Below are 922,746 nucleotides of genomic sequence, written 5' to 3'. Positions count from 1 at the left end.
GCCGGGTTGGGAACCGTTGAAACCTAGTGTAAGAAAACCTTTCTCATTGAAATTGCGGTTATTTCCAAACATGCGGTTGATGACGGCCGTCATGCCGGCACGTACTTGTCCGTTTGTCAATTCTTCAGGAAGCCATTTGCGCCAGGCGAGTAATGCCAGTGTTTGCAGTGAACCGGTGCGGTAAGTAATGGAACGTCCGACAACGGGCAGTGTTCCTTCCGGAGAGATGAGTCGTTCGAGGATCACTCCGAATCGCTGTGCACGCATGATCGCTTTGTGGTAATCGCAGCCGGGCATGTTCCATATCTTTTTATGTTTGCCGGCTTCGGTGATAATTTCCAATGCTTCGATATACATGGGGTGTATTACGAAACTATTATAATAATCGAATGCGAAGTTGGGGCCATCCGAATACCAGCCGTCACCTACGTACCATTCTTCTATCTTTCGTAAAGAAGAGCTGATACGATAGGTGTCGCTGGGTGCGCCTGCTTTTCGAAGAAACGATTCGACAGTTGCGCTGAACAGTAACCAGTTGCTGTATGAAGGGTCCACTCGTCGGAGTTGGGTAAACTCATTGATATATCGTTGTTTGGTAACACTGTCTAAAGGCATCCATAAAGCATCGTACCCTCTTAAAAAACTCTCTGCAATATACGCTGCATCAACTAAAGTCTGTCCTTCCTGACGCCACAGCAGATAATCCGGTGCTGCAGGGTCAACAGCCTGTTTATAGCTATTCAAAGCCCATTCCCGTAGCTGCTTGCGTTGTACGCCTTCTGCCGTATCGTCATCCGGTAATGATAGCCAGGGAGCCAGCCCTGCCATCAGTCGCCCGAAACACTCCATGTAAGTAACCTCTTTATTGCGACCATCCCATGTCGGGCTCAGTTCTACAAGCATATTCTGTTTCAACAGGCCGTCACTCATATTCTTTAATACAGGGGTCGCCATCTGGTACATTATTTCACACCAGATCTCTCTATCATTTTTTTCTGTTTTCTTTTCAGCAGTCATACTTTCTGCCGGAAGCAGCAGAATGAAAAGTAAGAGTAGCCAATTTTGTTTTTTCATGTATTACCTTAATTTTTGAGATGCAGGCAAAGGTAGGGCAATTCCTGTCGTGGGACAAATACAATCTTAGCATTATCCAATACTTTTGCATTATTTATCCCAAACTGATACTTTACTGTGCGAAATGAGTGATAACGGATGGTCGTGTTTCGATTTGTTATATATTTGCCGGCAAACAATATATTACTATGAAGAAGAACTGGATGTATGGCAGTGTAATAGCTGCTTTATTTGCCTTGTTGGCAAGTGGATGCGGTGATTCCCGGCGGACTGTTGAGTTTCGCGGAATCTGTGTCGATGATTTACACGGTGAGAATGGGCTCTATAATCCCGGAAGAGGATTCCGGCTGGAGACAGCGGTAGATGTGCTGCATGAAAAGGATAGCCCTACAAAAGAGCTGGTAGAATTGTCGGAGAAATATGTGGCGGATAGTGTTTCGCTGGCTCAAAGCTATTTCTATCTTACCTATTTAATCGGTGAAAAACTATCGGAGGAAAACTTCCTGACCATGCAGGCGTATTTCGATGAATTGCAGAAGCAGGGAAAGAAAGCCGTATTGCGTTTTGCTTATGAAAGAGATTTCATGGGAAGAGCTGCCGTTGGCCCCACCGGCGAACAGATTCTGGAACATCTGGACCAGCTGAAACCTTTCCTGGAGAAGAATAAAGATTTGATTCTGGTGGTGCAAGCCGGAATGATTGGAGCATGGGGCGAATGGCATAGCTCTATTCAGGGGCTTGAGAACTCGGAAGAGACAAAGGCTGCGGTATTGGAAAAATTACTGTCAGTAGTGCCCGAAGGCAGAAATGTGCAGGTGAGACTTCCGGAATTTAAAAACTTGTTGAAAGATAAACCGGAACTGTATAAAAGGCTTTCATTCCACGATGATTTTATCGTCATACGACCTGATAGATGGGATGCCGACATGCACGAAGGGACTGCCAAATTCGATCAAATCGTAGCAGAATCTCCTTATCTGGTAGTAGACGGAGAACTCCCCTGGGGATTCTGGAGCGTAGGAGCCGATCCCGACAGTCCGTCTGCCGGATGGATTATTGACGGACTGCAAGCAGCGAGACGTCTGTTCCTCCAGCATTATACTTCTTTGAGCGTTATCCATAATTATAAGGAACAGCATCCTAATAACAGATTTGATGAGAATAATCCTCCCGAATATTCCATGATTGTCTGGAAGAAGACAATGATAACGGAAGATTCTCTTCGCCAGCATCTCATGCCTGTGTCCGACAGCTATTTCCGGAAACAGGACGGAACGAAAGTGAAACGCAATATGTTCGATTATATACGCGACCATCTAGGCTATCGTATAGAATTGCAATCCCTTCAATTACCGGATCATCTGCAAGCAGGAAAAGAGAACCAACTGACTCTGAACCTGGTGAACAGAGGTTTCGCCACCGTCTTCGGAGAACATCCGGTTTATTTTGTATTGATTGATGATAAAGGAAAAGTGACAGAGCTCCTGACTGAAGCCAGTCCGTTGGATTGGCAACCTTTCCAACCGGGTGATATATTATGTAGACCATTGACACATTCTGTAGAACAAGCTGTTCAGTTACCCGGTTCAATGGCTGCCGGAGAGTATAAACTAGGTCTGTGGATACCTGATGGTTCAGATCGGTTGAAGTATAATCCCCGTTATGCTATCCGTTGTGCAAATGGGAATACTACTTGGTGGACATCTGCCGATGGAAAATATGGTGTAAATATACTGACGACTGTCGAGGTGAAATAAATATCAGAGTTTAATTGGCTAGTGGGAATAAAAGGCTTCCGGTGTTACTGCCGGGAGCCTTTTATTATTTTCAGGTATTATAAATCAATACCACCGTATATGCCACATAACAAAATATCATAATTCCTCCTTCAATTCTCGTAATGGTCCTTTTGGCAAAGAACAGCCCGAATAACCAAAGCAGAATACCGGAACCTACTAACGTAAACAGGTCGAAATTGGTGATTCCGCTAAGACGGAGAGGCGTGATGCTCGCGCTACACCCTAGTACAAAGAAAATATTGAAGAGGTTACTACCGATCACATTTCCGATGGCAATCTCCGGATTTTTCTTTAATGCGGCAACGATAGACGTAGCCAGTTCCGGAAGAGAAGTACCTCCCGCCACCAAAGTCAGTCCGATAATCGATTCGCTGACACCCAGATTGCGGGCGATGCCTGTGGCACCGTCGACAAACAACTGACCTCCAAAAATAAGTGCAGCCAGACCTCCGATGATATAAAGAATGGATTTCCACCAGGGCAGTGATTTGATTTCTGTTTCCTCTTCTATGACCGGGTGTCCGGCATCTCCCGTTGTGGTAGGCTTGGAGGCAATGGCAAAAGTGTAGCCCATGAAAATGACAAAGAAGCAAAGCAACAGCAAACCGTCTACCCTGTTCAGGATATTTTCTGAAGCTTTATCCAGAAAGACGTCATTGGCACAGATCAGCAGGACAATAGAAGAAAGTATGCAGAGTGGTATCTCTTTTCTAAGTGTATTGCGGGTGATGACTATTGGGGCAAATAATGCCGTGCAGCCCACAATCATCAATGTATTGAAAATGTTGCTTCCCACTACGTTGCCTATGGCAATATCCGCACTGCCTTTGAGAGCGGAAGATACACTGACCGTCAGTTCAGGGGCGGAAGTGCCGAATGCGACAATGGTAAGACCGATCACGATGGGAGGAATGTGGAAACGCTTGGCTACCGAGGCGGCGCCGTCTGTTAATCCGTTAGCTCCTAGAAGAATGAGGATTAATCCCCCGATGAGTAGCAATATATTCATGGTTTTTCTCTTTTAGTGGCAAAGATAATCAATTTGGAAATGGTAATGTCAAAAACAATCCGTATGTTTGCTCTGTTTTTAATGAAAAGTTTGATTAGCCTTAATTATAATCAAGGAATGTAAGGTATGGAAAAAAATAAAATAAAGCGGTCGTTACTGGTGTTGTTCCTTTCTTTCCTGGCAATCGGGGCGCAAGCACAGCTGGAACAGGCTGTCAAGAAGATATTTGCCGGAGATACAATAACGAACGGACATGTTCCTTTGAGACGGGATTCGGATTCTATCCATCTGGCGAATATGCGGAAATCATTGGAAGAAGCCCGGCTCAACGAGGCGAATATGCGGATGGAAATGGAACAGATGAAGCTACAGATGGCTTCCGCCGACTCCGTAAAATATGCCCAGCAGAGACAGCGTATCGACTCTTTACGCCAGTTCACTAAAGGAGTGCCGGTAGTGGCGGACGGCGATACCTTATTTTACCTTTTTACCAAACGTGGAGGATATACTCCCCAACAACGTGCTCAAATGACCGGTGCGGCGATTGAAGAAATAGGAAGACGCTTTAATCTACGCCCCGATTCTGTTTCTATCGATCATTCGGACATTGTTTCCGATTTGATGTACGGCAGCAAAGTGCTGCTTTCTCTTACTGATCAGGATGCTTTGTGGGAAGGCGTCTCACGTGATTCGCTGGCTAAAGAAAGACAGCAGAATGTCATTACCAAACTGCATGAGATGAAAGCGGAGCACGGACTTTGGCGAATGGCAAAGCGTGTGCTCTATTTTGTGTTGGTGATTGTGGGACAGTATTTCCTGTTCCGCTTGACCAACTGGCTGTTCCGTAAACTGAAAGCGCGTATCCTACGTCTGAAAGATACGAAGATAAAACCGGTATCCATTCAGGGATATGAATTGCTGGATGCGCAGAAACAAGCGAATCTGTTAGTATTCCTGTCCAGTATCGGGCGGTATATACTGATGGGATTGCAGCTACTGTTTAGCGTACCGTTAATTTTCATCATCTTCCCGCAGACAGAAGGACTGGCATATCAACTGTTAGGGTATATATGGAATCCGATTCGCGGTATTTTTGTGGGGATTATCGACTATGTTCCCAAGTTGTTCACTATCATCGTTATCTGGTATGCCGTGAAGTATCTGGTGCGTCTCGTTCTGTATCTGGCGCGTGAAGTGGAAGCAGGACGGCTCAAAATCAACGGATTCTACCCGGACTGGGCGATGCCGACTTTCCATATCGCCCGTTTCCTGCTCTATGCATTTATGATTGCGATGATTTATCCTTATCTGCCGGGTTCCGATTCCGGTGTGTTCCAAGGCATTTCGGTATTCGTCGGATTGATCGTTTCATTGGGATCAAGTACGGTGATCGGTAATATTATAGCCGGACTGGTGATTACTTATATGCGTCCGTTCAAGATGGGCGACCGGATCAAGTTGAATGATACCACGGGAGATATTATTGAAAAGACTCCCCTTGTTACCCGTATCCGGACACCCAAGAATGAGGTGGTGACCGTACCTAACTCATTTATCATGTCGTCTCATACGGTAAATTATAGTACTTCGGCACGTGAATATGGACTGATTATTCACTCGGAAGTATCTATCGGTTATGATATTCCCTGGCGACAGGTTAATCAGATTCTGATTGATGCTGCATTGAACACTCCCGGAGTGGTAGATGATCCGCGTCCGTTTGTGTTGGAAACCTCTTTAAGCGACTGGTATCCGGTCTATCAGATCAATGCATATATCAGGGAGGCAGATAAAATGGCACAGATTTATTCGGATTTGCATCAGAATATTCAGGATAAATTTAATGAAGCCGGCATTGAAATTATGTCGCCACACTATATGGCTGTACGGGATGGAAATGAGACAACCATTCCCAAAGAGTATCAGAAAAGCAATAATCCTTCCAATAAGGTGGGAGAAGAAAATAAACCTGAATAGTTATTACTGTCGCCGCCGTTATTGCTGTTGTGTTGTATAATGAATATCAAAACGTCCGTTAGTCAGACGTTTGCCGTTGCCGAAGGTTGCACTGATAATATTCAATTCTGGGTCGAAATGGCTTATAAAAGCTGTTCCGTCTTCCAGTTCTTCTCCTCTGAACCGTATATCGGTGAGAGTTGCTTCTTTGCCTTCTTTGGGGGATAAAATGGTGAAGTGTATGTTGATGTCAGGCTTGACGGAAACATTGACGGATAGTTTGTCCTCCTCCGGATAGTAGTGGAATGAATCATACGTCCATACATACGAGTGTCCCCAATTCAGGTATCGTCCTCCCACATAAATCCATCCGTCCATCAGACAGCCAAAGGTGTTGGCACCTGTAGTGGTGGCAGGAGGTAAAACTGTGATGTCGATCGATTCGTCTTCCGTACAGCTCCAAAAGCTGATGATGGAGAAAAGAATAAGTATATATTTCTTCATAGTGCTTTTTTTAGTGAATGTTAGAAATAATAGGATAATCCCGAAGTGATATTTATTCGTGTGAGGTTAGCATCAGCATTGCCATCGAGTTTTACAATGACCTTTTCTCCATGATAGTGGGTTCTCATTCTGAGTAGTTCGCTATACATATATTGTACTCCTAAACTGACTCCCAGATTGGGATTCAGCTTATAGGTAAGATTGGCATTGGTCAGGAGACCAATAGTAAAGGCTCTCACTTTTCGTGCTTTGCCGAATACCTCACTGTTGTTTCGTAGAATGACTCCACCGGGACCGGTTGTTACCCGGATTTGCCAATGCTTGGTGTTGGCATTACACATTCCGATTTGAGTGCCGATGAAATGAACCCATAAATGATCCTTCCCTTCCGGATGACTTCCTTTGGAAGAAAATCCGGAGTAGATTCCTCCAAAGACAAAACGTTTGAGAGGGCGGAAATTATATTGTCCATCCCAGCTCACGCCTTGTGCGAGTGTACGTTGGTAACTGTGAGTGCTTAACGTCAGTGTGGGAGGGTGATGGAACATAATGCCGTAGCCCGCGTGAAAAGAGAACTCGTGTCGCTCAAAATCTCTCTGTGAGAAAAGTGGAGTGTGACAGGACAAGGTGAATGCGATTAGTAATAGAATCGCTTTTATGGGTGTTTGATTCATTTGGATTAGTTTAGATTGTGTTTGTTATGTAGGTCGGCGGCATTGCTGCCGCTTTCCCCATTAAGAACTGTACGTGCGACTTTCACCGCATACAGCTCCGATAATTCTAAATTTAATTCTCATAAAATTAAATCGGCTCATAATCATCTTGCGATGACTTGTTTCCGATAAAGTTTTCTTCACGCACGTTGACGGGCACTTTTGAGTTTCCGCCTTTCGAAGTATTCGTCCCATGATGGGTCGAACGGATTGGCCTCGCATCTTATCTTTGTGTGTCGCTTGATTGGAATTTCTGTCAGTTGCTGTAATGTGAACTTATCCTTTATTTCTCCACATACATATTCAAAACCGAAAATCCAATTTCTGCCACCTTTTCGGATAAAATACTTCTTCCTTATCCATTTCCTTGACTTGTCGGTATGTCTGCGATATGACCATCTTTTAAGTTGATTTATTAAGATATGGTCACATCGGCAGAACACCTCCTTTGATACCACATGGCTGTAGTAGTTACCCCATCCCTTTATTATAGGATTGAGTTTCTCTATCAGCTCCTGCTGGGATGATGCCTTACCTTTGGTCAGCACAACCTCATGCAGCTTGTCAGTGAAACGTTTCTGACTTTTCTTTGACGGCTTTATTAACAATGTGCCGTTGTACTTCCGGACATTGAAACCTAAAAAGTCAAATCCGTCACTGATATGTGTTATCAGTGTCTTCTCATCGGATAGGGTAAGTCCTCTTTCCTTTAGAAAAACTGTCAACATTTCCTTTATTTCAAGTAACGTTTTCCTTTTGTCAGCAGTGACAATGAAGTCATCCGCATATCTTACGAGATTGACTTTGGGGCAGTAAAGTTTTCCATTGACATAACTTGCCTTGTACTTCTCTTTGAGCATCCTTTCCATGCCGTCAAGAGTTGCATTTGCAAGTGTCGGTGAAATAATGCCGCCCTGTGGTGTCCCTTCAATAGTCGGTTGAAGCAGTCTGTTGAATACAACTCCACTTTTCAGCCATTTTCTTAATATCTGCCTGTCGATTCGTACGTTATCGAGAAGCCATTCATGGCTGATATGGTCGAAGCAGCCTTTTATGTCTCCCTCCAATATCCATTCGGGAGAGCAATCCCTGCTTAGCCATCTGTGAAGCGCATCTATCGCATCTGCCGTACTTCTGAACTTTCTGAATCCGTAAGAGTTTGCATCCGCTTCACTTTCCGTTATGGGTTCCAATGCCATAAGATACAGTGCCTGCATGGCTCTGTCTTTCATGGTCGGTATTCCCAACGGTCTTGTCTTGCCGTTTGCCTTAGGTATGTTAACTCTTTTCAATGGGAGGGCTTTATATCCTCTCCGTGTCAAAGAACGTATAGCTTCTATTTTATTGGCATCGGTATCCCACTTTATGTGGTCAACCCCTGCCGTGCGTTTACCTTTATTGGAGGTCACTTTCCTTACTGCCAATGCCTTGGCTTCGAACGAAGTGACAAGCAGGTGCTGCAAGGCTTTAACCTTGTTGTACCTCTTTTCTTTATGAGCCTTTGCTATTCGGACTTGCAGCTTTCTGACCTTTCGTTCACATTTGGAGAAGTCAATGCTTTTCCATGTTGTGTTACGCTCGGCTGAAGATGCACACTCGGCTTTCGCCTTGCTCCTTTGCTGTTTCTTCATTTCGTTAAAGTTCTACAATCGTTTCACAAAGAATTACCCTGCGGAAGTCTGCCTGCTTTCGCATGAGGTGACGTTTAAACCTCTATCTTCCGCATTACACGGAAGCGTTCGCTTTCTCCGCAATCCTTTACCCGCACATCATTCGGCTTCTCTTGCGATTGGCTTACCTGCCCGATAAAGGACAGGAGAGATACGGGCTTACCAAGTTCCGTACAAGTAACTTACGACCGACTTAAAGTCCGCCCATCCACCGGCAGTGCTGCATCCGTGTAGTCCTGAAAAAGAGAGAACTATCCTGACTGCCCGCCATTTTGGCTATAGCTTGTAAATATCCGTAAGCTATTCTTTTGTTACGATGGTGCAGCGGTTCACATACGTTACTCATATCGGTCAGCCTAACAGCCTATACATTGGATATTTCTGCATAGAACCATATTGTCAAGAGGGCTTCGCACCAAACAATTACTCGTAAAGCACGCCTCTTTAGGCTACTGTTGACGGAACAACAGGTTCAGACATTATGCTGAACAATTACTTGTACGACTTCTTGTCGCACCTTTTTTGCAAAAATAGAAAATAGTTCAGACTTTCTCACAGCGAATCAGAACTTTTTGCCCATTGTTTAATGTACTGGCAAATAAGTAGGTATCTCCTCCTTCAGCCAAATGGATTCGTTTGCGGAGTTCGGCTACTGTGGCGGGGAAGTTACGGACAGTCACATTTGCTTTTTTCAGGTCTGCCAGATTCTCCTTTACTTCTTTTTTATTGAAACTGCACTGGTTGACAATACGGAATATTCTTCCGGGGAAGTTTTCAATGAAAGTGCCGGAAGTATAAAGATGGCTGTTGGGATGCAATTTGCGGACAGGGTAAGCTGCTGCAATGCTACGGAAAGCACCGGCTTTCAGAAGGGAGGCATTCGGTTCGTAAAGATAGGTTTCTAAAGAATCCGTATACGTACATTCGCTGCATTGCTCCTGTTCGCGGGTAAATACAAAGTGTTGTTCTTCTTGAGTCCCTTTCGTGGAGAGGTTCACGCAATGAATGGAGATTTCTGACGGTGATGTTTGTCCGAGTAGGATGAGTAGTTCCTTACATTCGTTGTTGACGGACAGAATGTGAACTTCTTGTGTATGTTTCAGCTCTTTCAGTGCCAATGAAAGATCGAGCATGGGGGAAAGTTTTATCATTACCCGGTTGGCTTTTTGAAGTAAAAGCTCTTCCAGTTCGGCTACGTTTGGTTCGCAGTCGGAGATGGCAACCGTTTTTCCGCCGTGCTCATTGCGGCGCGCAGGGTCGAGGAAGAGGCAGTCTACGGGGGACATTGCTTGCAGGTAGGTTACTCCATCTTCGTTTCTTATGTTGATATGGTTTAGATTCAGTACGGGAAAATTATGTGCTGCTATTTCGCAGAGTTCCTCTTGACGTTCTACGTAAGTGGCGGACTTGAATCCGGTGGCAAGAAAAGAACAGTCAATGCCGAATCCGCCGGTGAGGTCGGTCAGAGAATCTCCCTGCAAAAGACGTGCTTTGTAGCGGGCGGTGATTTCTGAAGAGCATTGTTCTAGCGACAGATGTTTCGGATACCATATCTTTTCCATCTCCCACCATGAGGGAATCTTTTCGGCCGCTACCTTCCTTCCTGCAATTTGGGTGATGGCAGTCGGCATATCTATATCCGGGTACTTTTTAGCTTGTAAAGCCAGTGCACGTACATCGTCCGATGAATGTTCGCGAATAAAAAGTTGGGTTTCAGGAGAGATTTGCATCATGGTGTTATTGTGTTATAGGATATTACAATGAATCGTCGAGCTCTGATTATGGGGTTGTTGAATGTCGGTTATGGTATTAACTTATACTTCTGTTTGGCTACGTCCCGGCTGCAAAAATTGAAATGCCACCATTCGCTGGGTAATGCACGGAATCCGGCCTCTTTCATCACCTTTCGTAGCAGTAACCGGTTCTGACGCTCCGTTTCACTTATTTTTCCATTATGTACCAGCTCGATCTCGTCTGTGATGTGTGCTTCCACGCCTAAATGGTCTACTTTGGTTCCCATAGGCAGGGGCTGTCCCAGAGAGTCTTGGATACTGATGTCTACTGCCAGTCCGTAGTTGTGTAATCCGCCTCCACGGTTGGGGTTGGAGACATATTTATATTTGGACGTTCCTTTCACTACGTTCCACATCTTTTTCTGTACTGACATTGGACGTGCCGCATCGTAAATGATAAGACTGTAAGACGGGTGTAGTCTCTTCAATACTTTTTGTGCTTCTATCAGAGCGTATGCCGCATCCGGATGCAGGTAGGCTTCCGTTAAGTTGTCGTAAAGCACTTCACCCGTGAAATTATCAGCCTGTGTATACATTAGTTTTACGACGAGGCTGCTGTCCAGATCAACTATATTGATGAGTCCTAATGAGTCCATGTAGAGAGCCATTTCGCTTCGCTCCGGTGGCGAGACGGTGGAACATTCTTCGCGCGGTTGTATATTCTCCGGCGTATGTTCGTATTCTACGAGGGGGATGCTTTCCTTTTCTTCTTTATGACTCGAAAGGAAAGAGCATCCTGTCAGTAGCAGACAGAGGATGGGTAAACTATACTTCAGAATGATCATTCAGCCTTTTGTATTTAGTGTGCCAAAGATACTTCTTTTAGGCTTTAGCTCCAATAAGCTGCCTTTAAATTCTGGTTGTTTAAGTGATCGGGTAGTACCATCTTACTGTCACAATTGTACTAATACTGTGGCATAAAGTAAGGGATTAAGTCTTTTCAATCCATTATAGATTGCTGAGTGAAGTTGCTACCTTCTTCAGGTTGCTGTTCATAGCCCATTCTTGCAGATGTTGTAAGAGTTGTTCGTCTGTAACTTTGCTATGGTTGATAGTCAGTAGTTCCAGATAGAGTTCGAGCAGCTGTTTGAGTCCGGTGACGGGTTTGTCAGGCAATCCGCTGATAAAGACTGTGAGTAGCTCTTCCAATTGACGGTTGTGGAAAGTACTTCGTTTGTACATGCTTTCGTATACCTGGGTGGTGAAGCGCTTTAGCGGAGCAAGCTCCATCGTGATGAGGCGAGCCAGGATTTCTCCTACCCGGCGGTTGTTTATTCTTCTTGCGGCAAGTCCCTCTACCCATAATTCCGCTGCATAGGAACGGACTGTCTTGTCTACGAAAAGTAGTGAACCGCCTAATAAGAGCAGGCTCATCTCCCGAAGCGGGCAGTGGAAAGAAAGGAGCATCCGCAAAGCACAGGTGAGGGTGCGTTTGCTGTCTTCCTGCGGAGTGCCGAAAGCCATGTAGCAGGTGATGATCTGGGCTATCAACGGTTCCGGCCGGTTAGGGAAGTAACATAGCAGAGGTTCCATGTAGCGGGAGTCGTCTATATTATATTTACTGTTGATAATCAGATGTTCCTGCCATAGCTGATGGCTGTTGAATTCGACGTATTTGTGCCATTTGTAGGAATCGAGTTCAAGCAGACGCCTGTCCGTTTCGTATGATTTCTCTTTTGGTTTCAATTTGTTCCACCCATAGTCTCCTGCCAGATAGTTGTGTGGCAACGTGCAGCAGGCGAAGGACTTGAATACTTCGAATTCAGTTTCCGGTGCTTTTACCAGTCCGGCAGCTACCCAGCCGGTCGGATGGTTGTAGGGCGGTTCGGGTTGTGTGTTCTCATCCAACAAGAACAGGCAGAGATGGAGGTATTCATCTTGCAATAGTTGCCGGGCGGTGGTGACGGCTTCTTCTTTGCCTTCCATGGCACAGCGGGCAATCGCTAGTTGGAAATCCCATGGACAGGGCTTTGTGCCTGCTTCCTGATATGCGGCGAGGCGGCGTATCAGTTCGGTGGCCTGTATGTATGCCGGAGTATGGGTAGGAGTGGAAAGTAAGGGCAATGTATTATTCTCCTTTAGTTGACGGATTACATTCAGCCATAACTGTTGGACGGGTGTGAAACAGGTTGCGTCGCTGTAGCCGGGTTTCCAGTCGGCAAGTCGTTTGAAAGAACGCTCGTCATAAGCTCCCCTGTTTTGATCTCTTCCTTTCAGTCTTTCTTCCAGCCGGGTGAACATATTTCTCAAGAATCCTGTGCGGGAGGTGTCTGTCGTCTGTGTCCATAGACGTTGATATTCCAACAGGAAGGTAGCCAGAAGCTCCTCGTATGGTTCCCAACTGTTGGCTACGATATTGGTTGCCCGTTGGAAAACAGGTCCCATCCGGTCGAAATCTTCTTTGTTCAGTTGAGGATGGAAGGCAATAATAGCGGCAACTGTTGTTTCTATCTCCCAGCTTTCCTCCATATCGAACAGGCGGCTAAGTTGGAACAGAAAATCTTCTTTGCTGGCAGGAAAGGGAATATGGTTGTCTTCCCTGCAAATGCGGACGGTTGCCGAAGACGGCTCCTCGTTAAAGGAGGTTTCGTCTGTAATATTTCCTCCGGTATGAATGATTTCTTCAAGATTCATGTCTGTCGCATTTGATACTCCGGCAGACTGTACTCTGAAAGATATGAGTATTGCTTGTACGCTTTGAAACATCTCCGGCTGATAGGATTGTAATGTCTCTTGGAGACTGGACGAAGAAGCGTCTCCATATTTTATGATGAAGTCGGCGGCTTTCTTTTGTAGGTTCTCGTCCTTCTTCAGGAACAGTTGGCAGAGAGTGATGCAGCAGACTTCTCTCATTTCGGGATGCCGTGCAACGATCTTCTCAAAGATAGTATGGATGGTAAGTAGCGAGTTTTTGGGGCTGGAGAAGAAAAGGGGAGCTGCACGTTCGATGAATTCCTGATAACGGAATCCCTCTTCGGATGCGATACTTTTCAGTTGTTGCAACATCACATTCACCGGTTTTGTATAAGAAGAGGTGAATATTTGCATCATCTCTTCTTGCAAGGATAACAGTTCTCCGGTAGTTGGTTGTAGAGTTTCAAAGAATCCGGCAAACCATCCTGCCATGTCTTTTTTGAAGCTCCGGTGAAAAGTGGCGAGTGTGGCTTTTAATAGGCGTTCTCTATCCAGATGGCCGTCCAGCGAGAAACGGTAGAGGGCAGCACTGATACTTTCATCCTGTGCGGTAACTCCTTTTTTATAAGCCTCTTTGGCGCAATCATCTTGATAGTCGATGGACGATTCGTATTCGAAAATCGTCCAGATATGTTCTTTCAGGGTGATATCCCGCTTGAGTAATAACTCACTGTTGAAAGTATCGCTTCCTTTGGGCTCTTTATTTCTGATACGGGTAATCCAGGGGAATACATGTGCAATGCGGCTTGGAGCAATATCTTTGAGGTATCCCATATCCATGAGCTGCGTCAGCTGTTCGTAATTGAGATCGAAATTAAACCAAGTTTTGTCATCGTTGATGAAATCTGTCAGCCAGGTGGGGTAGTAAAGCGGGAGCAGTTTGCAAAGCGTATCAAACTTCACATGATAGGCCATATCCATTTCCCGTTTGTTGGCGCAGACAAACTGGACAGCAGATAGAAAATGTGCCCGTGCCGCACTGCAGGTTGTCTCACTACTGAAACCGGCAAACTTGCTTTTTATCCATTGTAAATCCCGGATAACCGGCAGCAGTTTCCGCCTTTCTTTCATTGGTAACTCCAGTAATCTCTTGACAAAAGGGATTAATATCTTCTCTTCGTTCTCCGGAGTATCCACATAAGCTTTGGATAATTTCTCCAGTTCTTTTTTTAATTCTTCCATTGTACTAGTTTCTTTACTGCCAGAATATGTTTGCAAGCTCCCCGTTCTCCCTGATTGCTACTGAACCAGGTGCAAGTGCAACGCTCTTTCTCACTTTCTCTGTCGAGAATGACCGTATGCCTGACACCTCCGCTTCCTGCCACGCGTGCTTCTGTCCGTTTCTCGTCATTCGATATGATTTCTACTTTCTCTTCTTCCAGTAGCTTTTCTGCTGCTATCATTCGAGGATTGAGACTTAAAATACGTTCGGTTTTGAAAGGCAGGCGGCGGTAGAAGAAGCTGTTTTCATCCAAATCGAATCCCAATAATCCCATTGCTGCCAATCGTGCCGAGAGAGAATCCACCTTATCCAGGTCAATATGTTCTTCTATGGCAAAAAGAGTGGGGTTGAACTGTTGGTTGGCATAACTGTATTTGTCCATTGCCTCTATCCATCTTTCGGGGACGTCTTCGAGCAGGGATTCCAGTGCGGCGCCTTCTCCGGAAAATCCTCTCCAACATTCGCGGGAAAGAGAAAGGCTGAAGCGTACCGGACCGAAATAAAGTTGCCAAATGGTAGATTGCATGGTGGGATGCGCAAAGACTTTCAGCTCATCGGCAAACGGAAGCAAGGGCTCGAGCAGACGTAAGCGATGAAGTCCTCCAATGCAGACGGCATTCATGCTTTTCACCGGTGAAAAGGCGGGTTTTTGACCGCGCATCACTAAATAATAGTCGCATTTCACGCTACTTTTCGGAAGAGTCTGGAAGAGTTGCAAGGTTTGTATGCGATTGAAGGAGTAGAGCTGTTCCGCAGCGGATTGATAAATCTGTACCGTAGTCAGTCCTTTTATCCATTTCACGGGAAGAGGTACTTTCCGTTCTATCACTTTCTCCCCTTTATGATAAAGCCCCACCTCTTTGGGACCGACTGACATTACCACATTCTCTTGTCTGCCTATTCCTCCTAAAGCGGAAATCATTCCGGGATTAAAATCTACGTTTGTTGTCCCGTTTTCCGGAAATTCTCCGTCGTGTCCGTCAGGAAGTACGTCGACCCTGGCATATACACCTGCACAATTAGAAAATCCTTCAAAGCGCAGGCGGTCATTTCCTGCGGTTACAATCGGATCTTTCAGCATGGCAAGCTGTGCCGGTGTCAGATTGAAACTGGATTGCACAACGTTGGATAATGCGATGAGGCAGCGTGCTGTCATGTAGGGTTGTGTCAACTTTCCCCAAAAGAAACAAGGTGCTTCTTTCTTTTCTATTTCGCTGTATTTGGCAAGAAACAGTTCGTCCTGATTGGCCGACCGTTGCAGGGCGGAAGGAGCTGCATATTGGTAAGAGATGGTATCAGTCATAGATAATAAATCGGAATTTGGTTGTATATTCTCCAAATATAGAAATTAATTCTTAGTGAAAAAAAGAAGTAGGAGAATTTACATCGCTTTGGAATGCTGATATTATAAAATATCATCAAATGAAGCATTTATGTCTCTTTTGATGGCAAATATCAAATACAATTCTTAATAGTCAGACACAATTTTTTATACATAAAACAATTATTCTTTATAACTATTCTTAAATCCTACGTTTCTTTTTGCCGGAAAATAATACTTTTGCTCCCACAATTAGAATGTTCTAGCAACAGATTCTAAATTAAGTCTTATGAATTTTTAAAGATGAAAAAGACAGCTGTTTGTGAAAATCGCTAATATTGTTTGTTTTGTTTGTGTTATCCCATTTTGAGTCAGGTGTGGCTTCAAAATGGGATTTTCGCTATAAAGACAGTCTCAAAACCACCTGAATACTATCAGAAATGACCTAAATTCTATCAGCCGATAGATTTTCCCCTAAACAATGTCTGTTCTTCACCTGTCACATTTGTTGAAAACCCGTAAACTTGCAGCATCAAAATAATGATAACGAATACTCACAATTAAAAAAATAACGTATATGAAAAGTTTAAGCTTCAAGAAAGATCTGATAGGAGTACAGGATGAATTACTCCGTTTTGCATATAAACTGACGACCGATCGTGAAGAAGCAAACGATTTGTTGCAGGAAACCTCATTAAAAGCATTGGATAACGAAGATAAATATACTCCCGACACAAATTTCAAAGGATGGATGTATACGATAATGCGGAACATCTTTATTAATAATTACCGCAAAGTAGTGCGCGACCAGACATTTGTCGATCAGACTGAGAACCTTTATCACCTAAACCTGCCGCAGGATTCAGGTTTTGAAAGTACGGAAAGAGCTTACGATTTAAAGGAAATGCGCCGTGTAGTCAATGCTCTGCCGAAAGAATACAGAGTTCCGTTTGCTATGCACGTTTCAGGATTCAAGTACCGTGAGATTGCAGAAAAGTTGAATCTTCCGTTAGGTACTGTAAAGAGCCGCATATTCTTTACCCGTCAGAAATTACAGGAAGAGTTGAAGGACTTCCGCTAACGTTTACTATCAATTTTCAGTTGGTATCAATAGGTATAGGGCAAAAGGAAACGAGATCCTTTTGCCTTTTTTATTTTATGTGTTGGAGGTCTGTATTTGTTATGGGAATTTTTTCAGTAACTTTGTCACTGGTTAATTGACTGCTCTGACTTATCAGTCGAGGATAGTCGATTTGCTTCCCTTAATTTGTCGAAGAATGAATAAAGATATAAATGTTATGATAAAAGCGATCATGCTCGATGTGGATGGAACATTGGTAAGTTTTGAAACTCATAAAGTGTTGCCATCCTCTGTTGATGCCCTTAGGAAGATTCATGACGGTGGAATTCGAATAACCATTGCTACCGGTAGAGCGGCGGGCGACCTTCATGAAATAGCTGATGTTCCGTATGACGGAATTATCGCGTTGAATGGAGCCGACTGTGTTTTGCGGGATGGCACTGTGATAAGAAAGCACCTTATTCCGAAAGATGATTTTAAGAAAGCCATGGAAATAGCAAAGGCCTTTGATTTTGCAGTCGCTATTGAATTGGATGAAGGTGTGTTTGTCAATCGTCTGACTCCGACTGTCGAACAGATTGCTAAAATCGTGGAACACCCTATTCCGGCCGTTGTAGACATTGAAGATCTGTTTGAAAAGAAAGAGTGCTGTCAGCTTTGTTTTTATATCGATGATGAGATGGAACAAAAAGTGATGCCGTTTCTGCCTAATCTTTCCTTGTCACGCTGGCATCCTTTATTTGCTGATGTGAATGTGGCAGGAATAAGTAAGGCAACCGGGCTTTCGGTATTTGCTGATTATTATGGGATCGGAATGACGGAAATAATGGCTTGCGGTGATGGTGGTAATGATATTCCTATGTTGAAAGCTGCCGGAATCGGAGTGGCGATGGGAAATGCATCGGAGATAGTCAAGGCTTCAGCCAATTTTGTTACTGATACGGTGGAGAATGACGGGCTTTGTAAGGCGCTGAAACACTTTGGAATTATTTAATATTGGGTACTCTAAAGCTTAATATTATAGGTGTTATTCCCCTATTGTTTATTCTTCTGTATTTCTGCCTCTGTTGTTTTTACCTGTTTAGGAACAATTAAAGAACAACAATGCAGCAATATCGGGTAGATATTGTATGATTTCAGTTATCTTTCCTCTAGTTGGAGGATAGCTATAAAAGGAAAAATTCCTGCAAGTGTTTCACTTACAGGAATTTTTCAGTGGACCAGCCTGGGCTTGAACCAGGGACCTCCAGATTATGAGTCTGTTGCTCTAACCAACTGAGCTACAAGTCCGGTGTATCCTTTGTTGGATGCGGTGACAAAAGTAGTATTTTCCCTCGAATTATGCAAATCCTTTTGATAAAAAACTACGATACTTTATTTTTAGAACTTATATTTGCGCTTCGGGTTCTTGGGGAACCATCCTTTTTGTACCCGTTCTTCCTGTTCGAAAACCTCTTTAATCGTCCAGAAGGAAGAAAACGCAAACACGCCAAGCAAAGAAGATAAAATCACATTATCGATGCTTAATGAGGCGACCACACCGGCTATGCCGAGTATCAGGAATATCCACCAGCATTTTGTACCCCAATAGTATTCGGCCTTTACCACGACGGGGTGAAAAAGGCCGATAATCAAAAAGGTACATATTCCGATGAATAACCCTGCGAGGTGATATTCATTTAGAAACTCCATCATAATTATTTTTCAACGCGGATGGGGATTTCTTTCTTGATACTCTGTTCCAGAGAAATCAATGTCTCGGTAGCTACCACACCCGGTATTTCTTGCATTTTGTTATTCAGCAAATCCATCAGATGTTCGTTGTCGCATGCATAAAGCTTTGTCAGCATTGTGTACGGGCCTGTAGTGAAATGACATTCCACAATTTCGGGAATCTTTTGTAGTTCCGCTACGACAGATTTGTACATGGATCCTTTTTCCAGTTTGATACCCACGTAGGTACAAGTTCTGTATCCCAGCGATTTCGGGTTAACATGGTAACCAGAGCCTACAATGACACCTAGGTCAATCAGTCTTTGCACACGCTGATGAATAGCTGCGCGTGACACTCCACATTCGGCTGCTACGTCTTTAAAAGGGATGCGGGCATTCTGGGAGATAATCTCTAAGATCTGCCTGTCGAGGTTGTCTATTCTTTCCATAATAATAAATTGTAATTTCCTGTTGTTATCAAATAGTAAGCAAATATAGAGATTTATTTTAATTATTCTTCTTTTCCGAGAAAAAAAATAGGAAAAAGCAAAAAAAGAGGCGCAAATGTTTTGCGCCTCTTTCCTTTTTCTATTTAGAAAGAACTTCCTTATTTTTCGATGCTTACCAGTTCAACTTCGAAAATCAAAGTAGAGAACGGTTTAATCTGGTTGCCGGATTCTCTTGCACCGTAAGCAAGGTCTTGAGGGATGTAAAGTTCCCATTTAGAACCTACAGGCATCATAGTCAATGCTTCTGTCCAACCTTTGATTACTTGGTTAGCACGGAAAGTAGCCGGTTCGTTACGTTTGTAAGAGCTGTCGAATTCTGTTCCGTCGATCAAAGTACCTTTGTAGTTTACTTTCACTTTGCAAGTGTCAGCAGGAATTTCACCCTTACCTTCAGTGATTACTTTGTATTGCAGACCGCTCGGAGTTGTTTTTACACCATCTTTAGTCTTGTTCTCAGCAAGGAATTTTTCGTTTTCAGCTTTGTAGTCAGCATATTTTTCTGCCAAAGCTTTTGCTTTGATAGTTTCCATAGCTGTACGAGTGTATTCTTGAGCTGCTTCCATGGTCATTACGCCGCCTTTTTCCAAAGTACCTGCGATGAAACCTGCCAGGAAGTTTTCTTTGCTGATAGTTTTAGTAGAGTCAGTGCCAAATAATTCCTGGTTGATACCTTTCATCATCTGGTTGCTGATTTGCTGACCGATTTGCAGACCTGCCATGTAAGCGATGTCTTTTTTGCTAGTCTTGTTTGCGCCTTCGTTCAAACCTTTGATGAAATCTGCCATGTAGGTAGTATCAACGTCCAGACGACCTGTCAGATAGCCTTTCAGACCTTGAGTCTGAGCCATACCGATAGAATAAGACAGTGAGTCGATGTCTGATTTCAGATTTGCTTTAGGAGCTTGAGCTGTACAAGAAGCAAGGCTTGCAGCAGCGGCGATTGCCATAAAAATACTAACTTTTTTCATTTTGCTTTGAAATTTTTTATTTATAATACTTCGAGTAATTCTACTTCAAAAATGAGTGTGCTATGAGGAGGGATCATTTCCCCGGCACCTCTTGCGCCATAGCCGAGTTCTGACGGAATATACAGTTTCCATTTAGAACCTTCCGGCATCAGCTGCAACGCTTCCACCCATCCCGGGATTACTTGGTTGACACCGAATACAGCCGGTTCTCCGCGTTGGATAGAACTGTCGAACAGTGTACCGTCGATCAATGTTCCTTCATAGTGGCATCTTACCTGGTCGGTAGCTTTCGGCTTTTTGCCTGTACCTTCTTTGATAATTTCATATTGTAGTCCGCTGGGAAGAACAACTACCCCCGGTCCTTTTTTGTTTTCTTCGAGGAAAGCCTGTCCTTGCTCGATAGCAACGGCACCCATTTTAGCTTCCAGTTCTTCGAAATACTTGTTTACTATTTCGCGGGCTTCATTGTGGCTGATAGCCGTCTGATTGCCTTCCAATACGTCTTTGATTGCTTGTGCGAAATCATCTACCGCAAGGTTTCCGATTCCCATACTTGATAAGTTTTGACCAATTCCGAGGCCAATAGCGTAACTGAATTTATCCATATAATGTTTTTTGTTGGCGATTGAAATGCATCACCATCATGGTTTTAGCTTTCAATCAATTGCAAATTTATGAATCGCAAAAGTACGTGTTTTATTTGAATGATTTAGCATTTGCTATTTAAAAATTCTTATATCTGTGAAAGTTAATCGCTTTTCTTTTAAGAATTAGTCCTTTTATTCGTAGGATTTAATCGGCTTATTCTTATTATTTAGGTTGGTTTATGTAGATAATTAATCGTCTGACAACTGCAGGGCAGACGCATTAAAAATCATTATCCTGTAAAAGTTTTGATAAATATTTTTCATCCCACCCAGCTTTTAGCCTTTTTAGATTCATACTTCCTTTAGTTGTTTTATCCTTCTTCAGGATAGTAAGTGCCATTTTTGTTGCTGCGGAAAAGTTTCTGGCTGCATTTTTGACCTTTTACTATAGTCTTCTCGAAAGGTAACATCCAGTTGCCAATGCAGATTATTTTCAATAGACCAATGCTGTCTGATGGCAGAGGAAATTTCGTCCGGTTTGGTATTATCCATTGAAGTTACATAGTATCTTACCTCTTGTGTATATTCTCCTGTTGCCACTATTGTTCTTTCCGATTTTATCCCAACAACAGACTTCAGTCCCACAAGTTTCTTTTTAAACATTTTTTCCATTATAGGTCCATAACTAACTACAGTACAAGTTCTTGTCTCTATCCTTCCATGTCCGGTATTTTGGGACACATGCCTGGTGACTCTATTGATTATTTCGTCTTTATCCTGATAATCTTCAATGATCTGTTTGGCCAGTTGATAGTTTTTCTTCTTGTTATCCTTTATAGCTATAATATAATTTGCGTCACGCTCAATGATGGTCCGTGTTATATCTGTCTGGCAGCCCATCGCGTCAATTGTGACAATGCAATCATTGAGATCCAAAGAGTTTAGTAACAATGGAATAGCGGTAATTTCATTACTTTTATCATCCACCTTCACTTGTCCTAAAGAAATTCCATTGGCAGCGGACCATGCGGAAACCATCCATAATTTGAATCCTTCCTTTCCCGTCGTATGTTCTCCGTCACATTTACTTGGACCACGCATAAGTTTGCCATCTATAGCTATAACCCCTTTCACCTCCTGACAGACTTGTTTGACCCAATTACGGAAGATCAACTCAAAATATTCGGGCTTTATGATGCTAAAGAATCTATTAAAAGTATCATGGCTGGGTATGAACTCCAGATTAGGTATGCGACTTTTGAAAAAAGCAATTTTGGCATTGCCAAATTCCTCAATCTCATTCCAGGATTGGGCACCACAAATTACAGCAGCAATGGATATATAGACGATGGTTTCCATTTTATGGACTTTTTTACGGTTCATTCTAGGATCTTCTATTTGTTTACAAAGGTCAATTATCCCTATTTTCATGTTAGTTTATGTTTTATAATATCTTATAAATATAAGGAAAATAGTCGAAATAAGAAAGAATTAATAAGTTAATAATCAATTATATAAATAGAATGAAAACAGGAGTGGGATAGTAAAAAATATAATGCGTCTGCCCTGCTGACAACTGTTGAACTTGCGTCTGACAATTGTTGTTTTTTCGTCTGACAACTGTCAGACGAAAGAATAACAGTAGTCAGACGAATAGTTGTTGCCATAAATAATGCTAACTATCTGTATCTTTCATCTTAAAGTTCTGCATAAACCGGATTATATTAAGCGTAAGAAAGTGTTCTTTTATTCGATGATTCTGATTACATTTGTGTGGCTATTAAAAAAGAAGGAGGAATAGTAATGAAGAATCTGGTAGTTTTGACGGGTGCGGGTATGAGTGCCGAGAGTGGGATTAGTACATTTCGCGATGCAGGCGGTTTGTGGGATAAATATCCTGTGGAGCAGGTGGCTACTCCTGAAGGTTATCAGCGTGACCCGGCTTTGGTGATTAATTTCTATAATGAACGTCGGAAACAGTTGTTGGAAGTAAAGCCGAACCGTGGACATGAATTGTTGGCAGAACTGGAGAAAAACTTCCATGTAACGGTGGTGACACAGAATATCGATAACCTGCACGAACGTGCCGGGAGCAGCCACATCATTCATCTGCATGGCGAACTGACGAAGGTGTGTTCCAGTAGAGATCCTCATAATCCCCATTACATAAAAGAACTGAAACCGGAAGAATATGAAGTGAAGATGGGAGACAAGGCCGGCGACGGCACTCAATTGCGACCTTTTATCGTATGGTTTGGAGAAGCTGTGCCGGAAATTGAAACAGCCATCCAATACGTGGAGAAAGCGGATATTTTCGTTATTATCGGTACGTCGCTTAATGTATATCCTGCAGCGGGGTTGCTTCATTATGTACCGAGAGGAGCAGAGGTGTATCTGATTGATCCGAAACCGGTAGATACGCATACTTCCCGTTCGATACATGTAATTCAGAAGGGAGCTTCTGAAGGAGTGGCTGAATTGAAACAATTGTTGGGAGTTTGAGAGGTTTTCTCTTCCCGGTTTTATTCCAGTTCGGTGGCAAAAATATGATTGTTCCGGAGTACTTCCGATATTTCGAGTGCAGAGATATCCCTGCACTCGATTCTTAATATTTTCTCCCAGTCCTCAAAGTCCACATTCCATTTGTCTATTTGGGGGAACTCTGCCAAAAGCTCTCCTATGCGCTTGATGTCACGCCTTTGGGTGATAGAAGTTCGAAAAATCAGAATCTTATTTTCTTTTTCCATATTCTTTAGAGTTTTATTTTAATGAACGGAACTCCCGGATCGTCATACTGAAATGTAACCTGAAATTGCGACTTAAAAGTGAAAGGCTGCTAAAGCCGCAAAGGCGGGCGATTTCGGTGGCGGAAAGTTCCTTGTTTCGTTTTAATAATAGGGCTGCTTTTTCAATCCGGGTGCGTTTGATATAATCCGTAGGCGTTTCGCCCGTCAGGATTGTAAATACGCGATGGAAGTGGAAAGGAGAAAAGCAGGCGATACCTGCCATTTTCTGTAATGATAACGGCTGGTCTATGTGATTGTGAATATAGTCGGTCACTTTATTGATCCGTAACTGATATTCCTGTTTATTGATATCTTTCGTCTCCATGTTTTCTGCAAAGTAAAGGATAATAAATGCCGGAGAGTTGTCCTATCTTGCTAACTTCTCCGGCAGATAATCAATCTCTTTTTTTGTCCTATATAGAATACGTAGCCGTAGTATTCTTTATACTTATTATATAGGCTCTCTTCATACCGTTGCCCGGTGATGAGGTCTGCGGCTGCGTCATTTCCTGCATATTCCTTTAAGAAAGCTTCCTGAACCGGGGAATTGGGGAGCATAGAAATGCTCGGTCCAGCAATTTTCCGGTAAAATGAAATGGGCTGTCGGGATATATCCTGCTTTTTCCATTTGCATTATCTTTCTTGGGATCGTATCGATTTCCGGGTAATTGGCCATCCAGAAGTCTTCTATTTCGGAGGGACGTTCCGGGGTGAACCACGAGGCTTCCGTTACAGCGATAAATCCGTTCTTTTTCAGGAATTTGTTCCATTCGTTCATGCCGCGTTCGAATCCTATATTATAGATAGCGCCTTCGGACCAGATCAGATCGAGCTCTTCCTCTTGAAACGGAAGAGCGTCCATGGAGCCGACAATACCCTTTACTCTGTCTTCACAATGGGCTTCTATTGCATTTTTGTTGAATAGCTCGATAAAGTCGGGGAAAAGGTCGATACCTGTAATTTCTCCTTTCGTATAGTTGGCTAATGCCATTGTCTGACCGCCCGTGCCACAGCCAATGTCGGCTATTCGTGCCTTGTCGGACAGTTCGTTGATGAAGCTTACGGCTTTTTGTGTGACTTCAGGACTTCCGGGACCTTGACGTTTTAATGCCTTGAAGTAATTACATATCAGTGTAAAATCGAATTCGTGGATTGATTTAAAATCGTTACTCATTGTTTTAATGTTTTAGTTGTACGGCGAATGGAGGCATATAATGATGCTTGCAACCATTTGACCATACAAATAGTTTGAAAATTTAGATATAGAAAATAACTCTGACAAGAGTATGTCAGAAAACATAAGGGATAATCTGTAATGAGAGGAAGGTTTACAGATTATTTACAGAACGGAATCCTTATGGAATGAAAATGAGTTAAACATCCAATTTTTCTTTTAGTTTGTGACAAAGATAGGGTTTTAGCTGTAAAACCCGATGATTTCTTTTAAGAAAAAAACTGTGAGCCTGTATTTTAGCAAGAATCGTCAAATAAATCTACTTAAAAGTTGGATTGGGTGGGTGATTACTGAAGTAATGCTGATAGTTTTTGATATAACTTATTGTTTCTTTGCGTATATTCGTCTTTTTTATTTAACTTTGTGGGCAAATTCAAACAAAAAGGAGGTATATTTTAGGAATATTAATTAAAAGACATATTGTATAACTTGTAGGCAGTTATTTGACTTGGTTAAATCTAGCAAATTTAAAAGGAAGTTCAAAATAATAAGTCTAAGCATTGTTTATACCCTTATCCAAGGGCGTAGACTGCTTTTTCTTTATTTGAACTTCGGGCTTTGCTAGAGCCTTACCAAGCAATGAAGGAAAGTGTGTTTGTGCCCTTTTTTGTATCCCTTCCCTATAATACTCTTAAATAGTAAGGTTACGGACTTACAAATAGCAGGCACTTATACTATCAACCAATTCGTATCCGACAGACAGTCGTTACAGGATTGATGAAGTATCTTAATCTTTTATTGTGTTTGGCTAAATGAGAGGTTTGATTATATCTGAAAAAGGAAAAGTTTTCGTTGCTGTTATTTTGAGCTTGCTGTGCATGACAATAGCCAGCGGAAAAGACTACTATTTTAAACATTTGGGAGTCTCGGACGGGTTGTCTCAGATTTGCATTCCTTCCATTTATCAGGATGAGTTAGGTGTGGTGTGGTTGGGGACAACGGAAGGTTTGAACAGATATAACGGCAAGGAAGTGAAAATATTCCGTCCCTCACAAGATGGCCAAGGATTGACGAATAACGAAATCAATGAATTGTGTGGGGATAAAAAAGGAAAGGTATATATCCGTTCTGGAAATGACTTGGTCAAGTTGGATATTTATAAAGAACAATTCACTTGTTTACGACAGAAAGATGTAAGAGGTATATTCTGTGAAGGAGATACTCTTTGGGTCAGTTGTGGCACCGGTATTTATTATTATACAGATAATAATCCTGATTTGGTTTTTGTAACCCGATTGCAGGTTGGAGCAGGAGAAGCCTTATATGTAAATAAGAATTCGATATGGGTCGTAACATCCAGGCATTTGATTGCCATTTCCCGTAAGAATCTTGCCAGACAGGACGTGTTGTTTTCGTTCAGCAGAGGTAAATGTATTTCAGGAGATAGTGACGGCAATATATGGGTAGGCACTTGGGATGGGGCATTCCGTATTTCTGCTACCCGTGAGATAACGCATTATAGAGATGATTCAAGAGAAAAGGGATTGTCGAACAATCAGGTTCGGTGTATATTGGAAGATAATTTTAAACGTATTTGGATAGGGACCTTCCGTGGGCTCGACTGTTATGATCCGGCGGTTGATGAATGGAGCCATTATACGCGTTATGGAGATTCGTCAAATACGCTGAGTCATCATTCGATTCTGTCCCTTCATAAAGATATGCAAGGCAATATTTGGATTGGAACTTATTATGGGGGAGTGAATGTCTTTAATCCTGATAAAATAAATAATCATTTCTATTATGCGGAACCTTTACAGGAAGATTGCCTGAGTTTTCCGGTTGTCGGTAAAATGACAGAAGATAATAAAGGGAATTTGTGGATTTGCACAGAGGGAGGAGGTTTGAATTGTTATCATGCGGCTACGGGAAGCTTTATCCGGTATCAGCATAATCCGGAAGATACGAAAAGTATAGGAAGTGATAATCTGAAATCAATATTCTATCGGACAGAGAATGACCGGTTGTATGTAGGTACCCATTTGGGAGGATTGTTCATTTTGGACTTAAAGTCAAACAAAGGACATACACTTCATCATATAAGGGGAAATCCGGCATCCTTGCCGCATGAGATTGTGAATGATATTCAAGAGTATAAGGGTGGGCTTGCTCTTTTGACACAGGGTGGTCCGATTTTTATGGATCCGATGACGGAGAAATTTTCTCCGCTTTCGGAAGATACTACTATTCAAAAGTTGGTGAGCCGGGAATATGCATATGAAACCTTTTTGATTGATAGCCGTCATCGTATGTGGCTTGCGTCGGCTAGTGGAGGGGTTATTTGTGTGCATTTACCATCATCGAAGGTAACTCGTTACCTATTGGATGCCAAGGATACTGCTGCAATAGGGAGATTTAAAGTTGTGCATATCTTTGAGGATAGCAGAAGAGATGTATATTTCTGTACGATAGGTTCGGGAATATTCAAATATCAGGAAAAAGAGCAAGCTTTTAAATCATACAGTACTTTGAATCATAGCCTTCCGAGTGATTACTGTTATTATATATGTGAATCGGTTGAAGACCAAAGGCTCTATCTTTTACATGGAAAAGGGCTTTCTGTCTTTAGTCGGGAAAAAGAGACAGTAGAAGATACATATCATCTCTTCAATCAGACTTATAGTCAAGGCTCCGCTTTATATCGTAGTGAGAAATCGGTTATTTTTATAGGTGGTACCAATGGGTTAGCCTTGTTTCAGGAACAATCCTTATATGCAACACCGGTCAGAAATTTCTTGAATTTTGATAAGTTACTTATTTTTAATGAGGAGATCATTCCTAATGACAATACAGGTATTTTGTCTGATATACTGGCAAAGACGTCGGATATATTTTTGAGTTACAAGCAAAATAACATAACAGTGGAATTTGCCACATTTGATTATAATAATGAGCAGAACCGTTTGTTTGAATATTGCTTGGAGGGTTTTGATAAGACCTGGACTCAAACTTCCGGAACCACAATTACTTATACAAATTTGCCTCCCGGAGATTATATACTTAGGGTTCGTTCATGGGATAACCCGAAGCCGGAGAGTGAGATTTATTTGAATGTACATGTTTCCACCCCTTTTTATGCTACTATATGGGCATATCTTTTCTATCTCCTTTGCTTACTAGGGGTAATGATCGCATTTATCCGTTTTAAAACACGGCAGGCTGCTTTAAAGTCTTCTTTGGAATTTGAGCGGAAAGAAAAGGAGAGAATTGAAGAACTAAATCAGGCAAAACTACGTTTTTTTACAAATATTTCTCACGAGTTTCGCACTCCACTTACTCTTATCCTAGGACAGATTGAAGTGTTGATGCAAATGGATAAATTAAGTACATCTGTGTATAACCGTATTCTTCGTATCTATAAAAACGCTTGGCATATGCGGGACCTGATATCCGAATTGCTTGATTTCCGTAAGCAGGAGCAAGGATATTTGAAACTGAAGGTAGAAGAACAAAATTTAGTCACTTTTACTCGTCAGATTTATATGTGCTTTTATGAATATGCTCAAAAGAAGGAAATCAATTATCGTTTTAATCATGTGGAAGAATCAATTTCCGTATGGTTTGATTCGACACAAATGCAAAAAGTGATCTTTAATCTGTTGTCAAATGCCTTTAAATATACATCTAATAAAGGTATGATAACGATTGAGGTCAGAAAAATTGCTTCCCAGGCTTTGGTTTCGGTTTGTGATACAGGTATAGGAATCCCGGCAGAACAGATCTCGAAGATTTTTGACCGATTCTATCAGACAGACAATTCTTCCTCAGCTTTTACTTTGGGGACAGGAATCGGATTGGCTTTGGCTAAAGGAATTATGACTATGCATCATGGAAAGATAGATGTGGAGAGTACAGTAGGTAAGGGGACTAAGTTTACTTTGTTTCTTCCTTTGGGAAACCGGCATTTTAGTGATGAAGAGATGGCGGTTACGGAGGGACGGGAGTCGGTTATTGTTCAGGAGACCGTTCCCATTCATGATCAGATTGTTGAGCCGGCACAACATCCGTCTCTGCAAGAAAGTGTGAAAGGAGATAAGCCTGCTGTTCTTTTGGTTGATGATAATGAAGAATTATTATCTATGTTGGAGGACATCTTTTTACCGATGTATAAGGTATATATTGCACGGAATGGGCGCGAAGGTTGGGTGATGGCACAACAAATACAGCCTGATTTGATAGTGAGTGATGTGATGATGCCTGAAATGTCAGGAAAGGAATTATGTTATAAGATTAAAACCAATGTGGAACTTTCTCATATTTCTGTAGTTCTGCTGACTGCCCAAACTTCTGTAGAATATGTTGTGGAAGGTTTGATGTTCGGAGCGGATGATTATGTAACGAAGCCATTTAATGTAAAGGTATTATTAGCCCGTTGCAATAATCTCATAAAGAATAAGAAGCGCCTGATCGCTCATTATGCAGATAAAACAGTAACAGAGTCTTCTGTACCGGAAGTTATTAATGAACGTGATAGGGAGTTGCTGGTGAAATGTGTCAGTATTATAAAAGAGAATTTTGAAAATCAGGAATTTGATGTTACGACACTTGCTTCTGAACTTTGTATGGGGCGCAGCAAACTATATATGCAATTCAAACAGATAACCGGATTGACCCCGAATGAGTTTATTTTAAAAGTAAAACTTGATGAAGCTATGTTTCTGTTAAAGAACCATTCCGAGTTTAATATTTCAGAGATTTCTATCCGATTAGGTTTTTCTTCACCTCGTTACTTCAGTAAATCCTTCAAATCATATTTTGGAGTTGCTCCACAAGTAGTACGGAGTAAAAAAGGAGAGTAGTCCTGATTTGTTCATTTCCATTTTGAAATGGACGAATCGTACCGAAAATGACTAAAGACGCAATAAAGTTGAATCCATCTCTTTCACTTTCTTCACTGGAAGATAATTATCTGTCTGACAGCTGTTCCCTGTGAACAGACAAAGAGTAACTTTCTTCTTCACGGTCTTCACGCCTTCACAGTGTTTACACTTTCGCAGTTTTGTATCTTCACAGTTCGTAGCCTTCATCTCAGCTATGACAATCTTATCAAATTAAATAGTTTGCATATGAGAAGCCAACTATTGTTGTCTATCTAGCTGACTACTGTTGTCTAAACAGCCGACTCTAGTTGGCTAGATAGGCAACAGAGGTCGGCGATTAGTGAATAGAAACAAAATACATCATTCATATAGGTTCTTAGTCTATTTTATTGTAAGATGCATAAGACAAGAGCTTGTAGAATGAATTAATCCATAACCGTACAGATTTGGACAGGTTCTTATAAGCTTGTTTTGTGGTTGTTATTTGCTAGAATTGTGTGGGGTATAACTTGTGAGAAATTGGAAAGAAGAAGCAAAATGTACCCAAATCTTCCATAAAATGTGGTCGTTTCTTCCATGCGGATTCACAAGCTTTCTTTTTGCAATATTTACGTTTATGGAAATTGTATGTCTCCTATACTTTTACGGTGCTTTAATTTTTAGTGCATCATTGAACCTCTAATATTATTTATCACATGAAAAGCAAATTGATAACGCTGCTATTATTATTAATTACTGTCGGTTCTGTAACCTTTGCCCAGGAGACTAAAAAGGAGATTCCTTTGAAATATGGAGCTACGAATGACGGTAAAAGACAAGATCCTGCTATGCAAAAATTCCGCGATAATCGTCTGGGGGCTTTTATCCATTGGGGACTATATGCCATTCCCGGAGGAGAATGGAATGGGAAAGTGTATGGTGGAGCAGCCGAATGGTTGAAAAGTTGGGCAAAAGTACCTGCTGACGAATGGTTGAAATTGATGGAACAATGGAATCCCACAAAATTTGACGCAAAGAAATGGGCTAAAATGGCGAAAGAAATGGGTGCCAAGTACGTAAAGATTACAACGAAGCATCATGAAGGCTTCTGTTTGTGGCCAAGCAAATATTCAAAATATACGGTTGCGAATACTCCTTATAAAAAAGATGTATTGGGCGAAATGGTAAAAGCCTATAATGACGAAGGCATTGATGTGCACTTTTATTTCTCTGTAATGGATTGGAGCCATCCCGACTACCGTTATAGTATCAAATCCGAAGAAGATAGTATTGCATTCAGCCGCTTTCTGGAATTTACGGACAATCAGTTGAAAGAATTGGCTACGCGTTACCCGACAGTGAAAGATTTTTGGTTTGACGGTACATGGGATGCCAGTATCAAGAAGAATGGCTGGTGGACTGCTCATGCGGAGCAAATGTTGAAAGAAATGCTGCCAGGCGTTACTATTAACAGCCGTCTGCGCGCCGATGATAATGGAAAACGCCATTTCGACAGTAACGGACGCCTGATGGGAGACTATGAATCCGGTTACGAGCGTCGGCTGCCCGATCCGGTGAAAGATCTTAAAGTAACGCAATGGGACTGGGAAGCTTGTATGACTATTCCTGAAAACCAATGGGGATATCACAAAGACTGGTCATTGAGTTATGTCAAAACTCCGATTGAGGTAATTGATCGTATTGTACATGCTGTCTCTATGGGTGGAAATATGGTTGTAAACTTTGGCCCGCAGGCAGATGGAGATTTTCGTCCGGAAGAAAAAGCGTTGGCTACAGCTATCGGCAAATGGATGCACCGTTATGGAGAAGCTGTCTATGCTTGTGATTATGCCGGATTCGACAAACAGGATTGGGGATATTACACACGCGGCAAAAATGGTGAAGTGTATATGATAGTATTTAATCAACCATATAGTGAACGTCTAGTGGTAAAAACTCCGAAAGGAATTTCAGTTGAAAAAGCTGCCTTGTTGGGAACCGGCGAAGAGATGAATGTTGTCGAAACAGCCCGTAACGAGTATAACATATCTATCCCTGAGAAGAATCCGGATGAACCTTATGTCATCCGGCTTAAAGTTCGTGCAGCTAAAGGAACAAAGGGAATTTATCGGGATGCTTTGACATAAACCAAATAGGGAATTAGATTATGAAGTTCAATTCTACATTTATATTATTGATGCTTCTCGGGCAGTTCTTCTCTCTTGCTGCCCGTGAAGTGACCTCTTTCAATGAAGGATGGTTGTTCAAACGCGGTCCCTTTTCGGAAGAGCCGGTAAAAGTGGCTGCCCAGTGGAATGGGAAATGGGAAACAGTAAATTTGCCTCATACATGGAATGCTAAAGATATGCAGGTAAAAGCGGCTTCCTTTTACGAAGGAGTCGGCTATTATAAAAAAAAACAATTCTTTGGCGAAGGCTTGAAAGGGAAGCGTGTATTTCTTCGGTTTGAAGGTGTGGGCGCAAACACCGAGGTTTATGTGAACGGTAAGCTTGTCGGCACACATAAAGGAGGATACAGTGCTTTTGCTTTTGAAATCGGAACCGCTTTAAAGCTCGGTGCTGAAAACGAAATCATGGTGAAAGCTGACAATGCTTCCCGTGCGGATGTTATTCCTGTGAATCATAACCTTTTCGGTGTGTATGGAGGAATTTATCGTCCGGTTTGGCTTATTATTACTGAGCAAAATAACATAACAGTAACCGATTGTGCTTCTCCGGGAGTGTATATTACCCAGAAAAACGTATCTGAGACGTTCGGCAGATATTGCTGTGAAGGTAAAACTGGATAACGGTAGCCTGACTCCTGCCAGTCTGGTGCTTGAAAACATCATTTATACACGAGAGGGAAAGAAAGTGGATTCTCATCGTCTTCTTTTGGAACTAACTCCACAAGGAACACAAACTTATGTCTCCTCTTTTGAGTTGAACAGGCCTCATCTCTGGCAAGGACGTAAGGATCCTTATTTATACAAAGTTGTTTCACGTCTGATGGCGGATGGAAAAGTAATTGACGAAGTAGTCCAACCGTTGGGTATCCGTAAATATGAGATTATAGCCGGTAAGGGATTTTATCTGAACGGTGAGAAGTATCCGATGTATGGAGTAACCCGTCATCAGGATTGGTGGGGGCTGGGGAGTGCTCTCACTAATAAGGAACATGACTTTGATTTGGCACAAATTATGGACATAGGAGCAACAACTGTTCGTTTTGCCCACTATCAGCAGTCGGATTATCTGTATTCTTGCTGTGATTCATTGGGACTTGTCATTTGGGCTGAAATACCTTTTGTGAATCGTGTGACAGGGTATGAAGCCGAAAACGCACAATCTCAACTCCGTGAATTGATTCGTCAGAGTTTCAATCATCCTTCTATTTATGTCTGGGGATTACATAATGAAGTATATCAACCTCACGAATATACGGCCGGACTGACACAGGCACTTCATGACCTTGCCAAGACAGAGGATCCGGACCGCTATACAGTAGCCGTCAATGGCTTCGGACACGCTGAGCATGCGGTGAATCAGAATGCTGATATTCAGGGAATGAACCGTTATTTCGGGTGGTATGAGAAGAAACTGCAAGATATTGAACCGTGGGTGAAAGGGCTTGAAGAGAAATATCCGTGGCAGAAACTGATGTTAACAGAATATGGCGCGGACGCTAATCCGGATCATCAGACAGAATATCTTGGTGATGCCTTGAACTGGGGAAAACCTTTCTATCCCGAAACATTCCAAACCAAAACACATGAGTATCAATGGAGTGTCATCTCGAAACATCCTTATATCATTGCTTCCTATTTATGGAATATGTTTGACTTTGGCGTGCCGATGTGGAGCCGTGGAGGCGTACCTGCCCGTAACCTGAAGGGGTTGATGACTTTTGACCGGAAAATGAAAAAAGACTCTTATTACTGGTACAAAGCCAACTGGAGCGAAGATCCGGTACTCTATCTGACTCAACGCCGTAACACTGATCGAGAACGGAAACAGACTTCTGTGACTGTCTATTCCAATATTGGTATTCCGAAAGTATATCTCAACGGAAAGGAACTGACTGGTATTCGTAAAGGGTATACTGACGTACATTATGTTTTTGATAATGTAACATTAGAAGATGGAATAAATAAAATAAAAGCCGTCGCAACACATGATGGAAAAATACGCACAGACGAAATCGAATGGATTTATACAGGGGAAAAAAGACGCAGTGCCGATTCACGTGAAAACAAGAATGAACATGCCGGTTGGTAATCCCCGGCTTTATAATATGTAAAAAATATTGTTAAACCTTTAAATATGAAAGCCTATGTGAAACTATGATCTTGCATTGATTTGAAAAACACTTGGAATAAAAAATGTATGGAATATAAAATATCTAATTTACTTATGGAATACAAGAAAATTCATTTATTAATTATTGTATGCCTCTTTTCTATTGGAATATTCGCTCAAAGCGGTACGGAAAAGATTAGCATATCGTTCAGTAAAATACCTTTGAAAGAAGCCATGACAAAAGTAGAGAAGGCTTCGGGGTACTTGTTCTCTTATGACGCAACTGAGATAAATACAGAGCAATTGGTAAGTTTGAACTGTAAGAATGAAGAAATACGTCTGGCGCTTCGTAAAATGTTCGGCTCGACTACTATTACATTCAAATTTCAGAACCGGCAGATAGTGTTGTCACCTGCTTCCAAGGAAGTGTCGGCAGCTAAAAAAGGAATGGTCAAAACCGTCACCGGTGTTGTTTCTGATGGGACGGGAGAACCTATTATCGGAGCTACGGTAATAGTGAAAGGCACTATCAACGGCGTATTGACAGACATGGATGGTAAATATACAATTAAGGCTCGGGAAGGTGAGGTATTGGAATTCCGCTATATTGGTTATAATAGCGTGGAACAGAAAGTGAAAGAAAAAAGCATTATCAACATTGCTATGGCAGAATCTAATGTAAATCTGGATGATGTAGTCGTTATTGGTTATGGTTCACAAAAGAAAGAAAGTGTTGTGTCTTCTGTCAATACAATGAAACCTGCCGAGATCGCTATACCGACACGTAGTTTGTCAAATACGATTGCCGGTCAGGTGGCAGGTGTGATTGCTATCCAGCGTTCAGGTGAACCGGGAAATGATGATGCTGATTTCTGGATTCGCGGTCAAAGTTCATATGCTGGTGGTACAAGCCCTTTGGTGTTGGTAGATGGTGTGCCTCGTAGTATGAACGATCTTGATACAGATGAAATAGAGACATTTACAGTCTTGAAAGATGCCGCTGCCACTGCTGTATATGGTTCCGAGGGAGCTAACGGGGTAGTTTTGATAACTACCAAACGTGGACGTGCTCAAAAAACGATTATCAGTTTCAATGCGCAATATAGCATTGCGACTCCTACACGTATGCCGGAGTTGATGAATTCCTGGGATTATTTGTCAATGTGGAATGAAGCGTCCTGGAATGATGCTGGAAATCCTAATTGGGACGGTTATATGCAGAATAATGCTCCATATAGTGCGGAAGCACTGGCAAGATACCGGGATGGTGTTGATCCGGATTTATATCCGAATTCTATCTGGACAGACTTATTGTCAAATAACACACAGAACCAACGTTATACGATTAATTTGCGGGGTGGTTCGGAGAAAACTAAATTCTTTGTATCAGGAGCTTACTACAAGGAAAATGGTATGTTCAAGTCGAATCCACTTGACGATTATAATGCTAATATTGGTCTGGAACGTTATAATTTACGTTCCAATGTGGATATGGATATAACTCCGACGACTAAACTTTCCGTGGATATGAGTGGGCAGTATAGAACTCAGAATAATCCAGGAAATACTTCAGACCAGATTTTCAAGCACATTATACTTTTCCCCACACATCTGGTGCCTTTTGTATGGTCGGACGGTACAGCGGCTGTGTGTGATACGGATGCGGACGGCCGTTATAACCCTTATAACTTGTTGAATTATTCCGGTTATTCTAAAAAGTGGTCTGTTGCCATGCAAACCAAAGCGACTTTGAAACAAAAGCTCGATTTCATAACCAAAGGATTGTCCGTTCAAGGTAGTATAAGCTTCGACGCTGATTTCAGTTCTACTTTAAAACGTTCAATGAGCCCGGATAAGTATACGGTTACAGGTCGGGATGAAAATGGGTTGCTTACCAAGAAGTTATTTGCGGAGGGTAGCCCGCTTGGGGAAGCTTCTGTCAGCACAAGCAGTGGTACAAAGAAGATTTATATTGAAGCGCAGTTGAATTACGAGCGTACTTTTGGAAAGAAACATGCCGTTACAGGCACTTTTGTGTACAACCAAAAAGAAACTCAGTACCAGGGTTCCAGAAAATCGGATGGTTCACAAGATGTCGGTGGCTTGAAACTGTTGCCTTACCGCAAACAGAATATTGTAATGCGCGGAACTTATGCTTACGATAACCGATATGTATTGGAAGCCAGTTTTGGTGCAACAGGTAGTGAGAATTTCGCTCCCGGTAACCGTTGGGGTGTTTTCCCTGCAGTAGGTGCTGCCTGGAATGTACATGCCGAGAAATTTATGCAAAAAGAAAATATCCTGAATATTCTTAGCAAATTACGTTTAAGAGCTTCTTACGGTCTTACAGGTAATGATAATACAGGAAGTGACCGTTTTGTGTATAGAGAGCTCTTAACAGATAGCGGTAGCCAGAATGTTGGTTTAAATGCAGGTGTGAACGGCGGTCCTACGAATGATATGGGACGAATCTATGAAAATACATTTGCTGCTCCGTACATTAGCTGGGAGATTGAGAAGAAGGCAAACTTTGGTATTGATTTGGGCCTGTTCCGTGGACGTGTTGATATTACTGCCGATTATTTCAGTAATCGCCGTGAAGATATTTTGATTCAGCGCGTAACTATTCCTACTGCTACCGGTTTTCGTGAAAATCCCTGGCAAAACTTCGGTGTGACGACCAATAAGGGTTTTGATGCTAGTATAACAGTAAAACATAACATAGGAAGAGACTGGGTGCTTTCGGCCAGAGGTAACGTGACCTATGCGGTTAATAAGATTATAGAAAAAGATGAAATCCCTCAAGCTTATCCGTGGCTTGCTCAAACCGGAACTTCTATTGGGACGAACAAGATATATGTTGCGGACGGATTATTTACCAATCAGGATTTTATTATTACCCAAAAGGCTGACGGTAGCTACAACTATAAGTTAAAAGATGGAATTGCGACTTATTCTTCTGACGTGAAGCCGGGTGATATCAAATATAAGGATTTGAATGGTGACGGTGCTATTGATGATAATGACCAGACTTACTATAGCGGTGTTCTTCCGAATAACCCGCAAATCGTTTATGGTTTTGGCCTTAATGTACAATATAAAGGTATTTATGCCGGAGTATTCTTCCAGGGTGTGGGTAAGGCATCCGTCAATTTGAAAGCGAACACCAACTATTTTGTTCCGTTTGCTAACGGAAAGGATCAGTCTTCCGCACGTGTACAGGCAGCCGATCACTGGAGTGCAAATGATCCCAATAATATGGACGTATTGTATCCTCGTTTGCATACCAATAATTATAGCAATAATACTCTGAATAGTACATGGTGGTATAGGGACGGGAGCTTCCTTCGCTTGAAAAAATGTAGAACTGGGATATCAGTTTGATAAGAAACTGGTGCAGAAATGGAAAATGCAGAATCTTCGCGTATATGTGCAGGGAAGTAATCTTGCCGTATGGGATCACGTTAAGTTGTGGGATCCGGAAATAGGGAACAGTGGCGCGAGATACCCGATTAATGCGACCTGGACATTTGGTCTTGATGTGACTTTTTAACCAATATCAATTATAAGAATAATACATTATGAATATCATAAAAACAATATGTACGGCGACCGCCATTTCACTGGCAGGTATGTTGGCTTCTTGCTCTGATTATCTGGATGTTTCTAAAGAACTTGCACAGAATCTGGACAAAGAAGAGGTTTTTTCCAAAGCTAAATATATCAAGCAATGGTATGGGGAAATCTATCAGACTTGTCCGAATTACTCGGAAGTAGGTTTGGATGTGCAAAATTCTAATGGTACTGTTAATGCGCAAGCCATCTATTCTGGAGAAATAGTTTGCGCTCATCCGAATGTGCTGAAATTCGGGCAGAATACTTTTACTCCCAGTAGCACGACTCACAATCGTTGGTGGAACTGTTATAAACAGATTCGTCAAGCCATGATATTCTTGGATATGGCTCCTGAAAGCATAGGTGATCCGATCAATGCCGACGGTTATATTTCAGTAGAGGAGATGCGTCGTTATAAAGCTGATGTCACTTATTTGCTTGCATATAATTATTTCTTACTGTTTGAGTTGTATGGTCCTACGCCTATAATTCCCGAGACTGCCGATCCATCTGATGAAAACGTAGATTATGCCCGCGCTTCTGTTGATGAGATGGTGGGACATATTGATCAGTTGTTGGAATCTGTAATAAATGGTGAATATAGGGATGATTTGCCTGAAACGATAAAGACAGGTACAGGGCAAGATTATACTCATGATAACAGCATGTATAATCTCCGGGAAATTTTGCGTCCGACAAAAGCGGCAGCTTTGGCATTGCGTGCCCGTTTATGGGTATATGCAGCTTCTCCTTTGTTTAACGGTGGCTATAGGGAAGCATTAAGTTTGACAAATAAAGACGGAAAACGTCTTTTCCCTGATCGTGACGACAATAAATGGCAAACTGCAAAGAAACACCTGGAAGCTTTGTTGAGATTTGCCGAATCGCATGGTATGGATCTGTATTATTCTGAGGACAGGGATCCGCATACATCTATCTACGAATTGTTTCAGTATTATAACGATGAGATTCTTTGGGCGAACGGAAATAATGACTATAATGATGGTGTTACCCTTAAGATGGAAGCCCGTACGATTCCCGGAGACATTCCCAGTGGAATGGGAAATGTCGGTTTTTATCAGAATATCATCGACCTGTTCTTTACGGACAGCGGGTTGGATATTAGTGAAGACCCGGATTATAATGAAAATGGATTCACTAATTGGGCAAATGTTTGTAATAAGACTAAACATGTTGACAAGCACATCTTTAATATGTACGTGAATCGTGAACCTCGTTTTTATGCTGATGTTACATATGAGGGCAAGAGTTGGCATATACAAAGAAGCAGTTATCCAGATTGGGGAGCGTATTTCAGTTCTGGAGGCGCGGCTTACAGGGACAACACTATGCATGCAAGGGCTGGTTATCTGCTCTATAAATTTAATAACCGCACACTTTTAAAAGAAGGCTCAAACCCGACGGACTGGGGACGTCCGTGGATTTATTTCCGGTTGGCGGATTTCTATTTATACTATGCGGAAGTATGTAATGAAATTAATCCGGGCGATGAGAATATCATCAAATATCTGGATTTGGTACGTGAACGTGCCGGTATTCCGGGCTATAGGGAATTGGCAACGAAGGCTGCACCTTATGGAAAGAATATTATTGGAAATCAGGACTTGCAGCGTGAGGCTATCTATCGTGAGCGTATCATTGAAATGTTGGGAGAAGGAAACTATTACTTCGATATGCACAGATGGATGCGTGCGGGATGGTCGCAAGATGAGACTACCGGTGAATGGATTAAAGATAATGAGAACAAGTCGTTGGTACGTTATGGTATGGATATCAGTAAGTCGGCTGTAAAAACGTACAATAGTGCTAAAAATACCGCTATTGAGTTTAATGAAAAAATTGGCGCCGATTCATATTACAATCGCATTGTGGTAGACAGGTATCCATGGTCAAAGGCAATGTTACTGTATCCTGTACCTTACAATGAGATGCAGAAGAGTGAGTTGACGGTTCAAAATCCGTTGTGGAATTAACCGTTTGAAAACTTGATAGATTAAGGCGGAAGCCGGTTTCTTTTGTACCGGCTTCACCTTTGCTTCACACATAAAATATCGAAATGAAGTCATGAGAAATACAAAAATACGTTTCATAAAAGATCGGTGGTGTAAGTTGCAGATAATCTTTTTATCTTTACTTTACCCTTGTTTAGCCTTCTCGTGTAGTGACAATACAAACTCCGCTATTCCGGATGACTGGATTACCATATCTACAGAATCCATGAATTTCTCTTATGAAGGAGGGACGGAAAGCCGTGAATTTGTATTAGGACAAGGATTGGATATGAGCCGGATAATATCTGCTTTGAGTAATAAAGGAGACGATTGGTTGACTGCTGTAGTTGAAAATGGTAAAATGACAATTGTGTGCGAACGTTCTTTTACGGAGAGAGTAAGAACTTCGGTATTAACATTAGCATACGATGATAATCATAAATGTAATATTACAATATCTCAGGAATCTGCACCCAGTTCTGCTGACAGATTAATAAAAGTGATTGGTGGAGAGGCTACTTCTGAAGAAACGCAAGGCAAAGATTCAGATAAGAATCCGTTGACTTTGAAAATGTCTTATGACGGAAATAAGAAAACATATTTCAATTCTGCGTTCGGGGCGGTTTCATATCCGTTTTTTATCAGATATGAATTGGAAAAGGAGCATACGCTGAATAGTATAGTTTATACTCCTCGCACTGATGCAGGAAATAAATGGGGGTCATTTGACCAGTTTAGTGTAGAAGTGTCGACTGCCGGAAAACCTGATGAATTTATAAAGATAGGAGATTATTCGAGAGGGGACGGAGTACATACTCCGTTTACCATAAAGCTGTCGGAACCGATAGAAAATGTCAGGTATGTCCGTTTTACAATAAACAAAGCTTATGAGAACAGGGTAAGTTGTGCTGAGATGGAATTTTATGGAAGCTAGCAATAATAAATTCGATCCGGCCGTTATTTTTGCTGATAATATGGGCATGAAGCTTAAGGAAGGAGTAACAGAAAAACAGATTAAGCAGATTCCTAATCAATATTTGAAAGAATTGGGGCTTGCTTTGTTGAGTGGTGATTATGACTCCTCCTACCGATTGGCAGATTATCGTCCTTATCAGAATCCTGCGATAATGGCTACAGCCAACAAGACTTCCAAATATAGTTTGAGAGATAATCCGACCGGAATCTATGCAAAGGCTGGTGAAACCTTGTCTATATTTGTTGGTGATATTTATGAGGGTGGTAAGGTTTCAATGCTTATCCAGGATTTGAACGGCGGCTATAATAATTCAAAAACCTACGAGCTGTCGGAAGGATATAATGAGGTGACAGTAGAAGTGGGTGGTTTGATTTATATTCTGAATCATGTAGGCGATGACATACCTCTTCGGTTTGAGGATGCTGATGGTAATCAGAAGAAGGTTATTGAAATGAAAACGGTGAAAGTGCATTTTGCGATGGGGAAAGTGAATGGTTATTTCGATGTCAGGAAAAACCGGGAAAGTGATTGGAGTTCCATTCGTGACAATGCCAAGTATCAGGATATTGATGTCTTAGGAGAATACTCACATCTGACATGGAGAATATCTGATTTTAAAAAGTATGATACGGAGATAACGAAAACCATTGAAAATTTGGATCGTTTGGTGTATTTGGAGGAAGAGTTTATGGGGCTTGTCGAATATGACCGGATGTTCAACAACCGGATGCACTTTTGTATTGACTATAAGGCGAGTAGCCCGAATGCGTCAGATTATCGCACGGTTTATAATGCCAGTGATTACTATGCGGAACCGTTCTGTAAACCTGACAATTTTCCTGCTCGTTGTTGGGGGCCTGCGCATGAGGTCGGTCATTGCAACCAGACACGTCCAGGGCTGAAATGGTCTGGTCAGACTGAAGTTACCAATAATATTATGTCTCTTTTTATACAAACATCATTTGGCAGGCCTTGTAAGTTGTTGGTGGACGGATGTACATTAAAAGACGAGAACGATCAGACATTGGGAACATATGTTAATATCTATCAAGGTGCTACCTCGTTAATAGTGGATGGAAAACGTCCTCATTGCCTCCCGGGTATTTCAAGCATAACTCGTGAGACTCAATTAGTACCATTTTGGCAACTTAAATTGTACATGATAGATGTGTTGGAAAAGAAAGATTTTTATCATGATTTATATGAATACTTCCGTACACATGAGAGTCCGAGTGACAAGGGGGCGAACCAAGGTATGAACCAATTGGATTTTGTACGTCAGGTGTGTGCTATATCCGGTTTGAATATGCTTGATTTCTTTGAAAAGTGGGGATTCTTATATCCGGTTAAGACAACATTGAACGACTATGGAAGCAAGTCATTTGAAATTACGGAAGAACAGATTAAACAATTGAAAGAGGAAATTAACGGAATGGGTTATCCTATGCCGCGACCAAATGTTCATCAGATTACGGAAACCAATCTGGATGACTATAGATGATGGAATTATAACACGAATAATGATCTAAAAATTTTAAGAATATGAAGAAAATAACGAATATATGGGTAGTGACATTATTGTTACTTTTTGTAGGAGTTTTTGTTGCTGCCTGTGACGATGATGAGAAAACGGTTGTTGTACCGGATAATTGGGTGACTGTATCAACTGAACCGATGAGTATCGATTATGAAGGAGGAAGTTTGACATGTGACTACAGGCTGGCTGAGGGGCTTGATGCGAGTGTAGTGTATATTGTTAATCACGAGAGTTGGTGTTCCGGTTATATTGAGGATGGTAAGATAATGATAGACGTGGCTTTGTCGGAAGATATCAACGGCCGCACTGCCAAGATGTCTCTGACTTATGATGAAAATCATCAGGTAGAACTTGTCGTGGAACAGGGGAAAGCCCCGGCTGTATTGGTTGAAGGCATTGATAAAAGTGCTATGCCAGAATCTATCAATATAAACGAAACCTTGGATTTGAATACGGCAATCAAAGTATTGCCTGTTAATGCAAGCTATCAAGATCTAATTTTTACTCTTGCTGAAGGTAGCGATGCATTTGTTGAACTGTCAGAGACAGGTGTGATTAAAGGGATTGCGGCAGGTGAAGTGACAGTCAATGTGGCGGCAGTTGATGACAGCGGAGTGACGGATGTTATTACATTGGAGATTATCGGTGATATCAGATTGGATCGTGATTCGTGGACGGTGTCTACTTTTGCAAAATATGCTAATGGACAGAATTATGTGACAGATGGTAATACCGGAAAACCGGAAGATATATTGGATGGTAAGCAAACTACTTATTTATCAATGATTAAACCAGGTAAATCAATGAATGGTTATGAGGGGACGACAGATCCGAACTTTACAGTTGATATGCAAGAGGCACAAACTTTCAATTATTTCTATTGGCAACATAGAAAACAGAATAATGGCTTCTTACAGGTGTTGTCCGTAGATATTTATGGCAGTAATGACAATGTAAGTTTTACAAAAATAAATGATGAAGTTATCAGCATTGTTGAGGACTTGTATGATATTCAGTATTTTAATATACCAGAATCAACTTATCGGTATGTCAAAGTACAGTATAGATCGTATAGTTCAGGAGGTTCGTCTGCGCAAGTTGCTGAGTTTGGACTGGGGCGCAAACTCTAATCTAACAGTTCTGAAATAGGTTCTTATATAAATGGAGGGCACTTTTATAAAGTAGCTGCTTGACAAGCTTCATACTTTTCGAAGTGTCCTCTTTATTTACGTTTTTTATTGAGCATAAAATAACTTTCACTATGTGTGATTATATTCACTAACTTACAATACGCATGAGAAATTTAATTATAAAAGGCGGCGGTATGAAGCAGCTTTTGTTTGTATCAGGATTATTCGTGATCTTTTTTCTTTCGTCAATTCAGCCCGGGTTATATGCAAATACAGTCGGGATGAAGGTGGCGGGACATATATCGCCAGTTGTTAGTGCAAGAAAGATAAATCCCACCACCGTCGAAATTCTATTCTCCAATAACCGGCGAATGACATTGGATTTCTACGGCGAAAACATCTTCCGTGTATTTCAAGATAACTCAGGAAAAGTGATTAGAGAGCCTCAAGCCAAACCGGAAGCGCAGATATTGGTAGACAATCCTCGGAAAGAACTCTCCCAACTGGAATTGGAAGAGAATGACGATTTCGTCTTTCTGACTACTGAAAAGATAAAAGTCCGGTTGGATAAAAAGACCTCATTGCTCAAAGTAACTAACTTGGCGACTAACACCGTTGTGGTAGAAGAACTGGAAGCACCTCTTTTTGAGAAAGGAAAAGTGACCTTGACCTTGAAAGAAGACCCGCAAGAATACTTTTACGGCGGCGGTGTCCAGAACGGACGTTTTTCCCATAAAGGTAAAGTTATCTCCATCGAAAACCAGAATAGCTGGACAGACGGGGGAGTTGCATCACCCACTCCTTACTACTGGTCTACAAATGGGTACGGCATGATGTGGTACACTTTCAAGAAAGGAAAGTATGACTTCGGAGCCACTGAACAGGGGAAAGTAAAACTGTACCACGAATCAGACTATCTGGATGTATTCTATATGATTAACGACGGGGCAGTAGCCTTGTTGAATGACTTCTACCAACTGACTGGAAACCCTGTTCTGTTGCCAAAATTCGGCTTTTATCAGGGACACCTCAATGCTTATAATCGCGACTACTGGGTAGAAAACGAGAAAGGCATTCTGTTTGAGGACGGCAAGCGGTATAAAGAAAGCCAGAAAGATAACGGTGGAATCAAAGAAACGCTGAACGGAGAAAAGGACAACTACCAATTCTCCGCACGTGCAGTAATCGACCGCTATAAGAAACATGACATGCCATTGGGCTGGCTGCTCCCGAACGACGGCTATGGAGCCGGATATGGACAGACAGAAACATTGGACGGTAATATACAAAACCTGAAAAGTCTGGGGGATTATGCCCGTCAGAACGGAGTGGAAATAGGACTATGGACACAGTCGGACCTGCATCCGAAAGAAGGAGTGAGCGCTTTGTTGCAAAGGGATATTGTGAAAGAAGTAAGGGATGCCGGAGTGCGTGTGTTGAAAACTGACGTTGCCTGGGTAGGTGCAGGTTATTCTTTCGGATTGAACGGAGTAGCCGACGTCGGGCATATCATGCCTTACTACGGAAGTGATGCCAGACCATTTATCATCTCTCTCGATGGCTGGGCGGGAACGCAGCGTTACGCTGGAATCTGGTCGGGCGACCAGACGGGGGGTGTATGGGAGTATATCCGTTTCCACATTCCTACCTATATCGGTTCGGGATTGTCCGGACAACCGAATATCACTTCCGACATGGACGGTATATTCGGTGGAAAAAATCTGATAGTGAATACCCGTGATTTCCAGTGGAAAACCTTTACTCCCATGGAACTGAACATGGACGGTTGGGGTTCCAATGAAAAATACCCGCATGCCTTGGGAGAACCGGCTACATCTATCAACCGCTGGTATCTGAAGCTGAAATCCGAACTGATGCCTTATGCGTATAGTATCGCCAAAGAAGCTGTAGACGGCATGCCGATGATAAGGGCCATGTTCCTGGAATATCCGAATGCTTATACTCAAGGTGCGGCTACGCAATATCAATATCTCTACGGCCCTTATTTCCTGATTGCCCCTATTTATCAGGCAACTAAAGCGGATAAGAAAGGAAATGACATCCGCGACGGCATTTATCTGCCTGAAGGCACATGGGTTGATTATTTCACAGGGGAAAAATATGAAGGAAACTGCATACTCAACAACTTTGCGTCTCCTCTTTGGAAACTTCCCGTATTCGTGAAGAGCGGAGCGATTATTCCGCTTACAAATCCTAATAACAATACAAGTGAAATCAATAAGGGAATCCGTATCTATGAGCTTTACCCGTATGGCAGGAGTACCTTTACCGAGTATGACGACGACGGAGTGTCCGAAGAATATAAACGGGGCAAAGGAGTGACAACAGATATCGAATCTGAAGTTGACGGCAAGAATAATGTTACTGTAACCATTTACCCGGCAAAAGGGGACTTTGCAGGTTTCGTGAAAGAAAAGGCTACAGAGTTCAGAATTAATGTCACTGCCCTGCCGAAGAAAGTAACGGCACAACTGGGAAAGAAAAAAGTGAAACTGACAAAAGCAGCTTCGAAAGATGAATTTGAAAAAGGAGAAAATGTATTCTTTTATGATGAGGCTCCCAACCTGAACCGGTTTGCCACTAAAGGAAGTGAGTTTGAAAAGGTAATTATTCCCAAGAACCCGCAGCTTTTGGTGAAGTTGGCTGCTACCGACATAACGGTCAATATGACGACATTGCGTATTGAAGGATTCTGCTTTGCTCCCGAAGACCGTCACCGGATCACTACCGGAACTCTGACCACTCCCATTGCCCGGATTACTGCCGGCAACACGGAAGCTTATACACTGAAACCGACATGGGACAAGGTAGCGAACGCTGACTTTTACGAGATCGATTTTATGGATATGCGCTACACTACGATTAAGGATATGGAACTGCTGTTTAAAGATCTGACGCCCGAAACGTCGTACTCATTTAAGATACGTGCTGTCAACAAAGACGGAGTTTCAGATTGGGCTGAGTTCAGTGCTACAACCAAATCCGATCCGCTGGAATTTGCTATCCGTGGTATCAAAGGCGAATGTACAGCCGCTTCGCAAGGAAGAGTAGGTGTGAAACGCTTATTCGACTTTGTAGAGTCAGGTGACATCTGGCATACGAAATACGGAGCAAGAGCCGTTCCGTTCGAGCTGGTTATGGACTTGGTGACTGTCAACCAACTGGATAAGTTCCACTACCTGCCACGTACCAACGCCGGCAACGGAACATTGTTGAAAGGATCCGTTTCTTATAGCATGAATAAAGAACAGTGGACAGAAGCCGGAACATTTGAATGGCAGCGTAACGATGATGTGAAGATATTCAATTTCACCAGTCATCCTACTGCCCGCTATATCAAACTATCCGTTACGGAGACTGTCGGCAACTACGGTTCCGGCAAAGAAATTTATGTGTTCAAAGTACCCGGAACGGAAAGCTATCTTCAGGGAGACATCAACGTTGACGGTAAGATTGACGGCAATGACCTGACATCTTATACCAACTATACAGGGTTGAGAAAGGGCGACTCCGATTTTGAAGGATACATCAGCAATGGTGATATCAATAAGAATGGGCTGATTGACGCTTATGATATTTCGGTGGTTGCCACACAGCTTGAAGGTGGTGCTGATAACCGTGGTACGGATAAAGTGGACGGCACGATTGAAATCAGCACCCCGAAACAAGTATATGACAAAGATGAGATCATTGAAATCCAGGTAAAAGGCATTGACTTGCGTGCAGTCAACGCATTCAGCTTTGCTTTACCTTACAATCAGCAGGATTATGAGTTTGTCGGGGTGGAATTGCAGAATATGAATGCAATGGAGAATCTGACTTACGACCGTCTTCATACCAATGGTTCAAAAGCCTTGTATCCTACTTTTGTCAATGTAGGAAACAAGAAGATTCTTGAAGGAACCGCTGATTTATGTCTTTTGAAGTTTAAGGCGAAACGTAAAGTGAAATTCGGGTTGAAGATTATTGACGGCTTATTAGTGGATAAAAAATTGAATACTCATAAATCAGGTATTCAATAATTGGCTTAGTTAGTATAGTTGTTCAGAAAGCTGCTTTTTTTCTTTCTTTGTGGAAGATAAGAGCAGCTCAAACGGACAATATGACTCTATTTTAATCCATAATGCCCGTTATCTTTGCCTTGAATAAAATTATAGTATTATGAAGAAATTACTCTTAACCCTTGCCTTATGCATGGGCTATTTGTGTACTACAGTTGCGCAGACATTTATTAAAAACGAAGTGAAGCAGTCGATGCGGCGGGTAGCCGACTGGCAGATTGCTCATTACAACAAAGCAGTTTATGGTGACCTCAACTGGGTGAATGCCACTTTCTATCTGGGACTTGTCCACTGGGCTGCGATAGCCGAACAGACGGACAATGATGACTCATATTATAAATGGCTGTTACGTTTGGGAAACCGGAATTACTGGCAGGTAGACCAGCGGATGTATCATGCGGATGATATCTGTATTTCGCAGATGTATCTGTATATGTACGAAAAGTACAAGAAGAAAAACATGCTCATCCCGACACAGGCGCGTGCCGGGTGGGTGATTGACAACCCGCCTTCCGGCTCGTTCAAACTGAACTATGGCGATGCAAGTACATTGGAACATTGGACTTGGTGTGACGCCCTGTTCATGGCTCCACCTGTTTACACGAAACTCTACAATATCACAGGTGACAAGAAATTCATCCGTTTCATGGACAAGGAATACAAAGCCACTTATGACTTCCTGTTCGACAAGGAAGAGAACCTCTTCTACCGTGACCACCGTTATTTTACAATGAAAGAAGCCAATGGCGCAAAAGTATTCTGGGGACGCGGCAACGGCTGGGTGCTCGGCGGACTTGTAGAGATGCTGCGTGAACTTCCTGCCAAAAGCAAATACCGTCCGTTCTATCAGGACTTGTTCCAAAAGTTATGCCGGCGGATTGCTCCTCTCCAGAATAAGGACGGTTTCTGGCACGCAAGCCTGCTCGACCCAGCTTCCTATCCGTCGCCCGAGACGAGTTGCAGCGGTTTCTTTGTTTACGCCCTTGCCTATGGAATCAACGAGGGACTTCTGCCGAAGGACGAATTTCTGCCTGTGGTGGAGAAAGGATGGCAGGCCTTGGTATCGGCTGTGAGGGAAGACGGGAAACTGGGATACGTGCAGCCTATCGGTGCCGACCCCAAAAAGGTGACTCCCGATATGACCGAAGTATACGGCCCGGGTGCTTTCCTGCTGGCAGGGACGGAAGTTTACCGTATGGCACAGGATACTCCGAAACAGAATGCGAATATTTCTCAAGACCGTATCCGTGAAATTGCTGCCATGTTGCCCGATAAACCGGAAGTAATGGGCGTTTCTTATAAAGACCGTACTTTCTGGAATAAAGTAAAAGAGAGCGGCAAAGCGGAAAAACTGTTGACAGAAGAGGCCCCCGCATTGCTGAAAAAGGGTATGCCGCCATTTGTCGATTCATTGTATCTGCATCTGAACAAGACGAATATCCGCTTGCCGGGTGAAAACATGATGAATGCACGTTATCATTATCTCTTCCGGTTGACATTGGCAGAATGTCTGGAAAACAAAAAACGTTATATCCCTGCTATTGAGAAAGCCCTGATTGATCTCTGTAACCAAAACTCTTGGTCGATTCCGGCTCACGACCGCAATCTGAATAATTATCATGGGACAGATTATTATGTCGATTTGGTAGTTGCCACGGCTGGAAACGGAATAGCGCAATGTGTCGCTATGCTCGACGACCGTCTATCACCGGAAGTGAAGGCCCGTGTGCAGTGCGCCTTTCGCGAAAAAGTATTTCGTCCTGTATACCGTTGCTTGGAAGAGACAAAACCTTTCTGGTGGTTCACGATTACCAATAACTGGAACTCTGTTTGTCTGGCAGGTGTCACGGGTGCCGCTCTTACTTTGTTGGCAGATAAGGAAGAACGTGCTTATTTTGTTGCCGCAGCCGAAAAATATAATGTGTATGGTATGAAAGGATATGCCGACGACGGTTATTGCAGTGAAGGGGTCGGTTACTATAATTATGGATTCCGTGCTTACATCTTGTTGCGTGAGGAAGTATGCCGTGCCACACAAGGCAAGATAGACTTCTTCCGTGAACCTAAGTTTGTGCGTATTGCCCAATATGGCAGGAAAATACAGATGAACGAGGGTGTATGTCCTGCTTATTCCGATTGCCGTATTGGCCTGTCTCCTGATAAGTTCATCCTTGATTATTGCGACCGTGCGCTTGGCATTACCTCGCCGGAAGAGAAATACATTCTTCCTTCAGGCAATAATTTCTCTCTTTATCTTATTGGACTATTCCCCCATCAGGTGTGGAAAATGGAAATGACGGACAGCATCCGTCAGGCGTTGCAGGAAGGTGCTGATTCTTTGCGTGCTTATTACGAGAAGGCAGGAATCTTGGTTTCACGTCCTGCCGAGGGTAGTTCGTGCCCGATGGCTGTCTCGGTCAAGGGTGGTAATAATGCTGAAAATCATAACCATAATGATATCGGTTCTTATGCCGTCGCTTTGGGAAAGAGTACGATGGCGGGCGACCAAGGCGGCCCTTTTTCTTATCCAGGTGATTATTTCAGTGCGGAAGCTCCTACGAAATATAAAATTAAAGGTTCTTTCGGTCATCCTGTTCCGGTGGTAGACGGGAAAACACAATCCGCCGGTGCCAAAGCGAAAGCTATTGTACTCAAAAAAGAATTTACAGCCGAAAGAGATTTGTTCAGTATTGACTATACATCAGCTTATTCTACCCCCAATCTGGATAAGTTGATCCGTACTTTCGTCTACGACCGCCAAGGTGAAGGCAACTTCACCGTCAGTGACGAATTTACAGCCAATGTCCCCATCCGGTTCGAAACAGCCATAACGACACAAGCCGACTGGAAAGTTTTGGACGATACACGTCTTTTGCTCACTAGCGGCACAGAACAGATGATTGTCAATATCGAAGCATCCGGCAAAGTCGCATTTACTTCCGAAACCATTGAAGTGAATGCCTCGGCTTATACCCGCATCGGGATTGCACTGAAGGAGCAGGCGGAGAAAGGATATATCTGGCTGAAGATGCAGGCGAAACAATTGTAATTTTTTATGGAGATACGTTGAAAATCTGGTTGGCTAAATATGATTGTCTGTCCGAAGAGGAGATTGCTCTCTGTTATTTTTGTTACATAGGCGTAAAGCATAGAAAACATATTGTTCTCTTTGGTGTTTCAACGCACAGCTTGAGTAAACGTAAGCAGTGTTTGAAGGACAAACTGATGATTCCGCAGGGAGATATCTTTCAAAGATGCTGTTGGCGCGATGTAAATATCATAAAATAAAAAATCAAATGACAGGACAGCCTTCAGCCCTCTAGTGAAAAATATAAAATTATTTCTCGTACTTTGTTTCGCATTTCTCATGCCGTATATATTATGCTTGTCTTTGTTTCAGGATACTAATATGTATAGGATAATATAACCGTAGTTTGTATGTTGAATCGGTAGATAACATGTCTTTCACAACAGACATTATTGTGTTTTCCTGTCTTCATCCGTATTATTCCACTCTAGTGAGCAGACCTTTGCACTCGAGTGGATAGACCTGCGCACCTCTAGTGTACGAGCTTGTTCGCTGGAGTGCAACAATAGAGATGTCTTATTGAAAATCTATTGATTACAGTAGTATAATCTTTGGTTATTGGTTAGTTATGGCGAAAATGAACGGTAGTTTTGTAATAATCCATTAAGTGTTGTTGATTAGACTATGAGAAATGCATTGTTTTAAGTGTGTTTTCTTGATAAAACTATGAGAAATATATGTAAATGATTTTATTCTCATTATTTATGTGTTTAGTAATCAAATGAATATGCCTTACTATGAGAATATGAGAAATGATTTTGTTTTTTTATTCTAGTACGCATTTATAACGACGCACTCTGCTACAGTTATTTTGTCTCTAAAATGTGTTGTTTACCACTAAGCTGAACTATTCTTTCCATGGTACTTTCAACAAAGGAACTGGAAACGGGGGGATTTGTGAAGGGCAACAGCCTGTGATAAGCAAACAACTGCTACATATTATCGTGACAAGAAAGCGAGGTATAGTCTCTATTATCAGAAGGAGATGAAACACAAACAATTGCTGGCTCTTGAAGTGATGGCCGTATGTATATACCGATTTTCATCGTTCCTGTCGGGAGACGCAGGAGGGCAATACACTTACGGATATTCTTTCGGACGCGGATGGTGATACTTATCTGATTACTGCCGAGGGGTTCTATGAGAAGCGTTTGGGAAAAGTCCGATATTTCTTATTCGGGGGACTACAGGGTATCAAAGTGAAAAGGACCATTTTTCCATTAGTGGCAAAGGCGGTATTGAGAATTGGATTATAAATGGAAAAATCTAAATCTTGATGGAAGGGTTAGTTTTGTAGTCGGTCATTCATTTCTTTATCAAACGAAGTCTTTGAATCGTTTTGTCTGGAGTGACGTACGCATGTATGTTTATCGAAAAAGTGATCTTACCAACGGAAAGGTTGGGCAAGGTGAGAAAAGGTCAGAAAGTGAATATACGTTTTAGTAATTATCCGGATAAAGAATTTAGTATCGTGAAAGGGATAGTGGAGAATATTTCTTTGATACCGGTAGTGGACGGACAGAATGTCAAAAGTTATGTGGTAGACATTCAGCTTCCGAACGGGTTGCGAACCAGTTACAACAAAGAATTCTCGAAACAAGTTTCAGGCATTTGCGAAACTGCATTAATAACTATAAGTTTTGCTAAATTCATTGAAATCATCTATTTTTGAATCGGTTTTGTCAGATACTGACTGCAAGTAGTTTATATTTAATATAGAAATGCCGATGAAAAGCAAATTATTACTCACATGTACCATCCTGTTTTTTTGTTCCTCTTTTCTGTGCGGACAGAATCAATCTTCTAAAGTGGCAAACTCTGTTGAAACGAATAATGGATGCATCCGGCACCCGTGGCAAGGAAAAAGAGTGGGATATTTGGGAGACTCTATTACAGATCCCAATTGTTATGGCGACAAGATCAAGAAATACTGGGATTTTCTGCAGGAATGGCTGGGAATTACTCCTTATGTATATGGTATCAGTGGCAGGCAGTGGAATGATGTGCCCCGGCAAGCCGAGCTGTTGAAGAAAGAACACGGCGGAGAAGTAGATGCTATCGTGATTTTGATGGGTACGAATGATTTTAATGACGGTGTACCTATTGGAGAATGGTTTACGGAAACAGAAGAACAAGTGATGGCAGCCCGTGGACAAACCCAAAAGCTGGAAACCCGTAAGAAACGCACTCCTATAATGGATGGAAGCACGTATAAGGGACGTATCAACATAGGAATCAATAGACTGAAACAGCTATTTCCGGACAAGCAGATTGTGTTACTGACCCCGTTGCACCGCTCATTGGCCAATTTTGGAGAAACGAACGTGCAACCGGATGAAAACTACCAGAACAGTTGTGGCGAATATGTGGATGCCTACGTGCAGGCTGTTAAAGAAGCCGGCAATGTGTGGGGAGTTCCCGTGATTGATTTTAATGCGGTAACCGGATTGAATCCGATGGTGGAAGAACAACTGATTTATTTCTACGATGCGGGATATGACCGTTTGCATCCCAGCACGAAAGGACAGATACGCATGGCACGAACGCTGATGTATCAGTTGCTTGCGTTGCCTGCTACATTTTAAATAGGCCGGACAGAATTCTATGAAATTGTACACTATTCTATAGTACATTTTCTGCAAACCTGTAATTTTGTCTTCTATAAATAATAGAACCTATGAGACATAAACTTCTGTTTTCTTTTTTCATCTTTTTGATCGTTGCTTTACCGATTCGTAGTAAGGATTTTGTTTTGACTTCCGGTCAAACAGTTGTCATCGCTTGCAGCCCTTCTGAAGAACTGGTTGTACGAACTGCATTGGAAATGCTGGGGCGTGATATTCAGACAGTATTGTCGTCGACTACCCAAACGAATGAGAAAACAGGTGAAATTGTGATAGGAACGGTGGGACAGAGTGAGCTTATCAGCCGGACCGGTGTAGATGTTTCTGCGTTAAAAGGCAAGAAGCAGGCTTTTCTATTATCTGTTTCTCCGGAGGGGAAATTGGTAGTAGCCGGCAGTGACAAACATGGCACAGCTTATGGAATACTCGAAATTTCCCGCTTGCTGGGTGTCTCTCCTTGGGAATGGTGGGCGGACGTGACTCCGGAAAAGAAGAAACTTTTTAAATTACCTTCCAAATACCAAAGCCTTCAGGCTCCTTCAGTGGAATATCGTGGTATCTTTATTAATGATGAAGATTGGGGCTTGATGCCGTGGAGTAACCGGACTTATGAACCTTCAAAAGTGAAAGGGGAAATCGGTCCGCGTACCAATGAGCGTATCTTCGAACTGCTGCTTCGTCTGCGTGCCAATACCTATTGGCCTGCAATGCACGAATGTACACTTCCTTTCTTCCTGACCGAAGGCAACCGGGAAGCTGCCAAGAAATATGGAATCTTCATCGGTGCTTCCCACTGCGAACCGATGGCTTGCAATGCTGCCGGTGAGTGGAAGCGAAGAGGGGAAGGGGCTTATGATTATGTGAATAATGCTCCGGCTGTTTATAAATTCTGGGAAAACCGTGTAAAAGAAGTGGCAGATCAGGAAATACTCTATACGCTGGGAATGCGTGGTGTACATGATGGCAAGATGCAAGGAGCGAAGACGGTGGAAGAACAGAAGGCGGTAATAGACCGTGTGTTTGCAGATCAACGCGGGTTGATTGAAAAATACGTAGATAAAGATGTAACTAAAGTACCGCAGGTTTTTATCCCTTATAAAGAAGTACTCGACATTTATCATGCCGGATTACAGGTGCCTGATGATGTAACATTGATGTGGTGTGACGATAACTATGGCTATATCCGCCATTTTCCTACGGCCGAAGAATGTGCACGTAAAGGAGGGAATGGAGTCTATTATCATGTTTCTTATTGGGGACGTCCGCACGACCATCTCTGGTTGGGTACGATGAGCCCGTATCTAGTTTTTCAGCAAATGAAACTGGCTTACGATCAAGGCATACAGAAGATGTGGATACTGAACGTCGGAGATATCAAGCCTGCCGAGTATCAGATAGAGTTGTTTATGGATATGGCCTGGAATATAGGAGCTGTGGCCTCGGAAGGAGTGACCTCTCATCTGAAACACTGGCTGGAGCGGGAATTGGGAGTTTCGTGCGCAAAGGCGGTATTGCCTGTGATGCAGGAACACTATCGTCTGGCCCATATTCGTAAACCTGAATTTATGGGAAATACGAGGGAAGAGGAGAAAGATCCTGTTTATCGTGTTGTCAAAGATCTCCCATGGAGTGAAAAAGAAATCAACGGACGTTTGCAGGCTTATGATAAATTGTCGGAGGCAGTGGAACGGGCAGCTTCGAAAATCCCATCCGGCAGACAAAGTGCCTATTTTGAATTGGTGAAATACTCGGTGCAAGCTGCTGCACAGATGAACCGGAAATTGCTATATGCCCAACTAGCCCGCCACGGAAAAGCAGATTGGGAGAAAAGTGATCTTGCCTATGACAGCATTGTAGTATTGACAAAACAGTATAACTCACTGGAAGATGGAAAGTGGAATCGCATGATGGATTTCCAACCCCGAAAACTTCCTGTATTCAATCGCGTGGAAAGAAAAACGGCTACTTCTCCAATGATGAAAGAGCGTGTAACCATCTATAAATGGAACGGCTTGGATGGGAAGAATATCTCGAATGGAAAGAATACCTTGAATGCGCGGAAAGGAACTTCTGCTATTGGTCTGGGATATGAAAGCAAAGCGACAGGCATTGACAAGGGAGATGCACTGATGTTCTCTTTTGACAACTGGAAAACAGACTCGGTAGAGGTTGACATCCGCTTATTGCCTAATCATCCTGTGGGAGGAGATCAATTACGTTTTTCAATATCGTTGGACGATGCAGCGCCTGAAGTGATCTCTTATGAAACGAAAGGACGGAGTGAAGAATGGAAAGAGAACGTGCTGCGCAATCAAGCCATCCGAACGGTTCGACTCCCGATATCCGGAAAGAAGTCCCACAAATTGGTAATCAAGGCATTGGACGAAGGGGTGATATTAGACCAGGTGATGCTTTATATGCCGGATAAACCCTAATCAGTTTGTATGATAGATTAGAAGATGAATGCTGTAAAAGAGAATATACGATGGTATTCATGATAAAAAAACAGCCCTGCTGCCAGTTAAAGGTAACAGGGCTTTCTCAATCATGCAATTATTTGTAGGGTATTGGGGATTGTGTCATGATTGAGTACCTTATGAATGTGCGAAAAGTTCGTCTATCTTTTTCTTGAGTTCTTCTCCGCGTAAATCTTTTGCTATAATTTTTCCCTCCTGGTCTATGATATATAATTTAGGGATGGCATATACCTGATAAAGTTGTGCAATCGGGCACTTTTTCATGCCCTTGAGGGATGATACATGAGCCCATGGAATCTGTATTTTATCAATGGATTTTATCCATGCTGTTTTTGAATTATCCATGGAGATACCCACTACCTTTAGTCCTTTATCCTTGTATTTTGCATAGATTTCTTTTACAGTAGGCATTTCTGCTATACAAGGAGCGCACCAGGAAGCCCAGAAATCGAGAATAACAATGTGCCCCTGCAAGCTTTTGAGCGAAAGTTCTTCTCCGCTGACAGTCGGTAATGTGAATTCGGGCGCTTTTGTTCCCGGAGCTAAAGCTTTCATCTTGGCGATACTTTCCTTTAGTTCGATTCCTTTCGGAGAGTTTCTGGCCTTTTCTCCCATACGGTTGTAGAATGCCTCCGTCTCTTCTATAGGAATACCTTTCAGTAGATTCATGGTAATGAAGTAGGGGGCAGCGAGGCAGTTTCCGTATTGGTTTAGAAAATCATTCTTCTCTTTATCACGTGTGTCAATACATTCCTGCAGTTTTATTCTTTGGGCTTGTTCATTCTCGGAGTCACCGTTTGCTTTCGCACGTTCGGCCTCTCCCTCCAGACCGCCCATCGATATCTTTCGGATAAAGTCATTCCCCCAAAAAGATAGAATATTAGCGACAGCAGCATGCTCTATAGTGTCACCTACTATTGTGAAAGCTGCATCGGGATGTTTGTAGTAATATTTAATGTCCTTGATATTGACCGTTGCCGGGCGACCGTCTCCCATGAGAGTACGGAATCCTTTATCTCCTTCAATGGTAATCGAGAGAGGTTGCATTTCATTTAGATTTCCCGCTAGCCGATATGTTCCGTTCGAAGCTACAATGGCGGAATCGATACAGGTGCTTTCCGGTGTTCCGGATGGAAAAGCATTCAAGTATACCTTTTTGCCTTCAGCTCCTGTCCATGTTCCGGAGATTTGGTAGGGAACCTGTGCAAATATGGTGCTTATCCCCGATATATAGAGGAAGAAAGCTGTTATTAATGAAGATTTTATCATATAGTCTTATTGGATTATTTAGTCGTTAAAGTAATCTGACGGATACGGGTCGTCCGGACACGCTTCATTCTGCATTGCTATGGGGTCCATCATAAGTACGTTTTTGATGAAATTCGCCACGAGTAAAGCACGCTGCTTGAGGATTTCAAAATCTGCTCTTGCAAATATTTTATCCATTTTTGATTTGGGAGTGGTAAGGATGAACGAAATATATTGTCCCAGATCGTTGGCTATGTTGTTATAAGGGGGAATAATCAGATCATTGTCCAGGTATATTTCTCCATCTACATAGGTATTTGCATATAAAGAATATTCTATGTTCGAGAATTCTCCTTGCGGGTCATCTTCTATATCCAGCATATAAGACCATGGTTGCTGTAAACTTCCGAATTGCTTGATGGTATAATTCTCCTTAAATGGTTGGTATATGGAGTTCAGGACAAATCCAAGCACATTGGTTTGTAATGTATTCCAATCTCCTTCTGTCCATGTATCCATTTCTTTTCCCAAATGGGCTATGGCAACTCCATGAGTCTCTACCTGCATTACATCTTGCAACCGGCTTTTATCATAAGTCACCGTGTTGCAGATAGAGTCAACGAAGAATATGCGGAAAGGCAGATATTTCTCAATGAATGTATCCGGATATTTTTGAAATGCCTTATCTTTCAGGAAAAGGGTAACGTCACTAATATAGTGCTTGTATTCTGCTTTTACGGGAGCATACCAGTAATTTCTTGAACTCGACCATCCGAAAGCCAGATCCGATCTGTTAAAATCATATAATATTCTACTCCCATATTTTTCATAGAAAGCATTGATATTCGCATCTTCCGGTGCATCAGACGGATCATAAATTGTTTTTCCCAATTCATCTATGGGCGATAAAGAGTCTTCGGAACAAGCAAATAGCGTCATTAGTGAGATGACGGTGCTGCAAAGTAAGATGTTGTATATGAATCTCCTAATCATAATCCTTATTTATTTTAGTCGTTATTATTCAAGGCTTCCAGATGAAGAAGCTCCAATGGTTTCGCGGAAATTATTAATAATAGCTGTATTATACGAGGTCTCATCTTTCGGAATTGACAATACATAGTTCGGGCTATTATTCTTTAGTTTGTATACTTCATAATTCTTCTTGGTACTGAAAAGCCAATGTTCCTGTGCCGGCATTCCTTGACGGCGCATATCCCAGAAACGCATAATCTCTTCAAAGCATAGTTCTCTTCGGCGTTCCTGCCAGATGAACTTAATCAGATCTTCTTTGCCGGAAAAATCGGCTGCAGTTTTCTCTGCATTCGGGCTGCCGGACTTATATTTCTTTACCCGCAGTTGGTTCAGAATCCTGATAGCATCTTCACTGACTCCGTTTGCTTTCTGTGCATAGGCTTCTGCCAGATTCAGATACAGTTCGGGAGTTCTCCATGCCTGGCTGGTATAGTTATTACCCGAACGGGCATCGTATTTCAGAGTGAAATATTGACCAACGTAATATGACGGTTTTTTGGCCGTACCATATTTGTAGTATCTTCTTATGAAGTATGCCAACTTACGCAAGTCATCTTCATCATACAGGTTTATTAGTGCATTGTCTCCTGTCCATGATGTATGGAACCCGAATTCATAGTACCTTAGATTAGTGTCAGTGGAAGATAGATAATCCAGTATCTTATTATCATTCCGACCGAAAGCGAATATGACTTCATTCAGGTTGGTATTATTGGCACAATAAGAAGGACCTTCGAGTCCAATATCCTTAACTCCTGTACTATTAAATCCAAGGAGTGCCTCTTTTTCGTCATTAAGATTGTAAATCGACTCATTCAGATTCAGGAACTTTTGGGCAGCCTTGATAACTCCATCCCAATCATTCTGAAACAATGCAATGCGTGCTGCCAGGAAATAGACAGCTTCGGGAGTGATCTCCATTTTGGAAGCTTGGGTATCGGCACCTTCCAGATGTTCCTGCGCTTTCTTGATGTCATCGTTGATTAGAGCATATACCTGCCCTATGGTAGCGCGTTCATGAGAAGTCACTTCGATTTCTGAAGATGTCTTGAGCACTACACCCGGTTGATTCAGGTTCTCCGTAGCATAAGGTAAAGCGTAAGTGTTGACTAGACAGAAATAATGGTAGGCTCTAAGAGTATATGCTTGAACGGCAAGTTTGTGATAGAGTCCCGTTTGCGTTTTTTCAGCATAAGTCATAGTAGGCAGGGCTTCTATGATAGTATTACATGCCAGGATATTGCTGTATCTTCCGCTCCAGAATAAGTCGGAAAGATTCTCCTGATAATCCTTTTGCCAAATGAATGCATTCTGACCATAGCCGGCTTTGGGGTCGATGCCCTCTTCCCAGTTGGTCACTTTGCTGTCTCCTACCATTTCCGTATCATAATCCAAAGGCCCCATTTCCACATCATCCGTCATTAGGTTGACGAAGGAGATTTGGGAATTGAATTTATCGGGATAACCCTCTCCAAGCAGGATGGGAGCATAATCGTCTACTGATTTAGGGATCAACAGGTCCGAGGAGTCCTCTTTCAACAGATTATCACAGGAGAAAAAAGATATTGCGATAATGCATGGTAAAGTGTATTTCGATATTTTAAGCATTGTTCTTTGTTTTAGTAGTTAGAATGAGATATTTACTCCTAAGCTGTAAGTGGGAAGCTGGGGAATTCCGGTTCCATTAGTTTCCGGGTCCAGACCATTCCACTTCTTATCTGCAATGGTAAAGAGATTGGTTACCTGCATTCTCAACATCAGGCTGCTGATATTAAGATGGCTGATAAGATGCTTTGGAAAAGTATAGCTTAAAGCAACCATTTTAAGTTTCAGGAAGTCGGCTTTAGCCACACGGATATCACTGTAATTATACATTTGATAGGCCGGGATAGCTACCCCTTTTGTCGAGTCGAATGTATCGTATACCTTACCTTGTTCGGTGGAAAAATAATTATCCTGGGCATTACTGTTGAATGCAGTCGGAAAGACGGTCTGGTCGCCCGCCTGTTTCCATGATGCCAGCCAGTCGGTGCTTAGGTTGGATAGCGGATCAATATAATAATTATTTCCGGTGAAATAATCAGGAATACGTGCCACACTTCCTATACTATAAGTAAAATTCATCGAAAGCGAGAAGTTCTTATAGTTGACTTGTGTATCAAATCCTCCTGTTAATTTAGGGAAGATAGAGCCGCAACGCACTAATGACATATCACTCTTATTCCCTTTGATGGAAACTTTTCCATCCTTGGTATAGAACATCGGATAACCGATATCTTGATTCAAACCTGCAAATTCGTAGGCATATAGTGAGCCGATAGGTGCTCCCTCGACTGCTAACGTACCTGCCAGCATCTTATTCACTACTTCTACGTCGCTCATATTTTCGGGATTGGCGTAGGTGATCTCATTGACATTGCGACTGAAGTTGACTCCCAACCGCCATTCCCAATCTTTGGTTTTCAGCAGTCCGGCATTGATAAAGCCCTCGAAACCTTTGTTGGTCATTTTACCCGCATTGTAATATAAGAGACTTCTTCCGTTGGAAGAGGCAACAGCTTTGCTCATGATAAGGTCGGATGTCTTTTTGCCGTATATATCGAGCCCTCCGCGGATTCGTCCCTTGAGGAGAGCGAAGTCGACAGCGACGTTCCATGAGTGTGTTTTCTCCCACCGCAAATCAGGGTTGGGCAATTTACTGATTTTGGATATGGGAAGTCCCAGGATATTATCTCTGTCACCTGTGGTTACAATCAGATAGGGAGTAGAGTCTTCATGGATATTTCCCTGAATACCGTATGAGGCTCGTAAAGACAACACGTTCAATAATGAGATATCTTCCATGAAAGCTTCGTTCATCAGGTTCCATTTTACGGCGAACGAGTAGGTAGGCAACCAGCGGTATTTCGGGTTACTTCCGAATTTATTGGAGCCATCCGAGCGGAAATTGGCGTTCAAGATATAACGTTCATCGTAAGAATAGGAGCCCACCCCATAAAAAGAGGCCACCTGTGTAAAAGAGTTTGTGTTGGACGGATCAGTTGCGTTCTTTTCGGCATAATCTGCAATGTATTTGTCTGTCATTACCGGGTTGAACTGCTCCCCGAAGTCCGGAATCCATCCATATCCTGTGGAAGAGAATCCTTTATAAGCAACTCTTCGTGTCTCGATACCTCCCATCAGAGTCACGTGATGAGCATTTTGGAGAAGTTGGTTATAGGTAATCTGGTTTCGGATGGTATAACCTGTCTTCCGGATATTGCTTTGTGCCAGCCTGCCACCGTAGGGGAGTGCGGAGGCCCAATAAGCGTCATCGTATGCAGTATACCTGCCATAGTCATATTCCCTGATTTTTCCTATTTCGTAAGATTCTGCGGTAGCCCAGTCCCGGGTATACGTATTTCCATTCTGCCAGGAGAAAGTACCCTCATAGGTCAGCCCGCGGATCAGTTTGACATTCAACTGTAACAGAGCGTTGAAGTCATCCATCTTGGATGATTTACCGGTGTTTTCCAACTCTTTGAGTATGTTGTAACCCACAGATTCCGTTCCAAGTGCTCCCGATTTCTCATAAGTCATGTAATAAGAATCATCTGTATTGTAGGCAGGGATGGTACGTGATTTGGTATAAGCGTAATCGAACGGATTCACTCCTGTGGCATAACCGCTGTTGGAAGTCGTGGTGAAATCAATTTTAGTCATAAAACTGATATGTTTGTTGATTTCTGCCGAGAACTTAGCCAATGTCGTGAATTTCCGCGAGTCGGACTGCTTGGATGAACCCTGAATGTCCTGATAGCTTGCGGACACATAATAAGTGACTTGATCTGTTCCGCCCGATACATTGACATTATGAGTTTGGGTAATACTGTTGCGGAACAGATGGTCGAACCAATCGGTATTCCTTACCTGCATGTCGGATACTTGCGTTTTGAATTCATCCAATGTGATATCTTTATTCATAAGTGCTTCATAAGAAGCCTCATACGTAGGGCCATAAGGCACGCGGCCGAAAGTATAGCCCGCATCTACCAGTTGTTTGGAGAATGCTACACGCTCTTGTGAATTCATCAGATGGTAGTTGGAGTAGGACGGGCGGGTGTTGACCGTCATATTGCCGTTGTAGGTAATGATTGGTCTGCCTGCTTTTCCTTTTTTGGTCGTAACTACGATTACTCCATTGGCTGCTTTCACACCATAGATTGCGGTTGCGGATGCATCTTTCAATACAGTAATGCTTTCAATATCCTGTGGGTTTACTCCGGAGATGGCGTTACCGATTAGATACTCTGCATCCTCACTGTTGATGTCGGAAGCAGTGAAAGGAACATCCTGCTCCAGAATCACTCCATCCACTACCCATACCGGTGATTTATTACCATTGATTGTTGCATTACCACGAATACGAATCCTGGGTGTGGCGCTCGGCTCCCCCGAAGTATTCATCACTGCCATGCCCGGTATGGTTCCCTGAAGCATCTGGTCGATTGAACCGACTCCCTGTACCATGATGTCTGCCGCTTTTATCGATGAAACAGCACTTGCAGACTCCCGGCGATTCATCACCTGATATCCTGTAATGACCACCTCATTCAAGGTGGCATCACTTTCTTTCAGCATGATGGGAGATACTTTCTTGTTAGCAATTCCTTTTTCAACGGTAACTTTCACTTGCTTCATTTCCATTCCCAGATAAGAAATCCGGATGGTGTAGCTTGCATCATTTTCTATTAAAAAGCTATATGCCCCGTTTATGTCGGTAGTTGTCACCCACTTTGTTCCCTCAATGATGACGTGTGCTCCGGGAAGCGGCTGCTTGTTTTCGTCAATAACAACACCGTCCAATTGGCACAATCTGGCTTTTGCCGCGGCTTCCGGACTTCCGGGTTTTAAGGCAATCGTGATAAATTTGCCGTTTATCTTATACACCAGAGGTTTCTTACCGATCACTTCGTCCAGCGTTTCCGTAACCGTTTTATTCTTGATAATCCCTGTGACACCATAAACAAAAATGTCTTCATAGTTAAAGATAAACTTGTATCCACTTGCTGCTTCAATTTTTTTGAAAGCATCGGCCAGCCGTTCATTCTTGAACTCAAGTGAGATTCTCTTTTCACTTTGTTGCCCCTGCATAGTGGCGCTGAATGTTATTAAGGTTATAAATAACCATAACATTTTCGCCGCAAAGTGATTCCTTTTGTTCCTTTTGAAAGAATTAGTCCAAATTTTCACCATGATTGTGCGTTTAGTGTTTGATAAACTTTGTTCTTTTATTCCGATAAAACTCTCTCGAAAGCTTTTTTAAGGCTTCTATGTTTTTATTACGTTTCAAGAATCGGAATGGGTGATAGAAAAGATACTTTTTTTGAGAAAATATGTGCAATAGGTTTTAATATCTCTTTTTTGAATGGTTTTGTTGTGCCTGAAAGAATCACTATTCTAACAAAATGTAAAGTGTTAATGGATAAAAACTGCCATATGACTCCGTTGATGGTAGCTATATGGCAGTTTTTTAGTGCGGGATAATTGAAAAATTATTTTGTGAAAAGTTCGTCCATTTTTTCAGCAAGTTTTTCTCCGCGCAAGTCTTGTGCTATGATTTTTCCTTGTGCGTCAATGATGTACATACGCGGAATTCCTGTCACCTTGAACCGTTGTGCTACGGGACATTTCCATCCTTTTAGCGAAGAGACATGTTGCCAGGTCAGCCCTTTTCTTTCGATGGCACCTTTCCAGGCCGCTTCTTTCTCGTCCAGTGATACGCCGAGTATTTCCAGACCTTTGCCGTGATATTTCTCGTAGATTGCTTTCAGATTGGGCACTTCTGCCAGGCAGGGGCCACACCAGGAAGCCCAAAAGTCGAGCAACACAATATGTCCGCGGAGATCGTACAAGGAAAGCTTTTTTCCGTCGGGGGTAGTCAATTCAAAGTTGGGGGCCATACCGCCTATATTCACCTGTTGCATATCTTCCATTTTCTGCTTTAGGGCTACTCCGGGAGCTGATTTCTTTACCCGGTCTGTTAGGTTATCATAGAAAGCCTGTACCTCATCCAGCGTCTGGTTAGTCATCAGATAACGCTCAAAGAAATAGGTTGAGGTGATATCATTGCGTGTTGAGTCCATATAGTTTTGCACTGATCTTGTAATCAGGCTGTCTATCATGGCTACTTTGTATTTGGCAGAGTCGATAGCGGTAGTGTCTTTCGAGTCCAACGCCCGCGACAGGGTTATCATTTTTCCCAGCTGGAAGAAAGAAGCGGTGGTAGAAAGAGTTTCACCCGATTTCAGAACTTCCTGTTCGCGATCCCCTTTGACTGCTATCTGACAGGTATTTCGTGTTCTTCCTTTCTTATCGGTGACTGTTTTTTCTTGGATGGTGACTTGAAGCGGGGTGGTGTTGACAAAGATTTCGGCTTTGTTTCTGGGACTGCAACTGATGGCCATACGTTGTTCTTCTTTTACCTGTCCTTTCAGTGAAAAAGAGAAATCTTGGGCAACCTTTACCGAATCAACGGTTTGCAGGCTGTCGGCTGTAATATATTTCTGTAGATAAACCGTTTTTCCAGCTCCGTTGTTCCAGGTTCCTTTGATCTGATAGGGCACTTGTGCCACAGTCATTGAAACGGCTGGCAGGAGAATACAAAGTCCATAAAATCTTTTCATTTTCATCATTCTCGTTTTTATAGTTTACTTATGGTAATCCGGCTACCCTCGAGAGTAGCCTTTACTTTTCCTACCTGATTGAGAAGTTGAAGAACCTGTTCCGGTTGGTTGGTGCGTTCCGCCCAGAAGTTGAAATGATAGCGCATGGAAGCTTCGTCCGTGAAAACAATAGTTAGGTTGTACCACCGTCCGATAGCTTTCATTATTTCTGCCAGTTCTGCTTCCCTGAAACAGAATAAATCATCTTTCCAGACTACGTATTCATTGATGTCCACTTTGCGCGGGATTAGCAACAAATCGTTTTCATCCAGAGGTACATCTTCGCCGGGAGTGAGCTGTAACTCATTTTCTTTCTGGGTGTCGGATACGATGACACTGCCTGATACGAGTGTCACGTGCCGGTTTTCATGCGGATAGGCCCGGAAGTTGAATTCCGTTCCCAATACCCGAGTTTCCGCAGTTCCGCTTTTCACAATGAAAGGGCGGCTGGCATCTTTGGCTACATGGAAAAAGGCTTCACCCTCCAGTGTCACTTTTCGTTCCTTACCGGTGAAACGGTTCGGGTAGTGGAGCTTACTTTCCGCATTCAGCCAGACTTCGGTTCCGTCTTCCAGTACGAGTTTGAAATTCTTTCCCCGTGGCGTGCTTAATGTATGCGTAACCACTTCTTCCTGCACTTCTGTGTCGTTCTGGTAAATAAGGGACTCGGCTTCCAGCAGAGCCCCTGTCTCTGCTAATAATTGTTTGTTTGCCCGATCGGTTATCGATACAATATGTCCGTCACCGGTCTGTAGTTCTATATCTTGTACTCCATCAGAAGCAGGAAAAACAATGGCTGTTTCTGCATACGGATTTTCTTCTTCTGTAGTGGAAAAGATGGAATAACCTATTACAAGCAAGGCGATGGCTGCCGCACTTGCCACCCATACATAATATTTCCGGATGGATGAGACTTTGGGATGCGGGTCTATCCGTTTCCAGGCTTTCTCTATGTCCGGTGCCATTTGCGGGTTCAGGTTCATCAAGGCTTCCCGGTTATCCATCATTTCCTGGAACAGGGCGTGATGGGCTTCCTCTTCGAGCCAAGCAATGAATTCTACCGACTGGCGGAATTTCCAATCGTCCAATGCCCGTAAGGCATATTCATAATCTTGCTCCAGTATGGGTTGCTCTTCAGTTTTCATATTCTATATATTATTACGTTATACCATCAGAAAAGGGTGACAAGAGAAACTTTTTTTTGTTCCTCCATGCTGTTTTTATTCCCCAGTCTTACTCCTGATAAAGGATAAAGCTCTGGATATGTGCGTTTTTACGGTGTTGATCGTAATATCCATTTCTTCTGCTACTTCTTTATATTTTTTTCCGTGGAGAAAACAGGCTTCGAAAACTTTACGGGTTTGCGGGGGAAGCTGGTTGATGGCGGACATCACCCTGGAGATGCGCTCCTGATGATCTTCGTCATCATTGTTTTCTTCCCAATGCTCGGCAGTTTGAGAAATATTAGATGCGTATCTGCTTTTTACATCACAGTGGCGCAGATAGTCGATACAGCTGTTGCGGACGAGTGAATATAATAAAGGTAGTGGTGAAACATCTCCCACTACCGTGTCGTAGTTTTCCCATAAATAACTGAAAGTGTCTTCAACGATATCGTCGGCACATTCCTGATCGTTGACGAGATTAAGGGCGTAGAAATATAACCGTGAATAGTTTGCCCGGAACAAAGCTTCAAAGTCTTTATACTTCTTCTCTTTTGAATAAGTCATATCAGTGTCGGGTTGCTAACCGCAGAACGAACCATGCATGATGCGCCACGGTTCCAATCAGCCCGTAGTGCTTTGCCATGATCCTAAATCTTTCTTTGAGGGATGCTTTCTGATTCCGGGTAGTCATTCCCTCCTCCAGATAGTCGATGATTGTCAGGTGAGTATTGTGCAAAGTACGTGCTTTTTTCATGATGCGGATGCACCAGTCGAAATCTGCAGAAAAGCGATATTGCAGATTATATGGCTCTACAAGCGTGTGGCGGGGGAAGAATGCCTGGTGGCAGACTAACATTCCCTGTTTGAAACTTTTCCAGGTGAGCGTTTCAGGGGCGGACAATCTGCGCATCCGCAGGAAATGCCTGTCCTTGTCTACGATAGCGGTTTCCCCGTAAAGTATATCAGGTAGTTCGTTGCCGTTAATGGTGTGCACCATTTGTTGCAGAGTGTCGTCTTCATGAAAACAGTCGCCTGCATTCAGGAAACAGAGATAATCACCGCTGGCAAGGGCGATTCCTTTGTTCATGGCGTCATACAGTCCTTTGTCCGGTTCACTGACGACGGTGTGTATGTGTGAGCGGTAGCGGTTGATAATAGAGAGGGTTCCATCCTTGGAAGCTCCGTCCACGATAATGTATTCTATATGATGATAGGTTTGTGCGATAACACTTTGAATTGTGTCTTCCAATACCTTTTCAGCATTGTACGTTACCGTAATGATAGAGAACTTAGGAGTAGGATGGACACTATGCATATTTCCCCGTTATTTTATTGTAGACATCTGTGTATTTCTTTGCAACGATGCTCTCCGAATAATTACCCAGCACTTTGCGGCAGGCCTGTGCGGAGAGTTCGTTATATCCCGGTTCCGTCAATATCCAATGTATGCCGTTGGCAAAATCTTCCGAAGATTTGTATTGTGCCACATAGCCGTTGTGCAGATGATCGATCATTTCGGGGATACCTCCCACATTAAAACCGACACAGGGCACTCCGCAGGCCATTGCTTCCATAATCATATTGGGAAGATTCTCTTCCAAAGACGGGATGGCGAAAAGGTCTACGGCATTGTAGATATTCACCACTTCCATGCTCATTCTTGATATAAGGGAGCGGGTATACATGGAAAGGAAGTTGTTCCTGCAATTGCTGCGATTGGTTGCCGAATACGACTACACCCAATGAGTCTTTCCATTCCGGATGTTTTTCTGCCAACAGTTTGCAGGCTTCGATTAAATAGTCGACTCCTTTGCGTTTGTCGGTGATCTTTAGCGAACCAAATAGAACCAGTTTCTTACCTTCCGGCAGCATGAACTTGGCACGCGCTTCCTTCTTGTTCATAGGTTTAAACAGGTTGGTGTTGATGGCGTTCGGTATATTGGTGACGCTTTTTCCTTCGAACAATGCACTGGTCTGTGCTTGTTCCTTCAGCCAATGGCTGCACGTGACGAAATGAATGGGAGCGTAGCTGTATAACTTCTGTTTTTTGTGGAACGTGCGATAGGATAAATCTTTTCGTCCCCCGCCTTTGTAGATGTACGGACAGTCATGACATTCCTGCTGATAGTTGTTGCACTCCCGCGCGTAATGGCAGATGCCGGTGCATGGCCACATATCATGCATGGTCCAGACTACGGGTTTGCCGGAGGTCAGTATCTTTTGTATATCGTTCAGTGAGAGCATTCCCTGGTTGATCCAATGCAGATGGATCACGTCGGCCTGGCGGAATTCCGGGAGTGAGGTGATGTCTGTACCTGTGTTGGCGATGTCTACGTCGAACAAATGGTAGCGCCGGAAACGGTTGGCGCTCCAGATCACGATACGTTCCCACATGAACTTCCACACTTGCAGCCAGTTGCTTTTCAAACGGACGACGCTGATCTGGTCGGTCTGCTTGTCGCGCACCAGCATTTTGGCTTTGATACCGTTGTTTTTCAGTGATTCCAACAATCGGCTTGCTGCGATGGCTGCTCCTCCTATTCGTTCAGATGTATTTATAATCAGGACTCTCATGGGCAAAAGTTTATGCAAATGTACGGTTTTTAGAGGAAATGTTTGATATTTCCAGCAAGCTTTCTGCTATTTCGCGTGAAAAGATTTCGAGGTTGAAACGTTCTTCCGCCAGTTTGCGGGCATTCTCTCCCATGCGTCGTGCCTCTTCGGGGTGGTCGGCGATGTAGCGGATAGCGTCTATCCAGCCTTGTACGTCGTTATATTCTACGGTGATGCCTATTCCTTCCTTGTCGATGTCTATTTCGAAGTTGGGGTTGCGCGAACAGATGACGGGGATGCCGAGGGCGAATGCTTCCACGAGCGTGGTCAGTCCTACGGTATAGGGGAAGTCCAGACAGCAGATTACGATGCAACTTTTGCGTGCCACCAGTTTCCCCAGTTCATAGGGAATCACTCCGTCGGTATAATGGATGTGAATGGAGTCGGGCAATGCATACGGGTCGATGATCTTTTTATAGTTGATGTTACCGCATGAGACGGCAATGTACAAATCCAGTTTCTCGTTCGTTGCGGCAAATGCTTGGAGCAAGGTATCTACGTCCCGGTTTTCTTTGCCGGTGGAGATAAATCCTTCGGGCTTCCGGTCGGGCATTTCTGCAAGCAGGTGGTCGTAGAAAGGAAGATCCGGTCCCCAATGGATGAGTTTCAGTTTGTGGGACGGTGCTTTCCGGGTTTTCTGCGAGTCCTGAATCAGTTTCCGGCTGAATAGGAACATTTGGTCTATGCCTTTGTAGAAAAGGCGGGAGATTTGTTCGCGCCACGGTTTGGGATTGGTCACGACTGCCGTATGATGCCAGATCACGATAGGTTTGCGATACAGTCCCAGGGCACGGAGGAAGATGACGGGTTCTATGCCCCGGAAAGAGGTGGCGTAGAGGACGTCGTATTTCTCCGTGCAGAAGAGAATTTCTTTGGTGGCGTAAAGCATGAGTTTCAGACGACCGGAGAAATATTTGCATTTGTGCATCACGGAGTGTATTCCGTAATTCTCCAGTAAAGGAAGTCCGTATAGGATATGTCCGGGGAATTTATATTCTTTCCATTCCTCGTAGCTTTCCCGCGTGAGGCGGGTATGGTAAAAATAAATAGTAAGCAACTTATTTAGTGGTGCTTGTTTCTTTTCAGCCATTTGTTGATTCGGTTTTTGACAGCTTTCGTAATGAGGGAGAAATTACCGTATTTCAGGTTGAGGAACAGTTCTTCGAACGAACGTCCGATCTTGATCCACGGATGATCCCAGCCCATGATGCGGTAAACGCTCTCTTTGTAGGCAACGTTTTCGATGACGTAGCGGGGATGTTTCAGTGGAAAGTCCACCTCATAGCGCTTCATCGTGAAGATGCGGCGGTAACCTTTGGGCAGGGTATGAATCGAGCCGGCGAAGTGGGTGGAATCTGCCGTTGCTCCGAGGTTGTTGATCATGTTGCGGGTAGGCACGATGCTTAGTCCGGAGTTGAACAGTATGGAGGCGTGGAAGATTGTTTCATAAAAGGCTTTCTGCTGTTCCCGGTGACGCTGGCACATGTAGATAAAGTCGCTCCGGAATTTGCGTTCCTTGATAAGCTGTTCCAGTTGTTGCATGTTGAAGGAGTCGTCCAGGAAGCTGTAGAACTCATCCCATTGGTCGACTACCCGTTTCCAGCTTGCCCATCCCCAGATGGAGAAGGTGGTGGTAAAGAAATAGTCGTAGGGCATGTCTTGGGTGATTTCTTCGGGGTTAAATCCGGCAATCATGCTGATGCGGGTGTCATGTTCGTATTTATCCAGCATCTCCTTGCAGAATTGGAAAAAGGAGACGGCGGGCACATCGTCGTCTTCCAATACGATGCACTTGTCGACTTTCGAAAAGGCCCATTTCTGCGAAATGTATTCCGAAGGGTCGCAGCCGAAATTCTTTTCCTGATAAAGCCGTTCTACTTCACATTCCCAGTCTATCTGTGATACGATTTCACGGCAGGCTTCTATTCCGGGCAGGTCACGTTCGTTTCGTGCTCCGTCCTGATAGAGGAAGAGGCGGGACGGACGCGCTTTCTTCACTTGCTCGAACACTTGCGATAGTTGTTGCGGTCGGTTGAAGAACAGGATAAGTACCGGGACGTCTACTAAAGCGGATTTCATATTCATAGTTCTTGTTTTGAGGTTGTACTGAACGACAGGGCGGCAGGATAGTGGTTGTTCACTTTTTCCTGCTCTTCTTCTGTAAATCGATGCAGGGTTGGATAGTTGTAACGCAAAAATCCTTCCAGGTCATCGGGAGCGGTCACTGTGAGAGGCCCGAATTTCACCGGTTGCAGGTGGCGGATGCTTTCTACGGTTACGTGGTCGGCAGTGGCCATTACGTTGTTGTAGTAACGGGTGTTTCGTGAGTTGAAACAGCTTTGAACTGACACCAGCATGCGGTAGATTGCTTTTTTAGAGAAAAGCAGGTCGACCACCCTGTTTAGGAAACAGGAGAAGGCTCCCCGGTTTGTGGGGTTCTCTATTTCGCATGTACCGAAGTGTTTCCACATCCATATCTCTTTTCCCATCAGGCAGCATTTGAGGAAGCCGAGTGTTTCGGATTGTATTTTTCGCAGCAGCTTGTTGTCGGGAATTTTGTCGAATGGGAATATATCGACAAAAATACCCGGATGCATCGGGACATTCTTGAACATTTCTTCTACAAAAAGGGTGTTGTTCTTCTTGACTTTGGCAAAATAATACGGGGTATGAGGGTCTGTTTCTATCCATGAAAGGAAGTAGGAAGGACCCAGTTCTCCAGGAGCCACTTTCAGAAATTTGTTGTAGTTCTCCCGCGTCATGCCTATGTCAATATCATCATCCCAGGGGAGGATCGCCTGGTCGTAGAGTGCACCGATGGCCGTGCCGCCAATCACAAAATAGGGAATGTTGTGTTTCTGACACACCCGGATGGTTTCTCCCAATATGTCGTAGAGTTCGGCATGTAATAAATCAAGCTCTTCGGCTGTATATTTCTTGTTCATCGGAAATGGTTAATGCACGTTGTGCTACAAAAGTAGTAATTATATTGCTAAGTTACTATAACTTTGAGTTACTATCATTTTAAGTTTCCTTGCATGTTGGGTTTCCTTGTATAAATTCGGTGGCCACTTGTCCGCGTCCCGGGATGGGGAGGACGGATGCTTGTGGGAAATCTTTGAGCAGACAGTCTGCCGGATGGATGTCCGGATAGAATTTCTTCAATAGGAATAGGCTGGGACCGGTGGTGATGCTTCCTATAAAGACGGAGGCGTCCATCAATATCTGTATTGAGGAAAGGAAACGTGTCATTTGTTTCTGTTTCAGCTCTTTGGTGGTTTGTGTGAAGGTGCTGTTGACATAGCCTTTTTCGTCGGGGCTGCAAAGGGTGCACCAGTGTATGTCCGGGGCAAGGGTTTTCACTTGTTCGAAAAGGCGGTAATCGTCCGTTAATACAAAGACGTCGCGTATGGCGGTCTTTTCTTTAATAAGCCGTATGTAGTGTTCCGGTGGAAGCAGGTTGGTTTCGGTGATCTTGTCTCCTCCCCGTATCTGGCATCCTGCGTATTGGGGCGGAAGTTGCAGGTCGGCGGCACATTGGCAACATTCCTGTGCGGTGGTGTCGTTGAGTTTCCAGGTGATTTCTGTCAGTTTTTGGAAGGTGTGGAGATAGTCACCGTCTATTCCCAGTTCGGGAATATGGAAATGCTGATTGGGGTTGAATGTCAGTTGAAAGTTGAGCAAGACTGGTTTGCCGTATGTGAAAAAGGCAATCGTTTTTCCGATGATGTTCTTACAGGTTACTTTCAGTTTCCATTTTAGTAACTTCGTCTTAGGCAGCTTTTTGTCTTTCATCAATGCCTGCCAGGAGGGGAGGCGATGGGTGTTATAGGTGTGATGAAACGGTTCGTGCACTTGCTCGCAGAAAGGGGCGAAACAATCTTCCCAACCTTTTTCCCATCCGAAGTTGGCGTCGTCGGAGTAGAGCTTGAACTGTATTTTGTGTTGTAGGCAATAAAGCATTGCGTGAAGCATATAGGTATATTCGGTGAAGAAACCGGCATCTATGCCTATGTGATAAATCATCGTCTTTTTGAAAGAACTATTCAGAAGGCGGTATCGGGTGGCAAGGTCATTTGGGTTCATGTGTCTTCTTTTTGATGAAATATTGAATGCTTTCTTTAAAAGTAACCGATCGGCTGCCCCACATGGCTGCTACGTAGAGTGCTGCAGCAAGCACTATCTTGCTTGCCAGGCGGAGATAAATATTCTCGATGGAGCGGGTGGTGTAATAGGTGATTACCATAACCGTAGCCGCAATGATAGCGTAAGGAAGTATGTCCATCAGGGCATGGCGAAGCTTCAATCCTATTTCCAAGTGTACGAAGTAGTGCCATGTCAGTAGCCACAATATGTTGATAGATACATAGACGGTAAGCATGGTAAAGATCCCGTAAGAGTGGGCTAATAGAACGCTTGACAGTAAGATGATGCCGAGCGCTATGGTGTTCCACATGTAGATGCGGGATTTTCCTTTACTGATAATCAGTTGTTGATAGAGGTATGCGATGGGAGCAAAGGCTCCGCTGATACACAGTATTTGCATGATTAATATGCTGGAATACCACTTGTCGGTGATGGTGATGATAATCAGCTCTTCCGATACGATTCCCAATCCCAACATGGCGGGAAACGAGACAAAAGCGGTGAAACGCAGCATTTTGCGGAATACCCGTTTTTGCCGTTCAAGGTCGTCGGACACTTTGGTGAGTACCGGTTGCGCTACTCCGTTTATCATGCCGGAGATGAAGAGTTGTCCCATGCCGCACCATTTATTGGCTTGGTTGTAATATCCTACTTCTTTTTCGCTGTAGAATTTACCTAATATCACGGAAAACAGATTGTTGTTGATGTGATTGAATACATTGGTAACCAGTAGTTTCCCACTGAATCCGAACATTTCCTTAATCGGGGTGAAGTTGAATTGCAAGCTCGGTCGCCAATGGGTGAAATGCCAGTAACAGGCTGTGTTGATGGTTACGTAAACGATGCTTTGCGTAGCAATACCCCAGTAAGAGAAACCAAAGTAGGCAAGAGTGACTCCGGTGATTCCGGACACGGTGAGTCCGATAACCGAAGATAATGCCCGCTGTTTGACCATCAGGTTACGCAGGAGATAGGCGCTGTGGGATATTCCCAGACTGGCAATGAAGAAGCCGATAAAAGAATAACGTGCCAGTGGTGTCAGTTCGGGAGTATCGTAAAAGTCAGCGATAAGCGGTGCACAGAGGAATAACAGCAGGTACAGCGACAGACTGATGGCCGCGTTGAACCAGAATACGGCATTGTAATCATTGTGCGTCACTTCTTTCTTATTAACAAGGGCAGCTGTGAAACCACTTTCCTGTATCGAACTGGCAATGAGGGAGAAGATGGCCAACATTCCCACCATTCCATAATCTGACGGAGTGAGCAACCGCGCGAGGAATATTCCGAAAAGCAGATTTAGCAATTGCTGTATGCCGTTGCTGAATCCTCCCCAAAATAGTCCTTTGGCTGTCTTTTCTTTTAGTGACTGATTCTCGCTCATATTATTTGCAAAGAATACATGAAAAGGCTATGCGTGATGATAGCTTTTCATGTATTCCCTATTCTAATTTTATTATTTTACTTCGCTACCTGGCTTCACTTCACGTCCCGGCATGATAACTGCCAGACTGCCGTCGTTGTTTTCGGCACTAAGAATCATGCCTTCGCTGACGATACCTTTCAGTTTGCGCGGAGCAAGGTTGGCGATGAAGCAAACCTGTTTGCCTACCAGTTCTTCCGGTTGATAATGCTTGGCAATACCTGATACGATGGTACGTGTTTCCAGTCCGTCGTCGATTTTGAATTGCAGCAATTTATCCGCTTTCGGCACTTTCTGACATTCAAGAATGGTACCTACGCGGATATCCAGTTTCTCAAAATCCTCGAAGGCAACGTTTGCCCGGATAGGATTGGCTTTGTAGTTGGCTTCCTCGTTTGCTTTCTTTGTATCGAGCAACTTTTGTACCTGTGCTTCGATAGTAGCGTCTTCAATCTTCTCGAACAATAATTCCGGTTTGTTCAACTGGTGGCCTACGGGAAGAAGGTCGTCACGTCCCAGTTCAGACCATTCGAAAGTATTCATGTTCAGCATTTTGCGGAGTTTTTCCGAGCTGAACGGCAAGAATGGGTCGAAGGCGATGGCAAGGTTGGCAACCAGTTGCAGGGAAATGTTGAGGATGGTTCCTACACGTTCCATATCTGTCTTAGCCAGTTTCCACGGTTCGGTGTCGGCCAGGTATTTGTTTCCGATACGTGCCAGGTTCATGGCCTCTTTCTGTGCATCGCGGAATTTGAATACGTCGAGCAGTTTTTCTACTTCTGCTTTCACGTCTGCGAATTCTTTCAGCGTTTCCTTGTCGTAGTCGGTTAAGCTGCCCTGTGCGGGTACGCGACCGTCGAAGTATTTTTGAGTCAGCACCATTGCACGGTTTACGAAGTTGCCGTATACGGCTACCAGTTCATTGTTATTGCGTGCCTGGAAGTCTTTCCAAGTGAAGTCGTTGTCTTTCGTTTCCGGTGCGTTGGCGGTCAGTACGTAGCGGAGTACGTCTTGCTTTCCGGGGAAATCTGCCAGATATTCGTGCAACCATACGGCCCAGTTGCGGGAAGTAGAGATCTTGTCTCCTTCGAGGTTGAGGAATTCGTTGCTCGGCACGTTGTCCGGCAGGATATAGCTGCCTTCTGCTTTCAGCATGGCAGGGAATACGATGCAATGGAATACGATATTATCTTTTCCGATGAAGTGAATCAGACGCGTTTCAGGATCTTTCCACCATGTTTCCCAGCTGTCGGGAAGAAGTTCTTTGGTGTTGGAGATGTATCCGATCGGAGCGTCAAACCATACATAGAGCACTTTCCCTTCTGCTCCTTCTACGGGAACAGGGATGCCCCAATCAAGGTCGCGGCTCACGGCACGTGGTTGCAGCCCCATGTCGAGCCAGCTTTTGCATTGACCGTATACGTTCGGACGCCATTCTTTGTGATCTTCCAGAATCCATTTGCGCAGCCATGCTTCGTGTTTGTCGAGAGGAAGATACCAGTGTTTGGTTTCTTTCATTACCGGTTTGCTACCGCTGATGGCGCTTTTCGGGTTGATAAGATCTGTAGGAGAAAGTGAGGTTCCGCACTTTTCGCATTGGTCGCCGTAAGCGCCTTCCGAATGGCAGTGAGGACATTCTCCGGTGATATAACGGTCGGCAAGGAATGTTTTTGCTTCCTCGTCGTAATATTGTTCGGACGTTTTTTCGATAAATTCGCCTTTGTTGTATAATGTTTTGAAGAAATCCGAAGCCAGTTGGTGATGCGTCGGTGAAGTGGTGCGGCTATACACGTCGAATGAGATACCGAATTCTTCGAATGATTTTTTAATCAGCGAATGGTAGCGGTCTACTACATCCTGTGGAGTAATTCCTTCTTTCTTGGCACGGATGGTGATAGGCACTCCGTGTTCGTCCGAACCTCCGATGAATAATACATCTTCTTTTTTCAGACGCAGATAGCGCACATAGATATCTGCCGGCACGTATACACCCGCTAGGTGACCGATATGGACAGGACCGTTCGCATACGGAAGTGCCGATGTGACGGTGGTTCTTTTGAATTTCTTTTCCATTATATAGTGTGATTTTTGTTGTTTTCAGCTTTGCAATGTGCAAAGATAGTGACTTTTCACCACAGATTACACGGATTAACACAGATTTTTCATTCTCATAGCCGTGGTTGTCTCATAAGAATGATGTAAACTTGATAGCTATTCTAACATAAAGCTATTTGCTGATATGTTGGATTTATTCTCACATGTTCTGTTTTTAAGATTAAAATAAAATATTAGTATCTAAATTTCGTTCTAATAAAATAAATGCTGTATAAGATATTGCAAGAATATGCAGAGATAACTAGGTGGCTTTGAATATAAATAAGCAAATATGTATAATTATTGGCAGAATTGAATACCGTTCCTTTTAAAGGAAGCTTCTGTTGCTTTTAAAGGAACGATTCATTGGTTAGAGAGAAACATGTCTTTGCTTTTAAACAAAGAGGTAAAAGAGTCTTTTGGGTACAGATTTTCTTCTGGTTGCTCCTGAAATAGTGAGATGCTAATGGTGTTAATTTGAAATGTGGAATTGAGATAATCGATTCCTTTTTATATATAATCTCTTTGAACTATTAATTTAATTCGTTTTAATCTCTATTTCGTGTGAATTTGAAATTTACAAATGGTCTCTCTTTCCCTTTTTTGATACACATTGATTTTTGTGGTGTATATTCCAGATTCTCCATCAGTTTTATATCCGTTTTTTCTGCATAAAAATAATTTCATCTCTGATGATCAGAATTTCATGAAGAGATGACGGCTTCCATTTTTCAAAAAGTTAGTATAATCTATTTGTAATCTTAATCTTTTTCTTTTTTACAGTCTGTTTTTATATACAATTCTTCCCTTTTTCTTTCTTTTTTCTCATAAGAAAGAATATATTTGTATTTAAGTTAAACGAAAACCAAAGCATGATATGATAACAACCCAGTTGCTTCGTCCTGAAAGCATTGTTGTAGTAGGGGCATCGAATAATGTACATAAGCCGGGTGGCGCAATATTAAAGAATTTGATAAACGGAGGTTATCAGGGAGAACTTCGGGCGGTGAATCCGAAGGAGAAGGAGGTGCAGGGAGTTCCCGCTTTTGCGGATGTGAATGATCTGCCGGATACAGATCTAGCGGTGTTGGCTGTGCCTGCTTCGATGTGTCCTGATATAGTAGAAACATTGGCTAGTAAGAAACAGACCAGAGCATTTATCATACTTTCGGCAGGTTTTGGTGAAGAGACTCACGAAGGGGCATTGTTGGAAGAACGCATTCTGGAAACAGTCAATAAATACGGGGCCTCATTGATTGGACCTAATTGTATCGGATTGATGAATACATGGCATCATAGCGTGTTTAGCCAGCCAATTCCTAATTTGAATCCGAAAGGGGTGGATTTGATTTCCAGTTCCGGTGCTACGGCGGTATTTATTCTGGAAAGTGCTGTGACAAAAGGTTTGCAATTTAATTCTGTCTGGTCGGTGGGAAATGCCAAGCAGATCGGGGTAGAAGATGTATTGCAATTTATGGATGAAAACTTTGATCCTGAAAAAGATTCCCGTCTGAAACTACTTTATATTGAAAGTATTCAGAATCCGGACCGGTTGTTATTCCATGCCTCCTCTTTGATTCGAAAAGGATGCAAGATTGCAGCAATCAAAGCTGGCAGTTCGGAGAGCGGAAGCCGGGCGGCATCTTCCCATACAGGCGCAATTGCCAGCTCCGATTCGGCGGTGGAGGCCTTGTTCCGTAAAGCGGGGATCGTACGCTGTTTCTCCCGCGAGGAATTGACTACCGTAGGTTGCGTGTTTACTTTGCCCGAATTGAAAGGAAAGAATTTTGCCATTATCACCCATGCCGGAGGGCCGGGAGTGATGCTGACAGATGCGTTGAGTAAAGGCGGGCTGAATGTTCCTAAACTGGAAGGAGAAATAGCCGAAGAACTAAAAGCTCAACTGTTCCCCGGTGCTGCCGTCGGGAATCCTATTGATATTCTGGCTACCGGAACACCGGAGCATCTGCGTCTTTGCATTGACTACTGCGAGGAGAAACTCGACAATATAGACGCCATGATGGCCATCTTCGGAACTCCGGGACTGGTTACCATGTTTGAAATGTATGATGTGCTTCATGAGAAGATGCAGACTTGCAGGAAACCAATTTTTCCCATCCTTCCTTCTATTAATACAGCCGGGGCAGAGGTTGCCGCCTTCCTGGCAAAAGGACACGTGAATTTTGCAGATGAGGTGACCTTGGGCACTGCTCTTTCCCGTATTGTCAATGTTCCTAAACCGGCAGTTCCTGAAATTGAACTGTTCGGAGTAGATGTACCGAGGATTCGTCGTATTATCGATTCTATTCCGGAGAATGGCTATATTGCTCCCAATTACGTACAAGCATTACTGCATGCTGCCGGTATTCCGCTGGTAGATGAGTTTGTTTCCGATAATAAAGAGGAGATAGTAGCCTTTGCCCGTCGGTGCGGATTCCCGGTAGTTGCCAAAGTCGTTGGTCCTGTGCATAAATCGGATGTCGGTGGTGTAGTTCTGAACATCAAAAGCGAGCAACATCTGGCACTGGAATTCGAACGTATGATGCAGATTCCTGATGCAAAGGCAATTATGGTACAGCCGATGCTGAAAGGTACGGAACTGTTTATCGGTGCAAAGTATGAAGAGAAGTTCGGTCATGTGGTACTTTGCGGTTTGGGAGGTATTTTTGTGGAGGTGCTGAAGGATGTGTCTTCCGGTCTGGCTCCGCTTTCCTACGAAGAAGCCTACTCAATGATTCATTCGCTGCGTGCCTATAAAATCATTCAGGGAACACGGGGACAAAAAGGAGTCAACGAAGATAAGTTTGCTGAAATTATTGTTCGTTTGTCCACTTTGTTACGCTTCGCTACAGAAATCAAAGAAATGGATATAAATCCGCTTTTAGCTACGCAAAAGGCAGTTATAGCAGTTGACGCGCGTATCAGGATAGAAAAATAGGACTATTCTTTCATTCATTGAGACATATTTACTATCTTTCCGCTGTGATTTTGCCTACATTTGGTAACTCAAACGGAAAGATAGAAAACACGTATGTTTATGAAGAAAGTTCTAATACTTTTGATCTGTTTAATAGGCTATCAGATAGGCTGCCATGCACAAATGGCGGACGAACATTACTATTTTAAAAATCTTAGTGTACAAAACGGATTATCCCAGAATACGGTCAATGCAATTTTGCAGGACAGACAAGGTTTTATGTGGTTCGGTACAAAAGATGGCTTGAATAGATATGACGGTTTGTCATTCCGTAGATTCAAACATGATGACCGTACGCGGCGGAGCATCGGTAATAATTTTATCACAGCACTTTATGAAGATGCGAAAGGAGATATCTGGGTAGGTACCGATGTAGGACTTTATATCTATCATCCTGAAAAAGATTCTTTCCGGCACTTTGCCGAATTGAGTGAGGAAAACACTAAAATAGAACATACTGTAACTGCAATTTCCGGAGACAACAAAGGATGTGTCTGGGTGGCGGTAGAATCACAGGGGTTATTTTGTTATGACCTGGAGGAAGGAAAACTCCGGAACTATACATTAAAGAATTTTTCTTTTCTTACCACCAATATCCAGTCTTTTGTCTTCGATAATAGCGGAACTCTCTGGATCGGTTGCTATGGTGACGGGCTTTTTTATTCGAAAGACCGTTTAAAAACTCTTCAGCCTTATGTTTCGCCCGTAGATAATCGGGAAATCTATGCCAATGATGTCGTGACATCTCTGGTGAGAGGAGCATATAATTGTCTATATGTAGGTTCTTTAAAAGGAGGAGTGAAAGAGTTGAACCTGACTTCCAACAAACTGCATGACTTGCTTTCGGAGGATGAAAGTGGAGAGTCTGTTTTTTGTCGTGAACTGCTGGTTGCTTCTGACAATGAATTGTGGATTGGTGCAGAATCGGGACTTTATATTTATAATCTCCGGACGGCCAAACATGTTCATTTGCGCAGCTCGATTAACGATCCTTATTCTTTGTCCGATAATGCTATCTATTCATTGTGCAAGGATCGTGAGGGCGGCATTTGGATCGGTTCTTATTTTGGCGGTGTGAACTACTATCCGCGTTTTTATACGTATTTCGAAAAATATTATCCGAAAGGAACAGATAATGGTTTGCATGGAAAACGGGTACGTGAGTTCTGCCTGGATAATCAGGGTATTCTGTGGATTGGTACGGAAGACGGTGGTTTGAACCGTTTCAATCCGAGGACCAAGACTTTCTCCTTTTTTACACCTAGCAGTGCTTTTACAAATGTGCATGGGTTGTGTTTGATTGATAATTATCTTTGGGTAGGAACCTTCTCAAAAGGAGTGAAAGTGGTGGATACGCATACAGGGGCTATTGTGAAAACCTATCAGAAAACAGATTCTCCCCGTTCATTGATAGACAATAGTGTGTTCTCTATTTGCCGTACAACGACAGGTGATATTTATCTGGGAACTTTATTCGGCTTGCTCCGATATAATAAACAGTCTGATGATTTCGACCGGATACCGGAACTGAACGGCAGGTTTGTATATGATATAAAGGAAGATTCCGGCGGTAATCTATGGCTGGCAACTTATGCAAATGGAGCTTATTGCTACAATGTGAGCGAAAAGAAATGGAAGAACTATTTGCACGATGAAAATAATCCGAAGAGCCTTCCGTATGACAAAGTATTGAGCATCTTTGAAGACTCTCACCGGCAAATCTGGCTGACTACCCAAGGAGGAGGGTTCTGTCGTTTTCAGCCGGAAACAGAAACATTCGTCAATTATAATTTGTCTGCCGGATTGCCGAACGATGTTGTATACCAGATTGTGGAGGACAAAGATGGATTTTTGTGGTTGACAACTAACAACGGTCTGGTTTGCTTCCGACCTACCACTGGAGTGATGAAAGTATATACCACCTCCAATGGTTTGTTGGGCGATCAGTTTAATTATCGTTCAAGCTTTGAGACCGAGGATGGTACGATCTATTTGGGTAGCATTGATGGTTTTATCGCTTTTAATCCTAAGAATTTCTCGGAGAATAAGTTCATTCCGTCTGTTGCCATTACTGATTTCTTCCTGTTTGGTAAGGAGGTATATGCCGGCGAACCGGGATCTCCGTTGGAGCAGAGTATAACTTTCTCCGACCAGCTTGTGCTTCAATCCAATCAGAACTCTTTTTCTTTCCGTGTAGCAGCATTGGATTTCCAGGCTCCGAAAACGAGCCGGATTATGTATAAACTGGAGGGCTTTGATACGGATTGGCTGACGGTTGGCGAAAGCCCTATCGTTACTTATTCCAATCTTCGTTATGGTGATTATACTTTCCGGGTGAAGATTGCTAACAGTGATGGTATATGGAGTGACAACGAAGTGTCATTAGGGGTACATATTCTTCCTCCTTTCTATCTCTCTATATGGGCGTATTGTGTGTATGCTTTGCTGATTATCGGCTGTTCCCTGTATACGGTTATGTACTTCAAGAGACGTAGTAACAGCAAGCACCGCAGGCAGATGGAGAAATTCGAGCAGGAGAAAGAGCGTGAAGTCTACCATGCAAAGATTGATTTCTTTACGAATGTGGCCCATGAGATACGTACACCGTTGACGCTGATTAAAGGTCCATTGGAAAACATTATATTGAAGAAACAGGTCGATGCGGAAACGCGGGAAGACTTGAATGTAATGAAGCAGAATACAGAACGGCTGTTGAACTTGACTAATCAGTTGCTTGACTTCCGTAAAACGGAAAGTCAGGGATTCCGTTTGAATTTTGCGAAATGCAATGTAACGGAGGTATTGAAAGAGACTCATGTGCGTTTTACTTCTCTTGCCAAACAGAAAGGCCTGGAGTTCACCTTGCAAGTGCCTGAAAAGGACTTCTATGCACATGTGAACCGGGAAGCGTTTACGAAGATTATCAGTAATCTGTTGAATAATGGGGTGAAGTATGCTGAAAGCTATGTACACATATCTTTGGAAGTGCCGGAAACGGATGATAACAATTCATTCTGTATTCGTACGGAAAATGATGGAGTGATTATTCCCAATGAGATGAAGGAGGAAATATTCAAGCCTTTCGTTCGTTTCAATGAAAAAGAAGACGGAAAGGTGACTACCGGAACTGGAATCGGCCTGGCTCTTTCCCGTTCATTGGCCGAGTTGCATCAAGGGACACTGGCTATGGGAGAAGGAGAGAAAAACAATACTTTCTGTCTGACCTTACCGATTGTTCAGGATATGACAATTACCTTGACTCCGGAACCGGAAGGTGAAGTAGACAAGATGAGTGAGATTCCTGCCGGGGAGCCGGAAAAGAAAGATAACCGACCTACAGTGCTGGTTGTGGAAGACAATCCGGATATGCTTGCCTTTGTAGTGCGCCAGCTGTCGAAAGAATATACAGTATTGACTGCTACCAATGGTGCGGAAGCGTTGCAAGTGTTGGACGGCAATTATGTGAACTTGGTGGTTAGTGATGTTGTGATGCCTGTGATGGATGGTTTTGAATTGTGTAAGACGATTAAGTCGGATTTGAATTATAGCCATATCCCCGTCATCCTGTTGACTGCGAAGACAAATATCCAGTCTAAGATAGAAGGAATGGAGTTGGGGGCCGATGCTTATCTGGAGAAGCCTTTCTCTGTGGAATACTTGCAGGCTTGTGCTTCCAGCCTTATCCAGAACAGGGAGAAATTGCGTAAGGCTTTTGCACAGTCTCCTTTTGTGGCAGCCAATACGATGGCGTTGACGAAGGCCGATGAAGATTTTATAAAGAAGCTGAACGAGGTGATTCAAATGAATTATAGTAATCCGGAATTTAGTATGGATGATATGGCGGATAGCTTGAATATGAGCCGTTCCAATTTCTATCGGAAGATAAAAGGAGTGCTGGATTTGAGCCCGAATGAATATCTTCGTCTGGAACGTTTGAAAAGAGCTGCCCAATTATTGAAAGAGGGAAAAAACCGGGTGAATGAGATTTGCTACATGGTAGGATTCAATTCTCCGTCTTATTTTGCCAAGTGTTTCCAAAAACAATTTGGAGTGCTACCAAAAGATTTTGTAAGTTAATATTGATTTAGAGCTATAAAGATAAGGTAAAAAGGAACTTTTAAAAGAATGATTTGATGAAAAAGTATGTAAATTTGTTCGTTTTCATTTTCATGGTGGGTACTTGTTTTTCGCAGAACAAAGCACAGACGAAATCTGCAGTGAGCTATAAGAATCCGGTTGTAGATATTGCTATGCCTGATCCTACAGTGATTAAGGCTGCGGATGGTTATTTTTATGTGTATGCTACCGAATCTACCAGAAACGTTCCGATCATGAAGTCGAAAGACCTGGTGCAATGGACTTTTTGTAACACGGCATTCACAAATAAAACTCGTCCCAGATTTGAACCTAAAGCTGGGATTTGGGCACCGGACATCAATTATATCAACAATAAATATGTACTTTATTATGCGATGTCGGTGTGGGGAGGAGAACAGACGTGTGGAATTGGAGTAGCTACGGCCGACTCTCCACAGGGACCTTTTACGGATCATGGTAAGATGTTCCGTAGTAATGAGATCGGTGTGCAGAATTCGATCGATCCCAGCTTCCTGCAATATGAAGGGAGAAACTATCTGGTATGGGGAAGCTTCCGGGGAATATATGTTATTGAGCTGACTGAAGATGGTCTGTCGTTGAAGCCGGGAGCGGAAAAAAAGAGAATAGCAGGAACTGCTTTTGAAGCTGCCTATATTCATAAGCACGGCGATTATTATTATATGTTTGCCTCTATCGGAAGTTGTTGCGAGGGGATTAGGAGTACTTATAAAGTTGTAGTGGGCCGCTCTAAAAAAGTCTGGGGACCATATAAAGATAAGTCGGGCAAACCGATGTTGAAGAATGGTTATTCTTTGGTGATAGGTGCGAATAATCATTTTGTAGGCAATGGACATGGCTCACAGATTATCCGGGATGATGCGGGGCAAGACTGGCTTTTGTATCATGGCTTTTCAAGATCGGCTCCGGAGAATGGACGTATCCTGTTGCTGGACCAGATCAAGTGGGATAAAGAAGGATGGCCTTATGTGGAAGGTGAAGCTCCTTCTTACGAAACACAAAAAGCACCTGTATTTAATAACTGATTTTCAGATAAACTAATTATAATCTTAAATACCACAAGCATGAAACATACCCCTATTAGCAGGCGGGATTTTCTAAAGAATTTAGGCATGGCTGGGGCTGGCACTCTTCTTGCAGCGAGCCCTTGGCTTTCTGCTTTTTCGGAGGTGACGAACACCTCAAACGAAAAGTGTCGTCTGGCAATTATCGGTCCTGGTTCCCGAGGACGTTTTTTAATGGGATTTTTGGCTAAGAATCCCAAAGTCGATATCGTAGCATTGTGTGACATTTATAAACCATCTATCGAAAAAGCGTTGGAGCTTGTCCCTAATGCCAAAGTATATGGTGACTACCGGGAAGTGCTGGAAGATAAGTCGATAGATGCCATACTCGTAGCTACTCCTCTTAGCTCGCATTGTAAAATCGTATTGGATGCTTTCGACGCAGGAAAGCATGTGTTCTGTGAGAAGTCGATAGGCTTTACGATGGAAGAGTGTTACCGTATGTATCAGAAGCACCGTAGCACAGGGAAGATTTTCTTCACAGGGCAACAACGTTTGTTCGATCCTCGTTACATCAAAGCGATGGAGATGATTCATGCGGGTACCTTTGGTGAAATAAATGCAATCCGTACTTTCTGGAACCGGAATGGCGATTGGAGACGCTCGGTGCCTTCACCTAATCTGGAACGTCTGATAAACTGGCGTCTTTATAAGGAATTTTCGAAAGGACTGATGACGGAACTTGCTTGCCACCAGCTTCAGATTGGAAGTTGGGCTTTGCGTAAGATTCCCGAGAAGGTAATGGGGCATGGTGCCATTACTTATTGGAAGGATGGCAGAGATGTGTATGACAATGTGAGTTGTGTATATGTCTTTGATGATGGGGTGAAGATGACATTTGACTCCGTTATTTCCAATAAGTTCTATGGACTGGAAGAACAGATCATGGGTAACCTCGGCACGGTAGAACCGGAAAAAGGAAAATATTATTTTGAGAATGTGGCTCCTGCACCGGCTTTCTTGCAGATGGTGAATGATTGGGAAAACAAAGTTTTCGATTCTCTTCCTTTTGCAGGAACGAGCTGGGCTCCGGAAACAGCAAACGAGAATAAAGGAGAATTTATTATTGGAGAACGTCCCAAGAGTGACGGTACGTCCTTATTGCTGGAAGCGTTCGTTGAAGCCGTCATAACACAGAAACAACCGGAAAAAATAGCGGAAGAAGGATACTATGCAAGTATGCTTTGTTTGCTGGGACATCAGGCATTGGAGGAAGAGCGGACGCTCTATTTCCCCGATGAATATAAAATAGATTATCTGAACCATCAATCTGTAAAAACACCCGAAGCAGTATGAAAGACACGATTGTAACCGCACGACGAAAGAAAATAGAGTTAATCACTTTACTTATTTGTTTCGTAGTATCCAATTTGATACACCTCTATGCAATTATTGCTTATCATGCGCCATTTACGGAGATGATAACCTCTATTTTCTATATCATCATATTTGCTTTTGTGCTTTATGCTTTTTGGGGGATTTTGCGTCTCTTGTTTTATGGGCTACGGGCACTGTTTACTCGTTCACGAACTTAATCAATATCAATGAAAATAAATAACTTATGGTAACACGAAGAGATTTTCTGAAAACGATGTCAATGGCTTCTGCCGGATTGGCGTTGGGAGCAGGTGACTTGCTGCATGCTCAAACGATTTCACCCAAGAAAGGAAGGGGTGACAAGGTAAAGATAGCTTATATCGGTATTGGTAACCGCGGGGAGCAGATTATTGAAGATTTTGCGCGGACAGGTATGGTAGAAGTGGTAGCGTTATGTGATGTGGACATGGGTGCCAAACATACGCAAAAGATAATGGCTAAATATCCGAAAGCAAAACAGTTCAGGGATTTCCGCCAGATGTTTGATAAAGCAGGTAATGAGTTTGATGCTGTAGCGATTGCTACTCCCGACCATTCACATTTCCCGATCAGCATGCTGGCATTGGCATCCGGAAAACACGTATATGTAGAAAAACCACTGGCGCGTACTTTCTACGAAGCCGAGTTGTTGATGCAGGCTGCGCTTAAACGTCCTAACTTAGTTACCCAGGTCGGAAATCAGGGACATTCTGAAGCAAACTATTTCCAGTTTAAAGCTTGGATGGATGCGGGAATTATCAAAGATGTTACCGCTATCACTGCCCATATGAATAACCCGCGGCGTTGGCATAAATGGGATACTAATATCTATAAACTTCCTTCGGGACAGCAACTGCCGAAAGATATGGACTGGGACACTTGGCTCGGAGTTACCCCTTATCACGAGTATAATAAAGATTATCATTTAGGACAATGGCGTTGCTGGTATGATTTTGGTATGGGTGCATTGGGCGACTGGGGGGCACATATCCTCGATACGGCTCACGAATTTCTGGAACTGGGATTGCCTTATGAAGTCACCATGCAATACGCAAATGGTCATAATGATTATTTCTTCCCTTATTCTTCCACGATTCTCTTCCGTTTCCCGCAACGTAAAGGAATGCCACCGGTAGACATTACCTGGTATGACGGTCTGGATAATCTTCCTCCTATTCCTGCCGGTTATGGAGTTTCGGGATTGGATCCGAACATTCCTTCGACGAATCAGGGAGATACTCCTGCGGCTAAATTGAATCCGGGAAAGATTATCTATACGAAAGACTTAATCTTTAAAGGGGGGAGTCATGGAAGTACTTTGTCTATTATTCCGGAAGAGAAAGCGAAAGAGATGGCTGGCAAATTACCGAAGGTTCCTAAAAGTCCTTCCAATCACTTCGAGAACTTCTTATTGGCATGTAACGGCATTGAAAAGACGCGCTCACCGTTCGAAATCAACGGTGTTTTGAGTCAGGTGTTCTCACTGGGTGTAATGGCTCAACGTCTTAATACACAACTGTTCTTTGACAGCCGCACGAAGCAGATTACAAATAATGAATTTGCTAATGCCATGTTGGCGGGACTTCCGCCGCGTAAGGGTTGGGATGAATTTTATAAATTATAAATAAAAACAGCTTTTTCCATTCCTTTCTCCAGGAGAAGGGGATGGAGAAGGACCAATAAATAATCATGAAAAATATTGTATTAACTTTACTTTTATTTTGTGCCGCTTCGTTGGGTGCACAAAACTGGGAACCTCTTTTCAACGGGAAAAACCTGAAAGGATGGAAGAAATTGAATGGCAAAGCCGAGTATAAAATTGTAGATGATGCCATTGTCGGTGTATCTAAGATGGGAACTCCCAACACTTTCTTGGCAACTACAAAGAATTATGGTGACTTTATTCTTGAATTTGACTTCAAGATAGATGATGGTTTAAATTCCGGTGTACAGCTTCGCAGTGAAAGTAAGAAAGACTATAAGAAAGGTCGCGTACACGGTTATCAGTTTGAGATTGATCCTTCTAAGCGTGCTTGGTCGGGTGGCATTTATGATGAGGCACGTAGAAACTGGCTTTATCCTTTGACGCTGAATCCGTCGGCAAAAACTGCTTTTAAGAATAACGCATGGAATAAAGCCCGTATTGAAGCTGTTGGTAATTCGATCCGTACCTGGATAAACGGAGTACCTTGTGCTAATATCTGGGATGACATGACTCCTGTAGGTTTCATCGCTTTGCAAGTACATGCTATTGGAAATGCAGCAGATGAAGGAAAAACAGTTAGCTGGAAGAATATCCGCATTTGTACGACGGACGTAGAGCGCTATCAGACACCGGAAGCGCAAGCTGCACCGGAAGTGAATCTGATTGCCAACACGATTTCTCCTAGCGAAGCAAAAGAAGGCTGGGCTCTATTATGGGATGGCAAGACTACTGACGGATGGAGAGGTGCTAAACTTTCTACTTTCCCTGCAAAAGGCTGGAAGATAGAAAATGGTATTCTGAAAGTAATGAAGAGTGGTGGAGCTGAATCTGCTAATGGTGGTGATATTGTGACTACCCGTAAATACAAGAATTTTATTCTGAAAGTAGATTTCAAGATTACTGAAGGTGCAAATAGCGGAGTTAAATATTTCGTAAATCCGGGGCTGAATAAGGGTGAAGGTTCTGCTATCGGCTGCGAATTCCAGATTCTTGATGATGACAAGCATCCTGATGCAAAACTGGGTGTGAAAGGCAACAGAAAGTTGGGGTCTTTGTATGACTTGATTCCGGCTCCAAAAGATAAACCTTTCAATAAGAAAGAATTCAATACTGCTACTATCATTGTAAAAGGTAATCACGTAGAACATTGGTTGAACGGAGTTAAGCTGATTGAATATGATCGTAACAATGATATGTGGAATGCATTGGTAGCATACAGTAAATATAAAAACTGGCCTAATTTCGGAAATTCGGAGGAGGGTAATATACTTCTTCAAGACCATGGAGATGAAGTATGGTTTAAGAATGTAAAGATTAAAGAACTGGAATAGTTCCGTTTTCTAGTTATTAGGAGATACGTTAAAACTCTTTTATGATTTTTCAGGCACGGATTACACGGGTTTCACGGTTACGCTAATGAAATAAAAACCGTGTAATCTGTGTAATCCGTGCCTAATTTGTATTTTATACGATGCAGACCACTATTCAACATCTATACAAACCGTCAAATGATGATAATTCCTTGTTTTATGCCTGGTTTCTTGCCATGCATACGCGGGTGGATATTATCCTATGCAGCCGGAAGTCGGAAGGAGAATTACTGCTTGTGGTCAATCGTATTTATGATGCATTGTGCCGGTTGGAAAAGATGGCGAACTTTTATAATCCGGCCAGTGAATTGTCTGTTGTCAACCGGACAGCCTTTGTTTCTCCGGTCGTTCTTAGCGAAGAACTTTATTCAATGATCGATTTATGTTTGGAATATAACAGCAAGACTTTGGGATGCTTTGATGTCACAGTTCATTCGGAAAATTATAACCAGAACACAATACATTCAGTACATTTATCAGCCGGAGATCATAGTATCTGTTTTTCACAGCCGGGAGTAACTATCAATTTGTCCGGCTTTCTCAAGGGATATGCTTTGGAAACAATCAGAGGTATATTGAATGAGGCTCTGATAGAGAATGCATTGATAAATATGGGAAACAGTTCCATTCTTGCTTTGGGTAATCATCCGGTAGGTTCGGGATGGAAAATTAATGATATACTTCTTCACAACGAATGCCTTACAACCTCCGGCAATGACTCTCCCAATCGTCGGCACATCGTTTCTCCCCGAAATGGGAAATTGGTGGAAGGCGTTAAACAAATTGCTGTAGTAACGACTGACGGATCAATAGGGGAAATCTTGTCTACCGGCTTATTTGCCGCTGATAGCGAACAGCGTGAAGCCTTGTTGGGTATATATCGACAATATCGCGTGTATATATAAGCTGTGCTGGTAAGTTTTTTTGTAGAGCATGCGCTATTCTTTAATTCTATTTTGGAAGGTTAATATTCTTTTCATAAGTATTCGTGTAGATTTTTCAAGTGTTTATGCTTCTTTTTTCGAGTTTGAATACTCCATACGCGGGTGTTAATATTTGAGAACTCAACTGTTAATATTGGATAGATGGGGTAGTAATGTTTGTGAAGAACAGATGCAATAAAGAAATGAAGACATCTTCTTGGTTTAACTCTCTTAAGTTATTCGTATAGTTTGGTAGGCTAATATGGTGGGACAAGATGCATAGATTATGAAAATTACTTTTATTACGGCTATATATAGTAGGGGGAATTGACTGAGAAGTGATTTTGATATTTATCCTTATTGTGCAAATTGGAACATTTTACGAAGTTTGAATTTTTAAATGTTGATTTGAACAAATATTTCTTTTTTTTGAGACTATTTTTATACTAGTGATTGCTAGTAGGTAAGTATATTTGCAGTGTGAGGGTTGAGAGAAAAAAGTGCGTGGAGAATGATTGAGGAATGGTTGATACTGTGCAAATGGAGAATAAAAATTGCATAAATAAAGAGCGATAAACATTCTAACTCAAATAGTAAACGGAATACGAAGCGATGAGTTACAATCGCATAGATGTAATATAAAACTTAAAATTAATAGTATGAAGAAGAAAGATTTAGTTTTCCTGAGGGGGGCTTGATGCTACTATTGATGGCATTGTGTTTTTGTACAGTGCAAGCACAGGTTCTTAAAGTGACAGGGCAGGTGAAGGATCAGGCGGGTGAACCGTTGATTGGAGTAAATGTCATAGAAAAAGGTACGACAAACGGTACTGTGACGGATATCAATGGACAGTACAGTGTTTCTGTGAAAAATGCGAATGCGGTGCTCAGTTTCTCATACATTGGTTACAAGACGCAAGAAATCGCTTTGGCAGGAAAGAAAGTTGTGAATATTACGTTAAAAGATGATTCTGAAGCGCTCGAAGAAGTGGTAGTCATTGGTTATGGTACGGCGCGCAAGAAAGATCTTACGGGGTCCGTCATTCAGGTGCGTCCGGACAATATTGCAATGGATAACCCGAAAACGGTACAGGATATTCTGCGTGGAACAGCAGGTCTTTCCGTAGGGTATGATGCTTCTGCCAAGGGAGGCGGTTCCATGTCTATCCGTGGACAACGCTCGGTATATACGGATGGTGGACACAACGATCCGCTACTTATTCTCGACGGAATGATGTTTTATGGTGAACTCTCCGAGATTAATCCTGACGATATCGAGCAAATTGATATCCTTAAGGATGCCTCCTCTGCAGCCGTATACGGAGCGAAAGCTGCCAATGGTGTCATCATTGTGACAACTAAAAAAGGTAAGCAAGGCAAACCGGTCGTAAACCTGAGTGCTAACGTAGGTTTTGTGCAGCGTGCAGGGTATCGCAAGCGCTGGGAGACACCTGAAGCCTATCTTCAACATTATCAAGACTGGAAAGAGGTTTCTACATATGGTTCCAATCCTGAGACAGGAGAGTGGGAGGCTTACCGCTCTGGCAATTATATAGACCGCCCGGGGTACTACGCTAATCCCGCTCACCTTTCGGGAGTATCTCTTGAACAATGGAGAGGATACTCCGGTAACGATGCCGATGAATCTGACCTAAGTATTTGGGCTCGCCGTCTAGGCTTTAACGCCGGAAGTAACGCTTTGCAGAACCTGTTGGATGGTCGGTGGACGGACTGGGATGACATTACCTTTCGCACAGGTTTACAACAAGATTATAATGCCAGCGTCAGCGGAGCTACAGAGAAGGCGAACTACTACCTTTCTGTAGGCTATCTCAATAATCAAGGTGTGAAGATTGACGATGACTATACATCAATACGTGCCAATATGAAGGTGAACATGAATGTCAATAAGTACCTTGAAGTAGGTGCCAATGTGAACTTCCAGAATCGTTCGGATGGTTCTATCGGTGTGGACGAAGACTATCAAATGCGTAATTGTCCATATGCTGACTACAAGGATGCTGATGGCAACCTCGTGCAATATCCGCTGGATGGTAGCTATAGTCAGCGCGGATACAACTATGAGTTTCAGAAGCAATATCTCGAACTGGAGAAGGGATATACCACTTTCAACACTGTGTTTGATGCGAAGTTGAAGCTGCCTTTCGGTATTACATATACGTTTAACATCGCTCCGCGCTTTCAGTGGTTCTACGACCGTTACTTTATGTCAGCGGATCTTCCCGGATCTGTTGCCACAGATCGAGGTGTGAATCGTGAACAAGCAAAGCGCTTCGACTATTCACTCAACAATACAATTAACTGGGATTATACATTCAGTAAGGTGCATCACGTGACATTAACATTGGTGCAGGAGGCGGAGGAACGCCGTTACTGGTCAGATCGTATCGAGGCGCGTAACATTCTGCCTTCTGATGCACTAGGATTTCATAATACACAGAATGCTTCAAAAGATGCAAGTTCGTTCTCTACCAACGACACTCACTCTACGGCTGATGCCTTGATGGCACGCGTGTTTTATGCATATGACAATCGTTACATGTTGACTGCCTCCGTACGTCGAGACGGTTACTCTGCATTCGGTTCTTCCAATCCGTACGCTACTTTCCCTTCCATAGCTCTCGGTTGGACATTCACTAACGAGAAGTTCTGGAAGTGGGACAATATTATGGACAATGGTAAGTTGCGCCTGTCTTACGGTAAGAATGGTAACCGTTCGTTGAGCGATCCTTATGTTGCCCTTGCCAACTTGTATTCTGGTGCAGGCAAGACGATGGGATATATTCAGGCGGACGGTAAGATGGAAGAGGTGAAATATCTCATGGCGCAGCGTCTGGCCAATCCGAATTTGCAATGGGAAAAAACGGCTTCCATGGAATGCAGGTTTGGACTTTAGTTTCTTGCAAGGGCGTATCACTGGTGCACTGGATGTTTACGTTATGCAAACGAAGGATATGATTATGAGTCAGAAGCTGCCTAACTTCACGGGATTTTCTACTATCACCACGAATTTGGGACAGGTAGACAATAATGGCGTTGAACTGACATTGAACACGCAGAATATCAAGACGAGAAATTTTGAGTGGACGTCTACCGTCAACTTCTCATATAACAAGAATAGAATTAAGCATTTGTATAATGATTATAAGAATGTAACGGATGCCGATGGCAACGTTATCGGTCAGAAGGAGGCAGATGACGAGACGAACGGCTGGTTCATCGGACGACCCATCTCCAACATCTGGGACTACAAAGTGACAGGTATTTGGCAGAAAGACCAGTGGGAAGAGGCCGCCAAGTACGGGCAGAAACCGGGCGACCCGATTGTAGCCAATCTCTGTACGGACGACGACATTATCAATGCTGACGGTTCAAGAACACCGGTGTATAACTCGAAAGATAAGACATTTCTCGGACAGACAGTCGCTCCTTATCGTTGGGCATTTCGCAATGAATTCTCTTACAAGGACTTCACGTTGGCATTAAATATGTATTCTTACATGGGACAAAAAGAAAACCAGCACTAACTATTTGAATAATGATGATGATGGAGGACGTATGTCCTACGCGCTTGCCAACAAGGAGGCGAAGACGTATTGGACATTAGACAACGCGACTAATCACTATGGCCGCATTGATGCGAAGGGGCCTACAGGAGCGCAGACGCCTCCTATGGTGTATAATGCCGGCTTTATCCGCTTGGATAACCTAACGTTGGGTTATACCCTGCCGAAGGAATTGACTAAAAAGGTGGGTATCGAACGTATCCGCTTATATGGAACGATTAAGAACCTTGCCATGATTACCTTCGACAAGTACTGGGAATACGGTGATATCGAGGCTAATGGATTGGCTGTACGTTCTTATACATTGGGTGTGAACTTTACATTTTAATTCTTAACAATGAAATGACATGAAAAATATAATTAAAAATATAAGTAGGGTATGTTTAATCATGGCCGGAACTGCAGTACTCTTGTCTGGTTGTAGCGAGGATTTCTTGGCAACCGATCCTCTTTCGTTCTATGAACCGGGGGCAACGTTCTCTACGGAATCTGGGTTGAGGGCGGCAATGGGTATCTGCGATCGTCACTTGAAGTTGTATTACGCTTGCGATCACAACGAGATGTTGCCGATGGGAACTGAATTGATGTTTTCTGACCTGTGTGTAGCCGCGAATACGGATAAGGCAAGGATGCTATGCAACATTGCCAACGACTTGACCCCGAACAGTGATCAGAGTACTCAGAATTATCTGGACCGTTCAAACAGTATTTGCTTTTTCTGGGATGAGGGGTGGATAGGTGTCAGACATGCGAATACGATTATCAAATATGCTCCGGGTGTGGAAGGACTGGATCCAACCATCCGGGATGCTTATATCGGACGCGCCTATTTCCACCGTGCTTTTCGCTATATGGCATTGATGATGCAGTTTGGTGAAGTGCCTTTGGTGGCCACACTGATTGACACTCCAAAACAGAATTATTATTCAATAAAGCGTGACGCCCTCCTGACTATGCTGATGAAGGATATGGAATGGGCCGTTGAACATGTCCCCGAGCAGCAAGACATGAACGAGATCGGTATGGTAAACAAAGGTGCCTGCCGCGTGCTGCTGACGAAAATCTATCTTGCTATCGGTGAATATACGAAAGCAAAAGAACAATGTGATATTTTGATCGACCAGAGTCAGTATAAGCTGGTTAAGGGAGAGGAGTTTGGAACGTTCAATGACGGAGGAGAACCTTTGACATGGCCTATTACGCGTAACGTTATTTGGGATATGCACCGTGCGGAGAACAAACTTATCAGTTCAAATACAGAATGGATTATGGGTATGCCTAACAGGGGATCAGATCAAGAGTCATTCGTAAAGATGCTGACAATGCGTATCTTCTATCCTTTCTTTTTTAATAGTGGTCTGACAGATCCCGACGGTAAGCAGGGATTGCAAAACTATAAGCGTAACGACAGTAAGTATGATGCAGAGTATGACTATATGCGTGCCTTGGGCCGCGGTATCTCTACATGGAGAAACAGCTATTGGTATACGCATTCTTTATGGTACGTCAACGGCAAGGAGGATAAGGGAGACCTTCGGCACAGTTCTGAGACAGGAAACTGGATGCGCATGGAGGACCTGAAATATAACAATAGAGAATCACAGTATTACGGACAGAATCTGCGCCTGTACAGCGACAATGGCGATTTGTTGTGCAGTGATACCATCCGCCGCTGGTATGATGTGCCACATTATAAGATGTACCTAGATGACCCTGTGAACGATGCGAATGTTTCCGGTTCTGACGGTAATCGTGGTGCGACCACTGGTGGTAATGCAGACTGGTATTTGTATCGTCTTGCCGAAGTCTATCTCTTGCGCGCGGAAGCGAAATTTTACATTAATCCGAGCGACGCTACCATTGCAGACGATGTAAACGAGATCCGCAAGCGTGCACATTGTGATGAACTGTATAAGGCGGGCAGTGTTACTATCGGTGATATTATGAATGAGCGTGCTCGTGAGTTGTACTTTGAAGAATGGAGAAACTGTGAGTTGACTCGTGTGTCCTTGTGCTTGGCACGTAGCGGACGTCCTGACGAATGGGGTAATATGTATAGCCTTGAAACGTTCGACAAACAGCAGGGTACGGATGAAGAAGGTGGCAGCTACTGGTATCAGCGTGTTAACCATTATAACATCTACAACAAGGGTGTAGTCAATGTGACAGCTTCTAATAATTCACTTAACTATACCATTGATAAGAAGAACATATACTGGCCTATCCCGGAAAAGGCAATTACTGCTAACAGCAAGGGACAACTTCACCAAAACTTCGGCTACGATGGATATGATGCCAATGTGAAGATGTGGGAGACTTGGGAAGAGGCTGTAGCCGATGAGGCGACTAATTAACGGCGTTTATTTTCTCCTCTTTTTATACTTATATGCCACCACAATTCGGATGTTTGGAATTGTGGTGGCTTTGTTGTGTGCATATATTATCCACTATCTCTTCAAAATAGTTTTCGAAGTTTTTTTTGAATATATACTGCTATTTATAGGTCAGATTGTTTCATTTAGTTTGTGTATTTTTCTTTTTCTTTGTCGCATCATTAATTGTCAATCTAACGTTTATATGAAAAATAAGATTTTATTGTTGGGCTTATTTTGTTGTAGCCTGATTTCGGCAGAAGCACAAATTTTACTCGACAAAGGAACCGGAAAGAATAGTTTTCCTATTGTTTCTTCATCAACGAATGCAGTTGTTTGTTTTGATGGAAAAGATGCGACTGTAGTACGTAAGAGTGCATCTCTTTTGGTAGATGATGTTCGCCGTGTGACGGGGCAAGAGTTGAAGATGGATGAAAGTAAGCCCGGGAAAGTATCCGCGCGTTATGCGATTATTGCCGGAACTATAGGAGAAAGCGGATGGATTGACGTTTTGGCATCCGGAAACAAAATAGATACGACGGCTATTGCCGGAGGTTGGGAACGCTATATGATAGAGGTAGTCAACAATCCTGTTCCGGGTATAAAGAAGGCAATTGTCGTTGCCGGAAGTGACAGGCGCGGTACTGCCTACGGACTTCTTTCTATTTCAAAGGCAATCGGAGTATCTCCCTGGTATTGGTGGGCGGATGCTCCGGTCAAACAACAGAAACAAGTAAGTGTAAAAGTCGATAAGTTTATCTCCAAAACACCATCAGTCAAGTTCAGAGGTGTCTTTATCAATGATGAAGACTGGGGACTTTACCGTTGGTCAAGGGATAATTACGAAAAAGAACGTGGAAACTTCGGGCCGAGAACGTATGCAAAAGTATGCGAATTATTGCTTCGTCTTCAGGCCAATTATCTTTGTCCGGCTATGCATGATGCATCTATGGCTTTCCACCGTATTCCAGAAAATCGTTTGGTAGCGGATAGTTTTGCTATCGTCATGGGTTCCTCTCATTGCGAACCATTATTGTTTAATACAGCAAGCGAATGGAAACGTGATAAAATGGGCGAATGGGATTATATCAATAATAAGGATGGTGTCGACAAAGTCTTGAAATCGCGCGTAGAAGAATGTGCTCCGTTTGAAAATGTATATACTCTGGCTTTGCGTGGATTGCACGATCGGGCAATGAATGCAAGCAATAATATGTCCGATAGAAAAGATATGCTTCAGGAAGCGTTGATGGCACAAAGGCAAATGCTGGTAGATGCCATCGGTAAGCGTGCGGAAGACATTCCTCAAGCCTTTACTCCATATAAAGAAGTGCTCGATGTATACGATCAGGGGTTGGAACTTCCGGATGATGTGACCATTATCTGGCCGGATGATAATTATGGATATATGAAACGTTTGAGTAGTCCGAAAGAGCAGAAACGTTCCGGACGTTCGGGAGTATATTATCATTCATCTTATCTGGGTAAACCTCATGATCATCTTTGGATGAACACAACTTCCCCTACATTGATGTATGAAGAACTCCGTAAGGCATACGACATGACGGCTGACCGCATTTGGCTACTCAACGCCGGAGATATCAAGTCCTGTGAATTTGCTGTAGATTATTTTCTGACAATGGCTTTCGATATTGACTCATTCAATTTTGAAAGAGCGGCAAACTATCGTACCGAATGGTTGTGCGGTATGTTGGGCGATGACTACCGAGTTGAATATCAGGATGTGATAGATTCTTTCTATAAATTGGCTTTCGCCCGTAAACCTGAATTTATGGGATGGGGTTATCAGTGGGCTACCGATAAACACGGAAGAGAGCGAAATACGGATACTGATTTTTCGCTTGCCAATTATCGTGAAGTGGATACTCGTCTGGCTGAATATCAACGGATAGGAAATATGGCAGAGAAGATTCTGAAAGCTTTGCCTGAAGACAAGAAAGCATGTTATTATCAATCATTGTATTATCCGGTCAAAGGATGTGAACTGTTGAACCGTATGATTCTTAACGGGCAGAGAAATCGTTGGTATTCTATTCAACAGAGGGCGACTACTGCAGAACTGGAGAAAATGACCAAAGCTTGTTATGACAGTCTGGAAGTAATAACAAAAGGATATAACTCATTACTTGGAGGTAAATGGGATCACGTAATGACCATGAAACAAGGATTTGCCGCAGCCTATTTTGAACTCCCGGCTCTGCGGAAGGTCAATCTGGCACCTACAGCCTCTTTGGGCATATTAGCAGAAGGAGAAGATGTTTTGAAAGGACAGAAGAGTTTCCATTCACTGCCATCTTTCAACACATACTTCCGTCAATCCTATTACGTAGACGTTTTCAATAAAGGAGCGACTCCTCTGAAATGGAAAGCATCGGTTTCAGATAGTTGGATTCTGTTAAGTCAGAAAGCCGGAGAAACTGCTACGGAAAATCGTATAGAAGTCTCAATCGACTGGGCTAAGGTCCCGACTGGTGAGAAAGTATTCGGAATATTGGAAATCGTGTCTGATCGTGGTGAGAAGGAAAATGTCTATATTTCTGTCTTCAACCCTTCTTCTCCTTCATTAGCAGAAATGGATACTTTATTTGTGGAACATAACGGATATGTCTCTATCGATGCGGCAAGCTTCCACCGGAAAGTGGAGAATAAGGCGATCAAGATGAGAACCATTCCTAATCTGGGGATAGAGAATACGGTTATTCAGTTGGGTGATCCGACGGCTGCTCCACAACGTACCGCAGGCCGTAGCACACCACGTCTGGAGTATGACTTCTATACTTTCGAGCAAGGCTCGGTTGATGTCTATACATATGTGTTGCCTACATTCGTGACAAGCAAGGACAGAGGCTATGCCGGACACGAAGCAACGAATATCGAAACCAAATATGGTGTATGTATCGATGAAGGACCGGTTTTGAATCCGTCTACATCTTCTTTTGAATATGCACAGATCTGGTATGAGAGCGTATTGAAGAACTGTAGAATCAATAAGACAACTTTGCATATTGACAAGCCGGGTAAGCATACTGTGAAAATTATCTGCGGAGATGCCGGAACTGTATTGCAAAAGATTGTATTGGACTTTGGAGGGATGAAACGTTCCTATTTCGGACCCCAACCGACAAGAAAATAGGGTTGTTTGATTAATATGTAGTTAAAGATAGCCATGGTTGTTTGTGATCATGGATGATAGGGTTAACCATGAAAAAACACTTCTTACTTTTAGTCTTCCTGCTTTTAGCTGCGGTTGTTGAGGCTAATTCGGTGAAGCAAATGTTGGAACGTCTTCAGAAAGGTCTTTCCAGTCGATTTAAGATTGAGATCCATTCTTCTTCTGGTCAGAGAGACGATTACTTTGAACTGTATGGTGGTGGGCGCAAAGTTACAGTGCGTGCCAACAATTATGTAAGTGCCGCCTTTGGCATTAACTGGTATCTGAAATATTACTGTCATGCTCATGTCTCTTTCTGTGAAGACCAATTACCTCAATTGCCTGCAGAGCTGCCACATGTGAAAGAGCGTCATGCGACTAAGCTATCTGATAATTTCTATATGAATTATTGCACATTTAGCTATACCACAGCTTTTTGGGACTGGAAACGTTGGGAACGTGAAATAGACTTGATGGCTTTGAACGGTATTAATATGCCGATGGCTATGGTTGGGGCGGAGGCTGTATGGCGGAATATGCTGTTGAAATTCGGGTATACGCTTCCGGAAGTGAAGGAGTTTTTGTGTGGACCAGCTTATTTTGGTTGGTTGCTGATGGGTAATCTTGAGAATATCGGTGGTCCGTTGCCTGATGAATGGTTTAAGGAGCAGATAGTCTTGCAGAAGAAAATACTTGCCCGTATGCGTGAATATGGGATGAGGCCCGTCTTTCAGGGATTCTTTGGGATGGTTCCTTCCTCATTGAAAGAAAAATATCCGGAAGCCCGTCTGGTGGAACAGGGACTGTGGAATTCGCTTCAACGCCCTCCTGTGCTCGACCCTGCCGATCCGTTATTTGAACGAATGGCAAAGGTATGGTATGCTGAATATGAGAAGCTTTATGGGAAAGCAGACTTGTTTGGCGGTGATCTTTTTCACGAAGGTGGAAGAATAGGGGGCATTGATGTAACAGATGCCGCCCACCGGGTACAGACAGCCATGAAACAATATAATCCAGATGCGACTTGGGTGATTCAGGCATGGTTGGGAAATCCGAAAAAGGAGTTGTTGGCAGGACTCGACAGGAAGAATACGCTGATCGTTGATCTTGCTGCCGAATTTTGGGATAACTGGCGGAAGCGTAAGGGATTTGATGGCTTCCCGTGGTTATGGTCACATATTTCCAATTATGGGGGTAACATTGGTCTGCACGGGCGTTTGGATGCTATAGCTATCGGGGCGGTAGATGGTCAGAAGGATCCGGCAGCATCATCGAGCATGAAAGGAATCAGTTCTACTCCGGAAGGCATCGAGGTGAATCCAGTGGTGTTTGATTTGTTGAATGAAATGCGCTGGCGTTCGGAGCACTTGGATCTGGATGCCTGGCTGAAAGAGTATTCAGTGCGTCGTTATGGTGCGGAAAATGAAAATCTGAAAGAGGCGTGGACTATTTTCCACCGTACGGCTTATGGTACTTATACCGGTCATCGCCGTCCGTCAGAGTCAGTTTTTTGTGCGTCTCCCAGTTTGAAGAGAGATAAAATCACGGCTTCTGCCTGGAGCCAATGCCGGATCTTCTATGATCCGAAACTCTTTGCTCAGGGGGTAGGATTATTCTTACAAAGTGCAGACCGTCTGAAGCAGGTGCCCACTTATCGGTATGATGCAGTCGATTTCGTCCGTCAGTATCTTGCGGATTTAGGACGGGAAGCATATTACAATCTGGTGGATGCTTATCGGGCGAAAGGTACGAAACAGTTTGATTACTGGTCGGAGAGGTTTCTGCAACTGATTGAGGATCAAAATGAGTTACTGTCCACTCACGAACGCTTCTTCGTAGGACGTTGGCTGGATATGGCCCGTTCAAAGTCAAAACAGCCTGAATTGCAAGATTTGTATGAGCACAATGCACGTATGCTGATTGGGACATGGACAGAGACGCTTAGTCCTGTGCGCGATTACGCCCACAAAGAATGGGGCGGACTGTTGAAAGACTATTATCTACCTCGATGGACTAATTATATTGCTTATCTCAAAGGGATGCTTAAAGGTCAGCATCTAACGCCTCCGGATTCTTTCCAAGCAGAAAGGAGATGGGTGAATGCACATAATAAGTATCGTATTGTAACTAATGCCGATCCTGTGGAAACAGCCCGAAAATTGTATAGTAAATATCGGTCAAACCATTAATTATAGAGTAAAACCATGAAACGATTTCTTAGAAACATGATGCTATTTTCTATACTTTGTACAGCCGTTATGGCATGTGGAGGTGGAGATGATGAAATGTCAAATAGTACGGAAAATAACGGAGACAAAGGGGGCAAAGAGAAACCTGTGTCGTTTATTACTCATATTGCTCCTATTGACCAGCTCAATCAGGGACCTTCAGTTATAAATTCTCATGAATATGTCACTTCACGTTCATCGCTGATGATGAATTATCGGACGCTTGTGACTATGGAAGCTTCTTATCCCCGCTATCCTCGTATAAAGAAAATGAAAAATGGCGACTATATTCTGTTCTATCACAATGGCAGTGCTAATAATAATATTGGTCGGCGTTGCGTTTATGCACTTAGTAAGGATCTGAAAACGTGGATAAATAAAGGAGAGATATTTAACAGTTATGATATTATCGATAGCAAAGGCAATAAGAATATACACTGCTATGCTAATTGTGATGGACTAGTGCTTTCTAATGGAGATATATTAGCGGTTGCATCTTGCAGGGCTAATTCCGGTTATCGGGACTTGCCGGAAGATGCAGGCATTGAATTAAGGCGTAGTGTGGATAATGGTGTTACTTGGAGTGAACCTGTCAAGATCTATCAGGGAGTTAATTGGGAACCTTTCTTGTTGGAGTTGCCTACAGGTGAATTACACTGTTACTTTACAGATAGCAGTCGTACAGGTTTGGTAGGACATGGAACAGATACAGGTACGGCAATGGTTGTTTCTACTGATGGGGGAAAGACATGGAAACCGGATTTTAGTTCTTCTCCTTATTATGTGTTGCGAATGAGGTGGGAAAAAGACGGAATTGTCGGCTATAATCATCAAATGCCTTCTGTTGTGAAACTTAATAATAATAAAGGATTGGCAGCCGCTGTGGAAACCAATAATTCAGGATATCATATTTCGCTTTGTTATTCAGATAAAAACGAATGGGAATACTTGGCTGCCGACCAGGAAGGACCTGCCGATAGTAATAATTGTGTTTTCTCTGGTATGGGACCATATTTGGGACAGTTTCCTTCGGGAGAAACCGTCCTTTCGTATGAATCGTCAAGTAAATATACTCTTAAAATAGGAGATGCCACTGCTCGTAATTTCGGTAGCGCTTATCAACCTTTTTCTGGTGGTTATTGGGGATCATTCTGTATAATTGATTCACATACTCTGGTTGGAACTAATGTTAAAGCGAAAGAAGGACCGGTTCAGATGGCACAGTTTGTACTTAATCATCGTATTGATGCCGTGAAAAGAAAGGTAACGGTAGATGGTAACAATAAAGAGTGGGCAAATACAGATCATGCACTCTTTGTGGGCAGTCAGTCACAAGCGCAAGGGACATTACGCTGTTCGCATGATGATGATAATATTTATTTTCTGTTAGAAGTACTTGATCGAAACTTGCTAGCTTCTGATTACGCTTCCTTATACATATCTCCTGTGGGTAATAATAAACTGTCAAAAGGGGCTTGTTGCATACAAGTAACAATGAATGGACTGAAAAATTGTGAAATATATGATGCATCATGGAAAGAAGCGCAATTGGATACCCAGGTCAAAACTTATGTCTGCGATGAAACAAACGAGAGGCGTATTGATAATTATGGATATATTGCTGAAGTTGCTATTCCACGTTCTAAATTAACTATAACTTCCGGGCAAATACTTGTCAATTTTTCTGTTACAAAGCGCAATTCGGTAGATGCTATTTGTGATGTTGCATCTACAAGTACGGCCCGTTGGATACCGGTGGCTGGGTTATGATTTGGAGAATTTAATATTGAATAATTAATTATATAGAACACTACGATTATGAAAAGAAATTATTTGATTTATGCTTTATTGATGGTTGTTTTTTTGAGCTCAGATGTGATTTCTGCTCAAAATTATTTTGGAAATTTTCCTGTGAAGGCAGATCCAAAGATGGTTGGAAATAGATTGAGCAGACGTTTGATGGAAACTAAACACCAACTGTATTTTGATAGAGGAATACATTATGCAGAGGTGTGTACATGGTACGGAGCTCTTCGTTTTGCAGAATTGACAAATAATAAAGATCTGATAAAGTTGTTGAGAAATCGTTTCGAATTATTGTTTCATCTGGAAAAAGAACTTCTACCTCCGCCGATTCACGTAGACCAAAATATGTTTGGTTGCTTACCTCTGAGGTTTTATAATATAACGAAAGATAAACGTTATTTGGATCTAGGACTGCCCTATGCTGACACTCAATGGCAACTTCCTGCCAATGCAAACGAAGAGGAGCGTAAATGGGATAAAAAGGGATACTCATGGCAAACTCGTCTTTGGATTGATGATATGTATATGATTACTATTGTGCAATCTGAGGCTTATAAAGCTACAGGTGATCCTAAGTACATCAATAGGGCTGCCAAAGAAATGGTTCTGTATTTGGACGAATTGCAACATCCTAACGGTCTTTTCTATCATGCACCGGATGTACCTTATTATTGGGGACGTGGTGATGGTTGGATGGCTGTCGGTATGACGGAGTTACTTTATAACTTACCGGAAAAGGATCCTAATCGTGCACGTATCATGAAAGGTTACTTGTTGATGATGGATAACTTGAAGAAATACGTGAACAAGGATGGTCTTTGGAATCAGCTGATTACCGAACCTGACTTTTGGACAGAGACATCTGGTTCGGCAATGTTTGCTTATGCCATGATTGTGGGGGTCAATAACGGCTGGTTGAATAAAGAGGAATATGCTCCAGTGGCACGCCGTGCATGGCTTGGCTTATGTAATTATATTAATGACAAGAATGATCTTACTGAGGTTTGTGTTGGAACCGGAAAGAAAAACAGTAAACAATATTATATGGATCGTCCCCGCATCGTTGGTGATTATCATGGACAGGCACCGATAATATGGTGTGCTTATGCATTATTGAATAAATAAAACAATAAAAGACCGGATACAGATCTAGGAGTTTTTTTATTCATAGTGTATTGTTGCTTTTAACATAACATATATTTATTTTTGAAGGGTCTGAAATTATAATGCTTGAATATGAAAAGAGAATTTTGTATTTTTATTGTACTTTTTTTAGTGTTTCATATACATGCTCAATTAGTATACCACGATGCATCGAATTTTCCACTATTAGGAAGGGCGACAGAGAGTGCTGGGGCACGATATGGAAGGTTCCCGGATTCGTTAAAGAATATTTCTCGTGCTCCATTATGGAATTTAAGCCGTAACTCTGCGGGAATGGCAATACGTTTCCGTAGTAATTCCACTACGATAGCAGCTAAATGGGTGGCTCTTTTTAATACCCACATGAATCATATGACTGATACTGGTGCAAAAGGTTTAGATCTTTACTGTCTTCAGAAGAATGGTGACTGGCGTTTTGTCAATAGTGCCCGTCCGAAAGGAAAAACAAATCAGGCCACCATTATAAAAAATATGCATCCTGAAGAAAGAGAATACATGCTTTATTTGCCATTGTATGATGGTCTTGTTTCTCTGTCTATAGGAGTTGATTCTCTGGCTACTATCAGTCAGCCGTTAATGGATTATCCAATCCGTAAGAATCCTGTTATTTTTTATGGAACCAGCATTCTTCAAGGAGGTTGTGCTTCACGTCCAGGAATGGCACATACCAATATTATATCGAGGAGATTGAACCGTGAATGTATCAATTTAGGATTCAGTGGAAATGCATTTCTAGATTTGGAAGTAGCTAAAGTAATAGCTGAAGTAGAAGCTAGTGTTTTCGTTTTGGACTTTGTGCCTAATGCTTCTGTTGCAAAGATGAAAGAACGGATGGAAACATTCTATCGTATCATTCGTGGTAAACATCCGGATACACCAATTATTTTTATAGAGGATCCTATTTTCCCTCATACATTTTATGATGAAAAGGTTGCTAAAGAAGTACGACGAAAGAATGATACGTTGAAAGAGATATTCAATCATTTAAAGAAAAGAAATGAGAAAAATATCATTCTTATTTCATCAAAGAATATGCTGGGAGAGGATGGAGAAGCTACTGTAGATGGTATCCATTTTACAGACTTAGGTATGATGAGATATGCTGATTTAGTTTGTCCGGTTATAAAGAAAGCAATTAGATGAAATGGTGTTGCTATTAGTTTTAAGTATAGCAACTATAAAATATTCTAGTTCTCAAATAATGTTTGAGTAGTAGTGGATTGTTGAAGAAGAAATTATCCAATAAAAGAAAGATATTGTTCAGATGGGTGCTAATAAAAACTCCTCTGTATAATCTTTGAATACTTTAGATTAGTTTGGGACTAATTTTTCATTTATTGACCTATATTTAATATCTTAAATAATCCCGATTCTCTACTTTTGTATCAGATGATAGGGGCGCTAGTACCTTTATAGAGAGATAATGATCATTATTATATAATACGGAATTTAGTTTTTAGATGTAGTTAAAAAGATAGTTCAAGGGATAACGTTTTGATAAAACACAGGGTATTACTTAAATCTATATGTAATGAATTACAAATCAATTAAAAAAAATATTCGAGAAATTGGGTTAATGTTTCTTAGCGCGGGACTTTTGCTTTTTTTGTCATGTGGTTCTGATGATACTAAGGATGTTTCTGGTGAAGATGGAGATATAAATTCAAACCAATATTTACAAGTACAGCCTAATGGATTAAATGTAATTAAAGTTTCCAGTAGTGATGTGACACAAGTTGTGTACCCTTTCTCTGTAGAATTGAAGGGGGGCAGTGCGAGTGTTGCTCTTACTGCACAGTTGGAAGCATGGAATGAAAAAGATCTGGAGGCATATAATAAAGAGGAAGAAACGGCTTATAAATTGTTGCCCTCTTCGTTATATTCGATAAGTGCGCCACAGATTACTCTCGAACAGGGTGTTACTTCAAAGAAAGTAGAGGTGAAATTTGCTCCGGATAAAGTGTTCACTGAATTCAAAAAAAATGGAACAGAATATGTCATTGCATTGAGACTTACTTCATCTGTTGCCAAGGTTCGTAAAAGTCAAAGCGATTTTCTTTTGCATATATCGTTTGATTATCCAACGGTTAGTTTGGTTATGCCATCACAGGAAATTAGTGTTAGTAAAATGTCAATGCCAGTTTCGGTTGATGCTACTTTTAATTGTAAGACAGACGGAGAAATAAAGACTAATCCTTGGAACTTTACATGCACATTAGCAGTGCCTTCTAATGCGGAGGAACTGGTTACTAAGTATAATGAGGACTATAAGACTTCTTATCGTCTTCTTCCTTCGGCTAACTATGATTTAGAAGAAGGGATATCTTTTAAAGCTGGAGAGAATGAAGCTACTGGAGGAATTACAGTGAAGCGTGAAGGAATGGAAGCTGTAAAATATCTGTTGCCTGTACAGTTGGGGGATGTTCTCATGAAAGCGTGGCTCTTCATAATGAAATCTGTTATTTCAAAATAGGTATGACTTATACAAATCCGATAATTACTTTTTCTAGCGCAGCCGATCCTACGGTTATTCGTACTGAAGAGGGTTTTTACTTGTATGCTACTCAAACTAATGCCTATTGGATTCCTATTTATTTTTCTAAGGACTTGGTTAATTGGGAGTTTAAAAGAAGTGCTTTCAGAAATGCAACCAAACCTAAACCAGATGTACTTCCTGGTGGAGGTGCATTTTGGGCACCGGAAATTCGCTACATCAATGGAAAGTATGTGCTTTATTTTTCATGGGCAAAATGGGGGGGATGGAAGTATCAGCTATACGGCGGTTGCTACCTCAGATAGTCCGGTAGGTGATTTCTTAAATGCTAAACCTTTGCTGATAACAGATGATTTTGGTTCCAATTGTATCGACCAGTTCTATTATGAAGAAGATAAAAAGAAATATATGTTTGTCGGAAGTTTCAATGGTATTTATGTGACGGAACTTACGGATGATGGTCTTTCTGTGAAACGGGGGGGAGATGGTAAGCCTGTGCTGAAGAAACAGGTTTGCGGCAGGGCATTTGAAGGCACCAATATTTATAAGAAAGGTAAGTACTACTATTTGTTTGCATCTATAAATAATTGCTGTCCGAATAATGGAATGGATAGTAAGTATAAAGTCGTGGTAGGCCGTTCGGAAAATCTCCTTGGTCCGTATGTCGATAGAAAAGGAAAAGATATGCTGGACAACTCTTGGGAGTTAGTGTTGGAAGGTGACGGTGAAACATTCTTTGGTCCTGGTCATAATTCCATAATAATTCCAGATGATGCAGGTACAGATTGGATGATATATCATAGTTATGTAAAAGAGAATGGTGCGGTTGGAGGACGTCTGGGTATGCTCGACCGTATTGTGTGGTCGGCAGACGGCTGGCCGACCATTAAAAAATGTGTGCCTTCAAAGGGAGATTTACTGCCAGTATTTAATAACTGATATGTTGAAAATATTGTAAATATATAGACTTCTAAGTAAAACTAAAATTTAATGTATGAAAAAGAAAAGTGATTGGAGAACTCGGTTTATCCGATTATGCGCAGTGGTATTGCCATTGATAGTGCTTTGCTTTACAGCTTGTAAGGATGAAGACAAAGAAGAGAATCCTCCTTTCGATCCTACTAAGCCAGTGGTAATTACAGATTTTGCCCCAAAATCGGGTGGTATTGGTAACAATATTATATTGTATGGAGAAAACTTTGGGAACGACCCCAAAAAATTGAAAGTGATAGTTGGTGGTAAAGAGGCTAATATCATTTCTGTTAAGAACAATATGTTGTATTGTGTAGTACCACGTATGGCTACTGAAGGTGATGTGGAAATTAGTGTGTATGATGACAATGGTGAAGAAGTAGCTTTTGCTGAAGCGGAAGAAAAGTTTGCTTATGTAAAGCAGTGGTTAGTTTCTACATTAGCCGGTCAACGCTTTGAGAATGAGAAAGATGCCTTCCAGGGTGAAGGAGCGTTTGATGCATGTGGATGTATAAAAGGAGCTACTTGGTTTTCGTTTGACCCGAAATCCAATTTTGATCATTTGTATTTGACTTGCTATGGAGCAGGTGCTATCCGTTTGATTGATTTGGAAGAGAAAACGGTGACTATGGTTCCTTTTTTAGCGAATACAGCGGACAGACCTGCTATTATTAATTGGACTGCAGATGAAAATCGAGATATGATTATTTCTCGCGATTTGAATAAGGACGGAAATGTAAATGTGTTGAAAACTCGTATATCAGAGTTTAAAGCGGAAGTAAAGTTAGGTGAATCAAAGCAAAAAGGGGTTACTGGTGCATTTGTTCATCCTAAGACTGGCAAACTTTATTATACAGTTTATCCAGATCAAGAGATTTATGAATATAATTTTGAAAATAAGACAACAACGAAAATAGCTAGACATCCGCGTGTAAAGGAAACATTGCGTTCGGTAGTTCATCCAACAGGAAAATATGCGTATCTGCTTCGCCAATATAATGAAAGGGGAAATGGGTATATCTCTCGTATGGACTATAATTCAACTACTGATCAGTTTTCGACACCTTATATCGTGGCGGGAAGTGCGAGTGGCAGTGGTTATCGTGACGGAGTAGGTAGTAAGGTGCAAATGAACGGTCCGACTCAGGGAGTATTTGTTAAGAACCCAGAATATGCAGGTGAGGAAGATGAGTATGATTTTTATTTCTGTGATGAGTATAATCATTGTATTCGTATCCTGACTCCGACAGGTAGGGTGGTTACATTTGCTGGACGTGGAAATGATTCAAGTGATCCTGGCTTTGCAAACGGTTCCCTGCGTTCTGAAGCTCGGTTTGCTCATCCGTGGGCACTTGCATACGATGAAAAGAGAAAATGCTTTTATGTAGGTGAAAGAGGTATGAAACATAACGGGGATGAGCAAGCGGTGATACGTAAAATTGCTATGGAAGAATAATAAATGATAAACACGTATATTTTATGAGGAGTAAAAAATTAATTGCATGTATGTTATTGCTGCTCTTTTCCATAACCGTATGGGCGCAGGAAAGTGCAATGATAACTGGAGTGGTGACCGATGAGAATAAGGAACCTTTGATTGGTGTGAATATTGCAATACAGAATATGCCTGGATTGGGTGTCATCACTGATATAAATGGTCGATACAAAATAAAAGCATCTGCTTATGACAGACTTGTATTCTCATATATAGGATATGAAACTGTGGTGGTACTGGTAAAAGAACAGAAAACCATCAACGTAAAAATGAAAGAAGCAGCTAGTACAATTATTGATGAAGTCGTAATTACAGGTACGGGAGCACAAAAGAAAATAGCAGTGACTGGTGCCATTACTAATGTGGATGTAGATGCGTTGAAATCGGTTCCTTCCACTTCTGTGGTGGATGGATTGGCAGGTGTTGTTCCGGGTGTAATGGCTATGCAAACTTCTGGACGACCGGGTAGTGTATCTGAGTTCTGGATTCGTAGTATATCTACTTTTGGTGCTAATACGGCTGCACTGGTACTTGTTGATGGATTTGAACGTGATATTGATGAAGTGAGCGTGGAAGATATTGAATCATTTACAGTATTGAAAGATGCTTCCGCAACGGCTATTTATGGTAGTAAGGGAGCCAATGGTGTAGTCTTGATTAATACAAAACGTGGTAAGGAAGGTAAAATCAATATTGATGCAAAGGTTGAGGGGTTCTATAGCACTTTTACAAAGGCACCGGAATTTGTAGACGGTTATACATATGCTTCTATGGCTAATGAAGCTCGTTTGACAAGAAATCAAGAGGCTTTATATTCGCCATCAGAATTGGAACTGTTTCGTACGCAACTTGATCCAGACCGTTTTCCGGATGTAGATTGGATGGATATGGTATTGCGTGACGGTGCTTGGAGTTCACGTGCAACGTTGAATATGCGTGGTGGTGGTAAAACTGCACGTTACTTTGTTTCCGGAAGTTATCAGGACCAACAAGGTATGTATAAGACTGACAAAAGTCTTAAGGATTATAATACAAACGCACATTTCAGAAAATGGACATACCGTATGAATGTGGATATTGATATTACGAAAACTACTTTGCTTAAAGTCGGTGTGTCCGGTTCTTTGCGTAAACAGAATGATACGGGTAGTGGTACAGATAATTTGTGGACTGTATTGATGGGATATAATTCTATCATGATGCCAGCAGAATATTCAGATGGAAAAATCCCGGGATGGGCAGATAAGGATGATAATATGAATCCTTGGGTAATGACTACACAATCCGGATATAATGAAAGTTGGAAGAATAATATTCAAACCAGTCTTACACTGGAACAGAAACTGGATTTTGTAACCAAGGGATTGCGTTTTGTAGGTAGATTCGGATATGATACGTATAACTCCAATTGGATTAAACGTTATAAATCTCCGGCTGCTTACAAGGCCGACCGCTATCGTCAGCCGGATGGAACATTGAATTTCACGAAAATCAGAGACGAGAAAGTGATGTCGCAGTCTTCCAATTCGGAAGGAGAAAAGAGAGAGTTCTTTGAATGGGAACTGCACTATAGTCGTGCTTTCAAAACTCATCACGTCGGAGGTGTCCTGAAGTATACACAGGCTTCTAAGATTTTTACTCAAAATATAGGTACAGACTTGAAGAATGGTATTCCTTATCGTAATCAGGGAATAGCCGGACGTTTCAACTATAACTGGAATTATCGTTATTTTATTGATTTCAATTTTGGATACAACGGTTCGGAGAACTTTCACAAAGACCATCGTTTCGGATTCTTCCCGGCTATCTCCGGTGCATGGAACTTGGCTGAGGAACCATTCATGAAAAAGATTGCTGGAAAGTGGCTGAATATGTTGAAAATCCGTTATTCTTATGGAAAGACTGGAAATGATGCTTTGTACGAAGGCAATAAAAGGGTACGTTTCCCCTATTTGTATTCGATAGCAACCGATAATAATGTTTATCATTTTGAAGATATTGGAACTGGAGAGAAATTGTGGAATGGAAAATATTACTCAACAGTGGCTTCTCCTGCTATTTCGTGGGAAGTTGCTACTAAACAAGATTTGGGTATTGACTTTTCTTTCTTTAATGACAAACTGACTGGAGAGATTGACTACTTTAAAGAACGTCGCGATGGTATCTATATGACTCGTTCTTATATTCCTTACGAGGTGGGAATTGACAATGCTTCAAAAGCAAATGTTGGTATTGTAGAAGCCAAAGGATTTGATGGTCATTTTGCATTCAAACAAAAACTCGGTAAGGTGAATTTTACATTACGCGGTAATATTACTTTCAGTAAGAACGAAGTGATAGAAAAAGATGAAGAGAATACCATTTACGAATATAAATTGGCGCAAGGACATCGTGTTAATCAGGCAAGAGGGCTTATTGCTTTAGGGTTGTTCAAAGATTATGAAGAAATCAGAAATAGTCCGAAGCAAACCTTTGGTGAGGTGATGCCCGGTGATATTAAATATAAAGATGTTAATGGTGATGGTATAATTGACTCGAATGACCGGGTAGCTATTGGTGCTACTACTCGTCCTAACTTGGTGTATGGCTTTGGTTTTTCGGCCAAATGGAAAGGATTGGATTTCAATGCTCATTTCCAAGGAGCTGGTAAGTCGTCTTTCTTTGTCAAAGGTACAACTATCTTTATGTTCCAAGGTGGTGATGGCTGGGGAAATGTTTTGAAGGAAATGGCAGAAAGCAACCGTTGGATTTTGGGTGAAAATGAAGACCCAAATGCGGAATTCCCCCGTCTGACTTATGGTGATAATAAAAATAACTATCAAGAATCTAATTATTGGTTGAGAGATGGTTCTTATCTTCGTCTAAAGACTTTGGATATCGGTTATACCTTTCCGAAAGCTTGGGTTAATAAGATTCATTTGAATCAAGTACGTGTTTTCTTTATCGGAACCAATTTGTTGACATTCTCTCCGTTTAAATATTGGGATCCGGAATTGGGAAGTTCGGACGGAAAGAAATACCCGTTGAGCAAGACGCTTTCGTTAGGCGTATCAGTTAATCTATAAACAAGAACAGAATATGAAGAAACTTATAATAAATTTAGGTTTTATATTAGGAGTGAGTACCATGGTTGTCGGATGCACCGATTATTTGGACTCAGACTACCTTTTGAGGAACGTGTTAACATTGAGAATGTGTTTCAAAGTAAGGACTATACCAATGAATGGTTGGCAAAAGGATACGCTTATATGAAGCACGATTATCTGCAACAAGTGAACAGTAAAAAGAACACTAGTTTCAACTTTGCAGATGATATGTACTACATAGATTTGAATTATGTAGACTGGAAAGGTGGGAACTATACGGAAAAAGGATTAGGTAGTGGAAACAGTTTGTATATATGGCAGGCTGCCTATCAAGCGATTCGTCACGTCTCCATTTTCATTCATAACGTGGATGGTAATAAAGAGCTTACTGAAGCTGAGATTACAGATATGAAAGGGCAAGCTCATTTTTTGCGTGCATATTTCTACTGGATGCTGATTCGTTCGTTTGGTCCGGTGCCCATTGTACCGGATGAAGGTGTCGATTATACGAAAGAGTATGATGATATCGCTTATCCTCGAAATACATATGATGAGTGTGCGGATTACATTGCTGAGGAATTGGTGAAGGCGGCTACAATGTTGGACGATACACGCGATGTACAAAATATTGTTCGTCCTACACGTGGTGCGGCATTGGCACTTCGTTCACGTGTGCTTTTATATGCGGCAAGTCCTTTATATAACGGACAAGCACCGTCAGAGGTGATCGATGCATTGGTTGATAAGAGCGGTCGCAAGTTGCTGTCTGATACATACGACAACCGGAAGTGGGCAAGAGCTGCTGCAGCAGCTAAAGATGTAATGGACTTGAAACGGTATCAGTTGTATGTAGCTTATAAAAGAGAAAGTGATGATATGGCTTACCCGACAACTATTACTCCGCCAGACGATAATGGAACTTTCCATTCGCAGGATTGGCCCTACGGTTGGAAGAATATTGATCCGTTCGAATCATACCGTTCTTTGTTTGATGGAGAAGTGGGGGCATACAATAATGAAGAAATTATATTTACCAGAGGTGTCAATCAGGGTGCTGAGAATATCAGAGTAATGGTTATCCATCAGTTACCTCGTTCACAAGGTGGTGGGTATAACTGCCATGGTATGACGCAGAAGCAATGTGATGCTTATTATATGAAAGATGGTAGAGATTGTCCGGGTATGAATTCTATGTATAAGGGTATGGACGGATATACCGATCCGAGCCGTTACAATGAACAACCGCGTGTTTCAGGCGTGGTTGAAACGTCCGAATTGTCTAAACATCCTGAATTAGGTCCAAAGGGAACTGGCGTTTCCAAGCAGTATGCGGATCGTGAACCTCGTTTCTATGCATCAGTAGCCTACAATGGTAGTGTATGGCATATGTTGAATGCAAGTGCAGAGGATAAAGAGGAAACGAATGTTCCCATTTTCTACTACAGAGATGCTCAAGATGGTTACAAAGCAGGTACTAACTATTTGAGTACTGGCATCGGTATTAAGAAGTTTGTACATCCGAAGGATTTAGCTGATTCTGAAAAATCGTATGATGTGAGTCGTGTAGTGCAAAAATATGCTCCGGACATTCGATATGCGGAAATCCTGTTGAATTATGCGGAAGCATTGAACGAAGTCGAAGGCTCTTATGAAATACCTTCTTGGAATGGTGAGACTATGTATACAATCACACGTTCGGCAACAGCTTTGAAGGAAGGTATTCAGCCTATTCGCATTCGTGCCGGCTTGCCAGACTATGAGGTGTACGATGATGTAAAGAAGTTCCGTATTAAAGTAAAACGTGAACGTCAGATTGAGCTGTTTGCGGAGGGGCATCGTTTCTTTGATATTCGTCGTTGGTGTGATGCTCCCATTGAAGAGGCTCTTCCCATTTACGGTTGTAATATCTATTTAACTTCGGAAAATCCGGATGGTTTTCATACACCGATAGAGGTCACTTCGTTGCCTACTATGTTTACTACGAAGATGTGGTTTTGGCCGATCCATCACAATATAATGAAACGAAATATGTGGATGATTCAGAATCCGGGCTGGAAAGATCCGGAATAAACCTACTAAATTTGGATAGAAAAGATGAATAATATATATAAATTATTGATTGGCATGATGGCGGCAGTATGTTGCACTTCATGTAACAATGAGTGGGAAGATGAACAATTCAAACAGTTGGCATCTTTCAAGGCGGAGATTAATAATGAAGGAGTAACTTCTACTTATGTACGCTACAAACCAGGAGGGGTGGTGACTTATCAGCTTCCGGTTTTGTTGAGTGGTTCTACAATGAACACACAGGCAAGAACTATCCATGTAGCACTCGACAAAGATACATTGGATGTGTTGAATCATGAACGTTTCGGTGAACGTCGTCAGGAACTTTTTTACCATTTGTTGGATCAACAGTATTATTCCATACCGGAAACAGTAGAAATGCCTGCGGGTGAATCTGAAGCACTGTTACCTATTGATTTCACACTAGGAGGGCAGAACAATGCTAAACCGTTGGATATGTCGGATAAATATATTCTACCATTGACAATTCAGGATGATCCGTCTTATAACTATCAGGTGAATAACCGTCTGCACTATCGGAAAGCATTGTTGAATATTATTCCGTTCAATGATTATTCAGGCTCATATGATGGCAGCTTGTTGAAGATATTCTTGGAGAATCAGAAGGATAACTTCATGTTAGCTACTCATAAAGCTTATGTGTATGACGAAAAGACCATTATGCTTTACATGGGGGTTCGTGATGTGAATTACTTAGATCGTAAAAAGTATAAGCTGTATGTGGAGTTTACGGATGAACCGCTTAATGAAGGAAGTGAGTTGAAGAAGAAACTAAGGTTGTGGACCGATAACGGGGGTGAGGATGGTAATAACTTTAAAGTTGTGTTACTGGGCGAAGGAGATGATGACAAATTTAAGGAAGCTCCTTATTATACGATTGTCGAAGAGAACGATCCTGTGAAGCCTTACTTGAAGCATATCTATATCACTTTGTCTATGGGATACTCATTTGAGGACTATACGCTTAGTCCGGGCAACCGTATGAAATATAGAGTAGAAGGTACATTAAGTATGCAACGTGACTTGAATACATTGATTCCGGACGAAGACCAACAAATCGAATGGAATTGATGGGGTGTTGATTGATGAATATAATATTGAGAGGCAGTGCTAAAGTTGGGATTGGGCACAGCCTCTCAAGTTTTTTAGAACTATAAAACAATTTATTAATGGTTTAAACAGCTCTTTTGGGATAAGGAGCGTAATTAATTTGTTTACATATGAAAAACTACAAGATTCTAAAGAATATTTATATATGTCTAGCTTTATTCTTAACTGTTTTATTAGTTGGTTGTTCGAAAAGTGATGAAACCCCAACTCCCGATGAACAGCCTTCTGGCAAAAGTAAAATAACATTTAACTTGCATACTCCGGGGGCATTCCTTACAAGGGCAGTAGGTGTAGGTGACGAAAATGGAGGCACTAATGACAAAATAGCCTTTTATCAATTTAGCAAAGAAGGTAAGTATGAACAAAGATATGTCTTAAATTATGCGGCTGCTTCCGTGGGTACAAACGGTGATACAAGGTCATATACTGTTGAATTAACTTCTTCGACTGGAGGAGAAAAGAGATTCATCATTGTGGAGAGTGAGGATGAGAACAACTTCCCTAATATGAGTGGAGCAAATACAGTCGATGAATTACTAAATAGTAAAACTGTTGCGGAGAGTGGTAAGTTGAATCCTCCATTTGTTATGTCTAATGTTAAAACAGATGGTAAGGAGTATGTAACAGTTGCCGATGTAGAATCTTCCAATAATCAGGTTGATGTAAAACTTAAAAGACGTGTAGCTAGATTTGATTTGTTGAATGATCCAACAGAATCGGGATTAGTGATCGATAAGGTATATATTAAGAATAGATACACTCAAGGATTCATAGGTGATGTAAGTGGTAATGCAGGCAATATATCTGCTGATGTTCTGGAAATACCAGCAACTGATTTAGCTAATGATGGGAAAAGTTTCTATCTTTATCCGACTCGGTTGACTTCAACTCTTGAGCAAAATGAAAAAACAGTAGTATGGGCTACCACTAAACTTGCCAATACCAATACAGAAGGTCCGACTCTTTATCTGAATCTTACTGCTGATATTAATGTGGAGGCCAACTATCTCTATCAGCTTAATACGAAAAAGATAGCCGGTTCTACAGGCTTTGATATTTCAGTAGAAGAATGGAAAGACGGAACTTCAATTGATTGGGTAACGATTGAAGACGGAATCTCCGTAATGGATAATAAAGCTACTATCATTGCTGGTACAGATATTAAAGGGACTTATGTAAAAATTGCAGCTGATGCCGCAATGCCATATACTATAAAACGTGTTGTTACAGATTATAGCTCAGCAGCATTGGACGCTGCGTATGACGGAAGTTTGCCTGCATGGCTTACTATTTCTTCATCTACTAAAGATGCAGGTAGTGGTCTTTATCGTCATGAGATTGTTTATACGGTGACTGCACATCCTGCGAAGACAAGCCAGTTTGCTATCACACATCTTAGTGGGGCTGTTACAGACGAAAATCTGCTGGCCATCGGGTTTGTCGATCCGTATCCGGGCACTCCGCTGCCTTGTTTGTCAAAAGGGGAGAAACTTTATTCGCCAGTACATTGTCGTCAGTCTACGTATCTTGTGCATAACACTGTGGATAAGGCGTATTTCTGTGGAACTGAGGGATTTACGTTTGATACTCCTATGAAAGGTAAGACGGGTAATGAAGGGGCGAAGAATCTTTGTCCCGAGGGCTGGACAGCATTGAACAATGTAGAGGCCAAAGAGTATATTTTGTGGGTAGGAGAGCATCTCAAGTCACAAGTAATGGAGTCTGTATATACTTACTGTTGGTCCGAGGCAGACGGTGAGGCTACCGATTTGCGTATATTGGCGGGATACCCATACAATAAAGCTACTCCCAATGTGAAAGATTTAGCTTGTTATGGCACTTGGCCAAGCGTGGCTTGGTTGAATATCAATGAGAAAGATCTCTCTATAAAAGACAAGACATTCTATGATTATAATAATTGGGATGTGAAGAAGGATTACGGAATCCCTTATAGGTGTATACGTGATAAAGCCGGTTGGGAATAATTATATGGATTCTCGAAAGGATATATATTCAATGATTAAATTGTAAGATAATGCTAAAGAATACTTTATTTGTGATTCTTCTAATGATTTCTAGCTTATTCACGGCTTGTGCTGAAGGATATGTAAGTGATGTACAAAAGGAGGATGACACAAAAGAAATACGTTTCAGTCTGAACATGGAGGGAGGGTTAACGATGTCCCCCACTAGGTCTTCTGTGTCTTTGGACGGAATGAAATGGAAGATATTCTGTTTTGACGATCAATATAACTATCTGTTTGACAAAACAGGAAGTATAGGGGATGCAGTAAATGAAATAAAGGTTTCTGTAACTAAAGGAATCGTTTATCGATTCTTGTTTTTGTGTACCACAGCCGATAAATTTCCAGAATTGACTTCTGGTAAAACTTATTGGGATTTAGAAGCGTATGCTCCTCAATTGCCGTTAGCTGATCCGATGGCGATGCTTGTCAGTAGAGGTAATGAAAAAGATGGTACACTTCGTGTAGCAGCTGCGTCTGCATCGGTGCAGGTTACTCTTGCTCCGCGTGCATCTAAGATCGTTTTGCAAAAGGATCTGGATACTGCTTCGGATATTACAGTGAATTCCGTGACTTTTGCGGATGCCGCCTCTTCTGTTCCTTATGCTCATATCGAACCTCAACATTACAGTGAATATGAGAATCTTCCGGTAGCAACCCGAAAGCCCTATCAGTATGTGCCCCAAGAGGATGTATGTTATATGCTTCCAGATATGTGTGCCGGAACCTTTGGAGTGAATGCTACACTGCATATCACTCATCCGATTTCTGGAGAACAGGACGTACGGGTAACGGTACCGGTGGGGCTTGCGCTGAATGTAGGCAGTGGAAAGGCTTACTATATTGAAATGTCTGCTGATGCAAATGGAAAAGTTGCTGCTACTTGGACAACACGTGTAGCACCCAAAACGCTGAAACTTGCTACGCAAAATTTATGGGGTAAATCGACTTCCGTTGTGTTGGATTACTTCAATAGAATTGATGTGGATGTGCTTTGTGCGCAGGAATGCAGTGGGCTCTCTGAATCTGATATACAAGCACAGGGGCTTTACGTGCATACTCACTCCAACAATGGACAGGGGAAATGCAGTATTATATCGCGCTATCCTTTCTCAGGGATTACACCGAACAAATATGGTGTCTATATCAACTTAGGCGAAGGTGTTGTCGTATTGGTGATGAACTGTCATGGCGCTTACTTCCCTTACGGTCCTTATCAGTTGAATGGTATCGAATATAAAGGATATGAGGGTACGGACGATGTCGACTATGTAGTGAAAGTCAATAAAGAAGCCCGTCAAGGCATGGTGGACAAACTGCTGGAGGACTTTAATTCGTCTACCACTCCTTTTGTTTGTCTCTCGGGTGATTTCAATGAACCGTCATGGCTTGACTGGACGGAAGGTGCCTTGTCAGCAGGCCTTGTTTCTTACGTTGTTCAGTGGCCTACCACCCATTCTTTGTGGGAAGGCGGTATAAAAGGTGATGCTTACCGAACGATACATCCGGATCCTGTGACGCATCCGGGATTCACGTGGACACCGCGTCCGAGCGAGAAGGACACTAAAGACCGATTAGATCTCACTCTTTATACCTTGTCTCCCAACACGGAAGTAAAAAGTTCTCAGGTAATAGGCGAGAACACAGAAACATCGGATATTGTTCTTCCTAATTGGGGGCCTTTCGAAGAAGTGTTCGATCACCGGGGATTACGGACAGAATTTGTCTTTACTAAATGACGGAACGGTGTAACGGAATTAGAGAGTCGCCAGGCTGTTAATTATTGAGGTCTCGGATATTAATACCTGTCGTGTAAGGTATTAATATCCGAGAATTCAGCTATTAATAGCTAATATGCTAACTATTTGTAATGGATAAACCAATGATTAACTAATGTCTTTTTGTCTGTTGCTAGATAACCTTCAAATAGGCAATATATGGCAGTTTGGGACTCAAATTTCATTTATTGACTTGTTTTTAGCATGCCGGACAGGTAGAAAACACTATTTTTGTCCTCATCCGTTTTAGACTTTTAAGATTATATAAACCAATAAATTGTAACGTACGAATATGCACAACATTGCTAAAACCTTTTTCCCGATTTTATTATTACTTTTTGCTGCAGTAGTGACAGCACAGAATGGGAAGAACAATGTCGGAAATGCGCAACGCATCTGGCTTGATTCTGAAATTGGTCATCAGGGCGACTACCAGTGGAAAATGATAAAAGCTGGAGATGCAACAGATCCCGGAGAAAAGATTTCTTTATCCAATTATGCAACTGCAAATTGGATGCCGGCCATCGTTCCCGGAACAGTTTTGAATTCTTTGGTGTATAACCAAAAATACCCGGAGCCTTACTATGGAATCAATAATAAGATTGAATCTAAATTGATACCGGATATTTCTGAAACCGGACGTGACTTTTACACATACTGGTTTCGTACAGATTTTACTGTTCCTCAATCATTCAAGGGAAAGACTGTCTGGTTACAGTTGGATGGTATCAACTACCGGGCAGAAGTATGGGTGAATGGCAACCTGTTGAGCACAATGAACGGTATGTTTATTCAGGATTACATTGATGTTACGGATTTTGTGAAAGTCGGGGAAAAGAACGGACTGGCTATAAAGGTCTATCCGGTAGATGTTCCCGGAAGTGCGAAGCCGAAATCCTGGGGAGCAGCCGGTGAATTCCATAACGGTGGAAACGGAAACATTGGTTTAAATACTACCATGTTGATGACGGTAGGTTGGGACTTTACCTTTATGGACGGTATCCGTGACCGTAACACAGGTATATGGAAAAATATTTCTCTCTATGCTACAGGCAGAGTAGCATTACGCCATCCTTTCGTTAAATCTGAATTGAGAAAACCCGATTATGACCAGGCACGTGAGACTGTATCTGTTGAAATTATCAATCCATCGACCAGTAACCGGGTCATCAGTTGCAAAGTGAAGGGTGAAATTGTGGGTGAAAATATCACTTTTGAAAAGACCTTCCGACTGATGCGTGGAGAAGAAAAAACAGCAACCTTCTCTCCCGAAGAGTTCCCGCAACTGATTATTAACTCTCCGAAACTTTGGTGGCCTGTCAATAAAGGACCACAAAACTTATATGACCTAAAGCTGACAGTGTCAGTTGATGGTAAAGAATGTGACTCTGTGAAAACAAGATTTGGTATTCGTGAAATAGTCTCGGATAGAAAGACTCCAGATAAATCACGTGTCTTTTATGTGAACGGCAAACGATTATTTATTCGTGGTACCAACTGGATACCGGAAGCAATGTTGAGAACTTCGGATGAACGTACTTATGCTGAGTTGCGCTACTCCCGTCAGTCCGGTGTCAACCTTTTAAGAATGTGGGGAGGCGGAATTGCAGAATCTGATTATTTCTTCCAGTTATGTGATGAACTGGGACTGTTGGTATGGCAAGAATTCTGGATGACCGGTGACACTCGTCATCCACATGATAAGGCTCTCTATATGAGTAATGTGGAATCTACCGTAAAACGTATTCGTAATCATCCATCTTTGGCTTATTATGTTGCTTCTAATGAGAGTACAGAAGTTACCGGTACTCCTGAATTACTGAATAAACTGGATGGTACACGTGGATTCCAGATGCAATCCGAATGTGAAGGGGTGCATGATGGCAGTCCTTACAAACAGGTAAATCCGATGCAGCATTATGAAAATACAGCCTCTCCCAGAGGAAGCCGTGTAGACGGATTTAATCCGGAATACGGTGCACCTACTCTTCCGACTGTGGAAATCCTCCGGGAAATGATGGATGAAAAAGACCTTTGGCCTATCAATAAGGAAGTATGGGATTATCTGGATGGAAATGGTTTCCATCTGATGAGTACTATGTATACAGACTTGGTGAATAACTACGGAAAATCATCATCCATCGATGAGTTTGCACAGAAAGGGCAATTGTTGGGAGCTATTAATTCGAAGAGTATCTGGGAAGTATGGAACTACAATAAACTGGATTATGGTGATCGTTTCTGTTCCGGACTTTTGTTTTGGTATCATAACTGCTCTATGCCTCAAGTGGCTTCCCGTATGTGGGACTGGTCTCTGGAACCGACAGCATCGCTTTATCACACAGCTAACTCACTGGAACCACTGCATACGCAGTTTGACTATCTTAAAAATACAGTGTCTGTAGTGAATGACTATTACCGTGAATTTAAGAATTACAAAGTAATAGCACAGGTGTATGATATTGACAGTAAGAAAGTTTTTGAAGAATCAGCAACAATTAATTTGCCTTCGGACGGAGTGGTTAACGATGCATTGACTATTCGTTTCCCGGAAAATATATCTCAAGTTCATTTTATCAAGCTGATTTTGAAAGATGAAAAAGGAAAAGATGTTTCTTCTAACTTCTATTGGCGTTCTAATGATAAATATGAAGGTAGTAAGACTTTGACCGGTCCAGCTGCTTCAGGTTTCGAAGACTTGAGCAAGTTGAAGCAGGCAAAGGTGAAACTGACCTATAAAATGAGAGAAGATAATAATAACTATTTTGTAGATATTACTTTGAGAAATACATCCAGTCAGATTGCTTTCTTTAATCAGTTGCAATTCTTGAATTCAAAGATGAGTCCGATACGTCCGTCGTTTTATACAGACAATTTTTTCTCCCTGATGCCGGGTGAAAAGAAAACAGTAACCATTGAAACTGCAAAAGGAAAGTTGAAAAACGGAGCTGTATTGGTACTGAAGGGTTGGAATATAAAAAGACAAGAGTATAAATTGAAGTAATGAAAGAACTAAGATGAAACTAGAACTGAAATTTATCATTGGTGTGGTTGGTATATTGACCGCATGCGGATTTACTGATGCGCCATCTTTAGATACTCCTCCAGAAGAACAAGATAATAATTGGACGCTGGGTCCATTTCTGCGTCCTGAAGGAGTCAATCCTGTCATATCACCGTTGCCTACAGAGTTTTACTGCCCGATGCGGAGAGAGCAAGTGAAATGGGAGGAAAGTGATACTTTTAACCCGGCAGCCACTGTAAAAGACGGAAAAATTGTGGTGCTTTATCGTGCGGAAGACAACTCTGCTCAAGGTATAGGCAAAAGAACTTCACGTATTGGTTATGCCGAAAGCAAAGATGGCATTGAAATGAAGAGGTTGGGCAATCCAGTGCTTTTCCCTGCTGAGGATAACTTTAAAGACTTAGATTGGTCGGGTGGTTGTGAGGACCCTCGTGTGACAATGACCGAAGACGGATTGTATGTGATGTTATATACGGCATGGAACCGGAAAAAAGCGCGCCTTTCCGTGGCAACTTCGCGAGATTTGAAAAACTGGACCAAACATGGGCTTGCTTTCGGGAAAGCATACAACGGTCGCTTTAATAACCTATTTTGTAAATCGGCTTCTATTGTGACTAGGTTGAAAGGCAGTCAACTTGTAATTGATAAAGTCAATGGTAAATATTTTATGTATTGGGGAGAGTATGCGGTATATGCCGCTACTTCCGATAATTTGATTGATTGGTATCCGGTTCTGGACGAAAAAGGAGAATTGAAGAAATTGGCGCAGCCGCGTAAAGGGCACTTTGATTGTCAAATGACGGAGTGTGGACCACCGGCTATTCGTACCAAACATGGCATTGTGCTCTTGTATAATGGAAAAAATGCAGGAAAAGACAGGGATATGGACTATCCGTCGGGAGTTTATTGCGCGGGACAGATGCTGTTTGACAATAATGATCCTTATAAAGTTTTAGATCGTCTTGATAAGCCTTTCTTTGCTCCTGAAGCTCCTTTTGAGAAGAGCGGGCAATATAAGGATGGGACAGTCTTTATAGAAGGGCTTGTCTATCACAAAAAGAAACTGTACCTTTATTATGGTTGTGCAGATTCACGTGTAGCGGTAGCTGTATGTGATGATGTGAAGAAACTGCGAATTAAATAATCGATGATAAGATGATGAGAATTAAACTGAATATATACATTATTTGCATTATTGTTTTTCTATTTTCTTCAGCAGAATGTATTTATTCACAGAAACTAAAATGGAATTTCGGTTTACCTCAGGAGCAAAGTTCCGAAGTGATACCTCATTCAAAACATTCATTTCAGACAGCTAAGCCTAAAAAGAAGGTGGTAGAACCCGGAGAATTGAGTCCGCTTTCTGATTGGGAATATCAACTTTCCAAAGGTTGGGAGATGATAGAAGGATATAAAGCTCGGGCAGCTGAAAAATCGGTATTTGCACAAGATTTAGATACAAGCGAATGGTATTCGGCAACAGTTCCCGGTACGGTATTAACTACATTGGTGGATCAGGGAGTATACCCTGATCCCTATTGGGGGCTTAATAATCTGTTGATTCCCGATACACTTTGCCGGATGGATTGGTGGTATCGAAATTCATTTAATATTCCCCGTAATAGCAAGGGAGAAAAAGTAAAATTGATTCTGAATGGAATTAATTATAAAGCGGAGGTATGGTTTAATCATCAGTTATTAGGGACCATGACGGGTGCTTTTGAAAGAGGAATCTTTGATATAACTCGTTGGGTAGATTATGACAAAAAGAATCTGTTAGCCATCCGTATTCTTCCGCCTAATAATCCCGGCATTCCTCATGAGGCAAATAAGAAAGAAGGAATTGGTCCCAATGGTGGGGCATTATGTTTAGACGGTCCTACTTTTATCTCTTCGGAGGGGTGGGATTGGATTCCTGGTATACGCGACCGAAATATGGGGATTTGGCAGGATGTCAGAATAAAATTTGGCAATGAACTCGAAATTGTTGATACGCACGTGATTACGGATCTGCCTTTGCCTGACACTACTTCTGTTAATTTTATTGTTAATACGGAGATTTATAATTCTTCTAAAACTGCGTGTACTGCTGATTTGCATTTTAATATTGGAGGAGTATCTGCTATTTATCCGGTTTCTTTGAATGCTAATGAAAAGAGGATGATTAAACTGACTCCTCGTGAGTGTAAGGAATTGCAAATGAAGAATCCACGTCTTTGGTGGCCCAATGGATATGGAGAACAGTATTTATATGATGCATCTTTAAGTCTGGTCTCGTCAGGTAAGGACACACTTGATGTTAAGAAGATGCGCATCGGTATCCGTGAGCTGGAGTATGAATTGTCTGCATATGAGGATAATTCTCCTGTAGTGCGGTTAAACTATAATCCGACTGCTGCTTTGCAGGATGGAAAACCTGTTTTTGATGCTGTGAAACGCAAAAGAACGGATAGTAAGGTTCGCTATACGAATTATGATGGAGAATTTGTACCGAACTTATTGAAACCGGTATCTTCACAGGGAATAGAGTTAATAAAGGATTCGCTGATGAAAGAATATATGGTGATAAAGGTGAACGGTCAACGAATCTATTGCAAAGGAGGTAACTGGGGTATGGATGACGGTATGAAGCGTGTTTCCCGGGAGCGATTGGAACCAGCTTTGAAGTTGCATAAGAATATGAATTACAATATGATTCGTAATTGGACGGGTGAGAGCACGGAAGAAGTGTTCTATGAACTTTGTGATGAATATGGCATGTTGGTGATGAATGACTTTTGGCTTTCAACAGACGGATTTAATCTTAATCCATTAGATTATCGTCTGTTCATAAGGAATGTGACAGAGACAGTACGTCGTTTCCGTAATCACCCTTCCATTGCTTTATGGTGTGCACGTAATGAGGGGTTTGCTCCGAATGAACTTGAATACATGTTGGCTGCTACTTTGGCTAAAGAAGACCGTAGCCGGCACTATACAGGAAATTCTCGTTCATTAAATAGTTCAGGAAGTGGGCCTTGGCGTTATCAATATGATGCCGGATGGTATTATCGTTCTTTGGCTGGTGGTTTCCGTTCAGAAGTGGGTACTCCTTCGTTACCAACGGCTGAAACCATTCGTGAATTTATGGCGGAAGAGGATACTTGGCCTATCAGTGATGTTTGGTATTACCATGACTGGCATAACCATAGATATGGTGACAAGACTTTTAGTGAACTTTATAAGGAAGGGATGGATCGTAAACTGGGACCTTCCGATAACTTGGATGATTTTTGCCGGAAAGCACAATTGATTAATTACGAAAGTCATCGGGCTATTTTTGAAGCATGGAATAGCAAGATGTGGAATGATGCTTCTGGAGTGCTACTTTGGATGAGTCATCCCGCATGGCCTAGTATGGTTTGGCAGAACTACAGTTCGAATGGGGAAACAGCCGGTGCTTATTATGGCACGCAAAAAGCGTGCCGTCCTCTTCATATTCAGATGAGTCTTAATCATCATAAAGTAGATATTATTAATACTACGCTGAAGGAATATCGGAATTTGAAAGTGGAAGTTGTGGTTTACGATAAAGTAGGAAAAAAGATACGCTCCTCACAACAGAAGGTAGCTCATGTGAAAGCTAATGTACTGACTCCTGTAATACAATTAGAGGATATAAAAGGACTTCCTGATTTCTGCTGGGTAAAGTTGGTGTTGACAACTAATAGCGGAAAGTTGCTTGATGATAATGTTTATTGGCTCAATCAGAAGGAATGGGACGGAAAAGTCTTGGCTAATTTGCCGGTTTCTTCGGTGAATGTTTCGGTGAAGAACTTCACGAAAAAGGCTAACCATTATGAGGGCAGGCTTATTGTGAAAAATCCGGGGCAATACTTGGCTGCTGCAATAGCATTGACATTAAGAGATGCGAAAACTGATGCGCCTATTCGTCCGGCTTATTTTGATGACGGATACTTTTATTTGATGCCTGGCGAATCTAAAGAGGTCCGTTTCCAAGTAGACTGTAAAGAAGGTATTGATAAGATGCTTTTACGGGTAGATGGATATAATGTTGAATTGAAAGATATATTGTTGAATAATTAAAGACTAGGTGTTATGTATAAGAAGGTATTAATATTATTGTTTTTTGTTCCTTTTCAGTTGTTGTTTGCTCAAACAAGTATGTTGAAGGACTTTCCGGAAGGTTCTACTCCGGAAGAAATTGGTAAACGATTGGCATATCGCTTTCTAACCGAGAAGCATGCACTCCATATTGGAAAATGGATTGGTTATCCGGAAACATTTTATTGGAACGGGGCTTTGCGATATGCTTATCTTGCAAAAGATAAGGAACTTCTCAATCGTTTGCAAGATAAGTTTGAGCCTTTATTTACTGAAGAGAAGGCGTTGCAACCCATAATGAATCACGTTGATGTAAATATGTTCGGTAGCTTACCTCTTGAGTTGTATCTTGTGACAAAAGATAAGAAATATTGGTATTTAGGGTTGCCTTATGCCGATTCTCAATGGAAAGTGCCAGCAAACGCAAAACCGGAGGAAAAAGAATGGGCTGAAAAAGGATATTCCTGGCAAACACGTTTGTGGATTGATGATATGTATATGATTACAATCGTGCAGACTCGTGCTTATAAAGTGACGAAGGATAAGAAATATATCGATCGTGCAGCTAAAGAGATGGTGATGTATCTGGATGAGCTACAACGTCCGAATGGCCTTTTCTATCATGCACCAGATGTTCCTTATTATTGGGGACGTGGAAATGGTTGGATGGCTGCAGGTATGACAGAGTTGCTTCAATGTTTGCCTAAGAATCATAAAGACCGTCCGCGTATTTTAGAAGGTTATCGGACAATGATGGAAAGTCTGAAGAAATATCAGAATCCGGAAGGTTTGTGGAATCAGTTGATCGACCAGTCTGATTGTTGGACTGAAACTTCAGGTTCGGCTATGTTTACTTTCGCATTTATCAAAGGGGTTAAGAATGGCTGGCTAGATGCAGAAGAATATGCTCCTGCGGCTCGTAAAGCATGGATGGCTTTAGTTTCATATCTTAATGATAAAAATCAGGTGAGAGAAATTTGTGTGGGAACGAATAAGAAGAACAGTAAACAGTACTATTATGATCGTCCGCGCCGTACGGGTGATTATCACGGACAGGGTCCTTATTTGTGGTGTGCTGCCGCTCTTATGGAAAAATAATCGTTTGGGTATGGGATCGTAGTTGAGGCTTTGGAGAATTTCTGCCGATTTGGATAATTATTTCTATTTATAGCTCAATTTGTTTTATTCAATGTGGAGGATGTTCCCTAATTTTGCCTTAACAATTTAGTACAAATAGAATCAGGCAGGCTGATTCACATTAATATTTTATATGAGTCTGAAATATTTACTTTGTGGGATAGCTTTTGTAGCATGTGCTACTATTGCTAAAGCTTTTAATAATGTGCCGGAATCGATTTCGGCATCTATTTCCTTGAAAGTCCCGGGAAATAGCGCGAAATGTTATCCATTGACTTTTCAGAAGTCGCAGAATAATAACGGCACTTATTATTTGGAGAATTCGGAAAAAATACCGTTGACTGTGTCTCAAAACATAGTGGATGGTAACGATGGGATATGTATTAGTGTGTCTATCACTGCATTGGAAGATATTTACTTTAATTACAATCAGCAGGTGGCAACAGACTTCCGCCATAACGATTGCCTGTTCTATATGCCGGGATTCTGGTATCGGCGTAATCTGCGTTCGCCCAAAGAAGCCCCTTCATTCCATACTTCAGACAGTTGGATTGTAAGTGAGGACAGGTTAAGCGCACCTCTCACCGGGATTTTCTGTGAGAAGAAACAACGTTTTATGACTGTCAACAGATTGGATAAATTCGTAAATAACACGTTGGCTACTCATCGCGAAGGGGAGGTTATTCTTTCGGATAAGACTTCTTTGGGGTATACCGGATTTGAAAATAAGGATGGGGTTGCTACTCTTTCTTTCGGCTTTCCTTATCGGGAGGCCCCTAAAAGTTATATCCGTAAATTGACATTAGCTCCGGCTGTAACGGCTTATCAGCATCTTAGAAAAGGAGAGACGATTTTGTTGACTTGGCAAATTACTGAAGGTGAAGCAAAAGATTATTCTGATTTTGTGCGCCATACTTGGGAATATTGTTATGATACATATTTGCCCAAGCCTGTAGATGCTCCCTATTCAATTGAATATATGAAGCAGACTCTTAGCCAATTCTTTGTAAGTAGTTTTGTGGATAAATATCCGTTGGTATATAATTCGGGCATACATCTTAGAACAGATGCATGTACAAGTAATGGGCAGGCAGAAGTTGGTTTTATAGGACGTGTTCTTCTGAATGCATTCAATGCCTGGGAATATGGTTGGGAATGTAACCGGGAAGATTTGAAAGTTAACAGTACCAAAATATTCGATAGTTATTTGAAGAACGGCTTCACGGTAGCAGGCTTTTTTAAGGAATCGGTAAACTTTGATAAGAACTTTGAGGATCCTGTTCATAGTATCCGTCGTCAATCGGAAGGGCTTTATGCAATCTTCCATTTCCTGGCTTATGAAAAAGAAAAAGGGCGCAAGCATCCGGAATGGGAACAGCGATTGAAAAAAATGTTGGATATGTTTCTGCAATTGCAAAATGCTGATGGTAGTTTTCCACGAAAGTTCCGTGATGACTTTTCCGTTGTAGATAAAAGCGGGGGAAGTACTCCTTCGGCTACATTACCTTTAGTCATGGGATATAAATACTTTAAGGATAAACGTTACTTGGATAGTGCCAAGCGGACTGCGGGTTATCTGGAGAAAGAATTGATTTCTAAGGCAGATTATTTTTCTTCTACCCTTGATGCAAATTGTGAGGATAAAGAAGCGTCACTTTATGCTGCAACTGCTACCTATTATCTTTCATTAGTTACTAAAGGGGAGGAACACAAGCATTATGCTGATCTGACGAAGCAAGCCGCTTATTTTGCATTATCGTGGTATTATTTGTGGGATGTTCCTTTTGCTCCCGGACAGATGCTGGGTGATATTGGTTTGAAAACACGTGGTTGGGGAAATGTTTCGGTAGAAAATAATCATATCGATGTGTTTGTATTTGAATTTGCCGATGTACTTCGTTGGTTATCGAACGAATATAAAGAATCCCGTTTCTCGGACTTCGCAGAAGTGATTTCAACCTCTATGCGGCAGTTATTGCCTTATGAAGGACACATGTGTGGCATTGCCAAAGTGGGTTACTATCCGGAAGTTGTCCAACACACCAGTTGGGATTACGGGAAGAATGGCAAAGGATATTATAATGACATTTTTGCACCCGGATGGACTGTTGCTTCTTTATGGGAACTGTTTACGCCAGGGCGTGCAGAGACTTTTATGGAAAAGTAATTATAATAAATTAATTTGTAATGACGTCTAGAAGAGATTTTCTTAAAAAAGCCGGGTTGATTACTGCTGCTTTTGCAGTTCCCGCTCTTAATGTGAATGGAAATACCACACAATCCAAAATGCGTCTGAAGAACACCAAGATTGCAGTGGACGATCAATGGGATGTTATTGTAATTGGTGGAGGACCTGCCGGGTGTACTGCTGCAATTTCTGCAGCCCGGGAGGGAGCTAAGACTTTGCTGATTGAGGCAATGGGACAACTTGGCGGTATGGGAACAGCAGGTATGGTTCCCGCATGGTGTCCATTCTCTGATGGTGAAAAGATTATTTATCGAGGCTTGGCTGAGAAGGTATTCGAAGCGTCAAGGAAAGGAGTGCCTCATGAGAGAAAGCAAAAACTGAATTGGGTGAACATAAATCCTGAATATTTGATGCTGGTTTATGACCGGATGGTAGCTGAATCGGGGGCAAAAGTCCTTTTCTTTTCGAGGGTTGCTGCTGTAGAGATGTCAGCTGATGATACGGTAGATGCTATCATTGTAGCAAATAAATCCGGGCTTGTTGCATTCAAAGCAAAAGTTTTTATTGATGCGACGGGAGATGGAGATGTAGCTACCTGGGCAGGTGCTTCATTTAAAAAGGGAGGTGAGGATGGTATACTGCAAAGTTCTACTTTGTGTTTCTCGTTTGCCAATGTTGATAGCTATAACTACAATCTCATAGGCCCTTCATTGCATACGAGTAACAAAAATAGCCCTATCTTTGACGCGATTAAGTCCGGGAAATATCCATTGATAGGCAGACATTTCAATAGTAATCTGATCGGTCCGGATGTGGTACAATTCAATGCAGGACACATTGATAATGTTGATTCGACCGACCCGTGGGCTACTACGCGGGCGATGGCTACCGGTAGGCAAATCGCTGAACAATACTTGGAGGCATTGAAAGAACTTCAGCCTAAAACTTTTGGTAGTGCTTTTGTCGTAAAGACCGCCTCTTTGTTGGGAGTTAGAGATAGTCGTCGGATTGAAGGGGATTATACGTTTACTTTCCAAGATTGGCTGGAACGTAAAACATTTGAGGATGAAATCGGACGTAATTGTTACTATATTGATGTTCATAAACCGGGACATAAAGAGACTCGTTACAAAAAAGGTGAATCTCATGGAATTCCTTATCGTTGCTTGACTCCTAAAGGTATGAAGAATCTATTGACCGCCGGACGCTGTATTTCTACTGATGAAGAAGCTTTTGGAAGCTTACGAGTGATGCCACCTTGTCTGGTGACTGGTGAAGCTGCCGGAATGGCGGCAGTACATGCTATTAAACAGACAAAGAATGATGTTCATAAGATTGATGTCGGTTTTCTACGCAAAAGATTAAAAGAAGAGGGACAATACTTTTTATAAATATGTTAAGGACAATTTTTATAGGATATTCGTCTTGACAAATGCTTTTTAATGTTGTATCTTTGTAGTACGAGCGTGAATATCCACTTTAATAAATAACAGATAAAAGAAGATGAAATTAATAACTTGAATGATATAATATTCTAACAAATTCGGACATGTTCCTTGATTAGTATCAGAAATGGTGTATCGGATATAGGCAAAAAGGCTGCAAATTTTATGAAATTTGCAGCCTTTTTTGTTGTAAAAGATGGATTTGAAAACTCGGAAATCCGATCGTAGAGTTTCTAATAAACTCAGATACCGTTCTTAATAAACTACTCAAAAGTTTATTAAAAACGTGAGATCCGTTTATATAGAAAGTTGTTCATATTTTTATATATTCTCAAGTTTGCGTTTAGAACCTTCTTGGTCGAAGGTAACTATACTTAACAAGTCAGAAAGTAATCAAATGAGACAATAGCTTTCTTGTTGGCTAAATTTATACGTGAAGCTCCAGAACAAACCGCGCTCCTTTCGTGTAATTCGTATCCAGTGTCAGGCTTCCGTTCATCTTGGCAGCAATCAGTGAACAGATCGGTAATCCTAGTCCATCCCCTGTAGTCAGGTCTTTTACTTCTGTGAAAGGCTTAAAGAGATTTTCCTGTTGCTCTGCCGGAATTCCTGTCCCTGTATCCGTAACGATGAATTGGTGCGTGTGTGCTCCCCGTTTCTTGAATTCGAGACTGATACGACCCTGTTCGGTGTAGAAAGCGGCATTTTTCAGTAAATAGAGAAGAATGCGTTCCAACTGTTCCTTGTTTGTCTTTACCTGAAGTTTTGGTGCATTGACTGAAGATGTGACATCCGGTTTTATGTGTTCTTTGGCTCTATCCATCACATTTTCACAGAAAGTTCCCACATTGGTTTCACTTAGTTCATAGAACTCGGTTAGTGAGTTTTCCAAAGATGACAGTTCTTGAATATCATCACTGAATTTCTTCAAAGCTGCAACTTGTCCCTGCATTTGGGCAGCTTCTTGAGGAGCCTTCTGTGACAGTTCTTCGGCTGAAGTAGCCAGCGTATTCAGGGTAGGTTCCATTTGCGAAGATATATTCTGTATAAATTTGGTTTTTAGTTCATTGTGTTCATTGGCAATTTTCACGCTTTTCTTTAATTTACGATTGCCGGCGATGAATCGCAGCAATATCACAGCCAGTATTGCCAGGCCGGCTACCAATATAGCCACTAGCACACAGAGACTTATGATAATATACTGCTTGGCAGATAGTGAGTCGTCTTTCTCCTGTATGGTCAGTTGGCTTTCGTCATATTTTCTCTTCAGTACATTTAGCTCATCCTGTGCGGTTAACGTTTTTACAGAGTCTGTCCAGACAATGAAGCTTTCGTAAGTGCGTTCCATCAGTGGAGCATTGTTGCCTTTCCGTGCAATACTGATAAGGTTCTTGTAGCAATCGCTCACTTTGGCATAGTCTTTCTTTTCTTTATATTGGTTGATAAGTTTGCGGAAACAGGCATCGCCTTGTGTGTTCTGGTTGAAAGTATAATAATAGTTGGCTTTTGTATACAGCAGTGCCTCCGTTAGGGAGTCGTTCTTTGCAAGATTAGCTGTTTCTTCCAGTTTATCCAACTGTGTCTTTGCCTGTGCGGGGTTTTTCAGTGCGGTGTACATCTGCAATCGTTCCTTATTGATAAGGAAACGCAGGTCATAAAAGACTTTCTTTTTATTCTGTTCTCCGGTCCATAGAAGCTGCTCCATGTCACGGCAAAGCTCGAATCCTTCTTTATAGAAATTCTCTCTGACATATAAAGCATTGGCCTGAACACCACATTCTATTGCCTGTGGGTAGTTTTCGCGGGCGGCAAATGCTTCGTATGCTTTTTTGAATAAATAGCGCGCTTTGATATAATCTTTCTGTTTAAGGCTGCTCTGCGCTTGTTCCTTTAGCTCTGTGGCTCTGTCTTGGGGAGTTTGCGCATAAGTCAGTATGGTGAAACAAAATATTATCAGGAGGCTTGTTATGGATGCTTTCATATTATTGCTTATTTGTTTGTCACAAATGTAAAACAAATATATGAAAAAAGGTAGCGTTCACGGTGAAATAATTTTTATCTGTTTATATTTACTGTGATTACCCTGCCCAGTTCTCTCTGTCGAGATTCCGATAACTGATGGCTTCTGCCAGGTGGCTGGGAAGTATTTGCTCTGTTTCTTCCAAATCGGCAATGGTGCGGGCTACTTTTAAAATCCGGTCATAGGCACGGGCGGATAAATTGAGCCGTTCCATGGCGTTTTTTAATAACACAAGCCCTTTATCATCCGGTTGGGCATATGTTGCCAGCAATCTGCTGTTCATCTGTGCATTGCAATAAATACCCGTACATTCGGCATACCGTTTCTCCTGTATCTGACGCGCTTTTATTACTCGCTGCCGGATGATACTGCTCGACTCTCCCTGTCTTTGATCGGATATCTTGTCAAAGGGTACGGGAACTATCTCTATTTGAATGTCTATACGGTCTAATAACGGACCGGATATCTTATTCAGGTATTTTTGTACTTGTCCGGGACTGCATACGCATGCTTTTGTCGGATGATTGTAATATCCACATGGGCATGGGTTCATAGATGCGACAAGCATCAGGTTAGCCGGATAACTAATGGTGCTTTTGATACGGGAAATGGTGATGTGTCGATCTTCCAGCGGTTGGCGCAATACTTCCAACACGCCCCTGTTGAACTCTGGTAACTCGTCCAGAAATAAAACCCCATTATGTGCCAGACTGATTTCTCCCGGCTGCGGGAAACTTCCGCCACCAACCATTGCTACTTGCGAAATCGTATGGTGTGGATCGCGGAACGGGCGTTGGGTAATCAATGAGGACCCGCGTTGCAGTTTTCCGGCAACCGAGTGTATCTTGGTCGTTTCCAGACTTTCCCCTAATGAAAGAGGGGGAAGAATGGACGGGAGTCGTTTAGCCATCATTGATTTGCCGCTGCCTGGAGCACCTATCATGATTAAATTGTGTCCTCCGGCTGCTGCAACTTCCAAGGCTCTTTTCACGTTCTCTTGTCCTTTTACATCTGCAAAATCCAGGTCACTATGATTCTGTTGTTGATAGAATTCTTCCCGGGTATTGACAATAGTTGGCTCCAGTTCGCGTTCGTTGTTGAAAAACTCGATGACTTCTTTGATATTACTGACTCCGTATACTTTTAACTGGTTGACAACGGCGGCTTCCCGTGCATTTTGTTGGGGAATGATAAGTCCCTCGAACCCGTCTTCGCGGGCTTTGATGGCGATAGGGAGTGCTCCCTTGATAGGCTGGATACTTCCGTCCAGACTTAGTTCACCCATCAGTAAATAGCGGGAGAATTTCTCGGAAGAGATTGTTTCACTGGCACCCAGCAGTCCGATGGCAAGCGGTAAATCATAGGCTGAACCTTCTTTGCGGATGTCAGCCGGTGCCATATTGACTACTATATTGCTTGTAGGCATTTTATAGCCATTCACTTGCAATGCGGAGATAATGCGTTGATGGCTTTCTTTGACCGCAGAGTCCGGAAGGCCGACGAGATAAAACATACAGCCGCGCGAGCTGTTGACTTCGATTGTGATGAGTGTTGCATCAATCCCTTGAACAGCCGCTCCGAAAACTTTGATTAACACGTTTGCTTACAGGTTATTTTTTCTTTTTATTGTCTTGTTTTTCCTTTTCTTCAGCTGCTGTGACTACTTCTTCAATTTTCTTTTTCAGCTGCTCTCCTTTGAGGTTTTTTGCCAGAATCTTGCCGTCTGCTGCCAAAAGAATGTTGCTGGGAACTTGTTTGATAGCATATTGTTTGGCAACCTCGGAATTCAATCCACCAAAATCACAAACTTGTTCCCAATTTAGCGTATCGCGTTTAATAGCATCCTGCCATTCCTTCTTGTCCATATCAAAGGAGACTCCGAGCATAGCGATGTGTTTGTTCTTTTTGTACTTCTTATAAAGTTCTTTTAACTCGCTGTTGCTTTGATGATTGGAGATACTATCTGCCCATGAGGCCCAGAAGTTGATTAACAGATTCTTCTTTTTGAAATCTTCGGATGAACGGGTAATTTTCTCTCCTTTTATATTGGGCAGGCTGAAAAACGGAGCATATTTGCCTGTCTCTGTCTTTTCGGACAAGGAGATAGCTTCGTTCAATTTCTCGATATATAGCTTGTCTTGCAGTATTCCTGTCATGACTTCAATTAATTTCTTTATCTTGTTGAAATCAGGAGAGTCTTTCTGCACAAAGTATTTATCCAACAGGTAAAGACTGACAAAAGAAGAATGATGTGTCCTGATGAATTCTTCCGCCTTTTGCTCTAAATCTTTTTCGGAAGGGTTGTTTAAACTACTCAGCTCTTTCTGAAAGGCTGTGAACTCTTCATTATATCTATTCCCGTTGATGTCCAGAAATTCGGGGTGGTCTATATTTCCTTTTATCTTGATTTGGTTTCCTTTATCGAGGAAGATCGGATATTCTATTTGGTTGTCAATCAGCAGATAGGCCGAAGTTATGGTATCTATGGAGGTGGTGTAGGAGAATTTGTCTCCTTTCGCGAAAATAGTATCTATCCGGTCAAAGGATTCGTCCATTCCGTACAGGTAGAGCGTATCTGTACCCAGTCCCTTGATTTCTCCGGTTATGCTTGTTTTCTTAGACGATTTGCCACAACCGCACAGGCAGATGATTATAAGGATTAAAATGCTGCTCTTTTTCATTGCTTTGAATTCTTTTCTGCGAAAGTACGGTTTTTATGGATAAAAAAAAAATTGCCCGTCATTTATAATGACAGGCAATTCTTAATATTTAAAATAGAGTGGTAATTCTCTTATTTAATGATGCTCATGAAATCTGCATTTGTGAAGTATTTTGCAAATTCCAAGTCAGTAGCTGCTTTCTTAGCTAATGAAGAATCTTTAGCAACTGCGCTCTTCAAGCTGCTTGTTACCATAGAAGAATTGTTAGTTCTAGCACCTAAAACTGCCATCAGGTAGTCAGTGTAAGCATCCGGTCTTGTTACGTTAGCCAATGTATTTTTAGCTTTGTTGTAGTCCTTAGCAAGGATTTGAGCCAAAGCAGCACTGTTAGTCTTAGAGTCACCGAATGAGTTAACTGCTCTTTCATATTGACCTTGAGCGATGTACAGGTTACCCATAGATTCGCCAAGTTCTTTTGTTCCGGCAGCTTTACCGAAGTATGCTTCTGCAGCAGTTTTGTCACCCTTCATCAAAGAGATCAAACCTAAGTTCATGTTAACTTCAGGAGTAGCATTAACGCTGGCAGCTTTCTTGAAGTAAGATTCAGCTTTGTCAATGTTACCAGCCTGGTAAGCTAATTTACCCAAGTTGTTGTAACCACGGTAATCGTTCGGGAATTGTTTGGTAGCTTGAGTATAGATAGCTTCTTGTTTAGCAGGATCGCTAGTCAGTGTAGCAGCATACAGCAATTCTTCTACATTCAGTTCAGAAGGATTAGAAGAAGCCAGTTTAGTGATTTCTTCGTCAGACTTACCGATGATTTCATAGTTCAAAGTCAAACGAGAACGACGCAACTGAGGAAGAATAGTGTTAGCCAATTCTTTGTATACAGCAGAGATGTTTTTGATTTCGCTTTCTCTTTGAGCAGGATCTTGGTACATTGCAATAACGCGGAGGATCAACTCTTTGTCTTGGATGTTAGATTTAGAAACTAATTCTTGGAAACCTTCCCAGTCCTGTGCAGTATATTTAGCATCGATCGGAGCGTCGATTTTTGCTTTCTTCAGATCTTTGCTCAACAGCTTAGTTGTGTTGTCTTCGCGGTTTTCAGCAAGAGTTGTATTCAAGCTTACACCACCATCAGGAGAAGCGTATGCAGAAACTTCGATGTTGCTGATCTTCTTGTTAGCAGCTTCGTTTACGTTAGCTACTTCTTTGTTGAATTCCTTAGCAGTCTTCAATTCGCTGGAACGAATGTTAGCCTGTTGGATCAAGAACATGATGTTAGCATCGTGTTTTTCTTTAATGATACGTTGGAAAGCGTCTTCGCCCAATGCAGGGTTAGCGTTACCTAATGTATTGTTTACTAATTCAGAAGTAGAAATTACACCATCAGCAATTTTCACAGCAGGAATAGTAACTACTTTCTTACCGATAGTAGCTTTGAATTCCAGGTACAATTCAGACTTAGCCATTTCCGGAACATAGTCGAAAGAAGTTTTCATAGTGTAGCTACCGCCCATCTTGTAAGAGATAGTCTGGTCGTTACCTTCCACTTTTTCACCTTGGAAAGTAGCTGGTTGGCCTTTAGCTTCGCCGCCATTCCATTTCAAAACCGGAGTAACTTCTACAACCGCTTTCTTGTTGAAATACTTTTCAGGAAATTTACCATTGATGGTCGCAGGAACTTTACCACCTACTGCCTCCAGCACTTGCGGAGTAACAGTGAAGTAATCAGCTGATAATTCACCCATTTTTTTGCTGCAAGAAGAGAATAATGCAACAACCATTGCCATGAGTAAAGGCAAGTACAACTTCTTAGTCATTTTAGGTATAAATTAAATGTTTGTAATTGAAATATCGTCTATTTGTCAACCTCCTTCTGCTCGCACAGAAAAAGTAACGCAAAGATATTAATTCTTAATATAAATATATAGATAAGGGGCTGATTTTATCATAATTTAATGAAATAACTCCTCTTTTTCTTTCCGGTACTTGATATTTCGCGGGTGATGCTCAATAATCTCACTACGAAGCATGTTGCGGTCAATATGTGTATAGATTTCCGTTGTAGCAATAGATTCATGTCCGAGCATGCATTGAATAGCTCGCAAATTGGCTCCACCTTCCAGTAAATGAGTGGCGAAGGAATGCCGGAAAGTGTGCGGACTGATGTTTTTGGTAATACCTGCTTTTTCCGCTAATTCTTTTATCATGTGAAAGATCATAATCCGGGAAAGTCCTTTGCCTCTCCGTTGGCTGACGAAAACGAAATCCTCATGCCCTTTTTTAACTTCAATTTGATTGCGGTCTGGTATGTAAAGTTTTATTTCATTAATGGCTCGCGGAGAGATGGGGACGAGGCGCTGTTTGCTTCCTTTTCCTTCTACTTTGATAAAACCTTCATCAAAATAAAGGTCGGACAGCTTGAGAGTGACAAGCTCCGATACGCGAAGTCCGCAACTGTATAATGTCTCTAAAATAGCTCTGTTTCGCTGTCCTTCGGTTTTGCTGCGGTCAACGGCAGAGATGATCCGGTCAATTTCCTCCACAGTCAGTACTTCAGGAAGTTTAAAGCCTATTTTAGGTCCTTCTAACAACTCACTGGGGTCTGCTTCCAAGTAGTCTTCAATGATGAGAAAACGGAAGAATGATTTGATTCCTGATAAGATGCGGGCCTGTGAACGAGGGTGAATGCCAATATCGTGTAATCCGGCTGCAAAATGTTGAAGATCAGATAAACATACGTCTAATATATCTATCTTTTCCTGCTTCAAAAAACTCATCAGTTTGTTCAGATCCGTAAGATAGGCATCCAGCGTATTAGGAGATAAAGACTTTTCCAGTTTGAGATACTGCTGATACTTCCTGATTATCACGCCTTGTTGTTCCTTCTTCTTCTTTTTTTCGTTGATTTCCATTTCTTTTTTCTACCTTTGCACCTTGAAATATTGTTCTTTGGATACAAAGGTATATAAAAAACAGGATTGCGCGATGAAGATACAAATTATTAATGGCCCGAATATTAATCTGTTGGGTAAGCGTGAACCTTCCATTTACGGAAGCGTTACATTTGAAGATTACTTGGCTGATCTTCGCAAAAGATACGTTGACGTGGAGATCGACTATTTTCAATCGAATATTGAGGGTGAAATGATAGACTGTATACAGCAGGTGGGATTTGATGTGGATGGCATCATTCTGAATGCAGGTGCGTATACACATACTTCCATAGCTTTGCAGGATGCTATTCGCTCTGTGACGTCTCCGGTGATTGAAGTACATATTTCCAATGTGCATAGTCGGGAGTCTTTCCGACATGTGTCGATGATTGCTTGTGCTTGCAAGGGAGTGATTTGTGGCTTTGGGTTGAATTCGTACCGTTTGGCCTTGGAAGCTTTGTTAGATAGATAATAAATAAGGTAATATAATATATAATAGGTAGAAAGACTATGTTATTGAAACAGACTAAAATTGTGGCTTCCATCTCGGATAGACGTTGCGATGTGGATTTTATAAAACAGTTGTTTGAAGCTGGGATGAATGTGGTGCGTATGAATACAGCGCACGCTAGCCGTGAAGGTTTTGAAGCTTTGATTGCAAATGTACGTGCTGTGTCCAACCGTATTGCGATCTTGATGGATACAAAAGGTCCGGAAGTTCGTACGACGGCTAATGCAGAACCAATTCCATATAAGACAGGTGATAAAGTAAAGATTGTAGGTAATCCGGATTTGGAGACAACCCGTGAATGTATTGCTGTTTCATACCCGAACTTTGTGTCCGATCTGAATATCGGTGGTACGATCCTGATTGATGATGGTGATCTGGAACTGGAAGTTATTGATAAGACTAACGATTATTTGTTGTGTGAAGTCAAGAACGATGCTACTTTGGGAAGCCGTAAGAGCGTAAATGTTCCGGGTGTTCGCATTAATCTTCCTTCATTAACGGAAAAAGACCGTAACAATATCCTTTACGCTATTGAAAAGGATATTGATTTTATCGCTCATTCTTTTGTACGCAATCGTCAGGATGTGCTTGATATTCGTGAAATTCTGGATGCTCATAATAGTGATATCAAGATTATTGCTAAGATTGAGAATCAGGAAGGGGTAGATAATATCGATGAAATTCTGGAAGTGGCAGATGGTGTAATGGTGGCCCGTGGTGACTTGGGTATCGAAGTGCCTCAGGAACGTATTCCGGGGATCCAGCGTGTACTGATTCGCAAATGTATTTTGGCAAAGAAGCCGGTAATCGTTGCTACTCAGATGCTCCATACGATGATAAATAACCCTCGTCCGACTCGTGCGGAAGTGACTGATATTGCTAATGCAATCTACTATCGTACAGATGCATTGATGTTGAGTGGGGAAACTGCTTATGGTAAGTATCCGGTAGAGGCTGTGAGAACAATGACTAAGATTGCTGCCCAGGCTGAAAAAGATAAATTGGAGGAAAATGATATCCGTATTCCATTGGATGAGAATAGTAATGATGTTACGGCATTCCTTGCTAAACAGGCAGTGAAAGCTACCTCTAAACTAAAAATACGTGCCATTATTACTGATAGCTATAGCGGACGCACTGCCCGTAACCTGGCAGCTTTCCGTGGAAAGTATCCGGTGTTGGCTATCTGTTATAAAGAAAAGACGATGCGTCATTTGGCTTTGTCTTATGGTGTGGAAGCTATCTATATGCCGGAACTGGCTAACGGGCAGGAGTATTACTTTGCAGCATTGCGTCGTTTGTTGAAAGAAGGTCGTTTACAGCCTTCTGACATGGTTGGTTATTTGAGTAGTGGTAAGGCGGGAACGAAAACATCATTCCTTGAAATTAATGTGGTGGAAGATGCTCTGAAGCATGCAGAGGAGACTGTATTGCCTAATAACAACCGCTATTTGTAATTTGTAAGAGCTACTTTTATGCAGGAAACCGAATCGATAGACGAATATATTTTGCAGCATATTGATCCCGAGAGCGATTACTTGAAATCGCTCTATCGGGATACGCATGTAAAGCTCCTTCGTCCTCGTATGGCTTCCGGGCATTTGCAGGGACGGATGCTGAAGATGTTTGTAGCAATGATTCAGCCTCGTCAGATATTGGAAATCGGAACGTATAGCGGCTACTCCGCCCTTTGTTTGGCGGAAGGTCTGCCGGAAGGTGGACTGTTGCATACGTTTGAGATCAATGATGAACAAGAGGACTTTACCCGTCCATGGTTGGAAAAATCACCATTTGCCGATAAAATTCGTTTTTATATCGGTGATGCTTTAGAACTTGTTCCGCGTTTAGGTGTTACCTTTGATATGGCTTTTATTGATGGTGATAAGCGTAAGTACATTGAATATTACGAGATGACGTTAGTGCATCTATCTGCAGGCGGATATATCATTGCTGATAATACTTTGTGGGACGGTCATGTTCTCGAACAGCCTCGCAACACGGATGCACAGACGATTGGTATTAAAGCCTTCAATGATTTGGTAGCGGAAGATGTGCGAGTGGAAAAAGTGATATTGCCTTTACGTGACGGATTAACGATCATAAGGAAGAAAATAGTAAGTAGTAAATCGTAAAATAGTAAATAACTTTATGGAAACAACCAGACAGAATAAGATATCTCGCCTGTTGCAAAAAGAACTAAGTGAGATATTCCTGCTTCAAACAAAGTCCATGCCGGGTACACTGGTCTCTGTTAGCGCAGTTCGCATTAGTCCTGATATGAGTATTGCCCGTGTCTACCTCAGTGTTTTCCCTTCAGAGAAAGCAGAAGAGATGGTGAAGAATATCAATAACAATATGAAATCCATTCGTTATGAGCTTGGGACTCGTGTACGTCACCAGCTACGTATCATTCCTGAACTGAAATTCTTCGTGGATGATTCATTGGATTATATTGAGAAAATAGATTCATTGCTGAAGTGAAATAACTCATTGCAGAGGTGAACTTTCCTTTTTATATAGCCAGGCGTTATCTTTTTTCAAAGAAAAAGCATAATGCTATTAATATCATATCCGGCATTTCCGTATGTGGGGTGGCTCTTGCTACACTTGCTTTGGTTTGCACTCTTTCTGTTTTTAATGGTTTTCAGGATATGGTGGCCAGCTTTTTTACGGCTTTTGATCCGCAATTGAAAATTACGGTCCGTGAAGGAAAAGTCTTTGATGCGCAAGATAAGCGGATTCGCGCTGTTTGTGCACTTCCTGAAGTAGAGGTGTTTACAGAAACACTCGAAGAAAATGCAATGGTGCAATACAAGGATCGGCAAGCTATGGTTGTATTAAAAGGTGTGGAGGATAACTTTGAAGAGTTGACTGCTATAGACAGTATACTCTATGGCGCAGGTGAATTTCTTCTTCATGACTCTATTGTGAACTACGGGGTCATGGGAGTGGAACTGGTTGCGACTTTGGGTACAGGTTTAGAATTTGTTGATCCTCTTCAGGTTTATCTACCCAAGCGAAATGCCAAAGTGAACATGGCAAATCCCGGCGCTTCTTTTAATCGTGATTATCTGTATTCTCCAGGTGTCGTATTTGTGGTGAATCAGCAAGAATATGATGGAAAATATATTCTGACTTCTCTTGATTTTCTTCGTCAGCTTCTGGATTATACAACAGAAGTCTCTGCGATGGAATTGAAATTGAAACCTAATGTAAATACTTCATCGGTACAATCTAAAATAGAAAACATACTAGGTGATGATTTTGTTGTTCAGAATCGTTATCAGCAACAGGCAGATGTTTTCCGTATTATGGAGATAGAGAAACTAATCTCTTATTTGTTCCTCACTTTTATTTTAATGATAGCCTGTTTTAATGTGATAGGCTCTCTTTCTATGTTGATCTTGGATAAGAAGGATGATGTAGTAACTTTGCGGAGTCTTGGAGCTAGTGATAAACTCATCTCCCGAATATTCCTCTTTGAAGGACGTCTCATTTCTCTTTTTGGCGCTATCTCCGGTATTGTCCTGGGCTTAATCCTATGTTTTATCCAACAGAAATTTGGTATAATTTCATTGGGAGGCGGTGGTGGTACTTTTGTTGTAGACGCCTATCCTGTCAGCGTTCATGCTTGGGATGTGGTACTTATTTTTATCACCGTTTTGGCAGTCGGATTCCTTTCTGTGTGGTATCCTGTACGTTATTTAAGTAAGAGGCTTTTATAAATCAATACTTGGGGCTTTCAAAAGTCCCGATGCTTTCTGATTGCTAAAAGCATCACTTTAAGTGACCATACAGGAAATGTTGAGAACATACCCTTCACTCTTCACCTTTTCTTCGAAATCCTTTATTCATCAGCGATAGCGGGTGAAGGGGCACTCCTTCACCTCGTATTTAATTAAAAAATTGAATTGTACCGGATGCAAATGCATGAATGTTGATTGAGTCATTCTTTTATGTAATTTAGTAATAGCTTACATGTAGTCTATTACTGGATAAGTTGCTTTTGCTCCTATGCAAACTTCTTTTGGTCTAGGAGTAAAGTTGTTTTTCAATGGATGCAAACTATAAATACAAGTTTTGTTTTTATAAATGAAGCTTGCGTTTATAAAAACAAAGCTTGCATTTATATGATCAGAATTTGCGTTTATAGTTTCCATACTATCGGAAATAACTTTATTATTAGACGAAAGTAACTTTACTCCTAATGAAACAGAAGTTATCTATTAATAGATTGGAGATGAAGTAGTGGGCAACAATGACCAGTCAACTAAATTGAAAAAGAACCACTAGAGTAAGGACGGTACAACGTTCAGAGAGAGAAATTCGGTGAAAAGAAGAGCCTTCACCCGCTACCATCGATGAATAAAGGGTTTCGAAGAAAAGGTGAAAGGTGAACTCCATGTTTGAAAACTTATTGCGTGAGGCGTAAAAGAATCTATCTCTGATGGCACGTCCTGCCAAGTTACTTTTTAATCTTTCGTAATTGATAACTTTTAATCCGTTTTTGTGGTTTTTATTTTTATAATTGCTGATATACTACTATATTTGGCACAATTTTGTTAATTAGAAATAATCTGTAAAACACTTCCGTGAAACCTGAAAGTAATGACATAGACAGAATTATAAACAGTGATGAAGCGGCTTTTTGCCGTTTTATGGAACGTTATTCTTCACGTCTATATCATTATGTTTTTGCTTTGATTGGTCAAAAGGAACCGGCTGAAGAGGTTGTAAGTGATGTTTTCTATGAGGTTTGGAAAAACAGAAAAACCTTGGGTGGTATAGAAAATATGAATGCCTGGATACAGACGATTACTTATCGGAAAGCTATTTCTTATTTGAGGAAGGAAACGGGAAAAACTGAATTATCGCTTGACGGTATAGGGGATTTTATATTTGCTCCTATCCAGTCACCTGACGAGGCGATGATTAGTAAAGAGGAGATGGAGAAAATAAACAATGCTATCCAACAGCTACCACCTAAATGTAAACATGTCTTTTTCTTGGCGAAGATAGAAGGGTTACCTTACAAAGAGATTGCAGACATATTAAATATATCTGTGAAGACTATCAATAATCATATTGCTTTTGCTTTAGAAGAAATTGCTCAAAATCTGAATCTGGTTTTGCGTAAGAAATGATTGAAGACTTACTGTTAATTGTTTGTATTTTAAGGATTTAATTATTTAAAGGAGCTTCTTGCTATTTTTACTTTTCGAGAAAAATAGAAAAAGTTCATTTTTAACTAGGAGATTTTTTTGAATGTTGCGTCTTTATTTATAGAACAACATTAAAGAAGATTATGGACTTAAAAGGATACCATTGCCTTGCTGATTTATTTGGTAAACTGAATTCTCAAGAAAAGCTTGAGGATGATTTTACTACTATACCTGAAGGCGGGAAACTGAAATTCTTTTGGGAAAAATGCGGGCATGAAAAGATTGATGCTTCTTCTATAATAGAGCGAACTAAACAAAAAATCCGGAGAGATGTAATGAGGCGTCGAAGAAATTATTTCTTAGTAGCTTCTGCTTCTGTCGCAGCTTCTATTTTAATTTGCATTTCAACCATCTACTTCTTAACTCATAGTGAAAACACTAATTTAGATTTTCAGGCTATTGCCGAACAGATGGACAGCCAGTCTGTTGAAGAAGTGACTCTTATCACTGCTAAAGAACAGCTCAATTTGGATGAGGATGCTTTTGTTACCTATTCAAAAGAAGGAAAGGTTACTGTTAATTCTAAAGTAATAAGAGAAAAAGAGGAAAAGAAAGTAAAGGTCGAACCGGAATATAACCAGTTACTTGTTCCCGCAGGGAAAAGAGTGCGGGTTGAACTGTCTGACGGAACCCGATTGGTTGTCAACTCTCAATCAAAAGTGATTTATCCTTGTCGTTTTAATGGAGATATTCGTAAAATATATGCCCAGGGAGAGGTGTTTCTGGAAGTTGCTCATGATAAGCAACACCCTTTCATTGTAGAATCTGAAGATTTCAAATTACGGGTATTAGGTACGAAGTTTAATATTTCAAACTACAAGGGGGAGGCAACTAATATTGTATTGGTGGAAGGTTCTGTTGAGGTGACCGATAGGAATGAGAGAAAAGCGCAACTGGTACCTAGTGATTTGCTGAATATAGCCAATGGCGCAATTGCCTATCAGAAGCAAGTGGACGTAGCCGAATATATTAGCTGGGTGGATGGTGTCATGTTGTTAAATGGTAATGATTTATCTCATATTATTCAGAAGTTGAGTATTTATTATGGCATTCCTATTCAATGCGAACCGATGGTAGGTAAAGAAAAGGTTTATGGAAAACTGGATTTGAAAGATGATATTGATGAGGTGATTGAATGTATCCGGCAGACAATCCCTATTGAAGTAGAAAAAAGTGATACTAGTATATACTTGAGTAAATAATGACAATTTAATTAATCTTATAAAACCAATATAGCCTATGAGAAACAGATAATACTATTCATGATACACAAAAAAATCGGATAAATATTGCCGTATTTACCCGATAGTAATTCCTTGAGTTAAATCAATAAATCCAAAATTGTTAACCTAAAAGAAATTTTTATGGTAAAGAAAAGTATTTTTTTACACTTAAAGAAAAGACTTAAGCTTTTTTGCATTATAAACGTCTTTTTTATGATTCCATTTTCTTCATTCGGTGCTAATTCTATTAGTTGGAATTCCGAAGAAGATCTATTCTCAGTACAGTATGAGAATGCTACAGTTAAAGATATTTTAGATTATATCGAAAAACATAGTAAATATATTTTTATATACTCTGCTAATGTTCAGAAAAATCTGAATAACAAAGTCTCCATTTCAGTTTCCAATAAGAAAATAGATGCTGTGTTAAAAGAGCTGTTTTCAGAGACAGGACTGAATTATAAGATGTCGGGAAGACAAATTACTATTTCGGTGCCAGAAACTCCTAAGGTACAGCAAACTACACAGCAAAAGGGTATTAAGGTAACAGGTAACGTTTCAGATGAAAAAGGTGAGCCTTTGATTGGTGTAACAATCATTTTGAAAAATGATTCTACAGTACATGCGTTGACAGACATGAATGGTAATTATAGTGTTATTGTTCCTGAAAGAAAATCTGTACTTTCTTTTCGATATATTGGTTTTGTTCCTAAAGAAGAGGTTGTTAATAACCGGAAGGTTGTTAATGTACAAATGGTAGAAGATGTTGGTCAATTAGATGAGGTTGTAGTGGTTGCCTATGGCGCACAAAAGAAAGAGTCTGTTGTTGGTTCTATCACAACGATTGAACCTGCTAAGTTAAAGGTTTCTACTACTCGTTCAATAAGTAATAATCTGGCTGGTACAGTTGCCGGTGTATTAGCTGTGCAACGTTCTGGTGAACCGGGATATGATAATTCTTCTTTCTGGATTCGTGGTATTAGTACATTCCAGGATGCCGGACAAAACCCATTGGTTTTGATTGATGGTATAGAACGCGATTTGAATAATATTGATCCTGAAGAGATAGAATCTTTTTCTGTGTTGAAAGATGCTGCTGCAAGTGCTGTTTATGGAGTGCGGGGAGCTAATGGTGTTATTTTAATTAATACAAAACGCGGACAAGTTGGTAAACCTCGTGTGACTGTAAAGGCTGAATTTGCAGCTACACAGCCAGTTAAACTTCCCGAGTATTTGGGTGCGGCAGATTATATGCAGGTTTTGGATGATATCTTGATGGATACAGGACAACAGCCTAAATATACAGATCGTATTGCAAAAACTCGTGCAGGTTATGATCCTGATTTATATCCGGACGTGAATTGGATGGATGCAATTGCAAATGATTATGCTTCGAATCAGCGTGTAACAGTAGATATTTCTGGTGGTACAGAGACATTACGTTATTCTTTTGTTGCTGCTGCGTATAATGAACGTGGTATTTTGAAACGTGATAAAAGTTATGATTGGGATCCTACTATTAAATTGCAACGTTATAACGTTCGTTCTAATGTGGATTTGAAATTAAGTCCTACTACGCAATTACGTTTTAATATTGGTGGATATTTGCAAGATAGAAATTCTACAACGAAAGATATATCTCAAATTTTCCAGAAAGCGTTCGTTGCTGTTCCTCATGCTTTCCCTGCACAATATTCCAGTGGGCAGATACCGACAACAGAGGAGCCAAACGTTTGGGCATGGGCTACTCAAAGTGGATATAAAAGAAGAAGCGACAGTAAGATTGAAACACTGTTTTCTGTAGAACAAGATTTGAAATTCTTACTTCCGGGATTGAAAGTAAAAGGTACATTCTCATTTGACAGGTTTTCTTCAGGTACTGTTTCTCGTGGAAAGACACCGGATTATTATGTACCTGCTACAGGACGTGATGATGAAGGTAATTTGATTATAGCATCAAAATCCAATGGTACTAATTTCCTGGATTACTCAAAAAGCGGTGATTATGGAAATAAGAGCGTATATATGGAAGCTACTTTGTCTTATGACCGTACATTCGCCGAGAAACATTCCGTTGCTGCAATGTTATTGTTTAATCGTCGTAATTATGATGATGGAAGCAAGTTGCCTTACCGTAATCAGGGATTGGCAGGACGTGCATCTTATACCTATTCGGGTAAATATGTAGGTGAATTTAATTTTGGCTATAATGGTTCTGAAAATTTTGCCAAAGGTAAACGTTATGGTTTTTTCCCTTCAGGAGCTATTGGTTGGATTGTATCGGAAGAGGCATTTATGCAACCATTGCGTAAGGTCATATCTAAATTGAAATTGCGTGCGTCCTATGGTCAGGTAGGTAATGCTAATTTAGGTGGACGCCGTTTTGCATACCTTTCTACAATTACTGATGACTATGATACATTAAACATGTATAAATGGGGATTGGATAGCAGTTATGGCTTAACTGGTATGGCAGAAGGTGAGTTTGCAGTACAAGATTTGACATGGGAGATTGTTAATAAGATGAATTTGGGGGTTGAGCTAGGTTTCCTGAATGGTATGATTGATTTGCAATTAGACTATTTCGATGAACGCCGTAAAGATATATTTATGCCACGTGAGTCTGTTCCGATGACGGCTGGATTTATGGAAGCAACCTTGGAAGAATTTTGGAAAAGTGACTAATCAGGGCGTAGAAGTTTCTTTAAATGTTAATAAACAGTTTGGCAAAGACTTATTTGTCAGCTTAATGGGAACATTTACCTATGCTCATAATGAAATAACAGAAAAGGATGAACCTAGTGCAGTAGTTGGTACTAACCGTGCTGAAACAGGACATCCGGTAGGGCAATTAACTGGCTATATAGCAGAAGGTTTGTTTACAGAAGACGACTTTGAAGACGTAAGTACAGGTAAACTGAAAGAAGGAATTCCGACTCAAAGTTTTGTAGGTAAATTACGTCCGGGGGATATCAGATACAGGGATGTCAATGGTGATGGTAAAGTGGACGTATTTGATAAATCTCCAATCGGAGGAACAAAAGATCCGGAGATAGTATATGGCTTTGGACTGAATATGAAATATAAAGATATAGATTTTGGGGTTCTCTTTCAAGGAATAGGCCGTAGTTGGAATATATTAGGATCAAGCATTATTCCGGGTGCCAATAGAGGAGTGACAGGCAATATGTTTACTAATGCAAATGATCGTTGGACTGTAGACAACCCAAGTCAGAACGTATTTTATCCGCGTTTGGATGACGGTATAAATAGTAATAATAACCAACCATCTACATGGTGGCTGCGGAATATGAGTTTTTTACGTTTAAAAAACATTGAACTTGGTTATTCTTTACCAAAGAATTTGTGGAGAAATACTACAGTTATATCGGGCATTCGTCTTTTCGTGAGAGGAACAAATCTTTTAACATTCTCAAAATTTGATTTGTGGGATCCGGAAGTCGAGAATACTACAGGGGCTGCGTACCCAATTATGAAATCGTTATCTGCAGGTTTTGAAATTAAATTCTAATAATAGGGCATATGAAAAATAGCATATTAAAATTTATAGTATTAAGTATTATTACGACATTTGCTTTTTCTTCTTGTTCTGATTATCTGGATAAGCAACCGGATGACCAGTTGGACTTAGAATCAGTATTTGAGAATAAAAAGAATATGGAACGTTGGCTGGCATATGTTTATCGCGGCCTGCCTGAATATTATACTTATGATGGTCCGGATGCCATAGCTGATGAACTGATTCCTTCGGTTGGTTGGGAAGCGCAAGGATTTAAAGCCATTCAATATCAAAAAGGTAACTGGACAGCAGACAATCCCGGAGTAATTACTTATTGGAATACTTATCCTAAATATATCCGTTCCGCTTATTTGTTTATTAAACATGCTCACCCGCTGGAGGCTGTACCGGCTGAGGAAGTGGACTTTATGAAAGCTGAATGTCGTTTCTTTATAGCTTATTATAATTCTATGATGGCTATAGCTTATGGTTCGGTTCCCATTATTCGCGAGGCTAGTGAAAGTACTTCGGCTGATGATCTGATGTTGAAACAAGAGCCGTTTTATAATGTAATTGATTGGGCAGATCAAGAAATGCTGGAAGCTTCAAAACAATTGCCTGCCACTCAAACTGAAGATAAGAAATATGGCCGTGTGACTTCTGTTGGATGTTTGGCAATGCGTGCGCGTATGTTATTATTTGCTGCTAGTGACTTGGTGAATGGTAATCCTGCATTGGCGAATATAAAAAACATTGATGGAACTCCTATCTTTAATTCTGCACATGATCCGGAACGATGGAAAAGAGCAGTAGATGCTTGTAAACTGGTTATCGATGAGGCGGAAGCTGCTGGCTATCATTTGCATTATGAATATTTGGATAACGGTGATATTGATCCTTTTCTTTCTTATCAGAATGCAGTGATGAAGAGATGGAACGAAGCAAACAGAGAATTACTGTTTGTTCGTACAATGGATTCCGGTGGATGGTATGATAAAAACTGTATTCCACGTGGTTTGGGTATTAATGGAGTGGGAGCGATCGGAATAACCCAATCTTTGGTTGATGCTTTTTTCATGAGAAACGGTCAAAGACCTATTATAGGCTATAATTCGGATGGTTCTCCTAAAGTTAACCCTGATGCTAATTATTCAGAGACAGGCTTTAGTACGCAAAAAGAGACTTATTCTACAAAGTGGCAGTATGGGTCTTCAGAAGGAGATCGTAATAAAGATGAAAATGTAGTTGTAGATGCCAATACATATAAAATGTATTGTGACCGCGAACCTCGTTTTTATATTTCAGTACTGCATAACGAACAATGGCATATTGGTGGTAAGAGAAATACAGATTTCTATATGGATGGTAAAGACGGTGGTCCTTCTCACGACGCTCCATGGAGCGGCTATCTGGTACGTAAGAGAGTAGACCCATCTGCAAATCCCAAAGAAGGCAGTGGAGATTATAAAAACCGTCATGGTGCATTATGTCGTTTGGCAGAGATCTATTTAAGTTATGCTGAGGCGTTAAATGAATATAGCATTGAGAAGGGCACTTATACTGCTAATCAAAAAGAGATTCTGAAATATGTCAATTTGATTCGTGAGCGTGCGGGTATTCCTGAATATAGTGTTTCAGCTGAAGAAGGCAAGATAACAGCCCCATCAGATCCTGTAGAAATGCGCGAGTTAATTCGTCAAGAAAGGCGTGTGGAATTGAATTGTGAATCTGGACTTCGTTTTAATGATCTGCGTCGCTGGAAATTAGCCGAGAAAGTATTGGATGGTGATTTTTATGGCATGAATGCTTATATTAAAGTATCCGATGCGGACTATAGAAATAAATATTATACTCGTACAGTATATCAGACACGTAAATTTATAAGCTATTGGTGGCCTATTCCACAGGACGATATTGATAAGAATTGGAATTTGGTACAAACTCCTGACTGGACCGTCGGGAACCAATAAATAGTTATAATATTAATATATTGAATATAGATATGAAAAACGGATATATATTTAAGAAGAACCTTTTACGGTTCTTCTTCCTGACACTTGCTTCGTGTTTCATAGTAGCATGCAATGATGATGACGATGCTACTAATTCGCTCGACAATCGTACAAGTTTAGTTCTTACTCCTTCTGATTATGAAATAGAACTCAAGGAAGATACCCCGGATGAGGTTGCATTGACGTTAAACTGGACGGAAGCTGACCCAATAGGCTCTGACTATTATATTTCCTATCTTTATAAAATGGATCTGGAAAATAACAGTTTTGGAACAAACACAATGATAAGGGAGTATATTGATGATGATTTTTCTAAAAGTTATACTCATAAAGAATTGCAGAGTTTATTGGTGTCAAAGTGGAAGCAGCAGCCTGGTGATTTAGTAAAGTTACAAGCCCGTATTATCGGTTCTGTAGAAGGGCCTAAGTTTGTAAAACCGGAAGTTTCTACAGTTACTATAAAAGTAAAGATGTATTCTGAAAAGACTTTTGTAGCAGACCATCTTTATATGTCAGGCACAGCTGTTGATGGTGAAGATATTGAAATCTTGCCAATGGAAAGTCAGCCGAAGCGTTATGTTTCCATTTGTGACTTGAAGGCAGGTAATCTTCACTTCCCGATTGTTTGGAAAGATGAAAATAAGATTAATGCCATCTCACCAGTTGCTGCAGAACAACAGATAACTGATGGAGCAATGGAAGCTAAAATTAAGGGGATAGATAATGCTGGATATTGGGTGATTCCTGAAGATGGGCAGTATCGTGTAGTGGTAGATTTTGAAACACGTACCGTTACTATAGGTTTGGCTAGTAATTTTATAGAAGCTGATAAAATCTATATTGCCGGAACTTGTGTTAGCGCAGATGTAGAGATGACTCGCACGATAGAAGATGAAAATCAATATGCGTTCCATGCAGAACTGCAACCAGGTACTATTTATTTCCCGATCTTGTTTAATGGACAGAAAGATATGGCTATTGCTCCGGAAGAATCAGGCGATTTTACAGATGGTACAGCAATGAATATCTCGACAATGAGTCCGGAAACAGCTGCGCTTGGTTATCATTGGAATATTAAGATTGCGGGTGTCTATCGTATTGTGATTAACATAAATACTAAAAAGGTTACGATTTACTCCCCCGAAACAGATCCTAAACCAATGGTTGTTTCGTGGACATGGAACAATAATACGGTGACTACCACTATTGAAAGAGTCTTTATTTGGGGACCATACGATGGATGGGCTAAAGATGGCACTGGTGATACAGGATTCACTATGGCTCATTCTATGACACCTAGTTTGGCAAATCCTTATTTGTTTATATACAAAGGAGCGGAGTTACCCAGAAAGAATTCCATTAAAGATAAAGATGGAAATGCACATCCGGGTGGATTGAACTTTAAAGTCGGACCGCAAAGTGCAGGTTGCTATACCTTTGGCTCAACAGCAGATGCCATCAGAGGATCTTATGACGGTTGCCTTGATATTGCAGAGAGTGACTACAATCAAAAACAGACTGTAGTCGGTGGACAAGCTAACAACCGCTATGCTTTCTTTAGTGTACCTGTAGGAGTTAATTACATAGAATTAGATATTAAAGAACTGACAGTATTCTTTGATAAGAGATAATCAAGCAGGATAATATTAAGAGTGCTATATCAATCTCGTGATTTTTATATGAATAAAGAGAACAATGATATAGCACTCTTTAAAAAAAACAATTAGTAGTATGGTTGTAAGAAAGATTAGTTATTATAGAGTAATTGTGTCTCTTTGTCTGTTTATGTTCCTTTTATCTCCTGTTTTCGGAGACGAGAATTCAGCCGTTTCATTTGATAAGGAACTATCAGAGAATAACATAGTTACGATTCAGCCTGATTCTTTGCGTATTCTTCATAACCCGCTTACAGGATGGGTGCTCTATGCAAGTATGGGAGTGGATGCTGCGGATTTTTGGGCACAGTATGACCATATGTATATTCCTGAACTGGGACACAATGTTAGTGTGACAGATTATGCTCATACGCTTTATATTCGCGCTAGTTGGACAGATTTTAATCCACAGGAAGATGTATATGGTTGGAAAATTGATTCTAATTTGAGAGCATATATTGAAGGAGCTTATCAGCGGAATATGCGTTTGGCATTTCGTGTTGTAGTTGACAGTCGTGATAAGAGAACAGAATTTACTCCTCAATTTGTAAAAGATGCCGGTGCAAAAGGATTTATGAATAAAGGTAAATGGTCACCTTATTCTGACGATCCTGTTTTTCAGAAGTACTATACTAAATTTGTGAAGGCTCTGGCTAAAGATTTCAACGATCCTTCGAAAGTTGAATTTATAGATGGATTTGGACTTGGGAAATGGGGAGAATATCATACAATGATTTATTCAACAGGTGATGATACTCCAAAGAAAGCTGTTTTCGATTGGGTGACAGATATATATTCTCAAGCTTTTGATAAAGTTCCGGTAGTAATTAACTACCATAGATGGATTGGTGCGGGAAAAGATTGGGTAGATGATGAACATTTTGCTGCTGACAGTGAAGAAATGCTGGAAGAAGCAATCAAGAAAGGATATTCATTACGTCATGATGCATTTGGTATGACAACCTATTATGGCAGTTGGGAACGTAGGTTTGCAGAAAAATATCGTAATATATGCCCTATTATTATGGAAGGTGGCTGGATTGTCAAATCACATAATTATTGGCAGGATCCTAGAGGATATCGCAAGGATTCACACGAGGACGTAAGACGCGGTGAGTTTGATGACAGCAAAGAGGCACATGTCAATATGATGGATTTTCGTTTTGGTGATACAGAGTCCTGGTTTAAAGATGCTTTTGATTTAGTACGTCGATTCCTTCGGGAAGGGGGGTATAGGCTCTATCCCAGTGAAATCTCTTTGCCGTTAGAAGTCTCTAAAAAAACAACGCCGACTATTAAACATTGCTGGAACAATCTGGGATGGGGGGTACTGTCCTACTAATATTCCGCAATGGAATCAAAAATATAAAGTAGCTTTCGCTTTGCTTGATTCTGAAACGAATGAGGTGCGATATACATTTGTGGATACGGATACAGATTTATCCAAGTGGATAAAAGGAAGTCCCGCTGAGTATGTATTTGAGCCGGATATGTCCAAAGCTGAAACAGGTACTTATGTTTGGGCTGTGGGCTTGGTTGACCGGAGTAATAAAGATCTCGTAGGGCTGGATATTGCCGCCAAAGGGGATATATTGGATTCGGGCTGGTTAAAATTGTCGAAAGTAAGCATAAATAAATAAGAGCTATAGGTATGAAGATTAATTTTCAAAATATGTGCAGTTTGAGAAAAATAAGTTGCGGGCTTATTTTTTCTATGGCTATATCATTAGTCGCTTGTGGCAGTGATAATGATGAAGAAGGAGGTGATAATGGTGATGATGGTTTGGTAGAAGATACTTCTATTCCTGGGAACAGCATTGTCACGGTAAAGCAGAATCGAAATATCATTTTGCATAATCCTCTTTCCGGATGGGTATTATATGCGGGTATTGGTGATGGTTTATCTTCCACATTCTGGCAGGATTATGATAATTTCCCGTCATCGGAAGGCACTGTAAAGGTCTCTGATTATGCAAATACCTTATACCTTCGTGGTGCCTGGGCTGATTTTAATCCTGAAGAAGGAAAATACGCATGGAATTCTGATTGTGATACCCCTTCGGCTAAGCGACTGAAGATGTTGATAGAGGGAGCTAAGCAAAGAAATATGAAATTGGCCTTTACTTTTGTGGTGGATAGCCGTGATAAGCACTATAATTTTACTCCGAATTTTGTAAAAGAGGCTGGCGCGAAAGGATATGAAACACAAACAGGTTCAGTAAAAGTATGGTCTCCCTATCCGGATGATCCTATTTTCCAGAAATATTATGAGAAATTTATCAGGGCTTTGGCTAAGGATTTTAATGATCCCGACAAAGTACAGTTTGTAAGTGGTTCAGGATTTGGAAAATGGGGAGAGTATCATAGTGTATGGTACTATCAGGTGCGTGAGTTGGGAAAACCGGAGCTGCCGACTCGTGAGGCTGTTTTCGATTGGGTGACAGATTTATATTCTCAAGTATTTGATAAAGTTCCTGTGTTTGTAAATTATCATCGTTGGATAGGTACAAGCAAGGAATGGGACGGCAATAATTATGATAAGGATACTGAAAGATTAATAGGAAAAGCAGTAGCTAAAGGATATTCATTACGTCACGATGCGTTTGGTATGAAAACTTACTATTCTACTTGGGAACGCAATTTTATAGCCAAGTGGAAGTATCTCGTTCCTGTAGTAATGGAAGGTGGCTGGGTGAAAAATTCTCATGGAAACTCGATTCAGGGAGATGGATATGCCAATTATGCAGAAGTACGTCTGGGTGAGTTTGATGAGGCTAAAACAGCCTGCGTCAATATGATGGATTTACGCTATAATTCAGACTTTCGCAATGGAGAAACTTATTCATGGTTTAATGAAGCTTTCCAATTAGTTAAACAATTCTGTACAGAAGGAAGCTATCGTTTATTTCCGGACAGAATTTCTTTGCCTACAACTATCTCTAATGGTAAACAGATTGAAATAGCGCACCGTTGGAATAATTTTGGTTGGGGATATTGTCCGACGAATATTCCCCAGTGGAAGAATAAATATAAAGTGGCTTTTGCTTTATTGGACACCAAGAATGATAAACCGAAGTATGTATTTGTTGATGGAGAACCGGAAGCTTGTGATTGGGTGAAAGGTACGGCTAAATCATATACGTTTACAACCCGGGTTGAAGGCGTGGAGGCAGGTAAATATATGTGGGCTGTTGGTATTGTTGATACGACAAAGCAGAATGAGATTGGAATTCACCTTGCTGTGAAGAACAATGTAACATCTGCCGGATGGTTGAAATTATTTGAAGTTACCGCTCGGTAAGTCATAGTCAATTGCTACGAGATACATTAATTGTTGGAAATGAATGTATTGGCAGGGCATAGTTCTCCGGCTCGTTGGGCATATATCTCCAATGAACTGATTGTAAGTGTCTGGTACTTAGCTAAATGATAAGTGCATGGAATGGCTGGAATAAGTATCTGCTTACGTATTGCTTGATATACATCTGAAAACTAGAAATAATAATTAACTGACGAAAACATTGATGAGAAAAAAAGTTTTGATTTTGGGATTGTGCCTATTGGGAGTCACACATTCTCTTTCGTCAAAAGATAAAAAGAGTATTCCTTTGTATAAGGATGCCAAAGCTCCAATTGAAAAACGTATTGATGATTTAATATCGCGTATGACATTGGAGGAGAAGGTTTTACAACTAAACCAATATACATTGGGACGAAATAACAATGTGAATAATGTTGGCGAAGAAGTGAAAAAAGTACCGTCAGAGATTGGTTCTTTGATTTACTTTGATATAAATCCAGAGTTGCGTAATAGTATGCAGAAAAAAGCGATGGAAGAATCTCGTTTGGGCATTCCCATCATTTTTGGCTACGATGCTATTCATGGATTTCGCACCATATATCCTATTTCGTTGGGGCAAGCCTGTTCATGGAATCCGGGATTGGTAGAACAGGCATGTGCGGTATCTGCACAAGAAGCCCGCATGTCTGGGGTTGATTGGACTTTTTCTCCCATGATCGACGTGGCACGTGATCCTCGATGGGGACGTGTAGCCGAAGGATATGGTGAAGATCCTTATACAAATGGAGTGTTTGCCGCTGCTTCGGTGCGTGGGTATCAGGGAGATGATATGGCAGCAGAGAACCGTATGGCTGCTTGTCTGAAACACTATGTAGGTTATGGTGCTTCGGAGGCTGGGCGAGATTATGTTTATACCGAAATTTCAGCTCAAACTCTTTGGGATACTTATCTACTGCCCTATGAGATTGGAGTGAAAGCTGGTGCGGCCACTTTGATGAGTTCTTTCAATGACATCAGTGGAGTACCTGGGTCAGCTAATCCTTATATCATGACCGAGATATTAAAGAAACGCTGGAAACATGACGGGTTCATTGTGTCTGACTGGGGGGCTGTGGAACAGTTAAAGAATCAGGGATTAGCCGCTACAAAGAAAGATGCTGCTCGGTATGCTTTTAATGCGGGGCTTGAAATGGATATGATGTCTCATGCCTACGATCGTCATCTGAAAGAGCTTGTAGAGGAAGGTAAGGTAACAATGGCACAAGTTGACGAATCAGTCCGTCGAGTATTGCGTGTAAAATTCCGTCTGGGTTTGTTCGAACGTCCTTATACTCCGGTTACTAATGAGAAGGATCGTTTTTTCCGTCCGCAAAGTATGGCTGTGGCCGCTCAACTGGCAGCAGAATCAATGGTGTTGTTGAAAAATGACAATCAGATATTACCACTTACAAACAAAAAAAGATTGCCGTAGTAGGTCCAATGGCAAAAAATGGTTGGGACTTATTGGGTTCCTGGTGCGGACATGGAAAAGATACGGATGTGGAAATGCTCTATGATGGGTTGACTGCCGAGTTTGGAGGAGACGCCGAATTACGTTATGCAATGGGATGCAAACCGCAGGGCAATGACCGTTCAGGTTTTGCTGGCGCATTGGACGTTGCTCGTTGGTCTGATGTAGTCATTGTTTGTTTGGGTGAGATGCTTACCTGGAGTGGTGAGAATGCTTCCCGTTCTACGATTGCTTTGCCACAGATTCAGGAAGAATTGGTGAAAGAACTAAAGGAGGCTGGTAAACCTATTATATTGGTGCTTTCTAATGGACGTCCCTTGGAGTTAAATCGCATGGAACCTCTTTGTGATGCTATATTGGAGATATGGCAACCGGGTATAAATGGTGCGCGTTCAATGGCAGGAATTTTATCCGGGCGTATCAACCCTTCCGGTAAACTAGCCATGACGTTCCCTTATTCCACAGGACAAATTCCTATTTATTATAATCGCCGCAAGAGCGGACGCGGACATCAGGGATTTTATAAAGATATAACAAGCGATCCGTTATATCCGTTCGGGCATGGATTAAGTTATACCGAATTTAAGTATGGCACTGTTACCCCTTCTGCTACTAAGGTGAAGCGCGGCGATAAACTGTCGGCAGAAGTGACTGTCACCAACACCGGTTCCCGCGACGGAGCAGAGACTGTTCATTGGTTTATTTCCGATCCTTATTGCTCTATCACCCGTCCGGTGAAAGAACTGAAACACTTTGAGAAACAACTTATCAAAGCCGGAGAAACGAAGACTTTCCGTTTTGACATCGACCTGGAACGTGATTTCGGTTTTGTCAATGAGGATGGTAAACGCTTCCTTGAAGCCGGCGAATATCATATTCTGGTACAAGGACAGACCGTTAAAATAGAACTGATAGACTAAAAATGTAAAGAACAAAAGTGTGTGAAGAGCTGATAGCTAAGTTGGTTTTTTACACATGTTATATTAACACAGAATCACCATGAAAAAGAAAATAGGAGGCATAGGTTTATGTATGCTTGCATGGAGCATATTAACCTGTGCACAAACAATCACTCCCCAAGCCGAACAACGTGCGAAGGACATTGTATCAAAAATGACTTTGCAAGAGAAAATAGAGTATATCTCCGGATATACCAGTTTTTCTCTGCGTGCCATTTCCCGTTTGGGAATACCTGAAATCAAGTTGGCTGACGGGCCGCAGGGAATTCGTAATCATGCTCCCAAGAGCACTTTATATCCTTCCGGAATACTTTCCGCTTCTACTTGGAACCGGGAATTACTTTATAAGTTAGGGCAAGGCTTGGGACAGGATGCCAAGGCAAGAGGAGTTAGTATCCTGCTTGGTCCGGGCGTGAATATCTATCGTGCTCCGTTGTGCGGTCGTAACTTTGAATACTTCGGTGAAGACCCTTACTTGACAGGTGAAACGGCGAAACAATATATCCTGGGAGTACAATCGGAAGGAGTCATTGCTACAATCAAACACTTTGCTGCCAACAACCAGGAATGGAGCCGCCACCATGCCAGCTCTGACATAGACGAGCGTACTTTGCAGGAAATCTATTTCCCGGCTTTCCGGAAAGCAGTACAGGAAGCCAATGTCGGCGCCGTAATGAACAGCTACAATCTGTTGAACGGTGTCCATGCCACCGAACATAAATGGTTGAATATTGATGTCTTGCGCAATCTTTGGGGCTTCAAAGGTATTCTGATGTCTGACTGGACTTCTGTATATTCCGCCGTAGGCGCTGCTAACGCCGGACTTGACCTCGAAATGCCGAAAGGACGTTTTATGAATTTGGAGAATCTGTTGCCTGCTATCAAAGCCGGCACAGTGACAGAAGAAACCATCAACCTGAAAGTACAACACATCCTGCAAACTCTGATTGCTTATGGTATGCTGGATAAGGAACAGAAAGACAGCAACATCGCAGAGGATAATCCTTTCTCCCGCCAGACAGCTTTAGAGCTGGCGCGCGAGGGTGTAGTCCTGTTGAAGAATGAAGGAAACTTGCTCCCGCTGAAAGGAAAGACAGCCGTAATGGGACCTAATGCAAGTTTGATTCCTACCGGTGGCGGCAGTGGGTTTGTCACTCCTTTTTCTACCGTCTCAGTGGCTCAAGGCTTGAAGGAATTGAAGAAAAGGAATCTGTTACTATTGACGGATGATGTGATTTATGAAGATATTGTCCATGAGTTTTATACTGATGCTAATCGTCAGATGAAAGGCTTCAAAGCTGAATACTTTAAAAACAAGACTCTTTCGGGCCAGCCTGAAGTAATACGCACGGAATCCTCTGTTGATTATGACTGGGGATATGGAGCACCTTTGGACGGCTTTCCGACAGATGGATTCTCTGTCCGTTGGACAGCCTGCTACATGCCACAAACTGACGGTCAGTTGAAACTTCATATCGGTGGTGATGACGGTTATCGTCTGTTTGTGAATGACAAGCATATTACAGGAGATTGGGGAAATCATTCATACTCTAGCCGTGAAGTTGAACTGCCGGTTGAGGGTGGTAAGGAGTACCGTTTCCGGATTGAATTCTTTGATAATATTTCTTCGGCCATCATTCGTTTTAATGCTTATAGCCTTAATGAGGCGAAACTTCGTCAAGGATTGGCAAAGGTGGATAATGTTGTGTTCTGCACAGGTTTCAATAGTAATACCGAAGGCGAAGGCTTTGACCGTCCGTTTGCCTTGCTCCGCTATCAGGAATTGTTTATCAAGAAGATTGCGTCCATGCATCCCAATGTTGTGGTTGTACTGAACGCTGGTGGCGGTGTGGATTTCACCAACTGGTATGATGCTGCAAAAGCGATTCTTATGGCCTGGTATCCGGGACAGGAAGGCGGCCAGGCGATAGCTGAAATCCTGACCGGTAAGATTTCTCCAAGTGGAAAGCTACCGATTTCTATCGAGCGGAAATGGGAAGATAATCCGGTGCACGGCAGTTATTACGAGAACTTAAAGGCGGAGATTAAGCGTGTAGACTATTCCGAAGGTGTCTTTGTCGGTTATCGTGGATACGACCGTTCGGGAAAAGAACCTTTCTATCCGTTTGGCTACGGTTTGTCTTATACTACTTTCGCTTATAGTAATATGGCTGCGGAGAAAACGGGTGAGCATCAGGTTACCGTTAGCTTTGATATAGAGAATACAGGTAAGATGGATGCTTCGGAGGTGGCACAGGTGTATGTGCATGATGTACAATCTTCTGTTTCCCGTCCGTTGAAAGAACTGAAAGGATATGAAAAGGTATTCTTGAAGAAAGGGGAGAAGAAGCGGGTTTCTGTTGTGCTGGATGAGGATGCATTCTCTTTTTACGATATGAATCAACACCGCTTTGTAGTGGAAAAAGGAGACTTTGAGATCTTAGTCGGTCCTGCTTCCAGTCAATTGCCTTTAAAGGCTATGGTTGAACTGTAATGACCGAATGATAAACAAATAAATATATAATGAAAAAAACACTTTTATTGGGAGCGTCTCTGTTATGTTCCGTTTTTATAATGGCAACAGAGATTCCTTTTCAAAAAGCAGAAATAAAGTCTATCATGCGAAAGGTGGCGGATTGGCAGATTGCCAATCCACACCCCGCTCCTGAACATGACGACTTGAACTGGCCGCAAGGTGCTCTTTATGTCGGCATGGTGGATTGGGCGGAATTAACTGAAAAAGAAGACGGTGATGATACATATTATAAGTGGCTGACTCGTATCGGGCGGCGGAATTGTTGGCAGCCGGACAAACGGTTTTATCATGCTGATGACATCGCTGTTTCACAGTCCTTTTTGGATTTATACCGCAAGTACAAAGACGAAGCAATGATTATCCCTACGCTCGCCCGTACGGAATGGATTGTCAATCATCCGTCTGAAGGCAGTTTCAAGCTGGTGGAGGGAGACTTAAAGACCTTGGAACGTTGGACTTGGTGTGACGCTCTCTTTATGGCTCCCCCTGTATATGCCAAACTGTATATGCTGACCGGAGAGAAAAAATATATCAAATTTATGAATCGTGAGTATAAAGCGACTTATGGTTACTTGTTCGATAAAGAAGAAAACTTGTTTTACCGTGACTGGCGTTATTTTGATAAGCGCGAAGCCAATGGTAAGAAAGTCTTTTGGGGACGTGGCAACGGTTGGGTGCTTGGTGGTCTGGTTGAAATATTAAAGGAACTCCCCAAGAAAGACAAGAACCGCAAATTCTATGCGGAATTGTTTGTAAAACTGGCCACACGTGTTGCCGGATTACAGCATCCGGACGGTTTCTGGCATGCCAGTCTTTTGGATCCTGCCTCTTATCCATCGCCGGAAACGAGTTGCACTACTTTCATTGTCTATTCCATTGCTTATGGAATAAACGAAGGTTTATTGGATAAGGAAACCTATCTTCCAGTGTTGGTAAAAGGCTGGAATGCATTAGTCTCGGCTGTGGAACCGAATGGGAAACTGGGTTATGTGCAGCAAATCGGTGCCGACCCGAAGAAAGTGACTCGTGACATGACGGAAGTTTATGGAGTTGGTGCTTTTTTGATGGCAGGCAATGAAATTTATAAAATGGCGAGATAATCTGTTCCCTCTGTGAAGATAGTAAACAATAATCATAAAAACGCTGTACTGTGATGAAAAAATTCTTACTGATATGCATAGCCGTAGCCTGTAGCCTTGTGGCTGTAGCCGAAGAACTGCTCATCGAAGCAGAAAGCTTCAACCAGCGAGGCGGCTGGGTGCTCGACCAGCAGTTCATGGATCAAATGGGTTCACCCTATCTCATGGCACATGGCATGGGCATCCCTGTGGCGGATGCTACGGCAGAAATCAACATTCCCCAGGCGGGCACTTACTACGTATATGCCCGTACTTACAACTGGACTTCGCCTTGGACCAATGCCGAGGGTCCCGGAAAGTTCCGCCTGGCTTTAGGCGGCAAGTTACTGAAAATGACGTTAGGACATACTGGTAATTCCTGGCAATGGCAATTTGCCGGAAAGACAGTATTGAAAGCAGGGACTACCACCCTTGCCCTGAAAGACCTCACTGGTTTCGATGGTCGTTGCGATGCCATTTACCTTACGACCGATGCGAACACGCAGCCTGCTACCTGGGATGCGGCAGAGACAGCCGCACTTCGTACCCGCTTGCGACAACAACAGACGGTACCCGCTCATCAATACGACTTTGTGGTAGTAGGAGGGGGAATAGCCGGAATGTGTGCTGCCGCATCTGCTGCCCGATTAGGCTGTAAGGTAGCACTAGTGAACGACCGTCCTGTATTGGGCGGCAATAACTCGTCAGAGATTCGTGTACATCTCGGCGGTATCATCGAAATGGGGCCTAATCAGGGATTGGGTCGTATGATACGTGAGTTTGGCCATGAGCGTTCCGGCAATGCCCAACCGGGCGACTACTATGAAGACCAGAAGAAGGAAGACTTTATAGAGGCCGAAAAGAACATTACCCTTTATGCTTCTCAACGTGCGGTAGCCGTGAAGATGCAAGGAGACCGCATTGCGTCAGTCACTATCCAGCACATCGAGACAGGCGAACAAACCGAACTTACCGCTCCTCTCTTTAGCGACTGCACAGGTGATGCTACCATAGGCTATTTAGCCGGTGCCGATTGGGCTATGGGGCGTGAAGGTCGCGATGAATATGGCGAGAGCCTTGCTCCCGAGCAACCCGACTCATTGGTGATGGGCGCCTCTATACAATGGTATAGTAAGGATATGAAGAAGAAAACCTCATTCCCTCATTTTGAATATGGCGTACGTTTTGACGCTGAAAACTGTGAGTCTGTAACTATGGGCGAGTGGAAATGGGAAACGGGTATGAACCGCAATCAAGTCAGCGAAGCTGAACGTGTACGCGACTATGGACTTTTGGTGATATATTCCAACTGGAGCTATCTGAAGAATCACTATAAAGACCATAAGAAGTATGCCAACCGTTCCCTCGACTGGGTGGCGTATGTTTCAGGCAAACGCGAATCGCGCCGTCTCTTGGGCGACTACGTACTGTCACAGGACGATATTGATAAGAATGTGGCGCACGAGGATGCTTCGTTTACCACAACTTGGAGCATCGACCTTCACTTCCCCGACAGCGTGAACAGTGTCCGCTTTCCCGGCAATGAATTCAAGTCGGCTACGGTGCATCGTTGGATTCATCCTTATGCCGTTCCCTATCGCTGCCTCTATTCTCGCAATGTGGACAACCTCTTTATGGCAGGTCGCAATATGAGCTGCACCCATGTAGCTTTGGGTACGGTACGTGTGATGCGTACTACCGGCATGATGGGTGAAGTAGTAGGTATGGCAGCCGGACTCTGCCACAAGCATAGTGTAGAGCCGCGCGACATCTATCATCATCACCTGCCGGAACTGAAGCAACTTATGCAAGCGGGTCTGGGCAAACGCGATGTGCCCGATAACCAACGCTTCAACGAACCCAACAAATTGTTGGAAGTTCCGGGAGCTTACATCAAACCGTAGACAAACTATGAGCAAAAAAAATATTATCACGATATTTCTATCGGCAATATGGACATTGCCGCTTTGGGGAGGACAACAGTATTACGCTTTTCTGAAAGGTGACACGCTACGTATGGGCAATAACTATATGGAACGCGCCATGCTGTGGAATAACGGTGCGCCTGTTACCATCAGCCTTACTGACAAACAACACGGAAAAAACATTCCGGCACAGGGCAAACAACCCGATTTCTCGATTGTGAAAGGTATCCCTACGGATGCTACACTTACCGTGAACGAGATACCGACGAACGGCATCCACGCCAGTTATCTACAGGCTACCGTGGCTTGCACTATCGGTTCGCTGAATATAGAGCGTCGCTATCGCATTTACGCAGACTGTCCCGCCATTGCTTGCGACACCTATCTGAAAGGGCTAGTGGAACTTTATCAGAATAAGGAGGATAACCGTTCTAACGCCGACCGCAAAAATATAGAGCACACGACCGATATGGCTACGGGGGTGAAAACTCCCACGCTCGACAGGCTGCAACTATCCGGCAATCATTGGAGTGCCCGCACAATAGAGTTTTTCGACTACACCGATTGGAACGACAATCTGGTGACCGGGCGTACCTGGCTTCCTTATCGTCGCAATACGTATCGTGGTAATTTGCTTTTTGCTCATGACGTCACTACGCGTCAAGGCTTCTTTTTCTTGAAAGAGGCTCCTAGCAGCAGTACCCAATTACATTATCCGGGTTCTGACTTCGTGGCGGACTTTAGCGATTTTATGGTAGTGGGGCTGGGCATTGCGTCTCATGATGTAAAGCCGGATAGCTGGACCCGCGTTTATGGATGCGTTACCGGCATCTATACCGGCGGCGAGCAAGAAGCGATTACTGCCTTGCGCCTCTATCAGAAACAACTGCGTCATCATACCGCCGCACAGGATGAGATGATTATGCTCAATACCTGGGGCGACCGTAGCCAGGATGCCAAAATAGATGAGGCTTTCTGTTTGGCAGAACTAGACCGTGCCGCACGCATGGGCATCACCCTCTTTCAACTGGACGATGGCTGGCAGAGCGGAAAAAGCCCTAACTCAAAGACCGCCGGAGGTAGTTTTAAGGATATCTGGAAAAGTGGCGATTACTGGACGCCCAACCCCATAAAGTTCCCTCATGGGCTGAAACCTATTGTAGAGAAAGGCAAGAAATTGGGTATTCGCATCGGATTATGGTTCAATCCCAGTATACAGAATGATTTTGCCGATTGGCAAAAAGATGCGCAAGCCATTATCGGACTTTATAAGAAGTACGGCATCTGCTGTTTTAAGATAGACGGCCTGCAGATACCTACCAAGATAGCCGAACAGAATCTACGCCGACTGTTTGATACCGTGTTGGAGCAAACCAACTATGAAGTGATTTTCAACCTCGATGCCACTGCCGGTCGTCGCGGCGGGTATCACTATATGAACGAGTATGGTAATATCTTCCTGGAAAACCGCTATACCGATTGGGGCAACTATTACCCTTATCGCACCTTGCGCAACCTCTGGATGCTGTCTCGCTATGTACCGGCAGAGAAGATGCAGATAGAGTTCCTTAATAAATGGCGTAATGCCGACAAGTATGACGCTGCCGACCCTTTTGCCCCCGCCCGTTACAGTTTCGATTACCTCTTTGCCATCACCTTGGCGGCACAGCCGTTGGCTTGGATGGAGGCTTCGAACCTGCCCGAAGAGGCTTATATTACGGCATCTCTGCTCAAGAAATACCAACCCTTGCAACTCCGGTTTCATCAAGGCGTCATACTGCCCATTGGTGAAGAACCTTCGGGACGTTCGTGGACAGGATTCCAATCGACCGTCTCCGGCACGCAAGGCTATCTTGTGGTTTACCGCGAAGATAATGAGCAAGCTAGGGGGACTATTGATACTTGGCTTCCTGAGGGTAAGAAAGTTACTTTTACCCCTGTAATGGGAAGTGGCAAAAAGTTTGCCGCAAAAGTCGGCGCACAGGGTAGAGTAAGTTTCGAGCTAAATGACAAGAACTCTTTCGCACTCTATCAATACGAAGTAAAACCATAAAAAGGCGGCTATCTGCATTTTACGCTAATGACGAATGATGTGTTAACTTCTGATTAGCAGAGTATTATGATGTGTGGAGAGGAGTATTAATATCTCTGCTGTTGGATGTTAATAGTTGAGTTGTTAGGTATTAATAGTTGGGCGGATAGGTATTAATAGTTGAGACAATGGGTATTAATAGCTGATAAATGGAATATTAATATAGCAATGACAAATGAAATAAAATAGGGAACTATGATAAAAAGTGTACGTTTTCTTCTTCTCCTGATAGCATTTGTCTCCATGCAGATAGTTGCATGGGGGCAGCCACAGGAAAGACTGGTTCAAGTGCAGGTCACTCCCGACCACACCAATTGGCTGTATAAACCGGGAGAAAAAGTGAAATTCAAAGTGGCGGTATTGAAATGCAATATCCCGCAGGATAATCTGGAAGTGCGCTATGAGATTTCGGAAGACATGATGAAACCTCATCAGACAGGCAAACAGCCTTTGAAGAATGAAAAGCTTGAAATTAACGCAGAGACTATGAAAAAAGAAGGGTTCCTGCGTTGCCGTGCTTTCGTCATTTGCCAAGGGCGTGAGTATGAAGGCGTGGCTACCGTCGGCTTTTCTCCTGAGAAATTGCAACCGACCACTCCGTTGCCTGCCGACTTTCTGGAATTTTGGAAAAGCACCAAAGAAGCCGCAGAAAAGTGGGCATTGGAACCGATAATGACTTTACTGCCAGAAAGGTGTACAGATAAGGTGAACGTATATCATGTCTCCTTCGCGAACAATGACTATGCGTCCCGTATGTACGGCATCCTTTGTGTTCCGAAGGCTTCCGGGAAATATCCGGCGATTCTGAAAGTGCCGGGTGCAGGTATCCGTGCCTATAACGGAGAAGCCGAACGTGCCGGAAAAGGTTTTATCATTCTGGAAATCGGTATCCACGGCATTCCGGTCAACCTGACGGGAGATGTGTATCACCGGCTTTATAACGGTGCTTTGAAGAATTACCACTCGTTCAATATGGACAATCGGGACAAGTACTATTACAAACGGGTTTATACAGGCTGTGTGAGAGCCATTGATTTCATTTACACACTTCCCGAATTCAATGGTAATCTGGCGACCTTTGGAGGAAGCCAGGGCGGTGCGCTTTCCATTGTAATTGCCGGACTGGATGACCGTGTCAAGGGATTGGTTTCTTTCTATCCAGCCTTGTGTGATATGGCGGGTTATGCTCACGGTCGTGCAGGCGGTTGGCCGCATATGTTGAAGGATGCGAAGAACCGGACACCGGAAAAGATGAAAACCATTCAGTATTTTGATGTGGTGAACTTTGCCCGACAGGTCAAAGTTCCGGGATTCTATACTTTTGGTTATAATGATATGGTTTGTCCGCCTACTACTACTTACTCCGCTTACAACGTGATTAATGCTCCGAAAGAGCTGTTTGTAGCTGAGACGACCGCTCATTATGCCTATGCCGAACAGTGGAGCGCAGCCTGGAACTGGGTAATGAATTTCCTGAAAAATAAATCGAAATAGCACGGATTACACGGATTAACACTGTTGTTTTACTATTCTATTCTAAAAACCGTGAAATCCGTATAATCCGTGCCTGAACTTATTATATACACTAATTATAACAACATACTTAAATGAAAACAGGTGAGAAATTAAGTCTATGTCTATTGTTGCTAATCGTTTTTGCTGGAAGCGTTGCGGCACAGGAGCTGATAACGAATGTATATGGTCGCAACATCCATTCGCTGAATGGTAAATGGAATGCTATCATCGACCTGTACGACCAGGGGCAACGGATGAAAATCTATGAGAACCGGCAACCGGAAGGAAATATCGATTTCTACGAATACGCGTTTGAAGGCGGGTTGCGTCTTAATGTTCCGGGAGACTGGAACTCTCAATCGCCCGAATTGAAGTATTACGAAGGCACTGTATGGTATGCCCGTCACTTTGACGCCAAACGCTTGGCAGACAAACGCCAGTTCCTTTATTTCGGCGCTGTCAGCTATCGTTGCAAAGTCTACCTGAACGGAAAAGAGATAGCAGAGCACGAAGGCGGCTTCACCCCTTTTCAAGTGGAAGTGACAGACCTGTTGAAAGACGGCGACAACTTCCTGGCAATAGAAGTGAACAACCGCCGTACCAAAGACGCCATTCCCGCTTTGGCATTCGACTGGTGGAACTATGGCGGCATCACAAGAGATGTGCTGCTGGTGAAAACTCCCCGGACATTTATAGAAGATTATTTCGTCCAACTGGATAAAAATGCTCCCGATCGCATCATCGCCCGCGTGCGTCTTTCTGATAAAAAAGTAGGTGAGAAAGTAACAGTTGCCATCCCCGAACTCAAAATCAACGCGGAGCTCACCACCGACGCAGAAGGAAAGGCGGAAACCGTATTGAACGCGAAGAAGCTGCAACACTGGTCGCCGGAAGAACCGAAACTCTATGACGTGACTGTATCTTCAAGTGCCGACCGTGTGGAAGAGCAAATAGGCTTCCGCAATATCACCGTGAAAGGAACTGATATTTACCTGAACGGGAAGCCGACATTTATGTGCTGTATCTCTTTCCACGAAGAAATCCCGCAACGTATGGGGCGTGCTTTCTCGGAAGCCGATGCAGCCATGTTACTAAATGAAGCGAAAGCGCTTGGCGTGAACATGATTCGCCTGGCTCATTATCCGCAGAATGAGTACACGGTACGCCTGGCGGAAAAGATGGGCTTCCTTCTCTGGCAGGAGATTCCCATTTGGCAAGGCATTGACTTTACAGACGATGATACCCGTAAGAAAGCGCAGAGGATGCTTTCTGAAATGATTAAGCGCGATCAAAACCGCTGCGCGGTAGGTTATTGGGGTGTTGCCAATGAAACACAGCCTTCCAAAGAACGGAATGAATTCCTTACTTCCCTGCTCGAAACGGGAAAACAGCTGGACACTACCCGCCTGTATGTTGCCGCTTTCGACCTTGTGCACTTCAATAGCGAAAAACAGCGTTTTGTAATGGAAGATTCTTTTACTTCCCAACTGGACGTTGTAGCTATCAATAAATATATGGGCTGGTATCATCCGTGGCCTGTGGAACCAAAAGACGCTATATGGGAAGTAGTGACGGACAAACCGTTGATTATCTCGGAATTTGGCGGCGAAGCATTGTACGGTCAGTCCGGTGATGAGAACGTAGTCAGCTCCTGGAGTGAAGAATACCAGGCACGCTTGTATAGAGACAATATCCGTATGTTCGACAATATCCCGAACCTGCGTGGTGTATCGCCCTGGATTCTGTTCGACTTCCGTTCGCCGTTCCGTTTCCACCCCACCAATCAGGATGGCTGGAACCGCAAAGGGCTCATATCCGACCAGGGTATGCGTAAGAAAGCGTGGTATCTGATGAGAGATTATTACATAAAAAAAGAGAAATAATCGATAAGTTTAGCTATATTTGAATGTGATGAAGAAATATAAGATTGTAGTGATTTGTATGTGCATACTGCTCCTTCTTGCCGGAGGAGTGTATGCGCAGCAAAAAACGGTCAGGATACTTGCTATCGGCAACAGTTTCTCTCAGGATGCCGTGGAGCAATATCTGCATGAACTTGCCGAAGCCGAAGGCATTTCAACCATAATCGGCAATATGTTTATTGGCGGCTGTTCTCTAGAACGTCATGTGAAAAATGCCCGTGAAAATGCTCCTGCCTATGCCTACCGGAAAATCGGTACGCATGGAAAGAAAGGGGAAAAGGGCAAGATGTCTTTGGAAGCGGTGCTCGCAGATGAAGACTGGGATTACGTCAGCCTGCAACAGGCAAGTCCTTTTCGGGAATGTATGAGACGTATGGAAGCCTCTCTTCCCGAGCTCATAGAATATGTAAAAGCACGCCTTCCAAAGAAAACAAAGCTGATGCTGCACCAAACCTGGGCGTATGCGTCTACTTCCAAGCATAGTGGATTTAAAAACTACAACTGCAATCAACTGACCATGTATCAGGCAATTGCCGATGCTGTGAAGAAAGCGGCTAAGGTGAATAAGATAAAGATTGTCATCCCTTCGGGCACTGCCATACAAAATGCGCGCACCTCTTTCATCGGCGACCATCTGAATCGGGACGGCTATCATCTGGATGTGAAGATTGGGCGTTATACCGCTGCCTGTACCTGGTTCGAACGCATCTTCAAACACAATGTAGTCGGGAATCCTTATGCCCCGGAAGGGTTGGATGAGGCGAGGAAAGCTGTTGCCCAGAAAGCTGCCCATGCAGCAGTAAAGCATCCGTATAAGGTAACCGAGCTGTCTATTACTAACTAACAATGGACATTGCCGCCTGTCTTGTAGCAACCCCCATGGTATTATAGATGACTTGACTCAAATGTAAATGCAGCACACCAAAGGCGATTTGATTGCTCGTGGTAACCTAATGGTGTACTGCATTTATTTTTCGTATATCGTATGGTTTACTCCATTAAGAACTGGCGTATAGGACAATGACGTATGCCCTCATAGCTATTTCCGCTGAATGTATCTTCTGTTACCACTATTTTGGGATAGTTGTCCTGTATCTTTAGTAAGTTTCCAAATTCTCTTTCTGCTGTGTCGCCATCTATTTTTTAAGCGACCTGTATGTATAGTTTTTCTCCATTCTTTTCTCCGATAAAATCAATTTCCTTATCTCCGTAATAGCCAACCTTAATGTCGTAACCTTTGTATAAAAGGTGGTTATACACTAGATTTTAACAAAAGTATGCTTTCTTATAGGTATACACTTTGTTATACTAAATCCCGCATACAGAAAACTAAACTTTAGCTATTACGTATGCGGGATTTAGTACAACAAATGGTTTCATGGTATGAAACAAACCACGGCTTGTGGGGTGACGTCCAGCATGCTGTGGGATGACTGAAGATGACCTTTAAGCAAGCTTGAGGTGTATTTATAATGAAAGCTGGAGAAAGGGATGTTTTATCCTTCCTCCAGCTCTTTTATTATTGATGAGCAGTGAATTACTTCACTTCCCAAGTATCATTCGTCATCAACAGCTCCTGGAAATTATGATATTTCTTCTTGCCTTTGATTTCTTCAATCTGTCCAATTACAGCATCATTGTAGGTTGGAGCATCTACATCGCGGATCACACCGAGTGCAATCGGGAAATCAGGACCTTCCATTAACGCTAGTTTCAACTGAAGCGTATTATCTTGGCAGTGGGCATCGTGAATAAGAATATCTTTTTCTGTGATACCATTTTCACCAAGTTTCACCACTTTCAGTCCGAAACCTTCCTGCATCAATCCGAATTCCTTGTTTTCACCAAACAACATGGGTTTGCTATGTTCCAGATAGATAGCGTTCTTGGCACGTCCTTCTTTGGTGGCTACAGAAGCATGAGTGCCATCGTTGAAGATCACGCAGTTTTGCAGAACTTCTACAACAGAGGCGCCTTTGTGATTAGCAGCAGCTTTCAATACCTCTACAGAAGCGGCACCGTCTACTGCAATACAACGTGCAAAGAAATGTCCACGGGCACCAAAAGCAAGTTCTGCCGGATGGAATGGATCTTCTACGGTACCGTAAGGAGATGATTTCGTAACAAGTCCACGTTCCGAAGTCGGTGAATATTGTCCCTTTGTCAAACCGTAGATACGGTTGTTCAGCAGGATCATATTCAAATCGATGTTACGGCGTAATGCGTGGATGAAGTGGTTACCACCAATTGCCAGACCGTCACCGTCACCGGAAATTTGCCAGATTGTCAAATCAGGGTTGGCCACTTTTGCACCTGTTGCAACAGCAGCGGCACGTCCGTGAATCGTGTGGAAGCCATACGTATTTACATAGTAGGGCAGGCGGGAAGAACAACCGATACCGGAAATGACGGCAATATTGTGCGGAGCTACTCCCAATTCGGCCATAGCTTTGTGCAGTGAGTTCAGGAAAGCGTGGTCACCGCATCCCGGACACCAGCGAGGTTGGCCTGATTTATAATCTTGTACGGTATATACTTTATCGCTCATCTTTTATTCCTCCAATAATTTAGTGAATGCATCTATCAATTCTCTCGTAACGAAAGGTTGTCCTTTCACTTGGTTGAACTGGCTGATGTTCAATCCGGGTATCTTCATCCGTAAAAAACCTGCGAATTGTCCCAAATTCTGTTCAGCTACTACGATCTTCTTGTATTTACGCAATACATCGGCTGTATTCTTTGGCAGCGGGTTGATGTACTGGAAGTGTGCGAAAGCCACTTTCTTTCCATGATCGCGCATAAAGTCCATAGCCAGACGGAGATGACCATACGTGCCGCCCCAACCAACAATCAGTAAATCTGCATCTTCATCACCCAGTACTTCGAGTTCGGGGATATAGTCTGCAATCTTATCCACTTTAGCTTGGCGGAGATGAACCATCTTATTATGGTTTTCAGGTTCGGTAGAGATCGCACCTGTTTCATTGCTCTTTTCAAGACCACCGATGCGGTGCATGAATCCTTCAGTTCCCGGAATCGCCCAGTAACGTGCACCGGTTTCTTCATTGCGTTGGTATGGAGTCCAGTTACCAGCCATGTCCGGAGTCACGTATGGAGGATTGATGGCAGGATATTCGTTTAAGTTAGGAAGTTTCCAGGCAGCCGAGCCGTTAGCAACGAAAGCATCTGTCAGCAGTACAACCGGAGTCATGTGTTCCAGAGCAATCTTACATGCCATGTATGCGGCATCGAAACAGTTTGTCGGTGAAGTTGCGGCAATCACCGGCATCGGACTTTCACCATTGCGTCCGTAAAGTGCCTGCAATAAGTCTGTCTGTTCTGATTTAGTAGGCAAACCTGTTGACGGACCGCCACGTTGCACATTCACAATCACCAATGGAAGTTCGCCAATTACAGCAAGGTTCATAGCCTCACTTTTCAAACAAATACCGGGGCCGGAAGTAGTCGTTACAGCCAAAGCACCGGCAAAAGCGGCACCAACGGCAGAAGCACAACCTGCGATTTCATCTTCGCACTGTACGGTTTTTACTCCCAGTGATTTATGTTTAGCTAATTCGTGCAGAATATCAGTGGCCGGAGTGATAGGATAAGAACCCAGGTAGAGTTCCAGACCTGCTTTCTCGGCAGCAGCAATCAAGCCATAAGCCGTTGCTTTATTTCCGTTGATATCTGTATAAAGTCCTTTTGATTTCGGAGCTTTACTTTCAATTTTATAAGTAGAGACAGAAGCATGTGTGTTGGCACCATAGTTGAAACCATCGTTCAATACCTTAATATTAGCTTCTGCAATTTCGGGTTTCTTGGCGAATTTCTCACGCAACATTTTTTCAGCAGCGGCAAGGTTGCGGTTGAACAACCAGCAAACCAGTCCGAGTGCGAACATGTTCTTACAACGGAGTGCTGATTTATTGTCTAGTCCGGAGTCTTTCAGGCTCTCTTTACACATGGAAGAGATGGGAACTTCCAGCACTTCCTGTTTTATGCCTAATTCCTCAAAAGGATTGTCAGTCTTGAATTGTGCTTTTTCCAAATCTCTGGCTTCGAATGAGTCGGAGTCGGTAATGATAAGTCCTTGCGGTTTACAGAATTTGATTTGTGTTTTCAGTGCGGAAGGATTCATAGCCACTAATACGTGGCAACGGTCTCCGGGAGTGTAAACCTGTCCGGCACCGATGTGGACCTGAAAACCGGAAACACCGGTCAGTGAACCTTGCGGGGCGCGGATGTCTGCCGGGTAGTCGGGGAATGTACAGATGTCATTTCCTACCGTAGCCGACACGTTCGAGAAGATGTTGCCGGCCAGCTGCATACCGTCGCCGGAGTCGCCGGAGAAACGTACTACTACTTCCTCCAATTCTTTAACCATCATTTCGTCTGCCATAACTTTAATTACTATATTTAATTTAAAAACTGATTTTACTTTCAATTTGTGAGCGCAAAGGTCGGAAAGTTAATCGAATTATCAAAATAAATCGAACTTTATTGTCCTATTGACGCCAATTATTTGAAATATCTGAAAGGAACCTGTATTTTTATTCTTGTTAAATCGACAGAAACCGTTATCTTTGCAAGCAAATTTGAAGCGGCCTTGTAGTTCAACGGATAGAATAGAAGTTTCCTAAACGTATGTTCTTCCAAACAATGCAAAGGTAGTAAAATTTAGATTTATAGTAAATAAGAAAAGGAAGTTATAACGATAATTATTACATAAGGCTCTGTAGTTCAACGGATAGAACAAGAATTTCCTAAATTTTAGATAGGGGTTCGATTCCCCTCGGAGCTACTTTTCAAGTCCATTCCATTACGGGGTGGACTTCTTTTTTACAGCATTTACAGCAAAAAATAGGTATATTTGCGGATAAAAGTTCTACTATAGTTCTACAAAGATTATGGCTACATTCAAAGCAGAGGTGTACGCTCACCAAAAAAGGGCTGACGGCACATATAATATAAAGATAAGGGTTATACACCAAAAGAGGAAAAAGTACATCCCGACCACTTACTACGTGACAAAGGATGATTTGACACGCACGACTTTCAAATTGAAAAGCCAAAAGTACATAGATGCCACCGATGATATGATAAAGAAATACCGTTCCATTTGTGACCGCATGGGGGAACGGCTTAAATCCATGACCGTTGAGCAGGTGGTAGATGCAATCACTAACGACAATGGGGAACACTTCGATTTGGATATAGTGGCTTATGCCCGTCAATACATATTGCACTTAAAGGAAACCGGGCATACAGGCAATGCGCTTTCTTACCAAGTAGCTATTAACAACCTTGTACGCTTTGTTGGCAGGGATAGCGTGAGCATAAAAGAAATCACGGTTAAGTTTATCAATGATTGGATAAAGTGGATAAAAGAGAATCCGGCACGTTCCAAACCCGAAGCCAATCACGGAGAAAGGGCACAGAGCCTATATATATCCCAGCTAAGAGCCATACACAACCGAGCAAAGAAAGAGTTTAACGATGAGGATGCCGGGCTGATACGCATTCCCTATTCTCCTTTTAAGAGGGTGGAAATTCCCAAAGTTCCAGTTACAAGAAAAAGGGCTATTTCTACGGATTTACTTCGTAAATTTTCGGAGCTGCCTTATTCTTTGATTATGCAACCGGGGACAAACAGGTACAATCTCGCAAAGGATGTCTTTCTTTTGAGTTTCTGCCTAATCGGAATGAATGCGGTAGATTTGTACACTTGTACGGATTTGAAGAAAGGACGAATTACATACCAACGGACAAAAACAAAGAATCGGAGAGCCGACAAAGCGGAAATATCTGTGAGGATAGAGCCTGAACTAAAAGCCCTTATGAAAAAATATAAAGACCATACCGGGCAAAGGGTCTTTAATTTCTACAAGCTGTATTCAAGCGTGGATAGCTTTACGGCTGCAATTAACAAGGGTTTGAAAAAGATTGGTGATGATTTGGGAATAGATGATTTGGAGTTTTACGCAGCACGCCATACATGGGCAACCATTGCAAGCAATGAAGCCGGAGTAGATAAATACACCGTTCACACAGCTCTTAACCACGTGGACGAAAATATGAGAGTGACGGATATTTATATTGCGAAATCGTGGGACAGCATAGATGCTGCCAACCGTAAGGTATTGGATTATGTCAAGCTATCTTTGGATGATGTAACAGAAAAGAAGTATATACCCAAAAATAAGCGTGTTTTGCCTAAGCAAAATTTGTAAGCTGTTATAGTTCAGTGATTTACAAGCCTATTTTTGCTTAGGCAAAATTTTAATAGGTGTTTATCTATCCTCTAAATCTGTATTATCTCTGATAATCAGATAGTTGCAGATTTTGCCTAAGCAAATTGCCTAAGCAAAATGATTTTGCCTAAGCAAAAATTATAATATTCTGATAATCAAATAAATAGTTGTTTTTAAGCCTAAAAATAGCGTTTTGCCTAAGCAAAATTTGCAAATGATTGAAATACAGTGTGTTATAAGCGTTATTTTGCCTAAGCAAAAATATAGCCTTTTTCGTTTGCCTAAGCAAAATTTGTAAGCTGTTATAGTTCAGTGATTTACAAGCCTATTTTTGCTTAGGCAAAATTTTATGCAAGTTATAAGGGGTAATATATACTAATATATAATATTATATAGTTAATTAAGAGTAAATATATGAAATAGGGGTGTGGGGGAAGAACAAAAAAAGGCACTTATGGAAGTGCCGTAATTTTACTTTGGTAGATTCTATTTTGTTTCTACGCTAATTATGTCCGATATATCTTTGTTGAAATGATAAGTGCAATTAGTAATTGCATATCCCCCATAGGAGTTTTTGGCTCTATATCTATGGGAAATCTCCCAAGCTAAAGTATCGTATGGATTTATACCCTTGTTTTCAAACATAGCTTTGATTTGTTCTAATTTTGAGTTAATGCTATCTGTTGGGAACTCTCCATCCGTTGCTCTTTTAACGGTTTCCACTAATGCTTTAGACATAGGTGTGACTATTCCTATTTTCCCCATATCCATACACTCATAACTATCAGGGTCTTTTAAATTATTCTCCAAATACCTATTTATTAGTTTCTCAGCTTTACGTTGCGGAGTGTCGCTATTACATCCTGTTATCAAAGCTATCAGGCAAAGCATTAGCAAAGTTTTCATAAGTGTGTATTTAACGGTTGTACTTAGCAAGCTACTGTAATACACACGAAAGCGTGGGATTACTCCGAGGATTAAGAGGTACGACCAAGCACCTAACAGCCCATACAAGAGTAATGCCCACGCAAAGCGCAGGCATTAGCAAATTGTCTGAGGGCTGTTTCTGAAATTTGGTCGTTTTCTTAATCCCTACAACAATAGCCAATGCTATTTAGTGATATTTTAATTCAGCAGCAAATATAGTGTATTATTTGTTATAAAAATAGTCTTGCAGTGTTATATTTATAATGACGTATCAAAAATATATAGGTTTTTGTTTCCAAATAAGCGGGGATTTTGTACCTTTGTAGAAAATAGTAGTTTATATGGGTAATTGGAGCGTACAACAAGAAGCTAAGAAAGAAGTCAAGGAGAAAGATAAAGTGAGGCGTGAAAAACTTGCTGGATTCTTTTTTAACTTGGCGCAGCTCACATTTGCGGGTTTGGTTCTTGGTGGAATAACTCCGATATATGCCAATGTGGAAGCTGGTATAAACTGGTATGTTTTGACAGCAGGGAGTGTTTGGACTATAATGCTTGCTAAAGTAGGAAATACAATTTTAAAATAATAGATATGGAAATGTTAGGAGCTATCTTTACCGTTGGAATAGTTGTGACGGGTGCATTTATGATTTGGCTAAGAACAAAATCTGGCAAGAAATGGCTTGCTAATTTGTGATATGGAATATTTGTAAGAAATAGCCCCATGCAGACTAATAATGTTTGCGTGGGGCTATTTTTGTTCTTCAAACATTCTTCCAAATCCAGTAAGCAGCCATTTGGCACTTACTCCATACTCCTTAACCATAGGATACAACCAAGATAATTGAAACCATCCACGCTCCAAGTCTTTTCTTTGCGCAATAAAATTTCTTCTATCTATGTTGTTGAGCCTACAGTATGTATTTACTCCTCTTATTTTCTTCATGGCTATAATGGCATCCAGCGCACTATAGAACCTTTCCATTATTTGCTTGCTTATAACGGTATTCATTGCGATATATGGCTCTTCAAGTTCTCTATATCGGATTTTAGCAACTCCAATTCACCTGTAGGCTCATTGGTTATTATAGCCGTAGTAATAGCGTTGGATATTTCCCTTTGCGCATCTAATACCCTATCGGGGTTTACCCGGTTAATTAAAAGAACTTCTTTGTAGAGGTTTATAACCATTCTGTAATACTTTTCCATATCAATACTTTCTTTGCTTTAAACCAAACACTATACGGCATTGGCACATCCGGCAGGATTCTCCATTTGGGCACTTCCCTTTTTAAGTTCCTCTATTTCGTTTTGCAATCTGCCTATCAATCTATTCAACCGTTCTATTTCCTTATCTTTTTCTACTAACATTCCATAAGGTGCAATCAGCTTGTCATTCATCATCTTTACGACTTGTCTTGAAAAAGCGTCAGCACCAGCAAACATGAAATCTTCGGGAGTGACTTCTTTTAATATCGTATTTTGCTTTGGTGATATATCCGAATAATACTTTGAAATATCACCGAATTTAGACTGCAATATATCCAATTTCTCTTTTGAGATTGGTTTAATTCCGTTTTCTATATTTGAAATATAGTTCTGTTTGCACATTAATAGCTCTGCTAACTCCTTTTGAGTAAGTTTTCTATCAATTCTAAAACTCTTTAAATCAAATCGTTGCATATAAATGGAATATTTTTAATAGAAAATATATCCAAAAAGTTTTGTTATATTCGGATATATAGCCTATATTTGTTGCGTAATTAAATAAATGACATTACAAATATAGCCAAAAAGCGTGTTTGTAGAACATATAAATTAGAGAAAATGAAAAAAGTAACCCAAAAAGACTATCAGTCTTTTATTCAGATTTACAAAGGATTGCCTGAAAGGAGTGCTGTAAAAGCTCCAAAAACTGAGTTCGTGGAGGAAATAGCGGCTCTGTGTATGTGTAGTACCAAGACGGTACGAATGTGGATTCATGGCGTACAAAAGCCGGATGCCCTCAAACAAAAGATGATTAGTGATAAACTGGGCGTTCCAGCCGATATTTTATTTCCTGTTACAGAATGAAAGCTATAGAGTTCTACACAACCCCGGAGGGTGAAGTTACTATGCGCCCTATCGGAGAAGCCGAAAGGCAGTTGAAAGAAACTGATACCGACTTTATCCAAGCTTTCTTGGCTATACTGAGGGAGTTTTATCCCGAAGCATACGATGCGCTTATGGATATATACTCTAAAAATTCAAACAACAAGAGGTATCGGGATTTCATAGCGGTGCGTAGATTCATTAAATGCAACTTCGGTCTGTATGACAACATGATTGATGTAGATGAGAATTGGAACTTTAATTTTGAGTTTGTAGGTTGTCCATTACGTGGAGAATGCAAACATGATAAAGTTATTTGCGCTCCTAAATTCAACTCTAAGTTGTCCGATAGGCAAATAGAAGTTATGCGAATGCTCTATGATGGGAAAAACGATTCAGAAATAGCCGAAAAGCTGTTTATCTCTTTAAATACCGTGAACAACCATAGAAAAAACAGTTTCCGAAAGGTTGGAGTACATTCAATGGCTGAATTTATGCGGTATGCTATGACTAACAATCTTTTCAAATAACAAATGCAACACCGATGAAAGGAGAAACTTTAGCAAACCTTATCCAATGTGGCGTTACGCTACTTCTTGGCATTATTGCCCTTGCTGGGGCATTGTTCTGTAATGCCTCATTTCACTTCTTTACCACTATGGCTTGTTTTTGGCTGGCATGGGTTTTCTATACCGACAATGAGTATGGGATAGTAAGTGTTAGAGAATATTTTAAGAACCGCTACAAAAAGGACTGACTTATGGCAATTCAGATGGAACTATACGAGTTAAAGAATCTCTGTATGGAAATGGCTTCTTTGGGTGCTGCCAACTATGTAAAACAGACTATCCCGGCAAAAGACCTCATTTCACAACGTGAAGCATACAGATTGTTTCAAGAGTGCCGGGTGAAACGCTGGCAAAAAGACGGCAGAGTTTCTACTATCCGTGGCGGTAGCTCTATACATTCCAAAGTATTGTATTCACGTGCCGAACTTATGGCAGTGGATAAATCAGAGAAAATCAACTCTATAATTAATAAGTGATATGCGAACAATCAAATTAAAATCATTATCCCTTGTGAATTTTAAGGGAATCAGAAGCCTAAATATCGGTTTCTCCGATGCGGAAACGCTGGTTGCTGGAGAAAATGGTACGGGCAAAACAACTGTGTTCGATTCATTCCTTTGGCTTCTTTTTGGAAAAGACAGTACGGGACGGTCGGATAGTAATTTCAACATTAAAACGTTGGATTCGGACGGCAAGCCTATTTTGCACCTTGAACACTCCGTTACTGGTGTACTATCAGTGGATGGCAAGACGGTAACACTGCAACGCTGCTATGTGGAAAACTGGGTCAAGCCACGTGGAACTACGGAAGAAAGCCTAAAGAATCATGCAACAGAGTTCTATTTGAACGGTGTTAAGTTGGCTACCAAAAAGGAGTATGATAGTGAAGTAGCTGCCATCATCCCGGAAGATGTTTTCCGAATGATAACCAACCCTTTCTACTTTACATCAATGAAGCCGGAAGCGCAAAAAGAAATCCTTTTGGATATGGTAGGAACGCTTACCGACCAAGACGTAGCGCAGACCAAGCCCGAATATTTGGAGTTGCTGGCTCAGTTGTCCGGCAGGAGCATCGCCCAATACGCCAAAGAGGTAGCCGCCAAGAAAAAGGCTTGCAAAGATGAATTGTCAGTTATTCCCTCTCAGATAGAAACGGCTCGTAAACTTATGCCGGAGGAAGAGGATTGGGTAGCCATTGATAGTGAGATTGAGGATAAAAATGCCCGTATTCAGCAGATAGAGGAACAAATTGCCGACAAATCAAAGCTGAATGAGCAGGAATATCAACGTAAGGCTTTTATCCAAAAGCAAATAGGTGAAAAACGCCTACAACTCAATAGTAGAATGAATGAAATCGCTACAGAAGCTAACAAAGGGCGCAATGAGGCATCTTTGAAGCTGAACGAATTGGAATATTCGTTGCGTACTGAAAAAGCCTCTTTAGACAGAAAAAGGCAATCGGTTGCGGCTATGGATATTGAGATAGAAAAGCTTAATACCAAATTGTCCGCATTGCGTGGTGAATTTTCATTTATCAGCAAGGAGGAACTTACCTATAATGAGGGTGAATTTATTTGCCCCACTTGCAAACGTCCTTTGGAAATTGAGGATATAGAAGCCAAGCAGCGTGAAATGCAAGCCAACTTTAACGCTAATAAGGCGGCACGTCTGAAAGCGAATAAAGAGGCTGGCATGGCTAAAAAGCAACGGCTTGAAGAAATGCAAGGGCTTAAAGACCGTACCAATGCCGAAATCGAGGAGCTGGAACAAAAGATAGAGCGTATCAATGCCGATATTCAACAAGCAAAGGCTTCTATCCCCGAGGCGCAAAACGTGGAAGCAATGATAGCATCCGACCGAACTTGCATTGACATCAAGAACGAGATTGTAGAACTTGAAAATCAGCTCAAAGTGGATGCAAAGATTGTGGACGTGTCGGAACTGCAATCGGAGAAAAGAACTTTGAATGAAGCCGTGCAAGGTTTATATAAGCGTTTGGCAAACCGTGAACAAATCGGCAGGGCTGAAAAGGAAATCGCTTCTTTGGAAGAAAAGCGCATTGCCAACAATCAAAAGTTGGCAGACCTTGAAAAATGGGAGTTTACGGCACTCCAATTCCAAAAGGATAAGGATGCGGAGCTGTTGAAACGCATTAACGGAATGTTCAGATATGTATCATTCTCCTTTGTGAACGAACAACTGAACGGAGGCGAAAAACTTACGTGTGTATGCACTGTGAACGGTACACCTTTCCTTGACGTGAACAATGCCGGACAAATCAATGCCGGAATAGATATAATCAATGCCATTTGCACGGCAAAGGGGGTATCTGCACCGATTTTCGTTGATAATGCGGAAAGCGTGAATCAAATAATCCCATCACTCAGTCAGATTATCCGGCTGGTGGTAACTACGGACAAAGAACTAACCATTAAATAATTGCGATTATGACACAGCAAGCGACTACAACCATACAACAGGCTGCAAATGGTGGGCAGGTAGCTACTCAAAGAAAGCCTGTAGATATTCTTAAAAGCATGATGAATGCCGAAAGCGTACAAGAACAATTCAAAAATGCGCTTGGTAAAAATTCGGCAACATTCGTAGCCTCTGTAATTGACCTATACAACGGAGATAGCAATCTGCAACTCTGTAATCCTAAACAGGTGGTAATGGAAGCACTCAAAGCTGCCACGTTACATTTGCCAATAAACAAGGCTTTGGGCTATGCTTTCATTATCCCGTTCAAAAACTCCAAAAAGGATGAAAAGGGCAACTGGATTAAAGTGTATGAGCCGACTTTTCAAATGGGCTATAAGGGTTATATTCAGCTTGCCATGCGCACGGGACAATACCGTACCATCAATGCGGATGTGGTGTATGATGGTGAGTTGCGCAAGGTAAACAAACTGACTGGGGAAATAGCCTTTGACGGTGAAAGGAAAAGCGATAAGGTGATAGGCTATTTCTGTTACTTTGAACTTATGAACGGCTTTAGCAAGACTTTGTACATGACAGTGGAGCAAATGGCAAACCATGCAAAGCGATACAGTAAAGCCATCACAAGCGATAAGGATGTAACGGTTGAAAAGTTGCTGAATTTGGCTAATTTGCCCGTTTCTCCCGATAGCAACAAGGTTGGTTGGATGGGTAACTTTCACGGAATGGCACAAAAAACCGTTATCCGTAATTTACTGAGTAAATATGGCTATTTGTCCGTAGAAATGCAAAATGCCATCACCAATGACTACGAGGGTGACGAAACTTCACAGCGTGAAATATTGACCGACAATTACGCAAACAAACAGTTGATTGATGCGGAAGATGTTAGCTTTGAAAGCGTGTCAAGCGAGCAACAAATGGAAACTATTGACCCCGGATATTGATAGCGTATGAAACTGATTGTTCTTGGTTCAAGTAGTAGCGGAAACTGTTACATTTTGGATAACGGTAAGGAGGCTTTGATTATAGAGGCAGGCATCCGTTTCCAAGAAGTCAAGAAAGCGTTGGATTTCAATCTGAGAAAAGTTGTAGGGTGTGTGGTAACACACGCCCACAACGACCACGCCAAATATATTAAGGCAATGGTGGATAGTGGATTTCACACGTTGGCATTACGGGAGGTATGGACTGCAAAGGGCGTTTGGGATTCCCGTTCTTTGGTGGTTAAAGAGGGCAAAGGCTATAAGATGGGTAATTTTAAGGTACTTCCTTTTCCTGCTTGCCATGATGTGCCATGTGTCGGCTATCTGATAGACCACCCCGATATGGGAAAGATGGTATTTCTTACCGATAGCTGTATGTGCGAATATCAGTTCAAGGGGCTTAACCATGTGCTGATAGAGTGCAATTACTCTGATAAGAAGCTCATTGAGGCGATTACAGCCGGGCGCACGTTGCCCTCACAGCGTGAACGTCTGCTTACCTCACACATGGAGCTTACTACGTGCAAGGTTTTTTTGGAAGCAAACGACTTATCCCATGTTTCGGAAATCGTGCTTTTACACCTTTCCGAGAATAATAGCGATGAGCCTTATTTCATATCGGAAGTGGAAAGGCATACGGGGAAAGTGGTTTATGCGGCAAAGCCGGGTTTAACGATTGATTTAGATAGAACATAAGGATATGGCTAAACTCCAAGTAGAAAAGAGAAACGGGTTATTTGATTTGAAGCCTCTGTACGAATGGATGCGTAACGCTTTGGATGGTATCTATAGGATAGAGGTTAAGAAAGTCAGAAAACCACGTTCTTTAGACCAAAACGGGTGGTTGTTCGGGTGTATTTACCCTATCCTTTTAGATGCTCTTTTAGAAGCTGGTTGGGAGTTCGTTTCAGTGGAACAAGTGCATGAGTTTTTTAAGGCTCAAATGACGGCTGACAAAGTGGTAAACAAGCACACGGGGGAGATTGTAGAGTTCCCATGTTCTACAGCCACTATGGATACGGTGACATTTTCCACCTATTGCGAAAAACTGAGGGAGTACGCCAAAGAGTTTCTGAATGTGGATATTCCCGACCCGGATAAATATTGGAGAAGCCATGAAAAGAATACCTAACAGCGTGGTATCTGAGCTGATACGCTTAGTGCCCATTTTGATAGCAAATATTCCACCCGGACAAAGTACGAGAGTGGATAACGCAATAAGATTAACAAAAAAGATTATTAACAAATTAAAAACATTGAAAGATGAAAGTAGAAATTGAAGAAAGCAAGTTGCAAACAGCTTATGCAAATGCTTGTGATGGAATTAAGGATTTTATGGAAAGCCTGTTTGGAAAGAAAGTGTTTGAGGCTGCAAAGCCCACGTTGGACGATTACAAGACTATCCGCACGTATGAGGATGCTTGTGTGGCGTTAAAACAAGATGCAATAAGAGTGGATAGTGTGAATGGAGATACTACCATAGTTTTAACCAATGGAGGTGATAGGGTAAATATGCCATCCCATATTGTTGCTCTTATGAAATTAGAAACTATTAGTCGGGCTTTGTGGGGTAGAAATTTCCAACCAAAGCCGGATGGAGAGGGAAGCAAAGTGTATTGGTATCCGTGGTTTGCTTTGTATACTAAGAAAGAAATTAATGATATGTATCCCGAACAAAGAGGTGCCCTTTTGTCTGCTTATGCGTCTTATGGTGCGCCTGCGGGTTTCGGTTATCTGCATGCGTATAATCGTTCCTCGTATGCGGCTGCGTACCTTGGGTTCCGCTTGTGCCAAGAAACGGAAGAAAAGGCTAAGTATTTCGGGCAGCAATTCATTGAACTTTGGGCTGAATATTTGAAATTCAACTTTACCGTTGGAAATCGTTTGAAATAAAAGTGTGTTTATTAAACATATTATTAACTAAAAACAAGGTGAAATGAAAGACATCATGTTAGCCGATACCCCGGTGGAACAAAGGGCACAGATTCTACGTGATAGCTGCGACCAAATTGTAGAGCGTAGCTATACACGCAAATTCGACCAAGAAGAAATCAACGAAAGGAGGGCAGACCTCGCTAACGTGGCGATTCAAAAAGCAGATTTGGAACAATCATTAGCGGAAATCAGAGCCGATTACAAAGGCAAAATCAAGCCTTTGGAGGAACGCATAGTTAAACTCCGTGACGAACTGAAAGCCGGGGGCGATTGGATTAAGGGCGACTGTTTCAAGTTTGTAGATGAGGAAGAAAAAATGGTTGGCTTCTACAGCCCGGAGGGTTATTTGCTGGAACAACGCCCCATGACACAAGACGAAAGGCAGCGTAACGTGTTCCGTGCTATCCGTGCGGATAAAACGGGTACAGACGATTAAGTATTAATAATTAAAACATTTCAAAATGGAAAATCAAGAAAAAGGATTAACCGTGAACATCGGTGAGTACAAGGGTGAAAAACCTATCGAAGTAGTGTACAGAATTGGTAATGCTCCTAAAGCATTGGACGAATTGCCCATTAAGCAACCGGAAAGTATTTCTGTATCAGGTGTTATCAGAACTCCGTTAGATTGGTTGGAAAAGCGTATTGACACCATCGACCAAAAACGTGCGAATATTAAGGTAAACCGTGAGAAAATGAGTATCACGCTTACCGTGAATGAGGATGATTATTACACCAAAAACACCTTTGTAGGTACGGTGGAATTATCGGAAGTCTTTTCAAAGTTCGGTATCAATGACGGAGAATGTGGCTGGATTCCAGCTAAACTGGGGCAGTTCCTGCGTTTGAATCGTGGCGTATTCATGCAAAAAGAGGATTGTATGAAGCTCGTTTCGGTATTAAAGAACTTCACGGCTAACGCCAAGACTGAAATTCAGAAACAGCGTGACCCGTCCGGCTCTATGGCTGAGGTGTACCGTTCACAAGTAGAAAGTAATTTGCCCAAGAGTTTCACGATAAACATCGCCATTTTCAAGGGAACTGCAAAAACACCTATTGAAGTTGAGTTCGACCACTATCTTTCTAATGGTGATGTGTTGTTGCAACTTGTTTCGCCCGGTGCTAACGAACTGGCAGAGGACTACAGAGATAAGTGTATTGACGAGGTGTTAGACGGCATTCGTACCATTGCCCCGGACATTGCTATTCTTGAAATCTAAATACTATATCGTGGGGGAGAAATCCCCCACTTATAACAGCTCATAATATGGCTAATAAAAAAATCATACCGCCTATGCCTTTCGATGCCACCGCTTGGTTATCCAACAATGCGGCTATGAGGTTGTCATTTGCTTGTAAGGGCTTGTGGTTGGATATGCTTTGCTGTATGTGGGTGAGTATAGAGCGTGGGGTTATGCTGAAACCTATTGGCGGTGCGTACACGGTTGATGAATTAGAAGCTCTCTACGGAAGTGGAACAAAGGAGCTGATAGAATCATTGATTAACGCTGAATTATTGTCTGTAAGGAATGATGGGGCTTTGTACAACGCTGATATGGTTAAGATGGAATCAATACGGGTAAAACGGTCTGAGGCTGGGAAAAAAGGTGGAGTAACTATGGGTAAACGGATATTAGCCAAAGTTGATGCGCTTGTGGAAACGCCACCGATAGAAATGCCACATACACCTTCCCCAACGGCTGAAACACAACAAGGGGCGCAAGCAGACCTATTTCCCGATGATTTGCCGGAGAATCCACCGCCACTGACTGATGAACAACAGCGGAAGATTGCAAAAGCCAAGAAGTACAATTATGCTGATTACGTTACTTTGACACGTGATGAATACACAAAATTATGTACCGAATATGGCGAAGAAGCCGCTAAAGCGATGATTGATATTCTCAACAATTACAAAGGTTCTAAGGGTAAGAAGTATAAATCCGATTACCTGACTATTAGGGGCTGGGTAAAAGATAAGTATTACGAAAATATGAATAGATATGGACAACAAACTGGTACAACGGCTGCAACAGATATTGGCAAACCAAGCGCAAAGAGGACTTTTAGGGACACGCTTTAAGATTGAGAAGTTTCCCGAACAAGACATAGCGGAAATGCTAAGGATGTGTTATCAGTCAGAAGTTGAGCGCAGAAACATGAAGTATGTTTCGGATGAAGCCACGTTGGAAAAGATAGGCAAAGCGGCTAAGTTCCTTTGCGGAAACGGAAAGTTCGGCTTGCTTCTGTATGGTACGGTAGGAAGTGGTAAAACCACGCTTGCAAAGGCGATATGCAATATTATAGGTATCTTGTACAATAGTGATTTATCTTCCGAAAGAAAGGGAGTGTACCGCATATCAGCTCTGAACCTTGCCAAGTCAATAGCCGATGACCCGACTTATTTCAACAAGCTAAAGAATCAAGAACTTTTGTTTATTGATGATGTGGGCACTGAACCAGCAAGCGTGAAAAGTTGGGGCAACGAGTTTTCCCCGGTTACTGAATTAATCTATGCCCGATATGACAGGCAGCTATTCACTATAGCCACTTCCAATTTGGCAGATGAGGAATTTGGCGACAGGTACGGAGAGCGTATTGCTGATAGAATGGAAGAAATGTTTGAACGGCTGCACTACAGCCAAAAAAGCTATCGAAAATGAGATTTGCGCTCAGAAACAAAACAAAGCTCATTAATGCTTTCGGTGAAGCGTATTACAACGAACTTATTGCAAGCATTAATAGCTTTCAATCTAACTACACGCCCGATTGCCATTATTGGAACGAGGCGATACAAAAAGAAATGCTGGATATGCCAAGTAGTACCCACCCGGATAAGACATTTTCGTTTGCCATTGTGAGCGAAATGTGGGATGTGATAACGCTTGCTTATTATTCAGCGAGTAATACACCAAGTAAATAATAAAGCTATGCAACACCAAAAATCAGAAAAGAAAAAAGTGGTTGTGACCTTATGCCGTGTATTCCCGGTTACACATTCTTTGGCTGGAAAGCCTACAGAGTTTGAGGGCAAACTAAAAGAGCATAAAAAGATACATACTATACGCTACAATAAAAATGGCGTGTGGGATAAGAGATATAAAGATATTGCATCCGGTAAAAAATATCTTTCAGTGCGTGAATGGACGGGCAGACCGTACAACTCAGAGCAACGGGAATTTGCCCAGTATGAGAAGATAGGTTTACAGCATATTACTATGACCTATGGAAGCGATGATGCCGTACCCCAAGTATGGATTGACAATAAGAAAGTCCCCGTTGAAGTTGTGGCAAAGAATGACGGTTTGAGCGTTGAAAATTTTGTAGAGTGGTTCTTTGGGAACTCCAAAAGCAATGTGTTTGAGGGTGTTATCGTACATTTTTCTTCGTTCAGATATTAAGCCTATGAAAACAGATTTAGGAAAGCCTCAATATTTGGAATATCTCACTTATCTGGATTGTAAAAAGCGGACGAAAAAACAAGTGGGATTGTGTGATAAAGACAAAAACGATGAGGTTTTAGTGCGTACTATCCTTGCTAATAGTAGTATAGTGGAGCATGAAAACGAACGTTCATATAGTCGTGTTTATGATGCCGTAGATTTGATTTGCAAACAACTTTGTCCCGGGCAATGGTGTACCCGAAGCCACTGCCAACATTATAGTTCAAGTAGTGCATGGAATTGCGCAAAAACACGTCCTGCGGTATGTAAAATATATAAGAAATATATTGAAAAACAGAAAATTAACAGGGAAAGAAGTAATTATGGGAACGAATAAAACAAAAAATACAGACCTCTTTTTGATTGACCCCCGTAATATCGTGGTTGTGGACGGCTTCAATGTAAGACGTGATTTTGACCTTGACGAACTGAAAGAGCAAATAAAGGCAAAGGGTGTCTTAAATCCTCTGACGGTTATAGCTTTTAAGGATGATGAGGGCAACGAGAAATACAAATTAGTGGATGGTGAACGTAGATACAGGGCTACCATGTTGGCTATATCCGAGGGTGCGGATATTCCTTATGTTCGTGCCATGAAAGCCCGAAAGGACGCTTCTACTGAAGAATTGTATATTCAACAGATGATGCGTAACGAGGGTAAGAAATTTACCGAATACGAGTGCGCTATCATGTTCAGACGTTTCAAAGAAGAATTTGGATATAGCCAAGTTGAGATAGCGGATAAGTTCAAGAAAAGCCCGGCTTTCATAAGCAAATGCCTTTCCTTGTTGGATTTGCCCCCGTACATTCAAGAAAGGATTATGAAAGGGGAATTGTCGGTTAAGGCAGCTAAGGAGATTGCCGCCAATTATGGCAGTGAGAAAGAACAGGTAAAGGCTGCAAAGTCGGCTGTGGATAACGCCAAAGAAAACGGTAGGAATACAGCTACCAATAAGGAGGTTCTTAATTCTCTGAAAGATTCTAAAGAAGCAAAAGCCATTGCGGAAGCTCTGAGAAAGGTTTGGGCTTATTTGGATGGTGAGGTTATCGTGGACGTGGATAAGCTGGCAAGGCTACTGGATAAGACGGAAAGCCTTAGCCAAGCGATGAGAGAATACAAGAAAGGGGGCATAAAATGAAAATGAGAAAACAGAAAAAGCAAATTCCTGCGGATTTCCGCAAGAATTTGTATGAGAATTACAAAGCCAATATGACTTTCTACGGTAAACCAATTCTCCCGTACAAACAATGGCTGAAAGAGGTGTTTAACACTAAATTACCTTGTTGTGGTAAATAGATGGCATGAAAACGCTGATGATTGACATAATGCTGAATGACCGCTTTTATGCGGCTTTCAGATACAGGTATTGCCCGGCTTTCAAATTCGATATTGAGGATATGACTAACAAAGTTTATGAGCGATACCCCACCCTGCGAAAAATGGCTATGAATGGCGAAAAAGTAGTATTTGCATTTTAATGATTTGAAGATATGGAAATTAAAAAGAAGATAGTAGTGCCTACGGGCGAAATATATACCGCTATAGGTGAAAAGGGAATGTTGGAGTTCCTTACGGTTGGAGATTATGGTAAGAACGCTAATATCAAAGCGGACTTTTTGGGGATTACCCGTGATTTGAACGGTGTACCCAATGGCGAGCCGATGCCTCTTACTGAAAAATGGGTGATTACCATTTCCACACAGTACGGTTGCTCTATGGGCTGCAAGTTCTGCGATGTTCCAAAAGTGGGTATTGGGAGAAATGCCACTTTTAATGATTTGAAAGGAGAAGTGCTAACGGCTATCAAGCAACACCCGGAAGTGAAGCACACGAACCGCCTAAACATACATTATGCACGTATGGGAGAGCCTACATGGAACGAAAATGTGTTGCTTCATGCAATCAGTATAAAGAAAGACATAGAGCCGTTTATAGGCGATTCTTTGGTACACCCGGTTATAAGTACAATGCTGCCAAAGAGAAATAAGAAGCTGGTTGAGTTCTTACATAAGTGGTGTTACATAAAGAACGAGTTTTATAAGGGTGATGCCGGACTTCAATTCTCCATCAATACAACGAATGATGAAGAAAGAAATTATCTGTTTTCGGGTAGTTCGCTTTCACTTGGTGAAATATCAGAAATTGGAAAATCGCTGCCTATGCCTGTTGGCAGGAAATATGCCTTAAACTTTGCTTTGGCAGATGATACACATATAGACGGCAAGTGTTTGAGAGAGCTTTTCAACCCCGATAAATTTATGTGTAAGATTACCCCATTGCACCGAACAAATAGCTGTGATGAGAACGATTTGCACACAAGTGGAGGCTATGAGCTGTTTACCCCATATAAAGCCGTGGAGGAAGATTTGAAAGGCAACGGATTCGATGTTATTGTGTTTGTCCCCTCTTATGATGAAGATAACGGGCTTATCACGTGTGGAAACGCTATCCTATCCGGGAAAGTTCCTACTTCAAGTTACCAAGAAACAATATACTGATATGGCTAAAATAGTAGATAACCCCAAAAGGTTTAAGGTGATTGAGTTGAGCCGAAACGAGTTGGCTAAAATTGGCGGTATTGGTATTTGCGATAGATGTAACGGTACTTCTAATACTGGCTATTATGTAGCCGTGCTAAATTGCTGGTTTTGTCCTAAATGCTACAATGAATGGTACGGATGCGCCACTCATTACCCGGAAGATATAAATATAGAAAATAAGAATTTTGAGTATTATAAAAATTTATTTGACCTATGAGCAAAGAAGAATTGCAAGCAAAATTGGCGAAAGCCAACGAAGAGAACAAAGGTATGGTGGTTTACCCTGAATACTTCAAGAAGAAAAAGAAGCGTATGCGCCCCGACTTCATAAAGAAGCTGGAAGAAACTGCAAAAGCGGATTTTACCGATGTGGATGATTACGGAGTGTATAAAGTTGGTTCTTTCCTCTATAAGAATGCCTTTGTAACCATATCTAAAGAGGATGGGCTATGGACGTTGCACGTGATAAGTGAAGCCCCGATAGGTTTGCCGCTCATTAAAGAGGTGAGGTACAAATATCTGCCTAATAACCTTATGATGGCTCAGATTTTCGGAGATAGAGCCGAAGCAAACGAGATTAAGGGCGTTATTCTGTATCAGATTCCCAATGGAGAAATGGAGGCTGAATAATGATTTATGTAGGGATTGATACGGGTGTAAATACCGGGTTCGCTGTTTGGGATAGCAAGCAGCGTTCCCTACTTCAAGTATGCTCTTTGCCTATACATAAAGCGATGGAGCGTGTACGTTCCTTGTATGATGAGTATAAGGCTGGTATAGGTGACAAAGTGATTGTAAGGGTGGAAGACCCCCGGCAAAGAACGTGGTTCGGAACGGAGCGTATGAGCCGTGAAATGGAACGTAAGAAGTTGCAAGGTGTAGGCTCTGTGAAACGGGATGCCTCTATATGGGATGATTATCTAAAAGAGTTGGGCGTGGAGTATGAAATGGTTGCCCCGAAACGCAATGTAACCAAGCTGACACAAGAACGGTTTAAGGCTTTGACTGGATGGCAAAAACAGACAAATGAGCATGGACGTGATGGTGCAATGTTGGTTTATGGCTTTTAGTATTCTTTTTACGGTTAAATATGTGTTTGATAAACGCATATTTAGTATATTTGCAATATGATTCACCAAGTAAACAAATAAGCTATGGGTATGTATATTCTTATCGGATTAACGCTGTTTTTTTTAGCCTTGTTGCTCATGTCTGAGTATATAGGTAGGAACTTTTGGAGGTTTGCCCCAAAAGAGCATTTGAAGCAAGGGGAAAAGATACACGTTTATATCAATGGCAAATACGATAGGCACGCAACCATTACGAGCGTGTCCGATGATTCGGTTAGTATCTATGGTGCGGTGGCATTGCCCGTTGATTACCGGGGTTCTTTCTATGCTATTGGCAAAGATTCCGTAGGTGCAAAGCTGGTATATGTAAAGTACCGCAGGCGTTACCGTTTTGTGAAGCTCTGTGAACTTTTTAGAAAGGGCTTCTGTGTAGAAGATGATGAGGAACAATTAATGCCGGATTCCCATTCTTCGGAGAATGACGAAATCAAAGACGAAACGGAGGTTGAGAATGAAATGTAGTGAGATTACATACAAGAAAGTTTCGGAGCTGGTTTTGTTGCCTGAAAATCCCCGTACCATTACGAAGAATGACTTTGAAAGGCTGGTGGATTCCATAAAGATAAACGGCTTTTGGAAACACCGACCTTTGGCGGTTATGGAGCGTGACGGTAAACTGGTGGTATTGGCAGGAAACCAACGCTTGAAGGCTGCAAGAAAGCTGAAACTTGCCGATGTGCCCGTTATTCTTTATTCGGAACTGACCCCGGATGAGGAAAAGGATATTATTCTGAGGGATAATATCAACAATGGCGATTGGGCTTACAATGCCTTACAAATGGATGAGTTTTGGAAAGATGTAGATTTCGGCTTTATTGGGCTTGATTTTCCATCTGATGATGAGAAGCCCGGAAAGGGTAAGAAGAAAGCGGTTAAAGAGGCAGAGGAAACGGAAGCCGACCAAAGCGCAGAGGAAGAAATGGACGATGAGGAACAAAGCGAGGAAGAAGCCGAAAAGGAATCTTTCTACCGTTCCATGTTTAAGGACGTTCTTTATGAAAGCGATAACGTCTTTGAAATTCCCAATCTCTTATTGGATATGCAAGCTGGAAAGGTAGAATTGCCTTTATCTCCGTGGGGTGCTAACAGCCGTTTGCGTAAAGATGTGGCGACATATCATTTCTATGTGGACGATTATCGCTTTGAGGCTCTTTTCAAAGACCCGATAAATTTACTCACAAGCGGATGCAAGGCGGTGGTAGAGCCGAATTGTAGTTGCCACGACCAAACGCCTGTAGCGTGGGGCATTCAGCTTATCTACAAGAAACGTTGGCTTTCTCGTTACTTCCAAGAATGCGGAATCAAGGTTTATGCAGACTTGAATGTTTCTCACAAGTTTATTGAGTACAACAAAATGGGTATTCCCAAAGGATATAATGCTTTCTTTACCCGTGGGCTGGACGGTTGGATGGAAAGCCTTAAATCTGATTTGCAAGTAGCCCAAGAAATAAGCGGGCTTGAAAAACCAAACCTTATCGTTTATGGTGGGGGTACGGAAATTCAGAAGTTCTGCCGTGAACATGGGCTGTTGTACGTCACAGATTTTATTAACGCAAAAAAGAAGTAAAGTATTATGGGACGAAATTCAAGTGGAACACGTGGAGGACTGCAACCGGGTGATGCAACATATAAAGGCTCTGTTGGTAAGCCTGAGCCTTTGGTAAACATGAAAGACCCGGCTCTGTATAAGGCAACCAAAGAAGCTATTTCACGCTATCATTCCGTACTTGGTGTAAGGCAAAAGAATGTAAAGTTGGCAGAACTATCGGCTGGCACTTATGGCGTACACGTTACGGCTAATGGGAAGTCAGAGGGTGTTTACCTTAACAAAAAGCATTTCATGCAAACGAAAAAAGCTGTGGAAGCCTCACACAAGAGAGGCTATGCGAGTGGGTGGAGTACGAAAACCAACAAAGCGGTAGCCCATACCGTAACGCATGAGTTGGCGCACGCTACATGGAATGCAAATATGACAGGGGCAAACCAAAAAGCGGCTGGAAAGGAAGTGAATAAATTATTTAAGTCTTGGAAGAAAGACAATAAGAAATCCGGGTATGGAAAGTATGCGGAAACCAATGTGTCGGAGTTCTGGGCTGAAACCGTTACTAAAGCGATACATGGTAAAAGTGATAAATATACCAAGAAAGTAAAGGAAATCTGCAAGAAATACAAACTATAGAGGTATTTTTGCTTAAATTAATTCAATGCAACATGGAGAAGATAGAATTAACCGCTGATGAGATTAAGGTAATCAAGCAGCAATTAAATGGTGAAATCGAGGTTTGGAATGCTGATGATTATCAGCAAAAGCATCTCACTTCGGTAATTGACAAGGCAAACGCCCTTTTGGAGGAATTGGATGCCTACGATGAAATGATAGACGAAAAGGGCGGTGATACCATCCTTTGGTTTTGGGATAAGTACAAGGCACAAGAGAGTATCATAGAATAATTAACCGGGTAAAGGGAATCGGACGGTATCACGCTATCCGATTTTCTTTACTTTGTAAGTGTGTTTATAGAACACATAAACCAACGATAAATCAACGGATGGCACTTTTTGAGAAAGGAAATAAAATAGGGAATAGATTTTCATCTGATAACCAACCCCAAAATTCGGGTAGGAAGCCGTCCGTGTATAAATACATCAAAGATATTACGGGCAAAAAGGTAGCTCCGGAAATGAGCAAAGAGGACTACTATAAGGTTATCCGTTTCTTGATGGAAAGTACGCCCGAAACTTTGGAGGGGTTGGTTAAGAACAAAGACGGAACGCCCAACAAGAAAACGCCCGTGTGGGTGCTAAATGTGGTGTCTGCCATTAACGCAGATATTCGCTATGGTAGGACTTATACGGTAGATAGTCTGTTTGATAGGGTTTTCGGTAAACCCACCCAACAGATAGAGAGCGAAGTAAACGCACAAGTAACCAACAATAGCATGGATTTGTCGGCTCTTACTACGGATGAGTTGCTACAATACAATTCCTTGCTGGAAAAAATAAAGGCAGGCAATGGCACGAAGTAAGGTTACAGACGTGCCGATGGCACTTGCAGTGAAAATTGAGCTTTTCAAGCGTGGTTGTTTCGACTTCATCACCATAAAAGATGGTTTGAAGCATGAGAAGCAAGAACACGCTTTGAAGATACTTACCGACAATGAACACGTTGAACTTTTGTACGGAGGTGCTGCCGGGGGTGCAAAATCATGGACGGGGGCGGTGTGGCTTCTGTTTATGTGCCTCTGTTATCCCGGTTCAAAGTGGTTTATCGGACGTGCTGAGTTAAAGCGTATCACACAATCTACACTTATCACATTTTACAAGGTTTGCAATCAGTACGGGGTTGATGATAACTTGTACAAGTATAACGGACAATACAATTATATCGAATTTTTCAACGGTTCACGTATTGACTTACTGGACTTGCAATATAAGCCGGGCGACCCATTGTATGAGCGTTACGGCTCAATCGAATATACAGGCGGCTGGATTGAAGAGGGTGGTGAGGTGAATTTTGGAGCTTATGATACATTGAAAACACGTATCGGGCGACACCTTAACAATGAACTGGGGTTGAGGCGAAAGTTATTCATTACGTGCAACCCTAAAAAGAATTGGATGTATGATACATTCTACAAGCCGGATAAGAAAGGGGAATTGCCCGAATATATGTACTATCTTGCTTGCCTTGTACAAGAAAATCCATTCATAGACCCCGATTATATAGAGGGCTTGAAAACCACAAAGGATAAAGTAAAGCGTGAACGTCTTTTGAAAGGTAATTGGGAATATGACGATAACCCCAACGCCCTTTGTTCACATGATGCAATCTGTGAGATATTCGGGAATAAGATTTCAATCAAGACAGGTACAAACTATATTACAGGCGATATTGCACGCTTCGGAGCTGACTATGCCCGTCTTGCCGTTTGGGACGGTTGGCATATCATAGAGCTACAATGTTTTCCCGTGTCTAAGACTACCGACATTCAGACGTGGATAATCAACAAGCAAAAGAAGTATAGAATACCCAACCATAAATGTATCGTTGATGAGGACGGTGTAGGCGGTGGAGTGGTGGATAATTGCGACATTCAGGGATTCGTGAACAACTCTATCCCTTTCAATGGTGAAAACTACCAAAACCTACAGACCCAATGCGGCTACAAGCTGGCAGACCACATAAACGCTACGGAAGTGGGGATAGATGAGGATTTGATAAGCACTGCCGATAAGGAAGAAATCATAAGGGAACTGGAACAACTGCAAACATGGAAAGCTGATTCGGACGGGAAACTAAAATTGAAACCCAAAGAAGAAATCAAGATGGATATTGGTTGTTCCCCGGACTGGAGGGATATGTTTCTGATGCGAGCATGGTTTGACTATAACGAGTATGATATACCCGATGATATAGAACGCAGATTAGGTATAACCGCTTAAAAACAATAAAGCAAAATGGGATTATTAAACATTATTTCTAACGAGGTAAAGGCGGCTATTGGCTACCAACAAAACTTTGCCGACCTTTTGACGGCTAAGGATGTGACCCGTGCTCTTTCCATGATGAAAGCCCATGCGGAAGAAGCCGCCAATAATTTACGTGAGTATAAGATTGACACTCACAAAGTGATGGAGCGTAAGGATAGAGCCGTTTACGATAAGAAAGGCAACTTTCTACGTTGGAGTAAACGGTGGAAAATCCCCATTCCTTACCCTCAATTCATCAATGAAATTTCTTTGGTGTTTCTCTATGGCAGACCCGTAAAATGGCAACAGCTTTCAACTGGTACGGATTATGCTTTTCAGAACTACAAAGATTGGCTGAATGAAATACATTTCAATGCCAAAGTTAGAGAGGCTAAACGTTTGGCTGGTGCGGAGGGCATTTCTGCCATTCTTTACCATGTGTATCGGGATAGTGATAATAAACCATCCCTTTTGCTGAATGTGTTGAGCCGGGAAAACAACGATGATATTTATACCATTCGTGACCAATACAAACGGATTACCGCTTTTGCGTGGGGTTACTATCTGACAGAGGCAGGCAACAATACCGTTTACCATGTGGATATATACACTAAAGAGACTGTATATCGTGCTAAACGTGGCAAAATGGGTTGGGAGGTTGAGATAAAGGATAATCCAATAGGGAAAATTCCCGTGCTGATATTTGAGCAAACGCCCGAACATAAGGAGGTGCAACCCATGATTGAACGCTCTGAAATAATGGAAAGCACCGATGCAGATACTAATGACCGCTTTTCTAACCCGGCAATGGTGGCTACTTCTGAAATCCTCAATAGCTTGCCAAAGTCGGAAGAAGAAGCCAAACTGTTTATTCTCAAAAATGGCGGTGATGTACGCTACCTTACATGGAACGAGGCGAGCGAAAGCAAAAAGAATGAGTTTGAAAGATTGGATAAACACATCCTTTCAAAGTCTTTCACGCCCAACATTGATTTTGACAATATGAAATCATTAGGCAACCTTTCGGCAAAGGCTATACGCAAAGTGATGTTGCTTGCCGTTATTAAGGCTGAACGCCACAAGGAAAAGCACGATGATTATATGAAACGCCACGCTAATCTTATGATAGCTATTTTAGGTAATGTGCTTGACTATCGGCATAAGGCTGAATATGATGCCTTGCTGTTAAGGCATGAGTTCCAAGAGCCTTTCGGGGAAGATGTGAGCGAATTGCTTGCCGACCTATCTAAGCAATACAATGATGGGGCATTGAGCCGTGAAACCTATGTAGAATTGTCCTACCTTGTAAAAGATGCGAAACAAGAAATAGAGCGGCTAAAACAAGAAGAAGCGGAACGGATGGAGCAACAAATGGAGTTAAACAAAATGGATGTTTTCGGAGGGGCTGAATAATGGAAATAAAGACAAAATACAATGTTGGCGATAAGGTTTGGATTATGCGCAATAATAAGCCGGAGAAAATCCAAATTAGCAATATTGAAGTGGAGGTATAGGTGATGTACCTGTAGGTACTTGTTTCCTTTCGGGGGAGTATTATACCAAAATTATATATGTAGAGGTGCAAAGAAGTGAGTATAGAAGTTTTGGTGATAAAGACCCAATTTGTAAGCATAATGAATGTAATTGCTTCAATACTAAAAAAGATTTGTTATACAGTTTCTTAGATGATAGCGACTATGGCAAAGAAGAAACAGACATCAACGCAGAACTACCATTGTAGGGACTGCAAGCACGCTTTCGACTTCCACGAATTGAACTGGAAAGGTGAGCCGTTCTTATGCAAATGCCCTTTCCATAAATACAGCAAGTTTTTGGATAAGGACTATTGCACCAACTTCAAACTAAAGTAGTGGCATGGCAAAAAAGAAGTACATAGACTATAAGAAGATGCAAGCGGAGCTTTTCAAGAGAACGGAGGGTTACGCTGCCAATGTCCGTATCATCTACCAACAAGCATTTGAGCGAATAATTAACTTGGTAAAGGGTACGGAGTTGGAGGATGGGAAGCCGTTCTCTTTTGCCGACTATGGGTATAGTGAGGAAGTTACGCCCATTCTTAGGGATATGTACAGCCGTGTTTACCAAATTATCCGGGGCGGTGTAGAAAAGGAATGGCTTGCATCTAACGAGAATAACGATGCTTTGGTTAAAAGTGTGTTCGGTGAACAATCAATAAAAGATAATCACTTTGCCCGTTTCTTCAAGCGCAACAAAGAGGCTATGGATGCTTTCTTTGCCCGTAAGAGTGGTGACGGTGGTTTGAATCTCTCTCAAAAGGTTTGGCGATATACGGGTATGTTCCGTGATGAGCTGGAAAATACTTTGGATTTGGCGATTGGTGAGGGTGTTCCGGCTAATCGTTTGGCGGCTCAGATAAAGAAGTATCTACAAGACCCCGATAAGTTTTACAGGCGTTTCCGTATCAAGGTAGGGGAAGATGAGAACGGGCAACCTATCTATGGTAGAAAGTGGAAACGCAGGGTTTGGGACAAAGAAGCCAACTCCTACAAATGGGTGGATGATAGCCCGAAACATTTTCATCCGGGGCGGGGCGTGTACCGTTCATCCGCACGTAACGCCCAAAGGCTTGCACGGACTGAAACCAACATTGCGTATCGTACAGCCGATTTTGAGCGTTGGGCGCAACTCGACTTTGTGGTAGGCATTGAAATCAAGTTATCCAACAATCATCCCGTATCTGACATTTGCGATGATTTGAAAGGTGTGTACCCTAAAACATTCTGTTGGAAAGGGTGGCACCCGAATTGCCGTTGCTATCAAGTACCCGTACTGGCAAAACAAGAAGAATTGGACGAAATGCTGGATAAGATTTTGGACGGGGATAATCCGGCAACGGTGGAATGTGAGGAAAAGGTAAAAGAGCTGCCATCTCAATTTACCGGGTGGATGCAAGACAATGAGCAACGCATCAAGGATGCAACGGAGAAAGGGACTTTGCCCTACTTCCTACGGGACAATGAAAAGGTTATCTATCCACCGACTGCAAAAGAGATAGCGAAAGCCCGGCACGAAGCCCGGACGGAAGCGGAAGCAAATGCCATCCGGCAACGGTGGAATGTGAGAAAAGCGACCTATCACTATGGTAATAATATGCTCCGTGTTATGGGTGGTATTTCTGACGTTGATACTACGGCTTTAGCTGAGGCTCTAAAACACCCTGATTTGTCCGCTATCATGTTGGAAGCCCGTAAACTGAAAGTTATAGGCAAGGATATTTATTCACTGGGTTACATAGATAGCCCTATGGAGGTGGCTAAAAAGTTCTCTTTAGCCGATGCAAAAGCCGTAAACAAGGCGGTTGCTGATAAGCTGGCACAATGGGATAGCCTTTCTTTGGAACAACAATTAAAGAAACTGAATTTTGAAGCATACGACTTCTTAGGTGGTAACTATCACAATGTACAACAGAAGTACCCAACGTGGCAGGTGTCACAACAAGCCTATGTTAAACAGATTGGCATTGTTCAAGATAAGATAGATTGGAAAGCCATCAAGGATAGCTATGCCGACCTATCTAAGTTCTCTACCAAGTCCAAGCCTTACCAATCGCTCATTGCACAGCTTGAAAATGCAATCAACGGCAATGATAAAGCAATGGCACAACAAACCATTGCGGAACTTAATGCAAGGAAAGAAAGCATTGAAAAAGCCGCTGCCAAGCGTAAATCAAAAGTCAAGGATGTTAAGTTTAAGGATTCCGATTTTACGCAGGAAAGAAAGGATGCAGCGAAATGGTTTATTCATAGTTCGGATGCAAACGATTATTTCTTTGATAATGCCGTGGATATGTGGAAATTTGCAAGCTCCAATGAAAAGGCGGCTATGTATCAATATACGGCTGGTAGTAGTTACATAACAGAGCCTTTGCGTGCTATCAAGGGATATTATCACTACTATGGCAGTAGATTGTCCGAAGCCGAAAAGCATATTGCCGATATGACCCAATATATAGCCCGAAGCACACTTAAAGATGATGTTTGGGTAAAGCGTGACGAAATCAGTGCTTTTGTAAACTATCGGTTTGGGCTGTCTGATTTGGATGCTTACATATCTGACCCGTCTAAGCTTGTTGGCAAGGTTGGTACGGATGATTCCTTTATGTCGTGTGGTAATTGCCGGAATACGAACTTTGGAAGTAAGCCCGTTTGTCTGAATATCTATTGTCCGAAAGGTACACAAATGACCTACGCAGAGCCTTTTTCTGCATTTGGTTCAAGCCATGACAATGGGGACTATTGTCCGGGTAAGAAGTGGAACGGAACTTCTAAGCCTACAACAACGGGGGAAAATGAAATCATCCTACAGCGTGGCACTAAATTCAGAATCACTAAAGCCGAATACACAAATGGCAAATGGTATATAGATATGGAAGTTTTGGAACAAAGCCCGAAAGTGATAAAGGATATGGTTTCTACTCCAATGGGATTCTATTGCAAGTATTGACAACAAAAGAAAGGCGCATCAATTACGGTGCGCCTTTACTTTAATCTTTTATGTATGTAGTCCGATACAGCTTTCTAAAATCCTCTATATCCACCCTTTCAGCATATTTGCAGTACCTATTGAAAAGCACCGCTTTCAATGTGATGGGCACACCATCGTACAATTCAAAACTGGATAATCCGGCATCAGTGTATTCCTTTAGAATTGGGGTAATGAGTTCACATCCAGCATCGGTGGCAGGTATAGTTTGCTCAGTCCACCATTTTTCACAAAGCCAAAACATTTGCTTATCGCCATCTTTGAACGGGCATACCGTTTCGCCTTTGTAAAAGCGGCAAAATGATTGTAAAGCGTTTTTGTACATATTATTTTCTATTTAAGTTTCCGAAAAAATCACCAACTACATTAAGCATATCAGTAGGCAACAAGTCAAATGCCTTATCTGAAATTTCTTTTGGAACACCCCAAAGGGCTTCTGCCATTGAGCCGACTATTGCCCCTATCGTGTCGCTATCCCCACCCCATGAAATAGCCCGTCTGATTGCATCCTCAAAAGAGGTGCTTACACGAATAATTTTCAAACAAAGCGGCACAGTGCCTTGGCACGTTTCATCAAATACTCCGGCATAATAATCGTTTACCATGAATTGCGGATAGTACGATTGCATTATATTCTCAAATGCTTTCTGATTGTGGGTTGTCCTCAGATAATAAATAGCGTGTGCGACTGCTACAGCTCCTTTAATTCCCTCCGGGTGATTATGGGTTACTATAGCCGTTTTCTCTGCCTCCATCAAAACCTTATCCAAGTTGTCATAAGCCCATGCAACCGGGGAAACACGCATTGCAGAGCCATTACCGAAGCTGTTATATGGTTGTGGGTTGTCTGAGGCTATCCAGCGGGCAAAGCTGCCACCGTATGCCCCTTTCGGATTGGGGTATGCTCTACACCATTGGAGAAACTTATCTTTGTAATTTGCGCCCGTATTGATTGCATCCGCTACCGCTATAGTACAAATGGTATCGTCTGTAAACGTGCTATCCTTTGTGAATAGTTCAAAGTTGTAGTTGTCTGTATTGTTGAACTCAAAACGTGAGCCTACAATATCGCCTATAATTGCTCCTAACATATTATACCTCCTTTTCTTTTTTGATACCCCTATTTGATTGTTTTGTATGGAGTGTGCCATATCGTATAATGGCTTTTCTACCCTTGTGCTCACCATTCTTTAGAACATTCCATAGAGATTCTTTAGACACCCCTACTACTTCGGTTGGCAATAGCTCATATATAGCCGTAATACTTCCAAAGTAGTAGTGGTTTTTGCCCTTGTATGGTTCTTTTAGTTCCACATGGATAACTTTTCTTTGTTTTCTCATATTAAATGTGTTCTATAAACGTAAAATTACTATATTATATTTAATAAAACAAATGTTTACCGAGTTTATTTCATTATACAAGGTTAATGCGGTCTATCTCCATTGTGTTTATCCTTTTATTCGTCCTAAAAAAGACAATTTTAATATATCGCATTCCAAACCTATAACGGCAAACTCCAACATAGCATTATCATCAGAAAGGTCATTAACCTTTAGAATTGGATAATCTTCTCCGGTACTGGTTACATATCCCTCTTGTGAAATATCATCTGTTATGTGCTCATCGCTGGTATTACCAAAATATGAATCAAGACTTTTGATGATATGCTTGTTTAAATAATCCTCACTATACACAGAGGCTATTTTAGCTTGCTTCCTAAGTGCGTACCTCATAATTCATCTTTACCTCCTAATTCAGATAAGGCTTGCTCAAACTCTTTGATTTTCTTAATAGCATAATCCATACGATAAGTAATTATATCACGAATTGTATAATCTATATAGAATCGGTCTATAAGATGTTGAACGTAAAACCTTACAGGCTCCTCGCAATGATTCAACAGAATTACATAATTCGTGTTTCGTGGGTGAAAACATAGGAATCTATAATAATTTACTTTACCACACGAACATTCAATTAATTGCTCATCTATCTTTAATTTCTTAACATCTTCAGCATTTAGTATTGGTTTCATTCTTCAACTCCTTTCGGTCTGTTTATGTGTTTCCAGTGGGTTATCTTATAATCTTCGTAGTTGTCGGCAATTTTATCCAAGTAATCGCCAGTCCAACCAAAGTTCCATGATGAAGTAAGGTAATCCACTACTTTTTCACCATCGCACACATATTCTACACGGAGCAAGCACCATTCAAAAGTTTTTGGCACATCGTCTGTGTCCTCTTTGCATTCGTGCCATTCTTCATGCTCATTCCAACGCCTTGCGATTTCATTGCCTAAGTTGGTCGCATCTTCCAATGTCGCTTTGAAGTCCACATACAAATCCCTATCGTGTAATTTTACGCCTCCTATGGGGATATTCCAAGCACAATCCTTTTCTTTGATGCACAAATCGACTTTACCGTGATTGTCGCTCGGTAAACAGAGCATCTTTACTTCGTCTGTGTCAAAACTGCCTGACACAAATGTAAATTTTGGTGTTATCTTCATTTTGTTTCCTCCTTGTTTATGTTATCAATTAATGTTAGTCCAACCTCCATAGGGCTATTTTCAAACGTAATATCAGGCAGTAAAGCAGGGTCTATGTGTAACCCCGTTTCATAGTTTGAACTCTCGTAGTTACAAACCCAAAAGCTATTACATAGAGGGTCAAGTCTATCGGGCTTAAACCTCAAAAACAATTTCAATGAACCATCCCTATTTCTTGCTACCCACATAATTATTCCCTTTCTGTAATTTTTCAATTTTTATTTTTAACCTTTCTTCTGCCTCTTGTACGTTGGCTATTTTCGTTGCAAGTTTTTCACGGGCTTTCAACAAATCCGCATCGGTATTTTCATCGAAAAACAAGTTATGCACCTTGTTGTAAGCTACATATTCGTCAATCTTGCGTTGTACTTTTGTTACTTGCGCTTTTGCCGCTATTAACTTGTTTAAGTCCTCATTTAAGCGTACATCTAACCCTAAACGCTTATCATAGAAATGTAGGGTATATCTTACATTGTCTTTGGGATATTGGCATACAAGCCTTGCTTTTCGCCACTCTATAACCCATCGCCTACGCTCGAACACTTCACGGGGTAAATCATAGCTGAACAAGCGAATGTAGTTATACCCGTCCTTGCGCTCAAAGCCGATAAATACCCACCTTTGTACACCCAAGTCTTTTTCAGCTTTGGCGTAATACTTTGCCATTTGGAAAAAATCATCTACTCGTTCTTGTGCCATGAGTTTGTTTGATTTCGTAAAACTTACATGGTTTCTTTCTCGCTGTGATACGCCTTTGGAGTGCTTTGCAGTACATTCTGAAATCCGGGCAAGGCTCATAATGGATGCAATAGCTACAATGCCTATCGTTAGGTATTAGAAAAGTTTCCTTTGCACACATGGTAAAACTATGTTTGTTGCGGATTTATAAAAGTCTTTTTTTATCTCAAAACCGTATGCTTTGCGTCCACAATTTGCGGCGGCAAGTAGTGTCGTTCCACTTCCAGCGCACGGGTCTATCACAACATCGCCGGGGTCTGTGAAAATCTCAATCAATTTTTCAAGTAATGATACGGGCTTTTGTGTTGGATGCACTTTGGGCGTTCGTGTATCTCTTTGCATTTCCATACAGTTAAATATCATACGTCCATCGTTGTTGAACTTTGGCAATTTCTCTCTGTACAGTAATACTCCGTATTCACAGTTACCTACTATGCGCATATTTGCTTTCAAGACTTGTGCGGAAAAGTTCTTGCGAAATACAAGGTTTATGTATCTGTTTAGCCCGTATTCCTTTGCCTTGCGTATCAACTCGAATTGTTGTTCAAATTCACAGAAAACAATCATACAAGGCGATTTGCCCGTTTCCTTTGGTTCTTTGATTAGCATCTTTGAGCAGAAATGCAAGAACTCCGATATTCTAAAATTGTTGTCTGTATCAAAGAATGTCTTTCCGGCAAGTTCGCTTTCTCCGTTAGCGTTATCACCTCCGATGTACCAAGACGGATTAGACCCGTAGGCATCTTTTCCAATGTTGTATGGAATATCGGCAATGATAAGTTGCGCTTTTGGTATTCCGTATGTTTTGTAATTTTGAAAGTGGTCGTTAAATAGTTCCTATGTCTTTCATTATTGCACCTCCTTATCTTCACAAAGCACCACATCGCCAGCAATATAGTCAAAAAGAAATATGGCATTGTTCGTGTGCGCTATTTCGGTCGCTCTATGATTTACTGGGTAAAAGTCTTTCCCATTATCATTGATTACGAGAATATCCCCATTGTGTAGGTTTATAATATCAATGTAACCATCTACGAACTTTTGCAGTTCATCCAGTTGGAAGTCCAGCCCGTTTTGAGGTTGGATTTCCAATTTACTTCCGTCTGTCTTTATCAGTGTTGCCATCTTATTTTGCCTCCTTTCGTTTTAGTTGAAGTTTTACCTTTTCGGCATCAAACTCATAGTTCATACACTCAGTAAAGTTTCCCATTATAAGCATTAGAGGGAAGAGCATACCATGCTTACATCCTCTTCCTAATTCGTCTGATGCTGCCTTGCATGAATCACATCTATAAATGTCTTGTACTGTTACTATTGCCATTGTGAGCCTCCTTTCTTGCCTTGTGAACGCCTTTAGTATAATTGCGTTCAACACGTCTAACGTCATTGTATTTTGCTTGCGCTGTAGATTCTATCATGTGGGGTTTTTCGTTTCCCACCCAATGAGCATCCGGGTGTTCCTGCTGTATTGCCGCTAAAATGGCATCTTTCAATATTCCCATATCCTAAAATTTTATTGGTTGATACACACGCTTGTTGGAACGATTAATTTATAAGTCGCACCATTTGGGAAACCATCTTTAATGGCTTCTTTTATTTCTTTTGCGGATGGAACGCTGTTGCGCACTCCAAACTCAATCTTTCCCAAACGTCTGCCGTTATGGTCGAAAATGATATAAGTGTATTCATTCATAATTTTGAAATTTACTTGGTTACTACTGTTACAAATTGGCACTTTGCCCAAAGCGTAAAATCATTGCTGCTTATGTACTTCTGATTTTTGGCTTCAATGGCTTTAGCTTGTTTTTCGCTAATCTCTTTGCCTTGCAAATAATATTTTTTCATACGGTGTTGCATTGTGTAGGGGATTGCTACCCTACTGGTTATTACTTTCTTAAAATTTCGTCTAATAGTTCTTTGTCTAATTTCCAAAGGTTGTACCCTTTGGCTATTTTTCTTCTGAGATACTCTCTTTCTCCAATCATAGCTATTGCTTTTTCTCTTAAATCTGATGCACTCCACTTTTCGGCTTGTTCTATAAGAAAGTTTGCAAGACATTTGCGTTCTTCGTAAAGTTCACGAACTAACACCGTTTTTTGCTCTATTTCTTTCAGAGCTGCCGGGTTTTTCATCCACAACTTGCAAAACGCATCTTTATCAAGGTCTGTATTCATGTAGCAAGTTTCAACCTCTATATAGTTGTCCGCTGTTAGCTTCAACCCGGTTCTTTCTTCAAATTCTTTCTGTGTCATGGCAATATGTATTATAGTATTGATATTTCTTTTTGAGCTAATTTGCTGTCTGTGAGGCACAGCACTTCATATTTCATTTTTTTGTAGTTGTAAACTACCTCTAATGTGTTTTGCCCTCTGCCGTCTGCCCTTTCGTCATAAATGGTTTTGATATGCTGGTACATGATATTACCCATCATAAAGTTTACACATCCCGAATCATAGAAGTAAAATGCTACCGCATATTCCAATGTTTTCTTTTTATCAATACTCTTAGTTGCCATAATCTGAAAATTTAGTGTTGCATTATTATTTTTGTACTTTGTATATTTCAACATCAGGTACTACTTTCTCTACTCTGTTGCGTATGAAATCGGTAATAATATCTTCGTGGCTCCACTCTTTAGAATAAGACATTGTATCATGGTAGCCATCACAGATTACGCTTCCATTGCTGGTTACGGACAAGCTAAAATAGATAGCCATTTCTGCTAAACTGTGGCACTTAAAATGCTTGTTTCCTTTTATTAGAATATAATTCACATCCATATCACATATATTTTAAACGTTATCAATCTTATTACGATGCAAATATAGGCTATATATTTAATATAACAAAGTATTTGGATATATTTTTGGATATATTTTCAAAATACCTATGTGATAGTTGGTTTTGATAGTCTTTTAGTGGTAATTTCCTTTATTTAAGATGGGTGGAAATGCTCGAATGGATATATTTACTGCAAAACAGGATATATTTTGTGCTTTTTTGAGGATATATTTTTGTTGAGTGAAAAATATTATTCCTATTGTGTTAATCAAACACATATTTGTTATATTGAATATAGTAAATGAAAAATCGCTTTTACGTCTTGTTTTTAAGCGTAAGATGCTAATAGGCAAGTAATTTACCGAGTAAAATATGTGTGTTTATAGAACGCATATATGATTTTATTTCATATCTTTGCTCTGTAGAAGTTCAACTTACTAAATAACAAAAGCAACAATGAATAAGAAACTCTTTGAGAAAGTCAAAGGCTTGTGTAAAGACACTGGTCTTTCGGAGAAGTACCTTAAAGCGATAACCGAAAAAATGGGTGGCAGCATTGAGGATGATTCTACCGATGATGAGGCAATAGAAAGTACGGCAAATCTGATTGCGGAAGTGGCTAAGGAAAGTCAAGGTGAAGCAACCCGATGGGCAAACAAAAAGAAACCAACCCAAACCGAGGATGAGGAAGAGGAAGAAAGAAAGCGTAAGGAAGAAGAATCTAAACGTAAGGGCAAGGTGGCTTTGGACGAAGCGACTGAAAAGAGGTTAAAGGAAATGGAGGAAAAGATTGCTAACTACGAAGCCAAAGAAAGCAAAGAAGCCCGTGCGAAGGAAGTAGTTAAGGCTATGGAAAAGCACAAAATCCCGGCTTATCTCCGTGACCGTTTGGCAAAATCAATCTCCGATGATGAAGATATTGAGGATGCCGTTTCCGCTTACAAACAGGAGCTTATTACAAATGGGCTTGATGATGAACACTCAGGGGGTTCTAAGGCGGCAAGTGAAAAGCAAATTGATGAAGCTGCTGATAGCTTGCTGGAATCAATAACCGTAAAATAAAAGATGAAATGAAAAGAAAGACTGCTTCATTTACCGGGATGCGACCCATTTTCACGGGTTCGCCCTCTATCGTGCAAGGCGGCTTCAATCTGGACGTGGAAAACCAACATTTCGCTGTTGGCGATACCGTGCCTGCCGGAACGCTTGCTATCAAGGATGAGGTGAAAAGGACGGTGCAAGTCATCAAGACTGCAAAAGTGGTGGAAGTGGATGCGGAAAACACCAAGAAAGTAAGCCTGTACGTGGATGAGTTCTACGAGCCTTGCTTTGCCGTTGGTGATTTGGTGCTGAAAGACGGCACAGCCGCTACAGCCATTGCCGATGTTCCCACAATCGAAAAGATTGAGCGAAACGGAAACAATTACATTGTCACTCTCTCCAAAGCCATTGCCGGGCTTGTAAAGGATGATGTATTGGTAGAGGTTGTTTCGGACGGACAAGCTGCCGCAAAATCAAAGGAGCGTGGCACTTCCAACTCCGTACTGATTGCCGATGTGGAAGTAGGCGAGTTTGAAACCTCTGTAGATGTTTCTGCCGACACCATGCAATACGCAATGTACGAAAGACGTGTGCCGCCTATCCCTGCCGGGCAAAAGGACACTACGGGCGATTACTTGAAAGGGAATCCCCACGTGAAATTAACGAAATCACACTAACTAAAATTAGCGTAACGACATGAAATCTATTTTTTCAACATTCAAAGGGCTTCACAAGGACGGCAAACCGCTTGACTTTTTGGCAACGTGGAAAAAGACTTTTGATAAGGCTTCCGAACGTGAAACAACCCTTTTTCAGAAGATGTACTGTGATAGCTGGTTTACTACCAACACGCCCCAAATGTCATTGACTGCCGAGGCACTTGTAGGTAAGTACAACTTGCGTATCATGGCTACATTGATTGGTGATGAATCACCTACACCTATGAGGCGTTCTGACGGCTTCGATGTGTGGACTAAGGAAATCCCCCGTGTGGGTCACAAGTTCCCCATGTATGCACGTGATTACCGTAAACTGATGGAGGTTTACGAAAATCCCCGTTTGAGTGAATCCGCTAAGGTGAAGCAAATTGAAAAGACCCTTACCCACGACATGAAAGATGCTTATTTGGGCTGTAAGGACGTGATGGACTTTATCGCTCTGATGGCATTCTCTAATTGGGGTGTTGCTCAGTTCGTGCCGGAAATCAACAATCCGGGTGGACGTAAGTACGAGGTGGATTATCAAATGCCGGAAACAAACAAGCTGGTATCAGCTTTCTTGTGGAACTCTGCCAATACCAAAGCTGGCAAGTTGTCCCCCGTCCTGATGTTGTCGGCTATCTGTAGTGACCTGCGTAACCGTGGCATTGAGCCGGGCGAAATCCTTATGAGCCAAGACCTCTATTTTTGGCTGCGTATGGACGAAACAACCCGTTTGTTGGTGCATGGTAACGATAAAAAGGCTCAGACCGTAACAACGGCTCAGATGGCAGATTTGCTTGCTGGTAATGAAATTCCCCCTGTAACGGTGATTACCCGTAAAATGGGTATGGATATGGACGGTAAGCGTAAATCGCTTGAACCGTGGAATCACAACTTTATCTGTATCAAGCCTGCCGGGGTTATCGGTGAAATTCAGCCCGCCATTGAAGATAGCGAGTTGATAGAGGAAGAAAACGTGGACTACATGAACGCTGGCGGTGGTATTCGTATCGCCAAGTGGCGTACCGGGGAATCCACTGGTCAAGTTGCAGCCGAATATACACAAGGCTCTGGACGTTTGTTGCCTCTTATCACTGAAATTGGTGCTATCATCTGTTTACAGGTGCGTGGCTTTGAGGAAAAGGAAGTACCAGCCGATGCAAATGGTGTGGCACGTACCTATTGGACTAAATCCGAATTTGAGAGTGCAACAGCTCTTGAAGTAGGCTAAACCTTTTGCTTATGGAACTGACAGTAAAGAAAGCGTTTATAGACAAAAACGACAAAGGCAAAATCTACAAGGTAGGTGAAACCTTGCATACCGATGAGCTTAACCGAGTTAATGATTTGGTTGCAAGGGGCATTTGTGTGATTAAGTCTTTGGAAAGCAAACAGGCTGAAAAGGTCACTTTCCAAGACAATGAATATGATTTGAATGTGGTAAAGGATGCTTTGGAATCCATCAATGCCCCCGTTGCCAAAAATGCCGGGGTTAAAGGTGTAACCAAAGCGATTGAAGCCCTTTCAGATGAGAGTGTAACGGCTTTGAAAGAAGCCCTTGAAAAATAGTAGTGATGGGAACTTTGACAAAATACAATGCGTTGGTGGGTGAGCTTGAGCCCTATACCCCAAGCCGCCTTGCTTTGCAAAAGGCACTTGCTGATGTGAAGATAAGCGACTGGGATAGTGAGTACAATGCCGACACAGACCAACGCACGATAGCCATAGCCGCTATAAAGGTGCTAAAGCGGATGATTGTGCTTACCAATGACACGTTAGGTAAGTCCTCACAAGGCTACAGCGTGGAGAAGTTGGAGAAGCGCATTAAAGACCTTTGCAACGAGAACGGTTTGGACGTTTCGGATTTTGTCGAAGTTTCTTCCATTACGGACGGCTCTAATTTGTGGTGATATGGCACGGAATAACGGAACTTTCAGATACACCGCTTTGCCCCTTGAAGCAACAAGGGATGAAGCAACGGGATTTTACACGGACGATGATGCGCCCGTGTGGGTGAAAGGCTGTGAGTGTCAAGTGGAGAAATTCATACCTGCCAAGCAACGATTGGGAACGGACGGGCAAATGTATTCATACACCTTTGATGTGTTTTTACCATCCTACTTTGAGGGTGATTTGAGTATAGGCGCACGTGTGGAAGTGACTTTGGAGCGTGGAGGTGTGGATGAGTTCACCATTTCGGGAATAGATGATACAAACCCTAAATACATAGAGATATGGGGATAATGCCGATGTTTGACAAAGGGGCTATCTTAAACCCCGTGGCTGCTTTCCAAAAGCAACTTGAATTGGCTTTCGTAACCTTGTTAAAATACATGGGCGAAAAGCTGGCTAAGTATGCTAAGGATAGCCACAACTACCAAGACCAAACGGGCAATTTAACCAACTCTATAGGCTATGCCGTGGTACAGAATAAGGAAATCGTTTACTATGGTGGGTCAGACCAGCCCGGAGAGGGTGCGAAAGCCATGTTGGAGGCTGCAATGAAGTATGCCGCCACGCTGCCAAACACTTTTTCCCTCATTATAGTAGCCGGAATGAATTATGCCGCCTACGTGGAAGCCAAAGGGTACAACGTGATTCTACCTGCCGAACTGAAAGCCAAAAGCGAACTACCTGCCGAGATTAACAAGTTGGTGATGAAAGCTAATAAGAAAGCAATCGAATTATTCGGGAACGCAGCATGATAACGACTGAGGAAATAGCAACAAAGGTTTACGCCATGCTTCAAGCAAGCGAGGTGAAAAACTTCATTTCGGGTGTGATTGATTACGAGCGTAACGACTACACCAAAGAGGATGTGATAATTGTCCCTCATACGATAGACGGTGAAGCATCCGTGCGCTACGGTCAGATAAACGTGAATATTCATGTGCCGGATAAGGTGATAGCCAAAGGCAAGGGGCAAGCCGTTTACAGGACACATTTTAAGAGGCTCATAGAGATAAGGGCAAAGGTGGTTGAGGTGTTGAAAAACCATTATGAAAGTGGGAAAGGCTATAACTGGAACATAGGGCGGTTTAACCCACCGATTAAGGAGAAAGACCAAAACGAACATTTTGTTTCCCTTGCTTTGGAGCTTACAGTAAGAGAAAAGAGTATCAACTAATAAAAAATTAAGATTATGCCGATTTTAGCAACAATGGGGTTGAAAAAGATTTATATCGCCCCTGCCATGACCGATGGAAGTATGCCCGCAAAAGGCAACCAATGGCTTGATTTGGGCGATGTGTATCAAGACACTTGCAACTTGAAAGATGATTCTCCCGAAATCACGGAACATAAGTCGGAAACGTCAAGCAAGGTTATTACGTTGGTGGGTGAAACACCTACAAATGTGGAGCTTTCTTTGATGGACCCGGATTTGGAATTGCTTGCACGTTATTTCGGTGGTACTATTGCTGGAGAAAAGGGCAAGCGCACTTGGATTCGTCCACGAAAATTGGAATACAAGGAGTGGGCGTTATGGATTCAACCGGAAGAGGGCTTGTTTATCGGGTGTGCCAATGTGCGTATCATCCCGACATTCGAGATTACCTATTCTTCAAAGGGTATCTGCCTTGTGCCTATGACTATCAAGTTTCAATCAAACTTGCAAGCAAGCGAGGAAATGAGCGACCCAACAGTAGCATGACACTGAAAAAGTCTGAGAACCGATAGCCTCCTATCCCCGGATGGGGGGCTTTTTAACTTTTAAGACAAATGGAACAACTGAATAATGAACGTGAATTGACCCGTGAAGAACGCTTGGAAATCGAAGAAAAGGCGATACAGGCACTTGTGAACATGGGAGTGAAATTCAATGTACCGCTTAAAATTAACCCGGTAAAACCGCCCCGTTTCATCCGTTGGTGGAATAAGCATTTTCCGAACCATGTAAAGATGTGGCGTGACAAACGTATTCCCAAAGGCTGGGACGTGTCCGAAACGGAAGTACCCAATGCCGCTTTGCAAACTATGGAGCGTGTATATATGCGCCACTTCCATTTGAAGCCTCTTTATTTGGGTACGATGGATTGTTTGAGGCGGTTGTATCTGAATATAGAATACGATGAGGAAAAGATACAAGCCGAACCCATACAGGAAAGCAAACGCCTTTTCAAGTATATTCCTCTGATGGCTGAGATTGCAGCCGTAGCCGTGCTTAACAATCCCGTGGTAGCTGACCCCTCTAAAGACAAAGAGGTGAAAGCTTTGAAAGCGTTTTTCATGGAACACCTTACATCTACCCGGCTTGAAAAGCTGGCAGACGTGATAAGCCAAATGATGAATCCCGGGGTTTTACGTCCTCTATTCGGTCAATACGGGAGATAGGAACGACCAATCCGAAGAAACTCAAAGCAAACCGAGTAGAGTAATCGGGCTAAATAGCCCGTGGGGTAATCGTGGGGAAATTATCAAGTCCTTTGGCTGGACTTACGATTATCTGCTTTGGGGTATCAGTTGGCTAAACGTACAAATCATGCTGGCAGATGCGGCACGTGTGGAACAAGAGCCGGAGCAAACGGACGGAAACAAAGATGGTGGGAAGCCGCCTGTACAGCTAAAGACAAAGGATGATATTAAGAATTATCTGAAAGGAATAATGTAATGGATAATATAAACGGAGCGTTGGCGTTCAAAGCCACCCTTGATATAAATGATTTCAACGTGTCGGCACAAGCGATGGAAAGGAGTATCAAACAGGTTTCATCCACAGCCGTATCGGAATCGTCTGTGATGGATAACTCCATTCAGAGCTTTGCGCAAAATGGGGCGAAATACATTGTTTCCTACCTCGTTGGGCAGGGTATGGGGACTTTGCTTCAAAGTATTGTGCAAACACGTGGGCAGTTTCAACAGTTGGAAATTGCCTTTACAACCATGCTCAAAAGTGGTACGCAAGCAAAGGGCTTGATGAATAGGCTTATTGATACAGCCGCCAAAACTCCGTTTGACCTTTCGGGCGTTGCGAGTAGTGCCAAACAGATGCTTGCTTACGGCTCAACCGTGGATAATGTGGTGGATGAGCTGGTAATGCTTGGTAACGTGGCTTCGGGCGTGGGTGCGCCACTACAGGATATTGCCTACCTCTATGGAACGCTACGGACACAAGGCAGGGCATTTACCGTGGATATTAGGCAGTTTGCCGGGCGTGGTATTCCCATCTATGAGGAACTGGCTAAAGTGCTTGGCGTAACCAAAGATGAAGTTTCCAACCTTGTAACGGAGGGTAAGGTTGGCTTTGCGGAAGTAGAAAAGGCTTTCCAAAACATGACGGGTAAAGCCGGGACTTACTACAACCTCATGCAAGAACAAAGCAAGTCCCTAACGGGTATGATTTCCAACATGGGTGATGCGTGGGAACAATCGTTAAACAAGTTGGGTGCGGATAACCAAGATGTTTTTGCCGGAGCTATTGAAAGTGCTACCTATATGGCAGAGCATTTGGATGATATTTTGCGTATTTTGAAAGCCGTTGCTATAGGCTATGGAAGCGTGAAAGCCGCTATTGTACTGAATACATTAGCCACAAAGGGATATACGGGCGTTGCTCTTTTGGATAACACGGCAAGGCAGGCTAAGATTTCCTTAATGAAGTTGGAAGCCGTTGCTACTGGGCAGATGGTAGCTCAGACAAAAGCGATGGTTGCAGCCCAAAACAGCCATGTCGCAGCATTGCAAGCGCAACTGACGGTAGAGGAACACGCCAACATGGTAAAGCAGTTACGCATTGCCACCATTCAACAAATGCTTACCATCCAACAAGCAGAATACCTTTCCAATTTGAATCTAACGGCTTCTTCTGCCAATTATGAGGCGGTGGCTCTGAGTGTTCTTACCGTTGAACAAAAGCAAGCTCTAAGCAAGTTAGACTTGTCGGCTAAAAGTGCCGTGTATCGTGCCGCTTTGGAAAATGAGGTTGCCGTTAAGACACAAAACAGTGCGGCTACCTTAAATGCCATGCGTACCGATGTCAAGGCAGCAGCCGTAAAGATGGAATCGGCACGGGCTGATGCACTGGCGGCAAAGGCGGCTGTAGAACGTGCCTATTTGGAAGTGTACAGGGCACAACAGACTGGGAACGCTGAAAAGATAGCCATTGCCACTAAGAAGATGGAGGCAGCGGAGGATAACGCAGCTATCGCACGAAAGACGGCTTTAGCCACCCAATCCGATTTTTACGCAAAGAAAAAACTACTTGAAGCTACAGCCACCAAGCAATCCACAGCCGCTTCCGTGGCAGATACTACGGCAAAGACAACACAAGGGGCTGTAACTTCCGTACTGACTGCAATCACGACAAAAGCAACGGTAGCGGTGAAAGCTCTTTGGGCTTCCATGATGAGCAATCCTATCGGCTGGGTAATGGGATTGATAGGTGCATTAGTCAGTGTAATTACTCTTTTTACGGGCAAACAAAAAGAAGCGACCACGGCAACGGGTGAATTTCAAGATACCACGAAAAAAGAGATTGACGATTTGAATTTACTTTTTGCCGTATTGCAAAATACGGAGAAAGGAACTCAAACACATAAAAATACGATTGAAAAAATCAATGCCGTATGTAAACAATATAATAAGACATTGCTTGATGAAAACGCTACACTTGATTTACAGCGTCTTAAATATGAGGAATTGACTACAGCCATTCAGCAAACTACAGCCGAAAAAATCAAGGCTAAATATACCGAACAAGCTATGCAAGAACTGGTACAAAGCCAAACGGATGCACTTGATAAGCTGAAAGAGAATGCCGAAGATGCAACCTACAAAGAAATTCAAGAAGTTATGGAAACCACCCCGGAGGGTGTAACCGTTATGATGAATAAGGTTGTTGATGTGGCTTCAAGTTCTATTCGTGGAGCTTCGGGGGCTGTATGGGATGCGGTAGAATCTATGGCGGTAGAATCCGCAAACCAATTGAAAGGGCTAACAGGTCAAGCCTATACCGATGCGTTCAACAACTCATTGGATAGCATTGTTTCTGCCGTACAAAAGTCCACCGGGGCTACAGGTAAAGAAATGGATGCTTTCAAGGAAAATATAAAAACTTATCTTGAAAGTGTCGCACAATCAGCAAAAAAGGCAGATGAAACCATAGGCAAGGTAGATAGGCAACTTGAAAAATTCTATGGTAAAAAAGATACGACTTCTGTAACAGAGAGTACCGACTATGTGGCTATGTCGTTTAACGAGCTGGATAAGAAAATAGGTGAAACTCAGAAAAGTATTGATACCCTCAATGCCAAAAAGGTAAAGGTGGAAGCCGATAATACCCAACTGAAAGAGCTGAAAGACTTGTTGGATAAATTGAATGGTGCTGTAAACACCAAGAATACAAACCTTAACACGGAAAAGGGAATATCAGACCGTATCAAGCAGCTTAAAGAATTGCGTGAAGCTGCCATTATCGGTAGTTCTGACTATAAGAGTTATGATACGCAAATAAAGAAGTTGGAAGCCCGTTTACCCAAGCATACCACGGGGGATAAAGCGGATAGTGCCGCCAAGCAACTACGTGAAAGGCAACTTGAAGCTGACCGCAAATTGGAGGCTGACCGTATTGCAGTCTTGGAAGAGGGCTACGAAAAACGCAAGCGCACCCTTTCGCTCCAACACAAGGAGGCATTGGATAATATAGACAAAGAGGAAAAGGCTTTGGCTAAAGCTCGTAAGGATGCCGGAAAAGGTGGCTTATCTAAGTCTGAAAAGGACGGCTTCGATGAAAGGCGAACACTTGAAAACAAGAAATATGACAAAGCCCAAAACAAACTCTTTGACGGTGAAATAGAGTACAAGAAACAGCAATATGCCTTGTATTTCCGTTGGGTGCGTAACATGGGCGAAGATGTAGCCAATACCCAATTTGCCACGCTTTTAAAAGGCGGTAAATCATACAAGGAGTATGTGGAAAATGAAATCAAGGCTCTAAAGGATAAACAACAAGCCGGAACACTCACAGAGGGAGAAAGTAACCAACTTATTTCCCTTAATATGCAATACAATGAAATCACGGGGGCAAAGTCCGCTATGGATTCTTTCAAGGAATCTGTATCTAAGACCATTCAGCAAGCCCAAACACTTGCCGAGAAGTTGGAAGCCATAGCCGATGCAAAAGAGAAGCTGGCTAATGGAAGTTCCGGGCTTGTGGGTGCTGACGAAAAAGCGGAAGCCACTTTGTTTGTTTCAGAAGAAGATGAAAAGTTACAGGAAGAAGTACAGCAAAAGATACTTTCCTCTTACAGAACCTTTGAGGAACAAAGAAATGACATCCAAAAGGAATACGCCTTGCTGCGTGCTGCCGCTCAAAAGACGGGCGACCAAGAACGGATTAACCAAGTAAACAAGTCGGAGGCAGAAGCGTTAAGCACCCTTACCGCCAATATGTTAAAGCAATCGGATAGTTGGAAGAAGTTATTTGGCGATTTGGATAGCCTTTCTGTAGCTGAAATAGATAAGTTGGTGGCTGATATTGAAACAAAGCTAAAAGATGCGGATTTGAAACTGAATCCCGTAGATTACCGTGCTTTGATTGATAGTTTGAATCAAGCAAAGGAAACGCTTATTTCAAAGAATCCCTTTAAGGCTTTAGGCACGTTCTATGATGATTACATTGAAGCCAAAAAGAAGCTGGCAGAAGCCAAAGCGAATGTTGCTGCCGGAAAGGGTACGGATGAGGATGTGAAAAAGGCAGAGGCTGACATGAAGAAAGCCGCCAAAGGCGTAACCAAGTCCATTGAAACGATTACCGATACGGCTACCACGTGCGGCAATGCCATTGCATCCATGTTTTCTGATTTGGGACAGGATGATTTGGCAAACGGCTTAGGCACTGCAATGGAGTTGTTCGGGCAGTTGGGCAATGCCGCCGCCTCTGTAGGTAAAATGATGAGCGGTGACATATTGGGAGGCGTTACGGGTATGGTAAGTGCCGTTACTTCTGTAGTGGGCATATTTGCCAAATTGCATGATTCCAAGTATGAGAAGAAAATTCAAAATCTGCAAAAGGAAATAGATGCGCTGGAACAATCCTACAGCCGTTTGGAACGAGCCTACAATAATACTTATTGGGTGTTCAATGATAGCCAACGTGAAGCCTACGAAAAGAATATCCAACTGATTAACGACCAAATACGGGCTTTGGAACAAGAAGCCAACGTAGCAAAGAAGAATTGGGATTTTGCCCGTTACGCTCAACTCAACAAGGAGATTAAGGAACTCAACAAACAGTTGAAGAATGCGGAAGAAAACGGAGATATGTTTTCTATCTATGAGGCTCAGAAAAAGAACCTCAAACAGCAACAAGAGGATTTAAGAAAGCAAATTCAAGCTGAAAAGGATAAGAAGAAAACCGATAACGGAAAAATCCAACAGTGGAACGAGCAAATAGAATCCATTACCCAACAGATAGAGGATTTGGATAGGTCAATGATGGAAACGCTTGCCGGAACGGATGTAAAAACCGCCATTGATGAATTTGCCGATGCGTTGGTAGATGCTTATTGCAAAGGTGAGGATGCAGCGGAAGCATTGGGCGAAAAGACAAAAGAAGTCCTTAAAAAAGCGGTTGTGGAAGCGTTGAAACGTGAGTTTTTGGCAAAGGGAATCAATGATGCCGTTCTCTATTTGGGAGAATCCATGAAAGACGGGAAACTGACCGATGTAGAGAAGCGAGAATTTGAAAGGATGGTGAACGCTGCCGGGGATTTGTTCAATTCCGCATTGGAGGGTATTGGTGATTGGATTAAGGATGTGGAGGAAGAAACCGTACAGCAAGACCCCCTTACGGGTGCGGTTACTTCCATGAATGAGGAAACGGGCGGTGTGATAGCCGGGCGGTTGAATGCCTTTGTCATAAACCAAAGCGACCAAACCTCTATTATGAGGCAGGCACTTGTTTACCAAGCCGAAATAGCCGCCAACACGAAGTTGAGTGCATCAGAGCTGACGGAGATTAAAACTACTTTGAAGCGCATTGAAAATAAAGATAGTTCACTTTTATCACAAGGAATAGCATAGTTATGGAACTGGTACAACAACTTAAAGAGGATGGCAAGGCAAAGGGGCTTTGCCGGATGTGGCAAATGAAGCTAAGAACGGGGCTTGACTATGAGCAACTGATACAGCTTTACATTAAGGGCATAGATTTCTGTATATCGGAGAATTACCCCACGCTTGACTTTATACGGGAACACTTCAAAGGCAAATGCGAGGTTTACGGGGTGTTTGTGGATGATGAGGTTACGGATAAGGTGAATTTACCCGATGTGGTGCTGAATGGTGACTGCAAAGCTATGTTGGAGTATGACGGCTATTCTGTTTCACGGGTATATGCACGGCATGATTCCCATAGTGCCGTAAACGTGTCGGACAATGCGATTGTTACCATAGACGCTTTCGATAACTCGTATCTGTATGTGGCGGTAGCCGGAACGGATGCAAAGGTGCTTGTGAATCTGTATGGCAATGCCAAAGCGGATATAGAGGGAGTGGGGATAGAAGTTAGACAAATGAATAAAAATACTTACTGATATGGATAAGAACATGATTTTACACCTGCCTTTCGATGACCCGGACGGTAGTATAGCTTACGACTTTTCACAGTACCGCAACGATGCCACCTTATCGGATGGTGCGGATTTTTCTAAGAAATCTAAAGTGGGTAAATCACTTGCTTTGAATGGTACGGGCGAATGCGAAACAGCTCGTTCCATACCCTTTAGCGGTAATTTTACACTTTGTTTTTGGGTGCTGCCTGTTTCTCAAAAGTTAGGCTGGGTGCTGAATATGCCCGGTATAGACAATTATAAAGAGCAATGGCTTGATGTAATGCCCGATGGCTGGATTTTCTTTGCTTTCGTTAAGTCCGGCAATATGTTTACCGTCTATGAGAACACGACCCGGATATTCAGTGAAATATTACCAAAGACACCAACGGGGCTTTCCATCAACGACCAATCACTTTTTGGGACGAAAGCCTTGCTGGACGAAGTGAAACTGTTTGACGTGGCGAAAGAACCCCGTGAAATATTCGAGTTGCAGAAAGATACGGATGTGGAATATTTCATAGACGGAAAGAACTTCAAGGAGTTTGGGGTATTCGTTTCCAAAAGTGCCGGATTGGTTGGACGGTTGGAGCGCAAAGAAGCCTTGCAAGTGAACTGGGACAATTACCACGGTATTGTAAGGGATAAGAAGCGACCACGCTACAAGGAACGCAACATTACACTGGATTGCTTTATTGAGGCTTCGGGACGTGCCGCCTATGTGGAATGGGTAAACCTTTTCTTTTCCCAATTCGATGCGGAGGGGAACCACCGTTTGCGTGTGGACTATGACGGAAAGGCAAAGCCTTTGGTATATGAAGTGGAATTGCTGGATGAGGCAGACCCGGAAAAGAGCTGGGGACAATATAGCAACGATTTGATGGTGGGTACATTCCGTTTAAAGCTGGTGGAAGATGAACCTGTGAAAAAGGTGCTTAGATATATAGGTGGAACTGCAAACGGCAAGGCTACGATTACCGTCACTTCGTCCAAGCTGCTTAATATCTATTGGGGTGACGGCACGCACACTTACGATGTGTCCGGCAGCGAACAAACGATAGAACACACTTACGTTACACCCGGTGAATACGAGATAATCGTTTCGGGCGTGATTGAAGACATTGAAAAATTTGAAACCAATGCTATTGTGATATGGGAACTCTTGAAATAATCAGGCGCAACGGTGAAAAGGTACGCTTGTTTTCCAAAGAGCCGTTTTGTACGCTGAAATCAGCCGCTCAAAACAGTTCCTTAATGGGGGATGATAACGTACAGCTTTCCATTGTTTCCTCTGAGTTGCTTAATTTAGGCAAGGGAGATAAAATCATAGTGGAGGGTGAAGAATACACCATCCGTACTAAGGTGAACCGTGAAATGCTTTCGGACAACCATTATGTGCATGATGCCACTTTCTACGGAGTGATGTACGAGCTGATGAAAAGCCTGTACCGAAACACCGATGCAAACGGGAAATCCAGCAAAAGCACGTTTGACCTCACTTATAATATCCGGGACTTTGTAAAGGTGCTTATCTACAACGTGAGCCGTGACTATCCGGGCTTATGGGCTTTCGATGAAGCTAATTGCCCGGACACAGAACCACGTACCATTTCCTTTGCCCGTAACAATTGCCTACAGGTTTTGCAAATGCTTTGCAGTGACCGTGAATTTGATTTGGAGTTTCTCATTACCCAAAAGGACGGGGTGCGTACCATCCACATAGGAAAGTTCGGTGCAAAAGTTGTGCCCCCGGGTGGCAACGCTTTCTTTGAGTGGGGCAAAGGCAACGGCTTGTACAAGCTCAAAGAGCAAAAGGTAGATGATAAGACCATTATCACAAGACTTTGGGTGGAGGGTGGCACGACCAACATTCGGAGTGATTACAGGGACTATTCAGAACGCCTACAGCTTCCGTTTCCAGTGCGTTTGAACAAAAAGGAACACAAACTATGGGACGGTACAATAGTACCGCCTCAGAGCGAATATATAGGCATATCCGATGATAACAAGCGTTATTTGGAGGATGGCGATTTGAGGGATGCACTGGGTAGTGATGAGGATGCTGTGACGTATGATAATATTTTCCCGAAACGGACGGGTACGGTTACTGCTTTGGTGGCTGATGATATAAACAGCTTCATTGATGATACAATGGACTTTGACCTGAACGAGAAAGACGATAAAGGTACAAAGTATCTGATTAACGAGGTATCGGCAAAGATTAATTTCATTTCGGGTAAATTAGCCGGACAACAATTTGAATTGGCGAAAAAGGGAGGATACGACCATGCAACAAAAAGGTTTACGCTCATTCCATTTACGGACAACAGGGGGCTAACTATTCCTACCACTGAAAGCGAGGCTTACCGAATAACGGAGGGTGACACGTATAAGATTACGGATATTCACCTGCCTAAATCTTATGAAGATGATGCAGAGGAAGATTTATGGTATGCCGGATATAACGAGTTCAAGCCACGCACACAGGCACGGGCGCAATATCAGCTTACCTTTGAACGTTCCTATTTTTTGAACGCTTTGCCAAGCGATAGCGAAACAACCGTCTTTCATGTGGGTAACTATGTACCCGTGAAAGATGAGCGTTTCGGTATTGAGAAGAATATCCGCATCCAAAAGGTGACAAAGAACCTGCTTGTGGAGCATGACTATACACTGACCCTTTCGGACATTACAGCCATTTCCCCAATCACTCAAACGGTTGTGGATGTGGGACGGCACGAAACAATCATAGAAAACAATCGGCTTCGGGACTTGACTAAGGCACGGAGGGGATGGCGTACAACAGAGGAACTGCGTACAATGGTGTATGATACGGACGGTTATTTTGACCCCGAAAACATCAAGCCCAATTCCATTGACACCAATATGCTTACGGTGGGGTCTAAGAGCCAACAATTTGTTTTGATAGATGTGATACTGCAAGCCAACGTAAACGGAATATCCAATCGTTTTGATGCTTCTGCCGGGGTATTGGCTCACTTGACTATTGATGATGAGATAATCAAGCATTGGAACATGGCGGCTGACTCATTCACTCTATCAAGCCCAAAGGGGTACTATGTGTTTGCCAAGTGCTCCAAGAAAAGCACGGATGGCATTTGGTATGTGACACAGGAACAACTAAAGGTTGAACCAACCGAAGACCCGAACAACTATTATTTCCAAGTGGGTATATTGGGGTCGGTGCATTCGGATGATGATTTCAGGGACTTTACCACTACCTACGGATTTACCCGTATCAACGGAAACACTATCACTACGGGTAAGATTATAACAAGCGATAAGGAGTGCTATTTGGATTTGGACGGCAACAAGTTCCGTATCGGTGATTCTTCAAGTTCTATTGATTGGAACGTAACGGCAAAACGCCAATTAACGTTGCACAACGTCCGTTTGCTTTCTGATAGTGGGGACACCTCACATATCGGGGTGTTCCGTGGCACATATAACCCGAAGTACGTGTACTATGCCGGGGATGAGGTGGCTTACACGGTGAATGGTGAAACGTGTACCTACCGATACACTAACCCCACACCAAGCATGGGCAACCTGCCTACCAATTCCGTATATTGGTCGGTTGTGGCGAAAGGTTCTACCGGGGATAAGGGAGAAAGCGGTTTATCCGTATTCTATACCTATAATGACAGTGAAACCAAGCCTGCCACCCCTACGGGGGATGGCTCTACGGGAGGTTGGCACAGAACTTCGTCCGAAAACGTGGTTTGGATGAGTATAAAGAACGCCAAGACTGATACGGAGGGTGCGTGGGGTATTCCTTTTCGTGTGCGTGGTGCTGATGGTACTTCAATCAATATCAAAGGTTCTAAGGACAATGTTTCACAACTGCCTACCGTTGGAAATTCAGAGGGCGATGCTTATCTAATCGGGGGCAACCTCTATATTTGGGATGGCACGAACTGGAAAGATGTTGGAGCTATTAAGGGGGAAGATGGAAAGAGTAGCTATCTTCATAAGAAGTATTCCGATGATGGCGGCAAAACGTTCACAGCCGGAAACGGTGAAACACCCGGAAGATGGTTGGGTTTGTATGTGGATATGATACCCACCGATAGCGACAAACCAAGTGCCTACAAGTGGAGCGACACGAAAGGACAAGACGGAACGCCCGGTTTACCCGGTGAAGATGGGCGTACTCCATACTTCCATATCAAGTATTCGGACAACGGGGGAATGTCGTTCACTGCAAACAATGGTGAAGAGCCGGGCGACTACATAGGGCAATACACCGACTACGTGCAGAAAGACAGTGATAATCCGATGGATTACACTTGGGCTTTGATTAAAGGCGAATCGGGTACAGGTGGAACGGATGCCGGAGCTGGTGAATATTACGAGTATCGTTACGCTAAAAATGGCTCGACTTTAGTACCGCCCGATTTGGATGTTAATTCTTCCAACCCTACCGGGTGGAGTACGGAAATGCCGAAAGTAGGAGCGTTGGAATATATTTGGTGTACAATGGCTAAGAAGTCCGGGCTTGCAGACCGTACCAAATTTCATTTGCCCATTGAAGCTAACGACACTTCAAGCATTGCCGATATTTCGGGTAACGGTTATAATGGTGTGCTGGGCGGTGGGACGGTAGTAAAAGACGGAACGAGATATGCCCTCAATCTGAGTGGTGGAATGGAGAGCCGTATTCCTTATGATTTACCCTTTGGGGAAAGTTTTACACTCTGTTTTTGGATGAAGTCAGACCAAAATCAAGTCAAGTGGATGTTGAACGGATATAACGGTAGGCACTATGTGGAAAAGAGTATTGCAATCACGCCTAATACGTGGTTTCACCTTGCATTCCGTTTTAATGACCGTACCGTTACGGTATTCAAAAACGGAGAGCAATTACATAGTGGTAGCGTTAATATCATGGCTGTAGGCTTTGCTATTTACGATGATGATGTATTCGGTTCTGCCGTGTATTTCGATGATATACGTTTGTTGATGGGGGCTTTACCTGTGAATGACATTGCTTCCGTAATGAATGGCAAAGCAGACCTGATGATACAGAAATGGAGTACCCCTATTCGTGTAAATCCTTATGATGGTGAAGATGGAAAGCCTGGTGTTAGTGTGACATTGGCAGATGTGGAATATGCACAAAGCACGTCAAATTCAGTTGCGCCTACTACGGGGTGGCAGACAACCGCCCCGACATGGATAAATGGGAGGTATATATGGAGTAGAACGAAAGTATCTTATTCAGACAACACGACTACCTACACTAAGGCGGTTTGTATTACAGGCGGCAAAGGCTCTACGGGTGATAGCGGTGTTGGCGTAAGTTCTATTATTGAACAATACTACCTATCCAGTTCGGCAACCTCATTACTTAATGGCTCATGGAGTACAACACGCCCAACTTGGAAAGACAAATGGTATATATGGACACGCTCGGTTATCACTTATACGAATGGAACGAGCGACACTACGGCTGCAATATGTGTAACGGGGTCGAAAGGTGATAAAGGTGAAGATGGAAAGCCGGGTGATAAGGGGGAGAAAGGCGATAGCCCCGTACTTGTTTATAGGGGTATTTATGATTCATCCAAGACTTATTACGGAAATAGCAAACGGTTGGATGCTGTAAAATACAACAATCAATACTATATAGTCCGTATTGATGCAGGAACATTCTCAAATGTCACTCCCACGACAACAAGCAAATGGAATACGTTTGGAGCGCAATTTGAAACTATTGCCACAAACTTGTTATTGGCTGAGGGGGCAAACATTGGAGATTGGTTTATTAAGGGCGGTAAGATTGTTTCCACTATGGGTAATGGTAACAGGGTAGAGCTGGATGCTTCAATGGCTCGTATTTATATTGAATCTTCAAGTGGTGGTGGTGATTATGCGCTCGTTGATTTTGGCGCAAAAATGACAATAGATGCCAACCGTGGAATTTTTGAAACAAGGGCTAAAAATGCTCCTAACTATTCTAATGCGGTTTCCTATATGTCACCAACGGGAATATTCTCAAATATGGCAGGTACGGACGGTATGCCAGCAAGTAGCGGATATACGCACCGTGGGGCTATTGTTGGGCTTGGTTTTGCAAATGTTCCGGCAAGAACATGGGCTATAAATGCGGTAGATACAATCGTGGCAGGTGTTTATGGTCGGGCTTCTAATTCGGGGACTGCACCAGCCTTTGGCGGTTTCTTCTATGATTTATTTGCCGGAGGCTTGATTTTTGGTCGAAAGTGTATTACAGGAACGTCGAATAACACATGGTATTTGAATAGAGAAGATACCGTGGTAATAGGGTACACGTCTGCCGCATCAGTAGTGTATCTTCCGGCTTCTCCTAAAGAAGGGCAGGTTATATTTGTAAAGCAGTGGTGGAGAGGCTATATGAGATTCAGACCAAGAAGCGGCTACCTAATCTATGATGATACTTCGGTAAATGACTACTACGATTTTGGAGAGGGTCAAGGTGGTATGTTTGTATATACCGTAGGATATGTAGATGGAGTTAAAAAACAAGCATGGTTAGTAAGTAGATGGAAATACTAAAAATATGGAAGAAAGAGTATTATACGGATATATGGATGGCGACTATCTACAATGTATAGAAATAGCCCCTATTCCTCAAAAAATCAGAAATGAGAAAACGGGGGAAATAACAACACGCATGGTATCGGTTATTGAACAGGTGGCTGAACTGCCAACCATATATAAGCCAGTGGATGCAATAGATGAAAGTAAACAAAACACAGATAAGGAGGGCTATGTTGTGCGCATTGTGCCATACGATGCCGGGGACAGGATTTCATTCAGATACATAGAAGTCCCCGACTTTCAAAAGGTGGCACATGAGATTGAACGCTCAAAGGAGGTGTTGGCAAGTAGCGATTATAAGATAATCAAATGCTACGAAGCCGCCCTAATGGGGTATGCAATGCCGTATGAGATAAAGGCATTGCATAATGAAAGGCAGTTGCTAAGAGATAAAATCAATGAACTTGAAGCACGTTATACCTCATTATCTGATGATATACTTTAATTATAATCATAAATGTGTTTGTTGAACACATTTATGATTATATTTGCAGTTAAATAAACTTGATTTACTCAGTGAATTATGGAAACAACGATGTACAGCCTACGGATTCTTTCCAAAGGTAAGGTTACAGACCTTTCCAATGGTTTTGCTTTGGGTGGTGTTCCGTTTACCGTCTTTGTACGACCTAAAGAGGTTACGATGGAAACAAGTACGCTGCTTAAATGCAAGCTCATTTGTGATAAGGAATTTAGTATGTTCCCCGTACCTATCGGGGATTGGACGCCCGGAGCGATAACCGTAATATCCCCAAACGGTATCGACCTTTCGGTATATGATGTGTATTGGGGTGCTGGTGAAACTATTAAATAACTTATAGCTATGGGATTATTATTGGGAAGCGGAAACACGAAACCGCAATATCCTTACGACCAATGGTATGGGGTGCAAGGTGATTTCAACTCACAGGACTACAAACTAAAGCGTGTGGGTAATTTGGATTTACACCGTACATTACCCATTCAAGCGAAGCTGAAACGCTTTGTGGAAAACCCTGACGGCTCGGTTAAGTATTACCTTAACCAAAATGACAGCCGTAAAAAGGATTCGGGTGCAACGGCTGTGATTGACAGCACGGACGGTAATGTAATGCTTGAAAAGCCGGAATATTACTTCAAGTTGGAAATAGAGGGGACGAAATGGATTCGTGCCTATTCCGAATATCCGTTGCCCGGCTTTATCAAGATGGAACGAAAGACGGTAAGCCCGTGGTATGCAACGGTGGATATTACCAACTCTGTAGCCGTTTCGGGATGTTGGCTCACTTGGAATGGCGATGAAATTGCAAGGGATTCAGACGGATTTGTTATACTCAAAGCGAATGCCGCACAATTCAGAGGTGGTTCGGGTGCTGGTGATGCCGCTAAGGATGGTACTTACAACTCCATGTTGGGTATGCCTCGTACTTCCATTTCAAAGGCTGGTGTTCGTCCTCTTTGCAAGAACGGAACACACCACGGGGCGTACAGGGTGTACAATGAAATTGCTTGGTTGCAACGTGTGGAATATGCCTCATTGCACTGCCAAGATGCTTACACCGAAACGCTGACTGCTGACGGATTCCATCAAGGAGGCTTAGGGAGTGGTCCGGTTGTTAATGGTACGGAGTGGAATACATGGGGAGGTTACAAACCGTTTGTCCCTTGCGGTGTTACTGCAACGCTGGGAAACAACACGGGTAAGGTGTCCTACACTATCAAGGGATGGACTGGTGGCGATAAGGTGGTACAAGTAACCTCTTACCGTGGTTTGGAAACTCCTTATGAATACTTGTGGATGCTTGCTGATGATGTACTAATTTGGCATAAAGCGGATGTATCTATTGCCTATGTATGCGAAGACCCGACAAAATTCACCTCTCATTCAGATAGTGCTACTACCGTACCTATCGGATATGGAAGCCATTACGGAGCTTCCACGAACTGAGGGCTATGTGCTTTCTATGGCTCATTCCACTAAAGGTTATTCCTTTGCCGAAAAAGTAGGAGGTTCAAGTAATAAAGGCTATTGCGATTACTATTGGACTCCCACAGGTGGTAGTACGTGGTCTGCTGTAGGCTGGTATGGTGCCCTTTTGTCTGCTTCTGCGCATTATGGTGCGACTGCGGGTTTCGGTTCTCTGGGTGCGAATGGTCGTTCCTCGGATGCGAATGCGGGCATTGGGTTCCGCTTGTGCCGTTTTTGACGGACTGCAAAACTCGGTGAACGGAGCAACGAAAATGGCGTTGGATTGAAAAAAATAAAAACATTACAGGGTTGTGGCGGCTGGTGCCCTTTTGTCTGCTAATGCGAATAATGGTGCGACTGCGGGTTTCGGTTATCTGAATGCGAATAATCGTTCCTCGAATGCGAATGCGAACATTGGGTTCCGCTTTTACCGTGGTTTCAACTTATAACTGTTGCTGCCACGCCCTTACCTCACAGAGACTATCGGCACGTCTGATAGTTGGTAAAATAATATGGATTAGGACGGTGCAAGTAAGTAATTGAAAGCTCTGTTTTAGAACAACGGCACAAATGGGTGTAGTAAAGACTGAATACGGGTTATGTTATACGGCTGATACCTGCTTTTATCAATACTCGGATTTTGAGGATTGCGGTTTATATGTCGGTGATACAGGAAAGATATTCATTTCCCAAGCTAAGAAAATTAAGAATGTTTATCACCTGATATATGAATGCTCCAACCTCATACGGGCGCAATATAAGGCACAGCAAGGCAAAGGAGAGCGTACCGAAATATCCAAGTTCAATGAGAACATTTTGGAGAATTTGGATAGCTTGTACTGGGACTTGCGCAATGAAACTTATACCCCCGGTGAATATCGGATTAAGGTTATATATGAGCCGAAAGAAAGGGTGATTATGATTGCCCCGTTCTTCCCGGACAGGATAGTACACCATTGCATTATCAATGTGTTGGGGCGTTACTGGACTAACTTCTTCATTGCGAATACATACGCTTGTATCAAAGGGCGTGGTATTCATAAATGTATGGAGGATGTGCATACGGCTTTAATCATAGACAGAAAAGGTACAAGGTTCTGTTTGAAGATTGACATCAAGAAGTTCTATGATAACATAGACCACGCAGCATTGAAAAGGATAATCCGCTACACTATAGCGGATGAACAACTGTTAAGGCTGTTGGATAAGATAATAGATAGTAACGGTAAAGACAAGGGGCTGCCAATAGGCAATTTCACAAGTCAATATTTGGCTAATCTCTATTTAGCATATTTCGACCATTGGGTTAAAGAAGAACTGGCTAAGATAGTGATGAAGCGTTTTGGGGTGAAAATCTACTACTATCGCTATATGGATGATATGGTGATACTATGCGCTGACAAAGAGGCACTGCATTTCGTACTCGACATGATGGGGCTTTACTTGGGTGGCGAATTGAAAGTAGAGATTAAAAGCAATTGGCAGATATTCCCGGTTGATGCTCGTAGCATTGATTATGTGGGATTCAAACAAAACCATTACGGCATATTGCTAAGAAGCGGTATTCTGAAAAGGTTTTATAAGAAATTCCACCGCACCATCAATAAATACGAAATCAAAGATGAAACGGATATTAAACACTTCTTCCCATCTGAATATGGCTGGATAATCAGGTGCTCGGAGGAACACAGTAAATTCATTTTTAATAATTGTTTGAACGATGGAAGCAAATGTTTTGACTACAGGGCTGCTGGCTAAGACTAAGCCGGAGGTGATAGATTCTCTTAATAACGGGCAGGGAACGTTCCTTTATAACCATAACATCAAAGAGGTTAAGGTTATTGCAGACAAAGAGGGTGGCATTGAGATTACGACTGATGCGGAACGTGCCACAGGCACGATGTTCCAATATGACAGCGTGAGGGTGGAATATCCAAAAACGGCTGATAATATTTTCAGCACGTTGCTTACTGCAAGATACCCGGCTAAGACAGAAAGTAAGCTGGTAAACGAATATCAGTCTGCCATGCTGGGCTTACTTGCCGAAAGTGCGAAAGCCCCCTATGAGGACTTTTTGAAAGACCGTTTGGCTATCCGTAAAATGGTGGATGCCGATTGTGAAACCTATAACATACCGATGGACTTATGAACGAAGTAATGGACTTTGAGGAAACCGAATCCTTGAATGAAGATATTTTCGATTGTGAATACACCTCAGTAGATGCCGTGATTAATGAGGTCACGGTGTTTACGGGGTGTAAGGAAAGACAGACAGAGAACGGAACGAGAACACTTATCGCCTATGGCGAGGGTATCGGTGCATCCGCTTTCTATACTGACAGCAAGAAGTTGAAAGATGTTGTTTTAGACCCGAAGCGCAAATATCCGTTTCGTGCCGTTATCAAAGTGGTACGCTATGGAACGATGTACGGGTTTAAGTTCTTTCCACCGAATACTCCAATCACGCAGGAGGATAGAGATAACTTTGAGTATTACAAGCGAAACAAGTATAAGAAAAACCGATGATGGAAGAAAGTTTGAAAGTGGCACAAGGCATAAGCGATTTTGGCTTTATGGTGATAGTGTGCGCTGTGTTCCTCTGTTTGGCGGCTGCACTTATGATAGCTTGTTTCAAATGGTTCAAGTCTATCATTAACGGCATGATTAAAGGCAATCAGTCTATGGTAGCCGAACTTCTGACGGAAACCAAGAATCAGAATGATATGCTTACGGATATTGCGGAGGGGTTGCGCCCGGAAACACAGCTAAGGATAAAGAATACTTCGGGTATATACTTTGACCTTGCTATAGAAAGGGTGTGCCGGATTATTCGGAAAGTGAGAGAGGAAAACCACATAGCCGACCATGAGGCTACAAAGGTTAAGATACACACCTTGATAATGAACTTGCACGAAGATAGGAATAGCAGGTTTGACTACTATACCTATCGGGGCAAACGCTTATCCAGCTACACGTCCCCCGAATGGATTGAGTGGGTGGAGCAATGCGTATGGAGTGAGGTATATGCAGAAAGCGTGAATAACGGCAGGACTTATACCAATGTACAGACGGTTTATGACCGTATAAAAATAGATTTTTACCATAAATTGAATCAAGAATGAAGATACTTATAGACAATGGGCATGGAGAAAATACACCGGGTAAACGCAGCCCGGATGGAACTTTCAGAGAGTATGCCTATACGAGAGAAATTGCGGATGAAGTCGTGCGTGAACTGGCTAAACGTGGCTATGTAGCGGAACGCATTGTTAAGGAGAACTTGGACGTGCCTTTGGCTGAACGTGCAAGGCGTGTGAACGAGGTTTGCGCCCGATACGGGGCTAATAACGTGTTGCTTGTTTCCATCCACTGCAATGCTGCCGGGAATGGCGAATGGATGAATGCCCGTGGATGGTCTGCCTATACCACTAAGGGCAAAACGAAAGCTGACGAACTGGCAAACCGAATGTATGATGCTGCCGCTTGCTTTATTACCGGGCAAAAGATTAGGCGTGACTATTCGGATGGCGACCCGGATTGGGAGGAAAATTTCTACATCCTTTCCAAGACGAAATGCCCGGCTGTATTGACGGAGAATTTCTTCATGGATAACAAGGAAGATATTGCTTACCTTACATCTATGGAGGGGAAACAAAACATTGTGAACACCCACGTAGAGGGTATAATCCAATACATCAAGGAATATGAGAAATAAAGCGTTTTTGATATTAATCGCCCTTTGTGGGCTTTTGATGGCGGCTACCTTTGGGCTATGGGCTTATTGTTCCAAGTTGAAATCAGAAAAGGAAAGGTTGGATGGCAACCAAACCGCCTTGTTGGAGAAAGTCGAATTTTACCAAACAGAATCCGGGAAATCCGCTGCCTCTGTACAGGCATTGACTTTATCCAAGTCTGAGGTGGAAAAGCATTGCGCCGACTTGACGAATACCGTTAAGGAACTTGACTTGAAAGTAAAGAGGTTGCAAGCGGCTTCCACGACTGCAACAAAAACGGAGGTGGAGGTACAAACCATAGTTAAGGATAGCATTATATACCGTGATACATCCTATCTTAAAGTCCAAGCGATACGATGGGAAGACCCGTGGATAAATGTTGATGGCTTAATCATGCCCGATAAGAAACTGGATTTACGCATACAATCTGTAGATACCCTATTTCAAGTAGTGCATAGAGTGCCTAAGCAATGGTTGTTTTTCCGATGGGGAACAAAGGCTATTAGGCAAGAAGTTGTAAGTAGCAATCCCCATACCAAAATAGTGTATTCGGAATATATAGAATTGAAGAAACGGAAAAAGAAATGATTAGGTGTTAGTAATAGAGTAGAACTTTTGTTCTGAGCCGGGTTCACTGTGAAGTGCGCCCGGTTTTTCTTTGTCCTTTGAAATAAAAGTCATATCTTTGCAGTACCGATTCTGAAAATCGGTGTTGCATTGTACCCCTGTATTCTTCTTTTGGAGAGGCAGGGGTATTCAACAAAAATACAAAAGTTCTACTATAGTTCTACGAAAATTTGAAATAACCTCGCAAGTGGTTGATACTCAAAGTTAGGTTAGAAGTTTCCTAAACTTTAGATAGGGGTTCGATTCCCCTCGGGGCTACTACGGAGAATCTGTGAGAAGTTGTTTTGGTTTGCTTTCATGCTGTATCTGGTTTTAAGTTTAACAATGGCTTCTTTTAAGATGAACGTCTTATAGCTTCTATTTGTTTTAATAATCAATAGAAAAAGCCTCTACCGAATTGTTCGGAAGAGGCTTTTTCTATTTCTGGAATTTATTATTCTTCCGTAGTTACTGGTACAACTTTTTTGTTCTTCATCATGTTGTATGCAATCGGAGATGCAATGAACAGTGATGACAATGTACCGATAACAACACCCAAGATCATTGCGAATGCAAAGCTGCGGATTGAATCACCGCCAAGGATGAAGATACACAGCAATACGATCAATGTACTTAATGATGTATTGATAGTACGTGCAAGTGTAGTGTTCAATGAATCGTTGAACAACTGACGTTTGTCACGTTTCGGATACAGGCCGAAGAACTCACGCACACGGTCGAAGATTACCACCTTGTCATTGATAGAGTAACCGATAGCTGTCAGGATAGCCCCAATGAATGTTTGATCGATTTCCAGTGAGAATGGAACGATGCCCCATAACAATGAGTAAGCACCGATAATCATGATGGTATCGCACGATAGAGCTACGATAGAGCCAATACTATATGCGATGTTGCGGAAACGGATTAAGATATACAGACCGATAGCAATCAATGCCAATACTACAGAATAAATAGCACCTGTCTTGATATCGTCTGCGATACTTGGACCCACTTTTTGAGAACTTACAATACTACCACCTGTGTGATTATCACGGTCGATAAAGGTAGCTAGAGTGATGTTTTGAGTCAGCACAGGTTTCAAAGTCTCATATAAGTATGCTTCGATTTGAGAGTCAACATCGTTTCCTGCATCTTCAATACGGTAGTTGGTACTGATACGTACAGTTTTCTTGTCTGTACCGATAGCGATAACACTAACGTTAGCATCACCGAACTTGCTGGAGATCAATTCACGAATCTGTTCGGGTTCCTACCGGATTCTCGAATTGTACTTTGAAATTACGTCCACCGGTAAAGTCGATACTCTGACTTAAACCACGCATGGCAAATGAACCGATACAAACGAGGATGATGGCTACAGTGATGATAAGGGATTTTTTGTTTGTTCCCATAAAATCAAAACGTGTGTTGGTCATCAAGTTTCTTGAAACAGGGGTTGTGAATGTAAGGTTCAACAGTTTGTCCTTGTTCATGAAGTGTTCGTAAACTATACGAGTCATGAACACAGCGGTGAAGAAGGATACCAGAATACCGATAATCAATGTCGTGGCAAAACCACGGATCGGACCGGTACCGAAGTTAAACAGAATGATACCTGTGATGATGGATGTCAGGTTCGAGTCGAAGATAGCGGAGAATGCGTTGGAATAACCGTCAGCAAGTGCTTTCTTCACACCTTTACCCGCACGAAGTTCTTCTTTTGTACGTTCGTAGATAAGTACGTTCGCATCCACTGCCATACCTAGTGACAACACCATACCGGCAATACCGGACATTGTCAATGCTGCCTGGAAGGAGGAGAGGACACCTAATACGAAGAAGAAGTTCAGGAACAATGCACCATTGGCAATCATACCCGGTATGAAGCCGTACATCATACACATATAGATCATCAACAGAATCAGAGCCACTACGAATGAGAATACACCTGCATTGATAGATTCTTGACCCAATGACGGACCAACGATATCTTCCTGTACGATGTGAGCCGGAGCCGGCATCTTACCTGATTTCAATACGTTTGCCAAGTCTTTTGCTTGTTCAGGGGTAAAATGACCTGTAATCTGTGAACGTCCACCTGTGATTTCAGAGTTTACGTTTGGTGCAGAATATACATAGTTATCAAGAACGATAGCAATAGAACGGCCGATGTTCTGTTTGGTCAACTGTGCCCAACGACGTGCACCGTCAGAGTTCATTGTCATGCTGACAGCCGGTTTGCTGTATTGGTCGAATTCGTCTTTCGCATCTGTTACTACATCGCCTTCCAACGGAGCTTTGCCGTTACGTTCGGTAGACTTGATAGCATATAATTCGAAAGTCTGTCCTTTCTTGTCAAATTCAGAAGGAGAAACACCCCATTTCAGACGAAGGTCTTTCGGGAGTTCTGCTTTAACTTCCGGCATAGCCAGATATTTGTTGATATCAGCAGTATCTTTGTAGTTAGCGTAACCGATGACAGGACCTTGTCCGCTAGAGTTTAATTGCAGGATAGCCAGCAGAGGATATTGTTTTTTAATTTCTGCTAGGTTGGCTGTTGAATTCTCTTCAGCAACTGCATCTCCTTTCAGGGCAGCAGCAAGACTGTCGGCAGCACTTACGCTTTTCTTGGCCGGAGTAGCTTCTGCAAGCGGAGCTTCTTTGGAAGAATCTACAGCGGCAGAGTCTACATCTGTCTCCTGTGCCAATATAGCGCGCAATTTAGCGTCTGCAGATTGCATGGCAGGAAGAACTTCTTTAGCTGTATAAGTTTCCCAGAATTCCAGGTTAGCAGAACCTTGGAGAAGTTTTCTCACACGTTCCGGCTCTTTGATACCCGGCAATTCCACCATGATACGCCCCATTTTGTCTTCCAGGCTCTGGATGTTCGGCTGAACAACACCGAAACGGTCGATACGGGTACGAAGTACGTTATATGAGTTCTCAACAGCAGCTTTTACTTCTGTTCTCAATACTTTTTCAACTTCTGCATCCGATGATTTTTGGTTAACTTTGTCTTTCAACTGTTGTGTTGCGAAGAGTTCGGAAAGTTTTGCGTTAGGAGCAGCTTTGTGATATTCTCTAACAAACAGGGTGATGATATCGTCCTGGCTGTTGACAGCCTGTTTTGCAGCTTCTGCCAATGCATTGTTGAAAGCTTCATCCGGCTTGTTGTCAGCCAGTGCTTTGATAACATCAGGTACAGATACTTCAAGGATAACGTTCATACCACCCTTTAGGTCCAAACCTAAACTAATCTCCATCTCACGACATTGTTTCAGCGTCCAGTTACCCAACCATACTTTCTCATTGGAGAGAGAGTCGAGGTAGTCTTGTTCCACTTTCGGGTCACCGTTCGCAACTTCTTTCGCCTTGTTGGTATAATGGCGTGTTACGAAGGAGAAGGAAAGGTAGAACAAACATACCAATGTGAGTAGTACCGCAAAAACCTTTACAAATCCTTTGTTTTGCATTTTACTTTTAATTTATGATGATTACTTTTTTAATTTAATTTTCAGTTAAATTCTGTCGTACACAAGTTCTTTTTGCCGTATACAAGGCTGCAAATATAGTTTTTTTTTCACATTTATATGTAAGAAGCCCTCAAATATTTGATGTTTAAGGGCTTTTTTGCTGAATTATTTCATTCCTCTGTTTTTCAGTAGTGGTTCCAGGCTTGGTTCCGTTCCACGGAAATTTTTATAAAGCACCATCGGGTCTTCGCTGTCTCCCTTCTCCAATACGTTATGGCGGAACAGGTCGGCGGTGTTTTTATCAAAGATTCCGTGTTCTTTGAAAGCTTCGAAAGCATCATTGTCCAATACGTTGGCCCATAGGTAACTATAGTATCCGGCCGCGTATCCGCCAATGATATGGTTGAAGTAAGTCACACGATAACGCGGTGCTATTTCGGGAATCAAATTAAGCTTGTCCATCGCTTCTTTTTCGAATGCAAGCATATCCGGATTCTTTACATCTGTCATCGTGTGCAGGTTCATGTCGAGGATAGCGGCAGCCAGTAATTCGGTGGTCATGAAGCCCTGGTTGAAAGTTTTCTGTTGCAGTATCTTCTCGATGATTTCGTCGGGTATCACTTCTCCTGTCTGATAATGTTTGGCATACATTTTCAGCACTTCCGGTTCAGTCGCCCAGTGCTCGTTGATTTGAGAAGGAAGTTCTACAAAGTCACGTACCACATTGGTTCCTGATGTTCCTTTGTATTCACATTTGGTCAGCAGTCCGTGCAGGGCGTGACCAAATTCGTGGAACAAGGTTTCCACTTCATCCATGGTCAATAAAGAAGGAGTGTCGCCTACCGGCTTGGTAAAACTACAAACATTGCATACCAACGGACGGGTTGTTCCACATTGCTCACGGTAGTTGCTCATCCATGCACCCCCGCTTTTCCCGGAACGTGGGAAATAGTCTACATAGAAGATACCGAGCTGGGATCCGTCTGCATCTTTCACCTCAAAGACTTCTACATCCGGGTGATAAGTCGGTATGCCTTCCAGTTTGCTTAGGGTGATGCCATATAATTTGTTGGCTACGGCGAAAGCACCATCGCGTACATTTTCCAGTTTGAAGTAAGGTTTTGTATCTTCTTCTGACAGATTGTATTTTTCTTTCCGCAATTTTTCGGTGTAATACCACCAGTCCCATGCTTCCAACTTTTCTCCTTTTCCTTCCTTGTCCATTAACTTTTGGAGTTCGCCAGCTTCTGTTTTCGCTTTGGGGAGTGCATAGCTCCATAGATTGTTCAGAAGGCTCATTACGTTGCTGGCGTTCTTTGCCATGGTTTCATCCAGGACGAAGTTTGCGTAACAGTCGAAACCTAATAAGTTCGCTTTTTCCAGGCGGAGAGAAACGATTTTGCGGATATTTTCCTTGTTGTCATTTCCATCGTTGTTGTTGCCGCGGTTGATATAGGCTTTGTATATTTGCTCCCGGAGAGGGCGATTTTCTGAATATTGCAGGAAAGGCAGACGGCTGGCGTTGTGCAAGGTGAACAGCCATTTTCCCGGTTGTCCGGCTGCTTTCGCTTCTTCAGCGGCACTTTGGCGGAACCATTCAGGCAATCCTGCTAGATCTTCTTCCTTGTCAACGAAAAGTTGGAAAGCATTATTCTCATTCAACACATTGTTGCTGAAAGTGATACCAAGTGTAGAAAGCTCCTTGTTGATTTCGCGGAGGCGAGCTTGATCTTTTTCGCTAAGGTTTGCTCCGGAACGGACAAATCTTTTATAAGTCTTGTCCAGCAGACGTTCTTGCTCCGACGTCAGATTCAATGAATCTTTCTTTTGGTAGACATCGTTCACCCGTTTGAATAGTTTCCCATTCAGGGAGATATTATCATTATGTTCCGAAAGAACCGGTGCCAGTTTGATGGAAAGTGCGGTCAGCGAATCAGTAGTTTCCGCATCTGTCATATTGAAGAAAATGGCGCTTACCCGGTCTAAGATAGGTGCGCTGTTATCTAAAGCTACAATCGTATTTTCGAATGTCGGAATTTCCGGACTTTCGATGATGGCTTCGATGTTTTGATTCTGTTCTTCTATACCTTTTAAAAAGGCAGGTTCATAGTGCTCTAATTCAATCTTGTCAAAAGAAGGAACACCATACTCGGTTTGAAACTCTGTAAAGAAAGGATTGCTTTCTGTTTTCGTAGCACAGGAGTACATCATACAACTTACTGCTAAAATGGTTAGTGTCTTTTTAATCATCATAAGTGTTTTTTTATTAGAGTTTTCAGTTCTCATCGTTTACTGATATAGCACCAGATCGGGTAATGGTCTGATGCCTTGATAGACCGGTCTACGGTGCAATTGTAGGCCTTCAGGTTGGGACTGATCAAGATGTTGTCTATGCGGAAATAGAACTTGTTCAGATTGTAGGAGATCCCCAGACCTTTGCCGGATTGTGTGAATGCGTCGTCCAGCTCTTGAGTCAGGATGCGGTGTGTGTACGAAATGGAACCATCGTTGAAATCACCGCATACGATGGTTGTCGGGTATTTACTTTCGGCAATGACTCTCGCCACGGAATCTGCTTGTGAAGCCCGAATGGCCGATGCTTCCGCTAGTTTTCTTATTAACTGTCTGAGTCCGGTTTTTACTTTCCTGGCATTCGGGTCTTTAATCATATCTTCATAAATCCCTCTGTCTTCTTTGGTGAGTTTGTTAGATTCCAGATGATTGTTGATTAATGTAAGAGTGTCGTTATTCACATTCAGTACATATCTCATGGAACCGTTATAATTGCTTTTATATTCGATAGGATGTGTCGAAAGTATAGGGAATTTGGAGAAACAGGCAAGCTGAACATCTCCTTTTCCTTGCTGGTGGATGGATTGGTAAGGATAGGCCTTCAATGCTTTTTTACATCCTGTTCTGTCAGATACTTTTTGTTGGTAGCAGTGTTATATTCTTGCAGACAGATAATATCGGCATTGCTATCTGCAAGATAAGACAATATCGGGTTCTTTCCGCCTTTCTTCTCCAGATTGCTGAAACTCATTACATTGTACGACAGGATTTTGATGCTTCCTTCCGGAATAGTTTTAGTGGTGGAGTTGAAAGGGATATAAGTCCGTATCTGTGGAATACAAATGAGAAGGCCAATGGCGGGCAAAAGAGCATAGCGGTAATTGACGAATGCCCAGAAACCGATAAAAATTAGATTAATAGTCAGGAATATCGGAAATGCAAGTCCCAGACTGGAGGCAAGTGGATTTATTTTCGGGTTAAGGTAAGGGCTATAAGCACTTAATATCAACGTTCCCACAAAGAGAGCGTTGACAGCAAGTATCAGATATGTGACAAATTTGCCAATATGTTCCATTCTTTTATCTTTTGCTTGCGTCGAACAAGCTTTTCTTTTCTTCTGTTGTCAGACTGTCGTAGCCGGATTTTTTAGTTTTTCCAGGATACGGTCTACTTCATCAGACTGTGCTTTCTTTTGAGCGTTGTAATCATAATCCTTCTCACGACCGGTAGCACTGTTGCCATAGTGTACTTTCATTTTCGGTTTCCGTTTCCATGTTTTTTTCTGAAACAGGGAGATGAAACCATCCAGAATCCAGTTGATCCAGGAAGTTAAATCAGTTCCTTTGCTTAGGCTGGCGGCAAACCAAAGTCCTGCAAGGGCACCGCCTAAGTGGGCGATATGTCCTCCGGCATTGCTTGAGGTAATGGACAATACATCAATTCCGATAACGATCAGTGCCAGGTATTTGAGACGGATGGCACCGAAAAGAAAAAGTTGTACCCTGTAATTAGGCTCACGATAAGCTGTGGCAGCTACGATGGCTAACACGGAGGCCGATGCTCCTACTAATGTTGCCCCCGCTACTTGCGAGCTGAATAAAGGAAATACATTGTAGGCAACCATATACAGCAACCCTCCACAAATACCTCCCAGTACGTATAAACCTCTTAAATGTTTTGCCGAGAAAAAGTAGAGAAACAAACTTCCGAACCAATACAGCCAAAGCATATTGAATAGAATATGCAGGATGCCGGCATGCATAAACATATAAGTAAATAACGACCACGGCTGATGAATAAATCCGATAAAGGATGCCGGCAGGGCAAATATACCGAATATATCGGGGGTGCTTACTTCAAACAGTCGCAAGAAAACGTTGATCAACGTGCCGATTACAAAGATGCCTACGTTGATATAAATCAGTTGGATAAAAATATTTCCTCTTCTGAATGTCTCCTTTAAATCAGCTATAATATGTCCCATTGTTATTGCTTTTTTTTCTCCAGTACAAAATCAGGATCAATCCGAACAGCATTCCTCCCAAATGTGCAAAGTGAGCGACATTGTCTCCGGCGCTATTGGCAAGTCCTGACCATAATTCAATTGCGGCATATCCTATAACGAAGAACTTCGCTTTGATAGGAAAAGGCAGCGGGAAGATAAACAACCGGTTATTGGGAAATAACATACCGAATGCCAGCAATATGGCGTAAACGGCTCCCGAAGCACCTACGGTGGTCATCATGTTCAGATACTCTTCCATTGGGATAACGCCTGTACCTATATTCACTTGTGCGTAGTGACTAAGTTCCGTTACATATTGAATATACTGTACTCCTTCTTGAATAAGTCCCGCACCGATACCGCATAGAATATAGTAGAAGAGGAAACGTTTGGGGCCCCAGGTTTGTTCGAGAATCGGTCCGAACATAAAAACGGCAAACATATTAAAGAAAATGTGGCTGAATCCGCCGTGCATGAACATATAAGTGATTAGCTGCGCCGGATTAAAGTCACTTGCAAGGAAAAAATGTAATCCCAGATAATTCGTTAAATCCAGACCGTAACGTTGGGCTACGATTGTTCCGAAAAATACTAGTACATTGATAATTATCAGGTTTTTAGTTACAGTTGGCATCATTTTAATTTCTGAATATTTAGATAATAGACGCAAAAGTACGAATAAATTCTGTTTTAAAGCATGAAAAATGCTTCCTATTAGCTCTTTTTCAATAATTTGCTGCGTTTTTTTTATGTTTTTATTTGATATGTTGTTTTGTTCGGCTATATTTGTGAAATCAATCCATTGTGGGATAATCTTTTGTGTAACATATATATTAATTAATCATTTTACGTATTATGAATAAGTCTGATCTTATTAGTGCAATGGCTGCCGAAGCTCAAATGAGCAAAGCCGATGCAAAAAAAGCACTTGATGCTTTCATCACTTCAGTTACTAACGCTATGAAAGCTGGTGACAAAGTATCTCTCGTAGGTTTTGGTACTTTCTCAGTAAGCGAAAGAGCTGAAAGAACTGGTATTAACCCTTCTACAAAGGCAACTATTACTATTCCTGCTAAGAAAGTAGCTAAATTTAAAGCTGGTGCTGAATTATCTGCAGCTGTTGAATAAGATAGATAGTTGAAAGAAATTAAGAGAGGAGACGTGATGCGTCTCCTTTTTTTGTATCTTTGCGCGCAAGAAATAACTTGATTATGAAGATAGAAGATAAACTTGTAGTGTCCGTTATCAGCGGACTCAAAGCACTTTACGGTCAGGAAGTCCCTGAAAAGATGGTGCAGTTGCAGAAAACGAAGAAAGAATTTGAAGGACATTTGACGTTGGTGGTATTTCCTTTCCTGAAGATGTCAAAAAAAGGACCGGAACAAACGGCACAGGAAATTGGTGAATATCTGAAGGTAAACGATCCGGCTGTAGCAGCGTTTAATGTGATAAAAGGCTTCTTGAACCTGACTATTGCATCGGCTACATGGATTGAGTTGCTGAACGAAATCCAGGCAGATGAACAGTACGGCTTGGTGCAGGTTACTGATGCTTCTCCATTGGTGATGATTGAGTATTCTTCTCCGAATACAAACAAACCGCTTCACTTGGGACACGTGCGTAATAACCTTTTAGGCAACGCATTGGCTAACATTGTAGCGGCAAACGGCAATAAGGTAGTCAAAACAAATATTGTAAACGACCGTGGTATCCACATCTGTAAGTCCATGCTGGCATGGAAGAAATACGGAAACGGTGAAACTCCTGAAACTTCGGGTAAGAAGGGTGACCATCTGGTAGGCGATTATTATGTATCTTTCGATAAGCATTATAAAGCGGAAGTAAAGGAGCTGATGGTTAAATTTACAGCGCAGGGAATGAGTGATGATGAGGCGAAGGCAAAGGCTGAAGCTGAATCTCCGTTGATGCAGGAAGCCCGCGAAATGCTGGTGAAGTGGGAAGCCGGTGATCCGGAAGTACGCGGATTGTGGGAAATGATGAACAATTGGGTATATGCCGGATTCGACGAAACCTACAAGAAGATGGGTGTCAGCTTCGATAAGATCTATTATGAATCCAATACTTACCTCGAAGGAAAAGAAAAGGTTATGGAAGGTCTGGAAAAAGGTTTCTTCTACAAGAAAGAAGACGGTTCCGTATGGGCCGACCTGACTGCCGAAGGACTGGATCATAAACTCCTTCTCCGTGGTGACGGTACTTCTGTTTATATGACACAGGATATCGGTACGGCTAAACTTCGTTTTGCTGATTACCCGATTAATAAGATGATTTATGTAGTAGGTAACGAACAGAACTATCACTTCCAGGTGCTTTCTATCTTGCTCGATAAACTTGGTTTCGAATGGGGTAAGAGTCTGGTACACTTCTCTTACGGAATGGTGGAACTGCCGGAAGGTAAGATGAAATCCCGTGAGGGTACGGTAGTTGATGCTGACGACTTGATGGAGGAAATGATTGCCACTGCTAAAGAAACTTCACAAGAACTTGGAAAACTGGATGGTTTGACACAGGAAGAAGCTGATGATATTGCCCGTATTGTGGGGCTGGGAGCATTGAAATATTTCATTCTGAAAGTCGATGCCCGTAAGAATATGACATTCAATCCGAAAGAATCTATCGACTTCAATGGTAATACAGGTCCGTTTATCCAATACACCTACGCACGTATCCAGTCTGTACTTCGGAAAGCTGCCGAATCAGGTATCACAATTCCTGAACAGATTCCGGCTGGTATTGAATTGAGTGAGAAGGAAGAAGGGTTGATTCAGATGGTTGCCGACTTTGCTGCTGTTGTAAAACAAGCTGGTGAAGATTACAGCCCGTCTATTATTGCCAATTATACTTATGACTTGGTGAAAGAATACAATCAGTTCTATCATGACTATAGTATTCTGCGCGAAGAGAATGAAGCGGTGAAAGTATTCCGTATCGCTCTGTCTGCTAATGTGGCTAAAGTCATTCGCTTAGGAATGAATTTACTGGGTATCGAGGTTCCTTCCAGAATGTAAGACTTTCTCTGAATAAAATATACTTTTGCGGGGTTTCTTTTATATAAAAGGAACCCCGCATGTTTTATTCTCCCCATCCAATATCCGGCCTGCTCTTATTTAAATCGTATTAATCTTTATTTGTACCAATCTTTATTTTGTTTTCCATTCGATGATACCCATCCTGCGAACTTAGGATATGATTGATCGATTCGTTTCCCTTCCTCCGGAACCGGGAGATTACTTACCGGCATATTGATAGCAAACGGCATCAAGTCTGCTGAAACATAATACATCCCTTCTTCCGGTCTGTAGATGTCTTTTCCGGTTCCCAGTATTGATAAGTCGGCTTTGTCAGTCGGGGGGTAATTTATCAGATGTAATTCTTTGCCTCTACCCTCATTGGAACTGATGAAGATAAACGGATTGTAAGGAGGTACCACATCTTTCTCACTGGCTCCATCAAGCGTGATGGTTACAGTATATTCTTTCTTTGATTCATCAGTGACGTTTTTGAATTTGGTCATGTCGTCATACAACAAAATGGTTGGGTGAGACTGTCCAGGCTCTGTTTCTTTTCCTTCCATGTATATAGAACTTGATAAACCATTGGCATCAGGCCCCGTTATTTTTACACTCTTGACATTGCTGTTTGAGAGCTTGTGGAATTGATATCCAAATCCGTTTTGCAGATAACCTCCACAGTGCTGTAAGATAAACTTGTCTTCTATTTCGTAAATGCGATTGTCGAGAGCGTTTCGGGTCATGGTACTGGTGTACTTTACCATTACGTCATTCATATCGTAATCACCTAACTTAGGCCATAAATCTTCAAAAGCCAGTGTGCCGGAATAAGAAATTTTATATTGCTCAGGGATTGCTTCGGGGTCCTCAGGCAGTGAAGGCAATGTCGGGTCAATCGCATTCTTTTCTGACGTATGAATATAGAATATGGCATCTGCATAATCAAAGTCAGTATTATCTTCAAATCCTACCGCTACAATCTGCCCGGACTTGGAATCACGGAGAGATACGGTTCTTTGTGTATTATTCGTGTTTAGATTCCTGGTGGAGTAGCGTGCTCCCATACCTTTTATGATATCACCCACTTTGTCTTTATCTGTTTCTGAGGTGAGTTTGCTCTTGAATCCCATACCTTGCAGGCACCAGCCAATTGTGACTCCGGCGGGAAATTTGTCCTCGTATTCTTGTGTAGCTTCATTCCAATATTTGAGTTTTATTTCTTCGCCACACACTAATGCTCCTACTCCTAAAGTCTTGTAAATAGGAGAGGTGTTTGGAAATGCGATTATTTGTTTTATATCACTTGCGCTCTGGGGCGGATTATCGGTCGGATAGGTATAATATCCAACTGTATTGTACCATGCAGCAGAGCTGGTTATAAATACGAGGCTCACTTCGGTCGGGTTAACAATTGGAATATCTGAAGTCATTTTAATGGTACCATCAAAAAACTCCGGATAATTCTGACTGATGTTCATAACCTTGTTTTTGCCGTTTTCATCTTTGACTGTAACCTTTCGGAAAACATACTTGATGTTGTATAGTACGTCTGCCGGCGGTATATTTATTTTAGGTTCCAGGTTGGTTGGTCTTCCTCTGTCATCCCAGTCTGCATCGGGAAGAACATTCCATTCTTTTAGATAGGTATGTTGGTTCGTGGTTACTCCTCTGGTTTTTGATGCCGTTTGTGAACGTAAGGCAGCGATATATGCATCTTGATTAAATAAAAGCCGATGACTCTCGTCAATCGTTAGTTTAAGAGGAGATACGGTAGCTAAATAATCCGATGATAACCATACTTCCGAGATGTCCGCCGAGATATTATTCATCTCCCCGCTGAATTTGCCATCTTCATCTGTAACTGCGCGGTAGATAGGCTCTATGTCTTTTTTGGACACGGTGCCGTCAGTTGAGTATTCAATGGGATCTTGATCGTAAACATCAAAAAGGACACGATAATTTTCGCTTTTAAAACAATAATCAATATCCAAAGCAACAGCTTGGGTCATGTTGAAGTCGAAGTATGCTTCTTTTGGCATATGTCTTCTCTCCCAGGATAAGTCACGCTCTTTGTCCATGCAACTGATGGAAGATATGATAAGTGCTCCTATCATTAAATACTTTAAATTTGTTTGCTTCATAAGTTTGTGTATTAAATAGATAAAGAGCAAATATATACATTTAATTATATAATTTGCTCTTTTTCTGTTTTTTTTTATTTCTTTTTTGCGAATCGTCCTTTTTTTGTGGTCGCTGGTCCTTTTTCATCTTGCAATTTGATGAGTTCCAAACAGCTAGCCAAACTCAAATCCTGCGGGACGATATCTTTAGGTATTTTATAATTGGAACCCTTATAGGTAATATAAGGTCCGTAACGTCCATTCAGAATCTCAAGTTCCGGCTCCTCTTCAAACGTCTTGATGTGGCGTTCCGCTTCCTTCTGGCGTTTCTCCAGAATCAACTGTTCTGCCTCTTCCAAAGTAATTTCCATCGGGTCAAGTGTTTTCGGGAGCGATACATATACCTTATTATGCAGGACATACGGACCGAAACGGCCTACGCCTACACTGACTGATTTTCCTTCATATTCGCCCAGTGTACGAGGTAATTTGAATAATTCCAGTGCATCTTCCAAAGTGATGGTTTCCATGGATTGACCTTTTTTCATTTGTGCAAAGCGTGGTTTTTCTTCATCTTCTACAGTACCAATCTGTACAACAGGACCGAAGCGACCAATCTTAACAGAAACAGTCTTACCTGTTCCCGGTTCTTCTCCCAGAATACGTTCGCCTACTTTATGTTCCGTCTTGATAGCCAATGTGTTTTCTACAGACGGATGGAACTTATCATAGAAATTCTTCATGATAGAAGTCCATTTCACTTCTCCTTCTGCAATCTCGTCAAATTCCTTTTCTACGCTGGCGGTAAAGTTGAAATCCAGAATGTCCGGGAAATATTCGGTAAGGAAATCATTTACCACAGTGCCGGTGTCTGTCGGGAATAACTTCGCCTTTTCTGCACCGGTAATTTCAGTATGGTTTTCATCCTTAATCTGACGATCTTTCAATGTCATGACATTAAACTGCCGTTCTTCCCCGTCTTTATTACCTTTTTTCCACATATTCGCGTTGCTGGATGGTAGAGATAGTAGGTGCATACGTAGACGGACGTCCGATACCCAGTTCTTCCAACTTGCGTACAAGACTTGCTTCCGTATAGCGTGGAGGACGTTGGGTGAAACGTTCTGTTGCGGTGATAGGGCCGTGTTCCAACTTCTGACCTTTTTTCAGAGGAGGAAGCAGGTGGCTCTCATCTTCCTGTTCGTTGTCATCGTCATAAGATTCACGGTATACACGCAGGAATCCGTCAAACTTAATCACTTCACCGATGGCTGTAAATACATCGCTGCTGCCACTTATTGTTATGGTAGCAGTTGTTTTTTCCAGTTCCGCATCTGCCATTTGTGAGGCAATGGTACGTTTCCATATCAAGTCGTACAGTTTCTTTTCCTGTGCTGTTCCTTCAATGGACTGGTTTTCCATATAGGTAGGACGGATGGCCTCATGCGCTTCTTGTGCACCCTTAGTCTTTGTTTCGAAATGGCGGGGATGTACGTAACGGTCGCCCATCATTTTAATGATAGCGTCTTTACTACCTGCTGTCGCAAATTCCGAGAGGTTGACAGAGTCCGTACGCATATAAGTGATGAATCCCGATTCGTATAAGCGTTGCGCGAGCATCATGGTCTGCGCTACGGTATATCCCAGTTTACGTGCGGCTTCCTGTTGCAACGTAGATGTTGTGAACGGAGCAGGAGGTGTTTTCTTGACCGGGCGGGTAGTGATATCGTCGATAGCAAAGCTTGCTCCCTGACATGCGTTGAGGAAAGCTTTTGCTTCTTCTTTTGTTTTGATACGGCGAGCCAGTTCAGCTTTCATTTCCACCAGTTTTCCGTCCGTGTCCGGAACGAGGAATACGGCAGTGATACGATAAGCAGCTTCCGTTTGGAAAGCATGTATTTCACGTTCACGTTCAACGATCAGGCGGACAGCAACTGATTGAACACGTCCGGCAGAAAGTGCCGGTTTCACTTTTCTCCAAAGTACGGGCGAGAGTTCGAAACCTACGATACGGTCCAGAATCCGTCGTGCTTGCTGTGCATTTACGAGATTGAGGTCTATGTCTCGTGGTTGTTCAATCGCTTTTAAGATAGCGCTTTTCGTAATTTCATGAAATACGATTCGTTTTGTGTTTTCCGGTTTTAGTTTTAAGACCTCATAAAGATGCCAGGCAATCGCTTCTCCTTCGCGGTCCTCATCGGATGCGAGCCATACGGTTTCTGCGTCTTTAGCTTCTGTCTTCAGCGTGTTAACCAGAGCCTTTTTGTCTGCCGGAATTTCGTAGCTGGGTGTAAAATTCTTCTCTACGTCGATGCTGAATTCTTTTTTCTTCAGATCACGTATATGTCCGTAACTAGAAAGGACTTTAAAATCTTTCCCAAGAAACTTTTCAATCGTTTTTGCTTTTGCCGGAGACTCGACAATGACAAGGTTTTTCTGCATAATTCTTTCTTTTATAATGGCTTGTACCACAATATTCGGGGACAAAAGTAAAAAAAAGATTCTCCTTACCTTATAATATAAGGAGAATTTAATAAAATCTTAAGATTTACATTTTATTGCAGGAAATAAAATATCAATTGGTATAGGTTAGTTTCTCTATATTCTACGTACATTTGTCTCATTAGTAAGTTGGTTTTCGTTTGACTTAAGTTGAACTATCGCTTGACTTAACTAAAACTATCGCTTGACTTAAGTCGAACGAAGATTCAATAGCATGATAAATAATTAATAATAGGGAAGTGGAGTTTAATCTTTCCTAATGAAATACTAATAGATAATGAGTGTAAATTATGATCTTTATGAGACTCCCGATCTCACAAAAAGTGGGGAAGAACAACCTTTGCATGCACGTGTCGTTTTGAAGGGAAGTTATACAGCCGAAGAATTTGTAGAACAAGTGACTGCATTTCAGCATATGCCTCATGCACAAGTGGTGGGTGTCATAGAAGCTATTTCGAAAGAATTGAGACATTTGCTTTTGAAGGGATTTTCCGTTGAATTGGGTGATATTGGCTATTTTACTCTTTCTTTGAGTGTGAACAAAGAAGTGACTGATTCAAAAGACTTGCGTTCACCGTCAGTATCTCTTAAAGATATTAATTTGAGAATCAACCGTCAGTTTAAGAAGGATATTGAGACTGAATTGGTATTACAACGTTATCATTCGCCTTTTCGTGTGAAGAATCTATTGGCAGAAGAAAAGTGCTTGCAGCGACTTAATAAATTCTTGGAAAAGAATCCATGTATTAACCGGCAGGATTATGCCTTACTTGTTGGAAAGACAAAAACACAGGCATTGCAGGATATTAATGCATTTATTGAAAAAGGAATTTTGAAAAAATATGGTTCAGGACGTTCGGTCGTATATATTAAGGCTGGATGAACCATTTTATCGGATATATACTTGATATTAAACATTTTCTGCTTACCTTTGTTTGCATGAAAAAAGAAAATGGGAAAGGAGACGAACCTATGGCCAGTAATTATATTCGTTTCGATTGGGCTATGAAACGCTTATTGCGTAATAAAGCCAATTTTGCAGTTCTTGAAGGCTTTCTGACTACTCTTCTCAATGAAAAGATTGTCATTCAGAAATTGTTGGAAAGTGAGGGTAATCAAGAAGATGAGTTTGATAAGTATAATCGTGTTGATATGCTTGCGGAGAACTCTAAAGGAGAACTTATTCTGATTGAAGTTCAGAATAACAATGAGTATGCTTATTTCCAACGTATGTTGTTTGGTACTTCTAAATTGGTGACCGAGTACATCAATCGTGGAGAAGGTTATGATAAAGTACGTAAAGTGTATAGCGTCAATATTGTCTATTTTTCATTAGGCAATGGAAAGGATATAGTATATCATGGTAAAACGGAATTCAGAGGGATTCATCAGAATGATGTACTGGAGTTGACTCCGTTCCAAAAACAGACGTTTAAGGTCGATGCTGTCAGCCAGCTTTATCCTGAATATTATATACTAAAGGTGAATGACTTTAATCAGGTTGCCAAGAGCCCGTTGGAAGAATGGATTGGCTATCTGAATACAGGTGATATTCCTGATAGTGCTACTGCTCCCGGTTTGACGGAGGCTCGTGAACGATTGAAACTTGATAAAATGACGAAAACCGAACTTGAAGCATATTATCGTCATTTGGATAATATTGTAATATTGAAAGATAATATATTAACAGAACGTGCGGAAGGTCGTGCGGAAGGTCGTGCAGAAGGTCGTGCGGAAGAAAAAAAAGAAACAGCACGTAATATGAAGATTTTGAATATTCCTATTAATACTATTTCACAGATAACAGGTCTGTCGGTAGAAGAAATACAAGGCTTATAAATCTATTGGTGGCGGATTTGTGGTGGAGACAACGGAATAATTGAAGTTTAAGTTTTTGAGAAGGGGCGTTATCCGGAAATGGAAACGCCCCTTTCATTAATTTAGAACCGGAAACTCAATCCTCCTAAGAAGTTGAATCCTTCTGTAGGATAACCCAAATAATATTGATATTTCTTATTCAGCAGGTTATGTACTTGCGCATAAACGGATACTCCTTTGAATACATTATAGCTGGCTCCGATATGCAAATCATTAATTGCGGTCATTTTTGCATATTCTTTCACTTCTTTCCGGCTGATGTAATCATAGCCCAGATTTATGTTAAGAGCAGAGATCGGATGAATACGTACATTGAAAGACATTTCACTGACGGGTTTCACAGCCAACAGATATTCCTCTGTTTTGCTGTCCCAATTATGATAAGTGTATTTAGCTGATATTCCGAGGATATCTTTGTAATCGTAACTGATTTCACCGCCAAGGTAGAGATTATCTGTATTATCTTGAGCAAAAGTAAGATAAGAGCCTGAATGAATATTACTCGGGTCAAAACCTAAATAAGATAAGTCGTTCTTTAGATTTTGATAACCACCGAACACGTTGAACCAAAGTCCCGGATAAGGGCTTGCTTTGAATCCGATACTACCGTTGATTTGCTCGTAAGTATCATAAGGACGTTGTACATATCCCAAAGTAGCAGTGGTATTTGCCTCCGGCAGTTCACCGTAAGGACAGATGTTTTCTAATCTGCGGAAATCATTCAGTTGCTTACCGCCAGTTGCTTTTGCATAAACAATGTAGCTGTCAGAAAAAATATACTGTGCAGTGATATCGGGTGAGATACGGAAAGACTTGTCAAATCCGAAAGATAAATCTACATTGGCTCCGATATGCAGTTTCCAGTCATCATTATCCAGTTCATAATATGGATTTAAAAGAAGCGTTGTGTAGTTCTTGAAATATTCATCTCCGGTGGAAACATTCTTTGTATATCCGCTGTAGAGAAGATTGTTCATTTCCAAAGCGATAGTTATTGATTGTTGGTCGCCGATAGCTCCCGTGACATCGCCTTTGGTACGTATGATTGTCTCCTTGATACCTGTATTGGCTTCAGATTCATTGAACATGTTATGCTGGCGTTCATACATCAACAGATTTGTTTCTGCATTGAAACGCAGTGGTGCAGTCTCATCAATGAAATGAATGCCTGCATGAAAGTCACCGGATGTGAATTTCTGCTTGCTGTTTACGCTTTCCGGTTGGAAGTTGAAGTTGCTCAATCCGAAGTTTCCGGCAATATTTAAATCCAATTGATCGAATTGATGCGTATAATCCACATTAGCACGTGTGCGGTAGTAGAAAGCGTTCCATTTCTCTCCATCTGTGAAAGGAAGAGTTAACTTACCATCCATCCCATCCATTTGGAAACGTACATTCAGCTTATCTTTCTTCGACAGGCGGAATAGATAATTGGCAAGAACATCCAAATTGCCATAATTGCCATATCCGGCACGTACATATCCGGGAGTAGTGCCTGGCTGAATTTCTTTTCCGGTATAGGGACGCATCAGACCTGCCGGAACAGAAGTAGCCGGAAAGAATGTCGTAGCATATTCCACCTCTTTCTTACTCACTGTCGGTTCTTCTACTTTAGGCAGGACGTTCACTTTCGAAGCATCCATAATGTCCGGGTTATATTCTTGTTCCACAACGACCGTGCGGTTCATTGTCGTATCCTTCGGTTGGGTAGTTTGGGCTTGAAGGCAGGATGGCATTGAGATTGCCAATGCGAGTCCTCCTATTATATAATAAGATCGTTTCATACTTTTCTATTTTTTAATTCTCAATTCTCAACTTTCAATTTATGAAGTCTGCTTTCAATCATACTTTGAATATCGTCATTACCCTGGTAATTCTGTTGCAAACTTAACAGATACTGACGTGCATCCAGATCTTTACCCGTAGCGTGGTAAACATCAGACAGAAGGACAAAACTACGTGCCAGCCAATAAGCATGAGGTGTGCTCTGTTCTATATAGTTGAGCAACTCTTTCTCTGCAGCGGCATATTCTTTTGCATCGTAAAGTGATTGTGCAACCTGATATTTTGCTTCGGCACCGTAAGAGTTACGCGTATCTTTAGCCAGTTCACGGTAGTCTTCCAGTGCTTTTTTGTCAGCCTTTTGCTTGGCGTAGGCTTTAGCACGGTAATAAAGAGCTTCGTTCCTTAACTCCGGACTTAGTTTGGCTTCTGCAAGTAGGTCAGTAGCTGCATGGATGGTTTCTATATCATCTCTCAACAGGAAGGCGCAACGCAAAATACCTGTTTCGGCAAGTTGGCGACGTTCTACGCTAGTTGCTTTTTCTTTCAGCATTTTATAGCTAGCCAATGCTTCAGCCATGTTTTGTTGGTTGAACTGCACTTCGGCACGCAAGATTAGCGCTTCTTCTGCAAATGGGTTGTTAGGATATTCCAATAACTTATCGGAATGGAGAAGTACCATATCGTAATTCTTCTGTTCGTTACCAATCAGGCAGAGGTAATAATGCGCATTCAGACTGAAAGCACCTTCCGGGAAAGTCTGCAAGTATTTGTTGAAACTTGTTTTGGCTTCTTCCATCCGGCCTTTTATATAAATCTTTTCTGCAGCGGCATACGTAAGTGAGTCTTGTTCATTGGCATCGAAACGGATATGTCCCGGCATGGCATTTGCTAAAGCTGCAAATTCGTCGATGCGGTTCAGGTCTACATAAATAGATTTCAAGTCACGCATGGCAAGGCGGGCTTCTTCGCTGCCCGGATATTTCTCGATCACTTCCTTGTAAGCTCCGATAGCCTGATTGTAGTCTCCTTTCTGATAGTACAATAATCCGATTTCTGCAGCGGCTTTCCGGCTGACAGGGCTTTCGGGGTATTTGTTCAGTAATTCTTTAAAAGAGGTAATGGCTTGATTGTTGTTATCCATCAGGACATAAGAACGTCCTTTCTCATAAATGGCATTTACTGCATAAGGAGAAGAAGGATATTTACCCACCAGTCGGTTTAATAAAGTGATTTTGCCGGAATAGTCTTTCTGTAATCCCGATACGAGAGCGAGTTGATAGAAAGAATAGTCGCCAGAAGAAGTATTCATTTGTTCCGCTTGTGAGTAGTAATGTTTGGCCTCTTCGAAGCTGCGTACATGCAGGTAGCAGTCGCCGATACGGTTATAGGCATCGGCAAGTGCGGTTGTATTTTCACCTTTTTCCAGTTGAATATATTTCTGAAAGTAGTTACTTGCCTGTGTATAGTCTTTGCGGTGGAAAGCGATATACCCTAAGTTGTAGTTGGCAAGTGCGTACATTTCGTTATTGGGCTGGGTGGTGAGTTGCAGGTAAGCGTTGAAGTCACGGGTTGCTTCCGTCATTCGGTTAAGGCGATAGTAAGATTCGCCGCACCAGTAGTAAGCGTCTGCTTTGGTCTGCCGGTTGTATTGTCCGATGGCGATGGATTGATTCAGATATTTAATAGCCTGTGTGAAATCAGCATTGGCAAATGCTTGTGTACCTAGTTGGAACAGGATTTTTTGTTTGGCTTCCAATATTTGTGCACTTGGTTTGGCAATCCGGTCGATGGATTTCAGGGCTGCATCATAACTGCGGGTATTCATGTAAACTTCTACCAAATAGCTGCTGACTTTTTCAGCGTAAGGAGAAGTCGGAAATTCATTCAGGAACTTTTCGAAGGCAGTGACGGATTCGCCGAAAGCGGAGAAGGAAGTTTCATGCAGGCAAAGAGCGTAATTGTAAGCTGCCTGTTCCTTGATTTGCATATTGGCACTGGAGGCGGCTGCCTGTTCGAAAGCCATGCGGGCTTTGCTTTTTTCCGCCAGTTGCAGATAAGAGAGCCCCATGTGGAGATATGCGTTTTGAGTAAGGGCATCATTGGCAGTTGTAACTTTGCCTAATGTTTCGGCTGCTTTGGAATAGACTTTCGTCTGATAGTAGGAGAGCCCTAACATATAAAGAGCATCGCGACGTGGAGCCGAATGATCTTTGTTCAGGTAATTGTTGAATGCTTCTACAGCTTGGTGATATTGTCCGAAGTGGTAGTAGGCATCTCCCAGAATGCGATACATTTCTGCGGCATGTTCATTATTTGGATAGGTCGACAGATAGTTTTGTGCTACAATCTGTGCCTTATCATAGTTTTGGAGCTGTGCATAAATTTCGGCAATGTAATAGGGGACAAGTGCCTTGTATTTTGAATCGTCCTGCAACGGCAAGAAACCTTTCAGTGCTTCGTTATAGCGTTTTTGCGTATAGCGGATATAAGAGAGATAATAATCACAGTCTTTAGCATATTTGGGACTGTTGGAGCGCAATGTTTCAAACCAAATTGCGGCTTCTCGTAGATTATCGGTTTTCAGATAACAGGTAGCCAATTGGTAAGTGCAGTCATCCCGTTCCTCATTACCCAGTAGACCGAGGTCGGCAGAGTTGAAGAGTGCCAGTGCTTCGTCGTATTTTCCTTCATAGAAATAGCAGGAGGCTAATAGTGCATAAATACGGTTGGCGTAAGGAGTGTCAGGATAGCGGTCGAGATACTTGCGCAGGATTTCGATCCGGTTCTTGTCTTTCAGTTCATAAGCGGAACTGGCCAGCATGTATTCAGCGTCTTGAAGAAGGCTGGCGGCAGGCTTTTGTTTTACAAATGCTTTCAGTGCCGGTAGGGCGGCTGCATAATTTTTTTCCTGGAAAAGTTCTTTCCCTTCTTTATAAAGGTTGTCGGTCGAAGTGAACTTATCACTTGTCTGGGCAAATCCTATCATAGGAGTGCAGCAGATAGCCGCACAAATGAGTCTAGTAATTTCTTTTTTCATAATCGGGTGTTTATGCAAAAGTACAGAATGAAAGGGGATATGTTTCTGTAGTTTGTTATATTTTAACGAATTATCTGCCAGATAAGAACTTTTTAAGTCCTCGCCGGATAGAATCCAGCCCAAAATCTTCCGGTTGAATCTCGGAGAGAGGTAGGAAGAGAGAATCTGCTACATCATCCATGGCGGAGAAATGGCTCATGTCTTCTACGGTACAGAGGAAAAACATATCAAGTGTGTGTACAGGAAAACCTGAATAAACATAAATATTGGGAAGTGTGAACTGGTAAACGGCTTTTTTAACTTTCAGCCCTGTTTCTTCCAGTACTTCGCGGGTAACACCTTCTTCGCCTGTTTCATTCATGTCGATGAATCCGCCGGGTAGGTCGAGAGTTCCTTTGGCCGGCTCTTTGGCACGTCGGCAGACAAGCAGTTCATTTTTCTCATTCAAGATAAGTGCTACTGTGGCGGCAGAAGGATTGAAGTAATAGACAAAGCCGCAATCTGCACATTTTTTAGATTTCTCGTTGTTGACCTCAAAATGAGGGGAACCGCATTCAGGGCAATATAGGAATTGGGCAAGAGGATGTTCCATGATCGTATATATTTTCAGGTTTTTGTTTATGCTTGCAAAGTTATAAAATGCTTTTATTAATTTCATCTATCATGGCATAGAAATATTCGATTGGACTTTTTTGCAAAGGCGGGGGGCTGCCTTTATCTTTGCATCAGAAACAAAAAACAAAACGTTGTTTCTGATGTTATAAGTCAAATCAATTAATAACAATAAAAGCAATAAAGATTATGGAACCAATTTTAAATTCTCAACTTCCTGAATTCAGCGTTCAGGCTTTTCACAACGGAGCTTTCAAAACTGTAACCAACAATGACCTGAAAGGTAAATGGGCGATTCTTTTCTTCTATCCTGCTGACTTTACTTTCGTATGTCCTACTGAATTGGTGGATATGGCTGAAAAGTACGATCAGTTCAAAGCGATGGGGGTAGAAATCTACTCGGTAAGTACTGACTCTCATTTCGTGCACAAAGCTTGGCATGATGCTTCTGAAAGTATTCGCAAGATTCAATATCCGATGTTGGCAGACCCGACTGGCGCTTTGAGCCGTGCACTGGGTGTATATATCGAAGAAGAGGGTATGGCTTATCGCGGTACATTCGTTGTCAATCCGGAAGGAAAGATTAAAGTGGTGGAATTGAATGATAACAATATTGGCCGTGATGCAAGTGAATTGCTTCGTAAAGTGGAAGCTGCACAGTTTGTAGCCAGCCATGACGGAGAAGTTTGCCCGGCTAAATGGAAGAAGGGTGAGTCTACCCTGAAACCAAGCATCGACCTGGTAGGTAAGATTTGATAGATCTTGATAATGGTGATTATGGGAGGTCGGTAACGGAAGACGCTGCCGGCCTTTTTTCTCAAAAAACGAAAGGAAAAAGATATGTTAGAATCTGCATTAAAAGAACAACTAAGGGGTATTTTTGCTGGGCTGGAGGCAAACTTTACTTTTGATATATCCGTATCATCCGGCCACGAAAACAAAACCGAACTGGTGGAACTGCTGGGAGATGTAGCGGATTGTTCCGATCACATCACTTGTGTAGTGAATGAGGGAGACGCGTTGAAGTTTACTTTACTGAAGAATGGCAACCGTACCGGAATCACATTCCGTGGTATTCCTAACGGACATGAGTTCACATCGTTGCTTCTGGCTATCCTGAATCTGGATGGCAAAGGAAAGAACTTTCCCGATGAGGCCGTTTGCAACCGTGTGAAAGCACTGAAAGGCCCTATACATCTGACCACTTATGTTTCGTTGACTTGTACGAACTGTCCTGACGTAGTGCAAGCTCTGAATGCAATGACTACTTTGAATCCGGCTATTACGCATGAAATGATAGACGGTGCGCTTTATCAGGATGAAGTAGATGCACTGAAGATACAAGGAGTGCCCTCTGTCTTTGCAGACGGAAAATTACTTCATGTAGGCCGTGGTGAATTTGGCGAATTGCTTGCCAAGTTGGAAGAACAATATGGTATTGACGAAACCAAAGCGAATGCAGAGATGAAAGAATATGATGTGATTGTGGCCGGTGGAGGACCTGCAGGAGTATCGGCAGCTATTTATTCTGCCCGTAAAGGACTCCGTGTAGCTATCGTGGCCGAGCGTGTCGGCGGACAGGTGAAAGAAACGGTAGGTATTGAAAATCTAATCTCTGTTCCGGAAACGACAGGAAATGAACTTGCCGATAATCTGAAAACACATCTCTTACGCTATCCGGTGGATTTACTGGAGCATCGTAAAGTAGAAAAAGTAGAAGTGGTTGGAAAACAGAAGCAGATCACTACCTCTGTTGGTGAGAAATTCCTGGCTCCGGCACTGATTATTGCAACTGGTGCAAGCTGGCGTAAACTGAATGTTCCGGGAGAAGCCGAATATATAGGTCGTGGTGTCGCTTTCTGTCCTCATTGCGATGGTCCGTTTTATAAAGGAAAGCATGTAGCAGTAGTAGGTGGAGGAAATTCCGGCATTGAGGCAGCCATTGACTTGGCTGGTATCTGCTCCAAAGTGACTGTTTTTGAATTTATGGATGAGTTGAAAGCAGACAGTGTACTTCAAGAGCGACTTAAATCATTGCCGAACGTGGAAGTGTTTGCAAGTTCGCAGACTACGGAAGTGATAGGAAATGGTGATAAGCTGACTGCCCTGCGCATCAAAGACCGCAAAACGGAAGAAGAACGTTTGGTTGAATTGGATGGTGTATTTGTACAGATCGGGCTTTCTGCGAATAGCAGTGTGTTCCGCGACATAGTGGAAACTAACCGTCCGGGCGAAATCATGATTGATGCACATTGCCGTACGAATGTGACGGGTATCTATGCAGCCGGAGATGTTTCTACGGTTCCTTATAAGCAAATTATTATCTCTATGGGCGAAGGGGCGAAAGCTGCGCTTTCTGCATTTGACGATAGAGTGAGAGGGATTATTTAAAATGTACAGATAGAACTGGACACACACAAACAACTCATGGTAAAGGCAATAAAGGTATGAATACATATTTTTGTTGCCCTTTATTTTTTTCTTACCTTTGGGGCACTTAACATTAACCCCCAAAAATGAGAAACATGAAAAAGATCTTTTTACTAATTTTCGTTATCCTATTTATTTTTCCGGTACAGGCCCAGCATACATTGAGACTGATGACTTATAATATTAAAAATGCGAACGGCATGGATGATATTTGTAATTTTCAACGGGTAGCCAATGTGATAAATAATGCTTCTCCTGATGTTGTGGCTATACAAGAGGTAGACAGTATGACCCGTCGGAGCGGACAGAAATATGTGCTGGGTGAGATAGCTGAACGTACACAGATGCATGCTTGTTTTGCACCTGCCATAGAGTTTGATGGAGGTAAATATGGAATCGGACTGCTGACAAAGCAAGTTCCGCTACGTTTACAAGCTATCCCTTTACCTGGTAGAGAAGAGGCCCGCACCTTGATTCTGGCAGAATTTGAGGATTATATTTATTGTTGTACTCATCTGTCATTAACGGAAGAAGATCGCATGAAGTCTCTGGAAATAGTGAAGTCATTTACTGCTTCCTATAAAAAGCCTCTTTTTCTGGCTGGGGACATGAATGCTGAACCGGAATCCGATTTTATAAAGGAGTTACAGAAAGACTTCGAGATACTCTCCAATCCTAAACAATCTACTTATCCGGCTCCTGATCCCAAGGAGACTATAGATTATATTACTGCATTGAAGTCAAATGCTAATGGCTTCGCTCTTATATCCTCTCAAGTGTTGGATGAACCGATGGCCTCCGATCATCGCCCTATCCTTGTAGAACTGCGTACCGCTGAAAAGGCAGATAAAATATTCCGTACTAAACCTTATTTACAGAATCCCATAGGTAATGGTATGACAGTTATGTGGGAAACTACCGTTCCAGCATATTGTTGGGTGGAATATGGAACAGACACTACTCAACTGAAACGCGCTCGTACAATTATTGACGGGCAGGTAGTCTGCAATAATAAACTACATAAAATACGTATCAACGATCTAATACCGGGACAGAAATATTATTATCGCGTATGTTCGCAAGAAATATTGCTTTATCAAGCATATAAGAAAGTATTTGGAAATACTGCCCAGTCAGATTTCTCAGAATTTACGCTTCCGGAAACGGATACAGATTCTTTCACTGCTATTGTTTTCAATGATTTGCATCAGCATACAAAAACCTTTCGTGCTTTATGCAAACAGATACAGAATATCAACTATGACTTTGTAGTTTTCAATGGTGATTGTGTAGACGATCCTGTCGACCACGAACAGGCAACGACTTTTATTAGTGAACTTACCGAAGGTGTATGCAGTAATCGCATTCCAACTTTTTTATGCGTGGTAATCATGAGATTCGCAATGCTTATTCTATCGGTCTGCGCGACCATTATGACTATGTAGGGGATAAGACCTATGGTTCTTTTAATTGGGGCGATACCCGTATTGTCATGCTTGATTGTGGAGAGGATAAGCTAGACTCTCACTGGGTGTATTACGATTTGAATGATTTCACACAGTTACGTAATGAACAAGTCGATTTTCTGAAAGAGGAGTTATCTGCCAAAGACTTCAAGAAAGCGAAGAAACGTGTTCTTATTCATCATATTCCGCTTTATGGTAATGATGGAAAAAATCTCTGCGCTGACCTATGGACTAAATTATTGGAAAAAGCACCTTTTAATGTGAGCCTGAATGCTCATACTCATACGTATGCCTATCATCCGAAAGGTGAGTTGGGAAACAATTACCCGGTCATTATTGGTGGAGGATATAAGATGGATAGCGCTACGGTGATGATTCTGGAAAAGAAGAAAGATGAATTGAGGGTTAAGGTGTTGAATGTGAAAGGGGAGGTTTTGTTGGATATTACAGTTTAAAGTTAAAAAAATGGAGGTGTATCAGACTTTTAGACACACCTCCATGAAATAATTGTTTCATAAAATGTTATTCGGAGAAATATGTATAATAGAATTTCTCAATATCTCCGTCATAGTTCTTGCTTTCTTCTTTGATACAACTATTTTCATCATATTCGAATGTGTAAGTAGATGCAACGGATGAATGCTGCCAGCCGCTACTCGTATGACAATTAGCTGAAGCTTTTCCAAAGAGGCCTGTTTCAACCAACCAACGGCTTAGCCCACTACCTTCTGCATAAATACAATGTGCACCGCCAACATTAGGTACAGCAGAATAAGTCTGAACTTTGAACTGCTCTACTCCATCAGAGAATCTGGTCCATTGCGTAATATTGCCATTCTCTATTGTGATGTTAGATGCGATATTGCCATTCTTTTCAGCTTTTGTCATGTAGCCATTCTCGTCGTAAGTATATTCATATGTATTTGAACCGTCTACAAAGGTGGCGACATAGCCTTGGTCATTTAAAGTCATTGTATATGCGTTCTTACCTGTTACCGTAATATTGTTTCCTTCGTAAGCAAAGAGCCATTCTCTATCTAGTTCTCCTTCATATAATCTGTAGACACGTTTAACTGTACCGTTGTCATTATATTCATAATACCATTTATCCCAATCATCAGCAAAAGTAGCTATCCGGTAGACTGTTACTTCAGAAGTCGTTGTAAAAGTGATTTCTGCGTATTCTGAATCTTCAAAATAGATCGATCCGGTTTTTTGAGCTTTCACTTTGAATGTGTAACTTTTCTCCGGCTCTAGACCTGTCAGTTGAATGGTATTCTGGTCGGTACTTTGTTCACTACCGTTATTCAAACTATAAATATAAGCTGTTGCATTTCCTATAGCTTTCCATGTAATAACGGCCGAGCTTTCTTTTACATCAGGAACGGTGACTTCTGGTTTATCCAACACATTTGTACTGGGATGATTGTCGTCATCACTACAAGCAACTGTACTTAGTACTACTGCCAGCATGGTTAATAAATAAAAATACTTTTTCATGTTGTTCTATTTAAGGTTAATAATTTAATTTCCAGCAACTACTATCATTCCTAAGCCAATCAGGAAGAAGATAAACATCGAAGCCAGCAACTGATTAACAGATTTGGTTGATCCCTTAAACTCTTTCCAGATAAATACTCCCCAGATAGCAGCGATAAGCGGTGCGCCTTGTCCTAACGCATAAGATACCGCCGGACCAGCTTCACCCGATGCAATATAGCTGAATGCGGAACCAAGTCCCCATATTGCTCCACCAAGCATTCCGCATATATGAGTTCTTGCATTTCCTTTAAAATACTCGGAATAGCTGACTTTTTCCCCGACAAAAGGATATTTCATTACTAATGTGTTGAAGATAAAGTTACTTAGTAACACGCCGATTGAAAAGACAAAGATGGCAGAATAAGGAGTCATCATTCCTATAGCGGGAGAATTGAAGTTTTCCACGTCCATACCTTTCACTACGAACCTGTAGAATAAAGACATCAATACACCGGCAATTAATGCAATGATAATTCCCTTTTTGTTGTTTTTCTTGCTCTCTTCACCCTTTTGCATCTTTCCGGAGGCCACTCCGTTACAAATGATAGCAATGACAATGAGAGCTACACCACCGAATAAAAGCATGGGATTGCCGGTAGGAATTCCCAGATAGTTGACAATCACCCCTAGTACCAATGCGATACCGACTCCTAAAGGAAATGCTACCGACATTCCTGCTAAAGAAATGGAGGCTGAAAGGAGAATGTTTGAAGCATTAAATATCACACCACCCAAGATGACCCAGCCGATGCTGTCTCCTGATGCTTGTCCCAGATCTTCAAGGAACGGACGTCCGGTATCTCCGTGGCTACCCATCGTGAAGCCCAATAAGATGGTGAACAACACCATTCCAATCACATAATCCCAATAAAAAAGTTCATAACGCCAATTCTTGGAAACCAGTTTTTGGGTATTACCCCAAGAACCCCAACAAATCATGGTTACGATGCAGAATATAACTGCTAATAAATAACTGTTTACTGTAAACATACTATTAGTATTTAATTGTTAAACATGGATTCTGTTATTTAAATAGATAATCCAATCTTCCCAATAAGTGAAAGCATTGGTTTCTTTATATTTCCTTGACCGGAACTCATGTTCCAGATTTGATGCTTTCAAAAGGATATGAATATTACTACTAAGACCATATTCCTTTGATTCGGGTAGTACTTCTATCCAGCATCTGGGATATCTTTTATGAGAGTTAACTGCTTTTATAAAATTGGAAGCGTCACTTTCATCACCAGTGGTATTTACACAGACTATACCGGTAAACAGGTTCTCTCTCCGAATAGTTTCTATGCTTTCTTTGATATGATTTTCCCAAGTGATTAGCGCCCTCATGCGTTGAGAACCTCTGATCCCGGAGCATTGTTTCTCCACATCGGAAATTGTTTTTGACAGATCTACATTCTCTTTTACGAAGCAGAGAACAGCAGGCCATGTTTTGTTGTCATTCACCAGTTGATGAAACTGACTGACGAGAGCCTTTTGTTGCTGCCCGTTAATTTCTCCCTGTACATAGATAATAGGATATTTTCTAATGCTTCCTTGAGCCTGTTCCGGATAATAAATCGTTGTATTACCCATTTTTATAAATGGAGTCTCATTCGGAGAGTTTTTCTCTCTATTTTTTTGTTGATTTTCATTGAAATATCCGTTGATGAATCTGAATGCTTTTGGCAGTGCTGCATTCCAGCAGGTAAAATCATGTCCTCCTGAACGAACTTCCCATTCATGAGGTATTTTCCTTTCTAACAATAATCGGTGCAATTCTTCATTACTTTCGCATAGAGTACCTTCTTTATCTCCGATATCCAACATGATGCCAAATTCTTTTAAATCGGAATTACGGAGAGTGGAAAGAATGTGGTAGGGTGAATGTTGTTTATAATAACTGGTTAGGCGTTCATTGCCATTCTTTCCTACTCCTCCGAAAATCCGTCCCCATTGACTGTCCCATCCTATTTGTGGTCCCTCTTCTATATATTGTTTTTCTGTGCGGATAGATGGTGATAAAGCAACAACAGAACCGAACAGGTTATGATTGCGCAGGCTAACGGACAAGGCTCCGAATCCTCCCATGGAGAAACCGGCTATTGAACGTGCATTAGCATTTTTGCGGGTGCGATAGTTAGTGTCAATGTAGGGAACCAGCTCTTTAGTGAAGAAAGTTTCATAAGGGAAACTGCCATCATAAGTATCACTATAATAAGACAGATAACCGTCGGGAATGACTATGATGAAAGGTTGAATTTCTCCTTTCTTTGTCATTTGGTCCATAATACGGGCCACGTTGCCATATTCAAGCCAACTGGTATAATCGCCTCCTATTCCATGAAACATGTACAGGACGGGATATTCCATATCTGAATGCTCATAACCTTCCGGCAAGATGATAGAGTAGGAGACTTCTTTTTTTAAAGCCGGACTATAAATGCTCATTCCTTCTTTTTCTATGGGAAGTGCCCGAACTCCATCTATACTTGATAGGAACAGGATGATATATAGCAGTATCTTTCTCATATCATTTCTTTATTAACTGTTCACCAATATAATAACTCATTGAATAAATACCTGTTTGGGCAGACTGTGAACTATCCACTCCGTTTCTGACACGATATTGCACTGGAGCTTCCGCTTTCCGCAATCCATTGAATAGCGTGAACATACTGTTGTAGTTAGTGCCTTCGTCTGTTATATCCAGATAATAGATTTGGGTCTGATTCTCATCAGAAGGGTTGGCAATATCCGCATCTTCAGCGAAGAAGAAATGGATGGCAGGTGTATTACCTGTTGATTGATGGTATAAATAATCGGCGCCTGAACCGTATGCCAATCCTAATCTGAAATCTGCATTATTTTCAGTATGAATTGTTTTCTCCACTGCATTGGTGATAGCTGAAAAACTTATTCCATTTTGAATGATTTCCTTCACATCAAAACCGGCAATTATCATACGTTTGATTTGCATAAGAGAATCCAATGCTACGGCTACCTGTTCTGTTGTAAGGTTAGTATTGCCTTCTCCTTTACTATAATAAAGGACTTTGTAGGTTAAGGTAGAATTGTAATCGTCCGGTATGTATAGCTCGATATTGGAATTACCGACTTTAATGTTTTTAGTTGTAGAATGTAATTCCTCCGTAAACTTCTGCAGCGTTTCCTGCGGATAACTTTCTCCTTTGAATGAACGTTCGATAAAAGGTAGTGCTTCTTTCATGGATTCACGCCAATAACTGTCAGTATGAGCACCGTTCCGTACGCGATATTCGTGTTGGATATTTTTGTCCCGTAATAGAGAATGTAATTCACCGTTGCCTGCATATAATCTCTCTTCATCATCACCACAGTCTATATAATAACGTATGGCTTGAAATGTGGAGCTTGATTTATCTTTGAAAAAGTGCAGAGGGCATTGGCTTTTATAATAGCTTGTCAATCTGCCGGTTCCTGCCTGACCACTTCCCCCGAAGTTGTTTCCCCATTGAAGATTCCAACCGTCTTGTGATAGGGAAATGTATTGTTCATCTGTATTTAGAGATGGGCTTAATCCTACTGACACAGAAAATGTTTCGGGATGTTGTGATGCGATGCTCAATGCTCCAAATCCTCCCATAGAGAATCCGGCAACAGCTCTTTCCGTCTTAATGGCTGTTGTCCGGAATCGTTTGTCAATCAGGGGTACTAGTTCGTTAATGAACATATCCATATAGTTGAATTTTCCGTCATAACGGTTACAAAAATAAGAGTTGAAACCTTCCGGCATGATATAAATCAATGGACGAACACTGCCATTGTTGGTTTGTGTATCGACTATGGTTTGAATATTCAATCCTGAAGGTCCCCATGAATTCTGGTTTCCTCCCCAACCATGCAGAAGGAAAACTACTCCATATTTAGCTGTGCTCTCCGATAGATATTCTTGAGGCAGTAATACTGAATATTTGATTTCTTGTCCTATTATTTTGCTATAAAAACTTTGGTCGGGATTATAACGTTTCGTGAACTGTTCCGGTGTTTCGGTTTGTTCATCTTCGGACGGGGGATTGTCATCGGACGAACATGATGACAATCCGTAGGAGAATAATAAGGCTAATAATATGAGTAGTTTTCTATTCATAGCTTTTTCTTTTATTTATAAGGATTGATAGGCTCTGCCGGTGTGGATGAATAAACCACCATGTCTTTACACTGAACAGCATATTTTTCGTTCGGGTTGATCCATTTGATGACCAGCTTGTGAGGTCCTTCCTCTAAATCGTAGTTATAGAAAATATCGTACTTTCTTTTTATATAGTCGTAAGGCATTTCTATCGTTTCTATTTTTTCCCCGTCAATGTAAGCCTCTAAAATGGCGATGTAGTTATCATTATTATCTTTAATATCCTGCCTGATTAGTCCCATTAGAACAACGCCTTTGCCGTTGAATTCAAAGGTCTTTTCTGTACCAAGGTCATATTTGATGACTCTTTTTTCAGAAGGATATAGACCTTCGAACGAAACTTCCCATGCTACGGTCTTTGGCTTTTGGATTGTGGTGTAGTATTTATCTCCTTTCACTTTACCTCCATTTGCTTTTAGTACATCGCTCAATAATTTGAGATTGATATCATAAACAGAGCTTAAAGAGATGTCAGTGTATGGAAATTTTATATTTTCACATCTTTCTAGTGCTGGTTTCCAGTATTCGGGGATAGCTTTGTAGCCTTGTATGACTCCAAGGATTCCTGCAGCAGTTGCCGGGTTACAGTCGGAATCTTGTCCGCAGCGGGTTGCTATATCCATTGTTTTGAAAAAGTCGCCGTTACCATATAAAAGTCCCATAACACAGTAAGCAGCGTTGATAGTGGCGTCAATATTAAATGCATTGAATACTCCTTCCGGACAGCCGATCTCAAAAGCATGACGGTTTTCTATTTCCAACCAGCATTTACGCCAATCATCCGGATATTGTTTCCAATACTTAATTACGTCTGTGATGCAATGGTGGAATTTGCTTTGTTCAGGAATAGTTTTGAGGGCTTCTGTGACAATGGTATAAATATCGTTGTTAACATAAGCTAGTGCATACATTGCTCCCATATATACACCTCCATACCATCCGTCGCCGTAGTTCATGATATGTCCTATCCTGTCGGAAAAATCAGATGCGGTATTTACCATTCCCGGGCATATCATTCCAATGAAGTCTGCTTCAATCTGGAAATCAATATCGTCAGCGTGCGGGTTGTTTTTCCAGTGTCCGGATGCTGGTGGCATAATGCCATGTAATATATTGTATCTAGCTGCCTGGTTGGCATGCCATAGTTTGTAATCTGCATTTGCAAAGGCTTTGGCGAATGATTCGGCAGGAGCATTTATTCCTTCTTTCTGCATAACTTCCAGAAAAGTGAGATCCATATATACATCATCATACAATCCGGGATCTTCCGCAAAGATGTCTTTGCAATAGTCGTCATACCAGATAATTGGAATTTTCTCATGGATGATCGCTCCTCTGTATTTGAACTCTGTGGGACCGCCATAAGTGCATCCGATTGTTTGTCCGGCCCAACCTCCTTTAATCTTGTCGAGCAGTACATCTTTGCTTATTTCAACTGTTTTTCCATATTCTATTTGTGCCGTTCCCGATATGGAGAAAGCAAGTAGTAGAATCATGTTAATCAGGACTTTTTTCATCTTAACTTATTTATTAAAGTAAAATCTATCATGTTCTTTTTTCTCTGAATAATACATTATGTCGTTGATACGAATAATATAGTCTTTCTTACGGTTCAACCATTTCATTTTTACGTGGTGTCTTCCTTCTTTCATGAGGTATTTCCAGGCTGGTTCTACTTTCCGATCCGTGTTTTTCATGGGTAATGCTGCTACATGATCCAGTTCTCCATCTATCCATATTTCAACTTTAGCAACATAGGAATCATTAGGCTCTGCTAATCCAAAGACCTCGGAACCAATGTGGCGTGTAGACACACGATTGATATAATCTGGAGTAATATTTCTTGTGCAGCATATATTTCCCCAGATAACAAATCCATTGCCATTGAAATCGAATTCGAACGTATCTGTCAGGAAACAGTCTTTGCGCTCCCTGTAAAGTGGGTAGGTATTTTCAAAATTTTGTTCTAGAGGAAGGACGTCTGCTTTTCTGATTGGAATTTCTACTTCTCCACTAGATACAGTACCACCTGTTTTGACTATAAGCTGTTTGGCTTGTTCAAAACTCATGTTGTAGGCTTTAGCCAGGGACATATCGGTTCCTTCAAATGTGAGATCTTCTACTTCTTTCAGGGGATTCAGCCAGAATGAGGGGATGTTGTCATAGCCATACATGACCCCGAGTACACCGCCAACTGTAGATGGGTTACAGTCAGAGTCTTGTCCACAGCGTGCTGCAATATCGATGGAATTAGTAAAATCTCCTTGACCATAAAGCATAGCTAATGCCACGAAAGCGGAATTGAGCTTGGCGTCAATGTTAAAGTTAAGAAATACACCTTTTGGACACCCTACATCACAGTTCCATTTTTCTTGTAGAAAGTACCAACAATTTTTCCAGTTGTCCGGATGCAAAGAATGGAAATTGATTACATCCTGAATACATTGATGGAATGTGCTTTCTTTAGGAATGACAGAGATTGCGGTCCTTAGAATTGCTTCAGGGCTCTGTTCATAGAAAGCAGAACTGTAGAGAGCTGCTACGAAAGCACCACCATAAAAACCATCACCACTATTCATGATGTGACCTACTCTTGAAGCGATATCCAATGCCTCCGGTAGCATTGCTGGCGCCATCAGGCCGATAAAGTCTGCTTCAATCTGGAAATCCAGATCGTCTGCATGTGGGTTATTCAGCCAATGACCGGAAGCTGGCGGCATGATGCCTTGACGGATATTATATCTGCCTGCTTGATTGGCATGAGCCAGGTGATAATCTGCAAATGCGAATCTTTTGGCAAGCTCTTCTTGTGAACAATCCAGACCGAGCTCATTGAACGCTTCGACAAACGTGCAATCGTTATAAATATCGTCGAACAGTCCGGGTTTCTTTTTCCACCAATATTTTACGTAGCCTTCCGCCCACGGAATCGGTTGGTAGTCTTGGATATACGTTCCCGTGAACTTAAACTCCGTTGGTGCTCCGAAAACAACACCAATGGTTTGTCCTGCCCATCCACCTTTAATCTTATCCAAAAGTTCTTTATCAGATAATTTTAAAGTCCTTACAGGTTGGGCTTGTACGTTGAGAGCGAAAAACCCTATGATACATATAGTAATTATTTTCTTCATTTTTCTTTCTTTATTTCTCATAAACTCCCAATTCGGTAATAGAGATGAATGAGGATACATTCTTTGTGTATTTATGCCAGTGTTCTTGTATCTTGGCATCCATTAGTACGCGTATTCCCTTGGTTTTGACTGCCGGAAATTCTAAAACATATTGTGCAAAGGGAGGCTGAAAAAATACAATATCAGTTTCAGGTAGTGCCGGAGTTGATTTGAATTTGCCTGCATCATACCAATGTCCGTCATTTCCAAGATACTGGATGCTTAGAGAAGTAAACCACCCTCCGAATTCCTCCAGGCAACCCATGTCCAAAACAACCATATTGATAGTATGCTCCTCTTTCCAGCCATATCCGAAATAGTCTATTTTGGGCAGGTTGCTTTTAGCGGCCAATGAATAAAATACAGAGCCTACGCCATCTTTGACCCCATCGTTAATTACTTCCACATTGGTTGCGTACATCGGTTTTCCAAAAGTAATCCAACAAGAATCGAGAACTTCCTCGTTCAGTTTACGGATATTAGCGTAAATAGTGTCGGCTTTGGAGGCAATATTCTTAGTTTTTACCAATAACTCAAAGTCTTTAGTGATTGCGTTTTTGTTATTGGCACTTAACTGAAGGGTAATCGGGAATTTGCCAGCTTCTGTAGGAGTTCCTGCCAATTTACCATTCTGGAATGTAACCCCTGCCGGAAGTTTACCCTTTACCAAGTCCCATTTGAAATTTGCATTTGTCCTGCAGGCAAATGAATAATCCGTAGGCTGTCCGATTTCCAAATCCGGGTTTGGACCGACACAGAATTCCAAAGGAGGGATGAATTGTGCTTTTGGATTCACATATACCATGTCACCTTTTACTTTTCCTCCTTTTGCGCAAACTAGTTCGATTGCCTTGTTGTAGGTCCGTTCAATCATGTCTTCAATAGAAGCGTCAGGCATATCAAATCGGGTGATATTGATATATCGGTCGTTGAACGGCTTTTCCCATCCTTCGATAGGTTTGGTCAGACTTTCGGGAAGTGACTTTGCACCGTACATTACTCCCAGAAGTCCGGAAATGGTAGCTGCTTGATTATCGCAGTCAAATCCCATTGCGCAACTTAAATCCAATGTCCGTTGGAAATCTCCTTCACCGTACAGCATGGCCAATATTCCGCATAGTCCGTTCAGATTGGCATTCCAGATTGTTTTTGTCATGGCCGGTTCATCTATGTAGTACTTCTTAGCCATGATTTGACGTGCTTTGACCCAATCTTTAGGATACTTGTCATATAAAGCGATCATCTCTTTTACAGCTATTGCATATCTGTCATCAGCTGGTAATTCTTTCAGAGCCCGTGTAATGAGCTTGCGGATATCTTTGCAGAAAAAGGCATCAGCGTACATTGCACCGTATAGGACAGTGGGGGACACGGCCCATGAATCACTTGTGATACGGGCAGCCCAGTCGCTTTTCCCTGCAGCATACGAGATCATTCCCGGTGCTGTATACGCCCATATTTCATTAATCAATTGAGGGTCGATTTGATACCAATGAGGATTCAGGTTTTCATCACCGGTGAACGGAGGGGTAAATCCGAGATGCATTAATCCGAGTGCTGCCCTGTTAGCCAACCATACACGATCGCGGATATGGTACATCCAGCCTTCACGCATATTGGCATAAGTGGGTTCTACACCATATTTCTCCATCAATAGCAAATATATATACTCAACATCCGTATCATCATCAGAAAATGCACCATTATACTGCTGTAATTTATCTATGTTTTTGGTGTAACCGAATGGAAATCTGGATTCGGGAGCCGGTTCATCTACAAACTTGTTTTCGAAAGGAAGTCCATATATGTTTCCTACCATTTGCCCGATCCAGGCTCCGGCTATCTTGTCTTTTAACTCTGCTTTTGAAATTTTCTGTGCAGAGATAAATAAGATGTTGGTGATTAATACAAATAAAAAGATAATTGGTTTTTTCATACTTATCAGGATGTTGTAGTTAATAATCTTTGTTTTGAGATAATTTCGGATTTGCGTTCAATATATCCGTAGGAATGGGGAATACATTTCTAAAGGTTTCTGAACTTTGATCGGGATGTGCCCAATATTTCTTCAAATATTTCCCGAAGCGTATCATGTCTTCATGGCGCCATCCTTCCCATGCTAGTTCTCTGCCTCGTTCTGCATAAAGTTCATCGATTGTCAACTGGCTCGTGGTATATGCGTCAAGATTGGCTCTTGTACGAATTTTCTTAAAGTCTGCCAGTTGAACGGCTTCACTGGCTCTGTTTTGTCGTACCAAAGCTTCCACATACATTAATACAACATCGGCATAACGGAAAATAGCGAAATCGTTGTCCATGCTGACTGTATATTCTTTTAAAGAACCGTCAGTCTGATAATGCCATTTCCAGCAACGTGCACCGTCGTATGTTCTACGTCCTCCGTTGCTATTATAATATTTTTCCTCGGGGAAGTCAGGAGTATATTCGAACCCAAGAGCTTTTCCGCTTAAGTCTACCTGCGGACCATATAGCCAACTTTGGCTTCTGCGAAGATCCTTTTCATCGTATGTTTTGAAGAAGTCCGGTTGGCAGAGGAAACCTGACCACGGAGCTGCCGGAATATTAAATGTTGCTTGTGATGCAGCTTCCAGTGTCAGCGTATGCAGATAAAATGAATTGCTGTCACCGCTAGTATATACTCTGTCATAGAGGATCACAAAAATGTTCTCTTTGGAATCTTCATTTTTAATGTCAAAGTTGGTAGAATAGGAATCTTCAATGCTGTAAGCATTTATATCCATAATATCTTTGCAAGCTTTTTCTGCCTTGTCGTACATAGGAGTTCCGAACCATGCTTCTGCATTCAGATACATTTTCGCGAGAATACAATAAGCGGCCGCTTGTGTAGCCCGTCCGTAATTAGTGTCCGAAGGTTCTCTGTCCAGAAATTCGATATTGTCATTAATTTCTTTTTCCAGGTAGTTGAAAATATATTCTCTACTTTTTTGCTCCGGATATCCGGTTTCTGTATAGTCAGTTGTAAAAGGAACGTTACCCCAACAAGAAATAGCCTGATAATAGTAGAAAGCACGCAATATTTTCATTTCAGCTACAATCTTCTCTTTTCCTTCAAATTGGATAGGCGACAGTTCCGTTTCGTAAATAATTTCATTACATGCGGCAATGCCATTAAATATCCAGTTCCAACCTTTTGTCAATAATTTGTTTGCAGGTGGAATCTTATTCGTTTGGATTTCTTCATAACGTCCATTACTGTACCAGGATCCGCCATAAGCTGGAACGGCACATTCATCAGAGGCTTGTAAAAGTAGTGTCCATAGACTTTGTTCGGAATTGTAACCTTGTAATTTCGTATACGCTCTACCTGCGTTGGCTACTAGCTCTTTCTCATTCTTAAAGAAGTCATTCATAGCTACTCCTGTGTAGACTGTTTCGCCGAGATCGGTACATCCGTATGATAATATACAGATAACGAAACTTAATATTATATTTGTCTTTTTCATGGTAATCGTGGTTTTTAGAATACTATATTAACCCCAAAAGTAAATTCGGTAGTACGTGGATAATAACTTAGACTTTCCATACCGGGTTCCAGTCCGGAAAGGGCTACTTCAGGATCGACGCCGGAATAACCGGTGATGCAGAATACATTCTGTGCCGTGAGGGATAGTCTTAGTCTCTTGACCATTTTCGATGTGAAGTCCCAGGTATATCCGAAAGTAATATTATCCATTTTCAAATAAGAGGCATCCTCTACATATTTGGAGGAATATTTATAGGTCGTACTTGTGAAATTCGTTTGTGACAGCCAGTTGGATGAAATGTTTCTAAGTCCGATGCTGCTTAGATTTTCATATTCCATGGCGTAGTTGTTTAGAATTTCTCCACCGATAGAGGCGCGGAGCGAGAAACTCAAGTCGAACTTCTTGTATCTGAAAGTATTGCTCCAGCTAAGAGTGGCATCCGGGTAAGCACAGCCGATTTTCTCCCACTGCTCTTCCGGTACAGAGCCTTCTGCATTTTGTCCTAACAATACATCTTTTCCGTCTGTATCAGTTCCCAACCATATAGGACCATAGAAAGTTCCTAGTGACTGTCCTTCTATTAAGCGTTGAGTATAGCAGGCTGCACTGGTAGACCATCCTACTTTGTATGTTCCGTTAGTGAATTCATCATTGGTGAATTTTACCAATTTGTTTTTGTTGTGCGAAACGGTAAGTGAGGTGTTCCATGTAAAGTCTCTGGTGTTGAACGGTGTACCGGATATTGTCAGTTCCACTCCTTCGTTGGTTACTTTTCCAACGTTTGTGAACAGGGTATTATATACATAAGGAGGAGTCGGCACGATGTAGTCATATAGCAAGTTGGAAGTAGTCCGTTTGTAATAATCGAAAGTGAATGAGAGTCGGTTATTAAACATGGTCATGTCAACACCGACGTTAAACTCTGCTTTCTTCTCCCATTTCAAATCAGGATTTGCGTTACTCGCAGGTTGATAGGTGTTTATCCATTGACCATTATAGTAGAATTTACCGGCTGTAGTCATCATCATCAAAGATTTGTAATTTGAGAAATCCTGATTACCGGTCACACCGTATCCGGCTCTCAATTTCAAATCATTGATCCATTTGACATCCGAGAGAAACTTTTCCTTATTTATGCGCCAACCTACACTGACAGCCGGGAACCATCCCCACTTATTATTGTCACCGAAGCGGCTGGAACCGTCACGACGTAAAGAAGCGGATAAAAGATACTTATCATCGTAGTTGTACATGAACCGTCCGAAAAATCCGATATATGTATTATCTTCTTTATTGGATGACATACTGGCTTTGCCTTCGGTAAGATTGGTTCCTGTTCCGATGTTATGAGTCTGGTTGTCATCGAAGTCGAAGCCGGAGTTAGTCATGGATGCAGATGTGCTGTAAGTATATTGGTACGTATATCCGAGCAATGCCTGGACCGAATGTTTCCCAAAGTTATTTGCGTAGTTTAAAGTAGACTCATATTGTGTATCGTTTTCCTGATAGTTTTCAATATAAGCCTGTCCGTTCGTTCCTATTAAGCTTGGATAATAATGTGTGTAGTATTCGCGTGTTTCATATTGTTCTTTATTGTATGAAACGAAGTTCTCCCATTTCAATCCTTTTATTGGCAAAATGTTTAGAGTTGCGCGGATATTTGCACCGTAATTATCATTTTTGCTTTCCATGTTCCTCTCGTTGATGATCGCTACCGGATTATAATACTCCATTGCTTTGATACGACTATAACCTCCGGCATCCGGGTCACTATCATCGTAAACTGCTTCTGTCGGGTTATGCGTAAATGCTTGCATGAAAGCACTTGTAGAGGAAGGACTATATTTGCGATGAATGATATTAAGATTATAATCCAAATCTACCCACTTGTCTAATAATGACTGGCGAATATTGGTGCGTGCCATTAGCTTCTCGGAACTATTGTGCTTTTGCAAACCATCGCTCTTTTCGTAGTTGAAAGAGGTGTGGTGTGAGAACTTCTCGGAGCCTCCGGATATAGACAAATTATGTTTATGGCTGAACGGAGTCTGTGTAATCTCTTTGAACCAATCGGTATCACTATCAAAAATATAACTTTCCAATTCAGGACGATACTCCTTGATAACGGATTTATATTCACTTGCCGATAAGGGTTTTGCCCTGCGTGAAACTGCTCCCACTGTAAATTGTCCGTCATAGGAAACTTCTGTTTTACCGCTTCTTGCGCGTTTGGTTGTGACGATGATTACTCCATTCGTGCCCCTTGTTCCGTAAATAGCGGCTGCCGAACCATCTTTTAAAACGTCGATTGATTCTACTTCCTGGAAATTGATATTTCTGATATCTGCACCTGCTACTCCATCAATAATGATTAATGGCCCTTGGCCTGCGGAAAGCGTATTTGTTCCACGAAGTAATACTTCATATTTGGCTGTCGGATCAGCACCATTCGGGTTGATGATTTGTAATCCTGCCACTTTTCCTTGGAGCATTCCCATAGCATTGGTGAATGTCCCGGGATTGAGATCATCTTTCTTCATGCTAGTGACCGATCCTGTAAGTTCTTTCTTAGTGGTGGAACCGTAGCCGATCACTACTACATCATTGAGCACTTTAGAGTCTTCGCGCAGGTGTATTACAAGCTGTGTCTGGTTTCCTACCGATTGTTCGACAGTTGCATAACCTACATAAGATACCACCAGTACATCAGAAGGATTGGCTTTTACATTAAAGGTTCCGTCAACTCCTGTAATAGAACCATTTGTTGTGCCTTTGACAAGGACACTGGCACCGATAATAGGATCATTTGCTTCATCGAGGACCGTGCCTCTTATTGCCTTCTGGGCAATAACATCATTGCTCATCAAAGAAAATACTATTAACAACATACTTGTCAATAGGCTGTGGATTGAACATTGCTTTATCATAATAACAGAATTAAGGATGATTATTGTATTTCTTTTCTCAAAGGTATAGATACTTGTGCTCCCATTCTGGTGACAGAAATAGAAGAGGCTTTGCTTGCAAATATAATTGCATCTTTCAGGTTTTTCCCTTCAGACAGAGCTACGCATAGTCCACCGCAGAAAGTGTCTCCGGCAGCAGTCGTGTCTACTGCTTCCACTTTGAAAGCTGGGATGTGGATAAATTCATTGTTTTCATAGGCGAGAGCTCCTTTGGCTCCCATAGTGATAATGACGGTTTTTATGCCTTTCGAACTGATATAACGAATCACTTCTTTAGCTGATTCGTCGTCTGTGATGTGCATTCCCGATATGATTTCAGCTTCTGTGACATTAGGAATTAGAATATCAACATTGGCTAATAAATCGTCGGGAAGTTGGTGGGTAGGGGCAGGCGCCGGATTTAATATAACGGTAATTCCATCTCTTTTCGCCATTTTGGCTGCATAGGTGACACTTTCGATGGGGGTTTCAAGTTGCATGATGACGATGGAAGCCTGTTTGATGGCAGATTCTGCATGCTGAATATCGTCAACAGATAAAGTCCCGTTAGCTCCGGAAGCAACAACAATGCAGTTTTCACCTTTTTTATCGACATTGATAAGAGCCACTCCTGAAGGTTCTTTCGGAGTAATTCCTACATATGTAGTGTCGATTTTCTCTTTGTGAAACATTTCCAAAGTTTCATTTCCAAAAATGTCATTTCCTATTTTGCATATAAAAGTGACATTTCCTCCTAGTCTTGCAGCAGCTACCGCCTGGTTGGCTCCTTTGCCGCCGTGATTCATTAAGAAGTTTCCTCCTAGAATGGTTTCTCCGGGTTTTGGTAGACGGTCTGATTTGATAACCATATCCGTATTACTACTTCCTATCACTACGATTTTCTTCTTTGTGTCCATATAATGAGTATTAAGTATTAAGGCAAACTGAATAGTATACGATGCGCAATCGTTTGCGCAAATATAGAAATTTTTTTTCAAAACAAAATATTTTTCTTGCTTTTTTCTCAAATAAAATGTTATTTTTGCAAAAAACAGCCAGTAATGAAGAAAACTCTGATTGATGTATCAAAGAAAACCGGGTATTCTATCTCTACGATTTCCAGGGTCTTAAATGGAAAATCGGAGAAATATAGAATAAGCCAGTCTGCTAAGGAGGTTATTCTGCAATCCGTTAAAGAATTGGACTATCAGCCTGATATAGTTGCGCAAAGTTTGCGCAATAACACGACATATACTATAGGCCTTCTTGTACCGCACATAGATAATCCCTTTTTTGCCAATATAGCAAGTGTTGTCATCCGTGAAGCACAACGTTATAATTATACTGTTATGCTTATCGATACGCTAGAAGATTCAGTTCAGGAAAATAAAGCTATCGATTCACTGCTATCACGTAAGATAGATGGAATTATTCTGGTTCCAACAGGTGAGAATCCTTCTAAGTTGGAGGAAATTAGTACTAAAACTCCGATTGTCTTGATTGACCGCTATTTTGAGAAGCATAATTTGCCATACGTAGCTACTGATAATTATGTAGGGGCTTATCAAGCGACGAAATTATTATTGGAATCGGGACATAGTAAGATTCTCTGTATTCAAGGGCCGGATATCTCTATAACGACTAAGGAACGCGTGCGTGGTTATCTTGATGCGCTTCGTGAGGCTGGTCATCAGGATCATGCAATGATAAGAGGAAATGAATTTTCGATTCAAAATGGTTATATTGAGGCCAAGTTAGCTTTGAATTCTACCACAAAGCCAACCGCTATATTTGCATTGAGTAGTACAATTCTTTTGGGAACGGTCAAAGCGTTGAATGAGCATAAAGTGAGAATTCCTCAAGATATGTCTATCATTTCATTTGATGATAACTTATATCTGGATTATCTGAATCCTCCTATCACGCGTATCGCCCAGCCGTTGGAGAATATTGGTATTATTGCTGTGAAAATGTTGATGCAGAAGATTTTGGAAGAAACTGAACTTCATTCGGAGATTCTTTTGAAACCTACTATTATCAAACGGGATTCAATAAAGGTGTTAAGTGGCGGAAAGTAATATTTTCTATAATAGAAAAAATCCGGTTTGAAATCTGTCAAACCGGATTTTTTACCTGTTAATATGGCTTTATGCTGCCGGATCCGGCGCCTCACCACCGCCTTCGTTTCCACCTTCTCCGCTGCCTCCATTTCCATTGTCAGGCGTAGCGGAACTGCTGGTTTTAGAACTATCCAACTTTTGGATACTTATCGATTTTATCATACCTTTAAACAGACTTCCGGGGGTGAAAATAATTTTACGGTTCTTTAGAGTTTCCGTAGTAACCTCTTTTTCATCATCCTGACTTTTACACCCGAAAGAAGGGCGGAAAGTTCCGAATTCTCCAAGGCTGACTGACGCCCCGATTTCCATATACGTTATCAGTGAATCAATCAATCCGTCTAGTACGGATTTTACAGTACCGCGTGGAACGAATCCTACTTTTGTTACTTGATCGCATAGCATTTTAAAATCAACAGTAACCACGTTGAATGGTCTTGCTACATATTTTTCGGCTTTTTCCTTATCAAAGCCAAAGGTTGTTTTCTTGACTACATATTTCAGTGCCATAATCTTTAATAGTTTTAATCGTTAGTAAATCTAGTTATTATTTTGTGATCACGTTGCAAAGATATGTTATTGGAATTTGCTGGGCAAACGATTTAGAAGAAGTGCGTTCATAAAATAATTAATATTGGTGTAATGTTTTGAATCATAAACGCTTATTCGTTTTTTTATATTTACATCGCTATATTCCCTTATGTTAATTTGTGATTTTTGTGCTTCTCTAAATACTCTTTAGGGCTTTTCCCGAATTTCTTCTTGAAATCATCGCTGAAATAGCGCCTTTCTGAATAGCCTACCATATAAGCGATTTCAGTAATATTCAGTTGGTTTTGGACAAGTAGTTGTGCGGCTCTTTTCAAGCGGAAGTCTTTTATGAATCCGATAACCGTCATACCTGTTAACGCTTTTATCTTTTTATATAGATTGGAATGACTCATTGCCATCATGCTCGCCATCTGTGCGATATTCAGTTCCGGTTCTTCAATATGTTCCTCGATATAACCGACCAATTTGGACAGAAAGATACTATCCTGTGACGTCAGGCTTATCTCCTGCGGATTGATAATTATCTCTTTACTTATTTGCTCCCTGATCTTTTTTCTGTTTTGCAATAAGTTGTTGACTCTGGCTATCAGGATACGCTCGTTGAATGGCTTTGTCAGATATTCATCGGCCCCAGTTTCAAATCCCTCGATGATAGAATTGACTAAAGTTCTGGCTGTTAATAAAATAACAGGAATATGGCTGATTCTCATATCGCTTTTTAGTTTTCGACAGAAGGTAATGCCATCCATGACAGGCATCATGATGTCGCTTATGATAATATCGGGAACAAGTTCCAGCGCTCTTGCGAATCCCTCTTGGCCGTTTGAAGCCTCGTATATGGAATATTGTGGTGATAACAGGTCTTTCAGGTAGGCTCTGATATTCGGATTGTCTTCAACTAACAATACAGAGGATTCTTTTAAAGTATACTCCGGCAGCAAACCGGGCGCCACATTTACCTCATTATCCGTGAAATACTCCGACAGGATATTGGCTTTCGACGGTGATGAAATGAACTCTGCATTTTTTAAGAACTTTTTTCCCGGATGAAGATAGATAGTAAATTCAGAACCTTTTCCCAAAGTACTTTTTACTTGGATATTTCCACCATGTAACAGTATGATTTCACGTGTGATGGATAGCCCCACGCCGAAACCGTTGCCTTCTGCCTGTTTATCAATCTGATAGAAGCGATTGAAGATATGATTGATTTTCCCGTCTTCGATTCCTTCCCCTGTGTCGATGATTGAGATAGTTGCTTTTCCATCATTGGAATAACCGACTTTTACTGAAATCTCCCCTTCTTCCGGAGTATATTTGAAGGCGTTGGAGATGAGATTGCAAACAGCTCTCTCAAATTGATTCTTATCTATCCATACTTTGATTTCAGGCTGCGAATATTCGAAATTGTATTTTATATTCTTGTTGATGGCAAACTGGGTGAAGCTGATATAGATTTCTTGTACAAAATCAACTAAATTCTCTTCGGATGCTTGAAGAGTGACATTCCCCGTTTCCAGTTTTCTGAAATTCAGTAATTCGCCGGTGAGATTCAGTAAACGGTTGGTGTTGGTTCTTATTATCTTTAGGTATTTCTGTTCGGCAGTGTCCATATTTTCCCTGTTGAATAGTTTGTTGATAGAACCGGCAATCAGTGTAAGCGGTGTGCGGATATCATGCGAGATATTCGTGAAAAAATGCTGTTTCAGTTCATAGATATGTTCTTCCTGTTCACGCTTGAATTTTTCAAGTTTCAGCTCATTATTGATTTCCGACCATCTTAAAGTATATTTTCGGAACAGATACAGAGTGAGTACAATAAGGCATAAATAGATAAGATAAGCCCACCAAGTAAACCAGAAGGGGGAAGTACCTGAATTTCAATTTGTGCCGGTGTCGTCAGACGGTATGAAGGTTCGCCGACGGGACGCACCATAAAGGTGTATTGGCCGGATGGAAGGTTAGTGAAAGTAACGGTATTCTGCGTACCCACACTTTGCCAGTCTTCATCTCTACCAGCTAGCTTGAACTCATAGTTTATGTTTTGGGAGAATGAATAGTCTAAAGCTGCATATTCTATGGAAAATACCGATTGATTGTGCTTGAGAGTAATTTTTTTCTCATAACCGATCTGTTGTTTCAGCACACTTTTGGCATCTATGGGCACCGGCTTGTTGAACAGTTTAAAGTCTGTGAAACACATGGTGGGGGAAGGCATCTCAAATTGTATTTGGGAAGGATAAAAGGCCACTACGCGTTCGTTGCTGCCGAAATACAATTTCCCGTCCTCATCCTTAAAAGCGGATTTGAGGCAGAAGTTATCATAAAGTCCGGGAATGAAACTAATCTTATTATTCCCCTTTTGAATGCGCATGATTCCTTTTTGAGTCCCCGCCCAAATATTCCCTTCTTTATCTTTCAGCAGGCTTACAATACTTCGTCGTTGTGTATCGGCTCCATCCATCGGGATTGTTTCAAATACGGAAGTCTTGAGGTTGAACCGGACGGGTCCTTCTTTAGTTGCCAGCCATAGGCTGTTATCATCTCCGGGTAATAATGAAAATATATAATTGCTGGCTAGTCCGGGATAATTTTCCGACTTATAATTCTTGAATTTCTTAGTGACCGGATTGTACATTGATAATCCGTCGCCATAAGTAGCCAGCCACAAACATCCGTTATTATCGGGACTAAGTGCCAATACATTGTCGCCACCGAGTGATTCTGGGTTTCCGGGTTCGTGCCTATAGGGCCAGCTCATTTGAACTTTAGTGTCGAAATAGACAAGTCCTCCTCCCCAGGTGGCTATCCATAAATCTCCTGAAGGCAGGACGAGAATATCCTGAACGTTATTATGGGAAATGAAATGCCGAGGGACAGACTTTTCTGTTTCATTGCGGGTATTCTGTAGATCAGGATAAAAGCGATGTAACCCCTGGGCGTAAATGGCAATCCAGAAACTCCCGTTATTAGCTGGTTTGATGCATTGGATGAAATCGCCTACATATCCATTGTTGGTTGTTTTACAGAAAAAGCGGGAAATCTTATTTTGAGATTTTAATAAGGTCAGGCCTTCTCCGTCAGTTCCGATCCAAAGTCCATGTTTATCATGGAAGACAGAGAGAATTGGTATCTTATATTCTCCTTTTCCATCGCTGTAATATTGTTCGATATTTGTAGCTTCCTTTTTTATCAGGTTGATTCCTTTTTTTTGCACTGCCTATCCACAAGTTGGATTGCCGATCCTCGAAGAACACATTAATTGTATTGGAGGAGAGGGAGTTGTGCACGTTGTGGTTGTTTTGATAGTTTTTAATGGCGAGCGGCTGCCCGGGGGAGCTTGTGATGTGCAATATACCGAGCCCGTCTGTACCTATCCATAGGTTGTTGAGCTTATCCTTCCAGATACATCTGACAATGGCAAGATCATCATAATGAGTCCCGGACAGATAGTTTGATATTTTCTTTTGTTGAAAATCGAAGAGTTTTAGTCCCTGTCCATTGGTGCCGATAAGTAAATTACCGTTTTCGTCGGTAAATAATGTGTTGATATAATCGGCATTATCCTTTGGTTTGTCGGACGACTTTGTGTTGAAACAGGCAAACTCACCCGACTTTTTATTGAAAAGATAGAGTCCCGAACCGAATGTACCGATCCAAAGCCGGTCGTCAGTTGCTTCGGCGATGGCTCTGATATCATTCTTGTTTGATGATTCGGACTTGTCCTCTTTCAATGGGTAATGTTTCGATTTTCCGGATGGATCGTACGAGTAAAGTCCCTTTTCGGTGGCAATCCACATCAGTCCGTTCCTGTCTTCAAGCAGTGCGTGAACTTCCATATAGTTATAACTTTTTCCGGGAGAGTACTCCAGTGATATGGGTTGGAATGTATCGTTGAGCGGATGGTAGAGGAAAAGACCGTCGCTGTTGGTCCCTACCCAAAGACGGTTCCGGCTGTCGATGTGCAATACCGAAATATCGTTTCCTATTTGATAAGGTTGGTGTTGGGAATATACTTTGAAGTTTGTACCGTCATATCTGTTTAACCCATGCTTGGTTCCCACCCAGATAAATCCGATGCTATCCTGGACAATGCAGGTGACGCTGCTGTTTGAAAGACCCTCCTTGATGCCGATGTTCAGAAATTCGGTACGTTGGAGTTGTGCCTGGGCATTTGTTAATATAAAAAGGAACAGGACCAGGAATCCTTTCGATAAGGTGTTGTTTTTCATAAGAGCAATCTGTAATTGGATTTTCTTTTTGAGAAAATGATGATAGCAAAACTACAATATTTATTTTTATTTTTCCATGTTTATCTACCCGAATATCCGTTGAAAATGCCTGTTTACGAATTTATCGCACCTATTGTACGATTTTGTATCCCTCTTAAAACTCATTATTGCCGTATTTTGCGAATCGAAATCACACACAAGTATTATTTCATTAGTTAACTGAATAATAATTAAAAGTCAAAATGCTTATGAAAAAACTAGTTTACAAAAAAGTCCTTTATTTTTTCTTACTTGCAACGTTTTTGTTGCAGTACGGATGTAAAGAAGATCAGCAGGACATCGCAATTGAAAGTTTCACGTTAAACACTTCGGATGTATTGATAGGAATTGATGAAATACAGTCTGTTGTAGCCATTGCGTCTCCGGATAATATGACGGATAAGCTAAGGTGGGAGTCCGCCAATCCGGAAATAGCACAGGTACAATCCAATGAACAAGGACTGGTGTCAGGCATTATCGGGCTTAAAGTGGGGACAACTATCATCACTGCCTCTACGGAAGGCGGACAGGTCAAACAAACGGTTCCGGTTCGGGTAATTGTAAAAGTCACAGGAATAAAATTATCGCCGGAAATAGTTATAGCTCCGGATAAGATACAGTACGATATTCTTTTCACACCGGAGAATGCGTCCATCCAGGATTTGAATTGGACTTCAAGCGACCCTGACGTTGCCAGTGTCGATAATGGGATTGTAACGGCACTTTCGCGCGGGTCTTCCATTATTACCGCTACAACAGTAGAAGGTGGACGAAGCGCGTCTGTAGAAGTGTTTGTGAGCGGTAATCCGCCAGTCTTCGGTAAGGAATATTGTACCATAACAGGTTATGGCGACTATTGTCCGGATGAAGTACGTACCGAAGGGGCTGTACAAAACCTGGCACATACGAATACCGCCATACCGACCAATAATTATAAATACTATCCCGAAGACAGGCTTATCGTGAAGAGAGGAAGTGACTTTACCCTTCACTTGGTACAATCGAACAATTGGTCGTGCAGTGCTGTGTGGATAGACTGGAATGGTGACAGGAATTTCACAAATGACGGAGAACGCATTGCGGTATTCGGTGATTTTGAAGGAACGAATAATGGTCCGTATAGTGTGTCCGTGCATGTTCCGGCAGACGCTATGCTTGATGTTGTACGTATGCGGGCGGCTACTGTGGATTCATGGGGTGTTGATCTTTCTGTTTTCGAGCCGTGCGGTAGTGTAAGGTATGGTACTGTCAAGGACTTTGACGTGGAGATTACAGACTAAATTAATAATCGAATAATATGAAAAATATGAAGAAAGTAGTGTTATTAATTATGCTCGGACTGATGGTTTCGTTTTCAGTCTTTGCACAGCAGGCGTTAAAAGGTACGATACGGTCGAAGGCCGATAAGCAACCGCTACCGGGAGTATCTGTTGCAATAAAAGGGACGCTCACCGGAGGAATCAGCGACTTGGATGGAAATTTCTCTATTAATGTGAAGTCCGGGGATATACTTGTAGTCAGCTTTATAGGCTATAAAACACGCGAAATACCGGTTGGCAGTCAGACAAGGATGGACATTTTGCTCGAAGAAGATGTTGCCTTACTGGATGAGGTAGTCGTGATAGGTTATGGTATTCAGAAAAAGAGCGATATTACAGGTTCGGTAAGTTCCGTTAAATCCGAGAATATACAAAATGCAGCTTTCACCCGTACCGATGAGGCTCTTCAGGGACAGATAGCCGGGGTGCAGGTGGTGAATAATGATGCCTCACCCAATTCCAGTATTTCTATCCGGATTCGTGGTGTAAATTCAATCAATGCCGCAAGTGATCCTCTCGTTATCATCGACGGTATGCAAGGCGGTTCGATGTCGAATGTGCATCCGAATGATATTGAGTCGATTGAAATTCTGAAAGATGCCTCCGCTACTGCAATTTACGGTTCGAGAGGAGCCGGCGGAGTTATTCTGATTACAACTAAAAAAGGCGGCAGCCAAAAACCGACTATCACGTATAATGTATTTGGTGCCCTTCAGCAGGTACGCAAAAAACTGGATATTATGAATGCCTCGGAATATGCGCAATACATTAATACGAACAGGAAGGTGAGAAAACTGCCTGCCGTATTTGACGATGTGTCTACTTTTGAGAATAATAGTACGGATTGGCAGGATGAGATATTCAGAACCGGAGTAACCCAAAACCATCATCTTAGTATCAGTGGAAAGTCGGGTATCATCTCGTATAATATTGCCGGAGATTATCTGGGAGCCAAAGGAATCGTTATCAACTCAAAATACCAGAAAATGTCGCTGCGTTCCAATCTCACTATCGACCTGAATAAGAAAGTCAAATTGAATCTGAATACATTCTTCTCTTCTTCTAAAGATAATCCGACAGTTCAGAATGCCCGTGATGCTTACGGAAGCCCTATTTATGCCACTCTGAACTTTGCGCCGACAAGACCGGTCTATGAGAGTGACGGCAGTTACTCCCAGCCGGGAGGTGGCTACGGTTCGAATACGGAATATAATCCGGTGGCGCTTGCCAATGAACAGACGAACGTATATCATCAGAAAATGAATATCATTAATCCTGAAATAGTCATTCAGTTGTTTAAAGACCTCAAGTTTCAGTCGTCCGTTTCCTGGCAGATGTCCGATGGTGAAAGTGACTGGTATTATACTGAAAAAGTGATTAATGGAGACGAATCAACGAGAACTGCCAGCATAAGTAATGATAAGTGGATGCAATTCCAAAATACCAATATGCTGACGTACGACCATACATTTGCAGGTAAACACCATTTGATTGCTACTGCGGTACTGGAACAGCAATTGTCTAAATCTACTTCCAGCTATGCCTCTTCCAAAGGCTTTTTCACGAATGAGAAATTATATAATAATTTGGGACTCGGAAGTGAAACCATTCAGCCCGGTTCTTACAGAGCCGATCAGACTCTTTTATCCTATATGGGACGAATCAGTTATACCTATTCCGACCGCTATTCAGCTACGCTGACCATGCGTGCAGATGGTTCGTCCGTATTTGCAAAGAATAATAAATGGGGATATTTTCCTTCTGCCGGACTGGCGTGGAATATTTCCAACGAGAAATTTCTGAAAGACGTTTCTTCAATAGATAACCTTAAATTGAGATTGAGCTATGGAGTCGTTGGCAATCAGGCTATTTCTCCTTATCAGTCATTGGATCTGCTGGTGACAGGTTCTAAGGCGGCCTATGCATTTGATGGCGAAAAATTGCATCAGGGTGTTTCACTGTCCACTTTGGCGGGAAACTCGAATCTGAAATGGGAAACTACCAAACAGTGGAATGCAGGAATCGACCTTTCTTTATTCAAAGGCAGGCTCAACCTTACTGCCGATGTCTATCGGAAGATTACCTCGGATTTATTATTTGAAAAACAACTGAAAATGGCTTCCGGACAGGCTACTCAACTGGTGAATGCCGGAAAGATTCGTAATCAGGGAGTTGAGTTGGTTGTGGGTGGAACACCTGTGCGGGTGAAGAACTTTGAATGGACTACCAATCTGACTTACGCTGCAAACCGGAGTGAAGTGTTGGCACTCAATGAAGGAGTGGACGAAATGATTCTCGGTGGAGCCGGTATGCCCGGATTCTCGGATGCGGTTCGCCTGGAAGTAGGGCAACCTATCGGACTGGTAAAAGGTTTCAGATACGATGGAGTATGGAAAAGCAGTGAGAAGATTCTGGCTGGTGCATACGGCGTCACTCCCGGTTCACCCAAATATTTTGATAAAGACAATAACGGGGTGATAGATAGTGAAGACATGGTGACAATAGCCAAGACCTTGCCGGACTTTACTTATAGCTGGAGTAATAGCTTCCGGTATAAAGACTTGTTCCTGAATGTCTTGATTGTAGGAGTGCAGGGAAATGATATCGTGAATCTTGGCAAGTTTATGTTGGAAGGAGGTTCGGACGGAATCGGCAGGAATCTACTGAACCGCTGGACGCCGGAAAACGAAAATACGAATATTCCGGGACATGATGTGTTGGGAAATCAACGGAATTCCAGTCAGTGGGTAGAAGACGGGTCATATGTCCGGGTGAAAAATATTACTTTCGGTTATAATTTGCCTTCTAAATTCCTGAAGAAATTGAAGATCAATGCGGTGAAAGTATATGTAACCGGGACGAACCTGTTGACTTTCACCAAGTATTCGGGATTTGACCCCGAAGCCAATAATGCTTCCAGTATCGCTTCCGGCAATAATTCGGGACCATTCACCGGTTTTGATATGGCTTCCTATCCTTCCCAGAAACAGTATGCAATCGGTTTGGATATTACTTTCTGATAGTGTTGGCAAAATGAATTAAAGAATGATAATCAAAAAGATAGATATTATGAAACTTATGAAAAATATAGGACTACTTTCTTTTTTATGCCTGATAATCCCGCTGACCGTTTCATGCGTGGATTTAGACGAGAATCCACCGTCGGACTTATCCCCAGAGAACTTTTATACGTCCGAAAGCGAGTATAATGCAGCCTTGACGGGTATTATCAAAGCTCTTTACTCCGATTGGTCAGGGTTCGATTATGGCTATGACCTTATTCTTGCGTCCGGTGCGGAAGATGTCCGTTCTGATGCGGACCTGTTTAAGAATTTCGATCGATTGATCCCTAATGACCGGGAAATAGTCATTCATGATTTCTGGATGAAGTGTTATCAGGCCATTTCCAATGCCAATGCGCTGATTAGTAAACTTCAGAATGCGAAAGACATCTCGGTGGAAAAACTCGATGCGCTTGAAGGACAAACACGATTCTTACGCGCTTTTACCTATTTCTATCTGGTACGCTTTTTCGGTCCTGTGCAGGTGACGACTTACGAAAATCAAAATGATATTGAAAACGTGAAGCAGTCGAGTGTAGCTGAAGTTTATGATGCAATTCTTGACGACTTGACGATAGCCGAAGTTAAATTACCCCTGTCGTTTTCAGAAAAGGGCAGACCGACAAGGGGAGCTGCCAAAACATTGATGGCTAAAGTGTATCTGACGATGACGGGATGGCCGTTGAATGATAAATCCTATTATGTGTTGGCCAGAGATAAAGCGGCAGAAGTGATGGATGATAAGTATGGCTATGACTTGGAAAATGATTTCGCGGATTTGTGGAAACAATCCAATAAGTTGAAATCAAAAGAGTTCATTTTCACTTTCTACGGTTCTGTTGCAGAGGATGGAGTGGCCGGAAGTCACATGGATTTGGCAACAAGATATTTTGGAAATGGCGAAGGCGGATGGGGCGACTATTTTAGTGAAACCCGCTTCTTTGACGCTTTTCCTGAAGGACCGCGGAAAGATGCTACTTTCACTTCCGTATTTGCCGACGGTACAACTTTTACAGAAGCCGGTGTTGAGCCTTTTATAGCCAAATATCGAGATGGAGGTCGTAGGGTGAATACTTCCAGTGAAGGCTTCCGCCCGATGTTGCGTTTTGCCGACGTTTTACTGATTTATGCGGAGGCTGCCAATTATGTGAATCATGGGCCGGACGAGGCGGCATTAGACGCATTCGACCGGGTGTATAGCCGGGGACGTGGTGAAAGTTCTCCATACACACTTAGGACATCTCAAAATGAATTTGACAGAGCTATCTTGGAAGAAAGAGCATGGGAGTTTGCTTGTGAAGGGGATAGATGGCATGATCTTGTCAGAAAAGAGATGGTAGTTGCGGCTAATGCCGAGCGGTTTCCGACAGTGAAGGAGTCTGCCAGGTTATTGCCTAAGCCGGGTACTGAAATTATTCCGGGTATCCTGGATCAGAATGAGTATTAATCAAATCTATTGAATAGATGAAAAATAGTATTAGTTTAAGTATATGCGCGTTTTGTGTGCTCGTAGCCCTATGTAGCTGCGGGCAAACGCAATCAGGTGGAACGGTTCGCAATCAGGTAATGGATCCGGTCACCGAAATACCCGAATGGCTGAAAGTGACAGTGGAGTCGGCATTACCTTCGGATTCATTGAATGTATGGATACCTACCGGAGAACTTGCGACGTCGTCATTGATACGAGTTCCCAGGTTTCCTGCACCCAAACATGAAAATGATAAATCTCCTTCACCGTTTGATATTCAGCCGGTTGATTTCTCCGCCATTCATTCAATCACAGGCGTGCGCAACGAGCAGCAGTCTTTCCAACTGTCGGTTGCGTCTGTCCATGAACTTACCGGGCTTTCTGTCAGAGTAGGGGATTTAATCTCGGAAAAGGGGGATGCGCTGGATGCCGGACATATTAAAGTCAGATATGTCCGTTATGTGCCGGTAGAACGTGCCCGGAGCGAATACACATGGACGGCCCGTCAGGAAGACGTGTATGGAGAGGAAGTGAGTGGGACAGGTTCGCCGGATGTAGTGGCCGATCCTTTGATGGAGCTGGAAGCGGTAGATGTGCCTGCCTATAGGGCGCAGCCGGTCTGGTTTACTGTAGAGATTCCGGAATCTGCCACTCCTGATATTTATCGTGGAAAACTTGTGATTCATACGGACCAGTATCAAGAGGTTGCCCTAAATCTCGCTGTGAATGTACTGGAACCTACGTTACCGGCCCCAAAGGATTATAGTTTCTTTTTGGATTTATGGTTCAATCCCAATGCGATAGCTGTAGAGAAAGGGGTGGAACCGTGGTCTGAAAAACATTGGGAACTGATAGACCCCTATCTGGAAGATTTGGCGTCAAGAGGAGCGAAAACGATTACAACCACTATTGTGCCTTATCCCTGGAAGGTAGACTGGCTGGCAGGAAGCCAACGTTCGCAGACGTACATCGGTTATCCCGCTATGATTACCTGGCTATTGGATGATTCGGGAAAATGGAGCTTCGATTACTCAGTTTTCGACCGTTTTGTAGAGACGTGTTTCAAACATGGGATTGACCGTCGTATAGATGCGTTTTCGCTGTCTCCTTTCAATCACAAGACAGATCGTCGCGAAGTTATTTATCGTCATAAGGAGACGAATGCTGCGGATACGTTATATTATGACCAGTTTGCTCCGGCGTATAAGGAAATATGGAAATCTTTCCTGCGTGACTTCGAAAGTCATCTGACCTCAAAAGGATGGCTGGATAAAACCTATTTGAGTTTTGATGAAAGTCCGCACGAGGTGATTGAATCGATCTTGGGTATCGTAGGCGACAGTGCCCCTGTATTTCTGCAACAATTCTCAATAGCCGGCAGGAAGGAAGCCTCCGCATTGGCAAAGTCATTCTCGCTGTTTTATTCTTTCTTGCCGGAGAAACTGACCGGGGATGACGAAACCACTGCCTGGTTGCAGGACAGGAAAAAAGATCCGGATAAGATCACGAACTTTTATTTGTGCGGAGATCCTGCGCATCCGAATACTTTGACCTATTCTCCGGCTATTGAGTCAAGAATGATCCCTTGGCTGGCGGCTCATTACGGGCTCGACGGATATTTGCGATGGGCATATAATAGCTGGTCTGATAAAGATCCGTACAACAAACCCGTTTTCAACTTTATTCAGGGTGATGATTACTATATTTATCCGGGAGAAAATGGCCCTGTCAGCTCCATTCGCTGGGAACTGCTGAAAGAGGGTATCGAAGACTTTGAATTACTTAAGATAGTAAACTCTACACAGAAAAAAGAGGCAATTGACATGGCTGTGAGAAACCGCGACGGGCGCCAGAAATCTGTTACGGATTTTGAAAATGCCAGGAGACTGCTCATTCAATAATAAACTGACTGAAATGAAAAAATATATGATTTTAACTGCCATATTCTGTTTGTTGATTGCATTTCCCGGTTGCGGGAGCGATGATAAAGACACCCCTAATGGTGGAGTGGTGGAACCTCCGGTGGAAGTGCCCCAAACAATGAAGGGCTCATTTGAGAGCAAGTATAAGCGGTATGCGCAAAGGGATAAACATGAAGGCCAGAGCTCATCCGATAAGATTGTAACTCAATGGCGAGATACCGTTTGGAGAAACGAACGTGTACATACCCAAATTATTCTTTGGGCAGAGAAGAACGTGAAAGGGATCACTTATCAGGTGAATGACTTGAAGTGCGGCGGCCAAACGCTCTCTTCTTCGAATATCCGTTTGAGATTTCCGACCTATGTGTTGGGGGATACGAAAGCTTTGGACTGTGGCTCGCAGACTTCGCGTCAGTCGGCATATATTGCGGATGCGTTGTCGGAGCAGCAAGTTACCCAAATTTCGTCAACTGACCCGACAAAGGTGTGGGTGACGATTGATGTACCCAAAAACACTTCGCCCGGTTTATATGAAGGGAGCATTGACGTGAAGCAGGAAACAGGAGAAAAACTTTCTTTCAATATCCAGCTTCTTGTGACGAATCATGTCTTGCCGGATGTGAAAGACTGGACATATCATTTGGATATATGGCAATTCCCTTTCCAATTAGTTACTTTGTGTGGGAAAAGTGGCAACGAGGTGAAACCTTTTTCTCCGGCTTATGAATCTTTGATGTCTTCTTTCTATAAGATGTTGGCCGATGCAGGTCAGAAGGCTGTTACGACCTATATCAAAGATGGTGCGTTTCTGGAAGGGCAGACAATGATTAACTGGAATTTGAATGAGGATGATACATGGAGTTTTGACTATACTAATTTTGATAAATTTGTAGAATTCATGTTCTCTTTGGGAATTAATAAACAGATAGACTGCTTTTCTTTAGTAGGCTGGAACAATTCAATAGGGTATTTTGATAGATCGAGCTCAAGTCACAAGACTAAAAAACTGCCGATAGGAACAGATGAGTACAATGAGGTATGGACAGCATTTCTCACTTCATTTCGTGCACATCTGATATCTAAAGGCTGGTTTGATAAAGCTGTTTTGTTCCTTGACGAGGCACGCGACGAAGAAACCCGGCAAGTGGTAAATCTTATCAGGCAAAATGGCTCGGATTGGAAGATAGGTCTGGCAGGAAGTCGTATCGCTGCTGATATTGAGAATGAACTCTATGATTATTGTACACTTTTAGGCTATGAAAGGGCTTCAACTAATCATATCTCAACCTTCTACACCAGTTGTTCGCAGATGTTTCCTAATAATTATGTATCCAAGGAGACATCTCCTGCCGAAATGGTATGGATGTCATGGTATGCTGCTTCAAAAGGATTAAATGGTTATCTCCGGTGGGCTTTTGATTATTGGCTAAATACTGACCCCCTAAATATACAGGATGGAACCAATACTGCCGGAGATTTCCATATGATTTACCGCACGGATAACACGGCTTCGAGCAAGGCGGTAGCCAGCATCCGTTTTGAAATGCTTCGTGAGGGTATTCAGGATTATGAAAAGATTAAAATATTATCTGTGCCGGCTTTGGATACTGCTGTAAAGAGCGTAGATGTAGCCAGTGGCCGGATAGCAGAAAAGACAATACTTAACACACAACATATCCTTAAACAAATCTCAGCAAATTGATGAAAAAATGTTATTGATGTTTTGCAGCTGCTAATTATTAGCGGCTGCAAAATTGTTATATGATGGTTTTGTTTGAATAATATTCCACCTCCTAATATATTCTGCGAAGAGTATTTGGCTTCTATTTCTTTAAATATACCACCGTCTTTCCTCCTCCGTATTTTCGTATAATTCCCTCTTTTAAATAGGTATTTAACAGCCCCGTTGCTTTGTATCGACTTATGCTGGCTAGTCTCGTGAAATCAACACAAGTGATGCAACCTTGTTCATCCAGATGTTGCATAAGGATGTTACGGCATTTGTCTTCATCGGGATTGCCATTGCTTCGGTAAGGTGATTCCATGCGTTCCAATGGTAATGGCTCCATGTTCTCACGGAATTTTTTGTTGATGCGAAGGTTCACTTTATTCAGGTGGATGGAAGGAGAGCGGATTTCTTTCTTCTCCATTACCGGATGGTCGCATTTCAGCGATAAGGAGAAATAACCTAATTCTCCGACTTCCACAATCCAGCCTTGTTTCAACCAATGTTGTAATTCATCGGTGACTGCTTGCAAGCATCCTTCAATGGTGGCCTGACTGAAGCCGTTGCTTTTAGATACTAATTCAATAAACTTCTTAGCATCAAGAGTTCCCGATGGAATCACTCGTGCGTGAAGTGGTTGCTGCTCATCCTTTTTTTGTGGGTTGCCACTGGCATAAAGATCGTAATAAACACTCATGTCTTATTTTGTTTTTAGTTATTCAGTAAATATTGTCTCCGGCTGCATAATTTTATTCGTTTGACTATAGTCATTTAAAACGTAGGCTATAGTGCTTCTTTTATTTGACTATACTCTAACGAAAGAAACACTATAGTCAAATGAATTAATTCGTGCACTCAAAGGTACTAATTATTTCAGGTAAAGACACTAATTTATGCATTAAATGAGAAAATACTATTTACCCCTCTCTATTTTTGCTTTTAAAAATATACTTTTAAAGTGTTTTCTTTCTTTTTTATCAAGTATGGATTGATTTCCGGCAAATTCTCTCATATTTTTCCAATTAAGATTCATTAACTTATTTGCCGTAATACTTTTTAATATCTCTTGTGTATTAGCTAATAGATATCGAACTATAAACTTTAAAGACTAATATTATGGAAAAAGATTCTCCTTTTTCATCCACCGGCAGAAGGTGTATTGTAGCCCTAATGTGCATATTTGTCACAGCTCTTGTTTATGCACAGCAGCAAAAAATATCAGTTAGTATCAAAGAGCTTCCTCTTAAAGAAGCTATCAGTCAGATAGCAGAGAAGGCATCGATGAATGTAGCCTATAGCAAAGAATTTGTAGATACGAGTAGGAAAGTGTCATTGGAGGTGAAAAACACAGATGTAAACAAAGCATTAACTCTTTTGCTAAAAGGGACTAACATTGGGTTCCGTTTCTTGGATGACAGCATTTTATTTTATAATAAAGAATATCAAAATAAAAACACGTCCGAACCTGTTGATTCGCAAGAGAGTAAGAGAGAACTGTATGTGAAAGGTAAAGTTACTGATGAGAATGCGGAACCGATAATCGGAGCCACCGTGTCTGTAAAAGGATCGACTACGGGTACAATAACCGATATCAATGGTCAGTATTCCATCAAAGTACCCTATGGAAGTACACTTCGGTACTCATACGTCGGTTATCGTGAAGAAAGCATCATAGCGAAAGAAACGACAGTAAACGTAGTGATGAAAGAGAATGCTGTCAGCTTGGAAGACGTAGTAGTTGTGGGCTATGGCGTACAAAAGAAAGTAAACGTAACAGGTGCTGTATCTATGGTTAAAGCGGAGGCTATTGAGAACAGACCTATTACTAACGTAACTACGGGGTTACAAGGGTTGTTGCCCGGAGTTAGCATCGTTTCTTCTTCGGGACAGCCGGGTGCTGTGCCCAGTATCAATATTCGTGGTACGGGAACCATCAACAGTAGTACAGCACCTTTGATCTTGATTGATGGGGTAGCTGGGGGAGACATCAATTTATTGAATCCTTCGGACATTGAAAGTGTATCAGTGCTGAAAGATGCCGCCTCATCAGCCATTTATGGAGCACGTGCCGCCAATGGTGTTATTCTTGTAACTACTAAAAAGGGAGAAAAGAAAGAACGGGTAGTATTCCAATATAACGGATATGCCGGATTTCAGACTCCCACAGCATTACCGGAGCTTGTTAACGGAAGGGAATACATGGAACTCTCCAACGAAGCCATGAGTGCTGCCGGATTTTCCAAACCTTATACACAAGAGGCTTTCGATAAATATGATTCGGGACTGTACCCCAATGAATATTCCAATACTGACTGGATTGACGAAATATACAAAAGCCGGGCTTTTCAGACGGGGCATAATGTGAGTGCACGGGGTGGAAGCGAGAAAACCGGATTTTTTATGTCGTATGGTTTCTTGGATCAGGATGGGCTGATTGTAGGTGACGGATATAGTTCCAAAAGACATAATGCGCGTATCAGTGTAAACACAGAAGTGTACAATCGTTTGAAACTGAATGGGCAGATGAGCTATGTCGATTTCTACAAGAAGGACTTAGGTTATAGCGGCACATCAGGGGTATTTCGCCTGTCACAGCGTATGTCTCCGCTACTTCCTGTCAAGTGGCAAATTCCTGACGAAAACGGCCGGATGGTAGATAGCGAGAATTGGTCGTACGGTTCGGTGCGTAACCCCTTGCAGGTAGCCTATGAGTCGGGAATGGAAGAACGGAAAACTCGTGTGCTCAATGGAATATTCAATGCAGATCTCAAAATTATAGACGGATTGAATGTCGGTATGCAGTATTCTGCTAATATATACACCCGCCAGGTGGATGAGTTTAACCCGAAGATGTTGTCTTATTACTCGGACGGTAGCCCGTTGAAAGCAAATGAAGATGCCAAGGACTATATTTCCCAAAGCCATCTCGACGTTATGACCCAAACGTTGCAATTCACCCTGAACTTTAATAAAACCATAGGACGCCACGAGTTGGGAGCGTTGTTGGGATTTTCGCAAGAGTGGGAAAACCGAAGCACATTGGGTGCTACGCGTGATAATGTGATGGTTGAAGATATTCACGTTATCAGCGCCGGAATGATTAATTTCATGAATAGCGGAACAAAAGATGAGTGGGCTTTGCGCTCTTACTTTGGTCGTGTCAACTATGCTTTTGACGGTAAATATCTGTTTGAAGCCAACCTGCGTGCTGACGGAACTTCAAGATTTGCCAAGGGCAATCGTTGGGGATATTTTCCATCGTTCTCGGCAGGATGGAACTTTTCACGTGAAAAATTCATGGAGTTTGCTACTTCGGTATTGAACTCGGGTAAGCTGCGTGCTTCCTGGGGTGAATTGGGAAATCAAAATATTCCCGGTAATTACTACCCCTACTTGTCACCTATCATTACCGAGGAGTCCTATCCTATCGGAGCTTCTAATACACCTGTTATGGGACTTTGGCAGAACAAAATAGGTAATCCCGATATCAAGTGGGAAACCATCCGCATGATTAATTTTGGAGTAGACCTTAGTTTTTTGAGTAATAGACTGAATGTGGACTTTGATTGGTATAAGAAAGAAAATATTGACGCGTTGGTTCGTCCCGATGTTCCGGCTATTGTCGGGGTCTCCAGCAGTAACGTAGGCTATGTCAATCTTGGTAAGATTGATGTCAAAGGATGGGAACTCAATTTGTCATGGCGTGATAAGATCGGAAATGTAAATTACAATCTCGGATTCAATCTGTCGGATGCCCGTAATAAGATCACCGATTTGGGCGGAACTCCGGAGTCCCTGACCAGTACGGCTTCCGGTTCGTATCGTCGGGTAGGTGATCCGATAGGTGCTTTCTATGGTTATCTTACGGATGGGTTGGCACAAGTGTATGATTTCGAATCGGTGAATACAACTACAGGTAAGTATCAGAAACCAAAGTTCCCTCTTGTTGCCTCACAAAATGGCATTGTACAGCCCGGAGATATTAAGTATCGGGACATCAGTGGTCCTGACGGCGCTCCCGACGGGGTGATTGATGACTATGACAAAGTGGTATTTGGCGAGAAAGAGCCCCATTACACCTATGCAATCAAGGGTGGTTTGGAATGGAAAGGTATAGGACTTCAGTTTCTATTTGCAAGGTGTAGGTAAAGTTGCCGGTTACCTTGAGGATGAGGCTCGGCATGCATTTATTAATGACTACTCGATCCCTAAAAAAGAACATCTTGACAGATGGACGCCTATGAATCCAAATGCTTCTTATCCCAGACTTTATCAGTCGCAGGAGCACAACAGGCTCTTCAGTGACTACTGGAAAGAGGATGCATCGTACTTGCGTCTGAAGAATATTCAGATAGGTTATCGTCTTCCTGCCCGGATGGTGGCACCTCTTGGCATTAATAGTCTTAGAGTATATGCTTCGGCAGATAACTTGTTTACTAAAACCAATTACTTCGGGGCTTATGATCCTGAAGTGAGGACCACCAGCGGAGATGTCTATCCGCAAGTAAAAACCTATGTTTTTGGATTATCAATAACATTCTAACCTATTAAACGACTATAAAGATGAAATACTCAAAATACTTTTTAATCATTGCTTTATTTGGTATAGTTACCTCATGTAGCGATTTCCTGGATAGAACGAACCCTAACGAGCCGGACAATGTAACATTCTGGGTAAATGAAGAGCAGCTTAAAAATGCGTTACCACCCTGCTATGAAGCTTTACAAAAAGACTATCTTGTGAATTGGAGCGAGTCGACGGCCGAAACAGTTATGTGGGGGAATATTACCAGTGGACTAAGTAAGGTTTCGGGAGGCAAGCACTCTTATACTGACGGTTTTCCTTTTACTACCTATTGGACAGGAGCGTATAGCTATATTTATCGCTGCAATAATTTTTTAGACAATTATAATAAAGCTCAAGTGGCTCAAAATAAAAAAGACGTTTATGCTGCAGAAGTAAAAACTATCCGGGCGCTTATGTACTTTTACCTCACGACATTTTGGGGAGATGTACCTTGGGTAGGAGAAGTCATCCAGCCCGAAGATGCATATATCGAACGTACTTCCAGAGAGAAAGTCATTGACCAACTTGTCGAGGATTTGAAATGGGCGGCAGAGCGTATGCCTGAAGAAAGGTATACAGGCGATAAACTGGGAAGACTTGACCGCTGGGGCGCTTTAGCCATATTGGCACGTATCGCCTTGCAGAACGAAAGGTGGGAACTGGCTGCAAAAACGAGTGAATATATCATCGAAAACAGTCCCTATGGCCTGTATGAATACGAAAAACTATTTCATCACGAAGGGGATGTCGAGAATGATCCGAAGAATATCGAAGCCATCGTATATAGCCTTTTTGTACCCGAAGTCCGTACACAAAGTCTGCCCAATGAAACTTGCAGTCCGACAGACTATATACGTCTCAATCCAACGAAGTCGTTGGTGGATGCTTATCTGTGTACAGACGGTAAACCAGCAAAAACCGGATTGGAATATTATAAAAAGATTGGTGTGCAGACCTCATCATTATACAAGTCGCCTGAAGAGCATTATGCTGATTATTTCCAAAACCGGGATCCTAGAATGAAGATGACTTTATATGCTCCGGGTGACAAATGGCCGGGAGGAGATGACGGTGACCCTGATACAGATAAGGCCAACGAGATATTTAATCTACCTCGTTTTGCTTCATTACAAGATAATAATCGTGTGGGGGCAAATAGCCGTACAGGTTTCTATCTGAAAAAGTATAACGATATTGATTTGGCCGGCTCAAGTGTAGGTGGGCACGGTAATCTCAATGTCATCCGTTTTGCCGAAGTCTTGCTGATTTATGCGGAAGCCACTTTCGAACTACAAGGTAAGAAACTGACACAGACACAGGTTGATTACTCCATCAACAGACTTAGAGATCGTGTGAATATGCATCGTATGAACCTTGACGAACTTAGTGCATGGGGGATGGATCTCGAAACTGAATTGAGAAGAGAACGTCGTATTGAGTTGGCAGGTGAAGGTACAAGATATGCCGATGTGATGCGCTGGCGTGAAGGTGAACTTCGTTTTGGACGTGCCATCACCGGTCCCAGCCTGAAAGTATGTATGAACGATTTGGGTGCCAACCCATATCCCGATACCGGTGTAGATGAATTTGGCGATGTAATCTACGAAAAGTCTACCGCAGAAGGTGGAGCACGCTACTTCGACGCAACGAAACATTATTTGTGGCCTGTGCCTAATCCCGAACGTCAGAAAAATCCTCTGTTGGGACAAAATCCAGGATGGGAAAAGTAATCATTAAAAAATAGAAACCATGTATTCAATGAAGAAATATTTATTATTGTTTTTATGCCTGACTTTGGGCGTTGCCTATGCACAAGACACTCTACGAGTGCGGGTAATGACATATAATTTGAGATTTGGCGAACTGGCATCTTTAGAAGAACTTGCTCATCACATCAAATCCTTCAAACCTGATTTTGTGGCGCTTCAGGAAGTGGATAGCAAAACAGACCGTAAGCGTACCCCGCATCAGAAGGGGAAGGATTTTATATCCGAACTCGCCTATTATACGGGAATGTTTGGGCTTTACGGAAAAACGATTGATTATTCTACCGGTTATTACGGTATTGGAATGTTAAGTAAATATCCATATATTTCTGTTCAAAAGACAATGCTGCCCCATCCGGTCAAAGAACATGAGAGACGGGCTATGCTAGAGGGATTATTCGAAATGGGTAATGATACTATTGTTTTCACCTCTACGCATCTGGACGTTAACTCTCAAGAAACACGGGCGGAGCAAATAAAATTTATTACCGGGCATTTCAAAAATTATAAATATCCTGTAATTTTGGGAGGCGATTTCAATGCGCGTCACTACTCCGAGGCCATACGTGGTATGGATAGTTGGTTTGCCGCGAGTAACGATGATTTTGGAATGCCGGCATGGAAACCTGTGATTAAGATAGATTACTTGTTTGCTTACCCGCAAAAAGGATGGCGTGTGATTAGTACACAAACTGTCCGGTCGCTTTTGTCAGATCATTTACCGATTATTACGGAACTGGAATATGTGAAAGAAGCATCGAAAAAGAAATATTGATACTCACTTATAACATTTTGATTTTTTATGATACATACGATAATCAAGTATTTATTAATTTCAACAACGCTTTTTTTCTGCTCATGCCACAAGCCTAAGACGGATATTATCACCCCCGCCAAGCAGTTAATAGAACGTCAGATTGGGGAAAGAGCAAAGTCTATCCACTTTGAATATATCGAACCATCCGAAGGTAAAGATATATTTGAAGTGATAGCAAGCGACGGCAGGCTTACTTTAAGGGGAAGTAGCTCCGTTGCTATTTGTTACGCTTTTCATACGTACATGAAAGAAGCTTGTAAGAGCATGAAAACATGGAGCGGTGAACATCTAACATCAGTGATGCCGTGGCCCGATTATGAATTGTATGAACAAGTGTCCCCTTATGAGTTGCGTTACTTCCTGAATGTTTGTACATTCGGCTATACTACTCCTTACTGGGACTGGGAGTGTTGGGAAAAGGAAATTGACAGGATGGCTCTTTATGGTGTAAATATGCCCTTGGCTACAGTGGCCAGCGAAGCTATTGCTGAACGGGTGTGGCTGCGTATGGGATTGACCAAAGAAGAAATCCGTGAATTTTTCACAGCTCCTGCACATCTTCCTTGGCATCGCATGGGTAATCTGAACAAGTGGGACGGTCCCTTATCTGATGCTTGGCAACGTAACCAAATCGGCTTGCAGCACCAAATCCTGACCCGTATGCGCGAGTTGGGAATGCAGCCCATAGCACCTGCGTTTGCCGGTTTCGTGCCGGAAGGATTCGTACGGAAACATCCCGATACACAATTCCGGCATATGCGGTGGGGTGGTTTTGATGAACAGTATAATGCCTATGTACTGCCACCGGATTCGCCTTTCTTCCAAGAAATAGGTAAACTGTTTGTCGAAGAGTGGGAAAAAGAGTTTGGAGAAAATACTTATTACCTGTCGGACAGTTTTAACGAAATGGAACTACCTATAGATAAGGAAGATAAAGAAGCGAAATACAAGTTATTGGCCGAGTATGGAGAAACGATTTATAAATCAATTACAGCCGGAAACCCTGATGCCGTTTGGGTTACACAAGGATGGACATTCGGATATCAACATTCATTCTGGGATAAAGAATCGCTTAAAGCCTTGTTAAGCAATGTACCTGATGATAAAATGATTATCATTGATTTGGGCAATGATTATCCCAAATGGGTATGGAACACCGAACAGACATGGAAAGTACACGATGGGTTTTACGGAAAGAAATGGGTATTCAGCTATGTACCCAACTTCGGTGGGAAAAATACAATGACAGGAGATCTGGGCATGTATGCTAGTTCCTCGGTCAAAGCGTTACGTGCTGCAAATAAAGGTAACTTGATTGGGTTCGGTTCTGCCCCTGAAGGCCTCGAAAACAATGAGGTTGTTTACGAACTGTTAGCCGATATGGGGTGGACTTCAGACAGCATTGATCTGGACGATTGGATGAAGATATACTGTGAGGCCCGCTATGGGGGATATCCCGATGCTATGAAAGAAGCTTGGAAACTTTTTCGGAAAACAGCATATAGTTCTCTCTATTCATACCCCCGTTTTACCTGGCAAACCGTAGTACCCGATCAACGGCGGATCAGTAAAATCGACCTTAGTGATGATTACTTGCAGGCTATACTTTTGTATGCCAGTTGCGCTGACGAACTGAAAAACTCTGAATTATACAGAAACGACCTCATTGAGTTTGTTTCGTATTATGTAGCGGCTAAAGCTGAAAATTTTTATAAGCAGGCGCTGAAAGATGATTCGGAGAATCGTGTTCTCGCAGCGCAGCGTAATCTGCAACAAACTGTTGATTTGTTGATTGACGTTGACAGGCTGTTGGCTTCTCATCCTTTATATCGATTGGAAGAATGGGTGGAACTTGCACGTAATAGCGGAACAACTCTTCAGGAAAAAGATGCTTATGAAGCAAACGCTAAACGCTTGATTACAAGTTGGGGTGGTATTCAGGAAGATTATGCAGCCCGTTTCTGGAGCGGGTTGATTAAAGATTACTATATTCCTCGTATACAGCTCTATTTCACAAAAGACCGGAATAAAATTCGAGAATGGGAGGAACAATGGATTACATCTCCCTGGAGCAACAGTACAACTCCGTTTGATGACCCGGTCAAGGCTGCATTGGGTTTAATAGAGAAAACAAATAAGTGATAGCTTTTTATGAAAAAGATTGTATTGGCATTCGATTCGTTTAAAGGTTCGGTCAGCTCTTTTGAAATAGCGAAAGCTGCCGAAAAAGCGATTCAGGAGGAATTACCTGACTGTCAGATTATACGTTTTCCCATAGCTGATGGTGGCGAAGGGACTACAGAAGCCTTATGTTCTGCTCTTAGTGCTCAAACGGTGTCATGTCGGGTGCATGATCCATTCATGAAGCCAATCGATGTATCGTATGGTATCGCGAACAATGGTGCGATGGCTATTATCGAAATGGCTTCAGCCTGTGGTCTTCCACTGATTGATTCAAACCGGAGAAACCCAATGAAGACTACGACTTATGGAGTTGGAGAAATGGTCGCTGACGCATTAAAACGAGGGTGTCGGGAATTCATTATTGGGATTGGCGGAAGTGCAACAAATGATGCGGGAATGGGTATGCTGAAGGCTTTAGGGGCACGTTTTCTGGATAGAGAGAACTGTGAACTGGAACCTGTCGGCGAAAGTCTGATAAAAGTCCATCAAATAGATATTTTTCAATTAAATCCGGCATTGAAGGAGAGTAATTTTACGATCGCCTGTGATGTTAGTAATCCATTTTATGGAAAAGAAGGTGCGGCCTATGTATATGCTCCTCAAAAAGGGGCAACTATGCTGCAAGTGATAGAGTTGGATAATGGGTTGCGGCACTATGCACAGGTGATAAAGGAATATACAGATATGGATATATCGCAACTTCCCGGTGCCGGAGCAGCCGGAGGAATGGGAGGCGGTCTGCTTCCGTTTCTGAATGCAAAATTGCAATCCGGGATAGAAGTTATATTGAAAACGCTTCGTTTCGAAGAAGTCGTTCAACAGGCAGACCTGATACTGACTGGTGAGGGGAAACTGGATTGCCAGACTTGTATGGGAAAGGCGCTGGACGGAATCTTACGTGTAGGTGACAGATGTCAGGTTCCGGTGATAGCATTAGGAGGAGCGGTCGAAGCCGCCGAAGCACTTAATAGGATGGGTTTTACAGCCGTACTTCCTATCCAACCTTTCCCGGTAACACTTGAAGAGGCGATGCAACCGGAGTTTACGAAAGAAAACATAGAGAGAACGGTGCGACAGGTGGTGAGAATCATCAAACAATTTACTAAATAATACTCAATGACAGCGATAGGCGCATTAATCGGGCTTTCATTATCCATACTGTTAATCATAAGAAAGCTTTCTCCGACATACAGTCTGATTATCGGAGCGATAGTTGGAGGATTGTTGGGAGGACTATCTTTAAATGAGACTGTAACGGTGATGACCGAAGGGGTGAAAGAGATCACTCCGGCGGTATTGCGGATTCTGACGGCCGGAGTCTTATCAGGTATATTAATACAAACCGGAGCTACCACTGTCATCTCCAATGCAATTATACATAAAATGGGTGAGAAGCGGGTATTTATGGCATTGGCACTCGCAACTATGTTACTTTGTACTGTAGGTGTATTTATTGATGTGGCTGTGATAACTGTTGCACCGGTGGCTCTTTCGATAGGTAAGCGTTTAAACCTGTCTCCATCCGTGTTACTTATTGCTATGATCGGGGGAGGTAAGTGTGGAAATATCATATCACCTAACCCGAATACCATTATAGCAGCCGGAAATTTTAATGCAGATCTATCGGCTGTAATGTTTGCCAATATTTTACCGGCAGTGATCGGTTTATTTTTCACCGTTTTCGTTATTGTCCGTCTAATGCCTCAAACAGTAAAAAACAAAAAAGAGGTGATACAAACTGTGAATAAAGAGGAAGAGAGAAATCTGCCGTCGCTAAGAGCCAGTCTGATTGCTCCTGTTGTTACTGTTGTTTTATTGGCATTACGCCCTATAGCAGGAATCAATGTTGATCCTTTGATAGCTTTGCCGGTAGGTGGTTTGTGTGGCGCTATCTGTATGAGACAATGGAAAAATATTCTTCCAAGTATAGAGTATGGACTGCAGAAGATGTCTGTGGTAGCTATTCTGTTGATAGGAACCGGAACTATTGCCGGTATCATAAAGAACTCTTCTTTGAAAGACTGGATTCTTACAGGATTGGATCATGCTCATATTAGTGATGTGTTGATTGCTCCTATATCAGGCGCATTGATGTCAGCGGCTACGGCATCGACAACAGCCGGAGCGACACTGGCTTCTTCTTCGTTTGCTGAAACAATATTGGCTATAGGGATTTCTGCGGTTTGGGGGGCAGCTATGATTAATTCGGGGGCTACAGTTCTTGACCATTTGCCACATGGTTCGTTCTTTCATGCAACAGGAGGCGTATGCGAACTCAACTTTAAGGAACGTCTGAAGTTGATACCTTATGAATCGCTTATAGGGATAGTGTTAACTGCCGGAACGACTATTTTATATATAATAAGTAATTAAAAGAATAAAATATATGAATCCGAACAAACGGTTACTTTCACTTGATGTACTTCGGGGTATTACTGTTGCCGGGATGATCTTGGTCAACAACACAGGAAAGTGTGGGTATAACTTTGCTGTTTTTGCACATGCCAAGTGGAATGGCTTTTCGCCAGCCGATCTGGTATTCCCGATGTTTATGTTCCTGATGGGTATTTCGACCTACATCTCTTTGTGTAAGTATAACTTCCAGTGTCGACCGGCTATTGCGAAAATCATAAAAAGAAGTCTCTTGTTAATATTTATAGGTCTGGTTATGGAGTGGTTCATTACATCAGTAGATGGTGGTAACTATTCTGATTTGAGTCAGCTCCGGTTAATGGGAGTGATGCAACGGCTTGGAATTTGTTATGGCATTACAGCCCTGTTGGCTGTAACAATACCGCATAAGCGGTTTATGCCATTAGCCATCATCTTGTTGGCTGTCTACTTTATTTTTCAGTTATTTGGAAACGGATTTGAGAAAAGTGCGGATAATATCGTCGGGATTGTTGACTCGGCTATTTTAGGGTCTAATCACATGTATCTTCAAGGCCGGCAGTTTGTCGATCCCGAGGGGATACTTAGCACGATTCCCGCTGTATCTCAAGTGATGATAGGTTTTGTTTGCGGAAAAATAATCATCGACATTAAAGACAATGACCGCCGGATGCTGAATCTATTTCTTATAGGTACCACTCTGTTGTTTGTCGGCTATTTGTTAAGTTATGCCTGTCCTTTGAATAAACGTTTGTGGTCTCCTTCGTTCGTTTTGGTCACTTGTGGGATCGCAGCATTGTCATTGGCTTTGCTGCTCTATATCATTGATGTGAAGCAGAATAAAAAGTGGTTTTCATTTTTCGAAGCATTTGGAGCGAATCCGCTTGTAATCTATGTGTTTAGTTGCATAGCCGGAGGATTGCTTGTGCATTGGCATATTCATACAACTATATTCAGCAATTTGCTTAACCCATTATTCGGAAATTACTTCGGTTCATTTATGTATGGTGTGTGTTTTCTGTTGTTCAATGGGCTGTTGGGATATGTTTTATTAAAAAGAAAAATCTATATAAAATTATAAATCAGAATGAAGAGAAAAAGTGTATACATGTGTCTGGTTATGTTTTTTATGTCGTTGGTTCTTCAGGCTAAAGACAAAGACGTAGCTGTTGCCGAAGCATTAGTGAAACGTTTGCTGCCGTCATACATCGAGAGTTTTCAGTTTCAAAAGTTAAAAGGGGAGAAAGACTGCTTTACGGTAGAGTCCGTCAAAGATAAGATTGTAATTGGTGGAAACAACGCCAATTCAATGGCGATGGGACTGAACCATTACCTGAAATACTACTGTTTAACTACGGTATCGTGGTATGCGGATATAGCCGTTGAAATTCCTGATGAATTGCCAATGGTTGGCGAGAAGGTCGTTTCGGAAGCGAGAGTGGATACTCGCTTTTTCCTGAATTATTGCACGTATGGTTACACGATGCCTTGGTGGCAATGGAAAGAATGGGAACGCTTTATTGACTGGATGGCCCTTAATGGCATAAATATGCCTTTGGCAATCACCGGACAAGAAGCTGTGTGGTATAAAGTCTGGTCGAAAATGGGAATGTCGGACATCGAAATATGCTCTTACTTCACGGGACCGCCGTATCTGCCCTGGCATCGGATGGCTAACATAGATGGTTGGAACGGTCCGTTGCCGATGGAATGGCTGGAACATCAGGTAAGTTTGCAGAAAAAAATACTCGCACGTGAGCGTGAATTGAATATGAAGCCCGTATTGCCAGCCTTTGCCGGACATGTCCCTGCCGATTTAAAGCGGATTTACCCCGAGGCCGATATTCAGCATTTGGGCAAATGGGCAGGTTTTACTGATACATACCGTTGTAACTTTCTGAATCCTAACGACGCTTTGTTTGCGAAAATTCAGAAACTATTTCTTGATGAACAAAAAAACTTTTCGGAACCGATCATATTTATGGCTTAGATCCTTTCAATGAGGTTGACCCGCCAAGTTTCGAACCCGAATATTTGCGGAAGATAGCTTCGGATATGTACGCCACGTTGACGGCTGCCGATCCCAAAGCCCAATGGATGCAAATGACATGGATGTTTTATCATGACAAAGAGAAGTGGACATCTCCGCGAATAGAAGCTTTACTGACGGGTGTTCCGCAGAATAAGACGTATCTGCTCGATTATCATTGTGAAAATATTGAACTTTGGAAAACGACTGATAAATTTCATGGACAGCCTTATATCTGGTGTTATCTGGGCAATTTCGGAGGAAACACAACTTTGACAGGTAACGTCAAAGAAAGTGGCGCACGACTTGAGAATGCTCTCATTAACGGTGGAGACAACCTTAAGGGAATCGGCTCTACGCTGGAAGGATTGGATGTTGTACAGTTCCCTTACGAATACATCCTTGAGAAAGCATGGAACTTGAATGTAGATGATAACAAATGGATAGAATGTCTGGCTGACAGACACGTAGGATGTGTATCGCAACCTGTGCGCGATGCTTGGAAAATATTATTCAATGACATTTATGTACAGGTGCCGCGTACATTGGGCACTTTACCCGGATATCGCCCCGTATTGAATAAGAATAGTGAAAAACGGACAAGTAATGTGTACAGTAATGTTGAACTATTAGAGGTTTGGAGAAAACTGAACGAAGCGCCTTCTGACCGGAGGGATGCTTTTCGTCTGGATTTGATTATTGTAGGCAGGCAGGTGCTTGGAAACTATTTTCTTGATGTGAAAATGGAGTTTGACAGGATGGTTGAAGCTAAAGATTATCAGGCTTTGAAAGCTTGTGGCGAAAAAATGAAGGAAATATTGAATGATTTGGATAAACTGAATGCCTTTCATCCTTACTGTTCTCTGGATAAATGGATGGATGATGCGCGGAAGATGGGGGATTCTCCCCGGTTGAAAGACTATTATGAAAAGAACGCTCGCAACTTGATTACTACTTGGGGAGGAAGCCTGAACGATTATGCCAGCCGTTCATGGGCAGGACTGATAAGTGATTATTATGCAAAACGTTGGGAAGTGTATATCAATACATTTATCAATGCGGCTGAGAAAGGTGTGGAAGTGGATCAGAAACAACTTGAAGATGAGTTAAAAGAAATAGAAGCTGGTTGGGTAAATGCAACTGATAGGAAAGATATTCGGAAAGATGTTCATTCAACAAATGACGGATTGCTATCATTCTCAACCTTTTTATTCAGCAAATATCAAAGACTGGTGAAATAAACAAGAGGCCTGTTTCATTTATTGTTTGCGATTCATGCTATATCAGAAAGAATTAATATATTTGAAAATAAGGACTTGATATCATAAGCTTTTTGTTTTCATATTTAAAATGATTAAGATGTTCCAGAAATACTCACAGGATGAAGCCCAAGCTTTGGTTAAGGCTCTGAAAGAGGGGAACCAGCTGGCATTTAGTATTGTATACAAGACATATGCGGCGCAGACCTTTTCTTTGGCATTTAAATATTTGCTGAATAAGGAATTGGCTGAAGATGCTGTGCAGAACTTATTCTTAAAACTCTGGCTGAAAAAAAGAAGAGATCGACGAAACAAAACCTATAAACAGATACCTTTTTACGATGTTGAAGAACGATCTGCTCAATACGTTGAGAGATTCAAAGAAAAATATCTATTTACTTGAGGATTGCCTTTCAATGGTTTTGGAATTGGAAGACAATTCTCAAAACGAAAACCTTAAGCAAGAACAAATGAACATTATACAACAAGCTCTTGAGCAACTTTCGCCGCAACGTCGTAAGGTTTTTGAAATGAAAGTTTCAGGAAAATACTCCAATCAGGAAATAGCTGATAAACTTAATCTTTCGATAAATACAATTAAATTCCAATATAGCCAATCTTTAAAGCAGATTCGCTCGACAGTGGGAGAGCTTAGCCTACTGTTACTTTATTGTATGATGTAGTTCTATCACTTTTACGGATATGGAACGTTCTTTTGAATTAACACGGTTTAACGTAGTCTGTATAATACTTTTTTGTAACAGTGTGTATTACTAATAGATATTGAAATATGAAATCAAAAAAGAAACATACAAGTCAGGACTTTGAAGTGGTTGACGGCATCGGAAAATATATTGATGACGACATTCAGAGGATAGTAGAAGGCAAACAGCTCGAACTGGGTGGCAGAGAACTGCCTCCTTTTGATGAATATCGCATTTATAAGAATATTCAGGAAGCCGTAATGCAGGAAGAAAAACGAAAGAACAGGAGAATCAGAATGCCATTGTTATTTAAGTGGACGGTGGCTTGTGCTATTGTTTTGCTTGTGATAAGTGTGGGATATAATTATTATCAAAGCCACAGTGAGGCAAATCTTGTTTATCGTGAAGTCTGTGCTGTAAGAGGTGAAAAGCTGCTTGTATTACTTCCTGATGGTAGCCGGGTGTGGTTAAATGCCGATTCTAAATTGACTTATCCGGAACAGTTTGCGAAATACAACAGGAATGTTATGCTGGAGGGAGAGGCTTATTTTGAAATAGCAGAAAATAAAAAATCACCATTTCAGGTACTTGCCGAGAATGTAAAAATACAGGTGACAGGAACGTGCTTCAATGTAAAAGCGTACGCTTCGGATAAGGTAGTAAAAACTACACTCGACGAAGGAAGTATCAATATCGGACATGTGCAAAGCCGTAGACCTATGCAGCAAATGCTTCCCGGGCAAACGGCCGTTTATGAAAAAAGGAGTAATGTAATAAAAATAAAAACTGATAGATATCACGATGATGCTTCGAGTTGGAAGAGCAACCGGCTTATTTTCAGAAATGCATCACTGAAAGAAGTGCTTACAACACTTTCGCGGCATTTTGATATAGAGATTACAGTTAAAAACGAAAAGATTGCTTCGTTTACATACAACTTCGTTTGTAAAGGGAACGACTTGAACTATGTGTTGGAGGTGATGCAATCAATAACACCGGTTAGCTTTAAAAAAATATCAGAATATGCATATACGGTTGAATAAGTAAACTTAATCTAATAACAAAAACAAATTTATGAAAGCACTTTTAAAGCCCATTGTATGGGTATGCCTTTTCTTCTTTGCGTATCAAAGTACGTATGCGCAGGCTCTTAAAATAATGAGCTATAATTGCCGGATGTCCGGTGAGATGACTGGTTACTCGGTGAAGGAGTATGCTGTATTTATCAGGAAATACAATCCGGATGTTGTAATGTTGCAAGAGATAGATTACAACACAAAAAGGAATAAAAATCAAGATTTCACCACTCAACTGGCCGCGGAGTTAGGGTTGTTTTCCGTATTCGGGAAAGCGATGGAGACTGGTGGTGGAGAATATGGAGTAGCCATACTTTCAAAATATCCTTTTGTTTATATCAACAACAAGCCTTTCGAAGGTATAGACGGAGCCAAAGAACCCCGGACGCTATTATATGTAGATATTCAGCAACCCGGCACTTCAAATGTAATCAGGATAGGAACGACTCATCTGGATCATTCGACGGACCTGATAAGGAGCGCAATGGCCGAACAAATTAATGAGCGGATTGGTACGGGAGATACACCGACGTTGCTGGGAGGAGATTTTAATGCCAGAACAGACTCTAATGTGATTTGTGAAGTAATGAAAAGCTGGCAGAGAATCTGCGATGATACATTCACCTATCCGGCAGATCAGCCGACAATCAAGATTGATTATCTATTTGGGCTTCCACAGAATAAGTGGAAGGTGAAGTCGTTTGAAGTTTTATCTAATCCGGCGGTATCTGACCACAGAGCTTTGTTTGCCGAAGTTGAATTTGTAAAATAAGTGAAATATGAAATCAAACTATCTATATCTGCTATTTATATGTATTACCTCTTGCCTGTTCGTTTCATGTAGTGATGAGGATAACAAGAGAGAAGAAATCCCTGAATGGAATCGGTTCAGAACAACTAACGTGTTGGTTTATGCACACTTGTCAGAGCAAAATTTATTTAGTTCTTGTAGTTATAAAGAGGTGGCGGCGTCTATCAGGAACACTGTTCATGCAGTGGCATTGTTGGATAGAACGAACGCTATTTATGGGCAAACTGCAATCATAAATACGGGTACGGAGACTGCTAGAGAGAGTAAAAAAGTGCCGGTGTTTGTACCTGTCAGCTATAGTAGCGGAGAAAAAAAGATAATCGGTAGTACTGTGCTTTTTCCTTCTACTATTTCCGAGATGACACAATATGTGGTAAAAAACGATTGCAGATATCTTGAAACAAAAACAGAAGCAGTGAACGGAATAGATATGCTCTTCTGTTCTGTGTCACTAAATAGTGAAGATCTGATAGCTCCGGCCGTTGATGTATTCAAGAAAAGAGTAAACGAACAGACAGTTCTGGTGGGCACTGTTAAACGTGCGTTGTTGTCTAATCTTGAGTCGGCAATTACTTCTAACTTAACTTCTGATACTTATTTTTTCTCGGAAGTGGAAAATAGAAATAGAGACTCCGAGTATTGTATATTTGTCCTGACTTCACACAAATGGGCTTTTAGGGGGGTAACCGAAACAAGTGTAAGCGGGGATTTACATTGTTTTCAATTACAAATCGAATCTTTAAAATAAAAAATGAACAGTCATGAAGCAATATATCAAAAACACAATGATCCTGATGCTTGCCCTGTCATGGGGCTTGCTATTGACAAATTGTAGTGATAGTGAAGCCGATTATTCGGATGACAACGCATATCCGCCACCTACTGTAGAACTAACTTCTCCTTCCGAGATAGATGTGGTGGAGTATAATTCTACGGTGACTGTATCTGCCAGAAGCTTCTCTGCTGTGGGGATACATAGTATATATGCTACCTTGTTGAAGGTGGATGAAAATGGAGAATATGAAGAGATAAATGCGAATGAACGCCAACGTTTAAAGATAGATACTCTGGAAACTGATATGACACTTGAATTTGATTTGAATGTCAAGGTCAACACGCGTGAAGCAGCCGGAATACTAGTGACATCGACAGATGTTTTGACAAAAACGGCACAAAAGGTAATACCGATTAAAAAGATAACCAAACTTCCGTCCCAGATATTTACAGAACCATCAGATTTACCAGTTTTAGTACCCGATGAAGAGGTTTCTCTGTCTGTAATGATCCGTTCTGCAGTGGGCATTAAGTCCGTAAAACATACTTTGTGCAATAAGGTACTGGGTGATCTGAAGGATTATACAACTATTCCGGTATCAGGTAATCCATTGGAAATGGAATTTATCTTGAAAACTGTCGTAGACAATAAGGATACTGATGGAATCAAGATTGTGGTGGAAGATATAGAAGGGTTGAGAGAGGAGAAGATTATCAATATCGAGGGCATTGAGGGTGTTGACAATAATGTCGCGCTTGTTTTCAACGATATTGAAATGGCACCCGAATGGGAACATTCAATAGAACCGGATCAACCTTATATTTTCTCCATAGAGGGAATAATGATACGCGGTGTGCAGAAGCATGTGTTAAGCTTGAAGGAAATTAAAGGATATGGCTCAAAGGCAAACGGCGTAGACTTTGCTTTCATTAATATATGGAGAAATCCAAGCTTTGTTGCCGTTAAAAACAGAGGTTTCTCTTATGTCAGTGCGTCAAGAATTAGTGGAGGACCAATAGGGAGAGCTTACGATGTGAATGACTGGATTAAACCGGCCGGTGTGGCCACCAACAAAACGTTGTTTACTCTTATACCTGATGATAAGGTTGCTGACCTTGGTATTGATGTGATGATGGCGAACGCGGCTCCGGACGTCAAGACTTTTGAGGCGTTGAATGTGTTGGAAAGTATAGCTAAAGGAGGTGCTGATATGTTAATGCAAAGAGTCAATGCATCTGACGGGTATCCGGATGATCCTTGTAGCTTGCAGATAAAAGACAATACTTATATTGCTTTTGTTACCGCAATGGGCAAGTACGGTGTGATTCATGTTATTGAAGCCGCAAACGATATGGATGCATTAGTTGCCGGAGGATGTAAAATTGCTACTCCTACAGGGGTGGTGGGAAGCCAGGGGCCAGCCTACTCGGGAGCTGGTATAACAGGACTCACTTATGATGGCGTAGCATTACTCTATGGGCGCACATGTAAGTTGAAAATTGTGGTTCAGAAGTGAAATTGTTATAATTTAAAGAATAAAGAACTATACATTTATATTTAGATGTAAAAGTTAAGAAAGGTCGGTTCAAAAAAGAAAATGAACCGGCCTTGTTTTTTAGATGTTTCCTCAATATTGATTATGGTAGTTTGAGCGTTACTTCACTAATTAATGTGTCAAACACGAAAATATTATTTTCTTCTATGCTTTTTGCAGGAAAAGTTATAACTTCGGAGCACTTTTTAATTTGAATAATAAATGTTGGATTTAAAGCAACTTACCACTGATGTATGCCGGATTGCTACAGAGGTTGGACATTTTTTGAAAGAAGAACGGAAGAACTTCCGTCGTGAGCGTGTGGAGGAAAAACATGCACATGATTATGTGTCTTATGTAGATAAAGAGTCAGAGGTGCGAGTGGTGAAAGCACTTGCTGCTCTACTGCCCGAAGCGGGATTCATAACAGAAGAAGGCTCTGCCACTTATCAGGACGAACCCTACTGTTGGGTCATTGATCCATTGGATGGAACTACAAATTATATTCATGATGAGGCTCCTTATTGTGTATCTATTGCTTTACGCAATCGCACTGAACTTCTTTTAGGTGTCGTTTATGAAGTTTGCCGGGATGAATGTTTCTATGCCTGGAAAGGTGGAAAGGCTTTCATGAATGGTGAAGAAATTCATGTGTCGAGTGTTGAGGATATTCAAGATGCCTTTGTTATTACAGAATTACCTTATAATCATCTACAATATAAACAGACCGCTCTTCATCTCATCGATCAACTTTATGGAGTAGTGGGAGGTATTCGTATGAATGGTTCGGCTGCCGCTGCAATTTGCTATGTAGCTATTGGGCGTTTCGATGCGTGGATGGAAGCGTTTCTCGGAAAATGGGATTACTCCGCAGCGGCATTGATCGTCCAGCAAGCGGGAGGAAAGGTAACTAACTTCTATGGCGAAGATAACTTCATAGAAGGACATCATATTATTGCAACGAACGGAACTCTGCATTCTTTCTTTCAGAAACTTCTGGCAGAAGTCCCTCCATTGAATATGTAAGTGGTATTGCAACTTTAAAATCTCTATTATGATGAAACACACACTTCTTGTAAAAGACTGGCTTAGTTCTTTTTTATCTTTACTGTTTCCCCGTTGCTGTGTTGTTTGCGGCCGACCGTTAGCAAAGGGTGAGGAATGTATTTGTACGGTATGCAATATCAAACTACCTCGTACGAACTATCATCTTCGAAAAGATAATCCGGTAGAGCGGCTTTTCTGGGGACAAATTCCTTTGGAACGGGCTACTTCTTTTTTCTTTTATGAGAAAGGAAGCGACTTCCGGCTGATTCTTCACCGTTTGAAATATGGTGGACAGAAGGAAATAGGTGCAATTATGGGACGGTATATGGCAGCAGAACTATTATCTTCCCATTTCTTTCAAGGAATTGATGTTATAATCCCTATACCGCTTCACAAGAAAAAACAGCAAATCCGCGGTTATAACCAGAGCGAATGGATTGCCCGTGGAATCACTGCCGTAACTGGAATACCTATAGATACAGAATCCATATTGCGTAAGAAAAATACGGAAACGCAAACACATAAATCCATACTTGAACGTCGGGATAATGTGGAAGGTATCTTTGAATTTCAACGTCCCGAAATACTTGTAGGGAAACACATACTGATCGTTGACGATGTATTGACCACCGGTTCTACTACGCTGGCATGTGCTTCTTGTCTGGTGAATGTGGAGGGAATACGGATTAGTATATTGACGTTGGCAACGGTGGAGTGATTATATACGAATAAATGATATTAAATAAGAAAGCCACCCATTCAGGTGGCTTCTTTTTTGCTCTTCCTCTTGGACTTGAACCAAGGACCCTCTGATTAACAGTCAGATGCTCTAACCGACTGAGCTAAGGAAGAATGTTTGCAATCAAGATTTTCAACTTTGCTCTTCCTCTTGGACTTGAACCAAGGACCCTCTGATTAACAGTCAGATGCTCTAACCGACTGAGCTAAGGAAGAATGTTTTTCTCAATTGCGATGCAAAAGTACTAGGTTTTTTTGAAATATGCAATATCTTTGCAAAAAAAATATTAGGAATGGACAAAATAATAGGATTGGGCAACGCCCTGGTAGACGTACTCGCAACCCTGAAGGATGACACTCTTTTGGATGAAATGGGTTTACCCAAAGGAAGCATGCAGCTCATCGATGACGCTAAGTTACAGCAGATTAACACAAAATTTTCACAGATGAAAACCCATCTGGCAACAGGCGGATCGGCAGGAAATGCCATCCTCGGACTGGCTTGTTTGGGTGCCGGAACAGGGTTTATCGGAAAAGTGGGAAATGATAATTATGGAGAATTTTTTCGTGAAAATCTGTGGAAAAATAAGATTGAAGACAAATTATTGACGTCAGATCGACTGCCTTCCGGTGTGGCATCCACTTTTATTTCACCGGATGGGGAGCGTACTTTCGGAACCTATCTGGGAGCAGCGGCTTCTTTAAGAGCAGAGGAACTGACCTTGGATATGTTTAAGGGTTATGCATACCTATTTATAGAAGGCTATCTTGTTCAGGACCACGAAATGATTCTTCACGCCATTGAACTGGCTAAAGAAGCCGGTTTGCAGATTTGTCTCGATATGGCTAGTTATAACATTGTGGCTAATGATCTGGAATTCTTCACCTTGTTAATAAACAAATATGTCGATATTGTCTTTGCAAACGAAGAGGAAGCGAAAGCCTTTACCGGCAAGGAGCCGGAGGAAGCTTTGAGAGTGATTGCCAAGAAATGCAGTATTGCTATCGTAAAAGTCGGGGCAAATGGTTCTTATATCCGTAAAGGGACAGAAGAAATAAAGGCTTCAGCCATTTCGGTTCAAAAGGTGGTGGATACTACCGGTGCCGGTGACTATTTTGCTTCCGGATTCTTATACGGATTGACTTGCGGATATTCGTTGGATAAATGTGCAAAAATAGGTTCTATTCTCTCGGGAAATGTTATTCAGGTAATCGGAACAACGATATCACAGGAACGCTGGGATGAAATTAAGTTAAATATTAACAGGATTCTGGCGGAATAACAAAGGATTGAGCTACTTTTACGACTCATTTAGATTGAAAGAGGTATGAAAAAATTGCTGAACAGGCAGATAGCTATTGTTGCAGTAGCGGTGATAGCCACAGTTGCTTTCTTTAGTTTCAAGAGTGGAGACGACCGTAATTTCCAGATTGCAAAGAATCTGGATATATTTAATGCGATTGTGAAAGAACTGGATATGTTCTATGTAGATACCATTGATCCGAATAAAACGATTCGGGAAGGAATCGATAATATGCTTTATACGCTGGATCCTTATACGGAATATTTCCCGGAAGAGGATCAGAGTGAACTGGAGCAGATGATTAAAGGATCATTTGGTGGAATGGGTTCTTACATTGCTTATAATACGAAACTAAAGCGTTCGATGATTTCTGAACCTTTCGAGGGAACGCCTGCTGCAAAAGCCGGTCTGAAAGCGGGAGATATCCTGATGGAGATTGACGGACAGGATCTTGCCGGTAAGAATAACGCGGAAGTCAGCCAGATGTTACGCGGACAGGCAGGTACCAGTTTTAAGCTAAAGATTGAGCGCCCGAATGAGAAAGGCGGACGTACACCGATGGAATTCACGATTGTGCGTGAGTCTATTCAGAATCCAGCAATTCCTTATACTGCCGTGTTGGATAACAAGGTAGGTTACATCAGCCTTAGCACTTTCTCCGGCAACCCTTCCAAAGAGTTTAAGAAAGCATTTCTGGATTTGAAGAAACAGGGCGCTACTTCGTTGGTGATAGACCTTCGTAGTAATGGCGGAGGATTGCTGGATGAAGCAGTGGAAATTGCGAATTATTTCTTACCGCGTGGAAAGGTGATTGTGACGACAAAAGGAAAAATCAAACAGGCTAGTAACACTTACAAGACATTGCGCGAACCGTTGGATTTGGACATTCCGATTGTGGTACTGGTAAATAGCGGAACCGCTTCTGCTTCCGAAATCTTATCAGGTTCTTTGCAGGATCTTGACCGTGCCGTTATCGTTGGTAACCGTACCTTCGGAAAAGGACTGGTACAGGTTCCCCGCTCTTTGCCTTATGGCGGAACGATGAAAGTGACTACCTCCAAATATTATATTCCGAGTGGCCGTTGTGTACAGGCTATTGATTACAAGCATCGTAATGAAGATGGAAGTGTAGGAACCATTCCTGATAGTTTGACTAAGGTATTCCATACGGCTGCCGGACGTGAAGTACGCGACGGAGGTGGTGTAATGCCGGATATTGTTATCAAACAGGAGAAATTACCGAATATCCTCTTCTATCTGGTACGCGATAATCTGATTTTCGATTATGCAACACAGTATTGTTTGAAGCATCCTACCATCGTTGCTCCGGAGAAGTTTGAGGTGACAGATGCCGATTATAATGATTTTAAAGCGTTGGTGAAGAAAGCCGACTTCAAATATGACCAGCAAAGCGAGAAGATTCTGAAAACGTTGAAAGAAGCTGCCGAGTTTGAAGGATATATGGATGATGCTTCAGAGGAGTTCAAAGCACTTGAAAAGAAGTTGAATCATGATCTTGACCGCGACTTGGATTATTTCTCATCTGATATAAAGAAGATGATTGCTACTGAAATTATCAAGCGTTACTATTACCAACGTGGTAATATCATCCAGCAGTTGAAGGATGATGACGGTTTGAAGGAAGCAATGAAAATTCTGAATGATCCGGTGAAATATAAAGAAATGCTTAGTGCTCCGGCTGCTAAGGAATAAATGAATATATTTCGAACATAGATATATGCGGAAAACGCGGCTTTGTTACTAACAAGCCGCGTTTTCTGTATCTCTATATCTAATTGTAAAAGTCCTGTAAGGTCATGCCCGGACACTGATATTTGTGTCCTTAACCGATCTTTATTGGCGAATCAAAGGCAGGGTAAAATAGAATCTGCTTCCTTGTCCTTCCTGAGAGCGCAACCAGATACGTCCACCCATCTTCTCTACCAACATTCTGCAAAGAGTTAATCCCAATCCTGTTCCCTGAACAAAATCGTTGACCTTTCCAAAGCGCCGGAAAATAGTGGCAATTCTTGCTGCCGGAATGCCGATGCCGCTATCTTTAATATAGAACTCTACAAAATCCTCCTTTTCCCGATAGCCGAAATGGATTTCTCCTTTCGGGGTAAACTTCGTAGCGTTACTAAGCAAGTTACTTATAATTTGTATGATGCGATTCCAGTCTCCCGAAGCATACATGTCCGTATCTACGTCGTCCAAAATGAGCCTGACACCGTTTTGCGTCTTATGGCAGAATTGTTGTTCCAGTTGCAGGCAGATATCTATTAATTTGATCGGGTGGATATTGAATTTTAGAGAATCAGCTTCAAGAGATGCCAGATCCAGAATATCATTGAATAGATTCAGCAGCATTTCCGAATTTCGTTCGATGATTTCCGAATATTGGTTCTTCTCTTCCGCAGATGCTGCGGAAGTGATTAGTTTGGAGAACCCTACAATGGCATTGAGCGGGGTACGTATTTCATGACTCATATTTGCCAGAAAAGCAGATTTCAGCCGGTCCGACTCTTCCGCCTTGATTCTGGCGGCCTTTAGCTCTTTCTGTTGTTGGGCATTCGTCTGTTCCGCCTCCCATTGTTGGGATATATCACGGCACATACACAATAGATATTCCTTATCCAAAGGAAAGATACGGTTTTCGTAGTGATGTAAAACACCGTCCAACATAAGATCATGTCTGGCTGTTGAACTTTCTCCTGTGAGAATCACCTTATCCATATTTTTGCGGACACTTTCATAAGCCTCTTTGGGTAGAATGTCTTTTACGTTAGTAGTGGTGATATTGTTGGCGCTGATACCTTCAACGTGATTAGTTGCCGGAGAAGAAGCAAGCTCTATGATGTTGGCGTCATGGTCGAAGACGGTGAGCATGTCAGGAAGAGCATCCAGTATCCGGGTGCTATATTTATCACGAAAACGTTCTTTGGAGGGAGAGGAAGAATCAGAAGAAGAATGAGAGGAAAGAAAATCTATTTTCTCCTCTAATTGTTCGATTATTTCTAAAAGGTCTTCCTTTGTTTTGTTTTTGTAATTCCTCATAGAAGATTTATTGTTATTCATTAGAATGTTGTAGAATTTGTTTTATCTGTTGCAAATATAAGACAATATTCCGAGATGCTGACTGCCTCTCTAGTTATTATAATATAAAAAAAACGGATAGCTTTTGCCCTACTAATCAGAATGTTCTATCTTTGCGTCCATTATATATAAATGATTTACAATATGTCTACAGAATTATTCTCTACTCTGCCCTATAAGGTGGCAGATATTACACTTGCTGATTTCGGACGCAAGGAAATCGATTTGGCAGAAAAAGAAATGCCCGGCCTGATGGCTCTTCGCGAAAAGTATGGAGAATCCAAACCGTTAAAAGGCGCCCGCATTATGGGCTCGTTGCACATGACCATTCAAACGGCTGTGCTGATTGAAACATTAGTGGCTTTAGGAGCTGAAGTACGTTGGTGCTCTTGTAATATATATTCAACACAGGATCATGCTGCTGCTGCAATAGCTGCTGCCGGCGTGCCGGTGTTTGCATGGAAAGGCGAGACTCTTGCCGATTATTGGTGGTGCACGTTGCAGGCATTGAGCTTTGACGGCGGCAAGGGACCGAATGTGATTGTAGATGATGGCGGTGACGCGACAATGATGATCCACGTGGGTTATGATGCAGAAAATAATGCTGCCGTATTGGATAAGGAAGTACACGCAGAGGATGAAATAGAACTGAATGCCATTTTGAAAAAAGTGTTGGCAGAAGACAACACCCGCTGGCATCGTGTAGCGGAAGAAGTGCGTGGCGTATCTGAAGAGACAACGACAGGTGTACACCGTTTGTATCAGATGCAGGAAGAAGGCAAATTGCTGTTCCCGGCATTCAATGTGAACGACTCGGTAACGAAATCTAAGTTTGATAATCTGTACGGTTGCCGCGAATCGTTGGCCGACGGAATCAAGCGCGCAACAGATGTGATGATTGCCGGAAAAGTAGTAGTGGTATGCGGTTATGGTGATGTGGGTAAAGGCTGTTCTCATTCCATGCGTTCTTACGGAGCGCGGGTGCTCGTGACGGAGGTAGACCCGATCTGTGCACTGCAGGCTGCAATGGAAGGTTTCGAAGTAGTGACGATGGAAGAAGCTTGCATGGAAGGTAACATCTTCGTGACTACGACAGGAAATATCGATATTATCCGTATCGACCACATGGAGAAAATGAAAGATCAGGCTATCGTTTGCAACATCGGCCATTTCGATAATGAAATTCAGGTAGATGCTTTGAAACATTATCCGGGCATCAAATGTGTGAATATCAAACCGCAGGTAGACCGTTATTATTTCCCGGATGGACATAGCATCATCTTGTTGGCCGACGGTCGTCTGGTAAATCTAGGATGTGCAACAGGACACCCGTCATTCGTGATGAGTAATTCATTTACCAATCAGACATTGGCACAGATAGAACTGTTCAACAAGAAATATGATATCAATGTATATCGCCTGCCGAAGCATCTGGACGAGGAAGTGGCCCGCCTGCATCTTGAGAAGATCGGTGTGAAACTGACTAAGCTGACTCCCGAACAGGCCGCTTATATCGGTGTGTCAGTGGATGGTCCTTATAAAGCAGATCATTATAGATACTAATTAGATTTACGATTAGACGATTTACCATTTACGATTGATAAATGCAGGAGATTGATATCCCACCGTTATCAATTGTAAATGTTAGATTGCCAATCGTATTTATTTTTATATTCAAACTTCAATCGTAAATAGTAAATCGTCTAATCGTAAATGAAAAAGTTTCTTCCCGACTTAATAGCCATTCTGGCTTTTATCATTCTTTCTTTTGCCTATTTTTTCCCGGCTGATATCGAAGGTCGTATCTTGTTTCAGCATGACACGGCTGCCGGAGTCGGTGCAGGACAAGAATCGAAAGAGTACCTCGAACGTACTGGAGAACGTACACGTTGGACGAATTCGATTTTTGGAGGTATGCCTACCTATCAGATGTCTCCGAGTTACGACTCGACAACGTCTCTGAAAGGAGTGGAGAGGGTTTATCGCCTCTTTCTTCCGGATTATGTAGTGCTGACTTTTATCATGATGCTGGGATTTTATATCCTCTTGCGGGCATTCGGAATATCGGCCTGGCTGGCAGGATTAGGCGGAGTGATATGGGCATTCTCTTCCTATTTCTTCATTCTGATACCGGCAGGGCATATCTGGAAGTTTGTGACATTGGCTTATATACCACCTACGATTGCAGGTGTCGTTCTGGCTTACCGGAAGAAATATCTGTTGGGCGGAATCATTACGGCCCTGTTCATCGCCCTTCAGATTCAGTCGAATCACATTCAGATGAGTTATTATTTCATGTTTGTGATCCTGTTTTTTGTAGGAGCTTACTTTGAAGATGCTTATAAAAAGAAAGAATTGCCTCATTTCTTCAAGGCCAGCGGGGTTTTGGCACTGGCTGCCGTGGTAGGAGTCTGTATCAATATTTCCAATCTGTATCATACGTATGAATATAGTAAGGAGACGATGCGCGGCAAGAGCGAATTGAAGCAGGAGGGAGCTGCTGCCAGTCAGACGAGTAGTGGGTTGGATCGTGATTATATAACCAACTGGAGTTATGGTATCGGTGAAACGTTGACGTTGCTGGTTCCGAATGTAAAAGGGGGAGGATCAGGATCTACGATGTCGCAGAGCGAAGCTGCTATGGCAAAGGCTAATCCAATGTATAACGGTATCTACTCACAGTTACCTCAATATTTCGGCGAGCAGCCGTGGACAGCCGGTCCGGTATATGTGGGGGCATTTGTGATGTTCCTTTTTGTATTGGGGTGCTTCATTGTGAAAGGTCCTCTTAAATGGGCGCTGCTGGGAGCTACTATCTTCTCGATTCTGCTTTCATGGGGAAAGAATTTCATGGGACTGACGGACTTCTTTATCGATTATGTCCCGATGTATAATAAGTTCCGCGCTGTATCTTCTATTCTGGTAATAGCTGAATTTACAATACCTTTGTTGGCGATTTTTGCCTTGAAAGAGATTTTGAGTAAACCGGATATGCTGAAACAGGAAAAGAACTGCAGAGGCGTGATTGCTGCGTTGGTACTAACTGCCGGTGTTGCACTCGTTTTAGCTGTCGCCCCGGGCGTTTTCTTCTCCAGCTTTATAACGACGCAGGAGATGGCTGCGTTGCAACAAGCACTTCCTGCCGAACATTTGGCTCCGTTTGTGGCTAATCTGACTGAAATGCGCGAAGCCATTATTGCTTCGGATGCATGGCGCAGCTTCTTTATTATAGTGATCGGTTGCCTGTTCTTATTCTTGTATCAGCTGCGGAAGTTGAAAGCCTCTTTCACGCTGGCGGGTATTGCGCTTTTGTGTCTGATAGATATGTGGAGCGTCAATAAACGCTACTTGAATGACGAACAGTTCGTACCGAAGTCGAAGCAGTCAGAAGCATTCGTGAAGACACAGGCGGATGAGATTATTCTTCAGGATACGACTCCGAATTATCGTGTACTGAACTTCATCGGTTTCCCCGGTAATACATTTAACGAAAACAATACAGCATATTGGCATAAGAGTGTCGGCGGCTATCATGCAGCAAAGCTTCGCCGCTATCAGGAAATGATAGACCATCACATCGTGCCCGAAATGAAGGAAACTTATCAGGCTGTGGCTACTGCCGGTGGACAGATGGACAGTGTGGATGCTTCCAAATTCCGTGTATTGAATATGCTGAATACCAAATACTTCATTTTCCCTGCCGGAGAGCAAGGGCAGGCTGTTCCTGTTATGAATCCTTATGCATACGGTAATGCATGGTTCGTAGATAAGGTGCAGTATGTAAATAATGCAAATGAAGAAATAGATGCTTTGAACGATATTCTCCCAACGGAAACAGCCGTAGTGGATGTGAAGTTTAAAGAACAGCTGAAGGGTGTGACAGAAGGATATAAAGATTCATTATCTACCATCCAGTTAACCAGTTACGAGCCAAATCGTTTGGTTTATAAGGCTTCCACTCCTAAAGACGGAGTTGTTGTTTTCTCTGAAATATATTATCCGGGATGGCAGGTGACTATCGATGGTCAGCTGGTGGATATTGCCCGTGCAGACTATATCTTGCGTGCAATAAATATGCCGGCAGGAGAACATACCATCGAGATGTGGTTTGATCCGCAAAGCATACACGTCACGGAAAGTATTGCTTATGCAGCATTGGCTTTATTGTTAATCGGAGTTATGCTTCTTGCGTGGACACAGCGGAGCAAGATAGCGAAGAAGCCTTAAAATGTAATAGTCGTCAACCTTATAATGTATTGTAAGGCTGTAAAATAAAGGCGGCTCTCTTCCTCACGAAGAGAGCCGCTACTTTGCATTCACTAAAAAAATTATGAAAAACAAACGCTGTTCATAGAAATATATTAAGTGTGATGTTTTAGAGATTTTTCTGTTCAAAATCCGGTCTTTCGCCAGAGTGATTATCTTTGTGCATTCTTCTTTGAGCAGCCTTTTTCCGTGCGGCATTTTGTTCTGCCTGCCACTTTTCGTACTGCTCTTTTGTCAGAATCTTTTTTATCTTCTTTTCTTTGGCTTCTGCAGCTTTCTTTTGTGAATCGGCAGAATTGTTATCTTTGCTCATCATCGGTCCACCTCCCATTCTGCCGGGAAAACCACCTTCTCTCATCATAGGCGGTTGGCCTCCACCCATTGGTGGGCGTCCTCCCCGCATCCCATGACCTTCTCCCATTGGCGGACGTTGACCATCCGAATTTTGCATAGCCTTGAAGAATGCTTTCTGCTCTTTCAGGTTCAGCTTGTATATTTTTTTATATTGTTTATCTGTCAACTGGAGTAACTTGTTCATTTGGTCTGTCATCTGCGTGGCTACCTTTTCCGGATTCAACACCTCACGTGGAAGACGCTTTTCCTGTTGCCTTTCTTGCGGCTCATTGGCTTCTTGTGCATTTATAAAACCTGCACAGCACGTTAAGCAGACTGCCAATCCTATCAATTTCATGTTTTTTCTCATCTCTCTTATGCTTTTATTTGTTTTAATACTTCAAAGCTAAGCAGATATCGGAACAGATAAAAATAAAATCGACTAAGTGCGGAGTTTTGTCTATCAAAAGCTCGACTCTACTCTCCTGTGGCTTATATTATCTATGCCTTGGGATGGAAAGGAGTTACGAGGTGGTAAACAAGTAGTTTCAAGCGTTGAAACTGTTGTTTCTCCGGCGTGAAACTATTGTTTCCCCAGCGTGAAACTATTGTTTCTCCACCTTGAAACTGATAGTTCCACGGCTTGAAACAAGTCGTTTCAATACGGGAAAGACTATTAAGAACGCGTTGATGTTCTCTTTAGCAATAACTATTATTTAATTTAGGTGGTGATAGGTGATAGATGCGGTGATAGGTTACTGACAACCTATCACCGCTCTGAAAACACTATGGATAAAGGGTTTGATAATGCTGGTGATAGGTTGAAAGAGGATTTCTGTTTTTATATATGAGAGAGAACCGGATATACACAGATTTCTATATCTATTCCTGTGTCGGCTGAATCAGCTGATGGTGTATCGGGTTGAATCATTTATTCTTTTTCGCCATAAGCAAGATCACCTGCATCACCCAATCCCGGAACAATATAAGAATGTTCGTTGATTTCCGGATCAATGGCAGCGCACCAAATGGTTGTCTTGTCTTCAGGAAATACATTCTTTATATGGTCAATGGCCTTTTGGCTGGCAATAATGGAAGCAACGTGAATTTCAGCGGGATGACCTTTCGTCAGCATTGCCTGGTAACTCAGTTCCATACTGCCTCCTGTTGCTAACATAGGATCGGTGATAATCAATGTCTTGTCATCAATACGGGGAGATGCGATATATTCTATATGTATATCGAATTTCAGCGTATCTTTATATTTGCGGTAAGCGGAAACAAATGCATTTTCCGCCCCGTCGAAATAACTAAGGAAACCTTGGTGGAAAGGCAGACCTGCACGTAGAATAGTGCTGATTACTAAATTGTTGTCCGGCGTACTGACCGGAGCAATTCCCAGTGGTGTCTGGATATTCTTTACCGAGTATTTAAACTCTTTACTCATTTCATAAGCCATGATTTCTCCAATCCGTTCAATGTTACGGCGGAAACGCAGGCGGTCGTTCTGAACTTCTACATTTCTAATTTCGGATATGTACTGGTTTAGAATCGAATTAGTTTGGCCAAAATCAATTACTTTCATATTATATTTTAATCAAATTTTAATCTCATTTTCATAGTATTGTCAGCATACTGGCTTGCAAAGTAAATGATAATCTTTCAAATTGCAATATTCAGTTTGCAGATATTGTTAGGAATTTATAAAAGAGTTTCAATTAAGGAAAAATTTCTTCAATACCTTCTTCCTTTCCAAAGAAAGTATTACTTTTGTAGCCGGATTTACAAGGGGGTATTCAAAGCTCCCCATGTTAAGGTGAAAAGAGATAGAAAACAAAATACCAATTTTAATTAATTCAAAGAAAATGGCAAATTTAGATTTAAGCAAGTACGGCATCACAGGTGTGACCGAGATTTTGCACAATCCGTCTTATGATGTTTTGTTCGCTGAAGAAACAAAACCGAGTCTGGAAGGCTTTGAAAAAGGTCAAGTAACTGAATTAGGCGCTGTGAACGTGATGACAGGTATCTATACCGGTCGTTCTCCTAAAGATAAATTCTTCGTTAAGAATGAAGCTTCTGCTGATTCTGTATGGTGGACTTCTGAAGATTACAAAAACGACAACAAACCATGTACTGAAGAAGCTTGGGCTGACTTGAAAGCTAAAGCTGTAAAACAACTTTCCGGCAAACGTTTGTTCGTTGTTGATACTTTCTGTGGTGCTAACGAAGCTACTCGTATGAAAGTACGTTTCATTATGGAAGTAGCTTGGCAGGCTCACTTCGTAACTAACATGTTCATCCGCCCGACTGCTGAAGAACTTGCTAACTACGGAGAACCTGATTTCGTATGTTTCAACGCTTCTAAAGCAAAAGTTGACAACTACAAAGAACTGGGCTTGAACTCTGAAACTGCTACTGTATTCAACCTGAAGACTAAAGAACAAGTAATCCTGAATACTTGGTACGGTGGTGAAATGAAGAAAGGTATGTTCTCTATCATGAACTACATGAACCCGCTTCGTGGTATCGCTTCTATGCACTGTTCTGCTAACACTGATATGGAAGGAACTAGCTCTGCTATCTTCTTCGGATTGTCTGGTACAGGTAAGACAACTTTGTCTACTGACCCGAAACGTAAATTGATCGGTGACGACGAACACGGATGGGATAACGAAGGTGTATTCAACTACGAAGGTGGTTGCTACGCTAAGGTTATCAACTTGGATAAAGAAAGCGAACCGGATATCTACAATGCTATCACACGTGATGCTTTGCTTGAAAACGTAACAGTTGACGCTAACGGTAAGATTGATTTCACAGATAAGAGCGTGACTGAAAACACTCGCGTTTCGTATCCTATTTATCACATCGAAAACATTGTTAAACCGGTTTCTAAAGGTCCTCACGCTAAACAAGTTATCTTCTTGTCTGCTGATGCATTCGGTGTATTGCCTCCGGTATCTATCTTGAACCCGGAACAGGCTCAATACTACTTCTTATCTGGATTTACAGCTAAATTGGCTGGTACAGAACGTGGTATCACTGAACCGACTCCGACATTCTCTGCTTGCTTCGGTGCTGCTTTCTTGTCATTGCACCCGACTAAATATGCAGAAGAATTGGTTAAGAAGATGGAAATGACTGGTGCTAAAGCATACTTGGTTAACACAGGATGGAATGGTTCTGGCAAACGTATCTCTATCAAAGATACTCGTGGTATCATCGATGCTATCCTTGATGGTTCTATTGACAAAGCTCCTACTAAGGTGATTCCTTTCTTCGACTTTGTTGTTCCTACAGAACTTCCGGGTGTTGATCCGAAGATCCTTGATCCACGCGACACTTACGAATGTGCTTGCAAATGGGAAGAAAAAGCAAAAGATTTGGCTGGACGTTTCATCAAGAACTTCGCTAAATTTACTGGTAACGAAGCTGGTAAGGCTTTGGTTGCTGCTGGTCCGAAACTCTAATTGGAGAATCAGATATAATATGGAAGGCGGTTCGATTTCGAACCGCCTTTTTTGTTTATGCCTGTGCCTTTCTATGGGAATAAATGCTGCCTGTTTAAAACTTTTCCCTATATTTGCCAAAACAGGAGTACTAACCTTTAAAGGCAGTTATGGTATATTTTGATTACTTTTGTGCAAATTATATATAAGTGGATAATCTTGAATAATAATACGACGACCATGAAGAAATTTTATTTCCTTCTTATCAGTTCCTTATTCCTTACCTCCGGGCTTTATGCCGGAGAAACCGATTATACTCAAGGACTTTCCATCTGGTTTGACACTCCCAATACTTTGCAGGGGTATGCTGCCTGGTATGGCGGAAGACCGGATTTGTGGAAAGGTGAAAATAAACCGGTAACAGCAGGAAGCGGACGTAATCTGGATGCCAGTTGGGAAGCACAGTCATTGCCTATTGGTAACGGCAGCCTCGGCGCAAATATTATGGGATCGGTGGAAGCCGAGCGTATCACTTTCAATGAAAAAACGCTTTGGCGCGGTGGTCCGAACACAGCGAAAGGTGCGGACTATTATTGGAATGTCAATAAGCAATCGGCCCATCTTTTAGATGAAATACGCAAAGCATTTACGGAAGGAGATCAGAAAAAGGCTGAAATGCTGACGCGGCAGAACTTCAATAGTGAAGTATCGTATGGAAGCTGACGGAGAAAATCCTTTCCGTTTCGGCAGCTTTACTACAATGGGAGAGTTTTATGTAGAAACCGGACTGAATATGATAGGAATGAGCGATTATAAGCGCATTCTGTCTTTGGATTCGGCTATGGCAGTCGTGCAATTCAAAAAGGATCGTGTGGCTTATCAACGTAACTTTTTTATCTCTTACCCTGCCAATGTAATGGTGGTACGTTTTAGCGCGGATCAACCGGGGAAACAAAATCTGGTTTTCAGTTATGCGCCCAATCCCCTGTCTACCGGCAGCATGGCTTCTGATGGAAATAAAGGATTGGTTTACACAGCTTCTTTGGATAATAATGGAATGGAATATGCTGTTCGTATCCGGGCAGAAGCGAAAGGAGGAACACTGTCTAATGCAGATGGAAAGTTGACGGTGAAGGATGCAGACGAAGTTGTATTTTATGTCACAGCGGACACTGACTATAAGATTAACTTTGATCCGGATTTCAAAGATCCGAAAACATATATAGGTGTTAATCCCGAAGAAACGACAAAGCAGTGGATGAATAACGCAGTGGCGCAGGGATATACTGCTTTATTCAATCAGCATTATAATGATTATGCTACTCTGTTCAACCGGGTCCGGCTGAATCTGAATCCAGCGGTGAAAGGAGTGAACCTGCCTACTTCTCAACGTCTGAAAAATTATCGGAAAGGACAACCGGATTATTATCTGGAAGAGTTGTATTATCAATTTGGACGTTATCTCCTGATTGCCAGTTCCCGTCCGGGCAATATGCCTGCCAATCTGCAGGGGATCTGGCACAATAATGTTGATGGGCCGTGGCGTGTGGATTATCATAATAACATCAATATCCAGATGAATTATTGGCCTGCTTGTTCTACCAACTTGAATGAGTGCGTGCTTCCGTTGATTGACTTTATCCGTACGCTCGTGAAACCGGGCGAGAAGACTGCACAGGCTTATTTCGGTGCTAGAGGATGGACGGCATCTATCTCAGGCAATATTTTCGGCTTTACCACTCCGTTGGAAAGTCAGGATATGTCGTGGAACTTCAATCCGATGGCAGGTCCTTGGCTGGCTACCCATATCTGGGAGTATTACGACTATACAAGAAACTTGAAATTTCTGAAAGAAACCGGTTATGAACTGATTAAGAGTAGTGCCGATTTTGCAGTCGATTACCTGTGGCATAAGCCGGATGGAACCTATACGGCTGCTCCGTCCACTTCGCCCGAACATGGTCCTATCGATCAGGGAGCTACTTTTGTGCATGCCGTGGTGCGTGAAATTCTGATGGATGCGATTGAGGCAAGCAAAGTGTTGGGTGTAGATAAGAAAGAACGTAAGCAGTGGGAGCATGTGCTTGCCAATCTCGTTCCCTATCAAATAGGTCGTTATGGTCAGTTGATGGAATGGTCGGTGGATATTGATGATCCGAAAGATGAACATCGTCATGTGAATCATTTGTTCGGTCTGCATCCGGGGCATACGGTTTCTCCGGTCACTACTCCCGAACTGGCGAAAGCTGCTAAAGTAGTATTGGTGCATCGTGGTGATGGTGCTACCGGTTGGAGTATGGGTTGGAAGTTGAATCAGTGGGCGCGTTTGCAGGATGGTAATCATGCTTATACTTTATTCGGCAATTTATTGAAGAACGGAACCATGGATAATTTGTGGGATACGCATCCGCCTTTCCAGATTGATGGAAACTTTGGCGGGACAGCGGGAATTACCGAAATGTTGCTCCAAAGTCATATGGGCTTTATTCAATTATTACCGGCTTTGCCGGATGCATGGAAAGATGGTTCTATCAGTGGTATCTGTGCAAAAGGAAATTTTGAGGTGGATATGATTTGGGAGAATCATCTGTTGAAGGAAGCTGTTGTGCGCTCTAATGCAGGAGGCAACTGTGTTATAAAGTATGCGGATCAGACTATCTCCTTTAAAACAGTGAAAGGACACAGTTATCAGATTAGATATGATGCAGCCAAAGGGCTCATTAAAAATTAAACGCAAAATATCGGAAAGTTAGAAAGAGAGGATGGTACTGGAGTATTTAAAATTATTCGTGACATTTGCGAAGATTGGAATGTTTACTATTGGTGGTGGTTATGCCATGATTCCGTTGATTGAACGGGAGATTGTTGCCAAACAATGGATGAGTAAGGAAGAATTTATGGAGATGTTTGCTTTGACACAGTCACTTCCGGGGGTGTTTGCGGTGAATATTTCTATCTTCGTAGGATATAAGTTGTATAAGGTGGGTGGGAGTCTGGTGTGTGCATTGGCTACGATTCTTCCTTCTTTCGTTATCATGATGCTGATAGCCATGTTTTTTGCACGGTTTCAGGATAATGAAGTGATGATTCGCATCTTTAATGGAATACGTCCTGCCGTAGTAGCATTGATTCTGTTTCCTTGTATTTCTGCTGCAAGAGCTTTGAAACTGAAGTATTTTCAGTTGGTTGCTCCTGCCATAGCTACCGTGTTGATCTGGCAGTTCGGCTTATCACCTATTTATATTGTATTGGCCGGAATTATAGGGGGATTGGTATATACATTATGGTTGAAAGAAAAAATAGCGAATAAACAGGTATGATATATTGGCAATTACTTTGGGTGTATCTTAAAATAGGTATGTTCGGTTTTGGGGGTGGATATGCGATGCTTTCCCTGATTCAACATGAGATAGTGGATCTCCATCATTGGCTGACTCCTCAACAGTTTACGGATGTGGTCGCAATTTCGCAGATGACTCCGGGACCGATTGGTATAAATAGTGCTACGTACGTAGGCTATGCGGTAACACAAAGTGTTTGGGGAGCTGTGTTGGCCACTGTAGCCGTTTGTTTGCCTTCTTTTATTTTGGTATTGCTCATTTCTTATTTCTTTGCGAAGTGTAAGGATAATAAGTATATTAAAGCGGCTATGTCCGGACTGCTTCCTATGTCGGTCGCCCTGATTGCTTCTGCTGCATTGCTTATGATGAATAGAGAGAATTTTATGGACTATAAAAGCATCGGTATTTTCGCAGTCGCCTTTGGGGTTACATGGAAATGGAATCTTCATCCTATTCTATTGATTTGTCTGGCGGGTGTGGTAGGATTGTTGCTGTATTAGTAATGCTTATAGGAAAAAGAAAATCCCGGTTAAACACTGCGTTTAACCGGGATTTCTATTATAATATTATGAAAGAATGGTTAGTTCTTGTTTGCACGTTTACGTTCGATTTCGTCCAAAATCACTTTACGCATACGCATTGCTTTAGGGGTAACTTCTACATACTCGTCTTCCTTGATATACTCCAGTGCTTCTTCGAGTGAGAACTGGATAGGTGGAATCAGACGTACTTTATCATCCGAACCGGAAGCACGCATATTCGTCAACTTCTTCGATTTGGTAACATTGATAACCAGGTCGTTGTCGTGAGAATGCTCACCTACTACTTGTCCTGCATAAACATCATCCTGCGGGAAGATAAAGAACTTACCGCGATCCTGCAATTTGTCGATGGCATAAGCGAAAGCTGTTCCACTTTCCATAGCAATCATAGAACCGTTCGTACGACGTTCGATTTCTCCTTTGTGCGGCTGATATTCTTTGAAGCGGTGTGCCATGATGGCTTCACCGGCAGAAGCAGTCAGTACATTGGTACGCAATCCGATGATACCACGAGAAGGCATATCGAATTCGAGATTGATACGTTCGCCCGTGTTTTCCATCTTTACCATCTCGCCTTTACGACGGGTAACCATATCAATAATCTTGCTGGAATATTCTTCCGGTACATTGATGGTCAACTCTTCAATCGGCTCGCATTTCACACCGTCGATTTCTTTGAAGATAACCTGCGGCTGACCCACCTGTAATTCGTAACCCTCACGACGCATTGTTTCGATCAATACAGAGAGGTGGAGTACGCCACGACCGGAAACAATCCATTTACCGTCTTCCTCACTCTTTCTTACACGGAGAGCCAAGTTCTTATCGAGTTCTTTCATCAGGCGGTCATGGATGTGGCGTGAAGTCACAAACTTACCATCCTTGCCGAAGAAAGGAGAATCGTTGATCGCAAACAACATACTCATGGTCGGCTCATCAATAGCGATTGGCGGCAATGCTTCCGGATTCTCAAAATCACAAACTGTATCTCCAATCTCGAATCCGTCGATACCTACCAGTGCGCAGATGTCACCGGAAGAGACTTCACTTGTTTTCACGCGGCCTAAACCTTCGAAAACATGGAGTTCTTTGATTTTGCTCTTGAACATATCGCCGTTGCGTTTCGCAAGCGTTATATTCATACCTTCTTTTAATGTACCGCGATGTACGCGACCTACGGCGATACGACCGGTATAAGAAGAATAATCCAGAGAAGTAATCAACATCTGGGGAGTGCCTTCCAGTTGTTTGGGTGCCGGAATATTTTCGATGATACAATCCAATAGCGGAGTAATACTGTCAGTCTGTTGCTTCCAGTCGGTGCTCATCCAGTTGTTTTTGGCGGAACCGTAGATTACGGGGAAGTCCAGCTGGTCTTCCGTTGCGTTCAGGCTGAACATCAAATCGAAAACCATTTCGTAAACCTCTTCCGGACGGCAGTTAGGCTTATCTACCTTATTAACTACCACGATAGGTTTCAAACCGATTTCCAGCGCCTTTTGCAGTACGAAACGAGTCTGGGGCATCGGACCTTCGAAGGCGTCTACCAACAGAATACAACCGTCGGCCATATTCAATACGCGTTCTACCTCACCACCGAAGTCGCTGTGTCCCGGAGTATCAATAATATTAATTTTTGTACCGTTGTAATTGATGGATACGTTTTTGGAGAGAATCGTTATACCACGTTCACGTTCCAAATCGTTGTTATCCAGGATAAGTTCACCACTATTTTGGTTGCTGCGGAATAAATTTCCGGCCAATAGCATCTTGTCAACCAGCGTTGTTTTCCCATGGTCAACATGGGCAATGATTGCAATGTTTCGAATATTTTGCATATAATACCTATTATTTGGCTGCAAAGGTACGAAAATAGGATTAGAAATATATGCAATGATAGCAATTTTTTCTTGTAAATCGTTGTGTGATATAAAGATAATGCCTATCTTTGCACGCTCAAAAGAATAATTTATCAATTAAAATTCTAAGAATTATGTATTTAGACGCTGCTAAAAAGCAAGAAATCTTCGGAAAGTACGGAAAGTCTAACACTGATACCGGCTCAGCTGAGGCCCAGGTGGCTTTGTTTTCCTACCGTATTTCTCACCTGACTGAGCACATGAAGCTCAACAGAAAAGATTATAGTACTGAAAGAGCGTTAACAATGTTGGTAGGTAAGCGTCGTCGCTTGCTCGATTACCTGAAAGCAAGAGATATCGAAAGATATCGTGCTATTGTTAAAGAGCTCGGTTTGCGTAAGTAATCTACTTGTCGCGAAAAGATTAAGAGCCGTTCCTCATTATAGAGGAGCGGCTTTTTTAGTTTCTTCTTTTTCTTCCTGACAGTCGTATTTTCTTCAGTTATAATTGTGTCCATCTAAAGATTTTGCTATTTTTGCAACTTAATTATTATAATTTATCACCTTTGATAACTAAAATGCTTTCAAAATGGATACAAGTAAGATTGTTGGCGAAAAGATTAAAGCCCTCCGCGAAGATAAATCAATAAGCATAGAAGAGTTGGCACAACGTTCGGGTTTGGCTATCGAACAAGTTGAACGTATTGAGAATAATATTGATATACCTTCTCTTGCACCGCTAATTAAAATAGCGCGTGTGTTGGGAGTACGTCTGGGGACTTTTCTTGATGACCAGGATGAAGTCGGACCGGTGGTATGTCGTAAGAAAGAAGCCAAAGATGCGATTAGTTTTTCCAATAACGCGATTCATTCTCGCAAACACATGGAATATCACTCGTTGTCCAAGTCAAAGGCAGATCGTCATATGGAACCGTTTATTATCGATGTGATGCCAACGGAGGATACCGACTTCGTGCTTTCTTCTCATGAAGGGGAGGAGTTTATCATGGTTATGGAAGGTATCATGGAAATCAGCTACGGTAAGAATACCTATTTGTTGGAAGAGGGTGATAGCATTTATTATGATTCCATTGTTCCTCATCATGTACATGCTTACGAGGGGCAGGCTGCAAAAATCCTGGCAGTAGTTTACACGCCGATTTGAGTTGAGTATAAAGTATTAAGTATTAAGTATAGAAAGAATCCCATGCAATTATTTGATCGTACTTTGGGACAGTGGCTCGAGCACTGGGCTGAAGAGACTCCCGATAAGGAATATATCGTTTATTCCGACCGCAATCTCCGTTTTACCTGGAGCCAGTTAAACCGTCGTGTGGATGATATGGCGAAAGGGCTTATCGCCATTGGTGTGGAACGTGGTACCCATGTGGGTATCTGGGCGGCTAATGTTCCCGATTGGTTGACATTGTTGTATGCTTGTGCGAAGATCGGTGCGGTATATGTTACTGTGAATACGAACTATAAACAATCGGAGTTGGAGTATCTTTGCCAGGATTCGGATATGCATACGCTTTGTATCGTGAATGGCGAGAAGGACAGTGACTTTGTGCAGATGACCTATACAATGCTTCCCGAATTGAAAACCTGTGAACGCGGACATTTGAAGAGTGAACGTTTTCCGTACATGAGAAATGTAGTGTATGTAGGGCAGGAGAAACATCGGGGTATGTATAATACAGCGGAGATTCTGTTATTGGGAAATAATGTGAAAGATGATTGTTTGAGCGAACTCAAAAGCAAGGTGGATTGTCACGATGTGGTGAATATGCAATATACGTCGGGAACTACCGGTTTTCCGAAGGGAGTAATGCTGACACATTATAATATTGCCAATAATGGATTTCTGACTGGTGAACACATGAAGTTCACGGCAGATGATAAACTTTGCTGCTGTGTTCCGTTATTCCATTGTTTCGGAGTGGTGTTGGCTACCATGAACTGTCTGACTCATGGTTGTACGCAGGTAATGGTGGAACGTTTCGATCCGCTGATTGTATTGGCTTCCATTCATAAAGAACGTTGCACGGCTCTTTATGGAGTACCGACTATGTTTATTGCCGAGTTGCATCATCCGATGTTTGATCTCTTTGATATGTCTTGTCTTCGTACAGGTATTATGGCAGGTTCTCTGTGTCCTGTCGAACTGATGAAGCAGGTAGGAAGAGAAAATGTATATGAAGGTGACTAGTGTGTATGGACTGACAGAGGCTGCACCGGGTATGACAGCTTCTCGTATTGATGATCCGTTTGATGTACGTTGTAATACGGTAGGGCGTGACTTTGAATTTACGGAAGTAAAAGTGATCGACCCGGAAACTGGTGAAGAATGTCCGGTTGGCGTACAAGGTGAGATGTGCAACCGTGGATATAACACCATGAAAGGATATTATAAAAATCCGGAAGCAACGGCAGAAGTGATCGATGAAAACAACTTCCTGCATTCCGGTGACTTGGGTATCAAGGATGAAGATGGAAATTACCGGATTACCGGACGCATTAAGGATATGATTATCCGGGGTGGTGAGAATATTTATCCGCGCGAAATAGAGGAGTTTCTTTATAAACTTGATGGAGTGAAAGATGTTCAGGTGGCAGGTATTCCTTCTAAGAAATACGGTGAGGCAGTCGGAGCATTTATTATCTTGCAGAAAGGTGTGAAAATGCAGGAAGCCGATGTTCGTGATTTTTGCAGAAATAAAATATCCCGTTATAAGATTCCGAAATATATATTCTTTGTGAATGAGTTCCCGATGACAGGTAGTGGAAAGATTCAGAAGTTCAGATTGAAAGATCTGGGATTGCAACTTTGTAAAGAGCAGGGAATAGAAATTATCTAGGACCTGTGATTGCTTAAAGACACACAAAGTTTTTCAATATAATAAACGGTGAACGGTGAACGAACTGCATGATTGTTTGCAGAGAGTTCACCGTTCATTATTTGTATTATTGTCTTATCCGGTTTTTGCTGTGGCGGGTTAAGTGCTGCGCGCTGCTAAATGAAATCATCACCCAGTTGCATTTGGGCGTCATTCACATATTTACGGATGGCATGTTCTTCATCTTTGCGGCAGATTAAAAGAACGTTGTCTGATTCTGCTATTAGAAATCCTTCCAATCCATCAATTACGGCCAGTTTTCCTTTTGGAAGTACTACCATGTTATCTTTACTATTATAAATAAGCGAATGGCATTTCAGAGTAACATTGCCTTCTGAATCCCTTTCCGATAAATCATAAAGTGATCCCCAGGTTCCAAGATCAGACCAGCCAAAATCTCCTAACGATACATACACGTTGTCCGCTTTTTCCATAATACCGAAATCGATGGATACATTAGGACATGCGGGGAAATTTTCTTCAATAAATGCTTTTTCCTTATCGGTGGCATAAATATCTTTTCCCGGTGCCAGTTTGGAAGCTAATTCAGGCAACAAATCTTCATTTGCTTTGATGATTGTATTTACATTCCACATAAACAGTCCGGAATTCCAGTAAAATTCTCCGCTTTCTACGAATACTTTAGCTAATTCCAGTTCCGGTTTTTCAGTGAATGTTTTTACTTTGTAGAAGTTTTCACCTGCGGGTTCATCTATTTGTATATATCCATATCCTGTTTCCGGACGATTGGGTTTAATACCTAATGTTAGTAGTTTTTCAGAGCGTGAAACAAATTCAAGTCCTTTTTCAATAGCGGCAAGAAACTCATCTTCTTTTAAAATTAAATGGTCTGAAGGTGCAACTACGATATTGGCGTTTGGATTCAGTGCCCGGATGTGGTAAGAGGCCCATGCTATACATGGAGCCGTATTTCGTCTTGCAGGTTCCAGCAGAATTTGGCTTTCGCTTACTTTTGGCAATTGTTCCTTCACTAAGTCTGCATACATTGCATTGGTAACGATGAAAATGTTTTCTGTTGGAATAACCTTTTGGAACCGGTCAAAAGTCTGCTGTAAAAGTGAACGACCCGTTCCGAAGAAATCTAAGAATTGTTTGGGCAATGTTTTGCGGCTAAACGGCCAGAAGCGGCTTCCAATGCCGCCACCCATAATCACGCAATAATTATCCTGGTTTGTCATGATAGTGACTCTATTTTAAAGTTTCTGCTAATGTACGGTTTATTCTCTGAATAGAGAAGTGTTTAAGATATGTTTTATTATTTTTTTCCTTTTTTTTTGCCAAACTATTGTGGATTCAAAATAATGTCGTATCTTTGCACCGCAATTGAGAAATCAAGTATGCGCCCAGATGGCGGAATCGGTAGACGCGCTGGTCTCAAACACCAGTGGATTCACTTCCATCCCGGTTCGACCCCGGGTCTGGGTACTGAAGCGGAGAAAGTTGAAAAACTCTCTCCGTTTTTCTTTTCTACTCCTCGTAACTCGTTGGTTTGCTGATAGATTAAATCTGGTACTTTGTTATAAGAATTGGTTCGATATTACGGGCTTTGATGTCACTTTCGTGGATAATCTGATAAAACAGGATGAAATGTACATCCCAGCATTAAAGAAAAAAGTGCCGGTATTTTATTATTATGATTAGTGGTCTTTCGGATTTTTCGTTAGAATTTCCGGATTATTACTTCTATAGGTTGTAGTTGTGTAGTGTGTTGTTGTACTATGTACTGCCAGTGTTTGCAGGGTGTCCTGATCTTTCGGTATGACACCCCAGCAAATCATTGATTATAGAGCTAGTCAGTCGTTATCTGTCCAGCCATTTCTTGAATGTGGTAGCTTTCTCCCGGCTTATCAGAATTTCCTCCTGCGGATATCCGTTCATTTCTACCTTTAATTTATAGTTGAACCAGTTGCTGACTTTCTTAATGTGTCCCACCTGTATCATATGCTGACGGTTTGCACGGAAGAAAGAAGTAGGGTTCATTTCCTTTTCCAGTTGGTCCAATGTGGAAGGAATGGTGGCAGAGGTGCCATCTGTCAGATAAAGGCGGGTTATGTTCTGTTGAGAGTGGATGAAACAGACGTTTTGGACTTCGATAGTGATATATTCATCTCTGCGGGATACCAGAAATCTTTCCCGATAATGAGGGGTGGGAATAGCCCCACTCAGGTATTCCAATAGCTGTTCCAGGTTCGGGGCAGTGGTAGTAGGAGATGAGGGGGATATTCTTTCTATCGCTTTTTGTATAGCTGCTTCCAATTCATCCGAGTCGATAGGCTTCAGCAAATAGTCGATACTATTGAATTTAAATGCCTGTATAGCATACTGGTCATAGGCAGTGGTGAAAATGATGGGCGAGACTATCTCCACTTGACGGAAAATGTCGAAACTTAATCCATCCTGTAGGCGGATGTCGGAGAATATCAGGTCCGGCTGCTCCCGTTGGAGGAAATCTATGCTTTGGACAATACTTTTGGTGATGCCGGAAATTTCGTAATCAGGGTGCAGTGCACAGATGTAACGTTGCAGGCGTTCGGCACTGTGGTTTTCGTCTTCTATAATCAGAACTTTCATGGAATTTATCATTTCGTTTAAAGCGTTGAAAGGGTGACACGATAGATGTGTTCATCCTGATAGATTTCAGGGGCGGGAGCACCAGTGAGCTGATACCGCTCTTTGATATTTCGCAGCCCGATGTGGTGGGTGGAAGAGTTCGGAGTAAGAGGTTTGCAGTTGTTTTCCACTACCAATTTGTTCCCATCAGAATATACACGGATGAATAGCGGTGTTTCTTCCGACACTTGATTGTGCTTGATAGCATTCTCCAGTAACATCTGCAATACAATGGGAGGGATCTGTCTCTCGCGGATAGCGTCCTGAACTTGTACTTCTACCTGTATGGCATCCTCAAACCGTATTTTGAGTAGGAAGATATAAGCCTCCAGACTGGATAATTCATCGGCAACGGATGAAAGATTCTTATCTACATTAGCTACGATATGCCGGTAAACTTTGGAGAGACATTTGATGTAGATGGGAGCTGTGGCATCTCCCGTCTCTACCAGGTCGAGCAGGATGCTGAGATTATTGAATATAAAATGCGGGTCTATCTGCATCTTCAGTGCGTCAAGGCGTGATTGCTGACGTTTCAGTTGCAGGTTTTTTTTCTTCTTTTGCAGAATGATGGAGATAGACATTAGAATGAGGATGACGGTAAAAGCAATGACAATAATCCGGCAATAGAAGACCCAGTACCGGTAGTATTCTGCCTCTGCGACTTCGGAGTCACGGATCGTTTTTCGAAGTTTATCCACATTCTCTATTTGAGCAAGGTCCTCGTTATAAGCGATGCTGTCTATCTGTGCTTGATAGTGCGTCAGTCTTTCCAAGCAGTCTGATACACCATTGAGAGAACCGGTACGTATATTCAGATCTGTCAACTGGCGATAGGTTTTCAGGCAGATAAAGGGGTTATTACTCTGACTGCTTCGGTTTAGGTAAAAACGAGCGGAATCGATTTGTTGAAGATCGGAATGTATCTTGCCGAGCAGATAGTCGACCGAGTCCTGATATAAATGCGGGATTTGCAGAGCATAGATACGAGCGGAGTCGGACATGTGCTTGTCGGCATATTTTTCGCTAAGGAGGAATAATAACCGGGCTTGCAAGGAGCCGGAGTAGCCTTTCATAGAAGCTGTTTTGAGCAGAGGAATACTCTCATCACCGTCATTTGTCCGGGCGTAATAGTGGGTGAGTTCAGAGTAGGCTTCGGCAATGAGAGAGGGATTGTTTAGTTCCCTGGCTAGAGAGAGGGCGGCGAGTTTGGCCTCTTTCTCTTCTTTCATCATGTGCTTAGTGTGGTAAACCTGCCCTTTGAAGTTGTTGAGGTAGAAGTTTAGTTCGCGAAGATCGTACACATCGTTGTTGTATTGTGTGCAGAGGGTGAAATATTCTACGGCTTCGAGCAGGAAATTAGAGTGGCGGGCTATCTCGCCCCGGTAGTAATATATTTCCGTCAGGTGTAATGAGTCCGCTTTATATTTGAAGTAAGGACTGACGATGTTAAGTAGCGAATCCGGCACAAGATATTCCTGTATGCCGATGAGAGCACCGGCTTTTACTAAATCGCACATCATGTAGTTCCTTTCGCTCAAGAAAGTACGGTTTATCTGTTCCACATCTTCCAGTGCTTTTCGTGGATTCACTTCAATGAGTCCGTTGGCATACTCCAGACGGCTGCGTGCGGAGCGGTTCACACGATAGAGGTAGTAAGCGGAAAAGCTTACCACAAGCAGGAATATTGCGGCTGTGAGATAAATACGTTTTCTTATCATAACTGCGTAATCAAGTCTGAAATGCAAGTCTATTTATTAGGATGGACTCTTATCTTTGTTTGGGCAAAAGTAGTAAATAATACCAAATAGCATTACATCTTCATCACAACTTTATATGAAGAGGATAGGTCTTTGGCTTCATTCATTCCGTTTCACCACTTATCTCTGCGGTTTCGTCCCCCAAAAATCCGGCTTTGACCAGAATTACATTGCGGGAGCGGGCGCTGACACCTACTTTTGCACCGCTCTTGTGAGAACTAATCAATCACTATAATACATTGAATTTTATGAAAATGGAAACAAACAAAATGTGGCAAATCTTCATGCTGACAACACTCCTTACTCTTGCCGGATGCAAGAACGGAGGAGGAGAATATTCGCAGTCTGTATCGGAATATGCGACGATGCAGGTGGCACCAGTCAATAAAACTCTTTCTACCCAATACCCGGCGGCTATCCAGGGTAAGCAGGATATTGCTATCTTTCCGCAGGTGACGGGAACCATCACCCGATTGTGTGTAAACGAGGGACAGGCGGTGAAACGTGGACAAGTGCTTTTCATCATCGACCAGGTTCCCTATCAGGCAGCTTTGGCCACAGCCCGGGCGAATATGGAAGCAGCCGATGCTACATTGGCTACGGCACAACTGACTTACGATAGCAAGAAAGAACTCTTTGCTCAAAACGTCATTTCGGCTTATGAATTGAAAACGGCCGAGAATAATCTGTTGATGGCGAAAGCCGGACGCGCACAAGCCAAAGCGCAGGAGCTGAGTGCTGCCAATGACCTTTCCTACACCGAAGTGAAAAGTCCCTCGGATGGAGTGATCGGTACACTTCCCTATCGTGTTGGTACACTTGTTAGTGCCGGAATGGCACAACCACTGACTACCGTATCAGACAACTCGGACATGTATGTTTACTTCTCAATGACGGAAAATCAACTCTTAGGACTCATTCGCCAATATGGTTCTAAAGAGAAGGCTTTGCAGTCGATGCCTGCCATCGAACTGGTGCTGAATGACCGGACTACCTACGAAGAAAAAGGTATTATAGCAACTATCAGCGGAGTAGTGGATGCTTCGACAGGAACCGTCAGTGTACGGGCAGCATTCCCCAACAAGAACGGACTGCTGCATAGCGGAAGCTCGGGAAATGTGGTGGTTCCATCGGTCTACAAAGACGGTATCATCATTCCTCGTGCAGCAACTTACGAAGTGCAGGACAAGGTCTTTGTCTATAAGGTAGTGGATGGCAAAACGCATTCTACCCAAATAAGTGTGGAGCGTGTGGACGGTGGACAGGATTACATCGTGACGAACGGACTTGCCGTAGGGGATGAAATCGTGACAGAAGGTGTCGGACTACTACAGGATGGAATGCCGATAACAAAGAAGAAGTAACTAACTCAAAATTGAAAAAACAATGAACTTACGAATATTTATAGAACGCCCCGTGCTCTCCGCCGTCCTTTCCATTGTGATTGTAGTGGTGGGGATTATCGGGTTATTCACCCTACCCGTGGAGCAATATCCTGATATTGCCCCGCCTACTGTCCAGGTGTACACTGCATACGACGGTGCCAGTGCTGAAACGGTGCAGAAGAGTGTCATCGCTCCGTTGGAGGAAGCCATCAATGGTGTGGAAGACATGACTTATATGACTTCCAGTGCTTCTAATGCCGGTTCAGCCGAAATAACCATTTACTTTAAGCAAGGTACCGATCCGGACATGGCCGCTGTCAATGTACAGAACCGTGTGTCGAAAGCTGCCGGACAACTTCCTGCGGAAGTGACCCGTGTGGGTGTCAGTGTCAACAAGCGACAGAACGGTATGCTCCAGATATTTACCTTGCATAGTCCCGATAGCTCATTAGACGAGAACTTTCTCTCGAACTATATCAATATTAACTTGAAACCTGCCATCTTGCGTATTTCCGGAGTGGGAGATGTGCAGGTGATGGGTGGTGTCTATTCCATGCGCGTATGGCTTAAACCTGACGTCATGGCACAGTACAAGCTGATTCCTTCCGACGTGACTGCTGCACTGGCCTCACAAAACATTGAAGCTGCAACAGGCTCCATTGGTGAGAATTCCAAGGAAGCTAAAGCGTATACCATGAAATACCGAGGTCGATTGATGACTCCCGAAGAATTTGGAGAGATCGTGATCCGCAGCACTAAGAATGGTGAGGTACTTCGTTTAAAAGAGATTGCCAACATCAGTCTCGGACAAGAATCGTATTCTTATCAAGGTAGTTTCAATGGTAAACCCGGTGTGTCATGTATGGTTTATCAGACTGCCGGTTCTAATGCCACAGAGATTAATCGTGAGATTGACGCTTTTCTGGCAGACGCTTCCAAACGTCTTCCCAAAGGGGCGGAAATAACCCAGTTGATGAGTACCAACGAATTTCTCTTCGCCTCTATCCATGAGGTATTGAAGACACTGATCGAAGCGATTCTGCTGGTAATCCTTGTGGTATATGTTTTCTTACAGGATATTCGTTCTACACTTATTCCGCTGGTGGGTATTTTTGTTTCTCTTATCGGAACTTTCGCTTTCATGGCGTTGGTAGGATTCAGTATCAATTTGATTACGCTTTTCGCATTAGTGCTGGTCATCGGTACAGTGGTGGATGATGCCATTATTGTGGTCGAGGCAGTGCAATCCAAGTTCGATTCCGGCTACCGTTCGCCCTATATGGCCAGTGTGGATGCAATGAAAGGACTGTCGGGTGCTATCGTTACCACTTCACTGGTGTTTATGGCGGTATTTATTCCGGTGTCTTTCATGAGTGGGACTTCGGGTACATTCTATACGCAGTTCGGTCTGACAATGGCTGTGGCGGTAGGTATTTCTACCATCAATGCATTGACACTAAGTCCTGCCCTCTGCGCCTTGATTCTGCGACCCTATACCAATGAGGACGGCACACAGAAGCAAAACTTCGCAGCCCGTTTCCGCCGTGCGTTCAACACTGCGTTCGAATCATTGTCAGAGCGGTATAAAAAAGGAGTTCTCTTCTTTATCCGTCGCAAATGGTTGACAGGTGCCTTTGTTGCCGGGACAGTCGTAATCCTTGCCTTGTTGATGAACAGCACCAAAACAGGCCTTGTGCCCGATGAAGATCAGGGACTGGTGTTTGTTGCCGTATCCACTGCGCCGGGAAACTCACTTTATGCTACCGATGGCATTATGAACCGTGTAGAAGAACGTATTCAGCAAATCCCACAGGTGAAACAGGTACTCAAAGTGACTGGTTGGTCAATGGGTGGTGCGGGTAATTCTTCCGGTATTTTCTTTGTTCGCCTTACTCCGTGGGATGAACGACCGGAGGAAGAAGATCACGTGCAGGCAGTAATCGGACAGATTTATGCCCGTACCGGAGATATCAAGGATGCCACAGTTTTTGCCATGGCTCCGGGTATGATACCTGGTTATGATATGGGTAATGCGCTCGATATCCAAATGCAGGACAAGGCTGGAGGTGATCTCACAGAGTTTTTCAGCATCACTCGCCAGTTTATCGACTCGTTGAATCAGCGGCCTGAACTGGCAATGGCTTTTTCATCTTTCGAAATCAACTATCCCCAGTGGCAGGTCGATGTGGATGCTGCTAAGTGTCTGCGTGCCGGAATCATGCCTGATGAGGTGCTTTCTACCTTGGGGGGATATTATGGAGGTAGCTATGTCAGCAACTTTAACCGCTTTTCGCGCGTCTATCGTGTGATGGTGCAAGCTGATCCGAATTATCGTCTGGATGAGGCTTCGCTCAACCGTCATTTTGTTCGCTTGAGCAATGGAGAGATGGCACCGTTGAGTCAGTTCGTCACACTGACCAAAGTATATGGAGCCGAGAGCCTGAACCGTTTTAATATGTATAACTCCATTGCACTCAATGCCATGCCTGCCGAAGGGTACAGTTCGGGTGAAGCCATCCGTGCCGTACAGGAAACTGCTGCCCGTGTGCTTCCCGCCAACTATGATTTCGATTTTGGCGGACTGGCGCGAGAGGAGAGCAATCAGAGTAATACCACCATCGTGATTTTTGCTATCTGCCTATTGATGGTTTATCTGCTATTGAGTGCGCTTTATGAGAGTTTCTTCGTTCCGTTTGCCGTCCTGCTTAGTGTTCCGGCCGGATTGATGGGTAGCTTCCTCTTTGCCAAATTGCTTGGATTGGAGAATAATATTTATCTGCAAACAGGACTTATCATGCTTATCGGTCTGTTGGCAAAAACTGCTATTCTTCTCACCGAATATGCTACCGAGCGCCGTCGTGCCGGTATGAGTCTGACGTCTGCTGCGCTTATTGCTGCTAAAGATCGTTTGCGTCCTATTCTTATGACGGCACTGACGATGATTTTCGGTATGGTACCTTTGATGTTAGCATCTGGCGTAGGAGCCAACGGAAACAGTTCACTCGGTACGGGTGTGGTAGGCGGTATGCTGGTGGGTACATTGGCACTGTTATTCATTGTGCCGGCTATGTTTATTGTCTTCCAGGCAATACAGGAGAAAGTGCGACCGATTCAGTTTGATGCCACTGTTGCCGACTGGCAGATAAAGGAAGAGGTGGAGAAAGCCGATGAAGAAAGAAAACAATATTTGGAGAATAAGAAGAAATGAAAAGAAATATCATCACCCTTGCCATAACGGCGCTCATGCTGAGTAGTTGCGGCATCTATACAAAATATCAACCGGCAACGACCGTCCCCGAAGATCTTTTTGGGGCGGCGGAAACGGTTTCTGATACAATTCATAATATTGCCAAGTTGAATTGGCGTCAATTGTTCGTCGATCCTCATCTGCAATCCCTCATTGAGCAGGGGTTGCGGAATAACACCGATCTACAGTCCGCTCACTGGCGAGTGGAAGAAGCCCGTGCTTCACTTAGTGCGGCCCGCCTGGCTTATCTGCCCTCATTCGCTTTTTCACCGCAGGGCACTGTGAGCAGTTTCGATAAGGGGAAAGCTGGACAGAGCTATTCCCTGCCTATTACTTCCTCTTGGGAAATTGATATCTTCGGTCGGCTGACGAATGCCAACCGTCGTGCTAAAGCTCTTTATATTCAAAGTCAGGAATATGAACTCGCTGTTAAGACACAATTGATAGCCAATCTAGCGAATACCTATTATACACTTTTAATGCTGGATGCTCAATTGGCCATCTCCGAGGAAACAGAAGTAAAATGGAAAGAAAGTGTACGCGTTATGCAAGCTTTGAAGAATGCCGGTCAAGGTAACGAAGCAGGTTTGGCACAAACCGAAGCTACCTACTATTCCATCTGTACCACTGTTTTGGATTTAAAGGAACAAATCAGGCAGGCGGAAAACAGTCTTTGCCTGATGCTGGGAGAAACTCCGCAATTTATCCGTCGTGGCACACTGGACGGACAGGTTTTGCCACAGGATTTATCCGTAGGTATCCCTTTACAACTTCTTGCTAATCGTCCTGATGTCAGATCATCAGAATTGGCTTTAGCGCAAGCCTTTTACACGACTAATGAGGCACGCTCTGCCTTTTATCCATCCATCACCCTCAGCGGTTCTGCCGGGTGGACAAATGGAGTAGGTGAGGTGGTTATGAATCCGAGTAAGTTGTTGCTGTCAGCTGTTGGCTCCCTTACGCAGCCCTTATTTAATAAGGGGCAGAATATAGCCCGTCTAAAAATAGCTAAAGCGCAACAGGAAGAAGCGAAGTTGTCTTTCACGCAAACCCTACTCAATGCCGGTGCTGAAGTGAACAACGCTTTGAAGCAAAATCAAACGGCCCGGGATAAATCCGATCTTTACCGGCGCCAGATCTCTTCTCTACAAACGGCTGTTACCAGCACACAGCTGCTTATGCAACATGGAAATTCCACTTATCTTGAAGTCCTCACCGCCCAGCAAACTCTACTGACAGCACAGTTGACACAGGTGAGTAACCGGTTTCAGGAGATACAAGGAATAATCAATCTGTATCAAGCACTAGGAGGAGGTAGGGAAGAGTAATGGAAATAATTGAATGACACTCATATCCGGCTGAATATTTATAATGTGGAGAAACAATAAATAATGTAAAAAAGCAGATTTTCTTTTCATCGTAGAATTAACTTTCAAACTTTAGTGAGGTCTAACATACATTACTCACTTAATATGATATTTAGAATTATGAGAAAGCAAATTTTAAGTTTGGCAGTTGCACTATTGATTGGCTCAACTGTATGTATGGCTCAAAATCGTCAGAAAGGAAAAGCTGATAGAGAGAAACGCATAGGAACAAATGGTTACTGATTTGGGACTGAATGAAAAGCAGGCCAAAGATTTTAAAGCTGCAATGGAAGAGATGAGACCTGCAAAAAATAAATCGGATGAAAAACCTTCACGAGAAGAAATGCAAAAGAAAAAGAAGGAAGTCGATGCTAAAATAAAAAAGCATTCTGACCGATGAACAATATAAGAAGTATCAGGATATGCGTAAGAAGGATAACGCGAAGAAAAAGAAAAAAGCACAATAAGTACTGTGAATTTAAGCTAAACCTATCATATGGATGATTATAAAAGATTGTCTGTTATGAGGCTATGTTTATTTCCTGTCCTTTCATAAATATTTATTTAATCTACATTTTAGTTTTCGTTCTACTAAAGTTGGATGTATGTTCTCCATTTAAGGTGAAAACATATATTCAACTTAGGTGGAGCGATTTTTTATGAGATAATGAAGAATATGAAGTTAAAGAGGAACTACAAGCAAAAAAGTAGCGGTAGTTATATCTATCTAATTGTGGGCTATTTTTTTATAATTAATGCATATTGAGAAATGCTTTGTCAACACATATATCTTCTATAAAAGCATGAGATAGATAAAGCCTGCCAGTTTGGTAAGTCAAGATTGATAATCAAATTCGGAGATATTACTTCGGCAGTGACGGATGTTATTGTTAGTGCTGACGACGCTTATCTTTCAATGGGTGGAGGAGTTTCTGCATCTATCCTATGCAATTACGATAGACTGGTCTCAAAAGGACGAATTTACAGTAGAGAAATCCATTAACAGTATTATTAAAAAGAGCTTGAATGTATTGTCCGTTCTGGGATTGAAGAGCATTGCTTTTCCTGTAATAGCTACCAGAGCTGCGCGATACAGCCTCATCGAACATACTTGCTTCAGAATACCATAAAAGCAACCCTGCTGGACTTCAATGTATTTGTCCGAATCCTGATAACCTCAAACGAATTATTCATAAATTTTATCCAAAAGAAGAAAAAAGAATAAAATAAACAAGAGACGTCGTAACAACCTATCCATAAAAAGATTATATTTATTGCAGCGAGAGAGCACTTTAAGTAATGCTTAAGAGGAAAAACGAAAAGTAGTATATATACTATATATTTTCTATTATTAATTACTTAAACACATTTTTTATGGAAGCCAAGAAATCAAAAAAGGCTGCAATTGAGAATCAACGGGGTTCTTGGTTGTTGATGGGTTTGGTTGTTGCGCTAGCCTTCATGTTCGTTTCGTTCGAATGGACACAACATGATGTCAGAGTTGCAGCACTATCACCAGATGATGAATCCATCTTTGTAACAGAGCTAGTTCCAATCACATTCCCAGACGAGAAACTGGAACCGCCTCCTCCTCCCGAAACTAAGGTAACAGAATTGTTCGAAATAGTGGAAAACAATATGGAGGTGACGGATAACGTTTCTACAGTGTCAGAGGATATGAATGCAGTTCGTGACGTTATTTGGATACCCCCAGTGGTAGAAACAGAAACGGTAGTTGAAGACATTATTCACGTAAGTGTTGAAGTCATGCCGGAGTTTATTGGAGGTACAGCTGCTTTAATGAAATACTTAAGTAGTAATATCAAATATCCGACGATTTCGCAGGAAACAGGTTCACAAGGAAAAGTCATTGTTCAGTTTGTTGTAGACAAAGACGGAACGATTTCCAATCCTGAAGTTGTGCGAGGGGTTGATCCTTATTTGGATAAAGAAGCTATCCGCGTGATAAGTTCTATGCCGAAATGGACTCCCGGAGTGCAAAATGGTAAGAAAGTTCGAGTGAAATTTACTGTACCGGTATCATTCAGACTACAGTAGTAACTTGGAATAAATGAGTATGAGGGTCGGTTCTTGATGGGAACCGACCCTTTTTCAATAAAAAAATATATCTTTGTCGGGAGAATAAAAATACGAATGATTGTTTTATGAATCTTCTACTCTGTATAAAAAGACCTTTTATCTGGCTTTCCCGCTTTCGTTATCGTTGCGGATATGGCGTACATTCCCCTTTTGCTTTTAGTCTGATTACCGATGTGATTTATGAGAAGATGCCTTACTATGCCTATTCTTCTTTGAAAAAAGAACAGCAAAAGATGATGAGAGAGCGTGGGTGGACGAAAGGTTCTCAAAAAGTGAACCGTTTCCTGTTCCGGTTGGTGAACAGAGTACAGCCTGATACAATCATAGAGGTTGGGCGTCCGTCCTCTACAACCCTCTACTTACAATCCGCTAAACCGTCGGCTTCCTACCTTTTTGCATCCGACTTGTCGGAACTGTTTCTGGATGCAGACACTTCAGTCGACTTTCTGTATCTGAATGATTACCGGAATCCCGACTTACTGGAAGAAGTCTTCCGGATCTGCGCACATCGCACTACTCCTAAAAGTGTATTTGTTGTTCATGGCATTTGTTATTCCAAAGGGATGAAAACACTTTGGAAAAAGCTGCAGACCGATGAAAGAGTGGGCATCACTTTTGACCTCTACGACCTTGGTTTATTATTTTTTGATAAAACGAAGATAAAACAGCAGTATATTGTCAACTTCTAAGAACCTTTGTACGTTTACCTTATAGTAACTGTAAAAAAGAAGATCATGAAAAAGAGCCTTGTATATACAAAGACCGGAGATAAAGGAACTACCAGTCTTGTTGGTGGAAGCCGCGTCCCGAAGACCCATATCCGTTTGGAAGCTTACGGAACTGTAGATGAATTAAATTCTCATCTGGGATGGTTGAACACCTATCTGCAGGATGAATCAGACCGTGATTTCATCTTGAGCATTCAGCATAAGCTATTTGCCATCGGTTCACACCTGGCCACCGACCAGGAAAAAACGCAACTGAAGGCTGCCAGCATCATAACTCCCGAAAACGTGGAGAATATTGAGCGGGAGATTGATAAGCTGGACGAACAACTTCCGGAGCTTTGTGCTTTTATTATTCCCGGAGGAAGTCGTGGAGCAGCTGTTTGTCATGTTTGCCGTACTATTTGCCGGAGAGCCGAAAGACGTATTCTGGCTTTGTCCGAAACTTGTACAATTTCTCCTGAAGTATTAGCATTTGTCAACAGATTATCAGATTATTTGTTTGTATTATCCCGAAAAATTAATTTTGATGAACAAAATAATGAAATATTTTGGGATAATAGTTGGAAATGATAGATTTTGTTATACTTTTGCCGAAAAATAGAAAACGAGACAAATTTAGTATTCATTTTAAATACTCAAGATTATGTATTGGACATTGGAACTAGCATCAAAACTTGAAGATGCTCCCTGGCCGGCAACCAAGGATGAATTGATTGATTATGCCATGCGTTCGGGTGCTCCTCTTGAAGTTATTGAGAATCTCCAAGAGATGGAAGATGAGGGCGAAATCTATGAGAGTATCGAAGATATTTGGCCGGATTATCCTAGTAAGGAGGATTTTTTCTTTAACGAGGAAGAGTATTGATTTAAGACCGAACATATAAAAATACCCGATAACCTTTGCAAGAAGGCTATCGGGTATTCTTATATTGTCAGCTACGGTTTCTGGCTTTAGAACTAGAATACAGGCATCTGCCAGATAAATCCCACAGAAATACGGTTAGTACTGTAATTCTCCTGTCCCAGCACTTTGGCGCGGGAAGTAAAATCATACGAACGTCCCACGTAGGTAACAAAGAAGTGCAGATTAGTTTCCATCGGGTAATATTCGATACCGCCCAGATATCCCCAGGAAGTACGGTAATTGCCCTTTTCTATACCTTCGGATGCCTTGCCTACAGAAGCCGTTTCGTACATACCCTTCACAAAAACATTCCATTTCGGAAGAAAGCGGTAATTACATTTGGCAACAACCGAAAGATAGTTCGCATCAAAAGCATTATGTCCGCCCGGACGACCTACGATACTGGTAATGATTCCTTTGCGGTCAATATCCTCTTTTGAATACATGAAATCGACAAAAGCATTCCATTTTCCAAGATTCAACTCGTTACCTAAAGCATAATAATACATATTGTGACTTTTGGCCTCGTTCATAACAGAAGCCGACCAACGGGTTTTAAATACATTATTGAAATTACCGTTCCAGTTCAATGTATAAACCAGTGGCATTTTGCCCGATTTCAGATCGGGGAGATTGCCTTCGGCATCCTCTGTAATCCCGTAAGTGCTGTCGAAAGAACTGTTACGGCTGTTCAATATCTGCAGGTTAAGCTGCTGTTCGGGAGTAATGTTATAACCCACATTCAATCCGGTCATGAAGTTGCTCATGTAATCAATCATATCGCTGTATTGATAGATGTCGATCGGATTCAGGTCGAACTCGATACCACCGTATGCGGCACATTGCTTTCCTGCAAAAAGACTAAACTGGTCATTCAGCTTGATACCGATTCCGGCATAGTCGATAGAAGTCGGGAGATTATCAATCATGCCGTTTGCATCGTTCGAGCGGTTGAGGCGCTGACGATAGCGGTAAGACAACCAGTTGTTGATATTTCCTTTCGCTTCGATACGGAGTTGGTGCATATTAAAGTCACCCTCTTGAAAACCATTCTGGAAATGAGCGTCAAAGCTCCCTTGCATATTCAGATAAAGATTGAATTTATCTGTTTTCTTTTTCACGTCTGTCAGCTCTTCAAACAGGGGAGTGTTCGGATTGAATTTCTCCTTTTTCTCTGTTTTTTGAGCATATACTCCCTGTATGCTGCCCGCCAGAAGCAGCATGAATATCCATTTTTTCATAAGTAAGTCCGGTTTTTAGTATTCGTTGAAATATTGCTGAATCTGTTTCCAGTCTGTAGTTTTTGTTAGTGCAAGCATTAACAAAACACGAGATTTCTGCGGGTTCAGTTCCTGCGAAGCCACAAACTGATATTTGGCGTCGTCCACCTCTGCATCCAGTGTGGTAGGTCCGGTCGGGACACGGGAAGAACGAACGACAAGAATACCTTTTTGGCGGGCATCCGTCAATACCGGGAAGATGTTCTGGTGAATATTTCCGTTTCCTACTCCTGCGTGGATAATTCCTTTGTAACCGTTGCTAAGCATCGGAGTCACCATATCGGCTTCAATGTTGGAATAACTGTACACGATACCTACTTTGGGAAGCGCGTTCAGATGCGTGACATCAAAAACGGACTGGGTAGTATGTTTCTTTAGCGTTACTTGATTATAGAACACTTTTCCGTTCAGTACATAACCCAGTGCGCCGGAGTTGGGGGCTTGGAAAGTTTGCACATCGACAGTGTTCATTTTAACCGTACTTTGCGCTCCGAGGATAAGGCCGTTCATGGCAACCAATACCCCTTTGTCTTTCGATTCTTTTGCGGCTGCGGTAACAACGGCATTGTAAAGGTTCAACGGGCCGTCGGCACTTAGAGCGGTAGACGGACGCATGGCACCTACTAATACCACCGGTTTGTTGCTCTTGACAGTCAGATTCAGGAAGTAAGCAGTTTCCTCCATGGTGTCTGTTCCGTGAGTAATCACGATACCGTCAATGTCCGGGCGTTTCAGTAGTTCGTTGATTTTCTTGGCAAGCGTCAGCCAAACCTGGTCGTTCATGTCCTGCGAGCCGATTTTAACGATCTGCTCTCCCGTTACGTTGGCGATGTCTTTAATTTCGGGCACAGCATCGAGCAGCGTGCCGATGGCAACCTGTCCTGCCGTATAACTGGTTCCGGTAGCCGAGCTTCCCGTACCTGCGATGGTTCCTCCCGTTGCAAGAATATGAATATTCGGTTTTGCGGCGAATGCCATAGTTACGGAAAACAGTAGTGTGACTACTACCAGTCCAAAGCTTTTGAATTGTTTCATAACTGAATGATGTTTAGGTTAATAATATGAATCTATTAGAATATTTGTATAAAGAGCAAACCTAGTGCGATTGCCACAACGGTCGATATCAGACCGGGCATCATAAATGAATGGTTCAACACATATTTGCCGATTTTTGTTGTCCCGGTACGGTCGAAATTAATCGCAGCCACCACGGTAGGATAATTCGGAATAAAGAAATATCCGTTCACGGCAGGGAATAAAGCGATCAGCATATAAGGAGAAATTCCCAACGCGATACCCAGAGGAACGAGTGCCCGTACGGTGGCGGCCTGACTATACAGCAGAATAGACATCACAAACAGGGCGACACCGAACAGCCACGGCATTTGTTGTACGATCCCCTGGATAGAGAGCGTCAGCTGTCCCATATTTCCCTGAAGAAAAGTATCTCCCATCCAAGCAATACCGAAGATGGCAATCACCGCCTGCATACCTGCCGGGAATACGGAACCTTGCGTTGCCTTAATCCCGTCCGTCTTCGTTACTAACAGGATAATTGCGGCAGCCGACAACATCACGATTTCGATGATGGAAGACATTCCCAAGGTGACTATTTCCCCGTCAATCAGGAAACTGGGGCGCATTCCTTCAAAAGAACCGAAAAGCACGATAAAAGCAGTTGCCAATATAAAGATGATGACGGAAATCATTGCCGAACGTTTGTTCTTGACATCTTTAATCTCCACCTTTTTATTGTTGAATAAACCTTCTTTCAATCTTTTCTGATATTCGGGATCTTCCACCAGTTCCTTGCCGACTCTCATGGAAAACAAGGCGCCTACCAAAACTCCGACGATGGTGGCGGGAATCGTAATCTTGAGAATGTCGAACAGGGTAATGTCGAATCCGGCTAAAAGTCCGAGAAGTGCCACGGTAGCGGCAGAGATCGGACTTGCCGTAATGGCCTGCTGGGAAGCGATGACGGCAATCCCCAACGGACGTTCCGGGCGTATCTTTGTTTCGGTGGCAACCTCTGCGATCACCGGCAGTACGGAATAGGCCACGTGCCCGGTTCCGGCTACAAAAGTAAAGAGGTAAGTCACCAGCGGACTAAGCAGAGTGACGTGTGAAGGATTTTTACGAAGCAAATGTTCTGCCAGTTTCACCATATAGTCCAGACCTCCGGCTGCCTGCATACAGGAAGCGGCCGAAATTACAGCGGCAATCATTAACATAACGTCGATAGGAGGCGCAGTGGGTTGTAAACCAAAAACGAACGTAAGTATAGCCAACCCTACGCCTCCCATTACGCCAAGTCCGATACCTCCCAGGCGCGCGCCAATAATAATGGCTGTCAGAACAAATGCTAATTGTAATATCATAGATTGCTGTTTTAAGTTCCAAACAAAGATAAGTGATTTCTCTCTTTGTATTTTCTTTTTCTTGTATTTACAACAAAAAAGTCTTTGAATAGTTTTTGCATATTTATTAAAACAATAACAAAGTTCATTGGTTATTATAAGAACTAACGAAAACGTTATTACTATAAAACAACCGATATGGAACAGAATTTATCAAAAAAAACTCGTACAGAGAGTGACCTGATAGGTAGTCGTGAAGTGCCGGAAAGTGCACTCTATGGAGTACAGACACTCCGTGGTATCGAAAACTTTCGCATCAGCAAGTTTCATTTGAATGAATATCCTTTGTTCATTCAGGCATTGGCTATTACCAAGATGGGAGCCGCCGTTGCCAACCGTGAACTGGACTTATTAACAGAAGAACAAGCGGATGCTATCTTGAGAGCCTGTAAAGAAATACTTGAAGGAAAGCATCACGAGCAATTCCCCGTAGACATGATTCAGGGAGGAGCCGGTACGACCACTAACATGAATGCCAATGAAGTGATTGCCAACCGGGCATTGGAACTGATGGGACATCAGCGGGGAGAGTATCAATACTGTTCACCCAACGATCATGTCAACCGTTCGCAATCGACCAACGATGCTTATCCTACTGCCATCCACATTGGACTGTATTATACTCATTTGAAGTTGGTTAAGCATTTGGAGGTTCTGATCGAGTCTTTCCGGAAGAAAGCGAATGAGTTTGCGCATATCATCAAAATGGGGCGTACCCAACTGGAAGATGCCGTACCGATGACGCTTGGGCAAACCTTTAATGGCTTTGCAAGTATTCTGTCGCATGAAGTGAAGAATCTCGATTTCGCCGCACAGGATTTTCTGGCAGTCAATATGGGAGCAACGGCCATCGGAACAGGAATCACCGCCGAACCGGAATATGCGGAGAAGTGCATTGCCGCTTTGCGCAAGATTACGGGATTGGATATCAAACTTGCAGACGATTTGGTAGGAGCCACTTCGGACACTTCCTGCATGGTAGGCTATTCGGGAGCGATGAGGCGTGTTGCTGTTAAAATGAATAAAATATGTAATGACTTGCGGTTGCTGGCTTCCGGTCCGCGTTGCGGATTGGGGGAAATCAATCTGCCGGCAATGCAGCCGGGCTCTTCCATCATGCCGGGAAAAGTGAATCCGGTTATTCCCGAAGTCATGAATCAGATAGCCTATAAAGTAATAGGAAACGACCTCTGCGTAGCCATGAGCGGTGAAGCGGCTCAAATGGAACTGAATGCAATGGAGCCGGTAATGGCACAATGCTGTTTCGAGTCTGCCGATCTGTTGATGAATGGTTTCGACACTTTGCGCACGTTATGCATCGACGGCATTACGGCTAATGAAGAAAAATGCAGGAGAGATGTGCATAACAGTATCGGAGTAGTGACAGCCCTGAATCCGGTGATCGGATATAAGAACTCTACCAAAATAGCCAAAGAAGCATTGGAAACCGGGAAGGGAGTTTATGAACTTGTTTTGGAGCATAACATTCTTTCCAAAGAAGACTTGGATACTATCTTAAAACCGGAGAATATGATTAAACCGGTGAAGTTGGACATTCACCCGAATCGTTGATTGATATATAGTAAGTGGAGATTGGTTTAAGATGAGAAATCGCCGGGCAGATCATTGATCTGTTCCGGCGATTTTTGATTATTTATTACTTTGACCTTATATGGGAATAATTGCTAATTTATCCGGCGAAATGGTTATTGTTTATTACTTCGAAAGCGACGAACTTTGCAATATCATTCGTTGTTAACCTGATAAGCAAGTCTTGAACCCATTAAAAGTTATATAGATATGAATGCATTTGATGTTATTATTATCGGTTTCGGTAAGGGAGGAAAGACCCTTGCGGCAGAGTTTGCAAAACGTGGGCGGAAAGTCGCCATTGTTGAACGTTCTGATAAAATGTATGGAGGAACGTGTATCAATATCGGCTGTATTCCGACAAAGACGTTGGTTCATCAGGCTAAAATTGCTTCCGGTATGGAAGACTCCACATTTGAAGAAAGAAGTGCGTTTTATCGCAATGCTATTGCTGTGAAGGAGTCTGTGACAAGTGCGTTGAGAGGCAAGAATTACCATAATCTGGCGGATCATCCTAATGTAACAGTTTATACAGGTGTAGGTTCTTTTGTATCTGCCGATGTGGTTTCTGTCCGTACATCTACTGAAGAAATATGGTTGACATCAAAGCAAATAATTATCAACACCGGAGCGGAAACAATAATTCCGCCTATTGAAGGAGTTGCGGACAATTCTTTGGTTTATACCAGTACTTCAATCATGGAATTGACCGATCTTCCCCGTCGGCTGGTTATTGTTGGCGGCGGTTATATTGGTTTGGAGTTTGCGTCTATGTATGCTTCGTTCGGTTCACAAGTGACGGTACTCGAAAGTTATCCGGAGCTGATTGTCCGTGAGGATCGGGATATTGCTGCAAGTGTAAAAGAAACATTGGAGAAAAAAGGCATTGTTTTTCGGATGAACGCGAAGGTACAATCTGTGAAGCATGTTGAAAATAGGGCTGTCGTTGTTTTCTCTGATTCACAAACTGATGAGGTGTTCGAACTTGAAGCTGATGCCGTATTGTTGGCTACAGGACGCAGGCCGAACACGAAAGATCTGAATCTGAAAGTTGCCGGAGTGGAGACGGACGCACGTGGAGCGATCATTGTGGATGAATATCTGAAGACAACTAATCCGAATATACGTGCCGTGGGTGATGTGAAAGGTGGTTTGCAGTTCACTTATATTTCATTGGATGATTATCGGATTATCCGCGAAGATTTGTTTGGAGATAAGGAGCGGAAAACAAGTGACCGTAATCCGGTTGCTTATTCCGTATTTATTGATCCTCCATTGGCACGTATCGGATTGAATGAGGATGAGGCTCGTAAGCAGAATTTGGATGTGATTATCAAGAAATTGCCTGTTATGGCGATACCGAGAGCAAAGACATTGGGAGAGACGGACGGTCTGCTGAAAGCTGTCATTGATAAGAATACGGGAAAAATAGTAGGTTGTATGCTGTTTGCGCCTGATGCCAGCGAGGTCATTAATATAGTTGCCATGGCAATGAAAACAGGTCAGGATTATACTTTCCTGCGTGATTTCATCTTTACTCATCCCAGCATGAGCGAAGCGTTGAATGATTTGTTCTCATAGAGTAGTAAGAATACGTCTTTCTAGTCGCATACGCTGTGTGGGGCTCATCCTGATTTCAGTTGTCGGGTAAGTTGTGTTTTTCCCGTGATTACTGGTTGGCTAATTTCCGGTCAGTGGCAGCTTGAATTTGTTTAGAGGCTTGAAACAATTTGTTTAGAGGTGTGAAACAATCTGTTCGCAGGCTTGAAACTAAAGTTTCCCCTATGGGGGAACAATGGTTTCCCTACGGGGAAAATGTAGTTTCCTTACGGGGAAACTATAGTCTCTCACCGGGAAACTATTAGTATCATTACATGAAACTTTTATTCGTACTATTGGAAACTGGAACTTTCCTAATGGATAAGCCATTTGCAACGTGAGGGTAGTGTGAGGGTAACTTCTACCCTCACCTTTACTCTCACACCTGTAATGCTGATGAATAAAGGGATTGAACCAATGGGTGAGGGTGTGAGAGTAAAAACAACTACAACTTTTATTTGTGAGAAAGTTCCATAATCAAGAACGAGAAGTAGAGTCGTCTTTTGTCAGATTCATTTTAATACATAACTTCCAGTATTTATTTCCATATTTCGACTGCATTTCAAAAAAAACATATATCTTTGCCGTACGCTTTCAGCCCATCAGCGTGATGGAATAGGCAGAAAGCGGTTTTATTTCCTTATTGGAGTAAAAGCGTATTATCTCTCGATCTTAGAAATAGCCAATCCAAACAAAGAGAGATGATACGGCAGATACTCCACGTGAACGGATGTATATCAACATATTCGTAAGAGATGTGTTATATATAAACGATTGACGTGGGTGTCTGCTGTTATCATTATCTTTTGTGAGGGTGTTGCTAGCCTTAAGATCGGATAATGGTACGGCAGCATCTGCGTCTTTCTTGTATTCGGCCGGTTATAAATTGCCCCAATTTTAACCTAGCCAATCCCCACCCGGCGGACTGCAAAAAGCGTGGATGCTCGTTGTACTAATATATATGAATAAAATATTATTCATCCCTTATTTGTATCACACATGAAAAAACAAACGCTATGGCACAATGGATTAGTATAGAAGAGGCAGCTGCAAAGTACGGATTCGAGACAGAATATCTCTGGGTCTTGGTAGAAATGCGAGAAATCACTGTGGACTACGAAAGGCCGGGCATCGACATCATCAGTGATGACAGTGTTCAGGAGTTTATGAGTCGAAATGAAAAAGGAGCTACCTTGATGTATATCGAAAAACTGGAACGATATTGCATAGATAAGTCAAAACTTTGTTCAATATACCTATCACTCTTAGGCAAACAAGATAAAGAAATCACAAGATATAAAGCAGCCGGAATCCTCTATGATACCTTACAAGTCAAATGGCTGAAACAATGCGACCGGTTGCGGAAGTTGGAAAAAGAACTCGTCTTGGGGCAGACTACTTGCTGTACCTGTTGGCTGAAAAGAATCTGTATGAAAATCAGGAAGTAAAATCGGATTAATTTAATACTTATTTGCTAAAATATCAATTGCTTCATAACCGTACCAATTGGATAAAATCGAACTTATAAGAAATTCTTATTAGTTCGTCAGGAGGGGCAACGACGTCTTTAAATGAACAAACAACCAAGAATTTGTGTTTATTTAATCTAAATATATATCTTTGTCCCGAATTATAAACACGTAAATTTATGAAAAAGATTTTTGGTGCTTTAATGATTGCTATGTGTATAGCTATGGCAATGCCTGCTCAGGCGCAGATACACTTTGGTGTAAAGGGAGGTTTGAACTTGTCAAAGGCGAGTTTCTCTAATGTGAGCGAAAACTTTAAAAAGGATAATTTCACAGGCTTCTTTATCGGTCCGATGGCCGAGTTTAATATTCCAATCGTAGGGTTGGGAGTAGATGCATCTTTGCTTTTTGCTCAACGGGGTATCAAAGTTTCAGAAGGAAATGAAGATTTTACTGTTAAGCAAAACGGTATTGATATTCCTGTGAACCTGAAATATACCATTGGCTTGGGAAGTCTGGCAGGCATTTATCTGGCTGCAGGTCCTGATTTTTATTTCGATTTTGAAAAGAAATCGGGAATTGATAAGAAGAAAGCAGAAGTAGGTATCAATGTGGGTGCGGGTGTGAAATTGCTGAACCATTTGCAGGTGGGGGCTAATTACAATATCCCATTGGGCGATACTGCTGATATTGAAGGTACAAATGCTTCTTATAAGACTAAGACTTGGCAAGTATCTGTAGCCTATATTTTTTAAGTAGTCTGTCGCTTTACATAGTATATGAAAAAGAGTTTCCGATAACCGGAAACTCTTTTTTTGTTTGAGATGATCTTGTTACACTCTCGAATATATTTTCTTCTATTCTCGTATGAAGTAGAGTTTTCTTTTTAAGTGTTCTCCCTTCCTTCTTTTAAATCCCCGTTTTTTTATTGTATTTTTGTGGCTGCAATGAAAAAGTATGTAGATGTCATATTACCGCTTCCGCTTCCGAAGAGTTTTACTTACTCTTTGCCGGATGAATGTGCGGAAGATGTGAAGATAGGCTGCCGTGTGGTAGTTCCTTTCGGGCGGAAGAAGTTTTATACGGCTATCGTCCTCAACGTTCATTATTGTGCTCCAACGGAATACGAAGTGAAAGATATATCTGCATTACTGGATGCTTCTCCCATCTTGTTACCCGCTCAATTCAAATTTTGGGAGTGGATAGCCGACTATTATCTCTGTACACAAGGCGATGTTTATAAAGCGGCACTTCCCTCCGGACTGAAACTGGAGAGTGAAACGATTGTTGAATATAATCCTGATTTTGAAGCGGATGCGCCATTGCCGGAACGTGAACAACGTATTTTGGACTTACTTGCCATAGATTCGCAGCAGTGCGTCACTAAACTGGAGAAAGACAGCGGCATCAAAAATATTCTTGCTGTCATCAAGTCTCTGCTCGATAAAGAAGCGATTTTCGTCAAGGAGGAATTGAGACGTACTTATAAACCGAAAACAGAGGCACGGGTCCGGCTTGCGGGTGCAGCGGATGAGAAACGGCTTCATATCCTGTTTGATATCCTGTCTCGTGCTCCGAAGCAGTTGGCGTTGCTTATGAAATATGTGGAGTGTTCCGGTGTTTTAGGAGCGGGAACTCCGAAAGAAGTCTCCAAGAAAGAACTGTTGCAGCGGGCTAATGTGGCTCCTTCTGTATTGAATGGATTGGTGGATAAGAAGATTTTTGAAATCTACTACCATGAAATCGGCCGGTTGGACAAGCAGGAGAAGGAGATTGTCGAATTAAATCCTTTAAATGAGTTTCAACAACGTGCATTTGATGAAGTCGTACAGTCTTTTCAGGAGAAAAACGTTTGTTTGCTTCATGGGGTAACGTCCAGCGGTAAGACTGAAATTTATATCCATCTGATAGAAGAAGCGATTCGCCAGGGAAAGCAGGTGTTATATTTGTTGCCGGAAATTGCATTGACCACTCAAATTACGGAGCGTTTGCAACGGGTTTTCGGTGCCCGTCTGGGTATCTATCATTCTAAATTCCCCGATGCCGAACGGGTTGAAATATGGAGGAAGCAACTGGGAGAGAACGGATATGATATTATTCTGGGCGTTCGTTCTTCTATTTTCCTGCCTTTTCGGAATCTGGGATTGGTGATTGTGGACGAAGAGCACGAAAATACATATAAACAACAAGATCCCGCTCCCCGCTATCATGCGCGTAGCGCAGCTATTGTACTGGCTGCCATGTACGGAGCTAAGACTCTGTTGGGTACGGCTACTCCTTCTATCGAGTCGTGGCAGAATGCAAGAGAGGGAAAATATGGTTTCGTACAACTGAAAGAACGATATAAAGAAATCCAGTTGCCGGAGATTATTCCGGTGGATATTAAGGAATTGCATCGCAAAAAACGGATGGTCGGACAATTCTCACCGCTCCTGATACAATATATGAAAGAGGCTTTGGAACAGAAAGAACAGGTGATTCTCTTTCAGAACCGTCGTGGGTTTGCCCCGATGGTGGAGTGTCGTACCTGCGGCTGGGTGCCCAAGTGTAAGAATTGTGACGTAAGTCTTACTTATCATAAAGGAATCAATCAGTTAACTTGTCACTATTGCGGTTATACCTATCAACTGCCGAAATCCTGCCCTGCCTGCGAGGGGACAGAACTGGTGAACCGTGGTTTCGGTACGGAAAAGATTGAAGATGACATCAAAATTCTTTTCCCGGAAGCTGCCGTAGCCCGGATGGATTTGGATACTACACGTACCCGCTCCGCCTATGAGAAGATTATTGCAGATTTCGAGCAGGGAAAGACGGACATATTGATCGGTACGCAAATGGTTTCAAAAGGATTGGACTTCGATCATGTCAGTATAGTAGGCATATTGAATGCCGATACCATGTTGAATTATCCCGATTTCCGTTCCTATGAACGTGCGTTTCAGTTGATGGCGCAAGTAGCGGGACGTGCCGGACGTAAGAACAAACGCGGACGGGTGGTATTGCAAACCAAGAGCATCGATCATCCTATCATTCATCAGGTCATTGCCAATGATTATGAAGATATGGTAGGCGGACAATTGGCGGAACGCCAGATGTTCCATTATCCTCCCTATTATCGGCTGGTATATGTTTATCTGAAAAATCATAATGAAGCGTTACTGGATCAGATGGCGGCAGTGATGGCGGATAAGTTGCGGTCAGTATTTGGCAATCGGGTATTAGGTCCGGACAAACCTCCTGTTGCCCGTATCCAGACTTTGTTTATCAAAAAGATCGTCGTTAAGATTGAGCAGAATGCCCCGATGGGACGTGCGCGGGAATTGCTGTTACGCATCCAGCGCGAGATGTTGGCGGACGAACGCTATAAATCTTTGATTGTTTATTATGATGTAGACCCTATGTGATTTAATATTTTTCCCCCATATAATAACCTTTATTAATTTAATTAACTAACCATGAAACGACTTACTATTTTTTCTCTGACTTGTCTTTTTAGCATGGGTGCAGTTTTTGCCCAGCAAGGAGTAACTCAATGCGGTGTTCCGACAGGACAACCGAAGTTCCCTTTACTGACTTATCAGGAGTTGCCTGATCCTACTGCACCTTCTGATAAAGAGTGGGCAGCGGTGACTTCCACTCAAGTCTCTTGGGGTACAACAGATATCCGGTATGCAAAACATCAACTCCCGCAGTTGAAGAAACAACAGACTGTTTCCCTGAAAGGCTGGCGTGGCGAACGGGTGAACGCGCAAGCTGTTGTGTGGACAGGCGTAGAACTGAAAGACCTGAATTTCAGCTTTGGTGATTTCAAGGATAAAAAGGGAAATGTTCTTCCCAAAGATGCATTTACAGGTGGTTTTGTCCGTTATGTGATGACGGATGAATTGAACAAAGATGGGAGAGGGGCGTGCGGACACCGGAAATCTGTGGATTATGATTCATTATTGGTGGCCGACCCTATTGATACCAACCTGAAAACGATGGCTTTGCCTGCTCGTACTGTTCAACCGGTTTGGGTACAGTGCTGGATTCCGCAATCGGCTACTCCCGGAACTTACCGAGGGGAGTTATTAATCAATGACGGCTCGCGTTTATTGCAACGCCTGAATCTGGAAATTACCGTTTCTCCCCGTGAGCTTCCTCAACCTTCGGAATGGGCTTACCACTTGGATTTATGGCAAAGTCCTTATGCAGTGGCACGTTATTATCAGGTTCCTTTATGGAGTCAGGAGCATTTCGACGCCATGCGTCCTTTAATGAAAATGTTGGCAGATGCCGGACAGAAGATTATCACGGCGACTTTGACGTACAAACCCTGGAATGGTCAGACAGAAGATTATTTTGATACAATGGTCACCTGGATGAAACGGGCAGATGGAACATGGGCTTTTGATTATACCATCTTCGACCGTTGGGTGGAATTTATGATGAGTGTAGGCATTGATAAACAGATTAATTGTTACTCAATGGTTCCCTGGGAGTTGTCATTCCAATATTACGATCAGGCAACCAACTCTTTGCAATTCGTGAAAACTGCACCGGGTGAAGCGGCTTATGAAGAAATGTGGGGAGCGATGCTTGCCTCTTTCTCCAAGCATCTGAAAGAAAAAGGATGGTTTGATATTTGTGCCATTGCGATGGACGAACGTCCGATGGAAGTGATGCAGAAGACGTTGAAAGTGATTCGTAAAGCTGATCCGGATTTTAAAGTTTCATTGGCTGGAAACTATCATGCGGAGATTGAGCCGGAACTGTATGATTACTGTATTGTCATCGGACAGGATTTTCCGGAAGAGGTGCGTCTTCGTCGTGTTGCCGAGAACAAACGTACTAATTACTATACTTGCTGTACGGAAGCCCATCCTAACACGTTTACTTTCTCTGAGCCTGCAGAAGCAGCTTGGATGAGTTATTATTCATCTAAGAAACAGCTGGATGGCTATCTACGTTGGGCATATAACAGCTGGCCGTTGGAACCGTTGCTCGATTCCCGTTTCCGTAGCTGGGCAGGTGGAGATACTTATCTTGTATATCCGGGAGCTCGCAGTTGTATCCGTTTCGAACGTTTGATTGAAGGAATACAGGCGCATGAGAAGATCCATATTCTTCGTCAGGAATTTGAGAAAAAAGGAAATAAGGCCGGATTAAAGAAAATTGAGAAAATGCTTGCTCCGTTCCATTTGGGTAGTATGCCGGAAATCCCGGCCGCAGTAACCGTGAACCGGGCTAATCAGATATTAAATTCGTTCTAGTACTGTGGTGAACTATCATATTTAGGCACGGATTACACGGATAACACGGTTTTTAATTGGTTAATCTTTTAAAACCGCGAAATCCGTGTAATCCGTGCCTAAAAATATATAAGTATTCTATATCATTTCTGTATCGTTAAAAATAAATTATGAAGAAAATATTATTTGTCTGTTTAGGAAATATCTGCCGTAGCTCTACGGCTGAAGGCGTAATGCTTCATTTAATTGAAGAGGCGGGACTGGAAAAAGAATTTGTGATAGATTCTGCCGGAATCCTGTCTTATCATCAGGGAGAATTGCCGGATAGCCGGATGCGTGCTCATGCTGCTCGTCGCGGTTATCAATTAGTGCATCGTTCTCGCCCCGTCCGTACGGAAGATTTCTATCATTTTGATCTGATCATCGGTATGGACGACCGGAACATAGATGATTTGAAAGACAAAGCCCCTTCTCCTGAAGAATGGAAGAAGATTCATCGCATGACGGAGTATTGCACCCGTATTCCTGCAGATCATGTCCCTGACCCCTATTATGGAGGGGCCGAGGGTTTTGAATATGTACTCGATGTTCTTGAAGATGCTTGCGCAGGTTTGCTTACTTCTTTAACTCAGGATAACTGATCCGGGTGTGATAAGCAATCTTTAGTTTTTCTTTGAACACAGTTTTCACAGTCGCTATGTCCTTGAAAGTGATAGGACATTCCTTAAAGTAACCTTCAGTGACCTGGGAATCGATAATCTTGTCGACCAGGTTGCTGATTGTTTCTTCCGTATATTCCGGGAGACTGCGTGATGCGGCTTCCACGGCATCCGCCATCATCAGGATAGCCTGCTCTTTGGTGAACGGATTCGGACCGGGATAGGTGAACTGTTCTTCATTCGGTTCTTCGTCCGGATGCTCGTTCTTCCAGGAAATATAGAAATATTTTGTTTTTCCCCGTCCGTGATGCGTGCTGATAAAGTCCTTGACAGCTTTAGGCAGATTGTGTTTATCAGCTAATTTCAATCCATCCGTCACATGACTGATGACGACCTGTGCACTTTGTTCGTAATTCAGGTTCTTATGCGGGTTTATTCCTCCTGACTGATTTTCTGTGAAGAAAGCAGGGTTTTCCATCTTGCCAATGTCATGATACAAAGCTCCTGTACGTACTAACTGGCTTTTGGCTCCAATACGGATGGCTGCTTCCGCAGCAAGATTGGCCACCTGCATGGAATGTTGGAATGTGCCCGGAACCGTTTCGGACATTTGCCGTAAAAGGTCATTATTGATATTCGAAAGTTCTACCAACGTTACATTGGAAGTAAATCCGAAAGTCTTTTCCAATAAAAAGAGTAAAGGATAGGTGAATAATAACAAGATTCCATTGATGATGAAGTAGGTGTACATTCGTATGTTTAACTTCGAAAAGTCGGTGGAAAGGCCGTTCTCTGTCATCAATTCGAAGGCGAAATAAATGGCTGCATAAGTCAGTATGACCAATAAAGCTGTCCGGAAAAGTTGAGACCTTTGCGATAGCTCTCTTAGACTGAATATTGCCACCAATCCTGCTGCCAACTGTGTCAGAATGAATTCATGCGGAAAGCGTAGGGATATGGAGCATATCAGTATGGTAATGACATGCGTCAGGAAAGCAGTCCTCGAATCAAGGAAGACGCGGATGATAATGGGCAGCATCGCGTACGGGATGATATACACATTAAATAGATTATGTGTTACCATGAAAGCGGTTATGACACTGTAAAATACAATCAACGTGAATAGCAATGACAGACTGCCTTTCCGTTGATAGTAGTCTTTCCGGAACAGGTCGAGATAAAGCATAAAACAAAGCATCAGCATTCCTACAAACAGAATCTGTCCGCCGAGAATCAGACGGTTCTGTCCCATGGACTCATTCCGTTTGATGGATTCTTTGCGTAATGACTCCAGGATATTATAGGTATGCGGGCTGATGATTTCCCCCCGGTCAATAATCTTTTGCCCGCTGACTACCAATCCGTTTGCCCAGGAATAGTTGTTCAGAATCTCTTCTTTGGCAGCCTGGGTACGTTCCTCGTCAAAGGTAAGGTTGGGAGTGATGTATTCGTTCAGTGAGCATTGCCTTAAAATTTCCCGGTTGAAATGAGTGGAATCTGCCGACAGCAAGTGCTCATAGGCTTTTTTTACTGTGTAAAGATTCTCGGTAGCCTGTGGATTAGCCAGTTTATCATCAATCACCATGACGGATGAAGTGCTGTCTTTGTGAAGCTGCTGTATATTCTCTGTCGAAACGATACCTGCCTGATAGATTTCTTTTAAAGTGCGTTCGATGTACCGTAAATAATCAATGGAAGGGAGAATACCTTTCAGATTCGTGTGGTAATTCTCCTTCAGTTTGGCGATTGCGTCTTTCTCTATATTCTTATCCAGTTGATAATAAGGTTGGAAGAAAGCCATCAGGCTATCTTGTTCCCTTTTTACTACTGCATCCTCTTTATAAATAGGAAAGTCGAAAGTAGCGATCAACTGTCCGTACTTCCAGGGCTTGTTGATGTCGAACTGGTAATTGAATTTTCCGTCACGTGGCAGGAAATAGACAATCAGTGTTACAGTGCCCACAAATAGCAGTGATTTATATAGTAAATCTCTCCATGAAAATCTTTTTTTCTTCTTCAAATGTTCCATATCCACTGAAATTTTTGCGAAAAGTACAAAAAAAAACAATAGTGTGGAAAAAAAGGTTTAATTTTGCCACGATTTACCTATACTAACCCAAATTATGGCAGAAAGAAAAGTAAGAGTTCGTTTTGCTCCAAGTCCTACGGGAGCATTGCACATCGGTGGTGTGCGTACAGCTTTGTATAATTATCTATTTGCGCGTCAACACGGCGGAGACTTGATATTTCGTATTGAAGACACTGACTCTAACCGGTTCGTTCCGGGAGCGGAAGAGTATATACTCGAATCTTTTAAGTGGTTGGGTATCCACTTTGACGAGGGAGTGAGCTTCGGTGGTGAACACGGTCCGTACCGTCAGTCGGAACGCCGCGAAATCTACAAGAAATATGTGCAGATTTTGCTGGAAAATGGAAAAGCATACATCGCTTTTGATACTCCGGAGGAACTGGACGCTAAGCGTGCTGAAATTGCTAACTTCCAATATGATGCATCTACCCGTGGTATGATGCGCAACTCATTAACTATGCCGAAGGAAGAAGTGGATGCACTGATTGCTGAAGGCAAACAATATGTTGTTCGTTTCAAAATCGAACCGAATGAAGATATTCATGTAAATGACCTGATTCGTGGTGAAGTAGTAATAAACTCATCTATTCTGGATGATAAAGTGCTTTATAAATCGGCTGACGAACTGCCTACTTACCATTTGGCAAATATCGTGGATGACCATTTGATGGAAGTTTCCCACGTGATTCGTGGTGAGGAATGGTTGCCTTCCGCTCCTTTGCATGTGTTGTTGTACCGTGCTTTCGGCTGGGAAGATACGATGCCGGAGTTTGCTCACCTGCCTTTGTTGTTGAAACCGGAAGGTAATGGAAAATTAAGCAAGCGTGACGGTGACCGTCTCGGATTCCCTGTATTCCCATTGGAATGGCACGATCCGAAATCCGGAGAAATCTCTTCTGGTTATCGTGAATCCGGTTATTTGCCCGAAGCTGTGATTAATTTCCTGGCTTTATTGGGATGGAATCCGGGTAATGATCAGGAAGTGATGTCGATGGACGAATTGATTAAATTGTTTGATCTTCACCGTTGCAGCAAGTCGGGAGCTAAGTTCGACTATAAAAAAGGAATATGGTTCAATCATCAATATATACAGCAGAAACCTAACGAAGAAATTGCGGAACTGTTCTTGCCTTTCTTGAAAGAACAAGGCGTAGAGGCTCCTTTCGAAAAGGTAGTGACTGTGGTTGGCATGATGAAAGACCGGGTAAGTTTCATTAAAGAACTGTGGGATGTATGTAGCTTCTTCTTTGTGGCTCCTACCGAATATGACGAAAAGACGGTGAAGAAACGTTGGAAAGAAGATTCTGCCAAATGTATGACCGAATTGGCGGAAGTGATTGCCGGTATTGAAGATTTTAGTATTGAAGGACAGGAAAAAGTCGTTATGGACTGGATTGCAGAGAAAGGTTACCATACCGGTAATATCATGAATGCTTTCCGTCTGACATTGGTGGGTGAAGGAAAAGGCCCGCACATGTTCGATATTTCCTGGGTATTGGGCAAAGAGGAGACGATAGCTCGTATGAAACGGGCGGTAGAGGTTTTGAAGTAATCGACACAGTACTATGCTTTACGACCTGGCAATAGTCATTTATGACTTTATCGTCCATTTGGCTGCTCCGTTTAGCCGCAAGCCCCGGAAGATGATGAAAGGGCATTGGGTGGTGTATGAACTTTTACGCCAACAAGTGGAAAAAGGGGAACAGTATATTTGGTTTCACGCTGCTTCACTGGGGGAGTTTGAACAAGGACGCCCTCTGATAGAAATGATTCGTGAGAAATATCCTAACTATAAGATATTGCTGACATTTTTCTCTCCTTCCGGTTATGAAGTGCGTAAGCATTACCGGGGGGCGGATATTGTTTGCTATCTGCCGTTTGATAAGCCGAGGAATGTGAAGAAGTTCCTGGATATTGCAAATCCTTGCATGGCGTTCTTTATCAAATATGAGTTTTGGAAGAATTATCTGGATGAGCTGCACAAGCGCCGTATTCCGGTATATAGTGTGTCGTCCATCTTCCGTCGCGAACAGATATTCTTTAAATGGTACGGTGGCACTTATCGCAATGTCTTGAAAGATTTCGATCATCTGTTTGTTCAGAATGAGGCATCCAAACGTTATTTGTCGAAAATCGGCATCAGTCGTGTGACAGTGGTGGGGGATACCCGTTTTGACCGTGTACTGCAAATCCGCGAAGAGGCTAAAGAACTCCCGTTGGTGGAGAAATTTAAAGGAAACAATTCTTTTACTTTTGTTGCCGGAAGCTCATGGGGACCTGATGAGGATTTATTCCTCGAATATTTCAATAATCATCCGGAAATGAAGTTGATTATTGCTCCGCATGTGATCGATGAGAATCACCTGGTTGAGATCATCGGTAAACTGAAACGTCCGTATGTGCGCTATACCCGTGCTGACGAAAGAAATGTATTGAAAGCGGATTGCCTTATAATAGATTGCTTCGGCCTATTGTCCTCTATTTACCGTTATGGTGAAATAGCTTATATCGGCGGTGGTTTCGGAGTAGGAATCCACAACACATTGGAAGCGGCTGTATATGGTATTCCGGTGATTTTCGGACCGAAGTATCAGAAATTCATGGAGGCTGTTCAATTGCTGGAAGCAAAAGGTGCTTATTCTATCAAAGATTACGATGAGCTGAAAACTTTGTTGGATCGTTTCCTGACAGATGAGGTCTTTTTGCGCGAAACCGGAACGAATGCCGGTTATTATGTGACTAGCAATGCCGGTGCGACGGAGAAGATTATGCACATGATTAATTTCTAATAGCTTACTAACTGATATAATTTAGGCACGATAACACGGGCTATGCGGTTTTTAGAAATATAACAGCATAAAGTGACCATGTAATCCGTGCCTGAAATAAATTAGAAAGGGCGTTTTTACACACTACCGTTATTTCATACTTTTCACGGCGTTTTGTTATCAGACTGCTATTTCTTGATTTAATATGGTGGGAGAATGATGGGAGGTAGCTAAAAATAGAATGAGAAATAATTATATGAATGTTATTAGGTGGATAAAAAGATGAGAGATACTTGTTTTGAAATGTATCTCTCATCTTATATCTGTTTAGTTATCTGATGTTTATCTTCTACTTATACCATTGAGAATACATCAGATAGTTGTGAGCGATCTTCTGATTAAGCTCTTTGGCTTGCTCAGGGTCTACGTTTTTGATAAACTTGGCAGGTACTCCTCCCCAGATGCTTCCGGGTTCAATAATGGTATTGCTTAATACCAATGAACCGGCGGCAACAATTGCACCTTCTCCTACTACGGCATGGTCCAGGATGGTTGATCCCATTCCAACTAGAGCATAGTCTTTGATGGTTGCCCCATGGATCGTGACATTGTGTCCTACAGATACATGGTCGCCTATTTCAATAGTCGATTTCTGGTATAATGTATGCAAGACACTTCCGTCTTGGATGTTAACGCCATTGCCGATTCGTATAGAGTTGACATCTCCTCTTAATACGGTACTAAACCAGATGCTACAATCATTTCCTATTTTTACATCTCCTATAATAGTTGCGTTATCTGCGAGAAAACAGTTTTCTCCGATTTCGGGGGTGAATCCGCGTACTGATTTTATTAAAGCCATGAGATTTGTTTGATTTAATAATGTTTTTTAGTTGATACTATGTTATGTTGTCCGACACCCGGGTGTCGGTCGTCCTGACACCCGGGTCTTGGTAAGCTTGACATCCGGGTGTTGGGTATGCTGACACCCGAGTGTCAGACATCTTATTTCTTAAATAGAAGTGGTAGCTTCCTGTAACCAGACTTTTTCTTCCTCGTTAAGATCTGGAGATAGCTTTTCGTAAACAGTTTGATGGTAATTATTCAGCCATTCGATTTCCTCCTTTGTCAACATCTCCTTGATGATCCCCTTTTTGCAGATAGGACATAAAGTGATAGTCTCAAATTTAAGATATTCTCCAAACATTCCTTCTCCATCTTTGCAGACTAACGTCAGATTCTCCGTACGTATCCCGTGACTGCCTGCCTTATAAACACCAGGTTCGTTGGATGTAATCATACCGGGTTGGAGAATTACAGGGTTCTCATTCATACGAATGCTTTGTGGACCTTCGTGTACACTCAAGAAATGCCCGACGCCGTGCCCTGTGCCATGGAGAAAGTTCATTCTGTGGTTCCAGATAGGCATACGTGCCAGTACATCGAGTTGCGCACCACGGGTTCCGGCTGGGAATTTGGCCATAGCCAATGCTATGTGTCCCTTTAATATTAAGGTATAATCCGTCTTTTCCTCTTCCGTCAGTTCGCCTAATGCGATGGTACGAGTGATGTCAGTGGTTCCGTCCAAGTATTGTGCCCCTGAATCTAAGAGTAGGAACCCTTTAGGCTGAAGGGGTACATCGCTTTCCGGCGTTGCCGAATAATGCACGATTGCTCCATGCTCTTTATATCCTGCAATGGTGTCGAAGCTTTCTCCCATGTAGAGAGGCTGTGCTGCTCTGAACTCATGCAGCTTTTTATCTATACTTAATTCAGTTTCTTTTCCGGTGGATACAGATTCTTCCAGCCACTTGAGAAATCTGACAAGTGCCACTCCATCCCGTTGCATGGCAGCATGGATGCCGGCTATTTCCTGCTCATTACGAATGGCTTTCAATAATGTGACGGGAGACTCGCCGCGAATAATGGAACATTTCGGATGGATGGCCGAGTAAATCGCATAATTCGTTTTCCGTGGATCAATAAGAATATTTTCTCCGGAGAAAGAATTCAGGAATGTCTCTACCTCATCATATTTCTGTATTCCTATTTGTTGTTTCTTTAGATAAGTCTCGACCTCCGGCGTCACTTTTTCCGGAGAAACAAAGTAAGTCACCTCATCCTGTGTAATTAACAGGTAGCTCACTATGACTGGATTGCAATGTACGTCGTTTCCTCGTAGATTGAGAGTCCATGCTATTTCGTCCAGTGCAGATATGAATAAAGCATAGACGCCTTTCTTCTTCAACTCCGAACGGATGGCGGATATTTTTTCTTCGCAGCTTTTTCCTGCATATTTGATATCATAAATAAAAGCTGGAGAGTCAGGGATGGAGGGACGGTCTTTCCAGATGTTTTTTAATGGATCTCCAAATATATCTACCTGTAACTGATGTACCGCTAGTTCTTCTTTCATTTGTTCTACCTGTTGCACGGAGAACATTTTCCCGTCAATGCTTACAGATTCTCCGGGTTTTAAGTGCTGGCAGAGAAACTCTGTTATGCTTGGAGTTTCCGGCAACATCTCTTTGTAGAGTGTGATGCCGCTGCCTTCCAGCTCTTTCTCTGCCTGAAGGAAGTAACGTGAGTCGGTCCATAATCCCGCTTTGTCCATCAGGATGACCGCTGTTCCTGCGGAACCTGTGAAACCGGAAATCCATTCGCGTGACATCCAGTGGGGAGCCACATACTCACTAAGATGAGGGTCGGTGCTGGGGATAATGAATGCTTTGATGTAATTGGGATGGAAGGTCATGCGCAAAGCATGCACTCGTTCTTTTATGTTCTGTTTCATACCTTATTATATTATTATAGACATGTAAGTGTTTCAAAGGTACTAACTTTCTGCATTTAATGACTTGTTTATGAATAGTTTTTGAGAAATATTTGCCGAAAGTTTTGTGAATAAAGAAAGTATGTGTAATTTTGCGGCGCAATTTGACTGCAGAATTTTTTTAATCATAACATATTAATAGTAACAAAATGATTGTAGTACCTGTAAAAGAAGGCGAAAACATTGAAAAAGCGCTGAAGAAGTTCAAAAGAAAATTTGAGAAAACTGGCATCGTAAAAGAATTGAGAAGCAGACAGCAGTTTGATAAACCGTCTGTAACTAAAAGACTTAAGAAAGAACGCGCAGTTTACGTACAACAACTTCAGCAAGTAGAAGATTAATAATTCGTAATTTCCTTTGAATTATTGAATTCTTTTCATACATTCGTTGCACGATTTTAGATGTAGCGATATTATGTTGATAGAATCTTTTCTTGATTATCTCCAGTATGAGCGGAACTATTCTGAAAAAACCGTTCTTGCGTACGGTGAAGATATAAAGCAACTGCAGGAGTTTGCTCAGGAAGAGTATGGAAAGTTTAATCCGTTAGAGGTCGAGGCGGAACTGATTCGTGAATGGATTGTTTCATTGATGGATAAAGGGTATACCTCAACTTCTGTAAATCGTAAGCTAAGTTCGCTCCGAACGTTTTACAAGTATCTCATAAGACAGGGAGAAATGACTATAGATCCTTTGCGTAAAATAAAAGGACCTAAAAACAAAAAGCCGTTGCCTGTGTTCTTAAAAGAGAACGAAATGAATCGGTTGTTGGATGATACGGATTTTGGCGAAGGATTTAAAGGTTGTCGGGACCGGTTGGTGATTGAAGTGTTTTATGCTACTGGCATGAGACTTTCGGAATTAATAGGTTTGGATGATAAGGATGTGGATTTTTCGGCTTCTCTTCTGAAAGTGACCGGGAAAAGAAATAAGCAACGACTGATACCGTTCGGTGATGAACTGCGGGAGTTGATGCTTGAATATATTAATGTAAGAAACGAAATGATTCCGGAAAGGTCGGAGGCTTTCTTTATTAGAGAGAATGGCGAACGGCTTTATAAGAATCTGGTCTATAATTTAGTGAAACGGAACCTGTCAAAGGTGGCAACGCTGAAGAAAAGGAGTCCTCACGTGTTGAGGCATACTTTTGCTACCACAATGCTGAATAATGAAGCGGAGTTGGGCGCGGTAAAAGAACTTTTAGGTCACGAGAGCATTACGACTACCGAGATCTATACGCATGCCACATTTGAAGAACTTAAAAAAGTGTATAAACAAGCTCATCCAAGAGCTTAAAAAAAGGAGGTAAGTATGGATGTTAGAATTCAATCAATTCACTTTGATGCGTCAGAGCAATTGCAGGCATTTATTCAGAAGAAAGTGTCTAAGTTGGAGAAATATTACGAAGATATAAAGAAAGTAGAGGTGTCATTAAAGGTAGTAAAACCAGAAGTTGCTGAAAATAAAGAAGCAGGCATTAAAATATTAATCCCTAATGGAGAGTTTTATGCAAGCAAAGTGTGTGATACATTTGAAGAGGCAATTGATTTAGATGTGGAAGCGCTCGGAAAACAGCTGGTTAAATACAAGGAAAAGCAACGTAGCAAATAAAAAAATCCCAAATATTTTGCGGGAAAGAAATAAATAACTAAATTTGCAGCCGTTTCGCTCGCGTTAGAACGTGACGGTTGCATTTTTTAGTAAGTTTGCCTCTTTAGCTCAGTTGGCCAGAGCACGTGATTTGTAATCTCGGGGTCGTTGGTTCGAATCCGACAAGAGGCTCAAAAAGAAACTGAAGAACAAAGAAAGAACATCTGTCTTTATCATATTGTTTGAAAAGAGTTCTTTTATTTCTTGATTTTGAAAAGGGCAAATACCAGAGTGGCCAAATGGGGCAGACTGTAAATCTGCTGGCTTACGCCTTCGGTGGTTCGAATCCATCTTTGCCCACAATCAGAGTGACAACTTTGGCAAGAATGCGGAAGTAGCTCAGTTGATAGAGCATTAGCCTTCCAAGCTGAGGGTCGCGGGTTTGAGCCCCGTCTTCCGCTCTCTTTTCTTGCTGTTATAGCTCAGTGGTAGAGCACTTCCTTGGTAAGGAAGAGGTCCCGGGTTCAAATCCCGGTAACAGCTCATAAAGGATGTAAATGCTGATTATTAATCAAATAAATAACAAGTAAAGCTATGGCTAAAGAGAAATTTGAACGTACCAAACCGCATGTGAACATTGGTACAATCGGTCACGTAGACCACGGTAAGACAACGTTGACAGCTGCTATCACTACAGTGTTGGCAAAAAAAGGTCTTTCAGAATTGCGTTCTTTCGATTCTATCGACAACGCTCCTGAAGAAAAAGAAAGAGGTATTACTATCAATACTTCTCACGTTGAATATCAAACAGCTAACCGTCACTATGCACACGTAGACTGCCCGGGTCACGCCGACTACGTAAAGAACATGGTAACTGGTGCTGCTCAGATGGACGGTGCTATCATCGTTTGTGCTGCAACTGATGGTCCGATGCCTCAAACTCGCGAACACATTCTGTTGGCTCGTCAGGTAAACGTACCTCGTCTGGTTGTATTCTTGAACAAATGCGATATGGTAGACGACGAAGAAATGTTGGAACTCGTTGAAATGGAAATGAGAGAACTTCTTTCATTCTATGATTTCGACGGTGACAATACTCCTATCATCCGTGGTTCTGCTCTTGGCGCATTGAACGGTGTTGAAAAATGGGAAGACAAAGTTATGGAGCTGATGGATGCTGTTGATACTTGGATTCCACTGCCTCCGCGCGATGTTGATAAACCATTCTTGATGCCGGTTGAAGACGTATTCTCTATCACAGGTCGTGGTACTGTAGCAACAGGACGTATCGAAACAGGTATTATTCACGTTGGTGATGAAATTGAAATCCTTGGTTTAGGTGAAGATAAGAAATCAGTTGTAACTGGTGTTGAAATGTTCCGTAAACTGTTGGATCAAGGTGAAGCTGGTGATAACGTGGGTCTTTTGCTTCGTGGTGTTGACAAGAACGAAATCAAACGTGGTATGGTTCTTTGTAAACCGGGTCAGATTAAACCGCACTCTAAATTCAAAGCTGAGGTTTATATCCTGAAGAAAGAAGAAGGTGGTCGTCACACTCCGTTCCACAACAAATATCGTCCTCAGTTCTACTTGCGTACTATGGACTGTACAGGTGAAATCACTTTGCCGGAAGGAACAGAAATGGTAATGCCGGGTGATAACGTAACTATTACAGTTGAGTTGATCTACCCAGTAGCATTGAACCCGGGTCTTCGTTTCGCTATCCGCGAAGGTGGACGTACGGTAGGTGCTGGTCAGATTACTGAAATTATCGACTAATACACAATAATTAATCAGTTCCCGGTTTTTCATCGGGAACTGATTATGTACACACGGGAGTAGCTCAGTTGGTAGAGCACCGGTCTCCAAAACCGGGTGTCGGGAGTTCGAGCCTCTCCTCCCGTGCTAATATTATTGAAATGAAAAAGGTAATAGCTTATATTAAAGAATCTTACGACGAACTTGTACATAAAGTATCGTGGCCTACGTATTCTGAACTTGCTAACAGTGCAGTAGTTGTTTTATATGCTTCCCTGCTTATTGCATTGGTAGTATGGGGTATGGATGTCTGTTTCCAGAACTTCATGGAAAAAATCGTTTATCCACATTAAAAAATAGGAATTGAAAATGGCTGAGATTGAAAAGAAATGGTACGTTCTGCGTGCTATTAGTGGAAAAGAAGCTAAGGTAAAGGAATATCTTGAAGCTGATCTTAAGAACAGCGACCTTGGTGAATATGTATCTCAGGTATTGATTCCTACTGAAAAAGTTTACCAGGTTCGCAATGGCAAAAAAATTGTGAAGGAAAGAAGTTATCTTCCTGGTTACGTTTTGGTGGAGGCTGCTTTGGTTGGTGAGGTCGCTCATCACTTGCGCAACACTCCGAATGTGATAGGCTTTTTAGGTGGCTCCGAGAAACCGGTGCCTCTCAGACAATCAGAAGTGAATCGTATACTTGGTACAGTGGACGAACTGCAGGAAACGGGTGAAGAACTTAATATTCCGTACGTAGTGGGTGAAACTGTAAAAGTTACTTTTGGACCTTTTAGCGGATTCAGTGGCATCATTGAAGAAGTGAATAGTGAAAAAAAGAAACTAAAGGTCATGGTAAAGATATTCGGGCGCAAAACACCGCTTGAATTGGGCTTTATGCAAGTGGAAAAGGAATAACACGGAATTGTTACGCTGTTGTTGTTCTTCGTTTAATGTTTATATATAAATCAATAAAAAAATGGCTAAAGAAGTTGCTGGACTAATCAAGTTACAGATTAAAGGAGGCGCTGCAAATCCATCACCTCCCGTTGGACCTGCTTTGGGTTCTAAGGGTATCAATATCATGGAATTTTGCAAGCAATTCAATGCCAGAACCCAAGACAAAGCAGGTAAAATTTTACCTGTTATCATTACTTACTACGCAGATAAGTCTTTCGATTTTGTAATCAAGACTCCTCCCGTTGCTATTCAATTACTTGAAGTAGCTAAGGTAAAGAGTGGTTCTGCTGAGCCTAACCGTAAGAAAGTTGCCGAGCTTACTTGGGAACAGATTCGTACGATTGCTCAGGACAAAATGGTTGACTTGAACTGTTTTACTGTGGAAGCTGCCATGAGAATGGTTGCAGGTACAGCTAGAAGTATGGGTATCGCTGTAAAAGGGGAGTTCCCGGTTAATAACTAATAAACTTCAATTGTAATGGGTAAACTGACAAAAAATCAAAAGTTAGCTGCAGAAAAGATTGAAGCAGGGAAAGCATACTCACTGAAAGAAGCTGCATCTTTGGTAAAAGAAATCACTTTTTCCAAATTCGATGCTTCACTGGATATTGATGTACGTTTAGGGGTTGACCCGCGTAAAGCTAACCAGATGGTGAGAGGTGTTGTTTCACTTCCTCATGGTACTGGTAAAGAAGTGCGTGTGTTGGTACTTTGTACACCGGATGCTGAAGCTGCTGCAAAAGAAGCAGGTGCTGACTATGTTGGTCTTGACGAATATATTGAAAAGATCAAAGGTGGATGGACTGATATTGATGTAATCATCACTATGCCATCTATCATGGGTAAAATTGGTGCACTCGGTCGTGTACTCGGTCCTCGTGGATTGATGCCGAACCCTAAGAGTGGTACTGTAACTATGGATGTTGCTAAGGCTGTAAAAGAAGTAAAACAAGGTAAAATTGACTTTAAGGTTGATAAGAGCGGTATTGTTCACACTTCTATCGGTAAGGTATCATTCAGTCCTGATCAGATTCGCGACAATGCGAAAGAGTTCATCTCTACTCTGAACAAACTGAAACCGACCGCAGCAAAGGGTACATATATTAAGAGTATTTATCTTTCTAGTACAATGAGTGCGGGTATTAAGATCGACCCGAAATCAGTGGATGAAATCTAATAAAACAGAGAAATAATGAGAAAGGAAGATAAAAGTACGATTATAGAGCAAATTGCTGCTACAGTAAAGGAATATGGTCACTTCTACTTGGTGGACGTTACAGCTATGGATGCTGCCGCTACCAGCGCATTGAGAAGAGATTGCTTTAAATCAGACATCAAATTGATGGTGGTTAAAAACACTCTGCTTCACAAGGCACTCGAAAGTTTGGAAGAAGACTTTTCACCTCTTTACGGTTCTTTGAAAGGTACTACTGCTGTTATGTTTAGCAATACTGCAAACGTTCCTGCTAAGCTGATCAAAGACAAAGCAAAAGACGGTATTCCCGGACTGAAAGCTGCATATGCAGAGGAAAGCTTCTACATTGGTGCTGACCAATTGGATGCTCTCGTTTCAATCAAGAGTAAGAATGAAGTTATCGCCGATATCGTTGCCTTGCTGCAATCTCCGGCCAAGAATGTTATTTCTGCTCTTCAATCAGGTGGTAACACCCTACACGGAGTTCTCAAGACTCTTGGTGAACGTACCGAAGCGTAAAAATGGAAAAAGGTGTTATAGCCTTGGGAATAACATCCCGAATAATTTTCAAAAATCAACAAAGTATTTAAACAATTAAAATCATACAAAAAATGGCAGATTTGAAAGCTTTTGCAGAACAATTAGTTAACTTGACAGTAAAAGAAGTTAATGAACTTGCAACTATCCTTAAAGAAGAATATGGTATTGAACCTGCTGCTGCAGCTGTAGCTGTTGCTGCTGGTCCTGCAGCTGGTGCTGCTGCCGCAGAAGAAAAAACTTCTTTCGACGTAGTATTGAAGAGCGCTGGTGCAGCTAAACTTCAGGTAGTTAAGGCCGTTAAGGAAGCTTGTGGTCTAGGTTTGAAAGAAGCTAAAGACTTGGTAGACGGTGCTCCTAGCACAGTTAAAGAAGGTTTGGCTAAAGACGAAGCAGAATCATTGAAGAAAACATTGGAAGAAGCTGGAGCTGAAGTTGAACTTAAATAACATTGGCCTGGTAATCAGGTAATTCGGTTAAGAATCCTTCACAAGAGGGTTCTTAACCTTTTTGTGTATATATTTCAAATTAAGTTCTCCAAATTCATTAATAGATGTCTTCAAATACTGTAAATCAAAGAGTTAATTTTGCTTCGACTAAGAATCCGCTCGAATACCCGGATTTCCTGGAAGTACAATTGAAGTCATTCCAAGACTTTCTACAATTAGATACCCCACCTGAAAAGCGCAAGAATGAGGGATTGTATAAAGTATTTGCTGAAAACTTCCCTATTGCCGATACAAGAAACAATTTTGTTCTTGAGTTTCTGGACTATTATATTGATCCGCCGCGTTATACCATCGATGATTGTATAGAGCGTGGGCTTACTTATAGTGTTCCCTTAAAAGCGAAACTTAAGCTTTACTGTACGGACCCCGATCATGAGGATTTTGATACAGTGATTCAGGACGTATTCCTCGGCCCGATTCCTTATATGACTGATAAGGCTACTTTCGTCATTAACGGTGCCGAACGCGTAGTTGTGTCACAGCTTCACCGTTCTCCGGGTGTGTTCTTCGGTCAGAGTGTACATGCCAATGGTACGAAACTTTATTCGGCTCGTATTATTCCGTTTAAAGGTTCGTGGATTGAGTTTGCTACTGACATCAATAATGTGATGTACGCATACATCGACCGTAAGAAGAAATTGCCGGTAACGACTTTGTTGCGTGCAATTGGCTTCGAGAATGACAAAGATATTCTTGAGATTTTCAACCTTGCAGAAGATGTAAAGGTGAACAAGACAAATCTGAAGAAAGTGCTAGGTCGTAAATTGGCTGCACGTGTCTTGAAAACATGGATTGAAGATTTCGTTGATGAAGATACCGGTGAAGTGGTTTCTATTGAGCGTAACGAAGTTATTATCGACCGTGAAACCGTACTGGAAGAGGTGCATATTGATGAAATTTTGGAGTCGGGAGTTCAGAACATCCTTTTACATAAAGATGAACCGAACCAGTCCGATTTCTCTATCATATATAATACGCTGCAGAAGGACCCGAGTAACTCGGAAAAAGAAGCTGTGTTGTATATCTACCGTCAGTTGCGTAATGCCGATCCGGCTGATGACGCAAGTGCAAGGGAGGTTATCAACAACTTGTTCTTCTCTGAAAAACGATATGACCTTGGTGATGTAGGTCGTTACAGAATCAACAAAAAGTTGAATCTGACGACTGATATGGACGTGCGTGTCCTCACGAAGGAAGATATCATTGAAATCATCAAATATCTGATTGAGTTGATCAACTCAAAAGCAGATGTGGATGATATTGACCACTTGAGTAACCGTCGTGTACGTACGGTAGGTGAGCAGCTTTCTAATCAGTTTGCTGTTGGTCTGGCTCGTATGTCTCGTACGATTCGCGAACGTATGAACGTTCGTGACAATGAAGTGTTCACTCCGATTGATTTGATTAATGCGAAGACAATCTCTTCTGTAATCAACTCATTCTTCGGAACGAACGCATTGTCTCAGTTCATGGACCAGACAAACCCCTTGGCTGAAATTACGCACAAGCGTCGTATGTCTGCCCTTGGTCCTGGTGGTCTTTCCCGTGAACGTGCCGGATTTGAGGTTCGTGACGTTCACTACACACACTATGGTCGTCTTTGTCCGATTGAAACTCCTGAAGGTCCGAACATCGGTTTGATTTCTTCATTGTGTGTATTTGCTAAGATTAATGATCTGGGATTCATTGAAACTCCGTATCGTAAGGTCGAAAACGGGAAAGTGGATCTTTCTGATAACGGTCTGATTTATCTGACTGCTGAAGAAGAGGAAGAAAAGGTTATTGCACAGGGAAATGCTCCGTTGAATGATGACGGTACATTTGTGCGTAACAAAGTTAAATCTCGTCAGGATGCTGATTTCCCGGTTGTTGAACCGACAGAGGTTGATTTGATGGACGTTTCTCCTCAGCAGATTGCATCAATTGCTGCTTCATTGATTCCGTTCCTGGAACATGATGATGCTAACCGTGCATTGATGGGATCAAACATGATGCGTCAGGCGGTTCCTTTGTTGAGAAGTGAAGCGCCGATCGTAGGTACAGGTATCGAACGTCAGTTGGTAAGAGACTCTCGTACGCAGATTACTGCAGAAGGAGATGGTGTTGTTGACTACGTTGATGCTACTACTATCCGTATTTTGTATGACCGTACAGAAGACGAAGAGTTCGTAAGTTTCGAACCTGCTTTGAAAGAATATAGAATACCTAAGTTCCGTAAGACTAACCAGAACATGACGATTGACCTGCGTCCGATTTGTGACAGAGGCCAGCGTGTGAAGAAAGGTGACATCTTGACCGAAGGTTATTCTACAGAAAAGGGTGAATTGGCATTGGGTAAGAACTTGTTGGTTGCTTACATGCCTTGGAAAGGTTACAACTATGAGGATGCTATCGTATTGAACGAACGTGTGGTGCGCGAAGACTTGTTGACTTCGGTTCACGTAGAAGAATATTCTCTGGAAGTTCGTGAAACAAAACGTGGTATGGAAGAGTTGACTTCTGATATCCCGAATGTAAGTGAAGAAGCTACAAAAGACCTCGACGAAAATGGTATCGTTAGAATCGGTGCTCGTATCGAGCCGGGTGATATAATGATTGGTAAGATTACACCGAAGGGTGAATCTGATCCTTCTCCGGAAGAAAAATTGCTTCGTGCCATCTTTGGTGATAAGGCAGGTGACGTGAAAGATGCTTCCTTGAAAGCTTCTCCTTCTTTGAAAGGTGTTGTGATCGATAAGAAACTTTTCTCACGTGTGATTAAGAATCGTAGCTCTAAACTGGCCGATAAAGCATTATTGCCTAAGATTGATGATGAATTTGAAGCTAAGGTAGCTGACCTGAAACGTATTCTGGTTAAGAAACTGATGACTTTGACTGAAGGCAAGGTTTCTCAAGGTGTGAAGGATTATCTGGGTGCGGAAGTAATTGCGAAAGGTTCTAAGTTCAGTGTTTCTGATTTTGATTCACTCGACTTTACTTCTATTCAATTGAGCAACTGGACTAGTGATGATCATATTAACGGTATGATTCGTGATCTGGTAATGAATTTCATTAAGAAATACAAAGAGCTGGATGCAGAATTGAAACGTAAGAAGTTTGCTATTACAATTGGTGATGAACTTCCAGCTGGTATTATCCAGATGGCAAAAGTATATATTGCTAAGAAGCGTAAGATTGGTGTGGGTGATAAGATGGCAGGTCGCCACGGTAACAAGGGTATTGTATCCCGTGTTGTTCGTCAGGAAGATATGCCGTTCTTGTCCGATGGTACTCCGGTTGACATCGTATTGAATCCGTTGGGTGTGCCTTCTCGTATGAACATTGGTCAGATTTTCGAAGCTGTATTAGGGCGTGCCGGAAAAACATTGGGTGTGAAATTTGCAACTCCTATTTTTGACGGTGCTACAATGGAAGATCTGGATCAGTGGACAGACAAGGCAGGATTGCCTCGTTACTGTAAAACTTATCTTTGTGATGGTGGTACAGGTGAGCAATTTGACCAGGCAGCTACTGTGGGTGTGACTTACATGTTGAAGTTGGGCCACATGGTTGAAGACAAGATGCATGCTCGTTCTATCGGTCCGTACTCATTGATTACTCAGCAACCTCTTGGTGGTAAAGCACAGTTCGGTGGTCAGCGTTTCGGAGAAATGGAGGTTTGGGCACTCGAAGGTTTTGGTGCTGCTCATATCCTGCAGGAAATCCTTACTATCAAGTCTGATGACGTGGTAGGACGTTCGAAAGCTTATGAAGCAATTGTGAAAGGTGAACCGATGCCGCAACCTGGTATTCCGGAATCCTTGAACGTATTGTTGCACGAGTTGAGAGGATTAGGTTTGAGTATCAACCTAGAATAAAATAATAAAGAATATGTGGTGTCAACAAGCCGATGACGGTCTGTTGACATCCGTGTCTTTTCAATTTCCAATGATTCAATTATCAAATCTCAATTATATAGAGTATGGCTTTTAGAAAAGAAAATAAGACGAAAAGTAATTTCTCGAAGATCTCAATTGGTCTGGCTTCTCCGGAAGAAATCCTTGAGAATTCGAGTGGTGAAGTTTTGAAGCCTGAAACCATTAATTACCGTACGTACAAACCCGAACGTGATGGTTTGTTCTGCGAGCGCATTTTTGGTCCTATCAAGGATTATGAATGTCATTGCGGTAAATACAAGCGTATCCGTTATAAAGGTATCGTCTGCGACCGTTGTGGTGTGGAAGTTACTGAAAAGAAAGTACGCCGTGAACGTATGGGACATATCCAGTTGGTTGTGCCGGTGGCTCACATCTGGTATTTCCGTTCGCTCCCTAATAAAATCGGTTATTTGCTCGGACTGCCGACGAAGAAACTGGATTCGATTATATACTACGAACGTTACGTTGTTATTCAGCCGGGTGTAAAAGCTGAAGACGGTGTAGCTGAATATGATTTGCTCTCTGAAGAAGAATATCTGGATATTTTGGATACACTTCCAAAAGACAATCAATATCTTGAAGATAATGATCCGAACAAATTTGTTGCAAAGATGGGGGCTGAAGCTATCTATGATTTGCTGGCTCGTCTGGATCTGGATGCTTTGTCTTACGAATTGCGTCACCGTGCAGGTAACGATGCTTCACAGCAACGTAAGAATGAAGCTTTGAAACGTCTTCAGGTAGTAGAGTCGTTCCGTGCATCACGTGGACGCAACAAACCGGAATGGATGATTGTACGTATCGTACCGGTTATCCCGCCCGAACTTCGTCCGTTGGTTCCGTTGGATGGTGGCCGTTTTGCTACATCTGACTTGAACGACCTTTATCGTCGTGTAATTATCCGTAATAACCGTCTGAAACGACTGATTGAAATCAAGGCTCCGGAAGTAATCTTGCGTAATGAAAAACGTATGCTTCAGGAATCTGTCGATTCTTTGTTTGATAACTCACGTAAGTCAAGTGCTGTGAAGACAGACGCCAACCGCCCGTTGAAGTCATTGTCTGATAGCTTGAAAGGTAAGCAAGGACGTTTCCGTCAGAACTTGCTGGGTAAACGTGTTGACTACTCTGCTCGTTCGGTAATCGTCGTGGGGCCGGAATTGAAGATGGGTGAATGCGGTATTCCTAAATTGATGGCTGCCGAATTGTACAAGCCGTTTATTATTCGTAAGCTTATCGAACGTGGTATCGTTAAGACTGTAAAGTCTGCCAAGAAGATCGTTGACCGCAAGGAACCGGTGATCTGGGATATTCTGGAACATGTAATGAAAGGACATCCGGTACTGTTGAACCGTGCTCCGACATTGCACCGTTTGGGTATTCAGGCTTTCCAGCCTAAGATGATCGAAGGTAAAGCTATCCAGTTGCACCCGTTGGCATGTACGGCATTCAACGCCGACTTTGACGGTGACCAGATGGCTGTTCACTTGCCTTTGAGTAATGAAGCAATTCTGGAAGCACAAATGTTGATGCTTCAATCACATAATATCTTGAACCCGGCAAACGGTGCGCCTATTACTGTGCCTGCACAGGATATGGTTCTTGGTTTGTACTATATTACTAAGTTGCGTGCTGGTGCGAAAGGTGAAGGTTTGACGTTCTACGGACCGGAAGAGGCGTTGATCGCCTACAATGAAGGTAAGGTAGATATTCATGCTCCGGTGAAAGTTATCGTGAAAGACGTTGATGAAAATGGTAACATTGTAGACGTAATGCGCGAAACTTCGGTAGGACGTGTGATTGTTAATGAAATCGTTCCGCCTGAAGCTGGTTATATCAATACAATTATCTCTAAGAAATCTCTTCGTGATATTATTAGTGATGTAATTAAGGTATGTGGTGTGGCTAAGGCTGCCGACTTCCTGGATGGAATCAAGAACTTAGGTTATCAGATGGCGTTCAAGGGTGGTTTGTCATTCAACTTGGGTGATATTATCATTCCGAAGGAGAAAGAAACGTTGGTACAGAAAGGTTACGACGAAGTAGAACAAGTCGTAAACAACTATAACATGGGTTTCATTACCAACAACGAACGTTACAACCAGGTGATCGATATCTGGACACATGTAAACTCGGAGTTGTCTAATATCCTGATGAAGACAATTTCTTCGGATGATCAGGGATTCAACTCTGTATATATGATGCTTGACTCTGGTGCCCGTGGTTCTAAAGAACAGATTCGTCAGTTATCAGGTATGCGTGGTTTGATGGCAAAACCGCAGAAAGCAGGTGCTGAAGGTGGTCAGATCATTGAGAACCCGATTTTGTCAAACTTTAAAGAGGGACTTTCCGTGTTGGAGTACTTTATCTCTACCCACGGTGCTCGTAAAGGTTTGGCGGATACCGCTTTGAAGACTGCCGATGCCGGTTATCTGACTCGTCGTCTGGTGGACGTATCACACGATGTGATTATTACAGAAGAAGACTGCGGTACACTTCGTGGATTGGTTTGTACAGACCTTAAGAATAACGATGAAGTTATTGCTACTCTGTATGAACGTATCTTAGGACGTGTTTCCGTACATGATATAATCCATCCTACAACAGGTGAATTGCTTGTTGCCGGTGGTGAAGAAATCACTGAAGAAGTTGGTAAGAAGATTCAGGATTCTCCGATTGAGAGTGTTGAAATCCGCTCGGTATTAACTTGTGAAGCGAAGAAAGGTGTTTGTGCTAAATGTTACGGACGTAATCTGGCAACGAGCCGTATGGTTCAGAGAGGAGAAGCTGTCGGTGTAATTGCAGCTCAGTCTATTGGTGAGCCGGGTACACAGTTGACATTGCGTACATTCCACGCCGGTGGTACTGCTGCGAATATTGCTGCTAATGCAAGTATCGTTGCTAAAAACAATGCACGTCTTGAATTTGAAGAGTTGCGTACGGTAGATATCGTTGATGAGATGGGTGAATCTGCTAAAGTGGTAGTGGGTCGTTTGGCCGAAGTACGCTTTGTGGATGTGAACACTGGTATCGTTCTTTCTACTCATAACGTTCCTTATGGTTCAACACTGTATGTAGGTGACGGTGATTTGGTAGAAAAAGGCAAGCTGATTGCTAAGTGGGACCCGTTCAACGCTGTAATTATCACAGAAGCAACTGGTAAGATCGAATTTGAGGGCGTAATTGAAAACGTTACTTATAAGGTTGAATCGGATGAAGCAACAGGTCTTCGTGAAATTATTATTATTGAATCCAAGGATAAAACCAAAGTTCCTACAGCTCATATCTTGACAGAGGACGGTGATTTGATCCGTACTTATAACTTACCGGTAGGTGGTCACGTAATCATCGAGAACGGTCAGAAGGTAAAAGCTGGTGAAGTAATCGTGAAGATTCCGCGTGCCGTAGGTAAAGCGGGTGATATCACGGGTGGTCTTCCTCGTGTTACTGAATTGTTTGAAGCTCGTAACCCGTCAAATCCGGCTGTCGTTTCTGAAATCGACGGTGAGGTAACAATGGGTAAGATCAAGCGTGGTAACCGTGAGATCATTGTAACTTCTAAGACTGGTGAGGTTAAGAAATATCTGGTTGCATTGTCTAAGCAGATTCTGGTACAGGAAAATGACTATGTACGTGCAGGTACTCCGTTGTCTGACGGTGCTACTACTCCAGCAGATATCTTGGCAATTAAAGGTCCTACAGCTGTACAAGAATATATCGTGAATGAAGTTCAGGATGTATACCGTTTGCAGGGTGTGAAGATCAATGATAAGCACTTCGAGATTATTGTTCGTCAGATGATGCGCAAGGTGCAGATTGATGAACCGGGAGATACTCGTTTCCTCGAACAGCAAGTTGTAGATAAACTGGAATTCATGGAAGAAAATGATCGTATCTGGGGTAAGAAAGTCGTAGTGGATGCTGGTGATTCTCAAAATATGCAAGCAGGTCAGATTGTAACTGCCCGCAAGTTGCGTGATGAGAATAGTATGTTGAAACGTCGTGACTTGAAACCGGTTGAGGTTCGTGACGCTGTTGCTGCTACCTCTACTCAGATCCTTCAGGGTATTACACGTGCTGCTTTACAGACTTCAAGCTTCATGTCAGCGGCTTCCTTCCAGGAAACAACGAAAGTCTTGAATGAGGCTGCTATCAACGGTAAGGTCGATAAGTTGGAAGGTATGAAGGAAAATGTGATCTGTGGTCACTTGATTCCTGCAGGTACCGGTCAGCGCGAATTCGAAAAACTCATCGTTGGATCAAAGGAAGAGTATGACCGTATCTTGGCTAACAAGAAAACAGTACTTGACTACAATGAAGTAGAATAAATACAATTCAATTGACTATATGAGAAGGAGCGATTGCCAGATTGGGCAATTGCTCCTTTTTTTATTTCTTTTTTACTTGTGTGTATTGCTATTAGTCTCAGGAAAAATGTGTTATTTTGCAGGATAACTTTTTAATCATATAAAATATGGAAGAACAAAATAACAACGGACAATTACAGATTGAATTGAGAGAAGAGGTAGCGCAGGGCACTTATGCAAATCTAGCTATTATTACTCATTCTAGTTCTGAATTCATTCTTGACTTCGTGCGCGTAATGCCGGGTATACCGAAGGCTGGGGTGCAATCTCGCATTATTGTGGCTCCAGAACACGCAAAACGTCTGCTGCGGGCACTGGAAGACAATATAGCAAAGTATGAACGGGTATTCGGGCCGATTCGTACTTCAGATGAACCTTCTCTTCCTCCCTTGACAGGTGTAAAAGGCGAAGCGTGAGGATGATATAAAAACATTAAAAAAGAAAAAAAGTTGTAGCGCATTGAATATTCAAATATTATTCGTATTTTTGCAGCCCAAAATGTATAGTTACGAAATTAATATAACAATAATATAAATCAAAAAACAATTAAAATGCCTACAATTCAGCAATTAGTAAGAAAAGGACGCGAAGTGCTGGTGGAGAAAAGTAAATCTCCAGCCTTGGATTCATGTCCTCAAAGACGTGGCGTTTGCGTGAGAGTATATACTACTACTCCGAAGAAGCCGAACTCTGCAATGCGTAAAGTAGCTCGTGTACGTTTGACTAACCAAAAAGAGGTGAACTCATACATTCCGGGAGAAGGTCACAACTTGCAGGAACACTCAATCGTTTTGGTACGTGGCGGTCGTGTAAAAGACCTTCCGGGTGTACGTTATCACATCGTTCGTGGTACACTTGATACAGCAGGTGTTGCTGGTCGTACTCAGAGACGTTCTAAGTATGGTGCTAAGCGTCCGAAACCGGGACAAGCTGCCGCTCCAGCTAAAGGTAAGAAAAAAATAAGGATTAAGACCTAATTAAAATTAAAGTAATAACTTACGTTTTAGTTTGTTGGAAATGCTAAAGGTTGAGTAAATTCTCCGGAGGGAGAGTTGAAGAAGTCAAGAAGTAGACAACCAAGAACAAAAACATTATTTTTCAAACAAATGAGAAAAGCAAAACCAAAAAAACGCGTAATCCTTCCGGATCCCGTGTTTAATGATCAAAAGGTTTCTAAGTTCGTGAACCACTTGATGTATGATGGAAAGAAAAATACATCTTATGAAATCTTTTATGCCGCTCTGGAAACAGTGAAAGTAAAACTTCCTAACGAAGAAAAATCTGCTCTCGAAATCTGGAAAAAGGCTTTGGATAATGTAACTCCGCAAGTGGAAGTAAAGTCTCGCCGTGTAGGTGGTGCTACTTTCCAAGTTCCTACCGAAATCCGTCCGGACCGTAAAGAATCAATTTCAATGAAGAACCTGATTCTGTATGCTCGTAAAAGAGGTGGTAAATCAATGGCTGACAAGTTGGCTGCTGAAATTATGGATGCCTTCAATGAACAAGGCGGTGCATACAAACGTAAAGAAGATATGCATAGAATGGCAGAAGCTAACCGTGCATTTGCTCATTTTAGATTCTAATACTGTAAGAAACCAAATATAAACTTAAAGTAAAGGAATTGAAGATGGCTAAACATGATTTACATTTAACTCGTAATATCGGTATCATGGCTCACATTGATGCCGGAAAAACAACTACTTCTGAACGTATCTTGTTCTACACTGGATTGACTCACAAAATTGGTGAAGTTCATGACGGTGCTGCTACTATGGACTGGATGGAACAGGAGCAAGAACGTGGTATCACTATTACATCTGCTGCTACAACAACTAGATGGAAGTATGCTGGTGATACTTATAAAATTAACTTGATTGACACTCCGGGGCACGTTGACTTTACCGCAGAGGTAGAACGTTCATTGCGTATTCTTGATGGAGCTGTGGCTGCTTACTGTGCTGTTGGTGGTGTTGAGCCTCAATCGGAAACAGTATGGCGTCAAGCTGATAAATATAACGTTCCTCGTATTGCTTATGTAAATAAGATGGACCGCTCTGGTGCTGACTTCTTTGAAGTAGTTCGTCAGATGAAGGATGTTCTTGGAGCTAATCCATGTCCTATTGTTGTTCCCATCGGTGCTGAAGAATCTTTCAGAGGTCTTGTTGATCTTATCAAAATGAAAGCTATTTATTGGCATGATGAAACAATGGGAGCGGATTATACTGTAGAAGAAATTCCGGCAAATCTTGTTGACGAAGCGAATGAATGGAGAGATAAGATGCTTGAAAAAGTAGCTGAATTTGATGATGCTTTGATGGAGAAGTATTTCGATGATCCTTCTACTATTACTGAAGAGGAAGTGTTGAGAGCTCTTCGCAATGCAACAGTTCAAATGGCTGTAGTTCCTATGTTATGTGGATCTTCTTTCAAGAATAAAGGTGTTCAGACTTTGCTTGACTACGTTTGTGCTTTCTTGCCTTCTCCGCTGGATACAGAGAATGTTATCGGTACAAATCCTAATACAGGAGCTGAAGAAGATCGTAAGCCAAGTGATGATGAAAAAACATCGGCTTTGGCATTTAAGATTGCAACTGACCCATATGTGGGTCGTTTGACTTTCTTCCGTGTTTATTCAGGTAAAATTGAAGCAGGTTCTTATATTTACAACTCTCGCTCTGGTAAGAAAGAACGCGTTTCTCGTCTGTTCCAGATGCACTCTAACAAACAGAATCCGGTTGAAGTAATTGGTGCTGGTGATATTGGTGCAGGTGTAGGATTCAAAGATATTCGTACAGGGGATACTTTGTGTGATGAAACTGCTCCGATAGTACTTGAATCTATGGACTTCCCGGAACCGGTTATTGGTATCGCTGTAGAACCTAAGACTCAGAAAGATATGGATAAACTGTCTAACGGTTTGGCTAAATTGGCTGAAGAAGATCCGACGTTTACAGTGAAAACTGATGAACAAACAGGGCAGACTGTTATTTCTGGTATGGGTGAGTTGCACTTGGATATTATCATCGATCGTCTGAAGCGTGAGTTTAAAGTAGAGTGTAATCAAGGTAAACCACAGGTTAATTATAAAGAAGCTATCACTAAGACAGTTGATCTTCGTGAAGTGTATAAGAAACAGTCTGGTGGTCGTGGTAAATTTGCTGATATCATCGTTAAGATTGGTCCGGTTGATGAAGACTTCAAAGAAGGAGGTCTGCAGTTTATCGATGAAGTAAAGGGTGGTAATATTCCTAAGGAATTCATCCCTGCAGTTCAGAAAGGCTTTACGAATGCCATGAAGAGTGGCGTTTTGGCAGGTTATCCGCTGGATTCATTGAAAGTAACTTTGGTTGATGGTTCATTCCACCCAGTTGACTCTGACCAGTTGTCATTCGAAATCTGTGCAATGCAAGCCTATAAGAATGCATGCGCTAAGGCAGGTCCTGTTTTGATGGAACCTATCATGAAACTGGAAGTTGTAACTCCGGAAGAAAACATGGGTGATGTTATCGGTGACTTGAATAAACGTCGTGGACAGGTTGAAGGAATGGAATCTAGTCGTTCTGGTGCTCGTATCGTGAAGGCAATGGTTCCGCTGGCAGAAATGTTTGGTTATGTAACAGCTTTACGTACTATCACTTCTGGACGTGCAACTTCATCAATGACTTACTCTCATCACGCTCAACTTTCTTCTTCTATTGCCAAAGCTGTATTGGAAGAAGTAAAAGGACGTGCTGATTTACTCTAAAATATCTAAAGCAGCAGGCTAGCGAATGACTCTTAGCCTGCCGCTTTATCTTATTATAAATGTATTAATTAAAAAAAATAATGAGTCAGAAAATTAGAATTAAATTGAAATCTTACGACCACAACTTGGTTGACAAGTCAGCTGAGAAAATTGTAAGAACTGTAAAAGCTACAGGTGCTATTGTTAGCGGTCCGATACCTCTGCCTACGCACAAGCGTATCTTTACTGTGAACCGTTCGACTTTCGTAAACAAAAAGTCTCGTGAGCAATTTGAACTCTCTTCTTATAAGAGATTGATCGACATCTATAGCTCAACAGCTAAGACAGTAGATGCTCTGATGAAGTTGGAATTGCCAAGTGGTGTGGAAGTAGAAATTAAAGTTTGATAATTAAAAATTAGTGAAATGCCAGGATTATTAGGAAAAAAAATCGGAATGACATCCGTTTTCAGTGCCGATGGTAAAAATGTACCATGCACTGTTATCGAAGCAGGTCCTTGTGTTGTTACTCAAGTTAAAACTGTAGAAAAAGATGGCTATGCAGCTGTTCAGTTGGGTTTCCAAGACAAAAAGGAAAAACATACAACTAAACCGTTGATGGGACATTTTAAAAGAGCAGGAGTAACACCGAAGAGACACTTGGCTGAGTTCAAAGAATTTGAGACAGAATTGAATCTGGGTGATACTGTTACCGTAGAGATGTTTAACGATGCTAACTTTGTTGACGTTGTTGGAACTTCTAAAGGTAAGGGTTTCCAGGGTGTAGTAAAAAGACATGGTTTTGGTGGTGTGGGTCAGGCTACTCACGGACAGCACAACCGCGCTCGTAAACCGGGTTCTATTGGTGCTTGTTCTTACCCTGCAAAAGTATTCAAGGGAATGCGCATGGGTGGACAACTTGGTGGTGACAGAGTCACTGTACAAAACTTGCAGGTATTAAAAGTAATCGCGGATCATAACCTTCTTTTGATCAAAGGTTCTATCCCGGGTTGCAAAGGTTCAATCGTATTAATTGAGAAATAATGGAAGTTAACGTATATAACATTAAAGGTGAAGACACTGGGAGAAAGGTTACGTTAAACGAATCTATCTTCGGAATTGAGCCCAACGACCACGCTATCTATTTGGATGTAAAACAATTTATGGCCAATCAGCGTCAGGGTACTCATAAGTCAAAAGAAAGAAGTGAAATCAGTGGTTCAACTCGTAAGATCGGTCGCCAGAAAGGTGGTGGCGGAGCTCGTCGTGGTGATATGAACTCACCGGTTCTTGTAGGTGGTGCCCGCGTTTTCGGTCCGAAGCCAAGAGACTACTTCTTTAAGTTGAATAAAAAAGTTAAGACATTGGCTCGTAAGTCAGCTTTGTCTTATAAAGCTCAAAACGATGCAATCGTTGTCGTTGAGGATTTCACATTTGAAGCTCCTAAGACAAAAGATTTCGTTGCAATGACAAAAAATCTTAAAGTTTCCGATAAAAAGCTACTTGTAATTTTACCGGAAGCAAATAAAAACGTATATTTGTCAGCTCGTAACATTGAGGGTGCTAATGTGCAGACTATCTCGGGATTAAATACTTACAGAGTATTGAATGCTGGGGTTGTTGTGCTTACAGAAAACTCTCTGAAGGCTATTGACAATATCTTAATTTAAAAAGGAGGCTTAAATAATGGGAATTATTATTAAACCGTTGGTAACAGAGAAAATGACTGCAATCACAGATAAGCTGAATCGTTTCGGCTTTGTTGTACGTCCTGAAGCTAACAAACTGGAAATTAAGAAGGAAATTGAAGCTCTTTATAATGTTACAGTAGTTGATGTGAATACTGTGAAGTATGCTGGCAAAAATAAGAGCCGTTATACCAAAGCAGGTATCATCAATGGTCGTACGAATGCTTTCAAAAAAGCAATCGTGACATTGAAAGAAGGAGATACTATTGATTTTTATAGCAATATTTAATAAAAATGGCAGTACGTAAATTTAAGCCCACAACACCGGGGCAAAGACATAAAATTATTGGTACTTTCGAAGAAATTACTGCATCAGTACCAGAAAAGTCTCTTGTATATGGTAAGAAATCATCTGGTGGTCGTAACAGCGAAGGTAAGATGACTATGCGCTACATTGGTGGCGGTCATAGAAAGGTGATTAGAATTGTTGATTTCAAGAGAAATAAGGACGGTGTTCCAGCAGTAGTTAAAACAATTGAATACGATCCGAATCGTTCGGCTCGTATCGCTCTGTTATTTTATGCTGATGGAGAAAAAAGATATATTATTGCTCCCAATGGATTGCAAGTTGGTGCGACTCTAATGTCAGGTGAAACAGCAGCGCCAGAGATTGGTAATGCTCTTCCTCTTCAAAACATTCCGGTGGGTACTGTGATTCACAATATCGAATTACGTCCGGGACAGGGTGCTGCTCTGGTTCGTTCAGCTGGTAACTTTGCTCAGTTGACTTCTCGCGAGGGTAAGTATTGTGTAATTAAGTTGCCTTCAGGTGAAGTTAGACAGATTCTTAGCACTTGTAAAGCTACTGTCGGTAGTGTAGGTAACTCTGATCATGGATTGGAAAGTTCAGGTAAAGCCGGACGTTCTCGTTGGCAAGGACGTCGTCCTCGTAACCGTGGTGTTGTAATGAACCCGGTTGATCACCCGATGGGTGGTGGTGAAGGACGCGCTTCCGGAGGTCATCCAAGATCACGTAAGGGATTGTACGCTAAGGGACTTAAGACTAGAGCTCCTAAGAAACAGTCGTCTAAGTACATTATTGAGAGAAGAAAAAAGTAATCTGATTAATTGAGTAAACTATGAGTCGTTCATTAAAAAAAGGTCCATATATTAACGTTAAGCTTGAAAAGAGAATTCTTGCCATGAATGAATCTGGTAAGAAAGTCGTAGTAAAGACTTGGGCCAGAGCTTCAATGATTTCGCCTGATTTTGTAGGCCATACAGTTGCAGTTCACAATGGAAATAAATTTATTCCTGTTTATGTTACCGAGAATATGGTAGGACACAAGTTGGGCGAATTTGCTCCAACTCGTACATTCAGAGGACATGCTGGTAACAAGAAAAGATAACAGGATTTATTTGAAATAATAAAGTAATAAATAATAATGGGAGCAAGAAAAAAAATATCGGCTGAAAAGAGAAAAGAAGCCCTTAAGACCATGTATTTTGCAAAATTGCAAAATGTTCCTACTTCTCCGCGTAAGATGCGTCTGGTTGCAGATATGATCCGTGGTATGGAAGTGAACAGAGCACTTGGTGTTTTGAAATTTTCTTCAAAAGAAGCTGCTGCAAGAGTGGAAAAATTGCTTCGCTCTGCAATTGCTAACTGGGAACAGAAAAACGAACGTAAAGCGGAAAGTGGCGAGTTGTTCGTAACACAGATTTTTGTTGATGGTGGAGCTACACTCAAAAGAATGAGACCGGCACCACAGGGTAGAGGTTATAGAATTCGCAAACGTTCAAATCACGTAACATTGTTCGTTGGTGCTAAAAGTAATAACGAAGATCAAAATTAAGGTAGATGGGACAAAAAGTTAATCCAATAAGCAACCGTTTAGGAATTATCAGAGGATGGGATTCTAACTGGTATGGTGGAAATGATTACGGTGATTCTTTGCTGGAAGATAGCAAAATCCGTAAATATCTTAATGCAAGACTTGCAAAAGCAAGTGTATCAAGAATCGTAATTGAACGTACGCTGAAGCTCGTTACTATTACTGTTTGCACTGCTCGCCCGGGTATTATTATCGGTAAAGGTGGCCAAGAAGTTGATAAGTTAAAAGAGGAGTTGAAGAAGGTTACCGACAAAGATATTCAAATCAATATCTTTGAAGTGAAGAGACCGGAACTGGATGCCGTGATTGTTGCTAACAACATCGCTCGCCAGGTTGAAGGTAAAATTGCCTATCGCCGTGCCATCAAAATGGCTATCGCAAACACAATGCGTATGGGTGCTGAAGGTATCAAAATTCAGATTTCAGGACGTTTGAATGGAGCTGAAATGGCACGTTCTGAAATGTATAAAGAAGGAAGAACTCCGTTGCACACTTTCAGAGCTGATATCGACTACTGTCATGCAGAAGCATTGACTAAAGTAGGTCTTTTAGGTATCAAAGTTTGGATTTGTAGAGGTGAAGTGTTTGGTAAGAAAGAATTGGCTCCGAACTTTACACAAAGCAAAGAAAGTGGTCGTGGAAACAATAGTGGAAACAACGGCGGAAAGAACTTCAAAAGAAAGAAAAATAATCGCTAAACGAATTTGAATTTTAGGAAACTATGTTACAACCGAAAAAGACAAAATTCAGAAGACAACAAAAAGGCCGTCAGAAAGGTAATGCCCAGAGAGGCAACCAGCTGGCCTTTGGTTCTTTTGGCATAAAGGCTTTGGAGACTAAGTGGATTACAGGCCGTCAGATCGAAGCTGCTCGTATTGCAGTAACAAGATATATGCAACGTCAAGGACAGATCTGGATCCGTATATTCCCGGATAAACCGATCACTAGAAAACCTGCCGATGTACGTATGGGTAAAGGTAAAGGTGCTCCAGAGGGATTTGTGGCTCCTGTGACTCCAGGTAGAATCATTATTGAAGCTGAAGGAGTATCTTACGAAATCGCGAAAGAAGCATTGCGCTTAGCTGCTCAAAAGCTTCCTATTACAACGAAGTTTGTCGTAAGACGTGATTATGATATTCAAAATCAAAATGCGTAAGTGTTATGAAAATTGCAGAAATAAAAGAAATGACTACTAATGATTTAGTAGAAAGAGTAGAGGCGGAAACAGCTAATTATAACCAAATGGTTATCAATCATTCTATTTCTCCTTTGGAAAATCCTGCTCAAATCAAACAATTACGCAGGACTATTGCGCGTATGAAAACAGAATTGCGCGAAAGAGAACTTAACAATAAATGATCAGCTTGATGGAAGCAAGAAATTTAAGAAAAGAAAGAACAGGGGTTGTGTTGAGCAATAAGATGGATAAGACCATCACAGTTGCTGCCAAATTTAAGGAAAAACACCCTATATATGGTAAGTTCGTTAGTAAAACGAAGAAGTACCATGCTCACGATGAAAAGAATGAATGCAATATCGGTGATACTGTAAGCATCATGGAAACTCGTCCTTTGAGCAAGACTAAAAGATGGAGATTAGTAGAAATAATTGAAAGAGCTAAGTAATTATGATACAAGTAGAATCCAGACTTACAGTATGTGATAACAGTGGAGCGAAAGAGGCGTTGTGTATCCGCGTTTTGGGTGGTACAGGCCGTCGTTATGCTTCAGTGGGGGATGTCATTGTAGTTTCAGTGAAGAGTGTTATCCCTTCTAGTGATGTTAAAAAAGGTGCAGTATCAAAGGCTTTGATTGTACGTACAAAGAAAGAAATCCGTCGTCCTGATGGTTCTTATATACGTTTTGATGATAATGCTTGCGTGTTGTTGAATAATGCAGGTGAAATTAGAGGTAGTCGTATTTTCGGTCCTGTAGCAAGAGAGCTTCGTGCTACAAACATGAAAGTTGTGTCACTTGCGCCTGAGGTACTTTAATTTGTAAAAGATTTAAGTAATGAGTAAATTACATATTAAAAAAGGCGATACAGTTTACGTAAATGCTGGCGAAGATAAGGGCAAAACTGGTCGTGTATTGAAGGTTCTTGTTAAAGAAGGACGTGCATTTGTAGAAGGTATCAATATGGTATCTAAAAGCACAAAACCGAATGCTAAGAATCCGCAAGGTGGTATCGTGAAGCAGGAAGCTTCTATCCACATTTCAAACTTGAATCCGGTTGATCCAAAAACTGGTAAAGCAACGCGTATTGGGAGAAAAAAGAGTTCGGAAGGAACTTTAGTGCGTTATTCTAAAAAATCAGGAGAGGAGATTAAGTAATGAGTAATACTGCTAGTCTTAAGAAAGAATATGCAGAGCGTATAGCACCTGCATTGAAATCACAGTTCCAGTATTCTTCTACAATGCAGGTACCCGTACTTAAGAAGATTGTTATCAATCAAGGGTTAGGTATGGCTGTTGCTGATAAGAAGATTATCGAAGTTGCAATCAATGAAATGACAGCTATCACAGGTCAGAAAGCTGTAGCTACCATTTCTCGTAAAGATATTGCAAACTTTAAGTTGCGTAAAAAAATGCCGATTGGTGTTATGGTAACTTTGCGTCGTGAAAGAATGTACGAATTCCTTGAAAAATTGGTTCGTGTAGCTCTTCCTCGTATTCGTGACTTTAAAGGTATCGAAAGTAAGTTTGATGGTAAAGGTAACTATACCCTTGGTATTCAGGAACAAATCATTTTCCCTGAAATAAATATCGATAGTATTACAAGAATTCTCGGAATGAATATTACCTTTGTAACCTCTGCGGAAACAGATGAAGAAGGTTATGCTTTGCTGAAGGAATTCGGTTTACCTTTTAAAAACGCTAAAAAAGACTAATAGATATGGCAAAGGAATCAATGAAAGCACGTGAAGTAAAACGTGCTAAATTAGTAGCCAAATACGCCGAAAGAAGAGCTGCTTTGAAGCAAATCGTAAGAACAGGTGATCCTGCTGATGCTTTTGAAGCTGCACAGAAGTTGCAAGAGTTGCCAAAGAATTCTAATCCGATTCGTATGCACAACCGTTGCAAACTGACTGGACGTCCTAAAGGTTATATTCGTCAATTCGGAATTTCGAGAATTCAGTTCCGTGAGATGGCATCTAACGGACTGATCCCAGGCGTAAAAAAGCAAGCTGGTAATTATTGTTTAAATATTGTCAGGGTAGTCCTGATTAATTTAATTTATTTTTATATGACTGATCCAATAGCAGATTATTTAACGAGGTTGCGGAACGCGATTGGTGCAAAGCACAGAGTTGTTGAAGTTCCCGCTTCGAACTTGAAAAAAGAAATCACTAAGATTCTTTTTGAAAAAGGCTACATTCTTAATTATAAGTTTGTAGAAGATGGTCCTCAAGGAACTATTAAGGTTGCCTTGAAGTATGATTCTGTTAACAAAGTTAACGCAATCAAAAAGTTAGAAAGAATATCTTCTCCGGGTATGCGTAAGTATACTGGTTACAAAGATATGCCGCGTGTTATTAATGGGCTGGGTATTGCTATAATATCTACTTCCAAAGGTGTAATGACTAACAAAGAGGCTGCAGAACTGAAGATCGGTGGTGAAGTCTTGTGTTATGTATATTAATTAGGAGGAATTAGAATGTCAAGAATAGGAAAATTACCCATTAGTATCCCTGCTGGAGTGACAGTCACTCTGAAGGATAATGTGGTTACCGTAAAGGGACCCAAAGGCGAAATGAGCCAATATGTGAATCCTGCTATCAATGTTGCCATTGAAGACGGACACGTAACTTTAACAGAAAACGATAAAGAAATGCTTGATAACCCGAAGCAAAAACATGCTTTCCACGGTTTGTATCGCTCTTTGGTTCACAACATGGTTGTGGGCGTATCTGAAGGATACAAGAAGGAACTGGAACTTGTAGGTGTAGGTTATCGTGCTTCTAACCAAGGTAACATCATTGAGCTTGCTTTAGGTTATACACACAATATTTTCATTCAATTACCTGCTGAGGTAAAAGTTGAAACTAAGTCTGAAAGAAATAAGAATCCTCTTATTATATTGGAATCGTGTGACAAACAATTGCTTGGTCAAGTTTGCTCTAAAATACGTTCTTTCCGTAAGCCTGAACCATACAAGGGTAAAGGTATTAAGTTTGTTGGCGAAGTAATTCGTAGAAAGTCTGGTAAATCAGCCGGCGCTAAGTAATTCATATAAAATTAGATTATTATGACAACAAAAATAGAAAGACGAGTTAAGATCAAATATAGAGTACGCAACAAAATTTCAGGTACTACTGAATGTCCGCGTATGAGTGTATTTAGAAGTAACAAGCAAATTTATGTCCAGATTATCGATGATCTTTCTGGTAAGACACTGGCTGCCGCTTCTTCTTTAGGTTTGACTGATAAAGTTGCTAAAAAAGAACAAGCTGCTAAAGTGGGTGAAATGATTGCTAAAAAGGCTCAGGAAGCAGGTATAACTACTGTTGTTTTCGACCGTAATGGTTACTTGTATCATGGGAGAGTAAAAGAAGTAGCTGATGCTGCTCGTAACGGTGGACTTAAATTTTAATCATTATGGCAGGAGTTAATAATAGAGTTAAGATTACTAACGATATAGAACTGAAAGATAGATTGGTTGCTATTAATCGTGTTACTAAAGTTACCAAAGGTGGTAGAACTTTTAGTTTCTCTGCAATCGTTGTTGTAGGTAACGAAGAAGGTATCATTGGTTGGGGACTTGGTAAAGCAGGTGAAGTAACAGCTGCTATCGCTAAAGGTGTTGAATCAGCTAAAAAGAACTTGGTGAAAGTGCCTATTTTGAAAGGTACTGTTCCTCATGAACAATCAGCTAGATTTGGTGGTGCTGAAGTATTCATCAAACCTGCATCTCACGGAACTGGTGTTGTAGCTGGTGGTGCTATGCGTGCTGTTTTGGAAAGTGTTGGTGTTACTGATGTTTTGGCTAAATCTAAAGGTTCTTCAAATCCGCACAACCTTGTTAAAGCTACAATCGAAGCTTTGAGTGAAATGCGTGATGCAAGAATGGTTGCTCAGAACAGAGGTATTAGTGTTGAAAAAGTATTTAGAGGATAAGGAGGAGATATGTCAACTATAAAGATTAAACAAGTTAAAAGTAGAATTGGTGCTCCAGCTGATCAGAAAAGAACTCTTGATGCACTGGGACTTCGTAAACTGAACCGTGTGGTTGAACACGAAAGCACTCCTTCAATTCTTGGGATGGTAGATAAAGTAAAACACTTGGTTGCCATTGTTAAGTAATTATTTGTTGAATAATAAAACGAAATTACAATATGAACTTAAGTAATTTAAAACCTGCAGAGGGATCTACTAAGACAAGAAAAAGAATTGGACGTGGAACTGGTTCTGGCTTAGGCGGTACTTCTACAAGAGGTCATAAGGGAGCTAAATCAAGATCTGGATACTCTAAGAAGATCGGTTTTGAAGGTGGTCAGATGCCTCTTCAACGTCGAGTTCCTAAATTTGGTTTCAAGAATATTAATCGTGTAGAATATAAAGCCATCAATCTGGATACTATCCAGAAACTTGCTGAAGCTAAGAGCTTGGCAAAAGTTGGTGTAAACGACTTTATCGAAGCAGGATTTATATCTTCAAATCAGTTGGTAAAAGTATTGGGTAACGGAACTCTGACTAATAAGCTGGAAGTAGAAGCTCATGCATTCTCTAAGACTGCAACTGCTGCTATTGAAGCTGCTGGTGGAACTGTAGTAAAACTCTGATTCAATGAGAAAAGCTATTGAAACATTAAAGAATATATGGAAGATTGAGGATCTGAGACAGCGGATCCTCATCACCATATTGTTTGTGGCAATTTACCGTTTCGGATCATATGTCGTATTACCGGGTATCAATCCGGCGATGCTGGCTAAATTGCACGAACAAACAAGTGAAGGCCTTTTAGCCTTGTTAAATATGTTCTCTGGAGGAGCATTTTCTAATGCCTCTATTTTTGCATTAGGAATCATGCCTTATATCTCTGCATCTATCGTAATCCAGTTGTTGGGAATCGCTGTGCCGTATTTCCAGAAGCTGCAACGCGAAGGTGAGAGCGGCAGAAGAAAAATGAATCAATATACTCGTTATTTGACGATTGCTATATTGTTAGTTCAGGCCCCTTCTTATTTGCTCAATCTTAAAATGCAGGCTGGCCCTTCCTTAAATGCTTCATTAGATTGGACTCTGTTTATGGTTACCTCTACCATTATTTTGGCAGCAGGTAGTATGTTTATTTTGTGGCTTGGTGAAAGAATTACTGATAAAGGTATTGGTAACGGTATTTCATTTATCATCTTGATTGGTATTATCGCTCGTTTCCCTGATGCTTTGTTGCAAGAAGTTGTATCCAGAGTAGCAAATAAGAGTGGTGGTTTGATCATGTTTATAATTGAAATCGTATTCTTGTTATTAGTGATTGGTGCTGCTATTCTTTTGGTACAAGGTACAAGAAAGATTCCTGTACAGTATGCAAAAAGAATTGTTGGTAACAAGCAATATGGTGGTGCTAGACAGTACATTCCTTTGAAAGTGAATGCGGCTGGTGTTATGCCTATCATCTTTGCTCAGGCAATCATGTTTATTCCAATTACGTTTATCGGTTTTTCAAATGTAAATGATGCGGGCGGTTTCTTGCATGCGTTTACAGATCATACAAGTTTCTGGTATAATTTTGTTTTTGCGGTAATGATTATATTATTTACATATTTCTATACTGCAATTACAATTAATCCGACTCAGATGGCTGAGGATATGAAGAGAAATAATGGTTTCATCCCTGGTATTAAACCGGGAAAGAAAACTGCAGAGTATATTGATGATATAATGTCTCGTATTACTTTGCCGGGTTCTTTCTTCTTGGCTTTAGTTGCTATTATGCCTGCTTTTGCCGGTATATTCGGAGTGCAAGCAGGATTTGCTCAATTCTTCGGCGGTACATCTTTGTTAATTCTTGTAGGTGTTGTTCTTGATACACTGCAACAGGTTGAAAGTCATTTGTTGATGAGACACTATGATGGTCTGTTGAAATCTGGTCGTATTAAAGGACGCGCTGGTGTAGCGGCATATTAATTCTTTAGATTAGAAATGATATTTCTTAAAACAGAAGATGAAATAGAATTGCTCCGTCAGAGTAACCTGCTTGTTGGTAAAACTCTTGCAGAGGTTGCCAAACTGGTGAAGCCTGGTGTGACTACACGTGAGTTGGATAAAGTTGCTGAAGAGTTCATTAGAGATCATGGGGCAACTCCAACTTTCAAGGGATTCCCGAATCAATATGGAGAACCATTTCCCGCATCTCTTTGTACTTCTGTTAATGAACAGGTTGTACATGGAATCCCGGGGATATTGTACTGAAAGATGGCGATATCGTATCAGTGGATTGTGGGACTTACATGAATGGTTTTTGTGGTGATTCTGCTTATACTTTTTGTGTAGGAGAGGTGGACGAAGAAGTTCGTAACTTGTTGAAGGTGACTAAAGAAGCGTTATATATTGGCATTCAGAACGCAGTGCAAGGCAAAAGAATCGGAGACATCGGGTATGCTATTCAGCAATATTGTGAGTCTCACTCTTATGGTGTAGTGCGTGAGTTTGTTGGTCATGGCATCGGTAAAGAGATGCACGAAGATCCTCAAGTGCCTAATTATGGTAAAAGAGGATATGGACCTTTGATGAAAAGAGGCCTTTGCATAGCGATAGAGCCGATGATAACATTGGGAGACCGGCAAGTGATTATGGAACGTGACGGATGGACTGTGAGGACCAGAGATCGTAAATGTGCTGCACATTTTGAACATACGATAGCTGTTGGAGCTGGTGAAGCTGATATTTTGTCTTCATTCAAATTCATAGAAGAAGTTTTAGGAGATAAAGCAATATAATATGGCAAAGCAATCTGCAATAGAACAAGATGGAGTTATAGTTGAAGCATTGTCAAATGCAATGTTTCGTGTTGAATTAGAAAACGGACATGAGATTACTGCACATATTTCAGGTAAGATGCGGATGCATTACATCAAGATCTTGCCGGGAGATAAAGTGAGAGTCGAAATGTCTCCTTACGACTTATCGAAAGGAAGAATTGTGTTTAGATATAAATAAAATAAGATATGAAAGTAAGAGCATCATTAAAGAAACGCACGCCAGAATGTAAGATCGTTAGACGTAATGGCCGTTTGTATGTTATTAACAAGAAAAATCCTAAGTATAAACAACGTCAAGGATAATTTGTTATTTTTGCAAAAAAAATAATTAAGTATATGGCTATAAGAATAGTTGGTGTAGATTTACCTCAGAACAAAAGAGGTGAAATTGCGTTGACCTATGTATATGGAATAGGTCGCAGTAGTTCAGCAAAAATTTTAGATAAAGCTGGTGTAGATAAAGATCTGAAGGTTAAAGACTGGACAGATGATCAAGCTGCTAAGATTCGTGAGATTATCGGTGCAGAGTATAAAGTGGAAGGTGATCTTCGTTCTGAAATCCAATTGAACATTAAGCGATTAATGGATATTGGTTGCTATCGTGGTGTACGTCATCGTATTGGTCTGCCTGTTAGAGGTCAGAGCACAAAGAACAATGCACGTACTCGTAAAGGTAGAAAGAAAACCGTTGCTAATAAGAAAAAAGCTACTAAATAATAATTGTTGATATGGCAAAAAAAACAGTTGCAGCTAAAAAGAGAAATGTGAAAGTAGACGCTAATGGACAGTTGCATGTTCATTCATCTTTCAACAATATTATTGTTTCTCTTGCAAACAGTGAAGGGCAGATTATCTCTTGGTCATCTGCTGGTAAAATGGGATTTAGAGGTTCTAAAAAGAATACTCCTTATGCAGCTCAGATGGCTGCCCAGGATTGTGCAAAGATTGCATTTGATCTTGGCCTGAGAAAGGTAAAAGCATATGTGAAAGGTCCAGGTAACGGACGTGAGTCTGCTATTAGAACTATCCACGGTGCTGGTATCGAAGTTACTGAAATCATTGACGTAACTCCGCTTCCACATAATGGTTGTCGTCCTCCAAAAAGACGTAGAGTTTAATTTACCTTTAACTTACAATGATCTTGATTTTGTTTTTGGATTACATTTAATTTCTCTCTGTAATCGCGGCTGCAACAAATTAAGTTCATGAATAAACAATTAAATATTTAAAAAGAAATGGCTAGATATACTGGACCAAAATCGAGAATCGCCCGTAAATTCGGTGAGGGAATCTTTGGAGCTGATAAAGTTTTGTCAAAGAAGAACTATCCTCCCGGACAACATGGTAATTCAAGAAAAAGAAAAACTTCTGAATACGGTGTGCAACTTCGTGAAAAGCAGAAAGCTAAATACACCTATGGAGTTCTAGAAAAACAATTCCGCAATTTGTTTGAAAAAGCAGCTACTGCTAAAGGTATTACCGGTGAGGTACTTCTTCAATTGTTGGAAGGCCGTCTTGACAACGTAGTATTCCGTTTGGGTATTGCTCCTACACGTGCTGCTGCTCGTCAGTTGGTTAGTCACAAGCATATTACTGTAGATGGTGAAGTGGTAAACATCCCTTCATTTGCAGTAAAACCAGGACAATTGATTGGTGTTCGTGAAAGATCTAAATCTTTGGAAGTAATTGCTAATTCTCTTGCAGGTTTCAATCACAGCAAGTATGCTTGGTTGGAATGGGACGAAGCTTCTAAGGTTGGTAAAATGTTGCACATACCTGAAAGAGCAGACATTCCTGAGAACATTAAAGAACATTTGATCGTTGAATTGTATTCTAAATAATAATTAATTTCATGGCGATATTAGCATTTCAAAAACCTGATAAAGTATTAATGTTGGAGGCGGACTCCAGATTCGGTAAATTCGAATTCCGTCCGTTGGAACCGGGTTTTGGTATTACTGTAGGTAATGCATTACGCCGAATCCTTCTTTCTTCATTAGAGGGTTTTGCTATCACTACTATCAGAATTGATGGTGTGGAGCATGAATTTTCTAGTGTACCTGGAGTAAAAGAGGATGTTACCAACATTATCTTGAATCTGAAACAAGTGAGATTCAAGCAAGTAGTTGAAGAGTTCGAGAGCGAAAAAGTGAGCATCACTGTCGAGAATTCCAGTGAATTTAAAGCAGGTGACATAGGTAAGTATTTGACTGGATTTGAAGTGTTAAATCCGGAATTAGTTATTTGTCATTTAGATTCTAAGTCAACTATGCAGATTGATATTACAATTAACAAAGGCCGTGGTTATGTACCTGCTGATGAGAATCGCGAGTATTGCACGGATGTTAATGTAATTCCAATCGACTCTATTTATACACCGATACGTAATGTCAAGTATGCTGTAGAAAACTTCCGTGTAGAACAGAAGACTGACTACGAAAAGCTAGTACTTGAAATTAGTACCGACGGTTCTATACATCCGAAAGAAGCGCTGAAAGAAGCTGCAAAAATTCTGATTTATCACTTCATGTTGTTCTCTGACGAGAAGATCACGCTTGAAAGTAATGATACTGATGGCAATGAAGAGTTTGATGAAGAAGTACTGCACATGCGTCAGCTGTTGAAAACCAAACTCGTTGATATGGACTTGTCAGTTCGTGCCCTCAATTGCTTGAAGGCTGCTGACGTAGAAACTCTCGGTGACTTGGTACAATTCAACAAAACTGACCTGCTGAAATTCAGAAACTTCGGAAAGAAATCGCTTACTGAGCTTGATGATTTGCTGGAAAGTCTGAATCTGTCGTTTGGAACCGACATTTCTAAATATAAATTAGATAAAGAATAAAAAATGAGACATAATAAAAAATTCAATCATTTAGGTCGTACTGCTTCTCATAGAAGCGCTATGTTATCTAACATGGCTTGCTCTTTGATCAAGCACAAAAGAATCACTACGACTGTTGCAAAGGCGAAAGCTTTGAAAAAGTTTGTTGAGCCTTTGATTACTAAGTCTAAAGAAGATACTACGAACTCTCGTCGTGTTGTATTTAGCAATTTGCAAGATAAGATTGCAGTAACAGAGTTGTTCAAAGAAATCTCTGTTAAGATTGCTGATCGTCCGGGTGGTTATACTCGTATTATCAAGACTGGTAACCGTTTGGGTGACAATGCAGAAATGTGCTTCATCGAGTTGGTTGACTACAATGAAAACATGGCTAAGGAAAAAGTGGCTAAGAAAGCTACTCGTACTCGTCGTTCGAAGAAATCTGCTGAAGCTGCTCCTGCTGCTGTTGAAGCTCCTGCAACTGAAGCTCCTAAGGCTGAAGAACCAAAAGCTGAATCAGCTGAATAATTTTACAGTTATTCTTATAGATATAAAAAGGGCTACCCTCATAGGTAGCCTTTTTTGTTTGTCTGCCGTTTACTAATACTAAGATACATTAAAATATATCTTAATAGAACTTTTCATAGAGAGAATCTGTTATATTTGCAAGTGAATATGGCAAAATTTGTAAAGGTAATATTGTTTCTGTTGCTGACAGTTGCTTTTCATAGCATAGCAGGCAATATTTCTACCGCGAAAGTGGTGGATGAACAGGAGCGTGCTATTACATATGCAATGAGACAACATGGGGAAATCAGCGCACCGGATCTTCCAGGTAAGCCTGTGGCTGAATTGAACAACTCGCAAAGCCATCAAATATCTGTAACACGTATTCAACGTGTGCAACTTGGAGAATATTTCTTTTCTTTGAAGAATGCGCTACAATGTTGTGCTGATCGTGAGAACTCACTTTCACAACACTTGGGGCGGATTTATGGTACAACAACTTCCTATTACTGCCAGCCATCAAGTGAATACTATGTATATACTTTGAGGCGCATAATTATTTAGTAGTAACTTATTAGTTTTGTTTATTTTGTGGTTACTGGTATCTTCTGTAATACCGGTGACTATATCTTTTTATCTTTATATTTTCACTAATAATTTAAACTTTAAATATTATGGCAACTACTCAAATGATTGATGCTACTATCTTCACATCTTCACACCCCGATATCGCAAAACGTACAAGTATTTCAGGAGTTTTAATTTCTTCTGTAATGTTATTGGTCGGTATTTTAGCTTTTGCTTCGACTTTCGAATTGGATGATAAGTCTTCTACGGTTAGTATGGCTTTGATGGTTCTGGGAACAGGTTTATTCCTTATGGGGATTTTCCGTCTCTTCTGGAAATCAAAAGAAGTTATTTATTTGCCAACCAAAAGTGTGGCTAAAGAGCATAGTATATTTTTTGATTTGAAACACATGGATGCTTTGAGGGATCTTGTGAATTCGGGGGCATTCTCTGCAGGTTCGAATATAAAGAGTGAGGCTAGTGGTAATATACGTATGGATGTGATACTCTCTGCTGATAAAAAATTTGCAGCTGTACAGTTATTCCAGTTTATACCTTATACATATCAGCCAATAACATCAGTGCAGTATTTCACTAATGAACAAGCTTCAGCGGTCATAGCATTTCTGGCAAAAAGTAAAATGCAGTAAAAGTATATCTCCAGAAACTGTTTAACTTTGTTTTCCGGCAGATTAAAACAGGTAACTTGAAATTTTATATTCAGTTTGCTGCTGCTAAATAAAGCAGGTTTTGGATGTTACCGCAATAGAAAACTTTGATTTTCATATAAGGAATGGGGATTAGTCGTTAATGACGGCGATTCCCATTTTCTTCATTAAGAAGCAGGCATTCATATTTTGTGCAACTCCATTTCTCATTTGGTAAGAGAAGGTAAGTTCGTTGTTCGTAATGTCAGCTTCGAAACAGTAATTCCGGATATTTTGTGGGAAGGAGTCCACTAAAGTCCCTAGCAACAAGTCATGGGTGGCGATGATGCCATTGGTGTTCATGTGCATGAATTGTTTGATGAGGGCGAAAGAACCTTTCTGTTTATCCATGGAGTTTGTACCTTTCAATATTTCATCAAGGATGATGAAAAGTTCTTCTCCTGCTTCAAGCTTGTCTATGATTAATTTAAGTCGCTTGAGTTCGGCAAAGAAATAAGATTCGTTGTCGGCTAAGGAGTCACTGGTCCGAAGACTGGTAACGAGGCGAGCCGGATATATTTTCATCTGCTTTGCCCAAACGGGAGCCCCTATACATGCTAGTAGATAGTTCACTCCTACAGTACGTAAATACGTGCTTTTTCCTGCCATATTGGCTCCTGTGATAATAATAAAGAAAGGACGTTTTTCAATGTCTATTCCGTTGCGTACACATTTGTTGCGATCCATTAAAGGATGCCCCAAAGCTTCAGCCTGCAGATGGAAAGATTGAGCAGCAATGGTAGGATAGATATAATCCGGATGATTATATGCGAATGTTGCCAGAGAACAATAAGCATCAATCTCTCCGATGGTTTCTATCCAGCGGGGGAGATCGGATGCATGGATTTCTTTCCACTTCTCGATTCGCATTACTTGGCGCAGCTCCCAGAATATCAGTCCGTTGAGTATCGTGCTTATTAGCAGATTACTTCGTTGATCGAGCGCGTTCATCAGTTTTGAAAGCTGGCGTACTGCTTGAGAAGCGGTTTGATTCTGGCTTGTAAGCTCCGCTTTTAACTTTTGCAGTATATGGCTTTGCATTTCTTTCTGTTCAGTGAGAAGAATCTGGTCGGCGTATGTCGAAAGAATTTGTAGCTTTTCCCCGTAGGTCGTTTGCAATTTAGTGATTCCTTTAGAGAAAATAGTGCTGAATAATACAAAGCTAACAAATACTCCTCCAGCTATATTAGCCGAGATAATACCTAAAATGGCTAAACCTATACATAAGAAATTAATGATCGTTACCGCTGTCGGGAGGATACGTAGAAGCGTTCGCTTCCGATAATAACTTGGACTGTTTGCCCATTCCTTGATTTCGGTGGTATCGGCAGGTTTTCCTTTATAGAGTAAGCCGAGTAAGCGGATTTGTTGACGATATTCTAAGTCTGTGGACAATTCATGTATAGCTTCCTGGCGATGTTCAATAGCTTCTTTGTTTTCCAGATGTGCATTGAACCAGTTTGCAAGATGCTGTTTGCCAATAGGCGTTGCAGTGCGGTTGATGTATTGGAAAAGAGAATGTTCACCAAATACGTCTAAATCAAGAGTGTAGAGATGAGATGGATTAACAAATTCTTTTCCGTCATCAAAATCAGAAAAGTCATATTGCATGGCACGTAGCTCCTGCTCATTGATTTCTATTTTCTTTTTCAGAAAATCTTTCCGGTAGAACCAGAAATTATGGCGTTTTACCAGCCAGATGAATAAGATAAAAGGCAGGATAGCAAAAGCAAAGAGACATAACCACCCATCAGGCCAAAAGATAATAGCATTTGCTACAGCTCCTACGAATAAGATCAGACGGAGGAGACTGATATAATAGATACGTTTCCGTGCATTCTGTAACTCCAGTTCTGTTTTCTGAATGATTTGCTGATATGTAGTAATGATCTGCTCTTGTTTTTCCATGACAAATTTAATTCTTTTCCACAAAGGTAATATAATTCATAACGGTCGGGATAAGAGCTTGTTTTTGTCGAGAGCAGATTTACTGTTTATTAACGGAAGATAGAAAGGAATAACAAGCTCATATTGCGACTTGCCTGGATAACGCCTTTGCTAGCTGTAAGGAATGGGTATATAAGTTCTGTTTCCGTTTAACGAAAGTAGGGGGTATTTCCTGATAGTAGTTTTTTTTCAATATTTCTTTTCTCATTCTTGCATTTATCCGCTAAAATTTATAACTTTCCACTCGAAAAGGCGTTAGACAGGAAAGGAGGATGCTTATGAAGAAAGGATGTATCTTATGTTTGCTGATAAGCGTGATTAGCCTTCCGTTAATTGCGCAGAATGTTATTTATTCCAACCTGAAAGAGTTGTTGGCTCAACATGGCGATACGACAGCCGTGTTGCGTATAGAAAAACGCTCCAGAAATCAGATTGTATTGACAGGAGGGGCTGATTACCGGATAACAGCCGGTGATGACGAGTCGATGTGCCGACGTTTGAAGAAGCGTTGTTTTGCTGTGCGTGACGAAAAAGGAGATTTATATTTGAATTGTCGTAAGTTGCGCTATAAAAAGTTACGCTTCGGAGCATGGTATGCCCCTGCCGTTCAGTTGGGGAAAAATATCTATTTTTGTGCCATGCCTTTAGGCTCGGTTATCGGAGGAAACTTTGTGGAAGAAGATGACGTAAAACTGGGAGGGAATATCGGTGATGCTCTTGCCGCTTCAAGCTTGGTTACGAAACGTGTCTGTTATGAGCTAAATGGTGAAACAGGAAAAGTCGATTTTCTGGGGAAGGATAAAATGCTTCAATTATTGAAGAATGATCCGGAACTGAAACAGGCATATTTGAATGATGATAGCCAGGAGGCGAAGCATACCTTTAAATATTTGTTGGAGTTGCGGAATAAGCAAAAAAAGTAACCTTGTCGATCTCTGTTGGCATAGCAGGGAAGGAGTGTATTCATATACAACCATGGTCATAGTGATATGATTAGGGGTGCGGATTATGTCAATAGCATAGAACTCATAGCTCTGATTTAATGGAAAAATCCGCTATCCATTTTAATAAAAGACCTATTAATCCGTTTGGATAAAAGGCCTGCATTTGTATCTGTATAAAAGCATAAGCGACTCTTGAGATAGCTTATATTTTATCATTCTATTAAATTGTAAACCTAATAATGCCTTTCTGATAATAAAACCGTCTTTTTTCTTGTCTTTTATCTTCTTTTTTTCTATATTGCGAAGAGTTATAAGACTGTATTGCTTACAGTTTGTAATCCTTAATTCTGTTTATTATGAGAATAACTCTTGGCAACACACTACCTCCTTATCCGGATTTTGTAGAAGGTATCCGGAGAGCTCCCGACCGTGGTTATACACTTACCCCGGCGCAGACAATCACAGCATTAAAAAACGCTTTGCGTTATATTCCCTCCGAGTGGCACGAGCAACTGGCTCCTGAATTTATGGAAGAACTACGCACTCGCGGGCGGATTTACGGATACCGTTTCCGTCCTGCCGGAGACTTGAAAGCAAAGCCGATTGATGAATATCAAGGACAATGTATTGAGGGCAAAGCCTTTCAGGTAATGATTGATAATAACCTTTGCTTCGATATTGCCTTATATCCCTATGAGCTTGTTACTTACGGTGAAACCGGGCAAGTCTGCCAAAATTGGATGCAATATCGACTGATCAAGCAATATCTGGAAGAACTTACCCAGGAACAGACACTGGTTATTGAATCCGGACATCCATTAGGGCTTTTCCGCTCCCGTCCCGATGCTCCCCGCGTTATAATTACCAATTCGATGATGATCGGGCAATTCGACAATCAACATGATTGGCATATTGCCGCCCAGATGGGAGTTGCCAATTATGGACAGATGACGGCCGGCGGCTGGATGTATATCGGTCCTCAAGGGATTGTTCATGGCACTTTCAACACCCTCCTGAATGCCGGACGATTGAAACTCGGTATTCCACAAGACCAAGATTTGCGGGGACACTTATTTATTTCTTCCGGTTTGGGAGGAATGAGTGGTGCACAACCTAAGGCAGCCGAAATAGCAGGAGCAGTCTCCATCATAGCCGAAGTAGATCGTTCACGCATTGAAACACGTTATCGCCAAGGATGGGTGGGGCATGTGACTGCAGATATAACAGAAGCATACCGGATGGCAGCTGAAGCAATGCGACGCCGTGAACCTTGTTCCATTGCCTATCATGGAAATATAGTAGACCTACTCGAATATGCCGAGCGAGAAAAGATTCTGATCGAACTATTATCCGATCAAACCTCCTGTCACGCCGTTTACGAAGGTGGATACTGCCCTGCCGGACTGACTTTCGAGGAACGCACACGACTTCTTCACGAATCGCCGGAGCAATTCCGTCACTTGGTAGACATATCTCTACGCCGTCATTTCGAAGTTATCAAGAAACTGGTAGCCCGCGGAACTTATTTCTTTGATTATGGAAACTCCTTCATGAAAGCCATATACGATGCCGGAGTAAAAGAAATCTCTCGTAATGGCGTTGATGAAAAAGACGGATTTATCTGGCCGAGCTATGTCGAAGATATTATGGGGCCCCAACTTTTTGATTACGGCTACGGTCCGTTCAGGTGGGTCTGTTTGAGTGGTAAACACGAAGATCTGATAAAAACAGACCGCGCGGCTATGGAATGTATCGACGTCCATCGGCGTGGTCAGGATCTGGACAACTACAATTGGATACGGGATGCAGAAAAGAATCAACTCGTGGTGGGTACACAGGCACGTATTCTTTATCAGGATGCAGTTGGAAGAATGAAGATAGCCCTCCGTTTCAATGAGATGGTTCGCCGGGGTGAAGTAGGACCTATTATGCTGGGACGAGACCACCACGATGTAAGCGGTACGGATTCTCCTTTCCGGGAGACGTCGAATATCAAAGACGGAAGTAATGTGATGGCAGATATGGCTGTGCAATGCTTTGCCGGAAATTGTGCCCGTGGAATGAGTCTGGTAGCCTTACACAATGGAGGCGGCGTCGGCATTGGCAAAGCAATCAATGGCGGTTTTGGTATGGTATGCGACGGTAGCGAACGGGTAGATGAAATACTCCGTTCGGCAATGCTTTGGGACGTGATGGGAGGAGTAGCCCGCCGTTCATGGGCGCGTAATCCGCATGCGATGGAAACGAGTGAAGCATTTAATGAGTCCCATGTAGGAGATTATCAGATAACAATGCCTTATGTGGCGGACGAAGAATTAATAAAGAAGATAGTTCCATATATTGTGGGAAAGTAGTCTCACAATATAAGAGAAAACATTCCCATAAAATGAGGGAATAAATTCCCATAATATATGGAACAGTTTAAACATGCAGTTATTTTGGATAAACCAAGTAGTTATTTGATGTAAAACATATAGTTATTCAGTAAAGTATAACCTCTATAATAATAGATATTTGATATGAGTTGGAATAAGATTATTGAATGCGTCCCCAATTTTAGCGAGGGACGTGATTTGGAGAAAATAGATCAGATAGTAGCCCCTTTCCGTGGTAAAGTCGGAGTAAAACTGCTTGATTATAGTAATGATGAAGACCATAACCGTCTGGTTGTCACACTTGTGGGAGAGCCGGAAGCACTGTGTGAAGCAGTAGTTGAAGCCGTTGGTGTAGCTGTCCGTTTGATCGACCTGAATCAGCACACCGGGCAACATCCTCGTATGGGAGCGGTAGATGTAATTCCTTTCATCCCGATTAAGAACACCAGTATGGAAGAAGCCATCGAGCTTTCTAAAAAAGTGGCTGCGAAAGTTGCGGAGCTATTTAATCTTCCCGTCTTTCTGTATGAAAAGTCCGCTACTGCACCACACCGGGAAAATCTCGCTTCCGTTCGTAAAGGCGAATTTGAAGGAATGGCCGAAAAGATCAAACTGCCCGAATGGCAACCTGACTTCGGACCTGCTGAACGACATCCGACCGCAGGTACCGTAGCAATCGGAGCCCGTATGCCACTCGTAGCCTACAATGTCAATCTAAGTACAGATAATCTGGAGATAGCCACTAAGATAGCGAAAAATGTCCGCCATATCAATGGAGGCCTCCGTTATGTGAAAGCAATGGGAGTGGAGCTGAAAGAGCGAAACATCACCCAAGTGTCAATTAACATGACCGACTATACCCGTACCGCACTTTACCGTGCCTTCGAACTGGTACGTATCGAGGCCCGTCGTTACGGTGTTACGATTGTAGGTAGCGAAATAATCGGCCTTGTACCGATGGAAGCTCTGATTGATACCGCTTCCTACTATCTCGGACTCGAAAACTTTTCCATGCAGCAAGTTCTCGAAGCTCGTATCATGGAATAGACAATAAGAAAATAGAATGAATCACAATTGCTTTATAGTAAACATCATTCTAAAAAACGTGTAATTCATATTTCCATTTATTATATGAACTAATTATGATGAACTATTTATGAGTGAAAACCTAATCATATTTAACGCCCGTATCGTAACCCCCATCGGCTTTTCCGCCCGTAAAGGAGAGGAAATGTCCCAACTGCAAATCATAGAAAACGGAACCGTGGAAGTGACCAAAGGAATCATTACCTACGTTGGTGAAAACCGTGGCGAAGACCGGGATGGTTACTACCAGCACTACTGGCATTATAACGCTCGCGGACATTGCCTTTTGCCCGGTTTCGTCGATTCCCATACCCATTTTGTATTTGGCGGAGAACGTTCCGAAGAATTTTCCTGGCGTCTGAAAGGCGAAAGCTATATGTCAATCATGGAGCGGGGAGGGGGAATTGCAAGTACCGTAAAAGCCACCCGGCAAATGAACTACCTGCAACTTCGTTCAGCCGCCGAAAGCTTCCTGAAGAAGATGAGCACTATGGGAGTAACCACCGTAGAAGGTAAAAGTGGCTACGGTCTGGATCGGGACACAGAATTACTACAACTAAAAGTAATGCGCAGCCTGGATAACGCCGAGCATAAACGCGTCGATATAGTCTCCACTTTCCTCGGCGCCCACGCCCTTCCCGAAGAATACGCAGGAAGAAGCGACGAATACATCGACTTCCTGATTCGTGAAATGCTTCCCCTTATCCATTCCGGTAAGTGGGCAGAATGTTGTGATGTCTTTTGCGAACAAGGCGTTTTCTCTGTCGAACAATCCCGTCGCCTGCTTCAGGCGGCCAAAGAGCACGGTTTCTTGTTGAAACTTCATGCCGACGAAATCGTCTCTCTCGGCGGTGCCGAACTGGCCGCCGAACTCGGAGCACTATCTGCCGACCATCTCCTGCACGCTTCCGATGCCGGCATCCGTGCAATGGCCGATGCCGGAGTAGTAGCTACGCTGTTACCTCTGACAGCTTTCGCCTTGAAAGAACCCTATGCGCGAGGTCGTGAAATGATTGACGCCGGTTGTGCTGTGGCACTTGCCACCGACCTGAATCCCGGTAGTTGTTTCTCCGGTTCCATCCCGCTGACCATTGCTCTGGCCTGTATCTATATGCAAATGAGCATCGAAGAAACCATCACCGCTCTCACCCTGAACGGAGCCGCCGCTCTTCAACGAGCCGACCGGATTGGAAGCATTGAAGTAGGCAAACAAGGCGATTTCATCATCCTCAATTCCGACAACTATCATATTCTACCTTACTATATAGGCATGAATTGCGTAATCATGACTATTAAAGGCGGCATGCTTTATCCCGTCACTTAATAGTTGAAAAACTCTCATTCATTAATCACTTAAAAAAATAGAATACCATGTTAGCAGATTTAACCGTAAAAGATTTCTTAGATAAAGTAGCTTGCAGTGACCCTGTGCCCGGCGGTGGTAGTATTGCCGCTTTGAATGGAGCGCTGGCTTCCTCCCTTTCCACGATGGTGGCACGGCTGACCGTAGGAAAAAAAGGATACGAAGTCAGTGAAGAAGTAATGCAGCACGCACAAACCATCACCCTCCGTTTGCTGGACGAATTTATGGCACTTATTGACAAAGATTCGGCTGCCTACAACGAAGTATTTGCCTGTTTTAAACTACCAAAAACAACCGACGAAGAGAAAGCCGCCCGAAGTACCGCTATCCAGAAGGCAACCAAACAAGCCGCCCTCGTTCCGTTGGAAGTAGCCCGCAAAGCACTGGATATGATGTCCATTATAGCCGATGTTGCCCGCCTCGGCAACCGGAATGCCGTCACAGATGCCTGTGTAGCAATGATGTCCGCCCGTACCGCCGTATTGGGAGCCTTGCTGAATGTCCGTATCAACCTCGGTTCGCTCAAAGACAGAGATTTTGTCCTCCAGCTGCAAACCGAAGCCGATGCCATCGAGCAAACCGCTTGCCAGAAAGAAAAAGAATTGTTGGATGCCGTAAATCAAGACCTGCGCGTATGAGTAAGAATGTATACCATATCGGTTCCGGAGCACTGACCTTCGAAATCATCGAACGGATTATAAACGAAAACCTGAAACTCGAACTAGCTCCCGAAGCCAAGTTGCGCATCCAGAAATGTCGCGACTACCTCGACCAAAAAATAGCTTCTTCCGAAGAACCGTTATACGGCATAACAACAGGTTTCGGCTCTCTATGCACTAAAAATATATCTCCCGATGAACTGGGGACCCTTCAAGAAAACCTGATAAAAAGCCATGCTTGCAGCGTAGGCGAAGAAATTCGCCCTGTCATCATCAAACTGATGATGCTTCTCAAAGCCCATGCCCTTTCATTAGGACATAGCGGCGTACAAGTTATCACCGTGCAGCGCATCCTCGATTTCTTCAATAATGACGTCATGCCTATCGTCTACGACCGCGGTTCCCTTGGAGCCTCCGGCGACCTGGCACCGCTCGCCAATCTTTTCCTTCCTCTGATAGGTGTCGGTGATGTCTACTATAAAGGAAAAAAGTGCGAAGCCATCAGCGTACTCGACGAATTTGGCTGGGAACCGGTCAAACTAATGAGCAAAGAAGGACTAGCCCTGCTGAACGGCACCCAATTTATGAGTGCCAACGGTGTGTTCGCTATGCTCAAAGCCTTTCGCCTCTCGAAAAAAGCCGACCTGATAGCCGCCCTTTCCCTCGAAGCCTTTGACGGCCGTATTGACCCGTTTATGGACTGCATTCAGCAAATCCGCCCCCATCAGGGACAGATTGAGACAGGCGAAGCCTTCCGCAAACTACTGTCAGGCAGCGAACTAATCGAACGCCACAAGGAACACGTGCAAGATCCCTATTCTTTCCGTTGTATCCCGCAAGTACATGGCGCTACCAAAGATGCCATCCGCTACGTTGCCTCCGTACTGCTGACCGAAATCAATTCCGTCACGGACAACCCCACCATCTTCCCCGATGAAGACCGGATCATCTCCGGCGGAAACTTTCACGGGCAACCGCTTGCCATCTCTTATGATTTCCTTGCCATCGCTCTGGCCGAATTGGGAAATATCTCCGAACGCCGTGTCTCCCAACTGATTATGGGTCTCCGTGGGCTACCTGAATTTCTCGTAGCCAACCCCGGTTTGAACTCCGGCTTCATGATTCCGCAGTATGCCGCCGCCTCCATGGTCAGCCAGAATAAAATGTACTGCTATGCAGCTTCGAGCGATTCCATCGTCTCTTCCAACGGGCAGGAAGACCATGTAAGCATGGGTGCCAATGCCGCAACCAAACTCTATAAAGTAATGGACAACCTGGAACATATCCTTGCCATCGAACTGATGAACGCCGCACAAGGCATCGACTTCCGCCGCCCGCAGAAAACCTCTCCCGTTCTTGAGCGTTTCCTCCATGCCTATCGGAAAGAAGTACCTTTTGTAAAAGATGACATCGTGATGTACAAGGAAATACATAAAACAGTCGCCTTCCTGAAGAGGACACAGATTGAATACTGACAATAAATTGACCCTTTTTCGCTTTTCGTTAATAATGGTGACTGTTATTGCCGGGTAAGTGTCGATTCTTATCGATATTTATCCGGCATTTATTGGCTGCCATCTCTTCTATTAGCGATAAAACTTTACTTCCTATATTCCCCCTTTTACCTTTCCTCTGTGTTTGTTCTAAATTTCCTATTAACACTTGTTTTCATTTTACTCTATTGAATGATAATAAATCCCAAATGGACTATAAATAGATGGAAACTTAATTTGTTAATTGAGTTTTCTGTATATCTTTGTTCCGTTTTTCCTTTGGAAATGAAGAGAAAACGAAAACTGCATTTTAATAAAATAGAAAAACGGATGATGACAGAGCATGGAAAAGACGCTTCCCAACGGGTAGAGTTAAGAGAACGGATCATAACGGCAGCAACAGAAGCTTTTACTTCAAAAGGCATCAAGAGTATTACGATGGATGACATTGCGGCAGCATTAGGAATTTCCAAACGTACGCTCTACGAAGTCTTTTCGGATAAAGAATCGTTGTTGAAAGAATGCATACTGAAGGCACAGGCAGACAGAGACAAGTATTTGCAGAAAGTCTTTGAACAGTCGCACAATGTGTTGGAAGTGATACTTGCAGTTTTTCAGAAAAGCATTGAGATGTTTCATCAGACGAACAAACGCTTTTTTGAAGACATTAAGAAATATCCCAAAGTATATGAGATGATGAAGAACCGGCAGGACAGCGATTCGATGAAAACCATGTCCTTCTTCAAAACAGGAGTAGAGCAGGGCATCTTTCGTCCGGATGTAAACTTCTCCATCGTCAATTTGCTGGTACGTGAGCAATTTGACGTGCTTTTGAATACAGACATCTGCAACGAATATCCTTTCATTGAAGTGTACGAGTCCATCATGTTTACTTATATACGCGGTATCTCCACCGAAAAAGGAGCAAGGGTACTGGAAGACTTTATACAAGAATATCGCAAGAACCGCATCGAATACTAGAGCAAAAGTGAGGTTCTATTGACAAACAAGTAAGATTAAATTAGAAATTTAGTTTATGAACAAAATGAAAAGATTGACAGGTCGGAAGATTCTTCTGGTAGCTGTGGCACTCTGCGCATTTGGTTTTGCAAAGGCACAGGACACGCAGATGGAGAAGAATACACTAACCTTAACCTTAGACAAAGCCTTGGAAATTGCATTGGATGAGAATCCGACAATGAAAGTGGCAGCAGAAGAGATCGCCTTAAAAAAGTTGCCAGCAAGGAAGCCTGGCAGAGTCTGTTGCCGGAGGCTAGCATTGCCGGTTCCTTAGACCATACGATTAAAGCGGCTGAAATGAAATTGAACGATATGTCGTTCAAGATGGGGCAAGACGGAACGAATACCGCCAATGCCGGGTTGAGCATTAACCTGCCACTTTTTGTGCCGGGTGTTTACCGGGCTATGTCGATGACAAAGACGGATATTGAACTGGCAGTAGAGAAGTCACGTGCTTCCAAACTGGATCTGGTGAATCAGGTAAGCAAGGCTTATTATCAGTTGATGCTTGCGCAGGATAGCTATGAAGTGCTTCAGGGCAGCTATAAACTGGCAGAAGATAATTACAATGTAGTGAATGCCAAATATCAGCAGGGAACTGTGAGCGAATATGACAAGATCAGTGCGGAAGTACAGATGCGCAGCATTAAACCGAACCTGATCGCGGCAGCCAATGCGGTGACTTTGGCTAAGTTGCAGTTAAAAGTTCTGATGGGCATCACTGCCGATGTGGAGATAAAGATTAATGATAATCTGACCAACTATGAGACAACCATGTTTGTCAATCAGTTGAAAGAAGAGAATGTAAATCTGAACAACAATACCACCATGAAGCAGTTGGACTTGAACATGAAGTTGCTTGAAAAGAATGTAAAGTCTTTAAAGACGAACTTTATGCCGACTCTTTCCATGAGCTTCTCCTATCAATATCAGTCATTGTATAATCCGAATATCAATTTCTTCGATTATAACTGGAGCAACAGTTCCAGCCTGATGTTCAATATCAGCATACCTTTATATAAGGCAAGCAACTTTACGAAAGTAAAATCTGCCCGTATACAGATGCGCCAGCTCGATTGGAACCGTATCGATACGGAAAGACAGTTGAATATGCAGATTGTCAGTTGTCGCAATAATATGAGTGCCAGCACAGAGCAGGTAGTCAGCAACAAGGAAAATGTGATGCAGGCAAAGAAAGCGGTGGTGATTGCCGAAAAACGTTATGATGTGGGTAAGGGCACGGTGCTCGAACTGAACAGTTCGCAAGTGTCACTGACACAGGCGCAACTCACCTACAATCAGTCCATATACGATTACCTGGTTGCTAAGGCAGACCTCGATCAGGTGCTGGGAAAAGAATAAAGATAGACAACTAAAAAATTACAAGTAAGGAATATGAAAAGAAGTATCCAATTGGTAGCCCTGCTGTTAACTGTGTTTATGGGCTCATGTACAGGTGGAAAAGACAAAGCTGCTGCGGAACATGCCGACGCAAAGCCCATTGTGAAGCTGGCAGACGTAAAAGCTCGTCCCGTAGATCAGATACAGGATTACACAGCAACGGTGGAAGCAGAAGTAAAGAATAATATTGCACCTTCGTCTCCCGTGCGTATCGACCAGATTTTTGTGGAAGTGGGCGACCGTGTGTCCAAAGGACAGAAACTTGTGCAGATGGATGCGGCCAACCTGAAACAGGCGAAGCTGCAACTTGACAATCAGGAAATAGAATTCAACCGTATCGACGAACTATATAAAGTGGGCGGTGCGTCCAAATCTGAATGGGATGCTTCGAAGATGCAACTCGATGTGAAGAAAACCGCTTATAAGAATTTGCAGGAGAATACCTCTTTGCTAAGCCCCATCAATGGTGTGGTAACTGCACGCAACTATGATAACGGCGATATGTACAGCGGTGGAGAACCGGTCTTGGTAGTAGAACAGATCACTCCCGTGAAACTCCTGATCAATGTGTCCGAAACCTACTTTACGAAAGTGAAGAAAGGTACCCCCGTCAACGTGAAACTCGATGTATATGGAGATGAAGTATTTACAGGAACCATCAATCTGGTTTATCCGACTATAGATGCCACTACCCGTACATTCCAGGTAGAGATCAGACTGGACAATAAAGACCAGCGCGTACGTCCGGGAATGTTTGCCCGTGCCACATTAAATTTCGGAACGGCAGAAAATGTAGTTGTTCCTGATTTGGCAATTGTTAAACAGGCAGGTTCAGGCGACCGTTATGTATTCGTTTATCAAGACGGCAAGGTGTCTTATAATAAAGTCGAATTGGGTAGACGCATGGGTGCGGAGTATGAGTTGAAATCCGGTGTGCCTGATAATTCGCAGGTTGTAGTTGCCGGACAGTCACGTTTGGTGAACGGTATGGAAGTAGAGGTGGAAGCCTCTTCCAAATAGAAGGTGTAAAATTCCTTTCGCCTAATGCTTTTATTAATTAACCAGATTTATAAAACAACATGAGTTTATACGAAGGTGCGGTTAAGAAACCGATTATGACCTCCCTCTGCTTTCTGGCAGTCGTGATTTTTGGTCTTTTCTCTTTGTCCAAGTTGCCTATCGACTTGTATCCGGACATTGACACGAATACAATCATGGTGATGACCGCTTATCCCGGCGCAAGTGCCTCGGATATAGAAAATAATGTGACTCGCCCACTCGAAAATACGTTGAACGCGGTGAGCAACCTGAAACATATTACCTCCCGTTCTTCCGAGAATATGTCACTGATTACATTGGAGTTCGAGTTTGGTAACGATATTGACGTGCTGACCAATGATGTGCGCGATAAACTCGACATGGTAAGTTCGCAGCTTCCCGATGATGTCGAGAATCCGATCATCTTTAAGTTTAGTACGGACATGATTCCGATTGTGTTACTTTCCGTACAGGCCAATGAAAGCCAGTCGGCACTTTATAAGATATTGGACGATCGTGTGGTAAATCCGCTGGCACGTATTCCGGGAGTCGGAACGGTGTCTATCAGCGGTGCGCCGCAGCGTGAGATTCAGGTATATTGCGACCCTAACAAACTGGAAGCCTATCATCTGACTATCGAAACAATCAGTTCCATTATCGGAGCCGAGAACAAGAATATTCCCGGTGGTAACTTCGATATTGGTAGTGAAACCTATGCGCTGCGTGTAGAAGGTGAGTTTGATGATTCCCGCCAGCTGGAAGATGTAGTGGTGGGTACATACAATGGGGCGAATGTCTTTCTGCGTGATGTAGCCCGTATTGTTGATACCGTGGAAGAACGTGCACAGGAAACCTATAATAATGGGGTGCAAGGTGCTATGATTGTAGTTCAGAAACAGTCGGGAGCCAATTCGGTAGAAATCTCCAAGAAAGTGGCCGACGCGCTGCCGAGGCTTCAGAAGAACCTGCCGAGCGATGTGAAGATTGGTGTCATTGTCGATACTTCGGACAACATTTTGAACACCATCGACAGTTTGACGGAGACCGTTGCTTATGCCTTGCTCTTCGTTGTCATCGTCGTGTTCCTCTTTCTGGGACGTTGGCGTGCGACGCTGATTATCTGTATCACCATTCCGCTTTCATTGATTGCCTCGTTCATCTATCTGGCGGTTAGTGGAAATACAATTAATATCATTTCGCTTTCGTCACTTTCTATCGCTATCGGTATGGTGGTGGATGATGCGATTGTGGTACTTGAAAATGTAACGACCCATATCGAGCGTGGTTCCGATCCGAAACAGGCAGCCGTGCACGGAACGAATGAGGTGGCAATCTCTGTAATCGCTTCTACACTGACCATGATTGCCGTGTTCTTCCCGTTGACGATGGTAAGCGGTATGTCCGGTGTACTTTTCAAACAGTTGGGTTGGATGATGTGTGCTATCATGTTTATTTCTACGGTCGCCGCACTATCCTTGACTCCGATGCTCTGTTCCCAGTTGCTTCGTTTGCAGAAGAAGCCGTCGAAGATGTTCAAGCTCTTCTTTACTCCGATTGAGAAAGCGCTCGACGGACTCGATACCTGGTACGCGAAAATGTTGAACTGGGCTGTACGTCACCGTCCGATTGTGATTGTGGGATGTATCGTTTTCTTCGTTATCAGTTTGTTGTGTGCAAAGGGGATTGGTACAGAGTTTTTCCCGGCACAGGATAATGCCCGTATTGCCGTACAGTTGGAACTCCCGATCGGTACACGAAAAGAGATAGCGCAGGAACTTTCAGAAAAGTTGACTAACCAATGGCTGACGAAGTATAAGGACATTATGAAAGTTTGTAACTATACGGTCGGTCAGGCTGACTCCGACAACACTTGGGCATCCATGCAGGACAACGGTTCGCATATTATCTCTTTCAACATCAGTTTGGTAGACCCGGGTGATCGTAACATTTCTTTGGAAACAGTCTGTGATGAGATGCGTGAAGATTTGAAAGCCTATCCGGAATTCAGTAAGGCGCAAGTAATCCTTGGAGGTAGTAACACAGGTATGTCCGCTCAGGCAAGTGCTGACTTTGAGGTTTACGGATACGATATGACAATGACCGATAGCGTGGCAGCCCGCCTGAAACGTGAACTGCTGAAAGTGAAAGGAGTGACTGAGGTAAATATCAGCCGTAGTGACTATCAGCCTGAATATCAGGTAGACTTCGACCGTGAGAAACTGGCGATGCATGGCTTGAATCTTTCGACTGCCGGTAACTACCTGCGTAATCGTGTCAATGGTGCGGTAGCATCTAAATATCGTGAAGACGGAGATGAATATGATATTAAAGTGCGTTACGCACCCGAATTCCGTACAAGTCTGGAAAGTCTGGAAAATATCCTCATTTATAATGTGCAAGGACAATCCGTTCGTGTGAAAGATGTCGGAAAGGTAGTCGAACGTTTTGCACCTCCTACCATCGAACGTAAAGACCGTGAACGTATCGTGACCGTTTCCGCCGTAATCTCCGGAGCTCCGCTGGGCGACGTGGTGGCTGCCGGAAATAAGGTGATAGATAAAATGGATCTTCCGGGAGAAGTCACTATCCAGATTTCCGGTTCGTACGAAGACCAGCAGGATTCGTTCCGCGATTTGGGAACACTTGCCATCCTGATTGTCATTCTCGTATTTATCGTGATGGCAGCACAGTTCGAGTCACTGACTTATCCGTTCATTATCATGTTCTCACTGCCGTTTGCGTTTAGTGGTGTTTTGATGGCATTGTTCTTTACGAGCAGCACATTGAGCGTCATGAGTTTGTTGGGAGGTATCATGTTGATTGGTATTGTGGTGAAGAACGGTATTGTGCTTATCGACTACATCACCCTTTGCCGGGAACGTGGACTTGCAGTGTTGAACTCTGTGGTAACAGCTGGTAAGAGCCGTCTTCGTCCGGTATTAATGACTACTGCCACTACTGTGCTCGGTATGATTCCGATGGCTATCGGTGGCGGTCAGGGTTCTGAAATGTGGAGTCCGATGGCGATTGCCGTCATCGGTGGTCTGACAGTATCTACTGTGTTGACATTGATTTTGATTCCTACTTTATATTGCGTATTTGCAGGAACGGGTATCAAGAACCAGCGTCGCAAACTTCGCCGTAAACGTGATTTGGATGTTTACTTTCAGGAGAATAAAGACAGCATTATTAAGAAATAACAAAAAAAGAAATATGAAATCAGTATTGATAACATTCGACCAGGCTTATTACGAACGAATCATGGCGTTACTCGACCGTTTGGGATGTCGTGGTTTTACCTACCTCGAAAAAGTACAGGGGCGTGGTTCGAAGACAGGTGATCCGCATTTCGGAAGCCATGCCTGGCCAAGTATGTGTTCGGCTATCCTGACGGTAGTAGATGATAGCAAAGTCGATCCGCTGCTGGACACCTTGCATAAGATGGATTTACAGACGGAGCAATTAGGCCTGCGCGCATTTGTGTGGAACATTGAACGGACCATTTAAGAACGATCCGGTAGATAGATAAAAAGGAAAGGGGAATCTAATAAATAATGTAGATTCTCCTTTCTTTTTGTGGCTTTTATCTATCTTTGCGGTCGTTTTGGATTTTAGGAACATGATGGAGATAATAAAGAATTATTTGAAATATTCGTTGTGGTTTGTACTGATTGTATTTGCAGCCTTACTCGGGCTTCATTGGCTTCCGGTATTGACTATTGACGGACACACGATGAGGCGTGTAGACCTTTTGAGCGATCTTCGTTACCCCGAATCGGAGACTGCCGCAGCTGATTCGGACAGCATCCCTTTGCCTTCTGTTGTAAAACCGGCTTTTGTGGATACTTGCCGTGCGGGCATGACTTGCATAGAAGATTACAGTGATTCCACCCTCCGGGGAATGGCTCCTTTCTATGAAGCACTCGACCGTGTCTCTTCCGCTGACTCCGCTGACAAACAGGTACGCATTGCCGTATTCGGAGACTCTTTTATCGAAGCGGATATATTTACGGCCGACTTGCGCGAAATGCTTCAGAAACAATTCGGCGGTTGCGGTGTAGGTTTTGTCACCATCACTTCCATGACCAGCGGTTATCGTCCTACGGTGCGGCATACATTTGGCGGATGGTCCAGCCATGCGGTAACAGACAGCGTGTATTTCGACAAGAAGAAACAAGGAATTTCCGGACACTATTTCGTCCCCCGAAACGGAGCTTATGTAGAACTGCGCGGACAAAATAAATATGCCTCCCTGCTCGATACTTGTCAGCGTGCCTCCATCTTCTTTTATAATAAAGATTCTGTTCTTCTTTCTGCCCGTGTGAACAAAGGAGAAAACAAGAATTACTCTTTAGCTCCTTCCGATGGATTACAGCAAATTCAGGTGGACGGACACATCGGTTCTATCCGTTGGACAGTAGATCGTGCGGACTCTACCCTGTTCTATGGCTTGGCAATGGATGGAAAGAAAGGAATCATTCTCGATAACTTCTCGTTGCGTGGCAGTTCCGGTCTTTCCCTGCGTGGTATTCCGGTACAAATGCTGAAGCAGTTTAACCGCCAACGTCCTTATGATCTGATTATCCTCGAATATGGCTTGAATGTAGCTACCGAACGGGGGCGCAATTATGATAATTACCAGAAAGGATTGATTACTGCTATCGAGCATCTGAAAGAATGTTTCCCACAAGCGGGAATCCTGTTGTTGAGCGTCGGTGACCGTGATTATAAAAACGAAAACGGTGAACTCCGCACTATGCCCGGTGTCAAGAATCTGATTCGTTATCAGCAGAACATAGCTGCCGAAAGCGGCATTGCATTCTGGAATATGTTTGATGCAATGGGTGGAGACGGCAGTATGGCAAAACTCGTCCATGCCAAACCTTCTATGGCAAACTATGATTATACGCATATAAACTTCCGTGGCGGTAAACATTTGGCAGGATTGCTTTATGAAACCATGATCTATGGTAAGGAACAATACGACAGGAGGCGTGCTTATGAGAAGGAGTAATCTGCTGTTCATCTTTGTTCTTATTTTCTCCGGTCTGTTAAGTAGCCCTTGTTTTCTTACAGAAACAATTGCGCAAGACCGTATGCCTGTATGCCCTCCATTGGGAAAGACTGCAAAGCGGATAAAGCCTTTACGGGAAATGAATTGGGCGAATGATACGATCAACGTACAAATAGCCTTCCCTGCAGCTTTTCGCGAAACCGGACGGAATGAGATTATTGACAGCATTGCTCTGTTGGCTCCCGTCTTTGAACATCTCCGCCAGGTACGTGCCGGACTCTCCGAAGATACAGTCCGCATCGTTCATATTGGCGATAGCCACGTGCGTGGACATATCTATCCTCAAACCACCGGTGCCCGTTTGACAGAAACCTTTGGCGCCATTTCTTATATTGATAAAGGCGTCAACGGAGCTACTTGCCTAACATTTACCCATCCGGATCGTATTGCCGAAATTGTTGCCTTGAAACCCGAATTGCTGATTCTCTCTTTCGGAACCAATGAAAGCCATAACCGGCGTTATAATATAAATGTGCACTACAATCAGATGGATGAACTTGTGAAACTGTTGCGCGACAGTCTTCCTAATATCCCTATTCTTCTGACTACCCCTCCCGGTTCCTATGAAAGTTTCCGGCAACGGAGGCGTAGACGCACGTATGCCATCAATCCCCGTACGGCAACAGCAGCGGAAACCATCCGCCGTTATGCAAAAGACCATCGCCTGCTCGTGTGGGATATGTACGATGTAGTCGGAGGGAAGCGTCGTGCCTGCACCAACTGGACAGAGGCAAACCTGATGCGTCCCGATCATGTACATTATTTACCTGAAGGATACATCCTGCAAGGAAATTTATTATACCAAGCACTTATACAAGCATATAATGACTATGTTTCCCATTGATATAGATTTCAGTAGACTAAAAGAGGTACTTACCTACGATCCGCAAGCCCCGATGATATTCAGCAGCGGTATCTTCCTTTGGCTGTTCGCTGCTTTCATGGTGGTGTATGTGTTGTTACAACGTAAATACACTGCCCGTATCTTGTTTGTCACCCTCTTTTCCTATTATTTCTACTACAAGAGTAGCGGCACATATTTCTTTCTGCTTGCTATAGTCACCGTTGCCGACTTCTTTCTTGCACAGCTAATGGACCGTGCAGAGGGGTATTGGAAACGTAAAGGATTAGTCGCTTTGAGTCTGAGTGTCAATCTGGGACTTCTTGTCTATTTCAAATATACCAATTTCCTCGGTGGAGTGATAGCGTCATTGATGGGAGGAGAGTTTACCGCTCTTGATATATTCCTGCCGGTCGGTATCTCCTTCTTCACTTTCCAGTCGTTAAGCTACACCATCGACGTTTACCGGAGAGATATAAAGCCTTTGACCAATCTTCTGGATTATGCTTTTTACGTATCTTTCTTCCCCCAGTTGGTGGCGGGACCTATCGTGCGTGCCCGCGACTTTATCCCGCAAATCCGGAAACCTCTCTTTGTTTCGCAGGAGATGTTCGGCCGCGGAATCTTTCTGATCGTATCCGGTCTTTTCAAGAAAGCCATTATTTCCGACTATATCAGCATCAACTTTGTAGAACGTATTTTTGATAATCCTACTCTCTATTCGGGTGTTGAGAATCTGATGGGAGTGTATGGTTATGCTTTACAGATTTACTGCGACTTTTCCGGATATAGTGACATGGCTATCGGTATCGCTTTATTGTTGGGCTTTCATTTCAATCTCAATTTTAATTCTCCTTATAAGTCTGCTTCCATTACCGAATTTTGGCGTCGTTGGCACATCTCTTTGTCCAGTTGGCTGCGGGATTATCTGTATATCTCTTTAGGAGGAAACCGGAAAGGCAAGTTCCGGCAATATCTGAATCTTATCATTACCATGTTTCTGGGTGGATTGTGGCATGGCGCATCTTGGAACTTCGTTCTTTGGGGAACCTTCCACGGTGTTGCTTTAGCGTTGCATAAAATGTGGATGACCATCACCGGGCGCAAGAAAGGAGAACAAAGTCATGGTTGGCGGCGTGTGTTCGGAGTGATTATTACTTTCCATTTCGTCTGCTTCTGCTGGATTTTCTTCCGTAATGCCGATTTTCAGAACTCAATGGATATGCTGGGACAGATATTCACTACTTTCCGTCCGCAACTGTTCCCACAGTTACTTGAAGGATATTGGAAAGTATTCGCATTAATGTTGTTCGGCTTCCTGCTTCATTTTGCTCCCGATAGCTGGGAAAATGCAGCTTGCCGGGGAGTGATCCGTCTGCCTTTCGTAGGAAAAGCAGTATTGATGGTAGCGTTGATTTACCTTGTTATTCAGATGAAGAGTTCGGAGATTCAGCCGTTTATTTATTTCCAGTTCTGATCCGCCTTCTTTTTAATATCCGGTTGAAGCCGTAATTGGAATATTTTTCCTTTCTTTGTGAAAGGAAAATATAAACATTCTGCTTTATGGAAAACTCTTTCAGTTATCAGCCGGCAGCCGGTCGCTACGAACAGATGCCATATAAATATTGTGGCAAGAGTGGCTTGCAGTTACCCCTAATCTCTTTGGGATTGTGGCATAATTTCGGTAGTGTGGACAATTTCAATGTAGCAACCGACATGATTAAGTATGCTTTCGATCACGGTGTTACTCATTTCGACTTGGCAAATAATTACGGCCCCGCTCCCGGAAGTGCCGAAGTAAATTTCGGGCGAATCTTGAAAGAGAACTTTCAAGGCTACCGGGATGAAATGATTATCTCTTCCAAAGCCGGTCATGAGATGTGGGCAGGCCCTTATGGCGGAAATAGCTCTCGTAAAAATCTGATGGCGAGCATTGACAAAAGTCTCTGCCGGACAGGTTTGGAGTATTTTGATATCTTTTATAGTCATCGTTATGACGGAGTCACTCCGGTCGAAGAAACCATTCAGACATTGATTGATATTGTGAAGCAAGGTAAAGCATTGTATATCGGAATTTCTAAATATCCTCCCGAACAAGCCCGTGTTGCCTATGAGATGATGGCAAAAGCCGGTGTTCCCTGTCTTATCAGTCAATATCGGTATAGTATGTTCGATCGTGCGGTTGAGGCTGAATCACTTCCTTTAGCAGCGGAATACGGTTCCGGCTTCATAGCTTTCTCTCCTTTGGCACAAGGATTATTGACCGATAAATATCTGAACGGCATTCCGGAAGGTTCCCGTGCTGCCCGTTCTTCGGGTTTTCTTCAACAATCTCAAGTGACGCATGAAAAGGTAGAAGCTGCCCGTCAATTAAATGAAATAGCCCGCCGCCGTGGGCAAACGCTGGCTGAAATGGCTTTGGCATGGGTGCTGAAAGACGAAAGAATGACATCAGTGATTGTAGGTGCAAGTTCTGTGAATCAGTTAGCCGACAATTTGAAAGCGCTGGAACATTTGGAGTTCACGGCAGACGAGTTGAAAGAAATAGAGCAAATTTTACCCGGATAAATTCAGGCGCATCGGCAGATGTCCGTGGCAAGCTAACCAAAGATACGACTCACACGAAACAAGAAGAAAGTGTAGTCTGACACTCCATGTAGCTTCGCCCTGAATCTCTTCAATTTTGAATTGAGTGATTCGGCAGCAGCATTTGTAGATCGGTTAATGAAGTAATTCAATACCTGCTCCTCTCTGGACTTGATCAAGTCACGTGCGGCTTTCACTTCTCTCATAGTACATTCTGCCACTTTTTGATACCACCCGTGCAGTCTCTTTGTTGCTTCTTCCCTTGACAGCTTTGAACGGAAGACAGCCCGAAGCGAATCTACCAGTTCATAGGCTTCCTTAATTTTAGGGTATAACCCAAACAAAAGTGCAGCCCTTGTCTTTTGGCTGTCACTCCATTTGTCTCTGCTCATTGAGAGAAGATGCTTGCTTTTAGTGATTAGCTCCACCTTGGTCTCTCCATTGTCGAGCGTTGTAGGACGAAATGCAGAGTTGCCTCTTATAGGTTTACGGCCACGTTTCTTCCCCTTATATTTCTTCGGATGTCTCTTTCTGTAATACTTTCGCTGTTTGCGGTTGCGCTCCTGTTTCTTCTTAAAATCGGCACGCTCTTTGTTTTGCTCCGTAATGGCCAGACGTTTTTTCCGAAGACGGATTTCCTCCGTCGCGTCACGAGTGCGCTTGATGATATGGAAACAGTCTATCACTATGGTTGCATTTGGAAATGCTTTCTCTGCTCTTTCAGCTCTTTCAATTAAAGTATGATTGTGTAAGATTGATTCGTATATCTGATTCCCATATAAAAATGTTCCACCATGTACGCTAATCTTACGGGAAGCGGGCGGGATTTGGAGACACAATGCTCGTATTTCATTTTAGAGCTATCAAGAAATCTTTCTACTATTCTTTATGGGCAGTGATAATTGTATAGCTAGTCGCATTTACGGTCAAACATAAGGGGGCAGGGGGAAGCCTCACCCGCTATATATAAGCAATGGATTCAGCGGTGGACCGAAAGCATTTTTCAGTATCATCTCCCTATGCTGTTTATCTCACAGGGCTTCCGTACATTCACCGCAGGGCTTTCGTTCATATTCCGAATCCCTTTCGCTCGCGTGCGGAAAGAATGAAAGATAGATAATATATTAATCAGCTGTATAGCAAACACTTATCAAACATAAACAATATATTATCTAACAAGAAGGCTCTAAGAAAAAACGCAAATGCCGAGACATACGCTTGAATTAAGTTCAAGACATACATCCCGACACAATGATTTTACCAACAAAATCACTCAGTCAACAGAATCCTAACAGGACCCAAGATGCCCGATTCAAGAGAACCACAATAGCGGGAAGGAGTCGAGCTATAGTGATTGCCTGAAGTATTTATCACAAAGACCTCGATCAAATTATCACCTTGATTCACTTTATCTGAAATGTCGAATACGTAGGGAGCTGCCAATCGCAAGCCCACTTCTTGTCCATTTACCTTCAGCCGAGCAGTAGAAACCACCTTACCCAAATCCAACATCATCTGTCCTTGTACAGGTTTGTCTACCTTAAGGTGGTATCGATACCATGCACCACCGGAATACTTCGTCAATCCTTCTATTTGCGACCAATCACCTATTCTGATGATTCCTTCCGAGCAAACCTGTTCGATCGGTCCATCAATAACACTACCATCGGCATATCCCCATGGCTCGTCTACCTTGATTATCACTCGTGAAGGTTCGAGTTGTTTCTCTGGCAAATCGGCTCGAATCATCATTAAGCCATCTGTATATGTTTTCAACACATTCATTTTGGCCTCAACTCCATTGACCGTAACTTTTGCTTTTCCATACGAAGAGAACAGCAGAGATTCCAGTCCTGGAGCAGAAAGGAAGGTAAAACGTCCTTTTGTATCAGCCTGCTTACGCGTATCAAATAATAACAGAGACCTATCACCACGGAACTTCATCCGAAGAGGAGTCTCAGCAAGTGTACGTGCTTCAATGTCCGGTTCTGCTTTCCGAAGAGCAAAGCGTGAAACTCCGTAGCTGCTGAAATGCAACAAGATTTCATTAACTCCTTTTTTCAATTTCAAAGCAGAAACATCTGAAGTCTTTTCTCCATTCAGATAAATCGAGGCTGGGCGCATTTCTCCATATTCGGCCATATACATACCTTCCTCCGGTGCCATCACACGTGTAAAGAAATAATAGTTTTGTTCACCATTATCCTCCTTCATACGTTGTATTTCATTGGCATTCCACGTGGGCACTTTCTTTCCGACACGGATAAAATCATCATACATTTTAGCCTTCAGGCCATGCCATCCCTGGTGTCCGTAATCATGCTCCACACCCCATCTCCAAGAGAATTCATAGGGTTGCCATGTGTACTGGACTCCATTGACATTGACCATAAATTCATCTTTTGTCAACGATGTAAGAAGTTTCTCCGGCTCTATTTCCAGGACTGCACCCAGCATAAGCATCTTTGTACCAAATGTAAATGTACGCATGACGGGCTCTCGGCCTAAATCATTCGTGTAGTTAGCCTGGTATATCATAGCCCCCACTTTTCCATTATAAGCTGGCAATAAGAAGTCACCGTAGGTATTATCAAGGGTAGGAACAATCTCAAAATTCCACTCATCATTCAATAACCGTCGTTCTTTCATCTGCTTCTCGGCCATAGGCTCTGCGACCTGAGCTTTTCCTTTCGGATCGAAACAAATGACATAAACGTCACTTGACTCTTGCGACACGTAGAGCACTGTACCTTCTTTTGTCACACGCTGAGCAGAAATGGAGCGAATCGTGCCATCCCACGGATTCCACAAAGTGACTGCACCGTGTGCGCGGAAGAAACACTCTCCACCTTTCGATACATTGTATACAAAATAGAAGTCCTTGCCGTCAATATAACGATGTTGGAAATAGGGAATATCCTTGACCGGATAGCCGGATAGCACTCGGAAGTCGCGAGGCATACTTCGGTCAATAATTTCAGTTACCTGCTGATAATTGTCAACTTGATATATATTATTCTTGCTATCATCATTAAAAATGGCTTCCAACAATTTCTCCACAGGTTGAGTCATACGTCCTTTTTCTGTCGCTTCCGGACGTTCACCAATGTTAATAATAATTCCACCATTGCGCTTAAACTCCAGTATTTTCTCTAATGACGAATGACGAATGGCCTTCATCGAAGGAATGACAAGCACCTTAAAATGCTCGCCTGCAATGTTCAGGCACTGATTCTTCACTTTACAGCGAGCCAATGACTCATAGTCCATGAAATCGAAATCAAATCCATTTCGATACAAATAATCACCTGCATCAAAGGCCGTCTTCACACAATCATCGCCATAGCCTGCCACTACCGGCTCCACAGGATAGAGCACAGCTACGTCAGCCCGATGATACCCTTGAGAAAGAATATAGCTCAATCGCTCCGTACAAGTGAGCAATGGTTGCATTTCTTCCCAATAAGCCTCATGGATATGATTACATGGAGGTGCCCACTCCCACCAGCCGCCCATTGTGCTGTAATAGAAACCATGCAGACTCAGAATATTTTGCCCCAATGCGTAGTTAGCAAATATAGCATCATACAGTTGGTCGGTATTGGTTGACCATCCACTGCTATGGAATCCTTCCAACCAAACCCGTTGACGTTCGTACAAATGCGAGATAGAGGCTGCCACTTTATCCTTGACTATATCTTTCTGAATGTAGGGTTGGTCACATCCCGGAGCCTGATTCCAACGTTGAGTCCGGAAATAATCACCAAATTCCCCCACATCCTTTCCTCGACCGCCATGGTCACAACCAAACAATAATCCCCTTTCATTATGCCAATTGTATAACGGAATAAAGAAATTCTCTTCACTCAGGCTGACAAGCACATCATTGAAATCAAGACGAACGGCAGGAGTTTTTTCGCCTATATCCATGTATAAAGCATCCAGCAAAGGAGCTACGTCATAACCTTTCCGCTTCTGAAATTCTGCTCTAAACGTATCGTTCCACAAGAATCCGGAAAGGTTAAAGCTCAACTCATCAGAAAAAAGAAGTTCAATCCCGATTGAGCAGAATTGGGAACATGATCCTCAAACTTCTGGAAGAAATGGCGCACATAACTCTTTCCCGAGCGAGGATTCATCGGATCTAATGAGGGAATTACCCGCTCGGCACGAACTTCGGATACAATCATCTTGTCCCAACCGGAGTTCCATTCCACCTTTCCATTCTTGGCACATGACAACAGTTCCTTTCCCGGCAACTCAAGTTCTCCATTTTCCTTCAGCTTATAGGCTGTTAAAGAGAGAGGGAGCTGTTCGTATTCATGAGAGAATTTTCCACCGACAATCGTATCACGGCTAAATTGAAGTTTGGAACCGTGCAAAGACGGGTCTTCGTTCAACATATCATCTACGTAAGACCCCTGCCCCACGCCCAATGTGTAATCGCTCAAGCTGACGCTCATATTCCGCTTCTTTGCTTCCTCAAGAAACCACTTGAAGAGTTCCCACCATTCATCTGTAAAAATGGCAGGCTGAGAAGGAAGAGTCTTACCATAGGTAATACCTCCCCTGTCACTGTGAGCATAATTGATTTGCAAGCTACTAATATGCATATCTTTCAGCTTGTCCAAATGCCACGAGAGGTGCTCGCGAGTGATTGTATCTCCCATCCACCAATAGAAAGGAACTTCTCCATATCCCTTGGGAGGAGTCTGGAACTTTCCTTTAAGGTTGGTTATTTTGTCTCGCTCGGGATATCCCGGTGGAGTCGACTGCGCAATAGCGCAGTCGACAGCTGTCATTCCCAGGAAATAAAGGCCGATAATGGATTGTATAACTTTCTTCATTCCTTATACCTAATATTAGTTACGTATTTTACCGTCTCTTTGATAAAGTGCAATAGATGCAAATGCTTCCAGATACACACTTTGATTAATCAAGTAGCTGATGTTACCGGGATTGTTTGCATCGCCTTGAATGTTCTGATAGAAGAAACCTTCAGCCGTCCGTTTATTCTTGTATACCCAAGTAACATAACTAGTGTATGCGTTAATGTATTGTTTAGCACGTGAATAATAAGGAGCTAAAGCCAAATAAGCACGGAACAACTTTATGTTAGATCCTGTGAATTCCCCAGGGAAGAGCAAAACACCGTCTCCATATACTACGAAATGATTGAAAGAAGCATCTGCACTCAGAATGGCATTGTCCAAATACATACGGTCGCCAGTCAGTTCGTAAAGCAACACGCCACACTGCATCACCATTCCTGTAATTGCAGGGTCCTTTGCCTTATTGATCGTTCCGTTGTCTTGAATATCACCCCAATAGAGATAATCTTTATCTTGCAACACATCGGTCATCCAATTATATACACTTGTTGCTGTGCCCAATATGCTTTCATCTTTCATCCCATCCGGACATGCCTTATAATATTTCAGCAGAGCCACGGTAAACGGACCATTCGTACAAATGGGTTTGTATTTTTTGCCATTGGTCGGGTCGCGACGTGCTTCATTCCACCAAACTCCTCCGCTCAGTTCGTCATCCAAACCTGTATAAATGAAATCTATAGTAGCCTTTGCCTGTTGCAAATACTTCTCATCCTTGGTCTTTTCGTAAGCATCAACCAAATTAATTGCTACCCAAGCGTTGTCATCATAATAGCGGTCGCCCGTTTTATTTCCACTATTCACTTCACCAGCTGTTCCAGATGAGTAGCCAGGTGTTTTATACTCCACTCCAGTGAAATAATGGATACCATTTCCATCGGGTTGCCAATAACGTTGGTAGTTTTCCACTCCATACACATAGTTGACATCGTAACCTAAATCATCCATTAGTGTCACAGCCGACATATACCAGTCGTACGGCCAAATGAAAGAACAAGCAGGGTCATTGGATTTTTTTGGCGCATTCTCCTGCATAAGCCCCTTATGCGTTCCGTCCGTAATCCGATAGTTCTTTTCGATTATATCAAACACTTCCTTAGCGATTGCGCTATAATCCATCTTTGTTTTACCGCCGGAGACAACTTCATCATCCGTATCTTCGCACGAACAAAACATAAGTGGCAGCGTGCACATCAGTAACAATATTCTTTTCATAATGATAATCTATTAATCGTTTCTTTTAAAGTTTTCGTCTTACTCAGCAAGTTCAATAGAGTGGTACATTTTACCATCTTCTCCTGCGAAAATATTAATATGGCACAACTTGTCACGGAACACATCGCGCATCATCCAGAACACATCACGATAGTAGTTCCACAGTTCCTTATCGTTTATCAAGAAATAAGAAAGCGGAGTGGAATTAGTAGGTGCATTTGCCTGCTCGTTGTTACGCCAATGATATTCTGTTCCGTTCACCTTAGCTACAAAATAGTAGCGTCCGTCATCGTGGTATTCGCCAGCGCCCCACCAAGGATTACGATGTATAAAGTTCGGAGTAACAGTCAGCGTAAACACTCCGCCTTCGGTGTAATAGAAAGGTGAAGGTGCGTTGTAGCCGTTCGATTCGTCAGCTCCAAAGACTTGGTCTGTATCACGCCAAATAGCCCTCAGCTCCGTTACAGTTCCAAAACTCAAAGAGTTGTTATTCAAATCTACGATGATTCGAGTAGCATACTCGTCCGTAGACGTCACCTGTATAGAGCCTTTTCCTTCTTGATAGATATTCTGAACATTGTTGAAATAAATTTGAGTGGCTGTTTCGTTGGTTCCATCTTTCAGATAGATTTCTCCATCTGTCAACTTGGTATAGATGACAAACACACCTTCTTCTCTCTTACCGAATATACGTCCACCTTGTCCTCCATTCTCCGTGGCACTTCCATAAAGGTAAAGTTTTTCAGGCATCTCTGATAATCCGTTATAACGAGTTATTTTAATCTCCTTTCCCGGTTTATACAATTCACTTTTGTCTCCTTTTGACGTTCTTACTGTCCAGATTACACCGACCGTTTCACCCGGCTTAGCTCCTGCCAACTTAGCAATATTATTCAGTTGAGCATGTTGCATCGTCACTCGTTTAACACCACCCAAATCGCCTACTTGGGTATAGAGCGGAGAAGAGAAATCTCCCCCTTTTTTGTCGAACAGGACTTCATACTGTACATACATTCCGTCATCGGCACCACCGCCTTCCCAACTGAACAACACTTTCTTAGTCGACCCGGATACAAGTGTAACCTCTTCGGGTGAGAAGATTTCGTCCGGCAAGGAGAAATTGATATTCAGTTCACCATAATCTTCCGCACATGAACACAGTATGGAAGTTATAAATAGAAATATCGCTATCTTTTTTCATTATTGTTTCGTTTAAACAGATGAATATAAAATTGAAATTCTCTTAGGTTTACCAATTGGAGTTCTGTCCCAAATTCTTGTTAAGTAGTCTTTCAGCTTCGGGAACAGGCCACAAATAGTGTTTGTTCTTATCAAACTTTCTTTTCTCTATGATACGATATCCGTTCATCATGATAGAGCCAGATTCTCCGGTATATTTGCCCAAAGCATTTCCGTTGAGCACATCTTCTGCAATCCTCCAACGAATGATGTCGGTGTAGCGCAGTCCCTCCAAAGCCAATTCGCATCTTCTTTCACGACGCACAATATCAATCAATTCTTCTTTCGACTTGGATGACGGGAAATCCAATGCTCCAGCTTCTGTAAATCCTGCTCTTACTCGCAACGGACGGATGGTCTTGTTCCAAACTTCCTCAGTGAGTTTGTTTTGCTCGGCCATAGCCTCTGCGTACATCAGCAGAATATCAGCGTAACGCAGGTAGATGATATTCAGTCCTGAGCCATTACCTCCAGCCACTAAATTGTAGTCATAATACTTCCGTGTGTAATATCCCGTAGGAGTGGCTCCACCATTGGTAAAGGCTTGGTCTCTTCCGGATTCCGTGTCAATCGGTGATCCTCCGGGATAGCTGTGTCCATGATAAACAATCGTTGAAGCCAAACGCGGGTCACGATTTTCAAACTCATGTGCAAGAGTCCATCCCGAACCGTCATCTGTACGCTGCTTTCCGTTCAGCATAATATAATCATCTACCAAAGACTGGAGAGGAGCTACCACGCAGTAACCACCCATAGTGGGAGGCATCATATCCAGGACATTGCTATGTTCTCTGACTGATCTTGCATATTGCACATCGATGATTACCTCCTTGCTGTTTTCATTATCGGGGCTAAAGATCTCCTCGTAAGTGGAACACAATTCACATCCCGAATCCTGCATGAATTGCTTCGTAACCTTTTCCAGTTCCGTCCAATTGTTTTGGCTCAGATGGATACGAGCAATCATACCCATAGCTCCCCACTTCGTAATGCGTCCGAGGTTGTTTGCATCATACGATTCCGGCAACATATCGTTATCCAGCACTTCTTGCAACTCAGCCAATATATTGTTGATTACCGTTTCCTTGGGAGTACGTCCGATAGACTGTGATTCTGGAATGGTCAGTGTATGCGTAAAGTAAGGTATATCCCCAAAACGTATCACCAACTCATAGTAAGATATAGCCCTCAGCACCTTGGCTTCGCCGATGTATTGTTTCTTCAGCGTTTCGCTCAATCCCGGGACTTTATCAATATTGTCCAATACTTTGTTACAAAGTCTAATACCTCCATATCTTCCACTCCAAACACCGCGCACAAATCCATCTTCCACCGTAAAAGTACCGTTTCCGATAAATGCCGGATAGCTGGCATCGCTCTTGTTGGAATAGGCATTATCACTCATGGCATCCCTATAGAATATCTCATGAGGATTTGTCAGCCAAGGATAACAGGTATTTATTGCTATTTCAGCCGCATTGGGTTTGCCCCAGAATGTTAGGTCTGTATCTGTATCATAGGGAGTAGTATCTATGTCTACACATGATGTTGTCATGATTAAAGAGCACAATGATGCTATTTTGAATATATTATTCTTCATATTGTTTCTATTTAAGTATTTAGTTCTTTAGTCCTTCTTCTGTAAGTTCTTGCAACGCTACAGCTCTGAAGTTAGCGACTCGCGAACTCATCATCTTACAAACTTATAATTAAAACTTAAGATCGACTCCTATCGCGAAAGTCTTAGTCACAGGATAAGTACGTCCTGAACCTTCTCCAAACTCAGGGTCCCATCCAGTATCCAACATTTTAGAGAATGTGAACGGATTCTGAACACTGGCGAAGACGCGCAAATGCTGTGCAAAGAATTTCTTCACGATGTGGTGCGGGAATGTGTATCCCAACTGAATGTTCTTCACGCGGAGATAGGCTGCATTCTGAAGCCAGAACGTAGAGTTCTGATAGTTATTGGCTGCTTCGGCAATGGTCGCTGTCAGACGCGGATAGCTGGCGTTCGGATTGGTTGGTGTCCAACGGTCAATGTGTCTGTTCAACACTGGACCAGTGTTATTGTTGTGGAAGGCTTCTACTGCTTCACCTCTCAGCCATGCTGTACGTTTTGCTACACCCTGCAAGAAAATGGCAAAATCAAGTCCTTTCCACTCTACGTTGTAATTGAATCCGAAAGTATAGCGCGGATCACGCGTGCCCAGCACAAACTTATCGTTTTCGGGAGTTATCGAACCGTCACCATTTTTATCAACAAACTTGATGTCACCCGGTTTCACATTAAATGAAGGAGTGGCGCTTTCGAAGATTTCCTCTTCATTCTGGAACAGGCCGTCTGCTTTGTATGCATAGTATGCCCATATCGGAGAGCCTTCGCGCAAGATGTTAATGTTACTGATTTTTTCCTCACCACGCAAGCTAACCACTTTGTTTCTACTATCAGAAACATTGGCAGCCAATTTGTGATGAACTTCGCCTGTATTGAAGCGGTAATTCACGTTCAATTCCCATCCCTTAGTGCTTACGATACCGGCATTTTGATTGGGGTCTCCACCTCCGTATGTTGTAGGAGTGGGAAGTTGGAGAAGTATATCTTTAGTCCTATTGAAGAAGTAGTCAAATGTCACATTCAAGCGATTATCCAAGAATCCCAAATCGACACCGACATTAATCATACGGGTGATTTCCCATTTTAGCATTTCGTTTGCTGTTCCGTAGCCCAACGTCATAACCGGTCTGTCACCGAACATATATCCGCTGGGAGAAGTTGAAATAACCGATTGATAACTGTATCGACCGATACGGTCGTTACCCAGCATACCGATAGAAGCTCTCAATTTAGCAGAAGGAAGGATGCTGCTCAATTGGCTATCTTGATAGAATTTCTCTTCAGACATTCTCCATCCCAATAGCAAAGAAGGGAATACTCCGCTACGTCTGCCTTTTTTAAATTTAGAAGAATGGTCGTTACGGATGTTGAAGTCTACCAAATAACGGTCATCATAGTTGTAAGTAGCTCGTCCAACAACTGAGTACAGCGCATCGTCTCCGGCTCCTCCAGAGTTAGTCATACGCAAGGTTTCTGAACCTACCACTTCACCTCCGAGCACATCGTATCCGGCTTCCGGAATTTTAGTACCATCTGCTCCACGGTCAGTATAAATACTAGAATCATGATTACCCTCATAAGCAAATCCAGCCATCACATCAAAAGAATGTTTGCCAAACTGACGCTGATAATCCAAGAATACGTTGGTGGTCAATCTGTATGTACGACCTGCCGATTCACACATCTGCCAAGAGATATCGGTAGAGCTTTCTTCGATAATGGCATGACGATTAGTGTGAGAACGAGTATTGTTGATATTGGTTCCGGCAGATGCTTTCAAGGTCAACTTATCAAAGATATTCCATTCACCATTGATAACGCCACCGACTTCATCGTAAGAACTGAGGTTATATCCACCTTTTTCCAATCGACCCAACGGGTTGTGTGCGTACGACTGCGGATATTGAATTTCATCTCCTATCTTAATCTCATAGATAGGCGGAGTACGGACAGACTGCTCAATAATCCACTCTTCCCAATAAGCAGTGCTTCGCGTTTCTCTACGATTATAGAACGTATTTACACTAAATTTCAGTCGTTTATTGAACTCATGTGACAGATTCAAACGAACATTGAAGCGTTTTGCGCCGAAATTGTCATTGTTGACAAACAAGCTCTCTTGGTTGCCGTAAGCAGCAGACAGGTAATAGGTGGTTTTATTCTCTCCACCCGTCAGGCTGATACTGTGAGTCTGCATGGGAGCATTGTTCTTATAGATATGATCTATCCACTTACAGTTAGGAGCAGTTCCATTCTTAAAAGCGGCAATCTGATCAGCCGTAAACTCCGGAGCAAGTCCAGAGTTAATCAAGGCTTCGTTACGCAACTCTGCATACACCCATGAATCCGCTAAATCTGGCAATCCGGTAGGGGTATTCCATCCGTAACGGAATTCATAGTTAATGCTTGACTTTTTCGGTGCTCCTTTTTTAGTTGTAATCAGGATAACACCGTTTGCTCCACGTGAACCGTAGATAGAAGCTGAAGCATCTTTCAATATTGATATCTGTTCAATATCACTGGTGTTAAGAAGGTGCATATCTCCTTCAACTCCATCAATCAGCACCAACGGATTGTTATCGTTCAGTGTATTGAGTCCTCGAATGTTGACATTCAGCGTCGAGCCCGGTTTAGAGGTAGGCTGCGTGATAATCAGGCCCGGTGTGGTTCCCTGCAAGGCTTCAGTTACCGAGAACACCGGTTTACCTTCCAGTTGTTCTATATCAACCGTAGCTACTGCACCTGTCAGGTTAATCTTTTTCTGAGCAGAATAACCAATGGTCACCACTTCGTCCAATTTATTCACATCTTCTGCCAGTCCGATTCTGAGATGCGAATTGTTTCCCACTGTTTTCTTAACGGTTCTGTAACCTACGTAAGAGACTTGAATTACATCTTGCGATTGAGCCTTTAGCGAGAATGTTCCATCCATTCCGGTAATCACTCCGTTGGAAGTACCCTGAACGGATACCGAAGCTCCGATTAACGGTTCATTGCTGTTTTCATCAAAAACAAGACCCGTAATCACTCTTGTCTGTGCCAGACCTATGGAAGGCAGGCAAAATAGCATCATGACGGCGTAGAAGATTTTCCAAGTATATTTGTATCTTTCTACCCCATTACTGTTGATTTCTTTTAACTTCATAAGGCTTTTAAATTAGGTATTAGCATAATATGTTTTGGTATTCTCTGTATCAGCAAACCCTCACCACAGGGATATTCAGCAAGAAGGCCACTTTTTCCAGTTTGTCTGCCACATGGGCGACTCCGATGGCGCAATGATGAGAGGGACCCGCCTTGCTCCATTTATCCATAAAGACCCGCGCGCCGCAGCTGAAGCGGTAGCGGCTGTTGGTGTTTCCTATCTGAAGTGTGGAACCTTCCACCGATTCGCCCTCGGCGACGAGCAGGAACACACCGTCTTTTCCTTCACAAACAGACAGGAAGGTGACGTCTCCATGCTTGACACTCATCTGTATGGAAAGGCCTTTTCCCGGCTTTCCGTGGTAGATAGGGAGGGGAACCAGTTTCACCCGACCTTCGGCTATGGCAAAATGTGCCGGACCATCGTGTCCCCACATGACCACATCGTCGTTGAAATCCATGGCATAGGGCTCTGAGAACGAACCACCTGCACCCAGCAGCGACATGATTTTCATCGCTTGCACATTCTTCACTTCGCATTCACCGGCCACAGGAATTCCCTTTCCGGTAAGCAATGTGTTTCCTGCAATAACAGAGGTCACGATGTTCTCATATTCATTGCCGGAATAGCCTTCATAGTAGTAGGCCATAGATCCAAGATTGTGTGCAGCTATCAGTTTGTCCAAAGCAACGGATGTACGCGCAGCGCGTTCCAACTCATAAGCCTCACACTCTGCCACGACATCAAACTTATCGTTGAATTCCTGCAACTTATCCTTCAACTCGTCCTCTGTCACTGCATCACGATAAGCTTTCAGTTCGCACATCTCCACCTGTTCGATATGGGTGCCAAACACGGCGGATTGCATCGTGGTGTCCGTATACACGTCCAGCATACCGCAATAATAATGTCCGAGAATGCCCATGCGGTTCTCACGCATGCCTTTGACAGCACGTGCTGCGTCAATCCATGCTTCGATTTCTTTCCACACTGCGTCTTCCTGCAAGTATCCGGTGATGATGTCATAACGGATGCCGGCCCGATTGAACACACAAGCAAACTCCGGTGTGGAACATGCCTGACAGTGGGCAAGCCATTCGTCGGTCATTTCGCCACGATCACCCATATTGTTAATATAAGTGTAGTCGATGGCAGGGACAGGTTGTACGTTCAACAATACGACCGGAACTTTGACGCGCTGTGCGATAGGTAGAAGTGTAGACGACAAGGCGTATGTCGAAATGAAGATGAAAGCAATCTCCACTCCATTGTTTTGCAAGAGGGCAGCGGCATCCACTGCCTTTTGAGGTGTATCTACCATTCCGGCATCTACCACATCGGCACGGAGTCCATTCATTTTCTCCTTGATTTCTTTCTGATAGCCCTGCAAACGGGGAAGGAGCCCTTTGAATTGTCCCCAATAGGTATCAAGACCCACTCCGATTAATCCAACTTTAACAGTCGATTGCGTTGTTTCCATACATATTTGCGTTTTTAAGTTCGTTTGTACGCGCAAAAGTAGGATGGAATTGGAATGTAGAACCTTGTTTTTTGATTTAAGACCCTTGTTTTTTGAGAAAGCTATTTTAAAACATACTATTCCCGAAAATCGCTCGGCTTCTTGCCCATTCTCTTTTTGAACAGTGTGGAGAAATAATCGGGTGATTCGAAGTTCAGCGAGTAGGCTATTTCTTTGATGGATAGCGAAGTGGTACAGAGCAACTCTTTGGCTCGTTGCAGTTTCAAGTCTTGGAAATAGTGGGCGGGCGACAATCCCGTGTATTCCTTGAACTGTTTCCGGAAGGTAGAATAGCTGAATCCCAGCCTATCGGCAATTTCTTGTATGGTGAGCGCGGTTTCCATCTCTTCACGCATGATGATACGCGCCTTGTCTATCTTTTCAGACGGCAATCGGTTCTTGTTCAGCTGGATATTCCTATCCAAGCTATACATCAGTCCCAAGAGATGATTGGTGATTCCGGCCAACATTTGCTGAAAGTAGGCTTTCTCATGTTCCGCTGCTTCGATGGCCTTCCGATAGAGATGAATGATTTCATCGTTCACCCCGACATCGAATATCGGCGATTTTTTCCGTAGGAATCCTTGCTGCACTCTATTGTCTATGTTTGTCCCCTTAAAGCCTATCCAATATTGCTTCCAGCCGACATTGACGTCCGGAGCATAAGTATGCCACTCATCGGGGAACAGCAGAAACATCGTCCCTGCCTTGACAGAGGTGGTCTCCACGCTTTGTGTTCTGAATGTGCCACTTCCTTCGGGGATATAAACCAACTGATAATCTTGTAACACTCGTCCTTTCTGAGGGTCGAAATAGTAGCCCTGCTGATGGTTGGCTGTGGGATATTTCATTCCTTTACCAATCGTTTCACATCCCACGGTAGTGATGGAGAGCCCCCACAGTAGATCGCGTTCATTCTCTACGATGTATTTTATTTCTTTCATGGTTCGTATTTTTAAGCCGACAAGGGAACTGCGTTTTCTGACTTATCAATCGGTTTCGCAAAGCTACAGAATTTCACCCAAAGAACCATAAATTTTGCTAAAAATTTGTTCCATCTGTGAACGATAAAAATAGGGGGAAAATAGGAAAGCCCTTCCACTCGCGTCCCGAAGCCCTGCGGCTGACGAGCGAAAGGGCTGCGGGGCAATTGCCTATTTAGAAACTGTTTTGATTTTATCGTCTAATGGTTTGAGATGCTTTTTCGAGGTATATTTTTCAACTTGATGAGGAAGATAGCGGGCTATCTGACGAAGAAAATTGGAAAATAGAACTAAAAAATTCAGCCTGATTCATATTTCAGTGGGATCTTAAAGTTTGAGTAATTTTTGTGTTTCTGGAAGATTATATATTATCTACATTTACTTGATACCCCTTGTCTATCAAGATGTAGTTATACCCTCTTGATATGCATTGCTCTAAATTGTGTCTATTAGTTTTACTCATTTCTTCAAAGGGAGTATCTGTTGACAGTCTTTTTTCTATGATACTCTCATATTTTAAAATGTCCTGAAAATTGTGTTTTATGTATTCTTGGCTAAATATGAGGCAGATGTATTTCATTTGTTGCGTGTATTCTTCTGTAAAGTCCTTTTCCCAGCCAAAAGGGATATAGCATCCTTCGATGATTATATTTTGAGAGTTCTCAATACAGTTTTTTATGATCTCCTTAATAATAGGCCATAGGTAATCTGTGAGTTCAGAGTCGCTACTTTCGGTAGAGAGTTTACATTGTCCGCTTCTGATAAGTCCCATTTTTAAGTGGTCTATTGATAAATAGGGATATTGGTATTTCTCCAGCAGCTTTTGTGCTAATAGAGTTTTCCCGGTGTGTGTATCTCCTGCAATTAGAATAACCATAATTTTATATAATGTATATCTTTCCAAATGTTTTTCGCTCTATTTGCAAATATGGGAAAAGTTCTGTTCATTACGGTGCATACTAGAAATGATTTTTCGTTTTCATTTCTCATGTTCTCATAATATACGTAATAATCATCTGTAAATCAGATATGTAATACTATGAGAAATAAAATAGGAAATGGTATTTCTCATAGTATTACCAGCATTTTGTCCACAAAACAAGGTGTTTCTCATAGCTTTTCAAGGCATTTCTCATAATCTTTCGTAGGGCAAAGAGGCTTTTGTAATAGATTCAATGCTACATATTCAGTTCTGTATTGATTAATAATATATTATAAAGCGTTTCTGGAAGTGTATGGAGTAGGTATTCGTATGTTTTCCTACCGGTATCTGAATCGTTCCACTAGAGTGGAAAGGTCTGTTCACTAGAGTGGATAGAACCGTTTACTCCAGTGCAATGATCTGTTCACTAGAGTGCAACGATACGAATAGTGGTAGGAAGAAATAACAATGATTAGGGAAAAACATAAAGGTATAAGGTGAATAACATACAGGAAAGCAGTAAATAGCAAGAAGTTGCTTAATAAAACCGAAGAAGGAAAGGAGTAATCGTAAATCCGACAAAAGTCCGGAAAAACTACAGTTATACTGTATGAGAAATGAGTAAAATGTATAGACGGAGTATGAGAATACTATGAGAAATGGTTTAAACCCTATGAGAAATGCTCTATTTTACGGACTAAATCATGAAACAGCTATGAGAAATGCCCTTTTGTATTTTATTTCTCATAGTATTATATTCTTGATTTACAAAAGATTATTGTGCATGTTATGAGAATATGAGAAATGAAAAAGAAAAATCCTTTTCAGTAAACTGAAGATTCTACGTATCATTCTCATACCAGTATCATATTAAGGAATCAAACTAAGGAATGGAATCCACTATAAAACCACTATCTCTTATATTTGTCTTTCTTTCCTCTTATTTTAATGAACTGATTCTTTAATTGCTCCCTAACGCAAACTGATCCCCGGCGCACTTACGCGCCCGCGTGTGATATAATAATGTGTATTTCTCTTCTTGTTTCCGCGCACAATCTATCTGTAACTTAAAAATATGTTCTACAACATCGTTCTTCCTCAGCACTTTAGCAAATGTATTCAAAAATAATTAGAAAAAATAGTTTGATATATTTGGATTGTATACCAAAAGGGGCTACTTTTGCACCCGCTTTCCAAGAGAAGAAAGCCTTGAAAAATTGACTTAGTGAAAAAGCGGAATCCCACTTAAAGAAAAGAACAAAAAACTTCCGAAAAAGTTTGGATAATACTGAATAAAGTTCTTATCTTTGCAGTCCGATTCGCAAAGAAAACCGGCGAGTTCTTCTTTCATACATTCTTTCCCTTTCGCATAGAGAGCCAGAGAAAATAAAGTAAAAAGAAAAACTAAAAAAAAACTTCCGAAAAAGTTTGGTAGTTAAAAATAAAGCCCTTACCTTTGCACCCGCTTTTAAAACGAAAGCAACAAGTTCTTTGAAATATTGATAAACAATACAAGTAGTACAAGTAAAAATAGAACCGTCAATACTTGTCTTATTCAGTAGCGATACAGTTAAGACTAACAGGTATTTGAATAAGGTCAATAAAATTACGGCGTCCTGAACAGAGCAAAAAGATCATCTTAACGGATGATAAAAAATACTTTTACAATGAAGAGTTTGATCCTGGCTCAGGATGAACGCTAGCTACAGGCTTAACACATGCAAGTCGAGGGGCAGCATTTCATTTTGCTTGCAAAGTGAAGATGGCGACCGGCGCACGGGTGAGTAACACGTATCCAACCTGCCGATAACTCGGGGATAGCCTTTCGAAAGAAAGATTAATACCGGATAGTATACGAATATCGCATGATATTTTTATTAAAGAATTTCGGTTATCGATGGGGATGCGTTCCATTAGTTTGTTGGCGGGGTAACGGCCCACCAAGACTACGATGGATAGGGGTTCTGAGAGGAAGGTCCCCCACATTGGAACTGAGACACGGTCCAAACTCCTACGGGAGGCAGCAGTGAGGAATATTGGTCAATGGGCGCAGGCCTGAACCAGCCAAGTAGCGTGAAGGATGAAGGCTCTATGGGTCGTAAACTTCTTTTATATGGGAATAAAGTTTTCCACGTGTGGAATTTTGTATGTACCATATGAATAAGGATCGGCTAACTCCGTGCCAGCAGCCGCGGTAATACGGAGGATCCGAGCGTTATCCGGATTTATTGGGTTTAAAGGGAGCGTAGGTGGATTGTTAAGTCAGTTGTGAAAGTTTGCGGCTCAACCGTAAAATTGCAGTTGAAACTGGCAGTCTTGAGTACAGTAGAGGTGGGCGGAATTCGTGGTGTAGCGGTGAAATGCTTAGATATCACGAAGAACTCCGATTGCGAAGGCAGCTCACTAGACTGTCACTGACACTGATGCTCGAAAGTGTGGGTATCAAACAGGATTAGATACCCTGGTAGTCCACACAGTAAACGATGAATACTCGCTGTTTGCGATATACAGTAAGCGGCCAAGCGAAAGCATTAAGTATTCCACCTGGGGAGTACGCCGGCAACGGTGAAACTCAAAGGAATTGACGGGGGCCCGCACAAGCGGAGGAACATGTGGTTTAATTCGATGATACGCGAGGAACCTTACCCGGGCTTAAATTGCAAATGAATATGTAGGAAACTATATAGCCGCAAGGCATTTGTGAAGGTGCTGCATGGTTGTCGTCAGCTCGTGCCGTGAGGTGTCGGCTTAAGTGCCATAACGAGCGCAACCCTTATCTTTAGTTACTAACAGGTCACGCTGAGGACTCTGGAGAGACTGCCGTCGTAAGATGTGAGGAAGGTGGGGATGACGTCAAATCAGCACGGCCCTTACGTCCGGGGCTACACACGTGTTACAATGGGGGGTACAGAAGGCAGCTACCTGGTGACAGGATGCTAATCCCAAAAACCTCTCTCAGTTCGGATCGAAGTCTGCAACCCGACTTCGTGAAGCTGGATTCGCTAGTAATCGCGCATCAGCCATGGCGCGGTGAATACGTTCCCGGGCCTTGTACACACCGCCCGTCAAGCCATGAAAGCCGGGGGTACCTGAAGTACGTAACCGCAAGGAGCGTCCTAGGGTAAAACTGGTAATTGGGGCTAAGTCGTAACAAGGTAGCCGTACCGGAAGGTGCGGCTGGAACACCTCCTTTCTGGAGCGATGTCGTAACTGTCACCTAAACGTGACAGCCACTTAAAGACTTTAAAGGTTCTGTTTTTTGTACTACTGGTACTTGTTTATTTATAATATATAGATCAACCATCTATAGAAGTATAGATAGAGATAAACAAGAGAAAAAAGAAGCCGAGTCTAACATACAGGTAGACAAGGTTGAACTAGTCCTATAGCTCAGTTGGTTAGAGCGCTACACTGATAATGTAGAGGTCGGCAGTTCAACTCTGCCTGGGACTACCAAGCTCAAGAACGAAGGAATGACGCGTAAGCGGAATACAGTAATTCTTGATAACCTCTTGGGGGATTAGCTCAGCTGGCTAGAGCATCTGCCTTGCACGCAGAGGGTCAACGGTTCGAATCCGTTATTCTCCACGATCTCTGAAAAGAGAAACGATCTTTGACATGATGTACAAAAAGTAAAATTTTAGTAAGAGCTAAAAGTATATATCAAACCGTACGTGATTGATATTGTTATTGAGTATTATTTTTTAATTCTCAATTCTCAATTTTCAATTTAAGAAGTTTGAAAGAAAGTAAGCAAGGGCGCATGGCGGATGCCTTGGCTCTCGGAGGCGATGAAGGACGTGATAAGCTGCGATAAGCTTCGGGCAGGTGCAAATAACCTTTGATCCGAAGATTTCCGAATGGGACAACCCGGCATTCTGAAGGAATGTCATCCAACCTAGTTGGAAGCTAACGCAGGGAACTGAAACATCTTAGTACCTGTAGGAAAAGAAAATAATAATGATTCCCCTAGTAGTGGCGAGCGAACGGGGATTAGCCCAAACCAATGTTGTTACGGCAATATTGGGGTTGTAGGACCACGACATCGCAAGACATTTCATGAGTAGAACCCTTTGGAAAATGGGACCATAGACGGTGATAGTCCGGTATACGAAGTGAAACGAAGCGTAGTGGTATCCTGAGTAGCGCGGGACACGAGAAATCTTGCGTGAATCTGCCGGGACCATCCGGTAAGGCTAAATACTCCCGAGAGACCGATAGCGAACCAGTACTGTGAAGGAAAGGTGAAAAGCACTTCGAATAGAAGAGTGAAATAGTCCCTGAAACCGTGCGCCTACAAGCGGTCGGAGCTGCGTAAGCAGTGACGGCGTGCCTTTTGCATAATGAACCTACGAGTTACTTTTTCCGGCAAGGTTAAGTGTCTCAAGACATGAAGCCGAAGCGAAAGCGAGTCTGAACAGGGCGATTAGTCGGAAGGAGTAGACGCGAAACCAAGTGATCTACCCTTGGTCAGGTTGAAGGTTAGGTAACACTAACTGGAGGACCGAACCGATAAGCGTTGAAAAGCTTCCGGATGAACTGAGGGTGGGGGTGAAAGGCTAATCAAACTTGGAGATAGCTCGTACTCCCCGAAATGCATTTAGGTGCAGCCTTGGGAATTACTACTGTGAGGTAGAGCGACTGATAAGATGCGAGGGCTTCACCGCCTATCAAGTCTTGATAAACTCCGAATGCGCAGTAGTTCGATCCCAGGAGTGAGGGCATGGGTGCTAAGGTCCATGTCCTAAAGGAGAAGAATCCAGACCATCAGCTAAGGTCCCGAAATAATTGCTAAGTTGAACTAACGAAGTCAGATTGCTAAGACAGCTAGGATGTTGGCTTGGAAGCAGCCATTCATTTAAAGAGTGCGTAACAGCTCACTAGTCGAGGAGTTTGGCGTGGATAATAATCGGGCATCAAGCAATTTACCGAAGCTATGGGATCAGTAATGATCGGTAGGGGAGCATTCCACTCCGCGTCGAAGGTGAAGCGTGAGCTTTGCTGGAGCGTGTGGAAAAGCAAATGTAGGTATAAGTAACGATAAAGGGGGTGAGAAACCCCCTCGCCGAAAGACTAAGGTTTCCTGATCAACGCTAATCGGATCAGGGTTAGTCGGGTCCTAAGGCTCAGCCGAACGGTGAGGCCGATGGCAGAACAGGTTAATATTCCTGTACTACCTTAAAGAGTGACGTGGAGACGGAGGAGTGACAGCGCCGCGGACTGACGGAATAGTCCGTTGAAGGGTGTAGATGTTGATTGCGGCAGGCAAATCCACCGCAAGAGTCGAACCTGATAGTATACCAAATTCTTCGGAATGAGGTAATAGTGCGTGTAAACATACTCCCAAGAAAATCCGCTAAACTTAATCTTTAAGGTACCCGTACCGCAAACGGACACACGTAGTCGGGTTGAATATACTAAGGCGCTTGAGTGATTCACGGTTAAGGAACTAGGCAAATTGACCCTGTAACTTCGGGATAAAGGGTCCCAACGAGAGTTGGGCGCAGAGAATAGGTCCAGGCAACTGTTTAACAAAAACACAGGGCTGTGCCAAATTGAAAGATAACGTATACAGCCTGACACCTGCCCGGTGCTGGAAGGTTAAGAGGAGATGTCATCGCAAGAGAAGCATTGAATTGAAGCCCCAGTAAACGGCGGCCGTAACTATAACGGTCCTAAGGTAGCGAAATTCCTTGTCGGGTAAGTTCCGACCTGCACGAATGGTGTAATGATCTGGACACTGTCTCAACCGTGAGCTCAGTGAAATTGTAGTATCGGTGAAGATGCCGATTACCCGCGATGGGACGAAAAGACCCCGTGAACCTTTACTATAGCTTAACATTGAATTTGGGTAATTGATGTGTAGGATAGGCCGGAGACTTCGAAGCAGGTACGCCAGTATTTGTGGAGTCGCTGTTGAAATACGGCCCTTTGATTATTTGAGTTCTAACTCGCTGCTGCGAGGACACTGTTTGGTGGGTAGTTTGACTGGGGTGGTCGCCTCCAAAAGTGTAACGGAGGCTTCTAAAGGTGCCCTCAGGACGATTGGTAACCGTCCGTAGAGTGTAATGGCATAAGGGCGCTTGACTGGGAGACAGACAAGTCGATCAGGTAGGAAACTAGAGCATAGTGATCCGGTGTTTCCGTATGGAAGGGACATCGCTCAAAGGATAAAAGGTACTCCGGGGATAACAGGCTGATCCCTCCCAAGAGCTCATATCGACGGAGGGGTTTGGCACCTCGATGTCGGCTCGTCACATCCTGGGGCTGGAGAAGGTCCCAAGGGTTGGGCTGTTCGCCCATTAAAGTGGCACGCGAGCTGGGTTCAGAACGTCGTGAGACAGTTCGGTCTCTATCTATCGTGGGCGTATGAAATTTGCGTGGCTCTGACACTAGTACGAGAGGACCGTGTTGGACTGACCGCTGGTTTACCAGTTGTGCCGCCAGGTGCATTGCTGGGTATCTAAGTCGGGATTGGATAAGTGCTGAAAGCATCTAAGTACGAAGCCAGCCACAAGATTAGATTTCTTAGGGTCGTCAAAGACGATGACGTTGATAGGATGCAGGTGTAAAGGTGGTAACATCAAAGCCGAGCATTACTAATTGCCCGTTCACTTTCTTTCGAACATGTATCGGTTGGGTATATACGTTTAGCTTGCTATACACTGAAGTTTTACTTTTCATCATGTCATAACCTTATTCAGGTGGTTATAGCACGAGGGTTCCACCTCTTCCCATTCCGAACAGAGAAGTTAAGCCTCGTCACGCCGATGGTACTGCGTAACAGTGGGAGAGTAGGTAGCCGCCGTTTTTAAAGAGTCCCCTTCAGTAGAAATATTGAAGGGGATTTTTAATTCCTTAAAACTCTGGATATTCGGAGGATATGTTTTTTTTAACACATTAAGTCGCCAATTCATTGAACAAAACATATTGTAGCTTGTTTCTATAGAAGAGTTAAACTTTAATGTTTAAATGATGTGAATGACGATAAACATATACAATTAATTGCTACATTTGTGGCTGAATCTATTGTAATCGATTAAACAACTAAAAATACAATGAAACTTTCTCCGAAATTCATATTAGCTTTTCTTCTGCTGATGCTATCATTTAGCGTAAGCGGGAATACTATGAATTTCTCTCCCCGTATTTTTAGTGACTCCTCTTGCCAATTATCAGAATTATCTTCTGACAGCCGTCAACGCTCTTCTGTAGATGGGCAGTCTGTTAGCTATGATAGCGTCCGTTCTTTATCTGTTTCTGATGTAGAATTAGGACTTAAACTCGTATCAGAATCAAACTCGAATAATTATCGTCTGCGTAGAATCATTGAAATCAATGACTCCTTGAAAGACGTTATGCATAAGTTTCTCGTGTTAAGAGAAAACTCTTTAGTATTAGATCAAAGTAAATCTTTTTATTCGGATAAGGATCCACATTACTCCATTACGTGTAGCGACTACTATGTGTTCGCTTTAAGACGCATCCTTATTTAGTCTTTTCCCCCTATTTTTATTCGTTTTTTTCGTACTCTGTATGAAACCGTGTGACTTTACCTTTTAAAAGTTGCAGGGTCTGTAGCGCAGTGTGTCTAATCGAAATATTTACTTCCTAAATAACTAAAATTAATTTCTTAACAAAAAAACTTATTATGGAAACTACTAAAAAAACTCAAGTTGTAGGTATAAAGAATGCCGGTATCGTAATCATCTGCTGTTTAGTAATAGCTGTATGTATCTTTCAATTCCTATTAGGTAACCCGTCCAACTTTATGAACAATGACCCTAACAATCACCCGTTGAACATGTTGGGTACTATTTACAAAGGTGGTATCATCGTACCTATTATCCAGACATTGTTGTTAACTGTACTTGCTTTGAGCATCGAGCGTTATTTTGCTCTTCGTTCTGCTTTCGGTAAAGGTTCATTGGCTAAGTTTGTAGCTAATATCAAAGACGCTTTAGCTGCAGGTGACATGAAGAAAGCACAGGAAATCTGTGACAAACAACGTGGTTCTGTTGCTAACGTAGTAACTTCTACTTTGCGTAAGTATGAAGAAATGGAAAAGAACACTGCTCTTCCTAAAGAACAGAAGCTGTTGGCTATCCAGAAAGAACTTGAAGAAGCTACTGCTTTGGAAATGCCTATGATGCAACAAAACCTTCCGATCATCGCTACTATCACTACTTTGGGTACATTGATGGGATTGCTTGGTACTGTAATCGGTATGATCCGTTCATTTGCTGCTTTGTCTGCTGGTGGTGGTGCCGACTCTATGGCTTTGTCACAAGGTATCTCTGAAGCTTTGATTAACACTGCTTTCGGTATCTTGACTGGTGCATTGGCTGTTATCTCTTACAACTATTACACTAACAAAATCGATAAATTGACTTACGGACTCGACGAAGTCGGATTCTCTATCGTGCAAACTTTTGCTGCTACTCACTAATTCTGCGAACCCTTATAAAATCTATTATTAATCATGGGTAGAGCGCAAATTAAAAAAGAAAAGTACGTTCATAGATATGACAGCTATGAGTGACGTTACTGTATTGCTTCTGACTTTCTTTATGTTGACTTCAACATTTGTGAAGAAAGAACCAGTACAAGTTACCACTCCGGCTTCCGTATCGGAAATCAAGATTCCGGAGACGAATGTACTCCAGATTCTGGTTGATCCGGAAGGAAAAATATTTATGAGCCTCGACAAGCAGCAGGATATGCAGGCTGTATTGGAGAGCATGGGTGAAGAGTATGGCATTAAGTTTACTCCGGAACAGGAGAAGAGATTTATCTTGTCTTCTACTTTTGGAGTACCTATCAGAAGTATGCAGAAATATCTTGATCTCCCGGAAGATCAACGGGATAAGATCTTAAAGAATGAAGGTATTCCATGCGATAGTGTTGACAATCAGTTTAAATCGTGGGTACGTAATGCACGTACTGCTAACGCTGATCTACGTATTGCTATCAAGGCAGACGCTACGACTCCATACTCAGTGATAAAGAACGTTATGAACTCACTTCAGGATTTGCGGGAAAATCGGTACAATCTGATTACTTCTCTCAAAGCAGAATCTGAAAATTAAAAAGGAGGAAATACAATGAGTGCTGAAGTACAAGAGAGCGGCGGAAAAAGAGGAAAAAGCAAGCAAAAGAAAATATCTGTCCGGGTGGACTTTACACCGATGGTGGACATGAACATGTTGCTGATTACTTTCTTTATGCTTTGTACCACACTGAGCAAACCTCAGACGATGGAGATAAGCATGCCGAGTAATGACAAAGATATAACTGAACAACAAAAGAGTATGGTGAAGGCTTCACAAGCAATTACGTTATTGCTGGGAGCTGATAACAAACTCTATTATTACGAGGGAGAACCTAATTATAAGGATTATACCTCGTTGAAAGAAACTAGCTACGGCGCAGATGGACTGCGTGCCGTACTTCTTCAGAAGAATGCTGTTGCTGTCAATAAAGTAAGGGAATTGAAGCAGCAAAAACTTGATCTAAAGATCACGGATGATGAATTTAAGAAGCAGGTTTCTGAGATAAAGAGCGGAAAGGATACACCGACCGTAATTATCAAAGCTACCGATGATGCTTCTTATATGAATCTGATTGACGCGCTGGACGAAATGCAGATATGTAATATTGGTAAATATGTGATAACAGATATCGCTGAAGCTGATGAATTCTTGATTAAGAATTACGATGCGAAAGGTGGATTGTCACAGAACTTAGCCGATAATTGATGTAACACCTAAAAAAGAAAAGTAAAATGGCAAAATTAGATTTAGCTTCTTCGGAATGGTGTCAACTGATTTTTGAAGGCAAAAACCAAGCATACGGCGCATATAGACTGCGTGCCAATTCAACAAAACGACATAATGTCGCTATGTTGATTGTAGTGGTCATAGCGGCGGTTGGATTTAGTATCCCTACACTGCTTAAGTTGGCAACTCCGGAGCAGAAAGAAGTGATGACAGAAGTAACTACTCTGTCAAAATTGGAAGAACCTGAAATCAAACAGGAAGAGATGAAACGCGTTGAACCGGTGGCACCTCCTCCCCCTGCATTGAAGAGTTCTATCAAGTTTACAGCTCCTGTCATCAAGAAGGATGAAGAAGTGCATGAAGACAATGAAATCAAGAGCCAGGAAGATTTGAATGCTACCAAAGTATCTATCTCCATTGCCGACGTAAAAGGTAATGACGAGGCTAACGGTAAAGATATCGCAGACCTTAAGCAGGTGGTAACACAGGCTGCACCGGAACCGGAAAAGGTTTTCGATATGGTAGAACAGATGCCGACTTTCCCCGGTGGACAGTCTGAATTGATGGCTTACCTGGGTAAGAATATCAAATATCCGACTATTGCACAGGAGAATGGAACACAAGGTCGCGTTATTATACAGTTTGTTGTGGAACGTGATGGTTCTATTTCTGACGTACATGTGGCTCGTGGTGTAGACCCTTATTTGGATAAGGAAGCTGTTCGTGTGGTAAAAAGCATGCCGAAATGGCTCCCTGGTAAGCAGAATGGAAAAGCGGTACGTGTGAAGTTCACCGTTCCGGTAATGTTTAAACTACAGTAAAGAATGATGAAGAGACAATTAAGGCTGATAGGAATTGTTGTGTTAGCGACGTTGAGTGCTTGTAACTCAAAGTCAAAAGGACCGACGGATACTTATTCTTCCGGTGTGGTATCTATCGCAGCGGATGAGAGTTTTGAACCTATCATACAAGAAGAGATAGAGGTGTTTGAAAGCCTTTACCCTTTGGCCGGGATTGTCCCTCGCTACACAACTGAAGTGGAAGCGATAAATTTACTTCTGAAAGACAGTGTCCGGTTGGCTATTGCAACCCGGACACTGACTAAGGAAGAAATGAATTCATTCCACAGCCGTAAGTTTTTCCCTCGCGAGATAAAATTGGCTACGGATGGTCTGGCATTGATTGTGAATCGTGCTAATCCGGATTCTTTGTTGAGTGTACGTGATTTCCGCCGCATCCTTACCGGTGAAGTGAAAAACTGGAAAGAGGTAAATCCGAATTCCCGTTTGAAAGGGATTCAGGTGGTGTTCGATAATAAGAACTCCAGTACCGTACGTTTTGCAATGGATTCAATCTGTGGTGGAAAAGAGTTGGCTGAAGGTAACGTCAGTGCCTTGAAAACCAACCAGCAGGTGATAGATTATGTAGCGAATAATCCCGATGCTATGGGAGTTATTGGAGTAAACTGGTTGGGGAACCGCAGTGATACAACCAATCTTTCTTTTCGCGAAGAGATCAGAGTGATGTCAGTGAGTGCAGAGGATGTAGCAACTCCTGCTAACAGTTATAAACCTTATCAGGCTTACTTGTTTTATGGTAACTATCCGTTGGCACGATCTATTTATGCATTGCTGAATGATCCTCGCAGTGGGCTGCCTTGGGGATTTGCTTCTTTTATGACATCCGACAAAGGGCAGAGGATTATATTAAAATCCGGACTTGTTCCGGCTACTCAGCCGGTACGTATTGTCCACGTGAAAGACGAATAATAACTAAAATTAGAGACTATAATGAAAAGAGTACAAATGTTTTTAGCTGGAGCGTTTATAGCAGTAGGGTCGCTCTATGCGCAATCATCTGATGCCGAATGGCAGGCCGGGGTTGCGAAATTGAAAGAAACTATTCAGACGAATCCGGCACAGGCTGCTGAAGAAGCTGAGCATCTGATTAAAGGAAAAAATAAGAAAAATGTGGAATTGCTGGTAGCTATTGGAGATGCATATCTGAATGCTGACAAGATTCCAGAAGCGCAGGAGTATGCAGCTCTTGCCAGAAAAGCGAATGGTAAATCGGCTCTTGCTTCTGTATTGGAAGGAAATATTGCCGTAAAACAGAAAAATGCGGGTCTGGCTTCTCAAAAGTATGAGGAGGCAATTTATTTCGATCCGAAATGTACGGAAGCTTATCTGAAATATGCAGATATTTATAAATCAGCCAATGCAAGTCTTGCCATTGAGAAGCTGAACCAATTGAAGGAACTGGAACCGTCCAACACAGCTGTAGATAAAAAATTAGCCGAGATTTACTATTTAAAAAATGATTTTAATAAAGCGGTAGAGGCTTATGCGAATTTTGCAATGGGACCTACTGCTACGGAAGAAGATTTGGTGAAGTATGCTTTTGCTCTATTTTTGAACCATGATTTTGATAAATCACTCGAAGTAGCTAATATGGGATTGCAAAAGAATGCCCACCATGCTGCGTTCAATCGTTTGGCAATGTATAATTATACTGACCTGAAGCGTTTTGATGAAGCGTTGAAGGCTGCAGATGTCTTCTTCAAGGAATGTGATAAAGCCGATTATTCATATTTGGATTATATGTATTATGGACATCTGCTGGAGAGTCTGAAAAAATATGATGATGCAGTGGTACAATATGAGAAAGCGGTAAAGATGGATCCGACAAAGACGGATTTATATAAGAATATCTCTTCTGCATACGAACAGAAGAATGATTATAAGAAAGCAATCAGTGCTTACCAGAAATATTATTCATCTCTTGATAAAGAAAAACAGACTCCGGACTTACAGTTCCAGTTTGGTCGACTTTATTACGGTGCTGGTACGCAACCTGATTCATTAGCAATCACTGTTGAAGAACGCAAGCAAGCGTTAATGTCCGCCGATTCTACTTTCCATGCAATTGCAGAAGCAGCGCCGGACAGCTATTTGGGTAACTTCTGGAGAGCTCGTGCCAATTCAGCACTTGATCCTGAGACAACTCAAGGACTTGCGAAACCTTTCTATGAGGAGGTGGCCGCTTTATTGGAAAGCAAAAACGATCCTCATTACAATTCTGCTTTGGTTGAATGCTACAGTTATCTTGGATATTACTATTTGTTAGCTATCGAAAATCCGGCATTGAAAGCGGAAGCAAAGGCTAATAAAGATAAATCCATCGAATACTGGAGTAAAATTCTGGCTATAGACCCCGCTAATGCTACTGCTAAAAGGGCATTGGACGGCATCAAATAGTGAATAATTTTAGTTGTTTGTCGTGACAGGAGGAGTGGAGAGTGATCTTAGCTCCTCCTTTTTTTGTACTTTTTTCTTCTTTTCTATTGGAATATTCAAAAGATTGTCTACTTTTGTGGTGTACTATTACACTAATACACCTAAAGAACATTATTCATTAAACAGAAATACTATGATTACAGTAGAAAATCTTTCATTTACTTATCGTAAATCGAAGCGTGCGGTACTACATGATTTTTCGCTTTCGTTCGAATCCGGCAGGGTATATGGACTGTTGGGAAAGAATGGCGCGGGAAAATCTACTCTTCTCTATCTGATGTCCGGCTTGTTGACTCCTAAAAACGGTAAAGTGATGTTCCACGATACAGATGTGCGCCGTCGGTTGCCGGTTACTTTGCAGGATATGTTTTTAGTTCCCGAAGAATTTGAGTTGCCTTCGGTTTCTTTGGTCAGCTATATTGAGTTGAACAGTCCTTTTTATCCTCGTTTCAGTAAGGAAGAGATGATCAAATATCTTCATTATTTTGAGATGGATATAGATATTGATCTCGGAGCGCTTTCTATGGGGCAGAAAAAGAAAGTGTTCATGAGTTTTGCGCTTGCTACGAATACCTCTCTTTTGTTGATGGATGAACCGACCAACGGGCTGGATATTCCCGGCAAAAGTCAGTTTCGTAAGTTTATAGCATCAGGTATGTCGGACGATAAAACGATTGTGATTTCCACGCATCAGGTTCGTGACATAGACAAAGTGCTCGATCATGTGTTGATTATGGATGACAGCCGTGTGTTGCTGGATGAGTCGACAAGTAATATTTGCGACAAACTTTTCTTTGTGGAGAGTGATGATCGGGAATTGGCCAAAAGTGCACTTTTTGCAATTCCTACTATTCAGGGTAACTACCTGATCCTTCCTAATGAAAAGCAGGACGAGTCGGAACTAAACCTGGAACTTCTTTTTAATGCTACACTGGCTACTCCTGAAGAGATTGCCCGATTGTTTCACACTCAAAAATAAAAGACGATGATAAAAGATACTTTTTTCAGTTTGCCTCGTTTTATAAATCTCTGCCGTAAGGAGATGGTGGAGAATTGGAGATCGAATGTGCTTCGTATGGTGTTGATGTATGGAGTGATGGCAGTGGTAATGGTTTGGAATGGATATTTTAAGTATAGAGGTACTTATAATTATCAGGAGGATCCGGCGTGGGTATTTCTTCTTGTCACTTTTATCTGGGCTTTGTGGGGATTCGGCTGTTTGAGTGCTTCGTTTACAATGGAAAAGATGAAAACGAAAACGAGCCGTACTTCCATGTTAATGATTCCGGCAACTCCTTTCGAGAAGTTTTTCTCCAGATGGTTTGTATTTACGGTTGTGTATCTGGTTGTTTTCCTGATATGTTATAAGTTGGCGGACTATACGCGCTTTGCTGTCTATTCTTTAGCCTATCCGGAGAAGGATTTTATTACTCCTGTCGACTTGTCACATTTGGTTGGTGATGAAAAATATTATACTTTATGCAGGCGAGGGTTGGAATTTGGAGCGCTGATATCAGGGTATTTCTTTGTTCAATCCTTATTTGTGTTAGGTAGCTCTATTTGGCCTAAGAATTCTTTTTTGAAAACATTTGCATCGGGAACGATTATAGGCATAGTATATTTTTTAGTGGCTGCTTTGGTGAGTAGGGGGTTGTTGGAAGGCAGTAACAAGCACTATTCAGGAGGCGTATTGGAGTCACAGGAAGTTGTCATGTGGATCGTAATTGGCGTCGGCATCTTTTTTGCGTTGGTGAATTGGACACTGGCTTATTTCCGCTTTAAGGAGTCTGAAATTATTAATAGAATGTAATACCTTAACCTATGAATTTTAAAGAAAGTAAAGCTATTTATTTACAGATTGCAGATAGAATCTGTGATGAGATATTGCTGGGGCAATATCCGGAAGAGGAGCGGATTCCTTCTGTCAGAGAGTATGCTGCCATTGTGGAGGTGAATGCTAATACGGTGATGCGTTCCTTTGACTATCTTCAGGTACAAAATATTATTTATAATAAACGTGGCATAGGGTATTTTGTAGCTTCGGGAGCAAAAGAATTGATTCATTCTCTCCGTAAAGATACCTTTTTGAAGGAAGAATTGGACTATTTCTTTCGTCAGTTGTATACGCTTGATATACCGATAAAAGAAATAGAGACAATGTATCATGAGTTTATAAAAAAGCAGAAATAGAATAAAGACGAAATATTATGAAACGTACTACTTATATATTTATAGGCCTTCTCGTTTCCGGATTGATTGTAATTGTGGCAACTATTATTTTCATATTTATGTCGGGGAAGCCGTATCAGGAAGATGGAGCCTTTTTGGGTAATGAACAGGTGAAGATGGATTTGAATGGCATACATGTTATAAAGGTGTTTACCAGCCAGGATGGAGTACCTGAAACGAGACGTGTGTTTATTAGCGGCGAAATGAAAATAGGATCTACTGCCGCTTCGTCAGGGAAAGAACAGGTTTCATATCCCAAAGGGGACTATTTGAATGTTACCCAAAAGGATGATACTTTGTTTATGAAGTTAGATCTTAATGTGAACAATAGTCCGGAAAAGTATCGGGACAGAGATTATATCTTTGTGAGTGGTTTTGATGTGAGTTTGGCTGTGGATTCGCTGGCCAGTATCATTGCTGATGCAGAAGGCTTGAAATTGAATCTGATAAATGTTGAAACAGATTCATTGTTTGTTCGTGGTAATCGTTATAACATATCATTGGATTCTTGCCGACTTGGTTCGTTTGATATTCAGGGAAATGGACTGGACTTTCATGCAAAAGATAGTAAAATTGAAAACTTCTATTTGAATTTGGATGGTGTATGGAGATGGACATTTGAGAATACGGAAGTGGGGACGGAATATCTGAGTGGCAGCGATCGTCACTCTAATGATCTGCAGAAAGGAGAATGTAAGCGGGTGGTCTGGACACCTCTGACAGAAGATGCACGTTTGCAGGTGAATGTAAGAGAGGAAGCGGTGATTATGATAACACCGGAATAAACAGGAATAAGTATGAAGAGATCAAATATGATACGGATTACTAGACAGTATCTAAACTAAAAAGGAGCAATAATGGATTTTAAAGTGCCTCCTAAAAGTAAGATGAAAAACTTTTAGGGGCACATTTATTCCGTTATTGCTCCTTTTAATAGATGAGGTTATATAGTCAAATTACAGCGCTTTCTTCAGAGTGAAGCAGTCGATATCCGGTGCCCAGTTATAACTATTACCCATGCGAATAGTGTTGTATCCGGCTTTTAATTCGACGGGAACTGTGATTTGGTTATGACCATTATCCTCTCCCAGAGAGTCGATTTTGGTAATGATGCCGTTTACGTCCAGTTCTATTTGTCGTCCTTTGCCATATAAATAATGGATGGTCATATCATAGCGTCCGCCATCTTCGCTATATACTTCCCGCCATTCGGCATAATTTTCCGGTTGTCCGCCAAGGAAACCTACTTTCATTTTGCCGGAGGCTTCCTTATCATGGGCATAAAGAATACCTTTAGGATTTTTGCCAAGGTCATTGAAAAGAGGTAAATAAGCCCATTCCGCTTCGTACAAGGTCGGTTCCAAGCGTGTTTCACCTTCTATGCGGAGAAACATGGCACTGTGTGCAGGAAGCGTTTGTTCGAAGGTACCGGAGAAGTTTCCTAAATCACTATGTTTTACCAGATCACGTACTTTTACGTTTCCTCCAAATTCCAGTGAAGAGAACGGCACGGAGAAACTGCAGATGGTATCGGAAGGATTGTAAAGAGCTACTGCACGTACATTCCCACGTTTCTGTTCAATATCTTTAACGAGTACATAGCCTTCATTTTCATGCTGCACTACATAGGCCTGCAAGCCCAGCGGATCTTGGTTGAGGGCAATCAGTTCTTTATTAGTCAGCAGTTCGAGCGAAGAATCCGGCATGTTTTCCAGATTGCATCCGATAAGCAAAGGAGAGCTCATGATACACCATAAACCGAAATGAGCTTCTTCTTCTGTCTGAGTAAGACCTTGTCCGCCTACTTTACTGTCGTTACGGAATCCGATGACCATCATATCCATGTCATTATAATGTCCGTTTCCGGCATAGGCTGACAGGTAGAGATTCTTTCCTACTACATATCTTAATGATCCCCAATGTGCATTAATATCTCCACTGATACGCCAGGAAGTTGCTGCATCTTTAGCCCAAGTGCCTGGAAAAGCCCATCGGCAGATGTTGATGGAAACATCTTTGTTTACTTTGTCTATACTGTTCCGGATGGAAGTGTATCGTTCCTTTTCATTAAGTCCCAGCGCATCTCCTCCGCAATAATCAATTTTGATAAAGTCGAAACCCCAGTCGCCAAAGTACAATTGGGCGTCTTGTGGTTCGTGTCCATAGATACCAGCTCCTATACCTGCTGTATCATTGTCCCACATGGAGCCACATGTGCTGTTGCCCGCATCGGTATAGAGACCGGCTTTCATTCCCAAGCTGTGAACGTAATCCGCAATCGGTTTCATCCCATTCGGGAAACGTTGTTCGTGGGTATGCATAATCCCGTTGTCATCGCGCTTTCCGAAATAGCCGTCATCAACATTGACATAATGATATCCGGCATCTTTCAGACCTTTTTTCACCATCAGGTCGGCTTGATGCTTGATGATGTCTTCGCTGATATCTACACGAAATGCATTCCATGAACTCCATCCCATGATGGGAGGATTGACTGTCTTTTCATTCTCGGAAAGGATAGTTTGAGTCTTTGTGCAACTGATGCACATAAAAGAAGCTACTGCTACTGTAAAGAGATAAATCCTGTTTTTCATGATATAATGGGTTGTTTTTTATTACATATTCGTCCTGAATTTGTTCAGGTGACTGAATAGAAATAAAGGGCAACTTGCTGTACTCCAGAAAGCTACCCTTTGTTTTTGTCGGAATGAGGCGAATTGTCGCGCAATTATTCTCTCGCAAGGGTAACTGATTATTAAATAGTTATACTCCTTAAAATCTCACGGTTAGAACTTTCTCGTCCCGATTGCATCCCGGATAACGGGGCTTCATTCTTACTATTATTTTTCATAATGTTCATCAAAATTATTGCATTGTTAATTAGTATTTTGAAACTATATAGATTATTTTTCCAAATCTGATTCGCTTACATTGGCTTAAACCTTTATATTTTATAAAATTTATAAGTCTTTCTTTTACAGTCATGTATCGGTTTGCTAAATTGTTTTTAATTGTACAGAGAGAAATTCTATAAATTGGTTGAATTTTACAGATAAATGCTCCATGTTTGCATCGTGTTATAAAAATAACACCACGAAGTTAATAAAACATCTTGTAATAACATTAGTATAAATTAAAATTTTATCAATCATGGCATTTAGTAAGTATATAAAGCTTTCCGAATTAGCAAACTGATACAATAAAACGGATTGCTGACTTGCCGAGCTCGACTACTGCATCTGTGTACCGATGGATAGCAGGTAAAGCTTCCCCACCTTTTTTTAGAAGAGAATATATCAAGGCTTTTACGATCTTAAGATTGCTGCTTGGCTGAAAGAGCAGAAAATGTCAAGACTAAGATGCAAAAGGTTGACTTTTAATTAATTAGAAAGATTGAAAATCTTTTGGTCAAAAGGATAATAAATCCTATCATAATCATTAACGTAACGGTATGGAAATGAATCAAATGCTTATGATTCTTTTTAGGCACGGATTACACGGATTTCACGGTTTTAGCGTAGTGAGTGCGCAAAGCTACCGTGTAATCCGTGTAATCCGTGCCTAAATTTTATGACTTGTTTAATTCAGAACCGTACGAAAGAGAATCAAATCATGAAAAAAAAACTTATGGATTGATGTGGTTGGTTCAGTAGAAGAAGCTGAACTGATGAAATGTAAATTGTATGCTAATAATGGGACTAAAGTGGTTAGAAAACTTTATATAATATACAGCGGTATTCTGTTGTGTAATTTATACTGATATATTAATTTTTATATCAGACTATAGCTATGATGAGGCCCTTCGGGCTGCTAAAACAATTAAATAATACAAATTAGAAAGTTCTAATAATTTCCTATATTATAGTGTTCATGGGAATTTCAAGCATAAATCATTTCTTTCTGATAGCCTGCATATTAACCTTGGAATATACTGGGCTGAACCTATTCGTTTTGCTGTATGTTCTCTTTACATAGACGAAGGAATCAGAATCGTCACATTTGGTCGGTGAATGTGGCATATTGTTTCACTTTTAAATGTATACGAATATGAAAACTTTATTTGTTTTTCTGTTTGTTTTGCTTGCATTTTACTCCTGTGATATGGACGATCCGATTAATGCAGAAGATTCATTGGTTACAACCGATAAGGAGACTGATGCTATCGAGCTAACTGCCCAATCTGGTAGTTATCTCATCTGGCTTAATGGAGCAAGTGCAGAAACAAAGAAGATTGCAGATCAGCTGCAAGCAGTGAACCACTATGACAAGGCGTTGTCTTTTAACGATTTACCTGGAGTTGATAAGTCGGCAACATTGGTCGCGATGGCAAGAGATACACTGAATGACTTGACTATCGTTGGCAATGTTGCCGATTTTATCGCGGGTACATATACTCCTGAAATGATACAAGATGTTCGTCACAATCGTCAGGGAGTGATCCTGATTGCCAATGACAGCAAAGGCGAAGATTTGAAAGAACAAATGCTGAAACTTTTCGGACTTTATGTAGATAAGGGATATTATAAAGTTAGTTTTCCGCGTGAGCAACGGTATGCTTATTATGATGTGAATGATCCGGATGCTTTGAAGAAACTTTGTGGTACTGGAGGGCTTATTCCCAACACACGTGATATGTTTTCTGCTCCCGGACCTACAGATGATCCATCGGCTCCGGAAGTAACTGCGCGGGCATTGCATGCTATGAAGAAAATTTATATCAGCAACCGTTTTTATGTTTATACTAGCGACTACAAATATCATATGACGGGATATGAGTCGCTTTTGCCTTATACGGCGGAAATTCGGAATTACGTTCCAAGAGATGATAAAAGGTATGATGGGCTGGTAGACAGGGAATGGACTATTGATGTATATAATCTACGCATTTATGCTCCGACCAATGGAGATAATATGATTGCCGTCTACAGTTCGGGTGGCAATGGATTCTCCAACAGGCTTGACAATTCACTGGTATCGCTCGACAATCCACCCATGTATGAAGTTTGGGCACTAATTTGGGGATTGCGTAACAATGCCTATACGAAGATTAACATCCGTGATGGCCAGCGCTCGCAACTGAACCTGAAACTGATTGATTTTGCACCCGGGCTGCCGGAAACCGAAAGTACCATCGGGCATTCGTACAGCAAGAGCGTAGGCTTTGATTTGGGAGTAAGCCCCGTTTTGAAAGGTGATTACTGTTGGGGGAAATCCATCACTTATCAATTATCGGAGATGACTCGGGAGGTGACTCGTACTATCACCGATGCCGAGATGGAGTATTGCTGGAAGTGGTATCCTGAAACTCTCTTTCGGGGTAGTAAGGCTATGAAAGCGAATGGCATGATTGATGGTGCTGCTATGATTTCGCCTGCATGGTATGATATTCTTTACGATCATGTGGCGGGTACTCCAGGTACGGACAATGTTTTCTGCGACTATGATAACGATTTGCAGTTTAATCAAAACCTGCTCAATTACCAACAGGAGTGTGCTATCACTGCTCGGACAACTGGGGCATCGGCAGGTGTGGTAGCTGTTGAAATTACTGATGGGATGGCGTTGCAGCGTGGAGGAGCCTGGTTCACCAGCTGGGGACAGGCCGTCCTACATCCTTTGCCCAGTAGTGCCGGCACAGCCTATGATACAACGGTAGATGTGCATAAAACCACTACCGTATGGATTGATTATAATAATTGGTAAAACGAACTATTAAAAAGGGATTACGATGAGAACAAGAATATTATATAAGACACTCTTGCTTGCAAGCCTTTTTTTCGGGGCATGTGTACAGGATGATATCAACGATGATCCGGTGGCTAATTATAGTAACGAAGAAAAGAAAGATGTCGTCCTGATTCGTATGGGAACCGATGATGCTGAAGTAAAGGATATCACTTCCCGCCTGTTTAACAACATTCCTGCGTCTTGGGAGATTGGGAAAAAAACGATTGTTGACTATGATAAAATGGCAGATCCGGAGACGGAGCTTAATACTGATATTAAGAACCCGGATATCTATGCGACGGTTGTATTAAATATCAATGATGTGATTTCCGGCAAATATCCGGTATCTTTATTTCGTATGCTGAAGTTTTATAAACGGGATTTCTACATTATAGCAACCGGGACTACGCAGGATCAAAAAAATGAAATGCTTTCTTTGATAGGGGTATATATGGAACCGGGCTATTATGGTATCAACTATGATAACGTTCAGCATTATCGTATCTTCCCTTCTGCCGATCCCTATGCTAAGGATAATATGATAGGCAAGGGAGTGAAATCTTTCAGCCGGAGGTTATTGACCCATTCTGTCGATAATCTGCCTGAAAGTCTGGAATTAGATCCCGGATACAATGCACAGATGGCTGACAAAGAAGCTTTGAAACGTATTGAAATTTATAATCGTATTTATGGCTATGCTCAAGGAGATATGAATTATTCCATGCAAGCGGTTCCTTATAAGATGAAAGAGGGCGCCACTCCGGATGTGATAATAGATAATGCTTGGTCAATAGATGCCTATAACTTTCAGATATATAGTAAAAACAATAACTGCATATTGAGTGTAACAAACACTGCCGGCAATGGTTTTACGGCTAATATCAAGGATTATACAACTCCCAAGGGGATTGATGTATATGCTTATATCTGGAATATGATGCGGCAAGCATCCAGTGAGGTGACAATTCACTCTGATGGAGGTATTTTTCGGGAAGTCAGTTATCAACCGCAAACGGTGAATCATGGAGCTAGTTATACAGAGAACTCTTTTTGGAAAGTATCTGTTGAAGTATCGCCCGTCAAGTTGACAGAGAAACCTTGGGAAGCTCTTCAAGTATCATTTGGCAAAGAGTCATCTACAGATGTATCTTATAAAACTCTGTCCATGGATTATTCTTGTAAAGGACAATTTGGAAACGGGGTGTATAGTAAACTTTGGCAATTTATTCCCGGTGAGTTTTACGACAAAGCGGAAGCTTTTGTTTACGAAACAAGCGAAGGAAAGCGATGGATTGATGCTGCGCAGGCTATGACCCCCAATTACGTGACATGGGGAGGTTATACGCTACGTCAGAACTATTTAAGCCATATCAATAACAGTATGAAATTACATCAACAACAGTGTATCTATTCTTTGAGTTCAGATGCACAGCCCGGTGTCGTTTCTGTTGTCATTACTGATGCCATTGATCTGCAAAAGTCTTATGTGCATTATAACTGTGGTATCCGCTATGGGCACGATTCAGCCAAGACAGATCTCAAAATGACGAAGATGGTCTGGATTGATTTTAGACAATGGGATAATTGAAAAGCTATTAGATTAATATAGGGTAGCCGTCCCGATTTCGTCCCGGCTGTTATTGAAAAATCGGGGATAACTTTCTGCTAATCAGCTAGTTAACCCCGATTTTGTCGGAATGAGGCGACTCGAACGCCCGACCCCTACGTCCCGAACGTAGTGCGCTACCAACTGCGCTACATTCCGATTGCTTAAGAAGTGGTGCCACCAGGAATCGAACCGGGGACACAAGGATTTTCAGTCCTTTGCTCTACCAACTGAGCTATGGCACCTTTCTCGTTTGCGGGTGCAAAGATAAGTATATTTTTTAATACCGCAATAACTTAAGGGGAAATTTTTACCAATTTTAGACTCGTAGAAATATAAATGCATTTTTGCTAGAATAAATATGTAGATAAACAGCTGTTTGTGCGACATATTTTATAAATTTACGGACTGAAACGATCAAAACAATATAAACACTCTATTACTATGTCATTACTGGCGATTATTGTTATAATAGTTTTGTTAGCTGCCTTCATTTATATGTGGGCAAAGTGTCAGTCACTCCAGAAAGAGGTGCATTTGAAGGAAAACAAAGAGAATGAACTTAAAAAGTTGGCTCTGGTTTTGCAGAACATCAATGCTTACTTTTTATTGATTGACAAAGATTTTGTAGTTTGTGATACCAATTATTATTCTTTGAACCATCTTCCAGTTCAGGTAGGTGGAGTTACAAAAAGAGTGGGGGATTTGCTGCATTGTAGAAATGCGATTGCAGCCGGTGAATGTGGTCAGCATGAACAATGCAAACTATGTTGTATCCGTGCGTCTATCGGTAAGGCTTTTTGCAAGAAAGCAAGTTTTAAAAATCTGGAAGCTTCCATGAAGTTATTGAGTGAGGATGAAACGAAAGTGACTCCTTGCGATGTATCGGTATCGGGTACTTATTTGAATATTCATGGCGAAGATTATATGGTGTTGACTGTTTATGATGTGACGGAGCTGAAAAATGCGCAAAGGCTACTGTCTATTGAAAGAGAACATTCTGTTTCTGCCGATAAATTGAAATCTGCCTTTATTGCTAATATGAGCCACGAGGTACGTACACCGCTAAATGCGATTGTCGGATTTTCGGGCTTGATGGTATCGGCTTCCAGTGAAGAGGAACGAAAAATGTATGCTGATGTTATTGTAGAGAATAATGAACGCTTGTTGCGCCTGGTGAATGATATTTTTGATCTTTCTCAAATAGAATCGGGAACAGTAGATTTTGTTTATACAGATTTTGATGCCAATGATTTACTAAGAGAGTTGGAGGGAATTTTTAAAACGAAATTGAATAACTCGTCGGTGGAATTGGTTTGTGAGGCACACATACAACCTATAATGATGTATTCGGAGCGGGAACGTATCATTCAGGTATTGTCCAACCTATTACATAATGCAATGAAATTCACCGAATCGGGTGAAATTCGTTTTAGTTGTAGCCAGAAAGGAACGGAAGAAGTTTGTTTTGTTGTGTCCGATACAGGCATTGGCATACCGGAAGAGGAACAGAAAAAAATATTCTCACGTTTCATAAAACTCGATCGTGAAATGCAGGGGACAGGACTTGGGCTGACTCTTTCACAAACGATCCTCCAAAATCTGGGTGGAAGTCTCGAACTTGATTCGGAAATTAACCGGGGATCTATTTTCAGCTTTGTGTTGCCACGGGTGATAAAGCCGGAACGGATAAAGCCACAGGCAATAAAATAAGATTCTTCAATCGACAGGTATTGTATCGATTAAATGATGGGGAACATACTTCTAAATAAGAAGGCTGGAGAAAATCCCCTAAAATAAATCACCCTCACTACAACCGTGGAGTGCATCCCAAAGGTTTTATAACTGACTTTAGGGGAGCACTTCACTGTAGTGAGGGTAATTTTATAAGTTCAAGGCTGTTTGAATAACCTCTTACTTTTTTGTGAACAGGATGGACACTTAGTCTTTACGACTTAGGTGCATCCTTATCTTTGTCTCCGGTTCCCGGAGATGCTTTGCCGGAAGTAGAATTTCCACTGGATGTAGCAGAACTGCTGTTTGATGGAGTAGCACCGGAGGCGGTGGCACCAGAGGATGCCGCATCAGAAACTGCTGTACTTGTCCCGGTTGCGCCTCCTGTATGTACAGAAGTTGCGGTAGGACGGGCAGCATTAGTGTTATTTGCACTGACATTGACAGTGGCTGGTTGAGCTTGAACTTCCCAGTGGAACGGTTCGAAATTAGAGTTAGGATCTACCCAAGACGGTTTCTTGGAAGCGTAGATAATAAACGGAGCAACAACAACGATAATAGCACCGATAATCAGTACGGAGAACCAAACGGTGTTGCTACCTGTAGAGATCTGGCTGGGCGGGATGAAGCTGAGGATAAAGGCAAGTAATGATCCGCAGAAACCAAGGCCACCGACAAACCACATCAGACCGTTGCCGGATTTACCGATACGGAACGGACGGTTGAGTTTCTTCATCTTATAACGCAATGCGATAGCTCCGGAGAACATCAACAAGTACATAATCAGATAAAGAATAACTGTCAGCTGTGACAGAATCTGATAGGAAGCTCTGTACGGACGGCATGACAACGAACAACAGACTTAATACAGTTACAGCGATACCTTGTACGAACAGGATATTCTTCTGTACACCCAGTTTGTTTGTTTTCTGGAAGAACGGAGGCATATATCCGGCTTTGCCTACGGCAAATATACCTTTTGACGGACCGGCAACCCATGTTAATACACCAGCCAGTACACCAAATGCAAGGGCGACGGCAATGATTGGTGACAACCAGGAAGCATGGATATACTTGAAATAGTTGTCGAAACCGACAAGCAGACTTTGAGTCAGGTTGATATCTTTTGCAGGGATAATCACACCTAATGCAAAAGTACCCAAAACGAAGATCAACACTGTGATAAGTGCACCGATGAATACGGCTTTCGGATAATTTTTAGAAGGATTCTCTACGTCTTTTACGTGGATACCCCCCATTTCCATACCGGCATAAAACAAGAAGATACTGGCAGCAAGAACGACATTGTCAAAGTTGGTAAAGTCGGGGAAGAAGCTGCTATTGAAATCCATATTGGAATGTCCGCCGCTTGCCAGATAAATGATTCCCAAGATAATCAGCAGGGCAGCCGGGATAATTGTACCGACCATACCACCGACTTTGGCAACTTTACCTACCCAGCTCATACCTTTCAGGGAAATGAAAGTAGCCAGCCAGTAGATGATAAGTACTACGACGAGCGTATAATACTTATTGTTTGCCAGTGACATGTCATGTACGTCATTCATTCCGATGAAAGCGATAGATACGGCACCAAACGTTAACACTGTCGGATACCAGATCGTACTTTCGATCCATTGTACCCAAATGGCGAGGAATCCCAGCTTTTTGCCGTAGGCTTCGCCTACCCACCGGAACACACCACCCTGTTTATCCTGAAACATCGCCGCCAACTCGGCTGCAACGAGCGATGTAGGGATTAGAAAGACAATAGCTGCAAAAAGATAATAGAAGGCCGAACTCATTCCATATACGGCCTCGGCTGGTAGTCCACGCAAGGATACTACTGCCGTAACATTCATGATAGCCAGGGTAAACACGCCTAGCTTCACTGCATTTTTAATATTCGCCATAAGTTAAGGTTTTAAGTGAAAAATATTTTAAAGTCAGTGTTATAACAACATTTTGCGTGAGATGTTTCCGCAATCTCTTTCAAAGTTCGTTAATTAACATCCCCGAAATGGGAGATTGTAATCCCGGATTTACTTCTTCCGAAACAATCGCTTTCTTCGATTGTTTCTAAACCATCTAAATAATATATGAATCATTTTATTATAAACTAAGTAGTTATGAAATCAGCGCTTTCAGATTTTATTTCCGGGAAAAAGGGAATCTATGGTATTCTTCACATTATTATATTAATAATGTCCCTATTCCTGGTTATCAGTATCTCGGTGGATACTTTTAAGGGAATACCGTTTTATACACAGTCTTCGTACATGAAAGTACAGCTATTTATCTGTCTTTGGTTTCTTTTTGATTTTGTATTGGAGTTCTTTCTGGCAAAACATAAGGGACGTTATTTGCGGACGCATTTTATCTTTTTATTGGTGGCGATTCCTTATCAGAATATTATCGCTTATTATGGGTGGACATTTTCGGATGAGATCACCTATCTGCTCCGTTTCATTCCTTTATTGAGAGGAGGATATGCACTTGCCATTGTGGTCGGCTGGTTGACTTACAACCGGGCATCGAGCTTGTTTGTTTCTTACCTGACGATGTTGCTGGCAACAGTCTATTTTTCCAGTCTGGCATTTTTTGTGTTGGAGCATCGGGTGAATCCTTTGGTGAATGGTTATGGAGATGCTTTGTGGTGGGCTTTCATGGATGTCACTACCGTCGGCTCGAATATCATAGCGCAGACGGTGACCGGACGTGTACTTTCCGTTTTGTTGGCTGCTTTAGGCATGATGATGTTTCCTATCTTTACGGTTTATATAACCAATCTGATTCAGCAATCCAACAAACGTAGAAAACAATATTACGAGGAGGAGGAACAACAGAAAAAGGCTTCCGCACAAAAAGAATTGGCGGAAAAAGCAGCCGTGCAAAAAGCAAGTACATAATAATGTGCTTGCGGATAAGGGCAAGAACAATAGTATTCGTTACTAAATGAATGAACTCCACCTTGTCCCCCCAAAAAAAGGTATGGGGAATAGAAAAAGGTTACTATCGGGAGATAGTAACCTTTACCTTTCTTATAAAAGAGATAGAGAGAGTTTTTAGTCAACAACGGTGATGTGGTTGTTGCTAAATACATTCAATTCCAGCTTGTTCATGATGTATTGAATAGCTAACTGCGCTTTCACGGAGTTGCCCGAACCATCCAAAGGAGGAGCAAATGCGGCAATACCGAACTGTCCGGGCAGAACACCCATCACACCGCCACCTACACCTGTTTTAGCAGGAATACCGGAAGTATACATCCAGTCGCCGGTATGTTCGTAGAAACCTACTGCGGCAATCATGGCAGTGATCTTGGGAGCTAGTGCGGCATCAAAAACCTCTTTTTTAGTCACAGGGTTCACACCACCGTTGGCGATTGTACCAGCTGCAATGGAAAGCTGCAATGCAGTAACTCCCAATGAGCATTGGCGGGTGTAAAGGTCTAATGACATATCCGGGTCATCATAAATCCGGTTGTAATTCTTCAGCAGCCATGCGATAGAACGGTTGTTGAAGTTGGTGTCCGATTCAGATTTGTACAATTCATCAATCAGTTGCGGGGCACTTCCGCATAGGTCTGTCACATTTCCTACGATGGCCTCCCATTTCCCGGCAGAGTCTCCGATAGGTTTCACCATGCTGCAGGCAGAAATGGCTCCGGCGTTTACCAGGGGAGTAGACGGATGGTCGTTCTCCAGCAAGATAGCGATGATTGAATTGAAGGGCAAGCCTGTTGCGTCCGCTCCAATCTTGTCCAAGATTTCTTTAGCACCGTATTGGCGCAGTGCCAGGATAGCCGTATGCACTTTGGATACGGATTCTATACCGAAGCGATAGTCTGTGTCTCCCACATGGATGGTCTGCCCGTTGAGCAGGCAGACGCTGATTCCAAAGAGATCCTTGTTGACATTTGCCAGATAAGGAATATAGTCGGCATTCTTGCCGCCGGTATTGGTCTTTACCTGATCGTATGCCTCCTGTACCACTTCTTTCAATTGAGCGAGTGTTACTTTTTTATCCATAGATCCTTTTATTTTTTTACGGTTTTACGGCGACCACCGTGGTTGAACATCTTGGCTTCTACCGGAAGATTCTTTTCTTGAGCCATGCGGGTAGGAGTCGGATATTCCAGTTTTTCCAGTTCGGCGATGGCATTGTTGATGTCGCCCAGAAGCATATCTGCCATGTCGCGGCTGAATCCCTGACGAACAACGACACGCATCACTACATAATCTTCCAGTTTAGAAGGCAATGTGTAAGCAGGAACCATCCAACCGTGTTGAGACAATTTGTCTTGCAAATCATACAAAGTCCATTTGGCGTTCTTTGCATATTCCGGTTTCATATACCAGATGAATAGTGGGTTCACGACATCTTCGGAGTAGTTGACGAATGGAACCATCTTAGCTATTTCGCTATGGATATATTTGGCAATTTGCAGAGAGTTGTACTGCACTTCTTTGTAACCCTGGAATCCTAAACGGATGAATTGATAATATTGTCCCAGAATTTGTGCGGCCGGACGAGAGAAGTTCAAACCTACCTGTGTAATGTTGGCTCCCAGATAATTGACGCTGAATGACATTTCTTCGGGCAGATATTCTTTGCCTTTCCAACAAACCCATCCGAGTCCCGGATATACCAAACCAAACTTGTGGCCCGATACACTGATAGAAAGTACCCATTTCAAACGGAAGTCCCATTTCTTTTCCGGATACAGGAACGGAAGGATGAAACCACCACTGGCGGCATCTACGTGGATAGGAATGTCATAACCGGTCTTGGCATTGTAAGCATCCAGAGCTTTGTCCAATGCTTCGACATCATCATTCAGTCCAGTCCATGTAACACCTTGAATCGGTACGATACAGATGGTGTTTTCATCACACATTTTCAGAGCTTCTTCGGGGTCAAGAGTGGTTTTTTCAAGTGTCAAAGGCACTTCACGCATTTCGATCTGCCATAACTGTGCAAACTTTTCCCAAACAACCTGGAAACCTGTAGAAATAACAAAGTTTGGTTTATCAAACGGTTTGCCCTGTGCTTGTCTTTTCTTACGCCAACGCAACCAGGCAGCTACACCACCCAACATACATGCTTCTGAAGAACCGATAGCCAAAGCACCTGTTTTCCAAGTCTCTTTTTCAGGAGAGTTCCACAAGTTGGCAACGATGTTGATACATTTGCCGTTCATCACAGCGATACGCGGATATTCTGTTTCATCAATGTAGTTGATGTTGATGGCCTCATTCATCAGCTTGGTAGCATATTCGTCCATATAAGTGGTAACGAAAGTAGCCAGATTCAAACGGGGCTGAGTTTGAGCAAATGTTTCATCTTTCACCATTTGATAGGCGACTTCAGGAGTAGTAGGTCCATCAGGTATTTTCTCTACCGGAGAGGGTTGTAACATTCTGTCTGAACCAAATACATCGGTTTTTGCATCACCTTTTCTGAAATTTAAATCTTCCATACTAATTTGTTTTTTTTTAAGGTTTAGGGCGATGGGGATTTTCCCCGTCGAATTTCCCACAACAACAGCAGATAGGTTTGAAAGTTTCCGGCTTTTACATTATTTGGCGTTTATTAAGGGGGTGGGTTTGCCTGCACGGAAGAACTTCCCGGGATGCTTTTAAAGCAATGAAGCCCGGATATACGTTTTTTGAACTTTATAAGAAGACTATTGTTTTCTTCAAACCTAAACTTTTAACGAATAAGCATTATGAAGATACAGACGGGACGGGGAACAATTCCCCTTATTACTTTAATTGCTATCTGGTCTATTTCGGCATTGACTTCATTGCCGGGACTAGCTGTTTCACCTATATTGGGTGATCTTACGAAGATATTTCCGAAAGCTACGGATTTGGACATACAGATGTTGACTTCGCTACCATCACTGCTCATTATTCCTTTTATATTGCTGGGGGGTAAACTGACAGAGAAAGTCGATTATGTCCGTGTATTAAAGGTCGGACTCTGGCTTTTTGCCGCGAGCGGCATTTTGTATCTGATTTCCAATCGAATGTGGCAATTAATTGTGGTAAGTGCTTTGCTCGGTATCGGTTCCGGTTTGATTATCCCTTTATCTACCGGATTGGTTTCCAGATACTTTGTAGGAACCTATCGGGTGAAACAGTTCGGATTAAGCTCCGCTATTACTAATTTCACGTTAGTGATAGCAACTGCCGTAACGGGCTATCTTGCAGAAGTCAGCTGGCATCTGCCTTTCCTTGTCTATCTTCTCCCATTGATTTCCATTCTGCTGGTAGGACATTTGAAAGAAGACCGGACGGGAGAAGTCGCTTATACACCCTCTCCTTCCTCTTCTGCAGATACTACAAAAGACAACGAAGCCTCCGAACAATCTACTTCCATAGATATAGGAGGCAGTAAATACGGTATTCACATCAAACATCTGATAGAGTTGATGCTCTTTTATGGGGTGATAACCTATATTGTGGTAGTAGTGATTTTCAATCTGCCTTTCTTAATGGAGAAGCATCACTTTTCCAGTGGTAATTCAGGATTGATGATTTCGCTCTTCTTTCTGGCTATCACCGCTCCGGGTTTCTGTCTGGATAAGATCGTAGCCCTGCTGAAAGGACGTACGAAAGCATACAGCCTGCTGTCAATAGCGTTGGGACTGCTATTAATCTGGATAGCTCCAATCGAATGGCTGATTATTCCCGGATGTATCCTGGTTGGTTTGGGATATGGCATTATTCAGCCTATGCTTTATGATAAGACCACGCAGACTGCCTTACCGCAAAAGACTACCTTGGCTTTGGCATTTGTGATGATGATGAATTATCTGGCTATCTTGCTTTATCCCTTTATTGTCGATTTTTTCCAGTGGATATTCCATACCCAATCACAGGAGTTTCCTTTTATCTTTAATCTTCTGATAACTATTGTCACTCTTTTCTGGGCATATCGGCGCCGTAATACCTTTTTGTTTAACGACCAATTGAAATAAAAAAATGAAGAATAAGAAACTGGAGGCCAATCTTAGCATGGCTGTCTCGAAAGTATTTAGCGGTTTAAATATGAATGCCTTAAAGTATCTTCTGCCTTTGTGGATGAGTCCACTGACGGGAGCCGCGCTTCGTTGCACATTTGCAGCGGCTGCTTTTTGGGTGATCGGGTGGTTTATGCCTCCGGAGAAATCGTCAGCCAGAGATAAATGGCTCCTCTTTCTGTTGGGGGCTTTGGGACTTTACGGTTTTATGTTTCTCTATCTGTCCGGATTGAGTAAAACAACTCCTGTTTCCAGTTCCATTTTTACCAGTCTCCAGCCTATTTGGGTTTTTCTAATGATGATATTCTTTTATAAGGAGAAGGCGGGCGCTAAAAAAATAATAGGAATTTCTATCGGTCTGATAGGAGCGTTGGTTTGCATCTTAACCCAGCAAAGCGATGATTTGGCCTCTGATGCTTTTATGGGGAATATGCTTTGTCTTCTTAGTTCTGTGGTGTATGCTGTCTATCTGATTCTTAGTCAGCGCATCCTCACGGCCATTGGAGCAATAACGATGTTGCGATATACCTTTTCCGGTGCTGCCGTGTCTGCCATTATAGTCACATTTATTACAGGATTTGATGCCCCGGTATTCTCCATGCCGTTCCATTGGACACCTTTCCTTATTCTGATGTTCGTATTGATTTTCCCTACCACTATCAGTTATATGCTGCTGCCTGTCGGTTTGAAATATCTGAAGACAACGGTCGTTGCTATTTACGGTTATCTGATTCTGATTGTGGCGACCATTGCCTCCCTTGCTCTAGGACAAGATCGCTTTAGTTGGACGCAGACGTTTGCAATCATCTTTATTTGTATTGGAGTTTATCTGGTTGAAGTAGCCGAAAGTAAAGAATAGTAAAGAAAAAAAGGCATTCCATCACGGAATGCCTTTCATTATTTCATCATCATGTTTTATAGAGAGGAGTTGATTGCTTGTGCTATGGACTTGAATTCCTCGTCCGACAATTTCAGTTTCGGATTCGAAAACAGCATATCCGATTCCTTTTGAATAGGAATTAAATGAATATGTGCATGAGGCACTTCCAGTCCGATAACAGCTTCACCTACCTTTCGGCAAGGGAATGCTTTCTCAATGGCACGGGCTACTTGCTTTGCAAACACATGCATAGCAGCCAGGTCTTCATCGCTCAAATCGAAAATATAGTCTACTTCCTGTTTGGGCACTACCAATGTATGTCCCTTTACCAACGGATTGATATCGAGAAAAGCAAAAAACTTTTCGTTTTCCGCTACCTTGTAGCAGGGTATCTCGCCTGCGATGATTCTACTGAATATTGTTGCCATAACTTTTATTGATAAATTAAGGCAAGCCCCACACGGAGACCTGCCTTTACGTTAAATTGATATGTTTACTACTTCCAGTGCAATTTTACCTTGTGGAACAGTGATTTCTGCTACATCACCCACTTTCTTGCCAAGCAGACCTTGTGCAATCGGGGTATTAACGGAAATCTTTCCTTCCTTCAGGTTAGCTTCACTTTCTGAAACGATGGTATAAATCATCTTCATGCCATTCTTTACATTCTTCAGTTCCACCTTATTTAAAATCTGTACGGAATCTGTTTTCAATTTAGATTCATCGATGATTTTTGCATCTGCAATGGTAGCTTTCAATTTGTTGATACGCATTTCGAGCATACCTTGCGCTTCTTTTGCTGCATCGTATTCAGCGTTTTCAGACAAGTCTCCTTTATCTCTGGCTTCGGCTATTGCCGCAGAGATCTTCGGGCGTTCCACTGTTTCCAGTTCCTTCAGTTCCGCCATCAGTTTTTTGTAACCTTCTTCTGACATATAAGCCATGATGTTTTCCTCCTTTAATTGTTTTAAATGGTCATATAAACAAAAAAGAATTCCAACATGAGCCATGTTGGAACCCTCTTTTCATTATTTCTTTGCAAAGATAGCTTTTTATGTGATACGTGTCAAGTGAAAAAAGATGCTATGTAACATATTTAAAAGAAATATGCTAAATTATAACAACTTAGAGTAATGACTTGACAGCTGCTTCCAAATCCTTAATATCTTCGCCACGAAGCTTCAATTCGTTGTTACGATTAATCAAAAAGATAGATGGAACCTGACGAACATTATATACAGCTACGTTGGTAGAGTAAACTCCGTTTCCATCGCGCACACAGACCCATGGAAGGTTGTCTGCCGCTGTTTTCCAGTAGTGTTCGTCCGCGTCGAGAGATACCTGGTATATTTCCAGTCCTTCTTTAGCGTATGTATTATATAGTTCGCGAAGCATCAGGTTGTGAGGAGCTCCGGCAGGTGACTGGAACACAGAGAAATCAAGCAAAACGACTTTGCCTTTCAGGTCGGTCAGCTTGCGCACATTTCCTTTCACATCACGCAAGGCAATGTCGATGATGCCGGTTTCTACGATCTTATCCTGTGGAATTTCCAGTGCTTTCGTTTGCGGTTGGCGCGTGTTCTTCATTCCTTTGATTACAATATTATAAAGGTTTTTGGAACGTACCGCATGAGGGAACGAGTTGTTGAGGCTCGTAGCAACAGCAGCGAAACATTTCACATCGTCTTTATTGTTCAACGGATCGAATATCAGATAATTATTGAGCTTCTGGAACAGGGCAAAGTAAGCCGCAGCCGTGTTGGGAGCAGCGAAAATATAGTTCACCTTGACATCTTCCTTATAGTTGTTGAGCAATGTTGCCAAGCTATCTTCGAACACATCGTGCCCTATCCTGTTGCTGCGCAAGGATGCCAGCAAATCGTCCACCTCTTTTTGAAGGCGGATCTGCTTCAACGTCAGTTCTTTGATTTTATTGCTGTTTTCCGAACCTTCCACCGCATAAGCAGTAGAGAAGTCCACATACGGAGCTTTGATCTGGATCGTTTCGATAGAATCTACAGAAAAATTGATGATTTTGTCGTCAATCCGCAAACGGTAAAATTCGGGTGACTCAGGACGAGGCTGCTTGAAACTGAATGTGCCTTCCCCTTTCAGCTTTACTGAATCGAGCGGAACAATACCTTCCAGACCGGAAGCTTCGAGATAAAGCATTTTACCGTCGGCTCCTGATACATCCCCGTTCACCTGGAATTTAGGGCCGGAACTACAAGCAGTAATAGTAAGTGCGGCGAGCGCTGCAAAAGTAACCTTTTTCATATAGTGTGTGTTATTAACGAGATGCAAATATACTTCTTTTCGAGATTAGTCAAAGCATTTTGCTGTGTTCTTCATCCTAATTTTGAAAAAAAATCAGTTCACCACTAACTTTTTACCTCATTTCCACCTGATTACCACGATAAATGTATATCTTTGCAGGAATTTTGAAAGAAAAAGTATAGATAAAACAATTTTTATGATTAACCCAATTGTTAAGACAATCGAGTTACCTGATGGAAGAACCATCACACTCGAGACGGGAAAGTTGGCAAAACAGGCAGACGGTTCTGTAATGCTCCGCATGGGAAATACCATGTTGTTAGCTACTGTTTGTGCCGCTAAAGATGCAGTTCCCGGAACAGATTTTATGCCTTTACAGGTAGAGTACAAAGAAAAATTTGCGGCATTCGGCCGTTTCCCCGGTGGTTTCACCAAGCGAGAAGGTAGAGCTTCTGATTATGAGATTCTGACTTGCCGTCTTGTCGACCGTGCTCTCCGTCCTTTATTCCCCGATAATTATCACGCAGAGGTATATGTAAACATCATCCTCTTTTCTGCTGATGGTGTGGATATGCCGGATGCATTGGCAGGACTTGCCGCTTCTGCAGCACTTGCCGTTTCAGATATTCCTTTCAACGGACCGATTTCTGAAGTACGTGTAGCACGTATCGACGGTCAGTTCGTTATCAATCCTACTTTTGAACAACTGGAAAAAGCTGATATGGATCTGATGGTAGCCGCTACTTATGAGAATATCATGATGGTAGAAGGTGAAATGCACGAAGTATCCGAAGCTGAATTGCTGGAAGCAATGAAAGTAGCTCATGAAGCTATCAAGGTTCATTGTAAAGCTCAGATGGAGTTGACTGAAGAGGTTGGAAAAACAGTGAAACGTGAATACAACCATGAAGTGAACGACGAAGATTTGCGCAAGGCTGTTCGTGAAGCATGTTACGAAAAAGCTTATGCTGTTGCCGCTTCCGGAAACAATAACAAACACGAACGTTTTGCTGCTTTCGAAGCTATCCGTGAAGAATTTAAAGCTCAATTCTCTGAAGAAGAGTTGGACGAAAAGGGTGCGTTGATCGACCGCTACTACCACGATGTAGAAAAAGAAGCAATGCGCCGTTCTATCCTTGACGAAGGTAAGCGTTTGGATGGTCGTAAGACTACTGAAATCCGCCCGATCTGGTGTGAGGTTGGTCCTCTGCCTGGTCCTCACGGATCTGCTATCTTTACTCGTGGTGAAACACAATCACTGACTTCTGTAACTCTGGGTACCAAACTGGATGAGAAGATCATTGACGATGTTTTGGAACACGGAAAAGAACGTTTCTTGTTACATTATAATTTCCCTCCTTTCTCTACAGGCGAAGCAAAAGCACAACGTGGTGTAGGCCGTCGCGAAATCGGTCACGGTCACTTGGCTTGGCGTGCTTTGAAAGGACAGATTCCTGCTGACTATCCGTATGTAGTACGTGTGGTTTCAGATATTCTCGAATCTAACGGTTCTTCTTCTATGGCTACTGTATGTGCCGGAACATTGGCATTGATGGATGCTGGTGTGAAGATCAAGAAACCGGTATCAGGTATCGCTATGGGATTGATTAAGAATCCGGGCGAAGAGAAATATGCTGTATTGTCTGATATTCTGGGTGACGAAGACCACTTGGGTGATATGGACTTCAAAGTAACAGGAACAAAAGATGGTATTACGGCTACTCAGATGGATATCAAGGTAGACGGTCTGTCTTACGAAATTCTGGAACGTGCTTTGAATCAGGCAAAAGAAGGACGTATGCACATCCTGGGTAAGATTACTGAAACAATCGCTGAACCACGTGCCGACCTGAAAGAACATGCTCCACGCATTGAAACGATGACAATTCCTAAAGAATTTATCGGTGCTGTGATCGGCCCTGGTGGAAAGATCATCCAAGGTATGCAGGAAGAAACAGGTGCTGTGATTACTATCGAAGAAATTGATGGTATGGGACGCATCGAAGTTTCCGGAACAAACAAAAAATGTATTGATAATGCAATGCGCATGATTAAAGCAATCGTTGCTGTTCCTGAAGTGGGCGAAGTTTATAAAGGTAAAGTTCGTTCTATTATGCCTTATGGTGCATTCATCGAATTCTTGCCGGGCAAGGATGGTTTGCTGCACATCTCTGAAATTGATTGGAAGCGTCTGGAAACAGTAGAAGAAGCTGGAATTAAGGAAGGTGATGAGATTGAAGTAAAACTGATTGATGTTGACCAGAAAACTGGTAAATTCAAACTTTCAAGAAAAGTGTTGATGCCAAGACCGGAAAAGAAGTAAAAGAGTCATATCTTCTATATAATGAATAGTCTGAAAACTTAGTTTTCAGACTATTTTTTTAATTCCACTTCTCAGAAAGTATAGTATCAATGAGGTGATACCCTCCCCTTGAAGCGTGATTGTTCAAGGGCTTTTTTGTATATGGATGTATAGGGATCTATTCGTTGCGAATTTCGAATATCGAAACTTGGGTTTTACGGATTTTGTGAAATCCGCAAATGCTGATGCGCTGTCAATACGCTTTTTGCATTTTACAATGTATGTGCCTTTGATTTGCATAATCAGTTGTTATTCAATACGTTTATTGCTTATATCAGAAATGGATATAATTCATAGAGTTACGCGAATTCACGATATTTGCATATTGAGAATAGAGAGAGAATTTGATGTTGTGTAAAAGGAAACAATGAATGATGAAGAGTGGAAATAGAATATATAGAAATTGGCTTTATGCGTTATTGCTGATTGTCTTTTCTTCTTGTATAGATGAAACTTTCACCGAGAATACTGTGGAAGGGACATTTCTGACAGTGAGAGGGATAACACCTCTGGGAGCAACCACACACGAGGGTACTCCGGAAGACCGAGTAGTGCGCACCCTGCGTATTCTGGCATTTGATCGGACGACTGGAAATAAGATTAGTAATGTATCTTATGCTGCATCAACAGGAGATATCATTCGGCATCCTATTGATCCGGGAACGTATGATTTTGTGTTTTTGGCCAATGAACCTCCTCATATACCGGTTAAAACCAAGTTGGAAGCTATTGGTAATTACAGTGATTTGAATCATATTGCTTATCCGGCAAGTTTTTTCTCATCGGAGCAACTCATCCCGATGATGCAGGAGATAAAGAATGTAACCGTACTTTCCAATGGTCAGGGGGCCACACTGGAAAATGGTACGACAGTGTCCATGCTACTATTGGCTTTGGAACGACTTGGAGTGAGGGTAGATGTTGAACTGAAAGCAGTGGATGACTTGAATAGTGTTTTTAAAGGAGTAATATTCAGTAATATCCCCAATCTCGTTCCCTTGACGGCAGGTTATGATGGTCCGGCTATTGAACGGAATGTGGTACGTAAGTTTACCTTAACCGACGATGGGGGGTATTTTGCTGACGGCACTGCTACCGCCGAATGGGGATGGGGCAAGAAAGTCAACCGTATTATCTTGCCGGCAAGCGAACCGGCATCTGTCAATGACGAAGATGAGGCTGTGATTTTCACCGTTGATATGGTAGATAATTATAGTCCGTCTTGCGAATTGAAGATAAATTCGAGTCCGGTGAATTATAGTTTGCCTAAAAATACGAAGCTCGACTTGACAGGATATATACAAGACCCATTGCAGGTGAATATAATAGCATCGAAGTGGGAAGATGTGGATGAAGATTGGGACATAGTAGGTGTCAAAGTCTTGAATGTATCGACTTTGGAAACCGGTATTACCGATTTTAATGGGGCGCGGATCTCTTTCAGTTCCAATATGCCGATAGTGAAAGTGTTACCCGAATTGTATGTGGGTGCTACGGGAACTACTAAGGCCGAAACAGAAAAGATATTTAATGACCTTGTATTAAAGTCTAATGATACCAAAGATAATGGGGCGACGATCACATACGCCACTTCCCGTTTTCTGTACACCTATGATAAAACATCTCAAACCGGTACAGGATATATGGATGTGTTGCTTGATGAACAGAATGTGAAGGGTGCGCGGGAAACTTATCGGATTGTTTTGTCTGTTGAAGACGAAGACGGTGGCAAACTGCAAAGAGAAATAAAAGTCAATACAGTTCAAGACGGAAAACGTTTTGCATTTAATGCATACGGAACTGGGTACATAGGTGCTTTTTTTAGAGATGATGAGGTTGGTGAAAGAATTATTACCGGACAGCAGGCTAGGATAGCGGGAGCAAGCGAGCGTCCGGAAGATTTGGGAGCAATTTCTCCTTGGAAGGCGACTGTGGAATCCGGTGATTTTGTAGTCTTGAGTTCTACTCCAAGCTTCGACCCTCGTGTCGGAATGGATGATCCGGGGAATCCAGAACACTATCAGGTGCTCCCTAATGCATATAAAGGAGAGGGAGGAACCTATGTGGAAGGTAGGGGACGTGTCTATTTCCGTATTGGTGTAAAAGGGAAAAATACGGGAGCAACTCCAAGGTATGCCAGAGTTAAAATTGAACGTTATGGAGGTAGATGGGGGACAGGGGACAATCAAGTGTGGTACAGTGCAGAATATCTGTATGTCCGGCAGGGGGAAGAGCCCGATTATATTATGAGGCCGGGAACTGCAGACCCTATATCTAAAGGGCCATTGCAAGGTAAATCCCGTGATTATGCTCGTAAAATATCACCTTATAATCTGACCTCTCCGGCCTATTATAACGGTAGTAATGCCCTGTATACTCCGGTGGATCATAAGCAGGCAAAGTTTGTAAAGTATCCAAGTCAGGCTGGGGCTTTCTTTCAATGGGGACTTCCCAAGAAGGCGAATCAGGATTATTTCCGGTTAGCTTATCATCCTACTGCCCTCACTGTAGACCATTGGATTAAAGATATACAGTTCCTCAATGAAACGTATAAGCTGTTTTTACCGGTATGGGGAGCGGCTCCTTCCATCACCGGAAATTATATATGATTATGGATACACAGAGGTTTTTGAATCTTGTCCTGAAGGATATCACCGCCCGTCGGATGGGTATATTGATAGAGTCTCTTATAACGGACCGTATCCCAATAATTTGGATCAGAATGGCGATCATGTCATTGTTGATACCGATAAAAATGTCATAAAGGCAAATTTGGTGGATTATAGCGATGATATAGCTTTTTCCGAGTTGCGGCAATCTTTATTTATAAATCCATTAAGTGGAGATGCCGGTTTGAATTCGAATATTGGAGGATATGATGGTTCGGCGGGAGTGGGTGGAATTAAGGTAGACCGATATCAGAACTTTTGGAAGGATAGAAATAGTACAAGTGAAGCACAAGAACATATGAAATTCTCTATAGGTTTTTATGCTGATGGTTTCTTTGACCGCCGACCTGTCAAAATGGGATCGGGTGACGGGAATTATCCTTATTGTGTTTCATCGGAGAATGCGCAGGCTGCGTATATGGGAATTCTGGTCTATAATGAGTCGAATGGTGCTTCTGTTTTCTTTCCTTCGGCGGGAAGACGTCGTAATCAGAATAGTAGTCTGGAGTATGCTGGGCAGACAGGTTATTACCATACCTCTTCCATAGCTGCATCGTCTGCCGAAGATCCTCATGCTGTATGGAGTATGTTTTTGGGTAAATGGCCGAATCCGGGACTTATGTATCAGTTGCCGACATTTGGACAGTCTATCCGCTGTGTTAAAAATGAAACATCGGGTACGAGATAACCCACAGTATATTCTAATCTGACTCTGACTTAATTTATTGCTTTGGTTAAGCCGAGTCTGTTTTTCTTTGCATTTAATCCCGTTTTTTTAAAAAACGGGATTTTTTATTAGTAACATTCAGAGTTGACCTGTTTTATATAAAAAGAATCGGAAAGTACCCCCATACTTCCCGATTCGAAACAGTCAAAAATCGACCTTAATCAATTTATTAACTTAACACGTCGCAAAGATATGAGAAAAATTTCTTTGAAAGAGCTTTTTTGCTCAAAAAGTTTATGATACAGGCAAATATACCCGCTAATAAAGCCGCTTTTCTTGCTTTAAAACCAACGCTTCGTTCCTTTTAAAGGAGCGACCCCTTCCTTTTAAAGGAAGAGGCCGTTGGTTTAAAAGGAACTGATAGGGTGTTTATATAGAGATTAGGATTAATGATTTTTCGATTATATCAGTTAGTTTATAAGTTTGTTTTATACTCCTCTTCTATTCGTTTTATATGTGCGAGGTTTCTTTCCAGTAATTCATTTAGCTCGTGATTAGAAAAGCAAGCTCCTAAATAGATCGTGCTTTCTGCTTCAAAGTCAAACGATTCATTGTCTTCATTCACTACAATCTCAATTTTTCCTTGTGCATCTGTAGAGATTACTACATTGTATCTAGCCATCAATCCTTTGAGCTCTTTTATGAATCTATATTCTTTGTTTGTTAATATTCTTTTCATGTCGGTCAGCTCTTTTGTTTTGCTATTCTTTCGTGTGGTAAAGTTTGTAATTATTTAACACATTACACGCTATTTGAAGTATTCATTTTATTCTATTTGTCAGGTTGTAATATTCCTTTTATTCATATTATCACATCTATTCGTTTTTTTCGTATATTTGCTTCGAGCGAAACTTTTCATTTGTATATTTGTTGGATTTTAAAAAGAAAGAAAATAAAAATGGAAACAGAAGAATTGATTATTGGGAGAGTCCATCACGGACGCAATATACGTCGTACCCGTGTTGAAAAGAATATGAACCAGGAGGGTTTGAGTGAATTAGTACATCTCTCACAGCCTGCTGTTTCTAAATATGAGAAGATGAGAGTGATTGATGATGAAATGTTGCAACGCTTTGCACGGGCGTTGAATGTGCCTTTCGATTATCTCAAGACTTTGGAGGAGGATGCACAGACGGTGGTGTTTGAGAATATTACAAATAATGGTAATGCAGCCACAAATGCTAATATTGGATTTGTTGATGAAGTTGGTGAGGACAATCGAGTTAACAATTTCAATCCTATCGACAAAATCACCGAACTTTATGAGCGTCTTTTAAAAAGAAAAGGATGAAAAGTATGCCGCTTTAGAACGTCGTTTGCAGCATATTGAAGAAAGTCTGCAGAAATAAAAAAACAGATAAATTGAAAGGATTCGCAATATGATGAAACAAATACCTTATGGAATAACTGATTTTGAAGCAATAATCAAAGACAATTTCTATTATGTAGATAAAACGATGTTTATTGAGAAAATAGAAATGCAACCACGTTATCTGTTTCTGATTCGCCCTCGCCGATTTGGAAAGAGTCTGACTTTGGCAATGTTAGAAACTTATTATGATGTAAGTTACGCAGAGCAGTTTGATGAACTGTTTGGTCAGTTATACATAGGCCAGTATCCGACGAAACTTCACAATCAGTTTCTCATTATGCGGTTTAACTTTTCAGAAGTGAGTTTTAATGTCAATGAGGTTGAGCAATCGTTTAAACTTCATTGCTGTAACAAGCTGAAGGACTTCGTGTACAAATACGAGCGTTTGCTTGGAAAAGAAATCTGGGAGATTCTGGATGAAGGTACACAAAAAGACCCCGGTGCTTTTTTATCGGCAATCAGTACCTATGCCAGCCGTAAAGGAAATCTCCGCATTTATTTGCTTATTGATGAATACGATAATTTCACCAATACCATTCTTTCAACCTACGGTACCGAGTTTTATAGAAAAGCAACGCATGGTGAAGGTTTCATTCGTGGCTTCTTTAACGTGATAAAATCCGCTACAACAGGAACAGGGGCTGCCCTTGAACGGTTGTTTATTACCGGGGTGAGTCCGGTGACGATGGATGATGTCACAAGTGGATTTAATATCGGAACTAATATAACGACTGATCCTTGGTTTAATGATTTGGTTGGCTTTAGTGAGAAGGAATTGCGTGAAATGCTGACATATTATAAAGAGGAGGGAGTACTTGAAGAATCTATAGATGATATAGTTGCCATGATGAAACCTAATTATGACAATTATTGCTTTAGTGAAGATACATTGGAGCAGTGTATGTTTAATTCCGATATGACTCTTTATTTTCTGAAATCTTTTGTACTTCATCATAAAAAGCCTAAAGAAATTGTAGACCCCAATATCCGTACCGACTTCAACAAACTGACATACTTGATAAAGCTCGATCACGGATTGGGAGAGAATTTTTCCGTTATAAAAGAGATAGCCGAGCAGGGAGAGATTACTACTGACATCGTTACTCATTTTTCTGCATTGGAGATGACGGATCCTAGTAACTTCAAGTCTTTGCTATTCTATTTCGGGCTTCTCTCCATTAAAGGTGTAGATATGGTGGGAAGACCCATTTTGCATGTGCCGAATTTAGTTGTAAGAGAGCAGCTGTTTAATTTCCTGATACAAGGCTACGTCAAGCATGGTATCTTTAAAATGGATATGAACAAGATGAGTGCTTTATTTGAGAATATGGCTTTCAGAGGGGACTGGAAACCGTTGTTCGATTTTATTGCCGACGCTGTTCGTGAGCAAAGCCGTATTCGTGAATATATTGAAGGTGAAGCGCATATTAAAGGCTTCTTGCTTGCTTATTTAGGAATGTATCGGTATTATCAGCTCTACCCGGAATACGAATTGAATAAAGGCTTCGCAGACTTCTTATTCAGACCTAGTCCGTCGGTTCCCGTATTGCCTCCTTTCACCTATCTGCTTGAGGTGAAATATGCAAAAGCCGGTGCTTCGGAAAAAGAAATACGTACCCTTGCCGATGAGGCACGTGGTCAGTTGCTGCGTTACAGCGAAGACGAACTGGTGGCAGAAGCCAGAGCGAAAGGTGGGTTGAAGTTAATTACGATTGTTTGGCGTAGTTGGGAGCTTGCCTTATTGGAAGAAGTTACTCTTTCTTAAAATACAAATACCATAAATGTTGCTAGATGGTTTGCGGTTCATCTATTTTTGCCTGATTTTGAAACGTTGATGAATAAGGAGATAACTTTTTCCTTTTAATGAATATCTCTAATAAGTCTTGAAGAATAAAATTTGCCTCTGCTATGGATTCCCATAATAGAGGCAAACTTATCAACATGAGACTTAATTAAACAGTCTCTTGTTTTTTATGAATTTAATGAATCTTTTTTAGGACTTTAGAGAAGGAGTAAGGAAAGCTTTCCTCTTCTGTTCCTCTGCTTAAATTGGGCTGGCTTCCCATTTGGAAGTTGATGTTTCCTCCTTTTAATAAGTCTTCATGGCGTAGATAGTTCTTTTTATATTCTGTGCCGTTCAGATTCATTGTTTGAATATACATATTCTTCTTGCTGTTATCGGTTGCCTGGATGATGAGGCTGTTACTGTTTTCAAGATGTAAGGTTGCTTTTTTAAAAAGAGGAGCACCAACGACGTATTCGTCGGTTCCCGGACATACGGGGTAAAAACCTAATGCGGAGAAAACATACCATGCCGAAGTCTGCCCATTATCTTCATCTCCACAATATCCGTCAGGACCCGGTGTGTACATTTTATCCATGACCTGGCGTAGCCAATACTGCGCTTTCCAGGGTTGACCGGCATAGTTGTATAGGTAGATCATGTGTTGGATTGGTTGGTTGCCATGTGCGTAATTCCCCATATTCATGATTGTCATTTCACGAATCTCATGAATAACCTGCCCGTAATAACTTTCATCAAAGACAGGAGGTACGGAGAATACAGAATCCAGTATAGTGATAAACATATCTTTTCCTCCCATTAAGTCAATTAATCCTTGTGGATCGTGGAATACAGACCATGAGTAGTGCCAGCTGTTTCCTTCGGTAAATGCATCCCCCCATTTCAATGGTGAGAATGGAGATTGGAATGTTCCATCTTCATTTTTTCCTCGCATGAGCTTGGAGTCTTTATCGAATACATTCTTATAGTTCATCGCCCGTTTGGCAAAGAGCTGTATTTCTTTTTCCGGTCGCTTTAATTCTTTGGCTAATTGATAGATACACCAGTCGTTGTAGGCATACTCCAAAGTTCTGGCAGTGTTTTCATTGATTTTTACGTCATAAGGGACGTAGCCTAGCTTATTATAATATTCGTATCCGCGTCTTCCTGTGGAAGATACGGTGGAATGTACGCTTTTTGTTCCATGTATTAACCCTTCGTACAAGGTTTTCACATCTTCTACTTTAATACCTTTTAAATAAGCATCTGTCAGTATGGAAGCCGAATTATTTCCTATCATGCAGTCTCTGTGTCCGGGGCTGGCCCATTCGGGGAAGAATCCGCTTTCTTTGTAGGTATTGATGAGCCCTTCCTGCATTTCTTTATTCATCGACGGATACATCAGATTCAGTAATGGGAAAAGACACCGGAAGGTATCCCAAAACCCGGTGTCGGTAAACATATATCCCGGTAGAACTTGCCCGTTATAGGGGCTGTAATGAACAGGTTTTCCGGCTTCGTCCAGTTCGTAGAATTTTCGGGGGAAAAGTAACGAACGGTATAAGCAGGAGTAGAAAGTGCGGTATTGATCGAGATTTCCTCCTTCCACTTCGATTTTTCCCAGTACCTGGTTCCATGCTTTCTGTCCCTTTTGTTTTATCTGCTCCAGATTGTCATTTCCTAATTCTTTCATATTCCTTGCAGCCTGTTCGAAGCTGATAAAGGAAGAAGCGATGCGTGCATGTACTTGTTCTCCACGTTGAGTTTTAAAACCTATAATGGCTCCTGCATGGTCAGTAGTCTGTTCGGTTGCATTTTCTTGAATACTTCCATTATTCACAGTGGCTTTATAGGTGAAAGGCTTATCGAATTGAATAATGAAATAGTTCTTGAAGTTTTCGGGAACTCCTCCGCTATTGCGTGTACTATAACCGATAATTTTGTTTTCTTCTGGGATAATCTGAATAAAAGACCCTTTGTCAAATGCATCGACTGCAATATACGAATGTTCGTTTTCCGGGAAAGTGAACCGGAAGAGTACAGCACGTTCAGTAGGAGACATCTCCGTGACAATATCGTATTCGGCCAGATACATTTTGTAGTAATAAGGAGTTGCTTCTTCTCCTTTGTGTCCGAACCAGCTAGCCCGCTTTTCTTCGTCGAATTCAGGTTTACCTACCATCGGCATAATGGAGAACTGTCCGTAATCGTTTATCCATGGGCTGGGCTGATGGGTTTGTTTGAATCCACGGATTTTATTGGCTGTATAGACATATTGCCATCCGTCTCCCATTTTTCCGGTCTGTGGCGTCCAGAAATTCATTCCCCAAGGGCGGGCAATGGCAGGGTAGGTGTTACCTGTTGATAATTCAAAAGATGATTGTGTTCCCATTAACGGATTAACGTATTGTGTCCAGTCTTTGGACTGGGCAAGAAGCGTGCAGCTAAGCACTAAAAATAATAACCAACATTTCTTCATAATTTTCTTTTTGAGTTTATAGCTTGCGAAGTAATCACAGCGTTTTCATGTGTTGCCAACGTTGAATGTTCCAACGGGTTGAGACATGACAAAAGTATAGCTTCGTGGTTAAGGTCGTGGTTAAAATCGTGGTTAATGCGATGGCTAATAGGCGCTTTTTTTATTAACCCCGCTAAAGAAACTATCGCAAAATTCTTTTTTTATTATGTTATTCAACTATCTATGTGAAATAGACAAATATTACCTTACTGTTATTATTTGTATTAGTGTTCTTTTTTTGTCAAACCATTTATGTGCTCAAGGCTTTATATTAGCAGGCATTGTGAATGGTGCTGTACAGTTAGCCGTTTCCAATTAGAAACAGAAACAATCAACTGCTTGGTGATTGGTTACTAAATAGCCTTTTTGTGCGACTGCCTATTTATAGATTTGTATCGGCAATTCCCCCTTTAGTGCTCCTACGGCATTAAATGCTAACGACTCCATTTCATTTTCTCCGGGATAAACGTAGATGGGAGCCAGGAAAGAAATTCTTTTTTTCAGTCTTGAAATCACATAGTCCGAATAAGCGATGCCTCCTGTCAGAAGGATGGCATCTATTTTTCCACAAAGTACGGTGGCACTAGCTCCTATTGCTTTTGCAACATTGTAAATCATGGCATCCAGTATCAGTTCTGCTTTTTTATCTCCTTCTTCGATAGATTGTATAATGGCGGGAACATCGGTTGTACCTAGATGGGCGGTCAGTCCGGCGCGTCCGGAGATACGTTTTTTCAATTCGTCTTTGGTGAGTTGACCGCTAAAACATAGGTCGATCAGTTGACCGGCGGGAAGTGTACCGGCACGTTCCGGTGAGAAAGGACCTTCACCGTCCAATGCATTGTTGGCGTCAATGGCTCGTCCGTGGTGATGGACTGCGACAGAGATGCCACCTCCCAGATGGCAGATAATTAAATCCAGCTTTTCGTATTGGGTTCCCTGCTCTTTGGCAAAGCGGCGGGCGATTGCTTTCTGGTTTAATGCATGCCAGATAGTAATCTTCGGCATTAAAGGAGAACCTGTGATGCGTGCTATGTCTTCCAGTTCATCCACCACTCCCGGATCAGCAATGAAAGCCGGACAGCCGGGCAATGTAGCCGCCAGTTCGCTGGCAATCAATCCTCCTAAGTTACAGGCATGGGTACGCATGGCATGTACGGTATCACGTTTCATGGCTTCATTTACCTCATACACTCCGCCCGGTATCGGTTTTACTAAACCGCCACGTCCGATGATGGCATCAAAAGAAAAAGGTATCTTATTGTTTTCCAATTCTTGTAACACCAGGTTTTTCCGGAATTTAAACTGGTCTATCACCTCGGGAAAAGCGGATAGTTCTTCTACTGAATGTTTTATATTGCTGACGAACAGAGGAGTGTCATTTTCGTAAACCGCTATTTTGGTAGAAGTAGAACCGGGGTTGATGACCAGAATTTTCATGAATGGTAGGTTTTTAGTGGTGAATTTAGAATGATGAGCCGGTGACTTGGCTGACTTGTTTTCTGCATTTGCAATCTCCTGACACTTGTAAGCATGCCATCGCAATGCTGTAATATTTGGACAAGCCGGAATCACTACGCGATGGAAGCACTACAGGGCAAATGGGGCCTTGCAGCAATCCTGCCATTTCTGCCTGTGCAAACAGGGAAACGGATTTGTAGAATGCGTTACCCGATTCAATGTTCGGGAATATCAACACATCCGCTTGTCCGTTGATAGGAGATACAATCCCTTTAATATCACCACTTGCTTGTTCGCAGGCAGTACGTACATCCAGCGGACCGTCAATAATCACATTTCCGAATTCTCCCGCTTCGGCAAGTTCTACGATATTCACATAGTCTAGTGAATGAGGGAACTTGGCACTCACTTTTTCTGTGCAGTGAATCAGTGCGACACGCGGTTGTTCGATACCAAAGTGACGGCAGGTACAGATAGCATACCAGACCATTTCTATACGTTGCTGTAGCGTGGGACGCGGAATGACAGCAGCATCCGAGAAGAAAAGCAGTTTATGGTAAGTAGGAATTTCCATCACTGCCAGATGCGTGAGAATTTTCCCTTTCGGTAACAAACCTTTTTCTTTGTCGAGTATGGCACGCAGTAAGTTGTCCGTATTGATAATCCCTTTCATCAAAATATCCGCTCCTCCTTCACGGACAATGCGGACAGCTTCGCGCGCCGCTTCATCCGGATTTTCTATGTGGATGGTTTTTACGTATTCGGGATATTGCTTGAGCGTGGGATATTTCTTCAGAATGGTAGAATCTCCAATCATCAGAAATTCTGCAATCCCTTCTTCCAAAGCACGGGAGATGGCATATTCAGTATTAGGATCGTTCGCACAGACCACGGCAATTCGTTTTCTATGGTTTAGTTTTTTAAGATGAGCCGTTAACTGGGCAAAATTTAGAATAGGTTCCATAACGTTAGATTTTTAGCAAATATCAGAAAAATGATTGAAAAAATAACGATTATAACCCGAAAAATTACATCCATTATGTAACATTTTGCTATATTTTATTTGTTTTGGCCGTTGGATGTGCATGGAACCGTTTTTTCCTGTATTTTTGCAAATAAATCCCCCAATAAAATAAAAGTACCATGAAACAGTTTAAAAATCTATTATTTCTTAGCTTAATTTTCCTTTGTTGGACGCTTGTTTCCTGTAAAAGCAGCAAGATATCTTCCGGTTGGTCTTTGATCTGGGAAGAGAACTTTAATCAGAAAAAGAACTTTGATTCACAGGTCTGGAGCAAGATTCCACGAGGAAAGTCAGACTGGAATAACTATATGACGGACTTTGATTCCTGTTATGCCATGCGTAAAGGCAAACTGGTGTTGAGAGGTATTGTCAATCATACCCAACCCAATGACACTGCCCCTTATTTGACAGGTGGTGTTTATACGAAAGGTAAAAAGGCTTTTGCGAACGGGCGTATTGAGATTTGTGCCAAGCTGAATGCGGCGGGAGGAGCATGGCCTGCCATCTGGATGCTGCCTGAAGGAGCGGCATGGCCATCCGGTGGTGAGATTGATATCATGGAACGTTTGAATAATGATTCTATTGCTTATCAGACCGTTCATTCCCATTACACTTATACGCTGGGAATCAAGGATCACCCGGTATCACATTCTACGGGAGTGATTCACCCCGACCGCTACAATATTTTTGCAGTCGAAATGTATCCTGACAGTCTTTCATTTTATGTCAATGATGTGCATACGTTTACTTACCCCCGCATACAAACGCAAGAAGAGGGACAATTCCCTTTTAATCAGCCATTTTATCTGCTGATTGATATGCAGTTGGGAGGCTCGTGGGTGGGAGCAGTCTCTCCCAAGGATCTTCCGGTAGAAATGGAAGTGGACTGGGTACGTTTTTATCAACGAAAGTCAATAAAATAAGAACATATATGGATATTCAATTTCCTCCCTTTTTGCAGAATGGTGATAAAGTGGTTATTGTATCACCTTCGAGTAAGATAGACCAACAATTCCTGAAAGGAGCCAAGAAACGGATGGAATCATGGGGCTTGAAAGTGGCTATAGGAAAACATGCCGGAAGTTCATCCGGAAGATATGCCGGGACAATCAAGCAGCGGCTGAAAGATTTGCAGGATGCGATGGACGACCCTAAAGTGAAAGCTATTCTTTGTAGCCGTGGAGGGTATGGGGCGGTACATTTGATCGATAAAATTGATTTTACGGCCTTTCGTGAGCATCCGAAATGGTTACTGGGGTTTAGCGATATAACCGCCTTGCACAATCTGTTTCAGAAAAATGGATATGCGTCCCTTCATTCATTGATGGCCCGTCATCTTACGGTGGAACCCGAAGATGATCTTTGTGCAAACTATCTGAAGGATATTTTATTGGGAAATATTCCTTCTTACACGTGCGAGAAGCATAAATTGAACAAGCAGGGAACTGCACAAGGTGTTTTGCATGGCGGTAATATGGCGGTAGCCTACGGTTTGCGTGGGACTCCTTATGATATTCCGGCGGAAGGGACTATACTGTTTATTGAAGATGTTAGCGAACGTCCGCATGCTATCGAGCGTATGATGTATAATTTGAAACTAGGAGGCGTACTTGAAAAACTGTCCGGATTGATTATCGGTCAATTTACGGAATATGAAGAAGACTGTTCACTGGGCAAGGAACTGTATGCTGCTTTGGCAGATTTAGTAAAAGAGTATGATTATCCCGTCTGTTTCAATTTCCCGGTGGGGCATGTGACTCATAATCTCCCGCTTATCAACGGTGCAAAAGTAGAGCTTGTGGTGGGAAAGAAAAATGTGGAACTGAAGTTTATATGTTAATAATCCATTCCATCTGAACGATGCTGTGGTGAAAATGACTAATTTTGAGGCTTTAATAGATAAAAGGACGATGAAAAAGAAAACTATGATAGTATTAATGAGTGCCTTTTTGTTATTGTCAGCATTCTCTTGCGGTGGAGGTAACAAGGCAAATAGTACGAGTGAACAAAATGAAGAAACTGTCGTGAATGTACCTCAATTTGATGCGGATAGTGCTTATTTGTATGTAAAGAATCAGGTAGATTTCGGACCTCGTGTTCCTAATACAAAAGAACATGTTACCTGTGGCAATTACCTTGCCGGTCAGTTGGAGGCTTTCGGTGCTCAAGTGACTAACCAATATGCCGATTTGATTGCTTATGACGGGACGTTGTTGAAAGCGAGAAACATTATCGGTTCTTATAAGCCGGAAAGTAAAAAGAGAATCGCTTTGTTTGCACATTGGGATACACGTCCATGGGCGGATAACGATTCTGACGAGAAGAACCATAAAACTCCGATTCTGGGTGCAAATGATGGTGCCAGTGGGGTAGGAGCTTTGCTCGAAATAGCCCGTCTGGTCAATCAGCAACAACCGGAATTGGGAATTGACATCATTCTATTGGATGCAGAAGACTATGGTGCGCCACAGTTTTACACGGGGCAGCACAAGGAGGAGTTCTGGTGTCTGGGATCGCAGTATTGGGCACGTAATCCTCATGTACAAGGATATAATGCACGTTTTGGTATCCTGCTTGATATGGTAGGAGGTGAAGGCAGTGTGTTTATGAAAGAAGGATATTCGGAGGAATTTGCTCCGGACATAAATAAGAAGGTTTGGAAAGCGGCAAAAAAAGCGGGTTACGGAAAGACTTTCATGGATGGAAACGGAGGATTTGTAACAGACGACCATCTGTTCATTAATCGTCTGGCACGTATTAAAACGATTGATATTATTCCATATAATCAGGAGGGTGACTTTACCCCGACATGGCATACTGTCAATGACAATATGGAACATATTGATAAGAATACGTTGAAAGCAGTCGGTCAGACCGTATTAGAAGTGATTTACAATGAGAAATAATAGAATCGAGAAATAATATAATAAGGTGTCGATATACTGGTGTGCCGTTTTTAAATACGGCATCTGTTATTCGCACATTGGTATATTGTCTAATTAAATAATTACTATAATGTCAATTAATGAACTACAAGATGAAGTGATTGCAGAATTCAGCGACTTCGACGATTGGATGGACCGTTATCAATTACTTATTGATCTCGGAAATGAGCAGGAACCACTTGAAGAAAAATATAAGACGGAACAAAATTTGATTGAAGGATGCCAGAGCAGGGTGTGGCTTCAAGCGGATGATATAGATGGTAAAATTGTTTTTAAAGCAGAAAGCGATGCTTTGATTGTAAAGGGAATTATTGCCTTGTTGATTAAAGTCCTTTCCGGACATACTCCTGATGAAATCTTGAATGCAGATCTTTATTTTATAGACAAGATCGGACTGAAAGAGCATCTATCGCCAACGCGTAGCAATGGTTTGCTGTCGATGGTAAAACAAATACGAATGTATGCATTAGCATTCAAAGCGAAAGAGAAATAAAATTCACCACAGAGGACGCTGAGTACACAGAGTCTTTTTTGAATTACACATTTTGCGATTACTACATATCCCTTGTCAGTATAAACCTTTGTGTCCTCTGAGTCCTCTGTGGTGAAAATTCATGGTCAGTATGATACCGATAAACAGGAGGATTGACCCGAATAGGACGATGAGATACGGGGTACCGTTAATCAGGTCGTCCATATTTTCTGCTTCGGGATATTTGATACTAAGATAGACTGACAATGAGTTGTTTAGTACATGCATGAGTATACAAGGTATCAGACTGCCTGTTTTGTAATAAGTCCATGCCAACAGGATACCGATCAGAAATGCCGGAAGGATCTGGGCGGGATTTATATGAAAGACACCGAACAGAAGTGCGGAAATCAGAATTGCTTTAGTCGGATTGTATTGCTGAAGTAAAGCGTGGGTGATGGCTCCGCGAAACAATAACTCTTCAAGTACGGGGCCTACGATAGCTATTGCAAGAATACCGCCCCAGCCGGATTGGAGAATGTTGAAAGATTGTTCCATGATATTAGGAATCCAATCCAGCAGGCTCATTAATGAGGAGACTGCAAACCCGCAAGTGAGGATTGCGATGGCACTGCAAACCAGATAAGAGGCCGATACTGGTAACCATGTTGCCCTCTTTTTACTGATATAACCGGCTTTCCATAGATAAATACCCATCATAATCTGACCGGTTAGCTGTGCCGGAATCATAATCATTTGCGTCAGAGTGACTTTATCCAGATTTCCCGTGGTGACGAACAAATAGATCGTACAAGGAATCATAATCAGGATTGGAGCAACAATCTGCGCAATGAGAAGGTCTATTAATACTAATTTGATAGCCGTTTTCATGGTTTTTTATTTAGTGGTAAAGAAACTATAGATAAACATTGCTAACATGGATATAGCTATTACCACCAAAGAGATACTCATAAATGACTTTTGCATAAGAATCTATTTTTTAAGAATTGTTTCTGTCTCTTCAGCATCCTTATGGAGCTGTGTTATTAACTCGTCGATACTGGAGAATTTCAGTTCGGGACGTGTCCGTTTTACAAAAGTAAGCCGGATGAATTTATCATATATGTCGGAATGGAAGTGGAGGATATTCACCTCAATCGTCCGGTTCGGACCATTGTCTATCGTCGGGCGGACACCTATATTCAGCATCCCCATATACGTTTTCCCGTCAAATGTCACCCATACGGCATATACTCCATCGGCAGGAATCAGTTTATCGGGATCATCCACCCGTAAATTGGCTGTTGGGAAACCTATTTTTCTGCCTACCTGATAGCCGCCTACTACTATCCCGTCGAGGAAATATTCATATTTCAGACAATGGGCGGCCAGGCTAACTTCTCCTTCATGAAGAAGTTTACGGATCAGGGAAGAGCTTACCGGAATGTTGGGCTCGTCCCCTATTTCTATATTGCTGGTATACGCTTTGGCGCGAATTACTTCTATGCCAATTTCTTTTCCATAACGTACATAATCCTCGAAACCTTCGCTGCGGTTATGCCCGAAACGATGGTCATGGCCGATTACCAGATATTTTACCAGATAACGCTCTTTTAGCAACTGTGTCATAAACTCCCGGGCAGTGAGCCGGGAAATTTCAGGAGTGAAGTCAAGCATCAGGCAGTAATCTACCCCGATGTCTGCAAGCAGGCTTATTTTTTCTTCGGGAGTAGTCAGCAGTTCCGGACGATACTTCGCATTCATCACTTTTCGGGGATGAACGGGAAAAGTAACCAATGCAGAGCGTAGACCTTTCGCGGCGGCTATCTCCTTCACTTGCTGAATCAGATAGCGATGTCCTGCATGCACCCCATCAAAGAAACCGATAGTAGCTACGCAGGGTTCCGGGGTAATTGCCGATGTGTCACGTATAATCTGCATATCTCTAAATTTATTTAAGGTTGAAAAGATGGCTCCAGTCTTCGCCTGCTTTCGCTGTATAGGTGGAAATTCCTAAATTTTGGGCTGTCTTACAGTTCATTTCAGAGTCATCAATAAAGAGCGTCTCTTGCGGTTCGATTCCGGCATCCTCTATGATTGCCTTGAAGATCTCCGGTTCGGGCTTGGCCATTTTCATTTCAAAAGAGAGGTATGTTTTTTCAAAATAATCTTCCACCTTAAAGGTGCGGTAAGGAAACAAATGAGCGCATGTCCATTCCCAATGAATTTGGTTAGTATTGCTCAATAAGTAGACGACATATTTCTCACGTAATTTTAATAATAAATCAAGTTTTTGTGTGGGTATATCTACTAGAAAACTATTCCAGGCTGCATCTATTTGTTTGTCGCTAACTGTTTTGCCTATCATTTTACGAACTCCGTCACGGAATTCGGCAGGTGTAATCAATCCTTTTTCTTGTTGCATCAGGATTCCGTCCTGATTCTGGATATCCAGCAAGTCATCCACGTTTTGGAGCCCTAACTTCTGAAAGTGCTCAATGCAACGTTGGCGGTCGAGATTGATAAGTACACCACCCAAATCAATAAGAAGGTTTTTTATTCCTTTACTTTTCATTTCTGTTTTTTTTGTGAATAATACGTTGAACAAGGCGAATAAGTTCTCCAACCCATAACACCGTGGACGAAACGCCTATAATAAGAAGCCAGGTTTGCCAGTCAAGCGGTTCCGTACGGAATACAGCTCCACCGAACTGTACGATGAGGAATTGTCCGCCAAGAATAGCCAATACAATAAGTTCCATTCCATACGATTTGGAAAGTCCCTTGAATGCCGAATCGGTAGTGCCGAATACACGGGCATTGAACAGATTCCAGAATTGCAGCATGACAAAGAAGGTGAAGAAAATGGTCAGGTTGTGCACATTCATTCCTTGTGTACTGTGGTCGAAATAATAAATCATTCCGAGCAATACGATGAGGAAGATAGAGCCCACACCTATTATATTAGATCTCATTGCCTTACTGATAATAAAATCGGTACTGCGACGGGGTTTCTCAAGCATGACAGTTTCGCTGGGTGGAATGGAGGCAAGAGCCAAAGCGGCAAAAGTATCCATAATCAGGTTCACCCATAACATCTGTGTTACAGTCAGCGGAAGTTCCGTACCGATTACGGAGCCTAGCAGAACGATAAGCAATGCCACAAAGTTGATCGTCAGCTGGAAAACTATGAAACGCTGGATATTCTTATACAATGAACGTCCCCACATAACAGCGGTTCCGATACTGTTGAAGGAGTCATCGAGCAATGTGATATCACTGGCCTCTTTGGCTACAGAAGTACCTGTACCCATTGACAAGCCTACTTGGGCATGATTTAAAGCCGGGGCATCATTCGTTCCGTCTCCGGTCACAGCTACGACAGCTCCTTTTTGTTGAAGCAGTTGTACCAGACGCTGTTTGTCTGTCGGGCGGGCGCGGGACATGATTTTTAAGTCCATCACTCTGTCCAGTGCTTCTTCGTCGCTCAATTCGGCAAATGCAACACCGGTGATTCGATTTCGTTCCGTATCAGTTTCGGGGTTCCAGAGACCGATCTGGCGTGCGATTTCCGTGGCAGTTCCCGGAGTGTCACCGGTCACGATCTTGATGCCGATACCTGCAGACTGGCATTTCGCAACCGCAGCAGGCACATCCGGACGAATCGGGTCGGAGATGGCAACCACTCCCAAGAAATTGAGGTCGTTGGCTGAAACTAGTTCCGTGCAATCGTTCGGCTCATTTTCTCCGACAATCTTGAATGCAAATCCAAGTGTACGCATAGCCATATTTTGATAGCTCAACAGTTGTGCTTCCACTGTAGAACGATACTCTACCGCATCCACTCGCCGTCCATCCAGAACAACTTCTTTACACTTGCCCAGAACAATTTCAGGAGCTCCTTTTATATAAAGTATTTTTTTGCCGATCAGGGGAGATTCAACAAGAGTTGCCATGAATTTCCGTTCGGTAGAGAAGGTGAGTTGATCGAGGACATGTGCTTGCTCGCGGAGTTGCAGGTAATCTCTTCCCTGTTTGTTAAGCCAGAGCAATAAAGCCACTTCGGTTGGATTTCCCTACACCTTTCGGTTTCTCTCCATGGGTTGATTCTTCAAGGAAAGCTGTTGAATTAGCACTGATTCCCTCTGCGATAAGTGCGCTGATATCATCATCAGACAAGTCGCTGCCATTTTTGATACCATAGAAATTGGGTTCGTGCACTTGCATCAGATTTTGCGTCAGTGTGCCGGTTTTATCCGTACAAATCACGGTGATGGCTCCCATTGTTTCGCAAGCGTGCATTTTCCGCACCAAGTTGTTGGTGGAAAGCATACGGCGCATATTCAATGCCAGACTAAGCGTGACACTCATTGGCAATCCTTCAGGCACAGCTACTACAATCAGTGTAACTGCCATCATAAAATATTTCAGTGTCCGTTCGAAAACCGGAAGCCACTCATGCCACCCGTTCAGCGAACCGAAATCAAAAAATAACAATACATCCTTGACAAAGAATATGAGAAAAGCAAGACCGGCAACGGTAAAACCGATCTTTCCGATCAGATTTGCAAGTTTGGTCAACTGTATGTTCAACGGGGTGGGCTCGAGGTTGTCCTCTGTGCTCTGCCGGGCTACTTTCCCGATTTCAGTAGCATCACCCACATGCAGCACACGCATGGTTCCATGACCATCCACTACTGTAGTACCACGCATCACCAGATTAGAAGCATAAGTCGCTTCTTCATCAAAATCCGTTTCTACAGTGGTTTTATTGATAACAGGTTCTCCGGTCAGATTGGATTCATTCACTTGCAGAGAGATAGCTTCCAGTAACTCTCCATCAGCGGGAATTTCTTCACCTGTTTCCAGAATCACAATATCACCTACCACTATGTCTTTACGAGGGATTTCCTGTACACGTCCGTTCCGGATCACTTTTACCAATGTTTCTTCATTGACTGCATTCAGCAAGTCAAATTTCTTGCTGGCATCATATTCGAAAAAGAAACCGATTCCGGTAGCCAGTAAGATAGCGGCTATGATTCCGATCGTTTCAGCATATTCGTTTTCGATGATGGAGATGATTAACGAGAAAGCGGCTGCCACTAATAACACACGCACAACCGGGTCTTCAAATTTTTCCAGATAGAGCTTCCAGAGAGAAGGACGCTTGGGGGGCGTTAACAGGTTAATACCATTTTTCTCCCTGCTTTGTAGGACTTCGTTATCCGTAAGTCCTAAATGATAATAGTCATTTTTATTTGTACTCATGCAGATACATGCGTTTAATTTGAACTGCAAAAATACAACATATAATTGTGATAGAATGTTTAATTAAAACTTTTTATGAAGTCGAATATGTTAGCGTGGTTTACCGCATGACCGATAAGGGATTGTAAACCAGAATGTGGAGCCTTTGCCCTCTACGGAATCCGCCCCGATTTGCCCGCCAAGTTTGGCGACAATGGTTTGAGAAATGGAAAGTCCCAGTCCCGCTCCCTTCTTATCTTTGTTCAGTTTCACGAAGCGCTCGAATACATCCGGTAATTTCTCTGCCGGAATTCCGGCTCCGGTATCCTTGACATAAAAGTAAAGTTCGGTGTCTCTGGCTTCATAGCCGAGGCGGATACTACCTTCATGGGTGAACTTAATGGCGTTGCCGGCAAAGTTGGAAAGCACTTGTGCCACCCGGTTCCGGTCTGTTTGAATCATGCAGGAAGAGCGAGACGGCTCTGCTATAATTTGTATCTTTCCTCCGACGTCATCAACTCTCATTTGAAAAAGTTGTTGTAAATCTGAGAGTAACAGATTGACGTCGACTGTTGCCTGCACAAATTCCAATGTTCCGGCTTCGATTTTTGACATATCGAGTATGTCGTTGACCAGTTGCATCAGGAGGTCGGCATTCATTTTTATGATTTCCTGATATTGAGCTTTCTCCTCTTCTGTAGTTGCACAGCCTAATACCTCTGCAAATCCGGTAATAGCATTGAGAGGGGTACGGATTTCATGGCTCATGTTGGCTAAGAAGGCAGATTTTGAAATATCAGCTTTTTCTGCTTTTTCCTTGGCTAGTAGCAGTTCCTTTTCAGCTTGTTTCCGCCGGGTAACATCGTGTACGGTGATTACCATATTCTCTTCTTCGTTAAGGAGGAAGTAAGAACCGGATATGACAGCATCACATTCTACGGTAGTATTATCAGACGTAACTACGGATAAAGTGGCTTCCAGATCCGTGAAGTTTCGTCTCTGTTCGAAAGCTTGGCGTATGGCGGTACGTATCGGACAAGAACCGCAGAAGCTATGTGTGCCGCAACCTCCCTCGGCTGCTAATGCATTGCGACATTGCAACAGGTCGCCCACTCTTTTTTCTTCTGTTCCTTTTTTTGTTCCGGTTTTTTGGTAATAGTTGGTTTTCAGAACTTTAAAGTCATTATCTATTAATAGGATAAAGGCGTGTACATTCTTTAAGATGGCACCGGCGATATGGCTGGTGCGTTCCAACTTTCTGGATTCACGGAACAATCGTTGTTGCATCCGCAGGCATTTTCTACGCTCCCATAAAAAACTGATTAGTAGGACTGCGCATAAAACTATTAAAGTAGACAATAGTGCTATAAGCATAGTATGATATTGTTGTTTTAGCTTGATAATATGGATACAAAGATAGTTTTTTTCTTTAGTTTGGAAATAGTGTTGAACAAATATCTTGCTGTTTGTGTTATATTATTTAGAAAACCAATTAAAAATACGAACGTTATGAAAAAGTACATTTGCACGGTCTGTGAATATATTTACGACCCCGAACAAGGAGATCCGGAAAGCGGAATTGAGCCAGGAACAGCATTTGAAGATATTCCTGATGATTGGACTTGTCCATTATGTGGAGTCGGAAAAGAAGACTTTGAACCGTACGAAGGATAAAACCAAGAGAGAGAATTATTAAGAGGAGAATGACTGGGTGTATGAATATATGCCCGGTCATTTTTTTATTTTTATGGCTGGAAATTATTCTGCTGATTATAAATGTAATATCTTTGACGCAAAAATCGGAAGTTATGTATAATAAAGCAACTGTTATGACCGATCTGAGATGTTTTTTATCTCTCTCTCTGTTATTAATATGCGGCCTTCTGATGGCTGGTTGTAGTGATGATGAAAATGAAGAACAGCCTCCTGCTCCGGATGTTCCGGATTATAGCACGATCATAGTGAAAGATATACAGAATATACCTGCGGATTTTACATTCGACCGGGTTGAGGTGAAAGTGACGGGGGCGGATTGGCAAGTGATTGAGACTCTTGAATTTCCTTATAAGGACGGACAGATTGTGATGATACTTCCCACGAGTTTTCCTTCGGAAAAGCTTCAGGCGGTAGACCGGCGTAATGGCATGGGCGGTTACTGGACCGGGACCTCGGATGATGCGGATGCTCTTGTGGCGACCCTAGGGGATTTCTTTGTTTTTAATGGCGGTAAGAGAGTGGGACGGATTGCTATTTCTAACTGGTCCGGTAAAGAGTCTTCTGCCGGAAAAGCTACACTGGTGGGGTATCAGTATGCCGACCGTCCTTTTACGTTGACAGGCAGTGACAAATCGTATTATTATAATAATTGTTCTTTTAATAAAGGGTGGAATATATTTGCCAATATCAATCCGACCTCGGAAGACGGGACTGCAAAAGTGCTTCGTACAACTACTGTTCCGGAATCTACGTTATTTTGGCGCTTGGCTGAATCATACATATACAATTAATTTATAAAAGATAATGCTATAAATAAAAAGGAGAATCAGTTGTATCAATACATACTTGATTCTCCTTTTATTTTCTTTATTTTATCTATTAAGAAGCTTTTTTCTCTTTCACATCACTGCTGGCTTCCACTACATTCACCACATAGTCACCAAGTTTTTCACATTCGGCGATGATATCCATGTAGTAAACTCCCATTTGATAATCATATTCTTTGTTGTTCACATCCAGAATATTTTGATTCTTCAATTGGTTGCGGTAGTTATTGATTTCGTTTTCAAGATTGAAGGATTTGTTAATGTCGATGCTTTGATGTTCCGGTTTCTCTACCACCACAATCATTTGAGCAAGTGCATCGTTAGTCAGTTTCATCATGAAGTGGATATGTTCGTATTGTTTTTCGGTAAAGTCCAGATTAGTCTGGCGTTTCCGGTTGATGGTACGTGCCAGGTTATAGCAGCTATCGCCGATGCTTTCGATTTCTGTCACTTCACGCAACATAGCACGTATTTGTAGCTTACTTTCAGAACTCAAACGGCCTTCGGACACCTGATTCAGGTAGTTGGCTATTTCAAGTTCCATATTGTCACTGATATTTTCATATTTCTCTATCCGGCTGAACAATTTATTAAAATCGTCATCCTTTTCCGTATGCAACAGATCCTGCACCATGCCGAACATCCGGTGTGTACGTTCTGCGAAAAGATGGATTTCCTTGCGTGCCTGAAGGATAGAAAGTTCGGCAGTGGAAAGCATACCGCCGGTGATAAATCGCAGGCGGGGTTCTTCGTCTTCTTCTTTCGGATGAATTAAAGCACATACGGTACGCTCAATCAGTTTCACAGCCCATATCAGTATACAAACGTTACAGATGTTGAAGATTGAGTGGAAAGCCGACAATTTGTAGGAGATGGCAACTTCCGGATTATTGCTTTGGAAAAAAGTATCTACTACCCAGTTTACCAGTTCCATGAAAGGATGGAAGACAATCAATACCCAGATAACGCCGAACACATTAAAAACAAAATGGGCCAATGCTGCCCGCTTAGCCTGTGTGTTGGCTGTAAGTGCGGCAAGATTGGCCGTGATAGTAGTTCCGATGTTTTCTCCCAATACGAGTGCCGCTCCCAGTTCCAGGCTGATCCATCCGTTGGCACACATAATTAATGTGATTGCCATGGTGGCTGCGGAGGCTTGCACAATCATCGTCAGTATCGTACCGATAAGCAAGAACAGAATGATGGAGAAAAATCCCATATCCGTATAGTTCTGTACGAAGGCAAGCATTTCCGGGTTGGCATTCAGGTCGGGTGCATTTGATTTCAGATAAGAAAGCCCCATGAAAAGGAAAGAAAAACCAAAAATGAATTCACCGATGGATTTGCGGTTACTTTTACCGGAGAAGATAAATGGAAGGGCGATGGCCAGGAGAGGAAGGGCAAAGGCAGCCATATCAACCTTAAATCCGAAAATTGAAATGATCCAGGCGGTTACGGTAGTACCGATATTGGCACCCATAATGACGCTGATGGATTCGGCGAGTGTGAGTAGTCCGGCGTTAACGAAACTGACGACCATTACCGTCGTTGCTGAAGAAGACTGGATAAGGGCCGTGATTAACACTCCTGTTAGAACTCCTGTTACCCGGTTGGTGGTCATTGCCGTTAGAATACTTCGCAATCTATCACCCGCGACCTTTTGTAAGCCCTCGCTCATGATTTTCATTCCGTAGAGGAAGAGTCCTAATGAGCCTATGAGCTTTAAAAAATCATAAAAAGAATATTCCATCTATAATATTTTTAATGGTTATTTGTTCTCTATCTGATTATAAGTATATTAGTACCAAATTATTCACCTTTTAACGAACTCGATGAAACAGATGTTACAAATATGTTGCAAAAATAACAATATTTCTAAAGAATTCCCTATCGGAAGCTCACTTTTGGATATTTATTACGGTTTTAATCTTAATTTTCCTTATCAAGTAGTGAGTGCCAAGGTCAATAATCGCTCCGAGGGACTTAATTTCAGAGTATATAACAATAAGGATGTAGAGTTTCTGGATGTGAGAGATCAGTCCGGTATGCGTACTTATGTCCGTTCGCTTTGTTTTGTCTTGTTTAAAGCTGTCACGGAATTGTTTCCCGAGGGAAAATTGTTTGTGGAACATCCTGTGTCAAAAGGCTATTTCTGTAATTTGCGGATTGGGCGCCCTATTGAACTTGAGGATGTGAAGCGTATCAAGCAACGGATGCAGGAGATCATTGCGGAAAATATTCCTTATCACCGCATTGAATGTCATACGGCAGAGGCAGTACGGGTTTTCAGTGAGCGGGGGATGAATGATAAAGTGAGGTTATTGGAAACTTCCGGTTCCCTTTATACCTATTATTATACGTTGGGTGATACTGTTGATTATTATTATGGTAATCTGCTGCCCAGCACCGGATATCTTAAATTATTCGATATTGTGAAGTATTATGACGGGCTGCTGCTCCGGATTCCGAGCCGGGAAAATCCGGATATGCTCGAAGAGGTCGTGAAACAGGAGAAAATGCTGGATGTCTTTAAGGAATATCTGAACTGGAGTTATATCATGGGACTTAATAATGCCGGAGATTTTAATCTTGCCTGTGAGGAAGGACATGCCACTGACTTGATTAATGTTGCGGAAGCATTGCAAGAGAAAAAAGATAGCGCAGATAGCCGATACTATTTTCCATCGTGGCGAAAATGGTAACCGGGTAAAACTGGTCTTGATTGCCGGACCGTCTTCTTCGGGAAAGACAACTTTCAGCAAACGGCTTTCTATTCAGCTGATGACAAATGGATTGAAGCCATTCCCGATCTCTTTGGATAATTATTTTGTAGACCGTGAAGAAACCCCTTTGGATGAAAACGGAAACTATGATTATGAATCACTTTATGCGCTCGATCTGGAATTGTTTAATCAACAGTTGCAGGCGCTTCTCCGTGGCGAAGAGGTGGAACTGCCCCGTTTTAATTTCTCTCTAGGCAAAAAGGAATATAAAGGGGATAAACTGAAAATAGAAGATAATACAATTCTGATTCTGGAAGGTATTCATGCCCTAAATCCGGAACTGACACCGCATATACCGGCTGAACGGAAATTCAAGATTTACGTTTCAGCATTGACCACTATTTCGTTGGATGATCATAACTGGATTCCGACTACCGACAACCGTTTGTTGCGCCGCATTATCCGCGACTTTAATTATCGGGGATACTCTGCACGTGAAACCATATCACGTTGGCCTAGTGTGCGTGCCGGTGAAGATAAATGGATATTTCCTTATCAGGAGAATGCTGATGTAATGTTTAATTCAGCACTACTCTTTGAATTTGCCGTACTTCGTTTGCATGCCGAACCTATTCTGATGGGTGTCCCGCGAAACTGTCCTGAATATTGTGAGGCCTACCGGTTACTGAAGTTTATCAAATATTTTATTCCGGTGCAGGATAAGGAAATTCCGCCTACTTCTTTGTTGCGTGAATTTTTAGGAGGAAGCAGCTTTAAATATTAAGTAGAAAAATTAGGATATATTCGTGATTTGTATTTCCTTTGCAGAAAATACAAATAAACCTTTTGTTGTAGTGAAGCAAAGGAACACAAAAATAAACAATATTTGAGTGATATTTAGGGAAAGAATGTTATGGTTGTTATACAAAACTTTAAAATATTGAACTTTTGATTGCTTTTGCTGTTAAGAAGGGACTACATGCAACAAAAAAAATGTGAATATGATTTTTTATAATAGTCTTTTAGCGAAGTGGTTCTTAGGAAAAGGGAAGAAACACTATTTTATGTTAGGCTGGTTTTTCTTTACCCGCTATAAATATCTGGAAGTCTGGGAAGAAATGGAACTACGGATTCATGCCAGACAGTATTGGGAATGTTGTTCTTTAACCCTGATACCAGCACTTATTTTATCAATCCTGTTTTCATGGTGGTGGATGGTGTTGCCATTCGTGACTTATCACATACTTTATTGGTTTGAAAAGATCCTCCGTCCTCATTCTATCTTTAATTGGGAGGCGATAAAGCATAGTGGCGATACGCTTTATCTCAGGAAGAGAAAAGCGTATGCCTGGAAGAAATGGTACGGGAAGAAAGAATTGCCCGCATCCAGATGGAATGATTAAAACTTCACTTTAAATGCTTCTTTATCCAAAGCAGATGTCCATACTCGGTATCGTTGGAAGTCCAATGCTCATTAATGGGAGTAATCAGTGCTTCTTTCGGACAGTCTAGTACATTGTATACGATGTAGCTGGTTGTCGGAGGACATACATCATCGTTGAATCCCCATGTCATATAGGTATCTGCTTTGATTAATTTCGCAAAGTTCACAACATCATAATAGGCCATTGTCTTTATTTTTTCAGGAGTATCCATATCTACCGAATTCCTGAAGAAATGAGGATATCCGCCGGCACGTCCGGCTTTATAGCCTGCCATGTCACTTAATGCAGGATGATTGGCGACACAGGCTGTCACCCGTTGATCCAGTCCGGCAGTGATTAATGCCAAGGCTCCTCCCTGGCTACCTCCTTGTGCTATTACGTTTTTACCATCCCATTCAGGTAGGGAAGTCAGGAAATCAATAGCGCGTACACAGGCCAGATATACCCGTTTCATATAATAATTGTCGCGGCTGTCGAGTCCATTGGTTAAGTAGCCGTTCTCTCTGCCATTAAAAGCATTGCTGATTTCTTTGAATGCTTCGTCACTCATTTCCGGATGAAGGCCGTGTATCTCCATCTCAAAACGGATGCAGCCTTGCTCTGCATAATATTTGTGTCGCAGTGGTTCTTTGATTGTTTTGATTCCTGCTCCCGGAGGGCATAATACAACCGGAAATTTGCCCTCTTTCTTGGGATAGAACAAATATCCGTAGACGCATTGCCCGCGTTTGTTCAATTGCAATTTTACGAGATAACAATCTATTTTATCGGTTGAGTATTTTTCTACATGCTCTTTGGTGTACGTTAGAGGAAATTCTTTTTGTTCCGCTTTTGCTTTTTCCCAGAATTCATTGAAATCCGAAGGCATGGTAGTATATGGAAGAAGCTTTTCCGGCGAAAAACCGACTTTTACATGATGTGAGTAAGTCTTTCCATCTACGGTCGCTTTCAGCCGGCAATCACGGAATCCGGGTTCTTTCATTGTGCCGAGAGGAATTACGGCTTTGCCGTTTTTCAAAGTCACACTCCCTTTGGTGTCAGCGTTAGGCATCATGTCTCCCCCTATTTCATAGGTGACGGTTACGTTATCCCTGGGTATACCATATTTATAGAATTGTACTTCTACAGTTGCTTTTTCTCCTGTTTGATAGAGCCAGTCGGCATGGTTGGGAACTGTGACCCAAAGAACGTCACTTCTATAAGGGTAGTTTTCGGCTACGGCGGATAACAAAGTTAGTGACAATAGCCATACGGATAAAAGTAGTCTCTTCATGGTGTTATTCATTGTTTTTATGGATTTGAAATAGTAAGTTGTTTTAATTCTGTTGCAATATTACGCAAGATTCGGGAAAAGGAGGGTAGAAAAAATGTGATTTTAGATGGACTATTTGGTACTCTGACAAAAATAGCGGAAGTTTTTCACCCGGATGAAAAGCTTCCGCTATTGAACAGAAGAAAGGTTCTTCTTTTATCAGGATGGAACCTTTTATCTTAAGGCTTCCACCTCTTCCGGTGTCAATGGAATCTTTTTGCCTAATCGGCGGGCACCGGTTTCTGTAATCAGATAATCTTCTTCATTGCGGATACCACCGAAGTTTTTATAAGTTTCCACTACATCATAGTTAATGAAATCAGTGAACTTCTTTTCTGCTTTCCACATATCGATCAATTCAGGAATAAAGTAAATACCCGGTTCTACGGTATGTACAAATCCCGGCTCCAATGGGATGGCGAGGCGTTGCGATTTGCGACCGAACTGTGTGCTCTTCGGCTGGCCGTTGTAACCTACCCATATCTCTCCCAGATTCTCCATATCATGTACATCCAATCCCATCATGTGACCTAATCCGTGTGGATAGAACAACGCATGGGCACCTTCGCGTACAGCATCCTCGGTATTTCCTTTCATCAATCCGAGCGTCTTTATGCCATCCACCATGACGCGGGCCGACAGTTCGTATACGTCCATATAAGGAATACCCGGGCGGAGAGCTTTTACAGATTCCAGGTGCATCGCATTCTGAATTTCGTATACTTCACGCTGACGGGTGGTGAACTTCTTATCGGCAGGAATGGTAGACGACATATCACCCGCATAACCGGATTCAACTTCTGCACCGGCGTCGATTAAGAACAAATCACCCGGCCTCACTTTATTTCCGTGATAATGGTTGTGCAGAGTCTGCCCGTTGATAGTGGCGATGGTGGCGAATGAAAGTTGGCAGTTGTTAGATTCGGCCACCCGGTTCATTTCAGCTACCACTTCATATTCATACATACCCGGACGAAGTACCTTCATGGCTGTAATATGCATATCGGCAGTAACATCGCAAGCCTTTTCTATCTCTGCGATTTCTTCTGCAGATTTATAGTTGCGTTGAGCGATCACGGCACGGATGAATGGAACAGAACCTTCCTGATGTGCGGGAGGAATACCCAGCCAGTCCATCAGCTTCAGCTTATGTTCAGGACGGTAAGGAGGCAGATAGTGAACTGCTTTCCCTTTCTGCACACACTGATGGAGATAGCTTACAATGTCAGCAGACGGCATCAGATTTTTTACGCCTACACGTTCGCATTTTTCGTGCAATGTCGGTTGTGACCCCATCCATACGATTGCGTCGATAGACAACTCATCACCAAAGATGATTTCTTTGTCTTCATCTATATCGATAATAGCCGAAAGTCCGGCACATGAAAGTCCGAAATAATAAAGGAAAGTGGAATCCTGACGATAACGGAACGTGTTATCTTCGTAATTCAGTCCGCACTCGTCATTTCCGAGAAATAACAACACTCCGGAGCCTAAGTTCTTTTTCAGCAGGGCTCTCCGCTGCATATACGTTTCTTTGGCAAACATATGGTCCTAGTTTTTAAGTTCGTGCAACAAAGATAACGAATTTTGTGTTATAGGATTAAAAATTATCTCCCTAATCTGTGTAATCTCTCGTTAAAAAGTTACTTTTGTAGCGAGAAACAGTAGAAAGCAAAAACGAATATGGCACAAGGTTCCCGTCAAATACAATCTCAGGCGCAACAGCAGGTACAGACGCTCTCGCCCCAGCAGATTCTGGTCGTGAAACTGTTGGAGCTTCCCGCAGTAGAGCTGGAAGACCGTATCCATGCTGAACTGCTTGAAAATCCGGCACTTGAAGAAGGTAAAGAAGAGAATGCTACGGATGATGAATATTCTGATACCGACAATGCAGAGGATGGCATGGATAGCGATGCCAACGACTATGATTCTTTGAGTGACTATCTGACAGAAGACGATATTCCCGATTATAAATTGCAAGAGAACAACCGTTCGAAAGATGAACAGGCGGAGGATATTCCATTTTCCGACTCCACCTCTTTTTATGAAATCCTGAAAGAACAGTTGCGTGAACGCAACCTGACAGAGCACCAGTGTGACTTGGTGGAATATCTGATCGGTTCATTGGATGATGACGGATTGCTTCGCAAATCTTTGGAAAGTATCTGCGACGAACTGGCGATTTATGCCGGTATCGAATCGACCGAGGAGGAACTGGAAGAAGCATTGAGCATCTTACAGGACTTCGATCCGGCAGGTATCGGTGCGCGTAGTCTTCAGGAATGTCTGTTGATACAGATTTGCCGGAAAAAAGAAGAAGAGAAAACTCCCAGTCCTATCTTGAATCTGGAAGAAAGGATTATCAGAGAATGTTACGAAGAATTCACCCGTAAACATTGGGAGAAGATTATAAAGAAACTGGATATTGATGAAGAGACTTTCCGGGAAGCCATTACTGAAATAACCAAACTGAATCCACGTCCGGGTGCTTCTTTGGGAGAAGCAATCGGCAGGAATCTCCAACAAATAGTTCCCGACTTTATGGTGGAAACGTATGATGACGGAACCATCAATGTAAGCCTCAATAACCGCAATGTTCCCGAACTCCGTATGAGTCGTGATTTCACGGAAATGGTGGAGGAGCATACAAAAAACAGGGCCAACCAGTCTAAGGAATCTAAAGAAGCGATGATGTTTCTGAAACAGAAAATGGATGCGGCACAAGGATTTATCGATGCTGTCCGTCAGCGTCAGAATACCTTGATGACTACCATGCAGGCGATTATCGACCTGCAACGTCCTTTCTTTTTGGAAGGAGATGAATCGCTGTTGAAGCCGATGATTCTGAAAGACGTGGCGGAACGTACGGGATTGGATATTTCGACCATCTCCCGTGTGAGTAACAGTAAATATGTACAGACGAATTACGGTATCTATCCGCTCAAATACTTTTTCAGCGACGGATATACTACAGAGGATGGCGAAGAGATGTCTGTCCGTGAGATTCGTAAGATTCTGAAAGAGTGTATTGAAGGCGAGGACAAGAAGAAACCCCTGACCGATGATGAATTGGCGGATATATTGAAGGAGAAAGGGTATCCCATTGCCCGCAGGACAGTAGCCAAATACCGTCAACAGCTGAATATCCCCGTAGCACGACTGCGGAAATGAGAGTTTTTTAAGTATTAAGTATAAAGTATTAAGTATTAGTGCTGATGGACAGAGAGAGAGAACATATCATAGCGGATAAGACGATGTTGCAGGTGGCGAGAGTCACTTCGATGGTCTTTACTCCATTTTCTATTCCGTTTTTATCGTTTCTGGTGTTATTCCTGTTTTCTTATCTTCGTATCATGCCGATACAATATAAGTTGATAGTGTTGGGAATCGTTTACTGCTTCACCATACTGACACCTACTATTACCATTTTCCTGTTTCGTAAAATCAATGGATTCGCCCGTCAGGAGTTGAGTGAACGTAAGAAACGTTATGTGCCTATCCTGCTGACCATCATCTCGTATGTGTTCTGCCTGCTGATGATGCGCAAGCTGAATCTCCCGTGGTATATGACCGGTATCATTCTTGCTTCTCTGGTAGTGTCCATCATTTGCATTGCGGTAAACCTGAAATGGAAGTTGAGCGAACACATGGCAGGAATGGGCGGAGTGATCGGGGGATTGATCTCTTTCAGCGCCTTGTTCGGTTACAATCCGGTCGCATGGCTATGCCTGTTTATTTTGATTGCCGGTATATTAGGTTCTGCGCGCATTGTGTTGGGGCATCACACGCTGGGTGAGGTTCTTTCCGGTTTTGCTGTCGGTCTGATATGTGCCCTTTTGGTACTTCATCCGGTGAGTAACATCTTATTTCGAGTATTTTTATTTTAAAACAGTATAAATCCTAAAAACTAATCATTATGAATTTTCCACAGAATTTGAAGTACACGAACGAACACGAATGGATTCGCGTTGAAGGAGACATTGCATACGTTGGTATCACCGATTATGCACAGGAACAATTGGGCGATATTGTGTTCGTAGATATCCCGACTGTTGGTGAAACGTTGGAAGCCGGTGAAACTTTCGGAACGATTGAAGTAGTGAAAACTATTTCCGATCTTTTCCTGCCTGTAGCAGGTGAGGTGCTCGAACAAAATGAAGCATTGGAAGAAAACCCGGAACTGGTAAATAAAGATCCCTATGGCGAAGGTTGGCTGATTAAAGTGAAACCGGCCGATGTAAAAGCGGTAGAAGATTTGCTGGATGCCGAAGCCTATAAAGCTGTGGTAAACGGATAATTCTTACCGTACTTAAATTGTAAATAGTAAATTGTAAAATAGTAAATTGAAATGACTCCAATTGTAAGTATTATCATGGGCAGCACGTCCGACCTTCCTGTTATGGAGAAGGCTGCACAGCTACTGAATGATATGCATGTACCGTTCGAAATGAACGCTCTTTCTGCTCACCGCACGCCAGAGGCTGTGGAAGAGTTTGCGAAGAATGCCCGCAACCGTGGCATTAAAGTAATTATCGCTGCTGCCGGAATGGCTGCCGCCCTTCCCGGTGTGATTGCGGCTAATACTACATTGCCGGTGATCGGAGTACCTGTAAAAGGTTCCGTGCTCGATGGTGTGGACGCACTTTATTCTATCATTCAGATGCCTCCGGGCATTCCTGTAGCAACGGTTGCCATTAACGGAGCGATGAATGCCGCTATCCTTGCCATCCAGATGCTGGCATTGAGCGATGAGAAACTGGCAGAAGCTTTTGCTGCTTACAAGGAAGGACTGAAAAAGAAAATCGTAAAAGCAAACGAAGAACTGAAAGAAGTGAAGTTTGAATATAAAACAAACTAATGTGATTTACGATTTGACAATTTACGATTTACGATTGAAATATCTTCGCGAATCGTTTATTGTCTGCATATTTGTTATACCCAAAGTGCTTTTAATCGTAAATCGTTAAATCGTAAATTAAAATGGTTGATCTATTCAATTATTTTCGAAGAGAAACCACAGAAGTAAATATTGGGGCTGTGCCGTTGGGCGGCCCCAATTCTATTCGTGTCCAGTCAATGACAAACACGTCTACGCAGGATACACAGGCTTGTGTGGAACAGGCGAAACGTATTGTTGATGCAGGTGGAGAGTATGTCCGCCTCACAACCCAGGGCATCAAAGAAGCCGAGAACCTGATGAACATTAATATCGGACTGCGTAGCCAGGGATATATGGTTCCGTTGGTTGCCGATGTGCATTTCAATCCGAAAGTGGCGGACGTGGCTGCTCAATATGCGGAAAAGGTGCGAATCAATCCGGGAAATTATGTAGATGCTGCGCGTACTTTTAAGAAACTGGAATATACAGACGAGGAGTATGCGCAGGAAATACAGAAAATCCATAACCGGTTTGTCCCGTTCCTGAATATCTGTAAAGAGAATCACACGGCTATCCGGATCGGAGTAAATCATGGCTCTCTGTCCGACCGTATCATGTCCCGTTATGGCGATACCCCCGCAGGAATGGTGGAGTCCTGCATGGAGTTTCTCCGTATCTGTGTAGAGGAAAACTTCACAGATGTGGTGATTTCCATCAAGGCCTCCAATACGGTGGTCATGGTAAAAACCGTCCGTCTGTTGGTAGACGTCATGGAGAAAGAAGGGATGGCTTTCCCGTTACACCTCGGAGTGACAGAAGCCGGAGACGGAGAGGATGGGCGTATCAAGTCTGCCCTTGGCATCGGTGCATTGTTGAGTGACGGATTGGGAGATACCATTCGGGTATCTTTGAGTGAAGCTCCTGAAGCTGAAATCCCGGTGGCCCGCAAATTGGTGGATTATGTTCTGTTGAGGCAGGACCATCCTTATATCCCGGGATTGGAAGCGCCGGAATTTAATTATTTGTCTCCCGAACGCCGCAAGACAAAAGCTGTCCGTAATATCGGAGGTGAACATGTGCCTGTGGTTATTGCCGACCGCATGGACGGGAAGACAGAGGTAAATCCGCAATTCACACCGGACTATATTTATGCCGGAAGAGCTTTGCCCGATCAACGGGAAGACGGAGTGGAATATATTCTTGATGCGGATGTATGGCAGGGAGAAGACGGAACTTGGCCTGCATTCAATCATGCACAGTTGCCGTTAATGGGAGAATGCAATGCGGAGCTTAAATTCCTGTTTATGCCCTATATGGCACAAACGGACGAAGTGATAGCCTGCCTGAAACATCATCCGGAAGTGGTGGTGGTTTCCCAAAGCAATCATCCGAACCGTTTGGGTGAGCACCGTGCACTGGTTCATCAACTAATGACGGAAGGTTTGCAAAATCCGGTTGTCTTCTTCCAGCATTATTCGGAAGATGATGCGGAGAATTTGCAGATAAAGTCCGCAGCCGATATGGGAGCCTTGATTTTTGACGGTCTTTGTGATGGCATCTTCCTGTTCAATCAGGGCAACTTGAGCCATGCCGTGGTCGATGCCACTGCTTTCGGAATCTTGCAGGCTGGACGTACCCGTACCTCCAAAACGGAATATATATCTTGTCCCGGTTGCGGCCGTACACTTTACGACTTGGAAAAGACCATTGCCCGTATCAAGGCAGCCACTTCACATTTGAAGGGACTGAAGATCGGTATCATGGGATGCATCGTGAATGGTCCCGGTGAGATGGCAGATGCAGACTACGGCTATGTAGGAGCAGGACGGGGGAAAATCAGTCTCTATAAAGGTAAGGTGTGCGTAGAGAAAAATATTCCTGAAGAAGAGGCGGTGGAACGACTTCTGGAGTTTATCCGGACAGATCGGGAAGAAAACCAACAATGATATTATATTGGGCACGGAATGCAGGTGATGAGGTACTGATCTCATAGAAAACCTGTAATCCGTGCCTGACTAAGTACTACATATCTTCCAACGACAAACACATTGTTTCAATGGTATAACGAGGCAGTAGCTTTTTCTTCAAATGTTCAACTTTCTGTTCCAGCAACTCCGGCTTAAAATTTTTACGTTGGCGTTTTACTTCAGCAACTACTGCTTTGTTTTTTTCAAGACAGAGTGCAACAATGTCTATCTCGTTTTGATTCCCTTTGGCTTCCCACCATGACCCGATAGCACGGAATTGATAACTTTCAGCGAATTTCTGTTTGAAGTAAAGTTCTAATATCTTTCCGCTGTAGGTTGGATAATCAGCTTCTATGATATTACGCAGCCCTACAAAGTTTTTAATTTCTATCAATGAACGGTTACGGTCGAAGTAATTGAACCAAAACCTAATAAAATTATCGCATATTTCATATCGGACAGTTGTTGAGCTTTCTTTAGCTAAAATGGGACGTTGGCGTATGATAATATTATAATCGTCTATCAAGCGTTTCAGATAGCCGCCTACGCTTTTTTCTCCTAGTGTTGCCTCAATTTCTGCTTGTGTATTTCTACCTCCGGCAATTGCACTTAAAATAGAAAAGTAGGTCCCGTAATTTTTCCCAAATTCTTCTATCAACAGATTTTTTCCTTCTTCGGTAAAGGGAGAATTGTCGCGAGCCATAAAATGGATCATGCTTTCCACGTGGAGCGTATGGTTGTCACAAAAAAGTTCCACGTATTTAGGTACCCCGCCAGTAAAAGTATAAAGTGCTAAAAGATCATCATTCGAATGTGCCGGGGCATATTCACACATGATTTCTTTCAGAACAGAGAGCTTGAATGCTGACAGCTTGATTATGTTATCAGCTCTTCCGAAGAGCGGCTCTTTATTGTCTTGGAAAATTCTCTGCATCAGAGAATAGATGGAACCACTGACGATCAAATTCATGTGTGAGGACTTCCGATATTGGTCCCAAATATTTTGCATATCGCTGAATATGGATTCATTAATAGTATAGAATTCCTGAAATTCATCAATAACCAGATTGAAAGTCCGTTGAGTCGAAAGCTGCATTAGGTATTGGAATAAGTTTCGGAAACTTCTGATTTCTGTCGGAACAAAGATTTGCAGGGCTTGTGCGATAAGTGGGATGAATTCTTCGCACAAGGTTGCCTCATTTTTACGTCCTATAAATAGATAGACAGTGGGAGTCTGTTCAACAGCTTTCATGATGAGGCTTGTCTTCCCAATTCTACGGCGACCGGTAACGACTGTCATTCTTGAACTTTCCTCAAATGCCAATTTCTGAATTCGTTTTAACTCTTTTAGTTCTTCTTCTCTATTATAAAACCTCATAGTCTGTGAATTGTATTAGTAACCGTGGTTACTGTAACCACGGTTACAAAGATATTTATTCTTAAGAGAACGGCAAACTTTTTCTTTCTTTTTATAAATTCTTTGCCCTTCCCTATTAAAAACTTTATGATTATCTCTATTGATTTATACCTGTTTTATTGTCAAACTGTCAGGATGATATTTAAGTATATGAATATCAGTATTATATCACCTGACAATAGATGCTGATAATAGGCTGACAATAAAATATATCTACTTTTACTGTCAGCCTGTTTTTATCTCTTATGCTACCTTTAATAACTTGATAAACAAAAGCTTTATGGGCACCTTTCGAAATAATGCCGCATTTTTATAACAGCTTTCCAAAGTGATATCCTTTCATTAATATACCTGTATAGTTCCGCTAACACGCCAGTATAGTTCTTCTAAAGTGTTAGTATTGTTCCACTAAAGCACCGGTATCTTTAGTTCGTCACAGCCGTGGTAACCTCTTCTCACGGCCGTGACAAATTCCTACCACAGCCGTGGGAAGATCTCGTCACGGCCGTGGGGAGTTAACAATACCGACACTTTAATGAAACAATACCTGCTTGGTAAGTGAAAGATACCGGCTATATAGCATTCATTTAATAGGGGCATACTCCTTTTATAAAGCGTATGTGTTTCTTATGTCGATGATATTGTTACTGTAGACAATGATAGTCTTCAGTAGTTTATAACATGGATCAAGCTGGGAATTAAGTCAGAGTATATCGACACATTGGAACGAATCCCATAATCTTGCCCCAAAGGGGTCAAAGAACAGGCTGACAATAAAAGTTCTAATTTTTTATTGTCAGCCTATTGTCATGGCTTATTGTCAGCATGTAAACCGATGATAATCATTATACTATCGGGAAAAAACTTTGGTTGACAATAAGAATCATTAATTTTATATGTAAATCTGATATCTGTCTTTCCAATAGTACACATCTTTACAAAAATAGAGGGGAACTCCTGGATGAATCCATTTGTTCCCCTTGCAGGTGTAGCTAGTCTCTGTCTCTTATATTTTTAAAGGCAAGTAGCAACATATAGATGTTACGTTTTCGACTTTGCAGTCGTTCAAGTGCCGCTCCACTCGAATTGACTTGCCTTTGTAATTATTACTAATTTGTTGTTTGTATCTATTGTAGCAAATTTATAGGCACAAAAAAAGCGGAGAGCATTTGCCTATCCGCCAGAGAGGGAGTCCAAGCCCTAAACACACAAACAGGAAACACTCCCCGCATATTGCAAGGAGCATCTATCTGCTTCTCTGTGTGTTTGGAATTTTGGACTTTTCTCTGGCACAGAAATCAGCTAAACGCTTTTTTTCTTAAAACAAACAATACAGTCGCGCTACGACTGATTGTGCAAAGATAACAATTAATTAAGTTATACAGTCTTTCATTCTTTGTTTTTTCTCTGTACGGAGTGTTTTTGTTCTATATCTCGTAAAATCGTTTGAAATAGTCCGGTTCCCTTGCTATGACTATACCTCATAAGATTCATATCATTTATTTTTTATATTTTCACCAAATCTCTCGGAGTTATGCGAATTATTGTTATTTTTGCCTCACATAATTTCTAAACAATAATTAAATTATTTATTCGTATGAAAAAGGCCTTATTATTATTCGTTTTAGTAGCGATAAGTGCGGTGAGTATCAATGCTCAAGATAATCTGAAATGGGGTGTGATGGCAGGTATGAATGTTAGTAAATACACCATTACAGGTTTTGACAGCAGGATAGGTTTTCACGCAGGTGTTAAAGCAGAGTTGGGATTGTCTCAGGATGCGAATGGTAGTGGTGCCTATATGGACTTCGCTGCATTGCTTACATTGAAAGGTGCTAAAATTGATGGAGGATCACTTGCGAGCATAAAATTTAATCCATACTATTTAGAAGTACCGGTACGTGTCGGGTATAAATATGCTGTCAATGATGATTTTTCGTTATTTGGTAGTGTCGGTCCTTATATGGCTGTCGGTCTGTTTGGAAAAGCAAAATTGAAAGTGGACGGTGATATTGCAGATATTGCGGAATTAGGAGATAACTCCATGTCTGAAGATATATTTGGAGATGATGGTCTGAAACGATTCGATTTCGGTCTTGGACTGAAAGCCGGAGTTGAGTTCAACAAGAAATATCAGGTTGCCATAAGCTATGATTTCGGACTCGTTGAAGTGGCAAAAGATTTAGGAATGAAGAACAGAAACCTGATGATCTCATTGGGATATATGTTCTAAAACCGATTTTGCAACTTTGTTGCATGAATCATTTGCTACCTTTGCATCAACTAAATGATGAATGTTATGGGACATTGTAGTTGTGGCGCTCATTCATGCGCAGCAGAAAAAAAGGTTGATGCAAAGGTTTCGGTATTTCATGAATATGGGAAAGTGATATTCTCTCTCCTGCTTCTGGCAGGTGGAATAATTATGAATGCTCTCGATTTAGCATTCTTCCGTGAAGGATCTGTTGCTTTGATATGGTATATCGTGGCCTATCTTCCGGTAGGAATACCGGTGATGAAAGAAGCCTGGGAAAGTATCAGGGAAAAAGACTATTTCAGTGAGTTCACTCTAATGATTATAGCTACTTTGGGAGCTTTTTATATTGGTGAATATCCGGAAGGAGTAGCCGTGATGTTATTCTATACAGTAGGAGAACTGTTTCAGGATAAAGCGGTAGATAAGGCCAGGCGTAATATCGGAGCCTTATTGGACGTAAGACCCGAAAAAACATTAGTGTTCCGGGAAGGCAATCTTGTTATTGAAAGCCCTAAAAAGATAAAAGTCGGTGAAATCATAGAAATAAAGGCAGGCGGACGGGTACCATTGGACGGAGCCATGCAGAATGAAGTGGCTGCCTTTAATACAGCCGCATTAACGGGCGAAAGCGTTCCTCGTAATATTCGGAAAGGTGAAGAAGTACTTGCCGGAATGATTGTAACTGACAAGGTTATCCGGATCAAGGTAACGAGACCTTTTGATAAGAGTGCACTTGCCCGAATATTGGAACTTGTTCAGAATGCCTCCGAACGTAAGGCTCCGGCTGAATTGTTTATTCGTAAGTTTGCACGCATTTACACACCTATTGTTATAGTGCTTGCAGTATTAATTGTGTTGTGTCCATTTGTCTATTCACTTATTAATCCTCCATTTGTATTTGCATTTAATGACTGGCTATACAGGGCTTTGGTCTTTCTCGTGATTTCGTGTCCCTGTGCGTTGGTGGTTAGTATTCCGTTAGGCTACTTTGGGGGGATTGGAGCAGCATCCCGATTGGGTATTTTATTCAAGGGTGGTAATTATCTGGATGCTATCACCAAGATCAATACGGTGGTATTCGATAAAACAGGAACCCTGACAAAAGGAACCTTTGAAGTACAGGCTTGTAAAAGTGCAGGTGAGATTTCTGAAGAAGAATTAGTGAAACTGGTTGCTTCGGTAGAAAGTGATAGCACACATCCGATTGCCAAGGCTGTTGTGAATTATGCGAAAGAACAAAATATTGAATGTGTAGCTGTTACCGGTACGAAAGAATTTGCCGGCTATGGTCTGGAGGCGACGATAAACGGGACTACGGTTCTGGTCGGTAACTGCCGGTTACTTTCTAAGTTTGATATATCCTACCCGGAAGAACTGTTGGAAATAACGGATACCATCGTAGTCTGTGCCGTTGGAAACCGTTATGCAGGTTATCTGCTGTTGGCTGATGCCCTGAAAGAGGATGCAAAGGCAGCTATTGACAATTTAAAAGCTTTAAATATTGAAAACATCCAGATACTATCCGGTGATAAACAGAGTATTGTTACTAACTTTGCAGAGAAGCTCGGTATATCGGAAGCTTATGGCGACTTGTTGCCGGAAGGAAAAGTGAATCATCTGGAAGAATTGCGGCGGGATGAGACAAACCGGATCGCGTTTGTCGGTGATGGAATGAACGACGCACCGGTGCTCGCTCTAAGTCATGTCGGCATTGCTATGGGAGGACTGGGTAGTGATGCGGCTATTGAAACAGCCGATGTCGTGATACAGACAGACCAGCCGTCAAAGGTAGCCGAAGCTATAAAGGTAGGTAAACTGACACGAAGAATCATCTGGCAGAACGTATCACTGGCATTTGGAGTGAAATTACTTGTATTGATTCTGGGAGCCGGTGGAATTGCTACTCTTTGGGAAGCTGTCTTTGCAGATGTGGGTGTTGCGTTACTTGCCATTATGAATGCTGTCAGAATACAGAAAATGATAAAATAGGAGAAAGATGGAAGAAGATATTTATTTGGATAAGTTGGATAGAAGAGGTATCAAGCCAACTGCCATAAGGCTTCTGGTGATAAAAGAGATGATGCAGGCAGAGCGTGCAGTGTCATTGCTTGACCTCGAAACGTTGCTCGACACAGTCGATAAATCGACCATATCCCGTACTATTGCTCTCTTCTTGTCTCATCACCTCATACATAGCATAGACGATGGAAGCGGCTCGTTGAAGTATGCCGTTTGCGACAACTCTTGCAATTGTGTGGTACAGGATTTACATTCGCATTTTTATTGTGAGAAATGTCATCGTACATTCTGCCTGGAAGGCACCCATATCCCGGTGATTGATTTGCCTGAAGGATTTACTTTGCACAGCATTAATTATGTCCTTAAAGGGATTTGTCAGGAATGTTCTTCTCAAAGATGAAATATCCATAACCTTGCATGGTTACTGGAATTGAGGTCTTGAAAGATTTATAGACTCAATGTATGGGGAGGGTATGTGAGTAATTGGAATAAAAGCCGAAAAAGAGATGTTTTTTCTCTTTTTCGGCTTTTCGCTAATGTTGTTTGATTAGTCAATATTTGGATTCAATGCATGCCAGTCTTTAATGGCTGGGATAATCCCCATTTCAATCACTTCATCACGAAGTTTGCATAAATGCTCGTAGCTCTTTTCCAATTCTTCCTGTTCGGCAGGAGTTCCGGCTACTTCTTTATAAGTGACGCCGTCTTTAGTAATTGAAGTTTCCATCGCCATCATGATATGGTCGAATTTGCCGTTAGAAACATACGTTCCGGCAGGCCAGCGGAAAGGTTGTCCACCCATAGCAGCGGCAATCATTTCGATAGAAAGATAAGCCGGGCTTTGGAAAGAAGAACGACCGCGCAGGTCGATAATATGCTTACCACCCTGGATGACACGTACTTTCAGTGCTTCCCAATCTGCCAATGGAAGGTGGGTAGTGCCGATGAAATCGGTCAAAGGTTCTCCTTTTATTTGGGTTGTAGAGGCGAATACAGCCATTTGTTCGCCATGACCACCATACGTACGGCAATTCTGAATGTCGGAAGCCGGGATATGGAAGAATTTCACCAGTTCGTTTTGCAGGCGGGTGCTGTCCAGGGCAGCCAGTGTAGAAACTTGAGAGGGTTTCAAACCTGAATACAACAAAGTTATCAGTCCGGTGATGTCTGCCGGATTAAAGATCACAACGATATGTTTTACGTTCGGGCAATATTGATGAACATCTTTACCGAATTGAGCGGCAATTTCTGCATTTCCCTTCAGCAAATCTTCGCGGGTCATACCTGCTTTACGGGCAGCTCCACCGGAAGAGACAATGTAAGAAGCTCCTGTCAGTGCTTCTTTGATATCGGAAGTAAATGTAAGGTTGACACCTTCAAAACCGCAGTGATACAATTCTTCAGCTACTCCTTCCAGAGCCGGGGCAAATGGATCATACAGGCAAATATTCGGAGTGAGTTTCATCATCATGGCTGTTTGTGCCATATTGGAGCCGATCATTCCGGCAGCTCCTACAATCGTAAGTTTCTCGTTGGTTAGAAATTCCATAAGTTTATATGTTTAAAGGTGAATAATTTACTTTTTCTTTTTGTCGCTACAAAGTTAACATATTAGATAGCGGATTGTTCATTGCAAATAGTTTTGCCCGATAACGAAAAGTTATGGCTGGCTGTTTGAGGGATCTATTCAAAATAGATTATCTTTGTGTTTTATTACAATAAATAGATAAGAATATGAGCATCGAATTAGGAAAGTTCAATCAGCTTGAAGTCGTGAAAGAAGTAGATTTCGGCGTATATCTCGATGGTGAGGAAGAAGGTGAGATTTTGTTGCCTACCCGTTATGTGCCTGAGGACTGTAAGATAGGAGATTTTTTGAATGTGTTTCTCTATCTGGATATGGATGAGAGATTGATTGCTACGACACTGACTCCGTTGGTGCAGGTAGGTCAGTTTGCTTGTCTGGAAGTCTCCTGGGTAAATCAATATGGAGCTTTTCTGAACTGGGGATTGATGAAAGACCTGTTCGTTCCATTCAGTGAGCAGAAGATGAAAATGCAGGTTGGGCGGAAATATGTGGTTCATGCGCATTTGGATGAAGAGAGTTATCGTATTGTGGCTTCAGCAAAGGTGGAACGTTATCTGTCGAAAGAAAAGCCGGAATATGCTCCGGAAGCAGAAGTGGATATCCTTATCTGGCAGAAGACGGATTTGGGCTTTAAAGCGATTATAGATAATAAGTATAGCGGTTTGCTGTATGAAAATGAAATATTCTGCCCGTTGGAAACAGGGATGGAGATGAAAGCTTTTGTGAAACAGGTGCGTGAAGATGGTAAGGTAGACCTGATTCTTCAGAAACCCGGTTTTGAAAAGATTGACGATTTTTCGAAAACGCTGCTCGACTATATCAAAGCGCATGGAGGACGAATCTACTTGAATGATAAAAGCCCTGCGGAAGATATTTATGATACGTTTGGTGTCAGCAAGAAAACCTTTAAGAAAGGAGTGGGCGACTTGTATAAGAAACGTCTGATTACCTTGCATGAGGATGGCATTGCTTTGGCGGATTCCTAAACAGAATAGGGATTTCCCTACATACGAATAGAGAGAATCATTGGGGTGGGGAGTTTTCTCACCCTATTTTTGTGCTATCAGATTAAAGATATAAATAATAAAAACTAGATAAGCTATGCGTAAGATTATAATAAGTTTCTGCATCCTGTTCGCTGCCCTCTCTTTACAAGCGCAGTCTGTTAACGGAATCCGTATCGATGGCGGGAATACTCCGATTCTTGTTTACTTGGGAGGGAACCAGATATGTTTACCCACTACTACCTGCTTTATAGCCAATTTAAATCCCGGACATTATACTGTTGAAGTGTTTGCCACCCGCTTTACCCGTGCGGGAGAGCGAGTATGGAAAGGAGAAAAATTATATAAAGATTTCGTTTATTTTGATGGGAGAGGAGTGAAAGAAATATGGGTGGACGGACGTGATAACATACGCCCGGAAAGACCCGGCCGTCCAGACCAGGGAGAACATCGTCCGGGATATGGTCACAACAGGGTGATGAACGATCAGCTCTTCCAAACGTTTTATAAAGAGATGAAGAATGAGCCTTTTAAAGATGATCGTATGAAGTTGCTCAATGCTGCATTGGCTGGTTCTGATTTCACATCTGCCCAATGTCTCCAACTGACCAAACTGTATACATTCGACGATGACCGGATGGAGATTATGAAGATCATGTATCCCCGGATTGTAGATAAGGAAGCTTTCTTTACGGTGATTAATACCCTGACATTTAGCTCCAGCAAGGAAAAGATGAAGGATTTTATGATAGGGTACGGTAAACGTTGATACTATTAACTAAAAACGATACGGTTATGAAAAAGATACATATTATGCTGTGTTTGGCGTTGGGAATATTGGTCAGTGGCTGTTTTACCAGCTATGTATCTACCAAACAGATGATGGGTATAAATCAGGGAATGACTCAATCGCAGGTAGAGTCCGTTTTAGGAAAACCTGATTTCCGGCGTTTTGACGGTGATATGGAAGAATGGGAATTCCATCGTGATAATGGTACGCCTGTACTTACTTCGGAACCTGTGACGATAATCGTTCAGTTTGTAAATAGAGAGGTGGTTAGTATGGATACGTTCAAAGGTTATGGCAGACCTTCACCGCATCCGGTCGTTATTCCTCCACCAGTCAGTAATACTGTTCAGGTCTTTCCCGACAATAATGAGCCGGTCAAGGAAATACGTTTAATGACTGATAGTGAGTTTAAAAGCTTCATAGATAAGCTGAAATTTACGATTCCGAGGGATGACCAAAAGGCGTTGATTAATAGTATGCTGGAAAACCATGATGTCAATTCAACTCAATGTGTGGCGATAGTAAAAGAATTTTCTTATACTCCCGATCAAGTGGAGGTGATGAAGAAGTTGTATCCGTATGTTAGGGATAAGCAGAATTTTAACAAGGTGATTGATATCTTATTCACTAACATATATAAAGACGAGGTGCACAAGTTTATCAGAGAATATCATCAGAATAATAAATGATAGGAGATTGAATTATGAAACGAATACTGTTTTTACTCTTTGCTGTCGGTCTGACTGCCAATATGACCGTAATGGCTGGAATGAGCACTAGCAAGGTACGTAAGGAGACGCGTTTTCTTACCGATAAGATGGCATATGAATTGAGCTTGAGTACACAGCAATATAATGATGCGTATGAGATTAATTACGACTTTATTTATTCTGTCCGTAATATCATGGATTACGTAGCACGTGGTTACGAATGGGCATTGGATGATTATTATGAAGCGCTGGATATCCGTAACGACGATCTTCGTTGGGTATTGAGTGATGCACAGTATCGCCGGTTCCTCGATGCCGAGTATTTCTATCGGCCGATCTACGTAACCGGAGGGAAATGGAGTTTCAGGGTTTATGTCAATTACCCGAATCGTAGTTTGTTTTATTTTGGTGTGCCTTACCATTACCGTACTTATTGTGGAGCACATTATCGTCCGCACTTTCACCATGTGAGTTATTATCGGGGCAGATATACTAATTTCAACCATTATTCTGCACCGCATCGGGTGAGAGATCAGCGAGTATTCCACTCGTATCGTCGTTCGGATTTCGGTTCTGTCCGGTTCCGTCCGAATACTTCCACTCGTCCGCATAATGCACCGACACGTCCGGGTAATTCTTCCCGTCCGGGTTCATCGACAACACGTCCTGGTACATCTCGCCCAAGTACCTCTACTCGCCCTGATGCTTCTACTCGTCCCGGAACGACAACAAGACCTGGTACGTCGACACGTCCCCGTCCGGAATCTGGAGCAGATCGGCCTTCGACTTCTGTCAGACCATCTACACCGTCCGGAAGTGGAAGACCTGGTAACAATGTTGCTCCTGATAAAAATGGGAATACGAATAGAGTAGAAAGTGATCGTAATTCTGGTCGTCGTCCGGAAACGGGTTCCGGTTCTTCAAGCTCTAATCGCAGACCAACAAGCGGAAGTTCAACTGGTTCCAGTTCCTCCAATCGTGAAAGTGGAAAAACAAGTAGCAGTTCGAGAGAAAGTTCAAGTAGACGAAACGATAGTAGTTCCTATAATAGAAATAACAGCTCTTCCAGTTCCAGCCGCGGTAGTTCCAGTCGTAGTAGCTCCAGTCGCAGTGATTCTGGTCGCAGTAGCGGTAGTACTACCAGTCGTAGCAGCAGTGCCACTTCTAACCGGAGTAGCGGTAGCTCGAGTTCTACTCGAAGCAGCGGTAGCTCTACCCAGAGCAATGTCTCTAGCGGACAAACAGAAAGACGCTCTTCTTCCGGAAGTACGAGAAGCAATAGCACTAAAAGCTCTTCCCGTTCCTCTGAAAGAAACAGCAGCAGTTCAAGAAGATAACCTATTCCTTTATTATTTATATCAATCTCATTACTCCTCAGCGGAAGGAGAACTAGACTCCGGGTTTTCACCGGCTAGACTATTCCGGGCAGCGCCCGTAACTTGATATCGGGGCGGATACTATCCGCCTCGATTTCACTTATTATTCCTTTCTGTGCAAGCCGCTTGGCAATCAACTTATAATAGCCTTCCATATTCTCCTTTAACTGTCCGCCTTCTGCAAAAGAGCTGCGGAAATGCTTGGGCTTCGGGATAATGGAAGCCAGGAAAATACTTTCTTCCGTGTTCAGTTGTGAAGGGCGTTTATTGAAATAATAAATAGAAGCTTCCTGAATACCATAAACGAGCGGCCCCCATTCAACAATGTTCAGATATACTTCGTACATGCGTTCTTTAGAAGTTAATCTTTCATTCTCTATTAGCCATACAATCAATGCCTCTTCCAATTTACGTGCAAAGTTCTTATTACGGTTCAGGAATACATTCTTTACGAGTTGCATGGTGATCGTGCTTCCTCCACGAGCAAAGCGTTTCACTTGCAGGTCGTAAATCAATGCTTCCCGTAGGGCGTCGGGCAGGAAACCGCGATGGTAAAAGAATGCTCCGTCCTCACTTTGCATAACGGACATTCTTAGGATGGGGGAAATGCTATCCAATGGTGTAAAGTGTTCGCACGAAGGGCCAATAGGAAAAGTCCGCACCGGTATTCCGTTCTCATAAGCTGTATAAATGAACTCGTCGGACATTTTGGAGAGTGAAGTGGCCCCATAGCTTGTGATGCGGAAGTCTTTCTCTTTCAGTTCGGATTCCAGTTTGAGACTATCCAGTTGTGCAAAATCAATATCTAATAGAAAATGATAGGCTAGCTCGCCACTTGTCTTGATGCCTTCCAGATTGCTGAATAATCCTTTGGGGAGAGAGCTGAACAGATCATCTGCCGGAAACCAGGATTTGTTGACCGCAGCAGTGAAATGCCAGTTTCCTTTCTCTTTCTCGGCTCGCAAATAAGGATGAAACTGGAGTTTGTTGAAATCAACAATGGTCGTACTATCCAGCTCGAGTGAGTGCCCGCTTATGTTCATCTCGTAACAGAGTTGTCCACGATCGAGATGAATTACTTCAGGAGAGAGGGCTTTATGAAATACGTCAAGTCCGTTCACTCTCGCTTTTCCTTTGAGGAGCAGTTGATTGGATGCACGCTTATCTTTAGTCATATTATAAGATAGGGTGTCGAAAGTGACTTCTGCTCCAAAACGGCGGGTAATATAAGGTAGTGAGATTTTTCTTTTTTCCGGGGCAAAGAGAGATGCTTTTAATGTATAGTCTCTTCTGTTCAGTTCGCCTGCCGTTTCCCATAGTTGTTGAGGCAGTGTATCTTCTTTTATCTGAATGGTTGATTGGAAATGATTGTTCTCAATAATAAAAGAAGGAATGTTGACTGCAACGAAATTACTATCTTTACGTTCGGTTATATTGATTTGACTGAGTTGCCCGTTTTCAGGCAGGAAACCGTAAATGAGGTTTAATATCCGGTCAATACGGTTGGCATAGTCACTTTCTATGACAGGTTGGGGGGCTGCTTCTTGTTGCCGTTTAAAGAACAGGAAATCGTAGTTAGCTATGCTGTCATGCTTGATGAAGTTGATTGCCAGCCCGTTCATAAGTACATTCCGTACTTCGATTTCTCCTTTTAGCAATTCCCAAAAACTTAGTTTTACATTGACGGATTGTAATGTCAGGAGGGTATCCCGTTGGTTGGGAACAATAGAAAGTCCTTGTAAAGCCACTTCATTGCAGCCTTTCATTCGTAACTCCTGATAATGAATTTGCAGACCGTATGTTTGTTCGGCACGTGTAGTTCGTTTGTCAACGATATGGCATAAAATGACATTGCGGAATGCAAAGAGACAAATGAGGCTGGTAAGCAAGATACCGATCGATAGAATGATAATTCTTTTTTTGCTGGACGTTTCCATCTTCTTTTTCTTGATGTGATAATCGCTGCAAAGGTAGATAATAATTCGGGCAACAGGCGGAGTATTTTCCTCTTTTTTAGAGTTATATCCATCAGTAGAAAAAAGAAAATACGAAAAAATGGTTGGTTGTTCGCTTTTGAGCGTACAACTGTCCGTTTTCGTACACCGCTCTGTTTTGTGATTCCGTTGATTATTAGTTGGTTATCTTTTTGGCACGCTCGTTGCATCTCTATAGTCGCAAGCGGACAACGAAGAAAAATGAGAAAAACTTCAGAAGGTTGCAACCGTTTGAGACGCTTGATCCGTCTAATAAACAGAAGAATAAAAACAGAATGTTGAACAAATAAAAAATATACAATTATGAAGACTACAGTATTATTCAGAATGATCGTTTTAGTTGCTATGGTATTTGCAGGAATCGCTAATGCAACAGTGAAGGCACAGGGTAATAACTTCATTACTAATGAAGAAAAAGTAGATGATCTCGTAGTATCGAAAGTGATTTACAGACTCGATGGTTCTCTCTATCGCCACATGAAATATGATTTTACTTATGACGATCAGAAGAGAATATCCTCCAAAGAAGCTTTCAAATGGGATGCTTCTATTGAAAAATGGATACCGTACTTCAAGATTGATTATACTTATTCATCTAATGAAATCACTTTGGTATACGCACGTTGGAATGACTCTCACAGAGCTTACGACGCATCTGTTGAAAAGAGTGTTTATGAACTGAACGACGCTAATATGCCGGTTGCTTATATGAACTACAAATGGAATGATAAATGGATTGAAGAATCCGGTTCCAGCTGGGCTATGAATGTGTCTGTTCCGGCAACTAATGAAGCAACTCTGCTGACTGCCAGCAGATAAAAATAAATCGGAGTTGTGAAACTCCTTCTCTCTCTTTTAATTTAACTACATTAAAAACGGTGGATTTCCTTATGGGATAATCCACCGTTCTGTTTATCTGATGAACAGTTATGATTAGCTTTTGTAACTCTTCAATATTTATTTAACGAGTGGTAGATATTCTCCATAACCTTCCTCTTTCATTTTATCTTTCGGGATAAAACGAAGTGAAGCGCTATTGATGCAATAACGTAATCCACCTTTCTCTTTCGGCCCATCTGTGAATACGTGTCCCAAATGAGCATCTCCGGTTTTACTGCGTACTTCCGTACGTATCATGCCGTGCGAAGTATCTTTCTTTTCTGCGATCAGATCTTTTTGAATTGGTTGGGAAAAGCTTGGCCACCCGCAACCTGAATCGAACTTGTCAGTAGAAACAAACAGAGGTTCTCCGGTAGTAATATCTACATAAATGCCGGGACGATGCTCATTCCAGTATTCATTGTGGAAAGCTGGTTCGGTGGCATTCTTTTGGGTTACGGCATATTGTTCCGCCGAGAGTTTCTTACGAAGGGTTGCATCATCCGCTTTTTGATACACTTTAGCTTTCGGCGCATTCGCTTTGCGTGCCATTTCGAATAAAGCAGGATTGATATGGCAGTATCCACCCGGATTTTTATCCAGATAGTCCTGGTGGTAAGTCTCTGCCGGATAGAAATTAGTCAATGGCTTTACTTCTAGGACAATAGGAGTTTTATATTGTGCGGATAATAATTGAATTGCCTGCTTGATGACAGGGAGATCTTCTTTATCTACATAATAAATTCCGGTTCTATACTGTGTTCCCCGGTCATTACCTTGCCGGTTGAGGCTGGTAGGATCTATTGTCTTGAAATATAGATCGAGCAGTAAATTCAAATCTACCGTTTTCGGATCATAAACCACCTTTACTGTTTCGGCAGCATTGGTTTTTCCGGAACAGACCTGTTCATAACTCGGATTGGCAACATTACTGTTGGCATATCCTACCTGAGTACTTTCTACTCCTCGAATTTGTTTCAGGAAATGTTCTGTTCCCCAGAAACATCCTCCCGCAAAATAGATTTCTGCTTGATTCTTCATTGGTTTAGCAACTCCTAAAAATATATTACTAATCATTATAATCACTATGACGATAAAATACTTCATATCCGTTAGTTCTTTCTATAATAACGAATGAACCAACGGATATGTTTTAAGGAACTACTATACTAAACTCAACTTTATTTCTTTTTTATTCAATGACCTGTCCTTTGTAGAAGTCCAGAATTTTAGTCCGGAACAGATAGTCGTATTTTGCCTGCAACTTATCCGAAAGAGCTTTCGTCAGATTAAGTTTGGCTTCATTGTATTCCACAAAGGTAGCTTTGCCGTTATTGAATTTCTCACTCATCAGGCGGAAAGACTCTTCGTTGGCTTTTACTGCCACTTCACTGGAGTTGTATTTACTTTCTGCTGCCAGAGCGTTGTACCAGGCTTGCTGAATTTCTTTGTAGAGTACTTTTTTACTGTTATCCAACTTCAAGGATAAGTCTATTTGTTGCAAACGAGCGGTGCGTATCCGGTTTCTTGTGGCAAAACGGTTGAAGATTGGAACACTCAAATTAAATCCTATATATTTATTCAGGTTGTTTTTCATCTGACTGCCGAAGCTGCTCTCTGATCTTCCGCTTACCGTATAATAATTACTTCCCAGACCGGCACTGAAAGAGAGTTGTGGATAAAATGCACTTTGGGCAATACGAATACTATTAAGACTACCTTGCAAACGATATTCCGCAGCCTTAATGCTTGGTTTGTAAGTAAGTGCCTGTGTATATATGTCATCCGGCGGAGTGAGAGATTCGAACTCTAATTCTTCCTTAGGACTTTCGAGTACAAATCCTTCAGGCGTGGGTAATTCCAAGAGTTGGGTGAGATCCAGTAAGGATAGTTTGTACGTATTGTCTGATTGTACAGCAGTCATTTCATCCTGTGCGACACGGGCTTGTGCTTCGGCCACTTCAGAAGATGATGCCTTACCCACTCCCTGAAGACCTTGAATACGTTTTAACTGGTCTTTGCTTAAATCGACCTGATTATGAGCAATTTTACTTAATTCTTGATTGAATAAAACCTGTAAATAAGCCGAAGTGACATTGATTGCAATATCTTCTCTGGCTTTATTCAAATCTTCTATGGCAGCTTTTAAATCCAGTTTGGCAAGTGAATATTGGTTGGACAATTGCAAACCGGTAAATATAGGTACGTTTGTTCCCAAGCTGAAACTGGTATTGGCACTGTTAATGTCACTATACGAGTTGTCTATCGGAGAAGCGGTACGGCCCCAACTCCAGTTTTGGCTGGCACTACCGCTCAAATTCGGAAGACGTGCCCATTTAGTGGTGTTTACACTCACTTTGCCTGCTTCGACATTGTTGGCCGATTGACGGATTTCTATATTATGCTCAATGGCATAGTCGATACATTGCCGCAGCGTCCACGCTTGCGAAAGGTTGTTCTGTGCCTCGATGGAGGTGATTCCGACTCCGGCAAGCAGAAGGGCTGATATGGTTTTACGAATTATTTTCATAGGATTCAATTATTTATCTTTTTTCTCTGCACCACGTATTTTGTCCTGAACGGTTACCCCTTTCTTGATTTCTATCTTGATTCCATCACTCATACCGGCAGTCACCTGTGTACGCTGGAACTTTTGTTCGGGCACTGAATCTGTCATGATGTACACAAATGTAGAGTCACCACTAAATTCAACAGTGCTTTCGGGCACTGCCAAAACCTGATTGGCTCTTTGTAACACGATTTCCGCATTAGCCGAATATCCGGAACGTATCTGAACAGAATCCGGAATGGTAATCGCAGCCTTGATTTCAAACTGGTTGGCTCCATTGGTTTCCACCCCTTTCGGAGAGATATATTCCAGAATGGCGTTGAATGTCAGATTCTGTAAAGCTCCGATGGTCAGCTTGATCGGCATTTGTTCGTGGATACGTCCCACTTCTGTTTCATCAATATTACCACGGAAAATCATGTCGTTCATGTTGGCTACCGTAGCAATCGTGGTTCCATCATTGAACGTGTTACTCATAATCACGGAATTACCCGCTTTTACAGGTACGTCCAGAATTAACCCGTCAATGGTAGAGCGAATCATCGTGCTACTGAAGGAGGCACTGTTTTTGGTAATTCCTTCTTTTACGATTTCCAGATTGTCTTTGGCCGTCTGTCTCTCTTCGCGAGCCTGCTTCAAAGCCACTTCACTTTTCTCGTATTCCTCCCGGCTGATTAACTGACCGTCATACAACTTCTTCACACGGGCGAAATCCGTTTCTGCCTGTGTTGCATTAATTTCTGCCAGGCGCACACGACTTTCTGCAGAATTCAGTTGTCCGAGTTCAGGGATTACTTTTACTTTGGCAATAACTTCCCCTTTTCTTACGGCTTGTCCGGCTTCTTTATATACTTCGTCGATAATGCCCGAAATTTGCGGTTTGATTAAAATTTCGTCTCTCGGTTCCACCTTTCCGGTAGCTACTGTCGTTTTTTGGAGGTCAGTCATTTCCGGTCTTACTGTTTCGTAAGTGATTACCTTAGGCTTGGATTTCTGATAAAGGAATACGAATGTTCCGACAAGAATGATAGCAACGACTACCAATAATGTGATTTTCAGATACTTTTTCATGATTTTATTTATGATTTTATTATTTACGGTTGATGATTGTCTCTACGTCTCTAAACAACTGAACAACACCCGCTCTACAATGATTTCTCAATCGTAAATCGTAAATTGTCCAATCGTCCAATCTCCTTATTCATCCCGGATTGCTTCAATCGGTTTGATAGCCATGGCCCGGTAAGCAGGTGCCAGACCTGCCAACATGCCCAGTGCAATCAGAAGCGCACAAGTACCGATTGCCAGTCCGAAAGTAACTTGAAAACGGACATCCCCTCCGTCAGCATTTGCTCCCATCTCAACCAGTTGCAATACCATGACGGCAAAGGAAATTCCACACATTCCCGCAATGGTAGTAAGTACCATACTTTCCGATAAAATTTGTTGCAGGATATCTTTCGGTCGTGCGCCGATCGCCCGGCGGATTCCAATTTCAGTGGTACGTTCTTTGACGGTCACCATCATAATATTGGATACGCCGATGGCACCTGCCAGCAAAGTTCCCAATCCTACCATCCAAACCAGTATGTTGATACCGATAAACAAGTTATCGACCATAGAGAACATGGCTTCGGCATTCAGGCACATGACAGCTTGTTTGTCATCCGGAGAGATATAATGTGCGGCTTTAATGACCTGTTCCATTTTGGGTTGTACTTCAGACACTTTGACTCCATGCTTCGCGGTGAAACAGATCACATCGATTTGTCCTCCCATGTTGTAAGTCTGCTGCATCGTAGTGAAAGGAAGAGTGACGGCTTCCGACGCCCGCCCCTGTATATTCATGTCCCCTTCGGAAGAAGACATGCCAATCACTTGATAATAAATGCCATCTACTCTTACATATTTGCCACACGGGTCTTCTCCCGGTTTGAAAAGACTTTCATAAATTCGTTTTCCAATGACACATACTTTGCGCGCTTCCTTTATATCCACCTCATTGATGAATCTGCCGTATGCCATTTCCTGCGATTCAATGTGGAGATAATCCGGATACAGCCCTTTCACGCTACAATCATATTTCTTATCTTCATATACGGCTTTGGAACCCCAACGGGCTACGGACGGAGTAATGATCTCCACCTCTTTCACTTGGGAACGAAGACGGTCGATGTCGGTAGATTCCAGATTCCACCATCTCCCTTTGCGGAAGCCTTTGTAAGCCTCACCCGTTCTTTGCGAGGCAAGGAAACCGGAATTGGTGGCAAATCCTTCAAAGTTCTTTTTCATCATGTCCTCCAATCCTTGTCCGCCGCCGATGAGGGCGACGAGCATGAAGATTCCCCAGAAAACACCGAATGCAGTCAGCAGGCTTCTCGTCTTATTTCTTGTAATGGTGATGAGGATTTCCTCACACGTATCCATGTCTATTCTCATAGTCTTAATCTGCTCTAAGTGCTTCGATTGGCCGGATGCTGACTGCTTTTCGGGCAGGGAATAATCCGGCTAACGTACCAGCTATTATTAATGTGAGTGTAGCCTGTATGGCGATTCTTATATCTACTGTCGGGTTCAGGAAAACAGTTTCCGTCCACATTCCGGTATCCATTGTCTGATTGCCGAAGGCACTGTTCATCCATTCGGTCACTCCGATACCGGCTACCATGCCGATGTATCCGAATATGGTGGTGATGGTGACACTCTCTACGATAATCAACCAGAGAATGGAAAGCGGCTTGGCTCCCAAAGCCTTACGAATACCAAATTCGCGGGTACGTTCTTTTACGGTAATCAGCATAATGTTGGAAACTCCTACGATTCCGCTTAGCAATGTGAAGATACCGATTACCCAAATAGCAATACGTAGCATATTCGAGCCTTGCTGCTGTTGCAAATAGTTGGTAAACCGATTCCAGATCCAGATAGCGCTGTGGTCTGTCGGGTCAAACCGATGATTGGCTCCCAATACTTTGCGGTAATGGGCTTCAAAAGCCTCATTGGCCTCAATTGTTTCCAGATTTTTGGTAGTCATGACCAGGTTATTCAGCTTGTCTCCTTTGTTATAGATCGTTTGAAGAGTGGTAAAAGGAATGTATGCATCGCTGTCACCGCTATCTCCTTTATCATTGTAGAGACCTACTACCTGATAAACCACATTACCGGCATTGACAAACTGTCCGATTGGTTCGGTATGGGTTTTATCAAAAAGAATTTCTGCTGTCTTTTTATGGAGCACAATTACTTTCCGGCGCTCTTTAATATCAATCTCATTGATAAAACGTCCTTTGAAGAGTTTCACCACTTCTACCTCTGTATGGTTGGGATATACGCCGGAAAGGCTCAAACTGACGTATTCTTGCCCGAAGCTAAGATTTACATCTCCCTGCCATACGGTTGCTCCGGCCTTGATGACATGATTCGGGAAATAATGACTGGTAGCATCCATGTCTTTATTGTCCAGTTGCACCCGTCTTCCTTCTTTCAGTCCGTCGTATGATTTGCTAGTCCATCCCGGAAAAATCTTGATGGAGTTCATGGCACGTTCGGAAGCCGATTGCTCGAATGCGTGGATCAGTCCGTTGCCTGCACCTAGCAGGACGATAAGCATAAAGATTCCCCATGCCACGGCAAATCCTGTGAGAAAAGTCCTAAGCTTGTTACGTTTGATGGTACTATATATTTCTTGCCAGATGTCAATCATTTTTTTAAGTATTAAGTAATGAGTATCAAGTATTAAGTATTAGGCTGCGCTGTGACCGCATGGAATTAATACTTATTTCATAATCCCGTCTTTTCCGAAAGGAGAAGCGTCATGGTCGATATTATCTTCAATACGTTCGATGATTCCGTCTTTGATATGTATAATCTTGTCTGTCTGGTTGGCGACTCCACTTTCGTGGGTGACAACGACAATCGTCATTCCCTGTTTATGAAGATCTTTCAGAATCTGCATTACTTCTACAGAAGTTTTACTATCCAAAGCTCCTGTTGGCTCATCTGCCAGAATGATTTGTGGTTGAGTGATTAAAGCCCGTGCGATGGCCACACGTTGTTTCTGACCGCCACTCATTTCGTTCGGCATGTGATGCGCCCAGTCTTTTAAACCCAGGCGGTCGAGATATTCCAATGCAAGTGCATTCCGTTTTTTGCGACTTATTCCTTGATAGAATAAAGGAAGTGCTACATTCTCTACGGCATTTTTAAAGGAAATCAGATTGAATGACTGGAAGATAAATCCGATCATACGGTTGCGATATTCGGCAGCTTTGGTCTCGCTTAAGTTCTTGATGAGTACGTTGTTCAGATAATAATCTCCGGTATCGTAGTTGTCGAGGATTCCCAATATGTTGAGTAAAGTTGATTTTCCAGACCCGGATGCTCCCATGATAGAAACAAATTCTCCCTGTTCGATATTGAGATTGATACCTTTAAGTACATGGAGAGGCGCTCCGTTGTTGTAGGTCTTGTTGATATTCGTTAGTTGTATCACAATTTTCTTTATTTAGTTTCTGTTTTCTGATAATTTTCTACTATTAGACGTGTGAAAGATACGAAAAGTTGCAAACAGGTTGAACTTTTTCAAAAAACATTTTGTAGACTCAATCTTCTTTACGTAATTTGTGTGCAGTAAACTTAATGATTAACTAACCCTTTTAAATAGAAGTATCATGAATTCAAACATGGAAAAACCCTACGTAGTAGGTATTGACATAGGCGGAACGAATACCGTCTTTGGAATTGTAGACGCACGCGGAACTATTATTGCCAGCAGTTCAATCAAAACATCCGGTTACCCTACAGTGGAAGAATACGCTGATGAAGTGTGTAAAAGTCTGCTTCCATTGATTATTGCTAATGGTGGTGTTGATAAAATCAGAGGTATCGGTATCGGTGCTCCGAATGGTAACTACTATACGGGAACGATTGAATTTGCTCCGAACCTGCCTTGGAAGGGAATTCTTCCGTTGGCAGCCATGTTTGAGGAAAGACTGGGTATTCCCACTGCTTTGACAAACGACGCAAACGCTGCTGCTATCGGTGAAATGACTTACGGTGCTGCCCGTGGTATGAAAGACTTTATCATGATTACACTGGGTACTGGTGTGGGTAGCGGTATCGTTATCAACGGTCAGATGGTGTATGGTCATGACGGTTTTGCTGGTGAATTGGGACACGTTATCGCCCGTCGCGATGGTCGTCTTTGCGGTTGCGGTCGTAAGGGATGTCTGGAAACCTACTGCTCGGCTACCGGTGTAGCTCGTACAGCCCGCGAATTCCTTGCTGCCCGTACGGATGCTAGCTTGCTTCGTAACATTCCAGCAGAAAACATCACTTCAAAAGATGTGTATGATGCAGCTGTACAAGGTGATAAACTGGCACAGGAAATCTTTAGCTTTACAGGTAACATCTTGGGTGAAGCACTGGCAGATGCTATTGCATTCTCCAGTCCTGAAGCAATTGTATTGTTCGGTGGTTTGGCTAAGTCCGGTGACTATATCATGAAACCGATTCAGAAATCAATTGATGATAATATTCTGAATATCTATAAAGGCAAGACTAAATTGCTCGTTTCCGAATTGAAGGATTCTGATGCTGCTGTATTGGGCGCCAGTGCATTGGCTTGGGAACTGAAAGATTTGAAAGAATAACATTTCATTATTATAATAAAGGTAATGAAGCCTCGGGAGTTTATGACTTTCGGGGCTTTGTTTTATTTAGTCCTTTCTGACGTGTACGGCTTATTCAGACAAAGGGTTATTCTCACCGTAGTGAGAAAATATTCTCATACCTATGAGAAATTATTCTCATTGCAATGAGTATTTTTTCTCATAGGCATGAGAATGTTTGAGAAAATGCACAATAAAAAAGGGAACCTCATAATGAAGTTCCCTTTTTTATTTCGAATCGAAAAGTTCGGCTTATCCGTTAACTCTTTTTTCTTTGATTCTAGCTTTCTTACCAGTAAGAGCACGCAGGTAGTACAATTTAGCGCGACGAACTTTACCTACCTTGTTCACTTCGATGCTATCGATAGCCGGTGATTCGATTGGGAAAATTCTTTCTACGCCTACAGTTCCTGACATTTTACGTACAGTAAAACGTTTTTTGTCTCCGTGACCGGCGATTTTGATAACAACACCACGGTACAACTGTACACGTTCTTTGTTACCTTCAATAATACGATATGCTACTGTTACAGTGTCTCCTGCTTTGAAGCTCGGGTGCTGTTTTCCGGTAGCAAATGCTTCTTCTGCAATTTTAATTAAATCCATTGTTGTTATTATTAAATTGTTTCATCGTTACAACGCAACATACCAAGTATCTCTTCTCTTGACAGCGATTGCGCGAAAGCGGTGCAAAGTAACGAATTATTTGCCAGATAGCCAAATGTTTTTGTATATTTGTAGCTGTGAACCAGAAAGGGCTCATAGGATTATCAATAATTAATAAAGATGGAAACAAGCATACCCAATATACAATACCAAGTTCAATTTGACGAAATCAGATTAATAATTGATACACGTAAAAAGAGAGCTTATAGTGCTTTAAATAATGAGATCATTCTTAGTAATTGGGAGATTGGGCGATATGTATCTGATAAAATCAAGTCTGCGAAGTGGGGAAGTAGGGTCATAGATATGCTTGTTGCATATCTTAAAGAGAAGATTCCCGGCATCAAAGGTTATGAAAAGCGTTCCATTGAAAGGATGGTTAGGTTCTATAATGAATATTCTTCTGCAGAATTTGCGTCAGCCATTCCGACGGAAATCAAAGAACAGGTGATTGCGTCAGAGTATCTGACGCAATTTGGAGATGATGCTATTGTACTTTTTTTATTGGTGCAAGTCGGTTGGTCTGCCCATCTTGAGATAATGTCCGGATGTACGTCTCCTGAAGAACGTATTTTCTACATATTGTTGTGTAATAAAGAAAATCTTACTTATCAGGAACTTCGCAGGCAAATTGACGCTTGTGTTTATGAGCGGAGTTTGTTAGGGAATACTAATCAATCATTAGCATTGAAAAATACCTATCCGGATGTCGGACGGATTTTTAAAGACACATACATCGTTGATTTTCTTGGTTTGCCCGAGAATCATAGTGAGAAGAGCCTTCAGGCTGGCTTGGTGGGTCAGATGAAGAATTTTATATTAGAATTAGGAAAAGATTTTCTTTTTGTGGGTGAGGAATACCGTGTACAAGTCGGGATGAAAGATTTCCGGATTGATTTACTCTTTTTTCATCGTGGATTGCAATGTTTGGTTGCAATGGAGATTAAAACGAATGAGTTTAAACCGGAATATCTAGGACAACTGGATTTTTATCTTGAAGCATTGGACCGGGATGTAAAAAAAGAAAATGAAAATCCGAGTATAGGGATATTATTGTGTAAAAGTACGGATAGCCAAGTTGTTGAATATGCACTGAATCGTAGTTTAAGTCCAACAATGATTGCAGAGTATAAGCGGCAGTTAATTCCTAAAGAATTATTACAGAAGCATTTAAGAGAAATTCTTGATAAATAAAAAATAGCGAACATGAAACAGACTTATGCAAAGTATCTGATGGTAGCAGCGTTGGCAGGAGGCTTCCTGTTTACTTCCTGCCGGACCGCACGCGAGACTACGGCTCAGTACGAAGTAACTAAAGTAGAGGGTAGCATGATAACGATTGATTCCGTTTGGGACACCCATCCCAACGCGAAAGCTGCCGAAATATTAAAGCCTTATAAGGAAAAGGTGGACGCGATGATGTATGAAGTCATCGGTACCAGTGCGATGAAAATGGAAAAAGGAGCTCCTGAAAGCTTGCTTTCCAACCTTGTTGCAGGTGTTTTACAACAAGCGGCGGTTCAGGTGTTGGGGAAACCTGCCGATATGGGATTGGTAAACATGGGCGGCTTGCGAAATATTTTGCCTGCAGGAGATATCACAGTGGGAGATGTTTTTGAAATTCTTCCTTTTGAGAACTCCCTTTGCGTGCTGACTATGAAAGGGACGGACTTGAGACGTCTTTTTGAAGCGATTGCATCTTTACATGGGGAAGGAGTGAGCGGTATCCGCCTTGAAATTACCAAAGATGGAAAGTTGCTGAACGCCTTTGTCGGTGAAAAGCCACTAAAGGATGACCTGCTTTACACGGTGGCTACTATCGACTATCTGGCAGATGGAAACGGACGGATGGATGCTTTTCTGCAGGCAGAAAAGAGAGTATGCCCTGAAAATGCAACCTTGCGCGGACTATTTCTTGATTATGTACGCAAACAGACTGCCGAAGGCAAAGCGGTTACCTCCAAACTGGATGGACGTATTACCATAAAATAAAAAAGGAGAATCTAAAAATATATTGAATATGAAAAGATTTCAGATATTATTCCTGTTATGTCTTGCATTGGGCTTTACTTTCTCAATCTTTGCGCAAGATAAGGATACCAAAGAAGTGATTATTTTACAAACAAGCGATGTGCATAGCCGTATCGAACCTGTCAACCAGAAGGGGGACGAATACTATAACAAAGGCGGTTTTCTTCGTAGGGCTGCTTTTCTCGAACAATTCCGCAAGGAGCATAAGAATGTGCTGCTTTTCGACTGCGGAGATATTTCGCAGGGAACACCTTATTATAATATGTTCCGCGGAGAAGTGGAAGTTAAACTAATGAATGAAATGGGTTATGATGCTATGACTATCGGTAACCATGAGTTTGATTTCGATGTGGATAATATGGAACGCATTTTCAAGATGGCTAATTTCCCGGTTGTTTGTGCCAACTATAATCTGGATGCTACGGTATTGAAAGATATAGTTAAACCCTACGTCGTTCTTGAGAAATATGGTTTGAGAATTGGTGTGTTTGGCCTTGGAACCCAACCCGAAGGGATGATTCAGGCTAATAAATGCGAAGGAGTCGTTTATGAAGATCCTATCCGCGTATCCAACGAAATAGCTGCTTTGTTGAAAGACGAAGAAGGTTGTGATTTGGTAGTATGCCTGTCTCATCTGGGCATTCAAATGGATGAACATCTGGTTGCCGGGACACGCAATATCGACGTGATTCTGGGCGGGCACTCTCATACATTTATGAAAGGCCCCAAAACATACTTGAATATGGACGGAAAAGAGGTGCCTGTTATGCACACGGGAAAAAATGGTGTTCGTGTAGGCCGTCTCGATTTGACTTTGAAACATAAATGAAGATAATTCCCTCAATAGTAACGCTTTTATTCTTTATCGCAGCCGGCACGGTTTCAAGTCCGGCGCAAAATGCTACAACCGTTGAACCTCTGCTGGTGTATAAATCCCTTCAGGACAAGGACTGCCGGCACTGGGTTGATTCGGTTATGGATAAGCTTTCCTTTAAAGAAAAGGTAGGGCAGTTGTTCATCTATACCATTGCCCCGGTAGATACCAAACGAAACCTGGAACTGTTGCGCGAAGTGATCGACACCTATAAAGTGGGCGGACTTCTCTTTTCCGGTGGGAAGATGCAAAATCAGGTTGAACTGATAAACCGGGCGCAACGTCAGGCAAAAGTCCCTTTGATGATTACCTTTGATGGAGAATGGGGACTGGCCATGCGTCTGCGTGGCATGCCTGTTTTTCCACGGAATATGGTATTGGGATGTATCCGTGACAACCGGCTGCTCTATGAATACGGGCGTGAAGTTGCCCGTCAATGCCGGCAGATTGGAGTACAGGTCAACTTTGCTCCGGTGGCGGACGTGAATATAAATCCTAAAAATCCCGTTATCAATACCCGTTCTTTTGGAGAAGATCCGATACAGGTGGCTGACAAGGTAATCGCTTATGCTTCCGGTTTGGAAAGCGGAGGGGTTTTATCTGTGTGCAAACACTTTCCCGGACATGGAGATACCGATGTCGATTCGCATAAGGCGCTTCCGGTACTTCCTTTCACTCGTGAACGTCTGGACAGTGTGGAACTTTATCCATTTAAAGAAGCCATCCGTGCCGGATTGGGCGGTATGATGGTAGGACATTTGCAAGTTCCGGTGATAGAACCGATTGGTGGACTTCCGTCTTCCTTGTCCCGCAATGTCGTATACGATTTGCTGACAGATGAACTGGCGTTCAAAGGACTGATATTTACCGATGCGCTTGCCATGAAAGGAGTGGCGGGAAATGGAAATGTCAGTTTGCAGGCTTTGAAAGCAGGTAATGACATGGTATTGTCTCCCCGAAACTTGAAGGAAGAGATACCGGCCGTATTGGAAGCCATTGAAAAAGGGGAGTTGACCCGCGAAGATATTGAAAGCAAATGCCGCAAGGTCTTGACTTATAAATATGTGTTGGGACTCAAGAAAAAGTCGTATGTACAATTATCCGGTCTGGAACAACGGATCAACAGTCCGCAAACGCGTGATTTGGTTCGTCGGTTGAATTTAGCGGCAATAACAGTTCTGAACAACAAGAATCATATTCTCCCTCTGCATACAGACAAAGAGCAGACGATTGCATTGCTCGAGGTAGGAGATCCCGGAGAAACTGATGCGTTGGCGAAACAACTTTCCCGCTATACGTCTTTGGCTCGTTTTTCCCTTCGTGCCAATCAACCGGAAGGGGTAAATCAGCGGTTGCGTGATTCTCTGTCTGCTTATAAACGGATCATTGTAGCTGTCAGCGAACAGCGGCTGGCTTCTTATCAGTCTTTTTTTGCGAAATTTGTTCCTGAAAGCCCGGTCATTTATCTGTTTTTTACTCCCGGGAAGATGATGTTGCAGATTCAGCGGGCGGTGGCTCATGCTTCGGCGGTGGTGCTGGGACATAGTTATAATAGTGACGTGCAGCGTCAGGTGGCAGATGTGTTATTTGCCAAGGCATCCGCAGACGGACAGTTATCGGCAAGTCTGGGAGAACTGTTCCCAACGGGAGCAGGAGTGACTATTACCCCTAAAACACCGTTGCATTTCGTTCCGGAAGAATACGGGCTTTCTTCTGTTCATCTAAAACGGATTGATTCCATTGCACTGGATGGTGTCCGTCAGGGAGCTTATCCCGGTTGCCAGGTGGTGGTGCTGAAAAACGGTCATATTATGTTCGATAAGGCTTTCGGTACTTATACGGGCAAAGGAAGTCCTCGTGTCGAATCTACGAGTATTTACGATTTGGCTTCCCTTTCAAAAACGACGGGTACTTTGCTTGCCATTATGAAACTCTATGATAAGGGACGTTTTAATCTGACAGATAAGATTTCGGATCATTTGCCGTTCTTGCAACGTACTGATAAGAAAGATATAACGATTCAGGAAATTCTGTATCATCAATCCGGTTTACCCTCCTGGATTCCTTTCTACCAGGAAGCTATTGACAAGGATAGCTATGATGGAAGGTTATTCAGTGCACGAAAAGATGCACACCATCCGTTACAGTTGGGGACCACCTCATGGGCGAATCCGAAATTCAAGTTCAAAAGTGAATATGTCTCTTCCGTTAAAACCGGTGATTATATTGTTCAGATCTGTGACAGCTTGTGGTTAAACCGTTCTTTCCGGAAGGTGATAGAAGAGAAAATAGCAGAAGCTCCGTTAAAGCAGAAACGCTATGTATATAGTGATGTAGGATTTATACTCTTGGGAATGTTGGTGGAACAATTGGCCGGTATGCCTATGGAAGTCTATTTGCAACGTGAGTTTTATGAACCGATGGGGTTGGAGCATACTGGTTATTTGCCTTTACGCCGTTTTGCCAAGTCGGAAATTGTTCCTTCTAATAAAGACCGTTTCTTGCGTAAAGAAATTTTGCAGGGATTTGTGCATGATGAGGCTTCCGCTTTCTTTGGCGGATTGGCCGGAAATGCCGGGCTTTTCTCTACTGCCCGTGATGTAGCCCGCGTTTATCAGATGTTGCTGAATGGAGGGGAAATAGATGGTCAACGTTATCTAAGTAAGGAAACCTGTCAGTTGTTTACTACTGAAACATCGAAGATCAGCCGGCGTGGTTTAGGCTTTGACAAGCCCGATGCAGATGATCCGAAGAAAGGGAATTGTGCTCCTGCCGCACCTGCCGAAGTGTATGGCCATACCGGATTTACCGGTACATGTGCATGGGTGGACCCGGTGAATGAACTGGTTTATGTATTCCTTAGCAACCGGATTTATCCGGACGTAACGAACCGCAAATTGAACCAGCTGCACATTCGTGAGCGAATACAGGGAGCTATTTATGATGCGATGAAGAAAAAATAAAAAAAGAAAGGTAAAAGGTGCCTATATTAAAAGCTACCTTTTACCTTTTTTATTATTAACGTAATATTCTGATAGTTGCAGTTCTTTTTAGAACGATACACCCAAGCGGAAACCGAAGTTGCTCAATCCGTCTACACTGTAATGCAGTACGTCAGCCTTGTTGGTACCATAGCTGTAGTACAAAGCAAAGTGCAAGCCCGGTCCGTAAACCCATGGGAATACATTGATACCTACTTCAGGAGAAGCGTAGAATCCCCAGCTGTTTTCTCTTGCTTCCAGCATATTGAAGTTAGAGCGGACTTTTGCATATTCAGCACCTAATTTAGCACTGACATAAGGTTGGAAAGACCCGCCACGATTCCACTGGTAACGTGCAGCAGCACCGAAAGGCAATTGGAAAATAGTATGCTGTTGGTCGGTAGTAACTTCACCGGCACCCATTTGGAAGGTTTCGCGGCCTACATATTCGTGGTTGCTGTGATAGTTCAGGAAAAGACCCAAGCCAATGTTAGGAGTAACGAAATAACCACCTTCGAAGTTCATACCCCAACCGCTTGCTTTATCTGCAAAGTGATTACTTAATGGAGCGTTGAACTGCCAGTCTATATTCGCATATCCGTTGTCTGATAACTGTGCCTTAGCCGGCATAGCGAAGGCGATGGCAATAGCCGCCAAGGCTACTACCTTGAAGTATATATTTTTTCTTGTTTTCATAACAGTTGTAGTTGTTTATTTGTTAGTAAGATAAGGTGACTGAGTGAATGATTGGTTGACAGCTTCTACTGCGAGAGTGCGGTTGATAGCTTTGGAACCAGTCTCAAATCCGGTCAGATAACTTGTCCATACAACAGGCAGTTTTTTACTGTCCCCTTGTTCAGCTTTCAAGTTCACCATTTCTGTCAGGAAGGAGTTAGTACTATAACTGTAAGTTACAGCGTACGGGTAGTACCATCCGCCACCCCAGTTGCCACCCCAGTAGCCAGGTCCCCAGTATCCGGGATAACCCCACCACCATTCAGGTTGTGCGTAGCTGGTGAAATAATAAGTACTTGCGATGTAGCTCACTTGGATACCAAGATCTGCACTTTCCTGGTCGGCTGCCGCTTCGTAACCTCTAGCTTCCATATTGTCTGTATAAGCAGCCAGAATTTGTTCTGCGCCTTCGCCTTCGAGATATTCCGGTTCTTTACTGTCACTAATCACCAGAATCTGGGGTGCCAGATAGAATGTAGGAACTTTGAAATCGGCTTTCTTGTCGTAGTTAGTGTATACCAGATAATTGTCATCCAGCTTACCCATGTCCGGGTCTTTTTCACATGAAGCGAGTGCAAAGACCGCCAATAAAATAGGAATTAATTTCTTCATATCTTTTATAATGTTTAGGTTATATAAAAATCGCGCCCAGGTACCTTGGGCTTTTGATAGAAACAACAAGAAAGGTGGAAAAAGGTTCAGATGGAAATTTCTTTTGCCGGAAAATTAACATATATCTTTTGCCCTGTTTAAAGAAAAACGGTGAGCACTCTGCCCCATTATCAGGGAGTTTGCTCACCGTTCATTATTTACAGATAATTGTTTGAAAATCCGTTTATTTAAACAGGGGTTTAAGTAGATCGGGTATCTCTACCTTATCAAGTTCCAGTTCATTTACTCGTTGCTTGCCCGTATGGGTCAGGTGGAAGTACATCTGTCTCCGGTCTTCACTTCCGAGCGACCGGATGATCAGCCCTTTTTCCTCCAGTATTCGCAGCATTTTGGATGTGTGTGAGGGGCTTAGCTCGGTTTGCTTGGACAGATTGGTAGCCGTCACTTTCTCCGATGCCTCTTTGAGGGCACACAATATCATTGCTTCATTTAGCGTTATCTGGTACATTTTTTCAAATGCTGTTTCAAAGTTTCCCATTGCTTTGAATACATCACGCATTGCACATATTGTTTTCATACCTTATTTGAATATTTTATTAGTTCATTTTTTAAATAAATAGATTAACGTTTGCGTTATCCGCCCGTTCCATATACGTTGCTACGCCGCCAATGGTCACCTCATCCAGAAGTTCTTCTTGTTTTACTCCCATCACATCCATTGACATCTGGCAAGCGATAAATTCCACACCGTTTTCCAAAGCTTGCCGGCGCAAAGATTCCAGTGAATCAATCCCTTTCTTGTTCATGATATACCGCATCATTTTTCCGCCCATTCCGCCCATGCTCATCTTAGAAAGTTTCAGTTTCTTGGAGCTGGAAGGCAGCATCATACCAAACATTTTTCCGAAAATATCCTTTTCGGTTTCCGGTTTGTGCAACTTCTTGATAACGTTCAGTCCCCAGAAAGTAAAGAAGATGGTGACTTTTTGTCCTGTAGCCGCTGCGCCGTTTGCCAGTACAAAAGTAGCCAAGGCTTTATCCAAATCATCACTGAACATGATGAAGGTTTTTCCTTTGCCCTCACATGAAGTAACAATATTGCACGATTTTGGTTCTCCTTTTTCTATGACAACAATAGATTTTCCTCCGGAGGTATCTTTCGAAATCAGTTGATTACCCGTCGAACTGCACCATGCGGCGGCGTCGCGCGGAAAACCGGGATCGGTTGAGGTGATTTCCACCCGTTCGCCTGAAACCAGTGTATCCATTGTTTTCTTCATTTTCAGAATCGGACCGGGGCATTGCAACCCGCAGGCGTCCACCCGGACTGTTTTGGCAGGGGTAGCGGAAGCATCAGTTACAGTAGCAGTGACGGGAGCCGTAGAAACGTTGGCCTGACTGGCTTGGGAAGTAGTTTCCTGCTGTATGGGTGATTCGTCTATTGGGTTTCCATTTTCTTCCCGTATGATGATGGGAGCAGTGGCAGCCCGATAAGTCTTTAACCCTCCCGAGAGATTACGTACCTTGTCAAATCCGTGTTGTGTCAGTATACGGTAAGCAAGATAGCCCCGTAGCCCCACCGCACAGAATGTATAAATCATTTTATCTTTCGGCAATTCTGCCAACCGGTCGCGAAGTTCATCCAACGGAATATTCACGGCACCCGGTAAGCTACCCAATGAAAATTCATCCGGGGTGCGGACATCCAACAGGAATTTATTTTCCATTTCAATGTCCCGCAGTTCTCTCCAGTATACAGGATTGGTTCTACCTGTGATTATGTCTTCAGCTACATATCCTGCCAGTGCTACCGGATCTTTGGCCGAAGAGAACGGAGGAGCATACGCTTGTTCAACTTTCATCAGATCGTAAATTGTTCCCTCGTGCTTGATGACAAGTGCGAGTTCGTCAATCCGTTTGTCCACCCCATCGTAACCGACGATTTGTCCGCCATATAATCTTCCTGTCTTTTTATCGAAAGTGATTTTAATGCTCATCGGCATGGCATCCGGATAGTAGCCGGCATGGGAAGCGGGATGAATGGTAGACGACATATAGTCTATCTCTTCCTGACGCAGACGCTTGCCGGGTAAGCCGGTTGAAGCAACGGTCATGTCGAAAACCTTTGCGATTGAAGTACCGATAGAGCCTTCGTAAGGAATCTTTGCTCCGAGGACATTGTCCGCAACGATACGTCCCTGACGGTTGGCAGGTCCGGCGAGATAGTTGAGCCAGGGTTTGCCCGTGATCGGGTGGCGGAACTCGATCGCGTCACCGATAGCATAAATAGAATCGTCAGAGGTTTGCAGGTAATCGTTTACAGCGATACCTCCTGCAGGACCGATAGTCAGTTCGGCAGCCCGTGCCAGATTAGTTTCCGGGCGGACGCCGATAGATAGAATAACGATGTCGGCAGAGATTGACTGGCCATTCTTGAAAGTAACTTTCAATCCTCTTCCATCCCGGCTAAAAGAGGCGACAGCTTGTTCCAAGTAGAGGTTTACTCCTTTATCCATCAGATGTTGGTGAACAAGTGATGCCATCGAAAAGTCGATAGGGGCCATCACTTGATTGCCCATTTCCACAATCGATACTTTCGCTCCCTGTGCCTGTAAGTTTTCCGCCATTTCAAGGCCGATAAATCCGGCTCCTACGACAACAGCTTTTCGTGGGGCGTGGTTCTTGATATATTCTTTGATCCGATCTGTGTCGGTGACATTCCTTAGTGTGAAGATTCCACTTAGGTCGATTCCGGGAAGAGGGGGCGTACCGGAGAGGCTCCGGTAGATATGACTAACTTATCATAGCTCTCTTCATAAGTATCTTCACTGCTTTGGCGGACAGTCACTGTCTTTCTTTTCCGGTCAATGAAAATCACTTCATTTTCTGTGCGTACATCTACGCGAAAGCGTGTAGAAAAGGCTTCGGGGGTTTGCACGAACAATTTATCCCGTTCCTCTATCACTCCTCCTATATAATAGGGTAGGCCACAATTGGCATATGATATGTACTTTCCTTTTTCTAAAAGGACAATTTCAGCTGTTTCATCTACTCGTCTGATTCGGGCAGCAGTGGTGGCTCCTCCTGCAACTCCCCCAATAATAATTATTTTCATCTGTTTATAGCGTAAATAGTTTCCTGCGGAAATAACAAACTGTATCGAAGAAATGTTCATGGATTCAGATAAAAAAACTATATTTGCGCACCCTGTTTTTCATTCTTCTATTTAATGTAGATAAATTGTATGAGTAAAATTCTTATTATTGACGATGAAGTCCAGATTCGCAGTCTTTTAGCTCGTATGCTGGAACTTGAGGGCTATGAAGTGTGTCAGGCAGGTGATTGCAAAGCTGCCATCAAACAACTGGAAATTCAATCGCCCGACGTAGCTTTATGCGATGTTTTTCTTCCTGATGGAAACGGAGTGGATCTGGTGTTGAACATCAAGAAAATAGCTCCCAATGTAGAGGTGATTCTTCTTACTGCTCACGGCAATATTCCCGACGGGGTGCAGGCTATTAAAAACGGTGCATTTGATTATATAACAAAAGGAGATGATAATAACAAGATTATCCCTTTAATCAGCCGTGCCGTGGAGAAAGCAAAGATGAATGTCCGTTTGGAAAAACTGGAAAAGAAAGTCGGGCAGATGTACTCGTTCGATTCTATTCTGGGTGAGTCAAAGGTGTTGAAAGAGGCTGTATCTCTGGCGCAGAAGGTATCTGTGACAGATGTTCCCGTATTACTGACGGGGGAAACAGGAACAGGAAAGGAAGTTTTTGCGCAAGCTATACATTATAGTAGTAAACGGAGCAAACAGAATTTTGTGGCAGTCAACTGTTCGTCTTTCAGCAAAGAATTGCTCGAAAGCGAGATGTTCGGACATAAGGCCGGCTCGTTTACCGGTGCACTGAAAGATAAGAAAGGACTTTTTGAAGAAGCTAATAACGGAACGATCTTTCTGGATGAAATCGGAGAGATGGCTTTCGAACTGCAGGCAAAGTTACTGCGTATCCTTGAAACGGGAGAATATATAAAGATCGGTGATACCAAGCCGACAAGAGTCAATGTGCGTATCATTGCTGCTACCAACCGCAACCTGCAGGAGGAGATCAAAGCAGGACATTTCCGTGAAGACTTGTTTTATCGTCTTTCGGTTTTTCAGGTGCATCTTCCTTCGCTCCGTGAACGTACCGGTGATATCCGGATTCTTGCCACTGCTTTCGCCAAGAGTTTCTCCGAAAAACTTTCGTATGCCATCAATGAGATGACTCCCGCTTTTCTGGAAGCTCTGGAACAACAGCCGTGGAAAGGGAACATCCGTGAATTGAGAAATGTGATTGAGCGTAGCCTGATTGTATGCGAAGGGGGACGGCTGGATATCTGCGACCTTCCTTTGGAAATCCAGAACACTCATTATGAATGTTCGGACGATAGTGTAGGCTGTTTTGAGTTGGCCGCAATGGAACGCAGACATATTGCACGTGTGTTGGAATATACGAAAGGGAATAAAACGGAAGCTGCCCGTTTGTTGAAAATCGGACTTACCACCCTGTACCGGAAGATAGAGGAATATAAAATCTAAGCATACATTTCCGGTTTCTTTTTATCCGGCTTTGAGTCAGGCTGCGCACTGACTCTCGAAAAATTGTTTGGATAACGAACTAATCAGTCTGTTTTTATCTGTGGTATGTACAGATAGTGTGAAACAATGATCGCTTCCTCCATAAGAAATGAGAGATACGGGGATATCTTTGATAGTATCCATAATATGACTTTCTACTTGTGTGCGTTCCCAATGAAGGGAGCCGATGATATGTATCACAGACATATTTTCGTCCATAACCATTTCGGCATATTTATGTAGTTCCCTTTGAATGATTCGCAGGGTGTCCCGGCTGGTTGTCAGCATCATCGAGATGGATACATTGGATGAGGCCATTGAGATGACATTGATTTGATATTTGTTGATAACTTCCAATATCTTACCCATAAACAAATATCCGGGCAATACATTTAATGAGGTAAAACGTACAAAGGTAGCCGAATCCTGTGAGAGGATGGCCTTGACACTGTTGCCTGTGTCATGGGAAGATATATAGAGCCGTTCTGTTGACAGATCGTGTGTATCGGTTAGGCAGATAGCTATATTAGAGCGTGCCGCAAGGGTGATACAATCTGCGTAGAGTAGGTGTACTCCGCTGTTAATCAGTTGTTCGGCTTCTATGTAAGTTAGTGAATGTTGTTCTCGCAGGCAATTCCGGTTTGCGTAGATATGGTTGATAGGGGTGGATAACAGTATTTCGTCCGCTTTGAATAGGGTGGCAAGCACTGTTGCATAGTAATCGTTGCGTTGTTCGCTCATGAAGTCTATTTCACCATACACATTCCTGCAAATGGAAAGTGGGGCGATAAAAATATCTACATTCCGGTTCTCGTCAATGTATTGTTGGATAGATTCCTGAATATATGGGATATCCGGCTTTCTTTCCAGATTGATCTGTATAAGTTTGCCGGTATCTAATGTTTGGGCACGAAGACCCTGTTGACGTAAGCAATAAGTGAATAAATCACTGGATAATCCGTATACTTCCGCTTTTATCATTTTATCAATCAGTAAATCTGCTTTGTCTTCTACAAGTATATGTATTTTCTTTATGCATTCCAGAATCCGGTTTTTAATTTCCTGATTTAGGTGCGAATCTGTAATGAGATGATTGGCAAGGGTACAGCAATATGTTTCGATGGCATTGACTGTGGCATGAGAAGCTTCATCTTCTTCGTGAAACCAACTGATGGAAATAGCCTGTAACCACTCCTGTAATTGTGCCAATATAGGGACTACAGCTACATAAGGATGTTCTTTCTGAATGCAATTGATTACTTGCTTCATTTCATCCTCATCTTTAATTTTCTCGAATTTACAAACTTTCATTGTTATCTGGTTATTTATTGGTTACTACTCTTTTTCAAAATGATATGCCCTTTTTCAAAAGAGAAAGATATTTAAGAATCATTCTTTAGCTTTAGAATATGGTATATCTTTATAAGTCAATCTGTTAATGTTGTAATCAATGTTTTTAATACATCTCTTTACTATAAGTAATCTGCTAATACCGTACCACATTGTGATATAAAGTAAGATTTATTATCTTTGGTATCCACTACGGGAGCGTTAGTCAGTAATTTGATTGGAGCAGGAGCGGGGAAAGAACTTTTTCCTGTTTGTCGTAAAGTTCTTAAGCTGGGCTATGTGGTGGGACTTCCGTTGATAGGGATAGCTCTTTGGAGCAATCAATGGATTGTCGGATTTTATACGAATAACGATAATCTGGTGAGATTAGCTTTCTATCCTTTTATAGTTATGCTGTTGAATTATACTTTTGCACTGCCCGGATATGTTTATATTAATGCTGTTACCGGTACAGGAAAGACGAAGCTCGCTTTTATCTTCCAGTTAATCACTATTCTGGTATATTTGATTTATCTGTATCTGTTAAGTGAATGTTTTCATGCTTCTCTGACTGTGTATATGACGGCAGAATATCTGTTTGTTATTTTATTAGGGATACAATCCGTCATTTACTTAAAGAGGAAATCCAACTAGAATATGTACTTTTGTGCTTTCAATACTTGATACTTTCTCAAAATGACTGAAGATATAAAGAATAAACTTTTGATGTGTGCGGAGATTTATCATCGTGCTGACTTTATTATAAGTGATCCGGTGCAGTTCCCTCATCGATATACGTTGAAACAGGATATTGAAATCAGTGGTCTGTTGACGGCGATTATGAGTTTTGGCAATCGTAAACAGATTTTGAAAAAGGCGGACGAACTGCATAGATTAATGGGAGATTCACCTTATCGATATGTATTGTCCCGCCAGTGGGAGAAGGATTTTCCTTCGGGAGCGACCAATAGCTTTTATCGGATGTTGTCGTATGCTGATTTTTATGGATACTTTCGGCGATTATATACAGCTTATACACAGTTTGAAAGTCTGGAGGAAGCTTTGATGTTATATCCCGGAATACCAATGGAAAAGTTATGTGCATTTCTTGAAGTCTCTGCTAAAAGTCCTCAAAAGAAACTGAATATGTTTTTGCGTTGGATGATTCGTCGGGATTCGGAGGTCGATTTGGGGATTTGGGAAAGGTTTGATCGCAGAGATTTGATTGTTCCTTTAGATACACATGTCTGCCGGGTAGCGCATTATTTCAAGTTGACAGATACGGAAACTTTTTCTTTTGAAAAATGCCCGTCAGATAACGATGGCATTGGGTGAGGTCTTTCCGGAGGATCCTTGTTTGGGCGATTTTGCCCTGTTTGGATTGGGAGTGAATGGGGAGATTTAATATATGTCCTAATAAAATGAATTTTTCGATTATAATCGGAAAAGTGGATGTTAAACCAACTTTTGGGATTATAATCGAAAAAATAGAGAACTGTTAAAACGTTGTTATTTTGTTTGTGAAATCCCTCCAACCATTTGCATTCTTGTATTTTTCCACAGATCCGGCAGGAACACGAATGACAGTAATATCGTCCGGGAATCCGTACCATATTTTTTCAAATACCTGCGGAGGTGTTATCCCTTCTACCTTTACTTCTTTAATACCTGTATTATTGAAAGCTGAAAAATTAATCTGTGCGACGTTTGACGGAATGGTTAGTTGAGTCACTTTTCTATTACCACCCAGTAATCCCTGCCCCAATATCCGAATACTTTTAGGAATTTCGAAGTGAGCTAATTTCGGACATCCTTCAAGGCAGTAGGCGTGAATCATAGCCTCGGGATCATCATTGAAAACGGTTCCGTAGGTTGTCACTTCCGTTAATTCCGGGCAGTAATAAAAGGCTCTTTGAGCTATAGTTGTAATACCATTCGGCAGCTTCACGGTCGTAATACCACTTTCCCGAAATGCTTCCAAACCTATTGTTCTTACATTTTCCGGAATCTCAATCGTTTTCAGTTGGGAAGTATTAAGAAATGCCTGCGCATCGATCTCCTTCAGTGTCACAGGTAACAGCACTTCTTCAACGCCTGCATATACAAAAGTGCTGGCGGGAAGTTTGGTGAGCTTAGTCCGGCTCAAATCTGCTTTTCTCAGATTCCGGCAATAATAGAATATGTTTTCTTCAAGTTGTTCCAGAGTCGTCGGAAATACAATTTCCTGAACGGTTGAATTAAAGAAAGCCATATCTCCAATAGATCGCAATCCTTCGTTGAGTACCACCTTGTTTATTTGACTACCTCTGAAAGCAGCCTTAGGAATGGACTTCACACTATTGGGAAGTGTGATTTCATTATGTCCTTTCAAAACTTCCGTCAATACTCCATTTTCTACACGGACGGGTGAAATCTGAACGGAAAAGCTTTTCTGTTTTCCTTCTATTGTGATGGTTACTTCCTGTTTTTCGACAGGCGCAGATGAAGAGAAACCACTAAGCTGTTCCGGAGAAACTTTCACAGGTCGTTGTTTCCCGTCATCATATTTTCCTGTCACGTTAAGGCCGGTTAAGTCTATATTCTCTCCTAATGCATAAATTGTTTTTGCGGGCAATTGTTCTATGGAGAAATCCTCAAGTAAGGCTCCGGTGGATTCAGAAGGATTTTCAGCCGAAGGTGAATCTTTCTTGTATTCATCATTTTCGGTGCTGCAACTTAATAATACAGCTCCTAAAATTATTTGCAAACAAGATGCCACAACTATATAGAGTCTAGTTTGTTTCATGTGATAAAAGTTTAGTTAGGGAATTGGGTTAAACGTATTTCAATTTTTATGACTTTTCCGGCTTCTACAGTTTTGCCGGCAGACCATATCTGGTAGTTGTCGGGACCGCCTCCTTTTTGTACCACGAATGTCAGTAACCGTTGCGATTGTGTTGCGAACCATTCTTCGCGTGGTAGTACAAAGGTTGCTATACCACTTTCATTTGTTTGGATGACTGCAGTAGGTCGGGTTAAATTATCTTTTTCAAAAATCCTATAATCTTTTTCATTATACATTTTCACGGGAACATCCGTTATAATTTTTCCATTCTCATCATAAACAGCTACTATAACCTTAGCTTCTCTCACTTCTTCATTTCCTTTTTCGCATGCTACCATGAAAAGCATGGTGCATAGTAGAATAACAATCTTTCTCATAATCTTTTCTTTTTTCATTTTTTCGAATGCAAAAATAGTAAGATCGCATCAATTTTGAGTTATGAAGTAATCTGATAAATCTAACACTTTGTTTTTGAATATGTTGGTATTCAGCGTATTAGTTAAACTGTGTTTTGGGGATTTCTAACACTGGTCTAACACCTATCCGAAAAGTGCTAAAAACAGGTCTTTATTAGTGGATTCTGCCGATTTGATACGTGATTTGAGTCGTGATTTACGGGCATATACATTAGCAACGGTATCTTTCATAAACAAACTGATTACTTGTGGAGAAAAATCTACGAAAATATAGCAGAGCAACCGGATGTCAGCTTCTTTCATTGCCGGAAAATCATTCCGTAGTTTTTCCATAGCATTGTCATGGCAGGTGTTCACAATAAGTTCCAGCTCTTGCAGCATTTCATTGTTCTCTGCAAAATCAGTGATAATCTGTTTCACTTCGTGGAACATGGCTGCCTGTTGCGATGCAGTATTCTCTCGCTCGTAGTAAGTTTTTCCCAGTTTGTCAATGATGTCAAAGCGTGAAGCTACCAAACCTTTTAAATGATTTTCCGCATTCTGCTGTCCTTCCATGTATTCTGTCAAGGTTTTGTATTGAGAGTTGGCTTCTTCTGCCAATAGCAGATAGCGGTCGGTACGTTCGCGTTGCAAGCGCAGACGTTGGCGGATGATGTAGTATGCTACCCCTATTATCAGAAGAATTACGGTTGCTACGGCAATCTCCCAAATAGTACGGTTCTTCATCCGGTATTCGGCAAATTTGGATCGTTCCTTGAAATAATCACGTTCCACCATACCGGCAGAGAATTGCATATTCGAACGTGTCAGTGAGTCAGTCAGATAGATATAATGATGTATCTTCTCCGTCGCTTTCTCGAAGTTCCTGGCCTGTGCTTCAATCCGATAAGCGGTGTATTGCAGGTCTGCCATATCACGAATATCGGTTGTGTGTGCTTCTGCGAGTGCCAGATAGTAGCGTGCGCTGTCTATACGGTTCTTTAGAAGATTCACATCTACTAATGTGTGATATCCGTATAACGTATCTTGCCGGGCAGAGAGTTCGATACGTTGCAGCAGGTCATGAGGAATCTGTTTTTTGCTTGACACCACATAAAGAGAGGCAAGATTGGTGAGACTGGCTTTGGCTAACTTATCGTACTTGTGCTCATCAGCTAAATCAAGGGCGGCAGAATAGAGCCGCATAGCTTTCTCTATATCTTTCGAATGAAAAGTTGCGGCTGCCATATCAAGAGTTGATTCTGTTTCTTCGCGAGTGTTATCAGATTGTCGGAAGTTATTGCGAGCTTCGCGAAAATAATGATAAGCCCGGCTATAGTTCATCTGTTCATAATACACTTCACCGATCTGCCTGTATAAAAGCCCTGCATAATAAGGTTCATTGGTATCTTTCAATTTCTCTTCAACTTTCAGGAAAAGGCGTAACGCTCCCGGCTTGTCTCCTGCGTGCAGTTTGACTTTTCCCCAATAATAGAGAGTTTTGCATTGACTGCGTAAATCTTTGGGATGATGTTTGTAATACTCCCAAGCCCGTCGAATCAGCGAATCATTTGTTGCTTTGATATGATTTTTGTCTAAAGCTTCGGAATAAAGCAACGCATATCTGGCCTGTTCAGCCTGACTGCCTTCTGATTTGAGTTGTTGTAATATTGTTAAGGCGCTGTCCGGCTTGTTTTGTAACAGTGCTTCCGCCTCGTCGAGCCGGGAAATCTGTTCTCTGTTATAGCATCCTGTAAAAAAGAGAATAGCTAATAGTATGAGTATAATTCTGCATTTCATGCTGTGAATGTAGTGAAAATATTTCGAGTTTAGTTAAAGGCGTCTATAAATATTTCGGCGCTTGTTTTGAGAGTGTGGAAATTGAAGAGATAATGAGTGCATTCTTTGTGTTTAATATTGTAATTCATGGATGATAATTTTTATCTTTGCATTAGGAATCATTTATCTTTTGTATTTAAATTTTGTTGAGGTATGGTAGACGTTTTAACAAAAGAGCAACGGCGGAAGTGCATGTCGAATATTCGTAGTAAAAATACGAGGCCGGAGATTCTTGTGCGGAAATATCTATTTTCCCAAGGTGTTCGTTTTCGTGTTAATGTGAAAAAGTTGCCAGGAACTCCTGATATTGTGTTAAGAAAGTATAGAACAGTGATCTTTGTAAATGGCTGTTTCTGGCATGGACATGAAGGGTGTAAATATTATGTTTTGCCGAAGACCAATACAGAATTCTGGAAGGAAAAAATAGAGAAGAATAAAGAACGGGATCTAAAAGAACGAATGCAACTCCGGACTATGGGATGGCATGTTATTTTATTATGGGAATGTCAGTTGAAAAGTAAAGTTCGGGACCAAAATTTGAAAGGGTTGTTATATACTTTGAATAAGATAGTATTAGAAAACTATAATGCAAAACATATAGACTGACTGTATTAGTTTGGCTAATCGTTAAAAAAGTTAGAATGGAATGTTTTTCAGGGCAATGATGTACACCAGCTTTGTTCTCTCTTATTTAGGTTATTAATACTATTAGTGAAGATGGGATTCGTTATTCTCGATAAAAAACTATATTTTTGTATCCAAATCAATAATTGAATGACAGCTAAGCAACTAATCATACAAGATATAAAACTCGTTGACTTTCCGGAAGAGGTTGATGTACAAAATGGCATCAAGATATATGGCGAAACTAGTTGGGAGAACCAATTGGCAGTGTTAAGCCATTACCTGCATAATAATGATTGTGTTGGTAATGAACAAAGTAAGAAAGAAATATTATATACTATCCGGGAATTTTTGGAGCGAAAAAAAGTAATAAGGAAGAGACGATAACTGAAGAGTATGTAATGAAGGTTGCTGAAAACCCTGTTGAGTATAGTCTCTTTTCTGACTTTTTTAGGGTTCCTTTCCCTAGTCCTCAATCTCCCCAATTTACTTTTATTGATTTATTTGCAGGCATGGGAGGTTTTCGTTTGGCGATGCAGGCACAAGGTGGAAAATGTGTTTTTTCTTCGGAATGGAATAAATATGCTCAAAAACTTATTTGGCGAACTTTGGTGAAATGCCATTTGGAGATATAACGAAAGAAGTTACTAAAAGTTATATACCTCAATACTTTGATATTTTATGCGCAGGTTTTCCTTGCCAACCTTTTTCTATTGCCGGTGTTTCTAAAAAGAAAAGTTTAGGACGGGAAACGGGCTTTAAGGACAAAACTCAAGGTACACTTTTCTTTGATGTAGCGGATATTATTAGTCGTCATCGCCCTAAAGCATTTTATTTGGAAAATGTGAAGAATTTGTTGTCACATGATAAGGGCAATACCTTTAAGATTATAAAAGGTACACTGGAAGAATTGAATTATTCGATTCATTTTCTGGTTATGGATGGGCAGGCTTATGTACCTCAGCATCGGGAGCGTATTATGATTGTTGGATTTAATCGTGAAATTTTTCATGGGAAAGAACAATTCTGTTTTCCTGAACAAAAACAATCTACACGGGGCATACGGGAGATTTTAGAGCCGGATGTTGATGATAAATATACATTGAGTGATAAACTTTGGAGTTATTTACAGAACTATGCAGAGAAACATCGCGTAAAAGGAAATGGTTTTGGGTTTGGGATGGTTGATCTTAACGGTATCTCTCGTACATTGAGTGCCCGTTACTATAAAGATGGTTCAGAAATACTTGTTCCACAAGGAAATGGGAAAAATCCTAGAAGATTGTCACCTCGTGAATGTGCTCGATTGATGGGCTATCCTGATAAATATCGTTTAGATCAAGTCTCTGATGTACAAGCGTATCGGCAGTGTGGAAATTCTGTAGTAGTTCCACTCATAACTGCAGTTTCTGAACAAATTATTAAAACAATCAATAATTATGAGCAACATTCTGGACTCTGCGATACAGAGTGTGCAGCAATCTAAGGCTGCTTGGTGCCGGTTTATAACTGGAAATGATACAGGTGCAACAGGAAGTCATCAAGCAGGTTTTTATATACCTAAGTGTGCATCGAGTTTACTTTTTGATGAACCGGGAAAGAAAGGGGAAAACAAGGAGAAAACTGTACAAATAAAATGGCAGGATGACTTTACAACGGAAAGTTGTATGAAATATTATGGACAAGGTACACGTAATGAGTATCGTATAACCCGTTTTGGTCGTGGCTTTCCTTTTTTTCAAGATGATAATGTTGGAGATTTACTCATTATTGCTAAATATACTGAAGAAGATTATTTGGGCTATGTTCTTAGTGCTGATGAAGATATAGATGGATTTTTGCTTATTTCAATCTTGCTCCAGACGAAACAAATCAATTAATAGATGTAGCGGGTGTTATTAAACCAGACGAAAAAATAGTGCAACTCTTCCATGATTTTGTTAGTCGTTTTGATAAATTTCCAGACACTCGACAAATGGCATTAGGAGCACGAGAATGTTATAATAAGGCTTATAAAATTAGTGAAAATGTTTTTAAAACTAATCCTGATGATGTCTTGTTGAATTGGGTAGATACTGAATTCCGACTGTTTAAATGTATGGAAGAAAAATTTTATGTGGATATAATAACACATTCTTTTGATAGTATTGATACATTTATACAAACAGCTAACGAAGTACTTAATCGTCGTAAGTCTCGTGCCGGTAAATCATTAGAGCATCATTTATCTGATATATTTGTACATAATGCACTTGTTTTTGAGGAGCAAGCTGTAACTGAAGATAATAAAAAACCGGATTTTCTTTTTCCAAATAGTAAATGTTATCGTAATATACAATTTCCGGCTGAGGACCTTATCGTTTTGGGGGCTAAGACTACTTGCAAAGATCGTTGGCGGCAAGTATTGACGGAGGCGGATCGTGTGGATGATAAATTTTTATTTACTCTTCAGCAGGGAATATCAAAGAATCAGTTAAAAGAGATGCACGATTCCCGACTTACACTTGTTGTTCCTCAAAAGTATATTTCAAGTTTTCCACGAGACTATCAAGATGAAATAAAAGATCTTCTAGGATTTGTCTTAATGGTAAAGGAGAAGCAGGAACATTTACCAAAACATTATTTTATATAAAAACCAGGAGTTCTTCATAACAGTATGGAGAGCTCCGAATTTTTTATTTTCAATATGAATAAATTTTAATCAACTGTTTGAGCGTAATCAATCGTTAGAATACTCAACATACTCATCAACTATACTATCATTCATATGTTCTAAATGAGGTTCTTTTCTCAATTCTTTCACTGATTCATAAGAAATGAAAGTACATATTTCCGCAAGAGGCCCTTTTTCCATAAAAGCAAAGACCGGTCGGTTGATTTGTTCGAATACAGCTTCCCTGCGTTCGATGGAAGCAACGATGTGGATTTTTATGTCAAGCATTGGTTGAAGGGCTAATAAGTCAGCCATTCTTAAAATACCGGAATAAATGGCGGTTGTTCCTTCTACCTCAAACGCTCTGACTATGGAATGTCGTTTTATCCATAATACATCTATATTCTCTATAACTTTAAGAGTTGGGCCATCAAACACTAATGGTAGATTTTCTAATAAGGTATTATTTTGTAATGGCTTCCACTTGTTTAAGACTCTACTTCTGTCTGATTTGGGCAACCAAATTTTATAGCCCAATTTTTCACCTATTTCGGCTAAAGTAGCTTGTATTTGAATGGATTCTCTTTCTTCTTTACTTGTATTGGCTTTATTTTGTGATGTTTCGTCAGGTATTTCTATGACCGTTTCTTTCTCACTGGAAACTCTGACCTTTGTCAATGAACGTACTTTTTTCTTTTCAGCTTCTGAAAAAGGATAGTCTTTCATTTCAGATTGTTGTTGTAAAATAACTTGTTCAAGGTATTCACAATCTTCTTTTGGCCAAAGTCTGGGACTGGAAAATACCATATAAGTCCATCTGGTACTATCACTTGGTAACTTTTGGGTAAATGATAGATGGTTCCAAATGATATTTTCGTGTATCGGAATTCCCTTTTCTAATGGTAGCCATGCAATTGGTTTTACTTTGAATCTCAAAGTGAAAGGATCATCCTCTTGGGTAAATATAGGTTTGGAGTCTATAAAGAAATTACTTGTAATTTCTAATATTCCGATAAAACGTTGAATTTTAGTGCAATAACATATGAACTTATCACCAATGTTTATGTGTTGATTTTCTACATATGCCTTACGAGATATGCGGAATCCGCTGATTTCTTGGTTAGATTCAGAAAATGCCAATGCAGTGTTAGGAGAAAAAAGATTTATGTAGTATTTCATGGCTTTATGTCTTATTTTTGACAAATTTATAAAAAGTATTTTGGATGATATGATATTTGTAGGATTTTTTTTAGATGAAAATTATTCTTCCTTCATTTTCTTCCTCCACCTCTGAAACCCTCTCATCAAACTTTCCTCTTCCACTGATTCCACCATATCGTACTTCACCACGAACTCATGCATTGACTTTATATACATCACCCCATTTTTGAACTTATTTTCTAGCAGGAATGAATAAAGCTCCGCTTTCATTTCCACCTCAATTTCCTTTTCAATAATAAAGATACTGTCCTGACCGAAATAATTATAAACTTCCGGATTCTTTCCTTGCCTTGGGCTGGGAAGAACAAAAGTGATATTTCCTGTTTCTTTCCAGGAGAGGCCTTGCGGATGGGGAACGGATAATTGATGTAAGAAGTGATAAATGGGAGTGAGGTGGGAGAGGTGGATTGGAATAGGGAGCCTTGAAGGCGGATTGTTGTGCGATAGAGGTTCTGAACTTAGTCCGTACCGGACATACATATACTTCGCCAGATATGGCTTAATGGCAAACGTAACTGTAACCATGGGATTTGAATTTTGAATTGTTGAAATTTCTTGTATGCTGATTGCCACTTGAAGCGGCAGATTCCGTCGTGTTTGTTGGAAAAAATCCCATGGGTTACGGGGACGGAATTTTAATTTAGTAAGAAGTTGAAATTCAAATGGTTACAAATGCTGGTTTTCCTTTAAAACCAACGGGTCGTTCCTTTAAAAGGAACGACCCGTTGCACACCGAGGAATGACCTCTTCCTTTTAAAGGAACGGACGGCTCCTTAAAATCCATATTGCAAAGCTATACGTAATATTCTGATTTTTCAAAATGAATAATAGCTTGAATATATTATTCATGTAATAAAATATGACTATTTTCGTACTTATTTAATTTATTCGCATATATATAGAAGCTATGTAATTAAAACAGAATAAATATATGAGCGTATAATTTAACTATATTTATACTCCAAGTATTCTTGAACTTGCAAAACCTTTTATGGCACTCCTTGTTTTGGCTTGTGAGGGGCAGGTTGGAAATTTAAATAATGTGCAAATAATAGCAAAAAAGGAAGGGAAGAATATGACAACATCAGTTAGGCTTATGCTGAATAAGGGCAGGAGATTGAATAATGGTACTTATCCTTTGGTGTTTCAAGTGATACATAGTAGGAGAAAGAAACTGTTATATACCGGATTCCGGTTAAAAGAGGAAGCATTCAATGAGGCAGAGGAAAAGATTGTTGATGGTACGGATGCCACACTAACCGCTACGGACATCACAAAGATGAATCGTGAACTGCGGAAAATGAAAAATATGATTCATACACGGATCCGGCAGCTTGAACGGACAACGGAGCCTTTTACAGTAGAAGATGTATTGGCACAATTCACCCGTGCGAACGTAAGACAGCAATTTTACATACTGCGTTATATTGATACACAAATTGAACGGAAGAAAAAGTTGAAGAAAGAGGGGACGGCTGCGGCATATAAAAGCACGCGTTCATCATTGGCTAAGTTTCTGGACGGTTCGGACATCCGGATGCCAGAGATTGATTTACGTTTTATCCGGCGCTATGAGGATTTTTTGTATAATAATGGAGTTGCCGAAAATACGGTGAGCTATTATTTGCGGAATTTGCGGACTCTTTATAATCAGGCTGTGGTGGATGGCTATCATCCTCATGGAGAATATCCCTTTGTGAAAGCGCAGACGCGTCCGGCTAAAACAGTGAAGCGTGCCTTGAGCCGTGAGGATCTTCAAGCTCTGGCGAATCTCAAACTAGAGGATGCTCCTGAACTGAAGTTTGCCCGTGACCTGTATTTGTTTAGCTTCTATGCGCAGGGAATGGCCTTTGTGGATATTGTCCTTTTGAAGAAATCTGATATTTATAATGGTGTGTTGACCTATTCCCGGCATAAGTCTAAGCAATTTATTCGCATTGCCGTAACGCCTCAAATGCAGGAGTTGATGGATAAGTATGAAACAGAAGGAAAATATGTATTTCCGATTATCCGTGACAATTCTTCTTCAGAATATACGCAGTACCGTCTGGCCTTGGGGCGTATAAACCGGCATTTGAAAAGAATAGCTGCCATGATTGATGTCAAAATACCTTTGACTACTTATACAGCCCGCCATACTTGGGCTACCCTCGCCCGTGACTGTGGTGCGCCGGTTTCCGTGATTAGTGCAGGATTGGGACATACATCAGAAGAAATGACCCGTATTTATTTGAAGGAATTCGACGTTTCTCAACTTGATAAGGTGAATAGTATAGTGACTAAATTGTTCTAAAAGTAAGATTTTTCATACTATAATTCCTGATAAAAAAATTGCAGATATTAATATTTTATATATATTTGCATTATTGTAATCTATTCCATAATAGAGAGTAGCACAAAAAGGGTTCTATTGATTTATTTGTTTTCACGTTGCAAAGTTAGCTTATATTTATTTTATATTAATTGCAATAAAGTCCGAAAATTTGTTCATTTTGTACAAACATGGAAAATACTTGCTAATTTGTTTCATTATTAGCCTGACAGCGCTTAATTAATTGTTTGGGAGTGCATCCGAAATGCTGCTTGCAGTAACGGCCAAAATAACCTTGTGACTCAAATCCCAGTTCTTCAATGACATCTTTTATACATACCCCGGGTTCAGTCAGTTTTTTCAAAATCAGTTGGTTTCTTTGTTTCAGCATCCATTGTTTGGCTGTCATTCCGAATACTTCGTTGAATCTTGCAAAAAAATAACTTCTCCCCAGATTGGACAGAGAAATAAGTTTCTCGATATTATTCACTTTGGTATAGTTGTTCATGATAAAATCTTTAAAGTCAATGCTTTTTCCAATAATAGGATAAAACAATGTTGCAATATCTTTTTTCTCATAAAACCCGCGAAGTAGGAAGAATAATTCCTGTTGCATCAGTGTGTGCAGGTGTAAACAGTTCATGCCATTTCTGATGCAGTGGATCAGCACCTCTAAAAAGGGAGTCAGCGGATAACGTATTCTAATCGGTTCGAATAGGTATTCCATATTTTCGCAAATATTTGATAATGATTGCAATAGTAGTTTGTCGCAGTTGTTTTCTGGTATATCGAAAAACATTAAAAGCAACTTCGAATCCTTGGGGGCCACTCCTTTAAATAATGAAGAACGTGGAATCAATACCATGTCGCCTGTTTGAAACGACTTGTCGCGAAACTGGTTGTAGCTTATAGTTATGTCACCTTTGAGAAAGAATAAAAGGTAGTTTTTATTTGTGTGGTCTTCTCCAAATTCTGCATCTTCCGTAAATTCAATAAATTTGAATCCGGTTTCGATGGCAGTCATATAGTTTTGACATGACAAATGCTCTTCGATGTATAGCAACTCGCTTTCCATATGTTTTGTTTTTATGAATATTATCAAAATTGTTTGACCTGTCCGATTTTCTTTGTTTCACAATTGTTTCAGAATCTATTTTCTTAATAAATTAAATATCAGCTTTTTGTTTGAACATTGTTTTGTTTTATTCTTCATTTATTGATTCTGAAACAGCTGTTACATTCATGAATAATTGTAATGTATTGATATATAGTAATATACAGTGATGTATATGCAGTTTATTTGTGCTACTCTCTATTATGGAATAGAGATGGATAAAGGTGAAAGAGATATTTAAATTTAAAAGATATAAGTTATCAATTTTTTTTCATAAAAAACTACTAAATGAAAGTAAAAAGTTTATTTTTGTCGATGTGTGCGATAGCTGCATTGGCAAGTTGTTCACAAAGTGACGATGTGGCTCCTGCAGGGAGTGATGCCCCGGAAGCAAAGGTTATCCTTAAATTGGAAGGAGATGGAGTAAACGCAACAAGGGCGACGGGTGCGACGGAAGCTGCTACCGAAGACGGAGCTGCTATTAAGAATGTTACTGTGTTTTTCTTTAACCCGACAGGCTTCATTGTGGGCAAACCACAGTATATAGAGGCTGCTAGTATCGGTAATCCGATAACTACTACTACGGATGCCGCTGAAGTAGTTGTAATAGCCAATCTCGGTGACAAGACCGCGGATGGCACATTTGATGGCATAGCTAGTCTTTCCCAGCTCCAAAAGCTTGATTTCTCTTCTATTGCTACCGACGGTACTGGTAAAGTTACTGTAAACCAGAGCAAGGACAATTTGTATTCAAGTGGAATGGGTGAGATTACATTTAATGATAATACGGGTACAGCTGAAGTCCAGTTGCATTTTGTGGCAGCTAGGATCAAGACGGTAAAGATTGCATGGACAGCTGGCCAGAATTATGCTGCTACTGAACAAGCATTGAAGGATGATAATACAAAATGGTTTACCATTAAAAAGGTTTATATGATGACGGCCCAGACAAATTCACCTCTTATTCCGGCCACTACTGGAACGTGGAAAGGATTTGTTCCGCAGAGTTACGCTTTTGCAGGTGGTGTGGCATGGGGTGCTGCACCGTGGACATGGGCAGACAACAACATCGGTGAGCCGAAGCAAACAGATGATTATCTTGCAGTCGCTGCGGATCTTGTGGAGAGCATTTCTAATGCCAATCAAATAGATAACGCCCTTGCAAGTAAATCCTGGTATCTGTTTGAAAATTCCCCTGCTTCTACCCATCCGACCGGTCTTGTTATTGAAGTTTTATGGAGATCAAAAAATGAGTCAGCAGAACCGGGTGACCTTTTGCCCAAGTACTTTACAATGTATTTTGGTGAATCTGGAACTAGTGGTACTACCCAACCGCTTCTTACAGCCGGAAAGACTTATGACATGGCTCTGTCTTTGAAAGGTAGTTTTAAACCCGGTGGCAACGCAGGTGGCGGTGGTGACGATCCGACTAAGCCGAGTGTAGACGCTACAGTTACGGTAACTGTAACTGCTGCAAAATGGACAACAACCGACGAAATCACAAAAGATTTCCAATAATTCTCGCATCCCCCTCTATTCTTTATAATTAAACAAAAGAAAAATTCTTAGAAATCGGTATGTGCCCGATTGTAATCCGCATTCGGGCACACTCCGTTCTTAGCAAAGATAAAAAAACAAGAAAGAATATCCATTATGACAGGTGACTACAAATTCCGGTTCATGCCGGGGATATTATACTCTATGTTCACACTATTGCTGTTATCAGGATGCATAGCTGAAAATAACGACGATTGTTTCAAGGGTGTCCCTCTGAAAGTGAAACTTCCTGCCGGTATTTCACAGGAAACCATCAAGGATATGAGCCTCTATGTATTTGATGACAAAGACTTGTTGCTTGACATACTCCCTGTGAACAGTACGGAACCTGTTAATCTGGATTATCCGGGTATTCCTACCCTTCATTGTGTAGCCTTGTGCAATACGCAGGACGGTACGATGCTCGTCAGCCCCCTGAAAAAGGGCGATTCATGCTCCGACGGTTTCATATCTATGAAACCCTCCGCACCCACAAGGGATGCACAGAGCATATCCTACACCCCTCCGGCCGATTTATTCTACGGAGAGCTTAAAATAGAAAACACTTCGACGTCCGCCCGGGTAGAGGAACAGACTTTGGCTGTTTCACGGATGGTAGCGTCAATGAATATAACCGTACGCGGTCTGGAACTTCTTAGCGGAAGTAGTGACGGCGATTATTCGCTCGTTGTGCATGAAACTGCCAGCCGCCTGGATTTTGAAGGTCATTATGGCGGTACTCCCGCTTCCTATCGATTTTCGCCCCCTTTTGAAGCGGGAAAAGATTATAAGATTCCTCCTTTCAACCTGTTCCCTACTCTGGAAGGAGAAAACCAAGGAGTGACCATCGATATCTATCATGGCACAGAGCGGATCAAAAGTCTGAACACGGACAGCAGCCACCAACCCATCATCCCGGTCGTGGGACAAACCCTGAACGTGCTGTTGGATTTCAAATTGAGCGTCAGTGTAGAGGTCAAACTCACCGAATGGGGAGTAGAGACTGTCTGGAAAGAATATAATTGAATCACCGGACGGTGATTGTACATACAGAAGATAATGTCATAGAATATGAAGAATAACCATATATCGAATTTAAGAAAGTGGGCAATGATTGCCGCTGCAATGATATTGCAAATATCATGTCAGCAGGACGATTCATTCTCCCCGGCTGCGGATTCTGCCATCATCAACCTATCCGTATCTGCTGCCAATAGCGGAACGACAATGGATAATGATGATACCGCCTCGGCCATTAAGTCCCTTTGTATTCTTCAGTTCAATGCGGATGGAAATGCCTTCGGTACCTTGCGCCATGTGGGTATGGGTACGGAGACGGCTCCGAACAGTGGAAAATACAGCGCTACACTGCTGCAAAGTGTAGACAACAATGACAAATACAAACTAGTCATCCTTGCCAACTTTCCCGATGGCGATTACGGAATCTTTTATCGTATGGGGGGGAAGAGCTATGCGGAAGTGCAGCAAGCCTGCCTGAGCGCGGAACTTAGTGGAGAAAGCAATGTGCTTGAATTTACTGCCGCTCAACCGTTTCCGATGTTCGGGATAGCTAAAGACGGAGCTCCCCAGATTATTACTGAGATGATGAATCTCGGCACGGTGTCATTGGTACGTGCGGTAGCGCGGGTAGATATCGGCATCGGGACAAAAAACGCCGATAACAATACCTGGAACAAAGGCGGCGTGCCGCTTGCCATGACCCAGGTCCAGATATGGAAAGATGGAAAACAATACGCGTATATGCCTGTAGAAAGCAAGTTCTCTTCTTCGGGAGGGGCATTGGCTATCAACAGTCCTTCCCCTGTCGGAGTTACGGAAACAAAGATCTACGGCAGCACGTACATTACCGGTACCACTTACTGCTCGGAAAAGATCTACCTGCCCGAAGCCGATTTGCTATGGGGAGATGTATATGACGATAATCACTCCAGTCGCCTCGCGATTATCGTAGGAGGAAAGTATAACGGCTCGGATGCGGAAACGTTCTACCGTGTAGACTTCAACTACGATGAGGGGAGTAAGGCTAAGATGGACATCCTGCGCAACCACGTATACCGGTTTACCATCAAGAGCGTGAAAGACGCGGGCTATGCCACTGCCGAACTTGCGTACAACAGCAAGCCGAAAGGCTTGGATTTCAGCGCCGAAATCGAGCCCTGGGTATCAAACGAACCAACTTCCGTACCTTCCATCCAGGGATACTACCTGACTTATGAGGGATTTAATGGAGAGAATGTGAGATGGACTTACGGCAAACTATCAACCCAGCAAATTCCCAAGAAGAAGTCTTATTGGGGTACCAATGTATATCTTCCATTCGACTACAATAATTTTTATAAGGAAGGAAATAGTTTTTATGCTCCGGATATTTCGGGAGGACAAAACGGGAGATTGTATACTACGGTGGAGGAGACCCTTAATAATGAAGGTACCTTTCCCAATCTGATGGTTTCCGGTGATGATATAGTGGATGAATCGGGTAATGATAAGGTCCAGTGGAAGACCGGAACTACGCTGACAGCCTTTGACTTATGCCGGGATCTGGAAGAAAACGGATATGACGACTGGAGACTTCCGCGACTCTCGGAACTGGCGTTTATCTATGTGAATCAGGAAAGCTTGAAAGCATTGCGAGGCTTCACACCGTTGTCCGGGACTTATTGGTGCGGGAGCGAGTTTCAGGAAGGTACAAGCGACGAGCAACGGAAAAAGTCCGAATCAGCGTGGGCTGTCGATTTTACTGCTGCTACCGGATACGCGTCGTGGCATAAGAAAACAGAAAAATTGAAAATCCGTTGCGTACGTCAGCAACAGGATAATCCGAGTTTTAAAAAAAAGTGATTGAAACGATATACAAAGATGAATATGGATACAAACAAGAAATATACCTCGCCCCGGGCAATCCTCCTGACAGCCTTCTCTTTACTCCTGGCAGGAGCCTGTGACAACCGTATCTATGACGGACCGGAGCCGGATACTCCGGCAAGGGAGGTTTCTCTGGACTTCAACGCGTCCATAGAAAAGACGGAGACCGTTCAATCAAGAAATATTACACAGATAGATGGTTTTACCGGAACTTCCTATTCCTTTGGAATGTCCGTCACTAAACGTGATAACGGGAATGAGATTTTCAAGGGATCATCCGACATGAAAGCGACTATGAAGCGCACCGACTCCTCCGCACCGTGGAATTGGTCTTTTATTGATAATTCAAATAATACAAGTCTCACTCCCGTGGGGTCGGAAGGTAAAGCGTTAAAAGTGGTTGCTTACTATCCGCCTGTCCCATCCGCTACCAAGGATGTCTATACGGATGGCATCCCGTTTGATTTCTCCGCCAGGACCGGTCTCCAACAGACGGATCTGCTCTACAATACCGACACCATCTATCCGTTCGCTCCATCCAACGACCCGAGGGTAACTATTCCTTTACGCTTCCGGCATGCCTATACGTGGATTGTTCTTAACATCACGAAATATGTGGATAAAGGACCGGAGTTCAAGCTGAGCAGTGTCTCCCTGGATAACCTGGGGGGCGGCTGGATTAAAAACAAAGGAGCGATTGACCCGGAAACAGGGTTGGCAAAGGATGGAGCCACCGCCGGTCCGATAGGAGTAACCGTAGACCCTGCTGCGGTATTGTCCACTACGAAGGTTCTCACCTACGAGTTTCTGGTTCCCTCGTTCATGGATTCCAAAGTCGGTGACGGCGACCTGCTCATCGTATTGAATGTCAATGGAATTAATGAGCTGTTTACGCTGAGTAAGCTCTATCTTAACAAAAGTGACGATGGTAAGTCGTTCGGTTTCAGACAGGGATATAAAAACACGTATAATCTGGTCTATAATAACTCCGCTCTGAGTTTAAGTATTCAGAGCTGGAATTCAGAGGTAATTAGTGGTAATTTTGGAGATGATGTAACGCCTCCCGGCTCCGGAAGCTATATGCGGATAGATTTTTCAAAGATAAATGCCGTTCCAGCTCTTAACGGATATTATTGGCCGACGGCCGTTCTACCGGGCAGTCAATATGCAACTACATATCCTCCAAAACCAACCTTTTTAGCCACCGGTACGCATACGTACAAAAACTACTTTACTACTGTGGCCTATGGCGGTAACGGATCTTATGTGGGTGCTAAAGCACCAGATCCCTCAAAACTGCCCACGGGCGACGACGGTCTAAAGATTACGGATGATGTAAACGTCTATACAAACGAAAAAGCTTATCCGGTAATTCAGATAACCAAAGAAGATGTCTCCGTCATGCCTGTTCCATGGCAAAATGAAAACGGCGAGTTGGTTGCGAAAGAACTTTGCAGAAAATATAACGGGGGTGGTTTTCATGACTGGAGACTTCCGAGAGCCACAGAGTTGCGGGCGGTATGGGTACTGGTAGCGTCTAATGGAAATATATATAGAGACTTGAACTTTGGAAAGGACGAGAATCGAAATAAACCATACTGGACCGGTACGGAAGTAGCTACAGGCGAAGCATGGGGCATGTCTTTTGATTATGGAAATGGTCTTGCCGATACTAAGTTGGTGATATCTCCGTATGAGAAGAATACGACGGGTTCTGTGCGCTGTGTCCGTGATGCTTCATAAGTAATGATATTATAACAATATGCAAATGAACGATATTATCATGATCAAAAAAATAATTCCGGTATGTATCGCCTGCCTGATCTTAGGGGGATGCACGGAGGACAGCCTGTTGCCCGACCCGGGAACAGCTTCATCCCCGGAACCGGTGACCGTGAAGCTCACCCTGGGCATAGACGGTTATAATACCTCGTCCGACGGGAAAACACGTGCGGAAGAAATGCCTCCTGTGCTTAGGATGTCTTCGCCGGATATGGATGTGGAACTTGTGGCGACACCTGCCGTCACAAGGGCAGCTTCGTCTCCTGCCGTGACTATTGCTGAAGATTATGCCGTTTATTCGTACATGGGCTTCCAGTTTGACGGAACACTATCGACCGGAACACTGGTGGAAAAGAAATATTTTACTTCTCCGGACGGCTCCATCAAGACAGATGAGGTGGAGATTAAATCTACGGGAGGGAAGAAAAACATGATTGTGGTTTTGGCCAACGTCAATGAGGGTGACTTTAGCAGTATAATAGTAGGCAGTTCCACCTATGCGGATTTACAGAAACTCTGTATGACACGGGTGGCGGATAATGATGCTATTTTCCCCAGAAAAAAGCTGACACTGACAAAGGACGGCAACCCGCTACAGGAAAACGGAAAGGACATGGAAAGAACAGGAATCGTCATGTGCGGCCAGGTTGCCGCTGAAATCTCTGATGGCAAACAGCTATACGTCTCTTTGAAGCGCACCGTGGCAAGAGTGCAATTCAATATAACAACCACTTTTCAACATTTTATAGACGTTCCGCATATATGGGAGGTAGACTTGATGAACATTCCCACGCAGAGTTATTATAATGTGATTGGAAGAAAAGCCGTTTTCCCTTCAGTGGATTTGACCAGATCCGACTTTTTTTGGTCTGAAAAACTCGCTGAGAAGACAACCGTCGCAGATCCTGTGATTAATACGGCGTCTGTATACATCCCGGTCAATCTCCAGCAGAGCGTACCGACCTCTACGCAGAGTACCCGCCGCGATAACTCACCGAAGGGCGGCACTTACCTTCAGATTATAGGACTGGAGAGTAAGAAGGTCGAGGGTACCGTTGATTTGCATATTATAAAAGATTTCTCTATCTACCAGTTGTTTTTGGGAAAGAACTTCACGACTGATTTCAGCGTGTACCCCAATTACGACCTGACTTACAACATTGTCCTGAAAGGAAATAGCGAGGAAGACACCAATGTAGTCCGGTTGATACCGGGCTATTTCTCGGGAGAACTTACGGCATACGACGCGAATGGTAATCGCTTGTCGTCGGTCACTGACGCGAATGCCGTTAAATGGAAATACCCGAACAAGATCGAGGTTTACTTTTCGGACGGATACTATCCGGCGGGAAGTACGTCCGCAACGCCGGGAGATAAGGAACTGAAATGGTATGCGGGAACGGCGCCACTCGACAAACAGGGAGCCACTTCGTTGACGGACGGACCTGCGAATACCGCACGGTTGCAAGCCGCCGGCGTTCCTTGGGAAGACTATGCGGCTGCCCATACCTGCTACCGCGGACTGAATGGATACGACCAGGGAAAACCGGCCGGTGATATCCTGTGGTATCTTCCTTCTATCGGCGAGTTGATAGGAACCTGGATTTCCTCTTCAAGTACGGCAAGCCAGCTGAGCCCCAGTTACTGGTCGTCTACCGCCTGTCCGGATACCGATGGGGCCTTTGTCATCACGAATGAAGGGAAGGTGTACTCCGACGATGTCGGCAATACGCATTATGTCAGAGGTTTCCAGGACCCGGGCAAAGCCCAGCATACGGAACTCGGACAAAGCCCCACATGGAGCAATTAGCGATAAGTAAACGAAATGCAACCTAATAAGAAATGAAGATGATGAGTTTCAATACCTGTTCCATTCTATGGACCGTTTTATTCTGCTTCGGCCTTCCTTCGGGAGTTTTCGGGCAGCATATCCAGAAAGAGACTGTCGGCGGAAAAACGTATGCCGTTATTTATGCGGACAGCCTGGCTGGAGCCGCCCAATGGGGAAGCGGAGTAAAGATGATGCGGGACGGCACTACCATCCGGCATCAGGTTTCCAAAGGAAACGGAGCAAATTTGAGCGTCAATGACAGAATACCGTTTCGCTTTATTGTGGCACCCGAGGATGTGGGGAACAATGATGAGAATTGGATGGTAGCGCAAGGAGTAAATATTGGCGGGAAGGATGAACTACCGGATTTTTCCAAGATTGCAGATACAGGATGCCGTTTGTATGGTAAGTCCGGCCAACCGGGTGCAGGGCGTAATTGGCGTGTTCCCACTCAACGCGAGCTGCAACTGATGTGGATGTTTCGTGAAGCCATCGGGGTGATATATAACACCAAACCGATGGAAGAAGCCGGCAAGGCGAAAAGATACTGGACTTCCACTGAAAAGGGGGGCAACAGATGCTTGGTTTTTTGATTTTACGCCGGGGAAACCTCACTGTGATACTCAGGCTAAAACTACGGCGACCGGTATGGTGAGATGTGTAAGTGATTATTAACCCAATGACAAAATGTAACATGAGAATTCCGGAATTAGTGTTCGACAAGGAAGGTGAAAACCTGTATCATATCTACCTGTTTTTCATCGAAGATAAGTGGTGGTGCTTCGGCTATTCCGCCCATTACCTGAGTATGATCTATCCGCAGCTGGAGGCTGTCAATGCAAAGAGTGAAGGTCCTGCCGAATCCATACCTTGTGTATATGTACCGGAGCGCTACCTGGTAAATCTTACCGACCGCTATGACACGCTGGTTTCGGACACATGCTTGCAGGTGAGTCCTCCGCCTGCCGTTTATAGTTACCGGAAAGAATATGACAATTGGTGTGCACAACTAACTGTCTGTTAATATAAACTCCTTATATTGAAATATCAATGAGACAAATTGTACGATATTGCTTATTGTCCTTTTTCCTGCTGCTTGCAGGCAGTCTGACGACCCCTCTTCGGGCGCAGTTCTATTCAGTACAGACCAATACGCTGAAATTGGCCACTACCACCTTCAACGCCGAGGGCAGCATGATGCTGAGTACCCACTGGACGCTGAACCTGGGCTTTTCCTATAATCCGTGGAATTTCAGCGACACGCGGAAGATCAGGCACTTCCTGCTGGAACCGGGCGCACGCTATTGGTTCTGGCAAACTTATGCCGGTAGCTTTATCAGCATGTATGCCATGGGAGCGCGCTACAACGTGGCGTGGGACGGACTGCTGGATGGTAAATATCGTTATCAGGGCTGGGGCTATGGTGCGGGAATGACCTACGGGCGTTCGTGGTTGCTGGGCAAACGCTGGAATATGGAAGTGGAAGCAGGTTTGGGACTGTTGGTAACCCCCTACACGAAATATCGTTGCGAACACTGCGGTGACAAGGTGAAGTCGGGCACTTATTTTCTTCCGACACCCAAGCTGGCATTTAATCTTGTTTATTTATTCTGAGGTTGATCCTTATCGTCAACCCATGGATGTATGAAGAGTACTAAAAGTTTCTATATTCTGTTCCTGATCATGCTTGTCACCGCATGCTCTCCATTCGGCAGGCTCTACAAAGAGCAACCGAGGGTGACGCTTGCATTGCCCGCCGCGCGGAAGAGTCCGCCGAAGCGTCCGGTGGTGGTAAAACATGACTCGGTTATCTCCACCCCGTCTTCGAACTTCGTCTTTGTCACTTCCAGACCGGGTGTGTCCATGGAATGGGACAGTATCCATAAAGAGAACCTGACTACCATGGCATTGGATGAAATTGTGATCTCTGCCAGTACCACCCGCAACACGGCGGAACGCAACGGGCTGATTGACGTTGAATTTGTAGTAACGGTGCCCCGCGCCTTGCAACAGGACAACTGGATGGTGAATGTCCGTCCGGTTCTGATGCGGGGAGATACGCCCGATTCCCTGAAAGAACTGCGCTTCACCGGACAACGGTTTCGCGAGTTGCAGGAGCGTGACTACCGGCGTTATGACCGCTTTCTGGAAAAGATTATCCCGGATTCGGTCAATTTTTACCGGACCTATGTCGACTATCGCTCTTTCGAGCGCTATCTGGAACGCCTGAAATGGTATAAACGAGGCTTGGAGAAACGCTGGGCGATACAGGATGCCAGGAAACGCCGCCCGGACCCGTTGCTGCTGCGCTTTGAGATGTTCAACCGTCAGTCTGCCGAACGGGACAGCCTGTTGAAAGACCGTCTGCTGAGGAACTCGTACCGGATGATCACACGCCAGTGGTGGCAGTATGACCGTGCCTTGGCACGGGTGAACGACACGCTACAATATCAAAGCAAATACCTGTTGGAACGCTTCCGCTTCTTCAACGAGAAATGGGCGGATTATGCCCGAAGCCTGAAGGATGATTCCCTCACCCGTGCGGAAAATGCCAAAGCGCGTGCGGAAGCATTGATTGCCCGTAAAAGCTACTTCCATGACCGGGCGTTGAGTGCCGCCGCCTGGCAGGCGGAACGCGGATTCAACCGGATGCATGAAATAGGAGCGGAACCGGGAGCACGTATCTACTCTCCCCGCTTTGATTATTTCAATGAAAAGATGGAACAGCTGGACGCCGGCCTTTACCGGTATTACCGCATCAGGGGCGCGCGTGCCGAAAAGAAGGAAAACCTGAAATTCCTGCGTGCTTTCCTTGCAGGGAAGGACACGACGCACCTCAACCGTGAGCAACTCACGGAAAAATATATCCGCCGTTATGAGAAAGTAAGGAATTTCCTCCCGATGTTCCATTTCCGCCGTCCGGACCTGGACACCCTGCCTCCTTCGTGGATCACGGAGACGCAATATCAGGAGAGGCCGGTCCGACCGGATACGGTACGGACACGTAAGGTCCTGCTGTCGCAGTTCTCGAAAGAAGAAATATACGCATATTATGAATCGCACGCACAGGGAATGCCCGACAGGGGACCCGCCGGATTTTTCCGTGGATTGTCGCCTTTATTGACTTATCACCGCATTCTGCCCGACTCGGTGCAGCGACGTACTCCCGGACCTAAGGCATTCCGGAATTTAGAGCGCAGCCGGGTGGACTCGGCAGCTACGGTTAACCGCTATATGCGTCGTTACGAAACCCTGCGGTCTGCTTATCCGCAGTACCGTCTGAAACGTGAATTGTATAATATCAATCCGCCCGCCCTTCGTCATGCCGCCAAGCAGACAGGCTATGGAGAACGGATAGCGCGCATCAATTCGCTCGATTCTACCGCTCTGGTAAAGATGTTCTATAAAACGCAGAAGATTGCCCGCAATGAGGCTCGCAAAGCGATCAAAGACGAGAAATACCGTGATATTGTCCGTTTCCCGTTCAACCCGGAAGCTAAACTCGACACTGTGATTTATGCTGCCGACCAGGTACGCTTTCTCTATTCGCAGAAGGTGCCCGCGGATGAAAACTCGGCGCGCATGAAGGTCTATGTGGTGGGCAATGTGCTGAACAGCAACGGTAGCGAATACCCGCTTCCCAAATCGGATACGCTGACTTTTCTGGTGAGTTCGATGACGAAGTTCGTTGACAAGACTCCCCGCTTTGTGCGTAAAATCGTCACCCGCGACGCGGAAGCGAATGCCAGTGTGAATTTTTATTTTCCCAAAAACCGTTTTAGTCTGGATGAATCCATCGATGTGAACCGGAAGGGAGTGAAACAGGTGCGCGATCTTACCCTGGCGCTGATGACCGATCCGGTGTACATCATAGACAGCCTGACACTCTTTGCCACCTCTTCTCCGGAAGGTAACTGGCGCATCAACGGAGAGATAGCCCGGAAACGTGCTGAATCTATCCGTAACATTCTGGTGCGTGACTTCACGCAACTGTATGATTCCCTGTCTGTCGGTGCCGCCATGGAGATAGACGATGCGGGCAATATCCGGAAACGGGAGGTGAAAGACGAGATCCCGAACCTGCCGCAACTGATAAAAGTGCGTACCATTCCTGAAGGATGGGACAAATTGCGACACCTGATCATGGAAGATGAGCATTTTGTCGGTGACAGGGGCGCCGTCTTGCGGATCATAGATAAGGAGGCGGACCCCGACCGGCGTGAATGGCTGATCAAGAGCCGGTATAAGGCAGAGTATGCCTACATGCTCGACAAGCTCTACCCGTCCGTACGTGCGGTGGACTTCCGCTTTACCCTTTCCCGCCGGGGCATGCAGCAGGATACGGTGTATACCACTGAGCCGGATACGGCGTATGCACGGGGAGTGGAGTGTCTGGAGAAACGCAAATATGCGCAAGCACTGGAAATTCTGCGTCCGTACGAGGACATGAATACGGCCATTGCCTATATGTCGCAGGGATATGACAAAGCCGCTTTGCGGATATTCGGGAATTTGCCTCAGACAGCCGATGTCAAGTACATGCAGGCCATTCTTCAGGCACGTCTGGGGGATGAAGAACAGGCGGTACGGCTATTGCTCAGTGCAGTGGATATGGACGAAAAAATGAAATTCCGCGCGAACCTTGACCCTGAACTGTCTGCACTGGTGAAGAAATACGATCTCTTCAAGGAAGAGGATGATTGGTAATTAGAAAGAGTGAAACAGATGAATCTGGTTTGTCATTGATAATATTAAAAACTAAAAGGATGAATAAGAAAGAATTGATTCAAAAGGTCGCTATTCGTAGCGGCATGTCACAGGCAGATGTGGAAAGGGTCTTAAACCATATCACCGACACCGTCAGAGACAGTTTGCATAATGAAGAGTCCGTAACACTTGTGGGATTTGGAAGTTTCCGGGTACAGGAACGTGCGTCACGCGCGGGGTATAATCCGTCAGCCGGTCAGAAAATGCAGATTCCCGCAAAGAAGATTGTTAAATTCAGACCGGGTAAGGCGCTGGAAATTTAAACATGATTTTATATAATAGTATATGGGCGAAGGCCTTTTTAAATAAGAAGAAGTATTATTTCATGCTTTTCGGATGCTGTTTTACCCGTTACAAATATCTGGAAGCATGGGAGGATATGGAACTTCGTATTCATGAGAGGCAATATCTCGAATGTTTCTTGTTGGCGTTGTTGCCTGCATTGGTTCTTTCCCTGTGGCTTTCATGGTGGTTCATGTTATTGGCATTTGTCAATTATCATCTGCTTTATTGGATAGAGAGATGGTTCGGGCACCATTCTTCATTTGATTGGGAAGCGTTGGAGCATTGTGGCGATTCGCTTTATTTGAGGAAACGGAAATTTTGTGCCTGGATGAAGTGGTATGGCAAAAAAACGCTGCCGCCTTCCGAATGGGATGACTAAATAATTCTCTTGTTATATGTTAGTTGCTGTGAAGCAGCTTATTTCCCCAGAATCCATATCCCCTGCCATTCTTTGATATAAAGGAATGGATTTATGGATTCACTGCCTGTGAAGGTAGACTATTGTTTGTTTTGTTTGTGTGGTGCGCCTCTTTCCCGGTGGGGAAAAGGCGCACTTTTTTTGTTAAATGTATGTTCACAGGAATCGACAAATGCGCAAAGGACCAGAATAGGTTAAGGTAAGTTTGTGCATTGTTTGCCATGTGGGCAGAAGTGATGATGATACCTTTTATATAGGTTGAACTTTGGTCGGATAGCAGTGAAATACAATCTGTATATGGCTGGAGCTTTTGAACAAGTTCTTTCTGTTTGGTGCGATAGGCGTGCTAACAAATGATAATAATTGAACTTCTATTGAAAAATATAGAATAAAAACATCGTTATCTAATTTATTGTGTTACCTTTGTTCCCAGAGTTTGAGTTACGAATCATTATTGTACAGTTCTTCTTTTTAATATATTATTAGTAAGTAGTCCTCTTCTGTAATTATCCTCCTCACTCCAAATTAGTATTTATTTTAATAAAATTTTTAGATGAACATTTACATTTCAGGTTTAAGCTATGGCACAACTGATGCCGACTTAACAAATTTATTTGCAGAGTTTGGAGAAGTTTCTTCAGCCAAAGTTATTTTTGATAGAGAGACTGGCAGATCCAGAGGATTCGCTTTCGTAGAAATGACGAACGATGGAGAAGGACAAAAGGCAATTGATGAACTGAATGGAGTTGAATACGACCAGAAGGTTATTTCAGTAAGCGTTGCACGCCCTCGTACTGAAAGACCGTCAAACGGTGGAGGCCGTGGTGGTTATAATAACTCTAGAAGATATTAATATCCAGATAAAAGCAGAAGATTCTGTCTTCTGCTTTTATTTAAAAACTGTTTCCGTTTCATGATTTAACGGAGGAATCTCTACTGAATAGGGAGGACGAAAAATCATTTTACATTTAAGTTCTGCTAATTCTGGCTCTTCTATGCAAAATTAGGAATTTCTAATCCTGTACTTTCCATTCTGAAAATAGATTTATTAGGCTTTTTTGTAATACAATACTCCTGAAATAGTCAGGAGCAAATAGTTTAATAAATTATCCAATAAGGTAAATCGTTAGTGGCAGGCTAGTATTGAGTACTTGGATAAAGTATACTCACTTCTGTCTATCTGTTTTGCCCATACAAAATAAAACATATGAAATCGTTCTTTATAGGAAATATTGAAATTAAAACACCTGTTATACAAGGTGGAATGGGAGTAGGAATCTCACTGTCCGGTTTGGCATCTGCAGTAGCAAATGAAGGCGGAGTAGGGGTTATATCATGTGCGGGTTTAGGATTGTTATACCCCAAAGGAAAGGGCACCTATCCGGAGAAATGTATAAGCGGACTGAGAGAGGAAATTCGCAAGGCACGTACAAAAACAAAAGGTATAATCGGAGTAAACGTCATGGTTGCCTTATCTAATTATGCCGATATGGTGCGTACTGCGATTGAGGAAGAGATTGACGTGGTATTTTCAGGTGCGGGACTTCCGCTCGATTTGCCATCATACCTGCCCTCGGGAAGTGTTACAAAGTTAGTTCCTATCGTATCTTCTTCAAGAGCAGCAAAAATTATTTGTGACAAGTGGCAAAAGAACTATAACTATCTGCCCGATGCAATCGTGGTAGAAGGACCTAAAGCCGGTGGGCATTTAGGATTTAAAAAGGAACAAATACAGGATCAGCATTATGCTTTGGAAGCATTGATTCCGGAAGTGGTAATGATTGCATCCAGCTATAAAGAACAGAAACAAATTCCGGTGATTGCAGCCGGAGGGATTTCAACAGGTGAGGATATAGCACATTTTATGGAACTGGGAGCTTCAGGTGTGCAGATGGGAAGCATTTTTGTAACTACTCTTGAATGTGATGCTTCAGAAACATTTAAAGAAGTATATATTCATTCCAAATCTGAAGATGTTCTTATTATTGAAAGTCCTGTCGGGATGCCGGGACGGGCTATTGATGGAGAATTTATTCACAATGTGAATAATGGTTTGGAGAGACCTAAGAACTGTTCGTTCCATTGTATCAAGACCTGTGACTACACAAAAAGTCCCTACTGCATTATCAAGGCTTTATATAATGCAGCTAGAGGAAATATGAAAAAAGGATATGCATTTGCCGGTAGCAATGCCTTTCTCGCAGAAAAGATTAGTAGCGTAAAAGAAGTAATGGCTACATTGGAACGCGAGTTTTTCTTGGCAACCCATAAACTGGCTTAATTAGGAGGACTTTGCATTTCCATTCCGGATTTGTTTGCGTCTTTCAATCTATAAAAACAAAATCGCTGTTTCAATACAGTATAAATAACAATTATGACATTTAAAGAATTAAATATAACCGAACCGATTTTAAAAGCTATTGAAGAAAAAGGATATGCCGTACCCACTCCTATACAAGAGAAAGCAATTCCGCCTGCATTAGCAAAAAGGGATATACTGGGCTGTGCGCAGACGGGAACCGGGAAGACTGCTTCATTTGCAATCCCTATTATCCAGCATTTGCAGATGAATAAAGAGCTGACGAAACGTCAGGGAATTAAAGCTTTGATTTTGACACCTACCCGTGAACTTGCATTGCAGATCAGTGAATGTATTAACGACTATGCCAAATATACCCGGGTACGTCACGGAGTTATCTTCGGAGGAGTGAATCAGCGCCCGCAAGTGGATATGTTACACAAAGGAATTGATATTCTCGTTGCTACCCCCGGGCGTTTACTCGACTTGATGAATCAGGGGCATGTACATTTAGATAGTATCCGGCATTTCGTACTTGATGAAGCAGACCGTATGCTTGATATGGGATTTATTCACGATATCAAACGGATATTACCAAAACTTCCGAAAGAAAAGCAGACTTTGTTTTTCTCGGCTACAATGCCTGATACGATTATTTCTCTAACTAACTCTCTGTTGAAGAATCCTGTGCGAATCAGTATAACTCCGAAATCATCGACTGTGGATTCTATTGAGCAGATGGTCTATTTCGTAGAGAAAAAGGAGAAGAGCCAGTTGTTGATTTCGATTTTACAGAAATCGGAAGATCAATCGGTACTGGTATTCTCACGTACGAAGCATAATGCGGATAAGATCGTCAAAATATTGGGCAAGGCAGGGATTGGCAGTCAGGCTATTCATGGAAATAAAAGTCAGGCGGCACGACAGTCGGCATTGGGCAATTTTAAGTCCGGGAAAACACGTGTGATGATCGCTACCGATATTGCTGCCAGAGGTATTGATATTAATGAGCTACCTTTGGTGATTAACTATGATCTTCCCGATGTACCGGAAACGTATGTCCATCGTATCGGACGTACCGGAAGAGCTGGAAACACTGGGACGGCACTTACATTCTGTTCGCAGGAAGAGCGTAAGCTGATTAATGATATTCAGAAACTGACAGGAAAAAAACTGAATAAAGCTGATTATGTAATCTAGAGATCGGTTTTATTGCATTATTCATTCATATCTAGTATAAATAAAAAATAAGTTCTATGGCAAAATCCATGACAGTTGGTAAACGTGAAAATGAAAAGAAGAGACTCGCTAAGCGGGAAGAGAAACAAAAAAGAAAAGAAGACAGGAAGTCATCTAACAGGGGCAGTAGCCTTGATGATATGATTGCTTATGTAGACGAGAACGGGATGATTACTTCAACTCCTCCGGAAAATAATACAAAGAGAGAAGAAATTAATGCCGAGGAAATCATTATTGCCACTCCTAAAAAGGGAAAAGAGGAACCGGTTATTTTAAGAGGAAGAGTCGAATTCTTTAATACATCAAAAGGATATGGCTTTATTAAAGATCTTTCTGGTGTTGAGAAGTATTTTTTTCATGTGAACAATGTGGTTACCGCAATTTCGGAGAATGACATTGTGACGTTTGATCTGGAACGTGGACAAAAAGGGATGAATGCAATTAATATTTGTCTGGAAAATAAACTGAAACCGGAAGATACGGTTAAAGCCGATCCTGTATAAAAACATGGATTTATATTCTGCTTGTGTAATCGTGTATAAACAAAGATATTCAATTGATATATGAAAAAAGGTAATGTAATGCGTGAGTTTGTTTCTTCCAGCCAAGTGATGGAGAATGCAATCAAAGAGTATAAAAAAAGTGTAGGTAAGGTAGTATTGGTTGCCATTACTCCACGAACTACCATTGAACTTCCTGCGCATTTAACCCAGGCAGAAATAGACGCTCGAGTAGAGGTTTATAAAAAACTACATAGTTCAAAAGTGTAGCTGCTTGTACTACGGAAGTAGGTGCAAAATGGACAAGACAAAAATCCCTTGAATTTTTAAAGTTCAAGGGATTTTTGTTATTGGTCTATTGGTGTGTCTTGAATTGACGGGGAGCCATGTCCCCTATGCTGTTCAATGATTCTCACAATATTGTTTCATTGGTATTGACTTAGATATTCCATTTCTATAACTTACTTGTTTTCTTCCTTTTCTCATGGATTGAATATGTTAAAACTTCTGCAATCTGAGATACATTTGCTTGCAGAAGTGTTTTAACCCCGTATTCATCAAAAGACAGTTGTATGTATATTCAGAAGATTCTATTAGTAGTGACGGGAACCGGGACTTATGCGAATAGTGGCCTGGCAACCGGATTATGGCTTAGTGAGTTTACTCACATCTATCATTGTGCCGGAGAAAGAGGATATGAAATGACGATAGCCAGTCCCGAAGGAGGAAATACGCCTGTTGATCCTGAGAGTTTAAAACCAGTCGTTCTGGATAAGATATCCAGGGAGTATTGGGAGAATCCTGAGTTCAGAGAAATGCTGCGTCATGCCAAAAAACTGGATGATGTTCGGGAGCAGCTATTCGATTGTATTTATTTGGCTGGCGGACACGGAACCATGTACGACTTTCCGGATAATGCCGTTTTGCAGGCAATCATTACGGAACATGATGAAAACAACAAGATAGTGGCTGCAATCTGTCATGGAGTAAGCGGACTGTTGAATGTCAAATCATCCAATGGTGAATATCTGATTAAAGGCAAAGAAATAACAGGGTTCAGTTGGCTGGAAGAAAGCCTTGCCAATCGGAAGAAAGAAGTTCCTTTCAATCTTGAAGCATCACTCAAAGCGAGAGGGGCCAACTATCAAAAGGCATTGATACCTATGACCTCAAAAGTAATTGTTGACAATAATCTGGTGACGGGACAAAATCCGTTTAGCTCTAAAGAAATGGCGGAGGTTGTGCTGCAACAGTTGCATGAGAGGGAGATGACAGACCTGTGAAAGAATGAGATATCTATAAAATATAAACTAATGATTAAGCCTATGAATTTAGATGAAGTACTCCAGTATCGCCGCTCTGTGCGTGTGTATGATAAAATGAAACCGATAGATACGGAGAAGGTGAAACATTGTCTGGAATTGGCAACACTGGCTCCCAACAGTTCGAATATGCAGTTGTGGGAATTCTATCACATCACACAGCCTGAACTGTTGGCGAAAGTTTCGAGAGCCTGCCTCGACCAGAAATCGACTGCCACTGCACCGGAAGTGGTGGTTTTCGTGGTCCGCCGGGATGTTTACAGGAAGCGTGCGCGGTTTGTACTCGACTTTGAACGGGATAACATTCATCGCAACAGCCCGAAAGAACGTCAGGCAAAACGAATCAAAGACCGTGAATTGTATTACGGAATATTAATGCCATTTGTGTATGCCCGCTTCTTGGGGCTTCTGGGGCTGTTCAGGAAGCTGTTGGCTAATATTATCAGCATTTTCCGTCCGATGATGCTCGAAGTGTCCGAGAATGATATGCGTGTGGTTGCCCATAAGTCCTGTGCGCTTGCTGCCCAGACATTTATGATTGCGATGGCGAACGAAGGGTATGATACTTGTCCATTGGAGGGGCTGGACAGCCGTCGGCTAAAAAGAGTGCTGAAGCTACCGCATGGTGCCGAAATAAATATGGTTATCCCCTGCGGAATACGGGATGGGAATAAAGGTATTTGGGGTGAACGGTGCAGAGTGCCGTTTGATGAAGTTTATCGAAAGATTTAATATCCAATCAGCACTCTTTATCAGCAACTGTTTGCTTTCCTGTTTCTTTACTTTCGTTATCTTTGCCGCAGCTATTTAAATACCTTTATTTATATGAATAAATTGATATTCGTCCGTGACGAGAATTGCATAAAATGTGGGAAATGTGCTAAAGTATGTCCCGCCTGCATCTTGATTCTTTCTTCTTGATTTTCGAAGTGCTGACGAACTGTACTTACCTGCAAATAAGCAATTATCATAATTGAAATGATTTCACTAGTGTCCCAATTTTAATGGGACACTAGTGTCTTGTCTCATATTCTGACAGATTATAATGGTCAATGCTTATATTATATAAGAACGACTACACTGACTGGATTCCTGTATTACCCTTAGTTCGGACTATATGTTTGATACTCCTCCGAACAGTACTCCACTTCGGGAATATCGCAAATGGTCGTACAGGTCCATAGCTGGCGAGTATAATCAAGAGCGATACTAATGCCGTGATAAGCAGCCAACCGTAGATTTCTTTCATAGAGACAACGAGAGCCTGCGTCTGCACCATTCCATAAAGTTGACCGATAGGCACATGGTCTATGGCAGGATTGAAATCTACGATATTTGAACTGAGTAGTGAAGCGTTTTTAGCCATTGTATGTCTTAGGAATTCCCCAATGAGTGCCGGCCCGAGTGTCGCTCCCATAACCGCTCCTGTGAATCCGTTGATGGTAAGGGCCTGTGGAAATACCTGAAATGGAAGTCCGCTCTGTACAATTGAGGTAAGGAAAACAATGGAGATTATCACGGATGCGGCACCACGAAAAAACAGCGGAATGAAAAGCATCTCTTTCTCAATGCCATAATCTATGAAGAAATAGAAACAGGCAAGGTAACAGGCAGCAAGGACAAATGCTATTGCCGCCATGGTCTTGTACCTCCATTTACGTAGTGCGAAGGTGAAATATGTGAACGCACACCCGGCGATGATTCCAGCGAAAACATACCAGTTCAAGTCGATCAGATTGGTTTCATCAAATCCGAGTATATTTGCTGCATAACTGTGTTCAAACACATGTTCAGTGGCAATCAGGGTGAAGAAAACGAGGTAGATGCCCGTTGCTCGTATCACGTTGTGGTTTCTCATCGCCCTGAATGATATGTAGGGATGGTGAAGGAATGTAGCTCTCCACAGGTTTATGCCGAGACAGGCAAGCCCGATAACTGTTGCACCTCTTATCTCCGTGGCATCCCACCAGTCATAGAAATTGCCATAGACGCAGATGAAAGTAAAACAAAGCATGAATCCCGCCCATAAGATTGCGCCTATCCAGTCGATGCCGAGCAAAGGAATGAACATTGGCCCGCGTACAGGCTTCACTAATATCATAACCAGCAGTACCATTAGGGCGAGCAGTCCGGTCATAATCCAGTGCATATATTCCCATTGCGAGAAGAATATAATATAGACGGTGGTGATACCGTTCAATTGTATTACGCTGTCAACTATTATATAGACGTAGCAAAAGAATATCGCCATGTCACGTACAGGAGTCAGCCATAACTGTATTGTGGAGTTACAGGCAAGTGTGGCCTGCATCCTGAACCATCCCGCCACGAAACAAGTGCCGACAAGCAACGGTACACTTGTTGTGTGGGCACATATAATATTGGCAACTATCAGGACTATACCTGAAGTAACCAACTGGGTTCGGGTAGAGAAACGGAACTTGATGCGGAACATGACGGCAAAATTGATGGCCAACCCTATCAGTGAGGCATAGCCTGCCATGAGAATATCCTCTTGCATAAGTGCCGTAGTACCTACCATGTCAGATGCGGCGGCAAGATAAACTCCGCTTGAGAACTGGATTATCAGTACAAAAAGAATAAACAGATACGGCTTTAGCTGTCGTGGAATGAAATTGGGAACATCCGGAATGTCGAATGGTCCCTGTGGAACGTGCCAGTCTGCCATATCAATACTTTACGTAACATTCCACATTCATACCAGTACGGAGCCGTTCCATATCTTCCGGCTTGTTGTCTTCCGTAAATTCAATCCTTACGGGTATTCGCTGACGCACCTTTACGAAATTTCCGGCTGAATTGTCCTGCGGGATCAGTGAAAGTGAAGCACCGGTAGCTGTGGAGATTGATCGGATATTTCCGTTGAAAAGAACTCCCGGGATAGCATCCACCCTTATTTCTACTTTACTTCCGGGAACTATGTGGTGGAGTTGAGTTTCCTTATAGTTGGCGGCAACCCACACGTCGCCTGATTCAATAATATCAAGCAGTGTTTGGCCCGGTTGTACGAGTTGACCGACCTGTATCTCCTTACGTGAAGTGTAGCCGTTGCACGGGGCGGTAATTATAGTGTAGCTGAGATTAAGTTCTGCAGTTTCAAGGAGAGCTTTGGCAAGTTCAATTCCTGCTTCTGACTGCGATATGCGTTGACGGTTGACATCGACGACTGATGAGGTTGCCGAACGTTGCCTCACAAGCATTTCGTATCGGGCTTTTTTTACCCCATAGTCCGTCTTGGCACCATCATACTGCTGGCGGGTGACGGCATCCTGTGCCAATAGTTTTTCGTATCGGGCCAAATCTGTAGCTGCATTATCCATCAGCACTTTGGCTTCAGTGATAGATGCTTCATTGACGGCTACATTTGCCGAAGCTGATACAACTGTCCGGTCAGCGACACCGCGTCCGGCGAGGGCATTCTGGTAATCTGCGTTTGCACGGGCTACATTAAGGCGCATATCGGCATCGTCAATTATCACAAGTGTGTCCCCTTTCTTAACCTTCTCATATTCTTTGAAACGGATTTCTTTGATGTAACCTTGTACGCGGCTATTGAGGGGCACTATCTGCCGACGCACCTGCGCATTGTCGGTAAATTCTACATTGCCAAGGTGAATGAACTTGCTGCCGACCCACAATGCTGCGACAGCGATTACTGCGATGGTGATGATATAAGAAAGTATCTTTTTGCTACGGTGTTTCATATTTTTCCGGTGGTGAATAAAAGTTTATAATAATAGTAGATGATGTTTATACGAGCGTTAACCAGCTGCTTCTCCGCATCGAGTTTTGCATTGGCCGCGTCGAGCATATCGGTAATCAATGCCATATCTGCCGAGTATCGCGTAGAAATCGTGCGGTAATTTCGTTCGGCAAGCTCTGCGCTTTTCCGTTGGTTCTGTAGCTCTTCATAGGCCTCTAAATAGTGTATATGGTCGGCTCTTACAGCAAGCGAGACACTTTCACGTGTGGCGGCAAGTTCTTCTATTGTCCTTTGTGTGGCAGCACGGCTCTTTGCCAAAGACTTGTTGCTTTTATATAGTGAGGAAATGTTGTAGCTGACCCCGACCCCGATATACCAATAGCTTAAGTTGCGATTGATTGGCGGTACTTCTACAAGAATGGGACCGTCAATGCTCCAACCTGCCTGAAGCCCTATCTTGGGCAGACGCTCGGAACGGATGATATTTTCCGCTTTGCGACTTATGTCAACACCGGAACGTGCGAGGCTTAATGACGGAGAGTTCAACATAGCCTCCTGCTGCCACCATTGTTCTCCATTCATCGGTAAAGAACGAGTCAGAATGGTGGAATCCGGTACAACGACAGTTCCCTCGGGCAATCCTGCCGTTGTTACAAGATTGACATTAAGGATGTCGAGAGTATTGTTTATCTTGACAAGCTGTAACTCAAGATTCGATACCAAGAGTTCATAGCGTGTGATGTCATTTTGAAGAGCTGTCCCCTGCTCATAGCGTGCCTGCATTTCTTTCAATACCTTTTCGGCTGCGGATATATTGCTTTCCATAACCCGGCGCAGATTAGTATATTTATAGATGTCAAGATAGAATCCTGTAAGTTGGAAGCGGATATTGTCTCGCTGAAAGTCGGTAGCATACCGTGTGGCTGTTGATTTCAGCCCGGCAAGTTCTATGGCATTTGCCACGGCTCCGCCTGTATAAACCGGCTGGGTGACATTCAATGACAGTCCATTTCCCAGATGTGGTATGGGAGCTTTCTGATAGTCGCTGAAATTGCGTTTGGTTGTAAAACCATCGCCTATATAACTGATCGAAAGCGATGCTTTGACATCTGGTAGGCGACCTGCACGCGCAACGCTTATTGCATGCCCGGCTTCGGTCTGTGCAGAAAATGAAGGGCGGAGTTGTGCACTGTTGGCTTCAGCGGTCTCGAAAATTTTTTCCAAAGTTATTACCGACTGGGCATAAGAGCACACCCCACCGCTCAACAAGGTCACGGAAAGCAACCCTGTGAGCAATCGAAGATTGTTCATGAAGAATTTGTTTTTTATGATATAAATTGATTATTTTGTCAGTCATGGTGTATGACCGAACCTAACTCGCAGATTTACGAGCCATAAACTGAAGCTGTGCTTTTCCAGTTTTCCAAATATCCCCAGTTTCTTATAGGGATATCAATAGTTGTGATACATTTATTCTTTATAATCATACAAGTGCAACTTTTTGTGAATTGCGTTGCAAAATTACAAAAATATGTTGATTTTATGATTATATTGGACTATTATTTTATGTACAAATGGTGGTAATGCAAAATGTAAGACTGGGCACTCATTTGGACTCCCGAAAATAAAAAAGCCTTGTAAGTCGTTGTCTTACAAGGCTTTTTGGCTTTCGTTTGTGGTGCCACCAGCAACCGAAAATCGGTTTGTATAGCACTATTTTTCAATAAGTTATATCTTTATTACGATGTTAGTCCCTTGAATAAGGTTTTCACAGCTTTGCACCGTTCGACATCAGTTTGTATCTTGGGTACGATTTCTGAATGCAAAGATAGAAGATAATTGTTATTTTTCTATAGGTTTTACTTCTTTTATTTCTTTTCCAGCATATGTCCCATATGCTTTTCCGAAAACTTCTCCTTTTTTATAGTAGTCTGCTAACATCTTTAATGTTAAATCTATATCATTTTCTGATTCTATATGGAGTTTTCCATCCTTAACATTCAATTGATTACCATATTTCTTGCAAATCCGTAGCATTTTGTTTATGGCTTTGGTGTCAATTCCTTTGTAATTCCCGATTTTGGTAAGTCGAACCAGTTTTTTATGGATTGATGGATTAGATTCAATTTGTTGGTTGATAATCTCTAAACCTGTAATCATCTTAGTTTCTTCAAGTTGAGTTAAAACTTCTTTTGCTTGCTTTTTATATTCCTCTTCCAATCCAACTATCTGTTCAAATTGAGTTTTCTTAGCAATATAGAAAATATCATTATAATATAAACAATCTACTTGTTTGTCAAGATTGACGGTTTCTCCTTGTATCAACTCTAATTTTTGGCTTTTGGTATTGAAGACAGTTCTTAGTGCCTTAGGAATCCATTTCCGATTGTTACTGTCTTTTTCATCAATAGCGACTTTTCCTGCAAGAATTTTCCGAAATGTGAAAATATTATCTTCGTCTTGGTTTTGAAATCCTACACAATAAGCCCATAGTTCTTCATTTTCAATTATTTCTTCAAGACTTGTGATTTTAGGTGGAATTGCTTTTAACTGGTTATTAACAACATCTGCAAATGACATTACTTTATTTGTCATAGAATAAGTGAACAAATGTTGCGTATCATCTGCAATAACATCATATTCATGTACCTCAGTTTTTTTATTAATGAGATACGATAATTGCTCTTGCGTCAAGGAATATAAATGATTACGGATTTCATCATTTATATCAACTTGATATACTTTAAAAAAGATATTTATCCAGAACTTTGCTATTTTTTTTTCTGATTATGTTTTAAAACTCGCGTTATAAAATAGAGATATGTATCACTAACCTCTATATCCTCCAATCTCTCAAGTAAATCTTCTAATATCATATTTATTCTTTGTTTATTGCGAAAAACAGCTTGTTTCCTATTTCATATAATTTTATTTTATCTTCATCCTGTAACGAATTATTTTTTGATATGATAAATCCGTTTTTTATTTTTTTGTTCTTAGAATACTCAATATCATAAATAGAATATTGACAACTAAGAATTGGATTTATTAATATCATTGATGAATTTATATATATCCTATATATAATACCCATTAAAAATAAGATAGAAATCCCTTCATACCACCCATTAAGGCTTTGAAATAGAAAAGGAATTATATAAGTTGCTATATATCCGATAGATTCACTATTTTTATTCTTAATATCAATAATTTGCGCATTAAATCCATTTTCTGATATATCTTCAATATTTTTCAATGTATTATGCAATCCGATAATTCCCAATATAGAGACCAAAGTTAGTACACTTGATAAGCCAAAGAAAGATAGAAATATTTTAATACTATTTATTGATATTCCTCCCCAATGGAGATAATTATAGTTATCCGAAAGTTGCCTGAGTATTACCAATATAAATAATGGTAAATATGAAGATACGAATAAAGCAAATTTAGCTCCTTTCTTTAAATCGTTATTCTTATATCTCATACGTTTCGTTTTTCAAAAAATATCCTCCAGTTTTAGGCGCACCTCTAAACTCTATCAAGTTTTTATCTTGTAAAACCTTGATATATCGCATAGTCGTTCTTAAACTCTTGTTGATATGCTTGCTGATTTCAGAAGCATTCAAATCGGGAGTGGTTGCCAGCAGATTGAGAATAGCTTGTTCATTCTCGTTTATTGTATCATTTACTATGTCATTTACTCTGCCATTTACTGTGTCATAGTTGGCAGAGTTAGTGATTTTACGTTTGAACACTGCTGTAAACATTCCCTCTGTGTGAAATTCCGGTTCGGGCAGATTCGCTTCTCTCATGGCTTCCTGCATACGAGGAATACCGGATGCAACTCTTTCAACCAAGTGCATACGGGTAAATAAACCAAAAATTAGCGGATTACGTGTCATGCTTTTATGCCCGAAATCTTTAGCCACAACAGGCAGAAGTCCTCCGGGATTGGAAATCTCTACCCGGTCGTCAAACATTTCTATCATAATGCTTGCGCCTTGTTCGTAATAATCACGGTGCGACAGGGCATTTATAATGGCTTCTTTAAATACGGTCAGAGGTATTTCCCAAATTTCCTCTCTTGGTCCTGCACCCTCTATTTTATAAGCTACTTGCAGTTTGCTTTCCAGCCAAGACATAGCCTGTAAATATTGTTGGTACAATGAACCTCCGAAAGTTTTATCATCTATAATATAGACTTTATTTGTTCCCTTGAAAAGAACACATCTTGTAACAGCATGTGGAAACTTTCGTTCAGGTTGTTTGCCGAAGAACATCGCTGCTCCATTCTTTGCCGTTCCGCTCTCAGTAAACAGTTCCAAGTTCTCAAAAATTTGTTTGTCGGGTGTGGACGAACTTAGTTTGGCTTCCGTTCGGAAACTCTTTATCATCTGTTCGTCTGCATCCGTGTAAATATTGAACCAATGGCAGGGTATATGGTCAAAAAAGATTTTGTTACACTCCTGAAAGAAGCCGCGCATTTCTTCGGCTGTGCGAAGTTTCTGTGAGTTTGCCCCCTCACGCACATAGATAGAACCGGAAAATATATAAGGTTTATCCTTGCCGGACGGAACATCAATCACCCAAACAGTTTTATCTCCAATATTTATGGAATACAATTCACAGTGGAGTGCAGGAGATATTTCGCTGATAGAACCTTGAATGGCAGAACGCTTATCGTTTTCTAAGTTAGTATCTACCACTTGTCCGCTATCATCTACTCCAATAAGCAAATATCCTCCGTTTGCATTGGCAAAAGCACATATTTCTTCTGTCAGTTCACGAACCTTTGAAGGAACACGAACCTTAAATTCCACATTGTAGCCTTCTCCACTATCAATGAGTGATTGTATGTTTTCTGTATTTAACATGAACTTTTATAATAGTGCCACAAAAATAGTTATTTGTTACGATTGTAAGTTGTTAGTTTCATTTTATTTATGGCAAAACATTCCTCTTTTCGCTTTTATCAATACTGTATTTATTGAACAAACCCAGTCTTTGAGCGAAGTTGACAGCTTCAATCGAATTGTTAGCTTTTAATTTTTGTAATATATTCTGTCTATGACTATTCACTGTATTGATACTAACTTTCAATGTTTCTGCTATCTCTTTACTCAATAAGCCTTTCTTCATAAATCGTAAAACTTCTAATTCCCGGTTTGTCAAAGGTTCATCCAGTGTATCAGATAAATCTATAAATATCTGTTCTCCAGTTTTAAAGTTATATAGGTGGCTTTTAATAATTTCCGATTCATGGCTTGCATCAACATCAATAACCGATAGCATAAGCCAAATATTTCCTGATTTATCTAACTCAAGAACTTGTTCTTGCTCTATTATGCGTATATATTCACCCCGTATATTTCTTATCCTCATTTCATGAATGGCTTTGTAGCTCTTTTTTTCTTCATTGGAGAATGAACGCAATATCGAATAGATTTTCTTTCTTACAAGTAACCCATAATCTATATCGTCCGGATGTATAACCTCAATAACTGGCTGATGTCCATGAATAAACAACCTACGGGAGTCAAGTCCATATAGTTTAGGAATATTATCAGAAACAAAAACGAATTTATTAGTGTAGCAATCAAATACCAATACGATACTATGCGTAACTTCTGAAAGTTTAATCCAGTCATTTTTCCTCTTTTCAAGAATGGAATAATCAATTTCATCGAACTCTATGCTTGATGTTGGCAGTATATTTATGACTTTCTTTTCTATTTCACTAATTATCATGCTTGCTATAACGTTTATTGTTAGATAGTTAGGTTATATCTCATTATAAATGACTATTGTCCTTAGAGTATCTTGCATCTAACTTTGCACAAAGTTAATAAAAAGAGCATAAGTGTAAGGTAAATAGATGTTTAATGTTTTAATTATTCCTATATGATAAAAAAGATTTGTTTAGTGACACGGAGAGGTAAAAGAGTTATGGGTCGCAAAGTTGTAGTGACATCAGTATTTGAAACTGACATTGAAAATATTTGGTGCAAGATTCAAGATATTGAAACGCTAAGAGAAATTTGTAAACCCAAAGCAAGTTTTATATCTTATGGCAATATTCCTCCTGTTTGGAAAGAGGGGGAAACATTTTATTTTAAGATGTTTCTTCATCGATTTATTCCTATTGGAAAACATACAATCAACGTAATTAAGATTGATAAAAAATCAAGAGAAATAGTTTCAAATGAGTATAATAAAAGAGTAACTATATGGAATCATTATATTCAAATGGAAAAGATTACCGAAAATGTTACAAAATATACCGATAGTGTTGAATTGTATGCTGGTTATCTAACCCCGCTTGTTGCTTGGTGGACTCTTTACTTTTATAAACACAGACAAAAGAAATGGCAGAAAATCGCAAAGAACTTATAAAATGTTCACGATAGCTTCTTAAGTTAATTATGGCAAACTGGAATTTAGCAGAAAAACAGATATATAAATTATTAAAACATCCTTTCCAAAAGGAAAAATCTGATATAGAATCTATTACTGCTGCATATCTTGAATTTGTAGAAGAATTGTTCGATTACCTTAATAAAGAAAATGATAACAAAACACGTATTAGGCAATTAAATATGAGTTATATAGATTTTGGTACAATTAAGGCTTTAGAAGAAACTTCACCTACGGAAAATAGCAAGTTAAAAATTATATATCTTGACAAACTGTTATCTTTAATAAATATGGAGCAAGAACTAATCTATCGGCAAATGGAATACCCCAAATTTTTCATTAATATTGAATCAGATTGGAAATCTCCCTTTTATTTAAACAGTGAGGTAATTAAAATTATAGATATAATGGAATTAGTTTATGGTATTTTTTATATCAAAGATGGTATTATTCGCATTGATAACAAGGATATTTTTCTAAGTGATATATCACATATTTTTGAGAAAATGTTTAATATCAGTTTTGGTGATATATACAAAAAAGAAATAGCAGTTCTTAAACGAAAACCTACTAAAATCACAAATTTTTTAGATAGGTTGAAATTAGCTATTATTAAAAAGAGTAAAGACAATGGCTACGATTATTTTTAAATATTTTTATTTGATAATCAATGAGATATAAATAATTTATAGGGGAGTGGATGTACCATTCCCTTATTTTCTTTGCTCTCGTTTTCTGAACTTTGCTTCATCAATCGATTGACAAACCATAATGTATAATCAGAAAAATGAAGCAATCATGTATATAGACAATGACGATTTCAGCGTATGGATGCAGAAGCTGTACGCCAAACTGGAAGAACTCTGCAAGGATGTACGGGTACTGCGCAATGCCGACAGGGTACTGCCCGAAGATGACAACCTGCTGGATAATCAGGACTTGTGCCTGTTGTTCAAAGTGAGTATCAAGACCCTGCAACGTTACCGGGCTATCGGTGCGCTGCCATACTTCACAATCAGCGGGAAAGTATATTACAAGGCTTCCGATGTCCGGGAGTTCATCAAGGAGCGGTTCAGTGTTACCACCTTGCGCCAGTTCGAGAAAGAACACTGCACGAAGAAAAAGAAGTGAATTTGAAAGCCGGGGCAGTTCTGCTCCGGCTTTGCTTTGGTTTATGGCTTGCCCAACTTGTCGGCTTCCTCCTTTAGCTGTTCGGCTTGCTCGTTTAACAGCCTTGCCCGTTCCAACGCTTCCGCCTGTTTCCTGCTACGGTATTCAAAGCCTTTCACCGAATCGGTCAGGCTTCGGATGAAAGCGTTATCCCGTTCCCGGCTGAATTTCGTTTCCAGCAAATCAAGGCTGCTGCCGTCTGCCTTTCCTTTCATCAGGATATAGCGGTATTTTATATCATTGTCCTGTAACCGCTGCATCCGTTCTGTGAAACGAACATTCAGGATTAGCGAAGTGATACAGATAATAAACCCTGCTGAAAGAAGAAAAAACTTAGGTTTCAGATAGGGAGTTACCCGGTATGTCAGTTTGCCGTACCATGAAACGGGCGTTATTTCTCCGGCTGGTCTATCATCAGCCGGGAACAACACTTTTAACCGCTCCTTGAAATATCGGTGCGAGGTCACGATAAGCCCCTTTATATCTTCAAGGTCTTGTTTTTGGTTCTCGGACTGCCCTTTTCTGATATTGCCGATTTGGTTCAGAATCTCCCGCATCGTGTTTTCAGGAATGCCGGATTTGCCCTGCATATCCAAAATGCGCTGTTCGATAACGTCCAGTCGGTTAATCGTTTCATCCCGGCTGGCTGGTGCTACCTGCTTCTCCTGCCGTTCTTTCAGTTCTGTAACCATAGAGAGAAGCCCCTCCAAAATTAAGTTATCTTCCATGTTCCTATAATTTTAAGTGTCGTTTCTTTTTCTTCTTTTTTCTTTCACCGGGATTGTCGGGCGTTTCATCAGCCGGAGAGGACGAAACGGAGAACAGACCGCCCCAGCCTGCCAGTAACGGACTATCAGTTTTGCCCGGTGTCTGCGCTGGTTCCTGAACAGGTGTGGAAATCGTCTGTCGGTTGTTTCCGGTAGTGTTCAGTTCTGCATCCCCGAAACACTTATCCAGTTTGGAAAAACTGAAACTGCGGTCTATCTCCGAGCCCTTGAACGTGTATTCGCCTTTGGAAAAGGATATGCCCTGCACTTTGCCAGTCTGTCCCCTGTACTTGAAATGAATCCCGATACCCTTTTCTGCCAGCCGGGTTTGTAACTGCTGCCAGTTCTTGGACTTCCCGATTTCATCCTTTACGGCATTGTAAATCTCGTATTTGGATTTGTCCGGTTCTCTCAAACGGTGTTGCTTTACATGCTCCTTGCCTTTAGCGAAATAAAGCCCGTGTTTGGCTTTCAGCTTCTTGCATACCTGCTCGTTGCGGTACATGTCGTTCCTGTCCGAAATGGTCTTGCCGTTGTTGTCTATACGGTTGAACACGATATGCACGTGCGGATGTTCCCGGTCTTGGTGGCGCACGATGATGTACTGCGTATCGGTGATTTTCATTTCACGCATGTACTCCTGCGCAAGCTGTATCATTTTCCCGTCTGTCAGCTTGAGTGCGTCCACCGGGGAATAGCTTAGCGCAATATGTCCGACAGGCTTTTTCAGGTCGGGGTTCATTCCGGCTTGCAGGATGAAACTGCGTATGATGTCCCGGTTGCTTTCCGCTAACACTCCCTCCGCATGAAGCAAAGCCGCCTGTTCCTTGCCGAGTACATAGTTCACGCAGCCTTTAAATCCGCTTCCCTTTTTTATTTTTCCAATCATCCGACAACTGGTTTATGATTTCGACAATCCTGTTTTTGAGTTTCACTAGTTCCACCGCCACCAGTGCGAACCCTCCGGCATTTGCCCGGTGCGCCAGTTGGTTGATGTTGTTGGCTTCGCCCGCCAGCTTGCGGATAGTGTCCGCATCCTGCCTGTTCAGCCGGGGCGTTACCTCTGCCGAAACGACAGCCTGCCGGACGTACTCGCTGACACGCAGCCCGGCTTCCCCGGCTCGCTTCCTGATTGCGTAGAACTGTAACTCGGTCAGCTTCGTGCTGACTACCCGGTTCTGCTTGTCTATCCGGCTTTTTGCCGGGCGACCTCCCGGTTTGTTCCCTATTTCTGTCATACGTTTTTGCTTTTAGGTGGTATCTTAAAAATTGCGACCAACGGGAGAAATTTTCTTTGCTGTCAGGCAAAGCAAGGTGTTTCGGTTTACCGAAACATAACCTTGCTCTCCCTAATCACACAGCCTGCCGTCTGTTCATGCCGCCAGCCTTGCAGGTCACATCCTTAGCCCTCTCTTTCTTTTTTTCACCCGGATTTTGTCTGTTATCCTGCTCCGGCTTGGGCTTGTCGGTAACTGTCAAGTCTTGGGATTGTTTCACTTTAAGGCTACGCAAATAGTCGTTCAGGTCATTGTGACCGCTGTACAGGTGTGATGCGTCACGGACACGCCATTTGTATTCCTGCCTTATGGCTTCAACCGCTTTCCTCCCGGCTTCGTCATTGTCAAGCATACAATGTATATGCCCGTAATCAGCCAACGGATATAAGGCTTTATCCGTGTTGGCGGTGGAGTTCAGAATAACGTAGTCCTGCCAGTCGGTGCAGGGCATATCCGGGCTTTTCTGTTGCCGGATAGTGAGGAATGAGAGGAAATCCAAAAAGCCCTCGAACACGAAACAGGTATCTCTCGGTTCTCCCTGCTGCCGTATATGGGTAATGTCTTTCGATGTGCTGCCCTTGAAACGGGGATTGCGGAGTTCGTAACCTCCTGAATCATTTCTGAACGCCAGCGCAAAAAAAGGCTTTCCACCGATACGGTAATACATTTCCTGCACGTATGGGGCTGCAGTTCCGGGAGAAATCCCCCTTTCCTGCAAATAGCGCATGAGTGCCGGATTCTGCAACGGCTGTATTCTGTGTATCTCTATCGGGCTGGCTGCCTGCCTTTTCATGTCCCTTTCGGGCAGGTCTTTCCCATGAAAGGAAAAAGAGGCGGTGTTACCCTGTTCCAATCGGCAGATAGCACCGTAGGCGTTGCATCCGTGCTGCTTCATCACAAAGTCGATGAGCGTCCCGCCCTCGCCAGTTCCGTAGTCACACCATAGATTGGCGTTATAATCCACCTTGAAACTTGGCGTGTTGTCCTCCCGTAAGGGGCTGCGGTACATCCCGTAACTTCCTTTTTCCGTGACGGGCTGGATTCCAAAAGAGTTCAGGTAATCCTTGATACTGATATTGTTGGCTTCCTTATAGGTCATAATTTTTATTTTTAAATTCAACGATAGCAATAATGGAAGCAAGAAGCGAGTAAGAAGAAGCACGGGACACTACTACATCTATCTATTTCTTTTTCAACGGATTGTAGTACATGTAGTAACATAGTAATTATTTATCCTTTAAAAAAGGAATAAATATATCCTATATATTATATTGCCGTTTTTTCTTTTTCCCGGATTTTCCGAAAGTTTGGGATTCTATCTTACTTCATGCTACATAATTGTTAAACTGTTGTTTATTAAATTGTTATCTATATCTCAAACAGTATGTAGAAGCTACTACATCCCGGTTCTACCCGTAATCATCCCCTGTACGGGAAGCCGGAACAGGCTTTATCCTGTACCCATATACCGGATAATAGTTGTTGTTTATTCGCTTTTGCACCCGTTTGAAACCGATTTTCCGCAATGATTCACCCAATCTTTTTTCGGATAACTGGACGGGGGATATATTGCGCAGGTGTGCGAGTATCTGTGCGGTAGTCATGAAACAGTGCCTTTCCTCCTCTGCTGTCGGTTGTTCAAAGTATTGCATCAGCATTTCAAACTCGATTGTCTGCACCTCAAATTCCGCATTTGTCAGGTGCAGTTCTTCAATCTCCGCATCATTGAACCAGTAGCGCATGCCCTGACGGTACAGGTACATGATTTCGGAATAGACGTTATCCATGTGAATACTTTCTGCCGTGGGCTTGTCTATGTGCAGTACCTCGAACGGCAAAAAACGCCTGCTACCTGTCGGGTCGGTCAGGAACTCGTTGCCGTTCACCGAAGCCATGAAGCTGGCGAGGTGGGGGTATTCCTCTATGTAAATATCATACGGTCTGCGGTATTTCACTGCCGGGGTGGTGATAAGGTTCTTCAAGGCGTTCTCGTTCTGCTTGTTGAGTTCCTTTAGCTGGTCGTCAATGTTGATGAATAGGCATTCAGCTATCAGTGTCAGGATGTCTTTGCCCTGCGGGTCTATCTTTCCGGTAAACAGGTAGTTCTTAAGCGGTGTCGGGCAAAGGTTGTCCAGCCACCATGATTTGAACTGCCCCTGCTTGTCCCCGGTCAATACCAGACAGGTATGGTTCTGACATCCCGTGTCGTTCATGGCGTTGGCTACCACACCGATAAGCCATTTCGTGAAATATTCCTCCCATTTGCCGGGGTTGGCTACCTGTACCGTGTTTAGGAGTTTGCCGATATATCCGTGTTCGGCAGGATTCAGCAAGGGCAGGGCGTTGAAATACTCCTGTATGGGGTGAGCCTTTCTTGCGAAATCGCTTTCCAGTATCATGCGGATGTTGTCGGTAGAGGTGGAAATGTCAGCTGTTGCGTCCAGTCTGCGCCTGAAAGTGTTCAGGGCAAATTTTGTAACGGGCTGGTACAAGCCCGAAGAACTTGCAGCCCGGTATTCCGTCCGGCTCTTTACGGTATTGAACCGGAAATCGTACAGGACGTTCAACAGGCTTTCGATGCGCTCGTTCTTTGACTGCCAGCCCTCAATGTGCCGTGTATCATCACTTCTTTTCTTTTTCATCGGGAAGTCTGTTAGAAGCCGGGACATACTGCTGCTGCATCCACTTTTTGAGTTCCTCCATGTCGAAACGAAGGGTACGCCCACGCTTGACACACGGTATCAGTCCCTTGCTGGCTAAGTGGTACAGGTAATTGACCGAATACCCGGTTATGCTGCTGGCAACGGATATTTTGATTAACACAGGCTCTTTTCCGTCCTGCCGTTCTTCGGGCTGTGCGCCCATGACCGGGGCAATCATCTTTTCGATGTTCTCCAGCCGCTTGAAAATTTCTTCGAAAGGATTATTCATAGGTGCTTGTTTTTTGAATTAGCACCACAAATAAAATAAGAAAAATCGGTAAAAAAACAAAGCGCCAGCCGTTTGGAATCGCTTTGCTTCGCTCTGCGCCAAATTAATGTCGGTAAATAGAAAACGGCTTTGTGTTCATTACCTTATTTATTTAGGGAGTGGAGAAAAAACAAGTTTTTTGTTATCGGTTCGTTTCTTTCATGTTGTTTTGGGGTTGGCGGTGGACATTTTCGGACACGCAAGGTCATTTTCGGACAGGAAGAAACAACCTGTCATTCAGCCTTATATATTTGCACCAGTGAAGAAAAACGGAGTATTGACAATAATAAATATATCGGTTATGGAAATAGTGACGATTGAAAAGAGAACCTTTGAACTTTGGAAACAGAGGTTTGAAAACTTTGTGGGGCGTGTGGATGCGCTCTGCGTGCTTTTACGCAGGAAGCGTGACAAGTGGCTGGATAACTGCGAGACCTGCCGCCTGCTGAATGTTTCAGCCCGGACGATGCAGACCTACCGTGACACGGAGAAACTGCCTTATTCGCAGATTAACAATAAGATTTATTACAAGGCTTCGGACGTGGAAACATTCCTGCTCGACCAAGTAAGGGACAATTCTAAAAAGTAGGTGTATGGATTTGATAACGAAAGATTCCGATACTACGCTGGTACTGTTTTCCTCCCTCGACAGGGTGCTGGAAAACGTGGAGTACGTGGTAATGAACTATCGCCCGGTATTGAACGGTGAACACTACCTGACGGGCGAGGAAGTGTGCAAGCGGCTTTGCATCAGCAAACGGACGTTGCAGGATTACAGGGACACGGGGTTGCTGGGGTACGTGCAGCTTCCGGGAAAAATCATCTACCGGGAAAGTGACATCATGGATTTGTTGGAAAGGTTCTATCAGAAATGAAATCTTGAAAACATGGAATCTTGTTTTCTTGCTGTCTTGCTTTCTTGAAATATTGAAGTATTGAAATATAGCTGTCTTGTTTTCTATATTGTTTGGTTGAAAGCCAGCAATCACGGTTTCTTGAAAACTATGTTGCTGGCTTTTTGTTGTATAAAATTTAAAAAGGCAAGTCATCCTCCTTAGATGATGGTATATTTAAAAAAAGACTGATTAATATAATTATCATCCCAATTGGATTTGTTTACATATTTGAGTCTGTTTTCTTCATCAAATATTTTCTTTGATATAGTTAGGGTTTCTTTTAATGTCCCATTCTTTGAAAATTTAATCCAAGTATAATCATCATCCCAAGGTGCTTCGTCTGGAGAATTAGAATATCCTCTTGCTTCCTATTAATTTCATTAAATCATTTACTCCTTCGATATAGAAATTATATGGAATGTTCAATTTTTCTCGTAATGCTCCAATTAAAGGATGGTTAATCATTAATATTCGATTAATATCTTCTGTTTGTCCCTTATTTTGTTCACTAAGGAAAGTGACTAATTTGTTTAAATTTTGTGATGTCCTTTCCAAATTCATTATAAGACTAACCTCTTTAATTTTGGTTTGTTCTTCTAAAAATCGTTGAAATAATCCAGCAAATTGCTCTTTTAGGTATCTTGTTATATCTGAAGCTGTTTCAAATCCTTTTATATTATTATTGACCTTTAGATTTTTAATTTCTTCAATAAATTGATAGATTTTAACATTGTCAACAAATTTATAGTTGATAGAATTTTCCTTATTCAACAAGTATGTTTCGTATTCAGAAAGTACATTCTTTTCCACAAAAACATAAATCTGCTTATTTTCTTTAATTGCAGTTTTTAGCTCTGTTTGAGAAATAGAAGAATTTTCTCTTTTTGATTCAGAGCCAAAACGTCCACCAATGATAGAAATAAGGATGTCTACAGATTTTATTTCTTTATAACAATATTCTTCTAAAGCATCTTCTTTTCCATATGGAATGTCGCCTTCTTCATTTCGTATAGGTTCATATCCCAGTCCTTCTATGAATAAATCTATATCAGAACGGATTTGTCGTAAATCATAAAAAGTTGAACTTATGAATATTCTTGGTTTTGCCATATAATTATTTTTTTTGCAAAAATACGGAATTTACTAAATAACTGGCATTTACTTCGAAAGTATAATTTCAACTTTTTGCATATCCTTTAATATCGTTTGGTCTAATACCTTTGCGTAGTGCTGTGTCATTCGGGTGGATGAATGCCCCAGCATTTTAGCCACGTTCGGCAGCGACACATTATTAGCCAGTGCGATAACCGATGCGAAACTGTGGCGGGCTGTGTGCGTGGTCAGGTTCTTTTTGATACTACACAGGTCGGCAATCTCTTTCAGGTAGCTGTTCATCTTCTGATTGCAGGGAACGGGTAATAAAGTTCCTTTATCCATGCAGTAGGGGTTATCCTTATATTTATCAAGTATCTGTTTGGGAATACTCAAAAGCGGGATGTTACAGAGGTTGTTTGTCTTTTCACGGGGTTTCACTATCCACAGGTTGCCGTTGCTGTCCTCTGAAATGTGTTCGGGGCGCAAGTTATACACGTCTATGAATGCCAGCCCGGTATATACGCAAAAGATAAAAACATCCCGTACCAGTTCCAGCCGTTCAATCCTGAACTCTTTCTGCCATATCTGGTTTATCTCGGCTTGGCTTAGGAACTGTTTGTTTACCTCCACCTCGTGAAACTTGATTCCGGCAAACGGGTTCTTTGTCAGCCACTCGTTGGCAATGGCAAGGTTTATCACTTTCTTGAAGCATTTCATGTACCGGATAACGGTGTTCTGTGCGCAATGCTTCTCCGTCTTTAGGTATAAATCGAATTTACGCACCAGTTCCCCGTTTATCTCACGCAACAGTATATCATCTACCTTGTAGTCACGTCTAACCAGTTCCATGAGATATTTAAGGCAGTTATCGTAACGTCTTACGGTAATATCGGCATAGTCCGTCCCGATTAGCTTCCGGCAATTGTCGTTATGCTCCTTGAACACATTGTATAATGTCTTGAAAGTCTCGTCCTTTCCCTGATAGCGGTTCACTATGGCACGTGCGGAGATAATCTTTCCCTCCAGTTCCAAGTCTTGGTAAATCTGATAGAATTTCACACGCAGGGCGTCAATGTAATGGTTAAGTTCTACGGAGTTTCGGTCTTTGCCTGTCGATTTCTCTTTTTTCCTGCGACCAGAGTGGGACTTTTACGCTCCGCTTTAGTTGAAGTTCCACGTATAGGCGGTCATAAGTGACACGTACACGCACGGGTGCTTCCCCGTTTTTTAACAGTTTGCTACGTTTGATAAAGAACAACACGCTGAATCTTTTTCTTTCCATACGGCTCAATTTTTAATGATACAAAGTTAGGAAATCGAACCGAGAACCCTGTTATGTAAAATAGCGCAACAAGCTGTAAAAGAATGAAGTAAATACTTCACAGTGGAACATTTCGGGTTTTTAAAACCAGTCCCTTGAATAAGGACGTATAGTTTGCTCTAATCCCACTGATTTTGCCTATTCTTGGAAATGAAAAATCCCTGAACTTCTTTGAAATTCAGGGATTTACATCGTTTTGCCTTCTTAAAAAGTGGTGCCACCAGGAATCGAACCGGGGACACAAGGATTTTCAGTCCTTTGCTCTACCAACTGAGCTATGGCACCATAATATTAACTTGATTCAGTTAAATCTCTTTTGCGGTTGCAAAGGTAGTGAAACTTTTGGATTCTGCAAGTCTTCTGGAAATAAAAAACACTGATAAAAAGTTAGTCAGCTAATTATCAGTGTTGTATAAGATGAAAATATTTCAAGTATGTGATGAAATCTATTGCTTATTCTCCTTTAATGGATTCCATCCCTGCGCTTTTAATTCGAATTCTTGTCCATCACGAGTAATCAATGCACAGCCAAGTTCGGGCTTGGTAATATGTCCAATGAGACGGACTCCTTCCATTTGTGAAATTTTCTCATGATCGGCGATGGAAACAGTAAAGAGTAGTTCATAATCTTCTCCGCCGTTTAAGGCACAGGTTGTAAGATTCATATTAAACTCTTCAGCCATAACAGCCGTCTGATAATCGATTGGAATATGCTCCTCGTAAACGCGGCAACCAGCATTGCTTTGTTTGCAGATATGCATTAGTTCTGATGATAGGCCGTCAGAAATGTCCATCATAGAAGTTGGGACAATATTGGCGGTTGCCAATTTCTCGATGATATCTTTGCGGGCTTCCGGTTTTAACTGGCGTTCCAATAGATATTCTTTGCCGGTGAAATCCGGTTGAATGTCTTTATCGCCTTTTAATACCACTTTTTCACGTTCCAAGAGTTGTAACCCCATATAGGCTGCTCCCAAGTCGCCGCTGACACAGATCAGGTCAGTGTCTTTAGCTCCATTACGGTAAACTACTTTATCCTTGTCGGTATCGCCGATACAGGTGATGCTGATAGCAAGACCTGTCAGGGAAGAAGTTGTATCACCTCCCACAATGTCGACATTGTATTGCTGGCAAGCCAGACGGATACCGGAATAAAGTTCATCCATATCTTCCACGCTGAAACGCTTGGAAAGACCAAGAGATACCGTAATCTGCCGGGGAGTACCGTTCATGGCATAAATATCGGAGAAATTAACTACTGCTGATTTATATCCCAAATGTTTCAAGGGAACATAAGTCAGGTCAAAATGCACACCTTCCATAAGCAGGTCGGTTGTTACCAATACTTGCTTTTCTGAAGGGTAGGAGAGAACGGCGGCATCGTCGCCCACTCCATATTTGCTGGATTCGTTTTCCAGTTTGATTCCCTCGGTGAGGCGGTCAATCAGACCAAACTCACCGAGAGATGCTATTTCAGTTCTCATAAATCGGGATGGTTGTTTAGGCACGGTTGATAAGTTCGCGCATGATCGTGGTCATTTTCGGTTGAGCAGCGTCAGCGGCTTTCTGAACTTCTTCGTGTGTTACTTCTACGATCTTTCCTTCTACTCCCAAGTCGGTGATGACGGAAATACCAAATACTTTGATACCACAATGGTTGGCTACGATAACTTCCGGAACGGTAGACATACCAACCGCATCAGCACCAAGGATATGGAATAGCTTATATTCAGCAGGAGTTTCGAAAGTAGGACCTTGCGTACCAATATACACTCCGTGTTGTACTTTAATTCCTTTTTCTTTGGCAATCTCGTCAGCCTTACTAATCAATTCCTTGCTGTATGCTTCGCTCATGTCCGGGAAGCGAGGTCCGTAAGGGATATTTTTTCCGCGAAGCGGGTGTTCGGGGAAATAGTTGATATGGTCAGTGATAATCATAAGGTCACCGATTTCGAAATCAGCATTTGTACCGCCACTGGCATTGGATACAAACAAGGTTTTGATACCTAACTCTCGCATGACACGTACAGGGAAAGTTACTTCTTTCATGGAATAACCTTCGTAATAGTGGAAGCGTCCCTGCATAGCCATGATATCCTTATTGCCTAGTTTGCCGAAAATCAGCTTACCGCTATGACCTTCGACGGTAGATACCGGGAAGTTGGGGATATCCGAATACTTTATTTCATACTTCTCGGTGATTTCGTTTGCCAAACTGCCAAGCCCGGTGCCTAATATAATGGCAGTTTCCGGACTGGTATGCATCTTACCTTTCAGATAAGCTGCGGTTTCTTGTATTTTCTCTAACATAGTCAATAATATGTTGGTTAAATTTATCTTGTTGATTTTGTAATATTTCAATTTCAATAGGCAAGGCGTAGATAAATGGTTTCAACTCCTTGTCCAAAGCCGGATGGTTAATCAGGCGTGTTGCATCTTTCTCGGTGGTAATAATCAACCGGTGTTCTCCTTTCAGTTTATGAAACCGTTCTTTGATAAGCTGTATATCCCGATGAGTGAAATTGTGGTGATCGTCAAACGATAGTAAATCTATCTGTTTGCTACAACCTTCCAGTCTTTCGAGAATGGGAGCAGGTGAGGCAATTCCCGTCATCAATAATATATCAGTGTTTGCCAGTGAGGACAAAGTAATCTCATGGTTTGCCGGAATGGCATTTGTGTCCGGAGACATGGTAGGGAACACAGGTTGCAGGTTACCATACCGGAACGATGAGAAGAATAACTGTTGATATGGATAAAGATTCAGTCGTTTCGTGATAATGTTGTAATCAATAGGCTTGATGTCTTGCGGGCATTTGGTGACAATAACGATTTGCGCCCGGTTCTTGCCGCTAATTGGTTCACGAAGCCGTCCTGCGGGGAGCAAAGTGTCATCACAGAATAACCGGTGATAATCCGTTAACAGAATACTCAATCCCGGTTTGACGTATCGGTGCTGGAAAGCATCGTCCAATAGGATAACATCTACTGAAGGCTTTTGCAGTGCAAGCAACTTTTCTATGCCATGACAACGCTTTTCGTCGACAGCTACTGTGACAGACGGGAATTTTGATGCATCTGGTAAGGTTCGTCGCCAATGCTTCTTGCCGTACTTTCCGGAGTTGCCAGTACATAGCCTTTCGTGTGCCGTTTGTATCCCCGGCTTAATACAGCTACCTTATATTGGTTACAAAGAAACTTTATCAGATATTCAGTGTGCGGAGTTTTTCCTGTCCCTCCTACAGCGAGATTACCTACGCTGATGATAGGTATATCAAAGCTCTTTGATTGGAGAACTTCCCAGTCAAAGAGTTTATTTCTCATCATTACCACTGCTCCGTAGAGCCAGGAGGCAGGGTAGAGCCACTTATGTATCTTGATAAAGTGTTCGTCCATGTATTACGGTTTATTTAATATTCAGTTCGAACGGAATACGTGCCTGAATCATGGATTGTTCTTGCAGATTTTTCAGTAAACCGAATTGCTGATAGTACTCTCCTAATTTACTTTTCAGTAATTGTGATTCTACATAATTCGTCGGTTTCGTATCAAGCAGGGAAGACAGGAAATCTTGTTTCTCCGGATAAGACACAACGGTATAACCTTCGATACCGGCTTTTGCAACAGCAATATCCAGTGCCTTGTCAATACCACCTAATTCGTCTACTAATCCCAGTTCTTTAGCAGTTTCTCCAGTCCATACGCGACCTTCAGCAATCTTCTCGATAGCTTCCTTCGTCATGTGACGTCCTTCGGCACAACGAGTTACAAAGGTATCATATCCTTCAGTTATCATCATTTGAAGCAATGATTTCTCATCCTCGTTAAACGGACGCATGATATTTCCGAAATCAGCGTATTTATTCGTTTTTACGACATCATAACTTAAACCGATTTTATCAGTCAATCCTTTCACATTAGGAATCATACCGAAGATTCCGATAGAACCGGTCAGGGTAGTAGGCTCTGCAACAATCGTATCGGCAACGCAAGAGATATAGTAACCGCCTGACGCAGCATAATCACCCATAGAGACAATGACCGGTTTCTTTGTTTTCAGCTCTTTCACAGCATGCCAGATTTGTTCCGAGGCGAAAGCGCTTCCACCTGGAGAATTGACACGGAGTACAATAGCTTTCACATCATCATTATCCTTCAATTTGCGCAAGTCACGAATGACTTTCGAACCGACAATCCCATTTTCGGAAGTTGCAGAGCTCGGATAGTCTGTAATCTCACCGGATGCATAATAAACAGCTACGATATTACCGCTTTTATCTTTCGGCACATTTTTCCTTACGTTCATCATGTCGCCCAATCCTAATATAGGAAGATTATCATCTTCATTGATCTCTACCAATTTCTTAAGATAATTGCGCACATCATTGCGATAAATCAGAGTATCAGCCAATCCGCATTTTACACTCTCTTCTGCCGGATAGAACATGAGCATGCGATTTGCATAAACATTCAGTGAGTCTACAGAAATATTACGTGAAGTAGATACCCCTTCCGTAACCTGTCCCCAGATAGAAGTGATAAATGTGGTAACCTGTTCGCGGTTGGCAGGACTCATTTCCGTAGCAATAAACGGCTCTACGGCAGATTTGTAAGTTCCCACCTTGAACACCTGCATCTCAACTCCTATTTTTTGTAGCAGATCCTTGTAGAACAGGGGAGCAGAGGCGATACCCCGCCATTCAATCATTCCCTTGGGATTGAGCAACACCTTATCGGCTGCGCTGGAAAGATAATAAAGTCCCTGCGTGTAGGAGTCGGCATAAGCAATAACGAATTTTCCACTTTCTTTGAAGTCGAGCAGTGCGTTACGGATTTCCTGTAAAGAAGCATAGGAGGTGCCTAATGAATTTGCCTGCAGATAAATCCCTTTAATATTTTCGTTTTCTTTAGCCTTCTGGATGGAAGAAAGAATATCGTCCAGTCCGTATGTGTTAGATCCGTCACCCAACAACTGTGATAAAATACCCAGCGGATCTTCTTGCGTACGTTCAACCAACGTTCCGTTTAAGTCGAGCATCATTACAGAATTCTTTTTTACGATTGTTTCTGTGTCCGAAGCAGACATGATGCCAAACAACGTTACCATGCTGATTATAAATAATACAATACTTGACAAAATGATACCTGTCACCGTGGCAAGTGTAAATTTCAAGAAATCTTTCATTATACTTATTGTTTTTTGCGCCAGCTTGTTATTAAGCTAACAAAGATAAATAATTGAGTTGATATTTATTCAATAAGTCGTACGAATTTTTGTTTTATCACAGCGAATCCACATAAAAAGGAACTTCCTCCATTTAAGATTTAAGTATATTTGTCTGTATCAAATCCTTTTAAATGAGAAGAAATCTCTAATTTTGTGGCACAACTATTAATACATTGAATAATACTATCATGAAAAAACTCACGTCTATTCTTTTATTGCTCTTGTTTGTATGGACGGTACAAGCGCAAACTGCTCGTGAAGAGATCCGTGCAAACCGGTATTTATCCGCTAATAATTATTATGCATATCCTACGCCTACTGCTAAGCAGACAGCTGCTCCTAAGGGGTACGAACCTTTTTATATCAGCACATATATGCGTCATGGCTCACGGTATCTGATTGATCCGAATGATTATCGTTTCCCCAAGCAAACTTTATTAAAAGCCGACTCTTTAAACAAACTTACTGCAACAGGTAAAAACACACTGGATATTGTTTTGCGCATGGCTGATATGGCGGAAGGTCGTCTTGGTGAACTGACTTCGGTGGGAGCACGCCAACACAGAGGAATTGCAAAGCGTATGTATACTAATTTCCCACAGATATTTGCTGATGGAACAGAAGTGGATGCCCGTTCCACAGTTGTCATCCGGTGTATTTTATCCATGACATCCGAATGCCTCCAATTGCAGGCGATGAATCCTAATCTATGTATCAAGAATGATGCAAGTTACCATGATATGTATTACATGAATCCTCCTGCCAAGGATTTGAGTAAAATAGCTGGTTCCGATAAAGTGAAAAAGGTTCAGAAAGATTTTGAAGCTACCCATGTACGTCCGCAACGCTTGATGAAAACATTGTTTACAGACGAAGCGTATGTAAAAGCAAATGTTGATGAAGCGCGCCTGATGAGACGTCTTTTTGATTTGGCTTGTAATATGCAGAGTCATGATACAGATATGCAGCTATATTCTCTTTTCACAGATGAAGAGTGTTATGATCTATGGAGTTGTAACAACTTATATTGGTATCTGACACACGCTTGTTCTCCTGTAACGGATGGTTTGATGCCCTATCGGGAAGCCGACTTGTTGCGTAATATTTTAGATAGGGCAGATGCTGCTTTGAAAGAAGGTAAGAACCAGGCCACTTTGAGATTTGGTCATGAGTCTTGTCTGTTACCGTTAGTCGCTTTATTGGAACTGAATCATTATGGAGAATCTTACCCTGACGTAGAAAAGTTATCCGAACAATGGAGAGCGTATGATATTTTCCCGATGGCTAGTAACGTGCAATTCGTCTTTTTCCATAAAAAAGGAAGTAACGATGTATTGGTAAAAGTATTACTTAATGAAAAGGAAACTAAACTACCGGTGAAAACAGACGTAGCTCCTTATTACCACTGGAAAGATGTGAAAGCTACTATCGTGAAAAATTAGATAAATATCAGCATATATAATGCGACATTAACTTAACATTATTATATTTACCATGAGAAGAAAAACCCCTTTTATGGCTGCAACTCTGGCAGCAGGCTTGTTCTTTTATTCTTCTTGTACTCCGGCTGAAAAGACGGATACAAAAGATTATACTCAATACGTTAATACCTTTATTGGTGGCGCGGACAACGGGCATACATTTCCCGGCGCATGTTATCCTTTCGGTATGATACAAACCAGCCCTGTGACTGGTGCAGTCGGTTGGCGTTACTGTTCTGAATATGTTTATGAGGATTCTCTGGTTTGGGGATTTACACAGACACATCTGAATGGAACAGGCTGTATGGATTTAGGCGATATTCTAGTGATGCCGGTCACGGGTACACGTGTCCGTGCGTGGGATGCTTATCGTAGTCATTTCCCTAAAGACAAAGAAGCGGCTACTCCGGGATATTACACTGCGGAACTTTCCGATCCACAGGTGAAAGCGGAACTGACAGCATCTATCCATGCTGCCCTCCACCGCTATACTTATCATAAAGCGGATTCTGCCTCTATATTGATCGACCTGCAGCATGGTCCTGCATGGAGAGAAGAGCAATATCATTCACAGGTCAACAGTTGCGAAGTAAATTGGGAAGATGCGCAGACACTGACAGGACATGTCAATAATACGGTATGGGTGAATCAGGATTATTTCTTTGTGATGAAATTCAACCGTCCGGTAGTCGATTCGATTTATCTTCCGATGGGAGAAACAGAAAAAGGCAAACGTATTATTGCCTCTTTCGATATGCAACCGGGAGACGAGCTGATGATGAAAGTGGCTCTTTCTACCACCAGTGTAGATGGGGCTAAAAAGAATCTGGAAGCAGAAATTCCTGCCTGGGATTTTGAAGGAGTGAAGACTGCTGCCCATAATGAATGGAATAACTATTTGAGTCGTATTGAAATAGACGGTACGGATGATGAAAAAACTAATTTCTACACTTGTTTCTATCATGCATTGATTCAACCCAATCAGATTTCAGATGTTGACGGTATGTATCGCAATGCCGCCGATTCTATAGTAAAAGCCGGAACGGGTACTTTCTATTCCACGTTCTCTTTGTGGGATACTTATCGTGCCGCTCATCCATTTTATACATTGATGATTCCCGAACGTGTGGATGGCTTTGTTAATTCTCTCATTGAACAAGGTGAAGTGCAAGGCTTCTTACCCATTTGGGGATTGTGGGGCAAAGAGAATTTCTGTATGATTGGTAATCACGGTGTATCAGTTATTGCCGAAGCCTATCGTAAAGGATTCCGTGGTTTTGATGCTGAACGTGCTTTCAATATAATAAAGAAGACGCAGACGGTGTCTCATCCGTTGAAGTCCGATTGGGAAGTTTATACAAAATATGGTTATTTCCCGACAGACCTGATAAAAGCTGAATCTGTATCTTCTACTTTAGAATCGGTATATGATGATTATGCTGCTGCCGATATGGCACATCGTATGGGTAAAGAGGAAGATGCGGCATATTTTGCAAAACGTGCTGATTATTATAAGAATATGTTCGATCCGCAAACGAAGTTCATGCGTCCGCGCAAGGCTGACGGAACTTGGAAAGCTCCATTTAATCCAAGTGCACTAGGACATTCTGAAAGTATCGGTGGAGATTATACAGAAGGAAATGCATGGCAATATACCTGGCATGTACAACATGACGTACCGGGATTGATCCAGTTGTTTGGCGGTGAAGAGCCTTTCTTGAATAAACTGGATTCTTTGTTTACAGTTCAACTGGAAGGAGAGAGTTTGGCAGATGTTACCGGATTGATTGGACAGTATGCTCATGGCAATGAGCCAAGTCATCATGTTACTTATTTATATGCACTGGCAGGTCGTCCGGAACGTACACAAGAACTGGTTCGTGAAATATTTGATACTCAATACAAGAACAAACCTGACGGACTTTGTGGGAACGATGATTGCGGACAGATGTCTGCCTGGTATATGCTTAGTGCGATGGGATTCTATCCGGTAGATCCGGTGAGTGCGGAATATGTATTCGGTGCTCCGCAATTACCGAAGATGACTTTGCATTTGGCTGATGGCAAGACTTTCACTATTATTGCAGAGAATCTATCGAAAGAACATAAATATGTAGATAGTATTACATTGAATGGTGAACCATATACGAAGAAAACAATCTCACACGAAGAGATTGTAAAAGGTGGTACACTGGTGTATAAGATGAAGTAAATTCTCAAGTATTCTCACTGTGATGAGAATTTTTTCTCATCACAGTGAGAAACTTTTCTCATTACTATGAGAATTTATTCTCAATATGGTGAGAATAATATCCTTTTTAAAGCATACGGAAACGCCTTTTTGAATCAGTCGGAACCCTCTTTGCTTATTATTGCACAGTCTTGCTCACCTCTATACGTTGCTTTTCAAACTTCTCGCTATTGTTACTACGGTTACTGACTTCTTTGCACTGGATGGGTGCACTCATTTCGAGCAAGCGTAAGATCTCATTCAAAGATTCACCCTCAAAAGTCGCCTTGTAGGAATATTTTCCTAATTCGGCATCTTTCAAAATAAACTCCACATTATAAGTTTGCCCCAAACGCTTGAATACATATTCCAGTGGATCGTCTCTAAAAATGAGTACTCCATCTTTCCATGAGCACCATTTGTAAGTATTGGTTTTGTTGACGTTATACAAAGAAGTTACCAGATTATAGTCAATCTTTTCTCCCGGTGAAAGGGAAATTGTTTTTTTCTTGTCAAGAGTTACTGCTACCTTTCCTTTTACTAATGTCACAGCTGTTACATTGTCCGAAGTATATGCGTTCACATTGAATGCTGTGCCGGTAGCTTCTACAGTCAGTTCTTTCGTTTGTACGATGAAAGGATGTTCCTTATCGGATTCTACTTCAAAATAGGCTTCACCTTGCATTGAAACCACTCTTTGCTTATCATTGAATTGAGTCGGATATTTTAGAGAACTTCCGGCATTTAACCAAACCTTAGAGCCGTCGGGCAGATTCACTACCGACCAAGTGCCGTAAGGAGTGAATAACTCCTGATAAGTTTCCGCAATTTGTTGAGCTGGCCTAAAATAAAGATAAGCGGATAATATCAGTAGAGGAAGAAGTAAGATAGCTGCAATTTGCTGCCAGTAGTGCAGAAAGGACAACTTTGGACGAACCGATGTCGGCTGATTTTGATGAAGAATCTGCTCCATAACTTTTCTGTGCGCGCTATCCACATCTATCTCTTCCGGATTAAAAGCCGGGTGACTGACTTCCCACACATTCTTTTGTGACAGAAAGCTCCTGTAGTTTTCGGGAGTAGCCGATATCCAATCTTCCAGTACCTTTATTTCTTCTGGTGTAGCCTCTTTCGAGAGATATTTGGAAATTATAATTTCTATGTCTGAATCTTTATTTATCATATGCATTTTACCTTATATATAATAGACGTTTCAGAAAGAAAATCCCACATCCATTAGTGGAAAAGAAAGAAGAGAAGTAGCAAATAAAAATCTTTTAATAAAAAGCGAAGCTGCTTCAAAGCCTTGCTGATGCGTACTTCCACTGTTCTGACAGAGATATTGAGGCGATTGGCTATTTCCTGATATTTAATATTTTCTAACCGGCTCATTTCAAATACTTCTCTTTCTTGGGGAGGTAATTGCTCCAATGCATTTTTGAGTTGCCGGCATAAATCGGAGTACAGTATGTAGTTTTCCGTTGTATCTATATCTATAGAGCCCGATTTAAGTTCATAAGCAACGTGTTCATCTATAATCCTGCGATGGCGCAATTCATCCAGACAGTAGTTCCGGACTGCTTTCAGTAAATATGATTTTAGTGAATTCTCAATTTCCAGTGTTTTCCGGTCATTCCATAATTTGAGAAAGATATTCTGTACAATATCCTCGCAGGTAGATTTCTCTGGAATGTAAGTACCGCCAAACAACACCAGATCTTTATAATAGGCATGGAATAATCGGGTAAAAGCCTGTTTATCATCCTTTTTCAGTGCTATTACCAGAAAACGGTCGTCGGAAGTCTGTTGTTGGATATTTGACATAGTATTGTAGTAGAGATTCTATTGTTGGGGGTAAAAATAGAAAGATTATTTGGGATAAACGATAGTTTGATGAAAAAAATAGTCAGGATGAAAAAATAATGTGATATGGAATGTGGCTTTTATTTTTAGAAACGTCTTATTGATAGCTACGAGAGAAAAACACATTTATTAACCTTTAAATAATACAAGCCATGGGAAAGACATAATCAGTGAATCTTACTTCCGAAAAAACTGATAAAAAAGGAAGGTCTGACTCACCTTCCTTTCCAAAGATTCAGTTATTCGTTAATCAACTTATTTGTAGAACCAATAACCAAACATGTAAAGGTATGAAACTTATTTCAATTAGAAAAATGAAAAAGAGAATTAATGTACCTGCGAATGTAAAAATGGGGAGAATTTGTGCTATATGGTTGTTTTGTATAGCTCTGCAAGCCGTCAGTATACCTATCCTTGCACAATCCGCCAAAATTACATTACGACTGAAGAACGTGACTGTAGAGGAGGTCTTGACTAGTATCGAAAATCAGACAGAATATCGCTTCCTGTATAACAAAGATATTGTTGATGTTAGCCGTATAGTAAGCATTTCTGTGAAGAATGAACTGATGACTCTGGTACTGGATAAACTTTTTAAAGGCGAAGGAGTATCTTATACGATTGAAAAACGCCAGATTGTATTAAACAAGGTTTCATCTCAACAGCAGGATAACAAGCCGACAGTCAAGGTGACAGGAAAGGTCGTGGACGAATCTGGAGAGACTCTTCCGGGAGTGACTGTGATGATAGAGGGGGTGACTCAAGGAACCATCACCGGTATAGACGGCAATTATCAGTTGCAGGTTCCGGAAGGTTCGACACTGAAATTTACTTCAATAGGTTACACTACATATACGCAGAAAATAACCAGGCCGATGACGTTGAACGTGACGATGAAAGAGGATTCAAAACAATTGGATGAGGTTGTTGTGGTAGGTTATGGAACGACCACCCGTAAGAATCTGACCACTTCTATTGCAACGGTCAAAACAGAAAAAATATCAAGAGCCGCAACAAGCAATATGTCACAGATGCTGCTTGGGCGGGCCGCCGGACTGGAGGCTACATTAACAAGTCCACAACCGGGTGGAGCAGTTGATCTTTCAATTCGTGGTGCAGGAACTCCTATATTTATTGTGGATGGAGTGATGATGCCTTCCACCTCTTTAGAGGTTGGAAACGGAAATCAGGTCATGCCTAATTCGATCAGTCGTTCGGGGTTGGCCGGACTTAATCCTGCTGATATTGAATCTATTGAAGTATTAAAGGATGCCTCTGCCTCCATTTATGGAATTGGCGCGGCCAATGGAGTCGTATTAATCACCACGAAGAAAGGTACTGAAACCCGTCCACAAATCACTTATGAAGGAAATTATTCTATTGTGAAAAACTATCCGTATCTGGAGCCTTTGAGCGGAGAGGAATATATGAATGTTGCTAACATTTTCAATAAAGAAAACTATTTATTTACGAACGGCATGTATCCCTATGGCGATAAACCTTTTGATAATAAATGGGTGCCTCAATTCTCACCTCAACAGATAGCTGCCGCTCAAACAACAGACTGGCTGGATTGTGTGTTGAAAGATGGTAGTATCAATAACCATAACATCACAATTACAGGAGGATCTAAACTTCTGAAATATTACTTGTCCGGAAACTATTATAAACAGGAAGGTACGGTAGAAAACTCTGCAATGGAGCGTTATGCTCTTCGGACGAACATATCTTCACAATTGCTTCCATTTCTTAAGTTGACTGCAATTGTCAATGTAAATGAGAATGAATATACAAACTCAACTTCCGGTGGTGGAGGTGGTGGTAATGGTTATGATGCTATCCAATCGGCATTGACTTATCCTTCTTATTTGCCGATCAGGGATGCGGCAGGAAATCCTACTTTATATTCGAACTATCCCAATCCTGCAGAAATGGTAAAAGTGAGCGACCGCACCAAAACGAGCGGTTATTATCTAAACTTTGCTGCCGATGTGGATATAATCAAGGATATGCTGTCGTTCCGTTTGATGTATGGTATCAATAAGGAGAATGCTAATCGTAACCTTTATATTCCTTCTGATATTTATTTTATGGATATGTATAAATCGAGAGGACATCTGGGATATGTTGAGCGTAGAAACCAAACCATGGAAGGTACGCTGACTTTCAAAAAGCAGTTTGGAGATTTGTTGCGTGTTGATGCCGTAGTGGGTATGGGAAGATATACAAACGATTCAAATGGACTTGAACTTGACTACGAGCAGATTAACGATCACATTGCGGCTGATAAAGTGGAAGCTGCGGAAGGTGCTTTCTATCCGACTTCTTTCAGGGCAGCCGACGAACGTCGTTCTCAATTTGCCAGGGCAAGTGTGGATTTGCTTGACAGGTATGTGGTTGCGGCTACTATCCGCCGGGATGGAACGGACAAATTTTTTCCGGGAAAGAAATATGCCTATTTCCCTTCAGTGTCATTAGCCTGGAAATTATCTAACGAACCGTTTATGAAGCATATATCATGGATTGACCAGTTGAAGATTCGTGGCAGTTATGGACAGACAGGTAATGACAACTTGGGCAGTTCACTTTATGGAACTTTCAGTCTGGCAGCCCAATACATCAAGTTCTCTAACAATTCAGTGACTTATGTACCCTATCTGCTTAGCGGTCCTGATTACCCGAATGTAACTTGGGAAAAGACTACCATGAAGAATATAGGTGTAGACTTTTCTGTGTTGAAGGATAGAATCTGGGGAAGTTTCGATATGTTTCGTAATGATGTGACCAACTTGCTGGGATATGATTCTTCCTCTCCGCTTAGTATGACATCTTCCGTCCCGATGAATTATGGACATTATGTACGTTATGGATGGGATGCAACTATCAATTCACTAAACTATGAAATCCCCCGTGTGTTTAAGTGGACGTCACAATTGACCTTATCACATCATAATGCCGTTTGGAAAGAACGGATGCCCAATTATTATTATGAAGAATATCGAATCCGTAAAAACGAGCCGGTGAATGCTTATTACTATTATGAAACGGAAGGCATAATCAATATAGATAAAAGCAATATGCCCGAATCGCAGAAATCTTTACCGGCAGATGCGCAACAACCCGGCTATCCGATTATAAAGGACGCGAATGGGGATAATAAAATAACGATTGATGATGTAAAGATGCGGAATACACTTCCGAAAATTCACATCGGATTTGGAAATACGTTCGTATACAAAGATTTCGATCTGGATATATTTATGTATGGACAATTCGGGCGTACACGTTATAATTATGCATATCGTTGGGCGCTTGTCGGAGATGTGTATTACACAAGCCCGAAGAACTCGAACAAATATGTATATACTATCTGGAACTCTCAAACGAACCAGAATGGAAACCGGCGTGGTATTGCTTCGACAAAGGCTGTCGCTTTGCCCGGTAACGTAGGGTTTGAAGAAGATTATCAGAATGCTTCGTTCGTACGTGTCAGGAATATTACTCTAGGATATAATCTCTCGGGGAAGAAGCTGGGAAGAATAGGTGATTATGTAAGTTCTATCCGTGTTTTTATTGATTGTCAGAATCCGTTGACTTTTACCAAGTTTGTTGGGGTCGATCCTGAAATAAAGACGGGTGGCGACGGCTCCAAGGCGGAATATCCGATGACAAGAACATACTCCTTCGGAGCAAAAATATGTTTTTAAGAGAACCTGTAACGAAAGAAAAAATTGAAAATATGAGCAAGAATAAATTATTTAAAGTATTTATCATGATTGCATTTATCATGTGCAGTTGTGAGGATAATTTTGATCCGAAGATGTATGGCACATTGAATGTTTCTAATTATCCGGTGACTGAAGCCGAATACGAATCATTTATGATGACCTGCTATATGCCTTTTACTACTACATGGACCTATTGGATTGGTGCCGGTACGAGTGGCAACCAGCATGGTTGGTATATACCTGCCGGAGGCGTACTGAAATTCTTTGATTATCCGACCGATGAGATGGCGGTGTGGAATAATGGTTGGGGAGGTGGATACTACTTCCTTTCCAAAGCCGATTTCAGTCAGTGTGTCTATTATACGAGTGGTACGTTAAGTGACGAAAGGCCGAATCATTTTCCGAAAGTAAGTGAGATTTCCTACTTCACCAATGTGATTGGAACTTTGGAGAAGGCTTCTACCGAGGTCGTTTCCGAGGAACGTAAAAGGGAGTTTATTGCCGAGGCCCGTCTTTGCCGGGGATTGATGATGTATTATTTATTGCATGTATATGGACCTGTTCCTTTGATTGTTGATCCGAGCGATCTGATTAATCCTTCAAAACTGGAGAATCTGGTACGTCCGACATTGCAGCAAATGACGGAATGGATTATGGCTGATTTTGATTATGCTTATCAGTATATTGCAGATACTCAGCCGGAACAAGGACGTTACAATAAGGACTATGCACGTGTGTGCATCATGCGGCATTGCTTGAATGAAGGTTATTATATGTCCGGTTATTATCAGAAAGCGATTGATATGTATAGCGAGTTGAAGGGGCGGTATAGCCTTTTCAAAAAAGGAGATAATCCTTATATCGAGCAATTTAAAAATGCCAATAATTTCAATTCGGAAGTGATTATGGCTGTCAGTTGTGATGAAACGGCGGATGGTACGAATAAGTCCGGTAATTTTAATCCGCTGATGATGCTCGCTACTCCTGATAATGCGGCGAGAGTGGACGATCAAGGAAATCCCACTCCTTTTTATCTGCAAGGGCAGGGATGGGGACAAACCTTTAACGTGTCTCCGAAATTCTGGGATACGTATGATCCTTCGGATAAGCGTCGTGATGTCATCCTGACTAAATATTATACGACAGCCGGAACTTGGATTGACCGGAATACAACCACATGGGACGGATTTATAATTAATAAATTCCCGGTTGAAACGGCTACGGCTTTTCAGGGGACTGATATACCGTTGGCCCGTTGGGCGGATGTCTTGTTGATGTATGCGGAAGCTGAAGTTCGTAAAAACAATGCCGCTCCGTCTGCTGACGCTGTTGCTGCAGTGAATGAAGTGCGTAAACGCGCCGGACTGGATGATCTTCCGGCATCGGCAACAGCTAGTGCTGAAGCTTTCCTGGATGCTTTACTTACCGAAAGAGGACATGAAATGTTGTATGAAGGAATGCGTAAAATAGACCTCATCCGGTTTAATCAATATGCACAGCGTACGGCGAAGATAAAAGGAGTGGCTCCTACACATCAATATGTGCCTATTCCCAATTATGCGGTTCAGCAAGCTTCGGAATCTTATGGAAAAGTGTTGGTACAGACATTTGAGCGTGAGGGATGGAAAGCAGATCTTGCGGCAGCTCGCAATTAATGTCGTCATTCATGATTGTTAAACTAGAGATCTTAAGAAAAATGAAAAAGATATACGTACTATTCATATCATCGTTACTGCTCTTTTCGTGTGCAAAAGATGATATTAGTAAGCCAAGTGAATGGCCGGAGTGGCCTACGCCTTCAAAACCTAAAATAGAAAATGCTGTATTGCGGGGAGTGAATGGTGAAACGGTTGTGGCGGCTGGTGATAAAGTTAAATTCACCGCACAGATAAGTGATGAGTATAATGATCTGGTTTCATTCCAATTACTGGTAACAATGGATGGAGCCGAGATTTTGAACTTGTCCAAGGGATTGAGCGGACGTTCTGCAGTTATTGAAGAGGAAGCAACTTTGCCCTTTGTTGCCGGTTTTCAGAACGGACGTCCTGTGGTAACCATCAAAGCTGTAAATGATTTAGGAGGCAATGAATCGACCCTGACCTTGGATGAGGCCGCAAGTGTGGCGGTGACCCGTCCGGAAACACCTTCCAAATTATACCTTGTTGATGATTTGGGAAATGTGTATGAAATGGACAAGGAGAATCAGAATGAAACGGATTATAGTTTCCGGACGAGTGCAGCGGATTTGACTGGAATTGGAGACCATTTTAAAGTTGCCGAAAAGATAGTAAACAATAAACCTGATTATTCCGGTTTGGTATGGGGGTATTCGGACAATAAGATTTCGATTGTGACTGATGATACAGCTACTTCGATTCCGACTCCTAAGGTGGGGAGTTATATATTGGAGAATATCACTTTTGATATGTTGAATTTCTCGACCGATAAGACACTGGCATATAGCATTGATATTGACAAGTCCCGGTTCTTTGATGTGGGAGGCGGATATATTCAGTTGGATATTGAATTGGTAGAGAGTGCCAAGATTAATTTTATAGGTTTTGGCAGTGATGTCACCAATATGCTCCGGCCCGAATTTTTTAAAGATGTTTCAGGGAGTAAAGCAAAATTCGATGGTCCGTCGGTACTTTATAACTTGAAATATAATACATCAAATGGTTTCATGTATATGGAACGGCCGCGGGATGTTTTCTATCCGGAGGTGATGTATATTCTTGGTACTGGAGTTGGCTTTCCACGTGAACCTTATGTGGCTACGCTTGCTTGGGACTTCGCATATCCTCACCAATGGTTCTTCTTTAAAAAGGTCGGTGCAAGTACTTTTGAAGCAGTCGTATACATTGACCAAACGATGGGATTTAAATTTTATAGAGGATATGGTTGGGCACAAGAGGAGGATACAAAGGATTTATATACAGTGGAGCCTGTTAACTTGATAACAAGAAATGCTCCCGGTGATCTGATTCCGGGTCCTGATTTTAAAGCCGGACTTTATACGATACATATTGATAAAGCCAAAGAAGTGATACGATTGACTCCTTATAATTAAGAGAGAATCAATATTAATAGTCTTTAATTTAATATTCAATAGAATTATGTATATATCAATGAAAGCATATAGTAAGAAGTTGTTGGTTGCATTCTTTTTTTCGATGTTGCCAATGGTATTGATGTCTTGTTCGATGGATCCGGAGAAAGCCTCTTTCTCTATTTCCGGGGATTTGGGGAAGTTGCAGATCAGCAATGACGGGTTTACGGAAGTTTATTCGATAAAGTCTAATACGGAGTGGAAATTTGTTAACGAGACCGATCAGTCTTGGGCTACCATTTCTCCGGTTAAAGGGAGCGGGAACGGAAAAGTGACAATTACTGCAAGTGCGAATGCGGGAGCCGGACGTACGGCTGTATTTCGTGTGGTACCTAATGGGGTGAAGACACAGGAAATAGAGATTGTTCAGGGCAACTCCTATATCCCTACAACTGATGGGGAGTTCCCGATTATAGCATGGACTGGGGTGGAAGCGGACAAGTCGTTGGAGAAATTTCCGGTAATGAAAGCATCCGGCATTAATATTTATCTGGGATGGTATGATGATTTGGAGACAACATTGAAGGCGCTTGACGCTGCACAGAAAACCGGAGTGAAAATGATAACTTCTTGTAAAGACCTTTTGTCTGTTGCTACTGCTGAAGAGGTTGTAAAAGCAATGATGAACCATCCGGCTTTGTATGCCTATCATTTGAAGGATGAACCGGAAGTGAATGATTTGCCGGGCTTGGGCGAATTGGTGAAGAAGATTAAAACCATCGACAGTCATCATCCTTGTTATATAAATCTGTACCCCAACTGGGCCTGGGGAAAAGAACTTTATTCTGAAAATGTAAAGTCGTTTATAGAGCAGGTGCCTGTACCGTTTATATCCTTTGACAATTATCCTATTGTATCTATAAATGGTGCTCCCAGCATTGTCCGCCCGGACTGGTATCGGAATTTGGAAGAAATATCAGCGGCTGCCAAAGAGAGTAATAAACCTTTTTGGGCGTTTGCACTTGCGCTTTCCCATAAACTGGATGAAACTCATTTTTATAAAATACCGACATTGCCCGAGTTGAGATTACAAGTTTTCAGCGATCTGGCTTACGGTGCACAGGCAATCCAGTATTTTACTTATCGCGGACTTCAACATGATGAGCCGACCGAAGTATATGATTTGGTCAAGACTGTCAATCAGGAGGTGCAACAGCTTGCAGGTATATTCTTGGGAGCGCAGGTTATTTCAGTGTCTCATACCGGAAGTGAAATACCGGAAGGAACTACAGTGTTGGGAAGTTTGCCGGCCCCTATAAAATCATTGACAACGAGTGATACGGGTGCTGTTGTTTCTGTATTGGAGAAAGATAATAACCAGTATCTTGTAGTTGTAAATAAGGATTTTCGTAATGTGATGAATCTGGCAATTGATGTGGACGGTTCTGTAAGCAGAGTGCTGAAGGATGGTTCAACTGTAAGTCCGGACGGTTCTACGATAGCGGTTGAACCGGGGGATATGGTCATATTTACATGGAGAAAATGAATAAAGGTTTCTAATTAGATAAAGTAAACGCAGCAAGAAAAAGCAAGGTTGATGATAATACAGCAAGAATGCAGTCTATTAAGCAGTTAGGTGTTTAACTCATAATACTGCATAAGCTGAAAAAGGAGATCCGCTAAAAACAGCGAAAGACTTCAGTTCCCATATCGTTACTGATATAACGGGAATAAGAAACGGCACAACGGGTTCTATTTCAGTAATTTGCACAGTTTTTCATACCTGAGGACAACTCGCTTGATATTAACTTTGTAACGATCAAAAAAGTATGAAAACGAGTATGAGCAGATCGACTTTCAAAATCCTCTTCTACGTGAAGAAGGGCAGCGAGAGAGCCAACGGCTATCTCCCCCTAATGTGCCGTCTTACGGTGGACGGTGAAATCAAGCAGTTCAGTTGTAAACTGGACGTACCTCCGAAACTTTGGGACGTGAAAACGGCACGTGCCACGGGCAAGAGCGCCGAGGCGCAGAAAATCAATGCGGAGGTTGACCGGATACGCGTGGACGTGAACCGCCGTTACCAGGAACTGATGCAGTCCGACGGCTATGTCACCGCCGCCAGGCTGAGGGACGCCTGCCTCGGGCTGGGCGTGAAACGCGAGACGCTGTTGAAACTCTTCGAGCAGCACAACGAGGAGTTCATCAAGAAAGTGGGACACAGCCGCGTGCAGGGAACATACAACCGCTACCGTACCATATACAGGCACCTTTGCGAGTTCGTCCCGAAAGTGTACCGCCGTGACGACATTCCCCTGAAGGAACTCAACCTGACGTTCATCAACAACTTCGAGTATTTCCTGCGTACGGAGAAGAAATGCCGCACCAATACCGTATGGGGTTACATGATCGGGCTCAAGCACGTCATCTCCATCGCCCGCAACAGCGGTGCGCTTCCCTTCAACCCCTTCGCCGGGTACATCAACTCCCCCGAAAGCGTTGACCGGGGCTACCTAACAGAGCGTGAGATACAGACGCTGATGGAGGCCCCGGTGAAAAGCGGGACCTGCGAACTGGTACGCGACCTCTTCATCTTCTCTGTGTTCACCGGACTGGCATACGCGGACGTGAAGGCGCTGACGACCGACCGGCTCCAGACCTTCTTCGACGGCAACCTCTGGATCATCACCCGCCGGCGCAAGACAAACACCGAGTCCAACATCCGCCTGCTGGACGTTCCCAAGCGCATCATAGAGAAGTACAAGGGGCTGTCCAAGGACGATCATGTATTTCCGGTACCGAGCAACGGCAGATGCAACACCATATTGAAGGAACTTGGCAGGCAGTGCGGTTTCAAGATAAGGCTGACCTATCATGTTGCCCGGCATACGAACGCCACCACCGTGCTGCTCTCGCACGGTGTGCCCATCGAGACCGTAAGCCGTCTTTTGGGGCATACGGATTTGAAAACCACCCAGATATATGCCCGGATAACCAACCAGAAGATCAGCAGCGACATGGAAATCCTGTCCCATAAGCTGGAAAAGATGGAGAAGGAAATATGCGATGCCATATGAGGAAATGGTATTTATGAAACGGACGATTTTCCCCTTCCTCATCAAAGTTCGTCCGTCCCTGCGGGACTCCGCGTTTTCCCTTCGGTTTCCGGTAGAAAATTTCCGCATGGTGAAATTTTCTACCGGAAAAACGCTCCGAAAGCGCAGGGACGGACGTAAAAGGGATTCAGAAGGCGAAAACTGCGACCGACGTAGTGCATGTGCGACAAGGAAAAGAACTGTCCGGGAGCCCCTTTTCATGCCGTACCCCGGCATGAGACCGCTTTCCTCTCCGGCTGTGGTGAAGGCTCTCCTGCTCCCTCTGCATTGCATATGCGAGTTGTTCCGCCTGTATCCACGTCAGCCGGTATTGCCTGCCCTTTCCTTGGTAGAAACGGCTTGTCGCAACAGGCGGCGTGACACAAACTTTTCCGGATATGGAGGACCATTCCGGAAAATACACCGTACATTTGTACATCGAACCAATAATAACCGAATAACCGTTAAAAGAACATGGCTAAAATTAAAGTCCAAAATACAGAAGTGACAGTCATCACGTACAATGACAAGGATTATATCTCCCTGACCGACATGGTCCGCAATATGGAAAACGGTCCCGCCCTTATTGAAAAGTGGTTGCGTAACAAGAATACCGTCGAGTTTCTGGGCATATGGGAGGAGATGTACAATCCGGATTTTAATTCCCCGAATTCGAGGGAATTAAAAACGAGGCCGGATTGAACCGTTTCATCCTTTCCGTCAAACAATGGGTGGAAAAGACCAACTCCAAAGGTATCATCGCCAAGGCCGGACGCTATGGAGGGACTTACGCACACAAGGATATCGCGTTCGAGTTCGCCACGTGGGTATCCCCTCAATTCAAGCTGTACCTGCTGAAAGAGTTCCAGCGGTTGAAAGAGGAGGAACAGGCCCAGCTCGGCTGGAGTGCGAAACGGGAACTGTCAAAGATCAACTACCGCATACATACCGATGCCATCAGGCAGAACCTGATACCGGTGGAAGTCACCCCCGCACAGGCCGGCGTCATCTATGCGGAAGAGGCGGACGTGCTCAACGTAGCCATGTTCGGGATGACCGCCAGGATGTGGCGTGAGCAGAATCCCGGTCTGAAGGGCAATATCCGTGACTATGCCTCCATCAATGAACTGATCTGCCTCTCCAATATGGAAAACCTGAACGCCGTATTCATAGACCAGGGCATACCGCAAGGCGAACGGCTCGTGAGACTGAACCGGATAGCCATCCAGCAAATGCGTGTGTTGGAAGATGATGGCGGACGAAAACTGCTTGAATGAGAATTCCGGCAGGCAACGCATCGGCATGTCCGTAAACGGGGCAAGGAGGTGAAATGCCGCCTGATCCACATTCATGCATGGGATATGGGATACTGAAGCTACGGAACGGCTTACAGCCTGATATCAAGTGTCATAACCGTTCCGTGGCGGGGTATTGTTCGGAACACATTCCCGAATGAGGTCTTCCATGATTTTAAAAGACTCCGTATTCCAGAAGGAACAAACGTACACATACAATTTCTCCGGAACGGCTAACCTTCCTGTCACTTCCCTGTAATCCTCCCCAAAATCAACACTGCCGTATAAACCGCATGAAAGCCCGGACATGCTTCCTGTTTCCAATCCCATTTCCGCTCCTTCTGCAATATCACGTATTGCCGTTCTCATTCCATATCCTTGAATATTTCTCCAAGTATGCCGAAGACAGAAAAGCTGCATGGTATTTTAGATTCTCACCGGACAGGCAATAGACAGAAGGAATCCGTCATCCTCATTTCTTGCGGCAAAAATAGTTGTTTTTCAGGCCGGTCCCGCAAGGCGGCCCTGCGGGCTGGTTGCTCGTGAAAAAATCTTCCTCACGCTTTGCGTGAGCGTATTTTTCACGGCAAGCCTTGCCGGAGACCGCCGAAAAACAAACTGGAGGAAGCACAAGAAATAAGAATGCCTACCCGTGTAGGCCATGTATAACTCAAAAAAATATAAGGTTATGGCAGACAAGAGCGCAGAAAAGGAAAGACTGTTCAACGAGTGGTTCACAAAATCCTATGACAGGTTGAGAGGGACGTTACGCCGGTACGGAATGCTGGACGAGGACAATTTCCATGACACCTACCTTTTCGTAAGAAGGCAGGTGCTGGTTCCCGGAAAGGACATAACGGACTATGACGCGTATTTCATCGGATGCTACAAAAAGGCGGCCCTGATAAAGATTAAAAGGGAGAACCGGTATGCACACCCTGAAGATGATTTCTTCCTCCGATGTGGCGAGGAGGCAAAATTCCTTTCCGAGGACGACCTGAACGGGTGCGAGCGGCTGGTAAGAGACATACTGCGTTTCGTAAGGCAGAAGTTCTCCTACGAGGAATACCGGATGTTCATGCTCAGGTTCTATGAAGCGCAGTTCTCGTTCAAGGCGCTGGCGGAATGCATGGGTATCTCGGCATCGGCCATATCGCAGAAAGTATGCAGGATAGTGGACGCGGTACGTACCCACAGCGGTTTCGCATGGAGAAGTCAGATGCTGGCGGTGGAAAGCTTCATGTATTGAAAAACAAAAACAGTTCAACCGATAAAAGAAGGACAATTATGGCACTGATAGTATACAACAGGGAAAACTCCCGTCCGCAGGAAGTCACATACAAGGGTAAGCGGACCATCAACCTTGACAGCAGGGGGACTGTCTATCTGTCAAAGACGATGTCAATCGAATTAGGAATCCTCGGCGGCGGACGGGTGAACTTCGCCCACGACGACGAGACGGGTGACTGGTATATCTGCCGGGCCGACGACAGCGAGGGGTTCATCGTCTGGAAGGACAAAAGATGCGCAAGGTTCTCGGCGGGGTTTATCGTGCAGAGGCTCATGCGGCAGGCGAAGGTGGAGAGGAAGAGCGTGCAGTTCATGATGGCGAGGATGCCGGTAGAGATTGGCGGAGTGGCCTATTACAAGATACTGCTCTCGAATCCGATACTCAGATAGAGACATGGGCCGGAGGAGTCCGGCTGTATATGACATGACGGAGACAGGCGCATCCGACGGGACAAAAGCCCGGAGGATGTGCCTGTTTTTATGTGCCGTCATGTTTACACACGGACATGCGGTTGTCACCGGCCGGCATAAGGTCACTCCGAAAAGACCGGGAAACGGCATTGCCGGAGGATAATGATACCGGTACGGAATATGCCGTCATTACGGGAATGGATCGTCCCACCGGTACACGAACGACCCGCCCCAATTTCAGAATAACATAATGACATAATAAAATAAGGGTCTTTTTTTATAATGGAATCCCCGTATCTTATTGCCATACCGGAAAAATGTTTCCATGTCCCGCCATGTTATGCCAATGTTGTCACCGGATCATAATTCATAAAGAGAAATACTCTGTGTATAAATACTTTATGAGCAAATTAAAGTCGTTCATCCGATGGAAAGAAAACGAAGGGGCGACCGGTATGACAACCGACCGCCCCTTTATTCACGATCCCGTACGGAACATTTCTAAAGTTCCTCCGGCCTGGTTCTCGCCTTCCGGTAGCAGCCGTCAAGCAACTTCTCGATATCGGAAGAACGGTACAATATCTTGCCGCCCAGCCGGGTAAATGCAAGCAGGCCGCTGTCACGGTACTGTTGCAGGCTGCGGCGGCTCACTTTCAGTTTTTCAGCCAGTTCGCGGTCCGTATAGAAGTTCTCGCCCGCCATCGCCGGTGACCTGCCGGCAAAGAGACGCTCCATGGAAACGGAGAGACGTTCGACGGTAGAGAAGAACTCTCTTATATGCTCGCTGCTCTCACGGGTGAGCAAACGGTTATCGGTATTCATCATAAATCTCATCTGTTTGTTGGTTTGACATTTACTTTTTCAGTTTCTCATATATCGGCCCCACCCCATGACATGGAGGATATGGGGGCATCCCTCCGACATGAACCGGCACTCTTTCGTACCGATACGGATATGGCATCCCTCCCCGTCCCCGTCTATCCTGTAGAGCGAGAAACTTCCCCGCCCGTACTCCGCGTCAAGGCTGTAGGCCAGCAGGCGGTAGTCCCCGCTGGAATCCCTGAAGATGTAGAAATCGGGACTGCCGTCCAGACTTTCCCAGCCGCCTGCCAGACTGCCGGGAGAAAGTATCATCCTTTCGTTTCCCATGGCTTTTCAAATTGATTTTCCCATGCTTTCAGCCCGCTTGCGGCGCTCCTCCACTATCCGGATGATACTTTCTACGTCCTCGGGCTTGTAATAAGTCTTATGGCAGATCTGTGTATATGCCAGCGTGCCATTGTCACGCAGGGTCTGCAGGGTTCTCGGGCTGACCTTCAGCAGTAGGCACACCTCCTGGTTGTCCAGCCATTTCTTCTCTTCCATGTCACCGTACAGCCGGCAAAGGGTGTCCAGCCGATCCGCGAACGTCCGGAAGGCCGAGAGCATCGCCTCGAAGGTCCTTGCTTCAATGTTCACTATTTCCATAATTAATGTAATTTCAGGTTTGACATCTGTTTCATTCTCTTTTCGGATCCGGATTCCGTGCCGCAATTTAGTGAATTCCGGCGGAACATCCTGAATTTCAAGACAGGATGACTACCTTTGACACCATATGCGTACTTGTTTCATCCGCAAAGTAAATGATTGTTCCCGGATATGGTTCCGGCCCTTCATCAGATGTCATTATATGTCATCAGATGTCATGGAAATCTGATTTTAACATTCATTTGTTTTTAGTAAACAGATGTTCAGATCCGTTCCCGAAGAGTGGAAAATTTCCGGTGCGTATATTTGTGAAGTCATCACTGTCAGACTGATCCAACAATATGAATAACGCGGCAAACCCCGCCAATCGGACCCGTCCGTTTCACACCGTCTGTTATTATCGTTTTATTTGCTTCCGACAACCGGGCAAACGGGTAGACCGTGCCCACAGTATCAACCAGCTAAAATCCATGTACAATGAAAAGTGAACCGACTGAAAAACCGAGAAGAAAGAAAACGGTGGTATCCGAAACCGCAGACAGAAAGAACAGCCGTAGTCTCGAGCCCGGCCACGACGAGTGGTGGGAAAGACTCATGATGGAACCCGGTCCGGGGGAATCCGCCGGTACGGACGCTTCCGTGACGGAATCGATGATTCCATCCGGGCTCGTTGCGGAGGAGGTATCCGGGGAGGCGAGAAGAAAGGACACCCCGCCGGAACCGGAAGACCCCGTGAGAAGAAGAACGAGCGGCAGGCAACGCAGGGCCTCGCTGGAGGAGTACCGGGAAACGTACCTCACCGTCCCGAAGATCAGGAACCGCAAGACGGTGTTCGTCAGTGAGGATGTGAGGGACGAACTGGACGCCGTCGTCCGCAGGCTCGGCGGGCGTGGCATGAGCGTTTCCGGACTGCTGGAGAACCTTGCCAGGGAGCATCTTGCCGCCTACCGTGGGGACATCGAGCAGTGGAGAAAAATCTGACAGCCTGTTACCGGGCGTGGAGTATACCCGATGTATGCACTGTTCCCTGTATACCCGCTTCAATGTGGAAAATGCGGGGGGGATTTTTCTGTGGGGGGAGCAAGGGTATGTTTCCGGATTCCCGAAAACCCTTGCTCCCCGCGCCCGGCGGTTGCTGGGAGGGCAAATCCGCTCCCGCCGGTCGCAGATTTTGGAATGAAAGAAGTACGGACGAAAAAGAAAAAACATATGACAAACGATGTGAATGGGATGAAGAAAAATGTGGCTGTCCGGCACTGGGCAGGACGCGTAAATTGACCAGAGGCGTGACGGTGAAGTTCTCCCCCGTCAGCTACGAGGCTCTCAGGTTCAGGGCAGGGAAGTCCGGCCGGAGTCTGGCGGTCTATATCAGGGAGGCAGCACTGGCGGCCACCGTTACGGCAAGGCATACACCGGAGGAGAACGCACTGTTGCGCAGCCTGGCGGGAATGGCGAACAACCTGAACCAGCTGACAAAGCTCTCGCACCAGACCGGCTTTTACAGGACAAGGCTGCTGATAGAGGGGCTGCTGGGAAAGCTGAAGCGGATCATGGATGATTACAGGCCGAAAGGAGGATAGCCTCATGATAGGGAAGATCAGGAAAGGCCGCTCGTTCAGCGGCTGCATACGCTACGTGACGCAGAAGGACGACGCAAAAATCATCGCCTCGGAAGGCGTGCTGCTGGGAACGGTGGAGGAGACGGCACGCAGTTTCCGGTGGCAATGCCTGCTGAATCCGGACGTGGCGAAACCGGTGGGGCACATTGCGCTCAGCTTCAAGCCGGAGGACGCACCGAGGCTGACCGACGCGTTCATGGCAAGGCTGGCGGAGGAATACCTGGAGCTGATGGGGATACGGAACACGCAGTTCATCGTGGTGAGGCATCACGGGACGGACAACCCGCACTGCCACATCGTCTTCAACCGGGTGAACTTCGACGGGAAGGTGATTTCCGACAGCAACGATTTCAAGCGCAACGAGAAAGTGACAAAAATGCTTAAGGACAAGTATTCGCTCACCTATTCCGAAGGCAAACAGTCCGTTAAAACGGAAAAGCTGCATGCTTCCGAAAAGGTGAAATACGAAATATACCGTGCGGTCAAGGAAGCTTTGAGGAGTGCAGATACATGGAAAGAATTTCAAAATAAGCTCTTAAAAATGGGCGTGGAAATGGAATTCAAGTACAAGGAAAACACTAATGAAGTGCAGGGCATCCGCTTTATAAAGAACGGTCTGTCATTCAAGGGAAGTGGGATTGACCGCAGTTTCAGTTGGTCAAGGCTGGATGCGGCATTGGACCATAACCATGTCACGTCCCTGGAAAATGACGTTTCCCAAAAGCAACCGTACCATGAACAAAGTCATGGTTCTGTTATTGATAACCTGGTCGAAGTCACCGGTACGGGTGGCGTGTTCATGCCGTCGGTGGTACCGACGGAGGACGAGAAAGAGGCGGAACGCCTGCGGAGAAAGAAGAAGCGCAGGAAAGGAAGGAGTTTGTGAACCATATGTATAACGAAAAAACTTTGAAAGATGAAACAGGAAAATTATCTGGAAGGCATCTACGGATGCCTTGAAAGGATCGAGAAGAAAGTGGAGACGCTGCCTGTGGAAGGCACAAGCCCCGCAGTTGAAAACCGGACCAATTCCCCTGAAGGGATTGCGGAACTGAAAATCCGTCTGGAACGCCTGCAATCCGCAGTGGAGAAAAACAGTTCGGAAATAGCAGCGGTACGTAGCCATACCGCCCGGTTGTCGGAAGGCAGGCCGTTGTCTGCCGAAACGTTTGCCGGAGAAATGGAAAAGACAAGGGACAGCCTGCGGCAGGACAGCCAGGCGGTAAAGGAAACGGTAAGACGGCTGGATGAGAGAATGGTCCTGTTGAAAAAGGAACCGGTACACAAACTGGTGACCTACCGTCTGGAAAGCGCATCCAAGGCGGTGGTAACGACAGCTTCAGCACTGATCCTGGCACTGGTCGTTTCCGTCTGGACCAACTGTAACCAGTACCGCACGAACCGGCTTTTGAAGGATGCCGATTTGAAATACCGTGCCATCAGGATCTGCCTGCCGGGGGATGATCCCGACATCGCCTTCCTGGAGAAGCATTTCACCATCGAGCGGGACGAGGAAAAGATCCGGCGTGTGGAAAGGCTGGTGACCGCTTTTGAGGACTCGGTCAGGAACCGCATCCGTAATCATGAAATGGCGGCCTACAAGGACAGTCTGGCGCACCGGCTGTTCAGGGAGGCACAGGAAATCAGGAAGCAAGTGGACAATCCTAATTCAAAATGACTGCACTATGGCAACAATCAAAACCAAATTCAGGTCCTCGTCCGTGGAAGGCAGGGAGGGAACGCTCTATTTCCAGATCATCCACGGAAGGGTGGCGCGCCAGATAAACACCGGCTACAGGCTGTTCCCTTCGGAATGGGACGGACGCATGTCGGAAATCATACTGCCGGTATCCGGTGATGCCAGAAGAAGCCTTCTGCTTGCGTTAAAGGAGCGGATGGAAAAAGACATCCGCCGTCTGGAAAGTATCATTGCCGGACTGGAACGTTCCGGCGGTACCTATCCCGCCGGCAGGGTTGTCGAACTTTTTCACAACCCGCCCCCTGAGGACAGCCATAATTTCATGGCCTTCGGAAAGAGGCTCGTGGAGGAACTGGAGCGTGTCGGCAAGAAGCGCACCGCCGAGAGGTACACCACCGTACTGAACAGCTTCACGCGCTTTCGGGGCAGGGACGGCGACATCCCGCTGGAGGATATCGGCTCCACCCTCATGCTGGAATACGAGGCATGGCTGAAGGACAAGGGGATATGTCCGAACAGCACCTCCTATTATATGCGGAACCTGCGTGCCGTCTACAACCGTGCGGTGGACAAGGAACTGACGATACAGCGCAGCCCTTTCAAACATGTCTACACCGGGATAGACAAGACCGTAAAACGTGCTGTTCCGTTGAAAGTGATCCGCATGATACGCGATCTGGACCTTCGCATTTCCCCGGGCATGGAATACGCCAGGGACATGTTCATGCTGAGCTTTTATACCCGTGGCATGTCGTTCGTTGACATTGCCTACCTGAAAAAAGCTGATCTGAAGAGCGGTGTGCTAACCTACCGCAGGCAGAAAACCGGACGGCGTCTGTCCATTAAATGGGAGAAACCCATGCAGGAGATACTGGACAGGTATGGCCACAATGACAGCCCCTACCTTTTTCCGGTCATCAAAGATACGGCTAAGGATGCCGTGCGGCAGTACAGGAGCACAGCGCATTTCATCAACGGGAAACTCAAAGAACTTGGGAAACGGCTCGGGCTCGGCATGCCGCTCACGATGTATGTAGCGCGCCATGCCTGGGCGAGTATTGCCAGAAGCAAAAATGTCCCGCTGGCAACCATCAGCGAGGCGATGGGACATGATTCGGAGAACACGACCAAAATCTACCTCGCCTCACTGGACACCTCACAGGTAGACAAAGCAAATGACATCATACTTAAATCTTTATAACGGGAACAAATGCGACACGCAGAATACTGAATAAAAGGCTATACCGATCCTGCTTCTCTTTTTAAGAGAAATATTAGACATTGCAAAGATAGGTAAAATATAGGAAAATATCCACCTGTATGATAAAAAACAGTTTTCTTCGAAAGAAAATGTTTCAAATTCCGGTTTAATTGTCAAACAAATCCTTGTCAGGTTCCATATATAGCATCTGATTATCAGAACTATCCCTTTCCGGTATTTCTCTTAAAAAGAAAAGTACCGGAAAAGATCTATGAATACAGTGGCAGAATACTGTTGGAAATGTTCTTATTGACAATTTAAAACCAGATGCGTTTGAAAGGTTTTTGAAAGCATTTTGTAATATAATAAAAATTGTTGAGCATACGGCTCATTTTCTTGGCAAGAGAAATATTACAATGTGCAAAGTTATGTAAAATATTGAAGAAACGATAGAAAACAGGTGATAAAATATAACCAAAACATTCATACAGAGTGTATTTGCTTAACATATATTGGATAAACGCCACAATGCCACTTCGCTTTTCTACTTGTCTATCAATTAATTACATAAAATATGGTCCTCTAATATTTCTCTTGCCAAGAGAAGTAGTGACGGAAGCCCCGGAAATGAGGTCTGTACACTTTGTCAAAAGTATGGAACTAACAATGGATATTATGGGAAAAGGGAACGTAATCCATTGTAATACATGCCAATATGTAGGTTGGCATGAACTAGGTTTATATCCACACCTATAAAATGTTTCGGAATATGAGTACGAGTCTTTTTACAGCGGAGGAAAAAAGGCAGGTCCGATGGTTCGTCATGCGCGCCTACAAGAATGAGAAAATGGCAGAGGACAGGCTGAAAGACAAGGAATATGGTTTGGAATATTTTATCCCGAAACATTATGCCGTAAGAACTTATCATGGAGTGAAGTCAAAAAAGTTGGTGCCGGTTATACCGAGTCTGCTTTTCGTCCACGCCAGCCATTCGCAGATCACTGAATTCAAGAAACGATACAATTTCTTGCAATTCGCCATGTGGGAAAAGAGCACGGGGGTGGAATATATTACCGTACCGGATGACCAGATGGACAGCTTCATCAAGATAGCTTCTCATTATGAGGAGGACACTGTTTATTATAGGCCCGAAGAAATAGACTTGAAAAGAGGAATGCGTGTATGTATCCACGGTGGCAAGTTCGATAACGTGAAGGGCATGTTTGTGCGGGTGCAGGGCAAGAGAAACCGTAGGGTGGTTGTCCTATTGGAGGGTGTCATGGCCGTTTCCGCTGAGGTGCACCCCGATCTGATTGAAGTTCTTTCCTAAAACCGCTGGCTTTTACGGGACTTCGCAAAAATCACGATAAAAATTAATTGAAATTACAAATTAGAAATAATATAAACTGTACAGATATAAATATGAAGAATCGATTTTTGATTTATCTCTTTGCGATAGTGTTGTTTACATCCTGTCACACTTCGAAGGAGATTCTTTACTTTCAAGACATTGCTGTGAATCAGCCTGAAGCGATTGTGGGTGCAAGAGACATCACCGTGCAGCCCAAGGACCAAATTTCCATCATGGTATCCAGTAAAGACCCGCAGTTGGCAGCGTTGTTCAACCTGACACGTGTCCAGTATCGGGCAGGAACTGCCGATTTACGTAGTAGCAACAATAATGGTGAAATATCCGGTTACACGCTCGATGACAAGGGAAACATAGACTTTCCGGTCATTGGTACGCTTCATATTGCCGGTATGACCAAAAGCCAGATTGCCGCCCTTATCAAGAAACGGCTGATGGAAGAGGACTTGGTGAAAGATCCGGTAGTGACCGTAGAGTTCATGAATCTCTATTTCTCCGTGTTAGGTGAGGTAAAAACCCCCGGCAAGTACAACATAACCAAAGACCAGATCACTTTGCTTGAAGCCATCAGCATGGCGGGCGACTTGACCATTACCGGTAAACGTGATGCTATCTTTGTCATCCGCGAGGAAAACGGTGAGCGTGTCACCCACTGGGTAGATCTTCGTAGTAAGGACATTTTTAAATCTCCGGTCTACTATTTGAAGCAAAACGATGTGATTTATGTGCAGCCCAATAAGATGCGTGCCGGTCAGAGCACCATCAACGAGAATAACGTGAAGTCCGTATCGCTATGGATCAGCGTCGCTTCATTCCTCACTTCGTTGGGTGTGCTAATATTCAAGTAACCTTCAGAAAAGGAATCACTTTATATTTTTATAATATGACAGAAAAGAAAACAACCGCCAGCAAGCCTGCTGACGACTTCATACGCATACAAGACCTGTGGGGGATTTTCATGCCCCGGTGGCACTGGTTTGCCCTCTCCCTGTTCGTAACCCTGGCGACAGCCGCCTTGTACCTGCTGGGCACCCCGAACATTTACACCCGTACCGCTGCCATTTTGGTGAAAGATGATTCCAAGGGAGGAACATCCACCAATGTGGTCAGTGAATTTTCTGACTTGGGTATCTTCAAGTCGAATACCAATATCAACAATGAGTTGCTCACCCTGAAATCGCCCACGCTGATGACCGAGGTGGTACAGCGGTTGGGATTAAACGAGACCTATACTGTCCGCAAAGGACTGAAAGATGTGGAATTATACAAAAGTTCGCCTTTAGCAGTCACCTATCGCCACTTGGATGAAACTCCTGTCGGTTTTACAATAGATATTTCATCCAAAGAAACGTTTGTCATATCCGACATGGAAGTAAACGGGAAAGCGTTTGGGGAAGATTTCTCCGGAAAGATGGGCGATTCCATCCGTACTGAAATAGGCACACTTGTCATCAATTTCACAAAATATTGGAACGATTCATTCGTGGGCACTTCCATACGTTATAGAAAAGGTAATGTGTGTGCCGTCACCGATTATTATACAGCCGCTTTGCATGCGGAATTGGGAAACGAGGATGCCACCATTATCAATCTGAGTATCAACGATGCCTCCATTCAGAAGGCTGAAGACATTCTGAACACCCTGATTGAAATGTACAACGAGAAATGGATTCAGGACAAGAACCAGATCGCCGTCAGTACTTCGCAGTTCATCGGTGACCGTCTGAGCGTGATCGAAAACGAGCTGGGCAATGTAGATGAGAACATCGCCGGTTACAAGAGTGAGCACCTGCTGCCGGATGTGCAGGCGGCATCCAGCCTCTACCTGTCCCAGTCCGCCGAGAACAAGAAGGAGTTGCTGGCACTCAACAGCCAGCTTTCCACCGCACAGTATATCCGGAAAGAGTTGAACAACAAGAAACTCAGCCAGCTGTTACCCACCAACTCCGGTATCGCTAATGTCAATATCGAGAGCCAGATCGGTGAATATAACACGATCGTGCTCGAACGTAACCGCCTGATCGCCAACAGTAGCGAGAAGAACCCTCTGGCAAAAGACATGGCTAACTCACTGCAAAGCATGCAGCGTACCATCATTCAGTCGGTGGACAACCTGATTGTTTCGCTCAATACCCAAATACGCAACATCCGCCAACAGGAAGCCACGACCACCAGCCAACTGGCTTCCAACCCGAACCAGGCGAAATATCTGCTTTCTGTGGAACGCCAGCAGAAGGTGAAGGAGGAACTGTATCTTTATCTGCTCCAGAAACGTGAGGAGAACGAGCTTTCACAGGCTTTCACCGCCTACAATACACGTGTGATTACCGCTCCGAGAGGCAGCATGCTTCCCACAGCCCCCCGAAAGATGAATATCCTTTTGGTGGCATTCGCCATCGGTCTGCTTGTTCCGGCGGTGATTATTTTCATGAAGGAAAACATGAATACCAAGGTGCGCGGGCGAAAGGATCTGGAAAACCTAAGCATTCCGTTCATCGGTGAGATCCCCCAATATCTCAGTGCTAAGAAGAAATTGGGATTCGATAAACACACACAGTCTGTCATGAAAGCCATCGTGGTGAAGGAAGGCAACCGTAACATTATCAATGAAGCGTTCCGCGTGTTACGTTCCAATATTGACTTTATGGCAGGCAAGGACAGCGGTCAGAACGTGTTCATGCTTACCTCGTTTAATCCTGGCAGCGGCAAGTCGTTCCTTGCCATGAACATTGCCATGAGCTTTGCCATCAAGAAAAAGAGAATATTGGTGATAGACGGTGACCTGCGTCACGGCTCCACCTCCTCCTACGTGGATTCCCCGAAGACTGGTTTAAGTGATTATCTGGGCAACCGTGTCAGTGACTGGAAGGAGATTATCGTGAAGGATGAAAAATACGACAACCTGCATATCATTCCTATCGGTACTGTTCCCCCAAACCCGACGGAACTGTTGGAGGACGGCAAACTGGCCACTTTGATAGAGGTGCTTCGCAGCGAGTATGACTATATCTTTATTGACTGTCCGCCTATCGATATCGTGGCCGATGCGCAGATCATCGAGAAACTGGCTGACCGCACCGTCTTTGTAGTCCGCAGCGGTTTATTGGACCGTAGCATGCTGCCCGAACTAGAAAATATTTACCAGGAGAAACGTTTCAAGAACCTCAGCGTGATACTGAACGGTACAGAAAGTGCCGGAGGCCGCTATGGCTATAGATATGGCTATCGCAACGGCTACTCTTCCTATTATGGAAATAAAGGAAAAATGGGGGGGGTAAATGGATGGTCATCAAGTGATTGATTTTGCATGTTATCGTTCTCGTAAGAACTTTTAATTTTAACTCAACTATCATGTGGCCCTTTCGTAAGACAATAACCTTCGCCCGGAGCGGTATCCTGAAAGGAATGACCGACTGTCACAGCCATCTCCTTCCGGGAGTGGATGACGGAGTGGGAACATTGGATGAATCACTCCGAATTCTAGATATGATGGAAAAGCATGGAGTCAGAAAGGTATGGCTCACGCCGCACATCATGGAGGACATCCCTAATGAAACTGTGACCTTGCAGGAAAAGTTCCAAGAATTGAAACGGAGTTATAACGGCACACTGGAACTTGCCTTGGCTGCGGAATACATGATGGACAATCTCTTTGAGGAACGGCTGGAAAAAGATGACCTGCTGCCCCTAGAGGAGGGGAAACGTTACCTGTTGGTGGAAACCTCCTATTTCAATCCACCAATGGAACTGCTCTCTGTCCTGCAACGCATCCAAAAGAAAGGTTATTACCCGTTGCTTGCACATTCGGAACGGTATGAATATATGCAGAAGAGGGATTATCAGGCCTTGAAGGAAGAGCATGTCTCCTTCCAACTCAATTTGCCCTCGTTGGCCGGAATGTACGGAAAACATGTACAGGAAAAGGCCGAAGCCCTGCTGAAAGCCGGAATGTACGACCGTACCGGTTGTGACATCCATGCCATAGGCTGTTACAAGACATTGGTCGCTTCGGCAGTAAAATCGGAAGTCATTGGAACCTTACAGAAACAAAGTGATCAATGATTGCAAATTTTGCATTGACGAGCCTTGTAATCCGAAAGGATGACCGCTGGAACAGGAACGTACTGCGCATCTTGAAACAAGGTGAACAATATCAGTTCAATGGCTATGGTGATGAGTGCAGGTCGCTTGAAAGGAATTTCTTTGCTGCGGGGGTGACAATAAGTGCCATTGTCGGCAAGAATGGAAGTGGCGGAAGAAATTATCTGGAAACGTAAGGCATGGGATAAGAGCTATATGAAGATGATGGAAAATCAATACGATGGGATGACCATAACTCCTTCCCTTCAGAAACGTATCATTTTTGGTTTTCTGGAGAATGAAACGGACATTCATCTACGTCCGTTGACTAAATTGCAACAAGACTTGTACAATCAACAGGATTTGGTATAATCTTTAATCTTAGAATAAAAGACACTGATATTTTTATATCCAATGTTGTTATGCATGGTTTCACTACGGCTCATGCCATAACAGCTATGGCTTTGGTCCAGACAGTGGTCGGATACGAAGCTGCATTAACAACATTGACGATAATCACGATTGTTCCTCTATCAAAGATTCTGTTGTCCTTCGTGTGAGGAATGGAACTTCTTCGTCATGCCCCCACAAGTATGTCTTAGGTGAAATAGAATAGATGCGATCAGGAAACCTCTTGATTATTAGTCAAATGTATAGTGCTTTGTGCTTACGATAAATTATAAACAATATACTTTTATGAATGTTCATCTTATAAGGGAAAACGAAAATCAAAATGATGGTTCTTATATCCACTTGTATCGGAATAAACAGATCGGTGCATGGTGTGCATACGGTTATTCCGCATACGGTTTACGTCTTTTTGATAAACAACAAGGCTACATGAATTTTCGTAGTTACTCAGACTGTCTTCAGATGCCGTGTACGGTTACATCCGGAGAATCCCTTGTTTCATTGTTGCAAGGTTCTGTTGAGGTAGGTTCACAAACTGAGACCTATATAAAGTTAAAAATGGCAGATACAATAAATTTTAATGCTTATCAGAAGTGGTTGCATAAGCTGAAAAAGGATGACCCGAATGATGATGCAATAATTGTCACCACACATGTCAGCCAATATGTGCCACGGGACAGTTTCATTCCCGATGGAATGTCCGCATTTGCGCGCAATGTAAAGCGTATCGGTGATTTTATCCTGTCATTGATTGCATTGATCATTTTTTCTCCGCTATTCCTGTTTTGCTACATTGCCATTCGCAGGGAAGATGGAGGAAGTGTCATCTTCAAGCAAGAACGTATCGGCAGATTCGGGCGCCCGTTCTACATATACAAATTCCGCTCCATGCGTCTGGATGCCGAGAAGTTCGGACCGCAGCTTAGTCATACCGGGGGTGAAAATGATTCCCGATTGACTAAGACCGGTCGTTTCATCCGGGCGCACCATTTGGATGAATTACCCCAACTCTACAATGTTCTGCGTGGCGATATGGCATTCATCGGTCCACGTCCGGAGCGTAAGTTTTATATCGACCAGATACTTGAACACGACAAGCGATATACTTATCTTTACCAAATCCGTCCGGGCGTAACATCATATGCCACACTATATAACGGCTATACGGATACGATGGAGAAGATGCTCCGACGTTTGGAATATGACCTTTATTATTTAGGACATCGCTCATGGTGGTTCGACTTTAAAATTCTGTTGAACACATTCTGTTCAATTGTACTCGGAAAGAAATTTTAAAAGATTAATAACTTATATAACAGATTGATAATGAAAGCTTGTTTTATGGGCTTGGGGTATATCGGATTGCCCACAGCCATTATCGCCGCCAAGCACGGCATTCAGATTACAGGAGTTGATATTAACCCCCGGTAGTGGATATGACGAATGCAGGACATCTGCATATCATTGAGCCGGGTATGGAGGAGATGTTGCAGGAGGTGGTGAATGCCGGCTCGTTGAAAGCTTCCATAAAGCCGGAGGTGAGCGATGCTTATTTTATGGTAGTTCCCACCCCGTTCAAAGGAAATCATGAACCGGACGTTAGTTATGTGGAAGCCGCTACACGTGCCGTATTGCCATTATTAAAGGAAGGCGACCTTTATGTCATCGAGTCCACTTCACCCGTAGGCACCACCGAAGCGATGGCCCGCCTCATTTTCAGCGAACGTCCTGAATTGGAAGATAGGATTTATGTGGCTTATTGTCCCGAACGTGTATTGCCGGGCAATGTGATTTACGAACTGATACATAACGACCGGGTCATAGGCGGTTTAAATCCTGAATCTACCGATAAGGCCATTGGATTTTATTCTCAATTCGTGCAGGGAACACTTCATAGAACCAACTGTCGTACTGCTGAAATGTGCAAACTGACGGAGAATTCCAGTCGGGATGTACAAATAGCCTTTGCGAATGAACTTTCCTTGATTTGTGACAAGGCCGGTATCAATGTGTGGGAACTTATCAATCTTGCCAACAAACATCCGCGGGTTAGCATCTTGCAGCCTGGTTGTGGCGTGGGAGGTCATTGTATAGCTATTGACCCTTATTTTATCACTGCTGATTTTCCAGCAGAGAGTAAATTGATTGCCGATGCCCGTGAAATTAACAACTACAAAAGTTTTTGGTGCGCAGAAAAAGTGAAAAATGCCATGCTGGAATTTGAACTGAAACATCATCGGAAACCGTGCGTTGCCATGATGGGGTTGGCTTTCAAACCGAATATCGACGATTTGCGCGAGAGTCCTGCAAAATATATTACCACGAAAGTGATGCAGAGTTGCAATAATGCCAATATCCTGGTTGTGGAACCCAATGTAAAGGAGCACCATGTGTTCAAGTTAACAGATTACAAAGAAGCCTACGACAAGGCGGACATCGTGGTATTCCTTACAGCACACACTCCGTTCAAAGAATTAGAATGGCGAGAGGATAAGGTGATATTGGACTTTTGTGGAATATTTAAAAAATAGTGAATATATGAATATTTTAGAACTGACAGGTATGAAATCGACTAAATACGGCGGAGTAGAATCCTACTTCGCTGAATTGGTCAAGATATGCCGTGTTGATAAATTTATTTTTGTATACGAGTCGATGCCAATCAGTGAAAACTATGTAAATGACATCAATAAGTGTGGGGGGGTAATACTTTGTAAACAAAGCATTTCCACATTTCAATATTTCAAATTTGTGATAGGTGTCATCAAACGTGAGAAAATAGACATTGTTCATTTTCATTTTGGAAGTTATCTTATTGCACCATTCTTGCGAATTCTGTTTCCCCGGATTCGGATTATTTCAACCCGTCATAGTGAAATCTTTGTTTCCAACAAACTTAAAAAATTATATCTGAAGTTCTGTTTTTTTCCTTTTGAAAGATTCCTTTGTGTCAGTTGTGGCGTAAAGAAAGAAATGATTGAAGGCGTAGGTTTTTCTTCAAAGAGTGAAGTCCTATACTTGGGAGTCCGGAAAAAAAAGATTGTCAACCCAAATCTGAAAAAAACATTGGACATACCAAAGGGGGTAGTCGTGTTGACTACAATCGGATTCAATATTCGTATCAAGGGATTCGATATACTTGTCAAAAGTATTCAGAGTCTGATGGACTCCAACAGACTTAAAAACGATATAATAGTGCTTGTCATCGGAATTAGCGAAAATTCTGAAGACAGTAATAGCTTGAGGCAATTGATTGCCGAGGCCGGATTGAATAGAAAGATTATGTCTTTGGGAATACGAAATGACATTAATGATATTTTGAATATTTCTGATATTTACTTGCAGCCTTCCCGTACAGAAGGACTTTCTCTTAGTATTATGGAGGCCCTAAACTATTCGTTGCCTGTTATTGGTACACGAGTTGGGGGCATTCCTGAAATCGTACATGAGGGAGAAAACGGATATCTTTTTGAAAAAGAGAATGTTGAAGAGCTTGCTGACAGGATTGAGATACTTGTCAATAATCGTGAAGTCCGAGAAATGATGGGTAGAAAATCAAAAGTAATATCCAGTCGGTTCACGCTTGCAGACGGTGTGGAAAAGTTAGCTTCTATATACCATCAGACCAATTGATTTGCCCCTGACACTCTATTGTCATTCAGGTTGCAATTGAGATTAAAAAATGTAGGATAGTTATAAATGCAGTCATCAAACAAACGCATAGCACGCAACACGTTAATGCTTTATATACGGACATTCGTAATGATGCCCGTATCTCTATATACTTCCAGGATTATATTGGAAGTGTTGGGAGAGAACGATTTTGGAGTATACAATGTTGTTGGCGGCTTTATCGCACTTCTGTCTTTTATTAATTCCGCAATGACAAAAGCCACCCAACGTTTTCTGAACGTGGAATTGGGAAAAGGCAATCATGACAGAGTCTCGAGGGTTTATTCCATGAGTCTTCTGATACATTTTGCAATAGCGGTATTTATCGGCTTCGTATTGGAAACTGTGGGGCTCTATTTCTTTGAAACAAAATTGAATATTCCTCCGGAAACACAAGATGCAGCACGGGTTGTGTACCATATTTCTGTAGTGACCGCTTGTCTTCATTTTATCAGGATTCCTGATGAGTCGAGCATTATTGCATATGAGAGGATGTCTTTTTTCGCTTATGTCAGCATCATTGAGGTAATGGCAAAATTGGGAACAGTATTTCTCCTTTTCTGGGCTGAAGACAATCGTCTGGTGTTGTACGCCGTTGCCCTTATGACCGTTGGGATATTGTTGAATATCATTTATGCCATTTATTGCAAGCGTAATTTCATGACTTGCAGATTCCGGTTCTATTTTGACAGAAAGCTGCTGAAAGAAATGCTTTTCTTTTCTTCATGGAGCCTTTTCGGCGGTATAGCCCATGTCGCATCCATACAAGGCATATCAATACTTTTGAATATTTTTTTCACGGTTGCTGTCAATGCGGCAATGGGGGTAGCCTCGCAAGTGTTCAGTGCTGTCAATACTTTGGTTACAAACTTTCAGAAAGCGGTGCAGCCACAGATTGTCCAGTCCTATTTTTCAGGGGATAAATCCAGATTTCTGGAACTTGTTTTCCGCTCGTCAAAATTCTCGTATTTCCTGCTCTTTTTCGTCGCTTATCCGTTGATTTTGATTTGTCGGCCTGTCGTCGAGTTATGGCTTGTCTGTGTCCCTCAATATACAGTACAGTTCATTCAGCTTTATCTCATCTTCCTGCTTATTGATGCATTATCCGGAAGTCTTTGGGTGTCATCTGAAACAATAGGCAATATAGCCAAGTATCAGTTTACCGTTTCTTCGATGATAATTATGAATATTCCGATTATATATATATTGTTCAAGTTCGGTTGCAGTCCCGTCTATGCGGTGATTGTCAGAATTGCCATCAATTTCATTACTCACTGTTACAGAATATTCTATCTCAAACACAAAGTGAATTTCCCGGTTAGGAGGTATGTCGTGGAAGTGATGTTTAGGTGTCTTTGGGTGTCGGTCTGCATCATTCCGGTCCCATTCTTTTTGCATAAATTTCTAACCTCAAGCTGGGGTAGCCATATACTTGTCGTATTGACCAGTCTTATCATTTCCGGACTTGTTATCTATAAATTCGGACTTGATGCTAAAGAAAGAGGGTTCGTAATCAGTACGGTAACAAATAAATTCATGTTCTTAAAAAAACAATAAAATGTAGGGAATAAAGGTGGTGGCAACAGTATACAATACACTCCGTTGCGGTTTGTATCCTTTTAAACAGCAGCTTGTTACGGGGCTTTTGGAATTCCTTAATTTGGTCAAATTACAATGTTTGTTACCGGCGGTTCGTTTCATGCGCTCGTTTTTTCATATGCCGTTCTTTGCTGTCAATAGAGATAAGGACAACTGCATGATTACTTTTCTCGATAATATCGGTTTGCAGAAACGTACTATCAGTGAAACAGATAAAGAGGAAAAATACAAAGAAGTTCTTTGGGCAGATTATAGTGCTGCGGATGTATTTCTTGCAGAAGAAAGGAAGAGGAACTTAAACTTTTGAAATAATGGAAAGGGACATTCGTATAGACATACTTAAAGGCATCGGCATAATCCTTGTCGTTTGGGGACATGCCACCGCAATCCTTATAAAGGAAATTTGTATTTTCCATATGCCTTTGTTTTTCTTTTTGGCCGGTATGTTTTATCATCCCAAACAAGGATTTATTCAATCAAGAGCAAAACGGTTGCTTATTCCCTTTGGGGAATATTCTCTGATATTCGCTGTATTTTATTTTAGCATGGGGTTGCAGGGAATACCGCTTGATAAACTGAGCATCCATCATATCGCCGCATTTGATGGTCCGTTGTGGTTCTTGGTCGCTCTTTTTTATATATGTGTCATATATTATTTTTGGGACAAAACCGTTAAGGAAAAAACGTTATTCTTATCGTTTCTTTTGTAATTGGGCTGGCTGTCGCATATTCCAAGATCAATTTGCCGTTTTATATCGGGCAGGGGCTGTTCTCTTTGCCATTCTATGCTGTCGGCAAATGGATGAACGACAAAGGGCTGACACAAGCAGAGGGGGCAATTAAAAAAGCAACCGTTATTGCTATAGCCGGATATATCATAGCGTTCTGCCGTTTGGCACATTATCAATTTGATATTTCGCAACTGAAATTTTCCAGTTTCCCGTTTATATTCTATGCCGGAGCTTTCTGTGCCATATATCTTTTGTTGAATTTCAAGCCTTTCAACAAGATAACAACTACAAACAGAATATTGGCATCTTTGGGAGCTAATTCACTCACGATAATGGCTATACACGCTCCTTTTCTGTGGTTGTTCAGGGATTTTATCAGAACAAACAGTAGCTTTTATAACACAAAACTGGGGGGTAATTTCAAACTTAATCACTTTTGTTATCTTCATAACATTGAGTTATTTAATTGCCCTTGGAATAGAACAATTAAAAAAACTGACAGCTAAAAATCATGGATAATCCGAAAGTATCAATCATTGTACCGATTTATAGAGTAGAGGAATATATTGAGCGGTGCGCTGAATCGTTGTTCGCCCAAACGTTTGATGACATTGAATACATCTTTGTGGATGATTGTTCTCCAGACAAGTCGGTGGAGATCTTGCAGAGAACTCTGGAAAAATATCCGCATCGAAAGAGGCTGACACGAATTGAGAGGTTGTCGTCGAACAGCGGCCTGCCCGCTGTTCGACGACAAGGGATTCAATTGGCCTCTGGTGATTACACGGTTCATTGCGATAGCGATGACTGGATGGATGTGCATGCCATAAAGGAACTATATACTTTTGCCCTATCCGGCCATTACGATATGGTCTTTTATGATTTCTATCGTAGTGATGGTGTTTCTACATATGCTTCCGCCCCGCGCAAGGTTTCTACCAATAATAAAGACTTCCTGATGTCATCATTGCTTTGCGGGCGGTTGATGGGGAGCTTGTGCGGCGCTTTGATCAAACGTAGTCTTTACGATGGGATAACATTTCCAAGGCAAAATATGAACGAGGATCTGGCGACGATAATCCAATTGGTTTGGAATAGCCGGAATGTAGGATACTTGATGAAACCATTTTATTACTATTTTTTTAATCCTGCGTCAATTACAAGTTATGGCAGTGCTGAGATCCAGATTAATAAACTCAATCAGCGTAAGGAGAATCTTGATCTGATTTTCACCTTTCTTCGCTCCAAAGGTATTTATGAAAAGTATACAGACGAGATAAATGCGCTGAAAGTTGGTTCAAGAATGTATCTTGATAGATATATGCTGATGCCGCGAATCCGTCGGATTTGGCACAATACATATCCGGAAATCAACAGTATTACAGTCATTCGTCACAGCAAGATGCGTACTCTCAGTAAAATCGAGTATTTCGGTTCTTTGCTTGGTGTATATCCCATATTCAAATACCTTAAAAATATATGGAAAGACTTAAGGAAATAGATATTATCAGGACGTTCGTAATCATTCTGCTCGTGCTCTATCATGCTCTTGCGCCCTATTGCGGTGGTTGGGATATGCCTTCCTACGCCCAACCCAATGAAGGATTTTATTGGGGAGGAAAACTGGCATACAGTGGGATGCTGGAAACTTTTGTCCTGATTTCCGGGTATGTATTTGCCTTTTCGCTCCAAAAGAAAGTCATTTCTTTCCGATTATTACTAGCCGGTAAGCTGAAACGGCTGTTTGTACCGTGTATGTGTTGGGGCATTATCATGACATTGATATTCTTTGGTCCGTCAAAACTTCTTAATCTGGAACATTTTTGGAAAATTATTGGGGGATACGGACATCTTTGGTTTCTTCCGATGCTCTTTTGGTGCTTTTTAATGGAATATGGCATACAGCACTGTCTCAAGGGACGTAACTTGATGTTAGTACTCATGATTATTGCTATTCTGCCTTGGCCGGGAATTCCGTTCCGTTTTAATCAATCGCTTTATTATCTGCTTTTTTTTCCATCTTGGTGGAATTTTCTTTAGAAATCGTGAGCGGCTGAGAACTGTCAATTGGTCAACAATATGCATTTTATCGGCTGTTTATATGGGGTTATTCATTGCGGTAACATTGGTTTTGGGAATGGACGGGATGCGTCCGGAACTGGCATCGGACTTGAAAGTAAAAGTTTTAATCCTGTTTGTCCACCATACTCTTAAAATGGTAAGCTATGGATTAGTCACAATTATCTATGTCGCTGTATTTATAAAACTGGAAGACAGATGCAATGGAAAACTATACACTGTATGCCGAAGTATCGCAATGAATTCGATGGGAATATATGTGATGCAAGAAATAGTTCTGAGACTTATCTATTATAGAATGGGGGGGTATTTTTGTATACCAAAGAGTTAACTCCGTTGGTCGCCTTCGTGGGCACTTTCATCGTCTGCTATGTATCAAGTGTGATTATAGCCGGATGCAAATACACCAAATTTCTGTGTTAGTATGAATGTGTCCTATTTTATTTACCTAATAAATTACAACGATGAAATATCATTACGAGGCAGTTCCGGTACTGTTCAATATACTTCTGTTTTTTCTTATGCTGTATCCGTTTCCGAATGTGTATAGATATGGCTGTGAATTTAGAAAACGATATACAGACATCTTGGATTATGCAGTATACGGTGTCCTGCTGATACTGTTTTGCACTTTCGGCTATGCGGACAACGATTTCTATCACTACGAGGGGCTTTTCAAACGTATCTGTTCAACCGGATTAAACGTGCATCTTGAACCCGTTTACTATTGGTTGATACGGAATGTCACTTCAAACTATCTGGTATGGCGGTTTATAGTGTGGAGCGGAACGGTGATTTTGTCGTTATGGACAATAAAACGGCTCAAACTTGATGTGAGGATAGGATTGCTGATATTTGTGCTGTTTTATATCAACATTATTTCAGTAATGCGCGGAAATTTGGGAATTGCCATACTGTTTTTTGGCTTTTCATTCATTATCAGGCCCTCTCATAATAGGTTATTGTCATTCCTATTCGGTTGTTTGTTGATTTTCTGTTCATTCTTCTTTCACAAAAGTATGTTGTTTTCGATTGCTGCACTTTCGGTAACACCTTTTTATCTGAATAGGAAAACGGTAAAAATCAGTCTTGTCATATTCCCTTTCCTGACCGTTGTGACTACTTTACTGCTGGATTATATTATTATGAACGGACTCATCGGTTTTGATATAGCAGACATGAATATAGGGAGCTCGATGACGGGATATGCGAGCGGCACAATGCGGCAGTCGAATATTTTTGGTAAACTGAACCAAATGATAACCTATATGCCGGTATACGCATCTTTGGCTCTTATGACTAAGAAGATAGTTTTTGAAGAAATTGATGTTCCACGGTATATAAAGGCATTGTTCATCTATTGGTATGCAATAACTTATATTGCCAGTCTGTTTTTCTTCCAAGAAACTTCGGTATGGCTCTTTATACGTTTCATAATGATGAGCTATTTTCCTCTTTGTATTGTTGTGGGTTATTATTATTCTAATTTCAAGATGACACGCGAGAAAAGAATCTTGATGCTTTTGGCAATCCTTCCTATCTGTTATAAACTTTTCTATGCCTTCTATAAGAGGTTGGTATGGGAAGGGTACGTCTTTTTCTGACATGTTTCGTTAGTTTACACGTATTAGGATCACAATAAAAAAATTAAAAAACAATCTGAATGAAAATCTTAGAAATAATTCCTCAACTTAGCAGTGGCGGCGGAGAGCGGTTTGTGGTTGACTTGTGCAATGAGTTGTCGAAAGAACATGATGTGACATTGATGGTTTTGCACTCACTTGACAAGGTGGATTTCTATTTGAAAGAGGTATCGAATAATGTAAGGGTGGTATCGATGAACAAACGGATGGGACTTGACATCGGTTTGTTATTTAGAGTATATAGATATATCCGTAGAGAAAAGCCTGATGTGGTGCACACGCATTTGCGTGCTATTATGTATATTGCTTTCGCAATCATGCGAAAGAATGGCGTTATGCACTGTCATACAGTGCATTCCGCTGCTGATAAAGAAGCCGGAGGCTCCTTTATCAGCAGCGGAATGCGGAAGTTCTGTTTTCATCATGGGTGGATTACACCCATTACCATTTCCGCCGAATCACTACATAGCTTCCGAAAATATTATGGAATGGATGCTCCTATGATTTTCAATGGGCGCAATGTGGATGCTGGTATGCTTGTTTCAGACGAGGTCAAGGAACAATTTAAACAGTATAGACATACAAATAAGACGCGAGTACTGATAAGTCTCGCACGTATTGACCCTGTGAAACGGCAAACTCTCTTGGCACGTGTGGTAATGCGGTTAAAACGGGAAGGATACGACCTCACTGTATTGTTTATCGGAGGTGAACGTGATGCACAGATGACCGCGGAATTGCGTTCGTACAACGATGAAGCAATACAATTACTTGGAGAACTGCACAATCCGCTTGAATACCTTAAAATGGGAGATGCTTATGCACTTTGTTCCTCGTATGAGGGGATGCCTATTTCGTTGATAGAGGCTATTGGTGTTGGCTGTATACCGGTATGCACACCTGTGGGCGGTATAGTAGATGTGGTACACAACGGTGAAAACGGTTTTCTGAGTGACGGTATCGGTGAAGAATCTTATTACAAAACGGTAAAGAGATTTCTATTCCTCACTGATGTACAGCTTAAAGACATGAAGCAAAAAGCTCTTGCCACTTATGGTCCATTCAGTATGTACGAATGTGCTCGCAACTACGTAAGACTTTTCGAGAAAGGAATAAAGAAATGAAACGGAAAAAATTACTCGTTGTAGGCTCAATTCCCGATGAGAGCAACTTATTGAATTATGGAGGTGCGACGGTGTTGATGAAAAACTATCTTGACTATCTAGCCTCTCAGTCTGAATATGAATATAGGTTTGTACAAAACAACCGGTATTCAAATCTTCGCACTCGCCAGCGTAGTATGTGGCGCAATTATTCATACTTTTTCCCGGCATTTTTGTGGAGACTGTTTGGGTGCGATATTGTAATGTTCAATTTTTCTGATCATGGTACAATTTATTATTTCCCATTATTGAGCAAAATAGCTCGTTTGGCACACAAAAAAGTCGTACTACGTAAATTCGGAGGTTCATTTGAGTTCTACATAAAGAAAATTGGTCAAACCCAATTACAACGGGCACTTGATGCTATCAGACAAACAGACTTGATATTCTTTGAAACCCAACAGGGTATTACACACCTACAACAGTTAATAGGAAAGAGTGACAATATACATTGGTTCCCTAATGTGCGTAAAGCTTCAACAATACGAAAGAACCCCTCAGACTTTCATGGCAGATGTGTTTTCATGTCGCATATCAACAAAGAAAAAGGGATAGAAGATCTTATAGCGGTATCCAAACTGTTACCTTCGAATTATACCCTTGATATATATGGTGAGATAAAAGAGGATAAATATCGCAATATCAACTTCAACGAAAGCGGAATAACATACCATGGGGTTGTCTCTTCCGAACAGGTTTTAAAAACTTTAGTAGAATATGATTTACTGCTATTACCTTCTTATCGCGAGGGCTACCCGGGCATTATCATCGAAGCTATGTCTGTAGGCATTCCTTGCGTATCAACCTATGCAGGTGGAATACCTGAAATCGTAGAAGACGGTTACAATGGTCGTTTAGTAATTCCCGGTGATGTAGATGCGATAAAACAAGCTATCTTATCGATTAACGCAACAAACTATTCTCAATATTCAGGGAATGCCTTGAAGAAATTTGAAGAAGAGTTTGAATCTGATAAGACGAATAAACGCATACTTGAAATTATAATGCACTAAATCAAATGGCTAATAATATTCTTATTGTCAATACAATTAAACATCTTCGGTTAAAACAAATCTATTATCAATTATATTATAGACTATTTTCTCATAAGTTGATGGAATATAATGTTCCCCGGCAATCTTCATTGCGGATGGTCTCAGTTATCGCAAAGTGGTATTGTTACAATGTACCCAAGACATTTACATTCCTAAATCTTATAGGGGATTTTAAGTCATGGAATGATGTTAGTCATGGGATGCTTTGGGCATACAATCTGAATTATATGGATTGGTTGTTGCAACCTGACATGACTTTTGAACAAGGTTCAGAATGGGTTGAACGGTTTATAACTGATTTGCCAACAAACAGGATCGGTCTTGATCCTTATCCTATCGCACTGCGAAGCATCAACTGGATCAAGTTTATCGGCAGGCATCATAAAAAAGTGGAGAGCAATCGGTTGCAACGGTGGAACGATTCCCTTTATGCGCAATGTAAATTGCTCGAACGGAAACTGGAATACCAACTGCTTGGCAACCATCTTTTAGAAGATGCTTACGCTTTGTTTATCGCTTCAATTTATTTTTCCGATAAAAAAATGTATGACAAGGCATCCTGTCTGTTGTATAAAGAGCTTGATGAACAGATTTTGCCTGATGGCTCACATTACGAGCAATCACCGATGTATCACTGCATTTTGCTCGATAGGTTATTGGATTGCTATAATGCCTCGATTAATAGAGGTCATGAGAAAATGTGTGAGCTTTTGAAACTGTATGTGGTAAGGATGTTGGGGCATTTGGAGAGCATCGTGTGGAAAGACGATACGATTCCCTTACTTAATGATTCGGCATATGGGATAGCACCGACAGTTTCCGAATTGAGAGCATACGCCAAAAGATTGAAGTTGGAATGGACCCCTTTGCCTATGAAAGAATGTGGCTATAGGAAGCTTTGTTCAACACATTTGGAGGCAGTTGTGGATGTGGGTAATATTACTGCGACCTATCAGCCGGGGCATAGTCATGCCGATACGTTTAATTATGAATTGCGAATTGATTGCAGACCGTTTGTTGTTGATACAGGTATTTCTACCTACAACAAGACTGCAAGAAGGCAGTACGAACGAAGTACGTCAGCTCATAACACCGTAACTGTCGGCAACAAGGATTCTAGCGAGGTGTGGGGAGGTTTCCGTATGGGTAAAAGAGCTAAAGTAAGAGTACTATCCGATACCGAAAATGAAATTATGGCAGAGCACGATGGTTTTAAAGGATGTATACATCAACGGAAATTCACTATTAACGATGATGTGTTTACAATAAATGATAAGATTGTCGGCAATAATATGACAGAATGTATCAGCTATATTCATTTCGCACCCGATATTGAGGTCCTTGCCATATCGTCAACTGAAATAAGAACCAACAGGGCTAATATCGCTGTATCTGGTGCAAATTCCATAGAAATTATAAATGATTTTGTATCAGTAGAATACAATCGACTAGAACCTTCTAAGACGATAAAAATAGTATTTTGCAGAAATTTAACGTATCAAATATTTCAGGCATAAAATATGAAGATTTTAATTGTGTCGTTCTACTATTCTCCCGAGCTTGGGGCTGCTCCTTCCCGTATAACCAATATGGCTGAAGGGCTGAAAAGTCAGGGAGCGGAAGTGGATGTGTTAACTTGTTTGCCGAATTACCCTCAAGGACAAATATTCGAGGGTTATAGAGGCCGTTTGTCAAAAAAAGAAAAGATTAATGGCATAAACGTGTATAGATATTGGACTTATGCAACCGTGTCCAAGAATCCTTTTAAGCGAGCGGTAAGTATGATGTCATTTGCGACCATGTTATGGTTGTTTGCTTTTAAGATAAAGAAGATCCAGGGTTACGATAGGGTGATCATCCAAAGCCCTCCACTACCAGTGGCTGGTTCGGCCATCACGCTTTTCAAAAAAAATATTCGGGCGCAAGACTCTTGTGAACATATCCGATTTATGGCCACTTTCTGCTGTTGAGCTTGGAGCAATGCGTGAAGGTGGGAAGATATATGATATTTTCGCGTGGATTGAACGTTATATTTATCGCAATGCAGACGGTATTTTCGGTCAGTCTGAAGAGATAATCCGGCATGTGAATCAATTTCCTTCGACAAAAAACAAGTTTGTATACCGTAATTTGCAGCAATATGCGGTTGCTGCTCAACCCAAAAGGAAGCACACGCCCTTTCGCATTGTATATGCCGGACTATTAGGTGTGGCACAAGATATATATTCAATTATCGAGAATATTCCGTTTCAGTCTATTGGCGCTGAGTTCCACTTGTATGGTGGTGGAAATCAGACAGAAAAGATAAAAGAATATATAAATAAACATCCCGGTTGTTTCGTGTATTATCATGGATATGTAAAGAAAAAACAAATCGCCGAAGAGTTGTCAAGATACGATGCGTCAATTGTTCCACTTACCGTAGCAATCAAAGGAGCAGTGCCATCCAAAATATATGATCTCATACCTATTGGCATACCTATACTGTTTTGTGGAGGTGGAGAAGGGGCTGAGATCGTATCGAAATATTATTTTGGAATGGTTTCAAAGCCACATGATTTCAAACAATTACACAATAATATTATTGAGTTGATTAACCTTCCTGACGAAGAATACAGCACAATATCGAAGAACTGCCTGGATATGGCAAAAAATGAATTCGATTTTAACAAACAGATATATCGCTGTTACGATTTTATAAAATCAATCTGATGTAAAAATATAATTCAATGAAGAAAGTAATGTTGGTCTTCGGCACCCGTCCGGAGGCAATCAAGATGGCTCCGCTGGTGAAAGAATTCCAGAAACAGCCAGAACGGGTGGAAACTGTAGTATGTGTTACCGGACAACACCGGGAAATGCTGGACCAGGTATTGGATATATTCGATATTTGTCCAGATTATGACTTGAACATTATGGAAGCAGGGACAAGACTTATATGACGTGACGTCCCGTGTATTGACAGGTATGCGTGATGTACTGAAAGAGGCAAGGCCGGATGTAGTGCTGGTGCACGGTGACACGACCACTTCTACTGCCGCTGCTCTGTCGGCCTTCTACCAACAGATTCCGGTAGCACACATAGAGGCAGGATTACGTACACATAACATCTATAGCCCATGGCCGGAGGAGATGAATCGACTTTTGACCGGACGACTGGCGACCTACCATTTCTCGCCTACGCCACTGAGTCGTAGCAATCTGATGCGGGAAGGTATTGACGATCGGAATGTCATCGTGACCGGGAATACGGTAATTGATGCGCTTTATTGGGTAGTGGATAAAATTAAGAGCGACAAGGCGTTGGATTGTGAATTGGTAGGGATACTGGCAAAAGCCGGATATGACGTGAGCCGTTTGAATGGTGGTAAGAAGCTGGTGCTGATTACGGGACATCGTCGTGAAAACTTCGGTGACGGATTCATCCATATGTGTACTGCTATCAAAGACTTGACAAAAAAATACCCGGAGGTGGACTTCGTTTATCCGATGCACTTGAATCCAAATGTGCGCAAACCGATACATGACGTATTTGGAGAGGAATTATCCGATTTTGGGAACATGTTCTTCATTGAACCTTTAGAATATCTGAGTTTTGTCTATTTAATGGAAAAATCCACTATAGTATTAACCGATAGCGGTGGCATACAAGAGGAAGCTCCAGGACTGGGTAAGCCGGTATTGGTGATGCGCGACACAACGGAACGTCCGGAAGCATTGGATGCAGGAACGGTAAAACTGGTAGGTACGGATTATAACAGAATAGTAAATGAAGTATCTGTTTTGATTGACGATAAAGTCGCCTATGAAAAAATGAGCAAGGCAGTGAACCCTTATGGAGACGGGCTTGCTTGTGGACGTATTGTGAACGCATTGCTGTACAGAATATAAAAAGATGTGAGATTAAACCTGAAAATCAGACTATTAATATTTTTTAAGGTGATGATGATTCTGCTTTATAAGCGGAAAACGAGGAAGATGCAGATTCGTCCGGTTTCTAATTTCAAACGGGTGTATAACATTCAAGGATTACTATATGTTGTCACCACTAACTTCGGAAGAGAACGGGCATGAGAGGCATTTTGACCGCAACCGTCTGCAATATGATTCTGGATTTTAGTGTGAAGAAAAGGGGAATGGTAAATGAAAAAATTCCTGCGTATGGGTGTTCCTTTTGGGAACTTTTATTGTTTGGACTTTCTCCTATTTCTGGGTAGCATATACTAGTATGAGTGAATTTATCCATATTTCCAGTGCGGATATAAATAATGCAGGGAAAATACTCAGATTGGTGAGCGTTTTTAAGAAAAAATCACCCTACCCAAATTTTGATTATAAGGGAAACTCCTCTATATAAATCAGCTGTAAAAGTAACAAGGATGCCTACTGTTGTTGTCCGTTTTGAACCTAATAAGAAAAATCCCGAGCGTGGTACAATTTATTACCGTATCTACAAAGGGCACAACCGGCGTATGGAGTTTTCTTCCCGTCTTCACTTGTCAGCTTCTTCCTGGGATGAAACAGCAAGGACAATCCGGGATGATTATCCTGAGTCCTGTCGTTTCCGTGTCCAAATTGAGGCGGATCTTCGGCTTTTGAACCGGATTATAACAGAAGATATTACCGGTCGACTGACAATGGGTAATATGATAGCCCTCTTTAAACAGCAAAGGACAATAATCAAATGAACTTTTTGACTTGTAAGTAAATAGGATGGTATCGTCTTTAACAGATTGCTATCTCCGTCTAGGCTTCCAGGTAACAGAATCCGAAGAGGGACTACGGATAGGCTTCAAGCCGGGAATGGTACATGCCATCGTGAAGGAGGTCCGAAACGAACGTCCTTTGACTCGCTCGGATGCTGAATTGTTCTACGAGAAGTTCTCTACACTAAGTAAAGGGCATCGAAATCTATATTTCAGGATCGTGGCACACGGCGGATTCCTGCCGGAAGCATTGGACTTTGAACTGCATGGGCTGACCGTTTCGGATGAAAGCTATATTGAAAGCCTCTTGTCCGGAAGACATGTGGAGCTTTATCCGCATAACGAAGCGGCTTACAGGGCGATCATGCGGGGATTCAAACAACACCGTATCGGTGCGGTCGTGCAGGCTACCGGAACAGGGAAATCCTATTTGCTGGCACGCTATATCGCAGATCATGCAAAGGAAAAGATATTGGTCTTTGCTCCGAACATCACGATTCTGGATGAGATCCGGAAAGCCGTCGGATTCTCTATTCCGCAAGTGACGTACCGGACATTCCAGTCACTGATCCGTAACCGGGAGGACAATGGGTTGTTACGGGCAGATCATATTCTTATTGATGAATTCCACCATTTCGGGGCGGAAATTTGGGGAAGTGCCTTGCAGGATGTGATAGAAAATAATCCCTGTGCCTATGTCCTGGGAACGTCGGCAACGCCGATCCGTCCGGAGGGAATGATCGATACGGTGGATCTTTATTTCGAAGGAAATTTGTTTTATGAGCTTACCTTGCCGCAGGCTTGGTATTACAATATCTTGCCGGTTCCGGTTCTGGTACAGAGTGCTTACGGGCTGGACAACGAACTGGACCGGCTGCAAAGAAAGTTGGAACGCAGCGGTTGTTCAAAAGGACGAAAAGAAAAGGTACAGAAGAAACTGGATCTGGCACGTGTGGATTTCAAAGAGGCTTTAGGGGCACCGGAAGTCATCCGGAAGTTCCTGCCGACAAGCGTACGCAAGCTGCTGGTATTCTGTCGCGATCTCACCGATTTGAAGCAGATGGTGCCAGAAGTATGCGGATGGCTCACGCGAGCGGGACGTGCCATTACTCCGTTCGAGATCCATCATGCCCAAGGTGAACGGCAGAACGGCCGGATACTGGATGCTTTCCGAGAAGAATCAGACCGGCTGCACGTATTGTTTTCCGTCAACATGCTGATAGAAGGACTGCATGTGGAAGGTGTGGATGCTGTCTTATTCCTTAGACGGACAGAATCATATATCGTTACCTTGCAGCAATTGGGCCGTTGTCTAAATGCCGAGGCTGGAAAACGGCCGGTCGTCTTGGATTTTGTCAACAATCTTTCAGGAAAATCGGTTTATGATGTGATGGCTCCCCACTTGGAGCGTCTATCTCTCCTTCCGTCACCCAAAGGATTCGAAGGAAACACCTCTTTTTTGACGACGGGTTTCCTATCAGACATACGGCTGCGCATAGAAGAGATATTGGCAGAACTGGAGCCCTGGCAGATTATGTATGAGAGGCTGATTGAATTCCGTCGGGAAGAAAACGACTGGCCATCAATTACGGAAGGGAAACTCGGTTTGTGGTGCAACACCCAACGCATTGCCTATAAACGGGGAAAATTGCAGGAGGAACGCCGCCGTCAGCTAGAATTGATCGGCTTCGAATGGAACCAGCTCGACTCCAAATGGATGAAAGAATACCGTGCGTTGAAAGTCTTCTTTGATACCTGCGGACGCTGGCCCAAACGTGAAGACGGCCCGCTTGCAACTTGGTGTTATACCCAACGGGAAAGGCGGAAGAATGGACGCTTGAGCAAAGAGCGCATCCGGGCTTTGGATGAGATCGGCTTTGTTTGGAATCAAGACCTTCAAAGGGAATGGATGAAGAATTACGAGGAGTTGAAGTCTTTTGTCGGAAAATATCAGCGTTTCCCTAAATCGACGGAGGGGAATCTGGGTGGATGGTGTCATACACAACGAAAAATGCACAAACTGGGGAAATTATCCCATGATCGCTGGCTTCTGTTGGATAAAATAGGATTTGTTTGGTCAGCGGAACAAGTCTGGCAAGGCAACTTTGAGCAGTTGCGCCTGTTCCATAACCGCCAAGGGCGATGGCCAGGTTGCCGTGAAGGAGCATTGGGACGTTGGTGTACCATCCAAAGACGGGATTACCGCAAGGGAAACATGTCAGATGAGCGAATAGTACAATTGGAGCGGATCGGTTTCCCTCTGAGCTGACAGGAAACATCTTTGAAACCATTGGGTTACGAAATATATTCCCAAATGTTATTTGCAGGAAATAGTATAGTGATAACCTGTGTAAGCAGATATAGAGTCTAATTTTATGAATAAATACGCATAAAATCAGAATTCAGATATGTACATAACTGATAGGAATTCTAGACACTTTTAAAAGATGTTATTACCAAATTTCGTAGACATGGAAATGAAATTGTCACTGCATATAAATGACGATTTACAAAAGATGGTTATTACCAATGTCATGACTCTTGTCTGTCATAATAATGTAAGGAGCATTATTATGAACATCTTTTGACTTTCCTTTGAATGGAAGCCAGTTTGAATATATAGGGTATGGTTACAATTTAAATAATCTTTATGCCCCACTCGGAATACTTGATTTGGGTAATTTTAAATATAATTGTCGGTTCTGCAATCACTAGTAGAAGCAATATACAGGAATTCTGAATATGCCTTTTTCGGTAACTGCAAATTGATTATACAATCCCCCCCCCATACACATACACTTAATTCCTCAACCTCTCTCTTGAATTTTTCCAATCCTTTCCCAAACTTTTTTTTTATTTTTTCCTTCAAATTTTTTCCCTAATCTAAAAAATGTCTATCTTTGTCCATAGAAGAGTTCCTCATAAGTATGAGGTTGTAAAATACTGAAATTAGCACAATCTCCAAATCGTTACCTTAGACTTTTCAAAACTTTCATAAGCGTTTGTCTTTCAAATCAATCCATCAATTAGATAAGAATTTAAAGTAAAATTCGATTATGAAAAAGATATTACTCTCGTTTTTTATTGGCATTATGTTAATTGCCTGCAGTCAGAAAACAGTCTCTGTTCGTGAAATCTGGACGAAAGAGCAGGCTAATGAATGGTATCAACAATGGGGATGGCTCCGTGGGTGTGATTTTATTCCGAGCACGGCAATCAACCAATTGGAGATGTGGCAGGCTGATACTTTTGATCCGGTGACTATTGACCGTGAACTAGGCTGGGCAGAAGACATCGGAATGAATTGTATGCGTGTATATTTGCACCATCTGGTTTGGGAAACGGATCAGGAAGGTTTTAAGAAACGTCTTAATGAATACCTTACTATTGCCGATAAGCATCATATCTCTACCATCTTTGTCTTTTTGGATGATTGCTGGAATCCTACTTACCAGGCAGGAAAACAACCGGAACCACAACCGGGAGTACATAATTCGGGATGGGCGCGTGATCCGGGGGATTTGTATTATAAAGGTGATACGGCAGTGATACTTCCGGTCTTGGAGAATTATGTGAAAGACATTCTTACCACCTTTAAGGATGATAAGAGAATTGTGTTGTGGGATCTATATAATGAGCCCGGTGGTTCGGGTGGATATAGATACGGTGAAAGAAGTCTGCCGTTATTGCAGAAGATATTTACGTGGGGACGAACGGTTAACCCGTCGCAACCTTTGTCGGCCGGAGTCTGGGATATGAGTTTGACTAATTTGAATAAGTTTCAGTTGGAAAATTCGGACGTGATAACCTATCACACATATGAAGGTTTGGATTCGCATCGACAGCTCATTGACACGTTGAAGCAATATGGGCGTCCGATGATTTGCACGGAATATATGGCACGTACTCAAAACAGTACTTTTCAGGATATCATGCCAATGCTGAAGAAAGAAAATATTGGTGCAATCAACTGGGGACTTGTAGCCGGAAAGACAAATACAATCTTTGCATGGGATACTCCGTTGCCTGACGTAGCTGAACCGTCCTTGTGGTTCCATGATATTTTCCGTGGCGATGGGACACCTTATTCAATAGAAGAAGTGGAATGTATTCGTTCATTAACAAAATAATTCCCTTATGATAACTATGAGGAATATATGGATAATGATGTTGGGGATATGCTTGTTTGGTTGTGGGGCTGGTAAACAGCCCCCTTCCTCACAGCTCTCTTTAACATGGAAACTGGAAAAAGATAGTGTGGAAGCCAGATATTTTAAGAATACATTCTGTTTGACGAATAACGGGAATAAAGCTCTGGCTGATAATTGGGTGATCTATTTTAATCAGACGCCAATTTATTATCAACAACCTGTTAATGCACCGTTGGAAATTGAATGTATCGGTTCGACTTACTATAAAATGTATCCTACTGAACACTATCAGGCGTTGGCACCGGGTGAAACACTCTCTTTTACTATAATGAGTGAAGGAAATGTGATTAATGTGTCTTCGGTTCCTGAAGGGGCTTATATTGTAGCTACCGATGAAAAAGGGAAAATGTTGCAGCCGCAAAATATTCCGATTGAGATCGGGCTTTTTAGACCCGATGCTCAATGGATTAGTTCGAAGAACAGTTTTCCCTATGCAGATGGAAATTATTTGTATAAGCAGAATGATGATTTCAGCAAGCCTGTAGATTGTGATATGCTTTCTCTCTTTCCTACTCCTAAAAAAGTAGAGAAGACGGGTGGTGTTTCTACTTTCTCTCCAAAGGTCGGTCTGAAGTTTGACGGTGTATTTAAAGAAGAAGCTCTTTTGTTGAAAAAGCAATTGACTTCACTGTTTGGATGTATCGTTTCTGACAAAGGTGAAGAAACAATCATTGAATTGAAGAAAACAGAGCTTCCTGCCACCTGCCAGTATCCCGATGAGTATTACGAAATTGTGATAAAGAATAATCTGCTGACTTTGAAAGCTAATGATGCGCATGGCATATTTAATGCTGGCCAGACATTGGTTGCTTTATTGGATAACATGAAACTAGCTTCCTCTCCGCTTCCTAATCTTCATATTACCGATTATCCGGACATGGGACATCGGGGAATCATGCTGGATGTAGCCCGCAATTTTACAAAGAAGACGGATTTACTGAAACTGATAGATATATTGTCATTCTATAAAATGAATGTACTGCACCTGCATTTGAGTGATGATGAGGCTTGGCGTGTGGAAATACCCGGATTGGAGGAATTGACAGCAACAGCTTCTCTCAGAGGACATACCACAGATGAACAGACATGTCTTTATCCTGCATATGCCTGGGGATGGAATGAGGCAGATACCACCTCATTGGCTAATGGGTATTATTCCCGCAGTGACTTTATGGATATTTTGAAATATGCAAAAGAAAGGCATATCAGGATTATTCCTGAAATAGATATTCCCGGCCATTCACGGGCAGCAATAAAAGCCATGAATGCCCGTCACCGGAAATATATGGGTAAGGATCAGTCGAAAGCGGAAGAATATCTTTTGATTGACTTTGCAGATACTTCCCAATATCTATCGGCACAAAATTTCACAGATAATGTCATTAATGTCGCAATGCCTTCTACATACCGTTTTCTTGAAAAAGTGATTGATGAAATCGGGCGGATGTATCAGGATGCGGGAGTAGAATTGCCTGCTTTCCATGTAGGTGGTGATGAAGTGCCGGAAGGTATTTGGGAAGGTTCCGCTATCTGCCGTACTTTTATGAAAGAACATGGACTGACTAAGATACGGGATTTGAAAGATTATTTTCTGGAGCAAATTCTGGAAATGTTGGATAAACGTAATATACAGGCGGTTGGATGGCAGGATATTGTTATGAATCCGGATAACACCGTGAACGAACACTTCAGAAATAGTAAGGTCTTGAATTATTGCTGGAATACAATTCCGGAACAGGGTGGGGATGAAGTTCCGTATAAGTTAGCAAATGCGGGCTATCCTATTATACTCTGTAATGTGGGTAATTTCTATTTGGATATGGCCTATTGTTATCATGTGGAAGAGCCGGGATTGCGTTGGGGCGGTTACGTAGATGAGTATGTAACGTTTGATATGTTGCCTTTTGATATTTATAAGTCTTTACGGCGGAATCTGAAGGGTGAACCTGTAGATGTAAAAACTGCCTCAAACGGTAAACAACCCTTGACAAAAGAAGGCTGTCAGAATATTAAAGGTTTGTCCGGACAAATCTGGTCGGAGACAATCCGTAGTTTTGAACAGATAGAATATTATCTTTTCCCGAAAGTCTTCGGGCTGGCAGAGCGCGCTTGGAATGCTCAACCATCGTGGGCATTATCTTCGGACAACAAGATATATATGGATGCCAAACGGAAATATAATGCCGGTATTGTAAATTATGAATTGCCTCGTCTGGCAAAGCGGGGAATTAATTTCCGGATATCTCCTCCCGGTATTATTGTAAGGGATGGATTATTACTGGCTAATACAACCAATCCAAATGTGGTAATCCGGTATACCACTGACGGTAATGAGCCTAATGAAAATTCTGTAGTATGGAAAGAACCGATAAAATGCGATGCTCCATTGATAAAGGCTAAAGCTTTTTGTTTAGGGAAAGAAAGCGTAACAATTGTATTGATAAATAAATGATATCTGAATAGAAGGCTATTTTAATAATATTAGGATAGCTTTCTATTTATTTTGTGTGTTTTGGAAACTTTAGGAATATTGAAAACGATATAAATTTCAGGTTCTTCTTTACACTGTTCAATAAACTCCACCTGTATACATGAGGATTAATTTAATTATCAGTTGAAATATAAATACATTTATCATATTGTGTTTTTATTAATTTTTTCATATTTTTGCAGGGAGTTTTTGGAATATTTGTGAAAGGCATGGATAGTTTTATAAAAATGAGAAGGTATTTGTTGTTTATAATCCTTCTCATTAATGGTACTGTAAGCAAGGGGCAGATTTATAAGTACATAGGGCTGGAAGATGGTTTGAACAATCAGAAAATATACCATATCCAGAAAGACCGAAGAGGGTATATGTGGTTCTTGACTCAGGAAGGGGTAGACCGTTATGACGGCAAACATATCAAGCATTACACCTTTTCCGACAACAGCATGAAGTTGGACTCGCGGATTGCCTTGAGCTGGCTTTATATGGACAGAAAGGATAGGTTATGGGTGATTGGTCAAAAAGGGCGTATTTTCAGGTATGATTCACAACATGATAAATTCGAGCTGGCCTACATACATCCGAAGCTGATTAGAAATAAATCTCAGGCATTTCTTAATTACGGTTATCTGGATAAAAATGATCATGTCTGGTTGTGTTATAAAGACACCATTACTTGGTATAATATCCGTACTGGCACAACGCAGGATATGGTAATGCCGGTCCACGGGGAAATAACTGCTATCGAACAGACGGAGGGCAACCATTTCTTTATCGGTACGGGAAGCGGTCTGTTTCATGTTGGAGTAGAAGAGGGGAAACTGAAGTTGGTTTCCGATGAAGTCGTGGAAAGTATAGTTACACCGGTACATGAACTCTATTATCACGCTATTTCAAAACAATTGTTTATAGGAGGCTATAAAGACGGAATACTTGTGTATGATATGGGGGAATCGGGAAAAATCACTTCCTGTCATTCACCAAACAATGTAGAGATTAACCGGATTGTTTCATTGAATGCTCATGAATTGCTAGTGGCTACAGGTGGAAAAGGTGTATATAAATTAGATGTGAATACCTGCCTGAGTGAACCATATATAACGGCTGATTATAGTAGCTATAATGGGATGAATGGAAACAATATCAATGACATTTATGTGGATGAAGAAGAGCGTATCTGGCTTGCTAATTATCCCACTGGTATTACAATCCGTAATAACCGTTATCAGAGTTACGACCTGATAAAACATTCTCTCGGAAACAACCGGTCACTGGTGAACGATCAGGTTCATGATGTGATGGAGGATAGTGACGGCGATCTTTGGTTTGCTACCAGTAATGGTATCAGTCTCTATCAGACCGGTACAAAAGAGTGGCACTCCTTTTTTAGTTCTTTTGATCCGGTACCGGATGATGAGAATCACATCTTCTTAGCACTGTGTGAAGTCTCTCCCGGTGTGATATGGGCTGGTGGTTTTACCTCCAATATTTATAAGATAGAAAAAAAAGGGTTTAAAATAAGTTGTTTTTCTCCTGCTTCTATTGCAGGAATACGCCCCGACCAATATATTTTTGATATTAAAAAGGATTCGAACGGTGATATTTGGTCCGGTGGATATTATAATTTAAAACGTATCAATCTTGAGACTAAAAGTGTGCGTTTGTATCCGGGGGTAAGTTCCATCACCACCATTCTGGAGAAAGATGCCCGGCAGATGTGGATTGGTACGAGAATGGGGCTTTATCAGCTTGATAAGAAATCTGGAGTTTACCAATATATTGACTTGCCTATTGAGTCTCTTTACATATGTGCATTATACCAGAGGGAAAACGGCATCCTGTATATTGGTACCCGTGGAGCCGGACTTCTAGTTTATGATAGCAATGAAGGGAAATTTATTCATCAGTATCGGGCTGACAACTGTGCGCTGATTTCCGACAATATTTATACGATTCTTCCACGTCAGGACGGCAGCCTCCTGATGGGAACGGAGAACGGTATTACAATCTATTCACCCAATGAACACTCCTTCCGCAACTGGACGCGGGAGCAGGGGTTGATGAGTGTCAATTTTAATGCAGGCTCTGCCACCGCTTACAGTAGTAGTACGCTTGTTTTTGGCGGTAATGACGGTGCTATCAGGTTCCCGACAGACATACAGATACCGGAGCCGCATTATTCACGTCTGTTGCTGCGTGATTTTATGATAGCCTATCATCCTGTTTATCCGGGTGATGACGGATCTCCCTTAAAGCAGGATATTGACGAAACCGAGCAGCTTGAATTAGCCTACGGACAGAATACTTTCTCTCTTGATGTAGCTTCTATTAATTATGATTATCCGTCCAATATTCTTTATTCATGGAAAATTGACGGTTATCATAAAGAATGGAGCCGTCCGAGCCATGATAACCGGATTCTTGTCAGAAATTTGCCTCCCGGCAGTTATACTTTACAAATTCGTGCCATATCCAATGAGGAGAAATATAAGACTTATGAGACGAGGAACATTCAGATCATTATTACACCTCCGGTATGGGCCAGTATGTGGGCCATGGTGGGGTATGCAATTCTATTGGTGTTGGTTATGATTATCATATTCCGTATTATCATGTTGCACAAACAAAAGAAGATATCGGATGAGAAAACACGGTTCTTTATTAATACGGCCCATGACATACGTACACCGCTTACATTGATAAAAGCACCGTTGGAGGAAGTTGTAGAAAATCATATGGTGACTGATAAGGCATTACCTCATATAAATATGGCTCTTAGGAATGTGAATACATTGCTTCAACTGACGACCAACCTGATAAACTTTGAGCGGATAGATATTTACTCTTCTACCCTTTATGTATCAGAGTATGAGCTGAACTCTTATATGAATGATGTTTGCGCTACTTTCCGCAAATATGCCGAAATGAAACATATCAAATTTGTTTATGAAAGTAACTTTGACTATTTAAATGTGTGGTTTGATAGTGACAAGATGGGATCTATTCTAAAAAATATTTTGTCCAATGCATTGAAATACACGCCGGAAAATGGCAGTGTGTGTATTTGTGCTTACGAGGAAGGAACCACTTGGAGTATCGAAGTGAAAGATACAGGAATTGGTATTCCTTCATGTGAGCAGAAGAAATTATTCAGGAACTATTTTAGAGGTAGCAATGTTGTCAATCTGAAAGTAACGGGTAGTGGAATCGGACTTATGTTAGTATATAAACTGGTCCGGTTGCATAAGGGAAAGATTCAGATTCAAAGTGCCGAACAACAGGGTACTTGTGTCCGGATAACTTTTCTGAAAGGAAATAAACATTTCCATAAGGCTAAATTCATTTCCCCTAAAGAGGTGGATGAATGTCCGGAAGTTACCATGTCGGGTGAGGCTCCGGATTTGCCGGTCATGAAATCTCCACAGATGAACAATTCTTCGCAACGTGTTTTGGTAGTGGAAGATAATGATGATTTGCGCAATTATCTTGTTGATATGCTTGCCGTAAGTTATTACGTTCAGTCTTGTTCCAATGGAAAGGATGCACTTGTCATTATACGGGAATTTAATCCGGATCTCGTCATATCTGATATAATGATGCCCGAAATGAGTGGGGATGAGCTATGTTCAACTATAAAGAGTGATATTGAGATGTCCCATATTCCAGTCATTTTGCTGACCGCACTAGGGGATGAAAAAGATATACTCGGAGGACTGGAAATCGGAGCAGATGCTTATATCACCAAACCTTTTAGTGTGGGAATACTTAAGGTTACTATTAAAAACATACTTGCGAATCGTGTATTGCTCCGTCAAGTTTATAATAGTATTGAAGATGAAGAGAAGGATTTACCAGCTAATTGCGCTAATACCTTGGATTGGAAATTTATAGCTTCAGTTAAGGAATGTATAGAGAAGAACATGGGAGATCCGGGCTTTAATGTGGAGATGCTTAGCAGTCATCATCATATGAGTCGTACAAGTTTCTTTAATAAATTAAAAGCGTTGACCGGTTATGCTCCGGCTGATTATATCCGGATGATACGTTTGCAACATGCTGCACAGTTGTTAAAACAGGGTGAACATACAGTAACGGAGGTTTCTGATATTGTTGGATTCTCGGATGTGAAATACTTCCGGGAGGTATTTAAGAAGTATTACGATGTAAGTCCAAGCAAGTATGCAGAGTCGGGAAAGGAGGGAGCTTCTTCGACAACCAATTTTCGAAACGAGACAGATTAACCAAAAAGCCCTGTAAGAATGTTTTCTTCTCACAGGGCTTGTCTTTATGGGAAAAGGAATTATTTATAGTAATTTGTTGGAGCCAAGTATAATCAGCATGGTATATCCCAGTATTAGTCCGATGATTCCCATAATTATGCCGACTTTTTCCATATCTTTTTGCTGAATCATACCCGTGGCATGTGCCAGTGCGTTGGGAGGGGTACTGATGGGTAATATCATTGCTAATGATGATCCGATTGCTACCCCGATCAATAAAGTTTCTACCCCACCTAATGAAGACAGGTTTTCGCGCATGCTGCTTCCTGCAATAGCAAGAATAGGGACGAGCAATGCCGCAGTAGCCGTATGTGAGATGAAGTTTGCCATGGCATAACAAATCAGTCCGGAGCCGACAATCATTAGTACAGGAGGCCATGTGTTGAAGGGGATAGCTTCAATCATATGTTTGGCCAGTCCTGTTTCCTGTAAGGCAACACCCAGTGCGAATCCACCGGCTACCATCCAGAGCACACTCCAACTGATTTCTTCCAGGTCACGTTTGGTGATAACCCCTGTTATACAGAATACGGCTACCGGAATCATGGCTACTACATTGGAATTCACTTCTGTCACTTTGTCAAACATCCATAGGACGACAGTGATAGCAAAAGTGATATAAACCACAATGGAACGCCAGTCTTTTTTTGCTTCACCTTCAATTTGTAATTCGATATTTTTTTGTTTAAAAGGGAATAGTCTTAAGAGAATAAACCACGCAATAAATAATACAATAATGGTATAAGGCAACATAAAACTCATCCACTCTCCGAAACCGATGTTTAAGTTTAGCCCTTCCGGGTCATTCAGGTATTTTAAAGCAATGGCGTTGGGTGGAGTGCCGATAGGAGTTCCCATACCGCCTACATTGGCAGCTACAGGAATAGCCATGGCCAGACCTATTTTTCCTTTACCGTCTGCTGGCAGTGCTTTTAACACAGGAGTAAGGAAAGTGAGCATCATGGCAGCTGTAGCCGTATTGCTAAGGAACATTGAAAAGGCTGCTGTAACGAGAATGAATCCTAATAGTACATAGCGTGACTGTGTTCCGAAAGGTCGCAACATGACGCGTGCCAACAATACGTCCAGTCCGCTTTTGGTTGCTGCGATGGCAAGTATGAACCCACCTATAAATAGCATAATGATAGGATCGGCAAAGCAGTGCATAATGGATTTATACTTGACTGTCTGCCCTAACTTATCAGCTGAAATATTTTGTGTGAGGAACCATAAGCTACTGTCGGAAACGGTGAGTAATAGTAATACAACAATCAATACGGAAGTTGTCCATGCAGGGACAGCTTCGAATACCCACATCAGTGTGGCAAAAATAAAGATGGAAATAAGTCTTTGTTCTATGACGGTTAATCCTTCTATTCCAAATGTGTCAATAGGGAGGAGCCATAAAATAAGGGAGAGGGTAATAGCTACGGTTAACTTAATGCATCGGGTTACTGTCTGATTTTTTGCCAACCGTTTGGCTTTTTTCAAATCCTGATAAGCCTCTACTAGATGGAAGCCGTGAAAAATTTTGTACATAATACTAGGTTAAGATAAAATTTAAAAAAACGGTGCAAAAATAACTTTTTATTCCATATTTAGTTATTAGGAGATGATTTTTTTTCTTTATTTTTTCTAGCTAAAGTGTCTTTGGAGATATCGGAAAGGAAAAAAGGTCGGAAATAATACCGGTCTTTTTTATCTCTGTTTTTTAGTTTTCATATAGGTTACTATAATATATTATTTTATTTTTGTATTGTCCTTCTATAATTTGATAACTACTATAATTAAAGCCATGAAAAAACTGAAGATTTTATTATTTCTATGTGTTGTCGCATGTACGCTTACGGTACAAGCACAAAAACAATTTACTTTGAACTCTCCGGATGGGAAACTCCAAACAACTATTACCGTCGGTGATAAGTTGACTTATGACATCCATTGTGACGGACGTCAGATACTGGCTTCTTCTCCGATTTCAATGACATTGGATAATGGAGAAGTTTGGGGAGAGAAAGCAAAGTTGGCCGGCACTTCCGGGAAAAAAGTAGATCAGATGGTTCCTTCTCCTTTCTATCGCGCCAACGAACTAAGAGATTACTATAATGAACTGACTCTCCGGTTTAAGAAAGATTGGAACGTAGAGTTTCGTGCTTACAATGATGGTATTGCATATCGCTTTGTCAGCCGGTCGAAGAAAACTTTCAATGTAGTGGATGAAACTGTAGATTACCGTTTCCCGTCCGATATGGTAGCCTCTGTTCCGTATGTAAAAGCGGGGAAAGACGGTGATTACGAATCCCAATATTTCAATTCTTTCGAGAACACTTATACTACTGATCGATTATCGAAACTGAATAAAAAACGTTTGATGTTTCTGCCGTTAGTAGTGGATGCTGGTGAAGGTGTCAAGATTTGCATCACAGAATCCGGTTTGGAGAATTATCCCGGTCTCTATTTATCTGCTGCTGAAGGGGAAAAACGATTGACGGGTAAATTCGCCCCCTATCCCAAGAAGACAGTGCAGGGCGGACACAATCAACTTCAGATGTTGGTGAAAGAGCGTGAAGCTTACATTGCCAAAGTAGATAAACCCCGAAGTTTTCCATGGCGAATGAGCATTGTTACCACTTCCGATAAAGATTTGGCGGCAAGCAACTTGAGCTATTTGTTGGCTGCTCCTTCCCGTCTGACGGATATTTCATGGATCAAACCCGGTAAAGTGGCATGGGATTGGTGGAATAACTGGAACTTGGATGGCGTTGATTTTATCACCGGAGTAAATAATCCGACTTATAAAGCATATATTGATTTCGCTTCTGCAAACGGAATAGAATATGTAATCCTTGATGAAGGTTGGGCAGTCAACCTGCAGGCGGATTTGATGCAAGTAGTGAAAGATATTAATCTGAAAGAACTGGTAGATTATGCAGCTTCCAAAAATGTAGGTATCATTCTTTGGGCTGGTTATTATGCCTTCGATCGTGATATGGAGAACGTTTGCCGTTATTTTGCCGACATGGGAGTCAAAGGCTTTAAGGTCGATTTTATGGATCGTGACGATCAGTATATGACAGCATTCAATTATCGGGCTGCCGAAATGTGTGCTAAATATAAATTGATTCTCGATTTGCATGGAACGCATAAACCGGCCGGCTTGAATCGTACCTATCCGAATGTGTTGAACTTTGAAGGGGTTAATGGCTTGGAACAGATGAAATGGAGTCCGGCTTCGGTCGATCAGGTGAAGTATGACGTACTGTTGCCTTTCACCCGTCAGGTTTCCGGTCCGATGGATTACACTCAAGGCGCGATGCGTAATGCTTCGAAAGGTAACTATTATCCTTGTAACTCGGAACCTATGAGCCAGGGAACTCGCTGTCGCCAACTTGCTCTGTATGTGGTATTCGAGTCTCCTTTCAATATGCTGTGCGATGCGCCAAGCAACTATATGCGCGAACCGGAATCAACCGAATTTATTGCCAATATTCCGACCGTATGGGATGAAAGTATCGTACTTGATGGTAAAATGGGAGAGTACATCGTAACGGCGCGCCGGGCAGGAAATGTCTGGTATGTAGGTGGAATTACCGATTGGACGGCACGTGACATTGAAGTAGATTGTTCCTTCTTGGGCGACAAGACATACGATGCTACATTATTTAAGGATGGAGTGAATGCCCACCGGGTTGGACGTGATTATAAATGTGAATCTTTCCGGATAAAGAATGACAGTAAGCTGAAAATTCATTTAGCACCCGGAGGTGGTTTTGCACTGAAGATCAAATAATAGCTACTTTAGGTTCTATATTCTATCTAAATATTGAACCAGATTTGACAAGTCTGAAAATAGGTTCGATGCTGTATCAGTAAATTTGATACAGCATCGAATTTTTATGAACAGGCCGATTGAAGACCTGCCGGACAATGATAAATTAGAACATGTCAGGATAATGCCGCAATACCTGTTCCTATCAGATTGGCATTATTCATACTTTTTATGTCGATCTCTACGTCTTCCAAACCAAATAAACTGAAGAGTTCCCGTAATTTCTCCATGACAATCATATTATAGTTTTTATCTTTTCTGTTCTTGCTCCAGAAAAGACTTCCTTCGGCAACCAGGCAAATTCTCCTTATCTCCTTATTGTATGACTTTAGCAACATGATAAGCCCTGTAAGTAAAGCTGCAACCAATTGTGCCGATCTGCCATATATCCACTGTGCCACCTGCACATACACATCTTTATAAATATCGGGATAGTTCATGATAGAGGTAAGCTTTTGTGCATCGAATTTTTCTTCAAATTCTTCCAGAGGAAAAGTCGCTTTTAGAATGTCTCCCAAGTACATGCCGGATACAGCTTTCTCGAAACGTTGTCTTCCCGGATTGTCGGAGATTACATCTACCGTATTATCTACTGCGGTGAGGAATGGCGGATGGAAGTTCCCCGACTCCAGATTAACGGGAATCAATCCATCGACCTTATGTGACGGACTTAACTTCTTAATTTTGTCAGCCGGAATAAAAGTAGCCATATTGGTGCCTGTTCCCACAATCAGACCTATATATGCATCGTAACTGCTGTCGGTAAGTCCTGCAAATAAACTGGCTACGGTGTCATTAAGCACTTTTATATTCGTAAACTTGATTTTATTTCTTTCGTTTAGATAGTCCAGTAAAGGCTTCCCTACCACTTCTCCGATCATCTCTTTTATGTCAACTCCTTTTGTCCAGCGTAAGAGTTTGGCATCTCCGCTTGGCACAGACTCTGTCGGATAAGAAAAGCAATATCCGATTGGCATTTCTTTCTCCCGTTTTATTCCGGTAATCATGTCTGCCAATTCTTTGAATAACTCCTCGCGGGTATAGCCGGGAGATTTCATAACCGACATGTCTTTCTTCCAACCATTGTTGGGGTGAATGGTTGGAGGTGCTTTACTGAAGTCAACGATTGCCACCCGATAATTGGTTCCTCCCAAATCAAGCACTAACGATTTACCATTAATACTACTTGTTTTCGGCGTGATAAAAGTGGGAATGCATTGTATCTCTGCATTTTCTGTGTTCAATCCCTCTTCTACTTTTGCTTTGAATGAACGGGCAATTTCTTTGAGTTGCTCATTATCTAACTGAAAAATATTCTTCTCCATGATATTGACTTTTATTGTGTATACTATATATGAATAACAACTGAAAAGGAATTTTGCTCGGTCGGTATACGGTATATGGATTCGGCCCGATTCCTGGATTTATCTCTTTCTTTTTTGCTCTTTCCTAAAAAAAACTTTCGTTGAATTCAGCCTTCCTGCAAATGATTTTTCATTTTCATTTCTCATATTCTCATAAGCGATATGGTAATCGGTTGTAAATCAATTATATAATGCTATGAGAAATAAACCGTAGAATGGTATTTCTCATAGTATTTCCATCATTTAGACCTAAAAATGATGCATTTCTCATAGGTTTTAAATCATTTCTCATCTTATTCTCATACTCCTTTTATCTATTTTGCTCATTTCTCATGCATGATGGCTGTAGCTTTTTCCGGACTATCGCCGGACTTGCGATTATTCCTTTCCTTATGTCGTTTATTAATCAACTTCCTATTGTTTACTGCTTTCCTGTGTGTCATTCACCTTATATCTTTATGTTTTTCCTTAATCATAGTCATTCCTTCCTACTACTATCTGTATCGTTCCACTCCAGCAGGGCAGACGCATTAAAAATCATTATCCTGTAAAAGTTTTGATAAATATTTTTCATCCCACCCAGCTTTTAGCCTTTTTAGATTCATACTTCCTTTAGTTGTTTTATCCTTCTTCAGGATAGTAAGTGCCATTTTTGTTGCTGCGGAAAAGTTTCTGGCTGCATTTTTGACCTTTTTACTATAGTCTTCTCGAAAGGTAACATCCAGTTGCCAATGCAGATTATTTTCAATAGACCAATGCTGTCTGATGGCAGAGGAAATTTCGTCCGGTTTGGTATTATCCATTGAAGTTACATAGTATCTTACCTCTTGTGTATATTCTCCTGTTGCCACTATTGTTCTTTCCGATTTTATCCCAACAACAGACTTCAGTCCCACAAGTTTCTTTTTAAACATTTTTTCCATTATAGGTCCATAACTAACTACAGTACAAGTTCTTGTCTCTATCCTTCCATGTCCGGTATTTTGGGACACATGCCTGGTGACTCTATTGATTATTTCGTCTTTATCCTGATAATCGTCAATGATCTGTTTGGCCAGTTGATAGTTTTTCTTCTTGTTATCCTTTATAGCTATAATATAATTTGCGTCACGCTCAATGATGGTCCGTGTTATATCTGTCTGGCAGCCCATCGCGTCAATTGTGACAATGCAATCATTGAGATCCAAAGAGTTTAGTAACAATGGAATAGCGGTAATTTCATTACTTTTATCATCCACCTTCACTTGTCCTAAAGAAATTCCATTGGCAGCGGACCATGCGGAAACCATCCATAATTTGAATCCTTCCTTTCCCGTCGTATGTTCTCCGTCACATTTACTTGGACCACGCATAAGTTTGCCATCTATAGCTATAACCCCTTTCACCTCCTGACAGACTTGTTTGACCCAATTACGGAAGATCAACTCAAAATATTCGGGCTTTATGATGCTAAAGAATCTATTAAAAGTATCATGGCTGGGGATGAACTCCAGATTAGGTATGCGACTTTTGAAAAAAGCAATTTTGGCATTGCCAAATTCCTCAATCTCATTCCAGGATTGGGCACCACAAATTACAGCAGCAATGGATATATAGACGATGGTTTCCATTTTATGGACTTTTTTACGGTTCATTCTAGGATCTTCTATTTGTTTACAAAGGTCAATTATCCCTATTTTCATGTTAGTTTATGTTTTATAATATCTTATAAAGATAAGGAAAATAGTCGAAATAAGAAAGAATTAATAAGTTAATAATCAATCATATAAATAGAATGAAAACAGGAGTGGGATAGTAAAAAATATAATGCGTCTGCCCTGTCCACTCCAGTGAACAGGCTTTTGCACTAGAGTGGAAAGAACCATCCACTCGAGTGGAACGATCTGTTCACTGGAGTGGAACGATGCAGATGCAGGTAGGAAAATATACAAATGTCCGCTCTATATACTTTCAATAAGCACTGGTAATATATTGTAAAGCAGTGTATAGTCTGGTATTCTACTTGGTCTTTAGCTTAGAATCTGGCTTGATAATTTATAGGATAAATGGTTAAAATACTATGAGAAATACCTTGAAAAGGTATGAGAAATGCGTTGTTTTATGGACAAAATGCTGGTAATACTATGAGAAATGCTATTTTCTATTTTATTTCTCATAGTGTTATGTCTTTGATTTACAAGATATTATTATGTGCGTTATGAGAACATGAGAAATGAAAATGAAAAATCGTTTCTAGTAGAATGTCAGATTCGTGTTTTTTATATGATATAGACTAGATTAATTGATAAAGCATATCTTTTTTCTGTCAAAATTGTTTGTTTAATAGATATTTATTTCTACTTTTGTCATAGTTTACTTTCGAGCGAAGGAAGTAGCTTTTTAATCATTTTATTGAGAACGGTTATTTATTATATATCTCTCCAAAAGAATCCGCTAATTTTTTTCCTGGGGATTGTAATAAGTGTCGGGTCTCACGCATCTTTTGTATATATACTTTGTTATATACTCAATTGGGCGTGGGGCTATCACTTATGCATCTGGGAAGGGTCTTAGCGGATACCATTTGGAGGGCGTAAGTAGATAGTTCCCACGTTCTCTTTTTATATAAACCTCGCACCACCGGGAACTGATGTGGTAATTCATATAAACTATGTGCGGAGACTTTAATCGTATCATCATTCAGCTATCGCAGCATCCTGTTGTGAACAAATCTTTCTCTGATTTAACCTGTACCGAATGCGAACAGGCGTATGTCTTGATAAATGAATTGATTAGTTTATCAGTAGAAGAAGATTATACCCTATTGGATTATATTCAGATGGCACGCCTGAAGTATTATCTCGGTGAGCTTTCTTGCAAGATATATTCTGTAAAGGAAGATGCCGCCCTTCATTATGGTAGCGCCCTTCATTTATTGGAGAAAGGCGGTCTCGATCTGAGCCTAAAGAAATGGATTGAACTTGTCAGCCTCCGTATGGAGGAATAAATCGTCGTTGCATTTCAATTCTGCATTTCCTGACGTATGTTTGCCTCATTTCTTTTTGCATATACTTGATTGAATAATCCTGTATATGCAAAAATCATCATGTCTTATAATCCGGTTTTGGTATATTTTATATGGCACTTCTCTTTTCTCTTATGATTTTCTTCTTAATTTATCTTTGCCTTACACTCGCCCGCGTGTGATATAATAATGTGTATCCCTCTCGTCGTTTCCGCACACAATTCCCCCATACATAAAAAATATGTTCTACAACATCGTTATGCATCAGCACTTTAGCAAATGTATTCAAAAATAATTAGAAAAAATAGTTTGATATATTTGGATTGTATACCAAAAGGGGCTACTTTTGCACCCGCTTTCCAAGAGAAGAAAGCCTTGAAAAATTGACTTCGTGAAAAAGTGGAATCCCACTTAAAGAAAAGAACAAAAAACTTCCGAAAAAGTTTGGATTATAATAAATAAAGTTCTTATCTTTGCAGTCCGATTCGCAAAGAAAAACGGCAAGAGTTATTCTTTCATACATTCTTTCCCTTTCGCATAGAGAGCCAGAGAAATCGAGTAAAAAGAAAAACTGAAAAAAAAACTTCCGAAAAAGTTTGGTAGTTAAAAATAAAGCCCTTACCTTTGCACCCGCTTTTAAAACGAAAGCAACAAGTTCTTTGAAATATTGATAAACAATACAAGTAGTACAAGTAAAAAAATAGAACCGTCAATACTTGTCTTATTCAGTAGCGATACAGTTAAGACTAACAGGTATTTGAATAAGGTCAATAAATTTACGGCGTCCTGAACAGAGCAAAAAGATCATCTTAACCGATGATAAAAAATACTTTTACAATGAAGAGTTTGATCCTGGCTCAGGATGAACGCTAGCTACAGGCTTAACACATGCAAGTCGAGGGGCAGCATTTTTCTAGCAATAGAAGAGATGGCGACCGGCGCACGGGTGAGTAACACGTATCCAACCTACCGATAACTCTGGAATAGCCTTTCGAAAGAAAGATTAATACCGGATAGTATACGAATATCGCATGATATTTTTATTAAAGAATTTCGGTTATCGATGGGGATGCGTTCCATTAGTTTGTTGGCGGGGTAACGGCCCACCAAGACTACGATGGATAGGGGTTCTGAGAGGAAGGTCCCCCACATTGGAACTGAGACACGGTCCAAACTCCTACGGGAGGCAGCAGTGAGGAATATTGGTCAATGGGCGCAGGCCTGAACCAGCCAAGTAGCGTGAAGGATGAAGGCTCTATGGGTCGTAAACTTCTTTTATATGGGAATAAAGTTTTCCACGTGTGGAATTTTGTATGTACCATATGAATAAGGATCGGCTAACTCCGTGCCAGCAGCCGCGGTAATACGGAGGATCCGAGCGTTATCCGGATTTATTGGGTTTAAAGGGAGCGTAGGTGGATTGTTAAGTCAGTTGTGAAAGTTTGCGGCTCAACCGTAAAATTGCAGTTGAAACTGGCAGTCTTGAGTACAGTAGAGGTGGGCGGAATTCGTGGTGTAGCGGTGAAATGCTTAGATATCACGAAGAACTCCGATTGCGAAGGCAGCTCACTAGACTGTCACTGACACTGATGCTCGAAAGTGTGGGTATCAAACAGGATTAGATACCCTGGTAGTCCACACAGTAAACGATGAATACTCGCTGTTTGCGATATACAGTAAGCGGCCAAGCGAAAGCATTAAGTATTCCACCTGGGGAGTACGCCGGCAACGGTGAAACTCAAAGGAATTGACGGGGGCCCGCACAAGCGGAGGAACATGTGGTTTAATTCGATGATACGCGAGGAACCTTACCCGGGCTTAAATTGCATTTGAATATGTAGGAAACTATATAGCCGCAAGGCAAATGTGAAGGTGCTGCATGGTTGTCGTCAGCTCGTGCCGTGAGGTGTCGGCTTAAGTGCCATAACGAGCGCAACCCTTATCTTCAGTTACTAACAGGTCATGCTGAGGACTCTGGAGAGACTGCCGTCGTAAGATGTGAGGAAGGTGGGGATGACGTCAAATCAGCACGGCCCTTACGTCCGGGGCTACACACGTGTTACAATGGGGGGTACAGAAGGCAGCTACCTGGTGACAGGATGCTAATCCCAAAAACCTCTCTCAGTTCGGATCGAAGTCTGCAACCCGACTTCGTGAAGCTGGATTCGCTAGTAATCGCGCATCAGCCATGGCGCGGTGAATACGTTCCCGGGCCTTGTACACACCGCCCGTCAAGCCATGAAAGCCGGGGGTACCTGAAGTACGTAACCGCAAGGAGCGTCCTAGGGTAAAACTGGTAATTGGGGCTAAGTCGTAACAAGGTAGCCGTACCGGAAGGTGCGGCTGGAACACCTCCTTTCTGGAGTGATGCCGTAAACGATGTAATTCTGCATGAATAATGTAAAATACAACATCATAAAAAAAGTGACTTTAAAGGTTCTGTTTTTTGTACTACTGGTACTTGTTTATTTATAATATATAGATCAACCATCTATAGAAGTATAGATAGAGATAAACAAGAGAAAAAAGAAGCCGAGTCTAACATACAGGTAGACAAGGTTGAACTAGTCCTATAGCTCAGTTGGTTAGAGCGCTACACTGATAATGTAGAGGTCGGCAGTTCAACTCTGCCTGGGACTACCAAGCTCAAGAACGAGGAAATGACGCGTAAGCGGAATACAGTATTCTTGATAACCTCTTGGGGGATTAGCTCAGCTGGCTAGAGCATCTGCCTTGCACGCAGAGGGTCAACGGTTCGAATCCGTTATTCTCCACGATCTCTTAAAAAGAGAAACGATCTTTGACATGATGTACAAAAAGTAAAATTTTAGTAAGAGCTAAAAGTATATATCAAACCGTACGTGTTCGAGTACGCAATATTGATAGAAGGAAGCAATTCCCATACCAATACCAGTACACGAATAAAACGTTTGAAAGAAAGTAAGCAAGGGCGCATGGCGGATGCCTTGGCTCTCGGAGGCGATGAAGGACGTGATAAGCTGCGATAAGCTTCGGGCAGGTGCAAATAACCTTTGATCCGAAGATTTCCGAATGGGACAACCCGGCATTCTGAAGGAATGTCATCCAACCTAGTTGGAAGCTAACGCAGGGAACTGAAACATCTTAGTACCTGTAGGAAAAGAAAATAATAATGATTCCCCTAGTAGTGGCGAGCGAACGGGGATTAGCCCAAACCAATGTTGTTACGGCAATATTGGGGTTGTAGGACCACGACATCGCAAGACATTTCATGAGTAGAACCCTTTGGAAAATGGGACCATAGACGGTGATAGTCCGGTATACGAAGTGAAACGAAGCGTAGTGGTATCCTGAGTAGCGCGGGACACGAGAAATCTTGCGTGAATCTGCCGGGACCATCCGGTAAGGCTAAATACTCCCGAGAGACCGATAGCGAACCAGTACTGTGAAGGAAAGGTGAAAAGCACTTCGAATAGAAGAGTGAAATAGTCCCTGAAACCGTGCGCCTACAAGCGGTCGGAGCTGCGTAAGCAGTGACGGCGTGCCTTTTGCATAATGAACCTACGAGTTACTTTTTCCGGCAAGGTTAAGTGTCTCAAGACATGAAGCCGAAGCGAAAGCGAGTCTGAACAGGGCGATTAGTCGGAAGGAGTAGACGCGAAACCAAGTGATCTACCCTTGGTCAGGTTGAAGGTTAGGTAACACTAACTGGAGGACCGAACCGATAAGCGTTGAAAAGCTTCCGGATGAACTGAGGGTGGGGGTGAAAGGCTAATCAAACTTGGAGATAGCTCGTACTCCCCGAAATGCATTTAGGTGCAGCCTTGGGAATTACTACTGTGAGGTAGAGCGACTGATAAGATGCGAGGGCTTCACCGCCTATCAAGTCTTGATAAACTCCGAATGCGCAGTAGTTCGATCCCGGGAGTGAGGGCATGGGTGCTAAGGTCCATGTCCTAAAGGAGAAGAATCCAGACCATCAGCTAAGGTCCCGAAATAATTGCTAAGTTGAACTAACGAAGTCAGATTGCTAAGACAGCTAGGATGTTGGCTTGGAAGCAGCCATTCATTTAAAGAGTGCGTAACAGCTCACTAGTCGAGGAGTTTGGCGTGGATAATAATCGGGCATCAAGCAATTTACCGAAGCTATGGGATCCGTAAGGATCGGTAGGGGAGCATTCCACTCCGCGTCGAAGGTGAAGCGTGAGCTTTGCTGGAGCGTGTGGAAAAGCAAATGTAGGTATAAGTAACGATAAAGGGGGTGAGAAACCCCCTCGCCGAAAGACTAAGGTTTCCTGATCAACGCTAATCGGATCAGGGTTAGTCGGGTCCTAAGGCTCAGCCGAACGGTGAGGCCGATGGCAGAACAGGTTAATATTCCTGTACTACCTTAAAGAGTGACGTGGAGACGGAGGAGTGACAGCGCCGCGGACTGACGGAATAGTCCGTTGAAGGGTGTAGATGTTGATTGCGGCAGGCAAATCCACCGCAAGAGTCGAACCTGATAGTATACCAAATTCTTCGGAATGAGGTAATAGTGCGTGTAAACATACTCCCAAGAAAATCCGCTAAACTTAATCTTTAAGGTACCCGTACCGCAAACGGACACACGTAGTCGGGTTGAATATACTAAGGCGCTTGAGTGATTCACGGTTAAGGAACTAGGCAAATTGACCCTGTAACTTCGGGATAAAGGGTCCCAACGAGAGTTGGGCGCAGAGAATAGGTCCAGGCAACTGTTTAACAAAAACACAGGGCTGTGCCAAATTGAAAGATAACGTATACAGCCTGACACCTGCCCGGTGCTGGAAGGTTAAGAGGAGATGTCATCGCAAGAGAAGCATTGAATTGAAGCCCCAGTAAACGGCGGCCGTAACTATAACGGTCCTAAGGTAGCGAAATTCCTTGTCGGGTAAGTTCCGACCTGCACGAATGGTGTAATGATCTGGACACTGTCTCAACCGTGAGCTCAGTGAAATTGTAGTATCGGTGAAGATGCCGATTACCCGCGATGGGACGAAAAGACCCCGTGAACCTTTACTATAGCTTAACATTGAATTTGGGTAATTGATGTGTAGGATAGGCCGGAGACTTTGAAGCAGGTACGCCAGTATTTGTGGAGTCGCTGTTGAAATACGGCCCTTTGATTATTTGAGTTCTAACTCGCTGCTGCGAGGACACTGTTTGGTGGGTAGTTTGACTGGGGTGGTCGCCTCCAAAAGTGTAACGGAGGCTTCTAAAGGTGCCCTCAGGACGATTGGTAACCGTCCGTAGAGTGTAATGGCATAAGGGCGCTTGACTGGGAGACAGACAAGTCGATCAGGTAGGAAACTAGAGCATAGTGATCCGGTGTTTCCGTATGGAAGGGACATCGCTCAAAGGATAAAAGGTACTCCGGGGATAACAGGCTGATCCCTCCCAAGAGCTCATATCGACGGAGGGGTTTGGCACCTCGATGTCGGCTCGTCACATCCTGGGGCTGGAGAAGGTCCCAAGGGTTGGGCTGTTCGCCCATTAAAGTGGCACGCGAGCTGGGTTCAGAACGTCGTGAGACAGTTCGGTCTCTATCTATCGTGGGCGTATGAAATTTGCGTGGCTCTGACACTAGTACGAGAGGACCGTGTTGGACTGACCGCTGGTTTACCAGTTGTGCCGCCAGGTGCATTGCTGGGTATCTAAGTCGGGATTGGATAAGTGCTGAAAGCATCTAAGTACGAAGCCAGCCACAAGATTAGATTTCTTAGGGTCGTCAAAGACGATGACGTTGATAGGATGCAGGTGTAAAGGTGGTAACATCAAAGCCGAGCATTACTAATTGCCCGTTCACTTTCTTTCGGACATGTACCGGTTGGGTATATACGTTTAGCTTGCTAGACACTGAAGTTTTACTTTTCATCATGTCATAACCTTATTCAGGTGGTTATAGCACGAGGGTTCCACCTCTTCCCATTCCGAACAGAGAAGTTAAGCCTCGTCACGCCGATGGTACTGCGTAACAGTGGGAGAGTAGGTAGCCGCCGTTTTAAAGAAGCCCCTTGATTCATTTTGAATCAAGGGGCTTTCTGTGTTTTATCACTTCTGAATCAGGGCGTTCTCTAAGGCCGGATAAAAGATAACCTCTTCTCTTCTTCTGCAAATAAGATAGCTGTATTTACTAATGCCAGATGTGAATATGCCTGCGGGAAGTTGCCCAACTGTTCTTTGGTTTCGAAATCAATATCTTCACTAAACAATCCGAGATGATTGGAGTATTTCAGAACTTCGTCAAACAGGCAGCGTGCTTCTTCTTTATGGCCGGTTACAAACAATGCCCGTATAAGCCAGAATGTACAAATCGTAAAAGCAGAAGTAGGCAACCCGAAATCGTCTTTGCTGTTATAGCGATACATAAGTCCTTTATGGAAAAGGGCTTTCTTGACAGCTTCCACTGTTTTATGATAGCGTATATCATCTGCTTCTATAAATCCATAGGGTTCCATCAATAGTAATGAAGAATCCATTGCTTGATTATTATATGTCTGTGTGAAGCTTTGAAGTTCCTTATTCCAGCCATATTTCATCACGTCTTTCTTTATTTTTTCGGCTTCCAGTTGCCAACGTTCGCTATAATTATATTTGTTAAGCATTTGAGCGATTTTAGCTCCGCGATCTAAAGCTACCCAACACATCACTTTGGAAGAAACAAAGTGTTGTCCTTCTCCCCGGATCTCCCAGATTCCCTTATCGGGCTTTCTCCAGTTTTCTACTACTTTTGCTAAAATGGTCTTTACCATTTCCCACATGTCTTCAATTTCATCCAGTGTGCCGGGCATGAGGCGATAATATTGGTAAATCAAGTCCATCAGGTAACCAAAAGAGTCGTTTTGTTTCTGATGGTATGCATCATTTCCTATTCGTACAGGTTTGGAGTTCTTATAACCGGATAGATGGTCGAGTATCACTTCGGTTAGTTGGTGCTCGCCCCGGATGCCATACATAATTTGATAGTCATGTTTGGAAACGAATGTGGATTGGATAAATTTCATAAAGCGTTTGGCTGCACCGGTATGTCCGATTTGAAACATGGTTTCGATGGACATGGAAGCATCCCGGAGCCAGCAAAAGCGATAATCCCAGTTGCGCACTTCTCCCACAGCTTCCGGTAGGCTTGTAGTTAGTGCTGCCAGCACGGCTCCGTTGTGGTAGGACATTAGTTTCAGAACCAATAAACTCCGTTCGATTACGTCATTATATAGAGTGTATTTCTTGCTTCTGTCTGTCCAGTTCAGCCAATATACCAGCGTACGGCAGTATTCTATTTTCTCCCTTTCTATGTCGATTGGGATCACTTTCTCGTTATAGGAGAGCAGGAGAAATTCGTCTTTCTCAAGAATGATTTCTTTTTTCTCTTTGATGTCCTGAAGAGACAGGGAAGCATATAAATATTGTCTGTCCTTGTTGTCGAAGGAGCAGTAGGATTCGATATACTGTGGAGTGATATTAAGGATCACTTGTCCCTGTGCATAGTTCGGAGCCGGGTGGTAGTTGATCTTGAAACGCGGTTTTCCTTTTATCCAATGTATGTAGCGGTATAATTCGGCTGGTAAGTAATGCCCTGTTTCGTCTTGGGAACGATAGCAGGGCATATAGTCGAGTACTACGAATTCTCCTTCATCGGAGGAGAATTGAGTAGGAAAGAATATTGGTGTGGGGGACATAACTTTGTGTGATGCGATAGTCTCCGGAAACTTCGAATCCGAAAGTTCCTCCTTTCTCCCGGTCGAGCAGACTGGCAAAAATAGAAGGAGAATCGAAATCGGGAAAACAGAGCCATTCGATATTTCCGTTCTGCGAAATGAGAGCTGCGGTTCGGCAGTTACCTATCACTCCATAATTTAAATTATTCATATTGATTGCTTTTTATTGAGTTTTTAATAGATCTTTGAGAAAGTCGAAAGCGAAAGTCAGGCGATTCTTAATACTTCCTTCTTTTGTGGCAGTTTTTTGTTTGCCTAGTAAAGACCGTAAGAAAGGAAGTACGTCAGATTGGGCAGACAGGTGATAGTTGGCGGCTTCGGATACGCTACCTATTTTAATGGTGATAGCGCTCATTGGCAATGCCTGAAACATATCTTCATCTGTAGTGTCGTCTCCCATCGCTATAACAAAATCATAGCGTCTGCTGGCTAGCAGACGCCCTACCTCCGAACCTTTATTGCAATCCGGTGATTTGATTTCGATCACTTTATTTCCTTGCAGAATTTGTAGTTTCTGCCGGGTACAGAGCGAAATCAGCGTGTTGACGAGTTGCTGGGCTCTTAATGTGCCGAGCCATGCGTCACTTTCACGATAATGCCAGGCCAGGGCAGTTTCCTTCACTTCCAGATGGGAACGGGGAGTACGGTCTACAAACATTTGAAGGATAGAGAGAATACCTGCTCCCCATTCTATCTTCTTTATGTTTTTATGCCAGACTCCGTTTTCTTTATAGAAAGCCCCATGTTCGGCAGCCATAGAAATAGGAAGGGTGCCAAGCCATTTTTCTAATGTAAAGTGATCCCGCCCGCTATTGATAACAATATGATTGGCGGGATCGCTAGCCAGTTGTTGTAGAATAGAAATGAGTTCCGGTGTAGGTTGTGCATCCTCAGGACGTGGTTTGAGAGCCGTCAGTGTACCATCATAGTCCAGCAGAATCAGGCGTTGTTTGGCATGGTTATACTTGAGTTTGATTTGTGCAATGCTAGCGGCTACGATACGTTTTTTTCGTAACATATCGTTTTTCATACATGTCGCGTTTAGTTCATTGACAAAGTCGGCTGCCCATTTGTTGACTGTCTGTACGGACAGAATGCTTTGCATACGTTGCAGGCGTTGCTTTTGTTCCTCTTCGGGCATTTCAAGTGCCTGGCAAATAGCATTTTCTATTTGTTCCGTATCGTTCGGGTTGATTTGGATAGCGTCCGTCAATTCTACGGCGGCACCTGCCATTTCGCTAAGGATAAGTACACCGGGATTGTCACATTTGGTAGCTACGTATTCTTTGGCTACCAGATTCATTCCGTCCCGAAGTGGAGTGACGAGGGCTATGTCGGCCACATAGTACATGGCAGTCAGTTCTTCCAGTGAAAAGCCATGATAGAAATAACATACGGGAGTCCAGTTCATTGTGGAGTAACGTCCGTTGATAGAGCCGATTTCTTCGTCAATTTTTGTTTTTAGTTCCGCATAGCTGCCTACATGATCGCGTGAAGGGACAATGACCATTGCCAATGTAACTTTACCGTGATATTCGGCATGATGTTCGAGGAAGGTGGCAAAGCCACGAAGACGGTGTAATATGCCTTTGCTGTAATCCAGTCTGTCTACTGACAGGATCAGTTTATGCTCGCCGAAAAGTTTCCGGGTTCGTTCAATGGCCTGATGTACTTCTTTATTTTCTGAAGCCTGATGATAGGATTCATAGTTGATTCCCATCGGCAATGCTTCTACTCTGACCATCCGGTTGTTGATCTGTACTTCATCCAGTTTGAAGTCGAGATGCAGCACACGTTCTACGGCACTGATGAAGTGACGCATATAGTCATGAGTATGGAAAGCTATGAAGTCTGCTCCCAGCAAACCCTTCAGAATCTCGGCACGCTCCGGAAGAATACGGAAGAGTTCGTAAGAAGGGAACGGGATATGATGGAAATAACCGATACTTAGTTCCGGATATATTTTCCTCAACATTCCGGGAAGTAGCATCAGTTGATAATCCTGTATCCATACCTTATCGCCGGGACGTATCAGCCGGCAAATCTCCTCACAGAAGAGTCGGTTGACTTGTTGATAGGATTGCCAGAAACAGTTCTTATATAAGGTATAAGCATAAAAGTAATGACACAAAGGCCAGATAGTACTGTTACTGTATCCTTCGTAATAGTTTTCAATTTGCTTTTCCGACAAGAAGACCGGATGAAAATTCATTTCCTGTAGTTTCTCGTTAATCTCTTGCTGGTCCTTCTCTTCATTTGTACATATTCCGGGCCAACCTATCCAGTGCTTCTCATAAGAAGTCTGGAGAGAATCCAAACCTGTTGCCAGTCCGCCTTCGCTACGCGAAAATACGAATGTGCCGTTTGTGCCGGCTACTTTGACAGGTAATCTGTTTGCAATAATATAAAGTTTCATATCTATTTCTTTGCAAAGCATGTACCAATTGACTTATGTTGATGCTTAACCGTTTATTATCAACAGATTATAAAGATATAGTATCCTCCTTTTGTCTTTTCAAAATGGAATCCTTTTTTCAAAATGGAAGGGTATGTTGGATGGAAAGAAAGTAACAGCTTGTTTGTATCTATTTGAATGTTAGCTCATTATGCATTCTTTGCTTTTTGTGGCACGCATTTGGCATGAAGAATGGCAAGTAAAAATTTATAGTAATCATTTAAAAGGTAAAAACATGGGAATAACACTATCATTTATTTTCTGCCTGTTGAGCGGTTTCGCTTGTTTCTGGCTGTTCTGGAAATGTGTAGACTGGTTTGAGAATATTTAAAGAAAAAAGGAGAATTGATTATGTACACAGCATTATTCGTATTAGGTATTGCAATCTTCGGTTATTTGATGTATGTGCTCATCAAACCCGAGAAGTTTTAAAGTAACACACACAGTTTAAGGTAAAAAGTATATGAATACAGAAATTTTAGGCGTGGTTGTTCAGATAGCCTTGATGGTGATTCTGGCTTATCCACTGGGAAAATACATTGCCAAGGTCTACAGAGGAGAAAAGACCTGGTCTGATTTTATGGCTCCTATCGAAAGAGTCATTTATAAAGTTTGTGGAATCGACCCCAATGAAGAAATGAACTGGAAACAATTCCTGAAAGCATTGTTGATTTTGAATGCTTTCTGGTTTTTCTGGGGAATGGTACTCTTGGTTTCACAAGGATGGTTGCCTTTAAACCCGGACGGCAACGGACCGCAGACTCCGGATCAGGCATTCAATACCTGTATTAGTTTTATGGTGAACTGTAACTTGCAGCACTATAGCGGTGAAAGCGGACTGACTTATTTTACTCAACTCTTCGTCATCATGCTTTTCCAGTTTATTACCGCAGCAACAGGTATGGCTGCTATGGCAGGTATTATGAAGAGTATTGCTGCAAAAACAACCAAAACGATTGGTAACTTCTGGCAATTTCTGGTAATAAGTTGTACGCGTATCTTATTACCTCTTTCTCTGATTGTAGGTTTTATCCTGATTCTGCAGGGAACTCCGATGGGATTTGACGGTAAGATGAAAGTCACTACTCTTGAAGGTCAGGAACAGATGGTTTCTCAAGGTCCTACGGCCGCAATTGTTCCTATTAAACAGTTGGGTACGAATGGCGGTGGATATTTTGGCGTGAACTCCTCTCATCCATTGGAAAATCCGACTTATCTTTCTAACATGGTAGAATGTTGGTCTATCTTGATTATCCCGATGGCGATGGTATTTGCACTGGGTTTCTATACCCGCAGAAAGAAGTTGGCTTACAGTATATTCGGAGTAATGCTTTTCGCTTTTCTGGTCGGTGTGTGCATTAATGTCAGTCAGGAAATGGGGGGTAATCCGCGCATCGATGAGCTGGGAATTGCACAGGACAATGGTGCGATGGAAGGTAAGGAAGTGCGTTTGGGAGCCGGAGCAACCGCGTTGTGGAGTATTGTAACGACCGTAACTTCCAATGGTTCTGTGAATGGTATGCATGATTCTACCATGCCTCTGTCCGGTATGATGGAAATGCTGAATATGCAGATTAATACCTGGTTTGGCGGTGTAGGTGTAGGGTGGATGAACTATTATACATTCATTATCATTGCAGTGTTTATCAGCGGTTTGATGGTGGGACGTACACCGGAATTCCTCGGTAAGAAAGTAGAAGCCCGCGAAATGAAAATCGCTACGATTGTAGCTCTGCTTCATCCGTTTGTAATCTTGGTGTTTACGGCAATCTCAAGTTATATTTATGTACACCATCCGGATTTTGTGGAAAGTGAAGGTGGGTGGTTGAACAACTTAGGATTCCACGGTTTGAGTGAACAGCTTTACGAGTACACTTCCTGTGCCGCCAATAACGGTTCCGGTTTCGAAGGCTTGGGTGATAATACTTATTTCTGGAACTGGACATGTGGTATCGTTTTGATTCTGAGTCGCTTCCTTCCTATTATCGGACAGGTTGCCATTGCCGGGCTACTGGCGCAGAAGAAATTCATACCGGAAAGTGCCGGTACGTTGAAGACGGATACACTGACTTTCGGAGTAATGACATTTGTAGTTATCTTCATTATTGCCGCTCTGTCGTTCTTCCCGGTACATGCATTGAGCACGATTGCTGAACATTTAAGTTTGTAATACTGAATTAGAGAAGATATGAAAGATAATAAATCAGCTTCTTTGTTTCCAAAGGAGCAAGTTATAGAAAGTTTGAAACAATCATTCGTGAAACTGAACCCACGAATGATGATAAAGAATCCGATTATGTTTACGGTAGAGGTGGCTACGGTAGTCATGCTGCTTGTGACGCTCTACTCCATTGTTAATTCTTCACAGGGTTCGTTTGCTTACAACATTGCCGTGTTTATCATTCTGTTTATCACTTTGCTGTTTGCCAATTTTGCCGAAGCTATTGCAGAGGCACGTGGTAAAGCACAGGCCGACAGTTTGCGTAAGACTCGTGAAGAGACACCGGCAAAGAAAGTGGAAGGCAATAAAATCGTTACTGTCAGTTCTTCACAGTTGAAGAAAGGGGATGTGTTTGTCTGCGAGGCAGGAGACGTGATTCCTTCCGACGGTGAGATTATTGAAGGGTTGGCTTCTATTGATGAAAGTGCCATTACCGGTGAGTCTGCTCCGGTCATTCGTGAAGCAGGTGGCGACAAGAGTTCGGTAACAGGAGGTACGAAAGTACTGTCCGATCATATAAAGGTGATGGTGACTACCCAACCGGGAGAAAGTTTTCTTGATAAGATGATCGCATTGGTGGAAGGTGCTTCCCGCCAGAAAACCCCGAATGAGATTGCATTGACTATTTTGCTGGCAGGTTTTACGCTTGTTTTCGTCATTGTGTGTGTGACTTTGAAACCGTTTGCCGATTATAGTAATACGGTCATCACTATTGCTTCGCTTATTTCTTTGTTTGTGTGTCTGATCCCGACAACTATCGGTGGACTTCTCTCTGCCATCGGTATTGCCGGTATGGACCGTGCACTTCGCGCCAACGTGATTACTAAATCCGGTAAAGCGGTTGAAACTGCGGGCGATATTGATACATTACTGCTGGATAAAACGGGTACTATCACCATTGGTAATCGTAAAGCAACTCATTTCCATACAGCTCCGGGTGTCGATCTGCACGATTTTGTGGAAACTTGTCTGTTGTCTTCCTTATCCGATGAAACGCCGGAAGGTAAGTCTATCGTAGAATTGGGACGTGAGTCGGGCATTCGTATGCGTAATCTGAATACAACAGGAGCACGTATGATTAAGTTTACGGCTGAAACCAAATGTTCGGGAGTAGACCTGGCAGATGGAACGCAGATTCGTAAAGGTGCTTTTGATGCCATCCGTAAGATGGTGGAAGGTGACGGGAATGAATTTCCGAAAGAAGTGGAAGAGATTATTTCTTCTATCTCAAGCAATGGTGGTACACCGCTGGTAGTATGTGTAAACAGAAAGGTGACTGGTGTTATTGAACTGCAGGATATTATCAAACCGGGTATTCAGGAACGTTTCGAACGTCTGCGTAAGATGGGAGTGAAGACGGTAATGGTGACAGGTGACAACCCGTTAACTGCAAAATATATTGCTGAAAAAGCCGGTGTGGATGATTTTATCGCCGAAGCGAAACCGGAAGATAAGATGGAATATATCAAGAAGGAACAGCAGGCTGGTAAATTGGTTGCAATGATGGGAGACGGAACGAACGATGCTCCTGCTTTGGCACAGGCCAATGTGGGCGTAGCCATGAATAGCGGTACACAGGCAGCGAAGGAAGCTGGTAATATGGTCGACTTGGATAACGACCCGACGAAGTTGATCGAGATTGTGGAAATCGGTAAACAATTGCTGATGACACGTGGTACGCTGACTACTTTCTCTATCGCCAATGACGTAGCGAAGTATTTTGCTATCGTTCCGGCCTTGTTTATGATCGCCATTCCCGAACTGGCTGCTCTGAATATCATGCATCTGCATAGTCCTGAAAGTGCTATTCTTTCGGCAGTCATTTTTAATGCGATTATTATTCCGATTCTGATTCCGTTGGCTTTGCGTGGTGTGCAATACAAGCCGATAGGTGCGAGTGCTTTGCTTCGCCGTAATCTGCTGATCTATGGTGTGGGTGGTGTGATTGCTCCTTTCGTGGGAATCAAATTGATAGATTTAGTAGTAGGTTTATTCTTTTAATTAAAAAACAATAGCAATGAAAACTTTATTGAAGTCATTAAAAATAACACTTGCTTTTTGTGTCTTTTTTTTCCGTGTTCTATATCCTTATCCTGTGGGTGTTCGCACAGGTAGCGGGTCCTAATAAAGGAAATGCCGAAGTAGCTACGCTGGATGGGAAAGTAGTGGGAGCGGCTAATGTAGGTCAGATGTTTACAAAAGATATTTATTTCTGGGGACGTCCATCTTCTGCCGGAGACGGATATGATGCTACGAGTTCCGCAGGTAGTAATAAAGGGCCTACGAATCAAGAATATCTGGATGAAGTGAAAGCGCGTATTGATACTTTCCTTGTACATCATCCTTATTTGAATCGTGCGGATGTGCCAGCCGAAATGGTTACGGCCAGTGGTTCGGGACTAGATCCTAATATCACTCCTCAATGTGCGTATGTACAAGTGAAGAGAGTAGCACAAGCACGTGGATTGAGAGAGGAACAGGTGAGAGCAATTGTTGATAAAAGCATAGAAAAACCGTTTTTGGGGTTGTTGGGAACAGAAAAGGTGAATGTATTGAAATTGAATATCGCTTTAGAGGAAAGCAATAAGTAGATGAAGATTGAGCAGCGTTCCTGTCCGGACCGTTTGGGTTATGCCGCGGTTCAAATTAACAGGGTTGGATAGGGCGCTGCTTTTTTACGGAAACATAAAATAGAATAAGATAAGAAGTATGAAAAGTTTTTTTATAAAAAAGAGTTTTTTAGGAACAATGGCTGTAGCAGCCGTTTGTATGTTGGGAACAGTTAATGCACAAGCACAAGAGTTTACTATACAAAGTGATTTGGTAAGTTCGTATGTATGGCGTGGTATTTATCAGGGAGGAGCTGCTTCCTTTCAGCCGACTTTGGGATTTAGCGTAGGTAATTTCTCGCTTACTGCATGGGGTTCAACTAGTTTGAGTGAGAGTAATAAAGAAATTGACCTGACCGCAGCTTATAAGTTCGGTGAAGCAGGACCGACGCTTTCTGTAGCCACTCTTTGGTGGGACGGACAAGCTGATGTGGCCAATGGAGAACTTGCCAATAATTATTTTCATTTTAAAAGTGGAGACACCGGACACCATTTTGAAGCAGGGTTAGCTTATACGCTTCCTATTGAAAAGTTCCCGTTATCTATCGCATGGTATACCATGTTTGCCGGTGCTGACAGAAAAACGACTGATGAGGGGGAAGAAAAGCAGGCATACTCTTCTTACGTAGAACTGAATTATCCGTTCAGTGTGAAAGGAGTTGATCTGAATGCTACTTGTGGAGTGGTTCCTTATAAGACTCCGCAGTATAATGTGAATGGGTTTGCAGTGACGAACCTAGCTTTGAAAGCAACGAAAGCAATAAATTTTAATGATAAGTTTTCATTGCCTATATTTGTACAGGCTATATGGAATCCACGTTTGGAGGACGCCCATTTAGTATTTGGCGTAACTTTAAGGCCATAAAATAAACTCATGAATTTTTGTGAAACCCGTGGTGATCGTGATGATTACTACGGGTTAGGATGTTTAAAATAACAGATTGACGTAATGGATGATAGAGAACATAGTGTACAGTATTTTTTGGATCTGATAAAGAAGTCCCACCGGGGTAAATTCAAGGTCTATATCGGTATGATAGCCGGTGTGGGAAAGTCATATCGTATGCTTCAGGAGGCACATGAACTGCTGGAGAACGGTGTGAACGTGCAAATCGGCTATATCGAAACTCATGGACGCGCCGGGACGGAAGCATTGCTGCAAGGGCTCCCTGTCATTCCGCGTCGTAAAATCTTCTATAAGGGGAAAGAATTGGAAGAAATGGATCTGGATACGATTATCCGTGTCCATCCGGAAATTGTAATTGTGGATGAACTGGCTCATACCAATGTAGAAGGTAGCTTGAACGAGAAACGTTGGCAGGATGTGATCACTTTGCTGGATGAGGGAATCAATGTGATTTCGGCAATCAATATTCAGCACATTGAAAGCGTGAATGAAGAAGTGCAGGAGATTACGGGTATTGAAGTGAAAGAACGGGTGCCCGACAGTGTTCTTCAGGAAGCGGATGAGGTGGTGAATATTGACTTGACGGCAGAGGAGCTGATTGCACGTTTGAAAGCGGGTAAGATATATCGTCCGGAAAAGATTCAGACGGCATTGGATAATTTCTTTCGGACAGAGAATATTCTTCAGTTACGTGAGTTGGCTTTGAAGGAAGTAGCGTTGCGGGTAGAAAAAAGGTGGAGAATGAGGTGGTGATGGGAGTAGCCGTCGGACTCCGGCATGAGAAGTTTATGGCTTGTATCAGTAGTCACGAGAAAACACCCCGGCGGATTATCAGAAAGGCGGCAAAGTTGGCAACCCGGTATAACACCACTTTTATAGCCCTGTATGTTCAGACTCCGAAAGAGAGTATGGATAGAATCGATTTAGCCAGTCAACGGTATCTGTTGAACCATTTTAAGCTCGTGGCGGAACTTGGGGGAGAGGTGGTACAGGTGCAGTCGAAGGATATTTTGGGGAGTATCGTCAAGGTTTGTAAAGAGAAACAGATATCGACAGTTTGCATGGGAACTCCTAATTTAAGGTTGCCATACGCTATTTGTTCTATACTGGGATATAGAAAGTTTTTGAATAATTTGTCACAAGCTAATGTAGATTTGATTATACTTGCATAATATTAATCGTATGAACGTTATGAATATTAAAACGAAACTGATTCTTGGTATCGGAATGCTGGCCGGAATGATTATTTTGTTGGTTACACTTTCAGTAGTGAATCTTCAAATCCTGACAGCGACAGAACCTGATAGTCCCGCTGCCATGCCTGCATTGGAACGTGCATTATTATGGATTTCCATAACGGGAGGAATCTGTATTTTGACCGGACTGATATTGCTTTATTGGCTGCCTCGTTCTATCAGCAAGCCTATTAAAGAGCTGAAAGAGGGAATTCTTGAAATAGCTAATCATAATTATGAGAAGCGTTTGCAAATGGATAATAATGAAGAGTTCCGGGATGTGGCGGATAGTTTTAACCGGATGGCGGAGTGTTTGACCGAATATCGTGCCAGTACTTTGTCGGATATTCTTTCTGCAAAGAAATTTATTGAAGCAATTGTAAACAGTATCGATGATCCGGTGATCGGACTGAATATGGAGCGTGAGATTTTGTTTATCAATGAGGAAGCGCTCAATGTCTTGAATCTGAAACGGGAGAAGGTGATTCGTCAATCGGCGGAGGAACTGGCTTTGAAGAATGACCTGTTGCGGCGGTTGATCCGTGAATTGGTGACGCCAAGTGAGCAGAAGGAACCGTTGAAAATATATGCTGACGATAAAGAGAGTTACTTTAAGGCCTCTTATGTCCCTATCATTAATACGGAGGCTGAAAAAGGGGAACCCCGCAAACTGGGTGATGTTATTTTATTGAAGAATATCACGGAATTTAAGGAACTGGATTCTGCCAAGACTACATTTATTTCGACGATATCTCATGAACTGAAGACTCCGATTGCCGCTATTATGATGAGTCTCCAACTGTTGGAAGATAAGCGTGTCGGTGCATTGAATGATGAACAGGAGCAGTTGTCTAAGAGTATCAAGGAGAACAGCGAGCGTTTGTTGAGTATCACCGGAGAATTGCTTAACATGACCCAGGTGGAAGCGGGAAAACTACAGTTTATGCCGAAGATCACCAAACCGATTGAGTTGATCGAATATGCGATCAAAGCTAATCAGGTGCAAGCGGATAAGTTTAATATCCAGATAGAAGTGGAATATCCGGAAGAGAAAATCGGCAAACTCTTTGTCGACAGTGAAAAGATTGCCTGGGTATTGACGAATCTGCTAAGTAATGCTATCCGTTATTCTAAAGAAAACGGACGTGTGATTATCGGTGCTAAACAGGATGAAAATATGATCGAACTCTATGTTCAGGATTTTGGAAAGGGGATTGATCCGCGTTATCACAAAAGTATCTTCGACCGTTATTTCCGTGTACCCGGAACGAAAGTACAAGGCAGTGGTTTGGGATTATCTATTTCCAAGGATTTTGTGGAAGCTCATGGCGGTACGCTGACGGTAGAGAGCGAATTGGGGAAGGGAAGTCGGTTTGTGATGCGGTTGAAGGCATAGTTTTGAAGGAGTCTATGAAAGAATTGGGTTATTGCTATCTACTTCCTATGTTGTTTTAATTCTTTGTTGAATTGAATACTATAACAGCAAAAAAACGTGACTCTGTTCTGAAACTTTAGAGAATCAATGTATTATAGTCTCTCTAAAAATCTTTATATTTGCAGACCGTTTGGAAACGATAGTGAATAATAAACAATACAATAACTTAAAAAACAACCAAAATCAGATGGAAGCAGGATATGATTGTTATCCTTGACTTGGGTAGTCATGAGAATACGGTATTGGCTCGCGCCATCCGTGCATTAGGAGTTTATAGTGAGATTTATCCTCACGATATCACAGTGGAAGAACTGAAAGCATTGCCCAATGTAAAGGGTATTATTATCAATGGTGGACCGAATAATGTAATTGATGGCGTTGCCATTGATGTAAATCCGGCTATCTATACTTTGGGGATTCCCGTCATGGCTGCAGGTCACGATAAAGCAACTTGCGAAGTGAAGTTGGCAGAATTTACAGATGATATTGAGGCTATAAAGGCAGCAGTGAAATCATTTGTTTTCGATGCTTGCAAAGCTGAAGCTAACTGGAACATGAAGAATTTTGTTAATGACCAGATCGAGTTGATTAGGCGTCAAGTAGGTGATAAGAAAGTTTTGCTGGCTTTGTCGGGCGGAGTTGACAGTTCTGTGGTAGCAGCTTTACTTCTGAAGGCAATTGGTAACAATCTGGTTTGCGTACATGTTAATCATGGTTTGATGCGTAAGGGAGAGTCTGAAGATGTGGTTGAGGTATTCAGCAACCAGTTGAAAGCAAATCTTATTTATGTAGATGTAACCGATCGTTTCCTGAATAAACTGGCAGGTGTGGAAGATCCGGAACAGAAACGTAAAATTATTGGTGGTGAGTTTATTCGTGTGTTCGAAGAAGAAGCACGTAAGCTGAATGGTATTGACTTCTTGGGTCAAGGTACTATTTATCCGGATATTGTGGAAAGTGGAACGAAAACAGCTAAAATGGTGAAGTCTCATCATAATGTAGGTGGTTTGCCCGAAGATTTAAAATTCCAACTTGTAGAACCATTGCGCCAATTATTTAAAGATGAAGTTCGTGCTTGTGGTTTGGAGCTAGGTTTACCTTATGAAATGGTTTACCGTCAACCGTTCCCTGGACCTGGTTTGGGCGTACGTTGTTTGGGTGCTATTACACGTGATCGTTTGGAGGCAGTACGTGAATCCGATGCCATTCTGCGTGAAGAGTTCCAACTTGCCGGACTGGATAAAAAAGTATGGCAATACTTTACCGTAGTGCCTGATTTTAAATCCGTGGGGGTACGTGACAATGCTCGTTCTTTTGATTGGCCGGTTATTATTCGTGCTGTCAATACGGTAGATGCTATGACGGCTACTATTGAGCCGATTGATTGGCCTATCCTGATGAAGATAACAGACCGCATTCTGAAAGAAGTGAAGAATGTAAATCGCGTTTGTTATGATATGTCGCCGAAACCTAATGCGACTATAGAGTGGGAATAAAATAAAATTGAATAGCTCCGAAAGTTGGATGGATAACTTTCGGAGTATTTGTTATATTTTGCCCAGAAGGATAGAAGTCACCAATAAATATATGTTTTTCTCCTTTCCTTTATTTCATTTTGATATTGTTAAGATATTGGATAACCTTTTCTCGTATTGTTACTTATTTTGATTGTAAACATTGTCTTTACATTATCTCTTCATATGGTTGCTATGGTTTATAGGATAAGTAGGAATCTTTGTTGGTGAATTAATTCTTTCTATTCTATAGGATGGTGATAGTTGGTATGCCGTATAATTCTGAGTATATCACGTCACTATTTTTTTTTATGCTAGTCAGAATTCTTGTAAGCATCCGATAAAGTACCCGTTTTCTCTGTCATATTTTCATAGCACCTTTGCCTGTGCAATATTGCATGAACTTCTAACATATTTTCATTATGACAAAAGAACAATTTACCTCTTTACAGGAACTGCATCGTTTAAGCGGTCTGAGTCTTCTGAAATTTCTGCAACGTGAACATGTCAGTTACTCCACGTACAATTATTGGAAACGTAAATCTTCCAGTGTTCCCGATCACGAGACATCTGCTCCCCAATCAGTCTTAGCCCCCATCAGCCTGACGTCCCCCCTGTATTGCTTCCTCCTCTTCTGTTTCCGGAATGACCCTGTTGTTTCCTAATGGCGTCCGTGCCCATTTGGGTGCCGGTATGGAAGAGGCCGCTTCCCGTTTGATTAACCAATACGCCTGTTGCCATGTTCTGCCTGAATGATACGATGCGGTATTTTCTCTGCCCCGGCAGGACTGATATGCGCAAGGGTATCAGTTCTCTCTGCGGTGTGGTACACGAGCGTATGGGCTGCAGTGTCAGGAACGGTGATGTATTCATCTTCATTGGCAGCAGCCGTAAATTGATGAAGCTTCTCCATGCCGAGGATGGCGGTCTGGTGATGTATGTCAAGCGCCTTGAAGCCGGTCATTTCAAGATTCCCGAATATGACGAGAAATCGCGCAGCTATCCGATGGAATGGCGCGATCTTGTCATTATGGTGGAAGGAATCCGTGAATCTCCCGGGCAGCGTTTGAGACGTCTGAGGGCGGAACGAAATGTATATACTGTATAAAAATAGATGTCGTATTCCTTGTCTGTCCGGGATATATTTTGTACATTTATAGTGTAATTAAAAGAAACGGATTATGACTCAGGAAGAGATGCTTTCACAGATGAACTCAATGCTGCAGTCCCTGCAGCAGGTGAACGCATCCCAGGCTGAGACCATTATCAGGCTTACCCGGCAGAATGAATCCTTACAGAACCGTCTCAATGAGCTGACGGCTCAAGTCGCATGGCTGAACCGCCAGCTTTTCGGTCACAAGTCAGAGAAACTCCCGTCTCTTGATTCCAACCAGCCTGACCTGTTCGGTGACTTTCTTCCTGATAACGCGGCTGAACTGGAAAAAGCGCGTGAAGTAGCGGTGCAGACAATCACAAAAGAAACGGTGGAGAGCAAGAAACGGGAACGGAATAACCGCAGGATAATGGAAGGTCTTCCCGTACTTGAAAGGGTAATCATCGAGCCGGAAGACATTGACCTGGAACTGTACAGGAAGATTGGTGAGGAAGTGACCCGTGTGGTGGAACATAAGCCCGGACAACTTTATATAAAGGAGATTGTACGGCCCAAATATGCCCTTAAAGACAACACTTCACTTCCACCGGTCGGCAGAAAAGGAGTGGAGATAGCCGCCATGCCGCTGTTGCCTATATACAAAGGAATAGCGGGACCTACACTTTTGGCGGAGATACTCCTGCAGAAATATGAGTATCATCTTCCCTTCTACCGCCAGGTGAAACAGTTGCATCACCTGGGCTTCAAAGCTAGTGAAAGTACCATAGACGGATGGTTCAAGCCTGCGGTTGAACTTCTCAAGCCACTTTACGAGGTACTCAGGCAGGAAATCATGAAATCCGACTACATACAGGGGGATGAAACGACCGTACCTGTACTGGACAAGGCAGGACATCAGACCAACAAGGAATACTTGTGGATGGTCAGGGCGGTAGTCGAACGACTGGTGCTTTTCCATTATGACAAAGGATCACGGTCAGGTACGGTGATAGGGCAACTGGCTAAAGACTTCAAGGGTTATTTCCAATGTGACGGCTTTGAGGGTTACGAATCGGCTTTCAAGGTCAACCCGAATGTGCGCCTTGTTAACTGCATGGCTCATATACGCAGGTATTTTGAGCAGGCACTTGCTGAAAACAGGCAGATGGCGGAACATGCCTTAAAAGAAATACAGCTTCTATATCGCATAGAACATGACTGTGACCAGAAGCAGCTTACAGAAAATGAACGAATGGGAAAACGTCAGGAACTTGCCGGACCTATTATGGATGCCTTGAAGCTATGGATGGAAACAGAAGGGATAAAATACAGCCCAAACAGCCTGACCGGAAAGGCGATAACCTATGCCTATACCCGCTGGGAGAATATGATGAGGTATCTGCAGGATGGACGTATCCATATTGATAACAATCTGGCGGAAAATGCCATCCGACCAATCACATTGGGTAGAAAGAACTACTTGTTCTGTGGAGACCATCAGGCGGCCGTCAGCATGAGTGTCGTCTGTTCGTTACTGGCTACGTGCAAAGCGCATAAAGTAAATCCGCGCACTTATCTGAATGACGTTATAGCAAGAATGCCATATATGCAGAAGGCAAATTATGAGGAACTGCTACAAATGTTGCCACACAAATGGAAGGAAAAGAATAAAGAATGATGGAGATACAACGATAGATGGCTGCTTACCAGGAAAGGAGATACAGCCATTTTTTATAGTGTACTTTATCGGATGCTTACGAATTCTTACGTTTATTCATTAGTTTATCTTACCCTAAATTGTGTGCGATGATAGTAAAGTACTGGATAGGTTATTTCTCTTACAAGCCGTATTCAAAAAAATAGGTGCTGAGGTGGATTTGAAATATCATAACTATTTTGTTAGATAAAGCCGAAATGTTTGAAAATATTTAATTGGAAATTGGTACTGTTCGCAAGAATAATGATCCTATAAGAGGAGAATGAATATATAAATCTGTATTTGAATTAAGAAAGCATATAGTGGGTTGTGTATGATAGTAAAAGGAAATACTATTTATATCCCTTTCTGCTTGTTGGAGGAGAAGGAATGTAAAATATATGTTTTGGCCAAATAATGCCGAATAATCTAATATGGCTCTTTACGAGAATATAATATTCACATTTTTTCTTCTTATTTTCTCTATACTTTCATTTGAAATTTTATTGTCTGTGATAATTGTTTGTATAAGTGATATTGATCCTAGGTTTGCTAATGAACTAATTCCTACTTTAGAAGAATCTGCAACTAAATATGCTTGGTCGGCAGATTTAATCATGGCAGATTTAACGATTAAATCACTCAAACTAGGATATGTAAGACGCATATCTGAGGAAATTCCAGCAGTAGCTAGAAATAATTTATTAGCATGAATATCTTTAAAAGAATCTGCTGCCATTTTTCCTGTTAGGGACAGTGTTGGTGCCTTAAATTCTCCTCCTGTTACGATAAGGCTAATTCCAGGATTCTCACCGAGTATTAATGCAATGTTTAACGCATTTGTTATAACAGTAAGTTTTTTGTAGTTTATGAGAAGCTTGGCTATTTCAGTGGTGGTTGAGCCAGAGTCTAAAATAATACTGTCTTCTTCATTTATTAATTCTAAAACTTTTAATGCTATTTCTCTTTTTTCTTCTATATGGCTTTGATTAAGTAGTTGTCCTGTTTTTGCAAATGAACCAACATCTTTCAGAAACGCTCCTCCGTGCTCTCTTTGGATATATCCCATGTTTTCTAAGACTTCCAAATCCTGTCGTATAGTTACATCTGTGACTTTAAAGATTTTGCTTAAATCTTGAACTTTTGCATGTCCGTCTTCGCGAATTAAATTTAGTATTTTTACTCTCCTTTGATTTAGTGCCATATTACTTATAGATTATTTTTTATGCGGTATTCTTGAATGCTTTTTATCGATATTATTTTAAGTTGATATTTTTGAGCTAATGCGTATAATTCAGGTAAGCGGGCCATTGAACCATCTTTGTTTAATATTTCAATAAGGGCTCCACCTGCTTTTAGCCCTGCTAATCTTGTCATATCTAGCAATGCTTCTGTATGACCGTTACGTTCTAATACGCCATTTTTCACTCCATAAAGAGGAAAAATGTGTCCAGGGCGTGCTAAATCTGTAGGAGCTATATCTTCTGATACTAATGCGCGTATAGTAGCAGAACGATCGAAGGCAGAGACTCCTGTTGTACATCCATGACCACGTAAATCAACCGACATTGTAAATGGTGTACCTAAAAGAGAGGTATTTTGAGAAGCTATGGGATATAGTTCTAATTCCTCACAGCGAGTGCGAGGTAATGGAGCACAAAGTAAACCTCTGCCGTTGGTTATCATGAAGTTGACTATTTCTGGTGTTATTTTTTCTCCTGCAACGACAAAGTCTCCCTCATTTTCTCTGTCTTCGTCATCTACAATAATTATAATTTTTCCTTGACGAATCATTTCTAATCCTTCTTCAACAGTATTCAGCATGTCTTTTCAATTATTTATTTTTGCAAAATTAATTAAAATCGAAAATAAACGAAAAATTCAATATGCTTTTTAATAATTAATAACCTTGCAATATTCATAATAGTAAACTTCGTATAATAGGATTATCTTATTTTATATTGTTTGGTTCTCTTTTGTTTTCAAGTTAATAAATGTGAATAAAATTACGAATGCTTTCGAATTGCTTTGTTTTATTCTTTTTTATTCTTTTCTTTGTCGAGGAAATAATCTAAAATAGATAATAATATGAAGATAAAAGAACTAAAGTTGCAATCGGAGGAGAATCGAAGACGGTTGATGGAGGTTGTTTATAAGGCAAAGGCAGGACATATTGGAGGTGACCTTTCTTGCTTAAATGTTCTTACAGTTCTCTATTTTGATACGATGAATATTGATTCTAAGACTCCTAAAGCGATTATGAGGGATCGTTTTATTATGAGTAAAGGTCATTGTGTTGAAGCCTTATATGTGACTCTTGAAGCAAAAGGTTTTATATCTCATGATTTGGTAAACTCTCTAGGGAAATTTGGCTCTGTACTTTCGGGGCATCCTACTATAGAAGTTTCTGGTATTGAGGTTAATACTGGAGCTTTGGGACATGGGTTATCTATTGGAGTTGGTATGGCTATTGCGGCAAAAATGGATGGTCATCCCTACAGAACCTTTGTCTTGATGGGGGATGGTGAGCAAGGAGAGGGTTCTATTTATGAAGCTGCTATGGCTGCTAAACAGTATCACTTGGATAATTTGGTGGCAATAATTGATCGTAATGGTTTGCAAATAAGTGGAACTACGGAAGAAGTCATGTCTTTGGAAAGTATTTATCAGCGTTGGAGTGCTTTGGGATGGGATGTAAAAGAAATGAATGGGGATGATATTGGTGATATAGTGGATACGTTTGAAAAGATTGATTATTCAAATCATCAGCCTCACTTACTTATATCTCATACTACTAAAGGAAAAGGTGTGTCCTATATGGAGGGAATTGCTAAATGGCATCATGCAGTGCCTTCAAAAGAACAATACGAAGAGGCTATTCGGGAAATTTCAGATAGAATTGTTGTTTTAGAAAAAGAAATAATATGTTAGCTTGCAGAAAGATATTTACTGAAACCTTACTAGAATTAGCACATCTAGACAAGGATATAGTGGCGGTTACAACTGATGCTCGTGGCTCTGTGACATTAGGGGATTTTGCAAAGGAGTTACCTCAACAATTTGTTGAATGCGGGATAGCAGAGCAAAATGCAGTCGGTATTTCTGCTGGGTTGGCCCATAGCGGAAAAAAAGTATTTGTTTGTGGTCCAGCTTGCTTTTACATAGCTCGTAGTCTTGAACAGGTTAAAGTGGATTTAGCTTATAGTCGTAATAATGTGAAAATATTTGGGGTGAGTGGTGGAGTTGCTTATGGAGCATTAGGTGCTAGTCATCATAGTTTGCATGATATTGCTGTAATGCGTACTTTTCCAGGAATGAATATGGTTCTGCCATGTGATGCACGACAAACTAAGAAACTTGTGAAATTATTAGTTGATTATCCTGAGCCTGTATATATACGAGTTGGACGTGCTGCAGTTCCAGATGTTTATGAAAATGATGATTTTGAATTAACTTTTGGGAAAGCGAATACTTTACTTGAAGGTTCTGATCTGACAATCATCGCAGCAGGTGAGACTGTATATCATGCCTATCAAGCTGGTCTTATGCTACATCAAAAAGGTATACAAGCACGGGTTCTTGACATGGCTTTTATTAAACCCTATGATAGAAATGCTATTTTAAAAGCAGCTGTTGAAACTGGAAGAATTATAACAGTTGAGGAACATAGTCGGTTTGGAGGATTGGGAAGTATTGTCACCGAAACTATTTCGGAAATGCCAGTTCCTGTCCGTATTATAGGAATACCAGATGAGAATGTTATTCATGGACAATCATCGGAAATATTTACTTATTATGGCTTAGATAAAGAAAGCATCTTTAAAACGGCTTTGGATTTTTTAAACGTGCAGTCAAGTATTCTTGATAGACCTATAATATCTGATATTTATGAATCACAAAATAATTGCAATTGATCAAAGTACATCTGCAACGAAGGCAATGCTCTTTAATGAAAAATGTGAGTTGTTGCGGAGGGTGAACATTAGTCATCAACAATATTATCCGAAAGTAGGATGGGTAGAGCATGATCCAGAAGAGATCTATCAAAATGTATTGAGATCAATAACAGAACTAATAAAACAAGAAAAAGAAATATGTAATTATTCTTTAGCTATTACAAATCAGCGTGAAACAGTTGTTGTTTGGAATAAAAAGACTGGTAGACCTATATATAACGCGATAGTTTGGCAATGTTTGCGAGGTACTTCTATCTGTAAAGAATTAAAAGAAAAAGGATATGATAAGCTGGTGCAATATAAAAGCGGTTTGTTATTAGATCCTTATTTCTCTGCGAGTGGTGTTAAATGGATTCTTGATAATGTGGAGAATGCTCGTGAGATGTCAGATAAAGGTGAATTATTATTGGGAACGATTGATTCTTGGTTGATTTGGAAATTAACAGAAGGTCGGGAGCATGTAACAGATTACACCAATGCTTCTAGGACACTGCTTTTTAATATTCATACCTTAAAATGGGATGATGATTTACTTGAACTATTTACAATTCCTCGTAATATGATGCCACGTGTATGCTCCTGTGATTCTATATTTGGAGAGACGACAATAGGAAATCTATTCAATGTCCCCATTCTTATAGCTGGCGTTTTAGGAGATTCTCATGGTGCATTGACTGGTCAGATGTGCTTTGAGGCCGGCTTGGGAAAAGTTACTTATGGAACAGGATCCTCTGTTATGTTAAATATTGGAGAAAAGTTTATCACAGCTCCTAGGGGAGTGGTAACCTCAATAGGTTTTTCTGCTTTAGATAAAATATTTTATGCTTTTGAGGGAAATGTTCATTGTACAGGAGCTACTATAAATTGGTTAGTGGAGGGGTTGAGATTGATAGATTCGCCGGCTGAAATAGAAGAATTTGCATCTATGATGGAAGATACAGCTGGTGTTTATTTGGTTCCTGCATTTGCAGGATTAGGGGGCACCTTGGTGGCAGCCTAAAGCTAAAGCCGTTATTTTAGGTATGACTTTAGGAACGGGTAAAGCACAAATTTTACGTGCTGCACTTGAATCAATAGCTTATCAGATAAAAGATTTGGTGGATATGATGTCTCAAAAGGCGGGCATATCTTTACAAGAATTGCGAGTAGATGGTGGTCCAACTAAAAATCAATTTTTGATGCAATTTCAGGCTGATATGTTGCAGGCTACAATAAGTCGTTCTAATATAGAGGAGGCATCGGCATTAGGGGCTGTTATAATGAACGGCTTAGCTCGTAAAGTTTGGAATAACTTTCAAGAAGTAGCTAACTTGTGTGCTGCTAAAAAATATATATATCCACATATGGATAAAGCAAGAGCTAGAAGTTTCCATAATGGTTGGTGTGAAGCTGTAAAAAATGTTATTTCTATATATAAATAATTTAAATTTGATGCTGTATGAAAATGAAAAACAAAAAGAAAATGTGTTTTGGTGTTATTATTGGAACCCGAGCTTATTTTAATGCAGAATTGGCAAAAGATGTTCGTAAACAATTGTTGACGGTACTTACAAATGAAGGTTATGATTATGTTATTTTACCAGAGGATGCGACTCCTACAGGGAGTAGTAGTATCGAAACACGAGAAGATGGTTTGAAAAGTGCTGCTTTATTTCGTGAAAATCGTGAACGCATTGATGGGATCATAGTTTCATTACCGAATTTTGGCTTTGAAATCGGTATAATTAATGCTATTAGTATAGCAGAATTGAATGTTCCAATTTTAGTACAGGCATGTGATGATGAAAATAATAAAGTCGATTTGGATAGCCGTCGTGATGCCTTTTGTGGAAAAATATCAGTTTGTAACAACTTGTATCAATATGGTATACCTTTTACGGATACAACTTTACACACTTACTCTATTTTCTCTGATTTATTAGCTAAAGATATTAATAAATTTGCTGCAATTTGTCGTGTTGTTAATGGACTTCGACATGCTCGTATTGGAGCTATAGGTGCCCGTCCTGCAGGTTTTCAAACAGTTCGTGCAAGTGAAAAAATTCTTCAAGCTACCGGAATTACTGTTGTTCCAGTTGATTTATCGGAAATATTGGCAGTTGCTAGCAAAATAGAGAATGACAATTCTGCTTTATTGCAAAAAGTAGAAGATATTAAAAAATATGCGTTAGTTCCGCAAGAATATGATGGGAAACTTATACTTCAGGCAAAATTTGGTTTGGCTGTGGAGCAATGGATGGAAGCAAATGCAATCGATGCTGTAGCTATCCAATGTTGGGACTCTTTGGAACAGAATTATGGTTGTGCAGCTTGCGTAACAATGAGTATGCTAGGAGAAAAACTTATTCCGGCAGCTTGTGAAGTCGATATTGCTGGTGCCGTTTCAATGTATGCGTTAACTTTGGCTTCTGGTCGTCAGTCGGCTTTATTAGATTGGAATAATAATTTTGCAGAAGATCGTAATAAATGTGTTTGTACCCATTGTGGTAATTTTCCCAAATCCTTTGTTATGGATAACATTACACTAGGCACTTTAGGTGTATTAGGAAGGACACTTGGAAAAGTAAATACATTTGGAGCTGTTTATGGGAAGGTTAAACAAGGAGAATTTACGTTTTTTCGTATCTCTACTGATGACACTAGAGGATGTATTAAATCATATTTGGGAGAAGGAAAAATTACTGATGATCCTTACGGAATGGATGGGTGTATTGCAGTAACTAAAGTGAATAATTTGCAGACCTTGATGAAATATATTTGCAAGAACGGCTTTGAACATCATGTAGCGATGTGTCGCGGTAATGTAAAGGATATTTTGGAAGAAGCTATTAATAACTATTTGGGATGGGAACTATATATTCATGTATAATAAATGTGATAATCCATGATATTAATTAATAATTATATATTGGCGATTCTCTGTTGTGTTGTTTGTTGTGTCTGTTGGGGGTCGTGGGCGAATACACAGAAAATGGTTGCTACTGATAATAAGTGGAGTTTTGAGTTGTTCTATTGGGACTTAACTATTGGCTTGTTTTTGACAGCCTCGTTAGCTGCACTTACTTTAGGATCTATGGGAAATGAAGGTCGTACTTTCTTACAAGACTTAGAAGTTTTTGATTGGAAAAGTATTAAATATGCATTTTTAGGAGGTGTTGTTTGGAATTTTGGTAATATTTTTTCTGACAGCTGCTATTTCTGTAGCAGGTATGTCTGTGGGATTTCCCATTGGTGGTGGTCTTGCATGGATTGGTGGTATTATTTTCAACTATTTGTTAATAGTTTTTGCAGGTCAAATGTACCCTGGTAATCAAGTATTGTTATGGTTAGGTGTAATAGTTATAATTATAGCTATCTTTATTTGTGGTAAAGCATATGCTAAATTGCCTACAAGCAAAACTAATACACCTAAAATGGGTATATTGCTTGCGATTATAGCTGGTATTGCTATTATGTTCTTTTATGGGTTAGTAGTAAAATCATTGGATCCATTTTATGTTGCAGGAGGCTCTGGTACCCTAACTCCCTACACAGGTATATTTTGTTTTGCAGTTGGTATTTTAGTTACTACACCTATTTTTAATAGCATTGCTATGCGGAATCCTGTAAAAGGTGAAAAAGTAACTATGAAGGAATATTTTGCAGGTAGCGTCAGAACACATTTTATTGGTATATTAGGTGGATTTATTTGGATGGGAGGTATGGTTGTTAGTTTTATGGGAGCTGGAGCTGCCAATCCCGCTATTTCATATGCGTTGAGTAACGCTGCTCCGGTAGTAGCTATGGTATGGGGGGTATTTGTGTGGAAAGAATTCAAGGAAGCACCAAGTGAAATTAACAAGTTGATAGCTGCCATGTTTCTCTTGTTCATTGCAGGATTGATACTTATTACTTTGTCTAACTAAAACATAGGTTGAAACATTTTCGAGATTAATAGAAAAGGAGGAACGAAAAAATCTTTCCTAAGCAGATGAATTTATCTGATATTCTCGGAAATTAAAATATGATTTTATTATGAAAAACAGTTTGAAACATTTTAAAGCGTTTGTATTTATACTATTCTGCTTAAATATACTTTCTTCTGCATTTGCTGTGGAATATATAAATTTTGTAGGAGAAGTATCATCAGTAAATGAGAAAATAAAGGGACAGGTGGTGAGTGACTTGGGAGAACCTTTGATTGGTGCCACAATAGTTCTTAAGAAAACAGGAAAGGGTACAATAACTGACCTTGAAGGTAATTTTTTTATTGATATACCTAAAGGTGAAATTGAATTAGAAGTTTCATATATTGGTTATAAAACCCAAATAGTCAAGGTCAAAGATAGGAAAAAACATAGTTGTCAGGTTACAAGAAGATAATGCGTCTTTGGATGAAGTTGTTGTTATTGGTTATGGAAATATCCGTAGAGAGGCTCTAACAGGCTCTGTTTCTTCCATCAGTGGAAAGACTATATCACAAGTTCCTGTAAGTTCTGTCGCTGAAGCGATGGTTGGTAAACTCGCAGGTGTGCAAATTACTACAGCTGATGGTTCTCCTGATGCTGATATTATGATTAGAGTTCGTGGCGGTGGTTCTATAACTCAAGATAACTCACCATTATATATTGTAGATGGCTTTCCCGTAGATAACTTGAAAGATATTGCTCCTACTGATATTGAATCTATTGATGTGTTGAAGGATGCTTCTTCTACCGCAGTTTATGGTGCTCGAGGAGCTAATGGTGTAGTAAATATAACAACAAAACGAGCAAAAGAAGGGAGGACGTCTATTTCTTTTAATTCTTATGTGACTTTAAGAACACTTTCTAAGAAGTTAGATGTGCTTGACCCTTACGAATTTGTATTACTTCAATATGAATATGCACGTTCCAGATCCTCAGAACCTACTTCTTTTATTGACAGATATGGTGATCCTTCAGAATTTTATATCTATAAGAACTATAGTGGTGACGATTGGCAAGATGAAGTTATGGGAGGTACTTCTTTATCTCAATATTATAATGTTACTATCAGTGGTGCGAGTCCTAAAAATCAATATAACTTGAGTTTTACTCATCAAAATTCACCCGGAATTTTGGCTGGTAATGGTTTGCAAAAAACATTTTTAAATTTTAAGTTGAAGAGCCAATTGTTCAGCTTTTTGTCTTTCGAATATAATACTCGTTTTGTTAATACGAAAACTGATGGTGCAGGAACTGATGGAGTTAGCGTTCTTTCAGCTCTTGAATATGCACCTACACAAGGTTTAACAGATTTTATGCAACTTCCACCTGCTAGTGATGATTATACACCTGAAGAGGAAGAGTATGTAACAAGATATAATCCCCGTGAAAATGTTTATCAAAATTGGAAACAAAAAGGAGGTACTTTGTTTAATACAACAGCTGCGTTGAACTTGACTATTTTAAAAGGACTAACGTTTAGAACGGAATTTGGCATAGATTTTAACAATAGTTATCAGAAACGTTTTTATGGATCTAAGAATTCGAATGCTGATAGATATAGTAATGGTATGCCTTATGTTGAACTGACTAAAGTAGAGTCTCCGAAATATAGGCTTGCTAATATATTAACGTATCAATTTGATTTAAAAAAACAACATCATTTTAATTTAATGTTAGGACAAGAACTTAATAATAGTCAGAGTCTAACAAATTTTATGAGTGCTCGTTACCTCCCTATGAGTATTACGCCTGAAAAAGCGTTTGACAATATGACTTTGGGTGAGGCCTATCAGACAAATAGTTCTAAAAGTACTCCTGAAAGATTAGCTTCATTCTTCGGACGACTTATGTATGATTTTAATAGAAGGTTCTATGCAACTTTTACGATACGCGCTGACGGTTCAACGAAGTTTGCCCCAGGTAATCAATGGGGATATTTTCCAGCTGCTTCATTAGCATGGAGAGTCTCTGAAGAAAGATTTCTGAAAAATACATTTGTTTCCAATCTAAAGGTCAGATTAAGTTCTGGTATTTCAGGAAATAACAGAATAGCGAATGATCTTTGGAAATCAACTTATAAATTAAGTTCCTCGAAAGGTCCAGGATGGAATGAGAGCTATAAATTCGTATTATACATATGGTTCAGATTATTTACCAAACCCTTCCTTGAAATGGGAAAAAACAATCACGAATAATTTAGGTTTTGATTTTGGTTTTTTTAATGAAAAATTAAGTGGTACATTAGATTTATATGTAAATAATACAAAAGATTTGCTTGTGCCATCATCTATTCCTCAGACAACAGGCTTTTCGCAGCAACAGACGAATGTGGGCGAGACTCAAAATAAGGGTATTGAATTGACATTAAATGCCTCATTAGTCAGGACTCGGAATTTTACGTTAGATGCAAATTTTAACGTCGGAATAAATAAAAACAAAATAGTCAAGTTGGCATCTGGAGAAACTTTATGGAAGAAGTCATCAGGTTGGGCTAGTACAGATCAAACTCCATATGAAGATTATTTAGTGGAAGTTGGTAATTCTGTTGGTTTAATGTATGGTTATACAAATGATGGATTTTATCAAGTTGATGATTTTGATTATAATGAAGTCACAAAAGAGTATGTTTTAAAGGAGGGAGTTGTAGATGGTTCGTCATTAGTTACTCCATATCCCGGAGCACCTAAATTTAAAGATGTATATGAAGATGGTACAATAGATGAAAAGGATTTGTCTGTTATAGGCAAGGCTATGCCTAAATTATCAGGAGGATTTGGCTTGAATGCAACATGTAAAGGATTTGATTTTTCTATGTTTTTTAATTATACTATAGGAAATGATGTTTATAATGGAAATAAAATGCATCTAGTTTCTTGGTGGAGAAATAGTTATAATAATTTATCGACGTTAGTTGACAGCAAACATCGTTTCCGATATTTTGATGATGAAGGTAATGATCTGCGAACTAACCCACAGTTACTTAAAGAGTTTAACAAAAATGCAACGATATGGAATCCTACAAAAATGGGATCTGCATATATGATGTCTTATAATGTTGAAGATGGTTCATTTTTTAAGATTAAATACATTAACATTAGGATATACTCTGCCAGTTTATTTTACTAAAAAAATAGGTATCAGTAATCTAAGATTCTATTTTACGGGCTATAATCTTTGGACTCTAACTTCTTATTCTGGTTATGATCCGGAAGTTAATATGATGAATGGTTTAACCCCTGGAATTGATTCCAATAAATATCCAAGAAGTAGAACTTATACATTTGGTGTTAATTTAACATTCTAAAAAAGTAAAAGATATGAATGCAATGAAATATTTATTATTGTTATGTATGGTATCATTATTTGCATGTGATGACTATCTAAATGTGGACTCACCCTCAAATTTTGATAATAATTATGTATTTAATTCTGAAGAAGAGATTTTCAGAGCAGTATCAGGTATTTATCCTCCACTAGTGAATGTTTATAGTGGACGTTGGATTACTTTATTTTTACCTAATACAGATGTTGAATTTAAGGATGTAAGTGAGAGCCCAAGTGCGCGTGGAGAGGATTATCCTTGTTTTGCTCCCACTTCTATTGATTCCAATTTGTCTAGTGTTATGGCTGAATTGTATAAAGCTGTAAATCTTGCAAATGCTATAATTGATGGTATTGAGAATTCTCCTTTATATGCACAAGCTGATCTAGGAAAGGCTTCTAATCTTTTACAATTGTATGGTGAGGCGAAAGTGCTACGTGCAATGATTTATCATGATTTAGTCCGTTCTTGGGGGGATGTGCCATTTTTGCTCAAACCTTCTTCTTCTGATGATGAGATGCAAGTTCCTCCTACAGATAGAGATGTGATATTAACTACATTAATTGAAGATTTGAAGAGTGTAGAACCAGTTATGCAGTATGCAAAAGATATTACTTATGGTGTGGAGCGAGCTTCTAAAGAATTTTGTCAGGGTTTGATTGCGCAAATAGCCTTGACGCGCGGCGGATGGACGCTCCGGCCTAATAAAGAAAATCCGAATGAGGTGGGTACAATGGAACGCAGTGAAGATTGGCAAGAGTATTATCAGATAGCGGAGAAATATTCAGGTAAAGTAATTTTTGAAGGACACCATAATTTAAATGTGGGATATGAAGAATTCTGGCGTCTCGTATGTAACTGGAAAACACTAAATAATGATGATTTTATATTTGATATTCCTGTCTTGAAAGGTGGTGGTAGTGGCGAGTTTTGTTACTATGTTGGTGTTCCAATGGATGAAGGTGATAATAACCCATATGGGAAATCGAGTGGAAGTTATAGTTTATCAACTTTGTATATGCTTTCTTTTGATAAAAATGATTTGCGTAGAGATGTTACCTGTGTAAACTATAAGTATGATTCAAATCTTAATCAGACTGGGCCTACAATGGGAAGTAACCAGTTGGCGGGCATTAAAGATGGAAAATATAGAAGAATCTGGATGGATACCCCTTTGGGTTCTACAACATCAAAAAGTACTGGAGTTAATGCTTCCATACATGCGTTATGCAGATGTTTTATTAATGTATGCTGAAGCTGTAAATGAAAACAATAATGGGCCGACTGATGCTGCAAAGGAAGCACTTAAAAAGGTAAGGAGAAGAGCTTTTCCCGAAAAGATTTGGAATGAAAAAGTGGAAAATTATGTAAATTCAAAATCTGATAAAGAAAGTTTTTTTCAAGCTATTGTTGATGAGCGTAAATGGGAATTTGGCGGTGAGAATAAAAGAAAATATGATTTAGCCAGATGGAATTTATATGGAAAAGTCATAGTGAATTTCTATAAAGAAGCCATTGCTATGGGGAAAAATGCAAACGGGCTGGAAGCGAATAAATATTATGACGTTCCTGATGTATTTTATTACAAACAAATAGATGACCCTGATAGGCCGGGTAAGAAAAAGATAGAATATTTAGGATTGTATGAACGTTTGTCTGTTGCACCTGTGGGGTATTCTTCTAAACCTTTCGCTAAAGCGTTTATGACACAAAATGCTGTAACACTTGAATGGGAACCATGTGCAACATTAAAAAGATGTTTTCGTGGATATTTTACACCGGAAACAGTAGAGGCTATTGATCCGGAGAAAGATCCTGTTCCGTATTTGATGCCATATGGAACACTTTTCTTGTCTTCAAATTCAAATCTGAAAAATTATTATGGGTTCAAATAATTTAAAATGAATAATTATGAATAAAACATATACTTTCTTTAGAAAGCTATTAAGTATTCTGCCGATAATCATTTTATGTTTTGCATGTAGTGATAGTGAACGGCAGTTTCAAGAGGGCATATTTAGACCGAAGTTAGTAGCAGGATATCCTATTGTGGAAGCAAATACATTTAAATTATTATGGTATCAGGTAGATAATGCAGAGTCATATACGGTACAGGTATTTAAAGATGATTTATATACAGACTTGATTGACGAGGTGACCATATCTGAAACTTCTTATAAAAGTCCTAAATTGCCTTATTCTACACTTTTTTATGTAAGATTGAAAACTAATACTGCAAATGATATTTCTTCGATATGGTGTGAGGTCAAAATAGCTACGGATGATAGAGCTATACCTTCTATCTTGAATGAAGTGGCAGATAAGAATATTTCGGAAAATGGAGTAGTAATAACATGGAATGTTAATGATGAGTATCCTGTTGACAGTATAACTGTTTCTAAATTAGAGGTAAATGAGGATGGAACCTATTCTAAACCAATTGAAATAGAGTTGACAGAAGAGCAATATTTACGTGGCTCATATAATATTTTAGGATTAAAGGAAGCTACAACTTATGTGGTGACTGTCTATAATTCAAGGATTGAGGATGTGTATGAAAGGCCATATAATTCTATAAAATTTAAAACAGCCGGTCCACCGGAAGGTTCAATTGTAGTGAATCCAGATGATGATTTGAATGCTATCTTGAAGGCGAATGAGGCGAGGGAAGATATACCGGATGGGCAAGCATATTATATAAAAGGAGGAGCATCTTTTGATCTCGAGGGATACTCATTTACGAAAGGATTTCAATTAATTGGTGTTGTAGGAACTACTACTACAATTAATGTTAAGTCTCCATTTACTCCAAATGGAAATTCTGCCGGGAAAATTATCTTTACCAATATTAGCTTACAAGGTGAAGTGGCATTGATTATTAATGAATTGTCAGATGGATTGAATTATATTTGGCAAGGTCTCAAAATAGAAAAATGCTCTATTTCAGCATTCCCATCCGGATTTGTTATGGTTAATTCATCAGTTGGGAACAATAAAAGAATTATAGATATTACTATAGATGATTGTGTTTTTCATGATATGGAGGGGGGAGCTTTAGTTGCAACTGACAAGTTCAGCGATTTGAATGGTGTCATTGCAATTGATAAAATTTCAATCACTAATTCTACATTTATGAATTCGCCCAAAATGACCCTATTGTTTTTACCGGATGCTTATGGTAATTCAAAAACTGATATTGAATTGTTTATGCAAAATGTTACAGTTTTTGAGGCTTTAGGTCAACCTGGTTCTGGGGCACGTGTTATACAAGCTAATAAACTTCAGAAGACATCCCAAATAACTATCTTGAAATGTTTATTTAGCAATGTGGAAAATGCTTATAATGATACGTATGCTTTTTATGAACTGTGTCTTTCTGGAAGTGCAGTGACTACATATAAGGACAATTATCGTACAGGTAGTGCATCTGAATCCTCAAGAAATAGTAAAGAAATAACGACCAACTTGAACGTTCCTCAAGAAGATTTATTTGTAGATTATAGCAAGGGGATCCTACAGATAAAAGACCCGTCTTCTGTAATATATTTAAATAATATTGGTGATCCAAGGTGGATTGAATAAAAAGTAAAAGGGGTAGTGAAATATTGTGTCTCTCTACCCCATACACACATATTTTATTAAATAATCATGAGGATAAAAGCTTTTTTGATAGTATGTTTATTTGTTAGTATTTTGTTTGCTTGTACCAATAAGGATCAGTTTGTAAAAGCACGTATATTGGTAAGTACAGATATTGGTGGGACAGACCCGGATGATAATCAATCAATGGTTCATTTATTAATGTATAGTGATCTTTTTGATTTGGAAGGATTAATCTCTTCTCCCTCTTTTGGCGATGGCTCTAAGGAGGAAATATTGCGTATGATTAGTTTATATGAGAAGGATTTTTTTAAATTGCAGAAGCATGCTGAGAATTTAGTAGAACCTGAAATATTACGTAAATTATGTAAACAGGGAGAAAGGGAAGAGCACCATTAAAAGGTTTCTCGGACGCGACAGAAGGTTCAGAATGGATTATTCACTGTGCTCGTGAAAAAAGTGAACGGCCTCTTTGGGTGTTAGTATGGGGAGGACTTGATGATTTAGCTCAGGCTTTACATGATGCTCCAGATATTGTACCGAATATCCGAGTTTATTGGATTGGTGGTCCTAATAAGAAGTGGAGTGTCAATGCATATACATATATTGTAGAAAACTTTCCTAATCTTTGGATGATTGAAAACAATGCTTCTTATCGTGGATTTATAGGGAATAATAAGAAAGATAAGTTTAATGAACTATATTATGAAGAATGTATAAATGGCGCAGGAAATTTAGGTACAGACTTTAAAAATTACTATAATGGCAATGTGAAAATGGGAGATACTCCTTCTTTATTGTATATAATGGATGGGGATCCTAGTGATCCTTTGGGTGAATCATGGGGAGGAAGTTTTGAGAGAATTTCTTATAGTCCGCGAAAGATCTTTCATCGTAATACTACATTGAGAGATACAGTTTCTGTTTATTCAGTTATCGAGTTTCATTTTAAGGGACCAAAGATTGATAACAATATTGAAACACCTTGTTTTACATTTCGTATTGACAAGCAAGATTGGGATGGTTATTATTTGGGTGATGGTAAATATTGTGTTAAATATGTGCCTAAAGCACCTGCTGTTTTGGAATATCAGATCATGTCAGAAATTAAGGAACTTGATGGAATGAAGGGTGAATTTGTCGTTGATAAAATGTGGCCGGGGGATATAACAAAAGATGCATATCAACTAGGCGAAAACTGGTATACAGATAAAGCTGAACTATCTCTCTTTGAGGGACCATGGCAAGGCTTTAAAACTGTAGCAAAATGGAAAACTACGGTTCTTTTGGATTGGGAGAAGAGATGGAACTGGTTAAAATAAATTTTGCTTTTATTTTTCTGGATAAATTGTAATAACCTTTATTGTTCGAATTATGAATAAAATAATGCGTTTTAACAATTGAGGGTATAATTCTATCTATGGTGGAGAGAAATCTATTAAGGGAGTAAAATTTTTGCTTCATTTAGTGCGAGTTTTGCTTCTAATCGCAATAAAAACTCCTAAGGTGGGTATATATCGAAATCTATTTTGAATAATATATAATGAAAATTATTGTAATAATAATGCGTAAAATGAATTTAATAAAGGATTGTATGTTTTTATCTTTTGTTGGCATATTGATGACATGCAGCTGTTCTTCGTCTTCGGATGCAGAGAATTCTATGACTGATGAGGTCGAAGATGGGGAAGTAACTGAAGTTTTAGCTTTTCCTACAGCGGAGGGATATGGTAAAAACACTGTAGGTGGTCGTGGAGGTGTCGTTTATGGAAGTAACAAATTTGAAGGATGATGGAAATGGCAGTTTGCGTGCCGCTGTCGAAGCTTCAGGACCTAGAACTGTTGTGTTTCGTGTTTCTGGTATAATTGAATTGAAAAGTCCATTGAGAATTCGGAATCCGTATATTACAATTGCAGGTCAGACTGCTCCAGGTGATGGCATTTGCTTGAAGAATTATCAAATTACAATTGACGCTAGTGAGGTTATTATACGTTATATAAGAATACGTTTAGGCGATAATATAGACTCTGCACAAGATGCTATATTCTGCCGTTATTATAAAAATATTATAATAGACCATGTTTCTGCTAGTTGGAGTATTGACGAGTGTATTTCTATTTATCGTTGTGATAATGTGACTATCCAATGGAGTATTATTGCCGAAAGTTTGTATAAATCAAAACATGAAAAAGGCAATCATGGCTTTGGTGGTATATGGGGATCCAACAACAGTACCTATCATCATAATTTATTGGCTCATCATACTAGTCGTAATCCGCGTTTTTCAGATGGATCCGGATATAATGATTTTCGTAATAATGTGATTTACAATTGGGCTTACAACAGTTGTTATGGTGGAGCTGGATTTGATTCTAGCATGCCTGAATATAATAGTTTTACAGTAAATATAGTTGCTAATTATTATAAACCTGGACCTGCTACACGTCCAGATTGGACAAGTTATCGTATTGCTAATCCTACCACATTGGATTCTAATGGTAATCCGTGTTATGGTAAATGGTATATAGCTGATAACTATATGGCAGGTAATGCAAAAGTTACAGCCAATAATTGGGATGGAGGTGTACAAATTAGTAATGGGGACCTGTTGCAGTTGAAATTGAATAAACCTTGGAATTCCATGCCTATAAATCAGGAAACACCTGCGGAAGCTTTCGAATCAGTCATGTCTAATGCTGGTTCTATATTGCCTAAGCGTGATTTGGTTGATGAAAGAATTATAGCTGAGGTACGGGGTGGATATGCTACTTATGAAGGTAGTGGTTATAAGACTGATGGAAAGCCTATTCCGGATATCACTAAGAAATGTGGCATTATTGATACTCAAGAGGATGTTGGCGGGTGGCCTGAATATAAAAGTTTACCTGCGCCTGTTGATACAGACCATGATGGTATGCCAGATGAATGGGAAAAGGAGAAAGGACTGAACCCCAATGATCCTTCTGATCGTAATAAGATTGCCAAAAATGGATACACATATCTCGAAGTTTATTTAAATAGTATACAATGAGTGATATATAACTGCATATCAATTATTGTGCAAAGGTGATGTTTAAGTAAAAATCTAATGGCTTTATGTGGTATTATAATTGAATAGAATATATAAATATCTGAATATGAAAGTGTATAGTAATATTTGTATGTATTTGTTTTTGGGGATATTATTGATCCCGTTTACATCTGTTTATGCTTCATTTAAGCAAAAGCCTAGAGTTATTGTACTAACGGATATAGAGAACGAACCGGATGATGCAATGTCACTAGTTCGTTTCCTTACATATTCTAATCAATGGGAGGTAGAAGGTATTGTAGCGACGACATCCATTCATCAAAAAAAGAAAATAGCTGCTTGGAGACTTCGAGAAATTGTAGAAGCATATGGAAAGGTTCAGCCTAATCTTTTGAAACATGAACTTGGGTATCCAACTGTTGATCATCTGCTCTCTGTGATTAAAGAAGGACGAGCAGATTACGGTATGTATGCTGTTGGAAAGGATATGGATTCTACGGGATCAGAATTAATAATAGAATCTGTTGATCGAGAGGATGAACGTCCGGTTTGGATATTAATATGGGGAGGACCTAACTGTTTGGCACAGGCCTTATGGAAAATTAAAGAAACCCGTCCTACTAAAGATGTAGAAGCTTTTGTTAAGAAACTTAGAGTGTATTCCATTTCCGATCAGGATGATAGTGGTGTTTGGATTAGAAAAACATTTAAAGACTTATTTTATATAGTGAGTCCTGGTTATCATCGTTTTGGAGGTTATCATTATGGAACTTGGAGTGGAATCAGTGGTGATAAATTTCATGGACGTTTTACTGGAGCTGACTATGCTATCGTAGATAATCCTTGGATGGATAAGCATATTCGTTGTAAGGGACCTCTGGGAGCACAATATCCTTCTATGAAATTTCTGATGGAAGGCGATACGCCTACATTTTTATATTTGATAGATAATGGTCTTGGTAATCCAGAGCACCCGGATTGGGGGAGTTGGGGAGGACGCTATGAGTTTTATTTACCTAGGACTGAACGATGGTTCATTGAACCTGAAACTCGTCCTATTTGGACAGACGTACAAGATGAAGTTATGGGGAATGATGGCTTTTGGCATACTAGTAACAAGGCTACTATATGGCGCTGGAGAGAAGCTTTTCAGAATGACTTCTCAGCCCGTATGGATTGGACGATCAAAGATTACAAAAATGCTAACCATCCTCCTATTGTTCGTATGACTTGTCCCAAAGAGATAATAGCTAAAATAGGAGATCGCATAGAATTGAATGCAGAGAAAAGTATTGATCCTGATGGTGATAAATTGTCTTATCATTGGTTTTATTATCCAGAAGTAGGCACTTTCAATATTGCAGCAGCACGTACAGGCAATCCTCTTGAGATAGAAGATTCGGATAAGGGTAAAGCTTGGTTTGTGGTGCCAAAGAGTGAAAGGTTGGGGACAATACATATAATCGTAGCTGTTACTGACAATGGAACTCCTGCGTTAACAAGATATGGACGAGTAATTATAGATGTAAAATGAAAAAGGAGCTATTAATAACTGTTGGGTTGTGTTTATGCTTTGTCATATTGAATGCACAACAGAATTTGGATGGATTATCATGGCGCAAAGTTGCTTGTAGTATGCCAGAGACTTGGTACGGTACAGAACAAGCGAAGCATATTGCAGATAAAGTCTTGCTTTATCAAACAGAAATAGGTGGGTGGCCTAAAAATACAAATTTTCACACGAATGTTAATAGTGAAGAGATGAGTAAAATACGAACATCAGGAATTGGAGCTACATTTGATAATGAAGCAACGATAATGGAAATGCGTTTTTTAGCCAAAATTTATACTCATAGAAAAGAAGAAAAGTATCGCAACTCTTTTCTTAAGGCCTTTAATTACATATTATATGCGCAATATGATAATGGTGGTTGGCCACAGTTTTGTCCTGTTCGAAAAGGAAAAAGTGTAGCTTATTCAGGTCATATAACCTACAATGATGGTGCTTATGTGAATATAATGAATCTTTTAAAAGATATTTATGAGGATGCTCCTTCCTTGAGTCCTCTTGAGCTAGAGGAAAAAATAAAAAAACGAGCAAGACAGGCTTTCGACAAGGGGGTAGAATGTATTTTGAAAACACAGATCCAAGTGAATGGATTGCCTACAGTTTGGTGTGCGCAACATGATGAGCAGACTCTTAAGCCTGCTAAAGCACGTGCCTATGAATTGCCATCTTTTAGTGGAGTCGAATCTGTAGGAATTGTATTACTTTTGATGAAAATACCTAATCCTTCACCTGAAATTATTGCTTCGATAAAGGGAGCGGTCAAATGGTTTGATGAGCATAAAATTGTTGACATGAAATTTGAACGATACCGTGATGAGCAAGGAGAAAGAAATGCTAGGCTTGTTCCATCTAAAGGTGAAAGGGTGTGGGGTAGATTTTACGATTTGGAAACAGAAAAACCTTTTGTTTGTGATCGTGACGGAGTAAAGAAAGATAATCTAAATGAGATTGGTAAAGAACGTCGTGGAGGATATACATGGTATGATTCTGCACCCGATAAAGTGCTTGACGCATACCCGGAATGGCTCATGAAAATAACTAGTAAAGAATGATAAATACCTATCCGAAAATGTTGTTTGTATAAAAAGCGAAAACGATTGTCGTTATTTGTAGGGTTTGTTTTATAACTCTGAATGTAGTCCATTATAGATTGTGTTTTGGTTCATAAGTAGCTATGATTACTATCTCTATATTGGTGATGGAATATGTGTTAGAATATGTTGGTAAGAATACTATGATGAAAGGGTTAGGTGATTGGGGACTGGGTTGATGGTTCTCTTTATGAAAGAAGTGAGCTTGCCTTCGTATAAATCTTGTTTTGTAAGAGTCTTGAAACCATACTTTTCTACTTGAGAATAGTCGGAGATAGTGTTAAGTTGACGAATATGCTTTGTTGGAATGGGGTGAAAGGAAAATTGGACTCCATTTCTGAATGAAGATATGAAAGCTATCGTACAAAGTAGAGTGAATGGTAAGTAGAGTAAGATTGTGGCACGCTATAGAGATGTTTATTTGTATTTATTAATCTATAATCTGTATTTATTATGAAGATGAAGGGTGTTTTATACCAAGTATTTGTACTGATTTTGTTGATGGTATTTGTGGGAAATGGAGCCATTGCACAAGAAAAAATGTATTTGCGAATGGCTGATTCTGAAATGAAACGTTTTCCGGAAGCATGGCGGATAGATAGTGTAAAACGCCCTGTTTTCGGATATTGTCATGGTGTTGTGACGCTTGCTATGCTTAAAGCATGGAAACAGGCTAATAATAAAAAATACTATCAATATGTGGAGCAATATGCCGACATGATGATAAATGATGAGGGAAAGATCATGAATTATGATTATATCAATGGTAGGCATAATATTGATATGATTAATGCAGGTAAAATATTGTTTGATGTGTATGAGCAAACAAATAACCCCAAGTACAAAAAGGCAATGGATATGCTTTATAATACTATGCTGAGTCATCCACGTAACTCATTAGGTGGTTTTTGGCATAAGGAGATATATCCTTGGCAAATGTGGCTTGATGGTTTGTATATGGGTTCTCCTTATTTGGCACAGTACGCGGTTGTTAATAATAAACCCGAACTGTTAAATGATGTAATTATGCAATTTGTTATAGTAGAGAATTTTATGCATGATTCTATTACTGGATTGTATTTTCACGCTTGGGATGAAAAGAAAATACAAAAGTGGTGTGATCCTGAAACTGGATTATCTTATCATTTTTGGGGGCGTAGCATCGGATGGTGGTTTATGGCTTTGGTTGATGTTTTGGATTTTGTTCCCCAGAATCACCCATTACGTGAAAATCTACTTTTTATGGTGGAAGGGCTGGCCGATTCTCTGTCTAAATATCAGCATGATGGACTTTGGTATCAGATAGTAAATCTAGGAGATCGTGAAGGTAATTATGAGGAAGCTTCGGCTACTGCTATGTTTATGTATTCTATAGCCAAAGCTGTAAACAAAGGGTACCTTGATAAAAAATATATGAAGATTGCCGTCGATGCTTATGATGGCATAATGAAGAAACTGATTCGTATTGATGCCGATGGAACGGTTAATATTACTCAGTGTTGCATGGTTGCTGGTTTAGGAGGAAATCCTTATCGTGATGGCAGTTTTCAATATTATATAAATGAGCCGGTTCGTGATAATGATCCGAAAGCTATTGGACCTTTTATAATGGGCTGTATTGAATTAAATAAATAAGAAAATGAAGAACGTAAGTATATTAATTGCACTTTTTGTGATAAGTTGTAGTAATACTATAAATGCCGCGACTTCAAATTGGGGGATGGCTAATAAGATAATCAAGAGTATAAAGAAAACTTCCTTTCCAAATAGAGAATATAATATTTTAGATTTTGGAGCTGTGCCAAACTCCACTGAATTAGCTTCTGAAGCAATTAATAATGCTATTATTGCTTGTAATCAAAATGGGGGTGGTGTCGTAATTGTACCAAAAGGGGAATTTTTGACAGGTCCAATTACTCTTAAAAGTAATGTGAATTTCCATTTAGAGAGAGGTGCAGTTGTGAAATTCTCAACACGGCAGGAACTTTATTTTCCTCCAGTATTAACACGCTGGGAGGGGATTGATTGTTATACAACTCGCCCAATGATATATGCTTATGGAGAAACTAATATTGCGATTACTGGCTATGGAACTATTGACGGACAGGGCTCCAATGATAATTGGTGGCCATGGAATGGTAATCCGAAGTTTGGTTGGAAACCGGGCATTCCTTCACAAAAAAGTGGAAGCCGTGATAGACTGCAAATGTATTCAGAAGGAGCTGTTCCTGTGGCAGAACGTATATTTTCTTTAGAAGATGGATTAAGACCGCAATTGATTAATTTTTACTCTTGTAATTTAGTGTTGATTGAGGGAGTCAGACTTCAAAATTCGCCTTTCTGGGTGATACATCCTGTGTTTTGCAAGAATCTTATTGTACGTGGAGTACATATTAAAAGTTTAGGACCTAATGGTGACGGATGCGATCCGGAGTCATGTTATAATGTTCTGATAGATGATTGTTATTTTGATACAGGTGATGATTGTATTGCAATTAAGTCTGGGCGTAATGTTGATGGACGTAAGTGGAATATTCCAAGTGAAAATATTGTGATTAAAAATTGCACAATGAAAAATGGGCATGGTGGAGTCGTAGTTGGAAGTGAGATTTCCGGAGGGTTTAAGAATCTTTTTGTAGAGAACTGCAAAATGGATAGTCCTGAATTAGAGCGTGTTATTCGTGTTAAAACGAATAGTTGCCGTGGTGGTGTGATAGACGGTATTTATGTGCGAAATATTAAGGTTGGTCAATGTAAGGAAGCTGTGTTAAAAATCAATTTGGATTATCAGCATGATGAAATTTGTAGTCGAGATTTCCCTCCTTCAGTAAAAAATGTCTTTTTAGATAATGTTCAATGTGATAGGAGCCGCTATGGAATACTGATTATAGGTTTAAGAGATACTTTGAATATAAATAACATACAACTTTCTAACTGTCGGTTTAATAATGTAGAACGAAAATATGATATCAAAGGTGCTTCCAATGTTAGGTTTCATAATTTATTTATAAATGGTGAGAATGTGGGGAATAAAGATTGAAACTGCATTGTGAGAAAAGTTGTTATTCTTAATAGAAACAGGTTACAAATTATAGACAACAGTGAGAAATAAATGCATAATGAAAAAGATTCTACTTATAATTTACTCATTAGGAATTCTTCTATTACCAATACAAGCAAAGTTTAATGTTGATCTGCCTTGGAGTAATGGAAAGTTAATAGTCTCCGATGAAGGCAGATATTTGAGGCATGAGAATGGAGTACCTTTTTTTTGGTTGGGAGAAACGGGATGGTTGATGCCGGAACGTTTAAATCGTGATGAGGTTCGTTTTTATCTACAGAAATGCAAACAGGCTGGATATAATGTAGTGCAAGTACAAACAATAAATGCTGTGCCTGCCATGAATGTGTATGGGAAGTATTCTATGGTAGACGGATTTGTTTGTAACAAGGCAGATCATTCTAATGAATATGGATATTGGGAGCATATGGACTATATAATTAAAATAGCAGAGGAAAATGGTATCTATGTTGGGTTGGTTTGCATTTGGGGTGGGCTGGTAAAAGGAGGGCTTATGAATGTAGAACAAGCTAAATCCTATGGTAAGTTTTTAGCTGAACGGTATAAAAATGCTCCTAATATAGTTTGGATAATTGGAGGAGATATACGTGGAGATATAAAAACTGAAGTTTGGGAAACCTTGGCACATGCTATTAAATCAATTGACAGGAATCATTTAATGACATTTCATCCATTTGGGCGTACCGTTTCGACTACATGGTTCAACAATGCTGATTGGCTGGACTTTAATATGTTTCAGAGTGGACATCGCCGTTATGGGCAACGTAAAGGGGATGGGGATTATACAATTCAAGATAATACGGAGGAAGATAACTGGCGCTTTGTGGAATATAGCTTGTCTCAAAAACCATTAAAACCCGTACTTGATGCTGAACCGAGTTATGAAGACATTCCGCAAGGGTTACATGATATACGAGAGCCTCGTTGGACGGCTACTGACGTGCGTCGATATGCTTATTGGTCTGTTTTTGCGGGGGCTTGCGGGCATACTTATGGAAATAATAATATTATGCAGTTTTATCGTCCGGGGCTAGTTCCTTCTTATGGAGCGAATAGGGCTTGGTGGCACGCGTTGGAGGATGCGGGCTTTAATCAAATGCAGTATTTGAAAAATCTGATTCTTGCATTTCCTTATTTTGAACGTATTCCTGACCAGACTATAATTTCAGGTCAAAATGGGGAACGTTATGATCGTGTAATAGCTACCCGGGGGAAGATTATCTGTTGGTATATAATCATACGGGATGTCCTATGGAAATAGATTTGGACAAGATTAGTGGAGAGAAGAAAAATGTATGGTGGTATTCTCCGAAAAATGGTAGCTTAAAATATGTGGGAGAATATGATAGTAAAATTACTCGTTTTTATAGTGATACTAGTTATGCAAGGGATAGTGACAGAGTATTAATTGCCGTGGATATAAATAAAGAATATATTAGCAAATATTGGAATGAAATATTGGTTAAATAAAAATGGATAAAATGAATATAAAGAATAAAATATTTGTGATGTTGATAGTATTAATTTTATCTTCATTTACAACAGAAAAAAAAGTGATAACAGTCTTCATGGTTGGTGATTCTACTATGTCCAATAAGCCGCTGATTGGTGGAAATCAAGAGAGAGGATGGGGGCATATGTTAGGAGGCTTTTTCACAGAGGAAGTTTATGTGGAAAATCATGCACGCAATGGAAGAAGTAGTAAAAGTTTTATATCAGAGGGACATTGGGATGAGGTTCTGAAGCGTTTGTCGCCAGGAGATTATGTTATTATACAGTTTGGACATAATGATGAGAAAGCGGATAGAGCGCGGCATACAGAACCGGGAACGACATTTGACGAAAATTTGCGTCGTTTTGTACGTGATACGAGGGCTCGTGGGGCAACTCCTATATTGTTAAATGCTATTGTACGACGAAATTTTGTATCACAAATGGACTCTTCTTTTGTTAGAGATGTTCGTAAAATTCCTGATAATAAAGAGTCTGTAGTTGAAGGAAATATTTTATTTGATACTCATGGTGCTTATTTAGAGTCACCTCGTAATGTCGCACATGAAATGAAAGTGCCGTTTGTCGATGCAAATCGAATTACACATGATTTGATAAGTAGTATGGGGCCGGAAAAGAGTAAGGAATTGTATATGTGGATAGAGCCAAATGCTATTGTTTCCTGCCCGCAAGGCCGGCAGGATAATACCCATTTGTCGGTTTATGGTGCTCGTATAATAGCGAAGTTGCTTATAGATGCAATTGCGAGAGAGGTTCCGGCATTGGGTAAATATGTACGGTATTATGATTTTGTGGTAGCAAAAGATGGAAGTGGGGATTTTTTTACTCTTCAAGAGGCTATAAATTCTGTTCCTGATTTCCGTTTGGATAAACGTACAAATATATTGATACGGCCGGGGATTTATGATGAAAAACTTATTGTTCCAACATCAAAGGTTAATGTCAGTTTATTGGGACAGTCAGACGTAGTTATTTCTCATAGTAATCATACTGAAAGAAATGATTGTTGGAATGTAAGGGAGATTAATTGGGGCACTGCTATCTGTTATGTATTTGCTCCAGGTTTTTGTGTTGAGAATGTGACGTTTCACAATGACTCACAATCTGATATCTCGGCAATAACTTGCTTTATTGCTGGCGATAATGTAAAATTTGAAGATTGCTTTTTAAAGGGAAAAAGAATGTGCTTTATTGCATAGGAAGTGGGAGCAAATATTTTAAGCGATGTAAGATAGAGGGTATTCCCAGTTTTATTCATGGAGGGAAGAAAACTGTACTGAATGAATGTGTCATTATTGATAAAGAGAACACTCCTGAATCGGCGGAGATGAAAAATATGCTAAAAAAGATAAGTAAAATATCTTACAGATGTACCTTGCAAAGAAACACTAAAAACGAAAAGATTGATAGTCAATTGAGAAAGAGTGATGTGATCAAATACGATGAGTTTGACTTTATGTGGAATCCAATAGATATGGAAAAGGGATTTGATGTTTCTAATTAAATATATAGGGTCGTTAATTAGCGTCACCTGTACCAATTGAGCTAAAAAAGAAAAAGGCACCCAGAAGTGGAAGCCTCCCAAATGCCTTATTCTTATCAAGTAGCGGGACCCGGGATTGAACCGGGGACCTCATGATTATGAATCTGCGTCTTCCAAAGGCTGACGCCTTTGAAAGCTACCAGCAGAGCTTCTGATTATAAGGCATTTATGGCTGTTTTGGTTTTTGCCAAATCTTATGTCTGACTTCTAAAATATCTCTTATTTGTTTATTGGTGTAAACCATAGCGCAAACCAAAATGTGACAATAATATGTTACGTTATGGATGCTAATATAGGCATTATTTGTTTTAAATCAAAAGTTTTGGCTAATGGAGAACACCCGTTGATGTTGAGAATTAGCCAAGGTAAGTTACGTTACTTTAAATCTTTGGGAATTTCAATTAAAGCTTCTTGTTGGAATTTTGATAAAGAAGAACCTAAAAGAAACTATCCCAATCGTGAACAGTTATTAAGTATCATGAATCAAACGAGGCAAGAATATGTCAATATGATGTTTGAGTTGAAAGCGCTTGGTAAAGACTTTACTCCACAATCTTTGGCTGAATACGTGGAACGAAGTTGTAATAAACAGAATGTGGGAGATTATATTCAATACATCATACAGTATATGACTGCCGAGAAGCGATTAGGTAATGCCAAGGCTTACATTAGTTGTTATAATTCTGTATTGAGATTCGCAGGTAATTTGGATATACCTTTCACGGATATTGATGTAAATTGGTTAAAGCGTTATGAGCTTTATCTTCGTAAACGTGGTAATTCTGATAATACGATTGGAATACGAATGAGAGAATTACGTGCTGTTTATAATAAAGCAATAGAAGATAATGTGGTGAACGAGAAGTATTATCCTTTTATAAAATTCAAAATATCTCATTATCGTAAGGGTAAATGTAAGAGGGCAATTACTAAGGCTGAAATACATAAAATAATGAATGTTGATTTAATGGAGATAACAACTTATTATAGCCCATTACTTCATTTGACCAAAGACTTATTTTCTTTTAGTTATCTTGGTTGTGGTATGAATATGATTGATATAGCATATTTGAAATATTCAGATATTATAAATAATCGAATATGCTTTGTACGACATAAGACAAAGCAGCCTATTACATTTCAACTTTTGCCTCAAGCCGTACAAATTGTAGATAAATATAGGAAACCGGACTCACAACTGAATGATTATGTTTTCCCAATATTAGACCGTAATTTTCATATTACTGAACAACAGCAATATGACAGGATTAGAAAAGTAATAAAAGGCATGAATAAAGCTCTTAAAAAGATAGGTGCCCATTTGGATATTAGTATTCCGCTAACAACCTATGTTGCGCGTCATTCATTTGCAACAGTATTAAAACGTTCTGGTGTAAACATCGCATTGATAAGTGAATCATTGGGGCATACAAGTTTGTCAACGACACAGTATTATCTTGATAGCTTTGAAAATGAGCAAATAGATGAAGCAATGAAGAATTTACTTTAAAAATAAAATGTCGCTTTGCTTTTATGGTGAAGCGACATTTTTTATTTTTGTGACAAAGTTTAAAAATATGGAATATCAGATAATACCAATCAATACGATAAAACGAATCGAATCATGGTTGAATAGTGAAGTGGGATTCAGCCGTTCAATGTTTCATAATGAACTGGACTACATATCTGATGTATATCTTTTGGGTAATAAGTTCTCAACGGAAATGCAGGATTTGTATTTGTCAATAAAGAAAGAACAGCAGGAGATTCCATATCCTAATTGTGGAACAGATGAGGACAAATATGAATTTAGCATGACTGTGGGAAAGAATTTAGTCCTTGAAAGTGGTAATTTTAAAGCCGAGTATATTGAAACATTGTGGAATACATATAATAAAGATGAAGACGAAGCTTATGAACAACAAGACCAAGATGTATTTTACGCTATTCTTCTTATTGTAAGTATCTACTATAAATACACACAGACCAATGGCTATTTTGACTTTGAGGATTATATTGCTGACCCAACACAGATAAAGTATAGTTATTCTATCAGACCGGATATGGTACGTCTTTACAAGATGTTTCATGAGAAGAAAAAGACCAAGAGTAATATTGTCACGATTGAATATAACAAACAGAAAATAGAACTTACGAATGATGATAGTTGGTTTCTCAATATGATAACTCCATATCTTGATAAATATTTAGGAGTTTCAAATTTGGAAGAAGCAGAAGACGAGCTAGATAAGGATTATCCCAGTATAGGAAAAAGAGGTAGGAAACGTGAAAATGCGATACTTGATACGGTCACTCTAAGCATATACAACTTGCTGCGTCACTCATCATTTGCAGTCAAAGGCAGAGGACTGACAGATAACGAGGGGAATTTCATTCTTGAATTACTGAAATATCTCAAACTGATTGATGAGGACAGTCCTAAAAATGACATATTGAATTTACGGGCTACAATCAGGAACCTACAAAAATATGAAGTTCGTCCAAATTGGTGGAAAATTCCCATGTGTAAAACATCTCCCAATAATCCAGTTGAATATTTAAAATCATATTGGTAAAACATATAAATAAAAAAATATTAGCCTTGCATTTATATTGCAGGGCTATTTTTTTTATCTTCATTTTGTTGATATTTAATGTGCTGCGCATTGTTAGTCTACATAAAGAATTAGACATAAAAAAGGGATTTCTTTATGTTTCCTTCTTTATTCTATAGGTTACCATTTCTCCGTAAGTTTGCACTGTAATCGAAAACGATAAGGCGCCAAGTTGATGATTACTTAAAACTTAGTTATTAATAAAAAAATAAAGAAAAAATGGAAACAATTACTACAATGACAGTAAACGAGAATGGAAATGTTAATGTGAAAACTTTAAAAAATAGTGATAATATGGAAAATCAAGCAGGAGCTCTTTCAAAAAATGAAGTGTTGGAAAACGCTCGCAAAATCCTAATGGAAAAAAGACAATATCTATCTGATAATGCAGGTGCAGATACCAATATCGTAAAAGTAGCTAAAACTAATGTTGCCAAGGCTGAAAAGGATTATGTGGTTGCATTGCATGATGTTGAACTTCCTACTATTCCTGTTGAATTCTGGAAAGTAGAAGAATCTACAGAAGAAAAAGAAGTTATCAGCAAAAAGAAAGAGGATATTATTATTGCTGTGTCCGATTATAATATGGCTGTAACAAAAGTGAATATTGAATTGGGAAAAGGTGTTATTGGTGATGACAAATTCGAAAAAACGGCTCTGTTTGTAACGGCAGCTCAAACTTTCTATGAAGCGGATATTGAATTGAAAGACTTGAATGGCAATGTTATTCCTAAAAAATACTCCAAATGTTTATGTACCTGTTGATACTGCAAATGGATATTGGCAATGGAAAACTTATCATGAAGCCAATATTGATAGAGTGGTTAAAGACGAATCTGCTTTAATTGTTGAAAATGTTAGAATCAAAGAATTTGCATCATTGCAAGAATTTGCAAAGTATAGAGGGGTAAATAATGTACTAAGTAGAGGATTTAATGGCATGGAAAAAGCAGGTAATGCAGCATTGGCTACTCAACATGAATTTTATCAAAAGATATTCCAAAAGGCTAAAGAGCTGAAAGCTAATATTAGTGTAATTACTAAATATTATAATCAAGGGAAGACCTTAAGTCTAAAAGTTTGGAATGATGCAATGGTTGGTGAGGTTGAAACTAAATTTGAATATGATTTATCAGTTGGTGATAGAATTATAGATACTTTGAAAGTTAAGGGTTTCAAGGATAAGTTTATCAAAGAACGTTATATGATTGATGCTATGGCTAGGTTATCAAAGCATAAACCACAAGGTACTGAAAATATTTTAGGAATTGAGGAAGCTATAGAAACTGTTCAGTCCTTAGATGAAGCTACCGTTAAATTCATATCAAATGTAACTACTGATAAATTGAATGAAATATATTCAGCTTTGTATAGCCAATATTTAAGGAATCATGATATTATAGGAAAGGTAGCCTAACTCATATTCTATTCTAATGGAAAGTCCATGTGACAGGTGGACTTTCTAAAATTAAATAACTAAAATTAAGTAACGCATTATTATTGATATGAGAATGTTTTTACCAGCTAATTGTAAAAAATCAGGCGACTGTAAATTATTCCATTCTAAATAGATTCAAACCTGCATATATTTATAGATTTTTCTGCTTGTCTCTTTCAAGAGATGATTGGTATAATGTGAGGATTACTTTAGATGAATTAAAAAGAACAAGTGGAGATAAATCACTAAGCAGTTTTAATAAGAAATTTAAAGAGTATTTGGACATCAAGCCTTATTTTGTGGATAATGGTTGTTATTATCTAACTAGACGTAATATTTATCATGTTCCTGCAATGGAAAAACAATGTATCACTATTTCCAATAACTTCGTATTAGTCGAACTGGATGCAGCAACGAAAGGTTTCTTTATCCAATTACTTCTATTATCCCAATATGGCAATATAGAGCTGATTAAGAAAAATATAATCAAAGCAATTGGAATAGATAAAAAGACTTATGAGAAGTATATTATAGGGCTTGCTGGTGCTAATCTAGTATCACTCACTACTCCCTTAACTTTACATACTGAAAATATTCTATTGGAGAATGATTTTTCCATGCAGAAAAAACTACCAATGAAGAAAGTAGATAAAATAGCAGAGATAGATGATAATGGAAATATCATAATCCCCAAGTAAGGGGAAAAAATGTTCTTTATTATATAATATATTAATGTACTACTTTTCCCTATATATGCCTGTTTTGTAGAATAGGATGCAATAAAAGTGATTTTTTCCATGTAAGGCAAAGATGAATGTTGTTGCCAGTATCACAAGTCATTTTTAGCTTTACATAGGTAAGGTGGTGGGGAAAAAGTGTCTAGTATTAATTATATAATATACCACACATTTTCCCCTACTACTAAAAATCAGCCTTTATGTGTATATAAAATTATATTTTAGAGAATGAATATTCGTTTTTGCCTATTTTATATGTATATTTGTTGTAAACATCAAATCTAATTAATATGGAAATAATAAACAATAAAAATCACAATGAAAATCATGAACAAAAACTGTTACGCTGTTTTAGAGAAGCTGATGATATATTAATTGTTAGTCCTTTTTATCTAAAAATTTCTCATTCTTTCCATTTGAGGAATTAACTCATTTAAAAGAAATAACGCTTATAACTACTTTTAAAGACTCAAATGACGACCTGAAAGGTAAAATCTCTTTTTCAAAGAGTTGAAATCATTTGGAGAGAAAAGACAAGTAAAAGTCAGCATACTAATAGACAATTCATTGCATGGGAAAATTTACATCTGTAAACGGAGTAATATTTATACTAGTGCAATAATTACATCTGCAAATTTTACTCAAAAGGGATTGAAAAAAAACAATGAATGGGGAATTTCCATTTCTAATTCTGATGATATAGAAGATATAGTTAGTGCATTATATAAAAGCATAATTTATAAACCAATAACAGAACAAGATATACATTTTTTTGATGAACACATAGCACCTAATATAAAAGACCGTACTGAAAGCAGTTCAAATATTGATTTATCTGATTTTTATAAAGTTAAAGAAATTCCAGTAAATATTCTTACAGGAGCTAGTTGTTGGCTGAAACCTGTAGGGGTGATTGCTAATCCCATACCATTAGATAAACAATACAATTCTTTAACAGAAAAATTACATTTTGCACGCCCTCCTAGAAAAGTAAAATTGGGTGATATTCTTATTGTTTATGCTGTGGGACATAAGAATGTTGTATCAATATATCGTGTGAAATCAGAATCATACAAGGTCTTAAAAACAAAAGAGCGTTGGCCATATTATGTGGAAGGAGAAAATTTGACACCTTATTATGGTGAACAATGGCAAAAATATAATATTACTATTTCAGAATTATTAAAAGAAGTAAATGGAATATTCAATGCTACCCCTAGTGGGAAGAACAGCTATGGAAGCTTAATGCGAGGTGCAGATAAACTTCAAATAACTCCAGAATATGCAAATTATATCATTAAAAAAATAGTCAAAATCAACGATGATATATTGACGAAAATAGAGTAAGTTCTGTTATGTCAATGAGAATAAAAATAGCCGCAAGCGACTGCACGCCTAAACACAGTCAAATGCGGCTTTTTTATTGAACTACTAAAATCTCCATAAGTACGGAGAATATAGCGGTTCGCAATTTTAAAAATGGGAGTTAATTTTCCCAATGGAAGTGTGGGAAAATACAAATATAGCCTGTTTGATTTATCCAAAATTCAAGGAGTAGAATACTTGGCAAACAGACTGTTCTTGATTTTTAAGAATACCCAAAGTTACTCATTATAAATGAAGTAAAAAAATAAACAATTCTCTATTTCTGATATTGCTACTTAACATATCTTTATATGGCAGCATAATACCCTGCTTTCTATTATAGTGCATAGTAATACATGAGCACGCAATATAGTATAGGTGCTTTTATATATAATACCCCTACCCATTAAAAACATGAGCTTAAATATATATCAGCTTATTTCTCCTATGATTTACTGAATTGAAAGTTACGTGCAAACGATTAGAGTACGTCTAACGCCCCCGAGGGTAGTTGGAGAGAAAACGAAATATATTTCAATCCACGTAATCAATTTATAAATCATTTAAAATCTTATTCGTTATGAGAAATCTACAAATTATTGGCAATGTGCCACAGGTAAGAAAAGAAAGTAACTTTGGTTTGTATGCAGAAGAGGCAACAGTTATCGAAGAACAGCCACAGGTAAAGAAAAAGAATCCTCATTTCTTGGAAGCCAATACACTAGAGGTAACAATGCAACATTTAAAAGATGATTGTATTACACCCGTATTCGCCAAAGATAATGAGCTTACAATTCCTCACCCTGCATTTATTGATACTGTTTATGATGCTGCAAATACGTTTTTCAGTGGTGAAAGTATTGATAAGCCCGATATTCGTGTAAGCCACATTATTAAGGGAAGAATACCAGAAGCAGTACATAAACCTGCAAATCAACTTCTTGAAAGTGATAAGACTATCTACTACGAAAGATGTGCTTTTATTATTCAAGTTCCTACGATTTATGAAACGGTGAATGGAAATAAGCTTACATTAACTATTGGAGGTGTGAGAGCTTATAATCATACCAATTTGTATAGTAAAAAGGGAGCAGAACGCTTTAAAATCTTTGTGGGCTTTACTTGTAAAGTATGTACTAATTTGTGTGTATCAACAGACGGTTTTCTTAGTTGTTTAGAGGTCACTAATACAAGGGATTTATATCAAGCTGTATTAGAGATGTTTCAGAGTTACCAACCTGCCAAACATTTACACCTATTGCAGTCATTAGGCAATACCAGTATGACAGAACATCAATTTTGCCAATTACTTGGGAGAATGAGACTTTATCAATCATTACCACAAGGCTATCAAAAAGATATTCCTAAAATGCTTATTACTGATTCGCAAATAAATGCAGTTGCAAAAGCATATATCAATGATGAAAACTTTGGGAGCTTGGGGAATGATATAAGTATGTGGAAATTGTATAATTTATTGACAGGAGCAAATAAGAGCAGTTATATAGATAGCTTCTTGGATAGAGCGGTAAATGCTACTGAAATAGCAACAGGAATAAATGCCGCTTTGCATGGAGACACTAAATATAAGTGGTTTATTGATTGATTAAACAGGGGGAATATTCAGTAATGGGTATTCTCCTATTTTATTAACTGCGTAAAACAAAGAATCATGTTCTATTGTAAAATACTCGTTTGGCTCTTTTGGTTGGTATTAGCTGTTATTAGTGGTTGTGTTCCATTGATATGGCTTATTCTATGTGTTGGCTTGTGGAATGTTGAGGAAGCAGGCAAACGTAATTAGTTATTTATGTGTTCAAAATAGAAATGTGTTCAAATAAATCTGCAAAGGTGGTTTGAACACATTCTTTCATGTTATCAATCTAATCAAAGAATAAAATGAAAACAGCCGTAATATACGCTCGTGTTTCTTCAAGTAATGACAGACAGGACACGAGCAGACAAATAGAGGATTTAAAGAAATATGCTATCTCACAGGATATAGAAATAGTAAACATATTCCAAGAGCATATTTCAGGTGCAAAGAAAATAGAGGAAAGACAGATTTTAGGAGAATGTCTGGAATACTGTAAACGTGAATCTGTGAATATTCTACTTTTGTCTGAATTGTCAAGATTGGGAAGAAGTACATTACAGGTTCTTCGCTCTTTGGATATATTGCATGAATCGAAAGTATCGGTTTACATACAGAACTTGGGCTTATATACTTTGCAACCAAATGGGGAAGTTAATCCAATAGCTTCTATCATGGTGACAGTACTTGCAGAAATGGCAAATATCGAAAGAAGCAATATTCAATATCGTTTGAATAGTGGTAGAGCGAATTATATTGCTAAAGGTGGTAAACTTGGCAGAAAGACAGGTTCAACCAAAACGGATGATAAGAAGAAAGAAGAATACAAAGAAGTCATAGCTTTACTAAGAAAAGGCTATTCAATCAGAAATATAGCTAAGCTACAAAGTATTGGTATTTCCACCGTTCAACGGATAAAAAATCAGTTTATAAAGCCATAAGCATAAAATATCGGTGGGGTGGAAAATTTCAGAAATCTAGTTTTTATATGGGCAGTCTTGAATTTTTCCACTACCATAGATTTACAAAGCAGAGATTGCTCTCAACTTTTAATAAACAATAGTTCTTGCTATTACAAACGCTTTTCGTAACTTTGTGGCAATTTCAGATACCTAATGTGTTGGGACTGAAAGGACATATTAGTTAACGAAGAGCGTTTAAGATATTACCTTGTTCAGAAAATCGCCAATTTAATGAACAACTCAAGGTGATAGGCAAGAACGCTCACGTCAATGTTATATACCTATCTTGTTAAGATAGTCTATATATCGTTTGGCGTGGGCTTGTTTATCATTGAGTTGTGGGTGTTTGGCGATACCTCTGAACTGTGATATTCAAGTTCCCACGCTTTTTTCATTGTGTAATATATCCAAAGGGAACAGGGTACATAAAACGATATATAACTACGAATCAGGCATTCAGAAACAACTTTTGCTACTATCTTTTAAGTAGCCAACTCATTTTTTGAGCAGCTCATACTACAAATTAAATTATTAACGAAAAGATTATTTACAGAATATGAAAACATTTAGATTTTTTGCGACTTTATTGGTTATTGCTTTATGTGCAGGTTTTACTTCTTGTAGCGATGACGATGATGAAAATCCGTTAGTAGGTACTTGGGTGAATATAGAGAATAGAAACTCTGTGGAATATAAGGATGTAATGACTATTAATTCAGACGGTACAGGTTCAAGTGCTTATTATGAAAACGGTCAATTAGATAAAGAAGGAGTAGAAAGTTTCCAGTATACTTATGATGAAAAGAGTAAGGTTTTCACTTTCATTTGGGAAGAAGATAGCGACGGAGAGAGTGATGTTTATTCAATGCACGTTCGAGAACTGACAGGCTCTAAATTAGTTTTGGTTGATGATATGGATGAAGAAGGTGAAGGAGAGGTAATAACATACATAAAACAATAATAGGAATTTAATATATAGATAGTTATGGTAGGCAACGGTCTTTTTTATGACGGATATATTGGCAGCATATTATACGATGCAGTTAGAAATACGGAAAGTTTTATTTCCAAGTATAAGAATATGGCAATAAAATGTTCACAGGAAAATTATGAATATCAAGCCTTTCGTAGTGAAAAATGATACGTGAAAATAGATACTCTTTGATTCTATCTAATCCTAATTTAGGAAGTATAAGGGAATTGAGTATTCGGGAATTTCCGGAAAATGGCAAGGTTAGAGCTTTGGATATTTATTTTACAACAAAAGATTATGATGATGTGAAAGAGTTTACAGAGAAACAATATCAAATAGCCAAAGAACAATATCAAAGAGGTGTGCCGGAAAGTGATTGGGAAACTTCTTGTAGGAATCTACCATTCAATATCGAAGAGATGTATTTTAAATTCGACTTTAAACCGTATAGTGGATTGAATAAACTGTTTCCTTTACGTGAAAGCCGTGAATATCAAGTGTATATACATGTGTTGTATAAGCGTTAGATTAGTTTATGCAATATATAATACTACTGTGCTTAGATTGATTGTTTATTTATAGATAAAGTGTTTATGAAAGAAAGAATATTATGCTCTTTAAAAAATATCTCCTTTGTCATTATCATTGCATTATTAGGAGCTGCGTGTGGAGATGATAAAGAAGAAAGTATTGATGTTGGTAATGAAGGTGGTAATGGAACAGTTACTGGAACTGTTGCTAAGGTTGATGTAAAAAAGGCAGGTTCATTGTCAAGTCTGATTGGTGATGATGTTAAGTTTAATATTACGGATTTAACTGTTACAGGAGATATTAATGGGGATGATATTGCATTAATCCGTGAAATGGCAGGTGCAGATGTTAATGGGGACGAGACAAAAGGACATTTGTCTAAGCTTAATCTTAAAGATGCTAATATAGTTGCAGGTGGAAATCCATATTATATTAGGTCAACAACTCAAGCTTATTATTCAAGAACAAATGTACTGACATCTTATATGTTTGTAGGGTGTAATAATCTAACTACTGTTATATTTCCTAAAGCTATAGAGGTCATTGAAAGATGTATTTTTGGCTTTTATGGTAATAATAGTTCAGTAGAAAACCGGAACTTGACTACTGTTACTTTGGGCGATAAAATTGCAGAAATTGGTATTGGGGCATTTGCGAATTGTGTGAATTTAAAAGCAATTGTAATACCTGACGGTGTGACGATTATAGGAGATATGGCGTTTGGGCGTTGTCTAAATCTAACAACAATTGATATCCCAAATACTGTTTCTGAAATAGGAGATAGAGTTTTTGAACAATGTGATAATTTAGCTACTATAAATATGTCTAACAATATTGTTAACTTAGGGGCTACATTTCAAAATTGTACAGGCTTGAAGAATATTATAATACCGAATGGTGTGACTAGTATTGGCAATAATGCTTTTACTGGTTGTAGCTCGTTATCTTCTATTGATATTCCTAATAGTGTGACTAGTATTGGCAATAATGCTTTTACTGGTTGTTTAAAATTAACTACCGTAAATGTTCCTAATAGTGTAACAGAAATTAATGGAATGTTTACTGAATGTTCAGGGATAGTACATATCACATTACCCAATGGTATAACTTATATTGCTGATAATGAATTTGCAGGATGTGAAAATCTGAAAGAATTAAAGATACCCGATAGTGTTACAAGTATAGGAACAGGGGCTTTTATGAATTGTAGAAATTTAGTCTCTCTGTCAATTGGATGTGGTTTACGTTATATAGGAGTATTAGATATTACGGGGGGAATCGGTTTTGATAAAATCTTTTTTGGCTGTAATAGCTTAGTGAAGTTTACTGTATCAGAAGATAATCCCAATTTTATTAGTGTGGATGGTATGCTGTTAACTAAGGATAAAAGTAGATTGGTAACTTGTCCTGTTGTTAAAACTAAAATAGATATACCTAGTTCTGTTACTATTATTGGTGGTCCTTCTTCTTATGATGATACAATTTTTCCTTACCGTTACTATGCATATCCATTTAGTTATAGCTCTTTGACTAGTGTTACTATTCCTGCTAACGTTAGAACTATTTTTGGTTTTAATAATTGTACCCAATTAATGGAGGTTCATATAAGATGTACTACTCCACCTGCTTTGCCCGAGGCTTTTATAGCGGTAAATGATAAATGTATTTTCTATGTTCCAAGAGGGACTTTAGATGTTTATAAAAAATCAGAATGGTGGAAATATAAAAATATAGTGGAAGAATAAAGTAAAAAAGAACAGCATTTGAAGAAATTCATTTGCTGTTTTTTTGGTATATTTGCACCGCATTTTCTAAGAATTAGTAATATAACGGTTTTATACTCTTATTCTGAACATCCAGTAAAGAGTGTTGATTGTTGAAATTATTGACTGAAGTATATTGAATTATGGATTATTTAGAAAATGTTACTAAAGAAGCAGGTGTTGTATTAACTCGTGAAGAATCAGCCAAATTGTATGGTTTGTGGTTTAGTGAAGATGCTACTCCTGATGCTCTAGTATCTTGGTGTACAAAATGAATTAAACTATACGAGGCTTGGATTGAAAACTGTAAGAGGTTAAGGTCTAAGAATCAAATAGAATTGCTAAAAGATGTACCCAAAGACATTTTGGAGAATTATTTAGCAAATCTAAATGGTGGTACAACCAAGTAATTTGGTGGAGGGATATCTTTGGATGTCCCTTTTTTGTTAATCTCCCATTGTGTGTAATGTATGTTATATATGAGTAGACCTATTAAATTTTCAAAACGATATTGTAAAGTGTTAGGTAGTGTTTGTACTGATAAGCACTATTCTGTATATTTATTTATGTATATTATTATTACGTATGCTTTAGAAAATAATGCGGCTTTTAATACTTTACTAAAGAATAAGAATAAACTATCTGCCATACATTTTATTAGGATGCAGGTGGATTGCTGTTTGGAAGTTTATGCTTGCCTCTTATATAAAGATAAGGAGCGATTCTTCAAATATTTCATGGACGGTAAACCTACTAATAAACTTTGTATCGGTAAACAATATCTTACTGCTGGTTATCTGTGTGGAGAATTGAATAAAAGATATTCCGGAATATCGGAAATATATAAAGAGGGTTGTCGGTGGATTCATCCCAATAAAGTTATATTTAGATATACTTCTCCTCAATGTGACCCCAATAAATCTGATATGTTTTTTATTGGTTATAAGGATAAGCACTACTATGAAGACGGAGAACAGATAAAGGACATATATAAAGATATGCTATTAGTAAATCAGATACTATATGAATTGTTAAAGGAGTTAGCAGAACCGTATAAAGATGTGAGTAATTCTAGGAAATTAAGAATAGGACAATTCTTTAAGTCAAAGAAAAAAATGTCATTCAAACTTTATGAATAGCAGATTTGTTCTAGTAGGGTAGAATCTACCATAATTAATCTTTTCTATTAAAATTTGAAAGTAAAATAGTATCTTTGTAGAGATAAAATTTGTTGAACCATGTTACATTGAATTTGACGCTGGCGCAAACCATAGCGCAAACCGGAGCTAAAAAAGAAAAAGGCACCCAGAAGTGGAAGCCTCCCAAATGCCTTATTCTTATCAAGTAGCGGGACCCGGGATTGAACCGGGGACCTCATGATTATGAATCATGCGCTCTAACCAGCTGAGCTATCCCGCCATCGTTTCTCGATTGCGGGTGCAAAGATAGATGATTTTTTATAATCTCCAAAACAATTCATAACTTTTTTGTGTTTTTTCTTTAAGAAAGCTCTTTATTTTCCCTATGAATAGGGAGTTTGGGGCTCGATAATGAAAGAATAAATAATAAAGTGTCTGATTTATGCGATGTATTTAGAAAAAAGTATTTATCTTGGCACACGTAAAAACAATTCGAAATTGCTATGAAAAAGGAAAAGATTCATTTGGAGTATTTGTTGAATGCAACGTCTAAAAATATTCTTTGGGGAGCTATTAGTACACCGACCGGGTTGGAGGACTGGTTTGCAGACAAAGTTATTTCTGACGATAAAATAGTAGAGTTTCATTGGGGCAAGACAGAACAGAGGAAAGCAGAGATTATTGCCATCCGTTCTTTCTCTTTTATCCGCTTCCGTTGGCTGGATGATGAAAACGAACGCGATTATTTTGAAATCAAGATGACTTATAATGAGCTGACTAGTGACTATGTGTTGGAAATTACCGATTTCGCAGAGCCGGATGAAGTAGGCGATATGAAAGAATTGTGGGAGTCACAAGTCGCTAAATTAAGAAGAACTTGTGGTTTTTAGTTAACTTTCAACTAAAAATTTTCGATGCTCCTTTTTTGTGCTAATTTTGCATCCTAATTGCACGAACCTATTAAGATGCTACGCATAAAGAAATTAGATATATTCATCGTAAAGAGTTTTTTGATGCTCTTTATTGGTACATTCTTCATCTGTCTGTTCATATTCATGATGCAGTTCCTGTGGAGATATGTAGACGAATTGGTCGGAAAAGGGTTGGAGATGAGCGTTATGGCTCAATTCTTCTTTTATTCCGCATTAACATTAGTGCCAGTATCGTTGCCATTAGCAGTGTTACTGGCTTCTTTGATTACTTTCGGTAACTTTGGCGAGCGTTATGAATTACTTGCAATGAAAGCTGCGGGTATTTCTCTACTTAAAATCATGCGTCCGCTCGCTTTCTTTGTTTGCGGACTTGTCGGTGTCTCATTTTATTTCCAAAATGTAGTTGGTCCTATCGCTCAGGCTAAGCTGGGAACCCTGATTCTTTCGATGAAACAGAAATCTCCGGAGTTGGATATTCCGGAAGGAGTTTTCTATTCTGAAATAAAGGATTATAATTTAAAGGTAGCTAAGAAGAACCGGAAGACCGGTATGCTATATGATGTGCTGATTTATAATATGAAGGATGGATTCGAAAACGCACATATTATATATGCCGACTCCGGACGTCTGGAGATGACTGCAGATAAACAACATCTCTGGTTGCATTTATATAGTGGCGATTTATTCGAGAACCTGAAAGCACAAAGCCTGAAATCGCAGAATGTGCCTTATCGGCGTGAGTCATTCCGGGAAAAACATACCATTATTGAATTTAACTCCGATTTCAATATGGTTGATGGCGACATTATGGGCAAGCAGTCCAGTGCTAAGGATATGGCGCAGTTGCAAAGCTCTATTGACTCAATGACGGTAGTGGGAGATAGTATCGGACGGCAATATTACAGGGAAGTGGCAGAAGGGGATTTCCGTGCTTCTTATGGATTGACAAAGGAAGATACGGTTAAAATAGAAAAGGCGGATATCCGTGAATATAATGTGGACAGCCTTTATGAGGTAGCCTCTTTAACGCAGAAACAGAAGGTACTTTCTTCTGCTGTCAGTCGGGCGGAGAATGTGGCCAACGATCTTGGATTCAAGAAATTCACGATGGAGAACAACGATTATAGTATTCGCAAGCATAAGACGGAATGGCATAAGAAGATAACGATTTCACTTTCTTGTCTGTTGTTCTTCTTTATCGGAGCTCCATTGGGGGGGATTATCCGCAAAGGAGGTCTGGGAATGCCGGTAATCGTATCAGTGCTGGTATTTATCATTTACTATATCATTGATAATACAGGATATAAAATGGCCCGTGACGGTAAGTGGATAGTATGGATGGGAATGTGGACAAGTAGTGCGGTTCTTGCCCCATTAGGAGTTTTCCTTACCTATAAATCGAATAAGGACTCTGTGGTACTTAATGCAGATGCTTATATTAACTGGTTCAAAAAGATTGCGGGAATTCGTAGTGTACGTCATATATTTAAGAAAGAAGTGATTATCCATGATCCTGATTACACGCGTCTGACCGGTGATTTGGAACAACTCACTGCAGAGTGTAGGGCGTATGCTGCCAAGAAACGATTGGAAAAAGCGCCGAACTATTTCAAATTATGGATGTCAAGCGAAGATGATAATGAGGTAATAGCTATCAATGAAAAGCTGGAAGCGTTGGTTGAAGAAATGTCCAATACGAAATCTGCCACTTTGATTGGTGCATTAAACAATTATCCGGTTATTTCCGTTTCTGCTCATGTGCGCCCGTTCCATATATATTGGTTGAATTTGGTAGCCGGAGTCATTTTCCCTATCGGTTTATTTTTCTATTTCCGCATCTGGGCGTTCCGCGTTCGTCTGGCTAAGGATATGGAACGGATTATAAAGAACAATGAACAAATTCAATTCATCATACAGAAAATCAATAAATAAGTGTTATGAAAGAGACTATTAAAATGGATAGAATAGAAGATGCGATTGCCGACTTCAAAGAAGGCAAGTTTGTCATAGTAGTGGATGATGAAGACCGCGAAAATGAAGGCGACTTGATTATTGCAGCTGAAAAGATAACTCCCGAGAAAGTGAATTTCATGTTGAAACATGCGCGTGGGGTGCTTTGTGCGCCTGTCACGGTGTCTCGTTGCAAGGAGTTGGATTTGCCGCATCAGGTAAGTGACAATACTTCCGTGTTGGGAACTCCTTTTACGGTTACCATTGACAAACTGGAAGGCTGTACAACAGGTGTTTCTGCTTCCGACCGTGCCGCTACTATTCAGGCGTTGGCCGATCCTGCTTCTACACCGGCAACCTTCGGTCGTCCCGGACACATCAATCCGTTATATGCACAAGAAAAAGGAGTGCTTCGCCGCGCCGGACATACGGAAGCTACGATTGACATGGCTCGTCTGGCAGGACTTTACCCGGCAGGTGCTTTGATGGAAATCATGAGCGAAGATGGAACAATGGCACGTTTGCCCGAACTCCGCCAGATGGCAGATGAACACGGACTGAAACTGATTTCTATTCATGACCTGATTGTTTATCGTTTGAAACAGGAATCCATTGTAGAAAAAGGAGTGGAAGTAAATATGCCTACCGAATACGGAAAGTTCCGTCTGATACCTTTCCGCCAGAAATCAAACGGATTGGAGCATATGGCTATATTTAAAGGTACATGGAGTGAAGACGAGCCTATCCTGGTGCGTGTCCATTCATCTTGTGCTACAGGAGATATCCTTGGTTCGCAGCGCTGTGACTGTGGCGAACAGTTGCATAAAGCGATGGAAATGATCGAAAAAGAAGGAAAAGGTGTGGTGGTTTACCTCAATCAGGAAGGACGCGGCATCGGTCTGATGGAAAAGATGAAAGCATATAAACTTCAGGAAGACGGAATGGACACCGTTGACGCAAATATTTGTCTGGGACACCTTGCCGACGAACGTGATTATGGAGTAGGTGCACAGATTCTTCGTGAACTGGGCGTACACAAAATGAGACTTTTGACAAACAATCCGGTAAAACGTGTTGGTTTGGAAGCCTATGGATTGGAGATTGTAGAAAATGTACCTGTTGAAACAGTTCCTAATCCGTATAATGAGCGATACTTGAGAACGAAGAAAGAAAGAATGGGGCATACTTTACATTTTAATAAGTAAATTGCCAATTTGTTTCCATATATCAAATATTATCGTTTATTTTGCAACGATTTTCACTCAACAACAATAAAATAGATACAAAATGAATCAATTATCAGATCGTTTGAACAGCTTGTCGCCGTCGGCGACGCTTGCCATGTCTCAAAAGAGTAACGAGCTCAAGGCACAGGGTGTTGATGTTATTAACTTAAGTGTAGGAGAACCTGATTTTAATACTCCTGACCACATCAAAGAAGCTGCGAAAAAAGCCATAGATGATAACTTTTCCCGTTACTCTCCGGTACCGGGCTATCCGGCTTTGCGCAATGCTATTGTTGAGAAACTGAAAAAAGAAAACGGTCTTGAATATACAGCCGCCCAGATTTCATGTGCAAATGGTGCAAAACAATCTGTTTGTAATACAATCCTTGTATTGGTAAATCCGGGTGACGAAGTAATCGTTCCGGCTCCTTACTGGGTAAGCTACCCGGAAATGGTGAAAATGGCAGAAGGTACTCCTGTAATCGTTTCGGCAGGTATCGAACAAGATTTCAAGATTACTCCGGAACAGCTGGAAGCTGCTATTACTCCGAAAACGAAAGCTTTGATTCTTTGTTCTCCGTCCAACCCGACAGGTTCGGTATATACAAAAGAAGAATTGGCCGGACTGTCTGCTGTATTGGCTAAACATCCACAGGTGATCGTAATCGCTGACGAGATTTACGAACATATCAATTACATCGGCGCACATCAAAGTATCGCTCAATTCCCTGAAATGAAGGAACGTACAGTGATTGTAAACGGTGTTTCCAAAGCTTACGCTATGACAGGATGGAGAATCGGTTTTATTGCCGGTCCGGAATGGATTGTAAAAGCGTGCAACAAATTGCAAGGTCAGTACACTTCAGGTCCTTGTTCCGTTTCTCAAAAAGCTGCTGAAGTTGCATATACAGGAACACAGGAACCGGTAAAAGAGATGCAAAAAGCATTCGAACGCCGTCGTGACCTGATTGTGAAATTGGCTAAGGAAGTTCCGGGATTTGAAGTAAACGTTCCGCAGGGTGCTTTCTACTTGTTCCCGAAATGTGATGCTTTCTTTGGAAAGAGCAACGGCGAACGTAAGATTGCAGATTCTGATGATTTGGCAATGTACTTGCTGGAAGAAGCTCACGTGGCCTGTGTAGGTGGTGCTTCTTTTGGTGCTCCAGAATGTATCCGCATGAGTTATGCTACAAGCGATGAAAATATCGTAGAGGCTATCCGTCGTATCAAGGAAGCATTAGCTAAATTGAAATAAGAGTTCACCACAGAGGACTCAGAGGACACAGAGAAGAAACAATGAAAGGATGTGTCATCACCCATATAAATTAGAAATCCCCCTTGCCACAAATGCTTTGTAGCAAGGGGGATTTCACTGAAAGGAGAGTTGTGACACATCCCCAAACTATTTTACTCTGTGTCCTCTGCGTCCTCTGTGGTGAAAAAAAAGGCTGCCTTCCGTAGAAAGCAGCCTGTACATTTTTTGTAGCTTGTATTATTCAGCCGGGTGAATTGCTTCAGACGGACAAACGTCTGCGCAAGTACCACAGTCAGTACATACATCTGGGTTGATAGAATAGATATCACCTTCAGAGATAGCTTCTACCGGACACTCGTCAATACAAGTACCGCAAGCAATACAATCGTCACTAATTACGTAAGCCATTTTTCTAAGATTTAAATTATTAGTACTAATTTCTTCGGCAAAAATAAGGCTTTTATTGATTAGTTGTTATGCTTCTATGATTAAATTGACTTAATTTGTACGTCTTCTAAATAAGCAACCTCCCTATTATCTGCTATATTTTTCGTATTTTTGCATTCAAATTACTAATATATAGCGATTATGCCTTTAAATTTACCCGATAAACTACCTGCGATAGAGCTTTTGAAGGAAGAAAATATTTTCGTGATCGACACTTCCCGCGCTACGCAGCAGGATATTCGTCCGCTACGGATTGTGATTCTGAACCTGATGCCGTTGAAGATTACAACGGAAACAGACTTGGTGCGCTTACTTTCGAATACCCCTCTTCAGGTGGAGATTTCGTTTATGAAGATCAAGAGCCACACGTCGAAGAATACGCCGATAGAACACATGAAAACGTTCTATACGGATTTCGACCAGATGCGTCATGAGAAGTATGATGGTATGATTATCACCGGAGCCCCTGTAGAACAGATGGACTTCGAGGAGGTGACCTATTGGGATGAAATTACGGAAATCTTTGATTGGGCACGCACGCACGTCACTTCTACCTTATATATATGTTGGGCTGCACAGGCCGGATTGTATCATCATTATGGAGTTCCAAAATATCCGTTGGAAAAGAAGATGTTCGGCATCTTTGAACATCGCGTACTGGAACCTTTCCATTCCATCTTCCGTGGTTTTGACGATTGTTTCTATGTGCCGCATAGCCGTCATACGGAAGTGCGCAGGGAAGACATTCTGAAAGTTCCGGAACTGACGTTGCTTTCCGAATCGAAAGAAGCCGGTGTCTATATGGCAATGGCACGGGGCGGACGTGAGTTCTTTGTCACGGGACACTCTGAATATTCTCCGCTGACACTGGATGCGGAATACCGCCGTGATTTGGATAAAGGCCTGCCGATAGAGATCCCCCGCAATTATTATATAGACGATGATCCTGAAAAAGGCCCGTTGGTACGTTGGCGTGCCCATGCCAATTTGTTGTTCTCCAATTGGTTGAACTACTTTGTTTATCAGGAAACACCTTACAACATCAATGATATTAAATGATAAAGCAGCGTAAAATAGAACTTCTCGCTCCGGCGAAAAACCTGGAATGTGGTATTGAGGCTATCAACCATGGTGCAGATGCTGTATATATCGGTGCTCCGAAATTCGGTGCCCGTGCGGCAGCTGTGAATTCATTGGAAGATATTGAAGCATTGGTGCAGCATGCTCATTTGTATAATGCACGTATTTATGTCACGGTCAATACGATTCTGAAAGAAGAAGAGTTGAAAGAGACGGAGGAGATGATTCATGCACTTTATCGGATTGGTGTCGATGCACTGATTGTACAGGATATGGGAATCACGAAACTGAACCTTCCTCCGATACCGCTTCATGCCAGTACGCAAATGGACAACCGTACGCCGGAAAAAGTGAAATTCCTTTGGGAAGCAGGTTTCCGTCAAGTGGTGTTGGCGCGGGAGTTATCGTTGCGTGAAATAAAGAAGATTCATGAAAGCTGTCCGGAAGTACCTTTAGAAGTATTTGTACATGGGGCGCTTTGTGTCAGCTATAGCGGGCAATGTTATGTCAGTCAGGCCTGTTTCGGTCGTAGTGCCAATCGTGGAGAGTGTGCACAATTCTGCCGTCTACCTTTTAGTCTGGTAGATGCGGACGGGAAAGTGATTGTTAAAGACAAACATCTGCTTTCCCTGAAAGATATGAATCAAAGCGACGAACTGGAACAACTACTGGATGCCGGAGCTTCTTCATTCAAAATAGAGGGACGACTGAAAGACGTATCTTATGTGAAGAATGTAACGGCCGCTTATCGTCAGAAGCTGGATGCAATCTTTGCCCGTCGTCCGGAATATGTACGTGCTTCTTCGGGTACGTGTCGTTTCGAATTTAAACCACAACTCGACAAGAGTTTTAGTCGTGGATTTACTCATTATTTCTTGCACGGACGTGATAAAGAGATTTTCTCTTTCGACACTCCTAAATCGCTGGGCGAAGAGATGGGAACCATGAAGGAGTCCCGTGGCAACTATCTGACAGTTGCCGGACTTAAATCTTTTAACAATGGAGACGGTGTCTGCTATATCGACGAACAGGGTCGCTTGCAGGGTTTCCGCATCAACCGGGTGGACAGCAACAAACTCTATCCGCAGGAGATGCCCCGTATCAAGCCTCGCACTACATTGTACCGTAATTTCGATCAGGAATTTGAGCGAATCCTTTCCCGCAAATCTGCCGAAAGGAAGATCGCAGTGAAAATCTTGCTTGCCGACAACAATTTCGGTTTCTCTCTGACATTGACTGACGAAGATGATAATAGCGTTACAATCACTCTCCCTCGTGAGAAAGAACTTGCCCGGACTCCACAGACGGACAATCTGAAAACGCAACTGTCCAAACTGGGGAATACACCTTTTGAAGCAAAAGAAATAGAAATATCCTTTACCGGGAACTGGTTTTTGCCGGCTTCAGTGTTAGCTGATTTCCGCAGACAGGCAATCGACCGGTTAATAACTGCCCGTCGAATCAATTATCGTCAGGAATTGGCAGTATGGAAGCCAACGAGTCATGCTTTCCCGCAAACGACATTAACATATCTGGGGAATGTAATGAATACTCGTGCAGCTTCTTTCTATCAGGAGCATGGGGTACAACAGGTAGCCGCAGCGTACGAAAAAGAAGCAGTGGAAGATGCGGTACTGATGTTCTGCAAACATTGTTTGCGTTATAGCATGGGCTGGTGTCCTATCCATCAACGGGTACGTTCACCTTATAAAGAGCCTTACTATCTGGTATCGAATGACGGCAAACGTTTTCGTCTGGAATTTGATTGTAAGAATTGTCAAATGAAAGTAAAGGCTGCGCAATGAGAATCATTTTTCACCACAGAGGACGCAGAGGACACAGAGGATATAGTGAAGGTAACATCTTCACTCATTCTTCTGATACAGACTGTTTGCGTGTTTTTGGGAAAAAGTGTAGAAAGTTTCTCTCTTTCCCTTTTTTCCCCCTTTTACCCTCTGTGTCCTCTGCGTCCTCTGTGGTGAAAACTGTGATGAAAACTGTGATGAACTTACTACTATGTTTATTTTTGCTCTCATCCTGTTATTATAAAGCCCCGGCTCTGGATTCGGAAGAACTGTCGAAGAAGACGAAAGACTCGTTGACCTACTTGTACGAGCGGCATTATACCTGGAATACAAATCTGGAAGTAGTCGATGATTCCATCTCTTTGGAATGTCTTCCGATAAAAGATACTTTTATTCAGTTGAATAAAGGGGATAGGGTAGTGGTGGCAGAGTTTGCGGTTCATCCTGCCGATAGTGTAGACAGTATTTGGGTGAAGCTGGCTCATACACAGGATGAACAGGGCTGGATACGTGAAAAAGAACTCAAAACATCATTTGTGCCGACTGATAGTATTTCGCAGGCCATTCATCTTTTCAGTGATACGCATGCTTCTTATTTTATTATAATCTTCGCTTTATTCGTTGGTGTATATCTGTTTCGTGCTTTTCGTCGAAAGCAATTGCAGATGGTCTATTTTAATGATATAGATAGTGTTTATCCATTATTTCTCTGTTTGTTGATGGCTTTCAGTGCAACGATTTACGAATCAATGCAGGTCTTTGTGCCGGAAACGTGGGAGCATTTTTATTTCAATCCTACTTTGTCGCCATTCAAAGTTCCTTTTATTCTCTCTGTCTTCTTGTTGAGCATCTGGTTGTTTTTGATAGTCGCTTTGGCGGTGCTGGATGATTTGTTTCGACAGTTGACTCCCGCTGCGGCTATTTTTTATTTGCTAGGGTTGATGTCCTGCTGTATTTTCTGCTATTTCTTCTTTATCCTGATGACACATATTTATATCGGTTATCTGTTTCTTGCCTTTTTTATGCTGGTTTTTGCGAAGAAAGTCTGTCGGAACATTGGGTATAAGTATCGTTGTGGACGTTGCGGGGAAAAAATGAAGCAAAAGGTATATGCCCCCATTGTGGAGCGATTAACGAGTGATTTTATTATCTGTTTTATTTCTGAATAACTTTTCAAATGATGGAAATCAGGTCTACTGAAATAAAAGATCTCCCTTTAGTGATGGAGATTTATGACTATGCCCGTGCTTTTATGCGTGCAACCGGGAACACGACCCAATGGATTGACGGCTATCCGTCTGAAGCATTGATTCGTCAGGAAATTGAAGAGAGCCATAGCTTTGTCTGTATCGGTGAACAAGGAGAAATCTTGGGAACTTTTTGTTTCATACTAGGTGAGGATCCTACTTACCAACAGATTTATGAAGGTGTATGGCTCAATGACGAACCTTATGGAGTAATTCACCGATTGGCAACGAACGGAAAGCAGAAAGGGGTGTCGGAAGCTTGTCTGGACTGGTGTTTTCAACGTTGGCCTAATGTCCGGGTAGATACTCATCGGGATAATAAGGTCATGCAACATATACTGACGAAGTATGGCTTTCAACGTTGCGGCATCATTTATGTTAAGAATGGGACGGAACGTATTGCTTATCAGATGAAGCGTTTGCATGGTGGGGTGGAGGAATCTGATCGTACTGAAGTATAGGTCAGGTACGTTGGATGATGAACGAAGCAGTCTTAGGTATAAGCAAACTGATAGCAAGCAGTAGGTAAACTAATGCCGAAGCATTGATAAAGTTCCGGTAAGGTGCCGGTATAGTTGTGGTAAGGTGCCGCTATCTTTACCTTCCCACGGCCGTGGTAACTTCTTCCCACAGTCGTGACGAGATCCTCCCACGGCCGTGGAGAGATGCGACCACGGCTGTGGAGAGTTAAGGATAGCGTAGGTCTGACAGAACAATACCGATTGGGTAAATTAAGTATAACGGCTTTATAATGCAAACTTCATAGGGACATACGTTCTTCTATCCCGTATTCTATGCTGTTAATCTACAAAGAGACAGGCTGACAATAAAAGTCCGAATCTTTTATTGTCAGCCTGTTTTTGGTTATTGTCAGCGCTTATTGTCAGCCGTTAATGTGCTGAAAATCATTGCTCTGTATGGATAAAAACCTTTGGCTGACAATAAAAAGACTAAATAATATCCTTATGAGTAAAAATGATTAGAAGCGGCAGCGAAGATCTACTCCAAATTGCATTGGGCGTCCTTTCTGCATGAAACCTTTGTTCATTGTTTCGAAATAGAAGGCAGCATAGTCTTTATTCAGGAAGTTGCGTGCCCAGAAACTAATCATTGCATCACCGATTTCCAGATTCGTTCTCCAGTTGAGCGTGCCATAGAAGGATTGGCTGACGTCGTTTTGTTCAGTCCAGTAGATACGTCCGGCAGCATTATAGTTCGCTTGGAGCACAACCCGGTCGAAGATAGAACGTGGGCTGCAGGTGATCGCATATTCTCCACCGATATTTAATGTATGCTTGGGAACGAAAGGGACATATTTGCCATTATAATCCGCAGTTACTTTGGAACTGCCATCTTTTTGTCCTTCTGTAATTACATAATCAGTAAAGGTGGCATAGGTATATCCGTAACTGGCATTCAGACTAAGTTCTTTAGTCACGCTGGCACGAAGAGATGCTTCTGCACCATAACTACGGCTTTTTCCCGCATTGATGGTAATACGTCCCAAACCGCTTTCTGCAAATTGAGAGAGTTGTTGGTCGCGGGTGTCCATATAAAATGCTGCAAGATCAGCCCAAAGCCTACCTTCCCACAACGTAAGATGACTGCCCACTTCGTAGTTCCACGAATATTCGGGTTTGTACGTAGTAGACGTTTTCACATTAATCTCTTTGGCCGGTACCATTTGGTCCATCATTTTTATGATGGTTGCCCCCCATGTGGCATCTTGCCCTATTGTCGGACTTTCTTTAATGGCATTCATCATCGAGTTGGTCAATTCTGTTTGTGATAAGTCAGAGAACATCTGGATATTATATCCTCCCGAACGATATCCCCGGGTAACGGTGGCATACACATTATTTTGGTTCTTCCATTCATATTGAATAGCGAATTTAGGGAGAAGTTGTACATAGTCAGTCGATAGCTTGCCTACGAAAGAGGCCGGAGCTTTCATATTCTGATCGGACAAGTTTATTGAGTTGGGACCCATAGCTAAGTGAAAATCAAAGCCAAAGTCTACAGGAGTACTAAGGGAATTGTACTTCATACTGATCTTTTCGTAATCGAGTCGGAGTCCCGCTGTAACGGACAGTCCTTCGATAAATAGGTTGTTGAAAGTAGACTGATGATAAAGTGCGCCGCTAAGAGTCGGGGTATCGAAGGTTCCTCCTACACTTAGTGTCGGGTTATGTACGGTCATTCCCATAGTAGGTGCACCGGGTTTGGAGGCAATCTCTTCAAAAGCGGAATTGGCGTTGTTTTCAATCATCGTTTTCACTCCTTCTTCTTTGAACAGAACGGGACCTGTGGTATGTAGCCATTGGTAGAATCCGAAAGCTCCCGTAGTCCATTGCCATCTCTTTCCGGGTTTGGCTTTCAAGACAATTTCTTCGGAAATGGTATTTGCCCTTTGCTTTTGCTCGATATTAAAGATATCTCTTTCTGTGAAGTCCTGATCGAGGAACATACGGTCATTCAGGTTCTGATAACCTGTCACGGCACTCAATATAAAGTTACAGGCTTGATATTCGATGTTGACACCAGAATTGAGCAATCCACGGCGGTAACTGCTGCGGTCGTTATATGAAATTTTACCGATGTAGTCTGCCCGGTCCTCTGTAATTTCTTTACCCTTTTCTTTAGCTTTGGCTATGCCGTTTTGAGTAATCCCGGTATAGTAGTACGGATACCCGCCCTGGTCGCTATATTCATAGTTCACGGTCATGTCTATTTTTAGATTAGATGTCGGCAGGTAAATCCCACGAAAACGTCCGCCTCCGGCGTTGCTTTTGTCGACTTTTTCATTGTTCCGTGCAGAGTTTTCAAAGAAGCCGCCCGTGTGTTCGTAGAAACCTCCGGTAGAAAAAGCAAAGCGGTCGGATATACGGTGATAATGGGTGAGTGAAACGTTATAATTATTGTAAGTTGCTGCTCCCATGCGAATATCGGTACCTTGATAAGTGAAAGGCGATTTTGTGTGCACTTTGATAAGTCCTCCCATCGTGTTACGTCCGTAGAGGGTACCTTGTGGCCCGCGAAGAATATCAATACGTTCGATATCAGCATAGTTGAAGTCGAAAGCGGATTTGTCGATATAAGGGATATTGTCTACATAAAGTCCTACGGACGGAGTATTGATGCGTGAGCCGATTCCGCGGATATAAATCGAAGTAGTCAGTTTGGAACCGTAGTCAGGGATAAACAGATTGGGAACAATACCTGTCAGGTTCTTTACGGAATTTACCTGATTGGCGCGCATATTCTCCTGTGATAAGACGGTGGCGGCTACCGGCAGATCACGCAGTTTACGGTTTTCTTTCGGAGTAGCAATCACTACCACCTCTTCGATGTCTACTATTTTTAGTGAGTCTTTGGGGAAATCTTCAGCCCATGCTGTCCCTGTCGTCAGGAGCATGAGGGCAATCATAATCTTTTTTGTCTTCATCTGCTGTTAATTTATCTGGTGCAAAGTAACGGCAAATATAGATGACGGTCAATCCTCATTTATTAGGATTTGATTCACCACAGAGGACGCAGAGGACACGAAGGTATGATTCTTAAAATTTTATATCCTCTGTGTCCTCTGCGTCCTCTGTGGTGAATCAGATTTGGTCGGCTTCGATATATCCGTTCATTACAGCATAAATAGTCAGCCCGGAGACAGACTTAATGCCTAATTTCTCCGTGATATTTTTTCGGTGAGTGATAACGGTAGTCAGGCTGATATTCAGTTTATCTGCTATTTCTTTGTTGATTAATCCTTTGGTTATCAGTACGAGCACTTCTATTTCACGGGCGGATAGAATTTCCTGATGAGGCTGCATCGGAGGCATGGGCGGCATATCTTTTACCGGATAACCGTCGTGGTGAGCATGTTGGTGAAGTTTCAATATATTTTTTACCAGCTCTTCTTCGGATTCGTGAATGTTGAGTACAGGTACGCCGGACAGTTGGAATTGCGGACTGTCGCTTGCCAATACAATCGTTTTTCGTTTCCGGGGGAGAAAGAAAGCATTGTGCTCCACGTAAATCTGTGCGGAAATGAAATAGTGGGCATACATATCCGGAGTATCGTCCATCAGTTCGCTGAAGTGATGGAAAGTCCGTATGGTCGCCATAGGAATCATTTCCTCCAAGATTCCTTTCAGACCGAGAGAGGTCAATGTATTGGCTTCTATAATTGCTATTTCGGGTTGATAATTCATTTTAGTCTAGTTTTAATTAATGATTGAAATAGTTGGCTACTGCTTCTGCACATCGTTCGCCGTCCACTCCGGCAGACACAATTCCTCCGGCATAGCCTGCGCCTTCTCCGCAAGGAAATAATCCGCGAACGGTGACATGTTGCAGAGTATCCTTATCGCGTATGATCCGAACGGGAGAAGAAGTTCGTGTCTCCACACCAATCATTACTGCTTCATTTGTCAGGAATCCGTGACTGCTTCGTCCGAATTGTTGGAAACCAAGAGATAGCCTTTTATTAATAAATGATGGCATCCAGAAATGAAGTGGAGACGAAATCAATCCCGGACTATAGGATGACTCGGGCAGATCGTAACTCAATTTCTTGCGGGTAAAATCCAGCATGCGTTGTGCCGGAGCAGTCTGTCGTCTGCCTCCCTGCAACCAGCATTGACGTTCCAATTCCTCTTGAAAGTGAAGAACAGATAGTAACTGTGAATTAATCTCTGAAAGTTGTGAACTTTTCAAATTCGGATTCAGTGCCATTAGTTGCTCATCTTGTTTCGCAGCCAACTCTTCATTCCTCATTTTTAATTCTTCATTTTCCAAATCTTCCGGTTGAATTTCCACTACCATTCCCGAATTGCTCCACCGTGACCCACGGTTGGCAGGAGACATTCCGTTTACTACCACTTGTTCCGGTCCGCTGGCGGCAGGAACGATGAAACCTCCGGGACACATACAGAAACTATATACTCCTCTGCCTTCTGCCTGTGTTACAAAGCTGTATTCAGCAGCGGGCAGGTATTTGCCCCGTCCATTCTTATTATGGTATTGTATTTGATCGATCAACATTGCCGGATGTTCCAGACGTACTCCGACAGCGATTCCTTTCGCCTCAATCGTCACATTATTGGCAGCCAGCCAACGATATACATCTCTTGCCGAATGTCCGGTTGCCAGTATCACAGGTCCGAGAAAGGTCTTTCCTGTATTTGTTTCGACACCTTTGACTTCACCGTTCTCAATAATCAATGCATCCATTCGTGTCTGGAAATGTACTTCTCCGCCACATTCGATAATGGTGTTCCGCATATTTTCAATGACACGTGGCAATTTGTCTGTTCCGATATGCGGATGCGCATCCACCAATATCGAAGTCGAAGCTCCATGCTGGCAAAATACATTCAGAATCTTATCTACATTTCCTCTCTTCTTGCTCCGGGTATAGAGTTTCCCATCCGAATAAGCTCCTGCACCTCCTTCTCCGAAACTGTAATTCGATTCCGGATCAACAGTGTGTTCCCTGCTGATTTGTGCCAGATCTTTCTTACGTTCGCGCACGTCTTTTCCACGTTCGATGACAATAGGACGTAATCCGAGTTCAACGAGGCGTAAGGCAGCGAATAGCCCGCCGGGACCTGCGCCAACGACAATCACTTGCGGTTTTCCCTCTACATTATTATATATAGTATGTTCGTACTCATCTTCTTGCGGCATTTCCTTGATGTATGCCCTCACCTTCAGATTGACGAAGATAGTCCGCTGGCGTGCGTCAATACTCCGTTTCAAAATTCGGGTAGCGGTGATGTCACGCAGATTCAGACCTTTTTCTTTAGAAAGATATTCCTTTAATTTCTGTTCGTTTGCAGCAATTTCGGGAAGTATACGGAGTTGGTATTCTTGTATCATATATTTTTTACCACAGAGGACACAGAGGTCACAGAGTTTAATTTTTTAGATAATAAAACGTTTGATTCCTTGTTTTAAATGGGGTACATTGAAATTTAGTAATAATCCATATTTCAGGTTACTAAGTTTCATGTACGTTAGTAATTGGGCAGAATGTACCGGTTGCAGTGTTTCCACGCTTTTCAGTTCTATAATGAGTTGATTATCTATCAACAAATCTATTCTGTAATCTGTATCTAATTGGGTTCCTTTATAGATTATAGGTAATTTCTTTTGCCTTTCTACATCTATGGCGTTTGCTCTCAATTCATAAAATAAGCAGCTCTCGTATGTACTTTCAAGCAAACCTGCTCCCAATTGAGTATGCACCTCAAAAGCTAATCCCAGCACTCTACTCGTTAAATTATTAATATCTTCTATCATCATTTACTTACTTGATTAATCACTCCTCTGTGTCCTCAGTGTCCTCTGTGGTGAATCTAACCGAATAAAGCCCTGAACGCCTCTTCCACTTTTCTCACCGGCACTAATTCAATCTTAAGCTTTTGAGTATCAATCCCCTGCAGATTATATTTCGGCAACAAGAAACGTTTGAAACCTAACTTTTCAGCCTCACCGATACGCTGCTCAATCCGATTCACAGGACGTATCTCTCCCGACAGACCGATTTCTCCCGCCATGCAAACTTCCGGTTCAATGGCTGCATCCATATTGGAAGAAAGGATCGCACTGATAACCGGCAGGTCGATAGCCGGATCATTCACTTTCAGTCCTCCGGCAATATTCAGAAACACATCTTTCTGTGCCAACTTAAATCCCACGCGCTTTTCGAGAACAGCCAGCAGCATATTCATTCTTCTCAAATCGAAACCGGTTGCCGAACGTTGCGGATTTCCATAGACAGCAGAGCTTACCAAAGCCTGTGTCTCAATCAAGAACGGTCGAATCCCCTCAATGGCGGAGGCAATGGCTACCCCGCTCATCCCTTCATGATCCTGACTTAGCAAAAGTTCGGAAGGATTACTCACTTGGCGCAACCCATCCTGACGCATTTCATAAATACCTAATTCTGCCGTACTACCGAAACGATTCTTGATACTGCGTAGAATACGATACATATAATGTTGGTCGCCTTCAAATTGAAGAACGGTATCTACGATATGTTCCAGCACTTTAGGTCCTGCAATACTTCCTTCCTTATTAATGTGTCCGATCAGCAATACAGGCGTATGCGTTTCTTTTGCAAAACGAAGAATGGACGCCGAACACTCTCTGACTTGCGCTATACTTCCGGGAGACGATTCGATACTTTCGGTGGAAATAGTCTGTATAGAGTCGATAATCACTAAATCGGGATTCGTATTCTTGATATGCACATAAATCTGTTCGAGTGAAGTCTCGCAAACGATCAGGCAATCGCTGGAAGTGTCAGAGAGACGGTCGGCACGAAGTTTCAGCTGTCGTGCACTCTCTTCACCGGATACATAAAGAATCTTCTTTTCCGGCATGTGCAGTACGGTCTGCATGACGAGCGTCGATTTACCGATTCCCGGTTCGCCGCCTATCAAGACAAGAGAACCCTGTACAAGTCCGCCCCCCAATACACGATTCAGTTCATCATCGTGCATATTGATGCGTGGTTCATCGTCTGCCTCTATGTCGCTAAGCGCCAGTGGCTTGGGCTTCTGTGTTTCAATGCCCGACACCGGACGGCGGTTAGTGGGTTCTTTCCGTACGATTTCCTCAACATACGTATTCCATTCTCCACACGACGGACATTTACCCACCCATTTCGGTGAATCCTGTCCGCAATTACTGCATACATATACGGTTTTCTCTTTTGCCATATTCTTACTCCTTCAATATAAAAATCCGAATGTCCACAGTGGAATCTTGTTTCCGGCGGAATATTCAATATCATCTGCAGCGATAAATCCCTGCTGACTATTGGCTATCTGTTTCCCGTCTTTACTTTTTCCTCCGACTTCTATCGTATATTTGCTGTCTATTGTATAGTCTGCACTGCGTGTGCAATATTCCACACGATGTTGATAGGAGAGTTGGTTTACCATGAACACTTCTCTCAATGTACTTTTGTTTACATCCTTAAAGGTCAATGCATAAAGCAGGTTGGTATTTTCCATATAAATCTTATCCGGCTTTTGTAGTTTCTTGATAGAATCATTATCCGAATAAAGAAGGTGGATTAATTTAGCCCTGTCCAGATATTGTAGATAAGCCAGAATAGTAGTCCGTGAAAGTTCCGCCATGGCGGAAAGTTTGGTGATATCCACCATAAAGGGCACTTCGGAGGAGAGGATTCCCAGCAGGCTTTTTAGTTTACGTACGTTACTGATATCCACTCCACATTGCTGTGGAAGTTCGATTTCAAGTATCAGGTTTGCTATATTTTCGATGCGTGTATAGTATTCCGCATTTCCTTCCAGATAAAAAGGATAGTATCCATGTTTCAAATAATCTTCAAAATAGGCAAGAGGGCGGCATTGGGAATTTACTGCATTACAGATTCCATCACTGTTGTCCAGTATCTCTTCCAGTGTATAAGGGCGGATTTGAATCTGATGGAATAAGTGCAGATATTCACGGTAGGATAGCCCCTGCATATTATATGATATGCATCGGCGGGATAAGTCGGCTTCCGCATTCAGAAGTTGTAGTAAGGATGAACCGGTAAATACTATTTTCAGTTCAGGAAACTCATCATATATGTTTTTGATTTCTTTGCTCCACGACGGATATTTGTGTACTTCGTCCAGAAAGAGGCACTTTCCTCCTTTCAGGTAAAACTGTTCGGCAAGTTCGCTAAGAGAATGTTGCGTGAAATATAGACTGTCCAAACTCGTATATAAGGCACTTTGGCTATCATTCGCATAATGAAGTTTTAAGTATTGAAGCATTAAAGTCGTTTTCCCGACTCCACGGGCTCCTCGGATAGCAATCAGGCGGTTATCCCAGTTGATTGTATCCATCAAGCTCCTGATATATGCGGTAGAAGTAGCCGTTAATAGCCTTTTGTATCTTCTGATGAGTGTATCCATATCTTAATATGTTTTCTATGGAAGACAAAAATAGACATAATTTGTTCAACGTGCAAAACAAATTCAGATTAAATCTGTTCAACGTATAAAACAAATAGAAGATTACAGCGTTATCTCTCCTGCTATCGAACGGTTCATCCGGTCGCGTACCTCATCCGGGGTATATCCATGTCCCAGTAAGAACATTAATTTGGTGACTGCCGATTCCGTTGTACTGTCATATCCGGAGACAACGCCTGCCTGCAACAACTGATATCCCGTTTCGTAACGTTCCATTTCTACCATTCCTGCGCTGCATTGTGTCACGTTGACAATCACAATTCCATGCTCACTCGCCTGACAGAGCCGGCGTATAAACCATTCCTTCCGGGGAGCATTCCCCGAGCCGTATGTTTCGAGCACCACCGCCTTTAAACCTTCAATCCCCAGAATGGTGGCAATTACATTTTCCTGGATGCCCGGAAAGAGCTTCAGTACCACTATATTGGTATCCAGCAAATAGTGCGGTTTCAATTCCCGCTCTTCCCCATTTCCGTGAATCTGCACATTATTATATTTAATATGGATTCCCGCTTCCGCCAATACCGGATAATTGAAAGAACGGAATGCGTTGAAGTTTTCCGCATTCATCTTTGTCGTACGGTTTCCCCGCATCAGGTGATTTTCAAAGAAGATGCATACTTCCGGCACTAGCGCCCTTCCTTCCTTGTTTTGTGCGATGGCAATCTCGATACTGGTCATCAGATTTTCCTTTCCGTCCGTGCGGAGTACGCCGATGGGAAGCTGTGAGCCTGTGAGGATAACAGGTTTATCCAGTCCTTCCAGCATAAAACTTAGTGCGGAAGCGGTATAAGCCATCGTGTCCGTTCCGTGCAGGATGACGAAGCCGTGGTAACGATTGTAGTTGTCATGAATAATGCGTACCAGCTTCCGCCACATATCCGGTTCCATATCCGACGAATCCATCGGGGGATCAAATTGATAGGTGTCAATTGGGAAATTGAACTTTTGCAGTTCGGGGATATACTTTTGCAGTTGCTCGAAGTTAAAGTTCTCCAGAGCACCTGTCGCGGCATTCTCAATCATACCAATTGTTCCACCGGTGTATATTAACAATACGGAAGTATTTAACGGGTTCATAAGCTGATTTTGTGCGATTGTTTTCGCAAATATAAGAATAGATTTGATAAATAAGTAACAAAATGTCATAAAAGTGAAGGCGAATGACCGGATAAAGAGCAGGCGAAAGATTCTTTTTATCAGAAAAAAACCGAAAAAAGTGATAGATTGAACGTTTTTATTATTACTTTTGCGACACTTATCAAAAACAAGAGTAGAAACAAGGACTATGATGAAGTACTATCCGCATACAGTCACATCCATGTGTACCATGACCCTTAGGGGTTAATGGATAGTTTTTGTGTATCTACGTGATTCACGCTTGTATAAGCAGGCAAAATTCAAATTCAATTTTATTCGTAAACAACCAATCGTTCTGTAAAAAGCAAACTGCAGGACATTGCATTTAAATAAGTATCTTCATGAAAGTAATGAAATTCGGCGGAACATCCGTAGGTTCCGTGAACAGCATTTTAAGCGTAAAGAGAATTGTAGAGTCGGCAAATGAGCCGGTAATCGTAGTTGTTTCCGCATTGGGAGGCATCACTGACAAATTGATAAATACATCGAAGATGGCGGCAGTGGGAGATTCAGCCTATGAGGGTGAGTTCCGCGAAATCGTTTACCGTCATGTGGAGATGATTAAGGAAGTGATTCCTGCCGGAGAAAAGCAAGTATCGTTGCAACGTCAGATTGGCGAGCTGCTGAACGAATTGAAGGACATCTTTCAGGGAATTTACCTGATTAAAGACCTTTCCCCGAAGACTTCGGATACAATCGTCAGCTATGGTGAACGCCTTTCATCGATCATCGTCACCGAACTGATTGAGGGAGCAAAATGGTTTGATTCGCGCACTTTTATCAAGACGGAAAGAAAGCATAGCAAGCACACGCTGGATACAGAATTGACTAATAAACTGGTGAAAGAGGCTTTCCAGTCTGTTCCTAAAGTAGCACTGGTGCCGGGATTCATCTCTTCGGATAAGACAACAGGAGATGTGACGAACCTCGGACGCGGTGGCTCGGACTATACGGCTGCCATTATTGCTGCGGCGCTGGATGCGGCAAGCCTGGAAATCTGGACAGACGTAGACGGATTTATGACGGCTGATCCGCGTGTCATTTCGACTGCTTATACCATTACGGAATTGAGTTACGTAGAAGCGACCGAACTTTGTAACTTCGGCGCAAAGGTGGTTTATCCGCCAACTATCTATCCCGTATGTCACAAGAATATCCCTATTCTAATAAAGAATACATTCAACCCGGATGGAGTGGGAACGGTTATCAAACAAGAAGTTTCCAACCCGCAGAGCAAGGCTATCAAGGGTATTTCCTCCATCAACGACACAAGCCTGATTACTGTTCAAGGGCTTGGTATGGTAGGTGTGATCGGTGTGAACTACCGTATCTTTAAAGCATTGGCAAAAAATGGAATCAGCGTATTCCTCGTGTCACAGGCTTCCTCGGAAAACAGTACTTCTATCGGTGTGCGTAATGCCGATGCCGACCTGGCTTGTGAAGTGCTGAACGAGGAATTTGCGAAAGAGATAGAGATGGGCGAGATTTCTCCGATTCTGGCGGAAAGAAATCTGGCAACAGTGGCTATCGTAGGTGAGAACATGAAACATACACCGGGTATCGCAGGTAAACTTTTCGGTACACTGGGACGTAATGGTATCAACGTTATCGCTTGCGCACAGGGAGCTTCGGAAACCAATATCTCTTTTGTTGTCGATTTCAAATCCTTGCGTAAATCATTGAACGTAATCCACGACTCTTTCTTCCTCTCCGAATATCAGGTATTGAACCTCTTTATTTGTGGTGTCGGTACGGTAGGTGGCAGCTTGGTAGAACAGATTCGTTGCCAGCAACAGAAGCTGATGATGGAAAACGGACTGAAACTTCATGTGGTAGGTATCATTGATGCCTCCAAGGCAATGTTCAGCCGTGAAGGTTTCGACCTTGCCAACTTCCGTGAAGAACTGCTGGAAAAGGGCAAGGACAGCAGCCTGCAAACCATCCGCGACGAGATTATCGGAATGAATATCTTTAATTCCGTATTTGTAGACTGTACGGCCAGTGCTGACATAGCATCGCTTTACAAAGATTTCCTGCAACACAATATCTCTGTGGTAGCAGCCAACAAGATTGCGGCTTCTTCCGCTTATGAAAACTACCGTGAACTGAAAACGATTGCCCGCCAACGTGGTGTGAAGTATCTGTTCGAAACCAACGTAGGTGCAGGTCTTCCGATCATCAATACAATTAATGACCTGATTCATAGCGGTGACAAGATTTTGAAGATTGAAGCGGTGCTTTCCGGTACGTTGAACTATATATTTAATAAAATCAGTGCCGATATTCCTTTCAGCCGTACCATCAAAATGGCACAGGAAGAACGCTACTCTGAACCGGACCCACGCATTGACTTGAGTGGAAAAGATGTGATCCGTAAATTAGTGATTCTGGCACGTGAAGCCGGATACCGTCTGGAACAGGAAGATGTTGAAAAGAACCTCTTTGTACCGAATGACTTCTTCGAAGGTTCTCTCGAAGATTTCTGGAAACGTGTTCCAAGTCTCGATGCAGACTTTGAAGCCCGTCGCCAGATATTGGAAAAAGAAAACAAACACTGGCGCTTCGTTGCCAAACTGGAGAATGGAAAAGCCTCTGTCGGCCTGCAGGAAGTAGGAGCCAACCATCCGTTCTACGGACTGGAAGGCAGCAACAATATTATCCTGCTCACTACGGAACGCTATAAAGAATATCCGATGATGATTCAAGGATACGGTGCCGGTGCCGGCGTAACGGCTGCCGGAGTATTTGCCGACATCATGAGCATCGCAAACGTTTAATAAATTAAAAATTGAGAATTAAAAATTGAGAAATACCATTCCGAAACGGATCTTAGGCTTTCTTTCATTTTTTAATTCTCAATTCTCAATTTTCAATTTATGAAGCATATCATCATATTGGGAGACGGAATGGCCGATTGGCCTGTGAAGTCATTAGGGGACAAGACGCTCCTGCAATATGCAAAGACGCCTTATATGGATAAGCTAGCCCGCATGGGACGTAACGGCCGCCTGATTACTGTGGCGGAAGGTTTCCATCCGGGTAGTGAAGTTGCCAATATGTCCGTGTTGGGATATAATTTGCCAAAGGTATATGAAGGGCGCGGACCGCTGGAAGCTGCCAGTATCGGTGTGGATCTGAAACCGGGCGAGATGGCAATGCGCTGTAATTTGATTTGTGTGGAAGGAGAAATTCTGAAGAATCACTCCTCCGGACATATATCTACGGAAGAAGCGGATGTATTGATTCAATATCTGCAAGAAAAACTGGGCAATGACCGCGTACGTTTCCACACAGGAGTTCAGTACCGCCATCTGTTGGTTATCAAGGGAGGTAATAAAGAACTGGATTGTACACCTCCGCATGATGTACCTTTAAAACCTTTCCGTCCGTTGATGGTAAAACCATTGGTTCCGGAAGCGCAAGAAACGGCAGATCTGATTAACGACCTGATTCTGAAATCACAGGAACTGCTGAAAGATCATCCATTGAATCTGAAACGTATGGCAGAAGGTAAAGATCCTGCGAACAGTATTTGGCCTTGGAGCCCCGGTTACCGTCCGCAGATGCCTACTTTCTCCGAGACTTTCCCGCAGGTAAAAAAGGAGCGGTCATCTCGGCTGTCGATCTGATAAACGGAATCGGTTACTATGCTGATTTACGTCGCATCGCAGTAGAGGGAGCTACCGGACTTTATAATACGAACTACGAAAACAAAGTGGCCGCTGCCTTGGAAGCATTGAAGACGGATGATTTTGTTTATCTGCATATCGAAGCCAGTGATGAGGCCGGACACGAGGGAGACATCGACTTGAAACTTCTCACTATCGAGAATCTCGATAAACGTGCCGTAGGTCCTATCTACGAAGCAGTGAAAGATTGGGACGAACCGGTAGCCATCGCTGTATTGCCCGATCATCCTACTCCCTGTGAGCTTCGTACCCATACATCCGATCCCATTCCGTTCCTTATCTGGTATCCGGGTATCGAGCCGGACGAAGTGCAGACGTATGATGAAGTAGCCGCTTGCAACGGTAGTTACGGACTTCTGAAAGAAGACGAGTTTATAAAAGAATTCATGAAATAAGTCACCACAGATTATGAAATATTATAGTACGAATAAACAAGCACCTGTTGCCTCACTGCAAGAAGCGGTGGTAAAAGGGCTTGCTGCCGACAAAGGGCTGTTTATGCCTATGTCTATCAAACCTCTTCCACAGGACTTTTACGATACGATTGATAGTTTATCCTTTCAGGAAATTGCTTATCGCGTAGCCGATGCTTTCTTCGGTGAGGATATTCCTGCCGATACGCTGAAACAGATTGTATATGATACATTAAGTTTCGATGTACCTTTGGTTAAGGTGGCAGATAACATCTACTCACTTGAACTATTCCACGGACCGACGTTAGCATTTAAAGATGTAGGCGGTCGTTTCATGGCACGTCTCTTGGGATACTTCATTAAGAAAGAAGGACAAAAGAATGTCAATGTATTGGTAGCTACTTCCGGTGATACGGGAAGTGCTGTTGCCAACGGCTTCCTCGGTGTGGAAGGTATTCATGTGTATGTGCTTTATCCGAAAGGAAAAGTGAGCGAAATACAGGAGAAGCAATTCACTACGCTCGGACAGAATATCACTGCGCTCGAAGTGGACGGAACGTTTGATGATTGTCAGGCATTGGTGAAATCTGCTTTCATGGATAAAGAATTGAATGAACACCTTTCATTGACTTCTGCCAACTCCATCAACGTAGCCCGTTTCCTGCCGCAGGCATTCTATTATTTCTATGCTTATGCACAGTTGAAACGTGCCGGAAAAGCCGATAATGCCGTGATCTGTGTGCCTAGTGGAAACTTCGGAAATATCACTGCCGGATTGTTTGGTAAGAAGATGGGATTGCCTGTGAAGCGTTTCATTGCTGCCAATAACCGCAACGATATTTTCTATCAATATCTGCAGACTGGTAAGTATAATCCCCGTCCGTCTGTTGCAACGATTGCTAATGCTATGGACGTAGGCGATCCGAGTAACTTTGCCCGCGTACTTGATTTATATGGCGGTTCACACGCTGATATCTCTGCCGAGATTTCAGGAACAACTTATACCGATGAGCAAATCCGCGAAACGGTGAAAGAAACCTGGAAAGAACATCGTTATCTCCTTGATCCTCATGGCGCTTGTGGATATCGTGCGTTGGTAGAAGGCTTGAAAGAGGGAGAAACAGGTGTATTCCTTGAAACGGCTCATCCTGCCAAGTTCCTCGAAACAGTGGAAAGTATTATTGGAGAAGCGGTAGAAATCCCTGCCAAATTGCAGGAATTTATGAAAGGCGAGAAAAAGAGCCTTCAAATGACAAAAGACTTTGCGGACTTCAAGAAGTACTTGTTGACGCTTTAATCCCCTTCTTCCTATGAATAAATTTGTGCCACCTTGTTGGCACGGTTGTGCCATCGAAGTGTCACGGTCGTGCCAACAAGGTGGCACAGTTGTGACAATAGGATGGCATAAACCGGGTAATTGCAATATCGTTTATATAGAAGCTAGGAATACTAAATATTTTCCCGTACAATGAACGGTAAACTCATTAGCTGTTGCTTCATTAAGCGTTCCTTGCCACCAATTAGTAAAATCACTAAGAGGATAAACCAATCCCTCTCCTTGCAGTCCTTTCGCTCCGAAATTGAAAATAGAAACTTGCTGTCCCGGATGAGAGACGAAAGTTTGCGTGTCTTTGGCGGGAATAAACATACCATAATCGGTAATGGTACGTACCTCGATGCCGTCTTTCATGTAGTCGATCAGCAGACTGATGTTTCCTAACGTATGATCTTCCCGTTTGCCGGTGGCTCCGACGATGGCAATTCTCCGGAATCCTTTCTTTTGCAGGAAATGAACGGCTTTGGTTTGGTCGTTCGTTTCTTGGTCCGCTATCTGATGTACAATAAGGGAGAACAGTTCTTTATATTCCGGTGAAAGAGAATCCCCGTCACCAATAATTGCATCGGGGGTATGCCCACGCAGGATATATTCATTGGCTGCCCCGTCACAACAAACTACAAATTCTGCATTTTCCAGTATTTGCAGGGGAAGAGGATGGCTGGGATATTCGCCATTGGCTAGTATCACGGCTTCGGGAGTATAGTGTTCGTTTATCATTGTATGCTCATTAATTTTTTCCACTTAAAGTAGCCAAAGATAGCTATAATGGAGTAAAGTCCGTACAAGGCGGAAGTAAAATAAAGGTCTTTGTAGATATAAAGTCCGCAGCAGACAATATCCACAAGAATCCAGGCAAACCATTGTTCAATGTATTTGCGTGCTAGCATCCACATGCCGACAATACTTAATGCTGTAGTAAAACTGTCCAGCCAGGGAACGTTGCTATCCGTATATGCTATCAGTATCCATGCAATACCGAGGAAAGAAACGACGAATACCAGAAAAAGAGGTAAGTAACATTTTCCCGGAGTATGTATGATAGGAAGATCTTTGGATTTTTCCCCTCCCCACATCCAGAATACCCAGCCGTAGATGGCAGCTATCAGGTAGTAGATATTGATGCCAAAGTCAGCATACAATCCGGCTTTGTAATATACGAAGATGTAGATGGCAGGCATCACGATGCCCGCTATCCAAAGGTAGATACTTGCCCGGTACTCTAACCAAAGGTAGACCAGTCCGACAATCGTACCGAATATTTCCAGAAAATTCAATTCCATAACTCTGTGTGATTAAAAGCGGAAAGAAACATGTCCCATAACGTTTGTTCCTGCTTGTGCAGCATATCCGGCATAGTTACCCCGATTTTCCAGCGTATCGGTGTAGTCACTTGATGCCCAGCCGTTGTTTTCATATTTTTCATTAAACAGATTGTATACAGTAAATCCTACGGTGACTTCTTTCAGTACTTTCTTGGGACGGAAGCTGTACGCCAGATTGAGGTTGCTGACAAAATACTTATCAAGAGTCAGTTCTTCAATTTCTGCGTTTGTCATATACTGTTTGCTTACGAACTGTGATTGCAGGGCAGCTTCGAATCCCTTAGATTTGAATGAGAAACGATTGTTGAGTAGGAAGTCCGGTGAGAAAGCAATGTGAGTGTCTTTATGCTTTATCTGAATAGTCGGGAGAGAAGTAGAGCTACCGTCATTATTATAGTGGTAGCCCGGCAGGCTCTCTACGAAATCCTGAATACGGTTTTTGCTCCATGTAGCGTTGATGTCCCATTGAAACCATCTGCACGGTTTGATTCCCAGCATGATTTCGATTCCCATGCGATAACTGTCCGGCACATTTTCGGTCAGTGCTTCACCTATATCGTTTAAGGCTCCAGTCAGAACCAGTTGGTCGGTATAGTCCATGTAGTAGAAGTTTGCACCTGCCGTCAGCCATTGGTTGGCGAAGGTATATCCCGCTTCATAGTCGAGCAGCTTTTCTGCTTTGGGGTACGAATCCGGATCACCATCCGTATAATTGTTTCTTGTCGGCTCTTTTTGAGCAACCGAGAAAGACGCATAGACACGATGGTTGGAAGTAATGTTCCAGTTTAATCCTACTTTCGGATTAAAGAAATCGAACTTTTTGTCTACTGCCAGTGGGCGCAGCGCATTCTTGCTCCAGTCATATTTATCATTGTTTCCGTCGATGGTATAGTTGATGTGGCGATACTGGAGATCGGCATAAGCACTTAGTCCTCTGGTAAGATCGTAATTTGCTTTCAGATAAATATTGCCATCGGTCTTCTTGGATTTGTTGCGGTAGTATTCATGGTCGGGCGATAGAGTACCCACGTAATTTTTCACCCAGGGGACTTTTCCGAAGTTATTGCCCCGGTATTGATTTAATCCGCCGCCCAGAGATGCACTTAGCCTGTTGGTTGCGTAATTGAGGGAAAAAACACCACCGCCAAATTTGTTGTCCATCTTCTTTTGACGGACTAGATCGCTTTTAGCTATTTCGGTTCCATCTATTGTAAATGGCTTTAAACCATATTCTATCAGGTATCTGTCATCTTTATACTCTTCGTAATAACCGTCACCTTTAGTATAATGTAAGGCAACGTTTAGATTCCAATCCGTTGAGAAAGTATGGTTGAAGAGAAGTTGATAATTCTTTTGCAAGTAATTATCTGTTTGGTCGTCGTAATAATGTTTTTGCCGTTGGCGTCGGTGTACATTTCCCCGCAAGGATTGTAGCGTCTGCCAAATTCTTCCATTTGCTCTTTTGTTGCGTATCCCCAAGCATGATATGTCTTTTCTTTTCCGGCAAATGCAATCAGTTTCACAGAGGTGTTTTCTGCAAAATAACCTCCTTGCAGGTAGTAAGAGTTCAAGTCCACCGAAGCACGGTCTATGTATCCGTCCGTACCGATATTGGAAAGGCGGGCATCAAACGTCCAGTGGTTATTGAGTAAGCCGGTTCCCACTTTCACTGTTTCCTTGTGCGTGTTGAACGAACCGTATGAACCATTGAATTCGGCGTATGGTTTCATAGATGCACCTTCGGTTTGCATATTGACACTGGCTCCGAAAGCACCTGCTCCATTTGTTGATGTACCTGCTCCGCGCTGCACCTGCATATCTTTTACGGAAGAAGAAAAGTCGGGCATATTCACCCAGAACAGGTTATGGCTTTCGGCATCGTTCATCGGTATGCCGTTTACCGTGATGTTGATTCGTGTGCCGTCGGTTCCACGTACGCGAAGCGTTGTATAGCCAATACCGGCTCCTGCATCTGACGTGGTCAGTGTGGAAGGAGTCATACTTAGCAGATAGGGGATATCCTGTCCGAAGTTTACCTTTTTGAGTGCTGCTTTATCTATATTGGTGAATGCCACGGGAGTTTTGGCTGTGGCACGTGTGGATACTACCTGCACCTCTTGCAGGTTTACTACTCTCATACTGTCCTTTGCACTCGTCTGTGCATGAACAGTGATGCCTGCGCCCGATAAGGCGACGGCCATCCATACAATTCTTTTCATTTTGCTTACTAATTAGTTCTCTACGCCGGCATTACCCGGATCAGATTCTATGGGTATGTTCTCAGCCCGTCATGTTAAGGCACCCCTACCAGTGAATCGACTGCAAAAATACGGCTTTTGAAGGAGGAAAGCAAAAAAAACTTTTAGATTTACTAAAAACAATATAACTTTGTAGATTGTTGAAATACCAATACAACAGTTTATTCATTTAATATATAATTTAATTATGCTACTCTTACTTCAAGCAACACAAGCTGCGGATTCTGTGCAAGTGGCCGCAGATGAATTAATGAAAGAGGCGATTGCCAATGCCGACGGATTGGATAAGCTTTCGCTAATTACTCAACAACTGATAGATTTTGGTATTCGTGCCGGAGAACGTATACTGATTGCGGTCATTGTCTTCATCGTCGGACGTTTTTTGATTTCGCTACTTAATAAGTTTATAAGACGTCTGATGGATAAACGAAAAGTGGATGTAAGTATCAAAACTTTCGTTAAAAGTCTGGTAAATATCCTGTTGACGATCCTTTTGATTATTTCTGTTGTCGGCGCCCTGGGAGTTGAAACTACTTCGTTCGCAGCTTTACTGGCTTCTGCCGGTGTGGCTATCGGTATGGCTTTGTCCGGCAATTTGCAGAACTTTGCCGGAGGATTGGTTATTCTTTTGTTCAAACCTTATAAAGTGGGTGACTGGATAGAAACACAGCAAGGTTCATCCGGTACGGTAAAAGAAATCCAGATATTTCACACCATCCTTACGACTGCGGATAATAAATTGATTTATATCCCAAATGGTTCATTGAGCAGTGGAGTAGTGACCAATTACAGTCATCAGGAAACCCGCCGTGTAGAATGGATTATTGGTATAGATTATGGGGAAGATTACAATAAAGTTCATCAGATAGTTCGTGATATTCTGGCCGCCGATAAACGTATCCTGAATGAACCAGCTCCGTTTATAGCTCTTCATGCCTTGGATGCCAGCAGTGTGAATGTAGTGGCACGTGTCTGGGTAAACAGCGGAGATTACTGGGGTGTCTATTTCGATACAAATAAAGCAATTTACGAAACCTTCAATGAAAAAGGTATCAACTTCCCTTTCCCACAGCTTACTGTGCATCAGGGAAATTGATTGTTATACTCTGATAATTCAAAAAATAAGGGAGTTGTACTTAACGTGCAACTCCCTTATTTTTTGGAAAACTTGTCTGGCGTGATTGAATAAATCTCTTTTTTTATTTTATACCGAAATCTTCGGCTAATTCATATCTATCTTCTTTGATTCCCAGTACATGATTGATTTTTCTCCTTTTCTCGAGATCTTTAAAGTAGTTTTCCACAACCTGATAGAGATCGAAGTTAGTGGTTGATCCTGCGGCTAAATCGAGTGATTCCACCATCTTTTCTACGGCTTGATGGATTTTCTCTGCGTCTATCAGATGCAGTTCGTTGCTGTGTATTAAATATTTTTCCATGACTGCAATGTTTTAATGTTATATAGGTATAACATCTTGCAGTCATGGAAAGTTCAATGATTGAATGTTAGATTTTGGCAAGCGCCTGATCCAAATCCGCAATCAGGTCATCAATATGTTCCGTTCCAATTGATAAACGTACAGTGCCCGGATAAATCTCTTGTTCGGCGAGTTCCTGTGCATTGAGCTGTGAGTGGGTAGTGCTTGCCGGGTGGATCACCAATGATTTCACATCGGCAACATTGGCAAGCAGGGAGAAAATCTCCAGGCTGTCGATGAAGCGGTGTGCTTCTTCTTGTCCGCCTTTGACTTCGAAAGTGAAAATAGAACCGGCGCCGTTCGGAAAATAACGCTGATACAGCGCATGATCGGGATGATCGGATAATGACGGATGGTTCACTTTCTTCACTTTCGGGTGATTGTTTAAGAAATTCACTACCTTCAACGCATTTTCTACATGACGTTCTACGCGCAAGGAAAGAGTTTCCAATCCTTGTAACAGGATAAAAGCATTGAATGGACTGATGGTAGCACCTGTGTCGCGTAGCAAAATAGCCCGGATGCGGATGGCATAGGCAGCCGGACCTGCCGCATCAACAAAACGTACTCCGTGATAGCTTGGATCGGGTTCGGTCAGTTGTGGGAATTTGCCGGAAGCCACCCAGTCGAATTTGCCTGAATCTACAATGACTCCTCCTAATGAGGAACCGTGTCCGCCAATGAACTTTGTTGCGGAATGTACAACGATATCTGCTCCGTGTTCGATAGGGCGGATTAAATACGGAGTACCGAATGTGTTGTCAATAATCAAAGGAATTTTGTGGCGATGAGCTATTTCAGCTACTGCCTCTATATCAATGATATTTGAGTTCGGATTTCCCAGCGTCTCGATAAATACGGCTTTCGTATTTTCCTGAATGGCTTTTTCAAAGTTCGATAAATCACTGGGATCGACGAATGTGGTTGTGATGCCATAGCTGGGTAAGGTATGAGCCAGTAAGTTATAGCTTCCTCCATAAATCGTTTTGGCTGCTACAATATGATCGCCTGCACGAGTGATATTCTCGAAAGCATAAGTGATGGCAGCAGCACCCGAAGCAACTGCCAGTCCTGCTACTCCTCCTTCAAGAGCAGCTACGCGTTGCTCAAAAACTCCTTGAGTGGAGTTGGTCAGACGACCGTAGATGTTTCCCGGGTCCTGCAGGCCGAAACGTGCGGCTGCGTGAGCGGAGTTGTGAAATACATAAGAAGTAGTCTGGTAAATAGGTACTGCGCGGGCATCTGTTGCCGGATCTGCTTGTTCTTGTCCTACATGAACTTGTAAAGTCTCGAAATGTAAATTCTTTGTTGCCATAATCGTATATTTTTAAGTTTAATATTCTTTCCTTATTTTCTTGCAAAGTTATGGGATGGAGATATATCGAACAAGATATAGATAAAATACAGAAAATAATGCTATTTTTGTACCGTTATATAGAATAATATAGTTGCGTTATTCCTAAAAATCACCTTTTAGAAGAATATTTTTCTTATGGATACTTTTGATAAACTGGATAGAGTCGATTTGCAAATACTCCGTACTTTGCAAGAAAACGCCCGATTGACAACCAAAGAGCTGGCCGCACGGGTGAGTCTTTCTTCAACTCCTGTTTTTGAACGTCTTAAACGGTTGGAGAGTGGAGGATATATAAAGAAGTATATTGCCGTATTGGATGCGGAAAAGCTGAATCAGGGATTTGTCGTATTCTGCAGTGTGAAGCTTAGACGGCTGAACAGGGATATAGCAGCCGAGTTTACGCGGATCATACAGGATATTCCCGAAGTAACCGAATGTTATAACATATCAGGTAGTTATGATTACCTGTTGAAGATCCATGCTCCCAATATGAAATACTATCAGGAGTTTATTCTGAATGTGTTGGGGACGATTGATAGCTTGGGATCACTGGAAAGCACGTTTGTAATGGCGGAAGTGAAGCATCAATATGGAATACATATTTAATTCTTTGTGTAATAGTATGAAATTTATCTTGTATATTTGCTATGTAATATAAATCCAGTTCTGCTAACACAATGAAATGGCAACTTTGTAAATAGCTTCGCCCATACGGATTGTAACAATAGAAAGTTCTGCTGTTACAACTGTTTGTGATTTAACCTAAATCACAAGTCATTTTATTTATTCTATTCAATAAACCATATAAAAGTAGCTATTACAATGAATTCGAACATATATCCTCGTACCAATGATTTTCAGACTATTTACCTGAATACGGTGATTAAGAATCCTGCTATTATCGTAGGTGATTATACAATATACAATGATTTTGTAAATGATCCGGTTCTTTTTGAGAAGAACAATGTTTTATATCATTATCCGATTAATAAAGATCGCTTGATAATAGGAAAATTCTGCTCCATAGCCTGTGGAGCTAAGTTTCTTTTCAACAGTGCAAATCACACATTGAATTCTTTATCCAATTATACATTTCCTATCTTTTTTGAGGAATGGAATTTAGATAAGGGAGATGTAACTTCTGCCTGGGATAATAAAGGAGATATAGTAATAGGTAATGATGTCTGGATTGGATATGAAGCTGTTATCATGGCAGGAGTACATATTGGAAATGGGGCAGTCATTGCGTCGCGGGCAGTGGTTACTAAAGATGTTCCTCCTTATACGATAGTAGGTGGGACACCGGCCAAAGAAATCCGGAAGCGTTTTGATGAGAATACGATTGCCCAATTGCAGAAATTGCAATGGTGGGATTGGAGTATTGAGAAGATATCCGAATGTATACCTTATATTACAGGTGGAAAGATTGAAGAATTGAAAAAGATAAATGTTACGTTATAAACATGAAGAAGCTAATTATTGTATTTGTTCTTTTATTATCGGCACTCTCTTGTTTCTCACAAACAGAGTTTACAACTTGCCTTTTTGATACTTCAAGAAACAGGGCTCATGGAAACACGTATGCCAAATTGGGAAAGGGGAGTGGCAAATATTCTTTTCACTATTTCCTGATGTTTATCCATAAACAGAACTAATTACGTAACTGCTTACGTATTTTTACGGAAAATGTTTGTTCATATTATGAAAAGCTGATATATTTGTGTAATTAATTACGTATTTAGTAACGCAACTAATAAAAACATGGACTTTTTTAATCAGACGGGCAAATTAGCCATCGGCAGCAGATTACGCATGTTGACCGATAAAATAACAGTAGATGCGGCCGCCATCTATAAAATGTTTGGAATAGACCTCAAACCGAAATGGTTTCCAGTATTTTTTGTATTATCACGTGGGGAGGCAAAAACCATTACGTCCATAGCCAAAGAGATTGGTCATTCTCATCCTTCCGTGAGTAATATTATTAAAGAAATGGTAGCTAAAGGATTAGTGAAAGAGACAAAGGACAAATCCGACGGGAGAAGAAACATGGTCATGTTATCTGCCAAAGGAAAAAGAATGTCCGACTCTTTTTCGGAACAGTGCATAGATGTTACGGCAGCTATTGAGCAAATCACGCAGCAAACCCGGAATGATCTTTGGAAAGCTATCGAAGAATGGGAGAATCTTTTGTCGGATAAATCCCTGTTGGAGCGGGTGAAGGAAGCGAAAAAGGAACGAGAGAGTAAGGACATCCAAATAGTTCCTTATGAACCTTGCTATCAATCTGCTTTCCGGACTCTTAACGAAGAGTGGATAACTGCTTATTTTCGGATGGAAGAGGCCGATTACAAGGCTTTAGATCATCCAAAGGAATATATTCTGGATAAGGGAGGAGCTATTTTGGTGGCTCTTTATAAAGATGAACCGGTCGGTGTATGTGCTTTGTGCAAGATGGATCATCCGTTGTATGATTATGAGTTAGCCAAGTTGGCTGTTAGCCCCAAGATTCAAGGAAAAGGTATCGGAGTACTACTTTGCGAAGCCGTTGTCAATAAGGCGAAGGAGCTTGGTGGTAAAAGAATCTTTATAGAGAGCAATACGCGTCTGAAACCGGCTATCCATATTTATCATAAGTTAGGCTTCAAGGAACTTCCCGAATATCACACGACTTATGAAAGAGGAGACATACAGATGGAATTAATGATTGAAGAGTGAAAATGAAAAAGGTGGATGGTGAATTTATTAAGGGGCGGATTGCCCCTTGTGGACTGCATTGCGGAAAATGCTTTGCTTTTGCCGATGGAGATATTTCTTATCACAGCGGTGAACTCAAGAAGGCATTAGGCAATTTTGATGTCTATGCACAACGTTTTGTAGAGATGCTTGATGAGCCTGTCTTTGCAAAATACCCCGATTTTAAAGAGTTTTTAAATCATTTGTCCGTGGCGACTTGTCAGGGGTGCAGAAAAGAAAAATGCAAGTTGTTCAAAAACTGTAATGTTCGTGTATGCAGCGAAGAGAAGCAAGTGGATTATTGCTTCCAGTGTAGCTGTTTTCCTTGCGAGAATACAGGTTTTGATGAACATTTATATAAGAGATTTGTAGCCATCAACAAACGGATGCAAGAGATTGGAATAGAAAAATATTATGAAGAGGTAAGGGATTTACCTCGCTATTAATTTATGGCTTTCTCTCTGCTTCCATTCCAGTTCCTGTGCATAAATGTTGATGGCGCGTAATGCCTTTAATATTTCAGTCGGGGTGATCCCCTGACATTCTATTCTCAACACTTTTTCCCAATCCTCCATATCTACATTCCATTTGTAGATTTGGGGACATAGGGTGAAAAGCGCTGCGATATGTTTGATATCCCGTACATTCTTTACCGAGGTGCGAAAAATTAGTATTTGCTCTTCCATAGTTACTATCGATTACTTTTGTTTTCTGTGCAAAGGTAAGTTTAAACAGGGTTCTGTATAGGATTATTCGACGAACGCCCTGATTTCTCATGACGAAATAAGTAATATGGGAGATTAACTTCATATAGCTATCCTTTGAAAACTCCCTCATCTGTACCTGTCAATATATAAAAAAGTGTATCTGTTCTCGTCTTTCTTTTTTGCTTTACTTTGCAGTGTTGTTTTAATCTCCTAATATACTTAAAGGTTATGAAGTTGAATTTTGCTAAAAGAATGTCTTATATAAAGGCTTCGGAAATAAGAGAGATATTAAAAGTGACTGAACAGGAAGATGTGATTTCGTTTGCCGGTGGTCTGCCTGCTCCGGAACTTTTCCCAATAGATGAAATCAATAAGATTAATCAGATTGTATTGAAAGAAGCAGGTACAAAAGCACTTCAATATACCACAACGGAAGGTTATGCTCCTTTGCGGGAATGGATTGCCAACCGGATGAACGGGCGTTTGGGCACGGCTTTCGATAAAGACAATATTTTGATAACCCATGGTTCGCAACAAGGATTGGACTTGTCTGGAAAAGTTTTTTTAGACGAAGGAGATGTCGTGCTTTGTGAAAGCCCGACCTATTTGGCTGCGATTAGCGCATTCAAAGCGTATGGGTGTAGCTTCATTGAAATTCCCACGGATGAGGAAGGGATGATGATGGACGTTTTGGAAGATGTTTTGAGTAACACTCCGCATATAAAACTGATATATGCGATACCTACCTTTCAGAATCCTACAGGAAAAACGTGGAGTCTGGAAAGACGCAGGAAATTGGCTGAATTATCTGCCAAATACAGTGTTGCAGTTATTGAGGATAATCCGTATGGCGAGTTAAGGTTTGAGGGAGAACCTTTGCCCTCTATAAAGTCTTTTGATGAGGCTGGAAATATCTTGTGTACAGGCAGTTTTTCGAAAATATTCTGTCCCGGCTTTCGGATTGGCTGGATTGCGGGGGATAAAGATATTATCCGCAAATATGTATTAGTCAAGCAAGGTACGGATTTACAATGTAACACTATTGCCCAGATGACCATTGCCGAATATCTGAAGCGGTATGATATTGATAAACATATTGCAAAAATAGTCGAAGTATATAGAAAGCGCAGGAATGTTGCGATTGAAAGTATAGAACGTTGTTTTCCGGATACAATAAAGTTTACTCGTCCCGAAGGCGGACTATTTACCTGGATAGAACTTCCTGTGGGGATTTCAGCACGCGATGTTTTAGTCAGAAGTCTGGAGAAAAAGATTGCTTTTGTTCCGGGAGGTTCTTTTTATCCGAATGGCAACAAGGAAAATACGCTTAGAATAAACTACTCCAATATGCCTGAAGAAAAAATAGAGAAAGGGCTGAAGACTCTCGGAGAGGTGGTAAAGGAGTATATCCGCCAATCAGAATGATTCTTTGATAATGTTTCCTAAAACCTGCAAGCGTTCTTCGATAAAAGGACTCCATTGCTGACCGAAACTCAAACGCATACAGTTTTTGTACTGGTCGTGCAGTGTAAACATGCGTCCGGGAGCAATGCTGATCTTGTGTTGCATGGCTTTGTAATATAATTCTGTGGTATCAATCTTTTTGTTTAGTTCCACCCAAAGCATGAAACCTCCCTGCGGAGTTATGATTTTAGTGTCTTCGGGGAAATAGTAGGTAATAGATTGTGCCAGATGAAGACTGTTGGAATGTAATTCATGGCGCAACCTGCGTAAATGATTCTCATACCTGCCGTTTTCCATAAAGTTGGCAATGGCCTCCTGATTGAGGGTAGGAGTGGATATTAAATGAATATGTTTTTGGCGAATAACAGCATCCTTAAATTTACCGGGGGCAATCCAGCCTACCCGGTAACCGGGAGCTAATGTCTTTGACACAGAGCCACACCATAACACAAGTCCCTTTTCATCGAAAGCTTTGCATGGCTTAGGGCGTGAATGTCCGAAGAATACATCACCGTATAAATCATCTTCAATCAGAGGAATATTATATTCAGCCAACATCTGCACTACCTCTTTTTTATGCTCATCGGGCATACAACTTCCCAGTGGATTACTGAAATTACTGATAAGCAGGCATAGATTAATCTGCGGTAATACTTTTCTTAAAGCATCGGGCTCAATACCTGTTACAGGGTTGGTGGGCAGTTCCAACACCCGGAGTCCCATGCTGTTGGCCAACTGCAATATGCCGAAATAAACAGGACTTTCAACAGCTATCGTATCTCCTTTTCGGGCAATAACAGATAATGCTAAAGAGATAGAATTGGTCACTCCCGTGGTAGTGACAATATCATCTTCAGTCAGATTTCCATTCCAGCTATATGCAAAACGGGCAATATAGTTTCTTAACCGAATATTTCCCTGCGGGTCTTCATACCTGGTACCGTTTCCCGGAAGTGAATACATTGCCTTGATTAATTCCTTATTGAGCTTTGCAATAGGCAATAGAACGTCTTCCGGTATTCCCAGTGAGAAACGGGTGATGGACAAATCTTCGATGGAATGATATACTTCCATGATTAAGTCGGCCTCTTCCTTTCCTAAAGATTGAGTTGCAGGTTGTGTTGTTGCCGGAGCAGACAAATTTAATGGTTTATAATTGACAATGTACCCTGATTTGGGGCGGGAGATGATAAATCCTTCCTTTTCCAGTTCATAATATACCTGGATTGCCGTGTTTAAACTCACGCCATATTCATTGCTGATAGTACGTAAAGAAGGTAATTTCTCGCCTGCTTTCCATATACCTGTTTTTATTTGCCAAGCGATAGTGCCGGCTATCTTTTGATATAGGATTTCTCTTTTCATGTTTATTCAGTCTCCGGCAAAGATACAAAAATGATGTCTGCATCTGTTGTGTTTGATCTATTTTGTGGGGTACTTCAGGGTATAAGAACTCATTTTTCGCTATGCTATTTTTAGTTGTTCTCCTTGAATACAATATCTTTTTCGTTGCCTAATGAGTTTTCGTTTGACTTAAGTTGAACGAAAACTGGAATGTATATTCGATAGTTATTGATAGTAAGGAAAGAAATAACTAGATGAAGTAAATATTCATAATAGTGGCATTTCTATTCTCGTCACCTGTTCTTCTTCGGGTATGTTGGGATTACTGTAATAATATTCTATGGATGTTCCCGAAGGTTTGTAACCGTTGTTTTTTATCCATTCCATCATTTCATTGTACAGGACAGCCAGTTCACTGTAAGTTCCTCTATGCAGACAGGAAGCTATTTTTCTTTCCGGTATCGTAATAGATCGTATATTCCCTTCACCCTGTAACTCTCTGGATGATTTTAGACCAATAATCATTTTTATATTGTGCTCAGTCAGGCTCTCAAAGTCGGGATACTCAACGTAAGGAATATCAGTAGTGACTTCGCCTTGTGCCTTAAATAAAGAGTCTATTTTTACGAAGTTCTTCCCGATAGCCTCCGACATTCCGTTCATATCCGTGTGTACTTCAACAGCCAAAGCGGATTGCTCCGGTTGTTTCAATAGCATGATTTCTGAAATCTTTCCCATAATACATTGTTTTTAGAGTGTTGATAATTTCTTATTTCTTTGTGACCGGAATATAAATGTCGGTCATTAATTCTGTTCTAAGAGTAGAGTAGGGACGGTTCATATACATCTCAAAGCTAAAGGTACTTTGAGGGCGATATTTACTTTCCGGAAACCACTTTTCATAAATAGTCCGGTATAACTTATGCAACAAAGAGTAGTCTCCGATATGTCTGAATACAGCATAACGTCCACCGGGAACTTCCATCACTTCCGGTTGCGAATCATTTTCAGTGGCATCGATTGTCACCCCGAGATAGAAGCGGCATTTATTCATGGGAGTTATGGACGGGTCATCCATACTAAGGCTGACAAACTTATAATTCAACTTTTCTTCATTATGCTGCTTGGCGTAATTGGCCAGTCTGTTCCATATTAATTTGTATCGGAGCTCATCTTTGTATTTTTCACCAACCTCGATACAAAATACTTTCATTGGCAGAATCGACCGGATTTCAGGAGTGATAACCGCATGTTGCTCATCATACATCGGCTTGTACTTCTCTCTATATTGAAAGCTCGATACGCCAAAATGTTTTTTGAAGGCTTTGGCTAGACTAAATTTGGTCTGATAGTTTGTCTGTTCCGAAATCTGATTTAATGTAAACTCGGTGGATACTAACAAATGTGCTATTTGTTCGAGACGTAAACGCTGTATGTAGCTTCCGATATTTTCTCCGGCAACAGTTTGAAACACTCTTCTGAAGTGATATTTGGAAAGTCCGCTTATCGTGCTAAGCATGTCTGTATTCAAAGTCTCGAATAAATGATTATTGATATAAACGATTATATCCTGAATCTTCTGGTGATGGATATTACAGGTTTCCAGCTTCTGTTTCCACCGTTTCAGATGGGGTAACCGTTCGTTGAGGATGTGCCTAAGTTCCTCCGGCGAATAAGCAGTACCTGCATATTCATTGTACTTGTCGGTGTATTTTATCCAGATATTAATCATTTCCGACATCGGAATGTCAACGATATATTTTCCGTCTTTCAGACAGTAATAGCAATATTCATCACTTCGCGAACCGTCGGAGTTAGTACCCAGATATTTCTCTACATCAAAGCGGAGAGGCATCCCGCAACTTTGACAATATCTCTTATTTATTTCTGATTCAATCATCGGTTTGGTTTTCGTTTGATAGATAGGAGCCGCTCTATATCATTAAATAAAGAAGTATCTTTTAACTCGAACATAAGCCACTTCCCATCATGGAAAGTGGTCGTCTCATCATATATCTTTTGAGTCGCATTGGAGAACATTTCTCGCATGGATTCGAATTTAGTGCGTTCATCTTTACCTAAAATAACCATGAACCCAATCGTTTGCTCTTTGGCGTATAGGGCACATAGAGTTTTTCCGCCTCTGCGATATTTGTATTCGTAGGTCCATTTTTTTCCTCCATGATTCCACATTTGTTCCATATTGTACTTCTGTTCGATAAGTTGGCGAAGTGAAGTCCATAGATCATAAAGTTCCTTACCAGTCAAGGCTTCCAGAGTTTTGGGAGTTGGGATTTGAAAAGTTTTTTTCATGGCATTCCGTATTAACTTTTGATTATCTACATCACAAAGGTAGACTGAATTTCTAATAGATCGTTGTCCAATATAGGCATTTTAGGCAGTGCAACTGAACAAACTGTCCCGAAATTAATTTATTTTGTAGAAGTGGGATATTGATGTATAACCTTTATCTTTGCATTAATTTAAAACAAAGCAAAATTTAAAGAAAATGAAAACAATGCTATTAGCGGTAGGCACTCTGTGCCTCATGGCAGGTTGCTCGTCGAAAGTGAGCAGTTCTAAAGGAATTGTAAGTGATGCAACCATGAATACGGTAACGATTGTTACGGATAAGAATGATACCCTTTCATTCAGTACGATGGATGCAAATAAAGAAGAAGTCAACGGTTTACTTCTGAATGATACGCTGGAAGTCTTTTATACAGGAAAATATACACCGGGGATGCCGGCTACCAAATTAGTTCAGTATCCGCAATCTCCGCTTGTGGGAGGTGACCGGGATGAACATGGCTGTATCGGTTCTGCCGGATACGTATGGTGTGAAGTGCAAAAAGACTGTATCCGCTTATTTGAGAAAGGGATTCGTACAGAAGCGGTGGATGGCAGCGGCACTTCAGCTTTCATTGTCTTTGGTCCCGATTCTACACAGCTGGAACTTTTCTTCTCCAATAATCAGCCCAATGAAATATTGGAAAGGCGTGGACTGCTTTCAGGAGGTTATGCATGGAACGTGGAAGACGATGATACGAAAAATGTACGCTTGATAGATGGCTTGTGGACAATCAGCCAAAGAGATAAATTAATTTATACCCAGAAAGCCGGGAGCTAATTTAAAAAGCTCCGGTATTCTGTAGATTTGTTTATAGTGTCATATTTCTGGCCGTCAATGTAGCATAGACATTTTCTGCGTATTGTCTTCCTATGGGGATTACAATCCGGCATCCGGTCAGGTTTATTTCCCGTTTAGAGAACCGTTCCACCTTATTAACCGGAATGATATAGGAGCGGTGCGTACGTAGAAAAGACTTTTCGGGTAACATCTCCTGAATACTTTTCAGACTTGTGCGCGATAATATATAGTTGCCGTTTATACGGAATATTTTCGTATAATTCTCCATTGCTTCGATATAAAGAATATCGGAGATAGGGATGGATATGTTATTGTATTCTTGTTTGATTATGATGTTTTCCGGTACTTTATGCTGGCGTGCTTCAATAAAGACAATCGCTTTCTCAACAGCTTTTTCAAATCGTTCATAAGCAAAGGGTTTATGCAGGAAATCCACGGCATCGAGGTCGAAGCCATCCAGTGCATACTGTGCATGGGCTGTCGTAAAAATAAGGCAACTTTCGGGAGGAAGCGCATGGGCAATATCCAGTCCGTTGGTACTGTTCATTTCAATATCCAGAAAGACCAGATCAGGTTTGCGCCGGGCTATTTCTCGCAGTCCGGTCAGCGGTTCGCTGAAAGTAGTAAGTTCCAGTCCTCCTTTTCGTTCGCAAAACTGGCTGATGATGAGCAATGCAATCGGTTCGTCGTCAATAGCGATACAAGTAAGCTTTTTCATCGTAGTTGAATGTTAAGATAGGTTTTGAAACATCCGTTTTCTTCTTTTGTAATCAATGCAAAGCGGCTGGGATAAAGAAGCTCCAGTCGTTTACGGCAATTGTCTATTCCGATGGCATGAGGATTTTTGTGGTTCTTCTTCATAATCATATTCTCGGTTTCAAAGTTTAGCAGTCCCTCCTTTACAATGATACGAATAAGAATTGTACAGTCCGTGTCGGACGAAACGCCATATTTGAAACTGTTCTCGACAAAAGTAATGAGAATCATCGGAGGAATCTGTATCTGTTCGTCATCCATCTCGGTTTCAAATACCACTTTCGTATGCTTGTTTAAACGCAAAGATTGCAGGTCAACGTATTGGCGTATATATTCTACTTCATTGCTTATGGAAATCAGATCTGAAGTAGTCTGGGCATACATATATTTCAGAATATTGGAAAATTTGATAAAGGCGGATTCTGTTTTGTCCGACTTCGTAAGTACCAGCCCGTAGAGAGCATTTAATGTATTAAAAAGGAAGTGCGGATTGATTTGTGCCTTGTAGAGAGCCAGCTCCGCCTTGTTCTTTTCCGCTTCAATCTCCTGTTTGGAAAGAATTTGCCGGAAAAGTTCAAAGATCAGTTCTATGGAAAGGCTGAACCCCGTCACTACCAGAAAAAAGAACCACACAGTCTGCGCCCGCATATGTTGCCGGGTTTTATGCATTATCGGATCTATATTGTCGGGTTCCGGTGGATATGGAAAGTGGGTTAGCAACCATGTGATGAAGATAAGCGATAGCATGAGCAGTAAGATATGTCCGAACTTCCGTTGCATGAAAAGCATCGGTAGTTTCACTTTACGGTAGATGAAGTACAGACCGTAAAGATAGGCAATCAGGGTCAGCATAAAGACCGTGTGGTGTACAATCCATTTGTCTACCGGCACTAGCATGATGATGGGCGGCATGATTACCAGACAGAAAAGCAAGTCGATGTAAACAGGTATATTAGTACGTTTCATATTCTTCTCATTGCTCGTTTAACTCCCGGAAGTATATTTTCTCACTTCTTTGCAAAGATAAAAGATTGTTCTGAAACCCCAAGCATTCCCTTTTGTCGTTCGTCATCATATTCTTGCCGTTCGTCACTACATTCTTATTTTATTGTTTGATAATTCTTAGATTTGGTCAGTCGCGTTTTTTATGGAATAATGGGTTATAAATCATTAACAATCATTTAAATATAGCTACAATGAAACAACTAATCATTTTTGCCTTGGTTTGTTTGCCTCTGTTATGTGCTTGTGGAGGTTCGCAACAGAAAAAGGCAGAGGCCACGTACAAAACACTTACCGTAACACAAAGTGACCAGATTTTAAAATCCGATTATACAGCTACGTTACGAGGGCGGCAGTATGTTGAAATTCGTCCGCAGGTGAGTGGCATTATTACCGGAATATGTATCAATGAAGGGGATCCTGTCCATAAAGGGCAGACACTTTTCATTATCGACCAGGTTCCTTATAAAGCAGCGTTGGAAACAGCAGTTGCCAATGTAAAAAGCGCGGAAGCCAAGCTTGCCACTGCTAAATTGACAGCAGATAGTAAAGCTGAACTTTACAAAGAACAGATTGTGTCCGAATTCGATCTGCAAACAGCCCGTAATGAACAAGCGGCGGCAGAAGCGGCATTGGCACAGGCTAAGGCACAGGAAGTGAATGCGCGCAATGACCTTTCTTATACCGAAGTGAAAAGTCCGGTGAACGGAGTCGCCAGCATGATTCCTTATCGGGTAGGGGCGTTGGTGAGCAGCAGTATCACCGAGCCGTTAGTCACTGTTTCGGACGACAGCGAAGTATACGCCTATTTCTCCATGACGGAGAATCAGATACTCGACTTTGTACAACAATATGGCTCACTTAAAAAAGCGATAGAAAACATGGACGAAGTGGAACTGACTATGAGCAATGGAAAAACCTATTCCCATACCGGAAAGGTAGACGCTATCAGCGGTACGGTGGATGAAGGAACCGGTGCTGTTGGACTGCGGGCTGTTTTTGCCAACCCCGACCAGTTCCTGCGTAACGGTGGAAGTGGTAAAGTAGTAGTTCCTACTATAAAGAAAGGATGTATCATTATTCCGCAAGCGGCTACTTACGAATTGCAGAATCGTATATTTGTATATAAAGTGGTCGACGGTAAAGCGAAATCAACCCCGGTAGAAGTGTTCCGGTTGAATAACGGTACTGAATATATCGTTGAAACAGGACTTGAGCCGGGTGATGTTATTATAGCCGAAGGTGCCGGACTGGTGCGTGAGGGAACAGTAATCAAGAGTGATCCGACTAAAGAATAAGATGCCGTTATGAAAATCAGAACATTTATAGACCGGCCTATTCTCGCAGGAGTAATTTCGGTCGTTTTTCTTATCATCGGATTGATAGGACTTTCGCAGCTTCCTGTTGAACAGTTTCCTGAAATTGCACCTCCTACCGTCAGCGTTTCCGCTACCTATACCGGTGCTAATGCGGAAACAGTACAGAAGAGTGTAGTCGTGCCATTGGAAGAAGCGCTCAACGGGGTAGAGAACATGATGTACATGACCTCTTCCTCTACCAATAACGGTTCAGCGAGAATCACCATTTACTTCCGTCAAGGGACCGACCCCGATATGGCGACAGTTAATGTGCAGAACCGTATTGCTACGGCACAAGGATTATTACCGGCAGAAGTCACCCGCAGCGGTATCACCGTCCGTAAGCGCCAGACAAGTAATATCAAAGCATTGGCATTGTATAGCCCCGACAACACGTTCGATGAAAGCTTTCTGAATAACTATCTGAAAATCAATATCGAACCCCGTCTTTCACGTATTGCCGGTGTGGGTGAGGTGAATGTGATGGGAGCGGACTATTCGTTGCGTATCTGGCTCGATCCTGCCAAGATGGCTAAATATGGATTGGTTCCGTCCGACATCACGACGGTACTTGACGAACAGAATCTGGAAGCCCCTACGGGAACGCTTGGCGCCGAATCGAAGAATACTTTTCAGTATGTATTGAAATATCGCGGACGTTATGAAGAAGAAAAAGGATTATGGCAATCTGGTAATCCGTTCGCAGGCAGGAGGCGAGGTGCTACGGCTGAAAGATGTGGCACGTATCGAATTGGGTGCCAACTCTTATACATACATCGGTGAAGTGAACGGGCATCCCGGTTCCAACTGTATGATTGCGCAGACTTCCGGTTCGAACGCCAATGAGATTATTAAGGAAATAGATAAGGTGACAGCAGAGATCGCTCAAGGATTGCCTAAAGGAATGGAGCTGGTAGACCTGATGAGTTCGAAAGATTTTTTGGATGCATCCATTAAGAATGTGATCAAAACCTTGATTGAAGCCATTCTGTTAGTGGTACTTGTGGTTTACGTTTTCCTGCAAAATTTGCGGTCTACGTTTATTCCGGCCATTTCTATCATCGTTTCCCTTGTGGGTACTTTTGCTTTTCTCTATGCCGCAGGTTTCAGTCTGAATATGTTGACGTTGTTTGCACTGGTGTTGGTTATCGGAACGGTGGTGGATGATGCTATTGTTGTGGTGGAGGCGGTGCAGGCAAAGTTCGATGAAGGATATAAATCGGCTTACCGGGCCACCATTGATGCCATGGGGGGCATTACCTCGGCACTGGTAACTACCACCTTTGTCTTCATGGCGGTATTTATTCCCGTATGTTTTATGGGAGGAACTACCGGAACGTTCTACACCCAGTTCGGACTGACCATGGCTGTTGCCGTAGCAATATCTCTAATTAACGCGTTAACTTTAAGTCCCGCTCTCTGCGCACTGATAATGACACCGCACATGGAGGCTGCGAAAGGGGAGAAGTTGAGTTTCTCATCCCGTTTCCACATGGCATTTGATAGTGCTTTTCATCGGTTGGTACTGAAATACAAGAGTGGCGTATTTTTCATGTTGAAGCGTAAATGGCTGGCAGGAGCATTGTTGTTAGTCGCTTGTGCGGGATTGTTCCTTCTGATGAAAACCACCAAGACCGGGTTGGTTCCTCAAGAGGATATGGGAACTATCTTTGTAGATGTGCGTACTTCACCCGGAAACAGTCTGGAAGAAACCAAATGTGTAATGGACGAAATAGATAAGCGTATTCATGACATACCGCAAGTCAGAATGTTTTCTAAAGTGACGGGTAACGGTATGATAAGCGGTCAGGGAGCATCGAACGGTATGTTTATCGTCCGTCTGAAACCGTGGGATGAACGTACGGAAAAGGAAGACGGTATCAATGCTGTTATTAACGAGATTTACCGGCGTACGGATGACATTTCTTCTGCTCAAATTATGGCCTTTGCACAACCGATGATTCCCGGGTATGGGGTAAGTAGTGGTTTTGAAATTTATATCCAGGACCAGAAAGGCGGTTCGGTAGAAGATTTGCTGAAATACACCCGTCAGATGATTGACGCGTTGAATGCCCGGCCTGAAATCGGACGTGCTTCGACTTCGTTCGATACAAAATATCCTCAATTTCTGGTAGAAGTGGATGCCGCCCTTTGTAAGCGGAATGGAGTGTCACCTTCGGATGTATTGAGTACTTTGTCCGGCTATATCGGTGGTAACTATGCATCCAATATGAACCGTTTCTCCAAACTTTACCGTGTAATGGTGCAGGCTTCACCGGAATTCCGTTTGGATACCGAAGCATTGAATAATATGTTTGTCCGCAATTCCAACGGAGAGATGTCTCCTGTCAGTCAGTATCTTACTTTGACACGAGTCTACGGTGCAGAGTCGCTGACGCGTTTCAATCTGTTCTCTGCCATCTCCGTCAATGGTGCTCCGGCAGATGGTTACAGTTCCGGACAAGCTATTCAGGTGGTACGTGAAGTTGCGGAACAAGTGTTGCCGGCAGGTTATGGCTTTGAGTTCGGAGGTATGTCACGTGAAGAATCCTCCACAGGGAATACCACCACACTGGTATTTATCATCTGTGTAGTCTTTATCTATCTTATTCTTTGTGCGCTCTACGAAAGTTTGTTCATTCCGATTGCGGTGATTCTTTCTGTACCATTCGGACTTGCCGGAAGTTTCTTTTTTGCCAAGATGTTCGGGCTGGAGAATAATATCTATTTACAGACAGGTTTGATTATGCTGATCGGCTTGTTGTCGAAGACAGCTATTCTGCTTACGGAATATGCTTCCGAACGCCGCCGTCAGGGAATGACAATCACACAAGCGGCTGTTTCGGCTGCACAAGTCCGTCTGCGTCCAATTCTGATGACTTCTCTTACGATGATATTCGGTATGCTACCGATGATGTTTGCATCGGGAGTAGGAGCAAACGGTAATATTTCCATCGGTGTAGGAACCGTAGGTGGAATGTTGATCGGTACGGTTGCTCTGTTGTTTATCGTACCTGTATTGTTTATCGTATTCCAGTATCTTCAGGAAAAACTGATGCCGGCACGTAAACCGGAAGAGTTGGAGAATCTTTAATTGTTGAAGTGTATGAAAAAGATAATAATATGTTTATTCCTGTCGGCCGGATTGAGCGGTTGTCATGTGTACCGGACTTATGAACGTCCGGATATGACGGTTACCGACAGTCTTTACCGACAGCCGGTGGGTGTAGCGGATACCGCTTCCATTGCTTCCCTTTCGTGGAAGGAACTGTTTACCGACCCGCAACTGCAACAACTGATTGAAACGGGTATCGCGAATAATACCGATTTGAATATCGCCCGTTTGAAAGTGAAAGAAGCAGAAGCATTACTGCTTTCTTCCAAGTTGGCTTATTTGCCTTCTGTATCGCTCACTCCGCAAGGAACATTGAGTAGCGTGGATGGTTCGAAAACCTCCAAGACCTATGATCTGGCAGCATCGGCAGACTGGGAACTGGATATTTTCGGAAAGTTGACCAATGCCAAACGAGGAGCCAAAGCCGCCCTCGAACAGAGTGAAGCCTATAGGCAAGCGGTACAGACACAACTGGTAGCAACGATTGCCAATAGTTACTATACCCTGTTGATGCTTGATAAGCAATTGGATATCACCCGTCGCACGGCTGAAACATGGGATGAGAACCTGCGTGCAATGAAAGCATTGAAAAGAGCCGGGCAAACGACGGAAATGGCTGTTGCCCAAACAGAAGCGAGCAAGCTATCGGTAGATGCCTCCGTACTTTCTATTGAACAGCAAATCAGTGAAATGGAGAATTCTCTTTCCGCTCTGTTGGGTATGGCTCCGCAGTTGATAACACGTTCTACGCTTGACAACCAGCGTTTCCCGGAATCCCTTTCAACCGGAGTGCCGTTGCAACTGTTGCACCGTCGTCCGGATATTCGTCAAAAGGAAGCTGAACTGGCTGGGGCTTTTTATGCAACGAATCAGGCACGTTCTGCTTTTTATCCCTCTATCACGTTGAGTGGTTCCGCAGGATGGACAAACTCGGCAGGTGGCGCTATAACCAATCCCGGACAGTGGTTGCTTTCCGCTGTCGGCTCATTGGTTCAGCCACTTTTCAATCGCGGGCAGAATATTGCTAATCTGAAAATAGCGAAAGCACAACAGGAAGAGGCGTTACTCACCTTCCGCCAAAGTTTGCTTGATGCAGGAACGGAAGTAAACGATGCGTTGGTGCAATGGCAGAAGGCGCAAGGCCGTTTGGCACTCTCCAAACAGCAGGTCACTTCGCTTCAGTCCGCGGTGCGTAGTTCCGAACTGTTGATGCGGCACAGTTCGCAAAACTACCTGGAAGTACTTACTGCCCGTCAGACTCTGTTGCAGGCAGAATTATCCGTCGCTTCCAATCGTTTTGATGAAATACAGGGAGTTATTAATCTTTATCATGCATTGGGAGGAGGATACTGATTGATAGTAGATGGATTAAAACAAAATTGTTAATAAGTTGATATCAAAGATGCTGAATATATAAACTCCCATCATAATCTTTGTATTTAGCATCTTTGTATATATCAACTAGTTGATTACTGTAATCAAGGATTATATCTGTGGAGGTTTGGGATAAATTGGTCGCCAGAATACCACTTCCCAAAATGCCGGGATTACATAATACACTGTCTTTCCTTATTGAATTCATGGTAAGCTCTACACCTGTGTAATCTTTGATGCCGGCCTTTTCCAGACTGGATGTAATATAGTTGTCCAAAGATGCTTTATCATCTCCGGTCATGAATCCATACCATAATAAACACTTCATTCCTAATAGAGTAGCCTGTATCAGGACATCGAGATAGGTTACTCCAGAATCTCCTTTCTTGTCTATTTCGTAAGGATCGATATGGATGAAAGAGGATGTGGGAAGTGAAGGCAGTAGCTCTATGGTACCTCTCGAAGAGTCGGCATGATGTATCTCTACAGAGGCACTTGATCCGATTTGTTTGGCATAGGTACCCACATTCTCCAGTGCACTCTTTTCTAAATCAAAGAATACAAACCTTTTTGCTTGCTTCCCTAATACATTCATAGCCAAGGCAGGTGAACCTAAATAATTTCCTTTTGCCATCTCTCCGCTTTCCAGTTGGTAATATACAGAATCTTTTAGAGATGGGACCTCATCTGCTTTCTCCAGGAAATGATAGATGCCATATTGTTGCTCCGGGGTTTGTGTCATCGGATAGATGGCACATGCCGAATTGGTCTCTACATATACTTGCGGAGTTTCATTCTTGAGTACTTCACAGAGTATCAGATGTTTCAAGACATCGGGTTGTTTTGCGAAATGAGTGTAAGTTGCCATATCGGTGTATTTAGGAATTAACCAATTCATGAATCGAAGTCGCACCAATAGCTTCGGAATTTTTGGCATGGTGCTTCCTTTCTTTAAATGTTCTTTGTGAATTACATAATTCTACAAATATAAACAGATAGGATAATACGGGAAAATAAAAGGGTGCTTTTTATCTGAAATCATTATGGACAAATTGTATTTTTAGTTAGCTTTGTAGAAATAAAACAAAGAATTATGAAAATGAAAGTCTTGCTATCTGCCATTGTATTTACGCTCTATACTGTTTCCTATGCTCAGAATATGAAAATGATTGATACTAGTGTGCCTAAAAAAGATAAAAAGGAGGCTGTGGTAGTTGAATATGATTCGTTAACTAATATACGCCCTTATAAAGATGCTTCCTATTATAAACAATTTGTTGGGCAAAGTATTTTGTTCTATCCCCGGAATCCAAATTCTTCGGAATCACTACCTAAGTATTATGCTAATTTTCTAACTTCTAATGAGCAGGTTGTTGCCATTGACACTATTTGGCGAAAAAAAAGATCTAACCCTAAACCTAAAGATTATAAATTAAATCAAATAACCTCCAAGAGATATAAACCTCAGTTGGTGAAGGATGGTTATGTTACTTTATGTGCTTCTTTTCACGATATACTTGAACAAGGATATAGGATTTTTCCATTTGAAATATATAGAGCAACGAATCATTCTATGGAAAAACATGATGGCATTTTCACACCTTATAATGAGATAGAAGGCAGGACTTTTAAAATTTTAGATATAGAGCTGTCTGATGCCGGAGTTGAAAAAAACACAATTTTTGCACTACAGTCTGAAGAAGGTGATACTCTTTATTGGTATGCTAAACGTGGTGAGTATGATGGATTCAATTATACCAGGCAACACTATCCTGTCATTGTATTAGGATTTATGGATAAAATGAAACAGTTGTATTTGAATAAAGACATATACATTAAAAATATTCATCCGATTAATAAATATAAATGTATGGAAATAGCCTATTCAGGCAGTGAAGATACTTATATGGTTCCTTCATTTGTTCTGAAGAATGATAGTGCCGATTTGATAATGCCATTATGTGAGAGTCCATCTCTATTTTCATACAAAGTAAGCATATTTGATAATCAGAAAAGAATGACTCAGATGTATTTCTATAATTTGGATGTTGTCGAAGCAGACGTTTATGAGGAAACAATGGAAAGAGAAAGACTTGCTAAAGAGGAATTATTGATGAAGGAAAAGTTAGCACAAGAAGAGGCAAAGAAGTTAGCTAGTATAAAAAGACAACAGAGAACTAAAGAATTATATAAGAAATACGGAAAAGCTACGGCGGACTTGATATTAAAAGGCCAAGTGTGTATTGGGATGACTAAGGCTATGGTTCTGGAATCATGGGGGCATCCTTCGGGTGGCATTAATAAAACTACTGGTGCATGGGGGACACATGAACAATGGGTATATGGAATGGGACAATACTTGTATTTTGAGAATGGAAAATTGACAACTATACAAAATTAGTCTGTTCTTGTTTAGTATAAGCAGCCTGTAATTTTAACAAGGTAGGCACTATGAAATATCAGTCTTTCTTAAACCACCTGTAAACCCATTTACCCACCTTTTCATAATGCCGGGTTTCGGTATCAGTGTATAGTTTAGAGAAGAATGATGTATCTAATGGTTCTCCCGATTGGTTAGGATATAATACGATTAAGCTATTGTTGGAGAAGTACTTACTAAGCTGTCTCGGTAGTTTCTCAAAAGAACTGTCGTAAGAGAGAGTTCCCGGTCGTGCACTGATAATAACTAATAAATGGTCGTAGCTTACTTGTCCCGTCAGCACCAGCAAGTCATTCCAATCTTCCAAAAGGGAGAAATCGGTAAGTGTCTGCTTATGCCGCTTTTTTATCCACGTTTGCAGGCGTATGGTTGTTTTTTCATTGGCAAAGAAATGTACCCGGCATCCGAGGGTACTTCCCATTCGACAGAAATGTTCCATCCAATGAGGAAAACCGGATTCGTATTCGGCTTTAGGAGGGACGGCAATGACAATTCGTTTGATTGTATGGACTGGTATTAGAAACTTAGAAATAATTATCTCACAGTTTAATCCATTCAATAAATGTTCGGCAAGTATTCCAAAGTATGAGTCTGTGATATTTTTCTTACGATGCAGACCGGTGATAATACTTGTGATCTCATTTTCCTTGACTGAATGTATAATGCCGGAAGCTATATTCAAATCATACCGTGTGACTTTCTTCAGTGGTACATTTGCTTCTGTTGCTGTCATTTCCGCTTTTTCCAGGTAATATTTGCTTCGAAGTCGTAGATTATCGGAATTATTATTGTCGTTGATTACATTGAGGGCCAGTAGATTATCTTTCAATTTAGAATCACGTATGATTAGAGACAGATTCACCATGTCCTCGATAGTGTCCGGGTTGGCTATGGATACTAAAATCTTCTCTGTTTCTTTTGAAGATTCATTTTCCGATAGTGAGTCATCCATTGCCACTTTTCTGGCTGCCCGTTCGGTAATCAGTGAACTCACTACGCAAGTGACCAGGATAAGCAAGACTGTGCCGTTTAGTACATCATCATTCAGCAAGCGCTCGCCGGTGGGCAGAATAATGTTATATCCGACCAATACGGCTGCCAATGTGGCTGCTGCCTGTGCGTTACTTAAACCATACATCAGGTTTCGTTCAAGAACAGACATCTTGTATATCTTTTGTGTCAGCCAGCACGCAATCCATTTGCCTGTCAGTGCCATGGTTATCATTACGGCAGCAACTTTTAAAGCATCCCCATGTCCGAAAATAACCCGTAGGTTGATTAACATTCCTACTCCGATAAGGAAATAAGGAATGAAGAGGGCATTACCGACGAACTCTAAATGATCCATCAATGGAGAAACGTGCGGAATGAGTCGGTTGAGTACTAATCCGGCGAGGAAAGCTCCCAAAATACCTTCCATACCTACAAGTTCCATCAGTCCTGCTCCTAAAAAGACCATTGCAAGCACAAAAATGAACTGCATCACGTTGTCATTGTATCGGTGGAAGAACCAGCGACCGATGCGTGGGAAGAAATAAATGATAAGTGCTCCTAGAAAGATTACTTTTACTACTAGCCAAATCCAGAATAAACCACCGGTTTCTCCTTTGAATAATCCGCCTATAACGGCTAGTACCAACAGCGTGAGCGTATCCGTCACCGCCGTTCCTCCTACAGCAATACTTACACTACGATGGCGGGATATACCGAAGCGGGTGACGATGGGATAGGCAACGAGTGTGTGGGAGGCATACATACTGGCTAGCAGCACAGAAGTGATTACGCCGTATTTCAGATAAGATATATTTGCCACGAACCCAATCCCGATGGGAATGATGAAAGCCAGTAATCCCAGTACTAATGCTTTGTTTCGCGTCTCTTTGAAGTCTCCCATGTTCATTTCCAGACCGGCCAGAAACATGATGTAATAAAGCCCGACTTTGCCGAATAACTGAAAACTGCTATCACGTGCCAGGATATTAAATCCATGTTCGCCAATAGCCAATCCCGCCAGGATCATACCGATAATATGAGGAATGCGCAGCTTATTCAATAATATCGGAGCAAACAAAATAATTAGGAGTACAAGGAGAAATATCCATGTAGGGTCGGTGATAGGGAATGTTAAATCAAGGCCAATCCAATCCATAATTTGATGAGTTCGTGATATTTGTTCCGCAAAATAACCTAAAAAAAAGCTTCTAAAAAAGGATTAGTTAATAAAATTAGTCATTTATTTTTTCTTCAGATTCATGATCGATGGAATGAAGAATGCGAGTGTCCCTGTTATCACAATTGCAATACCGCATATAGCAAAGAGATTGGCTATACCGATAGCATGACTCTAATAAAATTCTAATAGCGTTCTAACAAATCTCTAACAGGCTTCCGGAATACCTCCACTTACCTTTGCATCCGAAAAAGAATGCTAACAATATTTTTATGGATGATGATGAAAAAGAAAAATTTGCAAATGCTTTTAATTTGCGGTGCATTGCTAGTTACCGCATGCAAGAGTAAATCAAAGGAAGAACAACAGAGTGGTTATCGTATGGAAGGTGACACAGTACAGATCACAGACCGTTTTTTATCTGAAAAGATAAAAGTGGCTGAGGCCAGACTTGAACCTTATTCCAAAGAAGTGATTACTTCCGGTGTGGTACGTCCTATTCCTACCCGTTATGCCTGCATTGCTTCCCCTTTTGCAGGAAGAGTTATAAAATCGTATATACAAATCGGACAACAGGTGAACCGGGGAACCCCTTTGTTTGAAATCAGCTCACCGGATTTTACTACGGCACAAAAAGAATACTTCCAGGCATTATCGTCACGTGAGCTGGCTAAGAAAGATTTAAAGCGCAAAGAAGACCTGATAAAGAACGGAGTTAGTTCGCAGAAAGAACTGGAAGAAGCACAAAATGCTTTGCTTATTGCCGACAAAGAGTTTGAAAATGCGTCTGCTGCACTGGAAGTATATCAGGTAGAGCATCCGGAGAATATGACACTGGGACAGCCCCTTGTGGTGCGTTCGCCTATTTCGGGCGAAATTATAGAGAATAATATTGTGACCGGACAATACCTGAAAGATGATATCGAACCTGTTGCGATAGTGGCAGATTTGTCGGAAGTATGGATTGCCGCCCAAGTGAAAGAAAAAGACATTCGGTTTATCAATGCAGGCAGTAGTCTGGATATAGAAGTGTCGGCCTTACCGGGGAGGGTGATTAAAGGTAACGTCTATCATGTGGAAGAGGCGGTTGACGAAGATACAAGGTCTATCAAAGTACTTTCGGTTTGTGATAATTCGAAGAAACATTTGAAATTGGGTATGTATACTACCGTCCATTTTCTTAGTGCTCCCATTGAACAGATTCAGATTTCGGAGAGCGCATTGTTGCAGGGAGAGAAAGACAGTTATGTGTATGTGCAGGTTACTCCGGATATCTTTGTAAGAACACCGGTGAAGGTAGAAGCGACCAAAGATGGATTTGCTGTGATAAATGATGGATTGCATCCGGGAGATAAAGTCATCAGTGAAGGAGGATATTATTTAAAATAGGAGATTATGAAGAAGGATTTGATGCTTTCAATTATACAGAAAAGATGGATCATGCTTTGTCTGTTTGTGATGATGTGTGTGTTCGGATATTACTCATGGACACAACTTTCAATAGAAGCCTATCCGGATATTGCAGATGTCACATCGCAGGTTGTTACCCAAGTGCCGGGACTGGCTGCCGAAGAAGTGGAACAACAGATCACTATTCCTTTGGAACGTGCCATCAACGGTTTGCCCGGTATGCATGTTATGCGTAGCAAAAGTACGTTCGGACTTTCTATGATTACGATTGTATTCAAGGATGGGACAGAAGATTACTGGAGCCGCCAACGGGTACAGGAAAGATTGAATGAAGTGGAACTACCTTATGGGGCAGTCCCCGGACTCGATCCGTTGACGTCACCTGTGGGAGAAGTCTACCGTTATATTATAGAAAGTGACCAACATTCACTTCGTGAACTGACCGACCTCCAGAATTGGGTGGTTATTCCCCGTATCAAAGAAGTTTCAGGAGTGGCGGATGTGACAAATTTCGGAGGTATCACCACCCAGTTTCAAGTAGAAATAGATCCTTATAAACTGGAACAATATCACTTATCCCTTAGTCAGGTTATTGAGGCTATTGAAAATAACAATGCCAATGTGGGAGGCAGCATATTGAATAGGGGAGATCTGGGGTATGTGGTACGCGGTATAGGTTTGATAGAGAATCTGGACGATTTGGGGCATATTGTGGTCACTACAACTTCCGGAGTTCCTGTCTTTTTAAATGATATAGGCTCTTTGAAATACGGTAATCTGGAGAGGAAAGGTGTATTGGGATATACCGATCGTACCCGTGATTATTCGGAAAGTTTGGAAGGGATTGTGCTTCTTCTGAAACATGAAAATCCGTCTAAGGTATTGGATGGCATTCATGCAGCAGTGGATGAATTGAATCATGAAATTTTGCCGGAAGGGGTGCGTATACATACTTTTCTGGATCGTACCAGCCTAGTGGATACAACTTTGGATACTGTTTCCCATACGCTCTTAATGGGGATGGCATTGGTTGTTATTGTGCTTATTTTGTTTTTGGGCAACTGGCGTGGAGCATTACTGGTTTCAATCACCATTCCGGTATCCTTGCTTATCGCTTTTATCCTGATGCATCTTACGGATATCCCTGCCAATCTTCTGTCACTCGGAGCCATAGATTTTGGAATCATAGTAGATGGTGCCATTGTTATGCTGGAAACTATTCTCAAGAAACGTGAGGATTATCCCGAACAGTACATCGAAGAACAAAGTATCGCACAACGAGCCAAAGAGGTAGGACGCCCGATTCTTTTCTCCACCATAGTCATTATTACAGCCTACTTGCCATTATTCGCTTTCGAACGTGTGGAACGTAAACTGTTTACTCCTATGGCATTTACGATGAGTTATGCAATGATCGGAGCACTTTTGGTTGCTCTTCTGCTGATTCCGGGACTGGCTTATGCTATTTATCGTAAGCCGCGCAAGGTCTATAAGAATAAATGGCTGGAAAAATTGAAGGAGAAATATACTGGCGCAATAGTGAAACTCATAGAAAAACCAATAAAGACCATACTCTTTTCATGTTTGATTCTGATTGCAGGTATCGTGTTAAGTGGTGTTGTAGGGAAAGATTTCCTTCCTGAATTGGATGAGGGTTCGATCTGGTTGCAGGTGAATCTTCCTCCCGGCATTTCTGTTGAGAAATCGAGAGAGATGTCCGATACCCTTCGTTTCCGTACGATGAAGTATCCCGAAGTAACTTATATCATGGTTCAGGCAGGGAGAAATGACGATGGTACAGATCCGTTCACCCCTTCGCATTTTGAGGTATCTATCGGGATAAAGCCTTATGATGAATGGCCGAAGGGAAAGACCAAGCAAGATTTGATTCATGAACTGGAAGAAGAATATAAGACACTACCCGGTTTTAGGGTCGGATTCAGCCAACCGATGATAGACGGGGTGATGGATAAAATAGCCGGTGCGCATAGTGAATTGGTTGTAAAGGTATATGGTGAGGATTTTCGGGAAACACGTCGTATTGCGGAAGAAATCACCCGGGCGCTGGGAACGGTGAAAGGTGCCGTTGATCTGGATATTGACCAGGAACCTCCATTACCTCAACTGCAAATCATTATGAATCGGGATGCGATTGCCCGATATGGGCTGAATGTGTCTGATGTAGCTGATTTGATAGAGGTGGCAATCGGAGGGAAAGCTATTGCTCAGCTTTATCAGGGAGACCGTCAGTATGACATTACCTGTAAATATAAAGAAGAAATGCGGGATACACCCGAAAAGATAGCCGGATTGATGCTGACCTCTTCTACCGGAGCTAAAATACCCCTTTCGCAGGTAGCCGAAGTGAAGTTGAGTGTCGGGGAAAGTACGATCACTCGTGAAATGAACAGACGCCACCTGACGGTAAAGTTGAATCTGCGTGGACGCGATCTGGCTTCTTTCTTAAAAGAAGCGCAGAATGTGATCGATGCGAAAGTGAACTATGATAAAAGCAAATATACAGTCAAGTGGGGAGGGGCTTTCGAAAACCAGCACAGGGCCTATACCCGTCTTTCTGTCATTCTTCCGTTGACGCTGATGTGTATGTTTATTTTGCTTTATGCAACGTTCGGTAAGTTCCGGCAAGCCGGTCTGGTATTGTCCATCGTGCCTTTGGCGCTCTTTGGCGGAATGCTTGCGCTCAATGTACGCGGTATGACATTGAATGTATCGTCTGCCGTGGGCTTTATTGCCATGTTCGGACTTTCCATTCAAAACGGAATTATTATGGTATCTCAGATAAATAACTTGCGTAAAGGAGGAATGGAACTTCGGAAGTCTGTTATCGAAGGGGCACGTCAACGGTTCCGTCCCATTCTGATGACCTCGGTCACTACGGTACTCGGACTGTTTCCCGCTTCTCTGGCAACTGGAATCGGGAGTGATGTGCAACGTCCTTTGGCAACGGTTATTGTATATGGATTGATGTTCTCCGCACTCATTTCTATGTTTGTGCTTCCGGTTTTTTACTATCTGATTGAGAATAACGTTTTAAATAAAAAGAAGAATGATGAGAAGGAATATACACTTTAATATCTTGCTCCTTTTGTTGCTTGTGGAAGCAATGTCTGTTCATGCAGTGGCGCAAATACCGGACAGGACTCTCTATCAGAGTATTTCTCTCGATGAGTATCTGAAACGGGTAGGGGAAGGTAATCTAAACTATCTGGCAGAAAAATTGAATGTAAGTATAGCTGATGCGGAGATGATTGCGCAAAAAGTGCTTCCTGATCCGGAAGTGGGATTTGAAGCCGGTCATGAGACTTTTTCATTAGGGCTTTCCTATTCACTGGAATTAGGAAACAAACGAGGGGCACGGATAAAGTTGGCACGTAGTCAGATGGAGCTTGAAAAACTAATTCTGGAACAGTCATTTCAGAATTTGAGGGCCGAAGCTGCCAGTCTTTTTTTGGAGGCAGTTCTTCAAAGAGAGTTGCTTGAAGTACAGCAAAGTTCTTACCAGTATATGTTGCAATTGAGCCAGTCAGATAGTTTACGTTATGTGGCGGGAGAGATTACAGAGAATGATGCCCGGCAATCAAAGTTGGAAGCTGTCACTTTGCTCAATGCGGTTTATAGTCAGGAAGCTGCCTATCAGTCGGCATTGGTCGTGCTGAATAGACAGATGGGGATGGCTGCGGACACTCTTTATATTCCGTTAGGTCATTGGGATGAACTAAACCGTGAGTTTTATCTTTCGGAGTTGATTAAAGTAGGTCTGGATAATCGTATAGATTTGTTTACGGCTCAAAAAATACGGAAGTTACTTCCCGTGCATATAAACTGACGAGGGCAGAACGCCGCCCGGATATTGGCTTGTCCGTTTCTTATGAAAAAGACTGGAATCGTTTTTTTCCATCGGCTCGTTCTGCTACGGTAGGAGTGTCTGTTCCTTTGGCTTTTTCGAATATCAATAAAGGGGCCGTTAAGGCTGCTAAATTTCGTATTTCCCAGTCCGAAATTCAGGAGAAAGATATAGGAACAACAAATACAGGCAGAGATTATGCAGGCATGGTTCAGTTATGAAGCAGAGAAAAAGAAAGTGGTTCAATTTAAGTCGGGAATGCTTGGAGATGCTCAAAAAGTAATGGATGGGATGGTATATAAATACAAACGTGGTGAAACCAACATTTTGGATGTATTAGTCGCCCAGCGTACTTATAATGAAGTGCAGCAAGAATATCTTGAAACGATGAAAGGATATGCTGTCTCGTTGGTAGAACTGGAAAAGGCTTGTGGCATTTGGGACATACGTTTCTGAAAAGGGAGGATTCTTATCCGGTTCTACATTCTGCAATGACAGTAGAACCGGATATTTATTGTTAGAATACTAAATTGTAATTCTGATACCTGCCAACGAGAGTTTATGGCATTCTGTATCTTTCGCATATTCTATAATATTCTTCCTGTTTTTTCTTGGACAACTTCTTGATGACTTCTTCTACCGAATGATTAATCAGTTCTTTGATAAGTTTGTCGGGCACATCTCCCTCTAAGTATACGGTTATCCAATGTTTCTTATCAGAAAATGGTCCCCAAAAAATATCTCTATACTGTTCTATTAATTCTTCTGCCTTATCAGGAGCACATTTCATATCAGCCCAGAATCTTCCGTTCTTTGGTTGTAATGTGGCAAAAGTGAACATTTTATCCATGACCTTAAAAACCAGGACATTTTCACCAAACGGCATACATTCTGTTGCTCCTTTAACAGACAGGCAATAGTCTCTATACTCCTCTATATTCATGATTTCCCTCTTTGTTCTTTTTCAGAGCATTCGTTTCAGCTTTGCCCTGATCCGGCTCAAACTTACCGGAGTTATTCCCAGATAAGAAGCAAGGCATTCTAATGGCATTCTCTGCAATAACTCCGGATTGTTCCGGATCAGCTTCATATACCGTTCGGATGCATTGGTGAATAATAGGGAAATAAGTCTTTCCTCCGTTTGCATGAATTCGGATTCGGCAAACTTACGTCCCCAGTTGGCGATATGAATGTCTTCTTTGAATAATTCCTGTAAGTCTTTACGCTTCAGTAAATACAACTCCGACTCTTCCATCAACTCCATCGATTCATATCCCTGCTGGTTATCCACATAACTTTTCAGCGAGACAATGGCAGCACCCTCTTTCCCGATCCAGAATGTAACTTCTTTCCCATCCACAGGAATATAAGCTCTGACAATCCCTTTCTCGATAAAAAAGATATTCGTTTCAGTTTTACCGGCTTCCAGTATATGATACCCTTTGGGGTACGTCACTTTAGACAGATGCTTTGTCAATTTATTCATCGAAGCTTCCGGTATCGGGTATATCTTATTGATAATCTCGTGTATATCCATATAACATGAATGTTATGTAGGTCGGCGGCATTGCTGCCGCTTTCCCCATTAAGAACTGTACGTGCGACTTTCACCGCATACAGCTCCGATAATTCTAAATTTAATTCTCATAAAATTAAATCGGCTCATAATCATCTTGCGATGACTTGTTTCCGATAAAGTTTTCTTCACGCACGTTGACGGGCACTTTTGAGTTTCCGCCTTTCGAAGTATTCGTCCCATGATGGGTCGAACGGATTGGCCTCGCATCTTATCTTTGTGTGTCGCTTGATTGGAATTTCTGTCAGTTGCTGTAATGTGAACTTATCCTTTATTTCTCCACATACATATTCAAAACCGAAAATCCAATTTCTGCCACCTTTTCGGATAAAATACTTCTTCCTTATCCATTTCCTTGACTTGTCGGTATGTCTGCGATATGACCATCTTTTAAGTTGATTTATTAAGATATGGTCACATCGGCAGAACACCTCCTTTGATACCACATGGCTGTAGTAGTTACCCCATCCCTTTATTATAGGATTGAGTTTCTCTATCAGCTCCTGCTGGGATGATGCCTTACCTTTGGTCAGCACAACCTCATGCAGCTTGTCAGTGAAACGTTTCTGACTTTTCTTTGACGGCTTTATTAACAATGTGCCGTTGTACTTCCGGACATTGAAACCTAAAAAGTCAAATCCGTCACTGATATGTGTTATCAGTGTCTTCTCATCGGATAGGGTAAGTCCTCTTTCCTTTAGAAAAACTGTCAACATTTCCTTTATTTCAAGTAACGTTTTCCTTTTGTCAGCAGTGACAATGAAGTCATCCGCATATCTTACGAGATTGACTTTGGGGCAGTAAAGTTTTCCATTGACATAACTTGCCTTGTACTTCTCTTTGAGCATCCTTTCCATGCCGTCAAGAGTTGCATTTGCAAGTGTCGGTGAAATAATGCCGCCCTGTGGTGTCCCTTCAATAGTCGGTTGAAGCAGTCTGTTGAATACAACTCCACTTTTCAGCCATTTTCTTAATATCTGCCTGTCGATTCGTACGTTATCGAGAAGCCATTCATGGCTGATATGGTCGAAGCAGCCTTTTATGTCTCCCTCCAATATCCATTCGGGAGAGCAATCCCTGCTTAGCCATCTGTGAAGCGCATCTATCGCATCTGCCGTACTTCTGAACTTTCTGAATCCGTAAGAGTTTGCATCCGCTTCACTTTCCGTTATGGGTTCCAATGCCATAAGATACAGTGCCTGCATGGCTCTGTCTTTCATGGTCGGTATTCCCAACGGTCTTGTCTTGCCGTTTGCCTTAGGTATGTTAACTCTTTTCAATGGGAGGGCTTTATATCCTCTCCGTGTCAAAGAACGTATAGCTTCTATTTTATTGGCATCGGTATCCCACTTTATGTGGTCAACCCCTGCCGTGCGTTTACCTTTATTGGAGGTCACTTTCCTTACTGCCAATGCCTTGGCTTCGAACGAAGTGACAAGCAGGTGCTGCAAGGCTTTAACCTTGTTGTACCTCTTTTCTTTATGAGCCTTTGCTATTCGGACTTGCAGCTTTCTGACCTTTCGTTCACATTTGGAGAAGTCAATGCTTTTCCATGTTGTGTTACGCTCGGCTGAAGATGCACACTCGGCTTTCGCCTTGCTCCTTTGCTGTTTCTTCATTTCGTTAAAGTTCTACAATCGTTTCACAAAGAATTACCCTGCGGAAGTCTGCCTGCTTTCGCATGAGGTGACGTTTAAACCTCTATCTTCCGCATTACACGGAAGCGTTCGCTTTCTCCGCAATCCTTTACCCGCACATCATTCGGCTTCTCTTGCGATTGGCTTACCTGCCCGATAAAGGACAGGAGAGATACGGGCTTACCAAGTTCCGTACAAGTAACTTACGACCGACTTAAAGTCCGCCCATCCACCGGCAGTGCTGCATCCGTGTAGTCCTGAAAAAGAGAGAACTATCCTGACTGCCCGCCATTTTGGCTATAGCTTGTAAATATCCGTAAGCTATTCTTTTGTTACGATGGTGCAGCGGTTCACATACGTTACTCATATCGGTCAGCCTAACAGCCTATACATTGGATATTTCTGCATAGAACCATATTGTCAAGAGGGCTTCGCACCAAACAATTACTCGTAAAGCACGCCTCTTTAGGCTACTGTTGACGGAACAACAGGTTCAGACATTATGCTGAACAATTACTTGTACGACTTCTTGTCGCACCATTTTCTGCAAAAATACAAAAAGTTAGATTAGGAAAGAGGAATTGTTCATACTCTTATGCAGTCATTTCTTATCAAATGTAAAGTGAAAGCTCCTGCTGTCTGCCTAATTTTGCAGTCTGATTTTAAAATAGAAAGATATGAATTGGATAATATTGATTATTGCCGGACTCTTTGAAGTCGGCTTCACTTTTTGTCTGGGTAAGATAAAAGGAGCAACGGGTGCTGACTTTTATTTATGGGGAGCGGGGTTTGTAATCTCTGTAACCTTAAGTATGTACCTGTTGGCAAAGGCTGCGCAAACATTACCCATCGGCACTGCATATCCTGTTTGGACGGGAATAGGGGCAGTGGGAACCGTATTGGTCGGTATTCTGTTTTTTCATGAACCGGTCACTTTGGGGCGTTTGTTTTTTATGACGACTTTGATTCTTTCAATCATAGGATTGAAACTGATGTAATTTGAAATGGACCGGTACGAAAGATATTACCACAACTCTACAAATACTAATCCTTTGGAGGAAAGTGCGTTTTAGTAGGAATTATTTTGGTTGATAGAATAAATTCATATATTGGCAGAATATATGGGCGTATCTCGCCGATAACTAAATTATTATTCTATTCACCATTATCGATTAAAAAATGAAATCTACAGATTCCGAACCCCAAGGAGTCGGTATGGAACAGGAACAGTATCGTACCCGGCTCGAGCAAATGATTGAAGAGAAGTCTAAAGACCTGATTGTCATTCAGGAAAATCTGGAAGTAACCAACCGACGGCAGGCATTGTTCATCAAGGTACTGTAAATTCTGCAACTGGAACCGGACATATCTACAGCTATGAATGTGGCACTTGCCGAAATTGGACGTTATACTGGTGTCGACCGTTTGGCAACGTGGGAGAATCATCTCGACGGAGTAACGTATGGCTGCACCTACGAATGGTGTAACGAGGATATCGAGTTTGCTATAGATTATCTGCGGAGTATGACCATTGAAGCGGGAAAATCCTGGTTCGATATGCTTGAAGAAAACCATATCATCTGTACGTCTGATATTTATTCACTTGATCCTTTTATAACTTAAATGCTCAAAGTGCAAGGCGTGAAGGTCATCGCTGTCTTTCCTTTGTCACAGTTGGGGGTGCATTTCAGTTTTCTTTCATTTAACTTCTGCTGGAAGAAACAATGGGATGAAAAAGATGTGGAATTGATGGGGCAGATTTTGCAGATTGTGTCTACCGCTACAAAGCGCTGGCAGGTCGAAACATCCCTGTAACAATCGCAGCGTACGATGCAAAAGGTATTGGACCATATCAATGCTAATATTTTTGTTAGCGATTATGAATCTCTGGAGGTGCTTTTTGCAAATAAACCTTTCAGGGAAGAAGCCGGGCAGGTTCCGGAAAGGGTGACATGCTGGAAAATGCTGAATGCGGGACTGGATGGGGCATGCACACATTGTCCGAAAATTGCCGACCGCAAACTCACAGGTGTTATCTCCATTCGCAAGCACGTGGGACTGGAACTGATTGAAGCGAAAGAGAAAGCCGAAGAATCCGACAGGCTCAAATCGGCATTTTTTGCCAATATGAGTCACGAAATACGTACTCCTCTCAATGCTATCGTAGGCTTCGCGGGTCTGCTTGCTGAAACTGATGAGATAGAACTGCTTTAAGCATATATGTCGCTGGTGCAGGAGAATAACGAGCTGCTGCTCAATCCTATTTCCGACATTCTGGATATTTCCAAGATTGAGGCCGGCACGATAGAACTTACTACCTGGTGGGTGTACCTCAACTTTGTCGGGAAGTGATTACTACTTTCTCACATAAGAAACATGATGGAGCAGTAGAACTGCGTTTTGACGAAAGTTTGTCGCAGATCGTGATTGATGCCGACAAGAACCGGATCATGCAGGTACTCTATAATTTCATGGCCAATGCTCTGAAATTTACCACCAAAGGATCGATCATCCTTTCTTATACGTTGAATGATGACGGCCAGGTGCGTTTTTGTGTAACGGATACGGGTAAGGGTATTCCAGCTGAACAGTGTCATGTTTGGTGAGGGCGCACAACGGCAGTGAGGTCATAGAGCTTTTTAACGCCGAAACTCCCGATCTCATCTTTATGGATATGAAAATGTCGGGTACAAACGGAATAGATACAACTATTCTGTTGAGATGAATCGGAGAGAATTTAAATATGAATATTAGCTTTAAGATGATATTAAAAGAATGAGATACTCCTGTGAAAGAGTGATTTCATTCTTTTTTCATTTTTATTTTTTCCTCTGATTAATTTGCATCTTTCAATATATTATCCGAATATTGCAGAGCAGAAAAAACAGATTATGATTCCAATCGATGAAAAATACATTATAAAAAAGTTGAAGGCTGGGGATAATGAAGCATATAAGTATATATATGATTATCATTATGTTGCTCTCTGTAAACTTAGTTATTATTTTCTGAAAGATAAGGTACAGGCTGAAAGTATAGTGAATGATGCCATTTTTCATCTGTGGGAAATCAGGGATAAATTAGAACTTGTACCTCCCTTACGGAATTACCTGATTGTAGCGGTGCGTAATAAATGCCTGAATTATTTAGCTCTTAAACAACAGGAGATGGAAGTACATTTCTCTACCATTGAACGGGCAGGCATTCAATTACAAAATATCATATCCGACACTCAACAACCTTTAGGTAACCTGTTAAAAGAAGAATTGGAGTCTAAAATTAAAGAATCTGTCAATAAACTACCACCGGTTTGCAGGCAAGTATTCATCATGAGCCGCTTTCAGGAGATGACTTACGAAGAAATATCACAGAAGCTGGGAATTTCCATCAATACCGTCAAGTATCACATTAAGAGTGCGTTAGTAGTACTGAAAAAAGAACTGGGAACTTTTTTATGTATTATTTTTGCTTTTTATCCTACCCTCCTATAATAAAAAACTGTAGTATATATAAAGGCACTATTTTTATGAATGAACAATCGCTACATACGGATACAGTCAATGATTGGATTATCGGCTATCTCACAAATAGTCTGACCCAGGAAGAAATGCAGTTGTTGCAGGATTGGCTGAATATTTCGGAAGAAAACCGAAAGTATTTTTCCGATATGCAAGAAGTCTGGATAGCCGCTTCAGACGAAGCCGATGAGTTGAACTTCAATAAAGAACAAGCTTATCAATTATTTTTAGAACATACCGGGTCCTCTGTAAAACGGCCGGAAAAACGGAAAGCATTTCACATACGCCCGTGGATGTATGCTGCTGCCATGGTTATTATTGTTTTTGTGTGTGCAACAATCGCTTTTCAGAGTGGAAAGAGAGTACTCCAAAACCAGTTGACACGTATTACTGTTGAGGCTCCTTATGGTTCAAAGACTAAGTTGTATCTTCCCGATGGGACGTTAGTTTGGCTGAATGCAGGTTCTAAGATGAGTTATGCACAAGATTTTGGCATCAATGAGCGTGCTTTGGATTTATCGGGAGAAGCCTATTTTGAAGTTACTAAAAATAAAGAAACACCTTTTAAAGTACACACAGAAGAGCTGGATGTAAAGGTATTAGGTACTAAATTTAACTTTCGGAACTATAAAGACGATCTGGAAGCTAAAGTATGCCTTCTGGAAGGAAAAGTAGCCTTGAACACTCTGCAAAAAGAAACGGTACTTCATCCGAACCAACAGGCATTATTGGATAAGAAGACCGGAAAACTATCTGTTTCTGCTACAAAAGCTATCCATAGTGTTGAATGGACAAATGACCGTCTTTATTTTGACGAAGTACTGCTTTCGGATATCATTAAAGAATTGGAAAGAAGTTATGATGTGAAAATAACCGTTGCAGATGACACTTTGAATACAATTCGTTTTTATGGAAACTTCCGTAAAAGAGAGCAAAGCATTCAGGAAATTATGAATGTATTGTCATCTACAGATAAAATGACTTATACCATTAATGGAAAAAATATTGTGATCACACTTCCCTAATGAACAAATGTTGAACCTTTAAAACTTAAAGAAATATGAAAAGCCATTTAGAAAAACATGATTAACCTCTCTTGATAGAAACATAAAAAGGTCAGGTTCCTTTTCCATCCCCTGACCTCTTGCCTTTCTATCTTAAAAGCCACAGTGACTTTAATTGATGAAAGCTTAGGCAAATATAAATAAATTCCTAAACTTCTCATCCTATTTATCAATTATTTATCCATTGACTTATGAAAAATAAGAAGAAAGTCTTTTTCATGGTCCTGCTCTTGCTATGCTTTCATCTGAGCTTATTTGCCCAGCATATCAGCTTGCAATTGAGGAACGTAACGGTAAAGCAGGCCATCGAAACAATACAGAAGCAAAACGGATATTCATTTGCATTTGCAGCAAGCGATCTGAATACAAAAAAGATTGTGACAGTGTTAGCCAAAGATTTGCCTATTGAAAAGGTTGTAGAACAAGTCTTGGCGGGGCAGGATGTCAGCTATACGATCCAGGGGAAAGATATTGTCATAAAGAAGAAAGGCAGTCAGCCCGTACAGCAATCCTCCAAAAAGTACACTATTAACGGAATAGTAAAGGATATGTCGGGCGAGCCGGTTATCGGTGCCAATATCAAAGAAAAGAATGGTACAACTGGTACGATCTCCGATATGGACGGCAAGTTTCAGTTGGCGGTCAGCGAGGGGAGTATTGTGCAAGTATCCTATCTGGGGTTTCTGACACAAGAAGTGAGCGTGAAGAATAAGAATTACTTGACGGTCATACTGAAAGATGATACGCAGACACTGGACGAAGTGGTTGTGGTTGGGTTTAGTACGCAGAAAAAGATAAACCTGACAGGTGCGGTAGAGAATGTATCATCAGATGTATTTGAAAATCGTCCGGTGGCTAATGTCACACAGATGTTGCAAGGAGCTGTCCCTAATCTGAATATTTCGCTTGCCGACGGTAAACCTAATCAGTCCGCTTCCATATAATATCCGCGGTGTGACATCTATCGGAGCGGGTGGTAGCGCACTGGTCTTGATAGACGGTGTAGAAGGCGATCCGGCCATGCTAAACCCGAATGATATAGGAAAGTGTGTCCGTATTGAAAGATGCGGCTTCGGCAGCCATTTACGGTTCACGTGCTCCGTATGGTGTTGTCCTGATTACAACAAAAGATCCGTCGAAGCAAAAAGATAAGTTTACTATCAATTATACGGGAAACTTCTCTTATGAGACTCCGTATGCTATACCGGACGTGGTTGATGATGGTTATGTTTGGGCATATTTGTTCCGTGAGGCAGAATTTAATTATCGCGGGATAGAACCTACCAGTATTAACAAGTCGCAACCTTTCTCAAAAGAATGGTTGGAAACTTTCCGGCAGAGAAAGTTGGCAGGCAACACATTGCAGGCAGCAGTTGGACCTGACGGAAAGTATACTTACTACGGGAATGAAGATTACTATGATGCACTTTATAAAGATCATACATTTGCACAGTCACACAATGTATCTGTCAGCGGTTCGAACGGGAAAATCAGTTACTACACTTCCGCCCGTTTGTACGATTACGATGGTCTGTTCAATTATAACTCGGACACCTACCGTACAATGAATATGCGTACCAAAATCAGTGCACAAGTATTCGACTGGTTGAAAATCTCTAATAACATAGACTATACTCATGATAAATATACGCAACCATTGGGTTATGTAGAGCAGAATGAAGGTCTGGTTTGGAAGGCGATCAATATGGAAGGACACCCGTCCGAACCTATCTTCAATCCGGACGGAACATTGACGCACTCCGGAGCACGTTCTGTCGGCGGGCTGGTGACAGGGGATAACTGGATAAAGCGTACAACAAAAACGTTGAAAAATACGACTACTCTGAATATTACAATGCTGGACAACAAATTACGTTTTACCGGAGACTTTTCTTTCCGTACGAGGGATTTTATAGAAGATAAAAAGACCACTGCCGTTCCATATAGCGATTATGAAGGAGTAATTAAATACCTCGGAGTACCGGAAACTGACGATAAAATGTCCGAAAAAGTGCAACAGACCACTTATATATCCACCAATGTATATGCTGAATATGAGAATACATTTGCAGGAAAACATTATTTGAAGGCTTTAGCAGGATATAACTATGAACAACAGGATCACAAAGCAATCTCTTCGGAGCGAAATGGCCTGTTAATGCCTGATGTGGAAAATATAAACTTTGCTATGGGAGATAATATGTCTATAAAAAGTGATGGTAACCGTTGGCGGTATGCCGGGGCATTCTTCCGGTTGAACTACTCTTATGATAATCGTTATCTATTCGAGGTGAACGGGCGTTATGACGGTTCTTCGAAGTTTCCCGACAATTCGCAGTGGGGATTTTTCCCTTCGGCTTCGGCAGCATGGCGTTTCTCGGAAGAGAAGTTCTGGAAAGTAAATCCTGATATTATCTCCAATGGAAAACTGCGTGTCTCTTATGGTGCATTAGGGAATAGCAATGTGAAGCCTTACTCTTATCTGGAGAAGTTTGCATTGAAGACTTATTCCACTACCGGCTCATCGAGCGAAGGTCGTTATCTTGACGGTAAGGCACAGTTGCGTTACACGCTCAATCCCGCTCAAATTCCTGATAATATCGGTTGGGAAACCTCACGAACCATTGATGCCGGTATCGATCTGGGATTTTGGAATAACAAGATTACGCTGTCTGCCGATTATTATGTACGTAAGACCGCTAATATGTATACGGTGGGTCCCACGCTTCCCGATACGTTCGGGGCATCATCACCCAAAGGAAACTATGCCGACATGAGTACCTATGGCTACGAAATTTCATTGGGGTATAATGATTCGTTTCGTTTGGCAGGCAAACCGTTCAACTTCGGCATTAAAGCAACCCTTGCCGACTATCACTCGGTGATAGACAAATATAATAATCCTAAACGTGATTTGGATGATTATTATGTAGGTCAGCGTATCGGTGAAATTTGGGGATTTGTCTGTAATGGATTATTTCAGTCACAGGAAGAAATTGATGCAGCCTTTGATGGAAAAGGCTACAAAAACAACCTGATGCAGACGTCTGTCAATTACATTACTTATCCGGGTGATATGCGCTTCGAGGACTTGAACAACACTGGTACTATTGATAACGGAGCCAATACGGTAGACTCACCGGGCGACCGGAAAATTATAGGGAAACTCCGAACCGCGCTACATCTATACCCTCTCGTTTAGTGCCGACTGGAATAATTTCTTCCTGTCAGCCATGTTCGATGGTGTGGGAAAACAAGACTGGTATCCCAGCGGTGAGAGTTCTTTCTGGGGACAGTATAACCGTCCTTACAACCAAGTCCCGGTGTGGCACTTGAATAACTACTGGACCAAAGACCGCCCTGATGCCTATCTGCCGCGTTATTCGGGTTACTATAACCCCTTATATAAAGGTACGGCTAATACACGCTACTTGCAGGATGTATCTTACTTCCGGCTCAAAAACTTGCAGTTTGGTTACAATTTGCCAAAGAAATGGATAGCAAAAGCCGGTTTCTCTAAAGTGTCCGTCTATTTCTCGGGAGAGAACTTATGGTCATGGTCTCCACTCTACCGTCACACGAAAGATTATGATGTGGCAGTGATAACGAAAGGTTCGGATAATGACCTGACTTCAGGTGACAAAGGAGACGGTTTCAACTATCCGACGATGCGGAATCTCAGTTTAGGAATATCGATCACTTACTAAATAGAAACAAATAAGATATGAAAAGATTAAGTAATATACGTAATATCCTGCTTCTGTGTGCAACGGTGCTGTTAGGTAGTTGCGATTTGACGGAGACGATGCAGGTGGAAGCTGACAAAGCAATGGTTTTCGGTAGTGAGTCCGGATTGCGCCTTTATGCCTATTCCTTCTATCGGGCGTTGCCGACCCTTTCCACTGGTTATCAGCAGGACGAAATGTGTGATATTGCCGCTGTCCGGCAGACCAATGTCTTTATTCAGCAAAACGCGTACAATTCGGAAACAGCTACCAACTGGTCGTGGGGAACCCTGCGGAACATCAACTATTTTATTGATGGTTGTCATTCGAAAGAGTGCACGGTGGATGCGGCTACCCGTGATAATTATCTGGGCATCGCCCGTTGGTTCCGTGCCTGGTTCTATTATGATAAGTTGACCCAATACGGAGAAGTTCCTTGGTTTGCCAATGAAATTCAGTCCTATCAGTATGATGTCATGTATAAAGAACGTGACAGCCGGGATATTATCATCAGAAATATGATTGAGGACCTTGATTTTGCCTACGAACATATTCAGGTAACTTCTTCCGTAAATAGCTCCACGCTAACCAAATGGGCTGCAGCCGCACTCAAATCCCGTGTATGTCTGTTCGAAGCCGCTTATCGCCGTTATCACAAACTTACAGGTTTGGAAATCACTCCCGAAGAACTCTACCGGCACGCTGCCAGTGCAGCCAAGTTGGTAATGGATAACAGCGGACTTTCATTGAATACGGCAACGGGTACAAAAGGAGCTTACCGCGATTTGTTCTATCTGGAAGCACCCATAACATCTGAAGTAATTCTGGCGGTATGTGCCAATAGTGCATCCGGAATCTACGGTACTCAAAATTACTGGTATAATTCACTTTCGTATGGTAAAGGCTGGAGTCTGGTTCGTCCGTTCGTTAATACCTACCTGAAACTGGATGGTACTCCGTTCACTTCCGAAACAGGCTATGAAACCAAGAACTTTGTGGAAGAGATGAAGAACCGCGACCTGCGTTTGGCACAAACCATCCGCGGACTGGATTTCAAACGTGACGGAAAAGCTGTGGTAGCTGATATGACGGTTTGCCTGACCGGTTATCATGTGATTAAGTATTCTCTCGATGATACGAAATACGATAACAATGAAAAGAACAACAACAGTATTCCGCTGTTGCGCTATGCCGAAGTGCTACTTAACTATGCCGAAGCGCAAGCCGAACTGGGCGGGCTTACTGATGCCGAATGGAATACTACCATCGGAGCTCTGCGTCGACGTGCAGGAATTACAGGTGGAACGGAAAAGCTCCCTGCAACCGCAGATTCTTATTTGCAGCAGATGTTTTATCCGAATATCACAGATCCGGTCTTGCTGGAAATCCGTCGTGAACGTGCCATTGAATTGGTGGCCGAAGGTATGCGGTTCGATGATTTGCGCCGTTGGAAATGCGGTGATCTGATAGAGGAGCTGCCTTGGACAGGAATGCACATCAGCGCATTGAATGTGGATATTGATTTGAATGGCGACGGAACTCCTGATTGTTACTTTACTGACAACGGTACTCAGTCGTCCAATAAAGATTGCAAAACAGTGAATGTAAAGAATGAAACAGGACTTTATGCCACAGTAAATGCGGCAGGTGGATACGATTTAAAGTATAATCCCGGTACGGGAAACCGCGTTTGGTATGATGATGACCGTCAGTATCTTTATCCTGTTCCGGCGCAGGTAATCCGCGACTATGAGAGTGCCGGATATAAACTATCACAGAACCCCAATTGGAATTAAAATATAAAAAGATTTAGTATGATGAAATTTAACCAGATATTGCCTGTAATTGCTATCTATGTTGTAGCGTTAGGCGGATGCAGTAATACTACTCCTGATTATTCGGAATTTTATAAAGATCCTGAAACGGTGAAAGAGGAAGATCCGTCTCTGGATGACAACCAGATTAAAGTTATGTCGTTTAATATCCGGTATTACAATACCAATGATACGGGGGATAAGTCATGGGATGCCCGTACGGCAGCTTTTATTCCGATGATTGAAGAGCAGAAACCAACAGTGATCGGTATGCAGGAAGCACGTCCGCCACAGTTGAAGTGGTTGGAAGAGAACTGGAAGGATTATGGATATATCGGTAAAGGACGCCGTGCCAACAATGCCAACAATGATGAGTTTGTTCCCATCTTTTATAGAAAAAAGGCTGTTGAACTTGTCAAGTGGGATTGTTTCTGGCTTTCCGAAACTCCTGATGTACCGGGGTCTCAAGGTTGGGATAATACAGTTCCGCGTGTGGCAACGTGGGCAATCTTCAAGCACATTGCTTCCGGCAAGAAATTCTTCTTTATCAATACGCACATTGATGTAGGCTCTACCATCGCTCCGGGCAAGTCAATGGAAGTCATTGTGAATAAAATGTCGGAACTCAATCCGGAAGGATTGCCCATGTTGCTCACTGCCGACTTTAACAAACAGATTGACAGTGATATCTTTAACGGAGTTAAAACATTCATGACGAATGTCCGCTTATCGGCTCCGGTCACAGACTCGAAATACTCTTATACCGGATTTGGCACTGCTAATCCTTACATTGTGGATCATATCTTTTGTACAGGCTTTAAGGCGTTGAAATTCGAGACAATAGATAAGGTATATCAGAATATCACTTATATTTCAGATCATTATCCTATCGTCGGTAAGTTGGAATACGTGAAGTAATGAAACGATCATCTAAAATTACAGAAACGCAATGAAAAGAATCATATATTTATTGATAGCTGCTGTCGGCCTGTTAGTGGGGTGTAACCCTGCAGAAGAGGCATGGGTGCAGGCTGGATTCACTACAGATAAAGAATCCTATGAGATTGGTGATTTGATTACCCTAACGAATACGTCGACAGCGGAGAATGCCCAGATTGCAGTCTGCAAATGGGAATTTATGGGTAAGGTGTCCTATGAACTGGCTGCTCCCGAACCATTTAGCGTGGAAGAGGGCGGAGACTATCTTTTTCGTCTGACTGTTACCTCGGATCACGGTTCAATGAAATCAGTATTTGAAAAGACAATTAAAATAATAGACGACGGTATTCGCCCTACGGCAGATTTCAGCTGGCTTCCCGAACAAATTGTAGCGGGTGAGGAAGTGGTATTTACGGATCAGTCGAAAGCGGCGGAAGGATGTGAGATTATTAAGAGAGAATGGACTTTCGGTGCTATCCTTTCAACGGAGGAAAATCCGACAGTGACTTTCGGTTCGCATGGGAAAATAAATGTATCGCTGACGGTAACGGACAATAAAAAACGGAAAGATACTAAGACTGTCACAGTTGATGTAGCCAAGAGTGCCGGTAGCCTTGGGGTATTATGGGCTCACTCTTATGATGAACAGGGAGTGGTAGTTGGCACTTCTCCGGCAACAAGTGCGGATGGTGAGTATGTTTATGTTTCTTCCAGTAATTATAATCTGGTTTGTTTCACCAAACTTGGTGAACGGGTTTGGGGATTTGATTGCGGACAAAACAATGAACCGAATCGTGGCTCCGACTATCAGCATCCGACCCCTACGGTGGATTCCGATGGAGTGGTTTATGTGGCTGTCGGAGATAACACTTCCAAAGCGGATGCGGCTAAGTCTGCCAGTCTTTATGCGGTGAAAGGTGGTGCGGATGGTGGAACGCAGAAATGGTTTACTTCGATTGGTGCCAAATCGAGTATGCGTCCTTTCGGTGCTCCGGTTGTTACGGATCGGTATGTGATGATTCTGACAAATTCAGCTCCGAGCACGGATGGTATGCATTTCCGTATTTATGATAAGACATCCGGTGTGCTGCAATATGCAGAGAAGACATCTTCCGGAAGTTATGGCGGTTGTGTGGGATTAAAAGATGGCAGGGTGCTTGTCAACACAGGTCAGAGTGGAGGCCGTTCGTATGGTACACACATCTTCTTCCCGAAAGGCAATAGCTGGAGCAAGTCGACCAATGAGCAAAATTATGCTCCGAATGACCAGCCTAATGGTAGCCAGATCGCTGTCGGTGCGGATGGAAAAGCATATATCCTTTGCCTTAATTTGGGAGCCCGCATATCTATCAATGAGACCAAAGCATTAGTCTATTGTTATGATACCAAGAAAACGACCGAAGGTAATGTTTCGGCTCCTGAATGGTACACTGCTGTCAAAGGGGAAAATAAACAAACCGGTTATGGCTTGGTTGTTGATGGAAATGGGGTTGTGTATGTAGCTACTGACAAATATATTACTGCTATTTCCTCTACAGGCTCCGTTCTATGGGCAACGGAAGTGGCAGGCACTGCTTATGGTGTTCCGGCTATAGATAATGAAGGTTATATCTACTATAATGATACGGAAAAAGGTTCTTTGGTGAAGCTTGAGCCGGCTACAGGAAAAGCAATTGCTTCGCTCCAACTTGGAACTGGGTTGCAATCTTCTCCTACCATATCTGCTGATGGCATTATCTATGTGACCGGTATGCTGGAAGGAAAACCAACTCTATTTGCTGTTGAAGGCGCAGCGACAGGTTATGCAGCCAATGCGTGGTCGCAGATGGGCGGTAATCCGGGTAAGAGCGGATATATGTATTAGTTTTTTTATCCATACAGACTTTTAGTTAGCATGTTTCTTTTTTCGTCGGAGCGGGTTTTGCCTTGCTCCGATGAGAAAAGACTGGCTATGCATTCATAAGAAGCTTATAAAATACAGATAAAATGAGAAAAAGGAACTTTTTAATATTCCTGCTGTTGGGCGGGTTGTGGCCTGTTATTGGTCTGTTCGCACAAGATGCCTGGAAAATTACTGCAGAACAAATTGACCCCCAATCCTATTATGGAATAACTGTAGCTAATGGTATGTTGGGGTTAGTCTCTTCTCCCGAACCTTTGAAGGTTTCCCGCGTCGTGTTGGGAGGAGTTTATGATATTTATGGTAAGGGGAGAGTAAACAATTTCCTGCATGGCATCAATATGCTTGATACGGAATTGCAGATAAACGGTTCTACGGTGAAGGCTTCCCAGATATCCGGTTACAAACAGACTTTGGATATGCGTCGGGGAGTGTTTTGTGGAGAATTTGATTATAAATCACTGGCCCGTGTTGAATATCAATATACATCATTGCGTCATTTGCCTTATTCATGTTTGTTGCGTGTGCAGATCATTCCGAAAGAAAACATAGAAGTATCCGTAGCGAATATAATGACGGTACATGAGTCACTGCGTAATCCGCAGGAATATTACAACCGGATTTTCAATGGAAAGACAGCGATTGACCTCTGCACGTCAGTAGCAAAATCTCCGGTCCGGGAATTTGAAATCGGGGCTTGTTCATCGTTTGTCTTCGATGCCTCCTTTCCTCATCCGGAAGTCTGTCATCGAAGTGCACGGGGAGTCGGGGTACATACGCAAGAGTTTACGATCCGTTTACAGGCAGGTCAACCCTATACTTTTTCGATTATAGGGACGACGCTTTCCTCTGTCACTCATGCCGATGTCAGGAATGAGGTGGAACGGTTGACGGCATTTGCTGCGGTAGAAGGTGTCGAACGGTTATGGAGTAAGCACGAGGCTGCATGGGACAAGCTTTGGGAAAGCGATATTGTGATTGAGGGCGATCTTCAGTCGCAACAAGACATTCACAGTATGCTTTATCACACGTATGCTTTTGTGCGGGAAGGTTCGGGATTGTCCTGTTCTCCGATGGGGCTTTCGGGTTTCGGCTATAACGGACACGTGTTTTGGGATGCTGATACGTGGATTTTTCCGGCTTTGTTACTACTTCATCCCGAATTGGCGGAATCAATGATAGAGTATCGTTATCAACGTCTGGACGCAGCCAAGCATAATGCTTTTATGCATGGCTACAAAGGAGCAATGTATCCATGGGAAAGTAGTGATAAGGGAAACGAGGATAATACGGTAACCAACATTTATGGTCCTTTCGAAAATCATATTACAGGAGGTGTAGCTATGGCAACCTGGCAATATTATTCAGTGGTGCAGGATTTGGATTGGCTTCGCCAAAAGGGATTTCCCATCATTAGTGCCGCTGCCGATTATTGGGTGAGCCGTTCGGAACCGAATGAAGCAGGAGAGTATGAAATCAGGAATGTGATTGGAGCGGATGAATGGAATCAGAATCCTCAAGGGGGAAAGAACGTGAATAATAATGCTTATACAAACGGTGTCGCAAAATCTACTTTGGAAGCTGCCTGCAGAGCTGCCAAACTATTAAATGTAAAATCAGATCCTATGTGGACGAATGTGGCGGAGAAACTTCGTTTCCGGAAACTTGCCAATGGAGTAACGGCAGAGCATGATACCTATGACGGGGCTATAACGAAACAAGCTGATGTCTGCCTGTTGGCGTTCCCGTTAAAGCTCGTTACAGAAAAAGAGCAGATCCGAAAAGATCTCGAATACTATCTTCAGACTGTTCCGAGAAAGAAAACACCTGCCATGTCGAAGTCCATTTACTCCATTTTGTTTACTCGATTGGGAGATCGTGAACGTGCATGGCATTATTTTAGAGATTCCTATTGTCCCAATCTGAATCCGCCATTCCGGGTGATAGCCGAATTTGACGGTGGTACGAATCCCTATTTCCTGACAGGGGCAGGCGGTGTATTGCAGTCCGTACTAATGGGATTCGGTGGACTGGATATTACGGATAAGGGAATTGTTGCCGGAAAAGGAGCAATCCCTGATGCATGGAAATCTCTGACTTTGAAAGGAATAGGGAAAGAGAAAAAGAATTATATCATTAAATGAATTGACAGGATATACAATATGGTTTTGCAACAACAAACCGATGTGCAAATATGGGGGGCATCTTCTAAGAAAATGATTGTTAACAATGCCTTTTTAGCAATGGATGAGATCGAATCTTCTCTTCATTCTAAGCTGATCGAATCTTTGCTATAAGTATGGAAGGTATCCAAACTCTCGTTTTATTCAAAAGAGTTCGGATACCTTTTATTTAAGTTTGTTTATTTACTGCTTTTTTACTTGTTGCTCTTTGATTATTATTCTACACCATTATGCTTTCTACAATACAAATGCCGCTATTTCAGGTGACAAAGCAATACTCTTGTCTTCGCAAAAGACGATGAAGTTTGCGTTATACAATGCGTTAAGTATCTCATTGTACGTTGTTTTTCCTAGGCCTTCGAGACGTTTCAGTCTACCCCATCCGTATTGGTAGGTGAATTGTAGAAGTTCTCGCACGGTTGCTATTTCCAGTTTGTGCAGAACATTGCATGCGCGTTCGTTGAAAAGTCGTCTTATAGGGATATTCGTAGGATTATCCGTGTTGTATTTACCAAAAAGAGACGCCATTGTCCGGTTGCGGTATGTAGCGATTCTTTCTGTATTTTCACTTAATTTTTTGAGGATATTGCTGTAAGCCTCCATTGTTTCCTGATAAGTCATGTTTTGCCGTACTGCTACGCGTGAGATCGGTTCGCCAGTGGAGATGGCCAGGAATATTTCCCGTTGAGTGTCGTTGGTAATCAGTTGTCCGAGCTCTTGCACGATGATATGAAAAAGCGGTTGGTGAAGGCTTTGGGTTTTTAAAAGGAACAGTTCGTCGTCGAGGTGGGAGAGAATGATCTCGCACTCCATCTTTTTCTCTTTGATTAATTTTTCCAGGGACTCTTTATTCAGTCCTTTGGTTTGATGAGTGTCCAAATAGGAAATCAGACTATCGTCGTCCAGCATTATGACATTGTCGATGGTTGAGGAAGTGATGTAACCTAAGTTTATCCAATTTCGGAGAGTGGGTTCTGCAATGTCGCGCTTTTCGGACAGTTGCTTGATTGTTAACCAGTTTGCCATAGAAGTAATAGGGATTAAGTTGATAATTAAATTCTTGTTTTGTTGCTTGGGAGGATTTGCAGGAAGCTAGCTATATGTGTTCACTGGCTTCGCTGATATTTTGTTTGCTGTATGATACAGGGCTGATTTTTACGGGCATGTTGGTAGATGCGGGTAGTTTCTCCGCAAGCTTTTCATGGTCATTCAGTTTGTATATCTTCCGGATGACACGGCGCAATGTTTCTTTGTTCGGTCTGTTCATACTTCTTTTGGATATTGATGACCGTCCGTGTTCTGTTGTATGTTTGGTATATACTTGTGCGATGTATACCTTAATATATAAAAGAAGCCGGACGCTGAGTTCATATTTATCCGCTAAGAGGTACTACCAATACCCACATGGTTTAATAAATATGTTCACACGCCCGACCCTAAGTCGCACGTATGAAACAGATTTATTGAAACCATGTTTTTTGTTTATAATAAAATTGGTAGTTTTCTTAGCGCAAAAAACGTTTCAATATGCCGCATTTCTCTTCGGCTTTCAAAAGACAAAGATAGATGATTTATGGAGGATAACAAAGAAATGACAAAGAATTTCCCGCTTTTGTTTTGTTCGATGAGCATAAAATATGTTTGTCCGTTTTTTCTTTTTTGTAGGCTGATCTATAATAGATATATCTGCAAACTAAAATAACCCATATTTTGTTGTCTTTATACAGTATTGAGTTTTTAGCGATAAATATATAAATAATGATGAAGATGACAAAGAACTTATTGTTAGGGATTGCTGCCGCCGTATGTGGCAGCACTTTTCAGGCTGTAGCTTGTACGGGAATCTCGCTGACATCCCGTGACGGCAGTTATGTGCAAGCCCGTACGATTGAATGGGCGCGCGGTGTGTTGCAAAGCGAATATGTGATTATTCCACGTGGCCAACAGCTCACGTCATTCACTCCTACAGGTGTCAATGGACTGACGTTTACGGCAAAATATGGGGTGGTCGGTCTGGCTGTTGTGCAAAAAGAGTTTATTGCCGAAGGAATCAATGAGGCAGGACTTTCAGCCGGACTATTTTTCTTTCCTCACTATGGTGGTTATGAGACGTATGATGCTGCACAGAACCAGCGGACACTGGCAGACCTTCAAGTGGCGGGGTGGCTGTTGTCGCAGTTTTCCACTATTGACGAGGTGAAGGCAGCCCTTTCTTCTGTACGTGTCGTAGGGCTGGAAAAGACAGCGGTAGTACACTGGCGTATCGGTGAACCGTCGGGACGTCAGGTTGTGTTGGAAATTGTAGGTGGTGTGCCGCATTTTTATGAGAATGAAGTAGGGGTATTGACGAATGCCCCCGGCTTTGAATGGCAACTTACTAATTTGAACAACTACGTCAATCTTCATCCGGGTGACGCTTCCGTGCAAAAATTGAGCGGTATTACGTTGCAGCCGACTGGTGGTAACTCCGGTTTTCTCGGCATTCCGGGCGATGCCACGCCTCCTTCTCGGTTTGTACGTGCTGCCTTTTATCGGGGGACAGCTCCTCAACGTGCTACAGGCTTTGATACCGTGCAGCAATGTTTCCACTTGCTTAACAATTTTGATGTTCCTATCGGTATAGAACATTCGCAGGGGGATATTCCTGATATTCCAAGTGCTACGCAATGGACCTCGGCTATCGACCTGACGAACCGGAAGATTTATTATGAAACGGCCTATAACAATTCGATACGTTGCATCGATTTAAAGGCTATTGATTTCTCAAAGGTAAGATATCAGTCACACCCGTTGGATAAGATACAGGAGCAGCCGGTTGAAATGGTTAAGATTCCCCGGTAAAAGATGGAACTGTATGGAGGTACTCTTGTGCAATAGTTGCTTGCATTAAGAATGTTCTCAAATAAATGTTGGTGACGTTTTTACCCTCACACCCTCACCCTATGCTTAATCCAGTTATTCATCGGGGTTACAGGTGTGAGGGTAAAGGTGAGAGTAGGTGAGGGTAACTTTTTACCCTCACCCTGATTCGTCCTGATTTGGGTTGGCTAATCTTATTCCGTTTTTACACTAATTGCTTCATTATTACCATAATATCCATTTCCCGGCACATAAATCGGTTGCATGGCTCCACCCATATTGTTCAATTTACCTTCATCGCGCAGACGCCGGATATGTCGCATAGCTGTACTTCTTGCCATTCCGCAAAGGTATTGAAAATCATATCTTCGCATGAATGGGTGGGTTTGGAAGTACTTTGTCAGTTGCAGGTCAATTTCCTCATTCGTTAGTTGGGTGAAATCCAGTCCTCCTTTGAGGCTTTTCACTTTAAGCACGCCAAATTCGTTTTTCAATGTTTGATCGGCACGAAACTGGATGGCTTTCAGTTTCACTTTAGTTGCTTTCCGTTTAGTGCCTATCGTCACAGGTTCCGTGGTGGTCAGGCAGGGATGGAAATAACCGATGCCGTCCAGATGTACCTGGCGTCCCTCCGCCAATTCCTGTCCCATGATGTGCGAAAGAGCGTCGAGCACGGCAGAGACGTCCGTCTCCGTCAGTGAGCAACGTTCCTGAATACGCCGCCGCAGTACGTCGGTCCCTGTGGAACCGTTGTATTTGATGCGCGGATGCAGGGTCTTTTTGTTTTCTCCCTGCTGTTTGTCTGAAGGTTTCGGGTCTTCATACCAATCGAATAATATTGCCATAGCTTTTGTTTGTTTTTAAAGTAACGGTTCTTGTTATGTATTCTCTTAAGTAGTAATACGTTAGCGCTTAATGTTTCTTTTGTTAAGCTCTAATGTTTTGCAAGGGCTTACTCATGTGAACAAGACTGTTTACGTCTGTGGACGTTTTTATTTACAATTGATAGCCTGTTTGTTCACACGGGTGAGCCCTTGGCAACTACTAAGCAAAGATACATAAATAATAAGGCAAATGCAAATGAAATACGGGTATTTATCAGATGAAATGCTTGTTTTCCGGAAGATAAAAGCGTATCTTTACAGGAATTAAACATTTATATTTGATTGTAGAAAAAATAGACAAAAATAGGATGAAAATTACTTTAATCAGACAAGACAACGGGAGCGGAAAAGAAGCTCTTAGCATTTGCGAGGCAGGCACATTATTCGACAAAATGAAAACGGAAACGAAAGCGGGGCATATCACGGCTTTGCGGGAAATTATACCGTTATTGGAAGGTACATATGCCCGGTACGAACATATAGATAAGTTGCCATACATTTATTCTGCTGTGGAATATACCCGGACCAAAGAGGGTGAACGGAAGATGAAGCAGTATAACGGATTGGTACAGTTGGAAGTGAGCCGGCTGGCCGGTGGGTCGGAAGCGGAATTTGTGAAACGGCAAGCGGCACTTCTGCCACAGACTTTTGCCGCTTTTTGTGGTTCCAGCGGCCGTAGTGTGAAGATATGGGTGCGTTTTGCTTTGCCGGATGATGGAGGGTTGCCATCTGAAGAGGCGGAGGCGGAATTGTTTCATGTCCATGCTTATCGGCTGGCTGTGACATGTTATCAGCCGATGTTACCTTTCGATATTGATCTGAAGGAACCTGTGTTGACCCAGAAATGTCGTATGACGTTGGATGAGGCTCCTTATTATAATCCGGATGCAGTGCCGTTTTGTCTGGAACAGCCGCTTACGATGCCGGGAGAAGAGACTTTCCGCCAGCGGAAGCAGGGCGAGAAGAATCCCTTATTGCGATTGCAACCGGGATATGAGTCGGCGCAAACGTTCACGAAGATTTATGAAGCGGCATTGAACAGGGCACTTCAGGAAATGGAGAACTGGAAACGTGGGGACGACTTGCAACCTTTGCTGGTCCGCCTTGCCGAGCATTGTTTCAAGGCGGGTATCCCCGAAGAGGAAGCGATACGGCAGACGATGATTCATTATTATCGTGAGGAGGAAGAACTGGTGATTCGTTCGATACTCCATAATCTTTACCAGGAATGTAAGGGATTCGGCAAGAAATGCAGCATCAGCAAAGAGCAGGAGACGGCTTTTCTGCTGGAAGAGTTTATGAAACGCCGTTATGAATTCCGTTACAATACGGTGCTGGATGATTTGGAATATCGTCAGCGTGACTCCGTTCATTTTTGCTTTAAGCCGGTGGATAAACGGGTGCGCAACAGCATTGCAATCAATGCATTGAAAGAGGGAATCAGTGCGTGGGACCGTGATGTGGATCGTTTTCTGAATTCGGAATGTGTTCCTTTGTACAATCCTGTCGAAGAATATCTTTATGAGGCAGGGCGTTGGGACGGGAAGGATCGTATTCGTGCATTGGCTGGTTTGGTTCCTTGTGATAATCCGCATTGGCAGGAATTGTTTTACCGTTGGTTCCTTAGTATGGTGGCGCATTGGAGGGGAGTTGACCGGCAGCATGGTAATAGTACTTCGCCTTTGCTGGTCGGTTCGCAAGGGTATCGCAAGTCTACATTTTGTCGCATTATCCTGCCGCCGGAACTTCGTTTCGGCTATACGGACAGTATTGATTTCAAGAGTAAGCAGGAGGCGGAACGTTATTTGGGGCGCTTTTTTCTGATTAATATTGATGAGTTCGATCAGATTAATGTCAGTCAGCAGGGATTCCTGAAGCATTTGTTGCAGAAGCCTGTCGCGAATTTGCGTAAGCCTTACGGTAATACGATTCGGGAAATGAGGCGTTATGCTTCTTTTATCGGAACCAGCAATCAGAAAGATTTGCTTACCGATCCCAGTGGTAGCCGCCGTTTCATTTGTATCGAGGTGACGGCTCCTATTCAAACGAACGTTACCATCAATTATAAACAGTTGTATGCTCAAGCAATGGAGGCGATTTATAAAGGGGAACGTTATTGGCTGAATGATGAAGATGAAAATATATTGAAACAGACCAACCGTGAGTTCGAACAGGCTAGTCCGTTGGAGCAGTTGTTTCATTGTTATCTTAATCCGGTAGAGGAGGAAATGGAAGGCGAATGGCTGACTGCTATGCAGATTTTGAGCTATTTACAGACGAAAACACGGGATAAGTTGGCTATTAGTAAGGTGGGACAGTTCGGGCGCGCACTTCAAAAACTGAATATTCCTTGCCGTAAATCTCGTAAGGGAACGCTTTATCATTTGATGAAGGTGGAGTAGTTGATAAGGGGAATAGTCAATCGGAATCAGAGTGAGGGCAGGGTGAGGGTAAAAGTCACCCTCACTCTGCCCTCACCTTTACCCTCACACCTGTAACTCCCATGAGTAAAGGATTTGGTTCAAAGGGTGAGGGTGTGAGGGTAAATCGTATACAAAAATAAAATCGCGGCTTATTTTGAATTTAGTTGTCCTCTTTTTATAAGAATCGCAATTTTCGGGTCGTTTATCAGATATTTGTGTGCTAATTTTGTGGCATTGGAAACTAAAATGGGGTTGAAAGTCAAAATATGATGGATTGCTTTTTCAGTTGTAAGTACAATAAATGTATTTTTGCAGGTGTGGAAAACAAAAGCAGTGCTATCAATCCCCGAAAATAAGTTAAGATGGAAGATAAAAGGAAAGAAATAGTTGGCAATGTCATTCAGATACAGCGTTATCATTCTCCTTGTGGCGATTTGATGCTTGGCTCGTTTGAAGATCGGCTTTGTCTTTGTGACTGGGCGGTTGAAAGTCATAGAGATATGGTAGACAGGAGGTTGCGGAAAGTGTTGAAAGCCTGTTGTGAAGAAAGTACATCCGAGGTTATACAGGAAGCGATTCAGCAGTTGGACGAATATTTCAATGGTGAACGGACTGCGTTTGAAGTGCCTTTGCTTTTTGTAGGTACGGATTTTCAGAAAAGCGTATGGTATAAGTTGCTGGATATTCCGTACGGTTCGACTGTATCGTACGGAGAATTGGCGAAACAGCTGGATATGCCGAAGGCTGTCCGTGCGGTTGCCGCTGCTAATGGTGCGAACGCTATTTCTATTTTTGCTCCGTGTCATCGTGTTATCGGCAGTAACCACACGCTTGTGGGTTATGCCGGCGGTCTTCCTGCTAAAAAACGGTTACTGGATTTGGAATTAAATGGCAAACCTCTGTTATGAATGAGCAAGAAACGCTTGATTATGCACGTATTGCACAGGCAATCGGGTATATAAGGGAGAATTTCAAAAGGCAACCGGGATTGGATGAGATTGCCCGGGAAGTGGCGTTGAGTACGGCACATTTCCAACGTATGTTTACGGAGTGGGCAGGGGTTAGTCCTAAGAAGTTCTTGCAATATACTAGTATTGAATATGCCAAGAAAATCTTGGATGAGACTCATGCGTCTTTGTTTGATACGGCACAGGAAACGGGACTTTCAGGTACAGGCAGATTGTATGATTTGTTTGTAAATATAGAAGGTATGACACCGGGTGAGTATAAAAACGGTGGTGAAAATCTTTCTATCAATTACAGCTTTGCCAAAAGTCCTTTCGGTGAAATCTTCATTGCGTCTACTGATAAAGGTATTTGTTGTATAGAGTTTTCAGACGATCATGATGCAGCCTTTCATTCTTTACGGCAGAAATTTCCTAATGCAAAATTTACCTCGATTGTGGATGAGATGCAGCAAAATGCTTTATCTATCTTCACACAGGATTGGAGGAAGCTCAAAGATATAAAGTTGCATTTGAAAGGTACTGGCTTTCAACTAAAGGTTTGGGAAACTTTACTGAAAATCCCTGTCGGCGGATTGACTACTTACGGAGATATAGCTGCAGGTATTAATAATCCGAAAGCTTGTCGGGCTGTTGGAACGGCTGTCGGTGAGAATCCCGTAGCTTTCCTTATTCCGTGTCATCGGGTCATTCGTTCTTCCGGTGAGTTGGGTAATTACCATTGGGGGAAATCCGCAAGACTGCGATGATTGGTTGGGAGGCTGCGAAAAGCGAGTGTTTGATAAAATAATAGTAAGTGCTTGCGGTAAGAAAAGCCAGAAACGGGATATCGGTTCGACTATGCAACCGATTTTTTTGTTGTAATATCTTTGGGTATGGGTTGCTTTATAAGTATCTTTCTCACTCTGATTCATTCAAGAGAGCAAGGTTGAAACTTGAATTATAATAATATACAGGTGCCAGGATTGGCTCCATAGCACCTGTACATATTGAAATATCTATTTAATATCCCGGATTCTGGTACTCACTGCCATTGGTGATCGTGGCTGTAAAAGTAGTTGAAATGGGGCGTAACGCATAATTCGGATGGAAGAACCGGGCCAGATCCGGATGGGTATTCTCCAGATACTCCGAGTTCTTAAACATGCCTGTCCGTTTCAAATCGTAGAAGCGGCAATATTCTCCGCAAAGTTCACGGCCTCTTTCGTCTAAGATATCCTGCACCGTAATACTCCCTGTGAGCGGATTTGCTCCGGCACGTTCGCGAACCTTATTGATATAACCGGCTGCATTCGTCCCGCCATTCAGGTAAATATCTGCTTCTGCCGCAATCAAATAAACTTCTGCCATACGCATGATAAACGTTGCATTCAGATTACCGTTTCTCTGTTTGGAAGCATTGGCTACATAATAATTACTGCTGTTATGCTTATTCAGTGACGGATAATAGTAGCGGAACTGGTTCTCGTTTGTGCCGTCATTCTTGTAATTGCCTGTGACGTTTGTATAAGCATAATTCATGTTCACATTATGATTGTCGTCACTATATACATGATGATAATCAATCAGCAAATAATCAGAAATGTGTTCTTTTTGTTTCTCTGTTGCATAATCCATGTCCTGCGGCATGATGAATTTAATAGCTAAGTCACCTTTATTCAGAGCTTTGCCAATGACGGTTTCTTCCTTGTCATACATGTGTACGGCACTTTCGTCCCAAGTGTAATTCTTGTTCGCGTTCCACTCTGTAGTGAACGATTCATGAAATCTGGGGTCTAATGTTCCGTCTTTCTGCACATACAAACTCAATAAATGCTGCGTAGGCATAAAGATACCGGTAATTGAGCCTTCCCAGGTAAGCCGTGTCTCCTGATTGTCTTCACGTGCACCGAATTTATTGATATTACATAAGAAATACTCGTCGTTGCGATTCAACTTATAATTCCCATTGCTTGAACCGTGTCCGTCTGCTCCTGCATACCAGCGATGTTTCCAGAGAGCTTCCTTGTTTTCCCAGTTATTGCTCTCTTTAAACACCTCGCTATACGATGGATACATATACGTATTGTATTTCCCACCGCCAGTTTCGCAATCGGTAATCAATTTCTTGGCTGCATCCAAAGCTTCCTGCAAATATTCGGTGCTTCCATATTCGTACGTCTGTAAGCAGGCTTTAGCCAGAAAACCGAGAGCGGCTTTCTTTGTCGGAGTGGTAGTTGTTGCATGCGTACCTGTTGGCAACCATTCGGATGCAAATCTTAAATCGGGGATAATAACCTCCTGATAGATGGTCATCGGATCGGTGCGGGTGGGGGAGTAGGTCAACGTTTCCGTCACTACGGGTTCTGTGAGCATCGTCACTGCTCCGAATTGTTCCACCGCGTTGAAATAATACACAGCTCTAAGAAAACGGGCTTCCGCAATCTTTGCATTCCGTTCCTCTTCCGTGGTGTAAGGAGGTTTGTCTCCTAATGCGATGGCTTCGTTACAGGCTCCCACACCGTCGTAAGTCCCGTTCCACCAATTATTGGTGTAAGTCGTATTGGGCGATGTTCCTGCGAAAAACCAGAACCACTGCGTGTAACTGGTTGATTCGTTGGCTTTATACGTCCAAAGATCGGTGTCGCCTTCAGTCAGTGATATCCAGTCGGCAGCACCATAATAAAATCTTTCCATAGCAAAATAGCACTGGTTAATCAGGGTTTCATATCCATCGATGGAAGTAGCTAAAGCCTCTTTGGTAAATGCGCCCGGGTTGTACTCGTCCAAAGTGCAGGAGTGTAGAGACAGAGCCGAGAGCAGCACGCTGCAAAATATGAATTTTATATATATACTTTTCATGATTATAATCTTTAGTTAAAATGTCAAATTAACGCCAAAAACAAATTGCCGGTAGGTAGGGAATGCATCCGAACCGTTGGTTTCGGGATCAGTATCTTTCAATTGTTTGTCTTTTACAAAGATGAACGGATTGTAGGCTGTGGCATAGATGCGGCATTTTTCCATCAAAACCTTGCGTGATATGTTTACGGGCAGTGTATATCCCAGTGTGATATTCTTAATCTTGATAAAGGAACCGTCGCGTACTCTTAATGAAGGATATACGGTTTTTTGCTCATCTGCCGTTCCGGGACGGGGGAAATAGGCGTCCTGATTATCCTCTGTCCAGTAGTCTACACCTGCCAGCTGATTCTTGGTTACGCTCTGTTCGGCGGTATAATAGCCGAGCAGGTCGCTGTTGATCGTTTGTCCGTAACGTGCCATGGCAAAGACAGATAAATCAAAATTCTTGTAGGTGAAGGAATTGCTGAATCCGATGATCCAGTCCGGATTGGAGTGTCCCAGAATTTGTCGGTCTTCCGTACTGTATTTATGTACGCCTCCGTCACCTTTCTGGTCTAAGGTTTCTATCTTGATGAAGCCGGGTTTTACGCCGTAGGCATCCAATGTCTCCTGTGGAGTATCGGTTCTCCAGATTCCGGCATACTTATATCCGTAAATGGCCTTAATCGGTTCACCGACAAACAGATTTTCAGCAATCAGGTCACCGTCGGGCAGGGCGTCTATTTGTTCCTTGTTCCAGGTGACGGATAAAGTGGTGTTCCAAGTGAAATCCTTGTGCCGTATGTTGTGTGAAGTGATCGTTGCTTCCACACCTTGATTGCTGGTCTGGGCGATGTTTTGCCAGATGGCCAGAGGCGATCCCCATCCGGTCAGACCACTGGTGATGGGCAATGTACGTTTGAATAATAATCCTTTGGTTGTTGTTTTGAACCATTCTACTGAGCCGTCGATGCGACCGTTCAGGATGCCGAAATCCAACCCTACATTCCAGTTGTATGATTTCTCCCATCCGAGATCGGAACTACCGTAACTATCAGCGTATTGCGTGAAAGGAACGATTTTCCCATTAATGGAAATTCCCGAAGCGGTATATACGTATGCTTGTGTTGTGGTGCTGTATGCGGTGGTTCCTCCCGAGTTACCCGTGATACCGTAGCTCACTCTCAACTTCAGGTTGTCCAGCCAACTGCGTGTCTTTTCCATAAATGCCTCGTCGGATATTCTCCACGCCAGTGCGCCTGCGGGGAAGGCATCCCATTTATGTCCGGTAGAAAATTGTGAAACACCGTCCCAACGGGTCGAGAAATTAAACAGGTATTTGCCCTTGTACGAATAGTTCAGACGGAAGGCAAAAGACATTTTCTGTGTCTGTGCGAAGTCGGACTCCACATGTTGGGAAGTACCCGATGCCAGTCGCCAGAAAGACCATTGATCTACCATCTGACCGCTGGCGGCAGCCATGCTGCTTTCCGACTGGTTCTTATTCCAGGAAGTAATCAGTGAACCTCCCAGATTATGGTCTTTTGCGATGGTTGTGTTGTAAGCGAGAATATTTTCCCAAGTGTAATTCCAGGCATTGTTGTTGGTGATGGAAGCATGCGGTGAACCTGCATAAGACGGACGGTTGGCATTACACTTTTCTCCCCAGTATTGCCCGCGGCGTGAGTGATTCAAAGTTCCATTGACACGACTGGTAAAAGTCAGGTCTTTGACGGGAGCTAGTTCGACATAGCCACTCATGTTCAGGTAGGTGGAACGGGTGTTGTCTACATACTGATTCTCTATGAAATCACTCATCGGGGAATATTGTCCCGTGATGAATTCGTGATTGATCTCCCCTTCTTCGGTATAAGCATCACCCAGCGGGATGGTGGAGAGAGATTTGGTGAATGTGTTTTTCACGCCGGAGTTCAAGTCCCGGTAGACTAAATTGGAAGTAAAGCCTACCTTTGCCCATGAAAATATCTGCTGATCCAGATTGAGGCGTAACGAATATCTGTTCAGATTCTCGTTGCTAAGTAAACCTTCCTCCCGGTTGTAGGAAGTCGAAGCAAATAATTTTGTCTTTTCAGTGCCGCTACTGACTGAAAGACTGTATTTCTCTGTGGTAGCTGTATTGCCCGATACTTCATCCACCCAGTCTATCCATTTGCCGTTGTTGTATGCATCTATAAAATCCTGTTTTCCCAGTAGGGCGGACATATCTGTGGGATAGTCACCGTTTTTATATTTATAGGCTTCCCGTTGATAGGTGACCCATTCATCCCGCGTCATCCCATGCCTGTAGTTGGGTGAACCGCTGAATCCGTAATAAGCATCGAAGTTTACGGTAGCTTTCCCCTCTTTTCCTCTTTTGGTGGTGATGATGACAACGCCGTTTGCTCCTGCGGAACCATAAATGGCGGTGGAGGAGGCATCTTTCAATACATCTACACTCTCAATGTCCGACGGGCTGACTTGGCTATAGCTGCCGGGGATTCCATCGATAATAAACAACGGTTCGTTGCTGCCATAGATGGATCGTGAACCACGAAGCAGGATAGTGACATCACCCCCTATCTGTCCTGAAGTTTTGGTGATATCCATTCCGGGTATCTTGCCTTGAAGTGCTTCCATTACATTATTGGTAGGAGCGGCCAGCACTTCCGCGCTCTTGACAGAGGTTACCGCACCCGTCAAATCCCGTTTTTTGACCGATCCGTATCCTACCACCACTACTTCATCAATCAGTCTGGCGTCTTCCGTCAGTATGATTTCCACCTTGTTCTTGTTGCGTGTATTGACTTCCTGTTCCGTGTATCCCATATAAGATACCTTTAATATTGCATTGGGTGCTACGTGCAGTGTGAATTGTCCGTCTACATTCGTAATCGTCCCGTTGCTGGTACCTTTTTCAACGATATTCGCTCCGATAATCGTCTCTCCTTGAGAGTTTTTCACTATACCTGAGATTGTTTTGCTCTGTTGGCAATAAGCCCGTGTTGATCCAAGTATCGATAATGAACCTATTAATAAGAATAATAGGTAAAAATTCATTCTATAAACAGTCTTTAGGGGATTATTCCACCCTATGTTTGTTTTATCAGAAAATGATTTCATGTTTTTTGTTTAATTGTATGTTTACTAATTTGTTTTTGGATAGCTAAATTTCCGGACAATTTAAAGCTATGTCTCGATTGTAACGACTTTACTTATCCCATAGGCTATTAGATTTTATTGGTTAAATAATGATTGTTCAGAATGTCAATGTTAATTAAACATTATTCTGTTACTGTTTTGAATGTGGCGCCACGATTCCTGTCAGTAAAAAACTGACAGGACAAAATTATGCATATAGAACTGGGAACTGAAAAAAATAAAGTTGACTTTTATCAGGACAGAGTTGTTTCTTACTACCTGTTGTATATTTGATTTTATAAGGTAATATTGTTGTTGATTAAACCTTTACCCGTTGTAAACTTTACGGTAGTAAAGTTTTAGAAGTAGATAAGAATGATAAAGACTGGGATAAAATAGATCTAATTAGGTTATATCAAAAGAGAAACAGATAGGAAAGCTGTCTTTTTCAAAGGGCGATATGTAGTTGCGAATTTTATTTTCATTATCTTTGTCTCAATGTATTTACTAAAGCAATAATGATATGGATATTAAAGTAAAGGACAAGGTGAATCAAAGGCATGTCGGTCGCAATCTGCAAAGAATCCGTGTGTATCTGGGTATGAAACAGGAAGCGTTGGCTTCTGATCTGGGTGTTAGTCAACAGGAGATCTCGAAAATAGAGAAACAAGATGAAATAGAAGACGGACTGTTGACAAAAATAGCTGAAGTCTTGGGAATATCTACTGATGTCATTAAGGATTTTGATGTTGAAAAAGCCATTTGTAATATTAATAACTATAAAGATGCCACGATTTCTCCGGGAGCAATCGCTACTGTTTATGCTCATAACCAGCAGATTAATCCTCTTGAAAAGGTGGTTGAACTGTATGAACGCTTGTTGAAAAGTGAACAGGAGAAAATAGAGATTCTAAGAGAGTGCATAAAGCAGGGCAAATAATTAACAGACTGGAATATGGAAACGGAAAAGTACACAAATACGATTCATCTGGGAAGAAAAATTGAACGGGTGCGTCGGCTTCGGGGAATGACTCAAGCGGAACTCGGTGATCTGTTAGGTATAACAAAACAGGCTGTTTCGAAGATAGAACAGACAGAGAAGTTTGACGATGAACGGTTAGGCGAGATTGCTTCAGCGCTAGGCGTTACTGTAGATGGCCTGAAGAACTTTAACGAAGAAACGATTCTGTATAATACGAATAACTTCTACGAGAATTGTGGTGTTAAAAGTGCTGTCAGTAATACAGGCAATAATCAGACCTTTAATAGTTTTCCTGTTGAACAGGTAATTGAGATTTTCGAAAAGCTGTTGGATAAACAAAAGGAGCAATTTGAAACTTTAAAAAAAGAGAAGAAATAAATATCTCCAAGATATTGAATTTTATCAGTAGTAATTATATTCCTGATGCAATGATAGCTGAATTGATTTCCTCAAAAAACAAGGAAATAGATTGGTTGAAAGAAGAAATTAAGTTTTTAAGAGGGGAAAATGAAAAATTGCTGCGAATTGTGGTCGAAAAGATATGAGATGATGTTGTCATAATTATGTGATACACTTCTGTCTGTTTATATGGGTAGTTATCACATTTATGTTGTAAGCATAATTAAGATTTGATTGAAACTTTATAAATAATAGAGAATGTAATTTAAACTGTGTCAGGAAAGAAAAAAGAATTAACTTTGCTAACACAGTTTTTTTTATGAACGAAGAATTTGATTTTGAAAGTATTAAGAACAAGGCTCTCGAACAACTTAAATCGGGTAAATCCTTGTTAGGTAAAGATGGTGCTTTTGCTCCTCTTTTAGAAAGTATTCTTAACGCCGCCTTGGAAGGTGAGATGGATGCGCATCTTAGTCCAACAGAGCGTGAAGAGGGTAATCGCCGTAATGGCAGGATGCATAAGCAGGTTCAAACTCCCTTAGGGGAGGTTACTGTTTCCACTCCCCGTGATCGTAATTCCAGCTTTGATCCTCAGTTTATAAAGAAGCGTGAAACGGTTCTTGCGGAGAGCGTTTCTGATCGTATTATCGGTTTGTATGCTTTGGGTAACAGTACGCGTCAAATCAGTGATTGGATGGAGGAAAACTTAGGTAATCGTGTATCTGCCGATACAATTAGTTCAATCACCGATCGTGTACTTCCGGAAATAAAGGCTTGGAAGTCTCGCAGTCTTGATTCTGTTTACCCCATTGTTTTCATGGATGCTATTCATTATAAAGTAATGGATGATCGCGGTCAGTCTGTCAGCCGCGCTATCTATAATGTTTTGGGAATAGACTCGGAAGGTCATAAAGAACTTTTAGGGATGTATATTGCTCATAGCGAAGGCGCTAATTTTTGGTTGTCCGTCCTTACGGATCTTCAGAATCGTGGTGTGAAGGATATTCTGATAGCTTGTGTAGATGGCCTGAAAGGTTTTCCTGATGCTATTGCGAGTGTTTATCCTGATACTACTGTCCAACTTTGTATTGTCCACCAAATTCGCAACTCCATCAAATACGTAGCCAGCAAGAATCAAAAGGAATTTATGAAAGACCTTAAACTTGTTTACAAAGCTGTAAGCAAAGAAACAGCTGAAATGGAACTGGATAATTTGGATAAGAAATGGGGAAAACTTTATCCTATTGTGATAAAATCATGGAGGGATAATTGGGAACGGCTATCTGCGTATTTCCAATTTACTCAAGGTATTAGAACACTTATCTACACTACTAATACTGTTGAAGGATATCATCGGCAGATTCGTAAGGTTACCAAAAACAAGGGCGTATTCCCTACGGATACAGCCCTTGAAAAATTGGTTTATCTTGCTTACCGGAACGTACGTAAAAAGTGGACTATGCCTATTGCTAATTGGGCTATAATTGCACAACAATTAGCAATTAAATTTGGAGAACGATTGATTTTAATCTAATTTTGTCGCTCGTCGGGACGGGTGGTCCCGCCCCTTGCCGCTGGGCGTTCCCCGACCGAAGAGATTTTAGAGAAAAGAAGGCTTGACACAGTTTATTTTACGCTCCCAATAATATTTTTTACTGTAAATATTGAGGTATCCAAACTCTCTTTAGTTCAAGGAGTTTGGATACATTTTTAAGTTTACTGTATTGTGGTGTAGTGTTCACAATACTGTAGTATCGTGATTTTCTATTCTGATTCACTAATGTCCCAATATTTTGTTTCCAATAATAATTTGAGAACAATCCAAGTCTTTCAATATTAATTTTAGTAATCATGGTGCTTTAAATAGAATTCACATCTACATATCTTCTATTGAAAAAAGCCTGCTCTCTATTTCATACTTAAACAAGATTTTTTTCCGTAATTCCTCTACTTTTAGTGTGAACAAATCCGGTTTGAAATTTTTGGATTGTCTTTTCACCTCTGCTACCAGAGCTTTTTTCTCTTCTGCATATAGTCCGACAATATCTATTTCATCCTGATCTTTATTATTCTTGCCTTGCCACCACGAACCTATATCTGCAAATTCCTTGCTTTCCATCATCTGTTGGCGGAAATACATTTCCAAAGCTAAGCCGGAAAAAGTTGGATAATCCTTTTTAATAATATCAGCCAAGCGTTCAAAATTCTGTATCTCTATATAATTTTGATACTTGATAAAATACCGGAACCAGAAACGTAAAAACATATCCGATACTTCATAACGGACTGTCTGGGAACCCTCTTTTGAGAGTATAGGCCGTTTTTTCTTTATCAAATCATAGTCTTCTTCCAATCTCTTTAATTGTCCGCCCAGACTCATTCCACCCATAACAGTTTCCATTTCCGGCAAGGTATTCTTACCGTTGGAGATTGCTGATAAGATTGAAAAGTAATTGCCGTATTTTTTTCCGAACTCCTGTATCAGCAAAGCCTGTCCTTCGGTCAGAAAGGACGAATCGGGTTGCAACATGAAATCAACCATGTTTTCCATACTCGTACATCCATTGTCCATAAACTGCTCAATATACTTTGGAACACCACCGGTAAAGGTATAGAGTGCTAACAAATCATCTTTGGTATAGTCTGCTTTATGATCCGACATGATTTCTTTTAATATGGAAGTAGTGAAAGAAGACAATTTCATTATACTGTCAGCACGACCATACAGCGGTTCTTTGGAATCTCTGAAGATTTTATTCATAAGTGTATAAACCGAACCGCTCACGATAAGATTGACATGGCTCTGCTTCCTCAGCCGATCCCAAGTATCCTGTATCAAACTGTAAATCTCTTGATTTATGTAATAGAATTCCTGAAACTCGTCAATAACCAGATTGTATTCCATCCGTGTTCCCAAATCCATTAAGAAACGAAACATTTCTGCAAAATTGGTAAGTTCTGGTACATAAATATTAAGTGCCTGTCGGATCTCGGAAGTAAATCGTAAACAAAGATCTGTTTCATTGCTTCGGCTGACAAATAGATATACCGTAGGAGTATCTTCACAACTTTTGAATATAAGACTGGTCTTACCGATACGCCGCCGACCGGTAAGTACCGTCATTTGTGAATGTACGGAAAAAGACACTCGGCGGACCTTTTCCAATAATGCTAGCTCTTTTTCTCTATTGTAGAATTTCATATCCTATCTTTTTATATTTGATTTCACCGTCGTAAAGTTTACCATCGTAAACTTTACGACGGTGAATTTTAAAATCAATAACAAAGTTACTAATAATTTCGAAACTATAATATGATTAAGGTTCTGAAAATCAAAAAAGAGTGAATACTTAACATTTCAGTTCATGCAGCATGTCTTGTTACACTAAATTAGTGTTCCGATACGTATTCCAGTTTTCAATGTCATTGCGGCTATATTCTACGAACACTATGATGATATTCTAAACTTCTATAACAAGAGGACATCAAACGCGGCAGCAGAGTCTTTCAACGCCAAGATCAAACTCTTTAGGGCAAACTTACATGGAGTGGCAGACAGAAAGTTTTTTCTGTTTAGAATGGCAAAGATATATGGATATCCCCACTAAATTTCTACTGCCCCGAATTACAACTGATCCCCCTTGATCCTCCTTTTTCAAACTGAGCCGGAGAAAGCCGTAGGGTAATAAAAAAAGCCCCTGAAAATCAGAGGCTTTTTTATTTTTGTGATCCGCCTGGGATTCTCCTTGCAGAGTTACCACGCTGATATTTAAAACTTTATACTTCTTGCTTCAAGCATATCCCATGAATTATCCCACTAATTTGCTACGTGCTTTTGCGATAGTTTGCTCATGGAGAATATTGTAGGCAAAGATATATCTTTCTTTTTGCTTTTCAAAGTTGAATGTTTTTTATTTTATAAAATTATCTTAGGAAGATAAGTCTTAGAATAGAAGTCTATATGCGAGATTTTTCAGCGGTAGAGGTAACGATTTGGCAACCATGCGTATTTCTGCGTTTTATGCTGCATTTCCTCAAATAGCTCATTGTAAAGGTACACAAATTCCGATATATCCATATAATAAAAATAAATTTTAACCTGATATCAAATGATGGAGTATCATTCCAGTCAAACAATGCAGTGTACATACCATTTGATGCGTATTGCAATGGATTGAGGCTATTCTTCTTTCAGGACATTAATCCAGAAATGAATTAATGTCAAATTGCTTGATTTTCTTTTTACTGTAGATATGGATTTTGCCCATGTTGTGTTTATGGAAAGCCCCGTTAAACATTCTTCCGTACTCCACGATTCAGAAATAGAAACATCTGTTATCCACGAATTAATGGTTGAATACCAATGGGCAAAATCTTGTTTTTCTACGAATGCAAGCATTCCGCAATTGAATAAACCTTTGCCGTGGTCTTCTCTTTTAAATCGCTCAATACCTCCTCCTGCGCCTAAAACATATTCTTTTGTTCTATCCTGTCCTCCGGGCGTAGGCAATCTTTTTGCTTCTACCGAAAATAGAGATTTTCTTGATGTTCCTTGCTCTACCGGATAAAAATAAAAATCAACCGTGCGTTGTTTGTCCGCTCCTTCAGTATAAATATCAGAATATTCACGTCCAACGCATAAGGGGATTTCCATTGTACGCAAAGTTCTCTCTAATTCGGCAACAAATTCTTGAGCATATTGAGTTTCATTCAAATTTGGTAGCAATGTATGTAGAAAAACTGGAGTTGTTTCTACAAATGATTTTTCAATCCATTGGAGTAGCTTGCCTGTAGGGATGTCAAAATCCGGCTTATTGGAATATATATGCTTATCCTCTACAATCATTCAAATGCGTGTATGTTAGCAAATGTTTTATCAGCATCTCGATATGCAATTGAGGGAAGCCAATAACGCATTTGATTAGGTTTTACAAATAGCACCTTGTTCTTTGAATAATATCTAATAATTCGAGTAGAACTAAAATGCTCGCTGACTTTAAACTTAGAAAGCCCTTCTATCTCATCTGAATAATCCGTTTTTAAAATCTTAGGTTCTTTTACATCAACATCATCATATGTAAAAACAGCCCCAATGAACTTATCATCATTAAATCGAACAATATCCGATAATTTGAAAATCCTCCCATTGTCAGCATACATATGATTCAATATTCTTGAAAATTCGACACCGTAACTTTTGATTACAGAATTATTTTCCACAGGATTAAGCACAATAGAATTTTCACCACGTCTATGAAACTCTTGGGTATAATGATTTACGTCAAAAATAACCTTTTTATCTACATCGGTTAAATAAAAAGTCTGAGAAAAGAGAGGAAGCCTCATTATATCCTCTTTCAGAATCGCCGTATTTAAATTGATTAAAAGTTGGCTACTTGTGGAAAAAGTAAAAAAAACGATACAAATCAGCATAATTCTTAAAAGACTGATATATGTTTTTCAAAACATCAATATCTCTATTGTAAGAATAAATTCCTATTAATTTGTCTTTGAAAGAGAAATTCTGAGTGGAATTAAAGAAAATAGGAATTTCTTTTTCACCTATGTTTTCCTTTATGATGATATTAGGGTATTCAAAAAGTTCTCTATTTGGAATCTTGACAAATTTATCGTCTTTGTCTAAATATGGTAATTCCATCAGGTGGATACCATATTCATCAAATGCTTCTGTTGGAAGATAGGGATAAACGTAAATAAATTCCTTTGTCAATTTACCGCCTTTCCCCTTGATAAAGCCTTCTCCACTATTGCAATTCTTCTTCTTCAAATGTACTTCAAGGCTATCATAATCTAAGCACCTTTTTATTAGTGCATTAATCCTTCCACCTCCCATTAGGTTACATTTGAATATGTATGGATTAGTAGAAGCATCATTACGAGAAATAAAATGAAGATCGTATTCGTCTATTTCAAAAACGATACGTTCTTTGGTAGCTTTAGTTCTCCTAAATATCGCATGGAGAATGTTCTTCTCTATATTAGGAGATTCTTTTGTAAGGAACACAGCTGCTGCAGCAACATCAGTTCCACAATCCCACAAAGATTTATTTCTCGCTAAAGGGGTAAAATCAAGAATCTGATTTACATTATAATGTGTAAATAAAACTTTCTTATACTCGGCAGATGTAGAATTATACAACAAGCCGGATGCCTTAATTATTAAGCATAGTTGCGCTTGTGGTTTTAGCAACTGTATAGATTCAGACAGAAATTTTAATGCAATCTGATTTTGAGGAATACCTACACTTTCAGATTCACTAATAGTCCATGTTCCTAAGTTTGTAGATACTCCACCTCTCACAAAAGGCGGATTGCCGATTACAATATCAAATGATTCCTTTTCATCTTTATTTTCATCCAACCAAAGAAAGAAATCTTTATGCGATATGTTTTTCTTTGTTAAATCGTCAAACCGTAATTCATTCCAAATTTGCTTAGGAGTAAGCTCCTCGCACAATGCAATACACAAGCTAAATGCTGTTAGCTGTGTCGCCGTTTCGTTTATATCAACCCCAAATATGGAGTTATTGAGAATTTGCTTTAACTCCGATAAAGATGGGTTCTTGTATTGATTTCTTGCTCTCCACCATTGTATAAGCCGTTTGAAGGCAATTACCAAAAAAATGCCAGAACCACATGCAGGGTCAATAATTTTGAACCTATCTAAATCCTTTGTATTTTCAACAGGCATTATCTCATCAACCAACAAATTTGCAAGGTGAGATGGGGTATAGGCTGCTCCGTTTTCTGATTTTTCTTCGTCTTCTATGAATTCTTCATACAAGCGGCTTATCAATTCTACAGGAATATAATTGAAAGAATAAAGTCGCCATATCGACATTTGCCCATCACTGCTTGAATCACCACTCAAAGCATCTGCTAAGTAGGAGAATTTATTCTCATTTAATTTTTCTTTTTCATCAGCTTTCCATTCAAAGACTTTTCCATTGAAATGATTTTTGTTCAAATCTTCAAAAAAATCAAACAAACGACCATTCCTCAAAATGTCACAAAAACAGGTAGCATTAGAATACGAATTGAAAAAATTAGAAGGGAACACACGGTTCCCATATGCATCCTCTTTCTCCTCAAGATACTTTACCAATATACTTTGTACGATGAGTTTTTGTATAAGTCGCTTTTTCTCTAAATCAGCATTTTTTACAGCCTCATTAATAATAATTTTGAGATACTCAATAAGAATGCTGTACGATGAATTTTTACTGAAAGATAGTTTCTTTTTTATTGTTTCATTTTCCCAATATGCACCTGTTCTAATGTCATTGGCAAACTGGGCATTGAAAATACGATGAACTTTTGATGTTAAAGCAATTTTATCCAAATACGTTGGAACATCATTTTCCTTGTTTATTGGAGATGTTGTATCTAGTATTTTAATATCTGTTTTGGTAAACACACAAACAATAGGAACTTCCGATGAAGTCCATATCTTTTTATGAATCTCCGTTAAGACAGATTCTTCATAAGTGTGTTTTTTCGTAAAATCGTATAAGTAAACTTGAGGTATATATTTGTCTCCTATTATTTTTCGGCAAAAAATGGCATCTGCTTGAAAGATTTTTGCCTTCTCTAAGTGAAACCAAAGATTATGGATAGGAGCGTATTGATCTATATCCTTAGTGAAGAATAGACCCTCATTGAGTTCCTCGTTAAAACCAAGTTTACTCAATCCTGTTTCAAAGGCTGTTGTGAAAGATTTCATCGTATCATCACATAGTACATCCATAATTTTGCAAAGGTACGGCTTTATCTTCAAAAAACGAAATCATCCCACATAAATGTTATTAAATTCTGTCATTTAGACATTTAATGAGAGCGCTTGTTACTCAGAAGAATAATACATCTCCACCAATTTTTGTATCTCCGATTCCCGATACAGTATTTTTCTCGTATTCGCTTAATCATGCATCGTGACCACTAAAACTGACAAAAGTTATTCTCGGACAATCGGTCATTCTTGCAGGCTTCCGCCCTTCAAAACGGGCAGGGAAGCCATGAGCGGGAAATAACCGAAGTTGCGGAGAAATAACTTCTGGCACAATATAAATCCAACATTTTATCAACTTAATCTTGGTCTTTGTTTCTTCTTTTTCTTTTTCACTGGAACTTGTTCTTCCTCCTTGTTATTCGTATTAGGTGTAAGCACTCCGAAAACAGAGGATAACCCTAAATCGGTCGAATTGGAATCTTGCTTATTGGCAAACTTGCTTTCAATCATGTCTGCTTGCTTATCTGCATATCTGCCCATTTGCAAATCTTCTTTCTTTTTTTCTTTTCTCCAGCAAAATTTTGTTCAGGGGTGTTCAGTTCCCGTTCCTGCATCCGTAGTTTATCCACAATACTGCCATTTTTCATGGTGTTGCAATACTCGAATGTTTCAGATAGTTGCCGATTGTAGCCGAATAGCTTATCAAATCCTTTCTCCACTTTCTCAAATAAGGCTGTGCGGTCGAAACCACCAGTGCTAACACCTTTCTTGGTATTTCGGTGATTTGTTAGCGGACTTATTTTGACTTTGTTCGATTGGTCTTTACGGCTGACAATCAAATGGCAGTGCATATTCAGTTCGGTGTCTGACCTGTCCCGGCTGAAATGTATCTTACCGTAGAATTTTATATCTTCTGCCGATAATCCTTTATTGAAGTTCTTGGCATATTCAGGAATAACCACTTCACGGATATACCGTTTCATGGCTTCGGCTTGTTCCTGTTCCGTAGCTCCCATTGCCCGAAGCTCCTTTTCCGATGGGCTGACATGGATAGCGTAAAACTTGGCATCCGTTTTTAATAACTGACCGATATTAGAATCAATATCTTTAATCACTTGGGATTTATAGACATTATCATCCCTGAGGTTGAAAAATCCTTCGGTATAGATTCCCTGCTCCATGCGTTCCATATCCTCATGCTCGCAATAATTGCATAACTTTCGGCTACTGCCTGCATTGTTATATGTGCCGTTGGATGGTGGCGGAAAATCTATATTCATCGTTTATTCGGGGTTGATTAATTGGTAAATTTCGGCTTTCAGGCTCTCTTTTCGCTTGCCGTCCATTACTCCGCAGCCTGCCAAATCCGCATAGAGGTTTATCAACTTCAACAATTTTACATTATCTCTTTTCTGCACTTCGGATAACGTGTCGATTCGTTTACCCTGACCATTTATCACATTAGCATGTTCGGTTAATTTGTCGCTTAGCTTTTGCAGTACGGCATTGTATTTCTCTTGGTTCTTCTCCAATTGGGAAAGGACAAGCGTTTCCAAAGTCTTCACTATTCCATCGAAGCGGACAGCTATAGAATTGGTCGCCCGTATCATCGGGTTAAGTTCCTTTTCCTCGTAGTGTTTAATGAAACGGATAATATCATCCTGTCTCTTATTTATTTTCGCCAGTTCTGATTTTACAGATTCAGGTGCTTCGGATGGGTTGATATGAGCCTTATCTATATACCCAAACGCCAACTTTACAACTTCACTCTTTTTCAGTGAATAGCGTTTGCATATTTTCTCTACCAAAGCTGCTGTTTCCTTGTCTATGGAAATGGTTGTGAATATCGTTTTTCGACTGTTGTTTGGCATGGTAATTACTTTTTTATAGAAATATGAATAGATAAATACCTGACAATAAGCATTGAAAAGGAAATGCTTATTACAGGTGTCATTACAGCGTGTTCTTGTAACACGCTAAAGCCGAAGGCTTTGCCCCGCAGGGCAAGAGGGAAGAACAGGACTTGTCCAGTTCCCTCTTGCTCGATTTAGCGAAACGGGTTGCACCGATAGGTGAGGCAGTTTGTGCTAAATCGGGGTGGTGGTACAGAGGAATAGCCTGAACACAGGCTTCTTTCCTCTGCTACTTTTTGCTATCAGGGCTGATAAACCAACTGATTCGCTTTTTCAAACTGTTTGTAGGTTTGAGAATCTGCATATTCACGGACGAAAGCCCGGATGTCACTGGCTCTATAATACGTTTTCCGTCCGATGGTAAAGTAGGGAAGTACACCTTTTGCCCGATAGCGTTGCAAGGTTCTAAAAGATGCTTTCAACAGAAAGGCTAAGTCTTGATTATCTAATAGCCTTTCGTTTTCATCGAACACAGTATCGGTATTGATAAGAGATTTCAAATCTTGTCCGATCTCGGTGAGTTTCTTGGATAGCTTCTCCATCCACTTCTCGAAGTTTTCGTTGTCTATATACATTTTGCTTCAATTTTAAGTTCAACATTATTATTCTCAATCGATTGATGAAGCAAAGTTCTGCATATTGTGGAAGATGAATTGACAACCCATTGACAAGGTGGCAAAAATAAATTTGATGATTTTAAGGCTGATTAGGCTGGTTATCTCTCCCAAAAGAAGAGGAAAGAACCTAAAATGAATTATGAGTTATCAAAAAATCGAAAACTACCAAGTATCTGACAACTTGATAGTTTTCTACTTTAATTTAATTTACTTTGAATAGCTGATTAGCATAGCTCCTGAATCAAATGATTTACTGCTAATTAGTTTCCAGACAGTTTCTTTCGGCTTGTTGGGGAACAGAGCAAATCCCTGACCTAAAACTATTGGAAGATAGCAAAGTTGCATTTCATCTATTAGATCGGCATTCATCAGCATAGATACAAGTTCACCGCCACCTACCAGCCAAATATCCTTGCCTTCTTGTTTTTTCAATCTCTCTACATTATATATAATGTTTTCAGTTATGAAATGCACCTCTGCTGCTGGTGTCAGATTCACTTCATTTCGGGAAATAATATAAGAAACCTTATCTTTATAAGGCCATTCACAGCCGAAGCCTATTATATCTCTATACGTTCGACCACCCATTAGAACCGAATCAATAGACTGATATAGTTCTTTATACCCATAATCTTCATTTCCTGAGATTTGGAATTGATTCAGCCATTCTACGCCACCATCAGGTGTAGCAATATAACCATCAAGAGAAACGGCTATATACAATTTGATTTTCCTCATAATTCACTATTTTATAAGTTGTCAATACTAGAAAAAAGAAGCGTGAACCCACGCTACTTCAGATAGAGGTACTGGCATACCTTAGGTAGAAGTACGCGAGCCCACGCTATGACAAAGCATAGCATAAGCATCGCGCAAAATATCTCTACCTATATAAAAAAGTGCCAGTTTTCTATCTGAGACGTTCTGCGAACGTTATGTTATATATAAGTTTCCTCTTTAAAGGAATTACTCATTTTATTATGATGTTGATACAAAGATACGCATATTCGCCTTTTTACCAATAAAAATACGATCTGTTTTATTTCTCATCATCTTCCTCCATACGTTTAAGTAGTTTTTCTATCAATGTTTTTAAATAGAGAGTCCGATCTTTTTTTCTATTTTTCAGAGTAATATAACCACGATAGTAATCACCCAAGTCTATATTGAACATTGTACCCAACAAATCCATTATTTCTTTCACGGTTATATTACCGTTGTTAATATCTCCTGCAACATATAGAGCATAGCCAAGTTCTATCAGGAAGATTTTATTGCTAGTCCAATTTGCAGGATACGGAATTTGGGTAATAGCCTGTTTGTTTATAGCTTCCGACTGCCCCAAATTGATAATCCGTTTGTTTAGATAGATTTGAAGCATTTCATTTGCCAATATCTTAGCTATCTTATGATCGTAGCCAGTTGAAAACATGGGGTCTCGATCACATTGGAAACTATCACAACACAAACGAATATCTGCTTTTCCTCGAATGAAATAGTAGGTATCATATGTTGTCGCTTTAGAACGGTAATATTGATAAAGTTCCAGATTTCTGCGAAAGAAATATGTTAATCCACCAAGCTCGTCGTTTAGATACTCTTTTATAACATCATTACTACCGCTGGGACACTGTGATTCAATCCTGTAAACTTTGTTGAAATACAGGTATCTGCCTAAAATACTAGGTTTTAATTCTTTGAAAAAGTAGATTTCTTCCTCTGTGGAAGAAAATATATGCTCTACAGTGAGTTTCCTCAATTGATCGTATAACGGAATAATATACTTAACCATGTGCAGAGCATCATTGATGGTTATATCATTATTGAAACCGATTGATTCTATTTCAGCATCAATCTTTAAGAGCATCTCTTCTGCAAAATTCCTCATATTATATCTTTCTTAACGGTAAGTAATTCATTTAGTTTTCCTTCCATAATGTATGGTAAAGAATTGCGTATCTTATCAGAAGACCAATCCCACCATTTCAGCATGAGTAATTGTTGAATCACCTCTGCATCAAAGCGCTTTCGTATTTCACGGGCAGGAGTGCCGCCTACAATCGTATAAGGTGGAACATCTTTCGTCACTACGGTACGTGCGGCAATAATCGCTCCGTCACCAATATGAACACCCGCCATAATCACAGCTTCGTAGCCGATCCATACATCATTGCCGATCACAATATCGCCTTTATTATCCCATGCAGTAGTAATATTCGACTTCTTCAACTCCCATTCTTCATAGAATAGAGGAAAGGTATAGGTAGACAGAGACTTCTGTGTGTGATTGGCGCAATTAAACAGAAACTTCGTGCCACAGGCAATAGAACAGAACTTGCCAATGATTAACTTCTCCCGGTGGATGGGGTAATGATAAAGCACATTGTTCTTCTCAAATAGCAAGGGATCAGCTACAAAATCATTGTAAATAGTATAATCGCCAACCTCAATTTGTGGATCATTAATCACGGTATTCAGATAGACTGTTTGCTTATCTCCGGTGCGTGGATATGTTTTTGTCATCATAAGTTTTTATATGTATCAATTTATCGCTAAATAGCAAAATAGCACGACACGAGCAGACTGCATAATATAGTCTGCCAGTTCGTAAATTCATAAATGAAAAGGATGTAAAATCTCTGTGGCAAATAAATCGTTATTTGTCAAATAGCTGAATAGCTTTCTTGAAAGGGGCTATTCGCAGGAGCGTAGCTATATACAGAGTTTCATAAGAAGTTAATACTTTTGTTAGTTGATACAGTGCAAATGTATGGATAATTAAGAAACGCCAAACTATCCATTCATAAATTTCTTTTGTCTCGAAGTAAATAAATCTTTGTATCATTTCTCTCAAGGTAGTTTCCATTCTTCTAAAAATGCTCCAATATCTATATGGCTTAGTTTAATTCAATGTATTTAATAGAGTAAAAATGTTTTGTTTTTAGTGTATGTCAGCGTCAGGCGATGCATCGCCCTTGTAGTTGCCACATATAACATACTCCGGTCTATTTCCGAATGATAATTCTTACCATCTACCTGTGGGATAATAACCTCATCAAATTCCAAACCCTTTGCCATGTGTGCAGAGGTGATAATAATACCCTGCACAAAAGCAGTGCTTTGACTTGATAGGAAATGAATATCGGGAATTTGTAATTTGTCTGCCATCTCACGGGCTTGCAATTCGGTTTTGCAGATAATCCCCAGCGATTTGTAGGCGGATGCCTGATAGGTGGCAATTAATTCTTTAATAGCAGATAGTTCTTCTTTCTCATTATTATATTGTAATACTTTCGGTTTCTCTCCATGTCGTGCGACTGGTTCAAGATCGGTATTTGTCCGTATTTTCTGTGCAAAATCAGTGATTTCACAAGTAGAACGGTAGCTTTTGCACAGCTTCATCACTTCACCTGTGACAAGGGCTTTCTGAATCATATCCGCAGTAGACGAGCCGTAAGGATTGACCGACTGGCTGGCATCGCCCAACACCGTTTTCCGGCAAGGGAATAGCTTTTGCATTACCTTGTACTGAATTGGAGGATAATCTTGCATTTCATCTATCAGCAAATGTTTGACGCAGTTCTTAGTACTACCTTCCAAAGCGATATGCAGATATGCCAATGGTGCTAGGTCGGCATATTCAAGCGTGTGGCTCTTCCGCATTTTAAACAGTTCCGGTTTATCCATCCATGCAAAGAAATCTTTATAGACTTGCAGGTCATTGTTTCCAGCAAACATTCGCTTGATTTCTTTTTTTAGGAAATTCCGTTCCGCAGTCGTCACTGTGAAAGTGTACTGTACTTTCATCATATCGAGAATATAATCCGTCATTGCCTCGAACCGTTGGCGCATGGGGTATCGGTTGAAACGGTGGAATTGCTCTTCGATAAATTCAGCCGGGACGGTGATATGTTTGGTTAGTTTCACATCTTCCGCCCTAAAATAGTGGTTTTCGATGTGCAGAATGAAGCGATCCAAACTTGCGATGAAATCGAAAGAGGATTTATATTCGATTCGCTTGATAAAGTCCGGTGTTGGTTTTGTCAGCAATTCATTCACTTGCTCAAAAAAGCTCAGGTATTTGTATTTGTGATTCAACACTTCGAAAAGTATCTGTTCCATGCTGGTTTCGGGTACGGTTTCTTCGCCCAATTCGGGCAGGATGTTAGAAATGTAATCGGCAAACACCTTATTCGGAGAAATAATCAATATGTCTTTTGAAGAGATACTATCCTGAAAAGCATACAGCAAGTAGGCGATGCGGTGCAGGGCAATAGAAGTTTTGCCCGAACCTGCTACACCCTGAATAATGAGCGTTCGGGCTTCCTCATTACGGATAATCCGGTTTTGTTCTCGCTGGATGGTGGCAACGATGTTCTTCATCTTATCATCTGCATTAATACTCAGTTCCTTTTGCAGAATTTCATCGTGAACAGTCAAGGCACTTTCAATCATAAATTCCATCTTTCCTGCCCGGATTCGGTATTGGCGTTTCAGGGAAATCTTCCCGGTAATCTCTCCCGATGGGGATTGATAAGATGCTTCGCCTAGTTCGTAATCGTAGAACATACTCGAAATAGGCGCCCGCCAATCATAAATCAGGGTTGTCCGGCTTTCAGTATCGTGAAAGGTATGGATGCCGATATAAACAGGGATTATCGAACGGTCCTCGTTCTTCTGTTGAAAGTCGATTCGACCGAAGTAGGGAATATCCACTATTTTGGCAAGCCGTTGGCGTTTGTCGATTACACTTTCGCCTATGGCAAAATGATTCAGGATGCTTTCACGCATGGAGCGTATCTCATGCGGATCAATATCTTTATTACTCCAAAGATAGTCTTTGTACTCTGCCAACGTATCAACATGGTCTTTCACGGACACATCGGTATGGCTGATTACCTGCTTCAGCCGATTGATTATTTGCTGCAAATAGCTTATTTCTTGCTTCTCTGTTTGATTGAATACCATAGTAGTTTACTGCTAAATGATGAAAATAGGTTCAAAAACGGTGCGCAAAATTACGGCAATCCATTGGGATAGGAAATGGCTATTTATAGCTATATCCCAATAAGTTTTATATCTTTGCACGCTCAAAATGAATGATATGGATATTCTTGAACTTGCTCTACATAATCAGCAAACCGCTTGGACGATACTGGAACACACCGGTATTATTCCGGCATGGCAACGCATTGGGGCAACTGTTCATTTGGTAGGCTCGCTCAAATCCGGTCTGCTGGCAAAGAGCAAAGATATAGACCTGCATATCTATACCGATAGACTGGATACTGCAGCCAGCTTTTCTGTGATGCAGGAACTTGCTGAACGGCTCTCTTTAAAGGAAGTCCAATATAAGAATTTGATTCAGACAGAAGAAGAATGCATCGAATGGCACGCCCTATACGAAGACGAGGAACTGAATACATGGAAGTTCGATATGATTCACATCCGCAAGAATTCAAAATATGATGGGGTGGTGGAACGTGTGACTGCTGCCATTATGAACCGTCTTACTCCTGAACTTCGGAAAACGATCATTCAAATAAAATTCGATGTGCCCGATGGCGTACAGATACCCGGCATAGAAATATACCATGCTGTTTTTGCTGGTGGCGTTCGTAGTTACGAAGAACTGGAACAGTATCGCAAAACAAATCCATTGACGAACAGCCTGGACTGGCTACCGTAAATCAATAGAGGATTCCGAAACTTTCTGCCCGGTTGATGGCTTCGATTACATTATCGACATTCAGCTTTGCCAATATATTCTTGCGGTGATTATTCACCGTGTAAATACTAAGATTCAGCTTAGATGCAATCTCCTTGCTCAAAAATCCTTGTCGGATTAGGATCAGTATCTCTTTCTCCCGTTTGGTTAGTTGTTGGTCTGCCGGAACTATTCCCGATGCAAGTATTTCGCCCGTTTTCCGATTGATAACCGTCCGCTTGATTCGCTCCGTAGACGTTTGATCGGGTGAAAGATCCATCACCCCCATAATCATCCACGCCTTTCCGTTCTTATCCTTCTGAATGACTTGATGACGACTGATAACATTTACATATTCCTGCCGGGCATTCAGCATACGAATTTGGAATATCTGCTGATAATTATTTCTTTCTTCCTGCGGAAGTGAATAGATGAACTGCCCATGCTCAATCTGGTGTTCGATGATTTGCGTCCGGTCTTCTGGGTGAATCCGTTCCTCCAACAAATCACCTTGCTTTCGGATTGTCTTTATCCACGTAGGGTTATATCCGAATATGTTAGCGAAATTGTCGGATGCAAAATCGTACCTCTCTTTGAAAACATCCACCGTGAAGATGCAACTTTGGCTCAACTGTGAGAATGCCTGTATGGATGCTCTGCGTTCATTCCATAAATCATAGTTCACATCAAGACTGCTAATCTGCTGTCTTGCCCATAATTCTTCGGGGGTTATCTTATTGGTAGTCATGCGGCAAAGATAAGCGATAAATCTTTTCGTATCTCTATTTTCATTTAACTTTCTATGTAAATGCGCTCAAAAAACGAATATCCTATTAGTATATTCCAAATGAATTGAGCCAGAGGTAGACAGGATATACCACTTTCAGACAGTTTTGAAAACGGCTCTTGATTCTTCTTTCATTTGCCGATGAAAATAGAATCAATACGTTTTATAAACCATTAAAAATTAAAAGTATGGAAGTAGTAACCATTGAAAAGAGAACTTTTTCGTATGTCTGCGAGAGGTTCACAGAGTTTGCCAAACGGATAGAAAGTTTGTGCAACACTCATACTCAGAAAGTAGAAAACTGGCTGGATAGTCAGGAAGTATGCCTGTTGTTAGGATTTAGTAAACGAACACTGCAATATTACCGAAGTAGTGGGCGGCTGGCTTATTCTCAAATAGGAAGTAAGATTTATTATAAATCTTCCGATATTGAAAGGATTATTGCTGACAGTGAAACACAGAATCAATCACCCAAACAAGCCACGCCTTATGAAAAGAACTAAAGAAGATTATCCGTTTTTCAACCTGTTTTCCATTGTCGGCACATGGGAAAGTATAAATCTGAATCCTACGGTTATCATTTACCGGAACGATAAAAATTATCTTCTCTCTATTATCTATGTATCGGAAACCACTAAACAGGCTTCACCCGCTACGTATGAGATACAGCAAGATGGTAGCCAGTATTTTATTGCCACTGCATCCAAACGGCTTTATGTAGATTATGATTCGGCAAAAGATGTACTTAGTATTTCATCGCTGGGTGACTATCTGCGTAACTAACCAGCTATCTAGCCATCTTGAAATCAATCTTTCAATCATGGAACTAATAAATAAAGATACCCCACAAGTCAAAGAATTTATTTCTTCGCTCGATTCGATGCTGAATGGCATTGAATCTATAGTCAAGCATTACAAGCCTCACCTGAACGGGGAACGCTTTCTTTCCAACCATGAAGTTTCCAAGAAACTGAATGTCAGTCTGCGAACCCTCCAAGAATGGAGAGATACAGGATTAATCCCCTTTATCCAGATAAAAGGAAAAATCATCTATCGCCAAAGTGATATTGATAAACTGCTCCAAAAGCACTACTTTGAAAGCTGGAAAGAATAACTATCTAAAAAAATATGATTTCCACTATTTTAAAAGGAAATCTCTTTTATTAAAGTGGAAATTATACCTTTGCATCCCAAACAGTTGAAGTTATGAAGTTTGTAATAGAATCCGGTACACCTGCCGACATTGACGAATTAGAAAAGTTGTATGATGATCTGAATGATTATCTATCAGCTACTACCAATTATCCCGGATGGATAAAAGGCATTTATCCTATCCGAGAAGATGCAGTTACTGGCATAGAAAATAATACTCTTTTTGTTGTCAGGCATGACGGAAAGATAGCAGGCTCTATCATCTTAGACCATCATCCCGATGAAGCCTATAATAATGTAAGGTGGAAAATAGAAGCAGACTACAGTCGTATTTTTGTGATACGCACTTTTGTGGTGCATCCCTCATTCTTAAAAATGGGTATTGGTCGTACTTTGATGGACTATTCGTTCGAACTAGCTCAACAATCAGGCATAAAATCTATCCGTTTGGATGTGTATGAGAATAACCTTCCGGCAATCTCCCTCTATGAGAAATGTGGTTTTGAATACATTGATACCGTAGATTTAGGCTTTGGCAGTTATGGGCTGGATTGGTTCAAACTGTATGAGAAACTTGTTTAAACTCTATTCAAGTGAAAGACGTTTTCCTCATGCCAGCCCCGAAAACATTGTTTTTCGGAATTTAATTTGAATCATTGACTTTTTCCAGTGAAGTATTTAGTCTGTGCAAGTCTTTAGATAAAAATACGCTCGAAATGCAATGAGAGGAAGATTTTTATCTAAACCGAAGGCTTGGACTTGAACAGGCTAAATACGGAACTGACCTTTGTCAATGTTTCATATTGAGTTCTGGAAAATTCACAATATAAGGAATAGAAATAAGCGGTTTTTTTATTCTAAACTGCACTATTATGGTTAAAATAAGTTTTCTAACTGCGCTATTTCTATAAGTTTAAATACCATTTTCTTGTTAAGATGCGGTATTATAAGAATATCCCGTTCTATCATTGTGACAGAACGGGATATTTCTTGTAGATATACTATCAAATTAATAATATTTGGTTCTTACTATATAGCCAACTCTGACAAACAGCTATTAACTTTCTGCATATCCTTTAGAATATTCTGATCCAATACCCGTGCATAGTGTTTTGTTACGCTGGTATCTGCATGACCTAACATCTTAGCTACGTTCTCCATACTTACGCCATTCGCTAGGCAAATGCTTGTGGCATAGCTGTGTCGGGCTGAATGTGTGCACAGATTTTTCTGTAATCCGCATACATCGGCAATCTCTTTCAAATAACTGTTCATACGCTGATTGCTCAAAACAGGCAATAGTTTTCCGGTACATTCTGCCACATTTTTATACTTTTCCAGTATAGAAGCTGCTACAGGTAGCACAGGAATATTGCACATGATTTTTGTCTTTTGACGGTTTTTCCTTATCCAAAGCTCCCCTTTATTGTCCCTTACTAAGTGTTCAGGCGATAAATCTTTCACATCGCTGAACGCCAATCCGGTAAAAATGCAAAAAACAAAAATATCCCGTACCTGTTCTACTCGCTTAATCGTGAACTCTTTGGCGAGGATGATTTTAATTTCGTCCATCGTCAGGAATTCAGGATCGGTTTCTTCCAACTTAAAGCGATAGTAAGCGAATGGATCTTTCTTAATCCAGTCGTTTTCCAAAGCAATGCGGATAATCTTCTTCAAGTTCTTTAGTCGGGTGATAGCAGAATTCTGCGCACAACCTTTTTCAATCTTCAAGAAAGCATCAAACTTAGAAATGAAATTCGCTTCCAAGTTATTCAGGGGGATATCCGATAGCTGATATTCTTTCTTAATGAATTCCTCCAAATATCGGGTAGTGGTTTCATACCGTTGCACCGTCTTACTAACAAAGTCTTTGCCAATCAACTTACGGCTTTGTTCGTTATGCTCCCTGAATACCTGCAATAGCGTTTTGTTATCTTCATCCATACCATAAAATAACTTTCTCACCAGATCAACATTGATAACCTTGTCGGAAGTTTCCAGTTCCCTATAAATTTGATGTATGCGTGAACGTGTGATTTCTAAGTAGTGGTTTAGTTCCACCGACATACGGTCTTTGCCTTTTGAGTTTTCTTTTGCCTGATTCCATAAGTTCACAGGGCAGCTTCTTTTGATAGAAATATCTACCATACAGCCGTTTACTGTGATTCTCATGCACACGGGTGCTTCACCGTTCTTTAATAATTTGCCTTTCTTGATGAAGAACAATACAGAAAATGATTTTCTAGCCATTTTTACATCGTTTTTAGAGTTACAAAACTATGTATTCTCTTCCAAAGTAGTGCTACGCAAAATGCTATGAATCAGTGAGAAAGATGCAAATTCGTGGGACTTTTTCCGATTGAATTTTAGTCCCACGATTTATCCACCGATAATATGCTTGAAACGGCTATTTTCTGCTACCTGCTAGAAAAAAGAAATCCCCGATAATGCTTGATTATCAGGGATTTGCTTGATTTTTCTTTTGTTTTCAGTGATCCGCCTGGGATTCGTTAATTGAATGTAGTTGAAATGAAATTTAATGTATATAAACTGATCATCAGTTGTTTATGATTTATTTTATTGTATCGCATTGAATTTATGTGGTGCAAATTTGTGATTCTGTGGTGCAAAATCGCTATCTTTGCACCACGGAGAAAATAATCAAAATTCAATAAGTTATGGAACGAGTTACCATCTTTTTAAGGACAACAAAAACGGAAGGCGATATCAAGTTGCGTTTCCGTTTGCGTGATGGCAGGGAAGTTGACCTGTATCATAAAAGTGAGATCAGAGCTGCTCTGAAAGATATGGCTAAGTTTGATGAAAATGGTAATGTCAAATCAAAAGTTTCGGTTTTTAATAAGGAGCTCAAACTGGCCATTGATCATGAAATGGATGCCATATATGCTGCATATCATTTTTTGTGTGAGAAGATGCAGAAAGGACATATCAATGGTGAGATATTTGAGGATGCAATTGACTCGCTACTGAATCCGGATACTCGAAGTCAGAAGAGAACTGAAATAACCATGCTTGAACGGTTTGACAGATTTATTGTGGATGGTTATCGGGATGGTATATTTGCTGAAGGACGTATGAAGCACTATCGTGTTGTATATGGTGCGCTGGAACGATTTCTGGCGATAAAGAATTTCAGAAGCATAACTCCCATTGAGTTTACCGCCGACATGCTGATGGACCTACGTTACTTTTTTACGAATGAATATGAATATGTGGAAAAATATTCCTACTTATACGAGGGTAAAATAGAACGTGATATTCCTCGTCAGCCCAGAGATATGAACACGACCATCACCAAGCTGAAAAAGCTGCAAGCATTTTTCAATGAGTTGGAAGATAAGGAGGAAATTATAGCTTCTCCATTTCGTAAGTTAGGGAAGAAAAGAAAGGCCGCCGTTTTGAAAGAACGCTATGACGAACCGGTATATCTTTATAAAGATGAATTATTGAAGGTAATGCATACGGAAGTTCCTGCCACGCTTCAGGAAACTAAAGAATGCTTTCTGCTGCAATGTGCTTTTGGTTGTCGTATCGCAGATTTCCAGGCATTGTCTATGAGCAAAATCAAAGTAACCGATAATGGTATTCCCTTCATACATTACCTACCGAAGAAGACTCTGCGTGAAAATGTAGAGAATACCGAAATTGAAACTCCTATCATGCGTTATGCTCTTGACTTGATTAAGAAGTGGCAGTTCAATTTTCCGATATTGAAATATGTTACTGGCAAAAGCGGATATAACGCCAAGATAAAGTTACTACTGCAATACTGCGGAATTGACCGTGAGTGTAAGGTTTTTGATGACGAACTGAATGACAATATATATGAACCGCTGTATACATTTGGTAGCAGTAAACTTTGCCGGAAGACACACGTGGATATAATGAACAAGGTACAAGTAAATATGTATGCCGCTGGTCTGCACAAGGAAGGTAGCCAGGCTGTAAACCGCTATACGAAAATGGAAATGAAAGACCATTTCGCATTGATGTGTGTAGCTTTTGACCAGCCTATATATAAGGTAGATAAGGAGTTGAATGTAATTAATGAATAATGCAGGAAATAGGGTAGCTATTCTCAAAGGCTATCAGAACTTTGGTTGCCAATTTTCGACACAGGGCAGGAAAGGATATTGTGAAAAGTATCATTGCAAATAGCATCTAAAGCTACATTTTGCACTAAAAATAAAATCAGGTTAATCATCTTACGTTAAAGATTGTTAGCCTGATTTCTGTTTTATCTGTATACCTTACCTGTTTTTTAGTGTCTATCAATGAGGTAATGTGGCACTTAATCTATTATCCTACTGACTGACACGAATAAAAGAAGACTACTAGTCTATTGAATGGATTTACAGCGTATAATTATATATGTCTTCTGTCTATATCACTATTTTCTCAGAAGTTAAAACGAGTGGACTATAGACTGTATATTTGTACATACCTGCGAGTGTACAAATGAATAAAACATATCAGAAATTCAGTCTGTTAAGCTGTGTTTCAGGGTTTTGCAATCTTGTTTTTCTACCTTAGTTTTGCATCTGTCAAAGCCGTTATCTCATCATATAACGTGTGGAGACTGGTGTAGGTGCAGCGGCGAATGTCTCGCTAATGATGGCTGCTAACAAACCTACCTGTAAAAGCACGATGGAAGAATTTAGAAATCAAAATTCGCAATTACTCATGATTGTATCTCAGGGTGATTTGGAACGTGTAGTTCAAAAGGCCATTGGAGAGTTACTTGACCAACGTGAGAATAAATCGGAAGTATATCTGACAGCCGAAGAAACCGCTAAACGATTGAAAGTAGATCGGTCTACCCTGTGGCGTTGGAATAAGGAGGGTTATCTTGTTTCTACTAAAGTGGGCAGTAAGGTTCGCTACAAATTGTCTGATGTGGAAAGTATACAAAAGGGTGAAGTCTTATGAGTGGAAGTAGAGTCATTCTGTCATTCACTGATAGCATTTATGAATTAGAAAGTAATTCCTCCCTCCTAGCTGTTCACTATGCCTAACAATATAAATTGTATTGTTCTGTTGGTGGCATTATCAATTACCACAATTACCAGAGAAGAAATAGAGGGAAAAATAAGAAATAGAGCATCCCACCTTGATAGTTAGCCTGATAACAGCATAGTATCAAGGCTGTAAGTGTCTTTGGCTTTTATGTTCCAACTAACTTTGTCCTTCGGAACCGGTTTCAGAGTGAACGGAGGGAAAGAACCTCTCATGTATAACATTTTAATTAAGCAAAAACGATGACAAGGAAAAAATATAGAAAATGAAGAGACTATCATGTGCTCCTCCTGTCTGGTGAAGTTAAGCTACATCATTGCACAGATAGAAAAAATAGAGAGTGCCCTCTATTGCATTAAAGGTACACTCAACTTTAAAGAAGCTCGTGAATATCTCGACCTATCCAACAGTCAGCTTTACAAGTTGACAAAGAACGGTGACATACCGTATTATAAACCGACCGGCAAGTTGATCTATTTTAACAAGCAAGAATTGGATGAATGGGTGTGTCAGAATCATTCAGAGACGAATGCAACGTGTGAAGGAATAATTGCCGGTATACATAAGGATTGTAATTGCCACAACGAGAAATCAAATGGCTGATTCAAAAGGAGGACTTCAAATCATGATTGAGAACAAAAAGATAAGTTTGGGTGAAGATATAGACGAAAGTGCCTTTGAGCAGATTTTGGAATTCATCCGACTTAGAGTAACGGATGTTTATGCTTATCCGCCGGAGATCGTTCAAGTGGACGGTATTACCATTGCCACGCTGGGGAACTTCAGTGCATCGACCGGGAAACCGAAGAGCAAAAAAACGTTCAATGTGTCGGCTATCGTGGCCTCGGCATTATCCGGAAAGGAAGTGTTGCGCTACAAAGCGACCTTGCCGAAAGAAAAACATAAGGTTCTGTATGTAGATACAGAACAGAGTAAATGCCATTGTCATAAGGTTTTGGAACGAATACTGACATTGGCCGGAATACCCACTGACCGTGAGAATGAACGACTGGAGTTCTTTATGCTTCGGGAATATTCACCCAAACACAGAAGACAAATCATTAACCTGGCACTAGAAACAGACCCGAATATCGGATTCGTGGTGATTGACGGGATTCGTGACCTCATGTATGACATCAACAATCCCAGTGAATCGGTAGAGCTTATCAATGACCTGATGCGATGGTCCAGTATGCACGACCTACATATCCATACGGTACTGCATCTAAATAAAGGTGATGACAATACCCGTGGGCACATAGGTACGGAGCTGAATAATAAGGCTGAAACAATACTTCAAGTAACAAAAAGCCCGTTTGATAGCAGTATCAGTCAAGTGAAGGCCATGCACATCCGGGAGAAAGAGTTTACTCCGTTCGCATTTAAAATCAATAGTGAAGCATTGCCCGAACTGGTGGACAATTATGCGTTTGAGGCAGAACGGAAACCTCTATTTGAAGTCTTGACGGATGAGCAACACGTGAGCGCATTGGAAAGTGTTTTTTCGGAGGACCCAATTGTCGGGTATGAGAATATGCTCAAATCCCTGCAAAAAGGTTATGAGACCATCGGCTATAAACGGGGGCGGAACGTGTGCGTGGAGCTGAATAAGTTCCTGATGGGAAAAGGGGTAATAGTCAAAAAGGACAAGACCTACTCTTACGAACCTAAAGCCTTTGAGAGTGAGGAACCCATATAGAATGAAAAGAAGTTTAGTTTACTCCGGGGCTATATATGGTAAATCTATGTCGAACTGTAATAAAAACTAAGAAAGTATGAACATCGCTCAAATAAAACAAATAGACCTGGTGGACTATTTGAAAGCCATTGGTTTTTCGCCGACAAAGGAGTCGGCAAAGTCTGCTTGGTATCATGCTCCTTATCGAGAAGATCGAACACCGTCATTCAAAGTCAATAAAGACAAAAATATGTGGTACGACTTTGGAACGGCTCAAAATGGTGACATCATTGATTTGGCGGAACTGCTCTACCAATCAAAAGATGTGTCACGATTGCTCAAGTTCATAGAGGGTGCAGCACCGGCACTGGCTCCCCGAATTAGAACGCCTATATCTCCGAATGGAGAACGGCTACCGGATCAGTTCAGAAATATAAAAGTGGTGGACTTGAATCATGGAAGCATTGAAATCATATCTGCAATCCCGTGGTATTGATTTAGATATTGGGGAATGCGAATGTCAGGAAGTACATTATACCTGTAGTAAAAAAGAATACTTTGCTGTTGCTTTCCCGAATATTGGCGGTGGATATGAAATTCGCAATCCTTATTTCAAAGGGTGTATTGCGCCAAAGGATATATCTATTATCCGAAAATCAGAAAGGTTGAGACGTGGTTGCTGTTGTCTTTTTGAGGGTTTTATGGATTATCTTTCCTACCTGACATTGGTAAAGCTAGGAAGAATTACCGAAGGAAGCGAATTTATGGATTATGTCGTTCTGAACTCGGTAAGCAATATAAATAGGGTCATCGAGACAATTAAAAAATATGAAGTCATTCATTGCTATCTTGACAATGATGATGCCGGAAGGCGAGCTGTGGACACCTTGCAGGAATTATTTGGTAATAGAGTGTGTGATATGTTTGCGGCTCATCCGCTTTACAAGGATCTGAATGATTTCTTGCGAAACAAAAATAAATTTCCATAATGGTAGTAATATATAGATATTATTTTTTAATTTTGCGATTAAATAGTAATATACTACTATCTATGAGTAAAGCAGACTATATAACCAATCAGGACATTATGCTACTTTTAGCGAAGCGCATAAAGGAGTACAGGCTTGCCGCACGGATGAGCCAGAAGGAAATGGCGGAGAAATCCGGTGTAAGCCTTGCTACTATAAGCCATTTTGAACAGGGTGTCAATCAGAACATAACCCTGAATAATTTCATATCACTGTTACGGATAGTCGGCATGGAGCAACGCCTCAGTGATTTACTGCCTGAGTTGCCCATGCCACCGATGGCACTGAAACAAATAAATAAATTCATTCCTAAAAGAGTAAGGAGAAACGATAATGATACAAAATCTTGATGTATTTTTATGGAATCGGAAAGTAGGTACATTGGTAGCCTATAAGGAGAAATACAAAGAAAAGGTATGCTTCTATTTCGATAATGACTTTATAAAGGGCGGTTATGACATCGCTCCACTGCAAGCCCCAATAGATAGTGTAACTGTCCAACGTGGACTACCTGTCTATGGCGAGGATGATAAAATCTTTGGTGGTTTGCCCTCTTTCATAGCTGATTCACTGCCCGATCATTGGGGAAATAGGATATTCAATGAATGGGCGAAAGCACATCATATAAAATCCCGTGACCTGTCATCCCTTGACCGCTTGGCATACATCGGCAGGCGAGGAATGGGGGCATTGGAGTTTATACCTCCTGCCGCTGAAGAAATGGAGAAGCCGTTCAAAGTCGAGATTGCCGATCTGCATAGGCTTGCCCGTGCTGCTTTGAACGAGGCTAAAGACTTTAAGGCAGAGATGCGACCCGATTTGATGATTGAAAGTTTGTTCAAGGTCGGAACATCTGCCGGTGGTCGCAGAGCAAAAGCGATTATCCATGTGAATACGGAAACAAACGAGTGCTATTCGGGACAGGTAAGTGCCCCTGCACCCGGTTTTACCCCGATGATTATCAAGTTTGATGAGCATCTTGATCTGCCGACTACACGTATTGAATACAGTTATTACCTGATGGCACAGGAGGCAGGGATGAAAATGATGCCATCGATGCTTGTGGAGGGTGAAAAGGAAGCCCATTTCCTTACAGAGCGGTTTGACCGCAAGGGGAACGAGAAAATTCATATCCAGACTTTGGCAGCAATGAACCCGGCAGCGGACAGTTATGAGTCTTTGTTCGACACTGCTTGTCGTATCGGTATCGTACCGGTAGAAATGCAGCAGTTGTTCCTGTCCATGACTATGAACGTGCTGGGAGGAAATGTGGATGACCATAATAAGAATTTCAGCTTCATGATGGGGCAAGACGGTGTGTGGCATATTACCCCCACATACGATTTCACATTCTCGGTCGATCCATCGGCACCGGGATATGTAAACCGTCATTGCATGACCATAAACAATAAAAACTCTTCCTTTGAACGTGGAGATTTGCTTGAGGTGGCTAAGAAATACAATATAAAAGGTGCTGATTCCCTGATAGAAAAGGCAATCGGTGTTGTCAGCGACTACCAGCGATATGCGCAAATAACAGGGGTTGATGGCTATTGGAGCCACCAAATACAAGAGGAAATTAGCGATCGTATTGAGATGTTATCGTAAGCGTCTTTGGGATGCTGTTACTTTTTCCACTTATCGTGTCCTTTGGACACGATAATCAGGATGATAATTGTAAACCATCAGTCAGTTCTGTATTATAAGATACAATACAAGAGTTGGCTGATGGTTTACGATGAATAATGATTTGAAGTTTTCTCAGAAGTGCAACTATAGTTCACTAGTATATTGAATTGTTGTGCATATAGTTATAAACTTTGCCTTAGGCGATTTTTATACCAAATCCTTGAAGTAACCGAATTTTGTATCTACTAATGCTCGACGGTCAAGACCGAGGTTACGTTGTTCACAGGATGTTTCTGAAACCATAGTACAGGAAAAGCAAGATGCTCGATTTAAGCCATCTTCGTTTTCCCAGCACATTGGATCGGAAGAACAATTAAGCGCACGATTCATAGCCGTCTTTATGATGCGCTGTAACAAATGCGGTTGAGCTTGCCAAACCAGTCCCCCCATACTGCCTTCTGCTCCATCAGCAGTGTAGATAAGCACACCACACATTTTGTCGGAATAATAGAGGCGTTCGTTCAGGCTGGCAGTTGGATAACCGCAAGAAAACTCCAATTCTTTCATTAAGATATGCGAGAAAGTATGAAGAAGGTAGAAGCGTGCTCTACCATATTGTTCCATTTCATCAGACATGAATTTTCCCATATCATCTTCATTGAGGTTGCATTGAAAATGTTTTTCTAAGTTGTGGCTGATAACCCATTGATTCACTTTGGATTCGTCAAACATAAAGAAGATCCCCTCACCAAACAGTTGGTTTGCTGGTAGTACAAGGACTTCTTCTTTGTTACATGTATATATTGGCTTTATTTGATCGTCTGGATAGATTACTTTTTCGCCAACTATTTTGGCTGAAGGCATAGATACTCTACTAAATCCAAGTTGGGTAGAGGTCACAGCTAAGGTATCCACCTTTTGAATCTTTGTAAAGTAACTTTTAAGACTATCAGGAAGAATAATATTCTCAAAGTGCAACCCAGGCTTATTTCCTGGTGTCGATGAGTTCTTAGCAAACACTTGGTATTCGTTATATCGATATGTTGCCAAAACATCAACATCTTCAGTTTCTTCCGGATATATAAACGATTGTTTAAGTGCATCCCAATCATAATCTGTAAGCTCTATTTCGTCATCTTCTGCGGCATCTCTAAGTGTGTCACCTTCATCAAACATCTTTCTCCAGAATTCTTCTTTTGAAGGAGATTCACTACGGCGTTCATATCTTGGGAAAATCTTATCCAATATTTTTTGCAGCATCTTATTAGCTTCAGGAGTCAACTGTCCTTCGGACTTCTCAATATACTCGTTAGGAATATAAAGACTACTCAAACTATTTGCATAATAAATGCTGTTACTGGTAACCAAAACCATTTGCATGATGTTGCGATTATGACCAGTAATACAAAGTTCTCGTCTATTTTCAGAGTCCCATGGTCGTTCACCTCGACAGAATGGCTTTATGTTCATGATACCCGCAAGGCTGACTTTACCATTGCAACATCCACATTTTAACGTTCCCCAAGATTCACTCTGATTACGGTTGGTAATCCATTGTAGTTGATGATGTCCATCAGGAGCATTGGAACAAGGCTCACATTCATAATTGAATAAGTCAAAACCCTCTAGTTTGTCTATCTTTTCGTTAGCCAGTCTTGCACAGAAATACTGGTACCATGGAATATCTGAGATGTGACCGTTAGGACAAATCAAAACCATAGGAACTGGTTTTAGCAATCCATAAATAGTTTTGTCATTCAACATAGGATTCTTAAAAGTACGATATGTCTTTTTATTCGGATCTCTTGGCGGAGCAAAAAGATCCATTTTACCGTCATTACATCTTTTTGCTTTCCAGATTTCCTCCCACTCTTCGATAGGTTTCATATCAAAATTGTTTGATATAAACCATTTGGGAAAGTTTATGGCAGGAATAAAGAACATTTCATCTTTTAATTCTACTCCCGATTCTTGTTTCTTCTTGTATATAGGATGTTCGTCTTTATCAATTTGATTAAACTTATCTAACTGAATGTGCGGAATCGCAACAAAACACTTTAATGCAGCAAGTTGTTTCTTCTGCTTCAAGAACTCGACAAACCTTGAGTCATCAATAATGTCAACACCAGACAGTTCCTGAAGTTGTTCTAATGTATGATTTGAATTTTCCGGTTTCTTAATTTCTTCTGAAAGAGTCTTGACAAATTGCCAATCAGAAATACTCAATGGCATGACAAAGCCTCCCCACTTAGTCGTAACCAATGCACCAACTCCAGCAGTAGAAGAAAGAATCTTGTACTTGCCTATACCCTGATTATATTGTTTCTTATTATTGATTTCCATAATGCGTCTATTTTATAATGTGGATAACAGCTTCTGGTTCAAGTAGTCTTAGTGCTGTAGGCACTTTCCATTTATTCAGAAGTCTCATTTCGTCATAGTCATCCGAAGACGAGTATAGTGGTGTGGCTTGCAAGTTTCCTCCGAACTGACCCTTTCTTTTTGTATATACTAGTTCTTGATTGTCTTCCTTCTTTTGCAGCCATTGGTCAAGCATATCATATACCATTGCACAAATATACTCAAACAAATCTGGAGTAAGTAACTCGCGTTCTATGCCGGACAGTTCTGAGGTTCTTTTAAGACGTTCTTCAAAATATGCTCTGACAGTCTTTTTTATATCAGCCGATTTAACTGAATCAATATTGATAGCGGATTGATTATTTGCTAAAGCAGGATATAAATGTCTGATATAAGTACCGAGGAATAGTGGCAGATATTTTTCAACTGATTTATGCGAAAAAGGAGTAATAGATATTGGCTCTACATAATAATAAAGTTTCTCATGGAATTCTCTAAACTTTTCAAAGTGAGAAACGTCTCTTGAGCGGAAAGGATTATGCAATGTTAACACAAGACCTTCTTTGTTTCGCGCCACTCGTGAACTTGCCTGAATGTATTCAGCTATATTCCTCGGCATAGAATTTATTATGATAGTATTGAATCTCGATACGTCAAGTCCAACAGAAATCATGTTTGTTGCAAGTATAAAATCATCTGGCTTTTCAGGTCGTTGCCAAACATCTTTATCGAGATATGGAAACCGGTGCTTTGGATTCCAAGTCACGGATTGAACTTTATTCAAAGCTGCGACAGCTTCCATTTCCAGAAAGGCGTCCTGTCAATTCTGATTTTGAGAATCTTTCATTGTAAGCATAAAGAGATTCAAGCATATTAGAGTAGCGCATCACACGTTTGAAAAGTCTTCGTGTGTATTTAGTAAATTCCATGTAGAACTGTGCATCTGTTTTACCCATCTCTTTCAAGCTATTGAAGTATGAAATAGTGGTAAAATAATAGTCGGCAGCTTTGATGAAATCCTCATCATTCAACTTTGCCAAATTTTCTTTCTCAAATATTGCACGATGTACAAACAGAATGGCTGCAAGCCTCATCTGTGTGGTCATTTGTGTTCTGCCTGTTGGCATCACACCAATATATTTACGTTTTGAATCAAACGACCAGTCTTTGTCGCCAGCCATCTTACTGCGTTTGTAGAACGCAAAGAATGAGTCATCGTAGTCAATTCCATTTTTCGGGAATATACTTATTCCTCTATCGTACAAAGCACGAACTTGCAATGCTGTATTACGTGTTGTCGCTGTCGAAGAAATAATTTTAGGTCTAATAGTCTGTCCGTTTTCGTTCCTTGTACAAAGTTGGTCGATAGCACATTCAAACAAGCTCACAGCAGAACCTAAAGGACCTAGCAGTAAATGTAGCTCATCTTGGATGATAAGGTCTGGAGTTAACTTATTCCAATTTTCACCGCGTCCGAATAATCGTCTTGAATCTTTATTAGTCCTATTTCCTCCAGTGTTAACTTTGTAAGCAAGTTGTGCAAACTTATCCACAGTTCCGAATAGCAAAGTTGGAGGGTTTTTGTATATATCATCATCGCACAATCTAACAGGTATGACAGCATTTACTACATCAAATGTACAATATGGGTTTTCGCAGTAAAATTTCACTCCACTTCTGTCTATTTGATGTTTCAATTTAGATCCACACCAAGGACATAAGTCCAATGGTATTTTGCTATTATTGTTTGTTTCTGTCCGACTCTCCCAATTTTTTCGTAATTCGTCTTTTAGACCATCCAAAGAATTAGGCAAAGACTGGTCTCCCACAAACAATCCAATAGAGATTTCTTCATCTCCAAGTTTGCAATTATTAAGTTCCCAAAGACGAACCTGTTCCAAAGCAAGAATCAGCCGCAATGCTCGTTGGAATTGTTGTGTTGTCAACAACCGAAGCGTATATCTCATTATTGCAGTTACACCATAACCAGCTTCACCTTTGGTTAATCGCCTATTGATTATTGTAAGGGCAATAAGACCTAAGTATGCTTCAGTTTTACCGCCACCCGTTGGGAACCAAACCAAATCAACTAGTTCATTCCTTTTTGACCATGATAAATCATTCTGGCTTTTGAAGATACCATCAAGGTTTAATAAGATAAAAGCTAACTGGAATGGTCGCCATGCAGCATGTTCAACTCCAGGAAATATGTCATCTGTTGCTTTCCGATAAAATTCAAAATTCAGTTCCGTTTCATCTTCACGAATCTGCTTCTGATTCTCTTTTTTATTATGCCACAACTGCATAAACATTGCGGCGTTCATTACTCTAAAAGCTTTCATTTTTGATGAATCAGTCAAGAATTCAATCACATTTGCCTTCATTCTTTCGTAATTAACCTCACAATCTTTTACATTTTGAAATGCCATTTCTTTATTATCCAAACTATTGATATAGTCTCGCTGCGTTTGAATCCACGACTTGTATGAATCTAAAAAGCCAAGAAGATTATTAAGAATTTCGGTGTCTGATGTAGGAGATAAGAAAGAGAGCCATTTAAACTGGAGACATTGTGAACTCTCCAAATCCAGATAAGGCTTTGGTAAGATAACACCATCCTGTTCTACATTCTCGCATGATTTATCTCTTGGAACAGGTTCAACATCTGGACTTTCTATACTTGGCATAAATTCAGAGAATACATGCATTAATCCTTTGTCATCTTTATTCCAATCAACAGAACAAAGATGACCGACACCGTAATCTTTAATATTTCTATACAAAAAGTTTAGCTTGTGGGCTTCTTCATCGTCGAGACTACCAGAAGAGACGCTTTTGTATTGACACAGATGCTTACTACTTGCATCAACCTTTACTCCAAATAAACATCTTTCGTTCACTATTTCTGAAACAATGGAATAATAATGCTGTTCATCTGTGTTGACTTCTGTTGATGAGTTGTTTAACAGAATCTTCAGATAGGTTCTATCATCCTTTGTTTTTATCAACTGCAACCATACGGAGAGTGAAAGTGTTTCTGATTCATTTATATTTAAGGAAATAATATTTTTGAGACAATCGTTCTTTTGTGGTGAATAAATGACCTTTCCATCCTCTGTGGAGATATGGAAATTTAAGGATCTCAAGTCCAATTCTTTCTCAAAAGGATGTTCGACCCAATATCCAAAATTGCGACTATCACAAATTGCAATTAGATCTTCTATATAAGAGAAGAAGGTTTCGTTTCTTTCAATTACTTCCTATTCGTTTCTTTATTACTTCAGCTTCATGCACTGTTAAATATGATTCCGAGCCTTTCAACGATGAAAGATTCTTAAACAATCTCTCTTTATAGGAACTAAAATATCTATACTGCTCTTTAAAGGTGACATCGGCAAAGATTGGGTCAACACTTCCGTCAGGGTTCTGTGCTATCTCAGCAGTTATCTTGATGTTTAGTGCTCGAAGATTTTCTTTGTATGATGGTAGTTGAGATTGTGGAATAGTGTGACGTAATGATAGTTTGTTGCGTTCTAAAACAAACAATTCATTAAATACATCCGCATTTTTTTTGAAGAAAGATTCAAACTCTTCCTGTTCTTCAACAATGACTTCTAAGCGCGTATACTGTTCAACTTTAGTGTAATACCGACCTGAAACTATAATTTTCAAATCGTTGTCATTGGAGAAGCCCGAGTCCAAACAACAAGAAACGCCCATAGAAGACGGGAATCTTCTGCTTAAAGAATTTAAGTCTTCATCGTCATTCTGTGATGTATCAGTTATCTCTTCGAGCTCTGTTTCTTGATCATTTCCGTCCTTTGGAGTTTCAATCGTTTCTGTCACAATACTATTTTCTTGCTCAACGAAACCTTCTGTCTTAATTTCTTTCTTCGGGGGAAATAATATTGCAGAACTATAAATAGAACCAGGGGTAGTACTTACAACTTCACCCAATTCTTCTGAGTTTTCATCCTCTGATGCACTTGGCTTTAAAGAATACAAGCCTTTGCATCCCCCAGGACCGATGAGCTGTTCTTTTATAAACTGCTCCAAAGATTCGCGCTTAGTTTTTATCATATTTTGATATGGATTTTATTTCAACGTATTTTATTTCCTTCTTAAGCAAATCAATCAATGCTTCCAAGTCACCAGAATTATCTATGCCAAGCATATCCTTGATACCATCACTCAGCCGTTCAAACGATTTTATAAAATCTTCTGAGAACAAGTTGTTGCACAAGAACGTCCTTAACATTGAATTCTTACGTTCTGTCATCGTTCCCTTTTGGGCTTTTTTACGTCTGACAATTTTGTCGTATGGTTTTGCTATTGACAGGTATTCAAATATGGCGTCCTGCATCATACGGCTACGGGGCAATATCATATCATCATTTGGTGCATACCACCTTTCGAAAGAGTACATCTTGATTTGTTCCGAATAAGGAATTTTCTCCATAAGTTCTGCATACACTATTGTAGAACCCTTTTGTTCAACCTGTCTTCGTAATAAGATCTGCCAAAGTTCACTTTCTGAAAATATTTCTTCTTCAGACAAAGCATAACGACTATCTTGGCGAATGTATAGCTCGTCTTTCTTTATTTCGTCCTTAGACTTTTCAAGAATCTCTTCCAATTTTTCTTGGAGTTCCGATAATGAACATATCAAGATATCGTGGTCACTTTCCTGCATTAGTGAATTAAGTTCTGATACTGAAATGACTTGTATAGAACAGAACTTATTCTTCTCCTTGCTGATAACATAATCCGATTCGATTAGTTTTATTGTTGCTCCACCACTAGTAGATACTCTATATTTCTGATAGCTTTGATTTGAGTTATAACTTCCAGAATGTGATGTTGTTCTGTCGCCGCTATCTTCGATCTTCCTTATGGGACGGAGAGGAAGTGGGATAGTGCATTTTACATAGTTCTTTCTGTAGTCTGAGGATAGCACATTTCTTAATGTCTTATGGTATTCATAATTTTGTACAGCATAATATGGATCGAAGATAAAGTTGTTGAGTACATTTAACAACTCTTGCCCTTCTCCAAGACATATCGGATCAAAAGAGTTCGGATAGTGATTGTAAGGTCTGCCAACATAATGCCCCTGATATGATAAGACAATTATTTTGTTCGATGTGTTATTTGATAGATATTTACCGTCAACGCATTTGTATTTTAAAGAATTAAAGGTTGTTATATCTGCCTGAATATTGTATGTTTCAAATAGAGAAACAAGGTGTGTCTTATACTCATCTGACATGAAATAATCAAGTATTAGACAAGTATTTGTTTGGCCATCCATAAATGACATTACCGTAGGAAATATTTTATGTTCCCATGTGTCTCGAATATTTTTCAGAAAAACATCAAAATACTGTGCGTCAATATCATCAATTATATTTCCGTATTGGCTCTTAAACAATTCTTGAGAATGCTTATCATAACAAATGGCTAAATTGTTTCTGGCTTGAACATTATATTCACAAGCTTCCAATGCATCATCCGCTAGGCTTTTAAATTCATCAAGCTCATTTGATTCTATTATACAATTGGTCTGCTTGTGCATTCTTCCAAAGATATAATCAGACTCTTCAGCTGACAGGGAAATGAAATCTTTCATATCTTTTATATCTTCATGTAAGATGTCGGTTGCATTCTTCAGTTTCCACATAAGTAATCTTTGAAGCTTAAACGGTTTTGTGGAGAAGTAAAAATAGAATACGTTCCGTATTCCTGCTTCTAATTTGTTGAGTCTCTCTATTCTTGGTTTCTGGAAAGAATAGGCATCTGAAAAACGCCCATCAGTACTTCTTGAAAGAAACACAAACATATTTTCGATTTTGCAACTATTCCCCTTATCTTTCTTTATTGGTTTGTCTAACTTGTCAACATCAATATCTGCTCTTGTTACTGTAAAATGTCTATCGCAAATTGATTTTTCATTTCCGCAATAATTATCCAAATAAGGATTTTCTGGAGTTGAACAATTAAAGGGTTTGCAAATAATGAGATTCTTTCTGTGGGTTTCTTTGGGAATGGATAAGTCTTTTATCTGATTATAAACTTGTTTTGAATATCGGAAATTTGCAAGAAGTTGCTTATGCTTTTTACTACCACCAGTACAGTCTTCTGGAATAAATACGGTGTTTCGAACACCAATCTCTAATTTTAATCTTTCTTGTATCAGACTGTTGTAGAGTAAAGATAATTTAAGTGTGACAAACTCGATACAAACCTCTTGTGCCCAATGCTCAGATGCAGGAATGTACAACAATGGATAGTGTACTTCATCATCTGTCCTACTCATGTAATAATCCATGGCATCGTTAATCACACACAGAAATCTACGTGCATCTTCTTTTTAGGATGACACATAATGTTGATAATCAGATTTAAATCGGAATTATCAAGATTGTAATGATTAACGAAGCTTTGACTTATCATGGCACATTACGTATTAAGGATAAATATATCAATATTCATAATAGCGCGTGTCATGCCTACATAAATTTCAAACAAGAAGTTGTCGAATGAGCTTCTTAGTGATTTAATTGGTATGACAAGAATGATGTTTTCATTTTCCAAACCTTTGTATTTCAATATAGTTGAAAGACCGATTGCATGTTCTGGTAGTCTATGTATGTTTTCTATAGATAATTCTATAACTGAATCCGAGTATGTGAGTTTATCATAAACGGAGTCTTGTTCTCCGTTTATTGGATATAGTAAATCTGAATGAACAAGGATTGTGGAATTTTGTAGCGATGGGCTAATAGAGGTTAATTCTTTCCTTTTTTGTTTCAAAACTCTTGTAAGAGTCTTCGAATCATTTACAACGTGTATTTTACACGCACTCTCATCATTGTTGATTGCGTTCCAGAAAGCAGCAACCTCTTCCGGTTTTAAATCCAACAACTCATTAGCATATCTAACAATTTCGATGTTTGTCGGGACTCGTTTGTTCCCGTTGATTGTAAAGTGTGCAGATGTTCGAGTAATATCGTCTATTGCTGATTCCAAATTGCGAGTTCCGCTGTTATATCCCTGTTCAATATCATATAATACCAAAAAACGTCCTGTCTGAAGACCTGTGTGTTGTAAAGAAGTGAGCTCTCTTAGAATTACTATCATACCTTTGTCTGCAACATCCTGAGCTTCCATCTATTATTACATAGTCGTATGATTGACCTTTCATATACACCTCAATTGTGGATTCCAATTCTTGCAATCCAGTCGTCAGACTCAATTCGTTTATAGAAATATTTCCCTTTGAGATTCGATGCATGTATGAAGTATAACTTTCCACTTCACAATTTAAAAGTCCTTCTAACTGTAAAGTATATTTTATTTGTGCCGCAAGCAATTTAGTCCAGCATAAGTATAATCCACGTAGACCTTTGTTTTTCTTGATGAAAGCTTTAGCAATCGTCGTCTTTCCAGTACCTGGACCACCTTCTATTACTACCCTATGATTTCTTTGAAGGCTTTCCAAAGCATCCAAGTTCGATATATTCAGCCAATTCAAGATGTCTTTCAATGACGACTGCCGATACCTTCCAGAATCTTTGATTGTTGGAGTAAAACTATTTATCACTGAATTTAAAACCTCACTAGATAATTTGGTGTTTGTCCAGCGTTTTCGCTGTTTGTCTTTTTTAGAATATCAATACAAAACTCGGCGAAAGATTTGTCAGAATCTTGATCGTTTTTGTTCCACATCTTATATGAAAGATCCTGTGCGGGATTGCTACTCGTATGGTCAAGTGTGGCATGAGGAAAAGCACAAACATGATCAACAAAGACTTCTTCCCCATTTATTACCTTGCTTTTTATTATCGCCCATTGATAATCTTCAGCTTGTTGAAATGGCGAACGTCCCATCGGAGTAAGTATTCCTCTATTTTGATAAAAATATTTTCCAGCTTCTATTTGAATAGCTCCACCTTTTACTTCTACGACAATCGCACCTAATTCAGAGATGAGTAAAAAATCAATCTGAATCTCAGATGCTCTACCTGACTGAATATGCAAGTTGATATCATGCCAGAAATGCCATGTAATTGAACTATTTTCACAATCATGCACAATCCTCCTGTACATATCAATTTCTCCTTGTAACGGAGTCCCATCGTCCTTCGTTATTAGATATTCTAAGCGAGACAAGCTCTTTTCTGTGTGATCGACAATCATAATTATTTAATCCAAAGGGTTGGGTTTTCTAATTCTTTCAATTTATAATTGAACATCTCAAGCAATTCTTCTCGATGTTCTTGAAATTTGGACATAAAATCCACTAACGTTTGTATTGTCTTACAAAGCCTGAGACCGTCCTTGACATAATATCCAGTTTTTAGACGTTCTTCAAACTCTTGAAATGGAATCTGATTAGGCACATCTAATTTTTTTGTTTTTTGTTCCCAATATGACTGATTGCGGTAGCAGTATTCCCAGAATGACATATAACGATAGAATTGTGGCTGATTGCACCAACGAGCAATTTGCACATAGATGTTCGATTGCTCATGATTCTCATAATCAGCATGTCGCATCACATATCCAAAACATCCATATTGCATCAAAATGCGAATGCGCTCAAATAGGATCTTTATGTCATTGTAAAGCTTTTCGTCTTCTCCTGCTTTCAGTGTGTAACCACAAAACAAATAGAATTTTGTCATTCTTTTCGGATTATACCGCTTCCAAATCTTGAGAGCTTTGATTATCTTTTCACGGTCTCGCCAATTATCAAAGGCAAAAATGAAATCGCCATGATACTTACATTTTGATAGCATCAAAGCAATCTCTTCTCCGTCTTCACTTTCAGCAAGTATTCGTTCATCAAGCCCCTGTCTAAACTGGAATGGTCGCTTTGAATCAATCAGCTTTTGCAACATCAGCTTCCAGATTTCTTTCGAAGCAGCTAAGAAGTTATCATCCCAAAGATAAATGTACGGACGAACTAAATTGCCTTTTTCATCTCTTTCTTCATCCAAGAACCATTCAAGATCGGAATAAGGGTAAACCTCATTCTCTAATTTATTGACACAAAAGGGGCAATGACGCATACAGCCACGAGTCAGGAAGCCAATAGGAATAGTAGAGGTAGTCATTGAAATATGAAGCACGCCTTCCTTCCGCTATCTTAATCTTGACATATTCGTCGTAAAGTTTATAATATGGCATCTGTCTACGCATATCAATACCTAATAACTTTTTGCCACCTCTCTTATTCGGATATCGATTCAGAAATTCGTCATTCTCCAATTGGTTCATATCCCTAGTACGAGCTGCCTTGAAGTCATTCACATCCTTTTTTATTGCATAGTCACCTGTTCCCCCAACCTTGAACTTCTTTTCTGCTATCGTTCCTTTCGCCTTCTCATAAAAGAGGGGATCAGGAGTAAATGCAAACACCTTTGATATAAATATCTTTGTATATTTTTCTACATCCTCATCTTTGTCAATAATCAGATGAAACAGAATCCCATTATCATTCAAGAATCCCGCTAACTTCAGCAATACAAGATTCGGATGGCGTGTACCGCCATTCAGTAAGTCCGCATCAACCAAGCCTATTATTATTTTGTGATTTTCCATTTCACATTATTACCAAAATTTATTAATCTGTTGGCATCAATAAAATCCTTCACTTTCACTTCTGAGGATTTTCCACCTCCAGCAGTTTTTCCAGCGAAGGATACACCGTGTGATACTCCACTTCAATACTGTTGATAGGGCTTTATGGAGTTGTTCTGTAGCTCACTTATTTGTGCGCTTTCGCTCCACGAAAATTACTTTCAGTCAGTTTATATCTGCCATTATTTGCAATGATTTAATTTCGCTGCCAAATTTAATAATATTTATGAATAAAAGATGAGAATCGCTTATTTTTATCTATCAGAGGAGGTGGGATTCGTTAGTGCTGGCAATGAACGAGCCCTAGGAGACACATAGAATATGGTTTTCTTGCCATAGGGCTTACGCCCGGTTAGAAGTTGGTGGTGGTGAAATGTTTGAGTCCTTGCGCATGGCTTCGAACTCTTCGATGTGGATTAAGTGTGGGTTGGCTGAGCAGGGGCATGTGGGCTTTGCAAAGGAGAGGCGTTTTGTAAGAGCAAATTTTTTAGCAGAATACTACCCGAAGGTGTGGAGATTGTGATACAAAAAAATTGTTCAAACCAGCAAAACCCGATTTTACCTTTGCGCACGCAACAAGTTAGTTGCCTGCTTCAACTTATTCTACCTTTTCGCATGAAGGGAGTGATGGCTACTGGAAACAGGAAAAAGAAATTGGAACAGATGTCATTTCCTAATGAAAAGAGCCGCAATTTTCTTTGTTTGAGTATGATTATAGGTATGATTTTTATTTAGAAATAGAATACAGGTTAAAAACGGAAGCTTTCCAAACAGATTATGATTTTCCCGCCCTTTTTCACCATTCCTTTGCCCCCGAAATCGAACAAAAACAGCTTAATAACATGAGTCCATTTGCAATATTTGCCATTGTGCTGACCATAGCATACATAATCTACTATGGCGTGAATATCAGTCGAGACCTGTATGGTAAAAAGTGGCAGGAGAATGAAACGGAAGAGATTTTCGAGGTGAGTAATATGCCAAAGATTGAAGAGCCAATTCCTGTGAGAGAAGACGGGGACGGATTTATCATAGGAACGCAAGCAGAACTTGAAAATCTTTTAGAATCGAACCAACCCGGAGGGCAGGGAAGAGGGGAAAAAGAGAACGATGATTCCTACAAGAATGAAACAGCCGAAAAAAGTGGAGCTGCCGTAGAAAGTGGAGTTGCTCAAAAAAGCAAAGCGGAAGAACTGGTTGACAACGTCCGCCAGAATATGCTTGAAGGGGATATTCAGAGCGAAATCGTGATGAATGAAGCGCAATTCGAGGACTACCTTATCAATCAGCAAATTATCCTTTTTGACAATCAACGCCCAAGCAAGGGACTTAGAGAAGTGAAGGCTTCGGATGATGGGAATACTGAAATTAACGAACCGGAGACTAGAGATGCTATCTAAAATACTTAGGCTTTCTTTTGTTTTGACTGGCTTGTTTTCGGTCCAGTCCGCACTCGCCAAATGCGGCGGTGTGGATTATAGCTGGGGAGCCGACGCACTGGCTTTGATGCACGATTATGTGGTAACGATGATGCTCTACGTGCTTTACTTAGGTTATGCTATCGCTGCCATAGTAGCGGTGATAGCAAGTCTCCAAATATACATAAAAATGAATGTTGGGGAAGAGGGAGTAACGAAAGAGATACTTTATCTGGTGGGTGCCTGCATCTTCCTGATTAGTGCCTCCATCCTATTTCCTTCCTTCTTCGGATATCAGATATAAAAACACTCGACTGCGCAGAAGAGTAAAACTATGTACTAATTATTAATGTAAGAAAATGTTTCAGAAAATCAGAAAAATGATGAAGGGTATTTGCTCTTCGGAGAGAATCAAAATGATGTCTCTCCTGTTGCTTGTTGGCACAACGGCTGCAATTGCTCAAAATTCAGCAGGTGACTATTCAGCCGGTACTACAGCCCTTGGGACTGTGACTACGGAGATTGCCAAGTATGTGCCGTATGTGGTCAAACTGTGTTACGCCATTGCCGGTGTAGTGGCGGTCGTAGGTGCTATCAGCGTGTATATCAAGATGAACAATGAGGAACAGGATGTCAAGAAGTCCATCATGATGATTGTGGGAGCTTGTATTTTCTTGGTGGCAGCCGCACAAGCATTGCCGTTGTTCTTTGGCGTAACGAGCTAAACAGCAATGGGTACAGACTCTAACTCTGACAGCCGGTATGCAGAATACCCGCTGTTCAAAGGGCTGCAAAAACCTCTTGAGTTCATGGGAGTCCAGGGCCGCTACATCTATTGGGCAGCAGGTGCCATCGGTGGAGCCATTATCGGCTTCATCGTGGCCTACTGCCTGATCGGATTTCTTGCGGGTCTGATAACACTGGTTCTTGCGCTGGGTACAGGTGCGGCTTTTATCTTCATCAAACAGAAAAAGGGCTGCATAGCAAGAAAAATAACAAGGGGGTATTTATTTACGCCTATTCAAAAAGAGTGTGACAAGATCATGCAGATTAATAATCGGTATTAATCCAGACAGGTTTATCGTGTAAGTGGCCAATTTTCTTACGTAAAAAGCAAGCCTGTCAAACCTCCAATGAAGATGCAGTATCTATTTATTTTAATCGGAACAATCCTGTTGTCAGCCTGTGGCAACAAGACTCAAACGGAACATTCGCTGGAAGCCCAACAGACAGCGGAAAAGACAAGGGAAAATTGGGATAATGCCAAACGTCCTTTTGAGGTGAGTATCGAAGCATTGTCAACGCAGGAAATGGAGGCGTTGTCCTCAATTGGGATTTATACGAATCCGAAGGATGCCACGGAGGAAGAATCGGTTGCTTTTCAGGGGACGGCATTTATGAAGAATGAGAACGGAAGCTATCAGACAAGCGACCGGAATGCGGTGGCTACGGACTCGACAGCACAGCTATACGTCTGTTTCCCATACCGCAAGGGATTGAAAGAGAATGACACTATTCTTCTGAACGCCCCTTTTCGGGAAAATCTGTACGGAAGGGAAGTGCAACGTGAATATGGCCGAACAGTATCAGTAAAGGTGAATATGGTCAGTGCGATGGCCTTGCTTCGCATTACCTGTGGAAGCAACCATGTGCAGGATTGGCTCGAAGGGTTGAATATCGGCGGTGAAAGTATTTATACAAAGGCCCCGTATCTGCCTTATCAAGGCAGATGGTTCGGCATGACGGCAGATGGTTCCATCGCTGCCCGGCAAGCGGACTGCCTGCTGAACAATGGCAGATCGTTTGACTATTACCTGATTCCGACGGAAACGGCAGGTACGGTTACTATCCTTCCGAAAATCAACCAGAAAAGTTATGCGGTAAAGACTACGCTACCACCTCTGCGTGCAGGGAGTTTGACCCAAATTAATCTTCACAAGACAGCTAACGGACTAATCGTAAACAACAGTTGGGTGGACACACGTCATGCAATCCTGGGTAATAGCAATATTTCTGAGGTTGATACCGTGAAAGTCGGCCATTATCTGCAAAAAGGTGGCTATATCAGCGACAAACGGGACACATCGTCTGTGGCAATCGTCATTCAGACGGATGGGAAACGTGGTAAAGCGGTGGCACTGGAAGATTGTGAAGGGAGGTTCTGTTTTGGCAATGGTTCCTTGACCAGTGGAAAGGTGTTCGCTACCATTGACGGAAAGCGGAAAGAAGGAATTGTCAATCCTACACAGGCTCAGGAGGTCGGTGATGCGGAGAAAATTATCTTCAAGCCGGGTATTCCATACGGAACGAATTGTGCCCTTGGTTATACAAACGGTGCCGAACTGACCACGCTGTTGATTGGAAAATCACAGGTGAAAGATGCGGATGATGCTCTTCATGCAGATACAGGTTTATCCTTGTCACGGAAGGTGATGATTGATGAAGTGCAAAAGCATCCGGGAAGTTATGTGCCCTCGCTTGCTGAAATGACAGCACTGTATTATCAGCTTCGTTTTTCTGAAAGAGATACTGTGTGGAGGCGGTTTGCCATTCCAAGCGGTGAATACCTGACCAGCAGCGAATCCGCCAGCCAGTCATTTTATATGATAGACATGGAGAACGGTATCATTACAGGTACATTCTCCAAACAGTATGTAAAGATGCAGTTGCGTCTTTTCTATCTTTTTTAAACAGGTAAACAACCAGCTATTGCAGTTACTAAAATAGAATATAGCAATGACAATCTATGTAATCCTTTTTTTTGTGGCACTGCTTATAGGCATGGCTATATCAGTCTATGCTTTCGGTACGGGAGGTAAGCGTCAGCATATCTTTCAGGACATCTATTTTTCTGTGGAAGAGACAAATGGGATTGGTGTCATCTATACCAAGACGGGAGAATATTCAGCGGTGCTGAAACTGGATAATCCGGTACAGAAGTATTCGGCGAATATTGACAGCTATTATGAGTTCACCCATCTGTTCACCGCCATTGCACAAACATTGGGTGAAGGGTATGCCCTGCACAAACAGGACATCTTCACACGGAACCGCTTCGGATTTGCGGATGCGGAGAAAAAAGAGTTTCTGTCGAAATCCTATTTCGGATATTTCAAGGGAAGGGAATATACGGATAGTTGCACGTATCTCACTATCACGCAGGAATCCAGGAAGAGTAGCCTGTTCTCGTTTGACAATAAGAAATGGAAGGACTTCCTTGTGAAGATCCGTAAGGTGCAAGACCAGTTGCGTGACGCAGGCGTGTATTCGGAATTTCTGGATAAAGCTGCCGCTAATGAGCTGGTAGACCGCTGTTTCTCCATGAACTTCACGGATAAGAATATCTCCATGAGTAACTTCAAGGTGGATGAAGAAAATATCGGGATGGGCGACCATAAATGCAAGGTATATAGCCTTGTGGATGTGGATAGCACCAATCTTCCCAGATTAATCCGTCCCTACACCAACATCGAGGTGAACAATACCAGTATGCCGGTAGACTTGGTTTCGATGATAGACAGCATACCCGAAGCCCAGACCGTGATCTATAACCAGATGATATTTATTCCCAATCAAAAGCGGGAACTGGCTATGCTGGACAAAAAGAAGAACCGCCATGCGAGCATCCCGAATCCTTCCAATGAGATGGCTGTGGAAGACATCAAGCGTGTGCAGGAGACGGTGGCCAGAGAAAGCAAGCAACTGGTTTACACCCATTATAATCTGGTGATATGCTGTAACAAGCAGGCGGACTTGCAGAAACCGACGAACTATCTGGAGAATTGCTTCGGACGTATAGGCATCCATATCAGTAAGAGAGCCTATAACCAACTGGAACTTTTCGTCAACTCTTTCCCCGGAAATTGCTACGGCATGAATGCGGATTATGACCGCTTCCTGACACTCGGTGATGCCGCTACTTGCCTGATGTACAAGGAGCGTACCCAGCACAACGAGGAAACACCTCTCAAAATTTACTATACAGACAGGCAGGGTGTGCCTGTCGCTATTGATATAACAGGAAAGGAAGGGCGTAACAAGCTGACGGATAACAGTAACTTCTTTTGCCTCGGCCCTTCCGGAAGCGGTAAGAGTTTCCACATGAACAGTGTGATCAGACAACTCTATGAACAGAATACCGATGTAGTCATGGTAGATACGGGTAATTCATACGAAGGACTTTGTGAGTACCTCAGCGGCAGGTATATCAGCTATACCGAAGAGAAGCCTATCACCATGAATCCGTTCCATATCAATCGTGCAGAACTGAATATAGAGAAAGTCAATTTCTTGAAAAACTTGATTCTACAGATTTGGAAAGGTTCGGATGCTACGGCTACCGACCTTGAAATCCGTATCGCCGAACAGATGATCAACGAGTATTACGAAGTTTGTTTCAACGGTTCCAGCGGTTATGACCCTGCACGCAGGGAGGCTGTGACCAAAAAGCTCGTCAACGGAGCGAAGCGTAAAGCTGCCATACTGGGTGTGGACACAGAGACTTTACTTGCTAAAGTGCCCGGAACGGTGTCTATGCTGGAAGAGAGACGCAAGGCACTGAAGGTGAAGGAGCTTTCATTCAACAGTTTCTACGAGTTCTCTATTGAATTACTTGACATCATCTGCATGGAGAACAACATCACCGAGATAGACTATGACAAGTACGCCTATATGATACAGCCTTTTTATAAGGGTGGAAAATATGAGAAGACACTTAATGAACAGGTGGATACGACACTGTTCAATGAGAGTTTCATCGTATTCGAGGTGGATGCCATTAAGGACAGTAAGGAATTATTCCCGATAGTCACGCTTATTATCATGGACGTTTTTTTGCAAAAAATGCGTCTGAAAACGAACCGGAAAGTCCTTGTAATCGAGGAAGCATGGAAGGCGATAGCCTCTCCCCTAATGGCAGAATACATTAAGTTTATGTACAAAACCGCCCGTAAATTTTGGGCAAGTGTGGGCGTGGTGACACAGGAGATTCAGGACATCATTGATAGCCCGGTGGTAAAGGAAGCCATCATCAACAACTCGGATGTGGTGATGCTGCTCGACCAAAGCAAGTTCAGGGAGCGATTCGATAATATACAATCCATCCTCGGCCTGACCGATGTGGACTGCAAGAAGATATTCACCATCAATCGCCTTGAAAACAAGGAAGGACGCTCGTTCTTTAAAGAGGTGTTTATCCGCAGAGGAATGACCAGCGGCGTGTATGGCGTGGAGGAATCCAAGGAGTGTTATATGACCTACACTACGGAGCGGGCAGAGAAGGAAGCCTTGAAACTTTATAAACGGGAGTTGGGATGCAGCCATCAGGAAGCCATCGAAGCCTACTGCCGGGACTGGAACCTGTCCGGTATTGACAAATCACTGTCGTTTGCACAAAAGGTGAATCAAGCAGGAACTGTACTTAATCTTGCACAAAAAAGCCAAAAAGGATAAATAAGAGAATTGATAACAATGAAAAAAACTCTGTTCATACTCATAGTGATCTGTGCTTTTGCCATTCAGGTGAATGCGCAGTATGTGCGTGTCAACTATGACAAGAAGACTATCGCGGCTATGGTGGGGGCATACGGGGCAGAGACGGTGGCCGAAGTCTACTACAACGAGCAGGTAAAGAAGATTCTGGATAAGTACAGTGCCGCAGAGGTGGCAGCTGCAGGTATCTTCCTATCCAAATACATGGATCGGAAAGGTATGACCGAACTCGGCATACTCGCCAGCAGTACAGAAAACTATTATTACCGCCGCATCTACAATCTTGTCAGTGCAAAGATCATGCCCAAAATATGGACGGTGGCGGGGTTGATGCTCCGCTCTCCGCAAACCGCCCTCTACTGGGGCAGCTATCTGATGAAAATCTGCACCGAGACCAAAATCCTCTGTATGCAGTTTGAATCGGTAGTGACAAACAGTGAACTATCATTTAAAGACATTGTCTTTCTGGAGCTTGATCCAAAAATCGCCGCCCTCTTCAAACTCTTCGAGTCCGGAGACATTGACTGGCAAACAATGTTTGACGATTTCGGCAAGATCTCAAGTAATTTCACCAAAGAGAATCTTCAGGCAGATATAGACCAACTGTATAACATGGGAGTGAATCTGGCTACTACCGGAGGTGATAACCTGTCGGAGCAGATATTGTGTAATAGCAGTTTTGATGACCTTCTTCAGGGAAAAACCAAAACGGTGATTAATGCTGTGAAAGGAAGCTATCAACTTTATGAGCAGATGGATAAATCTATCGGAGGCACATTGCTGTCGTTAGTCGGCGGAGAGAACAACGTAAGTAACTTGTTCAACCTGAGTAACTACAACCTGACCTCGTGGACGACGGACTATCTGCATGAGGCAGTGGGACAATATTATACCCAACGGTGGTATATCTACCGACGGGATGCCGGCAGTGAGACACTCTGCGACTACAATCCACCCACCGATGATAACAGTGTGATCAATGGAGGTGAATGGGTGCGTTTTGAAACAGGCGATGCCGGTTTTTATCCCAATGCGGCACAGGTGGAACAGATATTGAGTAATTCGGAAAGGTATGCCGGATGGTCGAGAGCCAAGGTGAGCCAACTGAATAGTAGTAATGACGGCTATACCTATTCTATCAACTACTGGCGTAATGGCTATGTCATTTCAAGAAACGGGAGACAGACGAAGAAAGCCTACGCATACAGTATTTCCGTGACCAAGAGCTGGAATCATACGGAAGTCATCTACGAGGATTTGTTTGATTCCTACACGATGGACCTGAATGCGTTCAAGGTGCAACTGACCGCAAAGCTGTCAGAATACAATGACAATGAAGAGGGCTATACCTATTATATAGGTAGCGATGCCAAGAAATACTATCAGGCAACGGATGCCGCCAAGCTGAAAGGTTGCGAAAGCGTCATCATCAGCGTGACTTGTCATGATGGGGCTACGCTTATTTCCGGTACCACCTCCTATAAATGCCGCACATGCGGAGGTAGCTTGGATGCACACACCAAAGAGTGTGCGATGCAGACCACCCTTTCGGGAAATGGAAGCCTGGATTTGTCCGAACTGGATGAAAATGAGAAAGAATACCAACAACAAATCAATCTGCTGCAAAGTCAGATAGGGCAACTGGAAAATGAGAATGCCGATCTGATAAAGAAGATAGCGTCAGCCAGTGTGGAAGATGCAGCCAAGTACAGGCAGCAATATAACCAGAATAAGAGCCGGATAACCCAGTTGCAAACGGAACTTTCCGGTTGGCAAAAGAAGATGGAAGAGTTGGCAGAAGCCCGTGCCGAAGCCAACGAAGACAATGCTGTGCCGACGGATGACTATTACCGAATACTAGCTATCCTACAAGATTGCAAGACGGCCTATAGCCTGACATGGCAGGGTGACGGGTGGTGGGAAGGTTATAGCTATCTGAGGAAAGCGACCGCTCCCAACATCAAGGGTATTGTTACTTTCAAAGCTACCGTGACCATTGCCCGGAAACCTAAATATTTTCTGGGTATCAAGATACACCGTGCCATTGTGCAAATCAGTTGGGAACTGACCGCAGAATACACCGATACGGAGGTGGTGGATGTACTGCAACTCGACCCTAATAAGAGCGATGCGGATAAAGCCAAAGAAGTGAACAACCGGATATCGGAGGTAGCCAGACAATATCCCAACTGCCAGGTAAGTACAGAATATATGAAGAGTGCCCCATCAGAAGAAGATCAGAGTGAAGATGTCTATCATCTGCTCTGGTCGTCGGACAGACTGCAAGTAGCCCGACAGGTGGATACCCGACTGACGAAAATCTATGCCGACCTGGTATCACTGGAAAAGATGATGCACTACAAACGGTCGATCATAGATGTGCTGAAAGACATCGCACCAGCTATCCATGATGACCAAGGCAGGAGACTGACACTGGTGGAGCAATGTCGGAAACGGTGGTTACGTGGAGCCGCCAACAGTCTGCACTCAGTGGATTATAACGGAAAATATGAGGAGGAATAATGATGGAAAAAGGAAAAAACAGATTCAGTATAATAGTACATACTATTATACTACTTATAGTAATCTTTCTATTTCCTATTAAGGCGAGTGCCCAATGGGGATTTGATTTGCCGGCGGTGGAAGCCTATATCAATGACCACAAGCAACAACGGAGCTTGTTGCTGGCACGTTCGACACTGGAACTCAGCAACCAACTTCTGCATGGGTATAGCAGCGAGGCTACGGTGGACTACAAGAACCTGAATGTGGATTTGGACAAGTACACCCGTGCCTTTGATGTGATAGATGTACTTTATCAGTCGCTGCGTACCAGCTTGAATGTCTATTCAACTTACAAATCAGTAAGCGAGCGCATACAGGAGTACAAGCACCTGCTGGAAGACTATAATGAGAAGGTGCTGAAACGCAATAAACTATCTTTGGGTGATACACTGCTTATCGGGATTAACCTACGCTGCATACAAAAAATAAGCGATGAAGGCAATCACCTCTACCGCTCACTCAGTGACCTTGTGTTGTATGCTACCGGTGCGGCCGCCTGCTCCACCTCCGACCTGCTTTTTGTACTGGAAAGTATCAATACCGGGCTGGACAATATAGAGAAGCACCTGAACAAATCTTACTTTGAGACGTGGCGGTATATCCAACTCCGCATGGGATATTGGAAAGAATCCGTCTATCGGACCAAAAGCAAGTCCGAAATCATAGAGGGCGCTTTCGGCAGATGGAAAGAATCAGGACTGAACCCCTATAAAAATAAGTAAATGATGAAAAGAATCTTACTCCTATCGGCAGTGGTTATGGGTATTTGTCCCCTGGTAAAGGCGCAAAGCGTCACGTATGACCACGATGATGCCAAGATGAACCAGATCACCGTCATGGAAATCGGTTCGGGAGGGTTGACCCCCTCGTTGTACTATACCGTTCTGCATAAATCTTATCAGAAAAGCGCATCGAGCAAGAACAAGCTGGCTTTCAGAACGACTGCCGGATTGAACCTCTATGCACAAGTAGATGATGCCGAAGCACTGGATTCCGCCCTGAACAAACGGGCAAAGATAGAAGCCCTGAATGTGGCAGACCGAAGCGGTGGCGTACTGGATCTGGCATGGGTGGCAGAGAACGGTAAACTGAATAGCAAGATGGCGGACTTTGAACGGAATATCCGCCGGGTAATGAAGGTGGGTGGTACCGCCAATGAACAAACGCATTGGAAGGAGTACTACAACGTGTATCAATGCGCCATCAAAGCGGCACAGAATGCCTATATGCCCAATGCCCAACGAAAAAAAGAATACCTGCGCATTTATGCGGATGTGGCACGGAAAAATGAAACACTTATCCTTTACATCGTGCGGCTCTCCAATGCCCGGAAGACTTCGGAGCTACTCGCGGCTACGGGGAACATCGAGAACCACAAGGCACAGATCGTGAGAAATGCTCTCTCCCGTTGGAGAGATGCGGGCTGGAGCACCAGTAAACATGGACTGGAAGAATAAACAATAGAATGACATAACCTAAAAACAGCAGACGTATGGCAGATAACATACTTTCGGATTTCGGAATCAATATTCTCGAAGAAGAGATAGACGACGTAATCTTTCAGACTAATGAATTTCTTTGCGATGCCACCTTTACGGGTTCGCAAGGGCCTTTTTGGTGGATTCTTCAAATGTGCATGGCACTGGCAGCACTCTTCTCCATCATTGTGGCCGGAGGAATGGCGTATAAGATGATGATAAAGCATGAGCCGCTGGATGTGATGAAACTGTTCAAACCACTGGTGATCGCTATCATTCTGTCGTGGTGGTACCCACCGGCAGACACAGGCATGAACGGTAGCGGAAGCAATTGGTGCGTGCTGGATTTCCTATCCTATATTCCCAACGCTATCGGCTCCTATACACATGACTTGTATGGAAGCGGAAGCTACACAGATAACGGATAAGTTTCAGGAGGTGCAGGAGCTGATCTACGTGAGGGACACCATGTACACCAACCTACAGGCACAAGCCGATGTAGCTCATTCAGGAACATCAGACCCCAATCTGATAGAGTCCACGATGGAGCATACTGGAGTGGATGAAGTGACGAATATGGAAAAGGATGCCAGCAAGCTGTGGTTCACTTCCTTGGTGAGCGGAGCGACCGTCTGCATAGATAAAATAGTGATGGTGATAGCCCTGATCGTATTTCGTATCGGGTGGTGGGCGACTAACCAATTCCATTCTTTAACTATCTAATTATTAGATGAGTTTTATTGGAAATTCAAAAGAAAGGTAACAAATGAGTATCAAATAGTGGTTTTATTTGAAAGTTGGCACAGAACGCACATGTTTTTCGATGCGGAATGATTACTCATTTGGATTTACTTACACATCATTGCGTTTGCGAAGTTACGGGATTTTTCCGAATTATTCAATACGGAATGGCATGATTAGCGTTACATGCTTAAAGAGCATTTTTATAGTTCGATATTATTATAAACATGACAAACTCCCTCTTCAATTAAGAAAAGAGAGTTTGTCATTGTAAACCTTATGTATATAAAAATCAATTTTTATATCCTCTTTCAGGGTTTCTTACGGACAGCCCGTACAGAAAGTTCCCTACTACGCAATTTGGAAGAGGTTGAGCCATCGCTGTGTTTATAGGCGTACTGGTTGTCATCCTTTACAGCCGTAGAAGTCCAATATTCACCCTCCAAAGGATATTCCGTATCATTTATTCCTGCTACCTCTTCTGTTGCGGGAAGATACCACTTCGGGTCCATAACTTCCGAGCCGCCCGTCAACGAAAGGATATATTCATTATTTGCTTCGATAATATCCCAACTGTTCAGTTTCATACAAGCTATACTTGCATTATTCGTAGGGAACACACCCTTACCTTCTGTTGCAACCTGATAACCGGGGATATTTTGTATCCGGTTGATTATCTCATTCACAAACTGAATACCGTTGAAGTTATACACTTCCCGCGTATTTTTTTGCCCATCCGTCATACTCTCGGCAACACCGGAAGTCGAGAGAGAACCGAGGTTGATCGTTATCTTATCAGCTTTCCCCCCTAAGCCGATAAAATCACCGGATTTCTCCATATCAACGAAAGACAAATCGGGAATATCATCACCAAAAATCGCATGAATCAGCCAACCCAACAACCATGAATCGCCCAATGCCTTTAATGCCTTAGTCCACTCTACATATTGTCTGATACTTTCACGAGAATCATTATCGCAACTGGTCAAATCATAGATTAACTTGAAATCACTGTCCCAAGAAAATCCCCAAGGAACCTTTTCTCCTTCTATCCGTTCGCAACCAATACCATTGCCATACCAAGCGGGAGCAAGCTGGGAAATGGTCAATGTCTGTACTATGTCATCGCTATCGTCAAGCCGTACAGACAACTCTACTGTACGTGAGGCATCTCCTATATTCTCCGGCACAAAAACTGCAATAGGAAATTCGCCGCTTCCCGTACCTTGATAAACTGTCTCGCCTCGTGCGCTACCGGTAATTTCGAGTTTATCACTTGTTGTTCCATGTGCATAATTGGCCGTCCAATAACCTTGCTTGGCATAGCTGTTCATGTTGTCTTGTTTCTGAATAGTGACCTTTTCATCATTCAGGGTTGGAGCAGTAACCATCCATGTCTTACCTGCCGGAACATCGGACACGATCAGTTTTGTTAAAAGAATGTCGTAATGTGCGTCTAATACAGGATTTTCATTTTCCAACTTAAACTCGTATTCCGGCGAAATGGACAATTTGTAAGTAACCGTTTTCCCTTGAGGCCATTCCATTCCTGCAACGGGGGCTTCGAGAGTGCGATTTTCACCTGTTACTCCATCGGCGAACACCACTTCCACCTTCGCACCTGTCGGCAAGGTTTGCGGTAGCATCATGAACGTGCCTTCTCCTGCGGAGACTTCCGTTCCGTCTGTCTCGTTTCCGCTCATCTTTTTATCCAATGATTGTGTAAAGTCATTAGCATCATCATTCAACGTCCATTTTCCGTTTTCCAAGTCGTAGGAACCTTTATATCGAACTCCTTTCAGGGCTACGCTTTTAATCGTTCCGGGCTGCATTTGACTGCCGGTCACAAAACGAACGGCTGTGCAAATATGCTCGAAAGCAAGCGGTATCACTTCGTTCTTATTTCCTTCGATTTCGTCCGTTTTCGCCACCACAAGGTCTTTTTGTTCACTCACAGCTGCAGGAACAGTGTATGTCAGCGTCGTGTTACCCGGTGCTTCGGGAATAGCTAATTCGGCGTCAATTGGTGCCCAAGCGAAAAATTGCAGGGTGCGTGTCGCTCCCGGCCAGTAATACACGTTGTCTGTGCTCCAATTATTGTTCCGGTAAGTTACGTTGTCATCCATGTAGAACGTGTTGACCAGTGTGCCGTCTTCCTTGCAATGGGCCTGTACATGGAAAGTGCCGTATTCTTCGAGCGAGTTGACGGGAGCCGAGCGTGTCACCGGTGTTTCTCCGGAGAAAGAGGAGCAGTCGATACCATCGGAAACCGTAGCACGGACACAAAGTGTGTCCGGCGTATTCGCACTCCGCAACACGAAACGTCCGGTGGTGTGTTCTTCCTTTACCTTACCTGTGCCGACAATTCCTCTTGTCAAAGGGCTTTCCGTCCCGGATATGTCGAAACAAATGTGGTCGCTATATTTCCCGATGTTACTATCGCTGTCATTATCGAGAAAGTCATCGTTGTTACACGAAAATAACAAGAGACTGGTGAGCAGTACCGTCATCCTGCCTGTTATCAAGTACCGATTTTTATATGCTTTCATATCTTTTGATTTTTCAATTATGCCGTGAAAGTTCTTTGCGGCGGCTATTCGTGAGTATAAGGGGAACATTCAACCCCTTATACCCTAAAGATATTTTACGTGGGTGACTGTCGTGCCACCCCGTAAAACATCTTTTCGGCTTTCCGGTATATTCCCTAACGGACAAATCCGGATGATTATTCAACAGTTTCAACCGGAAGTTCTGTTGCAGGGGTGTTGAAATCTTCCCATTTATCAACCGTTGCTGAGAACTTAATCTCACAGAGTTGGGTATCCGGGTCAATGTTTTTAGCTTCGAGTTTCGCAACAAAGGCATAACTGTTTCCGGCTGCCCAGTCTACAGAAGGAATGGATACTTCATGGTCATACTCGTCTATCACACCGTGATGAGTACGTATAACTTTGAATTGCACGGTATAGGTCTGTTCTTCGCCCATGACCGGAATCATGTACTTGTGGTCGGTTTCTTTTGTCTCAGCAGCTGCAAAACCGGTTGCCTCGCCGTCCAATACCACGTTGCCAAAATTCAGTGAAGCCGGGGTATTATCAGCAGCCAAAGTCCATGTTACATTTTCGTCCAAAGCAGCAGTCGCCTTTACATTGGCATTCGTGATTTTTACACCGGTAACATTGATGACAGAACCATCATCCATTCCATTTTGGAAAGCAAATTTCACACGGGACAACATGTGGTTGAGTGTGAAATTAATTGCAGCAGGACATTGTTTGTCCATGACTACAGGAGAAGAGGCATACGTATCGTCAATATCGTAAATCAGGTCGGTAGTACCATCGCCGTTATTAAAAGCAATGCTTCCCCACTGACCAACAGTAGTCGGGGCAGTGAATGTCCAGTTATCACCGGTCGCTTTGGGGGCTACGGCTACGAAACTATATTTGTAGCCATCTTCCCAATAAACGGGTGTCGTGTAACTCCACTCACTACCGTCGGAACTTGTAACCTCAGTACCTTCAAACGGCTTACCAGTCTGACCGTCCTTTTCCATCAAGCCCCATACCTGAAAGGCTTTGAAATTGGAGTTGTCGATGTCAGTGGCTCGTGTCGTTTTGTTTACGAAACTGCTAAACTGGATAGCCTGACTGTTACGGGCTATATCCATAGTCTCATCATTGCTGCAACTTGCCAACATTGCGGCGGCAGCAATTCCCACAAAAAAAAGATTTTTTTTCATGTCGCTAAATTTTTTTAGTGAAACAAATGAATTAATAAATACATTCAATCTTTTAGAGAGGGAGTTCGATGTCTTCGTACTCACCCCAATCTTTTACCGTCACATCGAATCCGGAACCGCCTTCCGTACCTTCCTCGTCGGAAATCTCGATACCGCTCACCACAATAACCCCTCCCTGCGGCTGTACGGCGACCTGATCGGTCACGTCGAAATCGAACGACTTGACTTTCCCGTTCTTCAGGCGCACTTCAAGATTCAGCCCGTAACGGCGTTCGGTACGTGTCGTGTAGTGTTCGTTCGGGTAGTCCGGTATGCCGAACGACTGGACGCAGGCCTGTGTTCCGAAATCTTCCACGCTACAATCATATAATATGGTAGCTGCCTCTTCCGAGGTGCGTCCGCTGTTCAGCCATACCGCACCGGCCATGCCTGCCAATGCGCCGCGTGCCAACGCCACGTATTCCAACCCGTGGCTGAACTCGTAACGCACCAGATAGGTAAAAACCAACGGGTGCATGGTCACGGGCAGTTCGTCGGCCTCAATCTTGCGTTCGGCCGTGTAGTTCTCCATGTAGTTGCCATAAAGCATATCGGGAGCATTCACCGTGTTTTCGACGGTATTTCCCATGTACGGATTGCCCGCATACGACGCACGGGTACGTGTACGGGTCGTGGCCTTTGCCGATGCGAACGAGTTCATGTCGTCAAAGACGATGTATTCCGTGTCGTTGTTGTAGAGCAGCAGGGAGTGTTCTCCCGGACGCATCCGCACGATGTCGCCTTCGGGTGCCACGTTCAGGATGTTGTTGGTGCCGTCCTCGTTATATACCTGCACGCGCAACCCGTCGGGAGCGTCGGGGCATAGCTCATGGTACTCCATACCGAACCTGCTCTCCCATGCGGGGTATTGCTCCCAGTCGGGACCTCCCTCGCAAGTATGTTCCCATTCCTTTTCGTACACTGCCTTCACGTGCACGTCTGACTTCGGGGCGTGTGCCTCATGGTCGAAACATAAGTCCTTGTGTTCGCAGGAAGAAAACACCGTCAGCATTCCTGCCAACAGGGAAACGTATCTTATCGTGTATCTCATCATTTCATACCTCCTTTCCTGTTATTGCTGTTGCCCCGTCCGAGCAGCCAGACCAAAGATATTTCCGCCTTGGTCGGCCCGAACCAGTGGCGGTTCTTGGTGGATTCCCACACGTCATGCCCATCGAGAGGGCTGTAGGTATAATATTTGCCGCCCCAGTAGCCCACGCCGATAGTGAAATCTATGTTCAGCCTGCGTGCCACCGGCAGGGAGTAGCCGTATTCCACGCCCACGGCATAGTTGCCCTTGTCCCAAAGTGTCCCTCCGGGTTCGCCTCCCATGTAGCCGGTGCCTCCCCACTCGAAGTCGTATGTGAACACCTGCCCGTAAACGCCCAGATGATGCCCGGTGAGCGGCTTCCCGGCAGCACGTTTTCCCAGCCACTTGCGCACGGCGATGTCGCCGCCGTACACACGCCAATAGCGGTGCTTGCTGCCCTTGTCCCACCAGCCGTACATCCAGTTTCCGCCGAGCGTCCATCCCTTGCCGAGATAGAACTCGACGCCGATGTTGGGCACGGCCAAGACGTCATAAAGCATGTTTGTCTTGACGGCCATGTAGAAAGGTTTCCGTTCTTCCTGCTCCGGTACGATAGCCTGCGGTACGAGCGTGTCCGTTTCCTGAATAACGGCAGCCGTATCAATGGCGGGAACCGTCTGTAATTCGACCGTATCGCTTTTTATTACCGGCTTTTGCCGTACCGTCACGAATACGACGCTGGCGTTGCGAACCTGCGGGAAGAAATGTTCCAGCATATAGAACCAAGTGCGCCCGTACTGCAGTTCCATCAAATGTTTTTTCTTGCTGTCAATCAGAACCCCTTTGTCATTGTACGTGTATTCGGGGACATTGCGCAGCACCTCCACGGCTTCCTCCTTGTGAGGCATGTCCGACTGTTCCGCCAGACAGGCCAGACGTTCCCAAGCGATGGTGGCATCGCAACGGGTGACGATACTGTCCGGAAGCGAAATACATCTGCGCACATAGTTCTCCACTGCCGCACGGCGTTCTTCCGCCAGCCTTCGATTGATTCCGGCAGACCCTTCCGGTGAAGCAGAACCACAGAAGGACACCTCGACCAGATCGAGTGCCCCATCATTTTTAACACTTCCCAAAAACGATACGATTTCCGCCAGACGCTCGGCGTTATTTACATAGGCTGTGTCCAGCGTGCTCTTGCCGACACGGAAATCCACACAGATTTCCTTCCGGCTTTCCTGTCCGAAAAGATGAACGCTCCCGAACAGAGTGAATACCAATACTATAAAACTTTTTGTCCGCATTTCAATTCCCTTTTTTATCCCCCTCTTACCAAGAGAGGGATAAAAAGAATAATGCACTAACAATCAGTATATTTCGTTGGGGTGAAATTGAAATTCGCTAAACATTTATGTGTTTTTGAACATAGAAGTAACATTTTTTATAGAAAAAATTCTTTGCTATACATTCTTTTTTATACTTTTGCATCGTCTAATCCCTCTCTTGGTAAGAGGTAACATTTTTTGCCTGACATTCTACCTTAATTTTTTCAATATCAGATCATTCGCTTTGTCTATCGTTGAATTGTCCAAAGAGGCAAGATATATTTGCGTGGTATTTTCCGAATCATGCCCCATACCCGCACTGATGACCGACAGGGGAATGTTCTGACTTTTAGCGATACTGGCCCATGAATGGCGGCTGACGTACATCGTGAGTTTGGCTTGTAGGCCGATTGATACGGATATTTCTTTGAGCTTGTTGTTGACCAGACGGAGCGCATTTCTGTACTGCAACCGTTCGTTCCGGTCTGTCTTGATGATTGGCAGCAAATAGCCGTTTTCATTTGCCGGGTATTTGTCGATAATCTCCTGCATGGATTTTTCCCACTTGATGAATAATTGCTGCCCCGTCTTTCGTCTGCGATAGGAAAGGATGCCGTTCTGCAAATCCTTCTTCTTGAGATATGCCATGTCGATGAACGACATTCCGCGTGTGTAAAATGAGAACAGAAACATGTCCCTTGCAAAATCCAATGAGGACTTGAGCGACAGGTCCAGTTCCTTAATCCGTCTGATGATTTTCAAGGGAAGAGCACGCTTGACCGTTTTGTCTATTCCTGTATAGACATGCTTGAAAGGATACCGTTGCACGGTCATTTCCTTTTCCACCGCACGGTTGTACACGGCACGGAGAATCCGGTTATAAAAGGAAACGGTGTTCATGGCTACGTCGTGGGATTTCAAATAGGCTTCGTATTCCGTCATCAGGTCTGAATCAATTTCATTCAGCATGATGTCGTTCCCGTTCCGAAAGCGTTTGAAGCTATTAAGGGCTGTCGTGTAATTTTCCGCAGTCCGTTCCTTTCCCAATCGTTCCAGTTGAAGAATGACCTCCGCCATAAACTCGAAAAAGGACGCTTCCCGTTCCGTTTCATGAAACAGTCTCACTATCTCGTCGGTAGCAAATGCACGCTTGCCGCTGTTTAATCCGTTTATAATCTTGTCCAGCCGGTTCATATCCCGGCGTATCCTTTGTGCAACAGCCTGAATAACGGCTGTCCGTTCGCCCTCCGGTGTCGCAACCGGTCTTGACCGTTTATCATCCCATTCATGGGGGAACACCTTATAACCGGTTGTGATTTGCCTGACGACACGGCGGTGAGTTACAAAATAAACGATAGTGCCCGGACGGCCTTCGACTGTCGACGGGCGGAATTTCACTTTTACTGTTGTCATACTTATATTTATTTAATTGATAATGTTTCATTGTCTTAACTTGCGGCATATAAAAATGGTCAGCACGATACAGAGTACAAGAAAACCTGCCGTATAGCCAAGTATTTTCCACAGCATTAGACTGTGTATGAACTGGCTGTTTGCCATGCAGGTACAGACAAAAGCCGCCGCGAGGGAGATGATTGCCTCTACCATACACCAGAAAGCGGTTGCGGAGATAAGCACACGGTCATTCGCCGAGAGGCGTCCGGCCAGCCTTGCGCACTCCCGTTCCATCCTGTCGGCCATCTTCCGGCAGATTTTCTCCCCCTTCCCGCTCAAGCGTCTTTCTCGCTTCCTCGCCGACTGTGACCGTGCTCGCCCCACGCAGGGAAGAAACAGCCCCGTCCATTTTGGGCAGGGCTTCCGAAAGTCTGTTTTCAAGCTTTTCCACATTAGCACTAAGAATGCGTACAGCTTCATAATTGTTTTCCAGCGCGTTGATTATATGCTCTTGCTCCTGCATCTTTTCGGCAGCCGGAAGGGCCTCGTCTATTTCCGAGAAATCGAATTTTTTATTCATAGGCTGTTATCTTTTTCGTCCTGTCCTCGGTTTCTTTCCGATCACCCTTGCCGCTTCACGGGCGCACCGGCGTGCCCATTCCCGTTCGTCCTCGTCCTCGCGTCTTCCCCAAGGCAGGTCGTTGGAACTGCCGCCACCACCTCCCGAAGGAACCGCCGGAGTATCGAGCATCCCGACGAAAAGTGCCGCTGCCATGTCCGTGAGGTCACGGCTGTTGGCTGTCTCCCGGTAGTCGAACTCGTCATTGAATACGTCCAACGCTTCATCGGGAATGAAGAACCGGCGGCTTTCCCCGTCGATGTCGATATGGTACGGGCTGGTACCGGGACGATAGCCGGTGTATTGCGGAACCGGTGCCGTTCCTTGTGCGTGAACCGGAATCGTCCGAGATGTAGTCGGTATAGATTTCCCTGCGGCGGGCTGTGTCGAAACAGTCCTTGTCTTGGGAGCCGCGTGCAGCTTTTTCCACGTGCTTTCGAGCTTGGTCGCCATGAGGTTGCGCCCCCTGCCGAGTTCGGAAGCCTTGTATCTGGCGTTGCCTTTCTTCAGCACGTAACCGCGCAATATCTTCTTGTTGTCGCGCAGCTCCCAAAACTCATATCCCTTGCTCCTAAGTCTGGCCACGTACTCGTCCCATGACCAGCTTTCCATGGATTGCAGGGTTTCCATGCAGTCCCGGTTCACCTGCCCGATGTTCGTCTCACGTACTTCGGCGGCAGTCGTCCAGCCCCGTTTCAGGGCCACACGCTCGGCTGCCCGCTGTGCCCGCAGGTGTATGTCATGGTCGTTGTTGATATTCCCCCTTTCGTCGATACGGCAGAACGCGCCGTGAAGGTGGGGAATGCCGCTCTTGGATTCCAGATGCAGCCACACCGTGCCCTTGCTGCCTTTGAGGTCGGTTTTCGGAGAATAGGTCTTGCCGTTCTTGTCAAGCAGTTCGATGTTGTCGAACTCATCCGTGAAGTCGTCCCACAACCTTTGCCAGTCGTCAATGGTAAAGTCTTTGGTGTGTTCCGGCGCGGGGCTGACCTCGATGCGGATGACGGAATTTTTGACCCGTTTGGACTTCTCCAGCGTCAGCCGCATGGAATCCCATATACCCGTGGCATCCAGACCGGGCGGCAGAAGATTGTCCCCCACGTGGAAGATGCGTTCGGGATGTTTCTTGTTCCTCGATTCTCCCGTGATGTATCTGATGTCATTTATCCCGTGGGAGATGGATTTCGCTTTCCCTATCATGGCTCGTCCTCCCCGTCTTCACCGTTCCTTGTCCCGTCGGGCAAGCGGTTGGAAAACCGTACCTTGTCGAGCACGTCCGTGACACGCTCGGCCAGCCTGCCGAGTTCCTTGAGCCATTCGAGCATGAAAGGGTAACTGTTAAACATCTGTCTGCGCTTTTCGGGGTTCATGCCACGGAGCGCGGACGTGTAGTTCACGAGGTCGCTGCGGCATCCTATAAGGGTCTCCATGACTGCCTCCTGCCTTGCCGTCAGCCTCGCTTTCGGTCTGTAATTGAAAGCCCTTGCCAGCACGTAGCTGCTGACGGTCATGCCGCACTCGGCGGCGAGGCGGCGGATGTACTGTTTCTGTTCCGCGGTGACTTTGGCGCCGATGTATTCGGTGCGGCTGCCGCCGGACGGAAATGATGTGTCTTGCTTGTTGTCTTCTGTCATAAATGTTGTTTTATAAGGGTTAAGCGGTGCGAGCCTGCGAGCGCCGCCACCGGCGAACTGCCAGTGAGCCGCGAGAGCGCCAAGGGATGACTGACCGAAGGGAGGTGATACCTTGGCATATCTCGAAACTGAAAGACGTTTTCAGTTCTCCTGCGGCGTGCCTCCGCTGCCGGATAAAATGCCATTCAAAGGCCGTTCAAATGCCATTCAGGGCGGGATTGCAAAGGTTTATGACGCGGCGGTTCTGAAAGTCCGTCCATTCCTCGATACAGGTCATGGAAGCGACGGAAGCGGTTTTGGAAGCGTCCACCGCTATCATGCCCAGCCTTTCCATCGTTGCAAGGAGATTGCGGGTTCTTTTTCTCCCTACGTTCCATTCCTCCGCGAGTCTGGTTTCCGAGAACTGGAACTGTCCGGGCTGCAATTCCTGCGGCCTGCGGAATGAATCGCCCCTGCCGGGTGACAGTCGCATCCGTGAGAGCAGGTCATAAAAAAGAGTGTGGTTGCCGATTCTATTGCCGTCGTCATCTTTCGTTGTCCTTCCGAGCCATTCGATTGCCTCCGCAGTAAGACGGATGCGGATTGTACGGAATCCCTGCGGCTTCTTGAAAAGGGATGTTTCCTTGTTCCTCTTGTTTTCTTGCATAATTTAATAAAAAATAAGGGAATGGAGTATCGGAAAACCTACAACAGTTTCAATGAGATAGTGCGTGCGGGAGTTTCCTTGTCCGTCCGATACCCCGTTCCGGTTTGACGTCAGTTCCGGTTCACGTTGGCGGCGGGTTGGGATTGCAGGTGCCCCCGTGCGTCCTCCACCGCCTTGAAGTCGGAAGAGATTTTCATCAGTGCGACGCTGACGCGGCAGAGCTGGCCGATGTCGACAAAATCCTTGACGGCTTCCATCAGTTTTTGCGCACGTTCCTGACGGTGTTTCATCACGGCCTCGCCATCTGTCCCGTTTTCCTTGGTAAGCCCGTGGTTGAGAAAGCGGTTGACGGTCAGCATGTCTGTCGCCTCAATCGTTGCGGTATCGCCATTGCCCGTTCCGTAGCCGACCATTACCCGTATGGAATCTGCCTCGTAGGGGGTACAGCCGCGAAGGAAGTCCAGAATGGTCTGCGCCTTCGCGCTGATTGCGGGTCTGCTCTCTTTCTTTCTCTGTTCCTTGTTCGGGGAATCCTGAACCGCGATATTCCTGATACCCGGTTCCATGTTCTTTGAATTGTCCATGACTGCATTGTTCTAAAAAAGGTTGATGAATCATTTGTCTTTCTCACGTGCCACCAGATAGCGGGATGCCTCGCTGTCGATCTCGGCCTGCGACTTCACCCGTACCCGTTTCAGCCATGCGTCGAGGTCTTCCTTGGCGAAGAAGCACAGCTTGCCGCCCGGTTTGTAATAAGGGATTGCGCGGCGCATCATCATCTTGTAGAGATAGCTGGGCTTCAGTCCGAGGTAGCGGGCTGCTTCCGTGGTGGTCATTAAATTGCGTTCACTTTCCATATACGTTCATTTTTATTGTTACTTGTACTTTTGTAGAATCGAAATCTGCTGTTTTTCAGACTTTTCCTTTCTTCTGTTTCCGATGCAAAGTTAAGTTTGCCCCAAGGTGGGCCAATGGGGGACGAATGGGGAAAGTGTATAAAAAGAAAATGCGCCATACCGTTGTGTATGAACGGTATAGCGCATGGCTATAATGGGGAGATACCGGGCTGAATGGGGAAACGGCGGGCGGTTATGGGGTGCCTTTCAGCCGTCTTGCGTTTTCAACGGCCCTGTCGATGGATTTGCGGAAATCTTGGTTCTCTTTTGTAGCACCTTTGTTGCAAACGTCGCTGCGGTGCTTGTCGTAGTAGGATTTGGATATGCCGCAGCGTTTCAGGAACTCTTCCGACCAGAGTTTCCCGCGCTCGCGCGGCCTGATGGTACGGGCGATGGAAAACACCATGTAACAGATGCGCAGGTTCTCTTTCGGGCGCACGATGACCGCCCGTCCGGTGGGTTTCAGGTTCAGGAAGTTCACGAAGTCGCTGCCCGACAGGTACTCGAACTGGTAGTCGTTGCACACCTCGTAGATGAACAGGCACAGGGCGAGGTCAACGGTGTCCATCCATGCGGCGGTCTCTTGCAGCAGGCTTGCACGGTTCATGGTTTCCCCTCCTTCATGCGTCCGATGTCGGAGATGATGCTTCCGGCGATACCCTGCAGACGCTCCACCAGCACGTCGAGGAACATCGGTTTGAAACACCAGACACAGAAATTCCGGTCACGCTCCTGCACCCATTCTTTATATAATAGATTCGCGTGCGCGTGGGCCACGTCATACTTTGCCTTTGCCGCACCGCATTCCGCATCGAGCGACCTGTATTCTTCCGAATCCAGAGGCAGGAAATCCAGCCGGCTGCTCATCGCCGAATATTCGCTCCATAATTTTGTGGCGCTTGCTTTCGCTTCCTCGTACCGGAGTTCAAGCGGTTTGAGGTGTTCCCTGAAAAGGGTTTCAAAGTCCGCCACCTGCAACGGCGTCCTGTCGAGTGAAAGGTATTTGTTCGTTTCCGAAAGAAGGGAAGAGGAAAAGTCCAGAAGTTGTCCGGGGTTTTCCTTTACCAGACAGGCAGCCTCCTTGACAAGAAGGTTCGTGTCGTTGAAATCCTGATAGAACAGGGACGGAGGCAAGACCTGTTCAAAAGACAAAACACCTTGTCCGTAAGTGGCAAGAAGTGTGTTCACTTCGTGCAACCGTTGTGTTATTTGCCGTATCATCATAGTCGTCAGGAATTGAAAAGGTCGTCCATCGTCACCTCGCTGTGGACGATGCTTCTGTTCTTGCCATTGGCCACGCCATACGTCGTGATAAAGGTATGAACCAATGTCTTGTTGGTCTTGGTAAGTTCCCTGAACAAACCGGAACGGTCACGCAACCGGCGTTCGTATTCGGGCTTGATACGGTATGTGTCCATGCAGAATTTCATCTCGCACAGGTGTATGATCCGGTCAGCCCGCTCTATTATCATGTCTATTTGTCCGCCGGGCATTCCTTCCTCCTTGTTGGGCTTGACCTGCCATGTGGACAAGGATGTAGCCATGCCCCTTATTCCCAAAGCCGACTTGATCTGTTTATGATGTCTCATGCAGACAAGCTCGAAACTGCTGCCCATCCAGTCGAATACATTTCCGGAATCAAGATGATTGCTCCACCATTCATCATCGTGTGAGAGGTTGTCGGCAAGGAACTTGAAATAGAACAGCGAAAAGAAATCCGTAAGCCTGTAAACGGCTCCGCGACGTTTGTTGCCGTACTGAAGCCATTTCTCTATCATATCGGACCTTTCAAGGTTTTTTATCGCCTTGGTTATGTTGCTGCTCTTCGATGATAGTGACTGGAATATGTCCTTGCTTGTCATTCCCGATTCGTGTTCGCTGAGTAGTTGCACGATTGACGTGTACAGGTCGGCATTGTCGAAAAGGGCGTTGTATAGCTCCTCGAACTCCAGTTTCAAAAGTGCGCCTTCATTGAAAAACAGCCGGTCTATATTCTGGGAAAGGCTCAACGTGGGGTCAAGAAGGCTGTAATAAAACGGAACACCGCCAAGCACCATGTATGTCTGGGTAAGCTGGTAACGGTCCCATTCGATGCCTCTGGTTGCGAGATACCGCTCCGTCTCATTCAGGGTAAACGGGGACAGATGCAGGTTACACGTCACTCTGGCATGGAGGCCTCCCTTGTTGGCGACAATCTTGTCTTTCATCCATGAGGTCGCGGACCCCGTGGCGATAAGCATGATGTTCCGCTGTGACATGGCCCAGCCGTTCCAGAAGTTTTCAAGGGCCGACACGAATATGGATTTTCCCGAATCCATCCAAGGCATTTCATCTATGAACACAATCCGTTTACGGTCAGCGGGCAGGGACGACAGGTATTCTTCAAGGGCATAAAAGGCTTCCATCCCAGTTGCTTAAATGGGAGAACTTTTTTTCCGAATAACTGTTGAGCACATTCAGGAAGTTGTTCAACTGTCTGCGGGTGGTCATTCCATGCGCACCGACATATTTGAAATCAAACTTCCGGTCGAAAAATTCTTCAATCAGGAATGTCTTTCCGATACGCCGCCTGCCGTAGACTATGACCAGCTCCGATCTGTCCGAGTTCAGGCATCTTTCCAGTTCCGCGTGTTCTTTGTCGCGGCCAATAAGTTTATCCATACTTTCATGTTTTGATGCAAAATTACGCATTTGGAATTGCCCAAGCAAATTTTAGAACCACTTATTTGAAATTATCTACGAAATATTACGCTGTAAATTCAGATATAAGGTTTTGTGAGGTTTATGAGCTGCGTCCATAAATCTGAAATTATCTATCTCAATCAAGAAGATTAGTTCAGGTTTATGTATCTGATAAACAGATATGCCGAGTTTTGACCTCTTCGGATTGAAATCTGACAGGGAAGGTCAAAATTCGGCAATTATTCAAATAGGATTGGAACCGGTGGTAATGGAGTACAACGCAGGATGTCAGCCAAATACGTTATCAACCAGATTCACCGCTTCAACTTTCTTGCTGTCAACGATTTTCGCGTATATCTGCGTGGTCTTTACGTTGGCGTGGCCGAGCAGTTTGCTCGTGGTATAAAGGTCCGCTCCGAGGGTAAGCATCATCGTGGCGAACGTGTGGCGGCTCGTGTGATAGGTGATTTTTTTATTGATTCCTGCCGTTGCCATCCATTTGGCCAGTACCTTGTTGATATTGGGTTCTGCCGGGAGTCCGGCAAAGACATGCAGCCCGTCTTCCGCACCGTTCCTTTCAGGCAGCCAACGGACGGCATGGCGGGAAAGAGGCAAGTAAATCGGTGTGGTAGTTTTTTGCATCACGGTTGACATCCGGTATTGTTCCCCGTCCTGAACAATATCTTTCCATCGTAAGGCATAGACATCGCTCAACCTCAAACCGCAGTAACAGGCGAAAAGGTAGGCACGTTTCACGTCTTCACGGGGGCATTCCGTGTCGATCAGAATTTTAATCTCGTCAATGGTCAGGTATTCCCGTTTGGATTCCGGCACCTTGATACGTTCTGTGGCTGCAAGTGTCATTATCGGGTTCTCCGGGATAACTTCGGCACGGACGGCGGCGTTGAGTGCCGTGGAAAAATAGCCCACGTAGTCCGCTGCGCTTTTGGGTGAAAGCGGCTTGTCCCACCGGGTCTTGTAGGTGTGCTGAATCCAGTCGATGAAACCCAGACACCAGTCCTTGTCAATCTCTCTCATCCTCACCTTTTTCTTGTAAAGGGGAAGCAACCGGCAGACTGTCCGTAACAGTTTCAGTCCTCTCGCGCCTTTTCGTTCCTGTTCGGCAAGATAGGTTTCCATCCAGTCGTCCAGCAGCATTTTGGAACGGACGGATGTCTTTTTCAGTCCGGCCTTCGAGTGGGTCAGTTCGATGATGCGTTTTGATTTGATGGCTTCTACCGCCGCTTTTGTGGCACGGTTCTGCTCCTTGACCATAGGATTGATTTCGGGCAACAGGTATAGTTTCAAGAACTCGTAACTGCGTTTTCCGTCAACATAGATGTCGAGATAATAGGATTCCGAACCGTCGGCGAGCTTCTTCGTGCGCACCTTTACCGGTTCCTTGAGTCTGGTTGATTTCCTTGTTGTTGCCATATATAATAATGTATTTAGAATGCGTCGTCAACCAAGGCGATTGCATCGTCCTTTTTCTTGTCTACTATTTTCGCATAAACCTGTGTGGCACGCACGGAACGGTGGCCGAGGATTTTGGAAACGGTATAGATGTCCGCTCCGAGCGTCAGCAGCAGCACCGCGCATGAATGACGTGCCGTGTGAAATGTCACGTTCTTCTTTACGCCTGCCTTATCAGCCCAGTTCTTGAGACTGACACAAAGGTTGCTTGTATTGGGCAACCCTCCAAAGACAAGGCCATCCGGTGTGCAGCCATTACGTTCCGGCAACCATTTTACCGCTTGGGGCGAAAGGGGGATATAAACGGGATTCGTGGTCTTTGTCATAACTACAGACACGAGCCATTGCCCGCCTGATGTGGAGATGTCACGCCAGCGCAATTTCCGTATGTCACTGATACGAAGTCCACAAAAACAGGAAAACAGGTATGCCTGCCGTACCTGCTCGTTAAAGAATGGCGTGGCTATCATTTTCTTTATCTCCTCGATGGTCAGAAAATCCCGTTTGCTTTCGGGAACTTTGATTTTCTCGGTCATCTCCAGTTTGTACCAAGGATTTGATTCAATCAGTCTTTCACGCACAGCCTCGTTCAAAGCGGTACGCAAAGTGGTATAATAGGAATGGGCCGTCTTGGGAGTAACCTGTTTTCCCCATGCGGTCTTGCAGGAAGAGCGAAGCCAGTCGATATAATCAAGGTAGAACTGTCTGTCCACATCACGGAGCCTGACATCTGCACGGAATTTCAGCAGGTTCTTGCGGGCGTTGTCAATTCCGTTCAGGTCGCGTGCTCCCCGGTGTTCGTGGTTCTTGCGGACAATGGCCATCCAGTCGGACAGCAGCATATCGGAAGATTTGCTTTCCGGTACTGTTTCCACCTTCGCATTGAGCAGGGCTTCTGTCCGTTCTCGCTGGATATCTTCCGCCTTGCGGAGTGTCTGCGCGTTTTGCCGCTTTGCTTTGGCGGATGTTTCCGGCATGAGGTAGAGTTGCAGAAACTCGTACTCATGCCCGCCGTCTACGCTACGGTCAAGAAACAGGGATAAACGTCCGTCCGCCAGTTTGCGGTGACGTAACTTGAACGGAGATTTCTCTATTAATGATTTCTTTTTTCTTCCCATTGTATATCAGCGATTTATATCCATATACAAAGATAACAAATAATCCGGATATAAGTATCGTTTTAGGTAACAAAAATGTCGAATAATAGAGATTTTTAAGGAATACAACAGAAATCATCATTACTTAATAATACATTGATAATCAATATTTATATAGATTTTATTTGTTTTTATTTTCCCTTCGTTTCAATACATTGGCTAATGGGCAACGATATACTGTCAGCAGATATTGCTCGGTATGCTGACCATCTTTGGCCCTATACAGTGGGCTTTCAGCCTGCTTCCGAAATGGGAAGGTGCATGGGCGAAGTGGCTGACAAGGTATCTGACGGTGCATTTTTATGGGGCGATGTTGTACTTCGTGGGATTCTACGTGCTATTACTCTTTGACATTGTGCTCTGCATACAGATGGAGAACCTGAAAGCAATCACCACCTCCGAACAGACCATGGCTGCCTACCTGCAAAACTCCTTTTTCTCTGCCGGTTATCTGATGGCGGCAAGCATCGTGGCTCTGAAATGCCTGAACCTTGTGCCGGACTTGGCGGCATGGATGGTGCCGGAAGGAGATACGGCATTCTCTACCCGAAACTTCGGCGAGGGTGTGGCACAACAAGCCAAGATGTCAACGACGAGAGCTATCAGTTCCATGATGAAATAAGGGAAAAGAAAAGGACAAGCAACAAAAATAGAATCAAATATGGTCATTAAGAATCTTGAAAACAAAGTAAAGCTGGTAACCATCATCTGTGGATTTTTCCTGTTGGGGTGTATTCTTATCAGCGTATCGAGTATCTGGACGGCAAGAACTATGGTGGTGGATGCTCAACAGAAAGTGTATGTATTGGACGGCAATGTACCCATCCTAGTACAGCGTACCACGATGGAGGAAACCCTTGACGTGGAAGCCAAAAGCCATGTGGAGATGTTCCACCACTATTTTTTCACATTGGCTCCTGATGATAAATACATCAAATACACGATGGAAAAGGCGATGTACTTAGTCGATGAAACGGGATTGGCGCAATACAATACCCTGAAAGAAAAAGGCTTCTATAACAATATCATGGGTACGAGTGCGGTGTTCTCCATCTTCTGTGACAGCATTAAATTCGATAAGGAAAAGATGGAATTTACCTATTACGGCCGCCAACGCATTGAGCGAAGGACAAGCATCCTGACCCGTGAACTGGTGACAGCAGGACAACTGAAACGGGTGCCGAGAACGGACAACAACCCACACGGGCTACTGGTGGTGAACTGGCGAACGCTGCTGAACAAAGACATTGAGCAGAAGACAAAGAACAATTATTGAGAATAATCCCTAAAGCATATTGATATGAGTTGGAAAAAGATGATAATCGGAGAAAGAATGCCAGACAAAGACGATCCGAAATACAGAAAGCGGTATGAGAGTGAAGTGGCGGCAGGCTGCAAGACTGCCAAAGTATTGAAAATTGATAAGGCGGCCAGTGGTGTGCAGCGGTTTGCCTGTAAACATCCGAAATGGTTTCTTACCATCGTATTCACCATTGTGGTGAGTTGCCTGGCATTTAATATTTACCGCATGGTAGCCGTGAGCCGGATGCAGAAGACAGAGCAACACGCAACGGCTACGGAGCAACAGGAAAAATTACTCAAACAAAAACTTCACCGCAATGATCACAGATAAGATAAACTTCAAGCAGCCGAAGTATATGCTTCCTGCTATCCTCTACCCCCTCTTGTTGATAACCGGGTATTTAGTCTTTGACATCTTTGACACCGAAGCAGCAGAGAAACCAAGTGAACTGCAAACCACGGAATTTCTGAATCCGGAACTGCCACAAGCACAGATTCAGAGTGACGGTATAGGCGGCAAGTACGAGAGCATGGTGAAGTCCTACGGAAAAATCCAGGACTATTCGGCGGTAGAGAATATTGACCGGGGCAATGAGGAAGAGGACAAGGAAGGCTATGATTCGAAGTATTCAAAAGATGACCTTGCCCTGCTGGATATGGAAGCAGCCCAAAGGACCGAGGAACTGGAAAAACTGCAACGCTCGCAAGAGATGCAGGAAAAACTCCGGCAAAGTGCTGAAAAAGGGAAAAATCTGATGACGGACTCCACCAACCTGCAACCACTCAGCGAAGCGGAACGGCTGGCACGAAGCAAACAACGGGAACAAGGGGCATTGGCAGAATTGCAAAAAGCATTTGCCGAAGCACGGCTGAACGGTCAGAAAAATACGGAAGGTGTGCCGGATATGGCTGAGAATACGGACAATGCAGGAAACGGACATACCGCCATGAAAGGGAAAATAGAGGTGAACGGTATTGGCGATAATACTACAAGTAGTACGGTAGTAAAACTTGTAAAGAAGCCATCGGATTATTTCCACACTTTGGCCGAGAATGAGTCGGAACCGAAATTGATAAAAGCCATCATAGACGAGGACATCAAGGCGGTGGATGGGTCGAGGGTAAGGCTTCGACTGCTGGATGATGTGGAAATCGGTGAGCTGGTTGTATCCAAAGGAGCTTACCTCTATGCTACGATGACCGGATTCGGTAGCCAACGAGTGAAAGGCAATGTGAAAAGCCTGATGGTGGATGATGAACTGCTGAAGGTGGATCTTTCCATTTACGATACGGACGGGTTGGAAGGGTTATATGTACCTAGTAGCACATTCAGGGAAACAAGCAAGGATGTGGCGAGCAGTGCCTTGGGCAGCAATGTAAATATGAACAACGGAACGGGTGGCAACAGCTTTACCCAATGGGGTATGCAAGCTGTACAGAATGCTTATCAGCAAACCAGCAATGCCATCTCTAAGTCGGTGAAGAAGAATAAGGCGAAGCTGAAATACGGGACATTCGTGTACCTGGTGAACGGTAAAGAGAAAAAATCAACGGAACGATAATAAGGAGTAAAAGATATGAATATCAAACAGAAGATTGCATCCCTCGCATGGGGGCTATTGACAGTATGTCCGACCTTCGCACAACAGACCTACGAAGAGATGGAACAGATAACTGTGAATGAGCAGGTGACTACCGTCATCACCGCCTCGGAACCGATTCGATTTGTGGATATATCCACCGAAAAGGTGGCAGGTGACCAACCTATCAATAATACCATCCGACTGAAGCCCAAAGAAGGTGGCCACGAGGATGGCGAGGTATTGGCCATCGTAACGATAGTGACGGAACGATACCGCACGCAATATGCTTTGCTCTACACAACAAGGATGAAGGAAGCGGTGAGTGACAAAGAAATACAACTCATGGAAAGACAGGCTTACCGTAATCCGGCAGTGAGCCTGTCCACCGAAGAGATGTACCGCTATGCCCGGCAGATATGGACTTCTCCGGCAAAGTTCAGGAATGTGAGTAGCAAGCAACACCGGATGACTATGCGGCTGAACAATGTGTATGCCGTGGGTGACTATTTCTTTATCGATTACTCGATAGAAAATTGTACGAACATCCGATTTGACATCGATGAAGTGCGCATCAAGCTGGCAGACAAAAAAGTGTCGAAAGCGACTAATTCGCAAATTATCGAACTGAAGCCTGAAATGATCTTGGAACAGACAAAATCCTTTCTACACGGGTATCGGAATGTAATGGTCGTAAAGAAACTGACGTTCCCCAACGACAAGGTACTGACCATTGAGATGAGCGAGAAACAGATTTCCGGCAGAACCATCACTCTCAATATAGACTATGAAGATGTGTTGAGTGCTGATAGCTTTAATAACGCCTTATTGAGAGAAGAATGAAAAAGATACTGATGATATTGGTAGCAGCCTTGACAATGGGCACTACTGCATGGGCGGATGACCGGGACGGAAGAATACAAATAGGAACCGGACTGCTCTATGAGAATGGAATGGATTTGACTATCGGCTATGAATACGAGACAAAGTATCATAACGCATGGGAGTTTTTCGGCAATGCCTATCTGAAATGGGATAAATGCGCTTCCTGCGGACATGTCTGTCCTGAGTCATTTTGGAACAACTACAGAACGTGGGGATTGGGTGTGGCTTACAAGCCTTGCGTAGTGAGAGGGCGTAACCATCATGGAAATTTGCGGCTTGGCGGCTCACTGGGTTCCGGGTGCGGTAATGTGTTAGGCGGTATTCACGTAGGCTACGAACACAGCTATTCCTTGAAAAAGGGGTGGCAGCTCTACTGGCAAGTGAGAAGTGACATTATGATAGAAGGTAAAGACTTGTTTCTCACAGGTATAGTAATCGGAGTAAAAATACCAACCAGATGAGAAAGATACTATTCATATGTATGAGTGCCGTTCTGCTAACGGCTTGTGACAGTCATAGGGAGTTCCCGGACACTGCTATGAAAGTGGGCCATATCCTGTGTACGGACGGGCAGGCGCTGGCCTACGACGACTATAAAGAATCAGGCAAGGAAGCTGTCGGAGTTGTTTTCTACCTGAATCGTGATTCAGAAACGGAAGGGAAAGGTTATGCCGTATATCTCCATGATACGACTGCCGAAGCTTTTGCAGATAGTATCGGAGTAAATCAAGGTACATCGGCAGATATGACTGCACTGGACGGGAACGCTAACACCTTTGCCCTATTTCATACGACGGATACGTCTTCTCCTTTGGCGAAAAGCGTGTTCGATATTTGGAGCTACGGACAAAGTGCTTATATCCCGTCGGTGGCTCAAATGAAGCTGTTGCATGGCGTGAAAGAAGTAGTGAACCAATCTATCGGACTTTGCGGAGGGGACTTGGTGCCTGATCATCCTGACCGGTGCTGGTACTGGACTTCTACGGAGGTGAAAGGACAGCAGACTGCCAAAGCGTGGCTGTATTCCGTTGGAAGCGGAGCCTTGCAGGAAACACCGAAGCTGCAAGCGCATAAGGCGAGAGCGATCATAACCATCAATGAGTAGCACGTACTGATACAAACAGATACAGGAATATATGGAAGAAAGCAAGGAACTACAGGGAGCGTACAAGATATTCAGAGCAGTGATTTATATCTCTATCCTGATGGAATTTTTCGAGTATGCCGTGTCACCGGAGATGCTAGACCACTGGAACGGCATACTCTGTGATGTGCATGGTCGTATCAAGACGTGGCTTATCTATCAGGACGGAAATCTTGTTTACAGCAAGATAGCGACCTTTGCGCTTATCTGCATCACGTGTGTGGGCACCCGGAATAAGAAGCATTTGGAATTTGATGCCAGACGGCAAGTGCTTTATCCGTTGGTTAGTGGTGTAGCGTTGCTGATAGCGGCCGTGTGCCTCTTTGGCTTTACCCTGAATGTACGGTTCTACGGTTTGCCACTGAATATTATTCTCTACATGGGAACCACCATCGTGGGAACTATTCTGGCACATGTGGCATTAGATAATATCTCAAAGTTACTGAAGGAAGGATTGCTGAAAGATCGCTTTAACCTTGAGAACGAAAGTTTTGAACAGTGTACCCAGCTTCAGGAAACTGCATATTCGGTGAACATCCCGATGCGCTTCTATTATAAAGGTAAGTTTCGTAAAGGATTCTGTAATATTTCTAATCCGTTCAGAGGAACTTGGGTCGTGGGTACGCCGGGATCAGGCAAGACCTTTTCCATCATTGAACCGTTTATCCGCCAGCACTCCGCTAAAGGGTTTGCGATGGTGGTGTATGATTATAAGTTTCCGACCTTGGCTGAGAAACTCTACTATCATTACAGGAAGAATCAAAAACTTGGCAAAGTACCTAAAGGCTGTAAGTTTAACACTATCAACTTTGTGAATGTGGAATACAGCCGGAGGGTGAATCCCATTCAGCAAAAATACATCCAGAACTTGGCGGCGGCTAGTGAGACGGCTGAGACATTGCTGGAATCCCTGCAAAAAGGAAAGAGAGAAGGCGGTGGCGGCAGTGATCAGTTTTTCCAAACATCGGCGGTCAACTTCCTGGCAGCGTGCATCTACTTCTTTGTGAACTATGAACGGGAGCCATACGATGAGAATGGTAAACGGCTGTATGCGGAAAAAGCGCAAGACAAGGAAACGAAATTCTGGAAACCGACAGGTGTGGTGCGTGATAAGAAAGATGGGGATATAGTTCAGCCGGCTTATTGGTTGGGCAAATATTCGGATATGCCACATATTCTTTCATTTCTGAATGAAGGATATCAAACCATATTTGAAGTGTTGGAAACGGATAATGAGGTAGCGCCGCTACTCGGTCCGTTTCAAACGGCATTGAAAAACAAAGCGATGGAACAGTTGGAGGGTATGATCGGCACGCTGCGTGTCTATACTAGCCGGTTGGCTACCAAAGAGTCTTATTGGATTTTTCATAAAGACGGTGATGACTTTGACTTGAAAGTATCAGACCCGAAGAATCCAAGCTATCTGCTGATAGCTAATGACCCGGAGATGGAAAGCATTATCGGAGCATTGAATGCTCTGATTCTGAACCGGCTTGTGACAAGAGTGAATACTGGGCAAGGTAAGAATATCCCAGTGAGCATTATCGTGGATGAGTTGCCTACGCTGTACTTCCATAAGATAGACCGACTGATAGGTACTGCCCGAAGTAATAAGGTAAGCGTGGCTTTGGGATTTCAGGAACTACCACAATTGGAAGCGGATTACGGGAAAGTGGGTATGCAGAAGATTATTACAACTGTGGGCAATGTGATAAGCGGCTCTGCCCGTGCCAAGGAAACGCTGGAGTGGCTGAGTAATGATATTTTCGGTAAGGTGGTGCAGCTCAAGAAAGGAGTAACTATTGATCGGGACAAGACCTCGATTAATCTGAATGAAAATATGGACAACCTCGTTCCGGCAAGTAAGATTTCCGATTTGCCTACTGGCTGGATATGCGGCCAGGTCGCACGTGACTTTGTGAAAACGAAGGTAGGGAAGAATGGAAGTATGAACATTCAGGAATCGGATGAATTCAAAACTTCCAAGTTTTACTGCAAGACGGACTTTGACATGACAGCGATAAAGAGAGAGGAAGCGGACTATAAAAACTATCCGCTGCCCCGGTTCTATACATTCAATTCTAGAGAAGAGCGGGAACGGATTCTCTACAGGAATTTTGTAGAAGTTGGGCAGGAGGTGAAAGCGATGATTGGGGATGTACTTAATAAAAAAGGTAGTATCTAAGGTTGTCTGTTATTAAGTGATCAATAAAAAATAAGGTGATATATTTTGCTCCCCAAAAAAACAGGACGCGTGCGGTTGACTGTGGAGTTGATGATGGCATCGTAAGGCGCCATGCCTTCTTTGGTGAGGCGCGTGATTTCGTCCACCAGTACGATCGAGTTTTTTATCATCATTCCCATCAATCCCATAGCTCCGAGAATGGCCATGAAAGTAAACGGCGTTCCCGTGATAAGCAACGTCGGCGAAATACCCACGATGACAAAAGGCAGGCAGCAAAGAATCAGGAGCAACTTGCGGATGTCATTGAAAAGCAATAACAGTATGACAAGGATGAGGATGATGGTCAGAGGAATGAATTTGAAAATATTGGTCATAGCATCCGCCTGCAACTTCTGTTCGCCAAGCCATTTGAGCGAGTAGCCTTCGGTTAGCTCGATGTTTTCTATTTTTTTTATTGCTGTCCGGTAAAACTCATAACGTCATGAAAATTCTTCCCGAAGCTCTGTATATACGTGCTTCGGCTAGGATTTTTCAAAAGCAAGCCCCCTTAGTCGAAAAGTCCAGGTTCAGGTGGTGCATTGAGCTTTCTTTAGTCACCATATCCTCCCAAATCCTGTCTGGATTTTCCATAAAGGCTATGAAATCGATGTAGTACATGAGTGTCAGGCGCACCATAGTCACGAGTTGCGAGAAAGCGCAATGCTGCTTGATGGTTCTTGACAGCACAATGAAGAGCAGGTTGGCAATCAGTGCCACCCACGTTTGGATTTGTATGGCATTGACGCTGTCTCCATAGAAGAAATGCAGCGGAAAGTTTTGCTTGAGCTGCTTGTACAGGCTCTCTATGGCCCCATTTCAGACGGTAAATCTCGGAAATGTCCTCTACTGAGAACTCGAAGTTGTTGGTCAGTAGCACTACAGCTTTCTTCTTATTATCGAAAATCGCCACACGTCGCGCCTCGTGTGTCAGTTCGTTGCGGGTAAAGCTCACTTTTTGGTCTATGTGGGTGACAAGTCCCTGTGGGTTGACATATGTGATAGACTCCAGCACTTCGTATTTCAAGTTTCTCTTCATCTTTGTCACATAACACACGCCTTTTTCCGTAAGCCCCTGGAATTGGGCTATGTCGATATATCCGCGATCCATTGCCAAGGTGGAATCTTTCGGCAAATATACCTCTTTGAGCAGGTAATGGTCCTGTTTGGCCGCTGAAGTGAGTTGCACCACCATCGGAAGTCCAACATGGTACTTCATCACCGTATGTACTTTCATACCGCCCTTCTTCCTTCCCGATTTAGGATGGCGTCCAACGCCTTTTAGAATGTTGTCAAAGAGGCTAATGGTTGTTGAATCCATCATATAAAGAAGTTTCTCCCAGTCCTTGGGCTCGTGCGTGCAGCCTTTGTAGGTGTGCACAGGGCGGCTGTCCGCTAAAAACTTGGCATAGTGCTCCAACAAAGCGAATACACCTTGGCGAAGAATTCTTGGGGACGCCGGATGTTGGCCTCGGAAAGCGTACTGCGTTTCACCAGATAGTCAAGACCCAGGTGATGCAACTTGTTTGCCTCCGCCTTCATGCCAATCTCCAACTCACGCAGAGAATCAAAGTGTTTCAGCACGCCGAAAAGCATTACAATAAGATGCTGGTAACCATCTAATCGCTTGACGTAAGCCTCGCTTCCCTTTGTTTCACGGCTGATTTTGACTATTTCTGATTTATCAAGCAATTTAATTACCTGACTATAGACCGGCTGTCCGGTAAAATAGCTACCTTTACCCATAGTTACATTTATTTGTTTAGCGACGTAAAGGTAACTCAAAGGGCTGACACCTCACCTGAGATGCCAGCCCTAATTTTAATAGCTCGAAAAAGTTTTACCGGACAGCAATAATAGGAGTACAAAAAGGATGGTAAGTATTGGCACAAGACACAATACCTACCATCTGTTCACGGGTGAAATGGCTGCCGAAAGAAAGAGGAGGGGCGTCGTTCGGCTTATAGATGCGATGCCTGCCGGTTATCGACAGCGATTCGGACGTATCGTACATCCATTTTAGTTCCATGCACTTCTCAAGCGAGAAGGAGGTGGCTGCAAAAAGAAGTTTGACAAGGCTGGCGCAGTCGTTTAGCAGTCCCTTGATGATGTGGATATTCATTTCGTGGCAATTTCGGCAGACCGCCTGATCGCATCTATGTACCGGTGGCCGTTTACGAAGTCATCCACGTAGCGGTCATACCGCTTGCCGTCTGTTACGACATCCTGAAGATAATGCTCTCTTGCTTTCGAGAGCAACGCGAAAAATTCCTCCGCTACATCCTGTTCGGTAGCGAAATGGTGCTGATGTTGTCTTTCTTTAAAAAAAGAGACGTTTTTTTGTTCTGTTCTTTCATATTTGAATTACTTGTTTATGGGTTTATACTTTAGTTTGTAGCCCTTTACCAAACTCATTTAGGGAAACATCGCCCAACTTTTTGATTACAATATTCCCGTCGCTCGCAGATATTCCGTTTCGTAGATTCTATACTGCGTTTGCGCCTCAATCAGATTATTCTCGGCCTGCTGCCACTGCGACTGGGCGTCGAGCAGGTCGGTCAGCGGAGCCATCGACGCCGCATAACGGTTTCGCATCACACGCAGGTTTTCATCAGCCTGCTGCAATCCTTTTTCCGCCGTATTGATAAGTCCGTAACTATCCTGCAAATTGCGGATTGCCTGTTGCACCTCGATATTGAGCAGTCGGGTATTCTTTTGCAGGTCGAGTTCGGCATTGCACAGCTCATATTGTGCTTTGCGGACTTTTTGCGGCTCTCGCCCCAATGGAAAATCGGAATCTTCACAGACAGCATGGCCATGCCCATTCCGTCGCGGAATTCCTGCGAATAGGGAATCATCGCACCGCCACCGGTATCGGTCATGCCTTTGAGCTTGATATTGCCGTAATAGGAATAACCGACCGATAGCCCGATAGTGGGTAACATATCGGCACGTGCCATGCGAATTTGCTCCTTTTCGGCTGCGACCTGTTTTTCGAGCAGGTGCAGTTCGGGGCGGGAATTTATATCCGATGTAATTCCGCTGGGTTCCGAAATGACAAATGTCGTATCGATGGCTTCTATCTCCGTATCGAAATCGACACCCACAATCCGACAGAGCGACATACGGCACAGGTCTGCTCCATTCTGTACCTTTTGCAACTGATAGCGGACGTCGCTACGTTTGGCTTCGATACGCAGTAGCTCGTTTTCGGTCGCCATCCCCGCCGCAAGTGCCGTTTCCGTCTGGCGGCGCAGGGTATCCATCTGCGCATGGTAACTTTCCAGCATCCGCACCTTGCGCCCTACGGCAATATAAGTCCAATAGGCATTGTCGGCTTCGACGAGTACCTCCATGCGGGTCATGCGATACCGCTCGGCTGCGGCTTCCTCACCGATGCGGGCCAACCGATGTCCGGTCGTGATTTTACCTCCCGCATAAATGGGTTGTGTCAGATTGATGCCAGCCATATAAGTACCGCGCATACGCATCTCCATGCCCATCATATCCATATCGGGAAGTAGATAGGCTCCGGTTGCCGAAGCGTCGATATTTGGCAAAAAAGCCGTTTTTGCAATTTTCCGATCGAGTTCCGCCTGTCGAAGCTTATTGTCCGCCTGTTGCAGTTCTTCGCTGTGCGACAGCGCCATCTTTCGGCATTCAACCTGTGAGAGCCGGAGCGGTTGTTGTGCCGAAACACTTACGATTGAAAACAGGCTGACACAACACGAAATAACTATATTTCTCTTATTCATTTGGTTATCATTTTTATATGTTAGCGGATTTACGGATGCGGAACAACGTTGCATAGAAAAGCGGTAGCAGGACGAGCGTAATGATCGTGCCGATTGTGAGGCCCCCCATGATCGTAATGGCCATCGAGCTGTACATCGGATCGCCGACGAGCGGAATCATGCCGACGATCGTCGTCAGCGAGGCCATCAACACGGGGCGTACGCGGGAAACGGTCGCTTCCACCACGGCGGTGTAGGGCGCGACTTTCTCTTCGGTCTGGAGCCGATTGATCTCGTCTACGAGCACGATGGCGTTCTTGACCATCATGCCGATAAGTCCCAACATGCCGATAATGGCCATGAAAGTCATAGGTTGCCCGCTCAATAGTAGCGAAGGGGTAATACCGCAGAACACGAATGGGAAACAGAGCAGAATCAGGATGACTTTACGCCAACTGTTGAATAGGAACAACAAGATGGCAAGAATCAGGAAAATAGTTATCGGTACGAATTTCATCAAGTTGCCGATAGCTTCCCCTTGTACCTCGCCTTCGCCGACCCAACGCATCGTATAGCCTTCAGGCAACGGGATCGCTTCGATTTCATCCTGAATGGAGGATACGACTTTGGCCGGGGTGGCTTCGTCGCAGTTAGGATTCGGATCGCACTCCGCTTCGATTGCACGCCGTCCGTTAAGGCGCAATACGAGGTCTTCGTCCCAATCGAGCCGCAGGCTATCGACGACGTTACCGAGCGGCACGGCACGAAAAACCTTGTCTTGCAATTCGCTCATCGCCTTGCCTCCGGCAAGTGTTCCTTGTAATTCTTCGTTCGACAGGTGTACATTCATCGTGCTCCATACGGGAATGTCTTCAAGTTTTTGAATGCGGCTTCCGTCGTCATTGCGGATTTGCAAATTAAGCATTACCATACGTTCCTGATCGTTCAGAGTACTGACCGTCATTCCGTTCGTGGCGGCCAACAGCGCATTGGCCACGTCTCCGCGCTCGACTCCCGAACGCAGGGCGTCTTTCTGTATGTATTCCGCCACGAATGCTTTGCCTTTCGGCTTCCAATTATTTTGTACCGAATAGGCATCAACGTAGGGCGAACGGCGCATGATGACTTCGGCTCGTGCGCTCAAATCACGCAGTACAGTCGGATCGGGACCTGCAAACTCCACTTCGACGGTATGCGAGGTCGAAGTGGAAAAGTTGTATTTTCGGATGCGGATGTAAGCGTCGGGAAATTCTTCGCGCAGTTGTTGCCGAATGGAGGGAATCTGCTTCAAAACGGTATTGTAGTCCTTACAATCGGCAATCAGTTCGCCATAACAATCGCCTCCCGAAGTCATCGGACGTACCAGACAGTAGAGGGCCGGAGCACTACCTTGGCTGATAGCGACACGTTCGATATCTGGATTGTCCGATAGTCGGTCGCTCATTTCCAGCAATCGATCACGTACTACATCGGCGTCGGTGGCTGAAGGAAAGAAACATTCAACAACGAACTGCTTATAGTCGAAATCGGGAAAGAAGAGATTTTTGACACGTGTCATACCGAAAATGCAGAGAACTAACATGGAAAAAGCCACGACGATGGTAGTCTTTTTGTAACCGATCAGAAATACGATTGTACGACGCACAAAACGGTGTACAGGCGAGTTCATTACCACACCGGAATCGTTTCCGGTCGGTTTCTCCCGCTTCGGTAACCATGATTTTGCGCAGATAGGAACCTGTACCAAAGCCAACATCCAACTTGCCAACAAACTGACACATAACACTAAAAAGAGGTCGCCGGCGTACTCTCCGGCTGTATCGGGCGAAAGATAGACGCAGAGGAATGTGGAAGCGGCGATGATTGTTGCACCTAATAACGGTATGGCTGTATTACGCCCAATACGGTAAAGATAGGTTTTCGGCCCCAATCCCCTTTTTTTATCGATCAAGATTCCGTCCATAATCACGACGGCATTATCCACTAACATTCCCATCGCCACGATGAATGCGCCGAGCGAAATACGTTGCAGCGTTGTTCCGCAGACGAGTAAAATAGGAAACGACACTGCTACCGTAAGCACCAGACCGACCCCGATGATCAGTCCGCTGCGCAGCCCCATCGTGAATATCAACACTAAAATAACGATGGCAACCGATTCGACGAGATTCCACATAAAGGAGGAGATGGCTTCATCTACCTTGTCGGGTTGGAAAAAGATTTTTTCGGTTTCAAATCCGACGGGGACGTGTCTCATTGCATTGGCCAGCCGGGCATCGACGGCCTTGCCTACGTCGGGAACAATGGCCGACGACTCCATCGCTATACAGATGGCCAGCGCAGGCTGGTTTCCGACGAAAAAGCCATTTCGTTGCGGTTCGGCATAAGCCCGTTCCACACGGGCAATATCACCGAGGTGGATGCGTTTCCCGTCCAGTGTTTGAATCAGCAGGTCGCGAATATCTTCCTCGTTTTCAACAGCCGAATCGACGTAGAGCGCAATCTGATCGTCGCCGCTGCGATATTTTCCCGCATCGACAGTCTTTCCGGCTGCCTGCAATACGGACATGATTTGTGTGGGAACAATGCCGTTGCGGGTAATCTGCTCTTTAGAGAGGATGATGTTGATTACTTCGTCTCGGTTGCCGATAATGTTGATGCGTTTGACACCTTTCACGTCGAGTAGTTCACGACGGAGGTATTTGGCGTATTTATACATTTCGGGATAGTCGTAACCGTCGGCAGTCAATGCATAGAAAATACCATATACATCCATCATATCATCCACCACGACCGGACTGTAACACCCTTGGGGAAGACGTGAAGCTACGTCATTGACCTTACGTCTCAGTAAATCGAAATGCTGTTCCAAACCTTGATTTAATACTGTCATTTGAAATTCGACAGTAAACATGGCAGAACCGTTTTGGCATTCGGTCTTTATCTTTTTCACATTGGGTAGCGCCCGCAACTCATCTTCCATCATTTGGGCGACCTTCAGCTCCATCTCGTGTGCGCTGGCTCCCGGCCACGAAACCACTACCATCGCTTGTTTAGCTGATACGGCAGGGTCTTCCAATTTGGGCATCTGTACGAATGCGAGCACTCCGGCGACGAGGATCGCCGCTATGAGCGACCAAAAAAGGATTGGCTGCCGCATGAAAAAATCAGTCATCTTCATTACAGTAGTCCCCCCTATATTGGTTTTACTCGTTTTTTTGACAACACGCACCCGCTGTCCTTCCTGCAAAATATTCACTCCGGCACGGACGATACGTTCATCGCCCGTCAGTCCTTCGATGACGACGGCACGACCTTCGGCATCCGTTCCGTTCAGCACGACAGGACGCTTGAATACAGTAGAGTCCGCCTCCAATACCCACACGCACGGTTCATTTTTAGCATTGTCACGGAAGACGGCGCACAACGGTACGGCGAATCCGGTAGCAGGAACCGTATTTGTTACAATGATTCCGATCTCAGCATTCATACCCGCCGTAAGTCGCTTATCGTGTTGTGCCGTAAAAGTCAGACGCAACTGATAAAGTTGATTTCCGTCGGCTTTAGGCGTGATGCTCGACAGTTTCATCGGGAATTCGTCTTCGATGCCCGCCACCTTACAAGAAAAGCTGGCAAAGCGGTCGCGTTGTCTGTATTCGCCGACCGGAATATCCGCTACGACCTCCATGCGCGATACGTCCAACAGCGTAAAAAGAGCCGTCCCAACATTAACCATCTCTGCCGGAGAAAGATTCACGGACTGTATGTACCCGTCTGTCGGTGCATAAAGTTTCGTGTAGTCGAGCTTATTCTTGTTCGTCTGCAACTCTACGCTCAACTGTTTTAATCCGGCGACGGCCTTTTCGTAATCGTTGGCCGAGATGCTTTTCTGGTCGAAAAGCTTCTCCGTGCGTTCTACCTCGTCTTTAAGTTGGTCGTATTGGATCTGCAACGCCTCGACGTCCAGCCGATAGTCGGTGTTGTCCAACTCGGCGAGTAATTGCCCTTGATGGACATGGTTGCCCTCCCGCACATGGATACGCTTGATTTGTCCGGCCGTTTTGAATCCGAGGCTGATCGTATGCGCTTCGCGGACGATGCCCGGACGGGTTATTACACGGACGGGTTCCAATAATACAGGTTTAGTCAGGGCAACGCTCCGTATTTCGGAATTTTCGTGCGAAACTCCACCGCAGGAGCAAAGTGCCCCGACGATGATAACCATTGTAATCAATCTTTTCATTGTTTCGATTTTTTTTAGTGATTGTTCTTTATTTCGCTGCAAAGTTCCTGATTTACCCAATAGGTTATGTCGTCTGATGGAATAGTATTTTGTTCTAATGGATAATAAATAGTATTCATTTCGACTAAAATGCCTAACTTTGCTTGTAGAAAAGTTAAATATAGAGAATATGAAACAGGCTTATTGGGATTTAGATTTGATTCAGCTGTCCGCAGAGAACACGGCAGCTCATTTGAATAAAGAGTTCATTCTGATCGACAACTTTGATGAGACTTCGGAACAAATAAATACGGATTTGGAGTTTGTGAATCATCCGGTCAAGCTCTCCTTTACGATTGCGATTTTTTGTCTGGTAGGTCGGATGCGATTTCAAATCAATTTGCAGGATTTTGAGCTTCAAACCAATGATATTCTGATTGTCCGGGAGAAAAGTATTGGGGAATACCAGGGTATGAGCGATGATACTCGGATTGCCGTGATCGCCTCTTCATCCGAATACTTCCAAACCGCTCTGCAAATCGATGCGACCATGTCTTTGCAACGAAGGCTGTACGCTTCACCCCTTTGTCATTTGACGGATAAAGCGATGGAAGAGTCGATAGCGATCTATCGTTTGATGAAAGCGAAAATTGCGGAAACGGACAATCCGTTTCGCAAAGGGGCACTATTGGGATATACACAGGTACTTACCTACAATGCCTACAAATATCTGCTCGCATCCGATTCCAAAGATGGGAAAGCGATAGGAAAAGAGCAGTCGGCAACAAGAACTTTACACGCAATTTATCCATGAAGTGCAGAAAAGCTACACGAAAGAGCGTAGCATCTCGTACTATGCGGACGTACTGTGCATAACACCCAAATATCTGTCGCAGGTCATTCATAATATAAGCGGGCGTTTTGCGAGTGATTGGATTATTGATTTCGTTATTCTAGAAGCGAAAGCCCTGCTCAAGAGCCGCAAATACACCGTGCAGCAGGTAGCCGACATGCTGAACTTTGCCAATCAATCCTTTTTCGGAAAGTATTTCAAGAATAAGGTCGGATGTTCGCCCTCCGAATACCAAAAATTATGAATGCAAGGTTAACTTCGTTGTAGAACTGTCCTCCGATATGCAGGTCGCAGCTAATCAACGCAATTCGCATCCGATGTATATTTTTCATCTTTCTCTGCCCGAATATCGAAAATTCGACTATAATATGGTGTCAAACATACCCGAAAGATACTGAATGCCAGCTCCCATGCCATAAACAGCAGCGGTGTCCCACAAGTTCAATCCTGCATGATTGGCAGCATCGAATACAGATTGCAGGTTTTCTATGTCCAAATGATTTCTGAATACTTGGTCGTCTCCGGCAACTCCGCTGTCCTACGACCATGTTCCTAATGCAATTAATTGCTTCATCTTCATTTTTATATTGGTTAATTATTTAGATATTGCTTAAAAAAAGACTCGATTTTATCGAAAGGAATAATCTCCACACGATCATAAAGATCGACATGTGTAGCACCGGGAATAATCGTCAATTTCTTGTTGTCGCCTTTCATCAGTTTAAATGCGTCAAGGCTTGCATCAAGAGAATACGCCTTTTCACCATGCAGTAAAAGCACTGCACTATAAATTTCATCGGCATAGGTTAATAACGGGAAAGCAAAAAATGGAAGACTTGTTACGGTTTGCCATCCTCCATTGGAATTGAGTGAACGAGGATGATAACCCCGTGGAGTTGTATAATAATCACTGTATTCTTTCATAACGGCGAATATATCCGAAACCGTGATCTCGACTTCTATGCTTCCGAGCTTTGTATCACGCCGCATTACTTATCGGAAATCTGTCGAAAAATAAGTAGCAAACCCGCTACTTATTGGATAGAGCGCTTTATCCTCCAGGAGATCACCCGCTTGCTGCGACAAAAAGAATTGTCTTTAACTGTAATTGCGGAGCAGATGAATTTCTCCTCTGTTTCTTATTTCAGTCGGTGTGTGCAGAAGAGAATGAAAATAACGCCGTCGGAGTATAGGAAGGATGCATCTATTCGATAGTTTAAGAGTTGATAAAATATATAATAATTCATAACAATAATGAAAATAATTTAAAATAAATTCAGCGCAGATCATCAAACAACTGTAAAAAGAGTAATTTTATTCTCACTGCAGCAATACTTATAGACTATTTCCCTCAAAAAGTTTACTTTGATTTTTCTCCTATACATACCCACACCAAAGTAAACCAAATTATTTTTCTATTTAGGTGTCGCTTTCTTCCATTCGGAAACACACCCTTTTACCGTATTCAAGTACGATAATCAACAATAAAATATCAATCGAACAACCCGTTCACCAAATTTACCGCATCGTCCTTTTTCTGATTGATGATCTTGGCGTACACCTGCGTCATTTTCACATCGGCATGACCGAGTAGCTTCGAGGTCGTGTAGAGATCCGCGCCGAGTGTCAGCATCATCGTCGTAAACGTATGCCTTGCCGTATGAAAAGTAAACCGCTTGTCTATCCCCGCCGCTTTCGCCCACGGTTTTATCAGCAGATTCATATGTGTCGGACTTGGCAAGTCGAACACATGATCCTCCGCCGTCTTGTTTCCCCGTTCCGGCATCCACTTCAACGCTTCTGGAGAAAGCGGCAGATAAATCGGCTCTTTCGTCTTCTGCATGGACACGGCCAAACGGTATTGCCCCTGGTCTATGAACACGTCCTTCCACTTCAGCCCCACAATATCGCTGACGCGCAGCCCGCAGAAGCAGGAAAAAAGATAGGCATTCTTTACCGCCTCTTTCTTCATCGGTGTAGTGATTAACGCCTTTACTTCCTCAATGGTCATATACGACCGCTTGCTTTCCGGCAGCCGAATCTTGTTCGAGTTGTTGAGCTTCGTAAACGGATTCACCTTGATAATCTCCGCGCGGACGGCAGCATTCAATGTTCCGTTTAGGATGCGGTAATAGGTATGTAGTGTAAAGTTCGTCACCTTCTTCCCGTTGGGTCGGTATTCCGTCAGCAGGTAGTCGATATACTCCTGGCAGAACGTCTTGTCGATCTGATCCATCGTCATTCGTTCTCCCGCATAATCCTTCAGGATGCGAATCGTAACCTTTATCTGATTGCCATCCTTTTTGTCCCGTTTAGCTTGATTCTCCTTGTAGGTATTCATCCAGTCCAGCAGGAACACCTTCTCTTTGGTCTCGATTCCGGCTTCGCCGTTGGTCAGTTCGATGATACGTTTCGACTTGATGGCATTAGCGGCATTCATCGTCACTTGGTTCTGTTTGCTGATTTGAAGGAATGGTCAGAGGAAGAAAAGAAAAAGGAAATAGAAGCTAGAATAAGGGATTTGACACTGAAAATAGATGAACTTATGATTTCCATAAACTCTATCAAGGATATTTTCGAAAAGCAACAAAAATAAAGTGATTTACTTTTATCACAAATAGAGAATATCAACAAAAGAATTATTTCCATTACCTCAAATCCATTCTATCAAGAATATCAAGCAAGGAGTGGTAAAGACGAAATTACATCCTCCTCGTTGGAACTTTGGAATGACACCTTGAAAGAAAGACAAAAGAAGGTGGCTGCCCTAAAAGAGCAAATTGATTCTGACAAGAAACAACTTTTTGAGTTGAAGTTAGAAGGAACGAATATCGATAAAGAAGTAGAGATAATGGGCTATTTGGAAAAAGAAAAATCTCATTTTGATGTATTATCTGACCAATGGATAAAACTCTGACTTTTCTTGTTAACGATTGTGGTATTTCCAACATAAATGCAGATATTGATCCTAAAGAAATTATATCTTTATATTATGATTGTCAGAAGAGAGTATTGAAAAATAAGCAAAAACTCGAAGAGAATACAAATCTCATAAATAGTTACATCAACCTTCTTTCGCTAGGGAAACAATATAATGAGAATGAAAAATAAAAAATAAGTTGAAAGAAATTAAAGATCAAATTGAAAAGGAGGAAAAGAATAAACTAATAGTTGATGATGAAAGAATGAAATTGCAGGATTATCTGAATAATTTTGTTGAAAGATATTTTCAGCTAGACTTAATAAATAAACTCTATAACACAATTGATCCTCTCACCCGGAATACAAGAAAATCAGATTAGAATGTGACTTCGGTTATAAGGAACCAAGATTGAATGTACTGATGTATTCTGAACAAGACGGTATTGACACAATAGTTCCTAATCTCTATTTCAGTACCGCACAAATCCTGTTGTCATGGTGTCGGCAACAACCATATTGGGTATGCTGCCCCTGATTACCGACCCCATGTATTCGAGCCTTGCTTTGGTGGTTCTTGCCGGCCTTACCGTAGGTACTATCATCACGCTGATCTTACTGCCAATATTTTACGCCTTGCTGTTCTGTGTGAAAACACCAGTTCAAAAAATTAATAACGCATAAATATGATACGGAAAAATTTAATTATAGCATCAATCGCTTGCTTGATATGCGTTTCGGCACAGGCGCAAGAAAATTACACATTGGAAAGATGCAAGCAACTGGCTTTGGAAAACAATGTCAAAGTTCAAAATGCGCAACTCTCGTTAGAAGCGGCCGGGCAAGCTAAAAAGGAAGCGTTTACCCAATATTTTCCTTCGGTGAGTGCTACCGGGATAGGCTTTTATTCGACCGAACCGATGATGGAACTTGGCGGAATGGGAATGTTGGAGAAAGGGATGTTGGGTATGGTATCGGCTTCGCAAACCATATATGCTGGAGGGCAGATTGTTACCGGGAATAAACTGGCCAGAGTCCAGTCGCAAGTCGGACAACTGCAAAAGATTATGTCGGATGACGAGGTACTGCTCACCACCGAACAATACTATTGGCAGGTAGTGGTGCTGGAAGAAAAAATGAAAACCGTCGCTGAAGCCGATACTCTGCTTGCAAGCATTTACGGCAACGTGAACAACTCATACGAAACTGGGATGGTCAATCGGAATGACCTGTTGAAAGTGGAACTCAAGCAGAACGAACTGGAAAGCACCCGGTTGAAACTGGAGAACGGCTTAAGGTTGGCTAAAATGCTGTTGGGGCAATATATAGGCATTCCTGCCCACGAATTTGAAATCAACCATAGCTTAGGAGAGCCCGGTGTTTCACCGTACACTGTTCGCGTTGACCACCTGTCTGTTCTGTCGCAACGTGCCGAATATCAACTGCTGGATAAGAATATAGAAGCGAACCGCTTGCAGGTGCGAATGGAGATTGGCAAAAACCTTCCTACCATAGCCGCCAATGTAGGATGGAGCTATATGAATTTCGACAAAGGTTCGCCGGCGGCTATGAAAAGTAATTTCGGGATGGCTTTTGCTACCGTCTCCATACCCATTTCCGGCTGGTGGGGAGGCTCACACGCCATCAAGCGACAAAAATTACAGGTTCTTATGGCCGAAAATGACAAACGCGATGCAGCGGAATTGCTGCTTATACAAATGCAACAACTTTGGAACGATCTGGAAGAAGCCTATGTCCAAATTATTTTGGCTGAAAAAACAATTGCTTCGGCTTTGGAAAATGTACGGCTCAACGATGATTATTACAAAGTCGGAACAGGATTACTCACCGACTTGTTGGATGCCCAAAGTGCCTTGCAGCAGGCCCGTGACCAATATACCGAAGCCACCACGGGCTATCAAATGAAATTGAGCAGATACAAACAAGCTACCGCACAGTGACATCAAATCCGGCGTAGCTCAACGGTTAGGGCGTCCCGATTTCAAATTCGGGAAAATTACAGGTTCGAATCCTGTCGCCGGCATAAAATGAATTGTTAATAACGTACATTTTTAAACAATTTATTAATAACAATTTAAAAACAAAAAGCACTGCTGTCCCGTTAAGATTCCCAAAGCGATAATTGTTTATCATCGGACTGCATTGTTAGGTTAGTATTATAGCTAAATAAGTCACGAATAGATTCTTTCTCGAATAGAGTTAGACCTATTGTCTGAGAAAAGATGTAAAGATTTTCTTTTATATTGAGGCGTTTTTTAGCAATAGCAAGTAACAGGTAAGTACATATGGCAATCCATATTTGGCAGTATACTGCGTTACTTGTTGTTCCATAGAAAGCCTTAATGTGAAGGTGTTGTTTGATCCATTTAAAGAACAGCTCCACTTTCCATCTTTCCCGATACAACTCTGCGATTGTCAAAGCGGACAATTCAAAGTTATTGGTCAGAAAGTGATAAACATTGTTGGTTGCATAGTCTTCATAGACTACTAATCTGATATTATCAGGATATAGCTTGGAAGACTTTACGCCGGTTAGCCTGATAGATTGATCACTTATTAGACCTGCATCTTTGTCCACTTCAAAGTTATCTTCAACTTGATAAGCCATGTTGTCTTTAGCTCGGGTTACAAAGAAGGCTCTTTTTACATGGATAAGGTTGAATAATCTGTAAAAGTCAACATAGCCTTTATCCATCAAATAAAAGGCGGCAGGTTCTATCAGTAATGAATCCAGGGCGTTTACATCATGAACAGAACCATCTGTTAGATGAATAAATACTGGGATTGACCCTCTAAGGTCAAGTAATGTATGCATCTTAACAGCTCCTTTCTGATGATGAAATTTAGCCCATGGAAACAGACTTAAGCACAGGTTTATGGTACTGCTATCAAAAGCGTAAACCATGTTGTCTATATCTAGTCTGAAGTCGTTGTCTCTGAAATACAAGGAACGCGCCTTCTTGATAAGGATTTGAGCAAAGTCGGCATAAATACGCCAGTCTCTGTTTTCGTTAGCTTTTGCTAATGTATTTCTAGCTGCTGGAGTCTTCATTCCCGAATGATAAAGCTTAGAGGAAAAAGCGATAAGGCATGATTCGATGTCACGAAGACTTTCCCTGCCGGTAAGTTGAGCAAAGCTCATCACATTGAAGTGTTCACGGCAAGTGAAGTTTCTGACTCGATAATCTCCTTGATACCTGTCAATACATTTCTTTAGTTCGTATTCTGGTATAAATGACATAAGTTGTGCAAATACTGTTTTTCCTGTATTCATGGTTTGCGAATGGATTAATTCCCAACCGCAAAGCTATAATTTCAAATCGAAAAAAAACAAAAACCTCTGTAGGTACGATTAATAAAAGGATACAGAGATATCAGTCTGCCTTTAACGGGACAGCAGTGAACAAAAAGTAATGTTGTCATTAGCGTTAGTGATTGGATTAGGAGCAACGCAAACGTATGCATAAAAAGTGGACTTCGGAGTAAAAGCGGAAGCCAATATGTCCAATTTTATCTTGTCCGATATGGATGGGATGAAAAGCAAATTAGGTTTTGGAGCCAGCTTCATCGGGTTTGCCAAAATCAATATCGGAGAACACTTTGCCGTTCAACCCGAATTGCTATTCAATTTCAAAAATTCCGAAATGAAAGAAAAAGCTACTAAGACAAAAGTCGATTACCAATACTTTGGCACCGAAATTCCGGTGTATGCTATCGGACAAATGAAATTGGGCAACGGGAAGGGTTACATTGGCATAGGCTCTTATGTTGGGTTTGGTTTTGATGCCCGCTACAAAGCCAAAAACATGGACGATGGCAAACTCTACAAAGAGTATAGCGGTCAAAAATCGGCTATGCAACGCTTGGATGTTGGAGCAGGCGTCATGTTTGGCTATGAGTTCAATTTTGGCTTACAAATCAATGCGGGGTATAAAATCGGATTCATAGACGCATTGAATACAGGAAAAAAGAATGCCACCGTGCTGAACGAGACAGTTAGTTTGGGCATAGGATACCGCTTCTAACCAACAAATCCGGCGTAGCTCAATGGTCAGAGCGCCTCGATATCAAATCGGGAAGGTTGCAGGTTCGAATCCTGCCGTCGGTGCAAATTAAAAAAATCAAAGTCATGGGAAAGTCAATTCGATATAACCAAGCGTTCAAAGAACGAGCTTTAGAAATCATACTGGAATGTCGCCAAAATTATACAGAAATTCGTAAGTTGATGTTATCTCCGCACCGTAGGGCTGTTGTGATTCTGTGAGAAAAATTATTATGATTTTCCCAGTCTACGCACCTGCTCATTGAAGGTTTCATGGTCAATAGCCTTCTGACGGGTGTGCAACCGTTTGTTATAGACTGTCTGGGTAGACCAGTGAAAAAAATCTGCAATTTTGCTGGAATCCGTAACGCCGAGGTGCATCAGTGCGAAGATACGCAATTCCGTGTTCAGACGCCCCTCTTCCTTGGGGGTGATACGTTGTTCGGGTTGAAGTAAAGAGTTGAAGTCGCTCACGAAAGAAGGATAGACGTGTAAGAAGATGGCATCGAAAGTCTGATAAAAATCCTTTAATTCAGATTCTATCAGGATGGGAGAATCCGTAAATTTCAGCAAGTCTTTATACTGCTGAGCTTTCACCTTATTGTTGACGTTCTTTCGGTATTGGTCAAGCTTGCTGATGTAGTCAGAGCAGAGGGTGAGCACAAATCCTATATATTCCTCTTTGATGATATTCTGGTCATAGAGTTTTTCATTGGCTTCTTTCAGCAGGTTGTTGGTCTCTGTAATCTGCTGGTGAAGTACGGTGATTTCATGCAGCTTGATCTTCAACTGTTCATTGGCTGATTCCAACTCTGTATTTGAAGCAGAAAGCAGTCCATTCAGATTCTTCAACTCTTCTCGTTGTCGACTACGTTGTTTCAATATTCTGTAAGTATAAATCAGAGTAAGGGTGAGCAGACAAGAAACGAATCCGATAATCGACAGCGACCAGCTTAACTTTCTGTTTTGGGTTTTCTTAATTTGCAGATTTGTCTTCTGTATGGCATCAAATGTAGAGAGACAAGAAACCATACGGACCCGATTGTTCATGATATTGGCCATTTCCAGACATAAAGAGATGTATTTGTAAGCACGCTCATTATCACCTTTTTCATTGAGCAGCGTAGCCAGGTCATGCAATGTAGTGTTATCGTTGTTGGCCAGTGTTACATCCATGATGGCGGCTTCTGCCAAACACTCCAGCCTCAGATCCGGTTGATTGTTGTTCCGATATAGTGTGGATAGCACATATAGCAATTTGCTGTTGGTAATGTTAATTGTCTTTGATGTTTCCAAATAAACTTTTAGTGCAACGATGGAACCGGAATAATTTCCGGTACGCAAATCTTTTAATCCTTTATATAGAATGTAATAGGGATTATCATGAGGTAATACATTCATGGTAGAATCTACATAAAAGTGTTCTCTCTCGTAATAATATTCTCGCTTATCGCTACCACTGTCTGTATATTCGGCAAATCGGGAGTAGAGCAGAGACATCTGTCCCAAATATTCTATAAGCATACCTCCTGTTAGTTTGTCGTGGTCTATTTGTTGTATCTCTTCGACGGATTCATGCAGTTGTCCAATAATGGCATAAATATATGACTTTTGTATACGACATAGGTTCATCATGTTGTCATCACCAGTCTGTTGGGCAATGACAATATTGTCATTGACGTATATAAGTGCCGAATCAATATTGAAATATTGATATTCCTGAAACAAACGTTTGTTGAGTTCATAGCGTGCCTGTAGCGTATTGGGCATAGGTTTATTAGCTATTTGATTGATAGCCGATTGGCGCTGCTCAATGATTTGATGGTAATTCTCTATCAGCGAATCCAGCACATTCAGCAGGTTTGCAGCCTTATCACTATAATAGAGTGCTGCTTTACCTTGTAAACTGCATAGGAAAAGTAACAGAAAGGTTATGGCAACTGTTCTCATACTTATATTTTAGTTATGTAGGTCGGCTGCGTTTCCGCCGCTTTCCCCATTAAGAACTGTGCGTGCGACTTTCACCGCATACAGCTCCGATAATTCAAAATTTAGTTCTCATAAAACTAAATCGGCTCATCCGCTCCTTTTCAGGAGACGCTTTCCGATAAAGTTCCCTTTCGGGACGTACGTGTGCGGCTGCTTTTCTGCTTCCGCTTCAAGAAGTAGGCATCCCAAGTGGGGTCGTATGGATTGGCTTCACACTTCACTTTTACATGTCGCCTAATCGGTATGTCTGCCAGCCTCCTAAGTGCAAAGATAGTTTCTTTCTCGCAATCTTTGTACCTAAAGCCAAAAATCCAATCCCGATTGCCGACCTTGATAAAGTATTTGTCCTTTATCCATCTTCTCGACTTGTTCGTATGCCTGCGATAAGACCAACGCTTTAACTGATAGGTTAATATATGGTCTATCTTGCTAAACGTAGTTTCCGATACCACACCGCTGTAGTAGTTGCCCCATCCCCGTAATACGGGGTTAAGGTCTTCTATCAGCTTTTGCTGCGCTACCGTCTTGTTCTTTCCGAGCACGACCTCATGCAGTTTTTCAGTGAACCGTTTTTGGCTTTTATAGGATGGTTTGATTAACAATGTACCGTTGTACTTCCGAACATTGAATCCTAAAAAGTCAAAACCTTCGCTGATGTGTGTTATCCGTGTCTTTTCTTCGGACAGTGTGAGCCCACGCTCCCCAAGAAACCCAATCAACATGCGCTTTATCTCTTCGAGTGTTTCCCGTTTGTCTGCCGTGACGATAAAGTCATCGGCATAACGAACGCAATTCACTTTGGGATAGTAAAGTCTACCATCGATATAGCTCCCCTTGTACTTCGCTTTCAGCATTCTTTCCATGCCATCAAGCGTAGCGTTGGCGAGTGTGGGTGAGATGATGCCGCCTTGCGGAGTATCCTCCACCGTAGGCTGTAACAGCTTGTTGAACACAACACCACTTTTCAACCATTTCTCCAAGATGAGCTTGTCGATTCGTACGTTATCCAAAAGCCATTCGTGGCTGATGTGGTCGAAGCATCCCTTGATGTCTCCCTCCAATATCCATTGGGCAGAGCAATCCCTGCTTAACCATCTGTGTAGGGCATCAATAGCATCAGCCGTACTTCTATACTTTCTAAAGCCATAGGAGTTGGCATCAGCCGTTGCCTCCGTAACGGGGTCTAATGCCATCAAATAAAGAGCCTGCATGGCTCTGTCTTTCATGGTAGGAATCCCGAGCGGTCTCATCTTCCCGTTCTTCTTCGGTATGTTGACCCTTTTCAGTGGGAGGGCACTGTACCCTCTCCGTTTCAAAGAACACACTGCGTTTATCTTCTTGGCATTGGTATCCCATAATGTATGGTCGACCCCTGCCGTACGTTTTCCTTTATTGGTTGTCACTTTCCTCACCGCCAATGCCTTGGCTTCAAAGGAGGTGACAAGAAGATGCTGCAAGGCTTTCACCTTGTTATATCTTCCTTTTTTCTGAGCCTTTGCTATTTGGACTTGTAGCTTCCTTACCTTGCGTTCACATCGTGTGAAGTCGATTCCCTTCCATGATGTGCCGCTATTGGCTGAAGATGCACACTCGGCTTGCGCCTCGCTCCTTTGCTGTTTCTTCATTCTTTTAAGTTCTACCATTCGTTTCACAAAGAATTACCCTGTGGAAGTCTGCCCGCTTTCGCGTGGGGTGACGTTCAAACTCCTATCCACGACATTACATCATGGCATTCGCTTTCTCCACAATCCTTTACCCGCACTCCATTCGTCCGCTCTTACGATTGGCTTACCCATCTACGGTTAGTTGATGGGAGAAATACGGGCTTACCAAGTTCCGCACAAGTAACTCACGACCGACTTAGAGTCCGCCCATCCACCGGCAGTGCGGCATCCGTGTAGCACGGCAAAATAGCGTGCTATCCTGGCTGCTTGCCTTTTGGCATGGCTCGTTAACATCTGTGAGCCATTTCTTTATTACGATGGTGCAGCGGTTCACCTGCGTTACTCATATCGGTCAGCCTTGCCATTCTTCACCTAGGATGTTTAGGATGGAACGTCGTTATCAAGAGGGCTTCGTACCCGACCGTTACCAGTCACGCACGCTTCTTTAGGCTACTATTGACGGAACAATAGGTTCAGACATGATGCTGAACAATTACTTGTGCGACAAGCTGTCGCACATTTTGCCCTAAAGATACTAAGATATTTGGAAACATAACACTCTTCATCATGTTGTGACGTGAAATTCACCACATTTTTTCATTCGGATAGGAAAATTAGCCTCATCAAAGTGTCTATAAAATCTACTTTTTATTGCTCAATGAAAAGTGTAACTTATTGATTATGAAATAAATACGCTAAATTAAAATCTACCGTTACCGGTTACCCGCAGTTAGACCATATAAATTAATACCGTAATTTAGCAGCAGAATTCATTAGAGGAAAATACAATAAATTTAATAATATTAAGGTAACGTTATACTTATACTAATACTTACAAAAACAGAAAAAAACAATGGATCGTAAATTTAGTTTTAACAAGTCTATGCTATTTGCAGGATTATTGTCTGTCATGATACTGGGAGCAACCTCTCATGTCCTATGCAGTTCAGAGTCCTGATGTGCTGAATATGCAGCAACAGATGGTAAAGGTGACAGGTAATGTATCCGATGCAATGGGTACCATTGTCGGTGCCAGTGTGATAGAACAAGGTACAACCAACGGTGTGATTACCGATATTGACGGTAATTTCACGCTAACGGTCAACCGGGGAGCCAAACTCGAAATCTCCTACGTAGGCTATAAGACCCGCGTGATAGTGGTAACAGATGTCACTCATCTCCGGATTACGTTGGAAGAAGACTACCGGCAACTGGAAGAAGTGGTGGTAGTGGGCTACGGTGTACAGAAAAAGAAACTTGTTACCGGCGCCACTGTACAGGTGAAGGGTGATGATGTGGCAAAACTCAATACCACCAATGCACTGGGTGCCTTACAGAACCAGACGCCCGGTATCAACATTACGGCTAACAACGGTTTGCCCGGCGAAGGTTTCAAGGTGAATATTCGCGGTATCGGTACCGTGGGCGACTCTGCACCGTTGTATGTGATTGACGGTGTGGCCGGTAGCGATATCAATACACTCAACCCGGCAGATATCGAGTCTATCGATGTGCTCAAAGATGCTGCTTCGGCTGCTATTTATGGTTCGCGTGCTGCTAATGGTGTTATTCTGGTTACGACCAAACAGGGGAAGAAGGGCAAGATGCAGTTCTGTTACGACATGTATTACGGTTGGCAGAATGTATATAAGATGCCCAACACGCTCAATGCGCAGCAATTCATGGCAATTACTGATGAAACCAACTTCAATAACGGTGTTCCGGCGCTGAACTGGCAGACACAATTGGGCGAATACACTTGGAATATGCTTCAGAACGGTTGGCAAGGTACTAACTGGCTTGACGAGATGCGCAACGAGAATGCAGCGATGCAGAACCATTCCATCAATCTGACAGGTGGTAACGAGATGAGCAAGTTCTCAGCCGGTTTCAGCTTTACCTCCCAAGACGGTATTATAGGCAAGGGTACTGTGCCCAACTATACGCGCTATACCGCTCGTGTCAACTCCGATCATGTGCTCCTCAAGGGGGGCGATCGGGACATCATCAAGATTGGTGAGAATTTGCTGTTCTACTACTCAAACCAGAGCACGATAGCACAGACATCTACTCTTTATAACGATGTCTACAATTCCATAAAGACTACTCCGCTGTTGCCTATGTACAATGCCGAAGGAGAACTGTTCGATTACCACAACATGCAGCAAACGGGCTGGGTGTATGACGATAAACAGGGCAATCCTGTTCTGCTGATGCAGAAGGCGCACGGGCTAAACAAGAACCGTACATACGGTCTCA

696 protein-coding genes, 19 tRNA genes, 6 rRNA genes, 73 pseudogenes and 1 riboswitch (2 of these 795 cut by a window edge) are annotated in these 922,746 nt (G+C 42.0%); of the genes and pseudogenes, 526 read left to right on the top strand and 268 right to left on the bottom strand.

The genetic code is table 11. From position 1 onward, the window contains the following. On the bottom strand, positions 1 to 1,074 hold the 5' portion of the coding sequence (locus tag NXX38_RS04970; protein WP_258978723.1) for a DUF2264 domain-containing protein. Its footprint begins 174 nt before the window's first position; 1,074 of the gene's 1,248 nt are visible here — the first part of the coding sequence; the start codon lies at positions 1,072 to 1,074; the stop codon falls past the left edge of the window. Positions 1,075 to 1,262: 188 nt separating this feature from the next. Here NXX38_RS04970 and NXX38_RS04965 point away from each other — a divergent pair, with 188 nt between their 5' ends. After that, on the top strand, positions 1,263 to 2,831 hold the full coding sequence (locus NXX38_RS04965; protein ID WP_258978721.1) for a DUF4832 domain-containing protein: 1,569 nt from the start codon (positions 1,263 to 1,265) through the stop codon (positions 2,829 to 2,831). Positions 2,832 to 2,901: 70 nt separating this feature from the next. Here NXX38_RS04965 and NXX38_RS04960 read toward each other — a convergent pair whose 3' ends face one another. After that, on the bottom strand, positions 2,902 to 3,882 hold the full coding sequence (locus NXX38_RS04960) for a calcium/sodium antiporter (RefSeq protein WP_258978720.1): 981 nt from the start codon (positions 3,880 to 3,882) through the stop codon (positions 2,902 to 2,904). 126 nt (positions 3,883 to 4,008) lie between these two features. On the opposite strand from NXX38_RS04960, the gene NXX38_RS04955 reads away from it, so the two are divergent. After that, the gene (locus NXX38_RS04955; RefSeq protein WP_258978718.1) at positions 4,009 to 5,859 is read left to right on the top strand and encodes a mechanosensitive ion channel family protein; all 1,851 of its coding nucleotides are present in this window, start codon (positions 4,009 to 4,011) and stop codon (positions 5,857 to 5,859) included. Positions 5,860 to 5,877: 18 nt separating this feature from the next. Here NXX38_RS04955 and NXX38_RS04950 read toward each other — a convergent pair whose 3' ends face one another. From NXX38_RS04950 to NXX38_RS04915, 8 genes are all read right to left on the bottom strand, one after another. Then, positions 5,878 to 6,342 carry a hypothetical protein gene (locus NXX38_RS04950; protein WP_195648805.1) on the bottom strand — a complete coding sequence of 155 codons (465 nt, stop codon included), beginning with the start codon at positions 6,340 to 6,342 and terminating at the stop codon, positions 5,878 to 5,880. Positions 6,343 to 6,362: 20 nt separating this feature from the next. Then, entirely contained in the window at positions 6,363 to 7,016 is a 654-nt protein-coding gene (locus NXX38_RS04945) for a hypothetical protein (protein ID WP_148366811.1), read from the bottom strand. A 179-nt stretch (positions 7,017 to 7,195) separates the two neighbouring features. Beyond that, positions 7,196 to 8,686 (bottom strand): group II intron reverse transcriptase/maturase, encoded by a 1,491-nt coding sequence (ltrA, locus tag NXX38_RS04940; protein ID WP_258978446.1) that lies wholly within the window; start codon positions 8,684 to 8,686, stop codon positions 7,196 to 7,198. 232 nt (positions 8,687 to 8,918) lie between these two features. Continuing rightward, positions 8,919 to 9,071 carry a hypothetical protein gene (locus NXX38_RS04935; protein WP_167511788.1) on the bottom strand — a complete coding sequence of 51 codons (153 nt, stop codon included), beginning with the start codon at positions 9,069 to 9,071 and terminating at the stop codon, positions 8,919 to 8,921. 196 nt (positions 9,072 to 9,267) lie between these two features. Further along, on the bottom strand, positions 9,268 to 10,458 hold the full coding sequence (locus NXX38_RS04930; protein WP_258978717.1) for a THUMP-like domain-containing protein: 1,191 nt from the start codon (positions 10,456 to 10,458) through the stop codon (positions 9,268 to 9,270). 68 nt (positions 10,459 to 10,526) lie between these two features. Continuing rightward, complete coding sequence (locus NXX38_RS04925; RefSeq protein WP_258978716.1) at positions 10,527 to 11,303, bottom strand: M15 family metallopeptidase; 777 nt, start codon at positions 11,301 to 11,303, stop codon at positions 10,527 to 10,529. Between the two features lie 163 nt (positions 11,304 to 11,466). Further along, on the bottom strand, positions 11,467 to 14,394 hold the full coding sequence (locus NXX38_RS04920; RefSeq protein ID WP_258978715.1) for a DUF6493 family protein: 2,928 nt from the start codon (positions 14,392 to 14,394) through the stop codon (positions 11,467 to 11,469). Beyond that, positions 14,382 to 15,737: an SWIM zinc finger family protein gene (locus NXX38_RS04915; RefSeq protein WP_195649399.1), complete on the bottom strand. Its 1,356-nt coding sequence runs from the start codon at positions 15,735 to 15,737 to the stop codon at positions 14,382 to 14,384. Before NXX38_RS04915 ends, NXX38_RS04920 begins: the two co-directional genes overlap by 13 nt. A 595-nt stretch (positions 15,738 to 16,332) precedes the next feature. On the opposite strand from NXX38_RS04915, the gene NXX38_RS04910 reads away from it, so the two are divergent. Further along, complete coding sequence (locus NXX38_RS04910) at positions 16,333 to 16,836, top strand: RNA polymerase sigma factor (RefSeq protein ID WP_148365742.1); 504 nt, start codon at positions 16,333 to 16,335, stop codon at positions 16,834 to 16,836. Positions 16,837 to 17,053: 217 nt separating this feature from the next. After that, complete coding sequence (locus tag NXX38_RS04905) at positions 17,054 to 17,830, top strand: Cof-type HAD-IIB family hydrolase (protein WP_234133115.1); 777 nt, start codon at positions 17,054 to 17,056, stop codon at positions 17,828 to 17,830. Positions 17,831 to 18,052: 222 nt separating this feature from the next. Here the strand turns inward: NXX38_RS04905 and NXX38_RS04900 are convergent. The 6 genes and pseudogenes from NXX38_RS04900 to NXX38_RS04875 form a co-directional block, all read right to left on the bottom strand. Then, a tRNA-Ile gene (locus NXX38_RS04900) sits at positions 18,053 to 18,126 on the bottom strand. A gap of 90 nt (positions 18,127 to 18,216) precedes the next feature. After that, positions 18,217 to 18,528: a DUF4491 family protein gene (locus NXX38_RS04895; protein ID WP_148365852.1), complete on the bottom strand. Its 312-nt coding sequence runs from the start codon at positions 18,526 to 18,528 to the stop codon at positions 18,217 to 18,219. Positions 18,529 to 18,533: 5 nt separating this feature from the next. After that, positions 18,534 to 18,998, bottom strand: coding sequence for an Lrp/AsnC family transcriptional regulator (locus NXX38_RS04890; protein ID WP_004302580.1), 465 nt, complete (start codon positions 18,996 to 18,998; stop codon positions 18,534 to 18,536). A 158-nt stretch (positions 18,999 to 19,156) separates the two neighbouring features. Then, complete coding sequence (locus NXX38_RS04885; RefSeq protein WP_009001118.1) at positions 19,157 to 20,026, bottom strand: FKBP-type peptidyl-prolyl cis-trans isomerase; 870 nt, start codon at positions 20,024 to 20,026, stop codon at positions 19,157 to 19,159. A gap of 20 nt (positions 20,027 to 20,046) precedes the next feature. Next, complete coding sequence (locus tag NXX38_RS04880) at positions 20,047 to 20,631, bottom strand: FKBP-type peptidyl-prolyl cis-trans isomerase (RefSeq protein WP_008775241.1); 585 nt, start codon at positions 20,629 to 20,631, stop codon at positions 20,047 to 20,049. 262 nt (positions 20,632 to 20,893) lie between these two features. Next, positions 20,894 to 22,044: pseudogene (locus NXX38_RS04875) on the bottom strand (ISAs1 family transposase). Positions 22,045 to 22,416: 372 nt separating this feature from the next. Here NXX38_RS04875 and NXX38_RS04870 point away from each other — a divergent pair. After that, positions 22,417 to 23,115, top strand: coding sequence for an NAD-dependent deacylase (locus tag NXX38_RS04870; RefSeq protein ID WP_148365696.1), 699 nt, complete (start codon positions 22,417 to 22,419; stop codon positions 23,113 to 23,115). 20 nt (positions 23,116 to 23,135) lie between these two features. Here the strand turns inward: NXX38_RS04870 and NXX38_RS04865 are convergent, their stop codons facing one another. From NXX38_RS04865 to NXX38_RS04855, 3 genes and pseudogenes are all read right to left on the bottom strand, one after another. Then, a complete protein-coding gene (locus tag NXX38_RS04865; protein WP_004311131.1) occupies positions 23,136 to 23,360 on the bottom strand; it encodes a hypothetical protein in 225 nt (74 codons plus the stop codon). Positions 23,361 to 23,373: 13 nt separating this feature from the next. After that, positions 23,374 to 23,724 carry a helix-turn-helix domain-containing protein gene (locus NXX38_RS04860; RefSeq protein WP_004302575.1) on the bottom strand — a complete coding sequence of 117 codons (351 nt, stop codon included), beginning with the start codon at positions 23,722 to 23,724 and terminating at the stop codon, positions 23,374 to 23,376. 50 nt (positions 23,725 to 23,774) lie between these two features. Next, positions 23,775 to 24,573, bottom strand: a pseudogene (locus tag NXX38_RS04855) (class I SAM-dependent methyltransferase). 878 nt (positions 24,574 to 25,451) lie between these two features. Here NXX38_RS04855 and NXX38_RS04850 point away from each other — a divergent pair. From NXX38_RS04850 to NXX38_RS04780, 15 genes and pseudogenes are all read left to right on the top strand, one after another. After that, positions 25,452 to 29,432: a two-component regulator propeller domain-containing protein gene (locus NXX38_RS04850; protein WP_258978711.1), complete on the top strand. Its 3,981-nt coding sequence runs from the start codon at positions 25,452 to 25,454 to the stop codon at positions 29,430 to 29,432. A gap of 716 nt (positions 29,433 to 30,148) precedes the next feature. Further along, positions 30,149 to 31,579 (top strand): alpha-L-fucosidase, encoded by a 1,431-nt coding sequence (locus NXX38_RS04845; protein ID WP_258978710.1) that lies wholly within the window; start codon positions 30,149 to 30,151, stop codon positions 31,577 to 31,579. A 20-nt stretch (positions 31,580 to 31,599) separates the two neighbouring features. Continuing rightward, positions 31,600 to 33,709: pseudogene (locus NXX38_RS04840) on the top strand (glycoside hydrolase family 2 protein). Positions 33,710 to 33,844: 135 nt separating this feature from the next. Beyond that, complete coding sequence (locus NXX38_RS04835) at positions 33,845 to 37,114, top strand: TonB-dependent receptor (protein WP_258978709.1); 3,270 nt, start codon at positions 33,845 to 33,847, stop codon at positions 37,112 to 37,114. A 10-nt stretch (positions 37,115 to 37,124) separates the two neighbouring features. Beyond that, complete coding sequence (locus tag NXX38_RS04830) at positions 37,125 to 37,283, top strand: hypothetical protein (RefSeq protein WP_258978708.1); 159 nt, start codon at positions 37,125 to 37,127, stop codon at positions 37,281 to 37,283. 28 nt (positions 37,284 to 37,311) lie between these two features. Beyond that, positions 37,312 to 39,339, top strand: coding sequence for a RagB/SusD family nutrient uptake outer membrane protein (locus NXX38_RS04825; RefSeq protein WP_195649388.1), 2,028 nt, complete (start codon positions 37,312 to 37,314; stop codon positions 39,337 to 39,339). Positions 39,340 to 39,430: 91 nt separating this feature from the next. Then, positions 39,431 to 40,291, top strand: coding sequence for a discoidin domain-containing protein (locus tag NXX38_RS04820; protein WP_258978706.1), 861 nt, complete (start codon positions 39,431 to 39,433; stop codon positions 40,289 to 40,291). Next, entirely contained in the window at positions 40,281 to 41,834 is a 1,554-nt protein-coding gene (locus NXX38_RS04815; RefSeq protein ID WP_258978704.1) for a M60 family metallopeptidase, read from the top strand. The genes NXX38_RS04820 and NXX38_RS04815 overlap by 11 nt, the downstream gene beginning before the upstream one ends. 41 nt (positions 41,835 to 41,875) lie before the next feature. After that, entirely contained in the window at positions 41,876 to 43,000 is a 1,125-nt protein-coding gene (locus tag NXX38_RS04810) for a discoidin domain-containing protein (protein WP_258978703.1), read from the top strand. 194 nt (positions 43,001 to 43,194) lie between these two features. Next, a complete protein-coding gene (locus NXX38_RS04805) occupies positions 43,195 to 47,043 on the top strand; it encodes a TIM-barrel domain-containing protein (RefSeq protein ID WP_409013813.1) in 3,849 nt (1,282 codons plus the stop codon). Positions 47,044 to 47,182: 139 nt separating this feature from the next. Continuing rightward, positions 47,183 to 50,131: a glycoside hydrolase family 88 protein gene (locus NXX38_RS04800; protein ID WP_258978701.1), complete on the top strand. Its 2,949-nt coding sequence runs from the start codon at positions 47,183 to 47,185 to the stop codon at positions 50,129 to 50,131. A gap of 1,024 nt (positions 50,132 to 51,155) precedes the next feature. After that, complete coding sequence (locus NXX38_RS04795) at positions 51,156 to 51,281, top strand: hypothetical protein (RefSeq protein ID WP_255518812.1); 126 nt, start codon at positions 51,156 to 51,158, stop codon at positions 51,279 to 51,281. Between the two features lie 252 nt (positions 51,282 to 51,533). Then, positions 51,534 to 51,842 (top strand): HlyD family secretion protein, encoded by a 309-nt coding sequence (locus tag NXX38_RS04790; RefSeq protein WP_258978700.1) that lies wholly within the window; start codon positions 51,534 to 51,536, stop codon positions 51,840 to 51,842. A 55-nt stretch (positions 51,843 to 51,897) separates the two neighbouring features. After that, a complete protein-coding gene (locus NXX38_RS04785) occupies positions 51,898 to 52,755 on the top strand; it encodes an SGNH/GDSL hydrolase family protein (RefSeq protein ID WP_074638582.1) in 858 nt (285 codons plus the stop codon). 92 nt (positions 52,756 to 52,847) lie between these two features. Then, positions 52,848 to 55,229 (top strand): glycosyl hydrolase 115 family protein, encoded by a 2,382-nt coding sequence (locus NXX38_RS04780; RefSeq protein WP_258978699.1) that lies wholly within the window; start codon positions 52,848 to 52,850, stop codon positions 55,227 to 55,229. 159 nt (positions 55,230 to 55,388) lie between these two features. On the opposite strand, the gene NXX38_RS04775 is transcribed toward NXX38_RS04780, so the two are convergent. The 4 genes from NXX38_RS04775 to NXX38_RS04760 are packed head-to-tail and all read right to left on the bottom strand — an operon-like array spanning position 55,389 to position 62,684. Further along, the gene (locus tag NXX38_RS04775; protein WP_258978697.1) at positions 55,389 to 56,540 is read right to left on the bottom strand and encodes a TlpA disulfide reductase family protein; all 1,152 of its coding nucleotides are present in this window, start codon (positions 56,538 to 56,540) and stop codon (positions 55,389 to 55,391) included. 18 nt (positions 56,541 to 56,558) lie between these two features. Then, positions 56,559 to 57,512, bottom strand: a complete 954-nt coding sequence (locus tag NXX38_RS04770) for a hypothetical protein (protein ID WP_258978696.1) — start codon at positions 57,510 to 57,512, stop codon at positions 56,559 to 56,561. Between the two features lie 24 nt (positions 57,513 to 57,536). Further along, positions 57,537 to 59,159 (bottom strand): RagB/SusD family nutrient uptake outer membrane protein, encoded by a 1,623-nt coding sequence (locus NXX38_RS04765; RefSeq protein ID WP_258978695.1) that lies wholly within the window; start codon positions 59,157 to 59,159, stop codon positions 57,537 to 57,539. Between the two features lie 18 nt (positions 59,160 to 59,177). Beyond that, entirely contained in the window at positions 59,178 to 62,684 is a 3,507-nt protein-coding gene (locus NXX38_RS04760; protein ID WP_258978694.1) for a SusC/RagA family TonB-linked outer membrane protein, read from the bottom strand. Positions 62,685 to 62,891: 207 nt separating this feature from the next. Between NXX38_RS04760 and NXX38_RS04755 the strand changes: the two genes are divergently transcribed. Beyond that, entirely contained in the window at positions 62,892 to 63,077 is a 186-nt protein-coding gene (locus tag NXX38_RS04755) for a hypothetical protein (protein WP_234133724.1), read from the top strand. Positions 63,078 to 63,085: 8 nt separating this feature from the next. On the opposite strand, the gene NXX38_RS04750 is transcribed toward NXX38_RS04755, so the two are convergent. The 11 genes and pseudogenes from NXX38_RS04750 to metG form a co-directional block, all read right to left on the bottom strand. Further along, a complete protein-coding gene (locus NXX38_RS04750; RefSeq protein WP_234133725.1) occupies positions 63,086 to 64,216 on the bottom strand; it encodes a TlpA disulfide reductase family protein in 1,131 nt (376 codons plus the stop codon). 17 nt (positions 64,217 to 64,233) lie between these two features. Continuing rightward, entirely contained in the window at positions 64,234 to 65,400 is a 1,167-nt protein-coding gene (locus NXX38_RS04745; protein ID WP_234133726.1) for a FecR family protein, read from the bottom strand. Positions 65,401 to 65,475: 75 nt separating this feature from the next. Then, on the bottom strand, positions 65,476 to 65,985 hold the full coding sequence (locus tag NXX38_RS04740) for an RNA polymerase sigma-70 factor (RefSeq protein ID WP_234133727.1): 510 nt from the start codon (positions 65,983 to 65,985) through the stop codon (positions 65,476 to 65,478). Position 65,986: 1 nt separating this feature from the next. After that, positions 65,987 to 66,736, bottom strand: a complete 750-nt coding sequence (locus NXX38_RS04735; RefSeq protein ID WP_258978692.1) for a glycosyltransferase family 2 protein — start codon at positions 66,734 to 66,736, stop codon at positions 65,987 to 65,989. Then, positions 66,729 to 67,995 (bottom strand): annotated as a pseudogene (locus NXX38_RS04730) (glycosyltransferase family 4 protein). The gene NXX38_RS04735 and the pseudogene NXX38_RS04730 overlap by 8 nt, the downstream one beginning before the upstream one ends. A 10-nt stretch (positions 67,996 to 68,005) precedes the next feature. After that, a complete protein-coding gene (locus NXX38_RS04725; RefSeq protein WP_258978691.1) occupies positions 68,006 to 69,124 on the bottom strand; it encodes a glycosyltransferase family 4 protein in 1,119 nt (372 codons plus the stop codon). Then, positions 69,097 to 70,119 (bottom strand): hemolysin activation protein, encoded by a 1,023-nt coding sequence (locus tag NXX38_RS04720; protein WP_258978690.1) that lies wholly within the window; start codon positions 70,117 to 70,119, stop codon positions 69,097 to 69,099. The genes NXX38_RS04725 and NXX38_RS04720 overlap by 28 nt, the downstream gene beginning before the upstream one ends. Continuing rightward, on the bottom strand, positions 70,116 to 70,979 hold the full coding sequence (locus NXX38_RS04715; RefSeq protein ID WP_258978689.1) for a phosphorylcholine transferase LicD: 864 nt from the start codon (positions 70,977 to 70,979) through the stop codon (positions 70,116 to 70,118). The genes NXX38_RS04720 and NXX38_RS04715 overlap by 4 nt, the downstream gene beginning before the upstream one ends. Positions 70,980 to 71,058: 79 nt before the next feature. Further along, on the bottom strand, positions 71,059 to 72,120 hold the full coding sequence (locus NXX38_RS04710; protein WP_258978688.1) for a hypothetical protein: 1,062 nt from the start codon (positions 72,118 to 72,120) through the stop codon (positions 71,059 to 71,061). Further along, a complete protein-coding gene (locus NXX38_RS04705) occupies positions 72,107 to 73,564 on the bottom strand; it encodes a lipopolysaccharide biosynthesis protein (protein ID WP_258978686.1) in 1,458 nt (485 codons plus the stop codon). The genes NXX38_RS04710 and NXX38_RS04705 overlap by 14 nt, the downstream gene beginning before the upstream one ends. A 72-nt stretch (positions 73,565 to 73,636) precedes the next feature. Beyond that, positions 73,637 to 75,676, bottom strand: a complete 2,040-nt coding sequence (gene metG, locus NXX38_RS04700) for a methionine--tRNA ligase (RefSeq protein WP_258978685.1) — start codon at positions 75,674 to 75,676, stop codon at positions 73,637 to 73,639. A gap of 898 nt (positions 75,677 to 76,574) precedes the next feature. Between metG and NXX38_RS04695 the strand changes: the two genes are divergently transcribed. The 28 genes and pseudogenes from NXX38_RS04695 (at position 76,575) to NXX38_RS04550 (ending at position 130,432) form a co-directional block, all read left to right on the top strand. Next, a complete protein-coding gene (locus NXX38_RS04695) occupies positions 76,575 to 78,635 on the top strand; it encodes an acetate--CoA ligase family protein (RefSeq protein WP_148365674.1) in 2,061 nt (686 codons plus the stop codon). Between the two features lie 99 nt (positions 78,636 to 78,734). Next, positions 78,735 to 82,751 carry a two-component regulator propeller domain-containing protein gene (locus NXX38_RS04690; RefSeq protein WP_148365672.1) on the top strand — a complete coding sequence of 1,339 codons (4,017 nt, stop codon included), beginning with the start codon at positions 78,735 to 78,737 and terminating at the stop codon, positions 82,749 to 82,751. Positions 82,752 to 82,807: 56 nt separating this feature from the next. Further along, positions 82,808 to 83,815, top strand: coding sequence for a family 43 glycosylhydrolase (locus NXX38_RS04685; protein ID WP_217720909.1), 1,008 nt, complete (start codon positions 82,808 to 82,810; stop codon positions 83,813 to 83,815). Positions 83,816 to 83,854: 39 nt separating this feature from the next. Then, entirely contained in the window at positions 83,855 to 85,150 is a 1,296-nt protein-coding gene (locus NXX38_RS04680) for a Gfo/Idh/MocA family oxidoreductase (protein WP_258978683.1), read from the top strand. Beyond that, positions 85,147 to 85,389: a hypothetical protein gene (locus NXX38_RS04675; RefSeq protein ID WP_117932775.1), complete on the top strand. Its 243-nt coding sequence runs from the start codon at positions 85,147 to 85,149 to the stop codon at positions 85,387 to 85,389. Before NXX38_RS04680 ends, NXX38_RS04675 begins: the two co-directional genes overlap by 4 nt. Before the next feature lie 26 nt (positions 85,390 to 85,415). Further along, positions 85,416 to 86,834, top strand: a complete 1,419-nt coding sequence (locus NXX38_RS04670) for a Gfo/Idh/MocA family oxidoreductase (protein WP_148365666.1) — start codon at positions 85,416 to 85,418, stop codon at positions 86,832 to 86,834. Between the two features lie 62 nt (positions 86,835 to 86,896). After that, complete coding sequence (locus NXX38_RS04665) at positions 86,897 to 88,246, top strand: DUF1080 domain-containing protein (protein ID WP_258981869.1); 1,350 nt, start codon at positions 86,897 to 86,899, stop codon at positions 88,244 to 88,246. Between the two features lie 140 nt (positions 88,247 to 88,386). Beyond that, positions 88,387 to 89,190, top strand: a complete 804-nt coding sequence (locus NXX38_RS04660) for an FAD:protein FMN transferase (RefSeq protein WP_234133746.1) — start codon at positions 88,387 to 88,389, stop codon at positions 89,188 to 89,190. Positions 89,191 to 89,905: 715 nt separating this feature from the next. Further along, positions 89,906 to 93,123 (top strand): annotated as a pseudogene (locus tag NXX38_RS04655) (SusC/RagA family TonB-linked outer membrane protein). Positions 93,124 to 93,142: 19 nt separating this feature from the next. Next, positions 93,143 to 95,149, top strand: coding sequence for a RagB/SusD family nutrient uptake outer membrane protein (locus NXX38_RS04650; protein ID WP_148365659.1), 2,007 nt, complete (start codon positions 93,143 to 93,145; stop codon positions 95,147 to 95,149). 223 nt (positions 95,150 to 95,372) lie between these two features. Beyond that, entirely contained in the window at positions 95,373 to 98,321 is a 2,949-nt protein-coding gene (locus NXX38_RS04645) for a glycosyl hydrolase 115 family protein (protein WP_258978682.1), read from the top strand. Between the two features lie 68 nt (positions 98,322 to 98,389). Continuing rightward, positions 98,390 to 100,528 (top strand): alpha-N-acetylglucosaminidase, encoded by a 2,139-nt coding sequence (locus NXX38_RS04640; protein ID WP_258978681.1) that lies wholly within the window; start codon positions 98,390 to 98,392, stop codon positions 100,526 to 100,528. Between the two features lie 15 nt (positions 100,529 to 100,543). Further along, positions 100,544 to 102,337 (top strand): hypothetical protein, encoded by a 1,794-nt coding sequence (locus tag NXX38_RS04635; RefSeq protein ID WP_258978680.1) that lies wholly within the window; start codon positions 100,544 to 100,546, stop codon positions 102,335 to 102,337. Between the two features lie 48 nt (positions 102,338 to 102,385). Further along, positions 102,386 to 103,498 carry a glycoside hydrolase family 105 protein gene (locus NXX38_RS04630; RefSeq protein WP_217720914.1) on the top strand — a complete coding sequence of 371 codons (1,113 nt, stop codon included), beginning with the start codon at positions 102,386 to 102,388 and terminating at the stop codon, positions 103,496 to 103,498. A gap of 111 nt (positions 103,499 to 103,609) precedes the next feature. Beyond that, complete coding sequence (locus NXX38_RS04625) at positions 103,610 to 104,680, top strand: SGNH/GDSL hydrolase family protein (protein ID WP_217720915.1); 1,071 nt, start codon at positions 103,610 to 103,612, stop codon at positions 104,678 to 104,680. Positions 104,681 to 105,068: 388 nt separating this feature from the next. After that, positions 105,069 to 106,970 (top strand): annotated as a pseudogene (locus tag NXX38_RS26690) (family 43 glycosylhydrolase). Positions 106,971 to 107,025: 55 nt separating this feature from the next. Next, the gene (locus NXX38_RS04605) at positions 107,026 to 108,459 is read left to right on the top strand and encodes an IPT/TIG domain-containing protein (RefSeq protein ID WP_258978676.1); all 1,434 of its coding nucleotides are present in this window, start codon (positions 107,026 to 107,028) and stop codon (positions 108,457 to 108,459) included. 23 nt (positions 108,460 to 108,482) lie between these two features. Further along, a complete protein-coding gene (locus tag NXX38_RS04600) occupies positions 108,483 to 111,563 on the top strand; it encodes a TonB-dependent receptor (protein ID WP_258978675.1) in 3,081 nt (1,026 codons plus the stop codon). A 13-nt stretch (positions 111,564 to 111,576) separates the two neighbouring features. After that, positions 111,577 to 113,654 (top strand): annotated as a pseudogene (locus tag NXX38_RS04595) (RagB/SusD family nutrient uptake outer membrane protein). Positions 113,655 to 113,678: 24 nt separating this feature from the next. Further along, positions 113,679 to 114,746, top strand: coding sequence for a DUF4973 domain-containing protein (locus NXX38_RS04590; protein ID WP_217720920.1), 1,068 nt, complete (start codon positions 113,679 to 113,681; stop codon positions 114,744 to 114,746). Between the two features lie 149 nt (positions 114,747 to 114,895). Further along, positions 114,896 to 116,770: a hypothetical protein gene (locus NXX38_RS04585; RefSeq protein WP_217720921.1), complete on the top strand. Its 1,875-nt coding sequence runs from the start codon at positions 114,896 to 114,898 to the stop codon at positions 116,768 to 116,770. Positions 116,771 to 116,820: 50 nt separating this feature from the next. Further along, positions 116,821 to 118,548, top strand: coding sequence for an endonuclease/exonuclease/phosphatase family protein (locus NXX38_RS04580; RefSeq protein ID WP_258978674.1), 1,728 nt, complete (start codon positions 116,821 to 116,823; stop codon positions 118,546 to 118,548). A 331-nt stretch (positions 118,549 to 118,879) separates the two neighbouring features. Beyond that, complete coding sequence (locus tag NXX38_RS04575; RefSeq protein WP_258978673.1) at positions 118,880 to 121,591, top strand: glycosyl hydrolase 2 galactose-binding domain-containing protein; 2,712 nt, start codon at positions 118,880 to 118,882, stop codon at positions 121,589 to 121,591. A gap of 13 nt (positions 121,592 to 121,604) precedes the next feature. Beyond that, the gene (locus NXX38_RS04570; RefSeq protein ID WP_258978672.1) at positions 121,605 to 122,756 is read left to right on the top strand and encodes a glycoside hydrolase family 130 protein; all 1,152 of its coding nucleotides are present in this window, start codon (positions 121,605 to 121,607) and stop codon (positions 122,754 to 122,756) included. A 14-nt stretch (positions 122,757 to 122,770) separates the two neighbouring features. Then, the gene (locus NXX38_RS04565; RefSeq protein ID WP_217721028.1) at positions 122,771 to 125,698 is read left to right on the top strand and encodes a glycosyl hydrolase 2 galactose-binding domain-containing protein; all 2,928 of its coding nucleotides are present in this window, start codon (positions 122,771 to 122,773) and stop codon (positions 125,696 to 125,698) included. A 12-nt stretch (positions 125,699 to 125,710) separates the two neighbouring features. Next, positions 125,711 to 126,814 (top strand): glycoside hydrolase family 105 protein, encoded by a 1,104-nt coding sequence (locus NXX38_RS04560; RefSeq protein WP_148365636.1) that lies wholly within the window; start codon positions 125,711 to 125,713, stop codon positions 126,812 to 126,814. A gap of 172 nt (positions 126,815 to 126,986) precedes the next feature. Beyond that, positions 126,987 to 129,020 (top strand): hypothetical protein, encoded by a 2,034-nt coding sequence (locus NXX38_RS04555; protein ID WP_217720925.1) that lies wholly within the window; start codon positions 126,987 to 126,989, stop codon positions 129,018 to 129,020. 20 nt (positions 129,021 to 129,040) lie between these two features. After that, positions 129,041 to 130,432: an FAD-dependent oxidoreductase gene (locus NXX38_RS04550; protein ID WP_074558052.1), complete on the top strand. Its 1,392-nt coding sequence runs from the start codon at positions 129,041 to 129,043 to the stop codon at positions 130,430 to 130,432. A gap of 481 nt (positions 130,433 to 130,913) precedes the next feature. On the opposite strand, the gene NXX38_RS04545 is transcribed toward NXX38_RS04550, so the two are convergent. From NXX38_RS04545 to xerD, 5 genes are all read right to left on the bottom strand, one after another. Continuing rightward, complete coding sequence (locus NXX38_RS04545; RefSeq protein WP_258978671.1) at positions 130,914 to 132,467, bottom strand: HAMP domain-containing sensor histidine kinase; 1,554 nt, start codon at positions 132,465 to 132,467, stop codon at positions 130,914 to 130,916. Between the two features lie 97 nt (positions 132,468 to 132,564). Beyond that, entirely contained in the window at positions 132,565 to 134,103 is a 1,539-nt protein-coding gene (locus tag NXX38_RS04540) for a YifB family Mg chelatase-like AAA ATPase (protein WP_195649362.1), read from the bottom strand. A 13-nt stretch (positions 134,104 to 134,116) separates the two neighbouring features. After that, positions 134,117 to 135,187: a TlpA disulfide reductase family protein gene (locus NXX38_RS04535; protein WP_258978670.1), complete on the bottom strand. Its 1,071-nt coding sequence runs from the start codon at positions 135,185 to 135,187 to the stop codon at positions 134,117 to 134,119. Between the two features lie 110 nt (positions 135,188 to 135,297). Continuing rightward, on the bottom strand, positions 135,298 to 136,992 hold the full coding sequence (locus tag NXX38_RS04530) for a tetratricopeptide repeat protein (protein WP_074558046.1): 1,695 nt from the start codon (positions 136,990 to 136,992) through the stop codon (positions 135,298 to 135,300). A gap of 135 nt (positions 136,993 to 137,127) precedes the next feature. Next, positions 137,128 to 138,087: a site-specific tyrosine recombinase XerD gene (gene xerD / locus NXX38_RS04525; RefSeq protein WP_074558044.1), complete on the bottom strand. Its 960-nt coding sequence runs from the start codon at positions 138,085 to 138,087 to the stop codon at positions 137,128 to 137,130. Between the two features lie 73 nt (positions 138,088 to 138,160). On the opposite strand from xerD, the gene aroQ reads away from it, so the two are divergent. The 20 genes and pseudogenes from aroQ (at position 138,161) to NXX38_RS04425 (ending at position 169,973) form a co-directional block, all read left to right on the top strand. Then, positions 138,161 to 138,580, top strand: coding sequence for a type II 3-dehydroquinate dehydratase (gene aroQ, locus NXX38_RS04520; protein WP_004311171.1), 420 nt, complete (start codon positions 138,161 to 138,163; stop codon positions 138,578 to 138,580). A 38-nt stretch (positions 138,581 to 138,618) separates the two neighbouring features. Beyond that, positions 138,619 to 140,076, top strand: coding sequence for a pyruvate kinase (gene pyk, locus NXX38_RS04515; protein ID WP_148365624.1), 1,458 nt, complete (start codon positions 138,619 to 138,621; stop codon positions 140,074 to 140,076). Positions 140,077 to 140,094: 18 nt separating this feature from the next. Beyond that, positions 140,095 to 140,751: an O-methyltransferase gene (locus NXX38_RS04510; RefSeq protein ID WP_258978668.1), complete on the top strand. Its 657-nt coding sequence runs from the start codon at positions 140,095 to 140,097 to the stop codon at positions 140,749 to 140,751. A 16-nt stretch (positions 140,752 to 140,767) separates the two neighbouring features. Beyond that, positions 140,768 to 141,100, top strand: coding sequence for a 30S ribosome-binding factor RbfA (gene rbfA / locus NXX38_RS04505; RefSeq protein ID WP_004296522.1), 333 nt, complete (start codon positions 140,768 to 140,770; stop codon positions 141,098 to 141,100). A gap of 17 nt (positions 141,101 to 141,117) precedes the next feature. Further along, positions 141,118 to 142,344 (top strand): FtsX-like permease family protein, encoded by a 1,227-nt coding sequence (locus tag NXX38_RS04500; protein ID WP_258978667.1) that lies wholly within the window; start codon positions 141,118 to 141,120, stop codon positions 142,342 to 142,344. Between the two features lie 867 nt (positions 142,345 to 143,211). After that, positions 143,212 to 143,763: an RNA polymerase sigma factor gene (locus NXX38_RS04495; protein WP_074635427.1), complete on the top strand. Its 552-nt coding sequence runs from the start codon at positions 143,212 to 143,214 to the stop codon at positions 143,761 to 143,763. 161 nt (positions 143,764 to 143,924) lie between these two features. Further along, positions 143,925 to 145,043: a FecR family protein gene (locus NXX38_RS04490; RefSeq protein ID WP_258978666.1), complete on the top strand. Its 1,119-nt coding sequence runs from the start codon at positions 143,925 to 143,927 to the stop codon at positions 145,041 to 145,043. A gap of 162 nt (positions 145,044 to 145,205) precedes the next feature. Continuing rightward, positions 145,206 to 148,596, top strand: a pseudogene (locus tag NXX38_RS04485) (TonB-dependent receptor). Between the two features lie 11 nt (positions 148,597 to 148,607). Next, positions 148,608 to 150,554 (top strand): RagB/SusD family nutrient uptake outer membrane protein, encoded by a 1,947-nt coding sequence (locus NXX38_RS04480; protein ID WP_074558034.1) that lies wholly within the window; start codon positions 148,608 to 148,610, stop codon positions 150,552 to 150,554. Positions 150,555 to 150,586: 32 nt separating this feature from the next. Further along, positions 150,587 to 152,227 carry a SusE domain-containing protein gene (locus NXX38_RS04475; protein WP_148365620.1) on the top strand — a complete coding sequence of 547 codons (1,641 nt, stop codon included), beginning with the start codon at positions 150,587 to 150,589 and terminating at the stop codon, positions 152,225 to 152,227. A 100-nt stretch (positions 152,228 to 152,327) separates the two neighbouring features. After that, a pseudogene (locus tag NXX38_RS04470) lies at positions 152,328 to 153,891 on the top strand (DUF4832 domain-containing protein). 11 nt (positions 153,892 to 153,902) lie between these two features. Beyond that, positions 153,903 to 155,552 (top strand): DUF4832 domain-containing protein, encoded by a 1,650-nt coding sequence (locus NXX38_RS04465; protein WP_309569411.1) that lies wholly within the window; start codon positions 153,903 to 153,905, stop codon positions 155,550 to 155,552. A 223-nt stretch (positions 155,553 to 155,775) separates the two neighbouring features. Then, a pseudogene (locus NXX38_RS04460) lies at positions 155,776 to 157,982 on the top strand (glycoside hydrolase family 3 N-terminal domain-containing protein). Positions 157,983 to 158,061: 79 nt separating this feature from the next. Beyond that, positions 158,062 to 160,515 carry a glycoside hydrolase family 3 protein gene (locus tag NXX38_RS04455; protein ID WP_258978665.1) on the top strand — a complete coding sequence of 818 codons (2,454 nt, stop codon included), beginning with the start codon at positions 158,062 to 158,064 and terminating at the stop codon, positions 160,513 to 160,515. Between the two features lie 29 nt (positions 160,516 to 160,544). Continuing rightward, positions 160,545 to 161,657, top strand: coding sequence for a glycoside hydrolase family 105 protein (locus tag NXX38_RS04450; RefSeq protein ID WP_148365610.1), 1,113 nt, complete (start codon positions 160,545 to 160,547; stop codon positions 161,655 to 161,657). Between the two features lie 53 nt (positions 161,658 to 161,710). Beyond that, entirely contained in the window at positions 161,711 to 163,579 is a 1,869-nt protein-coding gene (locus tag NXX38_RS04445) for an FAD-dependent oxidoreductase (RefSeq protein ID WP_258978664.1), read from the top strand. Between the two features lie 7 nt (positions 163,580 to 163,586). Continuing rightward, positions 163,587 to 165,653: an alpha-galactosidase gene (locus tag NXX38_RS04440; RefSeq protein ID WP_258978663.1), complete on the top strand. Its 2,067-nt coding sequence runs from the start codon at positions 163,587 to 163,589 to the stop codon at positions 165,651 to 165,653. A gap of 234 nt (positions 165,654 to 165,887) precedes the next feature. Continuing rightward, positions 165,888 to 167,186, top strand: coding sequence for an acetylxylan esterase (locus tag NXX38_RS04435; RefSeq protein WP_258978662.1), 1,299 nt, complete (start codon positions 165,888 to 165,890; stop codon positions 167,184 to 167,186). Positions 167,187 to 167,299: 113 nt separating this feature from the next. Then, entirely contained in the window at positions 167,300 to 169,090 is a 1,791-nt protein-coding gene (locus tag NXX38_RS04430; RefSeq protein ID WP_258978660.1) for a glycoside hydrolase family 2 protein, read from the top strand. A gap of 28 nt (positions 169,091 to 169,118) precedes the next feature. Next, complete coding sequence (locus NXX38_RS04425; protein ID WP_258978659.1) at positions 169,119 to 169,973, top strand: DUF4886 domain-containing protein; 855 nt, start codon at positions 169,119 to 169,121, stop codon at positions 169,971 to 169,973. Between the two features lie 146 nt (positions 169,974 to 170,119). On the opposite strand, the pseudogene NXX38_RS26685 reads toward NXX38_RS04425, so the two are convergent. The 3 genes and pseudogenes from NXX38_RS26685 to NXX38_RS04415 form a co-directional block, all read right to left on the bottom strand. Beyond that, positions 170,120 to 170,395: pseudogene (locus NXX38_RS26685) on the bottom strand (ATPase); the annotation flags it as partial. Between the two features lie 271 nt (positions 170,396 to 170,666). Continuing rightward, the gene (locus NXX38_RS04420) at positions 170,667 to 171,677 is read right to left on the bottom strand and encodes a 2-oxoacid:ferredoxin oxidoreductase subunit beta (RefSeq protein WP_258978658.1); all 1,011 of its coding nucleotides are present in this window, start codon (positions 171,675 to 171,677) and stop codon (positions 170,667 to 170,669) included. Between the two features lie 3 nt (positions 171,678 to 171,680). Further along, positions 171,681 to 173,531, bottom strand: coding sequence for a 2-oxoacid:acceptor oxidoreductase subunit alpha (locus tag NXX38_RS04415; RefSeq protein ID WP_217720947.1), 1,851 nt, complete (start codon positions 173,529 to 173,531; stop codon positions 171,681 to 171,683). Between the two features lie 330 nt (positions 173,532 to 173,861). On the opposite strand from NXX38_RS04415, the gene NXX38_RS04410 reads away from it, so the two are divergent. Both NXX38_RS04410 and NXX38_RS04405 read left to right on the top strand, forming a co-directional pair. After that, positions 173,862 to 173,933 (top strand) — tRNA-Arg (locus NXX38_RS04410). A 106-nt stretch (positions 173,934 to 174,039) separates the two neighbouring features. Next, positions 174,040 to 175,362: a phage integrase SAM-like domain-containing protein gene (locus tag NXX38_RS04405; RefSeq protein ID WP_032592285.1), complete on the top strand. Its 1,323-nt coding sequence runs from the start codon at positions 174,040 to 174,042 to the stop codon at positions 175,360 to 175,362. A 507-nt stretch (positions 175,363 to 175,869) separates the two neighbouring features. Here the strand turns inward: NXX38_RS04405 and NXX38_RS04400 are convergent. Next, on the bottom strand, positions 175,870 to 176,289 hold the full coding sequence (locus NXX38_RS04400; RefSeq protein WP_008642475.1) for a hypothetical protein: 420 nt from the start codon (positions 176,287 to 176,289) through the stop codon (positions 175,870 to 175,872). A gap of 362 nt (positions 176,290 to 176,651) precedes the next feature. On the opposite strand from NXX38_RS04400, the gene NXX38_RS04395 reads away from it, so the two are divergent. After that, a complete protein-coding gene (locus NXX38_RS04395; protein ID WP_005655492.1) occupies positions 176,652 to 176,894 on the top strand; it encodes a hypothetical protein in 243 nt (80 codons plus the stop codon). A 164-nt stretch (positions 176,895 to 177,058) separates the two neighbouring features. Here NXX38_RS04395 and NXX38_RS04390 read toward each other — a convergent pair whose 3' ends face one another. Next, on the bottom strand, positions 177,059 to 177,292 hold the full coding sequence (locus tag NXX38_RS04390; RefSeq protein ID WP_005650572.1) for a hypothetical protein: 234 nt from the start codon (positions 177,290 to 177,292) through the stop codon (positions 177,059 to 177,061). 254 nt (positions 177,293 to 177,546) lie between these two features. Then, positions 177,547 to 177,990 (bottom strand): helix-turn-helix transcriptional regulator, encoded by a 444-nt coding sequence (locus NXX38_RS04385; protein WP_005655487.1) that lies wholly within the window; start codon positions 177,988 to 177,990, stop codon positions 177,547 to 177,549. Positions 177,991 to 178,134: 144 nt separating this feature from the next. Here NXX38_RS04385 and NXX38_RS04380 point away from each other — a divergent pair, with 144 nt between their 5' ends. From NXX38_RS04380 to NXX38_RS04225, 32 genes are all read left to right on the top strand, one after another. Further along, positions 178,135 to 178,380 carry a hypothetical protein gene (locus NXX38_RS04380; protein ID WP_005655486.1) on the top strand — a complete coding sequence of 82 codons (246 nt, stop codon included), beginning with the start codon at positions 178,135 to 178,137 and terminating at the stop codon, positions 178,378 to 178,380. After that, positions 178,377 to 178,928, top strand: coding sequence for a helix-turn-helix transcriptional regulator (locus tag NXX38_RS04375; RefSeq protein ID WP_005655483.1), 552 nt, complete (start codon positions 178,377 to 178,379; stop codon positions 178,926 to 178,928). The genes NXX38_RS04380 and NXX38_RS04375 overlap by 4 nt, the downstream gene beginning before the upstream one ends. A 14-nt stretch (positions 178,929 to 178,942) precedes the next feature. Next, positions 178,943 to 179,155 carry a hypothetical protein gene (locus NXX38_RS04370; RefSeq protein WP_005655481.1) on the top strand — a complete coding sequence of 71 codons (213 nt, stop codon included), beginning with the start codon at positions 178,943 to 178,945 and terminating at the stop codon, positions 179,153 to 179,155. Between the two features lie 3 nt (positions 179,156 to 179,158). Beyond that, positions 179,159 to 179,443, top strand: a complete 285-nt coding sequence (locus NXX38_RS04365) for a hypothetical protein (RefSeq protein WP_005655479.1) — start codon at positions 179,159 to 179,161, stop codon at positions 179,441 to 179,443. A 1-nt stretch (position 179,444) separates the two neighbouring features. After that, positions 179,445 to 181,406 (top strand): hypothetical protein, encoded by a 1,962-nt coding sequence (locus NXX38_RS04360; protein ID WP_061437378.1) that lies wholly within the window; start codon positions 179,445 to 179,447, stop codon positions 181,404 to 181,406. A gap of 8 nt (positions 181,407 to 181,414) precedes the next feature. Then, complete coding sequence (locus NXX38_RS04355) at positions 181,415 to 182,353, top strand: recombinase RecT (protein WP_005655476.1); 939 nt, start codon at positions 181,415 to 181,417, stop codon at positions 182,351 to 182,353. 6 nt (positions 182,354 to 182,359) lie between these two features. Further along, positions 182,360 to 183,088, top strand: a complete 729-nt coding sequence (locus NXX38_RS04350) for an MBL fold metallo-hydrolase (protein ID WP_258978657.1) — start codon at positions 182,360 to 182,362, stop codon at positions 183,086 to 183,088. Between the two features lie 4 nt (positions 183,089 to 183,092). Further along, on the top strand, positions 183,093 to 183,524 hold the full coding sequence (locus tag NXX38_RS04345) for a hypothetical protein (RefSeq protein ID WP_005655471.1): 432 nt from the start codon (positions 183,093 to 183,095) through the stop codon (positions 183,522 to 183,524). A gap of 131 nt (positions 183,525 to 183,655) precedes the next feature. Further along, positions 183,656 to 184,285, top strand: coding sequence for a hypothetical protein (locus NXX38_RS04340; protein ID WP_258978656.1), 630 nt, complete (start codon positions 183,656 to 183,658; stop codon positions 184,283 to 184,285). A gap of 43 nt (positions 184,286 to 184,328) precedes the next feature. After that, positions 184,329 to 184,763, top strand: coding sequence for a hypothetical protein (locus tag NXX38_RS04335; protein WP_005655465.1), 435 nt, complete (start codon positions 184,329 to 184,331; stop codon positions 184,761 to 184,763). 25 nt (positions 184,764 to 184,788) lie between these two features. Continuing rightward, positions 184,789 to 185,547, top strand: a complete 759-nt coding sequence (locus NXX38_RS04330; RefSeq protein WP_061437376.1) for a hypothetical protein — start codon at positions 184,789 to 184,791, stop codon at positions 185,545 to 185,547. A gap of 47 nt (positions 185,548 to 185,594) precedes the next feature. Beyond that, positions 185,595 to 186,410, top strand: a complete 816-nt coding sequence (locus tag NXX38_RS04325) for a hypothetical protein (protein WP_061437375.1) — start codon at positions 185,595 to 185,597, stop codon at positions 186,408 to 186,410. Further along, the gene (locus NXX38_RS04320) at positions 186,331 to 186,990 is read left to right on the top strand and encodes an AAA family ATPase (RefSeq protein ID WP_225665232.1); all 660 of its coding nucleotides are present in this window, start codon (positions 186,331 to 186,333) and stop codon (positions 186,988 to 186,990) included. Before NXX38_RS04325 ends, NXX38_RS04320 begins: the two co-directional genes overlap by 80 nt. Continuing rightward, on the top strand, positions 186,987 to 187,250 hold the full coding sequence (locus NXX38_RS04315; RefSeq protein ID WP_007219318.1) for a hypothetical protein: 264 nt from the start codon (positions 186,987 to 186,989) through the stop codon (positions 187,248 to 187,250). Before NXX38_RS04320 ends, NXX38_RS04315 begins: the two co-directional genes overlap by 4 nt. Before the next feature lie 7 nt (positions 187,251 to 187,257). Further along, the gene (locus tag NXX38_RS04310; RefSeq protein WP_061437374.1) at positions 187,258 to 187,728 is read left to right on the top strand and encodes a hypothetical protein; all 471 of its coding nucleotides are present in this window, start codon (positions 187,258 to 187,260) and stop codon (positions 187,726 to 187,728) included. Positions 187,729 to 187,732: 4 nt separating this feature from the next. Next, positions 187,733 to 188,107: a hypothetical protein gene (locus NXX38_RS04305; RefSeq protein WP_138293650.1), complete on the top strand. Its 375-nt coding sequence runs from the start codon at positions 187,733 to 187,735 to the stop codon at positions 188,105 to 188,107. Further along, positions 188,094 to 188,909, top strand: a complete 816-nt coding sequence (locus NXX38_RS04300; protein ID WP_061437372.1) for a ParB/RepB/Spo0J family partition protein — start codon at positions 188,094 to 188,096, stop codon at positions 188,907 to 188,909. The genes NXX38_RS04305 and NXX38_RS04300 overlap by 14 nt, the downstream gene beginning before the upstream one ends. A 2-nt stretch (positions 188,910 to 188,911) precedes the next feature. Beyond that, positions 188,912 to 189,067 carry a hypothetical protein gene (locus tag NXX38_RS04295; protein WP_178291726.1) on the top strand — a complete coding sequence of 52 codons (156 nt, stop codon included), beginning with the start codon at positions 188,912 to 188,914 and terminating at the stop codon, positions 189,065 to 189,067. 5 nt (positions 189,068 to 189,072) lie between these two features. Further along, a complete protein-coding gene (locus NXX38_RS04290) occupies positions 189,073 to 189,249 on the top strand; it encodes a hypothetical protein (RefSeq protein ID WP_171035764.1) in 177 nt (58 codons plus the stop codon). A 12-nt stretch (positions 189,250 to 189,261) separates the two neighbouring features. Beyond that, the gene (locus NXX38_RS04285) at positions 189,262 to 190,269 is read left to right on the top strand and encodes a hypothetical protein (protein ID WP_061437371.1); all 1,008 of its coding nucleotides are present in this window, start codon (positions 189,262 to 189,264) and stop codon (positions 190,267 to 190,269) included. A gap of 1 nt (position 190,270) precedes the next feature. Beyond that, positions 190,271 to 190,528, top strand: a complete 258-nt coding sequence (locus NXX38_RS04280; protein WP_061437370.1) for a hypothetical protein — start codon at positions 190,271 to 190,273, stop codon at positions 190,526 to 190,528. Then, positions 190,525 to 190,941 (top strand): hypothetical protein, encoded by a 417-nt coding sequence (locus NXX38_RS04275; protein WP_061437369.1) that lies wholly within the window; start codon positions 190,525 to 190,527, stop codon positions 190,939 to 190,941. Before NXX38_RS04280 ends, NXX38_RS04275 begins: the two co-directional genes overlap by 4 nt. Beyond that, positions 190,941 to 191,381 carry a hypothetical protein gene (locus tag NXX38_RS04270; RefSeq protein WP_005655451.1) on the top strand — a complete coding sequence of 147 codons (441 nt, stop codon included), beginning with the start codon at positions 190,941 to 190,943 and terminating at the stop codon, positions 191,379 to 191,381. The genes NXX38_RS04275 and NXX38_RS04270 overlap by 1 nt, the downstream gene beginning before the upstream one ends. 138 nt (positions 191,382 to 191,519) lie before the next feature. Continuing rightward, positions 191,520 to 191,903 (top strand): hypothetical protein, encoded by a 384-nt coding sequence (locus NXX38_RS04265; protein WP_229090476.1) that lies wholly within the window; start codon positions 191,520 to 191,522, stop codon positions 191,901 to 191,903. Then, the gene (locus tag NXX38_RS04260; protein WP_061437367.1) at positions 191,893 to 193,008 is read left to right on the top strand and encodes a DUF4417 domain-containing protein; all 1,116 of its coding nucleotides are present in this window, start codon (positions 191,893 to 191,895) and stop codon (positions 193,006 to 193,008) included. The genes NXX38_RS04265 and NXX38_RS04260 overlap by 11 nt, the downstream gene beginning before the upstream one ends. A gap of 6 nt (positions 193,009 to 193,014) precedes the next feature. Then, a complete protein-coding gene (locus NXX38_RS04255; protein ID WP_005655448.1) occupies positions 193,015 to 193,620 on the top strand; it encodes a hypothetical protein in 606 nt (201 codons plus the stop codon). Between the two features lie 32 nt (positions 193,621 to 193,652). Then, a complete protein-coding gene (locus tag NXX38_RS04250) occupies positions 193,653 to 193,892 on the top strand; it encodes a hypothetical protein (RefSeq protein WP_005655447.1) in 240 nt (79 codons plus the stop codon). Positions 193,893 to 193,990: 98 nt separating this feature from the next. Next, entirely contained in the window at positions 193,991 to 194,467 is a 477-nt protein-coding gene (locus NXX38_RS04245) for a hypothetical protein (RefSeq protein WP_008642501.1), read from the top strand. Further along, positions 194,454 to 195,884, top strand: coding sequence for a phage terminase large subunit (locus NXX38_RS04240; RefSeq protein ID WP_258978651.1), 1,431 nt, complete (start codon positions 194,454 to 194,456; stop codon positions 195,882 to 195,884). The genes NXX38_RS04245 and NXX38_RS04240 overlap by 14 nt, the downstream gene beginning before the upstream one ends. 15 nt (positions 195,885 to 195,899) lie before the next feature. Continuing rightward, positions 195,900 to 197,324, top strand: a complete 1,425-nt coding sequence (locus NXX38_RS04235; RefSeq protein ID WP_005655441.1) for a phage portal protein — start codon at positions 195,900 to 195,902, stop codon at positions 197,322 to 197,324. Between the two features lie 284 nt (positions 197,325 to 197,608). Next, a complete protein-coding gene (locus NXX38_RS04230) occupies positions 197,609 to 197,782 on the top strand; it encodes a hypothetical protein (protein ID WP_165440415.1) in 174 nt (57 codons plus the stop codon). Positions 197,783 to 197,786: 4 nt separating this feature from the next. Then, positions 197,787 to 200,396, top strand: a complete 2,610-nt coding sequence (locus NXX38_RS04225) for an ADP-ribosyltransferase (protein ID WP_258978649.1) — start codon at positions 197,787 to 197,789, stop codon at positions 200,394 to 200,396. Between the two features lie 40 nt (positions 200,397 to 200,436). Here the strand turns inward: NXX38_RS04225 and NXX38_RS04220 are convergent, their stop codons facing one another. The 15 genes and pseudogenes from NXX38_RS04220 to NXX38_RS04150 all read right to left on the bottom strand — a co-directional run bounded on the left by NXX38_RS04220 (position 200,437) and on the right by NXX38_RS04150 (position 206,438). Further along, entirely contained in the window at positions 200,437 to 200,760 is a 324-nt protein-coding gene (locus tag NXX38_RS04220; RefSeq protein WP_258978648.1) for a hypothetical protein, read from the bottom strand. Between the two features lies 1 nt (position 200,761). Further along, positions 200,762 to 201,526: an ADP-ribosylglycohydrolase family protein gene (locus NXX38_RS04215; protein ID WP_061437364.1), complete on the bottom strand. Its 765-nt coding sequence runs from the start codon at positions 201,524 to 201,526 to the stop codon at positions 200,762 to 200,764. A gap of 1 nt (position 201,527) precedes the next feature. After that, the gene (locus tag NXX38_RS04210; RefSeq protein ID WP_061437363.1) at positions 201,528 to 201,776 is read right to left on the bottom strand and encodes a hypothetical protein; all 249 of its coding nucleotides are present in this window, start codon (positions 201,774 to 201,776) and stop codon (positions 201,528 to 201,530) included. Between the two features lie 108 nt (positions 201,777 to 201,884). After that, on the bottom strand, positions 201,885 to 202,169 hold the full coding sequence (locus NXX38_RS04205) for a hypothetical protein (RefSeq protein WP_005655432.1): 285 nt from the start codon (positions 202,167 to 202,169) through the stop codon (positions 201,885 to 201,887). Beyond that, the gene (locus tag NXX38_RS04200; RefSeq protein WP_061437362.1) at positions 202,166 to 202,471 is read right to left on the bottom strand and encodes a hypothetical protein; all 306 of its coding nucleotides are present in this window, start codon (positions 202,469 to 202,471) and stop codon (positions 202,166 to 202,168) included. Before NXX38_RS04200 ends, NXX38_RS04205 begins: the two co-directional genes overlap by 4 nt. After that, entirely contained in the window at positions 202,468 to 202,944 is a 477-nt protein-coding gene (locus tag NXX38_RS04195) for a hypothetical protein (protein ID WP_061437361.1), read from the bottom strand. Before NXX38_RS04195 ends, NXX38_RS04200 begins: the two co-directional genes overlap by 4 nt. Before the next feature lie 207 nt (positions 202,945 to 203,151). Beyond that, positions 203,152 to 203,682 (bottom strand): hypothetical protein, encoded by a 531-nt coding sequence (locus tag NXX38_RS04190; RefSeq protein ID WP_061437359.1) that lies wholly within the window; start codon positions 203,680 to 203,682, stop codon positions 203,152 to 203,154. 135 nt (positions 203,683 to 203,817) lie between these two features. Then, positions 203,818 to 204,571 (bottom strand): annotated as a pseudogene (locus NXX38_RS04185) (DNA-methyltransferase). Then, entirely contained in the window at positions 204,571 to 204,846 is a 276-nt protein-coding gene (locus NXX38_RS04180; RefSeq protein WP_061437357.1) for a DUF3846 domain-containing protein, read from the bottom strand. The pseudogene NXX38_RS04185 and the gene NXX38_RS04180 overlap by 1 nt, the downstream one beginning before the upstream one ends. A 164-nt stretch (positions 204,847 to 205,010) precedes the next feature. Beyond that, entirely contained in the window at positions 205,011 to 205,223 is a 213-nt protein-coding gene (locus NXX38_RS04175; protein ID WP_008642513.1) for a hypothetical protein, read from the bottom strand. 11 nt (positions 205,224 to 205,234) lie between these two features. After that, positions 205,235 to 205,414, bottom strand: coding sequence for a hypothetical protein (locus tag NXX38_RS04170; protein WP_005655424.1), 180 nt, complete (start codon positions 205,412 to 205,414; stop codon positions 205,235 to 205,237). Positions 205,415 to 205,425: 11 nt separating this feature from the next. Next, the gene (locus NXX38_RS04165; protein WP_162487773.1) at positions 205,426 to 205,566 is read right to left on the bottom strand and encodes a hypothetical protein; all 141 of its coding nucleotides are present in this window, start codon (positions 205,564 to 205,566) and stop codon (positions 205,426 to 205,428) included. Positions 205,567 to 205,607: 41 nt separating this feature from the next. Continuing rightward, on the bottom strand, positions 205,608 to 205,973 hold the full coding sequence (locus NXX38_RS04160; protein ID WP_005655422.1) for a hypothetical protein: 366 nt from the start codon (positions 205,971 to 205,973) through the stop codon (positions 205,608 to 205,610). 11 nt (positions 205,974 to 205,984) lie between these two features. Then, entirely contained in the window at positions 205,985 to 206,236 is a 252-nt protein-coding gene (locus NXX38_RS04155) for a hypothetical protein (RefSeq protein WP_007219348.1), read from the bottom strand. 25 nt (positions 206,237 to 206,261) lie between these two features. Then, positions 206,262 to 206,438 (bottom strand): hypothetical protein, encoded by a 177-nt coding sequence (locus NXX38_RS04150; RefSeq protein ID WP_225665235.1) that lies wholly within the window; start codon positions 206,436 to 206,438, stop codon positions 206,262 to 206,264. Positions 206,439 to 206,958: 520 nt separating this feature from the next. On the opposite strand from NXX38_RS04150, the gene NXX38_RS04145 reads away from it, so the two are divergent. From NXX38_RS04145 to NXX38_RS04020, 26 genes are all read left to right on the top strand, one after another. After that, positions 206,959 to 207,564, top strand: coding sequence for a hypothetical protein (locus NXX38_RS04145; RefSeq protein WP_005655418.1), 606 nt, complete (start codon positions 206,959 to 206,961; stop codon positions 207,562 to 207,564). An 8-nt stretch (positions 207,565 to 207,572) separates the two neighbouring features. After that, the gene (locus NXX38_RS04140; RefSeq protein ID WP_065539754.1) at positions 207,573 to 208,220 is read left to right on the top strand and encodes a hypothetical protein; all 648 of its coding nucleotides are present in this window, start codon (positions 207,573 to 207,575) and stop codon (positions 208,218 to 208,220) included. A 19-nt stretch (positions 208,221 to 208,239) separates the two neighbouring features. After that, a complete protein-coding gene (locus NXX38_RS04135; RefSeq protein ID WP_044300313.1) occupies positions 208,240 to 209,475 on the top strand; it encodes a hypothetical protein in 1,236 nt (411 codons plus the stop codon). A gap of 11 nt (positions 209,476 to 209,486) precedes the next feature. Beyond that, on the top strand, positions 209,487 to 209,813 hold the full coding sequence (locus NXX38_RS04130) for a hypothetical protein (protein ID WP_024986351.1): 327 nt from the start codon (positions 209,487 to 209,489) through the stop codon (positions 209,811 to 209,813). A 5-nt stretch (positions 209,814 to 209,818) separates the two neighbouring features. Further along, positions 209,819 to 210,154 carry a DUF6706 family protein gene (locus tag NXX38_RS04125; protein ID WP_005655413.1) on the top strand — a complete coding sequence of 112 codons (336 nt, stop codon included), beginning with the start codon at positions 209,819 to 209,821 and terminating at the stop codon, positions 210,152 to 210,154. A 1-nt stretch (position 210,155) separates the two neighbouring features. Further along, a complete protein-coding gene (locus tag NXX38_RS04120) occupies positions 210,156 to 210,488 on the top strand; it encodes a hypothetical protein (RefSeq protein ID WP_005655412.1) in 333 nt (110 codons plus the stop codon). Next, entirely contained in the window at positions 210,479 to 210,949 is a 471-nt protein-coding gene (locus tag NXX38_RS04115) for a hypothetical protein (RefSeq protein WP_005655410.1), read from the top strand. The genes NXX38_RS04120 and NXX38_RS04115 overlap by 10 nt, the downstream gene beginning before the upstream one ends. Beyond that, complete coding sequence (locus NXX38_RS04110; protein WP_005655409.1) at positions 210,946 to 211,371, top strand: hypothetical protein; 426 nt, start codon at positions 210,946 to 210,948, stop codon at positions 211,369 to 211,371. The genes NXX38_RS04115 and NXX38_RS04110 overlap by 4 nt, the downstream gene beginning before the upstream one ends. A 15-nt stretch (positions 211,372 to 211,386) precedes the next feature. Further along, positions 211,387 to 211,896 carry a hypothetical protein gene (locus NXX38_RS04105; protein ID WP_005655408.1) on the top strand — a complete coding sequence of 170 codons (510 nt, stop codon included), beginning with the start codon at positions 211,387 to 211,389 and terminating at the stop codon, positions 211,894 to 211,896. A 68-nt stretch (positions 211,897 to 211,964) separates the two neighbouring features. Further along, on the top strand, positions 211,965 to 212,576 hold the full coding sequence (locus NXX38_RS04100) for a hypothetical protein (RefSeq protein ID WP_258978646.1): 612 nt from the start codon (positions 211,965 to 211,967) through the stop codon (positions 212,574 to 212,576). 148 nt (positions 212,577 to 212,724) lie between these two features. Then, positions 212,725 to 212,853, top strand: a complete 129-nt coding sequence (locus NXX38_RS04095) for a hypothetical protein (RefSeq protein ID WP_005655406.1) — start codon at positions 212,725 to 212,727, stop codon at positions 212,851 to 212,853. Further along, on the top strand, positions 212,853 to 218,264 hold the full coding sequence (locus NXX38_RS04090) for a tape measure protein (protein WP_061437356.1): 5,412 nt from the start codon (positions 212,853 to 212,855) through the stop codon (positions 218,262 to 218,264). Before NXX38_RS04095 ends, NXX38_RS04090 begins: the two co-directional genes overlap by 1 nt. A gap of 2 nt (positions 218,265 to 218,266) precedes the next feature. Next, positions 218,267 to 218,776: a hypothetical protein gene (locus tag NXX38_RS04085; RefSeq protein WP_005655404.1), complete on the top strand. Its 510-nt coding sequence runs from the start codon at positions 218,267 to 218,269 to the stop codon at positions 218,774 to 218,776. Between the two features lies 1 nt (position 218,777). Further along, positions 218,778 to 219,962: a hypothetical protein gene (locus NXX38_RS04080; protein WP_008642527.1), complete on the top strand. Its 1,185-nt coding sequence runs from the start codon at positions 218,778 to 218,780 to the stop codon at positions 219,960 to 219,962. Continuing rightward, complete coding sequence (locus NXX38_RS04075; protein WP_258978645.1) at positions 219,944 to 225,349, top strand: LamG domain-containing protein; 5,406 nt, start codon at positions 219,944 to 219,946, stop codon at positions 225,347 to 225,349. Before NXX38_RS04080 ends, NXX38_RS04075 begins: the two co-directional genes overlap by 19 nt. Before the next feature lie 4 nt (positions 225,350 to 225,353). Next, a complete protein-coding gene (locus NXX38_RS04070; protein ID WP_005655401.1) occupies positions 225,354 to 225,839 on the top strand; it encodes a hypothetical protein in 486 nt (161 codons plus the stop codon). A gap of 78 nt (positions 225,840 to 225,917) precedes the next feature. Continuing rightward, entirely contained in the window at positions 225,918 to 226,208 is a 291-nt protein-coding gene (locus NXX38_RS04065) for a hypothetical protein (RefSeq protein ID WP_225683931.1), read from the top strand. Positions 226,209 to 226,217: 9 nt separating this feature from the next. Further along, positions 226,218 to 227,321 (top strand): hypothetical protein, encoded by a 1,104-nt coding sequence (locus tag NXX38_RS04060; RefSeq protein ID WP_258978644.1) that lies wholly within the window; start codon positions 226,218 to 226,220, stop codon positions 227,319 to 227,321. After that, on the top strand, positions 227,290 to 227,580 hold the full coding sequence (locus tag NXX38_RS04055) for a hypothetical protein (protein ID WP_258978643.1): 291 nt from the start codon (positions 227,290 to 227,292) through the stop codon (positions 227,578 to 227,580). Before NXX38_RS04060 ends, NXX38_RS04055 begins: the two co-directional genes overlap by 32 nt. Positions 227,581 to 227,912: 332 nt before the next feature. After that, a complete protein-coding gene (locus tag NXX38_RS04050; protein WP_061437354.1) occupies positions 227,913 to 229,100 on the top strand; it encodes a reverse transcriptase/maturase family protein in 1,188 nt (395 codons plus the stop codon). Further along, a complete protein-coding gene (locus tag NXX38_RS04045; RefSeq protein WP_005655395.1) occupies positions 229,063 to 229,491 on the top strand; it encodes a hypothetical protein in 429 nt (142 codons plus the stop codon). Before NXX38_RS04050 ends, NXX38_RS04045 begins: the two co-directional genes overlap by 38 nt. Further along, the gene (locus NXX38_RS04040) at positions 229,488 to 229,868 is read left to right on the top strand and encodes a hypothetical protein (protein WP_005650559.1); all 381 of its coding nucleotides are present in this window, start codon (positions 229,488 to 229,490) and stop codon (positions 229,866 to 229,868) included. Before NXX38_RS04045 ends, NXX38_RS04040 begins: the two co-directional genes overlap by 4 nt. Continuing rightward, a complete protein-coding gene (locus NXX38_RS04035) occupies positions 229,868 to 230,464 on the top strand; it encodes a hypothetical protein (protein WP_040316008.1) in 597 nt (198 codons plus the stop codon). Before NXX38_RS04040 ends, NXX38_RS04035 begins: the two co-directional genes overlap by 1 nt. Continuing rightward, positions 230,461 to 231,057, top strand: a complete 597-nt coding sequence (locus tag NXX38_RS04030) for an N-acetylmuramoyl-L-alanine amidase (protein ID WP_005655389.1) — start codon at positions 230,461 to 230,463, stop codon at positions 231,055 to 231,057. The genes NXX38_RS04035 and NXX38_RS04030 overlap by 4 nt, the downstream gene beginning before the upstream one ends. Further along, complete coding sequence (locus NXX38_RS04025; RefSeq protein WP_032592225.1) at positions 231,047 to 231,664, top strand: DUF6549 family protein; 618 nt, start codon at positions 231,047 to 231,049, stop codon at positions 231,662 to 231,664. The genes NXX38_RS04030 and NXX38_RS04025 overlap by 11 nt, the downstream gene beginning before the upstream one ends. A gap of 216 nt (positions 231,665 to 231,880) precedes the next feature. Beyond that, positions 231,881 to 231,961, top strand: a tRNA-Ser gene (locus tag NXX38_RS04020). A gap of 175 nt (positions 231,962 to 232,136) precedes the next feature. On the opposite strand, the pseudogene secDF reads toward NXX38_RS04020, so the two are convergent. The 5 genes and pseudogenes from secDF to NXX38_RS03995 form a co-directional block, all read right to left on the bottom strand. Further along, positions 232,137 to 235,158 (bottom strand): annotated as a pseudogene (secDF, locus tag NXX38_RS04015) (protein translocase subunit SecDF). Between the two features lie 165 nt (positions 235,159 to 235,323). Continuing rightward, complete coding sequence (locus NXX38_RS04010) at positions 235,324 to 237,408, bottom strand: M3 family metallopeptidase (protein ID WP_258981863.1); 2,085 nt, start codon at positions 237,406 to 237,408, stop codon at positions 235,324 to 235,326. Between the two features lie 32 nt (positions 237,409 to 237,440). Then, positions 237,441 to 238,525, bottom strand: a pseudogene (locus NXX38_RS04005) (endonuclease/exonuclease/phosphatase family protein). A 4-nt stretch (positions 238,526 to 238,529) separates the two neighbouring features. After that, positions 238,530 to 239,434, bottom strand: a pseudogene (locus NXX38_RS04000) (rhomboid family intramembrane serine protease). Beyond that, positions 239,415 to 240,089, bottom strand: coding sequence for a rhomboid family intramembrane serine protease (locus NXX38_RS03995; RefSeq protein ID WP_008776855.1), 675 nt, complete (start codon positions 240,087 to 240,089; stop codon positions 239,415 to 239,417). Before NXX38_RS03995 ends, NXX38_RS04000 begins: the two are co-directional and overlap by 20 nt. 221 nt (positions 240,090 to 240,310) lie before the next feature. On the opposite strand from NXX38_RS03995, the gene NXX38_RS03990 reads away from it, so the two are divergent. Together NXX38_RS03990 and argS are read left to right on the top strand one after the other, a co-directional pair. Next, on the top strand, positions 240,311 to 240,583 hold the full coding sequence (locus tag NXX38_RS03990; protein WP_004296482.1) for an HU family DNA-binding protein: 273 nt from the start codon (positions 240,311 to 240,313) through the stop codon (positions 240,581 to 240,583). Between the two features lie 83 nt (positions 240,584 to 240,666). Then, on the top strand, positions 240,667 to 242,484 hold the full coding sequence (argS, locus tag NXX38_RS03985) for an arginine--tRNA ligase (RefSeq protein WP_258978640.1): 1,818 nt from the start codon (positions 240,667 to 240,669) through the stop codon (positions 242,482 to 242,484). Between the two features lie 116 nt (positions 242,485 to 242,600). On the opposite strand, the gene NXX38_RS03980 is transcribed toward argS, so the two are convergent. Together NXX38_RS03980 and topA are read right to left on the bottom strand one after the other, a co-directional pair. Next, on the bottom strand, positions 242,601 to 244,628 hold the full coding sequence (locus NXX38_RS03980; RefSeq protein ID WP_258978639.1) for an LruC domain-containing protein: 2,028 nt from the start codon (positions 244,626 to 244,628) through the stop codon (positions 242,601 to 242,603). Positions 244,629 to 244,702: 74 nt separating this feature from the next. Beyond that, a pseudogene (gene topA, locus NXX38_RS03975) lies at positions 244,703 to 247,049 on the bottom strand (type I DNA topoisomerase). Positions 247,050 to 247,386: 337 nt separating this feature from the next. Here topA and NXX38_RS03970 point away from each other — a divergent pair. Together NXX38_RS03970 and NXX38_RS03965 are read left to right on the top strand one after the other, a co-directional pair. Next, positions 247,387 to 247,992, top strand: coding sequence for a DNA-binding protein (locus NXX38_RS03970; protein WP_148365593.1), 606 nt, complete (start codon positions 247,387 to 247,389; stop codon positions 247,990 to 247,992). 56 nt (positions 247,993 to 248,048) lie between these two features. Next, a complete protein-coding gene (locus NXX38_RS03965; protein ID WP_143259277.1) occupies positions 248,049 to 248,948 on the top strand; it encodes an Rpn family recombination-promoting nuclease/putative transposase in 900 nt (299 codons plus the stop codon). A 101-nt stretch (positions 248,949 to 249,049) separates the two neighbouring features. Here the strand turns inward: NXX38_RS03965 and NXX38_RS03960 are convergent, their stop codons facing one another. The 3 genes from NXX38_RS03960 to NXX38_RS03950 all read right to left on the bottom strand — a co-directional run bounded on the left by NXX38_RS03960 (position 249,050) and on the right by NXX38_RS03950 (position 254,401). Next, positions 249,050 to 250,771, bottom strand: coding sequence for a TonB-dependent receptor (locus NXX38_RS03960; protein WP_148365591.1), 1,722 nt, complete (start codon positions 250,769 to 250,771; stop codon positions 249,050 to 249,052). Between the two features lie 20 nt (positions 250,772 to 250,791). Then, positions 250,792 to 253,809 carry a tetratricopeptide repeat protein gene (locus tag NXX38_RS03955; protein WP_217720966.1) on the bottom strand — a complete coding sequence of 1,006 codons (3,018 nt, stop codon included), beginning with the start codon at positions 253,807 to 253,809 and terminating at the stop codon, positions 250,792 to 250,794. A gap of 70 nt (positions 253,810 to 253,879) precedes the next feature. Next, positions 253,880 to 254,401: an NUDIX domain-containing protein gene (locus NXX38_RS03950; RefSeq protein WP_217720967.1), complete on the bottom strand. Its 522-nt coding sequence runs from the start codon at positions 254,399 to 254,401 to the stop codon at positions 253,880 to 253,882. A gap of 209 nt (positions 254,402 to 254,610) precedes the next feature. Here NXX38_RS03950 and ahpC point away from each other — a divergent pair, with 209 nt between their 5' ends. From ahpC to NXX38_RS03935, 3 genes and pseudogenes are all read left to right on the top strand, one after another. Then, positions 254,611 to 255,177 carry an alkyl hydroperoxide reductase subunit C gene (gene ahpC, locus NXX38_RS03945; RefSeq protein ID WP_004307892.1) on the top strand — a complete coding sequence of 189 codons (567 nt, stop codon included), beginning with the start codon at positions 254,611 to 254,613 and terminating at the stop codon, positions 255,175 to 255,177. Positions 255,178 to 255,261: 84 nt separating this feature from the next. Further along, positions 255,262 to 256,812, top strand: a complete 1,551-nt coding sequence (gene ahpF / locus NXX38_RS03940) for an alkyl hydroperoxide reductase subunit F (RefSeq protein WP_258978638.1) — start codon at positions 255,262 to 255,264, stop codon at positions 256,810 to 256,812. Positions 256,813 to 256,946: 134 nt separating this feature from the next. Further along, positions 256,947 to 258,772: pseudogene (locus tag NXX38_RS03935) on the top strand (endonuclease/exonuclease/phosphatase family protein). A gap of 67 nt (positions 258,773 to 258,839) precedes the next feature. On the opposite strand, the gene NXX38_RS03930 reads toward NXX38_RS03935, so the two are convergent. The 10 genes from NXX38_RS03930 to rbsK are packed head-to-tail and all read right to left on the bottom strand — an operon-like array spanning position 258,840 to position 274,565. Beyond that, complete coding sequence (locus NXX38_RS03930; protein ID WP_148365586.1) at positions 258,840 to 259,817, bottom strand: fibronectin type III domain-containing protein; 978 nt, start codon at positions 259,815 to 259,817, stop codon at positions 258,840 to 258,842. Positions 259,818 to 259,841: 24 nt separating this feature from the next. Then, a complete protein-coding gene (locus NXX38_RS03925; RefSeq protein ID WP_009001002.1) occupies positions 259,842 to 260,849 on the bottom strand; it encodes a GRP family sugar transporter in 1,008 nt (335 codons plus the stop codon). Between the two features lie 18 nt (positions 260,850 to 260,867). Next, entirely contained in the window at positions 260,868 to 262,388 is a 1,521-nt protein-coding gene (locus NXX38_RS03920; protein ID WP_148365585.1) for an alpha/beta hydrolase family protein, read from the bottom strand. Between the two features lies 1 nt (position 262,389). Next, positions 262,390 to 263,985: an esterase family protein gene (locus tag NXX38_RS03915; protein ID WP_148365584.1), complete on the bottom strand. Its 1,596-nt coding sequence runs from the start codon at positions 263,983 to 263,985 to the stop codon at positions 262,390 to 262,392. Between the two features lie 11 nt (positions 263,986 to 263,996). Further along, on the bottom strand, positions 263,997 to 265,544 hold the full coding sequence (locus NXX38_RS03910; RefSeq protein WP_259011225.1) for an ADP-ribosylglycohydrolase family protein: 1,548 nt from the start codon (positions 265,542 to 265,544) through the stop codon (positions 263,997 to 263,999). A 6-nt stretch (positions 265,545 to 265,550) separates the two neighbouring features. Next, positions 265,551 to 267,158, bottom strand: coding sequence for an ADP-ribosylglycohydrolase family protein (locus tag NXX38_RS03905; protein WP_217721033.1), 1,608 nt, complete (start codon positions 267,156 to 267,158; stop codon positions 265,551 to 265,553). A 10-nt stretch (positions 267,159 to 267,168) separates the two neighbouring features. Then, positions 267,169 to 269,133, bottom strand: coding sequence for an ADP-ribosylglycohydrolase family protein (locus NXX38_RS03900; protein ID WP_258978635.1), 1,965 nt, complete (start codon positions 269,131 to 269,133; stop codon positions 267,169 to 267,171). A 19-nt stretch (positions 269,134 to 269,152) separates the two neighbouring features. Beyond that, on the bottom strand, positions 269,153 to 270,682 hold the full coding sequence (locus NXX38_RS03895; protein ID WP_258978634.1) for a RagB/SusD family nutrient uptake outer membrane protein: 1,530 nt from the start codon (positions 270,680 to 270,682) through the stop codon (positions 269,153 to 269,155). A gap of 14 nt (positions 270,683 to 270,696) precedes the next feature. Continuing rightward, positions 270,697 to 273,630, bottom strand: coding sequence for a TonB-dependent receptor (locus tag NXX38_RS03890; protein ID WP_309569292.1), 2,934 nt, complete (start codon positions 273,628 to 273,630; stop codon positions 270,697 to 270,699). 20 nt (positions 273,631 to 273,650) lie between these two features. Continuing rightward, positions 273,651 to 274,565, bottom strand: a complete 915-nt coding sequence (rbsK, locus tag NXX38_RS03885; protein ID WP_258978632.1) for a ribokinase — start codon at positions 274,563 to 274,565, stop codon at positions 273,651 to 273,653. A gap of 144 nt (positions 274,566 to 274,709) precedes the next feature. Here rbsK and NXX38_RS03880 point away from each other — a divergent pair, with 144 nt between their 5' ends. Then, on the top strand, positions 274,710 to 275,726 hold the full coding sequence (locus tag NXX38_RS03880; protein ID WP_258978631.1) for a LacI family DNA-binding transcriptional regulator: 1,017 nt from the start codon (positions 274,710 to 274,712) through the stop codon (positions 275,724 to 275,726). Positions 275,727 to 275,795: 69 nt separating this feature from the next. On the opposite strand, the gene NXX38_RS03875 is transcribed toward NXX38_RS03880, so the two are convergent. From NXX38_RS03875 to NXX38_RS03860, 4 genes are all read right to left on the bottom strand, one after another. Continuing rightward, on the bottom strand, positions 275,796 to 276,278 hold the full coding sequence (locus tag NXX38_RS03875; protein ID WP_258978630.1) for an HU family DNA-binding protein: 483 nt from the start codon (positions 276,276 to 276,278) through the stop codon (positions 275,796 to 275,798). A gap of 188 nt (positions 276,279 to 276,466) precedes the next feature. Then, positions 276,467 to 278,029: an ATP-binding protein gene (locus NXX38_RS03870; protein WP_258981861.1), complete on the bottom strand. Its 1,563-nt coding sequence runs from the start codon at positions 278,027 to 278,029 to the stop codon at positions 276,467 to 276,469. Positions 278,030 to 278,100: 71 nt separating this feature from the next. Beyond that, on the bottom strand, positions 278,101 to 279,537 hold the full coding sequence (locus NXX38_RS03865) for a two-component regulator propeller domain-containing protein (RefSeq protein ID WP_258978629.1): 1,437 nt from the start codon (positions 279,535 to 279,537) through the stop codon (positions 278,101 to 278,103). Beyond that, a complete protein-coding gene (locus NXX38_RS03860; protein WP_258978628.1) occupies positions 279,455 to 280,552 on the bottom strand; it encodes a two-component regulator propeller domain-containing protein in 1,098 nt (365 codons plus the stop codon). The genes NXX38_RS03865 and NXX38_RS03860 overlap by 83 nt, the downstream gene beginning before the upstream one ends. 248 nt (positions 280,553 to 280,800) lie before the next feature. On the opposite strand from NXX38_RS03860, the gene NXX38_RS03855 reads away from it, so the two are divergent. Genes NXX38_RS03855 through NXX38_RS03835 form a run of 5 tightly spaced genes read left to right on the top strand, consistent with a single transcriptional unit; the run spans position 280,801 to position 290,064 of the window. Continuing rightward, positions 280,801 to 281,871, top strand: coding sequence for an Ig-like domain-containing protein (locus NXX38_RS03855; protein WP_258978627.1), 1,071 nt, complete (start codon positions 280,801 to 280,803; stop codon positions 281,869 to 281,871). 17 nt (positions 281,872 to 281,888) lie between these two features. After that, positions 281,889 to 284,930: a TonB-dependent receptor gene (locus tag NXX38_RS03850; RefSeq protein ID WP_258978626.1), complete on the top strand. Its 3,042-nt coding sequence runs from the start codon at positions 281,889 to 281,891 to the stop codon at positions 284,928 to 284,930. Between the two features lie 49 nt (positions 284,931 to 284,979). Then, positions 284,980 to 286,419, top strand: a complete 1,440-nt coding sequence (locus tag NXX38_RS03845; RefSeq protein WP_258978625.1) for a RagB/SusD family nutrient uptake outer membrane protein — start codon at positions 284,980 to 284,982, stop codon at positions 286,417 to 286,419. Between the two features lie 17 nt (positions 286,420 to 286,436). After that, entirely contained in the window at positions 286,437 to 288,341 is a 1,905-nt protein-coding gene (locus NXX38_RS03840; RefSeq protein WP_258978624.1) for a DUF4091 domain-containing protein, read from the top strand. Between the two features lie 13 nt (positions 288,342 to 288,354). Further along, positions 288,355 to 290,064: a DUF4091 domain-containing protein gene (locus NXX38_RS03835; protein WP_258978623.1), complete on the top strand. Its 1,710-nt coding sequence runs from the start codon at positions 288,355 to 288,357 to the stop codon at positions 290,062 to 290,064. A gap of 121 nt (positions 290,065 to 290,185) precedes the next feature. Here the strand turns inward: NXX38_RS03835 and NXX38_RS03830 are convergent, their stop codons facing one another. Next, positions 290,186 to 290,785, bottom strand: coding sequence for a DNA-binding protein (locus NXX38_RS03830; protein ID WP_258978622.1), 600 nt, complete (start codon positions 290,783 to 290,785; stop codon positions 290,186 to 290,188). A gap of 419 nt (positions 290,786 to 291,204) precedes the next feature. Between NXX38_RS03830 and NXX38_RS03825 the strand changes: the two are divergent. The 15 genes and pseudogenes from NXX38_RS03825 to NXX38_RS03755 all read left to right on the top strand — a co-directional run bounded on the left by NXX38_RS03825 (position 291,205) and on the right by NXX38_RS03755 (position 311,766). Then, positions 291,205 to 294,631 (top strand): annotated as a pseudogene (locus NXX38_RS03825) (TonB-dependent receptor). A gap of 20 nt (positions 294,632 to 294,651) precedes the next feature. After that, on the top strand, positions 294,652 to 296,385 hold the full coding sequence (locus NXX38_RS03820; protein WP_217720973.1) for a RagB/SusD family nutrient uptake outer membrane protein: 1,734 nt from the start codon (positions 294,652 to 294,654) through the stop codon (positions 296,383 to 296,385). Between the two features lie 19 nt (positions 296,386 to 296,404). Beyond that, positions 296,405 to 297,196, top strand: a complete 792-nt coding sequence (locus NXX38_RS03815) for an endonuclease/exonuclease/phosphatase family protein (protein ID WP_148365575.1) — start codon at positions 296,405 to 296,407, stop codon at positions 297,194 to 297,196. 27 nt (positions 297,197 to 297,223) lie between these two features. After that, on the top strand, positions 297,224 to 299,380 hold the full coding sequence (locus NXX38_RS03810; protein WP_258978621.1) for an alpha-N-acetylglucosaminidase: 2,157 nt from the start codon (positions 297,224 to 297,226) through the stop codon (positions 299,378 to 299,380). A 9-nt stretch (positions 299,381 to 299,389) separates the two neighbouring features. After that, on the top strand, positions 299,390 to 300,532 hold the full coding sequence (locus NXX38_RS03805) for a glycerate kinase (RefSeq protein ID WP_258978620.1): 1,143 nt from the start codon (positions 299,390 to 299,392) through the stop codon (positions 300,530 to 300,532). A 6-nt stretch (positions 300,533 to 300,538) separates the two neighbouring features. After that, positions 300,539 to 301,795: a GntP family permease gene (locus NXX38_RS03800; protein ID WP_217720975.1), complete on the top strand. Its 1,257-nt coding sequence runs from the start codon at positions 300,539 to 300,541 to the stop codon at positions 301,793 to 301,795. Between the two features lie 13 nt (positions 301,796 to 301,808). After that, on the top strand, positions 301,809 to 302,894 hold the full coding sequence (locus NXX38_RS03795; RefSeq protein ID WP_258978619.1) for an acyltransferase family protein: 1,086 nt from the start codon (positions 301,809 to 301,811) through the stop codon (positions 302,892 to 302,894). A gap of 6 nt (positions 302,895 to 302,900) precedes the next feature. Beyond that, positions 302,901 to 305,083: pseudogene (locus tag NXX38_RS03790) on the top strand (alpha-N-acetylglucosaminidase). A 118-nt stretch (positions 305,084 to 305,201) separates the two neighbouring features. Continuing rightward, positions 305,202 to 305,784: pseudogene (locus NXX38_RS03785) on the top strand (RNA polymerase sigma factor). A gap of 107 nt (positions 305,785 to 305,891) precedes the next feature. Next, positions 305,892 to 306,848, top strand: a complete 957-nt coding sequence (locus NXX38_RS03780) for a FecR family protein (RefSeq protein ID WP_258978618.1) — start codon at positions 305,892 to 305,894, stop codon at positions 306,846 to 306,848. A gap of 31 nt (positions 306,849 to 306,879) precedes the next feature. Next, positions 306,880 to 307,653, top strand: coding sequence for an endonuclease/exonuclease/phosphatase family protein (locus tag NXX38_RS03775; RefSeq protein ID WP_148365567.1), 774 nt, complete (start codon positions 306,880 to 306,882; stop codon positions 307,651 to 307,653). A gap of 7 nt (positions 307,654 to 307,660) precedes the next feature. After that, positions 307,661 to 308,440 carry a hypothetical protein gene (locus tag NXX38_RS03770; RefSeq protein ID WP_148365566.1) on the top strand — a complete coding sequence of 260 codons (780 nt, stop codon included), beginning with the start codon at positions 307,661 to 307,663 and terminating at the stop codon, positions 308,438 to 308,440. A 13-nt stretch (positions 308,441 to 308,453) separates the two neighbouring features. Beyond that, positions 308,454 to 309,983, top strand: coding sequence for a hypothetical protein (locus NXX38_RS03765; RefSeq protein WP_148365565.1), 1,530 nt, complete (start codon positions 308,454 to 308,456; stop codon positions 309,981 to 309,983). Positions 309,984 to 310,223: 240 nt separating this feature from the next. Continuing rightward, the gene (locus tag NXX38_RS03760; RefSeq protein ID WP_148365564.1) at positions 310,224 to 311,027 is read left to right on the top strand and encodes an inositol monophosphatase family protein; all 804 of its coding nucleotides are present in this window, start codon (positions 310,224 to 310,226) and stop codon (positions 311,025 to 311,027) included. Positions 311,028 to 311,058: 31 nt separating this feature from the next. Next, positions 311,059 to 311,766 carry a ComF family protein gene (locus NXX38_RS03755; RefSeq protein WP_148365839.1) on the top strand — a complete coding sequence of 236 codons (708 nt, stop codon included), beginning with the start codon at positions 311,059 to 311,061 and terminating at the stop codon, positions 311,764 to 311,766. Positions 311,767 to 311,826: 60 nt separating this feature from the next. Here NXX38_RS03755 and NXX38_RS03750 read toward each other — a convergent pair. Together NXX38_RS03750 and NXX38_RS03745 are read right to left on the bottom strand one after the other, a co-directional pair. Continuing rightward, positions 311,827 to 311,900 (bottom strand) — tRNA-Asn (locus NXX38_RS03750). A 28-nt stretch (positions 311,901 to 311,928) separates the two neighbouring features. Beyond that, positions 311,929 to 312,002: transfer RNA gene (locus NXX38_RS03745), tRNA-Asn, on the bottom strand. 77 nt (positions 312,003 to 312,079) lie between these two features. Between NXX38_RS03745 and NXX38_RS03740 the strand changes: the two genes are divergently transcribed. Together NXX38_RS03740 and NXX38_RS03735 are read left to right on the top strand one after the other, a co-directional pair. After that, positions 312,080 to 313,069 (top strand): adenosine kinase, encoded by a 990-nt coding sequence (locus tag NXX38_RS03740; protein WP_148365563.1) that lies wholly within the window; start codon positions 312,080 to 312,082, stop codon positions 313,067 to 313,069. A gap of 45 nt (positions 313,070 to 313,114) precedes the next feature. After that, positions 313,115 to 314,803 carry a S41 family peptidase gene (locus tag NXX38_RS03735; RefSeq protein ID WP_258978617.1) on the top strand — a complete coding sequence of 563 codons (1,689 nt, stop codon included), beginning with the start codon at positions 313,115 to 313,117 and terminating at the stop codon, positions 314,801 to 314,803. Between the two features lie 141 nt (positions 314,804 to 314,944). Here the strand turns inward: NXX38_RS03735 and NXX38_RS03730 are convergent, their stop codons facing one another. After that, positions 314,945 to 316,147, bottom strand: a complete 1,203-nt coding sequence (locus tag NXX38_RS03730) for a PAS domain-containing sensor histidine kinase (RefSeq protein ID WP_258978616.1) — start codon at positions 316,145 to 316,147, stop codon at positions 314,945 to 314,947. Between the two features lie 171 nt (positions 316,148 to 316,318). On the opposite strand from NXX38_RS03730, the gene ahcY reads away from it, so the two are divergent. Beyond that, positions 316,319 to 317,749: an adenosylhomocysteinase gene (gene ahcY, locus NXX38_RS03725; RefSeq protein ID WP_409012847.1), complete on the top strand. Its 1,431-nt coding sequence runs from the start codon at positions 316,319 to 316,321 to the stop codon at positions 317,747 to 317,749. A gap of 150 nt (positions 317,750 to 317,899) precedes the next feature. After that, the gene (locus NXX38_RS03720) at positions 317,900 to 320,413 is read left to right on the top strand and encodes a YfhO family protein (protein ID WP_258978614.1); all 2,514 of its coding nucleotides are present in this window, start codon (positions 317,900 to 317,902) and stop codon (positions 320,411 to 320,413) included. Between the two features lie 148 nt (positions 320,414 to 320,561). On the opposite strand, the gene NXX38_RS03715 is transcribed toward NXX38_RS03720, so the two are convergent. Further along, positions 320,562 to 321,155 (bottom strand): hypothetical protein, encoded by a 594-nt coding sequence (locus NXX38_RS03715; RefSeq protein ID WP_148365558.1) that lies wholly within the window; start codon positions 321,153 to 321,155, stop codon positions 320,562 to 320,564. Positions 321,156 to 321,716: 561 nt separating this feature from the next. Next, a complete protein-coding gene (gene upp / locus NXX38_RS03710; protein WP_004310703.1) occupies positions 321,717 to 322,370 on the bottom strand; it encodes a uracil phosphoribosyltransferase in 654 nt (217 codons plus the stop codon). A gap of 280 nt (positions 322,371 to 322,650) precedes the next feature. Here upp and pckA point away from each other — a divergent pair, with 280 nt between their 5' ends. From pckA to NXX38_RS03690, 4 genes and pseudogenes are all read left to right on the top strand, one after another. Further along, positions 322,651 to 324,258: a phosphoenolpyruvate carboxykinase (ATP) gene (gene pckA, locus NXX38_RS03705; RefSeq protein WP_143259220.1), complete on the top strand. Its 1,608-nt coding sequence runs from the start codon at positions 322,651 to 322,653 to the stop codon at positions 324,256 to 324,258. A gap of 219 nt (positions 324,259 to 324,477) precedes the next feature. Beyond that, positions 324,478 to 326,968 (top strand): annotated as a pseudogene (locus NXX38_RS03700) (glycosyl hydrolase family 95 catalytic domain-containing protein). A gap of 31 nt (positions 326,969 to 326,999) precedes the next feature. Continuing rightward, positions 327,000 to 327,557: a chromate transporter gene (locus tag NXX38_RS03695; protein ID WP_148365555.1), complete on the top strand. Its 558-nt coding sequence runs from the start codon at positions 327,000 to 327,002 to the stop codon at positions 327,555 to 327,557. Then, a complete protein-coding gene (locus tag NXX38_RS03690; protein ID WP_148365554.1) occupies positions 327,554 to 328,078 on the top strand; it encodes a chromate transporter in 525 nt (174 codons plus the stop codon). Before NXX38_RS03695 ends, NXX38_RS03690 begins: the two co-directional genes overlap by 4 nt. Before the next feature lie 80 nt (positions 328,079 to 328,158). Here the strand turns inward: NXX38_RS03690 and typA are convergent, their stop codons facing one another. After that, a complete protein-coding gene (typA, locus tag NXX38_RS03685; RefSeq protein ID WP_148365553.1) occupies positions 328,159 to 329,958 on the bottom strand; it encodes a translational GTPase TypA in 1,800 nt (599 codons plus the stop codon). Positions 329,959 to 330,113: 155 nt separating this feature from the next. Between typA and rpsO the strand changes: the two genes are divergently transcribed. The 3 genes and pseudogenes from rpsO to NXX38_RS03670 all read left to right on the top strand — a co-directional run bounded on the left by rpsO (position 330,114) and on the right by NXX38_RS03670 (position 332,836). Beyond that, positions 330,114 to 330,383: a 30S ribosomal protein S15 gene (rpsO, locus tag NXX38_RS03680; RefSeq protein ID WP_004296393.1), complete on the top strand. Its 270-nt coding sequence runs from the start codon at positions 330,114 to 330,116 to the stop codon at positions 330,381 to 330,383. 184 nt (positions 330,384 to 330,567) lie between these two features. Beyond that, positions 330,568 to 331,143 (top strand): helix-turn-helix domain-containing protein, encoded by a 576-nt coding sequence (locus NXX38_RS03675; protein WP_004296396.1) that lies wholly within the window; start codon positions 330,568 to 330,570, stop codon positions 331,141 to 331,143. A gap of 42 nt (positions 331,144 to 331,185) precedes the next feature. Next, positions 331,186 to 332,836, top strand: a pseudogene (locus tag NXX38_RS03670) (AMP-binding protein). Positions 332,837 to 332,991: 155 nt separating this feature from the next. On the opposite strand, the gene NXX38_RS03665 reads toward NXX38_RS03670, so the two are convergent. Next, on the bottom strand, positions 332,992 to 334,074 hold the full coding sequence (locus NXX38_RS03665; RefSeq protein ID WP_195650244.1) for a mannose-1-phosphate guanylyltransferase: 1,083 nt from the start codon (positions 334,072 to 334,074) through the stop codon (positions 332,992 to 332,994). Between the two features lie 163 nt (positions 334,075 to 334,237). On the opposite strand from NXX38_RS03665, the gene NXX38_RS03660 reads away from it, so the two are divergent. Continuing rightward, positions 334,238 to 334,321: transfer RNA gene (locus NXX38_RS03660), tRNA-Leu, on the top strand. Between the two features lie 15 nt (positions 334,322 to 334,336). Continuing rightward, entirely contained in the window at positions 334,337 to 334,537 is a 201-nt protein-coding gene (locus NXX38_RS03655) for a hypothetical protein (protein ID WP_195650245.1), read from the top strand. A 159-nt stretch (positions 334,538 to 334,696) separates the two neighbouring features. Here the strand turns inward: NXX38_RS03655 and NXX38_RS03650 are convergent, their stop codons facing one another. Both NXX38_RS03650 and NXX38_RS03645 read right to left on the bottom strand, forming a co-directional pair. Continuing rightward, complete coding sequence (locus tag NXX38_RS03650) at positions 334,697 to 335,467, bottom strand: LytTR family DNA-binding domain-containing protein (protein ID WP_258978613.1); 771 nt, start codon at positions 335,465 to 335,467, stop codon at positions 334,697 to 334,699. 17 nt (positions 335,468 to 335,484) lie between these two features. Then, complete coding sequence (locus tag NXX38_RS03645; RefSeq protein WP_195650246.1) at positions 335,485 to 337,227, bottom strand: histidine kinase; 1,743 nt, start codon at positions 337,225 to 337,227, stop codon at positions 335,485 to 335,487. Between the two features lie 293 nt (positions 337,228 to 337,520). Between NXX38_RS03645 and NXX38_RS03640 the strand changes: the two genes are divergently transcribed. The 9 genes and pseudogenes from NXX38_RS03640 to NXX38_RS03600 all read left to right on the top strand — a co-directional run bounded on the left by NXX38_RS03640 (position 337,521) and on the right by NXX38_RS03600 (position 346,958). Continuing rightward, positions 337,521 to 338,630, top strand: a complete 1,110-nt coding sequence (locus NXX38_RS03640; protein ID WP_409012879.1) for an efflux RND transporter periplasmic adaptor subunit — start codon at positions 337,521 to 337,523, stop codon at positions 338,628 to 338,630. 22 nt (positions 338,631 to 338,652) lie between these two features. Next, positions 338,653 to 341,859: an efflux RND transporter permease subunit gene (locus NXX38_RS03635; RefSeq protein ID WP_148365548.1), complete on the top strand. Its 3,207-nt coding sequence runs from the start codon at positions 338,653 to 338,655 to the stop codon at positions 341,857 to 341,859. Beyond that, positions 341,856 to 343,226 carry a TolC family protein gene (locus tag NXX38_RS03630; protein ID WP_195650248.1) on the top strand — a complete coding sequence of 457 codons (1,371 nt, stop codon included), beginning with the start codon at positions 341,856 to 341,858 and terminating at the stop codon, positions 343,224 to 343,226. The genes NXX38_RS03635 and NXX38_RS03630 overlap by 4 nt, the downstream gene beginning before the upstream one ends. A gap of 159 nt (positions 343,227 to 343,385) precedes the next feature. Next, positions 343,386 to 343,732: pseudogene (locus NXX38_RS03625) on the top strand (hypothetical protein). 414 nt (positions 343,733 to 344,146) lie between these two features. Next, on the top strand, positions 344,147 to 344,395 hold the full coding sequence (locus NXX38_RS03620) for a hypothetical protein (RefSeq protein ID WP_229128672.1): 249 nt from the start codon (positions 344,147 to 344,149) through the stop codon (positions 344,393 to 344,395). Between the two features lie 244 nt (positions 344,396 to 344,639). Beyond that, positions 344,640 to 345,323, top strand: a complete 684-nt coding sequence (locus tag NXX38_RS03615) for an energy transducer TonB (RefSeq protein ID WP_008997801.1) — start codon at positions 344,640 to 344,642, stop codon at positions 345,321 to 345,323. A gap of 107 nt (positions 345,324 to 345,430) precedes the next feature. Beyond that, complete coding sequence (locus tag NXX38_RS03610) at positions 345,431 to 346,054, top strand: hypothetical protein (RefSeq protein WP_258978611.1); 624 nt, start codon at positions 345,431 to 345,433, stop codon at positions 346,052 to 346,054. Between the two features lie 45 nt (positions 346,055 to 346,099). Continuing rightward, positions 346,100 to 346,663 carry a cob(I)yrinic acid a,c-diamide adenosyltransferase gene (locus NXX38_RS03605; protein ID WP_004302366.1) on the top strand — a complete coding sequence of 188 codons (564 nt, stop codon included), beginning with the start codon at positions 346,100 to 346,102 and terminating at the stop codon, positions 346,661 to 346,663. A gap of 73 nt (positions 346,664 to 346,736) precedes the next feature. Then, a complete protein-coding gene (locus NXX38_RS03600; RefSeq protein ID WP_002558131.1) occupies positions 346,737 to 346,958 on the top strand; it encodes a DUF2795 domain-containing protein in 222 nt (73 codons plus the stop codon). A gap of 92 nt (positions 346,959 to 347,050) precedes the next feature. Here NXX38_RS03600 and NXX38_RS03595 read toward each other — a convergent pair whose 3' ends face one another. Genes NXX38_RS03595 through NXX38_RS03585 form a run of 3 tightly spaced genes read right to left on the bottom strand, consistent with a single transcriptional unit; the run spans position 347,051 to position 350,658 of the window. Further along, on the bottom strand, positions 347,051 to 348,238 hold the full coding sequence (locus NXX38_RS03595; protein WP_148365538.1) for a porin: 1,188 nt from the start codon (positions 348,236 to 348,238) through the stop codon (positions 347,051 to 347,053). A gap of 15 nt (positions 348,239 to 348,253) precedes the next feature. Continuing rightward, positions 348,254 to 349,312, bottom strand: coding sequence for an L-asparaginase 2 (gene ansB / locus NXX38_RS03590; RefSeq protein WP_148365537.1), 1,059 nt, complete (start codon positions 349,310 to 349,312; stop codon positions 348,254 to 348,256). Positions 349,313 to 349,347: 35 nt separating this feature from the next. Then, positions 349,348 to 350,658, bottom strand: a complete 1,311-nt coding sequence (locus tag NXX38_RS03585; RefSeq protein ID WP_148365536.1) for an anaerobic C4-dicarboxylate transporter family protein — start codon at positions 350,656 to 350,658, stop codon at positions 349,348 to 349,350. A gap of 177 nt (positions 350,659 to 350,835) precedes the next feature. Between NXX38_RS03585 and aspA the strand changes: the two genes are divergently transcribed. From aspA to NXX38_RS03550, 7 genes are all read left to right on the top strand, one after another. Further along, entirely contained in the window at positions 350,836 to 352,269 is a 1,434-nt protein-coding gene (gene aspA, locus NXX38_RS03580; protein WP_148365535.1) for an aspartate ammonia-lyase, read from the top strand. A 228-nt stretch (positions 352,270 to 352,497) separates the two neighbouring features. Then, positions 352,498 to 353,868 carry an FAD-dependent oxidoreductase gene (locus NXX38_RS03575; RefSeq protein WP_258978610.1) on the top strand — a complete coding sequence of 457 codons (1,371 nt, stop codon included), beginning with the start codon at positions 352,498 to 352,500 and terminating at the stop codon, positions 353,866 to 353,868. A gap of 1,034 nt (positions 353,869 to 354,902) precedes the next feature. Continuing rightward, positions 354,903 to 355,334 (top strand): hypothetical protein, encoded by a 432-nt coding sequence (locus NXX38_RS03570; protein WP_148365533.1) that lies wholly within the window; start codon positions 354,903 to 354,905, stop codon positions 355,332 to 355,334. Between the two features lie 200 nt (positions 355,335 to 355,534). Next, a complete protein-coding gene (locus NXX38_RS03565; RefSeq protein WP_148365532.1) occupies positions 355,535 to 356,110 on the top strand; it encodes a porin family protein in 576 nt (191 codons plus the stop codon). Positions 356,111 to 356,302: 192 nt separating this feature from the next. After that, entirely contained in the window at positions 356,303 to 358,759 is a 2,457-nt protein-coding gene (priA, locus tag NXX38_RS03560; protein WP_258978609.1) for a primosomal protein N', read from the top strand. 51 nt (positions 358,760 to 358,810) lie between these two features. After that, positions 358,811 to 360,607, top strand: a complete 1,797-nt coding sequence (locus tag NXX38_RS03555) for a DUF4091 domain-containing protein (protein WP_148365530.1) — start codon at positions 358,811 to 358,813, stop codon at positions 360,605 to 360,607. Between the two features lie 149 nt (positions 360,608 to 360,756). Beyond that, positions 360,757 to 361,227 (top strand): low molecular weight protein-tyrosine-phosphatase, encoded by a 471-nt coding sequence (locus NXX38_RS03550; RefSeq protein ID WP_148365529.1) that lies wholly within the window; start codon positions 360,757 to 360,759, stop codon positions 361,225 to 361,227. Here the strand turns inward: NXX38_RS03550 and NXX38_RS03545 are convergent. Further along, positions 361,202 to 363,274 (bottom strand): HD family phosphohydrolase, encoded by a 2,073-nt coding sequence (locus NXX38_RS03545; RefSeq protein ID WP_148365528.1) that lies wholly within the window; start codon positions 363,272 to 363,274, stop codon positions 361,202 to 361,204. The two genes, NXX38_RS03550 and NXX38_RS03545, sit on opposite strands and share 26 nt — an antisense overlap. A gap of 94 nt (positions 363,275 to 363,368) precedes the next feature. On the opposite strand from NXX38_RS03545, the gene gltX reads away from it, so the two are divergent. Continuing rightward, positions 363,369 to 364,886, top strand: coding sequence for a glutamate--tRNA ligase (gene gltX / locus NXX38_RS03540; protein ID WP_122137475.1), 1,518 nt, complete (start codon positions 363,369 to 363,371; stop codon positions 364,884 to 364,886). Between the two features lie 13 nt (positions 364,887 to 364,899). Further along, the gene (locus NXX38_RS03535; protein WP_004296372.1) at positions 364,900 to 366,123 is read left to right on the top strand and encodes a 3-deoxy-D-manno-octulosonic acid transferase; all 1,224 of its coding nucleotides are present in this window, start codon (positions 364,900 to 364,902) and stop codon (positions 366,121 to 366,123) included. Positions 366,124 to 366,451: 328 nt separating this feature from the next. Here the strand turns inward: NXX38_RS03535 and NXX38_RS03530 are convergent, their stop codons facing one another. Then, entirely contained in the window at positions 366,452 to 366,964 is a 513-nt protein-coding gene (locus tag NXX38_RS03530) for a gamma carbonic anhydrase family protein (RefSeq protein ID WP_008997822.1), read from the bottom strand. A 150-nt stretch (positions 366,965 to 367,114) separates the two neighbouring features. After that, positions 367,115 to 368,896, bottom strand: a complete 1,782-nt coding sequence (locus NXX38_RS03525) for an aminopeptidase P family protein (protein WP_258978607.1) — start codon at positions 368,894 to 368,896, stop codon at positions 367,115 to 367,117. A gap of 188 nt (positions 368,897 to 369,084) precedes the next feature. On the opposite strand from NXX38_RS03525, the gene rpsU reads away from it, so the two are divergent. The 53 genes and pseudogenes from rpsU (at position 369,085) to NXX38_RS03260 (ending at position 403,597) form a co-directional block, all read left to right on the top strand. Continuing rightward, positions 369,085 to 369,276, top strand: a complete 192-nt coding sequence (gene rpsU, locus NXX38_RS03520; RefSeq protein ID WP_002558090.1) for a 30S ribosomal protein S21 — start codon at positions 369,085 to 369,087, stop codon at positions 369,274 to 369,276. 73 nt (positions 369,277 to 369,349) lie between these two features. Continuing rightward, on the top strand, positions 369,350 to 370,231 hold the full coding sequence (gene xerC / locus NXX38_RS03515) for a tyrosine recombinase XerC (RefSeq protein ID WP_148365526.1): 882 nt from the start codon (positions 369,350 to 369,352) through the stop codon (positions 370,229 to 370,231). 15 nt (positions 370,232 to 370,246) lie between these two features. Continuing rightward, entirely contained in the window at positions 370,247 to 370,546 is a 300-nt protein-coding gene (gene hpf, locus NXX38_RS03510) for a ribosome hibernation-promoting factor, HPF/YfiA family (protein ID WP_004310895.1), read from the top strand. Between the two features lie 97 nt (positions 370,547 to 370,643). Further along, a tRNA-Thr gene (locus NXX38_RS03505) sits at positions 370,644 to 370,717 on the top strand. An 85-nt stretch (positions 370,718 to 370,802) separates the two neighbouring features. Further along, positions 370,803 to 370,885 (top strand) — tRNA-Tyr (locus NXX38_RS03500). A 28-nt stretch (positions 370,886 to 370,913) separates the two neighbouring features. After that, positions 370,914 to 370,986 (top strand) — tRNA-Gly (locus NXX38_RS03495). Positions 370,987 to 370,996: 10 nt separating this feature from the next. Further along, positions 370,997 to 371,068: transfer RNA gene (locus NXX38_RS03490), tRNA-Thr, on the top strand. Between the two features lie 51 nt (positions 371,069 to 371,119). Beyond that, entirely contained in the window at positions 371,120 to 372,304 is a 1,185-nt protein-coding gene (gene tuf / locus NXX38_RS03485) for an elongation factor Tu (RefSeq protein ID WP_008997824.1), read from the top strand. Positions 372,305 to 372,357: 53 nt separating this feature from the next. Beyond that, positions 372,358 to 372,430, top strand: a tRNA-Trp gene (locus tag NXX38_RS03480). A gap of 14 nt (positions 372,431 to 372,444) precedes the next feature. Continuing rightward, positions 372,445 to 372,636, top strand: coding sequence for a preprotein translocase subunit SecE (gene secE / locus NXX38_RS03475; protein WP_004296363.1), 192 nt, complete (start codon positions 372,445 to 372,447; stop codon positions 372,634 to 372,636). Positions 372,637 to 372,652: 16 nt separating this feature from the next. Continuing rightward, positions 372,653 to 373,195 carry a transcription termination/antitermination protein NusG gene (nusG, locus tag NXX38_RS03470; RefSeq protein WP_004296362.1) on the top strand — a complete coding sequence of 181 codons (543 nt, stop codon included), beginning with the start codon at positions 372,653 to 372,655 and terminating at the stop codon, positions 373,193 to 373,195. A gap of 61 nt (positions 373,196 to 373,256) precedes the next feature. Continuing rightward, the gene (gene rplK / locus NXX38_RS03465) at positions 373,257 to 373,700 is read left to right on the top strand and encodes a 50S ribosomal protein L11 (protein ID WP_004307548.1); all 444 of its coding nucleotides are present in this window, start codon (positions 373,257 to 373,259) and stop codon (positions 373,698 to 373,700) included. A gap of 15 nt (positions 373,701 to 373,715) precedes the next feature. Continuing rightward, entirely contained in the window at positions 373,716 to 374,414 is a 699-nt protein-coding gene (rplA, locus tag NXX38_RS03460; protein WP_004296360.1) for a 50S ribosomal protein L1, read from the top strand. A gap of 15 nt (positions 374,415 to 374,429) precedes the next feature. Further along, the gene (rplJ, locus tag NXX38_RS03455) at positions 374,430 to 374,951 is read left to right on the top strand and encodes a 50S ribosomal protein L10 (protein ID WP_099145748.1); all 522 of its coding nucleotides are present in this window, start codon (positions 374,430 to 374,432) and stop codon (positions 374,949 to 374,951) included. A 92-nt stretch (positions 374,952 to 375,043) separates the two neighbouring features. Next, complete coding sequence (gene rplL / locus NXX38_RS03450; RefSeq protein WP_004296358.1) at positions 375,044 to 375,418, top strand: 50S ribosomal protein L7/L12; 375 nt, start codon at positions 375,044 to 375,046, stop codon at positions 375,416 to 375,418. Positions 375,419 to 375,522: 104 nt separating this feature from the next. Further along, positions 375,523 to 379,335, top strand: coding sequence for a DNA-directed RNA polymerase subunit beta (rpoB, locus tag NXX38_RS03445; RefSeq protein WP_099145749.1), 3,813 nt, complete (start codon positions 375,523 to 375,525; stop codon positions 379,333 to 379,335). Positions 379,336 to 379,439: 104 nt separating this feature from the next. Beyond that, positions 379,440 to 383,723 (top strand): DNA-directed RNA polymerase subunit beta', encoded by a 4,284-nt coding sequence (gene rpoC, locus NXX38_RS03440; protein WP_148365525.1) that lies wholly within the window; start codon positions 379,440 to 379,442, stop codon positions 383,721 to 383,723. 146 nt (positions 383,724 to 383,869) lie between these two features. Beyond that, positions 383,870 to 384,178 carry a DUF3467 domain-containing protein gene (locus NXX38_RS03435; protein WP_148365524.1) on the top strand — a complete coding sequence of 103 codons (309 nt, stop codon included), beginning with the start codon at positions 383,870 to 383,872 and terminating at the stop codon, positions 384,176 to 384,178. Between the two features lie 135 nt (positions 384,179 to 384,313). Then, complete coding sequence (gene rpsL, locus NXX38_RS03430; RefSeq protein WP_258978606.1) at positions 384,314 to 384,739, top strand: 30S ribosomal protein S12; 426 nt, start codon at positions 384,314 to 384,316, stop codon at positions 384,737 to 384,739. 129 nt (positions 384,740 to 384,868) lie between these two features. Next, positions 384,869 to 385,345 carry a 30S ribosomal protein S7 gene (gene rpsG / locus NXX38_RS03425; protein ID WP_148365523.1) on the top strand — a complete coding sequence of 159 codons (477 nt, stop codon included), beginning with the start codon at positions 384,869 to 384,871 and terminating at the stop codon, positions 385,343 to 385,345. 44 nt (positions 385,346 to 385,389) lie between these two features. Beyond that, on the top strand, positions 385,390 to 387,507 hold the full coding sequence (gene fusA, locus NXX38_RS03420; RefSeq protein WP_148365522.1) for an elongation factor G: 2,118 nt from the start codon (positions 385,390 to 385,392) through the stop codon (positions 387,505 to 387,507). A gap of 80 nt (positions 387,508 to 387,587) precedes the next feature. Continuing rightward, the gene (gene rpsJ / locus NXX38_RS03415) at positions 387,588 to 387,893 is read left to right on the top strand and encodes a 30S ribosomal protein S10 (protein WP_002558075.1); all 306 of its coding nucleotides are present in this window, start codon (positions 387,588 to 387,590) and stop codon (positions 387,891 to 387,893) included. An 18-nt stretch (positions 387,894 to 387,911) separates the two neighbouring features. Then, positions 387,912 to 388,529: a 50S ribosomal protein L3 gene (rplC, locus tag NXX38_RS03410; protein WP_148365521.1), complete on the top strand. Its 618-nt coding sequence runs from the start codon at positions 387,912 to 387,914 to the stop codon at positions 388,527 to 388,529. After that, positions 388,529 to 389,155, top strand: a complete 627-nt coding sequence (gene rplD, locus NXX38_RS03405; protein WP_004296348.1) for a 50S ribosomal protein L4 — start codon at positions 388,529 to 388,531, stop codon at positions 389,153 to 389,155. Before rplC ends, rplD begins: the two co-directional genes overlap by 1 nt. 16 nt (positions 389,156 to 389,171) lie before the next feature. Then, on the top strand, positions 389,172 to 389,462 hold the full coding sequence (rplW, locus tag NXX38_RS03400) for a 50S ribosomal protein L23 (RefSeq protein WP_004296347.1): 291 nt from the start codon (positions 389,172 to 389,174) through the stop codon (positions 389,460 to 389,462). Positions 389,463 to 389,467: 5 nt separating this feature from the next. Further along, entirely contained in the window at positions 389,468 to 390,292 is an 825-nt protein-coding gene (gene rplB, locus NXX38_RS03395; protein WP_148365520.1) for a 50S ribosomal protein L2, read from the top strand. Between the two features lie 20 nt (positions 390,293 to 390,312). Further along, a complete protein-coding gene (gene rpsS, locus NXX38_RS03390) occupies positions 390,313 to 390,582 on the top strand; it encodes a 30S ribosomal protein S19 (RefSeq protein ID WP_004296345.1) in 270 nt (89 codons plus the stop codon). Between the two features lie 36 nt (positions 390,583 to 390,618). After that, positions 390,619 to 391,029: a 50S ribosomal protein L22 gene (gene rplV / locus NXX38_RS03385; RefSeq protein WP_004296344.1), complete on the top strand. Its 411-nt coding sequence runs from the start codon at positions 390,619 to 390,621 to the stop codon at positions 391,027 to 391,029. Between the two features lie 5 nt (positions 391,030 to 391,034). Beyond that, a complete protein-coding gene (rpsC, locus tag NXX38_RS03380) occupies positions 391,035 to 391,766 on the top strand; it encodes a 30S ribosomal protein S3 (protein WP_004296343.1) in 732 nt (243 codons plus the stop codon). A gap of 23 nt (positions 391,767 to 391,789) precedes the next feature. Then, entirely contained in the window at positions 391,790 to 392,224 is a 435-nt protein-coding gene (gene rplP, locus NXX38_RS03375; protein ID WP_004291234.1) for a 50S ribosomal protein L16, read from the top strand. A 5-nt stretch (positions 392,225 to 392,229) separates the two neighbouring features. Continuing rightward, the gene (gene rpmC, locus NXX38_RS03370) at positions 392,230 to 392,427 is read left to right on the top strand and encodes a 50S ribosomal protein L29 (RefSeq protein WP_004296342.1); all 198 of its coding nucleotides are present in this window, start codon (positions 392,230 to 392,232) and stop codon (positions 392,425 to 392,427) included. After that, entirely contained in the window at positions 392,424 to 392,693 is a 270-nt protein-coding gene (gene rpsQ / locus NXX38_RS03365; RefSeq protein WP_004296341.1) for a 30S ribosomal protein S17, read from the top strand. The genes rpmC and rpsQ overlap by 4 nt, the downstream gene beginning before the upstream one ends. A 2-nt stretch (positions 392,694 to 392,695) precedes the next feature. Next, positions 392,696 to 393,061 (top strand): 50S ribosomal protein L14, encoded by a 366-nt coding sequence (gene rplN, locus NXX38_RS03360; RefSeq protein WP_004296340.1) that lies wholly within the window; start codon positions 392,696 to 392,698, stop codon positions 393,059 to 393,061. Between the two features lie 19 nt (positions 393,062 to 393,080). Next, positions 393,081 to 393,401, top strand: a complete 321-nt coding sequence (gene rplX / locus NXX38_RS03355; protein WP_004296339.1) for a 50S ribosomal protein L24 — start codon at positions 393,081 to 393,083, stop codon at positions 393,399 to 393,401. Continuing rightward, positions 393,401 to 393,958 (top strand): 50S ribosomal protein L5, encoded by a 558-nt coding sequence (gene rplE / locus NXX38_RS03350; RefSeq protein WP_004296338.1) that lies wholly within the window; start codon positions 393,401 to 393,403, stop codon positions 393,956 to 393,958. The genes rplX and rplE overlap by 1 nt, the downstream gene beginning before the upstream one ends. A 5-nt stretch (positions 393,959 to 393,963) precedes the next feature. Further along, a pseudogene (gene rpsN, locus NXX38_RS03345) lies at positions 393,964 to 394,251 on the top strand (30S ribosomal protein S14); the annotation flags it as partial. A 63-nt stretch (positions 394,252 to 394,314) separates the two neighbouring features. Further along, entirely contained in the window at positions 394,315 to 394,710 is a 396-nt protein-coding gene (gene rpsH / locus NXX38_RS03340) for a 30S ribosomal protein S8 (protein ID WP_004296336.1), read from the top strand. Positions 394,711 to 394,725: 15 nt separating this feature from the next. Then, the gene (gene rplF / locus NXX38_RS03335; RefSeq protein ID WP_004296335.1) at positions 394,726 to 395,295 is read left to right on the top strand and encodes a 50S ribosomal protein L6; all 570 of its coding nucleotides are present in this window, start codon (positions 394,726 to 394,728) and stop codon (positions 395,293 to 395,295) included. A 21-nt stretch (positions 395,296 to 395,316) separates the two neighbouring features. Beyond that, positions 395,317 to 395,661: a 50S ribosomal protein L18 gene (gene rplR / locus NXX38_RS03330; RefSeq protein ID WP_004296334.1), complete on the top strand. Its 345-nt coding sequence runs from the start codon at positions 395,317 to 395,319 to the stop codon at positions 395,659 to 395,661. Between the two features lie 5 nt (positions 395,662 to 395,666). After that, the gene (rpsE, locus tag NXX38_RS03325) at positions 395,667 to 396,185 is read left to right on the top strand and encodes a 30S ribosomal protein S5 (protein ID WP_004296333.1); all 519 of its coding nucleotides are present in this window, start codon (positions 395,667 to 395,669) and stop codon (positions 396,183 to 396,185) included. A 9-nt stretch (positions 396,186 to 396,194) separates the two neighbouring features. Beyond that, the gene (gene rpmD, locus NXX38_RS03320) at positions 396,195 to 396,371 is read left to right on the top strand and encodes a 50S ribosomal protein L30 (RefSeq protein WP_004296332.1); all 177 of its coding nucleotides are present in this window, start codon (positions 396,195 to 396,197) and stop codon (positions 396,369 to 396,371) included. Positions 396,372 to 396,403: 32 nt separating this feature from the next. Beyond that, entirely contained in the window at positions 396,404 to 396,850 is a 447-nt protein-coding gene (gene rplO / locus NXX38_RS03315; RefSeq protein WP_044655423.1) for a 50S ribosomal protein L15, read from the top strand. Positions 396,851 to 396,854: 4 nt separating this feature from the next. Next, positions 396,855 to 398,195 (top strand): preprotein translocase subunit SecY, encoded by a 1,341-nt coding sequence (gene secY, locus NXX38_RS03310; protein WP_004296330.1) that lies wholly within the window; start codon positions 396,855 to 396,857, stop codon positions 398,193 to 398,195. 15 nt (positions 398,196 to 398,210) lie between these two features. Continuing rightward, positions 398,211 to 399,007: pseudogene (gene map, locus NXX38_RS03305) on the top strand (type I methionyl aminopeptidase). A gap of 1 nt (position 399,008) precedes the next feature. Next, positions 399,009 to 399,227, top strand: a complete 219-nt coding sequence (gene infA, locus NXX38_RS03300) for a translation initiation factor IF-1 (protein WP_002558052.1) — start codon at positions 399,009 to 399,011, stop codon at positions 399,225 to 399,227. A gap of 8 nt (positions 399,228 to 399,235) precedes the next feature. Then, entirely contained in the window at positions 399,236 to 399,352 is a 117-nt protein-coding gene (gene ykgO / locus NXX38_RS03295; RefSeq protein WP_002558051.1) for a type B 50S ribosomal protein L36, read from the top strand. 33 nt (positions 399,353 to 399,385) lie between these two features. Beyond that, on the top strand, positions 399,386 to 399,766 hold the full coding sequence (gene rpsM, locus NXX38_RS03290; RefSeq protein ID WP_004296328.1) for a 30S ribosomal protein S13: 381 nt from the start codon (positions 399,386 to 399,388) through the stop codon (positions 399,764 to 399,766). A gap of 11 nt (positions 399,767 to 399,777) precedes the next feature. Beyond that, positions 399,778 to 400,167, top strand: coding sequence for a 30S ribosomal protein S11 (gene rpsK, locus NXX38_RS03285; protein ID WP_004296327.1), 390 nt, complete (start codon positions 399,778 to 399,780; stop codon positions 400,165 to 400,167). Positions 400,168 to 400,284: 117 nt separating this feature from the next. After that, positions 400,285 to 400,890 (top strand): 30S ribosomal protein S4, encoded by a 606-nt coding sequence (rpsD, locus tag NXX38_RS03280; RefSeq protein ID WP_004296326.1) that lies wholly within the window; start codon positions 400,285 to 400,287, stop codon positions 400,888 to 400,890. Positions 400,891 to 400,901: 11 nt separating this feature from the next. Next, on the top strand, positions 400,902 to 401,894 hold the full coding sequence (locus NXX38_RS03275; protein WP_004296325.1) for a DNA-directed RNA polymerase subunit alpha: 993 nt from the start codon (positions 400,902 to 400,904) through the stop codon (positions 401,892 to 401,894). Positions 401,895 to 401,897: 3 nt separating this feature from the next. After that, a complete protein-coding gene (gene rplQ, locus NXX38_RS03270; RefSeq protein ID WP_099145751.1) occupies positions 401,898 to 402,401 on the top strand; it encodes a 50S ribosomal protein L17 in 504 nt (167 codons plus the stop codon). Positions 402,402 to 402,548: 147 nt separating this feature from the next. Then, positions 402,549 to 402,944, top strand: coding sequence for a hypothetical protein (locus tag NXX38_RS03265; protein WP_099145770.1), 396 nt, complete (start codon positions 402,549 to 402,551; stop codon positions 402,942 to 402,944). 110 nt (positions 402,945 to 403,054) lie between these two features. Next, positions 403,055 to 403,597: a hypothetical protein gene (locus tag NXX38_RS03260; protein WP_099145752.1), complete on the top strand. Its 543-nt coding sequence runs from the start codon at positions 403,055 to 403,057 to the stop codon at positions 403,595 to 403,597. A gap of 150 nt (positions 403,598 to 403,747) precedes the next feature. Here the strand turns inward: NXX38_RS03260 and NXX38_RS03255 are convergent, their stop codons facing one another. Further along, on the bottom strand, positions 403,748 to 405,562 hold the full coding sequence (locus tag NXX38_RS03255) for a MutS family DNA mismatch repair protein (protein ID WP_099145753.1): 1,815 nt from the start codon (positions 405,560 to 405,562) through the stop codon (positions 403,748 to 403,750). Positions 405,563 to 405,879: 317 nt separating this feature from the next. Here NXX38_RS03255 and NXX38_RS03250 point away from each other — a divergent pair, with 317 nt between their 5' ends. From NXX38_RS03250 to NXX38_RS03180, 15 genes and pseudogenes are all read left to right on the top strand, one after another. Beyond that, on the top strand, positions 405,880 to 406,524 hold the full coding sequence (locus NXX38_RS03250) for a DUF6563 family protein (protein ID WP_195649636.1): 645 nt from the start codon (positions 405,880 to 405,882) through the stop codon (positions 406,522 to 406,524). 377 nt (positions 406,525 to 406,901) lie between these two features. Next, on the top strand, positions 406,902 to 408,899 hold the full coding sequence (locus tag NXX38_RS03245; RefSeq protein WP_258978605.1) for a urocanate hydratase: 1,998 nt from the start codon (positions 406,902 to 406,904) through the stop codon (positions 408,897 to 408,899). A gap of 165 nt (positions 408,900 to 409,064) precedes the next feature. Further along, positions 409,065 to 409,967, top strand: coding sequence for a glutamate formimidoyltransferase (ftcD, locus tag NXX38_RS03240; RefSeq protein WP_258978604.1), 903 nt, complete (start codon positions 409,065 to 409,067; stop codon positions 409,965 to 409,967). Positions 409,968 to 410,076: 109 nt separating this feature from the next. Next, complete coding sequence (gene hutI / locus NXX38_RS03235) at positions 410,077 to 411,330, top strand: imidazolonepropionase (protein WP_258978603.1); 1,254 nt, start codon at positions 410,077 to 410,079, stop codon at positions 411,328 to 411,330. A 47-nt stretch (positions 411,331 to 411,377) separates the two neighbouring features. Next, positions 411,378 to 412,007: a cyclodeaminase/cyclohydrolase family protein gene (locus NXX38_RS03230; RefSeq protein ID WP_122138265.1), complete on the top strand. Its 630-nt coding sequence runs from the start codon at positions 411,378 to 411,380 to the stop codon at positions 412,005 to 412,007. Continuing rightward, positions 412,004 to 413,503, top strand: coding sequence for a histidine ammonia-lyase (gene hutH, locus NXX38_RS03225; protein ID WP_148365512.1), 1,500 nt, complete (start codon positions 412,004 to 412,006; stop codon positions 413,501 to 413,503). The genes NXX38_RS03230 and hutH overlap by 4 nt, the downstream gene beginning before the upstream one ends. A 348-nt stretch (positions 413,504 to 413,851) precedes the next feature. Continuing rightward, positions 413,852 to 414,502: a TetR/AcrR family transcriptional regulator gene (locus tag NXX38_RS03220; protein WP_148365511.1), complete on the top strand. Its 651-nt coding sequence runs from the start codon at positions 413,852 to 413,854 to the stop codon at positions 414,500 to 414,502. Positions 414,503 to 414,557: 55 nt separating this feature from the next. Beyond that, positions 414,558 to 415,903 (top strand): annotated as a pseudogene (locus tag NXX38_RS03215) (TolC family protein). A gap of 33 nt (positions 415,904 to 415,936) precedes the next feature. Continuing rightward, the gene (locus tag NXX38_RS03210; protein WP_195649632.1) at positions 415,937 to 416,962 is read left to right on the top strand and encodes an efflux RND transporter periplasmic adaptor subunit; all 1,026 of its coding nucleotides are present in this window, start codon (positions 415,937 to 415,939) and stop codon (positions 416,960 to 416,962) included. Positions 416,963 to 417,021: 59 nt separating this feature from the next. Then, positions 417,022 to 420,180, top strand: a complete 3,159-nt coding sequence (locus NXX38_RS03205; RefSeq protein WP_258978602.1) for an efflux RND transporter permease subunit — start codon at positions 417,022 to 417,024, stop codon at positions 420,178 to 420,180. 13 nt (positions 420,181 to 420,193) lie between these two features. Next, entirely contained in the window at positions 420,194 to 420,487 is a 294-nt protein-coding gene (locus NXX38_RS03200) for a PG0541 family transporter-associated protein (RefSeq protein WP_005675458.1), read from the top strand. 115 nt (positions 420,488 to 420,602) lie between these two features. After that, positions 420,603 to 421,994 (top strand): SGNH/GDSL hydrolase family protein, encoded by a 1,392-nt coding sequence (locus NXX38_RS03195; protein ID WP_258981856.1) that lies wholly within the window; start codon positions 420,603 to 420,605, stop codon positions 421,992 to 421,994. Next, positions 421,948 to 422,898 carry an SGNH/GDSL hydrolase family protein gene (locus NXX38_RS03190; protein ID WP_371826263.1) on the top strand — a complete coding sequence of 317 codons (951 nt, stop codon included), beginning with the start codon at positions 421,948 to 421,950 and terminating at the stop codon, positions 422,896 to 422,898. Before NXX38_RS03195 ends, NXX38_RS03190 begins: the two co-directional genes overlap by 47 nt. Then, a complete protein-coding gene (locus NXX38_RS03185; RefSeq protein ID WP_258981854.1) occupies positions 422,885 to 424,372 on the top strand; it encodes an MBOAT family protein in 1,488 nt (495 codons plus the stop codon). Before NXX38_RS03190 ends, NXX38_RS03185 begins: the two co-directional genes overlap by 14 nt. An 86-nt stretch (positions 424,373 to 424,458) precedes the next feature. Continuing rightward, on the top strand, positions 424,459 to 425,463 hold the full coding sequence (locus NXX38_RS03180; RefSeq protein WP_258978601.1) for an aldo/keto reductase: 1,005 nt from the start codon (positions 424,459 to 424,461) through the stop codon (positions 425,461 to 425,463). Positions 425,464 to 425,495: 32 nt separating this feature from the next. Here the strand turns inward: NXX38_RS03180 and NXX38_RS03175 are convergent, their stop codons facing one another. The 10 genes from NXX38_RS03175 to NXX38_RS03130 all read right to left on the bottom strand — a co-directional run bounded on the left by NXX38_RS03175 (position 425,496) and on the right by NXX38_RS03130 (position 440,969). Further along, complete coding sequence (locus tag NXX38_RS03175; RefSeq protein WP_258978598.1) at positions 425,496 to 426,320, bottom strand: transposase; 825 nt, start codon at positions 426,318 to 426,320, stop codon at positions 425,496 to 425,498. 430 nt (positions 426,321 to 426,750) lie between these two features. Continuing rightward, positions 426,751 to 429,489: a glycosyl hydrolase gene (locus NXX38_RS03170; protein ID WP_409013801.1), complete on the bottom strand. Its 2,739-nt coding sequence runs from the start codon at positions 429,487 to 429,489 to the stop codon at positions 426,751 to 426,753. Between the two features lie 20 nt (positions 429,490 to 429,509). Next, on the bottom strand, positions 429,510 to 430,328 hold the full coding sequence (locus NXX38_RS03165) for a hypothetical protein (RefSeq protein ID WP_258978595.1): 819 nt from the start codon (positions 430,326 to 430,328) through the stop codon (positions 429,510 to 429,512). A 15-nt stretch (positions 430,329 to 430,343) separates the two neighbouring features. Continuing rightward, entirely contained in the window at positions 430,344 to 431,588 is a 1,245-nt protein-coding gene (locus NXX38_RS03160; protein WP_258978594.1) for a glycoside hydrolase family 76 protein, read from the bottom strand. Positions 431,589 to 431,627: 39 nt separating this feature from the next. Then, positions 431,628 to 432,701 carry a SusE domain-containing protein gene (locus NXX38_RS03155; protein WP_258978593.1) on the bottom strand — a complete coding sequence of 358 codons (1,074 nt, stop codon included), beginning with the start codon at positions 432,699 to 432,701 and terminating at the stop codon, positions 431,628 to 431,630. A gap of 136 nt (positions 432,702 to 432,837) precedes the next feature. Next, entirely contained in the window at positions 432,838 to 434,427 is a 1,590-nt protein-coding gene (locus tag NXX38_RS03150; protein ID WP_217722703.1) for a RagB/SusD family nutrient uptake outer membrane protein, read from the bottom strand. Positions 434,428 to 434,536: 109 nt separating this feature from the next. Continuing rightward, positions 434,537 to 437,590 carry a TonB-dependent receptor gene (locus NXX38_RS03145; protein WP_234133947.1) on the bottom strand — a complete coding sequence of 1,018 codons (3,054 nt, stop codon included), beginning with the start codon at positions 437,588 to 437,590 and terminating at the stop codon, positions 434,537 to 434,539. A gap of 49 nt (positions 437,591 to 437,639) precedes the next feature. After that, positions 437,640 to 439,070: an L-fucose/L-arabinose isomerase family protein gene (locus tag NXX38_RS03140; protein WP_234133948.1), complete on the bottom strand. Its 1,431-nt coding sequence runs from the start codon at positions 439,068 to 439,070 to the stop codon at positions 437,640 to 437,642. A gap of 116 nt (positions 439,071 to 439,186) precedes the next feature. After that, the gene (locus NXX38_RS03135) at positions 439,187 to 440,053 is read right to left on the bottom strand and encodes an AraC family transcriptional regulator (protein ID WP_217722700.1); all 867 of its coding nucleotides are present in this window, start codon (positions 440,051 to 440,053) and stop codon (positions 439,187 to 439,189) included. A gap of 400 nt (positions 440,054 to 440,453) precedes the next feature. Beyond that, on the bottom strand, positions 440,454 to 440,969 hold the full coding sequence (locus NXX38_RS03130) for an adenylate kinase (protein ID WP_217722741.1): 516 nt from the start codon (positions 440,967 to 440,969) through the stop codon (positions 440,454 to 440,456). Between the two features lie 1,709 nt (positions 440,970 to 442,678). Here NXX38_RS03130 and NXX38_RS03125 point away from each other — a divergent pair. From NXX38_RS03125 to NXX38_RS03050, 16 genes and pseudogenes are all read left to right on the top strand, one after another. Beyond that, positions 442,679 to 444,207 (top strand): 16S ribosomal RNA (locus tag NXX38_RS03125). A gap of 186 nt (positions 444,208 to 444,393) precedes the next feature. Further along, positions 444,394 to 444,470: transfer RNA gene (locus NXX38_RS03120), tRNA-Ile, on the top strand. 58 nt (positions 444,471 to 444,528) lie between these two features. Continuing rightward, positions 444,529 to 444,602, top strand: a tRNA-Ala gene (locus tag NXX38_RS03115). A 155-nt stretch (positions 444,603 to 444,757) separates the two neighbouring features. Further along, positions 444,758 to 447,637, top strand: a 23S ribosomal RNA gene (locus tag NXX38_RS03110). Between the two features lie 77 nt (positions 447,638 to 447,714). Continuing rightward, positions 447,715 to 447,825 (top strand): 5S ribosomal RNA (gene rrf / locus NXX38_RS03105). The 16S, 23S and 5S rRNA genes sit together here with 2 tRNA genes alongside, the layout of an rRNA operon. Positions 447,826 to 448,072: 247 nt before the next feature. Then, entirely contained in the window at positions 448,073 to 448,510 is a 438-nt protein-coding gene (locus tag NXX38_RS03100; protein WP_148367037.1) for a hypothetical protein, read from the top strand. 155 nt (positions 448,511 to 448,665) lie between these two features. Further along, positions 448,666 to 449,463 carry a MotA/TolQ/ExbB proton channel family protein gene (locus NXX38_RS03095; protein WP_148367038.1) on the top strand — a complete coding sequence of 266 codons (798 nt, stop codon included), beginning with the start codon at positions 448,666 to 448,668 and terminating at the stop codon, positions 449,461 to 449,463. Between the two features lie 33 nt (positions 449,464 to 449,496). Then, positions 449,497 to 450,103, top strand: a pseudogene (locus NXX38_RS03090) (ExbD/TolR family protein). Between the two features lie 15 nt (positions 450,104 to 450,118). Then, positions 450,119 to 450,772 (top strand): biopolymer transporter ExbD, encoded by a 654-nt coding sequence (locus tag NXX38_RS03085; protein ID WP_122138839.1) that lies wholly within the window; start codon positions 450,119 to 450,121, stop codon positions 450,770 to 450,772. 26 nt (positions 450,773 to 450,798) lie between these two features. Beyond that, positions 450,799 to 451,614, top strand: a complete 816-nt coding sequence (locus NXX38_RS03080; RefSeq protein WP_148367039.1) for an energy transducer TonB — start codon at positions 450,799 to 450,801, stop codon at positions 451,612 to 451,614. Between the two features lie 3 nt (positions 451,615 to 451,617). After that, positions 451,618 to 452,562 carry a PstS family phosphate ABC transporter substrate-binding protein gene (locus NXX38_RS03075; protein ID WP_148367040.1) on the top strand — a complete coding sequence of 315 codons (945 nt, stop codon included), beginning with the start codon at positions 451,618 to 451,620 and terminating at the stop codon, positions 452,560 to 452,562. 21 nt (positions 452,563 to 452,583) lie between these two features. Then, on the top strand, positions 452,584 to 454,050 hold the full coding sequence (locus tag NXX38_RS03070; protein ID WP_167511885.1) for a tetratricopeptide repeat protein: 1,467 nt from the start codon (positions 452,584 to 452,586) through the stop codon (positions 454,048 to 454,050). Between the two features lie 172 nt (positions 454,051 to 454,222). Then, positions 454,223 to 455,068, top strand: coding sequence for an ATP-binding cassette domain-containing protein (locus NXX38_RS03065; RefSeq protein WP_148367041.1), 846 nt, complete (start codon positions 454,223 to 454,225; stop codon positions 455,066 to 455,068). A gap of 6 nt (positions 455,069 to 455,074) precedes the next feature. Next, entirely contained in the window at positions 455,075 to 455,899 is an 825-nt protein-coding gene (locus tag NXX38_RS03060) for a hypothetical protein (protein WP_217722341.1), read from the top strand. A gap of 11 nt (positions 455,900 to 455,910) precedes the next feature. Further along, positions 455,911 to 456,279, top strand: coding sequence for a GntR family transcriptional regulator (locus NXX38_RS03055; protein ID WP_004296279.1), 369 nt, complete (start codon positions 455,911 to 455,913; stop codon positions 456,277 to 456,279). A gap of 17 nt (positions 456,280 to 456,296) precedes the next feature. Next, positions 456,297 to 457,103, top strand: a complete 807-nt coding sequence (locus NXX38_RS03050) for a hypothetical protein (RefSeq protein ID WP_195649943.1) — start codon at positions 456,297 to 456,299, stop codon at positions 457,101 to 457,103. Positions 457,104 to 457,274: 171 nt separating this feature from the next. Here the strand turns inward: NXX38_RS03050 and NXX38_RS03045 are convergent, their stop codons facing one another. Continuing rightward, on the bottom strand, positions 457,275 to 458,912 hold the full coding sequence (locus NXX38_RS03045) for an alpha-galactosidase (RefSeq protein WP_234133714.1): 1,638 nt from the start codon (positions 458,910 to 458,912) through the stop codon (positions 457,275 to 457,277). Between the two features lie 1,453 nt (positions 458,913 to 460,365). Between NXX38_RS03045 and NXX38_RS03040 the strand changes: the two genes are divergently transcribed. Further along, positions 460,366 to 462,021, top strand: coding sequence for an ATP-binding protein (locus NXX38_RS03040; RefSeq protein ID WP_195649941.1), 1,656 nt, complete (start codon positions 460,366 to 460,368; stop codon positions 462,019 to 462,021). A 25-nt stretch (positions 462,022 to 462,046) separates the two neighbouring features. Next, positions 462,047 to 463,633, top strand: a complete 1,587-nt coding sequence (locus NXX38_RS03035) for a hypothetical protein (protein ID WP_258978590.1) — start codon at positions 462,047 to 462,049, stop codon at positions 463,631 to 463,633. Between the two features lie 104 nt (positions 463,634 to 463,737). Here the strand turns inward: NXX38_RS03035 and NXX38_RS03030 are convergent. Beyond that, positions 463,738 to 463,810 (bottom strand) — tRNA-Pro (locus NXX38_RS03030). A 13-nt stretch (positions 463,811 to 463,823) separates the two neighbouring features. Further along, positions 463,824 to 463,896, bottom strand: a tRNA-Phe gene (locus NXX38_RS03025). A 199-nt stretch (positions 463,897 to 464,095) separates the two neighbouring features. Here NXX38_RS03025 and NXX38_RS03020 point away from each other — a divergent pair. Beyond that, a complete protein-coding gene (locus NXX38_RS03020; RefSeq protein ID WP_258978589.1) occupies positions 464,096 to 465,364 on the top strand; it encodes a HAMP domain-containing sensor histidine kinase in 1,269 nt (422 codons plus the stop codon). A 235-nt stretch (positions 465,365 to 465,599) separates the two neighbouring features. Here NXX38_RS03020 and gadC read toward each other — a convergent pair. Beyond that, positions 465,600 to 467,247, bottom strand: a pseudogene (gene gadC, locus NXX38_RS03015) (putative glutamine/gamma-aminobutyrate antiporter GadC). A gap of 267 nt (positions 467,248 to 467,514) precedes the next feature. On the opposite strand from gadC, the gene NXX38_RS03010 reads away from it, so the two are divergent. Next, complete coding sequence (locus NXX38_RS03010; protein WP_148367046.1) at positions 467,515 to 468,294, top strand: potassium channel family protein; 780 nt, start codon at positions 467,515 to 467,517, stop codon at positions 468,292 to 468,294. Positions 468,295 to 468,450: 156 nt separating this feature from the next. On the opposite strand, the gene glsA is transcribed toward NXX38_RS03010, so the two are convergent. Together glsA and NXX38_RS03000 are read right to left on the bottom strand one after the other, a co-directional pair. Continuing rightward, a complete protein-coding gene (gene glsA, locus NXX38_RS03005) occupies positions 468,451 to 469,416 on the bottom strand; it encodes a glutaminase A (RefSeq protein WP_148367047.1) in 966 nt (321 codons plus the stop codon). An 8-nt stretch (positions 469,417 to 469,424) separates the two neighbouring features. Then, positions 469,425 to 470,867 carry a glutamate decarboxylase gene (locus NXX38_RS03000; RefSeq protein ID WP_148367048.1) on the bottom strand — a complete coding sequence of 481 codons (1,443 nt, stop codon included), beginning with the start codon at positions 470,865 to 470,867 and terminating at the stop codon, positions 469,425 to 469,427. A gap of 249 nt (positions 470,868 to 471,116) precedes the next feature. On the opposite strand from NXX38_RS03000, the gene NXX38_RS02995 reads away from it, so the two are divergent. Together NXX38_RS02995 and NXX38_RS02990 are read left to right on the top strand one after the other, a co-directional pair. Beyond that, positions 471,117 to 472,373, top strand: a complete 1,257-nt coding sequence (locus NXX38_RS02995) for an MFS transporter (RefSeq protein ID WP_148367049.1) — start codon at positions 471,117 to 471,119, stop codon at positions 472,371 to 472,373. A 4-nt stretch (positions 472,374 to 472,377) separates the two neighbouring features. After that, positions 472,378 to 473,274 carry a DMT family transporter gene (locus tag NXX38_RS02990; RefSeq protein ID WP_148367050.1) on the top strand — a complete coding sequence of 299 codons (897 nt, stop codon included), beginning with the start codon at positions 472,378 to 472,380 and terminating at the stop codon, positions 473,272 to 473,274. Between the two features lie 56 nt (positions 473,275 to 473,330). Here the strand turns inward: NXX38_RS02990 and NXX38_RS02985 are convergent, their stop codons facing one another. The 3 genes from NXX38_RS02985 to NXX38_RS02975 all read right to left on the bottom strand — a co-directional run bounded on the left by NXX38_RS02985 (position 473,331) and on the right by NXX38_RS02975 (position 475,572). After that, on the bottom strand, positions 473,331 to 473,723 hold the full coding sequence (locus NXX38_RS02985) for an HIT family protein (protein WP_148367051.1): 393 nt from the start codon (positions 473,721 to 473,723) through the stop codon (positions 473,331 to 473,333). 51 nt (positions 473,724 to 473,774) lie between these two features. Then, positions 473,775 to 474,239, bottom strand: coding sequence for a transcription elongation factor GreA (gene greA, locus NXX38_RS02980; protein WP_032844195.1), 465 nt, complete (start codon positions 474,237 to 474,239; stop codon positions 473,775 to 473,777). Between the two features lie 181 nt (positions 474,240 to 474,420). Next, positions 474,421 to 475,572: a DUF4369 domain-containing protein gene (locus NXX38_RS02975; RefSeq protein WP_074636488.1), complete on the bottom strand. Its 1,152-nt coding sequence runs from the start codon at positions 475,570 to 475,572 to the stop codon at positions 474,421 to 474,423. A gap of 196 nt (positions 475,573 to 475,768) precedes the next feature. Between NXX38_RS02975 and pnp the strand changes: the two genes are divergently transcribed. From pnp to NXX38_RS02960, 3 genes are all read left to right on the top strand, one after another. Then, positions 475,769 to 477,895: a polyribonucleotide nucleotidyltransferase gene (gene pnp / locus NXX38_RS02970; protein ID WP_004323285.1), complete on the top strand. Its 2,127-nt coding sequence runs from the start codon at positions 475,769 to 475,771 to the stop codon at positions 477,893 to 477,895. Between the two features lie 410 nt (positions 477,896 to 478,305). Then, positions 478,306 to 480,543, top strand: a complete 2,238-nt coding sequence (locus tag NXX38_RS02965; protein WP_258978588.1) for a hypothetical protein — start codon at positions 478,306 to 478,308, stop codon at positions 480,541 to 480,543. Beyond that, entirely contained in the window at positions 480,476 to 481,291 is an 816-nt protein-coding gene (locus NXX38_RS02960) for a hypothetical protein (protein WP_258978587.1), read from the top strand. Before NXX38_RS02965 ends, NXX38_RS02960 begins: the two co-directional genes overlap by 68 nt. A gap of 454 nt (positions 481,292 to 481,745) precedes the next feature. On the opposite strand, the gene NXX38_RS02955 is transcribed toward NXX38_RS02960, so the two are convergent. Further along, entirely contained in the window at positions 481,746 to 482,009 is a 264-nt protein-coding gene (locus tag NXX38_RS02955; protein WP_148367054.1) for a hypothetical protein, read from the bottom strand. A 219-nt stretch (positions 482,010 to 482,228) separates the two neighbouring features. On the opposite strand from NXX38_RS02955, the pseudogene NXX38_RS02950 reads away from it, so the two are divergent. Next, positions 482,229 to 482,679 (top strand): annotated as a pseudogene (locus NXX38_RS02950) (helix-turn-helix domain-containing protein). A 30-nt stretch (positions 482,680 to 482,709) separates the two neighbouring features. After that, positions 482,710 to 484,467, top strand: coding sequence for an ATP-binding protein (locus NXX38_RS02945; protein WP_258978586.1), 1,758 nt, complete (start codon positions 482,710 to 482,712; stop codon positions 484,465 to 484,467). 214 nt (positions 484,468 to 484,681) lie between these two features. Here NXX38_RS02945 and NXX38_RS02940 read toward each other — a convergent pair whose 3' ends face one another. The 3 genes from NXX38_RS02940 to NXX38_RS02930 all read right to left on the bottom strand — a co-directional run bounded on the left by NXX38_RS02940 (position 484,682) and on the right by NXX38_RS02930 (position 489,428). Then, positions 484,682 to 486,964 carry a GH92 family glycosyl hydrolase gene (locus tag NXX38_RS02940; RefSeq protein ID WP_258978585.1) on the bottom strand — a complete coding sequence of 761 codons (2,283 nt, stop codon included), beginning with the start codon at positions 486,962 to 486,964 and terminating at the stop codon, positions 484,682 to 484,684. A gap of 417 nt (positions 486,965 to 487,381) precedes the next feature. Further along, a complete protein-coding gene (gene buk / locus NXX38_RS02935) occupies positions 487,382 to 488,443 on the bottom strand; it encodes a butyrate kinase (RefSeq protein WP_074560082.1) in 1,062 nt (353 codons plus the stop codon). A gap of 25 nt (positions 488,444 to 488,468) precedes the next feature. Next, entirely contained in the window at positions 488,469 to 489,428 is a 960-nt protein-coding gene (locus NXX38_RS02930; protein WP_148367058.1) for a phosphate acyltransferase, read from the bottom strand. Positions 489,429 to 489,607: 179 nt separating this feature from the next. Here NXX38_RS02930 and NXX38_RS02925 point away from each other — a divergent pair, with 179 nt between their 5' ends. From NXX38_RS02925 to NXX38_RS02910, 4 genes are all read left to right on the top strand, one after another. After that, on the top strand, positions 489,608 to 490,411 hold the full coding sequence (locus NXX38_RS02925) for a glycoside hydrolase family 16 protein (protein ID WP_148367059.1): 804 nt from the start codon (positions 489,608 to 489,610) through the stop codon (positions 490,409 to 490,411). A gap of 8 nt (positions 490,412 to 490,419) precedes the next feature. Then, positions 490,420 to 491,328 (top strand): LD-carboxypeptidase, encoded by a 909-nt coding sequence (locus NXX38_RS02920; protein WP_195357894.1) that lies wholly within the window; start codon positions 490,420 to 490,422, stop codon positions 491,326 to 491,328. A gap of 70 nt (positions 491,329 to 491,398) precedes the next feature. Next, the gene (locus NXX38_RS02915; protein ID WP_258978584.1) at positions 491,399 to 492,394 is read left to right on the top strand and encodes a M28 family peptidase; all 996 of its coding nucleotides are present in this window, start codon (positions 491,399 to 491,401) and stop codon (positions 492,392 to 492,394) included. 109 nt (positions 492,395 to 492,503) lie between these two features. After that, positions 492,504 to 492,926: a SufE family protein gene (locus tag NXX38_RS02910; protein WP_217722357.1), complete on the top strand. Its 423-nt coding sequence runs from the start codon at positions 492,504 to 492,506 to the stop codon at positions 492,924 to 492,926. A gap of 75 nt (positions 492,927 to 493,001) precedes the next feature. On the opposite strand, the gene NXX38_RS02905 is transcribed toward NXX38_RS02910, so the two are convergent. The 5 genes and pseudogenes from NXX38_RS02905 to NXX38_RS02885 form a co-directional block, all read right to left on the bottom strand. Continuing rightward, positions 493,002 to 493,796: a CPBP family intramembrane glutamic endopeptidase gene (locus tag NXX38_RS02905; RefSeq protein WP_258978583.1), complete on the bottom strand. Its 795-nt coding sequence runs from the start codon at positions 493,794 to 493,796 to the stop codon at positions 493,002 to 493,004. A 102-nt stretch (positions 493,797 to 493,898) separates the two neighbouring features. Continuing rightward, positions 493,899 to 494,846, bottom strand: coding sequence for a riboflavin biosynthesis protein RibF (gene ribF, locus NXX38_RS02900; protein WP_258978582.1), 948 nt, complete (start codon positions 494,844 to 494,846; stop codon positions 493,899 to 493,901). Positions 494,847 to 494,856: 10 nt separating this feature from the next. Then, complete coding sequence (locus NXX38_RS02895; RefSeq protein WP_258978581.1) at positions 494,857 to 495,480, bottom strand: HAD family phosphatase; 624 nt, start codon at positions 495,478 to 495,480, stop codon at positions 494,857 to 494,859. Beyond that, a pseudogene (locus NXX38_RS02890) lies at positions 495,470 to 498,176 on the bottom strand (calcium-translocating P-type ATPase, PMCA-type). The gene NXX38_RS02895 and the pseudogene NXX38_RS02890 overlap by 11 nt, the downstream one beginning before the upstream one ends. A 90-nt stretch (positions 498,177 to 498,266) precedes the next feature. Further along, the gene (locus NXX38_RS02885; protein ID WP_258978580.1) at positions 498,267 to 499,442 is read right to left on the bottom strand and encodes a HAMP domain-containing sensor histidine kinase; all 1,176 of its coding nucleotides are present in this window, start codon (positions 499,440 to 499,442) and stop codon (positions 498,267 to 498,269) included. 222 nt (positions 499,443 to 499,664) lie between these two features. Between NXX38_RS02885 and rd the strand changes: the two genes are divergently transcribed. Both rd and NXX38_RS02875 read left to right on the top strand, forming a co-directional pair. Then, entirely contained in the window at positions 499,665 to 499,829 is a 165-nt protein-coding gene (gene rd, locus NXX38_RS02880) for a rubredoxin (protein ID WP_004306971.1), read from the top strand. A 134-nt stretch (positions 499,830 to 499,963) separates the two neighbouring features. After that, a complete protein-coding gene (locus NXX38_RS02875; RefSeq protein ID WP_309569410.1) occupies positions 499,964 to 500,662 on the top strand; it encodes a hypothetical protein in 699 nt (232 codons plus the stop codon). Between the two features lie 88 nt (positions 500,663 to 500,750). On the opposite strand, the gene NXX38_RS02870 is transcribed toward NXX38_RS02875, so the two are convergent. Next, positions 500,751 to 502,448 carry a Na/Pi cotransporter family protein gene (locus NXX38_RS02870; protein WP_074636458.1) on the bottom strand — a complete coding sequence of 566 codons (1,698 nt, stop codon included), beginning with the start codon at positions 502,446 to 502,448 and terminating at the stop codon, positions 500,751 to 500,753. Positions 502,449 to 502,530: 82 nt separating this feature from the next. Here NXX38_RS02870 and NXX38_RS02865 point away from each other — a divergent pair. Together NXX38_RS02865 and NXX38_RS02860 are read left to right on the top strand one after the other, a co-directional pair. Continuing rightward, positions 502,531 to 504,205 (top strand): annotated as a pseudogene (locus tag NXX38_RS02865) (nucleoside kinase). Between the two features lie 217 nt (positions 504,206 to 504,422). Continuing rightward, positions 504,423 to 504,824 (top strand): hypothetical protein, encoded by a 402-nt coding sequence (locus NXX38_RS02860; RefSeq protein WP_258978578.1) that lies wholly within the window; start codon positions 504,423 to 504,425, stop codon positions 504,822 to 504,824. A 4-nt stretch (positions 504,825 to 504,828) separates the two neighbouring features. On the opposite strand, the gene NXX38_RS02855 is transcribed toward NXX38_RS02860, so the two are convergent. Together NXX38_RS02855 and NXX38_RS02850 are read right to left on the bottom strand one after the other, a co-directional pair. Next, entirely contained in the window at positions 504,829 to 506,139 is a 1,311-nt protein-coding gene (locus tag NXX38_RS02855; RefSeq protein WP_167511886.1) for an acetylxylan esterase, read from the bottom strand. A 213-nt stretch (positions 506,140 to 506,352) separates the two neighbouring features. Continuing rightward, positions 506,353 to 507,726, bottom strand: coding sequence for an aminopeptidase P family protein (locus tag NXX38_RS02850; protein ID WP_258978576.1), 1,374 nt, complete (start codon positions 507,724 to 507,726; stop codon positions 506,353 to 506,355). A 138-nt stretch (positions 507,727 to 507,864) separates the two neighbouring features. On the opposite strand from NXX38_RS02850, the gene rpoN reads away from it, so the two are divergent. From rpoN to NXX38_RS02825, 5 genes are all read left to right on the top strand, one after another. After that, on the top strand, positions 507,865 to 509,352 hold the full coding sequence (gene rpoN / locus NXX38_RS02845; RefSeq protein WP_074636450.1) for an RNA polymerase factor sigma-54: 1,488 nt from the start codon (positions 507,865 to 507,867) through the stop codon (positions 509,350 to 509,352). A 44-nt stretch (positions 509,353 to 509,396) separates the two neighbouring features. Then, the gene (locus tag NXX38_RS02840; RefSeq protein WP_074636447.1) at positions 509,397 to 510,068 is read left to right on the top strand and encodes a phosphatase PAP2 family protein; all 672 of its coding nucleotides are present in this window, start codon (positions 509,397 to 509,399) and stop codon (positions 510,066 to 510,068) included. Between the two features lie 29 nt (positions 510,069 to 510,097). Then, entirely contained in the window at positions 510,098 to 510,478 is a 381-nt protein-coding gene (gene gcvH / locus NXX38_RS02835) for a glycine cleavage system protein GcvH (protein ID WP_074636444.1), read from the top strand. A gap of 51 nt (positions 510,479 to 510,529) precedes the next feature. Then, positions 510,530 to 511,039, top strand: coding sequence for a 5-(carboxyamino)imidazole ribonucleotide mutase (gene purE / locus NXX38_RS02830; protein WP_004296231.1), 510 nt, complete (start codon positions 510,530 to 510,532; stop codon positions 511,037 to 511,039). A 122-nt stretch (positions 511,040 to 511,161) separates the two neighbouring features. Continuing rightward, positions 511,162 to 513,006, top strand: a complete 1,845-nt coding sequence (locus NXX38_RS02825) for a 4-hydroxy-3-methylbut-2-en-1-yl diphosphate synthase (protein WP_217722363.1) — start codon at positions 511,162 to 511,164, stop codon at positions 513,004 to 513,006. Positions 513,007 to 513,082: 76 nt separating this feature from the next. Here the strand turns inward: NXX38_RS02825 and NXX38_RS02820 are convergent, their stop codons facing one another. Continuing rightward, complete coding sequence (locus tag NXX38_RS02820; protein WP_074636440.1) at positions 513,083 to 514,405, bottom strand: ATP-binding protein; 1,323 nt, start codon at positions 514,403 to 514,405, stop codon at positions 513,083 to 513,085. 1,636 nt (positions 514,406 to 516,041) lie between these two features. On the opposite strand from NXX38_RS02820, the gene NXX38_RS02815 reads away from it, so the two are divergent. From NXX38_RS02815 to NXX38_RS02805, 3 genes are all read left to right on the top strand, one after another. Further along, on the top strand, positions 516,042 to 516,677 hold the full coding sequence (locus NXX38_RS02815; RefSeq protein ID WP_258978574.1) for a porin family protein: 636 nt from the start codon (positions 516,042 to 516,044) through the stop codon (positions 516,675 to 516,677). Between the two features lie 66 nt (positions 516,678 to 516,743). Beyond that, positions 516,744 to 518,690 (top strand): heavy metal translocating P-type ATPase, encoded by a 1,947-nt coding sequence (locus tag NXX38_RS02810; RefSeq protein ID WP_258978573.1) that lies wholly within the window; start codon positions 516,744 to 516,746, stop codon positions 518,688 to 518,690. Positions 518,691 to 518,697: 7 nt separating this feature from the next. Beyond that, positions 518,698 to 519,120: a Fur family transcriptional regulator gene (locus tag NXX38_RS02805; RefSeq protein ID WP_258978571.1), complete on the top strand. Its 423-nt coding sequence runs from the start codon at positions 518,698 to 518,700 to the stop codon at positions 519,118 to 519,120. Positions 519,121 to 519,267: 147 nt separating this feature from the next. Here NXX38_RS02805 and NXX38_RS02800 read toward each other — a convergent pair whose 3' ends face one another. After that, a complete protein-coding gene (locus tag NXX38_RS02800) occupies positions 519,268 to 520,269 on the bottom strand; it encodes a malate dehydrogenase (protein ID WP_258978570.1) in 1,002 nt (333 codons plus the stop codon). A gap of 185 nt (positions 520,270 to 520,454) precedes the next feature. Between NXX38_RS02800 and NXX38_RS02795 the strand changes: the two genes are divergently transcribed. The 4 genes from NXX38_RS02795 (at position 520,455) to NXX38_RS02780 (ending at position 524,149) form a co-directional block, all read left to right on the top strand. Then, a complete protein-coding gene (locus NXX38_RS02795) occupies positions 520,455 to 521,294 on the top strand; it encodes a S1 RNA-binding domain-containing protein (protein ID WP_258978568.1) in 840 nt (279 codons plus the stop codon). A gap of 115 nt (positions 521,295 to 521,409) precedes the next feature. Beyond that, positions 521,410 to 522,081, top strand: a complete 672-nt coding sequence (locus NXX38_RS02790) for a DUF4476 domain-containing protein (protein ID WP_195649923.1) — start codon at positions 521,410 to 521,412, stop codon at positions 522,079 to 522,081. A 26-nt stretch (positions 522,082 to 522,107) separates the two neighbouring features. After that, positions 522,108 to 522,791, top strand: a complete 684-nt coding sequence (locus NXX38_RS02785; protein ID WP_195649922.1) for a DUF4476 domain-containing protein — start codon at positions 522,108 to 522,110, stop codon at positions 522,789 to 522,791. Between the two features lie 14 nt (positions 522,792 to 522,805). After that, positions 522,806 to 524,149, top strand: a complete 1,344-nt coding sequence (locus NXX38_RS02780) for a hypothetical protein (protein WP_258978567.1) — start codon at positions 522,806 to 522,808, stop codon at positions 524,147 to 524,149. Between the two features lie 30 nt (positions 524,150 to 524,179). On the opposite strand, the pseudogene NXX38_RS02775 reads toward NXX38_RS02780, so the two are convergent. Then, positions 524,180 to 526,125, bottom strand: a pseudogene (locus tag NXX38_RS02775) (transglycosylase domain-containing protein). A 360-nt stretch (positions 526,126 to 526,485) separates the two neighbouring features. Here NXX38_RS02775 and NXX38_RS02770 point away from each other — a divergent pair. Next, positions 526,486 to 527,001 (top strand): DUF3836 domain-containing protein, encoded by a 516-nt coding sequence (locus NXX38_RS02770; protein ID WP_004296208.1) that lies wholly within the window; start codon positions 526,486 to 526,488, stop codon positions 526,999 to 527,001. 138 nt (positions 527,002 to 527,139) lie between these two features. Here the strand turns inward: NXX38_RS02770 and msrB are convergent, their stop codons facing one another. The 6 genes from msrB to NXX38_RS02740 all read right to left on the bottom strand — a co-directional run bounded on the left by msrB (position 527,140) and on the right by NXX38_RS02740 (position 534,122). After that, complete coding sequence (gene msrB, locus NXX38_RS02765) at positions 527,140 to 528,168, bottom strand: peptide-methionine (R)-S-oxide reductase MsrB (protein WP_148367099.1); 1,029 nt, start codon at positions 528,166 to 528,168, stop codon at positions 527,140 to 527,142. An 85-nt stretch (positions 528,169 to 528,253) separates the two neighbouring features. Then, entirely contained in the window at positions 528,254 to 529,591 is a 1,338-nt protein-coding gene (locus NXX38_RS02760; protein ID WP_258978566.1) for a TolC family protein, read from the bottom strand. Positions 529,592 to 529,600: 9 nt separating this feature from the next. Further along, positions 529,601 to 530,701, bottom strand: a complete 1,101-nt coding sequence (locus NXX38_RS02755) for an efflux RND transporter periplasmic adaptor subunit (protein WP_122136268.1) — start codon at positions 530,699 to 530,701, stop codon at positions 529,601 to 529,603. A 126-nt stretch (positions 530,702 to 530,827) separates the two neighbouring features. Further along, entirely contained in the window at positions 530,828 to 532,069 is a 1,242-nt protein-coding gene (locus NXX38_RS02750; protein ID WP_117512779.1) for an ABC transporter permease, read from the bottom strand. A gap of 4 nt (positions 532,070 to 532,073) precedes the next feature. Beyond that, positions 532,074 to 533,333 carry an ABC transporter permease gene (locus NXX38_RS02745; RefSeq protein ID WP_117512777.1) on the bottom strand — a complete coding sequence of 420 codons (1,260 nt, stop codon included), beginning with the start codon at positions 533,331 to 533,333 and terminating at the stop codon, positions 532,074 to 532,076. Between the two features lie 72 nt (positions 533,334 to 533,405). Further along, positions 533,406 to 534,122 carry an ABC transporter ATP-binding protein gene (locus tag NXX38_RS02740; protein ID WP_117512775.1) on the bottom strand — a complete coding sequence of 239 codons (717 nt, stop codon included), beginning with the start codon at positions 534,120 to 534,122 and terminating at the stop codon, positions 533,406 to 533,408. A gap of 178 nt (positions 534,123 to 534,300) precedes the next feature. On the opposite strand from NXX38_RS02740, the gene NXX38_RS02735 reads away from it, so the two are divergent. Then, entirely contained in the window at positions 534,301 to 535,281 is a 981-nt protein-coding gene (locus NXX38_RS02735) for an ROK family protein (protein WP_117512773.1), read from the top strand. Positions 535,282 to 535,551: 270 nt separating this feature from the next. On the opposite strand, the gene rplS is transcribed toward NXX38_RS02735, so the two are convergent. Then, positions 535,552 to 535,905 carry a 50S ribosomal protein L19 gene (gene rplS / locus NXX38_RS02730; RefSeq protein ID WP_022011470.1) on the bottom strand — a complete coding sequence of 118 codons (354 nt, stop codon included), beginning with the start codon at positions 535,903 to 535,905 and terminating at the stop codon, positions 535,552 to 535,554. A gap of 180 nt (positions 535,906 to 536,085) precedes the next feature. Here rplS and NXX38_RS02725 point away from each other — a divergent pair, with 180 nt between their 5' ends. From NXX38_RS02725 to NXX38_RS02710, 4 genes are read left to right on the top strand one after another with little or no spacing between them, the layout of a single operon-like run. Next, positions 536,086 to 537,159, top strand: coding sequence for a YhcG family protein (locus tag NXX38_RS02725; protein ID WP_164727278.1), 1,074 nt, complete (start codon positions 536,086 to 536,088; stop codon positions 537,157 to 537,159). Between the two features lie 12 nt (positions 537,160 to 537,171). After that, positions 537,172 to 537,957 (top strand): 5'-nucleotidase C-terminal domain-containing protein, encoded by a 786-nt coding sequence (locus NXX38_RS02720; protein WP_148367103.1) that lies wholly within the window; start codon positions 537,172 to 537,174, stop codon positions 537,955 to 537,957. 28 nt (positions 537,958 to 537,985) lie between these two features. Then, positions 537,986 to 538,825: a bifunctional UDP-sugar hydrolase/5'-nucleotidase gene (locus NXX38_RS02715; protein ID WP_148367104.1), complete on the top strand. Its 840-nt coding sequence runs from the start codon at positions 537,986 to 537,988 to the stop codon at positions 538,823 to 538,825. Then, positions 538,822 to 541,833: a glycoside hydrolase family 3 N-terminal domain-containing protein gene (locus tag NXX38_RS02710; RefSeq protein ID WP_258978565.1), complete on the top strand. Its 3,012-nt coding sequence runs from the start codon at positions 538,822 to 538,824 to the stop codon at positions 541,831 to 541,833. Before NXX38_RS02715 ends, NXX38_RS02710 begins: the two co-directional genes overlap by 4 nt. A gap of 87 nt (positions 541,834 to 541,920) precedes the next feature. Here NXX38_RS02710 and NXX38_RS02705 read toward each other — a convergent pair whose 3' ends face one another. From NXX38_RS02705 to NXX38_RS02690, 4 genes and pseudogenes are all read right to left on the bottom strand, one after another. Next, the gene (locus NXX38_RS02705; protein ID WP_004307005.1) at positions 541,921 to 542,547 is read right to left on the bottom strand and encodes a porin family protein; all 627 of its coding nucleotides are present in this window, start codon (positions 542,545 to 542,547) and stop codon (positions 541,921 to 541,923) included. Between the two features lie 15 nt (positions 542,548 to 542,562). Next, on the bottom strand, positions 542,563 to 543,198 hold the full coding sequence (locus NXX38_RS02700; RefSeq protein ID WP_074558601.1) for a DUF4136 domain-containing protein: 636 nt from the start codon (positions 543,196 to 543,198) through the stop codon (positions 542,563 to 542,565). A 223-nt stretch (positions 543,199 to 543,421) separates the two neighbouring features. Then, positions 543,422 to 543,775, bottom strand: coding sequence for a MarR family winged helix-turn-helix transcriptional regulator (locus NXX38_RS02695; protein ID WP_148367106.1), 354 nt, complete (start codon positions 543,773 to 543,775; stop codon positions 543,422 to 543,424). Positions 543,776 to 543,806: 31 nt separating this feature from the next. Continuing rightward, positions 543,807 to 546,313, bottom strand: a pseudogene (locus NXX38_RS02690) (FAD-dependent oxidoreductase). 129 nt (positions 546,314 to 546,442) lie between these two features. Between NXX38_RS02690 and NXX38_RS02685 the strand changes: the two are divergent. Then, complete coding sequence (locus tag NXX38_RS02685) at positions 546,443 to 547,783, top strand: sigma-54 dependent transcriptional regulator (RefSeq protein ID WP_195649914.1); 1,341 nt, start codon at positions 546,443 to 546,445, stop codon at positions 547,781 to 547,783. Positions 547,784 to 547,819: 36 nt separating this feature from the next. Here the strand turns inward: NXX38_RS02685 and NXX38_RS02680 are convergent, their stop codons facing one another. Beyond that, on the bottom strand, positions 547,820 to 549,133 hold the full coding sequence (locus NXX38_RS02680) for an aspartokinase (protein WP_258978564.1): 1,314 nt from the start codon (positions 549,131 to 549,133) through the stop codon (positions 547,820 to 547,822). A 216-nt stretch (positions 549,134 to 549,349) separates the two neighbouring features. On the opposite strand from NXX38_RS02680, the pseudogene NXX38_RS02675 reads away from it, so the two are divergent. Continuing rightward, positions 549,350 to 549,805 (top strand): annotated as a pseudogene (locus tag NXX38_RS02675) (MATE family efflux transporter); the annotation flags it as partial. A 42-nt stretch (positions 549,806 to 549,847) separates the two neighbouring features. Next, a pseudogene (locus NXX38_RS02670) lies at positions 549,848 to 550,556 on the top strand (TIGR02757 family protein). A gap of 93 nt (positions 550,557 to 550,649) precedes the next feature. Here the strand turns inward: NXX38_RS02670 and NXX38_RS02665 are convergent. From NXX38_RS02665 to NXX38_RS02655, 3 genes are all read right to left on the bottom strand, one after another. Beyond that, the gene (locus tag NXX38_RS02665) at positions 550,650 to 551,936 is read right to left on the bottom strand and encodes a leucine-rich repeat protein (RefSeq protein ID WP_258978563.1); all 1,287 of its coding nucleotides are present in this window, start codon (positions 551,934 to 551,936) and stop codon (positions 550,650 to 550,652) included. A gap of 11 nt (positions 551,937 to 551,947) precedes the next feature. After that, the gene (locus tag NXX38_RS02660) at positions 551,948 to 552,352 is read right to left on the bottom strand and encodes a hypothetical protein (protein ID WP_195649910.1); all 405 of its coding nucleotides are present in this window, start codon (positions 552,350 to 552,352) and stop codon (positions 551,948 to 551,950) included. Positions 552,353 to 552,514: 162 nt separating this feature from the next. Next, complete coding sequence (locus NXX38_RS02655) at positions 552,515 to 554,170, bottom strand: hypothetical protein (protein WP_258978562.1); 1,656 nt, start codon at positions 554,168 to 554,170, stop codon at positions 552,515 to 552,517. A 192-nt stretch (positions 554,171 to 554,362) separates the two neighbouring features. Here NXX38_RS02655 and NXX38_RS02650 point away from each other — a divergent pair, with 192 nt between their 5' ends. From NXX38_RS02650 to NXX38_RS02625, 5 genes and pseudogenes are all read left to right on the top strand, one after another. After that, on the top strand, positions 554,363 to 554,815 hold the full coding sequence (locus NXX38_RS02650; RefSeq protein ID WP_258978561.1) for a very short patch repair endonuclease: 453 nt from the start codon (positions 554,363 to 554,365) through the stop codon (positions 554,813 to 554,815). A 168-nt stretch (positions 554,816 to 554,983) separates the two neighbouring features. Next, entirely contained in the window at positions 554,984 to 555,220 is a 237-nt protein-coding gene (locus tag NXX38_RS02645; RefSeq protein WP_258978559.1) for a hypothetical protein, read from the top strand. 14 nt (positions 555,221 to 555,234) lie between these two features. Continuing rightward, positions 555,235 to 556,319: pseudogene (gene dcm / locus NXX38_RS02635) on the top strand (DNA (cytosine-5-)-methyltransferase). Continuing rightward, complete coding sequence (locus NXX38_RS02630) at positions 556,273 to 556,713, top strand: EcoRII N-terminal effector-binding domain-containing protein (protein ID WP_258978556.1); 441 nt, start codon at positions 556,273 to 556,275, stop codon at positions 556,711 to 556,713. The pseudogene dcm and the gene NXX38_RS02630 overlap by 47 nt, the downstream one beginning before the upstream one ends. A gap of 95 nt (positions 556,714 to 556,808) precedes the next feature. After that, on the top strand, positions 556,809 to 557,465 hold the full coding sequence (locus NXX38_RS02625) for a type II restriction endonuclease (RefSeq protein WP_258978555.1): 657 nt from the start codon (positions 556,809 to 556,811) through the stop codon (positions 557,463 to 557,465). Between the two features lie 87 nt (positions 557,466 to 557,552). Here NXX38_RS02625 and NXX38_RS02620 read toward each other — a convergent pair whose 3' ends face one another. After that, positions 557,553 to 558,665 (bottom strand): hypothetical protein, encoded by a 1,113-nt coding sequence (locus NXX38_RS02620; RefSeq protein ID WP_258978554.1) that lies wholly within the window; start codon positions 558,663 to 558,665, stop codon positions 557,553 to 557,555. Between the two features lie 81 nt (positions 558,666 to 558,746). Then, on the bottom strand, positions 558,747 to 559,232 hold the full coding sequence (locus tag NXX38_RS02615; protein WP_258978553.1) for a hypothetical protein: 486 nt from the start codon (positions 559,230 to 559,232) through the stop codon (positions 558,747 to 558,749). Positions 559,233 to 559,782: 550 nt separating this feature from the next. Between NXX38_RS02615 and NXX38_RS02610 the strand changes: the two genes are divergently transcribed. Further along, positions 559,783 to 561,000, top strand: coding sequence for a site-specific integrase (locus NXX38_RS02610; protein ID WP_195650413.1), 1,218 nt, complete (start codon positions 559,783 to 559,785; stop codon positions 560,998 to 561,000). 223 nt (positions 561,001 to 561,223) lie between these two features. On the opposite strand, the gene NXX38_RS02605 is transcribed toward NXX38_RS02610, so the two are convergent. Further along, entirely contained in the window at positions 561,224 to 562,108 is an 885-nt protein-coding gene (locus NXX38_RS02605; protein WP_195650417.1) for an AraC family transcriptional regulator, read from the bottom strand. Positions 562,109 to 562,420: 312 nt separating this feature from the next. On the opposite strand from NXX38_RS02605, the gene NXX38_RS02600 reads away from it, so the two are divergent. The 19 genes from NXX38_RS02600 (at position 562,421) to NXX38_RS26870 (ending at position 581,918) form a co-directional block, all read left to right on the top strand. Beyond that, positions 562,421 to 563,650 (top strand): fimbrial protein, encoded by a 1,230-nt coding sequence (locus NXX38_RS02600; RefSeq protein ID WP_258978551.1) that lies wholly within the window; start codon positions 562,421 to 562,423, stop codon positions 563,648 to 563,650. Between the two features lie 135 nt (positions 563,651 to 563,785). Next, entirely contained in the window at positions 563,786 to 564,694 is a 909-nt protein-coding gene (locus tag NXX38_RS02595) for a FimB/Mfa2 family fimbrial subunit (protein WP_258978549.1), read from the top strand. A 45-nt stretch (positions 564,695 to 564,739) separates the two neighbouring features. Beyond that, the gene (locus NXX38_RS02590) at positions 564,740 to 566,530 is read left to right on the top strand and encodes a DUF1566 domain-containing protein (RefSeq protein WP_258978548.1); all 1,791 of its coding nucleotides are present in this window, start codon (positions 564,740 to 564,742) and stop codon (positions 566,528 to 566,530) included. Beyond that, positions 566,531 to 568,297, top strand: coding sequence for a fimbrillin family protein (locus tag NXX38_RS02585; RefSeq protein WP_258978547.1), 1,767 nt, complete (start codon positions 566,531 to 566,533; stop codon positions 568,295 to 568,297). It abuts the gene before it with no gap. A gap of 40 nt (positions 568,298 to 568,337) precedes the next feature. After that, the gene (locus NXX38_RS02580) at positions 568,338 to 570,146 is read left to right on the top strand and encodes a DUF4906 domain-containing protein (RefSeq protein ID WP_258978546.1); all 1,809 of its coding nucleotides are present in this window, start codon (positions 568,338 to 568,340) and stop codon (positions 570,144 to 570,146) included. Between the two features lie 38 nt (positions 570,147 to 570,184). After that, positions 570,185 to 570,760 (top strand): DUF1566 domain-containing protein, encoded by a 576-nt coding sequence (locus NXX38_RS02575; RefSeq protein WP_258978545.1) that lies wholly within the window; start codon positions 570,185 to 570,187, stop codon positions 570,758 to 570,760. Between the two features lie 86 nt (positions 570,761 to 570,846). Further along, complete coding sequence (locus NXX38_RS02570; RefSeq protein ID WP_258978544.1) at positions 570,847 to 571,191, top strand: hypothetical protein; 345 nt, start codon at positions 570,847 to 570,849, stop codon at positions 571,189 to 571,191. Positions 571,192 to 571,217: 26 nt separating this feature from the next. Then, complete coding sequence (locus NXX38_RS02565; protein ID WP_258978543.1) at positions 571,218 to 571,781, top strand: DUF3575 domain-containing protein; 564 nt, start codon at positions 571,218 to 571,220, stop codon at positions 571,779 to 571,781. A 30-nt stretch (positions 571,782 to 571,811) separates the two neighbouring features. Further along, positions 571,812 to 574,874 carry a hypothetical protein gene (locus NXX38_RS02560; protein ID WP_258978542.1) on the top strand — a complete coding sequence of 1,021 codons (3,063 nt, stop codon included), beginning with the start codon at positions 571,812 to 571,814 and terminating at the stop codon, positions 574,872 to 574,874. Continuing rightward, positions 574,868 to 575,197 carry an HU family DNA-binding protein gene (locus NXX38_RS02555; protein WP_309569287.1) on the top strand — a complete coding sequence of 110 codons (330 nt, stop codon included), beginning with the start codon at positions 574,868 to 574,870 and terminating at the stop codon, positions 575,195 to 575,197. The genes NXX38_RS02560 and NXX38_RS02555 overlap by 7 nt, the downstream gene beginning before the upstream one ends. Before the next feature lie 2 nt (positions 575,198 to 575,199). Continuing rightward, positions 575,200 to 575,598 (top strand): hypothetical protein, encoded by a 399-nt coding sequence (locus NXX38_RS02550; protein WP_148367127.1) that lies wholly within the window; start codon positions 575,200 to 575,202, stop codon positions 575,596 to 575,598. A gap of 592 nt (positions 575,599 to 576,190) precedes the next feature. Further along, positions 576,191 to 576,490 (top strand): RNA-binding protein, encoded by a 300-nt coding sequence (locus NXX38_RS02545; RefSeq protein ID WP_004315028.1) that lies wholly within the window; start codon positions 576,191 to 576,193, stop codon positions 576,488 to 576,490. A 354-nt stretch (positions 576,491 to 576,844) separates the two neighbouring features. After that, complete coding sequence (locus NXX38_RS02540) at positions 576,845 to 577,918, top strand: nitronate monooxygenase family protein (RefSeq protein ID WP_148367128.1); 1,074 nt, start codon at positions 576,845 to 576,847, stop codon at positions 577,916 to 577,918. A 93-nt stretch (positions 577,919 to 578,011) separates the two neighbouring features. Next, the gene (locus NXX38_RS02535) at positions 578,012 to 579,136 is read left to right on the top strand and encodes a DEAD/DEAH box helicase (RefSeq protein ID WP_148367129.1); all 1,125 of its coding nucleotides are present in this window, start codon (positions 578,012 to 578,014) and stop codon (positions 579,134 to 579,136) included. Between the two features lie 56 nt (positions 579,137 to 579,192). After that, complete coding sequence (locus tag NXX38_RS02530) at positions 579,193 to 579,678, top strand: cold-shock protein (RefSeq protein ID WP_164727374.1); 486 nt, start codon at positions 579,193 to 579,195, stop codon at positions 579,676 to 579,678. Positions 579,679 to 579,738: 60 nt separating this feature from the next. Next, positions 579,739 to 579,945, top strand: a complete 207-nt coding sequence (locus NXX38_RS02525; RefSeq protein ID WP_148367131.1) for a hypothetical protein — start codon at positions 579,739 to 579,741, stop codon at positions 579,943 to 579,945. A 302-nt stretch (positions 579,946 to 580,247) separates the two neighbouring features. Next, positions 580,248 to 580,958, top strand: coding sequence for a type 1 glutamine amidotransferase domain-containing protein (locus NXX38_RS02520; protein WP_195650404.1), 711 nt, complete (start codon positions 580,248 to 580,250; stop codon positions 580,956 to 580,958). A gap of 42 nt (positions 580,959 to 581,000) precedes the next feature. Further along, a complete protein-coding gene (locus NXX38_RS02515; RefSeq protein WP_148367133.1) occupies positions 581,001 to 581,729 on the top strand; it encodes a nitroreductase family protein in 729 nt (242 codons plus the stop codon). Positions 581,730 to 581,822: 93 nt separating this feature from the next. Further along, positions 581,823 to 581,918 (top strand): 4Fe-4S binding protein, encoded by a 96-nt coding sequence (locus NXX38_RS26870; RefSeq protein WP_371826268.1) that lies wholly within the window; start codon positions 581,823 to 581,825, stop codon positions 581,916 to 581,918. Positions 581,919 to 582,072: 154 nt separating this feature from the next. On the opposite strand, the gene NXX38_RS02510 is transcribed toward NXX38_RS26870, so the two are convergent. The 7 genes from NXX38_RS02510 to NXX38_RS02480 all read right to left on the bottom strand — a co-directional run bounded on the left by NXX38_RS02510 (position 582,073) and on the right by NXX38_RS02480 (position 590,472). Continuing rightward, a complete protein-coding gene (locus tag NXX38_RS02510) occupies positions 582,073 to 583,686 on the bottom strand; it encodes a hypothetical protein (protein WP_258978538.1) in 1,614 nt (537 codons plus the stop codon). A gap of 1 nt (position 583,687) precedes the next feature. Continuing rightward, complete coding sequence (locus NXX38_RS02505) at positions 583,688 to 584,722, bottom strand: HlyD family secretion protein (RefSeq protein WP_148367136.1); 1,035 nt, start codon at positions 584,720 to 584,722, stop codon at positions 583,688 to 583,690. Continuing rightward, entirely contained in the window at positions 584,719 to 586,032 is a 1,314-nt protein-coding gene (locus NXX38_RS02500) for a TolC family protein (RefSeq protein WP_148367137.1), read from the bottom strand. Before NXX38_RS02500 ends, NXX38_RS02505 begins: the two co-directional genes overlap by 4 nt. 531 nt (positions 586,033 to 586,563) lie before the next feature. Further along, positions 586,564 to 587,415 carry a DUF4868 domain-containing protein gene (locus NXX38_RS02495; RefSeq protein WP_258978537.1) on the bottom strand — a complete coding sequence of 284 codons (852 nt, stop codon included), beginning with the start codon at positions 587,413 to 587,415 and terminating at the stop codon, positions 586,564 to 586,566. 184 nt (positions 587,416 to 587,599) lie between these two features. Then, the gene (locus NXX38_RS02490; protein WP_258978536.1) at positions 587,600 to 588,208 is read right to left on the bottom strand and encodes a hypothetical protein; all 609 of its coding nucleotides are present in this window, start codon (positions 588,206 to 588,208) and stop codon (positions 587,600 to 587,602) included. After that, positions 588,198 to 589,598, bottom strand: a complete 1,401-nt coding sequence (locus tag NXX38_RS02485) for a helix-turn-helix domain-containing protein (RefSeq protein WP_258978535.1) — start codon at positions 589,596 to 589,598, stop codon at positions 588,198 to 588,200. Before NXX38_RS02485 ends, NXX38_RS02490 begins: the two co-directional genes overlap by 11 nt. Positions 589,599 to 589,665: 67 nt before the next feature. After that, positions 589,666 to 590,472, bottom strand: coding sequence for a LuxR C-terminal-related transcriptional regulator (locus tag NXX38_RS02480; RefSeq protein ID WP_195533831.1), 807 nt, complete (start codon positions 590,470 to 590,472; stop codon positions 589,666 to 589,668). Between the two features lie 153 nt (positions 590,473 to 590,625). Here NXX38_RS02480 and NXX38_RS02475 point away from each other — a divergent pair, with 153 nt between their 5' ends. The 3 genes from NXX38_RS02475 to NXX38_RS02465 all read left to right on the top strand — a co-directional run bounded on the left by NXX38_RS02475 (position 590,626) and on the right by NXX38_RS02465 (position 592,269). Next, positions 590,626 to 591,117, top strand: a complete 492-nt coding sequence (locus tag NXX38_RS02475; protein ID WP_196008775.1) for a hypothetical protein — start codon at positions 590,626 to 590,628, stop codon at positions 591,115 to 591,117. 29 nt (positions 591,118 to 591,146) lie between these two features. Further along, positions 591,147 to 591,788 carry an RteC domain-containing protein gene (locus NXX38_RS02470; RefSeq protein ID WP_258978533.1) on the top strand — a complete coding sequence of 214 codons (642 nt, stop codon included), beginning with the start codon at positions 591,147 to 591,149 and terminating at the stop codon, positions 591,786 to 591,788. A gap of 148 nt (positions 591,789 to 591,936) precedes the next feature. Continuing rightward, entirely contained in the window at positions 591,937 to 592,269 is a 333-nt protein-coding gene (locus NXX38_RS02465; protein ID WP_005645903.1) for a helix-turn-helix domain-containing protein, read from the top strand. 41 nt (positions 592,270 to 592,310) lie between these two features. Here the strand turns inward: NXX38_RS02465 and NXX38_RS02460 are convergent, their stop codons facing one another. The 6 genes and pseudogenes from NXX38_RS02460 to NXX38_RS02435 all read right to left on the bottom strand — a co-directional run bounded on the left by NXX38_RS02460 (position 592,311) and on the right by NXX38_RS02435 (position 597,283). Then, the gene (locus NXX38_RS02460) at positions 592,311 to 593,036 is read right to left on the bottom strand and encodes a hypothetical protein (protein WP_258978531.1); all 726 of its coding nucleotides are present in this window, start codon (positions 593,034 to 593,036) and stop codon (positions 592,311 to 592,313) included. 4 nt (positions 593,037 to 593,040) lie between these two features. Next, positions 593,041 to 593,964 (bottom strand): relaxase/mobilization nuclease domain-containing protein, encoded by a 924-nt coding sequence (locus NXX38_RS02455; protein WP_258978530.1) that lies wholly within the window; start codon positions 593,962 to 593,964, stop codon positions 593,041 to 593,043. After that, positions 593,930 to 594,313 (bottom strand): MobC family plasmid mobilization relaxosome protein, encoded by a 384-nt coding sequence (locus tag NXX38_RS02450; RefSeq protein ID WP_258978529.1) that lies wholly within the window; start codon positions 594,311 to 594,313, stop codon positions 593,930 to 593,932. Before NXX38_RS02450 ends, NXX38_RS02455 begins: the two co-directional genes overlap by 35 nt. Before the next feature lie 156 nt (positions 594,314 to 594,469). Next, positions 594,470 to 595,451: pseudogene (locus NXX38_RS02445) on the bottom strand (toprim domain-containing protein). 310 nt (positions 595,452 to 595,761) lie between these two features. Next, positions 595,762 to 596,994 carry a VapE domain-containing protein gene (locus NXX38_RS02440; protein WP_258978527.1) on the bottom strand — a complete coding sequence of 411 codons (1,233 nt, stop codon included), beginning with the start codon at positions 596,992 to 596,994 and terminating at the stop codon, positions 595,762 to 595,764. Beyond that, the gene (locus NXX38_RS02435) at positions 596,975 to 597,283 is read right to left on the bottom strand and encodes a helix-turn-helix domain-containing protein (protein WP_258978525.1); all 309 of its coding nucleotides are present in this window, start codon (positions 597,281 to 597,283) and stop codon (positions 596,975 to 596,977) included. The genes NXX38_RS02440 and NXX38_RS02435 overlap by 20 nt, the downstream gene beginning before the upstream one ends. A 340-nt stretch (positions 597,284 to 597,623) precedes the next feature. On the opposite strand from NXX38_RS02435, the gene NXX38_RS26680 reads away from it, so the two are divergent. Beyond that, positions 597,624 to 597,911, top strand: coding sequence for a helix-turn-helix domain-containing protein (locus tag NXX38_RS26680; RefSeq protein ID WP_309569429.1), 288 nt, complete (start codon positions 597,624 to 597,626; stop codon positions 597,909 to 597,911). A 4-nt stretch (positions 597,912 to 597,915) separates the two neighbouring features. Then, positions 597,916 to 598,197, top strand: a complete 282-nt coding sequence (locus NXX38_RS02425; RefSeq protein ID WP_249390505.1) for a helix-turn-helix domain-containing protein — start codon at positions 597,916 to 597,918, stop codon at positions 598,195 to 598,197. Between the two features lie 369 nt (positions 598,198 to 598,566). Here NXX38_RS02425 and NXX38_RS02420 read toward each other — a convergent pair whose 3' ends face one another. The 7 genes and pseudogenes from NXX38_RS02420 to sppA all read right to left on the bottom strand — a co-directional run bounded on the left by NXX38_RS02420 (position 598,567) and on the right by sppA (position 605,819). Continuing rightward, on the bottom strand, positions 598,567 to 599,328 hold the full coding sequence (locus tag NXX38_RS02420) for a DUF4062 domain-containing protein (protein ID WP_258978522.1): 762 nt from the start codon (positions 599,326 to 599,328) through the stop codon (positions 598,567 to 598,569). A gap of 48 nt (positions 599,329 to 599,376) precedes the next feature. Next, positions 599,377 to 600,595: pseudogene (locus NXX38_RS02415) on the bottom strand (site-specific integrase). Between the two features lie 251 nt (positions 600,596 to 600,846). Further along, positions 600,847 to 600,919 (bottom strand) — tRNA-Phe (locus NXX38_RS02410). A 161-nt stretch (positions 600,920 to 601,080) separates the two neighbouring features. After that, positions 601,081 to 602,118 carry a thiamine-phosphate kinase gene (gene thiL, locus NXX38_RS02405; RefSeq protein WP_258978521.1) on the bottom strand — a complete coding sequence of 346 codons (1,038 nt, stop codon included), beginning with the start codon at positions 602,116 to 602,118 and terminating at the stop codon, positions 601,081 to 601,083. 16 nt (positions 602,119 to 602,134) lie between these two features. Then, on the bottom strand, positions 602,135 to 602,944 hold the full coding sequence (locus NXX38_RS02400; protein ID WP_004327187.1) for a purine-nucleoside phosphorylase: 810 nt from the start codon (positions 602,942 to 602,944) through the stop codon (positions 602,135 to 602,137). Beyond that, positions 602,901 to 604,030, bottom strand: a pseudogene (gene lpxK, locus NXX38_RS02395) (tetraacyldisaccharide 4'-kinase). Before lpxK ends, NXX38_RS02400 begins: the two are co-directional and overlap by 44 nt. Positions 604,031 to 604,040: 10 nt before the next feature. After that, positions 604,041 to 605,819, bottom strand: coding sequence for a signal peptide peptidase SppA (sppA, locus tag NXX38_RS02390; protein WP_258978520.1), 1,779 nt, complete (start codon positions 605,817 to 605,819; stop codon positions 604,041 to 604,043). A 230-nt stretch (positions 605,820 to 606,049) separates the two neighbouring features. On the opposite strand from sppA, the pseudogene NXX38_RS02385 reads away from it, so the two are divergent. Both NXX38_RS02385 and NXX38_RS02380 read left to right on the top strand, forming a co-directional pair. After that, positions 606,050 to 607,323: pseudogene (locus tag NXX38_RS02385) on the top strand (histidine-type phosphatase). 32 nt (positions 607,324 to 607,355) lie between these two features. Continuing rightward, positions 607,356 to 609,554 carry a GH92 family glycosyl hydrolase gene (locus tag NXX38_RS02380; protein WP_258978518.1) on the top strand — a complete coding sequence of 733 codons (2,199 nt, stop codon included), beginning with the start codon at positions 607,356 to 607,358 and terminating at the stop codon, positions 609,552 to 609,554. A gap of 157 nt (positions 609,555 to 609,711) precedes the next feature. On the opposite strand, the gene NXX38_RS02375 is transcribed toward NXX38_RS02380, so the two are convergent. Then, a complete protein-coding gene (locus NXX38_RS02375; protein ID WP_258978517.1) occupies positions 609,712 to 610,755 on the bottom strand; it encodes a FecR family protein in 1,044 nt (347 codons plus the stop codon). 53 nt (positions 610,756 to 610,808) lie between these two features. Continuing rightward, positions 610,809 to 611,396: an RNA polymerase sigma-70 factor gene (locus NXX38_RS02370; protein ID WP_148367145.1), complete on the bottom strand. Its 588-nt coding sequence runs from the start codon at positions 611,394 to 611,396 to the stop codon at positions 610,809 to 610,811. Between the two features lie 329 nt (positions 611,397 to 611,725). Between NXX38_RS02370 and NXX38_RS02365 the strand changes: the two genes are divergently transcribed. The 7 genes and pseudogenes from NXX38_RS02365 to NXX38_RS02335 all read left to right on the top strand — a co-directional run bounded on the left by NXX38_RS02365 (position 611,726) and on the right by NXX38_RS02335 (position 622,584). Beyond that, the gene (locus tag NXX38_RS02365; RefSeq protein ID WP_148367146.1) at positions 611,726 to 615,142 is read left to right on the top strand and encodes a SusC/RagA family TonB-linked outer membrane protein; all 3,417 of its coding nucleotides are present in this window, start codon (positions 611,726 to 611,728) and stop codon (positions 615,140 to 615,142) included. Positions 615,143 to 615,174: 32 nt separating this feature from the next. Next, positions 615,175 to 616,818 (top strand): RagB/SusD family nutrient uptake outer membrane protein, encoded by a 1,644-nt coding sequence (locus NXX38_RS02360; RefSeq protein ID WP_258978516.1) that lies wholly within the window; start codon positions 615,175 to 615,177, stop codon positions 616,816 to 616,818. Beyond that, positions 616,818 to 618,233, top strand: coding sequence for a DUF5125 domain-containing protein (locus NXX38_RS02355; RefSeq protein WP_258981852.1), 1,416 nt, complete (start codon positions 616,818 to 616,820; stop codon positions 618,231 to 618,233). Before NXX38_RS02360 ends, NXX38_RS02355 begins: the two co-directional genes overlap by 1 nt. A gap of 46 nt (positions 618,234 to 618,279) precedes the next feature. Continuing rightward, complete coding sequence (locus NXX38_RS02350) at positions 618,280 to 619,758, top strand: BACON domain-containing protein (protein WP_258978515.1); 1,479 nt, start codon at positions 618,280 to 618,282, stop codon at positions 619,756 to 619,758. A 283-nt stretch (positions 619,759 to 620,041) separates the two neighbouring features. Next, complete coding sequence (locus tag NXX38_RS02345) at positions 620,042 to 621,289, top strand: site-specific integrase (protein ID WP_005636637.1); 1,248 nt, start codon at positions 620,042 to 620,044, stop codon at positions 621,287 to 621,289. Beyond that, positions 621,279 to 621,815, top strand: coding sequence for a hypothetical protein (locus NXX38_RS02340; protein ID WP_005636633.1), 537 nt, complete (start codon positions 621,279 to 621,281; stop codon positions 621,813 to 621,815). The genes NXX38_RS02345 and NXX38_RS02340 overlap by 11 nt, the downstream gene beginning before the upstream one ends. Beyond that, positions 621,782 to 622,584 (top strand): annotated as a pseudogene (locus NXX38_RS02335) (KilA-N domain-containing protein). Before NXX38_RS02340 ends, NXX38_RS02335 begins: the two are co-directional and overlap by 34 nt. A gap of 123 nt (positions 622,585 to 622,707) precedes the next feature. Here the strand turns inward: NXX38_RS02335 and NXX38_RS02330 are convergent. Beyond that, positions 622,708 to 622,971 (bottom strand): hypothetical protein, encoded by a 264-nt coding sequence (locus NXX38_RS02330; protein ID WP_226766765.1) that lies wholly within the window; start codon positions 622,969 to 622,971, stop codon positions 622,708 to 622,710. 319 nt (positions 622,972 to 623,290) lie between these two features. Between NXX38_RS02330 and NXX38_RS02325 the strand changes: the two genes are divergently transcribed. Genes NXX38_RS02325 through NXX38_RS02315 form a run of 3 tightly spaced genes read left to right on the top strand, consistent with a single transcriptional unit; the run spans position 623,291 to position 624,466 of the window. After that, a complete protein-coding gene (locus NXX38_RS02325; RefSeq protein WP_004320822.1) occupies positions 623,291 to 623,851 on the top strand; it encodes a sigma-70 family RNA polymerase sigma factor in 561 nt (186 codons plus the stop codon). Between the two features lie 38 nt (positions 623,852 to 623,889). Continuing rightward, positions 623,890 to 624,282, top strand: coding sequence for a hypothetical protein (locus NXX38_RS02320; RefSeq protein ID WP_004320820.1), 393 nt, complete (start codon positions 623,890 to 623,892; stop codon positions 624,280 to 624,282). A 4-nt stretch (positions 624,283 to 624,286) separates the two neighbouring features. Next, positions 624,287 to 624,466, top strand: a complete 180-nt coding sequence (locus tag NXX38_RS02315) for a hypothetical protein (RefSeq protein ID WP_005641974.1) — start codon at positions 624,287 to 624,289, stop codon at positions 624,464 to 624,466. Between the two features lie 338 nt (positions 624,467 to 624,804). On the opposite strand, the gene NXX38_RS02310 is transcribed toward NXX38_RS02315, so the two are convergent. Further along, positions 624,805 to 625,128 carry a helix-turn-helix domain-containing protein gene (locus tag NXX38_RS02310; RefSeq protein WP_005641972.1) on the bottom strand — a complete coding sequence of 108 codons (324 nt, stop codon included), beginning with the start codon at positions 625,126 to 625,128 and terminating at the stop codon, positions 624,805 to 624,807. Positions 625,129 to 625,206: 78 nt separating this feature from the next. Here NXX38_RS02310 and NXX38_RS02305 point away from each other — a divergent pair, with 78 nt between their 5' ends. Next, the gene (locus NXX38_RS02305) at positions 625,207 to 625,467 is read left to right on the top strand and encodes a hypothetical protein (RefSeq protein WP_171030605.1); all 261 of its coding nucleotides are present in this window, start codon (positions 625,207 to 625,209) and stop codon (positions 625,465 to 625,467) included. Here the strand turns inward: NXX38_RS02305 and NXX38_RS02300 are convergent. Further along, on the bottom strand, positions 625,459 to 625,770 hold the full coding sequence (locus tag NXX38_RS02300; RefSeq protein WP_005641682.1) for a helix-turn-helix domain-containing protein: 312 nt from the start codon (positions 625,768 to 625,770) through the stop codon (positions 625,459 to 625,461). The two genes, NXX38_RS02305 and NXX38_RS02300, sit on opposite strands and share 9 nt — an antisense overlap. A gap of 341 nt (positions 625,771 to 626,111) precedes the next feature. Between NXX38_RS02300 and NXX38_RS02295 the strand changes: the two genes are divergently transcribed. The 35 genes and pseudogenes from NXX38_RS02295 (at position 626,112) to NXX38_RS02125 (ending at position 663,737) form a co-directional block, all read left to right on the top strand. After that, complete coding sequence (locus NXX38_RS02295; RefSeq protein ID WP_005641679.1) at positions 626,112 to 626,258, top strand: hypothetical protein; 147 nt, start codon at positions 626,112 to 626,114, stop codon at positions 626,256 to 626,258. Beyond that, positions 626,248 to 626,751, top strand: coding sequence for a DUF3408 domain-containing protein (locus tag NXX38_RS02290; protein WP_005634584.1), 504 nt, complete (start codon positions 626,248 to 626,250; stop codon positions 626,749 to 626,751). Before NXX38_RS02295 ends, NXX38_RS02290 begins: the two co-directional genes overlap by 11 nt. A 34-nt stretch (positions 626,752 to 626,785) precedes the next feature. Then, on the top strand, positions 626,786 to 626,950 hold the full coding sequence (locus NXX38_RS02285) for a hypothetical protein (RefSeq protein WP_258978513.1): 165 nt from the start codon (positions 626,786 to 626,788) through the stop codon (positions 626,948 to 626,950). Positions 626,951 to 626,979: 29 nt separating this feature from the next. Beyond that, positions 626,980 to 627,350, top strand: a pseudogene (locus NXX38_RS02280) (plasmid mobilization protein). A gap of 4 nt (positions 627,351 to 627,354) precedes the next feature. Continuing rightward, complete coding sequence (locus NXX38_RS02275; protein ID WP_032596396.1) at positions 627,355 to 628,275, top strand: relaxase/mobilization nuclease domain-containing protein; 921 nt, start codon at positions 627,355 to 627,357, stop codon at positions 628,273 to 628,275. A gap of 30 nt (positions 628,276 to 628,305) precedes the next feature. Further along, positions 628,306 to 629,067, top strand: coding sequence for a hypothetical protein (locus tag NXX38_RS02270; RefSeq protein ID WP_005634578.1), 762 nt, complete (start codon positions 628,306 to 628,308; stop codon positions 629,065 to 629,067). Positions 629,068 to 629,074: 7 nt separating this feature from the next. Further along, the gene (locus NXX38_RS02265; RefSeq protein WP_005634576.1) at positions 629,075 to 630,289 is read left to right on the top strand and encodes a site-specific integrase; all 1,215 of its coding nucleotides are present in this window, start codon (positions 629,075 to 629,077) and stop codon (positions 630,287 to 630,289) included. A gap of 769 nt (positions 630,290 to 631,058) precedes the next feature. Then, on the top strand, positions 631,059 to 631,619 hold the full coding sequence (locus NXX38_RS02260) for a UpxY family transcription antiterminator (RefSeq protein ID WP_032596399.1): 561 nt from the start codon (positions 631,059 to 631,061) through the stop codon (positions 631,617 to 631,619). 92 nt (positions 631,620 to 631,711) lie between these two features. Next, positions 631,712 to 632,506 (top strand): polysaccharide biosynthesis/export family protein, encoded by a 795-nt coding sequence (locus NXX38_RS02255; protein WP_005634567.1) that lies wholly within the window; start codon positions 631,712 to 631,714, stop codon positions 632,504 to 632,506. Positions 632,507 to 632,541: 35 nt separating this feature from the next. Then, a complete protein-coding gene (locus NXX38_RS02250; protein WP_005634564.1) occupies positions 632,542 to 634,959 on the top strand; it encodes a polysaccharide biosynthesis tyrosine autokinase in 2,418 nt (805 codons plus the stop codon). A gap of 50 nt (positions 634,960 to 635,009) precedes the next feature. Further along, positions 635,010 to 635,720 carry a tyrosine-protein phosphatase gene (locus NXX38_RS02245; protein WP_005634560.1) on the top strand — a complete coding sequence of 237 codons (711 nt, stop codon included), beginning with the start codon at positions 635,010 to 635,012 and terminating at the stop codon, positions 635,718 to 635,720. Further along, positions 635,717 to 635,935 carry a hypothetical protein gene (locus NXX38_RS02240; protein WP_005634557.1) on the top strand — a complete coding sequence of 73 codons (219 nt, stop codon included), beginning with the start codon at positions 635,717 to 635,719 and terminating at the stop codon, positions 635,933 to 635,935. Before NXX38_RS02245 ends, NXX38_RS02240 begins: the two co-directional genes overlap by 4 nt. Next, complete coding sequence (locus tag NXX38_RS02235; protein ID WP_227945686.1) at positions 635,889 to 636,110, top strand: hypothetical protein; 222 nt, start codon at positions 635,889 to 635,891, stop codon at positions 636,108 to 636,110. The genes NXX38_RS02240 and NXX38_RS02235 overlap by 47 nt, the downstream gene beginning before the upstream one ends. A 735-nt stretch (positions 636,111 to 636,845) precedes the next feature. Further along, on the top strand, positions 636,846 to 637,445 hold the full coding sequence (locus NXX38_RS02230; protein WP_085931221.1) for a sugar transferase: 600 nt from the start codon (positions 636,846 to 636,848) through the stop codon (positions 637,443 to 637,445). 30 nt (positions 637,446 to 637,475) lie between these two features. Then, positions 637,476 to 638,680 (top strand): annotated as a pseudogene (gene wecC, locus NXX38_RS02225) (UDP-N-acetyl-D-mannosamine dehydrogenase). A gap of 7 nt (positions 638,681 to 638,687) precedes the next feature. Then, positions 638,688 to 639,782, top strand: a complete 1,095-nt coding sequence (locus tag NXX38_RS02220) for a glycosyltransferase family 4 protein (RefSeq protein WP_227945685.1) — start codon at positions 638,688 to 638,690, stop codon at positions 639,780 to 639,782. Between the two features lie 66 nt (positions 639,783 to 639,848). Then, a complete protein-coding gene (locus NXX38_RS02215; protein WP_032596391.1) occupies positions 639,849 to 641,378 on the top strand; it encodes an oligosaccharide flippase family protein in 1,530 nt (509 codons plus the stop codon). A 19-nt stretch (positions 641,379 to 641,397) separates the two neighbouring features. Further along, positions 641,398 to 641,727 carry a hypothetical protein gene (locus NXX38_RS02210; RefSeq protein WP_005649017.1) on the top strand — a complete coding sequence of 110 codons (330 nt, stop codon included), beginning with the start codon at positions 641,398 to 641,400 and terminating at the stop codon, positions 641,725 to 641,727. A gap of 4 nt (positions 641,728 to 641,731) precedes the next feature. Then, the gene (locus NXX38_RS02205; protein WP_005634540.1) at positions 641,732 to 642,130 is read left to right on the top strand and encodes an acyltransferase family protein; all 399 of its coding nucleotides are present in this window, start codon (positions 641,732 to 641,734) and stop codon (positions 642,128 to 642,130) included. Positions 642,131 to 642,162: 32 nt separating this feature from the next. After that, on the top strand, positions 642,163 to 642,657 hold the full coding sequence (locus NXX38_RS26865; protein WP_409012841.1) for an acyltransferase family protein: 495 nt from the start codon (positions 642,163 to 642,165) through the stop codon (positions 642,655 to 642,657). 5 nt (positions 642,658 to 642,662) lie between these two features. After that, entirely contained in the window at positions 642,663 to 643,652 is a 990-nt protein-coding gene (locus NXX38_RS02200) for a glycosyltransferase family 2 protein (RefSeq protein ID WP_005862857.1), read from the top strand. After that, a pseudogene (locus tag NXX38_RS26860) lies at positions 643,631 to 644,561 on the top strand (acyltransferase family protein). The gene NXX38_RS02200 and the pseudogene NXX38_RS26860 overlap by 22 nt, the downstream one beginning before the upstream one ends. Positions 644,562 to 644,694: 133 nt before the next feature. Further along, on the top strand, positions 644,695 to 645,834 hold the full coding sequence (locus tag NXX38_RS02185; protein ID WP_005634536.1) for an EpsG family protein: 1,140 nt from the start codon (positions 644,695 to 644,697) through the stop codon (positions 645,832 to 645,834). Between the two features lie 59 nt (positions 645,835 to 645,893). Beyond that, entirely contained in the window at positions 645,894 to 646,997 is a 1,104-nt protein-coding gene (locus NXX38_RS02180) for a glycosyltransferase (protein ID WP_005634535.1), read from the top strand. After that, positions 646,994 to 648,049, top strand: a complete 1,056-nt coding sequence (locus tag NXX38_RS02175) for a glycosyltransferase family 4 protein (RefSeq protein WP_005634534.1) — start codon at positions 646,994 to 646,996, stop codon at positions 648,047 to 648,049. Before NXX38_RS02180 ends, NXX38_RS02175 begins: the two co-directional genes overlap by 4 nt. A 5-nt stretch (positions 648,050 to 648,054) precedes the next feature. Then, positions 648,055 to 649,608, top strand: coding sequence for a heparinase II/III family protein (locus NXX38_RS02170; RefSeq protein ID WP_005634533.1), 1,554 nt, complete (start codon positions 648,055 to 648,057; stop codon positions 649,606 to 649,608). A 3-nt stretch (positions 649,609 to 649,611) separates the two neighbouring features. Next, entirely contained in the window at positions 649,612 to 650,061 is a 450-nt protein-coding gene (locus tag NXX38_RS02165) for a glycosyltransferase (RefSeq protein WP_258978510.1), read from the top strand. After that, the gene (locus tag NXX38_RS02160; RefSeq protein ID WP_258978509.1) at positions 650,024 to 650,803 is read left to right on the top strand and encodes a glycosyltransferase; all 780 of its coding nucleotides are present in this window, start codon (positions 650,024 to 650,026) and stop codon (positions 650,801 to 650,803) included. Before NXX38_RS02165 ends, NXX38_RS02160 begins: the two co-directional genes overlap by 38 nt. Positions 650,804 to 650,820: 17 nt before the next feature. Continuing rightward, a pseudogene (gene wecB / locus NXX38_RS02155) lies at positions 650,821 to 651,982 on the top strand (non-hydrolyzing UDP-N-acetylglucosamine 2-epimerase). 48 nt (positions 651,983 to 652,030) lie between these two features. Continuing rightward, positions 652,031 to 652,165, top strand: a complete 135-nt coding sequence (locus tag NXX38_RS02150; RefSeq protein WP_258978508.1) for a hypothetical protein — start codon at positions 652,031 to 652,033, stop codon at positions 652,163 to 652,165. Between the two features lie 305 nt (positions 652,166 to 652,470). Next, positions 652,471 to 652,779 carry an Arm DNA-binding domain-containing protein gene (locus tag NXX38_RS02145; RefSeq protein WP_005634525.1) on the top strand — a complete coding sequence of 103 codons (309 nt, stop codon included), beginning with the start codon at positions 652,471 to 652,473 and terminating at the stop codon, positions 652,777 to 652,779. 25 nt (positions 652,780 to 652,804) lie between these two features. Then, positions 652,805 to 655,066 (top strand): Helicase associated domain protein, encoded by a 2,262-nt coding sequence (locus NXX38_RS02140; protein ID WP_005634523.1) that lies wholly within the window; start codon positions 652,805 to 652,807, stop codon positions 655,064 to 655,066. 787 nt (positions 655,067 to 655,853) lie between these two features. Next, positions 655,854 to 656,927: a cellulase family glycosylhydrolase gene (locus NXX38_RS02135; protein WP_195650396.1), complete on the top strand. Its 1,074-nt coding sequence runs from the start codon at positions 655,854 to 655,856 to the stop codon at positions 656,925 to 656,927. Positions 656,928 to 656,934: 7 nt separating this feature from the next. Continuing rightward, positions 656,935 to 659,460 carry a family 20 glycosylhydrolase gene (locus tag NXX38_RS02130; RefSeq protein ID WP_258978507.1) on the top strand — a complete coding sequence of 842 codons (2,526 nt, stop codon included), beginning with the start codon at positions 656,935 to 656,937 and terminating at the stop codon, positions 659,458 to 659,460. A 248-nt stretch (positions 659,461 to 659,708) separates the two neighbouring features. After that, positions 659,709 to 663,737: a hybrid sensor histidine kinase/response regulator transcription factor gene (locus NXX38_RS02125; RefSeq protein ID WP_258978506.1), complete on the top strand. Its 4,029-nt coding sequence runs from the start codon at positions 659,709 to 659,711 to the stop codon at positions 663,735 to 663,737. A gap of 63 nt (positions 663,738 to 663,800) precedes the next feature. Here NXX38_RS02125 and NXX38_RS02120 read toward each other — a convergent pair whose 3' ends face one another. Continuing rightward, a complete protein-coding gene (locus tag NXX38_RS02120; protein WP_258978505.1) occupies positions 663,801 to 665,315 on the bottom strand; it encodes an SLC13 family permease in 1,515 nt (504 codons plus the stop codon). A gap of 256 nt (positions 665,316 to 665,571) precedes the next feature. Here NXX38_RS02120 and NXX38_RS02115 point away from each other — a divergent pair, with 256 nt between their 5' ends. Then, positions 665,572 to 667,566, top strand: a complete 1,995-nt coding sequence (locus NXX38_RS02115; protein ID WP_258978504.1) for a glycoside hydrolase family 97 protein — start codon at positions 665,572 to 665,574, stop codon at positions 667,564 to 667,566. Positions 667,567 to 667,721: 155 nt separating this feature from the next. Here NXX38_RS02115 and NXX38_RS02110 read toward each other — a convergent pair whose 3' ends face one another. Further along, the gene (locus NXX38_RS02110; protein ID WP_258978503.1) at positions 667,722 to 668,930 is read right to left on the bottom strand and encodes a hexokinase; all 1,209 of its coding nucleotides are present in this window, start codon (positions 668,928 to 668,930) and stop codon (positions 667,722 to 667,724) included. 569 nt (positions 668,931 to 669,499) lie between these two features. Further along, on the bottom strand, positions 669,500 to 670,651 hold the full coding sequence (locus tag NXX38_RS02105; protein ID WP_217723776.1) for an ISAs1 family transposase: 1,152 nt from the start codon (positions 670,649 to 670,651) through the stop codon (positions 669,500 to 669,502). Positions 670,652 to 671,619: 968 nt separating this feature from the next. Here NXX38_RS02105 and NXX38_RS02100 point away from each other — a divergent pair. The 6 genes from NXX38_RS02100 to rrf (NXX38_RS02075) all read left to right on the top strand — a co-directional run bounded on the left by NXX38_RS02100 (position 671,620) and on the right by rrf (NXX38_RS02075) (position 677,975). After that, entirely contained in the window at positions 671,620 to 671,955 is a 336-nt protein-coding gene (locus tag NXX38_RS02100) for a hypothetical protein (RefSeq protein ID WP_004327208.1), read from the top strand. 852 nt (positions 671,956 to 672,807) lie between these two features. Next, positions 672,808 to 674,332: ribosomal RNA gene (locus tag NXX38_RS02095) — 16S ribosomal RNA — on the top strand. 207 nt (positions 674,333 to 674,539) lie between these two features. Further along, a tRNA-Ile gene (locus NXX38_RS02090) sits at positions 674,540 to 674,616 on the top strand. Positions 674,617 to 674,673: 57 nt separating this feature from the next. Continuing rightward, positions 674,674 to 674,747, top strand: a tRNA-Ala gene (locus tag NXX38_RS02085). A gap of 160 nt (positions 674,748 to 674,907) precedes the next feature. Continuing rightward, positions 674,908 to 677,787 (top strand): 23S ribosomal RNA (locus NXX38_RS02080). Between the two features lie 77 nt (positions 677,788 to 677,864). Beyond that, positions 677,865 to 677,975: ribosomal RNA gene (rrf, locus tag NXX38_RS02075) — 5S ribosomal RNA — on the top strand. Positions 677,976 to 678,047: 72 nt separating this feature from the next. Here the strand turns inward: rrf (NXX38_RS02075) and NXX38_RS02070 are convergent. Together NXX38_RS02070 and NXX38_RS02065 are read right to left on the bottom strand one after the other, a co-directional pair. Beyond that, a pseudogene (locus NXX38_RS02070) lies at positions 678,048 to 679,839 on the bottom strand (glycoside hydrolase family 15 protein). Positions 679,840 to 679,851: 12 nt separating this feature from the next. Continuing rightward, positions 679,852 to 682,125 (bottom strand): bifunctional alpha,alpha-trehalose-phosphate synthase (UDP-forming)/trehalose-phosphatase, encoded by a 2,274-nt coding sequence (locus NXX38_RS02065; RefSeq protein ID WP_258978502.1) that lies wholly within the window; start codon positions 682,123 to 682,125, stop codon positions 679,852 to 679,854. Positions 682,126 to 682,494: 369 nt separating this feature from the next. On the opposite strand from NXX38_RS02065, the gene kdpF reads away from it, so the two are divergent. The 11 genes and pseudogenes from kdpF to tnpC all read left to right on the top strand — a co-directional run bounded on the left by kdpF (position 682,495) and on the right by tnpC (position 694,835). Further along, positions 682,495 to 682,575: a K(+)-transporting ATPase subunit F gene (gene kdpF, locus NXX38_RS02060; protein ID WP_032849815.1), complete on the top strand. Its 81-nt coding sequence runs from the start codon at positions 682,495 to 682,497 to the stop codon at positions 682,573 to 682,575. Positions 682,576 to 682,606: 31 nt separating this feature from the next. Continuing rightward, a complete protein-coding gene (gene kdpA, locus NXX38_RS02055) occupies positions 682,607 to 684,313 on the top strand; it encodes a potassium-transporting ATPase subunit KdpA (protein ID WP_008777345.1) in 1,707 nt (568 codons plus the stop codon). A gap of 18 nt (positions 684,314 to 684,331) precedes the next feature. After that, positions 684,332 to 686,365, top strand: coding sequence for a potassium-transporting ATPase subunit KdpB (kdpB, locus tag NXX38_RS02050; protein ID WP_074638340.1), 2,034 nt, complete (start codon positions 684,332 to 684,334; stop codon positions 686,363 to 686,365). Positions 686,366 to 686,381: 16 nt separating this feature from the next. After that, positions 686,382 to 686,955 (top strand): annotated as a pseudogene (locus NXX38_RS02045) (K(+)-transporting ATPase subunit C). Positions 686,956 to 687,073: 118 nt separating this feature from the next. Then, positions 687,074 to 687,838: a hypothetical protein gene (locus NXX38_RS02040; RefSeq protein ID WP_258978501.1), complete on the top strand. Its 765-nt coding sequence runs from the start codon at positions 687,074 to 687,076 to the stop codon at positions 687,836 to 687,838. An 84-nt stretch (positions 687,839 to 687,922) separates the two neighbouring features. Then, positions 687,923 to 689,052, top strand: a pseudogene (locus tag NXX38_RS02035) (sensor protein KdpD). A gap of 19 nt (positions 689,053 to 689,071) precedes the next feature. Then, positions 689,072 to 690,511, top strand: a complete 1,440-nt coding sequence (locus tag NXX38_RS02030) for an ATP-binding protein (RefSeq protein ID WP_258978500.1) — start codon at positions 689,072 to 689,074, stop codon at positions 690,509 to 690,511. 239 nt (positions 690,512 to 690,750) lie between these two features. Further along, the gene (guaA, locus tag NXX38_RS02025; protein WP_258978499.1) at positions 690,751 to 692,046 is read left to right on the top strand and encodes a glutamine-hydrolyzing GMP synthase; all 1,296 of its coding nucleotides are present in this window, start codon (positions 690,751 to 690,753) and stop codon (positions 692,044 to 692,046) included. 440 nt (positions 692,047 to 692,486) lie between these two features. Beyond that, on the top strand, positions 692,487 to 692,729 hold the full coding sequence (tnpA, locus tag NXX38_RS02020; RefSeq protein ID WP_258978498.1) for an IS66 family insertion sequence element accessory protein TnpA: 243 nt from the start codon (positions 692,487 to 692,489) through the stop codon (positions 692,727 to 692,729). Between the two features lie 74 nt (positions 692,730 to 692,803). Then, positions 692,804 to 693,172, top strand: coding sequence for an IS66 family insertion sequence element accessory protein TnpB (gene tnpB, locus NXX38_RS02015; protein WP_167511782.1), 369 nt, complete (start codon positions 692,804 to 692,806; stop codon positions 693,170 to 693,172). A gap of 73 nt (positions 693,173 to 693,245) precedes the next feature. Continuing rightward, complete coding sequence (gene tnpC, locus NXX38_RS02010; RefSeq protein WP_195650751.1) at positions 693,246 to 694,835, top strand: IS66 family transposase; 1,590 nt, start codon at positions 693,246 to 693,248, stop codon at positions 694,833 to 694,835. 460 nt (positions 694,836 to 695,295) lie between these two features. Here the strand turns inward: tnpC and NXX38_RS02005 are convergent, their stop codons facing one another. Both NXX38_RS02005 and ribB read right to left on the bottom strand, forming a co-directional pair. Further along, on the bottom strand, positions 695,296 to 696,057 hold the full coding sequence (locus tag NXX38_RS02005; protein WP_258978497.1) for a DeoR/GlpR family DNA-binding transcription regulator: 762 nt from the start codon (positions 696,055 to 696,057) through the stop codon (positions 695,296 to 695,298). Between the two features lie 5 nt (positions 696,058 to 696,062). After that, positions 696,063 to 696,677 (bottom strand): 3,4-dihydroxy-2-butanone-4-phosphate synthase, encoded by a 615-nt coding sequence (ribB, locus tag NXX38_RS02000; protein WP_258978496.1) that lies wholly within the window; start codon positions 696,675 to 696,677, stop codon positions 696,063 to 696,065. A 264-nt stretch (positions 696,678 to 696,941) separates the two neighbouring features. Between ribB and NXX38_RS01995 the strand changes: the two genes are divergently transcribed. The 35 genes and pseudogenes from NXX38_RS01995 (at position 696,942) to NXX38_RS01815 (ending at position 734,625) form a co-directional block, all read left to right on the top strand. Continuing rightward, positions 696,942 to 697,784 carry a transketolase gene (locus NXX38_RS01995; RefSeq protein WP_258978495.1) on the top strand — a complete coding sequence of 281 codons (843 nt, stop codon included), beginning with the start codon at positions 696,942 to 696,944 and terminating at the stop codon, positions 697,782 to 697,784. After that, positions 697,778 to 698,695: pseudogene (locus tag NXX38_RS01990) on the top strand (transketolase family protein); the annotation flags it as partial. The gene NXX38_RS01995 and the pseudogene NXX38_RS01990, both read left to right, overlap by 7 nt. Positions 698,696 to 698,741: 46 nt before the next feature. Further along, positions 698,742 to 700,230, top strand: a pseudogene (gene glpK / locus NXX38_RS01985) (glycerol kinase GlpK). A gap of 23 nt (positions 700,231 to 700,253) precedes the next feature. Beyond that, a complete protein-coding gene (locus NXX38_RS01975) occupies positions 700,254 to 701,678 on the top strand; it encodes an L-fucose/L-arabinose isomerase family protein (RefSeq protein ID WP_258981848.1) in 1,425 nt (474 codons plus the stop codon). 15 nt (positions 701,679 to 701,693) lie between these two features. Beyond that, positions 701,694 to 702,714, top strand: a pseudogene (locus NXX38_RS01965) (GRP family sugar transporter). A gap of 109 nt (positions 702,715 to 702,823) precedes the next feature. Continuing rightward, the gene (locus NXX38_RS01960) at positions 702,824 to 703,171 is read left to right on the top strand and encodes a carboxypeptidase-like regulatory domain-containing protein (RefSeq protein WP_258978491.1); all 348 of its coding nucleotides are present in this window, start codon (positions 702,824 to 702,826) and stop codon (positions 703,169 to 703,171) included. Between the two features lie 7 nt (positions 703,172 to 703,178). Next, on the top strand, positions 703,179 to 704,951 hold the full coding sequence (locus NXX38_RS01955) for a SusC/RagA family TonB-linked outer membrane protein (RefSeq protein ID WP_258978490.1): 1,773 nt from the start codon (positions 703,179 to 703,181) through the stop codon (positions 704,949 to 704,951). Then, positions 704,923 to 705,882 (top strand): TonB-dependent receptor domain-containing protein, encoded by a 960-nt coding sequence (locus tag NXX38_RS01950; RefSeq protein ID WP_258978489.1) that lies wholly within the window; start codon positions 704,923 to 704,925, stop codon positions 705,880 to 705,882. The genes NXX38_RS01955 and NXX38_RS01950 overlap by 29 nt, the downstream gene beginning before the upstream one ends. Positions 705,883 to 706,073: 191 nt before the next feature. Then, positions 706,074 to 707,333: a RagB/SusD family nutrient uptake outer membrane protein gene (locus NXX38_RS01945; RefSeq protein WP_258978488.1), complete on the top strand. Its 1,260-nt coding sequence runs from the start codon at positions 706,074 to 706,076 to the stop codon at positions 707,331 to 707,333. After that, a complete protein-coding gene (locus NXX38_RS01940) occupies positions 707,299 to 707,973 on the top strand; it encodes a RagB/SusD family nutrient uptake outer membrane protein (protein WP_258978487.1) in 675 nt (224 codons plus the stop codon). Before NXX38_RS01945 ends, NXX38_RS01940 begins: the two co-directional genes overlap by 35 nt. 16 nt (positions 707,974 to 707,989) lie before the next feature. Beyond that, on the top strand, positions 707,990 to 709,660 hold the full coding sequence (locus NXX38_RS01935) for a DUF5123 domain-containing protein (RefSeq protein ID WP_258978486.1): 1,671 nt from the start codon (positions 707,990 to 707,992) through the stop codon (positions 709,658 to 709,660). A 66-nt stretch (positions 709,661 to 709,726) separates the two neighbouring features. Further along, positions 709,727 to 710,475 (top strand): annotated as a pseudogene (locus NXX38_RS01930) (DUF1593 domain-containing protein); the annotation flags it as partial. Next, positions 710,455 to 711,000, top strand: a complete 546-nt coding sequence (locus tag NXX38_RS01925) for a DUF5060 domain-containing protein (protein ID WP_309600946.1) — start codon at positions 710,455 to 710,457, stop codon at positions 710,998 to 711,000. The pseudogene NXX38_RS01930 and the gene NXX38_RS01925, both read left to right, overlap by 21 nt. A gap of 272 nt (positions 711,001 to 711,272) precedes the next feature. After that, positions 711,273 to 711,470, top strand: coding sequence for a hypothetical protein (locus NXX38_RS01920; protein ID WP_258978485.1), 198 nt, complete (start codon positions 711,273 to 711,275; stop codon positions 711,468 to 711,470). Next, on the top strand, positions 711,445 to 712,710 hold the full coding sequence (locus tag NXX38_RS01915; RefSeq protein ID WP_258978484.1) for a pectate lyase: 1,266 nt from the start codon (positions 711,445 to 711,447) through the stop codon (positions 712,708 to 712,710). Before NXX38_RS01920 ends, NXX38_RS01915 begins: the two co-directional genes overlap by 26 nt. Before the next feature lie 106 nt (positions 712,711 to 712,816). Next, positions 712,817 to 714,244: a DUF1593 domain-containing protein gene (locus tag NXX38_RS01910; protein WP_258978483.1), complete on the top strand. Its 1,428-nt coding sequence runs from the start codon at positions 712,817 to 712,819 to the stop codon at positions 714,242 to 714,244. After that, positions 714,241 to 715,332: a pectate lyase gene (gene pelA / locus NXX38_RS01905; protein ID WP_258978482.1), complete on the top strand. Its 1,092-nt coding sequence runs from the start codon at positions 714,241 to 714,243 to the stop codon at positions 715,330 to 715,332. The genes NXX38_RS01910 and pelA overlap by 4 nt, the downstream gene beginning before the upstream one ends. A 492-nt stretch (positions 715,333 to 715,824) precedes the next feature. After that, positions 715,825 to 717,006, top strand: coding sequence for a glycoside hydrolase family 105 protein (locus tag NXX38_RS01900; RefSeq protein ID WP_258978481.1), 1,182 nt, complete (start codon positions 715,825 to 715,827; stop codon positions 717,004 to 717,006). Positions 717,007 to 717,010: 4 nt separating this feature from the next. Then, a complete protein-coding gene (locus NXX38_RS01895; protein ID WP_258978480.1) occupies positions 717,011 to 718,411 on the top strand; it encodes a glycoside hydrolase family 28 protein in 1,401 nt (466 codons plus the stop codon). 79 nt (positions 718,412 to 718,490) lie between these two features. Continuing rightward, positions 718,491 to 719,923, top strand: a pseudogene (locus NXX38_RS01890) (glycoside hydrolase family 140 protein). A gap of 11 nt (positions 719,924 to 719,934) precedes the next feature. After that, positions 719,935 to 721,164: a pectinesterase family protein gene (locus NXX38_RS01885; RefSeq protein ID WP_258978479.1), complete on the top strand. Its 1,230-nt coding sequence runs from the start codon at positions 719,935 to 719,937 to the stop codon at positions 721,162 to 721,164. Continuing rightward, a complete protein-coding gene (locus tag NXX38_RS01880; RefSeq protein ID WP_258978478.1) occupies positions 721,149 to 721,469 on the top strand; it encodes a hypothetical protein in 321 nt (106 codons plus the stop codon). The genes NXX38_RS01885 and NXX38_RS01880 overlap by 16 nt, the downstream gene beginning before the upstream one ends. A 319-nt stretch (positions 721,470 to 721,788) precedes the next feature. After that, positions 721,789 to 723,018: a site-specific integrase gene (locus tag NXX38_RS01875; RefSeq protein ID WP_258978477.1), complete on the top strand. Its 1,230-nt coding sequence runs from the start codon at positions 721,789 to 721,791 to the stop codon at positions 723,016 to 723,018. A gap of 67 nt (positions 723,019 to 723,085) precedes the next feature. After that, entirely contained in the window at positions 723,086 to 724,084 is a 999-nt protein-coding gene (locus NXX38_RS01870) for a hypothetical protein (RefSeq protein ID WP_258978476.1), read from the top strand. Positions 724,085 to 724,342: 258 nt separating this feature from the next. Next, positions 724,343 to 724,888 (top strand): hypothetical protein, encoded by a 546-nt coding sequence (locus NXX38_RS01865; RefSeq protein ID WP_258978475.1) that lies wholly within the window; start codon positions 724,343 to 724,345, stop codon positions 724,886 to 724,888. After that, entirely contained in the window at positions 724,839 to 725,540 is a 702-nt protein-coding gene (locus NXX38_RS01860) for a hypothetical protein (RefSeq protein WP_258978474.1), read from the top strand. The genes NXX38_RS01865 and NXX38_RS01860 overlap by 50 nt, the downstream gene beginning before the upstream one ends. Before the next feature lie 188 nt (positions 725,541 to 725,728). Then, positions 725,729 to 726,259 carry a hypothetical protein gene (locus NXX38_RS01855; RefSeq protein WP_258978472.1) on the top strand — a complete coding sequence of 177 codons (531 nt, stop codon included), beginning with the start codon at positions 725,729 to 725,731 and terminating at the stop codon, positions 726,257 to 726,259. 549 nt (positions 726,260 to 726,808) lie between these two features. Beyond that, positions 726,809 to 727,645, top strand: a complete 837-nt coding sequence (locus NXX38_RS01850; RefSeq protein WP_258978470.1) for a restriction endonuclease PLD domain-containing protein — start codon at positions 726,809 to 726,811, stop codon at positions 727,643 to 727,645. A gap of 598 nt (positions 727,646 to 728,243) precedes the next feature. Then, positions 728,244 to 729,269, top strand: coding sequence for a DUF3871 family protein (locus NXX38_RS01845; protein ID WP_258978468.1), 1,026 nt, complete (start codon positions 728,244 to 728,246; stop codon positions 729,267 to 729,269). 293 nt (positions 729,270 to 729,562) lie between these two features. Next, a complete protein-coding gene (locus tag NXX38_RS01840) occupies positions 729,563 to 730,198 on the top strand; it encodes a recombinase family protein (protein WP_007754395.1) in 636 nt (211 codons plus the stop codon). 577 nt (positions 730,199 to 730,775) lie between these two features. After that, the gene (locus NXX38_RS01835; RefSeq protein ID WP_258978467.1) at positions 730,776 to 731,180 is read left to right on the top strand and encodes a lipocalin family protein; all 405 of its coding nucleotides are present in this window, start codon (positions 730,776 to 730,778) and stop codon (positions 731,178 to 731,180) included. Between the two features lie 200 nt (positions 731,181 to 731,380). Continuing rightward, complete coding sequence (locus tag NXX38_RS01830; RefSeq protein ID WP_258978466.1) at positions 731,381 to 731,719, top strand: hypothetical protein; 339 nt, start codon at positions 731,381 to 731,383, stop codon at positions 731,717 to 731,719. Between the two features lie 66 nt (positions 731,720 to 731,785). Then, positions 731,786 to 733,468 (top strand): leucine-rich repeat domain-containing protein, encoded by a 1,683-nt coding sequence (locus tag NXX38_RS01825; protein WP_258978465.1) that lies wholly within the window; start codon positions 731,786 to 731,788, stop codon positions 733,466 to 733,468. A 161-nt stretch (positions 733,469 to 733,629) separates the two neighbouring features. Continuing rightward, positions 733,630 to 733,761, top strand: coding sequence for a hypothetical protein (locus NXX38_RS01820; protein WP_255323293.1), 132 nt, complete (start codon positions 733,630 to 733,632; stop codon positions 733,759 to 733,761). Between the two features lie 204 nt (positions 733,762 to 733,965). Beyond that, positions 733,966 to 734,625, top strand: coding sequence for a hypothetical protein (locus NXX38_RS01815; RefSeq protein ID WP_070751491.1), 660 nt, complete (start codon positions 733,966 to 733,968; stop codon positions 734,623 to 734,625). Between the two features lie 206 nt (positions 734,626 to 734,831). On the opposite strand, the gene NXX38_RS01810 is transcribed toward NXX38_RS01815, so the two are convergent. Continuing rightward, a tRNA-Met gene (locus NXX38_RS01810) sits at positions 734,832 to 734,905 on the bottom strand. Between the two features lie 223 nt (positions 734,906 to 735,128). Here NXX38_RS01810 and NXX38_RS01805 point away from each other — a divergent pair. From NXX38_RS01805 to NXX38_RS01790, 4 genes are all read left to right on the top strand, one after another. Then, positions 735,129 to 735,515 (top strand): START-like domain-containing protein, encoded by a 387-nt coding sequence (locus NXX38_RS01805; RefSeq protein WP_148365797.1) that lies wholly within the window; start codon positions 735,129 to 735,131, stop codon positions 735,513 to 735,515. Positions 735,516 to 735,590: 75 nt separating this feature from the next. Next, positions 735,591 to 737,489, top strand: a complete 1,899-nt coding sequence (locus NXX38_RS01800; RefSeq protein ID WP_258978464.1) for an LptF/LptG family permease — start codon at positions 735,591 to 735,593, stop codon at positions 737,487 to 737,489. A gap of 5 nt (positions 737,490 to 737,494) precedes the next feature. Further along, positions 737,495 to 738,712 carry a bifunctional 3,4-dihydroxy-2-butanone-4-phosphate synthase/GTP cyclohydrolase II gene (locus NXX38_RS01795; protein WP_148365795.1) on the top strand — a complete coding sequence of 406 codons (1,218 nt, stop codon included), beginning with the start codon at positions 737,495 to 737,497 and terminating at the stop codon, positions 738,710 to 738,712. Between the two features lie 82 nt (positions 738,713 to 738,794). After that, positions 738,795 to 739,988 carry a pyridoxal phosphate-dependent aminotransferase gene (locus NXX38_RS01790; protein ID WP_148365794.1) on the top strand — a complete coding sequence of 398 codons (1,194 nt, stop codon included), beginning with the start codon at positions 738,795 to 738,797 and terminating at the stop codon, positions 739,986 to 739,988. 237 nt (positions 739,989 to 740,225) lie between these two features. Here the strand turns inward: NXX38_RS01790 and NXX38_RS01785 are convergent, their stop codons facing one another. Beyond that, complete coding sequence (locus NXX38_RS01785; protein WP_002559159.1) at positions 740,226 to 740,396, bottom strand: DUF362 domain-containing protein; 171 nt, start codon at positions 740,394 to 740,396, stop codon at positions 740,226 to 740,228. A 180-nt stretch (positions 740,397 to 740,576) separates the two neighbouring features. On the opposite strand from NXX38_RS01785, the gene metA reads away from it, so the two are divergent. The 4 genes and pseudogenes from metA (at position 740,577) to NXX38_RS01765 (ending at position 745,028) form a co-directional block, all read left to right on the top strand. Further along, positions 740,577 to 741,494 carry a homoserine O-succinyltransferase gene (metA, locus tag NXX38_RS01780; RefSeq protein WP_074559981.1) on the top strand — a complete coding sequence of 306 codons (918 nt, stop codon included), beginning with the start codon at positions 740,577 to 740,579 and terminating at the stop codon, positions 741,492 to 741,494. Continuing rightward, the gene (locus tag NXX38_RS01775; protein ID WP_148365793.1) at positions 741,491 to 743,320 is read left to right on the top strand and encodes a U32 family peptidase; all 1,830 of its coding nucleotides are present in this window, start codon (positions 741,491 to 741,493) and stop codon (positions 743,318 to 743,320) included. Before metA ends, NXX38_RS01775 begins: the two co-directional genes overlap by 4 nt. Continuing rightward, a pseudogene (locus tag NXX38_RS01770) lies at positions 743,317 to 744,461 on the top strand (zinc ribbon domain-containing protein). The gene NXX38_RS01775 and the pseudogene NXX38_RS01770 overlap by 4 nt, the downstream one beginning before the upstream one ends. Before the next feature lie 39 nt (positions 744,462 to 744,500). Continuing rightward, positions 744,501 to 745,028, top strand: coding sequence for a GNAT family N-acetyltransferase (locus NXX38_RS01765; RefSeq protein WP_258981844.1), 528 nt, complete (start codon positions 744,501 to 744,503; stop codon positions 745,026 to 745,028). A gap of 518 nt (positions 745,029 to 745,546) precedes the next feature. Here the strand turns inward: NXX38_RS01765 and NXX38_RS01760 are convergent. The 7 genes from NXX38_RS01760 to NXX38_RS01730 form a co-directional block, all read right to left on the bottom strand. Further along, positions 745,547 to 748,012 carry a TonB-dependent receptor gene (locus tag NXX38_RS01760; RefSeq protein ID WP_167511805.1) on the bottom strand — a complete coding sequence of 822 codons (2,466 nt, stop codon included), beginning with the start codon at positions 748,010 to 748,012 and terminating at the stop codon, positions 745,547 to 745,549. Between the two features lie 157 nt (positions 748,013 to 748,169). After that, a complete protein-coding gene (locus NXX38_RS01755; RefSeq protein ID WP_258978462.1) occupies positions 748,170 to 748,772 on the bottom strand; it encodes a LuxR C-terminal-related transcriptional regulator in 603 nt (200 codons plus the stop codon). 16 nt (positions 748,773 to 748,788) lie between these two features. Next, entirely contained in the window at positions 748,789 to 750,441 is a 1,653-nt protein-coding gene (locus NXX38_RS01750) for an NAD(P)/FAD-dependent oxidoreductase (RefSeq protein ID WP_258978461.1), read from the bottom strand. Positions 750,442 to 750,486: 45 nt separating this feature from the next. After that, positions 750,487 to 750,861: a GxxExxY protein gene (locus NXX38_RS01745; RefSeq protein ID WP_195650023.1), complete on the bottom strand. Its 375-nt coding sequence runs from the start codon at positions 750,859 to 750,861 to the stop codon at positions 750,487 to 750,489. A 59-nt stretch (positions 750,862 to 750,920) separates the two neighbouring features. Then, on the bottom strand, positions 750,921 to 752,288 hold the full coding sequence (radA, locus tag NXX38_RS01740) for a DNA repair protein RadA (protein ID WP_008777372.1): 1,368 nt from the start codon (positions 752,286 to 752,288) through the stop codon (positions 750,921 to 750,923). A gap of 12 nt (positions 752,289 to 752,300) precedes the next feature. Beyond that, complete coding sequence (locus NXX38_RS01735; protein ID WP_148365789.1) at positions 752,301 to 753,500, bottom strand: ATP-binding protein; 1,200 nt, start codon at positions 753,498 to 753,500, stop codon at positions 752,301 to 752,303. Between the two features lie 102 nt (positions 753,501 to 753,602). Further along, positions 753,603 to 754,640 (bottom strand): asparaginase, encoded by a 1,038-nt coding sequence (locus tag NXX38_RS01730; protein ID WP_258978460.1) that lies wholly within the window; start codon positions 754,638 to 754,640, stop codon positions 753,603 to 753,605. Between the two features lie 401 nt (positions 754,641 to 755,041). Between NXX38_RS01730 and thrA the strand changes: the two genes are divergently transcribed. The 3 genes and pseudogenes from thrA to thrC all read left to right on the top strand — a co-directional run bounded on the left by thrA (position 755,042) and on the right by thrC (position 760,099). Further along, positions 755,042 to 757,477: a bifunctional aspartate kinase/homoserine dehydrogenase I gene (thrA, locus tag NXX38_RS01725; RefSeq protein WP_258978459.1), complete on the top strand. Its 2,436-nt coding sequence runs from the start codon at positions 755,042 to 755,044 to the stop codon at positions 757,475 to 757,477. Between the two features lie 99 nt (positions 757,478 to 757,576). Further along, positions 757,577 to 758,784: pseudogene (locus NXX38_RS01720) on the top strand (cofactor-independent phosphoglycerate mutase). Positions 758,785 to 758,797: 13 nt separating this feature from the next. After that, the gene (gene thrC, locus NXX38_RS01715; RefSeq protein WP_148365785.1) at positions 758,798 to 760,099 is read left to right on the top strand and encodes a threonine synthase; all 1,302 of its coding nucleotides are present in this window, start codon (positions 758,798 to 758,800) and stop codon (positions 760,097 to 760,099) included. Positions 760,100 to 760,231: 132 nt separating this feature from the next. Here thrC and NXX38_RS01710 read toward each other — a convergent pair whose 3' ends face one another. From NXX38_RS01710 to NXX38_RS01700, 3 genes and pseudogenes are all read right to left on the bottom strand, one after another. Next, positions 760,232 to 760,858, bottom strand: coding sequence for a thiamine diphosphokinase (locus tag NXX38_RS01710; protein ID WP_258978458.1), 627 nt, complete (start codon positions 760,856 to 760,858; stop codon positions 760,232 to 760,234). After that, complete coding sequence (pnuC, locus tag NXX38_RS01705; RefSeq protein ID WP_148365783.1) at positions 760,855 to 761,421, bottom strand: nicotinamide riboside transporter PnuC; 567 nt, start codon at positions 761,419 to 761,421, stop codon at positions 760,855 to 760,857. The genes NXX38_RS01710 and pnuC overlap by 4 nt, the downstream gene beginning before the upstream one ends. A gap of 12 nt (positions 761,422 to 761,433) precedes the next feature. Next, positions 761,434 to 763,682 (bottom strand): annotated as a pseudogene (locus NXX38_RS01700) (TonB-dependent receptor). Next, positions 763,683 to 763,779: riboswitch (TPP riboswitch) on the bottom strand. A gap of 129 nt (positions 763,780 to 763,908) precedes the next feature. Between NXX38_RS01700 and NXX38_RS01695 the strand changes: the two are divergent. Further along, positions 763,909 to 764,817, top strand: a complete 909-nt coding sequence (locus tag NXX38_RS01695) for a mechanosensitive ion channel family protein (RefSeq protein ID WP_258978457.1) — start codon at positions 763,909 to 763,911, stop codon at positions 764,815 to 764,817. A 103-nt stretch (positions 764,818 to 764,920) separates the two neighbouring features. Here NXX38_RS01695 and NXX38_RS01690 read toward each other — a convergent pair whose 3' ends face one another. Together NXX38_RS01690 and NXX38_RS01685 are read right to left on the bottom strand one after the other, a co-directional pair. After that, the gene (locus tag NXX38_RS01690) at positions 764,921 to 765,160 is read right to left on the bottom strand and encodes a hypothetical protein (RefSeq protein ID WP_004306417.1); all 240 of its coding nucleotides are present in this window, start codon (positions 765,158 to 765,160) and stop codon (positions 764,921 to 764,923) included. Positions 765,161 to 765,227: 67 nt separating this feature from the next. Beyond that, the gene (locus tag NXX38_RS01685; protein ID WP_099146753.1) at positions 765,228 to 766,514 is read right to left on the bottom strand and encodes an O-acetylhomoserine aminocarboxypropyltransferase/cysteine synthase family protein; all 1,287 of its coding nucleotides are present in this window, start codon (positions 766,512 to 766,514) and stop codon (positions 765,228 to 765,230) included. 177 nt (positions 766,515 to 766,691) lie between these two features. Between NXX38_RS01685 and NXX38_RS01680 the strand changes: the two genes are divergently transcribed. From NXX38_RS01680 to NXX38_RS01665, 5 genes and pseudogenes are all read left to right on the top strand, one after another. Next, positions 766,692 to 767,162: an Lrp/AsnC family transcriptional regulator gene (locus NXX38_RS01680; RefSeq protein ID WP_004299136.1), complete on the top strand. Its 471-nt coding sequence runs from the start codon at positions 766,692 to 766,694 to the stop codon at positions 767,160 to 767,162. 216 nt (positions 767,163 to 767,378) lie between these two features. Then, positions 767,379 to 768,017 (top strand): CatB-related O-acetyltransferase, encoded by a 639-nt coding sequence (locus NXX38_RS01675; RefSeq protein ID WP_120080800.1) that lies wholly within the window; start codon positions 767,379 to 767,381, stop codon positions 768,015 to 768,017. 2 nt (positions 768,018 to 768,019) lie between these two features. Then, positions 768,020 to 768,121: pseudogene (locus NXX38_RS26675) on the top strand (alpha/beta hydrolase); the annotation flags it as partial. Positions 768,122 to 768,317: 196 nt separating this feature from the next. Further along, positions 768,318 to 769,274: a GNAT family N-acetyltransferase gene (locus NXX38_RS01670; RefSeq protein ID WP_195649998.1), complete on the top strand. Its 957-nt coding sequence runs from the start codon at positions 768,318 to 768,320 to the stop codon at positions 769,272 to 769,274. A 2-nt stretch (positions 769,275 to 769,276) separates the two neighbouring features. After that, entirely contained in the window at positions 769,277 to 769,738 is a 462-nt protein-coding gene (locus NXX38_RS01665) for a DUF3795 domain-containing protein (RefSeq protein WP_148365862.1), read from the top strand. On the opposite strand, the gene NXX38_RS01660 is transcribed toward NXX38_RS01665, so the two are convergent. Then, positions 769,724 to 769,978 (bottom strand): hypothetical protein, encoded by a 255-nt coding sequence (locus NXX38_RS01660; protein WP_258978456.1) that lies wholly within the window; start codon positions 769,976 to 769,978, stop codon positions 769,724 to 769,726. The genes NXX38_RS01665 and NXX38_RS01660 overlap by 15 nt on opposite strands. Positions 769,979 to 770,227: 249 nt before the next feature. Between NXX38_RS01660 and NXX38_RS01655 the strand changes: the two genes are divergently transcribed. Continuing rightward, a complete protein-coding gene (locus NXX38_RS01655; protein ID WP_258978455.1) occupies positions 770,228 to 771,424 on the top strand; it encodes a PLP-dependent aminotransferase family protein in 1,197 nt (398 codons plus the stop codon). Here NXX38_RS01655 and NXX38_RS01650 read toward each other — a convergent pair. From NXX38_RS01650 to NXX38_RS01635, 4 genes are all read right to left on the bottom strand, one after another. Next, on the bottom strand, positions 771,416 to 772,828 hold the full coding sequence (locus NXX38_RS01650; protein WP_258978454.1) for a PLP-dependent aminotransferase family protein: 1,413 nt from the start codon (positions 772,826 to 772,828) through the stop codon (positions 771,416 to 771,418). The genes NXX38_RS01655 and NXX38_RS01650 overlap by 9 nt on opposite strands. Positions 772,829 to 773,074: 246 nt before the next feature. Next, on the bottom strand, positions 773,075 to 773,545 hold the full coding sequence (locus NXX38_RS01645; protein WP_074557540.1) for a GyrI-like domain-containing protein: 471 nt from the start codon (positions 773,543 to 773,545) through the stop codon (positions 773,075 to 773,077). A 31-nt stretch (positions 773,546 to 773,576) separates the two neighbouring features. Beyond that, positions 773,577 to 774,707, bottom strand: coding sequence for a GyrI-like domain-containing protein (locus tag NXX38_RS01640; protein WP_258978453.1), 1,131 nt, complete (start codon positions 774,705 to 774,707; stop codon positions 773,577 to 773,579). Next, positions 774,704 to 775,120, bottom strand: a complete 417-nt coding sequence (locus NXX38_RS01635) for a DUF3788 domain-containing protein (protein ID WP_258978452.1) — start codon at positions 775,118 to 775,120, stop codon at positions 774,704 to 774,706. Before NXX38_RS01635 ends, NXX38_RS01640 begins: the two co-directional genes overlap by 4 nt. 196 nt (positions 775,121 to 775,316) lie before the next feature. Here NXX38_RS01635 and NXX38_RS01630 point away from each other — a divergent pair, with 196 nt between their 5' ends. After that, entirely contained in the window at positions 775,317 to 775,937 is a 621-nt protein-coding gene (locus NXX38_RS01630) for a hypothetical protein (RefSeq protein ID WP_258978451.1), read from the top strand. 31 nt (positions 775,938 to 775,968) lie between these two features. On the opposite strand, the gene NXX38_RS01625 is transcribed toward NXX38_RS01630, so the two are convergent. Next, entirely contained in the window at positions 775,969 to 776,676 is a 708-nt protein-coding gene (locus NXX38_RS01625) for a LytTR family DNA-binding domain-containing protein (protein WP_217721308.1), read from the bottom strand. After that, entirely contained in the window at positions 776,673 to 777,680 is a 1,008-nt protein-coding gene (locus NXX38_RS01620; protein WP_148365767.1) for a sensor histidine kinase, read from the bottom strand. Before NXX38_RS01620 ends, NXX38_RS01625 begins: the two co-directional genes overlap by 4 nt. A 230-nt stretch (positions 777,681 to 777,910) precedes the next feature. Between NXX38_RS01620 and NXX38_RS01615 the strand changes: the two genes are divergently transcribed. From NXX38_RS01615 to NXX38_RS01605, 3 genes and pseudogenes are all read left to right on the top strand, one after another. Further along, on the top strand, positions 777,911 to 779,014 hold the full coding sequence (locus NXX38_RS01615; protein WP_148365765.1) for an efflux RND transporter periplasmic adaptor subunit: 1,104 nt from the start codon (positions 777,911 to 777,913) through the stop codon (positions 779,012 to 779,014). A 9-nt stretch (positions 779,015 to 779,023) separates the two neighbouring features. Further along, positions 779,024 to 782,168: pseudogene (locus NXX38_RS01610) on the top strand (efflux RND transporter permease subunit). 12 nt (positions 782,169 to 782,180) lie between these two features. Next, complete coding sequence (locus tag NXX38_RS01605; protein WP_258978450.1) at positions 782,181 to 783,542, top strand: efflux transporter outer membrane subunit; 1,362 nt, start codon at positions 782,181 to 782,183, stop codon at positions 783,540 to 783,542. A gap of 43 nt (positions 783,543 to 783,585) precedes the next feature. Here NXX38_RS01605 and NXX38_RS01600 read toward each other — a convergent pair whose 3' ends face one another. Next, positions 783,586 to 784,431, bottom strand: a complete 846-nt coding sequence (locus NXX38_RS01600) for a 23S rRNA (adenine(2030)-N(6))-methyltransferase RlmJ (RefSeq protein WP_148365860.1) — start codon at positions 784,429 to 784,431, stop codon at positions 783,586 to 783,588. 225 nt (positions 784,432 to 784,656) lie between these two features. Here NXX38_RS01600 and NXX38_RS01595 point away from each other — a divergent pair, with 225 nt between their 5' ends. Then, the gene (locus NXX38_RS01595; RefSeq protein WP_258978449.1) at positions 784,657 to 785,964 is read left to right on the top strand and encodes a DUF2845 domain-containing protein; all 1,308 of its coding nucleotides are present in this window, start codon (positions 784,657 to 784,659) and stop codon (positions 785,962 to 785,964) included. A 58-nt stretch (positions 785,965 to 786,022) separates the two neighbouring features. Here the strand turns inward: NXX38_RS01595 and NXX38_RS01590 are convergent, their stop codons facing one another. Then, positions 786,023 to 788,152, bottom strand: coding sequence for a cation:proton antiporter (locus NXX38_RS01590; protein ID WP_195649979.1), 2,130 nt, complete (start codon positions 788,150 to 788,152; stop codon positions 786,023 to 786,025). A 300-nt stretch (positions 788,153 to 788,452) separates the two neighbouring features. On the opposite strand from NXX38_RS01590, the gene NXX38_RS01585 reads away from it, so the two are divergent. The 3 genes and pseudogenes from NXX38_RS01585 to NXX38_RS01575 all read left to right on the top strand — a co-directional run bounded on the left by NXX38_RS01585 (position 788,453) and on the right by NXX38_RS01575 (position 793,904). Next, on the top strand, positions 788,453 to 789,562 hold the full coding sequence (locus NXX38_RS01585; RefSeq protein ID WP_217721338.1) for an efflux RND transporter periplasmic adaptor subunit: 1,110 nt from the start codon (positions 788,453 to 788,455) through the stop codon (positions 789,560 to 789,562). 6 nt (positions 789,563 to 789,568) lie between these two features. Next, positions 789,569 to 792,676: an efflux RND transporter permease subunit gene (locus NXX38_RS01580; RefSeq protein WP_148365756.1), complete on the top strand. Its 3,108-nt coding sequence runs from the start codon at positions 789,569 to 789,571 to the stop codon at positions 792,674 to 792,676. Then, a pseudogene (locus NXX38_RS01575) lies at positions 792,654 to 793,904 on the top strand (TolC family protein). Before NXX38_RS01580 ends, NXX38_RS01575 begins: the two are co-directional and overlap by 23 nt. Positions 793,905 to 794,007: 103 nt before the next feature. Here the strand turns inward: NXX38_RS01575 and NXX38_RS01570 are convergent. The 4 genes from NXX38_RS01570 to NXX38_RS01555 form a co-directional block, all read right to left on the bottom strand. Then, positions 794,008 to 794,391 (bottom strand): MmcQ/YjbR family DNA-binding protein, encoded by a 384-nt coding sequence (locus NXX38_RS01570; RefSeq protein WP_148365754.1) that lies wholly within the window; start codon positions 794,389 to 794,391, stop codon positions 794,008 to 794,010. Between the two features lie 21 nt (positions 794,392 to 794,412). Next, entirely contained in the window at positions 794,413 to 794,985 is a 573-nt protein-coding gene (locus tag NXX38_RS01565) for a Crp/Fnr family transcriptional regulator (protein ID WP_258978447.1), read from the bottom strand. A 167-nt stretch (positions 794,986 to 795,152) separates the two neighbouring features. Beyond that, positions 795,153 to 796,643, bottom strand: a complete 1,491-nt coding sequence (gene ltrA, locus NXX38_RS01560) for a group II intron reverse transcriptase/maturase (RefSeq protein WP_258978446.1) — start codon at positions 796,641 to 796,643, stop codon at positions 795,153 to 795,155. A gap of 232 nt (positions 796,644 to 796,875) precedes the next feature. Further along, positions 796,876 to 797,028 carry a hypothetical protein gene (locus NXX38_RS01555; protein WP_167511788.1) on the bottom strand — a complete coding sequence of 51 codons (153 nt, stop codon included), beginning with the start codon at positions 797,026 to 797,028 and terminating at the stop codon, positions 796,876 to 796,878. A 310-nt stretch (positions 797,029 to 797,338) separates the two neighbouring features. Here NXX38_RS01555 and NXX38_RS01550 point away from each other — a divergent pair, with 310 nt between their 5' ends. The 9 genes and pseudogenes from NXX38_RS01550 to NXX38_RS01500 all read left to right on the top strand — a co-directional run bounded on the left by NXX38_RS01550 (position 797,339) and on the right by NXX38_RS01500 (position 811,765). Beyond that, on the top strand, positions 797,339 to 797,659 hold the full coding sequence (locus NXX38_RS01550) for a multidrug efflux SMR transporter (protein ID WP_074557503.1): 321 nt from the start codon (positions 797,339 to 797,341) through the stop codon (positions 797,657 to 797,659). Positions 797,660 to 797,840: 181 nt separating this feature from the next. Then, positions 797,841 to 799,386 (top strand): annotated as a pseudogene (locus NXX38_RS01545) (histidine kinase dimerization/phospho-acceptor domain-containing protein). A 166-nt stretch (positions 799,387 to 799,552) separates the two neighbouring features. Next, on the top strand, positions 799,553 to 800,152 hold the full coding sequence (locus tag NXX38_RS01540) for an RNA polymerase sigma-70 factor (protein WP_258978445.1): 600 nt from the start codon (positions 799,553 to 799,555) through the stop codon (positions 800,150 to 800,152). Positions 800,153 to 800,187: 35 nt separating this feature from the next. Then, entirely contained in the window at positions 800,188 to 801,204 is a 1,017-nt protein-coding gene (locus NXX38_RS01535) for a FecR family protein (RefSeq protein ID WP_258978444.1), read from the top strand. A 257-nt stretch (positions 801,205 to 801,461) separates the two neighbouring features. Continuing rightward, a pseudogene (locus NXX38_RS26855) lies at positions 801,462 to 804,950 on the top strand (TonB-dependent receptor). Between the two features lie 17 nt (positions 804,951 to 804,967). Further along, on the top strand, positions 804,968 to 806,764 hold the full coding sequence (locus NXX38_RS01515) for a RagB/SusD family nutrient uptake outer membrane protein (protein WP_258978439.1): 1,797 nt from the start codon (positions 804,968 to 804,970) through the stop codon (positions 806,762 to 806,764). An 18-nt stretch (positions 806,765 to 806,782) separates the two neighbouring features. Continuing rightward, entirely contained in the window at positions 806,783 to 807,700 is a 918-nt protein-coding gene (locus tag NXX38_RS01510; protein WP_032853503.1) for an endonuclease/exonuclease/phosphatase family protein, read from the top strand. A 31-nt stretch (positions 807,701 to 807,731) separates the two neighbouring features. After that, complete coding sequence (locus NXX38_RS01505) at positions 807,732 to 809,585, top strand: PQQ-binding-like beta-propeller repeat protein (protein ID WP_258978438.1); 1,854 nt, start codon at positions 807,732 to 807,734, stop codon at positions 809,583 to 809,585. 122 nt (positions 809,586 to 809,707) lie between these two features. Continuing rightward, entirely contained in the window at positions 809,708 to 811,765 is a 2,058-nt protein-coding gene (locus NXX38_RS01500; protein ID WP_258978437.1) for a glycoside hydrolase family 65 protein, read from the top strand. Positions 811,766 to 812,041: 276 nt separating this feature from the next. Here the strand turns inward: NXX38_RS01500 and NXX38_RS01495 are convergent, their stop codons facing one another. Together NXX38_RS01495 and NXX38_RS01490 are read right to left on the bottom strand one after the other, a co-directional pair. Beyond that, positions 812,042 to 812,830 carry a DNA-binding protein gene (locus NXX38_RS01495; RefSeq protein WP_258978436.1) on the bottom strand — a complete coding sequence of 263 codons (789 nt, stop codon included), beginning with the start codon at positions 812,828 to 812,830 and terminating at the stop codon, positions 812,042 to 812,044. Between the two features lie 70 nt (positions 812,831 to 812,900). After that, positions 812,901 to 813,071: a hypothetical protein gene (locus NXX38_RS01490; RefSeq protein ID WP_258978435.1), complete on the bottom strand. Its 171-nt coding sequence runs from the start codon at positions 813,069 to 813,071 to the stop codon at positions 812,901 to 812,903. 491 nt (positions 813,072 to 813,562) lie between these two features. Between NXX38_RS01490 and NXX38_RS01485 the strand changes: the two genes are divergently transcribed. Further along, positions 813,563 to 814,645 carry a linear amide C-N hydrolase gene (locus tag NXX38_RS01485; RefSeq protein WP_148365382.1) on the top strand — a complete coding sequence of 361 codons (1,083 nt, stop codon included), beginning with the start codon at positions 813,563 to 813,565 and terminating at the stop codon, positions 814,643 to 814,645. A 212-nt stretch (positions 814,646 to 814,857) separates the two neighbouring features. Here NXX38_RS01485 and NXX38_RS01480 read toward each other — a convergent pair whose 3' ends face one another. Then, entirely contained in the window at positions 814,858 to 815,508 is a 651-nt protein-coding gene (locus NXX38_RS01480; RefSeq protein ID WP_148365380.1) for an HU family DNA-binding protein, read from the bottom strand. Between the two features lie 347 nt (positions 815,509 to 815,855). Here NXX38_RS01480 and NXX38_RS01475 point away from each other — a divergent pair, with 347 nt between their 5' ends. The 3 genes and pseudogenes from NXX38_RS01475 to NXX38_RS01465 all read left to right on the top strand — a co-directional run bounded on the left by NXX38_RS01475 (position 815,856) and on the right by NXX38_RS01465 (position 819,725). After that, positions 815,856 to 817,949, top strand: a complete 2,094-nt coding sequence (locus NXX38_RS01475) for a BT4734/BF3469 family protein (RefSeq protein ID WP_148365379.1) — start codon at positions 815,856 to 815,858, stop codon at positions 817,947 to 817,949. Between the two features lie 383 nt (positions 817,950 to 818,332). Next, positions 818,333 to 818,878, top strand: a complete 546-nt coding sequence (locus NXX38_RS01470) for a methylated-DNA--[protein]-cysteine S-methyltransferase (RefSeq protein ID WP_258978434.1) — start codon at positions 818,333 to 818,335, stop codon at positions 818,876 to 818,878. After that, positions 818,875 to 819,725: pseudogene (locus NXX38_RS01465) on the top strand (methylated-DNA--[protein]-cysteine S-methyltransferase). The gene NXX38_RS01470 and the pseudogene NXX38_RS01465 overlap by 4 nt, the downstream one beginning before the upstream one ends. A gap of 212 nt (positions 819,726 to 819,937) precedes the next feature. On the opposite strand, the gene NXX38_RS01460 reads toward NXX38_RS01465, so the two are convergent. Beyond that, complete coding sequence (locus tag NXX38_RS01460; protein WP_258978433.1) at positions 819,938 to 821,776, bottom strand: RagB/SusD family nutrient uptake outer membrane protein; 1,839 nt, start codon at positions 821,774 to 821,776, stop codon at positions 819,938 to 819,940. A gap of 15 nt (positions 821,777 to 821,791) precedes the next feature. Beyond that, positions 821,792 to 824,878, bottom strand: coding sequence for a TonB-dependent receptor (locus NXX38_RS01455; RefSeq protein ID WP_258978432.1), 3,087 nt, complete (start codon positions 824,876 to 824,878; stop codon positions 821,792 to 821,794). 541 nt (positions 824,879 to 825,419) lie between these two features. Between NXX38_RS01455 and NXX38_RS01450 the strand changes: the two genes are divergently transcribed. The 3 genes from NXX38_RS01450 (at position 825,420) to NXX38_RS01440 (ending at position 827,811) form a co-directional block, all read left to right on the top strand. Next, positions 825,420 to 825,836 carry a helix-turn-helix domain-containing protein gene (locus NXX38_RS01450; protein WP_015531339.1) on the top strand — a complete coding sequence of 139 codons (417 nt, stop codon included), beginning with the start codon at positions 825,420 to 825,422 and terminating at the stop codon, positions 825,834 to 825,836. Positions 825,837 to 825,851: 15 nt separating this feature from the next. Beyond that, positions 825,852 to 826,256, top strand: a complete 405-nt coding sequence (locus NXX38_RS01445; RefSeq protein WP_004299170.1) for a helix-turn-helix domain-containing protein — start codon at positions 825,852 to 825,854, stop codon at positions 826,254 to 826,256. A gap of 340 nt (positions 826,257 to 826,596) precedes the next feature. Further along, positions 826,597 to 827,811 carry an IS256 family transposase gene (locus NXX38_RS01440; RefSeq protein WP_258978431.1) on the top strand — a complete coding sequence of 405 codons (1,215 nt, stop codon included), beginning with the start codon at positions 826,597 to 826,599 and terminating at the stop codon, positions 827,809 to 827,811. A 342-nt stretch (positions 827,812 to 828,153) separates the two neighbouring features. On the opposite strand, the gene NXX38_RS01435 is transcribed toward NXX38_RS01440, so the two are convergent. After that, positions 828,154 to 829,479: an ATP-binding protein gene (locus NXX38_RS01435; protein ID WP_148365367.1), complete on the bottom strand. Its 1,326-nt coding sequence runs from the start codon at positions 829,477 to 829,479 to the stop codon at positions 828,154 to 828,156. Between the two features lie 214 nt (positions 829,480 to 829,693). Here NXX38_RS01435 and NXX38_RS01430 point away from each other — a divergent pair. Next, positions 829,694 to 829,885 (top strand): annotated as a pseudogene (locus NXX38_RS01430) (transposase); the annotation flags it as partial. Between the two features lie 572 nt (positions 829,886 to 830,457). On the opposite strand, the gene NXX38_RS01425 reads toward NXX38_RS01430, so the two are convergent. The 10 genes and pseudogenes from NXX38_RS01425 to NXX38_RS01380 all read right to left on the bottom strand — a co-directional run bounded on the left by NXX38_RS01425 (position 830,458) and on the right by NXX38_RS01380 (position 841,525). Further along, positions 830,458 to 831,123, bottom strand: coding sequence for a hypothetical protein (locus NXX38_RS01425; protein WP_258978430.1), 666 nt, complete (start codon positions 831,121 to 831,123; stop codon positions 830,458 to 830,460). Next, on the bottom strand, positions 831,120 to 831,710 hold the full coding sequence (locus NXX38_RS01420) for a hypothetical protein (protein ID WP_258978429.1): 591 nt from the start codon (positions 831,708 to 831,710) through the stop codon (positions 831,120 to 831,122). Before NXX38_RS01420 ends, NXX38_RS01425 begins: the two co-directional genes overlap by 4 nt. Next, positions 831,670 to 834,045, bottom strand: coding sequence for a class I SAM-dependent DNA methyltransferase (locus NXX38_RS01415; protein WP_258978428.1), 2,376 nt, complete (start codon positions 834,043 to 834,045; stop codon positions 831,670 to 831,672). Before NXX38_RS01415 ends, NXX38_RS01420 begins: the two co-directional genes overlap by 41 nt. Positions 834,046 to 834,378: 333 nt before the next feature. After that, positions 834,379 to 835,307, bottom strand: a pseudogene (locus tag NXX38_RS01410) (DUF5712 family protein). A 3-nt stretch (positions 835,308 to 835,310) separates the two neighbouring features. Further along, entirely contained in the window at positions 835,311 to 835,898 is a 588-nt protein-coding gene (locus tag NXX38_RS01405) for a BfmA/BtgA family mobilization protein (RefSeq protein ID WP_258978427.1), read from the bottom strand. A gap of 284 nt (positions 835,899 to 836,182) precedes the next feature. Beyond that, a complete protein-coding gene (locus NXX38_RS01400; protein WP_258978426.1) occupies positions 836,183 to 836,515 on the bottom strand; it encodes a helix-turn-helix domain-containing protein in 333 nt (110 codons plus the stop codon). Between the two features lie 249 nt (positions 836,516 to 836,764). Then, positions 836,765 to 837,295 carry a dihydrofolate reductase family protein gene (locus NXX38_RS01395; RefSeq protein WP_258978425.1) on the bottom strand — a complete coding sequence of 177 codons (531 nt, stop codon included), beginning with the start codon at positions 837,293 to 837,295 and terminating at the stop codon, positions 836,765 to 836,767. A 301-nt stretch (positions 837,296 to 837,596) separates the two neighbouring features. Beyond that, positions 837,597 to 838,445 (bottom strand): RteC domain-containing protein, encoded by an 849-nt coding sequence (locus NXX38_RS01390; RefSeq protein ID WP_258978424.1) that lies wholly within the window; start codon positions 838,443 to 838,445, stop codon positions 837,597 to 837,599. Further along, positions 838,442 to 839,083, bottom strand: coding sequence for a CatB-related O-acetyltransferase (locus NXX38_RS01385; protein WP_258978422.1), 642 nt, complete (start codon positions 839,081 to 839,083; stop codon positions 838,442 to 838,444). Before NXX38_RS01385 ends, NXX38_RS01390 begins: the two co-directional genes overlap by 4 nt. Before the next feature lie 390 nt (positions 839,084 to 839,473). Beyond that, complete coding sequence (locus NXX38_RS01380) at positions 839,474 to 841,525, bottom strand: UvrD-helicase domain-containing protein (RefSeq protein WP_258978421.1); 2,052 nt, start codon at positions 841,523 to 841,525, stop codon at positions 839,474 to 839,476. A gap of 136 nt (positions 841,526 to 841,661) precedes the next feature. Between NXX38_RS01380 and NXX38_RS01375 the strand changes: the two genes are divergently transcribed. Beyond that, positions 841,662 to 842,246 (top strand): nucleotidyltransferase domain-containing protein, encoded by a 585-nt coding sequence (locus NXX38_RS01375; protein WP_258978420.1) that lies wholly within the window; start codon positions 841,662 to 841,664, stop codon positions 842,244 to 842,246. Position 842,247: 1 nt separating this feature from the next. On the opposite strand, the gene NXX38_RS01370 is transcribed toward NXX38_RS01375, so the two are convergent. Continuing rightward, the gene (locus NXX38_RS01370; RefSeq protein WP_258978419.1) at positions 842,248 to 843,012 is read right to left on the bottom strand and encodes a LuxR C-terminal-related transcriptional regulator; all 765 of its coding nucleotides are present in this window, start codon (positions 843,010 to 843,012) and stop codon (positions 842,248 to 842,250) included. A gap of 227 nt (positions 843,013 to 843,239) precedes the next feature. Here NXX38_RS01370 and NXX38_RS01365 point away from each other — a divergent pair, with 227 nt between their 5' ends. The 4 genes from NXX38_RS01365 (at position 843,240) to NXX38_RS01350 (ending at position 844,785) form a co-directional block, all read left to right on the top strand. Further along, the gene (locus NXX38_RS01365; protein ID WP_258978418.1) at positions 843,240 to 843,554 is read left to right on the top strand and encodes a helix-turn-helix domain-containing protein; all 315 of its coding nucleotides are present in this window, start codon (positions 843,240 to 843,242) and stop codon (positions 843,552 to 843,554) included. Continuing rightward, complete coding sequence (locus NXX38_RS01360) at positions 843,541 to 843,834, top strand: DUF3876 domain-containing protein (protein ID WP_258978417.1); 294 nt, start codon at positions 843,541 to 843,543, stop codon at positions 843,832 to 843,834. The genes NXX38_RS01365 and NXX38_RS01360 overlap by 14 nt, the downstream gene beginning before the upstream one ends. A gap of 37 nt (positions 843,835 to 843,871) precedes the next feature. Further along, entirely contained in the window at positions 843,872 to 844,165 is a 294-nt protein-coding gene (locus NXX38_RS01355) for a helix-turn-helix domain-containing protein (protein ID WP_002560566.1), read from the top strand. Positions 844,166 to 844,257: 92 nt separating this feature from the next. Then, positions 844,258 to 844,785: a GNAT family N-acetyltransferase gene (locus NXX38_RS01350; protein WP_258978415.1), complete on the top strand. Its 528-nt coding sequence runs from the start codon at positions 844,258 to 844,260 to the stop codon at positions 844,783 to 844,785. A gap of 447 nt (positions 844,786 to 845,232) precedes the next feature. On the opposite strand, the gene NXX38_RS01345 is transcribed toward NXX38_RS01350, so the two are convergent. Next, positions 845,233 to 846,453 carry a site-specific integrase gene (locus tag NXX38_RS01345; protein WP_258978414.1) on the bottom strand — a complete coding sequence of 407 codons (1,221 nt, stop codon included), beginning with the start codon at positions 846,451 to 846,453 and terminating at the stop codon, positions 845,233 to 845,235. 428 nt (positions 846,454 to 846,881) lie between these two features. Here NXX38_RS01345 and NXX38_RS01340 point away from each other — a divergent pair, with 428 nt between their 5' ends. The 8 genes from NXX38_RS01340 (at position 846,882) to NXX38_RS01305 (ending at position 853,554) form a co-directional block, all read left to right on the top strand. Beyond that, positions 846,882 to 848,279, top strand: coding sequence for a hypothetical protein (locus tag NXX38_RS01340; RefSeq protein WP_258978413.1), 1,398 nt, complete (start codon positions 846,882 to 846,884; stop codon positions 848,277 to 848,279). Positions 848,280 to 848,796: 517 nt separating this feature from the next. After that, a complete protein-coding gene (locus NXX38_RS01335) occupies positions 848,797 to 849,153 on the top strand; it encodes a helix-turn-helix domain-containing protein (RefSeq protein ID WP_258978412.1) in 357 nt (118 codons plus the stop codon). Between the two features lie 366 nt (positions 849,154 to 849,519). Next, complete coding sequence (locus tag NXX38_RS01330; protein ID WP_258978411.1) at positions 849,520 to 849,843, top strand: helix-turn-helix domain-containing protein; 324 nt, start codon at positions 849,520 to 849,522, stop codon at positions 849,841 to 849,843. 22 nt (positions 849,844 to 849,865) lie between these two features. Continuing rightward, the gene (locus NXX38_RS01325) at positions 849,866 to 850,939 is read left to right on the top strand and encodes an AAA family ATPase (protein ID WP_258981836.1); all 1,074 of its coding nucleotides are present in this window, start codon (positions 849,866 to 849,868) and stop codon (positions 850,937 to 850,939) included. A 76-nt stretch (positions 850,940 to 851,015) separates the two neighbouring features. Next, complete coding sequence (locus NXX38_RS01320; protein WP_258978410.1) at positions 851,016 to 851,414, top strand: CHC2 zinc finger domain-containing protein; 399 nt, start codon at positions 851,016 to 851,018, stop codon at positions 851,412 to 851,414. After that, on the top strand, positions 851,374 to 851,907 hold the full coding sequence (locus NXX38_RS01315) for a toprim domain-containing protein (RefSeq protein ID WP_258978409.1): 534 nt from the start codon (positions 851,374 to 851,376) through the stop codon (positions 851,905 to 851,907). The genes NXX38_RS01320 and NXX38_RS01315 overlap by 41 nt, the downstream gene beginning before the upstream one ends. A gap of 62 nt (positions 851,908 to 851,969) precedes the next feature. Further along, positions 851,970 to 852,296, top strand: coding sequence for a helix-turn-helix domain-containing protein (locus tag NXX38_RS01310; protein ID WP_258978408.1), 327 nt, complete (start codon positions 851,970 to 851,972; stop codon positions 852,294 to 852,296). After that, positions 852,280 to 853,554: a type II toxin-antitoxin system HipA family toxin gene (locus NXX38_RS01305; RefSeq protein ID WP_258978407.1), complete on the top strand. Its 1,275-nt coding sequence runs from the start codon at positions 852,280 to 852,282 to the stop codon at positions 853,552 to 853,554. Before NXX38_RS01310 ends, NXX38_RS01305 begins: the two co-directional genes overlap by 17 nt. A 228-nt stretch (positions 853,555 to 853,782) precedes the next feature. Here NXX38_RS01305 and drmB read toward each other — a convergent pair whose 3' ends face one another. From drmB to NXX38_RS01260, 10 genes are all read right to left on the bottom strand, one after another. After that, positions 853,783 to 855,918 (bottom strand): DUF1998 domain-containing protein, encoded by a 2,136-nt coding sequence (drmB, locus tag NXX38_RS01300; protein WP_258978406.1) that lies wholly within the window; start codon positions 855,916 to 855,918, stop codon positions 853,783 to 853,785. A 7-nt stretch (positions 855,919 to 855,925) separates the two neighbouring features. Next, the gene (locus NXX38_RS01295) at positions 855,926 to 856,738 is read right to left on the bottom strand and encodes a helicase C-terminal domain-containing protein (RefSeq protein WP_258978405.1); all 813 of its coding nucleotides are present in this window, start codon (positions 856,736 to 856,738) and stop codon (positions 855,926 to 855,928) included. Beyond that, on the bottom strand, positions 856,713 to 859,082 hold the full coding sequence (locus NXX38_RS01290) for a hypothetical protein (protein ID WP_258978404.1): 2,370 nt from the start codon (positions 859,080 to 859,082) through the stop codon (positions 856,713 to 856,715). The genes NXX38_RS01295 and NXX38_RS01290 overlap by 26 nt, the downstream gene beginning before the upstream one ends. A gap of 103 nt (positions 859,083 to 859,185) precedes the next feature. Then, entirely contained in the window at positions 859,186 to 860,016 is an 831-nt protein-coding gene (locus NXX38_RS01285; RefSeq protein ID WP_258978403.1) for a hypothetical protein, read from the bottom strand. Then, a complete protein-coding gene (locus tag NXX38_RS01280; protein WP_258978401.1) occupies positions 860,003 to 862,279 on the bottom strand; it encodes a hypothetical protein in 2,277 nt (758 codons plus the stop codon). Before NXX38_RS01280 ends, NXX38_RS01285 begins: the two co-directional genes overlap by 14 nt. 116 nt (positions 862,280 to 862,395) lie before the next feature. Further along, positions 862,396 to 863,106 carry an ATP-binding domain-containing protein gene (locus NXX38_RS01275; RefSeq protein WP_258978400.1) on the bottom strand — a complete coding sequence of 237 codons (711 nt, stop codon included), beginning with the start codon at positions 863,104 to 863,106 and terminating at the stop codon, positions 862,396 to 862,398. After that, positions 863,000 to 863,539, bottom strand: coding sequence for a DEAD/DEAH box helicase family protein (locus NXX38_RS26850; protein WP_409013800.1), 540 nt, complete (start codon positions 863,537 to 863,539; stop codon positions 863,000 to 863,002). The genes NXX38_RS01275 and NXX38_RS26850 overlap by 107 nt, the downstream gene beginning before the upstream one ends. Before the next feature lie 5 nt (positions 863,540 to 863,544). Then, positions 863,545 to 864,135 carry a nuclease-related domain-containing protein gene (locus NXX38_RS01270; RefSeq protein ID WP_258978399.1) on the bottom strand — a complete coding sequence of 197 codons (591 nt, stop codon included), beginning with the start codon at positions 864,133 to 864,135 and terminating at the stop codon, positions 863,545 to 863,547. A 2-nt stretch (positions 864,136 to 864,137) separates the two neighbouring features. Further along, positions 864,138 to 865,055, bottom strand: a complete 918-nt coding sequence (locus NXX38_RS01265; protein ID WP_258978398.1) for a hypothetical protein — start codon at positions 865,053 to 865,055, stop codon at positions 864,138 to 864,140. Then, positions 864,982 to 865,542 carry a hypothetical protein gene (locus NXX38_RS01260; protein ID WP_258978397.1) on the bottom strand — a complete coding sequence of 187 codons (561 nt, stop codon included), beginning with the start codon at positions 865,540 to 865,542 and terminating at the stop codon, positions 864,982 to 864,984. The genes NXX38_RS01265 and NXX38_RS01260 overlap by 74 nt, the downstream gene beginning before the upstream one ends. 881 nt (positions 865,543 to 866,423) lie before the next feature. Between NXX38_RS01260 and NXX38_RS01255 the strand changes: the two genes are divergently transcribed. The 10 genes and pseudogenes from NXX38_RS01255 to NXX38_RS01210 form a co-directional block, all read left to right on the top strand. After that, positions 866,424 to 866,981, top strand: coding sequence for a hypothetical protein (locus tag NXX38_RS01255; RefSeq protein ID WP_258978396.1), 558 nt, complete (start codon positions 866,424 to 866,426; stop codon positions 866,979 to 866,981). Further along, positions 866,971 to 867,303: a DUF4134 domain-containing protein gene (locus tag NXX38_RS01250; RefSeq protein WP_258978395.1), complete on the top strand. Its 333-nt coding sequence runs from the start codon at positions 866,971 to 866,973 to the stop codon at positions 867,301 to 867,303. The genes NXX38_RS01255 and NXX38_RS01250 overlap by 11 nt, the downstream gene beginning before the upstream one ends. A 55-nt stretch (positions 867,304 to 867,358) precedes the next feature. Further along, positions 867,359 to 867,724: a DUF4134 domain-containing protein gene (locus tag NXX38_RS01245; protein WP_258978394.1), complete on the top strand. Its 366-nt coding sequence runs from the start codon at positions 867,359 to 867,361 to the stop codon at positions 867,722 to 867,724. Between the two features lie 6 nt (positions 867,725 to 867,730). After that, positions 867,731 to 868,035, top strand: a pseudogene (locus NXX38_RS01240) (DUF4133 domain-containing protein). A gap of 103 nt (positions 868,036 to 868,138) precedes the next feature. Then, positions 868,139 to 869,689: a hypothetical protein gene (locus tag NXX38_RS01235; protein ID WP_258978393.1), complete on the top strand. Its 1,551-nt coding sequence runs from the start codon at positions 868,139 to 868,141 to the stop codon at positions 869,687 to 869,689. A 46-nt stretch (positions 869,690 to 869,735) separates the two neighbouring features. Then, positions 869,736 to 872,450 (top strand): helicase HerA domain-containing protein, encoded by a 2,715-nt coding sequence (locus tag NXX38_RS01230; RefSeq protein WP_258978392.1) that lies wholly within the window; start codon positions 869,736 to 869,738, stop codon positions 872,448 to 872,450. Positions 872,451 to 872,468: 18 nt separating this feature from the next. After that, the gene (locus NXX38_RS01225; RefSeq protein WP_258978390.1) at positions 872,469 to 875,012 is read left to right on the top strand and encodes a hypothetical protein; all 2,544 of its coding nucleotides are present in this window, start codon (positions 872,469 to 872,471) and stop codon (positions 875,010 to 875,012) included. A 32-nt stretch (positions 875,013 to 875,044) separates the two neighbouring features. After that, positions 875,045 to 875,776 carry a hypothetical protein gene (locus NXX38_RS01220; protein ID WP_407655036.1) on the top strand — a complete coding sequence of 244 codons (732 nt, stop codon included), beginning with the start codon at positions 875,045 to 875,047 and terminating at the stop codon, positions 875,774 to 875,776. A gap of 3 nt (positions 875,777 to 875,779) precedes the next feature. Next, entirely contained in the window at positions 875,780 to 876,511 is a 732-nt protein-coding gene (locus tag NXX38_RS01215; protein WP_258981832.1) for a DUF5045 domain-containing protein, read from the top strand. Positions 876,512 to 876,546: 35 nt separating this feature from the next. After that, a pseudogene (locus tag NXX38_RS01210) lies at positions 876,547 to 877,228 on the top strand (hypothetical protein); the annotation flags it as partial. A 356-nt stretch (positions 877,229 to 877,584) separates the two neighbouring features. Here the strand turns inward: NXX38_RS01210 and NXX38_RS01205 are convergent. The 16 genes and pseudogenes from NXX38_RS01205 to NXX38_RS01130 form a co-directional block, all read right to left on the bottom strand. After that, on the bottom strand, positions 877,585 to 879,822 hold the full coding sequence (locus NXX38_RS01205; RefSeq protein ID WP_258978389.1) for a fimbrillin family protein: 2,238 nt from the start codon (positions 879,820 to 879,822) through the stop codon (positions 877,585 to 877,587). Positions 879,823 to 879,998: 176 nt separating this feature from the next. Then, positions 879,999 to 881,015 carry a fimbrillin family protein gene (locus NXX38_RS01200; RefSeq protein ID WP_258978388.1) on the bottom strand — a complete coding sequence of 339 codons (1,017 nt, stop codon included), beginning with the start codon at positions 881,013 to 881,015 and terminating at the stop codon, positions 879,999 to 880,001. Between the two features lie 52 nt (positions 881,016 to 881,067). Continuing rightward, positions 881,068 to 882,105: a DUF5119 domain-containing protein gene (locus NXX38_RS01195; protein ID WP_409012878.1), complete on the bottom strand. Its 1,038-nt coding sequence runs from the start codon at positions 882,103 to 882,105 to the stop codon at positions 881,068 to 881,070. Next, on the bottom strand, positions 882,105 to 883,388 hold the full coding sequence (locus NXX38_RS01190; protein ID WP_032539989.1) for a DUF3575 domain-containing protein: 1,284 nt from the start codon (positions 883,386 to 883,388) through the stop codon (positions 882,105 to 882,107). Before NXX38_RS01190 ends, NXX38_RS01195 begins: the two co-directional genes overlap by 1 nt. Before the next feature lie 231 nt (positions 883,389 to 883,619). Continuing rightward, positions 883,620 to 884,822 (bottom strand): site-specific integrase, encoded by a 1,203-nt coding sequence (locus NXX38_RS01185; RefSeq protein ID WP_032539987.1) that lies wholly within the window; start codon positions 884,820 to 884,822, stop codon positions 883,620 to 883,622. Between the two features lie 229 nt (positions 884,823 to 885,051). Further along, entirely contained in the window at positions 885,052 to 885,384 is a 333-nt protein-coding gene (locus NXX38_RS01180) for a hypothetical protein (protein ID WP_258978386.1), read from the bottom strand. Positions 885,385 to 885,390: 6 nt separating this feature from the next. After that, positions 885,391 to 886,623, bottom strand: a complete 1,233-nt coding sequence (locus NXX38_RS01175) for a hypothetical protein (protein ID WP_032539985.1) — start codon at positions 886,621 to 886,623, stop codon at positions 885,391 to 885,393. Continuing rightward, complete coding sequence (locus NXX38_RS01170) at positions 886,620 to 887,057, bottom strand: plasmid mobilization protein (RefSeq protein ID WP_032539984.1); 438 nt, start codon at positions 887,055 to 887,057, stop codon at positions 886,620 to 886,622. The genes NXX38_RS01175 and NXX38_RS01170 overlap by 4 nt, the downstream gene beginning before the upstream one ends. 196 nt (positions 887,058 to 887,253) lie before the next feature. Further along, positions 887,254 to 887,703 (bottom strand): hypothetical protein, encoded by a 450-nt coding sequence (locus tag NXX38_RS01165; RefSeq protein WP_032539983.1) that lies wholly within the window; start codon positions 887,701 to 887,703, stop codon positions 887,254 to 887,256. Positions 887,704 to 887,813: 110 nt separating this feature from the next. Then, complete coding sequence (locus NXX38_RS01160) at positions 887,814 to 888,287, bottom strand: hypothetical protein (RefSeq protein ID WP_087339980.1); 474 nt, start codon at positions 888,285 to 888,287, stop codon at positions 887,814 to 887,816. Positions 888,288 to 888,317: 30 nt separating this feature from the next. Beyond that, on the bottom strand, positions 888,318 to 888,560 hold the full coding sequence (locus tag NXX38_RS01155; protein ID WP_032539981.1) for a helix-turn-helix domain-containing protein: 243 nt from the start codon (positions 888,558 to 888,560) through the stop codon (positions 888,318 to 888,320). A gap of 232 nt (positions 888,561 to 888,792) precedes the next feature. Then, positions 888,793 to 889,206: a hypothetical protein gene (locus NXX38_RS01150; RefSeq protein ID WP_032539980.1), complete on the bottom strand. Its 414-nt coding sequence runs from the start codon at positions 889,204 to 889,206 to the stop codon at positions 888,793 to 888,795. After that, positions 889,203 to 889,823: a hypothetical protein gene (locus tag NXX38_RS01145; protein ID WP_032539979.1), complete on the bottom strand. Its 621-nt coding sequence runs from the start codon at positions 889,821 to 889,823 to the stop codon at positions 889,203 to 889,205. The genes NXX38_RS01150 and NXX38_RS01145 overlap by 4 nt, the downstream gene beginning before the upstream one ends. Positions 889,824 to 889,828: 5 nt before the next feature. Next, positions 889,829 to 891,260 (bottom strand): annotated as a pseudogene (locus NXX38_RS01140) (AAA family ATPase). A gap of 309 nt (positions 891,261 to 891,569) precedes the next feature. After that, positions 891,570 to 892,715: a site-specific integrase gene (locus NXX38_RS01135; RefSeq protein ID WP_032539977.1), complete on the bottom strand. Its 1,146-nt coding sequence runs from the start codon at positions 892,713 to 892,715 to the stop codon at positions 891,570 to 891,572. A 14-nt stretch (positions 892,716 to 892,729) separates the two neighbouring features. After that, complete coding sequence (locus NXX38_RS01130; protein WP_032539976.1) at positions 892,730 to 893,872, bottom strand: site-specific integrase; 1,143 nt, start codon at positions 893,870 to 893,872, stop codon at positions 892,730 to 892,732. Positions 893,873 to 894,074: 202 nt separating this feature from the next. On the opposite strand from NXX38_RS01130, the pseudogene NXX38_RS01125 reads away from it, so the two are divergent. The 8 genes and pseudogenes from NXX38_RS01125 to NXX38_RS01090 all read left to right on the top strand — a co-directional run. Beyond that, positions 894,075 to 894,533 (top strand): annotated as a pseudogene (locus tag NXX38_RS01125) (hypothetical protein); the annotation flags it as partial. A 39-nt stretch (positions 894,534 to 894,572) separates the two neighbouring features. After that, a complete protein-coding gene (gene traK / locus NXX38_RS01120) occupies positions 894,573 to 895,187 on the top strand; it encodes a conjugative transposon protein TraK (protein ID WP_258978384.1) in 615 nt (204 codons plus the stop codon). Positions 895,188 to 895,211: 24 nt separating this feature from the next. Next, on the top strand, positions 895,212 to 895,544 hold the full coding sequence (locus NXX38_RS01115; RefSeq protein ID WP_258978383.1) for a hypothetical protein: 333 nt from the start codon (positions 895,212 to 895,214) through the stop codon (positions 895,542 to 895,544). Continuing rightward, positions 895,531 to 896,775: a conjugative transposon protein TraM gene (traM, locus tag NXX38_RS01110; protein ID WP_258978382.1), complete on the top strand. Its 1,245-nt coding sequence runs from the start codon at positions 895,531 to 895,533 to the stop codon at positions 896,773 to 896,775. Before NXX38_RS01115 ends, traM begins: the two co-directional genes overlap by 14 nt. 15 nt (positions 896,776 to 896,790) lie before the next feature. Further along, positions 896,791 to 897,636 carry a conjugative transposon protein TraN gene (traN, locus tag NXX38_RS01105; protein ID WP_258978381.1) on the top strand — a complete coding sequence of 282 codons (846 nt, stop codon included), beginning with the start codon at positions 896,791 to 896,793 and terminating at the stop codon, positions 897,634 to 897,636. After that, positions 897,633 to 898,139, top strand: coding sequence for a hypothetical protein (locus NXX38_RS01100; protein WP_409012835.1), 507 nt, complete (start codon positions 897,633 to 897,635; stop codon positions 898,137 to 898,139). The genes traN and NXX38_RS01100 overlap by 4 nt, the downstream gene beginning before the upstream one ends. After that, entirely contained in the window at positions 898,136 to 898,783 is a 648-nt protein-coding gene (locus NXX38_RS01095) for a DUF1566 domain-containing protein (RefSeq protein WP_258978380.1), read from the top strand. Before NXX38_RS01100 ends, NXX38_RS01095 begins: the two co-directional genes overlap by 4 nt. A gap of 31 nt (positions 898,784 to 898,814) precedes the next feature. Continuing rightward, a complete protein-coding gene (locus NXX38_RS01090) occupies positions 898,815 to 901,007 on the top strand; it encodes a type IV secretory system conjugative DNA transfer family protein (RefSeq protein ID WP_258978379.1) in 2,193 nt (730 codons plus the stop codon). A gap of 20 nt (positions 901,008 to 901,027) precedes the next feature. Here the strand turns inward: NXX38_RS01090 and NXX38_RS01085 are convergent, their stop codons facing one another. From NXX38_RS01085 to NXX38_RS01060, 6 genes and pseudogenes are all read right to left on the bottom strand, one after another. Continuing rightward, positions 901,028 to 901,453 (bottom strand): efflux RND transporter permease subunit, encoded by a 426-nt coding sequence (locus tag NXX38_RS01085; protein WP_324292057.1) that lies wholly within the window; start codon positions 901,451 to 901,453, stop codon positions 901,028 to 901,030. A 143-nt stretch (positions 901,454 to 901,596) separates the two neighbouring features. Beyond that, complete coding sequence (locus tag NXX38_RS01080) at positions 901,597 to 902,364, bottom strand: transposase (RefSeq protein ID WP_258981825.1); 768 nt, start codon at positions 902,362 to 902,364, stop codon at positions 901,597 to 901,599. Between the two features lie 74 nt (positions 902,365 to 902,438). Then, positions 902,439 to 902,828: a DUF4372 domain-containing protein gene (locus NXX38_RS01075; RefSeq protein WP_258978378.1), complete on the bottom strand. Its 390-nt coding sequence runs from the start codon at positions 902,826 to 902,828 to the stop codon at positions 902,439 to 902,441. A 61-nt stretch (positions 902,829 to 902,889) separates the two neighbouring features. Further along, positions 902,890 to 903,302 (bottom strand): annotated as a pseudogene (locus NXX38_RS01070) (hypothetical protein); the annotation flags it as partial. A 183-nt stretch (positions 903,303 to 903,485) separates the two neighbouring features. Then, positions 903,486 to 904,693 (bottom strand): annotated as a pseudogene (locus NXX38_RS01065) (TolC family protein). Positions 904,694 to 904,811: 118 nt separating this feature from the next. After that, positions 904,812 to 909,020: an efflux RND transporter permease subunit gene (locus NXX38_RS01060; RefSeq protein ID WP_258978377.1), complete on the bottom strand. Its 4,209-nt coding sequence runs from the start codon at positions 909,018 to 909,020 to the stop codon at positions 904,812 to 904,814. 169 nt (positions 909,021 to 909,189) lie between these two features. Here NXX38_RS01060 and NXX38_RS01055 point away from each other — a divergent pair, with 169 nt between their 5' ends. After that, positions 909,190 to 909,813 carry a hypothetical protein gene (locus NXX38_RS01055; protein WP_258978376.1) on the top strand — a complete coding sequence of 208 codons (624 nt, stop codon included), beginning with the start codon at positions 909,190 to 909,192 and terminating at the stop codon, positions 909,811 to 909,813. 1 nt (position 909,814) lies between these two features. Further along, the gene (locus tag NXX38_RS01050) at positions 909,815 to 910,096 is read left to right on the top strand and encodes an AraC family transcriptional regulator (protein ID WP_258978375.1); all 282 of its coding nucleotides are present in this window, start codon (positions 909,815 to 909,817) and stop codon (positions 910,094 to 910,096) included. Between the two features lie 117 nt (positions 910,097 to 910,213). On the opposite strand, the gene NXX38_RS26845 is transcribed toward NXX38_RS01050, so the two are convergent. Both NXX38_RS26845 and NXX38_RS01040 read right to left on the bottom strand, forming a co-directional pair. Further along, complete coding sequence (locus NXX38_RS26845) at positions 910,214 to 910,348, bottom strand: hypothetical protein (protein ID WP_409012834.1); 135 nt, start codon at positions 910,346 to 910,348, stop codon at positions 910,214 to 910,216. A gap of 95 nt (positions 910,349 to 910,443) precedes the next feature. Next, a pseudogene (locus NXX38_RS01040) lies at positions 910,444 to 910,776 on the bottom strand (alpha/beta hydrolase); the annotation flags it as partial. On the opposite strand from NXX38_RS01040, the pseudogene NXX38_RS01035 reads away from it, so the two are divergent. Beyond that, positions 910,774 to 911,067 (top strand): annotated as a pseudogene (locus tag NXX38_RS01035) (helix-turn-helix domain-containing protein); the annotation flags it as partial. The pseudogenes NXX38_RS01040 and NXX38_RS01035 sit on opposite strands and share 3 nt — an antisense overlap. A gap of 277 nt (positions 911,068 to 911,344) precedes the next feature. On the opposite strand, the pseudogene NXX38_RS01030 reads toward NXX38_RS01035, so the two are convergent. Continuing rightward, positions 911,345 to 912,310: pseudogene (locus NXX38_RS01030) on the bottom strand (tyrosine-type recombinase/integrase); the annotation flags it as partial. Positions 912,311 to 912,568: 258 nt separating this feature from the next. Between NXX38_RS01030 and NXX38_RS01025 the strand changes: the two are divergent. Together NXX38_RS01025 and NXX38_RS01020 are read left to right on the top strand one after the other, a co-directional pair. Next, positions 912,569 to 912,769: a hypothetical protein gene (locus tag NXX38_RS01025; protein ID WP_258978374.1), complete on the top strand. Its 201-nt coding sequence runs from the start codon at positions 912,569 to 912,571 to the stop codon at positions 912,767 to 912,769. A 688-nt stretch (positions 912,770 to 913,457) separates the two neighbouring features. Further along, positions 913,458 to 914,732 carry a TolC family protein gene (locus NXX38_RS01020; RefSeq protein ID WP_258978372.1) on the top strand — a complete coding sequence of 425 codons (1,275 nt, stop codon included), beginning with the start codon at positions 913,458 to 913,460 and terminating at the stop codon, positions 914,730 to 914,732. Positions 914,733 to 914,893: 161 nt separating this feature from the next. Here NXX38_RS01020 and NXX38_RS01015 read toward each other — a convergent pair whose 3' ends face one another. Next, a complete protein-coding gene (locus tag NXX38_RS01015) occupies positions 914,894 to 916,066 on the bottom strand; it encodes an IS4 family transposase (RefSeq protein WP_258978371.1) in 1,173 nt (390 codons plus the stop codon). Between the two features lie 196 nt (positions 916,067 to 916,262). Here NXX38_RS01015 and NXX38_RS01010 point away from each other — a divergent pair, with 196 nt between their 5' ends. Next, a complete protein-coding gene (locus NXX38_RS01010) occupies positions 916,263 to 916,817 on the top strand; it encodes a porin family protein (RefSeq protein WP_258978370.1) in 555 nt (184 codons plus the stop codon). A gap of 104 nt (positions 916,818 to 916,921) precedes the next feature. Then, positions 916,922 to 917,056, top strand: a complete 135-nt coding sequence (locus NXX38_RS01005; RefSeq protein WP_258978368.1) for a hypothetical protein — start codon at positions 916,922 to 916,924, stop codon at positions 917,054 to 917,056. Positions 917,057 to 917,065: 9 nt separating this feature from the next. Here the strand turns inward: NXX38_RS01005 and NXX38_RS01000 are convergent, their stop codons facing one another. Together NXX38_RS01000 and ltrA (NXX38_RS00995) are read right to left on the bottom strand one after the other, a co-directional pair. Continuing rightward, positions 917,066 to 918,784, bottom strand: coding sequence for a DUF6377 domain-containing protein (locus NXX38_RS01000; protein WP_258978367.1), 1,719 nt, complete (start codon positions 918,782 to 918,784; stop codon positions 917,066 to 917,068). A 140-nt stretch (positions 918,785 to 918,924) separates the two neighbouring features. Then, entirely contained in the window at positions 918,925 to 920,448 is a 1,524-nt protein-coding gene (ltrA, locus tag NXX38_RS00995; protein ID WP_258978365.1) for a group II intron reverse transcriptase/maturase, read from the bottom strand. Positions 920,449 to 921,419: 971 nt separating this feature from the next. Between ltrA (NXX38_RS00995) and NXX38_RS00990 the strand changes: the two genes are divergently transcribed. Beyond that, a protein-coding gene (locus NXX38_RS00990; protein WP_258978364.1) for a TonB-dependent receptor crosses the window boundary here: on the top strand, positions 921,420 to 922,746 show its 5' portion. It continues 1,823 nt past the right edge of the window; the window shows 1,327 of its 3,150 coding nt (coding positions 1–1,327); the start codon lies at positions 921,420 to 921,422; the stop codon falls past the right edge of the window.

Source organism: Bacteroides sp. BFG-637, assembly GCF_024793605.1.
Taxonomy (GTDB): Bacteria; Bacteroidota; Bacteroidia; order Bacteroidales; family Bacteroidaceae; genus Bacteroides; species Bacteroides vicugnae.
Note: the sequence above shows the minus strand (reverse complement) of the source record. Positions and strands in the feature narration are given on the sequence as shown.

Excerpts from the sequence above, each read along its gene's own strand:
- NXX38_RS04965 (WP_258978721.1), top strand. The coding sequence starts at position 1,263 with ATGAAGAAGAACTGGATGTATGGCAGTGTAATAGCTGCTTTATTTGCC.
- NXX38_RS04960 (WP_258978720.1), bottom strand. The coding sequence starts at position 3,882 with ATGAATATATTGCTACTCATCGGGGGATTAATCCTCATTCTTCTAGGA.
- NXX38_RS04955 (WP_258978718.1), top strand. The coding sequence starts at position 4,009 with ATGGAAAAAAATAAAATAAAGCGGTCGTTACTGGTGTTGTTCCTTTCT.
- NXX38_RS04950 (WP_195648805.1), bottom strand. The coding sequence starts at position 6,342 with ATGAAGAAATATATACTTATTCTTTTCTCCATCATCAGCTTTTGGAGC.
- NXX38_RS04945 (WP_148366811.1), bottom strand. The coding sequence starts at position 7,016 with ATGAATCAAACACCCATAAAAGCGATTCTATTACTAATCGCATTCACC.
- ltrA (WP_258978446.1), bottom strand. The coding sequence starts at position 8,686 with ATGAAGAAACAGCAAAGGAGCAAGGCGAAAGCCGAGTGTGCATCTTCA.
- NXX38_RS04935 (WP_167511788.1), bottom strand. The coding sequence starts at position 9,071 with ATGAGTAACGTATGTGAACCGCTGCACCATCGTAACAAAAGAATAGCT.
- NXX38_RS04930 (WP_258978717.1), bottom strand. The coding sequence starts at position 10,458 with ATGATGCAAATCTCTCCTGAAACCCAACTTTTTATTCGCGAACATTCA.
- NXX38_RS04925 (WP_258978716.1), bottom strand. The coding sequence starts at position 11,303 with ATGATCATTCTGAAGTATAGTTTACCCATCCTCTGTCTGCTACTGACA.
- NXX38_RS04920 (WP_258978715.1), bottom strand. The coding sequence starts at position 14,394 with ATGGAAGAATTAAAAAAAGAACTGGAGAAATTATCCAAAGCTTATGTG.
- NXX38_RS04915 (WP_195649399.1), bottom strand. The coding sequence starts at position 15,737 with ATGACTGATACCATCTCTTACCAATATGCAGCTCCTTCCGCCCTGCAA.
- NXX38_RS04910 (WP_148365742.1), top strand. The coding sequence starts at position 16,333 with ATGAAAAGTTTAAGCTTCAAGAAAGATCTGATAGGAGTACAGGATGAA.
- NXX38_RS04905 (WP_234133115.1), top strand. The coding sequence starts at position 17,054 with ATGATAAAAGCGATCATGCTCGATGTGGATGGAACATTGGTAAGTTTT.
- NXX38_RS04895 (WP_148365852.1), bottom strand. The coding sequence starts at position 18,528 with ATGGAGTTTCTAAATGAATATCACCTCGCAGGGTTATTCATCGGAATA.
- NXX38_RS04890 (WP_004302580.1), bottom strand. The coding sequence starts at position 18,998 with ATGGAAAGAATAGACAACCTCGACAGGCAGATCTTAGAGATTATCTCC.
- NXX38_RS04885 (WP_009001118.1), bottom strand. The coding sequence starts at position 20,026 with ATGAAAAAAGTTAGTATTTTTATGGCAATCGCCGCTGCTGCAAGCCTT.
- NXX38_RS04880 (WP_008775241.1), bottom strand. The coding sequence starts at position 20,631 with ATGGATAAATTCAGTTACGCTATTGGCCTCGGAATTGGTCAAAACTTA.
- NXX38_RS04870 (WP_148365696.1), top strand. The coding sequence starts at position 22,417 with ATGAAGAATCTGGTAGTTTTGACGGGTGCGGGTATGAGTGCCGAGAGT.
- NXX38_RS04865 (WP_004311131.1), bottom strand. The coding sequence starts at position 23,360 with ATGGAAAAAGAAAATAAGATTCTGATTTTTCGAACTTCTATCACCCAA.
- NXX38_RS04860 (WP_004302575.1), bottom strand. The coding sequence starts at position 23,724 with ATGGAGACGAAAGATATCAATAAACAGGAATATCAGTTACGGATCAAT.
- NXX38_RS04850 (WP_258978711.1), top strand. The coding sequence starts at position 25,452 with ATGACAATAGCCAGCGGAAAAGACTACTATTTTAAACATTTGGGAGTC.
- NXX38_RS04845 (WP_258978710.1), top strand. The coding sequence starts at position 30,149 with ATGAAAAGCAAATTGATAACGCTGCTATTATTATTAATTACTGTCGGT.
- NXX38_RS04835 (WP_258978709.1), top strand. The coding sequence starts at position 33,845 with ATGGAATACAAGAAAATTCATTTATTAATTATTGTATGCCTCTTTTCT.
- NXX38_RS04825 (WP_195649388.1), top strand. The coding sequence starts at position 37,312 with ATGAATATCATAAAAACAATATGTACGGCGACCGCCATTTCACTGGCA.
- NXX38_RS04820 (WP_258978706.1), top strand. The coding sequence starts at position 39,431 with ATGAGAAATACAAAAATACGTTTCATAAAAGATCGGTGGTGTAAGTTG.
- NXX38_RS04815 (WP_258978704.1), top strand. The coding sequence starts at position 40,281 with ATGGAAGCTAGCAATAATAAATTCGATCCGGCCGTTATTTTTGCTGAT.
- NXX38_RS04810 (WP_258978703.1), top strand. The coding sequence starts at position 41,876 with ATGAAGAAAATAACGAATATATGGGTAGTGACATTATTGTTACTTTTT.
- NXX38_RS04805 (WP_409013813.1), top strand. The coding sequence starts at position 43,195 with ATGAAGCAGCTTTTGTTTGTATCAGGATTATTCGTGATCTTTTTTCTT.
- NXX38_RS04800 (WP_258978701.1), top strand. The coding sequence starts at position 47,183 with ATGAAGAAATTACTCTTAACCCTTGCCTTATGCATGGGCTATTTGTGT.
- NXX38_RS04795 (WP_255518812.1), top strand. The coding sequence starts at position 51,156 with ATGAAACACAAACAATTGCTGGCTCTTGAAGTGATGGCCGTATGTATA.
- NXX38_RS04790 (WP_258978700.1), top strand. The coding sequence starts at position 51,534 with ATGTTTATCGAAAAAGTGATCTTACCAACGGAAAGGTTGGGCAAGGTG.
- NXX38_RS04785 (WP_074638582.1), top strand. The coding sequence starts at position 51,898 with ATGAAAAGCAAATTATTACTCACATGTACCATCCTGTTTTTTTGTTCC.
- NXX38_RS04780 (WP_258978699.1), top strand. The coding sequence starts at position 52,848 with ATGAGACATAAACTTCTGTTTTCTTTTTTCATCTTTTTGATCGTTGCT.
- NXX38_RS04775 (WP_258978697.1), bottom strand. The coding sequence starts at position 56,540 with ATGATAAAATCTTCATTAATAACAGCTTTCTTCCTCTATATATCGGGG.
- NXX38_RS04770 (WP_258978696.1), bottom strand. The coding sequence starts at position 57,512 with ATGATTAGGAGATTCATATACAACATCTTACTTTGCAGCACCGTCATC.
- NXX38_RS04765 (WP_258978695.1), bottom strand. The coding sequence starts at position 59,159 with ATGCTTAAAATATCGAAATACACTTTACCATGCATTATCGCAATATCT.
- NXX38_RS04760 (WP_258978694.1), bottom strand. The coding sequence starts at position 62,684 with ATGCAGGGGCAACAAAGTGAAAAGAGAATCTCACTTGAGTTCAAGAAT.
- NXX38_RS04755 (WP_234133724.1), top strand. The coding sequence starts at position 62,892 with ATGGGTGATAGAAAAGATACTTTTTTTGAGAAAATATGTGCAATAGGT.
- NXX38_RS04750 (WP_234133725.1), bottom strand. The coding sequence starts at position 64,216 with ATGAAAAGATTTTATGGACTTTGTATTCTCCTGCCAGCCGTTTCAATG.
- NXX38_RS04745 (WP_234133726.1), bottom strand. The coding sequence starts at position 65,400 with ATGAAAACTGAAGAGCAACCCATACTGGAGCAAGATTATGAATATGCC.
- NXX38_RS04740 (WP_234133727.1), bottom strand. The coding sequence starts at position 65,985 with ATGACTTATTCAAAAGAGAAGAAGTATAAAGACTTTGAAGCTTTGTTC.
- NXX38_RS04735 (WP_258978692.1), bottom strand. The coding sequence starts at position 66,736 with ATGCATAGTGTCCATCCTACTCCTAAGTTCTCTATCATTACGGTAACG.
- NXX38_RS04725 (WP_258978691.1), bottom strand. The coding sequence starts at position 69,124 with ATGGCTGAAAAGAAACAAGCACCACTAAATAAGTTGCTTACTATTTAT.
- NXX38_RS04720 (WP_258978690.1), bottom strand. The coding sequence starts at position 70,119 with ATGAATATGAAATCCGCTTTAGTAGACGTCCCGGTACTTATCCTGTTC.
- NXX38_RS04715 (WP_258978689.1), bottom strand. The coding sequence starts at position 70,979 with ATGAACAAGAAATATACAGCCGAAGAGCTTGATTTATTACATGCCGAA.
- NXX38_RS04710 (WP_258978688.1), bottom strand. The coding sequence starts at position 72,120 with ATGAACCCAAATGACCTTGCCACCCGATACCGCCTTCTGAATAGTTCT.
- NXX38_RS04705 (WP_258978686.1), bottom strand. The coding sequence starts at position 73,564 with ATGAGCGAGAATCAGTCACTAAAAGAAAAGACAGCCAAAGGACTATTT.
- metG (WP_258978685.1), bottom strand. The coding sequence starts at position 75,676 with ATGGAAAAGAAATTCAAAAGAACCACCGTCACATCGGCACTTCCGTAT.
- NXX38_RS04695 (WP_148365674.1), top strand. The coding sequence starts at position 76,575 with ATGATAACAACCCAGTTGCTTCGTCCTGAAAGCATTGTTGTAGTAGGG.
- NXX38_RS04690 (WP_148365672.1), top strand. The coding sequence starts at position 78,735 with ATGAAGAAAGTTCTAATACTTTTGATCTGTTTAATAGGCTATCAGATA.
- NXX38_RS04685 (WP_217720909.1), top strand. The coding sequence starts at position 82,808 with ATGAAAAAGTATGTAAATTTGTTCGTTTTCATTTTCATGGTGGGTACT.
- NXX38_RS04680 (WP_258978683.1), top strand. The coding sequence starts at position 83,855 with ATGAAACATACCCCTATTAGCAGGCGGGATTTTCTAAAGAATTTAGGC.
- NXX38_RS04675 (WP_117932775.1), top strand. The coding sequence starts at position 85,147 with ATGAAAGACACGATTGTAACCGCACGACGAAAGAAAATAGAGTTAATC.
- NXX38_RS04670 (WP_148365666.1), top strand. The coding sequence starts at position 85,416 with ATGGTAACACGAAGAGATTTTCTGAAAACGATGTCAATGGCTTCTGCC.
- NXX38_RS04660 (WP_234133746.1), top strand. The coding sequence starts at position 88,387 with ATGCAGACCACTATTCAACATCTATACAAACCGTCAAATGATGATAAT.
- NXX38_RS04650 (WP_148365659.1), top strand. The coding sequence starts at position 93,143 with ATGAAAAATATAATTAAAAATATAAGTAGGGTATGTTTAATCATGGCC.
- NXX38_RS04645 (WP_258978682.1), top strand. The coding sequence starts at position 95,373 with ATGAAAAATAAGATTTTATTGTTGGGCTTATTTTGTTGTAGCCTGATT.
- NXX38_RS04640 (WP_258978681.1), top strand. The coding sequence starts at position 98,390 with ATGAAAAAACACTTCTTACTTTTAGTCTTCCTGCTTTTAGCTGCGGTT.
- NXX38_RS04635 (WP_258978680.1), top strand. The coding sequence starts at position 100,544 with ATGAAACGATTTCTTAGAAACATGATGCTATTTTCTATACTTTGTACA.
- NXX38_RS04630 (WP_217720914.1), top strand. The coding sequence starts at position 102,386 with ATGAAAAGAAATTATTTGATTTATGCTTTATTGATGGTTGTTTTTTTG.
- NXX38_RS04625 (WP_217720915.1), top strand. The coding sequence starts at position 103,610 with ATGAAAAGAGAATTTTGTATTTTTATTGTACTTTTTTTAGTGTTTCAT.
- NXX38_RS04605 (WP_258978676.1), top strand. The coding sequence starts at position 107,026 with ATGAAAAAGAAAAGTGATTGGAGAACTCGGTTTATCCGATTATGCGCA.
- NXX38_RS04600 (WP_258978675.1), top strand. The coding sequence starts at position 108,483 with ATGAGGAGTAAAAAATTAATTGCATGTATGTTATTGCTGCTCTTTTCC.
- NXX38_RS04590 (WP_217720920.1), top strand. The coding sequence starts at position 113,679 with ATGAATAATATATATAAATTATTGATTGGCATGATGGCGGCAGTATGT.
- NXX38_RS04585 (WP_217720921.1), top strand. The coding sequence starts at position 114,896 with ATGAAAAACTACAAGATTCTAAAGAATATTTATATATGTCTAGCTTTA.
- NXX38_RS04580 (WP_258978674.1), top strand. The coding sequence starts at position 116,821 with ATGCTAAAGAATACTTTATTTGTGATTCTTCTAATGATTTCTAGCTTA.
- NXX38_RS04575 (WP_258978673.1), top strand. The coding sequence starts at position 118,880 with ATGCACAACATTGCTAAAACCTTTTTCCCGATTTTATTATTACTTTTT.
- NXX38_RS04570 (WP_258978672.1), top strand. The coding sequence starts at position 121,605 with ATGAAACTAGAACTGAAATTTATCATTGGTGTGGTTGGTATATTGACC.
- NXX38_RS04565 (WP_217721028.1), top strand. The coding sequence starts at position 122,771 with ATGAGAATTAAACTGAATATATACATTATTTGCATTATTGTTTTTCTA.
- NXX38_RS04560 (WP_148365636.1), top strand. The coding sequence starts at position 125,711 with ATGTATAAGAAGGTATTAATATTATTGTTTTTTGTTCCTTTTCAGTTG.
- NXX38_RS04555 (WP_217720925.1), top strand. The coding sequence starts at position 126,987 with ATGAGTCTGAAATATTTACTTTGTGGGATAGCTTTTGTAGCATGTGCT.
- NXX38_RS04550 (WP_074558052.1), top strand. The coding sequence starts at position 129,041 with ATGACGTCTAGAAGAGATTTTCTTAAAAAAGCCGGGTTGATTACTGCT.
- NXX38_RS04545 (WP_258978671.1), bottom strand. The coding sequence starts at position 132,467 with ATGAAAGCATCCATAACAAGCCTCCTGATAATATTTTGTTTCACCATA.
- NXX38_RS04535 (WP_258978670.1), bottom strand. The coding sequence starts at position 135,187 with ATGAAAAAGAGCAGCATTTTAATCCTTATAATCATCTGCCTGTGCGGT.
- NXX38_RS04530 (WP_074558046.1), bottom strand. The coding sequence starts at position 136,992 with ATGACTAAGAAGTTGTACTTGCCTTTACTCATGGCAATGGTTGTTGCA.
- xerD (WP_074558044.1), bottom strand. The coding sequence starts at position 138,087 with ATGGAAATCAACGAAAAAAAGAAGAAGAAGGAACAACAAGGCGTGATA.
- aroQ (WP_004311171.1), top strand. The coding sequence starts at position 138,161 with ATGAAGATACAAATTATTAATGGCCCGAATATTAATCTGTTGGGTAAG.
- pyk (WP_148365624.1), top strand. The coding sequence starts at position 138,619 with ATGTTATTGAAACAGACTAAAATTGTGGCTTCCATCTCGGATAGACGT.
- NXX38_RS04510 (WP_258978668.1), top strand. The coding sequence starts at position 140,095 with ATGCAGGAAACCGAATCGATAGACGAATATATTTTGCAGCATATTGAT.
- rbfA (WP_004296522.1), top strand. The coding sequence starts at position 140,768 with ATGGAAACAACCAGACAGAATAAGATATCTCGCCTGTTGCAAAAAGAA.
- NXX38_RS04490 (WP_258978666.1), top strand. The coding sequence starts at position 143,925 with ATGGACTTAAAAGGATACCATTGCCTTGCTGATTTATTTGGTAAACTG.
- NXX38_RS04480 (WP_074558034.1), top strand. The coding sequence starts at position 148,608 with ATGAAAAATAGCATATTAAAATTTATAGTATTAAGTATTATTACGACA.
- NXX38_RS04475 (WP_148365620.1), top strand. The coding sequence starts at position 150,587 with ATGAAAAACGGATATATATTTAAGAAGAACCTTTTACGGTTCTTCTTC.
- NXX38_RS04465 (WP_309569411.1), top strand. The coding sequence starts at position 153,903 with ATGAAGATTAATTTTCAAAATATGTGCAGTTTGAGAAAAATAAGTTGC.
- NXX38_RS04455 (WP_258978665.1), top strand. The coding sequence starts at position 158,062 with ATGAAAAAGAAAATAGGAGGCATAGGTTTATGTATGCTTGCATGGAGC.
- NXX38_RS04450 (WP_148365610.1), top strand. The coding sequence starts at position 160,545 with ATGAAAAAAACACTTTTATTGGGAGCGTCTCTGTTATGTTCCGTTTTT.
- NXX38_RS04445 (WP_258978664.1), top strand. The coding sequence starts at position 161,711 with ATGAAAAAATTCTTACTGATATGCATAGCCGTAGCCTGTAGCCTTGTG.
- NXX38_RS04440 (WP_258978663.1), top strand. The coding sequence starts at position 163,587 with ATGAGCAAAAAAAATATTATCACGATATTTCTATCGGCAATATGGACA.
- NXX38_RS04435 (WP_258978662.1), top strand. The coding sequence starts at position 165,888 with ATGATAAAAAGTGTACGTTTTCTTCTTCTCCTGATAGCATTTGTCTCC.
- NXX38_RS04430 (WP_258978660.1), top strand. The coding sequence starts at position 167,300 with ATGAAAACAGGTGAGAAATTAAGTCTATGTCTATTGTTGCTAATCGTT.
- NXX38_RS04425 (WP_258978659.1), top strand. The coding sequence starts at position 169,119 with ATGAAGAAATATAAGATTGTAGTGATTTGTATGTGCATACTGCTCCTT.
- NXX38_RS04420 (WP_258978658.1), bottom strand. The coding sequence starts at position 171,677 with ATGAGCGATAAAGTATATACCGTACAAGATTATAAATCAGGCCAACCT.
- NXX38_RS04415 (WP_217720947.1), bottom strand. The coding sequence starts at position 173,531 with ATGGCAGACGAAATGATGGTTAAAGAATTGGAGGAAGTAGTAGTACGT.
- NXX38_RS04405 (WP_032592285.1), top strand. The coding sequence starts at position 174,040 with ATGGCTACATTCAAAGCAGAGGTGTACGCTCACCAAAAAAGGGCTGAC.
- NXX38_RS04400 (WP_008642475.1), bottom strand. The coding sequence starts at position 176,289 with ATGAAAACTTTGCTAATGCTTTGCCTGATAGCTTTGATAACAGGATGT.
- NXX38_RS04395 (WP_005655492.1), top strand. The coding sequence starts at position 176,652 with ATGGGTAATTGGAGCGTACAACAAGAAGCTAAGAAAGAAGTCAAGGAG.
- NXX38_RS04390 (WP_005650572.1), bottom strand. The coding sequence starts at position 177,292 with ATGGAAAGGTTCTATAGTGCGCTGGATGCCATTATAGCCATGAAGAAA.
- NXX38_RS04385 (WP_005655487.1), bottom strand. The coding sequence starts at position 177,990 with ATGCAACGATTTGATTTAAAGAGTTTTAGAATTGATAGAAAACTTACT.
- NXX38_RS04380 (WP_005655486.1), top strand. The coding sequence starts at position 178,135 with ATGAAAAAAGTAACCCAAAAAGACTATCAGTCTTTTATTCAGATTTAC.
- NXX38_RS04375 (WP_005655483.1), top strand. The coding sequence starts at position 178,377 with ATGAAAGCTATAGAGTTCTACACAACCCCGGAGGGTGAAGTTACTATG.
- NXX38_RS04370 (WP_005655481.1), top strand. The coding sequence starts at position 178,943 with ATGAAAGGAGAAACTTTAGCAAACCTTATCCAATGTGGCGTTACGCTA.
- NXX38_RS04365 (WP_005655479.1), top strand. The coding sequence starts at position 179,159 with ATGGCAATTCAGATGGAACTATACGAGTTAAAGAATCTCTGTATGGAA.
- NXX38_RS04360 (WP_061437378.1), top strand. The coding sequence starts at position 179,445 with ATGCGAACAATCAAATTAAAATCATTATCCCTTGTGAATTTTAAGGGA.
- NXX38_RS04355 (WP_005655476.1), top strand. The coding sequence starts at position 181,415 with ATGACACAGCAAGCGACTACAACCATACAACAGGCTGCAAATGGTGGG.
- NXX38_RS04350 (WP_258978657.1), top strand. The coding sequence starts at position 182,360 with ATGAAACTGATTGTTCTTGGTTCAAGTAGTAGCGGAAACTGTTACATT.
- NXX38_RS04345 (WP_005655471.1), top strand. The coding sequence starts at position 183,093 with ATGGCTAAACTCCAAGTAGAAAAGAGAAACGGGTTATTTGATTTGAAG.
- NXX38_RS04340 (WP_258978656.1), top strand. The coding sequence starts at position 183,656 with ATGAAAGTAGAAATTGAAGAAAGCAAGTTGCAAACAGCTTATGCAAAT.
- NXX38_RS04335 (WP_005655465.1), top strand. The coding sequence starts at position 184,329 with ATGAAAGACATCATGTTAGCCGATACCCCGGTGGAACAAAGGGCACAG.
- NXX38_RS04330 (WP_061437376.1), top strand. The coding sequence starts at position 184,789 with ATGGAAAATCAAGAAAAAGGATTAACCGTGAACATCGGTGAGTACAAG.
- NXX38_RS04325 (WP_061437375.1), top strand. The coding sequence starts at position 185,595 with ATGGCTAATAAAAAAATCATACCGCCTATGCCTTTCGATGCCACCGCT.
- NXX38_RS04320 (WP_225665232.1), top strand. The coding sequence starts at position 186,331 with ATGGACAACAAACTGGTACAACGGCTGCAACAGATATTGGCAAACCAA.
- NXX38_RS04315 (WP_007219318.1), top strand. The coding sequence starts at position 186,987 with ATGAGATTTGCGCTCAGAAACAAAACAAAGCTCATTAATGCTTTCGGT.
- NXX38_RS04310 (WP_061437374.1), top strand. The coding sequence starts at position 187,258 with ATGCAACACCAAAAATCAGAAAAGAAAAAAGTGGTTGTGACCTTATGC.
- NXX38_RS04305 (WP_138293650.1), top strand. The coding sequence starts at position 187,733 with ATGAAAACAGATTTAGGAAAGCCTCAATATTTGGAATATCTCACTTAT.
- NXX38_RS04300 (WP_061437372.1), top strand. The coding sequence starts at position 188,094 with ATGGGAACGAATAAAACAAAAAATACAGACCTCTTTTTGATTGACCCC.
- NXX38_RS04295 (WP_178291726.1), top strand. The coding sequence starts at position 188,912 with ATGAGAAAACAGAAAAAGCAAATTCCTGCGGATTTCCGCAAGAATTTG.
- NXX38_RS04290 (WP_171035764.1), top strand. The coding sequence starts at position 189,073 with ATGAAAACGCTGATGATTGACATAATGCTGAATGACCGCTTTTATGCG.
- NXX38_RS04285 (WP_061437371.1), top strand. The coding sequence starts at position 189,262 with ATGGAAATTAAAAAGAAGATAGTAGTGCCTACGGGCGAAATATATACC.
- NXX38_RS04280 (WP_061437370.1), top strand. The coding sequence starts at position 190,271 with ATGGCTAAAATAGTAGATAACCCCAAAAGGTTTAAGGTGATTGAGTTG.
- NXX38_RS04275 (WP_061437369.1), top strand. The coding sequence starts at position 190,525 with ATGAGCAAAGAAGAATTGCAAGCAAAATTGGCGAAAGCCAACGAAGAG.
- NXX38_RS04270 (WP_005655451.1), top strand. The coding sequence starts at position 190,941 with ATGATTTATGTAGGGATTGATACGGGTGTAAATACCGGGTTCGCTGTT.
- NXX38_RS04265 (WP_229090476.1), top strand. The coding sequence starts at position 191,520 with ATGTCTGAGTATATAGGTAGGAACTTTTGGAGGTTTGCCCCAAAAGAG.
- NXX38_RS04260 (WP_061437367.1), top strand. The coding sequence starts at position 191,893 with ATGAAATGTAGTGAGATTACATACAAGAAAGTTTCGGAGCTGGTTTTG.
- NXX38_RS04255 (WP_005655448.1), top strand. The coding sequence starts at position 193,015 with ATGGGACGAAATTCAAGTGGAACACGTGGAGGACTGCAACCGGGTGAT.
- NXX38_RS04250 (WP_005655447.1), top strand. The coding sequence starts at position 193,653 with ATGGAGAAGATAGAATTAACCGCTGATGAGATTAAGGTAATCAAGCAG.
- NXX38_RS04245 (WP_008642501.1), top strand. The coding sequence starts at position 193,991 with ATGGCACTTTTTGAGAAAGGAAATAAAATAGGGAATAGATTTTCATCT.
- NXX38_RS04240 (WP_258978651.1), top strand. The coding sequence starts at position 194,454 with ATGGCACGAAGTAAGGTTACAGACGTGCCGATGGCACTTGCAGTGAAA.
- NXX38_RS04235 (WP_005655441.1), top strand. The coding sequence starts at position 195,900 with ATGGGATTATTAAACATTATTTCTAACGAGGTAAAGGCGGCTATTGGC.
- NXX38_RS04230 (WP_165440415.1), top strand. The coding sequence starts at position 197,609 with ATGGCAAAGAAGAAACAGACATCAACGCAGAACTACCATTGTAGGGAC.
- NXX38_RS04225 (WP_258978649.1), top strand. The coding sequence starts at position 197,787 with ATGGCAAAAAAGAAGTACATAGACTATAAGAAGATGCAAGCGGAGCTT.
- NXX38_RS04220 (WP_258978648.1), bottom strand. The coding sequence starts at position 200,760 with ATGTACAAAAACGCTTTACAATCATTTTGCCGCTTTTACAAAGGCGAA.
- NXX38_RS04215 (WP_061437364.1), bottom strand. The coding sequence starts at position 201,526 with ATGTTAGGAGCAATTATAGGCGATATTGTAGGCTCACGTTTTGAGTTC.
- NXX38_RS04210 (WP_061437363.1), bottom strand. The coding sequence starts at position 201,776 with ATGAGAAAACAAAGAAAAGTTATCCATGTGGAACTAAAAGAACCATAC.
- NXX38_RS04205 (WP_005655432.1), bottom strand. The coding sequence starts at position 202,169 with ATGAGGTACGCACTTAGGAAGCAAGCTAAAATAGCCTCTGTGTATAGT.
- NXX38_RS04200 (WP_061437362.1), bottom strand. The coding sequence starts at position 202,471 with ATGAAACCAATACTAAATGCTGAAGATGTTAAGAAATTAAAGATAGAT.
- NXX38_RS04195 (WP_061437361.1), bottom strand. The coding sequence starts at position 202,944 with ATGAAGATAACACCAAAATTTACATTTGTGTCAGGCAGTTTTGACACA.
- NXX38_RS04190 (WP_061437359.1), bottom strand. The coding sequence starts at position 203,682 with ATGGCACAAGAACGAGTAGATGATTTTTTCCAAATGGCAAAGTATTAC.
- NXX38_RS04180 (WP_061437357.1), bottom strand. The coding sequence starts at position 204,846 with ATGGCAACACTGATAAAGACAGACGGAAGTAAATTGGAAATCCAACCT.
- NXX38_RS04175 (WP_008642513.1), bottom strand. The coding sequence starts at position 205,223 with ATGGGAATATTGAAAGATGCCATTTTAGCGGCAATACAGCAGGAACAC.
- NXX38_RS04170 (WP_005655424.1), bottom strand. The coding sequence starts at position 205,414 with ATGAATGAATACACTTATATCATTTTCGACCATAACGGCAGACGTTTG.
- NXX38_RS04165 (WP_162487773.1), bottom strand. The coding sequence starts at position 205,566 with ATGAAAAAATATTATTTGCAAGGCAAAGAGATTAGCGAAAAACAAGCT.
- NXX38_RS04160 (WP_005655422.1), bottom strand. The coding sequence starts at position 205,973 with ATGACACAGAAAGAATTTGAAGAAAGAACCGGGTTGAAGCTAACAGCG.
- NXX38_RS04155 (WP_007219348.1), bottom strand. The coding sequence starts at position 206,236 with ATGGCAACTAAGAGTATTGATAAAAAGAAAACATTGGAATATGCGGTA.
- NXX38_RS04150 (WP_225665235.1), bottom strand. The coding sequence starts at position 206,438 with ATGGCTATCTATTTTAGCTTGTCCGTAACCAGCAATGGAAGCGTAATC.
- NXX38_RS04145 (WP_005655418.1), top strand. The coding sequence starts at position 206,959 with ATGAATAAGAAACTCTTTGAGAAAGTCAAAGGCTTGTGTAAAGACACT.
- NXX38_RS04140 (WP_065539754.1), top strand. The coding sequence starts at position 207,573 with ATGAAAAGAAAGACTGCTTCATTTACCGGGATGCGACCCATTTTCACG.
- NXX38_RS04135 (WP_044300313.1), top strand. The coding sequence starts at position 208,240 with ATGAAATCTATTTTTTCAACATTCAAAGGGCTTCACAAGGACGGCAAA.
- NXX38_RS04130 (WP_024986351.1), top strand. The coding sequence starts at position 209,487 with ATGGAACTGACAGTAAAGAAAGCGTTTATAGACAAAAACGACAAAGGC.
- NXX38_RS04125 (WP_005655413.1), top strand. The coding sequence starts at position 209,819 with ATGGGAACTTTGACAAAATACAATGCGTTGGTGGGTGAGCTTGAGCCC.
- NXX38_RS04120 (WP_005655412.1), top strand. The coding sequence starts at position 210,156 with ATGGCACGGAATAACGGAACTTTCAGATACACCGCTTTGCCCCTTGAA.
- NXX38_RS04115 (WP_005655410.1), top strand. The coding sequence starts at position 210,479 with ATGGGGATAATGCCGATGTTTGACAAAGGGGCTATCTTAAACCCCGTG.
- NXX38_RS04110 (WP_005655409.1), top strand. The coding sequence starts at position 210,946 with ATGATAACGACTGAGGAAATAGCAACAAAGGTTTACGCCATGCTTCAA.
- NXX38_RS04105 (WP_005655408.1), top strand. The coding sequence starts at position 211,387 with ATGCCGATTTTAGCAACAATGGGGTTGAAAAAGATTTATATCGCCCCT.
- NXX38_RS04100 (WP_258978646.1), top strand. The coding sequence starts at position 211,965 with ATGGAACAACTGAATAATGAACGTGAATTGACCCGTGAAGAACGCTTG.
- NXX38_RS04095 (WP_005655406.1), top strand. The coding sequence starts at position 212,725 with ATGCTGGCAGATGCGGCACGTGTGGAACAAGAGCCGGAGCAAACGGAC.
- NXX38_RS04090 (WP_061437356.1), top strand. The coding sequence starts at position 212,853 with ATGGATAATATAAACGGAGCGTTGGCGTTCAAAGCCACCCTTGATATA.
- NXX38_RS04085 (WP_005655404.1), top strand. The coding sequence starts at position 218,267 with ATGGAACTGGTACAACAACTTAAAGAGGATGGCAAGGCAAAGGGGCTT.
- NXX38_RS04080 (WP_008642527.1), top strand. The coding sequence starts at position 218,778 with ATGGATAAGAACATGATTTTACACCTGCCTTTCGATGACCCGGACGGT.
- NXX38_RS04075 (WP_258978645.1), top strand. The coding sequence starts at position 219,944 with ATGGGAACTCTTGAAATAATCAGGCGCAACGGTGAAAAGGTACGCTTG.
- NXX38_RS04070 (WP_005655401.1), top strand. The coding sequence starts at position 225,354 with ATGGAAGAAAGAGTATTATACGGATATATGGATGGCGACTATCTACAA.
- NXX38_RS04065 (WP_225683931.1), top strand. The coding sequence starts at position 225,918 with ATGGAAACAACGATGTACAGCCTACGGATTCTTTCCAAAGGTAAGGTT.
- NXX38_RS04060 (WP_258978644.1), top strand. The coding sequence starts at position 226,218 with ATGGGATTATTATTGGGAAGCGGAAACACGAAACCGCAATATCCTTAC.
- NXX38_RS04055 (WP_258978643.1), top strand. The coding sequence starts at position 227,290 with ATGGAAGCCATTACGGAGCTTCCACGAACTGAGGGCTATGTGCTTTCT.
- NXX38_RS04050 (WP_061437354.1), top strand. The coding sequence starts at position 227,913 with ATGGGTGTAGTAAAGACTGAATACGGGTTATGTTATACGGCTGATACC.
- NXX38_RS04045 (WP_005655395.1), top strand. The coding sequence starts at position 229,063 with ATGGAAGCAAATGTTTTGACTACAGGGCTGCTGGCTAAGACTAAGCCG.
- NXX38_RS04040 (WP_005650559.1), top strand. The coding sequence starts at position 229,488 with ATGAACGAAGTAATGGACTTTGAGGAAACCGAATCCTTGAATGAAGAT.
- NXX38_RS04035 (WP_040316008.1), top strand. The coding sequence starts at position 229,868 with ATGGAAGAAAGTTTGAAAGTGGCACAAGGCATAAGCGATTTTGGCTTT.
- NXX38_RS04030 (WP_005655389.1), top strand. The coding sequence starts at position 230,461 with ATGAAGATACTTATAGACAATGGGCATGGAGAAAATACACCGGGTAAA.
- NXX38_RS04025 (WP_032592225.1), top strand. The coding sequence starts at position 231,047 with ATGAGAAATAAAGCGTTTTTGATATTAATCGCCCTTTGTGGGCTTTTG.
- NXX38_RS04010 (WP_258981863.1), bottom strand. The coding sequence starts at position 237,408 with ATGATTAAAAAGACACTAACCATTTTAGCAGTAAGTTGTATGATGTAC.
- NXX38_RS03995 (WP_008776855.1), bottom strand. The coding sequence starts at position 240,089 with ATGCCAACTGTAACTAAAAACCTGATAATTATCAATGTACTAGTATTT.
- NXX38_RS03990 (WP_004296482.1), top strand. The coding sequence starts at position 240,311 with ATGAATAAGTCTGATCTTATTAGTGCAATGGCTGCCGAAGCTCAAATG.
- argS (WP_258978640.1), top strand. The coding sequence starts at position 240,667 with ATGAAGATAGAAGATAAACTTGTAGTGTCCGTTATCAGCGGACTCAAA.
- NXX38_RS03980 (WP_258978639.1), bottom strand. The coding sequence starts at position 244,628 with ATGAAGCAAACAAATTTAAAGTATTTAATGATAGGAGCACTTATCATA.
- NXX38_RS03970 (WP_148365593.1), top strand. The coding sequence starts at position 247,387 with ATGAGTGTAAATTATGATCTTTATGAGACTCCCGATCTCACAAAAAGT.
- NXX38_RS03965 (WP_143259277.1), top strand. The coding sequence starts at position 248,049 with ATGAAAAAAGAAAATGGGAAAGGAGACGAACCTATGGCCAGTAATTAT.
- NXX38_RS03960 (WP_148365591.1), bottom strand. The coding sequence starts at position 250,771 with ATGAAACGATCTTATTATATAATAGGAGGACTCGCATTGGCAATCTCA.
- NXX38_RS03955 (WP_217720966.1), bottom strand. The coding sequence starts at position 253,809 with ATGAAAAAAGAAATTACTAGACTCATTTGTGCGGCTATCTGCTGCACT.
- NXX38_RS03950 (WP_217720967.1), bottom strand. The coding sequence starts at position 254,401 with ATGGAACATCCTCTTGCCCAATTCCTATATTGCCCTGAATGCGGTTCC.
- ahpC (WP_004307892.1), top strand. The coding sequence starts at position 254,611 with ATGGAACCAATTTTAAATTCTCAACTTCCTGAATTCAGCGTTCAGGCT.
- ahpF (WP_258978638.1), top strand. The coding sequence starts at position 255,262 with ATGTTAGAATCTGCATTAAAAGAACAACTAAGGGGTATTTTTGCTGGG.
- NXX38_RS03930 (WP_148365586.1), bottom strand. The coding sequence starts at position 259,817 with ATGAAAAAGTATTTTTATTTATTAACCATGCTGGCAGTAGTACTAAGT.
- NXX38_RS03925 (WP_009001002.1), bottom strand. The coding sequence starts at position 260,849 with ATGTTTACAGTAAACAGTTATTTATTAGCAGTTATATTCTGCATCGTA.
- NXX38_RS03920 (WP_148365585.1), bottom strand. The coding sequence starts at position 262,388 with ATGAGAAAGATACTGCTATATATCATCCTGTTCCTATCAAGTATAGAT.
- NXX38_RS03915 (WP_148365584.1), bottom strand. The coding sequence starts at position 263,985 with ATGAATAGAAAACTACTCATATTATTAGCCTTATTATTCTCCTACGGA.
- NXX38_RS03910 (WP_259011225.1), bottom strand. The coding sequence starts at position 265,544 with ATGAAAAAAGTCCTGATTAACATGATTCTACTACTTGCTTTCTCCATA.
- NXX38_RS03905 (WP_217721033.1), bottom strand. The coding sequence starts at position 267,158 with ATGAAGAAAATAATTACTATATGTATCATAGGGTTTTTCGCTCTCAAC.
- NXX38_RS03900 (WP_258978635.1), bottom strand. The coding sequence starts at position 269,133 with ATGAAAAAACCAATTATCTTTTTATTTGTATTAATCACCAACATCTTA.
- NXX38_RS03895 (WP_258978634.1), bottom strand. The coding sequence starts at position 270,682 with ATGAAAAAGACAAATATAATATTAAGTTTCGTTATCTGTATATTATCA.
- NXX38_RS03890 (WP_309569292.1), bottom strand. The coding sequence starts at position 273,630 with ATGATAAAGCAATGTTCAATCCACAGCCTATTGACAAGTATGTTGTTA.
- rbsK (WP_258978632.1), bottom strand. The coding sequence starts at position 274,565 with ATGGACACAAAGAAGAAAATCGTAGTGATAGGAAGTAGTAATACGGAT.
- NXX38_RS03880 (WP_258978631.1), top strand. The coding sequence starts at position 274,710 with ATGAAGAAAACTCTGATTGATGTATCAAAGAAAACCGGGTATTCTATC.
- NXX38_RS03875 (WP_258978630.1), bottom strand. The coding sequence starts at position 276,278 with ATGGCACTGAAATATGTAGTCAAGAAAACAACCTTTGGCTTTGATAAG.
- NXX38_RS03860 (WP_258978628.1), bottom strand. The coding sequence starts at position 280,552 with ATGAAAAACAACACCTTATCGAAAGGATTCCTGGTCCTGTTCCTTTTT.
- NXX38_RS03855 (WP_258978627.1), top strand. The coding sequence starts at position 280,801 with ATGAAAAAACTAGTTTACAAAAAAGTCCTTTATTTTTTCTTACTTGCA.
- NXX38_RS03850 (WP_258978626.1), top strand. The coding sequence starts at position 281,889 with ATGAAAAATATGAAGAAAGTAGTGTTATTAATTATGCTCGGACTGATG.
- NXX38_RS03845 (WP_258978625.1), top strand. The coding sequence starts at position 284,980 with ATGAAACTTATGAAAAATATAGGACTACTTTCTTTTTTATGCCTGATA.
- NXX38_RS03840 (WP_258978624.1), top strand. The coding sequence starts at position 286,437 with ATGAAAAATAGTATTAGTTTAAGTATATGCGCGTTTTGTGTGCTCGTA.
- NXX38_RS03835 (WP_258978623.1), top strand. The coding sequence starts at position 288,355 with ATGAAAAAATATATGATTTTAACTGCCATATTCTGTTTGTTGATTGCA.
- NXX38_RS03830 (WP_258978622.1), bottom strand. The coding sequence starts at position 290,785 with ATGAGTGTTTATTACGATCTTTATGCCAGTGGCAACCCACAAAAAAAG.
- NXX38_RS03820 (WP_217720973.1), top strand. The coding sequence starts at position 294,652 with ATGAAATACTCAAAATACTTTTTAATCATTGCTTTATTTGGTATAGTT.
- NXX38_RS03815 (WP_148365575.1), top strand. The coding sequence starts at position 296,405 with ATGTATTCAATGAAGAAATATTTATTATTGTTTTTATGCCTGACTTTG.
- NXX38_RS03810 (WP_258978621.1), top strand. The coding sequence starts at position 297,224 with ATGATACATACGATAATCAAGTATTTATTAATTTCAACAACGCTTTTT.
- NXX38_RS03805 (WP_258978620.1), top strand. The coding sequence starts at position 299,390 with ATGAAAAAGATTGTATTGGCATTCGATTCGTTTAAAGGTTCGGTCAGC.
- NXX38_RS03800 (WP_217720975.1), top strand. The coding sequence starts at position 300,539 with ATGACAGCGATAGGCGCATTAATCGGGCTTTCATTATCCATACTGTTA.
- NXX38_RS03795 (WP_258978619.1), top strand. The coding sequence starts at position 301,809 with ATGAATCCGAACAAACGGTTACTTTCACTTGATGTACTTCGGGGTATT.
- NXX38_RS03780 (WP_258978618.1), top strand. The coding sequence starts at position 305,892 with ATGAAATCAAAAAAGAAACATACAAGTCAGGACTTTGAAGTGGTTGAC.
- NXX38_RS03775 (WP_148365567.1), top strand. The coding sequence starts at position 306,880 with ATGAAAGCACTTTTAAAGCCCATTGTATGGGTATGCCTTTTCTTCTTT.
- NXX38_RS03770 (WP_148365566.1), top strand. The coding sequence starts at position 307,661 with ATGAAATCAAACTATCTATATCTGCTATTTATATGTATTACCTCTTGC.
- NXX38_RS03765 (WP_148365565.1), top strand. The coding sequence starts at position 308,454 with ATGAAGCAATATATCAAAAACACAATGATCCTGATGCTTGCCCTGTCA.
- NXX38_RS03760 (WP_148365564.1), top strand. The coding sequence starts at position 310,224 with ATGTTGGATTTAAAGCAACTTACCACTGATGTATGCCGGATTGCTACA.
- NXX38_RS03755 (WP_148365839.1), top strand. The coding sequence starts at position 311,059 with ATGAAACACACACTTCTTGTAAAAGACTGGCTTAGTTCTTTTTTATCT.
- NXX38_RS03740 (WP_148365563.1), top strand. The coding sequence starts at position 312,080 with ATGGACAAAATAATAGGATTGGGCAACGCCCTGGTAGACGTACTCGCA.
- NXX38_RS03735 (WP_258978617.1), top strand. The coding sequence starts at position 313,115 with ATGAAAAAATTGCTGAACAGGCAGATAGCTATTGTTGCAGTAGCGGTG.
- NXX38_RS03730 (WP_258978616.1), bottom strand. The coding sequence starts at position 316,147 with ATGAGGAATTACAAAAACAAAACAAAGGAAGACCTTTTAGAAATAATC.
- ahcY (WP_409012847.1), top strand. The coding sequence starts at position 316,319 with ATGATTTACAATATGTCTACAGAATTATTCTCTACTCTGCCCTATAAG.
- NXX38_RS03720 (WP_258978614.1), top strand. The coding sequence starts at position 317,900 with ATGAAAAAGTTTCTTCCCGACTTAATAGCCATTCTGGCTTTTATCATT.
- NXX38_RS03715 (WP_148365558.1), bottom strand. The coding sequence starts at position 321,155 with ATGAGAAAAAACATGAAATTGATAGGATTGGCAGTCTGCTTAACGTGC.
- upp (WP_004310703.1), bottom strand. The coding sequence starts at position 322,370 with ATGAAAGTAATTGATTTTGGCCAAACTAATTCGATTCTAAACCAGTAC.
- pckA (WP_143259220.1), top strand. The coding sequence starts at position 322,651 with ATGGCAAATTTAGATTTAAGCAAGTACGGCATCACAGGTGTGACCGAG.
- NXX38_RS03695 (WP_148365555.1), top strand. The coding sequence starts at position 327,000 with ATGGTACTGGAGTATTTAAAATTATTCGTGACATTTGCGAAGATTGGA.
- NXX38_RS03690 (WP_148365554.1), top strand. The coding sequence starts at position 327,554 with ATGATATATTGGCAATTACTTTGGGTGTATCTTAAAATAGGTATGTTC.
- typA (WP_148365553.1), bottom strand. The coding sequence starts at position 329,958 with ATGCAAAATATTCGAAACATTGCAATCATTGCCCATGTTGACCATGGG.
- rpsO (WP_004296393.1), top strand. The coding sequence starts at position 330,114 with ATGTATTTAGACGCTGCTAAAAAGCAAGAAATCTTCGGAAAGTACGGA.
- NXX38_RS03675 (WP_004296396.1), top strand. The coding sequence starts at position 330,568 with ATGGATACAAGTAAGATTGTTGGCGAAAAGATTAAAGCCCTCCGCGAA.
- NXX38_RS03665 (WP_195650244.1), bottom strand. The coding sequence starts at position 334,074 with ATGACAAACCAGGATAATTATTGCGTGATTATGGGTGGCGGCATTGGA.
- NXX38_RS03650 (WP_258978613.1), bottom strand. The coding sequence starts at position 335,467 with ATGAAAGTTCTGATTATAGAAGACGAAAACCACAGTGCCGAACGCCTG.
- NXX38_RS03645 (WP_195650246.1), bottom strand. The coding sequence starts at position 337,227 with ATGATAAGAAAACGTATTTATCTCACAGCCGCAATATTCCTGCTTGTG.
- NXX38_RS03640 (WP_409012879.1), top strand. The coding sequence starts at position 337,521 with ATGGAAACAAACAAAATGTGGCAAATCTTCATGCTGACAACACTCCTT.
- NXX38_RS03635 (WP_148365548.1), top strand. The coding sequence starts at position 338,653 with ATGAACTTACGAATATTTATAGAACGCCCCGTGCTCTCCGCCGTCCTT.
- NXX38_RS03630 (WP_195650248.1), top strand. The coding sequence starts at position 341,856 with ATGAAAAGAAATATCATCACCCTTGCCATAACGGCGCTCATGCTGAGT.
- NXX38_RS03620 (WP_229128672.1), top strand. The coding sequence starts at position 344,147 with ATGTTATTGTTAGTGCTGACGACGCTTATCTTTCAATGGGTGGAGGAG.
- NXX38_RS03615 (WP_008997801.1), top strand. The coding sequence starts at position 344,640 with ATGGAAGCCAAGAAATCAAAAAAGGCTGCAATTGAGAATCAACGGGGT.
- NXX38_RS03610 (WP_258978611.1), top strand. The coding sequence starts at position 345,431 with ATGAATCTTCTACTCTGTATAAAAAGACCTTTTATCTGGCTTTCCCGC.
- NXX38_RS03605 (WP_004302366.1), top strand. The coding sequence starts at position 346,100 with ATGAAAAAGAGCCTTGTATATACAAAGACCGGAGATAAAGGAACTACC.
- NXX38_RS03600 (WP_002558131.1), top strand. The coding sequence starts at position 346,737 with ATGTATTGGACATTGGAACTAGCATCAAAACTTGAAGATGCTCCCTGG.
- NXX38_RS03595 (WP_148365538.1), bottom strand. The coding sequence starts at position 348,238 with ATGAAAAAATGGATATTCATGCTGCTTCTGGCGGGCAGCATACAGGGA.
- ansB (WP_148365537.1), bottom strand. The coding sequence starts at position 349,312 with ATGAAACAATTCAAAAGCTTTGGACTGGTAGTAGTCACACTACTGTTT.
- NXX38_RS03585 (WP_148365536.1), bottom strand. The coding sequence starts at position 350,658 with ATGATATTACAATTAGCATTTGTTCTGACAGCCATTATTATTGGCGCG.
- aspA (WP_148365535.1), top strand. The coding sequence starts at position 350,836 with ATGGAACAGAATTTATCAAAAAAAACTCGTACAGAGAGTGACCTGATA.
- NXX38_RS03575 (WP_258978610.1), top strand. The coding sequence starts at position 352,498 with ATGAATGCATTTGATGTTATTATTATCGGTTTCGGTAAGGGAGGAAAG.
- NXX38_RS03570 (WP_148365533.1), top strand. The coding sequence starts at position 354,903 with ATGGCACAATGGATTAGTATAGAAGAGGCAGCTGCAAAGTACGGATTC.
- NXX38_RS03565 (WP_148365532.1), top strand. The coding sequence starts at position 355,535 with ATGAAAAAGATTTTTGGTGCTTTAATGATTGCTATGTGTATAGCTATG.
- priA (WP_258978609.1), top strand. The coding sequence starts at position 356,303 with ATGAAAAAGTATGTAGATGTCATATTACCGCTTCCGCTTCCGAAGAGT.
- NXX38_RS03555 (WP_148365530.1), top strand. The coding sequence starts at position 358,811 with ATGAAACGACTTACTATTTTTTCTCTGACTTGTCTTTTTAGCATGGGT.
- NXX38_RS03550 (WP_148365529.1), top strand. The coding sequence starts at position 360,757 with ATGAAGAAAATATTATTTGTCTGTTTAGGAAATATCTGCCGTAGCTCT.
- NXX38_RS03545 (WP_148365528.1), bottom strand. The coding sequence starts at position 363,274 with ATGGAACATTTGAAGAAGAAAAAAAGATTTTCATGGAGAGATTTACTA.
- gltX (WP_122137475.1), top strand. The coding sequence starts at position 363,369 with ATGGCAGAAAGAAAAGTAAGAGTTCGTTTTGCTCCAAGTCCTACGGGA.
- NXX38_RS03535 (WP_004296372.1), top strand. The coding sequence starts at position 364,900 with ATGCTTTACGACCTGGCAATAGTCATTTATGACTTTATCGTCCATTTG.
- NXX38_RS03530 (WP_008997822.1), bottom strand. The coding sequence starts at position 366,964 with ATGGCTTTAATAAAATCAGTACGCGGATTCACCCCCGAAATCGGAGAA.
- NXX38_RS03525 (WP_258978607.1), bottom strand. The coding sequence starts at position 368,896 with ATGAAACAGAACATAAAAGAACGAGTGCATGCTTTGCGCATGACCTTC.
- rpsU (WP_002558090.1), top strand. The coding sequence starts at position 369,085 with ATGATTGTAGTACCTGTAAAAGAAGGCGAAAACATTGAAAAAGCGCTG.
- xerC (WP_148365526.1), top strand. The coding sequence starts at position 369,350 with ATGTTGATAGAATCTTTTCTTGATTATCTCCAGTATGAGCGGAACTAT.
- hpf (WP_004310895.1), top strand. The coding sequence starts at position 370,247 with ATGGATGTTAGAATTCAATCAATTCACTTTGATGCGTCAGAGCAATTG.
- tuf (WP_008997824.1), top strand. The coding sequence starts at position 371,120 with ATGGCTAAAGAGAAATTTGAACGTACCAAACCGCATGTGAACATTGGT.
- secE (WP_004296363.1), top strand. The coding sequence starts at position 372,445 with ATGAAAAAGGTAATAGCTTATATTAAAGAATCTTACGACGAACTTGTA.
- nusG (WP_004296362.1), top strand. The coding sequence starts at position 372,653 with ATGGCTGAGATTGAAAAGAAATGGTACGTTCTGCGTGCTATTAGTGGA.
- rplK (WP_004307548.1), top strand. The coding sequence starts at position 373,257 with ATGGCTAAAGAAGTTGCTGGACTAATCAAGTTACAGATTAAAGGAGGC.
- rplA (WP_004296360.1), top strand. The coding sequence starts at position 373,716 with ATGGGTAAACTGACAAAAAATCAAAAGTTAGCTGCAGAAAAGATTGAA.
- rplJ (WP_099145748.1), top strand. The coding sequence starts at position 374,430 with ATGAGAAAGGAAGATAAAAGTACGATTATAGAGCAAATTGCTGCTACA.
- rplL (WP_004296358.1), top strand. The coding sequence starts at position 375,044 with ATGGCAGATTTGAAAGCTTTTGCAGAACAATTAGTTAACTTGACAGTA.
- rpoB (WP_099145749.1), top strand. The coding sequence starts at position 375,523 with ATGTCTTCAAATACTGTAAATCAAAGAGTTAATTTTGCTTCGACTAAG.
- rpoC (WP_148365525.1), top strand. The coding sequence starts at position 379,440 with ATGGCTTTTAGAAAAGAAAATAAGACGAAAAGTAATTTCTCGAAGATC.
- NXX38_RS03435 (WP_148365524.1), top strand. The coding sequence starts at position 383,870 with ATGGAAGAACAAAATAACAACGGACAATTACAGATTGAATTGAGAGAA.
- rpsL (WP_258978606.1), top strand. The coding sequence starts at position 384,314 with ATGCCTACAATTCAGCAATTAGTAAGAAAAGGACGCGAAGTGCTGGTG.
- rpsG (WP_148365523.1), top strand. The coding sequence starts at position 384,869 with ATGAGAAAAGCAAAACCAAAAAAACGCGTAATCCTTCCGGATCCCGTG.
- fusA (WP_148365522.1), top strand. The coding sequence starts at position 385,390 with ATGGCTAAACATGATTTACATTTAACTCGTAATATCGGTATCATGGCT.
- rpsJ (WP_002558075.1), top strand. The coding sequence starts at position 387,588 with ATGAGTCAGAAAATTAGAATTAAATTGAAATCTTACGACCACAACTTG.
- rplC (WP_148365521.1), top strand. The coding sequence starts at position 387,912 with ATGCCAGGATTATTAGGAAAAAAAATCGGAATGACATCCGTTTTCAGT.
- rplD (WP_004296348.1), top strand. The coding sequence starts at position 388,529 with ATGGAAGTTAACGTATATAACATTAAAGGTGAAGACACTGGGAGAAAG.
- rplW (WP_004296347.1), top strand. The coding sequence starts at position 389,172 with ATGGGAATTATTATTAAACCGTTGGTAACAGAGAAAATGACTGCAATC.
- rplB (WP_148365520.1), top strand. The coding sequence starts at position 389,468 with ATGGCAGTACGTAAATTTAAGCCCACAACACCGGGGCAAAGACATAAA.
- rpsS (WP_004296345.1), top strand. The coding sequence starts at position 390,313 with ATGAGTCGTTCATTAAAAAAAGGTCCATATATTAACGTTAAGCTTGAA.
- rplV (WP_004296344.1), top strand. The coding sequence starts at position 390,619 with ATGGGAGCAAGAAAAAAAATATCGGCTGAAAAGAGAAAAGAAGCCCTT.
- rpsC (WP_004296343.1), top strand. The coding sequence starts at position 391,035 with ATGGGACAAAAAGTTAATCCAATAAGCAACCGTTTAGGAATTATCAGA.
- rplP (WP_004291234.1), top strand. The coding sequence starts at position 391,790 with ATGTTACAACCGAAAAAGACAAAATTCAGAAGACAACAAAAAGGCCGT.
- rpmC (WP_004296342.1), top strand. The coding sequence starts at position 392,230 with ATGAAAATTGCAGAAATAAAAGAAATGACTACTAATGATTTAGTAGAA.
- rpsQ (WP_004296341.1), top strand. The coding sequence starts at position 392,424 with ATGATCAGCTTGATGGAAGCAAGAAATTTAAGAAAAGAAAGAACAGGG.
- rplN (WP_004296340.1), top strand. The coding sequence starts at position 392,696 with ATGATACAAGTAGAATCCAGACTTACAGTATGTGATAACAGTGGAGCG.
- rplX (WP_004296339.1), top strand. The coding sequence starts at position 393,081 with ATGAGTAAATTACATATTAAAAAAGGCGATACAGTTTACGTAAATGCT.
- rplE (WP_004296338.1), top strand. The coding sequence starts at position 393,401 with ATGAGTAATACTGCTAGTCTTAAGAAAGAATATGCAGAGCGTATAGCA.
- rpsH (WP_004296336.1), top strand. The coding sequence starts at position 394,315 with ATGACTGATCCAATAGCAGATTATTTAACGAGGTTGCGGAACGCGATT.
- rplF (WP_004296335.1), top strand. The coding sequence starts at position 394,726 with ATGTCAAGAATAGGAAAATTACCCATTAGTATCCCTGCTGGAGTGACA.
- rplR (WP_004296334.1), top strand. The coding sequence starts at position 395,317 with ATGACAACAAAAATAGAAAGACGAGTTAAGATCAAATATAGAGTACGC.
- rpsE (WP_004296333.1), top strand. The coding sequence starts at position 395,667 with ATGGCAGGAGTTAATAATAGAGTTAAGATTACTAACGATATAGAACTG.
- rpmD (WP_004296332.1), top strand. The coding sequence starts at position 396,195 with ATGTCAACTATAAAGATTAAACAAGTTAAAAGTAGAATTGGTGCTCCA.
- rplO (WP_044655423.1), top strand. The coding sequence starts at position 396,404 with ATGAACTTAAGTAATTTAAAACCTGCAGAGGGATCTACTAAGACAAGA.
- secY (WP_004296330.1), top strand. The coding sequence starts at position 396,855 with ATGAGAAAAGCTATTGAAACATTAAAGAATATATGGAAGATTGAGGAT.
- infA (WP_002558052.1), top strand. The coding sequence starts at position 399,009 with ATGGCAAAGCAATCTGCAATAGAACAAGATGGAGTTATAGTTGAAGCA.
- ykgO (WP_002558051.1), top strand. The coding sequence starts at position 399,236 with ATGAAAGTAAGAGCATCATTAAAGAAACGCACGCCAGAATGTAAGATC.
- rpsM (WP_004296328.1), top strand. The coding sequence starts at position 399,386 with ATGGCTATAAGAATAGTTGGTGTAGATTTACCTCAGAACAAAAGAGGT.
- rpsK (WP_004296327.1), top strand. The coding sequence starts at position 399,778 with ATGGCAAAAAAAACAGTTGCAGCTAAAAAGAGAAATGTGAAAGTAGAC.
- rpsD (WP_004296326.1), top strand. The coding sequence starts at position 400,285 with ATGGCTAGATATACTGGACCAAAATCGAGAATCGCCCGTAAATTCGGT.
- NXX38_RS03275 (WP_004296325.1), top strand. The coding sequence starts at position 400,902 with ATGGCGATATTAGCATTTCAAAAACCTGATAAAGTATTAATGTTGGAG.
- rplQ (WP_099145751.1), top strand. The coding sequence starts at position 401,898 with ATGAGACATAATAAAAAATTCAATCATTTAGGTCGTACTGCTTCTCAT.
- NXX38_RS03265 (WP_099145770.1), top strand. The coding sequence starts at position 402,549 with ATGGCAAAATTTGTAAAGGTAATATTGTTTCTGTTGCTGACAGTTGCT.
- NXX38_RS03260 (WP_099145752.1), top strand. The coding sequence starts at position 403,055 with ATGGCAACTACTCAAATGATTGATGCTACTATCTTCACATCTTCACAC.
- NXX38_RS03255 (WP_099145753.1), bottom strand. The coding sequence starts at position 405,562 with ATGGAAAAACAAGAGCAGATCATTACTACATATCAGCAAATCATTCAG.
- NXX38_RS03250 (WP_195649636.1), top strand. The coding sequence starts at position 405,880 with ATGAAGAAAGGATGTATCTTATGTTTGCTGATAAGCGTGATTAGCCTT.
- NXX38_RS03245 (WP_258978605.1), top strand. The coding sequence starts at position 406,902 with ATGAGAATAACTCTTGGCAACACACTACCTCCTTATCCGGATTTTGTA.
- ftcD (WP_258978604.1), top strand. The coding sequence starts at position 409,065 with ATGAGTTGGAATAAGATTATTGAATGCGTCCCCAATTTTAGCGAGGGA.
- hutI (WP_258978603.1), top strand. The coding sequence starts at position 410,077 with ATGAGTGAAAACCTAATCATATTTAACGCCCGTATCGTAACCCCCATC.
- NXX38_RS03230 (WP_122138265.1), top strand. The coding sequence starts at position 411,378 with ATGTTAGCAGATTTAACCGTAAAAGATTTCTTAGATAAAGTAGCTTGC.
- hutH (WP_148365512.1), top strand. The coding sequence starts at position 412,004 with ATGAGTAAGAATGTATACCATATCGGTTCCGGAGCACTGACCTTCGAA.
- NXX38_RS03220 (WP_148365511.1), top strand. The coding sequence starts at position 413,852 with ATGATGACAGAGCATGGAAAAGACGCTTCCCAACGGGTAGAGTTAAGA.
- NXX38_RS03210 (WP_195649632.1), top strand. The coding sequence starts at position 415,937 with ATGAAAAGAAGTATCCAATTGGTAGCCCTGCTGTTAACTGTGTTTATG.
- NXX38_RS03205 (WP_258978602.1), top strand. The coding sequence starts at position 417,022 with ATGAGTTTATACGAAGGTGCGGTTAAGAAACCGATTATGACCTCCCTC.
- NXX38_RS03200 (WP_005675458.1), top strand. The coding sequence starts at position 420,194 with ATGAAATCAGTATTGATAACATTCGACCAGGCTTATTACGAACGAATC.
- NXX38_RS03195 (WP_258981856.1), top strand. The coding sequence starts at position 420,603 with ATGGAGATAATAAAGAATTATTTGAAATATTCGTTGTGGTTTGTACTG.
- NXX38_RS03190 (WP_371826263.1), top strand. The coding sequence starts at position 421,948 with ATGGTAAGGAACAATACGACAGGAGGCGTGCTTATGAGAAGGAGTAAT.
- NXX38_RS03185 (WP_258981854.1), top strand. The coding sequence starts at position 422,885 with ATGTTTCCCATTGATATAGATTTCAGTAGACTAAAAGAGGTACTTACC.
- NXX38_RS03180 (WP_258978601.1), top strand. The coding sequence starts at position 424,459 with ATGGAAAACTCTTTCAGTTATCAGCCGGCAGCCGGTCGCTACGAACAG.
- NXX38_RS03165 (WP_258978595.1), bottom strand. The coding sequence starts at position 430,328 with ATGAAGAAAGTTATACAATCCATTATCGGCCTTTATTTCCTGGGAATG.
- NXX38_RS03160 (WP_258978594.1), bottom strand. The coding sequence starts at position 431,588 with ATGAAAAGAATATTGTTACTGATGTGCACGCTGCCACTTATGTTTTGT.
- NXX38_RS03150 (WP_217722703.1), bottom strand. The coding sequence starts at position 434,427 with ATGAAGAATAATATATTCAAAATAGCATCATTGTGCTCTTTAATCATG.
- NXX38_RS03145 (WP_234133947.1), bottom strand. The coding sequence starts at position 437,590 with ATGAAGTTAAAAGAAATCAACAGTAATGGGGTAGAAAGATACAAATAT.
- NXX38_RS03140 (WP_234133948.1), bottom strand. The coding sequence starts at position 439,070 with ATGGAAACAACGCAATCGACTGTTAAAGTTGGATTAATCGGAGTGGGT.
- NXX38_RS03135 (WP_217722700.1), bottom strand. The coding sequence starts at position 440,053 with ATGAAAGAAATAAAATACATCGTAGAGAATGAACGCGATCTACTGTGG.
- NXX38_RS03130 (WP_217722741.1), bottom strand. The coding sequence starts at position 440,969 with ATGGTTATTCTAATTGCAGGAGATACACACACCGGGAAAACTCTATTA.
- NXX38_RS03100 (WP_148367037.1), top strand. The coding sequence starts at position 448,073 with ATGAAACTTTCTCCGAAATTCATATTAGCTTTTCTTCTGCTGATGCTA.
- NXX38_RS03095 (WP_148367038.1), top strand. The coding sequence starts at position 448,666 with ATGGAAACTACTAAAAAAACTCAAGTTGTAGGTATAAAGAATGCCGGT.
- NXX38_RS03085 (WP_122138839.1), top strand. The coding sequence starts at position 450,119 with ATGAGTGCTGAAGTACAAGAGAGCGGCGGAAAAAGAGGAAAAAGCAAG.
- NXX38_RS03080 (WP_148367039.1), top strand. The coding sequence starts at position 450,799 with ATGGCAAAATTAGATTTAGCTTCTTCGGAATGGTGTCAACTGATTTTT.
- NXX38_RS03075 (WP_148367040.1), top strand. The coding sequence starts at position 451,618 with ATGATGAAGAGACAATTAAGGCTGATAGGAATTGTTGTGTTAGCGACG.
- NXX38_RS03070 (WP_167511885.1), top strand. The coding sequence starts at position 452,584 with ATGAAAAGAGTACAAATGTTTTTAGCTGGAGCGTTTATAGCAGTAGGG.
- NXX38_RS03065 (WP_148367041.1), top strand. The coding sequence starts at position 454,223 with ATGATTACAGTAGAAAATCTTTCATTTACTTATCGTAAATCGAAGCGT.
- NXX38_RS03060 (WP_217722341.1), top strand. The coding sequence starts at position 455,075 with ATGATAAAAGATACTTTTTTCAGTTTGCCTCGTTTTATAAATCTCTGC.
- NXX38_RS03055 (WP_004296279.1), top strand. The coding sequence starts at position 455,911 with ATGAATTTTAAAGAAAGTAAAGCTATTTATTTACAGATTGCAGATAGA.
- NXX38_RS03050 (WP_195649943.1), top strand. The coding sequence starts at position 456,297 with ATGAAACGTACTACTTATATATTTATAGGCCTTCTCGTTTCCGGATTG.
- NXX38_RS03045 (WP_234133714.1), bottom strand. The coding sequence starts at position 458,912 with ATGAAAAACAGGATTTATCTCTTTACAGTAGCAGTAGCTTCTTTTATG.
- NXX38_RS03040 (WP_195649941.1), top strand. The coding sequence starts at position 460,366 with ATGAAAACTTTATTTGTTTTTCTGTTTGTTTTGCTTGCATTTTACTCC.
- NXX38_RS03035 (WP_258978590.1), top strand. The coding sequence starts at position 462,047 with ATGAGAACAAGAATATTATATAAGACACTCTTGCTTGCAAGCCTTTTT.
- NXX38_RS03020 (WP_258978589.1), top strand. The coding sequence starts at position 464,096 with ATGTCATTACTGGCGATTATTGTTATAATAGTTTTGTTAGCTGCCTTC.
- NXX38_RS03010 (WP_148367046.1), top strand. The coding sequence starts at position 467,515 with ATGAAATCAGCGCTTTCAGATTTTATTTCCGGGAAAAAGGGAATCTAT.
- glsA (WP_148367047.1), bottom strand. The coding sequence starts at position 469,416 with ATGGATAAAAAAGTAACACTCGCTCAATTGAAAGAAGTGGTACAGGAG.
- NXX38_RS03000 (WP_148367048.1), bottom strand. The coding sequence starts at position 470,867 with ATGGAAGATTTAAATTTCAGAAAAGGTGATGCAAAAACCGATGTATTT.
- NXX38_RS02995 (WP_148367049.1), top strand. The coding sequence starts at position 471,117 with ATGAAGATACAGACGGGACGGGGAACAATTCCCCTTATTACTTTAATT.
- NXX38_RS02990 (WP_148367050.1), top strand. The coding sequence starts at position 472,378 with ATGAAGAATAAGAAACTGGAGGCCAATCTTAGCATGGCTGTCTCGAAA.
- NXX38_RS02985 (WP_148367051.1), bottom strand. The coding sequence starts at position 473,723 with ATGGCAACAATATTCAGTAGAATCATCGCAGGCGAGATACCCTGCTAC.
- greA (WP_032844195.1), bottom strand. The coding sequence starts at position 474,239 with ATGGCTTATATGTCAGAAGAAGGTTACAAAAAACTGATGGCGGAACTG.
- NXX38_RS02975 (WP_074636488.1), bottom strand. The coding sequence starts at position 475,572 with ATGAAAAAGGTTACTTTTGCAGCGCTCGCCGCACTTACTATTACTGCT.
- pnp (WP_004323285.1), top strand. The coding sequence starts at position 475,769 with ATGATTAACCCAATTGTTAAGACAATCGAGTTACCTGATGGAAGAACC.
- NXX38_RS02965 (WP_258978588.1), top strand. The coding sequence starts at position 478,306 with ATGATGAAGAGTGGAAATAGAATATATAGAAATTGGCTTTATGCGTTA.
- NXX38_RS02960 (WP_258978587.1), top strand. The coding sequence starts at position 480,476 with ATGAAACGTATAAGCTGTTTTTACCGGTATGGGGAGCGGCTCCTTCCA.
- NXX38_RS02955 (WP_148367054.1), bottom strand. The coding sequence starts at position 482,009 with ATGAAAAGAATATTAACAAACAAAGAATATAGATTCATAAAAGAGCTC.
- NXX38_RS02945 (WP_258978586.1), top strand. The coding sequence starts at position 482,710 with ATGATGAAACAAATACCTTATGGAATAACTGATTTTGAAGCAATAATC.
- NXX38_RS02940 (WP_258978585.1), bottom strand. The coding sequence starts at position 486,964 with ATGAAGAAATGTTGGTTATTATTTTTAGTGCTTAGCTGCACGCTTCTT.
- buk (WP_074560082.1), bottom strand. The coding sequence starts at position 488,443 with ATGAAAATTCTGGTCATCAACCCCGGTTCTACTTCTACCAAAATAGCG.
- NXX38_RS02930 (WP_148367058.1), bottom strand. The coding sequence starts at position 489,428 with ATGGAACCTATTCTAAATTTTGCCCAGTTAACGGCTCATCTTAAAAAA.
- NXX38_RS02925 (WP_148367059.1), top strand. The coding sequence starts at position 489,608 with ATGAAACAGTTTAAAAATCTATTATTTCTTAGCTTAATTTTCCTTTGT.
- NXX38_RS02920 (WP_195357894.1), top strand. The coding sequence starts at position 490,420 with ATGGATATTCAATTTCCTCCCTTTTTGCAGAATGGTGATAAAGTGGTT.
- NXX38_RS02915 (WP_258978584.1), top strand. The coding sequence starts at position 491,399 with ATGAAAAAGAAAACTATGATAGTATTAATGAGTGCCTTTTTGTTATTG.
- NXX38_RS02910 (WP_217722357.1), top strand. The coding sequence starts at position 492,504 with ATGTCAATTAATGAACTACAAGATGAAGTGATTGCAGAATTCAGCGAC.
- NXX38_RS02905 (WP_258978583.1), bottom strand. The coding sequence starts at position 493,796 with ATGAAAACGGCTATCAAATTAGTATTAATAGACCTTCTCATTGCGCAG.
- ribF (WP_258978582.1), bottom strand. The coding sequence starts at position 494,846 with ATGCAGATTATACGTGACACATCGGCAATTACCCCGGAACCCTGCGTA.
- NXX38_RS02895 (WP_258978581.1), bottom strand. The coding sequence starts at position 495,480 with ATGAAAAGTAAAGGAATAAAAAACCTTCTTATTGATTTGGGTGGTGTA.
- NXX38_RS02885 (WP_258978580.1), bottom strand. The coding sequence starts at position 499,442 with ATGCAACAACGATTGTTCCGTGAATCCAGAAAGTTGGAACGCACCAGC.
- rd (WP_004306971.1), top strand. The coding sequence starts at position 499,665 with ATGAAAAAGTACATTTGCACGGTCTGTGAATATATTTACGACCCCGAA.
- NXX38_RS02875 (WP_309569410.1), top strand. The coding sequence starts at position 499,964 with ATGTATAATAAAGCAACTGTTATGACCGATCTGAGATGTTTTTTATCT.
- NXX38_RS02870 (WP_074636458.1), bottom strand. The coding sequence starts at position 502,448 with ATGGAATATTCTTTTTATGATTTTTTAAAGCTCATAGGCTCATTAGGA.
- NXX38_RS02860 (WP_258978578.1), top strand. The coding sequence starts at position 504,423 with ATGATTTTTTATAATAGTCTTTTAGCGAAGTGGTTCTTAGGAAAAGGG.
- NXX38_RS02855 (WP_167511886.1), bottom strand. The coding sequence starts at position 506,139 with ATGAAGAGACTACTTTTATCCGTATGGCTATTGTCACTAACTTTGTTA.
- NXX38_RS02850 (WP_258978576.1), bottom strand. The coding sequence starts at position 507,726 with ATGTTTGCCAAAGAAACGTATATGCAGCGGAGAGCCCTGCTGAAAAAG.
- rpoN (WP_074636450.1), top strand. The coding sequence starts at position 507,865 with ATGGCACAAGGTTCCCGTCAAATACAATCTCAGGCGCAACAGCAGGTA.
- NXX38_RS02840 (WP_074636447.1), top strand. The coding sequence starts at position 509,397 with ATGGACAGAGAGAGAGAACATATCATAGCGGATAAGACGATGTTGCAG.
- gcvH (WP_074636444.1), top strand. The coding sequence starts at position 510,098 with ATGAATTTTCCACAGAATTTGAAGTACACGAACGAACACGAATGGATT.
- purE (WP_004296231.1), top strand. The coding sequence starts at position 510,530 with ATGACTCCAATTGTAAGTATTATCATGGGCAGCACGTCCGACCTTCCT.
- NXX38_RS02825 (WP_217722363.1), top strand. The coding sequence starts at position 511,162 with ATGGTTGATCTATTCAATTATTTTCGAAGAGAAACCACAGAAGTAAAT.
- NXX38_RS02820 (WP_074636440.1), bottom strand. The coding sequence starts at position 514,405 with ATGAGGTTTTATAATAGAGAAGAAGAACTAAAAGAGTTAAAACGAATT.
- NXX38_RS02815 (WP_258978574.1), top strand. The coding sequence starts at position 516,042 with ATGAAAAAGGCCTTATTATTATTCGTTTTAGTAGCGATAAGTGCGGTG.
- NXX38_RS02810 (WP_258978573.1), top strand. The coding sequence starts at position 516,744 with ATGGGACATTGTAGTTGTGGCGCTCATTCATGCGCAGCAGAAAAAAAG.
- NXX38_RS02805 (WP_258978571.1), top strand. The coding sequence starts at position 518,698 with ATGGAAGAAGATATTTATTTGGATAAGTTGGATAGAAGAGGTATCAAG.
- NXX38_RS02800 (WP_258978570.1), bottom strand. The coding sequence starts at position 520,269 with ATGGAATTTCTAACCAACGAGAAACTTACGATTGTAGGAGCTGCCGGA.
- NXX38_RS02795 (WP_258978568.1), top strand. The coding sequence starts at position 520,455 with ATGAGCATCGAATTAGGAAAGTTCAATCAGCTTGAAGTCGTGAAAGAA.
- NXX38_RS02790 (WP_195649923.1), top strand. The coding sequence starts at position 521,410 with ATGCGTAAGATTATAATAAGTTTCTGCATCCTGTTCGCTGCCCTCTCT.
- NXX38_RS02785 (WP_195649922.1), top strand. The coding sequence starts at position 522,108 with ATGAAAAAGATACATATTATGCTGTGTTTGGCGTTGGGAATATTGGTC.
- NXX38_RS02780 (WP_258978567.1), top strand. The coding sequence starts at position 522,806 with ATGAAACGAATACTGTTTTTACTCTTTGCTGTCGGTCTGACTGCCAAT.
- NXX38_RS02770 (WP_004296208.1), top strand. The coding sequence starts at position 526,486 with ATGAAGACTACAGTATTATTCAGAATGATCGTTTTAGTTGCTATGGTA.
- msrB (WP_148367099.1), bottom strand. The coding sequence starts at position 528,168 with ATGAAGTATTTTATCGTCATAGTGATTATAATGATTAGTAATATATTT.
- NXX38_RS02760 (WP_258978566.1), bottom strand. The coding sequence starts at position 529,591 with ATGAAAATAATTCGTAAAACCATATCAGCCCTTCTGCTTGCCGGAGTC.
- NXX38_RS02755 (WP_122136268.1), bottom strand. The coding sequence starts at position 530,701 with ATGAAAAAGTATCTGAAAATCACATTATTGGTAGTCGTTGCTATCATT.
- NXX38_RS02750 (WP_117512779.1), bottom strand. The coding sequence starts at position 532,069 with ATGAGAATAGACATGGATACGTGTGAGGAAATCCTCATCACCATTACA.
- NXX38_RS02745 (WP_117512777.1), bottom strand. The coding sequence starts at position 533,333 with ATGATTGACATCTGGCAAGAAATATATAGTACCATCAAACGTAACAAG.
- NXX38_RS02735 (WP_117512773.1), top strand. The coding sequence starts at position 534,301 with ATGAATTCAAACATGGAAAAACCCTACGTAGTAGGTATTGACATAGGC.
- rplS (WP_022011470.1), bottom strand. The coding sequence starts at position 535,905 with ATGGATTTAATTAAAATTGCAGAAGAAGCATTTGCTACCGGAAAACAG.
- NXX38_RS02725 (WP_164727278.1), top strand. The coding sequence starts at position 536,086 with ATGGAAACAAGCATACCCAATATACAATACCAAGTTCAATTTGACGAA.
- NXX38_RS02720 (WP_148367103.1), top strand. The coding sequence starts at position 537,172 with ATGAAACAGACTTATGCAAAGTATCTGATGGTAGCAGCGTTGGCAGGA.
- NXX38_RS02715 (WP_148367104.1), top strand. The coding sequence starts at position 537,986 with ATGAAAAGATTTCAGATATTATTCCTGTTATGTCTTGCATTGGGCTTT.
- NXX38_RS02710 (WP_258978565.1), top strand. The coding sequence starts at position 538,822 with ATGAAGATAATTCCCTCAATAGTAACGCTTTTATTCTTTATCGCAGCC.
- NXX38_RS02705 (WP_004307005.1), bottom strand. The coding sequence starts at position 542,547 with ATGAAAACAAGAAAAAATATATACTTCAAGGTAGTAGCCTTGGCGGCT.
- NXX38_RS02700 (WP_074558601.1), bottom strand. The coding sequence starts at position 543,198 with ATGAAGAAATTAATTCCTATTTTATTGGCGGTCTTTGCACTCGCTTCA.
- NXX38_RS02695 (WP_148367106.1), bottom strand. The coding sequence starts at position 543,775 with ATGAAAACAATATGTGCAATGCGTGATGTATTCAAAGCAATGGGAAAC.
- NXX38_RS02685 (WP_195649914.1), top strand. The coding sequence starts at position 546,443 with ATGAGTAAAATTCTTATTATTGACGATGAAGTCCAGATTCGCAGTCTT.
- NXX38_RS02680 (WP_258978564.1), bottom strand. The coding sequence starts at position 549,133 with ATGAAAGTTTGTAAATTCGAGAAAATTAAAGATGAGGATGAAATGAAG.
- NXX38_RS02665 (WP_258978563.1), bottom strand. The coding sequence starts at position 551,936 with ATGAAACAAACTAGACTCTATATAGTTGTGGCATCTTGTTTGCAAATA.
- NXX38_RS02660 (WP_195649910.1), bottom strand. The coding sequence starts at position 552,352 with ATGAGAAAGATTGTTATTCTACTATGCACCATGCTTTTCATGGTAGCA.
- NXX38_RS02655 (WP_258978562.1), bottom strand. The coding sequence starts at position 554,170 with ATGAAATGCAGAATTATACTCATACTATTAGCTATTCTCTTTTTTACA.
- NXX38_RS02650 (WP_258978561.1), top strand. The coding sequence starts at position 554,363 with ATGGTAGACGTTTTAACAAAAGAGCAACGGCGGAAGTGCATGTCGAAT.
- NXX38_RS02645 (WP_258978559.1), top strand. The coding sequence starts at position 554,984 with ATGACAGCTAAGCAACTAATCATACAAGATATAAAACTCGTTGACTTT.
- NXX38_RS02630 (WP_258978556.1), top strand. The coding sequence starts at position 556,273 with ATGAGCAACATTCTGGACTCTGCGATACAGAGTGTGCAGCAATCTAAG.
- NXX38_RS02625 (WP_258978555.1), top strand. The coding sequence starts at position 556,809 with ATGGCATTAGGAGCACGAGAATGTTATAATAAGGCTTATAAAATTAGT.
- NXX38_RS02620 (WP_258978554.1), bottom strand. The coding sequence starts at position 558,665 with ATGAAATACTACATAAATCTTTTTTCTCCTAACACTGCATTGGCATTT.
- NXX38_RS02615 (WP_258978553.1), bottom strand. The coding sequence starts at position 559,232 with ATGGTTACAGTTACGTTTGCCATTAAGCCATATCTGGCGAAGTATATG.
- NXX38_RS02610 (WP_195650413.1), top strand. The coding sequence starts at position 559,783 with ATGACAACATCAGTTAGGCTTATGCTGAATAAGGGCAGGAGATTGAAT.
- NXX38_RS02600 (WP_258978551.1), top strand. The coding sequence starts at position 562,421 with ATGAAAGTAAAAAGTTTATTTTTGTCGATGTGTGCGATAGCTGCATTG.
- NXX38_RS02595 (WP_258978549.1), top strand. The coding sequence starts at position 563,786 with ATGACAGGTGACTACAAATTCCGGTTCATGCCGGGGATATTATACTCT.
- NXX38_RS02590 (WP_258978548.1), top strand. The coding sequence starts at position 564,740 with ATGAAGAATAACCATATATCGAATTTAAGAAAGTGGGCAATGATTGCC.
- NXX38_RS02580 (WP_258978546.1), top strand. The coding sequence starts at position 568,338 with ATGATCAAAAAAATAATTCCGGTATGTATCGCCTGCCTGATCTTAGGG.
- NXX38_RS02575 (WP_258978545.1), top strand. The coding sequence starts at position 570,185 with ATGATGAGTTTCAATACCTGTTCCATTCTATGGACCGTTTTATTCTGC.
- NXX38_RS02570 (WP_258978544.1), top strand. The coding sequence starts at position 570,847 with ATGACAAAATGTAACATGAGAATTCCGGAATTAGTGTTCGACAAGGAA.
- NXX38_RS02565 (WP_258978543.1), top strand. The coding sequence starts at position 571,218 with ATGAGACAAATTGTACGATATTGCTTATTGTCCTTTTTCCTGCTGCTT.
- NXX38_RS02560 (WP_258978542.1), top strand. The coding sequence starts at position 571,812 with ATGAAGAGTACTAAAAGTTTCTATATTCTGTTCCTGATCATGCTTGTC.
- NXX38_RS02550 (WP_148367127.1), top strand. The coding sequence starts at position 575,200 with ATGATTTTATATAATAGTATATGGGCGAAGGCCTTTTTAAATAAGAAG.
- NXX38_RS02545 (WP_004315028.1), top strand. The coding sequence starts at position 576,191 with ATGAACATTTACATTTCAGGTTTAAGCTATGGCACAACTGATGCCGAC.
- NXX38_RS02540 (WP_148367128.1), top strand. The coding sequence starts at position 576,845 with ATGAAATCGTTCTTTATAGGAAATATTGAAATTAAAACACCTGTTATA.
- NXX38_RS02535 (WP_148367129.1), top strand. The coding sequence starts at position 578,012 with ATGACATTTAAAGAATTAAATATAACCGAACCGATTTTAAAAGCTATT.
- NXX38_RS02530 (WP_164727374.1), top strand. The coding sequence starts at position 579,193 with ATGGCAAAATCCATGACAGTTGGTAAACGTGAAAATGAAAAGAAGAGA.
- NXX38_RS02525 (WP_148367131.1), top strand. The coding sequence starts at position 579,739 with ATGAAAAAAGGTAATGTAATGCGTGAGTTTGTTTCTTCCAGCCAAGTG.
- NXX38_RS02520 (WP_195650404.1), top strand. The coding sequence starts at position 580,248 with ATGTATATTCAGAAGATTCTATTAGTAGTGACGGGAACCGGGACTTAT.
- NXX38_RS02515 (WP_148367133.1), top strand. The coding sequence starts at position 581,001 with ATGAATTTAGATGAAGTACTCCAGTATCGCCGCTCTGTGCGTGTGTAT.
- NXX38_RS26870 (WP_371826268.1), top strand. The coding sequence starts at position 581,823 with ATGAATAAATTGATATTCGTCCGTGACGAGAATTGCATAAAATGTGGG.
- NXX38_RS02510 (WP_258978538.1), bottom strand. The coding sequence starts at position 583,686 with ATGGCAGACTGGCACGTTCCACAGGGACCATTCGACATTCCGGATGTT.
- NXX38_RS02505 (WP_148367136.1), bottom strand. The coding sequence starts at position 584,722 with ATGAAACACCGTAGCAAAAAGATACTTTCTTATATCATCACCATCGCA.
- NXX38_RS02500 (WP_148367137.1), bottom strand. The coding sequence starts at position 586,032 with ATGAACAATCTTCGATTGCTCACAGGGTTGCTTTCCGTGACCTTGTTG.
- NXX38_RS02490 (WP_258978536.1), bottom strand. The coding sequence starts at position 588,208 with ATGAGATATAAGAATAACGATTTAAAGAAAGGAGCTAAATTTGCTTTA.
- NXX38_RS02485 (WP_258978535.1), bottom strand. The coding sequence starts at position 589,598 with ATGTTAAATACAGAAAACATACAATCACTCATTGATAGTGGAGAAGGC.
- NXX38_RS02480 (WP_195533831.1), bottom strand. The coding sequence starts at position 590,472 with ATGATAATTAGTGAAATAGAAAAGAAAGTCATAAATATACTGCCAACA.
- NXX38_RS02475 (WP_196008775.1), top strand. The coding sequence starts at position 590,626 with ATGATAAAAAAGATTTGTTTAGTGACACGGAGAGGTAAAAGAGTTATG.
- NXX38_RS02470 (WP_258978533.1), top strand. The coding sequence starts at position 591,147 with ATGGCAAACTGGAATTTAGCAGAAAAACAGATATATAAATTATTAAAA.
- NXX38_RS02465 (WP_005645903.1), top strand. The coding sequence starts at position 591,937 with ATGTATATAGACAATGACGATTTCAGCGTATGGATGCAGAAGCTGTAC.
- NXX38_RS02460 (WP_258978531.1), bottom strand. The coding sequence starts at position 593,036 with ATGGAAGATAACTTAATTTTGGAGGGGCTTCTCTCTATGGTTACAGAA.
- NXX38_RS02455 (WP_258978530.1), bottom strand. The coding sequence starts at position 593,964 with ATGATTGGAAAAATAAAAAAGGGAAGCGGATTTAAAGGCTGCGTGAAC.
- NXX38_RS02450 (WP_258978529.1), bottom strand. The coding sequence starts at position 594,313 with ATGACAGAAATAGGGAACAAACCGGGAGGTCGCCCGGCAAAAAGCCGG.
- NXX38_RS02440 (WP_258978527.1), bottom strand. The coding sequence starts at position 596,994 with ATGAAAAAGAAAAGAAGTGATGATACACGGCACATTGAGGGCTGGCAG.
- NXX38_RS02435 (WP_258978525.1), bottom strand. The coding sequence starts at position 597,283 with ATGAATAATCCTTTCGAAGAAATTTTCAAGCGGCTGGAGAACATCGAA.
- NXX38_RS26680 (WP_309569429.1), top strand. The coding sequence starts at position 597,624 with ATGGAAATAGTGACGATTGAAAAGAGAACCTTTGAACTTTGGAAACAG.
- NXX38_RS02425 (WP_249390505.1), top strand. The coding sequence starts at position 597,916 with ATGGATTTGATAACGAAAGATTCCGATACTACGCTGGTACTGTTTTCC.
- NXX38_RS02420 (WP_258978522.1), bottom strand. The coding sequence starts at position 599,328 with ATGGCAAAACCAAGAATATTCATAAGTTCAACTTTTTATGATTTACGA.
- thiL (WP_258978521.1), bottom strand. The coding sequence starts at position 602,118 with ATGAGAACTGAAATAGCATCTCTCGGTGAGTTTGGTCTGATTGACCGC.
- NXX38_RS02400 (WP_004327187.1), bottom strand. The coding sequence starts at position 602,944 with ATGTTAGAGAAAATACAAGAAACCGCAGCTTATCTGAAAGGTAAGATG.
- sppA (WP_258978520.1), bottom strand. The coding sequence starts at position 605,819 with ATGAAAGATTTCTTGAAATTTACACTTGCCACGGTGACAGGTATCATT.
- NXX38_RS02380 (WP_258978518.1), top strand. The coding sequence starts at position 607,356 with ATGAGAAGAAAAACCCCTTTTATGGCTGCAACTCTGGCAGCAGGCTTG.
- NXX38_RS02375 (WP_258978517.1), bottom strand. The coding sequence starts at position 610,755 with ATGATAAATAAAGATTCAGACATAGAAATTATAATTTCCAAATATCTC.
- NXX38_RS02370 (WP_148367145.1), bottom strand. The coding sequence starts at position 611,396 with ATGTCAAATATCCAACAACAGACTTCCGACGACCGTTTTCTGGTAATA.
- NXX38_RS02365 (WP_148367146.1), top strand. The coding sequence starts at position 611,726 with ATGAAACTTATTTCAATTAGAAAAATGAAAAAGAGAATTAATGTACCT.
- NXX38_RS02360 (WP_258978516.1), top strand. The coding sequence starts at position 615,175 with ATGAGCAAGAATAAATTATTTAAAGTATTTATCATGATTGCATTTATC.
- NXX38_RS02355 (WP_258981852.1), top strand. The coding sequence starts at position 616,818 with ATGTCGTCATTCATGATTGTTAAACTAGAGATCTTAAGAAAAATGAAA.
- NXX38_RS02350 (WP_258978515.1), top strand. The coding sequence starts at position 618,280 with ATGTATATATCAATGAAAGCATATAGTAAGAAGTTGTTGGTTGCATTC.
- NXX38_RS02345 (WP_005636637.1), top strand. The coding sequence starts at position 620,042 with ATGAAAACGAGTATGAGCAGATCGACTTTCAAAATCCTCTTCTACGTG.
- NXX38_RS02340 (WP_005636633.1), top strand. The coding sequence starts at position 621,279 with ATGCCATATGAGGAAATGGTATTTATGAAACGGACGATTTTCCCCTTC.
- NXX38_RS02330 (WP_226766765.1), bottom strand. The coding sequence starts at position 622,971 with ATGAGAACGGCAATACGTGATATTGCAGAAGGAGCGGAAATGGGATTG.
- NXX38_RS02325 (WP_004320822.1), top strand. The coding sequence starts at position 623,291 with ATGGCAGACAAGAGCGCAGAAAAGGAAAGACTGTTCAACGAGTGGTTC.
- NXX38_RS02320 (WP_004320820.1), top strand. The coding sequence starts at position 623,890 with ATGGCACTGATAGTATACAACAGGGAAAACTCCCGTCCGCAGGAAGTC.
- NXX38_RS02315 (WP_005641974.1), top strand. The coding sequence starts at position 624,287 with ATGGGCCGGAGGAGTCCGGCTGTATATGACATGACGGAGACAGGCGCA.
- NXX38_RS02310 (WP_005641972.1), bottom strand. The coding sequence starts at position 625,128 with ATGATGAATACCGATAACCGTTTGCTCACCCGTGAGAGCAGCGAGCAT.
- NXX38_RS02305 (WP_171030605.1), top strand. The coding sequence starts at position 625,207 with ATGGGGGCATCCCTCCGACATGAACCGGCACTCTTTCGTACCGATACG.
- NXX38_RS02300 (WP_005641682.1), bottom strand. The coding sequence starts at position 625,770 with ATGGAAATAGTGAACATTGAAGCAAGGACCTTCGAGGCGATGCTCTCG.
- NXX38_RS02295 (WP_005641679.1), top strand. The coding sequence starts at position 626,112 with ATGAATAACGCGGCAAACCCCGCCAATCGGACCCGTCCGTTTCACACC.
- NXX38_RS02290 (WP_005634584.1), top strand. The coding sequence starts at position 626,248 with ATGAAAAGTGAACCGACTGAAAAACCGAGAAGAAAGAAAACGGTGGTA.
- NXX38_RS02285 (WP_258978513.1), top strand. The coding sequence starts at position 626,786 with ATGCACTGTTCCCTGTATACCCGCTTCAATGTGGAAAATGCGGGGGGG.
- NXX38_RS02275 (WP_032596396.1), top strand. The coding sequence starts at position 627,355 with ATGATAGGGAAGATCAGGAAAGGCCGCTCGTTCAGCGGCTGCATACGC.
- NXX38_RS02270 (WP_005634578.1), top strand. The coding sequence starts at position 628,306 with ATGAAACAGGAAAATTATCTGGAAGGCATCTACGGATGCCTTGAAAGG.
- NXX38_RS02265 (WP_005634576.1), top strand. The coding sequence starts at position 629,075 with ATGGCAACAATCAAAACCAAATTCAGGTCCTCGTCCGTGGAAGGCAGG.
- NXX38_RS02260 (WP_032596399.1), top strand. The coding sequence starts at position 631,059 with ATGAGTACGAGTCTTTTTACAGCGGAGGAAAAAAGGCAGGTCCGATGG.
- NXX38_RS02255 (WP_005634567.1), top strand. The coding sequence starts at position 631,712 with ATGAAGAATCGATTTTTGATTTATCTCTTTGCGATAGTGTTGTTTACA.
- NXX38_RS02250 (WP_005634564.1), top strand. The coding sequence starts at position 632,542 with ATGACAGAAAAGAAAACAACCGCCAGCAAGCCTGCTGACGACTTCATA.
- NXX38_RS02245 (WP_005634560.1), top strand. The coding sequence starts at position 635,010 with ATGTGGCCCTTTCGTAAGACAATAACCTTCGCCCGGAGCGGTATCCTG.
- NXX38_RS02240 (WP_005634557.1), top strand. The coding sequence starts at position 635,717 with ATGATTGCAAATTTTGCATTGACGAGCCTTGTAATCCGAAAGGATGAC.
- NXX38_RS02230 (WP_085931221.1), top strand. The coding sequence starts at position 636,846 with ATGTCCGCATTTGCGCGCAATGTAAAGCGTATCGGTGATTTTATCCTG.
- NXX38_RS02220 (WP_227945685.1), top strand. The coding sequence starts at position 638,688 with ATGAATATTTTAGAACTGACAGGTATGAAATCGACTAAATACGGCGGA.
- NXX38_RS02215 (WP_032596391.1), top strand. The coding sequence starts at position 639,849 with ATGCAGTCATCAAACAAACGCATAGCACGCAACACGTTAATGCTTTAT.
- NXX38_RS02205 (WP_005634540.1), top strand. The coding sequence starts at position 641,732 with ATGGAAAGGGACATTCGTATAGACATACTTAAAGGCATCGGCATAATC.
- NXX38_RS02200 (WP_005862857.1), top strand. The coding sequence starts at position 642,663 with ATGGATAATCCGAAAGTATCAATCATTGTACCGATTTATAGAGTAGAG.
- NXX38_RS02185 (WP_005634536.1), top strand. The coding sequence starts at position 644,695 with ATGAAATATCATTACGAGGCAGTTCCGGTACTGTTCAATATACTTCTG.
- NXX38_RS02180 (WP_005634535.1), top strand. The coding sequence starts at position 645,894 with ATGAAAATCTTAGAAATAATTCCTCAACTTAGCAGTGGCGGCGGAGAG.
- NXX38_RS02175 (WP_005634534.1), top strand. The coding sequence starts at position 646,994 with ATGAAACGGAAAAAATTACTCGTTGTAGGCTCAATTCCCGATGAGAGC.
- NXX38_RS02170 (WP_005634533.1), top strand. The coding sequence starts at position 648,055 with ATGGCTAATAATATTCTTATTGTCAATACAATTAAACATCTTCGGTTA.
- NXX38_RS02165 (WP_258978510.1), top strand. The coding sequence starts at position 649,612 with ATGAAGATTTTAATTGTGTCGTTCTACTATTCTCCCGAGCTTGGGGCT.
- NXX38_RS02145 (WP_005634525.1), top strand. The coding sequence starts at position 652,471 with ATGCCTACTGTTGTTGTCCGTTTTGAACCTAATAAGAAAAATCCCGAG.
- NXX38_RS02140 (WP_005634523.1), top strand. The coding sequence starts at position 652,805 with ATGGTATCGTCTTTAACAGATTGCTATCTCCGTCTAGGCTTCCAGGTA.
- NXX38_RS02135 (WP_195650396.1), top strand. The coding sequence starts at position 655,854 with ATGAAAAAGATATTACTCTCGTTTTTTATTGGCATTATGTTAATTGCC.
- NXX38_RS02130 (WP_258978507.1), top strand. The coding sequence starts at position 656,935 with ATGATAACTATGAGGAATATATGGATAATGATGTTGGGGATATGCTTG.
- NXX38_RS02125 (WP_258978506.1), top strand. The coding sequence starts at position 659,709 with ATGGATAGTTTTATAAAAATGAGAAGGTATTTGTTGTTTATAATCCTT.
- NXX38_RS02120 (WP_258978505.1), bottom strand. The coding sequence starts at position 665,315 with ATGTACAAAATTTTTCACGGCTTCCATCTAGTAGAGGCTTATCAGGAT.
- NXX38_RS02115 (WP_258978504.1), top strand. The coding sequence starts at position 665,572 with ATGAAAAAACTGAAGATTTTATTATTTCTATGTGTTGTCGCATGTACG.
- NXX38_RS02110 (WP_258978503.1), bottom strand. The coding sequence starts at position 668,930 with ATGGAGAAGAATATTTTTCAGTTAGATAATGAGCAACTCAAAGAAATT.
- NXX38_RS02105 (WP_217723776.1), bottom strand. The coding sequence starts at position 670,651 with ATGAAAATAGGGATAATTGACCTTTGTAAACAAATAGAAGATCCTAGA.
- NXX38_RS02100 (WP_004327208.1), top strand. The coding sequence starts at position 671,620 with ATGTGCGGAGACTTTAATCGTATCATCATTCAGCTATCGCAGCATCCT.
- NXX38_RS02065 (WP_258978502.1), bottom strand. The coding sequence starts at position 682,125 with ATGCTTTGCAAAGAAATAGATATGAAACTTTATATTATTGCAAACAGA.
- kdpF (WP_032849815.1), top strand. The coding sequence starts at position 682,495 with ATGTACACAGCATTATTCGTATTAGGTATTGCAATCTTCGGTTATTTG.
- kdpA (WP_008777345.1), top strand. The coding sequence starts at position 682,607 with ATGAATACAGAAATTTTAGGCGTGGTTGTTCAGATAGCCTTGATGGTG.
- kdpB (WP_074638340.1), top strand. The coding sequence starts at position 684,332 with ATGAAAGATAATAAATCAGCTTCTTTGTTTCCAAAGGAGCAAGTTATA.
- NXX38_RS02040 (WP_258978501.1), top strand. The coding sequence starts at position 687,074 with ATGAAAAGTTTTTTTATAAAAAAGAGTTTTTTAGGAACAATGGCTGTA.
- NXX38_RS02030 (WP_258978500.1), top strand. The coding sequence starts at position 689,072 with ATGAATATTAAAACGAAACTGATTCTTGGTATCGGAATGCTGGCCGGA.
- guaA (WP_258978499.1), top strand. The coding sequence starts at position 690,751 with ATGATTGTTATCCTTGACTTGGGTAGTCATGAGAATACGGTATTGGCT.
- tnpA (WP_258978498.1), top strand. The coding sequence starts at position 692,487 with ATGACAAAAGAACAATTTACCTCTTTACAGGAACTGCATCGTTTAAGC.
- tnpB (WP_167511782.1), top strand. The coding sequence starts at position 692,804 with ATGTTCTGCCTGAATGATACGATGCGGTATTTTCTCTGCCCCGGCAGG.
- tnpC (WP_195650751.1), top strand. The coding sequence starts at position 693,246 with ATGACTCAGGAAGAGATGCTTTCACAGATGAACTCAATGCTGCAGTCC.
- NXX38_RS02005 (WP_258978497.1), bottom strand. The coding sequence starts at position 696,057 with ATGGCACTAAATCAAAGGAGAGTAAAAATACTAAATTTAATTCGCGAA.
- ribB (WP_258978496.1), bottom strand. The coding sequence starts at position 696,677 with ATGCTGAATACTGTTGAAGAAGGATTAGAAATGATTCGTCAAGGAAAA.
- NXX38_RS01995 (WP_258978495.1), top strand. The coding sequence starts at position 696,942 with ATGAAGATAAAAGAACTAAAGTTGCAATCGGAGGAGAATCGAAGACGG.
- NXX38_RS01975 (WP_258981848.1), top strand. The coding sequence starts at position 700,254 with ATGAAAAACAAAAAGAAAATGTGTTTTGGTGTTATTATTGGAACCCGA.
- NXX38_RS01960 (WP_258978491.1), top strand. The coding sequence starts at position 702,824 with ATGAAAAACAGTTTGAAACATTTTAAAGCGTTTGTATTTATACTATTC.
- NXX38_RS01945 (WP_258978488.1), top strand. The coding sequence starts at position 706,074 with ATGAATGCAATGAAATATTTATTATTGTTATGTATGGTATCATTATTT.
- NXX38_RS01940 (WP_258978487.1), top strand. The coding sequence starts at position 707,299 with ATGCGTTATGCAGATGTTTTATTAATGTATGCTGAAGCTGTAAATGAA.
- NXX38_RS01935 (WP_258978486.1), top strand. The coding sequence starts at position 707,990 with ATGAATAAAACATATACTTTCTTTAGAAAGCTATTAAGTATTCTGCCG.
- NXX38_RS01925 (WP_309600946.1), top strand. The coding sequence starts at position 710,455 with ATGGGAGATACTCCTTCTTTATTGTATATAATGGATGGGGATCCTAGT.
- NXX38_RS01920 (WP_258978485.1), top strand. The coding sequence starts at position 711,273 with ATGTTTTTATCTTTTGTTGGCATATTGATGACATGCAGCTGTTCTTCG.
- NXX38_RS01915 (WP_258978484.1), top strand. The coding sequence starts at position 711,445 with ATGGAAGTAACAAATTTGAAGGATGATGGAAATGGCAGTTTGCGTGCC.
- NXX38_RS01910 (WP_258978483.1), top strand. The coding sequence starts at position 712,817 with ATGAAAGTGTATAGTAATATTTGTATGTATTTGTTTTTGGGGATATTA.
- pelA (WP_258978482.1), top strand. The coding sequence starts at position 714,241 with ATGAAAAAGGAGCTATTAATAACTGTTGGGTTGTGTTTATGCTTTGTC.
- NXX38_RS01900 (WP_258978481.1), top strand. The coding sequence starts at position 715,825 with ATGAAGATGAAGGGTGTTTTATACCAAGTATTTGTACTGATTTTGTTG.
- NXX38_RS01895 (WP_258978480.1), top strand. The coding sequence starts at position 717,011 with ATGAAGAACGTAAGTATATTAATTGCACTTTTTGTGATAAGTTGTAGT.
- NXX38_RS01885 (WP_258978479.1), top strand. The coding sequence starts at position 719,935 with ATGAATATAAAGAATAAAATATTTGTGATGTTGATAGTATTAATTTTA.
- NXX38_RS01875 (WP_258978477.1), top strand. The coding sequence starts at position 721,789 with ATGGATGCTAATATAGGCATTATTTGTTTTAAATCAAAAGTTTTGGCT.
- NXX38_RS01870 (WP_258978476.1), top strand. The coding sequence starts at position 723,086 with ATGGAATATCAGATAATACCAATCAATACGATAAAACGAATCGAATCA.
- NXX38_RS01865 (WP_258978475.1), top strand. The coding sequence starts at position 724,343 with ATGGAAACAATTACTACAATGACAGTAAACGAGAATGGAAATGTTAAT.
- NXX38_RS01860 (WP_258978474.1), top strand. The coding sequence starts at position 724,839 with ATGGCAATGTTATTCCTAAAAAATACTCCAAATGTTTATGTACCTGTT.
- NXX38_RS01845 (WP_258978468.1), top strand. The coding sequence starts at position 728,244 with ATGAGAAATCTACAAATTATTGGCAATGTGCCACAGGTAAGAAAAGAA.
- NXX38_RS01840 (WP_007754395.1), top strand. The coding sequence starts at position 729,563 with ATGAAAACAGCCGTAATATACGCTCGTGTTTCTTCAAGTAATGACAGA.
- NXX38_RS01835 (WP_258978467.1), top strand. The coding sequence starts at position 730,776 with ATGAAAACATTTAGATTTTTTGCGACTTTATTGGTTATTGCTTTATGT.
- NXX38_RS01825 (WP_258978465.1), top strand. The coding sequence starts at position 731,786 with ATGAAAGAAAGAATATTATGCTCTTTAAAAAATATCTCCTTTGTCATT.
- NXX38_RS01820 (WP_255323293.1), top strand. The coding sequence starts at position 733,630 with ATGGATTATTTAGAAAATGTTACTAAAGAAGCAGGTGTTGTATTAACT.
- NXX38_RS01815 (WP_070751491.1), top strand. The coding sequence starts at position 733,966 with ATGAGTAGACCTATTAAATTTTCAAAACGATATTGTAAAGTGTTAGGT.
- NXX38_RS01805 (WP_148365797.1), top strand. The coding sequence starts at position 735,129 with ATGAAAAAGGAAAAGATTCATTTGGAGTATTTGTTGAATGCAACGTCT.
- NXX38_RS01800 (WP_258978464.1), top strand. The coding sequence starts at position 735,591 with ATGCTACGCATAAAGAAATTAGATATATTCATCGTAAAGAGTTTTTTG.
- NXX38_RS01795 (WP_148365795.1), top strand. The coding sequence starts at position 737,495 with ATGAAAGAGACTATTAAAATGGATAGAATAGAAGATGCGATTGCCGAC.
- NXX38_RS01790 (WP_148365794.1), top strand. The coding sequence starts at position 738,795 with ATGAATCAATTATCAGATCGTTTGAACAGCTTGTCGCCGTCGGCGACG.
- NXX38_RS01785 (WP_002559159.1), bottom strand. The coding sequence starts at position 740,396 with ATGGCTTACGTAATTAGTGACGATTGTATTGCTTGCGGTACTTGTATT.
- metA (WP_074559981.1), top strand. The coding sequence starts at position 740,577 with ATGCCTTTAAATTTACCCGATAAACTACCTGCGATAGAGCTTTTGAAG.
- NXX38_RS01775 (WP_148365793.1), top strand. The coding sequence starts at position 741,491 with ATGATAAAGCAGCGTAAAATAGAACTTCTCGCTCCGGCGAAAAACCTG.
- NXX38_RS01765 (WP_258981844.1), top strand. The coding sequence starts at position 744,501 with ATGGAAATCAGGTCTACTGAAATAAAAGATCTCCCTTTAGTGATGGAG.
- NXX38_RS01760 (WP_167511805.1), bottom strand. The coding sequence starts at position 748,012 with ATGAAGACAAAAAAGATTATGATTGCCCTCATGCTCCTGACGACAGGG.
- NXX38_RS01755 (WP_258978462.1), bottom strand. The coding sequence starts at position 748,772 with ATGAATTATCAACCCGAAATAGCAATTATAGAAGCCAATACATTGACC.
- NXX38_RS01750 (WP_258978461.1), bottom strand. The coding sequence starts at position 750,441 with ATGATACAAGAATACCAACTCCGTATACTTCCCGAAATTGCTGCAAAC.
- radA (WP_008777372.1), bottom strand. The coding sequence starts at position 752,288 with ATGGCAAAAGAGAAAACCGTATATGTATGCAGTAATTGCGGACAGGAT.
- NXX38_RS01735 (WP_148365789.1), bottom strand. The coding sequence starts at position 753,500 with ATGGATACACTCATCAGAAGATACAAAAGGCTATTAACGGCTACTTCT.
- NXX38_RS01730 (WP_258978460.1), bottom strand. The coding sequence starts at position 754,640 with ATGAACCCGTTAAATACTTCCGTATTGTTAATATACACCGGTGGAACA.
- thrA (WP_258978459.1), top strand. The coding sequence starts at position 755,042 with ATGAAAGTAATGAAATTCGGCGGAACATCCGTAGGTTCCGTGAACAGC.
- thrC (WP_148365785.1), top strand. The coding sequence starts at position 758,798 with ATGAAATATTATAGTACGAATAAACAAGCACCTGTTGCCTCACTGCAA.
- NXX38_RS01710 (WP_258978458.1), bottom strand. The coding sequence starts at position 760,858 with ATGATAAACGAACACTATACTCCCGAAGCCGTGATACTAGCCAATGGC.
- pnuC (WP_148365783.1), bottom strand. The coding sequence starts at position 761,421 with ATGGAATTGAATTTTCTGGAAATATTCGGTACGATTGTCGGACTGGTC.
- NXX38_RS01695 (WP_258978457.1), top strand. The coding sequence starts at position 763,909 with ATGCTACTCTTACTTCAAGCAACACAAGCTGCGGATTCTGTGCAAGTG.
- NXX38_RS01690 (WP_004306417.1), bottom strand. The coding sequence starts at position 765,160 with ATGGAAAAATATTTAATACACAGCAACGAACTGCATCTGATAGACGCA.
- NXX38_RS01685 (WP_099146753.1), bottom strand. The coding sequence starts at position 766,514 with ATGGCAACAAAGAATTTACATTTCGAGACTTTACAAGTTCATGTAGGA.
- NXX38_RS01680 (WP_004299136.1), top strand. The coding sequence starts at position 766,692 with ATGGATACTTTTGATAAACTGGATAGAGTCGATTTGCAAATACTCCGT.
- NXX38_RS01675 (WP_120080800.1), top strand. The coding sequence starts at position 767,379 with ATGAATTCGAACATATATCCTCGTACCAATGATTTTCAGACTATTTAC.
- NXX38_RS01670 (WP_195649998.1), top strand. The coding sequence starts at position 768,318 with ATGGACTTTTTTAATCAGACGGGCAAATTAGCCATCGGCAGCAGATTA.
- NXX38_RS01665 (WP_148365862.1), top strand. The coding sequence starts at position 769,277 with ATGAAAAAGGTGGATGGTGAATTTATTAAGGGGCGGATTGCCCCTTGT.
- NXX38_RS01660 (WP_258978456.1), bottom strand. The coding sequence starts at position 769,978 with ATGGAAGAGCAAATACTAATTTTTCGCACCTCGGTAAAGAATGTACGG.
- NXX38_RS01655 (WP_258978455.1), top strand. The coding sequence starts at position 770,228 with ATGAAGTTGAATTTTGCTAAAAGAATGTCTTATATAAAGGCTTCGGAA.
- NXX38_RS01650 (WP_258978454.1), bottom strand. The coding sequence starts at position 772,828 with ATGAAAAGAGAAATCCTATATCAAAAGATAGCCGGCACTATCGCTTGG.
- NXX38_RS01645 (WP_074557540.1), bottom strand. The coding sequence starts at position 773,545 with ATGGGAAAGATTTCAGAAATCATGCTATTGAAACAACCGGAGCAATCC.
- NXX38_RS01640 (WP_258978453.1), bottom strand. The coding sequence starts at position 774,707 with ATGATTGAATCAGAAATAAATAAGAGATATTGTCAAAGTTGCGGGATG.
- NXX38_RS01635 (WP_258978452.1), bottom strand. The coding sequence starts at position 775,120 with ATGAAAAAAACTTTTCAAATCCCAACTCCCAAAACTCTGGAAGCCTTG.
- NXX38_RS01630 (WP_258978451.1), top strand. The coding sequence starts at position 775,317 with ATGAAAACAATGCTATTAGCGGTAGGCACTCTGTGCCTCATGGCAGGT.
- NXX38_RS01625 (WP_217721308.1), bottom strand. The coding sequence starts at position 776,676 with ATGAAAAAGCTTACTTGTATCGCTATTGACGACGAACCGATTGCATTG.
- NXX38_RS01620 (WP_148365767.1), bottom strand. The coding sequence starts at position 777,680 with ATGAAACGTACTAATATACCTGTTTACATCGACTTGCTTTTCTGTCTG.
- NXX38_RS01615 (WP_148365765.1), top strand. The coding sequence starts at position 777,911 with ATGAAACAACTAATCATTTTTGCCTTGGTTTGTTTGCCTCTGTTATGT.
- NXX38_RS01605 (WP_258978450.1), top strand. The coding sequence starts at position 782,181 with ATGAAAAAGATAATAATATGTTTATTCCTGTCGGCCGGATTGAGCGGT.
- NXX38_RS01600 (WP_148365860.1), bottom strand. The coding sequence starts at position 784,431 with ATGGCAACTTACACTCATTTCGCAAAACAACCCGATGTCTTGAAACAT.
- NXX38_RS01595 (WP_258978449.1), top strand. The coding sequence starts at position 784,657 with ATGAAAATGAAAGTCTTGCTATCTGCCATTGTATTTACGCTCTATACT.
- NXX38_RS01590 (WP_195649979.1), bottom strand. The coding sequence starts at position 788,152 with ATGGATTGGATTGGCCTTGATTTAACATTCCCTATCACCGACCCTACA.
- NXX38_RS01585 (WP_217721338.1), top strand. The coding sequence starts at position 788,453 with ATGATGAAAAAGAAAAATTTGCAAATGCTTTTAATTTGCGGTGCATTG.
- NXX38_RS01580 (WP_148365756.1), top strand. The coding sequence starts at position 789,569 with ATGAAGAAGGATTTGATGCTTTCAATTATACAGAAAAGATGGATCATG.
- NXX38_RS01570 (WP_148365754.1), bottom strand. The coding sequence starts at position 794,391 with ATGAATATAGAGGAGTATAGAGACTATTGCCTGTCTGTTAAAGGAGCA.
- NXX38_RS01565 (WP_258978447.1), bottom strand. The coding sequence starts at position 794,985 with ATGGATATACACGAGATTATCAATAAGATATACCCGATACCGGAAGCT.
- ltrA (WP_258978446.1), bottom strand. The coding sequence starts at position 796,643 with ATGAAGAAACAGCAAAGGAGCAAGGCGAAAGCCGAGTGTGCATCTTCA.
- NXX38_RS01555 (WP_167511788.1), bottom strand. The coding sequence starts at position 797,028 with ATGAGTAACGTATGTGAACCGCTGCACCATCGTAACAAAAGAATAGCT.
- NXX38_RS01550 (WP_074557503.1), top strand. The coding sequence starts at position 797,339 with ATGAATTGGATAATATTGATTATTGCCGGACTCTTTGAAGTCGGCTTC.
- NXX38_RS01540 (WP_258978445.1), top strand. The coding sequence starts at position 799,553 with ATGATTCCAATCGATGAAAAATACATTATAAAAAAGTTGAAGGCTGGG.
- NXX38_RS01535 (WP_258978444.1), top strand. The coding sequence starts at position 800,188 with ATGAATGAACAATCGCTACATACGGATACAGTCAATGATTGGATTATC.
- NXX38_RS01515 (WP_258978439.1), top strand. The coding sequence starts at position 804,968 with ATGAAAAGATTAAGTAATATACGTAATATCCTGCTTCTGTGTGCAACG.
- NXX38_RS01510 (WP_032853503.1), top strand. The coding sequence starts at position 806,783 with ATGATGAAATTTAACCAGATATTGCCTGTAATTGCTATCTATGTTGTA.
- NXX38_RS01505 (WP_258978438.1), top strand. The coding sequence starts at position 807,732 with ATGAAAAGAATCATATATTTATTGATAGCTGCTGTCGGCCTGTTAGTG.
- NXX38_RS01500 (WP_258978437.1), top strand. The coding sequence starts at position 809,708 with ATGAGAAAAAGGAACTTTTTAATATTCCTGCTGTTGGGCGGGTTGTGG.
- NXX38_RS01495 (WP_258978436.1), bottom strand. The coding sequence starts at position 812,830 with ATGGCAAACTGGTTAACAATCAAGCAACTGTCCGAAAAGCGCGACATT.
- NXX38_RS01490 (WP_258978435.1), bottom strand. The coding sequence starts at position 813,071 with ATGAACAGACCGAACAAAGAAACATTGCGCCGTGTCATCCGGAAGATA.
- NXX38_RS01485 (WP_148365382.1), top strand. The coding sequence starts at position 813,563 with ATGATGAAGATGACAAAGAACTTATTGTTAGGGATTGCTGCCGCCGTA.
- NXX38_RS01480 (WP_148365380.1), bottom strand. The coding sequence starts at position 815,508 with ATGGCAATATTATTCGATTGGTATGAAGACCCGAAACCTTCAGACAAA.
- NXX38_RS01475 (WP_148365379.1), top strand. The coding sequence starts at position 815,856 with ATGAAAATTACTTTAATCAGACAAGACAACGGGAGCGGAAAAGAAGCT.
- NXX38_RS01470 (WP_258978434.1), top strand. The coding sequence starts at position 818,333 with ATGGAAGATAAAAGGAAAGAAATAGTTGGCAATGTCATTCAGATACAG.
- NXX38_RS01460 (WP_258978433.1), bottom strand. The coding sequence starts at position 821,776 with ATGAAAAGTATATATATAAAATTCATATTTTGCAGCGTGCTGCTCTCG.
- NXX38_RS01455 (WP_258978432.1), bottom strand. The coding sequence starts at position 824,878 with ATGAAATCATTTTCTGATAAAACAAACATAGGGTGGAATAATCCCCTA.
- NXX38_RS01450 (WP_015531339.1), top strand. The coding sequence starts at position 825,420 with ATGGATATTAAAGTAAAGGACAAGGTGAATCAAAGGCATGTCGGTCGC.
- NXX38_RS01445 (WP_004299170.1), top strand. The coding sequence starts at position 825,852 with ATGGAAACGGAAAAGTACACAAATACGATTCATCTGGGAAGAAAAATT.
- NXX38_RS01440 (WP_258978431.1), top strand. The coding sequence starts at position 826,597 with ATGAACGAAGAATTTGATTTTGAAAGTATTAAGAACAAGGCTCTCGAA.
- NXX38_RS01435 (WP_148365367.1), bottom strand. The coding sequence starts at position 829,479 with ATGAAATTCTACAATAGAGAAAAAGAGCTAGCATTATTGGAAAAGGTC.
- NXX38_RS01425 (WP_258978430.1), bottom strand. The coding sequence starts at position 831,123 with ATGATTGTAGAGGATAAGCATATATATTCCAATAAGCCGGATTTTGAC.
- NXX38_RS01420 (WP_258978429.1), bottom strand. The coding sequence starts at position 831,710 with ATGCTGATTTGTATCGTTTTTTTTACTTTTTCCACAAGTAGCCAACTT.
- NXX38_RS01415 (WP_258978428.1), bottom strand. The coding sequence starts at position 834,045 with ATGGATGTACTATGTGATGATACGATGAAATCTTTCACAACAGCCTTT.
- NXX38_RS01405 (WP_258978427.1), bottom strand. The coding sequence starts at position 835,898 with ATGCCAAACAACAGTCGAAAAACGATATTCACAACCATTTCCATAGAC.
- NXX38_RS01400 (WP_258978426.1), bottom strand. The coding sequence starts at position 836,515 with ATGTATATAGACAACGAAAACTTCGAGAAGTGGATGGAGAAGCTATCC.
- NXX38_RS01395 (WP_258978425.1), bottom strand. The coding sequence starts at position 837,295 with ATGAGGAAAATCAAATTGTATATAGCCGTTTCTCTTGATGGTTATATT.
- NXX38_RS01390 (WP_258978424.1), bottom strand. The coding sequence starts at position 838,445 with ATGAGGAATTTTGCAGAAGAGATGCTCTTAAAGATTGATGCTGAAATA.
- NXX38_RS01385 (WP_258978422.1), bottom strand. The coding sequence starts at position 839,083 with ATGATGACAAAAACATATCCACGCACCGGAGATAAGCAAACAGTCTAT.
- NXX38_RS01380 (WP_258978421.1), bottom strand. The coding sequence starts at position 841,525 with ATGGTATTCAATCAAACAGAGAAGCAAGAAATAAGCTATTTGCAGCAA.
- NXX38_RS01375 (WP_258978420.1), top strand. The coding sequence starts at position 841,662 with ATGGATATTCTTGAACTTGCTCTACATAATCAGCAAACCGCTTGGACG.
- NXX38_RS01370 (WP_258978419.1), bottom strand. The coding sequence starts at position 843,012 with ATGACTACCAATAAGATAACCCCCGAAGAATTATGGGCAAGACAGCAG.
- NXX38_RS01365 (WP_258978418.1), top strand. The coding sequence starts at position 843,240 with ATGGAAGTAGTAACCATTGAAAAGAGAACTTTTTCGTATGTCTGCGAG.
- NXX38_RS01360 (WP_258978417.1), top strand. The coding sequence starts at position 843,541 with ATGAAAAGAACTAAAGAAGATTATCCGTTTTTCAACCTGTTTTCCATT.
- NXX38_RS01355 (WP_002560566.1), top strand. The coding sequence starts at position 843,872 with ATGGAACTAATAAATAAAGATACCCCACAAGTCAAAGAATTTATTTCT.
- NXX38_RS01350 (WP_258978415.1), top strand. The coding sequence starts at position 844,258 with ATGAAGTTTGTAATAGAATCCGGTACACCTGCCGACATTGACGAATTA.
- NXX38_RS01345 (WP_258978414.1), bottom strand. The coding sequence starts at position 846,453 with ATGGCTAGAAAATCATTTTCTGTATTGTTCTTCATCAAGAAAGGCAAA.
- NXX38_RS01340 (WP_258978413.1), top strand. The coding sequence starts at position 846,882 with ATGGAACGAGTTACCATCTTTTTAAGGACAACAAAAACGGAAGGCGAT.
- NXX38_RS01330 (WP_258978411.1), top strand. The coding sequence starts at position 849,520 with ATGTGCTCCTCCTGTCTGGTGAAGTTAAGCTACATCATTGCACAGATA.
- NXX38_RS01325 (WP_258981836.1), top strand. The coding sequence starts at position 849,866 with ATGATTGAGAACAAAAAGATAAGTTTGGGTGAAGATATAGACGAAAGT.
- NXX38_RS01320 (WP_258978410.1), top strand. The coding sequence starts at position 851,016 with ATGAACATCGCTCAAATAAAACAAATAGACCTGGTGGACTATTTGAAA.
- NXX38_RS01315 (WP_258978409.1), top strand. The coding sequence starts at position 851,374 with ATGGAAGCATTGAAATCATATCTGCAATCCCGTGGTATTGATTTAGAT.
- NXX38_RS01310 (WP_258978408.1), top strand. The coding sequence starts at position 851,970 with ATGAGTAAAGCAGACTATATAACCAATCAGGACATTATGCTACTTTTA.
- NXX38_RS01305 (WP_258978407.1), top strand. The coding sequence starts at position 852,280 with ATGATACAAAATCTTGATGTATTTTTATGGAATCGGAAAGTAGGTACA.
- drmB (WP_258978406.1), bottom strand. The coding sequence starts at position 855,918 with ATGGAAATCAATAATAAGAAACAATATAATCAGGGTATAGGCAAGTAC.
- NXX38_RS01295 (WP_258978405.1), bottom strand. The coding sequence starts at position 856,738 with ATGGAAGCTGTCGCAGCTTTGAATAAAGTTCAATCCGTGACTTGGAAT.
- NXX38_RS01285 (WP_258978403.1), bottom strand. The coding sequence starts at position 860,016 with ATGATAAAAACTAAGCGCGAATCTTTGGAGCAGTTTATAAAAGAACAG.
- NXX38_RS01275 (WP_258978400.1), bottom strand. The coding sequence starts at position 863,106 with ATGGAAGCTCAGGATGTTGCAGACAAAGGTATGATAGTAATTCTAAGA.
- NXX38_RS01270 (WP_258978399.1), bottom strand. The coding sequence starts at position 864,135 with ATGATTGTCGATCACACAGAAAAGAGCTTGTCTCGCTTAGAATATCTA.
- NXX38_RS01265 (WP_258978398.1), bottom strand. The coding sequence starts at position 865,055 with ATGACTACCTCTACTATTCCTATTGGCTTCCTGACTCGTGGCTGTATG.
- NXX38_RS01260 (WP_258978397.1), bottom strand. The coding sequence starts at position 865,542 with ATGGAAAATCACAAAATAATAATAGGCTTGGTTGATGCGGACTTACTG.
- NXX38_RS01255 (WP_258978396.1), top strand. The coding sequence starts at position 866,424 with ATGAGTCCATTTGCAATATTTGCCATTGTGCTGACCATAGCATACATA.
- NXX38_RS01250 (WP_258978395.1), top strand. The coding sequence starts at position 866,971 with ATGCTATCTAAAATACTTAGGCTTTCTTTTGTTTTGACTGGCTTGTTT.
- NXX38_RS01245 (WP_258978394.1), top strand. The coding sequence starts at position 867,359 with ATGTTTCAGAAAATCAGAAAAATGATGAAGGGTATTTGCTCTTCGGAG.
- NXX38_RS01235 (WP_258978393.1), top strand. The coding sequence starts at position 868,139 with ATGCAGTATCTATTTATTTTAATCGGAACAATCCTGTTGTCAGCCTGT.
- NXX38_RS01230 (WP_258978392.1), top strand. The coding sequence starts at position 869,736 with ATGACAATCTATGTAATCCTTTTTTTTGTGGCACTGCTTATAGGCATG.
- NXX38_RS01225 (WP_258978390.1), top strand. The coding sequence starts at position 872,469 with ATGAAAAAAACTCTGTTCATACTCATAGTGATCTGTGCTTTTGCCATT.
- NXX38_RS01215 (WP_258981832.1), top strand. The coding sequence starts at position 875,780 with ATGAAAAGAATCTTACTCCTATCGGCAGTGGTTATGGGTATTTGTCCC.
- NXX38_RS01205 (WP_258978389.1), bottom strand. The coding sequence starts at position 879,822 with ATGAAAGCATATAAAAATCGGTACTTGATAACAGGCAGGATGACGGTA.
- NXX38_RS01200 (WP_258978388.1), bottom strand. The coding sequence starts at position 881,015 with ATGAAAAAAAATCTTTTTTTTGTGGGAATTGCTGCCGCCGCAATGTTG.
- NXX38_RS01195 (WP_409012878.1), bottom strand. The coding sequence starts at position 882,105 with ATGAGATACACGATAAGATACGTTTCCCTGTTGGCAGGAATGCTGACG.
- NXX38_RS01190 (WP_032539989.1), bottom strand. The coding sequence starts at position 883,388 with ATGCGGACAAAAAGTTTTATAGTATTGGTATTCACTCTGTTCGGGAGC.
- NXX38_RS01185 (WP_032539987.1), bottom strand. The coding sequence starts at position 884,822 with ATGACAACAGTAAAAGTGAAATTCCGCCCGTCGACAGTCGAAGGCCGT.
- NXX38_RS01180 (WP_258978386.1), bottom strand. The coding sequence starts at position 885,384 with ATGAATAAAAAATTCGATTTCTCGGAAATAGACGAGGCCCTTCCGGCT.
- NXX38_RS01175 (WP_032539985.1), bottom strand. The coding sequence starts at position 886,623 with ATGATAGGGAAAGCGAAATCCATCTCCCACGGGATAAATGACATCAGA.
- NXX38_RS01170 (WP_032539984.1), bottom strand. The coding sequence starts at position 887,057 with ATGACAGAAGACAACAAGCAAGACACATCATTTCCGTCCGGCGGCAGC.
- NXX38_RS01165 (WP_032539983.1), bottom strand. The coding sequence starts at position 887,703 with ATGCAAGAAAACAAGAGGAACAAGGAAACATCCCTTTTCAAGAAGCCG.
- NXX38_RS01160 (WP_087339980.1), bottom strand. The coding sequence starts at position 888,287 with ATGGACAATTCAAAGAACATGGAACCGGGTATCAGGAATATCGCGGTT.
- NXX38_RS01155 (WP_032539981.1), bottom strand. The coding sequence starts at position 888,560 with ATGGAAAGTGAACGCAATTTAATGACCACCACGGAAGCAGCCCGCTAC.
- NXX38_RS01150 (WP_032539980.1), bottom strand. The coding sequence starts at position 889,206 with ATGAACCGTGCAAGCCTGCTGCAAGAGACCGCCGCATGGATGGACACC.
- NXX38_RS01145 (WP_032539979.1), bottom strand. The coding sequence starts at position 889,823 with ATGATGATACGGCAAATAACACAACGGTTGCACGAAGTGAACACACTT.
- NXX38_RS01135 (WP_032539977.1), bottom strand. The coding sequence starts at position 892,715 with ATGGCAACAACAAGGAAATCAACCAGACTCAAGGAACCGGTAAAGGTG.
- NXX38_RS01130 (WP_032539976.1), bottom strand. The coding sequence starts at position 893,872 with ATGGGAAGAAAAAAGAAATCATTAATAGAGAAATCTCCGTTCAAGTTA.
- traK (WP_258978384.1), top strand. The coding sequence starts at position 894,573 with ATGGTCATTAAGAATCTTGAAAACAAAGTAAAGCTGGTAACCATCATC.
- NXX38_RS01115 (WP_258978383.1), top strand. The coding sequence starts at position 895,212 with ATGAGTTGGAAAAAGATGATAATCGGAGAAAGAATGCCAGACAAAGAC.
- traM (WP_258978382.1), top strand. The coding sequence starts at position 895,531 with ATGATCACAGATAAGATAAACTTCAAGCAGCCGAAGTATATGCTTCCT.
- traN (WP_258978381.1), top strand. The coding sequence starts at position 896,791 with ATGAATATCAAACAGAAGATTGCATCCCTCGCATGGGGGCTATTGACA.
- NXX38_RS01100 (WP_409012835.1), top strand. The coding sequence starts at position 897,633 with ATGAAAAAGATACTGATGATATTGGTAGCAGCCTTGACAATGGGCACT.
- NXX38_RS01095 (WP_258978380.1), top strand. The coding sequence starts at position 898,136 with ATGAGAAAGATACTATTCATATGTATGAGTGCCGTTCTGCTAACGGCT.
- NXX38_RS01090 (WP_258978379.1), top strand. The coding sequence starts at position 898,815 with ATGGAAGAAAGCAAGGAACTACAGGGAGCGTACAAGATATTCAGAGCA.
- NXX38_RS01080 (WP_258981825.1), bottom strand. The coding sequence starts at position 902,364 with ATGGATTCAACAACCATTAGCCTCTTTGACAACATTCTAAAAGGCGTT.
- NXX38_RS01060 (WP_258978377.1), bottom strand. The coding sequence starts at position 909,020 with ATGAAAAGATTGATTACAATGGTTATCATCGTCGGGGCACTTTGCTCC.
- NXX38_RS01055 (WP_258978376.1), top strand. The coding sequence starts at position 909,190 with ATGAAACAGGCTTATTGGGATTTAGATTTGATTCAGCTGTCCGCAGAG.
- NXX38_RS01020 (WP_258978372.1), top strand. The coding sequence starts at position 913,458 with ATGATACGGAAAAATTTAATTATAGCATCAATCGCTTGCTTGATATGC.
- NXX38_RS01015 (WP_258978371.1), bottom strand. The coding sequence starts at position 916,066 with ATGAATACAGGAAAAACAGTATTTGCACAACTTATGTCATTTATACCA.
- NXX38_RS01005 (WP_258978368.1), top strand. The coding sequence starts at position 916,922 with ATGGGAAAGTCAATTCGATATAACCAAGCGTTCAAAGAACGAGCTTTA.
- NXX38_RS01000 (WP_258978367.1), bottom strand. The coding sequence starts at position 918,784 with ATGAGAACAGTTGCCATAACCTTTCTGTTACTTTTCCTATGCAGTTTA.
- ltrA (WP_258978365.1), bottom strand. The coding sequence starts at position 920,448 with ATGAAGAAACAGCAAAGGAGCGAGGCGCAAGCCGAGTGTGCATCTTCA.